Source organism: Bacillus sp. FSL E2-0195 (genome assembly GCF_038003645.1).
In the GTDB taxonomy this organism is placed as follows: Bacteria; Bacillota; Bacilli; order Bacillales; family Bacillaceae_G; genus Bacillus_A; species Bacillus_A mycoides.
The window spans coordinates 1,285,414-2,208,159 of record NZ_JBBOPN010000001.1 but is presented as its reverse complement, the minus strand read 5'-3'; the positions used below and the strand labels follow the sequence as shown (position 1 = coordinate 2,208,159).

Sequence of the window (922,746 nt, the reverse complement as noted above, 5' to 3'; positions counted from 1 at the left end):
TACTTTTCCACCGGCATAGAAAGTTCCAAATGCCCCTGGAGAACTCATCGGGTAATTGTGTGCTACTGGAAGAACTGCCATATAGACACTTTCTGCATTTAAATTACAAATGTCAGCGCTAACACGTAAACTATAAATATAGTCATCATGTGTTCTAGGAATTAATTTAGAAAGTCCTGTCGTCCCTCCTGATAATTGGAGAAACGCAACATCACTTGGCTGAACTTCTGGTAACGGAATCGGATCCATATAAAGATCAGTTATGTTCACGAATTCTTCTTCTTCCCCCACTACGATTACATGTTGTAAAGCGGGAACTTTCTCTTTCACTTCTCTTGCTAGTTTTCGATAATCAAAGCCGAGAGCCTTATCTGAAATAACGTAAGCACTCGCTTCACCAAACTCGCAAAAATAACTAATTTCACTACTGCGATGCGAAGGTAGTGCAAAAACAGGGAGTGCTCCAATGCGAAATAGCGCAAAGCATATTTCGAAAAACTCTATAATATTAGGTAACTGGATTACAACTCGGTCTTCTTTCTTTATTCCTAAATTCAGTAAACCTGAAGCTAAGCGATCTACCTTTTTATCAAGTTCACTATACGTTATATGCGTATTACTACTTACAACCGCAATTTGATCCCCATATTTTTCAGCACGTTCTTTTAACATCGAACCAAATGTTTCTCCAAGCCAACACCCTTCTTCTCGATAGCGATTGGCAAATTCTTTTGGCCATTCCGTATAACCTATTAACATTCTTTCTTCCCCCTATTTTTCATTCAGCGCATTATCTCTTAACCCTAAAGCCTTCAACATTGTTTGGAACTTAGCTGATGTTTCTGCTAACTCATCTTCTGGCTTTGATTCAGCAACAACTCCAGCACCTGCATATAAGCGAAGTGTATTCTCTTGCACTTCAGCACAACGAATTGTAACAATCCATTCGCCATCTCCATTTAAATCGCTCCACCCTAACATTCCTGTAAAGAATTCACGGTCAAATGGCTCAATTTTTTGAATAGCCTCTCTCGCTTCTTCCATTGGAGTTCCACAAACTGCTGGCGTAGGATGAAGAGCAATTGCTAATTCTAAAGAAGACGTATTTGGGTCCTTTAGTTCACCTTTCACTTCCGTAGACAAATGCCACATTGCTTCACTATGAATAACTGAGGGTTTTTCTGGAACATGTAATATATGACAGTAAGGGCGAAGCGCAGCGGCAACCGCTTCAACTACTACCGCATGTTCATGTAAATCTTTTGGAGAAGAAAGTAATTCTTCTGCCCTTCTTTTATCTTCTACTGGATCCTCACTTCGTGGTCTTGAGCCAGCCAACGGATTAGAAATTACTTGCATACCATGACGTGAAACAAGTAATTCAGGACTTGCTCCAATTAACGTCTTACTGTACTCGTTTTCATCTTTCGGCAAATTAACAGCAAATGTGTAGCCGTGCTTATTATGTTCCGCTAATTCACGAAGTAGTTTTTGTTGATCAATTTTCTCGGAAGACTTAACATCCAACGATCTAGATAGAACGATTTTTCTTAAATCTCCGTCCTGAATTTTTGCTATTCCTTGCTTCACACCATCCATATAAACTTCAGGAGCTGGAACCGGTGTCATTTCAAATGTCAGTTTCTCATTTCGTTTTATCTCATTTGTTGTCTCTAACTGTAAACGCTCAGTAATTCTACTATGTTCTGGTACGATAAGTTGAACTTCTTTTCTACGATCAAAAGGCAAAGCACCAACAACGATAGGATTCGGATTTCCGGCTTGTTTTGCATTACTTAATACCGCTTGTACAAGTTCTGGAAAACTTTCAATTTCATGATGTTTTACTGTAGTAAACTCTCCTTCTGTCAATATCGTTCGAGTTGGTGAAGCGAAAAAGAACGAAGATTCAGTTTTATAATCTTCTAATAATTTTTCTGACAGTTCCTTTACGGCTATAAGTTCATTCATAGTATTAAAACCTCCTGAATTTTTTATTAAACTCCTAATGTAGCTCCGCCATCGACACATAAATTGTGCATTGTAATATGACTCGCTTTATCAGAAGCTAAAAACAATACTGCTTCAGCAATTTCTGAAGGTTGTGCAATTTTTTGTAACGGAATACCGAGTCTATATGTATTTTGAGAACCAGCAATTATATTTTCAGCTCCATTCTCATCAGCCCATAGTAATCTTTGCATTTCAGTTTCAGTAGAACCAGGAGAAACTAAGTTGCAGCGAATATTGTATGCTGCAAGCTCTAATCCTAAACACTTCATAAACATTGTCGTTGCAGCTTTTGATGCAGCGTACGCAGCCATTTCCATTCTCGGAGTATTTGCCGCATTTGAACCAACTGTAACAATTGCCCCTGACCTTCTTTGCATCATATGTTTACTTACTGCTCGAGACATATAGAAAACTCCTGTAGAATTTACAGAGAAGGTTTTATTCCAATCTTCATCACTTAAAGAGTGAATCGGTCCCATACGTAATACCCCTGCAACATTTATTAATATATCTATTGTTGCTATATCATTTTCAATACCGTTTACCATATCTTCAACAGCAGTACTATCACTCACATCTAAATGAAATGTTTTCATACGTGTTTCATTTAATTCATTTTCATTTAAGAGTACGTTTAACCCCTCTTCATTTTGATCAACCGCAATAACTGTAGCTCCTCTTTCTAAAAACATTTTGGCAACAACACTGCCTATACCTTGAGCTGCACCTGTTACTAAAACCGTTTTTCCATCAAATTCCCCTAAGTTCATTTCCTCTATCCTTTCATTTGAAAATTAATCTAATTAAACAAATAGCGATAATGATAACGATTATCACTATCAATGTAAAAAATAATACACTTACTAAACTAATTGGTCAAGTGTACTTTTCATCAAAATATTATTCATTGATAATGTTTTTCATTTAATATTCTTACACCGAAATGATAATCTTTCTCAATAAACTTGTCAACCTATTTTTATTTTTCAGATAAAATATTTTAGTACTTCTCAATACAATTACATCTAAAAGCATTAATAAGTACTTACATTAAAAAATTTAATTCGTACTCCTCTTTTTAAAATTGAAGAAGATAAACTGTAGATACCTTCATTTACAAAGCCTTACCAAAAACTCAAGTATATACTTTCTCAACATTTTTCTGAAAATATCGAGAAAGTATATCTTGCAATTACCGATGCATGTCGTGTTTATAATTTAAGATTTAATAAGTATTTCGAATATAATATATCAATTTATGATATTCCAATATAATCCAAACGGATACTTTACTCATTTTTTGCCTCTAGAAAATTTCACATGTTGTAATTCATAAAAAAGCACCCTATTAAATAGGGTGCTTTTTAGTAAACATAGTGTTAAAGAAGATTTATATACTTACGCTACACTGCGATACTCTTCTTCTTTTTCTTTTTTCTGCTTAGGCACTTGGATTAAAAGTGCGATAATAAATGATACGACACATAATACGCCGATCACCATGAAAGTTGGTTTGAATCCACCTAGAACTGCACCGATAAAGGAACCAGCGAGCGCTCCAAATCCAAATCCTTGATACACAATTCCGTAGTTCTTACTATGGTTTTTCATACCGTAGAAATCACCAACGATAGCTGGGAAAATAGTGATATTTCCACCAAAGCAAAACGCTACACTTGCTACACATACGAAGTAGATACCATAATTTAAATCTACGAAACTTAAAACCAAGACTGAAGCTGCCATAACAACAAATGTACCAGTAACGATTTTTAAACGGCCGATTTTATCTGATAACGGTCCTAAAATAATACGACCTAATGTATTGAAGATTGCAACCATAGCCACCGCATTAGCTGCTGTCGCTGCGCTAAGCCCTACAAGTTGAACACCAATGTCTTTTACCATACCAATTAAGTATAAGCCACTCATACATGATGTAAATAACATAATAAATAATAAGTATACTTGTTTTGTGCCTAACATTTCTTTCGTTGTATATTCCTGAGTTTTTGTTTCATGAACTGCTCCTTGATCTGCAGCTTGATGGATTAAACAAGCGCCAAGGACAATCATAGCTGTAACAATTAAACCCCAGTATATAAACGCTTGTGATACACCAACTGATTCAATTAACTGTGCGTTAATATATTTAAAAATTAAACTACCCGAACCATATGCAGAGACAGAAATACCAGCAATTAAACCTTTACGCTTTGGAAACCACTTTATTAAATTGGATAATGAAGTGATATATGCTGTTCCATCTGCATAACCTACAACAACCCCTGCTAGTACATAAAGCAATATTAATGAGGAAGCTTGTGAACTAAGTATTAATCCACTTCCTAATGCTAGTCCAGCTATCATAATAAGTTTACGAAGTCCCCATTTTTCTTGCAATTTACTCGCAAACAAAGTTGAAAACGCTAAAGACAGGCTAGTAATTGAGAAAGTTATAGCAACAGCGTTAAGACTCCAACCGTATTTACTCACTAAGGGCTGATTGAATAAACTCCATGTATATATCGTACCAAGCCCCATTTGTACTATGACTGTTCCAAGGACAACAAGCCATGGATTAACCGATGATTTTTTCATACCATCTCTCCTCCTCTTTCTATTTCAATGCTATTCGCTAAATATGCTTTTTTTATTTTTATTTTCGCCACCTCATTCGACTTAACAACTTCATTGTATAGGATGTTTTCGCTTATGTAAGCACTTACAAGATGGAGCGTCAAAAATATGGAATCAGTTACAGAAAACGAAGGGTGAAATACAAAAAACTACTTGTTAAATACGTAGTAGTTTTTATAATGTTTTACATCAATACGACTTACGGAGCTTTCACATCCTCTTTTACCAAAAAAATTATCGAATTATCCATGGCTGGACTTCAATATTTTGCTTATCCTATTCTTATTTAACTCTTCAACGTTTATAACATGTTGCGTCTGTATTTCTTGATACAAATCATTTAATAGTCTTGTAATCAAAAATTCCATCTTTTATACATTTTAACTTCCATATATCTTGTTTTTTAACGAAACATACAGAATTACAACGTTTTTTTACAATTTTATACATAAAAATAGAAAATATATAATTCATTTACATAATGTTGCACTTTAATTTTTACTAAACAACAAATATTTTATTGATAAATAAAACTAAACATTCACTAATATATCTATACGTGGTTTAATATATATAATAAACAAACATTTCTGACTTTTATAAGGAGGTACTATGAAAGCAAACGTAGGCGATACTATACTATTTCAACGAAATAACTTAAAGATCACAGCATCTGTACTAAAACTATACACTGAATCGGTCTTAGTTGAAGTCACAGATGTAAGCGGTGGTACTTTTGAATTTGACCGAACAATTGTAAATCATAAAAACTATAAAATTTTAAATGCAAATAAATAAAACAATACAATACAAAATAGCCCCTGCTTAACAGCGGAGGCTATTTTGTATAATAACAATTCATTAATTTACATATCCTAAAACACTAACAATCTCGCTTGCTTTTAAATTATTAATATAATAATAAATTTCTAACCCTCTTCTCTCAGCTCTTAGCACTTTACCTTTCATTTTTGATAAATGCTGCGAAACAGTCGATTGAGGAATATTCAATATTTCTGTTAATTGTGTTACATTACAAGTTTTGCGTGCACTTAATTCATTTACAATTTGTAATCGTATTGGATGCGCCATTATTTTTAAAATATCCACATCTTCTTCAGTTACTAAACTTTTTTTTATCTCGCTCGTATATGTTGTCATAAGACATTCCCCTTTTATTTGAATTCCTTTTTATTAAAATCTGCTTCTAAATAAAATATTATCTCTAAATATACAATTAAGACCCTTATATAGAAATAATAGGATTTTGATTATTTAAAAACAGCAATACTATACAATTTCATCTATTTGGTACATATACATAATACAATTTCAATTTGTGCTCTATGTGAAGTTAGCATAAATTTATAATGAAGATTTTTCAAACAATTCACATCTAACTATATACTTCCTCATAATACTATCCAGTGATTTTAACATATTTTAGGCATTTGTATATACTATTGCAAAACACATTCTTATTGAGGGGGACTTTATATGCCAACACCGTTACAAGAACAAGTTGAAGAAGCTCGTGAAACGTATGTCAGTCGTATTATTTTAGTTGGTGGTTCAGCTTTATTTTTAACAGGTGGTGTTATATCTGCAATTTCAGCCTTTAAAAGTTATAACCGTTTGGCAAATACGCCACCTTCTTCAAATGATTCATAATTGCATCATTCATTCCTTTAAATAATAAAGATGCCGCCTCTACTATAGAGACGGCTTTATATAAAAACATTATTAAATTCATTTGAACTTAATTGAAAAAACGTTATAACAATTTGGTACAATGTTCAAAGTAAGGATAGATACTTTCAATTTGACAAGCTTATTTCACCACAAACCTCGTCTGACTACACCCATCCTTCTGCTTCGTTACCTCTAATACAGCTGGCATTGCGTTTTTCAGTTCTTGAACGTGTGAAATTACACCGATAAAGCGACCTGATTTTTGCAAGTCGATTAGGGCGTCAACTGCTTTCGTTAATGACTCTTCATCTAATGAGCCGAATCCTTCATCGATAAACATCGTTTCGATGGAAATACCACCCTCATACGCTTGAATTACATCTGCCATTCCAAGTGCTAAGCAAAGTGATGCGTTAAATTTCTCACCGCCAGATAATGTTTTTACATCTCGGGTTTGACCTGTATATGCATCATATACATCTAATCCTAATCCACTTTGTCGATTCCTCTTTTCAACTCGTTCGCTTCGTTTTAAATAAAATTGTCCATTTGATAATTTACGTAGTCGTTCGTTCGCAATTTGAACAATTTGTTCTAAATACTCAATTAAGATGTAACGTTCAAAGGATATACGACTATCATTATCCCCTTTCATTACTTCATATAAATCAACAAGTTCTTGGAATGCTTTTTCTTCCTCATGAATTTGTTCATCAATTCGTTTAATATTTTCATGTAAATCCGTAATATATGATACGGCGTTTTGAGCACGTTGTCGTTTTTCTTTAATAATATCAAGGCTAATTTCCAATTCTCTCACTTGCTCATCTAATGAAGAAATGTCCATATACTCTTTATCTTTTAAGTCTGCTTTTAATTCGTCAATTTGTTTTGTAAGTACTTCTAGAGATGAGTAATAACTTTGGATTTCTTGTTGTAACTTATCCATCTCAGCATCATTTAATTTGGATTCTTTATATGTTAATTGATCTGTAAATCCGCTTTGTTCTAGCTCTTTCATAAAGCGTGTAAACGTCTCTTCTTTCTTCTCTTTTGCACTATTAAATTGATTAGAAGCATTATCATGTTCTGCTTGAATACGTATATTTTCATTTTGCCAATGTTGATACGCCTCTTGTACTTTCTCCCATTCATCTTCCATTAACCTAAGTTCTTGCAGAGCTTGGTCAAACTGTACTTTCCAAGCTTGTACCGTTTGCAAGCTTTCCGGAATATTTTGCTTATCATGTTCATATGACGTACGAAGCTGCATACACTCCATTTCAGTACGGTGCTGCACAGTTTCTACTTCACGCTTTTGTTTCTGGAGTTCTTCTACTTTTTCTTCTACGCTTTTTATATTCACAGCAATTTGCTTACGCGTTTCTTCACTTGCTTTTAACGCATTAACTTCTGCTGCTAATTGCTTTCCTTTTTGAACGAGCGCACTATATGTTTCTACTAATTCTTCTGAGCGATAGCCTCGCTTTAGCACTTCTTCTATCACTTGTTCATATTGAACTCGATAGAAATTCCACTTTTCTTCTAATTGAACATGTAATTTTTCCGCAATATTTTTCTTTTCTCTTAGCTCATTTAACTCTTTTTCATCAATTGCATTACTTTGCTCTGTAGCTTTTTTCGGGTGGTCCATACTACCACATACTGGACAAGATTCACCATCATGTAAATGAAGAGCTAATATACCAGCTTGTTCACTTAACCAGCGGCGTTCAATATTTTCATATGTACTAACTGCCTGTTGCATCTTATGAAACGCACTTTCTTTTTCTAGCTCGTATTTTTGTTTTTCTTGCCATACATCATATGCCTGCTTTAATACTTTTGCATCTTCTCGCATATTCGTTAGTGCTTCTACTTTAGCTACATATTGTTCAAGCGCTGCTTCTAATTGCTGTAATTCGCCAGACATTCTTTGTTTTTCATTTTTATGCGCTTCTAGTTGTTCATCTAACTTTTGCATACCTTCTTTTAATTTTCCTATTTGAATTTCAGCATTTTGCAAATTTAACTTTTTCTCAGCTAATGATGCAATAATTGGCTGTAACTCTTCTAGTCTTTGAACTTGTTTTTTAGCATTTTCTCGCTCGGATGCCTTATTCTTTAATGCTTCATATTTCTCCTGAGCAAGTGCAAAACTGTTCATTATATGCTCTTTTTTTGCGATTATCTGTTTTAACAAACTTTCAGACTGCTGTTCATATTGCATCGCTTCCTCATACCATTGCTCAAATGGTAATAATCGCTTCGCCTGTTCCGCATGTTTAAAAGATTTTTCTTTCATTTCGATTACGGCACGGTTTTCTTGTAAAATACTGTACTTCTCATTCTTTTGTTCTAAATCTTTGAATTTCTCATTTACAGCTTTTGCTGCATGAAAACGTGCCTCTGCTTCTTTTAATTGTTTCGTTTTGTCATTTTGTTCTAAGTGTAATTGCTCAACCTCTGCATTGTACCAAACTGTTTCTTGTTCTAATGCCTCTACTACTTGATGTGTATTTACATGCTCTTGTTCCACTAATGTCTCTAATAATGCCCCATCACGTATTGGTAATTTAAATACATTACGGAAATATAGCTCACGTTCTTTTTGTTTTTCTTGTAAGACGTCTTTCCATTGTTTGCGCTTTTGATCTAATATCTCACGCATTAATTTATAACGATCTGTTTTAAAAATGCGGCGTAGTATTTCTTCTTTATTTTCCGTTTCAGATGTTAATAATTTTCGGAACTCTCCTTGCGGTAACATGACAATTTGGCTAAATTGATGTTTACTTAATCCAATTAAATCTTCAACTTTTTTATTTACATCCGTTACATGAAAACGATCGACACATGGAACTTTTTCCTCATCAATTACTTCATATAATTCGACTGCATGTCCTGTAATTGTTTTATTTCCTTGTTTTTTATGGCCCAGTTGTCGTTTAATTTCATAACTTTTTCCTTTTAATTGAAAAGTTAATTCCACACTTGTATAAACATCATCATCAGCAAATTGGCTACGAAGCATGTTTGTATCACTGCGCTCTTCTCCACTAGCCTCTCCATATAATACATAACAAATCGCATCAAAAATCGTTGTCTTTCCAGCTCCTGTATTTCCAGAAATAGCGAAAATACGATGCTCACCAAGATCTTTAAAATCGATTACTTCTTTCTGTTTATATGGACCAAACGCGGTCATTATAAGCTGAATCGGTCTCATCCTCGCTCACCTTCCCGTTCTTGCACTGTTTGCAAAACATCTAAAAATAGACGTTCTTTCTCTTCTGATAAATCTAGCCCTTTCATTTCTTTATAAAATGCTTTTAAAAGAGATAAATCATCCGTTTTATGTCTTGAAACAGTTACTTCATTTTCATCTGTGAACTCTCGTCTTTGAATAGATCTTTCAACATGCATTGCATTTGGGTATACAGAACGTATTTTTTCCATTGGCTGCAAGACAGGATTTTCATCTAATAATTTCACAAATACATAATCTTCACTCACTGGATGAAGCAATAAATCGTCTATTTTCGCTTCTACTGTACGCATTTTACGACGTGGTGTAAGTAAACGTTTTTCAATTGTTGTTTCACCTTTTTCATCCAGTTCCACAATATAATATCCTTTTTTATGCTTTTCTTCAGAAATAGAATATGCAAGTGGTGAACCTGAATAACGAATTGTCTCATTACGTACAAAATGCGCTTGATGTAAATGGCCAAGCGCCGTGTAATGAAACTTATCAAAATAATGGCTATTTACATATTCAGCACCACCAATTGAAAGTGGTCGTTCCGCATCACTCGTATTTTCCTCTGCCTCTCCTGAAGAAGTTACAAATGCATGTCCTACAAATATGTGTCTCGCTTCTTTATCCATCGTTTCAGAGAGTTCGTTCATAAAAATACGCATCGCATCATCATGAGAACGAACATCTTCATTTTTCAATATATGTCTAACAATACTTGGATCTGCATACGGAACGAGATAGAAATGAACCTCTCCGTATTCATCATTTAAAACAACAGGATTGTATGGAAACTGGAATTGTCCAACAATATGTAATCCTTGTTTTTTCATTAAATTACTACCAAAATGTATGCGGTCCGGACTATCGTGGTTTCCTGCAACTGCAATTATTGGTGTTTGTAAATCAATAACTATCTTTTGTAATACATCATTTAATAAGTCTACTGCTTCTGTAGGTGGAATTGCTCGGTCATATAAATCTCCTGCAATAATTACAGCATCCGGTTTTTCCTCTTCAACAGCTTGTACAAACTGATCTAACACAATTTTTTGATCTTCAGTCATATATACACCATGAACAAGCTTACCTAAATGCCAATCCGCTGTATGAAAAAACTTCATATTACCCTTCTCCTTTTAGTTTACTGATTGTAGTGAAACAAGCTGATAGTTTAGTGTAGTTTTTCCGTTCTCCCATTCTAACTTTTGGACAATTGCACTACCGATTCTTTCTTCGTTTGATTTATATAAAGGCAATATTTCTTGAATAGTAAATAGATGATAACCATCTAAAATTAATTGAAATAAATTATCTTCTATATGTAATCTTACTTCTTTTTCATTTGAAATAATTTTTGTATGCATCTCAAATTTCATGCTAGATACAACCCCTTTTTTCTAATCTCTACATTTTAATAGTATAGTGGTCATGCAAGATTGACAAGTAAATACACCGCGATGTACATACTTTTTTAATTATAAATATTTTATGTTTTTTTATATGAAATACGGTATGTGAAATTATTAATCTACAAAAATAAAAATGCCCTTTCAGGCATCCTTATTTTTGTAAGTACTCTTTCATAACGTAGTACAATACAGTTATTAAGACAATCGCTACAAAAAACGCAAATACGGCCACAACATACCCATCTTTATTTAATAAAAAGCATATGGAAATAGATATTATAAAAATCGGAAACACGAGACGTACCTTAGCCTTCACTTCTTCTGTCGTATCTGTATGATGAAAATACTGTGTAATTCCTACCATAAGAGATGACAAAATAATAACCGACAATAGTAAAGGTCCTGGCATTCCGATCTCTCCTTTCTCTATTTCTAATTATATACAAACCCCGCGCTCTTTAAAAGTTAGATAATTCAGCCTTTTAACTTTTTCTACATCAACTCTTTAATTTACGCCACGTATACTAACTCAATATAAGTTATACATATAATAGCGCCTTCAACACGACATTTTCAAATAATAGCACTTACAGTAATGTTGTAATATTCCTCTTCATTCTCTGAAATCCTGCAAATATAACTCGTCAAAATATGCGATAAATACTAACACTAAGCACCTAATTTGGACAAAAATTATAGAGGACATTTCAGCATGTATCAAGAAATAAGAATAGAAAGATAAGTAAGGGAGGATTTATAATGACTGAACACGTTTTATTTTCTGTTAGCGAAAACGGCGTTGCATCTATTACTTTAAACCGTCCAAAAGCACTTAATTCTTTATCCTATGACATGTTACAACCAATTGGGCAAAAACTTAAAGAATGGGAGCAAGATGAGCGTATTGAACTCATCGTTTTAAAAGGAGCTGGGACGAAAGGTTTTTGTGCAGGTGGTGATATTAAAACGCTATACGAATCACGTTCTAACGAAGTTGCATTACAACATGCAGAGCAGTTTTTTGAAGAAGAATATGAAATTGATACATTTATTTATCAATACAAAAAACCAATTATCGCTTGTTTAGATGGAATTGTAATGGGCGGTGGTGTCGGTCTGACAAATGGAGCGACGTATCGAATTGTAACAGAGCGTACGAAGTGGGCAATGCCTGAAATGAACATCGGTTTCTTCCCTGATGTCGGTGCTGCTTATTTCTTAAATAAAGCGCCTGGATATACTGGTCGATATGTTGCTTTAACAGCATCTATTTTAAAAGCTCCTGATGTATTATATATTAACGCTGCTGATTACTTTATGACATCAGATTCATTACCAAATTTCCTTACCGCACTTGAAAATGTAAATTGGAAAAAAGAAGATGTACATACTCATTTAAAAGAAGTTATTCGTACATTTGCAACTGCTCCAAACTTAGATGGCAATCTTTCTTCTTCAGTAGAAGAAATTAATTCGCATTTTGCATTCGATACAATTGAGGGAATCATTCAATCGTTAGAGAAAGATCAAAGTCCATTTGCCCAAACAACGAAAGAAAAGCTATTATCCAAATCCCCTGTTTCATTAAAGGTAACATTAAAACAGTTTATTGATGGCCAAGAAAAGTCAGTTGAAGAATGTTTCGCGACAGATCTTATACTCGCTAAAAACTTCATGCGACATGAAGATTTCTTTGAAGGAGTACGCTCCGTTGTAGTTGATAAAGACCAAAATCCAAATTATAAATATAAACAATTAAGTGATGTTTCAGAAGAAGATGTAAATCGATTCTTTAACTTACTTAACGCTTAAACAAAGAGGCCATATATTGTAGCACACTCTCAGCTACTCTATATGGCCTCTTCTTTTTAGTTAAATATAATTTAATTTTATTTAACTAAAATGTATGTTAAACTAACGTTAATCGAATTTTCTAAAAACAACAAAGGAAGGCGGATAACATTATGGAAAATTTTTTTCTGTTTATTATTATGTCTATATGTCTTATTATTCTACCCGGTCCTGATACAGCAATGGCTACGAAAAACACATTGATTGCCGGCAAAATCGGCGGCGTAAAAACTGTTTTTGGTACTTGTGTTGCGCTTTTAATTCACACTTTAGCTGCTGTAATTGGTCTTTCAGCACTTATTGTAAAGTCTGCTCTTTTATTTTCTATTTTTAAATATGTTGGTGCTGTATATTTAGTCTATATTGGTATTAAAGCCCTTTTAGCAGTAAGAAACACAGAAGACTTAAATACAAATGACGTTCCAATAAATAATGACAATAAACATACTTCTTGCTTTCGCCAAGGGTTTCTTACAAATTTACTAAACCCTAAGATTGCAGTCTTCTTTTTAACTTTTTTACCACAGTTTTTAAATCCAAATCATAATACATTTATACAACTTCTCGTTATGGGACTTACTTATCTCATTTTAACCGTCATTTGGTTTGCTTTTTATATATTTTTAATTGATAAAATTAGTGCTTTTATGAAAAAACCGAAGACACAGCGTTATATTCAAGGGATTACAGGAATCGTCTTAATTGGGTTTGGTATTAAATTAGCCTTTGAAAGAAATAGTTAACACAATACAAACGAAAATACACTACTCCATTATGAGTAGTGTATTTTCGTTTGTATTATTTTTATAATGAGTGGGAATGCACCCCACTCATTATCATTTCACTTTATTAAAACCAGCGCTCAGTTACAACTTTTTTACGTGTATAAAATTGAACGCCATCCGTACCATTTGTACCAAGATCTCCAAAGAATGAAGCTTTGTTTCCTGCAAATGCGAAGAATGCCATTGGTGCTGGAACATTAACGTTTACACCAATCATACCAGCATCAATATTGTCTCGGAATGTTTGTGCATGTTTTCCATTTGATGTATAAATAACAGCACCATTCGCAAATTTCGATTGATTTGTCAGCTTAATACCTTCTTCTAAATCTTTTACTCTTACAATACTTAATACTGGAGCGAAAATTTCATCTTGCCAAATTTTCATTTCTTGATTTACACCATCAAAGATTGTTGCACCAACAAAGTAACCTTCTCCAACTTCTTCATTGATTTTACGGCCATCTACTAGTAAAGTTGCTCCATCTACTACACCACTATTAATATAGCCTAAAACACGTTCTTTATGAGATTCACGGATTAATGGTCCAACATAATTATCTTCGTTGAAACCGTCACCTACTTTTAACTTCTTCGTTTCCGCTACTAATACATCAATGAATTCATCAGCAATTTCATCAACTACTGCTACTACTGAACATGCCATGCAGCGCTCTCCACTACTTGCAAACGCAGACCCAATTACACCTTGTACTGTTTTCTCAAGGTTGCAATCTGGCATAACAACTGCATGGTTTTTCGCACCTGCTAACGCTTGTACACGTTTACCATTTTTTGTACCAGTTTCATATACGTAGCGTGCCACTGGCTCAGAGCCAACAAACGAAACTGCTTGAATATCTTTATTTTCTAAAATACTATTTACAACATCTTTTCCGCCTTGTACTAAATTTAATACCCCTTTTGGAAAACCAGCTTCATAGAATAACTCTACAAGTCGCTCAGCTAAAAGTGGCGTTCTTTCAGATGTTTTTAATACGAATGTATTACCGCAAGCAATTGCAAGTGGGAACATCCATAATGGAATCATCATCGGGAAGTTAAACGGTGTAATACCAGCAACAACTCCGATTGGGTAGCGCCAAATCGATCCATCAATTCCACTAGCAATATTCGGAAGAGCTTGTCCCATCATTAAATTTGGTGCTGATGTTGCAAGTTCTACCGCTTCAATACCACGCTGTACTTCACCAGTTGCATCCGTTAGCGTTTTACCGTTTTCTAGCGTAATGATTTTTGCAAGCTCATCTTTATTTTCTTGTAACAGTTGTAGATATTTGTATAGTTGTCTTGAACGATTTGGAACTGGCACTTTAGACCATGTTTTGTATGCCGCTTTTGCCGCTTCAACAGCTTTTTCAACATCTTCTTTTGGAGAAAGTGGAACGTAAGCGATGATTTTTCCAGTTGCCGGATTCGGAACCGCTTCTACTTCCGTACCAGTAGATTCTACCCATTCGCCATTAATATGATTTTTCACTCGTTTAATTTCAGTTGTAATCATTATATTCTCTCCTTTTTTATCATGGTTTTTATAAGTGCACTATTTTTGATTAGAAATTAATTGTTCGCTAACTTTCTTATATAAAGCAGCCATATCGTTTTCACCATATCCTGCCTCACTCGCTTCTTCATATACATTTAATAGCATCTCACTTACCGGTAAGTGAAGTTCACTTTCTTTAGCTAACTCTATCGCAAATCCTAAATCTTTCTTTAATAAATTTACAGTAAAGCCTGGCTCATAATTTTCTGATGCAATGAAACTTTTATAATTACGCTCATAAATTCTACTTTGACCGTAACTTACATTTAAAATATCAAACATTTTATCTAAATCCATATTGTTCTTTTTCGCTAATGTTAAAGCTTCACTCACACCAGCTGTATAAAAACCAATTAATAGATTATTAATTAATTTAACAGTTGTACCACTATCAATCTGCTCACTAACATGGAAAACATTCGCTCCAAGCACTTCCATGACAGATTCAGTTTTCTCATATACTTCTTTCGATCCACCAACCATAAACGTTAATGTACGGTTTTCTGCACCAATTACCCCACCGCTAACAGGTGCTGCTAAAAAGTCTACTTTCTTTTCCTTCGCCGATTCCTCTAATTGTTTGTTTAATTGTGGAGATACTGTACTTGTATCAATTAAAGCTACATTCGAGTGGCTATTTTCAAATAATCCTTCTTCCCCAAAATATACCGCTTCCACAGCACGAGGTGAAGGCAAACTTGTAAAAATCACATCGCATGTCTCTGCTAGTTTTGAGATTGATAGGCCGATAATTCCTCCTTCTTTTTCAAAGGAAGCTTCCGCCTCTTTATTCAAGTCCACTCCATATACTGTGTAGCTAGATTTAACTAAATTTTTAGACATTGGAAGACCCATGTTACCTAAACCGATAAAACCAATCTTTTTCATATCGCTTTCCTCCTATTTACACAATATATTTCCCGCGATTTATAATAACTTTCGCAATATCTCTCTTTTTCGTAAATAAGTTTGAGTATAAAGGCACTAATAATTGACGGATTTCAGCTAATATTTCTTGTCTATTTTGTTCTTCTGTGACAGCTGCTGAAAGAATGGAAATCGCAGCTTCTTCTACTTTACGATATCCTTCTTCACAAATAACACCTGTTATCATTTGCTTCGTACGCTCTTTTTCCTCACCATTTTTACTAACTGCTTTCCTCGTACGTAAAAATGCTGATTCCATGACGTACACGTCCGTCAACATATTTGATAATACGCGTGAATATTCTTGCTCTTGCTCAATTTTTATTCCTGGAGTTTTAGAGAGCGTTTTCAAAGATTGTTTCAACAATTTTTTCGCTAATAAAATGTAACGATGGTTTCTTTCTACATTTGCTACATCAATTTCTACTTCAGCATCTTCTATTTGCTCGATTTGCTTCATTAACATTTTTGCAACTGTTAATCTATTAATTTCATTCGTTCCTTCAAAAATACGACTAATTCTAGCATCACGATATAATCGTTCTACTTCGTATTCTTGCATATAACCGTAACCACCATGAATTTGTACAGCTTCATCTACGATATAAGCAAGTGTTTCAGAAGCGTTTACTTTATTCAGTGCACATTCAATTGCAAATTGGGACATTTTTTTCATAAGATCTTCATCACTCTCATGAATTGCTTCATCAATTACACCCGCTGTACGGTAAGCTGCACTTTCTGCTCCATATGTAGAAATAATCATATTGGCAATTTTCTCTTGAATCATCGTAAAATCTACTAATTCCGTTTGGAACTGTTTTCGCTCTTTTCCATATTGAACTGACAAACCGATTGCTTGTTTTGCTGTTCCAATATTTCCAAAAGCAAGTTTTAGTCTAGCGAAGTTAAGAATATTAAGAGCTACGTGATGCCCTTTCCCAACTTCCCCTAAAATATTTTCAGCGGGGATGACAACATCTTCTAAAATAAGCGTCGCTGTTGAAGATCCTTTAATCCCCATCTTCTTTTCTTCTAATCCTATTGATACACCTTCACATGTTCTTTCGACAATAAACGCTGTCATTCCTTTATTTGTCTTCGCAAAAACAACGTATACATCTGCCATATGAGCATTTGTAATCCACTGCTTCTCACCATTCAACTTCCAAGCAGTACCATCTTCATTCAATACTGCACTCGTTTTTGCACTTAATGCATCAGAACCAGCATTTGGCTCAGTTAAAGCATAAGCCCCAATCCATTCTCCCGATGCGATTTTCGGTAAATATTTTTCTTTCTGTTCTTTCGTTCCATAATATATGTAAGGCAATGTACCTACACCGGCGTGTATATTAAAAGAAACGCTAAATGCACCAGCGTAACCCATTTTCTCTGCTACAAGACCTGAGACAGCCTTTCCTAACTCGAATCCGCCATAATCTTCTGGTACCTCAATGCCTAATAATCCAAGTTCCCCAGCTTTCTCAAATAATTGGCGAGAAACTTTATAGTTATGTTGTTCAATATTCTCAATTTGCGGGACAATTTCTTGTTTAACGAATTGTTCTGTCGTTTTTGCAATTAAATCTTCATCCCCTGAAAAATCTTCTGGTGTAAAGAAAGTATTATTCACATCTTTATTGAGTGAAAAAAATTCATCCCATGGTAACTTCGTTTTCTCCATCTGAATCCCCCTATCATTTCGGCCTTCGTTGATCTTTGCATATGCTCGTCTACGATGAGTGGAATATCTTATTATTGAAAACAGAAGGCGATGATTTTTCACATCAAGCAGTTCGTTTTGCCAAAGATGTATTTTCATCGCCTAAATCCTTCTACCTATTGATCTTCAGATAATACTGTTTTTGCAATTCCAGTATCTAACTCTTCAAAGTCATGATATGAAATTGTTTCATATAATTCACTTCTCGTTTGCATATTAGAAAGTGCATCTTTTTGAGAACCTGTTTCCTTAATTAGCGTAAACACATTCTCATATGCTTTTGCAGCAACACGAAGTGAAGTTACAGGATAAATTACCATTTGGAAGCCCATATTCGCAAATTCCTCTGCACTATAATATGGTGTTTTTCCGAACTCAGTCATATTTGCTAGTAAAGGTGCATTCACTTTGCTAGTAAATAAACGGAATTCTTCTTCCGATTGAAGCGCTTCTGGGAATATTGCATCTGCTCCTGCTTTTACATATGCATTCGCTCTTTCAATCGCTGCATCTAATCCTTCCACGCCGCGAGCATCTGTGCGTGCTACAATATATAAACTTGGCGCAACTTCTTTAATCGCTTTAATTTTTTGAACTAATTCTTCTGTAGTAACAAGTTTCTTACCATTTAAATGTCCACATTTCTTTGGTAATTGTTGATCTTCAATCTGAACAGCCGCAACTTTCGCTTCCACCATTTCTACAGCTGTTCTCGCTACGTTTAGTACTCCACCAAATCCTGTATCAATATCAACAAGAACTGGTAAATCTGTAGCTCTAACTAGATCCCTTGCTCTCTCTGCTACTTCAGTAGACGTCACGATTCCTAAATCTGGTAGTCCTTTACTTGCAGTGTAAGCAGCTCCCGATAAATATAGAGCTGAAAAACCTGTATTTTTCGCAACAAGAGCCGCCATTGCATCATGAGCACCTGGAATTTGCAAAATTTCATTTGCTTCTACTAAAGCTCGGAAGCGATTCGTAAGCTCCTCTTGTGTCGACTGTTTATTCACAACCCAAGCCATTCTAAATTCCCCCTATTATTAAATTAAGAATAGATCTACAAATTCGTTTACATTCATATTTTCTAGTTTTTCTTCATTTAGACAAGCTTCATGGATTTTTCCTTGTTGCTTACTAGAATAATGACCTGCCATATTTGCAGTGAATTTTCGAACAACTTTTGGAATTGCTTCGTCTCTACGGAAACGGTGGCCAAGTGGATATTCACATTCCACATTTTCTGTTACAGTACCATCTTTAAAATGAACTTGAACAGCGTTGGCGATTGAGCGCTTGTTCGGGTCAAGGTAATCTAAACTGTACTGTTTGTTTTCAACAACAACCATCTTATTACGTAATTCATCTACACGTGGATCATTCGCTACTACATCCTCATAATCATCCGCAACGATATCTCCTTTTAATAAACCTATTGCCGTAATGTATTGTAGGCAGTGATCGCGATCAGCTGGGTTATTTAATGGACCTTCTTTATCGATAATACGAATTGCTGACTCATGAGTTGTAATTGTAATACGATCAATTTCATCTAATCTTTCTTTAAGTTCCGGATGTAATTTCACTGCACATTCTGCAGCTGTTTGTGCATGGAATTCTGCTGGGAATGACACTTTGAATAATACATTTTCCATTACATAAGCTTCTAGCGGTCTTGCTAATTTTAATTCTTGCTTGTTAAATAACACATCTTGGAATCCCCATCCTGGTGCAGATAATGCCGTTGGGTAACCCATTTCACCTTTTAATGCAGTCATTGCAAGATGAACACCGCGGCTCGTCGCATCACCTGCTGCCCATGATTTACGTGAACCTGTATTTGGAGCATGACGATATGTACGAAGACTAGAATTATCAATCCACGCATGTGATAATGCATTAAAGATTTCCTCACGCGTTCCGCCAAGCATTTTTGCAACTACTGCAGTCGTCGCTACTTTTACGTATAATACGTGATCAAGACCAACACGGTTTAAACTGTTTTCTAAAGCAAGTACACCTTGAATTTCATGTGCTTTAATCATCATTTCTAGTACTTCCCGTACTTTTAATGGTTCTTTTCCTTCTGAAATACGAACGCGGCTAATATAATCTGCAACTGCTAAAATTCCGCCTAAGTTATCAGATGGATGTCCCCACTCTGCTGCAAGCCAAGTATCGTTATAGTCTAACCAACGGATCATACATCCGATATTAAATGCGCCTTTTACTGGATCTAGCACATAAGATGTTCCTGGTACACGTGTACCATTTGGCACGATTGTTCCTGGTACAACTGGTCCTAATAATTTCGTACACTCTGGGTATTGTAGTGCTAAAATTCCACATCCAAGTGTATCAAGTAATACGTAGCGAGCCGTACTGAATGCCTCTGCACTTGTAACCTCTTTATTTAATACATAGTCCGTAATTTCTTCTAATAATGCATCTTTTTGTTTAATTTCATTTGTTTTAATCATGCTATTCTTCCCTTTCTGTCGAAAATTCGTTATTATTAATGATGGGTGTCGGTCAAACACCCATCTGGCGGGCGGCGCTAACAACTCCCCAGTTGTTTTTATTTACTAAATGCATGTCGCTCGCCAATATAATTTACACGTGGACGGAACAAACGATTGTTCGCATGTTGCTCAATTACGTGTGCACATAGCCCTACTGTTCTAGAACTAAAGAAGATTGGTGTGTAAAGTTGAATTGGAATACCAAGCATCCAATATACTGGAGCAGCATAATAATCAAGATTCGGATAAATCCCTTTTTCCTTCTCCATAATTTTTTCTCCAGCTTCACACATTTCATATAGTGTATAATCGCCTTTCACATCACATAACTGCTTTAATGCTTCCTTCATCATAAGTGCTCTTGGATCCATCTTTTTCATATAAACACGGTGTCCAAAGCCCATAATTTTTTCTTTGTTATATAGTTTCTTCTGTAATAACTCTTCAAATTTCTCAACATTACCAGCTTCTAAAAGCATGTACATAACCGCTTCATTCGCACCGCCATGAAGACTTCCTTTTAAGGATGCAACTGCTCCTGTTAAAGCACCGTATAAGTCGGATTGCGTTGATGCAATAACGCGTGCTGTAAATGTAGAGTTTGGCATTTCATGTTCACTATATAAAACAAGGGAACGATCAAAAATTTTCTCTTCAAGTTCAGTTGGTTTCTTTCCAGTTAACATATAGAAGAAATTCGCACTATATGACAATTCTTGAAGAGGCTCAATTGGTTCCTCATTATTTAAAATATGGTAGCTATTCGCTACAATATTTGGCACTTTACTTAAAAGCTTGTATCCTCGACTTTTATTCACTTCTAACGAGCGGTTTTCGATATCACTATCGTAACCAGCTAATGCAGACACACCTGTACGTAGCCCATCCATAGGATGCGTTTCCTTAGGCAATGCCTTTAGAACATTGAATACACCTTCTGGCACTGTATATTCTTCTTTTAATTTCTTTTCAATTGTTACTTTCTCATCCTCATTCGGTAAACGTTCTTCTAATAAAAGGTGCACAATGTCTAAATACTCTTTTGTTTTTGAGAGTTCGATTAAATCATACCCTTGAATTACAATTTCACCTTTTACTGTGTCAAGAAACGAAATTTTCGTTTCCGCTGCTACTACACCATCTAATCCCGGGGAAAATTTTTCTTCAGCTTTCATCATTATTTCCTCCAATCCTAATAGATCTTCGTGCACATAACTGTAAGCCTTTACAATAATATGAAACTACATTTCTATTTCAATGTATCAGAGTTTTTAGAAGATTTCAATTTATTTTATAATGATAAGTTTCCTATACTTTTACCGATGTAATAATACAATTTTTCAAAAATAACTTTCATCTTTTATAAAGAAAGGACAGACATCCTTTTACAATTTTTTAAAACGAAATATAACAATTATCCATATAATCCCACTAAATATACCTTTAATCCCTTTTTCTTCAACAAACATAAAAACCGAGCTGCACTCATGCACAGCTCGGTTTTTTATAATATTTATTTCATATGCCCATAAATATAATTCTTATATAAAATTTATTTATTTTTAATAAAATTATTATTTTACATAATTAAATTAAATTTCTTCCGTTTCTTTACGATAGCTTACAACTAATTCATAGTTTTGAAAGTACGAAAGATCATCAAAATCTATAAAAATAAACTACCGTCTTTCTCAACTGACACTATTTCCCCATCTGATTTCTCAGAAATAATCCCTAAAGAATATCCGGGCTGAATTGAGCTATTTCCTCCGTACCTTACAATACATCAAATAGATTCATCATGCTTTATACGCAATTCTTCCTTAAAGCATCGTCGAGCATCATGTTCAATTGAAATTTTCATCTTCGCTCTTCCTGTTTACGCAAAATCCTTTTTGCCTAATCTTTGTTTTACAAAAATGACAAATATAATTAAAGCTATTAATCCTGAAATTGCACTACCTGCGAATAAAATACGGTAACCAAACATTTGTGAAACAACTCCAAGTAAAATCGCACCTAATCCAATACCTAAATCAAATGCAGTAAAGAATGAAGCGTTAGCAACTCCTCTTTTACTAGGATCAACAATTGTCAGCATCGCTGCTTGTAAAGCGGGCTGTGCTGAACCGAATCCAACACCATATAATGCCGCTGCAATCATTACACCTATCAAACCATTTGAAATCGTTAGTACAACTATCGCTAAAATAGTAATACATAGTGCCGGAAGTATGATAAAAACTTCTCCATACTTATCTAATAGTTTTCCTGAAATAGGTCGTACAATTGTTAAAGCAATTGCATATACAAGAAAGAATGTCCCAGGATTCACATCAATTGATGACGCGAATAACGGTAAAAATGTTGTTATTCCTCCATATGCAAATGATAAAAAGAAAACAACAACCGTTATTGATAAAACGGATTTTTCAAACAGCTGAATTTTCCCTTTTTCTTTTTGTGGCGTGAATGGCATTTTCGTTATTAACGATAATACGACTGCCATAAAGGATAAAAGAGTTGCTAACAAGAATAGACCATGAAATGAATAATTTTGTACAACCCATAATCCAATCATCGGGCCAATTGCCATCGCGATTGTCATCGCCATGCCATACCAGCCCATCCCTTCACCACGACGTGAATCTGGAATAATATCAGTTATCGCTGTTCCAACTGCTGTTGTAGAAACAGCCCACGTCACTCCGTGAATAACGCGTAAAACAGCTAAAAGGGCAATAGTCGATGCTAAATTATACGAATACATCGTTATCCCAAAAAAGATGAGTCCGAAAATAATAAAAGATCTTCTACCATATTGATCTAACATTCCTCCAATAATCGGTCGTATTACAACCGCAGCTATTGTAAACATTCCCATCATCAGTCCAACTTGTGATTCATTTCCACCAATCTCTTTAATAAAGAGCGGGAGCGTTGGAACAAGTAAATAAAACCCTGTAAATAAAAATAACATCGCGATAGTCATTTGAATAAATGATTTCGTCCATAATCGTTCCATTAAAATTCCTCCATAAACACGTAAAATATTGCAATCAACATATCAATTGTATATTTTTCATGTTCCCTTGCCCTCCGCTAATAGACGTATCTTTTCATAATAAATGGTCTATCCTCAATTTAAGTTGGTCTTACGACTTTATACCTATGTTTTAAGCAAAAACCCTATATATGTACCTTTATATGTTCTAAAAGAATATACTATTTTATTATTAAACTTAGGAGTGATCGTTTCATGTGGGTATCACCAAGAATAACCGCCGTTGTCCCATCAGCTCCCTCAATACATGTTCCTGCCGTTCATACAGCTAGTTCTGATGTTGGTATCGAACTTCCTGCCGCTTGGCAACATTATCAATCGCCTGACCAAGTCACCCCTTCATTTTGGCATCATGGTACACACCCTAGTAGTAGTACTACTTTTTATAGCCCTAGTTATCCAATACCACCAACTCAAATTTTTTATCATTTCCCATCAATTTACTTTCAAAATTTCTATGGTACTTTTAACATTTAAAAATAATATTAACCTTTATAATATAAAAAGCACCAAAGGAACCGTTTTATCGGTACCTTTGGTGCTTTTATATACATTACTTATTGTCCATTATTGGCAGGGACTTCTCCTGTGTTCCCGCCAGTAGTTGGTGGCGTTGTTGCTGGTGGCGTTGGAGTTGTATTCCCTTGGCCTCCTCCACCGTTAGTCGGTGGGGTAGTATTTCCTTGATCCCCACCGTTGTTCGGTGGCGTTGTATTCCCTTGGCCTCCACCATTGTTCGGTGGTGTTGTATTTCCTTGGCCTCCACCATCGTTCGGTGGTGTTGTATTTCCTTGGCCTCCACCATTGTTCGGTGGTGTTGTATTTCCTTGGCCATTTCCATTATTTTGTTCATTTTTCTTATTTAATTCATCCTGTTTCTTTTGCTCTTCTTGCTTCTTTAGCTCTTCTTGTTTCTTAAGTTCATCTTGTTTCTTTTGCTCTTCTTGTTTCTTAAGTTCTTCCTGTTTCTTTAATTCTTCTTGCTTTTTCTCTTCTTCAGTTTTTTGCTGTTGGTCTTGTTTTGGTTGTTCCGTTGTATCCGGTACGCTCGTATTTGGAGATGAATCACGTTTTTCACCTTTTATACGTAACTCACTACCTTCTTGAATAACACTACTTGGCATTTTAAAGCGTGATTTATCTGTAGCCATCTTTCTCATCATTTCTTTAAAGATCAACTGTGCAATTTTCGTATTTTTACTACTAATATACTCGTCTTTACCATCTTTCGTATATCCAGTCCATACTGCCATCGTATATTGCGGTGTATATCCTGCAAACCAACTATCACGAGTTGCACTTTCTGGAATTCCATATTGTGCTAGTTGTTTTGAAGAATAGTTAGTTGTACCTGTTTTACCAGCTACATCTAAAGAGGCCACATTTGCCGATGTACCAGTACCTGATGTAACTACAGAACGAAGCATATCAGTAATCATATATGCTGTAGAATCCGCCATAACTGGTTTTGGTTTTTGTCCAAAACTTTGTGACTTGCCGTCTGGATAAACTACTTTCTTAACAAAATGCGGCTTCGTATACTTACCGTCATTCCCAAATGCCGCATAAGCACCTGCAATTTCAGTTGGTGACGCTTCATTTGTACCGATCGCTGTTGATTCTGTCGGTGCTACATTAAATGTAATACCTAATTTCTCAGAGAACTCTTTCGATTTACTAATACCTACCTCTTTAGCTGTTTTAATAGCTGGGATATTACGTGACTTTGTTAGTGCTTCACGCATTGAGATTGGCCCTAAATGACTTCTATCTGCATTTCTCACTTCTTGGCCAGTTGAATACTTAAATGGAGAGTCATCGATTTGATGATACGTAGCCCATTTTAAATATTCAATAGCCGGTGCATAATCAAAGATTGGCTTCATAGTTGAACCAGCTGCACGATCTAATTCAATCGCCATATTATGCCCTTTAAATACTGCTTTATTTTCACCACGACCACTACCTATAGCACGAACTTCACCAGTTTTTGTATCCATAAATGTGAAAGCCCCTTGGAACTTATCGTTTGGATAATTAATAATATTTGCATTTAAAAGCTGATCAGCAAAATCTTGCGCTTTTGGATCCAAAGTTGTATAAATTTCTAAACCGTCAGATCCAATATTAACATCTGGTATTTCTTTTTCTACTTCTTTCACAACTGCATCCATAAATGCAGTATGTGGCATCGCTTGTAGTTCAGCTGCACTCTTAATATTTTTATCCACTGGTACTTTCGATGCTTCTTCCATTTCTGCCTTTGTAATATAACCATGTCGATTCATTAACCCTAGTACAGTATTTCTTCTTTCTGTTGCCCTTTGAACATTTTCTTTTTTCGTTGGGTCATAGTTATTCGGTGCTTTTGGTAAACCGGCAAGCATCGCAACTTCTGGTAATGTTAAATCTTTCAATTCTTTACCGTAGTAGTTTTGTGCTGCTGTTGCGATTCCATATGAACGATTACCTAAATTAATTTTATTTAAATACATCTCTAAAATTTCATGTTTTGAATACTGTTGTTCTAGCTTATAGGCTAAATATATTTCCTGAACTTTACGTTTTGACGTTTTTTCCATCGATAAGAAGTAGTTTTTAATAACTTGCTGCGTTATCGTACTACCACCTTGAGAGCCATAATCTCCCTTAAGACTAACTAAAACTGCACGAGCAGTACCTTTAAAATCTACTCCGCTATGCTCATAAAAACGCGAATCTTCTGTTGCTAAAAATGCATTTTCTACCAATTTAGGGATTTGATCATACGTAACATTCGTCCGCTTTTCTTTCCCATATTCATATACCAAATTCCCGTCTTTATCATAAATTTTTGAGGATAACGGATTAACAAGTTTTGCTTTCTCAAGTTTTGGTGCATCCTTAATCATTACGAAAAAGGTAGCAACCCCTGCCACTAATCCTACAATACCAAGTAGTAAACAACTGATTAAAAATTTACGAAAAAACGATGTTTTACCTTTTGGTTTTGTTTTTTTAGAAGCTGGCTGTTTTTTCTTTTGAACTTGTCGTCGCTCCTCTCGAGAACGATAATTTTCTGACATGTTACTTTCTCCTGCCTTTCAATTCTCCCGTTGATTTACTTGAAAATATTGAGGTCACTTTCCCAAATACATTTAATCAAGAAAGTATATTGACCTGGATCATTCAATATTTTCCCAATTCACAGATTATACATTTTAGAATACTTCTTATACAAACTATTTTCACTTCTATTTTTTCTAATAATACTGCCCCTTAAAGCATAGAATGTAAGAAGTGAATTTTTAATACCTCGTATAAATAATATACCTTTTTTTCAAATGGTCAATATTTTCTTATTTATAAATCAAAGGTGAAATAAAAATAGCACAACGATATGTACTTCGTGTGAACTTCCTTATAATTACGTATAACAAACATTTAATATATTGCATATAAGTATAATACTCCTTTAATTATTAGGATTTCAACACGACAATCCCCTTCTCTACAAGAAACCATCTAAAATGAAAAATAAGGAGTTGCGTAATGATGAAGCTATCTCCCGTTATTTCAAAAAAATTAGTTGCTGTTGGCTATAATCCTTTTTCTATGATTTTACGTATTCAACTAAAGAATGGTATGTATGATTTCTTTAATGTGCCAGAAAGCATTTACACCGGTTTATTAAACGCACACTCTAAAAGTTATTATCATAATACTTATATTAAAAATTCTTACCGCTATACTAAAATTTAAACTTGATTGGCATACAAAAAAGAAAGGCGAATCAAATCCCCTTTCTTTTTTGTATGTCAATCGCAATTTACCTTCTATTTCTTTTATTAATTTCATCATACGCTTGAACTTGTTTTTTAAGTCGCCTGTCGGCTTTTTTATCATGTACGACAAGAACTGCGTGTATCGCGCCTGGAACCCAAAAAATTAAGGTTAAAATGAAATTAATAATCGCTTGAAACGGCTTTCCGCAAAATAAAACAGCTACCGGCGGAAGTAAAATTGCTAATAAGTACATCATGTCTGAAAAACTCCTTAATGTTTATTTTTCGATTCTTCCCCATCCATCTCCTACACTATTAAACCTATGAAATCATGTTATTTCTAAAAGCGTATATAAGAACTCATCATTACAAAAATCACATATAATAGTATAACTAAATGAGAAGCCTCTCACTAACGTTAACAAGTTATTTTCACCTGTTCATTTATATGTATATTCTACGCCTATATGAAAAAGCCTACAAAAACAATTAACACATCCATCTTGTCCTACTTCTAAAATTGAAATACTCCAAACTTCATTGAAATGAGTATTTCATCACCTTTTCTTAGTTTCCAATCGTTGTTCCTCTACTATTTCGGTTAATCCAATTGCTGAAATTACAGTACCTATTGCCTGTATCCAAATACCTATTAGCCCTATTATACGTTGATCTTCTTTATCTATATTACTGTCTTCTTTTCCCTTTTCTTCTTTTGGTATATTTTTAATACCTTCATATGCTTGTAATCCCGCACCTAAACTTTGCATTGAATTCCCTAATACGATAATCCACTGTATTCCATTTATCTCATTCAATGCTACTTCTACTCCTAAAAAAGCGCCAATTGATTGCAAACTATTTCCAGTAATTATAAGGAAATCATTTTCTTTCATTTGTTCATTGAGATTAAAATACGTTCCTATTACATTTGAAATATTACCTAAAGCTAATAACTCAATCCCCGTTTTCGCTAGCGCTTTATTTTTATTATCTATAGTTACCTCTTGCTTCTCACATTTATCTTCATCTTTCGCATCATTAGTTGCTATAATTTGTAATATATATCCGAGAGCTTGTAATGAACTCCCTACAATAACGAGATCCGACTCAATCTTTTCTTCTCCTGCAAACCCTCTAGTTGTTCCAATTGCCGCTATAAGATTTCCTCCAACTTGAAACCATGCCCCTGTCAATTCTAAATCGCGTAGGTTCATTTTCCATCACCTATATTAAAATTTTCTAGTACATTCGAAATAAACAAATATCACCTTTAATTCATTATTCTATTTTTCATATGTAATTTTGTGCATCACATAATGTACTAATAATACAAAAGAGCACCTTTCTGGCGCTCTTTTTGACAAGGAGTTTCTCAATGAATGTATGCCGGACATGTCAATGACTCACCGTTTTTATCTATTGATATATTTAATATATAATGAATTGCTTTATGTGACCACATTTCAGGTGTAGGAGATTCTTTTAGATATTGAGGTGCACATAAGTGAAGCATTGGAGTGCTAATACTGCCACCTGGATCTAAAGCAACTACTGCCATACCATTTGGTAGTTCCATTGCCATTGACTGCGTGATACCTTCAACAGCAAACTTCGAGGCACAATATGGCGCAAGTTCAGCCTCGCCTTCTCTTCCCCAACTAGAGCTCATGTTAATAATAATTCCTTCTTTCCTAGCTATCATCGCCGGGACGAACGCCCTAATGACATTTACTACCCCGTTCACATTTACACTCATTACACTTTCAAATTCTTGTGCGGTAACTTTCCATAGAGGTGCATTTTGATTAACAATCGATGCATTATTTATTAACATATCGGGAGCCCTATACTTATTAAGAATACGACTTGCCCATTTACTAACTTGGTGATGATTTGAAACATCAATTATTTGAAAATCATGTGAAGCACCGTAATATTTATTAAGCTCTTCAATTTTATTTTTTGAGCGTCCACACCCTGCTATGTTCCACCCCAATTCATGAAACCTATCAACCATTGCACGTCCTAACCCTTGCGTTACTCCAGTAATAATTACAAGTTTCCCAATGTCGTTTCGCTCCAACTTCATCTCCTCCTTTCCATTAATATTACTCTTTTTATTCTTATTCAACTTCTCACTTAAGTATCAATTCATTTCATACTTTAGAAGTATTTTTGATATTACATATTACAAACAAAAAGAGTAACCATCATAGTTACTCTTTTTGTTTGTATCGTTATTATTTTTAAATTGTATCTTCTATTCCCTACATTTCTCACATCGATAAATATAGGTTACACCTTAATGAAAGTATATTTATGTTTACGGTTCGATTTATCCAAATACTTTTCAATCCACTTTTTCAACTTAACAGAGCCCACCTCTATCAATAAATTTCCACCTAGTCTTATAACATACTTTTATTTAAATTCTCAATCTCATTTTGCAACTTTTTAAATTGCTCAAAATGCATTGTTATAGATTGAATACTATTCCTTTCAACATTTTGCTTTACTAATAAAACGCCTGTATCGTGAAAAATCGCTTCAAGTTCTTTCCTTATAGATACTTTCGTAATATATGCGGTTTTAATTGCCGATAAAATTGCTATTTCATTAAACTTTAATTTTATTTCATTAGGACAAAATGCTTTTTCGATCAATGTGACATCATTACTATAAATATAAGCAACAAGTTTACTTGATTCTGCATCTGTTAAATCCACTGTTTTTATAACATTATCCATTACATTTTGCCTCCTTTAATTCCATATATATTAATTATTCAAATTTATTCTTTTTAAAATTCAGCTCTTCATTAATTTTAACATACTTTTTGCTCGATTGATTAAACAAAGCTTCAAACATTTTTCTATTCCGGAATATTTGTCAAATGAACCAATTAGACTATACCTTCATATAGTAATGCAAACAATTACTTATAAAGTAGGTGAAAATTATGCCCTCAGTTGTTGGGAATTTAGTTGTACAAAATAGTAACGGATCTTTCAACTTAGGTGATTTCTACAATGTTTCTCCAAAAGAGAATACGAAAGCTTATAACGGCTCTGGCGCATCTAACGTTGGTTTCGTAGTGAACACTTTTAGTGGGGTTAGCGCGACTAATACATTTGATTCTGATCTAGCAGATCAAAACCAAGTTGGTACGGCCTAACCAGATCTGTAATCATTTTTGTATAACATTTTAAAATTTGTCTATACTATACTCAGGCTGATACACAGCTATCATTGATTTTTTGAGTGCCAATCTTTTTCTCCCTTTCCCTGGGGCTAAGCAGCTAGCTTGCAGCTAGCTGCTTTTTCATTTAGCTCTTCACCTCTTCAAAAAATTAGGTTTTAACAGGTAGCCTGACTCACAGCCGAATTTTGAGGTGTGAATCTGCCTGTCCGTAAATAGCTAGATAAATTAAAGAAGCTAAACTTCAAAATTCAGCTTCTTTTAGGTTACATCAATTATGTCCATTGCAGAAAATATATATGTTTTATAAAATGCATCTGTACATTTTACAATTTGTTGAATTGGATTTATATGAACCACTGTCATATAACTCGTAAGTATGTATCCTTCTTCAAAATATGTCACTAACATCTCTTCTTCAGACAATAATGAAGTTAATAATTTGTCTGAAATGCTGTCTTTCGCTTCATTTGTTATTAGCGGTCTTTGGACTTTTAATTTCTCTCCAATAATTTTTTTCATACTTAATAATTGTTCCGACATTACTGTAAACGGAACCCACTCTCTTCCTTTTTCCTGTATCTTTACATAATTCATTTTCTTTACTCCTCAATTTTCTATATCTATCCATTCTTGAACTACCCCACTTTCACTTCGTTTAGAAGTGGGGGATTCCTAAGTAAAGAGTTCTATCGAACTCTACTTTATTAGGCTATCTCCGCAGTCCTTGCGGTTAGAAGCCTTATCGCTTCATTCTTTAGATTGATACTTGCGTTAATATCCCTATCATGATGTGTACTACAAGAAGGGCAGTCCCATTTACGTAGGTTTAGATTTTTAACGTCTTTGTTTTGATATCTACAACAAGAACATAATTGGCTTGAAGCAAATGTTTTCGATACGACAATGACTTGTTTGCCGTATCATTTTGCTTTATATTCCAACATGGTTCGAAACTGTGACCATGATACCTCACTAATTTCACTTCTAAATACACTTTATCCATCTCTTATTTATATGTAGCGTAGCTTTCCAATTCAAAACTATTTATGAATTTGTAGAAATCTCCACTCCGAAAGAACATTCGTTCTAATTATACACGAACGAACGTTCTTACGGAAGTGCAACATGTAAATTTTTCAAACAAAATGCAACTTTAATATATGAAGTTTATTCATACTCATTTATTACTCCCTTTTATTAATCAAATTTCTTTGCACTTCCTATCGCATCATAGAATACGTGTAGCAACAATAAAAGCGACTCCACCTAATGTGAAGTCGCTTTTATTGAACTAATTATATTTCTAATTTTACTTTTCTATCCTAACTAACGTTCTTTCTGGAATACAAATTTCAGCTATATCTCATTAACCATCCTTCAACAAAAGCATACACTTTTATTATGAACGAACTCACAAAGCTTTAGAAACTTATGATGTAAAACAATTCATTCCTCATAAGTTTCATACATATCGACAATTACTACCATTTATCCTGCTATTTGTAGGCAGTAAGATTCACACTCATCAATTTTTCACTTTCTTTATTGAATATGCTTGGGTTGCATTATAATATGTAATTCTCTTTCTGTTTCTGTTTTTTTCGGATTCCGATAATATTCCAGTTTATATTCTAATACTTCATACTCAACCATCCCAATCTTTATCCCTTTTGTTTCTTTTAATACAGCTAATAGAACGCTTATATTTTCATTAGATAATTCAAAAATTTTCCCTCCGCCTTCTCTCTTAAAAATAACTTTCATATATTCTCCCCCAAATTAATTTAATAATCTAGTAAATATAAAAATATTCATCCTATTTTAATAAAGTGAAGGCTAATAATCAGTGGGGGTTTTGTCCATCATCCACTGATTATTAGCCTTCACCAATCGGGCTTTTACGAGCAGTAAGACTCCCACAAATAGCGGGATAAATAATTCTTATCATCATTAAGAACATCCTTTTGTACTAAATGTTCAACATGTCACTTCCTATAAAGTTAATTTATACTCCAATAAATATGATATGTACCATTCTTTAAATTATGTCCTCAATTCACTCTCCACGAAAATATATTTAGTTTATATTTAACAAAATTAATTAACTAAAACATTATCATTTCAATATTTTACGAATTTAATTGCTTATTCCTTTTATCTACATCCAAATTTTCCTATTGTAATTCTTAATATTTAAATGTAATATTGTATTGTCTTACTATCTATTTATAACTCACACACTAACGCGAAAAGGGAACTCTATATGAGTTCCCTTTTCTATTGAAAACAAAAAAACAGAAATATAGCATTATGCTAAATCTCTGTTTTTCTTCTAAACCTTATTTCTCATCTAAGAATTTAAATGTATCTTTAAATTCTTTATCTGTTACTTTAATATCTGCTTCTTTCAATAGATCATTGATTACTTGTTGTTTCCATTTACCTGTCGCATCTTGCAGTCTTTGTTGTTCTAAATCTTTTCGAATCGTATCTTTTACTTCATCAAATGGTTTCAATTCTTTTTTATCCGTCACTTTTATTATATGATAACCATAAGATGTTTTTATTGGCTCACTTACTTGTCCTGCATCTAATTTATACGCAGCTTCCTCAAACTCTTTCACAGTTTGACCAGGAGCAAAACCAGCTATTTCTCCGCCCTGTTCCTTTGAACCAGTATCTTCCGAATACTGTTTCGCTAAAGCAGTAAAATCTTCACCATTATTTATTTTCTCTTTTACTTCTTTCGCAGTTTTTTCATCTTTCACTAAAATGTGACTTACCTTCATTTCAGGTTTATGGTTATCTTTCACATCTTTATCTGTGACAGTCGCTCTAATCGCTTTCTCAAGTGCAATTTCTGGCTTCATTCTCTCTTTTAATTCATCTTCATTCTTTAACCCTACTTGCTCTAAAGCAACTTTAAACTTGTCACCCATTTGTTCCTTCGCTGCTTCTACTTGTTTTTTAGCTTCTTCATCTGAAACTTTATATTTATCTAGCAATGCCTTATTTAACATCATTTGAGATAAAGTACTTTTTCCATATGTTTGCCTTAATTCTTTACTTAACTCTTTCTCTGTCACGTTTCCTACTTTTGATGTTGCAACATTTTCTGAGGAACCACACGCAGACAATGTTAGCGCCACACATGCAATAATAGTTCCCATAAATAGCTTTTTCTTTTTCAATTCAAATACCTCACTTTGATAAATGTATATTAGGAACTATACAGCGCTATTGTGAAATCAATGTGTTTTCTGCAAGTATTTCTCTTCATGCCAGAGACAAGCTTTATTAAATAAAAAAGCCGGAATAAAGCCGACTTTTTTATTTAATCTGCACATGTTCTTCTTTGATCCATTTGTTCCCACCTATATCTATATATCCATCTTGACGATTCCAAATACGATAAGGGACCTTCCCATCGACCGCACCTGTATCATTCCCGTTTGGCCCATCGTACGTTCTAATTTCATATCCAGGTGTGTACTTTGAATATGCATAAAACCATTGTACATTAAAATGTTCTAACTTAGCCCACTGTTGTTCACCACCTAAACAAATCATATCTTTTTCGCCACCTCCCCAATAACCTTTATAGATTAAATATGGGATTTTTTTCGTAAGTCTTCCTATAAATTGCGGATTCGCAGGATTTTCATATAAATTAATTCCGTATCCATCATCATATTTTGAAACTGCAATACCAATTCCATTTGGTTGCTTACTGTCTCCAATACTAGATTGATTTGTTTGATTTGAACCTATAAACCAAGAAAGATTTTTATTCCCAATTAATTGATTCAAATCACATTTTCCAATACCAGGAACATTTCCTGAATCAGTATATTGCCAAATATCACAAGGATATGCTGGTTTATTCCCTCCATAACGAGGAATCCAAATAAAATCAGCATCAATATTGCGAGCTCCAAATGATACATACGTGTGATGTCCTACATATAAACCAATTTTTTTTGCACCTAATCGGCGTAATTCATCAATAAATGCTTGAGTCCCGCCTTGCATATCTACCATTGTTTGAACTTCTACATCTGCCACCCAAAATTTAGCGTTTTTATCGCCACGATTCCAAAAATTTTGCGCTTCTTTTTTTGCATCTGAAATAGATATAAAACGGCAAAATGCATAATTCCCAAATGGGATACTACGTTTCTTCATTTCTTTCACATAACCTTGATACATAAAATCGACCGTATTCGAACCATCTTGAACTCTAGCAATAACTAAATCTAGCTGAGACGCTGCAATATCCCAATTAATATTTCCATTCCATTTCGAAATATCTACAATATAACCCATTACTAATCAACTCCTTTTTATTATCTTATTCAAAGCTTGTTTTATTGCTAGACCCATACGCCTAATAGCAAGCTTCTATAAGACAAATAAATATATTTTCATCATTTTTTAAAACTAAATAATTTCTTTTTATCCATAATAAATAAGTCCTTCTTTTTTTCATTTGTAAACGATAAACTTGCGTTTATTTCATACTAAATATTGAGATAAAACTATAAATAATGTACATACTAAATATAAGCAATTTTTGCTTATACTCATGAATGACCTCCAAGATTTTTCAATCTCCCTTTAAAAAGGCAGCTAAAAAAAGCTGCCTTTTTACAATTTATTATATAGAGACAAGTTAATTAACGCTTATTCCCTCATATTAGTCTGTTTTTAAGCTTTTTATAAACATGATATATATTTTTTCACAACACTATTTTGATACGTAATAGAAATTACATCAACTCATACAGTATATGTAATAATCAACTACAATAAAAATTACATATTATATTAATATGTCTTCCTAATTAAAAGGAAATAAACATATAACCTCTGTTATGTAAGGAGTTTATTTAATGAAAAAAATCCCTATCGTATTCAAAGTTCCCCCGAATTCAAAGCTAAAAGTTACATTCTATGGTCCTTGTAACGAAGTAATTACAAATGTATCTTTAATTAATCAACTACTCACCCCTACCTGCCAAACTGTATCTCAATATCCAGACTTCAAGAAATATATAACTGAAGTCCGATCATTATCAAATTGTTAATCGTATAATTTTATGATTTATCATTTCGAACAGTACGATAACAAAATAATAAAAAGAGCCGCATCTTTCAAAAGAAACGGCTCTTTTTCATTTCACAAAACATGACTTCATTAAAAAACTAAAATAACTCATTAATTGATATTCTGTTGATATTTTATTGATATTTTACACATATTAATGAAATGCGCATATATTATCGTATGGAGATTCTCCACTCATAAAACCTATCTTTTTTTGAGCATACTTTATTTGTATGCTCCTTTTTTATTCTTTACTTAACGGCTTACCCTGTTAATATTTCCAAATATCATCTGAACGAACATTGAATATTTCAATTCTTTCTTATTATGTGCTATGAATATAAGTTTAATAATTTATCTGTAGCTACATTTTCAGTATCACTTAAATCGACAAAATAATGAAGTTGCCACAATTGACTCTTCTTAGCTTGATTACTAATAGGTTTATCCCAAATAGGGTAAACCCTCATAGCCATTTTCCCTTTTTGATTTTGAGTTTTTAATATTTTTTCTTTTAGAAGAATCTCTTTTGGAAAAATAAATTGTCCTAGTTTATTATCCGCTATACAAGTGATAACTAAAAGGTTAGGAGCTGAATCATAAGAAAATGCCTGATTGCTCATAGAGGCATTCTTCTCCCAAAAAGAAACAAATTGTCCAATCTTATTAGGCGTAATTTTTGATACCCTAAATCGGATGCTTCTATTATTTAGCTGGAATACCCCTCCTGCATATTCTGAATTTTGCTTTTCTTCTTTTCGTTTAGTAATTAATAGATTATTAGGTTTGTAAATCATTTCATCTAGTTTTTCAATTATATCACCAAAATTTGTCATGTAAACGCACCTTTTTTATTTTCCAGTATACCAAGAACGTTCGTTCTTGTATATTAAACTTAAACAAATGTTGGCTTTGAATAGTCGTTCAAAGATTATTTTATCTACTCCATCCATAACTTCAAATTTACTTTTATAGTATTTATTACATTACTCTTCCAATTCCTTGTATTCTTCATTATTTCATTAATATATTAATAAAAAACGAGGTACATATTACATGAATCCATCCAAAATTGACTTCGGCTCCATAGAGCAACCTTTATTCCTATTAATTTTATATCTTATCGCAATTCTTTTAACACTCGGCATTACATTTAGTATATGTCATTCCCTTTTACTAAATTTAAATGCACCGAGATGGGTAGCAAAACTGTTAGCTATCGTATTAACTCTAGGTGTTGCTTATCAAGTGTTTATGAACTTATTTTAATATATTACCAATTTAACACCTTTAACTAAAAGGCCCTACCATAAGGTAGAGCCTTTTTCAAAAAAATAGTCCATAAATCACAAACATGGCTTTTATTTTATTGGAGATGGGAATCTTGCAGCCTCAAAATGAGAACCGTCTTCTGTACTACTAATAACCCCATCTATACTACTTTGTGCAAAAATCTCGACAATATCACCTGCATGTAATTGAAGTATTGTTGAAACACTTACGACATTACCGAAATTTATTGGACCAAAAAAGTCGTTATCTATAGCAATTGCCGCATTTCCATTCACTCGAACTTCTACACGCGCTCTATAATTTAAATTTGTATCGTTCGGAAAGAAACCAATCGTCCCAATTACGGAATAAACTCCTCTAGTCTTCGGAGTAAAATCTGATGTTGCTGGGTTATATTCGTTCGCTAAATCAAATTGTTCATTTTGAAATAATACTTTAACAAAAGTATTAGCTGGAAGGTTTTGATTAACTGTATTTACAGCTCTAAAAGCAGATGCTCTTACAAGGTTATTCTCCTTATGATCGCAAGAACAGTCATCACATCTTTTACCGCACTTATTATAATAATCACTTCTTTTTTTACAGCAATCATGATTTTTCTTTTGGTAACTCTCACAATTCTTACAGTAGTAATAACAAGACATATATAGTGCTCCTTTCTAATCTACTACTGCATAATATGTATGCTAGACTTGGAAAGTTTGGACAGGTTATTGCGATTACAAAAATAAAAATGCTCCACCATAAGGCAGAGCGAAGAGAAAGTATAACTTTTAAAAACAAAGCACTCATGTAATATTCTGGTTAAATCAGTAATACAAATTATCTAGTTTCATCAACTCGGATTTTCAGAAAAAACTCCTCTGTACGATTTTTTTATTATTGAATAGATTATATTGTTAAGTGAGATATGCAATATTTCATATTTTATTATTTCAATATTCCTTTATTATCGTTGAGTTGTAAACATTCTCTTAAAAACACTTTAAAATCAACACTTACTCTATAACAAATACTTTTTCATCCTTCAGAATTACCTGTAAGCATTATATTCAAATATTATTATTGTAAATTATTGACCTGTACAAACGTATAATCTTTGTGTATCCTATGGACAAGGAGTAAGGTAAGAGTTACTCTTTGCCATTTTAGGAAAGGCCCTGTTGGAGACAACAGGGCCTTTTTTCATAAACTAAATCGGTAACATCCCCTAACTAGTAAGCTTTCTTTACCTAAACATCATGCATTTCTTTTTGCATACACCGCTACTCTTCTTCGACTGTTTCGTTTACAATCATCAGACACTATTTAACAGTACATAGTTCATTTATCCAGCACTTTCAAAACAGCTTGTACACCGTTAAAATACTTCATGCACTACAAATAAATTATCCGTTCTTGTACAGGATGAGTATAAATTTTGGAATGTCCTGATATTAAATTACTTACAAGGTTTCATACCACTTATACTTTTGGAGACGGGAATCTTGCAGCTTCAAAATGCGTACTATCTTCTACATTACTAATAACTCCAGCTACGCTACTTTGTGCAAAAATTTCGACTAAATCCCCTGCACTCAATTGAATTATGGATGAAACAGCTACAACATTAGCAAAGTTTATTGGACCAAAAAAATCATTATCTATTTCATAGACACCATTTATCAAACACTCCATGTTTCTTCACCCCTTGAATATTTTTTAAATAAAAATACATACTATTTTCAAGCCGTGGTATCCACGGCTAGTACTTCTTTCTTTTGTTACAGTAGTAAGCAGGCAGGTTCTTCACCTATCTGCTTTCTCTGTATATTTTTTTAGATATCGAAAATACTACCTACAAGCTGTTTGAACTAGCAGCTTCACTCTTCTTGTAATGGGAAAGCAATTTATCACAATTAGCTAACTCATTCAACTCACAGGCAGACAACCAAAATTGTTGTCTGCTTTTTGTATGGAATTTTTCATTTTGCATATACTACTTTTGAGCCTGTTTACCAACGCAAGCCATTTTGGTGTTTTGAATTCCGACTAAGCTTTTATGTTGCATAGATTATTACATATTTGACAACACTGGTTAAAAGCGCGTTTTCTGGTTATTCGTAGTTCTAGTCCAGAATAATTTTCCTTCTATAAAGGACAGCAGGTACGACTGCTCGTCCTTTTTTATTGCCCCAAATACTTTTGTAACAATTCCAACGCTTCATTAATGCTCCCATTTAAATCATCAAGTTCAGCATCTTCTGGACACTCCTGCAAAATCACTACCGCTCGACTTATGACATCTTGTAACTCTTCGATATCGATAGAAGTTGTAATAATTCCCTCTTGTTCTTGCGGATCAGCTTTGCCGTAGCCATTGTGCATGGACATCGGGTTTTCTAGCATCTAGCTCACCTCCTTAAAAAATGCAGGATTCTCCTTTCCATTATCGAATTAGTAATGTTTGAAAAGGGGGTGTAATATGGCAGAAATTAAAGTAGGACTTACACAATTTTTAGACTTCACACTGAAAAGTAGTGCAGCTAAAGCAAACTTTGTAAAAAATCTAAAATCTCAACCGGAATACCAACCAGCTTTTGATTACTGGAAACAATTACGAGATACTGTTATTAAATTTCATCAAAACGAACTACCTTTTGAATGTTTCGAAACATTAGTGCAAACGGTTGATCAGAAGAAAAAGCAAAACTATATTGATGTCATAAAACAGTACAAAAAATTTATTAAAAACAAAGACGTCTCTTGGCTCGATCCAGGTAAATCACATTGGATATCAGATGATTTAATCGTCCGCTCATCACCTGAACTCGGTTTGCTCATTAATGATGAGCCGCATCTTATCAAACTGTTTTTCAAAGGAAAAAAAGAGCGAATTGATAAATACAACATCAACTCAACGCTGACATTATTAAACGAATCGACATTTTCAAATGAACATAACGATGTGAATTATACGGTTCTTAACATCCAAAAGAACAGAATGTATACGAATAACTCTATTAATAATGATCATTTAATAGCGCTTGAATCAGAAGCTAACCAGCTTTGTTATATATGGAATAAGATGTAAAGAGTACTATTCATCTCTTTCAATACCTTTTCCATGCATAATTTGGGCACAATTTTCACAGATCCTATCAGTTTAGCCCACCCTGCATTGTTCCTCACGAACAATGCAGGGTGGGCGTTTTTTCGAAAATAGTTTCTTTAACCATTTCCGCATCCTAACTCACCTCCTCCGAAAGAGTGATATAATGAGCTCTCTCCACTAAATCAGCGTTAACACCCTAGCTTTTTAACCGATGAAGAAGTTCTTCGTTTTTTAGAACATGCAAAAGAAAACCGTTATTATATCGCTTATCTTCTTGCTATTACATGTGGAATGCGTAAAGGTGAAATCTTAGGTCTACAATGGAAAGAGATTGCTGATTTTACCTGACATTACTTTAATGGCACTAAATGACCATCTGCAAAAAATCTCTGAGGAAAAAGAGCAATATGATGAAAGCTATAATGACTACGATTTGGTCTGCCGTTTCAGAAGTTTGACACAGCTCTGGAAAAAGCTTATAAAGAAAAGTGAGGTTCCCGATATTCGGTTCCATGATCTGAGGATTATGTTAAAGCAAGGTATACATCCGAAGATTGTGAGTGAACGATTGGGGCATAAAAAAGTAGGTATCACCTTGGACACCTACTCACATGTTGTACCAGGACTTCAGGAAACTGCGGTGGATCAATTTGCAAACGAATTATTCGGAAAGAAAAACTTTTGTTAGAAGTTTTCGTTTCTAGGCAAAAACACCGCCTAAATAACCCAAAATATTATAAGTGAAAAAGGAGCAACAAAACATGAGAGAAATCAAGTCTGACAAGGAATTCAAAGACATCATCGCAAGCGAGGAGCCAGTAGTTGTTAAGTTCTTTACTACATGGTGCCCAGATTGCGTGCGTATGGACAACTTTATCGGAGATGTAATGGAAGAGTTCAATAAATTTGAATGGTATTCTATTAATAAAGATGAGTTCCCAAGTATTGCTGAAGAGTATCAAGTAATGGGTATTCCAAGCCTACTTGTATATCAAAATGGCGAAAAGTTAGGTCACTTACATAGTGCAAATGCAAAAACGGAAGAGCAAGTTACTGAGTTTTTAGAAGCATACTAAGAAACGAAAAACCTCTGAAAAATCATCAGAGGTTTTTTTCGTTTTCAAATTGTTCTTTGCCTTTGTCTCTTTCTGGAAAGTGAATATTATAATGCTTTCTCCTCTTCTTATTGAAGAATTTTGTTATCATTTCTTATATATTACTCACATGAGGAATTACAAAGAGTCATTTTGCGAAAAATATATATGAAAAAAATTTTGAGAATCATTATTCTCGCCCTCTTTCCATTTGCCATAATCATCATTAATTGTTTAATAAATTTCCACTTTGTACTTTTCAACATATTTTTCCTTAACGAAACTTTGTTATCCCCTTCTTAAAAAGCTATAAAACGTCAACAATGTTTGTATAGACCCACACGAGTTTCGTTTGATACTCTATGTATAGAAAGAAATTCCTTGTAGAAAGGCGAGTGATTAAAATGGATTCTCTTTCTCATAAAGAAGCTGATAAAGGTGCTATTGTCAGCATTATAGCCTACATATTTTTATCCTCTATGAAAATCATCATCAGTTATATTACCCTCTCTAGCGCATTACGTGCTGACGGTTTGAATAACTTAACGGATATTGGTGCTTCTTTAGCAATATTAATTGGCCTGAAAATTTCTCGTAAGCCTCGTGACCCAGATCATCCATATGGGCATTCGCGTGCAGAACAAATCGCATCACTTGTTGCTTCCTTTATTATGGCAACGGTCGGATTAGAAGTTGTTATTAGTGCAATTCAATCGTTTTTCAATCCGAAACAAGCAGCACCTAATGTACTTGCTGCATGGGTGGCTTTATTTTCTGCTGTCGTTATGTACGGTGTATACAAGTATACGAAAAAGATTGCAATGCGAACAAAAAGTAAATCATTAGAGGCTGCTGCAAAAGATAATTTATCAGATGCTCTTGTAAGTATTGGTACAGTAGTAGGTATAGTCGGAGCACAGTTCCAAATGCCTATTTTGGACCCTATTGCTGCTTTACTTGTCGGTCTTATTATTTGTAAGACCGCGTGGGAAATTTTCGTAGAAGCTTCTCATATGCTAACGGATGGAATTGATCCTGAAAAAATGGATGAATACGCTGATGCTATAGGGCATATTTCAGGTGTAGAACATATTGTAGATATTCGTGCTCGTATGTATGGGAACCAAACGTATGTGGATATTACAATTGAAGTAGATGCTCGAATGGATGTTAGCGAAAGCCATTGTATTACTGACAATATTGAAGATATGCTTCGAAAAAAATTCGGAATTTACCATGCTCATATTCATGTGGAGCCCATGCAAAAAGAACCTATTATGACATAGGTTCTTTTTTAATGAACGCCTTATGAAATATAATACATAAAACGAGCCAGCTACCGCCCGCTGCCCATCCGGCTAATATGTCAGATGGATAGTGTACGCCAAGATAAATTCGGCTAACTGAAATAGATAATACAACGAAGCTTGCTATAAAAATAATCAGCAACTTTTTATGCAATGAAATACGATCTTCTGTAATTGTGACGTATGCAATAAATCCTAAAAAAGCAGTAGCATTCATCGTATGACCGCTCGGAAAGCTATATCCAGTTGCTGTAACAAGCTGCGTCACATCAGGTCGTGCTCGTTCATACCATAGTTTGAGCATACTGTTCAAATAACGTGATCCGTAATAATTAATTGTTAGAAGTAATGCACTTAATATTTTTTTTCTAAGAAGAAAATACATTACAAGTATAATGAGTAACGGGAAATATATTCTTTTTGAACCGATAAAGGACACCCAAGTAAAATAGGTTGTCAAATACTCGTTTCGGAAACTTTGAATAAAGTGTGCGACTACATTATCAAATTTTTCAATACAAGCGGTATGATACGAAAGTGATAGTGCGACAAAACAAATGAGTAGTGTACAACTTAACAAGTATAAATGTCGGTATCGTTTCACATACATAACCTCACTATGCAAAAAAATGGAGCGGTTGTTTTAGTTTTCCTCTCCATTTCTTTTTTATGCATAGTTTATTAAAAAATATTATTGTTAATTTTTTGCTGCATCGTTGGAATATCTTCGCTTGTTACTGTAAAGCGAATAACCTTCTCATCAAGATCAAGCGCTTCTGCGAATAAACCAGCCAATCCACGTGATTTTCTATCTACTTCCATAATAATTTCTAATCGATCGTGGGCACTTGGCAAAATTAATAATTCTAATTCATCTAATTTCCCATAATACTCTCCGGAAACTGGAATAAACTCAAATTCTTGCGCGAATGGAACTTGCTTACGTAATCGATACGGTAATTCTTCGCATTCTATATGACGCGCTTTAAAACCTAATTGATTTACACTATTTAATACACTGTTCAATAGCGCATTCGGCAATACTTGAATATAATCACGGTCACTTGGATCAATACTACGTTTAATATCAAGACCTGTATGAACCCAAACCGTTTTCATTCCAAGTGTTAGTGGTGCTTCAATTGGCATTAAAAACGAAAATGGAATTTCCACTTTTTCATTTGGCTCTACAGAAAATGGATCTGTTAAACGAACTCGCTCTAAATCATACGATGCAGTTACTTTTTTATCATCCACTTCTCTTACATATGACGTCGACAACGTTAAGTAAATGCTTTCAATTTCTTGGCTAACTGAACCTCCAGTTATATGAACCTTCCCTACTATCTCTTCTCCAACTGTATACTCATCTCTTTCAAGAACGGTATCTACTTTTGCACTACCAATACCAACACTTGCTAAAAACTTTTGAAACATGGGGTCTCCATCCTTTCTAAAGCGTAAGCTACATCTTTTTTCAAATCTTGTACATTTTCATAGTATGGCGCTTTCATTTGTAACATTCGCATCAGTATGTCGCGATTATATTCTTCCAGCACTAACTCTTCATACCAAGGTTTTTCCTTTTTTTCAGTCGATTGATAACTAGCATACAATAAAAATAATACGAAATGACCGAGCGCATAAAAGTCGCTACGAAAGTGAACTTCTCGCATCAAAGCTTGTTCACCTTCATAAGTTATAGCTCGCTCATCACCCTCACCTTTCAATTTAGCCAATCCAAAATCAATAATACTAATCTGATTTTCTTTCATTAATATGTTTGGAATACGTAAATCTCGGTGAATGATACCTTTACTATGAAAATACGAAACAATTCCTAGTACTTCATATAAAATTTCAAAAACTTCACGTTCATCATATACTTGCCCATCTAAGAAAATATGATCTTCGAAATTTTCCCCCGGCATATACTCCATCACAAAAAAGTTCTTTTTCTCCCATATGAAATGATCATGTAGATTAGGAATTGACGCATGATTTAATGTTTGTAAAATCACTTTCTCTTGCTCAAATGATTTTCTACCAGACTCATATCTTTGTTTACTTTTCCTTAATTGTTTTAAGACTTTATATTTATTTATCTGTAAATCATTAACGACATATGTAACCCCATAACTGCCCATTCCAATTACTGATTCAATCTTATAACGCTCTGCAACGATTGTATTTTTTCGCAGTGGTCTATCAAATAAAGCTAGTATACGACGCCATTTCATCAGCTACTTGAAAAGAAGCTACGGCTTTTACGTTTTCTTTTATAATGCTGATGCCCATAACCAGATGAACGTCGTTTATTATCGCTACTTGAATACGAGCGCCCTCTATGACGATAATCACTACTTGAATACGAACGATGTTTTTTCTTTCCTAATAAAGAATCAATAATTTTTTTGAACATCCCTTCACCTCTTGTATAAAATTTTCTTTTAATTATACCAACAATTCTTGTCTATATTTGTGACAAGTTTGTAAAGAGTAAAAAACGACGAGTTAAGCCCGCCGTTACTTTCAATCTTCCTCTTCATCAAAAACTTCATCAATCATGCATTTCTCTAATAAATACTCAAATGTAATATCTGCCAGGTCCTCAATTTCTTCTCTTTTTGGAACGTACCCTCTTTCAATTAGTCGCTCATAAAAAAACTCCGCAATCTCTTCCGTGTCAATTACGACTTCAATTTCCTTCATGAGCATCACTCCTTTATTTCTGTTTTATGAAAAAATCTCAAAATTATGTATATGAGATTAGAAAAATAGTTTTTCTTTTTTTATAAGTCATATCATGTAGGTAAAGGGCATACGATGTTAGTACAAGCTATCCAAAGGGGGAAATAATAATGGAATACCAATACGAAGTAGAGCAAACAAAAGAAGAGTTCATGCATGAAGATCAATGGGCAGACTCTCTTATTAAATGGCTTTTTATTTTTTTAATAATTGTAGGCATACCTTATACTGCATATGTTGTTGTTCAATTTATTCTCTCTTTCTAGTTAACTATTTTTTCTCTGTCAATTTAACTAAATAATTTTGAACAACATCCATAACAATTTTATATTCTTCATCTTTAAATGTATCGAATAATAAATGATAATCATTATAAATATCTAATAGCCCATCAATAATTTCTTGGCGATTCGTCTTTACACTTACTTTTTTCGAATTGTTAATTGACTTCAATTTTCCTAAATCTAATTTATTCATACCAGCTTTATCTTGTTTCATTTTCTTCAAAATTGCATTTGCCGTTTGTGCATTGGCAAGTAATGTTAAATCTGATTCATCAGCTTCTAACCATTCACCATCAGTAATTCGTGACAATTCATATATAGTATCTTCCCATGCATCATTTTTATATCTCCATACTTCTGTACGAAAACCAACAATACGAAAAACATCTTTATCATATCCAGTTACTTGCACGAGATCACCAAACGTAAAGTTATAATTTAATTCAATCCACTCTGTGTCGCCCTTTTTCATTTCTTGCTCTGTAACATGCTGCAAAGTTTGTTCTACATAAAATCCATCGTGATTATTTACTTCGTATACGTAAACTCCATCTAAAACTTTCATATTTGTAACTTTCCCAACGGTTCCATATAGCGTAATCACGACTATGTCCCCTACGTTATATTTAGGTTGTTTTTTCCTTGCCATCAATATCTCTCCTTTTTTAAACGTCGTGATTTTGATAACAGTATATGCAACCTACATAAAAACGCTTATCACAGAAGCTTATATTCATAAATTTTTTCAATAAAAAAGTAGAATTTGTATATAACTTAAAAAAGCTAGTATTTAAACTAGCTTTTTTATTTATGTTCTAACAGCAAGACGTATTGTAAATAAAAAAGCATAATGAATACTTCACTTCTTTCAAAGTAATGTATTCATTATGCTTTCATTTTCCTAAAACTTCATATCGTTATCTCTCTTGTATATATAAATCCCATGCATCATCAAATATAGACATACTTTCTAGCATTCCACTTAACTCTAAGTATGAACTAATTACATCATAGTCTTCAGATTGCTTCGGAAAACTTAAATCATCATACATCGCCTCTGCTAAATCTGATATTTCATTTTTAAATAAAGCTGCACGGTGCTTCATCATATAATGGTAAAATGTCTTTTTCAAAAATATTCCCTACCTTTCTAACTTGGGTACATTATACAAGGCAAAAAAGAAAAAAACCAGCATAAAAGCTGGTTAAAAGTCGAAATAATTCCTTTTTAATAAACGTGGTCTTCCCATCAACTCTTCGTATGTTAGTTGTTTTGGCAAATCTTTCGTATAAATTAAAAACAACTGATCTTCAATTTCTTTTACAGTATGGTCTGCTTGATAGTCCATTCCACATGAGGAACAAGTAATACATGGTGTCTCTTGGATTTCAATGGCTTTCGTACCATCTGGTAATTCCCAATATACAGTATTCAAGCTTTCTTTCGCTTCTGTACTGTCACACCACATACAATTCATACTACGTCACCCTCATTTTTTTTGTCATCATCTAACTTTGCTATTTGTGCTTGATATTTTTTATCTTTTAATTGATCACGCTTATCACGTTTATCTTTTAAAGAAGCATGCGTTTCATTGACTTCATAATCTTTGCGGCGATTCATACGTTGTAAATCATCTGGAACAAGATTAAATTTCTTATCACTCATCAATCCTGCAACGCCGATATCAGAACGTTTCTCTTCATAAGTCGGATAAATTTCTTTAAAGTAGCCTTCTGCTCTTCCTGGGATATAGTTTTCTGGTTCTGGATACGTTGTAATAACCCCTTCAAAGTTACGAAGAACAACTTTATCCGCACTTTGTGAAATTAAATAGTTTGGCTGAAGCGCAATTTTTCCGCCTCCACCCGGTGCATCGACAACGAAAGTTGGTACTGCATAACCAGACGTATGTCCACGTAAGCCTTCAATAATTTCAAGACCTTTCGAAACTGGTGCACGGAAATGACCGATACCTTCTGATAAATCACATTGATAAATGTAATATGGACGAACACGAATTTTCACTAAATCATGCATAAGTTTTTTCATAATTGGAACGCTGTCATTAATTCCAGCTAAAATTACAGCTTGGTTTCCAATTGGAACACCTGCATTTGCAAGCATTTCACATGCTAGTTTCGATTCTTCTGTAATCTCAATAGAAGTGTTAAAATGAGTATTTAACCATACTGGATGGTATTTTTTAATTATGTTACACAGGTTTTCTGTAATACGCTGTGGGAATACAACTGGTGCTCTCGTTCCGATACGAATAATCTCAACATGCGGGATTGCTCGTAAATTCTTTAATACATATTCTAAAATTTTATCATTAATTAGAAGTCCATCACCGCCAGAAATTAAAACGTCACGTACTTGTGGTGTTTCACTAATATAAGCAATCGCATCATCTAATTGCTTTTTCGGTACGCCCATTCCAATTTGTCCACTAAAACGACGACGTGTACAGTAACGACAATACATAGAACATTGATTCGTTACTAAAAATAGTACACGGTCTGGATAACGATGAGTTAATCCTGGAACTGGTGAATCTTCATCTTCATGAAGAGGATCTTCTAAATCATATTTTGTTTTATATAACTCTTCCGAAATCGGTACTGATTGCATCCGAATCGGACAGCGTGGGTCATCAGGATTCATTAGCCAAGCATAGTACGGTGTAATGTTTAACGGGATCGTTTTCGTTGAAATTTTAACGCCTTCTTCTTCGTCAGGTGTTAAGTTAATTACTTTCTTTAAATCATCTAAAGTTTTGATCGTATTCGTTAATTGCCAAACCCAATCATTCCATTGTTCTTCTGTAACATCTTTCCATAATTCAATATCCTTCCAGTGACGATTTGGTTTGTATACATCATGTAACATTGCTATTCCCCCTTTTTATACGCTCATCCTTTATATAAGCAATAATTATGCCAACTTCATATTCTTGATAAGTAAATGCGAGAAATACCCTATTATATAAGAGAATAAATATTTTTAAGTGCTGTACTAAAACGATATTTACTATCATATTCATTACTTGTTATATATGTAAACGCTCTTTTATTGGTGCAAACACACAAAAACCGCCGATTATTCGGCGGTTTTGTCGTACTTGCTCAGTTTATATTGAAGCGTTTGACGAGGAATACCTAACATTTTTGCTGCTTGCAAAATATTCCCTTCCGTTTCAATTAACGCTTGATCTATTAATTCCTTTTCCGTTTGATGAAGAGCTTCCCTAAGCGGTAATATACTTTTCTTCTTCGGAAGTTTCTCTTTCCGAAATGTTCGTGGCAAGCAATTTGCTGTTAACGAATTCCCTTCTGTAATAATGACAGCATGTTCAATCGTATGCTTTAACTCACGAACATTTCCAGGCCATTGATAAGCTTGTAATCTTTCTTTCGCTTCCTTATCAATTTGAAGTACACCTTTTTTATAACTTTTATTATATTCTTTCAAAAAGTAAGACGCTAATAACAGTACATCCTCAGTTCTTTCGCGAAGCGGCGGGATATATAATGAAAATACATTTAATCGATAGTATAAATCAGTGCGAATTTTATTTTCTCTTAAACATACTTCTGGAGGCTGATTCATTGCAGTAATAACGCGAACATCTACTTTTCTCGTCTTATTATCACCAATGCGACGAATAACTCCATCTTCTAATACACGTAGCATTTTTGCTTGTAAATCAAGCGGCATTGAATTCAGTTCATCTAAAAATAATGTCCCTCCATCTACAAGTTCAAATAATCCTGCTCGTTCGATTGCCCCTGTATAACTACCTTTTGTCGTGCCAAACAGCAAACTTTCTAATAGCGACTCTGGCAAAGCTGCACAGTTTTGTGCAATAAACGGCTTATTTTTTCGTTTAGAAGCTTCATGAATCGCTTGCACAAATAGCTCTTTCCCCGTTCCAGTTTCACCATATATTAAAACATTCGCATCGGTTGGCGCTACTTTTTGTGCTAACTCTTTCGTCTGTTTAAAGCGGGAATCATCAGTTACAATTGTCTCGAATGCAACATGCTTTTTCACCGTTTTTTTGCTAGTCGATCGTTTTATTTTCGATTGTAGATCTACAATCGTATCAGTAAGCTTTTGAATAGTAGAATAATCTTTCGCAATTTCTACAGCACCAGCAATATTTCCATCTATTAAAATAGGTAACGTTGTATTGACCGTACAAACGTCTTCCCCATTTAAATTTTGGTAATGTTGAACTTGGTGTACGATTGGTTTTTTTGTATCTAATACTTTCATCAACGTACTTGTTTCTCTGGATAATGACGGGAATGCTTCTAATAAATGCTTTCCTAGCACATTTTCAATTTTAGATCCATCATGTTTTGCAGCAACTGTATTATAAAATATTGTAATCCCATTTTCATCTACTGCATGTATGGCCTCATCTATACTGCCCAAAATCGCTTCAATGACTTCCTGTGTCGAAACTGCTAGCAATGTCATCCCCCCTTTTGCCGAAAATCCAGCAAATTCAACGCCGAATTTTCGGCACCCTCTGTGCGATTATAAGCATGACGATTCCGTTCTATTATTTTGATGAAATGTGTATATATTTTTATTGCTTATTTATGGTTAAGTGAAACTTTAATCAGTGGGGCTTTATTATTAACCCGACTCCCACCTAACTTCTTTGCTTTACAGCCGAATTTTGAGGCGGGAGTCTTACTGCTTTCGAATAGCTGGATAAATCTTTCACCCATATATTCATATCTTCCAACTTATCAAAAATGTAGCAATTATTCGCAAGCCTTCCCGTATATGTATAGCCTAATTGATGAAAGGCTGCATTCATACCGAAAGATAGCGAGCGAGCAATTGTATAAGAACAAAAAATAGATTTTTCTTGGAGCTCTTCCTCCAATTTAATTAACAGACTTTTCATGAAACCATGTTTTCGATATTCAGGTAATGTAGCACAATTCGTTAATTCTGCATTACCTTCTTTCACGTTCATTTCAGCAGATGCTGTACTAATAATTTTCCCCTCGAATTCATAAACATAGTAAATTGTATCGTCTTCCTTCATCGTCTGCTTTACATAATTCCCATCATTTAAAGGTGTCGGATAAACTTCAAATACTTTTCCAAAGACAATTGCTAATTCTTCCGCATCCTCTTCTGTCGCTTTTCTTAACACAAATTCCTCTGGGACTATTTTTTCTTTCACTTCTTTTTCTTTTACACCACTTAAAATAGTATCTTCCTCAGTCCAATGAATACTATTTCGTCTTTCATCATTATGATATTTCACGAAGAAGTGCGCATCGTGCCCTTGAAAATAATGAGGTATTGTTGCTTCCAGTAAGAAACCGAAAGAGAGCCATGTTGAAACATGCTCTCCCTTTCCTTTAATAATACATTTAGTGAAAGAATGTTTCTTTGCTAATTCATCGATTGTTTGTATGATGCTTTCAACATTTCCTGTATAGTGATCAATTCTAATACGTTTATTAAAATAATCTAAAACCCCTTCTACTGTATAATGCTTTGTCTGTTCACTAAAAGATTCATAGTATTTCATTTTTTCACCTCACACCAATCTAGTAATGTACATGCAATTATTTTTGCGGCAGCAATCATTTTATCAACTTCTATATATTCGTTTGGATAGTGTGCTACTTTCGTCTCTCCTGGACCAAATACTATCGTGGGTACGTTAGCTATTTGTGTGAACAAACCTCCATCTGTTCCCCATGGCGAAGCTTCTATAATCGGCTCGTTCCCTTCGATTTCAACAAAGTTATGTTGAAGCGTTGTAATAAGTGGATGATTTTCTTCTAGTTCACCAGGAACCCATCTAGCCCCAAACCATTCTACTTCTACAGGATTTTTTACAAACCAACTATCCACATCTTTTAATTCACCAATCCAGCCCTCAAACTCTTCTTTTGCTGCCTCTATAGTCTCATTCGGCGCAATACCACATCTTCCTTCTAAAATTAATGAATCGGGAACAGAACTTGGCCAGCTTCCCCCTTCAATTTTCCCAACGTTAATTGGAATTGGAATCGGAATCCCCTTAAATAACGGATCTGTAATTCTACCATTTCTCTTCTCTTCTAATTTTCTCAAATGCTCTACAACAAACATACTTTTTTCAATTGCACTTACTCCTTCATAACGTGTACCACCGTGTGCTGCTTTTCCTTTTATATGTAGACGAAACCACATTGATCCTTGTTGTTTCGGAAAAAACTTCATATTCGTCGGCTCAGGAATAATAACGCCATCTGCCTTATATCCTCGTAAAATAGCGGCTAATGTTCCTGCCCCACCGCTCTCTTCTTCTATTACACTTTGAAAATGTATATCACCTTTTAGTTCAATACCAGATTCAATAATCGCTTCCATCGCAAGCATAAGTGAGACATTGCCGCCTTTCATATCTGTTGTTCCACGTCCATATATGCGGTTTCCTATTTTCTCTCCACTATATGGATGATGGTCCCACTGATTTACATCCCCTTCTGGCACGACATCAATATGCCCGTTTAAAATCATAGATTTCCCTTCGCCACTTCCTTTTAAAGTCGCTACAATGTTCGGGCTATCTGTAAAACTTATACGAGGTGATACGAAATAAGGGTGATCTTTCATTTCCTTAAAAGCAGGCTCCCAAATATCAAGATCTAGACCTAACTCACGCAACTTTTCAATAACAATTGCCTGTGCACCACTTTCATCACCAGATACGCTCTTTTCTTGAATTAATCGTGTTAAAAATTTTACACTCTCTTCTTCATGACCCTCAATATAATCACAAACTTGTTTTTTTAATTGCTCCATATATTACAACTCCCCTCATTCAATTACTAGTAAATTTGAGCTTATATGAAAATCAGCTGTCGTATGTCGTTTTACATCTTCTACAGTATATGGACTCATTAATTCTTGTAAGACAAGTCCTCTTTGGGTCACTTCCATGACAGCCATGTCTGTAATAATTAAATCTACACATTTTTTCGAAGTTAATGGCAATGTACATTCCGAAACAATCTTTGCATTTCCGTATTTATCAACATGATTCATCACAACAACGACCCGCTTCGCTTTTTGCGCTAAATCCATCGCTCCTCCAATACCTGGAACGCGTTTTCCTGGTACAATCCAGTTCGCTAAATCACCATTTTCACTTACTTGTAACGAACCAAGTATCGTAACATCAAGTAATCCTTTTCGAATCATGCCAAACGCCATGCAGCTATCAAAATAACTTGCTCCTGTAATAAGAGATGTTGGTAAACCAGCTGCGTTACATAAATTCTCATCTTCATTCCCTTTACTTGGCGTTGGTCCCATACCAACAATACCGTTTTCCGCATGAAACATAACATTCATATCTTCTGGCAAATGATTCGGTACAAGCGATGGAATTCCAATACCTAAATTTACAAGCATACCATTCTGAATTTCTTTCGCTGCACGTCTTGCAATCTTATCTCTTACTTCTACGCCCATACCCATTTCCAATTCACTCCTTCCGATGGCACGATATAATTTACAAATACACCTGGGACGACAATTTCTTCTGGATCTAAACTTCCAAGTGGAACAATTTCTTCTGCTTCTACAATCGTTATGTCACCAGCCATAGCTACGTGTGGATTCATATTACGAGCGCTTTTATCAAATACAAGATTGCCAAACGGATCCGCTTTTTTCGCATATACAATTGCGACTTCAGCCGTTAAAGCTGTTTCAACTAAATATGTCTTTCCATTCATTTCAACTGTACGCTTTCCTTCTTCTACAATCGTATCAACACCAACATCAACTAAAATACCACCAAGCCCTACACCACCAGCGCGAATACGCTCTGCGAGTGTTCCTTGCGGAGAGAATTCAATTTGCAATCTTCCTTCATTTAATTGTCTTCCCGCATTTGGATTTGACCCAATATGAGAAGTAACTAAAGATTTAACCCTTTCATTCGTAACAAGACGACCGATTCCTACATCAGGAAATCCAGTATCATTTCCTATTAAATTTAAATTTGTAATGCCTTTATCTAAAACAGCTTGAATTAAAGATGGAGGTGATCCGATTCCTCCAAATCCCCCAAACATTAATGTCATATCATCATGGAACAAAGAAATTACTTCCTCTATTTCTTTTAATTTACCGAATGTATTTGTAATAGTTGTCATGCGATACTATGCCCTCCTTTTTGCATCATCTCTTCCACGCTCTTTACAAAAATTGAAAGTAATTCATCTAACTCGGAATATGTAGTTGTCATTGGTGGTGCAACAAGCAGTGCACTATCCTCTTTTCCTGCTTGCCCTGAAACAGCTTGGTATAAGAGCAGTCCATTTTTAGCAGCAACTGAAATAAGCTCCGACGCTTTTGTAAACGGTTGCAATTCTATTCCAATTAGCAATCCTTTTCCACGCACATCGGCAATGATTGTCGATTGTTGCTGAACTTTCTGCAAACCTTTTAATAAATACTCTCCCTTTTCTGCTGTTTTTTCAGGTAAATTATGTTTCTCCATATATTCAATAACTGCTAAAGCCGTTGCTGCAGACAATGGATTTGCACTAAGCGTATGCCCGCTCATTACAGAACGTGATCCACGTAAAATCGGCTCCATAACACGGTCACTTACTATTGTCGCTGCCATTGGTGTATAACCCGCTCCTAGCCCCTTACCAAGGGTCATAATATCCGGTTCTACACCCCAGTGCTCCATAGCAAACCATGCACCAGTACGACCAAGTCCAGTCATTACTTCATCCGCAATAAATAATATATCGTAATGACTACAAATATCTTTAATTACTTTATAGTATTCTTTCGGCGGGACAACCGCGCCTCCAGCAGCTCCGATAATCGGTTCAGCAATAAAAGCTGCAATATGTTCTGCACCAATTCGATCAATCGCTCTTTCTAGTTCAGTCGCACAAGAAAGTTGACATGTTGGATATACCTTTTGTACAGGACATCTAAAACAGTATGGAGCTGGAATAGTCGGATAATCTTCCAAAATAGAAACGAAACGTTGTCTGCGCAGTGGATGCCCAGACATAGATAAAGCTCCCATTGTAATCCCGTGATAGCTCATCCACCGTGACAAAATTTTATGTTTCCCTTGAATGCCACGCTCCTGAAAATGCTGAATTGCGATTTTCATAGCTGTTTCATTTGCTTCCGTACCACTATTCACAAAAAAGCTCCAGTTCAAATCTCCTACAGATAAATCACTTAACTTCTTCGCTAATTTTTCAGCTGGTTCACTCGTAAACTGTGATCTATAAACGAAAGCGATCTCCTCTGCCTGTTTTTTTATAACTTCTGCTATCTCTGCTACGCCATGTCCAATACCTGCCGTAATCGCTCCAGACGAACCATCAAAATATTTATTTCCGTTTTGATCATACAAATACACACCTTTTCCATGTGAAATCATCGGATACGGCTGACCAACAAGTGGTTTAATTAAGTAATCGCGCATAGCGCTCCCCCATTTCTCCAATTTGTATATGTATATGAAGAAAATTGACGTTTCTTTCATAAAAAAGAATCCTCTGCAAAAGCAGTGAATTTATCAAAAAACTATTATAAAATATACAAATGACTGCTAAATATTATTTTAAAAACAGAAAATTCAGAACTTGAAATGAAGACCAATCTTACCTATACGCTTAAATACCCCTTCCTGATTTAAGATAACAGCAAATTGAATATTTTTTTAATATAATATCAACTTCCCTCAATTGCTGACATTGTGTAAACTTCGACGGAACTCCCGTTATTCTCCTTCCTATTATCCTACTTTATATTGCATATTTTCAAACAAAATTCGACATTTTACTTCGCCTCATTTATCATAACTATTTCTTAACAAATAGTACCACCTGTTTAGAACAATAAAAAAAGAACCGATTAACCACATTAATCAGTTCGGCACGACGCTCTTTTATCGGTATTACCTTATCCAACGCATCACTAAAATTAATAGAAATACTCATAATACAAATCCATAATTCGTCCCACAGCCTATAGCACAAAATCCTCCATAACTTCATTCCCAATAACTATGGGGATATCCCCATCCCAATGGTTCCACTCCTTCCATCAAAGTCAAACTGCCTTTCCTTTATAATTTATGTAGGACAATTATCGATTTGTATGTGTGTTTGCCTATAAATAAAAAAATCCCCATTTTAACTTTTCCTTCTAGAAAGGCAAGTTTTTTGCATAACCTCTTTCTAGCTTCGCATATATTTGTAATGATGATAAAGGAGGAATGTTCATGACTCAATCCGAAATTGAAAAATACGGCCAAGAAGCTGCACGTTACGAACAGCTCGCTCGTTACTATCAATATAGCAATCCTAAAAGATATGTAGAACTCTATATGAAATACTATGATGCAATTACAAAACTTGTACAAGCATATGAAAAGAGAGATTCACAAGAAGCGACTTTACCGTCACATATGAGAATCTTCCACACAGCTCCCCATACACCAGCAGTTGATATTATAATAAACGGACAAAAGGTTATTAAAAATATTTCTTTTAAACAATTCAGTCCGTATTTATCATTAGTGCAAGGTAAATACCGTATTGATATTGTCCCTGTCGGAAACGAAACTCCAATATTTTCAGCATTAGTACCAATAATGGGGAATCACACTTATACCCTTGCAGCGGTCAATAGCGATAATCATCTCCAATTACAACCCATTCTTGATAATACTCATTTACCATCTGGTCAAGCAAAAATACGGTTTGCACATTTTTCACCAGACACTCCAGTTGTAAATGTAAATTTAAAAGATGGGGATCATTTATTTGAAAATGTACTCTTTAAGCAAATAACAGATTTTTTACAAGTTAGCCCTGGTACAGCAGATATTGAAGTTTCACTTGCTGATACAAAAAAAGTACTATTAACCATTCCAAAATTCAACGTTGAACCAAATACAATTTACACAATTTCAATAGTTGGTTATTCAACTGAGGATCCAAAATTAGAGACCGTTATACTTACAAATTAAAACAGTCTACACCATTCGCATGGTGTAGACTGTTTACTTTTGAAACGTAATTTGAAATTCTGTCCAATCGTTATCCGAACGACACAATATGGATCCTTTATGTTTTTCTACAATTTGTTTACATACAAATAGTCCAATACCAGTTCCTAGCTTTTTAGTAGTTACAAATGGCTCAAAAATAGTCTCTACATTGTCTGCTGGAATCATAGGTCCATTATTTTTTATAACAATGCGAACAGCCTGATCCTCTTCAAATACATCAATGATAATTTTTCGCTCTTCTTTCACCGATTCAAGAGCATCAATCGAATTCATTAAAATATTTAAAACTACTTGCTTCACTTCACTCCGGTAACCAACGAGTGGAATAGGATACGGCAAATTCTTTTCAATCAAAACATTTGCATTAACTAAACTTGGATATAAGAATTGTATAATATCTTGAAATAAGTCATTTACCAAAAAACGTTCAGATTCATTCCACATTTCTTTTTTCGATACAAGTAAAAATTGCGAAATCCTAAAATTTAATTGATCTAATTCATGTGAAATAATATCTAAATACGATAGATTAGGGTGATCTGTCTTCAATAACTTTACAAATCCCATAATCGAAGTTAGCGGATTACGAAATTCATGCACAAAACTAGCCGACATTTGCCCTAGAATCGTAAGCCTTTCTTTATGTGTTTCATTTATATATTGCTGTTTTTCTTCTAAATTTCTCGATATAATTTCTGAGTATTTTAAAACGGTATAATAAATTAATTTGTCAAAACAAGTATGTATTTTGGCCATAATCGGTTTCAGTTCACGAGCACTTACATCCAATTCGCACATCGCTTCAAAAAGTTCATTTCTTCCCACATTTGCATTGTAAACAAAATCTCCAATATTCGCATCTGCCCCTGCACGCTCAATGGCAATTTTCTCACATAATGGCTGAAGATAATTAATGTCTTTATCTTCCATAATAAGTTCGATAATTAAATCTAATAAATTCGCTCCATTTTGAACTACCTCTTGTTTAAATGGATCTTTTTCGGAAATTATCATTTTGTTTTTCCAGTTCTCTACGAATTGGTGCCTGTTGTTTTTCAAGTGCGAACAAAATACTTCTTTAATATCCTTATCGATTGGAAAAACCTCCATTCCTCCATTTCCATACGACGAATACCCTTTATATTTTGAATATTAACACAAAAAATACATTTCGTTAATAGATTTTTGTCACATTTTGTTAATTTCTGTTGATAAAATTTATTTTTCCTTTCTTATTTAAATAAGTTGTATTCCTATATCCCTTTCCCTTCTCATTTTTTAAATTATTTTCCTGTTCAAAACTACTTTTTTTTTGCATCCTTTTTAATTCTTGCGTACAATAAGAAGTGAAAGGTGTGAAAAATATGGTAAATAAAAATGTGGAAGACTATCTCCAAGAAGGCATATATGGCCAAAAGCAAAACAAACCAGAAGAACGTAATATGTACTTAACTACATTACGTGAGCGTGTAGAAATCGCTTTAACAATCGGTCAAGTAATGCAAAGTAATGTGTATACAGAAGTAACGGGTAACATACGTTCTTCTCAATCATTACAACTATTCCTAAATGGAAGCATTGCTTACCCACATTTATCAAAATACATTAAATTAGCAACTGAAAAAAATATTCCTTTTACAATTGTTCAAAATAAAGGTACTGAAACACCAATCGGTTTAGTACTCTCTCATAGCACTGCTGTAGATAAAGAACATATTTATGTCGAAGATGATATTTTCAAACAAGAAATGAAGTAAAAGGTACACTTGATTAAATGAAATCGTTCCGAGAAACGTAAAACAAACAATAAAAAACGAGTATGGAATCGTAAACATTTCCTGCTCGTTTTTTATTGCGGTGTTTAAGCTCGATCTACTTTATTTTTTAATACACACTAATTTCATTTCTGTCATTTCTTCTATTGCATATTTAATCCCTTCACGGCCTGTGCCACTCTCTTTCACACCGCCATAAGGCATATGATCTACTCTGAACGTTGGAATATCATTAATCATGACACCACCGACTTCTAATTCATCAATTGCACGCATTGCCTTACATAGATTGTTTGTAAATACACCTGCTTGTAATCCATAACGTGAATTATTTACTTGTTCTAAAGCCTCATCAAATTCTTTAAATGTATTTACAGTCATAAGTGGACCAAATACTTCTTGGCACTGAACAGATACATAATCTGGAACATTTGTTAATACCGTTGGTTCAAAAATCCTTGCATCACGTTTGTTACCACCGTATACAACATTAGCTCCTTCCTTAACTGCCTCTTCCACCCATGAATTTATACGTTCTACATCTTTTTTTGAAATAAGTGCTGATACATCTGTTTCTTCATGAAGCGGGTCTCCTACTACAACGTTTTCCATTGCTTTCGTTAATTTTGTAATAAACTCTTCCATTTTGCGTTCATGCACAAAAACACGTTGTACTGAAATACAAACTTGTCCATTATTCACAAACGCGCCCCATTTTACACGTTCAATTATTTCGTCTGTCAATTCAACATCTTCATCAATAATTACTGCAGCGTTCGATCCTAATTCTAACGTCACTCGTTTCAACCCGGCTTTTTCCTTAATTCCAATACCTACTTTCGGACTTCCTGTAAAAGTAATACTAGCAACGTTCTCATCTTTTACTAATGCCTCACCTACAACAGATCCAGGTCCAGAAATTATATTGAAAGCTCCCTTTGGTAAACCAGCTTCTTCAAATAATTCTACCAATGCATACGAAGAAAGTGGCGTTTGGTCGGCAGGCTTTAGCACAATAGTATTTCCAGCCGCAATTGCTGGGCCTACCTTATGTGCTACTAAATTAAGTGGAAAATTAAACGGTGTAATAGCACCAATAACCCCGATTGGTTGTCGAATTGTATAGGCTATACGGCCACCTGCTCCTGGTGCAGCATCTAATGGTAACGTCTCACCATATATTCGCTTCGCTTCTTCAGCTGCAAACTTATATGTTTGAACAGTGCGATCTACTTCTCCCCGTGCAGCACGAATTGGTTTTGCAGCTTCTTTTGCGATAATCTCTGCAAACTCTTCTCTTCTCTCATCCATTTTTTGTGCAACCTTTTCTAAAATAGTTGCACGGTCGTATGCGGATAATTTTTTCATTTCTTTCATTGCATTTTTGGCCGAAACTATTGCTTCCTTAACGTCATCTTCTGTACCTTGCGCAATCTCCGCTAATGTTTCTTCAGAATATGGTGCATACAATGGTTTATACGTCTCTACTGATTTCCATACCCCATTTATATATAAATGTTTTTTCATAGTGGTTCTCCTTCCGAATATATGTATACAATAATACATTTCATTTATTTCACCTAGTGAAAGGTCTGACTTGTGTAATTGTATCATAGCCCTAATACATCAAAAAACATTTTGCTCAAAAAAACTCTGCTACAAAGCAGAGTTTACGAACTAATTTGTTCTTGCAGCGAAATCTTTTTTTCATCTCCTACAATAACAATCGATTCTGAAGGTTTCGTTACTTCTAATCTCTTAATATAGTGTCCATCTAATTTTTTTACGCAAAATTTATAATTTTCAATCTCAATGGTATCACCCTCGGAAATCTCAATATTTTTTGTTAGGATCCAACCGCCAATCGTATCGACATCATCGTCGTCAATAGTCAAACCTAATAATGCGTTCACTTCACTAACAAGTACTTTTCCCTCTAAAATCGTTTTCGTCTCACTAACTTGTTGGATTTCCGGTTGTTCATCAGTATCGAACTCATCTTGAATATCCCCTACAATTTCTTCTAAAATATCTTCAACGGTTACAAGACCTGATGTACCACCATATTCATCAATTAATATAGCGATATGTGTTCTTTCTCTTTGCATTTTTAAAAATAGATCATGAATCGGGATAGATTCAATAACTAAAATAATTGGCCTAATATATTGCTCCACTGTCTTTTCACTAACAACTCGGTGCTTCACAAAATCTGTAAATATATCTTTAAAATTCACAAAGCCTATTACATGGTCCTTATCACCATCAACAACCGGATACCTCGTATATTTTTCATGAGACATTTTTTGTAAAGCCTCTTCAGCAGGCATTTCTTTATTTAAAATATTCATCTCTGTTCGTGGTACCATTATTTCTTTCGCAATACGATCATCAAATTCAAATATTTTATTCACATACTTATATTCAGATTGATTAATCTCACCATTTTTATAACTTTCTGAAACTAACAACCGCAATTCTTCTTCTGAATGCACTTCATCATGCCCTTTTGGTGGTTTCAACCCAAGAAACTTTGTAATTAACCGAGCTGATCCATTTAAAATCCAAATGAATGGGAATGCAATACGATAAAACAAAATGAGTGGCTTAGCAACAAAGAAACTCACTTGTTCTGCTTTTTGAATCGCAAATGTTTTTGGAGCTAACTCTCCTACTACCACATGGAAAAATGTGATAAACAAAAATACTAAAATTATAGCTAAAATGTCTGCGAGTTGAGTAGGGACGTTCCAATTTGCAAACAACACATCAAACATGTGCTTTAGCGCAGGTTTACCAGACCACCCAATCCCAAGAGCTGTAACAGTTATTCCTAATTGACAAGCTGATAAATATTCGTCTAAGTTTGTAATGATTGTTTTGACAGATATTGCACGATTATTTCCTTTTGCAATTAAATAGTCAATTCGTGAACTCCTCACTTTAACAATTGCAAATTCTGCTGCAACGAAAAATGCCGTTAAGGCAATTAAAACAATCACTATACTTATACTATATATGTCCAAATACTTTTCCTTACTTACAGTGTAAGCAAGGAAGCCACCTCCTACTTAAATTTATTCAAGTGAAGTAAGCATTCTTATACTCTAATAAAATTCTACATTAGTAACCACCTTTTTATATATTATATGCATACATAAAAAAGATATTTATAATTATGATAATCTAATTAGCTTATTATCGTCAAACTATAATAAGCCCAATTTTCCGATAACTAAAAATGATTTATATAAATAGTATGTGCTAAACAGCTGAACTTCGTGAAAAAACACTTTCTTTGCCGATTCCACACTTCTTTTGTCACACCTGAAGGGAACTTGCTACATAACTAGAAATCATTCAACAGGATATATATAGGAGGGATTATTTTGGAATATAAAACACCATTTATCGCAAAGAAATTAGGTGTTAGCCCAAAGGCTGTTGTCCGGATTGCACAACAATTAAATCTTACGATTAAAAAAAATAAATATGGTCATTTTATTTTCACACAAGGTGATTTAGATCTAATGTTAGAATACCATCGCTCTCAAATGGACCAGCCTCAAAACTCTCAAACTACTCAAAAACCATCTTCAAATGATGTAGAAAAATTAAAAACTCAAGTAAACACAATTGTTCAAAACACATCATCGAATGATTTTGAGCAATTAACAGCTCAATTTACCACAATTACGAGAAGACTAGATCGAATGGAAGAACAAATGCAAGATAAAGCAAATGATGTCGTTACATACCAACTTTTACAACATCGCCGCGAAATAGAGGAAATGTTAGAACGAATTCAAAAACTAGAAGCTGCCCTAAAAAAAGAAGAACCAATATACATTACTCCTGATGCAAAACCAACATATGAAAGAGAAAAGAAACCGAAGCGTCGTAAAATGATTTTTAGTATATTTGGACTATAATATTTTAGACCCTTATTCTGAGAATAAGGGTCTACTTTTTGTATGAAAACAGATGCCCGTAATAAGTAACTCTTCTTCATACTATACATATTCATATATTTTCATTTTGTTAACATAATATTTTTACTGTATTCTGCAATAAGTGCCTGCGCATGAGCATTCCCTTGAATAATATCACGGAATTCTTTCAAAGAATACAGATGTGTAGCCCCTTTTCGAGCATGAATTCGCACTGGTACACCTTGTAAAGTATCATGAAACTGGAATGGACTATCTATCGGTTCGATTGGAAAACCGAGTGTAAGTAAATACATATACATTCTTTTTGTAACTGCTGCAATATACCATTCCGCTTTCGTCTCTAACGCATGCATAAATAAAATAGCTGCCAGCCTTTTGAAATGTCCTCTCCCCCGAGACGTTTTCGCAATACTTAACTTTCCTATTTCATACACATTTTTCAAATCTTTCACTAAATCATTTTTAGAAAACGGATAGAAAAACTCAGAATTTGATTGTTCAGGTACTGTAAACTTAATACATTCTACTGTACCAATATGATGTTCATCTTCTATTAATAAAAATCGTGATGGATTTAAATTACGTTCTACAAACATTAAGTTTCTTTCTTCACAAAAATCTCCCCACAGTTGCTCGAACCAAAAATGCTCTTCCTTTGTTTGAACACGCTGGAACATATTTAACCGCCTTTCCCATCGCCGCTCTGTTTTTGATAACGCTTTCACTTACTATCATATAAGAACAAATCTTCGTATGCAACTAAAAATATTTATGTCTTATTATATTCTGCAAAATGAATTAAATTCCTACTTATTAGTCATTAATACACATGCAAAACCCCTTAATTCCCCATACTGTTACAAACATAACAAGATTCAATTACTCTAATAAAAAAATGATAATCACTATCAAGTTCGAACCGTATAATGTGTCTTTCCGTACTGCATATAATTCTTCTTAACCTAAAGAAATCCTTCATTAAAAAGGATTTCTTTTACATTTTATTACTTTTTAACCATTTCTCAAAAATTTGAATCATCCCATGCTTCCCAGCCAACTTCTCTTCTCCTTGTTTCGTTTTATATGGATATAGTTGTAAAAACACTCCACATCCAGATTCAATTTTTTTACTATGCATATGGCTACCTGGATATACACAAATCACTTCATAAATCGCTCTTCGCTTAAAAATTCGTTTACCATTCTGTTCTTCTACATACTTAATAGACCAGTATTTATACATTTGCTCCGTTGCTTTCGTATTACCGACAGGCTGAAAAATATTGTACATAGGGCTGTATTTCACTTCGATAATAATAGAAGATTTATATACATACTTCTCTTCTTCCTTTACATAACAATCTAAACGAATATCCGGCTTCTTTGTGTCCTCTCCGTTATAAAAATTACTTCCTTTGCTTAGTGCAATAAGAGGGTGTGTTTCAATTAAATCATTAAACGCGACGTACACTTTTATATCATCTCGATGTAAAATCACTGTCGTTCCATCTTGTAATCCGTCTAAATAAAAATGTTCTTGTATTTGTTCACGAATAGGATTCTTATCTTCAAATCCGATTTGTTCTAATATAGAAATAACGATAAAAAAAGCGTAATACTCATACACTAAAAACGTTGGTTTATATACGAATAATAAAGATGGGGGTTGCTCCGTATGTTGCGGTAACAATTCTAAATGGTGGATTAATTGTTGATGCGGTATAGATAAAGTGTTCGAATTAATGGTAGCTGTTTCAGAAACTTCCCTCCAAAATGGAGAATACAATAAATTTCGAAAGTATTGCACACTTTCATATACGATATGAGCTAATATTTTATATTCTTGTATTTTCACAGAACTTTTCCGTAAATCTGCTTCTTTCAGTAAATGTAGATTTCTATATTTTTGTTTTTCCCTATCCGTCACGGATCCATTTCGTTCAATCGTTTTCATAATTGTTTTAACAGCTTGAAATTCATCTGACTTTTTCTTCTTTTCTCCTTCTAGTATTTCAATAGTTTTACGTACAAAAATTTCTGCTTCAAGTAAATAATAATAGAATTGCATCGTTTTAAATTTAAGAAATGCATTTTCAATACTATTTTTTTGCTCCTTAAATTTACGGTTGTAATATTTCGCATAAAGCTTTCTTTCTGTCATAATGGCAGTTTTTCTCGTTGTCTTCCGCGCTTTCGTTTCCCATTCATATTCGTGTACAAATTCCGCATTCGATTCTACTTTTTTAAAAATTTGTTTTATTCTTTTCATTTTTTGTGGCAACTTTCTTAACAATACCAAATAAGAAGAATCTTCAATATCGCTAAGTGCTAAGAAAGTTTTCTTGTAATAACCTCTATCTAAAATTAACTCGTTTAAAATTGACTTCACATAATCTTGAATCATTTCAAATTGGTCATCAAAAAAGTTTTTAGGAACCACTTGAAACGCACCATAATAAGTTTTATCTTCTATACGCACTTCAAAATGGTATAAGCCACAGCGCCACGGATAAAAAAATTCAGTTTTTCCATGTTCATACACTAATACTCTTTGTTTTTTTTCATTTAATTCATATTGTGACTCTTTTATATTCTTTTGTCCCTCATATACTTTATTCCATATGAATGTAACGTCCATTGGATTTTGATAATGGAAATGTAATTTCAGTGGTTTTAATTCCTGTACTTTATAAATACATTGAACTAATGCTGTAGTAGACGTACAAAGCCGGTTTAAAAGGATAAAATCGCCTTTCCCCTCAGTACCAATAATTAGCTTCAATACAAACGGGAGCGTTTCTTTCGTATCGACGATTGCTGTTTCATAACGCTCCTCATTTTGCATAGCCATACAGCTCCAGTTCTCTACGCTTTTGTCTTATATAAGCTAAAGAATGTTCAAATGTAGATACACGATTTGCAAGCGGAGACTGTAAAAGTGGTATCAATGTCGCTCCCCTTTTTGCTTCTTCAGAAAGTAGAGGGCCCACTGTCATTTCTGTCCCCCTTAATTTCGTTAATACACGCTGCTTTATTTGCAAATCAAAACCTTCTTCCCTGCTAATCATATAAGACTGATTATTTTGGAACGGTATATTTTGCAAATACGTAGCGATTGCGCTTGCACATCGGAAAGAAATTCCTTTTGATATATCGTGTGATGATAATACATCATGTAACTTATCCAATAACTCTAATTCCTCTTCAGTATACACTTCGATCATCTCTTTATTCCTAAACCAATTGAGTCGAAATTCTCCCGTTGTTACTTTCAGCGGAGGTTGCTGAACAACTTTCTCATGTTCTATACTCATCTCGCAAAATGGAATTTTTTGTAATTCAATCAAATTTGTTCGATCTAATAATCGATCGGAAAGCTCTTTCGTCGTTTCATCAAAATTTACAGTGCCTACGAAAATAATATTCTCACCAATTTCCACTGAAGGTGGAATTTGATTTTCTATTTCTTGTACTTTCTCATACAAACTCAAAATACGATTTTTCTTTTCAAGTTGAAGAACGGATAGAAACGGAGTAAACCAATGCTCAATATGTGACATGTTCATTTCATCGAACACAATTATATACAATTGATTTGGATTTTCTTTAGCCTTTAACAATGTCCGAACTAACTTCGTTTCACTTTCAATAAAATTACCATTCGGATGAAGGTAACCGAGAATATCATGTGGTTCTTGATACGATGGTGAAATCGGAATCCAAATTAATTCTTCCCCATAACGTAAACCAAGTGATTCTGCATAAGCTTGCACAAAGCGTGATTTCCCAACACCTGGTATACCACCAACAATTGTTAACATATTGGTTTTAATACTAATGTGAAAATTATATATATCTGTATCATCCAAATATAATCCTTTATTACGAACCATACTTTGTACATACTGCAAAAAAGAGGATTCACGCTCATCCCATTCCCAGTCATCCTTTTGCATTTTAATATCTTCTACTTCAACTAACTTACCTTCTTCAGCAATTCGTTTATTTAGTTGGTCATACACATTTTCACTTACAAAATATAAATGATCATCTACTGCTATTTCTACATGTTTCATCCAATCGTTTATTTCAATATATTTGCATTCTTTTCTTTGCTCAAAATATGAAATTGAACTTATTGATGATTTTAACGATAAATTTCCATATAGCCTTCCTTCATGCCACAATAATTCTGGAGGCTCAAAGTCTTTTGGTAATTTAGGCATAAGAAATGATAAATAACCGTTGCTTAACTTCCGTTCCAAAGACGCTCTCTTTTTATAATTTGAGACCTTTGGTGAAGGAATCACTTTATATGAAGATGCTATTTCCCGAGGCTCTTCTGTGCATATTAATTCCAGAAATAAATTTCCACGATCATAATAAAGACGAAACATAACCAGTTGCTTTTCTAATTTATGCTTCTTTAAATCAGTAAAGATTTTTTCATTCTTTTTATTACTGCATAATCCTTCAAACAAATATTTTCCAGTCGGAAATAACTCTTGTAAAGTTAAAGGTATTGAAGAAAGACATTGTACAAAGAAATTTTCTCCATTCTTCTCCCCCTCAGCTTTTGCAAACTTCCCAATAAACCTCATATAATACATTCGCTTTATAAAACTTGGATGAAGAGCTTTATGTAATTTCAACGTAGTCACCTTCTTTTTTTCATACTATTCTTATTGTATGAACTACAATCTAAAACTAGAAATAAAAAACCTGACGTCATCCGTCAGGTTCAAAATTAAAACGTATATTTATGAGAAGGAAATGCTTTTTTTTCTTGTAAAATGGCATTATGAGCGATTTTCATTTTAGCAAGTACGTACCGTAATCGATCTTCGGCATTTTCATCTTTATTTTGCTGCAAACTCGCCAAATTCTCTACAGAACTCGCTAAATTTTCAATCACGCCTCGAAGTTCAGGATGATGATTAAAAAAAGATTCTTGTACTAATACTTTCCTTAAATCACTAGCTAAATCCATAATTCTAGACAACTGTTCTTTTTCTTCCATTTTCATCCCTCCTGAATATCTTATGTATTAAATATTCTCTAGACAAGGAAAAAAGCCCTTTAAATTAAAAGGACTTTTACATTTTTATAGTTCCTATCAGTAACATATAAAGTGATGTAATAGCTGCAATAACAATTGCCCACATCACATATCGCTCTTTGCCTGCAAAACAACGATTCCCTTTTTCTTTTCTTGCAAACATATACACGAGAATCCCAATACCATATACGATTGAAACAAGCAATAAATTCTTTAAACCAGCTGCATAAATTAACCATACAGAGTATAGGGAAGCAATTAATGCTAACAATCCATTTTTTACTCTCGCAACTTTCAACTCTTTCGTGATGACTAATTTCAATTGAAATAGCGCTGATAATAAGTACGGCAGTAATATAGATGTTGACGCAATAAAATACATAATTTGATATGTCGATTGCGAAAACAGAACGATTATAAATATAGTTTGGGCAACGATATTTGAAATCCACAATGCCATATGCGGCGTTTGTTTCTTATTTGTTTTCGTAAAGACTTTCGGAAACACGCCGTCTTTTCCTGCTACGTGAGAAATTTCAGAAACAAGTAAAAACCAGCCAATTAATGTACCTACAAGTGACGCAACTAATCCAATATTAATTGCCATTGCACCCCATGGCCCAACAACATGTTCTAATACATGTCCCATTGAAGGAGTCTCTAATACTGAAAGTTCTTTTCTTGTCATGGCTCCCATTGACAGAACAGAAATTAAAATATAAATAGACATTACTAAAATAAGTCCAAGTACTGTCGCTTTTCCAACGTCTCTACTATTTTTAGCTCTTCCTGATAATACAACTGCTCCTTCAACCCCAATGAACACCCAAAGGGTTACAAGCATTGTATTTTTCACTTGACCTAGTACAGAGGAAACTGAGATAGTTCCTTCGCCCCAAAAGTCATGTGTAAATGTATCCCAGCGAAACGCTGTTACCATCACGACAATAAATAATAAAATCGGAACTAATTTCCCAATCGTTGCGATAACATTCATAATGGAAGCTTCACGAATTCCAAATAAAATTAGAAAATGCAATGTCCATAATAAAAGTGATGCACCTACGATTGACGCAACATTATTTCCGCCTTTAAAAATTGGGAAGAAGTAACCTAATGTACTAAACAGTAACATAATTGTTGCAACATTCCCTAAAATCCCTGCTAGCCAGTATCCCCAAGCACTGTTAAAACCAATATATTCACCGAATCCAGCTCGTGCATAACTATAAATTCCGCCCTCAAGCTCCGGTTTTTGTCTTGCTAACGTTTGATATACGAGCGCAAGTGGAATCATTCCCATTGCTGTAATACACCAACCAATTATCGTTGCACCACTATTTGCTCCTACTGCTAAATCATGCGGTAAACTAAAAACACCGCCACCAACCATCGTTCCAACTACTAATGCGATTAACGGAAAAAATCCTAACTTCTTTTCTATTTGTACCACCCCATCTGTCATTCTAGGTGTTATGTTCGTTCAACTATTAAAGTCACCTTTTTCTCTAATAGACGTTTCTCTTATATTTTTTCAGGAAAACATTACTTATTCTAAAAGAAAATGAAGAAAAATGGAATACTTTTTTGAAAAAATGTATAAGTATGCACAAAAAAACCGTTCATTTTGTAATGAACGGTCATTTCATATATATAAAATTGTATATTTATTGTAAAATTAACGAAGTAACTTCTCTTTTTGTAAAAATTGTTTTGCGACTTCTTCGCTACTTTTCCCATTCACATTTACTTCATAATTCATTTTTCTCATTTCTTCATCTGTAATCTTTCCAGATAATTCATTTAATACTTTTTCGAGTTCAGGATATTTCTGTAACGTCTCTTTTCTTAATAATGGTGCTCCTTGATAAGGCGGGAATAGTCCTTTATCATCTTTTAGCACTTTAAGCCCATATTGCTCCAATTCACTATCTGTTGAATATGCATCGATTACGTTAACATCTCCCGATTGTATTGCACTATAGCGCAGTTTCGGTTCCATCGTTTTAACATTTGAAAACTTATAGTTATATAATTTTTGCATTCCTTTATAACCATCTTCACGATCAGCAAATTCTAATGTAAATCCTACTTTAGCTTCCTGTGCAATTTTTCCTAAATCAGAAATTGTATTTATGTTATTTTGATCTGCTATTTTTTTCGGCATGGCTAGTGCGTATGTATTGTTATACTCCATTGGCTTTAACATAACCATATTATATTTCTTTTCCATTCCAATACGAGCTTGTTCATATACTTCATCACGATTTGTACTTTTCGGTTCTTCTTTCACGAAAGTAGATAAAGCTGTACCTGAAAATTCTGGGTATATATCTACTTCACCTGATTTTAACGCTTCGAATACAAATGCTGTTTTTCCAAGGCCTGGCTTTAATTCCACTTGTAAATCTGTATCCTGTTCAATAAGTTGCTTGTACATTTGAATTAATATTTCTGGTTCAGATCCAAGTTTACCAGCAATAACTATGTCTTTCTTTTCGGTATTCCAAAGAAATGGAGCAGCTATCATTACTACAACTATACATATCGTCAATATAACGCGCTTAGAAGAGCGTTTCGGGCTCTCAAGTATGCGAAGTACTATATCAAAGAATAAAGCGAGTAACGCAGCTGGTACGGCCCCTAAAATGATAAGCGCATGGTCATTTCGATCTATACCTAATAATATGAGCTTACCGAGCCCACCAGCGCCTATTAAAGCAGCTAATGTAGCCGTTCCAACAATTAATACCATCGCTGTACGAATACCAGCCATAATAATTGGCAATGCGAGCGGAAGCTCTACCTTCCATAATCTTTTCCAGCTATTCATCCCCATAGCTCTCGCCGCTTCTATAAGTGATTCATCTAATTCCCGTATTCCTGTATATGTATTTCGTAAAATAGGTAATAGTGCATACACAACTAATGCGATTATAGCTGGCAGTTTTCCAATTCCTACTAACGGAATTAATAGTCCAAGTAAAGCAAGTGAGGGCACTGTCTGCATAACAGCAGAAGTCCCTATAATAAATTCAGCCATTCGTTCTTTTCTCGTTAATATAATGCCGAGCGGCACTGCAATAATTACTGCAAAAAATAGTGAAATAAGCGATATTTGTAAATGCTCACTTAATGCACTTAGCAATTCTACTTTTCGTTCTTGGAACGTTTGAATAAAATCAGTCACTGTTTAGCCTCTTTCCTTCATTTGTTCAACAATGTAATTGACAATATGACGACTTGTTAACGCTCCAACATATTGACCATGCTCTTCAACCGGCACTGACTCTTCAGTTTGTAAGCGGACTAGTGCTTCTTGTAATGACGAATGTAAAGATAAAGCATTCCCTTCAACTCGTATACCCTCGTCTAGCGGCAATACCTCTTCTATACTCTTCCCCTCATACCAAGGTCGTCCACGATTTCCAATGAACTCCTCTACAAACTCATTTTTCGGGTTATGTATAATTCCTTCTGGTGTATCTAATTGAACAACTTTTCCTTCTTTCATTACACAAATACGATCACCAAGTGATAAAGCCTCTTGCATATCGTGCGTTACAAACACGATTGTTTTTTGAATCTTTTTTTGCAGTTGTACGATATCCTTCTGAAGCTGCTCCCTACTTAACGGATCTAACGCACTAAATGGTTCGTCCATAAGTACAATTTTCGGGTTTGCGGCTAATGCCCGTACGACACCAACACGTTGTTTCTGTCCTCCCGACAATTCATCTGGCATGCGATCACGATATACATCTGGATCGAGCCCAACCATCTGTAGCAAGTCATCGACACGTGCTTTTATTTCCTTTTTGGTCCATTTTCTCATTTCAGGGACAACTGCAATATTTTCAGCAATTGTCATATGTGGAAACAGCGCAATCTGCTGCAACACGTACCCTATATTCCAACGTAGTTCGTTTATGTTATATTGTTGAATATCTTTTCCATCGATTAAAATTGATCCTTCCGTCGTTTCAATTAAACGGTTAATCATCTTCATTGTCGTTGTTTTCCCGCAACCACTCGGACCAATGAGAACAAAAAATTCTCCTTTTTTAATTTCTAAATGTAATGAATCCACTGCTTTTGTGCCATCTTCATACGCTTTTGACACATGATTAAATTGAATCACAGACACAACTCCTTTCATGTTGTTTCCTTTATTTTGATGGAATATAGCATTCATTTCAAATGATACGCTTTATTATACAAAAAAAGAGCTCTCATTTGAGCTCTAACGGTCGAACAATATTGTTTTCATAATTGCAGCATATTCACGCACATACGCTTTTTTCTTAGAGCGTCTCGGTGTTTCAGCAGCCAAAGCTTCCATCTTTATCCCTAAACGCTTTGCAATTATTTTCGTTCGATATAAATGATACGTATTACTTACAACTACCGCATGCTTTACATCATATAAATCCATACTAAACTTTAAATTTTCATACGTATTTGTAGAGCGGTCTTCAATTAAAATACGATTCTCATCTATACCATGTACCATTAAATAGTTTCTCATACTGTGAGCTTCCGGTATATCTTCATCTTCCCCTTGACCACCTGAAACAATTACTTTCACCTCAGGGTGAGCATGTAAATATTCCAACGCTATATCCAAACGATTTTGAAGAGATAAAGACGGTCTATCTCCAAATAACTTTGCACCTAATATAAGAACGTATGGAGAGTGATTACTCAATGTTTCACGAGCAACTTTATTCATTCGAAACGTCATATAAATGATGTATAGCGGCGGTAGTAATAAGATTATAAGCAATATCCATTTGTTCATAAATAAGTTAACACTCCCTTTCTTTTTATTATATAGAAAAAGAAAAGGAGGCAGAAGTATTTTTTAAACAATTGATTTATTAGACACATCCGCTTCCGTTTTACGTTTTGAAATTACATAATAAAAAGCAATCCCTAATGATAGGATCAATATACAGCTCAGTACATAAAACGGGATCATCACCCCTGCTTTAGATACGCCTGCCGTAAACAACATTAATAATACAATTCGAATTCCTGTACCAATTAATCGAAATAAGCTGTCCACACGTCCCATTACTTCATTTGGAATTTCTTCCATCATCAATACATTTCTCGCCACTCTCGTTCCAGCATTTCCAATCGCATGAAAAATCGCTAGTCCATATAATAACATAATGGAAGGCTCAATAATCATTACGGTAATTGAAATTACATAAATGAACATCGTCATAACGATTGAAACTTCTGTTTTGACATATTTCATCATGATTGGAATACTTATTCCTGCAAGAACCGCTCCGACACCGTACATCATACCTTCAATTGCGTATACAGAGGCACTAGCTTTGAGTATATCTGAAATATATACTGGGATTAAATAATTTGCCATCATGACACCGATAAACGGCATATAAGTCGCGAGTAAAAACCAAAATAACTTAGGGCGCTTTTTCATAAAGTGAATTCCTTCGAACAATTGCTTCTTAAAGGTTACTTTCCCTTTTACTTCTTTTTTCTTTACATATGGTATACATAAGAACAGGAAAAATGCTCCTGCAAAAGTTAACATATCCACTAACAAGATCCATTTCAAAGAAATAATCTCAATTAAAAAGCTAGCAGCTGCACCTGAAATAACTTGCGTTAATTGTCCTTGTATTTCCATCGTGCCACTTAAACTTTTATAATGCTCTGATTGAAATATTTCTTGGTTAAATGCAAATATTGTGGGATAGAATAATAGATAATAGAAAGAACCTGCTATATAAATAATAATGTAATGAATAGAATTGTATGATTGCCCAGCAAATCCCCAAATAGCCATCATTCCTATAATGGCTATCCCGATACCTTCGTTACATAACAATAAAGATTTTCTTGAAAAACGATCTATGCTTTGCCCAATGAATGGTGTTAGTAAAAACATGATGAGAGTTGCAACGATAGAAATATACCCAAACGTTGTCTCTCCCCCACTTTCCTTAATCAATAGCCACGGAATCGTTATCATAACAATCCCAGAGCCAATAGCAGATAAACTATTGGCTCCTAGAATGTAGTACAAGCGAGAATCATAATAAAGAGAGGACATATCACTCAACTCCTAGTTGTTTTTTCACCTCTTTATATACGCTCATATATGCTTTTAATTCTTTAACTAAATCATGAATTAATGGTTTTGCATCTTCTCCCAGTTCACCATCTTGCACATGTAATCCATCAAGTACTACTTGTTTTGGGATTGCATTTGCGTAAACGCCTCTAGCGACAGTGCGCATACTATTTAATGCGTTTATTCCCCCTTTACCTCCTCCAGCAACTGCTAGCAATGCGACAGGTTTATGGATGAATTCACTGCTACTTAAGTAGTCTAACGAATTTTTCAGCGCTCCGCTCATCGCGTTATGATATTCTGGTGTACATAGTACTACGCCATCCGCAGCTTTCACTAAAGCTTTTAATTTTTTTACTGCCTCTAATTCACGTTGTGATTCTTCTCCATTATATAAAGGCAATTCCGCTACTGCTAAATCGTATAACTCCCCTTCAAATTGCTCTGCAATATATTTTGCCACAACGCGAGTTCTACCGAATTTTCTTGGTGTACCGTTAATAACGACTAGTTTCATAATTATTTCTCCCCTTTGTTTTCAAGTTATATTTATATATTATCAGAAATTTCTATACAAAACACAGTAAAAAGAGGGAAAAACTTTCATTAAATAGTATGAGAAATAAAAAAAACTCATACTTTCGTATGAGTTTCACAAAACTAATATTTCCTATTTTTTCACAACCTCATGTCCACCGAATTGATTACGAAGTGCAGAAACCACTTTTCCGTGGAATGTATCATCTTCTTGTGAACGGTAGCGCATAAATAATGACATAGCGATAACTGGTGCCGCTGCTTGTAATTCAAGCGCAGTTTCAACAGTCCATTTCCCTTCTCCTGAAGAGTTCATTACACCTTTAATGCCATCAAGTTTTGGATCATCTGCAAATGCTTTTTCAGTTAAGTCCATTAACCAACCACGGATAACTGATCCGTTCGCCCATACTTTTGCAACATCTTCATAATTGAAATCAAAATCACTTTTATCTAGTACTTCAAATCCTTCAGCGATTGCTTGCATCATTCCGTATTCAATACCGTTATGAACCATTTTTAAGAAATGCCCACTACCGACGCGGCCTGCATATGAATAACCATTTTCTACTGCTAAATCTTTAAATAAAGGTTCTAGTTGATCATAAATTTCTTTTTCTCCACCAACCATTAAGCAAGCACCGTATCTAGCTCCTTCCACACCGCCTGATGTACCGATATCTACATAATGTAAACCAAAGCTTTTCGCTTCTTCAGCACGGCGTAACGTATCCTTATAGAATGAATTTCCGCCTTCAATAACGATATCGCCTTCCTCTAATAATGGATATACATCTTTTAGTACTGACTCGACAACTTCTCCTGCAGGTACCATTACCCAAATTGTACGAGGTGCTTCTAGTTCAGCAATCATTTCTTTTAACGTATGACGGGCAGTAATCCCTAATTCCCCTGCCTTTTCAACAAGCTCATTATTTACATCGTATACAACTACTTCATGCTTGTCTTCATGTAAGTGTTCAGCTAATGGGAATCCCATTTTTCCTAATCCAATTAAACCTAGTTTCATATTAATCAATCTCCCATTCTATACAAATATATTTAATAACGAAATTAGCCCAAGTGCTACAACAGATAATATTGTCTCCATTGCAGTCCATGTTAATAATGTTTCTTTCACAGTCATTCCGAAATACTCTTTAATCATCCAAAATCCTGAATCATTTACATGCGATAAAATTAATGACCCTGCTCCTGTTGCAAGTGCCAGTAACTCTACATTTACTCCTGGTGCACTTGCTGCAATCGGTGCTACAATTCCAGCTGCTGTCATCATAGAAACAGTAGCCGATCCCGTTGCAACTCGGATAAGTGCAGCAATTCCCCAACCTAATAATATCGGTGAAATATGCGATTCTTTCGCCATCTCCGCAATTGTAGTTCCAATCCCAGAATCTAATAACACTTTATTAAATGCGCCCCCTGCACCGATAACTAACAGTATGTTTGCAATCGGCCCTAAGCAATCGTTTGTAAATTGTAAGACTTTGTCTTTAGAAAATCCTTTTGCATAGCCAAGACTAAAGAAAGAATATATCGTTGCAATTAATAATGCGACTATTGGATCTCCAATAAAGTGCAATACTTGTGCAAGTTGACTCGTTTTGCTTAACGCTACTTCCGCAATGGATGCACCAAGCATAAGAAATACTGGAAGTAAAATAGTAAACAATGTATTTCCGAAACTAGGAAGTTCCTTCTTCTTATCTCTTTCAATAAATTGCTCCGCTATTTCTAATGGTACTTCTTTATGTATACGAGCACCGATCCATTTCCCATAAAGCGGACCTGAAATTATTGCAGTTGGAAGTCCGACAATTAATGCATATAAAATTGTCTTCCCTACATCTGCTTTAAATATACCTACCGCTGCCATTGCTGCTGGATGCGGTGGAACAAGTCCGTGTACAACCGAAAGACCTGCTACTAGCGGAATTCCGATTGTAATAAGTGATACCCCTGTTTCTAACGCAATTGTAAATACTAACGGAATTAATAGTACAAATCCAACTTGGAAAAACACCGGAATCCCTACTAAAAATGCAACGAACATCATTGCCCAGTGAACACGCTTTTTCCCAAAACGTCCAATTAATGTGTTTGCAATTCGTTCAGCACCGCCAGACTCAGCCATCATTTTTCCAAGCATTGTTCCTAAAGCTAAAACAATCGCTAAAAACCCTAACGTATTACCAAGACCTAATTTAATAGAATCGATAATCCCCGGATGTTGTGGTGAAGTTCCAATTAAGGGCATCCCCATTGCTAGCCCAACTCCGATTGCTGTTAAAATTAACGCGACAAATGGATGCCATTTTACTACCGTAATTAGTAAAAGTAATATAACAACAGCCGCTAGTACGATCCCAACTACCATTTCTCCCAATCCCCCTATTGTTTACGTTGGAAAGCAGCTATACAATCAAATTCTTCTTTCAAACGATTGTAAAGTCGTTCATACATATAAAACATCTCTAAATATAAAGCCGTATTTTCTTTATTCGGTACATGGTGATGGACAATATCAATCCAATCCTTCACCTCTTCAAGAGAATCAATTTTCCCGATTGCATACAAAGCAAGTGCTGCTGCCCCAAGCGCAGATGCTTCATGACTTTCTGGAACAAGCAATTCTTTCCCCATCATGTCAGATAACATTTGTCTCCAAAATGCAGATTTCGCAAAGCCTCCTGAAACACGTATTTCAGTAAGTGGCCCTGTACAATCTCGAATGGCAAGTGCTACTGAATACACACTCATACAAACACCTTCCATAACTGCTCGTATGAAATGTTCACGTTTATGCTGAAGGTTTATCCCGAAGAATGTACCTCGAGCATTTGCATTCCAGTAGGGTGCACGTTCTCCAGATAGAAACGGTAAAAATAGTAATCCATCTGCTCCAGCTGGTACACTTTCTGCATACTTAATTAATAAATCATAAGGATCAATTCCAAGCTTTCTTGCTACCTCTTGCTCTGGGCTACCAAATTCATCACGTAACCATCTAAGTAATATTCCACCGTTATTCGTTGGTCCGCCGATCACCCAGTGCTCATCTGTTAATGCGTAACAAAAAGTTCTTCCTTTTTCATCTGTATTAACACTCGATGAAATTGTTCGAACCGCACCACTTGTCCCGATCGTAATTGCAGCTGAGCCAGGTGATATTGCACCGACACCTACATTTGCAAGAACACCATCACTTGCACCAATAACAACTGGAGTATCCTCACTAATACCCATCTTTTGTGCTAATTCCGGCTTCATTCCCGATAAAATATATGTAGTTGGTACAGGTGTTGATAATTGTTCTGGTGACATATTTAACATAGTTAAAACATCTTCATCCCAGTTTAATGTTTTTAAATTAAATAACCCTGTAGCAGATGCGATAGAATAATCAACTACATAGCGTGAAAATAATTGATAAATGACATACTCTTTAATGGAAATAAATTTATGAGCAGTTCTGAATAACTCCGTTTCTTCTTCTTTCATCCACAATAATTTAGAAAGTGGTGACATCGGATGAATCGGTGTACCAGTTCTTCTATAAATGTCATGACCATTCATTTGTTGTAATAGTTTTTCTGATTGCTTTGTGCTTCTATTATCTGCCCAAATAATAGAGCGCGTTAACGGCGCACCGTTTTCATCTACAGCAATTAAGGCATGCATCGCTGTACTAATCCCGATAGAAGAAATATCTTCCGGTGACACATTACCCTTTTCAATGGCAACGCTTACAGTTTTATATACAGCAGCACATATTACATCAGGATCTTGCTCAGCCCATCCGACCTTCGGTTGAATAATTGGATAATCAATTGCATGTGAAGCAACGACTTTTCCTTTTTCAGTGAATACAACCGTTTTCGTACTTGTGGTACCGATGTCAACCCCGATTACTCTCCCCCTTGTTTCCATGCGAACCTTCCCTTCGTTTCTAGCAAAATACGATCTAGTAAACCGTTTACATGAATTAGTATATAAAATATTTTTTCATAAATCAAGTTATGAAAAGAAAATTTTTTTCAAACCAAAATGTACCTCTCATCTTCTTAATCATTCTCTTTATCTTTTTTAAATAACCTTTTTAATTTATCAAACATTCTTTCCCCTCCACCTAAAGATAATAATATATAAGTTCTCGTTTTCTTAGCTTGATGGACATAGGGCGTGGCTCCCTACTATCACTTTTTTACCTTGTAAATATATGTCCCATACTATAAAATCTAATAGTATTTATATTTTTCTGAAAAATCAAAACAAAATATGAATTTTATTGTATAATGTTGTAAAAAGATGTCGGAGGGATTTAATGTTATATAAAATATCTCAATTCACAATAAAACTTTCATCAATTCTTTTATCACTCTTACTATTACTAAATTTACCTTATTTATTTATCACTCAACAGGGATTCACTTTTCAACCAATTCATTTTTTTAATCAGATCGTTACTATGTTAAAACAGGTTTTCTCCCCTGAATCATTAGTAGTTATAGGATCAGACCCGAAATTTGGTCATTTCAAAAAGACACCATTATTTCCAACTGTTTTAGAACCCTACCTATATTCATTTACTGTATTATTTATAGCCTTTTTGCTTGCACTCTTTCTATCATCTAGTATGGCATTTTTTTATTTTTTAGCAAAAGATTATATAAAAAAATGGATAAACCGAATTGTGTTCATATTAGAAGCTGTCCCTGATATGATGATGATGATTTGTTTGCAAATATTTTTCATATGGGTACTTCAGAAATTCGGGGAATCTCCTGTCACCATTATTTCTTTTAATGAAAATCGAGCTTATTTACTCCCTATTTTATCTTTAGCAGTCTTACCTACATTACAAATGTTTCGGATGATGGTGTTATACATAAAAGAAGAACATGAAAAACATTACGTAGAGGTTGCATATGGAAAAGGACTTTCATCAAGTTATATACTATGCATTCATTTATTCAAAAATATATCTATCCACTTCTTTCACCATTTAAAAACGATTTTTGTTTTCTTACTTTCTAACTTATTCATTTTAGAATTTGTTTTTAATATGGAAGGCATTATTCAATTTTTATTTAAGAAGGCGTTTATATCACCTCCAGCTGCATTTATCATACTTGTTATGATTATTTTACCGTTTTATGCCATTTTTCAAATAATCTCATTCATGATGAATAGATGGCAAAAGCAATTGAAAGGAGCAGCATTATGAAATCTATTTGGAAATCAAAACGATTTTTAATCGGGTTTACTTATCTATTCATACTTGTTTCAGCTAGTTTTATTTATAGTTGGTTCTTTAAAGATAACATCCCAAAACCTCCTCAGTTACTTTACAATGACAATAACGAATTACTTGGAAAGGCCCCCTTTTCGCCATCGTTAATGCCACCTTTTGGATCTGATCGTTTTGGAGAGTCTGTTTTCTTACAAATTGTAGAAGGAGCAAAATTCACCATTTTATTAGCCGTGGCAATTAGCTTCTTTCGAATTTTATGCGGAACATGTATAGGAATCCTCTTAAGTTTATACGCTCCAAGATTCAAGAGATTTTTCCAGGCATGCTCAGAAGTTTTTTATTATATCCCAACTCTATTTATCGCATTCATACTCATCACGCCCGTTAATATTGTAATTACATCAAATGCTGATAGATTAGATCCAAATATTTCATTTACGTTTTATCAAGTTCTCGTACTTATTTTCGTCGCTCTACCTACACTTTCTTTATATATCTCCTCTGAGGTTGATGAATTTATGAAACGAGATTACATTTTAAGTTCACAATTACTGGGTGCTAGCCGTTTTCATATTATCAAAAAACATTTACGAGTCTTATTACTTGATCGCTTATTTGTGTTATTCATGGAACATATCGTCCAAGCACTCATACTCGTTATCCATTTAGCGTTGCTTAACATTGTAATTGGCGGGATACAAATGCGGGAACTCTATGACGGAGTACCCAAACCTGTTTCTCTATCTAATGATTGGGCAGGTCTTATTGGATTAAATCGTTATGAAATGCATCTTTCATGGTGGATTATTTTTTATACTCTCGTTTCATTCTTTATTACGATTCTTTTTATTAAGCTTATGACAATCGGGATTCAAGATGCACTGAAAGCAAGAGATTCGCAAGTTGTAGCAATTCAAACCGTTCCAGATCATAAAAAATTTGTTAAAAATAAAGATTCTTTTTCGTTTGCAAATAAAGTGAACTTTTAATCATGTCTCATCAATCAAATATTAATTGGCATTGATATTAGTAGAATATAAAAAAGATGATCCCTATTGAATACGAGGGATCATCTTTTTTATGCCGTCTAACTTTTTTACATATCCTTTGCTAGACTCATGCTTTTTATATTTAAAATGAATTATTTACAATCACAATTATGCTGTTTAAAATCGATTACCATACGTCCTTGAATTCTACCTTGTTCCATTTCTTCGAATACATTTTGTACTTTATCTAGAGAACACGTTTGAACAACTGGCACTACTTTTCCTTCTGCGCCGAACATAAATGCCTCCTCCAGATCCTTACGAGTACCAACTAGAGAACCAACTACTTCAATCCCGTCTAATACAAGTCGTGGAATGTTTAAATCCATAGTTTCTACTGGTAAACCTACCGCAACTACTTTACCGCAAGCACGTACTGCATCAACTGCTGAGTTGAATGCTACTTTAGAAACTGCTGTTACTACAGCAGCATAAGCACCACCAAACTCCTCTTGCACAATCTTATCAGCAGGACCTTGAGAAATCGGATTGATAGTCATATCAGCACCAACTTCTTTTGCTAAGGCTAATTTGTCGTCATTGATATCTACTGCAATTACCTTTGCACCAAATACGTTTTTAGCATATTGAATAGCTAGGTTACCTAATCCACCACAACCATAGATTACGATAGGTTGACCAGGTTTAATGTCTGATACTTTTATAGCTTTATATGTAGTTACGCCCGCACATGTGATTGATGATGCTTGAGCAGGATCCAATCCTTCTGGTACCTTCACCGCATAATCAGCTGTAACAATACATTGTTCAGCCATACCACCATCTACTGAATAACCAGCATTTTTCACTTCACGGCAGAATGTTTCTCTCCCCGTTACGCAATATTCACAACGTCCACAAGATTGGAACATCCATGCAATACTTACACGGTCACCTATCTTTAGTGAAGTAACATCATCAGCAATTTTAGTAACAATACCTACACCCTCATGACCAAGGATGCGGCCATCGGTGTTTCCAAAATCATGATTCGCAACGTGTAAATCAGTGTGGCAAACTCCACAATACTCTACATCTACTAGCGCTTCACCCGAGTGTAACGGACGTAATTCTTTTTCAATAACTTCAATATTTGCTTTGCTGTTTTTATTAACTACTACTGCTTTCATATGTGATCTCCCCTTTAGTGTTTTAGAGTTTTAATGAGTTTATCTCACAACTACTGTCCTCACTATTTTGGCTAATTATTGTACCAAATTTAAGTGTTCAATCATCATTACAGGTTCATCATAACATGGAATTTCATAAGCTTATTGTAAAATATTGAACAATATTTGAATTATTACCCAATACGTATTTTGATGTATCAAGCTACTTGTTAAATTTCATATGCAAAATATCGAGGTTTAAAAAATGAATGGTCTAAAAGATGAGAGATTATTATTATTATTATAGGTAATTGGCATACTTCTATAGACACTTAGAACAAGTAGATCTAGAGGGTATATCTAGAGGGTATATCAACAGACTACTCGCCAATATAAAAAGCTCTTCATTTGAAGAGCCCTTTATATTCGCTTCATCGAAATAGTTTCACGTATACTTTGTAAATTTTGTAGTGTTTCCTCTTGTCGCTGCAATGACAATCCCACATACAAAGTATCTAATAAACTAAGCTGCGCTAATCGTGACGAACTTGCTTCTGTACGAAATTCTGTCTCACGCGTCGAAGTATATAATGTTATATGAGCAAGTTGGCTTAATGCCGATTTTTGATAGCTCGTAATCGCAATAATTTTGGCCCCTCTTGCTTTCGCTACTTCTAACGCTTCAAGTAAACCTTTATTACTGCCTGAATGAGAAATTGCAATGACCACCGCTTCTTTTGTCAACAAGCCAGCTCCCATAATTTGAAAATGTGAATCCGTATGAGCGATACAAGAAATACCCGTTCTCATAAACTTATGATAAGCATCCATCGCAATAATACCTGAACCACCATTTCCATAAAACTCAATTCGTTTCGCTTCATTCAGCGCACTTACTGCCTGTTCCAACGCGTTATCGTTTAACAAATGTAATGTATCTTGCAGTCCTGTAATATGTGAATGAAAAACTTTTTTAGCAACAGTGACAATATTATCTTCTACCGATACTTCCTCATGAATATTTTGCATCGGGGTATGTACAATCTCACGAGCTAATGTAATTTTCAAGTCTTGGAACCCTTGAAAACCTAAGTGTTTGCATAAGCGGAATATCGTTGCTTCGGAACTATTCGTAACTTCCGCTAATTCCGTAATCGATTTATGTACAACATCTTGTGGATGTTTTAAAATATGTTCGGCAATACTTCGTAATTTCGGTGATAAACCGTTTAACGAAGCCTGAATCTTTCCAATCCCACTTTTTGTACCAGGCATAGCGTATCTTCCCCTTCCATAGTAGCTTTATCCCGTATTAACGGGCAGTAAGACTCCCACCTCAAAATTCGATGAATGCAAGGGAGTTAGGTGGGAGATCAACTGCCCGTAAAAACCCGATTGGTTCAACTAATAATCAGTGGGGATGGCCCCCCCACTGATTAAAGTTTCACTTTATTGTACCTAATTATTGAAAGAAGAAAAACCTTTATTCGGCATCTCTATACATTTTATTTGCTCCTATGTATTCTACCGTAACATATGACACAATTATTCATACTTATTTCTAGTTTTCCCCATGCTTTACTGCGTATAAGGCAGCTTGTGTACGATCATCTACTTCCAATTTAGCCAATACGTTAGAAACGTGTGTTTTCACAGTTTGTTCTGTAATATGAAGTTCTGCTGCAATCTCCTTATTGCTTCTTCCCTTCGCAATTTCACGAAGTACTTCTTGCTCCCTTTTTGTTAACATAGAAAAAGGATTCTCTTTTTCTTTCTTGACTGCTGATCGTCCTAATAGTGCTGGTGTTACTTTCGGGTGAAAATTTGCATTTCCTTGATATACCGCAACGATTGACGCAACGAGTTGATCTGGCTGCACTTCTTTTAATTGATAACCATCTGCCCCAGCTTCTAATGCTGGTAAAACGTAATCTTGTTCTGAAAAACTACTGAGCATAAGAATTTTTATTGTCTCATCGTATTGTTTTATACGTTTTGTCGCTTCAATACCATCCATTTTCGGCATTGATAAATCCATTAATACTACATCTGGCCTTTCTGCTTGGACGAATGTTAATGCTTCTTCACCATTTGCTGCTTCCCCAATAATTTCAAATTCTTCTCTCGTCTTCAAAAAGAATACGAGTCCCCTTCGAACGATATGATGATCTTCTACAAGTAATAATTTAATTTCCACTGACGTTCTCCCTCTCAAACCGGTAATTGAATTTCTATCTTTGTCCCCTTTTCCGGTTCTGCTTTTATTCGGAAAATTCCCCTCATTAATTCAATTCGTTCTTTCATGCTTTTCAAGCCAAGTGCTGACTCTCTTACTTGATCCTGTATAAATCCTATTCCGTTATCTTCTATGTAAAAATGCAACTTATTATTTTCTATCCTTAAATGAACACATACTTTTTCACATGAGGCATGTTTTTTACAATTATGTAATGCCTCTTGGCTTATACGCCATAAAACTTCTTCTATTTCATCTTCAATTAAAACCATTCCATCAATTCGAACTTCCACTTGAATCCCTAACAGTTTTCCGTAATTTTGAATCGCTTCTGCTAAACCTTTCTCTAATCCTTCAGGCCTTAATTGCCAAATCAAAAGTGTCATCTCTTGTAATGCTTCCTGTGATAATTCTCCAATATAACTTAACATCTCTTGCAAGTCTCTATCCTTCGTCATATTTAGAGTCCCTTTCGCTGTTAGCATAATTGAAAATAACAATTGTTTAACAGAATCATGTAAATCACGAGCCAATCGATTTCTTTCAGCTACAACTACATATTTTCGTTCTTTCTCAACTAATTGAATACGTTGTATTGTCGTTCCAATTTGAAATGCAATCGCTTCTAATAACGCTAACTCCTCCTCTGAAAAATGTGTTTTATGAGGCGAGGCTACATTTAATAGACCAAATTTCTCTGATCCAGATCTTAGCGGGATTGTCGCATGATGTGTAACATCTTCTGTCTCGCCCCAATTACATTCAATCGCATCCTCTATTCGTTTACATTCAATAATATTTGTTGCTTTTTCCAATCTTCCATTCACAAAACGTTCTACACACCAACAATCGCCTTCACACATCGGCTTCTTTTCCTGCCATGTAAGAGCTGGGGGTAAGTTTTGGTCTACAAGCATACGATGCTTTCCACTTTCATCAATAAAGAATATCCACCCTGTTTGTAAATTCATAACTTGTAATAATGTATGTAATACTTTTCCTAACATTTCCTGTAAGTTTGTTGCTTCATTTAGTAACTCAGCAATTTCTTTTAATGCCTCTAAACGATGCATCTCTTTTTCATCTATGTTCATTCTCATCACCAACTACCATTATAACATTAAGAAATTTCAAAATACTACAAACAAAAAAGAACCGAATTCCTTCAGCTCTTTTTTCGGAGATATCCCATACAGTTCATTCAAATCTAAATTCTAAACCAAAACAGAAATTAGCTAGTTTTCATTAACTGTCTGATAAAGATTGTCCCACATGGATATTCTGTAAACTTTCAGTGTTAACGAACATATTCGCTGCTGGCATTTGCACTTGATTTTTATGAAAAATAGACATTAATTCAAATCTTACTTGTCTAGAAGTTTCAAAATAATCTTCCGGTTTAATCAAACCTGTAATACAAAATTCATATCCAACATATTTAAGATTAGGATTTAAGTCTGTAACTCCAACATATTTAAATGGTTCAACAGCTTCATCATCTACTCTATAAAGACCTTGATCCAATTTTTCATTACAAATAACACACACTTCTTCTAACAATTCCTTAACTCTTGTAGGATCTTCCTGATAACTTACCGTGATGCGTTCAATAACTCGCATCCATCCTTTATTAAAATTTTGTATCGTTCTAATCTCTCCGTGTGGTATGGTAAGGAGTTTTCCTGACCATTCACGAATTTGCATAAAACGAATACTAATTTCCTCAATGGTTCCTGAATTTGTTCCGTTAAAAGTAACAAAATCGCCAACACGGAACTCTTTGTCCGCTAATCTTGCAAAGCCTAATATTACATCTTTTAGCATCTGTTGTGCAGCAAAACCGATGACAACTCCCGCTATCCCTGCACCTGCAATAATACTTTTTATATCTACAAATTGACTAATTAAATATATGATAAGACTGATGATAATGATATACCTAAAAATAGATCGAATTACACTTTGAATTGTCTGCTCTACCTCTTCATCAAAAAAGCTTGATTTTCTAAAAAACCAATCAATAATGCGATTTATAACAAAAGAAATAATGATAAGAACTAAAGCAAATAGTAAAAACCTTAAAAGTAAAAATTCCCTTACATAATTAAAAAACTCTTCAGTATACGTTAATAAACTCATCTATCCACTTCCTTACTAATAAAAATTTCATACAAAGCTACTATATTTTAAATACGCATTTATCATCTCAACACTTGTTTTCGAAACATCTTTTATCCTGATCTTAAATCGTACTTTCTTAACTATGTATTTGTATTCATTGTTCATCTTCAACAATATAACCCTTTAATGAATCTTTCAACTTCAGATGTTCTTTTCTATTTACTATAACCCTTTTTAATCCTCTAAAGGGATATTACAATAGAATTTTTTATAAACGACTTTCTTTTAAGTCCGCAATACTCACCTCGTTAAAAGCAGACGAAGCTAAATCATTACATGTACAATTTTTTGATTTAAATGGGCTACCAGAAAAGATTAGCCCGTTCATTAAAAAGTTAATTCAACAGCAAGTCGTCTCTATTTAAATGTGAAAAAGAGACCTTTTGAAGGCCTCTTTTTTTCACTTCACTTCTGCATTTAAACAAGATTTAAAATGTCCAAGTGCATATTCATGCCCTTGCGCATTAAAAGATGCTACTGCTTTTTCATAAACCACAATTTGAAACCCTTTGTTATAAGCATCTACTGCTGTATGAAGGACGCAAATATCTGTACATACACCTATAAGATGCACTTCCTCTATTCCTCTTTCTCTTAGCTTCATTTCTAGATCCGTTCCTGCAAAAGCACTGTAACGTGTTTTGTCCATATAGTATACATTCTCTGCATTTTTATATTTCTCGCATACATCTTGTAATTCACCAAATAAGTCTCTTCCATTTGTACCTGCTATATTATGAGGTGGAAACAATTTCGCTTCTGGATGATATACATCATTGTCTTCATGTTTATCGATCGCAAATACTACGTAATCACCTTTTTCAATAAATTTTTTCGTTACACTTACAAGTTCCTTCTCAATTTCTTGACCTGGTTTCCCGCATGTTAAAGCACCTTTTTCAGCTACAAAATCATATGTATAATCAATATTTATAAGAGCTCTTTTCATAACTACAATCTCTCCTTCTTCTGTTTCACAGTAAACAATAGAAAATTTGTTATTACGACATCGTATGTACTATTCGACATTTCAAATGAAATCCCTACATTTCCAACTCAATACTTACCTTAATCCGAGTTTATTATAAAGCGAAACTTTAATCATAGGGGGGGTATTATCCTTCACCAATCGGGCTTTTACGGGCAAGTTGATCTCCCACCTAACTTCCTCGCATGTGCCGAATTTTCAAGTGGGGTTCTTATTGTCCGTTAAGGCTTGATAAAACCGATACACAATGACAAAACATACAGCTCCAATTAACAAGTCATGAATGTGATAATTGAGCGTAACTTCAACCGCCTCTTGTAAAGTAAACCAAATGACCGAAAACATTATAATAAATAAGAAAATACGAATAACTCGTTTCAAACTTTCAATTCCTTCCTCTTACATGATAGTAAAGAATAAGTTCTTTCTATTCATTCGTACTAGAAAGTGAAACAAATTATTCTCAATGACATAATTCAATCCAAACTAAAAAGTACACTACTTTTGAGTAATGTACTTTTTTCCATATTAAGACGCAGGTTTCGTTTCAAACGTCGCTTGATTCAAGCTAATGACTTTTCCTTTTGGGTCATTGTTTTCAAACTGAGCTGCGGTAATCGTATGACTACCTGTCTCAAGCGTCTTTTCTTTTAATTGTACTGTTGTCTGTGTTGTACTAGTTACTTGATGTTTATCTGCAAATATTTGATCTACAAATACAAATGTTTCTTTATCGTTTTGAAAATTGGAAAGTTCTAATTCGACTTGCTGAATTAAAGTATCCTTTTTTATGAATACAGTTGGTATATTGCCATTTTCAGAAGTACCATCTGGAGTAGTTACTTTTACTTTCCCTTCTCCGATTGGCACTGCCCCTTCAGGAAATACGACCATATTCTCATCACTTGCATTTACAACTTGTTCTTCCTGGTTTGACTGTGCATCCTCTTTTTCCTTTGGAGTACCACAGCCTACTAATAACAATACAGACAATCCAGCGATTATGAATTTCTTCAAAATTCATTCCCCCTGTTATTTCATTATAATTTATTATACAAAAATAATTTCTTGATTTTAAAACTAGTTTTTAACACTTTCATGAACAAATATTAGCTTGCTCACGATTACTGTACCATACTTTCATTTTAAGAACATTAATTTTTTTAAAGAAATAAATAGTAATTCCACTCTATTCATCATTTTAGCCCAATTCACTAAAAAAATATCCATTCAAAATAAAAAGACATTGTCATTTCAATGTCTTTTCTACATAACATTTAGAAAATAAATGTTGTAATCTCATCAACTTCTTTTCGAGAAAGTTTCTTCGGCTTATCTTTCGGAAACCCGAGTGAAATTACCATATTAATTTGTTTTTGAGGCTCAATTTGTAAATATTGTCGCAGTTCATCTTGAGCTAATAATACAGGTCCTGTCATTGGACAAGTACCCAGTCCTCTCGCATATGCAGCCAACATTAAGTTTTGTGCTGCTAAACAGCTACTCTTAATTCCTTCCTCTTCCCATACTGAATCCGGAACGAAGGCAATTGGATCAAATATCTTTTCACGAAACTTTGATTCATATGGTGTTGCCAAACATACGATTAATACTGGCGCCTCAGAGAAAGCTGTCGCATATGGACCGAAAGAACGTGTAAGCAATTTCCCTGCTTTCTCTTCTCCATTTTCTGCTGCTTTTGCTGCAAGTTTATGTAATGCATCCCATGTCATTTGTTCAATTTCTTTAATTTTCTCTCGGTTCATAATGACCAAGAACTCCCACGTTTGTGAGTTCGTATCACTCGGTGCATAACGAGCACAATCAATAATTTCTTTTATATCACTAGTGGATACTTCTTGTTCTGTAAACTTTCTAACACTTCGTCTACCGTGAATTACTTCTTTAAAATCTTCATAATTCATATATTAAATCCCCTTTTTACAGCGTTTTCAAAACTTGTCCTATGGTTGAATTATATCATGAAAAAAAGCTGGGGGAATACCAGCTTTTTCCCTCATTATTAATTTGTCACTTTAAACAAACTAATACTTTCTTCATATGCAACTTGTAGTTTTTTCGTAATTGGTCCTCTTTCTCCGCTTCCAAACTTCTCATCACCAATTTGAACAACAGGGAATATTTCAAGTGGTGTCGCTGTAAAGAAACATTCGTCAGCCTCGTATACTTCTTGCAATGAGAATTCACGCTCTTCTACTTCAATATGTAAAGCTTTCGCTAATGTAATAACGTAGTGACGAGTAATGCCATGTAGAATGAAATTATCGGCCGGATGTGTAATTAATTTATTATTTTTCACCATAAAGAAATTCGAATGACACCCCTCTGTTACAACTCCATCTCGTACTAATATCGCTTCTTGATACCCTTGCTCGTTTATTTTATTTTTAATCATGATATTAGGTAGAAGGTTTAAAGATTTTATATGACAGAACTTCCAGCGTATATCCTCTTCTACAGTAACCTTTATTCCTTGTTCCATAGTAGCGGTAGGTCTTGGAAACAAAACAATATTCGCAAAATATGTTGGCTGTAAATCTTTTTCATACACATGATTTCGAGCTTGATCTCCACGTGATATTTGAAGATACACATTCCCATCCTCTTGAAATTGATTTCTTTCAATCATTTGATGAAGTTCTTCAACTAACTCTTCCTTTGTAAACGGCGGAACAATATTTATTTCCCTCATAGATTTAAAAAAGCGTTCCAAATGTAAGTCTAATAAATGAGGCTTCCCATCGTATAGCCTAAATACTTCATATATGCCATCACCAAATTGGAGTCCTCGCTCTTCCAACGCAACCATCGGCTGTTCTTCTTTCGTATTTACAATTCTTCCGTTAAACAAAATCCAATCTTTATGAGTAGCTTTCATTCCTTTCCACTCCTTTATTCCATGATTGGTTTTATTGTACAACTTATCCACACTTAAAAGAAGGAATTTTCTGTATTTAACTAAACAAAAAAAGTACATCACCTATTTAAAGTGATGCACTCAACCATTCATTTATTTCAAAAAATATTTTTCAATATCATCTAGCATTAAGTTTGCAGCTTTAATACCGCCTGCTGTATTCCAAATTACTTCATCCACTTGGAATACTTTATTGTCTTTAGAAGCCTGCAGCTGCTTAAAGAGTGGGTCTTCTGTCCATTCTTTTGCTAACGTGGTTCCTTCGTTATTCTTATCCGCATCTTTATCAGATGTGAAGTAGAATATGTAGTCCCCATCCATATTCGGAATTTTCTCTTTTGTAATTCCTTTTATCGCAAACTCATCTTTATCTTGTAGTGGTGGTCGCTTAAATCCAATATCATTTAAAACAGCACCTGAGAATGAGTTTTTCTGATAAATACGAACGTCACCTGGTACGAAGCGAATAATAGAAACTTTAGAATTCAATTTATCTCCTAACTTCTCTTTCATTCCTTCAATACGTTTTTTATAATCTTCAAGAGCCTTTTGCCCTTCTTTTTCTTTATTTACAGCTTTTGTATAGAGTGTAAAGTTTTCTTTCCAATCCCCGCGCAATGTTTCAGCGTACACAGTTGGCGCTATTTCGTTCAATTGCTCATATATTTTTTCATGACGCATTTTATTCCCGATAATTAAATCTGGCTTAAGCTTCATAACTGCCTCTAAATTAATATCACGCTCAGTACCTACAACTTTCGTATCTTTTAAATCTTTCGCTAAATGAGGATACCATTCATCACCAGCACGTGGTTTTGTAGTTCCAACTGGTGTTACTCCGACAGCTAAAAGCGCCTCCGCACCCTCATTTGTTAAAACAACTACTTTTTTAGGTGTACCATTTACTGTTGTTTCACCCATTGCATGCTTTACAGTATACGAATCTTTTGCTTTAGCCGATGTATCATTTTCTTTTTTCTCTTCTTTGCTACACCCTGCGATTATTACCATAAGTATCATAATGCAGAACATAAATATTTTTTTACTATGTACCATATGTCCCCCCTAGATGAAATCGATTATCATTAACAATTAAAGATTAATGTATATTACATACATTGTCAATGTATATCAGAAAACTTTTTCAATATATACATTTTAGATTCTATCCGCTATTCAAATGTTTATTTTTAAAATAAAGTGTATAAGTATGAAAATAATAAACGTTCTTAAAATGCGTATCTACGTTATACATAAATACGCATTCGTATTACATTATAAACTCATTTCCTAATATTGATTATATTTAATATATGATGGATCATTATACACCCATTGATTTCCACCAAGGTTCAACCAACCGTTTTGATTAATATATACTAAATAAGATTCTGGATTATTTAATTTACGAATAACTGAAGAAGATGTTGATGGACCACTTCTTAAGTTCACAGTCGTTCCTTGTATATAAGCGACACCAATTGGACTTCCATCACTATTGCTCGTCTTTACAAAATTAATGTACGAAGGGTCATTATACACCCATTGTCCATTTCCTAAGTCTAACCATCCGTTACTTTCCTGATATACGACATACGATTCTGGGGCGTTTAGTTGACGAATAACTGAAGAAGACGTTGATGGGCCACTTCTTAAATTCACATTTTTCCCAAGTATATAGGCAATCCCCTTCGTTTGTGGTGTTGGTTGTGGATTTGGAGGATTCGGATTTGGAGCTACTCCAAAAATAGCTGCTATTCCGTTTGCATACGCTTGGCTTAGATCTTCGATAAATTGTGGATTTTTCAATAAATTAGCATCAAACGTTGTATCAATAAAGGCAGTCTCTGTTAAAATTGCATCCATTGCAGTCTCTCTTAGTACCGCATAATTTGCTTTTTTGGCTCCTCGGTCACGAAGACCGTATTTTGTTAATACAGGATTGACTGCTGCATGCATTTTTTGTTGCTTTTCATATGCGGAACTACTATTAGATAGCGCGTTGTAAATATAACTTTCAAATCCAGTTCCACCGCCACTATTAATGTGAAATGAGATAAAATAATCTGCACCAAATGAATTAGCAATATTAGCACGTTCTGATAAAGAGATAAACACATCACTATCACGTGTCATTTTAATATTGATTGGATAATTTGCAGATAAAATATCTCGCACACGTCTAGCAATTTGAAGTGTTAACTCTTTTTCCACTAACCCATTACCAACAGCACCAGAATCATATCCACCATGCCCTGCGTCTATAACAAGTTTCATATATCTTTTTCGTTCCTTTCTTTATTGTAATAAGCTTTCATTTCTACTCGTCCTATTTTATGTTAATTGTACAAGTTCCGTTACAAGTACAAATAAAAAAACCCCCTTATGTAAGGCGGTTTCTATCGCTTTGCTTTAGCCAATTTAAAATGAATATATACGATTGATAATGGATGTAACGTATGCAAAATAAAAGAAATAAAAGAAATATCCCACCGCCGCTATATAGCAACCCAAACTTCAAAAAGATGTTCAAAAGAGGTGGGAAATACGTTATGTTTTGCAATACAAATAGCATACAAAACAAAATTAAAAATACGGGAATATATTGTAATTCATATGGTCTTCTCTTCTTATACATTCTTTTCCGAATAAAAGTCTGGCATAGTTCTGCTACTATAAAACAACCTCCAACTAATACAAGACCAGAAGTTATCGTCATACGTCCACCTACCTTATATTCATATCATCACCTAATCAATATTCACTATATTTTCTTTACATATATTCCATTTTCCTCAATAAAACCAGATCCCTCTATGAAAGATTTAGCTTGTTCCGTAAACATCTCTTGCAATACTTTTATTTCTTTCACATTTCTCTGTTTCATCATTTCTTCAAATGTAAAATACGTATTTGTCCCGTATCCATAACCTTGATAATCAAAATGAATAATTAACTGTGACAAAATAGCACTTTCTTCTTGAACGCTATAATCTATTACGCCAATATATGTATCATCAACCTTTACACAATACTGAACCTTTTTCTCATCTAAGCTGTGTGAGTGAAACATTTCTTTTACAGCGCTTTCATTTTCTGTATTTACTTTCTCAAACGTAATCATATGTTGTCCATCCTTTTACTATTATTGTATCAATAATAAATGCAATTTATGAAAAAAACCTTAAGATCGAATGCGACCTTAAGGTTTTTTATTAAACTAAGCTATACGCACGCTTTGTTTCTTCGTGGAACTTATTCGTATCGTATTTATGCTCAACATAAATTTGATGCCATACCATAAACGCAAGTACAGTCCAAATTTTACGGCTATAATCGCCTTTATCTGCACAATGTGCTTCCAGTAAGTTTAATACATACTGTTTTTCGATTAAATGCTCAGTTTTGCTTTCTTTAATAATATTTACAGCCCAATCGTGCATTTCATCTTTTAACCAGTGACGAATTGGTACTGGGAATCCAAGCTTTTTACGATCTAACACGTGATCCGGAACAATTCCACGAGCAGCTTCACGTAATATAGCTTTCGTTGTTCCGTTTGCAATTTTAAATTCTGTCGGAATTTTAGATGCAACGTCAAATACTTCTTTATCTAAGAACGGTACACGAAGTTCTAATGAATTTGCCATCGTCATTTTATCAGCTTTTAATAAAATATCGCCGCGTAACCATGTGAACATATCAATGTACTGCATTTTACTTACATCATCATAATCTTTAATTTCGTTATACAATGGTTTCGTGATATCCATATAGTTAACACTTTCATCGTAATACTTCATTAATTCAGCTTTCTCTTCTTCACGGAAGATTTTCGCATTTCCATAGTAACGCTCTTCGATTGGCGTACATCCACGCTCTAAGAAGCTTTTTCCTTTAAACCCTTCTTTAAGAGCACCACTTAATGCCTTTAGAACACTCTTTCCTGGGCTAGGAATGTAAGAGAACATTTTTAACGAGTTTGGCTCACGATAAATGTTATATCCACCAAACAACTCGTCTGCACCTTCACCAGAAAGAACAACCGTTACGTGTTTACGCGCTTCTTTCGCAACGAAATACAATGGTACAGCTGCTGGATCCGCTAAAGGATCATCCATATGCCAAATGATTTTTGGGAACTCATCCATAAATTCTTGCGCTGTAATGAATACGTTATGGTTTTTAACTCCTAATTTCTCAGCAGTTTCTTTCGCAACATCAACTTCACTGAAACCACGTTGTTCGAAACCAATAGAGAATGTTAATAGATTTGGATTCATTTCTCTTGCGATAGAAGCAATAATAGATGAATCGATACCACCAGATAAGAAAGAACCTACTGGTACATCACTACGCATATGTACTTTTACAGAATCGTATAATACATCACGAATTGCTTGGATATGCTCCTCTTTCGTTGCGCTTGAAGCGTTGAAATAAGGATTCCAGTAGCGATGGATTTCCATCTCTTTACCGATTTCTTTTACGAAGTAATGACCAGGCTCAATTTTGTTAACATCAATTGTTAATGTTTCTGGCTCTGGACCATATTGGTACGTAAAGTAGTGTTGTAGTGACTTTGGGTTTACCCCTTTGTCTTCCATTACATGCATAATACTTTTCTTCTCAGATGCGAAGAATGTAGTATCACCTTGTTGTGCGATGTATAAAGGCTTAATACCGAAGTGGTCACGTGCACCGAAAAGTGTCTTTTCTTCACGATCCCAAATCATAAATGCGAACATACCACGAAGGTAGTCTACACATTTTTCTTTCATATGTGCATACAATGCAATGATAACTTCTGTATCAGATTGTGTAGCAAAAGTTGCACCTTTTTCAAGTAACATTTCACGTAGTTCTACATAATTGTAAATTTCACCATTAAAAATAATTACATATCGATCATTTTCATAAGTTAGCGGCTGATGTCCTGCCTCTAAGTCAATGATACTTAAACGGCGGAAGCCAAATTGTACATGTTCATCACGAAAATATCCTTCGTCATCTGGACCGCGGTGGAAAATCATCGTGTTCATATTTTCAAATTGATGTTTTTCTGTTTCTGAAAACTCTCTAGGGTTTTCACATAAACATCCTACAAAACCACACATACTTCTTACCCTCTTTCAGTTTTCATTCTGTCTCAATACTACTATATCAACCCTATTTATACTAGCATAATCAACTGAATATGGCGACCAAAAACTATAAAAAACTCACTCCATTTCACATTTTTAACATTTTTTTATGAAAACATGAAAACTAGGCACTCACCTTTCTCCGCTTTTGTCATATGATATTGCAAATTGATTTCTAGGAGGTAATACCATGAGTGAAGAAAAAAAAGATTCTTCTCGCCCACCGGTTCGTAATTATTTAAAACAAATTGATGATTTTTTCGAACAAACACCTCTTCGTGGCGTAATTGCTGATTTAAATCATTTTTTCCAAAAAGGAAACCGTTTATTAACATTCCCAGTAGATTTATACGAAGTTGGTGACGAACTCGTCGTTACAGCCGAACTACCAGGTATACAAAAAGAACAAATTCAAATTGAAATACAAAGCGAATACTTAAAAGTCTCTGTAAAAGAAGATATACTTGAAGAGACGGAAGAAGAACAGACATCTCATAACTATTATCGCCGGGAACGTTCCATTTCAGAAGCGTCAAGAATTATTAAGTTACCATATTTAATTAATAAAAAAGCAACGAAAGCTTCTTATCAAAACGGTGTATTAGAAATTCGCGCACCGAAATTACCACAACAGCATGACATATTATCCATAGACTGAATACTAATAAAAGAAGGGTGCTTAGCACCCTTCTTTTTAATCAGCTAATCGCTTCATATCACGTATAATATCTTCGTATGGCGTATTGCTAATGCCGCTATATTTTTTCATTACTTTTCCATTTTGATCGACTAAGAAAAATGATGTACCGTGTATTACTTGCCCATTCTCTGGTTTATCTACAAGCGATTGGAAGTTATCTTTTGAAAACTTTGTAATATCCTCCAGTGAATAACCTGTTAACAAGTTCCAATTACTTGTATCCTCTGTAAACTTTTGAATGAATGCTTTCAAATTTTCTGGTTTATCAAGTTCAGGGTCTACACTAAACGAAACAAACTGAACGTCTAATTTCTCTTCCTTAGCCATTTTCTGTAATTTCGCCATATTAGCAGTCATTGGCGGACAAACCGTTTGACAGCTTGTAAACATGAAATCAGCTACCCAGACTTTCCCTTTTAAATCTTTTGTACCAAACGGCTTTCCTTCTTGATTTGTAAATTGGAAAGTTTCTAAATCCCAGTTTAACGGTTTACGTAATTTTGACCCTGAACTGCTACAACCTGCAAGTACAAAGAGACAAAATACAACCATAAGACCAATTAACTTTTGATAACGCTTCATTATTAAACCTCTCTTCTCTATCCTTAATTTATGTAAGTTATGTATATCATAACAAAAGTAAACACTATGAGAAAATTGTTTACATCATTTGTTCACGAAATCGTACGAATTTACGTATGTTACTTCTTTATTTCAAGCGAATTACTAGACAAAATATATTTTACTACTATTATTTCTCTAACCATTATTTGCGAAACGAAGTTCATTGTTAAATTTGTAAATAAATCCCCCTATTTTTTTACAATTACTTAAACATTAATCCATGTTAAACACTGTATTCCTTAACAACATTTCGGTACAATACAACTACAACGATTTTAAATGAGGTGATGTTCATGGCAAAGCGCTATGAAAATATGGATAATGCAAGTACAAAAAAATCAATTCGCTCCTTCTTACGTTGGCGTAAAGAGAGAAAGCAAAACAAAAAAGACTTTTCTTTTCTAGTAGAACAATCACCTGTTAAACAAAGTAAATTTCTACTAAATAACTTTGAAAAAACGACTGTCACATGGATTGGTCATTCAACTTTTCTCATTCAAACGAACGGCTTAAATATTTTAACAGATCCAGTATGGGCAAATAAATTAAAGTTAGTTCCACGACTTACTGAGCCAGGGCTCACTATAAAAGAACTACCTAAAATCGATATCGTTCTTATTTCACACGGTCATTACGATCATTTAGACTTTTCATCTCTTCGTCAACTAAATGATGATGCCTTATACCTTGTTCCTATTGGGCTAAAAAAATTATTTACTCGTAAAAAATTCACCAATGTAGAAGAATACAACTGGTGGGAAAGTACAACAATTGATGAAGTCTCTTTTCACTTCGTACCTGCCCAGCACTGGACGAGAAGAACATTATTTGATATGAACACCTCTCACTGGGGAGGGTGGATCATTGATAATATGACTTCTTCAGAAACCATTTATTTTTGTGGTGATAGTGGTTATTTCCAAGGATTTAAAGAGATCTGCAAACGTTTTTCAATCGATATTGCACTTATGCCAATTGGTGCCTATGAACCAGAATGGTTTATGAAAGTGTCTCACGTTTCACCAGAAGAAGCTGTGCAAGCCTATCTAGATATAAAAGCTACACATTTCATTCCCATGCACTACGGTACTTTTGCTTTAGCAGATGAAACACCAAGGGAAGCAGTAACACGACTACGAAATAATTGGAATTTACGAATGCTACCGTGGGAACAACTACATGTTCTCTTTTTAGGTCAAACTTTCACTTATAGCCCTATTGTCCCAGATAAAGAACCAGTAAAAATCACAGAAACTTCTCATGTATAATAGTATTAATTTTTGCGAGTAATTTATCATATACTTTAAAAAATTGAAAAGGGTGTTTTCCATGAAAGATTATTTACAGACTCGCTATATAATTAGCGGTAGCGCCTGTATTGCCCTTCTCATTTCTTATTTTCTGTCCTGAAGTAATAAAAAAGCTACTTGAAAATTCATTTCAAGTAGCTTTTTTATTACTCTGCTAAATACATAAACCCAATTGCTCCTGGTCCTGTATGAGTACTGATAACTGGTGTTGTATAGAAAATCTCTGATTGAGTGAATCCATTCACTTTTTCAACAGCAGCTTTTACACTTTCTGCTAAAGGAATTGCTTTAGCATGTGGAATCGCAACAGCTTTCACCACTTTTCCAGCAGTATCTTCTTCGAATAGTTTAGCCAACGTTTTTACAATCTGCCCTTGGCTACGTACTTTCGTTACCGGATTATATACGCCGCCTTCTAAACTTGCAATTGGTTTAATATTAAGTAAAGAACCAATAAGTGCCTTACCTTTACCGATGCGTCCACCTTTTACTAAGTTTTCTAATGTATCTACGACAACATATAAACGAGTATTCTTTCTTACTTCATCAATACGTTTTAAAATATCTTCTAGTGAGCATTCTTCTTTTGCCATTTTTGCCGCTTCAATTACTTGATATGCTAAAGCATGTGTAATAAATTGAGAATCAACAACTGTTACTTTTGTATCTGTCATTGATGCAGCGCTATTCGCTGTTGCGACAGTACCGCTCATTCCACCTGTCATATGAATGGAAAGTACTTCACTTCCATCTTCGCCTAGCTTGTCATACATTTCTACAAATGTACCCATAGCCGGTTGTGATGTTTTTGGTAATTCTTCTGATTTAATCATTTCTTCAATAAATTCATCCGGTTGCAAATCTACACGATCTAAGTATGTTTGTCCATTTACAGAAATAGATAATGGTAAAACATGAATATCATACTTCTCAATTATATCTTTTGATAAATCTGCCGTTGAATCTGTTACAATTTTAATTTTTTGCATATTATATTCTTCCCTTTCCAATACGCTCTCCCTGTTATTATACTAGCATTCCCGATGCTTTCAACAATTTCGAATGAATTTCACCAAATTAATTATATTTTTATACCTAAAATAAAAAAGACAGAGCCTATCTAACTCTGTCCCTGCTGTGTATTATGCATTCTTTTCAAGAGTATTTGTCTTATATACATTTGAATAATCATTCCACTTCAAACAACTTTGTAAATATTCACGGAAAGAGTACGAGAATCTTGGGTTTTTATGTTTTTGAATTTTCGCAATAAACAATTGAAGACGAGACTGAATTAGAAACGCTAATGGATGCTGGGTTTGTAGGACAGGGATTTCAAATATTTTAATACAATTCCCTGTTGCATGAGTGAAATAAAAACTTTTCGTAATCACAATATCAATCCTCTTTTTCGTTGGATTTTTGAACTTCCTCCACTTTATTCTTTAACACGTTTTTTAGTGTAGGTTTCCTATGAATACTAAAATATCCTTAAGCCGCCCCATTTAGAAGTTAATACTTCATTTATATCCACCTAATTCGAACCCTGTCCTATATATCCTTTGAGACGGGAGTCTTATTATCCATATATAGCTTGATAACTTCAGTATAAACTTATAAAAATGAAAAGTTTGTCTAAATTTTGGAGATTCTATAATTTTTTCCTTCTATATATTGTATACAATTATAGCTAGAGTATAACAAATAAATTAAAAAGTGCCTTTATAACGAGGCACTTTTCGACTGTATTTCTTCTCTTTTCTGTTTTCGTTTACTAACTATCTTTGATAAAGCGATACTGATTTCATAAATACAAATAAGCGGTACCGCTACTAAACTATGTGATAAAAAATCTGGCGGCGATATACATGATGCAATTATAATCAACACGACATAAGCATATCTTCTTATTTTCTGAAGAAATTCTGCCGTTAGAAGACCTATACTCGTTAAAAACATAACAACTACAGGTAATTCAAATATAACAGCAAACGGAACTGTTAAATTTAATACGAAATGAAAATATTTTTCCGTTGTAAACATCGTATTAAACATCTCATTACCAATTGTAGTTAGGAAATGAAATAAAAATGGCATGACGATAAAATAACCGAAAGATAGGCCTGCTATAAATAATATAGACAATACCGGTATATACATTAATGTCATTTTTTGTTCATTGGGATGTAAACCTGGTTTTACAAATAACCAAATTTGTATCGCAGCAAAAGGAATTGTACAAACGATAGCAAATACTGTAGCAATCGAGAAAAAAATCCACAACACATCACTTGGACCGAGAACAGTTAATTTCATTGGTAAATCTTTTACAAGCCAAAAATAAATATCCTTCGTAAAAGTAAATCCAATAATTAAAAATAATACAAAGGATAATACTGTATATATTACTCGTTTGCGAAGCTCAACAATATGTTCTACTACGCTCATTTCCCGATCTTTCATCTCGTTCACCACACTTTATTTATCCATTCCGAGAAAAACTTCAGCATATTCTTTTATTTATTTATTTTTTTCTTTCTCTTGAAATGCCTCATCAGTCAATTCTTTTGTTGATTTTTTAAATTCTTTTAACGTTTCCCCTAAAGCTTTCCCAATTTCCGGTAACTTTTTTGGGCCAAATAAAATTAACACTGCTACTAAAATTAAAATTAACCCTGGAAAGCCAATATTTGAAAACATTTCCCCATCCCCTTCATAAGTAGATTCCTTGTCCTACTATTCCATAAGTTCATTTTGTCAAAAAATTTCGTAAACGTCAATGTATCCGTTGTCTTTTATCAAAAAAATTCGAAAATATAATCAATTGAATATCATTTTCTATTCCTTTTGTATATGATATGGTTAAGGAAAATATAACTTATCTCAATACAGTGAAAGGAATTAACATTATGACGCAAAAAATTAAAAGAATGACCCAATTTGTAAAAGAAGAAATTGCGAATGCAATTACCCATGGTATCGGTGCCATTTTAAGCATCCCTGCCTTAATCATATTAATTATTCATGCTTCCAAACATGGCACAGCATCTGCTGTTGTTGGCTTTACCGTTTATGGTGTAAGCATGTTCTTGCTATACTTATTTTCTACACTGTTACATAGTATCCATCATCCAAAAGTAGAAAAGTTATTTACCATTTTAGATCACTCCGCCATATATTTATTAATTGCCGGCACGTATACACCATTTCTACTCATTACACTGCGTGGTCCGCTCGGTTGGACTTTACTCGCAATTATTTGGACCCTTGCGATTGGTGGCATTATTTTCAAAATCTTCTTTGTTCGTCGCTTTATTAAAACATCAACATTATGTTATATCATTATGGGCTGGCTCATCATCGTTGCCATTAAACCCCTTTATGAAAATTTAACCGGTCACGGCTTCTCACTACTATTAATAGGAGGCATTTTGTATTCTGTCGGAGCTATATTCTTCCTTTGGGAAAAGCTTCCGTTCAATCATGCCATTTGGCATCTCTTCGTACTAGGCGGTAGTACAATGATGTTTTTCTGCGTACTGTTTTATGTCTTACCCGCAGCATAAAAAAAGTTTCAGCTTGTTTAAGCTGAAACTTTTTTATTACTTATGTAATTGAGATGCAATAATATCTTTTGTATGCTGGGTTAACTCTTTAGCATCCATACTTGCATATTCTTCAGGTGTAATTGGCTTAGAAATCGTTACTGTTGCATGAGCTGGTTTCATACGATTTCCATTCGCTTCAAACATTTTATATGTACCATCTAACGTTACAGGTAAGATTGCTACACCAGATTTTACTGCTAGGTGAAAACTACCCGCTTTAAACTCTCCAATTTCGCCACCCTTACTTCTCGTTCCTTCAGGGAAAATTACGATAGAATGTCCATTCTTTAATAGTTCAATTCCATCTTTAATTGCCTTAAGAGATTGACGGCGATCGCTGCGGTCCATGAACACACAATTCATTAGTTCCATCCATGTTGGTACAACCGGAAACTTTTTAATTTCCGCTTTTGAAACGAATCCAATTGGCTTATTTAAGTAACCTAGTAAAACAGGAATATCCATATTACTTTGATGATTACTTACAACTAGCACCGGCTTGTCTTTTGGAACATTTTCAAGCCCCTTTACTTCTACAGTCGATCCAGTTACACCCACCATTTTCTTACCAAACCAGTTTGTTGTTTTATACACAACACTATCTTTTTCTTGCGGTGACATCGCATTTGCTTTTCTTTTTATACGCCACAACCTTGGTGTAATAGCAATTACGATTAAAATTAAATAAAAGATTTTAAAAAACGTTTGAATCATACAGAACCCCCACCTATTATCATTCCGACCTTCATTATACTAGACAAACGAAGGAAAAAGAAGAAAAAATGTCCAAACAACAAGTGTTTGGACATTTTGAAGTTTTCTATATTAGAAACGTTTTGCTAATTCGCGTGCATTTACAATTGCTGCTTCTTTAATGTCTTGTGCTTTTTCAGGATTTGCATTCATTCCTTCAACTGCAATATATTCAGTGTCTGATACACCCATGAATCCTAATACCGCATTTAAGTGATTGCGACCGAAGTCCATAGATGCGTATGCTCCTTCAGAGTAAACGCCGCCTGTAGCTTGAATATGAAGTGCTTTTTTGCCTTCTAGTAAGCCAACTGGACCATTTTCAGTATATTTGAATGTTTTACCTGCGATTGATAAGTTATCTAAGTATGCTTTCACTACTGCTGGGTAGCTGAAGTTCCACATTGGAGTCACGAATACATAACGATCTGCATGCATAAATGTTTCTAAGTTATTGTTCATTGCTGCAACTTTTTGTTGCTGATTTTCACTTAAAGTTTCGAATCCTTCGCCTGCTGCAAATTTCCCCCAAGCAGCGAATACGTCTGCATCGATTGCTGGTACAGTTGTATTGAATAAATCAATTGTTACAACTTCGTCTTGTGGATGTTCGTTTTTATATGCTTCGATGAAAGCTTCTCCTACTGCCATACCGAAAGAACCTTCTGCTGAATTTGGATTTGCTGTAATAAATAGTACTTTTGTCATTGTATTAGCTCCCTTTTACACATTTTATCTTTAATTTGAGATTTATAATTTTAAAGTAAACAACTTACCTTATGTAAGTATAATACAAAAAGTTATGTTTGATGTCAATAAAAAATAGCTACTTTTTTTTCGTAAGTTAATGATTTATTTTGTTCCTTTAAAATTCAGTATATAGATTTTTAGAATTCCTCATGCAAAAAGGCTATCTCTATACACTATAGAGATAGCCTTTTATTACATATTATTTTTGAAAAACATGTTTCACTTTTTCAGCTGGAATGTTACTTCCGCCTCTACCTTTTACATCTTCAATCATCATTGTAATGACCATATCTGGTGAATTTAAATCAAATGCAGCGAACCAACCTAGTTCTTTTCCTTCTGCCTCTTTTGATACTTTTAATTCTGCTGTTCCTGTTTTACCAGCAAGGGTCATACCATCAATTTTCGCAATTTTCCCCGTACCATCTGGATCGTTAATTACTTTCGTTAAAGCCGTTTTCAATATATCTTGATTTTCTTTAGAAATCACGTTCTCTTTCCAAGCTTTTGGTTGTTTATCTGTTTTAATAAGATATGGCGATGGAATCGTTCCATCATTTACAATCGGTGCATACGTTAAAGCTAAATGAAGAGGAGTCATTAAGACTTGTCCTTGTCCATATCCTGTATCTGCCATTTGAATATCATTTTTTATGCCATCATTTGCGATTTTAGAAGCTGGGAATCCGTATTCAATTGGTAATTTCTCATCAAATCCGAATTTTTTCGCCTCAGCCATAAATTTATCTTTTCCAATTTTCAAAGCTTCTTGTGCGAAATAAATATTATCCGAGTATTTCATTGCCTTATCAAAATCAATCGGATTTGCATCTTTTACACGTGTTACGTAATAATTGCCCCAAGAAGAATCTTTCGTCCATTTCAGTCCTTCAATTTTCAATTCTTCTTTTGGATCGATTGTTTTTGTTTCAAGACCAATTGCACCTGTAATTGGCTTAAATACAGAACCTGGTACCGATAATTGTGTAAATCGATTCGTCATCGGTTTTTTCGGATCATTATTCCAAGCCTCGCGTTGTGCTTTTGATGTTCCTCGTGCAATTAAATTAGGATTATAAGCTGGACTACTTACAAGAGCAATTGTTTCTCCACTTTTCGGATTAATTGCCGCACTTGAACCAGCTTCTCCCTTCATTTCATTATACGTTTTTTCTTGAACAACACTATCGATAGTTAAAGTTACATTTTCTCCATCAACAGCATCTGTTTTCGCTAAATTTTTAATTTCTTTTCCCTGTGCATCTTCCATGAAGACACGGCCACCTTTTTTCCCGCGTAGCTGTTCTTCCAATACTTGCTCTAATCCAGCCTTACCAACTGGTTCATCGGCTTGATAGCCTTTCTTTTGAAGCGTTTTTAAATCTTCAGCATTTACTTTTCCGATATAACCAGTAAGATGCGCTGCTGCTTCCCCTAACGGATATGTACGAACATTTACAGGTTTTGCTGCAACACCTGGTAAATCGATGTACGTATTTTGCGTTGCTCCCTCAGGCAAAATTCCAATTGGTACGAGATACCCTGGTTTTACCCATTTCGCAGCTAGTTTTTGATCAATCTCTTCTACAGACATATTTAACAACTTCGCTACTGCTTCTTTCGTTTGCGGAGCAGTTTCATCTAATTTTTCTGGAATAATTCCAATCTCAGAAGCTTTCCCATTCGTCGCAAGACCTTTTCCATTACGATCGTATATTTCACCACGTTTTGGTTGTGTTGTTTGCATACGCACTTTACTATCTTTTGTCATGCCAGGGAAAATGAAATCAGGTGTCCAATCTATTTTCCAAGATTCTTTATCTCCATCTTTTTCTTTCACCATTTTTGCTTCATGACCAAAAGTGATTTTACCACCAACTGTATCCATGCTTACTTTAAAAGGAACAGGGCCTTCATCTTTTTTATCTTCTTTTACTTCCCCTGTTTCTACCTTTAAGTCTTTTACTTCAATACCAGAATAAATTTTTTCATATTTCTCAGTAAACTCTTTCTTTGAAATATCTTTTTTTGCATTTTCTGATAATTGATCGTACATATCTGCAAATTTTTGTTTATTCCATGCTTTTACATATGTATCAAACGCTTCTTGTGGTTTTTCTTCTTTACCACATCCAACTAACATGAATGTTAAGCAAAGAAAAAGAATCCCCCATATTTTTCTCAACTGATTCTCCTCCTCTTTCTATATTAATAATTTTGAAAATTTTAGCATTTTTCACATGCTACCTTTCATTATAGCACTATTGAATATCCTCTATAAACTTACATTTATAAATACAAATAAAAAAATTGATGCGAATACTCACATCAATTTTTATTATTATTGTTGTTTCTCGTATACATGGTAATAATACGTATACGGATTTTTTTCATCCGTTAAACCTTTTTCTACAAAAATCTCTTTCCAATTTGTCATATCCATTTCTGGGAAGAATGTGTCCCCTTCAAATGCGTGGTGGATTTTTGTTATATATAACTTGTCTACATAAGGTAAAAAGAGATCATAAATTTGCGCTCCGCCAAAAATAAAAATCTCTTCTTCATTTTTACATAGTTCAAACACTTCTTCTACAGTATGAGCTACTTCGCAGCCTTCTACATGATACCCTTCATTACGAGTTACAATAATATTACGTCTTCCAGGCAATGGTCTACCAATTGCTTCATAGTTCTTTCTCCCCATAATAAGTGGGTGACCCATCGTCGTTTTCTTTACATACTGTAATTCACTCGGTAAACGCCAAGGTAAGTTATTATCTTTACCAATTACTCTATTCTCGTCCATTGCGACCATAAATGAAACAATCATCTTGTCATCTCCTCTACAATTACACTGCAACCGGTGCTTTAATCGCTGGGTGTGGATCATATCCTTCAATCGTTAAATCTTCCATCTCAAAATCAAACACAGATTTCACATCTGGATTTAATGTAAGTTTAGGGAACGGGTGTGGTTCACGTGCCAACTGCTTTTCGACTTGTTCAAAATGATTCGTATAAATATGTGCATCACCAATTGTATGAACAAACTCTCCTACTTCAAGACCACATTCATGTGCTATTAAATGTGTTAGAAGTGAATAACTTGCAATGTTAAATGGAATGCCAAGGAATATATCTCCACTTCTTTGATATAGCTGACAAGAAAGTTTGCCATCCGCTACATAAAATTGGAATAGCGTATGACAAGGCGGTAATGCCATACTTGGTACATCTTCAGGATTCCAAGCAGAAACAATTAGGCGACGTGAGTCTGGCGTTTTTTTAATCATTTCAATTACATCTTTTAATTGATCAAGTGTCTCACCAGCTGTCGTTTTCCAAGCACGCCATTGCTTTCCGTATACGTCTCCTAAATAACCATATTTATTCGAAAAATCATCATCTTCTAGAACGTTCTTTTTAAACAATTCCATTTGCTCATCGTACTGCACTTTAAATTCCTCATCTTGTTGTGAACGAAGACCAAAATCAGTCATGTCAGGGCCAGTATATTCGTCACCTTCTACCCAGCTCTTAAATGCCCATTCATTCCAAATATTATTATTATGTTGCAATAAATAACGAATATTTGTATCACCTTTCATAAACCAAAGCAGTTCACTTGCTACAAGGCGAAACGGGACTCTCTTTGTCGTTAATAAAGGAAACCCTTTACTCAGATCAAAACGCATTTGATATCCAAATACAGATACAGTTCCTGTCCCTGTACGATCTTCTTTCTTCGTACCGTGCTCCATTACATGGCGGCATAAATTTAAGTATTCATATTCAGCATGTTTCATATGTAGGAAAACCTTCTTTCAATCTTATATGAAATTTATCATAACATGAAAAACAATAAATTTAATAATCTTGATAAATAAAAATTATTTCAGTAATTCTTACAAAATTATTAACTTTCCATATTTAAAAAGGTTTTCATTTTCTATTACCGAAAGTATAGTGCGGTAGGACAAAATTTATATTTGGAGGTTAGAAGTATGTCTAAAATTGAAACTCCTGTTATGACTTCGTTACAAACAACGGTTGAAAAAATGATGAAGGATTTAAACGTTCCTGGTGCTGCTGTAGCTGTTATAAAAGACGGTGAAGTTATTCTTTCAGAAGGTTTCGGATATCGAAATATAGAAACAAAAGAACCTGTTACACCGAGTACTCGGTTCGCAATCGGTTCCTCAACGAAAGCTTTTGGCACACTTTCATTAAGCTTGTTGGCACAGCAAAAAAAGTTTAATTGGGATACTCCTGTCCAGTCTTATATACCTAACTTCTCTTTATCTGAACTACTTGCTAGCTCACAAGTTACAGGACGAGATTTGGCTTCCCATCGTACTGGGGTAAGTCGTCATGAGGCTCTTTGGTACAGCTCTTCCTTATCTCGAAAAGATCTCGTTGAAAAAATAAAACATTTACAACTTGATGCACCGTTCCGCACAGCATTTCTTTATAACAACTTAATGTATGCAACAATTAGCTACATTGTTGAAAACATTACAAATCAAACATGGGAGCAATACGCTACAGAACATATTTTAGAACCTTTAAATATGAGACATACAAATTTCTCTGTTACAGATTCACAAACTACAGATGATTATGCTCTACCTTACATTGAAAATGAAGATGAAATAAAAGAAGTTCCATTCCGTAACATCGATACAGTCGGCGCTGCTGGATGTATTAATTCTACAATTGAAGATATGGCAAATTGGGTACTTCTTCACTTAAACGAAGGAAAGTTTGGAGATCATGAATTAATCTCCTCTGAATTATTACAACAAATGTATACACCACACAATTCAATTCCAGATCAACCGATTTTATCGCTTCCCGAATCTCCATTAAATAGTTACGGACTTGGTTGGTTTATTAGCGCTTATCGTGGTAATAAGGTGGTTCATCATGGCGGTAATATTGATGGATTTTCAGCGCTCGTTTCATTCATACCAAATGAAAACATAGGCCTTGTCATTTTAACAAATGCTGGAGGCACATTACTTCCTACTTATCTCGCTAATCAAATTTATGATGAACTACTTGAATTAGAATCCATTGATTGGCATAAACGTGCTGTAGAAGATACTGAAAAAATGAAGGAAATGATGAAAGAAGCAACTGAATCACTTCCTGAACAAATTAAAGGAACTACACCTTCTCACAAGTTAGAGGATTATACTGGTACTTTTGAACATCCTGCATACGGAACATTACAAATATACAAGCGAAATGATTCGTTAAATGTACAATTTATGGAGATGGATATTCAATTAGGGCATCATCATTACGACATCTTCTCCGCAGAAGTTGAGTTATTCCAAATGAAAATGAGTTTATTATTCGCTTATGAAATGAGTGTGAGTGGTGAATTCCCATCCCTTCAGTTACATGTACCAGCTACGTTAAGTACTCAGCCGCTTACATTTAAGAAAATTTAATAATTATTTTAATAATAAAAAAGTAGGTGTGAGATAACACACCTACTTTTCCTATTCTTCATTTATCATTTCACTATCAAACCAAATCGGCTTCGATAATTCAAAGTTTTTATGATCCTTTAAAACTATAGTAAGACGTTCTAACGTATCATCTAACATATGCGGTGCTGCTCGTAAGGACCAGACAACTGATGAGAAAACTGTCATGCCAACGTACACCGCATATAATTTCCAAAACTCCTCTGGTATTACCCCATTAAAGTAACCTTCTATTTGTCCGATTGAATACGGAATACTAATGTCCCTTGCAAATAGTGCAATTTTTACGAAATCATGAAGTGGATCGCCCCAATCATAACCATTAAAATCAATAACACCTACATATTTCCCATCCCGCACAATTATATTTTCTAAATGAAAATCATCGTGTTGAAATCGATTTGGACGATCCTTTACATACATTTCATTTTCATCTATAAACTTAATAATTTTATCATCATTTTTAATTTTAATTCCGCATGTTTTATACGCTTCTAAATATTTGCTATGTTTTTTCATTGCTCTTTCATACCATGGAAGTATACCCTTAGGAGCTTCATATGTATGCATTTTTGCTAAATCTTTTCCTGCCTCTATACCTATATCATATTGTTCTTTTGGCGTATATGTCGGCAACAACTTCTTCGCATCTTCTCCTTCTATATACGAAAAAACACCGTAGCATAAACCTTCTTCTTCCAACAAACCCATTTCAATTGGCTTTTGTGCTTGCACACTACGTTTTTGCATTTCATTTAAAATTTGAAACTCTATTTTCTTTCTTTCAAACTCTTTTATATCGCCTGTCCGTAACAAATACTTTTCATCTTCAATAGTCGTAATGATATATTTTTTATCAGGAGAGAAACCTTTAGAGATTTCTTCAATATTTGCTGCATCTTTTACTATTTGTATATTGTTTTGCCGTGCTGTAATTGTCTTCATGTTTATTCCCCTTACATTTCTACATTTGGTGTATACGCTACTTCAATAATAAATCCATTCGGATCGTAAAAATCAATAGTATAGTATCCGTCCGAATAATGACTCATTTCTATCGGACCACGTATTACCTTCACTTTTGTACTAGCAAGAAAATCTGCTACTTCATCAACTACTTCTCTACGAATAGCTTGGTAACAAATATGTCTAGGCCCTAAAGTCCTTACAATTTCCCCGTCCACCTCTTTAAAATATATTTCACTTTCTCCCGTACCCGTACTATATGCTACTTCATTTAACTTTCTCCATCCAATTATCAAAAACAATTTATCATAAAAAGAAATAGACTCCTCTAAATTCGCGACCCAAAATTCAATATGATGAATACCTGCTCGAAGTGTATTCATATTAAGAATGTGCCCCCTGTACGACTTGTACAATTTCCATAGGCGTATGAACCATATAATCTGGTGCATCTTTTTCTACTGTTTCAATGACATCATATCCCCAAGATACCCAAATTACATTCACACCAGCCTTTTTACACGCTGCTACGTCTCGCTGTTCATCACCAACGTATAACATATCTTGTTCTGTTAGCTTTTTCGATTTTAAAAACCTTTTTATCATTTTATCTTTACCGAACAAATTTTTAGAGCAATATACTTCTTGAATATTTTCTATACCATTATTGTGTAAAAACGCTCGAATATGTTCTTCTGAGTTCGATGATATAACCGCAATCCCGTAGCCCTTTTTATGTAATTCATCTAATACATCCTTCATCCCATGGAACAAAACGAGATCTTTTATAGCTGGTTGATATAATTTATAAAACTCTAACGCCAATATCGGTAGTTTATACAGTGGTACATCGAGTTGTTTACATCTCTCTGGCATCGTTAATTTACGTAAATACTCAATTTCTTCTTCCCTTACCGTTTTATATCCGTGCTTTTCAGCAAGTTGATTATAAATCGGTACAAATATATTTTGTGAATCTACTAATGTGCCATCAAAGTCAAAAACGATATATTTTTGCATCCCCATACTCCCTTTTTTCTTTTTTCCTAAACATATGTTATTCAACAACATAAATGTCGTATCCTTTCATAAAGAAAAAAAGAACAAGATTTTCTCTCGTTCTTTTTAAGACAACCATTTCGGCGGTACATTCGTATTCCAATAAATATTTCCTAACTCATGGTGTCCTGAATATCCATCATCAAAACGATGATAGTGGAAATTAAAATAATATCCATCTTGCGGTGGATGATCTCTCCTCACATGAAATCGCAGTAAGTCATTTCCTGATTTCGTGTCATAAACATGAAAAATCTTTTCATTATTTCCGCCAGCCGGTCTTTGAGAAATCGCTAATGATTGTAACGATTCTTCTGGCACATCATTTGCAAGTTCCGCAATTGCCTCTTCAATTTTTGGTAATATTACATCTTTAAACTCATCTTCAATTACTGGACCAATTTTAGTTCCAAACTTTTGCATCGACTGCTTCTCTGCTTCTTGCATTGCATAAGTAATAAAAGTATCGGTGGTTAACCTGTCATTCGCTTCTTCATATGTATAGGACGTACTTTCCAAATTTTGTTGCCCAGCTGTGCTCGTAGGCTTGTCCGCAGCTTTGGCATTATCAAGCAATATGGAAGGAGGCGTCACTAAACCAAACGTAAATACGGTAATTAATGCGACTAAGGTTTTTCTAAACCAATTTGGCATTTATGTTCCCTCCCCTTTCACTCATTATATTTTATATAACGGTTGTTTCTTCTATTATACAAAATGATTGTAATTTTTGCACTTTACAATTTTGTTAACGTTCACATATTTTTCACTTGAATATGAAATTGTAAGATTTCATACACTATAAATACAACAACAATGAGGGGGACAATCAGATGACTTTAGATGTCGTGTACTCAGCCGCAAGCATACTCCTTTTAGTATATTTTATTTACCAGTGTGTTACAGACTAGAAAAAGAGCCATTTCCGGCTCTTTTTCTATGGTAAAAATACAATCCAACCAATCCATACTATAAAAATAATCCCGGCAATTACAGCTGGTAATAAATAAAAATGAGAAAGTATAACTATTCCATACAAAAGTATTACTGGAAGTAATAAATAGCGATCTGCCTTCCATCTTAACAATAGTAATTTGCCTTCATCACAATATAAATGTAGAAACATTTTTTTCGTAAATTCATTCCAATAATCGCGTGCATAACGAGAAATTGCAACTAACGTAAATACGAGGATAATAGCTGAAATCCACCTCGGACTCATCATAATACTTACCGTGCTTATACATACAATTTGAATATAAAATATTCGTGCACTACTTGTACGGAAAAATTCTTTCAAAAAAGATTCAACGATACGCGAATCAGCTTTTTTCCCTAAAAGTCTTTTAGAATGTGGGAACATCCACGGTTTTTTACTCGAACTACTCGGTTTAGCCGCATGACCACCAACTTGCATAATCCCACTCGTCCAGCGCATACTTTCTTCTTTCTCTTTCTCAACTTCTTTAAAAAAGCAATTTTTATAATTTAGTTTTTCTTTTATCAATACGATAATTAGAAAAACTGCTAGACCGATACATAGTATAGAATAAAATGGATTTTTATAAATAAGAAACAGACTCAATCCAAAAAAGGATAGACTTATAGAAAATATTACATTTTTTATAATCCATAGTAGCCATCGTTTCCCCACACGTATATGAATAAATCTCGTCAACAACGACAACATAAATCGAAATACAGTAAAGAATGTCCAAAATAATACGATTTGTATCTTTGTCGCTCCGATACTTTTCATTAACACTGGTAACATAACAACTACTACCATTACATTCGTTATCGCTATTCGAATAAATGTATATATCATGCCATACTGAATTAATTTTCGCATATGAGTTGGATACGAAATTAAAAATAAGCTATCTGCTTGTTCAAAAAACGAGCGTACACCTCTCGAATATGTTACAAGATAAAATGCGAGTAAACCTAATCCGAAATACACAGTCTCTTCCATCGATAATGTTTCCGTCCATAGTGATCGATAATAGATTCCCATAAATATAAGTGCTGGAATAATTATATATAACGCAACTGTCCAATCTGTTACCGAACGTATGGACTTCCATTTCCGCTCAAGTTCATGGCGTAATCTTTTATAAAATTGTTTTTTAATCATGCTGTTCACGCCTTACGATTACATCAAAACAGTCTAATAATGAACTCCCTGGCATTTCTGCTAACGTTTGAATAGACTCTAAATGTCCATCTGCAACTAATGTACCTTGTGAAATGAGCAAAAATCTTTCGCAAATTCTTTCAGCAGTATCCAATACGTGCGTACAAAGTAAAACTCCTGCCCCGCGCTCTTTTTCTTTATATAAATAACTTAAAAACTCTTTCGTAGCTACTGGATCTAATCCGATAAAAGGTTCGTCAATTATATAAAAATCTGGCTTAGTTAAAAACGCCAATATAAGCATCGATTTTTGTTTCATCCCTTTTGAAAACTTTGATAAATACTCATGCTTATACTTATCCATTCGAAACATATGTAATAATTCTTCAGCTTCCCTTTCCCAGCTTCCTACTTCATTCTCACGAGCAGCCATTAATAATTCAATATGTTCCCAGAGCGTCAAATACTCATAATATGTTGGATGTTCTGGCACATATGCATACGGATTTTTCTTTTCACCAAATGATATTTCACCATTCATATTTACAAGTAAGCCTAGCATCGTTTTAATCGTAGTACTTTTCCCGGCACCATTTGCGCCAATAAGAGCAACTAATTCACCTTTTTCAATTGAAAAAGCAATATCATGAATTGTTTTTTCACCTATTTCATATCCAGCTGAGCGGATATTCACCTTCAACATACATTCCCCTTCTTTCCATTTCCAATACAATCAAGGAAAAGAATAACATATAGCTATCTGTATATCATTATAAAATATTTATTTTCATAGCAGGAAAAAACATTTTTTAACAGAATATTAAATGTTTGATTACATTTTATTGGAGTGAATAATATGTCTTTTCAAATCCGTGAAGCGACGATAGCTGATATAGATGCACTTTGTTCTTTAACGAAAGAATTAAAAGGTTCCTCTATTTCCTATGAAGATATGAACAACCGATTGCAATTCGTACACATGAGTCCTTTTGATTTTTTATATGTTTATGAGGAAGAAGAAACTATATTTGGATTACTTGGGTTTCGTATACGTGAAAATTTAGAAGATGTAACTCGTTATGGAGAAATTTCAATTATTAGCGTCGATTCCACAATACGGCGGAAAGGCATTGGACAAGTGTTAATGAATTATGCAGAACAGTTAGCAAAGAAGCATAATTGCATTGGAACATGGCTAGTTAGCGGAACAAAAAGAGTGGAAGCACATCCTTTTTACAAAAAATTAGGTTATGAAGTAAATGGATATCGATTTGTAAAACATTTTTAAACTACTTTTTAATTGAAGGGACTATAACTATGACAAACATTAAAGCAATTTTCATTGATCGTGACGGTACAATTGGCGGCGACACTACAATACATTATCCTGGATTTTTTACATTATTCCCCTTTACAAAAGCAGCTCTGCAAAAACTAAAAGCTCAAAATATAAAAATTTTCTCTTTCACAAATCAACCAGGTATCGCGGATGGAATAGCGACTGTAGCTGATTTTGTACAAGAATTAGAAGGTTTCGGTTTTGATGATATTTACGTTTGTCCTCATAAACACGGGGATGGTTGTGAATGCCGTAAACCAAGTACAGGCATGCTTCTTAAAGCAGCGGAAAAACATGAGCTTGATTTAACAGAATGTGCTATAGTTGGTGATCGTTGGACTGATATTGTGGCAGGAGAAAAAGTGAATGCAACAACGATATTAGTACGAACAGGCGCTGGATACGATGCTTTACATACGTACCGAGACAAGTGGGCACATATTGAGCCAAACTACATTGCAGAAAACTTTGAAGATGCAACAAACTGGGTTTTAAATCAACTATAATACAATTTAAAAGAGACGTTTTCATTTTGAAAACGTCTCTTTTAATCTTACATTTTTTTAAAATGTTAATTCATAATGGAAATAACGATTATCTCTCAAATAACCATTTTCAGCATATAATCGCTGTGCTGATAAATTATCAATCTCTGTTTGTAATTTTACACCTTTTGCGCCATTTTCTAATGCGAATTTTTTAGCAGCTTCTAATAATTTTTTACCTGTTCCAGATCCGCGCTTCGCCGCTTGTACAAACAGATCATTTAAAATCCATAATTCTTTCATTGAAATGGAAGAAAATGATGGATATAATTGCGTGAATCCAATATATTCACCGTCTTCAACTGCTACGAAAATAACGGATTCTTTTCTCTCGATACGATTTCGTAAAAATACTTTTGCACCTTCTAAATCGGAATCTTGTCGGTAAAACATACGATAGTTATTAAAAACTGATGCTAGTCCATCTAAATCTGCAATTGTTGCCTCATATATTCTCATTTTACTCCATTCCCCTTCCAATACTGTCTCATTATATCCGTTACCCATTTAGGCTGTTGTATTTCTTCTTTCGGCATAAACTCTTTCATTATTGGCTTTATATCCAATATAGGGGTGCCATCAATAGCGTCTAATCCCTCAACAATAATTGATTTACCGTCTCTTTTTATCACTTTTACAATTGTTACACCTAAGCGATTCGGGCGATTTTTCCCGCGCTGTGCAAAAATGCCTACTTTAGGATAATCCTTATTATTTCTAGGATGTCTAGCAACATATTGAATTTGTTCATCCGTTACTTTATGAAAATAAAAAACAACTTCAATATGAGAAAAATCTTCAATCCCTTGTATACTTTCCTCTGTATACAATTCAGTTAAGGTAATACAGGATCTTACTTCTCCCCATTCGTCATCTTTTATTTCCTTTCTTTCATTATGTACAAATGCGATTGGTTGAACTGAAAACATACGCATCCCCCTTAAATGTAACCACTTACATTATAAAATATTTTCTGAATGTTTTCCAGATACATGAACTAAGTTTACATAATATAATTATAATCTATTTTCTAAAGCCACATTTACTGCTTCCATTGCATGTATAAAAGTTGTATCAAATATCGGAACTAATACGTCTTCCTGCTTTATTAATAATCCTATTTCTGTACAACCTAAAATTATGCCCTGTGCTCCTTTTTGCACTAGCTCTTCTATGACTCTTTTATAATATTCTCTAGATTGCGATGTTATTTTTCCTAAACATAATTCTGTATAAATTATTTCATTTATTTTTTCTCTATTTTTTTCTACTGGCACTATTACTTTTATATTATTCTCTTCTATACGTGACTTATAGAAATCTTGCTCCATTGTATATTTTGTTCCAAGTAGACCAATCGTTTGAATACCTTTTCTTTTAATTTCTTTTGCAGTAGTATCAGCAATATGCAATACGGGGATGTTAATATTCTCTTTTATTTTCTCCACTACTTTATGCATTGTATTTGTGCAAATGATTATAAAATCTGCTCCTCCCTTCTGCAATGAATACGCCGCATTCCCTAATACTTCCCCTGCTCCATCCCAATCCCCGTTAGACTGGAATCGTTCTATCTCTTCAAAATCCACACTATTAATCAAACATTTTGCTGAGTGTAATCCTCCTAATCTACTTTTTATCTCTTCATTTAAAATTCGATAATATTCCGAAGTCGATTCCCAACTCATACCACCTATAAGCCCTATCGTTTTCATATTACACACCTACCTAAGCTTTTTTCTAAACTAATAACAATGTTTTATTATGTATATTATACACAATAAAACAAGACTTTAAGTTTAGAATATAAAGTCTTGTTTAAACTATTTCCAAGGAAATTTTATGCGAATATTCTGAAATTAATTCCCTAATGTTTTTATAGAATCTTCATATTGATAATTAAAACATTGTCGATACAACTGTTTAATTTCATTATAAGAAGGAACTCGTGGATTATTTCCTGGGCTACCACTTTCAATTGCATCCGAGGCCATTTTTGAAATAGCATTTTCAAACTCAATTTCATCAATTCCATATTCTTTTAAATTTGGAATGCGAAGATCGAAACAAAGTTTCTTTATTTCAGCAAGCGTGTAATTCGCTACTTCTTCCTCAGAATATGAGTAGAGGTCTTTGTTTAAATTGCGTCCAATCTCAGCTAACCTTTTCACTGCACTTGTTTTTGTGAACTCTAAAACTGTAGGTAATAGTATGGCGTTCGATATACCATGTGGTACATGAAATAGTGCACCTACTGGTCTTGACATACCATGGACTAACGTAACTGATGCATTTGAGAATGCAATTCCAGCTTGTAATGAAGCGATCATCATTGCCTCCCTTGCTTCCATATTATCTCCATCTTCATATGCAATACGTAAATATTTCATAATACTTTCAATAGCCGAAAGAGCAAGTACATCTGTAAGTGGTTGTGAAAATTTAGAAATATATGCTTCAATTGCATGGCATAATGCATCTATACCTGTCGCTGCCGTAATATGAGGTGGTACCGAACTTGTTAATATCGGGTCAATAATCGCTACTTGCGGGGTAAAACTCGGATGCTTCATCATCATTTTTACATCTGTTTTTTTATTCGTAATTACTGCTACACTTGTTACTTCTGACCCAGTACCTGAAGTTGTTGGAATTGCAATGAGTGGTAGTGGATCATTTTCTATTTCAACATCTTTTTGGACGTAATATTCAATTGCTCCACCATTAGTATGTAACACCGCTACTGCTTTCGCAGCATCAATACAACTTCCACCACCAATACCGATAATAAAATCACACTTTCCTTCTTTACAAATCGTTAACGCTTCTAATACGTGTAAATTTGTAGGCTCAGCATTCACTTTGTTATATGTAATAACAGTAATACCTTTCTTATTTAGCTGTTTTATGCACCTTTCAACATACCCTAATTTCTCCATAATTGTATCAGTAACTATAAAAGCTCTTTTCCCAAACTTCTTTGATTGTTCCCCCAGCTTTTCAATCGAATTTCTTCCATATAGTACAGACTTCGGCATACGAAACTCAGCAACTTCTTGCAAGTACTCCACCCCTTCTTCCCCTTATTAATGTTTTAGTTTATAAAATATCAACTAAATAAATCTTTACAATTCATATAGTATCTATTTTTAATAAATTCCTGTAATAGTATAGAATGCGATAACTAAAAACACAGCAAGCGTTTTCAAAACTGTAATAGCAAATATATCTTTATATGACTGTTTATGTGTTAAACCTGTTACTGTAAGAATAGTAATAATAGCCCCGTTATGTGGTAATGTATCCATTCCTCCTGATGCCATTGATACGATACGGTGCATAACTTCTAATGGAATATCAAATTGATTGGCTGCTGCAATAAATTTATCACCCATCGCACTTAAAACAATCCCCATTCCTCCTGATGCAGAACCTGTAATACCGGCTAAAATATTCGTCGTTACCGCTCCATTCACTAAAGGATTTGTGAACGTTGCAGAAATGCCGTCTCTCATAATTGCAAAGCCTGGAAGTGCTGCAATGACACCTCCAAAACCAAATTCTGCTCCTGTATTCATTGTTGCAAGTAGCGCACCACCAATACTTGTATTCAATCCAGCTTGAAATCCTGTTACTACCCGTTTCCAATATAATAAAAGAGTTGTTAAAATTCCTATTATAAGTGCCAATTCTACAGACCATATTCCAACTACCGCACTCAATTCTACTTTTCCAAATGCTTTCATACCAATTGCTGAAAAGTCAAAACCGTTCGGATACCACTTCGGTATCATAATAGTAAACACTTTATTCATTACACCTACTAAAATAAGTGGTATAAAAGCAATAAGTTGTTGTGCCCTCGTAATTTCTAAACTATTTAACAGCGGTATTTCTTTCTGCTCTAATTCCAAAGATGCTGCCATTTCAGTATTCCCATCGTTAAAACCAAAATACCCTTCACCTGCTGCTTTTGCCTTCTTACGCCTACTCTCTAAATATAATAAACCTAACGTGAGAACAAAAATTGCCCCTACAATACCAAGTATCGGTGCAGCATAAATGTCCGTTTTAAAAAATGTTGTAGGTATTACATTTTGAATTTGTGGTGATCCAGGAAGCGCATCCATTGTAAATGTTACTGCTCCAAGGACAATCGTTCCAGGTATTAAGCGCTTTGGAATATTAGCTTGTCGAAAAAGCTTAGCTGCAAACGGAAATATAGCAAATACCACTACATATACACTAACACCACTATACGTTAAAATAGCACCCATTAAAACAATCGCTAAAATCGTACGTTTTTCTCCAACCAACTCTACAATCGTCTTTGCAATAGAATCAGCAATTCCTGACATTTCTACTACTTTCCCAAAAATTGCTCCAAGTAAAAACACCGGGAAATATAGTTTAATAAACCCTACCATTTTCTCCATAAAAATATTAGAAAAGAAAGGTAATACAAAACTAGGTTCTGTCAAAAATACCGCAAATAATGCAAAAATCGGTGCAAATAAAATAACAGAAAACCCTCTATACGCTACAAACATAAGTAAGCTAAGTGCTAATAATATAATAACTAGCTCCAATTATACCCCTCCTTTAAACTGAAAATTCAATCTTTTGTTGATAAACTTCTACTAATCTTTCATTTCTGACATCCCTCCTCTAATTCATACAAATTTTTCATACTAAAATGTCTAATTATACATATTCGATTACATATGAAAAATCCCTTTAAACAAAAACGATTTCATCGTCATACGTTATAAAGGGATTGTTAGTCTCTATTTTTATTTTTTTATTAAACCATTTTCTATACAAAAATGGTGTAGTTCTTCTATATCCTTCGCTATATGAGTCGCACTAACTTCAATCAACTCATTTTCACTACCATAGCCATATAAAACACCAATTGAAGCAATTCCATTATGATTTGCACCTATTATATCGTGCTTTCTATCTCCAATCATGACAACTTCCTCTTTATTAAGTCCTTCATTTTGTTGTAAAATATGAGCAATTATTTCTTCTTTTTTTATTCTCGTTCCATTTAAATTACTTCCAATGATATCTTCAAAATAATTCGTTAGTTGAAAATGCTCTATTACTTGTCTAGCAAAAATAGTAGGCTTTGAAGTAGCTATAAATAAACGATTTCCGGTATCTTTTAATTGTTTTAGGAGATTTGGAATACCCTCGTATACACTATTCTCCAACAACCCACGTTGCTTTAAATACTCCCTGAAATAAAAAACAGCTCGTTCAACTTCTCCTTCATTCATATTATATCTCTCTATGAATGATTGCTGAATAGGAGGACCAATAAATGAATCTAACTCACTTACATGTAATTCTTCAATTCCAACCTTTTCTAACGCGTACAAAACTGAATTTACAATCCCCTTTTTAGGATCCGTTACTGTTCCATCTAAATCAAATAAAAATGTTGTATACATATTTAATCCCCCACTCATCCTACTTTACATGTAATACTGAAGGTTTTTTACTACTCTACCTCTACTATACTATCATTATTTATTTTTCGAAAAATTACTTTTTCTATGTTACATAGTTTCAGTTACAAAATACGGATAGATATGATAAAGTAAAAAAGTTACAATTAATTCAATAGAAACTGGTGAAACAAATGTCAATTACATTAATTTTTATAATGGCTTTCACAATTGTCATCCACGCAGTCGAAACTAGTTCTTATAGTATTCGATTAGCTGGTGTTCGTTTAAAAAAGATTGTCGTTGCCTTATCTGTCGTAGGAATGGTATTACTTATTTCAAGAACGTCAAATTTACTACAAGCCTTTTTAATTGGTGGGATTGTCGATGACGCAAAACGAGATGCTTCTATTAATTTAGAGCATACTATACGACTTGTACTATTATCTGCTTCCATCGGTACATTACTTGCGATTATTCTTTATCCAACTTTGACAAAACTATTTGGATATGTCATTCAAAACTTTGAAACAGATGGTTCTTTCATTCGAATGATGAAAACAAATAACATTCAAAAATTAAAGTACACAAAAAAATATGTGCGCTTTCCAAGATTTGAAATGATTCATAGATTGCGTATCGGTGGTATCCCAAAGCGTATTATGCTTATTAACATGTTTGCTACTGCAATTTATACAGCAGGTGTTCTTTCTGCCCTTTATGCTTCTTTTCTAAATCCAGATTACGCAACAAATGCAAGTACAGCTTCTGGCCTTGTGAATGGTTTTGCTACAATTTTATTAACAGTGTTACTCGATCCACGTATAGCACTTTTGACAGAACGTGCTTTACAATCAGAAAATGGCGCTGAATCTATGAGTAAAATGTATGGTTGGCTAATGATTTCTAGACTTCTCGGCACCTTATTAGCACAACTTTTATTTGTACCAGGTGCTCACTGGATTTTATGGATTATTGAGCTGATGCATTAATCTACTAGGAAGGTGTATTTATCAATGAATATAAAAACAGAGCAAGATTTAATTCACTTAATAGAAAACGACGAATGGATGATGAATGTATTACAATTGGCAAAATCACTAGAGCTACCTGATTGGTGGATTTGCGCTGGGTTTGTCCGTTCTAAAATTTGGGATACTTTACATAACTACGAAGTAAGAACGGCTACGCCAGATGTCGATGTCATTTATTATGATCCATTACATAAAGATGAGGCGTACGAACAATCATTAAAACAGAAGCTGGCGAATATGGATGCCTCTATCCCTTGGTCAGTAAAAAATCAAACTCGCATGCATGTAGTGAATGGAATGCCACCATACTCTTCTTCTGTTGATGCTATTTCTAAATTTCCTGAAACAGCAACCGCTTTAGGAGTTACGCTTGACGAGCAAAACAATGTCATATTAACAGCTCCATGTGGAATTGAAGATGTACTTTCATTACAAGTGAAACCTACACCTCATTTTCTGGAAACGAAAGAACGAATACATATGTACAACAAAAGAGTTAATCAAAAGAAATGGCAAAGCAAATGGCCTAACATTACAATCACTTATCCCGAAATTTAAAAAGGGTGCTTCTCATTATTAGAAGCACCTTTCTTTTTTATTTCAAAAAATGAATGATTGTTTCTGCGAATCTCTCTGCTTCTTCATAATGCGGTGAATGACCACTTTCTCCGAATACAATATACTTCCCATTTGAAGCATCACTATTAAATATTTCAATTTGTTTTTCACACGTTACTACATCGTATTTTCCTACAATTAATAACATTGGATTTTGTATATCTTTTATTTTAGATAATAATGACGTATGACATGCTCCCTCTAATTTTAATCTATCAAAATGAATTTTGGAGCGATTTGAAAATACTTCCCACTCTTCATCACTATATAAACTATCGTCTGTCTCATCTTTTTTATAATTGTAAATCTCCATTCTTTTTTCTTCTAATTCAGCACTTAATCTTATATAAGCTTCTAACAACTCTTCTGAACTAGCATTATTAGATGAATAAGCAAAGCAGTCTTCTGCTGCCGCTTCTTTTCCATACTTTGTTAATAACGTTCCTGTCCTTTGTAATAGAGCCCTACTTGTTAATGCAAAATCGAAAGTCGGACCTTCAAATATTATTTTCTCTATTGAATTTGGATACGCCCTTGCATATAACAATGCTACATATCCACCGAAAGAGTGCCCGATTACAGACCATTTCTCAATTTGTAGTAGTTTTCTTATTTCCTCACAGTCTTCAACTAAATCATTTAATCCAAAAGATTCTTCCTCAGTAATTCCTTCTGATCGACAAACTCCTCTTTGATCTATCATAATTACATATAAGGAATCTTTTAATCGTTCCGCTTGATGAAATGAAAAATCATAACAGCTTTCACCTGGACCACCGTGTAAAAATAATACTGGTTTATTTTTAGGACTTCCATGTGTTTCAACGTATAGCTTTTTCCCTCTAATGTTCATATATTTCCCAACTTCAATCAAATTCGTTTTTATGATCATCACCTTCTTTTTTACCGAATATTATAACATTTAATATTAAATAATCCCTATTACATTTAAAAAGACAATAATTATTGCAAGTGGTGCTACAAACCGAAGTAAAAATGCCCAGCAAGTAAATACTTTCTTTCCGTAATTTCCACCTACAAAAAATTCAGCTTCTAGCACTTTCTTTTCCATCTTGAATGATACGAAAATACTAATGAATAGCGCTCCAAGCGGCATTAATATATTACTAGATAAGAAGTCTACTGCATCAAAAATATTCTTCCCAAAAATCGTAATATCACTCCATACTCCAAATGATAAGGCCGATGGTATACCTACTAGAAAAATGCAGAACCCGATGATCCATGAAAGTTTAGCTCTTCTTTCTTGTTCACCATTTGCTAATGCTGAAACAACCGTCTCTAGTAGAGAAAATGCCGATGTTAATGTGGCAAATGTAAATAGCGCAAGAAATACAGTTAAGAACAATCCTCCGAATGGAATTTGGCTAAATACAGATGGCAATACAATAAATAGTAAGCCCGGCCCCTCTGTCGGCTCCATTCCTAATGAAAATACTGCTGGAAATATAGCAAGACCTGCAAATAAAGAAACGAATAAATTCAATCCGACAATCGTAACTGCTGATTTTGGTAAACTTTCTTTTTTATTTAAATACGAGCTATACGTAACCATAATCGAAATCCCTATACTAATCGCAAAGAATGATTGGCCCATTGCGAATAAAATACTTTCTGAAGTAATCTTCGAGAAATCTGGTTGTAAGAAAAACTTCACGCCTTGCATCGCATTATCCAGTGTTAATGAACGAATAATAAGAGCGACAAATAAAACGAACAATGCTGGTAGCATATATTTACTTGCTTTTTCAATTCCATTTTGTACACCTTTTGATACAACCCATATCGTAATGAACATAAAAGCGAAATGTCCAGTAATAGCCCAAAGCGGATTTCCAATTGTTTCAGTAAATAACGAACCGTAATTTTGTCCCGGAGTAATAAGCTGTCCTGTTACTCCCCTGAAAAAATATATTAAAACCCATCCACCTACAACGCTATAAAATGAAAGTAATATAAAACAAGTTCCAACGCCAAGACGTCCAATCCAGTGCCATCCTGTATTTGGTGCGATACTTTTAAATGCTCCAACTGCTTGTTTCTGTGTACTGCGTCCAATCATAAATTCAGCTATAAGTAGCGGTAATCCAATTAATACAGTAAATAATATAAAAATTAAAAAGAATGCTCCTCCCCCGCTCTTCCCAGCGATATAAGGAAATTTCCATATTGCGCCAAGTCCAATTGCTGATCCTGCTGCTGCCATTATAAAACCTAATTTCGAAGTCCATTGCTCCGTCTGTTTCATCCTATTTTCCTCCTGTTAAAATCATTTTATATTAATAAATAAATATTATTGATCAATCTGAATAAAACCTCCATTTCTTTTTCTATAAAATAAAAAAATGGCCCAACGTCTCTATATAAAGAGACGCTAAGCCATTTACTTAACGCGGTACCACCCTTATTGATTCCATTATGAATCCACCTTAGTAGTAATCGTTTGATTACAAACCTAATATCGAAGGTTAACCGTTAAGATTTACTAAGAATGTGATTCCGTTCCACCTTACTGCTCCTAGGCGAGTTCAGGATGTCATTTGACTATGTCGCACCAACCCATAGCTCTCTGCACAAATACATGACCTTACTACTCCTATTCAACACATTTTAATATTTAGAATATATTTTCTTTTGAAATTAATATGAAGTATATCGGTTATATTTATAACTGTCAAGGGATATATTATTTTTTTGTCGAAAAGGATTTTTATAAACTTTCAATGTAAAAATGAAAGAACAGTAAAAAAGCATCTTCGCGATAATCGCGAAGATGCTTTTTTATGGTATAAGACGTGTACAATCTCTCGGAAAAGCACTCGCCTCTCGGACATTTGTTAACTCTAAAAGTTTATATACAACCCTTTCTAATCCTATCCCAAAACCACCATGTGGTGGACAACCGTATCGGAATGTATTTAAATAAGATTGAAATTTCTCTGGATGTAATCCTTTTTCTTTAAAAGAAGCAAGTAACATGTCATAGTTATGAATTCGCTGTGCACCTGATGTAATTTCTAATCCTTTATATAATAAATCGAATGAATCAGTAATAGTTGGATTTTCTTTATTCGGTATCGTATACATCGGTCGCGCTTCTTTCGGATAATGTGTAATGAATACAAATTCACTATTATATGTTTCTTTCACATATTTACCTAGTAACTTTTCACCTTCTGTATCTAAATCCCCTTCAGGAGATTCTTTCCGATACTTCATTTTCAAAATTTCTTGCGCTTCGGCCAATGTAATTTTGGGAATTTCTGTAATGACAGGTACTTCTATTTGTAGTAGTTGTAATTCTTTTTCACAGTTTTTTGCTACTTGTTGAAACATATATCGTAAAACATCCGTTTCTAATTGCATCACTTCATGAAAATCATGAATAAATCCAAGTTCTACGTCTAACGATATATATTCATTTAAATGTCGTGACGAGTTATGATGTTCAGCCCGGTACACAGGAGCAATTTCAAAAACACGTTCGAGTCCTCCCGCTACCATCATTTGTTTATAAAACTGTGGTGATTGAGCTAAATACGCTTCTTTTTGGAAATATGGAAGCTTAAAAACATTCGCTCCTCCTTCTGCCCCTTGCGAGACAATTTTCGGAGTAAATATACGTGTGAAATCGTTCTCTATTAGGCATTCACTAAAACTTTGAACGAGTGTAGATTTCACTTTAAAAACCGCCGCGATTCGCTCATGCCTTAATGATAATACCCGCTCATTCAACAGTTGATCTAAGCCAACTTGTAGCTTCTTTTTATTTATCTCAAATGGAAGTGGCTCTGCACCATTTAATACTTTCACTTCACGCGCAAGTACTTCAACACCTAATTCTGTTTTCGGTGTCTCTACTATTTCTCCAATTATTTGGACCACACTTTCAACATCAACTTTGTATCCGGCTAACTCGTTTTCTAATACACATTGAATAACTCCCGTTCGGTCCCTTAATAATAAAAAACTAACATTCCCTAGATGACGAATCTTTTTTACCCATCCTTGTAGTAATACAACCTTCCCGCCATGTTCCGTACATTCTCGTGTGAGTGAACGCTTCATTATTTGATCCATTACATTTCCCTCCAATAGTTTTATTTTTATTTACATTATTGTTGTCATCGTCATCATCCACGGTCACTCACCTCCTTTCAAAGAATACAAAAATCCGCCCCTATAAATAGGGACGGATTTTTCCGCGGTACCACCCAAATTGTCATAATGACCATCTTAGCCCTGATAACGGTAGGTACCGTTTGCTTTTACTAATTATCACGTTCAAAGCAACACTCACAGGTGTCTTTCCATCATGCGGTATCGCAATCTTCCCAGCAATCGATTGCTCTCTGTAGACCCTTGCATCATGTACTTTTCCTAATCATCACTTTTTGTATTTACAGAGTATTCTATCTTTTTATTTTATAAAACGCAAGCCCTTTTAGAAAAATATTGCGATTTCTCACTAAACAGGCCCCTTCTAAAGATATGTAACATGAACATTGAACTCTATATAATTATCATTTGACAGCTTAGAAATGTTTTATCCTTCTCAAATTCTTTCAATCGAACTTGTTTTTTTCATTTTATTACATAAGTTACACATTTCCCACGCATATTATTATTAAAGTTTTATCGGAGGTGTACATATGAAAAAAACAATTAGTTTCTTTCTCCTATTATTATGCTTAGTTGTAGTTAATGAAGCATATGCCTATTCACCAAAATCTTTACCAATCTCTCAAAATTCTGATCAATGGCAAGTAAATATTGATGAAGTAAAAAGAACGAGTGAAAAATTGTTACAACCAAAAAAAGGTGTATTTCAAACATATCATTTCTCTGTAAAAAATCTTGGGAAAAGTGAAGTGTATAATGTACAAGTTGAAGTTTTTCGGAATGAACCAAATACGAAAACAAAATATGAGCTCTTTTCCCTAAAAGAAAGTCGTCTAGCGGGCGGTAAAACTGGATTTGAACACGCTAATTTTCCAGTTTCTACAAAAGCGGATAAGGTTGACGTGATCATTACGTGGCAAGAACATCCTTTCCGCTCCATGAGAAACGGTCAAAAAGTTGAATCTAGAAAATTTAAAGAGCATTTTGTTTTTAAAGAAGCAGTAAAGTGAACTTATCGGTATATGTACATTATTACCGCTACCAATAAATTTTCTAGTACCAGTTCTTAAGCAAATAAAAAAGTCGTGGCTTATAAAAGCCACGACTTTTTATATTAATTCGTACTAATCCCTCTCGCTGCCCAAATGCGATCAATTTCAGTCGCGTGTTGTCCGCCGTATAAAAGAGCATCCGCTTGCTTAATTGCTTTCGCTCCATCACGGAATTTCGCATTTGGCGTTAATGACCAATGTGATTGTAAAATAATTTTTGTTGCTACATCACGTCCAAAAGATTGCGCCATTTCGTATTGACCTTGAGCCCAAATTTCCCCATCATTATGCACTTCATTCGTTATATCTTTCGGGTATACTTTATTCGTATCTAATCGGCGTAAGCACGTCGGATCTGAACTAGAATAAGCAGCCGCATCCCATTCTCCAATGCATGCTTTCCCGTATCCTGTTGTCGAAACTGCATCTTCATAAGTAGCACCTAAGAAATCTCCAAATCCTTCTCCCATCGCTCCACCTTCTGGTGAACTTCCGAAGCCTGGCACTTGATTATCTTGAATAGAATGACCATATTCATGCGCAATAATGCCAGCATCTTCTGCATCATCTACTCCGCCAGTACCGAAAGTTAAAGCTTTCGTTGATGGAGAATAGAATGAATTATCGTCAGTTGTACCATTTACATTCACTTTAATCGAACGTTTATTAATATTTTGAAAGCCTAATCCTTGAATGTAACGCTGCAATGTATCAATATGATAATATGACATAACATCTTCAAAACTATCATTTGCACGTGTATAGTTAAATTGTAAGTTTGTAGATTTCGTCTTCGCTTTTGAAGAAATCGTAACATACTCACCAATTAAAAATCCTGTACCATCTAAACCTTTTAACGTAACAGTTTTCAATTGATTCGTTAATGCTGTTGAATCTGCATCATTATTATCTTTTAACCCTGCTAAACTTCCACTAGATACGACAGGGTTAGGTAAAAATACTTTTCCTGTTCCTTCTGCTTTTCGGTTTATATCAACTTTTTTTATTAACTTTCCATTTTCCGCATCAATGAATGTTTCCCATGCACCGAATGGATTATTAGAATGGACTACCACTTTATATACAGGAATAGCGACTCCCTCTTCAACAATATATCCGAATTCTTTTTCTGTAGGAGCCCATAAGTTTTGCTCACTTTCTCCTCCAACATACGCCATCGATTTTTGTTCTGCATCTTTTTCACTAATTTTTTTCGTAACTTCCTTCACACCTGTAACAGGCTGATAATCAGAAACCGCAAGTAAGCCTTTTCCCTCTCCGTTAAGAGTAACTGTAATTTGTTTTGAAAATACAGGCGCACCATTGACCACTTGTTGGAACCTAACATATGAAGCTACTGATGTTTCTGTTGTAGAAATATATTGCAAGTCTGAAAGGTCTGCCTTCAATCCATATTCCGTAGCATGTCCTTTTAAATATTCAATTGCTTTTTTCTGTGGTGAATAAGCTTCTAGCTTTACTTGCTGTTGTTTTTCCAATGCCGAAACCGTAGAAATCGTCCCCATTACTAATGGCACAGTCATTGCCATTGCCACCATTTTTTTGTTTAACATAAAACCACTCCCCCTAATAAATTGAATCCTTTACCCCATTCCTATAAAGCTATTACTGTCCACAAGTAACGAGATAAATTGAATCTACGAGTAATTCTATACAAACAATTCTATTACCTTTACATTTTGGGTAAGTGAAATTTTCTCAATATTTATGTGTAAAACGAGAAAAATACTGTAGAAATATATTTCTTTTGTAAATTTCTTTACATTATGCTTTTTAAAGTAATGTGTAAAAAAATAAGTTATTTTTTACCTAACGATAGGTTGAAAATAATATTAATGAATGATACGATTTATGTAACTTTTTTTATTAGGAGGACTTATCATGAGCAAAAGTGAAGAAACACTCTCTTCCATAGTCGAAGCAAGTTATCGACTATTTGCCGGTCACGGCATTGCCAAAACGACCTATACAATGATTGCTGAAGAAGTTGGTATTGCCAAGCCATCTATTTATTATTACTTTAAATCTAAAGATGCATTAATTGAAAGTATTTTTAATGAATTATGTGCAGCGATGCAGTTCTCCTCATTCTTTCATACAGAAGAGTTTACGAAAGAGAATTTCATTGAGAAATGTGTTGAAATTGGCTTTAAAATGATAAACGAACAACAGAAAGATCCTTATTTTAATCGTGTATTACAAGAATATGTATTACTATCTTCAAGAAACGATATGTACAAAGATCGATTACTAACTGTACAAACAGAATATTTAAACGGATTTGAATCACTCCTAACAAAAGCAAATGAACTTCAACTCATTCAAAATAAAAATCTAGTTTCAAAAGCTCATATGTTGGCATTAGTACTTGATAATATTGGAAACTTCATGATGTTTGATGTAAATATGAATTATAAACAAATATGGATTGAAGCTGTCCACAGCATATTCGAAAGAAGTGATTCGTATGAAAACTAAAAAACGAATTTTCGGCTTAGATTTTGCTAGAGCGTGGGCAATGTTTGGAATGTTACTAGTTAATTTCATGGTGATAACAGGGGCGGAAGGAAATGGGCCTCCTCTGTTAAAAACCTTTATGACGCTTTTTGAAGGTAGAGCTTCTGCCTTGTTTGTTATACTTGCTGGGATTGGCATAACTTTAATGACTAAATCATCTGTTGCTAGCCAAGAGAAAATAAAAATCAATACCAGCCGAATATTGATTTGGAAACGATCACTATTCTTATTTATTTTAGGATTATTATTGTATGTAATGGAATGGACGGGTGATATTTTACACTACTACGGCGTTTACCTTTTCATCGCTGCATTACTAATTACTGTACGAAGAACTATACTAATATGGCTTTCTATCATTATTTTACTTGCTGCACAATATCTCCAACTTACTTTCAACGCCTTCGAAGGATGGGGAGGCACAATCCCATTTATAAACTATATAGACTTTTGGACCTTAGCAGGTTTTCTTCGCAACTTATTTTTTAATGGCTATCACCCTATTTTCCCATGGTTTTCTTTCTTCTTAATCGGTATGATAATTGGCAGGTTAGATCTTCATAATAGGAAAATTAGACATTGGTTGTTCTTACTGGGTTTAACAGTAACCGTAATTATAGAGCTATTATCAAAAGGGTTAACACACCTTTTTATCCCATACATTGGTGAAGCAGCCTCTACATTTTTGTTTAACACAGGACCCATTTTACCCAATATATTATACGTCGCATCCGCTACAGGATCTGCTATTGCTATATTAATAATTTGCCTCTACATTGCTGAAAAATATGAAAATAATTGGTTTGTTACTTCCATTATACAAACAGGACAATTAACATTAACGCATTATGTAAGTCATGTATTTATCGGTATTGGCGCATTGATTGTATTAAATCGTATGGAACATCAAACACTACTTTTCGTTTTATTATTTGCTACTGCATTTTTCATTTTCAGTATTTTATTTAGCGTATTATGGCGAAGGAGCTTTTCTAGAGGACCTATCGAATGGGTTATGCGGAAAATAACTGATTAATTTATCTTCATACAAAAAAGGAAGTTGGAATGATTCCAACTTCCTTTTTTCTTTAATTAGCCGCGTTTAATTTAATTCGGATCTTTGTCTCACCTAAAGAAAGTTCATCGTCCTCATTCGTTAAGTGACCAAATGTAAATTGCTTGACGAGTAAGTTTTCTTCCAATAAATCTTTATGATTCGTTAACGTTTGCTGTAGTTCTTCTTCTGTATCAAGAATTACATCCACTCGTAAATTAACTGGTAAATTCAACTGCTTACGATATTCTTGAACTGCACGAATAAATTCACGTGCTACTCCTTCTTGTAACAATTCTTCCGTTACATTCGTATCTAACATTACCGTATATTGACCGTTAGTCGTATTTGAAAATCCTGATTTTGCAACTTTCTCTACTAATACATCTTCAGCTGTTACAACTACTTCTTCTCCTGGTGCTACTTCGTAAACTGCTCTTTCTGTAGATACAAAGTGTTGTACTTCTTCTTTTGATAATTGTTTTAGCCAGCCATTTACTGCATTCACACTTTTACCAAACTTCGGCCCAGCCGTTTTAAAATTCAGCTTTAATTGATAGGACGTGTATTTCGTTTCATCGAGTTCAACATGGAACGCTTTTACATTTAGCTCATCCATGATGATATCACGATAAGATTCCCAATCCATATCATTTTCATTATGCGCTAGTAATACAAGTTCTGCTAACGGCTGTTTTACTTTTAATGAATGTTGATTACGATTACTTCTTCCAAGTTCAACAACTTGTAAAACAGCATCCATTTCTGCTTCTAACTCAGGCTGGATAAGTGATTCGTTTACAACCGGATAATCTGCTAAATGAACGCTGCTTCCTTCTAAATTCAGATGAATATCCTCAGCTACAAACGGTGTAAATGGTGCGATTAATTTACTAATTGTTACAAGCACTTCATGAAGCGTTTCATACGCAGCTGCTTTTTCAGGATTCATACCAGATTCCCAGAAACGATTACGTGATCGTCTTACGTACCAGTTACTCACTTCATCTACAAGCGCTGCGATTTCACGAGCTGCATTCGTAAATTGATAATCATCAAGTGCTGTTCTCACTTTTTTCGTTGTGCTATGCAATCTTGATAATACCCATTCATCTAATTTCGTACGTTTAACTTCATACTTTTCTTCCGGATTATACTCATCTAAATTTGCATATAAAACGTAGAAGCTATATACATTGACTAACGTATCTACAAATTTAGATTTTGCTTCCAGTACTGTTCTTTCAGAAAAACGCTTTGCATTCCACGGAGCACTGTCAACAAGTAGAGCCCATCTTAAAGCATCTGCACCAAACTGATTTACTAAATCAACTGGATCTAGTGCATTTCCTTTACTTTTAGACATTTTCTGTCCTTCCTCGTCTAGAACATGCCCTAGTGATAACACTCGTTTATAAGGTACTTTTCCTGTATATAGTGCTGATACTGCTAATAAACTATAAAACCAGCCGCGTGTTTGATCAATTCCCTCTGCAATTACATCTGCTGGAAACTGTTCTTCAAATAACTCTTTATTTTCAAATGGATAATGATATTGTGCAAACGGCATGGAACCACTATCAAACCAAACATCGATTACTTCTGGTGTACGATTCATTGTACTTCCGCATTTTTCGCAGCAAACTTGCACTTCATCTACATACGGCTTATGCAATTCTAAATCTTCAGGTGTTTCTTTCGTACTATGCTTTCTTAATTCGGCGATGCTTTTCGGTGAGAATTGATGATCGCAGCTTTCACATTCCCATACGTTTAACGGTGTTCCCCAATATCTATTCCGGCTAATATTCCAGTCCACCATGTTTTCTAAAAACTTACCAAACCGTCCATGCTTCATATGGTCTGGATACCACTTAACAGAATCATTATTTCGTAAAAATGTTTCTTTAATCTCAGTTGTTCGGATTAACCAGCTTTCTCCTGCATAATAAAGTAATGGTGAATCACAGCGCCAGCAATGCGGATAGCTATGTTCATATTTTTCTTTATGATATAGCAAACCTTCTTTAGCTAAATAACGAACGATATCAACGTCACATTCTTTTACAAACTTACCTTTAAGAAATGGTACTGCATCCGTATACTCACCTTTCTCATCTACAACATGTAAGAACGACAATCCTTCACTTTGAACGACTTTATAATCGTCCTCCCCATATGCTGGAGCGATATGAACGAGTCCTGTACCACTATCTGCAGTTACAAAATCTGCTGCAATTACGTGGTACCCATTTGTAACTTCCTTCATCGGAAACGGTGCTGTATAAGATGTGTTTACTAATTCTTCGCCTTTATGAACGGATAATACTTCATAGTTTTCTTTTAGTACTTCTTGTACACGCTCTTTCGCAACAATGTATACATACCCTTCTTGTTTCGCTTTAACGTATTCCATATTTGGATGTACGGCAAGTGCAACATTCGCTGGAAGTGTCCACGGCGTTGTCGTCCATCCAAGGAAATATTCATTTTCACTATCTTTTACTTTAAACTTAACCGTTGCGCTTAAATCTTTCACTGTTTTATATCCTTGTGCAACTTCATGTGAACTAAGCGATGTTTGACAGCTTGGACAGTACGGTGAAACTCTATGCCCTTTATATAACAAGCCTTTTTCATGAATCGTCCCTAAAATATTCCATACACTTTCGATATATGGATTCTCTAGAGTAACGTATGGATCATCCATATCTACCCAATATCCAATGCTCTCCGTAAATTCACGCCACTGCTTCTCATATGTGAATACACTCTCTTTACACTTTTGAATAAATGGCTCAATGCCGTACTCTTCAATCTCATGCTTACCTGAAATACCAAGTTGTTTTTCAACGCCTAATTCTACAGGTAATCCATGTGTATCCCAGCCAGCTTTTCTTAACACTTTATATCCAGCCATCGTTTTATATCTTGCTACTAAATCTTTAATTGTCCGACCAAGTGCATGGCCGACGTGTGGTAAACCGTTCGCCGTTGGTGGTCCTTCATAAAACACAAACGATTGTGCGCCTTCTCTATTCTGAATTGATTGTTCAAAAATGCCCTGTTCGTTCCACTGCTTACGAATACGTGTTTCTCTCCCTACAGCTGACTCTTTTACATCTACTTTCTTCATGTACAATCACTCCTTTGAATGTTTTAAAAGCACACAAAAAACCCGCCCCTATGAAGTAGGGACGGGTTTAACCGCGTTACCACCCTAATTCTATTAGCTTTTCACTAATAGCACTTAGCAACGTACTAATATACGCGTTCTTTGTAACGGTAGACATCCGTCCGAGCTTACTTTATTCAGCCACGGCTCCTCGGAGATGATTTTCAAATAACGTCTGCACACCGGCTTTCAGCAATACACCGGCTCTCTGGAGAACAGCTCACTATTTTACTCTTTCTCGTCTTCAGATTTGTATACTTTATTAAAAGTTATTTTATGCCATTAAACAATTAATTGTCAACTAATTCGAAATATATTTTTATTTATACCCTTTTTCTCTATTCTTATACAATCACTTTTCAAATTCTCGCAATCCTGCTAAAACTTCATCTTCCTCTGCAAGTTCAGCGAAAAATCCTGTTTCATCTTCACGAAGCACAATTTCAAGTTCATCTCTTGCCTCTTCATTTCTGTTTAATGATGTTAAATAACAAGCATGATCGTATCTTGCTAGCAAGTCAGTAGCATCAATTGCTAATATTTCACTTGTTATTTTTTCTGCCTTTGTCGTTTGCCCAGCTCTATGATACGAAGATGCTAAAGCAAGAAGAATTGCTGTTTCATTTGGATGATGTACAGAAGCGTCTTCTAATAACTGAATCGAGTCCTCAATTCTCTCTTGACTTTGATATATTTCTGCTAAAGCAAGGAATCCTCTACTTACAAATGGCGTTTTCTCAATTAATTGCAAGTGTATTTTTTCGGCTTTTCTTTCTTCGCCTAGCTTACATAATACATTCGCTTGTAGAAGAAGTGTATCATAATCATCCGGTAGCTCGCGAACCATTTGTTTCGTTAATTCAAAAGCATCTCGTAACATATCTTCTTCTTCACACTCAATGAAAAGATTTACAAGTTGCTTCGCTACATCATAATCCCACTTATTTTCTAACGATGTTTGTAAAACCTCTATAGCTTCTTCATTCATCGCCGCATTCTCATAAAATATTGCGAAACGCTGCGCTGCCATACTATTTTTCGGATTTAACTTTAAGGAGATTTCAAATAAATCGATAACAACTGTAATCATTGAAATTTCCTTCGCACGATTTTTCATGCGATAAAATGCTCTTGTAAATATAGATTTTTTCGGTTGCTCATTTTGCTGTCTTTCTACTAATCTTTCGGCAACCGCAGTAGCTGCATACATAAACGCTGTACTTCTTTCTGCTTTTTTCACCTTTAGCGTATGAAGTACGTCTCGTATCTGGGATAATTTTTTATGTTGTTCCATTGCTTTTACGTACACACCAAAAATACGTTCACTTTCCAAATCTTTATGCATTACTTTCAGCGCAACTTCGATTGCTTCTGCACTCTGCTTTTTAACTAGTAATTTCGCATAATGATATAGTACTTCCACATGCGCTTCATCTATTTTCATTGCGCATTCGATATATTCTTTTTCTTTATCTATGTCATTCATCGCGCCAAACACGTATGCAATCGCATCTAAACGCCATGTTTCAGGAACTTCTTCCTCCAATTTTTCTAGTTCAACTAGCAATTCTTCCTGAAGATTCATTTCTACTGAAAGCTGCGCTAAATATTCCATATTTATATGCATTGGTTCTTCTTTCATCGCCTGGACCATATGCTTTTGTTCTTTGGAACGATTCTCTTCTTTTTCGTATATTTCAGCAAGCTGCAAATGTACACCTAAGAAGTTCTTATCCATTTCTAAACATGTTTCATACGCATGCTTTGCTTCTTGAAATTGCCCTAACGCCATGAATGTTTCACCGATACGGAAATACGGCAATGAATCTTGTTTTTTCTTAAGTGCATCATTATACCGTTTTATCGCCTGATCATACTGTCCAATAGATTCATATAAAACACCTGCGTAACAACCGTATTCAATTACATCCTCTTTTTCTTTTTCTAACGTTCTTAAAAATGCTATGCCTCGTTGCACAAAAGCTGTGTCTTTTATTCGATTTACATACTCATCCAACACGCTCGCTATATTAGCGTATACGCTTCGTATACCGTTCTCTAATTTAGAAAGTGCAAGTTTTAACTCTTTTTCATCCTCACCTAATGCCATTTCAGCATCCCATAACACCATACCAGCATTCATAAGGAAATCTTGATTGTCTTCAAATTGCTTATTAATACTGACAATATAGTTTTTTGCATCCTTATATTGTTCCTTTGCCATATAAACTTGAATTAAACCGAAATGAGAATATACATCTTCATTATTTTCTTTTAAAGAACGCTTATATATAGTTTCCGCTTCTTCAAGTTCATCATTTTGAAAATGAAAATCTCCTAAACGAACATATAAAGACGCCTGATCTTCACAATTTTGAATTCCTTGTAATAAAATTTCCTTCGTATTTTTCTCATCATCCAAATCCGATTCATAGATTTCCGAAAGCTTCGTATATAAATAGGCTGCTGTTTTATCTAATTGAATCGCCACTTTAAGTCCTTTTACCGCCAAATACACTTTCCCTAAATACTGAGCACATCTTGCACGTTCATACCATATGTGCGCTTCATATTTATATTCTTTTAATAAATCATTAAAGAATCCATATGCTTCTTCATATCGTTCTAAATCTATTAAAATTAAACCGTGATTTACAAGTGTAAACCTTTCTGGACTACGTTCTATAGCTGTTAGAGAATACTCTAGCCCCTTTTCGGATTGATCCATATACATGTATGATAATGCTAAGAAACTCCACGCAACTGGTTGATCTGCATCCAATTGTAATGATGAACGAAAACTAGCAATCGATTCTGCATAATTATCTTGCTCAAAAGAATAACGTCCATTTATAAAATGATACAACGCTTGATTGCTTTTCTTCTCCACACTTTGAAGCATCTGTCCTGCTTTTTCCATATCCTGCAGACGAATAAAACACTGTGCACTATGCAATTTCACAAAGTCAGAGCTCGGAAACTTTTTCATTAATTTTTCTATACAAAACTGAATAAAATCTTTATCTACTTCAGCATCTAAATGTTTAATCGTATATAACCAAGTGTTTGGGTTTTCACTTGTTTCTTTTAAAAATAGTACTAACTTTTCAATTCCCTCTTTATCTTGCTCACCTAAATGATCTGTAAGAGAAAAGATTGTTTTATAATAAGTGTGTTCTTTCTCATTTAAAAATGAAAGTTGTTCCATTCTATCTTTTGGTATAAACGTAATAGCTAAACAATCTGTATAACGATATTTTTCTTGCAACTTATCATATTCCACAAGAATCGGTTCCAAGAAATTCGGATCTTGAATATAAAAAGCTTGCAGTACATCGTCATAACCAGAAAGCACTTGTACATGGGAAGCGTGCTCAATATCTATACTTAATAAAACGGGAATACCTTGATTGAGTAATCTCTTATAATTTTCCTCATTCCCTTGAAAATAACGATATTCGTAACCTTGCTCTTCTATATATGTAACTGTATCTGAAAACTTAGAACCTGTTACATCAAAAATATGTTGTGCAATTTCATCTTGCGTACGTTTTTCTCCCCATACCCCTAACATCATTTCCAAACTTGTCGGAACGCAATAGTTATCCTTTTGTACAACCGGAACTATCGGTAAACGAACCTTTTTTCCATCAGGATTTTTTTCTATATGATGATATAGAGAATTTTTTAAACTCTTTTCACTTTTCAATAGTGCTTGCAAATCTTGAATATTATTCATTTTATAAAATGCTTCTGCACGTAAATGTATAAAATAAGTTGTATATGCATGATGCGGAAGCATATGATTGATTTTATCTATTACCGCTAACATTTCTTCATAGCGCTCTAAATCTAATAAATATTTTACTTTTTCAAAATAGAAATATGGTACTTGAGGGAACTTTGCAATCGCATCATTAATGAGTTGTAACGCTCGCTGCTGTTCACCTTTATATGCATATAATTGCGCCAATAAGTACGTAGCTAACTCTTCACAATCTTTATGCTGCTGACCGGATAAAAGTTGTTTCTCTGCCTTCTCCCACTCACCAGTCTGTATATATAAGTAACCCCATTTATCAAAAACTGCACGCGTACTATGCTTTTCCGCCTTTTGCATATAGGCATAGGCCTCTTCATTTCGCTTCATATCTAGCAAACATCTAACTAACGTAAAGTATGTTTTCGTTAAAACATCCGCATCAGTTTCCTCTTCATTTACCTTTTCCAAAGAATCTTTTAACAATTGTTCAGCATCAAGGATTTTACGCTCATCAATTAATTCATCACAATATAAAGAGAGCGTTCTCATATTTGGGAATTTTTTATAAGTATAACGAATTAAAAAGGAGCTATATTGATGCATCAAACCTTCATCAGCAAGACGAATTAATGTATCAAACTCCTTAGGTGACGAGACGTTAGAAAGCCAGTTCTTCACGTATGATAACTTATTCGTTTCTTTTATATGCGCAATTTCATTATTTATCTCATGTAATCCATCTAGGAATCTCTTTTCTTTCAAACAAATCTCTAATTGCTTAAAATCTAGCATGCATTCACCTCAAATTATTATTTATACTGCCATTTGCAAGCAGTATTCTAACCTACTTGCTTAGATTTTACACATCATATAGTATGCATTCAACTAAAACCTCATATAATGAACGATATTATTTAATATTATTCAAGTTTATAACTAAATATCTTAAAAACGATACTTTTTCTCGTTATTTTGTTTAATTTGATGAAATAACATATATTATTCGAAGATGGGTTTTATCTTCTTTTTTGAGGCTTCATTCAGTGGATGAAATTATATTAACGATTTCCTGAATATCTATTGTAACTTACAATAGATCAACGATTTGATAAGATATATCGATTTACCTAAAAAAATGACAATCATCCTATCTTTTATTTCACTTATCAAATTTTAAATCTATAAAAACACCGTAATGATCACTTGGAAATACGTGTGATGAAGTTAATGCTAAATCTCCAAATACAGATACATTTTCTATATTTAGAGATTCAAACGAATCCTTCTCTTGTATCAAAATCCAATCATATCGTTCTTCTTGCTTTTCATCCCCTATTAAATTTGTATTCTTTCCATAATCTAAAGTTGGCTGAGCAAGAATGTTATCTTGATTTTCTTTAAGCTGAGCCACGTCTATCCATTGATTACTTATTAAGTATTGATGCACCCCTGAATGTGGTTCATCATTAAAATCACCACATAATAATTCGTAGCCACTACCTCTGTTTTTAATCCAATTATTCACCGTATCCAATTGCTCTTTTCTTACCTTACTAGATTTCCAATTTAAATGAACATTCGTTATCCCGAGCTTATACTCTTTATATTTTAACATAATTCGAATGGCACAATAATTCGATTCCTCTATATCTGTTTCCCAAATAGCTTCTTCAGCTAAAATAGGAACTTTACTTAAAAAAGCTAGGCCTTCATCTGGAGAATCTGGATACTCTTTAAATACACAGACCGGATATCCAGATTGATCCGCTATATACTGCGCAACATTTTTCTTCAATTCATACTTAGCACAACTTCCCACTTCCTGTAGAGCAAGAATATGCGGGGAAATATTGCGAACCTCCTCACAAATGGCTTCTAATCTCTCAAACCAAAAACTCTCGTGATTCCATATATTGAAAGTAGCAATTCGAATTACATCACTACAATTTAACATTTTATTTCACCAAATGTAATTTTCATATTCGGAGCATAAACTAAAGATGCATGTATATGAAACACTTCAAAAAATCGTAGTTCTGCTTCATATTGAGCGAGCGCTTCAGCAAATGTTAATCCCCGACTCATTAAACGTTCTATAAATTGCTGTTTATCACCCGGATTGCCTGCAATCCCCTCTTCTTTTAGAGAATTATATAATCCTTGCTTATCATTTTGATTTAAATTAGAATCTAAAAAATTCACTTTATCACTTACTCTACATTCAATATTTTTAACACCCAATTCACTTAAATACATAGGTATTTTCATACCGATATTTCCATCTTTACCGTTTCTCTGTGTATCTCTTTCAAATAATCTCTGCAAAACACCTAGCTGGATAATTTCCGATTGATTCTCTCCATCTAATACGTATGAAGACATATTTGACATCCAATGTGGTTCAAAACAGATTATTTTACCACCTTGTTTAATTGAATGTATCATCTTCTCTAGCATCGTTTTTGGGGAACTCATATGTAATAAGAAAGCATGACTGACAGCTATATCATATTTATTTTTCAATTCAATTTCTGTCGCATCCCCCTCAATAAATTCTGTTTCATATGGGAGTGCACGAAACAACTCTCTCGCTTCAGCTATTAATGTTTCTCCCCTATCAATCCCTGTATACTTTGATCCAATTGGAAGTAAAGGCAACAAAATTAAACCTAAATAACCATATCCACAACCATAATCAACAATATGTATAGGATCAGTAATCTTCCAAACTGAATTGACTAAAAAACTTAAATAATCATCGTTATAATATAAATCTCTCGTATTTCTTAAATATGCTAGCTTACTATTCCAATCATACTCTTCCAGGTCCAACACCTCCTTTTATATACAAAACTAAAGTTCTCCATTTAATAGTCACATTCCTACACTTCTAATAAAAAAAGCTAGTATACCTTAAACGATACACTAACTTTCCCACTCACATAATTTAACAATTACAATCAGTATAATCAGTACAAGCTAATGTACTGCAATCACAGTTTCTATGTTCGTCATTTCTTTTTAGGTGAAAATAGAGTAACACAATAAATATTGTACAAATAACAAAAGCAATTACTGCTTCTATATTTCTTTCATGAATGAGAAAACTAATCCCGCTTCCTCCTGAAATAAGAATTAGAACTGAGTAAATTCAAAACATGTAAAGTTCTCCTTCCATTAATATATGCTTTTAGATGTTATCCATATAATGCTAGAGGCAATAAATAGCCCCATACCATTACCGCTTAATAAACCGGTCGTTACTCTTAGTAAATTTGTGCTGCTTCTCCATTTCCATTTTTGGGTGAATCCATCAATAAGTAACGGAATTTGAGCGGAAAATGATAGTATTATTGCAAGTAGAAACGAAGGTGTCATATAAAAATAAATTGGAAACATTAAAATACCGATAAGCATGCCTGTACAACGCGCACATAAAGGTATGTATTTTTGTAGTTTAAGGAAACTTCTTTCCGATCTTCTATGACAAGGAATTTGTAAAATAAAAGTTCGAATCAATATGAATCACCCTCTCTAAATAGATTTTAATTGATTTTGCAAAAAAATTATATATCCAATAAAAAAACAAACCAGGTTCATACTAGACCCGGTTTGTCAGTTTATTACTAAGTTCATAATAATTCTTTTCATATTTACATCTCCTCAGGTGCCCCTACCCCAAGTAAACGTAATCCCTCTTTTAATACAACCGTCACAGCGTAAGCTAATGCGAGTCTACTCTCTTTCTCTTCGTTCTCTTCTAATATACGAACATTTCCATAATATTTATTGAACGCTTGTGCTACATCTAATACGTATTTTGAAATAGTAGATGGCTCATTTTTGTTGAAGGCCGCTTCAATTACTTGCGGGAATTTATTAAGTAATTTTACGACACTCCAGCTATAATCATCTTTTAATGCAAACGTACAAGTTTCAAATTCTACACTTTCTTTTCTTAAAATTGAACAAGCACGCGCATGTGTGTACTGTACATATGGTCCTGTTTCTCCTTCAAATTTCAACATATTTTCTAATGAGAATTCGATATTATGCATACGCTCATTTTTTAAATCGTGGAAGATAACCGCTCCAACACCGACTTGTTTTGCCACGTCTTCTTTTTGTTTTAAATTCGGATTTTTCTCTTCAATATTTTGTTCCGCAAGCGCAACAGCTTCTTCTAACACTTCTTCTAATAAAATAATTCTGCCCTTACGTGTCGACATTTTCTTACCATCTTTTAATATGAACCCGAACGGTACATGTTCCATTCCATCAACCCAAGTATAGCCTAGCTTTTTTAATACAGTGAAAAATTGATTAAAATGTAAACTTTGTTCTGGTCCAACTACATAAAGTGCTTTATCAAATCCATATGTGTTTTGGCGATATAAAGCCGCCGTTAAATCACGTGTTGCGTAAATAGTTGCACCATCTGATTTTCTAATTAAGCATGGCGGCATACCTTCTTTTTCTAAATTAACGACTAATGCGCCTTCTGATTCTTCAAGTAAATCGTGCTCTTCTAAAATCCCAATAAAGTCTTCCATTTTATCGTTATAGAAAGCTTCTCCTTGAAAGTTTGTAAATTCCACACCGAGAAGTTCATAAATACGAGAAAATTCTTTTAAAGACTCATAACGGAACCAATTCCAAAGTTCGACTGCTTCTTCATTTCCTTCTTCTAGTTTTTTAAACCATGATCGTCCTTCTTCTTCTAGTTCTTTGTTCTCTTTTGCTTCTTCATGAAACTGAACATATAACTTAAATAACTCACGTATCGGATCCTCTTTAACTAACTCTTCATTTCCCCATTTTTTATATGCGGTAATTAACTTTCCAAACTGCGTGCCCCAATCGCCAATATAATTGATTCCGACAACTTCATACCCACATTTTTCGGCGATATGTTTCAGCGAATTACCAATCATTGTAGAACGTAAATGCCCCATTGAAAAAGGTTTCGCGATATTAGGAGAGGAATAATCGATAACTACCGTTTTTTCACATCCAAAGTGATTTTGACCGTACTCTTCTTTCTCCGCTAAAATTATTTTTAATACTTCATCACTTACTGTTTCACGATTAAAAAATACATTTACATAAGGACCAACAGCCTCTACTTTCGTAAAGAACGGATCATTTAATTTCTCCGCCAATTCCTTCGCTATAATAGCTGGTGATTTTTTATATTGCTTCGCTAGTGAAAAGCATGGGAACGCTGCATCTCCGAATTCATCTTGTTTCGGTGTTTCGATTAAATCTAAAATTTGATTTTGTGTTAATTCATTCGTAAAAATATTCGATAAACTTTTCGCAAACTGCGTTTTATAATTCATACTATAACCTCCTTATTTTTTAAAACACAAAAAACTCGTCTCTAAAAAAGAGACGAGTTTTAACCCGTGGTACCACCCTTGTTGTTCATTTCGAACCACTTTCCCGTTTATAACGAGGACAGGGGGCCTCGGCTTACTCTACTATTCGTTCAAGAAGCATCTCCGAAGTGCGCTTCATCTTTTTCTTCTGCACTAGGCTCACACCATCCCTAGCTCGCTTTCCTTCTGAAAAAGACTACTCTCTTCATCACAGACAGTATATTTAATTAATTATTGCTTATTATACATCTTTTCAAACAATTAGCAAGGATCAATTACACCAAAGTGAAACTTAGCACTTTTTCTTTTGTATACGTGAAAATTATGTTTTTCAAATCTAGAACTACGGAAATGATCTTTCAGAACGACACGCTTTCTCGCCACACGCTTCGCTTCCGCAATTGTTTCGTCAGTAATATCATGATACAAAGCGAAGTGTTTTAATCCTTTAATTCCATCTGATTCTATGACAGTTTCTTCGAACATTGGATCAAGGTAAACGACATCATAACTATTATCTTCACATTGTTTTAAAAATGAGTAATGCTCCGTTTGCTTCACATCGATTCGTTGCATTGCCTCATCAATTTCAGAAACAGATGAAGACCATGTTTTTAAACCATTTCCCATAATATAAGCCATATATTCATTGCCTTCAAGTCCCGTTACTTTTCCGCTTTCACCAACAATATAACTAGCTACAATACTATCTGATGCCATACCGAGCGTACAATCTAATACTGTCATTCCGCTCTCTAATTTAGCAGCTTGTACAAACGGATCGTGCTCTCCGCGCATTAACCTTTTCACACGAAACATCGCTGAGTTTGGATGAAAGAAAAACGACTCTTCCGTACCTTTTGGATAAATGGCTAATCGATTTTTCCCTACGACAAGTACATCTTGTTCATACTGCGCATGCAGTTTATGTACTGGTATGTCATTACGTTTAACGAAAGAAAGATTTAATTCTGCTGCTACCTTGTTTGCATAATCTTTCATTTCTTTATTTGTTCTTCCTGCTGTTGTTACTATCATTTTTTCACCTCTATATAAAGAAAAGAGGGAGATTCACTCTCCCCCTACTTTAGCAATTCTTTTCGAAAGCTTGTTCTAAGTTTGTAATAATTTCGTCCATTGTTGCGCCTTCAATTTCATGACGGTGAATGAAGTGAACAACTTCTTTTCCTTTTAGTAATGCCATAGATGGTGAAGATGGAGGAATTTCTCCGAAGTATTCACGCATTTTTACAGTAGCATCTTTATCTTGACCTGCAAATACAGTTACAAGATGATCAGGTTGTTTTTCAGCACGTACAACCGCTTGACCTGCTGATGGACGTGCTAAACCAGCTGCACAACCACAAACAGAGTTTACAACTACTAAAGTTGTACCTGATGCATTCTCCATAAATTCTGTTACAGCTTCTTCTGTAGTTAACTCTTCAAATCCAGAACGCACTAACTCTTGGCGCATTGGAATTACCATTTGACGCATGTATTCTTCATATGCATTTGACATCTTGTATCTCTCCTTCAACTTTCATTCCAAATTTATCATATCACGCTCTATTAATAGGTGCAAAAGAAAGATAACGATGATTTCATTTTTTTGTAGGGATTTCACAAACCCCTTCACGACAGTGTCCAACTGGGACAAGTTTTCTATTGTTGGCAATATAATCGTATACTTTACTTCCAAATCCAAGTACGATAGATAGTTTTATAAAAGGTACTGCAAACCAATAAGATGGAACGGCCTTTGCTAATACGTTAATGCTATGAATTCCGTCATACCACTTATTATTTTTTAAAATATACAATCTTTGTTCCATCTTACTTTGTAATTCTTGAGAAAGTTCATACTTCTCAACTACATCTTCATCTCGAAATGAAACAAATTTCATCTTACCCTTTTTATCTAATCTTTTCGTACGTTCTGCAACCGCCGTACACATCGGGCACCAACTATCATAGAAAACAATCATAAACTATTCCCCTTTACGAGACTCCGTCATTTGCTTCCATACTGATCCTTTTGCTTCTTCGCCGCCTTCAATACGTTCTAAAGCTAAACGTGCTTGCATCGCCACTTCAAACTCCGGATCATCTTCTGCTGCTTTTAGTGCCGGAATTGCACTTTCATCACCAAGTTCAAATAAGAACATTGCTGCACGCCAGCGTACTAATTTACTTGAATCTTTCAAAGATTTAATCATAACGAACATCGCTGCTGGATCACCTACGTCTGATAAGCAATCTCCTGCTGTACGACGAACGCTTACTGAACGATCTAATAACGCTTTATATAATAACGGCAATACTCCTTCACCTTTTACCATACCTAAATAAGCTGTTGCTAAACGGCGGATAGATACTTTCTCATCATCTAATGCCATTTTCAATACCATCATATCTTCTTCCGTTGGATCCATTTGTTCTAAAGCTGCAAAACGGTTTTTCCAGTCAGAATCTTTCATCATCTCTTCTGTTACTTTATATGGCTCACGCTTTTGAATCGTTACTTCAACAGCACCTGCTTGATCTAATAATTCTTTAACCGTTTCATTTACACGTTCTTCTGAATAAGCAGCAATAATTTCTTCTACTACTTCTTTCCCGATTTCTTCAAAATTACCGTAACGTGTACTTTGCTCTACCCACTTACGCTCTTTCACAACGTTAGGTGCAGACATTTGCACTTTCATAATTGATTCTTTAAAACGATCAGGTAAACCAACACGCTCTTCTGAGGTTCCATCTGTTAACTTCACTTGCATCGGAATTGTAAAGAACATTTGAACAAACACTTTCACTTCTCCAAAATGAGAAAGTTGTTGTTCTTCGCTTTCTTCCACTATTTCTTCACCGAAAACAGCACGAACTTGTTGTAATAAAACTTTCCAGTCATACTTCGCATTTCGCTCTACTGCTAAAAAGTCTGCAACATGATACACACCTTTAATGCCTTCAATCTTCAAAATTTCTTGCACTTGCACTGGTGCTTGTTCTTTATTTTCATTTGTATAATTATTACGCGCTCCTGATGGTAATACTTCATTCAAAATAACTTTCATTGTATTTGGACTTGGCGTCGGTTCAATTGCTTTAATCTTCACGTAAAAAACTCTCCTTTATTGCGTGTTCTTAGCTGTATTGTAACATGTTACCCCTTTATACTCCTACTCGGATGCTTAATTTTATTGATTTCTTCCCATCATCATACTTTCTCTTTCCACCTAATTAATCCGAAACTATCATTAAAATTCTAATATTATTGCGATGCACTCTCCCGCCTTCTCTCTAAAAATGTAATATTCTCAATCAGAACTTCAGTTCTATATACTCTCTTTCCTTGTTCATCATCGTAATTACTCGTATGAATACGCCCTGTAATCCCAACAAGTGAGCCTTTCGTACAATATTCTGTTACATTTTCAGCCGACCTTCTCCATACAACACAATTAATAAAATCTACTTGTTGCTCACCTAAACTATTTCGAAAACCTCTATTCACCGCAACACATATTCGTGCATAAGCGACACCTTGTTTTGTGTAGTATAATTCTGGCTCCTTTGTCAATCTACCGATTAATACAACTCGATTCATCATAAGTTATACCACCTCACATATTTTTCTTCATTGTAAAGAAAAATGTTGGAAGGGTAAAAAGCGCAAAATGATATGTTTGTAAGCAAAAATTATTACTTTATATCTTACAAATCAAAAAAAGAAACCCTACATAGTATAAACATGTAAGGTTTCCAAAAATATTATACTTCACTGCAAGATATGTAATATCCTCCCCGGGCCATCTTTATTTCAGCGCGGTACATTACATTTTCTAAGTAGAAAGTAATCGGTTTAACTTTACTCTCAATTTTTAATTGTTCATTACATTTAGCCGCATAGCTTTCAATAGCTGAACGAATAACTTCTGCTGATGGATATGTTAAAGCGTCATCTAGTTCTATGAAAAAACTTTTAGAAAATAGTTTTTTCATAATCCCTTTTTTCTCTTTCATCATATTCCATCCCCCTTCAATTTAAGTCGCCAACATCCATATTTTCAATTTATCTTTAAAAATAAAAAAACCTGCACATTTCATGCAGGATTTTTTATTAGTCATTTTTCGTAAAGTAAGAAACGAAACGAAGAATTTCTAAGTATAACCATACTAGCGTCATCATTAGACCCATTGCACTGTACCACTCCATATATTTTGGAGCTTGGCTACGTGCACCATTTTCGATTAAATCGAAATCTAGTAATAAATTTAATGCAGCAACTACAATAATAACTGCACTAATGATCATACCAATTGTTCCACCTTGGTGAATATATGGAACAGAAACACCGAACATGTTTAATAAGAATACGATTAAATACATAACCATAATTCCCATTGTTGCTGCCATAACACCTGTGCGGAATTTATCAGTTACCTTCACTACGCGTGTTGCATATAAAACTAACATCGCAAATAGAATTGAGATTGTTAGTAATACAGCGTTTAAAACGATAGAATCCTGAAATTTCATTGCATAAACTGCTGAAATACTTCCTAACACTACCCCTTCTACTGCCGCATAAATCGGTGCACCAATTGGTGATATGCGCGGGAAGAAGATAGATGCAAACGCAACGATTGCCGCAATAACTAAAGCACCAATTAATACTGGCATTTTCATCGTACCATTTGACATCTGTATGTATGAATAGACAGACGTTGCAAGCAGCAAGATAAGCATGATAAACGTTTTGCCTACTGTTCCGCCAATAGTCATCGCAGAAGTATTTGCTCCCTCTTTACGGAATGCCTCTTTTTTCAACATTGGATTAGATGTTCTCATTTTTTCCCTCCTAAAATAGGTTCTACCAATAGTGTAAAGTTTTTCTCTTTACTTTTCAATATATGCAGCTTGTTTTTATTTTAATCCTTCAACGATGTCGGATAGTTCACTCCATCGTTCCATCGTTTTTTCTAGCTCTTCTTCTATCTTCTGCCCTGCTTCAGATAATTCTTGGGCCTTTGTGAAGTCAGATCCAACATTCGTAAGTTCTTCTCCAATTGATTCAAGTTTCTCTTCTAGTTGTGCAATTGTATCTTCAATTGTTTCCCATTCACGCTGCTCATTGTAAGAAAGTTTACGTTTACGTTGTTGTTTCGGAGCCTCTTCTACTACTTTTTTCTCCTTTTGAACTTCTGCTTTCTCAATGAGTTCTCTCGTTTTTTCCATTTCTAAATACTCTGTATAACTACCTAGGAATTCACGCACTTCGCCTTCGCCAGTAAAGATGAACAATTCATCTACTACTTTATCTAAGAAGTAACGGTCATGCGATACAGTTAAAACGACACCTGGGAAATCTTCTAAATAATCTTCTAGCACTGTTAATGTTTGTGTGTCTAAATCATTCGTAGGCTCATCAAGTAATAGTACGTTTGGTTCTCCCATTAAAATACGCAATAAATATAACCGTCTTCTTTCGCCACCAGATAGTTTACCAAGCGTTGTTCCATGTGAATGCGGTAGGAATAAGAAACGTTCTAGCATTTGAGATGCGCCAATTACTTTTCCGTCTGTCGTATGAATAACTTCCGCAATTTCTTTAATGTATTCAATCATACGCTGGTTTAAATTCATCTCTTCATTTTCTTGCGTATAATAGGCAACTTTTACAGTTTGTCCTACTTCAATTTCACCACTATCAGGAGAGAATTTTCCTGCAAGCATATTTAATAGTGATGATTTTCCGCTTCCATTTGCTCCGATGATTCCGATACGATCACCAGGCTTCACAATATGATTAAAGTTATGTAATACTGTTTTATCACCAAATTTTTTCGTTACATCTTTTAATTCAAGTACTTTCTTTCCTAAACGACTTCCACTTAGTGCAATATCAACTGATTGCTTCGCTGCTGGTCCTTCTTGTCCCTTTAGCTCATCAAAACGCTGAATACGCGCCTTTTGTTTCGTAGAACGGGCTTTTGCACCACGGCGAATCCAAGCAAGTTCACGACGATATAAATTTTGGCGTTTTGATTCTTGTGCCGATTCTTGCTCTTCACGAAGTGCTTTCGCTTCTAAAAATGTACTGTAGTTTCCTTCGTAGCTATACAGTTTACCGTTATCTAATTCAAAAATACGGTTTGTCACACGATCTAAGAAATAACGATCATGGGTTACAAGTAATACCGCACCTGTATATCTTGCTAAATATTCTTCTAACCATTCAACTGTCTCATGGTCAAGGTGGTTCGTAGGCTCATCCAAAATTAATAAATCAGGTGTTTCAATAAAACATTGCGCCATTGCAATACGCTTTTTTTGTCCACCAGATAGGTTTCCAACAGTTGCTGTAAAATCAGTAATTCCTAATTTCGTTAATAACGATTTTGCATTCGCATTTGCTTCCCATGCACTCATCGCATCCATACGTTGCTGCACTGCAAATAATTGTTCCTGTACTTTTTCATTACTTGGATCTTTTTCGATATTTAATAACGATTGTTCATAATCACGAAGAAGACGAATTAAAGGTGTATCACCATGGAACACTTGCTCTAATACTGTTAGTTTTTCATCAAACTCTGGTTGCTGTGATAAATAACTAATTGTATATCCGCGTGAATGCGTCATATCACCTGTATCAGGAGTTTCTAATCCTGCAATAATTTTTAATAACGTTGATTTACCAGTACCGTTTACACCGATAATTCCGACACGTTGTCCTTCTGTAATACTACATGATAATCCATCAAATAACGGTTTTTCTCCGTATGATTTCGATAAGTTCTCCACAGTTAACATTTTCATATTTGTGCATTCCACTCTTTCATAAATTGTTCAATAAACTGTTCCATATAACGATGACGAACTTCAGCCTCTTGTTTTGCTGCGTTCGTGTTCATTAAATCTTTTAGTTTTAAAAGCTTTTCATAAAAATGATTTAAAGATGGATCATTATTTTTTCTATATTCATCTTTCGTCATCACTTCTCGAGGAGGGATAGTTGGATCATACATTAATCTCCCTTTCGCTCCTCCGTATGCAAACGTTCGAGCTATTCCAATTGCACCAAGAGCATCTAAACGATCCGCATCTTGAACAATTCTACCTTCAAGTGACTCAACTGTGCCACCATGACCGCCCTTATAAGACATATTGGCGATGATATGAAGAACATGCTTACTTTCATCTTCTTCAACACGTAACTCTTCTAACCAATCAGAAACTTTTTTCATTCCTGCTTCTTCACTCTCATTTAACTTCTCATCTGCTACATCGTGAAGTAATGCTGCCATTTCAATTATAAAACGATTTCCCCCTTCTTGCTCGGATAAAGAAATCGCCAATTTATGTACGCGTTCAATATGATACCAATCATGCCCACTCGCATCTTTTTCTAAAATATGCTTTACGAAAGTTATTGTTTTTTGTATTTTTTCTTGTTTTATCATTTTATCTTCACCCAGTTACTTATTGTAACACGCCCGCATTTTTTCATCACATATTTTCTTGTCCGCCCATATACTAGGTGGTAGGCATCATTATGAAGGAGGAATAAAAATGTTCTATAATAACCAACCGCCTTACCCACAACAACCATTTTCCCCTCAACATCAGGAACAAAGATATGCCGAACAATATGAGGAGCAAGAGACACAACATCAAGAGCCACAATACGAACAAAATCCATACGCAACACCGCAAACTCAAGGAGCTGAATATCAACAAAATCCATATGACACACGTCCAAATTATGAATATCCTCAAAACCCATATGCAGCATCACCAACTCAAGAACAACAATATCAGCAAAATCCATACACAACTCAGTACACTCAAGAACAACAAAATCCATATGTACCGCAGCGCACCCAAGAACAACAATATCAGCAAAATCCATATGCAGATCAGCCACAACAGCCAATGTATCAACCAAACTCCGAACAACGTGTCTCCCCACCTGCACCACCAACTATTGATCCGACGCAACCACAAATTTTACCGCCTGGTCCAACATTCGATATTACACAGCCACAAATTTTACCACCAGGACCTATTACAGAACCAACACAACAACAAATTCAACAAGTTGTCGGTACACAGTTTTTACCTTTAAAGAAACCTGTACTAGATTTCGTAAAACCTTGGGTAGATTACGGTTTAAATGAAGCAAAACATACATCACATCAACACGCTTTAACTGAGGTTGCTGCAATTATGTTCTTAGTTGGTAAAGGATTCAACCCAACGATTGCTCATTATATTGTTGAATCTTGGGAGAAGAATGAGCAGTTTTAAGGTGGTTCATTTTATATTATATAAAACTAGAAAAGTGTCACAAATGCCTGTTATACAAGCATTTGTGACACTTTTTATTTGTTATATTATATTCTATTGCAAAAGGGGATTTCATATTTTTTCACGTGTTTTTATATTATTTGTGAGCAATATTTTCCCCTACTACTCACAATACAACTATAACATGCTAATTCCAAAACAATCGGCACATATACTGCCAAAAAGCGGTCACGACTCTGCCAATTATTTTAATTTGCTAATCGCCTTTATTTCCCTAAACAATCTCACTGCAGCAGCCATAAAGAATAAATTGAATTTTTATTTAAGCATTATGCTTGATCTGATTGTAGAACATGTAATGGAGGTGGAATAATCCAACCTTTTTTCTTATTCAGACGAAGTAATATAGCTCCAGCTTGTGCTTTTTTTAAATGGAATTGACCAAACATCATTCCTACATCCTCTCGTAGAGATTGTCCCATAGCTTGGCTACATGCTACTAACCCAGCAGCAAGATCCATAGAAACTTTAGCTGCAATTTCCGCATCATTAATACGAGCACCAGGAGGAATCGTTTCAATAGATGCAACTGGTCTTTCTGGAGGTGCTGGTGGTAATGCAACTCCATTCAATTTTAATATATTTTTTAATTCTTCAACTTCTGATTGGATATCATTCTCTACAAGGTTTTCTAAAAATTTCTTTAAATCCTCGTCTCCTGTGTGGTTAATAAGAACTTGATATCCAGCAATTGCTCCTTGTGCAGCTGCAAGGTAACTCCAAATCCCAAAGACTTCTCCGTAGTGCATTGGTTCATTTTGTGGATTTCCACTTAAAATACCCATGAAAATATTCCTCCTTAAAGAAATTAGACTTTTAGCAACAATACTTACTATAGAAAAAATTTTCCCAACCATGTTCTGGATTAAAGAAAATAAGTTCTTATAACTCATAAGGAACACCTTACCCAAATATAGTAATTACCTCTCATAGAATGTACCGTTACCAAAAATTTATTCTTATAAGGAATAAATACATTTCAATTAACTTAATCCATTATTATAAGTACTTTTAATAATAAAAATTAAAGAGGTTTATCGGAATTTCAATTCAAATGGTTTTATGTATTTTCAACCGAATATTGTCTAAAGGAACTGGAGACATTACTAAATACGAAAGGAGGGAAAACCATGAAGAAAAAACTTTCATCTATTTTAGGTGCCCTATTACTAACTATTACGGTTTTTGGTACAAGCGTCCATGCTGAATACGATGGATATAATACGAATAGAGTTAACAATAATAATACTACAACTCGAGTTAATGACTATAACACGAATAGAGTTAATGACTATAACATGAATAGAGTTAATAATGATGTGAGAACTCGAAATGTAAATACGACAAATGATTTAAAGGATAATCGTAATAAAAATAATAATTGGACTTGGCTTGGTTTATTGGGACTACTAGGATTATTTGGTCTTAGAAAAAAAGACAAAGATCCAGAAACACGTTAATGTAGAACATTGTATTTAATTTTAAAAGATATTTATTTATCAAAATAATACAAAATGAATCGCCTTTAATAAGGCGATTTTTTATTTTTTAAAATCAATAAGAATCACAATAAACAGATGCAATTAATCGGAAACAATGAATTTCTTAACTTAATAGTAATAGAGCATTACATCTATTTGACGAACTACGCTCCTTTTTTATGCCTTTTCTTCACTTACCCATATCTTATATTGTGTGTAACTGAGTCTATCACTAAATCCCTTGCTATCATTAACTTTATAAAACCTTTTCTTTTGAGTTACACAGTACGAAATTTATGAGTAACTGTATAGGGATACCACCACATGCCCATCAAGCTAAAGTTTTATTACACCCCCAGAACGAAATTTTTAGGCTTTCTTGTAACGAAAAAGCTTATTAATCGTTTTGGGGGTGACCTGTTTTCTTAGGTTGATGGCAATGTGGTGCTACCCCTTCAAAAGTTTCCATTAAAAAATAGTAAAAGCCGGAAAGTATTTTTATACTCTCCGGCCTTACTATAAAAAAATTAAGAAGTTGAAACCTTATTTGCTAAGCATAATTTTCTCAAGTTCATCTAACATTTTGTTAGCTGCAATTACACCACCAGCAGTATTCCAAACTGCATCACTAACTTCATGTGCATTTCCATTTTTAACAGCATTTAGATTTTTCCAAAGAGGATCGCTTGTCATTTCTTTTGCTTTATCTAAAGCTTTTTGATCATTTTCTGGCGCATATGTAAAGTAAAAAAGAACATCTCCATCCATTTTAGGAATCATTTCTTTTCCTACATCTATAGCAAGGTTGCCAAATTTACTGTTAGCAGTAAAAAGCTCTTTTTGCTGTTTCACACGTTTAAAACCTAATTGATCAAAAATAACTCCAGAAAAAGAATCTGTGTAATAAATACGAGAAGTTCCAGCCATGAAACGGACAACAGAAACTTCTTGATTTACTTTATCACCTAATTTTTGTTTTACACCTTCTAGGTGTGCATCAAATTTGCTTAATACTTTGTTGCCTTCTTCTTCACGATTTAAAGCTTTTGCATATAATTTAAAGTTTTCCTTCCAATCGCCTCCTAGTGTATCTGAAAATACTGTTGGAGCAATTGCGCTTAATTTATCGTACACCTTTTCTTGGCGTACCTTATTACCAATAATTAAATCAGGTTTTAACGATGCAATTTTCTCTAAGTTGACTTCATGTTCAACCCCTACAACTTTAACATCTTTCATATCGCTTTTAATATGATCGTACCATGGATCCCCTAGCCAAGATTTCACAGCACCAACAGGCTTTACTCCCATTGATAAAATCGCTTCTGTTCCTTCGTTAGTTAAAACAACAACGCGTTTAGGAGTTTTTGTGATCTTTGTTTCACCCATAGCATGTTTAACGGTATAACCTTGTACTTTGTTTGATTTTGACTCTGTTTTTTCTTTTGACACTTCATTGCTACCACAAGCAGCTATGAACACTAAAAAAAGAGCTGACAATAAACTAAGTATCGTCTTTAAATATGTACGCATAGTAAGTCCTCCGATAAGTTCGATAATGATTTTCATTATTAATACTGATGTATAAATTAATAAACTGTCAATGATATTTTGTCAGATATTTAAAAAATGCATTGAAATATCTGACAAAATATAAGAAATCAGCTAGATAGGAATACGGAAATGATTCAAAGAATAACCTTCCACATCTGAAAGTTTTTCAAATTTGGTGGGTCCTTTATATTATACTTTGGCCTATAGTTTCCTATAAGAGTCCCGCCCCATAGCCATCAAGCTAAAATTTTATAGTACCCCCAGAACGAAATTTTGTGCTACTTGTAACAAAAAAGCACATTTTTTCGTTTTTGGGAGCAACCAAATTCTTAACTTGATGGTGATGGGATACCACCAATATTTTGCAAAATAACCTACGCTATTTGGAAAAATAAAATAAGCGCCCATGTGGACAGCTTATTTACATAATTATCGTTATTGGTAGCAAGGAAAAAGTGGCCCCTTACTCTGACAAGGGAACCTCCTTTTTTGTTCTACGGATTTATGCATTATTTTATACATCCCTATCCTGGCGCGGGTTTTCGGGTTCTCGTTTGTTACTGGATTAGTCCAAAACTGTATAAAATTTTGTATGCTCTTAGCGTGGGGGGGCAAAAATGCTGGCGATACCCCTAAATTTAAAAGAAAAAAGCAATGCTTAGATTTTAAACCTAGTCATTGCTTTATCCATTGCATCTTGGTTTACACCTATATAACGTAACGTGACCTTCTCTGACGAGTGATTGAATATCTCCATGAGTAATGCTATGTTTTTCGTTTGCATGTACATATGATACCCGTACGTCTTTCTTAACGTATGTGTTCCTATCTCATCTAATCCAAACTCTGCCGCTGCTCCAATTAATATCTTATATGCCATGCTACGACCAATTGGACGATTCTTCCCTTGTCTACTTTGTAGTAAATACTCATTGTCTTCTCTTTCTTCAATAAACCATTTAAGTTCTCTTTTTAATGCTGCAGTAATTTGAATACGTTTTTGTTTGCCTGTCTTCTTTTCCCGCATAGATATATGACTAACTTTTACGTCACTTACTTTCAATTTTAAAATATCACTAATTCGCAAACCTGTATTAATCCCCATGATAAACAGAATATAATTACGATCACTTTTGTCCTTGAAGTACTCCTTTAAATACTGTATTTGTTCTGAATCACGTATTGGCTGAACAAAATTCATTATTCATTACCTCCAGTCTCTTCTGTCTCGTAAACTTCTAATCCAAGTGCAAAAGCGAGCTTATAAAAGGCTTTAGACTTCCAACGTCGATAAGTACGCTCTGACATTCCGATTTCGTTATAGACCATGTAATCACATACATCCTCTTCTTCTAAATAGCGTTTATAAATAATATCTCTTTGGATACTTCCTGCTCGTCCGTTTCCTAATCGATTTAGAAATTGATTAATACGTAATGACATCCTTTCAAGCCATTCTTCTCGTTTACTTTGTTGAATATTTGCTATAGCAACATCTTCTAACGGCTTACCAACTGCATGTGTAGGACCGTGCTCACGCATTTCATAAGAAGGAGTGACCTTCATTTCTTTGCGCATCATCCCAAATTGCCTATGTATACGTATGCTTTCCAACACACCTTCTAATTCCTCCTGTGTTGCTGATCTATCGATTTTTGGTAAGAAAGATAATTGTTTAGTCATGTAGAACCACTCCTTTGTATTTTTTTACTTTTATCTTAACGCTCCACGTCTACGTTCATAACGTGGTCCACGAACTCCCATTAACTCTTCAATTTCACAAGTACTAAATTTCTCTTTTCGTTTTTTCTTATTTTTCTTCTTTGCTTGTTTTGATTGCTTTTTCCACTCACGTAACTAATCCTTTAGCACCTTCATTTCCCCATCTCCTTTTTCAAAATAAAAAGGACACCTATTCTTAAAACAGCTTTAACTGCTACTTTAATGAATTGGTGTCCTCTAGTTTTCTAGCCGGACTGTATTCTGTTTTCATTTATTTGATAATACCAGCCTGCACAAAGATACTTCTCCAAGCTTTGTTAACTTGATATTTATCAACGGCTATCGCACGACGAGCAATAGCTCTTCTTATTTTCTTTTTCTTTGCATTTGCCATTCTCCTCATCCCTTTCATGCAAACGTCTCTCATTTCCATTTTGGAGCGTTTTGCTCCTTTTGATACCTATTACATTCAAAAATAATCTAAACGTGAATTGTACCTATTTTATAAATTCCTTTTCCCCACAAAAGGATTATTTTATTAAGTTCTCTATGAAATACTTTCTTCTATCTCTTGGCTTTCTTCTCTTATTTGACCGATTAATGAAACTACTGAACCGACCGCTTGGACCCAACTTCCCGTAATCACTATAAGCTGTCCATCCTCCTCATCGCCTTCCGAAATTCCCTCCACTTTATCCCGACTAGCTTTCAATTCATCTATTCCACCTATTGCCTGTAATGAATTGCCAGTTGCTTGTAACACATTCCCGACAATGTTATACGATTCATCTATATTGGAACTATCCTCTATTTCCCCACCTATTGATGTAACACCACCTAATGCTTGTATCCAATTTCCTGCAATCACTGATTTTTTTTGTGTTTCATCTTCAAATTCTATAATGAGTCCTGTTAGAACCGTTACATTACCAATTGATCAAGGGATATTTCTCCTTGTCCATCAGCCTCCAGACCATTCCCCGTTGCCTGTAATACATTCCCCCATACGTTCAAGTCTTTTCTTAATTCGCTGTTCAATCTTTTTAAAGGTGTACTCCCAATCGCAGCAATAATTGTCCCTACTGCAACAAACCAAGCGCCAACTATCTCCTTAATCGGATCATCCATTCTCAATCTATCCCGTCATTAATTTAGTACTTACAGGATATGAATTGGCACATCTTCATGTTAATGGCCTACTCCCCTTCCTCCTGAATAAAACTCAATATTTCGTCAATACTATACATACATCTAGAGTTAAATCCCTGTTTGGAGCAGTTAGCTTTTGCTAGCTGCTCTTTGTTTTTAAAAATGCACGTAATTGACTGGACACACATAAAATATTTTGTGTTCCTTTTTATATAAAATAAGTTAGTCGTTACAAATGGATAATCTCGTCACGAGAGCACTTTATTAAGTGCTCTATTTATGTTTTAAACTACTACAAAATGAAATTTTTATAAAAAGCTTTCTCAACACCTAATTGACGGAAATCATTTTCCTTTTATGGTAATCTATTGGTAATTACATGAAGGTTTAGTGTTTCCTTAAAAGGACCCGTCCCCTAATCGGGTCCTTTTAAATGTTCTCTACTTTTACGCTTTATATTAATGGCATTATTCAAACAGGCGATACTATTACTGGTGTGACTACTACAGCTGCTACTATTGTAGGCGGAGCCGTCCTAGATGGAGATACTCCTATTGCAATTGAATTTACTATAACGTAACTTTAGTTGTCTTTTTAGAGGTTTCATTAAAAGAAACCTCTAATTTTAAAAACTGACATTAACTTTAGTAGCAACTACATAATACAGTGCATATACTAGTATAGAATGATAGGAATTTATACTCACTCTCGAAAAGAGCACTTATATATAGTGCTCTTTTTGGTATGGAATGTGAAATAAAGGCTTGCTCTTAAAACCTTTTATGTAATTATTGTAGGTTTTTTCCTTACACCCGTGTGTCTGTTTACTCATAAGTTGTTAAAGTATAAATATACATTGGTAGTTAATTTATAAGGGAGGTGTAAAAATGAGTAAATTTAAAAAGAATTGTCACATACCCTTTCCATGTTCCTTTCCTTTGCCTCAAATAGGGCCTACTGGAATAACTGGAGTAACTGGAGTAACTGGAGTAACTGGACCTTCTGGTGGACCTCCGGGGCCTACTGGACCTACCGGCATAACCGGAGCAACCGGACCTTCTGGACCTACCGGAATAACTGGAGCAACCGGTCCTTCTGGTGGACCTCCAGGACCTACTGGACCTACCGGAGCAACTGGACCTTCTGGCGGACCTCCAGGGCCTACTGGACCTACCGGATTGCCAGGAACTGGTGGACCTCCAGGGCCTACTGGTCCTACCGGCATAACCGGAGTAACTGGACCTTCTGGTGGACCTCCAGGGCCTACTGGTCCTACCGGATTGCCAGGAACTGGTGGACCTCCGGGGCCTACTGGGCCTACTGGCATAACCGGAGCTACTGGACCTTCTGGTGGACCTACTGGACCTACTGGACCTACCGGATTGCCAGGAACTGGTGGACCTCCGGGGCCTACTGGGCCTACCGGCATAACCGGAGCAACCGGGCCTTCTGGTGGACCTCCGGGGCCTACTGGACCTACCGGAATAACAGGAGCAACCGGACCTTCTGGTGGACCTCCAGGACCTACTGGACCTCCAGGACCTACCGGATTGCCAGGAACTGCTGGAGCTACTGGGCCTACCGGACTTACAGTATCTGGGTTATCTCATTATGCTTATGTTTTCAATACATCAGCTCAAGTTGTTGCCTTAGAAGCACCTATTCTTTTTAATTCACATGGTAGAATGACATCTGGTTTTACTCATACGCTGGGAACTTCTCAATTAATGGTTCTTAATGCAGGAGATTATAAAATTTCTTTTTCTGTATCAGGAGTTGAGCCTAATCAATTCACACTTTTTTTAAATGGTGCTCCGGTTACCAGCGCAGTTTATGGATCAGGTGCAGGAACTCAACCAAACAACGGCCAAACAATCCTCGCTTTAGCTGCAGGTGATATTATTACCCTTAATAATCATACTTCCGCTGCTGCAGTTACTTTGCAGACTTTGGCAGGTGGAACACAAACAAATATAAATGCTTCGATTGTAATTGAAAAATTAAATTAATTTAATCATTTATTTCTTGAAACTCTGGCAGTAAATAACCTAGAGTGGATTCTTTTTTAACAAGCAGTTAGCTTTTGCTAGCTGCTCTTTTAATTAAAATAACGATTTTATTTGAACCCATTCACCAATTTCATACTTTTACATACTATAAATACTACCTTTCTATATAATGCACGCTCGTCATTTTCATTATGATTAGGCATAAAGAGTGCTCTCAATCAGCGCTCTTTTTTATTACTTTGAATACATTATTACCAATCCATGGAATACACAGGTTTCTCTGGACCAGTTACCTTGTATTCCTTGTATTCCTTGTATTCCTTGTACACAGAACCCGCTATAACTAGCGGGTTCTGTGTATTTTATCTATACAATAACTATTTTGTTTAATTTATAAAATACAAGCGCTTGTCCATTTCATTTTGTTCTACCCCTACATTTACTATTAGTAATAAGAACTGAACTTTTCAGAGGTGAAAATATAATGGACGAGTTTTTATCTTCTACTTCAATAAACCCTAATTTAGTTGGACCTACTTTACCACCCGTTCCACCATTCACACTACCGACTGGGCCTACTGGACCAACTGGACCCACTGGATCACTATCAGTAGCTTACGGAACTTTTTGGCAAACGGAAATCATTACAGTCCCTTTCGAATCCCCTTTTTCTTTTAATCAGGCTGACCCTATGGTGGGGGGAATTTCTCTGTTAAATCCAACCACAATTAATATCACACAAGCTGGGGATTATCGAATTTCTTTCATTTCCTCGATTAACTTGACTGTAGCCCTTTCATTTCCTTATTCGCCTACCATTTCTATACTATTAAATAACAGTCTGATTCCAAATTTCAAAGCTACTATGCTGAACTTAAGGAAAAAGGACTATCAAATGGTACAATCAGCAATATCCATCGCTGCCTAAGATGCATTTTCAAACATGCTGTAGAATGGGAAATCATACATGATAATATAATGAATAAAGTAAAAAAACCACGTGAAGAGCAAGGTGAGATGAAAACATGGTCGAGCGAAGAATGTAATCGATTCCTCCAGTATCTAAAAGAAAAAAATATTAAGTACCATATGTTCTTCTTACTTGCACTAACATGGAAAGATATTGACTTTGATAATAAACGTATCCTGGTTAATAAATCACTTGTAAAAACAGAAAAAGGACTATTTAAAGCTGCTACAAAAACTAAATCTTCAAATAGAAGCGTTAGTATCTCTTCTTTTGTTATAGGGAAGTTACAATCCTACTACTCTTATAAAAAGAAAGAATTTTTCCGCTGGGGTATACACTTGAATGAAGAAGCCTTTATTTTCACCGGCAATACGATACATTCACCCTTACATATAGATGCTCCTCATCGCTTTTTGAATGATCACTATAAAAAAGCTGGTGTTCCTCGAATTCGTATACACGACTTACGACATACTCACGCTACACTCATGCTTCAGGCTGGAGAACACCCTAAAATCGTACAAGATCGCTTAGGGCATTCCTCTATTCAAATGACTTTAGACAAGTATAGTCACATCACACAGAACATGCAGCAACAAGCAGCAGAAAACTTCGAGAGTATAATAAAATCTAATGAAAACACCTGATAAAAAATGAAAATACTTAATGTGAGCAAAATGTGAGCATCCAGGAAAATCACCACTTAGAAACCCTGATATAATAAGGTTTTCCATACTATCTCGTTGAATCTTGGGAGAAGAATGAGCAGTTTTAGAATTGTTGATTTTAAAAAACATAAAAACCTCAAAAATGCCAAATCCCTTATGTCACAAAGGATTTGGCATTTTTAAGTTTCTAGAAAAACCCGCTAAATATAAAGAGGAATTAAAAGTCATAAATCCGGTACAATACTGTATCCACGCCCAAGAAACTGTCAAATGAAATAACGTGTCTAACTTTTTGGAGTTTATTGACCTTTTCAAATCCCCTTATATTAATGCTCGCTATTAAGACCTTCTCCTTCTAGGACCTACAATTAATTTGATTGCTGTTCTTTCTTGATTATCGATAGTAACCTCTTGAAACGCTGGAACAAGAACCAAGTCAATGCCACTTGGAGCTACAAAACCTCTTGCAATCGCAATTGCTTTAATCGCTTGATTTAAAGAACCAGCTCCAATCACTTGGATTTCTACTTTGCCACTTGCTCTTAGTACGCCCGCTATTGCACCTGCCACTGAATTCGGACTTGATTTTGAGGATACCTTTAATATATTTTCCATGTAAGTTGCTCCCTCTATTATTTAATCTCTCTTTTCTTACTGTTTGAAATATAACTAACGTATCTTTAACTACTATTCGAAATAAATACAAACAATTCTGTATAATTACATTTATTCGATATTTTTTGCCTTCTTCCTGCACAACTACATAAATAAAAAGCGACGACTAAGTTAAAAACTTAATCATCGCTTTATCCATTTCTCTGTTTCACTAAAATGCTGTCCTTTAAATACTTCTCTTCTTTACTTTGGCGATATACTATCTTAAAGTTTAAATACTTCAACATTTTAAAACCTTGGATAGAGTTATCTGCTAAATATTCATCCTTTTTCTTCTCCAAAATTCATTACATAGAATATTCTAACTCCATTTTTTTGAAAACTATATTTCCTCATTAGAGCACTTTATATTATGCCAGCTTTTTATCCCAAATCTATTACCTTATATATGGACAAGTATACACGCCAATTGCTTTTCGATTGCATAAACTACTATGTGTTATACATTTATTAATAATAGGAGGTAATATATTGGGTTCATACTATCATTCTTCAAGTTCATATAAAAGATCTTCATGCCACTCTTCTTCTAGTTCATATAAAAAATGTTCGTGTCATCAATCTTCCAGTTCGTATAAAAAATGTTCATGCGACCATTCACATAAATCATCTAAGCCTGCTTACGGCACTTTTTGGCAAACTGAGTTTATAACTGTTCCTTTTGGCGGTTCTTTTCCGTTTAATCACGTTGGCCCTTTGGCAGGAGGAGTTTCCTTATTAAATCCGACTACTATACAATTTAGTAAAGCTGGTGATTATAGAATTTCTTTCATTTCAAGTATTAACACTACGTTAAATCCTGTATTTCCCCATATTCCAGTCATCACTATATTTTTAAATAATAATCCACTTGCTAATAGTCAAGGTGATTTCGCTTTTCAAATGAATACTTCATCAAATAACGAATGCCTTCAACTAGTTGGCGAAACTATTGTTACGGTGCCTGCTAATTCAACTCTTCAACTTAGAAATAATAGTGGTTTCAATCATCAAAGTATTGTAACTTGTGATAATGGTATAAATTCAGTTGAATTAACAGTTACAAAACTAAGTTAATACTATTCCCTCACATTCAGATGCTAATTCAGCATCTTTTTTATTGCATAACGTTTTTTTGATTCCTATCGTCCTCTTATAGAACATAAACTCCTATTTCACTTTTCTATTCATCTAATAAACATGAAAAAGTGCCGAAATCCTTCTTCCACAAGAATTCGGCACTTTTTTTATTAAAACCGATTCATTCTTTCCTACTTCTCCACATAAACCGATTTAACTATCGTACGATTATAAGGTTGTCCTTCCTTATTCATTCCTTTCATATCAATTGTAACGTTATATACACCTGGCTGTTCTATATTTTTCAAAGCACCTGTAAATGTAGTTGTATTAATATTTTTCGATTCATTTGATTCAGAAACTAATTTTCCATCTTTATTAATTACTCGTACTGTTACTGAAAGATCGCCTTTCATTTCTGGAGCTACAGGTGATTTTTTGAGTTTATACTCTGCTTTATTTACTTTAACCTTTGCCGGCATTTGAAGGACGAACTGAGCATCTTTTTTGTAATCGGTCACGATTAAATATGCATCTTTCGGCTGCTTCGCCATCATTTTAACTTGCCATTCTCCTGCTTCCATTTTATCAAATTTAAATGTTCTTATAGTGGCTCCTTTAAAGAGAGATTCACCTTCACCAGTAGATACAGCACTATCTTTATTTGTATAAACTTTTCCTTTTGGAGATATTAGTTGTATTTCTACATCTGAAGAAGCTGTTAAAATAGAAACTACCCCTTCTGCTTTTTTATCAACTGCGACAGTTTGTCCTACCCACTCATTTTGTGACAACTCTCCTCCTAAAATAGCTTGATTAGAAGTTGTGTTTAATTGTTCTACCTTATCCTCTGAACTATTACTCGGGGCTAATAAAGCTGGTACTGGCACATTTACTGTCCGTAAATATGGTTCAATTCGTGCGAAAACGGCTGAACCTTTTCGTATATTATCATGATCAAATCGTGAATCTGTAAATAAATGTGTTCCATATGGTAACTTAGCACTCCATTCGTTCACCAATCCATCATTAGAACCGTATGATGACAAATACAACCCGCCCATAGATAGTGCTGAAAAAACAGGTCCCCAGCTTGTCCCAGTAGCCGTATAGTAACGGTTTAATTTAGCTGCAGGATTATTATCTATTGTAGAACGAAACTTTGCCATTTCACCTATTTGCAATGAATATGTCCCATCATCTTTTTGACCTAATATAGAGGCAAGCCATCCTGCCCACCAACTATATGATAAATCCGCTAAATTGGATCCGTAATGCGGAGTGGCAAGAGTAATAACATTTCCAACAAATCGATTCGCTCCATATCCAACTAACGCAGCTTGTGTATCAATACCACCTTTACTGTGAGCTACAATATTTACTTTTTTGCCAAAATGATTATAAATCTCTTCAAGCTTTTGTGCTAACAATTTTCCATTGTCCCATTGGCTAGCTGATCCTTTGCCCGCGGCATCATATAATTGAATAAATACAGTTTGATAGCCTGCTTTCAAAGCATAATCGTACATATCATTCATCTCATGATATACTGTCTTTCCATACCAACTATCCGCATTACCATTTCTTCCTTGTACAAAGAGAATTGGTGTTTTATTCTCATCATAATTAGCAGGTTTCTGACCTAAAAACCATTCTCCAGGAGTAAATACTTCTTGATCTGGAAAGCCAGTCTTAAGTTCTGTTACAACCTCCGCGTGTACATTTGCACTAAAAACCAGCGGACTCATAAAACAAAGTACAATAAATAATGCGATACTCCTTTTCATAATTCCCATTAACATCCCCCTTTTTCTCCTGAAAGAAAACGCTGCCATTCCGTTGAACACCAATTGTTTTAAATCCCATTTAATCAATTACTTTTACGTTACAATATAATAAGAAATTAATAGCCGCATTCCTTTCTTATCAAACGTTATTCTCTCAACATTTCTTCATTCCTTTTTACAATAAGCGTTTTGAATATTTCTCAATAAAACTTTCTCTTTACAAAAAAAACTGCGTATAAAAGGTCTCTTTAATAACCTTTTATACGCAGCTTCTTTGTTTAAAACTCGATGATGTACTCATCATCATATTTATCGTATTGCAAACCCGCTCCTATTTTGAATTCTGTAACTTGATCTCTTAGAAATGGTGCATCTTCTATTTTACTAGTTGCTATTTCAATCCCATATTTTTTTGTTAAATGCGCTAATTCTATTAAAAACCATTCTCTTCGTAATACGACTGGAATATCATACGTTCGTCTTTTCATATATACTAGCACCTCTTCTATTTTCATTATTGAAAAGAATATCACTTCTACTTTCGATACACTTTTTAAAACTATCGTTCATCATCAAAGGCCAATGAAACATTATAGTATATGCATGTCCGTTTTAAACGTGCTATGGCAAAAATAATATTAAAAAACTTAAAAAGTCTTATTTAGTTTACATAAAAAAATTATGTAATAGTAAAAGGGGAAGGCTTGTCCCTCATCCTTTTACTATCAAAAGCTAAATTAAGAACATCTTGGTACACCTAAAGCTAAGAATAAACCTGCTACTCCCGCAGTAATCGGTACTTTTAACGTAATAACATCGTCTACTTTCGTTACTAAAAAGAAAGCATTACCTTCTTGTAATATACAAGTTACCAATAATTGAAATTCCATTTAAACCCCCCTCCTTTTAATCGATATATTATACTTTATGAATTCTACTTAAAAATGTAATAGGAAATATATCTATTTTTCCTCATATATAAAATAAATGTTTATAAGTCTATTAAAAATACTAATTTTCTAAATTTATATAAATCGTGTAATATCCAATAAGTTCCTATATAATCAATAGTGAAAATCTTACAAATGGAGGTATAAAAATGGCGATTTTGAGTAATATTGGTGCAGCTTTATTTTTTATTGCTTTTATTCTTTTAATACTATGTATTATTTCATTCTTTAAGAAAACTGGAAAAACAAAACAATATGGTCGTCCTACTGTTATTCTTTTTATGATTTCAATTCTCTTAATAGGAATGGGCACTACAAAATCTGAACACCCAGTCATCGATTTTTTTGCTACTTTAAGTTTAATTTTATTTATTTTTTTCCTTGTTCTAGCAATCTTATCCGTAATTAAAAAGACAGGTGTAGCAAAAAAACAATTTATTATCACTGCTATTTTATTTGTCATTTTTGTTGCATTATCAAGTATTTCAGCTCCTTCTTCTGAAAAGACGGCAGCCACTAGTAAAAAAGTTGCTTCTAACAATGCAGAACAAAAAGAGAGCGAGAAGAAAAAAGAATTAGAAAAGAAAGAAGCGGAAGAACAAGCTCTTAAGCAAGAAGATGAAAAGCGTCTAGCTGATGAACAAGCTCGTAAACAACAAGAAGAGCAAAAACGTCTAGCTGATGAACAGGCTCGTAAACAACAAGAAGAGCAAAAACGTCTAGCTGATGAACAGGCTCGTAAACAACAAGAAGAGCAAAAACGCCAGGCTGATGAACAGGCTCGTAAACAACAAGAAGAGCAAAAACGCCAGGCTGATGAACAAGCTCGCAAACAACAAGAAGAGCAAAAACGCCAGGCTGATGAACAAGCTCGCAAACAACAAGAGGATCAGCAAAAAGCACAGCAAGCTCAAACACAACCAGCTGCAAGTAACAATAGTAATGTAACTTACAAAAATTGTACTGAAGTTAAAAATGCTGGAAAAGCTCCATTATATAGAGATCAACCAGGTTATAGCTCTAAACTTGATCGTGATGGCGATGGAGTTGCATGTGAAAAATAGTAGTAAAAAAGAAGCTTCTAGTAAGCTTCTTTTTTTATTATCAGAAACTATTGCGACGAATTACCCTCCCTCTCCCTTTTATAAAACTCATTTTATTATTCTCAAAAATGACAAATAATAAGTGATTTAAATCACCACATTGATTTTAATTTATCGCTATTCTTGATTTAGATATTACATTTAAATTTTATGGAGGCATTCATATGAAGCATACATTTACTGAAACTTCAATTATCGGTGAGATTGTAACACAATTCCCGAAAGCTAGTGATCTTTTTAAATCATATAGAATAGACTTTTGTTGTGGTGGTAGTAGACCACTTATTGATGCAATTAATGAAAGAAATTTATCAGTAACAGAGGTAATCACAGAGTTAAATACGCTTTATAATAATACGAAACTATTAAACGAATCTGAAATTGATTGGAAAAATGCTTCTTATCAAGAATTGATTGATTATGTTGTAAATAAGCATCATCGCTATTTAAATGAAGAATTGCCACAGTTAAGTCCATATGTGACGAAAGTATTACGCGTTCATGGGGTAAGTCAGCATCATTTAGCTCAAATTCATAAACTATTTCATGAACTTAAAATTGAATTAGAACAACATTTAATTAAAGAAGAAACGGAAGATTTCCCATTAATTTTAGAATTCGAGCAAAATCCAACTGATGAAAACTATGCAAAGTTACGTAAAGTAGTAGATGAGTTGGAGAATGAACATAACCACGCTGGCAATATTATTAAAGAACTTCGTAAGGTGACAAATGACTTTACTCCACCAGAAGGAGCTTGCGGCACTTATCGCCTTGTTTACCAGCGCCTTGAAGCCATTGAATCTGATTTATTTGAGCATATTCATTTAGAAAATAATATTTTATTTCCGCGTGCAATTTCAAGAGCATAAATAAAGTGCAGGACATGAGTATAAATGCTCATGTCCTGCTTTTTCATTGTGTGAAAAATATTCACGCTTCCCCCGCCTTTTCACTGAGTAGCTTGATATAATCTAATTTATTGAAGGAATATGTTAGATTGCATTAAGGAGTTGTATTTATGAAAGAAAAAATGATTAAACAACATTTACGAGAGGTCTTCCTCTTTTAAGAGATTTCAGAAGAAGAACTACATCCTGCCTCTCTTCTTTAATCCCACTAAAAAACAAGTCCTCTCATAAAGTAAAACTTCTAATCAAATGTTCACTCCTTTAATACGTCTCTCTTACATACCCTTACTATAAGGGGGGGTAAAATACAGATGTGACATTTCGCACAGTTCAAGAGATTGTCAAAAATTCAGTAGAAAATAAGTTTGAGAGAAATTATTCGGAAACAAAGGTTTCTTTGTTCGGTTGTGAAGTTTTAGGATCACCCGTGATTATTAGGAGAATAGGAATTAGAGGCTACACCTATTTTGCAAAAGAAAAAACGCAGGAGACATTCCTACGTTTTTCTTTATAAATATAAAAAAAGTTTTGATATTATTTCAAAAATGCTATAAGAAAAAGATTATAAATTGTATGTAAGGAATTTATTTTTTTCAACGCTCCTATTTTATATCAAGACATACTTTACACAAAACTACAAATCATTATTTACTTTATTGCTCTTAGTTACGGAAACAATTATACTAGATGTAATCTGATTAATAATCTGAATATTCTTTGAATTTAGAGTGAGATTTCCTTTGAGGGCATAGAAATTGTAGAGTATATCACCATGATTTTTTAACATTTAAGTTTTTCCTATTTATATAAGTTCTCAATATGAACTTATATAAACCATTCCTACTTACCTCTTAGATTACTATTATACTGCATTAAAATGAAGGAACTCCTTTTCTTTAACATAAAAATGAATTAGAAACGATAATAAAATTAGGAGGATTACGATGCCCCAGCTTGATTCATTACATCCCATAGTAGAAAAAATAATCACCAATATTGAAAAATTAATGGTCGGAAAACGAAAAGAAACGATCTTAGCTTTGACAGCTCTCTTAGCTGAAGGTCATGTACTATTAGAAGATGTTCCTGGCGTTGGGAAAACAATGCTAGTACGTGCTCTTTCTAAATCCATTGATGCCGATTACAAGCGTATTCAATTCACACCTGATTTACTGCCGTCAGATGTAACAGGTGTTTCTATTTATAATCCAAAAGAACTCCAATTTGAGTTCAAGCCTGGACCGATTATGGGGAATTTTGTACTTGCTGATGAAATTAATCGTACATCTCCAAAGACACAATCTGCCTTACTTGAAAGTATGGAAGAAGGCACTATCACAATAGATGGCATTACAAGATCGTTACCAAAACCTTTCTTTGTAATGGCTACACAAAATCCGGTCGAATATGAGGGAACATATCCTTTACCAGAAGCTCAGCTCGATCGTTTCTTGTTGAAGCTAAGAATGGGATATCCTACACCAGAAGAAGAATTTGAAATTTTAAACCGGATGGAAAAAACAAATCCACTCTCTCATTTACAAGCTATTACTACAATAAAAGAATTACTTTATTTACAACAAAGCGTACGGGAAGTAAGCATGGACAAAGCAATCAAGCATTACATTGTAAAGCTTGTTAGTCAGACTCGTTCTTATAGTTCTATACAGCTAGGTGCAAGTCCACGCGGCTCAATCGCTTTAATGAAAGCTTCACAAGCTTATGCATTCATCCATGGCAGAAATTATGTTATTCCAGACGATGTTAAATTTTTAGCGCCTTACGTTTTAGCTCACAGACTGATTCTAAAAATGGAAGCAAGATTTGAAGGAATAACAGGAGAACAAGTTATCGCCAAAATCGTTGCACGAACTACCGTGCCGACTCAAAGGACGAAAAACCTTTGATGAAACGACTACTACGAGCACTATATCACGTTACGAAGTTATTGCTAATACCTCTATGCCTAGTCTTAACATTTGTATACGCTATGCTTCAAGGAGGATTTGTAAGTTGGTTTTTGTTTTACAGTACGATTCCTATTGGCCTTTATTCACTACTACTTCCCTTCTACGCTTTACGAGACGCTGAAGTAAAACGAATAACAAACCAAAATGAATATGCAGCAGGAGAACAATTTTTAAGCACTATTACAATAAAAAGAAAATTTCCTTTTCCCTTACTTTATTTAGTTATAGAAGATGAACTACCTTCACAATTTACAAGTTGTATACAAACGAAGGTGAATAAGGTAATACTCTTTCCAGGATTCAAACGGAATATTTCGTTTCAATATGTTATTGACACAATCCCTAGAGGAGAGCACACTTTTTCAAGCGTACGTGTCAAAACTGGTGATCTATTCGGAATGATGGAGAAAGAAGTAACTTTTTCAGTTCCAGATACATTTTTAATCTATCCCCAGTACGTAGATATAACGTATCGACAATTGGAAAATCATTTCGAACAAGGAGCGCTTTCAGCAAATATAAATTTAGTAAAAGACTCTACAATCTCTGTCGGTGTCAGAGACTATAAACCTGGTGACCGCTTTTCATGGATTGATTGGAAAGCAACTGCACGAACAAACAACATTATGACGAAAGAGTTTGAACAACAGCGCAGCCATAATATTATGATATTTATGGACAGAACTGAGTCCCCTCTATTCGAATCAGTCGTAACGTTTACTGCCTCTATTGTGAGGGCTGTCTTGAAGCAAAATTCACCAGCGTCATTCGTGTCTGTCGGAAAAGAACGAACTTTTTTCCCTTTAGACAATGGAGATAGTCAGTTACAACAAATCTTTTGTCATTTAGCGAAAGTACAAGCAGACAGTGTATTCCCGCTCTCTCGAAGTGTAGAAATGGAATTAAGAAAAATTTATGAGCCCGTCACGATTATACTCGTGACAAGCGATCTTTCTCCCGATATTCAAAAGGCGGCTGACTATGCCGCTATAAAAAACAGAAAATTAATGGTGTTTGTCGTGAAAGAAAAAACAAATCAACTCTCACATCGAGAGCTAAGTATTCTAGAAACTCTACAAAAACGAAAAATATTTGTAAATGTGGTTTATGGGAACCGGTATACAAACGTGTTTTTTGAGGTGAGCAAATGATAACATTACAAACAAAATACAAATGGGATATGAGCAGATTCTTCATGCATGCATGCGCATTTTTACTTTTACTAGAATGGCTAAGACCCCTTATAGGTATTACAAACGTAGGTAGATTAGATATTTTTGTAATATTTATAGGAATTTGCTTCACTCTCTCTTTTTTTCAAACAAGGTGGCAGATTCCAATAAAGATCGTCACGATTTTATTCATCATTCATTTCCTGTATTATAAAAATGCTTTTATAAATCCATCTTGGCTAACAAAATTTTTTGCTGATATTTCTCGAAATTCCTCTCTGTTTTTCCAGGGGGATTTGCTAGATATTTCTCCAGTTTTTCCAACATTATTATTTTTTCTATCATTTTGGTTTTTGAGTTCTTTCAGCTCTTTTTGGGTTATTCATAAAAAACGTGGGTTGTTATTTCTTGCATTGACTATTATTTATATCACAACTTTTCATAACTTACATTTATACAATGCAAACTACGCTATTATTCGTACTGTTGTCATCGGCTTTTTTATACTTAGTCTTCTTCAAATAGAACGAATAAAAAAGATGGAACACTTACAAAATTATGCTAGAGCAATCTCAAAATTACTTAGACCTCTTACAATATTTATTGTATTGTCAGCAACCATCGCATACTTTGCTCCAAAATTTGGCCCTCAATGGCCAAACCCAATGGATTTTTTGAAATTCAACACATCTGAAGCAAGTAAAGAACAAGCAGTTTCTAAAATTGGATATGGTCTAGATGACTCGCAATTAGGCGGTCCTTTTAAGCCGGATAATACAATTATTTTTACAGCACAAACACAAAACAAACAATATTGGAGAGTAGAAACAAAAGATTTTTATACAGGAAAAGGTTGGGATGTTTCTGAAAATCGAAAAAAAGTTTCTTTTAAAAATAAAAACGACGTCGTGAGCTGGTACGAACCAAATACAAAAACGGAGATAACTGAGGCAACAATCACCATGCAAAAAAGTTATCCTCACCTTACCTATCCAGCAGGATTAGTATCAGTTGAGGCTTCTTCTGATGTATCATACAGCGTTGACCCATTTTCAGAAAAAATCTATACGATGCACGGAGACTCTTCTACTACTTTAAATTCGTATAAAGTAACATATGAGGTTCCGGAGTTTTCCATAGAAAATTTGAAATCTGTAAAAACGAATGAAGGTCATGAAACAAGTCCTTATTTCATGACAAAGTACACACAACTTCCCGAATCATTACCGCAGCGAGTAAAAGACTTGGCTGTCAATCTTACAAATGATAAAGACAACCGATATGATAAAGTATTAGCTATTGAAAATTACTTTACAGACAATTCTTTTGTATACGAAACAATGAATGTCTTATACCCTGCCAAAAACCAAGACTATGTAGATCAATTCCTTTTCGATACAAAAAGCGGTTACTGCAATAATTTTTCGACATCTATGATCGTGTTACTTCGTTCTGCTGGGATTCCTGCTCGTTGGGTAAAAGGATTTACAGAAGGAACTCTGGAGAATACACTTGCCTCTGCAGAAGGTGAGAATGTTTATACAATCGCGAACAATAACGCACACTCTTGGGTCGAAGTATATTTCCCAGGATACGGATGGATTCCATTCGAACCAACAAAAGGATTTACCAATCCCTATAATTTTACAAATAATACTCCTGCTTCTACTTCACAAAATAACGAAGTAAATAATTCTAATAACGAGCCAATACACCAACGGAACAATGAAGCAAAGCTCAAAAGTTTAATAGAAAATACAGAAGAAGCCTCTACTAAAAAGATTACAAATTCCAAAAATGATTTTTCTTGGTGGTACGTATTCCTCTCTACGATACCGATTAGTATCATCGGATACATTCTCTTCACCACTAGAATGAAATGGATTACATTTTTTATTATTCTTTTCTATAAATACCGAAAAGATGATGCTGTTTATCAAAAAGCTTACGGTGCACTTTTAAAACAATTTGCGAGAATCGGCATACCACGGGGTGAAAGTCAAACATTCCGAGAATACGCTCTCCACATCGATACACTTTACAATTCGGCCGATATGCAACAACTTACTTTCAGTTATGAGAACGCTATGTATCAAAAGGAACAGGCCGCAGCCGCATGGAAGACATCCGTACACTTATGGGAAGTGCTTATGAAAAAAGCAGCTTCTCTGCCTAAATCAAACGACTACGATAGAGTGATTTAATCTTGATAATGTGAGTTTAAAGAAAACACCTCAAAGAACTACATTGTTCTTTGAGGCGTTTTTTAATAAAGTGAAACTCCTAATTATTCCCCAAGCACCTTCTCAATCTCAACCTCTAAATCCATCGGCTTCGTCTGTGGTGCAAAACGGCCTACTATTTTCCCGTCTTTTCCAATTAGAAACTTAGTAAAGTTCCATTTCACTGCTTTCATACCGAGTAAACCTGGTGCTTGTTCTGTCATGTATGTATAAAGTGGATGAGCCTTGTCACCTTTTACATCAACCTTTGCAAACATCGGGAAGTTTACACCGTAGTTTAATTCACAAAAACTAGTAATATCAGCTTCCGTTCCCGGTTCTTGTCCTCCAAATTGATTACAAGGAAAACCGAGTATTTCTAGTCCTTGGTCTTTATATTTATCATATACTTCCTGTAACCCTTTATATTGTGGTGTAAATCCACATTTACTAGCTACATTTACAATAAGAAGTGCTTTTCCTTCGTAATCTTTTAACGATTTTTCTTCTCCTGTTATTGTTTTAGCTGAAAAATCATAAACTGTCATTGTTCATACCCCTCTCTTCACTATCATTCTATGTTTATACTATACTACATTCGTGAATATACAGCTCTTATTACGTACTCACATACCGAAATGATAGCGCTTTATTTCCGTTCGAAAATTCGACACAATATACTAGACTTTTATGATGGAAAGTTTTACAATTAATTTGTGAACAAAATGTGACAGTTTATATTTCCATTATAATAGAAAAGGATGGTGTTCATTATGAAAACTGCACAACATGAAACGATTTCAAATCGCGAGTTTTATTTCGTACTATATATGATGTTATTGTATGTTATTGGCTGGGTAATCGATGTAAATGGTTTATTTTTAAGCTCCTACTTTAATTTAGCAGGAGAAATTATGCTTCCGATCGTTGGCGGCATTGTTGGACTGTTCGTTATGTCTATCAATAAAGAACAAACGAAATAACTACATTACAAAAGGGCAGAAGACGAGCTTTCGTTTTCTGTCTTTTTCTATTTTTAGCGTATAATAGATACATACCGTATATAAGGAGTGGTAAGTATGAAAAAAGTAGAACAACTATCTTCTCATCTATATCTTATTGATGATTATGACTTACAACATGATGAACGCACCGGTACATACGTTTTATTAGGTGACGATATTACTTTAATTGAAACTTGTGCGGCCCCTTCTCTTCCCTATATTTTAGACGGCTTACAGCAATTACATATTAATTTAAATGATGTAAAAAACATTATCGTTACACATGTTCATTTAGATCACGCAGGCGCAGCAGGGTTAATGATGGAAAAGTGCCCAAATGCTACTCTATTTGTGCATCCGCGCGGGGCTCGTCATATGATTGATCCAACAAAACTAATTCTTGGTGCAAAAGCTGTGTACAAAGAAGATTTTGATAAACTTTTTGATCCAATTCTTCCAATTGAAGAAGAACGTGTTCATATTGTACAAAATGGTGATACATTAAAAATTGCAGAAGACCGTACACTCACATTTTATGATACACCGGGACATGCGAAGCACCATATTAGCATTCACGATTCATTAACAAACGGCATTTTTACTGGCGATACAATAGGAATTTATTATAGAGAACTCGCAGACCTTGATGTAGAACTATATCTACCATCAACGTCTCCTTCACAATTCCAGCCAGATGAGATGATTGCTTCTAAAAATCATATTCAAAGTATGAATGTAGATACTATTTATTTCGGTCATTACGGCGCATCATCCAATGTTACAGAAGTATATAACCAACTTGAACATTGGTTACCTATTTTCGTTGGTACTGGTAAAGAAGTCTTTGAAAAGTATAATGATTTCGATGAAGCGACTAAAGCTTTACAAACTTTATTAATGGATAAAATCTCTTCTCATCTTACAAAGTTAAACGTTCCATCAAATCATTCCGTTTATAACATTTTACATCTAGATATAGAAATTAGTGCAATGGGCATTATTGATTATTTCACGAAGCAAGAGAAATCAAATTCCACTATTAACTAACAGTAAAAGAAGAGATATACAAACAGCAGTTATTGTATATCTCTTCTTTTTTTGAATATATTTTGAGTAAAGGATGGTGGAATACAATGCAAAAAGTGATGCTACACCTCTGCTTCACATTATTTATCGTCTTATTATTATTTGTCGGAGTAAAAATTCAATTTTATTTAGATACAGACGCGCAAGTGAATTTTAACGTTTATCCAAGATTATTCTACTTTACACTCTTCCCTCTTATAGTTGGCATTTTATTACGATTCCTTCAATCTATTAATCATTCAATGAATAAACAAAACTGGAGCTTTCAACCGGATAAATTTATTGCTATTACAGTGCCTACACTATTCATTTCCTTTTCCCCTGCATTACTCTTTTCACCAGTTGGTGAATACCTACCTTATTTAACTAATATTATTCTTGTGAATACAACTTTCGTTACCATTATTAGTTTAATAGCTGGTTACTCGCTTTTAGATTGTTTTATACAAAAAGACAAGGAGAATAGTAAGGAATATAACTAAGTGATTTCTCACTTTCACTTTATTAAGCAAGTCAAGGTAATTCTGCCCCTGACTTGTATGCAAAAGAACCTAATGTTCAATTTTTAAATGTCGTTGGTTATGGTGGTTTATTTATAAGCGCAATACATGCGGTAAGGAAATTTAAGTAATAACAAAACGAGTATGAAATCGCATAGATTTTATACTCGTTTTTTATTGTTCATATATTTAATTGGTAATAGGAAATTTATGTTAAACTAAAGGAAATCGTGCGCTAAGTCAAAATACATTTCAACCAAGGGAGATTTATTATGTATAAATTAGGGACTTTCTCGTTTCTAACGTTTATCACAAGTATATGTTCTTTCTTTGTTTTAAGAGGACCTAATGCAAATTTAACATTAATTATTGTGCTTCTAAGTATTCTTTCATTACTCGGTATTATTTTTGCGATCGCATCAAAGAATTGGCTATTTAAAATAGTTGGTACGACATTAAATGGAGTCATACTAATATTTGTATATTTCTTATTGCTAGCAAAAGGAATAGGTGGTTAATATATTTACGTTTCAATAAGAAAAGCTCACCTTTTCATCTACATACTCCATAAACTGTTCTGCTTTAATAAATCTTTCTTTATACGCTTCAGGTACTTCTTCTACTGTTATCCCACCGCTCGATTTCGCTTTTACTAATACGGTTTGATATGACATTAACGCTTCCATATATTGTTCATACTCTTCTGAAGTTAATACTTCTTTACTAGATTTATGGCCATTTAATTTATCAAAATACGGCTGAAGCTCCATTTCTACCTTTTTCAATTCCTCTTTTTTAGCTGGTGATAATTGATCATAATCAATATTACCGTTCGAATCCCCATACTCAAGCTTTGCATTCGTTAATTTCTTTAGTTCTTTTGTAAACTCTTTATATTCTTTTGCACCCATTTCATCTTTCGCTTGTGATAACTTTGCATTAAAACGCATGTATCCTTCTAATGTTATAGCTCCGGCATGCTTCTTTAAATTTTCAAACGACCCGTATATACCATCTGCCATAATAGATTGATAAGCAAAACCAGTTGTCGGAATTAAAAATGCGGCTGCAAGCACTCCTGCGATAAGGCGCTTCTTCCTTTTACTTCCACCGCGCTTCATTTTAATTTGAACGATTACTTTTTCTTTTAACTCCGGCGGGGCAATAATCCCCTTCGCTTCTTCTTGTATAGATTCTCTAACTCTACAATCTAAGCTCATTTCACATTCCCTACCTCTCCTAAAAAGATTTCTTCTACTTGTTCTTTTTGGCGTAGTTTCTTTAATGCCGCATGAATTCTAGACTTCACTGTACCGATTGGAATATGTAATATTTGTGCTACTTCTTCTTGTGAGTAATCATGTAAGTATCTTAAGATAATAACTTGTTTCAATTTATACGGTAATTTATGAATGAGTTCAATTAATTTTTGGTTTGATATTTTACTTACAACATCGCTAGAAAAATCAATTTGTACTGGTTTTCTTTGCTCTTCTGCTTTTTTTACAATTCGTAGTCGCATCCACCTCTTTCTTCTATAAGAATGAATTTGTTTAATCGCAAGTCCAATTAGCCAAGGTCTAAATGGCTTCTCGCTATCATATTTACGAAGCGATTCATATAGCTGTATGTATATTTCTTGAACGACATCATCTACATCTGCTTTGTCTTCTATTAAAAAATGTGCTGTCTTATATATTTCTTGAATCGTTTTATCATACAATTCGCTATATGCTTCTTTATTGCCTGATAAAGTTAATTGGATTAAATCTGAATACACTGTTTCCCCCTTCATGTACCATCCCTCCTTTGTCCTACACTATATATTGGCAAGAAAACGATATTTCGTTCGATTTCTTTCAAAGTTTTTTCAAATAAATTAATATAATGATGCAATGACTTCATAAGCTTCACTTATAACCCTGCATAACAATTATATAATTTTCCAATTTCTAATAAAGATTTAAAATAAAATATATATTCAAATTTAGGAGGATGTATATGAAAGCTATCGTTGTAACTTCGTTCGGTGGTCCTGAAGTGATGAAATATACAGATGTGGAGATGCCGGCTATTTCAGACAATCAAGTTTTAATTCGTGTTGTTGCTACTAGTGTTAATTTCGCCGATATTAAATCACGCTATGGCAAAAAAGGAAACAAAGCATTACCTTTTATTCCAGGTATAGATGTAGCTGGTATTGTAGAACACGTAGGTTCTCAAGTGAAAAATATTCATTCTGGACAACGTGTCATCGCTTTCCCTCAAAACGGATCTTACTCAGAATACGTTGTCGCAAACGAAAATCTTACTTTCGTTTTACCTGCTGAAGTCGATTTTCAAGCTGCAGCTGCCTGCCCTATCGTATCTTTTACAAGCTACAATTTACTTGCAAATGTTGCAAGACTACAAAAAGATGAAACAGTTCTAATCCATGCAGCTGCTGGTGGAATTGGTACTACAGCGATTCAACTTGCAAAACTATTAGGGGCTAAAAAAGTTATCGGTACTGTTGGAAATGAAGCAAAAAGAAAAATTGCTTTAGATGCTGGCGCTGATTATGTTATTTGTCATCAAGATGAAGATTTTGTAGAGAGGATAAATCAACTTACAAACGGAGAAGGCGTTAATATTATTTTAGATTCTATTTCTGGTACTGTGTCCGAAAGAAGTTTAGAATGCCTTGCTTATTACGGTCGTCTCGTCCATTTCGGCAATGCTAGCGGAGAAGTTGGTAGTTTTCAAACGAAAGATTTACACGCAAGTTGCCGTTCTATACTCGGTTTCAGCTTTGGCACTACACGGAAAAAACGTCCTGAATTGCTTCAAGAAACTGCGAATCAAGTTTTCCGTTATTTACGCGATGGAAGTTTACAAATTAAAGCTACGAAATCTTTTCCTCTTCAAGATGCAGGGAAAGCACATGAATGGGTCGAAAGTAGACAAAGTACAGGGAAAGTAATACTCCACGTTCAGACAGCTCCCTAAAATGAATACATGAAATAGAGGTGTTATTCATGGGATCACGAATTATGCATATCATTATCGCGAGCGGTATTGCAGAGAAACTATCTATTCAAGATAAAACTTCTTTCTTACTTGGTGGTGTAGCTCCTGATGCTGTTCATTCAAAAAAAGAAAAAGGAACTTCACATTTTTACGCTGGTACAACGAAGAACTATACGAGAAGAATAGATTATGATTCATTTATTCATAAATACGAAGATCATCTGGATTCCCCTTATATTTTAGGTTATTATACCCACCTCATTGCCGATGATAATTGGCTAAGCGGCTTTTTTCTACCTTGGCTTAAAAACAGAATAGAAAACGACGAAACTATCGCACCTATGTACTATAACGATTTTAAATTATTGAACGCACAATTGTTGCATCATTACGATAAAGAACAGCAGCTCTTCGCCCTACTTAATCAAGAGGCTAACATTGTGAATATAGAGGAGATTTCTAGAAAGAATGTTTTAGCTTTTCGGCAATATATTTTTGAAGATATGCTATATCCTGAGCAACACTTGCACGAAAACTTACAAGTGTTTTCATTTGATCAAATCGTTGGTTATATTGAGACTGCAATTGAAAAAGGAACATTTTTTATAGAACAACTCGTTAATAAAAAATTGACTTCAAATATTTAATCCCCCTCATTATTTACGAGGGGGATTTTCACATAACAATATCATTATTTGTTCTTTTCCATAACCGCAAAATAATTCCCTTCACTATCAGCAAAGTTAAACACTTTACCCGAAGGCATTGTTACCATTTCACCCACTGTAACATTTTTATTTGTTAAATCTGTATATAATTGGTCAAGATTTTCTGAGAAGAACATTAAAGACGGTGTACCAAGATTCAATTCTGGGCTCATTTTCGAAATCACTTCTTTATTATGTAGTATGATACTCGTTTCTGCATCTTTAGTTGGAGCGATTTCAATCCATCTCATTCCTTGCTTGTTATCTTCCTCTGCTACTACATGAAATCCTACCTTTTCCTTCCAAAAATTTACTGCCTCATCTTGATTATTTACATATAACATAATTTGTCCGATTTTATGAATCATTTGTATTCCTCCAATTGTTTTTTACATTCTATGTAGCTTTCTACAGGTGCTATTGTTATTCCTTTTGAGTTTATATGTACTTCTTCACAAAATTTATCGACCTACTCATCCCATTCAGTTCGTCAAAATAATCATTTCTTTCAATCATGTTATATCCGTCGAATCCAATTTCATCTAATACCTTGAAGAATATATCGAAATCTACTTCACCATTTCCTACTGCTACTTCTATATACTTACTTGAACTATCACTTTTCACTCCTTTACAATCTTTAATATGAGTTTGTACTATATAATCTTTTAATAGTAATAAACCTTCTACCGGATTTTCATTTGCATCACTTATTAAATTTGCTGGGTCAAAGTTAACAGCTAGTCCTTTTGAGTTTATAGTTTCTAAAAATCATTTTAACACTAATGCTTTTTCAGACCCCGTCTCAATAGCGAAGACTCCTCCAAATTTGAATGCTAAATCCCCTATCTCGTAACAAACTCGTTCCATTTTATCATAGGACTCACTTTTTTCATTATCTGGAACTTTCCCGATATGAGCTGTTATTATCTTTGCTCCCAGATCCAAACCTCTGTCAGTAATGTATTTAAACTGCTCTATTGCACTGTCAACTTCCGTTCCTATAATTCCATTTTCTCCAAAGTTAATTGCTAATGATGGAACCTTTATTCCATTAAAAGATAACCTTTTCTTTAAAGTAGTCCATTTTGCCTTTGAAATATTAGCTAAATTGAAGTTCTTATTCATAGCATATAATTGAATATATTCTAAATCCCATTCCCTTGCTTTTTCTATTCCTTCGTTTACTTCAATATGTTTCGTATTCAAAAACATTCCTAATTTCCTATCCATATATGTACCTTCTTTTTATTATTTCGCATCAGTTTAATATTCGACTCTCTTTACATTACTTCCTTGTACAAACTAAATGAGAAATGATTCACCTTTATCGATATTTCTTATAAGATAGGTACATTTAAATTTCCTTTGTTATTCAATTACAAACAAAAAAGACGTAACTACAAATAGTTACGCCTTTCTCTTTATTTATCTAGGCTTTTTCTTACCAGTAAAAGCTGGTTTCTTTTTCTTTGGTGCTGGTGGTTTCGATTCTACAAATGTTCCTTTGAACATTTCTTGTTTCGTAAACACGATACCTAATTTTTTCGCAAATTGAAGTAATTTACGCTCTTCTTGTTCTGTTACAAGAGAAACAACTGTTCCTTCTTTGCCCATACGTCCAGTACGTCCTGAGCGGTGAATATATTGGTCTACTGTGTCTGGTAACTCTAAGTGGATTACGTGTGTTAAATCATCGATATCTAATCCACGTGCTGCAATATCAGTAGCAAGTAATATTTCTAATTTCCCGCTACGGAACGCGCGCATCGTTACTTCACGCTCTTGTTTGCTTGCCTCTGCATGAAGTGCTGCTGCTTTCATTTTACGGAACTTCAGTTTTTGAGTAATTTCATCTAAACGGAATGGATCATTTAAGAAGGCAACTGCTTTTACATTTCCCATATGCATAACTCTTCTAATATAATCATTTTTTTCACGACGCTCACAAACGATATACGTATGTTCAACTAGGCTCTGTGCCTCTGAACGTGTTACACGTACTAATTGTGGTTCAACTGTCAAATCACGTGCCGCATCTTCTGCAGCTTTTGTTATTGTCGCCGAGCAGAATACTAATTGACGATCGCGCATCGTTGATTTAATTACATCAAGTACAGCACCCATCATCTTTTGTTTTACAATTTGATCAAACTCATCAAATACAATCGTTTTCACTTCATGCATCTTTAATTTTTTCATGCGAATCAACTCTAAAATACGTCCTGGTGAACCGACAATAACTCTCGGATGTTTCTTTAATTTTTCAACTTGGCGCTTAATATCCGCACCACCAATTAAAGACGCACCTGAAATGTCCGTTCCTGCTGTAAACTTTTGAACCTCTTCATGAATTTGCATAACAAGTTCACGAGTTGGCGCTAAAATTACAACTTGAGGTTGTTTAACTTCAGGATTAATTTTATGTAAAAGTGGTAATAAGTACGCTAATGTTTTTCCTGTTCCAGTTGGAGATTCAGCAATAACGTCTTGTCCTTCTAAAATAGTTGGAATCGCTTGTTTTTGAATTTCAGTAAATTCTTTAAAACCAGCCTTTTCCCAAGCTTGTTGTAAAAATGGTTGCATATCTTTTATCATTTGTTTTTCTCCTTTATCTCTATTTTTGAAGAAAATGTTGTATTGTTCGCACCGTTTCTATCATGTGTGAAATAACAGCTATTAAATCATCAACATGGTCTTCTGTAATCGATTTTTGAAATAGAACCTCTACCTTATTATGATATGAAATCGCTTGCTTATTATATTCGTATGAAATTTTTTGCGTAATCATTCGCTCTTTTCCCCATATAGAATGCAATAAAGTTTCAATTTCTTCGCATCCTATCTCTGGTTGCTCCATTTCGAACGAGAATTCCAGCTTCATTTCACAACCTGGTATAAACTGAGGTACTTCTAATATTTCACCTGATAAATTCTTTGCATCAACAGATAGTGAAAATGTCGCCTCTACCATCGTTTTAAATGTTTCTGTTAGTTGAAATGAAATACTATACATACGACTTAATGAAGCAAGGTCCATCACATCTTTTCGATCCGTTACGAGAATATCACCGTGTAAATCGAAATCATAGACAGCTCCTTCCACAATTACCTTTAAATTTTCAAAAGCAGTTGGATCAAACATAATTTCCTCCAAAAAACAGGCGCCTTTCGATGGAAAGGCGCCACTTGATGTATATATAGTTTACAGATAAACGAGATGAATTACAACCTTTTAGAATAAACCTACTGCTTTTCCATCTTCATTTACATCCATTTGTAGTGCTGCTGGTTGTTTAGGAAGGCCTGGCATTGTTAACATTGTTCCTGTTAACGCAACGATAAACCCTGCACCGATAGATGGTTTTAATTCACGAATTGTAACGATAAAGTCAGATGGGCGACCTAATTTTGTTGCATCATCTGAAAGAGAGTATTGTGTTTTCGCCATACAAATCGGTAGGTTACTCCAACCTTCTCCCTCATATTGAGCTAATTGCTTACGTGCTTTCGGAGCAAATTCAATATCTTTTGCGCCGTAAACTTTTTGAGCAATTGTACGAATTTTTTCTTCTAATGGTAATTCTAATTCATAAAGTGGTGCGTAGTTGTTTTCACCTTTTTCAATTTCTTTTAACACTTTCTCAGCAAGGTCAACTCCGCCTTGGCCACCTTTCTCCCAAACTTCTGTTAAGGATACTGCATAGCCACGCTCATTGCACCATTCTTGTAAGTATGCAACTTCTGCATCTGTATCAGTAATGAATTTGTTAATGGCAATTACGAAAGGAACACCGAAGCTTTGAATTGTTTCAACATGCTTCTGTAAGTTCTCCATACCTTTTGCTAACGCATCTACATTTTCTTCTTTTAATTGATCTCTCGCCACACCACCGTGCATTTTAAGCGCACGAATAGTCGCAACAATAACTACCGCTTCTGGTTTAATACCAGCTGCACGTGCTTTAATATCTAAAAACTTCTCGGCACCTAAATCTGCACCGAATCCAGCTTCTGTAATAACATAATCACCTAATTTTGCTGCCATTGTCGTAGCGATAACACTGTTACAACCGTGAGCGATATTCGCAAATGGTCCGCCATGAATGATAGCTGGTGTATTTTCTAATGTTTGTACTAAGTTCGGTTTTAATGCATCTTTTAATAGAAGTGTTAACGCTCCTTCTACTCCTAAATCTTTAACTGTTACAGGTTGATTTGAAAAATTATAAGCGACAACAATGCGAGATAGACGTGATTTTAAATCTTGAATATCTGTTGCAAGGCAGAATACGGCCATAATTTCAGATGCTACTGTAATATCAAAACCGTCTTCACGTGGTACACCTTGAACCGGTCCACCAAGGCCAATTACTACGTTACGAAGGGCACGATCATTTAAGTCAACACAGCGTTTCCAAACGATTTTACGCGTATCAATTCCAAGTGTGTTTCCTTGTTGGATATGATTATCAATAAACGCCGCTAATGCGTTATTGGCAGTTGTAATCGCATGAATATCTCCAGTAAAGTGAAGGTTAATGTCTTCCATTGGTACTACTTGAGAATAACCGCCACCTGCTGCTCCGCCTTTTAATCCCATTGTTGGTCCAAGAGATGGTTCGCGAAGTGCAATTACTGTTTTCTTACCAATTTTATTAAAAGCTTGGCCTAAACCAACTGTTACTGTTGATTTACCTTCTCCTGCTGGAGTTGGGTTAATCGCTGTTACTAAAACAACTTTACCGTCTTTCTCATCTTGTAAACGCTTAAAAATATCAAGAGATAACTTGCCTTTATAATGTCCGTATGGCTCTAGTTCTTCTTCTAAAATATTTAAATTAGCTGCAATTTCTTGAATCTTCTTCATACTTGCTTCTTGTGCGATTTCAATATCAGATTTAACTGTTGTAGTAGTTGTCATATACCCTAGTCCCCCTTTAATTGATTCTGATGATATTGTATCAGTTTTTTGTATTTTCTGCACTTATTTACCTCCTAAAACCCTTCAATTTTGTTATACGTTTTTTAACATAAATACCCATAAAAATGTTAACGCTTGTTGTAACTCTGTAGGTAGCTGACCTAACATCTTCTCATTTACTCCACGCTTATATACGCCGGTACCATCTACAACTTCAAATCCTTGTTCTTTTGCTAACTGTTCAAATTCCCAAGGCATCATCGTATTGCAAACAACGTCTTTGCCATATAGGCGCGGATAACTGTGCTCTCTCGGTTTTGCTGTCGGTCCTAAAATTGCAATACATGCGTATCCATCTTTCTTTAAAACACGCTTTATTTCATTTAATGCTCGCAACGGCTCCTCGGTCCATTCTAAAGAATTAATTGCCATAATTGCTTCAAATTTCTCATTTTCAAATGGTAATGAAGAAAGATCACCTTTTATAAAAGATAAGTTTGGGTCTTCTCCGCGCTCCTTACCCTTTTGAATCATAACTTCCGATAAGTCCACCCCAACCGCTTTGTAGCCAGTAAGACTTAATTTATATGTACCATACCCATCACCACAGCCAACATCTAACACTTGTACTTCCTTTTCCACGTACTGCTCAAAAAATGGAATGATTGTACTCCTGCTCCCGCTATCCCACATTTCTTGACTATTTTGATTCCAAAACTCTGCATCGTTATCCCATTTTTTCTCTGCCGATTCATGCCAATTAAACTTCGCCATACATTCCCCTACCTTCACGTATTATCATTCATTTCATTCTACATCATGTTCCAAAATCCCTGTTTATCTTCATAAGGAGATAAAGTGAAACTTTAATCAGTGGGGGTGTTTGTTCGCCCCCACTGATTATTATTTGAACCAATCGGGCTTTTACTGGCAGCCCGACTCCCATCTAACTTCTTTGCTCCAGCCGAATTTTGAGGTGGGGGTCTTACTGCACGGCAAATAGCGGGATAAACAGGATAACAACGGAATCTGTTTTCTCCAATTTTTGCTTTACTTGGGTTTAACTCATACTCATGTTCTGCTCCTTATGAAAGATACTATAGATACACCCAATTGAAAGAGAGGGATGTACATGCGAAGAAAGAGAAATCATCATTTTAAAAGTGGTGAAAAAAACGAAGAGTATGCAGCTGAAATATCTCCGGCTGGTATTCCGATTAGACATGAGCGCAAAGAAATTGCAAATGAAATAGAAGGTACAAATACCGGTGCAATGATCGGCTATGTCGCATTATTTCTTTCGTTATTCTCCATTGCTTTTTATCCTGTTACACTCGGCTCCCTTGCTATTTTAGTTGGCTTATTAGCTGTCAATTTTGGAGCGAGAACACTTGGATATACCGCAATTGGTTTTGGTAGTTTTTCTGTTTTATTTACTTTACTCTATCCGCTTGCTTTGTCAGCGTTTTAAAAAAAACACACCAAGTTATACTTGGTGTGTTCATTCGTGATACAACATAATATGACCGCATCCACAACAATGCTTCGCTGTAATTTCTTGAAAAACTGGATAATTTTCTTCATCTCTATGCTCAATAAACACCTTTTCAAATCGGTACATGTTTGGCGCATATGCCCAATCTTGTTTCGTACGTGCATATAATGTTGAAGAAAAAAACTCCTCACCACCACAAACGATACATCCCTTCTTCATCAATACCCCTCCTATGCTTGTCTTACTTCATCTATATGAACATAAGCATAAAAAAAAGACCTTCTATTACTAGAAAGTCTTCTCTGAAACAAAAAGAAATGTACCGAATATACCTACTCCGCTATATTCTTTCGTAACACCAGCTTCTGTTTTATACGTTTGCTTTACAGTCATAAAGAAAACACCATTTCGTGCATCAATACTTTCAAACTGTAATTTCTCTTTTTTTTCATCTACATTTTGCGTGCATTCAAAGCTACTCTCGTCACATTTCAATGCATACTTATCCTCTAAATACAATTTAAAATCTGATTCTTTCGGACAAGTTATGAGTAATATTGCCACGAGAATAATACTTACAATACCCACAATTGTATAATATTTCTTCATTTGTTCTCCTTTCAAAAGACAAGAAAACTTGACTTCATGCGCCAAGTTTTCTTAGTCTACAACCCATTGCCACTCTTGTTCTTTCTTATCAAAAATGAGCCAACCCGTTTCTGTTGCTTCCGCTTTCAATTCATCGATATTATCTAGTACCTCATCCGTACTTTCGAATGATCCTACTACATATACCGGAATTTCAAGACCTCTTCTCGACTCAATTTTCCCCGCTAAATCAATGTATAATCCATCTTCCATTAACGGCATAAGCCCAAGGATAACTTCCTTTGAAATTGCTGGGAAAATTTTTGATTTTTGGAAGAAAGTAAAACGTTTCTTTCCAAACGAACCGAGTTTATATGGAATCACTTTACTCAGCATTCCTACAAAATCACCGATTCTACGGTAATACACTTTGTTGTACCAACCGTCATCATGTGAAAAATAAACAAATCTATTCTTCAACAATGGGAAGAACGTTCTTCCAAGTGGTTCTTTTTTGTGAGCCAAATATAATAATTCTGCAATTTCTTTTGGCTCTAACTCATCTAAATCGCTTGCATCATCGAAATCTACCCAACAAAATTCATCAAATTCATCAATCTCTGCTTGAATGAGTTTATGTATGTTTTCTTCCTCAACATATTCAAATAAAGTATGATAATGAAAATCTGTCCACTCAAAATTATGCTTTAAAAGCAATACTTGATGAAGCGGTGAAGGGATGTTACTTGCAAACTCTTTAAACGTAATTCCAGATGTAATAAAACAATGACCCCGACGATTACCATTAATATATATCATATTGTTTACTTGGTCAGATCCTCCAGACAAAGCACCTAGCCACCTTCGTTTTATATGTTTCAATTCTATAGCATATTTTAACATGAAAAATTTTAGAAACATAGAAAAAACTTCAAAAACTATTTACAATTTCATGTGTTTTATTACATACTGATTACAAGAAAAAACGCCTGCTTATGAGCAGGCGTTTTTAAAGGATTTCATCTGGGTTTTGAGGGTGATGATTTCCCTCTTTCTTTTCATCTGTTTGGAACATCGATTGAATTTTATCAATTGTTTGTGGAGCTAATTCAATTATTTTTTCTGCTAAATGTGTCGCATTTTGTAAATGAAGAATATTTACCCCGTCTTTATTCACGACTAGAAATGCTACTGGTGTAATAGAAACACCACCCGCGCTACCGCCACCAAATGCAGGGTTACCGTTCGCTCTTTGTCCATCATTCGTTTGGAAATCAGAACCTCCTGCTCCAAAACCGAACGCTACTTTAGAAACCGTTAACACTACACCACCGTCAGCCGTTTGAACAGGCTCTCCAACAATCGTATTTACATCGACCATTTCTTTTAAATTTTCCATTGCTGCTTTCATTAATCCTTGAATTGGATGATCCACCGTTCATAACCTCCTTTGTCATATCTTTCCTAGTTTTTCCGAAACTTTGTGAACTAAACATAAAATTTTATATTGATTTCAAAAAACTTAAGTTGTAATATTTAGAAAAATAAAAAAGAGGTCGATTTTTTATGATGAGAAAATTAACAAAGAAAGATCATGAACAAGTATTCGCTTACCTAAAAGAAGAAGCAGCCCTTAACTTGTTTATTATTGGGGATTTAGAAGCTTTCGGTTATGAAACAGACTTTCAAGAATTATGGGGCGTATATAAAGAGAATGGAACATTAAAATCGATTTTACTTCGCTTTCACGATACATTTATACCGTATAGTAAAGAAGAGTTTGTGGTTACTGACTATGAGGCACTTCTTTCCGCATATAAGCCGCTTAAACTCTCTGGCAAGTCAACTATTGTAGAAAGATTTGAAACTGCTCCAAGTGTACAACTAGGCGCCAAAAATGAAATGTATTTTTGCGAATGTCTAAATGACAGCAACTTACCTAGCACACCAATTCATGAAACAATTAAACTTGCCTCACTCGATGATATAGAACAAATTATGAAATTACGAAGTGACATCGCTGAATTCCCGACTGCTAATGAATCAGAAAAAATGTTAAGGCAAGCTATCGAAACAAATACAGGACGTACATATTATATTGAAAAAGACGGCGCAATCATCGCATCCTCCTCAACTTCCGCTGAAAATTCATTATCCGCTATGGTAGTTGGCGTATGTACACATTCGAATTATCGCGGAAACGGATATGCTTCACTCATATTACAGAAAATGATTCAGGACTTTACGAAAGAAGGCCGAACACTTTGTTTGTTTTATAACAATCCAGCAGCTGGACGTATTTATAAACGACTAGGGTTTAAAGATATTGGAATGTGGACGATGTATCGATAATAAAAAGCCGTGTTCGCTTAATTACGATACTTTAGAGGTTGAAGACGTATAATGAGGAATGTTTTTGTTCAATACGGTTGTTGATACCGTTCACTCTTAACGATGTTTATCGTTATCCACATTTTACCCTACATATTACTATTTGTACAAGCCGTAAAGTGTGGATTTCGTTAAATAAATACCGCAAGAAATTGCGTTTTCCGACGAAGTTATCTATAAAAAACTGCGCCTCCTTCCGTAATAAAAAAGTGCACTATTATAATTAACCCAATTCGCCCCCCCTATTTAACAGAACTACAATTAAGTAAATAACTTTGGGATTAAAACGCCGTAAAATACGTAAGACTTCATATGCATATTATTGCGAAGGTTTGTAACGTAAATTGGACGAAATATATTACTAGTTGCTATTATAGAAGTATTAAATTCGAATAAAACGATTACTTAAGCGTCACAGTAAACATATAGGAGTGATTGAATGTTTCATCCGTATGAAATTGAAGAATTAATAGATGATGGAGTCATTTCTAGTAGATTTCCAAATTTTAATAATCCTATGGATTTCTATGAAGTTGTGAAAATTGACCTCACTAATATTAAAGAATGTATTTTAACGGTAGAATCAACTTTCAAACAAAAAGCCGATGATCCTACTCACTATTACAATATAAAAGATAATGAAAATCAAACAAAGAAAGTACTATACCCCGATAAAATGTTAGAAGTTTGGCACTGTCATAATACTTATCCTCAATTTATTCGCTATTCTTTTATTACAGGCATATATAGTCTTTTTGAAGAACGTTTTATGAATTTATGTTATAAATATGGCTATCATTTTAAAAATGATAATCTAATATCCATTGATGAATTCGATAAAAAACAGGAAAACAAGTATACTAGTGGGATATTTTTAGCGAAGAAATACTGTGAAAACATTTTAGGTATAGAAATCGCTAACGATATGTGGCAGGAGTTAACTTATTATAACCAAATTCGAAACTGCATCGTTCATAGTAGAGGATATACACTTAAAACTCCCTATAAAAATAGTAGCTGGAAAAAGGAAAGATTGGAAAAGGCTATTCACAGAATAGATGGGATTGACAAAAAGGATAATCTTATTAAAATTAACGATACTGCTTGCCTTCATTTCATTCAAGTAACCGAAAAATTCATTGAATCTCTCTGTAAACAAATCCCTTTAGATAAAACAAATTAGTAACCTAATCTAAAATGGCTGGCTCTCGAGCTGTGTGAAACCCGCCGTTTATCCTAACTCAATGATTTACGCAATACATTACAACCACTGTAATACAATTGCATTACTCATTATATAACCTTTGTCGTTATATATCATTTTTTCCGGCGTAAATAGGCAAAAAAGTGGCGGACCCTCCACGTAGGAGAATCCGCCGTCATAATTAAATCCCTTTTCCTAATTCCGTTAATGTTTCTTCGATCTCGCTTTGTGATACCTTAGGCTTATCAACGTTAGTAATAATCTCTTTCTTATCGACTAACTTACCACTCAACTTATAAAATAACTCTAGCGCTTTAATCGCAGGCGTGCCATTATTTGTATACTCTCCTTTGATTAACGCTAATAGTTGGCCGTTTGCCAAATCGATATTAGCGCGTAATAACTGATCCGCTAACGCTTCCTTATATCGAATGAAATTAACGTCATTACTCCACATCCACAATGTAGTACGTGAAATCCCTAGTTCTTCGGCAATCTCTTCGAGTGTTTTCCGCTCCCTACCTGCGAATGAGTTTTCTACCAACCTCGTAGCCGCATGTAATTGTTCATCGGTTAATTCTTGTTTTAGGTCACGTAAATTCAATGTATTCCCTCCTTATATTAAATGTTTAATTTCCTCGTAGTATTTTAAATAACGTTCTACTTCCGATTGTAAAAATGATTCATCACTCCGTAACTGCGCTAAACGTTCTTCGTCGATGTCCGGTAACGGATTTTCGACGATTTGATTTAATTCCATATCACTTATTTTCAATGTCAGGAATATGTCATAAAACTTTCGGCTAGCTTTCTCATAACTAATTTCGCCTCTATCGATGAGTTTCAAAGTTCTTAATAGTATTCGAAGGCCAGCGCCTGTCCACTTGTACTTTAAATCAATTGATTCAGTTAACAACAAAGTATAATCGTTATATTTCCGATGTATCGTATCATATTCCGTTGGTTGTAGTGTTTTAGTCCATACTAATAAAGCACCGTACCCTTTGGCGTAGGAGAAAAGGTGTTCCATCTTGTCCGCTAAAACTTTTGAAATCTCCCTGTCTACGAAACGATCGGGGCGCTTCGGTGGTAAACCTCTTGCAATACGTTCTTGCTTAAATGCTTCGATTTTTGCTCGCATGTCCTCAATCTCTTTATCTAATTTGTCATAGTCAATTACGGGTGCTTCTTTCATATTACCGCCCTCCTTAAAATACTTCTTTTCGTATTCTAACCGCTTCTTGCTCGCCAGTAATATCGTCAACAAATCTCGAAAACTCTTGCTTACCGAGTTGTATGTTAATATTCGCCGGTTGCTTATCTCTAGACAGTTGACTGTCGTACTGACTCGGCTTATACATGCTTGGCGTTGGTTTAGCTGATTGATACGCACCTAACCCACTTACTCCTCTAGGTATTGATGCACCTGTATCTACCGCTAACATTTCTGGCTTCATCCAATTAGCCATGTTTTCGGATGTACGAAGTATTGCACTTTTCATTCCGTCGACGCCGTTTACATACCCTTTACCGGTGTATACACCGTAATCTCGGAAAACGCGTGACGGAGAGTGGATCGATAATATACTTGTAAATTTATCTTTGATGCCGTCTCCGAGTTCTTTCATCTTGCCCCAAACTTCTCCGAACATCGAACCAATACCGCCAATCAAGCCTTTAATAATATTTACACCGATACCAAATAAATCGACTTCTTTAAGCGTATCTAGAATCTTTCCGCCTATTTCTAACGCAGCACTTCCTAGCGATCCTAAAAGCGATAGGATACCTTTGATAAGTGCTTCGATTAATTTAACGCCCGCTTCTAATAGCTTCGGTAAGTTCTTAATTAACTCGCCTACTAGCGTTACGATTAACTTAACCGCCGCCACTACTAATTGTGGAATTATCTTAAAAATACCAGCAATTAACGCTAGTAAAATATTAACTCCCGCCTCAATGATTTTCGGTAAGTTAACGATAAGTGTCTCCACGATTTTAGCGATTAACGTTAAAGCTGCGTTAATTAGCTGTGGTAATATCTTAACGATACCATCGATTAACGCCATCAATATGTTTACCCCTGCATCTATGATTGTGGGTAGATTCGCTAGAATCGTATCAGCAACTTTCGTAATTAAATTGACCGCTAAATCGATTAGTTGAGGTAACATCTGGACAATCCCGTCAATCAACGTAGTCAGTATCGAAATACCTGCCGTAATAATCGCTGGTAAGTTCGCTGTAATTGCATCGATTAACGTAGTAATTACCATGATAATCGCCAACGCAATCATTGGAAGTGCTTGTGTGATTCCAGTAATTAGCGTAGTCAACAAGTTAATGCCGATCTCAATTAACTGCGGTAAAAACGACATAATTCCGTTAATAATTGTCTCTATAATCGTTACAGCTACAGGTATTAACGTAGGTATCATCTGCATAATGCCTTGAATTAGCGTTAAGATAAGCTGTAAACCCGTCTCGATAATCGTAGGTAGTACTTGTGTAATTCCAGTGATTATCGCTTGCAATATTTGCATACCTGCTTCGATAAGGATCGGTAAATTTTCAGCGATTGATTGCATAATTGTATTAATCACGCCGACCATTGCCTCTAATATAGAAGGTGCTGCTTGGACCAACCCGTTTACTAGACTCATAATCATTTGCGAACCAACTTCGATTAATTTTGGAAGAGTCGTAGTTAAGAATTCCGCTACTGAATTAAATACGTTTGTAATCGCCTCTAAAATAACACCTTTGTTGGCATTAAGATGTTCCGCGATTGCCGGTAGATAACGAGATACCGAGATAATTACCCCTGGAATTCCTCCGATAATAGCGGCCGCAATGGATGGTCCGATTATTTTAAATATCTCGCCTAGTTGACTGAAATCACCGGAAAACGCCGCTGTAATAGCCGACTTCAAACGGTTAAATCCTGCAACTACCGCGTCGATTGCTGGCCCTGCGAAATTCATAAACGCCGAAGATAATTCGGTTACTTTTGACTTGATGGAATCCCATGCACTATTGACTCCGTTATGGAAAGCTTCATTACGTTGGTAAAGCTGAGTTAACGCTACGCCCATTGCGGTTAGAGCCATGATTACTATGCCAATAGGACCCGTTAAGAATGCGAAAGCGGCTCGTAGAGCAACCATTGCTCCGCTTGCTAACTTTGCGACTACTGTACTTTTACCGAGCCATTTGATAAGAGCACCAAGAGGAATAAGCGTAGTACCGATTGCACTCGCCATCATCCCCACTACGGTCCCGATAACTAAAAACGCGGTTATAGATGCGGCTGAGATAGCGACTACACTTCGCATGGTCCCTGACAACTTAGCAAACCAGTTAACCAATCCAGTAATAGAATTAGCAACCGCTTCTATAGCAGGTCCAAGTGCATCTACAAATAGTTTAGAGTTTGCATCTATAGTAGACTCCATCATCTTCAGCGCGCCCGCCCAACCCTCAAGCATTTTATCAGCCGCTTCTTTTGAAGCTCCTCCAGAATTAACAAGGGATTGCGTAAGTTTATCGATTTTCTCCGGGCCTGCTGAAACAAGTGCCATCATACCAGAAACAGCTTCCGTACCAAATATCGTCGCTAACGCCGCACCTTTTTGAGCTTTCGTCATACCTGTCATACCTTTTTGTAATTCTCCGATAATTTGAGAAAGCGACTTCATGTTACCGCTGCTGTCGGTCGTAGTAACGCCTAACTCTTTCAACATGTTAGCTGCTGCTTTCGGTGGCTTAACCAAGCGTAATAATGATGCACGTAATGCTGTACCAGCAGTCTCACCCTTGATACCATTATCAGACATAATACCGACAGATGCTGCAAGTTCCTCCATCGAAATACCTAACTGTGCTGCTGGGCCCGCTGCGTACTTAAAAGCGTATTGCATATCGTACACACCCGCTGCTGTTGAATTTGCCGCCTGAGCTAACACATCGGCTACATGTCCACTTTGTGATGCTTCCATACCAAAAGAGTTCAGTGCAGATGTTACAGTATCCGCTACCATTCCGAGATCTTCTCCGGAAGCTGCGGCCGCTGATAGAACGCCTGGTAGCGCTGCGGTTGATTTAGCAGCATCGAAGCCCTTTGCGCCAAGTTCCGCATAGGCTGCGGCTACTTGGCTAGTGGAATAAACAGAGGTCTTGGCCATGTCTAAAATATCCTTTTTCACCTGGTTATATGATCCACCTGTAAGTACAGCCGCCCTACGGGTTTGGCTCTCAAACTCTCTCGCATCTTGTATCATTTTTCCTAAGAAGAATCCCGATGCTGCTGCCGCTGGAGCAAACGAACTTTGCATTACCTGTCCAGTTTGTTGGACTCTATGCCCCACCTCTTGAACTCGGTTACCTACGTTCTGGAACGTATTTTGCCATGAACTCATATTCGGTGGTGGAGGTGGAGTCATATTCCGCATTTGATTATTTAATTGCTGTACATGTTGTCCGGCACTTTGGACTGCTGAATTCCAACCGCTCATGTTAGGAGTCGGTATATTTATCGGTTGACTTACTGCTTGGTGGAAGTTGCGTACTGCTTGGGTTGCTAGCTGCATTCCGCGCTGTAAGTTAGATATATCCGCTATTAACTGTACTTCTACTCGATTTGTAGACATAGTTATCTACTCCCAAGTCTCTTATAGGATTCGAAGTTAGCTTGCAGCCCTTGCGATTTGACAAACCCTCGTAACGCTTCTAGTTCAGCTAGTTCACCGCTTAATGCTTGGTTTAACTTCCCGAAGTTTTCGGCTTCTTTTCCAAACAATTGCAACAACCTGCCGATATGGTATTTTGTCTCTGTAGACTCGGATGTTTTCATTAATTTTCCCACTAACTTTTCCATTTCTTTTAGATTCTCGATTGTATTCATGTGATCTCTCCTTGTTTTAGATAAATAAAAAAGAACCGCTAAAAATAGCGGCTCATTAAGATATTTGGTGATACCATTTAACAGTAGCTAGGAGGTCAGGCATCGCACCAAACGTTGATTATTCTTTTACAATTCCTTTTTGTGTTGCATCGATTTGTTCGTTGTCATGTATAAAGTAGATTGGTCGATAGTTCCCGTCTGTACGACTCTCTAATCGCCAAATACGATCACCGACGTCACCTATTAATGGTTCAAGTCTAGCTATTTCACCTCGAACTTTACTGTACTCTTCCCGTAATACCTCTACCTGAGCTTGCCCTACATATGGTGCACCCTCAGAAAAGTGTCCCGTTGGGATGAGCGATTGTATTTCCCTCTCTAATTTCCTTGCCTTTTCACGCAATCTATCAATCTCAATCGAAATACTTTTCGTTAACTCCGATAATGATTCGTTAACATCCGATGCATAATTTGCAGCTTCTCTAGTTAAATTGTAGTGTTTCGCTTGCGCTTCTAAAAACGCCTTTTTCGTTGCAAGAATTTCCTCACGGATTTTTTCATCCTCAGTTAATTTATTTTCAAGAAATTCCTCTGCTTCTTTCTTCGCCTCACTAACATGCTTAATTAAGTCTCCCAATTCATAATTAGATACTTTGCTTTCTCCAATAGTAAGAATGGCAATTTCCTTATGTGCAGCATCAATTTCAGCGTCGATTTTATCTATTGCATCCTGATCTAATCCCTTAGTAGGATCATATGCCTCAATAATACCGCTACGCTTCGCTTCTAACTCTGTAATTTTCGTTTTTAATTCATGATCTCGGTCAAAAAACGCCTGCTTCTGTTTCGATTTACTTAAGATAAATTCCTTCGCTTTTTCAAGAAAACCTTTCTTTACTACCATCAGTTCACTCCTCCTTGTAATTTTTGAATTTGCGTATCAATTGAAGATAGTCTAGTTAACGTTTTTACATCTCGACTATCTGTCTCTAAATACATCTCCTTTTCTTTTTCGTACAATGCCTGTAATTCTGTAAGTGACATCGTTTCAAGCGGATTAACAGGTTTTCCCGCCTCATAATCTCCGTCATGGATCTCAGTATATAAACGTGTGATTGCTTTTTTAGCCGCTGAATATTCACTGTCTGTGACTGTACGGTAAGGCCTTAGTGTTTCTTCATACTTCAACACCGTTTGTTTTGCATCCACCAACTGCCGCTCAAATTTCGCCCGTTTTTCTAACCATTGTTTGTTCTGATCACTCACTTTATGCCCTCCTCCTCGTCTTCATCTTCTTCGGTCCAAATAGTTTCCTCAGGTGGTACTATTTCGAAAGTTCCATCGTTATACCAAATCACTGTTTCCGTATTTTCCTGCACTTGATTTCCGATTATTACGTTAGATTCCTCACGTGAAACTTCAATTCGCATGTATTCACCCTCATTTCATTTGAGTAGCTATGGACTCAATTTTTTGTAATAGCTGTTTAGCCCAATAAGTACCGTCGTTAGGTTTCTTTCGCTTATTTAATTCACGTCTAGAACGTAAAGAACTATTCCGCTTCCTCGCCATCATTAACCGCCTCCCGCCAACGTTTTTAATTACGGTATGATTAAAATATTTTCAGATAATTTTCAAAAAAACTAAAAAATTCTTCGTTAAACTCAAACCTATCGGCCAGTTTCGCTTTTACTTTCGGTGTGAGCTCTAGACTACCGGTTTCAATACGCCCAACCGTCGCAATTGAGACACCGATAAATCTAGCAAACTCATTTTGGCTCATATCTTTATATAAACGAATTGCACGAAACATCTCGTTGGTCATCTTTCTACCTCCTTTTATTACTAGAAGTCTTAAAAAATAGATTTTTATTTCTCCCTCTATACCGTTCTGACTGCGGCTAATCTACATCTTTATCCTTTCCGCTATATGGAACAATCCGTTTAGGTTTTCGTTTCCCTCCGATTATTCCATCTCGTTGCTTCGCCGCATGTATTACCGTTATTTTATTAGGATAATAAGGCACTTCGTACTTCCACGTATGCTTTAACATTTCATATTCTTGTACGTAGAACGGATATTCAAGCCACCATACGTGACACTTTTCATTTTTCGGTTTCTTCGGATTCAATAACGCCTTATCCGCACGTATTATAGCTCGCCTCAACGTATCGAGATCCATCTTGCATTTACTGCAACATGTCTTACTGTTGTTCGGTCGAGTTTTATCTCGGTAGTAATAACCGCAATATGCACACCGCTTAATACGCTTGTCCGCTTTATCGTGCAGCCGTCCCTTTAAAAGTTGACTAATTATAGGTAGCGCCTCGTCACTAGTTAAGTCACTAATGAAATGTTTCGTGAAATCAATCGCTCCTTCACCTGGATTACGGTAGATTATTTCAGTCGTTTTAATAACCTCCTCTGCCACCCCACCAATACAGTTATGTTTTATCTTTATCACTATTTAGCGGAATATCTTTTATACATGTAATTAATCGGTAATATATAAGATAGGAATTATTTTCGATAGAAAATGATTCCCGAAGTATGAGCGTATGCGAATACTTCGCTATCATAAATCTCTTTCCTTAAATCTCGTTACAATAAATCTAGTTAGACGGTAAATATTACCCTTACGAAATCACCTAGAATACCTCGTCTAACTGTACTTTTTTACCGTTCCTCAAAATTCCGAAGAATCGTCAAATAAATGAGCGCCATAAAGCTCTTTTTTACGCTCTATTCCCGCTTCTCTTTCCGCCTCCAATTTACGCAATGCTCTTTCATAAGTCTTCTTTGCATCCGGAAACACTTCGAAAAACTCGTCCTCGTCTAGTGGTTCATATGGTCTATAACTATTACCTAATAATCCTCTGCGCTTTTGAATCAATCGCAACTCTTCTAGTACATTCAAATGCGTTCGTACTGTCTTCTCCGCTTTACCGTATTCCATCGCTAAACGATGTGTTGATGGCCAAGCATATCCGACTTCTTCGTTAAAATAGTCTACGATCAATGCATATAGATAACTCATTTCGGCTTTGTACTTCGGGTGATATACGTAATGTTTTAGATTGGACGGAAGTTTGATAAAATTCCCTTTGTATGCCCCTTTTGCTTTACGAAATACTTTTGATTTTCTCATTTCCACGCCTCCTTCTTTCCGCTCGCTTTTTCTGTAATTTTTACCGCCTATACTATACATGACGCGAGTGTTCCTCTCGGCGCGCACAAAAGAGCGATAAAATTTCCGACTATACTAATTAAGTCGCGGGACGTTTTCTTTTCGCACACTTTTCGATTAAATAAACGTAAAAAAAGAACACCGTTTGCCGCTCGGTGTTCTTTCCGTTTAATCATTTTGCTTTTACGTAATATAAGATTAAATCGATTATACTTTTGTTTTTAAACTGACTAATGTCCGTAATAGATAACGGTCGCTTACTATAAATATGCATCGGTAGAAAATTCCTACTTAAGTCCTTCGTTTCCAAGAACGTTTGCAAATCATAGACCCCTAAATGTTCATCATTCGCTGTCAAAAATAACTCGTCGTTCAGCATTAAGCCTTCTAACATGTAAGATTGATAGGTATCGTCAATAGGATATCGCCTTTCCATTCGAAATACTTCTCCCGCTTTTAATTCCATGCTTCGTTTCCCCCTTTGTTAATTTAATAGGTCGATGAACTGTCCCAAAATAATATGCAACCGTGGCCAAACGCCTCCATACTACCTTGTATCATCGCTTAGGCTATTTGTTTGCATGCCTACCTATCGCACACAAACCTCATAGCACACCTTTCGATTTTTATAAAAAATACACGATTGCCATGTCGATTAAAAATAACGTACCGCCTACACCGAAAACTCCGTAATACCAAACACGGTCAGATAACGTTTCAAGCCCAAAGTAATCATTTAGTTTTGCGAACATAGTTTCACACCTCCTCAGTGGGTATCCTTTTTAATCGATGCAAGTACTAAAAGAAAATCAAGTGCGCTCATATTGCCGATTTGAGTAATATCGACCAAGCTTTCGTCTAAATTTCCGTTTAAGTCTAGTACCGTAGCGCCAAGAACAATTTCGTCATTATTGTTGTAAGTGAATTCTTCGATTGAAATTCCGTCTTCATAGATAGATAAAACGTGTTTATCCGTAATCTTATAAGCTTTCTCAGCGAATGTTACTTTTGATCCATCACCGTTTTTTACCGTGATATTTACGTTTACCTCTTCGATATTCTGTAGATTCATTTCTCGTTTCCTCCTCTTAATTACGTTTAGCGTAACTGATGTCTATATCATAAATTACGTTAAACGTAATTGTCAACCCTAAAATTACATTTTACGTAATTCACCTTTATCTATATAATATAGGCAAGGGGTGATACATAGTGGCAAAGAGAATCAAAGTTAAGCTACGTGACATATTAAAATCTCGCGGTATGGATCAGAAAGATTTAATCGATGATGAAAACGGATTGTCTACTCGTACTATAAGTGAGCTAGCAAGCGGAAAAATGAAGCGTTATCCAAAAGAAGCGTTAGAGAAAATCGCAGATAAATTAAATATTACCGATATGAATGAATTACTACTAATTGTAGAAGATGAAGAGGACATCAAATAAGGTGTCTTTTTTCGTATATAATTTCCTACAAACAGAAATTAAGTCTATTTTTTAGAAAATTTTATATATCGATGTGGGTACGTTGTATACATAGTCAAATTTTACATTAGTTTTTTCATTATAATTGTGCACGTCACATTTTTAACAAATTTTTCTAATTATATTAACTGCAATTTGCTATAATTTTATTATATTAAATATTTGCATTGTGGGAGGAGTTATTATTGGATTATGCACTAAATAGTAGGAACGGAAAAACCATTTTCGCTGATAAAATGCAACAGATGTCTACATATGAAAGAGAGCAAATTAAACCTTTTCTTATTTGTCCTGAATGTAAACACAAAGCTACCTTTGTTAAACAAGGAAAAGATGGAAAAATCCCTTACTTTAGGGGAAAACATAAAAAAAATTGTGATTTAGGAAACTCCAATCCGTCTGATGGAAATGAAGAAAAACGAAAAGAAGTACCAGAAAGAAATGCAAATCAAGAAGAGTATAAACTTAAATTACAAAATTATTTCAAAATAGAAACCATTTCCTCCTTAGAAGATCTTATTGAGCATGTAAATAAATCTGGAAAAAGCAAGCGAAGGTTTACCGGAAGTACTAATATGGAGGATTTGATAAAAACAAAATCTCTTCCTAAAATCTTAAATGAAGCGTTAAATAATAGATTTGAGGATGACAATTATGTTCTAGATACAGAATATGAAAAAATATCAATTAATGAGATTCTATGCTCATTTGATGACATTACTCCTGAAATGAGTGGTGAATGGGGCATGTTCTATGGATACATTCGGAGTTCAGATGGGAATGCATGGTTAAATTCAAGTGAAAAGTGGGCCTCCTCTAGCTTCAGTATTAAACTCGGCGAAGATTTAAAATCTATATTTTGGAATGTAATACCCAACGAATGGGGGAAAGGCGTCCCGACTATTGTTTGTGGAAAACTGAATTTTTCCCTTAATACTGGAAAACCCTATGTAGTAATAGATACTCCTGATTTATTATATCTACGAAAAAGAAGAAAAAAAGTTAAACTTTAAGCTCAATCACTTAACCTCCTATAATGAATATAGGAGGTTTTTATAAATAAGCTTTTAGATAACCTATTAATAATTAAGAACGATAAATTATGTTCTAACTTCATTTTTCTTAGACAATTATCAGCGACACTGAGTACATATATGCGTTGTAGTACAGATACATAGGAAAGAACTATAACATAAGAAATACAAAGAATATACTGACGATTTGAAGCCTCGTGTTTAAAAAATACTGCCCGGACTTTTTCCCCACCTGGACGCCAAGCCAGTGAAGAGAGGGCCCCCGGCATTCAAAAATACGATCGGAATCGCCCGCTTTTTATGCAGTTTTTCATTCATAGCTAGTTAACATAATAATAATTATTTCAAGTAACCGTTATAGTTACAACAAGCGGTGAATACCGTCATAGCAACGTTTATACTCCTTCCGATTACTGCATATGATTTATATCGTTTATGCACCGATAACAAACGTTGCTGTTATGCGGTTTATACATCGGCTGTATAAAGAGATATTGTATACGATATACAGTAATTGAAGGGTGAGTTTCGGAGGGTGGACGTGCGTCGGGAGCGTTCGGCTGGTAATATGTAACGTGGTGTATAACGGTGAGAATGCGCTCAAATGTTAAGTTATGTTAAGTATGCATGTACGTGCACTCGCTTGTAACGACGTCGTTACGTTTGATTCGACGTAGGATCGTTTGTTGCCATGTAGCAACGTTTGTATATCATGCCATTGATCTGTCCGAATAAGGTCGTATCGTACCGTTTTAATGGTTACAAATTATTACGAACGTTTCACCGTTGAAACACGTTACGTCACGTAATTCTCGTTTACTTATTCGTGGTACATACCACGATTTGACTTCGACTTAAACCTCGTGCGACAAGCGCACATCGTTACGCACGGCAAAAGGATTCTGACAATCCTAAGGAAATTTCACCATAGAGTTTCCTTAAATATCCTAAACTAGTAAAAGCCGCCCTATTATAGACGGCTCTATTTTAAATTTCCATACCTAATTGTTTGGGCTGTTCTTCTGTAATCTCAGGACTCACAGGATTATTATTTTCATCGTAAACTGAATACTCCTCTTTGTTCAGTACTTTTCTAAGTAATTCTATCGCTTCTGCTGAATATCTATGTTGGGGTTGATTTTCTTTTATTCCCATATCACAATGATATCTATTACTAGTTTCTTTTATATTTACTCCTGTCTGTTCCGTAATTTCTTCTATAAGTTTATTAACGTAATACCAACCTTTGACACCTAACTCTTGAGCGATATCAGAGATTCTAAATGGAAACGTTAATTTAATTTGTTCAGGATCAGACATTACACCTACTCCAATAACTGAAACACTTCGAACTTCACCCTGTCCGGTATCATCCGTACGTTGAAATCCCATTAATCTTGCTAAAGTATCCTCATCTTCAATGTGACTCATCGTTAGATAATCTACTTTTAAGTCAGAGATAGATTTACTTTTTACAATATTATAGATTTTATCCTCGAGACTCTGTAAGGCATTAACAGAAGAAACGTCTCCTTGATCTAAATTCTTAAATAATTCTTCAAATGTATGTAAAAGAACATAATTGGTTCTAATGCTTTTCCCATCATCCAACGCAATATATTTATCACTAGGCGGCTTGTACTCATTTGGTATAGAGTCTTTACTCCATTCAACAAACCAAATATTATCAACTATTTCATCAGGGCTTTCACAAACCATTTCAGCGATATCTAATAAAATTTTCTTTATATTTGAGTCCGAAAGCGAATATCCTAAAAATATTATTGGATGTTCCATAAAATATGTGAGTAATTTAGCTGTTAAATACTTTTGTTTTTCATGAAAGTCTTCATAATCTTCTTTTGAAATGACTATTTCTTCTGGCCTATCCATGCAGCCATGTATTTTTAAAATTTGACCAATACGTAAAGATTCTTTAGACTTTATAACTTGTTGACCTACAGTTACAGAATGCTCAGGAAAAATCTTTTCTAACATCTTGTCATAATTAGTGGTTATTATGGCGTGAGGTTTCAATTCTTTTAAAAGCTTGATTTCTTCACTTAATGGATTTTCCTCTAAATTGAAGGTTTCCATTATCCGCTCAAATATTCTACATATTTCATATTTAAAAAACATGCTATTATGATTATCAGGCTCGTATAATTTCTCTGGAAAAACTCCATTTCTATAATTATCCCACGCATATTTATTGTATTCTTCAATTAAAAGTGAAGCAATATGAGGGTTATCTTCACAATTTTGTGTGTAATATGCAATCGGATAATTACACTTTGGATTTCTATGTATTAACATATCTAACAAGCCAACCCAGTTTGGTGCATTAAGATAGCGCATAGATAATCCTGTTCCAATAAATAATATAGGACGCGTACCACTGTCATCTATAACTGACTTTAACCTAGTCATGGAATCGTTTAAATAATCATTGTACATAAAAGCCCCTCCCTAATTCTTAGTAAATATTACCTTAATACTAGGATAAAGTTTTATAGAAATGCAGTCAATGTCTATACAAATATATATTCAAACAATTTAATTATCTAATCAAATCTTCCCGTAACTCCCATCCGCAATTCCTCCTCTGATTTATCAACGTACTCTCTCGGTATTTCCGCTTAGAATTAACCTCTGTCCCCTAACTCCTTATCCTTTACCTTCCCGGATCAGACCTTTCACTACTATCCTACACCTCGCTTAGTTAGCGGCAATCACTACCATCCTACACCTCTCGTAGCCAGTGGCGTTATCTTTCGTTATTTTTCGTCTTTGCCCTTGACTTTAAGGTTTTTCGGGCTTACGGTTTCTATCATGCCGAAGCGAAGTTAGGAAAACGGCTGGCAGGCGGACTTGTCCCCTACGTCGCTACGTTAAAAAATAAACGAAGCGCGTAAGAGAGACAAGCGTCTACGTTTCGGCTACACGGCTTTTGCCATGCCTTGCTTTATCAGTGTTCCGTATGTATAGACCCTATTCGCTTGGCGACTTTCATCGCGCACGTCCTTTAACAATGACCTGTCCACTACACAAAGCCACCCCTGTGCGACAAGCTGAACGTGTTCCCGAGCACCTTAATGCTCATGGCTACCACCCGAGCCGTTATAGGTCGCTCTCACCTTCCCGCAACATACGAATAGGAATACGTTACGGGTTGCCTACTTTGTAGGGACATGACGAGTGTCCCCTGCACGAACGTAGACGATCCAGTCAGTTTTTAGCGTGGTTTACAGGCAATTCCACGTTCGGAAATTACCGTAAACCACATTTCTTACCGCTTAAAAAAGGCAGCACTTAAGAAGCCTTGCATTCCTCGAATTTTTTCGATAAAATGAAGGTAATGGGTTTACGGTATTCCGATATTTAGTTTTAAACTGAATTATTGTGAGTCGTCTTCTTGGCGGGAGCGACCCAGAATGAGCGTCTTGATAGATGCTCTATTTTTTTTGTTTTTATCTTGTTCTTCTTAATTTAGTTAGCGGTGAGAATTCATCATGGCTCTTTCTCATTTCTTTAACATCCATTTGTATATACCGTCTCATTGTACGTATGTCAGCCCATCCGCCGATTTTTTGTAAAGTAAAAACATCGCATCCATTTAATATCATGTTTTTTGCCCACGTGTGACGATATACATGCGCGGATACTTTCTTCCCTTTAACTCCTGCTTTGTCTGCATAATGCTTCAATCGCTTATTAAAATGAATGGTAGTCAATGGATCACCGTAACTTGTTAAAAATATCAAATCACTTTTAAAATTAGCTTTGTTTTCATTTACGAGTTGTAAAACTAGCTTAGTAACATGTGTGGAAATCGGTACTAAGCGTGGCTTTCTATTTTTGCTTCTATCTGGTGAAATTGTTATAAAACGCGATTGAAAGTCGATGTCTGCAATTCGCAAACTAACAAGCTCTCGAATCCTTAATCCAGAATCAAGTAACATGTTAATTGCTACGAAGTCCCGAAATCCAACGAAATCTCTTAAGTTAGGTTGCTGCAATATCGCTTTGACCTCTTCGTCCTCTAAACAATTCGTTAAATCGATGTCTTGTCTCAATAATTTAACTCTTTCCATTGGGTTTACTTGAATAATTTCCTCCCGTTGCAAATGATTAAAAATTGATCGTAACGTCCTAAGATTAATATTTATCGTCGTATCAGCTAAACCAACTTTTCGGTTGTCTGTGTGTATCACTTTATGGGTATCGTAGCGTTTTTTATCGTGTTTCATATAATTTATATATTCTCGAAAGACTTCCGCTGTTAATTCATCGATATACTCTACGTCATAATTCGCATATAACCAATCAGTGAAATATCTCCACATTTTGATATAATCCTTTACAGTCCTTTCCCTACAGCCTTCTGCACGCTTTCCTGAGATAGCAAGATCGAGCGCTTGTTGAATTGTTAGCTTAGGGTATTTTTTCCCGTCATTAGATATCTTCGTAATCCTTTTTCTCTTTTTTAACGACAAAATAAAAGACCTCCCTAACGATTAGATTCCATCGTTAAGAAGGCCGTTATCCACAACCGTATATTGAACAATTTAGTATTGTTTTCATTCCCTTAATATGCTTGTTTTTATACGCTCACTCTATCGTTATCCACAACTCTTTTCCCATCTTATCGTTTCCCAAAAACGTAACAATCCAGCAGCTGGACGTATTTATAAACGACTAGGGTTTAAAGATATTGGAATGTGGACGATGTATCGATAATAAGGGGTACTCTATAAGCGGAAATAGTTGTAACTTAGCAATAAAGCAGATTATAGAAAAACTTCACACCGTTATTATGACGATGAAGAAACTACTTGCGAAGCCATGACTCTAACTAATAAATATTATGTACTCAAACTAAATTTAGACAGATAAACGCCCCAATTGTTGCATCTACTCCAGCAATTGGGGCTACCTGTTTATTCTCAAATTCTTTCCACTACAAATAGAAAAATTTATGAAACATTTATCACACTTATGTCGCTATTATCTTTACGTGCAAATGCCCTTCTTAATATTACTGCTTCTTATTATACTGTGCTTTAAAATCAATATATTCCTGTCTCGCATCCTGATTATTACCTTGGTGACTATCAAAAGATGTATGTATTTGTGATATATATTTTACTAACTTGCCCTCATCATTTCTCTTCTTATAATTCACTACAATACTTACTTCCAATATCTGCTCTGAACCATTTGTAAACTCAATATGCAGTGCGATCGATCCACCACCATATTCATCATATCGTATTTTCAACTTATCATTAATAATACTTTGAAACTCTGATTCAGTTAGTTTATATCCAACAGTACTAGGCTGACCAAACTTTTTTATATCATCTCCTGGCTTCATCTTTAGTTTCCCTATCCCTTTTAAACGATCTACAATTAAGTTCACATATGAAACATCCAGACTTGAATCCGTACTTTGTGCCTGTCCATTCTCATAACTAATATTTGTACTATAATTAACTTCTTCTTTATAATTTTTATTATCTACTTCCGAGGTAATTTCTTGTGTTGTATTTCCATATAAACTTTTATCTTTCGTATTATATATGCCTTTCGAAGTTTGATAGATTGTTTTACTGTGCTCTCCATCTTCCTTTTGCTCATATGTACTATATATACCTCTTTGTTTCACATACGCATATCCATCATCACTAGCGGACATAACCTTTTTCATGTCACCTTCATCCAAAGCTTTGACAAATGGCTCATATTCTATCTTTTTTTCAAAAAAACTACATGCTTGTAGTAGGCTGATTATTATTATGATAGTAATCATTTTAGAAACCCTTTTTTTGTTCATTTCATCATCACACTACCCACTCTACATTTTCGATCAGATAACCTTCTAATCACTTTAATCACCTTACATAATTAAATTTTCTTTTAGAAGTTAAAATACTCTCCTGTAAATTATTACTTTTCTATCATCAAAACTTACAATACTCACTTTTTTATGCCTTACGTTTCGATTTACTTTTTTTATTTTTCTTTTGATATCTCGGAGTCTCTCTTTTATGTTGCTCCCACGTTTTATTAAATGATGGAAATTTAAATCTGCAATATGCTAATAGCTGAAATTCAGCTGCACCTATGGCTATCGTATACATTAAAAAGGTCCCTACTACATACATAAATAGATCATCAAACCCATAATTATTATGAAAATATATCAAAATAAGAATAGTTACTGCGTATAGTGTAGCCCACTTCATCATCTTTCCTTTTGTTTCACTAAAGAAAGAAGCAGACCTTTCATCCATACTAAACGCACCTTTACTCGCTTGTTTAAATGTATCAATTGTTGTCAAAACATGAAAAATTACTGCTCCTAAAAGCAATAAACCCGCATACATTATTGTAATCCAGTCAATTGAATTATTAGCCATTTTAGTAACAGTCAAAGCAATAGGAGCTATTGTTGCCAATTGGAATGAACATAATAATACGACAAGGGTTTGTAGTTTTTGAAATTTAAATTGAGCTATCGGAAATGAATAAATAACGAAAAGAATTATTTGTATAATATATAAAAATGCTTCTAACTTAACAATTCCTATATTAAAGAGAAGCATGCAGTAATCCCACCCAGCTGATAAAACAATAGAAAAAATTGTTATTGAACTAAATAGTATTGCTCCAAACATAAATCCTGTAGCACCTTGAGGGTCTAAACGATTTCTACATGTCATCTGAAATGCTTCTAAATCTTCCTCTTTTATATTCCACATCCTGGCTCTTCACCTTCTATTCGTTTCAATTATTTTTCGAACACTAAAATTCTATTTATATATTATTTATTTTTCGTTTTGAATTTCTTATTTTGTTTTCGAAATCTCCCACGCATTCTCTCATTCTCTTCCCATGTCATATTAAATGACTTGAATTTGAATCTACAGTACGCCAATAGTTGGAATTCTGCCGCTCCGATTGCTACTGCGTACATTAAAACAGTTCCTACTCCATACATAACTAAAAAATCAATCGAATAATCATTTTGAAAATACATCAATATAAGAATTATTGGTGTATATATTGTAGCACCCTTTATCATAGTTCTTTTTGTTTTACTAAAAAACGATGTGGATCTTTCATCACTACTAAACGCACCTTCACTTGCTTGTTTAAATGTATCTAGCGTTGCTACAATATGGATAATAACTGCTCCTACAAATAATAGCCCGGTATACGTCCTACCAGTTGAATTATCACCCATTTCAGAAACAATCGAAACTACAAATAATATCGTTCCAAGTTGAAACGCATATAGTAATACGATTAGCGTTTGTAACTTTTGAAATTTAAAACATGCTTGCGGAAATAGATATATAATTAAAAATATAATTTGAATACTAAATAACACAATTTCAGTTTTAACAATTGTTCTATCAAAAAAATTGTTGTAGTAATTCAAATCCCCTACAAAAATAACAAACATAAATATTGAAATATAAAATATTGTTCCAAGCATAAAACCCGCAGCACCTTCTGGACTTAAACGCCCTTGACATGTTATTCGAAATTTATCTAAATCTTCTTCTTTTATATTCCACACCCTGACATTTCACCTTCTATATAGTTTAAATAATTCTCATACACTTAAATTCTATTTCACTCTTATTTACTTTTCGTTTTAGATTTTGTATTTCGCTTTCGAAATCTCCCACGCATGCTCTCATTCTCTTCCCACGTCATATTAAATGACTTGAATTTGAACCTACAATACACTAAGAGCTGGAACTCTGCCGCTCCGATGGCTACTGCATACATAACAACATTACACATAACCAAACATTGTGTTTAATGAGTAATTATTATTTATATAAATTAAAACAAGAAGAATTAACACATAAATTACAGCACCTCGTATAACATGTCCCTTTGTTTTACTAAAAAACGAAGCTAATTTGCTCCCACTACTAAAACCACCTTCGCTTGCTTGATTAAATGTATCAACTGTTGTCACAATATGAACAATACTTCCACCTAATACTAATAAACCTATATAAACACGTGTATGGAGATCAATTGAATTCTCAATCATTCCAGAAAGAACAAATAACGTGCATCCGATAGTTCCAAGTTGAAATGCATATAATAATATAACGAGCGTTTGTAATTTTTGAAATTTATAACGAGCTTTAGGGAATAAATATAGAATTAAAAACATTACTTGCAAACCATATAACACTAATTCAATCCTAACAATTACCTTATCAAACAAGGTAGTATAATAATCTATTCCTCCTATAAAAATAATAACCATAAATAATGAAGTATAAAATATCGTTCCGAGCATAAATCCCGTCGCACCTTCAGGACTTAAACGCCTTCTGCATGTCATCCGAAATGCTTCTAAATCTTCCTCTTTTATATTCCACATCCTGAATTTTCACCTTCTATACAGTTTAAATAATTTTCATTCACTAAAATCCCATTACATTCATAACTTTTTATGTACATTCATCTTTGTGTAACTAAATTTAGATAATCTTTTATGTATAATTACCGTACATAATCAGAATGCTTTTTACAGTTCAAATAGCCTTCTTTCTCCTCAAAAGCTCTAAATATTCTTCTCTCTTTCACTTAAGCATATCCCTCATACTCTATTTTTGTTTCTCCGAAATTGCACTCACTTAGTAAAAACGTTACTGTCATCACAATTGTATCGAGATAATATAGCTCTTTAATTTTATCTTCAGAAAGGTGATAACCTCCCATCAACAATATGTTAGGAGGTTATTACAGTTATTTAAAATTTGTATTTTATTTTAATGGATTCGATTTTTGCAAATAATAATGTTATTTAATTTGAGGAGCGAATATTAAAAACATACTGCTTAATAACTCGTAATTAAGTCTTCACCCTCATACCTAGGGTCTTTCTCAACTTTACCATCTTTTGTTTTGATGACTTTTAGTCTACCTAACCACTCTGCTCCGTTATATGTCTCTTCACTTACCCATACATTATGCTTTTTACCGTCTACCTCAACTACTAATGTGGGGTGTGTAAACATGAATTCCTTCTCTACATGCCTACCTACAATTTCTGCATGTAATGATGTACCTCCTTCAACTAGTTTACTATTCTGATACCCCTCAATAATAGGTAATCCAATGAATACAAAGAATATGAGTCCAAATACGATTACTTTCTTCTTTTTACTCCATTTATTCTTTTCTTTCAATTCTTTCTGTCTTGCTTCTCTTTCCTCTCGTTCATCCAAACTCTCATTTAAAGCGTCTTCCCATGCCTTGATTTCTACTTCGATTTCTGCTTCAACTCTTGCTAGTTTTTCTAGTTGTTCATCGGTTGCTACCATCTCATATGAGTTATCTCCAACCAAACGAATTTCAGCACCATTTTCTTTTACTTTTCGCAAGTCTTTTTCTGTACAATTAAACTCTCGAATGATTTCCCCTTGTGTGTTTACCAGTCTAACGTAAATGTTTTTTTCTCCTTCTTCTTAAACATCTGAACTCCCCCTTTATTTGTTTCCTATCATAGATAAACTTATTGCAATTAAGATAAAGAAAACGATAATAAGGAAAGTCTTCCCTTTGCTTACTTGTGTTGTAGAACCTTCCAAGACAGCCCATATAAAAATTGGGAAAAGAAGAACACCTAGGAGAATATCAACCAACTTGTTGCTACTCTTCTTTAGTGGTTTTTCTGCTACTATCGATTTTATCTGAACAGCTTCTTTTCTTATTTGTTTCGGTTTCTTTTTCTTACGTCTATGATTCACTCAACATACTCCTTTTAGAATAACTTTTCCCTAATTATAAAAATACCGAAATATACCCATTTTCATCGTACAGGATAAAAAGTATAAATTCTAATTAATACCATTTTTCAAAACATCTATTTTATTTTTGAAATAATTTTATTATTTTTTAACAACTTTATTATTCGTGAACAACAATAACTAATTTATTAGCTAAAATTTTATTCAATCAATACTCACACCCTTATTTCCTTCTTAATTTATTTCCCCCTTCATTTCTAACTCTTGTGCTTAATGTTTCTTCTTATTTTTTTCAATTACTTTTTCAACAAACTCATTCCGCCACATTTTAAACTTAGCTGCAAATTGACCTTCAATTCTTCAAAACAAATCAGCTCCCTTAGAATGATTTATTATTTTGAAAAGACTTTTCATAATTCAGATAATCTTGCTTAGCTGCCTGATCATTATCCTTTTTACTACTAAAATTCACAGATATTTGCTGAGTATGTGTTAATAATTTCCCCTCACTATTTTTCTTTTCATATACAATTAAAATTATTAATTGTATTATTTGCATTGGATGCTGTTTCGTATTTTTAGAATCGTTAAAATTAAATGCAATTGATGCTTTTTCAAAACTATCATATTGTAAATTCAATTTATCGTTAATTATCTCTTGAAATTGTGATTCCGTTAACGTAAAACCAACTGTATTAGGTTCATTAAATTTCTTTTTATCTCCATCTACTTTCAGTTGTAAACTCCCAACACCTTGCAATCTATTAAAAATTAGTTTTACATGTGAAACATCCAAGCTTGAATCAGAACTGTAACCCTTTCGATCTTTATACATAAACCTAGTGCTATATTTTTCTTCTTCTTTATATTTATTATCCTTATGTCTATCTTGTATGTTCGTAATATCATTTGTTATTTTTTGAGTGGTTTCTCCATACAATAAATTTTCTTTCAAATTATATATACCTTCAGTAGTTTGATATAGTGTATTATGAATTCTGTCATCACCATTTTTTTCTGTGGTAAAATCAATAACCCGTTCTTTCACATACGCATACCCATCATCACTTGCAGACATAACCTTTTTCATGTCACCTTCATCCAAATCCTTGACAAATGGCTTATAATCTATTTGATTTTTCCCAAAACCACATCCACTTAATAAACTTGCCACTATAGACACGACTATCATCACCTTCGCTTTCCTCTTTAACTTCATACTGTCACCTCATTAGTTACACTAGGCATTTTTAGTTTCATTATGTTCCCTTATTGTTCCTTTCATAAATCCTAAAGCACCCTCAGGACTCAAGCGATGTTTACATGTCATCCGAAATTCATCTAAATCTTCTTCTTTTATATTCCACATCCAATTGTCCCACCTTTAACTACATTCACTTAAATCATGTGGATTAAATATAAAAACCTTCTCATTTTGATGAAAAGAGAAGGTTTTCTTGCTGTTATAAATTCATGCCATATTCAAAACTTTCCCTCTTGAAATAACGTATTATAGTTAATCTTTTAAATTTTATTTTCACTATTAATTTAGGCATTTTTACTTTTCTTAAAAAACACCAAATATGCAAATAATGAAGAGATTAAGAGAAATATACCCGCTCCTATACCCTCATATATTTTAAAGTAAATAGCAGCGATTATTACAAATATGGACATTATTATTATTAGAATCATTGTATATTTCATTATAAACTCTAACGCTTTATATATAGATACTATTGTCCTTCCAAAAAAACTTTTCTCTGTTTTCAAAACATTCCGATCCTTATTCAAAGTAACACCTTCCTCTCTTTACAAATTGACTTTTGAATAAACTTTCCCCTTCAAAATAGCAACAAAGCGAACTATAGCACGTAACTACTACCAATACAGAATGAGCCCGTTGAAAATCACATGTCGAAATATTAAGTTAATTACATATAGATTTGAGAACGAAAAACCTCCTCATTCTAACGAGAAGAGAAGGTTTTATTTATGTCATTTCCCCAAACCCTATTCAAAACTATCTCTTTTATGATATTTCATGATGTTTCCATATTTTAAAAGTCACAAGCTTAAAATATTATTCTTCATTAAATACAGCAATCTTCACTTCAACATACTGTAAAGACTCATCACCGCTAAACACATGATAAATTGGCGAGGCTAAATTCAGATTATTATCCTCCATATACAGAAGCATTTCACCATATACCTGCTCTGTTAATTTTTCATAATCTCCCGTATATCGTTTCATGAGCATCTCATCCACATAATAATAACTTCTAAATTGAAGTGTTTCTGACGTTGGAATTTCATCTTCATTTACCGGCATAAATAATTCAATATACATATTTCCATCAGATGGTATATTTTTCAAAGAATAAAACATAGGACCTTTTATCGTTAAATTCGCTTTTGAAATTTCTGACATAAAATCTTCAATTGCTTCTTTCATATCTGGGTAATGAAAAATGTATTCTCTTGAAACAACATTTGTATATGCAATACTTTGTTTTTCAATTAGCATTTCACTGTTTCACCTACTTCTATAATAGGAGCATAAATATCTAACCATGTATCACCATATACATCTAAACATACGTGATAAAAACTACTATCTAATTTCATATGATGCTGCTCTGCAACCTCACGTATTAGGTTATAAGCCTCCTCAATATCACCATCTTCATCTGTAAATCGCACACATAGAGCACTCTTAATAATTAAAGCATCATAATACTCATATGCAGAGCTCTCACCTAAATCAACTCTTCCATTGACAGGAATACAATACGTATATTCCCCATATTCTGGTTCATTTTCTAACTGTGAATATTTATATAGAACAGGTCCTACTGCATATATCCCATTACGAACTACTTGATTTCTAAGTGCTCTTGCGGGTAACAACCAATCTTCTTTTTTTACAATTTGAGTAATGCTTATTAAATTTAAAAGTGACAATGCTTTATGCTGAACTTTCACAAAATCTCCCCCTTTTCAACTTGTGGATTCATAAATAGTCATCAAGTTTATAACATATATCCTATTAAGATTTGAGCAATTTTCAACTCATTTTATTTCTTTTTCTTTCTTTTCTTCTCTCTCTTTATAACGCTTTAAGAATTCCTGGCGTTCTCTTTCATGTTCTTCCCATGAAATATAAAATGATGGAAATTTAAATCTACAATAGGCTAATAATTGGAACTCAGCTGCGCCTATGGCTATCGCGTACATGATGAACGTAAATATAAAGTAACCAAACATTATGCTCAATGAGTAATTATTTTGTATATAAATTAAAACAAGAAGAATTAGTACACAAATTGCCACACCAAACATTACATTTTTCTTTGCCTTATTAAAAAATGAAGTAGATCTTTCTCCCATACTAAATGCACCTTTACTTGCTTGTTTAAAAGTATCAACTGTTGTTACACCATGAACAAGTAATGCTCCTAATACTAGTAAACCTACATAAATAAGCGTAATAAAATTAATAGAATAATTACTCATCCCTGGAAGAACAAATGCCGTAAGACCTATAGTACCTAACTGAAACGCATATAATAATATTACCAATGTCTGGAGCTTTTGAAATTTAAAACGTACCTTAGGGATCAGATATATAATAAAAAAGATTACTTGTAGGCTATATAACAACAATTCCATTCTAACTATTACTGTGTCAAAAAGAGTCGGATAGTAATCCCAGCCAAATCTAATTAATGCTACAAAAATAAAAAGCATCAATAACGAACTATAAAGCATTCCACCAAACATAAACAACATAGCTCCTTCAGGGCTTAAACGATGTCTACATGTTATTTTAAATTCATCTAAATCTTCTTCTTTTATGTTCCACATTTGTTAACTCCACCTTTCCCCGAACTATATTATATTACCAAAATAAAGATGTAATCTTCTTAGTCACTGATTTTATACCTTTTTTTGTACCACTTACCAAACTTTCTCCTCCAAAAGTTTCAAATTTTTCATTCATTAAAAATGTAGCTCCTATCCCAACCGCTGCTCCAACTGCTGTCCCAATAGGCGGCAGAAAAAATGAACCTACTACAGCACCAGTTGCAGCTGCTCCAGCAGTTGTTCCAACATCTACCGCTGAATCCGTTGCTATATCCACTACGTCATGTAATTGCCAACCACCATTCTTTTTAGCATTATCGCTAGCCTCTACAACATTATTTGCAACGGAAAGAACAGATCCAGCTATTCCAAAACTTTTCATTGTTTTCCCTACTCCACCTAATTCTTTGAGTGTATCCTTCCATTTCCAAGGCTTCAAATCAGTAATACCTTTTCCGAGTTCTGTTTTGAGTGAACTCCAAGATTTGTTTCCAACAGCTTTTACGAACCCATTACTCTTCCAGTCTAGTTTGAAATCTTTATACGCTGTGAATTCCGGTAATTCCACAATCTCTCTTTTCGCTATTCTTACTTCTCTATCGGTTACTTTGGGATCAGTTGTCCTCATCCAACCAGTTAAATACTCTTCTACTCTACCTTTAAGAAATTTAAAAATATGATCCTCGTTCTTATCAGCCTTTAAAAATTCAAGAGCTTCTACCATTTGTTTCGGTTTGGTTGTTTTTAATAAAAATTGTCCCTCACCATCTAAAATGTCAAACTGCGTACCAAACCCTAAAACTTTTTTCATATAATGGTAGCGCAAAAATGAAGATGTCACTCCTTTTCCCCATTTATTTCCTTTATTAAAACCGCCTATCCAAGCTTTCGAAGTCACAACTGTTGCTGCTACCCATTCTTCGGGCATTATTTTTTCTATTGAATCACTAGAAAAATCCCCGCCATAAGCTTGTACTCGATTCATTCCATCATCTAACTCACGTATCATTTCTTGAAACGTTTGTAGGTCACTTTGGTTACTATTATAAGCTTCTAATTTTTCTAAAGTGTCACTAATTTCCTTTTGGCTTTTTATAGACCCTTCCATGATCCCTGCTGATGATGGATATTGAATTGTGATGATGTCGCTAACAGACCCTACAGTTTGTCTTGCTTGGTCATTAGATAGATTAAATCCTTCACTATACCCATTAATTTTTTTCTTTACATCATCCAAGTAAATTCCATAAATTTTCGTATCAGCATCACTGTCTACAGTACTATTGAAATCATTAATACTTTTTTGAAATTGTTCTTTTAATAATTCCACTGCTTCCATATACTTAAAAATAACACTTCCATGAACTGTAGATAAATAATTTTTAATATCAGAAGCAGCTTTCCCTTGAAAAGAGTTAATCTCTGTAAAATCAAGTATTTTTTGCATCAAACATTCAAATTGTAGATTCAACTCAGTGGCACTTGCTTGAAATCTATTTTGAAGTTCTTTTACTTCTTGTAACTCTATATTTTTATCCACGCTTCTCCCACCCTATTTTAATTTTTCATAGCATGATGAATTGAACCGATCCTTAATTGCTTCTCAAGTTGTTCGTCTTTTTCGACTATTTTCTCCCCAGTTTGTTGTATTTTATTTAAGTCATTTTCTAATATCTGTTCGTATTGCTGCACCTTTTGAGATAACTGTTCAATTGCTTCACAATATTGAATCAGCCTAGTCAAATTCGTACGACTCAACTGAATACCATTAAATTTAGTCTTACCTAAATCACTAGCCCCACTTTTCAATTCACTTACTTTCGCATCAAATACCCCTTTATTTAATTTAATTTCCCCCATTTATCATTTCCCCGCCTTCTGTACTTCTACTTGAATACTAGCGTCAACCATTGAAACACTTCTACTTAGAGAAAGAATACTAGACTCACATGTAGCGATTTCTCTTTCAAGCCGCCGTATAGCTTGATCGATGTCTTCTTGCACTCTCCCTAGTTCTCCAATAAACCTCCCCAAATTAGAAATAACTTGTTGTTCATACGTTTCTTTAAAGGTAGTTGCTCTTTGCCCTTTCCAACTACTCTCGTTTATTTCTAAAGACTTAAACTGCTCTTGATTTTGTTTAATTGCTTCAAGATTATTTACAAATTTCCCTTTAGCAGTTGTTAGCCTTCGTAGTTTCATTTGTAATTCAGCCAATTGCCCTTGTTGATGACTTATACTACTTAATAAACCAGATTTTTGACTATTTAATTCCTCTATCCCCATGCAAATCCCCCCTTAAATAGTTGGCACTTTAATTCTAGTAGCAAAACGATTTTCAACAAAATACCCTTCAAATGGATTTAATTTTGTACTACTTAAATCTTTATTAGATACATCGAAGACCATTTGGCCTGATGATTTTCTAAGTAAAATAACATGAGATTGCGTTTTTATTGTTTTTGAAACTAAGTCGTATCGACTGTCAATTGAATCAACATCACAGCCAATTACGAAGTGGATGCCCATAAATGCACCATTTGTTATTAATTCCGCCAAACTATATATATCGCTATCTTCTAAATTACTTAAAATATCATTTACATCTGCGATTACGATTACAATCGGCTTAAATTTCTTAATAAATTCTGCCGGGTTCACTGTTTCACTTGATGCTTCCTGCTCCTCTTTAAACGCCGCTTCTCTCGATTTATAAGCATTTGTAACTTGTTTAATCGTTTTCTCAATTCCTGTTTTTTCAGCTACATATAAAGCAGAACTCTCTCTATAGTTTGAGAAATTGCGTGTTCTTGTATCAATTAAACCTAGGTCAAAGTGACCACTGTCTGCTAACTGTTGAAGGAATTGATGAACTACATTTTCAACTTCATCTTTCTTAATTCCCCCTACAACAATATTAGACGCTTCCGTTAAATCTAATTCGAGAGGTGTAACGCTTTCTGTTTCTACACCAAATGTTAGTTTGCCTGCTTCAATAATTTTCCTTGTTTCTGGCCATGCAATAAATTCTTTGTATTCCAGAACTTCAGGTACCATAGGAATTGCTTTCGGTCTTTCTCCATTCCAGAAGGAATCCATCTCTTTTCCTTCAGCTTGTATATTTTCAATTCGAGTAAGGACATCTTCTCCATTTGTCGGTAAAGCTGTTTGGAAGATTGTTGGTTCGTCAATTTTAACTAAACCACGTCCTGCTAATTCTTCAATTTTTAACTCTGTTCTTCCTACAATAGCTCTAGATTCTGCCTCATCTATCATATATAGAGCAATTTGTAGTTTAATATTTGTATTTACTTGTACTCTCAATGCATTTTGACGTGTAGCCGTAAGCATTAAATGAATTCCTACTGCTGCCCCTTCACGTACAATTTGTGCAACAATGCGTTCAAAGTCTTCGACAAATCCAGCTTCTCTAACAGAATCATAGTTATCTAACGTAATTAATATTGTTGGTAATACTTCTTTACTAGCTCTCTCATACATTTCAAGACTTGCAACGCCATATTTACTTAGCAATTGCTTTCTATCTTTTAATAGGTCTTCTATGCGACGAAGAAATTTCTCGCATTTTTCAACTTGATCTAATGTAATGATGTCTGCCACATGTGGTAAAGATTTTAATGGCATTAAGCCATTTGTTCCGAAGTCTAATAAATACACATGCAAATGCTCTGGACTATGCTGACGAGCTACATCCATAATGACTGATTGTAAGAATGTTGATTTTCCGTAGCCTGGACTTGAGAAGACCGCTACGTGTCCGTCTTTACTAATATCTAATGTTAATGGTGTTTGTGATTGTAATTCAGGCTGATCTAGTAGACCAACTGTTGCTTTTAATGGTTTTTTTTCTTTCGTCCATGCTTCTTTGAACTGAATAGCGTGTAAGTCTTGTAAATATACGCTTTCTGGAAGTGGTGGTAACCACGGTCTAGCTAGCGCTTCAATTTCATTTACTTCTGCGTAATCATGAATGTAGTCAATAACAGCATCAAGTTCAGATGGTACGCTTATTACTTCTTTACTACTACCAAGTCCACTTAAGTCTTCACTTAATATTTCATATTGTCCTAGATCATTTATTGCATATATTGTTGCGTCTAAATGCTCTTTATCCTCTTTATTTTCTACATAGTCTGCCCCGCTCCAAGCTGATTGGAATAGTTCATAAATTTCATTATTCCCAACTTGTAAGTAAGCACGCCCTGGTAATGTAATTTCAGCAGCATCTGGTGTTTTTAAAATTTCATTACTATCCGACGTATTTTGAACTTTCAGTGCTAGTTTGAATTTCGAGTTACTCCAAATTTGATCATCTACAACACCGCTCGGTTTTTGCGTAGCTAAAATCAAATGAATTCCGAGTGAACGCCCGATACGCGCTGTTGAAACTAGCTCTTTCATAAATTCTGGTTGTTCTGACTTCAATTCCGCGAATTCATCACTAATTAAAAATAGATGTGGCATCGGTTCACTTACTAAGCCTTCTTTATACAGTTTTTGATACTGATTAATATGGTTGACATCATTTTCTCCAAATAATCGTTGTCTTTTTTGTAATTCGGCTTTAATTGATGCTAGCGCTCTCATACTTTGTGCTCCATCTAAGTTTGTAATTGTTCCTAATAAATGCGGTAAGTTTTTAAATAAATTCGCCATACCGCCGCCTTTATAGTCAATTAGTAAAAAGGCAACTTCGTAAGGATGGAAATTGACTGCTAGAGATAAAATATACGATTGTATAATTTCCGACTTACCTGAACCGGTTGTACCTGCTATTAAGCCGTGTGGCCCGTGAGCTTTTTCATGTAAGTTTAAGTTTACGATATCTTCTTTACCACGTAATCCAAGTGGTACAGCTAAAGATTTATGTGCTGCATTTTTCTCCCAACGACTTGTGATATTCAGTTCTTTTATTTTTTCAACACCGTACATTTCTAGGAATGTTACGCTTTCTGGAATACTATTTTTTAAGTTTTGCAAATGGTTTAACGGTGCCAATGCACGTGAGACATCTTCTAAATTGAACCCTTTCGGTACATGATTCAATTTAAATTGACGGTTAACAAGCTCTCCTTGCTCTAAGATGATGTTCCCTTGTTTTGCATCTCTTATATCAATTACCGTTTTCACGTGCTCCGGTAAACTTTGCATAACATCTTGTACAAATACAAGTGATACACCTAATTGACTCGGATCATCATTAAAGAATTCCATAACAACATGGTCTAGTATTAGTTTTTCATCTGTAATGAGAACGACATAGTGCGGTGCAAAGTACATTTTTTCATTAGTTGAACTTTTTTCATCTAGTTTTAATTTTCGTTCTTTCAATATTTGATACAAACTATTTAACACTTGATCACGGCTACGATCATGGTATACAAATCCACGTACATTTATATCGCGAACACTTCCATGAGGTAGCCAGCGCATCCAATCCCATTTTTCTTTTTCTTCTTCAGGAAAAATAGTAATAAACTGCAAGTCATAATAACTATGGAATAACGCGGTTTGCACAACTAATAATTGTAATTGTTCTAACACTAAAGAGCGTTGTCCAATATAGCCAACCGGTCCATTTATCAAGTCTGTTACAACAGGTACATCTTCCAAAGAAAGATAACGCTGTCTTAGTTCACGCGCTATATCAATTAATTCATCCTTCGTTTGACTAAATTCTTCTTCATTAAATTGGATTTCAAAACTCGTATTAGCTTGTCCTGTCCCAACGCTAAATGTTAAGAAATCATGATGTAGCATTGTTTTTTCATATATACGTGGATTTACTTGCACAGCCATATTACGTATTACTTCAACATTTGGATTATGAAATTGTAATGCATGACGCTGCTTTTCACTTTCTGCATGTAAATCTTTCGTTTTTTGTTTTATATACGCTCTATAACTTTTATCACGTTCAACAATGTCAATTTTATATTGCTTTAAATTTTTTATATAAGATGTGACAGAAACAATAATCGTTACTAATGTCATCGCAATCGATGCAATAATAAACATTCCATATTTCATAAAGATAGCGAGTAATACTGTTACGACAATCATGACAAGAGATGGTGCAATAATTCTCGCCAAATGCTCAGTCGGTTTTGACGGCATACTTGAAGGTTTTGCAATTGTCATTTTCTCTTCTGGTTCACGGTAAATAATACGTGGTGAACGATGATAGTCTGGATAACCACTTTGATAATTCGTTTCTGATTCTACTAAAATAGGTAACGTAGATTTAACGTTCTCTTCTGAAGACAATACTTGAATATCTTCACTGCCTATCTCTACTAAAACACCATCAAAATATAATTGATCTCCTGCTTCTAACATAGCGCTATCTTTTAGCTTCGTATAATTATGAAATACATCCCCTTCATATACGTTTACTCTAAAAGAATCGTACAACGTTTCACGAGATAGCATTAAATCTACATTTGTCCCGGTAATAGAAATATCATCAAAACTGTTTTGACTCAATGTAAGAGAATGTTTCGTCCCTATATCAAACACTTTATTTGTGCCGATAATAGATATAAAGATTTTCAAGCTCACATCTTTAGTTTTTCCAATCTCAAATTCCTTATTGAACTCTATTAATTGATTTTTTACCATCCAAGCATTTACTTCATTATTCCACTTTAACTCTACTTCTTGTTCTAAACTTGGATTCGTAATATCATTTGTCCACTCTTTTCCAATCGACACTATTGATTGCTCATTTGGATGTAATGTGCACTTATATATTTTGTCTCCATAAGTCAATACTAATAGTTGCTCCATCCGTGTTCACTGCTCCTTTTCAACTGTCTCATCAAGTGCTTGCTTACTCTTTTTTCTCTGTGTTCGACGAGTCTTTATCGTTTGATGATTTGCCATATTTCTTTTGATATTCATCTAATTGTTGCTCATATGTTTTTAATTTTTTATCACGCTCTTCGCCTGATAAATCCGGATTATTTTTCAGTGATTCAATTTGTTTAACAAGGCCGTACATAATAAGCTCAGGATCATCAAGTGTCTTAGCTAAATCTAATGATTGATCAAAATTACCGTTTCCGTTATACATCCAATACAGCAAATACTTTTCATCACTTTTCAAACTAATATTTTTCATAATTGATTTCTTTTGATCTTCACCTAGTTTTTCAGCTGTAATGTATGCAAATGCTAACTCATATTTAGATGCAATCGGTAATGATTCAAATTCCTCTTCATTTAATTGCGCAATTACTTTGTCATAATCAGTTGCTATGAAACTCGCATTTGCTTCTAATAATTTATTTTGATAAGGAAATTTTATAAAAGTGAAATATATTAAAGGAACAGCTAAAATAACTGTCGCCGCTATGAAGGAAAAAGCTAAGTATTTAAACGATTTATAGCTCTTTTTAGGTACTAACTGCATATTTTTTTCTGTTTTTGTTTGTTCCTTCTCAAAGCTGTCATCAAGAAACTGCAGTAATGCATCTAAGCTTTCCATTTGAGCAACCGTCTGTTCAAATGTTGTTTCTTTTGCATCTTTTAGTAACCCAGCATACAAATCATCAAAATTGTGCTTTTGGGAGAATAAAGCGATAATTAGACACTTATATTGTGCTAAAAATTGCTCTTCTAACAACGGGGTTGGTGGAACAATATCTCGAATTCCTCTATGTATAATACTTGGCATTAAATTAGCATTAAAAACTATATTGTCCGGATGTAAAAAGAACGTGATTCGTTTATTTAAATATTTACGAAACTGCGCAACATTTCGAAGCAGTCTTAATTTCTCATTTCTTCCAAAACGGCTAAGATCATCCCACTTATATAATTTTTTATCCACTTGAAATATAAAGGTAAACATATCATCCGTTTCTTCTATCGTTAATGGTACAAATTCAGATGATGCGCCCGTAATTACATCAAATTGACGGAAGTCTTTTATACGTGTTTGAGATTTTGTCATCTCCAATTTCCAATTTTCCTTTTCTATTTGAAATTGATAGTTCATTGCATCAATTTGAATTGTTTTTTCCGTCATGTTTATCCTCTTCTCCTTTTCTTTATAACCAGTAATAACTTATTTTCAAAAAACTAAAAGTAAGAAATATTCTTTATAAAACTTGTAAAATATCTCCGTCTGTTATTTGGTGATCAATTAAACGATCATTATCTGTTAAAATAATTGACTTATTTTTCACTTTCATTACAAAATGTGAACCTTCATGATTATCAATCTTTAACGTATCTAATAAGTTTTTCAATAAATATTTAATAGATTGATGATTCGGAATACGCAAATCATATGTATTTCCATTCCATTTACTAAAATCTACCGTTACATTAATATGCGTTTGTATTGCCATTACTTTACCTCCAACTTTTCCGAAGAACCGTATAAATACCGATGCAAATAAGTAAAACACTGCCGCCTAACAATATGATTATTGTTGTACTGATTGGCTTTTCATTCATTGTTTGATTACTTGCTACTTCATCAGCGCTTTTTCTTACAACGTATTCACTGCTAAACAAACTATTTTTCGTATCTTTAACACGATTATTCTCTTTTTGTTTTATAAAAAGAGAATCTCTTAAGGATTCCATCTCTTTTTGTTCTTTCTTTTTCTTTTTTTGAATTTCTTCTTCTATATCTTTATTAAATAACTCAATTGATGCTTTATCTAATTCTGTTTCCTTATGTTCCTTTTTATTTTTTTCTTGGTCTTTATCTTCAAAGCGGTCTACTTTAAACTGAATCTTTCCATCATCACCAAGATAACTGTCCGCCGCGCTCCTAATCGGTAGCGCGACAAACAGTAAAAGGAAACAAATAAATGATAACTTAACCACTATGCTCCATTGTTTGATCATTTACTTCTTTTTCCTCCCATTTCTTGTGCCATACAAATAGATTACTAACTAATCCTATAATGGCAATTACAAACAATACGATAAAAATAACTTTTCCTGTATCTTTACCGCTAATAAAATCATTTAGAAAACCTTCTATATATTGAAGCGGTGAAAATTGACGCAATTTACCTACAGAAGACATTTGGTCTACTTTACTTCCAACTGCTTCAGTTAAAAATAGATACATACTTAAAAATACTAATAAGATAAACATCCCTACCATTTTTATTTGTCGTAATAAGTATGTTGAGACCAATACAAACGCCATCATAATGATTGTGATAAACGCAATCCATAATAAACTTTGATCTTGACCGAACTGTAAAAGACGTCCAGAAATGATACCTATACTAATTCCTTCCACAATTGATATACCGAATGCCACTACTGTAGTTGGTACATTCATATCAATTAATGAGAACTTCTCTTCAAAATGATCTGATTGCGTTCGTTTCTTTTCTTGATTCGCAATTGCGTATGCTGTAAATAACGCAACAATAAAACAAGTTAATACAATTAAATATGGTGTAAAAGCATTACCAGCTACAATGACTCCATCATTTTGTTTCTGAACTGGACTAGATAAAAATTGATATAACATTTCATTTTGGCGATCACCAATTCGGCTATTAGCCAAAATTTTAGTAAAGTTTTTGGAGAATGATTTATCATCGTCCATTTTCTTTGTAAAGTCATTTAATAATGAATCAGCCTTTGAAACAATTGTCGTTCCGCTTTCTTGAATTTCTTTTGCTTGTCCATTAATTTGATCAAATGTTTTATATACATCGTCTGATGTTGTTAAACTATGCTTCGAACTCTCGACCAATGACTGACTTTGCATCATTAATGATTTAATACCAGAATCTAACGATAAAACAGCTGTTTGCTCACCAGTATTATTTGTTGTTAGCACTTGCTGTTCTTCAACTAGCTTTAAGCTACTCTCACGCCATTTCGCTAAACCTTTTAAATACTCTCCTAAATTTTCATTCATACTAGTTGCTTGCTGCGTCGTTACATTTAATTTCTCCGCTAGTAGCATTGAATTTTGATCCGCACTAGTAATGAATTGTTGATAAGAGTCTATTTTTTGTTTTAAACCTGTCATATCTTGCTTTACTTCTGTCGTAATACTTGATGAAACAAGATTTGAAATTAAATCAATTAAGCTTTGTTTATTTAATACGTAGTACAAAGATTGTTCAGTTGCAATTGCATCTAAACTTCCCTCTTCTAGCTTAGGACCTACATCTTTCGTTCTTAAATCAATCCCATAATACATTTCGTACAGACTAATTAAACCTTGATAACTTTCAACTGTATCTACTGCTTCTTTTATTAATACACTAGATATATTTTTTGTTAATTCTTCTGATTTTTGATGTACAACTTGATTCGTCGTACTTTCAATAGTCGTTGAGTTACCACCTTGATTTTGGTTTCCTCCGTTACCTGTTCCAGGGTCTGGGTTTCCTCCATTACCTGTTCCAGGATCTGGATTTCCTCCATTACCTGTTCCAGGGTCTGGATTTCCTTCATTACCTGTTCCCGGATCTGGATTTCCTCCATTACCTGTTCCAGGATCTGGATTTCCTTCATTACCTGTTCCGGGGTTTGGGTTTCCTCCATTACCTGTTCCAGGGTCTGGGTTTCCTCCATTACCTGTTCCAGGGTCTGGGTTTCCTCCATTACCTGTTCCAGGGTTTGGGTTTCCTCCATTACCTGTTCCAGGGTTTGGGTTTCCTCCATTACCTGTTCCAGGGTTTGGGTTTCCTCCGTTACCTGTCCCAGTTCCACCTTCTTGGTTTCCTCCGTTACCTATTCCAGATCCACCTTCTTGGCTTCCTCCGTTATTCCCTGTTGTATTTTCCATTTTTTTGATAATAGGTTTTTTAGCATTGTGTACTAACGGCATTATGCCATACTGTGATTTATGAACCACATTTTCCACCTTGCTGTTTTCAGTTTGTGTTCCTTTATCTTCTTTATTAGGTTCTTCTTTTTCAGAACTAGTTTCTTTTTTATGATTCCCACTCAATTTCCAGTCCCACATTACAGGAGAGAAAACATCTATATTGATGTTTGTATTTTTTAACTTCACATGCAGATTAATCTTTATATCCCCTTCATTACGAGGAGGTATTGTAATTTCTCCTGCTTCGCTTTGAAGAAAGTCACTTGTACGATCCACATCATCAATATGTAAAGCCCCTGTATTTCCATATAGTTCAAATTCTTCTGGAATATTTATCTTCAAGGTTTGTGAAGATTCCATTTTAATTACGTTCGCCGTATCACTAAATGTAATTCCCTCTTTATAAAGTCTATCCTTTACTTCTTTAATGGCATTTCCTAAAGATATTTTATTTACAGGGTCATAATAAAAATTATTTTCTTTATTATATTTATTTGTAAATTGGATTACATTTTGCAGTTGTAATTTCGTTGCATCTGGCAATTCACTTTGAACGATTTCTTCCATGTTTAAACTAGGTAATTTTGCAATTAAACTTTCGATTTGTTTCTTTATTCGAACATCTGGTTGTTTCATTAATGTATTTATAAAGATCTCTTGCTTTCCATCGTTCGACATAGATTGCTTTAACTTTTTAATTATCGTCCCTTGAATATCACTTTCTAACTTTCCTGCAAGTTCTGTATCATATTCTGACACTTGTTTTTTTACATCTGTTAAATATTTTTGAATTGCTGAAGCATCAGCTAAAATATTTGGTTCTTTCTCTGAAAGCGTAAATTGATTTGTAATAACTTTATTAGCAGATTCTAATGCGCTTAACTGCTTTAAAACATCGCCTGTATTCATATCACTCATGTATTGATTAAATTGATTCGTGAAATTATTCGCTAACAGATTATTATCAGTTTGCATTTTTTGAAAGTTATTAAAACCATCTAAATACGTATTGTTAGATTTATTCCCTTCATCTAACGCTAAACCGAAACCTTTTAAAACATCCTGAAATCCTTTGAAACTAGTAACAGAAACCCCAGTATAATCTTGCACTGTTTTAAATTGATTTGTATAATTTGCCAAAGGACTATGTACATCTTTTTTGTACATAGTTGTTTGAACGTTTCCTTTTTCAATTATTTTGCCTATATTATCTTGTGCACCTTGCAACTTACCGATAATACTTGCAAAATAAACGTCGATGATTTGCTTATTGAAATCCTCTAAAATTGTAGACGCCGTATTTTCAGCCTCAGCTTTCAAATCTTTATTCCCAGTTGCATTTACTTTGTAGTTTAACGTTAATTTCTCTGGTAGTTCTGAATCAATCGCAACAGCTTTCCTAGAAAAATCATTAGGTATTACAATCATCATATTGTAATTATTATTTTTCAAACCATTTTCTGCTACTCCGCGACTAACTACGTACCATTCTTGTTTCGTATTTTTATTTACATTTTTAACAAATTGATCTCCAAACGCTATTTTATTCCCTTCAAATACAGTTCCTTGATCTTCATTTACTAATGCAACTGTCATTTTTGGCGTGCTATTCTCATTAGCTTTCTTAACATTTTGATTTAATGCTAAATAGGAGACTCCTGTTGATAGCACAAGAGCTAAAATAATAAACAACAAGATGCTCCACTTAAACTTTTTCACTACTTATCACTCCTGCGGCTGCGAGTCTATTAAGTTAAGGACTCCTTATCTTACTCTAGTTTTAAAGCAATTTAGCCATACAACAAAAGTTGCATGGCTAAATTATATATTTCTTTTGCCCGTTTTTATTGTAGACCGAAATTACGAGAAAGATCTTCGTCGTGTCTAGCAACAGCCTCTGCAGTTTTATTAAGCTGCATATTAATTTCTTGTAATAGCTCTGCGAAGTTTTGTACTTTTGGTTTTAATTGATTGAACTGTTGATCAAAACCTTCGAAAGCACGACCTTCCCATTCTCCTCTTAATTCATTTTGTAAGTTTTGTAACTGACGTAAAATGTCCTCAATTTGATTTGCACCTTGTCCATATCGAGTCGCTTTTGATTTAAGCTCCTCTGGTGACATACGAATTTGTCCTGCCATTATTAAATCCCCCTTAAAATTTTAAAATAGTAAAATTAACCCAAAATCAATTCTACAAATTGATTATATCAATAATTTAAAAATTTCTAAACAAAAAAATGATATTTTTCCAAAATTTCTCTTTTAACATAATAACATTATATTATATAATATAAATTTATTGTTTTTTTAAAAGGACTGCTAAGCGTTTCTACCTCTATTTAATAATAAAAAGAAAACTTTTTTTACCCGAAATTCAGAATATACACTTTACAAATTACATACTCATTTTCTTTTTCTTGTTTCTTCGCCCACTTAAAATCGTTTTCTCACTTCAACGTCATGATTACTTGTCTTTCAACGAAGCCAAAATCTTCGTACATTTCTTTTGCAAAGTTCCCTGTAAATACATTCAAGCGAATTTCTGAATACTTTTCTTGTAGTTCCTTGATCCCAGCTTTCATTAGTTTTCGTGATAATCCTCTCCCGCGATACTCTGAAAAAACATACAATTCATAAATAAAACCGAGTTTTTCACGAGAGAAATAGTCCACATTTTCTCCTATTAGTATCCATCCCACTACTTTATTTTCTTCCTTTGTAACTATATAATATGCCCCTTTTTCTACTAAAGGTTTTGTAATTTCAATCGCTTTTTCCGTACTTAGTTGACAATTCCCTCTCGTTCCTTCGAAAAGTGATTGAGCTGCATAATGTAATATTTGTTTCGTTTCTTCCTCATCTGCTTTTGTAATCATTCCTTTCTCCCTCCTGCCCTCTAATCATCATTGAAATACCATTTTCAAGACCGTCTGACTCAATTACAATTGCCATCAATCCTTTTTCCGTACTCGTTTCATGTAACTCTCCCTTCGCCCAAAACGCAGCTTGTCCAGCTCCTATCTTCACTTTTTCTTTATCTGATCCGCAAACAAATCCTTCTCCTTGTACAACTAGAAGCAGTTGAGATACAACTGCTTCATGATATCCAATAACTCCATTCGGTTGTAGATGCATAGAACCGATATGTATATTTCCTTGATGTTTTAATATTTTTGACATTATAAAGTTAGATTGAAATGCTGATATATGCTCTCCCACTTTTTCACTGAAATCAAAAATTTTCATTTCTGATCCTCCTTATATGTATAAAACCATTCTCACTGTTTGCAGCATATGCCCTTCGAAATCTTCTTCAAATTGCTCTAAAGCCGCAAAACCTTTTGCTTCATAAAATCGTTTTCCTTTTTCATTTTCCGCTTCTACATGAATGTACATTTTTCGAATCCCTTTTAACGTCGTGATCCCTTTTTGTAACAAAGCTGTCCCTATCCCTTTCCCTTGCTGATCTGGCAACAAATAAATCGCACCTAATTCTGCTTCGTTTTGCAGTCTAATTGGTGAAAAATTTGCAAAGCCAATTACTTCTCCCTCTTCTTCCGCAACAAATAAATGTGTATTTTCAAGGCGATATTTCATTTTTTCATCGGAATACGCTTCATTTAAAAAGTTGTCTTGAATCTCTCCCGGAATAATTCCTTCGTAAGTATCATGCCAAGCTATTTTCGCTACGTTTTGTACAGCATGAATATCTTCTTGCTTCATTTCTCTAATTACATATGTCATCTCGATGTCTCCATTCTCTTTAAATTACACTCTGCTAAAATACTAGAAGAAATGGCAAAACCATCTTCATAATTTACCTTAATTAATTTTAACTTCTCAATCGAAGCTAGTGTAACATCAAACTTTTCATATATATATTCCATTACACTTAAAAATTGATTTGAATTCAACCCATTAGCAATCGTGCAATGCGGAACCCATTTTCCTGGTACGTAATATGACTGTAGATTATCATGAAAAACTTTGAAATAATCATGATAAGAATGATGAAGTCTTAATAACTCATCAGTAATGGTTGGTGCTAGAAAGATCGTTCTATTAGTAGGAAAAGTTCCAACAGAAGGAAAAGTTACAGCAGCAATGTTCTCTTGAAAAACTACAAACTCCTCTAACTTCTCAGTATATAAATTAACATCTAACTCATTATAATCAGCCAATGTAATATGTGGTTCTACTCCGGCTAGTGGATTTGTTCCAATTATATTTGTTAATTCATTTTGCAATTCTCTAATTTTATTAGTGAACACACAATCAAATGTAGCAATGATAGCGTACATGCTTCCTCACCCCTTCGTTACACATAGCACTTCCCATTCTTCACGAATCATTCCCATTCGAATAGAATCATAGTATGTCCCGTTATAATATCGGCATTTTCGCATTCTTCCTTCTAAGCTCATTCCTATTTTCTCTGCTACTTTCATCATTCTTTCATTGCCAGACCAAGTTGTAAGCCCTACTCTACCAATCTCCATATTTTCAAATAGTAAGTCCCTATATAATGTTAATGCTTCTGTACCATATCCACCATTCCAGTATGCTGGGTCATAAATTACGATTCCCATTTCTAACCAACGCGTCGGTTTATGCTCCCAATAAAATCCGACTGTCCCTATAATTTGACCGTCATTTTCGACAATTAAATTCGATAGCGGCTCTTCTATTAAACGTTTTTGTGAGTTTTCTTTATATCGCGTATATTCTTGCATTGTTATTGGAAAGTATGGTGCATCCCATTTTTTCCACTCTGGATTTTCTTCTTTATATATGAAGCTCCATAATGTTTTGATATCTGATTCTTCTATTGTACGAATTGTAACTTTGTTCCCCTTTAATATAACGTTTTGCATAATTTCCTCCTACATTCCTCTTTATTTCATATACAATTATAATATTTTTTCAGAAAAATCAAAACAAAACTCCACTCTATTTTATATAATTTTGTTATATGATACGAATTATTTATATAAATTAGCCAATTTTTTCGAGTTTAATTTAGAAACTGAACTTCGGAAAAAATTGGATGAAGTACGAGCTCGTAGCATAGTTAATAAAAAACAGGAGGTTATATCCCTCCCATTTTAGCTAAATATTGCATTTCCCTTCTTTTCTACCTCAAGTAGAATTCCTTTCTCTATCCAGCCTTCTACACCATCTTTTTTAATTAAATCATATCCCATGCAGCTACCATCAATTAAAGAAACTGTATCCCCTTTTCTAATACTGATTTGCGCACAAGAAATATCCGTTTTCACTGTATACTCACCTGATTCAAGTTGCTTTATATACTCGTTTTTCACATGAAGTAATTCATTTGTTACTAGTTGTTTACATACGGTAAAACCTTTCATTCTCTCCACAGGTTCTATGTAATAATGTGGATATGTAACCCCACCCTGCATTACTGAATTCGCATTAAAATCGGCCAATACTTCATACTGCGGAAAATGATCTACATATGTATAAGAAAACGTATCACCTGAAGTTGTCCTCTGAATAATAAATGCGTTTAATTGCCCTGCTTCTTTAATCGCATTACCACCATCAATCGCAATAATTTTTTTCTCCTTATCAATAACTGGATTGTTAGACGGCGCCTCTTCGGAATAGTTCACAACAGGCCAATGTCCAACAATTACGTACTTATCTGCTCTATGTGATTTATTAAAAAACTCTGGCATTGCAATTGCATTTTTCCTGTCTGTTTGTCTCCAATTCTCTCTATCTTCAAGGCCAGCATGTACAAAGATATAATCATCAGTTTCAATAGCAGTTGGCAATTCTGTTAGCCACTTTATTTCTTTTGAAAAACGGCCCATCAATATGTTTTTCACTTCACAAATATCACTTTCTTCATTAACGGTAACGTTCAATTTCGCTAGCCATTCATTAAAAATTGTATTCTTTCTCGTACATAAATAATTTATTAGTGCAGGGTTTTCATTTACAAACGCTTCAACTACAGCTTCACAATTCCCTTCAATTACATAAACATTTGGCTTGCTAACTACTAAATCCATCACATAGTTTACGACGCCAATGCTATCGTTCCCCTTCTCACAAAGGTCGCCATTTATAATTAAATAATCATCATCTTTAAAATTAACTTTATGTAATAATTCCTTTAAAAGATTTAATTCGCCATGAATATCAGATATTACGATAACTCTTACACCTTTTGGGATTAATAGTTTCTGAATTTTTTCCAAGTATAAACTCCCCTAACCTTCTTTTAATTCAATATTATCGTCTCAATTATAAAGAGACTATTCGACAAAATAAGTAATTAACCCTCCTCATTCTTCAATTCTAAATTAAAAGGGGGTTCCATATGTTCTCACACATAGAACCCCCTTAATATTATAATTCTTTATAAAAAGAATAGCTTACCTTATCATAGCCTTCTCTTTCATAAAAACGATGTGCATCAACTCTTGGAAACGCTGATGTAAGAACGATAGAACTGCACCCTTTTTCTTCCCCCCATTTTTCTACATATGACAGCAGAACCTTGCCATATCCTTTTGATCTGTGAGCTTCTGCAGTTACAAGATCATATACGAAAACATGTTTCTCATTATAAAAATTCGTACAAATCGCTACACCAGCTAGACTAACAACTTCGTCATCTTCATTCTGTAACGAGAGTAGTTTATAATTTTCTTTTTTCATTTTTTGAAATAAAGAACTTGCTTCTTCTCTTGAAATTTTTGTTCGTAATTGCTGTAATACGGGGAATACATCATGTAAATCAGCTTCTGTTACTACTTCTCTAATATTCATTATGATTCTCTCCTTACTATTTATAAAATTTTCTAAATGTTATATCATTATTATAAAAAGTAACTGCCCCTAACTTAAGTGACAGTTCGATTATTTTTTATATGGCCAGTTTTTAAAGGAGAATTCATAAAATGGATCTTACTATCCCATTGCAATTAGAAAGTAAAACACCAATTTATTTACAAATTTACGAATATATGAAACGAGAAATCTCTCAGGGATCACTGCCTGCCGGTACACGCCTTCCTTCTCACAGAAATTTAGCGGTACAACTTAATGTTAGCCGTATTACTGTTGAATCTGCTTATCAACAATTACTAGCTGAAGGTTATGTAGAAAGTAAACCGAAACGTGGGATTTTTGTTGCAGAAGTTGATATTGATGTCATTCAAAATAAACAACAAGTTGTGTCAAACAGCGCTAACAATATAAAAAAAGAACAATATGACTATGATTGTAGCCAAGGACTGATTGATCAAAAAGCTTTTCCAATTACAAACTGGAAAAGAGCGTTACAAGAAACTTTATTCCAGTATGAGAATGAATTATTTGCTAGAGAAGATCCTCAAGGTGAGTTCGTTCTACGAGCGCATATTTCAAAATATTTATACCATGCCCGCGGGGTACATTCTTCACCTGATCAAATTATTATCGGAGCCGGTACGCAGCCTCTTCTTTGGCTACTACTTCAACTGCTTGGTTCAAAAAAAGAATACGGAATCGAAAACCCTGGATTTCACCGTATAACTGCCATGATTCAAAGTTCTGGTCTCCCTGTTCACCCTATTTCATTAGACGATAAAGGGATTCGTATTTCAGCTTTACGTGAATCACGTTCCAATGTAGCATACGTCACTCCATCACACCAATTTCCTCTTGGAATGATTATGCCATTATCTAGAAGGCTCGAATTATTAAGATGGGCCAATGATTGCGGAGGATATATTATTGAAGATGATTATGACGGAGAATTTCGTTATGTAGGAAAACCTATTCCCTCTTTACAAGGACTAGATTCAAATGAACGCGTTATTTATATGGGAACTTTCTCGAAATCCTTCTTACCTTCTTTGCGAATGGGGTATATCGTGTTACCAACTCATCTATTAAAAATCTATACAGAGCTTGAAGGTATGTTTAAACAAACTGTTTCCACAATACAGCAACTCGCTTTTGCAACCTTTATTCACAATGGTGATTGGGAGCGCCATTTGAACCGTAGTCGTACGTTATATAAAAGAAAGCACACATTACTAGTTAAATCTATCAAAAATAAAATGGGATCTCGTGTTCAAATGCTTGGCGAACAGTCTGGACTGCATATCGTACTTCATGTTCATAATGGTATGAACGAACAAGAACTGATTCATACTGCTGCAAACCAACAAATCAAATTATACCCACTCTCTACATATGATTCTGTACATAATTTAAGCGAGGCGTCATATGTACTACTCGGTTTCGGCAGCATTCCCGAAGATAGTATCGAAATTGTAGTCAAATTACTAAAGGAAGCCTGGTTCCCTAAGTAAAATAACTCCACATAAGTTATACTTATGTGGAGTTATTTTACACACTATTTTTCTGATACGTCTCCTGATCGAGCAGTCCTTCCTGGACGCTTAACACCAGTTGTTTCTGTTGAATAGGAAGCTTCAATTATAGCGGTTGGATCTACAGAGAGAACGAGATCTTTCATTTTTGGATAAATGAAACGGTTTGTAATACAATAAATGATTTTCTTGTGCTCTCCTAAAAAACCACCTTCTCCATGTAGATACGTAACGGATAATTGCAATTCTTTCATAAGCAAATCGCCTATTTCTTTATTTTTCCCAGAAATAATCATAACGCTCTTTCCTTGATTAATACCATCTAATATGAAATCAATCATTTTCGTAACAATATAGAAAATAGCTAATGAGAACATCGCTTGTTCGATTGAAAATAAAATGGCAACAAAAATGAAAATAACTGCATTAACAGCAAGTAAAAATGTGCTAATTGGTACTTTAAAGTGTTTGTTCATCCAAACAGCTAACATTTCTGATCCATCAATTGCCCCGCCCATTTTTACAACGATCCCAACACCAACTCCAAATAGAACTCCTCCGTAAAGTACAATTAATAATTCCGAAGTTGTAATTGCTGGAAATGGCTTTAAATAAATCAATCCAAGTGTTGTAACAACATTTGCATAAGACGTACGGATAAAGAACTTCTTACCCATTACTTTTGCAGTAAATAGTAAAATTGGGATATTAAGTCCTAAAAATACTCCATAAAGCGGTAATCCAGCAACTTTATTTGCCATAATAGCAATGGCCGTTACCCCGCCATCTACTAATCCATTAGGTGCTAAAATAAGCTCTAATGAACCCGCTACAATAATCGATCCAATTGTTAATAATACGTATTCAAATACTCTTTTCATTCATTACCCCCAAAACATATATATTTTCTTAGTATTATTTTAACGTAATTTTACTACTAATTCAAAGATATCAGTTTATATACACAAAAGTTTCACCTTTATAGTGATTTTTTATGTAATTTATTTATAAAAACACACTTACGTATTTCAGTAAGTGTGCTCCAAACATTTATTTAAGTTTTAAGTATGAATTCACTTTCATTTTAAATATTTCATCAACTGCTCTATTACACCCACCAGCATTTCGAAGTGACTCTCCAACTTTACGACTATTTTCCTTAAACGTTACATCATACATTACTTTCTTTACAGTCTCACGTAACAATTCAGAAGTTAATTCTTTACGATTAAGCCTTATTCCAGCTCCTACTTCACTCACTCGTTTCGCAACTAAAGGCTGATCTCCTGTTACCGGAATTACAACTAACGGGACACCGTAATATAGTGCTTCACTCGAACTATTCATACCACCGTGTGTCACGAATACATCAGCGTACTGTAATACTTCTAATTGCGGCACATAATTATACAACTTAAAGTTATTCGGAATGTTTTCAAATTGACTTATATTTATCTTCTTACCAACAACTAATACGACTGTCGCTTCTACATCTTTAAACGCTTCAAAACATTTTTCATATAACTCAGGTTGTTCATTAAAAACTGTTCCCATAGAAATGAAAATCAATTGTTTATCTTTTAAATCTTCCATAGGAAAGCTATCTACTTCTTTTCGAGTAGCAATTGATGGACCGACAAACTTATACGATTCATCGAATACATCTGAACGCGGCTGATATTCCTTTGAAGTATATACAATAGTAATATCACCAGGATGATTCATAATATCATACATATTAATACATTTCATTCCATACTGCCTATTCCATTTTTCCATTCCCGCTAAACAAGATTGATATAATGGATTAGTTTCATCTACTTGTCTCGATTCTTGTTCATCATTAAAAGTAATGTACTGATTAAAAGCAAACGTTGTACAAGAAGAAACGCTAGGTAATTTTAAAACATTCGCTATAATACGTCCTACTGGAAAATGATTATCGTATATCAAGTAATCGTACTTTTCCCCTTTTGTTTCTTCTACAATTTGAGTAACAATACGCTCTGATGCTTCAATCATATGAGATAGCATCGTCAAAGGACTCCCACCTTCATTTACTCGTTCCATAATATTAATTTGAGAGAGGAAATTCTCAAACACTCGGAATTCTGCACCTGTTGCTTCAATCTTCTTTCTATAATCTTCAATACAATACGAAACAACTGTTTCCCCTCGCCGAATTAACTCACTTACAATAGCTAAAGTCGGATTTATATGACCTTCTCCAGGGAAATTTATTACGAGTACATTTGCCATAATATTCTCTCCTATCTAATATAATCAATAGTTAATCATATTAATTAATTTAAAACTATTAAGTAATCTATTCTACTTCTTCATATTTTTCTCTTCATTTTATTATTGAGAAATATTTTTCATAACCTACATTATAACTCTTATAAAAGTAGACTTAACCTTTCATTTATTGAAAAATACGGGATTTACATTCAGGCATTTTTCAGATTTATCATCAGAAACATTATTTTGATAATTCATACAAAACTAGAAAAATATAATTTTCACACTGATTTCTCACCATAAATTTATTTAAGTTCTATGTTGTCCCCATCATTATCCACTTGGTACGTATTCTGTTATATAATGAATTTATAGAATTTACAGAATAAGGAGTCCTTTCATGCTACAACAACTATTCATTTCACCTATTATATCTGTTCAAGCACTACATCCGGGCTATGAAGACCATGCAAGCGACGTGTTTCTTGTTAAAACAGAAACTGAAGAAGTTATTGTTCGTTCCTCAAAAATGACTGAAGAGCCCAACAATGATTTTTGGTGGGGATGTAAAAACCTTTTTGGAATTGATCCAAGGCATGTACATCATTTAGAAACAATACACGCATTATTGAAAAAGCATACTACCTTGCCCATCCCGACTATTTTGCAAAAACATGTTTTAAATGAGCGAGAGTATGTAATCGTCGAAAAACTAACCGGAAATACGCTGCAATCATTTTTCGGACAACCTGATTCTATTTTATTCAGCCTTGGAAAAGGACTAGCAGAAATTCATTCGTTTCAAGCAGAGTTTATAGGAAACCCATCAAATACTTTCCACATTCCACTAGAAGAATTTAAATCTCACATATTAAAAGTCAGTAAAGATCTTGTAAATAGGTTCTATTCCGATAACGCGAGCATCCAAAACGCATTTCATACTTTTGAGTCACAGCTATCTTCCTTGCCGTCACCGAAGGAATCTACACTCGTTTTAATTGATATGGATCCTACCCAGTTTTTATCAGATGATCAATCTATTACTGGTTTAGTAGATACAGAAGCTTATGCAATTGCTCCACGAGAGTTTGATTTTATTGGATTAGAATATGTACTTACAGAAAAAGAGGCTCATGCTTTTAAACAAGGTTACGAAACCCTTATGCCCATTCCTCGTCTTGAAGAATGTAGACATCCCTATCGATATTTGTACCGGTTATTATCTATTCAGGGCAGTGTGGAGTTAGACAAGTGGTTGCGTCATCCATCCTATTTTTAAATACGAATGAGAGGGATTATGAAATGAATATTGAACAAAAGAAATCTTTAACAGCAAACGAAATTCAGCAAATGAAAGATTTATCTCATATTTGCGGACAACACGATCAAATTGATTACTCGTCAGATTTACATATAAACTTTTTAACTGCCCGTAATATAGAAGTGGTAAATGATTTTCTATTTTATGATGATACTCAATTAATCGGTGCATTAAGTATGTATGACTTTGAGAGACCAACAAAACTGGAGTTAATAGGGTTTGTTCATCCGAACTATAGGAAACAACATATAGGCACTACTCTTTTACAAACCGCAATGAAAGAAATACAAAAAAGAGAGGCAGATGAAGCCCTTCTTATAATTAATGGTGACTCTATTTCAGGGAAATCATTTGCAAAACAAATGAACTTTCCTTATTTATACAGTGAATACGGTATGGAGTTCAAAACAAACGAAGCACAAAAAACAATGAAAAATAATATTAATCTTACTGTTGCATCTTCTGAATTACTTCCTGATCTTATAGAAATCGCTAGTGAAGCTTTTGGAGATTCAGCAGCAAATACATCCACATGGTTACAAAAGATGATGAATTCATCTTCCCATCAAGTTTACAGTGCTCTTATCGATGAAAAAGTGATAGGAACGATTACAGTTACTGAGCAAGAGCAATCTACTACACTATCAGGATTTGCAGTTCATCCTTCTTATCAAGGTAAAGGATATGGTAAAGATATTCTTAGTTATATGGTACATACACTTATTACAGAAGGAGTTTCAACAATTGAACTAGACGTCGAAACGAAAAATAACAATGCTTTAAAACTATATACACAATGTGGTTTTGAAATTATGACAAAGTATGATTATTATAGATTGTTGGAATAGGAGTGACTTTTCTACCGAGGAATCATGTTATTTTAGAGACGAAATTATTACCTCTTTAAAATCTGTAGGATGTAACAATATACAACTACACGGTATAAATAGAACATTTTTCATTTGTCAAAAATAAAAAAACTGAATCATATCGATTCAGTTTTTTCTTATTTTTTTCTTAGTATATTTACAACCGCAGTCGTTTCATCATTTTTTTTATAAACACGTGGAATTCTTCTATCCAACATGCATGTAACTTCATAATTAATTGTACCTAACATATCTGCTATTTCTTCCACCGCAATCTCTTCTTCACCTTGTTTGCCGTAGAATACAACTTCGTCTCCTACTTGTACTGGCATTGCATTTGTAACATCTAGCATAAGCTGATCCATACAAACACGGCCAATTACAGGTACTCGTACTCCGTTTATTAGTGCATGCCCTTTATTAGATAGCTGACGATTATAACCATCAGCATAACCAATCGGTACAGTTGCAATCCATTCTTCGCCCGTTGTTACATAAGTATTCCCATAGCTAACACCACGATTTTTCTTCGCATGTTTAACATGAGCTACTTTTGATTTTAAAGACAACGCTGGCTGTAAGGAAGCAACTGTATGATCCACTTCTCTTGAAGGATACATACCGTAAATTCCAATACCGACACGAACCATATTTTGAAATGTGTTACTAAGTTCCATTGATCCTGCACTGTTTGAACTATGAATATATGGAAAATGAATTCCTAATTCTTCCGCTGTATTTACAGCTTTCTCAAACAATCTTGTTTGCATATTTGTATAAGTTTTATCTATTTCATCGGCGGTAGAGTAATGTGTAAACATCCCTACTACTTCTACATATCGCATACGTTTTAACTCTTCAAAAAACGGTTTAACTTCTTCTTCCTGTAAACCAATACGGCTCATTCCTGTATCAATTTTCACATGAATTCGCACTTTCTTTTGAAGATGGTTTGCAACTTCATCTATACCTTGTAAATCTTCTACTCTATAAACAGTCATCATAACGTCATATTGAATTACATCTTCTACAGCTGCTACTGGTGTATATCCTAAAATTAAAATAGGCACAGTGATTCCAGCTTCTCTTAATTCAATTGCTTCATCTACAAATGCAACTGCAAGTTGGTTTATTCCTGCTTCAATAGCCGATTTCGCAACTTCAACTGCCCCATGACCATACCCATTCGCTTTTACAGCAGCCATCATTGCAATATTTTCATCATTCACACGTTTTTTAAATTCTTTTACATTATGTTTTACCGCATTTAAGTCAACTTCAACAATTGTATCTCTTCCATATTTCAAGCTCATTGGTCTAACTCCTAACTCAATAATTACATTCCATTCTATTTCACGTTTCATATGACCTTTTACAATATAATACTTTTCACTATGCTAGTCAAACTACTAGAATTTTCGGAATTTTGAGTATGATATAATACCCTTAAGAAACTATTATATACGGAGGTGAGAATAATTACAATGTTTGTTCCATCTGCATTGAATCAAGTTAAAATTGCTATCGATACTTCCATTCAAATACTGAACCAATATACTGAAAGTGATTTGAAAATAAAGCCGATTGAATCAAAGCGGTCATTATTTGAAATGTGCACACATCTTTCCCTTATTTTCCATGCTGATTTACTCATATTAAATGGTATTACGGAAAAAGACTTACATACCTTTTATATAGAACAAACACCAGAAACAATTACTCAAATAGCGCAAACGATGATACAAGGGTACGATTTACTTTCTAAAACTTTTTTATCCTATTCCAATGAAGAATTAGCGGAAATTATGACTGCTTATTGGGGTATTTCTTACTCTCGATTCGAATGGTTGCTTGAAATCGTTGCACATTTTTATCATCATCGCGGGCAAATTCATATTTTATTATGTGAGCACGTTAAAGATCCTAACATACCTTTATTTCAATAAAGGTATGTTAGACGACATTAAACTTTTTTAAGGCAAATAAAATACCACCTTCACTCGCCTTCTTTGTAACGAAATCTGCTCTTGTTTTTAACTCTTCTCCACCATTCCCCATCGCAATTCCTAGTCCTACATACTGTAACATCTCAACATCATTTCCACCGTCACCAAAAGCAATTGCTTCTGATTTACAAATTTTCAGATGTTCCAATACCTTTTGAATTGCAGTTAGCTTCGATACTTTACTATCTTCCAACACATTCATAACGTAACCATGAAAACGTTCAAACGTAAGTGCTGGATATCTTTCAAAGAATTTTTGAGCTTCTGTTTCATCAGCATACAGACATACACAATAAATCTCTTCTGATAAGTTTCTAACTTTGTCAGGATACCGCTCTAAATTTAACGTTTCATTTAATGCTCGTATTACACGTTCGTCTTTTGAGGCAATACCATTCATTACAAATTCCTCTGTAAAATAAGAAACACTGTGACCATGTAATTCAGCAAAATTTGAAATATCATGAACAATTCCACTTGAAAGTACCGATTTATGTATAACTTCATCAGCACATTTTATATGTGCACCATTTGCAGAAATAAACGTATTTATGCCCAGCTCTTTAAATTGTGAGCATAAACTATATGGTCTCCCGGTTGTAACAACTACGTGAATTTCTTTATCTATTAACCTTTGTATCGCTTCTTTTGTGCTTTCATGCATACTTCTATCAATCTCACTTAAAAGAGTACCATCCACATCGAAAAATACAACTTTGTACATATCCTCTTACATTCCCTCTAAATGATTTGTATCATTTATAAAATGAATAGTTTTCTGTTTATCCGTAAGTTCAATCAAACTAATTCCCGTATCTCCCATTTTAAAATAATAGTCCATGCTAATTGGCATTTGGAAAAACGCTCGTAAAATACTATTTATTACACCACCGTGTGCAACAATTGCAATTCGGTCATATGTATTCTCTGTCACGATTTTAGAAAAAATTCCTTCTATTCTCATTCTAAATTCAATAAATGATTCCCCGTTTTCAAAACGATCATGAAGAAATTTTGGCTCTGGATATTTTTTCGCTTCTTCAAATGATAACCCTGCTTGTACCCCATTATTAAACTCCATTAATTCTTCTTCTAGTTGAATTGGGCACCCAATTCCTCCTGCTAATGTTTCACCAGTTTCGCGGGCACGTTTTAATGTGCTTGCCCAAATGAAATCTGGCGGGAAATCTGCTTTCACTTTCTGTACAAGTCTTTGCACTTGCTGTCTTCCCTTTTCTGTTAATTCAAAGTCAGCTCGCCCTTCATGTACATTTAAAATATCAGCTTCTGATTCACCGTGGCGTATTAATATTATTTGCATATTCCCCCTACTTCCTCATTTAATATTCACAAGATTCCATTATATCACATTCTTACCTTTCCTAACAAAAAGGAACGGTTTCCCGTTCCTCACCCATTCACTTTCTCCGCATTGTTCCAATAATATTTACTAAACGCTTCCGTCAACACATCAATTGTGTTATATAATTCATCTAATGTATTATCAACACCACCAACTTCAATTAACATCGCATTTTTAGATAAATCTTGATTATAAACGCCATTTCCATCTTTTTTATACTTTGGAAAGATTCCTCTGCTTAATCCGTAATAGTTTTCATCTAAATAACTATTGATTGCTCTTGCAATTTTTTCATTTTCAGCACGCCCTTCATTTTCCATCCCAATTATAAAATATAATCTTGCATACGATTTCCCGTTAATTACTTTTGTTGTTACCTTCTTCCGCTGATCATCACGGTGTATATCAATCGGAAACGCAATTTTATTATTTTGTGCTAATGTTTCTTTTACATATTCATGAGACGCTTTATATGATTGCGGCCATTTCCATTTTTTACTCGCTAATAAATCCCCCATATTCGTTTTATCATGAACTACCGGAATTCCTTGTCCTTCAAGTTGTTCTTTCATCCGTTTCCCTAGTAAGGACACATTTACATCTGGACTTGATGGATCGGTAGCCCCTGGTAATAACGGAAAGAAAGATTCCCAGCTATGTGTATGATAAATATATACTGCACTTTCACCTTTTTTCGCTCCGTTCTTTTTCTGAACCGGATTATTCTTTTCAGCTTCTGTAACTTTATCTTTTGCTACTTCTCGCTCTTTCGTTACTTCTTCAATCGGTACACTAGATTCATTTGGGATATTCGTAAAGTTTGTCCCTTCCCCAGCTACGATAATGTTAGAGTAATACTTTGACATACCAGGCACTTCTTTACCGACAAACGTTCTTAAATCTTTAATTTTCAAATCCGTCGCAATCGAGAACATTAAATTTCCAAATGACTCCCTTTTATTCTGCTTAAAATAATCAAATCCGTAATAGCGATTCTCACTTTCTAGCATTTGAACAAAACCTTGCATCGATACTTTTCCAAACCATTGATTCGCGTAATTCGATTTCATTGTATGTAAAAGCGACGTCAAAATCGACGCAATAATAATTGTGACTAGTGCATATAGAAAGAGTAATGAGATTAGTTTCTTCCCATGTATACGGGTTGCATACTTCTTCACTGTATCACCTTCTTTATACATGGATATGTACAAGCCTTTCGTAATATACGCAAAAAAAAAAGAGAAATGGCAGCCCATTTCTCTTCCTCACTCTTATTGTTCTTTTTCTGTATCTGACGAAGGTAATTTCTTCGTTTGTTTCTCTTTAAAGATTTCCCCAATTGCCCCAAGAGTACCAAGTGTTTCAATTGCATTAGACGGAATAAAGACTTTATTCGCTGGTCCTTTTGCAACCTCAATCAATGATTCAAATGATTTATAAGCAAGTACGCGCTCATCTAAATCTGCTGCACGAAGTAACTCAATTCGATTTTGTTCTGCTTTTGCAATTTCCTCAATCGCTCTTGCTTCCCCTTGCGCTTCTAATTCTTTCGCTTCTCGTATACCTTCCGCTTCACGAATACGTGCTTCTTTATCCCCTTCAGCCATTAAAATTTTACTTTGTTTTTCCCCTTCAGCACGAAGGACTTTATCTTGTTTCGCTGCTTCAGCTTCTAAAATGATCGCACGTTTATTACGTTCTGCTTTCATTTGTTTTTCCATTGATACTTGCACATCTTTTGGTGGATTAATATCGACTATTTCGACACGTTCAATACGAACGCCCCATTTTTCTGTCGCTTCATCAAGTGCTAAACGAATTTCTGTTGAAATTTTTTCACGACCTGATAATGTTTCATCAAGCTCCATTTTACCAATAATTTGACGCATTGTTGCAGATGTAATATTACGAACACCATATTCATAGTTTGAAATACCATATGTCGCAAGCTCTGGTTCAACAATTTGATAGAAAATAATTGTATCAATTTCTACTTGTACATTATCTTTCGTTATTACCTTTTGTGGTGGTACATTCGTTTGTTGAATACGTAAATCGTGATATACACGAACGCGGTCTACAATTGGGATTAGAATATTTAATCCTGGGTGCATAATCCGTTGAAATTTACCAAACCTTTCAACGACCCCAACTTTTTGCTGAGAAATAATTTTAATTGTCAATGCAATAAATACAACGACAATCAATGCGAAAATAATCGTTAACGTTAATGCTACTGCCATATTTATTCACTCTCCTTTTTCACTTGTAAAATAGTACTATGCCTCTGTATAACAACGACTTTTTCTCCAGCATCAATAGGAGTATCCGAAATAGCTGTCCAAGTATCTCCATCCACTTTCACAATACCGTTCACTTCGCTTGTAATCGTTTGCATAACAATTCCCTTTTTACCAACAAGTTTATCTACTGTATCAGTAAAACCTTTTGCTTCTCGAAAGTTTTTAGAAATTCTTTTCGTAAAGAAAGTCAATGTTAAACTTACAATCGCCCCAACAACAACTTGTAAAAATAGTGCATCAGGAGCAAACAAAGCAATAAGACCTCCGACAACAGCTCCAATTCCAAGCCAAAGCATGTAAAACGTAATCGACAACATTTCTGCAATAAATAAAATACCCGCTATTATAAACCAAATCACCCATCCAGCCATATGCAACCCTCACTTTCTTTCTCATTTTCTATATGTATATGAAGAAAAGAATGGTTTATCCGCCCTTTCTCATAGAGGGGGCGTTTGCTACAAGCTATTATATGTATTCGCTGTTACAACAAGCATTAATAAAATGCTATATTAATATATTCTTCATTATACACGAAAATCCCTTTCAAAAAATGACAAAAAATTTAATTCTTTCAAAAATATAACTTACAGATTATAATAATTAAAATTAAAAGCAGTATTGATTTGAAAGGTGGTATTCTTATTGCCTAAACGTTCACTAACTTACTATTTGGGCTCCAAAATATGCATTACTCTCGCTGACATTGTATACATAATGATTATTACAACTCACATCTATATCACAACTAGATCAGCTACAATTACTGCTCTTTTTCCATTATTACAGGTTATCACAAATCTTATCGCGAACACCTCTGCACCACTTATAATGAATCGGTTTCCATCTTATTCATTGCTATATACTCTACAATGGATTAAAACAGCTCTTTTAATATTGTTAATGATATTATTTCCTATACTATCAACAAACATTTCTGCTCTTTTAACTTTTGTTATTTTCATTTCATTATGTAGTGGCTGGAGCGCTCCTCTACTATACGCCGTTATCCCGCGCTTAACACCACAAGAAAAATTAGTAAAAGTAAATAGTGTCTTTTCCTTTTCAACACAAATTATACAAGCCGCTGCATACTCATTTACAAGCATAATTGTTCTTCTCATTGGCGTTACTTCGACACTCATGATTAATAACATATTGATGATTTTCGGATGTATTACATTACACCTTTCATTACAATCTATACAAGCTGAACGAGTAGCAGAACCCACTTCTTCGAAAACTACTGCATTATTAGAAGGATGGAAACTGTTATTTCAACACCCGTCTCTGCGCATCGTTACAATTATGGACTTAATTGAAACTTTCGCAGGGACGATATGGATCGGTGCTATTACGATGGCATATGTAACGACTGTTCTTCATAAAGGCGAAGATTGGTGGGGATATATTAACACAAGTTATTACGTCGGCACATTAATTGGTGGGATATTAGCGTGGAAAATGAGTACATATATTCAAAAAAATTTAATACGCTCCATGGCGATAGGCTCTCTTATGTTTAGTATTCTTACATTTTTATATGGTATGACAAGTAGCGGATTTATTGCTCTATTTCTTTGTGTTCTAATGGGGCCATGTTATCAAATTAGAGATATTTCTCAAACGACGGTTTTACAATCAAGCGTCACTCCTTCTTTATTATCGAAGATGTATACAGCTCATGGTGCACTTCTCTCGACAGCTTCTGGTCTTTCTATGCTTAGCGTTGGAATTATTACTGATATGTTCGGCGTTCGTACTATTTATATTATCGCCGCTTTTCTTATTTTATGTTCTGCTTGTTTATCCTTTAACTTATTAAAATATCAGAAGACGGAGCAGAAAGATATTTCACTTTAATCATTAAAACAAAAAGGACAGGAATTCCTGTCCTTTTTGTTTATTCTATTCATGACAAGTTGGGAATCTTCCTATGTTTTGTCGCTTGTTCAAAAGCATATGCTAGTTTAATTAATGCCCCTTCACTAAAAGCAGCACTTGCAAGAGTAATTCCAAAAGGCCTCCCATTATCCATATATCCCGCAGGCATTGCTATAGACGGATAACCTGCTTTCGCACATATAGTAGATCCTATATAAGAAGGGAACAGTATCGCATCCAGGTTATATTTTTCCAACGCAAAATCAATACCTTGTTTTTGCGAAAAAAATATATCTTCTAATCTTGCGTTTAAATATTCTGGATTTCTTAACGTATTAGGAAAATCTTTTCTTCTTTCTAACTTAGTTTGTCCATATTTCAAAGCTCTTTCTGCTATGTTTTTATTAAACTCCATTAACTCCGAAATAGAATGTACTGGAATAGTAGAAGGTAATTTAGAAAGATAGTTATCCAAGCTGTGCTTCAGCTCATAAAGTGGAACTCCCCAACTCCATTCCCTATGAAAAGACGGAATATCAATATCTTCTACTACTGTCGCTCCCTCACTACGTAATACTTGGATCGTTTCCTCAAACAATTTTTCATCGTACTCACCATTTTCGTAATAGTCTTTTGGAGCATTGTTAAATACGCCAATCTTTGCTCCCTTTAATCCATTTACATCGAGATAAGGTGTATAATCTTGATATGCCATTCCTTCACTTTTATGAGTGGCTACATCCATCTCATCCACTCCCGTTAAGTTCCCTAATAGAATTGCAGCATCCGTTACCGTTCTAGCAAATGGCCCAGCTGTATCTTGTGAATAAGTGAAAGGAATAATTCCACTACGACTAATTAACCCAACAGTCGGCTTAATACCTACAACCGAGTTTTGAACAGCTGGACTTAAAATAGAAGCATCTGTCTCTGTTCCAACGGATAATACAGTAAAGTTAGCAGCAACTGCAACGGCAGATCCTGTACTCGATCCACCAACAAACATATCATCCTTTCCTGTACCGTAAGGATTAATCGTTTGACCGCCTCTAGCGCTATATCCAGCCCACATTTCAAAAAACATTGCATTTGCTAGTTCTGTCATATTTGTTTTACCTATTATAATTGCTCCTGCTTCTCGAAGTTTTGTAACGAGAAATGCATCTTCACTACTTATATTTTGTTCCAGGGCAATCGTACCTGCACTTGTATGCATTGAGTCATTCGTTTCAATATTATCCTTAAGTAAAACAGGGATACCATGTAATAGGCCTCTTACACCTTTTGTCTTTCTTTCATGATCTAGCGCTTCTGCAATAAAGATAGCATCTGGATTAATTTCTAAAATAGAATTGATTTTCGGTCCATCTTGGTCATACTTTGCGATTCTATGAAGATAATACATGACTAGTTCTTTTGAAGTTAACTTCCCAGCTTCCATTTCCTTTTGAATATCATGAATTGTTAATTCTTTTTGCAATAATGTATTAAACTGAATTTCCATTTTCATTCTCCTTTTATAAGCCCTTATATATATGACATGTATCTATTACTTTTTCATTTTCTCCGCTCCTCGCATAAACAGCTACAATCCCTTTAAAGAAATTCAACTCACCAGTTTAAAAACCTTTAATTTCCAGAGAAATAAAAAGAGTCTGAAACGAATACAATATCGCCTCAGACTCTTTTTATTATTTTACATATACCTCTTCTAACAAATGTAAAAACTCGCCTTGTTTACCTGCTAATTCAGGGCATTTGTTAATATCAACCCATTCATAACAAAATACTAAACCTTTGTCTTCCTCACCAGCACTTACTATATGTTCCCACGTATCTTTCACATCTGTTAATAATGAAATGTGGAAAAAATGACGTTTTTGATATTCCTTTTTTTCTTTCATATAAATAATGTAATCAGAAAGGAAGCGCTCGATACAAAAATGGCGTAGTCCTGACTCTTCTTGTACTTCACGTAAAATTGCTGCCTCTAACGTTTCGCCTTCATCTACCGTCCCGCCTGGCACTTGGATACCAGCCTCTCGTATATCACGATGTTTAAAAACGAGTAGTTGCATAACCCCTTCTTTTTCTCTCGTAATATATGCATGTACCTTTTTCTTATATAACATCGTCATCTTAGCCCTCTCCCCTCAATTCATTACTGCGTTACTTCTTCAATCGTTAGTTGGTTTTCATATAAATATGTAGCTTGCGGATTCCCAACATAACGTACATGCCACGGTTCATAACGATAACCGGTAATCCCTTCTTTCTCTTTCGTATATCGAATAACAAAACCAAACTTATGGGCATTTTCAGAAAGCCACTTTCCTTCTTTCGTCTCCCCAAAAACAGTTTCTAGCTGAAATTTAGCAGATTGAGATGTAATATCCATAGCTAGTCCTGTTTGATGTTCACTCGTACCAGGGACTGCACTAGACATTGCTGTCTTTGCTTCTCCATCTTGTCTTTTATACATTGTATTTAATGCTTTTTGTCGATCAAAAGATCTAAATCCAGAGACTGCAAAAAGGAAAATCCGCTCATTATTGGCTTGCTGAAACATTTCCTCAAGTGCCACCGCTGCCTCTTTCCTCATCTTTTTCTTCTCTTGATCACCTTCACTAGAGTAACGTACTTTCGGAACAACTAAATCTGGCGGTCTATACCCATCTGGTAAACGCCTATTTTTATTCACAAGTACAAGCATCGAACTTGGATTACTAATGACTGCGATATCCCCATCCATATTAGCAATCGTTTCTTTAGCTTTCGGAAATATATTGTTTACATTTACTTCCTTCGCCTCTTGCTCCTTGTACATCTTATAATTTATTCCTGCTACTCCAATGATCAGTATCATTGCTACGATACCAAGTAGTGCCCATCTTTTTTTCATATAACGACCTCTTATTTTAATAATTTGGCCATTTCATACTCATCGATACCTTTTCCATCGATGATAAGAGCAGATTTTTTGACACCTTCTTGTTCAAATCCAATTTTGCTATATAGTGCCTGAGCTCTTGTATTGTGGGCCATTACCGTTAATTCTAAACGCCATACATCATGTAATCTTGCCCACTTCTCTACTTCTTTAAACAAACTCGTTCCAATACCTCGGCCACTATACTCTTGCAAAATGCCAATTACAATGCCTGCCACATGTCTCTTTCTTTGAATATTATTTCCATCAACTAAAATAAACCCTACTATTCTCTCTTCTTCAACTGCTACAAATATTGTCGCATATTCATTTTCTATAAAACGGTGGACCATCTTTTCTTGTTGCTCTACTGTAGTTTTTCGTTCTCCTGGTTCGTATAACATAAATTTCGTTTCTTCATCTAATTGCTTACTTAATTGTAAAAATGATGCTGCATCTTCTACTCTAATCTCACGTATCACCTTAATCCCCTACCCATTCTGTTAGTTAAAAATTTTCCTTGTGAAAAGATTTTCTATATTTTTGCGAAAATCCCTTTCTAATTCTCCTATTATAAATAGACAAATTTCGATATTACTATAGCAATTACAAATTATGTCTATAATGTGACATCTTTTCATCCTCATTTCATGACAAACAAAAAACGTAAGCTGTACACTTACGTTTTCCCCCAATTGATGTAGGCTGATAACCATCGGCAATGCCTACCACTAATTCAAATTTCACTTTATCCATTCACTTTTTCTGCTTGCCAAAAATATTCACCAAATGCCTTAGCAAGTGCATCAATTGATCGATTTAATTCTTCCTCTGTATTATCTACCCCGCCAACTTCAATTAATATCGCTTGTCCTGATAGGTCTTGATTGTAGACTCCATTTCCTGTTTGGAATCCTTTTTGAATTACACCACGGCTCATTCCCGGATATTTCTTACTAATCGTCTCATGTAACGCAGTTGCTAATTGTAAGTTTTTTTCATAGTTTTTGTTACCTTTCCCAATTACAAAAGCAAGCTTTGCATATGATTTATCTCCAATTGTTTTTGTCGTGACATTTTTCCGTGCACTATCACGGTGCAAATCGAAAAAATATTGGAGTTCTTTATTACCAGCCATCGCTTCTTGTACAATTTCTCGTGACAGTTTATAAGAACTATTACTATTTAATCCTTTACTTATTAATTTTTGACCAACATCAGTTTTATCGTTAGTAGCACCGATCCCTTCACTTTCTAACTGTTCTCGCAATCGATCGCCAACTATTGAAATATTCGTTACAGAACTCGTTGCTTTATTTGGATTTGGATCATTCGTTAAGTTAAGTAACGGCAAATAAGATTCCCAGCTATGTGAATGATAAATCAATGCAACTTGTCTTTTTCCAGTCGTTTGAGCTGGTTGTTTCTTCTCTTTATTCGGATCAGGCTTAGGAACTTGTCCAGCTTCTCCAGTCCGTTCCTTCACTACTTCTTCAAGAGGAACACTCGATTCTATCGGTAAGTTGAAATAATTTGTTCCTTCACCTGCTATAACGATTTCTGTATCATATTTCCCAAATCCCGGAAGTTCTTTCCCGACAAAACTACGTACATCATCAAAACGAATATTCGTAGCCATCGAAAAGAGGAATGAAGAAATAGAAAAGTCTTGATTCAAATTCCGGTACTCCTGTGTAAAATAATGATTCTCTTTCCCAATAACGTACATGTAACCATTCATTGATAACTCATTTAACCAATTATATAAATACGTTGACTTTGTCTCTTTCATGGAAGTTACCATTACACTAATAAGAAAGAAAGTCGCTAATACCGTAGTAATAATAAATATAATTAACTTGCGTACACTTGTTAATTTCACGTAAAAAAAGCCTCGATTCATACTATCACCCTCTCTATTTCAAGTTATGTACAAGCTCTAGAGAATAGACCGCTTAAATTCCGGCTATATTGTTAATGAGGTGAAATGAATTGAAGCTACTAATAGGAACATTACCAATCGTCTTATCATTTATTTTTTATTTGTTTGCTTTACATCCTAAAATTCGTATTGTGCTACATATTTCCGCATACTTAGCACTGTATGTACTCGGGACAATTATTTCTATTAATATATATGATGTTTTAATACAAAATTTAGTTTTCATGACAAGCATTCATGGAATTTTACTAAATCCACTTTTTCTACTTGCAGGAGCGTATATAGGGATATACACTTTGTACTTAATTTTGTCTCAAATTATTACGAAACTAATGAATTCCAAAAATGGAGTGTAACGAAATGCAGCCACCATTCATCTGTCATAAATGTAAAAAAAGAATAACGAGAAGGAAAGATCTTATTACCTCTACATGGCATTTCCGCTTTTATTTGTTTCACAACACTTGTTTCAAAAATCAGCAATTATTTGTCTCACGTTTTATTCCTATAAATACACTCTTTGGTTTCTTTCTTATTACATATGGGCTTATTGCTGGCAGCATTCTAATGTTCACGGAGCCCTCTATCAATTGGCTTATTTTTTTGCTTCCTATTTTATATCGGTTTCTTTCATATTATTACGTTGAACGTTTTTTCTGTAAATAACTAGTAGATTGACCTCTAGGAATGCTTAAACACTCCCATTCATTTTCTTTTAACATTTTACCAATGTAAATGATTTGTCCAATATGTAAAGCATAATGAGAAATTTGCCTTTCGATCGCTTGCATGACAGTGTTTTCTTCTCCACGAATGTATACTTTCTGCAAAATCTGCTCTGCTGTTAAAGTATCCATCGTTTTAAAGACATACTCCCACCCTTCTTGCCACGCAGCAAGCGCTTCTTGTTTTGAATTGTAGCCACCTTCAAATTCACCATCTCGGTTACGATCTATTTTTTCGCCATCAGACGTTAAAAATTCCGTCCATCTTGAACGCATATTACCATGCAAATGTTTCATTATAATCGCTATGCTATTTGTTTCTTCATGAGAAGACCATTGTATTTGTTCGTATGATAATTGAGAAAGTACCCGTTCTCCTTGTTGCTTTGTTGTTTTGAAATTAGAAATGGCACATTGTAAATATTCTCGTCCGATATCCATATTAGCCCCTACCTTCACACTAACTAATTTTTGTTCCATTTGGCAGTTCCATATTAGGCTGAAGCAACACAACATCACCAGCTTCAGGAACTCCACCTAATACAAGCACTTCCGATTTAAATCCAGCTACACGCTTTGGCGGAAAATTTACAACCGCAACAATTTGCTGGCCGATTAAGTCTTCTGGATTATATCTCTTCGTAATTTGAGCACTTGACTGCTTGACCCCAAGCTCCCCAAAATCAATTTCTAGTTTAATCGCTGGCACTCTCGCTTCTTTAAATTCCTCTGCCTGTGTTACTGTTCCAATTCTTACATCAAAAGTTAAAAAATCTTCAAAATTAGCCATTTTATCATTCCTCCCAATTATTACTTAGACAAAATACAAAAATCCCCTTTAAAAAAAGAAAGGCGCCTAAGCACCTTTCTTTTGTAATTCACTTGATTCATTTGATTTATAGAAGAAGAAACCGAGAATCCCGCCAATACATGATGGGATTAGCCATCCTATTCCTTCTTTATATAATGGTAACATTTGTAGCACATTAGAAATCGCATCAATTTTAATGTTCGCACTTTCTAAACCGTTAAAGAAACTAATTAACAACGCACCTAAAATAGCTCCGATATATATTGTATTACGCTTCCCTATCCATTTATGGAAATATGAAAGAACGATTAATACAATTGCAACTGGATAAATGATCATTAACACTGGTAATGTTACTGTGATTAATTGTGTTAACCCTAGGTTAGATACAATTAAACTAAATACACATACCATAGTTACAATCGTTTTATGCGAAAGTTTTGGGAATAAGTTTGTAAAGAAGCCAGCACACGCAGATGTTAATCCAACAGATGTTGTTAAACAAGCGAGTATAATTACAAGTCCTAATAAAATTTTGCCACTTGTTCCATACAACTCATTTACAACATTCGTTAAAATAAGACCACCGTTCTCCGACACACCAAGTGATGTACTTGTAGATCCGAGATATGCAAGTGATAAATATATTAACGTTAAGCCTAATACAGCAATAATCCCTGATACAACTGTTATTTTTGCGATTTGTCCGCTCTCTTTTATCCCTTTTGAGCGAATAACTTGTACAACAACAATCCCAAACACAAGTGCACTAATCGCATCCATCGTTAAATATCCTTGAATAAATCCACCAAAGAAAGCATTCTCTTTATAAGCAGCTAAAGGTGCAGCCGGTTCTCCAATTGGATCAATAATTGCTTTTCCGACAATAACAGCAACAATCAATACTAACAATGGTGTAAGAAATTTCCCGAACCAATCCACTAATTTAGATGGATTTAATGATAAATACCACGTTATTCCGAAGAAAACTATAGTGAAAAGAAATAGCATGTACCACTCAGAAACCATTGTCTCTGATAGAAATGGCTTCATACCCATTTCAAATGAAACAGCTCCAGTACGCGGAATCGCGAAAAATGGTCCAATCGCTAAATAACTAATCAATGGGAAAATAAACGCAAATATAGGGTGAACTCTAGAAGATAGCGCTTTCAAGTCCCCCTCTACAAACGCGACAGCTGTTACAGCTAATAGGGGTAATCCGACTCCCGTTACAAGGAATCCAATTGTAGCAATCCAAACATTTTCTCCTGCTTGTTGACCTAAAACTGGCGGGAAAATTAAATTTCCTGCCCCTAAAAATAGTGCAAATAACATTAAACCAATCGCTACCGTATCACCTGGCCTTAAACGTCCCTTCATGCTTTTCATTTGCATAGCACTTTTTCATTGTTTATATCTCTTTTCACAATATGCTATGCATCCTCCTCTCTGCTCAAGATGATAAAATATGCCCCTTACAAAGCAATGTCTTTCTCCATAATTTCTCCATTCCCCTTATTCTTACTCTAATTATTGATTTTTGATTTTTTTGAATATTCAAGTCATTAGAGTGTTATAACGTGGAGTTTAGTTGTCAGACCTCTTTGTTTTTATCACACATATAGTAACATACTTGGCTGAAAAATAAAAACATATTTTTAAATAGAATTTTTTGAAAATCAAAATTATCCACACATACCTCCTTTATTTATTCTATTACACAAATTTTTTAGAAATTTACGATTTTTATATTTTATTACATTTGAATATTTTTATACAAAAGAAAGTAAAAGCCATCAAAAAATAAGATGGCTTTTACTTGTTAGTCTATCGTTTCAACTTCACGTGGATTATTCATCTCTTCAACATACACAACTCTAAATCCATGATCTTCTAAATCCTTTAGCAATGTTTCTAATTCACTATCTTCAAACTCTTCTCCCAATGTAAACATTATTCTACGTACTAATAAAGCATCATTATCAAAAGTCATTAAGCTTTGAATACCAGTGTATTTCTTTAGCACTGTCGATAATTTTTGAATGGCCCCATTATAATCTTGTGTTCCAATCATGACAGAATATTTACTAGAATGGACTCCCCATGCATCTTCTAATAGTTCAAAAACTTTTTTATGAGTTAAAATACCAAGGAAGACCCCTTTTTCATCAACTACTGATAAATACGGTAGTTTTTTAATTGTAAAAAATACTTTAAAGAAGGAAGAGTCTTCTCTCACGTACCCATTTTTATCGTTCAATAATTGTAATACATTATCTTCAAGTGAACCTTTATATTCTAAAATATCTACTTTGTATACATTCCCTAAAAACTTCTCTTTTTTTTCATCTAAAACTGGTACACAACGATACCCCGTTTTATTTAAATGTTCCAGCGTTTCCCCTATCGTAATTGAACTTGAGCAAAACAAAACTTCCCTCTTTGGCACATAATTCCCTTTAATCCTCATAAAAAAGCCTCCTTATGCTAAAATACTTTCTGTGCCATAACTATATTATATTTTCAGAAAAAAATAAATATATTATTTTATTTTTCTGAAAATTATTCATTTTTTCGTCATAATTTATTCATGAATCATTCACTTGTACTCTCTTCAGCATCAAAAATCCCTTCTGAATTCTGGATCACTTTACTGCATCATTGTACGGACCTAATTGCTTTTTAGAAAAATAATGATTTGTCTCCTTACTTTTCATTAACATATTTCCTTTTATAATTAAAAAATAGGTAGCTACTAGAAAATAGATCAGCCCTAATATCCAATCCAAATTTGTAGCCAGATTGTGTAAAAGAACATATCTCATATATGCATAACCAATCGGAACATGTAGTAATACAACCGCACCTAATCCCGGATTGTATATTGTTTTAGCTTTTATATTCGCAAAAATACCATGCCATATGAATTGAAACCCATTAAAATAGGTGCCATCCCAAGCCATATTATATTTTGAAAGAAAACCGGAAGTAAATAAAAAACATACGCAATCAAAATATTTATTACCATAGCAGATTGCGTATTTAATGGATAGCGATCTGGTATATCACTTTTAAATATAACTACATTAAACAGACCAGCGAAATAACCTGGCCAACGATACTCTTCAAATTGATGCACTAAAATGGCTACAAAACTTAACGCTAACAGTACTTTTATTTCACTTATTTCTCCCAAATTCGCGACTAAACAAACAACGACAACAATAGCCACAACTAACCCTATATCATACCAATGCTTTCTAAAGAAACTAACCATCTCTATCACCCACTATCTCAATTTTTATAAAAATAGCGTTCAAATAGGAAATCAATCTGTTTTTCTATAGGTAGTACTCTTATATCTGCCCCTGATTCAAGAATTGGCATCATTAATGCTGGAAGAAAAATGGATCCAAATATTTGCACTGTCATCATCATTAAAATTTCCTGATCCGCTTCATTTGTTATTTCGCTCAAAATATTCTTCACTTTACTAAAACCTAGCCTCTTCAAAAAATCTCCATATTCGTATTGAGATGTAAATACCGTAGTTCCCATTGCAATAATCTTCCTGACTAACTCAGGATATTGCCGAATTACTAGTACATAATCAAATAAAAATATTTTTAATCTTTCTTTCGCTGGTACTGTAATATCATCTAAAATAGAAAAAGTGCCTTGGAAGCTAATTAACAAAACTTTAATCGCCTCACTAATCAACTTTTCTTTTGAACCAAAATGGTAATTTACAAGCGCAATATTTACATCTGACAATGATGCAATTTTCCTTATCGTTACCCTTTCAAAACCTTCGTTTTTAATTAACTCCAAGGTTGTATTTAAAATCTTTTCTTTCGTTGATATGTTTTCATTTTCCCCCAACTTATCTCCCCCTCTAGAATTTATCGATTAAACAATGATTTAAACATTGTTTAACTTTATGGTATCACTTTCCAATTTGAAAAATCAATTTAATCCTTTCGACATTTACCTACATTTCTTTTCATTCATCCCATACATAAAATAAATTTCTAAAAATAATTTAAAACTATCCATATACCAATACGTAAAGAAAAATATATTGTAACTTCCCCTGAAAAAAGCTAAAATAAGAATAAGAATTTTCTGAATATTCTAAGAGTAGGTGGTTGTATGTCCTTATTGCGCTCACATATATGTAAATTTATAGTTGGTATTTTTATTATTTTTGTCATAAGTCCTATTCCAGCATTATTCATTACACATAATTACTCTTACACAACTGGATTTATTAGCATTTTTCATGACTTTGCACAACTTTTTTCTATTTCAATTCCAAGAATCGATTGGATGCATGAACCTATCCTTTTCTCAGCAAATCAGATTATAAATACACAAAATATGATACATACTTCTAGCCATTCGTCACCACTATTCCCCTACATATGGGAAATATATTTTTTATCAATCGTTCGTTTCACATTCACTCTTGTAATCGGTTTCTTTATTAGTTTAGGGATCGGTCATCTATTTTTAAAAGCACCGAGATCAATAAGAAAGTGCACTTCCTTATTGCGCTGGATACCATATTCTTTTGGTACTGTGATATTACAATGTTCAGTACTATTACTACTACTCTACATCGCGGAATTCATGAAGGTTCCTTTCTTCTCCTCTTTTATCATCGTATGTAGTACTTCCATGATAATCGTTCTGCAAGCAATAAAAAAATGGCTTCCTTTCTTAAATAATACAAATGAATACGAAATAAAAAATTCAGCCTTCCTTGTTGATACGTTATTTATGGCGCTTACTTCCAATCATAAATCTATTCTAAGTTCCATTATTCTTTCATTTGTTTTTATGGAATGTGTTTTTCACGTAAACGGACTCTTACAATTTATCGTTCAATTTGGTGGAAATGCACCTATAGTTGTCGCAATTGGTTTATTACTTCTTTACATCCCATACAGCGTATTATCTTTTCTCCAAACACTATGGACAACAAACTACAATAAACAGCAAACATACACTTTAACAAGAAGTATTTCAAAACCATAACGTAGAATAACCGTCTACTTTAAATTAAAAGTAGACGGTTATTCCTATTATATAGAGGACAAAATAACAGCAAATTAAAAAACTACTATAGAAACCTACCATTATTTACCCATTTTCTTTGACTAATCTTTTCATTTGGATTTATTATAAAAGTATAACATAATTACAGGAGGTGACATCTTTATTCCAAATTAGGAATAAAGAACACACTTGGACATATTAAATATTTTTCTCATCTTTATACTTATCCTTATTTCTGGTTTTTTCGTTGCTTCAGAATTCGCTGTCGTAAAAGTACGAAAAAGTCGAATTGACCAGCTTGCTAATGAAGGTAATAAACAAGCATTAGCTGCAAGAAGCGTTTTATCTAACTTAGACGTTTATTTATCCGCTTGTCAGCTTGGCATTACTATCACCTCTTTAGGACTTGGTTGGCTTGGTGAACCAACTGTGGAACATTTACTGCGACCACTATTTGAAAAAATCAATATTACTGGAACAATGGCTAACACGTTATCCTTTATTATTGCTTTTAGTGTGATTACTTTTTTCCATGTTGTATTAGGCGAGTTAGTTCCTAAGTCTTTCGCAATCCAAAAAGCTGAAGCAATCACATTAAAATTTGCAAAACCGCTTATTTTATTTGATAAAATTATGTATCCGTTCATTTGGCTTCTCAATAGTGCAGCTATATTTTTCACAAAATTACTCGGTTTAGAGCCTGCGAAAGAAAATGAACTTGCCCATTCCGAAGAAGAACTACGACTCATTTTAGGTGAAAGCTATAAAAGCGGCGAAATTAATCAAACCGAATATAAATATGTAAATAATATTTTTGAATTTGATGATCGTGTTGCTAAAGAAATTATGGTACCTAGAACTGAAATGGTTTGTTTATCTACTGAAAATACGTTAGAAGAAAATATGAAAATCGTTGCAACTGAAAAGTATACACGTTATCCTATTATTGAAAAGGATAAAGATGATATTATTGGAATGATAAATACGAAAGAGATTTTTCATAATCAAACAAAAGGCATTTACAAACCACTTGATGCCTACATACATCCTGTTTTAACTGTATTTGAAACAGTTCCCATTCGTAAAACGTTAATACACCTCCAAAAGAACCGCGTACAAATGGCGATTGTTATGGATGAATACGGCGGAACTGCTGGCCTTTTAACGATGGAGGATATTCTTGAAGAAATTATCGGAGAAATTCAAGATGAATTTGACGCAGACGAATCACCAATGATTGAAAAGCGTACTCCTAGGCTTACTGTTTTAGATGGGAAAGTACTCATTTCTGAAGTAAATGATATGTTTGGCCTACATATCGATGAAAGTGATTTAGATACAATTGGTGGTTGGCTTCTCTCTCAATCAATTGATTTAAATATTGAGGCTGGCTATTCAGTTGAATATGATGGTTTTCAATTTAAAGCATTAGAACTTGATGGGCATCAAATTAAAAAGATTGCTGTACATAAATTAGATACTACAAAGGAGTTATAAAGTGACTGTTTTACTAACAATTTGTATCATTGCTTGTTTCATTGTTTCATTTCTTGCCTTTATATACCCCATTATCCCTGGCATCCTTGCCGTATGGGCTGGCTATTTCATTTATCATTTTGGAATAAACGGCGGAGAGTTAACGACATCTTTTTGGATTATTCAAGTCATTTTTACACTCTTCATTTTCGTTGCTGACTTTATTGCGAATGGATACTTCCTAAAAAAATACGGAAGTACAAAATCGGGCGAACGTGTTGGTATGGTTTCTATCATTGTCGGATCGTTCTTCTTCCCACCATTCGGGCTTATTATCATACCGTTCTTATCTGTATTTATTACGGAACTAATGCATAAAAAGGCGCCAAAAGACGCCCTTTTAGTCGGAATTGCAACTGTTGTCGGTTTTTTAAGTAGTACAGTAGCGAAAGCAATTCTCCAAATCATTATGATTATCATCTTTGTATGCTATATCATTTTTTAGCCATCCCTATTTTGGGATGGTTTTTTAATATGAAATACCTACTCGGCTTTTCTCGTATAAGCTTTTATTACGTAAACTCCATGTAAACTGAGCTGTATCACCAACTGTGATTTTCGATCCATCTGTTGGCAACATATCTTGTTCAGTTCGATATACACCGGTTACATCACCATCTATTAAATGCGTCGGACAAACAACAGTCCAACATAGTTTACTATTATTCAGCGCTTCATAAGCAGCTAAATGATCTTCCGCAGCTGTTGTCATTTTTCTTTTCGATTCTTTTGATTGGAAACGATATATACTTGGGTTTGTTCGTGCTTGTAAAATACCAGCAGTTCCTATTGTAACAATTTTCTTTATGCCCTCTTCTTCCATTTGCTTTATAATAATCGGTAAACTCTTCTCTAACGTCCCATTCCGATCAGTTCCAAGAGCACTAATTACAATATCACATCCTTTAATCGCTTCCTTTATATCATTTCCGTTTAACACATTTCCCTCTATAATATGTAACCTTTCATGCTCTGTTTCCACTCTACTCAAATCACGAACTAATACCGTCACTTCATATGAATCATGTAATGCCAATTTCATAATGTGTGATCCTACTCTACCTGTCGCTCCTAATATACATACTTTCATATATTATCCCCTCTTCCATTCTTTCTCTCTATTTTTCCGCAAAACTTACAAATACGCAACAAAAAAGCTCCCTCATATATGTGAGGAAGCTCTATTATCCATTTATCCCGCATTAACGGGCAGTAAATTCGGCGAATGCGAGGAAATTAGGTGGGAGATAACTGCCCGTAAATACCCGATTGGTGTGGGCTAATAATCAGTGGGGATGGACAAAATCCCCACTGATTAAAGATTCACTTTATTTCTTTTCTTTCGAATCAGAAGATTTTTCTGTTCCACTTGTTTCTTTATCTTTCTTTTCATCTTGCTGCGAAGTTGTGTCATCCTCTTTCTTTTTATCCTCATCTTTACTACAACCTACCATTAATAAAGAACTTGCAAGTGCCATAGCAGCTAATGACTTAACCCATTTGTTCATTTGCGTTTCCTCCCTTTGATAGAATATGTACAACCCCATATTACTCTTTATTTTTAAAGGAAAGATTTAAAAACAGTAAAGATATTGTAAACTTTTGTAAATACTCTGATAACACAACTGGTTTGTCTCAATTCTTCTAATTGAGCCTTTCATTAGACATAAAAAAACTAAGACGCCTTTCATTCCGTCTTAGTTTTTCACGCAAACTTCTCACTTTCATTTTCATATAAATGTTTAATTTTATATTCCTTCTTCACAACATATTGCCAAACACTATAAGCATAACGATTCATTTTCACAAAACAATTTTCCAAGAAAGAACGAAACTCTGGGTTCGCAACTTCCACTGCAACTTGAGCAAACTTTAATGCTAATCGCTTCAAATGTGAAATATAACAAATAGCAATCCCAATATCCCCTGTATACTCATTATCTGTTTCCCTATCCATTTCAGTAAATTCCGGCCACATTTGTTTACAAGTTATATGTTGTATATTTTCTCCTTCTTGAAAATTCACTTGTTCATTATATGCTTGTAACATATACGGCAAATGATGCTGTAATATATCCTTTAATTCTTCATCTCGAACCTTGCTCGTGTATTCTCCAACTTTATATATAAGTGTGTAACTATATGTCATCAATTCTTTCATATAATCCATTAAAGCGCCTCCCTTCCTATTTCATCTCTATACTATAAATATGATGCGATAACATTTGATATTCTTGCTAGAAACCAATCCCATCTACTAATTTTCTCAAAATCTTCTTCAGAAAATCGTTTTGATTTATGAAAGTCTTCTTTTAATCGACTCCATACGTCAGCAACGACTGTCTTATCATATATGAAACAGTTAGATTCGTTATTTAAGTAAAAACTTCTATTATCAAAATTTGCTGTACCAATATCAACCATTTCCTCATCGATGATTGTTACTTTCCCATGAAAAAATCCATTTCGATATTGATAAATCTCCGCTCCAGCATCTAACATGTCTTTCAAATAAGGATAGGCAGCCTGTTTTAGCAATACTGCATCACTTTTAAATGGGACGAGGATTTTTACATGGACACCACGATTTAATGCATCTTTCAGCCCCTTCACCATTTCTTTACTCGGTACAAAATATGGTGTAGCGATAATTAAAGAATGTTTTGCCTTCTTTAAAAACGCTCCATACTCCTTCCATAAACCTTTTCCATTCGAAAATACGTATTGATATTTTACATTTCCTTGTACAGGTAACTCTTGGTGTATAGGAAACTTTTCTCCCGTATCTTCTTGCCAGTCTTCCGCAAACTTCCGTTCCATATCAGTAGCTCCATTCCCTTCGATGCGTACATGATAATCACGCCACGGACCAAATTTAGGATCCTGTCCAAGATATTCCTTTCCGATATTGAAGCCACCAATGTACGAAACTTTCCCATCTATAGTAACAATGCGTCTATGATTACGTTGATGCAAAGAATAAAATAAGTTTTTTAATTTAGGTTTTTTACTAAATGTAAACTTCACGCCTTTTTCTTTTAATTGATCAATTATCTTTTTCTTAAGCTTATATCCGCCAATGCGGTCTACTGACAATTTCACATCTACTCCGCTAGATGCTTTTTTCTCTAATAACTGTAAGAACTTTTGGCTTATTTCATCTTTTCCTACAATATAAAAATGAATATACACATTCTTTTCTGCACGATTTATATCCTCAAATAAACTTTTATATAACTCATCACCGTTCGTATATACTTGAAAATCCCCTGATCGGATTTTTTCTAATTCATATCCACTAGCCATTTTCTTCCCCATTTCCACATCAACGTTCATCCATATGAATACACCTATAAAACAAATTATTACAATTAAAAAGCGCTTCATGGATACGTTCCTTTCTCTAACTACTGTTATTCCTATATCTTTCCTTTTTTAAAACATTATCATACAAAAAATATGTCATTGCATGATATACGTCCATATCAAACAGGAGCTCATCTGCATATTGTATGTTGTATCTTAAAATAAAAGGAGGAAATAACAATGGGCTTCGCACATGGTAATGGATTTGCGCTACTAGTCGTATTATTTATCCTCTTAATTATCGTCGGTGCTGCTTGCTTCTGCTAAGCAGTTATTGTAGTACGATATGGGGATGAAAAAAATATAAAAGCGGACACCTATTTTTAGGTGTCCGCTTTTCATTTCAAAAATCTCCTAACCTATTACAAAATAGTACCACTAGGAAAGTATTTTATATCAAAAAGTTAGCAGTGTAGCTACCTTCTTACTCTCTGCCTTACGAATATGGCGCTGTTCTGCACGTAACACAGCAATTCGATGCAATTCTTTCTCCTCTTCTGTCTCAGGGATAACACGCGGTACAGGAACTGGATTATTCTCCTTACTAAGCGCAACAAAAGTAACGAATGAAGTTGCTGCTACACGTTTTTTACCTGAAATTAAATCTTCTGCTACTACTTTCACAAATATCTCCATAGAAGTTCTTCCCGTCCAAATTACGAAAGATTCATAACTAACACAATCTGAAGAACGTACTGGATGTAAGAAATCTACCCAATCCATAGACGCTGTGACACATTCCATTCTCGAGTGTCTCGTTGCTGAAATTGAAGCAACCATATCCATCTCCGCCAATATCTTTCCACCAAATAGCGTGTTATGATCATTTAAATCCGTTGGAAATACTCGACTCGTTTTAAACACCCTTGATTCATTAGCTGTTTTACCCTTTACTTCAGTCATTGTTATCACCCCTTTAATTATTTATCCCTAATATCCCAATATACACTACACCTCATGAACTACACGTTTAATATTAACAATTTTTAGAACTTTTAGTCCACAAAAAAGAACCGATTTTATCAATCGGCTCCTCTAAACACATATTGTTCTTTCGGCTGTTCAACTTTATTCCATTTCGTTACCTCTAACACTGGAATATTCGCATGAAACGGCTGATAAAATTCAGTTGAAATTTCTCCCTCTATCTGAATCCAATCATCATTTTTCCACTCTACCCCTTCTGGTTTTTTAACTAACATACCATATACACCCGAATCCGCAACACAATGTATAATGCCGAAACGGAATAAGAAATATTGTTCCTTTTTAGAAGAATCATCTCGGAAAACAAATCCTTTATAAGACAGGGTTTTACCAGTAAATTCACCAGGATAATTATAAATTGTCTCCATACCCTTTAAGAAATCTTCATCTTTTAAAGTGATATTATCTTTCGTAACAAACTCTTTCTTCCCTTTTTCCATTACACCACGATATCCTTCTTTCCCGTAATAAATACTCGTGTCAGGTCTTAGAAATTGTCTTGTCATAAATGGATCTTTACTTTCTGCTTGCGCTACCGGAAAATGGAATCCCTTCGCCTTAACAATATCGGAATCTAATGTTGCAATTGGGAAAAACAATCCTGTAATGATTGGAAAACAGAATAACGTGTAAGAAAACACTTTTTTCCACCATGTATTCTCATCTTTCGAATGATCATGCCCACAATGACTATGATCACAACTACAATCATGTTTCTCTTTTTCCTTTTGGTGCTCTTTTTGGAAAACGATAATAATTTGTACAATCGTTAAGAAACCTAAAATAATAGCAGCAGTTTTTGATAAATAGGCGTACTTCATATTTATATACTTCGTAATGTTACCGGAAATATGAAGCTGTCCAATTAAAATTGTAAAGCCTAATAATATATATGCTCGAAACATAACCTACCACCCCATCGCATAAATGAGTAGTGAGCTTGCATAAACAACAAGGGTAACTGTAACCGTCACAACAATTACAAATTTTGTTTTAAATGTCGCAAGCATCATAAACATATTTTTAATATCCACCATCGGTCCATATACGAGAAACGCGACAAGTGACGCTGTTGAAAATGTACTTTGGAACGAAGAAGCAATAAATGCATCCGCCTCTGAACAAAGTGATAAAATGAAAGCAAGTCCCATCATTACAGCTGATGAAGAAAACGGACCTTGTCCAATAGCAAGCAATGTTGAAGTTTGTACAAACGTTTGAACTGCAGCAGCAATTAACGCTCCTAACACTAAGTATTTTCCCATTGAGAAAAATTCCTCAACAGCATGTGTACATACATCCCACATTTTTGTACGTAACGGACGCTTATGGTTCACTTCTGGGAAGTGATCATCTCTTAATTGATGTTCTTTAAACATAAATGATAATATAATTCCAACGATAATTGCTACGATAATCGCTACAATAGAACGATACCATACCATGTGCATACTACTTCCAAAAGCAACATATGTTGCAAATAATACAACTGGATTAATAATCGGTCCAGTTAACATAAATGCAATTCCTGCATAGGGTGGAACCCCTTTTCCGATTAATCGTCTTACAATCGGAACAATTCCACATTCACATCCAGGAAACATCATACCTAAAAAAGTAGCTAATAAAACAGACAGAAATCGGTTTTTAGGCATCCATTTTGCCACCATATCTTCTGTCACAAACATTTGAATGAATCCTGAAATAAATACACCAATTAGCACAAAAGGAAGTGCTTCGATTAATATTGAGATAAAGATTGTATTCATTTGCAGGAATGCTTTCGGTAATTGAAACAATTCCATGATGTATTTCCTCCAACTTTTCATTAACAATATGTAATTTTAACCCCATTTCATTATTTGAACAAGAGTTATATGGAATTCATAACCTTCATACACATTACATTTCACAAGTTATATTCTGTTCCAAAATTGAGATTTCATAGCAAAAAAAGCTGCGCTAGCACAGTTTTATAACTATGCTAGCGCAGCTTTCCTATCATTAAAAGTAACGTTTCTTCCAAAAAACAAATGCTAAAGTGAAAGATAATGTTACACATATTATAAGTACAATTACAAAACCATGTGCTTCCCCTTCAAACGGAACCTTTACATTCATTCCAAAGAAACTAGAAACCATCGTTGGTAATGATAAAATGATTGTAATAGAAGTCAACAGTTTCATAACACTATTTAAATTGTTAGAAATAACCGAACTAAATGTATTCATCATTCCACTTAAAATGTGACTATATATTTCCGCCATTTCAATAGCCTGCTTATTTTCAATTAATACATCTTCTAGTAAATCTTGATCGTCTTCATACATTTTCAAAAATGTACTGTTTCGCATTAATTTTTGAATTACAATTTTATTTGCCTTTAATGATGTTGTAAAATAAACTAAACTTTTTTCAAGGCCGAGCAATGTGAAAATTTCTTTATTTTTCATCGACTTATTTAATTGGTGCTCTAAATCGATTGTTTTTCGATTAATTTGCTTTAAGTATCTTAAATAATAAGTAGAAATTGTATATAAGAGCTGAAGTGCGAAGCGCGTCTTTTTAAACGTATAAAATTCTTTAATACGTTGATTAATAAAGCGTTCAAAAATTGGATTTTCTTCTAAGCAAATAGTAACAAAACAATCTGGCATTACAATCATACCTATTGGAATCGTGTCATAAATTGAATTTCCTTCTTCATCATGTCTGACTGTCGGAATATCCACGATAATTAAAGTATTATTGTCTTCCTTTTCAATACGAGAGCGTTCTTCATCATCCAAAGGGTCTTTAATGAAATCTAAGTCTACATTTAAAGTTTGTACTAGATACTGAATTTCTTCTTCTGTTGGATGAAGTACATTAATCCAGCAGCCCTTTTGCATTTCCTCAATCTCTTGTAGTTTTCCGTTTCGGTCTGTTAAATAAATATTTAACATACTATCACCCCGATTCTTTTTACATGTGGGAATCTACCTCACTTAAACAACAGTTTTTGAACCGCTATTTTCAGCATATGAAACAAACGATTAAATTTCAATAGAAAAATTATTTTGAAAACGTTTTTTTAAGAAAAATCTTGTAAACATAGAAAAAGACAGAGTGTTCTCTGCCTTTAAAAAAGCTTATGTTGCCTTTATAACATATTTAGAAAGCATCCACAAGTTAAAGCCGACTGAAATCGTATAGCCAGCGTATGTTGAAATGATAAAACTTACATAATCAAAATACGGTAGCAATACAATATTTAAAACGATCTTCACAGTTATTCCGATTACTAATCCTAGCACTGTTTTCTGTTGTTGATTAATTCCTTGTAACATGGCAGCGGTTACTGTAAATAGTGAGAATAGTATACAAGCAGGAGCATAGTACTGCAAAATAATACTGCCCATCTCCGGATCATTTCCAGCACCAAATAAAAGAGTATACACTGGTTTTGCTAAAATCATCATTCCAATCGCCGCCGGTACGGTAATTCCTACCACTAATAAATTTGTCCTTGTAAAGTGTTTATACAGTAGCTTCTCATTTCCCGCTGTATAAGCTTTCGTCATCTCAGGTACAAGGGACATACTAAAAGCTGTTGCAACAGAAACCGGGATAAGTACAACCATCTGAACAAGGCCAATAATCGCATTAATCTTTTCTGCTTCTCCTTGCATATATCCTACTTGTATAAGTAGCTTATTAATTGTAAATGTATCAATCGTCTGATATAACGGAATCGCTAATCCTACTACAACGAAAGGAATAGAATATGTAAACAGTTCTCTATACAACGAAAAAAAAGTTTTCGTCGTTTGTGGTATACTGGCAATCTCTTTTTTCTTTAAATGTTTTCTCCTTCTTATATAACACGCACTTAAAACACTTAATCCACCTAGTGCTCCCATAAATGCTCCAAACGTTGAAATACCAACTGCCAACGAAACAGAAGCTTTTATAACATATAAAACGACAAAGCTTCCTATCAAAATAGTTAAGACCCGAAAAAATTGCTCTACAACTACACTGAGTGCAGAAGGTCCCATAGATTGAAAACCTTGAAAGAAACCACGTAACAAGCTCATTACAGGAACGAGTATTAACGCAAAACTTACAATTTGAATATTGTGTGTGACAGCTACCACACTATTACCCGACTGATCATTTCCATCAATCACAAGTTTAGCTAAATGTGGTGCTAACATATATAATGCTAAACAAGAAATAACGCCCATAATGACCATAAAAACGATACCACTCTTTAGCACTCTCTTAACAGTGTGATAATCATTGAGTTGATCATATTTTGAAACCATTTTTGAAACGGCAAGTGGCAATCCCATCGTTGCAATACTAAGCATAATTGTATAAGGACGGTATGCATACGTATATAATACGTACCCACTCGTACCCACCATTGCTGTAAATGGTATAACATATATAAACCCTAACATTTTAGATATCATCGTTGCCATCGTTAAAAATATCGTTCCACGTAAAAACGGTGATCCTTTCATCACATTCCCCCGCTACGCTTTATTATTACACATTATGGACAACTCCTTTTTTTTAGAACTGAAACAATAAAAAAAGCCAATGAAAAATCATTGACTTTAACGCGCTACTTTTTTCTTTTTTAAATACTTTAAACCGAAGTATAGAGCAACAAAGAGAACAGCCCCTATAATTATGTAATGTGTGTAATCAGATGCATACTCTTTAATATGTCGCCAATTTCCACCAAGCTTTTCACCTAAGTATATAAATAGTATTGACCATGGAATAATCGCTACAACTGTATACAGTGTGAAAAGTTTTAATGGCATCTTAGCTAGTCCTGCCGGAATAGAGATTGCATGACGTACAATTGGGATAAAACGTGCCGAAAATATTACTCCAGCTCCGTAACGCTTAAACCAATTTTCTGCTATGTCTAAATGGTGTTTATTAATAAGTAGATATTTTCCATATTTCTCTACAACTGGACGTCCTCCATAGTATCCAAGCCAATATAAAAAGATTTGCGCTAAAGTACCACCGATTGTTCCAGCAATAACTGCACCGACAAAGCTAATTTTACCATCTGCGACTAAAAAGCCAGCATACGAAAGTACAATTTCACTCGGGATAATTTCAATCATTAAAGCTAGTGCTACTCCAAAGTAACCTAGACTTGCAAAGAATTGCAATAACTGATCTATTATGTTTGCTAACATTTTCTTTTCTATCTCCTTTTTTCTTCACATACCATCCCATTATTACATAAAGGTTGCATTCTGCCAATATCTTCATTTCAACAATATCATCGGCATAAGCATTATTAATCTATTAATATTTCTTTTTGAGGTTCTTTCATGTAGGCAAACATTTCTTTAATTTGCTCTTCTGTATTTCTAGCAATCGATAAATTAGGCAATTCATTCTCATCAAAAAACTCCACATCTTCTGTTTCAATACTAGTTTTCTTTTCGCCACCAATAATCTTACAGCCAATAAAAATTTTATATACATGTGTTGCTGAAGGCGATGGTTGATGTTTTTCTTTATCAAATATAGCGAGTAGCTTAAAATCATCTACTTCATAGCCCGTCTCCTCTAAAACTTCTTTTGCTGCTACTTCTGTTGGCGTATAACCAACATCAGCCCATCCACCTGGCAATGCCCATTTCCTATCACTTTTTTCTTTCACAAATAATAGTTTTTCATTTTGAAAAATAACTGCCCGTATATCAACTTTAGGTGTTTGATAGCCTGTCTCACTTGCAAATAAATTCTCTACTACTTCCCAATCTGTCTTTGTGTAATGTGACATCATTGAAACTGAAATGTCCCGTAATTGTTGGAAACGCTCTATATCATATACATCCTTAGAATACGTTAAACCCGCTTGAGCTATAGATTGTATTTGTTTTACCCAATCAATCCACTTGACCGTCATGTTTCCACATCTCCATTCTTTATTAAGTAAATATTACGTCAATTAAATCGATACATCTTTATTATACAAAAAAAGAGATTGATAATGTTCCAATCTCTTTCAAAATTAATCCAATTCATGTAAGTGGTCTTGTATATACTTCCTTCTTTTATTTATATATTCATCAATCATATCAGCTTCTTGATCAAATGTTTCTAATTTTCCTTTCATATATAGATCTTGTAGTAAATATGGACGAATCGATTCACACAAACCTTCTACTTTCGGCATCATAAACGAAACGGTAAATTGTTCTTCTAATATTTCTTCTAAAATACTTCGGTATTGTTTTCTAAATACAGGTATATCTAACAATCTTGCACTTAACGTATTATAACCTTGAATACGAATATATTCATGATTAAGTGGTCTCCCTTGTACATCTCGCCCCCAAGTCGCATCATAATCCCATGGTATCACTTCAAATAAATTTGTCTCATCGTTATGATATAGTGCATAGTTATGAACGAAGCCATCAAAGTTTTGCGTAAAAATAACTCCAGCTAACCATCGTAAATATTTATCTACATGTAGAAACTTCCCGATTTCTTTTTCATAATCTTCCCTCGACAAAGTATTCGCTTGAAATACAAATTCACTCAGTTGTTCTTCACTATTTTTATTCGAATATTTAAATTCATAACCCGCAAAGAGCTCTGTCTTAACATCTTTATCTCGCTCACTCATTAACGAAAAATTCGCATCATCATCTATCGCATAATAAATAGAACCACTCGGTAGCCCTCTATTTTTCAAAAAGTTTTCATCAACTGATTCTAACTGTAAATACACACCTTGAATTTGACCATTAATTTTTATAAATACATGTTGTGATTTTGGCGAAAGTACACCAATATCATGAAAAAAATCTAAAGATAATTTATTTCGTATGAGAGACGGATCCATAAACTCAGAATTCAAATGAAACTCTTTCGCGCCTTGAAATTTTTTCGGTTTATAAAACATAACATGATAAGATTTTTTCTCAAATTCGCGAATATGAGCCCCTCGGTATACGATATCAATGTCATACTTCTTTTTTCCATAAGTTAATTTTGCTGGCACTGGACTATCTGACCAAATGTCCTTTTTCAATTCCACTAAGTACATTGGATGAACAAAAAAATCATATGAAGGCAGCATATTTTCTCATCCCTTCTCAGTTCTCTTCATTCAATGTATGCGCCTTGTCTTGTCCATACATCCGCTATCATCTATTTATATAAAATTACACTCTTGTCCTGTTCAGAAAGAAGTCGAATCTCATATCATGTTAAGGAAAAAGAATACCTTTTCAATTTAACACTCGATAAGGAGGATTTCTATGAAACGTGATATTAGAAAAGCTGTTGAAGAAATCAAAAGTGCTGGTATGGAGGATTTCTTACACCAAGATCCAAGTACTTTTGAGTGCGATGATGATAAATTCTCTCACCATAAATGTACAACAGGGTGTAAATGTACAACAGGGCGTAAATGTACAACAGGGCGTAAATGTACAACAGGGCGTAAATGTCCAAGAACAAGATGTACTCGCGTAAAACATTGTACTTTCGTTACAAAATGTACTCATGTTAAAAAATGGACGTTTGTTACGAAATGCACTCGTGTGCGCGTTCAAAAATGGACGTTCGTTACAAAAGTTACTCGTAGAAAAGAATGCGTTTTAGTTACAAAACGTACTCGCAGAAAACATTGTACGTTCGTTACAAAATGCATACGCTTTGAAAAGAAATTTTTCTGGACAAAACGAAGTTTCTGTAAAAAATGCGAATTCTTCCCTCACGGACACGGTAGCTCTTGCGATGATGATTGTGATCATGGTAAAGACTGTCACGATGACGGGCACAAATGGAATGATTGCAAAGGCGGACATAAATTCCCATCTTGCAAAAATAAGAAATTCGATCACTTCTGGTATAAAAAACGTAATTGCTAGTTTTTTATGTCCACCAAAAAAGGTCGCTTTGCGACCTTTTTTACGTTTACTGAAAATGACTTATATCTGCAAATTGTTTTACTTTACCACGGTTTTCATCAAATTCAATCACACTAAGACTCGCGCTATGCATAAATGGCTCTTCCCATACATGTTCAATTTCAAAACCTGCAAAATGCCCTACGAGTAATTTCGCTGCTGCAGCATGAGTAACTATTAAAATATTTTCTCCTTTATGCTTTTCTAAAAGAAAGTGTATCCCTTCAATTACTCTTTTATGAACGGCCGCAAAGTTTTCCCCTGATGTTGACTGAAAAAGATGTGGTTCATTCCAAAATAAATGTACTTCTTCTGGATATTGCATTTCCAAGTCAGCAATTGTTTGCCCTTCCCATATCCCCATGTTTATTTCATAGAAACGTTCATCTTCTATAATTGGAAGATCTCGTTCCCCTTTAATCAATTCAGCAGTATGAAGCGTTCTTTCGCTTGGACTACTATATATGGCATGGAGTGGTAAATCCTTCATACGCTCCCCTAATTGTTTCGCTTGTATCATACCATTCTCTGTTAATGCTGAATTTTTCCGTCCTTGCATCCGCCCTGCTACATTCCATTCTGTTTCACCGTGCCTTGTTACATATACCGTTGTCTTCATTTCACATGCCCCCTTACCATTTTGGCCGCGATTCCCACGGCTCTACTCTCCCTACAATCCATTCTGTGCATTTACTTTCAATTCCTTTTATAACTCCGTCAGCAATCTCTTCATGAGTAAGCCATCTTGCATATGTATCTTCTAAAATAAACCCTAATATAATTCTATAATAACTACATAATGTCCCACCTATTTTTTGTGACTTCGTACGCGATGCACTACTACCTAATATATGAAATAAACTATACTTTTCCGATGACAATTCAACTTCATTACAAATGAGTCGTAATGCATGCTTAGCACTCGAATGTACCCATGCAACTACTAATGTAATTGGACCATTCTGTTCAATTGTATTTGTAATAGATCGCTTTAGACCATCGTCATTTTGATAATCTAAAGGAAGACATGTAATATTTTCTGGTGCCGAACTAGCTTGCTTAACATTTTCTAATTTCACTTCATCTCGTCCAATAACAGACACACGAAATCCTTGATCACAAAGCCACATAGAAACTTTCTTTAACATTCCTGTTCCACCAATTACAAGTGCATGCAACTTCTTCCCCCCTTAGTAAAATGTCATATGAGGTTTTTCTTCCCTATAATAATTTAGACGGTCTTGCAGTGTCCCTGAATGAAACTCGAACTTGTGACCGTCAGGATCAACAAAATATATAGACCTACAATCTCTCACATTACGTTCTCTTCCTTGTAAAATATGAACATTATTTTCTTCTAACCGATGTAACAGGCATTCAAAATCTTTTTGTTCAACAGAAAATGCGAGGTGCGTATAAGATTGATGAATCTCCTTTCTCGGAATATGTGTTTCTTCATTAAGCGCTATCCATACTCCACATATATTAAAATATGCAAGTTTTCTCCCCTTGACTAATAATTCTCCTTCCAATACTTTCTCGTAAAATGTAATAGAGTTTTCTAAATTGGACACTGAAAAACAAAGATGATTGATTCCCTTTAACAACTCTAATTCCTCCTATACAAATAAAAGATGAGCGAAAATTCGCTCATCTTTTATTATACTATTTCTTTGTAATATATGCCCATTTATAACTGAAGTCTCCACCAAACGTATGGTTAGCGATACCATTTACATACGTCTTCTCTAAGTAAGCCGTACTTTGTTGGTACGTAGGAGAGATTGCAGTATCTTGACCAATTAAGATTTTTTCAGCTTCTGCAAGTGCTTTCCAGCGTGCTGCGTCATCTTTTAGTAGTTCTCCTTTTGATTTTGCTACTAAATCATCGTACTTCGGATTTGAATAATCCATTTCATTAAATGAGCTTCCAGTAACGAACATATCAATATATGTCATTGGGTCTGGATAATCTGGACTCCATGCAGATAATGAGAATTCATATTCAAATTTCTTTTCTAAATCTAACTTCTGCTTATATGGTTGTTGCTTCAAATTCACTTTAATACCAGGTAAGTTTTTCTCTAATTCTTCTTTAATAAAGTCGCCCACTTTTTTACGACTACCGTTATCATCATTTAGTAATTCTACTGTAATTGTATCTTGACCAAGTTCTTTCTTCGCTTCTTCCCACAGTTTTTTTGCTTTCGCAGCATTATCTTTACTGTCACGGAAATTTTTATTTACAGTACGGAAGTCTTTTCCATCTGGTCCTGTCGTAAACTTTTCAGGTACTAAGAAATACGCTGGCAATGATCCATCATTCAAAATTACATCCGCAATTCCTTTTTTATCGTACGCTAAATCAATCGCCTCACGAACCTTTTGATTTTTAAACGTTGCATTTTTTTGATTAAAACGTAGGAAATACATACGTGGGTCTAGCTTCGTTTTAAATTCATCTGGTTTATTCTTTTTATATTTGTCTACAAACTCAGAACTTAAAATGACACGGTCTGCTTGATCACTATCATATAAATTTACCCCAGTACTTGTCTCTTTTACTATACCCACATTAATTTCTTGTAATTTTACAGCATCTTTATCCCAATAATTTGGGTTTTTCTTTAACTGGTAACTTTGTTCATGTTTCCATTCACTCATTGTAAATGGTCCATTGTACAATAATTTATCTGCTTCTAATCCGTATTTATCCCCTTGTCCTTTTACATACTTTTCATTTAATGGGAAGAATGTAGGGAACGAAGTAAGCTCAAGGAAATAAGGTGCTGGTTGCTCTAATTCTACTACCAACGTTTTATCATCCTTCGCTTTAACACCTAATTGATCCGACGGTACTTCTCCTTTATTTACTTTCTGTGCATTTTTCACATCAAATAAAATAAATGCATATTCTGCTGCTATTGCTTTATCTAATGTACGTTGCCATGCATATACAAAATCTTGTGCTCGAACTGGATCACCATTTGACCATTTTGCATCACGTAATTCAAATGTATATGTCTTTTTATCTTCACTAATCTTCACGTCTTTGGCCATACCTGGAGTTGGTTTATTATCTTTATCTAGACGATATAATCCTTCCATTGCATTTACAAATACACGGAAAGATACAGAATCTGTTGATTTAGATGTATCCATTGACGGAATTTCAGCTGTTTCTAGCAAATTTAAAACTTGTTTATCTGCCATTCCCTTACTTGATTCTTTCTTCGTTGTCGAAGCCTTCTCCCCATTCCCACATCCCGCAACCAGTACACTAGTCGATAACGCAAGTGCAGCAATTGTTGTTGTCTTTCTCTTCATTCTTCCTTCCCCCAATCTATATGTATAAGTTAAAACTTGTATAATATATTTTATTATACAAAAAATTCTGATTATTTTAAATATTTATTTTCATAAAAAGAAAAAAAGCGGTCAGAAATTGCTTTCCCTCCGCTTTGTTGAATAGCATTTACTTGTAAGCCATCCTCTATATCAAATGGATTTTGAACTTTAAATATTTCCTCCATTATCTTCAAAAACTCTTCTTCATTTTTAGATTCACCGTTAATCGTAAGGGAATATGGCTCAATTTCACTCAATTTATAATCAACAATAAATTGAATTGTAACTTTTTGTCTTGGCATCCCTGGGCTGTATCCTTGAAATTCTACTAATTCCATACCTTCCGAACCACGATAATATATCCACCCTGAATTTTGAAAATAGCTTTCAAACGATTCACCAATCGAAAAGAACGGGTATTCATAAAGCGAACTTGTACGTACTTTTTGTATAATATCTCGATCAGTCGGAAAAAAGAAATGACTGAAAAAAATACTAGCAACTGCTAAAATAGTAACGATTGTTGCTCCCATTTTACTCGTTCCACCACTATCATGGATCAGATAATTTTCAACCAATTCATCTTTAATTCCCCGTGCTTTTATTCGATATATACGCCTTTCTGCAAATTGATAATATAATCCATTTGCAAAAATCCCCATCCCAAATAGAATGAAAATGAGTAATAAAAACGTAAGAGGCACCATATTAATGATTGGCAACGCTACGTTGAACCCCATATAATAAGAAAATGCATCACATGCTACTAATAACAGTATAAATAAAGCAGCAGGTAAATAATACTTACGATATCCAAGCCAACCTACATTGAAAATAGCAGCCAAACCATTCCAGCTCCACCTAGCAATTCGCTTATTCTCAAGCTCCCATTTTCTTTTGTAATATGGATATTGTCTCCCTACATATACTTCTAATTCTTTGTCTATTAGCGAGCTTTCTTCACCTTGTTTATTATGCAAGTTCCGTTGACAATTTGCACAATTCAACTGATCATTAATACAAGGTCGCCCACAATTTATACATTTCAAAACAATCCCTCTTTCCATCCATACTTCATTTTAATATGCCTTCATGCTTCAATAACCACTCTTTCCTCCATAAACCACCTGCATACCCAACAAGTTTTCCACTCTTTCCTATTACACGATGACATGGAACGATAATTGAAATTGGATTCCGGCTATTTGCCCCTCCTATCGCTCGTACAGCTTTCGTATTCCCAACCTTATCTGCAATATCTAAATATGAAGCACTTACGCCATATGGTACGGTGTAAAGTGCTTCCCATACATTCTTTTGGAATGGTGTTCCTTCAGCAGACAATGGAACTGTAAACTCTTTTCTTTTTCCTTCAAAGTATTCATCTAATTCATTTATACATTGTTCAACAAGTTCATTTTTATGTTCTTCTTTTCTTTCTTCAACAAATATAACAGACGTAATCCCTTTCGTATTCGCTGTAATTTCCAGCAAACCTAATTCACTTTCATAATAAGCCTGATACATATGTCATCCTCCAATTCAATTCATATTAGCCATTGTAACACGAATAGACGAAATTTTTCGTATAAGCGTTTTATTAGGGAAACAAAAAAGAGGATGATACAATGTAAGAAAATTCAATCAAGGGGGATATTTGATGGAGCTTCAACTTTTTTCACCTTATACAATTAAGGACGTTACGCTAAAAAACCGTATCGTTATGTCGCCTATGTGTATGTATTCATCAGAGAATGAGGATGGCCGAGTAACCAATTTTCATCTCATTCATTATGGAACCAGGGCTGCTGGCCAAGTAGGCTTAGTTATGATTGAAGCAACAGCTGTGTTACCTGAAGGACGTATTTCTAACAAAGACTTAGGCATTTGGGATGATAATCTAATTGAAGGCTTACATAAGACGACAGCATTTATACATGATAACGGCGCAAAAGCTGCCATTCAACTCGCTCATGCCGGAAGAAAGGCTGAATTAGAAACGGACGCTTTAGCTCCTTCAGCAATTCCGTTTAACGATGGAATGAAAATACCCGTGGAAATGAGTAAGCAACAAATTAAAGACACCGTATTAGCTTTTCAAAAAGCTGCGTTACGTTCAAAACAAGCGGGATTTGACGTTATTGAATTACATGGTGCTCACGGTTATCTTATTAATGAATTTCTTTCTCCGCTTGCAAATAAGCGGACTGATGAATACGGGGGTTCACCTGAAAATCGCTATCGTTTCTTACGCGAAATCATTGACTCTGTAAATGAAGTTTGGAACGGACCGTTATTTGTTCGTATTTCAGCAAATGATTATCATCCTGACGGGTTAACAGTTCAAGATTATGTGCAGTATACAGGATGGATGAAAGAACAAGGGGTAGATTTAATCGATTGTAGCTCTGGTGCAGTTGTCCCAGCTCATATTGATGTATATCCAGGTTATCAAGTGCAATATGCCAAACACATTAAAGAGAATGCTAACATTGCAACAGGTGCAGTTGGATTAATTACGACTGGATTACAAGCGGAGCAAATTTTAAATAATAGCGAAGCAGATTTAATTTTTATCGGACGCGAGTTACTTCGTAATCCATACTTCCCAAGAATAGCCGCCAATGAACTTGGCTTTGAATTAAAAGAACCATATCAATACGGGCGAGCACCCGGGAAAATTAAAACTAATAAATAAAACCGAGAAGAATATGTAATACTGAATCTAAAATAATTAAAGATATATAAGATATACTACACGACAACACATGTTGTTTAACAATGTAGTTTTAAGGTGTATCAACACTTTGCTTGATACACCTATTTTTTATGTTTTTTATCATTCATTTATCACTACATTCATTAAGTCAACAAATATGTTATATCCTTTCTTTTAAAACTGCCCTCTTTACTTTAAGTACAATACTTCACAATTTTTTTCACCTAAATAAATTCAATCTCTTAAAAGTGTTATCCATGTAAAAAGATGCCACCTTATTAAAGAAAAGCGCTTTATAGTGGAATAATAAAATAGAGAAATAGAAACAACTTAGGTTATTTCCCTTCAAGTAACGCAACCGTTGTAGCTTAAAAATAAAGTTTGATTAAATTAGACCTTAAAAAATTGAAATTAATACATAATAAAACAACACTTGAAATTATTCATACTTGCTTTAATTGCAATATACGTTTGGACACAATTTAGACACAAAATATCCAATTCCTTGTACGCTAAGGGATCGGATATTTATTTTACTGTTTTATATAGTGTACAATTTCTCGCTTACGAGGTCTGTGTAGCAACCGAACCAAATCTTACGTTAAGTATTAGTGGACATCAAAAATAGTAATGACTAATCCAGATTAACATCCATCCGATTCACAATTAAATATACCAATATGTTAAATGGCTAAATAATACAAACGGTATGAAGAGAATTTCTACTCTTTTCATACCGTTTTAAATTTATTTATAAGTTTCATACTAAATTCGTGGAAAGATGGCAGCATCGCTTTTATAAACAAGGCTCAAAAGTTACCATACCTGACAACGGAAATATTAATGTAACTCTAGTTCCTTTATTCACTTCAGATTCAATGCCAATTTTCATTCCTAATTTTGAGCACAGTTTTTCGCATAGGTACAAACCCATTCCTGTACTTTTGCTAAATCTCCTTCCATTCTCTCCAGTAAATCCTTTTTCAAAAACTCTATTTATATCTTTAGTTATTATCCCTACTCCATTATCCTCTATAGTTAGTATTACTGAGTTAGCTTTCTTAATTGAGTATATACGTATCATTTGTTCCTTGTTATTTGAGTACTTTATGGAATTTCCTAATATTTGATTAACAATAAATTCAACCCATTTTTTATCACTATATACGATTTCATTAATATTTTTCATATCTAATTTTATTCTCTTATGAATAAAATCTCTATAATTTCTTTTAATTACAGTTCTTACTACATCATCAAGGTTGATTGGTTTTATAATATAGTCCTTACCGACATTATTGCTTCGAGAATAATACAGCACCTGTTCTACAAACCCTTCGATTCGATCCAATTGTGAGTCTATTTTATTAGTTACTTCATTTTGATTATTTTCAATTATTAGCTTTGTAGAAGCTATCGGCGTCTTAATTTCATGTACCCATGTTTCTATATATTCCCTATAATCCGATTGCATATCGCTATAATATTTTACATTTTCATGCATATCTCTACTTACTTCTTTCAGTATAGCGTTAAGCTTTTCCCCATGTATAAAGTTTGATTCCTTTACTACCTCTGGAAGTAGGTATTTTTTCTCCAAGTTTTCTAATATGCCATTAATCTCATTATAATAATTTTTACATTTTATAAATTCTATAGCCATATATATAATCAATGGAAAAAACCAAATACAAAAGACAAAAAATATTATAATGAACTGAACATTCACAGTCAGCAATATACCTGCTAGTATAATAAATACCAGTACATTAGATAGTATTACTACCATTTTATCTTTAATAAATTCACCTATATTCATGGCATTATATACCCTAAGCTTCTTCTTGTTGCAATTGGATTTTCTATACCTATCTCTTCAAGCTTTTTTCTTAATCTATTTATATTAACAGTTAAGGTGCTATCATCCACAAAATAATCAGATTTCCATAAGGTTTCTATGAGTGAATCTCTTTTTACAATATATCCGCGATTATTTATTAAGCATGAGAGTATTTTAACTTCATTTTTAGTTAACTCTACAGACTTGTCTTGATAAGTAACTGTTGCATTTGAGAGATTTAAATTAAAATCTCTATAAATTAAGATATGATTCGTCTTTAAATCTCCAGATGTCCTTCTTAAAATGTTTGTTACTCTTGCTAATAGTATTTCTGTATTATAAGGCTTTGTTATAAAATCATCTGCTCCTAAATTCATACTTATTAGTTCATCTACATCACTATCTCTGCTTGTAACCATGATGATTGGAACATCTGAAGTTTTACGTATTTCTCTGCATATATAATAGCCATCGAACACAGGAAGATTTATGTCTAGTAATATAAGGTCTACATTCTCACTTTCTATATGTTTGATAATATGATTAAAATCTGTGGGAGCCTTTACTTCATATCCATACTTTATAAAAAAATGTTGTAATTCTTCTCTGATGATTTCATCATCTTCAATCAGAATGATTTTTTTCATGACTTTTCCCTCCCTATACAGAATATAAGGCTATTACATCTTGAGAAACAAAGTGTAATAGCCCTAATAAGCATTATAAAATCAAGTATTACTTTTTACAATATTTTTATAACCGACATATGTCGTGTAGAAATATACTACATAAACTACAAGAAATACTAAGCCCGTCATCAATGCTGGTAAAATAATGTCTGTTTGTTGAAATCTGTTAATATAATAATTGACTACATAAATTCCAACTATAGAATGAATTATGGCAAGAAAAACTGGAAGACTAAAGTATACGAAAGTTTGAATGAAAATCGTTTTGTCGATCATTGTTCCGTTTGAACCAATTCTCTTCAAAGATTTATATCGATCTATGCTATCACTGGCTTCTGATAATTGTTGAAGAGCTAATACAGCCATACTCGTTATTAAAAATACAATACCTATATATATCCCAATAAACAGTACGATAGTTTTCAATCCCTTACTTCCTGCACAAACTTCATCCTTTGATTTGCCTGCTATACGATTAATATTTAATTTCGGGCCATTTTCGTCATAAAAGCCCCGTGCAACGTTATCATATTTTTTATTATATTCTTCTCTATTTCCATCTAAATAATTTACATTAAGTACGGATTCAGTAATTTTGTAGCCTGATAAAAACTCATCATTTATAACGATTGTGAAGTAATTAGTTCGCACATCATAAGTGTAAAGATTCTCTTGTATAACTTTAGCGTTTTTTACCAAATATTCTTTTTCTTTAATATTCACCTTATTGCTATTTTTTAATCTTTCATTTGTCGAATTAGCCAACCGGCTTTCATTTGATAAAAGTAAAATTTCATTGTTATTTAAAGTGATTTCCTTTTCACCTTTAAGATTTAAAATTTTATTATAATCAGATACTTTAATGAAATCTATATCGTTATTATAATCTTTACCTTCTGGTACAAAGTCCACCACTTCCATCCCTGTTCGATATACATTATAAGATACATATTTTTCGTTATTACTTATTTTAAAATTAGCTTTATTTAATACTTCTTCTATAGTGTAACTTTCATCCTTATTCTCCAACGTAATACTGGCATCAAATGGTGTTATTTCTTTCGTTGTGGCGTCCATCATTCTGTTAAAGCTGATTCCTGTAGATAAAGCCACCATTGTAAGGAATAACATTAAACAGATTACAGACATGGATATAAAATTTGTATTAACCTTACTATTTATTTGTTTGATGATAAATATATTTAAACCTTTAAAATAGACTTTTTTATTCTTCTTTACAACATATAATATAAATCCAGATAAACTAAAGAAAAACAGCAATGTACCTAATATGCCAAGAATGATTGATACCACGAGCATAGGATTAGTAAAATTCAATCCGATTTTTAGTACAGTCACATATGCATATCCAAGTGATGCTACACACATAATAAATGTGATTACATAGATAAGAGGATTTCTAAATTTTACATCTTCGCTTTTTCTACCTGCTGTTAACAAATCAATTATTTTGTATTTAGAAACAACATATACATTAAATAACATAACAAGTAAAAACATGATTCCAAAGTATAATACGCTTTTACCTATAGCACCTGTTGAAATTGCAAATTTATATTTATTGATGGGCAAGTCAAATAGCTTTAATGCAAATGTAGATAACCCCTGCGATACTCCAATACCTATTATAAGTCCACTCACTAAAGATATAACGCCAACTAGAAATGTCTCTGTTACTAATATTCTGGATATGTTTCTTCTTCCCATACCTAAAGTCATGTATATTCCTAATTCTTTTTTACGTTTTTTAATTAAGAAATTATTTGCATACAATATTAAACCACCTAATATTACGGATACAAATACTGACACATTTGAGATAGCGTTCATTACTGTAGGCACATACTTTCTATCTGAAGCGTTAATTTCCATAAGTGCCTTTTGTGATTCTATTGAGTTAAAGCTATAAAATATACAAACAGCCAGTGTTAGTGTTAAGAAATATATTGCATAATCTTTAAAACTTTTCTTTACATTCCCAATAGCAATCTTAGAGTACATTATTATCGTCACCTCCAAGAAGGGTTATAACTTCGATAATTTTAGTAAAGAATTCTTTTCTGGAATCATTCCCTCTTACCAACTCGATAAATATTTTTCCATCTTTAATAAAAAGAATTCTACGAGCATAGCTTGCTGTAAATGCATCATGAGTAACCATAAGTATTGTAGCTTTTAAATCCTTATTTAGACTTTCAAATCTTTCGAGTAATAATCTAGCTGATTTAGAATCTAACGATCCTGTTGGTTCATCTGCAAGTACTAAAGATGGATCTGTTACGATAGCTCTTGCCGAACCAACCCTTTGTTTTTGTCCGCCTGACATTTGATAAGGGTATTTGCTTAATACTTGTTCAATGTCTAAATATTTTGCAACTGCTTGTATTTTCCCATCAATTTTTGAACTTTTCTCACCTTTTATTGTTAACGCTAGGGCAATATTTTCATAAGCAGTAAGGGTATCTAATAAATTAAAGTCCTGAAATATAAACCCTAATTCATTTTTTCTAAACTTATCTAGTGACTTTGATTTTAACCGAGTAATGTCACTATTATTTATCATTATTTTTCCCGTAGTAACATTATCAATAGTTGATATACAGTTAAGTAATGTAGTTTTGCCACTTCCTGAAGGCCCCATTATCCCAACAAATTCTCCCTCATCTACCTTAAAACTAATATTATCTATAGCCTTTGTTACATTATCTTTATTACCATAATATTTTTCAATTTTTTCTACATTTAATATATTTCGCATTAATACTTCTCCTTTTTCATTATAAAAATTCTTTAACTCTCATTCATTTATGTAATTCATTTTATATAATTTCATTTATAGTATCGATGGAATTACATTTCATTAACATTACATTTTTGTTATATTGAGTGATACCTCTACATGTAAGTTATCAGAAATCGCGATGGTATAAGTAAGGATTATTCGATGCCTTACCAAAGAGGCAGATAAATGTAGGGGTATCGGTTCTGGTGCAAAAACGATAAGACTTATGTAATTATAGGTAATAAAAAACTCTAAATTTTCTATGTTACATAGAAAATCTAGAGTTTTCATTCCAAATATTGATTAAACATACTTTATCTACGTTTTACAACCATATTAGAGAAAGAACTTTACTAATAATAAAATATCATTAATTTTCTCCCAAAAAAACATTTTAGATCAAAGGACCAATTATCCATTTCTAATCTAACCTAATCTTAAAGTTCAAATTTTATTTAGAAACCCCCATCTTTTTTTGCTTTTTAAGCATAATCCCAATCCTAAACCAATTACCGCAACCACAATTGATTATAAGAAAGTGTCATTGTTCCCAGCAATAAAGGCATCTATTGAAATTGTTTTTTTCAGCTTTTGAATCGCATCAGCTGACATTCCGATCATCTCAGATTTATGTTCTTTTAACATTTCTGTACCATGAAACTGTGTACGATTCGATATCAACGTGACAATAAGACTTGAAGTTATTGCTCCAACTGTTTGCCCTAACGTACTGTTCATCGCAGTACCATGTGATACTTCTTCTTGCTTTAATGCATTGAGTGCATTTGTTTGAAGAGACATTTGAACCATCCCCACGCCAATTAAACGAATAGCATACGTTAAACAAATAACCCACGAAGCGGTTTCTAGTCCTAGATTCCCTAAAATTACAGATGCCACAATCATTAAAGGAAAACCGATTAGGATAAGTGGACGAATTCCAAAACAATCAAATAACTTACCGTTAATTGGTGCTAATAATCCCATAATCATCGCACCTGGAAGCATAATTAATCCTGATTTTAATGCTGTCATGCCTTGAATGTTCTGCAAAAATAACGGTACAGAAATCATCACCGAATACATTGCAAAGATAGTTGTAATTAGCACGAAAATAGATAATGTATATTTAGGGTTTAGGAAGATCTTAAAGTTTAAAATTGGTTTTTCTAAGAAGTTTTGACGAATGACAAAAGCTGCAATTCCTAAAACCCCTGCAATTAAACTAACAATAACTACTGTGGAATCCAAGCCTTCTTTACCCGTAGCACTAAAATACCCGAACCAGAACAAAAGCATGAATTACTAAACTATCTAGAATGGGCAGAAAAAACGAAGGGATTTTACGGGGAAAAAGGTTTTAATTTGGAAGTAATGAAAATAAAAAAAACCATAAAAATGGTTTAGAGTGTGATTACGAAAAACGAAGGATTACCTCCTTCGAACTAGGTAAAAAAGCAATAGACGCCCTTCTTGCGGAGGGCAAAGAAGTTACCTTGCACAATGTATCTAAAAAGACAAAAGAACTCGATGAACAAGGCCAAGGGATTCATTTTAATACTATAAGAAATCATGAAAAAATCTATGCGTATTATAAAGAAAAGAGTAAGAGTTATAAGAAAAAACAAAAAGAGATCGAAAAGCACCTTCCCTATCGACAAAATGAAAAACATGCTTTTCACGAGTTTGAACAATTAAAGTCTGACAGGAATTTAAAGAATGTTTACAGACAGTATATGCGTCTAACGAAGTCCGAATTAGCAACGCGTTTAATAGAAACTGAGCAGTATATCGCGAAAGGAAATCAGGCGTATTTGAAAAGGTTATTTGAGACGTATGAGGGATAAAAGTGGAATAAAATTGTCGTGATAAAAGGAGTGGATTCCCCACTCCTCTTTCATTTTAGTATAAGTGTTAAACAACGTGTATTTACTGTTAATCCAAGCCTAAAACTCTATTTCCTTTGTCTTTCAGTAAAAGTCATTCTTCTCGGTTTTATTTATTCTATCGTTGTAATTTCATTTGAATTATAAATATGAATACCAGATTCTTCACGTAGCGCTGTTATATACATTCCTTTCGCCACATCTTTAGCTGAAATTGGTTTATACTTTTTAAAAGCCCCTTTAAATATAAACGGAAGAATACGAGATAATTTCTCAGCCATTCTTTCCCCAAAACGATATTCTTGTCGATTTCCAACTAATAATGACGGCCTGAAAATATGTATGCCACCAATAACTAGCTTTTTCAGCTCCTCTTCCATTTTCCCCTTCACTTGCGAGTAAAAGAAAAATGATTTAGGTTTTGCTCCCATTGATGAAATAACAAGAAAATTTTGCACGCCTTGTTTTTCAGCTAAGCAGGCTGCTCGTAATGTATATTCATAATCTACTTTTTTAAAATTCGACTTCGACTTCGCTTTTTTTATCGTTGTTCCTAAGCAACTAAAAACATCATCTACTGCAAAAAATTCTTTGTATTCCTCTAATACTGAAAAATCCACCTGTTTCTGTTGCAATTTCTCATGCTGTAATTGTAATGGTTCCCTTACAAAAATAGTAACCGAATCGTAGTAATCTGAGTCAAGTAATAGTCGCGTTATTTCTTGTCCAACTAACCCACTTGCGCCAAGTACTAACGCTGTTCGCTTATTCATATATGTGTATACCTCTTTATTTACTATTCTCTCCTATAGCTAATCGTCGCTAACAGGAGTTTCCGTTCTCCCATTTTACCATAAGTAAAGCACTATGCGTATGCATAGTGCTTTACTTACTCTTTTTTCTCTTCTTTTTCTTCCACTGGCAATTTTGTAATTGTTGTAGCATCCCCTAAATTACTTATTAGTCTTCTTAAAAAAATTAAAACAAAAGATAATGGCAAAACAACCGCAAGTATTAATAAGATAGCTTCCATGAAGTAACCCAAGCGCTCATCCCCTTTTTTCTGCTCCCTCCCAATATATGAAAGTAACATTGTCACATATGCACCAATCATAAAAATTAATACCTTTCTTTTTGACAGATTTATTACAAAATCAAATCGTAATGATTATTATTTATTGCAACTTTCATAAAGATGTATTATACTAGGTTCGCAAACTAAAACGTAATTATTCCGTTTTGTATTAAAACGATATTTTCTTCTTATATTTGGAGAAAATATAATTGTAAAAAAGAAAAGAGGAGAATTATATGCCTAAAAAATTAGCTCTATTTTCATTTATACTTATTTTCACACTCATCTTTGCTGGATGTTCTAACAACAAAGAAGGTGCAGCAAAAAAAGATGGGAAACTTTCTGTTTATACAACCATTTTCCCACTCGCTGACTTTGCAAAAAAAATCGGTGGTGATTATGTAAATGTAGAAACAATTTACCCACCTGGTGCGGATTCTCATACATTTGAACCAAGTCAAAAGCAGACTGTACAAGTGGCGAAAGCCGATTTATTTGTTTATAACGGCGCAGAATTAGAACCATTTGCCGAAAAAATGGAAAAATCATTAAAAAAAGAAAACGTAAAAATTGTAAATGCATCTAAAGATATCGAACTTCGTGCTTCATCTGAAGAAGAGCAGCACGATCATGGAGACGGTCATAAAGAAGATGAACATCATCACGATAAAGACCCACACGTTTGGATAGATCCTACTCTTGCGATGAAACAAGCAGAAAAAATTAAAAATGCACTTGTAGAATTACAGCCTGAACATAAAAAAGAGTTCGAAAAAAACTTTGCAGCACTACAAACAAAATTCACTGATTTAGATGATCAATTTAAAGCAGTTGTTGCAAATGCAAAAACGAAAGAAATATTAGTTTCACACGCAGCTTACGGCTACTGGGAACAACGATACGGTTTGAAACAAATTCCAATCGCTGGAATTTCAGCATCTGATGAACCATCTCAAAAACAGCTTGCTGACATTACAAAAACAGTAAAAGAGCACGGTCTACAATATATTTTATTTGAAACATTCTCTACTCCAAAAGTAGCATCAGTTATTCAAAAAGAAACAGGTACAAAAATTTTACGCTTAAATCACCTTGCTACTATTTCTGAGGATGATGCAAAGAACAATAAAGATTACTTCACATTAATGGAAGAAAACGTAAATACTTTAAAAGAAGCAACAAACTAATCAACTATATTTTCTAGGCAGCTGAATATGTCATTCAGCTGCCTTTTTATGTATTTATCCTTGACTTGACCAAAATAACAAGTAAAATTATCCATATTAGCTTTTAAGCTATATTAATCTAGAAGGTGAGTTGGAATTATGACTCTTCACATTAGTGAAGTAACAGCAAAAAATTGGCGTTCAGTAGCTGCTTTAAACGTCGCAAAAGACCAGCAGCAATTTATTGAAAGCAATGCGTTTTCTTTAGCAGAATCATTATTTGAAGGAAACGGAACGTCAGTAGGTTTATATGATGGAGAAACACTTGTAGGGTATGCAATGTATGGATGGTATTGGGAAAAACGTAAAAGTGTCTGGTTAGATCGCTTTATGATTGATCAACAATATCAAGGAAAAGGATACGCAAAACGTTTCCTTCGCATACTCATTCAATTCTTACAAGAAAAATTTGAATGTAAAATAATTTATTTAAGTTTACATCCTGACAACAAACTCGCAATGGGACTATATGAATCATTTGGCTTCCGTTTAAATGGTGATATTGATGACGAAGGCCCAGTTGTAGGTGTTGTAATGGAATTACTAATAGATGAAAATACAAGCCTGTGAAAACAGGCTTTTTATTATTTATTTATTTATTTATTAATGTCACATTTTCTATATTTAATTTTTTCTCCCTATGTGCTTCGCTTTTGCAATCTAGTATTATCTCCGTAAAATGCTCATTCGATTGAATTAGATGAATCATTTGATTGCTTAAACGTATTACTATTTCTTCTTCCTCATTTGTAACATCTGAAAATAGACAACTAATAATGTCTCTATCTTCATTTGTTATTTCTCCATATAATTTCACCGTATTTATCCCTGTAATTCCCTGTTCCAAACTATTTGGATACATATATTTCTCCATATATTCTCTGCTCTTTTGATCGTCCATTTGTTGTAGAAAGAATTGAAACGGCATCCCCTTCATCGGCTGTATGTATGCATTTTTCCACGGCATAGTTTTCTTAAATAAATTAAAAAACCACTTGTAGTGTAATGGTTCTGGTTTTGTAATTTCAATTCCACCTTCTATCATTTTCCCATACACTTTATCTATATTTTCAACATCAATTGCCAGTCCAATGAGTCCCCTATGGCCATCACAATATTTCTGAACCCACTCTTGTACCCAACCACCCCCATCTTTTGTTTTTACTCTTACTAATTCTAAATATTCTTTTCCAATCCATATGTTAGATACTTTAAACCCTTTCGTTCCCTTTCCACATCTCGGAACATATGGAAGCCCGATAGAATGTACATTTTTAATCGTTTCCTTATTTTCTTGTATTTCTTTATTTACATTTATAACAAGGTGATCGATTTTCATATTCTTCCCACCACATTTTTAGTTTTTTAATAGTTTCTCTAACCTATGAATAAATCGAAGTTGCATCTCACATTGTTCATACATATTTTTGAAAATTAGTTTCACATACGCTGGCGCGTTATCTTTTAGTCTTTCTCCTTCCCTCATCTCTTCATAAGTAGATCGTATTTCACTTTTCTGCTCTTCTAGAGCTTCTAAAACCTCCTCTCTCATACTCTCTTCTTCTGACAGAAATGTTAACGCTGTATATAGATGTTTCGGAAACATAACTGAAGTTTTTTGAAACGACTCCTTTAATAACCTTTTAAATTCTTGACTTCCCTTTTCTGTAATACAATATATCGTTTTCGACCGTTTTCCGGTCATTTCAATTGCTTTAACTTGAATGAAATTTTCATTTTCCATTTTTTTTAATGCGTGATAAATAGAAGCTGGGAAAACTTCCGCCCATTTTTTACTTTGCACCATATTTAGCGCCTGCTGTATTTCATAACCAGATAGCGACTCCCTTTTAGTAAGCAATCCAAGAATCATTAAACGCACCTTTTCTCCCCCTACCCCTAACAAAACACTAAATGTTTAGTATTTTCAGATTATTTTAATACAAATTCCAATTTTAGTAAACAAAAAAAACAATAATAAGCCTGCGATTTACGCAGACCTATTTCACACATTCTTCAAAATGTTCTTGGAACCATTCTTTATTAATATCTCTTCCGATGAAAACTACTTCACTTACTCGCTCTTCGCCCTCTTGCCACTCTCTATCGTACGAAGCAGCAAATAACGTATGCACACCTTGGAAAACAATACGTTTATCTACCCCATCAATAGATAAAATTCCTTTGTAGCGATATAAATGCTCCCCTAGTTCCTGAACGACAGCTGACATCCATTCATTCAATTTTTGTAAATCTAACGGACGTTCTTCACGTAGTACAAACGATTTTACACCTTCTAGATGGTTATGTTCTGTATGAGGGTAAATTTGCAGCGTATCTTTCGTTTTAAACGTTTGAATTTGTAATAACGATGGAATATCTACCTCACAGTTAGTCGCCTCGATTAACTTTGCAGTCGGGTTAATTCCTTGAAGTTCATGCAAGAGATTTTCTTTCTCATTTTCTTCAATTAAATCTAATTTATTAACTAACACAACATCAGCAAAGGCAATTTGTTCTTTTGCTTCTAGTCCCTTTTCAAAATGTTTATGTATATGATAGCTATCTACAACTGTTACAACACCGTTAATTTGGTATGCAGATTGAATAACTGGATCTAAAAAGAAAGTTTGAATAATCGGACCTGGATTTGCAAGACCTGTTGTTTCAATTACTAATCCATCAAATTCCATTTTCCCTTCTGCTTTCACATCCAGTAATTGTTTTAAAGCAACAAGTAAATCTTCACGCACAGTACAGCATAAACAACCGTTTGTCATTTCCATAATTTCTTCTTCAACGTTCATAATTAATTGATTATCGATACCAATTTGCCCTATTTCATTTACAATCACTGCTAATTTCTTGCCGTGATCCTCTGATAAAATTCGATTTAATAATGTCGTTTTCCCTGATCCAAGAAAACCAGTTAGTATTGTTACTGGAATCATTCCTTACATCTCCTTATAGCTATATGTTTCTACATTATAGCATATAGAGAAAAACGTTTTTGTAGCAAAACATATTTATTGTATGTACAACCGGGTAACTATATAATAATATGTAGCAAGAAAGCCTTTTCAAAAATATTATCATTCATCAAGGGGGGTACTTATAATGGAACGAGTTCAAATGGCCGAAACACTAGAATTTTCTCGTATTATTCAAGGGTTCTGGCGTTTAGCAGAATGGAATATGACAAAGCAAGAGTTACTTTCTTTTATTGAAGACTGTATGGATTTGGGGATTACTACTTTCGATCACGCTGATATTTATGGTGGGTATACGTGTGAAGGATTGTTTGGAGAAGCGTTACAATTAAAGCCTTCCTTACGCGAAAATATGCAAATCATCACTAAATGTGGAATCGCTCCCCCATCACCTAAATTTCCAGAGCGATATGTTGCTCACTACAATACGAGTGCTGAACATATAATAAAAAGCGCGGAGGATTCATTACAAAACTTACATACAGATTATATTGATGTATTGCTCATTCATCGTCCTGATCCATTCACGGACCCAAATGAAGTGGCAGAAGCGTTCTCACGCTTAAAGCAAGAAGGAAAGGTTCGTCACTTCGGTGTATCTAACTTTTTACCTTCACAATTTAATATGTTAAGTTCGTATTTAGATTTCCCGCTCATTACAAATCAAATTGAAGTATCTGCGATGCAGCTTGAGCATTTTGAAAAAGGTACGATTGATTTATGCCAAGAAAAACGAATTAATCCAATGATTTGGTCACCTCTTGCTGGTGGTGAAATCTTTACTGGTCAATCAGAACGTGCCATACGTGTACGTGAAACTTTACAAAAAGTTGCTACTGAACTAGGTGTTACTAGCATCGATACTGTTATGTATGCATGGTTACTCGCTCATCCAGCTAACATGATGCCAATCGTTGGCTCTGGTAAATTAGATCGTGTGAAAACAGCCGCTCTTGCTACAAAAGTTAACTTAGACCGCCAACAATGGTTTACAATTTTCGAAAGCTCTAATGGACATCCTGTACCATAATAAACAAAAAGAAGAGCTGTTTCTTTACAGCTCTTCTTTTTCATATGTATTTCTCGTCATTGCAAATACACACATATCCCTTAATCCATTTCCATCTACCGCAACACTCGCGCTTTCTAAAGTACCCTCTAATTTAAAGCCTAATTTCTCTGGTATCGCTCTACTCTTCTTATTTAGAGAATCACAACGAATTTCTACGCGGTTTGCTTTCAATTCAGTGAAAGCATAATCTGTTATACCTTTTGCAGCCTCTACCATATAGCCCTTTCCACTAAACCTTGAATCAATCCAATACCCGATTTCAAATTGAGGTATATCCCAATTAATACGATGTAATCCGGCAGATGCAATAAATTCACCTGTTTCGTTCGAAAAAACTAGTAATCTCAAATCCTCACGCTGCAAAAATTGAATATGCGATTTTCTAATACTCTCTTCTATTTCTTCCTCTGTTTGCTCTTTTTGTGCAAAGACCATCCAAGGTTTTAATTCTTGTATTGAAGCTTGAATTGCGTCATATACAACTTTACCATCACCTGGTTTTGGCATTCGAATAAAAAGCCTGTCAGTATAAAATTCAGAAGGAAAATCGAATAATAACGGATTCACTGTAAACACTCCCTATAATTCTTTTATATATAATAATATCCATCTCAAGTTATACAGTAAAGAAGTTTCTGAATTTTAAACTTTTTGATCATTCACTTCCATCGCTACACGAACTCCAGATTCAATCGCACCTTGAATCCATCCGTGATACAGCGTTGTATGATCACCAGCAAAATATATTCTCCCCTCAGGTTTTACAATGACTGGCTGTAATTCTGATTCTTGGCCAGCTTGAAATAGTACAAACCCTCCAAGCGCATATGGATCTAATGTCCAACTCTTTGATATTCCAGACATGAACTCATCATATACTTGACCACCTAATATTGTTGCTAAATTTTGTAGTGTGTAATAGATACGATCCCCCTTTGATAACCCATCCCATAACAACGCATCATAAGACCATGTATAGCTTCCTAACATCATAGCAGGCCCTTTCTCTCCGATTCCATGGCTTGGATAATACGCATAACGTATAGGAAGATCTGTTATAATTCTCCCACCTAATTGCCCTTGTTCCTCCCAAAAACGACTTTTAAATTGAATTCCTATTTTTGTAGCTGGCATATAATGCAATTCGCGAATTGTTTTCCACTTCGCATGAGATATCGAATCAAATGGATCTACTTCTACAAATCGCATTGTTGAAAAAGGAATTGTAACAATAACTAAATCCCCTGTAATACTACTATATTCAAAAGTTTCCTCGTTCCGGTAATAGGCTGTTACACTATTGGCTTGTTGATGAAGCTTCATTAATTTTTGATTATATATAATATTTCCTTCTAATTGTGGTAAAAAAGACTTTGGTAATCTATCATTCCCACCTATTATTTCGCAAAATCCGCTCTCCTCTTGCATAATATATAAAAAACGTAACGTCTCAACGAATGACCTTTCTAAAAAACCTTCTAAATCTAATAGAACACCTATCATCTCAATCGTTACTGGCGAAAAATACGTATTATATTGATAAGGATGATATTTTAAAAATTGACCTGTAGAATATTTCCCAAAATCCTTTACTACAATATCCCAATTTTTCTCTGGGTTCTTTTTTATAAAATTTATAATGGGCTGTACCGCTAACATTAATAGTTCCTCAGACGTTTTCCCAACTTCATTCATTTCCACAGGATATCTTAAAATACTTGGATCTTTTTCGTATTGTTTTAATGTCGTTTCCCGACCATTTACGTATATAATATCTGTCTCATTCCTATTAATAAAAGGGCTCACCTGTAGCCCAAACTTTCTTATATATGCCATCGTTAATGTATGCGAATACGGAATTCTCATCGCTCCAACATCTAAATATAATCCGGTATCTTCCATCCTAACTGTCTCTATGCGGCCACCTACACGGTTGTTCGCTTCAAAAACCTTCACTTCATGCCCTGCTGCTTTTAATAAAGATGCCGAAACTAATCCAGCCATACCAGCCCCTACTACAATGATTTGTTTCGGACGTGTCGTCTTCTTTAATCCCTTATTTATAACTTTTAACGTTTCATCCATCTCATTGTTAAACATTATATCTTTCTGCACAATCCCACCCCTTACTTCATGAAATACAAATTAGTGGTTTAGTGCATTTTATTCATAAATTCACTTAAACATAACACCACCACAATTTGAAAATTCACTAAAAATACATAAGGTGCAGCTCTCCCCCTTCCACATGCTTCATATGATAAACATACAGATAGTAACTGTATGGAAAGGGTGGATACACATGAAACGTACTTACGATTATCAGGCTACAAAAAAACATTTAGAATTAAAGAAACAGCAGTTATGTAAAAAACTCACTAGCGTTAAACTAACTGAAGAAGAACGCAAGCAAATACATTTAGAAATTGATAACTACGAATATATATTAAACTTAGTCGAAATGAATCATTATGAACGAGGGTTTTCTCATTAAAAGCGGATAAAAAATTATTCACTTTTCCTTTTGAGCATTTCATTACGCATTTTTCGTAAGTAAATATATAATAGGATGTACATTAAGATTGAGAGGTATATTCTATGATCAAATTAAGTGTATTAGACCAATCACCTATTTCAGATGGTAGCACAGCAGCCCAAGCTATTTCGCATACAGTTACGCTTGCACAAGAAGTTGAGAAACTCGGATTCACACGTTTTTGGGTATCCGAGCACCATAATTCAGTTAGCTTAGCTGGTTCAAGTCCAGAAATACTCATTTCACATATTGCCGCGAAAACTGACCGTATTAGAGTTGGTTCTGGTGGTGTTATGCTGCCACATTATAGTCCATATAAAGTTGCCGAGAATTTCCGCGTTTTAGAAGCACTTTATAAGGGCCGCATCGACCTTGGTGTCGGGAGAGCGCCTGGTGGTATGCCGATAGCAACTCGCGCACTTCAAGAAGGTAAAATGGTCTCACTTGATCAATATCCAGAACAAATTGCAGATGTTGCTATGTACTTACATGATCAAGTACCAGAAAACCATCATTATGCAAACTTAAAGGCTACTCCAGTTATCCCAACATCTCCTGAAATGTGGATGCTCGGTTCTAGCGGAGAAAGTGCAATGATTGCCGCAAAGCAAGGCGCTTCTTTTGCATTTGCACAGTTCATTAACGGATACGGTGGCCCTGAAGTAATGAAGGCTTACCAAGAACAATTCCAACCTTCCTATTTAGGTGATAAACCAAAATCAATCGTATCTATTTTTGTTATTTGCGGAGAAACAAATGAAGAAGCGGAGAAGATTGCATCAAGCCTTGATTTATCGATTTTACTATTAGAACAAGGAAAACGGACTACTGGTACTCCTTCTATTGAAACTGCTCAAAATTATTCGTATAGTGCTTATGATCTATTCCGCATAAAAGAAAATCGTCAACGTATGATTGTCGGTGATCCGTCTTCTGTGAAAGAAAAAATATTAAACTTAAGCAAAGCGTATAATACTGACGAATTTATGATTGTCACGATTACTCATCAATTTGAACATAAATTAAACTCTTATCGCCTATTGGCAGATGCTTTTAATTTATAATAACGAAAAGGAGATGCATCACATATGATGCATCTCCTTTTCTTACTACCAATCAATTGTTTTTGCTTCCTATATATTCAATAGCTTCTTTTAATAACTCATCAAAATTATGAGGATAATCATGATTTAAGTTAGGCACAACTTTATACTTATGTTCTATATTTTTATCCTTTAATAACGTTACAAATTGCTGTGTACCTTCAAAACAATCTTCATCTTGATCCCCACATATTATATATCCTTTTATGCTTTTATCATGCAATATTCCAATCATCTCTTCCCATTCTTCCATTTCCGGAAGCCACGGTGCCACAAAAATAAAACCGTTCACTTCTATTTCACCTTGTAACATGGAATGTAACGCTACTCTTGCCCCAGCAGAAAAGCCACCAATAATAATATTCCCAAATGTTTTATTCACTTTAATCTTATTGTAATGTCCTTTTAACTCTTCTCTTCCTCTTTCGATATTATCCCAAACATATCCATCTGAAAATTGAATTTGGGAAGATTGAGGCAATGCTAGCATAAAACCTTGTTCCATTACAGAGTTCCAATATGGTTCTATTATTTGTATATTTTCTTGATCCCCATGCAGTGTTATTAGTAGATTTTCAGTTTGTTTGCTGTATTTATATTTCACGTCTGCTTGTTCCGATTTCTTTGCTAATTCTTCTCTTTCTTTACATAATTGAACCATTCTATGAAACTCTTCAAATTTATGTAGTGGTTTTAAATCATCATCGGAAATTAAATACTCACTTCCGTACCAAAATCCATTTTCTATAATTGCTTTCTTCATTAAATGCAACGCTTCTTCTTCAAGTCCTGCTGCACTTGCTAATGCATATTTAAAATTATATATTTGTGCTTCATTACCCATTACATCTTTAGCATTATGCATTATATAAGAATACGCTTCAAAACTTCCTTTATTTGCATAACAATGTAACGTTTCATTTAATAACTTAATATAAGTCATATTATTTTCCATATAGGAATTCCCCCGTAACCTTTTATAATAATTGCTTCTCCAATCTTCCTATCATTCTAGGGTCACGGTATAAGTAGTTAAATTCTACAATTCAACTTAATAATACCTGATTCTCAGAATGATATTTAATAGTTAATGTATGTATACGCATAATACACCACTCCTTCCTATCCACTAGTTGTAGTATAAAGTTAAATAAACTGAAAAATCAATATTTTAATAAAAAAAAGACAACAATTATATTATTGTTGTTCTCATAACATCTGCCCACTATTCTTTTTTTTCTTATCTGGTTTACTTGAAACTAAATAATGCTTTTCTGAAATATATAAGTTTCTTTTTAATATACGATTTAAATATGGTCCTAGCTTCACTCCGCATATGAGGCGATCTTCGCTATCTTCAACAATTGGGAACATTTCTTTTTCTGTTACATATTGATCTACGGCCTTTTGTACGATATCAATTTCTTTAACTAGGTTTAAATTTTCTTCTGTATGTTCAAATACTTCAAGCGTTTCCTTCGTTATCAGAAAAAAATTTGTTGGAAATGCAGGTAAATAGGGCTTTAACAAATCATAATTTACTGTGTAATCATCATTTACTAAAACTGTATAAACGATATTAGCATTCGTTTCTAGAAACTTCGCCATCGCTTGTTCTAATTCATCTTTCGTAATTTCCCTATCTTCTTTTCCAGTTCTGAAAAAGCGAAACATTGTATCGCCTCCTTTTTACTATATTATAGCATAAAAGAAAACTGAAAAATTATAAAAAACTCTATTGAAAGAATTTTTCAATAGAGTTTTTCTTTAATCCATTTATGTTTATTTTAAGAATGCACTTAACATCCATACGTGTTGTTCTAATGTCGTATGAATTGCTAATAGCATATCAGCCGATGTTTCATCATCAGCTTCATCAGCTACTTCCATACCTTCTTTTAATTCTTGAATAAGTGCAGAAAAATCGTTTACTAAAATTTGCACCATTTCTTCTGCAGACTCTTTGCTTGTCCCTTCGATTACAGTTGAAGTTGCTAAATACTCTTTCATTGTCGCTAACGGTTTTCCTTCTAACGCTAAAATACGCTCTGCTAACTCATCAATGTATGTTCCTGCTTCATTATAAAACTCTTCAAATTTCTCATGTAATGTAAAGAAGTGCGGTCCTGTCACATACCAATGATAATTATGCAGTTTGACATATAATACATTCCAGTTTGCTACCTGCTTGTTTAATACTTCAACAACATTCGTTTTCGTACTCATACAATCCACTCCTCTTATCATTTTATAATTATTATCTTTTAATAACTTAATTACATTTTACCATACATTTCCTACTCTTCCGAATGAACAGCTTATATGTAACAAAGTTTTAACAACCTTAATATTTCCCTAATATCATATAATTCATGTATTCTTTCAACTACTTCACATGTCTAATTGTCCAAGCTCACACATATGCATAATAGTAAGTCAAGCTCATCATAGAAGAAAGAGGGATAACATGGACAATCAACAATGGCAAGTAGCAAAGAAAGTCGCTGCTACTTATATCGGAACTGTCGTTGGAGCTGGATTTGCTACTGGGCGCGAAATTGTTGAATTTTTTACAGTTAACGGATTTTACGGAACCATTGGCATATGTATAAGTGGATTTTTTTTTATTTGGCTCGGCACAAAGATGATGTTACTTTCATCACAAATAGGGGCATTCTCAGCTCAAGAATTCAACAAATATTTATTTGGGGATGTATTTGGAAATGTCGTAAACACATTACTATTACTCGTATTATTTGGTGTAACGAGCGTTATGTTATCAGGAGCCGGTGCAGTATTTGAAGAACAACTCCGTCTCCCGAGACAACTTGGTATTTTCATCACGGTCATCGCCTGTCTCATTATTGGGAGCCGGGGATTACAAGGTGTTTTTGAAGTAAATACGCTTGTCGTACCTATTATGATGATCTTTATTATCGGACTCGCTATTACAACCTTTTTCCATAGTACAACACCTATTAGTAATACTATTCCTGCAGAGAGCTGGAATATGAAGTGGATTACTAGCCCTATTACATATGTCGCTTTAAATCTTTCGCTCGCCCAAAGCGTTCTCGTCCCGTTAGCCAGTGAAGTAAAAGATCGAAAAGCCATTTTGTGGGGTGGAATTTTAGGTGGTGCAGGACTTTCTTTAATTTTATTATGCAGCCATTTAGCTATCTTATCAGTCGACCAATTTTATCAATACAATATCCCAATGGCTGAAGTCATAAGAAGATTTAATGCAACTTTTCACTTTTTCTTTGTTCTTATTATTTTCGGTGAAGTGTTCACAACTTTAGTTGGTAATGTGTTCGGGATGACAAAACAAATGCAATCCATTACCGGATGGAAAAGTAATAACATTATTTACTTCATATTACTAATTAGTTATTGCTTTAGTTTCATTGGATATAGTGAATTACTTCATATTCTATACCCTATTATCGGTTGGGTGAGCATCATTTTACTACCGATTATTGCCTTTAAACAACTTCAAAAAACATAAAAAAACATCCGTGTATACGGATGTTTTTCATCTTCATTCACAGTCTTCACATACTTCCCAGTACGGCCCCATTTCTACTGCAAGATATGGCTTTAATTGCAAACGAATCATTCGACTTGGCATGCGTTCCAATACGAATTGAATGCCTTCTTCCTCTTCATCCAACTCAACTTTTGAAATAGCAATTCTTTGCATAGTAGTAATAGGGCTTCCATCTTTATATAAAGTGATTTTCACCTCATCATACTCATTAAAATACAATTCAACATTCATTTGCTTTTTTAACATTTCATCAACAATTTCATAATTATCATTTTGTTCCTGGATTATATATTTCCAGCCGCCTCTATCTAATTTTATCGGAGCAGCTTGGAATAATGTCATCAAATCCTCGTATAGCATAAGATAACCCCTCTCTTACTAAAAAACGATGAGTATTTTATATACCCTTTATCTCTATCACTATCCATGTTTATTGTACCATATATCACGAATCTTACTGCATTCATTTGCTTTATAAACACATACAAAACATATAGTATTTTCAGTTCACTCTCTATTCACTAATACGTCCTCTTACTGATAACTTATCACTTTCCTTATTTCCTACACACTACTTATAACTCTTAAAAAACCACAAAAAAGAAGAGTAATTTATATCACTCTCCTCATAAGACTTTTCCTGTAGCTGCTAATGCTAACACTATAATTAAACTTGCAAATAATAGTGATACAATTAAACTAAAAATCGGTAATATTTTCTTTTCATTCTTCTTAAATAATAACCTTAAACTAAGAATGATATTTAATGGAACAAATATAAAATAAAAGTATTTAACGATTTGTAATGAGCTATTTGAAAGTGTTTTAAATACAAACACTTCAATTAAAAAAGCAACAAAGAATAAAATGCTTAACCAAAACGAGACATAGCTAAGCCAAGAATGTCTTTTCGTTCCCCAATACACTCCCATACTGATCTCCTTTGAACGTAGTCTATATTATATTAATTATACACCCGCTTAACAAATTCCTCTATTTTTCGACAAACATTAAATACATTGAACCTCTAATCCGTTTATCAGCTAAAAGACTGTCTCTAATAGCACTAATGCTATTTTGAGACAGCCTCCCCTTTTTATACTTTAAATCTTTCAATTAATACTTGTAACTCTTCAGCCATTTGAGATAGTGTACCAGCCGCAGAACCAATTTCTTCCATAGAAGCTAACTGCTCCTCAGCTGACGCTGCAACACTTTGTGTACTCGTCGCATTATTTTGTGCCGTCATAGCAATTTGACCAACCGAAATAGATACTTCATTTGCACCTTTTGACATCCCATTAGCTGTTTCAACCATCGTTTTAATTTGGTCAGCAATTTCATTTGTAGATTGTAAAATTTCAGTGAAATTTTGTTTTGTTTCATTTGCGATAACAAGTCCAGATTGCACTTCTTCATTTACATTATTCATAGATTTTACTGTCTTACTCATATCATCTTGTATTTCACAAATTAATTTACTAATTTCACTTGATGATACACTAGATTGTTCTGCTAATTTTCGTACTTCATCAGCAACAATTGCAAAGCCTCTTCCATGCTCACCAGCTCTTGCAGCCTCAATTGCAGCATTTAAAGCTAGAAGATTTGTCTGATCTGCAATATTTTGAATAACTTCTAAAATATCACCAATTTGCTTTGATTTGTTATTCAACAACTGAATAACAGCATCTGACTGTGAAACAGATTCCGCAATAGATTGCATTTGATTTACTGTTTTTCCAACTAGCTTTCCACCATCTTCTGCTTTTTCGCGAGTGTGAGCAGAAGCAGTATTAATAGATGATGAGCTATTTGCTACATGTTGAATCCCTTCTGTTACATCAAACAGTAACATAGCACCATTTTCTACGCTTGCTGTTTGCGTCGTTGCACCACTTGATATTTCATCCATTGCTGATGTAATTTGTTCAGTCGCTTCACTCGCTTGTCTCACACTTGCTGTTAACTCTTCAGATGCAGCTGCAACATGCCCTGCTGAAGTATTAATTCTTCCAATTAACGTTCTTAGTGAATCTGTCATTTCATTAAAACCTTTTGCAAGTTGACCGATTTCATCGTTTGAATGAATTTCAATTGTTTGCGTTAAATCTCCTTCACTTATTTCTTTAGAAGTGGCAACTAATCTCTTTAAAGGTTTTGTAATAGAAAGAGTTACGAAATAAATAAGTGCCCCTCCTACAACTAATGAAATAAGCATAACAATTAACATATTATAAAATACAGGCTGAGCAGCTTCAATTACTTCATTTGAGTACATCGTTCCACCGATTTTCCAACCTGTTTTTAAGTTTGTAGCAAATACCATTTTCTTTTCACTACCATTATACGTGTATGAAAAAGTGCCTTGATTATCTTCGTAAATTCTCTTTGCCCAAGAATCAGCTGCTTTATCTCCTGGTTTTTCTTGAGGATGCGCAATTATTTTTTGTTTTCCATCTAAAATGAAAGTATATCCTTTTTTACCAATATTGATTAACTTTGTTGTTTTCAATAAATTCTCTAAACTTAAATCTACCGCAACAACACCATTTTTATCTTCTGTTTGTTTCGCAATCGTTACGACAATATGTCCATTTCCTTTCGCCTTATACGGTTCAGTGACCACGATTCCACCTTGTTTACTCACTGCATCTTTATACCAAGAACGAGTTGTTGGATCATAATCTGCTGCCATTTGTATATTTGGTTCTTGCACAAACTTCTTATCATTGCCGGCAACATATACTTGTTCAATATCTTTATTTAAATTAATATATTGAGATAATACCTTTCTTAATTCATCTTGATTATCTCCTTGATACATATCACTATGAATCACTCGTGCAAAGTTATTTACTTCGTTAAATTTCGCCTCAATCATTTGATTGATTAAATTATCTAATATTTTTATATTATCGTGAGCACTACTCGTAATTTGTGATTCAAAATTCTTTTTAGCCGTTTGATAAGACATTCCTCCAATAATAGAGACAGCCGCAATTAAAATTATCAAAAATGAAATTAATAGCTTTTTTGCTACTTTTATATCTCGAAACCACCTTAACAGTTTACTCATTACAAACCTCCTACATTTAAATATTAAGTTTTAAAGATAAATAACCAATTATGAATATATCCCATTCCCTATCCTCTATTTTTACAATTCGTTTTTGATAAACACCTTGTAAAGTTTAAACAAATATTCTCCCTTTGTCTATATATATGAATAATATTATTATAAAATTTACAAATACAAAAAACCAAAGGAATAGTCCTTTGGTTTTTTACATTTTTTTATGTTGTTTAGAAATCTTCTTCCACTTATCACGCTCAGCTCTTGCGAGAATAGCATCTTGTTTTCTCATAACATATGCCAATTCTCTTTGCAGCTTTTTATAGCTTAGTAAGCGCTCTACGGGTATAGTTCCGTTATCTATAGCATTTCGCACTGCACATCCTGGTTCACCTTCATGTTTACAATCTCGAAAGCGGCAAGTATTTGCAAGATCTTCAATATCGGAAAATGTAGTTTGAATTGCCGTGCTTCCTTCCCAAAGCTGAAGTTCCCTCATACCAGGCGTATCAATTACTAAACCGCCACTCGGTAATTGGAACAATTCACGGTGAGTTGTCGTATGCCTTCCTTTACTATCTTCTTCACGTATATCTCCGGTTTTTGCTACATCTGTTCCTATTAATGCATTTAATAAAGTAGATTTCCCTGCACCTGAAGATCCAACTAAAGCAATTGTTTTTCCTGGTGAAACAAATTGTTGCAATAATTCTATTCCGACGTACACTAAGCTATCAACAACAAATATAGGAACACCGATTGCTACCGCTTCAGTTTCTGCAATTTTCTGTTCCACATCTTCACATAAACTACTCTTCGTTAAAACAATAACAGGCATTGCACCGCTCTCATAAGCCACCAGCAAATAACGTTCCATCCTTCTTACGTTGAAATCATGGTTAAGTGCATTCACTAAAAATAGATAATCTACATTTGTTGCGATAATTTGTTCTTCAGTTCTGTTACCAGCTTCTTGTCTTGAAAAAGAACTTCTTCTCGGAAAAATACGGTGAATAATTGCCTTTTTCTCATTTTCTATTTTCTTTATATATACCCAATCCCCAACTGCCGGGTAATCTCCCTTCGTTAACGCTTCATGACGAAACTTCCCAGACAGTTCCGCTACATATTCACCATCATTACAAATAATCCGATATATATGCTTATGCTCAAGTAAAATACGCCCTACTTCATAGTTCTCTACAGCTTGTTCTTCAAAAAAAGAATCCCATCCGAAAGATTCTAAAATATTTTGATCCAAATTGATATCCTCCCTAGTTTGAACTTAGTGGAAGGATTGTGCGCTCACTTATAGAGTATCGCCCTTTCCGTCCACCTTTGTATTTGGTTTATTATTCATATAAGCTAATTTCGCCATAATACATCACCCCGTTCTAATTTTAATTACTCTCATTATATGGAATATCCCATTAAAAAGCTACCTTATTTAACGTAATTTTCAAATAACTTATTTTTTAGCATTTTAATTTGTCCGCGATGACTAATTTCATCTTCTAGCACATGAAACCAAAGGTAGTGCTGATTATACGCTACGCCATTAGGCCACTTTCTTTCTGACATTAGCCATTCGTCATCCTGTTCACTCAAACACTTTAGTGTTTCTTCTCTCACTTTTTGCAAAAGTTGTACATAATACGGTATGTCATAGCCACGAATAGATTTCCCTGCTTCCCCTAAATACAGTGCATCTTCCCATATTTCTAATTCTTCTTTTGTAAAGTCACGCTTTTGAAATGAAATAAGCTGATGTGCTTTTTCAATAGCTGCTATATGCTTTAGTAACGCTCCGATGGAATTCCCTCCACTCGGCATAATTAAATCTAATTGCTCAACTGATAGCTCGTTTATTTCCTGTAATGTTACAGCATGCTTACTAATTCCCCTATATTTTTTGTATAACCATCTACACTTCTTATTCGATAATCTATATTCATATCACGCACCCCTTTCTACATTCATATTAAGGAATAACCGCTTCATATAATAGACTGAAATATATCAGATTTTTCTGTTATAATTAAATTGAATACGGAATAAACCTAAACAAACTTTCTCAATATACTTATATGAAATATTAAAAGGAATCAATATAAAATTATCGAATCTTATTCACTAAAAGGAGTGGATTCGATGGAAATGTATCAATGGCTAACCGCAGTTCTCGTTGGTGGCATTACTGGCTTCGTTTCCCATCTAATCAATAACCAAGGCAAGTTATTGCTTCCACGCCGTTTAAAAACTTTTTTTCATTTTGGATTTTTAACTGATATTTTTACAGGTAGCCTCGCCGCACTTCTTGGACTCGTTTTATTCGATGTCACCTTAATAAAAGAAATTATAAAAGTCTCCATTGTGACCGCTATTTCCGGTCAAACGTTTTTACTTCACCAAGCTCTTGGTGGTGAACAGGCTAAAAATACGCAAATTGGGAAAGCTGATGAGAAAATCCAAGAAATTGACAAACTATTACGACGTTAGTCTATACTTTCTCTAAAAATTATTGTTATAATAAAAAATAAATATTTTCTATTGCGTCGTTTGTCAGAAGAAAGGGTGTTTCGTATGACAAAAAAGAAAATAGAAGATTTCTTAACAAACACCGAAAAAGAGGAACTGCTAGAAAACTATAAATGTTTACGAGAAGCCCGCACAAAAAGCGAAGCTAACTATTTTGGTGAGGCAGTAGACCATCTATTAAATAAAGTAAAAAAACGAATTATTGAAGAAGCAGGAATACATGATGAAAATGCGGCAACAGTTCAATCTAAACGAAAAGCACTGTTTTAGCTAAAACAGTGCTTTTTATTACGGCATTTTTCACATTACTTTCACATCTATTTCACAAATATAAGTAGTCCTATATGTTAAACTAAGTATATCCTTTTCCAAGGAACTATATGCCGATATATAAATCCCTATCTCTTTAGGGATTTTTTGTTTTTTGGATTTCCCCGATTTATTTTTAAAGGCTTTATGATGCAATTCCTGTTTCACTATCTTCATTAAGCTTTTCACTTTTTCTAAACAAAAATAAAGCTCCTATATATAGTAACGCAGTAAAACTACCTACAAGTATAAAATTGTGAGATGCTGCAAATAACATTCCTGCTATTGCCGCTCCAATCATTTGGCCAATATACATAGAAGCATTAGCAAGAGCGGCTCCTGTTCCTCTTGCTATACTAGACATATTTTGTAAGCGCCCCATCATCAATACAAACAAAATTCCTGTCATAAAAAATAAAACAAAGAAAAATAACTCTACAAATATAATGTTCTTTAAATGAGGAAGTATGACATATTGCACTGCTGTAAATACAATTCCACCATAGAAAGAAAGGTTATAACCAATTTTATTTACGATTCTCGGCCCTAAAATGTTACCGGTTAAATTTCCTAATCCTAATACGAGCATAGCTGTACCTACTTCATGAACTTGTAAGCCAAATTGACTGGAAAGCCACACACCAAAGAATGAAAATGCTGCAAAATTACCAGTTTGAAAAACAAAATATGCAAAATAAGAAAGTGAAACCTTTGAATCTCTAAGTAATTGCTTATAGCGCTTTAATATATTTTTTTCATTTCCACCTATTTGAACTGGTTGTATTTCTGGTAATGTAACATACATAAGAACGACAAGTAGTGCTGATAATATACCAATGACGAAGAATGGTGTTGTATAATGTATCGTTGCTAAATATGCTCCAATTGGCAGTCCTAAAATTTGGGAGATTGATAACCCTGCTGTTGCAATTCCAATTGCTTTTACAATTTGCTTCTTCTCTATAAGGAGCGGAATAGATGCCCATACTTGTGGAGATACAAAAGCTGCACTTACACCTGCTAAAAATCTAAATGTTAGCATCCATAAAAAACTCGGTGCCATTCCACACAAAAATGTACTTAATGCAAAAAAACTCATTCCTAATACCATCACTTTTTTTCTGTTTAAGCCATCTGATATAGGACCAGCGATAAGCGCAAATCCAGCGTATCCTAAAGCATATGAACTCACCATCCATCCTGATAATTCAGTTGATACATGATACACCTGTTGTAATGTCGGCAAAAGTGGTGAAATTAAGAAAGTATCTGTACCAATCATAAACATTATCGTAAAGAATACAGCTAGCACTCTTTTCATTTAAACCTTCTCCTTTTATATAAAAAGAGGGCACTATCCCTCTTTTCAACTAATCTTCTAAAATAGATTCAATCTCTTTCATAACTTTTTCATTCAATGAAACATCCACTGCTCTTACACTTTCTCTTATTTGCTCCGCTCGTTTCCCACCAGGAATAACAGTATCAATTCCTTTTTTATTTAATAGCCACGCTAAAGCTAAATGTGATACTTCAAGATTCATTTCTTTAGCTAAATCTTTTAACATCTCAACTTTTTTAAAGTTATTTTTATATGTATTTTCTTCAAATAGATTTACACTTTGACGCCAATCGCCTTCGTTTAATTTAAAATCTTCTGTATATTTCCCGCCTAGTATCCCAAAAGCAAGAGGCCCGTACGGTATAAATGAAATACCTGATTCTATACAATATGGCAAAAGTTCTTCCCCAGCAGCACGATCCAACAGATTATACGGTGATTGTACAACATCTATATGTCCGTGCTGATTCGCTTCTTTTAATTGCTCTACATTTACGTTAGATATTCCAATTGAACGAATTTTCCCCTCTTCTTTTAGGCGAGTAAGTTCTTCAATTGAATCTATGTAACTTGTTTCAGGATTTGTAAAATGTAAATAATATAAATCAATATAATCAGTTTGTAATCTTCTTAAGCTATTTTCCACAGCATTTCTTAAATAGCTTGGTTCATTATTAATATGAACCTCTCCATTTAATAACGGCTGAATTCCACCTTTTGTAGCAAGTACAAACTCGTGGCGTTTTCCTTTTAATACTTCTCCTACCAATTCCTCTGATCTACCGAAACCGTATGAATCTGCTGTATCAAAAAATGTAATCCCTTGCTGAATTGCTTCTTCTATTAATCTTTTTCCTTCTTCCTCATTCACATCAGCATATAAATTATGTCCCCCAACAGCGTTTGTTCCTAACCCCAACTTCGAAATATTTAGTCCTGCCTTTTGCAATTTTGTATACTTCATTTTTTACCCCCCTATATTTCTATTGTTCGATTACATTCGAACAATAGAAATATACCACTTTATATGTTATAGTGCAAATATATTAACTTATACAAGCAGGTGAAAAAATGCGTACTCTCTATCATCCAAATCGAGAAGAAATTCAATTCTCTTCTGTCTTATATGCACTTAGCGATCAAATTCGTTTACAAATTGTAACTATGCTACTAGAGAAAAATGAACAATCTTGTGGTGCGTTAAACATTCCAATTGCGAAATCAACTTTATCTCATCATTTCAAAGTGTTACGTGAATCTGGTGTTATGTTTACACGACTTGAGGGAACGCAACGTTTCATTTCAATTCGTGAAGAAGATTTAAATACTAGATTCCCTGGTTTATTAGATGTTGTAATACATGCAACAGAACCATACTAAAAAACATCTCATATGAATATGAGATGTTTTTTAGTAATTACTATTCTTTTAATAAATCTATTAATCCATTCCCTTCAGATGTACGTTCATACCCTAAAGGTACAGTCCTTTTTATAAGTTGCGCATATATTTCCGGCTCTGATAATTTTCTACCATACTCTCTCTCACACTGCTTTATGAGAAGTGCTAGCGCCCCAGCGACATGCGGCGTCGCCATTGAAGTGCCACTTAATACCGCATATTTCCCCTCTTGATACGTAGACAGTATTTCATCACCCGGCGCTACTAAATCAATTTCTTGATTTGAATTACTAAAGCATGAAATTTTCCGCTCTAAATTAACAGCACCTACTTCAATTACTTCAGAATAAGCACCTGGAAAATCTAATTCTTCAGTATCATCGTTACAATCTCCATCATTTCCTGCAGCGCACACGACAAGTACGTCTTGTTTTACCGCATTTTGAATAGCTTCATGTAACTCTGGTACATCTTGCGGACCACCAAGTGACATTGAAATAATTCTCACTTTCTCTTTATTCGGTCCTCTCCAATTTACAGCATAATGAATGGCCTCAATAATTTGCTCATAACTTCCAGAACCATCTCCAGCTAATACTTTTAAAACTAACATTTTAGAAAGTGGTGCGACTCCTAGTACACCCACTCCATTTTCAGTCGCTGCAATTGTCCCCGCTACATGAGTACCATGCCCATTATTATCAAGATAAATATTGGGATTTCCTTCATAATCTTTTGTGAAATTTCTCCCACCAATAATACGATCTTTTAAATCAACATGATTTACATCACAACCTGTATCTAAAACAGCAACGACAATGTCTTTTCCTTTCGCGCTCTTTTCCCATACTTGCGGAGCATGAATCAATTGTACACCTGGTGGAATTTCATTTACTTGTTCAACCACTTTATTTACAGTAAACGGAATTAATTTAATGCCTTTTTGTTTATTCGCTGTACTACTATTCATCGTAATCCCTCCTGAAAATATATTATTTTCATTTCAGACCACTATTGAATGCGTTTAGATTTAACATTCGTTTTATTCGTTCCATTTCCCTTCCTCTCAAATGTTTCTCAATAAACAAAAGAAAAGGACCATTAATGGTCCTTTTCTTTTTCAGTTTTTCAATAGAATAATATAAAGTGAAACTATAATCAGTGGGTGGTGTTCATCCCCCACTGATTATTAGCCCTCACCAATCGGGCGTTTACGGGCAATTGATCTCCCACCTAACTTCTTTGCTTCAGCCGAGTTTTGAGGTGGGAGTTTTACTGCCCACAAATAGCGGGATAAATTAAGACTAAATCTTACTCTTGTTCAAAAACTGCTCAATTTCTTTTATTACATGTTTTGCGCCTTCTATACTAACAGTAATGTTTCCATTTGCTAATGAAATATTTTGATCTGAAACATCACCTGTTATTTGACAAGCATTGTATGGTTGATATTTTTGTAAAATGACTTTGTCTTCTTCTACAAAAATTTCAAGTGGTGATTTGATTTGTATTCCTAATACATCCCGTAATTCTTTAGGAATAACTATCCGTCCCAATTCATCTACTTTTCGAATAATTCCTGTTGCTTTCATGTTACTCCCCCCTTACTCTCTATTATTTTTTTCACCTCGCTATTTTTATTTTATCACTATATATTTGGTAATGCCTTACTCTTTTTAGAAAATATAGTACAAAAGTTAAAAAAACACATTTAACGAATATTCAATCTTTCTTTCAATTGTTTTAAATAACGCGATCGTATAATTAAGAAGTATACAACTTGAATACCTACGAAAATACTTAATACAATTGTATTTTCTTTAAACAGTGAGTACTCAAACATTTGTCCTAACGCAGTTAATGCTACTGCCCCGTGTAATGTTGCAACTCCAACTGGAACGAAGAATAAAAGCGCTAAGCGGATTGTGACTACTTTCGATAATTCCCCTCTCGTCAATCCAACTTTTCGAATCATTTCAAATAAACGAGTATCGTCCTCCAAATCTGAAAATAAACGGAAGTAAAGGAAGCTTCCTGCACAAACGAAAAATACAATACCAATAAAGAAACCTACAAATAAAATGGGTCCTGCGATTTGTAGACTTTGATTTTGATCGTACTCTTCTGCACTAAACGTTGAATGTTCTTGATAAGGCTTAATCTGATTCGTAAGCTCTTTACCAACCTCAATTTCATCTTTAGCGGATTGTGTTTTATACATATAATCTTTTTCTTCTTTAAATCCATCTTGTAATGAATCATATTGATTTTTAGAGATTACATACACATTACCTCTTAGTATTTTACTTAATGAAGAAGTATTAACTTTTTTCACATTTAAAGGTTCATTCATATTTGGTAAAGTAATTTCTTTTCTTTCTTTCATCGGTGGTCCGGGTATTTCGACTGACAAAAATAAAGCCTCTTTATTTGATACAGTATTAAATGGTTCTCCTGTTAACTTTGCATATTCTTTATAATCTGATTCTTTTATAAAAATGGCGCTTCTTAACGACTGCTCCTCCGTTTTCTTCGATGAAATATTTATTTTTGAAGCTGCTATATTATGTTTCTTTAATCCTTCGTCAATGATTTTCAGATGCTGTGGCTCATTGCTATTACCTTGCTTAGACTGATAGTGAAACGCAATTGGTCTGTCCATAATTTCTTTCGTCATCGAAGCAAACCCAACCAATGTACCTATTGCTGAAAATGCTACTGTTGAAATAATCGTTACAATAAAGAACATTCTTGCGTTATCTCTCATACGGTATGCTAAATCTGACAAAGTAATAATATTTGTCTGTGTCCAATAGAAACGTTTACTTTTTTTACATAGTCTAATAATAAAGACGCTCAACTGCTTGTACAGCAAATACGTACCAATAATGACTACCGTTGTAACAGGAATCATCATTATAAATACCATTGCACCATGTGACATAAGAGCTCCTGCATAACCAGCGCTAAGCAATACTACTGCTAATATAGAAGAAATTATAGATGCCTTCGGTTCTGGCTTCGCCTCTGCTGATCCTCTAAACAATTTCATAATTTTATTTTTACGAACCATTCCTGCACTAAACAATGAAATGATCATAAATAATACGAAAAACATAATACTCGTTACAACAATCGCTTTCATCGGTATGTAATAGGATAAAGAGATATCTAGTTTTAATATCATCGGAGCTACAAATATTAATATTCCTGAAAACAACATACCTGAAAGAATCCCAAAAATTATTGCCCCTATTCCAATCATTATATTTTCAAAGAAGATAAGACGCTTTAATTGATATTTCGTCATACCTAACATCATTAAAATTCCTAGTTCACGCTTTCTCGTTTTTAAAAACATTCCCATTGAATATAAAATAAAGAAGAATGTAAATAAGTAAATAATAGACTGCGCAAAAGACATACTTACGAATACGTACTGTCCTAATTCTCCAGCACTTAATGCCGGATGAAACGCAAAAAATGAATACACAAAAAAGGCCATAATTGCAAATGCACTACTCAAAAAATAAGCTGAGTATGTTCGTCTATTTCGCGTTACATTTCGAAATGCGAGTTCTCTAATGTTCATACTACTTCTCCGCCCTTCTACTAACTATACTTTTATATTAGTAAAGTTCGGAAATACCTTCCATCGATTCAAATGACAAAAACCTTACATTATTGAAAGGTTTTAAACAATTGCTTATATAAAACAGTTTCATTATAATGACTACATTCATACACGCATCCTATTGTATATTCGTTAGTTTTGCGAAATAATAAAGGATAGAAGTATGTACCAATATACATATAAACTTATTTACCGCTTTAATATGAATAGGAGGAAAACATAATGACATTACAAGAACAAATTATGAAATCATTACATGTTCAGCCTGTAATTGATCCGAAAGTAGAAATTCGTAAACGAATTGATTTCTTAAAAGATTATTTAAAAACTACAGGTGCAAAAGGATTTGTACTTGGAATTAGCGGCGGACAAGACTCTACACTAGCAGGACGTTTAGCACAGCTTGCAGTCGAAGAAGTTCGTAATGAAGGTGGTAACGCAACGTTTATCTCCGTACGTCTTCCATACAAAGTACAAAAAGATGAAGATGATGCACAATTAGCATTACAATTTATTCAAGCTGATCAGTCTGTTGCTTTTGATATCGCTTCAACAGTTGATGCCTTCTCAAATCAATACGAAAACTTATTAGGTGAATCATTAACAGATTTCAATAAAGGAAACGTAAAAGCACGCATTCGCATGGTTACACAATACGCAATCGGCGGACAACAAGGGCTACTCGTTATCGGAACTGATCATGCTGCTGAAGCTGTAACAGGTTTCTTCACAAAATTCGGAGATGGCGGTGCAGATTTATTACCATTAACGGGATTAACGAAACGCCAAGGACGTGATTTATTACAAGAATTAGGTGCAGACGAGCGACTTTACTTAAAAATGCCAACAGCTGATTTATTAGATGAAAAACCAGGTCAAGCTGATGAAACAGAGCTAGGCATTACTTACGATCAATTAGATGACTATTTAGAAGGTAAATCCGTTCCAGCTGACGTTGCTGAAAAGATCGAGAAGCGTTACAAAGTGAGTGAACATAAAAGACAAGTACCAGCGTCAATGTTTGATGATTGGTGGAAATAGAACATAAAAAAGAAGCTAATCTCATTTAGCTTCTTTTTTATACGTTAACGATATACCCCTACTCTTTTCTCTAATAAATCCTGCAAGCAATCTTCATGTTGTTTATTAAACAATGGCGGCATTTCGTCTAAAGGGAAAAACTGCAAATCTAACGTTTCATCACCGTCTATTTTTGTATTCCCTCCAACGATTGAAAACTTAAAGAATATTACAATTGCCTGTGCCTGATCTCCATTCGGATATGCTTGAAAATATTTCGTATACACACCAATGAGCTCATCAATTTCCACATCATATCCTGTTTCTTCTTTTATTTCTCGAATCGCAGTTTCTGCCGCAGATTCCCCGATCTCCATTGCACCGCCTGGAAATCCCCAAGCATTAAAGTCTCCTCTTTTTTGCAGAAGCACTTCACCAAATTCATTAAATACACAACCTCCTGCAAAATTCAAAATAACATAATCATGCCCTATTTTTTCACGTAATTCCTTTATATAATTCGCCATCTGCTTCTCCTTTTTATCCATCTTCCATTATTCTTTTTTATCTTTTTCAAGCAATTCAATAATCCGATCTAACTTCTGATTCATATTAATCACATGTTGTTTTTTCATAGTGTTTTTTTGCAATAATCTTTTAATGAACAGAGTAAATGATACAAAAAACAAAACGATAAGCCCGATTACTAGACAAAAATATATCAATGCAAATATATTATTTTCGAACAAATTCATTCAGCTATCACATCCTCTATTTCCAATTATTTTATCACGCAATTCTAAATAGTCAACGATATTATAAATCAAACACAAAAAGAGCACCTTTTAAAGATGCTCTTTTTCATTAATACGTAAATGTAATTGTCGCTAATGAATAACCTGCCATTGCACTATATGGCGCAACTTGATAAGATACACGCTTTGCACCTTTTGGCCAAGCTATTTCATCTAGTACTTTCTTTATATCTTGCATCGTTCCATCCATTGACTGCTTATATCGTACTTCTACTTTTTCTGGCTTGGAAGCAAATTGTTGCTGTAATTTTTTCTTAAACTCATTGTAATTTTCCGCTCCGTATTGTGCAGATAAATACTTTAAATTTGTTTCTTTTAACATTTGTTCATATACAGCAGTTTTTGAACTACCGGCTTTTATTTTGCTTGTTAATTCGTTGAAGTAGCTTGTAGTTGCCGCTGGATATTCACTACGATCCCATTCATGGTCTTTGCTTAATTGTTCATCAGACATATTAAAATATGAATATGTTACGCGCCCAGCTTTATCAGGAACTGGATCATCGAATGTAGTATCAAGGTGGTACCACTTGTTATCAATGTTCACTAAATTCCATGCGTGAGCTTGTCCATTCCCTGTACCTGTTACAATATGATTTTGAATACCTGCTTCTTTTAGTAATTGATATGTTAACAATGTATATCCTTGGCAAACGGCAGAACGATTCGCTAACGCTTCATACGCTGTATATGCTTGATAAGAAGTATCATATGATACTTCTTTCACAACATAATCATGAATAGCTTTCACTTTTTCATGTTCATCCATGCCTTGTTTAATGATAGAATTTACAATTGCTTTCGCCTGAGACTTTACATACTGTGTTTGCTCTTTTGATTCACGATACTTCACTTGTAATGTAAATGTATAATTCCCTGGCATCCCTTTTATAGAATATTTAGTAGACGCTACATTATATTTTACATACTCATCAGCATCTACAATTTTATTAAACTCGCCATACAATTGGTCCATAATATTTCTAGCATTTCTATCTTTTGTTTTATATGTGATTGTAATATTTTCTTCTCTATTATCAATCTGTTTTTTTAATTCTTTTCTGAAATCATTTAACAACTTTGCATCTGATTGTGTTGTCACTGTAGTCGGATTCGTAGCCGCATAAGATACAGCTGACGCCTGTAAGCCTCCCATTACTATAGTTGAACAAAGTGCGGCAGCTGTCACATACTTACTTGTCTTTCCCATCTTGTCACTCCTTACATTCTATAACTATACAAAAAAGTATCGTATAGTTTCAGAGTATACAATATTTTTTAAAATAGGTCATATGAGATTATGCATATTTAACATTTTTAAAAGGGTTGTTCTTTTAGAAAAAGAACAACCCTTTTTTTAGCAAGTTTGCAACACACAGCATGTATTTTCAAAATGGCGATTTTTCAAGTCTTCATTTCCAATACAGAAATAAAGCATCCCTAAATCTCCCCACATCATATTACAATTTTTAGTATCTGAATCAATTTGGAATAAGAGCGTCATATGCTGTGGATCTATCCCCATATATTGTCCAGTCTCGTACAATACCTCATCTTGTACAGAGAATGGTTCTCCAAACATTTGATGATTATCATAGTTGTCTGGGATTAGCTCTTCAAGTAATTGCAAGAAACGATCTGAATCCGCCTCATCTTCAATGAAAAGCTCCGGTAATTTATACGTCAGTTCAAAAGTAATTGCACACTGGTTATATTTCGCTTGTATTTCATCTGCTCTACGTAATTGCTCTACAGGGATATCATAATAAAGTACACGTCCAGCTTCGTTTGGATTTACATCTTCTTCAAAGTAATTTTCAATACTAAAGAAATATAACATCCCTGTCTTAGGAAGATTGTGATCCATACCAACGTTTTGTAAATCACTTAAATTAAATTGTGCGATAAAACATAACGGATTCTCTTTGTATGTTGGATATTCAAATGTATTTGGCAAATCAGGAACTCCGCCCATTTTCGAACTGCCTATCGCAATTATTTCCTGTTGTTTTGGCACAACTTTTACACAAGGAAATACAGTATTAATAAGTTCCTGTTTCAAATGTGTTAGTTCATATTTATCAATTAATATTTCAATTTTCTGTTCCATAAATTCTCCTTACATTTACATACTTATTTGTATCATAGCACAAAGATTATACTTCATTCATTGTAAATTCAACAAGCCCTCCAAAAAACGGGCTTATCCCTCGTACGCGAACAAGTTTAAAAAAGCATAGTATACATTGTTCCTACAAACACGATAGTTCTTTATTTCTTCCAGTATATTTTCCCCTCGTTCATTTTTATTTTTAATTTAAGGAGGAATTCCACATGGGTTACGGATATAGTTGCGGCGGTTACGGCGGTGGTTACGGTTACGGCGGTAGTTGTGGTGGCGGTTGTGGTTATGGAGGTTTCGCTTTATTAATCGTTTTATTTATCCTTCTAATCATCATCGGAGCTAGCTGTTGGGGCGGCTTTGTAGGCTGCTAGTAAACTTAAAAACTATTGTAAAAAAGCACGTACAATACGTGCTTTTTTCCATTTTCATTTTTTAGAAAGGAAGTATGTTCAATGAAAATTGATGGTGTTTTTGAAGGAGGCGGTGTACGCGGAATTGCGCATGTGGGGGCAATTTGCGCGTTAGCCGAAAAAGGATATGAATGGGAGCGCGTAGCTGGAACATCAGCTGGTTCAATTATCGCAGCGCTTTTAGCAGCTGGATATTCTTGTTCCGAATTAAAAACAATAATAACCGACATTGATTATAATAAATTTATGAAGAAAACTTTTCTTGATAGAATCCCGTTTATCGGTAAAGGAATAAGTGCATGGTCTACTCTAGGTATTTATTCCAATGTATTTATAGAAGAATGGCTTGAAGAATTACTGCGAAAAAAGGGCGTTCACTTATTTACAGATCTACCTGATTTAAACAAACTCAAAATTATAGCTTCTGATATAAGCAACGGTAAAATGGTTGTCTTCCCCGATGATTTACCGAACTATGGATTTTTAAATTATCGCTTCTCTATTGCTAAAGCTGTAAGAATGAGTAGTACAATCCCCTTCTTCTTTGAGCCAGTAAAATGGAGAACACCAAAATGGAAGCAGCCTTGTTATATGGTTGATGGCGGGATTTTAAGTAATTACCCAATTTGGATTTTTGATTCACCGACTTCTCCTCGCTGGCCTACCTTTGGATTTCATTTTATAAAAGATGAGATTCAAGCTGATCCCGCCCACTATGACGAACCTATTTCCATGTTCAAAGGACTATTTAAAACGATGATGCAAGCTCATGATTTACGTCATTTAGATAAAGAATCAAAGGCTAGAACTATTACAATTCCAACAGGAACCATTACCAGTACTAATTTTCAACTAACTAAAGAAGAGAAAGAATGGCTCTATAACTCTGGTTATAATGCAGCTAATAAGTTTTTACAATCCTGGAACTTCAGGCAATATGTTGATGAGTATAGAGACGGAAATCAGAATCGAAAAACAAATCGGTATTTCCGTCAACTTGACTCATAATTATATTATTTTCCCTGTCACACTTTAATAGTAAATAAGCCTAATAATATAGTACATTATTAGGCTTATTTACTTCTTATGTACTCTCCCATTATTTAAGGATAAGTTAACCCTTCTGCTTCTTCCGCGGTAATTACTATGTAACGGTTTCCGGTTCTTAATCCTAACAGTTCTGCTTTTTCAACTGCATCCTGTTTTGTCTCTGCATAAGCAGCTAAATATTTATCCCCATCGATAATTTGGCAAATCACATATTGTTTCATGTTTTTCTCCTTTTACCCTTTAATTAATTGCGCAATCTTTTTTATTCCAACTTCAATTTCTTCTACAGTTGCATAGGAATAAGAAAGACGTAAAAATTGGTTAGCACTTCTATCATACAAAGTGCCTGGGTTTAATAAAATCTTTTCTTGTAAAGCTTTGTCAAATAAACTACGATTCGAGATTGGTAGATTTATATGTAGCCAAATGTAAAAGCTTCCTACTGGCTCATGCCAAGTTGCAATGCCACTACAATACTTTTCTAACATACTTATCATAAAATCTCTACGTTTTTTCAATTCACTTCTTACAAACTGTAAATGTTCATCATACAATCCATTTTCGAACCACTCCGCTGCAATCTGCTGGGATATAGAACTTGAACCATAATCAGTTTGCATTTTTATATCTGCTAATCTTTGAATAACGGATTCTGATCCAACAACCCACCCAATTCTTAAACCAGGACTAATGACTTTGGACATACTTCCAATATGTAGCACGATCCCATTTTTATCATATGCCTTTAAAGGTTTTGAAACTGGTGCATCGAACCATAAATCTTGATATACCGCGTCCTCAATAATAGGTAATCCAATTTCATTACATATCTCCATCACTTCTTCCCTCTTCTTAGCGTTCATACTAAAATTGGTCGGATTTTGAAAAGATGGGATTGTATATAAAATAGATGCGTTAAATTGTTTCTTATATCTTGTAATGTATGAAGTATTTATACCATTCTCATTCATTGGTATTCCAATCAAGCGCATTCCTGCTGATTGAAATACATTAAGCGAATATAAATATGATGGTTTTTCTAATAAAATTGACGCTCCTTTCGGAAGAAGCCCCATAGAAATAAGCTGCAATGCTTGAATTGCCCCTGAAACAATTAAAATAGAGTCAGGAGATACATATACCCCATGCCCTTTTAAATATTCCGCAATTTTTTCTCTTAAATGGAGATTCCCTTTCGGTTCCTCATACCCAAGTGGAACATTTGATTGTAAAATTTTATTAATAATACCCTTCATCTTTTTCTCAGGCAAGAGACTCGGTGAAAGTTCACCTGTTCCTAATCGAATTACATTGGGAGTAAATTCAGCTTGATTAATCTCTTGTACAGCAGGAAGATTCGGATAATGAAGTCCTGTTTCTACGTAAGACTGCCAGTTTGGAGGCGGGGCATATGTTGAAGTATTCTCACTATTTTTTATAACAATTGTTCCCTTCCGTCCATTCCCCTCAATATACCCTTTTGCTATTAACTCATCGAAAGCCATTACAATTGTACTTCGGTTCACTTCAAACGCATGCGCCAAAGCTCTTTGTGAAGGTAATTTAGTTCCAATTGTCCATTCCCCATTAACAATTCTCTCTTTTATATAAGATTCTATTTGTTTATACAACGGAATAGATGAAGACATATTAGGTTTCCAAACGAGCCTTTCCATTATATCACCTCACATATTTTATGGTTGGTAACCTATCCAACCATATGGATGGATACAAATTTTCATTTCTTCTATACAATATAGACTATCATAATTAATCAAATTAAGTAGGAGGTAATCTGATGAGTGAAGCAATTATTCACGGTATCATCCTTGCATTTGGTCTTATCATTCCATTAGGTGTCCAAAATGTTTTCGTCTTTAACCAAGGCGCTAGTCAACCAAATATTTGGCGAGCTGCTCCTGTAGTCTTGACTGCATCTATATGTGATACATTATTAATATTAATTGCTGTACAAGGTGTCTCCCTTGTCCTCTTAACTTTCTCTTGGTTAACAACCACCTTGTATATGATTGGATTTTTCTTTCTTATGTATATGGGCTGGGTTATTTGGAGAAGCGATTCTTCAAATGATGTAAAACAAGAAAAAAGCATGCCTTTAAAAAATCAAATTATTTTCGCCGCATCAGTTTCATTACTAAATCCACACGCAATTTTAGACACAATTGGTGTAATCGGAACAAACTCTATACAGTACATAGGAAGTGAGAAATGGGCTTTCACTTTTGCAACAATTATAGTTTCTTGGATTTGGTTTATTAGCTTAGCTTTTGCCGGGAAATTTCTAAAAGGATTAGACTCAACAGGGAAAACGATCACAATATTAAATAAATTTTCAGGGCTAATCATATGGGGAGTCGCACTTTATATGTTAAAACAAGTTATTTTCCCTAACTAAATTAAGAAGATTGCATGCTAATTACACATCATGCAATCCTCTTTCAAATTATGCAGTCGGTTCAGGCTTCTGCTTTATTTCCATTTCATCTTTTGCCGGCTTAATCCAAATTATCGCTATGACAGCACCAATAACAGCGAAGATGCTTGTTAAATAAAACACTTCATGGTCTGCCCCTTTCATAAAAAAAGAATACAGGGGTGGTCCAGCTGCTACACCGATAAATCGCATTGAACTATAAAATGACGTAACTGTCCCCCTCTGCTCTTTTTCAATCCCTTGTGTAATAAGAGCATCTAGACATGGTAACGCCATACCAATTCCTCCCCCCATAATAACGAGACAAAGAAGTAGCAAATAGATTCCTTTTAGAAATAAAGGTAAGAAGACAGATGCAGCAGCCAGTAAAAATCCAATATAGATACACTTTTTCATAATATCTTGTTTATCTCCAATTTTTTTACCAGCCATATATGAGCTAAGTGATAGTACAAGTAAAGGAATAGCGAGTACACACCCTTTCCATATACCATGAATATCGTACTTCGACTCCAGTATAGTTGACAGATAAAAAAGTATTCCGAATAAAATAAGCATAATAATTGCACCTAGTATAAAAATGGCAATTAACCATCTTCCCTTTTCTCGAAACGTAGAGATAATAGATTGAATAAATTCTTTAAGTGGTGGGACTTCTTCTTCTTCTTGTTTCTTCGCCTTTACTAGTACCAGTAGTAAAACAATCGATATTACACATAAAACTGGAATCGCCCAAAATGGTAAGAACCATACAATAGCTGCAAGAGCTGATCCTAATATGGGACTCAATACTTTTCCAAATGTATTTGACGTCTCAATGATTCCTAAACCTGCACTAACCTGTTTTTCATCTTTGTATAAATCACCGACACATGGTATGACAACTGGCATAGCACCAGCAGCACCTATCCCTTGAATTGCTCTTCCGATAAGAATCCAAACATAAGGGTTATCAACTTTCCATGATACCCATCCCGTTATCGCTCCTCCAATAGCTGCAATTAATAAACTTGGAACCATTACCATCTTTCGTCCCCATCTATCTGATAAATAACCAGCAATCGGTATAAGTATAATTGCAATGATAGAATAAATTGTAATTATCATGGATACTTGGAAAGATGAAATATGTAATTTCTTTTCAATGGTTGGCAGGATTGGAATAAGCATTGAATTACCTAGCGTCATAACAAGTGGAACTGATGCAAGTGCAATTAAACAACAGTTTTCTTTTTTTAACATGTTGATTTCGGAACCTTTCATCATATATTTCTTACCATATAATAGCCCTGCTGGAAATTATGTTTACATTCCACCAGGGCTATTTCATCTTTACTACTTTCCATTTACAACAAAAGAAATTGGATAAAATATAGCATTACTCCTATTCTTTGAATCCTGTTCACAATATATCCATACCAATTAATTGAAAATAAAAAAGAAAGGAAGAATCCTTCCTTTCTCCTATAACCTTCTACATTTAGCGAGTATATCCGCCACCAAGCTGTTGTTCTGCCATTGCTACAAGGCGTTTTGTAATTTCACCGCCTACAGAACCGTTTGCACGTGAAGAAGTATCAGCTCCAAGCTGTACACCAAACTCTTGTGCAATTTCATATTTCATTTGATCTAGAGCTGCTTGTGCTCCATGTGATGCTAATTGATTAGCGTTACGATTTCTAGCCATTACCGATCACCTCCTTATATATATTAAACTGTATCAAATCCGAAATTAAATACATGGTAATTTTTGGTTATTGATAAAATAAAAAAAGAGTCTCCTAAACGAGACTCTTTCATCATTTCACCTTATGAACTTACTACTTCTAATTTTCTATTCGTTAATGCTTTCATTTCTTCTTTCAATATATCTTTCGCATTATGCCCAAACCATTCAAGCGAAGCAAAATGATCAGTATCTCTCACTTCCCGGATGATTTCATCATAGTTTACAATACCTTCAAATAATGGAACCATTCCTATACGACTTCCAGCAGCGGCATATACATTATTTGGTTCAAACACGTGTAAATACTCCGCTGATGATATATTCTTAAAATGGTAATGTTGTATCCACGGCTTTAATCGATGAAAACTATCTACAGTGTCTGCACCAGACTCCCATATATGAAGAAAATCAAGGTTTATTTTTAAATATGGATGATTTACTTCTTCTAACAATTTCAAAGTAGACGGCAAAGTATCCGTTAATGTATTTGGATGTGTTTCTAATAGTATATACATATTATGCGGAGCAAATAGATCACAAATCATGCGAATTCGCTCCACATACTCTTTTCTCTCTTGTTCCGAGAAATCCTCACTACCTTTTTGCCCGGCAAACGTACGAATTTTATTTGTATTAAACCAATTAGCTAGTGTTACCAGCTGTTCACATTTTTCCATCGTTTTTTGAAAATCCGCTAATAATGATATGTCCAAGTAATCACTTATCATCGTAACTTCTAAATTTTTATCCTTTAAATAATCTATTTCTCGTTCTGTCGTTTCACGCTCTTGCATATATAAATTTTGTGCATGGGTCCCCCACAACTCAATTCCTTCAAAACCGTTTTCGTATGCAAATTGAACAATATCAGTAAATGAAATTAGTTGATGGCGAAATGAAATTGTACATAGCGAATATTTCATTGGTTTGAACTCCCTTATCTTAAATTCAATGAACTTGTATTAGTTAAGAAAGACTGATTTGTTATCATTTCTTTCCATAACAGAAACTGTTTCTCTAGTTCATCCTTAATTTGCAGTTCAATTGTATTCATTTCATCAAGTTTCTCAACAATTGGTAATAACATATCTTTATTATTTGTCATTGCCATTTTAATAGCACGGTACTGTACATTTGTAAATCCTTGTACAATGTCTTCCACTCGATCACACCAATAATCAAATTCTTGCTCCGAATATTGTAAAGTTTCACGGAAGTATGCAAAGGCATGTTCATAGCTATATTTACGTATTGCCAATACGGGTATTTGCTTTACTGCCGTTACGAGCCCGGAAAGTGAATACCCATCCTCTTCATTTACCATTTTTATTATTAATTTTTTTAATTCCATTGTTAGTTCATTATCATCTTTTTTGAATGTTTCCATGAAATAACTTTCTACCATCTCTTGTGTTGGCTCCTGAATTCCTTCTATATCAATGAAATAGCCTCCACCAAATGGGTTGTCTTTAACAGAATGGAGCACTTTTTCTCTTTCCATATTCCCTTCCCAGCGAAAATCAGGATCAAGCATGAACCATTCATCTTCTTTCTCTGTCTTCGATATCATTAAGTAATGCGGAAACGGTTTTTGATGAAACTTATTTTCTCTCTCAGGTAATAAAGACATATCAACCATTACAATTACGTAACGATTTTCTGGCTTATTTTCTACTAATTCTAAAAATGTTTCTACATTGCTACTTTTATCTTTTGAATGATCGTACCATTCGTTCACTTTAATGCCATACAATTTTTCATACCAAAGTAAGTAGTTATCATGATTAATGTTTTCGGAATGATAAGAAATAATCCCGCCTTCTGTTATATCAAAATCTCCATCCCATAATCCGAAATAAAATGGACGGAAATCTATATCGCTACGCCTTTTTATAATTTCACAAAAACAACTCACTAAACAGTGAACTTTAATTGAAGTCATACTCTCATCCACTTTCCTAAAAGGTTAGTTATTCACATTTATTTCGTGTAACGGCTGTAACTCTTCCATAAAGTCAAGCAAAGATCCTACAGTAAGAAACGCCTTTGGGTCTATCTCATCCTCTGGAACGCATAGCTTTAAATCCATTTCTATGTATACTATAAGCTGTAACATCATTACCGAATCTATATATAAATCTTGATTTAAACGCATCGTTTCTTCTAAATGCGTTACATTTTTCAGTTCCATTTTTTCTCTCATAATACTTAAAACTGCTTCTTTTAACATTTCACGACTCATGTTGTTATCTCTCCCATCTCTAATAACTTCCGACTTACTTTCCCTGTTTTATTTTTCGGAATCTCTGCTACATTTTCAATTTCATGTGGCACTTTATAAGACGGTAAATGCTGTATGCACCATTCTCGTATTTGTACTGGTTCAATACAAGAGACTACTTTCGCTTTTACTATTTCTCCCATCACAGGATGCTTGCCCCGGTATACAATCGCCTCCTGAATACCTTCTAATCGAAGCATCGTTTCTTCCACTTCTATAGGAAATACCTTTAGACCGGACACATTAATAACATCATCTATTCGCCCCATGAAATGAATGCCTTGCTCAGATCTATAACCTAAATCTTTTGTATAAATCTCCTTTTCAGCAATTTTCACTACGATTTCTTCAGGTTCATCTTCATTTGAACCTATGTTAATACTTACATGAGGAAGTGGTTTTCCTAAATCCAAATGTGTTTCCATAGCATGACATATACTAATGCAACCAGCTTCAGAACAGCCGTACTGCTGCATCATGTATTTCGTCATGCCCTTTAACTTATAAAATAGCGTTTCTGGCAAAGGTGATCCTGATGTCATAATTTTATGAAACTGAAAAGTCCCTTGTGGAAAACTCCCCATAATATGTAACATAAGTGGCACTGCGTATATGATATGTTTTTCGGTATTACGAACTATATTTAACGCGAATTTAGGGTTTTTATTTGTAATGATTATAGGCTTACTACCTCTCGTAATTGCTGATAACGTGCCACAAATTAATCCGTATGAATGTGAAACTGGAGCCATTACAATTGGCACTTCGTCTTCTTCACATTTTAAAGCTTCATTGTAAGCAGCAATTTCTGTTTCAATTTCCGTCCATGCTCTACGAATCAGTTTTGGCTCTCCTGTTGTACCTGAACTATACTGCAATAAAGACGATTCTTCTTGTAATAGATTTGGAACTTCTAATTTTGTAAAGTCGTTACTTTCTCCGTATAAAAGTGCAGTACACTTTGCGCGCTTTGCCATTTCAATAGCTGTATCCTTTGGCGTATCTTCATGAATAAGTAGTACAGATGCTCTTTTTTCTTTTAGGAAAAACACAAGCGTAATAATATCGAATGGATCTTTCAGACAAAGTGCAAATCTATTTCCTTCTGCTTCTTGAAATTGTTCCACTCTCTCGTAACCTTGTAATCTCAATTCAAAATCATATTTGCTAAATTCTTGTTTATTAACGATTAGCATGATTTCCCCCTGTAACAACTGATTTTTGTATTGTAAGTTGCTTTGCTCTATACAATGGATTTGGAACTTCATGAACAAGCGATTCCACATCCATATATAAACGACGCTTCGTTAATTGCTCTGCATGAAATGTAGGTGCATATAATTGTAATGCTTCAAAACGTTCTTTCAAATGCGAAAATCTTTCAAAATGATCTTCTATTTCTTCAACAAGAATGATCCAAAATTGTTCCTCTTTCAACTGATACTCATCTGCCAGCACGAAAGCTAGTTCACCTAGATTGAATAGGAAAAGCGCATCTAAAACCATTTCTTGTAAACATTCAATACGGTCCATTTCAAAGAAATCATTCATTCGACCATTCGCATATGTTTTATGCATTTTAGTAAAGTCAGGACATTTTTCGAGTTCTTTCAAAAATGGACGATAAAACTCCAGTCCTTCATGAAAATCTTTTAGTGCAATACGGACTGGTATTCCCTCTTCATGAACTAAAATCATGTTTTGCCCATGTGATTCTAATGCGACTCCATGCTCTACAACGAGGTGTACAACTGGGATAATTGCTTTTTGAATAAGCAATTGTAACCAGCTTTCTACTCCATATCTCTTTAACCACAAATCAATAGTTGGTGTCCCATTTTTTCCCTTGGCATATAAACCGTTAAATGGGATTGCCTCTTCTTTCTTATCTAAATATTTGTGAACGCTTTCGCGCCAAATACATCCTAATGAGCCATACGTAGCTTTTTTATTCGCATCGTACGTAACACTCGAAAATTCATTTAACAAAATTAAACGCGATTCATCCCTTAAATAAGGGTCATGATTTACTATATCTTTTAACCAATTCGATATAGCAGGTGCACTCACAACCGAATGTGGTTTTAATGTACGGATAGTTGAAGTATTGAGTAAATTCATTGATAACTTTACATATGGTTTCTCTCGATTCGTAACATTTCTTAATGTCCGCATCGACTGCTGCGCGCAATAATCATCTTCTGATTTCCCTAAATAAATAATATATTTATCCTGTATATGGTCAGTATAATTCGGAATAATAAAGTTCTCCCACTGCCAAGGATGAACAGGTATAAACATGTACTTCTTCGAATCACAGTCCATTGTTCGAATACGATCCATATACTCTTCGATTTTCTTTTCACCAATTTCTTCTTTAAAGGTACAGTTATAACTCTCTTCACTTTCATATCCTACAGTCGTATATTTCTCATGAACTGCAATCCATATAATTTTCATTGATTGCATAAATTCAAATCCATATTGAAAATTATCACGATATTGAAACCCGATGCGTGCTTTATAACTAGGATGATACGGGTGTCCATCTATTAAATGACTTTCAAGCTCATCATAAGATTTCGCAAGATAGTCTTCTTCACAACTTCTCTCATATTGTGCAATCGTATCTTTGAAGATTGTTTGTTCTAATTCTTGAATAAAAGAATCCAATTTCGTTCGATCCACTTGAACAATCCGAAAAATCTCCTGTAAAAATTGTGAAACTGATTGTATTTCTTCCTCATCTTGAACTCTCATTATTAATGAGTCATGTAAACAAATACGCCCAAATGTCATACGTTCTTGCCCATAGCATTGGTACATTACATTTTGATCCTTTTCATCAAGACCTTGTATAATAAAAAGTATTTGCTCTCCCTTTTGTATACGAATCGGCGTAATGATTTCTTCATAAATTAACGATTCTACTAATTGCCGGAATACTCTTCTTCTTACTGAAATGTACTCTTTTGATTGGAGTGCCTTCAATATTTTTATGTGATAAACTTCTTCTTTCATAAATCCCTCCGCTATAATACGGAATATCAAATTCCATTATTTGTATTACGTGAAATTTTAGCACTACTTATGAACGAACAGCCACTTCTCTAACGAGTGGATTATCTACTTGTACATAAATTGCTTGCTCTAAAGGATTTGTCAGTTCATCAACATCGAAAAATCTCGTTAGCAAATTTGCTTTACATGCCAATTTATTTTCTTCCAACAATTCACTTAAAAATGTAGAAGGTTCGCGGTTATATGGAAGGAACGCTTCAAGTACAGACCTTAATTCCGAAAGAAGAATTCCCTCCTTTATTAATCCTGCTGTACCAAAACCGTTAATTAGTCCAAACATATGATTAAAAATTAAATAGTAACGAAATCTTTCATCTACAATGTAATCGTCATATAAATTCCCAGTACGTTCGCCAATACCCGCTAGTTCATTATCTAGCACTGACTTCATTGAATTGCAGAAATAAAAACCTTGATTATCACGGAAGTAAAACTTAACTGGATAACCATCTTTCAATTGAACAACACTATTTTGTTGATGCGCTTCTAATGCAACGCCATAACGTAAATACATCCATACCATCGGCTTTAAAGAGATATTCATATATCGTCTAAACCACTCTAAACTTACTTCTTCACAGCTTCTACCTTCTAAATCCGCTAAGCGATGGATAATATTTGCTAAACGAGTTCTTTCACCCGGAATTGCATCTTGTACTAATCCAGCGATAAGCGTTGCATCATTTTCATTTTCACTATAAAATGTGTTTTCTCGAATAATCACTTCAAATCCAGACTCTTGTGCCCCGTATTTTAAAGTAATAAAGGCCGGATCACATATAAAATCAAATCCTGGAAACTTTTCTAGCACCTCTCCAATTTTAGTATTCAATATTTCCTTACCTTCAAGTCCACTCTCAAGTTCCTTCAATTTATTAATACGCATTGAATTCGTGACCTTTACAGGGAATGAAAACTTGAACATATACTTCGAATGAGGATGATATAGCGTTCTAAGTGATGATGTCGCCATATAACACTTACCTACTGGACCGATATATTCAAGTACACCTTGATTCATCCAATTTTGCACATAAGATTGATGTAATAGCCATTCTGCTTGTAGCGGATGGATTGGAATTAATGAATATTCATCTTCTTGACAGTACTCTTCAATAAATTCTTGACCTACCTTTTCATCGTTCTTTAATTCCTTTTTTATCATCGCCGTTGTAGAATCTTGTAACAATGACTTTTCACTTACTATACTTTTATGTGCCCTAAAATAGTGAAGTTGGCACTCCCCTTTTAATTCAGGAGAATACATTGAACTTTTCCAATCCAATATACCTTGTCTACTCTTTGGTGTAGGATGAGTTAAATGTCCAAATAATAAAGATTGCTCCGCCTCTATAAAAGTCGTATGGAAACCATATAATTCAGCTGTATCCTGCTCCCTTCCTTGTATAAACTTCTCAATATTTTGACAACTACAGATAACTCGAAGCATAAGTTCATCAGGATTCGTACCTTCTCCATAGTTAATAGACATTTCCTTTATTAAAAACATAATAACCGTAATATAATCTGCTTTAATAACATTTTTATTTTCGCCAATTTGGTAATAAAATTGTTCTCCAAATAGATGACGGTCCGTTGACGATTTATATATAACTTCCCCATACAAAGTAACGTTTTGTGCCGATAACCGACAGCATAAATAAGTGGGGATAGCGTCTCTTTGAAATGAATGGCAGAAAATATTTTCTATCCTTTTATCCTCCGTAATCCATTCTCCACTTCCTGTTTCTCTTAAATAACAATTTAAAAAGCTTTGTATTGTTGCATGTTCCGCGATTTGTTTCGCATGCTGCATACTGCTCCTCCTCTTTTAGACGAACACTATCATTTTTTCGTGAAACTTCTGACAGTTGAATTTTATTATCAACTATGATTTTAATTGATAATGATAATCATTTCAAGATATATTTCAGAATTTTTTTATCTAACTAAACCTTTTGTCTTTTCCACAACATTAAATCCGTATGCAAAAAAACATCAATATAATTATTGATGTTTTTTAATATCCGTAAGTTTAATTTACATAATATAATTATTCAAACCTAAATTGATAATGTTTTGTATAAACAATCCATATCTCGCCAAGCATATGCTATTTCTTCTACATTTAGTCTTTCTAAAAGTTTCGTGTCAATTTTTTCCGGATTATATTTTTCATAAAACTTTTTAGAAGGGTTATTAGCAACAACCCAAACTAACAGAGATTGCATATTATCTTTTTTACATTCCGATAGCAATGCTTGAAATAATCTTTGTCCTATCTTCATTCCTTGATATTTTTGTAAAATGTATATTGCATATAATTCCCCATCACAATTATATGTACCTGTTCTTTCAACTCCCCCATCGATAAATCCGATAATTTCCCCATTTAACGTTTCTGCTACAAATCTATATTGTAGATTGTCTTCTTTTTGAAAAATGTTTTCCCATTGCTTTTTTCTTTGTTCAAATGTTAAATTTTCTAAAATTTCGTTAGCGAATATCCCAGTATACGTCGTTTTCCAGCTTTCCACATGCACTTTCGCTATTGTCGCAATATCAGCTTTCATTGCCTTTCTAATATGTATCTCCACCATACTCATCCCCCTTAGAAAATAATTATAGCAAAATGTTTTGTATGCATTAAAAAAAGAGTGAATTTTCATCACTCTTTTTATCTACTTTCAACTTCTACTGAAACAACATGATCGATTTCTTTTAAAGAACTATATAATTCATTTGTATATAAATCTTCTGGAGCTAAAATGACCATTTCCAATTGCTGAGATGCCCCATTATCAATATCTTTAATTTTCACTCGTTTTACTTGCATATTTAAATTTTTAATTTGCTTAAAAATCCCGTCTAACTCTCGATGTTTGTTTACGGTAATTTTTATGGATAAGTCCTTTTGTCTTAATGAATAAGGGCCTGCAATTTTCACAATTTGCGGAAGTACGTTAATCGCTAATATAATTAAAATCATAGCAACCGTCGCTTGTATATAAAACCCTGCACCAATCGCAATACCTAGTGCTGAAGCGGCCCATACCATAGAAGCTGTCGTTAATCCTGAAATAACGTCATTATTTCTTCGTAAAATTACCCCTGCTCCAAGAAAACCAATCCCACTAACAATTTGAGCGGCGAGACGCATTGGATCCATGTTTGTATGACCCGGTACAGAATAAACATTCACTGATTCAATTGAAACCATTGTAATTAAACAACTCGCTACGGAAATAACCATACTTGTTTTCACACCAAGCGGTTTATTCTTTAGCTGCCTATCTATTCCGATGAATAATCCTAAAAAGAGTGCTAAACCTAATTTGAATAAAAATTCATATGACATAATTCCTTCTGCTACTAAGAATATAGACAAATGTACATTCTTAGAGTATTCCTGCTTCTGCGTGTCCTGTCTCGCCACTAACTCGCTACTACAGTTTGCTGTAACACTCCACAGGCATAAATTCCGATGTAGCCCACCGTACATATATACAATCTATTTACGTTAGTATTGTATATTTTTTTGCTTGTAAAAGGTTGATTGACGCGTTCAAATCTCTACCTATTACATTTCCACAGTCACATTCATATACTCGTTCGGATAGTTTTAAGTCTACTTTCTTTTGACCACAACATGAGCATAACTTCGACGAGGGATAGAACCTGTCTACTTGACGTAGTTCAATTCCATATTCCTCACATTTCGCCAATAACCATGTTTGAAATGTATAAAAGCATTGCTTCGCAACTGCTTTAGATAGATGTTTGTTCTTCATCATACCTTTCACATTCAAATCTTCTACTGTAATAAATGTTGGCTTGGTTTTCACCACATCATTTACAATAGACTTTACATACGCTAATCGAATATTTGTTAACCTGGCATGTAGTTTTTGCACTCTAAGAATATTTTTATCTATATTCGCTCTTTTGTTAGTAACAGATTTTTCACCTCTCTTTTTTATATTTTCAAATTTACGCGATAAAAAACGTTGCTCACGTCTTAACCGTTTTTCTATCTTTTTTACTCTTATTGTTTTGTTGATGTTTTCATGAACGATACCGTCGCTACGTATAGCGAAATCCTTCACCCCTAAATCAATACCTAAACCTGTTTGCTTGAAAGTTGGCTTCGTTTCTGTTTCTTCCAATTCGCAAAGCACGGATACAAAATATCTTCCTGCTCTTTTACCTATCGTTCCACTTTTTACAATCGCATTTTTGGGAATATACCCATATTCTTTTAACCTTACCCAACCAATTGTGGGGATTTTTACTCTATGCCTTTCTACTGTCCAATCTGTTTTGTTGTTTTTAGGAAAATAGCACTTCACATCTTGCTTCTTCTTTTTCTTATATCGTGGAAATTTAGATAAACCCTTAAAAAATCGCTTAAAAGCTTTATCCCCGTTCATAATCGCTTGTTTTACAGCTTTACTTGATACTTCTTTTATCCACTGGTCACATTCTTTTGTATAGACATTGTTCAACCATTTTGAAAAGTCATACCCACTTAAAAACTTTCCTTCGGCTTCATACAACTCTTTATTTTTAGAGATATACAGGTTGTAAACATATCTGCACACACCAATAGTCTGATTTATTCGAGGTATTTGTTCTTTTGTCGGATGGATTTCTATTAGATATGCTCTTTTCATAAATCTTTATCCTCCGGTATTTTCTTCTTGAATCCCCATATAGTCTTTATACTGTTTATCTGTATAAAATCTTCTTCCTTTAGGGTTTCGGTAAGCAGTCAATACACCCTCGTTATCCTTCTCTGTAAAGTTCTTACAGACACATTGATTATTTCAGCGAATTCTTTTGATTTATATTGTTTCATAGGTAGAATGTAACATATTTATCTGCATTTGCGTATGTTTTATACAACTGTATTGATCTCCTTACTTCCTAATATTTCCCTTCGAATATTTCACTATAACTCTTTTATGATATCAATTCCAGTCTTTTCTATTCATTTAAAGTAAAAAACCGAAAAAACATTTTTGACAATGTTTCCCCGGCTTTTTATTATAATTAAGATCTTTCTTTATTTTTGTTCTTTAATTTTAATTTGTGCATCTTTATAAAATGCTAACTTATTATCATTATACTCTTTTGTATGTTTATTAAATTGTTCTTTCGCCTTTTGCGCTTCCACATTTAATTCATTAACAGTTTTAACTTTTTCACCAATTTCTTTTAACTTCGTTTCTTTTACTTTTAATTTTTCATACAGTTCTTTTTCAGTCGCTAACGCCTTCGTGTAATTCTCATTCATCTTTTGGAAGGCATCATAACGATTTTTATACGATTCTTCTACTGTTTTTGCTTGTTTTTGTAATTTCTTATCTTCGAGTTTTTCAATATTATTTTGAACGGATGTCGTTTCTTTCTGCGCTTTTTCTAACTGTTCCTTCTCGTTTTTCAATACTTTTTCACGCTCGTCTACATTTGCAGTAGCTTGCTCTATTTTCTTTGAAACTGCTTCATTATGCTCTTTACCTTCTTGTAAAATTTGAGAATAAAGTTCTTGTCCTTGCTTTTCTAACTTCTCTAATTTTTTTGTGTCATCTGCTAAAGATTTTTCCTGTGTAGATGCTGCTTCAAAAGCCGTAAATAAATTTTCTTCTGGCTTTTCACCGAAACAACCTGATAATAATCCTACTGATAATGCTCCAACTACTGCTACTTTTCCATATTTCAACTTCAATTCCTCCATTACATACGGTTATCATGCCAGAGGTTCACGGGGAAGTGATTCTCTTCATGATATGCTTCAAACTCATAACCCTTTTCTTTTAGACCCTTTAATATTGCTGGCACAGCTGCGACTGATTGCGGATGAATATCATGCATTAAAATGACTTCTTGAGGATTTGTTGCACCAGCTAATACATTTTGAGCGATTTGTGCTGCCGCTGCATCGACTGGTACTTTATTGTATTTCCAGTCTAAAGAATCAATTGTCCAGTCCCATACTTTAAGACCACCCTCTACTACTTTGTTTCGAAGGCCTTCATTTAAACCAGGCTTCGACCCGTATGGTGGACGTGTTAATTGAGGTGATTTTCCAATAATATTTGCGATTAAGCTTTGATCTTCTTTCATTTCATTAACATATTCGCCATTTTTATATAACTTCGCAAAATTGTGTGTCATACTATGCATTCCAACATAATGACCCTCTGCATTTTGACGTTTTACTAAATCAGGAAACGCTTTTACATTCGCTCCGATTAAAAAGAATGTCGCCTTCGCATCATGCTGTTTTAACATATTTAATAATTCAGCCGTATATTTTCCTGGCCCATCATCAAATGTAAGATAAGCAACTTTTCTTTCCATTCCGTTAAAACGACTTGGCGCCGTTTTATTCATTTCAACTTTCGATTGTTCACTTGCAAGCTGCACTATATTTTCTTGCTTAGCAACAGCTTTTGCTGGTGAAGTAATAGATTGAAACATGAAATACCCAATAGCTACTATTGCAATCGCTACTGAAACAACTGCAACTCGTTTAATTTTAAAAGCCTTTTCCATTCTATCGAATTCCTCTCCCTATTAATCTTATATATAAATCACCCAATATAATTATACATCTATTTATTTTATTACACTATATAAACAATCTAAAATATGAATTATAATGGGAGTTTTATCAAAATTGTTGTTCCTGCCTCAACAAACTCTTTATTCTTTTCATACCAATTCTTGATTGCACTATGTACAACTTTCAAGAAGATTTGTTTTAACCTGTTTGATCTTCATCTTCTATCAATTCAATTCGCTTTCAACTTGCAATGAGATGAATTTATTTTCTCTATTTTAGGAGTTAATTACCAAATTCTTTCCTCTAGTATATCGTACAATTGCACCTTTTGTTTATATAAATTAAAATGATTTGACTGTAGACGTGAAAAAACTAGTAGCCCTTCTACTAAAAATAAATGAAGCAATCCATTTCCATAAAAAAAGATTGGCTGAGGCCAACCTTTTTTTATACTTATTCATTTCGAGTTGGTTTTGGTGTAACACCTAAATGCTCATTTAACTTAGTCGAAATATCTTTCACATTTTTTTCGTTTGGAATGTAATAATAAATACCACCAATACGCTTATCCGTTCCTTCTATTTGCATCTTTTCCATTTGCAAATCTGATCCTGCCATATTTTTCGTAATAGCAAGCATATCATCAAACGTTAAGTTTGTTTTCATATTTTTATCAACTGCATCAAGTAAAGAGCCCATTTTACTAATTGATTGAACAGACATTGCTTTTTTCGCAATTGCTTCAATTACAAGTTGTTGCCTTTGACCACGCATTGCGTCACTGTCAATTTTACGCGTTCTAGCAAGTGCAAGGGCTTGTTCACCATTTAAATGTTGGTAACCTTTTTCTAAATGGATCATACCTGCTTGGTCTTTACTATCTTGTTCTGTGAAAGTAACAGGTACATCAATATCAATACCACCAATTGAATCTACAATTTGTACAAATGACTCAAAGTTAAACTTCACATAATAATCAACTGGTACATTTAAAAATCTTTCCACTGTATCTCTTGTACTTTCAACACCACCAAATACGTGTGCGTGTGTAATTTTATCTAATTTCTTTCTAGATGGAATATAAACACGTGAATCACGAGGAATGCTTACTAATTTAACGGATTTATCATCTTTATTAATTGTCGCTAATAAAAGTGCATCTGTTCGAACCGCTTCACCATATTGGCTTTTTCTCATTTCGCTTCCATCGACACCCATGATTAAAATCGAAATATTATCCTTTAAAGGTTCCACTTCTTTGTCCCTTTTTGATGACTTATCAATTTGTGCATATGCATCACTTACAACAGCTTTTGCTTTGTTATATATAAACGATCCATATCCTACTCCTCCAAAAACAAGTAGGAAAAATGGAATTAAAATGAACCATTTTATTGATTTTCTTTTAGAACGTTTTTTACTGCTTCTCGTATCTTGTTCTAATTCAGAGCTCATGTTCATTCTCCTCTCTTTCTCTTTTCCTAGTATAATGTATGTCTAGTAATCTTCATATTGAATTTCCTTTCAATCACCTTACATTTTTGTAAGGTTACATCATGAATCCAATATGTATTCCATTTCACATTATACTCTCGTGCTTATTTTTGGCAAGTCACTATTTATCAACTTCAAAAATTTAACACTTCAAAACGTTCAAATTTACAGATTTATCATTCTGTTATTTGCAGGTAGTAAGACTTTCACCTCATAATTTATCAGGAATAAAAGAGTCAAGTTTGGGCCGTGAAATTTTGATTGGTGATGACTAATAATCAGTGAGGGATAAATCCCCCACTGATTAAAATTTCACTTTATTATTTCTCATTTGGTGTGTATATCATTTGCTTCCCATTATTATAAATTAAAGCTGATTTTGCTTTTATTTTCGTTTTTTCTATTTCCACATCATCATTAGAGAAATTCACAATAATTTTAATATCTTTTCCATATGAAGCAGATTGGACTAATTTATCTTCTGACAAATATGCAAAGTTCGTCATTTCTTCTTTTACTGCCTTTTCATGAACTTCATTCCAAACTTTCAGATGCTGCGTAATTTCTTGTTTATGCTTATTCCACTCTACTTCATCTAAATGGTACAACGGAGGCACATTATACAATAACTCATATAACATTCGGTTTCCTACCTCATCTTTTACTTTCAAACTTCCCCATTCCCAGTGGTGCGTTGTAATTACAGAATCATTGTATACTAATTTATATAACGGTACCGAATATACTGGATTTAAATATACTTGTTTATATTCTTCTTTTAACGGTACTTGTTTTGCATATTTTTCTGGAACATTTTGATTCGGTGACCAATATCCGCCCACATAATACGGACTTGTTTTATTTTTCCTCATATCTTCATCGTCCCATTTAATAACAGGCGTTTCAATGCCGTGAGCAAATGCAATCGTGCTACTTGCAAAGTCATTTCCGCCTTCTGAGCCAACTACCATACCCTTTTCTTGCGCAATATAATCCATTCGTTGCAACCTTGCTTGTAAATCTTGTTCTTGTGTCGTTAAATGTTTTGTTGAATAATCATCATAAATTTCGCCCGTCGCGTCACAATCAATAAACCATGAATTATATTTAGGGCCATTTTGTAATATATCGTTCATTCGTTCTTTTACACTAGGAAGTGATAATGTCGGATTTAATTTTCGGCCTCTCCCTAAAAACCCTTGCACTTTCTCACCATTTTTCTTCGTTACAGTGGCTTCTTCATATAACGATGGGTCATTAAAGGAAGCTGTGTTCCAATTTTTATCACCTTTTTCGTGAATAGAATGGTAAGAATCATACGGACCAACTAAATATCCCATTTCCTTAGCTTCTGTAACGAAATTAGGCTGCATAAATCCTTGTTCCCAGTTCGGTAGACCAATCCACGCTTTGTCTATCCCTACTTTTTTCATTTCCTTTATTATATCCGTTCCATCTGCCTTACCCCATTTACTTACTTCTTCAACTGCATCACCGAGTACTGACTTTAATAAATGTTTATTTAAGCTATACAGCTCTGTCTTCGATAAGTGATCTACACCTTTCTTTAATAACACACTAGCTTCCTGATTAACTTTCGGGAAAATATCCTCTTTATACAATTCCTTCATAGATAATACTTCGTTTGTATAGCGTAAAATAACATTTTTTTGGTACTTATCAATGAAATCTTGTTTACTTACTTGCTCAAACACACTCAGTTCTCCAGGCTCCGAACTATTCTTTTGAATAAGCCCTTTTATATGACTAAACACCGGGCTATTTATTTGCTCTCTTAGCTTCGGCCAATTCACGTTACTTTCTGATAAACCATTTTGATTCCAAAAGTAAAAATGAGCTGCCCCGTAAAGTTTTTCGATTTCTTTATTTTTTCTTGCCTTTTCTTGTAATGTTTTAAATTCACCTTTTCGAGCAATATTATCCTTATACAGTTTAGCGATACTTACTGCATCATTATTTGTCACATATAATTGAAATCCATATGTTTTATTTTTATTTATACTCGGGAATTCATGTGTAAAATCAAACCCTATTTTCGGATCTGAATGAAATTTCAATTCATTATTAAACATATTGTTCGCAATATATACGATCGAATATTTAGAACCATTTAATGCAAAAAACTTCATAGAAAATGATTCAGCAAATGAATATGCATCATCCTTTAAAAACTTCTTCCAATTCTCATCATTACTCGGAATTTGCTTACCTTCCCATAACGGAAGTGTATAATTTTCAGCTTGCACTTTTGGCCATGTAAAACTTTCTGCACCAGTCGATTCCACTTCAATATTTAAGTGGTCTTTTTTCTTTTCTAAATTTACTTTTACTTTTTGATCCGGATATTCCCATGATGTATGATCCTTGTTTTTTTTCAAATTCGATACCTTCATTTTTGGTAATGGTTGTGATGCCTGTTCTTTTACACCATCATGTTCTACAGTTAACGTAAAAGTCTCAGGATTTACATCGTAAGTAAAATCTTTATACGTCGCTTTCTTTATTTTAGACTCTTGTAAAGCATCATTACCTTTTACATCACACCCGACTAAAGTCGAAAGTGACAATGTTGTAAGAAGACATATCGCTATCATTTTTTTCATCTTCTGCACCTCCACCAATGAATATACAGGAGGTTTGTTACAGGAATATGGCAAAAAAATAATAGAGCTAGCATTATGCTAGCTCTATTATGAGCAAAAAAATTTACGTATTACTATAATCTGTTTAAAGAAAATATGTACTACAGTGGAACTTTAATCCTTGTTTTTTTATTCTCACTAATAATTAGATCAAGCAAATCTAAATTCCATCAAGCTTTCCTTAACTGAAAAAGTAACTATATATAATATATCCTAAAACTAGCACTAAAATTAATATCCCTGTACCTTTCCAATTCATACCACCTGTCATATCAACAGGGCTACCTGATTCCACCCTGTTGAGTCCATCATTCAAAGAACCGGTAGGATTATTTTTCAATTCACTTTGTCTCATGCGTTCTCTTTTTTCTTCTGGTGACTCTTTTGAACTCATATAATCACCTCTAAATTTAATGTTCATTCCGAAAAATCCCCTTTAAAATAGATTCTCCATAACGTAAAGAAAGCTAGCTATGCTAGCTTTCTTTATAATCCAATATGTTCTTCCTTATTTACAGTAATCCCTTTATGATCAATTTCAAGCTCACATACTTTCATAGCTGCAAATACTCTCGCTAATTGGTCAGCTATTTCTTTACGCTTCTCGTACGGAGTTAAAATAAAAATGGATGGTCCCGCACCACTAAGCGCTGTGCCATATGCTCCGAATTCTTTTGCACATTTACGAATTGATGGTAATAACGGTACAAGTTCTAAACGATATGGCTCGTGGAAATGATCTCGTTCCATCATTTCACCTACAACTTCCCACTTCTTTTGACATAATGCAGCTACTAATACGTTACTTATCGCACTAGCCTTAACCGCTTCATGAAACGGAAACATCTCTGGTAATACAGATCGACTTTCCTCCGTATTTAGCTCTTCATTTGGAATAAGAGAAATTACGCCTAATTCCTTACTTTCAATCCTTACAACCGAAACATTCTTTCCATCCAGCGCTCCGATTACAGTTCCACCTAAAATAGAAGCAGCAACATTATCTGGATGTCCTTCAAAATTTGTAGCAATTTGAACTTTCTGATCAGTTGTTAAGTTCAAATTTCCAAGCTGATTCGCAAGCTCTATTCCTGCTACAATTGCTGATGCACTACTTCCTAGACCTCTTGTCAGCGGAATATTACTAGTAACTTCTATTATATAGGGTGATAAAGAAGGAAACACTTTACATGCCGTGCTAACAATTAAATTTTTATCGTCTGTTGGAATTGAATCTTCAAAGGAATGGATTACTTGCCATTTATCTGCTTCCGCCTTTACCACCACATCTAAATATAATGACAATGCTATTCCTACTGAATCAAATCCAGGTCCGACATTCGCTGTACTAGCAGGGACACGTACTCTCAATGGTATCACGACATAATCACCCCTTTAATATGATCTTTAATTTGCTCTATATCATTTGACACACTTGCAATATCAAATTTATTAGAAGAAATTGCGATATCAGGATCTTTCAAACCGTTTCCAGTTAAAACTGCAACAACCGTTTCTCCCTTTTTGATTTTTCCAGATTGCACATGTTTAATGACGCCCGCTAATGAAGCATTTGATCCTGGCTCTGCAAAAACTCCTTCAGTTTTTGCTAACAATCTATACGCATGTAATATTTCTTCATCTGACACCATATCTATTTCACCATGAGACTGCTCGGCAGCCTCTACTGCATACGACCAACTCGCTGGGTTACCAATACGAATCGCTGTTGCAATCGTTTCAGGTTCTTCAATTACATGCCCTTTTACAATTGCAGCTGCTCCTTCGGCTTCAAAGCCGTGAATTCTTGGTTTTTTATAACCCTTTTCTTTTTCATATTCACAGAATCCTTTCCAGTATGCTGTTATGTTCCCTGCGTTCCCAACCGGAATAGCTAGAACATCTGGTGCATTTTCCAACTGGTCGCAAATTTCAAATGCTGCTGTTTTTTGTCCTTCAATTCGGTAAGGATTTACTGAGTTTACTAATGTAATCGGCTCTTCTGCAGCAATATTTCTTACAGCCTTAAGTGCATCATCGAAATTCCCTTCTATTGAAATGATCTCCGCTCCATAAGCAACTGCTTGCGCTAATTTCCCATGCGCAATCTTTCCTTCTGGTATTACGATAATACATTTCATTCCGAGGCGTGCCGCGTATGCGGCAGCTGATGCTGATGTATTACCTGTAGATGCACAAATGATAGCCTCTGAACCTTCTTCTTTCGCCTTTGCAACTGCCATTACCATACCACGGTCTTTAAAAGAACCCGTTGGATTCGCTCCTTCATATTTTCCGTATAACTGAATCCCTAATTGTTTTGATATATTTAATAATGGAATCAGGGGTGTATTCCCTTCCATTAAGCTGACATCAGGTGTGTTTTCATTCACCGGTAAATAAGAAGCGTACTGTTTTAATAGTCCTTTATACATATTGTTTTTCCTCCTCAATAATGTAGTAACTGTTTATTTCACTTGCGACATCTTCTATCGCTCCTAAAACTTGCTCGAATTGATATTTTGAAGTTTGATGCGTCACAACAACGACTTCTGCAAGCTCACGATTCAAAGGTAATTGAATTACCTCTTTTAAACTCACAGAACAATCGACGAAACATTCTGTTATTTTTTTAAACATTCCAGGCTCATCTCGTAATGAAATGCGCAAAAAGTATTTTGAAACTACTTCTTCATCTCCTTGTAATTCATACGGCTCCGGTTCTTTTAATACACTTTTATTTTTCGGAACTTGATTCATATTTTTAACGATTGAAATAATGTCACTTACTACAGCAGAACCAGTTGGTAACTTCCCAGCTCCAGGTCCGTAAAACATCACTTCTCCTACTGCTTGACCGTGAACATACACCGCATTAAATTCATTATTCACATTCGATAGCGGATGATGACGTGGTAATAAAGTCGGTTCTACACTTAAGTGAATGGATGATCCTTGTTTTTCAGCTTTACCAATTAATTTCATTGTAAATCCTAATTTTTCGGCCATCTCTAAATCTTCTTTTTCAACCTTTCGAATACCTCTAACTTGAACATCATCTAAAGAAACATTCATCGAAAAACCTAAGTTTGCAAGAATTGCTACCTTTCTCGCAGCGTCTAGTCCATCTACATCCGCTGTCGGATCTGATTCTGCAAACCCTAATTTTTGCGCTTCCTGTAAAGCCTCTTCATACGACCATCCATTTTGACTCATCTTTGTTAACATATAATTTGTTGTTCCATTTACGATTCCCATTATTTTTTCAATTTGATCTGAAGCTAGCCCGTCTGATAATCCTCTTAATATTGGAATCCCACCGGCTACACTCGCTTCGTAACATAGGTCACATTCATTTTTATTTGCCAGTTGCAGAAGCTCCGCACCATATACAGCCATTAAATCTTTATTTGCTGTTACGACATGTTTCTTACTTTGCAAAGCCTTCACAATATGCTCTTTCGCTTCTTCAATTCCGCCCATTACCTCTACTACAATATCAATATTTGAATCATTTAGAACTTCATCGACATTACTTGTTACTACGATTCCATCAATGCAAACATCACGTTCCTTTTCCAAATCACGTACAACGACTGTCTTTACCTTTACTTCATATCCTGTATCAAGAGTGATTTTTTTATAATGTTCTTTCAAAATATGGACAACACCACTTCCGACAGTACCTAATCCTAATACCCCAACATTAATAACGTTATTCATCTTCTAATCTCCTCCTAAATAGTTTAATTGTTACACCTGTGAATCACCTTACTCTGCTTTTTAATCATGCAGGTGGTGGTTATTTCCGTACGTACTAATCGTTTCATGTTACCGCACCTCCTTTCAAAGTAATAAAAAAACACACTCATCCCTAGGAAAGGGACGAATGTGTTTTCGTGGTTCCACCCTTGTTCCAACCTAGACTTACTTTCTTCTAGATTGCTCAAGTTCAGATAACGGCTGATACCGTCAATAATTACTAGATTGCTCGTTCACTATTGAAGTTCAAAGGTGGTAAGATCATTTCTCGTGTTAGGAAGCTCACAGCCTTGGCCTCCTCTCTGTAAACCGTAAAAATGTTCTCATGTCCTTATCGTTACTTTTTCGCTCATGTTTATTTGTTAACTCATTATACTCGCATAAAAAACAAAATCAATACTATTTTTTTAATTATTTTAAATTTTCAATCTTAAAAACTATAAAAAAACACACTCATCCCTAGGAAAGGGACGAATGTGTTTTCGTGGTTCCACCCTTGTTCCAACCTAGACTTACTTTCTTCTAGATTGCTCAAGTTCAGATAACGGCTGATACCGTCAATAATTACTAGATTACTCGTTCACTATTGAAGTTCAAAGGTGGTAAGATCATTTTTCGTGTTAGGAAGCTCACAGCCTTGTCTTCCCTCTCTGTAAACCTTAAAAATCATCTCATGTCCTTATCGTTACTTTTTCGTTCATGTCTATTTGTTAACTTATTATAGTTATCAACTTTTCAAAAAGCAAGCCTATTTTTCTTCACAATTTTTAAGAATATGAATAATTATATTTTAAAATAACAAATCATCTAATACAGATTTATTCTCTTGCACATATATTCATCACATACAAATTAGCAATATTCATAGTTAAAGTCTCACTCTAAAACGTTTAGAGTTTCATACTTCAACACTATATTTAAAAAATAATTTTCAATACAATCTTTCCCTATAACTTTCTTCTAAAGAACGTGCAACTTCCTCTTCTGAAGCATTCACTTTCGCATGCTCCATTAACATTTTCGGTGCTGAAGGTAGCTCTGTTTTATTTAACCATGACTCTGGATCCCACATTTTTGAACGAATAAAAGCTTTTGCACAATGAATATAGCATTCTTCTATTTCAACAACAATTCCAAGTAACGGATTGCGTCCATTCGCCTGCATTTCTTTCAAAATTTCTTCATCGTTCGTAATATATGCTTTACCGTTTATTCGGAGTGTTTCCCCAAGACCCGGAATAAAAAAGATTAACCCTACGTGCGAATTTGAAATTATATTTAAAATAGAGTCTATACGACGATTACCCGGTCTTTCTGGGATGATAATTTTATTTTCATTTAATACATATACAAATCCAGGTGCGTCTCCCCTCGGCGAAGCATCACACTCTCCGAATTTATTTGCAGTAGATAATACTAGAAAAGGCGATTTAGACAGGAAATCTACACAATGGTGATCAAGTGATGAAATAACTTTTTTCAAAGCCCGTTCACTTGGTTGCCCCAATATTTGTCGTAATTCTTCCTCAGTTGAAATTATTGATTTTATTTCCTTATTCTCTATCTTCACTAATAATCACTCCTTTTTCTTTATTTTCCCAAAATTCAATACAAATATTGTATAATAAAATTTGCAGAAAGGGGAATTAAAATGACAGAGTGGTTAACAATATTTGATCCTGAAAGAAATACACTTGGAAAGAAATTACGTGATGACGTGCATCGTGACGGTGATTGGCACGAAACATTTCATTGCTGGTTTGTAGAAAAAGATGCTGAGGATATGTTCTTATATTTCCAATTACGCTCTAAAAATAAAAAAGAAGCTCCGAATATATGGGATATTACATCAGCTGGACACATTATGCATGATGAAGATGTACAAATTGGCGGTCTTCGTGAAATTGAAGAAGAATTAGGACTTTTCTTTCAAACTACTGATCTAACATACAAAGGAATCTATAAAATAGATTATGAAATTTCAAATCTTACTGATCGTGAATTTTGTCATATGTATTTTCACAATGTAATAAAGCCACTTCCATTTGCACCAGGTGAAGAAGTAGACGATGTGATGAAAGTACATGCAACTTCTTTTCTACAACTATTAAGAAGAGAGATTTCATCTTTAACGACTAATTCTGTTTTAAACAGTAATCCGATAACGATAACATTTGAAGATATTTATCCTTATGCTCTTGAATACTATGAATTTGTTATAGTGCAAGGACAAGAATTGCTAAACAAAAATAGTTTATAAAAAAATAGGACTCCCAGCTTACTTTATTCGGGAGTCTTATTTTTTTATTGCTCAAGTATCTTTAATTTTTTCTCTACTCGTATAAATAATCGTATAATTAACAACAGCATAACAATCATAATCGCTATCATTGTATGTGGATATCTAAACAGTATACTAATAACACTTCCAATTAACATCATAATGAATCCATTTTGTTTCATCACTTCTGCACTATACTTGTTACCTGCATCCCATAATTCCTTATTTTTCATAGACCGTTTCGTACGGTAACCATATGCTGCGTTAATATCCGTCGGTGGATTTTTTTGAAGAATAAGTGCCGCAAGTATAAATATAATACCAATCAATATGCTCATTCCTATGTTTACTAGTGCATCCATCAATTATATCCCCCCTAACTTACACCTTCATTATACTATACAACTCTTAAAATCCCAATTATTAACATTTTTATTTTCTCTCTTTAGATGTCTGGAACATACTTGGAAGTGTTACAAAACGTGCCCCTTTCGTTTTTAACTGCGGAATGATTTTGTCTAGTGCATCGACAGATCCTTGCAAATGTCCACCTGGAGTCGAATGTTGAAGTATGATACTTCCTGGAAATGAATTCCCTAGCACATTATTTGTAATCGTATCAGCACTTACCCCTTTCCAATCAACTGTATCAACACTCCACTGTACAATCATAAAATTTTGCTCTGTCGCCCACTTCAATTGATTTTCAAGTATTTCACCGTATGGTGGACGTATAAACTTCGGTGCATAACCAGCTAAATGATTTAATATTTCTTCCGTTTTTATAATTTGATTACGGTATTCAGCCTCATTTACTTTCGCTAAATTCGGATGATTATACGTATGGTTACCAATTACATGCCCTTCATTCGCGATACGCTTTACTACATTCGGAAACTTTTCTGCATTTTCACCAAGTAAGAAAAAAGTAGCTTTTACATTATATTGTTTTAACTTATCTAAAATTTTTGGCGTAAATACTAAATCTGGTCCATCATCAAATGTAAGAGCTACTTCCGCTTTATTGTATGGTCCTGAAAATGCATACGCATATTTTTCAACCCATGAAAAAGGTGTCCATGACCCCCGATTCTCTTCCTTCACTTTGACTTGATCATTTTGCGGAACATTTAATACATACGGCACTGCGTCTATATAGTTTCCATAATAAAATGAATGATATGGCATATAAGCATACGAAACATTTCGTTCTAGTCCCCAATGAAATGGAACGAACATTTCTGGTGCGTAAAAATAATACATGATAAAAACCTCCCTAAAATTTCATATGTGATTCATCTGTACTTTGTTAGAGAAATTCTTATTCATGAACAAAAATAAGACTGTCCGTAATTAGGACCGTCTTACTGCTTTATACAATTAATAAAGTGAAACTTTAATCAGTGGGGGTTTTACTGCCCGTTTATGCGGGATAAATCGATGTACTATCTTTCGGCAAAACTTTCACATGTTTTAAATAGCTTGTCACTTTGTCATCATCATCTTGCGGGTATTGATATCCATATGTGTTAGCAATTTCGTTCGCAACTTCCCTAAATAAATCACCCATTACAAAGAATGACTCCCATATATTTTCATATTCTGCATTTGAAAATGTCTTTCTAAATTGCTCCCACGTATCTTTTTCAACATATTGCTCGAAATGCTTACCAAACTTTCCGGTATTCACTGTAAAATTTGTTTTCATACCAATATGCCATTCTAGCATTACGATTAACATATCACGCATTGGGCCTTCAAGCATTCCTTTCGCATAAGAAAGTTCCTCGCGCCACAATCCTTTTCCTACATTTGTACTGCACCACCAAAATTCATTACAGCAATCCAAAAACTCTTTTTCTGTAGGATTTTTTATAACGTAATCTTTATCACTTGCTGGCGGAAATTCTCCAATACATTTGTCTTTATCCAGTAGTAATTTACTTAAACTATCCTGTCCAATAAATTTATTTATTAAATCAACTGGAACTAGCATTAAATCAATTCGATTCCCATCCATGAACTGCATTAAATACGGAAATTTCCCGTCTTTATCAGCTGGAAGTAACGACATTTCTTCCGGCATTTGCACAATCATTATTTCCCCAAATCTATTAATCCAACTATGATTACACGTAAAAGATTGTATATCTTTTACAACATAAATAATATCATAGTCTTGAAAACAATCTTTTTTCACATTTGGATTCACACGTGACCCATTCATGATGACAGCTCGAATTCTTTCATCCTCTTTTGCTGTATTTATAATTAAGTCTAACATTTCTTTTTCAGTTCTCATCTTCTTATAGCCTCCAAGTTTTTAATATATAATATAAAACTATGTAAATTGGAGGTCCACGAGCTAAATTCGTTGTACAAGATACACGTTATAATTTTTGAAACTTCTTTTTCATCCCTTTTTCCTCCTTAGATTACTCTGTTACGACTGCCATTACAAACCCATCGTACCCTTTACTTCCTACAGTTTGAAGCGCAGTAGCACTTACACGCGGCTCAGCAGCTATTAGCTCATAGAAATGGCGTATCCCTTGTACACGAGGATCGCTACTAGTATTATCAATAACTTCACCTTCACGTACTACGTTATCCCCAATAATTACAGTACCAGGGCGTGATAGTTTCAGTGCCCATTCAAAATAAGCAGGGTTATTTTGTTTATCCGCATCTATGAAAATAAAATCAAATGGTTCATACTTCTCATTTTCTATTTGTTTTAAAGAATCTAACGCTAATCCTAATCGTATTTCAATTTTATCATTCAAATTGGCACGCTCAATATTGCTCCGTGCAATTTCAGCATGCTTTTCACTTGCTTCTAATGTAACAATTCGCCCTCCAGATGGCAATGCTCTTGCAAGCCATATGGTACTATATCCGCCTAGAGTGCCAATCTCTAAAATGTTACGCGCTCCTTGAATTTGTACTAATAGTTGTAAAAACTTCCCTTGAGTTGGTGATACATCATGTGCCGGTAAATTAGCTGCAGCGTTTGCTTGAAGAACTTCTTCTAATGTAGAGTCTTTCGGTATTAATACATCACTCATATATTGATCAACAGCCGTCCATTTCTCAATCGTACTCATGGAAATACCATCCCCTTCAAGTTTTTAATACTTATCTACCATTCAAATTTAATTATACCGAAAATTCCGTTTCATACACAAAAAATAAAGAAGGGACACCCACTCCATTACAGAATAGATGTCCCTTCTTTGTATTTTATATTTATCCCTTACGGATTAGTAGACCAAAGTCCTGCTGATTTAATAAATGTACGTTTATTTAATTTCAGCTGCGCTACGATAAACTCTGCAATATCTTCCGCTTGCATTACTTTATCAGGATTTCCATCAGTTAATCCTAAGTCTACAGCCATGTCAGTTGCTACTGTACTTGGTGTTAAAGCTGTTACACGGATATTATGTTTACGAACTTCCATCGCTAACGATTCTGTTAAACCAAGAACACCAAATTTAGAAGCACTATATGCACTTGTTACAGGTGCACCTTTTTGTCCTGCTGTAGATGAAATATTAATAATATCACCAGATTGTTGTTCAATCATACTTGGTAAAGCTGCACGAGTTGCATAGTATACACCCATTAAGTTTACTTGAATGATTTTTTCCCAATCAGCAACGTCTAATTCTAAAAACTTACCGAATTTAGAAATACCAGCGTTATTAATTAAAATATCGATAGATCCTAAATCATTTTTTAATGTTTCAATTGCAGTCGTTACTTCTTCATATGAAGATACGTCAGCAGTCGCAATAACAGCTTTTACACCTTCTGCTTCCACTTCTTTCGCTACAGCTTTTAAGTTTTCTTCTGAACGAGCTAAAAGACCTACATTTACGCCTTCTTTCGCTAACGCAATCGCTACAGCACGACCAATCCCTCTACCTGCTCCTGTAATTAAAGCATTTTTTCCTTGTAATAATTCTGCCAAGTATAACACTCCTTAATCATCTCAGTTGTTTATTATATTAAAAGTGTATCTATGTTTATGCAAAAAGGCAATGATGCACTTTTATGTGCGTAGGTTACTTATAGGTAACTATAGTAATGGTAAATGCATTTTTAAAGAAAAATAGTGTTAAAAGGCCTCCTTCTAACACTATTTTTCTTCATGATTTGGAATACGCACAATAAATTCTGTACCATTTCCTTCTACACTCTCAACTTTTATTTTTCCTTGATGAAGGTCGAGTACTTTTTTTACAATTGCTAGACCTAATCCACTTCCTCCATAAGCACGGTTTCGTGAAGAATCCGCTTTATAAAAACGTTCAAAAATATGTTGTTTCTGTTCTTCGGATATACCAATTCCCGTATCATGAATACTTACTTCCAGGAATTCCTTATGTTCTTTTAAATGAATTGTAATCGTGCCACCATTTGGTGTGAATTTAATACTGTTATGAATTAAATTAATCCATACTTGGCTCATACTTTCTTTGTCTGCAGTAACACACACTTTATCCATATCAAGATCTAGCTCAAGTCCTTTTTCATCCCAAAGAGGCTCACTATTTAACACAATTTGTTTCAACTGTTGATCTAATCGATAAGTAGCTCTTTCTGGTGAATACTCCTCTGACTCTAAAAGTGTTAGCTTCAATAAATTTTGACTCAATTTAGATAATCGCGTTGTTTCAGTTTCAATAATAGTAAGATAATGTTTTCTTTTTTCAACTGGTAGATTATCATCTTGTAGCGCTCGAGCAAATCCCTTAATAGATGTTAATGGCGACTGTATTTCATGAGAAACATTCGATACAAATTCTTGTCTCATTTTCTCCATTGCATTAAGTTCATCCGTCATATCGTTAATACTTTTTACAAGCACACCAATTTCGCCATCATACTTTTCTTCATTCCGTATTTTTACAGAGAAGTCCCCTTTTGCAATTTTTTGTATCGGTTCAATGATCGTCCAAATCATCGCCTCTCGCTTCGGTCTCATTAAAATTCCGATTAATGTCCAAATAAGAACGATAAAAACAAAGCCGACCATATCACTAATTAGAAAAGTAATAAAAGGCGATACGTTTATTTCAAAAGCTTTCATTACACTAGACGATACAAAAAAGGCTATTGACCAAATTATAGTAAGAAAAGTAAAGAGCGCTACTATCGCCCCCATTACTTTTAACATCTTCATCTTACTCATTCTTTCTCTTTTTCTCATTTACTTACCTCTAAGCGATACCCTAAGCCCCTTATCGTCCTTATACTAAACTTCGATAACTCTTCTTGAAACTTTTCACGCAACCGATTAATATGAACGTCTAGCGTGCGTTCATTCCCTTCAAAATCATATCCCCATACGTCTTCTATTAATTGCTCTCTTGAACAAGTTCTCCCCGCTTTAGATCCTAATGTAAAGAGCAACTCAAATTCTTTTAGCGGCAGCGTCACCGTTTGTTCTCCAACGTTAACTTCAAATGTTTTACGATTTAACAGTACATTCCCAACTTGAATAGATTGCGATACTGTAATTTGGTAACGTTTCAATAATGCCTTCACTCTCACAACTAATTCTAAAGGATCAAATGGTTTTACAAGATAATCATCTGTTCCGAGGTGAAATCCTTTTACTTTTTGAGATGTTTCACCTTTAGCAGTCAGCATAAGAATTGGGATATCATAGTATTTTCTTAATTCATAACATAAATCAAACCCATCCATATTTGGCATCATAATATCAATAATCGCCATTTCGACTCTCACTTCTTCTATTTTTCGAAGAGCATCTAATCCATCAACGGCCTCATATGTTTGAAAACCTTCTCGTTCCAAAAATACAGAAACAAGTTCTCTAATGTGCGGATCATCATCTACAATTAAAATTTTGGGTATCAAGGAATCATATCCTTTCTGCTTAACATACTTTTTAGCACTCTAAAATCAACAATCAGTGAAGTGCCCCTTCACTGATTGTTTTCATTCTATAATGCTCCTTCTTTAATTTTCAATTGTTGCATTGCAAATTCACGGTACATGTCATGTGTCCGTAATAACTCATCATGTGAGCCACTTCCTGTAAGATTCCCTTTTTCAATAAAGATAATTTTATCTGCATCTACAACAGTAGAAAGTCTATGCGCAATAACTAAAGTTGTTCTACCTTTCATTAAGTTATTTAACGCCTTCTGAACAACCGATTCCGATTTACTATCAAGACTTGACGTCGCTTCATCTAACATAAGGATTTGTGGGTTTCGTAGTAACGCTCGAGCAATCGCAATTCGTTGTCTTTGCCCTCCAGAAAGCTTCACGCCACGCTCTCCAACTTCTGTTGCGTATCCACTTGGTAAATCATGAATAAACGCATCAACATACGCCATCGCTGCTACTTTTTCAATTTCTTCATCCGTCACTTCACCCTCAACACCGTAGCAAATATTATCGCGAATCGTTCCATCAATTAACGGACTATCTTGTGAAACGTAACCAATTTGACGTCGCCATGATTGTAATGAATATGCTGTAATTGGTTCTTTCCCTAATTTTATGAAACCACTAGTTGGCTCATAAAAACGTTCTAACAGCGAGAATAAAGTTGTTTTTCCGCTACCACTTGGTCCTACAATCGCCGTTACTTTTCCAGATTCAATCGTGAAGTCGATATTTTTCAAGATTTTCTCTTCTTCGTTATACTCAAAATGTACATTTTCAATAACGATCGGCTGCTTCGCATTTGTAACATTCATACCTGTTTCATGATCTTCTACTTCATATTCTAAAATCGTATTAATTCTTTCGGTTGCACCAATTGCTTTTTGGAACTGAGTAAAGAACATTGATAACTGACTCATTGGCATAATAATTTGAACCAAATACAAAATAAATGCTACAAGTTCACCTGTTGTTAATGCACCACTAGAAACTCGCATTCCACCATACCCTACGATAATAACAAGCAATGCCATTAAAACAAACGACATAACAGGTGAAATTAATGCTTGCACTTTTCCTTCTTTCAAACCAAATTGCAATAATTTTTGGATACCTGTATTACCTGTTTCATATTCTTTTTTTTCCGTATTTGAAGATTTTACTAAACGAATTTCTGATAGTACTTGTGTTAATACACTAGTAAAAGAAGCCGTTTCATCTTGAAGTGCTTTTGAAATCTTATACATTTTCCGTCCAAGTGGAACTAAAATTAGTACCGATAATGGAATAACCGTTAAAAGTAAAATTGTCATTTTCCAGTCTAAAACAAATAATACAATTAATGACCCAATAATTGAGATACCGCCTGTTAATAAGTTTGACAAATGCTCAGAAATTAATGTTTTAACAACACCTGTATCATTTGTCATACGACTAATTGTATCTCCCGTTCTGTTTTGATCATAATAAGACACTGGTAAAATAAGTACCTTTTTCCACAATCGTTCTCTAAGTCCAGCTACAATTTTTTGTCCAATATAATTCAGTAAATAAATTGACAATCCTGCAGCAATTGTTTGAATAATAAAGAATGCAATTAATCCAACAATTTGTCCCGTACTAATTGAAGAAAGTGAAAAATTATCAACTAAACCTTTTGTCAGCATTGGAATAAACAAACTCGCTCCAGTAGAAAGTAAGCTCATTATTAATGCAAAAATAAGAATGCCTTTCGGTGGATTTGTATCTTGAATGAGACGTAAAAACTGCCTCCAATTCCCTTTTTTCTTTTCTGTATTCCTAACTTCCATTGTCGTTCATCTCCTCGTTATAAACAAAACTATTCTTTCTAAAACTAGAATACGCTATAAATGTAAACTGAATGTAAACACACTTTTTTCTAATTTTACAAAATATACATATAAACTCATCTTTACAACAAGTATAAATATCTGATATTATTACCTGGTACTTATTATTATTCTATGTAAATTATAGACTACGCATAGAAAATATATAACTAATTTTATCAATTAGCTAATTTAAAACACTATATAAATCTCCAGCATTGAAAGGAGTATCCTTTTTGCAAACAAATAAACATTCCGAAAAGGAAACAATCATTTTTATTCATGGATTAGTTGGAAATCGCCGCGCCTTCAAAAAAGAGCATAAACGATTTTCTGCCTCCTACAACATTATAACTTATGATTTATTAGGTCACGGCGACGATAAAGGAGAAGCTATCGACTTTTCAATACAGCGCCTCGTAGATCAATTATTGAACTTGTATGAAAAAGAGGGAATTAAAAAGGCTCATATTTGTGCTCTAAGCTACGGCTGTTATATCTCTACGACATTTGCACAAAGGCATCCAGAAAAAGTATTGAGTATTTGTCATATTGGTGGACATTATAATAACCCTTCCCGTTTATATAATGTTTTTCAGAAATTTTGGGAAAAACGTGGTGATGAATATTCATCTTGGCTTTCTCAGTATGCTAGTACTATTTTTCCAAGTGGAATACTAAGGGCAAATCCGTTCGCTGTTATTTCACGAAATATTTATTACCGTTTCGGATTACAATTACACTCGTCCATTATTGCTGAGTCATTACGACACCGCTTAGAATTCGACTTAAAATCTAAATTAAAAGCACTTCCCCATCCTATATTATGGGTGATGGGAGAACATGATCATCTCTATAAATCTTGTCTCTTTGATTTGAAGTCCATTCTTCCGAACGTTTTATATAAAGAAATTCCATTAGCAGGTCATGCAGCAAACTTATTCCGTCCAAACTATTTTCATGATTTATATGCTAAGTTTTTGCATGGAAAATTGACATAAAGTGAAACTTTAATCAGCGGGGATTTGTCCATCCCCCGCTGATTATTATCCCGCAAATAGCAGGATAAATACTACTATACTGTTAGTTTATCCAACTATGAAAAAGGCTTCCCAAGTTTCCCTGGAAAGCCTTTTCTCTATACGAAAAGTATATAAAATACTTTTTCTTAGTATGCTTTTGTGTAACCTAATAGGTGCTTACTCCAGTAAGAGTTGCTTACAGAGCTAATGCGTACACCAGTTGCGTCAGTTTCTGCACTGATGAACTGTCCATTACCTAAGTAAACGCCCATGTGAGAAGGACCTGATTTATAAGTATTTTGGAAGTATACTAAATCACCTGGTTGTGGATTGCTAGTTTTTGTTTTAGAGCTCCAGTATCCAGCAACTGTTTGACGAGCGCCTTTATGACCAGTTTGATTTAATACGTAGTGAATGAATCCACTGCAGTCAAAACCAGCAGGTGTTGTACCAGCAGTTCTGTATGGTGAACCATTTAAAGATCTAGCGAATCCAGCGATTGAAGATGTATCTCCACCTGTTGGTGCTGTTGGTTTTTGTACTTGGTTCGTACCTTGGTTCGTACCTTGGTTCGTACCTTGGTTCGTACCTTGGTTACCACCAGTAACTACATTGTTCACTCCGCCTTTTACAAACTTAACAAAGTCTGCACTTACGTAACCAGTGCGGCCATTATGGTTAATTTTATACCAACCATTTTCAGCGCCAGTAACGTTTAATACTGTACCGTTTGTTACCCCACCAATTACAGGGTTATATGTAGCTGGACCTGTACGTACTTTTAAAGCACCTGTGTTAACAACATATGATCCACCAGTTTGAACTGTAGTAGTATTGTTGTTGTTTGTAGTTGGTTGCTGAGTTTCGTTAGATACAGCTGAACCACCTTTTGTTACGTAGTCTTTGCTTACGTATCCAGTTCCACCATTGAAGTTAATTTTAAACCAATCTTGAACTTCACCTACAACTTGAACTGTTTTTCCTTTATTTACAGAACCTAAAACAGTATGAGATGCACTTGGGCCTGTACGTACGTTTAATGAAGAAACGTTTACTGTGTAAGTACCTGTTCCTTGCTGAACATTAGTAGTAGTTCCTTTATTGCCACCAGTTGTTACGAAGTCCCCACTTACATAACCTGTTTGACCATTTACACTAACTTTGAACCAACCGTTTTCTTGTCCAATTACTTGAAGTACTTGACCTGATTTCACTTTAGAAATAACGTTATGTCCTGTACCAGCACCTGAACGTACATTTAATACATCAGCTGTTACTGTGTATTTTAATTCAGAAGTTGTTTCTACCGTTTTTGTTTCAGTTACAGTCGTTTGAGTTTGAGTTTGTCCATTAATTTCTTTTAGCGCATCATTTGAAACTTGTGCATGAGCAGAATCCATTCCAGGAACTGCTACACCTACTACAGATGCTGCTGCTAAACCTGCGATTACTTTTTTCATAAGTTGTCTTTACTTCCTTTCCCTACTATCCTCTTGAGAAAACTATAAACTTAGTACTTTACAATATTATCAAAGTAAAATATTCATCCAGTTCCATTTTTTAGCAAGAGTTTTATTTTTCACACATCGTTTATTTTAAACGATTGAAGTGAATTTAGTGTGAACTTCATGTGAACTTTATCATTAAACAGTGTGTTTTTGCAATGCTTTTTTCAAATTTCTTATGTATTTCATTGAAAATTCGACATTCCATTCATTATCTTAATATATATTTTTCTTTTGCTATCCATTTTAAAAAACTCTATTAATCTAATACAATGCAAAGAATGTATTTTCTAGTAAAGTCCCTTCCATGAAGCATACTCTTATCATGACAAAAAATGCTTTTTTTATCAATAGTATAATATTTTTAGAAAACTATTTTTGATATTATCCATCGTTTTTAAAAGGTTTGACGATTTGTAAGATTTAACTCCAAAAATTCTGTTCTAATTTGACGAAAATGCACATTCCACTATCTATTTTTCACTATCCATGGAATTTTCAGGATATTTATATTATCATATCTAAAGTAGGATTTTAATCCATACAAATTTTATTCACCCCACACTGAAACCAATCGAACTTTTACAGGTCGGTATTCTATACGTATCATTGAATTTTGATATGGAAGCCTTACTGCCCGCAAATAGTGAGATAAAAAAAGGAGATATATTTATGAAAAACATAATAGATGATCCTATAAATAAAAATATAGAACTGTACTATGCTTTTTTTCAATTCGTTTCAATTATAACATTACAAAAAGTATCAACTATTGAAACACGTAAAAACAAATTAAAAAATCAGATGAAAAATCCCTACAAAAAAAATCCTTACTACTTATAAAAGGTGAACAGATTATATCTCTGTTCACCTTTTATTTTTTATTTTATTTGTAAATTTTCACACGAGTTTCTAATGGCTGATATTCTTTATCTCCTGCCGAAACTACCGGTTTACCAAATGGCATTTGCGCAGTTAACTTCCAGTTTTCAGGTACATCCCATTCTTTCCTTACTTCTTCATCAATCAACGGATTATAATGCTGCAATGTAGCACCAAAACCTTCAATCTCTAATGCTGTCCAAATCGAAAATTGCAACATTCCAGAAGATTGCTGAGACCATGTAGGAAAATTATCTTTGTATAGTGCAAAGTTCTCTTGCAAACTTTCTACTACTTTACTATCTTCAAAATACAAAACTGTCCCATAGCCACTTTTAAATGCATTCATTTTCTCTTCCGTAGGTGCAAAATTATTTTCAGGTACAATTTTTCGTAACGTTTCTTTCGTAACATTCCATAATTTGTCGTGTTGTTCACCTAGTAATACAACAACTCTTGCACTTTGAGAATTAAAAGCCGAAGGTGTATGTTTCACAGCATGATAAATCACTTCTTGAATTCTTTCATCAGAAACTACTTGCTCTTTACTAATCGCGTAAATAGATCTTCTGTCTTCAATTGCTGAGTAAAAATCTTTTGCCATTACAATTCCCTCCAATTTTCATTTGAGGCAGTATCATATGTACGAAGCATATAATGCCTCTCGAACTTATTATTAATAAGTTCTTAACTTAATAATATCAACAAACAAAAACAAACTCAAATGATATCACTTGAGTTTTCACTTCCTATACGTCAAAAAATAAAAAAACAGTTTATTGTCACCAAAATCAAGGTTCAATAAACTGTCTGTCTTATTTTTATAACAATCTAAATTACTTCTTTCTTCACCTAATTAAGCAATTGAAATGCATAGGACATTAATTTATTTGTTTCTGTAAAACGTTTTGTTTTACTTTTTGTCCCCATAACAACTGTAATAATGCGATTATCACCTTGTTTTGCAGTACCTGTAAAACAATACCCTGCGCTATCTGTAAATCCTGTTTTTAATCCGTCTATTCCTTCTATATATAAAGCTTTATTATTTTTGTTTAACATCTCATTTGTGCTTGTAACATTAACATTATTAAATGCTAACTGACTTTGACGTAAGTGAGTCACTTCTAATATCTCTGGATAGTCTTTTATAAGATGATACGCTAATTTTGCTACGTCAGCTGCTGTCATTTTCGTTTCACTTCCGTCGGGCTCCTGTAATCCGGAAGCATTCGCGAATTTAGCTTTATCTGACATTTCTAACTGCTTTGCTTTTTCATTCATAAGTTGAACAAAGTTTTTTTCTGTCTTAGCTACATGTTCCGCTAAAGCGACAGCCGAATTATTAGCCGATTCAATCATTAACGCATGATATAAGTCCTTAACAGTTAATGTATCATTTGCTTGCATCGGGATTTTTGCACCCTCTGTTTGTGCCGACTTTGCACTTATTTTCACTGGATCTTCCCAGTGGACTTTCCCATTATGTATACTCTCTAAAACGAGATATGCTGTCATCATTTTTGACATACTAGCAGGGGCAACAGCTTCATTTTCATTATTTTGATAAATAACTTCTCCATTACTCGCATCGATAATAATAGCTGCTTTTGCATCAATTTCTGGTGGTATATATTTTGGTGGAACTACTTTTTCAGATAGCCCTGTTTTAGGTAGCTCTGCCACTTGTAAAGGCTGAGTATCTACATTTGTTTCACTCTTTTGAACTCCTTGGAAAAAGAACCAACATATACCCAGAATTACTACTAATAGGATTGTTAATCTTCCCCATTTTAACCGCTTCATTCTAAAACTCCTTTAACAAACCTTTTATACACTCATGTTTAACCATAACAACAATTACTTTATATCGTCAAGGTAAAAAGCATATTTATTCATCTATAACAATTATAATTTCAACCTCGTTCTCTTTTTCATATGTGTTACACTAAAAACAACGAAATATAAGAATATTCAATTACATTTAAACACAAAAACACTATATAATAGAAAGGATTTATACATATGATACTTCCAAAAGCATTAAAATATGGCGATACCATTGGCATCTACTCTCCCTCTTCACCAGTAACCTATACTTCTTCAAAGAGATTTGAGCGCGCAAAATTATACTTAGAACAGAAAGGATTTCATATATTAGAAGGTTCACTAACAGGTCAATATGATTATTATCGTTCCGGGAGCATTAAAGAGCGTGCTGAGGAATTAAATGACTTGATTAGAAACCCTAACGTCTCTTGTATCATGTCGACAATTGGGGGACTGAATTCAAATTCATTATTACCTTATATTGATTATGAGACTTTTCAAAAGAATCCTAAAATAATGATTGGCTATTCAGACACAACAGCATTATTACTAGGAATTTATGCAAAAACAGGAATTCCTACATTTTATGGTCCAGCACTTGTTCCTTCTTTTGGTGAATTTGAGCCTTTCGTAGATTGCACGTACAAATATTTTGCGGATACTTTATTAACTGATCAACACCTTCCTTACAACATAAACCAGCCGTTATTTTGGTCAGATGAATTTATTAATTGGGAAGAAAAAACGAAAGAAAAAGATCTTCGACCGAACAATTGGATTTCAGTAATTGGTGGGAAAGCTACTGGACGTATTATTGGTGGGAATTTAAATACTATACAAGGTATTTGGGGTAGCCCCTATATGCCACTTATTCAAGATGGTGACATTCTCTTTATTGAAGATAGCTCAAAAGATGCAGCTACTATCGAAAGAAGTTTTTCATTACTTAAAATTAACGGCGTTTTTGATAAAGTTTCAGGTATCATCCTTGGAAAACATGAGCAATTTGATGATTGTGGTACAAATAGAAAACCTTATGAAATATTATTAGAAGTATTACAAAATCAAAAACTTCCTTTTCTAGCCGATTTTGATTGTTGTCATACTCATCCAATGATTACTTTGCCAATAGGTATTCAAGTAGAGATGGATGCAACCAATAAAACGATACAAATTATAGAACAGTGGAAAATCTAACTCTACTAGCTCTATTATTTTCAGCTCTAAAGCTACGCATTGCCTTCTATTGTTTTACATTAGAAGACATGATACTATATATTTTGGAATGTGAAGAAATAAACAAAAATCATTTCAATATGCCTTTTATATATAATAAGAAGCTATTGATTATATACATCGAGTTTACATACGTGTATATAAAGTAAAAGAGAGTGAATATATGAAACCAACTATTAAAAACTATGTATTTTTACATGTAGCCTTCTTGATATATTCTATCATTATGGTTTACATGAAATGGGCATCTCAATTCCCTATTGCATCAATTTCATTTTTTATTGCTTACTTCGGACTTGTTGTACTTTTATTCGGATATGCAATTCTATGGCAACAGGTCATTAAGAACTTTGAAATTTCTAGAGCATATTCACACCGTGGGATTATCATACTATGGTCAATGCTTTGGTCAGTATTCCTGTTTGGAGATACGATACAGTGGAATCACATACTTGGCGCAGCTATTATTATCGTCGGAATTGTGGTGGTGACAAAAGATGAATAGTTATATGTTATTATTGATATTTGGGATAATTTTAGCCAATTACTCACAAATATTATTAAAAAAGGCTACTTTACAACAATACGATTCTAGAATAAAAGAATATGTGAATCCTTATGTTATCATCGGCTACTTTTTATTTGTAATTAATGCCGGATTAAATGTGATCGCCTTAAAGGGCATGGCATTAAAGCAAGCATCTGCATTAGAATCATTAAGTTATATCATCATTTTAATTTTCAGTTGGTACTTCCTAGGGGAGAAAATCACGAAACGAAAAATCATTGGCAACATTATTATTGTCATTGGTGTAATCATCTATTGTATTCAATAACAAAAAGATCCGTTTATGATAAACGGATCTTTTTGTTATTGCCCTAAATTTTGAACCTTATCTTTCAAATCACGAACTTGTTCTATCGTCTGCATAAGCTCAGAGTTTTTAAACTGCTCTACATTCATTTTCCCTTCCTCTATCTTTGTCATAGATGTATCAATTAATGTATTTAACTTTTCATTATACCCGACGATTTGCTGGTGAAGATCCTTCGCTACATCTGGTGGTGTTAATTCATTAAAAGCTGGTATATCTTGTTTAATTTCAGTAAGTTTCGTTTCTAGTTCTTTCCGGGCTTCCCCATCATTAACGGCCTTTTCTGCTAATGCTGGCGCTTCATTTGCAAATGCACTTATTTCATTTACATAGTCTGTCGCTTTTTGAGCGTAATCTATGGAGTTCTTCCCTTCCTCTACTAGCGAACATCCCATCAAACCAATTGAAACTACAATTGAAAGTAACATTGTTTTTGTAAACTTCATTTTTACCTCCTAAATAATTGCCATACTTTTATTCATTTTTAAACACTTTATTTTCTTCTTATACACTTTATCACATCATATCTTATTTTTTTAATCTTCCTCTTATAAATTCTAGAAAAATCATTATTATCCTGTTCAACATGTACCTCGAAACTATCTTCATTTAAATATAAAAACAGACATACTTATTTTAAGTACGTCTGTTTTCCAGATACTTATAACTCTCACTAATTAAAGTTTCTCTTTATCCTCTCACATGCCCTATTACTGTTATAATATCTATGTCTATATGTACACTAATAATATCTTCTATAATGTCCGTATATCCTTGACCTAAAGGTGTTCCGTAATGTAATAAAATTTCTTTTTTTTCATAAACTGACTTCGGTACTGTAAAAATAAATTTCCTCATATTCCGCTCATCAGCAGGCTCCAGTATTAAAACAATGCCATCCTCTTCAAACATATAATCACGCCTTCCAACAATCCTTTCACTATGGCTCAAGTATTGCCTTGAAAGGATAGGTTTTAAACACCCTTTCTAACAATATATAACCATTTCATGATCAAATAGCTTATACGGCTTATATGATTTCACCACAAATACAAAAAAACTCAAACCTTGAACTACCAAGAATTTGTGTTTTTTTGCATCTCATTCTTATATACCTTTATCAAGCTCATATAACCTACGATATTTCTCATTTTCTTTCAGTAGCTGTTCGTGACTACCTTGCATAGCGATTTGGCCACTATCAAGGAAGATAATTTCATCTACATGTTCAATTCCTACAAGATGATGTGTAATCCAAATAACAGTCTTTTCTTCTGTTGCAGAAAACATTGTTTCTATTAAGGCTAATTCCGTTTTAGGGTCTAAACCGATAGTTGGTTCATCAAGCACAATAATCGATGCTTCTTGCATAAGAGTTCTTGCAAATGCTACCCTTTGCCTTTCTCCGCCAGAAAACCTCTTTCCCATTTCATGCATTTTTGTTTGTAATCCATCAGGAAGAGAAGCAATGTGCGGTGCTAGCTGTGCTTTCTCTAAAGCTCTCCATATCTCTTCATCATTACCCTCTGGTTTACCGATCCGCACATTATTTCCAATTGTCGTATCGAATAAATGTGGTTTTTGGTTTAATACAGAAATATATTTTGACAAAAAACCCGTACGAGCTTGTTCACCATTCAATATAACTTGCCCACTCACCGGACGTAGCGCCCCAGTTAACAGTTTTAGTAAAGTAGATTTTCCTGTTCCACTTCTACCTAAAATAGCAATTTTCTTTCCTGCCTTTATTTGCAATGATACATCTTTTAATACAGGTTCATTACTATCCGGATAATTATACGACACATTACTCAGTTCAATATCTATATGTTTTTGTGCAACGTAATCTTTATCTCCAGGTAACTCATTTCCATCTTGCAAAATGCTATCACTTTCTACGCTTTTAAGCCTATGAGCAGATTCTACATAAGATGGAATTCGATCAATAGCATCTGATATAGGGATAAGCGCATTTGTCACAGATAATGTCATTAATACGAACGCTGCAATAACTGTAGGTGCAATCTGTTCACTTGCTGCTTGATTTCCAGTCCACATAATCATTGAAATAACTACAATGCCGACTATTAAATGAATGATACTGTCTCGAATATGGTACCAGCGTTTCACTCTCTTTTCTGTCTTTAACAGCTGGACATTTTGCTCTACATATGCATTAATAAATTCATCTTTTCTACCACTCGCCTGCCAATCAGATAACCCAAATACAGCATCTGTCAATTGTTGATACAAACGATTTCTTCCTCGCTTCAAAGCAACATGATGTCGTTTCATCAAAAGTAGTGATACGAATGGAAGAAGAAAAACAATAACAGCTAACATACAAGCTGCGATAAGTGCAAATACTAAGTCAAATGCACCGATAACAAGTACGAAAATGCTATATACAACTAACGCTAATATACTAGGGAATATTGTACGTAAATATAGATTCTGTAAATGTTCTATATCATCAGACAATACACCTAGTACATCACCAGTTTGAAATCTTGAGCGCAAAAATAACGCCTGTGGTTCTACAATTCTATATAGTTTTGTCCTCATTTTTTCTAAAATTCGTAGAACGACGTCATGCCCTACTAAACGCTCTAAATAATGAAAAACAGCTTGCCCTATACTAAACGCACGCGTTGCAACTATAGGAACATATACAACCATTACATTTTCTGGTCTGAGAGCAGATTTAGAAATTAAATAACCTGAAATGAAAAGTAACATCGCACCTGAACTAACTCCAAGAAGCCCGAGGAAAATAGTCAACGTCATTCTACCTTTATTTTGCTGTATATGAGGTTTAATCCAGTTACTCATCGCTCTCCCCTCTCTTCCCTATGAAAATGTAATGTCTCATTCTTTAAAAGCTCTTCATATGTTCCACTTTCTTTAATTTCCCCTTTATTTAAAATAAGAATATGATCCATTTGCTTCATCCAATGGAGACGATGCGTTGCAAGAAATACTAGCTTACCTTCAAACAGACGTAACATCGATTGCTTTATTTCAAATTCAGTTTCAATATCAAGATGTGCTGTAGGTTCATCTAATAAAATGATTGGCTTTTTACTTAAAAGTGCACGTGCCATAGCGACACGTTGTTCTTGTCCGCCACTAAGCATACGTCCACCTTCTCCAATTCTTTCGTACATCCCATGTGGTAATAATGCAACGAGCGAACGAAGACCAACTTCATTAATAACTCTCTCAACTTCTTCATCAGTTGTATTCGTTTCATAGAAACAAATATTATCTTTTAACGAAAGTGGAAAAATATAAGGTTGCTGCGGAATATAAGCAATATTTTTTTGCCAATCTTCTCGAGTAGATTCACCAATTTCCACACCATTTACTAACATTTTCCCACCCGAAGGAGGTAGAAATCCTGCTAACACATCGATTAACGTTGATTTCCCTGCCCCACTTTCACCAATAATGCCTATAGCACCGTTACCTTGCCAAGTAAAATCAATTTCCTCTAATATAGCCTTTTCAGATTCATCATTATTTACTTTTACATCTTGTAATTTCAAACTACTAGAAGAATTCCATACTATATCTACATTTGAATCTTTCTTTTCTATTTCTTTTTGTTTCTGTAAAATTTCTTCTATTTGCTCCATTGCAAGTTGTCCATCTAATGTAGCATGATAATTCGCTCCAACTTGCTTAATCGGCAGAAAATATTCCGGCGCTAAAATTAAAATCGTAAGAGCTGGTAACAGTATAATTGTCCCATCTATTAACCGTATCCCTAATCCAACTGCTACAAATGCAATTGATAAACTCGTAAAGAAATCTAATGCAAAAGAAGAAAGAAAAGCAACTCGCAAAGTACGCATCGTTGCTTTTCTATATCGTTTACTTACTTTTTCAATCTTTCCTTCGTGCTGTTTACTTTTCCCTAAATACTTTAATGTTTCTAACCCTTTTAACGTATCTACGAAATGATTAGAAAGTACACGATATGTTTCATATTGGCTATCCGCCATTTTCTGCGCCGCTAATCCTAGAAGGATCATAAATATAATCACAATTGGAATCGTTACAACTAAAATGATTCCAGACTTAATGTCCAGTGTAAAAACATATAGAACAATTAGTCCTGGTACGATAGTACTTCTAATCATTTTAGGAATTGTTAATTCAATATAAGTTTTAAATTTTTCAATACCTTCTATCGATAAAGTAACCAGATGGCCAGTCCCATTCGTTTGGACAAATCTCGGCCCTAATGTAAAATATGCTTCTATTAACTGTTTACGTAATGCCAATCCTGTTTTTTCAGCGAAACGCTCAACCAATATTTGCGATGCTCGCACCAACATTTGGCGTGCTGCAAACATGATTCCAAAATAAACAGTTTCATTTAGCACAGCTTGCACTGTTTCTCCTTGAAATAAAAATGTGATTGCTCGTGCTAAAAACACTGTCTGCGCAATGATACTACACGCCTCTAAAATGCTAATAAGACTTAAAGTTACATATAAAACTCGGCTACCAGGATACGACGGAAGTCCTCTTTTTCTTTTCATTAGTACTCCAAATCTTTGTCTGACTTAACAGGTTGTCTAAATACATAGAAACTCCATATTTGACTACCGATAACAAACGGTAAAATAGCAAGAGAGAAATAGCTCATCAGTTTTAATGCATAAGGTCCTGATGCTGCATTATAAATTGTCAAATCATTTACCGCTCCTAATGAGCTAATCATGACACGCGGGAACATACCGATGAACACACTTGCACTTAGCAAAATGATTGTTAAACTTGTCATAAAGAAGGCCCAACCATCTCTTCTTCTTTTATTTAATAAAGTAGAAACAAATAGTGCTACAAAAGCTCCAATCGGAACCATTAGCCACTCTGAACCATGTGCAGTGAAAATATCTGTTTTCCATAACCCTACAGCTGCAAAAACAAGAAGTGTTATTAATGCAAAAGGTGCAATCTTTGTTGCGGCAATACGTGCGCGTTCTCGTAATTTTCCTGTTGTACGTATAGTAAGAAATTGCAAACCATGAACAATACATAGAAGAAGAAACATAACTCCTCCAAGTAATGCAAATGGGTGAAGTAATTTCATAAATCCGCCTACCATATTTTTACTTTCATCAATTGGTACACCTGTCATAAAGTTTGCAATTGCAACTCCCCAAAGTATAGGAGGTAGCATGCTTCCAATAAACATGCCCCAATCCCAGAAACTTTTCCACTTATGGTTTTCTATTTTCGCACGGAATTTAAAGGAAACACCTCTTATAATTAATGCAAGAAGCATAAACACAAACGGAATATAGAACCCACTAAATAAAGTTGCATACCAATGCGGAAATGCCGCAAACATAGCGCCACCAGCACAAACAAGCCATACTTCATTAGCGTGCCAAAACGGTCCAATTGTATTTAAATATATACGCTTTTCCAAATCATTCTTTCCTAAAAATCTTGAAACGATTCCTACACCAAAATCGAAACCTTCAAGTACAAAGAAGCCAACGAATAAGGTTGAGATAATTAGAAACCACAACTCATTAAGAGATAACATACTCTTCCTCCTTATCAAATGGATCATGGCTTTGATAATCCTTTTTCGTTTTCTTATTCGCATGTCCTTTAATGATACGAACGAATAAGTAAACAGTAATGCCTCCAATAATTACATATAGTGATGTGAATGAAACAAGAGAGAATAATACTTCTCCAAATGAAACATTTGGAGATACTGCATCTTCTGTTTTCATAACACCGAAGACAACCCAAGGCTGACGTCCCATTTCAGTCATAATCCAACCTACTGTATTTCCGATAAACGGTAGTGCAATTGCATATACCATTAATTTTAAATACCAAGTTTTTTCAGCTAAACGATCTTTTCTTGATAAGAACCAGCCGTACACTCCTAGAAGAAGCATGAATGTTCCACTCATTACCATCGCTCTAAAACTCCAGAACATAGTATGTACTGGCGGAATATAATCTCCAGGTCCATATTTTTCTTCATATTGTTTTTGAATTTGATTCATTCCTTCTACTTGACCTCTAAATTTATCGTATGACAATAGACTTAGCATATAAGGGATTTGAATTTCAAACGAATTTTCTTTCTTCTCTGTATCAATTTTTGCAAATACTGTAAATGGCGCTGGATCCTCACTCGTATTCCATAATGCTTCAGCTGCTGCCATTTTCATCGGATGTGTCTTAATTAAATTTTGCGCTTGTGCATGACCGAAAAATAATACCAATGCTGTTGAAATTGTTCCAACAACGATAGAAACTCGGAAAGACTTCTTAAACACCTCAGTCTCTTGTTGTTTTGCGATTTTCCATGCACTAACACCAGCAATAAAGAATGCGCCTGTTGCAAGTGCCGCTGTAATTGTATGCGGGAATTGCACCCATAGTTGTGGATTTTGAATAATCGCCAAGAAATCATTCATCTGCGCACGTCCATCTGCAGCCATTTCATATCCTACCGGGGACTGCATAAATGCACTTGCAGTTAAAATCCAAAATGCTGATAACATTGTTCCTATTGAGAGGAGCCAAATACATAAAAGGTGAACTCGCTTCGGAAGTTTATCCTCACCGAATACCCATAAACCTAGGAATGTAGACTCAATGAAAAATGCTAATAAACCTTCAATTGCAAGTGATGGTCCGAAAACATCACCAACAAAACGTGAATACGTTGACCAGTTCATACCAAACTGAAATTCTTGTAAAATACCTGTTACTACACCTACTGCGAAGTTAACAAGGAATATTTGTGTCCAAAACTTTGTCATCTTCTTATAAATTTCTTGTCCCTTTACCACATACAACGTTTGCATTAACGCAATGATAAAAGCTAAACCTATAGACAGCGGAACGAAAAAGTAATGAAAAATCGTTGTTGATGCAAATTGTATTCGTGCCAATTCGAGCGTTTCCATGCTAAAGTCACTTCCTTCATATTTTTTTATATCGTAATATCGATTGAATTGTATGAATTCACTTCATAACGAACAATTCAATCATGTGGAAATACAAAAAGATAAATTCGTTTATGTACTTTCTGAAAATATAGATTGTCAGTTTTTTAGATAATTACAAAAGAACTTTCTTCATACGATTTACCTTTTCACTATTTCAGTAGTGTTTTATTCGTTAATCGAATTGTATAATATACTTACATAATAAATTCAGGTGATTTTTGACGTATTATTGACAGGATTTTGTCTGAAATATGTCTTTTGTAATTTTTTTGAATTTGATTTCTCACATTTTAAAAACGTACTTTTCAAACATACAACACACTCTTATATCAATTGTTATTATGTTTTTCTCTTCATACGCTTGACTTTACCCTTGAAAAATGTCCTCGAATCAAACCTAGAAATATGCTAGTTTTTTGTCAAGAGAAAAATGTATTTCCAAAATTCAAATCAACAATATTGTTATTCACAAATAGAAAAAAACTCCCCTTTCTCTAGACATAAAATTCGTTTTTTTGTCATTTTTCAAACAGACTAAATAAAAAAGTACCGAGAATAAATTATATTCCCGGTACTTTAATCATTATTTCGTTGTATATTTTCTAACAGCCGGCATAATTTCGGTAGCAATTAATTCAATGTTTTTCTCAATCTTATCAAATGGTACACCGCCAAAATCAATCTGTGCCATAAAACGTTGCTGTCCAAATAATTCATATTGATAAAGCATTTTTTCAATAATTTGTTGCGGGCTACCAATCATTAACGCATCACGGTGATCTACTGCGTTAGTAAATTGTTGTTTTGGATACCCACCACCGCGTAGCGCAAGCATACCAGCATTAATATGAGGATAATATTCACTAAGTGCATCTTGTGAATTTTCTGCTGTATAAAATAAACTTGTTGTCGCAATTGGTAATGTTGCTGGATCAAAACCACTTTGCTCAGCTGCTTCACGATATGCATCAACCGAAACTTTAAAATTAACAGCTGGGCCACCAAGTGTCGTAAGCATCATTGGTACACCTGCGCGTCCTGCCTTAATTGCACTAGCAGGTGGCCCTCCAACAGCACGCCAAATTGGCATATTGTTATTTTTAGCTCTCGGTATAATTGCCGCATGTTCAAGTGGCGTTCTAAACTGCCCTTTCCATGTTACACTTTCTTCTTTATTTATTTTTAATAAAAGTTCCATCTTCTCTTCAAATAGTTCTTCATAATAATTTACATCGTAACCAAGTAAACTATATCCCCCAATACGAGAGCCGCGACCAGCAACGATTTCAGCACGACCATTAGAAATTAAGTCAATTGTGGCAAAATCCTCATATACACGAACCGGATCTGACGTACTTAATACTGTTGCAGAACTCGCGATTTTAATGTTTTTCGTAGCTTGTGCAATAGCTCCTAAAATAACTGTATGAGCTTGCGTTGTAAAATGCGCTTGATGACTTTCACCGACAGCAAACACATCAATTCCAGCTTCATCTGCTAACTTAGCTGTTTCAATTAGTTCATGAATTCTTTTTTCTGCACTTATTTTCGAACCATCATGCGGATTTAAAATATGATCTCCAATTGAATATAATCCAAATTCAATTCCCTTACTTGTATCAATACGGTATTTTTCCATAGTTACTCTCTCCCTTTTAATTAAGTGGTATTAATTTCTCTTCTATCTCTTTTCTTCTCTCTTCTAAAAATGGTGGTAAATCCAGCTCTTTTCCTAATTCTTCAACTGTTGAATCTACTGTAAATCCTGGTCCATCCGTCGCAATCTCAAATAAAATGCCATTTGACTCACGGAAATATAAACTTTTAAAATAAAAGCGATCGATAATCCCTGTTGATTGGAACCCTTTATCTTTCACCGCTTCATTCCAATAACTCAGTTCTTCATCATTTTTCACACGAATAGCTAAATGATGAATACTTCCTTTTCCGGGTCTTTCACTCTCTCCATCTTGCTGTTTCACCAAAATTTCTCCAAAAGATTGACCATCAATAGATTGATAAATCCCCTCATCGTCTGAACGAGATACTTCTTTATAACTAAACAAACCTGTTAATGTTTTTGATAATTTATTTAAACTGCGCACTGTCATTTCAACTGTTCCCATGCCTAAAATACGATGATTCTGCTCTACAGAAGATTCATCCCATGCAGTCCAATATTCAGGCACCTCTTCATCTTTATTATTTAACAGCACTAACCGTAGACCATCTGGATCTTCAAAGTGCAGTGCGTCTCTTGCGGCGTAAGTTGTAATTTCCCCATGCGCCACCTGGAGTGACTCAAAACGTCTCTTCCAAAATGTAAGACTTTCTATTGAAGGTACGAGCAAGCCTATTTGTGTTATTGCATTTGTACCACGGATTGTTCTACCTACATTCGGCATTTCAAAAAATGATAATTCAGTTCCGGCACTCCCTGTTAAATCACCATAAAACAAATGATACATAAATGGATTATCTTGATTGACTGTCTTTTTCACCCGGCGTAACCCTAAAACATCTCGATAAAAATTATTATTCGTTTTCGCATTTTTAGTCACCATAGAAATGTGGTGATGCCCTGGAATTGTATACATAAAACTTCCTCCTCTTTATCACTTGATTAGTCAATTGATTAAGTAAAAAAAATTACTCATTCGGTAATTCTTTTTTTTCACTATGCTTATGAACTTTTGACATCAACTCGTATAGTATTTTCTGCTCTTCTTCATTTAATACATCATCAAAAAATGATGATTGAAATGCAAGTTGCTCTGGCAATGCTCTTTCTAAAGCCGCTTCCCCTTGCTCTGTAAGACTAATTGTTTTCGTTTTCCAATCTTGTTTTCGTATAATATATCCTTCTTTTTCAAGACGTGTTAACATTCGAGAAATACCGCCTTGTGTAACGGTAACCTTTTCTGCTAACTCCATTTGTGTTAATGGCTGATAAGTCCGTATTTGCAAAAGCACATCAAATTGGGCTGTTGTTAAATCAAAACGTTTTAAAAACTCATTTGACATTTGATTACTTTGGTTCGTAAATCGTATTAAACGTAGCCATATTAACGATCCTATCGTATTTTCACGCATGTTTCATCACTTCCTAGCGTTGATCTTACTATCACTTTACCACTCAAGTGATAGTAATGCAAGTAGAAATATGTTAAAAATACCTCCCAAAATCATCATTCTTAACTTTCCATTTCATTCATTGCTATATTTAAAGCTGCCACAGCTTTTGGCCAACCAACGTAAAAAGCCATATGTGTTATTAATGCAACTAATTCATTCCCCATTATCCCATTTTGTTTAGCTAGCTTCAGATGAAATGGTAATTGTTCTGTATTACCAAGACTGATTAGTGCCGACAATGTACATAAGCTTCTTTCTCTTAATGTTAAAGCGGCATCCCGCCACACTTCCTCAAATAATATCTCTTCACTATAATGAGAAAATACAGGTGCTACTTCTCTCATTTTCTTTGGAATATAGAATTCAATTGGTTCATTCATCATTTTGCTCCCTTCATTTTTACCAATTGTGCCATCCCTTGACCAAATGACCAGTTTTCAGCAGCTGTCTCATGTAATGTAATAAAAATGTCAGTAACTTTCAGATTAGAACATGCTGAAATTTCAAAGGATATAGATTGATACAAACCTTTTTTCTGTTGCACTGTTCTTCCAGGTCCACATGTAATAGAAACATGAATCATATTCTCAGTTCTCAGTTCTCCTCTTTCCAACAAATAATATGGATTATACAAAAATTGATTTTGTTGATAAGGTAAAAATATTTGAAAATAATCATTTTCAGGGATGTTAAAATGTTCAATTAATGAAAGATGGATACATTCACCTATCTTTTTCAACTCTTCTTTATTTAATATATCTTCATGATAATAAACGTTCACAAAAGGCATAGATTTTCATTCCTTTTTCTTAATTTAGCATTCAACAACATATCCTCGTGAAATATGTAAAATCTCATAAATAGTAACATCGTCCATTACATCTATTTCAGGCTTTTCCTTATAAAAACTGAATTGACTATATCCCCACTTATCCGGATTATAAACTATTACATTTCCTAAACATTTTTCTATGTTTTGCACATTTTCATTTACTTTATTTAATTGCGTCCCAATCAGCGATTTACTTTGAGAAATACTCCCTGCATATTCAACAGCATATCTACTTTTTCTAAAATCATTACTTAAATTAACAACTAATGGAACACCTATATTTATTTGTTGCCACCCAAACGATTGCAAAATATTATCGTAATACCCTTCAAAGATAAATTTATTCATCCCTTCATGACCATTCCACATATATAAAGGTGCATAACAGTTATAGAAATTCCCATCCTTACCTGTCTCAGTAATTAAATAAGCCTTAAAATTTAGTTCTTGAAAACCATCAGTTTTAAACCCATTATCCTTTACCCTTTTTTTAATAATCTCCATGTCATAATCCTTTGGTAAAATGACCTTATATTGCATACCAATCATGTTTATCACTCACTTTCGATCTTATATACATAATGATAAACCGATGATCGGCTGACGTAAAATAGGTATAAATTATGTTTGATATCATTTATAATGATACCGTATAAGGGGCTGAAATGAATGGAAATAAATGATCTTATTATATTTAAAACTGTAGCTAACGAAGGATCTATTAGTAAAGCTGCTAAAGAGCTAGGCTATGTACAACCAAATGTAACTGAGCGAATCAAAAAATTAGAACAAGAATTAGAAACACCTTTACTACATAGAGATAACAAAGGTGTCTCCCTGTTACCTTCTGGTGACATTTTATTAGACTACACGAATAAAATATTAGCTCTTTTAGAAGAAGCGAAAGATGAAATTAAAACAAGTGCTTCTTCTTATGTAATAGCGACATCACAATCTATTTTGACTAATTATTTAAGTATGCGTATTAAAGAAAATTTCAGGAATTATCAAATATATATAGAAAGTAGTAGCCATTTACAAAAACTACTACAGCAACAAAAAGTTGATATGGTCATAACTTATGAGGATTATCCCGACGCAGCGTTTAAAAAAGTATTCACCACTTCAATTTCTGTAGGCTTATTAAAAGCGAAAGAACAGTGTAACATTGACTTTTCAAAAGAACTTTTCTTTGTTAGTAACGATAAAAAGTGCCCTTTTAGAAATATGACAATACAATTTCTAAAAGAAAACAATCTATCTCAGCATCAACTTCAACAGTTAGATTCTTATTCGCTTATTGAAGAGTTTATTGTTGAGGGAAATGGGATAGCTTTTTTACCGATTAGAAATGATAAATTAGTTCCAGTTGAAAATGTCGCGGTTGAAAAACTACCTATTAACTTCTTTACAACTCGAGACTTAGATAAAGTGATTCCAGGTGAACTATTTAATTAATAAAGAGGCTACACTTGTCGTATTTTACGGGTAAATAGATATCCCTTTTCGAATCGCTAATATAACTTCATATACTATCGTACGGCCTAATAAAATAAAAAGGGATGTTATCTAGTTAATATGTTTAACTACTAGGACATCCCTTTTCATCTTGAAGACTTATTTTACACGTTCTGCTCCACCCCTGTGCTCTTCTCCTTCTTATCCCTTTTAAAATTCTTCAACTTCTTAACTGTTCCAACTAACCCTTTCGGAAAAACTAGAAGCACGATAATGTACAATAAACCAAGAATAATCGTCCACCTTTCAAAAATTGGATACTCTGTAGCTAGTTCTGATAAATAATATTTCAATGATTCAATAATCCCCGCTCCAGCAATAGCTCCGATTAACGTTCCAACTCCCCCAATCATTGTCATCAATAATGCATTTAATGTCATTTCAATTGAAAATACAGTTGTATTAACAAAGCGTAAAGTGATAACAAATAAACCACCGCTAATCGCTGCAACTACTCCTGCAACAACACTAGCAATAATTTTATAATGAAGCACTTTATAGCCAAGTGCTTCAACTCGTTGTTCATTTTGTGAAATCGCCTTTAACACTTTCCCAATTGAAGATTTTGTGAAAAGACGTAACAAAATGAAAATACTGATTAGACATATAAATGTTATATAATAAAATGTAAAACGATCACGGAATATATCTGGTACACGAAATGTAAATCCATCTCCTCCATGAGTCAGTGAACGCCATTTTTCAGCAAGTACAAAAAACAGCTGGGAAATAGCGAGCGTTAACATTGCATAAAAATGACTTTTCAAACGTAATGAAAGCATACCAATTATATAACTAACGATGGCTGATACAATAATTGCGGCTGCTATTCCTATGAAAAAGTTCATTATAGACACCCCTTGCCGATCAAATAAGAGTGCCACACCATACGCCCCTATTCCAAAGAACATACAATGACCGAATGAAACAATACCCGTATATCCAAGGAGAACATCAAAACTCATAGCGAAAATAGCAAAGATGAAGATTTGAGTGAACAAAATTAACAAGCTCCGTGAATCATTTACGAATGGAAATACACTTAAACAAATGAGCATAAATACTCCGAAGTATACTTTAATTCGATTTGATGTGCTATTCACCGTTTCACCCCTTTTCACCAACAAGGCCCGTTGGCTTCACTATTAAGAAAAATAGTAACATTAACATATTAATTGCAAGTGATAAATCCGGTATAAAATATGCTGTAAAAGCACCAGCTAATCCAACAATTAAAGAAGCGAGCGCTGAACCTTGTACGCTACCTAACCCTCCAATGATAACTACTATAAAGGCTAAAATTGCATACTGCATACCCATCTCAGCGAAAATAACTCCTGAATATGGTGCTAGTAGAAAACCACCTAACGCCGCCATCCCTGCTCCTAATAAAAAAACAAACGAGAATATCGCTTTTACGTTAATTCCGAGAGCTTGAACCATCTCTTTATCCATTACACCAGCGCGAATCATAAGTCCTATCTTTGTTTTTTTCAGTAGCAATAGTAAAGCGATGTAAATTAGTATCCCAACTAAAATAACGAATAGACGATATTTAATTAATATAACGCCTTCAAATGTATAACTACCTTGTAACCATAACGGTAATTTAGCACCAATTGGATTTGGCCCCCAAAATACTTTAATACATTCACTAAGTACAAGCATTCCTCCAAGCGTCACAAGAAGCTGGCGAACATGATTTCCATATACCGGTCTAATAAGGAATCTTTCTAAAATGAATCCAAGAAACATCCCCATAGAAATTGCTCCAATTAAAGCGAGTACATAGCTTCCAGTTGTATTAAATATCCATACACCTGTAAAAGCTCCCCATGCAAATAACCCACCATGTGCGAAGTTTAGAACGCTCATTAAACCGAAAATAAGTGAAAGACCTGACGCTAATAAAAAAATGAGCATCCCTGTTGAAATCCCATTTACAAATAAATTGATTAACACATCCATCCTTCTCACCCCGGATTCATGTTAAGAGATTCCTAAATATTTGTGACACATTTCCTTATCCTCTTTTAATTCATGCATAAAACCGTTATGAACAATTCTTCCGTTATCCATAATATAAAAGTAATCACCAATTTGACTAGCCATCATAAAGTTTTGTTCAACGAGTAAAACTGTTGTTTTCTCTTTCATTTTCAAAATGGCTATCATTAATTTTTCTATCATAATGGGCGACAAGCCTTTACTCGGCTCATCAATAAGTAATAAACCATCACTATTAATAAATGCTCTTGAAATTGCTAGCATTTGCTTTTGCCCTCCGCTTAAGAGTCCGCTTTTTTTATGCCAAAATTGCTTTAAATCTGGAAATAATTCAAGCATCCAGTCTATTTTTTCTTCCGCTTCTTCTCCCTTCCCCCTAGCAAGAGCGAATGTTTCTTCTACTGTCAGGTCGTGAAAAATACCTTGATTTTCTGGTACATACCCTATTCCTTTCCTTGAAATTAAATGTGTAGATAATCCATTTACTTGTGTACTATCATAATAAATTTCACCATGTGCGATATGGTGAAATCCCATAACCGAACGTAATGTCGTAGTCTTCCCTGCCCCATTTCTTCCAAACAGTACAGTAATCGTTCCTTTCTCAACAGTAAGAGATACCCCTTGTAAAATATGAAACTGATCTAAATACGTCTCTATATTATTCACTTGTAATAGTGCCACTATATAATCCCCCTAAATAAGCACTTTGTACACGCTCATCTTTCATCATTTCTTCGGGCAAACCTTCAGCCAATAACTCTCCATGGAATAAAACGATAAGATGGTCTGACAAACCTAGTACCATATCCATTTTGTGTTCAATAAGTACAATTGTACTCTCTGGATGTTTCTTAATATTTTCAATCACTTGTAAAATAGCCGGTACCTCCTCAACTGATATACCTGCCGTCGGCTCATCAAGTAGTAACACATCCGTTTTTAAAGCTAATAACATCGCAAGCTCTAACTTTCGTTTTTCCCCATGCGCTAGATCTTTCGCTAATACATGTTCTTTCTCGTGAAGTAATACTGTTTTTAAGAAACGTCTCGCCTCTCCAACTTGTTGCTTAAATTTTGCCGAACTCGGAAAAAAACTATAGTAATCTTGCACAAATGATTGAACACTTAAACGAACATTTTCAAGTACCGTTAACTCTGGGAATATATTTGTAAGTTGAAAAGAACGACCAATTCCTAATCGAGTACGATCCGAAATTGATAAATTTGTAATCTCTTGTCCTTTAAAATATACTTCACCCTTTGTTGGAGAAATTTGTCCACTTAGTAAATTGAATAGCGTTGTCTTTCCTGCACCATTTGGTCCAATAATTGAAATGAGCTTTCCTTTTTGTACTGTTAAATTCACATCCTTAATAACATGATGCTCGCCAAAAGATACGCAAAGATTTTTCGTTTCTAGCAAATGTGTCACGAAATCCCTCCCTTTAAAGCTTTAAGTATGAAAGAAATACGTATAAAGAGGGTGTACTCCCTCTTTATACGTAAACAACAGAAAATTCAGTCTATTTATTTTGAACTTGGGGTTCTGTCTCTTTCATCGTTAATTCTCGCTCTAATACTGGCACCGGATAATCAACACCATCTTGCTTTTTCAATGTGATAGAATAAAGTGTCTGCATCGCTTGATGATCCTTCTCTCTAAATTTCATCTTTCCTTTCGGTGTATCAAATTCCATTCCTTCCATTTTCTTAATCAATGTATCTACATCTGTATCACCTTTTGTTTTCTTTAAAGCTTCTACAATTGAAATTGCCGCTGACATTCCTCCTGCTGTAAATAAATCTGGCACCGCACCATTAAATCGTTTTTTATGTTCTTCAACTAACCAATCATTCACCTTATTTTTCGGAAGTGTGTGATAATAAACAGAAAAACCTTGCATTCCTACTAACGCATCCATCGTTTTTAATGCCGGTATATCTGGTGCACCGGTAGAAATTTTAATACCCTGCGCTTCCACATTCATATCTTTTAACTGTTTCCAAGGTGAATTTGCCCCTGCCCAAACGATAAATAAATAATCCGGCTTTGAGCTAATGATATTTTGAATATTTGCAGTGAAGTCAGTCGAATTTGTATCAGCATATTGCTCGTTTACAATATTCGCACCTAATTTCTTTGCTCCAGCTTTAAATGCCGCAATTCCCTCACGGCCGTAAGCATTATCTTGTGCTAACGTTGCTATTTTTACATCTTTTTTAGCAATTGCCGCAGCACCAGCGACTGCATCTTGAGATGAATTTCTACCTGTTCTAAAAATATATTTATTCCAGTTCTTCCCGGTAATACTATCAGCTACTGCTGGTTCTACAACCATTATTTTTTCATATTCTTCTGCAAGTGGTAAAACCGCTAATGTATCACTTGAACTAGACGATCCGACTAAAAAATCGACTTTCTCTTCTTCTAATAATTTCGTAGCTTTTTTAACTGCTACATCAGCTTTTGTTTCCGTATCTTCTACAACAAACTTAATCTTCTTCCCTTCCACTTTCCCAGTTCCACCCGTTGCATAGTCTAACCCTAATTCAAATCCGTTCACTGTTTGTTTTCCATATGATTCTAATGGACCTGTTAATGAAGCAAGAACCCCTACCTTAATCGTCTTTTCATCCTCTGTACTTGTTTTCTTTCCTGAACAAGCTGCCGTTATTAATAACGAACCTAACACACAACCAGTAGCCACCATTCTTAGCCATTTACGTTTTTTCATCGACATTGTGATCCTCCCCATACTTTACTTTCTGATAGAATCAAACACGCCAAATTCCCCTGTCCGTAATCATGACTTTAAAATTGGTAATGGAAAACTCTTGTAGTAACCTCTACATTCGGCACAAATCTATAATCACCTTCCTATTAAATGGAAACGGACATACAATCAATATATATTCCGTTGTTCAAATGAAATTACTGTTTCACTACAGTAATCATCACGCAAAAAGCTGCAAATAATTAACTTAATTCATTAAGTCAATTATTTGCAGCTTACCTAAAAAAAATGATTAATTATTTTCGACTTTCTCTAACCCCTCAACCAATTGCTTCTTATCTAATCCTTCCCCTATTACTACCAAATTTGTCGGGAAACCGAAGTCTTGTTCCAGTAAAGTCGGTACCCCGAACGAATATTGGAATAAGTGAGGGTATTTATCTCCATGGAATTTCACAAATCCTTTTACACGATAAATGCTATCTGGTAAATTCGAAAGCCATTCGTATAATTTATCTTGATCAATCGATTTCGTAAATTGATACGTCATCGTTTGTATATGTAAATGCTGTTTGACATGTAGTGTCTCATGTTCTCCATCTCTCACAAATTCAGCTTCTTCTATATCTTTTAAAGATATATTACAATACTTTGTTTCAAACAATTTCGCATGATTATTTATTGCTTTTACGTCTTCAAGTACTTTGTTCTTATCCGAATCTGTTAATAAATCTGATTTATTAATAAGAATATGACTTCCATATTTCATTTGCTCATGTAATAGCTGTTGTACATTTGCACTTAATATACTTCGGTTTAACCATCTTACTGCATCTAATACGACTACTATAGATTTCACTTCAAGGAAAGGAGCTAAAATTGGTGATACACATGCATCTAACACTTCAATTGGATGTGCGACACCTGTTGTTTCTATATAAATTACATCTGGTCTTTCTTGTTGATATAAAGAATGTAATTGAATTTCAAGCTCTTCTTTTAACGTACAACAAATACATCCTTTCAGAAGTTCCCTTAACACATTCTCTTTTCCAATAATATCTGTATCTACCGAGTATTCACCGATTTCATTCATCAAAACTGCAACTTTTCGATTTTTCTTCTTTTCTGCTAATAATAAATTTTGCAGCAATGTTGATTTTCCGCTACCTAAAAAACCACCTAATATATGAATTTCTACTTTACTCATTCGACCGACCATCCATTTCTCTACTTCAAATTTCTTCAAAGCGTAATTATTACGATTTATATTTATCATTTTATTAAAAGAATACCTATTTGTAAACAAAACTGCTAGATTATCGTTTCATTTTCCATTCACTTCATGAGCAACTCTAATTCCAGACTCTATTGCTCCTTGCATCCATCCATGTGTTAATGTCGTATGTTCTCCTGCAAAGTGCACTCTACCCGCTGGCGGCGTAATATATGGAAACAATTCAAGCTCTTGCCCCGGTTCAAAAGCTGTAAATGCTCCGCAAGAATACGGATTTTGACTCCAGCTAAAAGATTCTCCCGCAACATACTCACTATAAATCACATTTCCATATATTTGCGCTAAATTTTTCAACGCATAACGAATACGTTCTCTATTCGAGAGACTATCCCACGTTAACGCCTCATCTGCCCACGTATAACTCACTAAAACGATAGCCGCCCCTAGTGTATGAATGCCATAGCTCGGATAATATGTAAAGCGGATAGGTAAATCTGTAATTGACTTACCACCATATTGTCCTGCTCTTTCCCAAAATCTACTTTTAAACTCTATCGCAATTTTAGTTGAAGCAATATAATTTAATTCACGAATTGCCCGCCTTTTATAATAAGAGAATAACTGATATGGCTGAACTTCTACAAATCGCAAAGCTGAAAATGGAATTGTGACAATAGCGATGTCACCAGTTACTATAAATGAATTTAACGTTTGTTCATGTGTTACTTGCATCATTACTTTATTATCTTCCTCTATAATTTTTTCTACTTTATACGACATAAAAATATTATCCTTTAGCTCTGGTAAAAATGAATTTGGTAATTTATCCATTCCGCCCGTTATCTCATAATATTTCGTCGTTGAAGTGAAAAAGATCATTTCGCGTAATACTTCAATTAAAGACATTCCCATGTATGCTTCCATATCAAGAAGTACCCCGATCATATCTATTGCCCCATCTGAATAATACTCGGTTAAAAATGAACCGAGCGAATATGTTTTATACTTTTTTTCAACAATAATCCAGTTTTTATTAGGATCTTTCTTAATATAATTAAGTATCGGTTCCAATACCTCTAACATTAACCCTTCTGCCGTTTTCCCTCTTTCTTTATCTAAAACTGGATATCCAAGTACACTTGGATCCTTTTCAAACACATCCAATCTCGTTCTTTTGTTATTCGTATAAATTATATCTGAAGAAGTTTTATTAATAAAAAGGTTTAACGGTAGTTTAAATTTACGAATGTAAGCTAAAGTTAAATCATGAGTATCCGGAATACGCATAGGACCTGCGTTAAAATATAATCCTGCGCTAAATGGTTCACGAATCGTATACACTCTGCCACCTATTCTGTTATTTGCTTCTATAATCGTTACCTCATGCCCAGCCTCTTTTAATAAAGATGCTGCAACTAATCCAGATATCCCTGCACCGGCAACTGTAATCCGTTTGGGTTTGGGGTTATTCGTTTTGGCAAGCCCTTCATGAACAATTTGAAGCATTTGTTCCATCGATAATGGATTCCCCATGCCAATTCCCCTTTTACGAAGGATTTTACTGAATTATATTCGTTTAACAGGATTCCTATGTTTCATTCAAGTAATTGAGCGGATACATTTTCAAATACTTGAATATCTTTTATAAAATGTAATAAAATAGATATGAAATTATAGAAGTAAGACGTATTATCTTACATAATAAAATTTATGAAATAGCGAGGAATTTTGAAATGAAAAAAGGTATTAACCGTGTTGTATTAGTAGGAACAGGAGCAGTTGGGTGTAGTTATGCTTACTGCATGATTAACCAAGCTGTAGCTGAAGAATTTGTTTTAGTGGATGTAAATGAAGCAAAAGCTGAAGGAGAAGCAATGGACTTAAGCCATGCCGTTCCTTTCGCACCAGCTCCAACAAAAGTTTGGAAAGGTAGTTATGAAGATTGTAAAGACGCAGATCTTGTTGTAATTACAGCTGGATTGCCACAAAAGCCAGGTGAAACACGTTTAGATTTAGTTGAGAAAAACGCTAAAATTTTCAAGCAAATTGTTCGTAGCATTATGGATAGCGGCTTTGACGGTATCTTCTTAATCGCAACAAACCCTGTAGATATTTTAACTTACGTAACTTGGAAAGAATCTGGATTACCGAAAGAACGCGTAATCGGTTCTGGTACAACTCTTGATTCTGCTCGTTTCCGCTATATGTTAGGTGAGTACTTCGATATTGGACCTCATAACATTCACGCTTATATTATCGGAGAGCACGGTGATACAGAACTTCCGGTGTGGAGTCACGTATCAATTGGTATTCAAAAACTACAAACGCTTCTTGAAAAAGACAACACATATAACCAAAAAGATTTAGATGATATTTTCGTAAACGTTCGTGATGCAGCTTATCACATTATTGAACGAAAAGGTGCTACATACTACGGCATCGGCATGTCACTTTTACGTGTTACGAAAGCAATCTTAAGCAATGAAAACAGCGTATTAACTGTATCAGCATATCTTGAAGGTCAATACGGCCAACAGGATGTTTATATCGGCGTACCTGCTGTTTTAAACCGCGGCGGTGTTCGGGAAATTTTAGAAGTTGAACTAAGTGAAGAGGAAGAATTAAAATTCGATCACTCTGTTCAAGTGTTGAAAGAAACAATGGCTCCTGTTCTTTAATCATATTTTCCAATCAAAAAAGCCATCCGATTTATATTGGATTGCTTTTTTATACTTTTATAGTTCCCCCTCAATTTAAACGGTAATATTATCTATAAAAAGGGGTGATTTCATGAATGATTCTTTGACGATTGCAATCCTCTTGCTAGCTGTAGCATCCTTAATACTTTTCCTCTTCTTAATCATCAGAACGCTATTTCCAACTAAAAAATATGATAAGAATCTCGGATTGATTCTAATTATTTTAAGCTTGTTAGCAATACCGATAAGTATCTTCCTTGTAGGAGGATGGCCAGGTATGGGAGTTAGTGTAATTGCAGTCTTTATTTTTGCTGCTGTTATTATAGCTTTAATTGCAAATACCTTCATTAAACTACCTCCTCCAAAGAAAAAATAATAAATGACCGATGTTTTCATCAAGAGAAAACATCGGTCATTTTCTATCACTTATTATCTTTAATCGGTTCATCATTATTTACATCAAGTACATCTAATAAAAAGATAAAGATTGGAATCCCAATAATAAGCCCCCATATTCCGAGGAAATGCTCTGAAAAGATAAGAATCATAAATGTATAAAAAACAGGTAAATTCGTTTTTGCAGACATAAATTTTGGATTTAATAAATAACTTTCAAGAGCGTGGATTACTGTAATGAACACTAGTATGTAAACAACATACACAACCCCGCCGACGTTATAGGCAATGATACAAAGTGGAAACAATGAAATGATAACACCAGCAACTGGAATCAAACCGAGTAGAAAGACCATGACAGCCAATACAAGAAGCTGTGGAAATCCTAAAATGACAAGTGCAATTACAGTGAGCACACAATTTACAACCGCAATTAAAAACTGTGCTTCAATCACTTTTCCGAACGATCTTGCAAACCTTTCACCGAAATATGCAATCTCCTCATAAAAAATTTTCAGCTTACTATCTTTAAATTTCGAAGTAAATGCTATAATGCGTTCTTTTTCTAATAAGAAAAATAAGCTTAAAATAAGAGAAAGTAGTATTTGTAAACTGACTTTTCCTATGTTTGCTATCGATTGATAAATGACATCTACACCTTGTTCGATATATTTCGATACTTCCATTCCATTAATTGTCGAAAGTGCATATTTAATTATCTCGTTATCAGGTGGGTTTTGAAAAAACAATTTAAATTGATAAATTAATTGTGAAATTTGTATCGTTAGTACAGGCAAATATTTATATAGTGTAGTTACAATAAACGTCACTAACACAATATATAAACCAGCAATAACCACTTTCCTATTTACTTTCAATTTTTTTGAAATAAACTTTTGAAATCGATCCATCAAAAACGTGAGAATAAACGTAATTAATATTAAATTAATCATACTTTTTAATCCATACAATACAAGCACTAATATTATTAAAACGAGAAACCGTTGAAACCCTCTGCTTCGAAAGAAATTTTTCACTTCATTCATTAAGAATTAACCTCCCCCTTCAATGGATGGAAATTGGATATATTACATTTTATGAACTTCTATAGACAATCTTTCTTACTAATTGGAAAGAATCCTTTTTTTCTTTTTTATTGTCGGATTTTTTTATCTACTACTTTTCTAAAAACCACTTTATCAACTCTATATTTTAGGAGATCGTCTATTTTTAGACTGCTGTTCATACGCATATCCAATATTAAAAAGTTCTTTTTCACCAAACTGTTTCCCAACAAACACTACACCTACCGGCTGACCATCAGAATCATATCCTGCCGGCACTGCTAATTCTGGATAACCAGCCACAGCTGATAGAAGAACTTCATCGTTATTAATCATCACAAGAGCATCCAAACCTTTTTCTACTAAATACCTATCTAGCTCTTTTCTTGCATTTTCTTGACTCGTTTGAACTATTTTTTCAAACTCATCTTTCGTTATAGCAGATTTCTCAGAACCCTCAATTAATGTTTGTCCATACTTTATTCGTCGTTTACTATCCTTTTTATTAAACGCTATAATCTCTTCTAACGATTTTACTGGCACATTTTTTTGCCGTGAAAGATAATCGTTAACATTATGCTTGAACTCATATTCTAATGTTTGCAGATTATCTACACCCTCGCTGTTTAACTGAACATCATCAGTCAATATTGCACCTGCATCTTCAAGGTCCTTTCTAATCTTTTTCGCTACTGCTTTTCTAATTTCATCTTGTTGTTCTATAGAAAAAAGAATCCCTATCTTTTTCCCTTTTAATCCATCTATCGATAACTCCTTCGTATAATCCATTCTATCTCTATCTTTCATTTTTTCTATCATAGCATCTTTTCCATCATAACCTACCATTGAATTAAATAGCGTTGCTGCATCTTTGACCGTTCTTGCCATTGGCCCTGCTGTATCAAGTGTTTCAGCTAACGGGATAATTCCTGTTCTGCTAACCATACCTAAAGACGGACGTAACCCAACTACTGATTGTTGCGTTGCCGGTGCTACTATGGATCCCGTCGTTTCCGTCCCGATTGCAAGCGGTGCAAAATCAGCTGCAACCACTGTAGCAGATCCTGAACTCGATCCTGATGTATCAAATGTAATCGGGCCATATGGATTTAAATTTTGTCCTTTCTTCCCACTATATCCACTTGGCATTGTAAAAGATAAATAATTCGCCCACTCAGACATATTTGCTTTTCCTAAAACAAACGCCCCTTCTTCTTTCAACTTCTTCACAATCATCGCATCTTCATCTGCAATCCAATCTTTTAATACATAAGTTCCAGCACTTGTCGGCATAACATTCGCTGTTTGTACATTATCTTTTACGATGACAGGAATGCCGTATAATTTCGATTTCTTATTTAAAAATCTCTCTTTATCTAACTGTCGTGCTTCCTCCATTGCATTAGGATTAATCTCTGTAACAGCATTTAATGATATTCCATTTTGATCATGTTCTTGTATTCTAAAAAGATAAATACTCGTTAATTCTTCATATGATAATTTCCCATCATCAACCATTTTTTGAAGCTCATCCACAGTCGCATTTACAACTTCTTTTTCTTTTATCTTTATATTATCTATGTCGATCCCTTTAAGCTGATTATGTATCGGTTTTAACACTCTGTCTTTATCATATACAATACGCTCAGGTTCCTTTGGAAAATAATTTTTATACACGTAATATCCTCCGGCACACACCAATAGAACAATACCTCCAGCGATAGACAACGTTATCTTTACCCATTTTTTCATGTTGCTTCCTCCACTCTAAAAGTTGCTCATTTATATAAAAAAGAGAGTTACCTTTTACTTAACTCTCTCCAATCAAAATGCTAAATGAAAAAATGAAAAATTTCAATCTAATTACTTTTTTTTTGCATTTGCTTTGCTAACAATTCCTTCACCTGATTATATGTTAACCCTGAATTTTTATTTAAACGTTTCACTTCATCAACATCAGTACCGACAACTGTATATTTTTTCTCATCATTCATGTTCCCACTTCCTTTCTCACCAGATTATTTCTTATATTTCTTCCCTAAATGCACATAAATTAACACCAATACGAATAGGGAAGCTGGACTAAATTAAATAGACGAGACAGATGATATAGTATTCAATAACTAAAAGGAGTTCTGTTGCGTAAGAGGAATAGATAAAAATATGTCGAATTTATATACTTATTGAATTTAAGGACATGGAGGATGCATTTTGAAAACATATGAGTTTAAACATAACATTCCAAAATTGGAAGAGTACAAATATTTGTGTGATTCTGTTGGATGGACTAATTATATGAATTTTGAAGTAGCGGATACTTCACTGAAGCATTCTATTCACTGCATCACGGTCAAAGATAATGAAAAAATTGTGGGCATGGGGAGAATTGTTGGTGATGGATCTATCTATTTCTATATTCAAGATATAGTGGTTCATCCGGATTATCAGAAACATGGTATTGGGAAAGAAATAATGCATCTTTTGGTTGCATACTTAAATGAGACTGCCCCTGATAAGGCGTTTGTCGGTTTATTTGCATCACAAGGTAAAGAATCGTTCTATGAAAAATTTGATTTTAAAAATTACTCACCAAACATGACGGGGATGTTTACTGTCATTTCAAAAACATGATAGATTTTTAATTGTAGGGAAAACTTCGATTCATATGAAAGAAATTATTCTTGCAGTAACCTTTTCCACAATCGCATTTAAACATTACATACGAAAGGAGAGTACATATATAGCTATATATGTACTCTCCTTTCATTTATTTAACTCTGTATATATTAAATTTCTTAATAAAATTTCACTACATCTTCAGTAGGTAAGAATGTTCTTTCCCCTGGTTGTTCATTTGGCTCACCAAATGGCATTTGTCCTACTAAACTCCACTCCGCTGGAATATTCCATGTTTCTTTCACTTCAGCATCTACGATTGGATTGTAATGTTGTAATGACGCTCCAATTCCTTCAGCCGATAATAGCATCCATACAGTATGTTGTAGCATTGCATTTCCTTGATGAGACCAGAATGGGAACTGATCTTTATACAATGGTGCATTTTCTTGCATTTTTTCTACTGTTGCTTGATCTTCAAAGAATAGAACTGTTCCTACACCTGCATGGAAGCCTTTTAGTCTTTCTACTGTTGCTTCAAAATTTTCTGCTGGCACGCGTGATCTAAGCGTTTCTTTTACGATATCCCAAAACTTTTCATGCTCTCCATCCATTAATACAACCATACGGCCACTTTGCATATTGAAAGAAGTTGGTGCGTGTAAAGCTGTTTTTAAAACTTCTTCAATTCTTTCTTTTGTAATTGTAGCGTTTTTTGTTACTTTACGAATTGAACGACGGTTCACGATTGCTTCTTTTAAATTTGTTGTAGTTGCTGACATTTTAATTCCTCCAAATATATGTTTTATTATTTTTATTTAAACAAATCAACTTGAGTCTTTCATGCAAGACGAATTAGCAATATCCATCCGTCTTACATTGCATACCTTCAAATGAATTTGTTTTATCCTTTTCGATTTCTTTATCAATTACTCTTTCTAGCGTTTCTTTACTAGCAAGTCCTTGAATGACTTCATCTCCAATCATGACAGTTGGAACAGCCATAATATTTGCTTCATCATATGCATGCTGAATTGCTTCTTGATGTTTTTCTTTATATTTACGATTTACTAAAGCATCTTTAAATTCAGCTTCAGGAAGCCCTACTTCTACCGCTAATTTCGTTAATACATCAATATCTTCAATGTTTTGCTCTTCTTGGAAAAACGCAGTAAATACTCGGTGATGATACTCATTTCCAAGTCCACGCTCTTTCGCGAATTGGCACCCTTCAAAAGCTAAATGTGTATATGGATGCGGAGAAACGCGTGGCAGACGCATTTCAACCCCTAATTTTTTTGCAGTAGGAAGAATGAAAGAATCCCATGAACCTAACTTATCTGGCTCGTTCCAAGGATCTATTTTAGAATATGGACTTGGACGCAATTCAAATGGCATCCATTCGATTTCTACATCTTTCTCTTTCGCTACTTCATCTAATGGGCCTTTTGCTAAAAAGCAAAACGGGCATATAAAATCTGAGTATACTTTCATTTTTACAGTCATATCTTTTACACCTTACCTTCTTTTTATTTTTAGATGTAACCAAAACAGTTACAATTTTAAGAAAAAAATATGCATTCTCTTTTAGAGACTTGCAATTATCATATTATGCTTTCATTTTTTGTTGTAAAGATTCAAATAACTGCCCCATCGTAATATTTCTCAACACTTCTTCCATCGCAGATTGCGCCTGAACTAAAATAACCTCTAAAACAGCTTGAATATTCGCCCCAATTGGACAGTCTGGATTCGGTTTTTCATGAATGTGAAATAGTTTGTCTTCTTCCACTACATTCACTGCATGATACACATCTAATAATGTGATTTCATGTAAATCCTTTAATAATCCCGCGCCACCTGGTCCGCGATTTACGTAAACAAATCCAGATTGTTTCAAGTAAGACATTATTTTACGAATGACTACCGGATTTGTATTTACACTCTCGGCCATATAGTCTGAAGTGCAAACTGAAGATGGATTGTTTTTCAAAATAGATAAAATATGAACAGCTATAGAAAAGCGGCTACTAATTTTCATCGTGATCACCACCTCGATGTAATCATTATAGTTACAACAGAAAAATAAGTCAATCCTTTTTACAAATTTTTTAAAGCAAATAAAAAAGTGCCCCATTACAATATATGAGACACCTCTTCTTATTCTGCAAACAAGTCTTGGAATTCTTCAATAAATAGCTGTACAGCGAGTGAAGAATCCTTTAATGAAGGAACAGCTAAAGCGATTTCTCTCCATACTTGTGGTTCCAATTCTCTCGTTTGTATATTCTTTGGTAAACTCGTTAAAGATAACTCAGCCAAAATTGCGATTCCTAATCCTTCTTGAATCATATTTAAAGCTGTTGTAACTGTGGAAATTATATATTCAGCCCGAAGTGGTACGTTCGCTTGTTTAAACATATCGATAATGGGTGGTTCGTACCCACCCTTACATAATATGATTGGTTCATTCTCTAAATCACCTATTGTAATAGAATCGTTCTTACAAAGAGGATGATCCTCCCTTAAGACAACAACCATTTTCCCCTTCGTTAAGGGCACGATCTCCATATCTTTATTAGGCAAAATAACAATTCCTATATCAACAACCCTCGACACTAACCAATCTTCAACTTCTTTAATCGTGCCTTCACAAAGAACGACTTCTAAGTTCGGATACTTCTCCTTAAAAAGATTTATCATTTTGGGTAAGAAATGTGCAGAAGCACTCGGAAAACTCCCAATTCGAATCGTCCCAACTTCGTGCCCTTTCTCCATCGCTACTTCTTGTTCAATCTTCTCAACGCCGTTTAAGATTTCTCTAATATGTACAAGAATTCTATTTCCAACATCCGTAACGATTAGCCCTTTTCGTTTATCGCGTATAAGAATGGTAACTCCTAACTCTGACTCAATGCTTGAAATCGCATGACTTACAGCTGGCTGTGTCATATTTAACATCCCGGCAGCCTTCGTAAAACTCCCTAATTCAACCGTTTTAATTAAAACTTGAAGTTGTGTAATGGTCATAACTAATCACTTATACTCCTTATAAAAAAGATTCATTTTATTTATCATAGTCGATATCATATCATAGTGAAATGGAATACAACAAGGAGGGATTACAGTGACACAGCTTTCTCGAACTAAGACTGCCATAATCCTTACATTTCTCGTTATTATGTGGGGAATTAATTGGCCGTTATCAAAATTCGCTCTGCATTACACACCACCCGTACTCTTTGCAGGGATTAGAACATTAATAGGAGGATTTATCTTACTTACTTTCGCATTACCGAAATACAAACAATTAAATTTAAAGGAAACTTGGCATTTATACTTTATTTCATCTTTACTCAATATTATTTTGTTTTACGGACTACAAACTGTCGGACTTCAGTATATGCCCGCCGGACTCTTCTCCGCAATCGTATTTCTCCAACCTGTCTTACTCGGCATTTTCTCATGGATTTGGCTTGAAGAATCTATGTACGGCTTGAAAATTTTCGGACTTATTCTTGGATTTATTGGTGTTGGGGTTATTAGCTCTAGTAGTTTAACTGGACATATTTCTATTATCGGTGTACTACTTGCTTTAGGGTGCGCTATCGGCTGGGCACTCGGCACAGTATTTATTAAGAAAACTGGACACCGCGTTAATGCCATTTGGATGGTAACACTTCAGCTTATTATTGGCGGACTTTGCTTAATCGGATTTGGTTCAGAATTTGAGAGCTGGTCTAACATCGCTTGGAGTATACCATTTGTAAGTGTACTACTATTCATCTCGTTCTTTGTTATTGCAATGGGATGGCTCGCTTACTTTACACTTGTAGGAGCTGGTGAGGCAAGTAAAGTTGGGGCTTATACGTTCCTTATCCCACTGATCGCTATTATTGTAAGTTCAATTTTCTTACATGAGGCCATTACAATTAGCTTATTTATCGGACTTTTATTTATTATCGTAAGCATTTGTTTTGTAAATATAAAGCCGAAAGCACTTGCTGTAAGGCAGCAAGTTGAAGTGAAATAAATAGATATGAGAAAGAGTCTACCACTTGTAGGCTCTTTCTTTTTTACCATTTTATGAGTACAGTCACTTAACATCTTAGCAAAAGGAAAATTTTCCTTTTTTATTGTATGATGATAATTAAGTAGAAAATATTATCTCTAATACATATGTATGGACTAACAATTCTAATCATAAGGGGGAATTATATGGTTTTACAGTATAAAGAATTTGGAGATTCAAGCTCTCCACTTATGGTTTTTATTCATGGGGGCGGAGTCAGTGGATGGATGTGGGACAAACAAATTAAACATTTTACTAACTTTCACTGCCTTGTTCCTGATTTACCCGAGCAAGGGGAAAATAGTAGTAAGGATCATTTTTCAATACACTTTAGTGCTGAAAAAATCATTGAATTAGTTGAAGAAAAAGGACAAGGTAAAACTGTTATAGTAATCGGTTTTTCGTTAGGTGCTCAAGTATTAATTGCAATGCTCAGCATGAAACCAAACTTAATTCAATACGCTATGATAAATAGCGCATTAGTTAAACCAATTCCTTTCGCTAAAACATTAATAAGATCCCTTGGCGTAACCTATCCACTTATAAAGAGTAAGACGTTTTCCAAAATACAAGCAAAATCAATGTACATAGATGAAACACAATTTGATAACTATTATCATGAAAGTTGTCAAATAAGTAAAAATACATTTGTGAGGATATTAGAAGAAAATATGTCGTTTACAATACTAAAAGGTTTCGAGAATGCTAGTAGCAATATATTAGTAACTGTTGGAGAAAACGAAAAAAGAATCATGAAAGACTCGATGACTGCAATCCTTGAAAGCAATCCTACTTGCACAGGTATTATCATTCCTAAAATCGGTCATGGAATCCCTTTAGCAAATCCCAAACTATTTAATAATTTAATTGAAAACTGGCTTAAGCATGATAACCTACCAGAAGAAGTAATGACAGTCAATTGAGTTCCTTATCTTAATAAACCATGTTGTATTTGTAGCTCTAATCCCCCTCGAAGCTGCTTAATCTCAAAATTTTATTAACAAAGGTCTCATTACTTTCAATGAGACCTTTCAATGTTCCCTACTTTTTACGACGTACTACAAAAACACACGTACCTATGGAAGATACAATCGCTAAAACTGATAAGACAATTGCTATTGTTTGCATATTACTTGTACCTTCATTTTTTTCCACACTAGATACTTCACCATGTTCTCCTGTTAATGATGTACCTTTTGCAATCGTAGTAAGTGAATGGGGCTTCTCAGCTTTCTCATCGCCTGTCCATTCAACAATTTCTCCATCTTTATATTGTTGATATGCATTCCAAGCTATTTGTTGCTCTTTATCTGGATTTTTAGCAACGAAAGTAAATCGTTGGAACTGACCAGGTAAAATCCCATCCCCTGTTGCTTCCCATATTACAGTTTTAACTTTTCCAGCTGCATCTTTTTGTTCTTCCACTTTCCACCCTGGCACTGGCTCGTACTGTTGAAACTCGACTCCAGACGGTATTTTCAGTGTGACTTTTGTTGTTGCTATATTCTTTTCAACAGGTACCTTTATCGTATAAGTCTCCCAAGAGCTAACGTCAGAAGTTGCTGGTTTCACAGTTACGTGAGCACTAACAGGTAACGAAAAAATCCCCATTGCAATTATTGTTGCGATCATTGTTGTTCCTAATTTTTTTATACGTTTCATTTTCTATAAACTCCTTTTCATTTATAACGTCTTTTTTATCTGCCACCTACAATAAATTTATAATCCGTATCGAAACTATCAAGAGATTTTGTTAATCCGTGAACTTGTATATTCCAGTTTCCTGTCATGTTAATATACATACCTTCCGCTTCATATTCTCCCGGTGACACTGCCGAAACTTTAAATGAACCTTTGCCCATATTCATATCTAAAGATTGAGTCGTCAATACAATTTGTTCCATATCAGTAACAGGCTGTCCATTCTCATCCTGCAAAGTAATATGAAATGTATTCTGTCCTACCTTATTAGGACTTACATGTAAAGTAAGTTCATATCCATTATCTAATTGTTTACTCTCTGTAAAAGGTCCCGTAGGAGGCATCGGCGGCGTTTGTACATTTGTCATAAACGCTACGATTACAAAAACGATAATTCCAATGATAAACTCTACTTTCACCGTAGCTCCTAACCTTTGCTGCGCTCGCATTCTCCCTTTCACATAATGAATAATTCCCAATATCCCCATACACACGAATAAAAGTATTTTTGCTAATAAGGCCAATCCATACTTCGTATCAAATAGGGAATGGATCGTGGGAATAAAAAATGTACTGTTAAAAAGACCCGTTAATAAAATCACAATGACAGCACCTGTTGCCCATGGCGAAAAACGCTTAATCGCATCCCAATACATAGTCCACTTGTCATCCTCTTTACGTAACAGAAGAACAATCGATGATAGCCCCCCCATCCATAACGAAGCTGCGAATAAATGCAGAAAGTCCATAACGACAGCAATTTCTTTAAACTTTAATCCATATGCATGACTATTGAAGGCTTTCATAACAAGTAAACCAATAAACAATAGTATTGGAATGCTCCATACTTTAAACGACGAAAGCTTCTCACGCTTCACTGCAAAATATGTAACAATCATAAGCGTACTAATAAGAGCCATTTGAGTGATCCATACATAACCAAAAACAGATAGCTGTAATGTTTCTTTTAATAATATAGGATCGAATGCTTCTAACCATGAAACATCAGCATTTATTTTCGCCTGCAATGGTAGATTGAATAGTAAACTAATAAATATCCCAAATAATGATATCCATATTATTTTCTTACTCCTCGACTGAACTTGACTTGCACTTCCTTTATAAAGGATAAGGTTAAATAATAGAACACCGATAAATAGAGAAAAACTTGTATATAAAATTCCGCGTTCCATAATCATATCGATTTGGGGAACATAGCCCATCTCTTCTACTTTTATATCATCTGTTCCCGCTTCTGCTGATCCAATACGGAATGGAATAACTCCTTGAATTGGATGTCCATCAGCTGAAATAGCCTTCCACTGAATAGAGTAAAGACCATTTTTGAGATTCTCTTTTAACCCAGCTTCTAATATTTTTTTGTTTTTCTTATCAATATGTGCATCTTTTAAATCTACTCTTTTACCTGAGGTATCTCTTACGAACAATGTATTAAAACTTGAAACTTGTATGTCCTCATCGAATTCAATTTTCACAACAGATGGTGCTTTCTTTAACGTTTCATTTTCAGCAGGATTTGATTTCACAACATACGCATGAGCGGATGCGCTTTTTGGTATCAATATGATCAACACGCACGCAATTAATAGCCATGCCCCTAACCTTCGTATTACTTTCACAATCATTTCACTTCTTTCTTTTTCGTCACTACACTTTCATTACTTTTTACTTCCCAAGTTTTATTTCTTGATAAAATATTAACCTGATTAAGTATAAGGATTTATTTAGTATCACTCTCTATTTATTCCTCACCTCTATACTTCCAATATAATAGTAGCTACCTTCATGGATATTACTAATATTTTTAAAGTTGATTATCATTATAGCATAAAATATATTTATGTAAGTTCCCTAAGAAGAAAAGTTATCGTGAATCATTTGTGAAGAAAATGTGAAATACATAAAGTGAAACTTTAATCAGTGGGACTTTTACGGGCATTCGATCTCCCACCTAACTCCCTCGCATTCTCCGACTTTTGAAGCGGGAATCTTATTGCCAACAAATAACGGGATAAATAAAAAAGGTATTACGTTATTACGCAACACCCTTTCTCCATAATACACTTCCTTTACTTCTCTTCCGGATAATCACAATAATTAATGATCGTGCCCTCCGTATCCGCTAGGTTAAGATAAATTAATCTTCTACCATGCTTATTCATTCGAAGTGTATGCTCTTCCATTCAAATACCTTATTCTTTAAATATGTTGTGTTTCAACACATTCTTTCCCTATTTTTAAATTTCATTTTCTTTTTTAGGGTTCATTTCAATTATTTTTAACAGCTGTTGTACCCTTTTATCATATGTATGTTCGATTAGCGTTCTCTTCAGCCCTTCCATCGCAATTTTCTTTCTTTGTGCCGGGTTCGATAAATATCTTTCAGCTTTCTCTATAAAATCAACCGCTGAGGTAAATGTCTCAATTTGTACCCCTGGAATATAACACTTTTCTAAATCTGAACGAATATCCGTCATTTGAAAAGAACCTGTACTAGCTATTTCGAATGTACGATTATTAATAGAACAAGCATTTACTTTTACTCTATTTCTATTAAATGTTAAATCCTCTATCGAGCGATGTATATTCATATTGATTTTACTTTTTTTGTAATATCCTATACTGTTTTCGTAAACCAAAAATGGTAAAAGTAAAATTTTATCTTTCAATAACTCATAACTTTTTAGTCTATCCCAATTACAACCTATAATTAGAGTATTTTTAGTCACTAAGTACTCTGCAATTGAATCAATAAATGCGAGCCGATTATCAAAAGCAGTCCCTATGAAACTAATATCAAATATGTATTCCTCTTCCCTAAGTATCGGCGTATATACAGGAGGTTCTGCTGCTAAAGGCAAATAATATACATTATCACAACCTAAATCTTTATAAAAATCAATACATCCTGTATCTTGCGTAAACACATAATCATAATCAAGCACTAAGTTTTTCGTCACATCTGTAAAGTAAGGGTCATCTGTAAGCCAGAGTGCAGTTTTAAAGTTGTATTGTTTTAAATCTTGAATTCCCTTAATTATCCCTTCTTCAAAACCATGAAATACAATAATGAGTGCCGGTTTTATCTTTAAAGCCGTTTTCACCAAGTTTTCGTATGTTACCATCGTTACATTACGAATTGCCTTTTTCAAACTATTATATATAGATTCCTCTAGCACCGGAAAATAGACAGGAACACTAGATGTAACAAATAATACGTTAAAATTTTCAGCACTATTTGAAATCTCCACAGATAACCACTCTCCAATACATGAAATTCACAATTTATATTATATGTATTGCATAAAATATATAGTTGGTTATAAAGCACTCTTTTTCTTTCATATATTACTGTGCAAAATGAGGATTGCTTACCCTATAGTCGGCTCCATTTGCTCGCAAATACTAAAAAAAATCATGCCCACTCCTACAGGATAGTGGATAGCTTCTCATAATATATATTCAACATTCCGAAATACTTTCGTCGAAATATTGAAAAGTATACAAATAAAAAGGCGTTACATTAGTACGTAACACCTTTCACAAAAATACACTTCCTTTATTTCACTTCCGGATAATCACAATATTCAATAATCGTCCCTTCCGTATCCGCTGGGTTAAGGTAAATTAATCGTCTACCATGCTTATTGATGCGAAGCGTATGTTCTAACGTTCGAATCCCTTGTTCCTTTAATTCTTCTAAAGCTACATCTAAATCGTCTACACGATACGCAACATGATGGACACCTTTCCCTTTTTGCTTTATAAATCGTGCTATTGGAGAAGTTGTATTATTCGTTGGCGCAAGTAATTCGATTCTATCACCATCAACTTCAAGAATAGCTACTTCGCTTTCAACACCAGGTGCTTCACTTACGTATCGATCTATTAAAGTTCCTGATAAAACCTTTTCATAAAAATGTATCGTACTATCTATATCACGAACTGCGATCCCGATATGGTCAATTGTTTTTTTCATTTTATTTCCCCTACTACTTTATTTTTTCTATTCTTATCAATAGTAACAAAAAAAGTTATAGAATCAAATTCTATAACTTTTTTTGTTTAACTTATTTTCTTATTCGCACCAGCTGCTGGTTGCACTCCATTTTTCGTTTTTACAACGCTAATACCATAGCCGATAAATCCACCGATAATCGCTGGGAAGATCCAGCCTAATCCTACTTCCTGCATCGGAAGGAATTTAGTGAACACTTGGCTTACTACTTCAATGTTAACTCCAGCTGCACTTAATCCATCGAATAAGCTGATGATAAATGTTACGATTAAGCTCACTTGGTAAACTTCAGCTCTACCTTTGAATAACGAGTGGAAGAATGTTAAGAAAATCAGCACGATTGCTAGTGGATAAATCGCTGTTAATACTGGAACAGAAACTGCGATTAGTTGTGTTAATCCAACATTTGCAACAATAGCACTAAACACACATAACGTAATTGCAATTGCTTTGTAAGGAACATTTGGGAATAACTTATGGAAGAATGAAGAACATGCTGATACAAGTCCCACACTAGTTGTTAAACAAGCAACTGTTATCATTAATCCTAATAATACCCCGCCATATGATCCGAAATAGTAGTTAGAAACTTTCGCTAATACTTCTCCGCCGTTTTCTAAATGTCCAAGCTTCGCAACGCTTGAAGCTCCCATATAAGAAAGTGCTGTATAAATAATTGCTAAAATAGATGCTGCGATCAGTGTTGCTTTTGCACAAACAACCATAATTTGTGTTTTCGTTTTCGCACCTTTTTCTTTAATTGCATTAATAATGATGATCCCAAATACGAACGATGCAAGCGTGTCCATTGTTAAGTATCCTTCTTGGAATCCTTTGAAAAATGCATGTGATGTATACCCTTCAACTGGTGCTTGCATTTCTCCAATCGGATGAATAAAAGCAACGATTACTAAAATACCGATGAATGTTAATTTAATTGGCGTTAAGATTTTTCCAACAATATCGACAATTTTCGCAGGATTTAGCGAAAAAAAACAAGTGATGCTAAAGAATATAATTGTAAAAAGAATTAACGGTGTAGAACCTAATCCCTCTGGCATAAACGGCTTAAGACCAATTTCATAAGAAACATTTCCCGTTCTTGGTATTGCAAATAACGGACCGATCGCTAAGTATAAAACTGTCGTAAACACAATCCCGAATACCGGGTGAGCTCGACTTGCTAATGACTGTAAATCATCTTTACCTGAAAAACCAAATGCTAATACACCTAGTAATGGTAAACCTACTCCTGTTACTAAAAATCCAGCGTTAGCAATCCATACATTCTCTCCTGCCGATTGACCAAGCATCGCTGGGAATATTAAATTTCCTGCTCCAAAAAATAGTGCAAATAACATTAATCCGATAACTACTATGAACGAAAACGGTACTTTATTCGCCATAATATAACCCCCCATTCAAATTTCCTTATCTCATTTCCAATTTTAACTAATTGAATTTTCTGAATATTTAATTTAAGTATCAACTATTCTTGAACTCATTATAGTTTGTTATATAATATTTTGCAATACTATTTTCAAACTTTTCATTTATTTTATGAATATACATTTTTTAACATGGAAATTATACTAAAAAACCAACATGGTCATCCATGTTGGTTTTTACATTTACTATCATTATTTAAAATTTCGCCGCTACTTTCTTAACGTTCTCTAAACCTTCTTCAACAATTTGCTGTGAGCGATCTGGATATTGATTGTGTCCCTCAATTACAACTGTCTCTGGATTGGTAATTCCCCAGAACCCAAGTACGTTTGTAACGTAATTAACAGCCATTTCCATAGGAGCCATTTGTTCAGAAGAGTAATCTGAACCACGAGCGCCTAAAACAACTACTTTCTTATCACCAGCTAAACCTTCTGGACCGTTCGCTGTATATTTAAACGTTTTTCCAGCTTGAGAAAGATATGAAATATACGTAATTAATGGTGCTGGTACTGTAAAGTTCCATAATGGGAATGCAAATACTACTTTTTCAGCTTCTAAAAACTGGTTTAAGTACTTATCCACTGTAGCAACTGCCTTCTCTTCTTCAGCTGTTATCTCCATTCCTTGACTACGTTTATATCCACCTGAAATAGCGATATTTCCGTAATACGGAAGATCTAATGCGAATAAATCTAACTCCGTAATTTCTGTATTCGGATTTGCTTCCTTATAAGCACTTACAAATGTTTCATACATTTTTGAACTAATTGCTTGCTCCGCTGGACGATCGTTTGCTTTTACAAATAATACTTTTGACATTGTTTTATTCCCCTCTACTTTTGTATTTTCTTCTTTTTTTCCAAATAACGAGCTAAATAATCCCATTTTCTTCACCTAAACTTTCTTATCATATTCATTATTCATCATCATAAAAATTCTTATTCTAATAAAAAGTTCCAATAGATACCTTAACCTAAGTAACTCAAAACTTTTTGTTATTTAATTACCTTATGTAAGTGATTGTAATACATCTACTTACTTTAGTCAAGTAACTTCTCAAAAAGAAAAATATCTCGAGTTAAAAATAACAAAGAAATATATTTCCTCATTCGAAATGATAAATTCGAAAACACGTAAGTGAAATCCCTTGTATAATACAACTAGAGAGAGAAATTCATCTATAGAGAGGATTTATTAATGAGTACTTTAGAAAAGATTCAAACCTTTATCATTCTTGCAGCTGTTATATTCGGGGTTATATTAGGACAATTTAATATGATACATATGCATTCAGAAAAATTTATTGTCCCCTTCTTATTTTTAATGCTTTACGGATTATTCCTCAGCATCCCATTAAATGATATAAAAAATGGCTTCCGTAACTTAAAATTCGCTGGAACAAGCCTAGGTATTAACTTTATATGGACACCTTTTCTTGCTTGGGGATTAGGCGCGTTATTTCTTTCAGATCACCCAGCACTTTGGGTCGGCTTTATTATGTTAATGGTTACTCCGTGTACAGATTGGTACTTAATCTTTACTGAAATAGCGAAAGGAAATGTAGCACTTTCTACTGCAATTTTGCCTGTAAATTTAATTTTGCAAGTACTACTTCTTCCAATTTATTTATTTTTATTTGCTGGTGTCATGAAAACTGTAGCGGTTTCTGTTTTAGTAGAAAGTATTGTTATCGTAATCGTCTTACCATTTTTACTTGCGCACGCTACAAAATTCATTATGCATAAAATGAAAAAAGTTGAAACACTGGAGAATAAACTCATTCCATTTTTCAGCTCTGCTCAAATTGTATTTTTAAGTTTAGCAATAGTAGCGATGTTTGCCTCACAAGGTAAGTACTTATTACAAAATATGAATGTTGTTTTATTGTTACTTATACCAGTATTACTGTTCTTCATAATTAACTTTATACTAGGACAGTTTGTAGGACGTATGATGCATTTATCCTATGAAGACACTGTAAGCCTAAGCTTAACAACATTAGCGAGAAACTCGCCTGTTGCACTCGCAATTGCTGTGACTGCTTTTCCAGACGAGCCTCTTATCGCGCTTGCATTAGTGATTGGACCGTTAATAGAACTACCAGTACTAGCGTGTGTGTCACAAGTGTTATTACTTATTAAGAAAAAACAGCAATACACATAAAAAAAACGTCCTACTTTGGGACGTTTTTTTATTGTCGAGAAAGTATAGAAGTAACGATACTTATCGGCTCTAAGGATTTTATACGTTATAGAAAATTAGCTTGTCGTTACGTTAACAAAGTCTTTCTAATTAAAAATTATAGGGAAAGTAAATATAACGAAAGCTGCCCAAAGTCCGTAAATTGGCAAATACTTCGTAACGGCATCTTGGATAGCTGTCGGTCCTGATTTGTTTTGTAGAAAACGCATATAGGAAAACATAATCCAAATTAGATTTGCCCAGATCAGTATGTTTACTCCTAAGACAGCAAGTCTATTAGGTGTAATCCCGTAAGAAGAAAGTCTGAATACGATGGCTGACAAAGCTACAGTGTCAATAATAAGCGCAAGAACAATTAAGGCAAAATTGATATAATCTGAAATGTTCTTTTTCTCGTCTGATTCACTCTCAACAATGGAAAATATGGTAACAGCCAATACACCAAGGAGTATTCCGTTGAAGGCCATTAGGAAATTGCGGTCCAAGAACGGATTTTTCCCGACCCATATAACCGTTATAAGATAAATCAACAATGTGATCAAGACGAGAGGACTAAAAATGTTAGATATGTATGGTGTAATATTCTTAGCAAGTTTAAGATTCATTGATGCCAAGTATGCAGCCACAATAGCGAGAGCGGCAGCACCAAATAAAATAACATTACTAAAATAGAAGTCTTCTATATTCAAGTCAACAAACCTAAATAACTGCATGGTTAATGCTGCTAGTACCATTCCGCTCACTGCCATGCTGGCGTAGAGAATACAATATTCCAAATTAAATTTAATATAAGCTAATCTCGTACTTCCTTTTGAATATTCATTTCCTGTAAACGCAAGCCCTACTAAGACCCATAAGAATATAGGAAGATGTAAATACGCAAGGATACTGCTGTCTTTATAATTTAATGGCAACATATTAAGATACACCCCGGCAATTAGGAACAATGCTGCAAGGAAATAAATAATACTTTTTTTCGGAGTATTATTGTAAATAAAATAAGCAGCAATAAAGGGAATTACACCAAAAGCCAAGTTAATTGGAGCAATTGCTTCCTGTTCGACAAAATGGAAGATTACCCTGGTGCTTAGCCCTGCCAGAATAGCTAAAATGCCCATGAATAAGAAACCTTTTTGAAACAATGAAGGTTTTTCTGTATTTGCCGTCTCCTTGAAATGCAATCTTTCATACCAAGCACCAAGAACCTGAGAATCAGGGTTTTCATCCCATGCTTGTGAGAATGACTTTTTAAAAGCTTTCGGGTCTTTTCTATACATTCTCTCCAACTCATGAGGGTTATCCATATTTTCAATTATCACATTGTTAACCTCCATATTTATACCTCCTCTAATTTTACAAATAACGTTGTTACCTTTTCCATAAAAAGCACCACACTTATTTATTCTGATTTTGATTTTAATATAAATTTTATCGTTTCGCAATAAATTTTTATTATTTCAGATAGTATTTTTGTTGTATATTTTTATTCCAAGCAAAAACAAAAAGCATTCCTCATTCAAAGAAATGCTCTATAACTTTTTATAAACATCGGTGTAAGCTACTTTCAGCTGTTCTCTTCATTGCTTGTTTTTATTTTCTAATTCCTTATTTTTCCTTTATATAAAAGAAATGATCAAAATGATATAAACGCCCAATTTAATAACACCTTTTCAAACAATTATTTCAAATAAATTTTAGTGCTAGTATACAAAACTCTGTAATTATAAAATAAAAAAGCATGACATAAAATTGTCATGCTTTTTCTTTTCTATCTATATTTTCAAACCTAATACAGCACATTTTACTCGGGAAAGAGCTTTTTCATTTGTTAAAACCACTTAATTCTCAAACACAAAATTAATCTTATTATCTTTCCACTCTAACTTCGCATCAAACGTTTTCTCGCCTTTTTTAAAGCCTTTAATTAAATCGGTCTTCTCACCTTTTAATAGTTTCGTCATGTTTTTTTGCGAAATAGCTTTGCTTAAAATCTTCTTCGAGATGGTAAAGTCACATTGTGTTGTATTGTAGTTAGAACAACCGTAAAACGTCGACTTATCAATAACATCGCCATCACATTTTTTACAGTTCCCGACCTTTTTACCTGTTGTAAATTTCGATCCTTTTCGTTCAATCGATTCAACATGTAATCCGGTGAAATCCCATTTCTCCGACATTTCTACCGCATCTTCAATAATTTTAGCTGATAGCTTTTTCGTTTGCTCCATAAATGTCGCTGGTGAAGCTGTACCTTCTCCAATTTCCGCAAGGCGTTGCTCCCATTTTGCTGTCATTTCTGGTGAAGCCAGTATTTTATCACCGATTGCTGTAATTAATACTTTCCCTTTATCGGTTGCGTACACTTGGTTTTTCTGTACATCTATATATTTACGGTCTTTCAGCATTGTAATAATACCAGCACGAGTGGCCTCAGTACCTAAACCTTCTGTTTTCTTCAATACTTTCTCAAGCTCTTCATTTTCTAAATACTTACCGGCCGTTTTCATTAACGTAATAAGTTGTCCTTCTGTATAACGTTTCGGTGGCTGTGTTTTTCCTTCTTTCACTTTCACCTTTACAACTTTTCCTTGTTCACCTTCAGCTACAATTGGAAGAATCGTTTCGTCATCTTTATCGTCTTGGAAAATAACTTTACGCCAACCTTCTTGAATTTGCTGTTTTCCTTTTGAAATGAACGCAGCACGTTCGTCTACAAGAGTTGTAATCGTTGTGTAGTCAAAGATTGCTACTTCATAATGCGCCGCAATCAGCCTTCTTACGATCATATCGTAAATTTTCTTTTCATCACCTGATAGTTTGCTTGGATTTGTAACTTGCTCTGTCGGTATAATTGCGTAGTGATCTGTAACTTTCTTTTCATTCACATAACGCTTATTATTCATAATCGATTCAATTGGTGCTGGCAATAAACCTTTATATTCATCAAACTGACTTAACTTCTGTAAAATATCAGGGAACGTCGCTGCCTCTCCTTGTGTAACATAGTTAGAATCCGAACGAGGGTAAGAGACAATCCCTTTTTGATATAGTGCTTGCGTTATATCAAGTGTCTTTTTTGGTGAAAATTTAAAGGCTTTATTCGCTGTCGCTTGCAGTGCTGATAAATTAAATAAAAACGGCGGCTGAAACTCTTTACGCTCCGTTTTCATTTCTTTTACTACAGCCGGTTTGTTTTGACAAAACGCTGCAATTTTATTTGCCAAATCAGGGTCATTTAAGCGGGACTCATTATCTTTCTCCCATTTCCCCTCATATTTCTTTCCTTCTATATTAAAGGTTGCGAACACTTCCCAAAACGGCTCTGACTTAAAGTTCTCTATTTCTTTTTCACGCTTTACAATGAGTGCTAATGTTGGTGTTTGTACACGACCAGCGGAAAACACATCATTCATTCCTTTTTTCTTTAGCAAAATACTAAAGACACGCGATGCATTCATACCAACGACCCAGTCAGCGCAAGATCTTGTATATGCTTCGTAATACGTATTAATCGTATCTGCTTCATCTAGTAAGTTTTTAAATCCTTGATAAATAGCTTGCTTCGTTAAAGATGAAATCCAAAGACGCTTCATTGGCTTTTGCACGTTGCAAAGATTAATAATATTTCTTACAATCAGTTCCCCTTCACGCCCAGCATCGCCCGCGTGAATAATTTCTGTTACCTGTGGATTATGTAACAGCTGTTTCACAACGTTAAATTGCTTATACTTTGACTTTGTTACCTCAAATTGAAAACGCTCTGGAATCATCGGCAATGTATTAAGTGACCATTTTTTCCACTCAGCGTGATAATGTTCTGGATTACATAACTGCGTCAAATGACCAATTGCCCATGTACAGTACGCTCCATTTGGAAATAACTCATTTGCTTCTACTTCTAAATACCCATCTTTCCGGCGATATTTAAACTGTGAAACAAGAGCCAAACCTTGATCTGGTTTCTCGGCAATAATTAATTTCATCTTCTAACTCCCTATCTGTATTCCAGTGTTACTTTCATTGTCTATCTGTTTAGAAGCGATGATAAAACAACCATCTTATTTATCATTCGCGGTTTGCCTCACAAATGGGAGACCTATAATATTATACGCTTATTCTTTATGGCTTCACAATAGAAACTCATTATATAACACTTTCTTTCTCATGCTTATAGACAAAAAAGACGCTCAAAAATCGAACATCTTTTCCATTCACTACTACTTGCTTACATATATTCTCTCAAAATAAAAATACAACAATTCTTTATGAAGCATCGTCCACTAAGATAACCATCATTGTTTGAAAATTATATTGAACTTACCTTTTTTAAATTGTGCAGATAATTTGCAGATATATATTAGCATAAGTACTCTCCATTTGAACATATGATGAAGTGAATGATAGGACAGGGAGGTATCATGATGTTCGCTTATACGTTAACTGCCTTAACACTTTGTTGTATCTCGATTCTTATTACATCATATATATCTAAACGCAAGGGTACCCTAATGGAGTATATGGTATTTATTATGTCTTTTAGTATGTGTATCGGTTTAAGTATCGGTTTTTATTTAGGTATTCTTTTTAAAGGTGAATTACTATATTCTACTTTGCTTGCGATTTTGATTAGTAGTTGTATCGGTTTTTTAGTCGGTCTACGGTTTCACCTATTTACCGCTTTAGAAGGAATGTTTTCTGGATTAATGGCAAGTATGATGGGAGCAATGATTACAGAAATGTTAAACGCTCAACAAGCTCACAGTATACTGTTCATTAGTCTTTTACTTACTATAACAATAACTATGTCATGTATAATTCAACTTTTATCAGAAATCTTTTCTACTTTTATCCAACGGCGTTTTTTATTATTACTTTCAATTAGTGTGGTAATTATCGTTGCCGTGTTCGTGACATTCCCCGATCATACTCCCCCATCTTCATCCGGGCACGATCAACATATGCATTAACACTTGCAACGAAAATGAATAAGCAGCTATCCATAGGATAACTGCTTCATATTATTCTGGCTTATTAGGAATGTTAGGGTTTGGAACATAATCAGATTTATAATCTGTATATTTCACTTCTGTTACCATCCCCGCTGAAGCATGGTGTAAATCATGACAGTGGAACATCCATTCACCCGGATTGTCTGCTACAAAGGCTACTTCATATTCTTCTCCTGGTTTTAAGTTCAAAGTGTCTTTCACAATTGGAGAACCTTCTACCGGTTTTCCATCTTTACTTAACACCTGGAAGAAATGACCGTGTAAATGCATCGGATGATCGTCCACTTTAGAGCGATTTACTAATTTTACTTTTACTAAGTCACCCTTTTCCACTGAAATTGGGTCAATATCTGGGAATGCCTTTCCATTAATTGTATATACCATTTCATTTCCATTCATTTGCGTATTCAAGTCCATATTATATGTGGCAATATACTGTTGATTTAACGTGAAACTACCTAATTTTTTAGCACCATATTTCGTCATATCTAATTTCGGTAATTTTTCTTTTTCATCTGCTTTGTCTTTCATCTCTTTGCTGCCATCATATTCAATAATAGCTTTCATTCCTTTTGCACCTTTACTTTCTGAATGGTCTTCAACGTACCATTTCCCAGGATTGTTAGCTGTAAATTCAATATCATAACGTTCACCCGGTGCGATTGAAATTACTTTGTCTTTTATAACTTTTGGATCGTTAATTGGTTGACCATCTGTCGCAATTACTTTTATATCATGACCGTGAACATGTATATCATGTGATAGATAACCAGCATTAACGAGTCGAAGACGAACTTTATCCCCTTCATTCACTTTTAACAGCTCTACTAAATCTCCGCTTTTACCATTGATTGTGAATAAGTCATACATACTCATATCATGACCTTCCATCTTCATATTTCCATGGTCCATTCCTGCCATATTACTAGAGTCTTTTTTATCACTGTCCATACCGGAATGATCCATGCCTTTCATATCATCATTCTTTTTCGTATTTTCATTACCCTTAGATTTATTACCTGTTGGCCCTCTTGTCATTTCTTTTAACTGCTTATTAATTTCTTCTTTATCTGTAACCCATTCATCCAACATTAATGTGTAATCTTTATCATATTTTTCATTAGTATCTTCTACAATGAGAGCACCATATAAACCTCTATCTAGTTGATTCACAGAATCTTGATGCGAATGATACCAATATGTTCCTGGTACGTTCGCTTCAAATTCATAGGTGAAACTCTTTCCAGGTTCAACCGCATCTTGCGTCACACCTGGAATTCCATCCATGTTATTTGGGACAGGATACCCATGCCAATGAATAGATACTGGTGCAGATAATTCATTTTTCAATGTCACTTTAACCTTTTCACCTTTTTTCACTCTGATTTCTGGACCTGGGGATGAGCCATTAAATGTCCAGACTGGAACAATAACACCGTTACTTAGCTTTTGCTTTTCTTCTTTCGCTACTAAAGTAACTTCTGGCCCTTTTACAACTTTCAATGGTTTTGTAGCCGTTTCAGTCTGTGTTGTTTTTTTATCGTCCATATTTTTATGATCATTTGTTGTATTTGTGGTCGCAGAACATGCAGCAATTAAAGATATTACGGAGACTGTAACTGCTGTTAATACAAATCTCTTCATTGAAAATCCCTCCTTTTTCTTTTTCAAGATTATTATAGAAGACAATTTTCAAGAAAATATGGAGGTTTAAAATGGTCCAAATAAAAAGACGCCCAAAATTGAGCGCCTCTTCTAATTATTATTTCGTAACAACTTCATCTTCTTTTACATTTACATTATTTTCTCTCATAAACTCTTCAATCTCTTCAACTGTTCTAATGATATCTTTTGACAAGTTTTCATACCCGTCTTTTGTGATAAGAATATCATCTTCAATACGAATCCCAATTGATTCTTCTTCAATATATAGACCTGGTTCAATCGTAATGACCATACCTTCTTCTAATACTCTATCTTTGTATGTTCCTACATCATGAGTATCTAAACCTAGGAAATGACTCACGCCGTGATAATAATATTTAGATAGTTCCTCATCTTCTTGAATTAAACCAATAGCTTTACACTCTTCTGCCAGTATCTTTTTTGTGTGCTCATTTAATGCAGTAAACTTTAATCCTGGCTTAATAAGCTCAGTTGTTTCTTTCAATGCTTTTAACACTATATTATATATTTGTTTTTGGCGACTAGAGAATGTTCCACTAGCTGGGAATGTGTAACTAATATCAGCGTTGTAGTAATCTTTTTGAGCACCTAAATCGAGCAGCACTAAATCACCATTTTGAATTTGTGCATCATTATCTTCATAATGAAGGACTGTAGCATTTTTACCACTCGCCAAAATTGTATTGAATGCATGATGTTTAATTCCAGATGATTTAAGCGTAAAATCAAAATGAGCTTCTAATTCATATTCCATCACATCTGCTTTTGCATGCTTCAGCACGTTATAAATACCCTCTTTAGTTACAGCAATCGCTTCTTTAATGATTTCAATTTCTTCTTCCGTTTTAAACACTCGTAATTCACAAATATGCGGATATACATTACCAATTAAAACGTGTGGATACTGTTCTCTTACATATTTAGCAAACGCTAACGTTTTCGTCTCAGTACCCTTCCACTCACGACGCTCTAAATCTAAATACAGATGCTTCACATTTTCTGTGAAAAGTGTATTTGCCATTGTCTTCTCAAAGCTTTCTATATATACAACTTTTTTTATGCCTGAAATTTGTTCTGCATCTTCTTTAGAAACTGTTTTACCGTCCCATTTTTCCATTACTGGATCTGATTTTTCAATGAAAAGAGTTTCTTCCACACTATTTCCAAACTTTTTCAACATGAAAATAACATTTGGCTCATCGATTCCCGTTAAATAGTAAAAATTTCGATTCGGCACAAATTTATAATGTGCATCGGCTGACATATGAGGTGCTTGCCCAGCAAATAAAATAGTAATAGATTCATCCGGTAATGTGTTTACTAATCGTTCTCTATTTTGAGCAAAAAATGTTGATTTCATAATAATCCCCCTAGCGTTCTATGTATAATTTTGAAACTAATTATCCAATATAATTCATTCTATTATTGTTATAATTTTTCGTCAATTAATAGTGCTCATAGAGAAAAGAAAATCTTCATTACTAGGGCCCCTTCCACTCTAAATTCTGCATACCACTCCACAATTTCTTGACATTTATTCCATATACTTAAAATCTCATATATATGGAAAGGAGTCTACAAAAGTGAAACATTATGTAGCAACAGGGTTAGCAATTACTTCTTTATTAATAATTACAGGATGTTCTAGCAATGCTGAAACAGCACCAGCTAAAAAAGAAACGGTGCAATCTCAGCCAAAAAATAAAGAAACAGCAACTACGATTCCGCAAAACTTCTATAAAGAAATTACATCTGGAAAAATCGAGCACATTCATGGAATTGGCTACGCGGGAAATATGCCTGGGGTTTCTATCGCAACTCACAGTGGTATAAAAGTTTATCAAAATGGTAAATGGTTTGAAACTACGACTGAGCTACATGATTACATGGGATTTCAGGCAACAAAGAATGGATTCGTTGCCAGCGGTCATCCTGAACCAGGTGCAAATTTAAAAAATCCTTTAGGGTTAATGAAAAGTTCTGATGGCGGTAATACCCTCGAAAAGCTAGCGTTTTATGGAGAATCTGATTTTCATAACCTTGCTGTCGGATATAATACGGAAGCAATTTATTTATACAATGAGCGTCCAAATTCTAAATTACAACAAGGTTTTTATTTCAGTACGAACAACGGACAAGATTGGAAAAATAGTAAATTAAACGGTCTTTCAAGTACAATCCATTCCTTTTCAGCACATCCAGATCAATCTAGTGTAGTCGCGGTAAGTGCTAAAGACGGTGTATATTTGTCTACAGATTATGGAAATACATTTGAACTATTTTCTAAACCAGTTGAATCGACCGCAGTTACATTAAGTAATGAAGACATTATCTATGCCTCTATTAATAAGCAAACTGAGCAACTAATTACGAAGAAATCAATTGCTACAAATGAAGAAACAAACTTACAGATTCCATCTTTAGATTCTAAAGATACAATTATGTACATATCACAAAATCCTCAAAATTCAGCTGAAATAGTTTTTGCTACAATGAAAGCAAATGTCTTTCTTTCTATGGATGACGGTAAAACGTGGAAGCAGATTACTAAAAATGGAACATTACAATATAACTAGTTAGAAAGGTGAATATAACGTGTTTTCAACAGTTAGCGAGTGGAGTTATCAACTCATGTCTCCTTTAATGGATATCGCGAATGCTACGAAATCAATTCCTCTTTTATTTGCGTTTTTATTAGGCATTGTAGGTACCCTTTCTCCTTGCCAATTAACAGGAAACATTAGCGCTATTACACTTTATCCCGCATTAACGGGCAGTAAAACTCCCACCTCAAAATTCGGATAGTACAAAGAAGTTAGGTGGGATATCAACTGCCCGTAAATGCCCGATTGGTTCAACTAATAATCAGTGGGGGATGAACAACCCCCCCACTGATTAAAGTTTCACTTTATGGCAATCAATCTTTACAAAAGAGACATGCATGGAAACATATATTGTTATTCATTTTAGGAAAAATAATAGCTTTTACGACACTTGGACTATTAGTATGGTTCTTAGGAAAAGAGATTCAGCAAATATTAACTTTGTATTTCCCATGGTTACGAAAAATAATTGGACCTTTATTAATTTTAATGGGGCTAATGTTGGCAGGTATTATAAAAGGAAGAAGTTTCTTCTCGATCAAATTTATACGAAAACAAAATGAGGTTGGCTCATTTTTACTTGGATTCTCTTTTCCTTAGCCTTCTGTCCGACTATGTTCGTTCTATTTTTCGGAACGTTAATCCCTTTATCTTTCTCATCTAATTATGGATACTTGTTTCCGACATTCTTTTCGATAGGAACTGCTCTACCTATCGTTGTACTTATGTTCATCATCTCCTACCTTGGATTAAATGGGACTTTACTGAAAAAGAGCCGAAAAATAGGAAAAAACATTCAGCGTATAGCCGGTGTTCTCCTTATATTAATCGAGCTTTATGATACTGTCCTATATTGGTAATACACACAAAAGGTAAGCTTCAGTGAAATGAGCTTACCTTTTGTATCATTTTATTCATTTTTTCTTTTGTTGTAGTTGGCTTAGTAAATTCGTAACAAACGCCAGAAACAGTGCGTCATTTTCTTTTTTAGGTGACCATTGCATAATAAGTTGTCGTGGAATTTTAATTTCTATCGGTTGCACGATGAAGTCATGAATAATTTGTTTATGAAGTCCTGATAATGGAACGATTGTTATTCCTTTAACTTGTAAAGCCAGTGCTAACGCCGAACTAATTGTCTCTGATTCCATCACTTTATTAACTACTATTTCATTTTTCATCAAATATGGTTCAAGTACTTCTTTACAACCAGAGAGCGGCATTATAAAAGGATAATTTTTCAACTCTTTCATTGTAAGACCTGATGGAACTGACTTAGAAGAAACCATAACATACGGATCTTCACCAATTACATCATAATGAAATCCTGGTATTAAATTTTCTTTTATAGAAATAGAAAAATCTGCACTTCCAGAAGACAGCCAATCTAACACTTCTTGATAGCTTCCTTCTCGAACTGCAAGCACATACTGACTTTGATCAAAATTACCTAGTTCGATACACTCCGCCAAACAATATACAGTAACTGAAGGATATGTAGCTAATACAATCTTATACAAGTTATTATTTTTTAATTGTAAAGCTGTTTCTTCAAGGTTTTCATACTCCATTAGAAGTCGATCTACACAAACTAAAAATTCTTTTCCATTTTCAGTTAAAACAGTTCCTTGTCTAGAGCGATCAAATAATGTTATAGCATATCGTTTCTCTAATTTGTTTACGATATGAGTTATAGCCGGCTGTGTCATATGTAACTCCTTAGCTGCTAAACTAATGCTGTTCAAACGAGCCACGTATTTAAAAACTTTAAAATCAAAAACGTTCATTCTGTTCTCCTTATATAAAAGTTATTTATATCATCTATAAATAAGCTTCATTATATTTATCAATCCACTTCATATACACTAATTATACATCATCAATATTACGAAAAAATAAACATATAAACATTAGAGGAGTGTTGATTAAATGAGTACTTACGTTTTAGTACATGGAGCATGGCAAGGTGAATGGGCATGGGATTTAGTAAAACCTCAACTAGAGGCTTTCGGACATACAGTTATTACACTAGACTTACCTGGAAGTGGGAAAGATACAACTCCATCACAAAATATAACATTAGATTCCTATGTTAATGCAGTAACAACTATTATAAATCAACAAAATGAAAAAGTTATTCTTGTTGGACATAGTATGGGTGGAATTGTGATCACTCAAACCGCTGAGCTTATACCAAATAAAATCGATAAATTAGTATATCTTTGTGCATTCTTGCCACAAAATGGAGAAAGTCTTGGTAGTAAGTTAGACGGAGAAGCTGGCCCACAATTCTCTATAAATGAGAATGACATGACCGCAGAACTTATACCAGAGTTGATTGAACAAACATTTTTAAATGCTACAGAAGACGGTTCTATTAAAGGAGCATCTTTTAATCAAATGCGTCCTCAACCACTAGGACCGTTCCAAAAAGAGCTGAAAATATCAGAAGAGAACTTTGGAACTGTAAATCGTATTTATATCGAAACAACTCTAGATAGAGCGATTCCGATTGATTTTCAGCGCCGAATGCATACAGAAACTACTTGCACAAAAATAATTACTTTGGAAGCTGATCATTCACCATTCTTTTCTAAAACAACAGAACTTGTTAGTCACTTACATGAATTAAGCTAAACTTTATATTTTCCTTGTAGACACCCACTTACTGTAATACGGGTGTCTACTTTTCTTTTACCCTTCTTGACATATTCATATGAAAAAGTTAAAATAACTATAAATTAGTAAGTAACTAATTTAATTTAAAATAAGAGGTGAACAAAATGCAAAACATTTTATTCCGTATTAACGAATTATCAAAAAAAGAAAGAACCTTTGGATTAACAGTTGATGAAAAACAAGAACAACAAATGTTGCGTCAAAACTATACAAAAACATTTCGCGGGAGCTTAGATTCCATTTTATTAAACACAAAAATCGTTGATCAAAATGGTCTTAACGTTACACCAGTTGCATTACAAGATGCTCAAATACGTTTAAAATTAAGCAAATGAAATCAAAGCTAAAAAAACAATCGTATAAAACATAAAAAGAGCTGAAATTCCTATATAGAAATTCCAGCTCTTTTTATTGTCTTTTCTAATTTAGTAAACGAGCGATACATCGCAATTCTCCACGATACAATCATCGCAAAAGCGAGTAAGAAAAACATTCCACTTAATTGGGTTAAATCAATCGACTGACTTAAATATGATTTTAATGCTACCCGGACAGCTAATAAACCAACTAAAATAAATATGAACGCTTTTGATGGTTTCATATATATGTCTTCGCCTCTTATTTCGAACTTAGATGTTTTAATAAGAAATATAGAGAAAATAAGTCCTACGCTAATTGCCTCTACTATTTCTAAAGACGTTAATCGAAACTCTGGTAAGAAGTACATCATTGCACCAGTGCTCATAAAAATTGGCGGTAATATAATTTTCTTTTTCGTTACCGGTTTTTTCGCTGACTTAAAGCGAAGAAACATAACTCCAACGGCCATACAAACCGCTACTATACTTGATAAAAGTGCTAAACTCATACTCTCCACTCCTATCTATTTAAAAGATTTTTTGAGCAAAATCATAAACCAAACGAGCCCAACACTTATAATGACATGACCTAATCCAGCCATATGGCTTAAACCATTAAAGTCAGTTCCATTTACTTGTAGAATACCTCTAAATACCATTGTAGCAATAGTAAAAATTAATCCTACATTATAAACAACAAACCACGCACGAAAACTTTTTGTTTCACGGACATTAAATACTTTAAATAGAGCTAAAGCGACCAAAAAGAATACAAAGCCGAGCACTAATACGTGTGTATGCACTAATTGCAACATAGTGGATCCTTTAATGCCTTGCGCTTTCGTATACTCTCTTGCAAATACACCTGATAATAAACCAATAATTAAGTAAATGAATGCTGCATTATATAATTTCTTCATCATATTCCTCCTGCTGTAGAACGACAATTTATATCGTCACTTTCCATATTCACTGCAATCATTTTACGCAAAGTTTATGAACGGAATATGAACAGATTATTACATTCTATTATTGAAAATAAAAAAGGCCATTCCACAACTATTAATTGTGGAATGGCCTTTTAACTTATTTTAAATCTTCAATTGAAAAGGCACCAGGCAGTAACTGCTCTACAGTCACTTCTTTTTCATCGCCTTTTACATTTGTTAGTAAAACTGGCATTTTCGGATCACAAAATTCAGCAATAACTTGTCTACAAGCACCACATGGTGAAATAGGTCCGTCAGTTTCTCCTGTAATGACTAAGTAACTAAAGTCGCGCTCACCTTCTGATACTGCTTTAAATATTGCTGTTCTTTCTGCACAGTTACATAAACCGTAAGAAGCGTTTTCTATATTACAACCAGTATAGATTTTACCTTCTTTTGTAACTAGCGCTGCACCAACAGGAAATTTAGAATACGGAATATACGCTTTCGATAACATCTTATTTGCTTCTTCGATATATTTTTTCTTATCCATATTATTTCCTCCTCAAAGTAAATGTAATTATGATTAGTCAGTAATAACTGTATGAACTAATTTAGGAGCCACTGCTGTTTCAGCAATAGAAATGTTCTCATAGATTTTTGCTTTTACATCTTCTACATTTTCGCGATTTGCATAAATCGTTACGAACGGCTCGCCTTCTTTTACTGCATCGCCAACTTTTTTACGTAACATTAATCCTACCGCTAAATCGATTTCATCTTCTTTTGTCGCACGACCTGCACCTAATAACATAGCTGCGATACCGATTTCATCTGCAACAATGTTTGAAATCACACCTGAAGTTTTTGCAGGTACATCAATTACATACTTCGCCTGTGGCATTTTTTCTGGATTATCTACAATTGAGCTGTCTCCGCCTTGGTTGCTTAAGAACTCTTTAAACTTCTCAGTTGCTTTTCCATTTTTCATCACTTCAATTAGCATTTCACGAGCTTCTTCTAATGTATTTGCTTTTTTCGCAAGTACGACCATTTGGCTTCCTAATACAAGTACTAATTCTGTTAAATCTTCTGGACCTTCGCCTTTTAAAGTATCAATTGCTTCCTTCACTTCTAGAGCGTTACCAATAGCAAAACCAAGAGGTTGTGACATATCTGAAATTACTGCCATCGTTTGACGTCCAACATTATTTCCGATACGTACCATTGCATGAGCTAATTCTTTTGCATCTTCTTCGGTTTTCATAAATGCACCCGCACCTGTTTTTACATCAAGTACGATTGCATCAGCACCAGCTGCAATTTTTTTACTCATAATTGAACTTGCAATTAGAGGAATTGAATTTACTGTTCCTGTTACATCACGTAATGCATAAATCTTTTTATCAGCAGGTGTTAAGTTTCCTGTTTGTCCGATAACAGCCACTTTGTCACGGTTTACAATATCAATGAACTGTTCTTTCGTAATTTCAACGTGGAATCCTTCTACCGCTTCTAATTTATCAATTGTCCCGCCCGTATGTCCTAAACCACGACCAGACATTTTTGCTACTGGTACATCTAAAGCAGCAACTAATGGTCCTAATACTAATGTTGTTGTATCACCAACACCGCCAGTTGAATGCTTATCTACTTTAATGCCTTCAATTGCTGATAAGTCGATTGTTTCTCCAGACTCAACCATTGCCATCGTTAAATCTGCACGTTCACGATCCGTCATATCTTTAAAGAAAATTGCCATTGCAAGTGCACTCGCTTGATAATCAGGAATACTTCCATCTGTATATCCATTAATAAAGAATTTGATTTCTTCAGTCATTAATTCTTTTCCATCACGTTTTTTCGCAATAATATCTACCATTCTCATTGTAATCACCATTCCTTTTTATATTATATGAATCTGTTAAAATAATAAGCCAACGATTGTTGCTGATAAGAAACTTACTAACGTTGCACCGAAAAGTAATTTCAAACCAAATCTTGCGACTACATTCCCTTGTTTTTCATTTAAGCTCTTAACTGCCCCAGCAATAATTCCAATTGAAGAGAAGTTTGCAAATGAAACTAAGAATACAGATATAATCGCTGTCGTTCTATCTGAGAAATTAAAGTTTCCTTGTGCTAAATCTGTCATCGCAACAAATTCATTTGATACAAGTTTTGTCGCCATAATATTCCCTGCGTTAACTGCTTCATGCCATGGAACACCCATAATAAATGCAAATGGTGCAAATACATAACCAAGAATTTCTTGGAATGAGATACCGATTACACCTTTAAATACTGCATTAATGAATGCGATAAGGGCAACGAAACCAATTAACATAGCTGCTACTGTAATCGCAACTTTAAATCCATCTATAATGTATTCCCCTAATACTTCAAAGAATGTCTTTTTCTCTTCTTCTTGTACTTCTAACATATCTTCTTCTTCAGTAACTTCATACGGGTTAATGATAGAAGCAATAATGAAGCCACCGAATAAGTTAAGCACTAAAGCGGTTACAACATATTGCGGTTTTAATAACACCATATATGATCCAACGATAGACATAGATACTGTAGACATTGCAGATGCACATAATGTATACATTCTTTTCTCTGGCAATAATCCTAGTTGTTTCTTAACTGAAATAAACACTTCAGATTGTCCTAAAATCGCAGAAGCTACCGCGTTATATGATTCGAGTTTCCCCATCCCATTTACTTTACTTAATACTAGACCGATAGATTTCACAATAATAGGTAATACTTTAATGTGTTGCAAAATACCTATTAAAGCTGATATAAATACGATTGGCATTAATACACTTAAAAAGAATGAAAACTCTTTTTGATTTACTAATCCACCAAATACGAAATTCACACCATCAGCGGCATATTTTAATAATTCTCCAAAACCATCTGCTATTCCGCTAATTAATATATTCCCTACGCTTGTATTTAATAATAAAAACCCCAAAATGAATTGTAATATAACCATCGTTATGATTGGGCGATATTTGACTTTCTTTCTATCATTACTAGCAAGCCAAGCGATACCTAAAATCAATACGAGGCCTAAAACACCGATTAAGTATTTCATAAGCCGTCTCCTCCCATTCGTATCCGCTTACATTCTTTTCAATTGTTAAAGCAATAGATACACTTTACTTTAAACGTGTATCTATTGCTTTTCACACTTTATTAATTAGTAATTATCTGTAGCACCTTTTGCATCATTTAATACGATTGCAACACTAGCACTTGCTCCAACGCGAGAAGCTCCAGCCTCTACCATTTTGTCTGCATCTTCACGTGTACGAACGCCGCCAGATGCTTTCACGCCAACGTTTGGTCCAACTGTTTTACGCATTAATGCGATATCTTCTGCAGTTGCTCCGCCAGTTGAGAATCCAGTTGAAGTTTTTACGAAATCAGCGCCAGCTTTTACTGATAATTCACAAGCACGAACTTTTTCTTCATCTGTTAGAAGGCAAGTTTCAATGATTACTTTTACAAGAGCTTTTCCTTTTGCTGCTTGTACTACTTCATAAATGTCTTTTTCAACGAACTCATTGTCGCCATCTTTTAAAGCACCTACGTTGATTACCATATCAACTTCAGTTGCACCTTTTGCGATAGCATCTTTTGTTTCGAATGCTTTTGTTTCAGTAGTGCTTGCTCCTAATGGGAAACCGATTACAGTACAAACGTCTACATCATGTCCAGCTAATTCTTCAGCAGCTAGCTTTACCCATGTAGGATTAATACAAACTGAAGCAAATTTGTATTGCTTTGCCTCTTCGATTACTTTCATAACATCTTCTTTTGTAGAATTTGGTTTTAAAATTGTATGGTCAATTAACTTTGCAATGTTCATTATCTTCACTCCTCATATCTTTTAACAACTTCATTCTAACTCTTAGTTGAACAAATGTAAATACACTTTTGAACTTTTGTTCATTCTTTTTTAGAAGGGAATTTCTAGTAATACATTGAAAGTAGTATAAGCTTGTAAATAAAGGATGTGAACCACTTGTTTAAGTCAAAATTCTTTATATTCACATTGCTAGTATGCACCTCACTATCCATATTTATTTTTTATAAAAGGGATGTTATTTTCCAAGAAGGAAACCCAGTTCCATTTGCTTTAGCTATGTCTAAGATGGTTATTCAAGATAAAGAAATGGTGGAAGTAGAACCGATAGATAATCAATACCCCTACTTAGTAAAGCGCGGAAAAATGGAACCTTTTATCGATATGATGGAGCAAGATGGCTGGAGTTTTGTAGATAGAGATATTATGGCTAACTCACTAATTTTTGAAAAAGGAGATCAATCAAAGAGCGTTCCTTACAAATACTTTACAAGGTACTACACATTGATTTATTCATACTAAAAATAAAAGGCTTTCTCAAAATTAATATTTTGAGAAAGCCTTTTATTTCTAACCTTTTTGATAATGTAACAATTCTTTCGCTGTATGCTGATCTATAATTAGTACATTTGCATACCCGCCACGTAACGCACCGTCAATTGCTTTTATTTTTCTATTACCACCTGCAACTAAAATAGAACGTTTCTTTAATTTAAGTTCCTCTAACTCAATTCCAATTGTACGCTTATTAATTTCTTCGCTACTAATATTTCCGTCTCCATCAAAGAAACGTGAACAAATGTCACCGACAGCTTGTTCTTTCAAAATGTTCGTTTCATCCTTATCTAAATATCCTAATCGGAATAATAACGCTTCATCACGCACTGTTCCAACAGTGAAAATTGCAATATTTGCTTGTTTCCCCATTTCAATAATGTGATGAATATGTCTATCTTGCTCCACTAATTCTTTTGTCACCGCATTATCAAATATAACTGGAAGAGGTAGATTTCTTGGCGTCGTTTGAAAAGCATCTGCAAATAACGCGATCGTTTCATTCGCATATGTATTTACACTTGAGTGACTAATGCCACCTTTTAACTGGACAACCTCTACACCTTTCACATGTTGCGGTACGATTTTTCTAGCGATTTCATACATCGTCATTCCCCAGCTTACACCAACGATATCACCAGTTTTCACTGTCTTTTCCATATACTCAGCTGCATATTTACTAATATACTCCGTAATCGTTGCATATTCTGGTACTGGAGAAAATACGACATGCGCTTCTAACAGGTTATACTTTTCTTTAAGTAAATTCCCAACGTTATCTAAGTCAGCAAATGGATCAGCTATACTAATTTGAACAAATCCTTTTTCTTTCGCATACTTCAATAATCTAGAAATCGTCGGTCTTGAAATATTTAATTTATTAGCAATTTCTTGCTGACTATAATCTGATTGATAATATAATCTTGCAACTTCAACGCTTAATTGTTGTTTATCCTTATCCATAGTAACTCATTACATATCCTTTCCTGTATTTCCTTTTCGTTACAAGCATTATACAGCTTTATGCAAAAAAATTCGACTCCCTTATTTATCAACCTAAACTTCTACTCCACTTAGGATTTACAATGAAACTTTTATTTTTTAGCTTCATACACTCGATACAAATGATCTTGAATCAGATAAAGTGAAACTTTAATCAGTGGGGGCTTTGTTCATCCCCCACTGATTATTAGCCCTCACCAATCGGGCTTTTACGGGCAGTCCGACTCCCACCTAACTCCCTCGTATTCGCCGAATTTTGAGGTGGGAGTCTTACTGCCCGCAAATAGCGGGATAAATCGATTCATATTTAATTCATTCTTTTTGTTCTTTCTGTAGTAACAATAACAAACATTAAATATCGTTTATGGAACTTCCTTAACGTACGGTAAAGCCAAGTTTTTTAATATAGAAATTCCTTAGCGTGCGAAATTCATGTTTTGATGGCGAGACCCCATCGCCATCAAGCTAAAATTTTATAGTACCCCCAGAACGAAATTTTGTGCTACTTGTAACAAAAAAGCACATTTTTTCGTTTTGGGGAGCAACCAAATTCTTAACTTGATGGTGATGGGATATTTACTTTTCTGAGCTTGATAGCGATGGACGATATCCCTATTACGTAATGATTGTTAGACGTCCAATTTGATTACACTCTTCAGCGAACCAAAGATCGCCATCCGGACAAAACGTGATACCATGTGGCTCTGCATTATTTGTAGGTATCGTATATTCCGTAATAACTCCTTCAACTGTAATACGGCTGATTTGGTTACCTCCCCATTCTGTGAACCAAAGATCTCTGTTCTTCCCAGGTATTATGGCATGAGGACGAGCGTTCGGCGTCGGTATAACAAATTCTTTGATCTCACCTTCGAACGTAATTCTACCAATTTTATTGCCTATGATTTGCACAAACCATATTGCTCCATCTGGGCCGCTCGCAATTCCAACTGGCCCGGAGTTGGGTGTTGGGATTGGATATTCTTTGACCTCACCTTTAGTGGTTATTCTCCCAATTCTATTGTTCTGATTCTGTGTAAACCATAATGCACCGTCTGATCCCAGAGTAATAAAAGAGGGAAATGATTTGGAGTTAGGCAATTCAAACTCGGTGATTTCCCCTGACTTTGTTATTCTTCCGATCCTACCATTATTCATTTCTGTAAACCATATTGCTCCATCTGGGCCTTCCGTTATGCCAAAAGGTGCAGCGTTCGTTGTAGGGAGTACATATTCTTCAAAAAGACCGTTCATCGACATTTTACCGATCTTGCTTGAGTTATATTCCGTAAACCATAAGTCACCGGTCTGGTCCGAGATAATTGACATAGCTCCTGCATTTGCTGTCGGAATGGGAAAAGAATTTATTTCACCAGTAGCATTTATTCTACCAATTCGATTCCCTTTCTGTTCCGTAAACCACAATGCTCCGTCTTTTCCTACGGTTATTCCATATGGTCCTGAATCTATTTCATTGACCACATATTCTTGTATCGTGATCCTCATATCATTTCCTCCCATTGAAAATTTCGAGTCTTGTTTTTCGGTATAATTTAGTTTAAAAAAGGACATTCCTGGTATTACAGTGGATGCCCTTTTTGCTAAATTATAAGATATTTTGTTAGAATTCAAAGTCTAGAATCATTTTACTGGTTTGACCTGTAAACTTATAATTATAGGACCCTTTCAGGCTTTCTAATTCACCAGTAGCTTTGATGATTGTTGCAGGGGAATCTAGATTTCCTTTATCAAATATCCCTTGCTCTATAGCTATAAATGTCCCTCGTTTTCCCTTATAAATTCCTTCGAAATGTAAAAATCCAGAAATTTTAGCAGTAGCCAAGTGACCATCATCTATAGTTGATTCTAAATAATATAATAAATATTCAACAAAAGCTTTTCCTTTTAATTCACCGTCAATATCATATTCGACATGGGCAATATTAATAGGGAAATCTTTTCTAGTTTCATTGACTGGCTTTTCATCCCATTTACTTACTGTAAATGTTACTTCCATACGCGTAAACCTCCCTTCATCATTAGATGAGTAATCTACCTCCAGTATATCACCTAAAAAGTACCATCAATAATTATATCTCATAGGAGTGTTTCTAAAGTAACGGATGCTGCTGGTAAGACCCTGTTAAGAGCAAAAGACGACTTATTTTTTGTTCTTCTTGTATGACATTGAAAGTAAATTTTTATTTAACAGTTTACTTTCATTTTTATTAAAAAAGAACACGTAGAAATTACTACATGTTCTTTATGAGACGGTTCATTTTTAAATATTACGTATCTTCTAGATTTTTCTTATTATATAGTTGTGTCCTTCTATTTCTTTTCCCTCATTTCAACAGCAAAGTTCATGATCTCTTCCTCTGTTAATTTTTCTTCAGTGGTTAAGATCGGACGGATTACTCTATACGTTTCTTAATTATTTCAATTGTACTAGAAATTGTGAATTAAAAAAGAGAGCCGTAGCCCTCACTTTCAATTAATAGCAATTAAGGATGCTTCGAGGTTATTTAATAGTCTACATTTTAAGGAATGTAGGCTAAGTAATATAAGCTAATCTGTTACTAATTTTGAATAAATACTTAGATCAATAAACTTTTCATTAGATTTTTCACACTTTCTCATTGTCCCTTCGAATGTAAAGTTTAACTTTTGTAAGACTTTTATTGAATTGATGTTTTCAGATTCAACTTTTGCTTCTATTCTATTGAATTCTAAAGTACTAAACGCATAATCCATTAAAGAGAGAATGGCTTCTGGCGCATACCCCTTACCCCAAAAAGCTTTACTAATATCGTAACCAATTTCTGCTTTGGCGTTTTTGAAATCAAATGAATTATAACCACAAGAACCGATAATTTCATTTGATTCTAATTCAATTATTGAATAACGAATAGCTCTGTTTTCCCGAGATAACTTATCAAGCATTTCAATCATATCTACCGCTTGGCTTTCATCAGTAAAACTATTGATATTCATAAATTTTGTAACTTCTGGATCCGCCCAAATTGTAAACATGCTAGCTGAGTCTGATACTTTCATTTTTCTTAAAACTAATCTTTCGGTTTGTAGTTCTGTAATCAATATTTTTACCTCCATTATGTTTTTATTTTGGGGTCAAGATATTGATATCTGCGCATAGTTCAGTCCCTTCGTGTTTCAAGATAATATTATTATAAAAGCTATAAAGGATGAACCAATAAATTTCAAAAATTTGGTTATGTTACAGTTTATGATAACTGCGTAATAAAGAAAAATGAAACAATTGTATTGTGATTTTTAAACATCTTTAATTTTATTCTTATTTACCGTTCGTTGAGAGCAATTATTTTTTAGTTGCTGTATTTCCCATTGCAATAGAAATTCTATTCCAACTGTTGATTTGATTAATTACCAGAACAAGGTCAACATATTGTTTCTCGTCATAGTGTTCACGTACTCGCTTATATAGGTCTTCAGGAACTCTTTTAGTGGGAATTAGAGTAATATGCTCAGATAGTTCAAGAGCAACTTTCTCTTCAGGTGTATAAAAATCACATTCATTCCAAGCATTCAAGCAATAAATTCGTTGTTCGGTTTCACCTATCTTACGGGCATCTGATGTATGCATATCCATGCAGAAAGCACAACCGTTAATTTGAGAGACTCTAATCTTTATAAGTTCTCTAGTAATTCGATTAATTGTAGATTTCTTAGTGTACTTCTCCATATCCATCATAATTTTCATGCCATCAGGTGCAACATCATAGTAGGAAATTCTTTGACTCATAAGGCAAGACCTCCTTTGATTTTAAGATACTTATAATTATACCTTCATACGAACATTCGTGCTATTTTTTTGTTTGTAAAGCATTCGAAATCAAAGAGAATTTCAGTTATAGACAGTGTAATTAGTTGTTTCATGGTACGTAAATATCGCAAATGAGTAACCGTATTTTCCAAACAAATATTTTCACTTTTTAATTACTTTATTATTACCGTCAGAATAAATTGAATAACTCTATTAATTTTTAAATGATTTTATTATAAATGAAACAATTTTATTATCACCAAACAACTACATAATTTTGATCAAACTTTATTCGAAAGCTACAGTGTTTTTATCTTCCTATAGTTATTTATGGGGATTTAGTTAATTTTTTCGTTTTGGAGAACAACTAATTTCTTAGCTTGATAAGCATGTGACGAGACCCCCTGCCCGTCAAGCTAAAGTTTTAATGTACCCCCAAAATAAAAATTTTCTTTCACTACAGTTAATTACTTTGAGAAGTCAGCGGATTTTTTCATTTTAGGGGGATTTTGTTTTGTTAGCTTGATAGTGATGGGATACAGCCAACATTTTGGAAGTTTTATATGCTAAGCGAATTTTAACCTAAAAAAGTCGAATTCCTGTACGTTAAGTGAAGTGGCATTTCATTCACATAATCCCTATTATCTGAAGTTAATAAAGTCTGTTACACTCTCTTCTTTAAAAACGTTTCCATAATATCCTTCTTGAATCTTTTATAATCAAGCTGAAAAGCTACATTATGCGTTTTATAGCCTGGATTAGTAGCAAAACGAAAGTCTGCAATACTTTGACCAAATCCTTCTCCTTGATCAGGAATTACTTTAATGGGTACTCTTGAAAGGCCAACAGCCTCTTGATTCAGCAAATACCACACTGTTACAAAATCATGCATAGGGCTTCCACTTATACCAGGATTAGACTTAGAGTAGAATTTATAATAATAGTCTAACATAGGTTTGATGATGAGTCCTGCAAGATCCTGTGTATTCCGATGAAATGCATCGATTTGCTGGACCATTTCGGGTGTAACAATCGCATGTTGAGTCACATTTAAAGGAATAATTGTCAAGTTCTTTGCATGCTGCAGAATTAAGTTTGCTGCATAAGGGTCTGAGTAAAAGTTAGCTTCAGCCACAGCAGTTACGTTACCTGGATAGAAAAAAGCTCCCCCCATGCAAATACATTCTCTTACGTTTCGCATTGTTTCTAAATTCAACACAAAAGTCGTAGCTAGCGAAGAAAGTCTTCCTAAATTGATAATTGTAAGATCTTCTAAATTTGATTCTATAATTTGATAAATATCATTTAAAGGATAAACTGGATATGAAATTTCAGGGGGAATGATAGGTCCTAATCCGACTTTTCCATGTACCTCAGGGAAATACTGAATCAATATACCTGTCAACGGTACAGAAGCACCAAGGAATACGGGTATCTCTTCTCTTCCCGCAATGTACTTCAAATAGTTAATATTTCTTATTGCATTTTCTCTGGATACATTTCCATAATCGGCTACAATTCCTACAAGTTGAATGTCTTTACGAAAAAAAGTGTACAGTATAGCAAACGCATCATCAATCCCCAAATCTGTAAACAGGAGAACCTTTTTTTTCATATCTCTTCCTCCAAAATCTATAGAATCCTACTTTCACTAATGATGTAGTGATCAGACTAAGCTTGTATGTATATATTTTATGTATTCTTAAAGAGTGGATTCTATTCACTTGAAATAGCTTTGCTCATCTAAATTTGATATTATGTTCAAGCGTAAGTTTCTGTTCTTAAGTTCATAGGCATGGTGTGCTATCCCATGCCCATCAACTTAAGAATTTTTTAACACCCCAAAACGAAAAAACAAGTTAAATTCTCATAGATAACTATCTTATAATTAATTATATAATTTATTTTTTAAATATAATAATATAAAGATACCACTCTTAAAAGGGGGGGATTCAAATTGGTTAAAAACTTACCTTTATACTAATAGTTATTTTAATACTAGATGTAAGTTCTTCTACATTAAGTACGGACGGATACTTTTCTCCAGTTATAGAATGGTCTTTAATGATTATAAGTATTATTTTAAACATTACTGCAGTTATAGGCTTATCACTACACGTCTTTGTATATCAACCTATGAAAAGATTTGAAAAATTAAAATGAAATCTTCAAATAAAATAATTATATTTGAGGTAACACCACCTCGCCATCGAGTGTTGATTTAGAAAAAAGTTTAATTATAAATATTTTATGATATTCAATAAATTTAACTTATAAAAATATTTTTATTCTTATTCAACTATCCTGCCCCGTTAGTTTAAGTACATTTCTTCACAATTTTACAGTGATAGTAACATAAATACCCAACAAAAAATCATCTCACCTCTAGAAATCTATAATGGTAGTTTTAGAATAAGTGAATAAGAGAAATAACCACCATTGATTATTTCTCTTTTCATATACATATTTATTTTTGGAAAAATAACCTAACTCCAAATACTAATAATACTGTGCCAGTAATACCCTCTATTGTACGGTTCACTTTTTCTTTTCTTAAAAAAGTTCTTAATTGACGTATTAGTGAGATATAAAGTAAATACCATATTGCTGTCAAAGTCGTAAATGTGAGTCCTAACAAAAGAAATTGGAAGAGATGACTTTGATTGCTCACAATAAATTGGGGTAGAAAACTTAGGAAAAACACAGCAGTTTTTGGGTTTAAGATTGCCGTGGTAAATCCTTGTCTAAAACTTTTAATCGTTCCAATATCCTTAGAGTTCATTTCCACTGAACCTGACATATCTTCTTTTTTAGACAAGGCACTTTTAATTGACTTTACAGCTAAGTAAATTAAGTAAAAAGCCCCAGCATATTTTATAAATGTAAATAACATAGAGAATTTCATTAGGATGGCAGAAAGTCCTAGTGTAGCCATTATTGTATGAATCATCATTCCAGATACCGTTCCTAAGACGGTCTTTATCCCACCATTTTTACCATGCGAGATAGTGTTTTTTGTAACTAAGGCAAAACCGGGACCAGGCATTATTATGATTAGGATTGCTGTGAGGATAAATAACAAATAATTTTCCATGTTCTAGTATTTCCTTTCCAATTTTTAGTTTTGCCTATAGTATAGCTTTTTTACTTAAAATATTAAATATAAAAAGCGTGATCAGGAGTTTATCGAGGTTATTAGTATCAATTTGACCAAACATTATCCTAAAGTTACATTGATAAAACACACGGCAAACTTATGGGTAAAATTACAAGCTCGGCTCTCACAAAAAACGGGATAACAAAATAAACAGCGGAACTAGTCCACTGTTTATTTCGTCACACCCTCATGTAATTTTTCTGTATAATCTTTTACATCCTTCCAGCTATCTTTCGCTGTATTTAAATCTTCTTTTATAAAGGTAAATTCTTCAGGGCTGATTCCTTTTACGTTTTGTAGTAAATTATTATATTTCGCACCTACCGTATACCACTGATTTGATATGTTTTGCAGTGCTGTAATTGCTGCATCAATTGTTTCTGTCATATTAGTTGTTTTATTTTTTGCATCTGTCAAAATTGCCACTTCTGCTTGCGATCCAGAAATTCTATTCTTTAAACTGGCTATTTCTCGTTCTGCATTTGCAATATCTTTTTTCGCAATCGCAATCATCGGTCCCCCCGCAAGACAAGTTATTAACGCTACGCAAAGTACACCACCAGCAATCACCATATCGTTACTCTTTTTGATCGAATCGTTATATGTATTTATTTGTTGCTCTAGAGCTGGAATACCAGCATTCGTACTCGCCAAAATCGAAGTTAATTGATTCGTATCCTCTTTAAAACTATTTGTGTCTTTCGCCATTCTATCGCGAAAAGCTTTCAAATTCCCTAATAGTACATCTACCTCATTTTGATTCTTTAAAATATCCGCATACAACTTTTCTAAATCCGCTTTTAATTTACCGCTATCCTTTTGATCAATCGCTGCTAACATGTCATTATAATACGCTTGAAAAGTATTATTGTAATTAATAATATTTTGATCCGTTTTCATAATTTGAGGCTTCATATTATTTAACCAATACGCCGCATTAATTTTTGCATCTCTTTGATGCTGAATCATATTTCCTTTAAACTCACTATTAATTGAACTTATTTTACTCAAATCAGTCTCTTGCTGATTTTGAATTAATTTTGCATATGAATCCATTGCGAATATGCTCGATGTCGTTTGCGCCATTACATCTTGGAATCCTGCTGGACCGAGAGAATAATTTTTTGCATTTTCTTGTAATGTTTTTACGTTTTGTTCCGCTGCAAAAGGATGTAAAGGAAGTGCATTACTCGTTGCCACCCCAGCAATCATGATCGTTAAAAGACATTTTTTATAAAATCTTTTCTGCATACTTTTCACCCATTCTCTTTATAAGGATATAAAAAAGCTCCTGCTCACAACTGAACAGGAGCTTCAACTCATTCATCAATACTTAACGCTCTAACGATTCGTATTCGATTATGCTTTTTTCGTATCTACTACTTTAATATCTTCAGCATAGATTTTTTCTGCATAGTCTTTAATGTTCTTCCAGCTATCTTTCGCAATGTTTAAATCTTCTTTAATGAAAACAAGGTCATTTGGACTAATTGAATCTACATTTTGAAGTAAAGAATTGTATTTTGATCCCATTGTGTACCATTGATTTGAAATGTTTTGCAACGCTGTAATTGCTGTATCAATTGTGTTTGTTAAATATTCAGTTTGTGTTTTAATGTTCGTTAGTCCTGCCACTTCTAATTGCGCAGTTGTAACTTGTCCTGTTATCTTTTGAATTTCTGCCTGTGCATTATCAAGCTCTTTCTTCGCTAAGACGATTCCTGCAGTACCACCACCTACTGCTGCTGTTCCACCTGCAATTAATGCGATTCCTAGCGGAGTTCCTGCTCCCGTAGCAATTACAACCGCACCACCGATAATTGCAATTGGGCCTAAAGCTGTCGCAACAGATGAACCGATAATAATTGCATTATATTTACTAATTGCTTCATTATACGTTGTAATTTGATTTTGCAGAAGCGGAATTCCAGCATCTTGACTAGCCAAGATAGATGTAATTTGATTTGCATCTCCCTTGAAATTTTGAGTATCCGACGTCATTTTATTTCGGAATTTCTTTAAGTCTTCTACTAACTTATCTACTTGCGCTTTATTTTCAGTAATACTACTTGATAATCTAGTTAGACCTTTCGTAAGAGTTGCTTTATCCTTTGCATCAACCGCAGCAACTAAAGTATCATAATAGTTTTGGAATTTCGTATTGTAATTAATGATATTTTGATTTGTTGAAATAAGCTGTGGCTTCAATACATCTAGCCATTGTTGTGCATTCCCTCTCGCTGTATCTTGATGCTGAATCACTTTACCTTTTAAAGATGTATCAACTGACGTTACGTTCCCAAAGTTAACATTACCTTGTTTAATAATTGTTAAAGCGTACAGATCCATTACTAAAGCGTTAGAACCTGTTCTTTCCATCGCCTCTTTAAGGCCTTCTGGTCCTAATGAATATTCGTCATAATCATTATATGCTTTTGCTACAGCATGAACTGGAGCTTGTTTCACTGTACTTTCAGCAGCATACGTATGGGCTGGCATAATATTCCCTGCTGCAAATACTGCCATAAGTGCTGATAGAGCCATTACTTTATATGGTTTTTTTGTCATTTTTCTTCTCTCCCTATATCGCTAATTATTTTTCTGTTTAATGTACTTCAACGTTTGTAACGTAATCTTCAAATTGATTTGTTTGCTTATTCATTTCATCACTTACTTTTTTAAGTTGATTGAAATGTTTTTGAAGTAAACTACTGTCTGTATACGTGCCTTCTTCAATATTTGCTTGAATTTGGATCATATTATTGTTTAAAACTTTCCAATCCGTTAATAACGTTTCTAAAGTTGCGATTTGGCGATCAATCAGTTCCGTAAAGCTACTTACTTGATCTTCAACGAATGTGATTTGAGTCGCCTCTGATTCAGTTTGTGATAACTTTTGAATAAGTGGTAGTAGCTCTTTTTGTTTTTGCTGAATACGAAGAGCTGCTTCCCTCGTTTGACTATCTGCTGCATTTACAATTTCATTACTTAACGTACCGATAGAAACAAAATCGATTGTTTTCGTTTGTGCAGTTTGATTTGTGATTGTAAATACTTGTTTACCGATATTAATAGAACCTTTAATAATTTCTTGTGGTCTATTCAAAATAGTAGTTAGTTCAGCTTGAATTTCCCCTTGAATTCTTTTTATGTCTTCTCTTAATTTCACAATATCTCCACTTGATCCTTGCAGTGTTTTTATTGCTTCATCAGCTTTAATTGATAAGTTATTACTATCTTTGTCTAATACCGTTTTAAATCGATTTAACTCTAATAAATCTTGCTCCATACTCTCTTGAATGCTTTGGACCTGCAATTGTAATTTTCCATATGCGTTTGTAAAATCTGCTTTTGCCTGTTCATCTTCATTTACTTTTCCTGCTAGTTCATAGAGCTTACTATAATAGCTATTAAATCTAGTGCTGTATCTCATCATCTCTTGATTTAAGTCGATTAGCTTCGGATTATATTCATCAATCCACTCTCGTACATTCGCCTTTGCAAATTTTTGATGATTCGTCAAACTACTCATCGCATTTACCTTAATGTCTGGCTGTTGCAAAATAACTAATCCGTATGCTTGGATAAGTGGTGACTGTGACCCTAACATTCTAATTGAATTTGATAATGTATTTGGAGCAATTACATTTTGCACGTTTAATACTTTCACCTTTGGTTGCCCCTCTTCAGCGTAAGCGCTTACAGGAATGAAGCAACTCGTAGATACTGCTGTAACCAATAACCCTGTAATTAAAGTTTTTTTCACTTTAACCCCTCCTATGTATTAGCAACTATTACTATCGCATTTTATTATTCTATTTTCTTGCACATTATTTGAGATGGTTAAAAATAGAGAACGTTCTCACCGTGAGTCATGTACGAAACACCTCTCTCAAACTTTATTTCTACAGTACTTACTTATTGTTATAAAACATTTCATAACTTTTCACATGTGCTTAGTATGAATAACATTGTATAAAATTTCTGTTTCATCGCAATTTCCATATTCACACAGTGAATATATTACATGAAAATATTATTCATTTTAAGATAAATAACGCACGTGAATATGAAATTAAGTTTTGTTTTTATTAAAGTTTTGTACTGTAAGGTCATTTAAACACAGCTATTCATCTATCGTAAAGAAGTATTTTAATTCCCTTTATTTTCAAGACCTCATGTCCTTATTCCAAAATAAAATCCACTTAACTTCCTCCATTAAAATATCCATATATCACAACAAAAAACACTGTTTACTCATAAGAGATTATATTATAGTAATATAATTTTAAGACCTATATGCAATTATGCATAGCATATACACAAAAAGGATAGCTTCACTTTCGTGAAGCTATCCTTAAAAAATCTTATTACTTTTTTAAATGATATGGAACTGTCGTAATAACAACATTTCTTTTATAGAGTAAATACGCACGAATGAGTAAACTAGACTGATTATGAAGAATGTTATGCCAACCTTTTTTCGGAATAAACTGTGGTATAACGACCGTAACTCGGTAATTTGATTCACTCGCTTTATATTGCACTGTGTCAATAAATTTTGTAAGCGGCTGAATAATGCTTCTATAATGAGAATGTAATGTAACAAGCCTTACTTCAGGTTGCCACTTCTCCCATTTCTCTTCAAATTTCTTTTCCTCTTCTCTGTCAAAAGCAACATATACAGCGATAACTTGATCTGCAGAAAGAGCCTTAGCATAGTTCAATGAATTTTCTACTACATGAGTCATACCAGCTACAGGAACGACAATTACATTCCCTTCAATCGGAACAAGTGGTTCACAAGTTTTTAAACTTAATTGATCGCCCACTGCATCATAATGCTTCTTAATTCGATGGAACAAGAAGATAATAAAAGGTAAGAAAATAAGGATTGACCAAACTTGTGCGAACTTAGTTAAAAAGAACATGCTCATAACGATAAAACTAATGACTGCACCAATTAAATTAACCGTTAATCTTAAAGCCCATCCTTCAGGCTTTTCACGAAGCCATTTTAGTACCATTCCAGTTTGAGAAAGTGTAAACGGAATAAATACCCCTACTGCATATAGCGGAATCAAGTGTTCTGTTTTCCCCTGAAAAGCTACAATTAAAATAATCGAAGAAATCCCAAGTATAATAATACCGTTTGAATAACCTAGGCGGTCTCCTCTAATCGTAAACATTCTCGGTATGAACTTATCTTTTGCAAGATTAACCGCTAATAGTGGAAATGCAGAATAACCTGTGTTAGCCGCAAGAATTAATATTAAAGCTGTTGTACCTTGTATGAAATAGTACATGAAATTACGTCCAAAAGTTTGTTCAGCAATTTGTGAAACGACTGTTACTTCCTTACTTGGATTAATTCCGTAATAATAAGCTAAAAAGACAATTCCAGAAAATAAAACTGCAAGTAATGCACCCATTGCAAGCAATGTTTTCGCTGCATTGTTAGGTGCAGGATCTTTAAAGTTTGGAATTGCGTTAGATATCGCCTCAACACCCGTTAAAGCAGAGCTTCCTGAAGCAAATGCTCGTAACAGTAAGAACAAACTAATTCCCGCAACTGGTGTTCCAATTGGCGAATGCAGCGTGGGTGAAACGTGACCAGTCAAAATATTATATATTCCTACACCAATTAATATAAATAATGCTACAACGAATAAATAAACCGGATATGCTAAAACGGAAGCTGATTCCGTTACGCCTCTTAAATTTAAGATGGTAATCAATATGACAAATATAATCGCAATGATTACATTATGTGCATGTAAACTAGGAAAAGCTGATGTGAGCGCATCTGTACCTGCGGACACACTTACTGCAACAGTTAAAATGTAATCGACTAATAAAGATCCTCCAGCTATTAATCCCGGATTCATCCCTAAATTTTCTTTTGATACAACATATGCTCCGCCGCCATGAGGGTAAGCAAAAATAATTTGTCGATAAGATAAAATAAGAGCTGTCAATAATACTAATACCCCAACAGCTATCGGAATGGAATACCAATAAGCTATTGCTCCAAGACCTGCTAGTGCAATTAATATTTGCTCTGGTCCGTATGCGACCGATGACAATGCGTCAGAAGATAAAATGGCTAGCGCCTTCGTTTTATTAAGTTTTTGCTCTCCTAACTCAGTTGATTTTAACGGTCTTCCAATTAAAAATCTTTTAATAGATGAAACCAATGCTGTCCACTCTCCAATAATTTTGTACGAACGATTCTGCTAGTTACAGCGATAAACTATTTCTTCAGAAAACAAAAATGTCTACAAGCCATAACGAAATAGACTTGTAGACATTATTTTTTTTGTCGCACAAGCTCCACCTTCCTTCTCAATATAACGCTTACGAGGTTAGCTGTCGGATTCGGGCCTATGAGTAGCCCTACCTTTTTCAAGGATTCACCCCGTTGGATTATGTACTAATCCATAAGAACGGGTCCCCCGCACCATGCGGCTTCAGCGATTTAGAAAATTGAAACTGTGGATTATAATACTCCTTTATTTTCAAAAAGTAAACAAAAATTTTAAAAAAGAAACAAATTAAAACGATTGCGCATAATCCACCGAAAAATATACATAATGAATACTAAAAATCCACAAAGGAGACCCGTATGTCTAAAGAAAAGAAGCCACTTTTTTCCGATTCCTATTTAGATGCAGTAGCAAATGAAATTAATCAGCTATATGGTAAACGTGAAAGAGAACGAAATACGACAGATAAACCGAAAAGAAACGAATAAATTGTCAAAAAGAAACAAAAAAAGGATAGCAACATTTATATTTTGCTATCCTTTACTCTTTTTCATACCATTTCTTTAGTAAAAATCATTTTTTCATATACCTTTAAATTTTGATACACAACACTTAATAAAGGCACATCTATAGACATTTCCTCTGCTAATTTCAATAAGTATCCTTGTAAATGCTTCCCTTCAATGAGCGAACCTTTTTCCATATCCCGTTGCATCGATGACTTCATATCATACGAAATTTTATCAATCGTTTTCATATGTTCCTGGGCGATATTCTCCTTAACTGGAGCCCCCATAGATTTCATGATTTGCACTGATTCTTCAAATAAGTTCCTAATAAATTCTCGGCCTCCATCACTCTCACGAATCGGTCCTATCGGCGCACGCATTAATGTTGTCACACCTGACATTACGGTGATAAATAAATATTTATGCCACATATCTTGCACAATATTTTCACTTAAAACAAAACTAGCTTTTGTATCTGCAAATGTTTTAGAAATAAGCTTTATTCTCTCTGAATCTTGAGGCTTAATTTCCCCAAATACAAGTCTGTTGGCAGCACTCGTTTGTACAATTTCTCCCTGATCGTTTAATGTCGTCTCGATAAAGCATAGACCGCCAATTACTTTCTCTTCACCGAATTCCTTTTGTAATAGTGATAAATGAGCGATACCATTTAACAATGGGATTATTACAGTATTTTTACCTACAAACGGCTTTAAATCTATGGTCGCCTCGTGTAAATGATACGCTTTTGTTGAAAATAAAATCACATCAAATGGAGTCGTTCTATCTTCTTTCGTTACCAATTTCGGTTGAAATGAAAAATCTCCATTAACACTACGAATAACAAGGCCTTTTTCTTCTAATTGCTGTTTTCTTTTGCTGCGAACGAGAAATGTAACATCTTCTCCCTTTTCTACTAATCGGCCACCGAAAAATCCGCCAACGCCCCCAGCTCCTAATACTAAAATACGCATACAACATCCCCCTTTTTCTAACACAATTATACTAATTTTAGTATACATAACATTATACATGTCCCTTGTTAAATAAGCTGAATTTTCATTCTTAATCTAATGAACAAGAGAGGTTATTTTCAAGAAAAATTGGGCATGTTGTTTCTATAGCTTATACGGAAAGGAAACAATGTAAATGGAGGCAATACAAACAATCGAGGAAAAAGATGTAATAACAGCTATATTTCAATTTATATTCCCGTTTTCGTTTAAAACTGGATATGAACAAAATATGTTCCCTTTCTTACAAAAAAATGATTTTCGACCTTTTCGACTCGATCATCTTGAAGATGAAAATACATATTACGGGAAATTTCAAGTTTCACATCAAAATATGGAAGCATACTATCTTTCCTTTACAAATAAAATTCTCTTTCCTCATTCAGAACATCAAAAAGGATTACAGCGCTATTCTAAAGACCTTAATTTAAATGGACATTTAACAACTAACCTTATTTCCGTTCCATTCAAGATACATTCTATTGATGTAACACTTTGTCCTTATGAGCTTGGGTTCTTAACAATTCGGACAGAAATAAAAACCGCTCCTAACATGACATTATCAGAAGCGATTGAATTCGCAGCTCGCTTCCGTGTACTTGAAACTAAAAGTGATACGACTGAGACTATTTGTATTGAATGTGATGGAAAAAAATATTCAAAAGTAGAAAAACTTATATTCGGTGATTTATTTCATGGTTTAACAGACTTCTTTGAGAACAAGAGATTGCGGAGTTCTTACTTTCAAACATTCCCTTTCTTTGAAGACCAGCGAATGTATGTACAAACTCTATTATCCATAAACAAAGAGTCAGACCTTCATATAATCGATGTATATCGAGCTTCCAGTCTTTCCGGATTATCAGATGATGGTAAGCCATATATTAGTGCAAATAATGTTCCTTATATTCACGATTATTTAACAAAACATTCTTATCAAAGATGGGCTCCTAACCGTTACTTTATTATGGAAGAACATATTTTCACATGTATTACAAATGAAGGTGAACAAGCAGTCACTAAACTTGCTAGTCAAATGTACGGGGAGTTTTATTACGCTTTATTATTAAATTTATTTCATAAAGTTGTTTTATTAAAGATGGCAAACGCTTATGCCGAGTTAAATATTGAACAAGATACAAATGAAATAGAGAAATTAATTTATTCAATAAATTCGTTTACAGCTAATTATTTTTCTTTAGAATTAGTATCCCAATCACAAAGTGAAGATATTTTCTTTCGTCTAAGAAAACTTTTTAACATTGAAGTACTGTACACGAACGCGAAACAAAATCTCGATAGTTTATTTAAATATCAAGAAAATGTTGCTTCAAAAAAAGATAGCCTCTTATTATTAATTTTAACGCTCTACTCTGTTGTAGGCCAAATGTTAGGGTTTACTATGATTGATCTTTTAAGAAACACCGATTCAAACAAAATATCATCGCCTTTTGAATTTTTTGCTCTATTAATAGCGATTAGTGGCATAGTCATTTCACTTATTTTAGGTATACAAAGTTTATACCAATGGAGTGTACAACATAAACGAAGAAAAGCATGGGTAAAACAAACTGTACTTTCTGCTGTGAAAGAGAAGGATAGTACAAAGTAACTAAAAAACAGATGGCAGCACGATGCTACCATCTGTTTTCTATTATGCTTACTTACCTGCTTCGATTTTTTCTAATGTAACAGCTACTTGCTCTTCTGTTAATTCGTGTTGCACGATATAACGATTACGTGGGTGTACACGACATTCATGAGAACATGCACGTAAATGTTTTGCTTCACTTTCTTCAGAACATAAAATTTTCTTGTTACATTCAGGGTTTGCACAGTTTACATAGCGCTCACAAGGTTCACCTGTAAAGTGATCTTTACCAACGATAACATGTTCTTTTTGGTTTACTGGTACAGCGATACGCTCATCAAATACGTAACATTGACCATCCCAAAGTTCACCTTGTACTTCTGGATCTTTTCCGTACGTTACAATTCCGCCATGAAGCTGGCTTACATCTTCATAACCTTCACGAACTAACCAACCTGAGAATTTCTCACAACGAATTCCACCTGTACAGTACGTTAAAATCTTTTTACCCTCAAGTGTTTCTTTATTTTCTCTAATCCAATCTGGTAATTCACGGAATGATTCAATATCTGGTTTAATCGCACCTTTGAAGTGTCCTAAATCAAATTCATAATCATTTCGTGCATCAATGATAACTGTATCTTCTTGTTTCATTGCCTCATAAAAATCTTTTGGTTCTAAATACTTCCCAGTAATTTCTTTCGGGTTAATGTCGTCTTCTAGACGAAGTGTAACTAACTCTGAACGAGGACGTACGTGCATTTTCTTGAATGCATGTTCATCTGCCTCATCAATTTTAAATACGATTCCAGCAAAACGTGGATCATTATTCATCGCTTCCACGTATTTTTCTGTTTGCTCAACAGTTCCAGAACAAGTTCCGTTAATTCCTTCTGTCGCTACAAGAATTCTTCCTTTTAACTCAAGTGATTTACAAAATTCTAAATGCTGTTCAGCAAATTCTTCTGGATTTTCAATTGTTGTGTACATGTAATACAGTAATACTCTATATGGTTTTGTAGTTGCCAATGTATTTCTACCACCTATCTAAATTTTAAAATCATGTATAAGTTAACGTTCATATCAAAACATATATAATAAGAAAATACATACTAAATTGTACTTAGCCTATTTTCTTCTATTTACAATTTTTTCTATAAGTTAACAAAAATAAAAACAAGATTACAGAACAAAACACTACGGTTAGGTTGTAATCCCAATATATTATATATCATACAATTTCATTTCCATCAATTAATATGCTGTAATATAGGCTGTATGTTCACATAAATTTCAAAAACAACCCTATAATTTATTATCTTCTCCCTTATTCAACAACCATAAACTCCCAAAATATTTTTGCATCGTCACACCATTCATTGCACACAGTCATATAATTTGCATTAAGGAAACTTTTATGTTCAAATGAAATTGCCACATCATATATCTAAATGTATTGAAATAATGAGTAAAAATAAAGTGAAACTTTAATCAAGTTAAGATTTCAAAGGGGAATACTACTATGAATAAAGATTTAACAAAAGATGAACAAGTCCCTTCTCAAAGTACAACAGTTCAATCAGCCCATTTAGCGTTAAGTGGACAAACAAAAGGCTTTAAAAGACTGTTACCATTCTTAGGACCTGCTTTTATCGCATCAGTTGCTTATATTGATCCTGGGAACTTCGCTACAAATATCGCAGCTGGATCACAATATGGGTATTTATTGCTTTGGGTAATACTCGCTTCTAATTTAATGGCTGTATTAATTCAAACTTTATCAGCTAAATTAGGAATCGCTACTGGGAGAAATCTTCCTGAAGTAGCTCGCGAAAACTTCCCCAAACCAGTTTCCATCGGTTTATGGATACAAGGGGAACTCGTTATTATGGCTACAGATTTAGCTGAATTTATTGGGGCAGCACTTGGCTTATACTTACTATTTGGAATTCCGATGTTACCAGCTGCTTTAATTACAGCAGTTGGATCATTTATTATTCTTGAATTTCAACGCAGAGGCTTTCGTCCATTAGAAGCTATCATAACAGGTATGATTTTTATCGTTGTTATCGCTTTTGGTATCCAAGTCTTTTACGCAAAACCGGAATTAAGCCCTCTACTCTCAGGACTTTTCACTCCAAAATTCCAAGGTGTAGATAGCATCCTTTTAGCAGCTGGAATTTTAGGTGCGACAGTAATGCCGCACGCGATATATTTACATTCGGCCTTAACGCAGCGCCGTGTAGTCGGAACAAATGATGAACAAAAGAAAAAGATTTTCCGCTTCGAATTCATCGATATTATTATTGCAATGGTTATCGCTGGAGCAATTAATGCAAGTATGTTAATTGTAGCAGCTGCACTATTCTTTAAAAACGGCTTGCACGTTGAAGACCTTGATGTTGCTTTTAACCAGTTCAGTAATTTAGTCGGTCCTGTATCGGCTGCATTATTTGGGATTGGACTTTTATCAGCAGGTTTATCTAGTTCTTCTGTTGGTACGATGTCTGGTGATATTATTATGCAAGGATTCATTCGAATGCATATTCCGTTATACTTACGCCGATTTATAACAATGATTCCGCCTCTCGTTATTATCGCTTTAGGTGTAAATCCAACTTACGCTCTCGTTATGAGTCAAGTTGTCTTATCTTTCGGTATTGCCTTTGCATTAGTACCACTTATTATGTTTACAAGTAATAAGAAGATTATGGGTGCACTCGTCAACCATCGCATTACAACATTTATCGCGTGGTTAATCGCTGCACTTATTATCGTTTTAAATATTTTCTTACTGTATCAAACATTTGTCGGTTAATAAAAAAGGGTATTCCAAATTTGATTTGGAATACCCTTTTTGTATGAAATGATTTCCTTCTACTTACCACTTATGTATGTCCCTCTTTCCGGCATTATCGCACCTTTTTCAGTTCGAAAATAAAGTGGTAAGCCTTCCGTGAAAAACATACTCACCTTGGATGGATCCTGCCTTTGATGATGGATATGTAAATGTGGTTCACTTGAACTTCCTGAGTTACCGACTTGGGCAAGAACCTCCCCTTCATTTACACGTTCGCCTTCCCTCACTTTAATCGATCCTTTCTTTAAATGGGCAAGAAACAAAAATGTACCTGTTTCATCCAGTCGTAAATAAATATGATTTCCCGCCATCGATTGAAAATCATCCGATCCCGGAACTAAATCTATTTCATCATTTTTAATTGATACAACTGTCCCAGAAGCTGGTGCCATTACTTTCGCTCCATATATTCCATAATCCTCTAACTTACTACTTTTCACTTCAGCTGGTGGAATGAGAATATCGTATGCCCATCGTTCATTTGGTTTTATAACGTGATAGTTCGTTTCTAATTTATCGCCGCCCCAACCTATCAATGCTCGTTCATTCAAAGGAAAACGAACGACTACTTTAGGACTCATAGACTGTACATCTACTGGGTATGCAATTCTCCCAATGTTAGCGAACCATCCCACGGGCCAAGCTCCAATGGTAGAAAACAGAACTATTAATAGTAGCGTTCCATCTATCCGCTTTCTAAAAATGCCTTTCCAAACAAACATTACTGCTGAGCCTATTAAGAGAAAAACTGAAATTACACTAAAGGCCTGTATAATCCACCAAACAAAGACTGATGTAACGCCATTACCTAAATAAACTAAACTCCAACTTATAATTAAAAAAGCAACTATAATCGCTAATAAAAATCTCTTCCACATGCTGTATCCCTACTCTCCTATCTTTGTTCCCCATGATACGAAGTAAAAATTACGACATATGAAAGAAATACTTACGACTTTCTTAAATTTCTTTATACTGCGGTAAAACGATAGTGAAAACCGTTTCTTTATCGTTACTACGTACAGTGATATCTCCTTTATGAAGTTCCGCTATACTTCTCGCAATTGCAAGCCCCATTCCTTTTCCACCCGTATGAGAGCTACGTGATTTTTCACCACGATAAAACTTTTCAAAAACGTAAGGAAGGTTCTCATTCGGAATGCATTGTCCAAAATTTTTAATTTCTATTTCAACATTCATATCTCTTTTAGAAACTTGAATTAAAAGCTCCTTTCCGTCTTGCCCGTACATAATACTATTACTAATTACATTTTCGAATAGCCTCACCATAACCGCTACATCCATTTCCACATGTAACACCTTATCACCTTTAATACAAAAGCTCATATCAGCATCATCTAGTTGTGGTAAAAAATCAATCATGATTTGTTCAATGAACGCTTTCATATTTATTACACTTTTATGTAATTCGATCTCTCTATAATTTATTTGACAATATTCTAATAAACCATCTACTTGATTTTTTAATTCATAACTTTTTCGCTTTAATATACTTACATACTGTTCACATTCTTCTCTATTTGAATGAAGCTGATTTCCTAACAGGTCCGCGTAACCTATTAGGGATGTTACAGGTGTTCGTAAGTCATGAGAAATATTACTAATCATTTCATTTTTCATTTCTTGCGATTTTTTTTCATTCTCGATAGACTCTTTTAAACTTTTGGCCATTCTATTAACATTCGCTGCTAATTCACCAATCTCGTCATTTTTTGAAATAAGTATATGTATTTCAAAATTACCATTACTTATTTCCTTCAGACTCTTGTTAATTTCAGATAATCTTTTCATCATTGTTTTTGTCATGAATGCAAAGTATATTGTAGTAAAAATTAAAAAAACTATTAAATATAAAAATGAATATTTTTCCTCTAACGCAGTAACATGACTATATATATTTCCAATTACAATTTGAAACGCTATTATACTTACAGTTGCTAACAAAATGCTACATATGAATGCGATAAAAAACTTAGCTCTCATACCTTGTAATGATTTAATCTTCAATTTTATATCCGACTCCCCAAACATTTTGAATAAACTTCGGCTCTTTTGGATTCTCTTCAATTTTATTTCTTAATCTTGCAATATGAACCATTACTGTATTATTACTTTCATAGGCCCTTTCTTTCCAAACGCTTTCATATATTTCTTCAATAGTAAACACACGATTCATTGCAGCGGCCATTAAGTACAAAATATCATATTCAGTTTTCGTAAGATTGATTGTTTCTCCATATAACATCACTGTTCTCGACACTTCATCTATTTCTAAACCTCTAATGTTTATTTTCTTTTCTATTACTTGAACAGCATTTTGATTGAAGTATGTATACCTTCTTAATTGAGCTTTCACTCTTGCTATAAATTCAATTGTACTGAACGGTTTCACAATATAATCATCTGCCCCAGTACTAAATCCAACGACTTTATCTACGTCCGATGATTTCGCGCTTAAAAACATAATTGGTAAACTATATTTCTCTCTTATCCTTCTACACAATTCAATCCCATCCATTTGAGGCATCATAACATCAAGGATAGCAAGTTGAACATCATTATTATTCAATACCTCTAACGCCTCTTCTCCGTTGTCAGCACTAAAAACACTAAAACCTTCTTGTTTTAAATTTTCATTAACGAATCGAATAATATCTCGATCATCATCTACAATTAAAATTGAGTTTTTCTCCATATACAAACCTCTTTTTGAAATATATTCCACAATCAATTTTATCACAAATCAAAACCATACTTTCCTCTTGAATAATCTTTATTTTCAGATTAAATTATATAATAACAAATACATTCTAGTTTCATAAGAAATGGAGTGAAAATATGTTTCCTATATTAAAAACCAACCGACTCATTTTACGAGAACTTACCGACGAAGATGCACCGAGTATATTACAGTGCTTTTCTAATACCGATGTCCTGCGCCATTATGGTCAAAAACCATTGAAAAATTTGGATCAAGTAAAACAAATCCTTACTAATTTTAAGTTGGGGTACAACGCAAGAAGCGGCATTAAATGGGGAATCGAATTAAAAGACAAGAAAGGGCTCATTGGAACAATTGGTTTTCATGATTGGTCTTCTGAACATAAACGAGCAAATATAAGTTATGCCTTTTTGCCTGAACACTGGGGAAATGGATATGCTACTGAGGCAGTTTCTGAAATTATATCTTATGGCTTCCATACGCTCCATTTAAAACGTATCGGGGCAATTGTATTTCTTGAAAACGAAGCTTCAAATAAAGTGCTATTAAAATTAGGATTTGAAAAAGAAGGGATTCTAAAAAACTATATGTATCAAGATGATATCCCATATGATACGAATTTTTATTCTTTATTAAAATCCGTTTAATAGATATAATTCCAAAAAAAGAAACCTCACTTTTAAAAGTAAGGTTTCTTTTTTGATTAATAGTTTTACTTATTATCGATATAAGCATTCTTATAAGTATAAACGCCACCAAATTGATGCTTTTCAATTCCTTTTACATAATCCTTTTGTACATAAGCGGAACCAATATGATAAAGCGGTGCTACCGCAGCGTCCTCTAATATGACCTGCTCAGCTTCTCGCAACGCTTCCCATCTTTTCTTTTGATCTAGTATAAGATCATTTTTAGCTTTTTTTATTAGCTCATCGTAATGAGGATTAGAATAATTCATTTTATTATTTGGATTACTTGTCGTAAATAGCTCTAAATAACTAATTGGATCTTTATAATCTGGTCCCCAATTTACCATAGATATATCGTAATCACCTGTTTGTTCTAATTGTAATTTTTGCTTAAATGGCTGTTGTTTAATTTGTATCGTTAATCCATGCAAATTCTTCTCTAAGTCACCTTTTATATATTCCGCCATACGTTTTGCGTTATCTTGTTCAAACGTTAAAAACTCGAGTTTTATTTGTTCTACTCCAACTTCTTTTTTCGCTTCTTCCCAAATCTTTTTCGCATTTTGCAAATCATATGGAGAAAGATCTCCGTTTTCTTTTCTAAAATCTTTACCAGTCTCTTCATTTACATGACCAACTGGTACAAGTCCACTTGCAGGTTTTGCCCCGTTATTAATAAAGTGAGCAACAAAATCCTTCTTATTTAACGCTAATGAAATAGATTGACGTACTTTCTTATTTGCTAACGCATTATTTTTTTCATTAAAACGTAGCATAGCAATTCCAGGATCGCTCGACATATGCAATTGCTTATTCCCTTTATACTTGTCTACAAATTGAGAATTAATTGGTACTCGATCCAAATCGCCAGCTTCATATAAATTTACTGCTGTCACTGTATCCTTCACAATTTGAAAGTTTATTTCTTCTAATTTCACTTTCTTTTTATCCCAATATATATCATTTTTCTTTAATTGAAATTCTTGTTCATGCTTCCACTTCTCTAATACAAATGGACCGTTATATATGAGATTACTAGGTTCCAATGCATAATTCTCTCCTTGTTCTTTTAAAAATGATTCGTGCTGTGGTAAGTATATAGGTAACGCTAACAACTGTAAAAAATACGGAATTGGCTGTTCTAGTTCCACTTCTAACTTATAATCATTTATAACTTTAACCCCAAGTTCATCAAGAGGCATTGTTCCCTTATTTATCTCTTTCGCATTTTTCACGTAAAAGAGCATATACGCATATTGAGACGCTGTTTCATGACTTACCGCCCGTCTCCACGCAAACATAAAATCATTGGCTGTTACACTGTCTCCATTTGACCATTTTGCATCTTTACGCAAATCAAATGTATATTTTTTACCATCTTCACTTCTTTCAAACGATTTTGCTACTGCTGGAATAGGCTGATCTTGATCATCTAATACATATAACCCTTCAAATATGTTTTGCATAACGTGCGCTGATGTACCATCCATCGTTTTTGTAGTATCAAGAGAAGGAATTTCTTCTGATACCGTTACATTTAATACTTGTTTTTTTGCCTCTGTGTCACTTTTATTCGCTTTATTATTACAAGCTGCTAATAATAAAGTTGTAACAAGTGCCATTACTATTAAATGGCTCTTTTTTCGCTTCATGAGTTGTTCTCCTTAAGTATAAAATATTATAAAGCGTTATATATTATAGCAGAAATACTAACAGAAAGATGCGACATTCTTTTGAATATTTATTCGTTCAAGAAAAAAGCTATCCTTTTAAAAAAGGATAGCTTTCTCAACTGATATATAATTACCTATCTTTGTAAACCTCGTTTATAACGACTTGCTTCAAATATAATACGCTCTTCATCTAATGTTTTACATTCACCATTCCAAACGACACGTTTACCATTAATAATTACATCGCTTATATCTTTTCCACTAGCTGCATACACAAGATGTGATAACACTTCATCTGCCGGTTGTAAATGCGGCTTATTAGATGGGTCAATCGTAATAAAATCAGCACACTTTCCAACCTCAAGTGAGCCCGTTTGTTTCATCCCGATTACTTCAGCAGCTCCTTTAGTCGCAAGTGTAAGAGCTGTTTCAACTGGTAACGCTGTTGCATCTTGATGAATACCTTTTTGTAATAATGTTGCAATGCGCATTTCTTCAAACATATCTAAATTGTTGTTAGACGCCACACTATCTGTTGCAATTCCTACTTTTATTCCTGCTTCTAGCATCGCTTTTACATTCGCTATACCAGAACCTAGTTTTAAATTACTATTTGGGTTATGAGCTACTCGAACATCATGTTCTGCTAAAAATGCACGCTCATTTTCATTTAATACTACACCGTGTGCAATAACTGTTGGGCGTTTAAACAATCCGCAACTTGCTGCATATTCTACTGGACGCTTCCCATACTGTGCTTCAATATCACGTACTTCACGCTCTGTTTCAGAAAGATGAATATGAACCATCGTTTGATTTTCTACTGCAATACGAGCACACTCTTCTAACAGTTCTGTGGAACATGTATATGGACTATGTGGTGCAACCATCGTAGTTAACATACCACTTTCGTTATAGTAACGCTTCACATATTTCTCAGCTTCTTCAATTGCTTTCTTTTCATCGTCTTTCGTTCCAAAGCTAAATAAAGTTCTTGAAACAGCAGCACGCATTCCACTCCTTGATACCGTTTCCATAATTGCATCTTGGTCTACTCCAATAGGATTAAACATATCAGAGAATGATGTTGTACCACTTTTCACCATTTCAAGTAATCCTAATTCCGTGCTAGCGACCGCAAGCTCTGGCGTAAACTGACTTTCAAGTGGCCAAATTCTCGTCTCAAGCCATGGCTGCAATAACATATCATCTCCGATACCTCTCAAAAGGCTCATAACAACATGTGTATGTGTATTGACAAGCCCTGGTAAAACCCACTTTCCTTTCATGTCAATTACTTCATCTACTTCAAAATCGTTAGCGAATTCTCCGCTATTTATATCTATAATTTGATCATTTTCTACAATGATATATCCATTTTCTATCACTTCATTTTGTTCATTCATCGTTGCAATTGTAGCGTTTACATAAGTTGTTTTCAAAAGTATTTCCCCTTTCAACTCTATGAAGTTCCCTTTAATTAGTTACCACCATTATAGTAACTTATTGAAGATTAAGAGTCAAAAGATAATTTTAATTCTTTCGTTGTCTTTTCCTTCAAAATGCTATATTGTTTTTCATTTGTATCTGCAAATGCTTCTTCACGGCTCGACTTCATGTCCATATAGTTTAATGTTTCATGAAATTGGGTCCTAGTAAAATCATACCTTTTCCCATCTACTTTATTGTAGAAATGCCATACTTCACCTATCTTCGTCTTTATTATCTCTCCCCCGCACAATTCTTGGACAATAGGGGCCGTTACACCACATTGTCCCTTTGCTGGGCTTTCGCTCGTCCACTTAGAACTCGTTTCTATTGACCAAGATTTTCTTAATGCTTCATATAGTTGTTTAATCTTTATGCTATCCATATTCAGCATCTCCTGACATTAGCAATTTCACACATCATATTATAAAAGCGGTAAAAGGCAATTTTTAAAAATCATTACTATTTGTAACACCGTTCAATATATTGAACGGTGTTACAAATGATTTAATTCACCTTTGCTCCATAACATCTCGCAACTGCAACCGCCTGCGCTATATCTAATTTCACGTTTTTTAAATCAAAAGCTTTAAAATCAACTCTATCAACCACAGCTCCTCTTAAATCCGCCCCACTAAGTTTCACCTTACCTAATTGTGCGCCCGTTAAATCCGCTTCACGCAAATCTGCTTTTTCTAAATTACATTCATATAGGTCAGCTTCAATTAAACGAATACCCTTTAACATTTGTTTACTTAAGTTCGCAAACCTTAAATTCGTATATGACCAATCGCCTGATATAATTGTTATTCCGTCTAAATTCGCCTCTTCGAAATCCGAACCAGTCATTTTACATTCTTCAAACTTAGATACAAATAAATTCGCACCAAAAAACCTACAATTAGCAAACGTAGTTCCTTGATGGATAGAAGCATTAAAAAGAGTACCAGTAAAATCACATTCTATGAAATTACAATTTTTAGTAAAAACTTCTGATGCATCTATCCCTCTAAAACGGCATTTTATGAAGGTACAATTTTTCAATTCCTCGTCTTTTATCCAGATATCTTGAAAATCTATTTCTACATATTCTTTATTTACAAATTCACTCATAATCAATCCTCCAATTTTTCAAAAAACCTCACTTCAGCATGAAGTGAGGTTTCTTCTTATACAATATGCTCATCTAACCATGAAATCAAATCTTGAAATACATCTTCTCTATTCACTTCATGGAACATTTCATGTCTACCATTTTCATATAAACGAAGTGTTACATCTTTCACACCACATTTTTTATAGTTTTCGTATACTTCTTTTACACCTTCCCCCATATCCCCAACAGGATCACGATCACCAGAGAATATATGTATTGGAAGATTTTTTGGTGTCTTCTTGTATTCTTCTATTTTATTTACTTCTAGAACTCCATGAAACAATTCTCGGTAAAAACTAGTCGTGCAAATAAATCCACATAACGGATCCGCAATATATTTATCAACTTGATTAATATCTGAAGATAACCAATCAAATTTCGTACGATTTGGCTTAAAGTGCGAGTTGAAGTTTCCGAAAGATAAGAAGTTCAGCATCGGACTTTTCGTTTTGGGCCCGCGTAGTTTCATCTCAATTGTCGCTACTTTATGACCGATACTTCCTAAAAGCCCTGGATTTCCACCAGTTCCTGAAATAAGGAATCCATCATATAATTCACCTTTAAATTGTACAGCACGTCTTGATAAAAAAGAACCCATACTATGTCCAAGTAAAAATAACGGGCATGTCTGCTCTTCTTTTATCATTTCCGAAACAAAGATAACATCAGACACAGCCTGATTCCAACCTACATTTGGTTCAAAATGACCATAGTCTTCTTCTCTTTTTACTGTTTTTCCATGCCCTTTATGATCATGAGCATAAACACCATATCCTGCTTCTAATAAGGCATCAATAAATTCTGTATAAACACCTGCATGTTCTGTCATACCATGTGCAATTTGAACAATTCCCCGCGGATTTCCTTCTGGTAACCATTTACGCAAGTAAATTTCCGATTTATCCAATGCCGTAACGAAATTTTCCTGTATGCTCATTCCGACAGCCTCCAAATCTATTATGTATATCTTTTTTTATAATGAATAAACATTCATTATTCTTATTATGTATTATATGCAATTGCTTTCATTATGACAAATGATCTATTTTTCCGATTACATATTAAACTATTATCTTGACGAATTTAAAATAAAATTATATAGTTACTTACATAAAGTAATTAATATATTTTTAGGAGGTTTTAATCATGATGCCCTCACTATTTTTAGCACATGGATCACCTATGCTTGCTATTCAAGATACAGACTATACACGCTTTTTAAAGACACTTGGAGAAACATATAAACCGAAAGCTATTGTTATTTTTACCGCTCACTGGGAAAGTGAAGTATTAACGATCTCCTCTTCAGATGAAGTATATGAAACAATTTATGACTTTGGAGGTTTTCCTCCTGAGTTATACGAAATCAAATATCATGCGAAAGGCTCTTCTAGCATTGCGTCTATGCTAGAAACAAAATTTAAAAACAAAGGCATTCCAGTCCATCATAATATGACGAGAGGTTTAGATCATGGCTCATGGACACTCCTGCATCGTATGTACCCAGAAGCCAATATTCCTGTCGTACAAATATCAGTAAATCCATTCCTTCCTGCAAAAGAACAATTTGAAATTGGAGAAGCACTAAAAGGACTTGGACAAGAAGATATTTTAGTAATCGGCAGCGGAGTTACTGTTCATAATTTACGAGCATTAAAATGGAATGAAACAACTCCGGAACAATGGGCGATTGAATTTGATGATTGGATTATAAATCATATGCATACTAGCGATAAAGATGCATTGTTTAACTGGGAAAGAAATGCTCCTCATGCACAATTAGCTGTACCAAGAGCGGAACATTTTGTTCCTCTATTTATCGCGATGGGTAGTGGTGAGAACGACGGTACGGTCATTCACCGTAGCTACGAGCTTGGTACATTAAGTTATCTTTGCCTTCAATTTTAATGAAAAAGGATGAAGCAATATTGCTTCATCCTTTTTCTGTTTTTCATTCACATAGTTAACTAACTTCCAAATGTCGTTTCTCTGATACCTCTTCGTTCTTACTATGAAAATAAACCCAAATGCACGCAATAAATAATAGTGATGATGTAGAGAAGAAAACATATTGGAAGCCTGCATGAGCTGCAATTTGTCCACCAAGTACTGGCCCAATCATATTTCCTAAAAACTGAAACGATTGATTATATCCAAATATTCGTCCCGTTACATGGGTTGGCGTATGTTGTTTTAGTAGAGTTTGTACGGAAGGTAATAGTCCTGCTTGTGCAATACCTAATAAAAAGCGAAGAATTAATAGTTGCCAAGCTGAGGTTACAAATGCTTGCGGAATAAAAATAATTCCTGCAGCAAACAACGCTACAACTAACGTTTTTTGAGGTCCAATATGATCTGATAATCTTCCTAGCTTAGGAGCTGCTAAAATAACTGCTAATCCTGTCGCAGACATGACTGCACCTGCAAGCATTTCAATATGATCTGTTCCTGGTCCTGCCAAATGCTTTACGTACAACGTAATAATAGGTTGAATCGACATATTTGCAAGCTGAATAATAAACGTTGCTACAAATAAACTTATTATTAAATGTTTTGCAGGGACCATCGTCCATACTTTTTTCGGCTGTGCCTTTTTTTCTTTAGCAGAATGTTTCTCCTCATGTAAGAAGAAAAAGACGATAAGAAAGGACAGGAATAAGAAAGCTCCTGTAACTAGAAAAACATGGCGCATTCCGATTAACTCTGACAAATAACCTCCGAGTATCGGCCCAAGTAATGAACCGCTCACGCCTCCAGTTGAGATTGTAGAAATTGCCCAACCTGAATGTTCTTGCGGAGTTTCTGCAGCAATAAGTGTCATCGCTGTAGAAAGGAAACCTGATACCGATCCCATTAAAAACCGAAGTGCGACTAATTGATACACATCTGTCACAAACCCCATAAGCGTCATAATTATCGCCATACCAAGGCTCGCACGTATAAGCATCAATTTCCGACCATGTATATCACCAAGCTTGCCCCATATTGGTGATACGATCGCACCCATTAAAAATGTCACACCAAATGCAAGTCCCGACCACTGTGCAATACTAGAAGTGCCGGTCACCCCTAATTCCTCAATATAAAAAGATAAAAAAGGAATTACTAAACTCATACCGGCTGCAGTGGTAAAACAACCTAGCCAACAAATCATTAAATTTCGTTTCCAGCTGGCCATTTTCACACCTTCTTTCATTCGATACCCATTCTACACCGTTTTCTAGAAAAAGTTTAGTAATTTGCTTTATACATAATAAAACTCTATCCCTTTGCATTCTTTGCAAAGGGATAGAGTTAATTATCTCCTATGGGTATTAAACGTGCATTACAGCATCGCTCGTAAAACTCAATCGGACCTGCTTGTCCTATAATTGCATACTCATATCCGCTTTTCTTCATGTTATATAAACAATGATTCAATAACGTCTTCCCAACACCGTTCACACGATTATGTTTCGCTGTACCCATCGGGCCAAACAACCCTTTCTTTCCTCTCACAACATCGTAACAAGCGAAACCAATGATTTCTCCTCCTTGTTCAGCAATAAAAATAGGTAACTCTTCTTTATATGTCCGAAATCCATAATCTAAAGATTTTAACCAACGCTCACCAAATTCATCCTTAACAAAACGTGCCAACTTTTCAAAATCAGAAGAGATCGCTTTTCTAATATTACAGCTTAAACTATTACAAATAGGATCAAATATTGTTAATGCAACCGTCAAGTCTCTTGGTTCAGATGTAATTTGCAATAGATCTTTTTTCATCTTTTCACTTATAACCTTATCAATAACTGTATCCCCTTGAAAAATTGCATATAAAACATGCCCTTCATTTATTACTATTTGCTGAAAATGTTCCATCCGTTTCTTCGCTACTTTTAAAACTTCTATCGTCTTATTTGAAACTTTAAACTCCCCAACATTTATGTATTCTATTTCATTTGCATAATATTGTTGGAGTAACGATATCTTTGCTAAAAAATCCATACCCACCGTGTGAAATAAATACATATGTAACTCCGCGCAAACTCCAGTACCTTCCTTACAAGCTCCTATAAATAGATGAACTGGATGGATAATACCTTTACTACACTCAGCCTCTTCTGCTGCAATCTCCAATATTTTATATGCACGTTTTGTAAATTGGAATTCCATCATCTATATCCCTTCCCCTAATGACTTATTATCAAACCATAACCGTATATAATAGAAACAATTACTCCAACCATTAATATGCCTGGAAGTAAATTTGCCACTTTAATTTTAATAAATTCAAGTAAGTTTAATCCGATTGCGAATATCATAATACCGCCAGTAGCCGTCATTTCCACTATAAATTGATTCATTAATTCTTTTGGAACAAAACTATTAATTTGTGTTGCAAAAACTGCAATACCTCCCTCATATAAAATCACTGGAATCGCTGAAAATACTACGCCAATTCCTAGAGTTGTCGTTAATATAATAGAAATGAATCCATCGATAATCGCCTTTGTAAATAAAATATCATGATTTCCGCGAATCCCACTGTCCAATGCACCAAGTATCCCCATCGCTCCGATTGCAAAAATAAGCGTGGCTGTTACAAAGCCTTCTGATATGCTCCCTTTCCCTTTCGATCCAACTTTATTTTCTAGCCAATCCCCTAACAGTTTTAACCTTTCTTCTAATTGTAGCCATTCTCCGATTACCGTACCAATAACTAAACTTAGTATGACAACAAGAAAATTTTCACTTTTTAATGCCATTTGAAGTCCAAGTACAGTAACCGCTAAACCAATTGCATGCATAATTGTTCCCTTCATACTTTCTGGAATCGCACTAAATAATTTACCAAGTAAAGTACCAAATATAATACAAATCCCATTTACAACTGCTCCTAATATAACCATTTCTCATTCTTCACCCTTCGAATTCTTTATTTCTATATTTTGGTTTATACATTGATTTACAGGTTACCTATATGTTAACGTAATATTGTGAATATTAACAAACGTTTTTCACTACATAACCCGCTATTTTTTTCTAACTATACAAAGACCGATTGCCTTTAGTAGATTCATTGTTAATCTAATTGCGGGATAAACTCAAAAGGGAAGGTATTTATGAAAACTTTACTAAAACGATTTCTGTTAATAGCCTTTTTCATTACACCAATTGTTTTATTAATCAACTACTCTTTTATTTCAAAAGCGAAAGACAAACCTGATATGCAAAACAAATCTAGTAAAACAGCTTCAAAAAGCGAAAAGAAAACCGAAGACCCTGAAATCACACTCACCTTCTCTGGTGATACAATGTTCGATTGGCAATTACGTCCCGTAATCGAAAAAAATGGGGCTGATTATCCATTCCAACACGTAAAAGAAGAAATAACGAAAGCTGATATTTCTTTTGTTAATTTAGAGTCAGCATTTACAACGAGAGAAAAAAAAGTACCTGGGCAACAATTTTGGATTAAAAGTGATCCATCCACACTACAAGCCATTAAAAACACCGGATATGACATCGTGAACATTGGCAATAACCATACGCTTGATTATGGGCAAGATGGACTAATAGACACCATTTCTCACGTCGAAAAATTAAAACTACCTTACACTGGAGCCGGAAAAAATGCTGAAGATGCTTATACTGCTCGTGAACTAACTGTAAAAGGAAAAAAGTTTAAATTTCTTTCCTTTGTACGCTTTATGCCCAACTTTAATTGGGTAGCTGGTGACAATAAACCCGGCGTTGCAAACGGATATGACCTAGATCTTGTAACAAAAACGATTCAAGAGCAAAAGAAAGATGCTGATTATGTAATCGTCTATATGCATTGGGGCGTCGAAAAATCTAATCGCCCAATAGAATACCAGAAACAATATGTTCCGAAAATGGTAGAGGCGGGTGCTGATGCAATCGTTGGAAGTCACCCGCATTGGTTACAAGGATTTGAGTATTACAATAAAGTTCCTATCGCATACTCGTTAGGAAACTTTTTATTCCCGAATTATGTAAATGGAAAGAGTGCCGAAACAGGCGTATTAACTTTAACCTTTAAAGGTAAGGATGTCCAAATGTCATTCAATCCTTACATCATTCGCAACAACCAAGTTTCTCCTGTAAATGAAGAAGAAAAGAAAAAAGCACTGCAATATTTACAAACGGTTTCAACTGATGTAGAAATTGATGACACTGGGAAAATAATAAACAAACGCAACTAAACAGCACGAGATTCATTTCTCTGTAACATACATTACGGGATAGGTGATGAATATGCTGAAAAACTTATTAGAAAATATAAGTCTGTTAGAAAACGTGTATAAAATATCTATAGCGATCCTGCTTTTATGTTCATTTTTTTCTGTTAGACTTCTAAGAAAAATAAAGCGAGAGAGAAAACTTACTCCCTTTGAATTTACAATGTATGTAATCATTCGTATTGCAATACTTTTTTGGTTAACTAGCTTTATCCTTCTTGAATATGGAGCGTATTTCGTTTAACTTTCAAAGAATAAAAAAGATAGAACAAGCAGGATTTCCCTCCGCTTGTATCTACCTTTTTTATTTCAAGTAGAATTGTATGTTAACTCTTTTCTTTTATTAAATAAGTAAATCAAACAGCACAGGATTTTTATTAAGCTCCACGAATTGAATGTTATTTTCTTGAAAACGAGTAATTAAAGCTTCATAGTCTTCCTTATGCTTTAATTCTACCCCCACTAAAGCTGGACCATTTTCTTTATTATGTTTCTTAATATACTCAAAGCGAGTAATATCATCTTCCGGTCCTAATCCTTTATCAAGAAACTCTCGTAGTGCTCCTGAACGTTGCGGAAATTCAATGATGAAATAGTGCTTTAATCCTTCATGAATAAGGGATCGTTCTTTCATTTCTTGCATTCTATCAATATCATTATTTCCACCACTTAACGTGCATACAACTGTTTTTCCCTTTATTTCATCTCTGTATAGATCAAGTGCCGCAATAGAAAGCGCACCAGCTGGCTCTGCTACAATCGCATTTTTCTTATACAGTTCTAAAATCGTTGTACAAACCTTTCCCTCCGGTACTAAAACAATATCATCAATTACATCTTTACATGTTTCAAAAGTTAACTTTCCTACCTTCTTAACAGCTGCTCCATCAACAAAACTATCAATCTTTTCTAATGCAACATTTTCATTTTGAAGAAAAGCTTCTTTCATAGATGCAGCTCCCATCGGTTCTACACCGATTACCTTTGTAGTAGGACTAACCCCCTTTACATATGTACCAATACCAGATGCTAATCCACCACCGCCAATTGCTGTAAATATATAATCAACTGGTTTCTCCATATCATGCATAATTTCAACAGCGACTGTTCCTTGACCAGCAACGACATACGGATCATCAAACGGATGTACAAATGTCATCCTATTTTCTACACAATAGCGCTGCGCCTCTTGGAAAGAACTATCAAATGTATCACCAACTAATACAATGTCTGCGAAATCACCACCGAAAAATTCAACTTGTGATACTTTTTGCTTAGGTGTCGTTGTCGGCATGAAAATTTTTGACGGAATCTTCAATAAATTACACGTATAAGCAACTCCTTGTGCATGATTACCAGCACTTGCACAAACAACACCATTTTGTAACTTTTCTTTCGGTAAACTTTGAATTAAATTATACGCACCACGAATTTTGAAAGAACGAATAACTTGTAAATCTTCTCGCTTAACATATACGTCACATTCATATTTCTCAGATAAAACTGAATCTCGTTGTAACGGTGTTTTAATAACGATATCTTTCATGCAATTATGAGCCATTAAGATATCTTCAATTTTCACTCTCTCCTTTACATTTTGCACCATTTTATATCATCCTTATCTCTTTTTATATTGGCTCAATCAAAATTCGGGATTTTCAGAACTGCACCTGTATTCGCCGATGTTACCATTTGTGCATAACGTCCAAGCCACCCAGTTTTCACTTTTGGTTCTGGTCGTTTCCACCCTTTTTTACGCTTCTCTAATTCCTCATCACTAACTCTCACTTCTAACAAGCGTTCCTCAACATCAATACATACAATATCTCCTTGTTCAAGAAGTGCAATCGTTCCGCCAGCTGCTGCTTCTGGTGAAATATGCCCTACCGAAATACCACGTGAAGCACCAGAGAAGCGACCATCAGTTAAAAGTGCAACATCTGCTCCTAATCCCATACCAGCAATTGCTGATGTTGGTGCTAACATTTCCGGCATACCAGGTCCGCCTCTTGGTCCTTCATAGCGAATAACAACTACATCTCCTTTCTTAACTTTCCCAAGCATAATGCCGGCAAGCGCCTCATCTTGTGAATTAAAAATAACGCAAGGTCCTTCAAATCGTTTTACTTCTGTTGCTCCGCTTTTAATAACCGCTCCGTCTTTCGCAAGGTTTCCTTTTAATATACGTAATCCTCCTTCTTCACTATGAGGATTTTCTAGAGAATGAATAACTTCCTTATCTTGAATCTCTGCATGAGCAATATTTTCTCTTAATGTTTGCCCAGTAGCAGTTATACGATCAAGGTGAAGTACCCCTTCTTTTCGGCTCATCTCTTTCAAAATTGCACTAATCCCGCCTGCGCGATCGATATCTTCCATATGCCAATTAGAAGCTGGACTTACTTTACATAAATGCGGTACACGTCTTGAAACTGCATCAATGCGGTTCATATCGTAATCTAACCCCGCCTCTTGTGCGAGTGCTAACGTGTGTAATACTGTATTCGTTGATCCACCCATCGCCATATCAAGTGCAAACGCATCATCAATTGCTTCTTCTGTTACAATGTCGCGTGGTTTAATATCTCTTTCAATTAAAATTTTTAATTTTTCTGCTGCTTGTTTAATTAACTCCTCACGTCTTGGATCAATCGCTAAAATACTCCCGTTACCAGGAAGAGCTAAACCTAACACTTCACATAAACAGTTCATAGAGTTCGCTGTAAACATACCGGAACAAGAACCACAAGATGGACAGCCATGATCTTCAATATCCTTTAATTCTTCTTCTGAAATTTTCCCAGATTGATAGGCTCCTACCCCTTCAAAAACAGAACTTAAATCGACAACTTCCCCTTTAGATGTTTTCCCCGCTGCCATCGGACCACCTGAAACGAAAACAGTTGGAATGTTTATTCGAAGTGCAGCCATCATCATACCTGGTGTAATTTTGTCACAGTTTGGAATACAAATCATTCCGTCAAACCAGTGTGCATTTACAACCGTTTCTACTGAATCTGCAATGATTTCACGACTCGGAAGCGAATAACGCATACCGATATGACCCATCGCAATACCGTCATCTACTCCAATTGTATTAAATTCAAATGGAACCATGCCTGCTGCACGTACTGCTTCTTTAACAAGTTTCCCAAACTCATTTAAGTGCTTATGACCTGGAATAATTTCAATAAAAGAATTACAAATTGCTATGAATGGTTTATCAAAATCTTCATCTTTTAAACCAGTTGCTTTTAATAAACTACGATGCGGAGCTTTATCAAAACCTTTTTTAATCATGTCACTTCTCATCTTGTCAAATCCCCTCTTACATATTTTTCACTTATACTCTATTAATCTATTTCTTTACTAATTCTTTCGGTGCATGAATCCAGCTCATCATTTCACGAAGCTCTGCTCCTACTTTTTCTAGCTGATGATTTTGTTCTGCTTTTTTCATCGCACTATACGTTGGACGCCCTGCTTGATTTTCTAAAATCCATTTCTTCGCAAATTCACCTTGCTGAATTTCTGTAAGAACACGTTTCATTTCCTTCTTCGTTTCATCTGTAACAATTCTCGATCCTGTTACATAATCTCCAAACTCTGCCGTATCTGAGATAGAATGACGCATATTCGTTAATCCGCCTTCGTACATTAAATCAACAATTAACTTTAATTCATGCAAACATTCAAAGTATGCAATTTCAGGACGATATCCACCTTCCGTTAACGTTTCAAAACCAGCTTTCACAAGTGCTGTTACTCCTCCGCAAAGTACTGCTTGCTCACCGAATAAGTCTGTCTCTGTTTCTTCTTGGAATGTCGTTTCAATTACACCTGCACGTGTACAACCTACACCTTTGGCATACGCTAGTGCTACACTTAATGCTGTTCCCGTTGCATCTTGATGCACTGCGACTAATGCTGGGACACCATTTCCTTCTTGGAATACACGGCGAACGAGATGACCTGGACTTTTCGGCGCGACCATCGCTACATCTACGTAACTTGGCGGATTAATTTGTCCGAAGTGAATATTAAAACCATGTGAGAAAAGTAACATTTGTCCTTCACGAAGATTCTCTTCTACTTCTGTTTTATATACATACGCTTGTTGTTCATCCGGCAATAACATTTGTACAACTTGTGCGGTTCGAACCGCTTCTGAAACAGACATTACTTCAAATCCATCAGCTTTTGCTACTTCATATGACTTACCAGGGCGAACACCAACTACAACTTCCACACCAGAATCCCGTAAATTTTGTGCTTGTGCATGACCTTGAGATCCATATCCGACTACCGCAACTGTTTTCCCTTTTAATAGCTCTAAATTTGCATCTTTCTCATAATAAGTTTTCATATTCCATACACTCCTTATAATTTATTTACTTGCAGTACATTGATTAATTTTTTCAACTGATTGACAAGTAACGTTGCTTCATTTTCAGTACAAACTGCTGTTAGTTTCATTTCAAAAACACCACTTGTATCTCTTTCGTTTAAATTTAAAGAAGAAATATAATAACCACGCCGAGCAAAAATTCCGCTTATACGTAATAAGACGCTCGGGTCGTTATGAATAACTAATGAAAAAGTATGACTCATTCTTCCCACCTCTTCATAATCATTTCGTTATTCCCTTTGTTTGGCGGAACCATTGGAAAGACGTTCTCACCTTCTTCTACACAAAAGTCAACTACGACAGGACCTTCATGAGAAAATGCTTCTAACATTACCTTTTTCGCCTCAAACGAATTTGTTGCTCTTAGCCCTTTTACACCATAAGCTTCTGCTACTTTCACAAAATCTGGTGACCCAATTCTCGATTCCGACAAACGGTTTTCATAAAACATTTCTTGCCATTGCCTTACCATTCCTAAAAATTTGTTGTTTATGATGAATACTTTGACAGGAATATTATTTTCAGCAATTGTTTGCAGCTCTTGAATGTTCATTTGGAAAGAAGCATCACCAGCAATACAGATGACAAGTTCTTCTTCTTTTGCAAGCTGAGCACCAATTGCTGCTGGAAAACCAAATCCCATCGTCCCTAATCCCCCTGATGTTAGGAAAGTCCGTGGTTTTCTCGCTTTATAAAAGTGAGCAGCCCACATTTGATGCTGTCCTACCTCTGTCGTGACAATCGCTTCACCATTCGTTAATTCACTTACTAAGTTGATAACATGCTGTGGTTTTAACTCAAATTCTTTTTGCTTATATGAAAGTGGATATTCTTCTTGCCATTTCTTCACTTTCTGAAGCCATTCATCTGTTTGTGAATAAATAGACATATGTAATAGCATATGTAGCGCCTTTTTCACATCACCAACAATCGGATGCTCTACAGTTACATTTTTATGGAACTCAGAAGGATCAATATCAATATGTACTTTTTTCGAATGCGGAGAAAAAAGTTCTAATTTTCCTGTTACACGATCATCGAAACGAACACCTAACGCCAGTAATAAGTCACATTCTGTTACTGCCATATTTGCAGTGTACGTTCCATGCATACCGAGCATTCCTAAAAACAACGGATCTCCCGGCGGATATGCACCCAGTCCCATTAAAGTTGAAACGACTGGAATACGATTCTCCCTCGCAAACTTGATGAGTTCTTCAGATCCGCCTGAATGAATGACGCCTCCCCCGATATAAAGGAGTGGGCGTTTTGCTTTTGAAATTGATTTTGCTACCTCCCTCAGTTTCAAACTGTCTGACAAAGGTTCTGGTTTATATCCTGGAATCTCCACTTCTTCATTAAAGAAACATATTACATTTGCATTTTGAACATCTTTTGGAATATCGATTAATACCGGTCCCGGTCGCCCGCTTTCGGCGATGTAAAAAGCTTCTTGCACAGTTCGTGATAAATGATTTACATCACGAACTTGGTAATTATGCTTCGTAACAGGTACTGTAATTCCGACAACATCCGCTTCTTGAAATCCGTCTTTACCAATTAAAGGCGTTGCAACTTGCCCTGTAATGACAACTAAAGGAATCGAATCCATATAAGCATCTGCTAAACCCGTAACTAAATTCGTCGCCCCTGGGCCAGAGGTAGCAAAGACTACCCCAACCTTTCCAGAAGCTCTCGCATATCCTTCCGCTGCATGAATTGCAGCTTGTTCATGACGAGTTAACACGTGCTTTAAACCACTTTCGTATAACGCATCGTATATTGGTAAAATCGCTCCGCCTGGATAACCGAAAACGGTCGTTACACCTAATTTCTTCAAACATTGAATAACGTGTCCAGCACCTGTAGCTTCTTCACTCTGCAGTTCATCACATGCTGTATACTGTTCCTCCATTTTAATTAACTCCTCTCCCTATTTACGCTAAACTTGCCGCCAATCCTGGAACACGTACTCCTCTTTCTCTCGTTAATTTTTTAAATTCTTCGGTTAATCTTTTTGTTACATCTCCTGGTTTTCCATCTCCAATTTCTCTTGAATCTACTTTCACTACAGGAATTAGTTCCGCTGCAGTTCCTGTTAAAAACACTTCATCTGCTACATATACGTCATGGCGAGTAAATGGCCTTTCCTCACATGGAATACTTAGACGCTCACATAACTCAATCACACTATTTCTCGTAATACCTTCTAGCGCCCCTAAGTACGAAGGAGGTGTTAACACTTTTCCATCTTTCACAATGAAAACATTATCTCCAGACCCTTCACAAACATATCCTTGTTGATTTAACATAAGAGCCTCTAGCACTCCCGCTTGTGCCGCTTCAATTTTTACAAGCACGTTATTTAAATAGTTCATTGACTTAATGCGTGGGTCTAATGCGTCTGGCGTATTACGTCTTGATGCAACAGACACAACGCTTAGTCCATTATCATAAAATTCCTGAGGGAATAACTTTAATTGTTCTGCAATGATAATTACGCTCGGTTTCACACAGCTTCTCGGATCGAGCCCTAAGTCACCTTTTCCTCTTGAAACAATTAATCGAATGTAGGCATCCGTGTATTCATTTTTTTGCAATGTTTGTACAACTGCTTCTTCCATTTCATCTACCGTCATTGGAATTGTAAGTAAAATAGATTTCGCCGATTCATATAATCGTTTCACATGTTCTTTTAAACAAAATACATTTCCTCCGTAACTACGAATCCCTTCAAATACACCGTCTCCGTATAAAAAACCGTGATCATATACTGAAACAACTGCCTTTTCTTTCTCTACAAATTCCCCATTCATATAGATGGACTGGTTTCCCATCTCACATCGCTCCTCTGTTTTATCTCTGTTTTTGCAATCTATTTCTATATCGATTGCTGAGATGAGTATTTTTAACAGAATATTCAGTATACTAACCTTAAAAATATACTCGTCTCAACAATCGATTACTTACACACTTGTAGCAATCCATTGCTGAGACGAGAGACTCGTGGTACCACTCAGCTTCCTTACACTTCTCACGAAATATAAGCTCTGCAAGTCCAATTAGACTTTTGTTTTTCTATCGGAAACAACTCCGCTACTTTTTACTAACTTCAAAAGCAGTGCTCCGAGGTGATTTTCAATGATTCAATTGTTACCACCCTCACAGCCTTTGGGCGGCTCTCTGAAACAATCTTTATCATTTACTCTCCTCTTCCTCGCATTCTTTTATTCTATTTTTTAAAATAAAAACTCTCGCCTCAGCAATCAACTACTACAAATTAGTAGCTTTGATTGCTGAGGCGAGAGTTTCGCGTTACCACTCAGCTTCCTTATACTTCTCACGAAATATAAGCTTCATAGGTCCAATCAGACCTCCGTCCTTTTACCGGAGACGATGCCGCCGCCCTCTACTCAGTTTCCCTTTCGCAAGCGATGCTCCGAGGTGATCTTCAATGATTCGATTGCTACTACTCTCTCAGCCTAGGAGTAGCTCTCTGAAACGACCATAATCATCTACTTTCCTCTTCTTTGCATATACAACATATAAAGTTAGAAAATTCTTAATTCACTTTTATTTGTTACACGTATTATAGGACGCGGTTCTTTTCATTGTCAACATGTTTTTAGAAAAAAATTAAAATTCATTCTATTCACTAGAAATCTATTTATTTTTTCTCAAAACAAAATCGGAATGAACTTCTTACACATACTCATATATTACTTAAGTATGTTCGCATTACTACATAAAGAAAAATAACTTAAAAACATATAAAATTTATGAGGAGATGAGAAAACTATGTTAAAAGGTAAAATAGCATTAGTTACAGGAGCAAGCCGAGGAATTGGACGTGCTATCGCAAAACGGTTAGCAAACGACGGTGCATTAGTTGCTGTTCATTATGGAAATCGAAAAGAAGATGCTGAAGAAACTGTTCATGAAATTCAATCAAATGGCGGATTAGCTTTTTCTATCGGTGCAAATCTTGAATCTTTACACGGTGTAGACAACCTGTATATTTCTTTAGATAACGAATTACAAAAAAGAACTGGTGGAACACAATTTGATATTTTAATAAACAACGCTGGAATCGGTCCTGGTGCTTTTATTGAAGAAACGACTGAACAATTTTTTGATAGAATGGTTTCAGTAAATGCAAAAGCACCATTCTTTATCATTCAACAAGCACTACCACGTTTACGTGATAATAGCCGAATTATTAATATTTCATCAGCTGCCACCCGCATTTCTTTGCCTGATTTCGTTGCATATAGTATGACGAAAGGTGCAATTAACACGATGACTTTCACGCTTGCAAAACAACTCGGAGCACGAGGAATAACAGTAAATGCAATACTTCCAGGCTTTATTAAAACAGATATGAACGCAGAACTATTGAGCGACCCAATGATGAAACAGTACGCTACTACTATTTCCGCCTTCAATCGCTTAGGTGAAGTAGAAGATATTGCCGATACTGCTGCTTTTCTTGCTTCTCCAGACAGCCGCTGGGTTACTGGACAATTAATTGATGTTAGCGGAGGATCTTGTTTATAAAAAACATATATTTTCAAATCTTTTTTATTGCGCAATAAAACAATTTATATAATACTATATAAAACATATACATTTAGGAGGATTACAGCAATGTCTGAAAAAACATACGAACTCGCAACCTTCGCAGGCGGTTGTTTTTGGTGCATGGTAAAACCATTTGATGAGCTTCCCGGTATTCAAAAAGTACTTTCCGGCTATGCAGGTGGTCATGTAGAAAACCCAACATACGAACAAGTAAAGACTGGAACATCTGGACATTTAGAAGTTGTACAAATTACATTCGATCCTTCTATTTTTCCTTATCAAAAATTACTAGATTTATATTGGCCGCAAATCGATCCAACTGATGATGGCGGACAATTCTTTGACCGTGGTCCCTCTTACCGCACAGCAATTTTTTATCATAATGAAACACAAAAAGAGCTTGCAGAAAAATCGAAGCAAACTCTAGCAGAAAGCGGTATGTTTAAAGATCCTATTGTGACTGAAATTCTTCCTGCTGCACCTTTTTATGAAGCAGAAGAGTACCACCAACATTTCTATAAAAAGAATCCAGAGAAATATGCTAACGAGCAAAAAGAATCTGGCCGTGAAGACTTTATAAAAGAAAATTGGCAAAAAAAATAATAAAAACGCATCGTGCTTTCTTTTTAAAGTGCGATGCGTTTTTATCTTTGAAAAAGGATTCTTATTTAGCAAATTCACGTTTGATCATTTCCTACATATCTTACGCCATAATTACTCCTAGAATAGAATAATAGTACTAACGATTTATTGAGATTTTAATATTTTTATTCCTCATCAACAAATATTAAAACTAATAAAATGGTTGAATCATCCAGTCGTTAAAACTAATTAACCGGCAGTCGAATACCGTTCCAGTTACCTACATCACATTGGCCAAATTCATTATTACCTACCGCGACCACCGTGCCGTCTGATTTAAGTCCGACCGTATGCGCACAACCAGCCGCTATCGCTACAATATCGCGCCAATCACTTACATTACATTGACCATACTCATTCCAGCCCACTGCCACCACGGTACCGTCTAATTTAAGTCCGATTGTATGATTACTCCCTGCCGCTATTGCCACAATATTGCGCCACTCTCTTACATCACATTGACCCTGTTTATTATTACCCACAGCCGTCACCATACCGTCAGATGTAATACCAACTGTATGAAGATATCCCGCCGCTATCGCCACAATATCATGCCAGCTACTTACATTGCATTGGTCATACCGATTATTACCCACAGTCGTCACCGTTCCGTCCAATTTAAGACCGACTGTATGCCAGTCACCCACCGCTATCGCCACAATATCACGCCAGCTACTTATATTGCATTCTCCTTCTTTATTTCGTCCCACCGCTATCACCGTGCCATCCGGTTTCAGGCCAAAGGTACGACGCCAGCCCGCCGCAACCGATACAATATTATGCCAGTCGTTTACATCACATTGATCATGCTTATTCCACCCCGCTGCGACTGCTTCAATATTACACCAGCCGCTTACATGGCATTCACCTTCTTTATTTCGTCCCATTGCTACCACCGTGCCATCTGATTTAAGAGCAACGGTATGACCACGACCCGCCGCTATCGTATCTTTAGGCCACCGTTTCACTTTTAACACCTCTTCTTTCGGTGAAATGTAATTCATGTTTTACCTCCTTGCATATAAGCAACTGTATCCAAATAGATATTTTCATCAAATTTCATTATAAATGAACTAACTTTTTTATAAATCTACATCTCCAAAGGAACCTATTACTTCTTCTTCAAAAATAAAAACCTCCAGTTTAAATACTAGAGGTCTTCTATTTTATTTCTTTAGTCTCTCAATAAAATCCTGTAACTTATCAAGCGATTTCATATTATGATTACAAGCTACACCATCTTTGCAAATATAGTTTCCCTTTCTAACGAAAGTTCCTGGTACATCACCTTTAATTTCAACTAAAAACATTCCTACTTCTTCATGCCCATGACATAATGAACAAATGCTTTTTTTATTTAAACTTTGAAATGTTCCTTGCAGACCAACAAACTTATTTTTATCATTTTTCGCTATAATAAATTTCCTGCTTGACCCTTTATCAATCCAGCTTAAATAAGATAATTCTTTCATGTCCAGTTCTTCCATATCAGGAAGTTTTAATTTTTTCGCTTTAGGAAATAATTTTTTTAATGTTTGTGCTGTAACTTCCTGAAACGGAATGACATACGGATTTATTTTCATTAAAAACGATTCTGCATCTTCTCTATTTTGAACTGTTAATACCGTATCAATTAACTCTTTCTGTTCATCCGTTAAATTCTCAAATACATGTATTATCTTTTCAATCGCAAGTGATTTTAACGCTTGAATTACACCTCTATCATTTGCCGTTGCATGCCCATTTGCTAAAATATAAGCTTGTGACTTTATAAAATTGTATTGATCACTTCTAATAAAAGCTTCCATCTTTATCACTCCATACAAATTGTTGATCTAGTCTTATTGTATACAATGATTCAGCTTTTTGATATGTAAAAGATAACTTAGAAATGAACATTACATACTCTGACTATGTTCTACCGAGGCATTTCCTGACAAAAGAAACCATCATCTGTTTTCCATTCTGCATATAATACATCTTCAAATTTAGTAATCCCTTTTTGCTTTATTTGTTTATAAAGCCATCCTTCATCAAAACCTGCTTCCCTCAAATTATCTTTCACTACTTTTCCATCACTAATTAATGAAATCGGTAAGTATACAGGTTTATGTTTTAAACTTAAATCATTTATAGTAGGAGATTCATATTTGCTTTTCTTCAGAACACTTATGTTTCCATTAGGTTCCAAAATCATATATTCAACTTCTCGGATTGAAAATATATCTTTTTGTTGTCTTAGCATTTGTTGTAGTTGATTAATGTCCAAATGATTTGAACTTAGTTGTTCCCGGTCAATATATCCATTACGGATAATGATTGACGGAGAGCCTTCAAAAAAACTTCTCGTCCCTCTAAATTTTTGCGTTATCACTTCTATTGTATAAATTAACACTACCCATACAAGTACTGCATATAAAATAGACCATACTTTTATTTCCGGATCATATATAGTATTTCCTACTAATTCTCCGAGAACTATGGCAGAAATAAAATCAAATGGCGTTAACTGAGATATTTGTGTCTTCCCTAATATTTTAGTAGCAATCAATAGCACAAAAAAACCAAAAAATAGTTCTATCGTTATTTGTCCTAGATGATTCATATATGCTCACCTTTCTGCTTTTCACTCAAATGCTCTATATTCTATTTAGTAAAAAGCCGGCACATTTTTTCTATTATCTTGCCCATTCATATCCAATAGATACAAAACAAAAAGAGTCTAGTTCAATTTAATAATTGAACTAGACTCTTTTATTTTCATTTAGAATACACAATCTTTTTAATCGTTTCTCCGGAAAGAAAATGCTCCTCCGCAAGTTGATGAATGGAAATTCCACTTTTAAACGCTTCTTTAATAGCTTTGTTTCTTTCATCTAGTTGTTTTCTTCCTCCAGATTGTGTACCCCATTTATAATGTTTTGTTTCTTGTTTTGGAATGTAAATTGTTTCACCTTGTATATACTTTTGAATTTCAGCAATTAAACTTTCTGGTAAAACCGTCGCAGCTTTAACATATTTCATTTCTGCTCGCCCCTTATTTTTTATGGTTCATTTCAATAAGGTGCAAAGCCAAATATAAAAAATGATACGAGCTCATTTAGGCGATTGTATATTACTTGTCTACCCCACGCAAAGTATCGCCATTTCCATACTTGGCTTTGCATGAGACGCTGCAGTGTCTGGCAATTGAATTGTAATCGCCATATCAATACCTCCTAATATACCTTTTGCATTTTATTATATGATAAATTTCTTCCCCTTGCATCCACATCCTTTTTAAAGCACGAAGTTACTTAGTTTGATATAATACTTTTTAGTCCAATCCAAAAGTATAGTGAGGTTGCGTTATGAAAAAGAATATAATCATTACAATCGTTACATTATTCATTATTACTGTAGCATTATTCGGAACATACAAATTGATGAACGCAAGAAGTTTTCAATTGTTTGGAGGTTTAACAAACCGAGTAGAAACAAATGAAAAAGTGATTGCTTTAACTTTTGATGATGGTCCTACTAACAATGTTAAACAAATATTACCGCTACTAGATCGATACAATGCAAAAGCTACTTTCTTTTTAATCGGAAATGAATTAGAGAAAAACCTATCGTTAGGAGAAGCTATCGTACACTCTGGACACCAACTTGGAAATCATACATATTCTCATAACAGAATGGTTTTTAAAACACCTTCTTTTATTAAAGAAGAAATAGAAAAAACGAATTCATTAATCCGCCAAACAGGATTTACAGGCGAAATTGATTTTAGACCACCTAACGGTAAAAAGCTAATTGGTCTGCCCTATTATTTAAATAAAAATAATATCGAAACAATCACATGGGACCTTGAACCTGATACTTTTTATACATCTACAGCTGATAAAATTGAATATGTTAGTAAAAATGTAAAACCAGGTTCTATCATTTTATTGCACCCTATGTACGATGAATCTAATGAAAATCTGCAAACTATTGAAGGTATTTTAGACTCTTTATCTAAAAAGGGCTATCAATTCGTGACAGTAAACGAATTGCAAAAAAAAGCAAAATAAAAAGGTAGCGTATCATATCTCGATACGCTACCTTTCTTTTATATAATTCCAAGCACATTTAGGAATACGATAATAATCGCAATTGGTGCAATATAGCGAAGTAAGAATAACCATAATACGAATAGTTTATAGCCTTTATTTTTACTTACACCAAGCTCTTTCATTAATACATCTTTCTTCATTTTTAAAGGGACAAAGATGGAAACTAATAAAACACCAAGTGGCATTAGTATGTTACTAACCGCATAGTCTGCTAAATCAAAAATTGTTTTCCCAAATGGTTTCACATCACTTAACAAACCAAACGATAAGGCTGATGGAACCCCTACAACAAAGATTAACAAGCCAACAATTAATGCCATTTTTTCACGTTTCCCTTTACTTTTACCTTTAGTTGTTAAAGACGCAACACTAATTTCTAACATCGAAATTGCTGATGTAATAGTAGCAAAGAAGAATAGTAATAAGAAAACAATGAAGAATAATTTTCCGAACGCCATTTTACTGAAAATAGCTGGTAATACGATAAATAATAGTCCCGGTCCTTGAGATGGTTCCATTCCAAATGCGAATACAACTGGGAAAATTGCTAGTCCTGCAAGTAATGTAATCACAAGTGTTAAAGCTACGATAGAAAATGCTGAACGCGGTAAACTTTCTTCTTTCGGTAAGTACGAGCTATACGTTACCATAACGGCTACACCAACAGATAGTGAGAAGAACGATTGCCCCATTGCATATAAAATGATTTCTGACGTTACGTTTGAGAAATCAGGTTGTAAGAAGAATCGAACTCCTTCTCCAGCACCGTCTAAAGTAAGTGCACGAACAATTAGTACAAAGAATAATACGAATAATGCTGGCATGAAATATTTATTTACTTTTTCAACACCATTTTGTACACCTTTACTTACGATAAAAATAGTAATAAGGATGAATAATAGCTGTGATCCAACTGCTAAATATGGATTGGAAATGATTTCACCAAACGTAGCTTCGTATGCCCCATTTCCTTCCCATAGTCTACCTGTAATTGCATTCCATAAATATAGTAAAATCCATCCCCCTACAACACTGTAGAAAGAAAGTAGTATGAAACAAGTTACAATCCCTAATTTACCTAACCAAGGCCATAGTGTTTTTGGTGCGATTTCGCTATACGCATCAACAGCCTCTTTTTGTGTACTTCTTCCGATAACGAATTCAGCTAATAATAGCGGTAAACCAATTAATAATGTGAAACCGATGAAAATAAGGAAGAACGCGCCGCCCCCTCCAATTCCGGCCATATACGGGAACTTCCAAATCGCCCCTAGACCAATTGCTGAACCTGCTGCAGCTAATACGAAACCTAATTTCGATGTCCATTGCTGTGAATTCATTTGTTAATCTCCTCTCTTTATCTTTTTCTGTTTTACAATCCGGTATTTATATTGTCCTATCCATACTCTTTTCTAATACGTTCACTTCCTCCCTAATAAAAAACGTCCCTACGTAAATACGTAGGGACGACAAAAATATCGCGGTACCACCCTAGTTGTGAAGATACACCAAAGTTAGGACCTAAATAAAAAACGTCCCTACGCAAATACGTAGGGACGATAAAATATCGCGGTACCACCCTAGTTATGAAGCCACACCAAAATTAGGACCTAAATAAAAAACGTCCCTACGTAAATACGTAGGGACGATAAATATCGCGGTACCACCCTAGTTGTGAAACAATCTTCACCACTTTATTTGATAACGGTATAAACTACCGTCTTTCATTTCCTCATAATGTGAGATTTATGAAAGATGCTCCAGGACGAACTTCATGAATAATCTATATACTGATTCACACCAACCATCAGCTCTCTGAAATAGGGAGATATTCACTACTATACCCTTTCATTGCCCAAATATTATTTTCCGAATTGATTACTATCATTTTTATCATATATTAAAAATAGTGTCAACTTATATTTTGAATTTTTATGCATTACATTCTATTTAAAGATTCAAAATATGACTTTTGTATGAATAGTATTAGAACATTTATGGTTTATACTGTATTAACTTCTCTAGCAGGTTTATAGTAGTATACGATAAATGCAAGACAGCACGAGTAGGAGGAAAGAATTTTGTCTACTTCAAAAGTTTTAAAAGGTACCGCTTTATTAAGTGGTGCAACAATGATTTCACGAATTTTAGGTTTTATATACTTTTTCCCCTTTCAATTATTAGTTGGAACGCAAGGGGTCGCTTTATATGGATACGCATACTCTTGGTACGGTATTTTATTAAGCTTTTCAACAGCTGGTATTCCTATTGCCGTCTCAAAATTTGTTGCAAAACATAATGCACTTGGTGATTATAGTACAAGTAAAAAATTGTATAACTCGAGCGTAAAATTAATGATGTTTATGGGCTTTTTAGGATTTTTAACTTTATTTATTGGAGCACCGTACATATCACAATTTATTATTCGCTCGAAAACACCAGATCCACAATTTATCGCAGACGTAACACTTACAATGCGAGCATTAAGCTTCGCGCTTATTATCGTACCAGCTATGAGTGTTACACGTGGTTATTTCCAAGGTTTTCAACATATGAAACCAAGTGCTGTTTCTCAAGTCGTAGAACAAATCGCACGTGTCGTTTTCATTTTAGTTGGTAGTTTTATCGTCTCAAAACTATTAGGAGGTTCAGTAGCTTCTTCTGTTGCAGTTGCTACATTTGGTGCTGTTATCGGGGCACTTGCAAGCGTCTCTATTTTAATGATGTACTGGAAAAAATATAATGGATTAAAACCTCCTGAAGGTGAGCTGAAAACGAGATCATCAAACATTCCGTTAAGAAGTATTTATATGGAATTACTACGTTATGCAATTCCAATTGTATTTGTAGGCATTGCAATCCCGCTCTATACGTTAGTAGATCAATATACCGTAGCTGATGTCCTTAGAGCAATGGGAGAACCTTTAGAAACCGCGAATGCAGTTTTCGCTTATATAACGAACTATGCCCAAAAGTTAATTATGATTCCGGCTTCACTTGCAACTGGATTCTCATTAACAATTATTCCGGCTATAACGAAATCATTTACAAGCGGGAAGCTAGATGAATTACAAGGACAAATTTCAAAGATATTTCAAGTATTATTATTCTTCACTATCCCAGCCGCATTCGGTCTTGCTAGTATCGCTTACGATGCATTCCGCATGGTTTATGTAAATCCTGAAATTGCACTTGGTGGATCACAATATTTAATTTCATTTGCACCTTCTGCTGTATTAAGTGCAATTTTCACAGTTTCAGCTGCTATATTACAAGGAATTGATTATCAAAGAAAAACAATGATTGCATTCTCAGCCGGTATTCTCGTTAAAATTGTGGTGAACACACCGCTCTTACATTTATTCGGTGGACATGGTGCTGTACTTGGAACAATTCTCGGATATCTCGTTTCAAATATTATTATGTTGTACTGCATCGTTAAGTTTGCGAAATTTAAAATTGGCGAAACAGCAAAAACAGTATTTCTTATTACGATTTACTCCGCAGCAATGTCTGCTGTTGTGATCGTATTAAGAGCATTTATAAGCTGGATTATTCCTGGCCAATCTTATGTAGAATCACTGATTATTGTATTTATATGCGCATCAGCAGGAGGACTTGTTTATCTTTTATTCGTATTAACGAGTGGACTTGCTTCGCATATTCTCGGTGATAGGATTCGACGATTACCTGTATTAGGAAAGTTAGTAAAATAAAAAAACAAGAGATGTAACGCGTTGTTACATCTCTTGTTTTTTTACTTCGCATATTGAATGCGCTTTTGTTGTTCAGCAATATTTAATTCTGGAGCATATTGTTCTACTAAATGTAATACCTCTTCGATCAACACTTCTAACTCCTGTACACTATACTCTGGTTCCCCTATCAGCGTATCCGCCATACGCTCATATAGATTTTCAGGTTTAATATTCATACGCTCTACATTATAAGCCATCCATTTAAATGCAGGATGGTGCACGTACATTCTATTCAAACCGAATAAAACACCGAATAAATCCCTTTGCACTTCACAAATAACATCATAAAGCATAAGCCAGTCTTTTCGTTTTAAAAGCGCCTCTCGATTATGCCAACGATTGCTTAACCAAAGGTTTTCTGAAATCATCCTTTTCGCCAGTTCTTCTGGAAATGCTTCAACTCTTTCTTTTAGAGCATGTACTTTTACTTCTCCATACAAACTCACACCATCATGAACCGATGATACAATACATTGTTTCTCATAATTTATATCATACTGCTCTATAACTTCTGAAATAATTTTTTCTACTGTCAATGTTAAAAAGTTACTAATCTCTAGTTTAATTCCTTCTTTCGTCAAATACGTTTCCGACCATTCTTCGTCCTCGTAAGGATGATATGACAAAATCGTTCCACCAATATTATTAATTGGACCTAGACGCTCTTCATCCTCTGGTGGTTCTGACCATAAAATATGTAATTCAATATCTGAATGTTCATCTTCTAACTTTCTCGCTACAGATCCTGCTAAAATAATAGCTTCGACTTTCTGGTTTTGCCTATAAATCTCCGACACCTCTATCGCTTTCTCTTTTAATCCCATTGCATTTCCCCCTAAAACTGCAGTACTCCCCTTACTTTTTATTTATCTATTTCGATATTAAACATTATATTACCTTTTCAAATTTCCACTAAATCATATTTCTACCCAATAACGCTGAACAATTTCGCCAGAATTAGAAGAAACTACTTCATTTTCTAGCACACCGCCAACCTTTTGAATCGTTTTAGCCGAACCAACATTAGCTTTATCACAAGTTATTAGCACTTTCTTCAACCCGAATTTTTGCGCCTCAGCCAATGAAAGTTGCAGTTGCTCAGTTGCATAACCTTGGCGACGTTTATTCGGATGAACACTATAACCGATATGACCGCTTTCCCACAATAACTCTGGATTTAACCGGTGTCGAATATTCACAAAACCTATTATTTTTCCATTCTCAACACTAACAAACTGACTAGATGGTACTCGATTAGATGGTACTCGATTAGATGGTAAATTTTTCCCTTCTTCTTGTGTACTTACTTTTTCAAACCATTCACCAATAGAATCGAAATTTTGTAAAGAACAACTACCGTGCGGTTCTTCTCCTGAATGTAAAAATGCCTGCCTATACTCCATAATTTGTTCGCTATATTCGTATGTTGGTTTCAATAGCTTCATTGTCATTCTCCCCACTCACCCATTATCTATTTTTCTAAAAGAAACACCTTAATAGGGGATTTTCATCCTTACTATTAAGGGCTTCTATCACTTTTATTCAAATAGCCCCATACTTAAATAGCGCTCCCCTGTATCAGGTGCAATACATAAAACCTTTTTACCAGCACCTAAGCGTTTTGCAATCATAATTGCAGCGTACACAGAAGCTCCTGAAGATGGTCCTACTAATAAGCCTTCTTGTCTTGCTAAGTTTCTCATTGTAGTTAATGCTTCTTCATCCGCAATTTGAATAATTTCGTTATACACTTCTGTATTTAAGTTTTTTGGAATAAACCCTGGGCTTGTTCCGACTAGTTTATGAGGGCCTGGAACACCACCAGATAACACTGGTGATCCTTTCGGTTCTACTACGGCAATATATAAGTTTGGTAGTTTCTCTTTTAACGTTTCACCGGTCCCTGTAATTGTTCCACCTGTTCCTGCGGTTGCTACAAATGCATCAAGTTCTCCATCCATTTGTTCATAAATTTCAAGTGCAGTCGTATAACGATGAATATTCGGATTTGCTGGGTTTTCAAATTGCTGCGGAATAAAACTATTTGGAATTTCTTTTTGTAACGCTACCGCCTTCGCAATTGCTCCTGGCATTCTTTGTTCTGCTGGTGTTAAAACTACTTCTGCGCCGTATGCTTTCAATAAATTAATACGCTCTTTGGACATATTATCTGGCATAATTAAAATAGCTTTATACCCTTTAGCAGCTGCATTCATCGCTAAGCCAATTCCTGTATTTCCACTTGTCGGTTCAATAATTGTATCACCTGGCTTAATGAGACCATGTTCCTCGGCAATATGAATTAAGTTATAGGCAGCGCGATCTTTCACACTGCGTGACGGATTAAACATTTCCAGTTTTACATACACATCCGCTGCGTCCTCTGGAATAAATTTAGATAATCGGACAACAGGTGTATCTCCTATTAATTCTGTAACGTTTTCACATAATTTCATAGCGCATCCCCTATTCTATCGTTTTCTTATCATTTGGCAGTAACAATGAAGTAAGTCCAATTAATGGTAAACCACTACATAATAGCATAATAAATTGAAGACTATACATATCAGCTAATTTCCCAAGGACTACAGCACCTAATGCTCCAAGACCAAACGCAAGACCGACAATTAATCCTGACACCATTCCAACTTTCCCTGGAACAAGTTCTTGTGCATATACAACGATTACACTAAAACTACTAGAGCTAATAAATCCAATGCATAAAAATAACGGTACAACCCACATAAGAGAAACGTGAGGTAACAATAGTGCAAGCGGCGCTGAACCGAGCATCGAAAAGACAATAATCTTTTTCTTACCGAATTTATCTGCTAACGGACCACCAAAGAAAGTACCTAATACACCAGCAATCATAAATGCGAATACAAAATATTGCGCATTTTTTATAGATAAACCGTAATGCTCAATTAAGTAAAATTGATAGAAATTCCCGATACCAGCACCGTACCAAGAACGTACAAAAGTAAGAAAAACAAGAAGTATAATAACGAATTTAATGTGCGTACTTACAATTGCATTTTCCGCCTCAAGCGCAGCCCTCTTTTTCCTTCTTACAGCACCAGTTGCTAATTCATTTTTATACCAATTAGACACAGAAATTAACAATACAATTCCTACTGCTGCAAAGGCTGTAAAGCCTAAAGAACCAATTTGACCGAGCGGAACGAAAATTAATGCTGTAAAAATAGGTGCTAGAGAATTCCCTGTATTTCCTCCAACTTGATAAATCGCTTGCGCTAAACCTCGTTTTGCACCGGCTGCCATATAAGCAACACGAGCGCCCTCTGGATGAAAGACCGCGGAACCTAATCCAATAAATAAAACAGAAATAATAACAACTATAAAGTTCGGTGCAAATGCGAGTCCAATCATCCCAAGCATACTCGAAAACATACCGAGCGGTAATAAAAATGGTGACGGCTTCTTATCTGAATACATCCCAAAAACCGGCTGCATAATCGATGACGTCATATTTAACGCAAACGCAATCCACCCTACTTGCATATAGGATAAATTCATCGTTTTTTCCAAAATAGGAAACAACGCGGGCACAACCGCTTGCATCGAATCATTCAAAAAATGTCCGAAACTAATCGCAAATAATATTCGATATATTGTCGGTGTTTCTACTGTATTTTTTTGTGAAACTGCCTGCATATGTGTATTTCTCCTTCCTGTACAAAATATATATTTATTACAGTTAGTGTAATAAATTTAGACTTTAATCAGAACAAATTCTGAGTTTTGAAACATTTCTATTCTATACTGGTTTCATTTCTTTTTCCAGAAATTCAACTTCTAAAAAAATATGTTTTTTCTATCTGCTTTGTCGGATTTATTTATATGAACTCTTTGTATTTTCTTTTATACTAAGGCAGGACGAAAGGAAGGCTTGCAACTATGAAGAAAAGACGATCCTAAAACATATTAGGATCGCCTTTTTTTATTAAATAGAAAAACGCTTATATTTCTCATAATCACTCGTCTTACATTCTAGTGCCATTTTCGTACCTTCGTTTTCATAACTCGTAGATAAAACGTGTGCATGATTGTTGAAATACGAAACTACCTGCCCTTGATCATACGGAATTAACATTTCACACTTCGTATACTCTTTATAAATGTGTGAACGAACTACTTCTACAAGCTCTTTAATTCCAACATGTTTCTTCGCAGATAGATAAACGCGATCTTCTTGCACTTTCGGAATTTCAACATCTACCAAATCTGATTTGTTATATGCATATATCGTCGGGATATTTTCCACGCCAATTTTCTTTAACGTTTCATTTGTAATATCAATTAATTGCTCATAATTGGGATTTGAGTAATCTACAACGTGAATAAGTAAATCTGCTTCCGCCACTTCCTCTAGCGTTGAACGGAATGCTTTCACAAGATGATGCGGTAACTTACTTACAAATCCAACAGTATCCGTTAATAAAAATGATTTATTATCCGGCAAATCAATATTTCGTACAGATGTCTCTAACGTCGCAAATAACATATCTTTTTCAAATACTTGTTTCTCTACAGTACCATTAAAAATTTCAAGCATTGTATTCATTATCGTTGATTTACCTGCATTCGTATATCCTACTAACGACACAACTGGAATTTCATTTTTCTTACGTTGTTTACGCTGCGTTTGGCGCTGTGCAACAAGTGCTTCTAATTCTTTATTTAGAGCCGCAATTTGTTCTTCAATTTTACGACGATCTAATTCCAACTTCTTCTCACCGACACCTTTATTTTTCGTGCCAACTCCCCCGCTTTGTCTTCCTAAAGATTCACGAAGACCGATTAAACGAGGCATCATGTACTGAAGATGGGCCACTTCTACTTGCAACTGCGCTTCTTTCGTTTTCGCACGTTGCGCAAAGATATCTAAAATTAAAATGGTACGATCAATTACTTTACAATCTAAATCCTCTTCTAAATTTCGAATTTGTGAAGGAGATAATTCGTCATTAAAGATGACCATATTTGCATCTGCTTCTTTCACATACGCTGCTACTTCTTCAATCTTCCCTTTTCCAATATAATGCGACGGATTTACTCGTTGTAAATTTTGCGTCACTTGACCGATTACTTCCACATCACAAGCTTCCGTAAGATTTGCTAACTCTTCCATCGAATATGCAAAATCAGCTTCCTTACCTAAATTCACTCCAACTAATATTGCTCTTTGTAATAATTCTTCCATATATTTATTCCTCCATTTCGATTACGCAAAATAAAAAACACAGGTCACTGCCTGTGTTTTCGTAAACGGATAAGGGTTCACCAAAGAAATAGAAGAAAGCAGTGCTTTCGTCCTATACATGGTCAAAAAGTCCCAAGATAGTATACGTATCCAACAAGTGTTCACCTATACTATCCCATTCTATTTATAAAGGCAAAACAAAAAGAGGGCGTATTCGTCCCTCCCTCTTTTTCACATATAAGCTTAATAAAGGGTTCCTTTAAAATAGGCAGACCAATCCCGTTCACTCTGTACACAGACAGAGCCTTTGAGCGCTATTCAATTATTGGCACAAAGTATTGAGACGTAATCTGATTAAGATCAAAGGAAGCCCCTCCGTTCATTTTAAGTTACATAAAGTGTAGCATAAGTAATTCGCTTTCACAAGATTAAACCACCTATAGAAACAGAAAGAAAATCTTTATATTTTTACTTTAATCGTCATTTTTTGCGAGTTCTTCTCACAATAAAAATAACAACAGCAATTAACAATAACACACCTATAGAAATGATAGTTACTTGCCACCAACTTAAACCGCTTACCATTTCATCTTTTAAATCCACTTTCTTCGTCGGAACCGACTCTTTTGCAATATGACTTAAAGCATTTTTCTCAATCTCTGCCTCATCTAATCTCTTCGTTCCACTGCAGATAGATGTCTCTAACTTTTCCTCTCCTCTATAAGAAGAAAAGACTAAGTACTCTCCTCCCTCTGCAAAACGAAATGCACAGCTACTTACACTTGTATATATAATAATTCGCGAAGAACTTGTCCCTTTCCAAATTTTCTTCACTTCAAATAATGTTTTAATTCCGCCTTCACCTTTCTCTTGAACTTCTAACACCTTACCTTCAAACACCACATCATTTTTTTGAAATGCATCTTCTGGTGATACATTAATACAGTCACAAGCATAAGATTTCTCTGGCAAAATAAAAAAAGTAAAGCTACAAATTAAAACAAGAGACAACAAATAAATGATTCTTTTCAAGAATCTCAGACCCCTTCAAAGTATCAATTTTAGAAGCTTTCCGTATATTATTTGGACATCACTCCTCAAATCCCTTTCTATTTATTAAAATATATTAATTTTATTAAACAGAAAATCTTTATTGACATTTTTATAACCTGATATTAGTATCAGGTTATAAAAATAAGTTAGGAGATGTTCCTATGAATTCTAAATCTCGTATTACCGCAATTGGTACTTATGTTCCAGATCAAGTATTGTCTAATAACGATTTAGAAAAGATGGTCCATACGAATGATGAATGGATTGTACAAAGAACCGGCATGAAAGAAAGAAGAATTGCTAACGAAGACGAATACTCCTCACACTTAGCCATTAAAGCAATCGAAAATTTGTGTACAACATATAAGAAAAACTTAGAGGATATTGACTGTATCATCGTCGCTACAACTACTGCTGACTATGTTTTCCCTAGTGTTGCTTGCCAAATACAACAATACTTCAACATACCTCATACACTAGCTTTTGATTTAAATGCGACTTGCGCTGGTTTCACATACGGACTGCATGTCGGTAATAGCTTAATCACTTCTGGATCACATCAAAAAGTACTCGTCATAGCGACAGAGACATTATCTAAAGTTACTGATTACACCGATAGAACGTCCTGTATTTTGTTCGGTGATGGCGCTGGAGCTATTTTATTAGAAAGAGATGAAAACAAACCAAGCTTTATCGCTGCTCACATGGGAACAAACGGTGACGGTGGCATTCATCTATACAGAACAAACTTATCTACTACTATGAATGGCACACCACTACAAACAAGTGAAAAAATTGTTCAAAATGGAAGAGAAGTATATAAATGGGCTGTACGAACAGTACCATACGGCATAAAAGAACTATTACATACTGCAAATTTGCAAATAGATGATATAGACTGGTTCATACCACATAGTGCTAACTTAAGAATGATTGAATCTATTTGCGAAAAATCAAAAATATCTATTCAAAAAACATTAACGAGTGTGGAAGATATGGGGAATACATCTTCCGTCTCTATTCCACTCGCTTTAGATTTAGCTAGAAAAAAAGGAAGATTAAATAACGGAGACACACTTTTGCTATACGGATTTGGTGGTGGGCTTACGCATTTAGGGCTTATTGTGGCATGGGATTTAAGTTAAATACATTAAAAAGAAGTTCTAGGGAATAACTAGAACCTCTTTTTAATTTCATGAAATTTATTTACCTATCCGAGACCATATCACAACTGGAATAAGCAGTAGGGCTACAGCCCCTCCCGCTAATGATAATGCCGCATAACTGGAATTAGCTACTACCATTCCTGACATCGCTCCACCTGAAGCTCCGGCTAACGCAATAAAAACATCTATTTTCCCTTGTGTTTTAGCACGTGTAGAAGGAGTTGTGGAGTCAACGATTTGTGCTGTACCACAAATCAATCCGAGATTCCATCCTAATCCAAGTAAAGAAAGAGCAACAATTAATAATAATAAAGAATCACTCGGTGCTATCGCAGCTATGACACCCGCTGCAAGTAAAATCATCCCACCAGCTATACTCATCGTAGTACGGCCAATTTTATCAATTAACATTCCTGTAACAAGCGATGGAAGGTACATTGCACCTACATGAAAACCAATCACGAGACCTACCGCACTTAAACCATGACCGTGGTGTCCCATATGAACTGGCGTCATCGTCATAATCGCAACCATCACTATTTGAGTAAGTATCATAACGATTGCTCCAACGGTAACACCACGCTTATTCTCTATTATTTCTTCTGTTACTGGTTGCCCTTTATATGTATGTTCTTGTTTATATGTTTCTATTATGTTAGCAATAATTAATGGATCTGGACGAAGCATAACAAAAAGTACAAGACCCGCAAGTATAAATGCCGCTGCTGATAATATGAACGGACCAGCAAGGTTAGGAATTCCAATTGAATGGGCAAAATCCCCCATTACACCTACTAAATTCGGACCAGCCACCGCACCAAAAGTCGTCATAACCATCGTAATACTAATAGCAGTTGCTCGCTGCTTCTTATCTGCTAAATCGGTACCAGCATAACGAGCTTGTAGATTCGTCGCTGTACCTGCACCGTATATGAGTAAAGAAACTAGTAAAAGAATAATACTATTTGTTAACGCAGCCAATACAACTCCAATAGCCCCTAGTCCCCCTACTATAAACCCTGTTGCAAGTCCTATTCGGCGACCATATTTTTGCGATAACTTCCCAACAAAGAAAGCCGCTACCGCAGATCCCATTGTAAACATAGCAGCCGGTAATCCTGCATATGCATCTGTTCCAAGCATTTGCTGTGCAAGTAGTGCACCTACTGTAATTCCAGCGGCTAACCCTGCTCCGCCGAACATTTGTGAAATACTAACTATTATTAACGTTCGTTTATATAATTTTTGTTGTTCTTCTTCTGTATACACATGACCACTTATTGAATCATCCACCTTACCTAGCATTTCCTCACCTGCTTTATGAAATGAATCTCTCTTTTTAATATTTCATTCTTCCCTTTACTTCACAAAGATTTTCTAACCAGACTTTATCATTATTTTAGATAGAAATCTAGAACATTGCACCGGAATTGACTTTACTAATTTTAATAATAAAAGATATTATAGTCATAATTTAGAGGAATTGAATCTAGAATTCCATACTAACTTTGCTTTTTATAAATAAACACTAATATTTCTAGTAATAACTAACGATTAAACAATTGAGCTTTCACTCCATATTTACAATAAAAATAAACAAAAAACACAAATTTTCACTTGTGCTTTTTTGTTTATTTTTTATCAAAGGTTATCTTTAAGAAAATCCGTAATTTCTCGAATTGTAGCTTCGTTTCTCCGGTAGTATGTCCACTGACCGTGCCTTGTCGATTCTAATAACCCAGCTTTTTGCATCATAGAAAGATATTGTGAAATGGTTGATTGAGAAAGGTTAGCTTTTTCTTGAATATCCCCTACACACACACCGCCTTTTTCATTAATATTTTTTGATAAATGTGCTGATGGTTTATCAAAGTATTTCTCTGGTTCTTTCAACCATTCCAAAATATTTAAACGTGTATCATTTGAAAGAGCTTTAAAAATTTCGATTCTATTCATATCCCCATATTAATCGGCTATTTACGATATGTCAATTTGTCCAGTCATGTGTTTGATTTTAATTTTGACATATCGGGAATTACCGATTAATATAGTTAACAGAAACATTAATCGGAATTTCTGGATATGCCGAATTATAAAACATGGAGGTAATAAAAATGAATGTAAAACGTAATCGAGCATTTGCCTTATTAACATTGGCTATTTCAGCATTTGCCATCGGTGTCACAGAATTTATAAGTGTTGGCCTACTCCCTTTAATTTCTAATGATTTAGCTGTTCCTGTTAGTATGGCGGGACTAACTGTCACTGTTTACGCGTTAGGTGTGACAATCGGTGCTCCCGTACTAACTTCTCTCACAGCGGGGATACCTAGAAAAAAATTGTTATTATTAGTCATGCTTGTCTTTATAATTGGAAATGGTATATCCGCTCTTGCTCCGAATCTCTTTGTATTATTAATAGGTAGAATTATAGCCTCTTTTTCGCATGGTGTTTTCATGTCCATTGGTTCATTAATGGCCGCTTCATTAGTTCCAGAAAATAAACGAGCACAAGCAATTTCCATTATGTTTTCTGGCCTTACTATTGCAACTGTTACCGGTGTTCCTATCGGTACATTCATCGGTATACAATTCGGCTGGAGAATGGCCTTCTTATTTATTACAATTATCGGCGCCATTGCATATATTTCAACACTTTTACTTGTACCCAAATCCGAAGAAAAAGGCACACCTTCAAAACTAAAAGATTTTAAAGAATTATTTACAAATACAAGATTATTATTAGTATTTATTATAACCGCTTTTATTTCGAGCGGAACATTCACAGTATTTACTTACCTTTCTCCACTGTTACAGGATGTCACAATGTATTCTTTAAATAGCGTAACAATTATTCTTTTCCTCTATGGGATTATGATTGCAATCGGAAATTTAATCGGTGGAAAGGTGACGAATACTTACCCCATCCACTCCTTATCCAACATCTTTATATTTCATACGGTTGTACTCTTATTGTTATACTTTGCAGCTCCATTCAAAATTCTTGGTTTAATAGCTGTAGCTTCAATGGGATTATTCGCCTTTATGAATGTTCCAGGACTTCAATTATATACTTTGATTTTAGCAGATCGTATTTCTCCTAAAACTACACATGTAGCTTCTGCTATAAATATTGCTTCTTTTAATATAGGAATTGCAACTGGTTCTTATATTGGTAGTATAATTATTGAACATAGCTCTATCATACACGTAACATGGATAGGAAGTTTACAAGTTTTCATCGGATTAATCCTCACCCAAATCAGTAAAAAGTTGGATCCGAAACTATTGTAATAAATAAAAATAGGCTACTATTCAAAATCTATTTGAATAGTAGCCTATTTTATAATATGAGTGATATTTATTACTACAACTCTTCCACTAGCTTCTTCTTTCTTCTACTAATTCGAAGTCTCCCTTCCCAAAATAACAAACTTACTAAAGCACAAATTAAAATAACTGGAACACTCGCTTTATATAAATCAGTAAAACTCATAGCCATCTTATTTTTGGCATACTGACTTACATCTTTTGAAAATACAAGTACTTCTTTCTTTATACTCTCCTCTTGTTTTTCAACTTCTTTTGTTACTCGATTCGTAACTTCTTCTCTTTTTATCTCTCGATATTCTACTGGAACTCCACTTAATACTTCATCCACTTTTTGGTGAATTAATTCGTCTTTTTTCTCTTTACTTAATCCCACCAATGTTTCATTTTGTTTCTTTTCTACATTTGTTTCTATACTTTGTTTCTCTATTTTTTCTTTTGTTACCTGTAATATCTCAGCTTGCTGAGCACTATCCACATGAATATTACGCACTTTTTCTTCTGCATAACGATATACATTCTCTTTATTTACAGATAAGTTGTGTGTTAAGTTAGATACAAATATCGCTACTGCTAATACAATACCTACTTGACGTAACATCGATACGACAGTTTGAGAAGCAGTTAATAATTCTCCTTCAAACGAAGATGCACTTAAAACTGTAATTGGCCCCACTACTAAACCATATCCAACACCTAATATCATACATGGGATAATAATTTCTATATTTGTTGAATTAACGTCAATCATTTGCAACCAATAGTAGGATAGGCCCATAACAAGAAACCCTGACAAAATAATAGTTACTTTTCCAAATTTTTTAATTAAAGTTGCTGCAACCGGTGAGACAAAAAATATCATCGCTGAAATAGGTGTCACTAAAAAAGCAGCTTCAATTTCCGTTCGGTATTGTATTTTTGTCAAGAATGTTGGAAGTAATACAGTTACTCCAATTAAAAATAAATTACTTAATATAACAACGATAGACGCCCCTACAAACATTCGATCTTTAAATAATTTTAAATTCACCATCGGATTATGAATCTTTCGTTCCACTAGAACAAATAGAATAAGAGAAATAGTGCTAATTGCATAACAAGACCAAGCGATATTACTTTGCCATCCCCACGTATTGCCTTTCACTAATACGAGAGTAAAAGAAAAAATCGCTAAACTACTTAATATGAGTCCAATCCAATCAATTTTTGAAATAATACGTTCTTCATTTTTTACTTGTAACATAATACAGCATAAAATGATTCCAAGAATACAAATCGGAACATTGACGAAGAATACCCATCTCCATCCTACATTTTGCGTAATAATTCCGCCTATTACCGGACCAAGTGCAGCTGACAATCCTTGCGTTACTCCTAAAATAGCAAGTGCAACATGCCTCTTTGCTAACGGCATAGCTGATACACCAATTACCATACTTGTCGGAAATAAAATTGCTGCTCCAACACTTTGTATAAAACGAGAAAAAATAAGGAAGTCACCTGTATTAGCAAAAGCACAAAGCACTGATCCACCACCAAAAATAATTAAACCGAGAATATACACCTTTGCTTTCCCAAAAATATCAGCTATCCGTCCTAGCGGGATTGCGAGTACTGCAATCGTCATTGTATAAACATTTAATACCCAAGACATCTTCTCTAATGAAGTATTTACACTCGATTGTATTGCTGGTAAAGCTATATTCATAATCGTTGTATCAATCATACAAAGAAAAATACCTAAGCACATTAAAAAGACAATCTTAATACCCTTTGACTGCTCCATGTTAATCTACCCCTTTATTCATTGTGAACGTGTTTTTCATTCTTCCGTTTTATTGTTTTCTTTTGCTTCTAATTGCTGTAACTTCCTCTTCAACATCTCTACTTGTGCACTATATGATGCAATACCTACATCGAGCGAAATTTCTTCAACGAAAGTAATACCTTCTCTCCATTTTTCATATTTCAAACGAAGATCCGCAATGTACGCTTCTTTCCTTTCAATTTCGTCTTCAATCCATTTTTTTATCGCCCTATCATCACTATAATTACCAAAATACATCCTCATTAAAAAATCTGAACGTAAAACGTCTTTCTCTACATCCGTTTGCATGTATTTATAAAACTCTTCACGCCCTTCATCTGTAATAAAGTACATTTTCTTATTCGGTTTCCCTTCTTGCATGACAATTTCTCTTTTAATTTTCCCCTCCTTTTCCAATTGTCGTAACGTTGGATAAATCATTCCAAAGCTTCCATCAAAAAAGTAAGTAAATACATCCTCAAACACAATTTTAATGTCATAACCAGACAATTCTTTTTCCATTAATAAACCTAAAACAACATCTCTTCCCTTCAAAATAAGACCCCCACGCAGTATATAATCAATAATCATATTAACATCGTTAATATGATTATTGATTATATACCTTATTCTATGAATTGTAAAATGTTTCTAACTAAAAAAGCTGTCTTGTAATTTGGGTTTACCAAATTACAAGACAGCTTCCCTTCATATTTCCTATACAAACCTTTTTACTATTTAACCCCTGCATCTTGCACAGATTCAATTTTCTTTTTCTTTCCTTCTTTTATTTCATTATAATAAGAAGGTAATTCTATATTATGCTCTAAGAAATAATCCTCAATTAATGAAATAATTACTTTCAATGTTTTCAAACGGGCGTATAATTTATCATTACTCGCGATAATATGCCATTTTGCATTCGGCTTATTTGTATTTTCAAACATGTCTTCTATTGCTTCGACATACTCATCCCATTTTTCACGATTTCGCCAGTCTTCATCTGTAATTTTCCACCTTTTAAGAGGGTTGTTCTCTCTTTCTGTAAATCTCTTTAACTGTTCTTCTTTACTAATATGATAGAAAAACTTTCCTATTATGTAATGATCATCTGTTAATAGTTTTTCGAAATCATTAATTTCATCATACGCTCTCGTCCACTCTTCGTTTGTAGCAAAGCCTTCAACACGTTCAACTAATACACGCCCATACCATGAACGGTCGAATATAGTAATTTGCCCGTACTGAGGCAGTTTCCGCCAAAAACGTTGCAAATAATGATACCGTTTTTCATGAGGAGCAGGCGCTCCAATTGGATTTACTTGGAATCCGCGTGGATCAAGATGTTCAGTCACTCGCTTAATTGCTCCGCCTTTACCTGCCGCATCCCAACCTTCCATAACCATCATAACGGCTATTTTCTCTTCTTTTAATATTTGTTGTAGTGCCAATAAACGCATTTGATATTTTTCAAGTTTCTTATTGTACTTAGATTTTGATTCAATTTTTTTCGTTAAATCTACTTTAGCAAGATGCTCTTTTTCCATCAAACGAATCCCCCTTGTTATATGACAATGTTATTTTAACATATTTATTGGTAATTTTTTCATATTAATATCTCTTTTAACTAATACTCGTACCCCTCCACCTATATCTATCTTTTATAAGTTGGACGCTACTTTATATTAATAAATTAATCCCCCTGATATGCTTTTTCGTATCCTTTAGCAAGCATTTATTATTAATCAAAAAAACAAAATAAGGAAACTATGCCGAAAAATCTTTACACAGTTTCCTTGTTTTTTTAAATGTGCGTGTGACATACTTGGGAAGATTAATAACGAAAAGATAGGAGCTCTATCGATTCACTTATACTACAAACGAATTACAGGCGGAATATCTCCTTCTCGTAAAAAGTAAGCAAACACTGTAAATCCAATAATTAATATTGAAAATAATGTTATTATAATTCCACCTGGTAGTGTTAGAAAAATAGTATTCAAGCTACTCTTCATAGAGAAAGCAATCGAGTATATTCCTAGCAGAAGACTGATTATAGCAATAGCCACATAAACCACTACCGCATACCATGGATTGAGTTCCAATAAAACAACAGAAATAAATATATACAAAAATAACAGTTGTAGAAACATGCTGCTTCCCATACTTACTAATTCTTTCAATATACCCTCCCCTAAACTACATGGTATATTATCTTAAAAAGAGAAGATAATAACAAATAAATCCTTTAAAGAATGGGAGCTCTCTAAAGATGAAACGAAAAATATTTTCTCTCTTTGCACTAATCTGCTTAGCACTACCAATACAAGCTAGTGCATACACATTTCAATCACTACCAGTTGCGTCAAAGTCTAAACAGTGGTATATCGAAATTGACAAATCTCATAACTCAAACAAGCAAGCCGTGCAGCCAAAACAAGGTGTATATGATACGTATAGTTTACTCTTAAAAAATATTGGTAATGATGTTGCAAATGTATCGGTGGAAATACTTGATAACACACCTACATCTAAAGCTACCTTTAATCCTACTTCATCTAATAACAACGTTTCAAAAAGTCATACAAGCTTTGACTACATGGTATTCCCATTAGACTTTAATAGCCATAATTTTAAAGTTGTCATTACTTGGGAAGAAAAGAATTTCTCTTACAACGGTCATCCAGTACATGAGAGTAAAAAAATGAAGCAAACATTTGTGTTTAATGAAGAGTAAGTCCTAATTTGATTAGGGCTTACTCTTTATTTACAAAACCCGATTGAATTGCTTCTGTCACTTCTTTTGCAATATGTATTTTTGTAGCGTCTACACAGATTTTTTTGTCCCAAACATGTATGGAAGGCTCTTCATTAGACAAATGCTTAATTAAGATGAGTCGATTATATGTCATTTTATTTTCTATAGGAGTAGCAATATACACCGTGAAATTCCTTGCTTCAAATACCTTTTCTCCCAAAACGTATTTACATCCCAACTCATGTACTACTAAATCATGTAGGTTTTCTATAGTCATATACCATCCCCCCTTTTTGCCTACATAATCAATCGAACCGCCGAATACTTGGTACAGACAATGCCATTCCAATTGTTATGAGTACTAAAATAGCTAGCATTATAATTGTTATCTTTCCACCTATTACAGTAGCTAACCAGCCTACCACCACATACCCTAATGGTAATAAAGCAAATGAGCCTAACATATCAAGACTTGCCACTCTTCCAAAAGCTTCTTCTGGTACAAGCTCTTGTAAACTTGTTTCCCAAATAAGCCCAAATATCATAATACCGAATCCTTCAATTGCCATTAATCCAATTAAGGCCGGTGCCCAAGAAACGAAAGGCATAATTAATAACGCCATTCCACTAATTAAAACACCACCATACGCAAGTAATCCTCTCTTATGCCACCGCTGCCTCCCACCAAAAATTAGTGCTGCAATTACAGCTCCAGCACCAGAAGCAGCCATACCTAAGCCATACACGTAAGCTTCAAAATGATGATGAACATTAAACAACCATGGAATTAATACAACGATTACGCCAGCATAACAAATATTAACGAAAGAAAAGACTAGAATGGTAATCCACAACCATGGATGACTCTTTAGAACAAGAATCCCTTCCATAAAATCTTTTTTGTAATTGATTTTATTTCTTTCAAATTTCTGTACTTTATTAAACTTTAGTTCTCTTAAAAATAATAAACATAAAAATGATAGCAAATATGTTACTGCATCCAAACCAAATCCTATTCCGGCGGATGCAACTGAAACGATCAATCCTCCAAGAGCCGGTCCAATTAGTCGTATTCCTTGATTACTCATTTGCGTTAATGCATTAGCTGCATTTCGAATTTCCGGTACAAATACTTTTGCTCTTACAGCTGAATACGCCGGCTGAAATATCCCTTCCATAAGTCCATATAACGCTACGAGTACATATAGAAGTGGAATTGTTAAAACGTCCATAAATATAAGTGTTGCAAATAAGAGCATTAATATGCAGCGGATTATATCTGTAAATAACATCAATTTCACCCGGTCAATTCGATCCACGACTAATCCAGCAAACGGTAACGCAAGAATATTAGGAAGCATGTACATTGCCATAGTCATTCCCATTACAACTGTTGAACCAGTTAATGAATATACAACGACTGGCAGAATAACCATCGTTATCGAACTACCTAAAGTCGATAGTAATTGTCCAATCCATAAAAACTTGAAGTGTGGTGACACTTTAACTGGCAATAATAATTTACCGACATAACCTAAATTTTTCTCTGTTGGTATTTCTCCTTGCATATCTCTCTCCTCTTTTCAAATTAAGTTAATACCTAAGATTAAACACAGAAAATTCAATCTTTATTACCTTTAATTATATATGAACTGTTAAATTATTGGTAAAAATATAAAAAAGAAAATCATAATGAATCTACAAATATTACGTGTTGAATATAAATAAAAAAGGTGTTTTCATATATGAAAACACCTTTCCACTTTATAATTTTAAGTTCTTCTTCAATGTCCAATATTTTTCTGGAGCATTTTCAAGTGAGAATTCTACCCAGCCATTTGGATCTTCACGATATACGTTTACTTTTGTACCATTTTCTAGTTTTCCAACTTCATTTTGTGTAACGTTTGGTACACTCTTAATTGGGTTGTTAAACGGGAATGGAACTTGATAGTAAGATCCTACCGACTGAACAGTAGTTTTTGCGTCTTTTGCATAATCTTTATATGGAATTGTTTCGCCTAATGCATCTACATTTAATGTATTAGGGTTTTTCGGTAATCGTTTTACATTTTGATAATCTTTGTTATTGAAAGGCTTAATACGCTCCATAATATTAGCAATTTTGCCAGCCCATTCTTTATCAGTTGAATACATTACATTCATCGCAGGTAATGTGTAACCTTTGAAATACTTAGCACCTTGTTCTAAGTAATTCTTTCTCACATAATCAGCATTGTATGAAATACTTAATCCATAAGATGGTAAATATTTTGCATGTGCGAATGGGTCCCAATCATACGCTCGTAGTCCAAATAAATTATGTTTGCGATATGCAATTTCTGATTTCCCGTATCCAGACTCTAAGATTGCATGTGCTGCTAAATATAAAGAGTTCACGCCATACTCGTTTTGCGCTTTAATAAAGTCTTGTCCAACTCCAACAAGCGGACTATCGGGATGATATCTTTTAATATAATTATCAATCTCTTGAGCTGTTACATTAGAAGGTAATGTTACATCTAAATCGATATATGATGCCATGGCATTAAATAAAAATTGTGCATATTCTTCACGTGTTAAAACACTAGTTGGATTAAATGCACCTGCTCCATTACCTGCAGCAACGCCGTTAGACTCTAATGCACTAATCGCATCATTTGCCCAATGATCTTTCGGAACATCATTAAATGTATGCTTAGCTTTTACTTTTAGTTTAAAGGCTTTCTGTAAAATTACAGCCATTTCAGCACGAGTTAAAGATTCTTTCGGTCTAAATGTTCCTTTACCATCACCTACGAAAATCCCCATATCTGTTAAAGCTAAAATTTCTTTTTGGAACATTGTCGTTCCTTCGCTAATATCAGAGTATGGATTTTTATATTCGCTTTTTGCTTCTAGTTTTAATGCACGATATATTAATGCGGCTACTTGCTCACGATTTACAACATCTCCGAATCCAAACTTACCATTATCATATCCTGCAATAATTTCTTTTGACGTTAAATTAGTAATTGCTTTATACGACCAATGATCTTTCGGAACGTCTGGAAATTCCTTTTCAGCTGCAAATGAAGTTGCCGGAGCCATCACTACTTGAAGTGCGACTGTCACTGCTAACACATTAGAAATAACTTTTTTCATATTTTTTTAACACGTTATGTATATGCTTGTCCCGTGTTAACTTGCCTCCCTTTTCAATAAAATTTTCCCTATTAAACTAACAAACTCTTAATTAGTCAACAGTAAAAGTATACGTGATACAAATAAACTAATCTACCATTATTTTATTTATAATCAGCATAATACGATATATCTTTTTATTTTGATACAAAATTATATAAACTCATATAAAAAGTCCATCATCTCTATATAGATGATGGACTTAACAATTAATATTTTTTATTTAGCTAAACGATATTTTGAAACATCGAAACCTTTCCACTCATAATAATCTAAAATCCCAGCATAAACTGCCTCTGCAGCAATTTGTCTTCCTGATTCAGTAGCTAATTTGCCATTATCTATATTATTATCAATAAAGGCAAGCTCTGTTAAAACTGCTGGTACTGTATTTTTATTTACTACATAAAACGAATGATCATCTTTTATATCTCTATCTCTTGTATGTAGTGCCTCTACTACTCGCTTTTGAATTTTTTTCGCTAATACTTCGCTATCCTTTTCAATCTGTGTCTCTTCTCCACGCTTGGATTTTTTATAATAATATGTTTCCGTTCCATAACCATCATGATTTTGAGAAGAGTTTGCATGAATGCTTACAAATATATCTGCATTGTTCTCTTGACCAAATTTCACTCGATTCACAAGAGACTCATTCTTGTTACTTCCTGGATTTCCGTTCTCTTCACGTGTTAACAAAGCTTTTAAAGGTGTATTTTTTTCTAACAATTGCTGTAATCTTAAAGATATATCAAATACAATTTCACTTTCCTCTACACCTTGCCCTGGATTCCCTGGATCAAATCCTCCATGACCAGGATCAATAATAACTACCTTTTCTACTAAAGGGTTACCTATTTTAAGAGAATCTGCCTTTTTAATAAATTGAGCTGCCTCTGCTTTAGTTAGAATTTTTTCAGGCTCCCATTTATCACCAGTACCAACAGAAATCCCTAATTCAACTAGAATGTTAGCTTTTGCTTTCCCCCAGCTTTTTTCTAAATCACTGAATTTAGTTGCTGGAGTACCATTTACTTTAGAATCTAATTTGTAAGCTTCTACAATAAGAGAGGCCATTGAAACCCGGTCAATTTTCCCAGTTGGATCAAATACGCCTGGGCCTTTCCCTTTAACAACACCAGCTTTTTCTACAGCTGCGATGTATGGGGTATACCATCCGTTTTGAGAGTCACCGAAAGATGGTTTAGCATCTTTATCGAATGGTAAGTTTAAGATTTTAGCCATCATTGTAGCTGCTTCTGCACGAGTGATCTCTTTTCCAGGCTCGAACATTCCTTTCTCGTTACCTGTAACTGCGCCTTTTTCTGCTAAGTAGTTAATAGAATCTTCTGCCCAGTGCCCTGCTTGGACATCTGGAAACGTTTTTATTTGTGCGAAACTACTAGATGAATAAGATAATATACTAGCTGCGATTACTGCTGCTGCGATTATTCTATTTTTCATAGAATATATTCCCCTCTCAAGTACAATGTTTTTATATAACAGACTAATTATAGTTCTGAAAATTAGTAATAGTCAATTGCATTTTGTATAATTTTGTCTTATTATTGTATTTTTTGGAACAAATAACTATAGTTAAACTATAAGAGACTCATTTCATCCCGCATTAACGGGCAGTAAGACCCCCACCTCAAAATTCAGCGAAAGCAAAGAAGTTAGGTGGGTGATCAACTGCCCGTAAAAGCCCGATTGGTGAGGGCTAATAATCAGTGGGAGATGAAGAACCCCCCACTGATTAAAGTTTCACTTTATAAGAGGAGAGATTCGTATGAGCACGAATTGGAAAAGCGTCGAACACCGCATTTATACAATGTGTATGATTCAACATAATAACGAAGTATTACTAATACAACGGCCGGATCATCTAGGCTTCCCTGGTTACATCGCTCCTGGCGGTAAAGTAGATTTTCCAGAAAGTATCGTTCAAGCTGCTAAACGAGAAGTAAAAGAAGAAACTGGATTACTTGTTTCAAATTTAACTTTTAAGGGATTAGATGAATACGTAAATCCGAAAGAAAATGTTCGATATATGGTATTTAACTATTGGACAGATTCATTTGAAGGTGAACTTCTTTTGAATCCTCCTGAAGGCGAATTATTATGGGTGCCAATTGATACAGCACTCAATCTTCCTATGCAAGATTGGTTTAAAGAGAGATTCCCATTATTTTTTGAAAAAGGTACGTTTGAAATTCAGCGTGTTTGGGACCAAGACTTGGATAAACAAGTTGCTATGACAATTACCCATACGTAAAAAAGCTTGGAATCTCTCCAAGCCTTTCTTACTTTCCCTCTATTTTCTTAATCTCATAATCAATTTCTAAAAAATTAACTCCAAATATCCACATTCTATGATTAGCTTCTAATATTTGATCCTTTCTCTCTTTAATAATAAAAGTCTCTGCTAATGGTAAGCGTATTGTAAAGAAGCGGGTATGTAAGTATATCCCTTCATCTCCCTTACGACGCTCTCTTAGCTTACTTGTAATCATTAACTGGTTCGTATCATTGTACAACTTCAAAATACCAGTCATATTCGAATATGGTAAAGGCAATGCGATATTCATATATGTCTCGTTCTTGTATGCATGCTTTGAATAGAGGGCTACAAAAACAGACTCTCCTGCTTCATTTTTTCTTAGCCAAGCCCTTACATTCTCTCTTCCATCCTTCTCATCTATTATCCCAATGATAGAGCCATGCATCGTTTCCCACTTGCCGCCCATTCCTAAATGTATTTGTCCTACACGCTTACTCATTTTCTCATAACAAAATGCAACCGGGCGGAACCAACGAGTCCATTTAATATGCGATTGTAACTCATACTCTTTTGTATTTTCATAAAAACGAATAATACTTAAAGGAATCTTCGTCATGTCAAATGCCTCACTATGAAAATCATTCATTTTATCAACTAAACCTTTGTATTCCTTGCTATCTATTAAATTTCTGTTATGTAAAAATGCTTCACCAACTGTCGCATTTCCTCTTAACCTGCTCATTGTTTTCCCGTAATATTTATAATTCGGAGTACTCTTTTCAATCATCCAACCAAGAAAAGCTGGTAACGCTACTCCAATTCCATTTACAACACCGTGAATCCAGACCATTTGTGCAATTGTAATCGTCATTACTTGTTTGAAATTTCCGTATGAATATATGAGTGAAAACATTATTGTTACCATAAGTGTACTGGATGAAAGAGTAAGGAGAATCTTTGCACTTATAGCATTGAATTTCGTTCTCCATACGTAAATCCCATATCCATAAATGGCACATAAATATATGAACACTGCAAAAAATTCAAATACCCTCGAATACGTAATTCCTATTGCAACTGTCATTGGAGAAATGACGATGATAAACATAATAGAGTCATATAACTTACTTCCCCGTTCTCTTTTTCTTCCAAGTAAACCAGCTGATAACGGCAATAAAAATGCCGAATAATGAAAGTGTGCCGCTGTAAGTAAAACAATGTCAGAACTAAAGTGCATAATTGAAACCTTTGCTACTGAAGCAAAAAACCAAAAACCACCTAAAAACAAATAAATAAACGCACTATCGATAGCCGTCTCTTCTATCGGTTTCCATCCTCTTTCTAACAATCTACTTACACCAAATAACGCAACGATTCCTGTATATGCAAACCAAAGTAGCGCAAAGAAATAGTGATTTGTTACGAAAGCTAGCATTGCACTGATTGCTGCGATTGGATATAAAAACGATACAAATTTATAAAATAATACATACGATCCATTTCTTTTTTTCTTGTCAATAATACATAAAGACATCGGTATAAATAACAAAATAGATAATAAAATAATTGCTTCAACTGGGTTTACATTTGACCACTCATATATTAGAAAAATAATATAGCAAGCAAGCCCAAATAGTATATTTTTCATATCGTTTATTCCCTTTCCACAAATGTTCCCTTATATGAAAATAACGAACCAATTAACGGATTCCGTACTTGCACATGAATTCGAAAACATTGCAGTGCATCATCATAACTTTCAACAATTTTTGCCTCTCCGTATAAAAATCTAGGTAACGGTATTTTTCTTCCAAACATAAAAAACCATTGTTTCTTTGAAGAAATATGCATCCCGCCTTTTTCATCAATATAAAAATTCAATGTAGAAACGAGTAAATGTGGCTCACCAAAATAATCTACAATTTCATTATTCTCTTCGTCCAACTGCATAACAGCGTTAAAATATCTTTTCTTATTATGAAAATAAAAAGTACGATTCCACCGTACAAACTCATTTCCATGTTCATCTCGCTCAGCGGTATTATGTATCACAAACGGAACTTTTTGCCCTCGCTCAGAGAAAAACATTCGAAACTTCGATGTAATTTTTAATATTAATTTAACGAAAAAAGATCCTCCATAAATTTCATCCATTTCCCCTTCCCCAATAAAGCTATTTTCCTTTGTTATCGCATATCGTTCCTGCAATTTTGGATGAAGCCTTTTATAAGAATCCCCTAATAATCTTTCATAAATATTAACCATATACTTATCCCTTTCTCGTCCTCTTGCAATTTTTTGCGCTTGGCAAATTAGTGCTATTTATATAACCGACAATCGATAACCCTATTAGAAGAAAATTTAATGTAATCGGATTAAACGGTTGCGTAAAACTAGCGATATTCGTCGATCCTGCCGCTAATGTTAAAACTATCAACAATATAATATGCAATATAAATAGTTTTCGCTTTTGAAGTGGTAATAGCCACATAACACCCCATATTATTTCTAAAAATCCAACTATTTTAAGTATAAAAATACTACTTTCATTCGATCCGATTAGTGCAGAAAGCATCTTTACTTCTTCTGAATGAGTAAACATCAATTTCGGTACAATCCCTTGATATAACCATACGAAAGCAAATAAAAAGCAAACTAGCCAATACGTCATCGTTCTTCTAATTAGCAACTTAGGATGAAGTCCCTTTTCTAACCATAATTTTAAAGCATCAAAACTCCATGCTGTCGCCCAACCTAATAGTGGACGAAAAACATATAAATCTATCACATTTCCTATACGACCAAATCTCGTATCATAATCATATTGCGTTTCAAAATGAATATGTTCTTCATTCGGTGTATACTTCCAATAACCACGCCCTATTTGTATAAGTGATAATTGATTGTCTGTCCAAAATTTTAAAGAGGAAATGCGTTCTCCAGTTTCTTTTCTTATTTCACCTATCGATTCCCCTTCTCCGGCTATTTCAAGTCCAAATCCGATCTTTGTTTTATATAAAAACTTCTGTGGTTCTCCCTCTTTTTTTTCTAAATACGAAATCTCAGTAAAACGAGCATCCCACTCTGTATGTATATCAGGCTCTTGTGTATATGCCCATAGTTTCTCCATTGTTGTGTTCATTTCTGTGGCTACATAAATAGGCTTTTTCTTCCCCATCCTTCCACCTCCCATGCGCTATATTTTCAATGTACATGCAATGAATTGATTTTGCTACATTTTTCACAAACTGATTTAATAAAAAGATAGAATTTCAAAAAAATACAAAAAACACTTGATTCCCTGAAAAATTTAAATTATTATAAAACAAATGTTACCAACAACTTCATAAATCATACACTCTCGCCTAAAACGTGAGATAGAGGTTGCAACGCTTATAAGTATTCTAAAGGAGACACAGAGATGTCTATGATTTTAGAGGAAAGGAAGTGTTGCCGAAATTGATAAATTTCTCTGCATTTATCAATTGGGGCTGTTTTCGAATAGAAACAGAACTGTCATATGTACAGACGTGTACGTATGAAGAGCTATCTACAAAAAAGAGATATCATTTTTATGATATTCCTTTTTTGGCGGTTTTTTTATTAGCTCCGTTTTCTGTTTCCCTTTTCCTGTAACAGCACCATCCTCACTTATTTGAGATGGTGTTTTTTGTTTTTCTCTCTGGTAACTACAGGAATATTGGGATTTGTATATGTCCTAACCTATTCTTAAAAATGGACGAAAGAAGGAATTCGTAATGGAAACGATTGTACAAAAATTTGGCGGTACTTCTGTCGGAAGCGTCGAACGCATTCAACATGTAGCAAATTTAATTATTGAAGAATATGAACGAGGACATAGTATTGTCTCTGTCGTTTCAGCAATGGGAAAAAGTACGGATAAACTTGTAGCACTTGCTAACGCTATTACTGAAAATCCAAGTAAACGTGAAATGGATATGCTCCTATCTACAGGAGAACAAGTAACCATTTCATTATTAACAATGGCACTACAAACAAAAGGTTATAACGCAATTTCATTAACAGGATGGCAAGCTGGTATTACGACAGAATCTGTACATAGTAGTGCACGGATTACTGACATTAACACTACTCGTATTCAGTCTCACCTTACTGAAGGCATGATTGTTATAGTAGCTGGTTTCCAAGGAATAAGTGAAGAAAATGAAATTACCACACTTGGTCGCGGTGGCTCCGATACGACTGCTGTCGCATTAGCTGCTGCACTAAAAGCAAAAAAATGTGATATTTATACGGATGTGACCGGCGTATATACGACTGATCCACGAGTTGTACAAGATGCTTATAAATTAGATAAAATTTCTTATGACGAAATGTTAGAGCTTGCCAACCTCGGTGCTGGCGTATTACACCCACGCGCTGTTGAGTTTGCTAAAAATCATAATGTAATTTTAGAAGTTCGCTCAAGTATGGAACAAGAAAACGGAACAATTGTAAGGGGAGAATGTAACATGGAACAACAATCAATCGTTAAAGGTATTGCATTTGAGGATAATATTACACGTGTCACAATTAAAGGATTAGAACAAGGTGCACTTTCAACAGTTTTCTCTACATTAGCAGCAGCACATATTAATGTAGATATTATTATTCAAAGTATTACAAATGAAGGAACTGTTCACCTCTCCTTCTCGATCCATTCTAATGATTTAAGAGAAACATTAGAAGTATTGGAACAAAATCAAGAAGCACTTCACTATGAATCTGTAGAACATGAAAATCATTTAGCAAAAGTATCAATTGTAGGATCTGGTATGGTATCTAACCCAGGAGTTGCTGCGAATATGTTCACTACTTTAAAAGAAGAAGATATTCATATTAAAATGGTAAGTACATCAGAAATTAAAGTATCTGTCGTTATTGACCGTCTTCATTTAGTAACGGGTGTTGAAGCACTTCATCAATCATTTATGGCGAAAATTGAGCCTTTAGTGCAAATGAGCTAATTTCCGCCGGTAAAACTTACAATAAATTATATTAATCTATTTCCTTCCTATATAAATAGAAATAGGGTGGGAATATTTTGCGGGGAAGTCGAAGTTCTTTTATCAAATAGCAACTACAGTATCAAATTCTTGAAACTACTTGAAATGATAGTATTCACGAAATAAAGTTCGCGTATATTTCAATAGTAGAAAGTTTACGAAGTGTTTTTTGTTAATAAGTTGTTATATGACATACCCGAAAACACCTTGTCACATTTTCCTACACTGTGACAAGGTGTTTTTTGTTTAGAAGAGATTCTAGTATAATTATGAGGATAATTATATAATAAATTTATACATATAAGGAGATAAAGACAATGACAAAAAACAAATTACTAAGAATGGACAATATCAGCATCGTTGTAAAATCTCTTGATAACGCAATCTCTTTCTTCGAGGAGATTGGCTTGAATCTCGAAGGGCGAGCTACTGTTGAAGGTGAATGGGCTGGTCGCGTAACTGGACTCGGTTCTCAGTGCGTAGAGATTGCTATGATGGTTACGCCAGATGGTCACAGCCGAATTGAACTTTCGCGATTTCTCACCCCACCTACTATAGCAGATCACCGGACAGCTCCTGTAAACGCCCTCGGTTATCTGCGCGTCATGTTCACCGTCGAGGACATTGACGAAATGGTATCCAGACTTACTAAGCATGGTGCTCAGCTCGTTGGAGAAGTAGTTCAGTATGAGAACTCGTATCGACTCTGCTACATTCGTGGAACCGAAGGAATTCTAATCGGTTTGGCGGAAGAAATCGGTAACAAATAATTAAGTAATTTTTTATAAAAAGTTATTGGCTTTGCCAAACAGAATTTCATTATCAATTAAACCATATTTTTAACCACGTCCTAACTTTAGAACGTGGTTATGCTTGTTTGAGCTTTTAAAAATGTATTTTCATTTTACACATAGATTTCAAGACTCTATCCAAATCGTTCTTTAACATATTATCAACATCCCAAAATCATTATAAAATAATTTAATTATTCATTTTATCCTTTCCTAGGAAATATAACTGACTCTTCTCATTTTATATCTTATCGCTCTTTCCCATGAAAAAACGCTCTATATTCATTCAAAATAACTTTCTTCACATCCGAGTAAAATACCATCATGAATAGCGCAACTCCTAATACAACCACCTGTATTTTTTCATAATCAATGAATGCAATTATAATTAGCAAACCAAATCCAATGTCAACTACCCCCACTGAGTTAGAACTCTAGGTCTTTTCGTCTATCGCTAGATAGTTTGACGCTCTAGAATTCATGCCACCTTACAGTAACACCCCAAGTATCTTTTTGGTTGGTACTAGAAACGAACAATCGTTTCTAGTACCAACCTTTCGAAAAAGAGCAATTCTTCCTTGTGGAAGAAGCCACCACTCAGATGACTCCGGCGTGTGCTACAAGCCCCCGACAAGTCGAGTACACATGGATGGTTGACGCACCCACTAAGCTATGCACGAAGCAACAGCCTTACGTTTTTGCACTTCTAATAGAATCGGCGTTTTCACTTTGAGATTGTCATCCAATTCTACAACTCTCGATTTTTCCAATGTATTCAATGCACCATTAATATCAGCATGAATACATTTCCCTGCTTTACTTTGGTACAGACCACGAGTGATCCGTTTGCCACTAAAGCGATAATGCGTCCTATCATCCTTATCCCAAACTGGAACCCTATCTTTATCAAGAAAACTAGCTTTTGAAGTATAGCTTTCTTCTTGTTTTAAAAATCGGATGCCTTCTTTTATACATTTATTCTCAATTGCTGCAATCAGTTTATGAAATGGGATTTGAACAAATTTTTGATTATTCTTTTTTCCCATATCAGATTTTTGTTTCCAACCAGCGTTATACCCTACGACAACAGTATCTATGTTGAATGCTTTCACTTTTTCGAACAATAAGCCTACAGTTTGTGAAATGTAACCATTTATTTGTCTTTCCCGTTTATGCCAAAGTGCAGCCATTTTGTTCGTTACAACTCGTTTAGAAAGTCCATTTTCCATGTTTTTCAGTTGTAGATTACGTATCATTTTATTGAAGTACTGGTTAATGGATTTTAATTTTTTTCCATCAATTAAAAATGCATCACCTGTATTTGTTACGCAACTTAATAATCTGTCTACACCTAAATCGCAACTCAAAGCTTTACTAATAGTCGTGGGTTGTTTCTTCATTTGAGAAACGTGCATTTCATATGTGTAATGCACCTCAAAGAACCGACCTTTTTGCTTCGGTACAATCTCAATGTAGGAGATTTTTTTATTTCTTAAGTTTTTAGGCATACGTATTTTAATGGAACCGAATTTTTTTCTGAATGCAACATTCATCGGAATCATCCAATACCCGTTATTATCAACTTTTGGAATTTGATAGATTTCAATGATTCGTTTTTCAGTGGAACGGGAATAATTCGGAAACTTAGGACGACCTGTGAAGGTTTCAGGTTTTTTCTTCCACTGTTCCATTGCTTTAAAAAAGCTCTTCACTTCTGTAAATAAGGCTCTACGAATCGCTTGAACAGAGTTTGATTGAATACCCCAGTAGTTCATATCGGTTTGCATGGCAGTGTCCACTTCTTTTACAGTAGCCATCTTGTTATTATTCAAATAACTTTGTTTAATCGTGTACAATCCAACATTTCGTAATACTTTAGAACTATGTGACATGCGTTGCAGTAAGCGAAATTCTTTAGCTGTGAGACAAGCTCGTCCGATATTCTGTTTCTGCGTGAATCGTTGCATGTTTTCTCTTTTTTTTGTTTACGTAATACTTTCACTGCTCTCTTTTTAGTCATTGTTTTCACTACCTTTCTCAGAGAGTTCATTAAAATTATTTCTTTCCTAAGATAATGTTTTATCTTAGGAAATCTCGTTTCACGAAACGAGAACTAACACTTTTGTAACTGTTAATTACTTTTGACAAATCAATATTTGGAACTAAACGGAACTAAATGTGAACATGGTCTTCATCTTAATTCCTTTTTGCTCAAGTAACCGAATGATTATTATCCAATTTCGTTGTCTTACGATATATTCCCTCCTTATCTACTACAGATTATATCGTAAGACAAAAAGAAACGAATGTTCCCCATCAAAAAATTGTTATGAACGAAACAAAAGAGTTCAGCCTATTGACTGACGGCAATTCATCTCCACCTGAATTGTTGGGTTTCACCCGTAACACAAATCAGATGGAGTCTTCTTGCCGAAAAGGATAAAAGGAGACGAAAAAGAAACCATTAGTAAAACTCACTGTAAACTATTCGTTTACAAAATAAAAAAGAAAGAATAGCTCTATGTTTGAGCTATTCTCTCTCACTTCTATTAAAACAAATGAATGTTTTCTTTCTTGCAAGCTTCACGTAAATCATCAGGCCATACAGAAGATTGAACTTCACCGATATGTGCTTTACGTAAGAAGTACATACACATTCTTGATTGGCCGATACCACCACCAATTGTTAATGGTAGTACGTCTTCTAAAATACCTTTATGGAAATCATACTCACGTTTGAAGTCTTCACCAGTTTTCGTTAATTGCTCATCAAGTGCTTTACTATCAACACGAATTCCCATTGATGATAATTCGAACGAAGCTTGTAGTACTGGGTGCCAGAATAAAATGTCACCGTTTAATTTCCAATCATCATAATCGGACGCGCGTCCATCGTGCTTTTCACCTGAACGGAGTGCATCACCAATTCCAATAATAAAGACTGCACCGTGTTCTTTCGCAATTGCATGTTCACGATCTTTCGGTGTTAATTCTGGATATTTATCTTCCAGTTCTTGAGAAGTAATGAAAACAATTTCTTCTGGTAAATACTTTCCAAGGAACGGATACTTTTCAAATAAGTGATCTTCCAATTCTTTGAATATTCCATAAATTGTTTGTACTGTTTTTTGTAAGTAATCGATAGTACGCCATTCTTTTTGAACGATTTTTTCCCAATCCCATTGGTCAACATAAATGGAATGCGTTGCATCAAGTTCTTCATCACGACGAATCGCGTTCATGTTTGTATATAAACCTTCACCAGCTTCATATCCGTATTCATGTAATGCGAATCTTTTCCACTTCGCTAGTGAATGTACAATTTCTAATTCTTCTCCTGAATGTAACATATCAAATTCAATTGGACGTTCTACACCGTTTAAGTGATCGTTTAATCCTGATTTCTTCGTTACGAATAATGGTGCAGATACGCGGAATAGTTCAAGGCGCTTTGCTAATTGATCCTCGAAAAATGTTTTAACTTCCTTAATTGCGATTTGAGTCTCTCTTACTGTCATTAATGATTGATACATGGTGGTTTCCTCCTAAAATGTTTGGATGTTGTGAAAAGAAGCCAACAAAAAAAGCCCTTCTTTCCCAAAAAACTGGGACGAAAGACTTTGGTTCCGCGGTACCACCCAAATTAGCAACAGAGGTTGCTCACTTATACAGTACGGAGATTAAAAAATCTCGATACTGTTCTTCTTGTAACGGCGAAGTTCCCGGCTAAGTCTACTTTCCTATAAAGGATTTCGGTTAGCGACTCCAGGAGGTTCTTCATAATAGGCTTCGTATCAGGCTCACACCGCCCCTGACTCGCTTAAACTACATCCTACTACTACTCGTCCTTTCATAGTCGTTTTATTGTCACATCTCTGAAACATTTTATTAATGATTATTCTATACAAAAAATCGATAAAGTCAACAAAAAGTTTCAAAAAAATTTTCAATTCTTTATTTTATGCCTTTACCGATTGTTCTTAATATAACATTTTTATTTCCTTTGTCTCTTCAATCCAAAAAACATTTCACTAATTGAAACTAACATATATACAACAACTAGTGTGATTGTTCGAAATATAGAATCCGCAGTATTTCTTATTATTTTCATTTTCTTTATAATTCCTTTCAGTTTACTCGCAATTTCATGATATACTATAGCATTCAAGCAGTTTGTTTTTATTTAAAGCAAGCATAGTCATTTATCGATAGTATTTTTCTAAAACATTGGCTATTATCAAATCAGATTTTTTATATAACGGAGTGATCATATGAGTAAAACGAAAGCAAAACCGAAAAAAGGTGTAGGACAAGGTACAGGAAGTAAAGGATGGAACCGTTGGCAATCAAGTGCGAAAAAGAAAGCTGCAAAACCATACAAAAGTAAAGGTACAAAGAAATAAAATAAATAGTGGGAGACGAACAACTCCCACTATTTAAAGTTTCACTTTATCTCTTTACTTTGTACAAAACAAAATATAATTATTACAACAAAAAAGCTATGCTTTCATCTCTATGAAAGCATAGCTTTTTCCATATTAAATCATAAGAATATCGCGGATTTCTTCCTCCGTAATAGAAGATAACTTCTCTTCTCCCGGCTCGATAATTTCAGCGATTAAATTTTTCTTACTCTCTTGTAACTCGTGCATTTTTTCTTCAATTGTTCCATGTGCTACTAACTTAATCACTTGCACTGTATTTTTTTGTCCCATTCGATACGCTCTATCCGCAGCTTGTTGTTCAACAGCTGGATTCCACCACAAGTCGTACAATATAACTGTATCTGCACCTGTTAAATTTAGTCCTGTGCCACCAGCTTTTAACGAAATAAGAAATAGATCCCCTTCTCCTTCGTTAAACCGATTGCATAGCTCTACACGTTCTTGCGCTGGTGTACTCCCGTCTAAATAAAAGTATGGAACTGCTTGACGATTTAATTCACGTCCGATTATCGAAAGCATCTTCGTAAATTGGGAAAAGATAAGAATTCTCTTCCCTGTACTTCTGCATTCCTCCAAAATTTCTAGCAGCTGATCAAATTTAGCTGAACTACCTTTATAGTCATCAACAAACAAAGCAGGATGACAACAAATTTGCCGCAGTCTCGTTAAACCAGCTAAAACCCGAATTTTATTTTTACGTAACGTATCTTTATCCAAATGTTTTAACGTTTCTTCTCTTAACTTTGCTAAATAAGCTGCGTAAAGCCTCTTTTGATCTGGTAAAAGTTCTGATGATTGTAAGTGCTCAATTTTTTCTGGGAGTTCGTGTAATACATCACCCTTTAACCTTCTTAACACGAAAGGTTTTACCCGCTTCGCAATATCTTCACGTCTTAAATCACCGAACTCTTTTCTTCCCGGTAATAATTCTGGGAAGACGACGTGGAAGATAGACCATAGCTCTTCTAATGAATTTTCTACAGGTGTTCCTGTTAATCCAAAACGGTACTCCGCTTGCACTGTTTTTACCGCTCTTGCAGTTTGCGTCGTATGATTTTTAAATGCTTGTGCTTCATCAAGAAATAGCGTATGAAATGGCTGCTCATATAACCTTATATCTCTTCTCAGTAAAGGATATGACGTAATGACAACATCAAATTTCGTTATATCTTTTAAATTTTTTCGGCGCTCTGCTTGATTTCCATCGGCAATAACTGCTCTAATATGTGGAGCGAATTTTTTCAACTCGCTAAGCCAGTTGTAAACGAGGGACGACGGAGAAACAACTAATATAGGCAGTTTCTTCTCTCGAATTTCCGGCAAAACAGAGTCTATAAAAGCAATACTTTGCAACGTTTTCCCCAGTCCCATATCATCAGCTAAAATGCCGCCAAAACGATAATAGGCAAGTGTTTTCATCCACTGGAATCCGTATATTTGATACTCTCTCATTATCGCATCTAAGCCACTTGGCACCGCAAACTTAAGCTTTTTAGGGTTTTGAATGTTCTCTACCAATTCTTGAACAGACTCATCTAAACTTAATACGTTTCCTTCTTGCAGTGAATTCATCCATTTCACACTACGAATAAGAGGGACATCTATTTCTTCGCCCTTTAAAAATTCTTTTCGAATACTAGATTCTTTTATAAACTGATTAATATCATTAAACTCTTTACTCTCAAGTGATAGTAGAGCACCACTTGCTAAACGATAATATTTTCGTTTCTCCTCAAGAGCGACTAATACCCCTTTAATTTCTGCCTCTGGAATACCTTTTATATCAAAGCGGAATGACAACCAATCAATTCTCTCTTTCCTTCTAACTCTTATAAGAGGAGCTGTGTCTCCCTTATGAATTCGTAATTTGATTGCTGACGTCGCATAAATATCAACTAAACCTTTTAACGTTGGAACAGCATGATATAAAAAGTTATACTCAGCTTCTTCATTATGCATAAAATAACCGCCTTCCGTTTTCGCGAAGGCACTTTCACTCATAATGTCTAAAATCTCTTTTTCCTTTTTCTCATCACGATTAAAAACAGATAGCTGCCCATCCTCTTCTAACGGATTAATCACGACGTTTCCATAATGAAATTCGAGACCTGCTAACAAACGATTTTTCACTCGATCTAAATACAATTTTGCTTTTAGCGAAGGCGTTTCCACACAATCTGATACTACCTCATCTATTCGCACAGTTCCTAGCTTCATTAACCCTGGTACAACTTTTGCTACAAAGTGCTCCATCTTATCTGCTGGAATATACAATTGGTTACTACTAGAACGATTCATCATTTTTTGTAATTCGATAAGCCGCTTACAATCCTCAGCGTTCAACTGATACAGTTTCCCTCCAAATAGAGCATAACTATACGTATCCATTACTTCTACTTGTTGTAACCCGTCAATATAAAGTCTAAACCCACCGTTACTCCCTTTATTAAACTCAAAATGTAAAGGAAGTAGCCCTTTTGAAATTTGTAAACCGTGAAAAGATTTTCCCTCTTGATTAAGTCCCACAAACTCAACTTTAGAAAGTAAAGATAGCATATCCTTCCATGAAGCTGGCGGTATTAAAATCATACTATCATCTTGTTTTGCATGTACTTCCAGTGTATCCTCATACATTTTTTCATTATGATAAATTTTAATGAGCTGCTGAATAATCGCATCCGTTTCTCGCTTAAAGCTATGTACATCCGGTGTATATGTAAATTCATTCGAACAATTATAGGACTCTCTTTTCTCCACATTGGAAAGAAATTCTCTAATATGATTTACAAAATACATCTTGGCGAGTTTAAACTGAATACCTAGCAGTGCCCCACCATTTTTCGTAACTACTGGCGTACATATAAATTCAACATGAAGTATTTCACGTGTATCAAAACGGTGTTGTTTACTTTTTGGTCTTAATGGTTTTTCTGCAAATAAATGAAACACCCCGCTTGTTAATTGTTCATTTCCGATCATGTTTCCGCTACTAATAGGCACCATTCCACCGGTTTGCTGATTATAATTTATTTGTATCAATACTGCCGCAACATGTTGACAGTATGTTTGAAAAGACGCTAACGAAGGACAACTACATTTCGCAACAACATCACCTTTCTTAGCTTTTTCTACTGTAACATGAAAATCTTCATTCCCGTTTACCGTTGCCTCGCAAATTTCTTTATTTTCATCATAATGATTTATTATTACTTTATTTGATTTATAATAAGCTTCACCTCTTTTATATGAGGTCTCTCCGCATACTTCTTTAATAATCGATTTATTTAATGTAAAACTCATTTTTTGACACTTCCTTACTGTAAAACCATTTTCTCTTACTTAACATTTTACATGCTTCACGAGAAAATATAAAATGTTGGTTTAACAAAAAAGATACTTATTTATAAACACCTCAGACTGTAAGCAAATAGAGTTTCAGTACTTGTTAAAACTGCCTATTATGCAGGCGATTCTGAAAGCTTCCAGCGTAGTATTTAAATATCTTCTACATTATTCATGTAAAAGTTTTACCGACTATCGCATCAATAATTTAAAAGATATGATTTTATGAAGAAGAGTAATAAAAGTTTTTCACACACACCATTGAGATGGATGTGCAAATTTTGATACAAGGGGCTTACTGTCTATAAAAGGAGGATAAAGTACGTAATTTACATATTTTCATGCGTGCCCTTATATAAGACTGTTATTGCGGCTACTATAAGGATGATCCCCATACAAGCAGGTGCGGCATGCCCAAGTGAAACATAAATTTGCCCTCCAATGATCGGCCCAATCATTCTTGCTAAAGCTTGAACAGATTGACTACCTCCTTGAATCCTTCCTTGTTCACTAGAATCGACAGACTTCGAGAGCATCCCATTGAATGAAGGTCCAAAGATGGAATCACCAAAACCAAATATAAACATTCCAGCGATAAGAAACGGATAAAATGAGAACAAAGCTGATGCTGCAATAAGACTATAACCTATAATCTCCGAAACCATTCCGAGAATTGCTATCTGTTTATCAGTAAGTTTTGTCAAAAGTTTTGGCATTATGAAACTTTGTGAAATGATATCTTGAAATCCCATAATTGAAAACATAAGTCCGATTAACGCAGGCTTCCAACTAAAAGTATCCATTGTAAATTGTGAAAAAATTGCCTGTAAAGATCCATTTGGTATCCAAAGTAAGAATGCTGAGACAAGTAGCCATTTTAAATTTTTCATGGAAAGTATATTTGCAAGCTGTGTAAATGGATTCAATCTTACAAAGGTAATCTCTTTCAATCTATTATTTTTGTCAAGGCTCTCAGGCATATATAAGATTCCATAAACAACATTTAATAAAGTTATTATTGCTCCAAAATACATAGGTACAGAATAACCAAACTTGGCAAGATATCCACCTATAGTTGGTCCAATTACAGTGCCTACTCCTACAACCGCACTTACCCATCCGAAGTATTTCGTTCTTTGTTCTGGAGGAATAATATCTGCAAAATATGCGAAGATAGTGCTTATGCTCCCTCCTGTTATACCTTCTATTATGCGCCCAGCAAATAGTATCCATAGAGCTCCTCCTATGCCAAAAACTAAGTACCCGATTGCGGAACCGAAAAGGCATACTAAAAGTAATGGACGACGACCATATTTATCACTCAAAGCTCCAAGTGCGGGAGCCGCAAAAAATACGCAGACTGCATAAACAGAAGTTAATAGCGTAACGACGACCGCTTGTTCTGCCGAATTACTTGTATATGGCTGCACTAAAAATGGAACGACAGGTATTATAATGCTGAATCCTATTCCGCAAAGAAACACAGAGATGAGACCGAATAGTAAGGCGTGTTTATCTATGACTCGTTCCGTATTATGTTCATTATGTGATCTGAATTTGGACATTTTCATTCTCTCCCCAACAGTTTTTTTGTTTCCTTATCAACAAAACAATAACTCCATTTTGTTTCCCTGTCAACAAAATTACAACAATAAAAAAGGCGGTCCATCCTTGGACTGCCTGCCGTTTCATTTTTATTTTTTGAATAGATTACGACTTAATATGTACACCTTGTTTCTTTATTTCTGTATCCAAATGTCTACTATACTTTTCCACGAAGCTAAGTATACTATCAAATTCTTCCTCGGTTACTTGATCAAACACAACTTTATCCCGTTCTTCAAACTCTTTGTGCAGATCCTCATGTATTTTATAAATTACTTTCCCTTGTTCAGTAAGCCTAAAATAGATTTCTTTCTTATTATCCGACTTCTGATAACTTTCGATAAGGCCTTTTTTTATAAGTTTTTTAGTTATTCTACTTATGGCACCGCGAGTCATATAAAAGGACTCCGCAAGTTTTGTCACGTTAGAATCTACATTTTTTTCAATGTATTCGATACAATGTACTTCAGAAGAATTATAACCCTTAAGACTGTCTTCCATCTTATCCTTATTAAGCCAAACAATCTTATTATATAAGTCCCTGAAACCCACTATGACCTTTTCTTCTTTATTCATGTCCTGTCCTCCTCCCCGTTGGTGCATTAACAATATTATATTTATTTTTTGTTTCTATTCCAACTCTAATTAAAAAAGAGAGTCAAAAGCATGTTAAGCACCGAGAAACTCAATGTCACTTGAACAAGACTTTGTCTACAATCTGAAACACTTATCTTTTTCATTCTATCTCCATCAACCGTTTCGCCTCAAAATACAACACTTGAATAAACTTTTTCGTATTAATTCGCGTATGTCCAGAAGTTGCTACTTCTTCTTTTTTCATTTCTGTCATCCGTTTTCTAACTATAGTAAAATCAAAAAATTTCGGAGCATAGCTTTCAAATTTCGGATTTGAAAAGTCTGTTAATCCAAGGGAAGCTAAGTGATTTAACGATTGATAAATCGCTCTACGTACCCTTTGTTCAGATGCTTTTCTCTCCTTATCTATATCTGCATCTGAAGCTATATTCTCTAATTTTCTTATAGTTATATGGTGAAAGATATCTTTTAACGCTGGAAATCCAAATTCAAATGTTTGTGCTTTTTCTTGTCCATATAAATATTCCAACATACTAAGTAAATCTTTACTTCCATTCTCTCCTGCAATACCGAGTTCTGATAATAAATAGCGCCCTGAATCTGCTATTCTTTTTCCTTCTTGCATTGGCTCATTTCGAACTTGCGGCTGTTCCCACTTAAAAACGTTATTCAATGATTTTTGAATATCATGTATAGAGCGCTCTAAACGAATACGTTCCATTACTTTACGTACAACAGACATAACCTCAATTTTATTTAATGGTTTTGTAATATAATATTCAACACCAAGTGTATACGCCTCACCAATAAGCTGTTTCGATTCAACTTGAGAAATCATAATGATTTTCCCTGTAAAAGAGGATGCAATATGGCGAACTGTTTCAATCCCATCTCGCATTGGCATTAATAAATCAATAAATAAAATATCTACTTTTTTAAAATTTAGTTGATCCGCTTCAATAAAAGCTCCATCTTCCGACTCTCCAATTACTTCCCCAAGATCGCCATCTTCAATAATTTGTGAAAGCATGGAGCGGAAAACTTCATCATCATCTACGATATAATAAAACAACTTTATTCTCCTTCCCGCTTTAAACTGCACTCCGGTAAACAAACGACAAACTTACACCCTCCGCCAGTTTCTCGGTCTTCTAATCTCACTTCTCCACCTAGCTCTGTTACCATTTCGTTTATGTAAGAAAGTCCAATACCTGTTGAAGGTGTTCCCGTTTGATCATACTTTGAAGTAAATCCTGGCTTAAATACTAATTTCTTATACTTCTGTGCAATACCAGGACCATCGTCAATTACTTCGAAGAATATATGTTTATCTCGTTTATATAGCTTAATAATAATGAGACCTCTACCCTCAATTGCTTCAACTGCATTTGCAACTAAGTTATTAAAAATGGATAAGACCGTGTACACATGATATTCTGCATGCTCACCTTCTATATGTTCCGAAAAACGTATATCTTTTTCTAACATTTCAGCATATTTCTCATTAATTCTTACAATCATTTCCGCTAATTCATGTCCTTCTACATACTCAGCCACATTTTTATCTAATAACAGTTTAGATAGTCCTGCAAAAATTCTTTGATTATCCTTTTTGATTTCGTGCACTTCTCCTGCTATTTTTAATGCTGTTTTGCTATTTAAATCATCGTTCGCTTGTAAGTTTCGATATAGTTGATATGCTTCTTGTGTAATTAACTCAGCATTTTGTAACGTTTTTTTCAAATGGACAGATTCCACATATAAATTAGAGAGGTACATTAACATATTTTCATTTTCTTTTCGAACTTGTGATTCTTTTAACTTCGTTTCATATAAGTTCATCATATTTAAAAAACCAAGTGCAAAGAAACTACGGAAAATAGCAATAATAATTAGTTTATTCACTTCAGAAACTGTTATCGTTGTCCCCAGCACTAACATATGATAAAACGCAAGTTCAGACATACTTGCGATAATTTCAATTGTAATTCCAAGACATCCTATCACAATTGGCTTCTGATGAAACTTATTCACCCTACAAAGCGAAAAAAGACTTCCATAAATAAAATAATAAAAGAACACAGGGTAACGCAAATAAAATGATTCTGTCATATGGAATGAACCTTGCAATACCCAGTCAAGACATACACGAAATAAGACTACAGATATACCTACAAGAATACCTGCAGCTGCTGCTGGCACTCTTCTTAAAAATAGTAATAAAAAGAAGAAAAGCGGTGTCCCGAAACTAACACGAAACATATCATTAAAAGGATGAAAATTCAGCTCTCCAGCAATCGGAACAACAACCATTAATATAATTAAAAGATACATATCTTTCTTCCATAATTGATTCCAATTCAAAGGTGCCACTTCCTATGCTTTTTTTCAATTGTAAAAGTGAAAGCCCGCTTATAATTATAAACGGGCTTTATTTCTATATTCTAACCTTTTCTACCGCTTTTATTTGGCGATACTCCGGTTCCCATATTGCTTCTTTTACTGCAATCTTAATATCGTCATCACTTAAGTTCTCTCTAGCAACACCTTCTGCAACTGCAACTTTCGCTACTTCAATCGCAACCAGTTCAGAGATATTACGTAACTCTTCAACTTCTGGCAAAATAGGCGCTCCTGGCTGACTTGTATCTACCATACTTGCAACTGCTTCTGCTGCTGCTGCGAACATTCCATCCGTCATGACGCTTGCACGAACAACAATTGTACCAAGACCTAGTCCTGGGAAAATAAGTGCGTTATTTGACTGTCCAATCACATACGTTACACCGTTATATGTAACCGGTTCAAACGGACTTCCTGTTGCAACTAATGCTTTTCCTTCTGTCCACTCGATTAAATCTGCTGGTTTCGCTTCAGCAAGTGGCGTTGGATTCGACATTGGTAAAATGATTGGTCTTTCTACGTGAGAAGCCATTTCTTTAATAATTTCCTCTTTAAATGCGCCTGCAACAGTAGATGTACCAATTAAAATTGTCGGTTTTACATGTTTCACAACTTCAGCAAGTCCGATAGCATCATTTTGTTTCCAATCACTTACTTCAGCTTCTTTTCTTGCATATGGAATTTGGAAATCAAGAAGATCTTCCATATTATCTGTAACCAACCCATTACGGTCAATACACCAGAAACGATTATGTGATTCTTCGTCTGATAAGCCGACACGAACCATTGCATCTCTTACTTGATCTGCGATACCGATTCCAGCCGTACCAGCACCAAACACAACTACACGGTGTTCACTTAACGGTACACCAGAAGCTTTTACTGCCGATAATACAGCAGCAAGTGAAACTGCCCCTGTACCTTGAATATCATCATTAAATGTACAAACGTCATGACGATATTTATCTAAAATTTTTCGTGCATTTCGAGAACTGAAGTCTTCCCAATGTAGAAGTGCTTTCGGGAATTGTTTATTTACCGCTTGAACAAACGTATCAATAAATTCATCGTAAGCTCCACCTGTTATACGAGGGTGACGATTTCCAATATAAAATGGATTGTTTAATAATTCCTCACGATTTGTACCTACATCTAAAATTACCGGTAATACACGGCTAGGATCGATTCCAACTGCGGCCGTATATACAGCCAATTTCCCGATTGCGATGTTAATTCCACCAACACCCCAATCACCAATTCCTAATATACCTTCTCCATCCGTTACAACGACTAAATCAATGTTTTCAGCTGTTGCACCGATATTTGCAAATGCATCTTCAATACCTGATGGATCGTTAATTGATAAATAAATGCCACGTGGTTTACGGTATTCATGACTATATCTTTGAATTGCTACACCTACAGTTGGTGTATATACAATCGGTAACATTTCACGTAAATGCTCTGTTAAAATACGATAAAATAACACTTCATTTCGATCATGTAACGCTGTTAAGTATACATTCTTTAATAAATCATCCGGCTGAGAACTAAATTGTTCATACGCTCGGCGTGCTTGTTCTTCTAAAGTTAAAACCGCTGGCGGTAATAACCCTTTTAAACCTAACTCTTCTCTTTCCTCTTGTGTGAAAGCTACCCCTTTATTTAAAAGTGGTGTTGATAATACTTCTGCTCCTCTTAATGTTGTTTCTAATGCACCATTAGAAGCCACTGTAAACTTACTCATAACATCCCTACCTCTATTCATATATAGCATTTCTATATTGTAAACAAAAAAGAGGGGATTGTCCCCCTCTTCTTTTAATTTTTCTTTAAAAGAGTTGCTCCTGCAATCCCTGGGTGTGTCATTTCGAATGGATCTAGAATTAACTCTAATTCTTCTTGTGACAATACACCATTTTTCACACATAGTTCTCGAACGGATTGCCCTGTCGCAATTGCTTCTTTCGCAACGCGAGCTGCTGCTTCATAGCCGATATGAGGGTTCACGGCTGTAATAATTCCTACACTCTTCTCAACGTACTCTTTTAAGCGATCTTCATTCGCTTCAATTCCTTTTAAGCAATTATCTGTAAAGGCACGGAAACCGTTATTCATAATGCTAATAGATTGAAGTAAGTTGAAAACAAGTACTGGTTCCATAACATTTAATTCTAATTGTCCTGCTTCTGAAGCAAGGCAAATTGTATGGTCGTTACCAATTACTTGGAACGCAATTTGATTAATTACTTCTGGCATAACAGGGTTTACTTTCCCTGGCATAATAGATGAACCTGGTTGACGAGCTGGTAGCATAATTTCCGCTAATCCAACGCGTGGACCTGATGCCATTAGACGAAGGTCGTTCGCAATTTTAGACATGTTCATCATACATACTTTAAGTGCTGCAGATACTTCAGTGTACGCATCCGTATTTTGAGTTGCATCTACTAAATCTTCTGCACCAACAAGTGGTAGTTCACTAATTGTAGCTAAATGTTTTACAACTGCTTCAATATATTCTGGATCTGCATTTAAGCCTGTACCAACTGCAGTTGCTCCCATATTTACTTCATATAAATGTTGACGTGATTGCTTGATACGTTTCATGTCACGTTCAAGTACGCGGGAGTATGCTTTAAATTCTTGTCCAAGACGAATTGGCACAGCATCTTGTAAATGTGTACGACCCATTTTAATAACATGATCGAACTGTTCTGCTTTTAATTCAAATACATCATGCATATAACCCATTGTTTGTAATAAGCCTTCTAATGCATTTAATGTTGCAATATGAATCGCTGTTGGGAATGCATCGTTTGTTGATTGTGCCATATTTACATGACTGTTTGGACTAATATAATCATAGTCTCCCTTTTCCATTCCTAATAATTCAAGGGCACGATTGGCAATGACTTCATTTGCGTTCATATTCATTGAAGTTCCTGCACCACCTTGAATTGGATCAACGATGAAATGATCATGCCATTTCCCCTCAAGGATTTCTTGTGATGCTTCTGCGATAGCACCACCCTTTTTCAATTCCAATCTTCCTACATCTGCATTAGCAAGTGCTGCCGCTTTTTTTACAATTGCTAACGCTTTAATTAAACCTTCATGGACTTTGTATCCTGTAATCGGGAAATTCTCCACTGCACGCATTGTTTGTACACCGTAGTACGCGTAATTTGGTACTTCTTTTTCACCTAAAAAATCTTTTTCAATTCGTACTCCATTTTTAACTTCAGTTAATGTTGCCATGATTACTCACTCCTTAACAATCTCTTACGCTGCTTTTGTTTGTTTGACCGTTTCTACATATTGTTTTGCTTTCTCATCATCGAATTCGCCTTCCCACTTCGACATAACAATGGCAGCTAATGCATTTCCTAATACATTGACAGCTGAGCGAATCATATCTAAAATGCGGTCAATTCCCGCAATTAATGCGATGCCTTCTAGCGGTAAGCCCATTGATCCTAACGTCGCTAATACAACAACGAATGATGCACCCGGAACTCCCGCCATACCTTTGGATGTTAACATGAGAACGAATAATAGCGTTATTTGCTCCGTCAGTGACATGTGTACACCGTACATTTGTGCAACAAACAATGCCGCTAACGCTTGATAAATAGCCGATCCAGTCAAGTTAAATGTATAACCTGTCGGAATTACGAAAGAGGCAACTGCCTTTGGACAACCGAACTCTTCCATTTTTCTCATTATATTAGGTAAAACAGCTTCTGAACTTGCTGTCGTAAATGAAAGAATAAGTTCTTCTTTTAAAATTTTCATTAATGTAAAAATATTTACTCCAACCATTCGCGCATTAATACCTAATACAATCACAACGAATAGTATAACAGTTACGTATACAGCTAGCACTAGTTTTCCTAAAGGAAGCAGTGTTGCTACACCAAATTTTGCAACCGTAACAGCAATTAATGCGAATACACCAAATGGTGCGAATTTCATCACTTGATTTGTAACCCAGAACATCGCTTCGAGCACACCTTCAAAAAAGTTAAAAACAGGCTTTCCTTTTTCTCCGATTGCTGCAACTCCTAAACCGAATAGTACTGAGAAGAATATAATCGGTAATAAGTCACCTTGTGTAATAGACTCAAATATATTTTTCGGTACAATATGAACAATCGTTTCTGCAAAGCCTTTCTTCTCTGTTGCATCTGCTGTTTGTTTATAAGAAGAAATATCACTTTGCTGTAAATTACTCATATCAACGCCAGTACCTGGTTGGAATATATTTGCTGCAAGTAATCCCATTAAAATAGCAATCGTCGTAATAATTTCGAAATAAAGAATTGTCTTACCGCCCAGTTTCCCAAGCTTTTTCATATCTCCTACACCAGCTACCGCAACAATTAATGCTGAAATAACAATCGGTACTACAATCATCTTAATTAAGTGAATAAATATATCCCCAATTGGTGTGATATAAGAAATCGCCGTTTTATTGCCATAAAAGACTGCCCCTACTACAATCCCTAAAACAAGCGCGACAAAAATTTGTGTTGCCAATCCGAATTTTTTCATTTATGTTCATCCCCTTCATGCGAACGCTTTCAATTTGAATTTATAAAAGCTACTCACACATCATATAAGCCAACCTACAAAATCATACAAAAACCTACAAGTTTGTCACAAAAAATTCAAATTTATTTCTTATAATATTCATTGACACTTTTTTATAAAAAAGAAATAAAATAACCTTGATAAAACATCAGATTATTTCGTATAATCTAAAAGATATACGTATTCTAAATAAATGGGGATGAAAAGGAGTGGATGTTATGAAAAATCACGTGAAGAAGTTCATCATATCTATTTCTTTTCTATTTCATTTTCTTACGAAGGAACAAAGGCATTAGCCTTTGTTCCTTTTTTATTGCAATCTATATAGGGGGAATTGTTATGAAACCATATAAACGCGTCTTAATTAAACTAAGTGGCGGCGCACTTGCTGATCAATCTGGAAATAGCTTTAACTCCAAACGATTAGAACATATCGCAAACGAAATAATATCCATTATTGACCTAGATATCGAAGTATCCATTGTCATCGGCGGCGGTAACATTTTCAGAGGTCATCTAGCTGAAGAATGGGGAATTGATCGTGTAGAAGCTGATAATATCGGTACGCTAGGTACGATTATTAACAGCTTAATGCTTCGCGGCGTTTTAACAAGTAAAACAGATAGAGAAGTACGCGTTATGACTTCCATCCCTTTTAATGCAGTAGCTGAACCATATATTCGCCTACGTGCAGTACATCATTTAGATAACGGTTATGTTGTCATATTCGGTGGTGGTAACGGGCAACCATTCGTTACAACAGATTACCCAAGTGTACAAAGAGCCATTGAAATGAATAGCGACGCCATTTTGGTCGCAAAACAAGGTGTAGACGGTGTCTTTACAAGTGATCCAAAATATAATAAATCAGCGAAAATGTATCGAAAACTGAACTATAACGATATTGTTAGGCAAAACATACAAGTAATGGATCAAGCAGCTTTATTGCTTGCTCGAGATTATAATTTACCGGCACACGTCTTTAACTTTGATGAGCCTGGCGTTATGAAAAGAATTTGTTTAGGTGAACATGTTGGGACGTTGATTAATGATGATGTTTCGATGCTTGTGCATGAAAAATAGTATTTTCATCGGAAGTTTTGTCCACCCCCCACTAATTATTAGCCTTCTCCAATCGGGCTTTTACGAGCAGTTGATCTCCCACCTAACGTCTTTGCTTTAGCCGCATTTTGAAGAGGGAATCTTACTGCTCGTTAATACGAGATCAATAGTCCCCTAATTTGTATAACAAGGGGACTTAAATTTTTATCGTAAACTTATCAGGGTCATTAATAATGTTAGAATTTCTTTACGAAAGCTCTTCCGAATCCCACACTTCAATAAATTCAAAACCTTTTAAATCACTTTGTTCAATAAGAACCTTTAACTCGTCCGAAATAAAAACAGCCGTAGGATGAATTTTTCCATTTATGTAAACCTTAAAAATCACTTCATTTTGAACTATATTAAAATCAAATGCGAACTTTTCACAACCTACTATAAGGCCTGTAATCATTTTTTTAAAGATTGCTTTATCTCCATCAATTGCATCTAGTACATTCAACACGTGGACCAAATAATATACCTCACTAGTTGAATTGCGTAAAAGTGGTAAGAATTCAACATTTTCACCTATTAAAGGTTCAAGTACTCTCTTGGCTTTTTCACTAATCATTGGTGCATCAATTCCTCCCCAAAATTTAGGGAAATCACTATAATTACCTCCTTCTACACACTCTATCAATATATTGCCCCATGAATTTGCTAAATGAGTTATTGAATTTATTTTTCCATCAATATATTTTTTATGGTCCCCCTCAAAATTTAACAACTGGAAAGATTCAAAGTTATCTAACACGCTCTTTAATACCCATATTTTCATGCTTATTCCCCTTAACTATTCTTTTATCTTCTAAAGTAAACTAGAATGTTACGTAACAAAAAATCGTTTACTACTATTTACTTTGTGATTCTAAAATATATCTTGAATATGAATTACCATCCCTTTCTATACTTATTCATAATAAAAAGCTTATACAAGTGCATAAGCTTTTTATTTTTTACTCTCTTAGATATGGATTCCCATTAATAATCTAATTAAATTAGATTTCTTTACGCACCCTCTTCTGAATCCCACACTTCAGTAAATTGAAAACCTTTTAATTCACTCTCTAAAATTGCATTTTTGAATTGATCTGATACTAAAAGATAGTTAGGATGTACCTTCCCATTTATATTCAATTTAAAAACTGGTTCGTGCTGGACAACATAAGGAATAAATACAAATTTTTTACATCCTATTATTAAACCTGAACTTAACTTATCAAAGATTGTTTTATTAGTATCAAGTGCTTCCAACACCCTTAAAACATGCATAGCATAGTATTTTTTGTTTGTTTGTTTATGAATTAATGGTAAAAATTCAATATTATCTCCTACTATAGGTTCTAAAACATTCTTGGCTTTTTCACTAATTATTTGTACACCAGACTTTCCCCAAAAAATAGGGGAATCGCTTGATTTCCCTTCATCTGTTACCTCAATAAACTTAGGCGTCCATGAATCTGACAAACTCACCATAGAATTAAAACTAGTTTTAAAATATTTTTTATCCTCTTCATAGTTCAATAATTGAAAGGTTTCATAATCATCAGTCGAGCTTTTTAATTGCCAAATCTTCATATATATTCTCCTTTATTATTACCATTTATATAGTTATTTCTTGGGTTCATTTAATCGTAAATTACCTTCTAATAAATCTCTTCCTATTCCATGTAACACTGTTTGGGTTCACATTTCTTATTTAATTCTTGTAAAAAAATAAAAAACAAACTAACCTTTAAAATGTTAGTTCGTTTTTTATAAATCATTAAATTAATATCAGGCAATTAAAAATGAATTTCAAATTATATTTAACATTAATTATTTTTATCCATTGGTATTGTATTTAGTGCTAAACCAATAGATCCTAATTTTTCAATTAATTTTTTTGCTTTACCATATGGAGCTCCTTTTACTAATGTAAAAGGAAGGTTTTTCGATCCTTTTAATAGTTCCCCTGTTGAAATATCAAGTGCTAGTACACTTTTTATCTTTACTAAATCTTTTAATCCTCCATTAGGAATTTCTATTAACACTATATTACACGTATCAGGGATTTCTTCTTTTATTTTCTGTATTTTTTGATTCAAACACCCCGTATTTACCCAATCAATAAAATCTAATGTAACTACAGTGGCATGATTTGGATTCATATCACCAGAATCAACAGCCCTTACTTCTCGTACATCTGCACCTTGCGACATTAAAAAAACATTACCACTACCATCATCACCAATAGCAACATAACCATTTGCATATTCTGTTACTTCCCAAGTCTCATTTCGTTCTATAATATCATCAGTACCATAAATTATTAATCCTCCACCTATAGAAAAACCATTTGTATATTTCAATAAATCTTTATGTACATTTGGTAATTCAACTTTCATTACATCTTCTATTTCTTGAATTTTAATATCATTTGCTGGCTTATTTTTTATTAAACCAGAAACATTAGATAAATTTATCATTTTTTAACAAAACCTCCCAAACTATCAAAATATTTATAAGCATCTACCAATACTTTTCTTGCAGTTTTCTGATCAACTCCTGCCTCAATCATTTCTCTATAGCTTACATTAAATTCATAATTTATATCAGTATCATATCCTTCAAGCCTTCTTCGCTTTCTTTGCATAGCAGAAATTTTCGCATGAGGTAAACCAGAACTTGATGGTAAAAGTATTGCTTGAGCTTTCTTTTCGTTATAATCAAATCCACCCTTAATAGCCCATCTTTTAGCCCATTCATTTTGTATAGGATGATGTGATTGTATTCGATTATCAGCAGCTATATTTTTATTTCCTGGAGCACGATTAACCGCCGGACTTAAATAACCATGTTCATCGATATCTCCTTTTTGATATCCCCCTGGTCTTTTTGCATTTCCTAGCTTTATATTCATTCCGTTATTTGGACTACTTGCTTTAACCAAATAATCTTTCATTGTAGGTATTTCAATTTTCATAGAACCCATACCTGCAATAGCCAGACGGTCTCCCATTTGCAAATTATTTGTAACATGGGATAAACCTTTTGTTAATGTAGTTACATTGCCCATTTGCCCAATTTACTTACTTTACTTAATCCTTTATCACCAATAAGTCCAAGTCCAATTTGTGTAAAAGCATAACTTCCCCACTTAGCACGACTTTCAGCGTCTCCATTTATTACATCATTAATAAATGAATCTGACAATGTGTTCCACATAGCAGGTAAGGTTTCATTTAAATGAGTAACAGCGTATCCCATGTTCTCCCACGTTTCCCATTTACCAAGTGCCACAACACCATCTATTGTATCTTCAACAGCTTGACCCGTACCTTCTAAAATACCATCTATAATTTTTTCAGATATAGATTTTTCGGGAGGTTTCTTGCACACAGCTCCCTCTTCCATTGATCCTTTCTTTAAAAGATTATCAACTTGACGTTTTCTTTCATCAGCAATTTCTTGAATCGAAACGGTCCAATCCATATTTAACCCTTGTGTACTAAACGTACCACTTACAGGACTAAATCCTTTCCCGCTTTGGACTTCAGCAAGGCCGGCAGTAATGCTAGCCACTAGTTGAAGAGCTGTGCTGTAGTTATTACTAGAAGTATAGTTAAATTCGTATAGATGATTATTTAAATTTATAAAAAATTTCAGTTATGAAACTACAGTTTTTTAAGCATTCAACTAGAACTCACTTAGAACCCTTAATCAAAATAGAGACATTAGCTTAACTTTATTTTAACTACATATTGAATTTTTTACCGAAGCGCAAATGAAGACGGAGGGGCACCCGCCAGACCAGACTATTTTTTAACTACCAATAATAAATTATAAAATAAGAAAGAACCTTCTGTTTTTGAAGGTTCTTTCTTACTTCTCAACTTTTTGAATAAACAATACAGCTTTCTATTTACTATATTCTACATTTCCAGTATTCCAGTTAAATCATCACAAATAAAAATCAACCAATCCCGCAAATTTCTCCTTACAACGCTCCCAAAAAGATAACTTCTCAAAAAACTCTTTCGTCATTTCTTTCGAGTCATGAAAATCTTGTGTTAACGCCTCATTCACTTCTGATACGATAGATCCACCATGAATATACAAATTCATCTCATCATTTATATAGAAACTTCGTGCAGTTATGTTCGTTGTACCGATAACAGTTAGTTCATTGTCAATCAGCATTAACTTTCCATGAAACATACCTTTTTTATAACCATATACCGTAATCCCGTTATTAACAGCTTGACGAATATAAGGATACGCTGCCTCTTTAATAAGAGGAATATCTGGTTTATATGACCATAGTATTTTTACTGTAACACCACGTTTTTGCGCTCCAATTAAAGCATTCATTAATTCTTTATTTTTCGCTATAAAATAAGGTGTTGTAATTACAATTGAATGTTTCGCTTGTTTTATTAACTTTATATATTTTTCAACGACGTGATGTCCATTGTAGCTAACCATCGTATGTAATGTATTCCCTTTACTCGCTTTATTCGTACTTCTTTTTATATGTTCTTTCGTATCTCGTTTCCAATCTAAAGCGAATTGCTCTTCTAAATCTTTTGCTCCTTCTCCTCTAAGCCGCACATGATAGTCACGCCAATATCCAAATCGCTTATCTTTCCCTAAGTACTCATCCCCCATATTAAAGCCACCCGTATAGCCAATCTCCCCATCAATCGTCGTAATACGACGATGATTACGATGGTGAAGTGAATAAAATCCGAATGGCAATTCAGGTTTTCTACTATATGTAAAATGTACACCACTTTCCCGCAATTCATTTTTCATCTTTCTTTCAAATGATAAATCATTAATGCGATCAACTGATAAATAGACGTTTACTCCTTCTTTCGCCTTCTCCTTTAATAAGTTTAAAAAAGTATGGCTACTTTTATCATCCGATAAAATATAAAAATAAGTGTAAATAGATTGCTTCGCTTCACTTATATCAGTAAATAACTGTTTATAAAACGACTTCCCTTCTACATATAATTGAAAGTCACTATAATGAGATGCATACTCTGTCGGCATATTTTTCCCGGCTTCCATTTTCCTTCCGAGCATAACGTCAATATGCATCCAAATTAAAATAACAACGAAAATAGCAACAATAATAGAAGTGACTCGCACTATTTTTTTAATCATTTTGATTTCCTTCCACTCATATTACTTACTATTTCGTAGTGTTTCATTAAAATAAATTTTCATTCAAAATGCATTTCCTACTTTTTGGATGTTACAAAGTTAAAGGAGAGCAGAATATGAAAATAAGAAAAACTCCTATTATTTTTATCCCAGGTCTTTTCGGTTCAATGAGTAATATTATTATTCCTGGTACCGGTAATTGGAACTTTGGCCTTTCTGCTTTTATTTATGAACCATTCATTATGATGTTAGAAAGTATAGGCTATGAACGAAATCAAAACTTGTTTATCTGTTTTTATGACTGGCGTCAGCGTATTGCTTTTTCTACTCAAAAATATTTATTAAAAACGATTGCTTATGTTAAAGAATTTACAGGGTGCGATAAACTAAATTTAGTTTGTCATAGTATGGGTGGACTTCTTGCACGTTCTTACGTTCAAAGTGAAGAATATGAAAATGATGTGGAGCAACTTATTATACTCTGTACACCAAACGCTGGATCTCCCCCCAATTATAGTTATTGGACTGGAGGTACTCTCCCAGTACATACATCTTCTAAAATAAATATCGTTCATTTTTATATGGAACAATACATTCACTACGTAAGCACCTTACACAAAATGAATAAAGTTGAAGCGATACACCGTTACTTTCCAGGATTACAAGATGTTATTCCTTGTAAAGATTACGGAAATTATTTATTTATAAGATCCGGCTCTTCTATTACATTTCTTCCTTATAACAAGATGAAAACGAAAAATCCTTTCCTCGATACATTAAATGAAAATAGATTTATTATACAGAAAAGAAATATTGAAACTACACTTATTGCAGGAGATGGAGTAGAAACGATTCAATATTTACAAGTCGTCCCTTCACATTCAAAACTAGAATGGACAGACGGAAAAGTCGTCGGTGATATACTTACAAAACATGGTGACGGTAACGCTGTTCTACATAGCGTTTTTCTTCTAGAAGGAAATAAATATGTTGTGCATGCTTCACATAACGAAGTGCTCTACAAAAGCATTCCTATATTACAAAAGATACTTTAAATTACGAATACAAAAAAGGTGTGGCATTGCGCCACACCTTTTCATTAAATGAAGTTCCTTGTATCATTATTTCTTCCAAACTTATAAATCGCAATTAAGAAGAACGCTATCGCAAAGGCGAATAAGATTAGAATATTTAAATACAACTCTGAAAACGGAATTCCTTGCTGTAGTTTTGAAATCGTATCTAGTAACCAACGCTGCGGAAGGAAATCAGCTACTTTTTGTACTGCTTTCGGCATAATGTCGTACGGGAAATAACATCCAGCAAGTAAACATGTTGGTACTATTACTATATTTTGCATTGCATTTGAAGCAGTTGAACTTTTTGAAAAAGACACAATGACTAACGATAAACCAATTGCAATTAAAGCGAATATCATAAGCACACCAATCATAACTATGAAAGGCATATTTATAGTTGTGTGAAAAACATTCGTCATAAAGAATACTGCAATTACAATTTGTACTGTTAATATCATCATATTTACTGCGACATTAGATAATATAAATTTCTTTCCGTCAATCGGCGTTGATAATAATCTAAAATACGTTCTGTTCTCTTTTTCTTTTAAAATAAATCCTGATAAGTTCACTGCTGAAAATAACATAAACATAATAAGATAACCCATCGTTTGATTTGTCATATCTTTATTTTTTGAAGTATCTTCAAGTGTCTCAGACTTTACTTTAAATGAACTTTTTTGATAACCAGCGTACATACTATTAAACGTACTTTGATCGGCCCCTGCCACTTTACTAATCGCAGCGATGTTATCAACATAGTTATATAAATACGATTTTATAAATCCTGTTACTTGATCGCCTTTAATCGATGAAATCTCAATATGACTCGGTTTCCCTTCTCGAACACTTTCAGAAAAACCAGACTGTAATGTAATAACACCATCAAGTTTTTTTGAAGTGAGTTTATCTTCCACTTCAGATTCCTTAATTTTACTAACATTTACATGATTGAGTCCTTCTAAAAATTTCACTGTATCATTTGCGATAGGTTGATTTTCTTTATTTATAACCCCAATATTTAACGTTCCTTGCCCTACATTCCCATATATCGAAAAGGAAATGAGCGTTCCTATTATCGGCAAGCTAATAATAATGAGTAACCCCTTTTTATTTTTCAGAAGCACAGATAACGTTTTTTGTATGAGCCATAAAATATCTTTCATACTATAGCCCCTCCCGTCTACGTAATGCAATAATCGCAATTAATAAAAAGAGTGCTGAAATTCCGAGGTTTAAAAATATTACTGGCAGTGCCGCCCCTATGTCATTTGCATAAATAATTTTCATAATGGCTGTGTTGGCCCACGTTAATGGCGATAAATTCGTAACGACATTTTCTTCCACTACGAAATACGCACCACCAAAAATAGAAGCTAATTGCACAACAACCATAATAATCGCTCTAGATGCCTCACCTGTTTTTGTAATAAATCCGATTCCTAAACCGAAGCTAATTGCTAGAAAGACTTCTGTTAGTAAAATAATAAATATGATTCCAATATGGTCGCCCCAATTCGCTTGAAAAACAAATTTACTAAATAAAACGACGAGTAATAGACAAAGTGCATTCGCTACAAGACTACCGAGCACTTTCCCAACGAAAATCTCAGCTTTACTTATAGGTGCTGCAATTAAACGATCTCCTGTTTTACGTATTCGTTCTCCTCGAATTAAAAAACTCGCCCCCATTGCAGCGTACAGTGCAATCATCGTCGTCATTACAACCGCATAGTAATCCATAGAACCTGGTTTTTTAGCAGCTTGTAAAGATGTTTCTTTAATATAATCATTATGATTTCCGTTTGAAATAACTGCGCTAACCTTACTCGGATCTACTTTTGCAACTTCGGCCGCTACGTTGTACTTATCAACAAATGTTGTAAGCATGCCTTCCACAATACTTCCCTCAATACTACTTTTGTCACTTCCGTAAAATTTTGCACCATCTTTATTTAACTCTACATAAGCAGCATATTTATTTTGCTTCACTTCTTCTTTCCCATCTATACCTTCGGAAACTTTTTTAAAATGAATACCTGATTTATCGACTTCTTTCGTAAACGCTTCAAACGATTGAGAAAACGTGCTACTCGCTTCATCTTTATATAGCACTTGTATATCCTTAATCGCTTGACTATCGCTATTAAATGCATTCGTTAACGCTGTTCCTAACACAAGCATAAGTACAATTGGAAATGCTAACATAAAAACTAAAGTTCTTACGTCCCTGAAATCTCTTTTAATGTGCATCACTGCAATGTTAAAGATGTTCAATTGATGAACCTCCCTTTACCTTTTCTTCATTTACCTTTATTTATCTCGTAAGTTTCTTCCAGTTAACGTAAGAAATACTGTTTCTAAGTTTGGAGCCTGCTCCTCTAACGAACGAATTTCAATGTCATGATTAATGAAATGCTGAATAATTTTATTTAAATTATTTAATCCTGCATCCGAGTTTACCTTGATTACGTTCTCTTCAATTTGAACAGCTTTCACACCATTTATCTCTTTTAAATTTTCTACATCTAAGTTTTCTACTGACTTTACTTCAATCCAAATATCTTTCGTATCTGTAATAATCGCTTTTAACTGTTCTTTCGTTCCTTCTGCAATTACTTTACCGTGATCGACAATTGCTATTTTCGTACAAATCTCTTCTACTTCTTCCATGTAGTGACTCGTATAAATAATCGTACTTCCCATTTCATTTAATTTTCGGACAGACTGAAGAATGTAGTTCCTTGACTGCGGATCAATTCCAACTGTCGGTTCATCCATAATAATTAACTTCGGTCTATGAGCGATTGCACAAGCGATATTCAGTCTTCGTTTCATCCCGCCAGAAAAGTTTTTCGGATAACTTTTATGTTTATCACTAAGGCCTACAAATTGAAGTGCTTCCTCTACTCTCGCTTTTAGCTCGGCTCCTCGTAATCCATACAATCCAGCAAAGAATTTCACATTTTCATAGGCAGTTAACTCTTCATAAATCGCAATATCTTGCGGAACGATACCAATATTCATTTTCGCAAATCGATTATGTTTCTTTATATTTTTTCCTAGTATGCTAATTTCACCTTCATTACTTCTTAACAAACCAGCAATCATATTAATCGTTGTACTCTTACCAGCACCATTCGAACCTAAAAAGCCAAATATTTCTCCTTCTTTAATAGATAAAGACATATTATCTACCGCGATGAAATCACCAAATTTTTTCGTTAAATTTTTAATTTCCAATGTGTTCATCATTTCACCCCTATTTCGGTTTCTCTGCTTTTATTATAAACAAAAAGAATGAACCTGCTCAGTGCAGAAGTTCACTCTTTTCACATGAGATTATTCACTTTTTTCATATGAGATGATTCATCTTCGTCTCATCCTCTTATATCGGCAATAACATTGTTACTGAAAAACCACTTGTTCCATCTACAATAATTTTTCCGTTTACTGATGCTGTTCGCTCCTCCATCCCCATAATACCGAGGCCTTTCTTAACAAGAGCTGCACCTTTACCATTATCCTTCACTTGTACTTTCACCATCTTGTTCAGTACATGAATATCTATTGAAATGACTGTCGCATCAGCATATTTCATCGCGTTTGTTAGTGCCTCCATAACATTTTCACCAATAATCTTCCACTGAATTGGTGAAATCATATCTAAGTTCCCTTTATATACGAATGGAATATTTATATCATGCTTACCAGCAAATTCCTCTATGAATAATTTCATACGATGAATACCAATTTGCTCAGTTGGTGGCTTCATATTTTTTAATGTAATCCGAATGCTTTCAATTCCATCTTTTGAAATATGAATGGCATTTTGTAATAATTCCACAGATTTTTCTTTATCTATTTCCATTAATCTCTTTGCTGCTTCCATTTGAATTAGTGCACCTGTCATTGAGTGACCGATTTTATCATGAATTTCTTGAGATAGTCGATTTCTTTCCTCTAATTTAAATGTGTATTCAGATTGCCTTATGTAATCTTTATTTTCATTTAAGCTTTTCGTAAGTCTTTGTATGTCTTTTCTCATTTTATCATTTTGCATGTCTAGTTTTAATAATCGTGCTATATAGCGATGAGCTATCGTTAAGGAAAAAAAACAAAATGCACTAATCAGTCCATACGTCATTTGAATACCTTCACCTATAAAAATAATAGGAAGAATCATAATGAAAAAGATTAACCATTTCTTTTTTATGTAATAATTTGCAATTTCATATAAGTTCAAAGGTAAAAACAAAATAAAAAACGGATGAACCTTCCATGTAAATAACATAACTACGCCAATTGACACACAAGTTAATATGTTTTTGTACGTATCTTTTTTAAATATAGAGATCAACACATTGACAGAAAGATATAAAAGCAAAGTAAGTATAATCCACGGTAAGTTCGTAACATTTAAATGAATGTAGCTAAACACTATATATAAAAAGACAATAAGTTTACTTACAGTTAACCAAAATTCCATAACATTAATCTACTTTCCCTGTTAAGTAATAAATCGCAATTTGTGTGCGATGTTCTAGTCCAGTTTTCCCTAAAACTGATGTAATATAATTTGCAATCGTTCCTTCAGATATGAAAAGTTGCTTCGAAATTTCTTTATTTGAGAAACCTTTCGCAATTAATGCGATAATACTAAGCTCTCTTTCTGTGAAAAGGCTCTTATCAATTTTAGATTCTTCCTCTTTACTTTCCATTAAATTAGACTTAATTTTATCAAGCACTACATCTTGCATAACAGTTTGACCGTTATAAACTCCTTTTATCGCATCACGAATCCGCTCCGGATCATTATTTTTTAATAAATAACCTTTCGCTCCGTTTTTTACTGCATCCAAAATATATTCATCATCATCAAACGTCGTTAAAATGAGAGGCTTCGTTTTTGTCTCTTCACAAATTAACTTCGTCGCCTCTACCCCGTTCATGTTTGGCATACGAACATCTAAAAGCGCAATATCAACTTCATACTTTTTACAATACGCTACAGCTTCTTTTCCATCATTTACGGTATCTAATACTTCAAACTCTTCATATGTATTTAAAATAATTTTCATACCTTCTCTAATAAAAGAATTATCATCGGCTATTAATATTTTAATTTTCATGTTTGTTAGTATGGACCTTATCCTACTAACATTCACATCCTTTCTCCATGTAGCATTTCCTCTTTGCTCATTATATACTTCTCTTTACCATTTTTTCACACCTTTTTCATATAGTCCTCCTGCTAAAAATATATTATTCTTTTTTTATAACATGTGTAGGGTGACTTATCATTTCTTACGTCTATATAATAGAATGCGTCAAAAAGGAGGGAGAGACCGATTGAGGAAAAACAATTAGTTGCAAAAGCACAGCAAGGAAGCGAACATGCTTTTCATATCCTTGTACAAACATATCGTCATTATATTTTTCAAGTTATCTTTTCCATTTTAAGACATGAAGAAGATGCTAAAGATGTTACACAAGAAGTATTCGTAAAAATTCACGCCTCTCTCCAAAATTATCAATTTCGCGGATTAAAAACGTGGATGGCACGTATTGCCACCAATCACGCTATTGATTATAAGAGAAAAAAAGCTAGAGAAAACGAAGAACTCTCCTTATGTAAAGAAACTGCGGAAAATATAAAAGCCTCTCATAATATCGAGGCTTTATTATTGACGAAAGAGCAAAAATTACTCATTGCTCAAAAACTGCGAGAACTTCCCGACAATTACCGTGACGTCGTTCTCGCACATTACTTAGAAGAAAAAAGTTATCAAGAAATTGCTTTGCAAGAAAATATTGAAGTGAAAACAGTCGAAATGAAACTGTATCGGGCAAGAAAATGGATTAAAAAACATTGGAAGGAGGAAGAGTTTCTATGATGCATTATTCAAAAGAAGATTGGCGCAATTATACATTAGATGTTATATCAAACAATGAACGTGAATCTATGGAAGAACATCTTTATGAATGTGATCATTGTTTAGCACTTTATATGGAAAGTATTGATGAACAACACGAAAACCTTCCAATGATAAATGATGATTCATTTACGAACGAAGTTATGACGCAAATTAATTTTGAAACGTTACAGCCTAATGAAAATATAAAAACAAACTCACTAAAGCGCACAATTATTCACTACATAATTGCGACTGCGGCTACAATTATTTTTATGGTAAGTGGTTTATTCCAGTATATCTTCACAGCGACATCAAATTTCGAGAAATCTTCAAAACATAACGAGTCTTCTATCTCACAACAAATTGTAAACAAATCGGTAGACACATCAAAAAAGGACGGAGGTTCAAAGCATGAATAAAAATCCCTTTTTAGCACTTGTATTAGGGCTAATTCCTGGGCTTGGACATTTATATTTAAAGAAATTCGGACGATTTATTTTATATAGCGGAGGGGCTTTATTTCTATTTATCTTTGCAGCATTTTGTACAATAGCATTAGGAGCGCGTGATATTGCTTTTCTTTCTCTATTTTTACTAGTCGTGTTATGGGCGATCAATTTATTAGATTTAGTTGTCACTATTATTAATCAATCGAAAAAACAAGCAGCCGGAGAATTTACAGAGTCCTCTAAAGAAAGCGAACGATTTTATATCATTCTTCTATCAATCATTCCTGGGCTTGGTCATTTTCAATTAGGACTTATGCAACGCGGACTTACATTTTTAGTCGCTTGCACAGGAATCGGAAGTATGATTATATTCGTTGCACTCTTAACATCTCAAGGAAGTTTCCTTATCTTCCTTATTACGTTACCTGTTTTATGGATTTATAATTTCTTCGATGTTGTTCAGCAACTACAGAAAAAAGAACGTGGCGAGCAATTAGTTGATCGTACTATTTTTGAAGACTTTGAAGAGCACCGAGAACAAGGAAAGAAAAGTAAAACATTTGCTTCTATTTTAGCGATGTTCCCTGGAGCAGGACATATGTATTTAGGCTTACAACGCCGTGGTCTTCAGCTTATGGCAGCCTTTTTACTATCCATTTATTTACTCGATTTATTAAGACTCTCTGCGTTTTTATTTTTAGTACCAATCATTTGGTTTTATAGCTTTTTTGACACATTACAGCAAACGGCCAAATACGGAAAAGAACGCGTACATGACGAACCTATCATCGACTATTTTATAAATCATCAAAGATGGATCGGTATCGGTTTAATTACACTCGGTGGTTATTATTTATTAGATCAAACAGTCCTTCCTATTTTGAATGATTATTTTGTAACTATATTTAATATTCATCTTAGCGAACTATATTATCGCTATTTCCAAACATCTATCGTTGCTCTCCTTTTAATTGGTGGCGGCTTTAAATTGTTACTTGGAAATAAAGAAAACAAAGGTGGTACAAACGAATGAGAACATGGCGCGTTGGAACATTCTCAATGGGGCTTTCCATTATTACATTAGGTTGTTTCTTACTATTTTCAGTTATGAAAGGCACTCAAGTATTGGATACATTAACAGCATGGTGGCCTGTTTTACTTATTATACTTGGCGCTGAAATTTTACTATACCTTCTATTTTCTAAGAAGGAACAATCATTTATTAAATATGATATTTTTAGTATTTTCTTTATTGGAGTTTTAGGAAGCGTTGGAATTGCTTTTTACTGTTTATTATCAACTGGATTACTAGAAGAAGTTCGTCATTCTATTAACACAACTAGGCAAACGAGTAATATTCCAGACGGACAACTTGATATACCTGAATCTATCAAAAAAATCGTAGTGGATGCGGGGCATCACCCTCTAACGATAGAGGGAAATAATACAAATCAAATTCATCTTTTTGGAACATATGAAATGACGACAAAGGCAAATGAAAAACCTAATTTAAAACAAGAGGATTTCCTTTCAGTTCAAACGGCTGGAGAAACGATGTATATAACGTTAAAACCATTACCGGTTCAGCATACGTTTTTTAACTTCGCACCACAGGTGAAACAAACACTCGTTCTTCCGCAAAATAAAAATGTAGAGATCCGCGCTTCGAATAACGAACTATCTCTTTATCCAGGTCAATTACAAAATAATTGGTTTGTACAAAACAGTTCAAACGTATCTGTTCATTTAACTAAAGAAAGTGATGTTTCTTTAACAGCCGTAACAAATCAAAAAGAAACTCACGGAAACACACCTTGGGAACAAGTAGAAGATTTAGCGAAAAAAGAAAATAATTCTTCAGAAGAAAATCCAGAATTAAATGGGCAAGAACATTGGTATAAAAACTCGATAAAAACAGGAAATGGAACGTACAAATTAAATATTGAGAAAGCTTATAATTTAAATATGAGCGTTATCGAAAAATAAGAAACCTTCCACAATTGTGGAAGGTTTTTCTCATATAATCGCTTTTATTCCTTCTAAAATTAATCCAATCATAAAACCACAAACAGCCCCGTTCACACGAATCCACTGCAAATCTTTACCGACATTATTTTCAATCATTTCGATTAATGTTTTATCATCTAACTTATCAAGGTTTTCTTGCACAAGCTTTCCAATTTTCGAATGATTCTTTTCAACAATAGTAACAACTTGTTTTTGTAACCAATCTTCTATTTTTTGAACAGTCAGTTCGTCTTCTTTTATTTTATTCATTTGTGTTTGTAAGAATGGAACAACATATTTATCAGCAAATTCTTCATTCTTCACAAAGGTAACTGCCCTACTCTGTACTTGCTCTAGCATTTCTTTTATTTTGTCTGTAGCATCCCAATTTGCAATCCATTTTTCTTTCCACTTCTCTAATTCCTGTAATAAAGATTCATTTTCTTTTACATTTATAATCTCTTGACGAATTTTCGCTAATATAAGTTGTCTTGTGCTATTATCTGCATCTTGTAAGCTGTTAATATTACTAATGATAAACTTCTGCAAAATGCCGCCGATTTTATCTTCATCTACAATATTCATAAATGATTTCAAAGTAAACTGCAGGAATCCATCTACTTTTATGTTTTCCATCGCCTTCATACCTAAGCTTCCGAGCTGATAACGTGCTTCATCTTGAGCCGTCCAATCTTTCACTTTTACTAATATGTAATCAAGTGTTTTTTCATCATATTCTTGCACTACTAATTGATCCACTAGAACTTGTAATATGTTACTTGTGTTAATTGTATGCAAATACGTTTTTAATTCTTTTTCAATAATAACTGCTAATTTTTCTGTATCTATTTGAAGAATCGCTTTCTCAGCAATTGTTACAATTCCTTTTTTCACAGCGTCAGACTGTAACTCTTTCTCAGCAATTTGCAGTACCATTTGTGCTAGCTGCATTTCTTTTACTTTACTTGTAATACTTTCTTTCGTCAGCCATTCATTTTCTAACGTAGAAACGAGACCCTTTGTTACCCGTTTCCGATTTTTAGGTAATAATGCTGTATGTGGAATTGGAATGCCCAACGGATGACGGAATAAAGCTGTAACCGCAAACCAATCCGCAAGTCCACCAACTAACCCAGCTTCAAATCCCCCTTGAATAATCTCCCCAGCTACCGTTCCTTGAAAAGGGATGGAAGCCGCAAAACCTACGCCCATAACCCCAAGCGAAATACCCGCTATATATTTAGTCTGTAATGACATCGTATACACATCCTCTTATTATGTAAAATAAAGCTTTTTGTTATTTTTATTCGATATTAGCAATCCTTTATATCTATACTATAAAGAACTAGTGCGAAAATAACAAAGAATTTTATGTACATGAAAAAAATGAGGCTGTAAATAGCCTCATTTTTATTTACACGTTAATTCCAAACCTTTCTTATAATACCCATTCATCACGTCTTCCGGAACCATACTCCCACCAGTTCCCCACACAATATGAGTACCTTTCTTCACCTTCTCTGTTAACTGTTGTTTTTGTAAATACTCATTTTCAGCTTTACATACATTCAACGGCCCTATCATACCCGCTAATGCAGAAGGCTCTAAATAAATATTTTCAGTATCAGCCAGTTCTTTTAATAATCTATATAACTCTTCATCACTTACTGTATAATTTCCACTCAAAAATGGTTCCATCGTTTTACCGACAAATCCAGATGGTCTTCCTACTGCAAGCCCATCCGCATCAGTTACATTGTCAATCCCGATATCTTGAACGGCAATTTTATCGTGAAGCCCTGTCATTAAACCGAGTAACATACACGGAGAGTGCGTAGGCTCCGCAAAGAAACAGTGCACATTGTCTTTGTACAATAACTTTAAACCAAATGCTACTCCGCCAGGCCCGCCACCTACCCCGCACGGAAGATAAACGAATAAAGGGTGCTCTTCATCTACTACAATTTCTAACTCTTCTAATTGTTTTTGTAAACGTGATGCTGCTACTGCGTATCCTAAAAATAAATCATGTGAGTTTTCATCATCAACAAAATAACAGCTAGGATCTGCATCTGCTTGCAGTCTTCCTTCTTCTACTGCTTTACTATAATCAGCTTCATATTCAATAACGTTTACACCTTTACTTCTTAATAAATCTTTTTTCCATTCTTTTGCGTCTGCCGACATATGAACAGTCACATTAAAACCTAATTTCGCACTCATAATACCGATGCTAAGCCCTAAATTGCCAGTAGAACCTACTGCAATTGAATACTTCGCAAAAAAACCTCTAAATCTATCACTATCTAAAATTGAATAATCATCTTTCCCTGTTAACATTCCATGCTGAAGTGCCAGTTGCTCTGCATGTTTCAGCACTTCGTATATTCCGCCTCTAGCTTTTATTGATCCTGATATCGGAAGCCCGCTATCACATTTTAATAGTAATCCCCCTAAAATAGGTTGCCCATAACTTTTCTCTAAAGATTGTTTCATAGAAGGTATTTTCACTAAAGGTGATTCTATAATACCGCCTGTTTCCTTCGTTTCAGGAAATACTTTCGCAATATATGGTGCAAAACGCTTTAATCTCTCTTCCGCGTCTTTTACATGTTCTTCATTAAGTGGCGAATTTTTTATTGCTGTTTCATACTTTTCCATATTCGGGTTTATCCAAAATACTTCTTCTGTTGCGATTAAGTTATTTACTAGTGGATATTGCTCTTTTAATGCCTCTATCTCCTTCATTCCTCTTCCTCCTCATATCCTTGTAGATAGCCATATAATAAATTATAATTAAATTAATTTTAATATAGTTTAACATAAATAATTCATTTTAGTTAATTTAAATTTAATTTATTTAAATATAATTTAATAATTATTAAGGAGCATTTATTATGGAAAATATAGATATTGGTAAAAAGATTGAAAAACAAAGAAAAGAAAAAGGATTAACTAGTAAAGAATTAGCAAAGATGGCCGAAATCACACCATCAATGCTTAGTCAAATTGAACGTGGTTCTGCTAACCCTTCTATTCAAACATTAAAGGTACTTGCAAAAGCTCTTGATGTTCCAACATTTAGTTTTTTACTTGAAGAAAATAATACAGACGATTTAATTGTACGTTCTCATAAAAGAAAAAAAATGATTATCGATAATTTATCATATGAATTGTTATCACCTGATTTCACAGGAAATTTAGCAACAGCAATTATGACTATCCCACCGAATACTGCTTCATCCGAAAATGTTCTAGAACATAAAGGTGAAGAATTAGCATTTGTATTAGACGGAAAAATCACATTGCACTTAAATGAAGAAGAATACACATTAGAAACTGGTGATAGCGTAAAAATACCAGCTTATTTAAAACATAAATGGGTAAATCAATTCGAGAAAAATGCGATTGTTTTATTTTCTGTTACTCCGCCGATTTTTTAATTCATATGATGATACAAAAATAGCCATGCATAGATGCTCTCCGTGCATGGCTACTTTTATTTTTTTGGTACGAACAAAATCCCTAGACTAATAACACAAAAACTGAGTATTTGCTGTATTGAAAGACCAACTAAAACCGAATTTTGTTCACTAATAAGTGAAATAATGGTATGAGCAATTCCCTCGCAAATTAGAAAAAAGCTTATATTCTTTCCATTTCCTAATCTTTCATTTTTAATCCATAACGAGCCAATTATACCGAGTGCGAGTATAATCTCATACATGAAAATAGGATGATACAAAAATTTTGATTCATATATTTTCATCCCCCACGGCAGTGTCGTTTGTGCACCTACTTCTTGATGGAATATAAAATAAAAGATTATACTCACGCAAAATCCAAAAGGTAATGTATCAAGTAAAATCCGAAGAGAAAATTGCTCTTTTTTACTTTTCCAAACAATATATATACTCGCAATCACGCACCCTACTATAATATGCTGAATACTTCCTACAGCTAATAATGCTGGCATTGGCGCCCCAATGGCCCATACCGGATTTAAAATTGCCGGTGCGAATTTCCATACTAATACAATGATAAGAAAGCCATTCGTTACTGCATCCATCATTTTTTCATATTGAATATTTTGCTTTTTCATCCTTAGTTTCATTAGAGTAAATCCAAATAAACTTCCTATTATAAGAGAAACGGGTTGTAACCTCACCATCCACTCCATCACTATGAAATCCCCTCTTAATTCTCAATTATTTTCTTAAACTTCTCTTCTAATTGATCTGGAGGTAATACACCTCGTGCATGATCTACAATAATTCCATCTTTATTAACAAAAAATGTCGTTGGTAAAGAAAATACTTTATAATCTATTCCAGCTACTCCGTCCATATCTAATAGAACAGGAAATTTAAATCCGTGACGATCTGCAAATGCGCTCGCTTCTTGTACTGGATCCCCGATTGTTGCATTTACCGCAAAGATTTCAACATCCTCCTTATATTTATCATACAAACGAACTAGATCAGGAGCCTCCATTTCACATGGACCACACCATGATGCCCAAAAATTAATAACATATGGTTTTCCCTTTGCATCATTTAACGAATAAAGCTTCCCATCTAATCCTTTTAATGTTATGTTCGGCGCTTTAAATCCCACTTGTGGTAATACTTCCTTCTCTTGTAACTCCGCTTGTTTCGCTTTTCTTTCTTTTTCTTCTTTCTTAGTATTATAAAAGTTAACTCCGGCCCAAATTAGTGCCCCAGCTAGTATAATAGCAATTAGTTTCTTCACTTTTCTTCCTCCTCATTTCTAAAATCCCGTAAATCCGCCGAATAGACGAATAAAGAACGCTGTAATTTTCGTCATTTGATTTGTATATAATAAAACCCCTGTTAAAATCATCATTCCACCGCCGATTTTCATCATGACATTGGCATAAGTAACAATCCATTTTACCTTTCCAATAAAAAATGCCATCACGAAAAACGGAACTGCAAAGCCAAGAGTATATGCCGTAATATAAAGAAGCGCACTTTCCGGATTGGTCGCCCCGAGCATAAGCACTGCAGAAAATATCGGACCAACACACGGTGTCCATCCTGCTGCATATGTCATGCCGACCAAAACTGAGCGAATATATCCTGTCGATTTACTTCTATACTGCACTTTTTTCTCTGCCATAAGCCACTTAGGCTGAAACAATCCAGTCATAAATAACCCCATCAAAACAATAAAAACCCCACCAATTTGTTGAATCAATCTTTGATTAGATGAAAAAGTAATCCCAATCCAACTCACCGATAAACCTAACGCATAAAATATAACCGAGAAACCGATCATAAAAAATACTGTATGTATAATCGCTGACTTTTGCATAATCCCACGATTTTCTTTTAAATCTTGAATAGACACACCTGTAATATATGATAAATAAGATGGATATAGCGGTAAAGAACATGGTGATATAAATGAAAGTATCCCAGCCCCTACTACTAGCCAAATTGTTAAATCCGCCGCATTCATTTTATTCCCCCTAAATACACTACAATGCGTAGTGTTAATTATTAAAAAAAGAGGCTATATGCACTCTCCGACAATAAGTACAATCGACATACAAAATAGCCCTAACGTTACATATACTGAATTTGTATGTAATGGTATATTCAGCTTAACAACTTTCTCATTCAACACTTGCTCAATTCGTAAATTAATTGCGGTTTTCGCAAACGACGCTGTAATACATTGATTTTCCATCGTCTTTATTTTAATTAACTTTAATAATGCACTACCTAGCTCAAATGAAGATTTCATTTTTTGCATCGCATATTTATCTGCTGATAGCTCTTGATATACATGATAACGCTGCAACATCCCTTTTAATATAGGAATATACATCATTCCCTCAGCTAACAATGTAAAGAAAAATAACTTTAATGGATCTCGATTTTTTTGATGATATTCCTCATGTAATACAATCGCATCAATTTCTTCCTCTGAAAATGCCTGAAACATTCCTTCTGAAATGACAATTTTCGGTCGAAATAATCCAATTGTAAATGCCGTAATCTGTAACGTTGATAATACGTACACTTGCTTTCCTTTTCTAGTAATAGACACGAGATTTCTTTTCAATCTTTTACTATAAAAAAATTGCTTCCAAATTCTTTTACTCATAATGATTACAGTAAATAACAGTAATCCGGCTATCATTATACGAAGTATTGATAGTTCCCTCATATGTTTTTGTAATTCAAATAAACAAAATTGAGAAAGGAAAAATGCTTTATTTTGAAAAAGAAATGGGTATGTAACGTAGTATACTAACATGCTTAAAAAAAGCACACTAATAGTCACTGCTAACAAAACGATTTTACGCATTTGCCACTTCATTTTATCGGTCCTCTTTTTTTAGCCGACTTAATTTCTCTTCTAATTTTTTTATTAAAGATGGATCAGCTTGTTCTAACTCATCTATCATATGGTTCACAACAAGATCTCCAAATTCACCCATTAATTCCTGTGTCATTTTCTTCGTTTGATTAGATAAAAATTCTTCCTTCGTTTGTGTAGTACGATACATACCACTTCTTTTCACAATATGCTTTTCTAAATGTGCTTTCTCTACTAATCTGTTCATAACTGTCATTACAGTATTAAAATTCACCGGGGATTCTTCACTTAATCTCTGTTGCACATCTTTAATGGTAATACCCTCAGTAGCCCAAACAATTTCCATTATTTTCGCTTCAAGCGGTCCGAAAAAGTGATTTAACCCTTGCTCATTTAACTTGTAGTTTTGAGTAAACATCGTATGGCCCCTTTCACACTACAGATTGTAGTATAAAATATATAGAAGGTCAAACATAAATGATATTAACTGATACTTAAATGAATCCTAATCTCCACTAATTAGTTATCTGTACCACGTTCGATTCATTGTAAACCTAACTTCTCTCCAAATGTATCATAGAGATAATATTCTAATATTTGCACACTAAATTTCTCATTACGCCCAAGTGCAAATAATTCCCGATCTTTAGCTACGATAGTATCTAATGGAATCACCACATTATCCACTATTTTTGTAATTTCAATTATATTACTTTCTACGTTTACTTCTGTTTTAAATTCAATATTTTCTAATACTATATGTGAACGTCTTCCTGATGCAAAAAAAGTAAAGTTAGGGTTTTTAAAAATTCCAATTTCACTCTCTAACGGATATAAATATTTATAAATTATATCTCTGTGTCCATCTTTTATTATTTTTTCATCTTTTTCATCATCTAAATATTCTTTCACCTTCGCTGCGAACTCAAATCGAAAATCCACTCTTTCACGCTCCCTCTTTTTAGTCTACGCTAATAAATATATTAATATAATTTAACTATATTATAAAATAAGTTCCTATAAAAAGTAAAAAACACTTTTGTAAAACTTTTGGTATTCCCTGTACTTTTTAAATATAAATACTCTTTCAACATTCATTAGTACGTCGTTATATTCATTTAAACATATTGTTCCCATATTTTGAAACAATATTTTCCAGTATTATATATCAATAAAGTGAAACTTTAATCAATGGGGGGTGTTCATCCCCCATTGATTATTAGCCCACACCAATCGGGCGTTTACGGGCAGCAGGGCTCCCGCCTAACTGCTTTGCTCCAATCGAATTTTGAGACGGGAGTTTACTGCCCGCAAATAGCGGGCTAAACTGCTTCTAATTCCTTTCTATCCACAGCTATCGACTCCTTATGCTATTTCAATATATTGTTCACTTTATTTCCCCTTATTCATTAAATCACAGAAGGAATGTAACTCCCCACTATCGAATTTTTACATAACAAATATTATTAGGTGGTGCTTTACTATGAAATTAGCAGTCATTGGTGGCGGTGATTTACAAGATCCAAATCACTTGCATATTAATGAACGACTTATAGAATTAACGAATAAACAATACCCAAAAGTATTATTCATTCCTACAGCTAGTCGTGATGATGAAGGATATATAAAGTTATTTTTAGCAACATTTGAAAAGCAATTACATTGTGAGGTTCAAATTTTACGCATTTCTACCGAAACACCTACTAAATATGAAATAGATGAGATGATTCATTCTGCCGATTTAATTTACCTTGGCGGTGGAAATTACGTTCACATGCTTGAACAATGGAAAGAACATAAACTAGATGAAAAGTTACTATTTGCTTTAAAACGTGGAACACTTATTGCAGGATATAGTGCCGGTGCTATGTGCTGGTTCACATCTAGCATTCGTTCAGATTATGAAGGTTCCGGTTATATAGAAAGTAGTGGCTGGGGTATTGTTAACAAAAGATTTTGTCCCCATTACAATCAATTAAATAGAATGAATGCCTTCCATACGTTTTTACAAACTCACCAAGGTAATATAGAAGGTATTGCATTAGAAGATAATTGCGCTTTATATATTACAGAAGGTTCATTTGAAATTATCGGTGAGCCAGATACAGCTTGGGAGTTTTATATGAATAATGGAGAACTCATTAGACAACATTTTGACATAACTTTAAAAAGTTATTTATAAGCATTCATAAAAAAATGTCCCTAAGTATAATGACTTAGGGACATTTTCATCTTTTAACTCACTAATCGTGTAATTCGTTTCTTCTGCCATGAAAGCTTATAATATGCATACTGTAATATTAAGCTGACGATGAATGCAGCTGGATACCCAATCCATATCCCTTCTATTCCAAGGCTCGTATGGTAAGAAAGATAATACGCCACAGGTACTTCAACAAGCCAAATTGATACAACACTGATTACAGTTGGCCATAGTACAGTACCACTTGCTCGCATTGTCGCACTAATAATTTGTGCATGACCGAAAATTAAGTAGCTCCATAATGTAATCATGATTAGACTATGAGCAATGTCAATTGTATTTTGACTTGTTAAAAATAGTGCTAAAATATCTCTTGAGAACAAGTAAATAAGAGATATTAATACACCACCAATGATATAATTCATAATAATTCCGGCCTTAACAACTTTCTGTAATCGATCAAATTGGTTCGCACCAATTGATTGCGCTGCAAAAATTGATACGGTAATGCCGAGGCTAACCGCTGGCATTTGTACATAACTTGCAACTTGGTTCACAACACCATACGCCGCTGTTGCATCTGAACCGTACCGATTTACAAATGCGATTACCGCGATCTCTGATAATGAAACTAATATCATATTAATACTCGCTGGAATACCGAGGCGTAACAATAGTTTTAATAACTCCCAGTCCATACGAAGATATTTTCTTACTGTCCCGTCTAATTGTAGTGGATGATTTTTCTTCTTTAAATACACTAGCATGACAATAAACGTAATAACTGTAGATATAACTGAAGCATAGGCTGCTCCGTAAACATCTAATTTCGGAGCTCCTAACCAGCCAAAAATAAGAATTGGTAATAAAATCATATTTAGCGCTGTACTTACGATTAAAAAGTAAAATGGCGTTTTTGAATCTCCTGTACCTCTCATAAATGTTGTATATGCAAAATATAAGAATAACACTGGCATAGATATAAATAAAATTCTTGCGTAATGCACACTTATTTCAATAATATTTTCTGGCGTTCCCATAAGACGCATAATATCCATCGCAAAAATACTACCTATTATCGCCAACACGACTCCGATAATAAAAGTAAACGTAAGCGTCGTACCAACGATAGCTTTTAAGCGCTCCTCATTTTTAGCACCAAATGCCTGACCAATTAAAATTGAACTACCAGAACCAATTCCAATTACAAATGAAACGAGTAGGAAAAATAACGGGAAAAATGCCGATATAGCTGCTAGATCATTTACGCCAAGCCATCTTCCTACTACTACCATTCCAAATAACTGTCCAACTGATTGTAATACATTACTTAAAAGTAACGGCACTAAAAACATGGACATCGATTTCCATATCGGCTTATGTTCTGTTTCTGACTTCTGCGACTCTACACCTTCTTTATTGTTATCTGTAGGTGGTTTCAAATTTCATTTCTCCTTTTATTTAAAATCTGCACAGTTAAATCCGTGCTCAAATAGTTGTAATTACTCCAACCATTTCTATACTGTTTGCTCGTCAAAGTAATTGCCTCTTCCACTCACTATTTTCAAATTCATCATAGAACTTTAACATATTTTTCGTATCTGTAATCCTCTATCTCTTTGTATAGTTGTTTTTATTATGTGCATCTATTCATTTTCTTCTCTTCATTCTTATAACTTCACCCAATATTGGCTTCCATCAGCTGTTCTATCTAAAAAACCATATTCGATTAAATATCTTCTCAAAGTTACAAAATCCGGATATATATTTTCTAAAACTGTATTCACTTCTTTTTCAGTATACTTTTTATTACTATCGAATTTCTTCACTAAATGACGTAATATAATCAATTTACGCTTTTGCTTTTTCGGAAATTTAGAAAGCGGTCCATCCAAACCTTCTGTAAAATGCACTGTTAAAACTTCAGCATTTTCTTCCTCTGTAATATTGTATCTATCATCCACCATCGTAGCTGTTCTATGAATCGGTACAAATTTTGTTTGAACTTTTGATTTTTCTTCTGACAATTCCATTAACGCTAAAAATACTTTCGCTTGCTTCATTTTCTCGCGCAATGTAAATCGATGATTGCGAATCGTCGATGTGCTCCCGCCATCCATTTCTTTTACAATCTCTTTATCGTTAAGTCCCATATGGAAAAACTGAACCATTTTCTTTTGCAAATCAGTTAAGCCTGTAAACTTTTTATCAAGATTTAATAAATATTCAAACATAGATGTATGCTCATTTTGAATATGCAACTGTACAAACTTCTCTGCTTCATACAAAACTTGATTTTCTTGATAAATAACCCCTTTAATAAACGTTTCTCCACAAGCTAAACAAACATACTCCTCTGCTTCCTCGTCAAATACATACCCTTTCTTCAATTCCTCTATCGACGCATCCCAAAACTTCTCTGAAATATCACTCATACTAAACATTCCTCCAAAGGGTTTATTAAAACCATAAACAAATTACGATACCGTTTATTACCACTCCATCATCTTACCATACAAAAAGCAAACAATTCAATATTTCGTTTACCTATTTTACAAACTTTTATAAAAATATCTATTTACACGTTATAAAAAGGACTTATCCCAACAAACAGCGAATGTGTTTTTAGAAACCACTTATTATTAAGATGTGAAATATGCTGTTCAATATTTAAGTGCTACAAACCTAATTCAACATGGAACCGGCATTCACACATTCCAAAACTTCAGCATTCAATTTTAACTACAAAAAAGGTGTTTCCATATACGAAAACACCTTTTACCTTTTATATATTTTATAAACAACCTCTACTAAAACTTTACTTGCTTTTACAAATACATGTTTTCGATTTCCATCCTCAACGAATCTATTTGAACAACCACTAATCATCATACAACTAATTATGACTATTACTTTAATACTTTTTCTGCAAATCATTTTATGCAACTCCACTTTTGAAAACTCCATTCAAATTTACCTCATCAAAAAAAGTTTACACGAATAATGAAACGTAAGAATATGTAATGTTGCATATTCTTACGTTTCATTACAATATTGTGATTTAATTATTTTAATGACTGGTATACCGAGGTGATTTACTTGAAATTTAAAGCGAAAAAAAATCCATTTCATATCATTTTAATCTCATTGTTTTTAGTCGTTTTTTTCATTTCTCTATTCTTTCAAAATGAGAATTCTATTTTTTTCACTCTCATGATGCTCTTAAATATCGTGAATCTCTCTTCTTTCTATTTTTCTCATTACAAAATAACGGAATCTGCCCTTATTGTTAAACATGGTTTCATACTCCGTACTGAAATTCCATTTAAAAATATACGCCACATTAAATACTCTGGTAAAAAGCTTCGTTCAGAAAATTGGACAAGACAACAAATAGAAGTTCATTATAATTTATTCGACTCAGTAACATCTTTCGTACCACAAGAAGAGGAGAAATTCATTTCACTCTTAAAAGAAAACTGGCCAAATGTGAAAATAATCAATAGCACCTCAAATGAATAATTTTGTTTGAGACAGTTCAATGCTATTAGGATAACTATATAAGAATTGAATATCCTCCCCAAGTAAAACCGCCGTTTACAAATTTATTCTCCCCTCAGGCTAACTCCCCAATAGTTAGTCTATTTTTTATTACATAAAGATACTACGCCTTCATCACAAACAAACGATACGAACATACACTATTTCTAGAAAAACAAACTACTACACAAAATGAATGAAAGGTGCTTATTATGTATGAGTTAAGTTATGAAGGATTAACAGGTGAAATTATTACAAGATATGATTGTGAGTACGAAGAAGCTAGACAAGAATGGAATCGGGCTATTCAAAAGTTTCCTTTAGCTATCATTTATTGTTTTACGAAATGGGATGTTAGTAATGCGATTATTTGGGCGAGAAAAAATGAAATTGCTATTCGCATTCGTTCTGGTGGACACCATTACGAAGGATATTCTGTCGGAAACAATGTCCTCGTAATTGATATAAGTAAAATGAACTGTATGCAGCTTAATGAACATAAAAATACATTAGTCATTCAAGGTGGTGCTCAAAATAAACAAATCTATGACTTTATCTCTTCAAAAGGTTATCCATTTCCAGGAGGAACTTGTCCAACTGTTGGAGTAAGTGGATACACTTTAGGTGGCGGTTGGGGCTATTCTAGTAGGTATCTCGGCCTTGGTTGTGACAATTTAATAGAGTTAGAATTAATTGACTATAAAGGTAAAGTAATTACAGCTAATGAAACTTGCCATAAAGACTTATTTTGGGCTTGTCGCGGGGCAGGTGGCGGAAATTTTGGCATCGTTGTTTCGCTAACTTTTAAGCTCCCTCCAATAGTTGATAAAGTTACTTTCGTTGAACTATATTGGCCTAACGCTTCAGTAGACATCCAAAAGGAATTTCTTCACACATGGCAAAGCTGGCTAGTAAATTTAAATAGTAAGATGACAATCGGTGCGAGCATATACAACTCTGCTGTGGAAGGACTTGCAATATATGGACGAGGTTTATATTACGGTACCCCAGAAGATGCAGCGTTCATTCTACAAGATTTACTCAATATAAACGGGGTGAAGATGAATTTACAATATATCAGTTTTCTTGAAGCAATGGCCATTGTAGAATCTTCATATCCCTCGTCTGAACAATTTAAATCTATAGGCCGGTTCGTTCATAAACAATATAACGAGGAAGAAATCGAAAAAATTATTAGTCTTATTGAAGATAGAGCTTCCGGTAGTATTTTTGCAGCTATAAGTCTCTACCCCCTTGGAGGAAAAATTCAAGATGTAGGTAAAGATGCGAGCGCTTTTTATTACCGCGATGCACATTATATTCTAGGAATCCAAACTATATGGGAAGATCCGATTGTTAAAAAGGATAATTCCCAATGGTTAGAAAGCCGATTTGACTATATAGAATCTATAACAGAAGGCTCATTCATCAATTTCCCATACAGCGATTTGAAAGATTATATGAACGCTTATTACGGGACACATGCGAACAAATTAAGAAAAATCAGTAAAAAATATGACCCTTTATGTGTATTTACTTTTCCGCAAGGAATTAAAAATTAATATGCGATAAAGTGAAACTTTAATCAGTGGAGGTTTTGTTCATCCCCCACTGATTATTAGCCTTCACCAATCGGGCGTTTATGGGCAGCAGGGCTCCCACCTAACTTCTTTGCTTCAGCCGAATTTTGAGGTAGGAGTTTTACTGCCCGGCAAATAGCGGGATAAAAAAGCCAAGATTCTAAATTAAGAATCTTGGCCTCTTCTATTATTCTTTCGGAGCAATCATTTTTTTCGGATCTACAATCTCATCAAATTGCTCTTCTGTTAGTAGTCCAGATTGCAATGCTGCTTCTTTTAAAGTTAACCCTTCTTTATGGGCATGCTTTGCAATTTTCGCGGCATTTTCATACCCGATATGTGGGTTTAGCGCTGTTACAAGCATTAATGAACGATTTACATTTTCATTAATTACTTCTTCATCTGCTTCAATACCAACTGCACATTTATCATTAAACGAAACGGTTGCATCAGCTAATAAGTGAGCAGATTGCAGGAAGTTGTAAGCAATAACTGGTTTGAATACGTTTAGCTCAAAATTACCTTGGCTCGCAGCAAATCCGATTGTTGTGTCATTCCCCATAACTTGTGCTACAACCATTGTTAATGCTTCACTTTGCGTTGGATTTACTTTACCTGGCATAATAGAGCTTCCTGGTTCATTTGCAGGGATAATAATTTCCCCAAGACCACTTCGTGGACCACTTGCAAGCCAGCGCACATCGTTAGCTATCTTCATTAAATCAGCAGCTAATGCTTTTAATGCTCCATGTGCAAATACAACTTCATCATGGCTCGTTAACGCATGGAATTTATTTGGTGCAGAAACAAATTGTTTACCTGTAAACAGACTAATTTCTTCTGCTACCATCTCACCAAATTTAGGGTGCGCATTAATTCCAGTTCCAACCGCAGTACCACCAATTGCTAATTCTTTCATATATGTATTGCTATCTGCAATCATACGCTCTGTTTTTTCAAGCATACGGTGCCATCCGCTAATTTCTTGTCCTAACGTTAAAGGTGTTGCATCTTGTAAATGCGTACGACCGATTTTAATAATATGTTCAAATGCAGTTACTTTTTCTGCTAATGTTTCTTTTAATTTCGTAATAGCTGGCAATACATGGTTTTCTACCGCAATTACACACGCTACATGAAGTGCTGTTGGGAACGTATCATTTGAACTTTGAGACATGTTCACGTCATCATTCGGATGAATATGTACGTCAGATCCCTTTTCTTTCAAAATTTGATTACCGCGGTTTGCAATTACTTCATTTACATTCATATTCGATTGTGTACCACTACCCGTTTGCCATACGACAAGTGGAAAATGTTCATTCCATTTTTCTGCGATAACTTCATCAGCAGCTTCCACAATTGCTTGCGTCTTCTCTTCTGATAGCTTTCCTAATTTTTGATTACTAAGCGCTGCACTCTTCTTTAAAATCGCAAATGCTTTTACAATTTCAAGCGGCATATGCTCTGTTCCAATCGGAAAATTTTCCTTACTACGCTGCGTTTGTGCTGCCCATAATTTATCAGCTGGAACTTTCATTTCTCCTAATGTATCTCTTTCAATTCTGTACTCCATTTTTTCATCCCCTTGAAAATAAAATACCTACATCTTTTATTTTAACAGACTTTCTATCAAATGATAAGAATTCTCATTAATACATATAAAAAAAATTACCTTCCGCCACCGCAGAAGGTAATTTTTTTATGATGCTTGCTTTCCTTTATCCGCATCATCTACATACCAAATGAACTTGCCTGTATATCCATAAATAACTGCTAAAATGAGTGATACGAAGCTTAGCCACATAAATGGAACGTATGATAATGTTGATACACCTAAAATACCAGCCATAAAAATACCATTATCAGACCATGGAACCATACCAGAAGTCAAAGTTCCACCTACTTCTGAGTTACGTGCTAATACGCGGCGATCTATTTTTAATTTATCATAGCTATCTTCCATAATTTTTGGTGTTAAAATAAGTGATACGTACATCGCACAACCAAATATGTTAGCTAAAAATGCAACGATTAATGTAGACAATGTTACATTACCTGCAGAATTTAATTTCTTCTCAAATTTCGATACGATTACCTTTAGAACACCTAACTTTTCAAGTAATCCACCAAAACCTAATCCGAAAATAATAACAGCTACTGAACCAAGCATACCATTAATTCCACCACGGTTTAATAACTTATCGACAAACTCGACACCAGATTGAATTGAGAATCCGTTATATGCTGTTCCAATTGCCTCTCCAAAGTTCATTCCTTGGAAAAGTGTTGCCCAAATTGCACCAATTAAAGCTCCCATAGCAATTGTTGGCATAGATGGTTTCTTCATCGCCAATAGCACAATAACAATTACCGCTGGAACAAGCATCCATATTTTAATATCAAAGTGCTTTAATAAAGATTCTTTTAAAAACTCAACTCTATTTAAATCTACATTATCCCCGCCATACATCCATCCAGCAACAGTAAACATAATGCTGGTAATAATATAAGCTGGAACGTCTAATACGAGCATAGCTCGAACGTGAGCGATAACATCTACTTTCGCCATAGAAGCTGCAAGAACTGTGCTATCAGAAAGTGGTGATAATTTGTCTCCGAAATAAGCTCCTGAAAGGACTGCACCCGCAACAAGCGGAAGTGGTAATCCAAGCCCTTCACCTATCGCCATCATAGCAATACCTGCAGTTCCAACTGTTCCCCATGATGTTCCTGTCGCGATAGAAGTGATTGAACAAATAATTAAAGTTGCCAATAAGAATATGCTAGGGTGAATGAATTCTAATCCATAATAAATTAATGTAGGTACAACCCCACCAGCAATCCACGTTCCAATTAAAGCCCCAACTGCAACTAAAATAAGAATTGCTTCTAATCCATTAGAAATCCCTTTCGTAATTGCATCTTGCAATTCTTGATAACGAAATCCTAATCTTAATCCAAGCGCAATAACTAAAAACCATGAAATAAATAGCGCTAATTGAATTGGGAGATCAAAAATCGTTTGGAAGGAAAAGACGACAGCAAGAAATAGGCATAAAAGAATAATAATTTCTAGCATCGATGGTAATCTTACACTTTTCATTTTTTTCTCTCCTTACAAGTCGATAACATGATGTATGTAGTCTTACGTGTATGTAGTATACAATTAGCGAAGACAAAACAAAATTTTCATATTATTTCGATTTATTTTTTCAGTATAATATATTCACAACCCTTTCTATTGTAAAAGTAGATTGCGCTTTTCGCAATGAAAAATATAAAAAATGTTGTATTTTTATTTATTTAGATAAAAACACCTAATGAAATAAAACTTTAATCAATGAGGGTTTTATCCATCCCCACTAATTATTAACCCATAATAACCTTTTTAATATTTGCCTCAACAAAACTTTTTACTACCGCTTTCACCTCATATGTAATAATATATTTCCACATAAAAAAAGAGCACACATCATTTAATCGATGCATGCGCCTCTTTTATTTATACATATTTTGTATCTCTTCTTTATTTTTAAGTATTTCCGAAAACTTATCGCTACAACCTTTCGGAAATAAAACTCCGAGTCCATATGAATGCCCAAACTGAAAATGAGGGTATTTCACCTTGACCTCATCCCAAAACTTATACACACCGAAATCACCGTTTTTAACTTCAATATCATGAAATAATACAATACCGTTTTTCGCAACTTTAGGTAACCATGTTTTATAATCATGAGAAACAGCTTCATACGTATGATAGCCATCAATATGCAAAAGATTTATCGTTTCATCTTGAAACTCATCCAGAGCATCATCAAAAGTAGACCGAATTAAATTCCCTATATTCAGGTAGTTATCCCTCACCACTTTTTCTACTATTTGAAAAACCCCTTCTCCATATGGACCTGTATGCCCATCTCCAGCCCAAGTATCTACAGCAAAACATTTTGTGGCTAACCCACCATCTTTTACCCCCTGGCAAAAACTAAAAAAGGAAGCACCTAAATGCGTACCTAACTCAACTAAAGTTGCTGGTTCTTCAAATCTTACTAAATCATATGCGAAATCTAAATGCCCACTCCACGCAGATTGTGACCGAATAATAGGACTAAAATTTTCAAATTCAAACGATGGTTTATGAGTAACCCAGTTCATCACGTATCTCCTTATACACATATTTTTAACAAACCAAATTACTCTTATCTTTATTTTTTTGGCGCCGCGATTATGATTATATTTCATAAAAAGATGAAGAATTACCCCATTCTTATTGGGGTAAAGCATCATATACATATGGATTTGCTGGCTTCTTAATCTTCTCTACTTTACTTATTTTCACAAGTGGAAATAGCATTCCTTAGAACCAGAAGCATTGAAAAACTTGGATGAACGATATGGAGATCAAATAACTGAACTTGTATTTATCGGCATCGATATGAATCGTTCTATTAACAGAAAAAGAAATGAAACAAGATTGAAATACATTTGTTGATCCTATTCCCGCTTTTACTTTCACTTCATAATAAAAAGGCTTCCGTAGCATGGAGCCTTTTTCACTTTGTAGTACTCTTATTTAACATATTTGCTTTAATAAGAAACACAATTGTACCTAAAACAATTAAGATAGCATATACGATACCAACTACATCACCTATTTTTTCTAAGCCAAACGGTAATAGTATAGTAGCAACTCCGACTATATAGGAAAACACACCTGAAAGCTTCGCTAATTTATTTTTATCTCCAACAAACGTTTCTTCCTGATAGCCTGCCAACAAAAACAATCTCTTTTTCACATGTATTTGATAGCCTAAAAAAATGATAAGTAATCCAACAAATAAACAAACCAAAAATCCTGCTAGCATATAACTCTCCCCTACGATATTTTACTATACACAAAAAAGATGATCGTTCTTACTAAACAATTTTATTTTTAATTAGAAATTTCAGTTTATTAACACTCCATTTCGTGATATATTGCATATTGTATCTAATATATATTTTTTTGAAAGGAGGACTATATATTTTATGGATCCAAATCGATTAAAAGGAATTATAATGGTCATAATCGGTGCTTGTTTATGGGGATTGTCCGGAACAGCTGCGCAACAACTTTTTCAATACGAAAACGTTTCTACTGAATGGTTAGTTACAATCCGTTTGCTTATATCCGGTGCTATTTTGCTCATTATATCATCATTCGGAGCGAACAAAAAAGAAATATTTGGAATTTGGAAACGAAAGTCTGATGCAAATAAGATAATTTTGTTCGGTCTTTTAGGCATGCTTGCTGTACAGTACACGTACTTCGCTTCTATTAAAGAAGGAAACGCTGCTGTTGCAACTTTGTTACAATATTTAGCCCCTATATTTATCACTGTATACTTACTTTTCAAATGGAGCGTTCGTCCATCAAAAATTGATTATATTTCAATTACCCTCTCATTAGTAGGGACCTTTCTCCTATTAACAAACGGTTCTGTTCATAACTTAGCTGTATCTACACCTGCTATCATTTGGGGCATTTTATCTGGACTATCTCTTGCATTTTATAGTTTGTATTCAAAAGAATTGTTAGAAAAGTGGTCTTCATCCGTTATCGTTGGATGGGGGATGATCATTGGGGGGATTGGCGTAACGATTTTACACTTTATTTCCACAAACGAATTCATTTTATTATCAACTATGAAATATGTAAAACTAAGTACCCTCCCGCTCATTACATTTGTCGTCATTTTCGGGACACTCATCGCATTTTATTTATACTTAGATAGCATAAGATACCTTACGCCTAAAGAAACAACATTATTTGGCTGTACAGAACCACTCGCAGCTATTATTTCTTCTGTGCTTATTTTGCACGTACCGTTTCAATCTTTTCAGTTATTAGGTGCTTTTTGTGTAATTGTAATGGTGCTCATATTAAGCCAAAAACCGGATAAAGGAAAACCAAAATTAAAGCTTGTTAATACGAAAAAGAAACATATACAATGAAAGGATTGAATTCACTATGCCTGTCCCTCAAAATTATAAAAAACCAGGAAGAGTTTCAGCAAAGTCACTCGTTTTAAATCAACTGCAAGATTGGATTATAGAAGGTGTTTTACGACCTGATGAAAAAATAAATGATGGGGAATTGGCAGAAGCACTAGGAGTAAGCAGAACACCTGTTAGAGAAGCTTTACAAATTTTAGAGCTTTCTGGATTAGTTGAAATGGTACCTGGGCAAAAAACGAAAATCGCGCCTATTAAGTTAGACGACGTATCTATCATTTATGAGACGATAGCTGGTCTTCACTCAATTATAGGAAAGCAAGCACTTCAAAAAGTTACAGACGCTGATATTAAACTACTTTCCGAAATAAATGATGCTTTTCAACAATCTATACATGAAAAAGATTCAAAAAAAGCTTTAGAACTAGATATACGATTTCACAATACAATTACTTCTATTGCTAAAAACCGATATATTGAACCTTTTCTAGAAAATATGCAACTTCACATTTTACGCCTTGAATATTTATTTTTCCAAAACTTCGTGCCTGCAAGTCAATCTATTAAAGAACATCACTCTATAATTCAAGCACTACAAAAACAGGATGAAAAACGAATGGAACAAATGATGTCTCAAAACTGGCTCCGTCCAATGAAAGAAATACAAAAAATAATTTCTATGAAATAATAAAGCTGGTTACACAAAAGTGTAACCAGCTCCTTCTTTAATAATCTATGTGCTATGCCTGAATATTTGCGTAATCTTCAATATGCTCGTACTCTTTTTCCAATTCCTCTAAAGACAGCTCGTATAATTGTCGGTCGCGAATCTTAAACACCCCTGCTCCAATTAACTCATCAATTAAATGTCTCTTACGATTTTCAACAGCAAAACGGAGTTGACTACTCATCTTTTAAAAAACTCCTTTCTACGATCATTGAAAATGATAATCTTTATCAATTACCACTTTTGATTATAAAAGATGATTCTTAATAAGTAAAGTAATCTTATGAAATATTTACCTTACAAAGTATTTGTGGCCACATTATATATATGTATGCCACGCGAAAAATGTTATGACATTTTTTCATACCCTTTTTCTTTCATACTTTGCAAGTTGTCTCATTATGGTTAAATTCACCTTCTATTTCAACTTGAATGGTGACATGTTCTACATGAAATTTCCCCTTTAATACATCCGTTGCTTCTTTCAATACGCTTTGCGTTTCATTACCTTCGATAATAAGATGGCAAGTTAATACTTGAAAATCTGATGTTACAGACCATATATGTAAATCATGAACTTCTTTTACAATAGTAATATTTAATAATGTATTTTTCACCTCTTCAGCATCTATGTGCTGCGGTGCACCTTCCATTAATATATGAACTGTATCACGTGTTACACGCCATCCGCTTATAATGACTAAAATAGACACAAGAATACTAGCAACCGCATCTGCAGCAGTCCATCCAAAAAATTTAATAAGTAACGCAGCAATAATCGCTCCAACTGAACCTAATAAATCGCCTAGTACATGTAAGAACGCACTTCTTAAATTTAAATTACCTTTCACATCTCCGCCTCTCATTAATATCCAAGCTGATACAATATTAATAAGCAGACCAAGCACAGCAATAATGAGCATTCCATTACTAGCGATTTCAACTGGTTCCTTAAAACGACGAATTGCTTCAATAAAAATATATACTGAAATGACAATAAGAACGACACCATTACATAATGCCGCTAACATTTCGACTCGCTTATACCCATATGTTTTCGCGGCCGTTGCCGTTTTTTCCCCAAGCTTGAACGCAAGTAAACTTAAAGCTAAGGATACTGCATCACTTAACATATGCCCTGCGTCAGACAATAGTGCTAAGCTATTTGTTACAAATCCGCCAATAACTTCAGCAATCATAAAGCTTGTTGTTAATAAGAAGGCAATTAATAACGCTTTTTTATTTTTTGAATGACCGTGATCATGTGAGTGCCCCATACAAATGCTCCTTTAAGTGCAATATCTGTATGTTAGTATGAAACACATTCCCTATCTTTATCCCCCATTAACGCCCGATAGTGAATGCTACTAATCAGTAGAAGATGAACAATACCCCACTGATTAAAGTTTCACTTTATCCCGCTTCCTCTGTATACAAACTTCGCTACTTTTCAAACAAGTCCTTTTTCTCAACTAAAAACAAGACTACTTCTTTTTTATTTTCATATTGTTTACTAATGAAAGAATTTTTAAGGGGGTTACAAAATTGAAACGACTATTTCTCTGCATGGAGCGTGAACTTGTTGTAGTAAAAGAACAATATGGTAACTATGAAACCACATATCATTTACAAAATATGCAACCTACCTGTATTGTGGTTGATCCATTCCAAACAAATCGTGTTTATTGCGGCACATTTGGACGAGGTTTATGGCTAAGTGACGATGGCGGGGATTCGTGGAGACCAATTGGAGATTCATATCGTTACTTTGATTTCCCTAAAGAGGATGGTATTTTACACTCTTCTATTACTTCTATAACGATAAGCTCAAATGAACAAGTTAACGGCTACGGCGTCGTTTATGTAGGTACAGAACCTAGTGCTTTATTCCGTTCAGAAAATGGTGGTGAAACGTGGACTGAACTTAAAAATATGAAATCATTATTATCTTCTTATACGTGGGCTTTTCCGCCTAGACCTTTTACCCATCACGTACGCTGGATTACAGTTGATCCAAACAATCCAAATACACTCCATGTTTCAATCGAAGCTGGTGCTGTTATTCAAAGTAATGATAAAGGGCATACATGGATTGATAAAAAATTCGGTGCTCCTATCGATGCTCATCAATTACTCATGCACCCTGAAGCCCCAAATCGCCTTTATGCATCATGTGGTGACGGATTTATGGGCGGACCTGATCGTGCATATCTTGAAAGTTATAACAGTGGAAACAGCTGGATCTCATGTAGTGACGGACTTGAGCATCATTATTTATACAGCATGGCTATCGATCCCGCTGATTGCGATACAATTCTTGTTTCTGCCGCACCAAGTGCCGACCTTGCTCATCACCGTATTCCTTATGAATCTTATATTTATCGGAAAACGAAAGATACTCCGTTCCAGCAAGTACAGCAAGGTCTACCATCTGCAATTGGTACAGTCATTTCGATGTTTGCTACAAATCCAGCCGAACCACATACGTTTTACACTTTAAATAATAATGGCGTCTTTCAATCCAATGATAGCGGCGAATCGTGGGAACAACTAAATATTCCGTGGAAAGATGAGTATAAAACGCAGCATCCGCATGCGTTACTCGTAACTAGTTTTTAACGAAAAAGAGACTGCCTAATGTTTTTAGGCAGTCTCTCTTTTATTTCTTTAAATCAATTACGATATCATCTAGAACAATATCTTTACTCTTCGCTTCTTTTTTCGGCACTTCAATTTTCTTCTCTTTTCCATTCACATATTCCACTCCACCATGATTTTCAGGTGTATGAACTCGCAAGTGCACACGAGGTGTAACGATAAGCTTTGTTGCATTTTCGTTTAACTTTTGGAATGTAGCACTCCAACTACTTTTATGTGGCTCTGCTACTGTACTAGTTCCGCCATTTCCTTCACCTGCATATTTATTTCCTAAATCATCTTTTATTTCTAATTCCACATCAGCGCTATCCCATATACTCCGTAATGCCTTAGATTCTTCCTGATTGTAAAAAACGATAAAGGACATCGGGGTTACTTCCATTTTGTCTATATTTACTTTTATTAATTCATTTTCAGAAACCCCATTAACCTTTGCTTCCTTACTATCCATTGCTTTTAAACTAAGTGCGAAATTCCAGTTCCCTTTAATTGATTTTTTTTCTTCGTACATATTAATTGATTCCATATTCCATCTAACATTTGCAACGTCCATTCTTTTACTACCAAGATCACTTGTTGTAGTCATACCTACATATTTTTTATCTCCTACTTTCGTAGTTTTAGAACTTCCTGCCGCACCATTAGACATGCTTACCTGTGGGGAACCAAATATGCTCGGATGCTCTCCTAAATCTTTATCACTTTCGATAGAATACGTTATCGTTACAGTTCTACCATCGAACACAGCATCATTAATTGTAACTTTAACCCCATTGCTCTCTTTCGTCATATTCAATTCAGTCGAAAACTCTTTATAATTTTCATGTACCCCTGTTCTACCATTATCTAAAAATCGGAATATGTCACCTACAATTGGCAATCCCCCGGCATATGTAGGAAACCCAATACCAAGCGTTGCAACTGATAATCCTACTAAAATAGATGCAGCAGCAACACCTTTTTTCCAACTTTTCATCTTTTTCTTCGTACGTATCGATTGTTTTACATTGCGTTTTACTTTTTCTTTTTCAATTTCAGAAGCCTCAATTTCCTCAAGTTCTTTTTCATCTATATCAATGTCATTTAATAATTCATAAATGTCTTTCATATTGCACTACCTCCAAAACTAATATTCGTAGCATTTTGTTGTAGTTTCTTTTTTCCCCGGTACACACGATTATCGATCGCTGCCCTGGTTAATCCTAATTTATCACCTATTTCCTCTGTCTTCATACCGAGAAGATATTTCATAATGAACACCTTTTGATCTAACGGTTCTAATTGATTAATAAGCTTCAATAACTCTTCCCTATCTTCCATAACGATTAATTCATCTTCTGCTGACTTTTCCATACTAATATGAAACTCATCTGAAATAATTTCTACTTTTCTAGTCGCTTTCCGGTAATAATCAATCGCCTTAAATTTTGCAATCGCCGCTATCCATTTTTTAAAGTCACTCGGCTCTCCATGAAATTTATTTGCGTTATTCCAAATGGAAAGAAATATATCGTTTACACATTCCTCTATGAGTCCATCATTTTGAACTGGAAGAAGAACTTTGTGCGTGATTCCTTTTATGAGTGGTAAGTATGCATCAACAACAAATTCTAGCGCATCTTCTTTTTGCCGTTGTAATCTTTTTATAAAATTTTTCTCATTTGATTTCATGTAGCGATTCCCCTTATTTTTTTGTAAAAGCTTTTACACCCTATATAACGTCTAAAAAAATATTTTCTCTCATCTTTTTTATTTTTTGTATGTAATGGAATACTTTTCCTTAGCCATTGTCTCATATAAATATAAGCTTGAAGAAAATTTTCTCAAGTCTGTAATTCAATTAGTGTAGTACACTATTTATGCAGACACTCTTTAACCTGGTGTACATTTCATTTAATTAATCTACTTTTATAATTTTAAATTAGGAGATGAGATTTGTATGTGTGGAATTACAGGTTGGGTAGATTGGAAGAAAGATCTTTCAAATGAACATGTTATTTTAGAAAAGATGGCGAATAGTATTCAGCATCGCGGTCCTGATGCTGAAGGATTTTGGTTTTCTCCTCGTGCGGCCTTTGCACACCGACGTTTAATTGTTATTGACCCAGAAGGTGGGACGCAGCCAAAAACATTCCGTGCCGGTGATTATACGTATGCTCTTACTTATAATGGAGAAATTTATAATTTTCGTGAGCTGAGAGAGCAGCTTCAAAAATGTGGTCATGCATTTGAAACTCATTCAGATACAGAAGTGTTACTACATGCTTATTTAGAATGGAAAGAAGACTGCGTACAACATTTAAACGGAATTTTCGCTTTCGCCTTATGGGATGATCAGAAGCAACAACTGTTTTTAGCACGTGATCATTTAGGCGTAAAGCCACTCTTTTATACAGAAAGAACTGACAGTATTATTTTCGGATCTGAAATAAAAGCGTTATTAGCTCATCCATCTGTTCCTGCTGAAATTGATGCGGATGGAATAAATGAAATATTTGGATTAGGCTTATTTCGAACTCCAGGATGTGGCGTATTTAAACATATTCAAGAAGTTCGTGCTGGACATTCTATAACATTCACACGTGATAAAAAAGTAGTTAAGAAGTATTGGAATTTAGAAAGTAAGATCCATACAGACTCTACCCAAGACACATCTTCTCATATTTTATCTATTTTACAAGATACAGTAAAAAGACAATTAATTGCTGATGTTCCCCTCGTTTGTATGTTATCAGGCGGATTAGATTCTAGTGGTATTACTGCACTGGCAGGTAAAGAATTTAGAGAGGAACACAAAACACTTCACACATATTCAATCGACTTTTTAAATAGCGCGAAAGATTTCGAACTGACATTTGCTCGCACTGGTTTAGACGCTCCTTGGGTAAAACGTGTTTCTGAACATGTAGGGACATCGCATCATGATATTATTGTGAATGCTGAAGAATTAGCAAATCACTTATTCGTTCCCCTCCATGCAAAAGATTTACCAAGTGCTGGCGAAATGGAAACTTCACTTTATTTACTATTTTGCGAAATGAAAAAAGATGCAACCGTAGCTTTATCTGGAGAATCTGCTGATGAAGTATTCGGGGGATATCCTTGGTTTCATCAAGAAGAACTATTATATGTAGATAAGTTTCCGTGGTTAACAAACTGGAAAAACACATCTTCTCTATTATTAAACGACGTAACAACTCAATGTAATCCTGAGCAGTACATTAATAAACGATTCCATGAGGCTGCTCTTGAAGTACCTACTCTTGAAGGTGAAAGTAAAAAATCCGCGAAACAGCGTCAAATGTTTTATTTATTTTTAACACGATTCCTTCCGTTCTTACTCGACCGTAAAGACCGTATGAGTATGGCTGTAGGATTTGAAGTTCGTGTACCGTTTTGCGATTATAGATTAGTTGAATATTTATGGAACGTTCCTTTCAATATTAAAAGTATTGATAATATCGAAAAGGGAATTTTACGTAGAGCGCTGAAACCAGCTTTACCTGATGATGTGCGAAATAGAAGAAAAAGCGCTTACCCTACTTCACAGGATCCACACTATTTACAAACAATCCGCAATTTAACGCTTGATATGTGCAGTAATAAAAACAATCCTGTTTTCTCACTCATTAACCATTCCATATTACTTGCAATTGCTGATCAAAGTAACAAAGAGATTACCAATTTTGAAGCAAGAAGTGCTATGGAGTATATGCTACAAGTAAATGAATGGTTAAAAACGTATCATATTCATATTGCTTAACAAAAAAGAGTTCAAGGACAAAAACCCTTGAACTCTCTTTCATTTATTAATTGGCACATTGTCTATTTTCAGTATCGATGGACCATCCAATAATAGTGGCACAATCTCTACCTTTCCACTGAAGTACATTTGTTAATACAGGCTCAATCTGTAAACAAGATCCGTCGTGTAATATTTCTACTAAAGATTGATCATCATCAAACTTTAGTTTATCACACTCTAAAATACCATCCGTTGCCATTACAATGTGATTCTGACCTTTTTCTAATCCCCTTACCCCTGATGTAAAACAAGGTGTATTCGCTGCAAAAACATTTTTTCTTCCTATATACTCATAGTTCTTACGCTTATTTAGCCTACCTTTTCCATTTTTCGTTTGCTCTGAATGGAATAAATACGCGAAGCAATCACCAACTGATAGCCAATATAAGAACTCACCTTTTCGTAAACAAATTAAACATGCAAGTTCCTCATCATCTTGGTCACATTTCTCGATAAAGAGCTCATCTGTAAATAACGCTAATAAATACATATGTGTATGATGAAATGCTAAATGGATTGGGTATGAAAATAACTCTTTTAGTTTTTCTTCTCTTTCTGAAATCGCTTCTATTATATAATGTATATTTTTCGTTTTATGATGTGTATCAAAAATCATAACAAATTCAAATTCTAATTTCGGATCCCACCAAGCTAGCACTGCATCTCCTCTTTCATATGCATCACTCTCTTGATTTCCTCCATATACGCCGACTGAAAGAGGACCACATTTTTCAACATGTATTTGATCTACATACATCTTTTCATGACTAATCCATTTAAATGTATTCACAGCTATCATCCTCTCTCTTGCTAAATGTATACCTTTACACATAGATTACCTTATATTTCAATAAAAATAAACTTTTTCAACATTTTTAATGAAAATAAAAGGATTTTACTTCTTAATCAACGAATATATCTTACTATACGATATAAAAATAGGAGGATTTATCATTATGAAAGACATTAATCAACATTGGGAAAGTATTTATTATCACTTACGATATGAATATGAAGACAACCTTTCTCACCAAGCTATTCGTATTTTACAAATCGTTTCTCGTGAGAAAGATATAACAATTGGAAAAGTTGCTACTGAGCTTAGTCTCTCTCATAACACAGCATCTGAACACGTAAAGCGCCTTATTCAAAAAGGATTTATTATAAAAGAAAGAAACAAACACGATGAAAGGGTTGTAAACCTTACTTTAACGAAAGAAGGCATTGAAGTATTAGAAAAGCATACTTTACTAGATAAAGAAAAGATAAAAATATTAGAATCACAGTTATCAAAAGAAGAACAACAATTAATTGAAAAAGCCTTTTCGTTATTAGCGAAGGAGGCAAAATATGCATTTCCTCGTTAAAGTAATCGTTTCGGCACTTATTATCGGCGTTATTACTGAAGTCGCTAAACATTATAGTACGATAGGCGGCTTTATCGCTGCCCTTCCACTCGTTAGTTTACTAAGCCTATTTTGGATTTCTTTCGAAGGTGGGAGTAAACAAGAATTAAGTCAATTCGCTTTAGGCGTATTATATGGATTTCCTGCATCCGCACTACTATTATTTATTGTTTATATCGGTTTAAAGAACTCCTTTTCACTTAGTACATCTATACTCTTCGGCATATGTGCCTGGTGTATCGTCTTTACTTGCCAAAAAGTATTTCAAGCTTAGGGGGAATTACTATTAATAGATCAATAGAGATATTTGGACAAACTGTAGAAGTATATATAAGAGGTAACAGTAAACAAACTGTAGTCATTCAAACAGGAATGACTTGCTCATTTTATGATTGGCTCCCTATTATAGAAGAGCTTTCACAACACTTTACAGTTGTTTCATACCATCGCCCAGGTTACGGAAAAAGTGAGCTAGGAAATACTCCACGTACAGCAAGGCAAGTTACAAAGGAACTACATATGTTACTAAACAAACTACATATTCACAAGCCAATCATTCTAATCGGCCATTCCTATGGAGGGTTATGTGCACAACATTTTGCAATGTTACATGAAGATAGGCTGCAAGCACTTCTTTTAGTTGATTCTACTTCCATGAACTTACACCGATTAGATGAGCTTCATTTACCAGTTTCTGATCAAACTGATTCTGATGATATGTGGCTACAAAAATATTATACTTACTCCAACATGGATGCAGACGCACTTTATAATGAACTAAAATCTATGCTCGTCAATACAACAAAACAGCATATCAAATTTTCTACCTCTCCTTCATTATATAAAGCGACAGCTTCTGAACTGTCCGAGTGGAAAAATTGTGCTCGCTCAATAAAAAAACAACATAAAACATTAGAAATACCATTAATTGTTATCGGTAGAGATCCTCAATATTCTATTGCTCAATTAATTGAGGGCGGTATGCCAAAAGAAGAAGCTACACAACTTGAAGATATGTGGCAAGAACTTATTCGTGAACAATTAAATCTCTCAATAAACAGCCAATACATTTTGGTTGAACATGCTAGTCACGGGATAGAAAACGATCGTCCAGATGCTATCATTGAAGCCATTCACTTATTGTAAATAAAAAAAGGAAGCAACTAAAGCTGCTTCCTTACTTATCTATTCATAGTCTTCTTCATCATCGACTTCTTCATAATACGAACTCCCATTGCTTACATATATAGGACCGTTCGCAACATCAATACGTAGTACCCATGCCCATGGCACAGCTAAACGTTTATGTATTGCTCTCCAAAAGTTCATTGATTTTCTTTCGTACTCCTGGAACTCCTGAAGTAACTCTTTATAGGAGGAACCGTCTAACTGAATATTTGCTTCTAATAAACGAGAATGGGCATAGTACTGTAACTCTAGTTCAGCAGCAATCTCCATTTCTTCTTCCGTTGCCATACCTATAATTGCTCCATCTGCTGGTGCGATTTCATATACGTTGTGAACTTCAATAAGCCCTTCTTTCTCTTTCTCAAACATGTAAACAGCCTCCTTTAACCAATATTTTTTATGTTACAAAGTCATACTTCTACAATACCTTCTCCCTTTCCTCTTTTTTTGATAAACTTTTACAAATTATTTATCTGATAATCTGTAGACTGTATTCTTTCAGCAGAACTGAAACAATTATTATCAAAAGTTAATTTATACACATCTGGCATATGAAGGGTTTTCCAAAACTGAAAACCATATTTCGAATCAAAATAATTCATTAGTAATACCATAATATTCCCATGAGTACCTATTACAATATTCTTACCTTTATATTTTTTTAATATACTTTGCATGCATATTACAGCGCGTCTTTGCGCTACATCATTTGATTCTCCGCCTTCGTATGCAAAAGTCCAGTCTTCCCATACCTTCTGAATAGCATCATTAAAATCTGTTACTGGCTCTTTACTTAATAACCTTTCCCGTAAATCTTCTTCCAGTTGTATTGATAAATTATATGTATTCGCAATTCCTTGCACGGTTTGAATCGCCCTTTTATACGGGCTAGAAATAACAACATCAATGTTTTTATCCTTTAACAAACTTGTTACATTACCTGCATCAATCTCTCCTTCTTCAGATAAGGGACGTTCCCTTTCTTCCTTTGTATATGTAGAGTGAGCGTGGCGAACGAAATATACTGTAGTCATTATTCAACTTCCTTTCTTAGTTTCAATCTATATTCCATGCAGTAAATAGGAAATCCTGTATCATGAATAGAAAAGAGCGCCTTTTAAAAAGCGCTCTTTTGTTTACATAATAAAATTATTCCATTATAACTTTCTTCCGAATTCTTCATCTGTTATAGCATCTTGAATAAAATAATCTATATTATTTCTCAGCTTTTGATATGCAACTTGATCTTCTATATCGTTAAACATAATTACAACTTCTACCTTATTCCCTTTCTTATCTGTAGTATACAAACTTTTTGTCAATACGAATGCGGTAGAACCACCTTTTTGACCAGCATATTCCAACTTACTATTTTCAACTGTTCCTTTAAAAACATTATCAATTTCATCTTGCATTGATTTTGGAAAATAATTTCTACTATTTATCTTTTCCATTAAACTCAAATAATCTTTAGCATTTGCACTCACTAATCGATCTGACCAAATACGCTGGAATTCCATATCTATTTTTAATGGTATATCACGTTTCTTCCATTCACTTTCATCTTTCATCCATTCATGTATTTGTAACACGTGTTTATTATATTCATCATTAGACATGTTACGTATCATTTCTAACGATTGATTTTCTGGCTCATTAAGCTCTTTTTCTACATACCCTCTCATATATAATGAAGCAGTATACGAAGAGAACTTGTCATGACTAGTAAGTTCTAACTCTTTTAAACTATCATTTACTCTTTCTATTCCAAGCTTATCTAACAAATATGTTGTATTCGCATTAGAACTATAATGAATCATCCCTTTAGCCACTTCTTCTAAAGCAATCTGTCCATTTTGCACTAACTCTCTCACTTTTGAATCTTCTAACCAGTCAGGATGCGCTCCACCATCAGTGTTTTTAACATAATATTTTTCTAAATCCTGCAATGAAATTTGTTCATCTCGACTTATTTTTCCTTCTGACACTTGCTTAGCAAATTCAACTGCTATTACGATTTTTGCCGTACTTGCTAATGGTAATTTTTTATTTTCATTTACAGATGTTACTACTTCACCGTTTTTTCTAATAAGTAATGAACATGTTTCATCACCTTTATGTTCTTTTATGTAGTTTAATACGTAATCAGGATTTTCTTTTGACAAATAGTACTTCATAATAACAAAGAAAGCTATAACAGCTACTACAATGACTCCTGCAACAATTCCTATAATCTTTAATATGTTCACAATATGCCCCCTCTATAAATTCCCTTCTATATAATAATTATAACGAATAAAAATACAAAATTATACAAAACAGAGTAACTCTTCCTAAAAAAAGAAAGAGTTACTCTATTTCACATGATGTTATTTGTCCATTTAACGTAACAACTATATTTGAGTCGTCACTTTCTTTAACTCTATTTAGTCGATTTGAGTTAGGAGGACCAATTACAACTGACTCCTTAATTGGCGAAAGGTCCTTTCCTAATTTTTCTGCACTTACACCGTATGCAGCTTGAAATACTTCTGGCGGTGTTAATCTAAGTATGTCTGATCCCTCCGCTGTTTCAAACTGATCGTTATTAAAGAACAAATGTAATTGTACTTCCTCTGTTACCGCTGTAATCCAATGCCACCATCCCATTGGAATAAAGACAGTTTGCCCCGCTTTCACATGATAATTTTGCAATTGATTCGTTTCGGGATTTAAAATGGATGTAACTGCTTCTCCTGATACAACAACATCTAATTCCCACGCATTCGGATGCCAATGTGGTTCCCGCATATGCCCTTTTGTCATAAACAAATCAACAAACGCCCCTCCTATCATCGCAGGTAACTGCGTTGAGGTAACTTCATATGCAACGTTTTTCTCATCTCTTTTAAAAAAGACATTTTTTCTCGAATCAAAGAAAAGATTTGGCGTTCCTGAGCTTTTCTTTAAATTTTTATTATCTGTAACATAACCTGAATTACTCATTCAATCCCTCTTTCCCGCTCCGAACATTTCTGATTTTACACTGTATCGTATGGGGAAATTTTATAAATGTGCCTATTAACAACATAACAAAAAAACATGCCTTCATGATGAGAGCATGTTTTGTGATTTTTTTCACATTATTTAGTTAAAAAATAAACTTTTTACTTACCATGATGTAACATTAAATCACTAAGTTCTTCTTCAATGTGATTTAATTTCGCAACTCCTTCTTTCCACTTATGAATATAACGCGATACCCCGACAATAAATAAAACAATAATTGTAGAAAGAATAATACCATATACGATTGTTACAGTACTCATAGTTACACTTCCTTATAATTAGTAATGTTGTTATTAGTTATATTTTTATTATAAACCTTTTTCTTTTAAAATACTTCGATTTCAACTTTTTGTAACAAAATTGATTTTTCTAATATTTCGTTCATAAAAATGGAATATTTTTCACAAATTATACAAAACTTCACCATATGTACTATTGCCACATGAGTTATATTGTTAAATAGGATAAAGTGAAATTTTAGTCAGTACGGGGTATCTATCCCACACTGATTATTAGCCCGCACCAACCAGGATTTTACGGACCGTTACTGTGGGATAAAGGGGATGAAATACTATGACGACTTGGTTTATTGTAATGTTAGTTGTATTTGGAGCATTTAAAATTATTGTTTCTAGCCTTCCTAACTCTGCTATTGAATCCATTATTAGCAAGTACGAAACACATCCACAACTTGAAGAAGAGAATGTGACTGTTACAATCAATGGAAATAACTTAGAAGGCGAAAAGAAATCCAAAATTATTCATGATTTTAACGAAGGATTATTTTTAGATCGCTATTATGCACCACCACACAATGAAGGCACTCCTTTAATTATCAATGCAAAACGTGGCAAAAAAGATTTTACATTTTATATTTATAGTCATGAAGAGCATGTTGATGTAGTAAAACAACATAAAAAGAAGGTAGTTGCTTATAGTTTACGCTCTAAAAACCTTCAAAATAATGATATGTTCGTGTCAGCTGATTTAGCTTAATGCTCATATATTAGAAGAAGGAATCCATGGCACATAGATTCCTTCTTTCCTATTTACTGAAAAATAAGCTCTGTCTTCAAACTATCTTTCGGTAACAACCATCCTTTTTTCTCTATACTCGCCATTAATAATTCTCTTTGTTTTGTCGCGATACTTTCCTCATTTGTTTTAAACGACACTTCTATTACGAAGTCATCTTCTATCTTCCCGGTATTACTTAATGGCCAAATTTCAATATTCGTTTTTATATTTTCAAATTCACCTGTATACCGTTTCATTAATACAGGACCATAAATACGAGAATTCTTGAGCATTTCTTCTCCCCAATTCGTATACAACCATTTGTTCATTTTCCCTGGCAACTTTTCTATTAACATGTTTTGAGCAACTCGTTCGTTTGGTAAATCAAGTACTCCATATCCTTTAGCACTGTAACTTTTCTTATTTGAAATACTTAACGTTTTCTTCTCAAATCCCCAATCTATTTCCGCCTCATAATTATCAGTTTTACTATCAAATCCATCCTTTTTAGCCACTTCTAGTGCTTCTTGAATTACACCATTTTGAGTAGGATATCTTTTTTTATATGTTAGCTCAAAATCTTTACTAAATTCTTTCTTTCGAATTCTCGCAAACCAACCTTCATTACTTAAATTTTTATTTGCCGTATCTAAAAATTGCACCTGTATTCTTTCATAATTTGTACCAGCCTGAAAATATTCTAGTACCTCTTGCTTCATCTCTTTGTTATAACCTAATACTTGTTCTGGCTTTAATAATAACTTCACTTCAAAGCTAGGTTTCATTGAACTAGCAGCAAAACCTTCCTTAACGTTATAAAGGAAACAACAAAAGAAAATACTTACGAATACAAATACTTTTTTCATATACCAATCTCCTTTACATTTTATATGACTTCTACACATTCCATTGCAAGTGAATACACATTTTCATATCCTGCTGTGCTTAGCTTTTGTTGTAATCGATCCGTATCCTCTTTCAAAGCATGTACTAACACCGTATGTTCTGGTAATAGTGTATTTAACATTTCCTTAACGTCACTTATACTTTGATGAACTTTATATGGAACTCGCTTCACCCTACATTCTTTACCTACACGTTCCTTCAAAACTTTTTCTGCAAAACTTCCTTTAGCAATATGTCCAGTAAAGATAATCGAATTTCGTTCTTCATGCCGAAGTTGTTCATAATACAACTGTGCTCGTTTCGTTTGCATATTCGCATCACTCATTACAACTATTCCGTAACTATTTTGCATACAAATGTCATTATCCATAACTATTATGTTTCTTTTTAAAACCTCCACAACCCGTTCAAGTTTTTCTTTATTTTTTAACCAATCTTTATATATGAACATCTCTTCAAATCCAGCCAAAATTTCTTTATCTACTATAATTGGAAGTTCTTTATATCGTTCATATAAATAAAATACTATATCTTGCGCCCTACCAAGTGAGGGCAGTGGTAGTAATACTGTTCCTTTATTTTGAGCAACTCGTTCAATTTCTGCACATAATTCGTCTACTCGTTCCTTTTGTGAAACATCATCAGTGTGATAAGCGGCATCTACAATTGCAATTTTTATATCGCTTCGCAAATTTTCAGGTAAATTAGCTCGTAGTATATTAGATTCTGCTGAATAATCACCAGAATAAAATACGTATGTATTACACATATCCACTAAAAACCAAACAGCTCCTAATACATGCCCACTATACCCCCATTGAAACCTCAACGTCGGTGTAATCTGTATCCATTCATTTGGATTACTAATCTCATCAATACATACATAATTTAAATCTTTAATATTTTGATCGTTATAAGGTAAATTCCACCCTTTTGAAAGATTGTAGTTTCCCCATTTTTCAAAATAAGCTGGAAGTTGCTCCTTCGTATAACGAGTCGTCCAAATTTTTTTCTTATATCCATACTTCGTCAATAAAGGTAAACCCATCGTATGGTCTTCATGAATATGTGATAAAAATACTGCATCCAAAAACGGAACAACTTCTCTTTCTATTTTGGGATAACTATCCTCATATGATCGATTAATACCACAATCAAATACTATTTTTGTCTCTTTATTTTTTACAAAATAGCAGGAACGACCGTATTCTCCCGCTCCTCCCCATACTTCCATCCTCATCATGCTACCCCTTTTCGTTTTTGCTCCATATGTTGCAGAAGTAATAAGCACATTGTTGTAAGCCCAACAGAAACAACAGCCATTGCCATTCCTATAGATACTTCTCCTTGTTCAAATTGAGCAAAAATAAACGTTGCTGACGTTTCTACTGATGGAGGTAGTACGAGAAGCGATGCTACTAACTCTCTTATCGAAATCGTAAATGTCATCGCCCATCCAGCAAGAATTCCTGGAATAATAAGCGGCAATATTATTTTTCTAAAAATATAAATATAATTCCCGGAAAAAATACTTCCTGCCTGTACAAGAGAATCATCAATTTGTCCGAGCGATGCTTTTACATACTGCACCGTATAAGGTAAAAAGAGAACAACATACGTTACGATAACCATGACTGGTGTATTGTAAATTGACATAGGCATATAGGGTGAATTCCAAAATAAAATAAGCCCTACAACCATCACTATTCCTGGTACCATATTCGGTAACATGCCGCACATATCAAGCCATTTTTCAGAGGACTTTTTCCCCTTTCGAATCATAAGCGCCAAAAATACGCCAATAATTACAGCAACAATCGCCGTTACGAGTGAAAAAAGAAAACTGTTCCATAAAGCTTCTAATCCCGGAGAACCAATTGTAAATAATGCTTCATAATGGCTTGTTGTAAAGTTATTAAAATGTAAGCCACCGCCTCTTAACTTCGACAAAGAAGCAATAAGTATAGAAAAGTATGGGATTCCAATTGCTACTATTAGTAAGCCAATTACATAAACCCATGCTATAACGCGCGCAAATATAGACAAAGTATACCTTTTAGATTTCACACCTTTTCCACTAACCATTGCATATGTATACTTTCGATTCAATACATTTTGCATATACCAAATGAGCATACACGCACTAAGTAATAAAGAAGATAATGCTGTGGCACTGCCAAAATCAATCGGCCAACTAGAGATAAATTTATGAATCTCAGATGTTAACACATGGAATCCTATTCTACGTCCGAATGTAGCTGGTGTTCCAAATTCAGCAATCGTCTTTACGAAAATGAGTAAAGCGCCCATTACATAACTTGATAACAATAACGGTAGTATTATTTTTCTTAAACGATAGAAAAAACTTCCACCATGAACTGCTGCAGCTTCTTCTTTACTACTCCCAATCTGAAGTAACGTGTTTTTCAACATGAAGTAAAGGAATGGGAATAAATGCAGACTCATAATTAAAACCATACCGCCTAAACTAAAAAACGATGATGAAATCGGCTTTAAAGCCGGAAAAAATTGTTCAAAATAACCGTTAGGTTGCATGAACAAAATCCAGCCCATCGATCCGATATAGGGCGGGGTCATAAATGGGATCATAAAAACAATATCTAACTTACTATACTTTCCTACATCTGTTTTGCTCATAATGAACGCCAATGGAAACGCAAATATTGTAGCTCCTATTACAACGAGTACACCTAGAAGCATCGAATTTAGAAAAATTCCAGCTAATCCACCACTCTGCATGACTTCAAAAGGCTTTAAAAAATTCCAACTGCTATTTTCATATACACTAGAAAATAAAATGAGAAAAATCGGAATGACGATTAACATCGCCACAAGTAACAACGCTACTGTCATTCCAACTTGTCTTACTGTTACGAATCGATTTACCATGTAATCACCATCTTATTGAAATACTTTCTTAAATTGTTTTGCTATTTCATCTTGTTCTTTCTCAACTGTTTTCCAATCAATATTTAATACTGGAATCTCTTCTACATTCGGTCTATTTTCAGCTTTTATATCTTTTCTACCGGGCAACAAATACGCTTTAGAAACTTGTTTTTGCACATCATCTGATAATAAATAATCAATAAACTCTTTTGCACCTTCTACATTTTTACTATCCTTCATAATGCCTGCTGCACGTGGACTAATGACTGTTCCGCTTTTTGGATATACGATATCAACCGGTTCACCCTTTGCTTTTGCACTGTACGTCATATAGTCAACACCCGCAATTACCATATCTTTCGCACCTGTTACAACTGGGTCTAACGCTTCTTGGTTTGCCCCAGCTACTGTAACTTCATTTTTCTTAAGCTGTTCAAATAAATTCCATCCATCTTGTCCATTCTTTTTCACATATCCTGTTACAAAGTCTAAAGCTGAACCTGAAAGTGCTGGATCTGGAAGATTCACTTTCCCTTTCCATTCTCCTTTCGTTATATCGCTCCAATCTTCAGGTGCTGTCTTCACATTTTTTGTGTTATACACAATTCCTAATGCTGAAGCACTATATCCAAAATAATGTCCTTTATCATCCGACCATTCAGAACGAAGCTTATCAGCTTGTTTTGCTCCTTTATAAGCTAACGTTTGCCCATCTTTTTTTAATCCTTCCATCGCTGGTAAAGAAGCAAGTACGACAACGTCAACGACTGGATTTTTCTTTTCAGCCTCCATTCTTGCTAAAATCTTACCTGTTGTTCCTTGAAACATTTCTACTTTTATCCCTGTTTTCTTTTCAAAGTCCTTTTGAATTTTTTCTGCTAATCCTTTTGGTCCTGCACTATATACAACAATTTTCTTTTCATTAGCGTTTTTATTTTTTGCATCTACACTGCCTGTCTTTGAGCTACAACCTGTTACTACAGCAGAAAATAGTAAAGTACATACAAATAAAGACTTAAGCGAACTGAATTTCTTCATACGATTCTCCCCCTATATGATGAATACATTTTTTTGGTACATATAACGATACCGGTTTACCAACGCTTAGCTTACTATTGTGATAAGCTGTCCATACACCGAGTGTCCCCATGTTTACTTTCACTTCATAACGTTCTCCTACATATGTAACGTGCTGAACTTCACCTGTATACATTTCGCACAAGTCATTTTTTGTCCAGCTCACATGCTCTGGACGAATCATTTTTTTCCCCTCTACAAGCCAATTTGCCTTACCAATAAATTTTGCAACAAATTCATGAGACGGTTTCACATAAATGTCTTCTGGTGTTCCTTTTTGTAATACTTCACCCTGCTTCATGACAATAATTTGGTCTGACATTGACATAGCTTCTGTTTGATCATGTGTTACATACAATGCCGTTAAACCAATTGAATGAACGATGTCCATAAGTTCTAATCGCATTTCTTCTCGCAAAATTGCATCGAGTGCACTTAACGGTTCATCGAACAAAATAAAATGAGGTTTCGTTACAATTGCTCTAGCAAATGCGACACGTTGCTGCTGTCCACCTGAGAGTTCATGCGGAAATCTTTTCTCCATACCTTGCAAACGAACTCGCTTTATCGCATCTTCTACCTTTTCTCTTAAGTGATTCGTTTGCTTTGTAGCCCTTAAACCAAATGCAACATTTTCAAATACAGTCATGTGCGGCCATAAAGCAAAATCTTGAAATACCATGCCGATATTCCGCTCATGAGGAGATGTTTTTATCTTTTTAGCAGAAGAATACATGCACTTATCTCCAAAATATATTTCACCTTTATCCGGTTCCTCAAGCCCTGCAATCATTCTAAGTAAAGTCGTTTTCCCGCATCCTGAAGGTCCTAAAAGTGTGGTGAATTCCCCTTTTTTCATTACAATCTGTAACGGCTTTAACGCCTGTGTTTTCCCAAATGCCTTTTCTAATCCATGAATTTTAATATCCATCGTTTCACCTCTCTCCCCTCATTCTTAACCTGCTTTCATTCTATCTGGAAGTTTTATACTGAATGTTAATGTACTGTAAAGATTAAATTAAAAAATCTCTAATAAACTATTTATTTCTATAGATTTTTTCTATAGTTAGAAGAAAAAGGGGCCAACTTATCATGAATCTCTTAAAATTAGAAATTGTAGTGCTTATTAAGAAATACAAAAAGCTTACTATTGTTGCAGAAAAAATTGGCGTTAAACAACCTACTATTACGTTTCACATAAAAAGCTTAGAAGAGGAACTTGGTGTGCCTTTATTTGAATTACGTTCCGGAAGGTATTTCTTAACAGAAGCTGGCGAGGCATTGCATCATTATGCTTGTAAAATAGATGCACTTATGAAAGAAGCTAGGCGGGTCACACAAGAGTTTAAAGATTTTAATAAAGGCGCTATAACAATTGGTGCTAGTTATGTACCCGCGACTTATCTTTTACCAGAAGTTGTTCACCAATTTCAATGCGAATTTCCAAATATAAAAATAACACTCATAGTAAAAACAGCTCCTGAAATTCGAACGATGCTACAAAATCATGAAATTGATCTCGGGGTAATTTCTGCGGCACCATTTGACGAACCACTTCTAAAACAAATGAATGTAATGCCTGATACACTTGTTCTTGCCTTTTCCAAAGAACATCATCTTTCTAAAAGAACAAATGTATCATTACAAGATATCGAAAAAGAACGTATATTATTGCATCGTAACCCATCTACAACGAGAGATTTACTTACACAATGGACGTTAGCACATAACATTACATTCCAATCAGAAATTGAACTAGATTCATTAGAAACGATGAAACAAATTTTAAAATATGGTAATGGGGTTGCCTTTATTTCAAAACTTGCTATTGAGCAAGAAGTACAACGAAATGAGCTATGCTATATACCGATCCCTGATTTTGAATTTCAGCGTAATATTTATACCATTCGTCATGAGGACAGATGGAATTCTAAAATAATTTCTTTTTTACTACATAGTATTACTTCTTTTGCAGAAAAAAATTAAAAGGCTGTCGTTATACACGACAGCCTTTTAAACTATAACTCTATTTGTTTTTCTTATCCTCAATTTTTGCTTGTGCCTCTTCAGCCTTATCTAATGCTTCTGAAACTTTTTTCTCTTTTTCTTTTACATCATCTATACTATCAACAGCTTTAATTAATTTATCGATTCCTTCTTCATTTACCTTTTTTCGTTTCGCTACTCTTTCATTTACTTTCTCTTCCACATCTTTTGCTTTTTGAAGCATATTCTCTGTATTTGATGTCACAGCTTTTTCAAGTGCATCATCTTTTTTCTTTTGTAACACTTCATTTGCAATATCTTTCGTTTCTAAATACTTACCGTCTTTTAATGCTGTCGCACCGCGATCTAGTAACTGAGCGACTTCTTTATATGCCTTCGCTTCATTTCCTGATTTCTCTTTTTCCGCTTTTTCAAACCACATAATCGCATCACTATATTTTTCATTTTTCAATGATTGCATACCTGTTTCAATATACGTGTCATAATTACTACATCCAGTCATTACGACTAACAGAAAAAGCATTACAAAACTTAATTTTCTCATGATGTTTTCTCCTTTTCTTTGCCTGCTCACTTTACTGTAACATACATGAAAAGGAGTTTCAAAAACTAAAATACTAATATGGTCATTTTTATATTGTTAAAATTTTCTTTTAAACCGATACATCCACTTGTTTTTTCGCCATATGCTGCTTTACTCCAACTAATACAACTAACAATAATCCTCCACCTAATGTCATCATAACAATGCTAGTCGGTAACATATCTAATAATAATCCATATACAATCATTCCAAGCGGTGCGATTGCAGTAGAAATTGTTTCAAGTAGACCGAATACACGTCCTAAATAGTTTGGATCTGTCGTCTTTTGCATATGTACTTGCATCGGGATATTTACAACCATCATTGATATACCGGTTAAAATCATAAAAGTGATATAGTAAATAAAACTTGCTACTTTCGGAATGATAACTAACAACGGAAAGACTGTGCATAAACTCAAGCCCGCAAATAAAAACAGTCCAATATAAACAGAGCGAAACGGATTATTCACTTCTTTACGTACTGATAAAACAATTGCACCAATTAGCATCCCGACTGCTAACATTCCCTCTACAACACCGAGTTGCTTCGAGGATAAATGCAAATTTTTAATAATAATATATGGAAGCGAAACGAAAAGTGCACTCGCAAAAAAGTTTACCCCTACTGCAATTTTCATTAAACCATATATTTCATGCTGTCGTTTCACATATGAAAAACCTTCTTTTATACTCGTCAAGAAATGCTCTTTACTTTCGGCCAATTCTTTTTTATATAAATCAAATACGATGAATAATTGTACAATAACTGCTAAAAAGAATGTAATACTATTTAACAGGAAAAATGTTTTGATTGAAAAGAAACCAAATACAACTCCTCCAATAATCGGCGCTAAAATATTCGATAAAGATGATGCCGTCTGATTTAAAGCACTCGCTTTTTGAATACGCTCCTCATCTACTAAATTAGGAATAGACGAAGTTAATGAAACAGAATAAAAACTTGCACAAATTGATAATAATGCCGCTGATACATAAATAAACAGAAGTGATGGTCCAAATATAGTAGCAAGAATAAACATGATAAGCATTGTTAAGCTACTTAATAAATCAGTGCCAATTACAAGCCATCTTCGGTTCACACGGTCAGCTACAGCACCTGCAATTGGGCCACAGATCATTCTTGGTATTGACCCGCAAATAAGAGTAGTTGCAAACCCCATTCCTGAACCAGTTGTCTTTAATACGTATAATCCCATTGCAAACGTATAAATACCCGCCCCTAACAAGGACGTCATTTTTCCAATCATCATTAAAATAATATTTCTCGTTGCAATCTTCATTTTCCAATCATTTTGACCTATACTTACATCCCCCATTATGACACTCTCCCTTTAAAAGTTAAATTGTGTTAAACTTATTATATATAAAACTTTCCAATTTTTACAACGAAAAGTTTAATTATATTTAACTTTTTGATTATAAAGGAGCATATGATGGCTACTCTCGGCGAGAAAATTAAAACGTTACGAAAAGAAAAAAAGCTTACTCAAACTGAATTAGCAGGTTCAGAACTGACAAAAAGTATGTTAAGTCAAATTGAAAATGGAAAAGCTACACCTTCCATGAAAACATTACAATACATCGCTGAAAAACTTGGATGCGAAACGAGTTTTTTACTAGAAGAAGATGATGTAGAAATTGTAGAAATCATTCAACAAATGGAACAACTAATAAAGGCAAATAAATGTGATGAAGTATATGAGACTTTACTACCTATCGTTCAAAAAGAGCTACCTTCTACTTTAAATACCGCTCGTTTATATAAACAATTTGTAACAGCTGCGGCGATTATGAAAGATTACAACATTGAATATTACGTTGAAAAGGCTACTTCTATTTTTGAAAAATATACGTTATACCGGGACAGTACGGAAACAAAATTAAAATTATCCTTTACGATATTCACACGTAAAAAGTATGGTGAATGTTTACAACTTATAGCTAGTATTAGAAATGATTATGAGGAGAAACATTTAGAAATGGATCTCATTATACATATCGAGTTATGTTTATATGAAGCCATCATTTTACTAGCATGCGGCGATTATGAAACATGTGAAAAAACAATATTAGAGGCACTCGAGTTTTCAAAAAAGCATCAAGTATATTTTAAAACAGACGAATTTTATCGGATTTTATCTTACCAAAAAGTCATTACAGCTGATAAAGAACAATATTTATATTACATAAAAAAATCTGAGCAATTTGCCATTTTTACAGAAGATACTCTATCCATTGCGATTATTGATATTTTAAAAGCTTACTACTACAACACGATTACTAATGAATATACAATCGCATTAAAACATCTAGAACAATTTCGAGAGAAACTAAAAGATGAGCCACTTTTTCAAGACGACGGATTGTATTATCTTGAAAAAGGAAAAGCTTTATACGGATTGAAACGTTACGAGGAAGCTTTACAAGCATTGCAACGTGATATCATGCCGGATTATATGAACCATCCACTTGATCAAGCGTGGCTTACAACAGCAGGTGCATATCGTGCCCTTTGTTATGTAAAACTTAACGATAAAAAAAGGGCTCTGAAGGAAGCTACAGAAGCCGCTCAAAAGATACAATCCTACCCGGATTCCATCTTTTCTTCTTTTATTAAAGAAACATTACAAATAATACAAAAACTTTAAAAATGTCTCGAAATGGTATATTATTCCTCCTTTTTTGCAAAGATAATAATGATGGGAGGAATATAAATGAATATACAACGCGCAAAAGAGCTTTCCGAGTCATCTGAAGAAGCCAATGTCATTTTTCAAGGCATGCCTGTTATGATTCAACACGTCGATGAAAGCAACGAAACCGCCCGCATATATGAAGTAACAAATCCAAAACGCGAATTAACGGTTCCAGTTAATAGCTTAGAGGAAATATAAAAAATGCCACTTCTTTTTTTTGAAGTGGCATTTTTCTTACTTTGTATCACTTAATTTGTATATTCCTTCTCACCCCTGTTTTTCAGCACCTGAACAAGAACAGAAGCTTCCTGCTTCTGTTCTTGTTATTACGTGCTACAATACAAACTATGAACTGAACATTCGTACCATATATGTTAAGGAGGAAAGATAATGGGAACTAATCCACAAAAAACTAGCCCTTATTACGCGGTTATATTCACTTCTAATCTATCGAATGATACAACAGACTATAGTACCGTTGCCGAAAAAATGGAGGAACTTGCGAAACAGCAACCTGGATTTTTAGGTGTCGAAAGTGCACGTGATAATTCGGGACTCGGAATTACAATTTCTTATTGGGAGTCACTTGAAGCAATTGAAAATTGGAAAAGGAACGCCTTACATAAAGAAGCGAAAAAAAGAGGCCGTGAGCAATGGTATGAAAATTTCCACCTGCGCATCTGCCTTGTTGAGAAAGAATATAAGTTTCAGAGAGGTACATTGTAACTATGAAGAAAAAACTAGCTCTCGTTGTTGTTCATGAAATATACGGTGTGAATGATCATATGCATCATGTTATAGACCACTTCACTACATCTCATATAGATGTATTTTGTCCTAACCTTCTACAATTACAAAATGTATTTCATTATAGTGATGAGGAAAAAGCATATCAACATTTTATGAACCACATTGGATTTGATAATGGAAAAGAGCAAATTGAAGAATTCATTACTTGCCTTTCCAATAGTTACACGCATATAGGACTTATCGGCTTTAGTGTTGGGGCTACCATCGCTTGGCTCTGTAGTAACAATCCAAAAATAGATTTTATCATTGGATGTTACGGTTCCCGTATACGTGACTATGTTCACATTAAACCTACATGTGCTACATTACTTATTTTCCCTAAACAAGAAGCTAGTTTTTCAGTATCCTCTTTAATCCAAACATTGCAGCAACAAAATAATCCTTTATTAGAAATAAATCAACTACACGGTGAACATGGATTTTTAAATCCGTACACTGAAAAATATAACGAGCACTCTACAAAGCAAGCATACAACCTAATAGATTCGTTTCTTACGCAAACAATATGATAAAGGAGTTTTATATGTCACTTACATTACTTTTACTCATATTCCTAATAATTCCCTTCATTTCAGCATTAGCTCTCATTTTTATAACGGTTAAAAAAGGAAATTTTCTAAACCGACCATACTTACAATCATTCATCGTATGTGCTCTATTTTTTACGAATTGGATATTATATTTAACAAATTTTTATTCATTACTACCTGAGAAAGTTAGTCGATTTATATTTCTACCTATTTGGTTTTTCCTTTGCGTTTTAGGATTTATCGTTTTCGCACGCGAATGGAAGAACAATCGTATTTTTTCCATATCTATCGGTTTCCTTTCTTCTATTAGTTTTCTATTTGGATTATTGTTGTTAGTTCTTTCAGGAATGTAAAAATAAAAGGAAGAAAAGCCCAACATCAACTTTTCTTCCTTCTATTTTTACCTTTAGATTTCACTGTCACTGATTCACAAGGTGTGTAATAAATTTGAGGTGTCGCCTTATCCACAAACATCATAAACGTAATGAAGCCGATAATAAAGAAAATAAATAACGTTAATAAAATAGCGCCTATCGTTAAAAGTATCATAACACCACCCCTATATATTTCATGTTATTACACCTTTCGCTATTATATGAGCTGAATCCTTTTTAGAAAAATAAACGTAACAAAATAATTACAATGACTCCTGTTAATACTGTTCCTAATAAACTACGAGTATATATCGCTACGAAAAATGTAGGAATTGCCGCAATGATATAATCCCACTGCACTGTCTCATGCATAAATAATACTTGTGCTAAAAGTGCTGCTAATATCGCAATTGGTATGTAATTTAACCATTTTAAACCCCAGTCTGGAATTTGTAGTTTACTAAATACGAGAAGAGGTAAAATACGTGGTACGAGTGTGACAGCTCCGGCTGCTAGTAAAAGGAATAATACGTCCAATCTTACTTCCATTTTTCAATCACCACCCCGATTGTCGCAGCTAAAAGTGTTGCGATAATAACTGCTATACTATCTGGCATAAATAAGTGTGAAACGTATGCGATAATAATCGCTACAATTGCAACACTTAGATGAATGGCTAGTTTCGGTTTACTACTTATTAGCTGAAGTACAAATAATCCGATAAACATCGCTGGTAACGCATAATCCATTCCGTACGTATGAGGATCTGGTATCCACTCTCCAAAAAGCCCTCCGAGAACTGTAGCTAAAATCCAATTTAAATATGCTGTTACATTAAGTCCCATCATCCATTTCTCGCCTAAATGGCCTTTTTGTGCTGCTTGTTGCACTGCAACGCCGAAAGTTTCATCTGTAATTTGCGAACCAATTATTAAATTTTTAAAAAGAGGTATCTTGGTGAAGTAAGGTGCGAGTGCAGCACTCATTAATAAGTGACGTAAATTAACAAAGAACACAGTAAAAATAATTGCCGAGGCTGGGGCACCAGCTGCATACATACCCGCTAATATAAACTGAGCAGAACCTGCGTAAATTAATGTGGACATAAAAGCAATTTCTATGATCGAGAAACCTGCTGTTTTCGCAATAACACCAGCCGCTATACCGATGCTCAAATATCCAAATACAGTTGGTAAACAATCCTTTACACCTTGCTGAAATGAATCATCGCTCTGCAATGTCATATGTGCTTGAGCTTTATTCACCATTATCTCCCTCCATTTCTTCTATAGTACGTTTTCCTGTTACGACATGAACTAAATCTATGTTTTCACGCCATAATGTATCTAATTTATCAGCTCCAAACTCCTTCGTAATCTCTTCCACCATAATGTCGTGCCGAACATATTCTGTAGCGACGAGAACTAAAGCTGGATCATACGTTGTAACGGCCCATGAAGTGCTATCATTTGAAAAGTTAGCAATTAATACTTCTTCCCCATCACGCGCGATAACAGTTAAATGACCACCCATTCTCTTTTCAACGACGTGAGGTGTCATATAATTATGGTGAAATGTCGCTCCTATTTTTGTTTCTGGAGCACCAAATAAAATCGAAAAAATATGTACGCCTTCCGCTTCCTTTTGATGAATGAATGGCTCAATCTCGTGCACTTGATCTTCCCATACAGAAATCCATAACTCTTCTTTTGCTCTATTAATTATATTGCATATTTCTTTCAAAACACGATCATTTGAGCGAATATGCGAAATTACATCAATTTGTCGCTCTTGTTCTAAACAATTTAATTTTCGGTCTAGAAATTCAAAGGACTTTTCAAAATCTTTTCGCATTCGATCCATTAATTCCGTAGCTGGCACTGGTACATATTTCACTGGTTCAGAAGGAACGATATGCACCGCTCCTTTATCCATCAACTTGCCAAGTACTTCATAAATCATCGAACGAGGTACTCCTGTTTGTTTACTCACTTCATAACCTGTTACTGGGGAATGTTTTAATAAACCAATATACGCTTTACATTCATACTGGGAAAAACCTAACTTTTGTAACTCCTTTATTATTTCATCCATCGGTAACCCCTCACAATTTATATAGCTCTAATTTCAAAACTACGATTTCACTTTCCATTAGTAGTTATTGCTATACCTACTAATATAAAAAAGAAGCCTCTACAAGTCAACTGACAATTCCGAATTTTTATTCGAAATAAAAAGCCTTCTTTTGAAAGGCTTTTTGTGCATAATGAATTATTTCAACTGTAGAGCATTTGATATATTACCCTCCAAATGCTCACGTAAGGTTGAACCTGTATACTCTTCTCTAAATACACCTGCTCTCACGAATAAAGGAATCACTTCACTAAAGAATAAATCCAATGATTTTGGAGGACCGCCTGGAATTGCAATAAATCCATCTAGTGCCCCTGCTTCAAATCTTTCCATAATTTGCTTACAAACATCTTGTGGTGTGCCAATAGCGACCCAATGAGCAGAACCAACAACTTCTGGTCGTTCTAGTATTTGCTCAACAGTTGGTTCATTTTTTATGATGAAATTCCGTAATAATTCGGCATGTGTTTTACTACGTACAGTTTGATTCCTACTCGGTAGCATATGTTCAGTAACCTTACTTTCTAATGGTATCCCTCTAACATCTAATCCGAGAACCATTTCGAGTAAAGCGTACCTCTTCTCTTTTGTAAGGTGTTGATGAGCTTGCCTGTGCATTTCTAGCGCTTCTTCATATGAATCGCCAATAAAGAAATATAAACCAGGCAATACACGTATATCATCTTGCTTTCGGCCATGCTTTTCTGCTCTTCTTCTTAAATCTTGACGAAGTTCGATTCCTGATTCTACATCTGGCATTGCGGCGAAAATTGCATCCGCAACAGAAGCAGCAAAATTCCGACCTGACTCTGAAGCACCCGCTTGAAATAAAGGCATTTCCCCAGAATTATGTTGCGGAACATTAAGTGGACCTTTCACCTCAAAATGTTCACCACTATGCTCAATTGGCTGTACCATTTCTCTAATTACATCTGCGTTGTCTTCTTTCAAAACTTCATAAGGATGACTCCTCCAAAGTTTTCTTACTAACTCTGTACATTCTGCCGCTTTCGCGTATCGTTCCTCAGATGGTGGCATCCCTGTCTCACCAAAGTTTTCAGCACCATCAATTGATGTGACAATGTTCCAACCTACTCGGCCGTTACTAATCCAATTTAAAGATTGTAGTTGCCTCGCTAGTATATATGGTGGATAAAATGATGTTGAAGCGGTCGTAACCACTCCAATCTTTTCTGTCGCATAAGCAATTGCAGTAAAAAGTAATGTTGGATCTAAAATTACATTCCCCTTATTACGTGCAATTAAATCTGGATGTGCCACTAAATAATCCGCTTTAAAAACAAAATCTAACTTCGATTTTTCTGCTTGCTTCGCTAACTCTACTTGCTCATCAATTCCCGAATCAAACTCATTCTCTTGTTCTTTCTTTCTAGAAATCAAACATAGTCCAATGCAAAGTTGTTTTTTTGTAGACATATGTACACACCTTCCCCTTATTTTTAATTCACCTAGTTAATCAATAGTTACTACCATCACATCTTGTATTTTTTTATAACACCATAAAATGATAATGATTATCAATATCATTTTATGGTGTTACTGAAATAAAAGCAAGAACAAAAAAACTCCCGCTATCGGGAGTTTTTTATCTCAATATTTCATTCGCTTCTTTTTCATAAATTTTATCAAATGAAGTCATAATACGCTGCGATGCTTGAATCATCTTTTGATTTGTCATAAGATCGGCCATCTCTTTCGTCATATCCACATTTGAATTTTCTAGCATATGATTTTTTACTATTCCTGTTCCGTTCGGTAAATCAGCGAGGTTACCTTCTGCTAGTGTAAAACTTTTATTTTCACGTTGCACAAGGCGAGCATTCGTTTCTGCATCTACTGTTTTCGTTTGCAAGCGGCCAATATTATTTTGTGTTACTTCATCGTATAATGTACCGTCTGCTTGTACAGCTACCTTTGCTCCTTCTGGAATACGAATACGTTCATTATTCTCACCCATTACGAAAGCACCAGATGCTGTTTGTAAATAACGATCACTATTCAATGTAAAACTACCGTCTCTCGTTAAAAATGTTTCATCATTTTTAGATGTAACGAAAAATGATGATGTGCCAGCCGCACCGTCGTCTAAAAAGAAATCTGTAGCACTATTTGTCATTTGTACATTTCCTTGTACTAAGTTCACATGCGTCGCAGCTGGTACGACAGCGTAATCGACCGAACCGATATTTGTCATCGCACCGTCACCGCGGCGATATGTATCTTGCACATCAAATACTTTAGAAGTCATGTTTTCTGCTTTAAATCCTGTCGTTTGGGCATTTGCAACGTTATTTGAATGAACATTAATATGCTGCATGTAATTCATCATACCCATAGAACCTATATAAAGACCGTTCATACTCGTTTGAATAAGGCAAGCGCCTTATTCTTCACCTCTTTTCTTACGATGTTTGTAACATTTGTTTTGCTAAATGTTCAGCAGTAGCGATATGTATATGTTGCTTCACGTCTTGTCCATCTGTCATTAATACAATTGGTGCTGATGATACAGCTGGAATTTTCAACAATTCACCACTACTCGCTGTTTCATCAAATTTCGTAAATACGATACCATCAATATGGATATCTTTAAAGTTCGTAATGATTTCAATCATATCTTTACTTTTCATAGAAGCAGATAACGTTAAACAAATATAATCGGGCTCTACTTGCCCCATCGTCTCAATCATTTCTTCAACCGTATCTGACGTACGATAATTCTTTCCAGCCGTATCTATTAAAATATAATCAACACGCGCTTCTTCTTTAAAATAAGTAAGCGCCCGTGCCATTGCGGGTTCATCACGCACAGCTATAACTTCTGCTCCAATTGTTTTTACATAATCTTGCAGTTGCTGTACTGTCCCGATGCGAGAGTGATCTGTCGTAATAAAACCAACCGTTTTTTTCTTACCGTGAAACTGCCATGCCATTTTCGCAAGTGTCGTCGTTTTTCCAACGCCAGTTGGACCGATTAATGCAATTGTTTGTACCTCTTTCTCAAATACGTTTTCAGTATTAAAATGAGATCTCATATCTTCCAATATGTATCCGATGACTTCTTCTTCTGTAATCATCGTTGCATTCTCAAACTTCACTTTTAATTTTTCAGCATATGCATGAATGAAATATTGTTCCACATCGTTTTGTTCTAACATCCGAATTACTTTTTGAATAATAAATGGTACAGATTCCTGGTTTTCTTTTTTTATAACTACTTCTTCTTTCTTTACAGAAATAGCTTGTTTCACAACAGGCTGTTTTTTAGCTACTTTCGTCTCTTCTGTATGTTTCACAACGACAATACCCTTTTCAAACAGTTGTAATAGTTTCTCTTTTTTTCTTGCCCATTCTTCACTATTCCCTGTTTGCATCGCTGCGTACGACATAGAAGTCGTTACGTTTTCTAAATTGTGCAAGACAGATTGAATTCCATTCACCTTCACGATTTCTTCTGAAGGTTCACCTACAACATCCATTAATTGCTCATGAAATTGAGTTGTTCCTTCGCTATTTTCAGCCTGTTTATCTTCAGGAAAAGCGACTAACATTTCATAATTCTTTTTCCAAAAAAACGGGATATTTCGTTTTACACTTTCATCGACAACGTAGTAATAATCTGTACCATATTGGTCAAATAATTTTCGATACAATTCATTTTTCGAAGCTGCTTTTATTCGCATTAACGCTTCTTTTTTTTCTGTACTTTCCATTACCTCACCTCCTACTATTCAATATAAGCAATTTGATCTACAACAATTTCTGGTGCCAATTCACTAATACATAATACTTTAGCTTCTATTTGATAACGTTCAAGAAGTCTCACAATAGCAAACCTGAAATCTTTTCTACGCGTTAATAATACTGGCTCTCGTCCCATTAAACGAGCTTGTTTGAAAACGCGCTGTACTTGTTCTACTACACGCGTTTCTAAATCTAAATCCCAGTTTAATAAATAACCTTGGTATGAATTATTAACAACATCTGCATCTAACTCAAGCAAATCAGCGAAGAGTGCCGCATAAATTTTCCCATCAGGATTTTTCGCACTCTCACAAATAACTTTTGAAATACATTCACGAACAAATGCCGTCACACCATCCACATGGTTTTGATAAATTTCTTTCCCGTCAATAATACCTTCAATAATTGTCGGTAAATCCCGAATTGAAATTCCTTCTTTCAGCAATTGTTTAATAACATTTTGCACGAGTGATAAATCGATTTCTTTCTTTTTAATTTCTTCTAATAAAACGCCATTATCTGTTTCAAGCGAGTGAATCAAGTCTTTCACATGTTGACGCTGAATTAACTCATGAAGGTTACGTCTAACGACAACATCTAAATGCGTAATTAATATGCTCAGCGGTTCTAACACTTGATAGCCCTTCATTTGTGCATCTTGTACCATATGCTCCAAAATCCAATATCCATCTTCACCAAAAATTGGGTCTTTCGCTGGCTCTGCATCTAAATCAGCCATTACGTTCGGCGTTTTCAGTGCTAGTAAATAACCTGATTTTAAAACACCTTCAGCAGCTTTCGCACCTTTAATACGAATAATGTAGCGTCCACGTGGTCTAAAACTCGTATTATCTTTAAAGTTTATTCCAGGAACGTTAATACCAAGATCAGTAATAATGGATTTCCTCATTAGAACAACTTTATCACGAGCTGTTTCCCCGTTAATTTTCTGCTTTACAAGTGCCGCTAAATCTAAACCGAGTTCTACAATAATCGGATATTTATCTGTAAAGACGCCGAATGAATCTTCCACTTGTTGTAATTGCTCATCCTCGCCTTGAATCATTTCTAATTCTTGTTGAAGCTCGTCTTCTTTCTCTTTCTTTATTCGCTTTTTATTGCGAATTCCTAAGAAAATAATCGTGCCTCCAACGAGAGCAAATGGTAAAAATGGTAGCGGTGTAAAAACACCCATTGCGATAAATAAACCACCGAGTGCATATACAACAACTTCATGCGCTAATAACTCTTTAAAGATTCCTTCTGTTACTGTATCTGCTGAACCGTCAAATACACGCGTTACGATAATACCTGTTGAAATCGCAAGCATTAACGAACCGATTTGGTTTACAATTCCGTCACCGACAGTTAACTGTGTATAGTGAATAGCTGCATCTGCAAAGCTCATTCTTTGCTGCATCATACCAACAATTAAACCGAAAATAATGTTTACGAATAAAATGACAATCCCGAAAATAACGTCCCCTTTAATGAACTTTCCAGCGCCATCCATCGCTCCGTAAAACTCTGTTTCCATATTTAATTTTTTTCGTTTCGCCTGTGCATCTTTTTCTGTAATAAGACGCTGATTCAAGTCAGCATCGATAGACATTTGTTTCCCTGGTAAAGAATCAAGTGTAAAACGAGCTGCTACTTCAGCTGTACGAGACGCACCGTTTGCAACGATAAACTGGAATATGATTAATACTATAAAAATAACGATACCAATTAATAAGTTCCCGCCAATTACGAACTGGCCGAACTCTTCAATAACATGACCCGCATTTCCGTCTGTTAAAATCGCTCGCGTCGTCGAAACGTTAATCGATACGCGGAAAATCCCGATTAATAACAACATCGTCGGAAATGACTTTAATTCATCCCACTCGTTAATACTTGTAGCTCGCATATAAATAAGCACTGACATACTTAGTAGAAAAACGATAACGATATCAAGTATAAATGGTGGAAGTGGAATTAAGAGCGCCACAACGAATGACGCTGCTAAAAAGATAGAAAAATAGGTTCTTGCAGAATCCATCTTAAACAAAGAGATCCCCTCCAAACGCGCTATTATACTTCAAGTTCTTTCGTTTGAATTAAATAGCGCATAACTTCAATTACAGCTACGTATAAATCTTCTGGAATCGTCTCGTCTTCCTCAACTTGATAATATAAAGAACGAGCAAGCGGACGGTTTTCCACCATTGGTATTTCTTGTTCACGGGCAAGCGTTCGTATATATAATGCGAGCTCATCTTCCCCTTTTGCAACGACAATAGGCGCTGCATCAACTTGTTTATTGTAACGAAGCACAACCGAAATGTGCGTCGGGTTGTTCACAATAAACGTTGCACCATCCATCTTCTTCGCAATTGTCCCTTGCAAGATGGCATGCATAAAGTTTTTTCGTTTCCCCTTTACTTGCGGGTCCCCTTCATTATCTTTATGCTCTTGTTTCACTTCTTCTTTTTTCATCTTAATATCTTGTTCGTACTCCCATTTTTGATAAATGAAATCAATAATAGAAAGAACGATTAAAATAATTAAAATGGCTAAAAAGATAAATTTAATTTGGCTAATAATTTCAGTAAGTGACGCTGTCCAGTTAAATCCAATCATACTAACAATCTTCTCTAAATTCTTTTTAAAGAGAACGTACGAAACGTAACCGATTAATCCCATATAAAACAGTGATTTCAAAATATCTACTAAACTTTTACGACTAAACAATCTCGTAAAATAGTTTTTCGGATTAATACGTGATGCTTTCGGCTTAAGTACTTTAGAAGAAAATAAGAAACCAACTTGAATCATATAATTGAACAAATGAAAAGCATATACAAGTATTAATATAGGAGCCGATACTTTCAGAAGTAATATGCCCATTAAATAAAAATACTCGGTCGAATCTGTATTTTTTCCAATTTGATCAAACAGTACCGCTACGGAATGTGCGATCTCATAACCGAGCCAATCTCCGAAAAAGTAAACGACAACTGCTAATACAAGAATAGAAAATAAATTATTTAAATCTTTACTCCGGGCGATATTCCCTTCTTCACGCGATTTTTTACGCTTCTGCGGGGTGGCCTTTTCTGTTTTATTATCCTTTGCCATGCGCGTCCCCCTACTTCGTTAAGAAAAAGTTAAATAGTTTCGTATACTCTTCCAGTAATACGTCTGTCATATTTTTAAACACATAACCGAGCATCGGTACACTCATCGCAATAAACAAAATACCACACGTTATTTTAATTACGTACGCATTCATAAAAACGTTTAATTGCGGTGCATTTTTTGCGATTAAAATAAGGACGAAATTAATAATGAATAGACTGCCCATAAGTGGCAAAGCAATTTCAACCGCTGATGTAATTGCAAATAATAACGTTGCGAGTAGACTATCTAAAAAACTAGTCGTCAACAATTTTGAAATCGCCTCTGTATATTGAAACGACTTTAAAATCGTGGCAACGAAATAGTTAATGCCGCCCAGTGAAATAAAAATAATAAGAAAAAATATATCAAAAATTGTTGATAGCAAAGTGGACTGTGACCCTGCATTCACATCAAATAAACTCGCCTGTGATAAACCGATATCAAAGTCTAAAATATGCCCTGCCATTTTCGGAATGTTCCACAGCATCTCTACAATTTTTGAAAGTGATAACCCAATTACAATTTGCGTTCCTGCATAAGCTGCTACATCCCAAACTGTCTTTATGTGAGAGACATCCACTTGATCTGCCACTGTAATCGAAAGAGCGAGTCCAAATGTAACCTTTGCCATCGCCGGAATTGATCGACCTGAGAAAAACGGTAGAAAATATAAAAATGAAGTAATGCGACAAAACGCAAAAAACGTCGCCGCCCATAATTCCATATTCATTTCAGTTCACCTATCTTAGTACGAACGCAATAGCGATGGGATTTTATCAAATAAATCTAAAATAAGCATCGTTAACTCTTGAAACATCCACGGACCTAAAATGATAATAACGAGCACAATACTCGCCATTTTCGGTAAAAACGTCAGCGTTTGCTCTTGAATTTGCATCATCGCCATAATAACCGCGATAATAATAACGACAATCATACTTACAACGGCAATCGGCATTAAAATCATAACCCCTTTATAAAAAAAGGTTTGGAAAATATCTATAATTGGTGACGTATTCATTTATATGACTCCTATCACATAGCATCAAACGCTTCAGGCGACCGTCTTAAACATAATATCGACGATTTTTGTATATCCACCTAAATATACGAAAACGAGTATTTTAAATGGTAAACTTAAAATCATCGGCGGTACCATCATCATCCCAAGGTACATTAAAAGTGTACTAATAATTAAATCAATAAAGACAAACGCTAAATAAATGAACATCCCTGTAAGTAACCCTTTTTGAATTTGCGTTAACGTAAAGGATGGCACAAGCGTAAACAATGAAAGATCCTTTAAATCTTTCGGCAACTCTTCTCCACGCACTTTCAGCATCATTTTCAAATCATGCTTATACGTATGCTTCGACATATAATCTTTCATAATCGGAGCTGTCGTCTCCGCAGCTTGACTTACTGTTATTTTTTCTTTCGTCATCGGGTCCCACACATCACTCTTTAATTGACCAAGCACTGGCTGCATTGTAAACAGCGATAAAAATAATGCGAGTCCAACAAGCACTTGGTTCGGTGGTAAATTCATAACCCCAAGCCCTTGACGAGTAATCCCAAGAACAATCATAAAATAAGTAAAATGCGTAAATAAAAGAACGATAGAAGAAGATAATGATAGAAGGGTAACGAGCGCGAATAGTTGTACACTTGAATTACTCGTAAACTCTTTTCCATTTTCGAAATTAATAAAGCCGTTCGGGGCTGCATACGCTGGATTTACAAAAACAAATGAAAAAATAATAGAAAATGCGAAAATAACGGCAAATAACGATAACTGTTTCTTTATTCTCATGATGGATCCTCTACTTTTTTCGTTTCACTCTTCACCGCGTCTTCTAGCGCTTGTTGAAACTGATTTCCTGTTCCTGTTAATTGTACTGATTGTACACCGTTATTACTTATAACAGTAAACACTTGCTTCCCGTCCACTTCAAATAAAAAGGCGCTCGTTTGATGATTTAAATAAACACCGTCTTTCACTTGAATATGGCCGTTTTCACCTTGCTTAAAAAACTGCTGTTTGCGCGTCTTTTTCGTCATATAATATGCACCATAGCCGAGCGCACCAAACAGTAAAACGACTTGAAATAAGGTCGTCATATACGACATATGACTCCTCCTCTACTCTTTATCCTGCATTTGATTTTGCGCCTTCATAAGCGCCGCGTGTTTCTTGTCAGCTTCAATTTCAGAAATAATAATGCCAAACTTCTCGTCCATTACTATTGCCTCACCAATACCGACTTTCATATCACTTAAATATACATCTACTTTATGTCCTAAATTTTTCTCTACTTCAAGAACATCGCCAACTTTTAATTGTTTCACATCACCAAGCTGAATCGATGACTTCCCAAGCTTTACACCAAGTTCAATCGAAATATCCGAAACGGTATCAATATGCGCTTTACCCGCTTCATTTCGCTTCCCTGCAAATTCTTCTAATCCCATTAATGACACAGGAGATACTTCATGCTTCATATGGATCCTCCTACTCTATAAAATTTTTAAATAGGAGCGCCTTACGCGTTCCATCTTTCCCGATAAAACAATTAAATTTATGTTTTCCATCTACATAACCACGTAGTTGATCTGAAACCTTTGTATGAAGTGGAATAATATCGCCTTCTTCAATTTGCTCAATCTCACCAATTGTCATCTTCTGCTCACCAATTGCAACGTGAACAGGTTTATACACTTGATTTACTTTCACTTCTACTTCAGACGTATACTTTTTACGCTTATCCGAAGAATGTTCGACAATATTTTCAGACGTTAACTTATCCATAATTTCTTCAACAGATAAGAACGGAATACCGATACGAACTGTCGTATTCCAAAACTCTGTTTTCATATTTACATTCAGTAATGAAATAATATCGCTTGGCGTTGTAATCTTCAGCGCATTCGGATCTGTCTCCGTCGTTACAAACTTCGGTTCAATCGCAACAACGCTTTCAAATGATTGCTCTAAATTTTTACAAAGAAGCAAGAATATATTATCAAGCGTTAAAAATTCAAACGCCGTTAGCGGTCTACGCATCGTAAAGTTACGCTTACTATCTCCGCCAAGCCAGCATTCATGAATATAAATGACGAACGCTAAATCAATCTCAATAACAATTTCTCCAAGCTCTGGTAAACCTAGATCTATCACGCAATATAAATAATAATCTTTCGGCATTTTCTCTACATACTCACTCGTAAATGGAACTTGCTCAACCGTTGAAGGCTCTAGTTCAATTGGAATACGCATACGAGCTGACAACGTCTGTGACGTCTGCTTTCCAAATGTAGACGCAATCGCCTGCAAACTACGTAAATGTTCAACACCAAACTTCTCTGGTCTATTAAAATCATACTCTTGAAATTTATCTTGCTTCCCTGCTTCTTGTGCGAAAGCTGGCATTTCCTCGCCTTCATTTACCGCCTTCAGCAGGGCATCAATTTGCTCTTGGCTTAATTTTTCGCCACTCATGACAATCCCCTTCCCTACCTTTTCAATTCAACGATTTCAACGTACATTTTCCCATTCTTCGTCAAAATCTTTCCGGTTCCAATCTCTTCATTCTCAAGCATAAGACGCACCGTATTTTTCGTTGAATTTTCAAGACGATACAATGTACCTTTCGTAATATGAAGCAGATCTTCAATTTTCTTTTTCGTATTTCCGATTTCAAAATAAATTGTTAACGGAATATCATCTTGTAATTTCAAATCTAGCCAACTCCCATATCATGTTCACGAAAATTTCATGTTCTCTCTATATATGAAATTTCTTATTTTGAAACGTCGATATTTAATATTTTTTTAATATATCCTTGCGTTTCTTTAAATGGCGGTACGCCTCCGTACTTTCTCACATTACCAGGGCCAGCATTATAAGAAGCAAGCGCCAATACGAGATCACCGTTATTTTTCTTTAAATAACCGCTTAACTCTTTCACGCCGCCTTCAATACTTTCAGCTGGTGAAAATGGATTTTTTATACCCATCTCTTTCACATTTGCTGGCATAAGCTGCATCAGCCCCATCGCCCCTGCATGTGACACCGTTTTCGGATTAAAATTAGACTCTACTTCAATCATTTTTTGAATTAACGTTTTCGGAATTCCATATGTATTACTTACGCGATCAATAATATCCTCATACTTACCTTCATTTGAAGAACGTATTTTCTGAATATTATATTTATTCGTTAATCCCCACGTATCAGCAGCCTCATTTTTCGTTTCTGGAAAACGTCGTTCAAACTCTTTTTGTGCAACTTGCACTTCATCTACTTGCTTCGTTTCAGCTTTTTCCTCCGGCTTATTCGCTTCCTCTACTTTATTAATAGATTCTTCTGGTTTATTAACAACCGTTTCTATTTTCGTAGATTGTACCGGCTGACTCATATCTTCTACTTTTGCCGTTTGCGGAGTAACCTTCGTCTCCTTCGCAGGTTCACTCTGCAATTGATCTTGAAAACGGCTACTAACGAACGCCTGTGGACTACTTAACTTTTGCTGAATCTGTCCTTTTTTATATGCAAGAACTTCTTTTACTATATTTCCAACTACCATAATATCACCTTTTCGGTAAACAAAGATAATCTAATATTAGAGTTTTTTTAAAAAGTTTGCAATAATCCTTTTAATAATATTGTAATAAAAAAATGAATAGATTGTTAAACTGTTATTTTTTTATATTCATTAATTCGAATTTTTAGTTGACACCCGTTGTAGCAAGGATTACAATAAATCTCGAAATCGATTTTTTCGCATATTACCGTTTTTCAATTTGCAGAAAAATCAATATAAAAAAATGGGGGTTCTTAACATGAGAATCAATACAAATATTAATAGTTTGCGTACGCAAGAATACATGCGTCAAAACCAAGCAAAAATGAGCAATTCTATGGACCGTTTATCAAGCGGTAAACGTATCAACAACGCTTCTGACGATGCAGCAGGTCTTGCAATTGCAACTCGTATGCGTGCTCGTGAAAGTGGTCTAAACGTAGCTGCTAACAACACACAAGATGGTATGTCATTAATCCGTACAGCTGACTCAGCTTTAAACTCTGTATCTAACATTTTACTTCGTATGCGTGACATTGCCAACCAATCTGCGAACGGTACAAACACAGATAAAAACCAAGCTGCACTACAAAAAGAATTCGGTGAATTACAAAAGCAAATTACTTATATTGCTGACAACACTCAATTTAACGATAAGAACTTACTTAAAAATGACCAAACAATCAACATTCAAACTCTTGACTCAAGTGATAAATCAAAACAAATTGGCGTTTCTTTAAAAGGTATTACGCTTGATAAACTTGGTATCGCTAATACAGCTATTGGTACTGATAACAGTGCTGATGTGAACTTTAAAGCTGCTAAAGCTGCAATTGATAAACTTAACGGTTCAGCTGCTACTGGTGATGCACTTAAAGCTGAGGTTGAAACTGCTAAAGAGGCCTTTGCAAAAGCAAGCGATTTATTTGATAAGGGAACTGCTGGAGCGATTGAACACGCATTTGACGAATTCGCTGCTACTCCAAATGCAACTAAAGCTACAGCAATCTTCACTGCTTTTAATGGCAAAATGACAATTACTCAAAAAAATATAGACACTGCTGAAACAAACATTACAGCACTTGCTACAACAATTGCTGACGATGGTGATAGAAATGATGCTGTTGACTTAGCCGCTGCTTCTTTCGAAAAAGTAAAAGATTTATATAGCGAACAAGACGCAGCAAAAATGCAAGCTGCTTTTGAAGCTTATGCTAAATCTGGAAAAGATGATGCTGCTGCAAAAGATGTTGCCGCAGCGTTCACAGGTATGAAACCAGCAACTACTACTAAAGCTGATGCATTAGCTGCCGTTGACAAAATTGATGAAGCATTAAAAATGGTTGCTGACAACCGTGCAACTCTAGGTGCTACATTAAACCGTCTTGACTTTAACGTAAACAACCTGAAGAGCCAATCTTCTTCTATGGCTTCAGCTGCTTCTCAAATTGAGGACGCTGACATGGCGAAAGAAATGTCTGAAATGACTAAGTTCAAAATCTTGAACGAAGCTGGTATCAGCATGCTTTCTCAAGCAAACCAAACTCCACAAATGGTTTCTAAATTATTACAATAAGCCATTTGATTTAGTTTCATGAATGAACCTCTCTGCTTGCGGAGAGGTTCATTTTTTCTATATAGATGAATTATTTGTAAAACCTTTCTTTTTTTAGGTGGAAGAGAGCATCCACGATGTGTAGGAGCGGTCAGTGCCTATCTTGATCCCCTCTCATGTTAAAACAAAAATAAAACCCTTTTTCTTTTCACAGCTGTTTATTGGCTTTAAAATCATATATAAATCTATAAGGAGTGTCTATTATGCGTATTGGTATGAATGTTTTGAGTATGAATGCTAGGCAGTCGTTGTATGAGAATGAGAAGCGTATGAATGTGGCGATGGGGCATTTGGCGACTGGTAAGAAGTTGAATAATGCTTCTGATAATCCAGCAAATGTGGCGATTGCGACTCGTATGCATGCGAGAGCGAGTGGTATGCGCGTTGCAATTCGTAATAATGGGGATGCGATATCGATGCTTCGTACAGCGGAAGCTGCTCTTCAAACTGTGACGAATATTTTACAACGTATGCGTGATTTAGCTGTTCAATCTGCGAACGGTACAAATTCAAATAAAAACCGTGATTCACTGAATAAAGAGTTTCAATCTTTAACAGAACAAATTGGCTATATTGGTGAGACGACTGAGTTTAATGATTTATCTGTATTCAATGGACAAAGCCGTCCTATTACATTAGATGATATCGGTCATACAGTAAATATGACGAAACATATTCCCCCTTCCCCTACACAACATGACATCAAGATCTCAACAGAACAAGAAGCAAGAGCGGCGATTCGTAAAATTGAAGAGGCTTTACAAAATGTATCACTTCACCGTGCTGATCTGGGTGCAATGATAAATCGTCTGCAATTTAATATGGAAAATTTAAATAGTCAAAGTACAGCGTTAACAGATGCTGCTTCTCGAATTGAAGACGCGGATATGGCGCAGGAGATGAGTGATTTTTTAAAGTTTAAATTATTAACCGAAGTTGCACTTAGTATGGTTTCACAAGCAAATCAAATTCCGCAAATGGTTTCTAAGTTACTACAATCTTAAATATACCTTCATATTTATTGGAATGATTCATAAAAAAGTAAAAGGGAGATACATAGCGTTTATGTATCTCCCTTTTACTTTTACACTAGTTTATTCATTATAAATAATATCCTCCGCTAAAGAAGTAAATATCTCCCCAACAAGTGAATCTTCATCATATACACATGAATCATTATTTTCTTCACGTTTCGCAAAAGGTACTTGAGCAATTACTTCTGTTTGCAGTTGTTCTGCTAACATTTCGCCGCCACCTTTTCCGAAGAGATAGTTTCTTGAACCATCTTGTTCTTCGTAATATGCCATATTTTCAACAATACCTAAAATATCGTGTTTCGTATGTTTTGCCATTACTCCTACTCTAGACGCGACAAATGAAGCTACGTTATGAGGCGTTGTGACGATAATTTCCTTCGCTTGTGGGATCATCGCGGCGACATCTATCGCAACGTCTCCTGTTCCAGGTGGTAAATCAAGAAGAAGATAGTCTAGTTCTCCCCAGTGTGTGTTCGCAAGGAAGTTTTGAATCCATTTGTTTAACATCGGTCCGCGCCACATAACTGGGTTATTTCCTTCTGTGAAGAATCCCATCGACATAATTTTAACACCGTGACTAACGACTGGAATTGCAGTTTGATCAATCATCGTTGGCTTTTCATTCGTTTCCATCATAGCAGGGATGCTGAACCCATATATATCTGCATCTAAAATCCCAACCTTTTTGCCCATACGTGCTAAAGCGGTAGCAAGGTTAATCGTCACAGTTGATTTACCAACTCCTCCTTTTCCGCTCGTTACAGTAATAAAACGCACACCTGAATCAGGTCGAAGCATACTAGGCATTCCTGTTTCTGTTCTAGCCTCTTTCTTTAAAGACGCTGTTAATGCTGCTCTTTCTTCTGGTGTCATCGAACCAAATGTTAAAGAAACTTTCGATGCTCCCATGTTTCGAAGAGAGTCTTCAATATCGTTTTGAATTTTTGCTTTTAGCGGACAACCTTGTATCGTTAAAACTACTTCTAGCCCAACCTCTGTACCATCTATCTTTATATTTCTGACCATATTTAATTCCACAATACTCTTGTGCAACTCCGGATCTTCTACATGGCTTAAAGCATTCATAATTTGTTCGTGAGTAATCATCATACACATTCCTTCCATTATAGTCATTTCACCTGATGGAAAAAGTCTCCGCTTTTCCCACCCGTTTTTTGCACTAAATACGTTTCTTTCATAACCATCGTTTTATCAACAGCTTTACACATATCGTAAAAAGTAAGGGCGGCGATTGATACGGCCGTTAATGCTTCCATTTCTACTCCTGTTTTTCCGCTGCATTTTACTGTCGCTCGTATGATTAATTCATAGCCATCGGTTTTCTTTTCATAATGAAACGTAAAGTCTGTTCCTTGGATTAATATCGGGTGACACATCGGGATTATATCCGCTGTTTTTTTAGCACCAATTATGCCAGCAACTTGTGCTACTTGAAGCGGGTCTCCTTTTTTCAACCCACCACTTTGAATTGCTTCAAATAATTCATTTGATAAAGAAATTGTACTTTGCGCAACAGCTGTACGTGTTGAAATATCCTTTTGAGAAATATCAACCATTTTAGCTCTTCCCTCTTCGTTCCAATGCGAAAACTCGTTCATAATTATTTCCCTCCTTAACGTATGAAAGATAAGATATTCAAATAGAAAGCATTAACCCCCACTTACAGGTGGGATAAACGCTACTGTATCCCCAGCCTTTACAATATCTTCGTCCGTTACAAATTCTTCATTAATCGCAACCATAACTTTATCTAGCGTCTGTAATTGATAGTGATCTTTCAGCCATTTTTTCAATTGATGAACATTCATCTCTCGTTTTTCTATTATTACTAATCTCTCTGAGCCGACTTCTTCTCGTAAATTTGCGAACAATAAAATTGTAATCATTCTCTCATTCTTCTTTCTTTGGTTTTCCTTCTGGATATGGAGTATTTTCAAGTTGATCTCCAATCCACTCCGTTCCATCTTCCCAAAATTCTTTTTTCCAAATTGGGACGATTTTCTTTATACGTTCAATTGCGTATTCATTCGCTTCGTACGCTACTTTACGATGTGGTGACGATACTGCAATGACAACTGCGATATCCATTATTTCTAATCGCCCTACTCGATGTGTGATTGCTATTTTCGCATCCGGCCACTTCCCCTTAATTTCTTCTCCAATTTCAGTAAGCTTTTTTACTGCCATCGGTTTATATGCTTCATACTCAAGATGTAACGTTCGTTTTCCTTTCGTTAATTCTCTTACCGTTCCAATAAAAGTTGTAATTGCCCCTGCTTCTCGTCTTGCTACTTTATTCGTTACTTCTTCAACTACAATCGGACTATCTACAACTTCAAATTGTGCTTGTCCCATCAAAACCTCTCCCTACTTTACGGAATGTCCAAGGCCATTCACTACCTTCGTTATCTTCTAATAAAAGAATATCTACAAACATCCCTTTTTTGTATCCTCTCGTTCCGCCTGGTAGTACGATAAAAATGTTTGATTCCGCTAATGAAGAAACGGAACTAGATTTATCGAATCCTGATGGATAAGCGATTAGTTGTCCTTCGTTATACTGAAGCTTTGCTCGTACAAACCTTGTAAATGGATTTGGTTTTAGAAAATCTTCTCCGAGCATTGCTTTTTCTCGTTTTACATGTGGTTTTTCGCTAAACATATACGCACGAATACTAGGTTTTACGAATAATTCAAAACCTACATAGCAAGCAGATGGATTACCTGATAATCCAAATAATAATTTCCCGTTTAATTGCGCTACTGTTGTGACACTACCCGGCCGCATGGCTACTTTATTAAAAAGAACTGATGCGCCTAATTTTTCATATATAGCTGGTAAATAGTCATAGTCACCTACCGAAACACCACCAGTTGTAATTAACATATCCACTTCGCTTAACGCTTTTTTCACTGCTTCGTAGCACGTATTCAAATCGTCACTAAACTTCCCAAAGTATTTTACTCTTCCACCTGCTCTTCGAATTTGAGACGATATCATATACGTATTACTATTTCGGATTTTCCCAGGTTGTAGTTCTTCATTTACATCGAGAAGTTCACTCCCAGTCGCTAATAGTCCAATTATGGGCTTTTTCGCTACTGGCACTTCGCTATAACCGAATGTAGCAAGAAGAGCTGAAATACCCGGATTAATGTAACTACCTCTTTTTGCGAGAACGGTTCCTTTCTGAACATCTTCACCTTGAAAAGATATATTGTCCCCTTCTTTAAATGAGCGTCGCACTTCCATATAGCTTTTTCCGATATTCTCATATTGACGATGACGAGTCAGTTCTAGCATGACGACCGCGTTACATCCTTTCGGAATTTGTGCCCCTGTCATAATCCGAACTGCTTGAAACGCTCCTACTTCTATAGGAAATACGGAACCTGCTCCAATTTCACCGATGACTTCAAATACGATTGGATTCTCACGACTTGCTCGCGAAGTATCTTCTGCCCTAATAGCAAATCCATCATATGGCGATCGATTGAATGAAGGGACATCGTGATCCGCTACTATATCGTCTGCTAACGTACGCCCGTATGCTAATTCCAGTGGTACTAGTTCTTTTACACCACAATTAGCAAATGCCATCACTTTACGAACAGCCTCTTCAACTGTAATTGGCACTCTTCTTTCCATCATTACCAATCCCTCTCTATTATCCTAATAACCGATAGTATAGTTGTTTCGCTTTTTGAATTTCATTCGTGCCATGAATAAATACACGACCATCATGAAAAATGACGATGCGATACTCTTCTAATTGGCAAGAGAGCAAATACGGATTCCGATCAACTTTCCCGTGATTCTTTAATACTTTTTCTAACTCATCAAAGTTGTAATGTCTATTATGCGCTGGTCTAATTTGAACTGTATTTCTTCCACATAACACAGCTGTCTTCGTTTGATTTTCGTATGATAAATAAGGATAAGTTCTATTTGTTCCGCACGAAGGACAGTCTTCCGTTTTGATTTTCCCTAGTTTGATAGAATGATATTGATTACTCCATATATCAAACATTAAAAAAGTTTTTCTAATTGCTGCGTAATCTTCTACTAAAATTTTGAAAGCTTCCGCCACTTGGTACGCTGCAACGATTTGAACAGCTGGACTAATAATTCCAACTGTGTCACACGTCGCCCCTGTAACAGGAACACTTTTCAGCACACAATGTAAGCACGGTGTTTTCTTCGGAATAATCGTATAGCTCATGCCATACGATCCGACACAAGAACCGTAAATCCAAGGGATATTGTATTTTTGTGATGTATCATTGATTACAAACCGAATATCGAAATTATCTGTGGCATCAATAATGACATCGACACCACCTAATAAAGCTTCCATATTATCTACTCTTGCATCCATTACTAGCGCTTGAATTTGCACGTCTGAATTAATTTGTTTGAGACGGTTTTGTGCTGCGATTGCTTTTGGCAACTTTTCTATCGCATCTTGTTCAGCGTAAAGTTGTTGCCGCTGTAAATTACTCCATTCTACGTAATCGCGATCAATAATCGTTAATTTCCCGATACCTGCACGTACTAAACTTTCTGCACTGGCACTTCCTAATGCACCTGCCCCTATTATTAATACATGCTTATTTCTAATTTTCTCTTGCCCTTCTTTTCCAATAGGAGTGAACAACTGTTGTCGTGAATACCGCTCTATCATGAGGTAGCCTTCCTTTCATATACTGTTATTTTTTCAATACATCTTCTTCGGTAGTGCTTTGTTTCTGATAACAAGAAAAATAAGCGAATCCAACAAATCCAGCTCCGCCGATTACATTTCCGATAAAGACAGGCACAAAGTTTTTCGCAAGATCCATCCACGTAAGGTGACCAGCAAAAATAACTGCTGAAATGACAAACATATTTGCTACTACTTGCTGAAACCCAATTACGACAAACGCCATAATCGGAATCCAAATCCCAACAATCTTCCCAATTAAATCATTCGTTCCATACGCTAACCAAATTGCAAGGCAAACGAGCCAGTTACAACCAATTGCCAAAATTAAAGTTCTCCCGAAAGATTCATGTAATTTATCTTGAGCTATCGCTATCGTTTTATTTAAATAGGCACCTTCAGTTAACCCGCCAAGGTGACCGAAACAATACGCTACGAAAAGTGCACCTGCGAAGTTCGTTAAAGTGATCCACGCCCAATTGTTTAACACATGTTTCAATGAAATTTTCCGTGCATACAGTGCCATGGCCATCGACATCATATTTCCCGTAATTAATTCTCCTCCTGCTAAAACAACGAGCATAAGTCCAATAGGAAAAACCGCTCCTCCTATAAAATTGACTAAACTTCCCCACTGCTCCGGTACATTACCTAGAACACGAATATTAAGTAAAAATCCTAATGAAATGAATGCTCCTCCTAAAAAACCAAGAATAAGCATCGCTGATAGCGGTTGCCCCACCTTTTGAACACCGGATTCAATCACAAGCGCAGCAATTTGTTCCGGTTTATGAAATGCCATAACCAATTCCTCCATTTTTCTCATCTAAAAAAAGCAGCACCAAAAACCCTTACCATCGTAAGGATTTTTGAATGCTGCTTAATCTCTCTGCATATCTCTTACAGAAATATCATCATCATTTTTACTATACTCATAGAAAGTGTACAAAACTTGCACATTTCCCACTATTTACGTTAACAAAGAGAATCTACATTCTTAGTAGCTTCTCAGCCACCGATATGCGACATTTCAATTTTCGGCATTGCTTTTTTATTCGTACCGCTTAACCGTTCGTCTGAATAACGGTCTGAACGATTATTCCAAATGTCACGAATAACATTAGTAATCTCCTCATCCGTATATCCAAAGCGAAGTAATTCTTTAAGATCGTTTCCTTTAGAAGCAAACAAACATGTATACAATTTTCCTTCTGCAGAAATACGCGCTCTTGTACATGATGGGCAGAACGAATCTGTTACGGATGAAATAATTCCTATTTCTTCATCACTACCGATATAGCGATAACGTGTCGCAACTTCACCAGGATAGTTCGCTTCAATATGTTCAAGCGGCATCACTTTATGAATCATCTCTACTATTTCCTGCTTAGAAACTACTTCACCTAATTCCCAGCCGTTAAAATTTCCGACATCCATATATTCAATGAACCGAAGGATATGCTTATTCTCTTTAAAGTACTCTGCCATCTGAACGATGTCTTCTTCATTTTTCCCTTTTTGGACAACCATGTTCATTTTAATTTTCATTCCGGCTTCCGCTGCAGCCTGTATTCCCGCAAGAACCGTTTTTACTTTACTTCTATTCCCATTTAAATAAGAGAATCGTTCTTCATTTAACGAGTCTAAACTAACTGTTACACGAGATAAACCCGCCTTATATAAATCTGGAGCAAACTTTTTAAGTAATGATCCATTTGTCGTTAAACCAATATCCTCTACTCCATCAATTTCGTTTAACCGCTGTATGAGTTCAGGTAAGTCTTTTCGAAGTAAAGGCTCTCCTCCGGTAATACGTAACTTTCTTACACCTAAAGAAACGAAAATACGTGTAATCCTTTCAATTTCATCAAAAGATAAAATTTTATCATTAGACAAAAATGAATAATCACGACCAAATATTTCTTCTGGCATACAATATCGACAGCGAAAATTACAGCGATCAGTAACAGAAATACGTAAATCCTTTAAAGGACGATCTAATTTGTCTAATGTAACAGATTTCATGATTATTGCCTCGTTTCTACTTATTTTATATTTATAATCCGCTCTGGATGCGTATATACATTTAAAGATTTATTACGAATGAAGCCTATTGTAGTAATCCCTAACTGCTCCGCTAGTTCTAATGCTAACTCAGTTGGAGCTGATTTTGACAATATTACTTCACAGCCAATTTTCGCAACTTTTAATAGAATTTCAGAAGAGATACGTCCACTAAAAACAATAATTTTATCACCAATCGAAATGTTATTTTTTAAACAATAGCCGTAAATTTTGTCTAAAGCGTTATGTCTTCCTATATCCATGCGGCTTAAAACAATTCCACTCACATTACATAAAGCTGCATTATGAACGCCGCCTGTATGTTGAAACGTAGACGCAGATTGCTGCATATCATTCATTAACCGAAAACAATCCTCGGCAGAGATCTTTACGCGAATATCATTCATTTCTTTCGCAGTCAGCGCATCGTTCGCAAAAACAAACCCTTGCCTACTCATTCCACAGCACGAAGTAATATAACGTTTGTTTTGTATGTCACGATAATAAGGATTGATTTTCGTCGTTTTTACATGTACATAGCCTTCTTTTTCTTGCATCCATATTTCATCAATATCTTCATACTTTCGGATAATGCCTTCAGAGGCTAAAAAGCCAATTACCATATCTTCAATATACTCTGGAGTACTAACCATTGTAACAAATTCCTGGCCGTTAATTTTAACCGTAACAGGAAACTCTGTTACAATGCTGTCCTCTATATGTTTAAATTCCCCTTGCTCATATTTAAAAATTTTCCGTTCCACCTGAATCGATTTCACGATGAGCATCCTTCTCTCACGTTATATTTTTATCAAAAACAAACACGGAAACTGCAATATCCTCATCTACTTTCATATCAGAAAACAGATGAACTAACTTCGCACCAACAAGTTCTTCTAAATGTTCATGAGGATTAGCCACATACACTTCTTGAATCATTTTCGTTCGAGCCATATGAACCATTTCCGCCCCATCCGTAGTTCCCGAAATAAATTTCTCAGTAGGTGTTAAATTCCCATAAAGTGTTGCAATAGCCATGTTCTCGGTAAATACAGTATGAATTCTTTCCGGCCCTTTCCCGAACAACTCTTTTCGAAGCTTTCGGATCATATCATTAAATTCATGTACCATTTTTGACATACTCTCATTCCTTCCTAGTTATTCCATCACAACTATTTTAACAAAATGACCATTTCGCCTAAACTATTTAATAATAAGACGAAATGGATCATCTTTTACAATTATCTCAAATACGCAAGCAACATATGAAATACTATTATTGTTGCTTATCTATTCTTCTTTTAACCCTTTACCCATACCTTTTAAGAAATGAAGACCAAATCCGATAGCACGATTAATATCTGGATCCTTCAGTACTTTCATAAGGTCTAATATTCCTACTTTTTTATTACTTTGCAAATGCTGATTTCCTTCATCCATACCTGTTAATACACTGCCTATAAGCTTTTTCGTAAGTTCCGGATCAAGTTCTGTTAAAGCTCCTGCAGCGCCCATCATATTATTAATTAAATTTGTAACTGGTTCACGAGTGACCTGACCTAGAACAATTTTTACGATTGGTTCTTTCGCTTTCAGCATAGAATTTGCAGCTTCCAGCATCCCAATGTCATTTAATTCACCTACTATATTAAACATTTGATTTAAAGCATCTTCATTATTAGCTAGCAGTTCTTTTAAAGCTTCGAGTTTTTGTTGTTTAAGTTCTTCCTCAGTTAGCTCCTGTTTCTGGATCGCTTGAATAGGTGCTGCCATATTCTTTTCTCCCCCTTAGTTATCCCGCTATTTGTGGGCAGTAAGAACCCTACCTCAAAATTCAGCGAAAGCAAAGAATTTAGGTGGGGGTCGGGCTGCCCGTAAACGCCCGATTGGTTCAACTAATAATCAGTGGGTAATAAAGAAAACCCCCACTGATTAAAGTTTCACTTTATCCGTTAAATGTACGTATCCTGGACGATCCCACTTACGATTTACCTCAATACCGTTTTGAGGGTGACGCTTTTTATTACGCGGGTTCGTTTTTGGCATCGGATTTTCGCCATCAACTTCTAACACTTCCATACGTACTTTCGTTTGCTTATATGCCGGCGTGTTTGTACGCAAGTCAACGGCAGGACCTGTTAAGAAATTAATTGCCGATTCTTTATCCGTCGAGTTCATCGGTAAATACAGTTCATTCGCTTTTACACGATCCGTTACAAGTGCACTTAATTTAAGTGCTCCGAATGGAGAAACAAGGCGTACTAACGAACCAGTTTTCACTCCGCGTTCCCTTGCAAGTTCTGGAGAAACTTCGACGAAAACACCTGGTACTTTCGATTGAATACCAGTTGATTTATTTGTCATGTTCCCTTCATGGAAATGTTCAAGCATACGGCCGTTATTAATGTGAAGATCGTATTCTGCTGGGAATTCAGCAGGACGTACCCAATCAGCTATCGCAAAACGAGCCTTTTTGTCCGGGAAGTTAAATCCATCTTTGAATAGAAGCGGTGTATTCGTTCCATCAAAACTTCCCCAGTGGAAACTGTTCCATCCTTCAAGCACTTCATAGTTTGCGTGTGCAAATAGTGGTGATAAGCTTGCCATTTCCGCAAAGATTTCACTTGGGTGATTATAGCTCCAGTTTGCGCCTAACTTATTAGCAATTGCCTGCACGATCCACCAGTCTGGTTTCGCATCTCCTAGCGTTGGAAGCACTTGATATAATCTTTGTACACGACGCTCTGTATTTGTAAAAGTACCTTCTTTCTCAAGAGATGGCGCTGCTGGTAATACTACATCAGCGTATTGAGCTGTTTTAGAAAGGAACACATCTTGAACGACAAAGAATTCAAGGCTTGATAACACTTCATGTACGTGATTTGCGTTAGAGTCTACAAGAGCCATATCTTCTCCAACAAGGTACATAGCTTTCATTTTCCCTTCATCAATTGCGTGAAGCATTTCAATGTTATTAAGACCTGGTTTGTTATCAATTTTTACTCCGTAAGCTATTTCAAATTTCGCACGTTCTACATCGTCAGTAACGTGCTGATATCCTGGAAGCCAGCCTGGAAGTGTTCCCATATCACAAGCACCTTGTACGTTATTATGACCTCGAAGCGGGTATGCACCAGCACCTGGACGTCGATAGTTTCCTGTTGCAAGAAGTAAGTTTGAAATCGCAGCGGAAGTATCTGAACCACCAGTATTTTGCGTTACGCCCATTCCCCAAAGAATACACGTTCCATCTGCATCACGAATCATTTCTGCCATTTTAACGAGAGTTTCTGTTGAAATGCCTGTAATCTCTTCTGCATATTCAAGCGTATATTCCGCGAGACTATCTTTGAAATCATCAAAGAAGTTTACATTCTCATCGATGAACTGCTGATCGTGCCAACCTTGACCAATCATATATTTCGTAACAGCCATTAACCATACTTGGTCTGTTCCTTGCTTTGGACTAATAAAGATATCCGAACGCTCTGCCATTTCAGTTTTACGAAGATCTGCAACAATTAGTTTTTGACCGTGAAGTTTATGCGCACGTTTCACACGAGTTGCTAATACTGGGTGACCTTCTGTTGGATTACAACCGACGATAATAACAAGACCCGATTGTGCAATATCTTTAATCGTCCCTGCATCTCCGCCCATACCAATTGTACGGAACAATCCATCTGTCGCTGGTGATTGACAATAACGTGAGCAGTTATCAACGTTATTCGTTTCAAACACTTGTCGTGCTAATTTTTGAATAACATAGTTGTCTTCATTCGTAATTTTAGAAGAAGAAATAAAGCCGATAGAACCTTTACCGTACTCTTCTTTAATAGAGCCTAATTTATCCGCTACTACATGAAGCGCTTCTTCCCAACTTGATTCAACGAATACTCCATTTTTACGAATTAAAGGTTTCGTAAGTCGTTTTTCAGAATTAACGAAATCCCAACCGAATTTTCCTTTTACACAAGTAGAAATTGCATTAACTGGTGCCTCAGAAGTTGGTTGCACCTTTAAAATTTTGCGCCCTTTCGTCCATACTTCAAATGAACAACCTACACCACAAAACGTACATACTGTTTTCGTCTTCTTCGTACGAGTGTCACGCATCGCAGCTTCTACTTCTGACACAGCGAAAATACCGCTATATCCAGGTTCAACCTCTTTAATAAGATCGACCATAGGTTCAAGAATATCCGGCTTCAGCCCAGTCATAAATCCAGCTTCACCAAGCATCGATTTTTCCATTAAAGCATTACAAGGACAAATCGTTACACATTGACCGCAGCTTATACATGAAGAATCGTTAATATCTACTCCTTCATCCCAAATAACACGTGGGCGCTCTGCCTCCCAATCAATAGATAACGTTTCATTAACTTGTAAGTTTTGACATACCTCTACACATTGACCGCACGCGATACATTGATTCGGGTCATAGCGATAAAATGGATGGGACATATCAACTTCGCCTGCATCAACTTTTGGCTCATAAGGATATTTTTGATGCTCAATTTCCATTAATTCTGCCGTATTATGCAGTTTACAATTCCCGTTATTGTTGTCACAAACCGTACAGTAAAGTAAATGATTTTCTAGTAAACGGTCCATCGCCTCATGTTGTGCTGCCTTCGCACTAGTAGAGGACAACTCAATATTCATACCGCTCGTCACTACAGTAGAACAGGATCGCACAAGCTTTCCGTTCACTTCTACAATACAAGTATCACACGTTTGAATAGGATCCACTTCCGGCACGTAACAAATTTGTGGATGTTCAATTCCGTTCTCATTAATAATGCCCAGTATAGTTGAACCAGGCTCAGCATTATACTTTTTGCCGTCAATTGTAATATGAACCATGCTGTCGTTCATGGTTACTCCCCCTTTTTGAGAATAAAAAAACTCCACCACGAAAATATACGCACCACATTTTTGGTACGTTATCATCATGGTGGAGTAGTTTATTAGCACATCTTGCTAAAATACCAATCCATTTATTCATAAATAAAATGATAGATTCATAACAGGTCATATCACGATTCCATCTTTAACACTGTAATTATAGCGTTAAATCGAAAAATACACAATATAATTATCATTACAAAGGACAAAGCACATAATGCTCTGACCTTTGTATTACATTTTAGGATTATTCTGAGATGACTTACTTCCCGGTGCAAACCAACCAATTAGTGCGATGGCAACTAATACTCCATAGAAGATTAAAGTCCAAGTTGTACTATGCGGAAAATCATGGTCTAAAATACCAATGTCCTCATGAGCCAGTGTAATTACAGCTAGTTTGACACCAACCCAGGCAACAATTGCATATGCTGTTGTTTCCAGTGCTGGACGTTTCTCCAGTAATTGTACAAACCAAGTTGCCGCAAATTTAATTAAAATAAGTCCGGCAATTCCTCCAAGAAGTACAACAATGAACTGTCCTCCATCCATACCTCCGAAATCGTCAAGCGGAGAATCCGGAAGACCGAGGGCAAGAGCGACTGCGGCTAATATTGAATCAATCGCAAAGGCAAGGTCAGCTAATGCAATCTTTCCTACTGTGAACCAGTAGCTTTTTCCTGCTGCTTCCTTTTCATCTTCCTTGTTAATATTTTGATTATTTTTTCCGAATTGCGCCTGAATGACATGCTTTAATCCTAAGTAAAGAAGATAAGCTGCTCCTATCGCCTGTATTTGCCAAACATTTGCAATAAATGATATAGCAAAAAGGGCTGCGAATCGAAAAACAAAGGCCATAATAATTCCGTAATTTATAGCTCTTTTTTTCTCTTCTTCGGGTAAATGCTTGGCTATAACTGCTAGTACAAGGGCATTGTCAGCCGATAACAATCCTTCTAATCCGATTAAAATTAACAATGCCCAAGCATACTCTAGCCATATTGAATCCATCCGCTTCTCTCCTTTCTAAAACTAAAATCAGATAAGGTCTTTGCTCATTAGAATTTCCTATTAAGCCAAATTAAATGCTAAAACATTTTGACAGTTACTTTGCTGTCCTCTATTTGTTATAATTTCAACAAAAAACAAATCTAGATTGTGGTTTTCTTAGAAAAGGTGACGCGACATTGTGCTTAAAAACTTGATGAATTCATCTTCACTTACAGGTTTACTGTAGTAATAGCCCTGAATTAGATAACATGCATTACGTTGTAACACTGTTAATTGTTCCTTCGTTTCCACCCCTTCTGCGATCACTTTCATGTTTAAAGTATGCGCTAGTGAAATAATGGTATGAATAATTTCATTTCCATCAGTAGAATTTCCGATCCTATTAACAAATTCTCTTGGAATTTTCAAGGTATCAATTGGATACAAAGGGAGATATGCTAATGAAGAATACCCTGTACCAAAATCGTCAATTGATAAATGTACACCATATGATTTTAATGCTTTTAACTTCGCTAACGTTTCTTTTTCATCTACCATTGCTATTCTCTCTGTTAATTCTAAATCAATCGAACTAGCAGGTACCCCTACTTCTTCTATGGTAGATATGATTGCTTGAACAAAATCTTTCTGTTCAAACTCTATAGCTGATAAATTTATCCCCATTTTTAGATTTGCATAGCCTGCAGAATGCCACTTTTTCAGTTGTCGACACGCTTCCTGTAACGTCCATTTCCCAATTGGAATAATTTGCGACGTTTCTTCCGCGATAGGTATAAATTCAAAAGGAGAAATAAGTCCCAGTTCTGGATGTTGCCAACGAATTAAAGCCTCTGCACCAATAACCATACCAGTCTTACTGTCAACTTGTGGTTGATATAATAAAAACAACTCATTATTTTCTAATGCCTTCGGTAAATCCTGTTCTAATTGTAATCGTCTTGTTATTTTTTTTGATAATGTCTCGTCATACATGCAAACAGCATTATTACCTTTTTCCTTTGCACTATACATAGCAATATCAGCATGTTGTAAAAGTGTAGTAGTATTTATTCCTCCAAACGGATACACCGCTATTCCTATACTAAGAGATAAATAAAAACTATGTTGATTAACTACAAATGGTTCTTCAGTTATACGAAATAGAGTTTCACACAAATCCAATAGCTGTTGCTCTGTATGGTTATGGACTATGATTGCAAACTCATCTCCCCCTATTCTCGCTAGAGGAATAGCCGGTAACAGACATGTCCTAAAACGTTTAGCAACTTCTTTTAAAACACTGTCACCAATTGAATGTCCCAGTGTATCATTAATAGTCTTAAAACGATTTAAATCTATATACAAGAGTCCAAATTCATCCTGCGTTTTTTGTGCACGCCCAATGGATTTTTCTAATTCTTGTTGGAAAAATATTCGATTTCCAATCCCCGTCACTGTATCATGGAATGCTAGATAGTTTATCTCATCTTGTTGTTGCTTCATTCTCGTAATGTCTTTTACCATTACATAACTCCCAAAAGTTTGCCCTTCTATCATAATAGGAACAATGGTGACGTACCAAAAATGAATGTCCTTCTCATTATTATTTTTCACACGTAATTGTAACGAAGCCGAACTGCATCGTTTCCCTTCCTGTAGAGCCGCTTCCAATTCAGATCTATCTTCATCTAAAAAAATTGAGAAGCACTCTTTACCTATTAATTCATCGCTGTTTTTTCCTAATAACATACTTCCAGCCTGGTTTATATTTAACACAGTACCATTTGAATCAATCGTTAATATAGGATCTGGATGATACTCATATAATGACTTAAATCTCTCTTGATTTTTGACCAAGTCATTGGATTTGTTTATTAAATCTTCTGTTCTTTGAGATACTTTTTGTTCTAATTGATTATTAAACACTTTTAACATCTCAGTTAAATCTCTGTTTTGCATTCGTACGATTGTATGACGAATCAGCACAAATACAAATGCAATACAATTTCCAGTAATAAGTGTAGCCGAGGAAGTTTGCTCTTTAAGAGTAAAACCAATTAAGACTGCAACTGCAAGATAAGGAAATATGACAAGAAGTTTCTTTCCGAATGTCGGATCAATAATAAAATAATTTCTTCTAGAAGAAGCATTCTTCGGTATAGCAGCAGCAATAGCAATTAATAATAGGAAAACTCTATACAAACACCTTAATAATATAAGTGAACGATCTGACAAATCATCTTGTAAGTAAAAATACAAGTAGTCCGTAATAGCCAATCCAGTTAATACGAGAATAAAAATAAATAATTTACTTTTCGCATTAAAAATAGCTGGTCGAAAGATCAGGCTAATTCCTAGTAAAAGAAGCAATAAATCTATAATCGGAAAAATAAATGAAAGAAAAACATCTCCAATTGATAAGAATAAGATATTTGCAGAAGGTTTATTAAACAGGTACCACTCTAATGTAAAAATGGCAGTAACAACAATACATAAATCACAAATTAAATACGCTTTTTCCCACTTGTTACATTCCATAATGATTTTATAAAAGAATGCAAAGAGAAAGAAGAATAAGAAAAACAACAAAAACACATCAGAGATATTAAAATTTTGTATCGGCAATTCTACATTAAGTACTTGAAAAGCGGATATAAAATTCCCTATCAAGAAACACCCTATTGCAATAGTAATGCAAACCCAGAATACTCCTAACTTAATTTTTCCGGATAATATAGAATAAAGTAATGAGATAAATACAGTAGTTTCAACAACTAAGGATGATAGTCGGATATTAAAATCTGATACAAAATAATGATTCGGAAAAACAAATAAAAATATAAAACAAAAGCTTATATAGAATATTAGAGCTATTGTTAATAAGATAAATTGCAAATGTGAATGTTTAAGCAATATATTCACCTTCTTAAGTCTTTCATCATTTTTTAAAGATTTGTTTCTAATTATTATTCATATTATGACCATTTCAAAAGATTTCTTTCAAAATAAAGCAGCCTTACATTACACCTGCAAATTTTTAATAATTCCATAACAGGAATTACAAAAAAATATGAACAGCAATGTCCTTAACACTATCAATTATTGTTATACGAACTATTTATGTAACAAGTTTATTTAATAGCTAATGAGTTCAAAGAATGTTTTCTTTGAACTCATTGTATACTGCCCATCTGAATCATATAACTTAACTATTTTCAAATTAAAATTTCACGTAAAAATAATGAATGTAGGTGTATGCCCCTATCTATTTATCTTTTTTTCTTCATAATTTCTATAGTATTCATTAAGTACGCTAACTTAAACACCGACTTATTTATAATCCTTAATAAGTCGGCGCCAGTATACACTATAAAACTAAAACACATTACAAATAACAAAATTATACTTTAGCAATTTATAAATTACTTATTCCTAGAATTACTAAATTCCCTTTTACTTATTTCAACCTATATTCAGATACATTATTTCCTTTCCATTCATAATAATCTAAAATCCCTTCATAAATGGCTTGTGCTGCAATCTGTCTACCGTTTGCCGTAGATAGTTTACTGTAATCGATACCATTATCTATAAAAGCCAGTTCCGTTAATACAGCTGGCATGCCGTTTTCTCTTATAACATGAAGATCTCCATGTTTAACGCCTCTATCACGTGTTTGAAGGGCCTCTACTAAACGTGCTTGGATTTTTTCCGCTAACACATGGCTTTCTTCCACATGAGGATTTGTTTTTTCAGATTCAGAAGATTTATAATAGTATGTTTCTGTCCCTTTTGCATTACCATTATAAGCATTTGCATGAATACTTATAAAGATATCCCCCTGATTTTGCTTAGCAAATTTAACACGTTCCTGTAAAGAGCTTTTTTGATCATGTCCAGGTCTAGTATCAGATTCACGAGTTAATAAAACTGTAAATGGTGTATGTTTTTCAAGCAATTGTTGTAGGCGTAAGGAAGTGTCTAATACAATTTTACTTTCAGGCAATCCCTTTGTGGCTTTTCCAGGATCTTCGCCACCATGTCCAGGATCAATAATGATTGTTTTATTTTCTAAAGGATTTTTCGGACTGGATTGAAGGGCATCTGTTTTGGCAGTAAGTTGTGCGGCTTCTGCACGTGTTATGAATTTATTTGGTTGCCAGCCGTTATCTGTACCAACTGAAATTTTTAAATCAATTAAAATATTGGCGAATTTTTCACCCCAATGCCCTTTTAAATCTTTAAATTTACTTATTCCATTGCTAGGATTTATATTTTGTAGTTTATATGCATTCACTAGCATTGTAGCCATAGCAGCACGAGTAACTTTTCCAGAAGGATTAAATATTCCATTTCCTTCACCTTTAATTATTCCTGCTTTTTCAGCTGCGGCAATGTATGGCGTTCCCCAGTGGTTTTGTGAATCTGTAAAAGATGGTTTTGCATTTAAGTCAATATGTATACCAAGGGCCTTTGTCATAATTGTTGCCGCAGAAGCCCTATCTAATGTATCACTTGAACCAAAAGTTCCATCTGGATAACCACTCAATACTTTTTTATCAACTAAATAATTAACGGATTTGTCAGCCCATGCAGGAACATCTGGGAATTTATGAGTATTTGCAAATGCACTAGATGAATAGGATAGTAGACTTCCAGCAAGAATTCCTGTAGCAATTAATTTGTATTTCAAAATGTAACACCTCTAAAAGATTATTACAACTTGGTAAATATATCATTTATAGTTAATCTTTAAATAATACGACCCAGAATAAAGAATAAATTGAATAGGTATTATCACTATATTACAGATAATAAATTTAAATCCAACTATTATTCCGAAAAGAATCCTGAGACATACACTTATAGATAGAGACTATTAAATATATTCACCAACGTCGTGTAACCAGTATAGTTACTTATATGTACGAGTGTCAATTAAAAAAACCTTACATTTTTGTAAGATAACCATGTTAATTATGTAGTAAGTAATTATTATATAATGTGAATAATTACTCGGTATAATAAAATAGTAATCTTATATTTTAAACACAGATTGAGCATCATTGGTATTGACTTTTAAATATCACGCAACTTCATTATTAAAATAAACAAAAAAGAATTGCGAAGAAGTATTGGATAATTCGCTTTCTAATTGTTTTAAGTTAAATGCCTTTTCTAAATACGCATTCATATTTTCGGGTGAATTATGATGTTTAAATGTCTCATTGTATGTTTGATAACTTATTTCTTGAAGTTTTCGTACATCTTCCAGGGTACATTTTTTATATTTGCAGTCATTTAACTATTCCTCTCGTTTATATACTCAATACTCTCTCTTGTTTCCCTTTTTTACAAATTCACAGTATTTTTCGGATCACGATACTACAAAGTAAGGCCTAGCTCCTTCCTTTTGTAAAAATTTTTGATTTACTAAAATTAATTGTAACTTTTCAGTAGAAACTTTTCCTTTGCCCGAAACAATTCCATACAAAATAAAAGGGAAATACATATACACTATGTATTTCCCTTTTATTTTGTACCCAAATTTTATTATTGTGTTACAGTCATAACCTGTCCACTACGATCGACCATAATTTTCATTTTGCCGTCTTGTGCGTTATATAGCCCTAGCTTATGTAGATCTTGTTTGCACTCTTTTACGAAGTAAGGCAATGTGCGAATTTGATCAATATCAGAGCTCGTAATGAAATGAATTAAATGATGCGTCATTTCTTTAATATCATGAACGATTTCTGCCTTCTCTCGTGTTAATCTTTCATTTTCAGCTCGTAATGAATGTAATTCGCCTTCAAGACCACGTGCGTTCTTCTCATCCTTCGAACGCTCTGCTGCCATGCCGGAAAGCTTATAGATTCCCTCCATGAACTGATGCAATTCGTATTCTCTCTTTTCGCTACATTGACTTATTGTTTCAAAGTTATCAACAATACCAGATATAACTGTTACGAGGCTTTTTTCATCCTCTTCATTTCGAACGTCTTCTTTTACTACCTGCTTGCTTTCTTGTTTTGTTTCAGCAATTGTCTCTTTTACAGGTGTATACTTACGTTTTCGCCCCGGCTTTTGTTTTTCAATATTTTCAAACGGGATCTCTTGTTTTTTTAATTTATAATACGTGTTTTGTAATTGACTTTCCGTTTTTTGAAAAAGATTCAGTTCATTTTTACTAACATATTTTGAAATATTTGCGATATTTAAGCCATGACGTTGACAAAATTGATACACTTCATACAATAGTTCTAGTTCAGACTTCAACCAAGTAATCGCTGATTTTTCATATACTCGCATACCGCCATTTTTTTCTATATCTATTTGAAATAATACCATTCTATTATATAAATCGATTAGCTCTTCATACTTGATTTGGAATTGTTTCTCTATTTTTTTAAATTCCGCCTCTAATTTCATATCGTTCGTTTTATTATTTGACATGTTTTGTAAAAGACTTAATACATTGATTGCTGTGTGGTGATACATAATCTGTGCCACTCCCCTCATCCTTTCACAATTCTCATATGACTCCCATGCCTTTTAAGAAAATAGAAATTTTTACATATCCATATTATAACATTTCGAAATTGTCTGTCAAATAATTAACATATAAAAAAGTATAAAAAGTATCGAAATAAAAAATGATTTTTAACAAATAGTAAAAAATGAAAAACAGCTACGCAAAATATTATATCAGCAAAATTATACCTAATTGTATTATATGGTATTTCTAATATATTTTCACCGAAAAAGTTTGCGTCACCACGAAATCTTATAGGTAAAATAATTGGACATCATGTAAGAAAACCCTCACCTTTATAGTAAAGATGAGGGTTTTACACAACGCTAACGAATTAATCGAAAGAATGACCATTATACGGTGGCTACAGAAAAACAAAAATATCTCAGAAATACTCTACCTTTCTGTCTTTACACATATGGCTGGCTCCTCTCTTCCAAATAAAAGAAGCTATTAAAGCACTAACTTATCAACTAGTCCAATTAGCTCTTGGATATCTGGTTTACTTACTTGAGCATTCGCCCCTACAGCCTCACCTTTATGGAACAACTCGCTCGTAATTAAAGAAGAGAAAATAATAACTGGTAAACGATTCATTACTTCACCATCCTTAATCACTTTCGTTAAATGATGTCCATCCATTTTCGGCATTTCAATATCTGTAATAAGCAGATGAATATGTTCAAACATTTTTTCACCTTGCTCTTTTGCTAGTTTTTCAATTTGTGCTAACGCTTCTGCACCATTGCTGAAGAAGTTCATTTTCGTATATCCAGCTGATGATAATGTTTCTTCTAATACTTGGCGAAGCATCGCTGAATCTTCCGCAATATAAATAACCTTTTCAGCTCGATCTGTTTTTTGCTCTAATCCTGATAGTGATTTATTGTCATAACCAGTACCACTAATTTCACAAACAATTTTTTCATAATCTAATAATAAAATAATCTTCCCATCTAGTTTTACAATACCAGATGTCGTTTCTTCTAATCCCATAGATAATGAAGCTGGTTCATCGATTTGTTCCCACGAAATACGCTGAATACGATGCACTTCATCAACACGGAAAATAACTTTCATTTGGTTTAATTCTGAAATGATAAATTTTGCTTGATCCAGTGGCTTTGTTGATTTTAAATTAAGAGCTGTTGCTAAGTTAATAACAGGTAAAATTTCACCGCGTACTTGAACAACACCTTCAACTGCATGATGAGATTCTGGCACAGTTGTAACAGGGAATGGATTAATAATTTCACGCACTTTCATTACATTAATACTAAATAAATTTTCACCAACAGTGTACGTTACGATTTCTAATTCGTTTGTTCCGCTTTCTAATAAAATACTTTGTGCTTGTGACATAAAGGTGTCGCTCCCCTTCCATTAATTCCGTATATCTAATTATTAAGCTTTATTAAAACTCAAAAGTCAACTACCTATATGGAGAATATAGGTAGTTGAGTAATCCTCACAGTTTTAAAGTAGAAATACTACCGGTAAAACTTAATCTTGTATAAACGAAGCAAGTGCCTCTAGTAACACTTCTTGTGCTCCTACAATTTCTGTCGGCATCGCTTCCCATTTTTTTGAAAGCTCTGTTTCCACTCTCATTCTTAGCTCTGGACCCATTTCTCCTAGCACATATTCTTTCGTCGCTATATCAACATCGATAAGCGAAAGAGCGTATAGTTCAGGATCATTTATTTTCTCAAATAATTTCTTCAGTACACTAGGCGCCATATGCTTTAATTTTTCAATGTGAATTTCCTTATCAGAAAATAGTAACTCATATTGAATATACGTAACATTTTCTTTAATAACTTTAAAATAGCAATTATTTTTTTTATCATTTACAAAATAACCGTTCGGATCTGCAATAATACTCTCTACTTGACGTATTAAATTAGGTAAACTACTCGCCGCCATTACAGTACGTTGCTCAACCTCACTTGGCGAAATGAATGTAACGCGATACTTATTCTGCGCCATCCTCCTCACCTCTCCTTTTATATAAACTTAGTCTAATTGTACAATATCTTAATTAATCTAAATCTATTTCAAATCAATGCTTCTAGACTCGGATAAATCCTCTCTCCCAAAAGTGAAGAGGCACCACCTAAACACTTGGCTTTTGGTCTCTTCAACTACCTTAGAACCACTCCATACCTCTCGTCTTACAATGTACGAGCCGCTCATAGGCAGCTGACCGCTACTACACTCAGCTAGGTCCTCACCCCTCTTCAACTAACCTAGAACCACTCCATATCTCTGTTCTCACAATGCGCGAGCCACTCATAAGCAATAACCGCTACTACTCATCGCTAGGCCCTCTCTCAAAACCTTAAAAGAAAGCTTTTAAGCCCCTTTCAACAGCTCAATGTTATTGAACCAAAAAGCAAGCTGCTGATCCGTAATATCCGGCAACATAACGAAAAACTCACGGCACTTCATCTCATCTTTAAACAGTTGATACTTCCAAACACTATCGCTACCAATACTTACGAAATAAAACTCGTGTATACGGCCAATGATTGCTTGTTTTTCACCAAACGAATATGGAGGCACTTGTTTGATTTCAAATTGATCTGGTAAATATACATGCTCTTCTCGTTCTATTTTTAACACTTGCTCAGCAAGCTCACGTTTATTTTCGAAAAAAGGCAGTTGTAAAATTCGCTCTTGTCTTGTCATACGAATAAAAAACCCTTTCTACTACGTTACAATTTTTCTTTATGATATATTATCGAATTAAGTTTACAACTTCATTTAATACTTCATCGGAAACTTTAATTACTTTCGCATTTCCTTGGAATCCACGTTGGTAAAGCATTAAGTCAACGAACTCTACAGATAAATCTACGTTTGCACCTTCTTGTGCACCACCACGTATTTTTCCTGCACCGTTTTGACCGGATGCACCAAGTGCTAAAATACCAGTTGTATTCGTCGCCGTATAGTTACCATTACCCGTTTTCATTAGGCCGCCTTCGTTCGGGAACATCGCAACAGCTAATTGGCCAGCAGCTTTCATACTTCCATCAGAATATTTTACCATCACGTATCCACCGTCAGCAATAAAGCAATCTTTAACAGTTGCTGCTGCTCTACCATCTACACCTGTTACTGATAATGTTTTATCTGTCGGATGATTCGTTAACTGACTTAGGTCTAGTTTTATATTGCCTCCATTAAATGGAATGTTAGCCGATTGCTCTTTCGGACTTGGATTTCCAACAGCATCAAATGTCATATTACCGCCTGCACCTGGAACATCTTCAAATGTTGTTGCTTTTTTCGAATCATTACGCATCTGTACTTTATATGAATAATTATGTTCGCTCGTTTGTGTAAACTCTACACGCATTGTCCATGTATTACCAGCATTATCATATACAGGTATCTCTTGTGCAATTGCTTTTGCATCAGCTGGAATATTCCCTCCAACTACACCTTTTGATGTTCGAATACCACCAATTGCCGTTCCCATTGGAATTTGCAACGGTCCTGGAATACCAGATAAATCAACTTCACCAGTCGCGGCATTTGCAGGATAAGCAAATACATATTGTCCTTCTGTATTCGTAATATAGTAATCTGAAGATATTGCAAACGTACCTTTACGCGTAAATTCCATATTTCCGCCTTTTGAATCACCTACTACGAAGAAACCGTTACCTTCCATTGCTGCTTGCGTTTTACCACCCGTTAAAGTAATTGTACCATCGCTATAATCTGTAACCGTTCCGCTCAATTTTACACCGTTACCGATACTTTTTGGATTTGTTCCAGCATATTTATCGTCGGCTTTTGCACCAATTGAATTGTTATATAGTAAATCATCAAACATTGCTTTTTGTTTTTTATAACCAACTGTTTGCGCATTGGCAATATTATTTGAAGTTACACTTAATGCATTTTGTGTTGCACTCATTCCTGTAATACTTGTATATAACGCTTTAATCATAACGTATAAACACTCCTTATGAATTTGTAGTTTTTACTTCTTCAGTTTCTTCTTGATCGTCTTTCTTTGCATCTTCTGGATTGGTGTCTCCAATCGGTTTATCAGACACTCTTTCAACGAAACGAAGAGACACAACTTTATTATCAATAACAAGCTGTACATCGTTATTTTCTGCAAGGCGAACTGTCTCTACTTGACCTATTACTTTCTTCCCTTCGCCGTCAACACCTCTTACGTACTTCCCTAAAAACTTCATTCCACCATCAAGCGCTGTCGAATACATCGTCGTTCTTAAAGAGTCAACTGCTTTTGTCATATTCTGCACTTGTTCCATAAGAGATAACTGCGCTGTCTGATTCATCATTTGATTCATATCCATCGCATTGAACGGATCTTGGTGCTGGAAACTCGATAAAAACAATTTCAGAAAATCATCTTTACCCATTACACCAGGAGTTTTTTGTTCACTTGCTGATACTCCATTTGTTTGTTGAACTGGCGATTGTACACCGTTAACAGGTGCGTTACTTTTTTGCGCTCCCGCCTGTAACGGAATGTGGTTTGTACTCGTTGTATTTAACCCAACTGTTGGCACGCTTTATTCCTCCAATAATCCAGCAAATTCTTTTGGTTCTTGTTTCTCCTGCTTCGTACTTGCTAATTTTTGTTTTTGTCTTTGCTCTTGTTCTCGCTGTTCTTTACGTTGTTCATCTTTTTCTGAATAACTTATTTGAATATTAATTTCTTTTTCTTTTAATTTCAGCTTCAATTCGTCAAAAATTATTTCAACACGCTTTTTCGCATCGTGTTTTTCCATTTCTACATGGACTTCAATTTGATCTCCATGCTTTTTCATAAATACAGTTAATGAACCAAGTTTCTCTGGATTTAGCTGGAATAAAACACGTTCTTGTTTCACTACAAACTTTTGCAGAGCCTCTACTTGTGCTTCCATTTTCTTGCCTAAGTCAGGTAATGTAACCTTCTCAGCTCCACTATTTTGTTTTCCTATTTGATCAGTCCCCGTCGCCTTATTTAATAATTCAGCTCCCGTCGAACTTGAATCGTTTAATTGATCGACTTCTGGTAACTCTAACTTCACATCATCGCTTTCAGCTTTCTGGAGTTCTACTTCCTTGGACTCCTCTTGTTTCTTTGCGATATTACAAGTTTCTGTTTCTACGACTTTTAATACTTGCAACGTTTGCTCTGGCATCGTCACCTTATCTAGCACCATTTGCATTGTATCTTCTAAACATATGGCATTTTTAATATTCATGTTAGAAAAAAGCTCTTGTAATTGCTGTAATTCAGCTGCGGGCAATTCGTTCAGTTTAATATTTCCGTATTCTTTATATAACGCCTGTATTTTTTGTATGTATTGATATAACAATTCTGGCTGCATACGCAATTGCTCAATTGCAACCATCTGCTCAGATACAGCTAACAATAACTGTTCTGTCTCTTTCTTTTCTTCTTTCTTTACAATCGGCTCTTCTTTCGTTACCATTTTTTTTGCGAGAATATATTCTTTCTTCTCTTCTTCTGGTGCTTCTTCTCGTTTCGGTTTCTCCGTTTTCGGCTGTTTTTTATTTTCAATTCTCATTGTATTATCGAATGAAGAATTTTCATTTTTCGATTGTACTTCTAGCCCTTTTTCTTTTTGCGGAGGTAAACTTTGCTGCACCGGTAATACAAACTGTATCACTACATCCACCTCATCCGTTCATACACATTTTTAAATCAAGAAGCATTTTTTCTTCCAGCTTTTCTTTTACTTTCGCAAGCTTCTTACAATCTTCTTGATACATTTCATCAATGACACGTTCTTTTTCTTTTATTTGCTCTAAAAAGCTTTCATTTTTTTGAATAAAACCTTCTGTTTTTTTAATTTTTCGATTCCATTCTTCTATTCTTTCAGGTGAAAATGTATGTGATGAAAGCATACCAGCCATAATACGTTGTCCCGTTTGTACAACCTTATTGCGTGATTTCACAACATATAGATCATATTCTTTTTTTTGTTCTATTTTTCTTTTTTCAGCTGTTAGTTCGTACACTTCTTTCAAGATATGTTCTTTCTCTTGATTAATCTGCAATTTAATCGTGTCGTACTGCTGTTTATTCACCTGTTTTCATAGCCCCTTCCTATTATAACGTTACCTTTTTCTATTATATAGTTTTTTTACAAAAAAATCTGTGAAATATTAAAAAACAAAAAAATAAGACCCCAAGGCATGAGGTCTTATACAATATGGTGCATCGCTTGGACAATATCTTCAAAATGAAAACTATCCGTTCGACCTTGTTTTAAAAACGTATTTATACCTTCTACTTTATTTTTACATTCAAAAATATAGGCATTTTCTTCATTCTCTTGAATTGTTCCTAATTTGAAATACAATTCATTTTCTTTATAAATAGATAAAATTTTTCTCATTTCATTTGCAACCTGCCAATGGTTCGGCGATACGATTTCTTCCATAATCCTACTTACCGAATCTAGTACAGAGATTGCAGGGTAATGACTAAGCGTTGCAAGCTCACGCTTTAATACAATATGTCCATCTAAAATACCACGCGCCAAATCTGGTACAGGACCATTTAAATCGTCACCATCAACGAGTACTGTATAAATACCTGTTATGGATCCTTTTTGTGTTTTTCCTGACCTCTCTAATAACTTCTTCATATAACTTTCCATTAACAGTGTTTTACCACCGATTGGTAATTCCTTTACTGCAATATCAACACTTCGGCGTGCGTCAGCAAAGCGTGTAACAGAATCCATCATAAGTAGTACGTTATTACCTTGATCGCGGAAATATTCGGCAATTGATGTTGCAAGCTTTGCAGCGCGAAGTTGCATAAGATGACTTTCATCTGACGTCGCTACAACAACGACGCTTTTTTTCATACCTTCTTCGCCTAATTCTTTTCGAATAAAGTCTTTTACTTCCCGGCCACGCTCACCTACTAAACTAATAACGTTAATATCAGCCTTTGCGTTTTTCGCAATCATTCCAAGTAAAGTAGATTTACCAACACCTGATCCAGCAAAAATACCTATCTTTTGACCGATCCCAATCGTTAACATAGAATCAATTGATTTAATTCCCGTTTCAAATACATCTGTAATTTCTTCACGCTCAAATGCATGAATCGGCGGTGCATCCAATTTTATTTTTTGCAGTGGAATGTTCTCGGCATCTTCGTTTAACACTTTTCCATTTGCACTTAACACTTTGCCAAGTAAATGATTACCACGGGGAACAACGACATCTTCTGTAATTAATGTAACTAAATCTCCGTAACATACTTTTTCTGTCTGTCCAAATGGAAGTAGCATATTATTTTCTTTTTCAATCGCAATTACTTCACATAAGACACTATGTTCTCCAACGAGACAAACATCTCCAATCTTTGCTTTCGGACCTTTCGCTACAAAAAACTGCTCTTGTACACTATGAACTTTGCCAACTTTCGTATAAAACGGTGTTTCAATAAATGTATTCCATTTATTATGTTCATTCATTAGCTCGTTGTTCATACATTTTGCTCCTCAAACAACTTCTCTTCTTCCCACTTATGACGAAGCTTCGCAAATATAGGCGCAAATTTAAACTCAAAAAACTCTTTCTCTTCTTCCAGAACAAATTCGCCAAACTGTAAAGAAAAATCATACTTCCATTCTACTAATTGTAGTAGCCAATACTCTTTCGTATTTTCTTTCTCTTCTTGTATACGTTCAAATGTTTCTGGATGAACCGTTATAATTAATTTTTCAAATGAAGTAGGCAATGTTTGCACGATGCCTGTTAAAATCGGCAAAACGTCTAATAAGCGCGAATCTACCGCTTGATTCACTACTTTTTCTGCTAACTGAAAAGATTGATTCCATAATAACTCTGTCCATTCGTATGCTGTTTCTTGTTGTTCTTTTTGAAACTGTATACGCGCTGCTTCCATCTGTTCCATTTGTTCATGAATATGCATTTGAAACTGTTCTTTATCTTGCAACAACTGCTGACGCTCTCGTTCTAGCATTTGCTGCTGCTGCCTTAGCTGATTCATTTCAATATGTAATGCATCTTGCTGTGCAAGAAGTTCTGCATGATCCACTTGTATCTCTTCTTCAATGTGAACTGATACTGGTTTCGGAAATTGTAATTCATACGTTTCTTCAGAAAAAGAAACAGAATTCTTCGGAATTCTGTTTTTAAATAAGGACATCATCTTCACCTCTTTGAACGATAATTCTTCCTTCTTTTTCTAACTTTTTCACCGTACCTGTAATCGTTTGTTGTGCTTTTTCAGCATCCGTCATCTTAAGCGGTCCTAAGCCATCTAACTCTTCAAGAATCATCTCTCTACGGTTTGAAGACATACATGTAAATAGTTTCTCTTTAATTTCTTCTTTTGCAATTTTAAGTGCTTTCGCGATAACACCGTTATCTGTAATTTCCTCTAATACACGGCGAAGCGCAAGATCCTCAAGACCAAGTAAGTCTTCAAAGACAAACATATTTTCTTTAATTTTCTCAGATAACGCATAATCGACTTCATCCAGCTTTTGAAAGACTGTTTTTTCAACACCTCGTGAAACATTATTTAAAATGTTCACTATTGTTTTCAATCCATCTGTTTTATTAATAGCACTAAATGCCATATTATTTAATTTTGCTTTTAATAACTCACCAATTTGATTAATTAATTCACCATCTACTTGTTCAAGCTTTGCAATACCCATTACCGTCTCTACACGTTTATGATCTGGTAATCTCTCAATTAATTGAGAAGCAAGTTGCGGCTTAATATAAGAAGCAATAATCGCTATCGTTTGTGGCGATTCATCATTAAGCACTGTAAGAAGTGGCTCTAAATCTGTAAGTGAATTTAAGAATTCAAATGGATTATCTTTGTTATACCAAAGGTCTTCCAATAATTTTTCCAACTCGTCTTCTGGCATATTTTTAAATATACGACGAATGTATTCTTTATCTGGAGTTACTAAATTCAACTCTTTTACATTTAGTTCGTACAAAAACTCCCCTAGTACATTTTCTAACGTTTCTGGTTTATATACACGAAACTTCGCGATTTCGCGAAGTAACACTTCTTTTTCCTCAGCCGTCATATATTCAATGACTTTTGCTGCCACCTCTTCGTTTAATGTACGAATGAGGATGGCAGCTTTCTCTTTGGAGGAGATTTCATCTAACATTGTTTTTCCTCCCTTACTGTCCGTTTAACCATTTTTTAATTACTTTTGCAGTACCTTCTACATGCTCTTTCGTAGCTTCCTGCACTTGATCATCTAATGTAGGTTCTGATGGTTCTACCGGTTCTGGTTCTGGCTTTGGCTCTGGTACTATTTTTTCTTCAGGAATTTCCAGGATACTTTCACTACTAGCAGCAATTTCTTCTTCTGCTAAGTATTCTTCATATTCCTCTTCTTCTCTCTTTTTCTTACGTCTTGCTAAGAAAAACCATACTAGGCCAATTATTGCTAGCAAGCCAGCTGTAATTCCACCGAATAACCACCAGTTCATACCACTTTTTTCTGGCTCTTTCTCTTTTTCAACTTTCGGCTGGTCGAACTGAACAGTTACAACGTTAACTTGACCGTTTGTAAAGTTTCCATTCGGATCAGCTTGAAGCCCAGCTGCTGTGCCAATCGCTTCTTTAAATGTTGTCATATCAATTTTTCGTTTTACTAACGTATCGTTATCTACCCATACAACAACATTTGTTTTTGTTAATTCCGGATGTTTCTTAATTGTTTCAACTGTTTTATCTATTTCATAGTTTTCAATTTTGTTACCATTTTTATTATCGTAGACAACTTTACCGTTTTGATTATTGTTCGTACCGTAGTTCGGCACTTCACCGTTCGCTGTAATACCCGCACCTTGCTTCGTATCTGCTCCTTCTTGCGCAGTAGAACTTTCCTCTTGCTCTTGTTTACTGCGAAGTACACCTTTATCGCCATATTTTTCTGACTGACGTGTAACTTCATCGTAGTTTACAGACACTTTCGTATTCACTTTATATTCATTTGATTTAAACATCGTCATTAACGTTGCGTCAATATCTTGCTTTAATTTACCTTCAATTTGATGCTGCATCTCTACTTCTTTTTCATAAGAAGAGGAACTGTTAGAATGCGCTTCATCTGTTCCTTTTGAGATGATACCTTTTTTACTATCAATAACACTTACTTCTTCTGCTTTCACGCCAGGAACTGCCGCACTAATCATTTGCTGTATACCAGCAACTTGATCAGCTGTTAATAATTGTCCACGCTTCACACCAACAGTTATCGCCGCTGTTCCTTTTGCTTTTTCTTCATCAAAAATTGTTTCTTTTTCAGGTAATGTAATTTGCACATTTGCCGTTTCAATCGTCGCAAAATTTCGTACAATATCTTGCTCCAATTGCTTTTTCGTACCGACAATCTGTTTCATTTTCTTATCTTGTTCACTTGAACCGAGCGAGCTTTCTAATAAAATTTCCTCACCGCTTTTTGAATTAAACGGTAAGCCCATTCCATTCATTTCTTTTCGAACCCATGGAGCATCATTCTTTTGCACTCGAATCGAACCATCGGCTGCTAATTGGTAATCAACACCTAGCTTCGATAATTCTGCTGTAATCTCTTGCTTATCTGTATCATTTAAATTTTGATATACAACAACATATTTATCTGGCAAGGTGAAGTATAAAAGTGCTCCTGTTGCAATCGCTAAAAGCGCAGCACCAATCACTAACTTATGCCACGTTTTCAACGATTGGAAAACATTTTTTATCTTTTCCATTTAAATACACCCGTCCATTTTCCTAAATTTGCATATTAATTAGTGACTTATAATTTTCAATAAGATTATCGCGTACGAGAGCAGCTGTTTTCATTTGTGATTCAGCTTTCTTCTGCTGAATTAGAACGTCATGCGTTTCTCCTACCCCTTTTGTCAGTAAATCATATACTGCTGTTTGGGCATTATTTTGCGTTTGATTCATATCTTCCAATAAATCAATAAACTTTTTGCCTTCAACTACAGATGTTTCTGAAGTTTTCTGTGTGCCAATCGGCTGAATCGCTCCAAATGGCTGTGTATTTAACATTGGTTGAATTTTCATATTTCCCCTCTTCCCTCTTATCCTCGGCCGATTTCTAAATCTTTATCGAGCATTTTTTTGTTCGCATTTAATACACTTGTATTTGCTTCATACATTTTTTGAGCAACCATTACATTCGTCATCTCAGCTGTCACATCAATGTTCGGATAACGTACATATCCTTCTTCATTTGCATGCGGATGCGTCGGATCATACACAAGATTTTCATTTCGATCCGTTTCAATACTTTTTATTTTCACTCCGTTAGTAGGAGCTCCATCTAGCATACTTGCAAAATTATTGTTTGATTCTAACACCACACTTCGGCGGTGATACGGCTCTGCACCCGGTGCTCCCGTCGTATTTGCATTTACGATATTGTTAGAAGTAACTTCCATCCATTTTCTCGCTGTAGTTAGCCCTGAACCACTTGCATTAATTGCCTGAAACATCTTTGTCTCTCCTTTTACTATTAACGTCCACGTGCTGCTTGGTTAATAGCGTATTGCGTATTAATTGCATTAATTGAAACACCGTATAATTGGTTTGTTTTCATTAAATCTAGCATTTCTGTCGTTACATCAACACTGTTTCCATCTTTATTCGTTTGCATTGATTTCGTTTGAATCTTTGCGTATGTATTTTTCGTATTTGCTGTCGGTAAGTGCATTACATTCGTTTGATATAAATCTGGATTACTCTTTAAATCCGCAGCATTTTTTTTGTATAATGCACTGCTCATATTCATTTTCTCAGCAAATGTTACATCTTGTGCTTTATAGCCAGGTGTATTCGCATTTGCAATATTACTAGAAACGGTATTTCGCTTCGTTACTAAATAGTTCATATAATGACTTACATCACTAACTAAATCTGGCATATTCCACACCCTTCCTTTTCCATCATGCTCGTTTAGCGCATGATCATCCACTGATGGAAGTTTCACTTTATTATTCATTTTCCTATATGTATTTATTTATTAAAATATTATCTATTATGTACCCTTACATATTTTATTCCATTTTTCCATTGTTGTCTTTAGAAAAATACAAAAATATAAAAAAGAATATAAAAAACTGTATACGCGTAGTAATCCATGTAACATTTTGATATATAAACAATAAAAAAAGAGCTTCCATACACTTCTCTCTATAAAATAAAGACATCTTATTTTTCATTGTTTGGATTATTACCATTCTTTTTATTACAGTCATAAAGTGAAACCTCAATCAGCGGAACGCCTTATTCAAACAATGGAATGGATCCCCTTTTAAAAGGGGTATCCATTTCCATATTTCCCCATTAAAATTTACCGTAAAACGAATTCGCTTTCATTCGTCCATCATTTGTCATAATCATTTCTTCCAAAATCTTTTGCTTATCTCGAATATGCTGTGCTGCCTTAATTATTAATGGACTCACTTCCGCTGCAACATCTGCGCGCGTCTTTTCATCCAAGGTCATCATCCAGCGATTTAACATAGCACTTTTCTCAGCAAATTCTTCATCTGACACTTGCAATTCACCGATTTCATTAAAACAGCCGACAAACGCTCGATAAATATCATTGTTCATTTTCGAGTGCTCCGCGGTAACCGTCTATTAAATCTTGTAACACTTGTACAATCGCATCCATGTCTTTTGCTTCACGCGTTACTTTCATCGTCTGAATTTGAATGCTAATCCAATCATATAAACCGAATAGACTATCATATAAATCTTTCGTAATCTCAGGATTTAATTGAAGCTTTAACTCTTCAAAAATACGTTCTAATTTTTCAAGAAGCGCATCTCCTTCTTGTAGTTTAAAAGTATTTAAAAGCTCTTCTAAATTACGAAACTCAACGATACATCTTTCATAAATAAAAATTGTATTTTTAATCGGATTACTCGTCATAATATCATTTTGCATATAACGTTGCCATGCTTGCATACAATCACTTCCTTAACTTTCATTAATCATCACTTTTTTGTTTTGTCATTGCTTTAATAGTTTTCAATTGGCTATCAAGCTCCGCTAGTGTACTTTCTAGTTTTTGATACTTCTTCACGATTTCATCTTGTTTTTGCAGATTTTGTGTTTCAATATCTTTAATCTTTTTATCTAAATCACTTACACGAGAATCGATGTTTTTTACTCGCTCTCCAACTACACCTTTATCACCAAATAGTTTATCAAGTGGCTCTTCCATCATCTTCCCTAAACCGTTAGAACCAAAGAAAAATTGCTTCGCTGCATCCGGCTTGTCTTTTAACGCTTTTGTTAATTGTTCATCATTAACTTCCATCGTCCCGTCTTGCTTTAATTGAATTCCAAATGAAAACAAATAATTACCGTCTTGAGAAAATGTTACGACATTATTCATCGCTTGACGTACACTTTGCATAATAGCTTGACCTTGGAAAGCTCCACCTTTTCCAGCAAAAATATCTATTGTAGAAACAGCTTTATTATAATCAGCCACCATCTTTTTAATAATATTTGATGCGTCTGTTACATTTGAATCACTTACTGTAAACTTCAGATCTATACCTTTTGCTTTTGGATCTGTTGTTGTACCTGCATCTGGTGTTCCTTCTGCTTTTGACTCCGTCACTTTTAGTAATTCAATTTTCACACCAGGAAGAGCTTCAATTGTATTGGTAGAACTTTTACCTGGGATACCGTTTATACTATATATGGCATTTTGCGCTTCATTAATTGTATTGACTGCTGTGCCATCCGCCTTAGCTAAACCAATATCTTGAAACAGTGTAGATGTGTTCTCCTTAAAATTAATTTCTCCATCTGTTCCTTCTTTTTTCGAGGACATAAAAATTTTATCTCCAAGTGTATAAGCCGATACGCCATAATCTCCATCATTAATTTTATTTATTAAATCTTTATATGTCATATCAGTTGTTACTTTTAGATCTTTACCGCCTAGTTTTAATGTTTCATCTTTAGGAAGTTTTGCATTTATATCAGTAATAGGATTAGAAGCTATTTGATGACGCTGTGCAAGCTGTGTAATCGTCATATTAAAAGTTCCTGCAATCGCGCCACCATCAGCTTTTACATTAATATAACCGTCTTGTGTTGTTGTAACTTTTTTCTCATTCCCTTTAAAAGCCGCTAAGTTTTTAAAAGTTTGTGTGAAAGAACTAAATTCTGATTTTAAGCTTGTATATAATAGTTTATCTTGTGAAAGTTGGTTCTTTTCATTAGTATATGGTGTTTTTCTCATATCTAACGCTTGCATTTCTAATTCTACAAAGTTAGAAGTATCGATCATATTATTTCCGAGGTTCCAAATCTGTTGTCTACCACCAATACCTGTTAACGTCCCTGCCATATTTCTCACTCCTTATTGTTTACATATAATCTAAAATACTCGTTTTACTCATCGTACTAACTGCTTTAAGCGTTGCTTCATAAGTTGCATTAATATACGCTAGGTCTGAAATTGCTACCGCTAAATCAACATCTTCAATTTCTTTACGATTTTCTTGAAGCGCTAAATTTTGCTCACTTAAAATTGTTTTAAATGTCTCCATTGTATTCATTGTTGAACCAACTTCAGTTGTACGGTTAATGATGCCATCTAAGTTTTTCTTATTTTCTCCTAATAATGGTTGCAAAGCTTTTTGATCACCGTTATTCAGCGCTTCACTCATCTGTTTTAACGTTTTTATAACTGGTGATAATAATTCTTCTCCGTTACGAAATGCTTTTAATTGATAACCGTCATTTAGTTGCCAGTTCACATCATTTTTTCCACCTTGATACGTACCGTCCTCTGTAAATGGGGCTTGTTCAGCACTATCCCCACCGAAAATATAACGGCCTTGCTCTTTCGTATTCGCTAAATATACAACTTGTTTTAAAATTTGATCAATCTCTGCACCGATTGCCTTCAATTCTTTTTCACTATTCGTCCCATTTAGCGCTTGTACTGTTAATTGATCCGCTCTTGTTAAAGATTTAAAAACACCTTGTAAAGTATTTTCAGTTTGTGTTAGTACATTTTTCGAATCCGCTAAATCTTTTTGCATTTGTTCAATATTTGCTAGCGAATGTTGAATCGCAAATGATTTACTTGCCGCCAGCGGATCTTCACTCATAAGAAGGTTTTTCTTCCCAGAAGTTACTTGATTTCGGTGGTATTGCTGTTGCACATTCAAATCCATCATCTGATTCTTTGCCCAATTTGCATTTTGAAACGTAGATACTCTCATCTCTATCTTCTCCTTTATCTATATTTGAATTGGCGTGAAGAAGAAACCGCAACTATATACGGCTCTCCTCTTCCCTCATAAAAAAGACTTTTCGTTTTCATTTAATTTATATAGGGGGGACGCTTGCTAAACATGGCTATTCTCTCCCTTAACTTCCCCTTCACCCATCTCATATCTCTGGTCTAACATGGCTTGGTCCACTAAAAGGCTCTGTCCGCTTCTACCTTGCGCCGGATCCTCTCTTCCCTCATAAAAAAAGCTTTTTCGATCCTTCTACATGCTATCTAATAATCGAAAACAAACTATCAAACACTTCATTCATCGTCGTAATAGCTTTAGAGTTTGCAACAAAATATTTTTGGAAAGCCATTAAATTAACCATTTCCTCTTCCATATTAACGCCTTCTATACTCATCTTTTCTTCCTGAATACCTTCTAATAAATCTTTATGAATGTTTTGATAAGCATTCACTGCACTTTTATCAGAAGCTACACCAACTATAAATTGGTCTAATGCTTGTTTATAAGAAAGACCTTCTTTATAATCTCCCTCTGTAATTCCTGCTAGTTTATTTGCTGTTTCAGCAGAGATTTTCATTTTCGAAACATCTTTTGCGAATTCAGGGTTTAACTGAATATCTTTCGCATGATCTCCAACGAAGAAATCTTTTCCCATCACTGTATTCACTTGACCTTTTACAGAACTCATTAATTCTTCAAGGTTTTTCTTATAACTAGCAATCTTCCCTTTCGTATCTATTGCTGATTGAATGGCTCCACCTGTTAAAGGAATATCCGATCCATAAATCGCAACAGACATTGGTTCTTTTTCTTTATTTAATTGAAGTGGATATGTATCTTGTCCATTTACTGTTAAAACACCATTCATTCTAACACTCGCGATATTAGGATTCATAGATTCATAAGATACTTCAATATTGGCATACTTAGACATCTCTGTAACGATGCGATCACGTTCGTCTAATAGTTGATTAGGTACTTGTGTCCCTGCTTGTCCAATTTTTTTATTCGCCTCTGCTAAACTAGCACCAAGACGATTAAATTCATTCACATGTGCTTCAATATCTTCTGTCGTCTGTGCTTCTGCTGTATCTAAGTTTTTCGCAAGACGATTTATCTGACTTGTGAACTTCCCAGTTTCAGAAACTAATGTATCGTAGTAGTTTGGTTGTTCTGGATTTTTTGCAACTTCACGAAAAGCATTGAAGAATCCATCCATTAAACTAGATAATGAATTTTTCCCTGTCGTTCCTACCATAGACTCTACTCGTGATAAAGTAGAATTCATATATGCGTAGTAAGAGAACTGTGACAACTGATCATTAAATTGCTTCGTTTTCACTTCATCTGTAATACGGTCAACTCCTAATGTTTGTACACCATAACCGATTCTCTGTTCAGGCGTATGACCGTTACTTGCTCCAACAGATCCGTAATTTACCATTTGACGAACATAACCCGGCGTATGAATGTTAGATAAGTTTTGTTTTGTCGTTTGTAATCCCATTTGGGCCGCTAGCATACCAGATAACGGCGTATTATAATCAGATAATCTCATAATGCTTCACTTCTCCTTTACAATAGTTCATTCATAAAGATTTGCGAATTATTGTTTTTCTCCAAATTGTATTCAGAAACGGAATCCACAATACTTTCTGTAGTTTTTAATAGTACGTTTAAGTAATATTGATTTTTCAAAAGAATCATTTTTACATTTTCTTCTAATTCATTTAAACTTTTTTGTAATTCTTCCGTTTTTTCATTTTCTTCCTGTGAAAAATACGAAAATAGCGAACGCATACGCAGCGGTTCAACTTGTTTTTCTTTACAAAGCTGAACAACCATTTCCTCAAAAGATCGCGATAATCCTTTAACACCTTCTATGTACTGCAATTGCTCTACTTGCAACTTTTGAACTGCATTTACATTTTTATTTTTTAAATTCTCATATATTTGTTCCCCAAGCGTTTGAATATTTTCATATGCCTTTTGAATAATAACGAGCTTTTCATATAATTGTATGTACATATAGCTTCCTTTCCTTTACAAGACTAAATTTACAATCAAACCATGAATTTCTCCAATTTGATTTAACATTTCTAAATGCCCTGTTTTCGTATTAATTAAATTCATAACATCTTCTAACTCAGTTAATCCCATTTCAGCTTGTTTTACGATCGTCATTTTCTGCGAATATCCGTAACGCGGATGACGAGACATAACATCTTTATACTGCAATACGTTATCAACGTAAAAATTCAAAAATGATTTTACAGTATTTTTGTATTCCATTACATTATCGAGCGTTAACTCTAATTCGATTTTCTCTTTAATTTCTCCAATGTTATCAACAAATGCTTCCATTTGTTCTAACAATTTATCTTTTTTCGGATCTGCATGCAAATTATCCGAAAAAGCAAGTCCTGTCCTGACATTTGCTTCTTTCGGCATTTGAGTAGCAGGCGGTATATGCGATAAAATTGGATTATGCGAGATAGAACGCAGCATATATATCACCTATTTATTTTTTTATTTCCTTCCAAACTTAATCGTAAAATCCAGTTATTTATAATTATACTCTGTACAATGATATTTTGCAGTTATTTTTTATAGAAGATATGTTACAATTTAGCATGAGGTGGCACAAATCTATGAATATTTTTCTTTGTGGTTCAAATCAATTAACAGCATTAGATCAGGAAGAAATAAAAAAATTTTTAATTGACTATGCTCACAAACATAAAATTTACATATTATGTTATAAATCTATTGAAAATGAAGTTCTTCGTTTTTTCATTGAAAATGAAAGGCTCGCTCAAAATTTATGCCTTTACACACTGCAACCGTTACATGTATTAACAGACGAATTTCAAGAAGTCGTTGATTATTTAAAAAAACACGGAGCAGAGTATATTGCTTTTGATCATCCTTCCGACTCCATTTATCGATCAGATTATATGTTTTTTGTAAAGCAAATTATCGAAGATACCGATTTAGTTCTCTGTTTTTATAACGGAGATAAACATACGTCTGTCATTCCCGTTGACGTTGCAAAAGAAGCAGGAATTGATGCTGTTATTTATGATTTACCAGGCTTACATGAAAAGCAGCTGAAAAAAAGCTTTGAACAAAAAATTCGTATGATGTAAAGGGGGAGGCACAATATCGTTATTGTGCCTATTGTAAATATGATAACTGAACAAGATTATAATCAATTTGTCGTAAGTTTTAAACAGCACTTTAATATGGATATCGCTTCCTATAAGCAAGATAGAATGCGCCGAAGAATCGACGCTTTCATTTCGAGAAAAGGTTTTGAAAATTACACAAATTTTTTAAATAATTTACGCACCGATCAAACGTTATTTTTAAGTTTTATTGACTATATTACAATTAACGTATCAGAGTTTTTCAGAAATAAAGAGCGCTGGCAAACGTTAGAGACGAAAGCTCTACCAAAGCTACTTGAACAAAATAACGGTAAATTAAAAATTTGGAGTGCTGCTTGCGCTGCCGGTGAAGAACCATATACACTTTCTTTAATATTATCGAAGCATCTAGCTCCGTTTCGTTATGACATTCAAGCAACGGATCTTGATTTTCATGTTTTAGCAACTGCAAAACGTGGTCAATATACAGAACGCTCTTTGAAAGAATTACCTAATGATTTAAAACAACGTCATTTCACAAAAGAAGATGATACATATATATTGCATCAAAATATTAAACAGCAAGTTACATTTAAACAACATGATTTATTAATGCAGACATTTGATACGAACTACGATTTAATCATTTGTCGAAATGTAATGATTTACTTTACAGAAGAAGCAAGAATAAAGCTTTATGAAAAGTTTAGTCGTTCTTTACGAAAAGGCGGCGTACTATTCGTTGGTAGCACAGAACAAATTTTAACACCCGAACGCTACAATCTTCAGCGCTTTGATACATTCTTTTACGAAAAAGTATAAAAGAAGGTCGTCATAATTAAAATGACGACCTTCTTTTATTATATAATACGAATCAATATGATACCTATAACCCACATGAAGAGAAATAGAGCCGTAACAGACCATTTATGCTCTTGAATCGTATGTTTCAACGCATGAGATAATTGCGTCATATTCATTTCTGCAAGTGCTCTCCACACGCTCACATCACGTTCTTTAGAAATACGATCCGTACCGCTAATTAAAATTGTTTCGTTAGACAATTTTGTCATGTAAGCTGTAATAACTGTTATCATTAAATTCGTATTTCCTTCTGATGTATCTTGTTCCACTCTAGAAATGAGCGCACTTACATCAAGTAACGGAATATGCACTTTTCTTCCAAACGAAAGCTGCACTTCAGCGAAATCATATGTTCCGTCTAATAACGGAACTCCCTTTATATGAGCTTGTTTAATAAGCCCCTGCAAACTTTTAACAATTTGTTCATATATTTTTTCCGATTGCTTTCCTTCCTCAGACAACATATGTAGCTTTGAAAACAACTGCAACACCGTATCCATTTCCTTAGAAAGCATATCTTTTACAATCTTTCCATCACCTAAACTCGCAAGTAGAATCCCTATTTCATTATTTTTCGAAATGATTTGGGACCGCCCGGTAAACACAAGATTACTCCGTTTTCGCTCTTTTTGAATTTCATGTTCTGAAATAGCTGCAGGCTGTTTTAATGGGTGTAGCGTCTTATTTTCAATTGTAGTACGTTTAATTTCCATCTAAGCGCCTCCACTACTATCAAATTATTAGCCCCACTCTTTATTACTCTTTAAAACTAAAAATAGTACAAATAATCCTGACATAACAGCAAACACATTAGAAGCCTGTACTCCCTGCTCACTTTTTTCCTCTTTCTTTTCTTGTTGTTCTTCTATTTTCTCTTTCTTTTTAGAAACGACTTGATTGTCATTTCCGCTTTTTTTCTCTTTATAAACCTTCACATTATTTACTTCCTTGTTGTCTGTTAACAACTCTTTTATAACGTAGTTGATTTCCTCTTTTTCTTTCAACGGCTCTTTTATATAAGAGTTCACTTTCTCTTCTTGCTTTCGAATTTGAACAACTGGAAGTTTTTCTTCTGGAAGCGGCATCTCTATTTTCGGATCTTCCTGCTTCTCAATTTCTTTCTTATCTTCTACTTCATTTTGATTCTCTTGCTCTTCTATCTTTTCATCATCTTTCACTTTTTGTTCGATGATAGAAACGATATATTCACTCTCTGTCACAAGTTTGTTACCTGCCCCATCTGTTACTTCCACAATAAGTTGATGCGGCCCAACAGGTAAAGCTTCTGTTATTTCAAATATTTTCTGCCAATCCATGTCGCGTTTATTATAGTCTAATAAAAAAGTAATATCGTTACCGTCTTCTTTTCCTTTTAATATAACGCGCACTTCTTTAACAACCGATTCTATATCTACCGTTTGTACTCGTATATGAACGGATTCTCCCTTTTTCCGTTCAATTAAGTTCCCTTTTGCCTCATCAATACTAACTTTCTCTAACTTTGGCAATTCTTTATCTATAGTTGGTGCTTCATTGTTTATACGAATGAGCGGGACATTTAATTCGTTCTCTATTACTTCTTCCTTCTCATCTTCTTTATAGCTTTCAACGAGCCTAAGGTTCCAATCACCTTGTAAATCATATATTCCGGCCTTATAATTAGCGATCCATCGCTTCGTTTCTTCTTCATACTCAAAAGATATTATTCTCTCTTGTCTGTACTGCTCACCATTTTTTTGTAATTGTAATATGCCTTTTACACTTTGAATGTTTTTTTCATTTGATTCTACAGCAATCCGCACTTCTTCGCCAACCTTTAGCTCCTGCTTATTAACTGTAATAACCCCTCGGTCTGTTTCTATCGTTCTTTCTTCTTTTTTTTCTTTCCCTTGCTCATTTTCTACTGCTTTTTTTTCATCTTCAACCGAGGGCATTTCCACTTGTTCCGGCTGTTCCTGAACTTCTTTATTTTTTCCCTCTTGGTCATTCATTTCGCTTATATTTTGATCTTGTACACTTTTTTCTTCTGCCTGTCCTTGCGTTGGTAAAAATATACATATATGTAAAAATAGCCAACTAACTAGAAAAAACTTTACGTTTTTCATCTATTTGTTCAAACTCCTATTTTGACGCCTTATAGCGATTTCGTCACTTTTATTCCGAAAAACCCATCTACATTTACAAGTTCTCCATACGCCACTAATACATCGTTCACATAAATTTGAATCGGTTCATCAATATCTTCATCAAGTACGACCGCTTCATTTTCTTGTAGACTTAAAATATCTTGAATTGTTCTCACTGTACTTCCAAATACAAATTTAACATTCATTTCTACATTTTGTAGAATAGATGTATCCATATATACTGGCTCAACTTGCTTGACTTCTTTATATTCAATTGGCTGTACGACTGGTGCAGAAATTTCTTCCTCTTCAACAACTTCCTCAACTATTTCTTCTTGCTCTTCCACCATCGGATATAGAAGTCTTCTAACCATTTCTTTCGCTTCTGATATCGGTAGTATTTGATACATCTTTGATTGAAGGAGATCACCAATTTCAAGATTAAAAGTAATTTGAACGAGTTCGTCAACTGCCATCGACTCTCCCAAATATTCCATTTCTTCTTTTAAAGAAACAAATTTAACGTCTGGTGGTGTCATATCCATTTTTTCTTTAAACATTTCTGACATCGCTGTTGCAGCATGCCCCATCATTTGGTTCATAATTTCTTTAATGCCACTTAACTCTAATTCACTTAGTTCTTTCTCCGGATCAATTTCACCCGTTCCCATCATCATTAAATCTACCATTGTTAAAGCAACATCTTTCGTAAATACGAATACATTCTCATTTTTTAGTCCTTCAACAAAATCGACATTTAAAATAACAAACGGAACCGGTACTCCTTCATAATGACGAACATTAATCGCCTCTACATTTGGTGTACTAATAGTGACAGGCTGATTTAAAAGCGTCGATAGTACTGTTGAAGCCGAACCGATTGAAATATTCGCAATTTCACCAAGCACATCTTTCTCTTCTTGTGTTAATTGCTCTTTTTCTACATGCTCTTCTAAAATCTCAGTTTCCTGCACTTCCGCCGGCTCATCTATCTCTTCTTCCACACCACCAGATAATTGTAACAATTTATTTATCATTCGCTTCGCATGTTCAACTGAAACAACCTGTACAAGCTGAGAATTCACAAGATTATCTATTTTTAATTCAAACGATACTTTAACAACCATATTATTCCCATTAATACCAGAAATCTTCTCCATCTCTTCTGTAAGTTGCACAACTTTAATTGTTGGCGGAGACATGTCTACCGTATCTTGGAAGAATTCTGACATAGATGTTGCTGCGAATCCCATCATTTGATTCATAGCTTCTTGTACTGCACTTAGCTCTAATTCACCAAGCTCTTTTCCCTCTTCAACTTCACCTGTTCCCATCATCATTAAATCAGCAATAGATAAAGCAACATCTTGCTTTAAGACAAGAAGATTTTCCATATCTAATCCTTTTGTGAAATGGATATTTAATACAACATGTGGAATTTCAACATCACTTGTATCATATAAATCTACCAATTCTACTTGAGGAGCAGTAATACTTACTTGCCTATTTAAAATTGTTGATAATACAGTCGAAGCTGAACCAAATGATATATTAGCAATCTCACCAAGAATATCGCATTCTTGAGGCGTTAAATGTTCATATTCTTTTTCTAGCACAATTGTGCCAGTATCCCCTTTTGTGTGTTGCTCAGGCATTTTTCCTGCCTCCTCATTTTTGTTTTTCTATCAAATGATTTAAACTCTCTATTACATTCGTTATATTTTACCAAACTTATCATCCGAATTGTGAACATATATTTATTTCCACAATATGTGTAAACGACGGTTTTCATATACTTATATTATTAGTTCTACCCAAAAAGCTCCCCAATTGTATACAAGTGGGGAGCTTCCTTCATTCCTATTATAAACCTTCTGGGTTTAAAATGAGGACCACTCGTCCATCACCGAGAATTGTCGCACCAGAGAAATAGTTAGAGCTCTCTGCAAAGAAATCACCTAATGACTTTAAGACTATTTCTCTTTGACCGATAATTGTGTTTACGATAAGTCCATAGCTACGATGTGTATTACGAACAATTAACACAGGAACCATTTGACTATCATATGATGCGAACGCCTCATCTACTGTTTTTTCACCAAATACAGTACTTAAATGTTTCACTTCAATAATTTGATTGCGATAGTTTAAAACGTCTTTCCCTTGTAACGATTGTATGTCTTCTTTCTTAATTCGAATGGCTTCAGCAATATTGCCAAGAGGCAAGGCATAACGCTTATCATTTGTTTGAACAAGCATTGATTGAATAATAGACAATGTTAAAGGAAGTTCAATTCTGAATGTACTTCCTTTTCCTTCTTCAGAATCAATAATTAAATGCCCACCTAAACTATGAATCGTATGTTTAACAACATCTAATCCAACCCCACGTCCAGAAAGGTCAGATACAACTTCCGCTGTACTAAATCCCGGTTGGAAGATAAGATCAAACACTTCACGATCCGTTAATTTATTTGCCTCTGATTCCGTTACAACACCATTTTTTATCGCTTTTTCTAATACTTTTCCTTTATGAATACCATTTCCATCATCAGTAATTTGAATTACGACATGATTTCCACTATGAAACGCCTCTAATTTAATAGTACCGGTCTCATTTTTCCCGGCATCACGTCGGTTTTCGACAGTTTCAATACCATGATCAATTGCATTACGAATTAAATGAACGAGTGGATCACCAATTTCGTCAATAACAATTTTATCAACTTCAGTATCTTCACCTTTAATTTGTAAATCGATTTTTTTACCTAAATCTTTCGCTAACATACGTACCATACGCGGAAAACGATTGAAAACCGTTTCAATCGGTACCATACGCATATTTAACAATACATTTTGGATATCTTTTGAAATATCCCCTAATCTATTTAAATGCTCGATTAACTCTTTATTTTGAATCGTTTCTGCTAATTCATCAATTCGTCCACGCTCAATTACACTTTCTTCAAACATATTCATTAATCTTTCGATTTTTTCTAACTGAACACGAATAGAACGATTCTCTACTTTAGCATTTTTCGTTTTTGTATTACTTTTAGCCGGTGTAGTACTAGCTGTTGGAGTTCGTGCCTCTAGAGATGGATCCAGCTGCGTTGCTGCAATAGATTGTACGATTCCTTCTTCAGCTATATTTCCTTGCTTCACTTCTACTTTCTCAATTTCAGAAACGTGAAGCACCACCTGTTTCAATTCTTCAACACTACGATCAGTATCCATATATACTGTAAACTCAAATCCAAAAGCATCCGCTTCGATTTCTTCAATGCTTGGAACCGTTTTTTGTATATCCCCTACATTTTGTAATGCTTCAATACACATAATGGCACGTACTGCTTTTAAAATGGCTTGTTGTTCGACGGTTATATATACTTCATGTGAAACTGTATCATCATTGTTTATACTACTTTGCTCTACTTGTTCCATAGAAACTTCTACATTCCCATTTAATAATGCTTCTAATTTATGCTTTGTAGATACAACATCAATATTACCCATTCCGCCCTGCTGCACATCTGTAACCATCTTTTCTAAATTATCAATGCACTCAAAAATAACATCAATAATATTAGCATTCACCATCATATTTCCATGACGGATTTCGTCTAAAACATTTTCCATCTTATGAGTTAAATCTGCCATTTCCGCAAATTCCATACTCGCAGACATACCTTTAAATGTATGAGCTGAGCGGAATATTTCCCCTACAACACCCATATCGGCAGGATTCTGTTCTAAATTTAGCACATTTTCATTTAGCGACTGTAAATGTTCTTCTGCTTCTTCAAAAAATATATTTAATAGATCTGTTTGCATTTTAATCCCCTACCTGTCTAACAAACATTTCATTTATGTATAACAATTTAGTGTTTTATAACGAGAAAAAAGGGGGCCACACGTCTATCCGCTATCATTGATTTGATTCTTTGTGGCACCCCTTCTATATTAGCTATTTGCTACTTTTGTTAAAGCTTCGATAACACGATCGGCTTGGAATGGCTTTACAATAAAGTCTTTTGCCCCGCCTTTAATTGCATCTAATACCATACCTTGTTGTCCCATTGCGGAACAAATAACAACCTTTGCACTCGAATCAATTTTCATAATTTCTTTTAATGCTTCAAGTCCGTCCATTTCTGGCATCGTAATATCTAGTGTTACAATATCAGGTTGAAGTTCTTTATACTTTTGAATCGCTTCTACCCCATTCTCTGCTTCACCGATAACTTCAAATTCTGAATTACTTTTTAATAAGTTTTTAATCATTGTTCGCATAAACATCGCATCGTCTACAACTAAAATTTTATGTGCCATTCTTTTTGGTTCTCTCCCTCTATGTATAAATATATCTTAATATTTTACCTTATCATTCTCACTCATTATACAAAATAAAACGAGAAAATTTAATATTTTTTTAAAAGAATTTCTGTATTTTTATTATTTTATTAATAAAATGGAAATATATTATTCTTTAATATATATTACAACGCGCCGGTTTTTCTCCCAATTTTGCGGTGAATCATTTGATGCTACTGGTTTTGTGTCCGCATATCCTACCGCTGCTAATCGTTTATCATCTACATTATACACTTCAATTAAGTGGTGAATCATATTAGCTGCTCGTGCTGAAGATAATTCCCAGTTGGAAGGAAATTTTTCATTATGAATCGGTCTACTATCTGTATGTCCTTCTACAACAATTGGGTTTGGTACCGATTGAAAGAACCCTACTAATTGACTAATTACTTCTTTTGCTTCCGGCTTAACATTCGCATCACCTGTATCGAATATTAAGTTATCTACTATAACGACGCTAACACCTGTATCTTCTCGATATACATTCACTTGACTAACACCATTATTATCTACATATGCTTTTAACTTTTTATACAATTCATCCATTCGTTTTTTTGAAACTGCTTTTTCATCATTTTTTTCATGTGAAATATCTGGTATTGTACCTTCCATTACTTTCGCATCCACTTGTTCTGCATCACTAAACTTTTCAAGCATCTTCGATAATTTTACTGTATCTTGTTTTGATGTAGCAACTAATAGTACAAAAAAAGTCAATAACAACATCGTTAAATCAGTAAAAGTCGTCATCCAACGAGGCGATCCTTTTTGCGGTCGTTTTATCATCACCATACCACTCCTTGAAATATTAGGCTGCTCGTTTTTCTTTTTTTATCTTCGTTTCATATACGTATGTATCAAGTTTTAACTTTAACTTAGAAGGAATTTGTCCTCGGTAAAGCTCTGTGATTGCTTCTATTACAAACTTCTTCTCTGTATACAAATCTTCAATGCCACGATACACTTTTTCAGATAACGGTATTGCAATCATGTTTGCAATAACAGATCCATACAATGTCGTCAACATAGCAACTGCCATTCCTGTACCAATTTGCGATGTATCTTGCAAGTTTTGAAGCATAATAATAAGACCAATTAAAGTTCCTATCATACCCCACGCTGGAGCGAAATCACCAATCTTATCTAATAATGTTGCTCCTTTTCTTAACTCATATACTTCTGTTTCAACATCTCTCATTAATACTTCTTTTAATTCTGCTTCATCATATCCACTTAACATTAAACGAATCCCCTTTTGAATAAAAGGATTGTCTACTTGCTCTCCATCAACTTCTAACGAGAGTAAACCATGTTTTTTAGACTTCTTTGAAAAATCAACGAACAAATCCGTTAACTGTTCTAGATTTTCCTCTCTTCTATGTAAAACAGTAAAAATACTTTTCGTATATTTTTTTATTTCTCCAAATCTATATGCCACAATAATTGTCGCTGTTGTTCCCCCTATAACGATCAAAATAGATGAAACATCTAAGAAATTTTTAAAAGCTTTTATTCCACCACCGCCAAGCATGATCGCTGCAATTAAAATAACGAAACCTACTACAATGCCAAAGGGGCTAGAAATATCAAACTTCCTTTTTTTCCTTTGCGGTCTAGCTAATCCTTGATTTTCGTCTCCCATATTCCTGCCCTTCCTTTTTCGTTTTCGTAAAACATTTTTTTATTTTAATAATGCGTTTTCACATATAACAATCATTATACGCGTATCATCTATTTATCGCAATATACTCATTAAATTGACACATTTCATTTCTATATTAGAATTATAGTATAGAAATATGAGGAGGATCACGATGGAACATAACATTTTACAAGTCATTGCATTAGCAGAAAAACTAAAATATGAAATGCGACATAGTTGGCTTTCTAACGGACGTCAAGAAAGTGTTGCTGAACATACGTGGCGTATGTCCCTAATGGCTATCTTAGTTGAGCCTTATTTGGATCAAAAAGTAAATATAGAAAAATTACTTAAAATGGTTATTATTCATGACCTTGTCGAAGCAGAAGCTGGTGATATTCCTGCCTTTGATACGATGAATAGCCGTGAATTACAATTACAAAAACAGAAAAATGAGCTAGAGGCCATTTTAAATATTAAACGTACACTAGAAGGTCCTCTCGGCGTGGAATTATACGATTTATGGATGGAGTTCGAAGCGAAAGAAACGTATGAAGCAAAAGTTGCTAATGCACTTGATAAACTTGAAGTAAAAATTCAGCATAACGAAGCTGATATTGATACTTGGCTACCAATTGAGCATAAAATGACTTTCCAAGTTGGTAAACATACAGATTTTGACTCTTTCTTATCTAGATTACAAAAAATCATTGAACAAGACGGAGAAAAAAAATTACTAGCTGCTGGCATTGACGTTGAAGCATGTAAACAATAACCATTTAATTATGAAATAAGACACTCAAAATGAGTGTCTTATTTCATAATTGTTGATATTGCCTGCTTATAAATAAGTTGTTGTTTTCCATCTACTAATATTAATACTGTAAATCTATCTACTCCAACTACTTCCCCTACTATTCTTACTCCGCTCTTTAAAAATATAGTAACTGCACCTTTTTCTTCTTTTATTTGTTTATACAACTCTTCTTGTAAATGTTCCAATAACTGTTCTCTCCTTTATCAGTAAATAATCCTAATATAAAAAATTAAAGATTAATCACTTACATACTTTTCCTTTTATATTCATAAACTTATTAATTAGTATATCTAAATCTCGACTAAATAACAAAACTTTATCATGATCTAATCCATGCCTAGCAACAAGTTGAATTAACTCTTTCTTTTTGTGTTCTATTTTATTGTGTAATTGTCCCATCTCCATCTCTATACTAAAACTCCCTTTTCCCATAATATTACTTGTAAAATTATAGTACATTTCCACTCATAAAAAAATAAAAAAATGGCTTTTTTTACAAATTTTATATTTATGAAAAGAAATTTTAATGTAATTGTAAGTTACATACCCCTTTCATTTGCAATACATTCACCTAGTATACACTTCCATATTGTTTTACCATTTTAAAAAAAGCGCTATGAAACAAAGTAAATATCACATTTAAATCCGATCACAGGCTCTTGTCTAATTAGAAGTAAGACTTGCTCCTTTTCTAAATAAAAACATATCTTATAAAGTAATCCATTAGTTATATAGATTAATTTCCTAAAAAGGAGGAAAAAACATGAGCTTTGGTGGTAGTTGCGCTGGTTTCGGCGGTGGATTTGCTTTACTCATCGTGCTATTCATCCTTCTAATCATTATCGGATGTAGCTGTTGGGGTGGCGGCGGAGGGTTTTAAATATAATACGTATCCTTTTCGCTAAACTCTAAATGAATGAAATAGGTTAACTAAAAACTATACGAAAACAGCTCATATTTGAGCTGTTTTTTCATTTCATTATTCCATCTATGGATCGCTTGTTATCTATGTTTATTACAGGATGGCTTTTAGAAATTCTTTCTCCGCAAGTGATTGGTATCTTGTTAGCTATATGCTGTATTTTCGTTAGTTTTATATGGCTGTTCTTGTTTTATCATGGGGAGCTTAGTGAAGAATCTACTATCACTTAATGGCATGTATATGTACATGCCATTTTTATTTATGTCGAAATTCACAAGAAAAAGGCGATTTATTTCTCTTACAATCTAATTTTTTAGAACGTACAATAAATTTAGATTATAAGAAAGGAGCTAACAAAATGTTTGAAGATCGACTTACCATTTCAGCAGAACAACAAAAGCTAATTTCCAATGCAACTCGCATTCAAATTCTTCACCTTTTAAAAGACGAAACACTCACTGCAAAACAAGTATCTACTAAACTAAATAAATCTGCTGGTAGCGTTCACTATCACATCCAAATTTTATTTGACGGAGGCTTACTTGAATTAGTAGATACAAAGGAAAAACGGGGGATTATTGAAAAGTACTATAAAGCAAAATCTGCTCACTTCTATATTGAAGAAGCAGGCACTGAAGGAACAAATACAGGGAGCCATATTGTATCTCATTTATTTTTAACTCCAGAGGAATTACAACAACTCACTTGGGAGATCTCACAAGTTTTATTACGCTGGGAAAGCAAAACCGCTCGTCAATCAGCCTCAGAAGAAGAATACGCTATTTCCTGCCGGATTAAAAAACAATGAAAGAAAGGTCCAATTGTTTATGAAAAACAAATTATTATTATTGTCGGGAACAGGAATTTCTCGTTTAGGTGATTTTATGTATCTCATCGCTCTAAACTTAATGGTGTTAAATAGCACAAACTCCCCTGCTGCTGTAGCAGGATTATGGATTGTAGGTCCAATTGCCACCGTTGTTACAAAAATATGGTCTGGTAGTATAGTAGATCGATTAAACAAACGGTCCATTATGCTCATCACAGATATAATTCGAGCAGCTCTCATTGGCTGTATTCCACTATTTGATTCTATTTGGGCCATTTATATTTTTATCTTTTTGACTCGCATTGCTACATCATTTTTCGATCCAGCTTCATTCACTTATAAAACAATGCTTATACGAGCTGAAGATCGTGCTCAATTTAATGCTTGGAATAGCCTATGTACAAACGGGGCTTTTATTATCGGTCCAGCTCTTTCTGGAATACTTCTCACTACTTACTCGGCAGACTTTGTTATTTACTGCAATTCACTTTCATTTCTACTTTCTACCATTCTCATTTACTTCTTGCCAAACATTACATTACAAACAAAGCAAAACGAAGAGGTTGCAAATACTTTCGTACAAACATTACGAAGTGATTGGAAACAAGTTTTTTCATTCGCTCGAACGGAAACTTACATTATTCTCATATTCGTTTTATTTCAATCCACTATGCTTGTTTCTATGGCACTCGATTCACAAGAAGTTGTTTTCACAAATCAAGTACTGTTTTTATCCGATATAGAATATAGCATGCTTGTTAGTATAACTGGTGCTGCTTACATTTGCGGTTCATTTCTCGTCTCTCTCTTTGCCAAACGATTAGCAATTCAACATTGTATCGGATTAGGTATGATTTTCACAGCAATAGGTTATGTGATTTTTGCCTTTTCAAATTCATTTATAGTCGCAGCGAGCGGTTTTATTTTACTTGGTATTTCTTCATCATTTGCTGGTACTGGCTTTATAACATTTTATCAAAATAACATCCCTGTACATATGATAGGACGTATCGATAGCGTGTTTGATTCAATAAAAAATTTCATCCAAATCTTTTTCATTTTAGCAATTGGAGCATCCGCACAATTTCTTTCCGTTCAAATTACTGTAATCAGTAGTTCATTACTCATTCTTTTCCTTTCCTGTTTATTAGCAATCCGGGTAATGACGCCTTCACGAGAAAAATATTTTAAAGCTACAGGATCATCTTTGGAATATTAACCGCAACATAAAAAGCGGCTATTTTTCCGCTTTTCATCCCGCTATTTGCCGGGCAGTAAGATCCCGGATTGGTGTGGCTAATAATCAGTGGGGGATGAACAAAACCCCCACTGATTAAAATTTCACTTTATGTTAAAATATTTATTGGATCTAATTATGTAGGGGGGCTATTTTGGAGATTATATTCATTTTCATATGTATTATATTAGTAGCTTCTATTTTACAAACAAGTACAGGTTTTGGCTTTTCTATTATGGCAACACCTTTCTTGCTCATGTTATTTCTACCACAAGAAGCTATACAAATAAATATCATTTTATCATTAATTATTTCCATATCACTCATTTGGAAAATAAGAATGGACATTGATTTTATTCTACTGAAAAGATTAATTTTCGGAAGTATAGTTGGTGTTCCTTTTGGTATTTTAATTTTCATTTCCATTAACATCAACACATTTAAATTAGCAATTAGCATCCTGCTCTTACTATTAACGTTGATGCTAATATGCAACTTTAAGATTAAATCAACAAAATCTAGAGATTTCTTAGTGGGTGGATTATCCGGTCTTTTAACGACAAGTATCGGTATGCCAGGACCACCCCTGTTACTTTACTTTACAGGAACTGATACGAAAAAAGAGAAGTTAAGAGCAACTACATTGGCTTTTTATCTGTTTATATATTTCATTAGTCTAGTCACTCAAATACTCTTTACTGGCACAAACAAAGCAATTTGGGAATCAAGTTTTTATGCAATTCCAATTGTATTTTTAGGTTTGTTTATAGGCCAAATTATTTTCAAATGGCTTAATCAACGGATTTTTAAATTTTTTACATATACCCTTTTGAGTTGTACAGGCATTTATCTTCTCATTGAAAGTTTGAATTTGTTATAAATAAGTTTTTTAAATTAGAAGGTGCTTTAGAGTGTGCAATAACACATAGATCTAAACGAATTTATTGGTTTGGTGTATTTTTAAGTGCAGTGGAGTATTTCACATCAAAAATTAAACAAATTTATTTTAACCCCGTCTTAAAATCGGAACGGGGTTATACGTGTTTTAAGTTTTTAAATTAAATAACTTTATTGTCAGTTTACAATTAGTAGTCCCACTGATGATTCTTTCATGAGAAGAATATTTTAAAGCTACAAGATCATCAATAGAATACTAACTAAACCATAAAAAGCGGCTATTATGCCGCTTTTTACATTAAATATTTTAAAAATAAAAGACCGGATGTTACTATGACAAGAACATTGAAATAAATCATCCAGCCTTTCTCAAAATCTTTATATTTCTCTTCTTTTACTCCATGCTGTTTTAATTTCATAATAATCATAGCTAGTTCTTGTTCGTGCTCTATACTTCCAAATTGTATATATTTTTTATTATATTTAATCCCGTATACGTTTTTCATTTTTTTATGTTGTGAAATTGCTTGAATATCTTCTATTAACATACTGTATTCATTTACCTTTTTAAAATAACAATCTAATCCTTTCATCAGCAACCTTTTATTTGTTAAAACGATATAATAGTAAAAAGTTGCACCTACAGTATAAATATTCGGTATTACTTTTGTATTTACCATGCATCCCTCTTCTACTAACAGTTCATCCTCAATTTCTTCATTTTTTTGTAACTCTTCGCGAATTGACTCTTCAAGCATTTGTAAAGTTAATTTTTTTAGCAGTTCTCCATTTCTCACATAATACTTATCTATATTTATAGACTCATTCGCTTCTTTCTCTAAACGTGTAATTTCTTCTTCTGAATATTGGAGCTCATTTAACATCGATAATAATCTTTTATCCATATTACACACTCCCTTTCCACAGTTTTTGAAGTTTTTTCTTTTCACGAGAAATTCGATTGTATATATAGTCAGCCGTTACTTTTAATTCTTTCGCAATATCGTCAATGGAATACCCATCAATATACCTCTTTAAAAAGATATACCGATCCTTTGTATTTAAATCTTGTACGAGTTCCATAATCTCTTCTTCTTGTTCTATTTCATACCTATCATGGATACTTGTATCTATTTCTACGTCTTTATCGATTTTATTCTCTTTATATACTTTCTTTTTATATTCCAATGCCTTTAATTTAGTAATACCAATCATCCAAGATTTTAAGTTTCCCTTTTCTATATCAAATTGTTCGATATTAAGCCAAATGATAGTAAATACATCATTATAACAATCATCCACATATTGTTTTTCAATAGGGGTACTTAATGATTTATGAATAATGTACAAAATTAATTTTCCATATTGATCAATTACTTCTTTCAAAGCATCTTGATCGCGTTTTTTCATAGCTATAATTAAATCCTCTTCAGAATTGAAAATCATAAACATCTTCCTTCCTCAGTTCCCCTTTAGCAGCTGCTTTTACTTACTATTGGCATTTCATTCTCATTTTCTATCACTTTTGTAAAAATTTATTAATTTTTATTTCTATGTATATGATAGCAAAAAAATACATTTCTCCTCCAAAAAAGACAAACCCGCATTCCAGGTTTGCCTTTTTACTTATTTCTTATTTAATCCTTTTTCATTTAAAAACTCTTTCATATGCATTCTTTTCTCTTTGGACATAAATGAGCTCATTGATTCCGTCCATGTTACGTTTTTTTGATTTGACGATCTTTCTTTGTAATACCCACTCATCGTTTCATCATATTCGTTTAATAATTCATCATATTTCTTTTCATCGTATCCATTTTCATGAAGAATGGCCGCTACCGGTAAACGCGGCTTAACTCCATGCTCTTCATTTGGTACGCCCACTGTCATTCCGAATACCGGATATACTTTATCCGGTAAATAAAGCAATTCACTCACTTCTTTCGGGTTATTACGAATTCCGCCAATATAACAAATGCCGTATCCTAATGATTCAGCTGCAAGTGCTAAGTTTTGTGCAAATAATGAGGCATCTACTGTTGCTACAATAAAGTCCTCTACTCCCTCATGTTTAATTTCTGTTCCATGTTTCTCACATGCAGTTTCTAGACGTTTTAAATCCGCACAGCATACAAAGAATGCTGCGCAGTCTTTCACATGACGATTCCCGGATAATTCAGCTAGTTTAACCTTTAGTTCCTGATCTGTTACATATATAAGAGAATACGCCTGTACAAAATGTGAGGAAGCTGCATGCTGCGCAGCTTGCACCATTCTTTCTACTATCTCTTTTGAAATTGGTTCTTCTTTATATTTACGAACTGAAACGTGTTGCTCCATTTTATGTATCATCTCATTCATAAAAACCACTCCTTTTTTCTCTTCATAATAAAAAATTAACATATCTTTTTCATTATTCACAACTTATAAGCAAAAAAAGAGCACTCCTTTGTGAGTTGCTCTTTTTTAAATACATATTAATATGGTAAATGAAATTATATCGACTTTACACACATAACGACAATGTTAAGCTGCTTTCAATACTTTAATACCTTTAACAATATTCCAAATGAAGTAGTAAATTCCTACAAGAATAAACACTGCATACGTTATAACCATCCCAATTCCAACGCTCTCAGACTGATTGAAACTTAAACCGTATACTCCTGATAAAGCTAACCCTCCAAATAAAATTGCATATGGGAAAACATGTGACCAAAATGCTTTTTTCGCATGATATTTCACTTCATCTTCCGCAACGAAGTAAACAATAATTGGTAGTAAAAATGGTGCAAAAAAGATACTAAAATAACATAGCGAGGATAAAATATTATTTCCTTTCATACGATTCACCTCTAAAGTTTTTTGTTACCTTCATTATGTCAGGAAACCTTTCCAGAAACTATCGCTTTACCTTTCATGAACATGACATTTTTGTAAGATTTTCCTCGAAATAAATCCCGCCTCAAATTTTGGGCGGGATTACTTTAACTATATTCGATTCATAAACCAATATTGCGTAATCGCTAAATATTCTCGTACATTCGATGGAATGATAATTGGCTTCGGTGTTTTGGCCGGAAGCCCTTCTAATTGCAAACCTTGTTTTGCAGCTATTTTTTTCGCTCTAAACATATGGAAATCGTTTGTTACGATCATACCTTTTTTCATATTGGCTGGAATTAACGGTTTTGAGAATTTAATATTTTCATCTGTGCTCGTCGACTTATCTTCCATTATAATGCGGTCTTCTGCAATATTTTGTTTCATTAATCCTTGTTTCATCGCTAATGCTTCTGTAATATCTTCACCTTTTCCTTGGCCTCCAGATACAATAGCAATTGTTTTATCATGTAATTTTAAATACTCAGCTGCTTTATCAATACGATATTGCAATGAATACGAAGGTTTTGTTCCATTTACTTTCGATCCTAGTACAATTATATAATCCGCATCATCAATTGCATTCATATGCCCATGCTTATAAATGTTATATTGTAAAAACCCCGCATATACGGCGCAAATCATTATAACAACTAAAATATACTTGATTATTTTCTTCTTTCTCATATCCATATACCCCTATTCCCTTTACTTCCTTCATCATAATATCCATTTATTCGTTTGTATACAGACAAATTCCAATTAAGCCTAATTTATCCTCCAAAAGGTAATATTTCTATTAATTTCGGGAATAGTAAGTACAACTTCGCACGAAGGAGTGTCCCTATTGCTTCTCTTTTTATGTAACGTATCATTCTTTTTCATCTTATTTTTACTATCACTTAAGCTACTTGGTAAATCTGCATTAGCACAACTAACTCCTCATGATTTTGGGGCTATTATCTTTTTATCTTATTTAGCTTTTCAAGCCATACCAGTCGCTGGTGCTTTACAAGCATTTCTCGGTATGGTCGTTATTACATGTTTGCATTTGCTTCTTACAAAATTAAGCCTACTCAACAAACTAAATCGTTTTATTCTCGGACACCCCATTATTTTAATTAAACATGGTGATATTATTTTTGAGAACTTACAAAAAAGTAGATATCCGATCCCTGAATTGCTTTCTAACCTTCGCGTCGCAGGATATCCAAGTGTTCATGAAATTGAGTATGCGATATTAGAAGCGAATGGAGCTATTAGTATTTTACCAAAAAGAGAACTTGTGCCTCTGACTCCAAAAGATTTGAATATAAATGTTAAGTATGCAGGCTTACCAATTGCTCTTATCGTTGATTCACAAATTCAATACGATAACTTAAAATTAATCCATAAAAATGAAAAGTGGTTACATGCAGAGTTAATGGAGAAAGGCGTTACAAATATTAAAAATGTGGCTTTCGCTTCTGTGCAGGAGACAGATGGATCTTTTGCAATTAGTTTAAAAGAATGAAAAAAAATCCCCTTACTTGTTCAAGGGGATTTTCTTCACTATATTGCTTTTTTCTCTCTCGCCATGTTTAACGGAACAGGATGTTTCATACGATTCATCGTAAATACGATAATTGCTGTCAATACTTCCGCTACTGGCATAACGAGCCAAATTCCGTTTATACCAAATACTTTTGGCATAATCCATAACAATGGGATAACAAATAGTAAACCTCGGCTCATTATTATAAGTACTGATTTTTTCGTTTGTCGCACTGATTGGAAATACTCTCCATACACAATGTTATAGCCTAAAAATACATATTGAATAAAGAATAAACTAATACCTGTTAACGTTAACTCCAATAGTTCTGGCGATTGAACATTAAATAAACCTATAATATATTTCCCAAAGAATAAACCGACAACAATCGCAATGCCTCCGAGTACAAGCGCAATTTTCACAGCAAACTGTAATCCTTCACGCAATCTTTCTGATAAGTTTGCACCGTAATGGAAACTAGCGATTGGTTGTAATGCTGCACCAACACCGAAGAATAATAGTAATGTCATTGCATGAATACTATTCACCATCGCATAGGAAGCGACTCCTATTTCTCCTGCATATTGAACGAATGCAATGTTAAAACCGATTGTTACGATTGCAACTGTACTTTCTGCTGTAAAGCTTGGGAAACCGATCACCATAATTTGTTTAACCGTATCCCATTCAAAGTGGAATTTCGTCCATTTTAAAATACTACTTTTTCTAAAGAAGTGAGTTAATAATACAAGGAAACCAATTGCCGCCGAAAGAATAGTAGCTGAAGCAGCACCAGTTACACCCCATCCAAAGATGAAAATAAAAATATAGTCGAACACTATATTTAATACAGCCGTTACAACAAGACCTGCCATTGCTAAATTAGGATTTCCGTCATTTCGTATAAATGTACTTAAAATATTTTCTAAAACGTATATCATTCCAAATGTTAATAACACCTGTAAATAGTCTAATGCGTATGGTAAAATCACTTCATTCGCACCAAATAAATATGCTAAATCTTCTATTCTCCATAAGCAAATAGCCGCTAAAACGCCAACGATAACAACTGCTACTGTCATAGATTGAGTAAAGATAGACCTTGCTCTTTCCAGTTTATTTTCACCTAGTGCAATGGAATATAGCGTTGCTCCGCCCATTCCAATCCATAATGAAATAGAGAAGAAAATTGAAAATGCTGGAATAGCTACGTTTACTCCGGCTAAACCGTTCGCTCCAACTCCTCTACTAATCATGACTGCATCAATCACAATATTAACCGACATTAATACCATCCCAAGAACAGCTGGTATTAAATACGTAATAAATAAACTTTTAATTGGTTTTTCTCTTAATTTTTCTGTTGTTTCCATCATATAAATGCTCCTTTTTCAATCCTCTGTTCACAGTTTAAACCTTCAAGTTACTTGAAGGTCAATAGAGAATCGAAAAATATATAAGCCTATTTTTTAACAACAGGTATTTGAATTTCCGTTACTTGCTCCTTCGGATTTTCTGTTACGGACCAATCAATTAATGCAAGTTCCAGTGCATCTCCGCACACTTCATATCCTTCGTTATCAATGTGCTTTAATAATTCCGTATACGTTGCGTCTGTTTCTTCATATGGTCCATGGTGATAAGAACAGGCAAATATCCCTTCTTTTATTTCATCTGAAGTATGCGCTTCAAAAGGCATGTAATCCAATAAAATAAACACACTGTTATATGCTTGAAACTCATTTTGCATTAATGCTTTTTTTGAAACTGTTACACCGATATCACCTGAAAATAAACTATTATCAATTTGCTTCATATTTTTTTGCAACGAATGGATATAATATTCAAACATATCATCCGTTGTATTTGGTGCAACTGCAATTGCTGTAATTTTTCGTTTCGGTATCTTTTTATAAATAATTTGATTTGCTTCAGATTTCGTCGCTTTCTTCATTAAATGGATTTTATGTTCCATTTTTGCCAAAGCATACTCGATTTCTCTTTGTTTTTTCAGCATCATTTCTTGTTGTTTTTCAAGTAAATTCAGCGCATAAGATGGATTTCGTTCATCAATATATTTCTTTATTTCCTTTAACGAGATGTTCAATTGGCGTAAAAATTTAATCGTATCTAATAGTGAAAACTGATCAATTGTGTAATAACGATAATTGGTTTGAGGGTCAACAATTGACGGATGAAAAATCCCTTTTTCATCATAATAACGTAATGTAGATTCCGCTATATTATGCATTTTCGCCATTTCCCCAATTGTAAAACGTTGATTTAATAACATTTTTCTTTCTCCATTCATTATATGTAAACTGTATTACTTCCTATTATATATCTATATCCCCCGTTTCTAAAACGAATCCTCTCATGAAAATCTGCTATTTTTTCATTGATTTTTAATAAATTTTATTATATATTAATTACAGGTTCAAATTACAAGTTCAAAAGAACTCGTAATCAGACCCTTTGTTTAATGGATCTTTACATATTATCATTAGGCAAATTCCGAGAAATCGTATGATAAAAATAAAAAATGATGAGGAGAGGATCAAATGGAATTCGAATTTTTCTTTCAGATTGCACTTATTTTATTAAGTACAAAGCTCGCTGGTGACCTTAGTGTTAGATTAGGTCAACCTTCTGTACTCGGTAAATTAATTGTTGGTATCGTTATCGGTCCAGCTATATTCGGATGGATTGAAAATTCAGAGCTTCTAACACAATTAAGTAATGTCGGAGTTATTCTTTTAATGTTTATGGCAGGACTTGAAACAGACTTAGAAGAATTAAACGCAAATCGTAATTCTTCTTTAGCTGTTGCACTTGGAGGTATCGTTCTTCCATTCGTAGGTGGTTACGTTGCCGGTCTTGTTGTCGGTATGGAACAAGGGAATGCTGTCTTTTTAGGATTACTTCTATGTGCAACAAGTGTTAGTATTTCCGTTCAAACACTTCGTGATTTAGGTAAAATGAAAACACGTGAAAGTACGACGATGCTTGGAGCCGCTGTATTTGATGACATTCTTGTTGTTATTTTATTAGCATTTGCAATGAGCTTCTTAGGAACAGATGACGTTAACTTAACAATGATTATCTTGAAGAAAGTAGTATTCTTTGCTTCTATCATTTTAATTGGTTGGAAAGGTGTTCCAGCAATCATGCGTTGGTTATCACCGCTTCGCGTATCTGAGTCTATCGTTAGTGCTGCGCTTATCATCTGTTTCTCATTCGCATACTTCGGCGAACTATTAGGAATTGCTGGTATTATCGGTGCTTTCGCAGCTGGTATCGCTATTTCTCAAACGAACTACAAACATGAAGTAGAAAAGAAAGTAGAACCAATTGCTTACGCTATGTTCGTTCCAGTATTCTTTGTTAGTATCGGTATGAATATTACATTTGACGGTATTGGCGATCAAATTTGGTTCATCTTAGCATTAACAGTTATCGCTGTATTCACAAAACTAATTGGTTGTGGATTCGGTGCACGAATCACTGGATTTGATGCAAAGTCTTCTGCAATTATCGGTGCTGGTATGGTTTCTCGTGGTGAAGTTGCACTTATCATCGCAGGAACAGGACTTTCTTCTGGCCTATTAGCACAAGATTACTTTACAGCTATCGTTATTGTCGTTATTTTAACTACAATGATTACACCACCAATGTTAAAATACACTTTTGGTGCAAAAGATAAAGCAATGAAAGCAAGTAAATAAGTTTCATATAATAAAAGGAGATTGCTATCTTATAAGATAGCAATCTCCTTTTTCATTTTATCTTTAAACAATTCCATTCATTTTTAACCAGTTTTCAAACATAGTTCGCGCTTCTTCATCATCGATATCATTACTAAATGAATACACCTTAATGCCATAATCATCTATATATTCACCTAGCTTCATTTCCTCCACTTTTTTGTAAAAATCATCTACCTCATAGTGTGGAATATAGGCATCCCAAATTGGTTCATTTATTCTTTTGTACGCTGTCACTTCTAAATCATATCCATCTTCATAATATCCGATGTGATAATGTTTGTTAGGATCATATTTCTCCATTAATATCCCTTCCTTTAAAAAGCTATCCTATTTCACGTAATAAACAAAAGCGAGCTGTATATTACAGCTCGCTCAATTAATTAAATACGCTCCATCGCCGTCTTCAACGTACCAACAACGAAAGCAATTTCTTCACTTGATATAACGAGCGGCGGTGCCAATGTTAAGACATTATTATATCCTGCTGTTGTCATACCGTTACGCCCAATAATGAGCCCTTTTTCTTTACAAGCATTTACAACACTTGCAATTTTGTCATTATCAATTGGTTCTTTCGTCGCTTTATCATTTACTAGTTCGATTCCAACTAATAACCCTTTCCCTCTAATATTTCCAACAAGCGGATGTGCCCCAATTTCTTCTTTTAATTGATTTAATAAAAGTGAACCCATTTGTGCAGAGCGCTCAATTAAATTTTCATTTTCCATAATCTCTAAGTTTTTAAGCGCTAATGCACAAGCCGCTGGATTTCCACCAAATGTATTAATATGGCGGAAGAATTCATATTCTCCTGTTCCTTTAAATGCCTCATAAATTTCTTTTTTTACAGCTGTTGCTGATAATGGTAAATATGCGCTCGTAATACCTTTTGCCATCGTAACGATATCAGGCTTAACGTCATAGTTCATAAACCCAAATGCTTTTCCTGTACGCCCGAAACCACAAATAACTTCATCACTTATAAGTAGTGCTCCGTGTTTTTGACATGTTTCGTGAATTGCTTTCATATAGTCTTGTGGTGGCATTAAAATACCTCCGCCTGTAATAATTGGCTCCATAATAAATGCTGCTATCGTTTCACTTAATTCCCATGTCATAACACGATCTACTTCTTTTACGCATTCTACATCATAAATATTTTGTGATTCCATTTCTGGCATGCGGTAACAATCTGGAGGCGTTACATGTAAAAAACCTGAAGCGAATGGCTCATATTGGTATCTACGCTGTGCTTGTCCAGTCGCTGCCATCGTCGCCATTGTGTTTCCGTGATAACCACGATAACGTGACATAAATTTGTAACGATGCGGTTCACCTTTTTGAGCATAATATTGTCTTGCTATTTTAAAAGCGGTTTCATTCGCTTCTGATCCACTATTAGAGAAGAAAATAACATACTCTCCACCAAGCCACTCGTTTAACTTTTCAGCGAGCTTAATTGCTGGTTCATGTGATTGTGACATCGGAAAATATGATAATGTTTGCAATTGCTTATAAGCTGCCTCTGCAAGCTCTTTTCTTCCATATCCGCTATTTACACACCAAAGACCACTCATACCATCTAAGTATCTTTTTCCTTGTATATCTTCAACCCAGCACCCTTCTGCTTTTGCCCCTACCATTGTACTACTTGGACTAAAGGGACGCATTCCGTGCCACACATATTGCTCATCTTTTGCTAATAATTCATCGGTTTGTTTTGTCTTCATCATTTCTTCCACCTTCCATAACAACTTATTTTTCACAAAGCTGCGCTGGTGCCATGATGAGTTAAATTTCTCCCTGCCTATTTTCATTCCACAAACACAAGACAAATCCTACCAAAATTAAAGTAATATTTATCCCACTATTTGTGGGCAGTAAAACTCCCACCCCCAAATTCAGCTGGAGCAAAGAAGTTAGGTGGGAGATTAACTGCCCATAAACGCCCGATTGGTGAGAGCTAATAATCAGTGTGGGGGGATGAACAATCCCCCACACTGATTAAAGTTTCACGTTATAAGAAAATGTCAAAAGAAAGAGGAGCTTTTCTTATATTTCGAAAAGCTCCTCTTTTTTTAATGCGAAGATGCATCACTAATACCATGACCAGTATTAGATTTCACAAGAATTTCATCAAATTTCGCTGCATCTTCTTTCTTACTAGAGAAAACAGTTCCTAAATATGCTGCAAGAAACCCGAGCGGGATCGAAATAATTCCAGGTGTCGTATATGGAAATATCGCTTCTCCAACAAAAATAGCTTTTCCAGCTACTGGGTTCCAAACATTTGGACTTAACGCTACAAGAACAATCGCTGATACAAGACCAACAATCATACCAGAAATTGCTCCTGTTGTATTAAAACGCTTCCAATAGATTGTAAATAATATAACCGGTAAGTTTGCACTCGCTGCAACCGCAAATGCTAGTGATACTAAAAATGCTACGTTTAATGTTTGAGCAAATAAAGCAAGTATAATAGATACTATCGCTACTCCAATAGACGCATAACGAGCCATTGACACTTGCTCTTTTTCCGTTGATTTTCCTTTACGGATAATCTCATTATAAAAATCATGCGCGAATGCTGATGCTGCTGTTAACACAAGTCCTGCTACTACAGCTAAAATAGTTGCAAAAGCAATTGCTGATACGAAAGCAAATAAGAAATCTCCGCCTAATGCTTTTGCTAATAAAGGTGCTGCCATATTACCAGCAGGGTTTGCTTTAATAATCGCCTCATTTCCTACAAACGCTGCTGCTCCAAACCCTAAGAAAATTGTCATAATATAAAACGCGCCAATTAACCACGTTGCATATACAACAGATTGACGTGCAGTTTTTGCATCACGTACTGTAAAAAAGCGGACAAGAATATGTGGTAATCCCGCTGTACCAAGGACTAGTCCTAAATTTAAAGAAAGTGTATCAAGACCATCCTTATACTTTACTCCTGGATTTAAAAACGAATCTTTTAATGGAGTAGCTGTTTTCATGTGAGCGAACATTTCAGTCACACTGAAATTAAATTTGGAGAAAACGATAACAGAAATAATAAATGTCCCTGCCATAAGTAGTACAGCCTTTACAATTTGAACCCAGCTCGTAGCTGTCATTCCTCCAAAAATAACATACACAGTCATAAGTGTACCTACGATTAATACAGATGTTGTATATTCAATACCTAATAATAGTTTAATAAGTGCACCCGCACCAACTAATTGTGCAATCATATAAAAAATTGAAATCGTCATCGTATTAAGCGCTGCTATACCACGAACTTTTTTCGCATCAAAACGTGCCGCAATCATATCCGCTAACGTGTACTTCCCTAAATTTCTAAGCGGTTCTGCGACAAGATATAGAACAACTAAATAAGCAACTAAAAAGCCGATACTATAAAAGAACCCATCAAACCCAGTTAACGCTATCGCTCCGGCTATACCAAGAAATGACGCAGCAGACATGTAATCCCCAGCAATAGCCAGACCATTTTGCCAGCCAGTTAATCCCCCTCCAGCCGTATAAAATTCACTCGCATTTTTCGTTTTTTTTGATGCAAAATAGGTTATGACGAGCGTACCAAGAACAATAATTAAAAATAGTGCAAACGCAGTAGTATTCAAATTCAGCCCCTCCCTTTTTGCATATCTTGCAGAATTTTTTGCGAAATTTCATCAAAGGATTCGGCTTTCTTGCTGTAAATCATACATAATGACCATGTCATAATAAATTGCGCAAAAGCAAATACCCATGCCCATGTCACATCACCAAATGCCGGTGTATTAAGCACCTTTGAATACGATGTTAAAATAGGTAGTGCTATAAAAAAACTTAAAAAGAAAATACTCATCGGAATGATAAACTTCTTTTTCGTATTTAATAACAATTGAAACTCTTCAGACTGAACAACTTCTGTATAATTCACCTCATTTTTTAACTTACGTGCTGACGTATCATCTCGTTTCATTCTCTGGTCCCCTCTCTTAACTTAAAATACAATTCACCTTGCATACATAAATACTAAATTTTATAAATATTCAGAAACTTATTTTCATTTTAGACAATCCATACATTCCTGCAAAGATTTTTCGATAGACATTTTTCGTCATTTTCTCCTAAATTTTCAATATACTTTTTTAACATAAAATTTGATTGATTCGATTAAACTTTTATTCCCATTAAAATAGAAGAAAGAAGTAGTGCTTATCGCACTACTTCTTTCTTTGTCTCCTTTTCTAAATTACGAGCTGTTTCACTTAATTCAACGTCTTTTCCATCTTTAAGTGTTCTAAATATAAAATCGAATACTGGATTTGAAACTCCGAACCAAAACTTTTCATTTTTATAATGGTGTAATATGTGCTGTTTTTTTAGCCATCTTCCAAACTTAGTGAAGGGACGAATCGGTTTATGTGCAATATAATGTTTCCATTCATAAACGAGGAGCATGATAATCATTCCGATTCCGAATGAAAGTGTAACAGTAACACTTTTTGTAATACCATACGTTATAAGTAAATATATAGTAAAGCTAGGTATACTAAACCATACAGGCAAAAATAAAAGTTTTAAATCATCTGGATATACGTGATGATCATAATGTAATCTTCTTAACATTTTTAATAAAAATGCGTTTTTAGGCGGCTTTAAATGGAATAAAAAACGGTGTGTCATATATTCGTTAAACGTATAAAAAACAATCCCAAACATACACGCTAACATACCAATCCATGTAAAAAATTGCATTTTTAAAATAATAATAAAAATTAATAGAACACTATACATAATAACAATATCATGTTGTAAAAAAAACTCTTTCACCACTCTCTTCATCTTACTTCCCCCTTTTCCACAAAAACAGCCGCAACATATCGTTACGACCATTTTTTTCTATTTCATTCTTATTCTATTCACTTTACAAATTTGCCTGCTGTTCTATTGTAGAGAAAAAAGTGTTCGGACCAAATATATTTTGCTTCGGAATAATGTGTTCTACTGCAAACACTGTTACTTCACCCCTTTGTACTTCTCCAATAATAAGCCCAAATACTTCATGATTTACCGCAAACGTTGGTTGTTTCGTTTGCAGCAACCTTGCTGCATTTTTAAAGACCGCTTCATATAGTGGATTTCTATCAGTAAGTTCTTTTCGGATTTTTGGTGCTAAAGTGATGATAATTTCTTTTCCGTCAATAGTGGTTCGATACATAAAAATCTCCCCTTCAATCTTATATGAACAACTGTAAAGCTTTGTATGCAAAATGGATAGAATATCCTACTAAAATAATACCTGCTCCGGCTGTAATATAGCCAAGTGCTTTTTTCTTTAATAAAGTTCTTCCAAAATGTACAGAAAAAGCAATATTTAAATTCCACAAAATAATACCAACAATAATACAAAGACTGTACAAAAAAGCTTCTTGTTTCGTTACCTTTGTAAGCAACGAGCTAAGTGTACTTCCATATATACCAAACCAAAAAACGAGATTTAATGGATTGGATATCGCAATTAGAAATCCTGCCATAAAAGATTGTTTAAGTCCACCTATCTCTTCTTGTTTATATTCCATATTAGAGTGAGAAATTCCTTGTTTTACACTTTGAAACCCTAAATAAAACAACAAGAAAAAACCAGCGCAATACATAAAAGCTTGTACATATGTATACATAAACACAGAAGATAAACCAAAATAAATAAGCAGCATAAACAAAATATCAGCAGTCATTCCTCCGATTCCAACAATCCACGCATGCCAAAATCCACGTTCAATTCCTCGTTTTAACATTTCAATATTAATCGGACCTACAGGTGCAGCTAATGAAATACCTAATACTATTTGTTGTATAATTGCTCCAAACATCACTCTATCCTTTCTACTTCTTTTACTATTAAGTAATGATGCAAATAAAGAAAATAGACTAGCTTTCATAAAAATTATTCACTAATACAATACCCTTTTTTATCCAAAATATGCAAAAGAGCCATCCAGTTGATGGCTCTTATTTCTCTACCCTATGATGAAAAGGACATTTACCTTTAATCGGCTCAATATCATCCCCTATGAAATATTGTTTCCATTCACGATGATTAGGATCGCCGTAGTGACTAATGTTAGGGTGCTTCGGCAACTGATCCCACTTTTCAACTCGTTCACGGACCATTTGTCTTGAATACGACCCTTTAGGACGATCTCCTTCTAATCCATCGAAAATAGTTCGTGGCTGGAATCCAATAACGAGAGAATTTCCTAAATGCCTAGTCTTTCGCTGTTTATAAGCTGGCGCATTCCCAAATGCAAATATTGGTTCACCACCAAATGAAAATTCCCATAAATGATGGTCTGGATTTTTCGGGATTTGCTTTGGCCATAATTGATTATCTTGTTCATGCAAATATTGTAGTACTTTCCAAAAATAATCTCGATAATATTCGATTGATTTTTCTTCACATTCCGGTTCCACAAAAAGAAAAAATCCTCTTCTTACAATCGGCCGCTCTTTCATTAGCTCCAAAAAAGTTAACATTGTATTGGGCAAATGACTCCAATCATTATGAGAGAGAAATGAATAACGAAGTTCATTCTTCTTCAAAGCTGTTAAACCGAAATAACACGGGAAGGTTGGTTCTAACACGACACTCGAAAAATCATGAAATTCTTTTGCAACCCAATTTGGTATGTCGACTCTATTTTTCATCCCTTCATTATCTAATAAATAAGACTCATCCATTCTTTCACCTCATTATGTACAGCATTCACTTAAGAATATTACATACTCGGCTTGTCCTATACCTTTTTAAAAACTCAAGAAAAAATTAATTCAAAATACAAAATTTTTAAAACGCTTACTTGACTAAATTCTACCAATTCATGTATATTTAAATTAATCATTTAGCAGAATATTCGAGAATATAGCATTTTTTATTTTTATTATTTTTTAATGAATTTCACTAAATGAAAAAAGGAATCGTTTTTAGGAGGAATTGTGACATGCAAGGAAAAGTAAAATGGTTTAACAATGAAAAAGGTTTTGGATTTATCGAAATGGAAGGCTCTGAAGATGTATTCGTACATTTCTCTGCTATTCAAAGCGACGGCTACAAAGCTTTAGAGGAAGGTCAAGAAGTATCTTTCGACATTACTGAAGGAAACCGTGGACCTCAAGCTGCTAACGTGGCAAAACTTTAATCCCACATATGACAGGAGGTTACCTTACTTGGTAACCTCCTTTGTTATTCCTTTGTTATTCCTTTGTATATTTCCGTTTTCCAGAGCAAAAACTATGTGAAATGCGCAAAATACAAAGGAGGCAATAACAATGGGGTCACATGTAAATGATTTTGAAGAAGTAAAATTCCGTGTAGAAACTGCACAAAAAATGGTAGGTTCTGCAACAATTTCAATGGATCCAGACACATTAGAGCATGCCACTACTGCAGTAGAATCGGCTCGTTCTCAGCTTGAAATCATGAAATCCGTTGCAACGGATTTAGATGAGCCATTTCTAATGAATGAAGAAAAAAAATTAAGTAAATGCGAGCATCAATTACATGAAGCGAAGCACTAAAAAACATCCAGAGAAAATTCTCTGGATGTTTTTTTATGACAATTGCTCCCCATACTTTTTCAACTTCTCTCCAACCGTACATTGCCGTATACAAAAAGAATGGGCATAGTATTTACTATGATTTTTCCGATTATGTTCCTGCAGGAAACACCCTCCGCAATACGTTTCTAATAAGTCATTTACCTCTGTAATGAGTTGCTTCTTCTTCACGTGTGCACCTCTCTATTCGGTTATTTCTTTATGACTATCAATTGTCGTCCCTTCTAATGCTTGCGCTGCTAATTGATGTGCCTCTTTATTTTGTTTTCTAGATATCGGTTCACAAATAAGTTTTAATTTCATTTGCTTCGCTTTTTGTTCAATTTGATCTAAGTAATGATTTAAATGTTCATCATAGCAAGGCCATTCACCAGCTAATTGCTGCAGTACAACTTGAGAATCTCCACGAAGTGTAACTGCTTCATATTTAATTCCTAATTCCTCGAGTGTATTCATCCCGTATAATAATGCTGCATACTCCGCTTCGTTATTATCATATATGCCTTCTATGTATGCATTGCGACGAATTCGGTAATTTGTATTTCCTTTTTTATAGTATACACATATACCAACCCCAGCTTCTTTCGTCTGTACATCATAACCACCATCAAAATAAACTTGAATTTCTTGCGGATCTTCCTCCACTTGCTTACTCAGTTTTTTCATTTCTTTTAATGACCATTCCGCGTCCATTTCATCGAAAAATAAAAGTTCTTTCACCCTACCTGTTTTCTCAAAATCCTCCGCAAATTGAAGCACTTCTTCTATGTTCATATAATCTGTTGTTAATTCAGTTTGTAAACCACGCTTCGTTTTATACAACCAATGTATTTTATATTTCATACTAGATTCCCCTTTTATAAGACTTCTTATATTTATTTTATTATATTTTATCAAGAGTCACAGTATTATATACAATTTAATCACATACAAAAAGAGCCATCCTAAGTAAGGACAGCTCTTTCATCTATTGCATAAATCTTTCAAATTGCACTCGCTTATTAATCCAGTACATTACAGGCATACCAATTGCCATTACAACAAATTCACCAACTGCACAAGTTAGCCATGTCAATAAAAATGGCAGATCAAACGCAAGATGAAGTTCAATTGCAATCATAAACATTGTGACTGTAAAAATAACTGTATTAAAAATCATACGAGCCCAAACACCTTTAATGAAGCGCATAGAAATAATAGTTGCAAGTAATGCAAGAATGGATTGCCCTACTCCAAATACTAAATCATAAGCGATCATAGGTGAGAAAAAGAGATTCGTTAAAAATACCCCTAATACAATCCCGTAAATTGCTTTCTTATTGAATACAACGAGATGATTAAACATCTCTGAAATACGAAACTGTACACTGGTAAAGCCAAATGGCTGAATAAGCATAGAAACAGCAATATATAATGCCGCTAAAATACCATTACCGACTAATGTCCTTATATTCATGACAAAATCTCCTTAGTTTTTTTACGTGGGATGGTTTCGAACCACGTTATTCGTTTTTAAGCAACAAGATTATATTTTACGCAATAGGCACTCTTTCGTCAATAGATTCCTATCATTTACTACCTTTTTTCTTTTGGACAACGTATAATAAAACATATGAAAGATTTAGGAGGTTTCACTTCATGACAGCAACAATTCAAAATGAAAAAGTGATCGTTTCCATTTCTGACAAAGGTGCAGAATTACAAAGCGTTCGCTTAAAAGAAGATAACACTGAATACTTATGGCAAGGCGATTCTACTTATTGGGGGCGCCGCGCACCAATTTTATTCCCAATTGTCGGCCGATTAGTAGATAATACATACTACGTAGATGGTAAACCATATTCTTTAACACAACACGGCTTTGCTCGTGATCTTACATTCTCTGTAAAAGAACAAAGTGAAACGAATATTACTTATATTGTTACTAGTAATGAAGAAACATTAAAAAAATACCCATACGAATTCGAATTACTCGTTTCTTATGAGCTAGATGGACAAATCGTTCATGTAACATATAAAGTAAATAACCCTACTTCAAAAGAGATGTTTTTCTCAATCGGAGCACATCCTGGTTTCAACTTCCCCTTATTAGAGGGCGAATCATTTACAGATTATCATTTATCATTTAATGGTTCTGAACGCTTAGAAACAAGCGTATTAGAAGGACCTTATCTTTCAAGTAAAAAGCAATTAATCGCTGAAAATACGAATGAATTACCACTTACATACGATTTATTCAAAAATGATGCACTTATTTTTGAAAATATGAATACGGATGAAATCTCTATTCGTTCTCATAAACATAATAAATTTGTAAAAGTAGAATTTGACGGATTCCCATTTGTGGGTGTATGGACACCAGGCGAGAACGCACCTTTCTTATGTATTGAACCTTGGTACGGGATTGCTGATGAAGTAAATCCGGCAAAAGATTTCAAGGAAAAAAAAGGAATTCAATCTTTACAAACGAATGAAACATTTACATGTCGTTATAGTATTACAATCGGCTAAGTCACTCTATCCCCTACTTCAAAGAAACATATAAGTAGGGGATCATCTTATAATTTGGAGGTTTCTCATTTTGATTGAAGTATATATTGATGGTGCATCAAAAGGAAATCCTGGTCCTTCTGGTGCAGGAGTGTTTATTAAAGGGGTGCAACCAGCTGTACAGTTATCATTGCCCCTTGGGACAATGTCCAATCATGAAGCAGAATACCACGCTTTACTTGCGGCATTAAAATATTGCACGGAGCATAATTATAACATTGTCTCTTTTCGTACCGATTCGCAGCTTGTCGAGCGAGCTGTCGAAAAAGAATACGCAAAAAATAAAATATTTGCACCACTATTAGAGGAAGCACTGCAGTACATAAAAAGTTTCGATCTCTTTTTTATTAAGTGGATTCCAAGTAGTCAAAATAAAGTTGCTGATGAATTAGCTAGAAAAGCTATCTTACAAAATTAACGGGGGTATGAGTGTGAAAAAAGATTGGGTTGCTCCTCTTGCTTTATTATTTGTCTCTTTTATTTGGGGAGCTACGTTTGTTGTCGTTCAAAATGCTATGTCTTTCGTTGGTCCATTTACTTTTAATGGTATTCGCTTTTTATTCGCTGGAATTATTTTATTATTCGTTCAAATGATTTTCTCAAAAAGAGCTTCAAAACAAGATATAAAACAGAGTAGCTTCGCTGGATTAATTGTTGGATTCTTTTTATGTATTGGCTATGTATTACAAACATTCGGCTTACTTTATACAACTTCTTCAAAAGCTGGTTTCTTAACAGGGCTTAGTATCGTTATGGTACCAATTTTGTCTTTTATCTTTTTAAAACAAAAAGCTACCATTTTTATCGTAATGGGCATTGCTGTAGCAACAGCAGGTTTATACTTATTAACGGCTGGTGATTCTTTTCAATTAAACATTGGAGATATACTCGTTCTCGGTTGTGCAGTTGCTTTTGCTGCCCATATTCTTGTTAACGGTTTCTTTTCTAAGAAAATATCACCTTTATTACTAAGCACCTCTCAAGTATTAGCTGTCGGTATATTTTCTTCTATTTGCGCTTTTTTGTTTGAAGATTGGGAAAAATTATTTTCAGTTTCACTATGGACGAATCAATCCTTTTTATTCGCTCTATTTCTAACTTCCCTATTTGCGACATCCATTGCTTTTTTCATTCAAACATCGGCACAAAAACATACTTCTCCAACAAGAGTAGCAATTATTTTTGCAATGGAGCCCGTTTTTGCTGCATTAACAGGCGTTCTAGTTGCAAACGAACAACTTTCTATTTCTGCCATTATCGGTTGTTTATGTATTTTCCTAGGCATGGTTTTTGTTGAACTACCTTCTAAAACGAAAAAAGAAGCGCGGGCTGCGTGAAGTTATGCTTGTAACTTCCGCATAAAAGCCTTAGCGCTTTTTTTATCTGTAATTTCTTCTTCTTTCAAGCGTTCTAATAACGCAACAAAATAACTGCCATCAAACTGTAATTGATGTTTAATCGTCGCTTCTATTGCTACGTTCACAATCCCATCAGATGCACCAGTATATCCTTGTCCGAACATAATAAATCCTTGTGCTTCCTCTGATAATTTAAATCCTTTCGTATGTAAGAATGAAAGATAATCTTCTACTGTTTGCATGATATTCCCACCTACTCAAAAATTCTCCACTTCCTATCATACATGTTTTTATACTCTATGAGAATGAAATTTATTTGACAACTTTGTAAATCTATCGTCTACTTCTTAGAAAAAAGAGGAGTTCCTTACAATACAAAAGAATATGTAAAGTGGAATTTATTTTATATTAAAGGGGATATCGAATGAAACAAGCACTATTAATTATCGATGCTCAGCAAGAATTAATGGATGGAAATGAACAAGAAAATGAAGTTTTTCGTAAAACCGAGCTATTATCTACACTAAATACAGCCGTACAGAAAGCAATAGATTCAAATGCCCTTATTGTTTTCGTAAGAGATATCGATGTTGCTTCTGGTAGCGGAGAAGGATTTGAAGTACATAATCAAATTAAAGTACCTCAGTCTGCAATCCTTATTAATAAAGCAGCAACAAACGCATTCTATGGCACTTCTTTACTTGAACTTTTAAAAGAAGAGAAGATTAGCCATATCGTTATCGGTGGATGTAAAACAGAACATTGCATCGATACCGCCGTTAGAACAGCAACTGTACAAGGATTTGACGTTACATTAATTAAAAATGGTCATTCCACAACTGATTCTAACGTGTTATCTGCAGAGCAAATTATTGGTCATCATAATAAAACTCTACATGGACATTATAACGTTGATCATTTTTCAATGGTTAGAGATGTCGAGGAAGACCTTTTTCAACCTATTCATGATCAATATCGCGATTAATTTGGCTATAAAAAAGAATCCTTTTCACAAAAGGATTCTTTTTTATCCAAAAATTTGCGCTGCAATACTGTATAGTTCTCCATTTCTTTTCAAAATTTGATCACTATTTTTTATCATAATTGGTGGGGTATTAACCTTTTGAAAACCAGTAATCTCTAATTCTTTCATGAAACCTTTCTTTCCTTCTGGTACATCAATTCTTAATTTACCATGATGCTCTCTTGCTAAATAATGTACCATTCTCATTGCCATCGCATCATTTTTAGCAACGACCGGCCCTATTATTTTATTTTCTGGCGTTTGTATACTTAAACCGTAACCTAATACATTTTGTTGTGCATCCTTTGTAACAATACATTGTTCACTTTGAATAATTCGATACTTTAAAAACTCTTCTCTATTTGTTCCAAATGCATCTTTATCTATTTGTATTATTTCTTCTAAATCACGTTCTTCATAATTCACAATATACTCTTCATTTCCTACACAATGGTAATTCGCATTGTACGAGTTACATATTTATTTAGAAACATAACTAACAGCCCTGAATCCTAGTTTTTCATATAAAATTTTCCCCTCATCCGTGGCAATAAGCATAATGGGGGTTTGAGTTAATACGCTTTTAACACATAAATCCGTTATTATCTTTCCAATCCCTCTTCCTTTATAATCTGGATGTACAATTACCATTCCAATTGAGGCTAATGTCTCCCCGTATAGTATAATTGCTGCGCTAGCAATAAGCTCTTCTCTCTCATTTACTACACCATATACTATACCCGTATTCAAAATCATCTCAATTTCCTCTCTGTTGTAATCCCAGCCAATATGAGAAGATAATGCTACAATATCCTCTATTTTCCCTTTCCTAAGACGCTCCACCCTAATCTCCACTTCAATCATTCCCCATCTCCTTCTTTAGACGTTTGAACCATTCTGCATGAATCAACTTGTACATGTTTCCCTTTATCACTCACACACATATCCTATTTTGACCAAGACTATATTGTAAATGAGGTGACAACATGCCCATTACGAATCGATTTTCTACCACCACTAACGGCGCACTCGCTATTACAGGAAACACACTAGGTTTAAGTAAAATTAGCAATCTAAACCGTGCTGGTACAATCGGTGCAATTGGTGCATTCGTAACTACGAATACCGCTTTACAAGTAACTACTTTTCCTGCAGGTACAACGTTAAACTATACACAAAATAGTTCTACCGCTATTTTGAATATCCCTGCTGGTAGTACTATTCTTTACGCAGAACTCGTTTGGGGTGGAAACTATTTATCTCGGGATCAAAACATTACGAGTGTATTAGGAAACCCCGTTTCTTTTACAACACCTGTGTCAACATACTCAATTACCCCTTCGGCTGTTACAGCTTCAAATCAAACATTCGTTTCTGGATCTGTCACATTTGGATTTTACACACGATCAGCGGATGTAACGTCACTCGTTCAAGCTGCTGGATCTGGATCTTATACAACAGGTTCTGTTCCTGGACTTGTAGATCCTTTAGACGCTTCTAATGGAGCCATTAATTCTGCAGGATGGACGCTTATTGTCGCTTATCAAAACGGTTCCTTACCCGCAAGAAATTTAACAATTTACGTAGCTGGTAACCGCGTTTCTGTAGAAACCGGTAGTGCAGATGTATCTGTCTCAGGGTTTTTAACACCTGCCGGGGGACCTGTAAGCGGGAGATTATTTTTAAGTTCTACTGAAGGGGATGCTGATTTAACTGGGGATCAAGCTTTATTTGGACCAAATTTCAGTTCATTAAATGCATTATCTGGGCCAAATAATGCTGTTAATAATTTCTTCGGTTCTCAAATTAATAATGCTGCAGGGAACTTAGATACAACTGGTACATTTGGAACGCGAAACCAGAGTGCCTCTACAAGTACAAATATCTCCGCTGGAAGACAAGGATGGGACATTACTTCCATTGATATTTCTCCTTATTTAACAAATTCCCAAGTATCTGCCTCAATTCGTTTAACTACTAACGGGGATGCATATATGTTAAATACAGTCGGTTTACAAATCAATATAAACTCACCTAATATACAAGCAACTAAAAGCGTGAATAAAAGTGTCGCTACAATTGGAGATATTCTAACCTATACAGTTACTGTTCCTAACACCGGGCTTCTTCCTGCAAATAACGTTACTTTTACAGATGTTCTCCCTAACGGTACTTCCTTTATACCTGGAAGCGTAACGATAGATAACGTACCACAAACAAACGCAAATCCGGTCGCCGGTATATCTCTGGGGACAATTAATAATGGCTCTTCTCGTACAGTAGCTTTCCAAGCGACTGTCGTTTCTCTTCCAAGTCAAAATCCTATCTCTAACACTGCGAATATTACATTTCAATATACACCGATTGCCGGAGGAACGACTTTTAACGGTCTTGCAACAAGTAACTCTGCAGGAACACAAATTAACCTCGCAGATATTAATGGCACAAAATCAGTTAACAAACTTTTTACCGATATTGGTGAAACATTAACTTACAGTATTGCCTTAGCTAATATAGGAAATATCGCTGCAACTAATGTTATATATACAGATCCGATTCCTAGCGGGACTACTTTCATTCCAGGGAGTGTAACTGTTAACGGAGTTACTCAAGCTGGAGCAAATCCCGCTAATGGTATATCAATTGGATCTATTGCTGCAAATTCTACTACTACTATTTCCTTTCAAGTATTCGTTCCTTCTATCCCCCAAACAAATCCAATATTAAATAGTGGTACAACAACATATCAATACATTCCTGTACCAAATCAGCCGGCAGTAAGTGGAACTGATACGACAAATATTGTCTCCACTCAAGTGAATAATGCTACTGTAACAATGACGAAAGCAGTAGATAAAAACTATGCAGATATTGGCGATACCCTGACTTACACTGTTGCCTTTACAGGTACAGGTAATACGAATGCGAACAATGTTATTTTTACAGATGTCATTCCTACAGGAACAACTTTTGTCCTAAACAGTTTAACAATAGATGGCTCGACACAAGTTGGCGCTAATCCCGCTAATGGTGTGAACATAGGATCCATCCCAACTGGCACAACCAAAAGTGTTTCATTTCAAGTAGTAGTAAACACAATACCCGCGTCAAATGCCATATCTAACAGATCAAGCGCTTCTTATCAGTACACCGTTAACCCTAGCCAATCACCCATTATGAAAAACATTTCTTCTAACGTCGTTACTACTCAAATTAACAATGCGAATTTAACATTAACAAAGTCTACAAATAAACAATTTGCCACAATTGGCGAAACGATAAGTTATACAATCCTTATTACAAACAGTGGAAATACGGCCGCCAATAACGTTCAACTAACAGATCCACTTCCAAATGGAACGATATTAACATTAGGTTCTGTAACGCTCAACGGAGTTTTGCAAAATGTAGATTCTCTCGTTGCTTTACCTATCGGCACAATTCCTGGTGGAGCTACTTTCACCTTATCCTTCCAAGTAACAGTCATTAACATTACTGCACAAAATCCTATCATTAATAACGCTTTCTCCTCTTATATTTACACTGTAAATCCAAGCCTGCCACCAACTTCAAAAACAGCAAATTCTAATTCTGTTACATCAACAATTAGACTAGCCAATCTTCATGCTAATAAATCTGTAAGTCAAACGTTTGTGGAAGTTGGAGATGTATTAACTTACACCTTTGCTCTTACAAACGATGGAAATGTTACAGCGAACAATGTATTACTATCCGATTCCATTGCGAATGGCACTTCCTTTGTACCGAACAGTGTTATAGTTAACGGTGTTACTCAGCCGGGCGCAACACCAGCTAGCATCAATATTGGTAGCATCAATGCTAATACTACAATTACAGCTTCATTCCAAATATTAATAACTAGTATTCCAAATCCTAATCCTATTTTGAATAGCGCTTCCATCTCCTATAACTTTATCGTTGATCCAAACGCTTCTCCTGTAAGTACAAACACAACTACAAACACTACATTTATCCAAGTTAATGATGCAAATGTAATTTCGGCAAAATCAGTGGATCGAGAGTTCGCTACTGTTGGAGATATATTAACTTATACCGTTATTTTAACGAATGCAGGAAGCGTTTCTGCTGATAATCCTACTTTCATAGATATAAATCCAGATGGTACTACCTTTATTCCAAATACTTTTCTTATTAATGGCGTTTTGCAAAACAATGCAGATCCAAATATCGGTGTCCTGTTACCTTCTATTCCTGCTAGCGGATTAATTACCGTTTCTTATCAAGTAACTGTCACTGCTTTACCAGCCCAAAATCCAACAACTAATTCATCGAGTACACAGTATAGTTTCGTTCTAAATCCAGGTGATCCACCAATTATAGAAACATCTTTAAGTAATACTGTAAGTACACAAATTAATTTAGCAAATGTAGTTATTGTCAAAGAGGTAGATTTAACTATTGCCGATGTCGGGCAACCAATCACATATACAATTTCCTTAGCTAACCTTGGCAATACTACAGCAAACAATGTTGTTGTTACCGATATAATCCCTTCCGGCACCACTATCGTACCAAATAGTATTTTTATAGGTGGCGCTTTACAGCTAGGTGCAGACCCAAGTACCGGCCTTCAAGTCGGCTCCATTCCTGCAGGTGGTTTTACAACGATTGTTTTTCAAATAAGTGCAAATGGGCTACCTTCACCAAATCCAATTCAAAATAGCGCTTCACTTCAATATAACTTTATCGCTGATCCAAATTTACCTGTTGTTGTGAAAAACGCTACTAGTAATATAGTAACTACACAAATTAATACTGCTAATATTGTTGCTACAAAACTAACGAGTACAAATTTCGCTGATGTTGGTGATGTCATATTATATGCGACTATTTTAACAAATAACGGGAATATCCCTGCTTCTAATGTATCGTTTACAGATATCATTCCAGCGGGTACCCTGTTCATTCCTAATACTGTAACGATTAACAATGTCCCTATAGCAAATGCAAATCCTGCTAACGGTATTTTTATCGGTACGATAGGAGCGAATTCATCACGAACCGTTGCATTCCAGGTTCTTGTACCAACTATCCCTGCTGTAAATCCGATTACGAATCAATCAGGCACAACATTCCAATATACGTACGATCCATCCAAGCCAGCTGTAATGCAGATGGTGGCTTCTAACACGGTACAGACAACTATTAATAACGCCTCAATTGCCGCTACAAAATCTGCAGATAAACAGTTTGCTAACGTAAATGATATTATTACGTACACGACTACTTTAACAAATAACGGGAATACACTTGCATCAAATATAGTATTTACAGATGCCATTCCAAGTGGGACTTCATTTATTCCAAATAGTGTAACAGTAAATGGTACTACACTCCCTAATATAAATCCAGCAAATGGCGTAGCAATTGATCCAATAAACCCCAATACAAATACAACAATCTCATTTCAAGTAATAGTAAATTCCATCCCTAGTACAAATCCAATCCCGAACCAAAGTAATACAACGTACCAATATGTCGTAAATCCTAACTTACCTCCTGCATCTGCCAATGCGTTAAGTAACGTAATAACAACTCAAATTAATAACGCTACGATCGTCGCTACTAAATCAGTGAATACACCGACAGCTGCAATTGGAGATATCGTTACCTATACGATTGCAGTTACAAACACAGGTAATATCCCTGCTAGTGCAAATGTTTTAACGGATGGGCTTGGCGCAGGAGCTTCATTTATCCAAAACTCCGTAACTATCAATAATGTTCCACAACCAGGATTAGATCCATCACTTGGTATTCACTTAGCAGATATTCCACCAGGTAATACTGTATTTATTGCTTTTCAAGCACAAATTTTAGCGATACCGCCTAGTGGCACATTAACAAATAATGCCCTTGTAAATTATGAATATACAGTGAACCCAAACCAATCACCTGCTGTTGGTAGTACAATTACAAACACAACGGTTACTCCAATTATTGATGCTACTCTATCTATAAATAAAACTGTCAATTCAACATTCGCTACTATTGGAGATACACTTACTTTCACTTCTACCATTACTAATTCCGGTAACACTACCGCAAACAATGTTATTTTTACAGATTTAATTCCAGATGGTACAACGTTTATTCCAAATAGTTTTACAGTAAATGGAACAACCATTCCTAATGCAAATCCACAAAATGGTATCAATATCGGTAACATAAATTCAAATGCATCAGTTATACTCAGCTTTCAAGTAAACATTACAACGATTCCAAATCCTAATCCAATCCCTAATAAATCATCGCTTCAATATAATTTTATTGTAGATATTAATGAACCACCTGTTTCACGAACAGTTAAATCCAATAAAACTTTTACACAAGTAAATACTGCTTCCGTTATCGCAACAAAAACTGCGAGCAGTGCATTTGCTGCTGTTGGCGATACAATTACGTATACAACTACTCTCACTAATAACGGAAATACAACTGCAAACACACCTGTTTTTATCGATATATTACCACCTGAACTTTCATTCGTTCCTGATAGCGTACAAATTAATACCACCCCACAACTCGGATTTAGGCCAGATAACGGGGTTCCTTTAGACCCAATTCCAGTTGGAGGAACGACAACCATTAGTTTCCAAGCCATTGTCGGTTCAATACCAGCTTCAAACCCTACGATGAACCAATCTAGTACAACATACTCTATCATTATTGACCCTACCGAGCCGCCTGTTACAGAAACGGCTACTAGTAATCCGGTCTTAGTTCAAATAAATGAAGCAATCATTCAAGCAACGAAAAGTGTGGATCGTATCTTTTCTGACGTAGCACCTGGAAATTCATTTTTAACGTATACTGTTTTATTAGAAAATATAGGGAACACGACTGCTACTAATATCATTTTTACAGATCCGATTCCAAATAATACAGTATTTATAGAAGATAGCGTTCGAGTAGGTGGGGTTTTATTACCTGGAGTAAATCCAGCGAATGGGATACCAATTGGAGATATTATTGCAGGAGATTTTATAAACGTCACCTTCCGCGTGCAAGTAGTTAGTATTCCAAATCCAATTTTCACAATTGGGCCTGGGGGACCAAACTCACCGGTTGTAAACGGTGCTTCTATTAATTATCAATTTATGACAGGACCTAATTTACCACTCGTTTCACGAAGTACAACATCCAATTCTGTTTCGACACAAATAAATTCCGGGGAAATTGTAGCGGTTAAATCCGCGGATAAAAATTTCGCAACGATCGGCGATACAATTTCTTATACAATTACATTAAATAACCCTGGAAATGTCACTTCACAAAATATAATTTTCACGGATATTTTGCCTGATGGAACGACATTTATTTCCGGGACTCTTACAAGCGATTCTGGTACACAGCAAATTGGAAATCCAGCGAGTGGAATTCAGATTGGAAATATAAACCCCGGTAGCACGGCTACTATTACGATAAACGTACTTGTAACAAACATTCCAAGTATAAATCCAATCTCTAATTCTAGTTCTATACAATTTCAGCATATTGTTGATCCAAGTCAACCCGCTATAACACAAACCGTTTCATCTAATACCGTTACTACGACAATAAATAGTGCAATATTAACTACAACAAAAAGTGCTGATAAATCTATAGTGTCTGTTGGAGATACGATTACGTATACCACTACTATTACAAATACAGGGAATACAGCAGCAACGAATATAACATTCACAAGCGCTATTCCAGCTAGCACTACATTCATACCAAATTCAGTTACAGTAAATGGAGTTCAGCAACCTGGTGCGCAACCAGCACTTGGAGTAAATTTACCAAATATCGCACCCGGTGAAACAGTAACTGTTACTTTCCAAGTAAATGTTATTTCTATTCCCCCTTCAAGCTCGATTATGGATAATGACACAATTTTATATTCTTATACTGTTGATCCAAGCGGAGCTCCTATTACAACTTCTACTTCAACGAATATCGTTACAAATCCTGTACTAGATGCCATGATAACGATGGTAAAATCAGTCGATCAAACGCTTGTAACACTAGGTGATACCATTACCTATACGACCATTTTAAAGAATAGTGGTAATACAAATGCAACTAACATTACTTTCACTGACCTTATTCCAGATGGTACAACGTTTATTACTGATAGCATTACAATAGATGGCATCACACAAATTGGTCTTAATCCTAATACAGGTATAACGATTGGATCAATTGCTCCTAACAGCTCAATATCTATAGCATTTCAAGTTACCGCTACTTCCACCCCTGTTCAAAATCCCATTGCCAACTCCGCTACTGCTTCTTACACATTTATCGCTGATCCAAATGCACCAATTGTTTCAAGAAATGTTACTTCAAACACAGTGTTCACTACAATTAACACAGCTACCATTCTTTCATTAAAACAAGTCGATAAATCCTTTAGTCGTATTGGAGACACACTCACCTATACTGTTACTTTAACAAACAATGGAAACTCATCCGCACAAAATGTTATTTTCTCAGATACAATGCCGAGCGGAACTACATTTATTGCAAACTCATTTTCTATTAACGGGGTTTCTCAAAGTGGTGCGGACCCATCGAACGGTGTAAATATTGGGCCTATAACAGCTGGGTCTACAGTAACTGTTTCATTCCAAGTAAACGTGGCGTCATTACCAACCGAAAATCCAATTGTAAATTTCTCATCAACATCGTATCAATTAGTCTCACCGCCTGATGCAGAAACTTCAATTAGTAATCCTGTTTCAACACAAATTAGAGAAGCTATATTATCTATGACGAAAAATGAAAGTCTATCCTTTGCAGATGTTGGGCAAACTGCTTTTTACACTACTTCTATTGCCAATGTAGGCAATACGGATGCAACTAATATTGTATTCACAGATGTATTACCAAGTGGACTCACATTTATTCCTAACACATTAACTGTCGATGGCATTTTACAACCTAATGCGGATCCAAATACAGGTGTATTACTTGCAGCACTTCCACCAAATGAAATATATAGTATCGTCTTTCAAGTTACAGTGAACAGCATTCCACCTATTAATCCAGCACCGAATACAGCATCAACGACATATGAGTTTACTGTTGATCCAGGTAATCCGCCGGTATCGAATACAGCTAGCTCCAACACTACACTTCTTCAAATAAACAACGCAAATATTATTAGTACAAAAACAGCAAATCTTACTTTTGCGGATGTTGGTAATACAATAACATTTACACTTAACCTTCCTAATACAGGGAATGTGGCTGCAACTGATGTAACTATTATCGATATTCTTGATAGCAATTTAAGTTTCATTCCAAACAGTTTCACAGTTAATGGGCAAACCATTCCAAACGCTGATTTGTCTACTGGTGTAAACATAGGTTCAATTAATGGGGGTAATACGGCAATCGTTACATTCCAAGCAACTGTTACTACACTTCCAACACTTAATCCAATTTCTAATTTTGCTTCTACCACATATCATTATGTCGTTGATCCTAGCCAGTCACCTATTACAACTTCCAATCAATCGAATACAACGACAACCCAAATTAATAGCGCTATCCTTACTGCACAAAAAAATTCAAATGCGGAAACGGTAGATATCGGGCAAGATATCGTCTACTCCGTTACAATTACAAATAGCGGAAATGTTAGTGCAACGAATGTTATTTTTACCGACCTTATTCCAGCCGGAACTTCCTTTGAACCGAATAGTTTTACACTTAACGGAATTAGCATCCCAAATGCAAATATAATTACAGGTGTTCCAATTGGTGATATCGCGCCAAACCAATCTGTCATCGTAGCATTTCATATTAATGCCAATGAAATTCCGCCTATAAATCCAATTTCCAACCAAGCTAGCGTTAGCTTCCACCATATCGTTAATCCAGCAAATCCTCCAGTTTCAAAAAATATTACTTCTAACAGCGTTACAACAAAAATTGAAAGTGCTATTTTAAACACTATTAAAATAGGAGATAAAGCTTTTGCAACTATCGGTGATACGATTACGTATACAACTACTATTACGAACACAGGAAATATCTCTGCTAACAACGTTGTTTTCTCAGACCCTATACCGACATGGACACAATTTGTTGCAGGATCAGTCATTGTTGATGGCACTTCATTACCATCCGCTTCTATCATTGACGGTGTTGGCATAAATACAATAACTCCAAATCAAATCGTAACAATTATGTTCCAAGTGCAAATCGTAAGCAATCCAACAACGTTCACACCTGAACTCCAAAACTTAGGATTTGTTAACTTCCAATATAACGTAGGCAATTCATTACAAGCCCAGCCTGGCAATGTGGAAACGAACGTCTTCGTTACTTCTATTAATTCAGCAATACTTTCAGCTGTAAAAACTGCTAACACAGCCTTTGCAAATATCGGAGACACAATCACTTATACAGTTTTGATTCAAAACAGCGGCAATACAAACGCTACGAATTTAAATTTCTCAGATCTTATTCCAGCTGGAACGACCTTTGTTGAAAATAGTTTTTCTGTAAATGGAAGTATCATTCTAGGGGCAGATCCAAATAACGGGGTTAATATCGGAACCGTTAGTACGAACAGTTCCTTAACTGTTACTTTCCAAGTCATGGTTGCATCTACTCCACCTTCAAACCCAATTACAAACGTTGGATCTATTCAATTCACATTCATTGTTGACCCGGCAGCTCCTCCTGTTACAAGCACAATAAATTCTAATGGCGCTTCAACACAAATTAATAACGCTACCGTTACTACTGTTTTAGAAGCAAATCGATCAATCGTATCCATCGGAGATATAATTACGTATACAGCAACATTAACGAATACTGGAAATTTCCCTGCAAATTCTGTATTGCTCATAAACGGAGTTCCTGTAGGTGCAGTATTCGTTCCAAATAGCGTTACGTTAAATGGAATGTCACTTCCAAATGCAAGTCCAACTCTCGGTATTCCAGTTGGTATTATCGCACCAGGTGATTTTGCTACTATTACGTTCCAATTTCTTGCAAGTTCTATTCCACCGCAAGGGGCGATTATAAATCAAGCCATTACAAGTTACACGTATATTGTCGATCCAAGTCAACCTCCAGTTACAGCAACATCCTCATCTAATACGGTTAATACAGCTGTCGTTGATGCATCGTTATCCGTAATTAAAAATACAGATTCTCTCGTACAATCTACTAACGGTACAATCACTTACACAGTAGTCGTTCAAAATAACGGAAATACAACTGCAAATACAGTTAATTTAACAGATTTGGTCCCAGAAGGAACTACATTTATTCCTAATAGCGTGACCATTAATAGCGTTTCCGTTCCAGGTGCCGATCCAAACGTAGGGATACCATTAAACGCCATCGCGCCGTCAGAAATTGTCACCGTCACATTCCAAGTTATCGTTCAATCCATTCCAAGCGTGAATCCAATTTCTAATACAGCCCGTATTGACTATACTTTTATCGCCGATCCAACCTCTCCTATCATCTCTCGTACAATTACTTCTAATCCAGCATCCACACAAATTTCAGATGCGACTATCATTTCTTTAAAAGCAGTCAATGCACAACAAGCAACAACTAGCGATATTTTGACCTACACGATAACATTAGAAAATAACGGAAATATCTCAGCAACTAATCTCTCATTTTTAGATTCTACTCCAAATGGGACTACATTTGTAGAAAATAGTTTTACACTTAACGGAACAGCTATACCTGGTGCCAATCCAAACGTAGGTGTTACTTTGCCTAACCTTGCAGCAAACGCTACTCACCTTATTTCGTTTCAAATTCTTATTAATAATTCATTCTCGCAAGATTCTATTACAAATCAAGCCAATACAACATATACAATTCAACCAGATCCAAGCCAGCCGCCTATTACTGAAACATCTACAAGTAATATTGTCATTACAAATTTTGTGCAAGCACAATTGACAATTACAAAAACGTCCAATCCAATAACTGTAGATATTGGCGGAACTATACTTTATATTTCTGAAGTGAAAAATATCGGCAATGTTGACGCAATAAATATTATTTTTACAGATTCTATTCCAGCTGGGACTACATTCGTTCCCGATAGTGTCACAATTAACGGTGTCCTGCAGCCAGGTGTAAATCCAGAAAACGGAATACCACTTGGAACAATTCCAACAAACAGTTCCAAAACGATACTATTTCAAGTGCAAACAAACAATCCACCTACTGAAACCGAAATTGTAAATCAATCTTCTGCAAATTACCAATATGTAAGTATTCCTACAGCTCCACCGGTGAATCGCTCTGCAAATTCTAACATTGTTACAACATCACTTCAAAATGCAAATATTATTTCTGTTAAAAGCGCGGATGTAACTTTCGTATCAATTGGGCAAATTATTACCTATACAAATACACTACAAAATATAGGAACCATTCCAGCTAACAATACCGTGTTTATTGATAACATTCCAGAAGGTACTATATTCATTGAAGATAGCTTATCAATAAATAATGTGATTCAGCCTGGCGCGAATCCTGAAAACGGAGTAACTCTCAGCACGATACAACCAAATGAAACAGTCACTATTTCATTCCAAGTACAACTTACAAATATACCGTCCGGCAATACAGTCATTAATATTTCAGACACTTCGTACGAATACCAAATTGACCCTAGCTCTCCGATTATTCAGCGTAGATCGTTATCAAATGCAGTAAACACGGAAGTGCGGACGGCAAATGTTAGTGCAATTAAATCCGCCAATAGATCCATTACACGCATCGGTCAAATCATCACATATACAGTCGCCGTTACAAACGCTGGTACAGTACCTATTACAAATACTCTCCTAATTGACGCAATTGCTGCTGGCACCACATTCGTTCCAAATAGCATCCTTGTAGATGGCATACCAAGACCTAACGAAAATCCAATTACCGGTATCAATCTTGGTATTATCCTTCCAAATAATACGATTATTGTTACGTTCCAAGTAAATGTAGTCTCTATACCTTCTCAAAATAACATTAATAATATCGCCGTCATTCACTATGAGTATCAACCAGACCCAAGCTTACCACCAATTTCAGAAACGACCTCTTCCAATACTACAAATATACAATTTATTGATGCTATTCTTATCGCTACAAAATCCTCTAATAAAGTATTAGCTAACATTGATGAAACCATTGAATATACAGTATTCATTCAAAATAATGGATCGACTACAACTAACTCCATCTTTTTTACAGATACTATCGAGGATGGAACTGTATTTATTCCTGGAAGTGTAATAGTTAACAATACTATAATTCCTGCAGCAGATCCGAATATCGGCTTTTCCATTCCTAATATCGCGTCAGGTCAATCGACAACAATAACATTCCAAGTTTCCGTTACGAATTTACCTGCTGTAAATCCAACACCTAATACTGCAAACATCGTCTACGACTTTATTTTCAATCCTGACTTTGCACCAATTCAAAAATCTACTACTTCCAATACTACTTTCGTTCAAATTAATGACGCTGATATCGTTTCACTGAAAACTGTTGATTTAACTTCTGTAACGATTGGTGACATTTTAACTTATACAACAACTTTAACGAATGCAGGGAATACGGATGCTACTGCGGTTGTATTTACAGACAATATTCCTGATGGAACAACCTTTATAAACGGTAGCGTTTTAGTAAATAATACTCCTCAGCTTAACGCCAATCCAAGTGCCGGTATACTTGTAGGAAAGATTGCTCCTAACATTTCTATCCCAGTCACGTTTTCCGTTACTGTGTTAGCTCTTCCAGCTAGCGGTCGTATTCAAAATCAATCCACTTCTCGTTATACAATTAATGGTGAAGAACAAATATCGACTAGTAATATTACCTTCACTGAAGTTATTTCTGCTAATGTAATTGCAACAAAAACAACGCCTATCCAATACGCTGACCTACAAACTATCATCCCTTACACAATTTCCATCACAAACAATGGGAATATACAAGTAGAAAACATTATCGTTACTGATATCATTCCAGCAAATACGAGCTTTATAGAGAATAGTGTTATTGTGAATGGCAACGCTCGGCCAAATGACAATCCACTTAGCGGTATACCAATTGATAACATTCCGCCTAATACGACAGCAACTATTCTATTCCAAGTCCGGGTTACTTCCATTCCGCAAACAAATCCAATCTCTAACACGAGTACAATTGAATATGAATACACGGTACCAGATAGGCCACCTATTACCGAAACTATTATTTCATCAGCTGCCGTAACAGAAATTCATCACGCGAATTTAAATAGCAATAAAACTGTTGACCTTGCATTTGCAACGGTCGGTGATACGTTAACGTATACGATTACACTAAATCAAACTGGTAATGTTTCAGCAGATGATGTAGTCATTCAAGATATTATTCCTCAAGGTACTACGTTTATAGAAAATAGTGTCATTGTAAACGGAGAAACTGTTCCGGGAGTTAATCCAGTAAGTGGCATACCAATTGGTACTATAATTGTAGGTGGAGATGCCATCGCTTCATTCCAAGTAACTGTAACTTCTATTCCAACACCAAATGAACTCAACAACAAAGCAATTACTACTTTTAACTATATAGTCAATCCAAATAACTTACCTGTTACAAATACGACTACAACAAATACTGTCACAACAACTGTCCAAAATGATAATGTCGTTGCCATAAAATCTGTTAATGCCACGAATGCATTACCTAGTCAAACTTTAACGTATACAATTACAATTACTAATAGCGGTAATGTAACGATTGAAGACCTTCTTGCCATAGACACCGTACCAGTAGATACAATTTTCATTACTGGCAGTGTTACGATTAACGGGATCAATCAGCCTAATGCGAATCCTGAAAATGGTATTCCATTAGGAAACCTTGCTCCTAATGAATCTGTTGTCATTACGTTCCAAGTAACAATATCTTCTTCGACTCTTCAAACTGCTATCAATAACGACGCTTCTGTTTCCTATACTGTTACCATTGATCCGAATGAACCACCTATTACAATTACAAAGCAAACAAATACCGTTACAACAACGATCGTTGATCCAATGGTGCGCATTGAGAAAAATGCTGACAAATCTTCTGTCGTTATAGGGGATATTATTACATTCACACTAGACGTATTTAATCATTCCCCAATTCCTACAGTAAGTACTTCCGTTTTAGATATGATTCCAGCTGGTACAACATTTATAGAAAACAGTGTAACAATTAACGGTACTCCGGTTCCAAATATTCGACCAGACACTGGTATTAACATTGGTTCCTTATCGGCAGATGGAGTAGCAACTATAACATTTAAAGTTCTCGTAACTTCTATCCCTTCAAACAGTACAATTATCAATTCCGCAACAGTTACAGCTGCTTTCCAATTGACACCACAGGATCCAATTATTATTTTCATTGTCAATTCGAATATTGTTCGTATACCAGTTCAATTTATAACGGCAGCAGTGATAAAAAATGCTTCCGTCAGCTCTGCTTATTTAAACCAATATTTTGATTATACAGTGCGTATTACGAATACTTCCGAGATTTCACTTTCAAATATTTCATTACAAGACACCATTCCAGCAGGTTTACAATTTATGAACGGTACGGTCTTCATTAATGGGGAACGCTCTCCACTAGCGAATCCGAATATCGGTTTCCTAGTCGCTACTAATTTGGAACCGAACGAAACAATTATCGTGTTATTCACAGTACAAGTGATAAGTCCCCCTATTAATAATGAATTTAAAAACACGGCAAACGTTTCTTTACAACTTCAAGTCTCTCCTACCGATCCACCAATCACAGTAACCATTACAAGTAACGAAAATATCGTCACCTTCATTCCAGAAAATCCAGATGAAACACTTCCAAATTTAAATTGTTTCTTTGACGGTGAACGTTTCATACGCATTACTCCTCGAAATATACGAAATTACTTTTGGACTTGGATTTGGTGGCGTTAATCAAAAAAGAAAAAGCTTGTAGTTCGGATAATATCCAAACTACAAGCTTTTTTCATAAACAAAATTATCAATTACTAGCAGCACTATATGCTACATGTCGTTTCTCAATCCGTTCTTCAATTTCTTTCATATTCTCTTTATTAGTTAGTAGGGATTGTTTATTTTCTATTAATAATTGTTTAAAGGATTTTCTCACTTTTTTTCGCATGTTTATTTTCCTCCTTGGGGGATGGTTTATATAAAAGATAACTTGAAACTTTAATCAATGAGAGGATTTACCCTCACTAATTATTAGCCTACATCAATCGGGCTTTTACAGGGAGTTACTCTTCCGTCATCACTCTTTATTCAGCTATAATACTGAGATAGAAGTCCTATCTCCCGTTAATGCGGGATAAGGATTTATCTGTGTGTCCTTATAATAATTGATTGTTGTGAATTCCATTTGAACTTCATATGAAAATTCCGTTTATTTTCTGACAACTTTGTGAACAAAAAAAAGAAAGGTTAATCAAAAATATATTTGATCAACCTTTCCATACTCTTTAAAGCATATTAATTAATATTTCAGGTCTTCCCCAATTCATTTCGTTACAAACAAAGCGTAGTTTTTCTTCGTCCATTGTGTGTAACCCTTCTTCTAATAAGCATGAAATTGGAACTTCACAATGAATTTGCGCTAATTGTAAAGAGATATTTAAATTCTCTAAATCACTTTCAATTTTTGTGCGCTGCGCTTTCGTTAATGATGCTATATTTTCTAGCACTGCCGATACTGTCCCGTATTCTTGAATCAGCTTATACGCTGTTTTTTCACCAATACCTTTTACACCCGGATAATTATCACTTGTATCTCCCATGAAAGCTTTCGCATGAACAATTTGCCAAGGTTCTACACCTTTCTCTTCCATGATTTTTTCCGGTGTGTAATACTCGTAATTTCCAATTCCTTTACGAAGAAGCATAACTGTAACATTCGTATCAACAAGTTGAAGTAAATCTGTATCACCTGTCAAAATATAAACTTCCGCTTCATTGCAATATTGTTTTGCAAGCGTACCGATACAATCATCCGCTTCATAACCTTTCATACCGATTACAGGCATAGATAATTTCGCAGTCATTTCTTGCACTAAATCAAATTGCGGAATTAATTCTTCCGGTGGTGCTGCACGATTTGCTTTATAATTCGAGAAAGATTCCGTTCTAAATGTCGTACTTCCCATATCCCAGCACGTTACAATGTGCGTTGGTTCGATTGCTTGTATTGCTGTTAATAAATGCTTCATATAACCATGAATCCCATTCGTCGGGGTACCATCTTGTCGTTTCATAAATTGTCCATATACACTTGTTGCGTAAAAAGCACGAAATAATAGTGCCATACCATCAACTAATAATACTTTTTTCATAATTCCTCTCCTACTAACAAAAAATAATAACCTCACGTTATCACGTAAGGTTATATATAGATTACCATTCTACGTTTTTGTTCAACTTTGTCTATTATACATTGTTTTTGTATATTTAGCATCATTAACACATTAAGACATTCTACCGCAGCAAGTATGAAGTATTCCTGAATACGTATTTTTACCTGTCGAAACAACTACAGCCTTTGCATTTCCGTCAACAATATACGTACCTTTGAAACATACATTTTCAAGTTCAAGTGGATTATAGTCTTTCATCCGTTTTAATGGAATAAATCGTTTACGTTCAAGATGATAGCAACTTTCAAATTTCTCAATACTAGCATTATTTCCTGTCAGCATAGATTCATTTACTAATAAATCATTTGCATAAATAATACGTACATCTGCCGGCACTGTATCGCCCTCTGAAAGAAAAATCATATCTCCAGGTACAAGCTCTTGTACTGGTAATTTCATCATTTTTAGTTCACTGTTTAGCCCTGTTACGCTACAGCCAGCTACTCTAGAAACAGTAACTGTTTCACATTGTAATTCATCACCCATATGTTGTTTTGAAAGACCTGGGATCATTCCACTTAGCTTCATCATTACTTCCGCAATACGCGCTCTTTTTGAAGTTAATTCATTTCGGCCGTATACTTGAATACGCTTTTGTGCCTCTTTCATAGATAGTCCGTCTCTTGTTGTTTTAAAATACGCAAATACAGATTTTACATCTCTTGTTGCAATTTCAATTAATAAATCTTTATTTTTTTGAAGCATTGTTTGTTCTTTCATTGCTTTTTTACTTAATTTATACGAAGTGTTACCCACACTTTTATTTACATATAACATATTATCGTCTCCTCCTTTACAACATAGGAAGAAACGCTTTGTTTCTCAATTTATCCACTTTACTGTGAAAGTGTCTAGCGCTTAAATACTCGAATAAACGCTACATTATGATAAATATAGAGGGAGGAACAAGTCGTTTCCTGCCTACATCATATATTTTTGATTTGAAGTATATGGGTAACGGAACCGAGTCAGAATTTGACATGATCCTCACCTCCTCTTTAATTTTTTAGTTATAATCTATACTATGAAATTACTCATAGCTTGCTAACAAAAAAGACCCTTACTCATAAGAGAGCAAAGGTCATTGCATACACAAATAAGCGATTCCTAATATAATACAATACAATTAGAAATCTATGGACCTCTCCCTCGCCGAGTTTTAGCACTGTATAGCATAGGTTCATTACCAGCTACGTTAAGAAAAACCTTAATTCGATCATTCCTGTTGACCCATTGGCGTCTCTCGACATTTTTGGGCAGTAGCATTTCTCTATACAGGAGCCTCACCTAACAGAGACTTATTATAATTACATAGAAAATGTTACTCTTATTTAAAATAGATGTCAACACTTTGTATGGAAACTTTTCCTTATTACAATAACTATCTCGAGTTTAGTACACTAATACGCATCCTGCTCAGCGTTCGGCTACATAAATTAATTGAACACATATTGCAAAAAATTAGCAAATGAAAAATAAAACCCTTACGTTAAAATGTAAGGGTTTTAATACGTTACACAACCAGCAATTACAATTCCGATGGAAATTGATAAAAACATAAGGAAAAGACCAACTGCTTGATTATCTTCTTCAAGACTTTTATTAATATTAAAACGTGGTGTAAGCCATTCCGCTAAATAAAAGACAATAATTTGAGCTAAGATCCCAACAGCTCCCCATGAAACCATATCAAGAATTGAAATAGAATTAGCAGCCGTTGAATATAAAACGATAGCAAGACCAAGTAGTCTTCCTCCAAGTACATAGCTTACCGCTTTATTCCCTTGAGCCATTAACTTAAATTCCTTAACTTTCGTTGTCACTTCCATAAGAAAAAGACCGATACATAAAAGTACAAGTGATACTGCTAAATACAGTAAAAAATTAATCATTTATTTTCCTCCTTCTTAATACCTACCGGTAAATAATACGATTCATTTCCCGTAATTTTTTCTCCGGCACGTATACCGATGCTGCTCGCTTTTCCAGCAATTAAAAAAGCCCCAAACACGTACGACAGCTTCTCAATTCCTTTTTCAGTTTCCAAAAATACAACTGGAAGCTCTGTATATTTCTGAAATATATGCAGTGACGATTTATACGTTTCATGTGCATTTCGAATCATAATATTTGTATCCTTATCACGAATCGTAATCGTGTCACCTTCCCTACCGAACGAAGGTTTTTGAACGAAAGGACTTTTCCCCAAAAATAAATCTGGCTCTAAATATGTAGGAAGCATATATTCTTTAATCCACTTTTGTTCCTCACTTGTGTAAAAAGCACCTTCTTCTGCTAATCCCCAAATAAGACATTGAATTGATTTCGGCTGAAGTAAAAAGGCCGACAAAGGATTTATAATAAAAAGCTTTCCTTCTTTTACAAGTTGCAAAAGTTCTACTCCCACCAAATCCCCCGTTTCGGGATCTTGATCTTCAATCAAGTCTTCAATTGGATATGTTTGGCGATACAAAACATCAATTGGTAAACCATCTCTATCTACTAAAGCATCATCTGTAATTCTAAGTTCTGTCATTGGCATCACTTTATTTTCAACATGACATAGCCCACTCAAATACATAGTCGTATTCCAATCTTCTATATGTTCAGGATGAGCTGTGAAAACAACATTTGGCTCTTCCATTCCTTTTGTAAACTCCATTACGGCTTTTGTAATACCAGAAGAAAGTAAGCGCTCTTGATTTGCATTTGGATCATCATAGTCAAGTTCTTCACAAACTTTTCCATTCATTTGAAAGCATTCCACAATAAAAGTTGGAGTATCACTATTAAACTCAAGCATTTTAATACGATTATCCTCTGTTAAAGCAAAATCAAATCGTGAAATAACAGATTCAGGATACATCCCTTTCAGTCTAATAAAAGGCAAGCTTGCAGTTGGAAAACCGAGTTCAAGAAGCTGTTCATTAGATAAATTCCGAAGAATTCTAGCAGTCTTAAAAAATATTTTTCCCATTCGTTCAGTTGCTACTTGTAATTGTTTCATTGTTTGCTCTGTTATTGGGAAAACATGAAACAAACTATACTCACATTCATATAAGTCCGACCAGAAATGAGGATAATTCGAATAAAATTCTTTTCTTTTCTTTATGTATTGCGACATATTTTAACCTCCAAATCCACCTTTTGAACCGCTTCCAATTCCACCTTTAAATTCGGCCGAAGATTGATAAGTTTTAAACTCTGATGAATTTTTGAAGGTGGATTTATTTTGATAGTATGTACCACCATAAAAGTAATGTCCACGATAACCTGAACTACTATCATCACACTGCCAAACACCAAGCTCATCATCCCAATCCCAATCAGAACAACTATTATCATTCGGTTCGGGGGGAATATCTTGCGCGCAGCCAAATAAAGTGCCCGTCATTAAAGATGTTAGGACACCACCTACTAGCCATTTCGTTTTTGTCACCTTTGCACTCCCCTTTTTAAATTATATTTCTATTATATAAGATGTCATGATAAAGTAGAAGAAAAAGGAAGAAGAGGGATAAAATGCGATTGGAATATCGGCTCAATGATGAAACAAACGGGTATCCAGCTTTATGGAACTACGCAAATATTTCTAATTCTGAAATTGTCGCGCGCATGACTTGTGAATATTTTATAAAAGATGGAAATACATATATCGTTACTGCAACTTCAGTAGATCCAGACGGGACAGCAGTGTTATATATACAAAAAGAAGCTTTTTCCAACGACCCTTCAGATCCTACATATTCGCACATAGGTTTTGAAATTAGAGAACTAAAGGAAACCTGCTCAATTATGATAGAAAGTAAAGATATTTGGAATTACGAGGATATCTTACCCTCTCTCCATTCAGATATTATATATATTCAACGGGATGGAATATATTTGGAATTCACCCTCGATTCAAGAGAAATTGATGAAGACCGCAAGTGCTATATTTATTATGGGAACTTTACAGGTAAATCTAGATAACATGAGTATATTTATTCAACAAAAAAACCTTACGTATAAAACGTAAGGTTTTTTATATAGTCCCACATATGCCGTTATCTATAGATGTCCATAAACCTGCTTTCACAGGTGGATGTTCTCACAAATGTTTGTAACTTCCTTCTTAAAAAGATGGCCTGCTATCTACATTTAAATATTGAACTTCCGCATTATACTTATTGGTTTAAGACATACACAAGCTACGTACACCGTAGGAATTTTATATACTATTAGTTGAAATAAGACCCCCGCAAGTGCCGTCTCTCGTAAATGTCCAAAAACCCGCTACTCGCAGGTGGATGCCCTCACAGTTACCGTATATCTTCCTCCACAAGGAAGGCTTGATAATGGTCACTAAATATTGAGCTTCCGTAAAACTAACATCGGTTTTAGACATAAATAAGTTACGCACACCGCAGGATGTATTATTTACTTGTCGTTATATTATCACATTGTTTCCAATGTGTAAAATATAATTTTTTTGAAGCAATCTCTTGCTTGTGACCTTATTTTAATACAAATTATTTTTGCATGCAAGTGATTAATCTTCTTCTTTTGCAATTTGATTTTCTGGATAAGAAATCCAATCACTCCAGCTACCTGTATACAATTTAACATTTTGAAAACCAGCTAATTTTAATGCAACTATGTTCGGACACGCTGTAACACCAGAACCACAATATACGATTGTTTCCTTCTCTTTATCAAGATTTTGGAAACGCCCTTGCTGTTCCTCTTCGTTTTTAAAGTGTCCCGATTCTAAAACCCCATCTTTCCAAAAATAGTTTACTGCCGTCGGAATATGCCCTGCCTTCGAATCAACGAGCTCTTCCGCACCAGCATAACGTTTTGGTTCCCTAGAATCAATTAATGTCATATTTGCACCTGCACGAATTTCCCCTCTCACATCTTCCATCGTTACAAGCATATTTTCTTGTATTTCCGGTATAAAAGGTTTTCGTGCAATAACTGGGATATTCGGCGTTGTGTGTAGTCCATTCTCTTTCCAAGCTGGAAATCCGCCATCTAATATATATACTTTCTCATGTCCTACATAGTTTAATAACCACCAGAGACGAGAAGCATTTGCACCCGCTTGACTGTCATATGCAATTACTGTCGTATGTTCACCAATACCAGCTTGTGAAAGCTTGTCTGCAAACTCCTCAATATTCGGCAATGGATGGCGACCACCATGTTCTGTTACAGGACTTGATAAATCTAAATTCAAATCAAAATATAACGCATGAAGAATATGTTCTTCCTCATACTTTTCTCTACCCCAATTAGGATTCGCTAAATCAAAACGACAATCGATTATACGGACATTCTCATCTTCTATATGCTCACGTAACCATTCGACTGTAACTATCATCTTTAACGACCTTCTTTCTCTTGCAAACGACTTACATACTCCATAACCATTTCTTCTGTAACAAATTTACGCTGCAGTGTAACACCATTTTTTGCAAGATCATTAATTTGCTTTGTTACAACATTAATGATATCAACCGAAAATTCTTTCCCCTTTGACGCAAGAGATACGGCTGCTTCAATAGCTGCTTCACGCTGCGCATCTAATTGTAAACATGCTTTTACACTTTCATTTTGTTTACGAGAATGTGCTGTAATTGCTTTATGTACTTCCATCTTCTCTTCCCCCTAAATAAGTTATACGTTCTTATTCAATTCCATTGCAAGCCGAATCATATCGCGACATACAATCCCATTTTCAATAATCTCTTCTTCATAATGCTTTGAAAAGTAATCAAAATCAATAGAAAAAATACGAAATCCACATTTTTGATATAAAGCAAGTTGTGAAACACTAGAATTGCCTGTACCAACTTCAAGTTTTGACATACCATATCCTTTAGCAGTTTCTACGGCATGACTTAATAGCTGCTTTCCAATCCCTTTTCCTTGCAAATGCTCTACAACCGCAATATTCATAATTTCCATTGTCCTTGGTCTTGTTTCCAAAAGCACATATACACCGATGATTCTTTCTTCTTGTTTAGCTATATACGTATACCCTCTCTGTACATATGCATCAATTTGGCTTTCACTTGGATCAGCAAGAAGTAATAAAGATTTCGGTATAGCTTCTTTCGAAATACGCTCTATGACAACAGACATAAAAATTCCCCCTCCTCTATTGTTCTAAACCCCCCTTGTCTACCATAGATAATAGAAAGGAGGGATTCACCATGGACAACAATGAGAAAAAATGCAACGTCATCTCTATTGATGGAAAGAAAAAGAAGAGCGACACATATTCCTATCCAAAATTAGTAGTAGAAAACAAAACGTATGAGTTTTCTTCATTCGTCTTATGCGGTGAAACACCAGACGGCAGACGCTTAGTTCTTACCCATATGATTTCTACTGATGAGTTTGCAGGGTTTGTAAAATCTTTAGATACTGTACTACAAAAGAAAATTGAACGAATCTTTTTTTCATAACAGCTATTTAATATAAATTTCTTTTTCAATTTCTACTAACTGCTTTTGTAGCTCTTCTTTACTTTGTTCGTATAGCGATACATCAATTGTTTCAGCTAAAGCGAATAATATACTTTCATAATAATTCTCAACGTCTTGCTGCATCACTTTTTGGAATAGGTTCCATTTTGCATCCCACTCTTGCTTATAATGATGAACGAATAAATCTTCTTCATCAACTACATAGTTTGATACGAAAGGTTCTAACACTCCTTTAGCGTCTTCTTGCATAAAAGCTTTATCATTTTTTTCAAAAAAGCTTTTCTCATTTTTAAAATGTGCTAGTGCCTTTTTAAAATCTTTTATTTCTATTGAAGGAAACGGCTCTTTATGTGTAATAATTTTATATTCATAATCCACTGTTCCACCCATAGAAATCGATTCATTTTCCACTTTGCAATTCACAACAATTTCATCCTTTGCACGCTTCATCGCTTCATCTATCCATTTTTCAAGACGTAATGATGTCGCACGCATTTCTTGTAATAAATCATGTTGAATAAATGAAACTAATTCCATTACACATTGCTGCAACTGCATTTTCACATTCCCATCTGTTCGTAACGACGCCGGATTAATAAATTCAGTAAACACATCGTTATAGCGTAAAAATAGACGTTGGTGTACATAATAAAGCAATTCTTTCACTTCATTTTGCATTGCTTGCTCTTCAGCAAGTACACTATATGATGAAATAATATGAAGTAGCTGATTACGCTCTGCTTCATATTTTTTTGTTTGCTTCTCTTTCTCATCATTTCCCTGCTTTGCGCCATTTATCATATTTACAAGAAGCTGATTCGCTCCTTGCAATGCACCATATAAAGCATGCACAGATACAAGCATTAAATCCCTCATCATAAAGGACGTAAATGATTCTTCAAACTTAGTAATCCCGGAGTTTTGTAAAATACCATACTTTTCTTTATCAATACTTTTCCCTTGCTTTTCTTCAAGCGCACATAAACTTGAAATTGCAAATAAACGTGGATTTCTAATACCGTATTGCAGGAGCTGATCCGCAATATAACCTTTTACCATTTCAAGTTCTTCTTCAGATTGTGCTAAATCGGCAGCATTTATTAAGAAGAACATTTTATCAAGTGCAAATGTATCCTTTACACGACCGAGCTGAATTAAAAATTCACGATCCGCACGAGAGAAAACATGATTATAGTATGTTACGAATAAAATAGCATCTGCGTTTTTAATATACTGGAATGCAACATCCGTATGGCGCGCGTTAATAGAATCCGCCCCTGGTGTATCTACAAGAGCTACTCCTTGCCTTGTTAAAGCACAATCATAATAAAGCTCCATATACTCAACAAAGCATGATTTTTCTTCATTAGCTACATAATCAGAGAACTCCTCTAACGTAACTTGTAATTGTTCCCCTAAATGATTAGCAACTGCCTCATATCCTTTTTGTACCGCTCGCAAAAAGCTAAATGTTGTTTTTTGCTTCCCGCTTGGTGAAGGGTATTTCATAATTTGATCAATTTTCGTTAACGCTTCTTCCAATGTAGCAATTTCATAGTGAAACATTTTATAAACAGCTTTCATATCTTCTAACAGCGCTTGCTCTGACTTAAACTGGACAATTACCGTTCCATGTGGTTTATCTTCTGTAACTGGCAAAATTTGATTTATTGTTGCTGTCGTTGGGTTTGGCGATACAGGAAGTACCTTTTCACCGAGCAATGCGTTAGCAAATGATGATTTCCCAGCACTAAAAGCTCCAAATAACGCTACTGTAAATTGCTTCGTTTCTACACGCTGTCTTTTTCCAACTACTTCTTGCTGTAGATGTTTCAATGTAGGCAATGGATCTAATATCGTTTCAGCTTTCTTCACTTTTTCTAATATACGCTGAATATTTAAAGCTTTCGTTCCTTTAATCTCTTCTTCACTAGCCGCTACGTTATCATTTACAATTTCTTGCTCTTGTAGTTTAAACTTCTCACTAACAACTTGTTTTTTACTTTGTAATATTTCGTCTATTTGCAATCCATCTGGTATAGAAACATTTTCATTCCAAATATCTCCTAAATAGCTCTCATATTCCTCATACGTCTTAATGTACTGTAATTTTGTTTCTTTTGCTGTTTGTAACATCGTGTATTTTTCAATTTCTTCTTCAATACGAGCAATCTCTATCTTCACTTTCTTCTGCAATATACCTGTACTTTTTCCAAAGATTTGCTGAGATTTCATAAAGTATCTTTTCTTTAACTCATTTGCAACGTCAGCAGTATAAAGAAGTAAGTAATCACCGGTAAATCCAGCCCCCTGTTTAATTGTTTCAACCAACACTTCCGGTCCGAAAGCAATTTCTAACGCATATATGTCTTTCCCTATTTCCTCTGTAAATAACCCTTCTTCTTTTAAGAAGGCTACAATAAATTCTTTCACATGAAAATCAAGTTGCGTTTCAACAGTCTTTTGAAGAGCAGAATAAAAAGCATCTACACGTCTCTGTTTTTCTTGCTCCGTCTTTCCTTTCGCAAATAACAAACCAACTTTAAACTTCGTTAATTTCGTTTCTAAATATTTATTTGCCAATTCTCTCATTTCAAATGGCATTAAATACGCGTTATCTAATATGGCTTGTAAACCTTTTATAAATTCATTTCTCACATCAGATTCTTTACTAGCCACCCGATCTTTATTTTCAGTTAACTCTTCCTTTTTTTCAACTATCTCTGAAAGTGACAGTGGTGATGTTAATTCTTCTTCATATTTCATGAGATGTTTTTCATTTTCAGAAAGAATAAACGAACAATGTTCTTGCAGTAAATATTCTGTTTCTCGCTCCATTCCCTTTCTTACATACTGCTCTTTTTCTTTCATGATAGAAAAGATTAATGCTTCTAAACTTTGAATTTCATTGTATGGATGATTCATCATTCGCAATGATGTATAGAAAATACCATCTACTTCAATATCCCAGTTAAAAAAAGACTGTTTTACACTATCTCTATACTCTTCAAACGATAACTCATTTGCTTTATGTTTATCTATTTGGTTTACAACGAGATAAACCGTTTTATTACGTTGTTTCAATTCTTTAACAAACTGTAAGTTAACCTCTGATTGGACATGGTTATAATCCATCATATAGAAAATAACATCTGCTAGATGCAGTGTTGATTCCGTCGCTAATTGGTGGGCATCATCCGTAGAATCAATTCCGGGCGTATCAACTAACATAACCCCATCAGGAATTGGCGCATCATTTCGATAAATATGAACACCAATTACTTCATCACCGTCTTTACATATTTGTTTTAATTCTTCTGCTGAATATGCGCCGTCATATTCATACTGTTCTCCAGACTTGATCGTTACAACAACACGATCAGATCCTCTTTCAATTTTAACAACGTTAGCACTCGTTGGAATCGGACTTGTCGGTAATAATTGCGCTTTATATAGGTGATTCATCATTGTCGATTTCCCCGCAGAAAAATGACCACAAAAAGCTAGCATAAGCTGCTCTTGTTTATATTTTTGAATCACTTCAAACAACTTCAAACTATTCTCTACATCGCCGTTTTTTTGCCACTCTTCATAAAAACAAACAAGTTTTTTCATACCGTTTGTCTGTACTATGTTTGTCATCCCCTTGTTCCCCTTTATCCAAGATGTATATACTTTATCCCGCTATTTGTGGGCAGTAAAAACCCGTTTCGTGCGGGCTAGTAATCAGTGAGGGATAGACCTCCCCGCTGATTAAAGTTTCACTTTATTATCATACTAAATTTTCAGCATATTCACATCAAAAATAAAAAATCCCTTTCATTCTTTTTACAAATGAAAGGGATTTTATGTAATATTATTCATTTTGTTGTTCCTACTCCATTTAATACATACTTTGTAACACCAACATATATAGCAATCGTTCCTGCAACAAGTGCATACACCATATTAACACACCAACCTTTTTTTGATAATGATTATCACTTTTGAATACATTTTATCATTAAAGAGAATCATTATCAACAAATTTCTAAAAAAAGAAAGCTCCTTCGGGAAAAGGAGCTTTACTGCCTGTTTTAAAGAAGTTTAAAACTTGCTGTGCATTCTTATTATATCTCATAATACACATCTTAGCAGTTTTAAAAATTGGAAATAACCTATATACCCTCCCCTTTACATTTTGTATAATAAAGTGAAACTGTAATTAGTGGGGATATTTCCCATCTCCACTAATTATTAGTTGAACCAATCGGGCTTTTACAAGCAGTTGATCTCCCACCTAACTTCCTCGTATTCACTGAATTTTGAAGTGGGAGTCTTACTGCTTGTTAATGCGGGATAAAAGGGAATTACTTAACAAGGAGGAAAATAATGACACAAAATATTTCACAAGGCGAGAGGATACATTCCATCGATATTATTAGAGGAATAGCTGTACTAGGTATTTTTCTTGTTAACTGGCCAGTTATCGCTGGTGTTGATTCTCGAGATATTTCCGGCGTTTATGATGGATTAGACAGCTATATTCGCTTATTTTATGACATGTTTATTCAAACGAAGTTTTATACTATTTTTTCATTTTTATTCGGATTAGGTTTTTATATCTTTATGAATCGTGCTGAGGCGAAAACAGATCGTCCGAAAACTTTATTTGTTCGCCGCTTGCTTATTTTATTATTATTTGGGTTCTTGCATTACGTTCTTTTATGGGACGGAGACATCTTACATAGTTATGCCATCGCTGGATTTTTCTTATTGTTATTTTATAAGAGAGAGCCTCGTACTATTTTAATATGGGCATTAGTTTTACTAAGTATTTTTCAATTTTTCATGCTAATCACTAGTATAGTGGTTGCCTTAGTACCAAAGGCAGAGTTAGGGTTTTCCTTACCGATCATGCCACTTGAAGACTGGGTGTCACAAATACAAAATCGTTTCCATGCATTTTATTCTGAAGGAATTGGACTAAATGTATTCATGCTCCCAGAAACAGTTGGACTATTTTTACTTGGTTTATACGCCGGCAAAAAAGATATTTTCCGCCGCACGAAAGAGTTAGATCCAAAGCTTAAAAAATGGCAAATCATTATGTTCATTTTGACATTACCAATGTGGTTCTTCATGGTCCGTTACTTCTTATCAAAACCATCTTATGAACCATTTTATATGCAGGCCTTTACAATGTTTAGTGGAAAAACATTATTCATATTCTACATTTTCACGCTCATGCGTTTATTACAAAAAGAAAGATGGCAAACATTATTACGTCCGTTCCAATATGTCGGACGAATGGCGTTAACAAATTACATCACGCATACGATTATTACGTTACTTGTATTCGGCCTATTTTTCAAAAATTATTATCCCGCTCCATTATGGGTAGGACCACTATTTTGCATCGGCTTTTATACGTTACAAATCTTTATTAGCCACTGGTGGCTGTCACGTTATCAATATGGGCCACTTGAGTACATTTGGCGTCTTGGTACGTACGGGAAAATGATGCCACTTAAAAAGAAAAGAAAGGTCTCATAATGAGACCTTTCTTTTTTACGCTTCTCTTACTGCACTTTGCATAGACACTGGCTCTTCTTTTACTTTACGCTGTGGCACCATATTAAATACGATATTTAAAAGTACTGCTGACGCACTTCCAAGTACAATTCCGTTATCTGTCAAAATACGAATGTTTTCCGGAAGCTGTGAGAATAACGTTGGAACGACTGTAACTCCAAGTCCGATTCCGACAGAACATGCAACAATTAATAAATTTTCTTGTTTTCCAAAATCAACACTGCTTAACATTTTAATACCATATGCCATAACCATGCCGAACATTGCTAGCATTGCACCGCCAAGTACTGATTTCGGAATAATTGTTGTAATGGCTGCGATTTTAGGAATAAACCCAAGAGCAATTAACATACCACCACAAGTATAGATAATGACGCGATTTCTTACTCCAGTTAGTTGAACAAGTCCTACGTTTTGAGAATATGTTGTGTATGGAAATGCGTTAAAAATACCACCTAGAACCATTGCTAATCCTTCTGCGCGATAACCTTTTGTTAATTCTTTTTCACCGATCTTTTTATTACAAATATCAGATAATGCAAAATATACCCCTGTTGCTTCCACAATTCCTACGCAAGCAACGAGAATCATCGTAATAATTGGCGTTAATTCAAATGTTGGTGTACCGAAGTAAAACGGCTGAATACCGTGGAACCAATCTGCCTCTCCAACCGCTTGCAAACTTACTTTCCCCATAAACGCTGCGACGATTGTACCGAACAAAAGACCAAGTAATATAGAGATTGAACGGATAAATCCATCAAAGAAACGATACATAATAATGATAAATAATAAAACACCAAATGCTAACGCTAAATTTTCTAGACTTCCGAAATCTTTACTTCCAACTCCTCCAGCCATATCATTAATAGCTGCTGGAACAAGTGTAACCCCAATAACTGTAACGACAGATCCTGTTACAACAGGAGGAAACAGTTTTACAAGCTTCCCAAATAATTTCGCGAAAATAACAACAAATAATCCCGCTGCAATAATTGCTCCATATATAGAGGACACGCCGTATTGTTTACCAATTGCAATCATCGGTCCAACCGCTGTAAATGTACAACCAAGTACAACCGGAAGCCCAATACCGAAAAAGCGATTTGATAATGCTTGTAAAATCGTTGCTACGCCGCACATTAATAAGTCAATCGATACTAAATACGTTAATTCTTGTTGATTTAAACCAAGTCCCCCGCCGACAATAAGAGGAACAATAATTGCGCCAGCGTACATGGCAAGCATGTGCTGAATACCAAGCGATGCGATTTTAAATGGGTGCTGCTTCATCGTTAGTTCACCTCCGCAGTTTCTTGCTGTACAAATGTAACTGTGCCGTTATCAAGTGATGCAATTTCTGCTAGTGATTCAACACGAACACCCTGTTCACGCAGCTTCTTTCCTCCATCTTGAAATGCTTTTTCAATAACAATGCCAATTCCCGCAATACTTGCCCCGGCTTGCTCTACTAAACTCATTAAACCTAAAGCAGCCTGACCGTTTGCTAAAAAGTCATCGATAATTAAAACGCGATCATTTTCATCGATATGATTTCGAGATAATGAAATTTCATTCGTTTCTTGTTTCGTAAATGAGTATACGTTTGCAACGTACATATTATCTTGTAACGTTAACGATTTACGTTTTCTTGCAAAGATTACTTTTACACCAAGCTCTAATGCAGCCATAACTGCTGGTGCAATGCCTGAAGATTCAATCGTCACGATTTTTGTAATGTTCTCTTCTTTAAAACGTTTAGCAAATTCTTTTCCGATCTCTTGCATAAGTACTGGGTCAATTTGATGATTTAAAAATGCATCTACCTTTAATACGTCACCAGATAAAACCTTTCCTTCGTTCAAAATCTTTTCTTGTAATACTTTCATGTTTGTTCCCCCTCTTATGCAATAAAAAACTCCAAAAGCCGCCACCACTCGTTACAAGTGAGAGACGCGCTTTTGGAGTTTCGCAAAAAAGAATGCTAAACAAGCAAATATATTCGTCCTCACTCATAGTCAAAGTATTTACGGTACTTCGGTAGAAACTTGCAGGCCATATCCCCGCGATTATATGAGTGTAGCTAACTATTTATTTTATAGAAGGATTATAACGCACTTTTTTCACTTTGAAAAGCATTTATCGAAAAAAACACGTACGAATTTTATGAAAATACCATTTTCGTTCGAGTTTTTCAAACTTTCACATTTCATATTACAACGTCGTTAATATGATAGGACCATCCTTCGTAATCGCAATTGTATGCTCATACTGTGCAGATAATTTCCCATCCATCGTCCGTGCAGTCCATCCGTTTAAATCTACTTTAGAATATCGCATACCGGCATTTACAATAGGTTCAATTGTAATTACCATTCCTTCTTGTAATTCTTGTCCTTGCCTTGGCTTACCAAAATGAAAAATTGCTGGTTCCTCATGAATTTCTTTACCAATTCCGTGTCCCGTAAAGTCTCTTGCAACAGAAAACCCTTCAGAGGCTACATAACTTTCAATTGCGTATCCAATATCTCCAACATGGTTACCACTTATTGCTTGCTCAATCCCTTTATATAAAGCACTCTCTGCTACTAACAATAACCTTTTTGCTTCATCAGAAATATCTCCAACTATATACGTCCATGCAGAATCCGAAAGCGCACCATTTAAGTTTACTACCATGTCAATTGTCACAATATCGCCTTCACTTAAAGGAACATCTGTTGGAAACCCATGACACATTTCATTGTTCACAGATGCACATATTGCGTATGGATAATCGTTATACCCTTTCTGTTCGGATCTGGCACCATGCTCTTCTAAATACGCTTCAACAAACGTATCAATTTCTTGTGTCGTTATTCCTGGTTTCATCATTTTTGCAATTTCTCTATGACAAGAAGCTAGTAACTTCCCAGATTCATGCATCAAATCTATTTCATTTTTCGTTTTAATTGTAATCATACTACCTCTCCTTACTAAACTTGCTATTTGCTACTAAACTTCAATCATACACATCCTCTTCCAAAATTTCAAAACTTCTAATTACAACAAGTACAAAAAAAACATCATTTATTTCTACATCAAAATAAAAAAACAGAAGCTCTCCTCTGTTTTTTAATCATTTTTACATATATAATTCATTTTCAAAAACTCAAAACAACTACCATTTGTTTTCTGTATAAATGTTCCAACAGCTTCGAATCCTGCTCTTTTATACACTTTAATCGCTCTTTCATTAAATGCCGCTACTGATAGTGTTATATAATTGCATCCGTATTTTTCTTTACTAAAAGCTAGTCCAGCTTTTACGAACTGTAGACCAAATCCATTCCCAGTTATATCAGGTCTCATTCCAAGACCTATATCAACCGTTTGATTATTTATGTTACTAAAACTAAAGAAACCAATGAGAGTACCATTTTCCTTCACAGAAAATGTATGATTCCCTCTACTCTCATCCTCTAAAAACTCAGCTAAATCTTCTTCATCTGCCTCTATATCATAAAAGGAATACTCCCCTTCATAATGCCAGTTATATGCAATTTCTTCTGCTTCCGCTCGCGACATTACTGTAAACATATAGCCCATTTCTCTCACTCCCTCATAAAAAAAAGCTGCAATTAAGCAGCTCCTGTTTTATAACTCATAAATCTCTTTATATTTAGCTTCTAAATAATCAGCTAAGTAGTTTGCATTTAAACCTTCACCTGTCACATCTTTTAAAATTTCAAGTGGTTTTTTCGTTTTGCCATATTGGTGAATATTCTCTGTTAACCATTCACGAATTGGTGTCACGTTTCCTTCTTCTAATAATGCATCAAAGTTTGGAATATCCTTTAGCATCCTATGTTTAAATTGCGCTGCATACATATAACCAAGCGCATAAGATGGGAAGTATCCAAATGAACCACCAGCCCAGTGAACATCTTGCAATACACCTTGTGCATCGTTTTCCGGACGAATTCCTAAATATGCTTCCATCTTATCATTCCAAGCCGCTGGCAAATCCTTCACTTGTAATGTACCATCAAATAATTCTTTCTCAAGTTCATAACGAACCATGACGTGAAGCGGATATGTAAGCTCATCTGCTTCTATACGAATAAACGATGGCTTCGATTCGTTAATCGCATCATAAAACTCATCTACTGATATATCATTGAATTGACCATCGCTATACTCTTTTAATAAATCATAATTTTTCTTCCAGAATGATTTATTACGACCGATAAAGTTCTCAAAGAATAATGATTGTGACTCATGAATACCCATAGAAGTTCCACTACATAGCGGTGTACCTTCAAATTCCTCCGCAATATTTTGTTCATATACAGCATGACCACATTCATGAATCGTGCCGAAAACAGCCATACGGAAGTCTTTCTCATCGTAACGAGTCGTAATACGAACATCCCCTCTATTTAATGTAATTTCAAAAGGATGTACCGTTTCATCAAGACGACCCGCTTCAAAGTTATAGTTCAATTGTTTTAATAACTCTAAAGTAAAATTCTTTTGTTTTTCTTTTGAAAAATGTTCAGCTAAAGCATTTGTTTTTAATTCTTTTTTAGACTCAGAAATTTCTTTCACAAGCGGAACGATACGTTCACGTAGTTGACCAAATACATGATCTAACACTTCTACTGTGATTCCCGGCTCATACATGTCTAATAGCGTGTTATATTTGTACGTTTCGTAACCCCAATATGTAATAAACTTCTTTTTGAATTCAACAATTTTTTCTAAATACGGACGGAACATTTCGAAGTCAGATTTTTCGCGAGCTTCTTCCCATACACTTTCCGCTTTCGCTTCTAATTTCACATACGCTTCATATTCCGCTTGTGGAATTTTCTTATTTCTATCATATTCTTTACGACACTCTTCAACCATTTTCTTTGTCGTTTCAGAAAGTTTATTTTCAACAATTAAAGATTCTAGTTCAGTTAAATAGTTCCCCATCTCATCTGAAGTCGACATCGCAAACACTTCGGATGAAAGCATTCCAATTACTTCTGAACGCTGGTCTACTCCTTGCTTTGGTGCACCTGTTCTTAAATCCCAAAACATTAAGCTTAATGCCTCTCCGTAATTCTCTATCTTCTTCACATATGTTAAAAATTGTTTTTCCACTTCATATGTAGCAACTGTCATAGTATAAAAAACCTCCTTTTTCTACCTCAAACTTATTTCGACACTGAAACATAAATTCCTTTTCTAATAGAAAAAAAGCTTGGCAAATGCCAAACTTTTCCCTACAACATTTTTTCGCTTAAAGTACTTTTCCTTCTACCGGAAGTACTTTCTTCACTGCTTCTATCACTTTTTCATCTTCATTATCTGATAAGAATAATGATATAGCACCTTTATCTTCACTTGTACGAATTAAACGTCCAATTCCTTGACGAAGACGTAAAATCATATAAGGCACATCTACGTCCCAGAATGGATCATTCACATGTTTACGCTTCGCCTCAAACACAGGATCGTTTGGAGGGAATGGTAATGACCAAATAATAACATGTGATAATGATGAACCTGGAATGTCTAAACCTTCCCATAAATGAACGGCACAAAGTACAGTCTCTTCTTCATTTTGGAAACGAGAAACGAGCTGACTAATTTCTTGATCTCCTTCATATAGGAACGGAACTGACATTTGCTCTTTACTTACATATTCTTTAAACGCTGCAAGTTCTTGCGTTGTACGGAATAATACGAGTGTACGTCCATTGGTTTTTTGTATATTTTCAAGTGTATATTGACACTTTCTTTCCCATTCATTTTCTTTCGTATACGGAAGTAAGTTTACTGTCATTTGCTCTTCATAATCAAACGGCGAAGCAACTGAGAATGATAAGTAATCTTTTACCCCTAGACTATTTGCAGTAAATGCGAACGAATCATTGTCAGATAATGTCGCAGAAGAGAAAATATATGGAATCTTCTTCGAGAATACTTTTTCTTGTAACACTTCTTCAACTGCACGCGGCATAATAACTAACGTGAAAGCACCATCGCCTTCTTCACCCCACGTAATTACATTTTTCTCGTGCATGAAAAGACGAAGTGAATGCTCTAACACATCTAAATGCTCATCAACAATATTTAAATCGTATGTGTTTACTGTATGCATTTCACTTTCAAATACTAATGCATCACCGACTTCACCGATTTTCGCATAAAGTCTTTTCGCTTCTGCAGTTACCTTTTCTGTCACAGTAATTTCTAAACGATCAGAACCTTCAATTTCCTTTTTATTCTCTTGTAGTACCCCAAAGAATTGTTCAGTTTGCCAAATTGTTTCTTCTACTAAATGTGCGAACTCTTCACGAATATCATTTTGTAATAATCTCGTTAAAAGTTGCTCCATCATCGTTTGTTTTAAACGGTACGTTAAAGCTTTTTGAGCTGCATATTCTACAAGATGCCCTTCATCGAATACAACGCAACTACTTTCTGGTAATAACGGAATTTGCCCTTCACGTTTGCGAGCTTCGTACGTCCAAATATGATCCATATAGAAATCTTGAGAACAAATGATTAAATCTGCCGCTTTACGATAATGCTCGCGCGAAAGAGTTTGACCACAACGATGACGAGAATCACAAGTGAAGCAATCTTGGAAGTAATCCCAGTTTACCTTTGACCATTCCTCGTCATTTAACAGTGGAAATTCTTTTCGATCACCATAGTGAGTAAAGTTCTGCATCGTACCATGATCAAATACAAACTGAGGTAATTCGTAATATACATCTTCAATTACTTCTGGAGCTCGTCCACTCATAACATCTTCAAGTTTACGTAAACATAAATAATTATCCATTGACTTCGCAAGTCTAACATCAACAGATAGCCCTAATGCTTCAGATAACTTAGCAATGTCTCCTTCTTCTTTCACAAGCTGCTCAATTAACGTTTCATCTGCACAAGCGATAATAGCCGGCTTCCCTGTATAACGTGCATAACAAATTGCATATAAAAGATATACAATTGTTTTCCCTGTTCCTACACCTGCTTCTGCAAACATAACTTTCTTCTCTTGGAAAGCGCGCTCTAACTGAAACGCCATAAAAATCTGTTCATCACGCTCTTCAAAGCCTTTTTCCGGAAGAATGTCGTAAAACACATCTCCAATCCACTCATTCAACTTATCATAAAAATTATCTTGTTTTCCTACTTCAAATGGTAACCTATTCTCAGTAAACATCCTTAGCCTCCAACCAAACAGTTTTTCTATAAAAAGATATAGCAACTGCTACTCACATGTGTGCAGCCACTTTCCCCTGTTACAATACATAGAAATACACGAAAAAAAATTTTCCTTTCGAAAAAGGAAAATTTTTTTCTATATTAATGACCTTAAATAACGTTTATCAATCGCTGTTTCATGTGAAAGAGCTGACAAATATTCTTCCTGCGCTTTTTGTATTCCATCTACAATTGCACCTTGACTATCCACTTCTTTTCCGAGCTCATCATACGTACGGTGAATAGCTTTTTGAATCATCGATAATTGGAAACTATCCATATCACTTCCTCCTTTACGCATTACATAATAGCCAGTATATGCGTGCTGGAGGAGTTTTATACTATGAATTACGCGGTGGACGCTTTCCGAAGTATTGATAGTAATCTGTACGGATAAATCCGTTAAACAGTTTACGCTTTTTCGATGCATCTTTCCCATAACATTTCTCAAATGCTTCATAACTTGTTAATAAATACATTGACCACGTATCTAATGGGCGGAATACCTCTCCCATTTCTTTATATAATTTTTCAACAAGCGCTCTTTCACTTAAACGTTCTCCGTATGGAGGATTCGTTACAACATAGCCATATTCCTCTTTTGTCGTGAAATCTTTTACTTGCATTTGTTTAAATGATATAAGATCCCCTAATCCAACTTCTTCTGCGTTATCTTGGGCAACTCTTATCATACGGTGATCGATATCTGATCCAATGATTTGCAATGGTTGGTTATAATTAGCTAAATCTTCAGCTTCTTGACGAGCTTCGCGCCAATTTTGTTTACCAACCCAGCCCCATTCATCCGATGCAAAGCCTCGGTTAAATCCTGGTGCGATATTTTGTCCAATTAATGCAGCTTCAATTGGAATTGTACCAGATCCACAGAAAGGATCAACGAAAGGACGATCCGCCTTCCAGTTTGTTAACTTAATTAAAGACGCAGCTAATGTTTCTTTTAAAGGCGCTTCACCTTGCTCAAGACGGTATCCACGCTTATGAAGACCTACACCACTCGCATCGATTGTTAACGTCGCAATATCCTTGAGCATTGCAATTTCAATACGGAATAACGGTCCATCTTCTTCAAACCAAGTTGTGCGTCTATACGTTGTTTTTAATTTCTCAACAACAGCCTTTTTAACGATACGTTGGCAGTCTGAAACGCTAAATAATGTTGATTTCAAAGATTTCCCAATAACAGGAAATTCTCCGTTCTCTGGAATATAATCTCCCCAGTTTAACGCTTTTGTTTTTTCAAATAACTCATCGAATGTTGTTGCTTTAAATTCGCCGACTTTAATTTTCACACGGTCTGCAGTACGTAACCATAAATTCGTACGACAAATCGCTTTTTCATCCGCTTCAAACGTTACCTTTCCGTTTTCCACTTCACATTCATAACCAAGATCGCGAACTTCTCGGGCAACTAACGCTTCAATACCCATTGCCGCTGTTGCAATTAAAGTAACTTTTCCCATTTGCATTCACCTCTTATGTATAATCAAACAATAATTAATAACATGTTGTCCTATTAATTATCACATATTACGAAGAATATTCTCACTTACCATTTTAACTCACAACTTATAACTTCATACAAATAAAAAGCCCTCCTCTAACAAAGGAGAGCTGAGTTATTTCATAGTTGGTTCATAACGTTCTGTAAGCCATGTTCTGTTCCTTTGTACTGCAAACGGCCCACGCCTCGTACTCCGGTGGTAATCATCTATCTACAGGTTACGAAAACCTGTCCTTTTCCGTCGTTCATTTCCTTGGAAAAGATTCCCCTACCATTATTTGGGTTTCTCGCTCGTGGGGTTTACCTCGTTCCACTCCTATCATTTCTTCAAGGACTTCGTCACTGTGGCACTTTAAAGGTAGTCAAACCATATCCGAAAGGACTTAGGTTTTTTCCCTGCCGTTAAACCAGCCTTGCAGCCAGAATACCCTAGCTTATGACTTGGCTAGGCACGAACACTACAGCCATCTCAGGCCGTGCGAGCATGGACTTTCCTCTACAACGTTGGCGTTGCAGCGATTACCCAAACGTTATGACAAACATTAGTATAGTGGAAACAAAAAGATTTTGCAATGTTTTTTTCTATGTAAAATGCTTTAACCTTTTTGTTACCTTAATTTATTCGTATAACTTACTTCCAAATACAGCTTTTTCTAAATTAGATAGACGTTTTAAAATATCCGTATTCGTATTGTTATACACTGGTTGTGCAACTGGTGTTTGTACCGGTTGTTGCGGAACTTGTGTTGCCGCTACTTTTTGTTCTTCTAATTCACGTTTCAAACGAGCATTTTGTTGTTTTAATTGATCAAATTCCTTATGAAAAGCTTCATAATCTTTAATAATCATATCAAGAAACTTATCTACTTCTTCTTGTTGATAACCTCTCATACCTGTTTTAAATTCTTTTTCTAAAATATCTTTCGCTGTTAATTTAATTTTATCCGAAATCATTTTCTTCACCTCAAATTTTTGCCAAAGCTTTCATTAACTAAATTTTTTCAGAAACAACGCCTTTTGTCAATCAAATATACGAGTACTATATTACATATTACTCTGCATTATTCCACTGTTCCTCTTCCATTATATCTTGTAAATCAGAAAAAAGAATGAAATAACTGTGATAATTTTCTATTTCTCCTTTTTTCTTAGCTGCTTCTACAATATATTTAGGGCTCCCAGACTTTTCTTCATCATATACAGCTAAAAGTGCATCGCTTTTTTCAATAAAAAATTGATTCTTTAATTTAAATTGCTCTGGGCTTTCGTACTTCCGTTTCGTAATACTATCAATATGATCTGCTTGTGAAAGAATAAATTCGTAATATTCACGGTTATCTTCCTTCCAATTTTCCTCTTGTTCTAAAAAAGGAGTAAATACAGCTAATTTTAAATTTGGATATTCTACTTGAATTTCAAAAACAACTTCAGCAGCCCATAGCTCTACTCCTAACTGACCACTTATAATAACCCACTCCAAACCTTCTTCTACAAAAACAGTTAATTTACGACGCAGCGCCTTTTTTATACACTCTACTCCTGGATGATCATTTTTAAATATTCCAAGTTCAAACGGCTTATATCCTGTTACAGCAACAACCTTCATATCAACACTCCAATTACAAAAAAAGAACTAGCATTTCGCTAGTTCTAACATATCATTTACTTTTTAAACATTCCACCAACGTTTGGTCCGATATTTGGTCCAAATGGTGATACGTTCGGTCCTGGTCCATATGGTGATACGTTCGGTCCTGGTCCATATGGTGATACATTCGGTCCTGGTCCAAATGGTGATATTTGATGCCCATGGTGATGATGGCCATGACCGCATGGTCCACATCCACCGCCAAATCCTGGATCACCAGGATCTACAACGTTTACGTTCGAGTTTGTTTGTGGGAAGAAGCCTTGATTTTTAATTTGTTGATGATGAACATGCGTTGTATGGGTTGGAAAAATGTGTGGCACCACCGTTGTTGAAAAAGAATGTGTTACGCATTGTTTCGTTGGATGAATGACAGGAGCTGTCGTACAAATAGGTCCTACAGGCTTATGCCCTCCAAAGCAAGGATGACAATGATGCATAGTTTTTTCTCTCCTCTCTCATTAAAAAAATCTGACTACACTTTACAATATGAGCGAGGGGCTAAAGCCGCTTGTTATATATACCCATTTATTTCATGGAAATTTGTCTAGTATCCAATTTCATACGTAATACCTATTATAGACAACCCCCTACTATTATTTACCAAAAAAGCCCCCGACTTGCTTAACAATCCCTGTTACTTGATTCATCGCGTTCATCATTTGTCCAGCCGTGTTCATCATTTTATTTACATCGTAGTTACCATCTGATGATTTAAATTGTGAAACAAAACTAGAAAACTGACTTGGTTGCTGTTGCTGTTGCTTTTGTTTATTCATCGTTGGATATGGTTGTTTTGGTGGATAAAACATAGCTTGTTGATTTACATATTGAGCTGGCGACATGTAGTTTTGTGAATTCATATACGCTTGCTGTGGTTGATTCGTATACATTTGCTGCGGCTGATTCATATGCGGTTGTTGCGACTGATCCATGTGCGGTTGTTGCGGTTGATTCATATACGCTTGTTGCGACTGATTCATGTGCGGTTGTTGCGGTTGATTCATATACGCTTGCTGTGGTTGATTCGTATATGCTTGTTGCGGTTGATTCATATGCGCTTGCTGCGGTTGATTCCCAAAAGACACTTCAAATGGTTGATAATAATTTTGGTTTCCATAATGAGGCTCGAAAGGATACATATTATATCGCAAATATGTATCCTCATTATATTGGTACATATTTTGCTGTGCATATGGATTTGCTTGCTGATATACATTAGGTTGTTGAAACATGCATTCTCTCCTCCTTGGCATAAGTTTCTACATATAGAATATGTACCTATAAAATAAAATGTGTGACGGAGTACCTGTCTGTTTTTGTCGGAAGTTTAAATTTTTAAAAAAATTAGAAAGTAAACCCTTCCATGCTATGATAATAAGGAAGAAGATTCTCATGGGGGAGGAATCAACATGGTATTAGGGGATTTAAAACAAGCGTTTTCTCAAAAAAAGGGGTATTACACAGAAAATTCGAATGAACTGTTAGACTTTGCAAGACATTGTTATCTTGAAGGAAAAGTATGCATATCAGATTACCGAACATTAATACGAGAGTTAGAAATAAACGGTGCAACAAAACCTACAACAGTGACAGAGGCATAAAAAAACAAGAGGGTTTTCCCTCTTGTTATTTACATTGATCTACGATATTTTGCAAAGTATACGAAATAGCTTGATGAGTTTCAAAGAAACGTTTGCCTTTTCCCTTATTAACAAAACATTGTAGCACATTAGTTTGTAAATTATCATACACTTGATCAATTTGTTGTACATGTATATACTTAGGTCGTTCTTCCTTTATCCACCTATAAGCTAATTCTTTCCACATCTCTAACTCCGCATCTACAATATCAACAAATGGCTTCATATCCTTATAAAAATCATATTCAGCCATCTCTCTTTTTTTCACATTCGCTTCATCATTATACTGCATTAACTTCTCCGAAGACTGGATTAATGCTTCATGTCCCATTTTGTTCCCACCTTATTATGCACTCACTACGACGTTTTGAAATGTCTTTACCCAGCTCCCTTTTTCTTCGTGATGCACTAATTTATTTTCCATATGTTCTATATGCATTTCTGTTATTTCTATCTTATTGCATATTTTTTCACCTTTATCCTTCAATGCATGATTCATTCTAATCCCAATCTTCATTTCCAGCAAATCGAGAGAACTTAACATTTGATCCATTTTTTTCATAACATCTTCCTTCTGAACCATCGCCATATTTAAAACGCCCCCTTCTTTGCCTTTCCTTTGTCATGTAATTTCGCCGATTGATTAATTACTCCTTCTCACATGACAAAACTAGTTGATATTCGTCAAAGAAATCATTTAGTATGCCATTATTAGAAATGGTAACAATACAAAAAGGAGGTGTATTACGATGGCAAAAAATAAAAACGAAAAAAAGAAAAAGCAAAACAAACAACAAAACCAACCTGAGACTGGTAATCCAAAGCTTGATGGTCCAAATTTCCCCGCTACATAAAGTGAAACTTTAATCAGTGGGGTTTTGTTCATCCCCCACTGATTATCAACCCGCACCAATCGGGTGTTTACGGACAGCAGGGCTTCCACCTACCTTCTTTGCTCCAGCCAAATTTTGAGGTGGGAGTTTTACTGTCCGCAAATAGCGGGATAAAATGACACTTTAACCAAAGTGGCTTTTACAAACAACTATTTTCTAGTCTATCTTACCTCTTCGCTTTCGATAAATGTTGAAGTTAAAGTCGTACTGCCGACAAATAACCGATTAGAAAGTAACTTGTTGTAGAGCTTATTACTTTTAATAAAGAAGTCCCGCCTTCATTTAAGAAGGCGGGACTTCTTTATTATATCATGAACTCATCTATTCTTTTAACAAAACTACTTAATATAGAAAGAGTATGTATTTGCTCCCTCTTCTTTCTATACCATTCTGTTATATTAATTTCTCCCTTAGGTTTTTCAAGTAAAAATAATGAATCTATTTCCAACCCTTCACTAAACCAATCTTTTTCAATTAATTTTTCATGAGTGACAATAGAATACACTTCCCGAAGAGCCGGCGTACATGATTTTCTAATTCCCCTTATATTACATTCATAATCCATTCTTGACCCTGTATGCCTAGTTTGCACTGCAAATTTATAAAAAGAAGACTTATACTTTGAATGAAATAGTAACCAAGCTAATTGCTTCCCCAGTTCTATACGTTTTTGCAACGTTTCAAATTGATAAACTGAAAATCCATACATTCCCCCTTCCACCGTTGGAAAAATAACTGCACTAACATGAAATATTTCTTGAAATTTGAACAGTGCAGTATCAAATACGTGTTTTTGAAAGTATGCATTCTCAATTACTGGTTTTTGAATTTTATTTTGTTCATTAATAATAAGTGCCGTCATAAGCCTATTTATATCTTTTTTCTCCCAAAACGCGACCCATTCTTTTTCCATAAAAATTGATATGTTGAAAAATTGTAACAAATGGAAGAGCGGCGCACATCTCTTTTTACTTTCCTCATACAGTAATAGTTGAGGAAATGCATCTAAGAAAATGAGCCAATTGGCTTTCTCATACAAAAGAAATAATCGTCTCTTAACTGTTTGAGATAAAAGATTAGAATAATATTCTCCTTCTAAATCTGTCATGTTCCATCCCCCATTCCTTGAAACCATACTCGCTAAAAAAGACCATCTAATTTCTCTATTTCTCAAATAATATTCTTGGTAAGATTGTGTACGTGAAATATTATCTACGTTAGCTACATCCGTTCTCTCCTTAATAGTAAGAACTATAACTTTTTCCTCTTCTGTACAAAAAATATCATTACGGTTCTGTTTAATTTTTTCATAGTCATTCCATCGAAACATGAGTAAGTCACCATACCTTTCTTGAAAAAGGTCACATCTTTTTTCATTTTTTGATATAATCACCTTTGTAAGTAATTCTTATCAAGTTGGGAGTGGACAAAATATGACCATTCGTTACCCAAATGGAAAAAGGTACGATCAAGCTTCACAACCTCATAAAACACCAATAAAAAAACATACTTACAGTAATAGAGGTATGTCCCTTGAAGAGGAATTGAATGAAACCAATCAATATTACTTAACCCATAATATTGCATGCGTACATAAAAAACCTACACCTCTTCAAATTGTAAAAGTAGATTACCCCGCTCGAAGTGCTGCAGTGGTAAAAGAAGCGTATTTCAAACAACCTTCTACAACAGATTACAACGGTGTATACAAAGGGAAATACATCGATTTTGAAGCGAAAGAAACTAAAAATAAAACCAGTTTTCCACTTCAAAACTTCCACCTTCATCAAATTGAACATATGAAGCAAGTAGTCGCTCATAATGGAATTGCATTTGTTATTATTAAATTTACACTTTTTGATGAATTTTATTTATTAGATGCAAAACATATTATTGCATTTTGGAATCGTCAAAACACTGGTGGACGTAAATCGATTACAAAACAAGAAATAGAAGAGCATGGGTCTTTATTATCATGCGGTTATCACCCTCGAATTGATTATATCCGCGTACTAGACACGGTTTATTTTTCGTGATAGAGTCATCACTAAGGCTCTTTTTTCGACTTTTGGGGGAGAGAATGAAAGGTAGGAGAAAGTATAATGTCAGATAATTATCGTTCTCGTACAGAACGAAATCATGTAAAAAATCAAACGAAAGAAACAAATAATAAAGAAGAAAAACCAAAGAAAAAAGGTTCCTTTTTCAAGAGATTTCTTATAGGTTGTCTACTTCTTGGTATCGTCGGTCTCGTAGCTGGCGTTTCGGCCTTCTTTGTTATGGTAAAGGACGCTCCAAAACTAGACAAATCAAAGCTAGTCAATCCTTTATCAACAAAATTCCTTGATAAAAACGGGAATTTCTTCTATGAATACGGTGCTGAAAAACGAACCCATGTTACATACGATCAAATTCCAAAAGTAATTGAAAGTGCATTCCTTGCGACTGAGGATGCTCGTTTCTACGATCATAATGGAATTGATTTTAGACGTACTGGAATGGCAGTCATGGAAAATGTCACTGGTGGTTTTGGATCACAAGGTGGTAGTACGATTACACAGCAAGTAGTTAAAAACTATTTTCTAACGATGGACAAAACTGCAAAAAGAAAAGTGCAGGAATGGTACTTATCTTATAAGTTAGAGCAACAGTACTCAAAACATGAAATTTTAGAAATGTACTTAAATAAGATTAACCTCGGTAATCGCTCTTACGGTATTTCAACAGCAGCAAAAAAATATTACGGCAAAGATTTAAAAGACATACAACTACACGAAGCTGCAATGCTCGCTGGTTTACCCCAAGGTCCTAACATTTATGATCCAACAAAACCAGATAACGTTGATAGAGCAACGAAACGTCGTAATATCGTATTAACATTAATGAACCGACACGGGTATATAACGAAACAAGAAATGAATGATGCAATGCAAATCCCTGTAACACAAGGACTTCTTCCATCTTCAGAAGTGACTGAAATGAAGTATCAGGCATTTATAGATGCTGTTGTAAAGGAAGTTGAAAAAGAATACCCTGATATAAATATCGGTTCAGACGGTTTAACGATTCATACAACACTTGATCAAGATGCTCAGGATTACGCTGAAAAAATTATGGATGGGAATCTCATCAAGTATCCAAACGATCAATTCCAAGGATCATTCGTATTTATGGATACTCAGTCTGGAGAAGTTCGAGCAATCGGCGCTGGTCGTAAAGAAAGTAAGTCTACTTTCAAAGGTCATAATATGGCAGTTGATTTAAAACGCCAAGTTGGTTCAACAATGAAACCAATTTTCGACTATGGTCCTGCAATTGAAAACCTTCAATGGTCTACTTATCATCAATTAAATGACTCTGAATATACTTACTCTGATGGCACAAAGATTAAAAATGCTACAGGTAATTTTAAAGGTGACGTTTCACTTCGTGAAGCATTGAAGAAGTCATTAAACATCCCGGCTTTAAAAACAGCTCAAGCAGTCGGTATTCCTAAGGCACAAGAGTTTGCTGAAGGTTTAGGAATGACGTTTAAAGATGGGAAAGCATATGAATCTACTGCAATCGGTAGTAATGAAGGCTCTCCGTTAGATGTCGCTGGAGCTTATGCAGCATTTGGAAATGACGGTGTTTATAATAAACCTCACTTCGTAAAAGAAGTCATCTTCCCAGACGGGAAAAAGAAAAGCTTTAAACCGAAAGAACAACGTGCAATGCACGACCATACAGCTTACATGGTTACTGATGTTCTTCGTGACGTAGTAAAACCTGGTTCTGGCGGTACAGGGCCAACAGCATATGTTTCTGGATTCGACGTTGCTGGTAAAACAGGAACACAAAACTTTGATGCAAAAGATATAAAAAAATATGGCATCCCAGCTGATGCGAACAGAGATAGCTGGTTCGCTGGATATACACCACAATATACGATGGCTGTGTGGACTGGTTACGAAAAGAATGGTCCAGAAAATTACATTAGCGATCGTTATACTAAAATTGCACAACAAATGTTCCAAGTAATGATGAGCAAATTCGCTACAGATAAATCTCGTTTCGAACGTCCTTCTTCTGTTCAAGAAATAAACGGAGAATTGTACGTAAAAGGTGCGAAAAAAGATGCAGTTAAACAAATTAAAGTAGATCCACCTAGTGGCCTTAATGTCGCTTTCGATGGCGCTAGCACAGTGACACTGAACTGGTCTGGACCATCATCAGATGTTGATGCATACGCAGCAAGCTATAAAGCTACTGACGGTTCTAGTGGTAGCTTATCAGTAAGCGGTACGACAGCTACTCTTGGTGGTATTAAACCAGGTGTTACTTACAGTTTCTCTGTAGTAGCGAAAAAGGGTACTGGAACAAGCCCTGCAGTTGGTGCATCCTTCACTGCCCCTGGCGGAACTCCAGATGCGAAAAAAGCTGACGAAGAGGCTAAGAAGAAGGCTGACGAAGAGGCCCTGAAAAAGGCCAATGAAGATAAACTAAAACAAGAAGAAGCTACAAAAAAAGCTGAAGAAGATCAGCGTAAGCAGCAGCAACAGCAACAGCAACAACAGCAACAACAGCAACAACAACAACAACAACAACAACAACAACAACAACAACAACAACAACAACAACAGCAACAAGAACAAGAACAACAACGTAAACAGCAAGAAGAAGCTCAAAAGAAAGCTGCTGAAGAAGAGGCTAAGAAGAAAGCTGAAGAGGAAGCTAAGAAAAAAGCTGAAGAAGAAGCTAGAAAAAAAGCTGAAGAAGAGCAGCACCAACAGAATACCGGAGGAGATACACCTCACGCAGACGGAGATGTTGTTACATCAGAGTCTTAATAACAAAAAAGAAGTCCTTACTCTTAACGAGAAAAGGACTTCTTTTTTGTTATCATTTTCTTAACATGTAGCTTTTCTATTTCAATATACAACTGTGCTAATTGAATATACGAATGATAATTACTCGGTTTCTTTATAATAAATGAGTATCGTTCTATAAAATTAACAGGTTGTGCTTCCAATTCATTCGTATTTACTTGTATCTCATACAAACTATGAACAGGCTTCTCATTTAGCCAATATACAATCGATAGCAAGTGTGCTGCAAAAAGAATCATCGGACCCTCAGCTTCTTGTTTTTTTCTGTTCCGAAATAGTATAGCAATTTCTTCATGCTTGCTTTTCCATATATTTAACACCGCTGGAATACTTGTTTCAATTTCATTCCATGGCTCATATTTTCTTTCAATATCAAATATAAAGTAAGTATTTTGTATTATTTCTTCAAAAGATTGGTCTGTGTGATACGTAATCGAATTTGCACTCTCTTTAAAAAATGGTACACACCGAAACTCTTTCGGTATTTCTATAACTCGCTCCATCCTTTATTTCCCCTTCATTCGTTTCTTTCCTTCGCGACATATTTCTAGTAATCGACACTCTTCACATTGTGGTCGCTGCGCCTTACAGTAATAACGTCCGAAGAAAATCATACGGTGGTGTGTAACTCCCCACTCATCCATTGGAATCTTCTTCATCAATGTCTTTTCCACTTCTAACACAGAATCTTTCCATCTACAAATTGCTAACCGTTTACTCACTCTCTCTACATGCGTATCAACAGCAATCGCTGGAATCCCAAATGCTACCGAAACAACTACATTCGCTGTCTTTCTCCCTACTCCTGGTAATTTCGTCAGCTCATCACGGTCTTCTGGAACTTTCCCGTTATAATCATCTAGTAACATCCGGCACAATTTTTGAATATTTTTCGCCTTATTTCTAAACAATCCAATGGAACGTATATCTTGTTGTAATTCTTCTAAAGACACACTTAAATAATCTTCTGGTGTTTTATATTTTTGAAATAAGTTTTTCGTCACTTTATTCACAAGTGCATCTGTACATTGCGCAGATAATGCCACTGCGATTACAAGTTCAAATGGATTATCATGAATTAATTCACAATGCGCTTCTGGATACATATCCGCCATTGTATCTAAACAATAACGAATTTGCGTTTTGTTCAACATATCTTTCCTCCTACACTACTGCTCCAACCAATTATAAAAAGGCACTTTCCCAGTAAATTTCGTCTCTTGTTTTGTCGTTTGCTGTGTGCGTTGTTGATTCGCTCTAAATTTCTGGCCTTGATTTTGCGCTTGATCTACCGTTTTAATTCCGTTCTTTTTCCACTCAAACAAAATACGATCAATATACCGGAAATTAAGTTTACCACTCATAACAGCTTCACGAAGAGCCGCTTGAATTAAATTCGGATGGTGTTGATCTTGATCTTCCCACATCCCTAATGTTTCACATTCAAATGGCGAAAGTGGTCTTCCGAATTCTTTTTCAAATACTGTATATAAATTTACTTGAATTTGCTTTTGTTCTTTTTGCTCTTCCTCTATAGATTCATTCATTAAAAAGTGCAATATTTTTTCCCACAGTGGTTGTAAAGAATAACTTTCACACATCATCGCTTCAGATCTTCGTCCACCTTCTAGTGCTAAAAAACCTTTTTGGATTAAAGTCTGAATCACTTCCATGCATTTCATTTCTGTTATCGTCATCCGTTCTGAAATCTCTGAAGGAGTCGGGAACGAATTACCTGATTCTAAAAATGTGTGTACATGAAGTACTACCATAAATTCCGTCTCATTTAAACCTAGCTTTTTATAATGCATCATAAGCAATTTAGGAATCGCTATGCTTCCCTGTTCAAACCATTGTAACATCATTTTCTTTTTCATCACCAAACACCTCGTTCTCTAGTATAACACACCTTTAGCCATTTCTTTTTGCCACAATTCGTCAAAAAAACCTCCCTATATATAGGGAGGTTTTTTGCCATTTACTACAAGAAACAGACGATTAAGCCTGTACTTTACTTTTCATGAACGTATGAATTCGTTCTAATGCTTTCTCAACTTGCTCAAGAGATGTCGCATACGATAATCGAACGTTATTTGGTGCACCAAATCCTGTACCTGGAACAAGAGCCACCTTTTCTTCTTCTAATAATGCTTTTGCCCACTCATCAACTGTATCATACCCAGCTAACGCTACGGCTTCTTTTACATTTGGGAATAAGTAAAAAGCACCTTGTGGCTTAATGCAAGTGAAACCAGGAATTTGAATTAATTTATCATAAATAATGTTCAATCTTTCTTCAAACGCTTGACGCATTGTTTCTACAGGTTCTTGTGAGCCTGCATACGCAGCAATTGCACCGTATTGAGCGATTGAAGTAGGGTTTGACGTACTATGACTCGCTAAGTTCGTCATCGCTTTAATAAGCTGCTTATTTCCTGCTGCATATCCAATACGCCAACCTGTCATAGAATGTGATTTAGATACACCATTAATAATAAGTGTTTGTTCTTTTAATACATTAGAAAGCTGGGCAATTGAAGTATATTCCGCGTCACCATAAATTAATTTTTCATAAATCTCATCTGAAACGATTAAGATATCATGCTCTAAACATACTTCTCCAAGCTGTTGTAATTCTTCTTTGCTGTAAATCATCCCTGTTGGATTGCTCGGTGAATTAATAATAACAGCTTTCGTTTTCTCTGTAATTGCCTCACGCAGCTGCTTTGCTGTAATTTTGTACTCATTGCCTTCTAGACCTTCTACATAAACTGGCTTACCACCAGCAAGCTTTACTTGCTCAGGATAACTTACCCAATAAGGAGTTGGGATGATAACTTCATCTCCTTCATCAAGTAACACTTGGAATAATGTATATAATGCATGCTTGGCACCATTACATACAATAATTTCAGATGGATCATACGCAATTCCTTGATCACGAGTAAACTTCTTCACAATTTCTTGTTTTAACGCTTGTAATCCACCTGTTGGTGTATATTTCGTATGTCCTTCTAACATCGCTTTATGCGCAGCATCCATAATATGTTTTGGCGTATTAAAGTCAGGTTCTCCTGCTCCTAATCCAATTACATCATGACCTTCTGCTTTTAATGCTTGTGCCTTTGCTGTAATTTCTAAAGTTGCAGATGGTGTTAAAGCAGCTACTCGCTTTGCTAATTTCATTTGTAGTTCCCCCTACATCTATTTTTCAATGCTGTAGTGTCCAGCATAAACCCCATTTTGAAACTCTAAATAGTAATACGTATAACGATCTTCCTGATCAATATATGTAATTTCCCACAATGGAATATCGTTTTGAGCACCTAATTTTACTTTTATAATTTCTTTTGGTTTCGGCTTCAGCTCAGCACCTTCTCCTGTAGCTTGTTCAGCCAATTTTTGCAAAGCTTCTTTTTTAGAAATACCTTCGCTCTTTTTCTTCACAAGGACATTTCCTTTTTTATCAGGCACCCAAACGATAAGTTGTTCTCCTTTTTCATCTGTACCTTGTACGACTGTATATGAAGATTTCCCATTATAATAATCAACAGTATTTACCTTTGTAAGCTTTGCCTTTTCTTTCGCAATTTCTACAGACTTTGACTCTTTTGGAATTTTCTTTTCCATCGCTTTATTATAAACATATGCCCCATATATTCCGCTAGCAACGATAACGATAATGATTGTAAAGATCCACTTTTTCATTGTATCACTACGTTCTGTAAATCGTAAATACAGCTGTTTCTTTATCTTTTTCGTCTAATGCTAATCCGAACATGAGGTCCTGCTCTTTTAACGTACGATTCAAACCATCAACAATTTTATACAAGTCAGACGAATATTTAATACGCGTCGTTGATAGGACTTCGATTTTCTTATCCATGAAAAAACTCCTCCGTTACACAAAAATTTCTAATTATAGAAGAACGCAATGCGGTTACAATAAGAGTACATTCTTTACAACCCCTGCTTCATCACCCATCTATTATAGCAGGACATGTACAGCAAAAAAAGGTTTCAAATCGAAAAGCAATATATTTTGTATACAAGAAGTAAGAAAAATAAAATTCCTCCTACCCACATTTTTTACGCCTGAAGTTTAAATGTACTTCAAGCGTATTTTTCTTCCAATTTTATTCATTTGACGATTCTTCTAACTGTACTAACAATTCTTCTAACGGTCCTTCATAGAGCGGTACAGTTGGGATTGATTGTAAAAATCGTTTTCCATAGGAAGAACTTGTCAAACGACGATCTAATACAAATACAGTTCCCGTATCTGTATTTGTTCTAATAAGACGACCAAACCCTTGTTTGAAACGCAAGATTGCTTGTGGGAGCGCCAACTTATCAAATACGTCTTCTCCTTGATTTTTTAACCACTCTCCTTTTGCTTCCATCATCGGCTGATGAGGAGGGGTAAAAGGCAGACGGACAATGACAAGACAACTCAGAGCATCTCCAGGTATATCTATCCCTTCCCAAAAACTACTTGTTCCTAACAAAATCGATTTGTCGAACTCCTGGAATTTTCGGATTAGACGACTTCGGCTCTTATTATTCACACTTTGCGTTAATAATAAATATCCTTCTAATGTCTCATCATTTTTCAAATTCGTATACGCTTCTTTCAACATTTCATACGAAGTGAATAAAACGAGCATTCTACCTTTTGTAGCTTTCGCTATTTTCGCAATATGTGCCGATATAGACTCAATATATTCTTCATTACTTGCTTTCTTAATAAAAGGTACATCCGTTGAAACCATTAATTTCATTTGCTCTTCAAAACGGAATGGTGATGGAACCTTTAATGTATTGGGAGCAAAATCATGTAAACCTAGCTCCTCTTTTATATAGTCGAATGAATCATTAACTGTTAACGTTGCTGATGTGAAAATAACACTCTTTTTCTGGGTTAAAAATTCATCAGCAAATCTTTCACCAATATGAACAGGCTGCGCATATAGAACTGTTGAATGAATCGTTCCCTTCGTTTCAGTCTCCATCCATGTCACGTATGAATTTTTTTCTAAAATGAGTAATTGTAAAGATTGTGCCATCTTTCTCAACAACTCAATTAAATGCATATATTCACCTGTAACGACATGCATCTCCCATTCTAATTTACTTTGCAATATTTCAGCTTGCTTCTCAAGTGTAGTCAATAACTTTCTTACATCATACACAAATCGATTTGTTAACTCGGTAATGCTATCCCATAACTTACCTTTCTCTACTTCCGTGTTATATCGATAAATGAGTGGCATATTGCTCATCCCTTGTTCCTGCTTTGTTTGTTTAAATACGAAAGTCCGTAACATTTGGAATAGTTCATCCGCATCAAATTTCAATTCCTTCAAACTATGACTCACCATACGGAAAGTCGAACGCGATGCTTGCTCTGATTTTTTCATCATTTTATATACTTTAGAAAGTACATCATCTGTTTCTAGCGTACCAAGACGAGATAAAGCTAATTGAAAATACATGCATGAGAACTGTTCACCTAATGTTCTACTCGCCGCTTCCTCGATATGATGAGCTTCATCAAAAATAATATGTTCACATGAACCAAATAGTGGTTCTTCACTTGAAAAATCTTGAAATAATAACGCATGATTTGTAATAACGATATCTGCAAATAATGCTTTATTCTTTGCTCTTTGATAAAAACAACGACTATACCAGTTGCTTTGCATCCCGCCTGGACTATGTACATCACTACAAATACGGTTCCAAAGTAACTTGCCGCCCTCAGGAATATTTAATTCATCACGATCGCCAGTTACCGTTTGCAATAACCACACTAAAATTTTTGCCTTTGTGAGCGCCATATCATAATTTTTCTCTTCCTCTTGCAAAGCATATTCAAATTTGTGTAGACAAAGGTAATGCTTTCTTCCTTTCAGAAGAGCTACTTCAAATGAAAATGGCATTATTTTCTTTAATAAAGGAATTTCTTTTTCTAGTATTTGTTGTTGCAATTGTACAGTTTGTGTACTTATAATGACAGGCTCTTCTTTTTTCTTTGCGAAATAAATACTTGGAAGTAAATATGCAAGCGTCTTCCCCGTACCTGTTCCTGCTTCAATCAGTGAAAACCTAGAATCTCTTAGCGCTGTATATATTTCCTTCATCATAATTTGTTGGCTTTCTCTTTTTTCAAACTTTGGCATATTCAATTCAAGTTTATCGATTGTCTTATGTAAGAAAGCATCAAATTTAGATGAGTATGTTTCACTGAGGCTTAAAGAATAATTCCGCTTTCGAAGCGCAATATTTCGATACACCTCACACTCCTCTGCCTCTTCTTTACCATGCATCATTTTCTTTAAAATATTTTCAGAAAGTACATCAGCTATATCACTTTGGAAAACATCACTTAATTCATAAAGCGATTGTAATGTGACAAGTGGTAACTTTTCAATTTCACTTAAAAATTGTAAAAACAACTCTGCTGTTGCAAGAGCATCACTATCCGCACGATGTGGTTGATCGTGCTCTAGTTCATGCTGCTTAGCTAAATCACGTAATTTATAACTATCAGCTGTTGGCAAAAGAATTTGCGCCAATTCAACTGTATCAATTTTAGGACAATGTACTTCTGTATATCCAGCCTGCCTTAATTCTTCATTTAAAAAATTCCAATCAAAGTGAACGTTATGTGCAACAAAAGCCGCACCTTGTAATAGCTCAACAATCATCGGGGCTACATCTCGAAATAACGGGGCTTGTTTTACAAGATTTTCATCAATCCCAGTTAATTCTGTAATAAATAGGGGAATCTCTCTCTTCGGATTAATAAAAGATGAAAAAATCTCTAATATCTCTCCATCTTCCACTACAACAGCTGCAATTTGGGTGATTTTATCCTTCCCATCCTTCCAGGAGTTCCCTGTCGTCTCTAAATCAACAACGACATAACGCTTACTCATATATGTAACACCTCAATTTCTTACCTATCAAACACAAAAATTATATAATGTTACTATACCACGTTTTACCTCATCTTAATGAAAAGATGCACAAAAAAGCTATCTCCTTAATTAGAGATAGCCTTCCTACTTATAATATCGTGCCAGCTTTTTCAGCACCTAACATTTCAATAATTTGATTATCATCGTCTAATACTGCAATTTTCGGCTCTTGTTTATGAATATTTTCTTCTGCCACTAAACCATAGCAAATAATAATAACTTTATCACCCGGTTGTACAAGCCTTGCAGCTGCACCATTTAAACACACAACACCGCTACCGCGCTCTCCTTTAATAACATATGTCTCTAAGCGAGCTCCATTGTTGTTATTTACAATTTGTACTTTTTCATTTTCTACAATATTTACCGCATCCATTAAATCTTCATCAATTGTAATACTACCTACATAATTTAAATTTGCTTCTGTTACAGTTGCACGATGTAACTTCGCTCTCATCATTGTGCGAAACATAGATGCTCCCCCTTATTTCCCCATTAATGTTATATTGTCAATTAATCGTACATTTTCAAACTTAACCGCAATCGCTAAAATGATTCTTCCTTCAATTTTATTTATTGCTTTTAATGAAGGATATGCATATAAATCAGCATAATCTACAGTGCCTTTCGTATACTTCTCAATATGCTCTTTCACAAGATTCATAATGATTTCCGGATTACGTTCGCCTGCCTCAATTCGTTCTTTCGCTATACATAGACTGCCGTATAAATGAGGAGCCTCTTCACGTTCTTCTAGTGATAAATACACATTACGAGAACTTTTCGCTAATCCATCTTCTTCCCTTACAATATCAACTGGTACGATCGTAACGGGAATATTAAAATCAGTTACGAATCCTTCAATTACAGCTACTTGCTGTGCATCTTTCATACCGAAATAAGCACGCGTTGGCAATGTAATATTAAATAGTTTCATTAGTACAGTCGCAACACCAGCGAAATGACCAGGTCTTTGTTTGCCACATAATACGTCGGTACGCTTCACAACTTCTACTGTTGTCGTTTGTTCTGCTGGATACATCTCTTCTACACTCGGATAAAATAAATAATCAACACCATTTTCTTTTGCTACATTTTCATCTCTATCAATATCACGTGGGTATCGATCTAAATCTTCATTTGGTCCAAATTGTAGTGGATTTACAAATACACTTAAAACTACAATTTCATTTTCTTCCCTTGCCTTACGTAGTAACGTAGCATGCCCTTCGTGTAAATACCCCATCGTTGGAACAAAACCGATACTTTTTCCACTTGTACGAAGTTCGTTTGTAATTTGCTGCATCTCTTGCACTGTAGTTATGATTTTCATTATTGTTTTCCTCCGTATAACGCTAAGCACTCTTCCTCTTTCATTGTGAATGAATGTTTTTCTTCAGGAAATTGCCCTGTCTTTACTTCAGTAACGTATTGCGAAATCCCTCGCACAATCTCCTCTTGAACAGACGTATATTGCTTCACAAATTTCGGAACACGATTTACGCCGTACGAGATAAGATCGTGGTATACAAGAACTTGCCCATCTACTTTTTGTCCTGCTCCAATTCCGATTGTAGGAATTGTTAACTGCTCTGAAATAATTTCTGCTAATTGCATTGGCACACATTCTAGCACAAGTGCTATCGCACCAGCTTCCTCACATTTCTTTGCATCTTCTATTAATTTTTTTGCACTTTCAGCATCTTTCCCTTGTACTTTATACCCACCTAGCACTCCTACAGATTGAGGAGTTAAACCTAAATGCGCCACAACGGGAATTCCCGCATTCGTTAAGTAGTGAATAGTTGATATAACTTCTCCAGCACCTTCTACCTTTAATGCATGTGCCCCGCTCTCTTGAACAATGCGACGTGCATTAATCATCGTATCTTGCGATGAGACATGATAAGACATAAATGGCATATCAGTTACAATAAACGTCTCTTTCGCTCCGCGGCGTACAGCTTTCGTATGATGAATCATATCCTCTACTGTTACTGGAACTGTTGAATCATACCCAAGTACAACCATTCCTAGAGAATCACCCACTAAAATCATATCGACTTTAGCTTCTCCTGCTAATTTAGCAGATGGATAATCATACGCCGTTAGCATTGTAATCGGCTCACCTTGCTCTTTCATTTTCAAAAAATCTGTTTTTGTTTTCAAAAACTACTCCTCCTTTATGCAGGAGAGAGGAGATGGCCGAAATCATATAAAAAACCCCTCTGGCCATAAAAGGGCAGAAGGGTTGTGTGTTAGTCGGCATTATTCATCCCTCTGTCCCAGTCCGTTATTGGATCAAGGCAGAATCCAAATTATTATTTTTTCATACTGCGTAAAATAATGGTGCAGTTCGCTTTGATACTGCCCATATTCGAAATAATTATAGCAAACTCTGAAAAGGAATTGCTACATTTTTTCGAAAAAATAATTTTTTATCCCTATTATGGTATGTGAAATTTATTAGTATCTAAATGACAAAAAGAAGCTCCAAAATAGGAACTTCTTTTACTTAATTTCTATATCAGCAGAATGAATGTGGTGCACTTGTCCTTGATGATCCTCAAGTAACAATACACCATCCTCCGTAATTCCTTTTGCTAGCCCATTAATAGTTTCCTTCATCGTTCGAGCTGTAATTTCTTTTCCGATACTTACTGCGTAACTTTCCCAAAGAATTTTAATAACAGAGAAGCCATTTTTTAAATACTCTTCATACAATTTCTCTAGTTGCAAGAAAATTTGTTGCATAAGTTCCGCACGAACAATCGGCTTACCCGATTCAATTGCTAATGAAGTTGCAATTTGCTGAATTTCCTCATCAAAATGTTCTTGTTTCTGATTTGCATTAATGCCAATTCCCATAATAACAGCATTAATTTTATCTGGATCAGCTTGCATCTCCGTTAATATACCGACAGCTTTTTTACCTTGAATTAAAATATCATTCGGCCATTTAATCCCTACGTTTACACCGGTACATTTTTCAATTGCTTGCGCTACGCTAACAGCTGCTAATAAAGTAAGCTGTGGTGCATGATGAACTGGAATCGAGGGACGCAAAATAATACTCATCCAAATTCCTGTTCCTTTTGGGGAATACCATTTTCTACTTAAACGTCCTCTACCTGCTGTTTGTTCTTCAGCAACGACAATTGTTCCCTCTTCTGCGCCTTCATAAGCAAGTCTCGCTGCAATATGCTGAGTAGACTCAACCGATTCTTCAAAATAAACCGTTCTACCGATACGCTCTGTTTGTAATCCTAATTGAATCTCATTCGCAGTTACTTTATCTGGTTTACTAGCAATTCGGTACCCTAAGCGGCGTACAGCTTCTAGTTCATACCCTTCATTACGAAGGTCCTCCATATGCTTCCATACAGCGGTTCTCGAACAACCAAGTTTGTCACTAAGTATTTGACCAGATACAAATGCACCATCTGCTTCAGAAAAAACTTGTAATAACTGCTTTCTTATAGTAGATTGCATCTTTGTAGCCACTCCCTTATATCCTCTTTCTTATTAACTAAATCTCCTTGTACGATTGCTTCTTCAATATTTTGAAGCATTTCGGCAACCCACGGACCTGGCTTTTTATCTGTCCAGCTTAATAAATCATTACCAGTCACATTCATTTCTTGACGATTTTTTATCGGCAATGCATGAAATAATGATTGTACTTGCTTAACAGACGCACTATTATAACTTTCTATTATCGCTTCATATACTCTTTCCGCCATCTCAGCGATGCGAATCCCAGTTTTATAAAGAAGGATTGTATCCCACTCCTTCTCCTTTCTAGAACGAATTGCTAATAAAACCGCTACGATATCTTTAATCTTTTTATTCGAGAACTTCCATTGACGCAAAAAGACAGATGGATGCTCTTCTCCGATACAATATAAGAAAAATGCCCACGCCTCAACGTCTGTTTCGAAAGAATCCCATTTATACTGCGTAGCTTTCAAGAGTCTTTCTTCTGACATTTGCAAATATGGCAGATGAGAAAATAGCTTAGTTTCTACTAACTCTTGAAGACCATTCACACAATATGTACCGGTCAACAATTTTTCAAATTCAACTGTAATTCTTTCAATCGCTATATGTTCGAGCAAATGCCCATACGTTTCAATTGCTTGTTTCGTCTTTATTTCCAAAGAGAAACCTAACGTACTTACGAACCGAATACCACGCATCATTCGCAGTGCATCTTCTTGAAAACGGTCTGCAGCATCTCCAACCGTTGTAATTTCCTTCAGACGAATCGCTTCTTTCCCAGCAAATAAATCAACCATTTCGCCTTCCTCTGTCATTGCAATTGCATTCATCGTGAAATCACGTCGTTTTAAATCCTCTTCTAATGAACGGACAAATTGAACACTACTAGGTCTTCGAAAATCTTCATATTCGCTTTCTGTTCGAAAAGTAGTTACCTCATACGGTTCACCATTTTCTACAACAATTACAGTTCCATGCTCAAGACCAACCGGAACATGTCTTGGGAAAATAGCCATTACTTCTTCTGGTAAAGCAGATGTTGCGATATCGATATCTCCAATCGGTCTATCGATAATAAGATCGCGTACACTTCCACCAACGAAGTAAGCCTCATGTCCGTGCTGTTTTAACATCTCAATAATTGAACTAGCTTTTTTAAATCTTTCCATTCTTGTCATCCCTTAGTATGTCATAATAAATCGCCTCATACTGTGAAACGATTTTTTCCGAACGAAACTGCTCATATACAGATTTCATCGCTCGCTCTCCCATATTACGGTGAAGTTCTTCATTTTCTAGTAGCTGAATTGCTTGCTTAGCTATTCCGTCTGTATCTCCAACTTCACATATATATCCTGTTTCACCATGTTGAATGACCTCTGGAATGCCCCCAACCCTCGTTCCGATACTAGGCACACCACACGCCATCGCTTCTAATATAACAAGACCAAAACTTTCCTTTTCTGATAAAAGTAGCATTAAATCACTCATCGCAAGAAGCTCTGCAACATTATCTTGCTTTCCTAGGAATAAGACACGTTCCTCAATATGTAAACTTTTCACCAATTGTAAAATAGTACAGAACTCTGGTCCATCACCAACAAGAAGCAATTTCGCATCTACTTCCTTTACAATTTTGGCAAATGACTGCACAACATCCTGTACACGCTTAACCTTTCGGAAATTTGAAATATGAATCAACACTTTTTCATTTTCTCGTATACCATATTCTTTTTTTAATTGAGACATATCACGTTTGAAATAAACACGTTCATCTACAAAATTGTATACCGTCTCAATTTCTTTATCTGGTTTTACAAGTTCATTTGTTTCTTCAATTAACGAATGTGACACAGCTGTAACAACATCAGATTGTTCAATACCAAAGCGAATTAAATTATTTAACGAAGGGTCGGAACCTAACACAGTAATATCCGTTCCATGTAAGGTCGTAACAATTTTAATACGCTCCCCAATCATTTGTTTTGCTAAATATGCACAAATAGCATGCGGGATTGCATAATGCACATGTAAAATATCAAGGTTTTCTCTTTGAGCAACCTCTGCCATTTTACTCGCTAATGCTAAATCGTAAGGTGGATATTGAAAAACAGAATATTGATTTACTGTTACTTCGTGAAAATAAATGTTCGGGTACACTTTATTCAACCGAAATGGTACACCCGATGTAATAAAATGAATTTCATGCCCGCGTTCCGCCAATTGCTTTCCTAACTCTGTCCCAACAACCCCAGAACCACCTACAGAAGGATAACATGTAATACCTATTTTCAATTTCATTTACATCCCCCTATTAAATCAGCATGTAATAAAACCGGTTTCTTACTCATAAATCCTTCGGCATACAGCACTCCAACTTCTTTCCCAAACATCTTCTCCCGAGCGATTACAGTTTCAACGTATCCTTCGGTTAATGGCGTCTTAACACCATCACTCCCTGTTGAAAACTGACTTTCATACGCTTCTAACGCTTCCACCTTTTTAGAAAGGTATTCACTAATATCTATACAAAAATTCGGTTTATGAAAACCATTAATCATATAATTATAAAACGACTCTACACGGTGCGGCGGAAGTTCAGGCATATATTTACGAATTCCCGCTGAAAAGATAGCTTCTTCCACAAGTTTCGCGCAATTAGCATGGTCTGGATGACGATCTTCGTAATATGGTGCGAAAATTAGTGTTGGTTTATATGTGCGAATAATCTTTACAATTTCACGTATATATTCTTCTTTCATATACAAACCACGGTCTGGCATTGCTAAATTAATTCTCGTTTTTACTCCCATAATACGAGCTGCAGCCTTTGCTTCTTCTTTTCTTAGTTCTACCGTTCCATTTGAAGAAAGATCAGCTTCTGTTAAATCGCAAATGCCTACTTCATATCCTTGCTTCGTATACTTTGCAATGGTACCTGCCATGCCGATTTCAACATCATCGGCATGAGCACCAAACGCTAATATATGTAATCCACTCATAATTGTTCCCCTCATTTTCTTAACTTTCGGTAATCTAAATCTCCCCGCTCTAATGCATGCATTAGCATTTCAGCACTTGCCATATTTGTTGCTAATGGGATGGCGTATACATCACATAAACGAAGTAACGCATTAACATCTGGTTCATGCGGCTGGGCTGTTAGTGGATCCCGGAAAAAAATCACCATATCCATCTCATTTTTTGCAATCATTGCACCAATTTCTTGATCTCCACCAAGAGGACCGGATTGATATCTTGTTACAACTAAACCAGTTGCCTCCATAATACGAAGTCCTGTCGTTCCTGTTGCAAAAAGTTCATGTTTTTCAAAAATTGGTTTATATGCGTATGCGAACGAAACCATATCATCTTTCTTTTTGTCATGTGCGATTAAGGCAATTTTCATCCGTTGTCTCCCCTTTAGTCGATAATATTTTCTAAACCGTACACAAGATGATCAAGGTTCATTACTGTTTCAATTGATAGTTTTACACCTGACATAAATGATGCACGGTTGAATGAATCATGGCGAACTGTTAACATTTGTCCATCTCCGCCGAACATTACTTCTTGGTGTGCAATAAGCCCTGGTAGACGTACGCTATGAATGTGAATACCGTCTACATTTGCACCACGTGCCCCTTCTAATTGTTCCGTTTCATTAGGGTGCCCTTGCTCTTTTGGTACACGATTTTGACGGATTAATTCTACTGTTTTTACAGCTGTACCAGATGGTGCGTCTAATTTTTGATCATGGTGTAATTCAATTACTTCAACATCTTGGAAGTACTTCGCTGCCATTTGAGAGAACTTCATCATAAGTACTGCACCAATCGCAAAATTTGGAGCGATAATTGTTCCTACTTCTTTTTCTTTTGCATTTTCTGTTAATTGCTTTAGTTCTTCTTCAGTAAATCCAGTTGTACCAATAACTGATCGAAGTCCACGTTCAACTGCAAGTGTCACATGTTTCTTTCCAATTTCTGGTGTTGTTAAATCTAACAATACATCTGCTTCTACTTCATCTAAACAAGTATGTAAATCCGCGTAAATAGGTGCATCTAGCGCTGGCATTCCCGGTAAATCAGAAATTTTTTCTCCGCCATGCTTATAATCAATTGCTGCTACTAAATTGAAATGCGCTGTTCTTTCCATAAGAAGGACTGCTTCATATCCCATGCGTCCTCGTGGTCCAGCGATAATTACTTTAATTTCTTTCATGCGTCTTTCTCTCCCTCATCAATACGTGTCCAACGATCTTTATCACGTGTATTAAATTTATTCATTACAATGTTATGCGCTGTTTCTAAATCAATATTTAAACTATTTGCCATACAAATCATAACAAATAAAACATCTCCAAGCTCTTCCTCAACACTTCGTTCTTTCTCAGTCGTTTTCTTTGGTTTCTCACCATAATAATGATTAACCTCTCTTGCAAGCTCTCCCATTTCTTCAGTTAAACGAGCCATCATTGCAAGCGGACTAAAATAACCTTCTTTAAATTGACCGATATATGCATCTACTTCTTTCTGCATATCTTTCATCGTTTTTGCTTCCATACTAGTCACCTCTTATTCCTTCCTCTTTCATGTTAGCCAATTCATCGCGATTTGACAAATATTATTCCCTCATATCACTATTTACGACTCTTTTTAGGATAGACTATAATAAAGTGAAACTTCTTTTGCGTGATTTTTGCAAAAGATCAGCCTGAACCAATCGGGTCCCTGCGGCTGGTTCGACCTTTTCTTCTTCGCTTTTCCCTCTACCAGCCGTTGGGACGGGATAAAGTGAAACTTTCTTTTGCATTTTTTCCGCACAATATCAGGCTGAACTAATTAAGCTCTTATACCATTCTCTATTTTTACTATCAACTAGAAATAACTTATTATTATGTTCTATCGTTTAAGAGGAGCAATGCAATCATTACATAATTAGGGGGATTTCTAAATGACATCAAATTTGAAGATTCGAAATATCATTTTTATTTTAATCGGTTCCGCTATTTTTTCTTTCGGTATTGTGAATATCAATATTGAAAATCATCTTGCAGAGGGTGGATTTACCGGCATTACGCTATTATTATATTTTAAATTTTCACTTGATCCTTCCTATACAAACTTAATTTTAAACGTCCCTCTATTTTTCATTGGCTGGAAATTACTCGGCCGAACAACATTTTTATACACATTAATCGGTACATTTAGCGTCTCTTTATTCCTTTGGGTGTTTCAGCGCTACGAGGTTCTCAACTTACATTTAAACTTGCAAAATGATATGACACTGGCTGCTTTATTCGCTGGGGCATTTATCGGCATAGGACTTGGAATTATATTCAAATACGGCGGGACTACTGGCGGTGTTGATATTATCGCAAGGCTAGCTCACAAATATGTTGGCTGGAGTATGGGAAAAACGATGTTTATGTTTGATGCGGTCGTTATCATTATCTCTATTCTTACATATTTATCATATCGTGAGGGCATGTATACGTTAGTTGCTGTTTTTATCGGGGCTAAGGTTATTGATTTCATGCAAGAAGGTGCTTATGCAGCAAAAGGAGCAACTATTATTTCTGATAAAAACGATGAAATTGCTTCAAAAATTTTATCAGAAATGGAGCGCGGAGCAACCTTTTTAAAAGCAGTTGGATCCTATACAAAAATAGAACGTAATGTACTATATTGTGTTGTTGCTAAAAATGAAATCGTAAAATTAAAAAATATCATTATTTCAGTAGATCCACATGCCTTTGTCGCTGTAAGTGATGTACACGATGTTGTTGGTGAAGGATTTACATTAGATGAAAATAAAAAACCGTTACATAATTAAATTCAGCTAGAAAAGCTCTGTAGCTTTTCTAGTTTTTTATTATAAATCTTTTAAGTTTCTCCAAATCCTCATAAATAAGCTCCAACAAACTCCGATTATAGAAAATAGAAGCTGGATGAAAGGTCGGAAAAATATGATATTCTTTTTCTGACCAAATAAATTCTGTACTGCTGCTATCTTTCAATCGCTGCACAGGTTGCTTTAACAATTCTCCATGAACATCCGTAATTTTATTATTTTTACCAACTAAACGCTGTAATGCAATATTACCAAGTGTGACAATAACCGGCTGTTGTATAAATTCCAGTTCATAATCTAGCAAAGGTGCATGGGCAAGTATCTCACCTTGATTCGGTGTTCTATTGTACTTCTTCTGTATTATTTCGCCATTTCGTTCCCTTTTCTCTCTCCATTTATAAGGTCTACTCCGGACCGCACTCGTAATATATACTTCTTCCCTTGTAACGTGAATACGTTCTAAAAATTCCATTAAATGTTTTCCCGCTCTCCCACTAAATGGAATCCCATTATGAATTTCTGTTTCACCAGGTGCTTCTCCAACAAGCATTAATTTCGGGTTTTTAGGGCCCTGTCCACTTAAAAAACCTTCTAATTGGTATGTAGCACTACGCTCCTTCACTTGTTTAACTAAATAATATGGATATTCTATGTCCGTCACCTTCTTTCATCATTCCATACTTATCTTTATTTTAACTAGTTCTATACCCCATATTCTCTCTATTATTTCCATTTGTAACATATTATAAGATTCAATCCACAAAACAAAAAAAGACTATCAAAATTGATAGTCTTTAATCGTCGCTACGCTGCATACCAGTATAAATTAATACGAGACGTAATAATTCAAATACTGCTACAGCAGCTGCTGCTACATATGTTAATGCTGCCGCATTTAATACTTTACGAGCTTGACCGTACTCATCTGTTGATACGATACCAAGTGCTTCAATTTGTTGCATTGCGCGTTTTGATGCATCAAACTCAACTGGTAATGTAACAAGTTGGAAAATAACACCTGCTGCCATTAAAATAATTCCTAGTAACAACAAACCAGACATTTGTGCAAATACACCAATTAGGACAAAAACCCATGACATGTTTGAACCAAAATTAGCAACTGGCACTAACGAATGGCGTACACGCATAAAGTTATAATCTTTCGCATCTTGAATTGCGTGTCCTACTTCATGTGCTGCTACAGCTGTACCAGCAACTGAATGACCATAATAGTTATCTGTCGATAATCTAACCGTCTTTACACGCGGGTCATAATGATCTGACAAATGACCTGGCGTTTCTTCTACGGCTACATTGTACAATCCATTTTCATCTAAAATTTTTCGAGCCACTTCCGCTCCTGTCATACCTGATGTTGAATAAACTTGTGAATACTTGCTATAGGCACTACGTACTTTTGACTGTGCATACAACGGTATGATCAAAATGATCGCGAAGTAAATTAAATAAAACATCATAAACCTCCATTGAAGTTTTAATTATAGTACTTCTCATTCTATTTTTTTCTTCCACCGTTGTCAATAAATAAACCTTACAATCCGTATCTTTATTTATGCGTATTATTTATCTTTAGAATGCAAGTTGCTTCTCCGCTTCTCTCTCTCCCCTTTATACTTTCTCCATCCAACATACGTTAAAGTGAACAAAATAAGTCCTCCAGTAATTGTCATAAACCAAATGAGAGAGGGAGCAATCTCATCTTTTTTTACTGTATGAAATATTTTTTGCAAATCACCTTTAATAATCCCTAGTTGCATTTGTCCACCTTTCGTTTTTAACATAACGTTACGAAATTCATCCAAATAAGATAAATGTGCATTTACACGCTGCGCTTCGTTTTCTGGCAGAGCAATCATTAAACTAGGATAAATAATATTAAATTCATTTAAAAATGTATTTAGCGTCTGTTGGAACTGTCCATCATCGTCTTTTTCCATCGCCTTTTCTACTTGAGAAAAAGCATTCATTATCTTTCTTTCTCTTTCCATCCAAAGTGGCTGATATTTAGATACTTGTGCATCAACAGCAAGTTGTAACGCTAACATATTATCCACTTTAACTTGCCTATCTGAATCTTCCGCGAGAGATTGTTTCGCCTTATCGTATGCTAAAGAAACGACTCTAATTTGTCCCGGAGTTACTTTTGAATTATTTTCATTCTCCTTTGATAGAAATTGCTCTGAGAAATGGTACAGTACTTGTATTGCCTTTTCATCTTCTTTTTTCTTCACTAACTGCAAAGAGTCATCTAGCAATCCAGTTAGTTCACTCCACTCTTCAGCATATATACGTACTGGAAACATTATAATTAGAAATGCTATCAGTCCAATTAATGTTCTCTTCATCCCGGTCCCCCCTATAACTACTAGTACAAAATATGTGGAATTGGACAAGAATAGAACAGAACAAAACCAAAAAATATATTATCTCTATGAAAACAAAAAAATTCTCTTTAAACAGAGAATTTTTTCTTTGAAACCCTTTTCTTTTTCACTAAATATTTATACACACCGTAACAAAGCATACTACCACCTAAAATCAATAATAAAATAATACATGCAGCATGCATAAAGAATTCTTCCGGTAACATTAAAATAACCGGATCTGTTTCAATATCAAACATCCAATAATCATTGCTAAATAAAAGCTTATGAAATAATACGAAACTCTTTTCAAAATTAATAGCAATTGGTAACGTAAGAGCTATTGGAAAAATAATTGTAAGAATCGCTCCGTGAAGTAAAAACTTTTCTTTTTTCTTTTTTAATAAATACGCTCCTCCTAATACAGCAATTACAATCGTTCCATACATTATATATTGAATCTTTACTAAAATATTTTTAACATCTACAAAATGAATGCGTCCATTTGTGGACATATCTAATGTCGGCAATTGTAATGCACCTTCATAAAACGGCGATAAATATGTAATAAGCACATCATAGTTTCTCTTAATTTCATCTTTCGTCATATCCGCTAAATCTGGAATATTTAAAAAATCAATTTCAAAATAATACAACCATTTTCCATATACAACTACCGTTGTCGCGAGAGCGAAAACAGAAAATGCTATGCTATAGGAAACTACTAAAGTGATCAATCGATCCAATATGTTTATACCGCTCTTATTTTTCTTCATTTTCTCCCCCTAAATGTCCTCACCATCATAAAGAAAACTGTTTTCGGTTCTCACGTAAGCAATAATAATATGTAATACACAGTACAGCAATACTTAACCAAAACGTAAAATAACCAATTTTCTCTACAAATAAATGCATAATCCCATATCTCGGCATTTGCCAAAATAAATAATCAATTGCATCATTATGTAATGTCCATATGCCAACTACAGTGAAGTGCCATTTTTTTATCCGATAAAACGGAGCATATAACATTCCCTGCACTGCCATCGCAAAATGAGATAACATTAACATATATCCCATAAGGCCAATAGGGCCTTTTACATAAATCATAATTGCATTTACAACAACAGCCCAAACACCATATTTTATTAAAGTAACTATCGCTAGCGCTTCTATTAACCCCCAGTTCTTCTTCATCAAAAAAGCAATTAAAACAAAGACAAAAAAGAGAGTCGCCATAGGGCTATCTGGTACAAACGGCCAAAATATAGGTGAGGTTTCTTTTAATTGATTTCCATACCATATGAATCCGTAAATTGTACCTAATATGTTAACAACCAATAAAAATAATAGTACCGAACGTTGCCTTAACATTGCATACAAGTAAGCCAATCTGTATGTCCAACACCTTTCAAACAAAGTAATTCTTTCATCGAACTCTACTCTATTATATAGCAAACTTTCCGTCATCGTAGAGTAGAAAACTGAAACAGATTAAATTTTCTTTAGAGATAGATGGCTTTGCTATCCCTTTTCTGTTTCAGCTTCCCCTCATCAAACCGTACGTGAGGTTTTCCCTCATACGGCTTTCCGATGCTCTTCCTTCTTTAGCTTTCAGTTTGTTCTAGCTTCCTACTTTCACGAGTGTGTATGTTATTTTCTTCATCAAGTCCTTGATACGACCATGTTTCTTTCGAACATTTCTTTTCTTATTCCAGAAAAGGTTAAGCCGTTCTAAGACGTACCAATCTATTTTACCGAGCCACTTCTGTCCAATTGAAGATAGGCTATAATAATTTTTGAATCCTTGTAGAATTCTATTTAAACCTTTCACCATCAAACAGTGCCCAGCTTAGCTGGGTACGCAAAATAAAAAGCTGACCACAGATTTTGTAGTCAGCTTTTCTATTATTTTTTATTATACTTTGCAACGAATTCCGAAAGCTTTTTCAGTTCCTCATCTGTACCTTTAAATACACCTTTAGGCATTGAACCTTTTCCATCTTTCGCAATTTTAGCGATTTCTTCTGGTTTTAAAGTTAAGTTTTGCAAAGCCGGTGCTGCCGCTCCGCCCTGTAAATTGTCACCATGACATGTTAAACAAGTATTTTTTTGCATCAACTTGTAGCCGTCATCATTTTTATCAACTGGTGCTGTTTTTACAATTGCTCCTTGTTTTTTTGCAGCTTCCCAATCGTGGTGTGCTACAGATTCCCAAGTTAAAAAAATAATCGATGCAATTGCTAAAAGCATAAACCCCGTTGCTACAGGACGCTTCAATGGTGCTCTTTCTGGGCCTCGATCTAGAAACGGAGCTAATAGTAACGCTCCAAACGCAATCCCCGGCATAATAAACGCACCAATTACAGTAAATGAGCCTGAAGCATACGAATACTTTAATAACTGATACAAGAATAAGAAATACCAATCTGGAAGTGGTATATATCCTGCATCTGTAGGATCCGCCATTCTCTCAAGCGGTGACGGATGCGCCACTGTTAAACATAAATAACCGACTAAAAAAACTGCACCAACCATCCATTCTTTTAACAAGAAATTCGGCCAAAACGCTTCTGTTTTCCCTGGATATTCAGAATAATCTTTTGGAATATTTGGTTTCCGGGCTACTGGTACCCGAGAATCTCCTACAAACTTCATCCCTTTGCCGCGATGCATAATCTCCCTCCTTTTGTTCTTTCCCCTTTAATTTAGCAATCTCTTATAGCGGACCGGAAATACCTTGTTTGCGAATCATGATGAAGTGGAAGGCCATTAAACCTAGAAGTGCTGCTGGTAAGAAGAAGACGTGAATAGCAAAGAAGCGAGTTAATGTTTGAGCGCCAACGATTTCGGAATGACCAGCGAGTAATGTTTTAATATAAGGACCAATGAGCGGCGTTTGCTCTGCAATTTGAATCCCTACTTTCGTAGCAAATAACGCTTTCATATCCCACGGTAATAAATATCCGGTAAAACCAAGACCTAACATAACAAAGAAAATAAGAACACCAACAATCCAGTTTAACTCACGAGGCTTTTTATACGCACCTTGGAAGAAAACTCTGAGTGTATGTAAAAACATCATTACAATTACGAGACTAGCACCCCAGTGATGCATACCACGAACAATTTGCCCGTAAGCTACTTCATTTTGTAAATAATAAACCGACTCCCAAGCATTTTTAATATCCGGCACATAATACATCGTCAAAAACATTCCGGACAAAATTTGAATTACTGTAACGAAAAAGGTAAGTCCTCCAAAGCAATAGACGAATGCAGAAAAGTGATGTGCCGGGTTAACATGCTCAGGTACTTCATGATCAGCGATATCACGCCATATCGGTGTAATATCTAAACGTTCGTCCACCCAATCATAAATTTTATTTAGCATCTACTTTGCACCCCCTCTTGGCTTCGCTTTTCCTAAATACAACGTTCCATCTTTCACTTTAGACTCGTACACATCAAGCGGAGCAAGAGGCGGTGTGCCTTTAATGTTCATCCCATCTTTTGTGTAACGTCCCCCGTGACACGGGCAAAAGAATTGATTAGGATGTGCTTTGTCCGAATTCCAGTTCACTGTGCAACCTAAATGTTTACATACTGGAGAAAACGCAACAATTTCTCCACTTTCATCTTTATGCACCCAAGCAGATTTTGGCTCTTCAGACTTGTACCACCCGTCAACCTGCTTCACCTTAAAATCGAAGCGCTTCGGCTCTGTTGTAATATCCTTTACTTGTCCAACAGCAACCATATCTGTTCCCGCTTCTTTTCTTAACACCGGATCAAGCGCAAACCTCGTCATCGGCATTAAAATACCCGCCGCCATAAAGCCTCCTACCCCTGTAAGTGTGTAATTTAAAAACTGTCTTCTTGACACACGATGTTCTTTCTCGCTCACGAAAATTTCCCCCCTCTATCAGAAATTGTCCCCTCGTGAAAAAATTATATAAAAAATAAAAACTAGGACACTATCATGATATAATACCCTCTTGTATAGGTCAATATCATACTACTCATAATAATAAGAACTTTCTGTTTATTATTATTTTATCCATCTTTCTTCCAACATTTCCATAATATTTTTTATGTGTGCACGAATAACTTCCCTTTTCGCTTGGTCACTAAATTGGTCTAATGATAACGATGGAAACCAAAATAAATCACCCTGCACATCTCTCATATCTTCTTTCCATGAAAAGTCACTTGTCACATAGGCAATATGCTTAAAACCTTGCCTTTGCAAATGATCTGTCCATTCTTGCAAACGGTCTTTTTCATTCTTTTGGCTCTCTACCAAATACGTAAATGCGGGCAGTAAAAGCACTCTTCCTTTATACTCCCTTTCCAACTCCATACTCAAAGCCTCAATAAATTCACCTTGCTCTACAACCATTTTCATCCCTTTTGCTGCCGAAATAGACAAAAGGGGTATAATCCCTGTATCTACATACTCCCTCGCTTGCTCAAACTGTTCTACATCTTTTACAATCCATTTCACCTTTTCTCCCCTCCTCCATTTGAAATAACAGAACTTTCACTTTATATATATTAAACCATACTAAAAGAGGTAAAAAAAGAAAAACTACCTATTATTAAGTAGTTTTTCTTAAAAAGTCTGAATTTCGTAAAGATTACATAATCAAAATGAATTCTATAAAATCTTCAACTCTGCTGTTAACCTATGAAATGCTTCCTTATCTTGCTTATCCAAAGCTTCATCAATTTGTTTCAAAAGACGTTCTCTTCTAAATGAGAATACACTTTCTTCTAAAAATCGTTCTGCAAGCAATCGATCTTTTTCATTCACTTCAATATGCTTTGGCAAATATGGGTTTTCTTCTAATACAGCTACATAGTTTGCATTTTGGAACGATGATTTAAAATTAAGCTGAATATAAATATCCTCATCTCGATTCAAACGAATATCATGAAACGATTTTTCTGCATCTGTTGTCATTACATTTTGTTTGAAAAAGTGAAACGGTGTGTCTTTCACACAATTTGCTGACATTACTAAGCCACGCGGACAATATTTTGCATGTTCTACGAAGTGGACTTTATGCATTAATTGATCGTGACTCATTAAATAATTCAAAATCCATACACATTCACGCTGTTTCAGTTGGTAATTATTCAAAAACCATTTTACAAAATCCTTCTTCTCGTTTACAGAAACAGGGGTATTCATAGCGATTAAGTCCCTCCTCTGTCTTTCTCTTTTCTTTTTAGATTCAAGAAGCGGCATTCAGTTTCCTTCCAACTTATGAAAAATCCTCTAAATTATATAACAATTCTTCAATATGAATTTGTGTCGGGTCTAGTTGTATTAACTGCGTAAATACTTCTTTCGCTTCTTTTCGCATTCCTTCTTCTAATAAGAAATAACCGTACTCTTCCAAGAAATCTGGATGATTCTTAAAAGAAGTATATGCACTTTCATAGTGTTTTAATGCATCCGAATACATTTCTAATTGTTTTTTTGCAAATGCAAGATCCCAAAGTAGTTGTGTATCTGGTTCTCCACTGTCAATTGCACGCTCTACAACTGCAATTAGCTCTTCGTATTTCTCTTGTTCTTTTAAAATATACGCATATTTTAATATCGCACCTAAATGTCCCGGATCTAGCTCCAGCGCTTTTTGAAGCACTTCTTCTGCCTCCGCTATTTTACCTAATTTCGCCGCAATATTCGCTAATTCTACATAGAAAGGAACAGACAGCTCATCTACTTTAATTCCTTCTTGAAGTGTTTCATAGCTTTCTTGAAGCATGCCTTCTTTTTCATAGCTTTTCGCTAAATACATGTATAACGATGCGTATTCAGGATCTAATTCTTTTAATTCTTGCCAAGCACCAATTGCTCTTTGATATTCTTCTCCTTGGTATAATGTGAAGGCATATCCAAATAATGAGTGAATATCTTTTTGCTCTTCTAACCCCGCTTCATAGTAAGAGATTGCCTCTTCCCAGTTTCCAATAGCACTTAAAGTTTCTGCTAGACGAAGCGCAATGACAACACCACCCATAACTTTATGTTCTGCTAGTAACGATTCATAATAAGTGATCGCCTTTTGCTCTTCACCTTTACTACTATATAATTCTGCTAACCCAAACGTAATAACAGGTTCGTCTGGCATCATTTCTTTCGCCTTTAATAGTTTTTGTTCTGCTACATCATCAAAACCTTGCATTTGGAATAAATCCGCTACAAGTAATAACGATTGAACATATAAATCATCGTTTTCTGGAATATCATGAAGCACTTCAATCGCTTCATCTTCTTTATCTAAATCAATATATAATTCTGCTAAAAATACCGTAAATTCACTTTCTTCCGGATATAGCAAGCGTAAGTCTTCAGTAATTGCTAACGCCTCATCCATAAACCCAAGTGTATGATAGTAACGAGCGATATCATACTTCTCTTCATCATTAGCAACTCGTAGTTGTTCTTTTAATAATTGTAATCCTTTTTCTGCTTCACCGTTTTCAATATAAGAAACAGCCTGTTCAAACTTTTGCATAAACGTCTCCTTTAATTCAAAAAATATTCTCTTCTGTTCATTTATCATAAGCAACTAGGTGTAAGAACGCAACCTTTTGAGTGAACTACCTCTTCCTATACTTTCTCTCATAGCGCAGCTAATTGTTCGAAAAATTCCGGATACGATACAGCGACCGCATCACTATTCTCTATTTTCACTTCTCCATCTATAATACACGATGCGATTGCAAGCATCATCCCAATACGATGATCGCCGTGACTATTAACAGTATTTCCTTTTAAACTTTGTTTACCATATATAATCATACCATCTGGTGTAGCTTCAATCTTCGCACCTAATTTGCCTAATTCATCTACAACCGTATCGATACGATTTGTTTCTTTTACTTTTAACTCCTCAGCGTTTTTAATAACAGTAATTCCTTCTGCCTGCGTTGCTAATAAAGCAATTACAGGAATTTCATCAATTAATCTTGGAATAAGAGTTCCACCAATTTCTATTCCTTTTAGTTTAGATGTTTCAATCGTAATATCCCCGCACGGTTCAAACTCTTCATTTCTAATATGATCGATAGAAATAAGTGCACCCATCTTTGTTAATACATCTAAAACCCCTGTTCTCGTCGGATTTAAACCAACATTTTCCAATACAAGCTTACTATTTTGGACAATTGCACCAGCTACTAAGAAAAATGCCGCCGAAGAAATATCCCCTGGAACTTCTATGTCTGCACCTTTAAGTTGTTGTCCACCTTGTAATGAAACAGTCCGTCCATTAACATCTACGGTACAACCGAATGCACGCAACATTCTTTCCGTATGATCACGAGATTGCATAGGCTCTGTTACCGTAGTAATCCCTTCCCCTTGCAAACCCGCAAGTAAAACTGCTGACTTCACTTGTGCGCTTGCTACTGGTGAATGGTAATGCATACCTTTTACCTTACCACCGCGAATAGATAAAGGTGTATATTGTCCGTTTTCTCTACCATCAATTTGAGCATTCATCTGACTAAGCGGGTCTGTAACACGTTTCATAGGACGTTTTCCAATTGATGCATCACCAATTATCGTACTATGGAACGGCGTATTTGCTAAAATCCCAAGCATAAGACGAATAGTCGTCCCTGAATTCCCCACATCTAATACTTCTTTCGGTTCTTGTAAATTATGTAATCCTTTACCGTAAATCGTGACATCGTTACCAAACTGTTCAATCTGGACACCTAGTTTTTGAAAACATGCAATTGTACTTAAACAATCTTCTCCTAATAAAAAATTTGATACTTTCGTCGTCCCTTCCGCTATCGCTCCAAACATAACAGAGCGATGCGAAATAGATTTATCTCCTGGAACAACAATTTTCCCACTCAAACTATTTTTTCGTCCTACTAGTTTCAAACTGTATCCTCCTCACATTTTAAATAAGTTATATGTACAATAGTTCTTCTTATACGTCTACTTCTATTGTAACGTTTTCTTTCTTGAACGTGCAAACAACTCCCCTTATTGCAGTTCAAATGAAAAAGGCTCCTGTAACAGGAGCCTCCACCATTTCTTAAGAATATGTTTCTTCTTTCTTCACTTGTTCTTTTACAAGTTCCGTAAGTAATTCAATAATCTCATCATTTTCTTCTTTTAATCCAACAGTAATACGAATACCATCATGCATACCAAATGCTGCACCAGAACGAACGATATATCCTTTTTTCATTAATCGTTCGAAAGCTTCATTACCAGGTATACCAAGTTTCAAGAAAATGAAATTCGTTTGAGATGGATAGTAGAATACGTTATATTCCTTACAAAATGCATAATATTGATTTAATCCTCCGGCATTTTTCTTCACACACTCTTGTAAAAACTGTTGATCCTCTATTGCCGCTAATGCTACCGCTTGGGCGATAGTTGATGTGTTAAATGGTAGTCTTGCTACCTCTAGCTGCCCAATAAGCTTTGCATCACCAATCGCATATCCAATACGAAAAGCAGCTAATCCATATGCTTTTGAGAATGTGCGTAGCACCATAAGATTTTCGTACTTTTCAAGAAGAGGTAATGTTTGCGGATAATCTTCTGCCCCAGCATATTCATAATATGCTTCGTCCATAATAACGAGCGCTGACTTTGGAACTGATTCTAAAAATGAAAGTAATTTTTGTTTTTCTACATATGTACCTGTCGGATTATTCGGATTACAAACCCATACAATCTTCGTTTTCTCATCTACTTGTTGTAACATTGCATCTAAATCGTGAATGCCATCTTTAAGTGGTACTTCACGAACTTCTGCTCCTTCAATAACAGCATGGTGATGGTATTGCGAGAACGTAGGGTTCGCCATTACAACATTTGTTCCATTATGTAGCAAAGCACGACTAATCATTTGAATGACTTCATCTAGCCCACTACCAAATAAAAGTTGTTCCGCTTTTACACCTAAATGCTCTGCTACTTTCTCACGAAGCTCAAATGCCGCCCCGTCCGGATAGAGTGCATATTGATTAACTAACGAAGTTAATGCTTCTGTCACACGCGCAGAGCAGCCAAACGGATTTTCATTCGATGCTAGTTTTACAATTTTTGACAATCCGTATTCTCTTTTTACTTCCTCAATATTTTTCCCAGGTACATATGCTCTCAAAGTTAACAATTGCTCTTTTACTCTCACTTTTCTTCCCCCAGTCATTGATATGATTTATAATGTCTTACTGTCATCTTTAATCATAACCGTCACCATTACGAGAATACCTTTAAATATGCATTTCATACCTGTTCTATGACTTTTTACACCATATCCTTTTGAAATGCTTCTAACGCAATATGAACAGTCTCATCTGAAATAGATACGACATTCACTCCCCCATATTCCTGCATAAGCACCATATGAATTGTTCCAGCATTTGCTTTTTTATCTTGTTTCATCAACTGAACGAGACGTTCTACATTCAAGCCACTTGGAATTTTTGGATAACCGTATTTCAAGAACCACTGCTTCATTTCTTCATAAGAAAGATCAACTTTGTACACTTGCTCACTTAAAAACATAGCAAATAGCATGCCAACCGCTACTCCATCACCGTGAGTAATATTCCCATATCCTAACTCTTTTTCAAGAGCATGTCCTAACGTATGCCCAAAATTCAAATGGGCACGTACACCTTTTTCTGTTTCATCTTGCGACACAATATTCGCTTTTACAGGAATCGCCTTCGTTAATATATGAATTAACTTTTCATCACGAAGATCCGTTAACGTTTGCACTTCTTCTTTTAACCAATGATATAGCTCTACATCACCAATAAGAGCATGCTTTATCACTTCTGCATAACCTGATCGCCACTCTTTTTCAGGAAGTGAATGTAAAAATGGCGTATGATATACAACAGCTTCTGGCTGATGAAACGCTCCAATCATATTTTTTCCTAGTGGATGGTTAATTGCTACTTTCCCGCCTACTGCGCTATCGTGAGCTAATAAAGTCGTTGGAACTTGGACAAAGCGAATACCACGCATAAACGACGCGGCAACAAATCCAGCCAAATCTCCAATCATTCCGCCTCCAAGTGCGATGATTAAAGAATTTCTATCTAATTTATTTTCAAGAGCCGAAGTGTGAGCCTCATAGAAATTTTCAAAAGACTTCTCTTTTTCGCCACTCGGTACAACAAACGAAGATACTTTTTGCTCTACTTGCAATGCATCAACAACTGTCTGTAAATGCAGTGATGCAACAGCTTCATCAGAAATGATCATTATGTTAGATACTGCAGGATTCATTTTTTGAATAAGCGTTGTTAAGTGTGACAACGCCTCCCTTCCAACATGTACATCATATTCTTTTGATTTCGTTTGAATATGTATGTTCTCCATTAAAATCCCCTCGCATATTCATTATGTTTCTCAATATTTTCACGTATAAGATCGATACGATCTAAACCAAATTGTTCAATTAAAGCTGTTGCGAGCTCCCAAGCCACAACAGCTTCAGCCACAACGCTAGCTGCTGGCACTGCACAACTATCTGAACGTTCAATACTCGCTGTAAAAGGTTCTTTCGTATCAATATCAACACTTTGGAGCGGTTTATATAATGTCGGTATCGGTTTCATAACACCGCGCACAACAACCGGCATACCAGTTGTCATGCCACCTTCTAATCCACCTGCATTGTTCGTTTGTCTTCTGTACCCTTGCACTTCATCCCAAAGGATTTCATCATGCACTTCACTTCCAGGTCTATGTGCTGCTTCAAAACCAATTCCAATTTCAACACCTTTAAAAGCGTTAATACTCATAATTGCCGCTGCTAATTTTGCATCTAATTTTCTATCATAATGTACATAGCTACCTACTCCAATTGGCATTCCTTCTACAACTACTTCAACAATACCACCGATAGAATCACCATTTGCCTTCGCATCATCAATTGCTTGCATCATCTTTTTACCGGCCTCTTCATCTAAACAACGTACAGGAGATGCTTCTGTAGTACTTTGTAATTCCACAATAGAGTTATATTTAATATTCGCTGCCTGTACACCACCAATCTCGATAACATGTCCCGCTACTTGTATACCTAATTCCGCTAATATTTTTTTTGCAACTGCACCAGCTGCAACACGAACTGTCGTTTCACGTGCTGAAGAACGCTCTAATACATTCCTCATATCTCTATGACCATATTTAATCGCACCATTTAAATCTGCGTGTCCAGGTCTAGGTTTCGTAACTTGCCTTTTCATTTCTTTCTCTTCCTGCTCAGTTAACGGCTCTGCACCCATAACCTTTGTCCAATGTGTAAAATCACGATTTTCAACAACAAGTGCAATCGGTGACCCCATCGTCTTCCCATGCCTAACACCACTTACAATTTGCACTTGGTCTTTCTCAATTTGCATGCGTCTACCGCGTCCATATCCTTTTTGTCTTCTAGCTAATTCTTCATTTATATCATTCGCTACTAAAGATACCCCTGCCGGAACACCTTCTAAAATTGTCGTAAGTTGCGGACCGTGGGATTCACCAGCTGTAATATATCGCATACGTTATTCCTCTTTTCGCATATGTATTTATCCCGCTACATAAAGCAGCTATATTATCTTCCATCACTCTTTAAAATACAAAGAAATTATATAGTAAATCGAATGTTTGCTTTCCCTACTTGTAATTGTTCGATTATTTTCATAATAGTAGACCTTTTACTTTACATACCAATATATCATAACAGCCCTAACTTCGTAACTGATCGAAATAAAAAAAGTGCAAGAAGAATACCCCTATTCTTCTCACACTTTTTACTATTATCACAGTTATTAAAGCGTTTACAAATTATTTCAAAATAATTAGTAAATCCATTGATTCATTAATTTTGAGTAGTCTACTAATTCTTCTTCCTTAAAGAAAATAGCAATCTCGCGTTCTGCACTTTCTAAAGAATCCGAACCGTGGATAATGTTTTTCGCAACAGTTACACCGAAATCTCCACGAATTGTTCCAGGAGCAGCTTCATGTGGTCGTGTTTTACCCATCATATTGCGTGCTGTATCTACTACACCTTCACCTTGCCATACCATTGCGAATACAGGACCAGATGTAATAAAGTCTACTAATTCACCAAAGAAAGGTCTTTCTTTATGCTCACCGTAGTGTTGTTCAGCAATTTCCGGAGTAACTTGCATTAATTTTGCACCAACTAATTGAAAGCCCTTTTTCTCAAAACGAGCTACAATTTCCCCAATGAAGGCACGTTGTACACCGTCTGGTTTTACCATTAGAAATGTTTTTTCCATAAAAAATCTCTCCACTTCTGAATTATGTATGTAATTGTATATCCCCACACACATATTAACACCCTTATCACAATTGCGCAATAGTTTTGAAATAGAGAGATTATTTTATTTTTTAGACAAAACACTAAAATTTTCGTTTTCCAATATACTTTGCGACATTTTGCAACGCATACTTCGCCTGTCCACGAGGGAGTGGTTTTATTATTTCTAATGCTTTATGTAAATAACGTTCACTAAACGAAAATGCTTTATCAATAGCTTCGCTCGCTTTAATATCATCAATAATTTCTTTCATTTCACTTGCTGTTGTATTTTCATGCACAGATGTAATTTTTTGACGAAGAACTGGATCTTCCATGGCATACAAAACAGGTAATGTAATGTTACCTTGTAATAAATCACCACCAGCAGGCTTTCCAAGCTTCTCTTCTGTCGATACGAAATCTAAAATATCATCAATAATTTGATAAGACATACCAACAAAATATCCGTACCAAAATAGACGATTTACAGTATCACGATTAGCACCAGCAGCAATCGCTCCCAACTGACAACTTGCGGCGATTAACAATGCTGTTTTTCGTTTTATCCTTCTTAAATACGTTCTTAAATTTTGATCATAGTTATACTTATCTTTAATTTGTTCGATTTCACCTTTACAAACTTCTAAAATTGTATGAGACAACGCTTGATGTGCATCTGGAATTTCTATATTTGTTATACATTCAAGAGACTTCGCAAACAAGTAGTCTCCTGTATACATTGCAATACGATCTCCCCATTTCGCATTCACTGTTGCGCTACCGCGTCGTAAAAACGCAGCATCAATGACATCATCGTGAACAAGCGAAGCCATATGAATTAGTTCTAATGCAACCGCAACATGCTTAATTGCATCTAACTTATAATCCCCAAATTTCCCTGCAAGCAAAACAAAAACAGGGCGAATCCGCTTCCCACCTGCTTCAATAAGCTGTAATGCCGCTTCTTCTACTAACGGCTGCTCAGAAGCAACTGTCTTCTTCAATTCTTTTTCTATAACATTAATATCCGATCGTAAAAAAGAGTACATAAGTTGTAACTTCATATTGTTCACCTTAACCTAAAACGTCTTTTTTCTATTTTCTATTTTCTATTTTGATTCTGGTTTAATACCTAAATGCATAGCTGCTACACCAAAAGTAAATGGTTTCACTTGCACATTCTTAAGCCCAGCTTCTTCAAACATACGTGCTAACTCTTTCATCCCTGGGAATGTACTAGCAGATTCCTGAAGCCATGAATATTCTTTATAACTTTTCGCAAACATCTTTCCAAATAACGGCATGATATATTTAAAGTATAAGACATATCCTTGACGAAAACCTATCATCGTTGGTTGAGATGTTTCCAGGCAAATTACTTTTCCACCAGGCTTTACTACACGCGTCATTTCTTTTAATACTTGCATGTAATCCGGAACGTTACGTAACCCAAAACCAATCGTTACATAATCAAACGTATTATCTTCATAAGGAAGTTCCATTGCATTTCCATGCATAAGTTCTACTTGCTTTAATTCTAAAGCTTCTACCTTTTGTTTACCGACAGCTAGCATATTTTCGCTAAAGTCTAAACCGTAAACCTTCCCATCTTCACCTACAGCTCCCGCTAGTGCAATTGTCCAATCTGCCGTCCCGCAGCATACGTCAAGTGCCTTACTCCCGGGTTTCACATCCATAATTCGCATCGTTTCTTTGCGCCATGCCTTATGCCTTTGAAAACTAATTACAGAATTCATCACATCGTATTTATCAGAAATTTTCTCAAATACGTCATGTACTCTTTCTTCTTTTGATTGTTGCATGCTCGTACCTTCTTCCAATGTAAAGTTGCTTATGTCCTTGATTTATCTCTTAACATAGAAATTATCTCATTAACTTCTGTATGATTCTCTAAAAAATTTTCTTCTTGCTTTCTCATTTCCATAAGCCATTCATTAATAACTGTTTCCAAATTTTTATCATCATCCAATGAGATTTTTTGGACTGCTTGAAAAACAGGTGAATTTTGTTTATCAGCATACAATTGACACTCTTTTTGAAGACGATTTTTTCCTAACACATAAGTTATATATGGTTTCCAATTAGATAACTGAAAATGATCACATGTTTTTTGCAAAAGCGCAGATTCAATTATTACTACACTTTCCATTATGTCTTGAATCGTCACATGTGCTTTTTGATACAGCATAATTTTATGTTCATTAATCTCCTTAATTCCTTCAGCAAGTGCACGAATTAAGATAATATCACAATTCATTGACAATAAGTAATAGTATAGACCACTATAATAATCCCCTGCAAGAACTGTCAATTGACGACGCTTATGGAATCCACTCGTCTCTTCGTTTGCTTTATTTGATACTTTTTCATGTGTATCAAGAGCAATTTGTACAAGCATAATCGTTACGACATAATGATCAATTTGTTCTTTATGTATATTTGCACTTTTTAATGCACCGTATAACAGCGCTATTTTTTCTTCATCAATAAATGGTTCTTCAATATAGTTTATAAAATAAGGATGGCGTAATTTCTCCATCAATTTCTCTTTAATACCCGCATACCCTCCGTAGATGTCACACACAAAAAATCACCCTTGTTTTCTAATTCATAAAATTTATTATAACACATACATTCTATTTTCTATAATCAAAACTTGGCTACTTCTGCCAAACTGCCACCGAATAAAGCCTCAACTTTTGTTCATACAAGTTATCTTCGTCTCTAACAACTACAAACATTCATTTACACAAAAGGCAGAAGTAATTTTCAACCTTTATATTCTTGCTCTTTAACATTAAAACTATATCATTTTTTTGTATATAAAAAAAAGAAAAGCAGTTTCCCGCTCTTCTTTAATTCGTCTTAATAAACGATAAAATTTCACTACGTGCTGCTGCATCATTTTCTAACACGCCGCGCACTGCAGTCGTTACTGTTTTCGCACCAGGCTTTTTCACACCACGCATCGTCATACACATATGCTCTGCTTCTACTACTACCATTACACCATGCGGCTCTAGTACTTCCATAATAGAGTTAGCTACTGTTGATGTAATACGTTCTTGTAGTTGCGGACGACGCGCAATTGTGTCTACAGTACGAGCTAATTTACTTAGTCCCGTTACTTTTCCACCTTGCGGAATATATGCAACGTGAGCAACTCCATAAAACGGAACAAGATGATGCTCACACATCGAATAGAATGGTATATCTTTTACTAGCACAAGCTCTTCGTGGTCTTCTCCGAATACTTTGTGTAAATGCTCTTTCGGATCCTCATGCATTCCTGAGAATACTTCTGCGTACATTTTCGCAACACGTTTCGGTGTATCAAGTACTCCCTCGCGATTTGGGTCATCTCCGATTGCCTCTAAAATAAGACGTACTGCATGTTCAATTTGTTCTAAATTAACTTTTGCCATCCGCTAGCCCTCCCGAAAAACCTAAAAGTGATACGAACACATTCTAGCATATTTATGTTTTTAAAAGCAAAAAGAAGAGTTTCCAAAAAGGAAACTCTTCTTCCCTGTTAATATGTAAGGATTATTTAACCGCATCTTTTAACGCTTTACCAGGTTTGAATGCAGGTACTTTACTTGCAGCGATTTCAATCTCCTCACCTGTTTGTGGGTTACGACCTTTACGAGCCGCACGCTCACGAACTTCGAAGTTACCGAATCCGATTAGTTGTACTTTATCACCTTGTTTTAAAGCTTCTAAGATAGAATCAAAAACAGCGTCCACTGCTTTTGTTGCGTCCTTTTTAGAAAGGGAACTTGCTTCTGCAACAGCATTGATTAAATCTGTCTTGTTCATGCCATTCACCTCCTCCCAAAGATAAGACTGTATAATGATCATAAAATGAGTCTTACTTTCATTTGTAGGCAATTTTTACAAATTCTATACTACAAAGATGTAGATAAATCATTATCAACGCCTATATTATACGATTCTCCTTTATAATTCAATATTTTTAAGGAAATTGTTACTCTAAAAATGTGAAATTCTGATGAAACTTGACAATTTACAACAAAATATTAGATAATGACTGTTTATTTTTCTATTACGTACTCAAAAAGAAAAAAATCCCTCTGCAATTAGAGGGATTTTTTTCTTATAATATAATCGCAATTAATCCGCCAGATCCTTCATTAATAATTCTTTCTAGCGTTTCTTTTAATTTATAACGAGCGTTTTCTGGCATTAGAGATAACTTCGCTTGAATTCCTTCTCTAACAATAGAGCTAAGAGAGCGCCCAAATATATCAGAATTCCAAATTGATAGCGGGTCATCTTCAAAATCTTGCATCAAGTAACGAACTAGTTCTTCACTTTGTTTTTCAGTACCGATAATTGGTTCAAATGTTGATTCTACATCCACTTTAATCATATGAATAGACGGCGCAACCGCTTTTAATTTAACACCGAACCTTGAGCCGTGACGAATAATTTCCGGTTCATCTAAGCTCATATCAGCTAATGCAGGCGCTGCTACTCCATATCCGGTTTGTTTTACCATCCGCAAGGCATCCGCCACTTGGTCATATTCTGTTTTCGCATGAGATAAATCGAGCATAAGCTTTAATAAATGATCTTTCCCTCGAATCTCTACTCCTACTACTTCTTTTAAAATTTGATCATACAATTCATCTGGCGCATATAAATCAATCTCTGCCACACCTTGCCCCATATCGATGCCAGCTAGACTCGCTCGATCAATAAATTCATATTGACTAAACTGCCAAACGACACGGTCCACATCACGAAGACGTTTTATATCCTTTACAGTCTCTTGAACCGCTTCCTGATAACTTTGGCGTAACCAATGCCCTTCATTTAGTACCATTACCCAGCTCGGAAGGTTTACATTCACTTCTAAAACCGGGAACTCGAATAATGCTTCTCGCAGTACGTTATACACATCTGTTTCTCTTAAACTCTCTACACTCATCGCAATTACTGGGATATCATATTCTTCTGATAAATTTTGACGTAACTGCTCCGTATCTGGATGGTATGGCTGTACAGTATTGATAATCATAATGAAAGGCTTTCCTACTTCTTTTAACTCATTTACAACGCGTTCTTCTGCCTCTATATAATCTCTTCTTGGAATTTCACCAATTGTTCCATCTGTTGTAATAACGACACCAATTGTTGAATGCTCTTGAATTACTTTACGTGTTCCGATTTCTGCAGCTTCATGGAATGGAATAGGCTCTTCATACCAAGGAGTATTAATCATGCGCGGACCATTCTCATCTTCATAGCCTTTTGCTCCTGGAACCGTATATCCAACACAATCTACTAATCGAATATTCACTTCAAGACCTTCATCTACTTCGATAGAAACCGCTTGGTTTGGAACAAACTTCGGTTCCGTCGTCATTATTGTACGACCAGCAGCACTTTGAGGCAGTTCATCCTGCGCTCTTTGACGGTCTGACTCATTTTCAATATTGGGAATAACAACAAGTTCCATAAATTTTTTAATAAATGTTGATTTCCCTGTTCGAACAGCTCCTACAACTCCAAAATAAATATCACCGCCTGTGCGTTCCGCAATATCTTTAAAAATATCTACCTTTTCCAAGTGATTCCCTCCCTCAATATTTTTGGGAATAATTCCACGTTTATAGTCAACTAATACCTTCTCTAATGTTGCCTATAATATCTGATATAATATAATGGTATTCTAGAAGTTCGGACAATATATCATATAATTTTGTCCAATTTCATATGACTATTTAAAAATACCTTTTGTTTGCATCGCAAGTTGTATAACATAAAAAACCTTTCTTCTAGAACTTATTCACTAAAAGAAAGGTTCATGACTTATGATTTTAAAAAAATTGGTTCTCCATTTTTTACTGTGTACGGCAAAGAATATGCAGGAACAAACGGGGAATCCTTCGATAGTATACTCCGGATATCTTCACCTTCTTTAAACTGTCCTTCATTTTTTTTCAACGCTTCATATAAGTCGATTCTATAATCAACAAACAATTCTCCTTTTTCATTAATTACAAGAGGGAGACCTTTTCCTGAGTACGGACTTGTCACCTGTGGTACATCTTTATATCCTAGTTTTTTGAAGTCTAATTCATAAACACCATCTGTAATCACTTTTTTAAAAGGTGGATATTGATGTTCATCACGATACATCCTTAGCTTCAATGCCACTTCTTGAATTTGTTCCGCCATTCTCACATCAATTAACTTTACTGTCGGATTTTTTTCAACATCTATTAATACATATTGATATACCCCACCACTTTCATACGCATTCCCTGGCGCCTCTTGTATGTACCTTGGAGCAATTTTTTGAAAATCAATTGGATACTTCTGATAAATCGGCGTACTCATATCACGCGTCTTAATTGGTAATAAACCATCCGTTTGCTCCTTATATGTATTAATGGCTTTTTGTACAACTTGCAACTGGTCTTCATAAGGAATAGCACTTTGTTTCATATTTTCTCTTGGATACATACACCCTGTTAAAATGCTCATGCAACAAAATATTAAAATAATATGGATTTTTTTCACTGACAATCACCTTTTCATGCTAGTATGGACTGTTGCTTTCGTAACATTTACCGAATACACATCCTTTATTGCTCAATAGGGCCACTAAATACAACAAGGAAAATAACAATTCCCGATACAATCATGAGGGTGTACGCTACTAAAGCTGTAATCCCTTTCAAAAATTTATTCTTCATTTTATGCCTACTCAATAAAATAAAACTTACTGCAAGAAACATAAATCCAATTGCCCCTAAAGCAAACCACATTTTCATAAGCCCTTCCGACATATATACACCCCTTTACTTTCAATCTATTTTTATACTATTTTAACAAATTAAAATCTTTAAACAAATAAAAATCATCATTTTTCCGTGAATTGATGATTTTTATTTAAAATAATAAAACCGAAGCACGAAATGATGCGCTTCGGTTGACCAAATATGCCCTTAACAGCTCTATTCCCATTCTTTCATAAATATCATATGCATTCTCTAAACTCTTTGTTTCTCATAATTTATTTTTTAAACATTTTACTTAACGAACCAAAATCCGCCGGCATATTATTGTTAATAATCGCTTTTACAATTTGATCCTCTTGCTCTTTTGGCACTTCGCGTCCTGCCATTAGAGCAACTTGATGAATCAATTGGCGAAGCACTGTCTCATCACGTAAGTTCGCATTTTGAACAGACGACGCTAATTTAAAAATATCTTCTTTGTTCACTTTCGCTTCTTTTTCAATGTTATTAAAAATGTTGTTATCCATTCTTTTCACCCTCTCCTCAAGTTACTCTTCATCCTATGCAGAGATGAAAAATTGGTGAAAAGACCCATAAAAAATAAAAAACGGTAGAAGTACGAAATGTACTTCTACCGCTTTCTTTATAACAAATCAGGTATCGCTTCAACTTCATGTTTTCGAACACGTCCCATCAATGAGCCTACTGCATCTTTCACATTATTCCCATTGAACAGCACGTCATATAAAGCAGCTGTAATCGGCATTTCAACTTCCATTTTCTCTGCCAATTCATGAGCAGCTTTCGTTGTTCTTACACCTTCTACAACCATACCCATACTTTCTAGCACTTCTTCTAAAGAGTGCCCTTTTCCAAGCATATTTCCAGCGCGCCAATTTCGGCTATGCACACTTGTACAAGTTACAATTAAGTCTCCCATACCAGTTAGACCAGCAAACGTTAACGGATTTCCGCCCATTTTTCTTCCTAAACGAGCAATCTCTGTTAAACCACGTGTCATTAATGCCGCTTTCGCATTATCACCTAATCCAAGCCCGTCAGATATCCCCGCAGCTAGTGCAATAATATTTTTTAAAGCACCACCAAGTTCAACTCCAACGATATCTGGGTTTGTATATACACGGAAATAGCTATTCATAAACAAATCTTGTACTCCCTCAGCCGCTTCCATACGCTTTGCTGCAGACGTAACAGTTGTCGCTTGACGCAATCCAACTTCTTCAGCGTGACTCGGCCCAGATAGTACAACAACATCCTTAATCAAGCTCTCTGGAATTTCTTCCTCAATCACTTCCGAAATACGTTTTGACGTACCTGGTTCGATTCCTTTACTTGCATGAATCCAAGTAATTGGCTCTGTAACAATTTCTTTCATCTCTTGCAATACGTCTCGGTACGCTTTCGTCGGTACTACTAGCAGTACTGTATTTACATCTACTAATGCTTCTTCTAAAGAAGAGTAGGCTACGATTGTGCTTGGCAATGTAATCCCTGGAAGATATCTACTGTTCTCACGCTTCGTATTAATTTCATTCATGAGTTCAGGACGGTTTCCCCAAATACGTACATCATGCCCATTGTCAGCTAATACCATCGCTAACGCTGTTCCCCAGCTACCTGCTCCTATTACTGTGATTTTTGTCATAAAATCACATCCTCTCCATTAGTCTCTTGCTCTAGCGATAATGTGAATCGGCGTTCCTACAAAACCGAACGCTTCACGTAAACGGTTCTTTAAGAAGCGCTCATATGAAAAGTGCATTAATTCTGTATCGTTTACAAATATAACAAATGTTGGTGGTTTTACCGCAACTTGTGTCGCATAGAAGATTTTCAGACGGCTACCATTATGTGTCGGCGTTGGATTCATCGCTACCGCATCCATAATTACATCATTTAATACATTCGTTTGTACACGGATGCTATGGCTTTCATTTACCTCATTGATAACCGGTAATAACGTTTGTGTACGCTTTTTCGTTTTCGCAGATAAGAATACAATCGGTGCATACTCTAAAAATTGGAAATGAGCACGGATGTTTTCTTCAAATGCTTTCATTGTTTTTTCATCTTTTTTCACTGCATCCCATTTGTTTACAACGATAATAACAGCTCGTCCTGAATCATGAGCATATCCAGCGATTTTTTTATCTTGCTCAATAATTCCTTCTTCTCCGTCTAAAACGACTAAAACAACGTCAGAACGTTCAATCGCTCTAAGTGCACGAAGTACACTATACTTTTCTGTACTTTCGTATACTTTCCCTTTTTTACGCATACCAGCTGTATCGATGATTACATAATCTTGATCATCTTTACTATATGGTGTATCAACAGCATCACGTGTCGTTCCCGCTATATTACTTACAATTACACGTTCTTGACCAAGAAGTGCATTTACAAGTGATGATTTCCCTACGTTTGGACGTCCAATTAAAGAGAAACGGATTGTTTCATCGTCATACGCTTCTTCTTCAATCTTTGGAAAATGATTTGCAGCTTCATCTAACAAATCACCAAGTCCTAAACCGTGTGTACCTGAAATCGGGAATGGCTCGCCAAATCCTAATGCATAAAAATCATAAATATCACTACGCATGTCTGGATTATCAACCTTATTTACCGCAAGTACAATTGGTTTTTTAGAACGGTATAAAATTTTAGCAACTTCTTCATCTGCTGCAGTTACACCATCGCGACCATTCGTCATAAAAATGATAACATCCGCTTCATCAATCGCTACTTCCGCCTGTTGACGAATTTGTGTCAAGAACGGCTCGTCTCCAATATCAATTCCACCTGTATCAATAATGTTAAACTCATGATTTAACCATTCTCCCGCACTATAAATACGGTCTCGCGTTATACCTGGTATATCTTCTACGATTGAAACTCTTTCTCCAACAATTCTATTGAAAATAGTAGATTTCCCCACGTTCGGGCGGCCTACTATCGCTATTACTGGTTTCGGCATATACTTTCATCCTTTCAACTTGCTTCTGTTTATTATGTAAAAAACCCTTCTTTGTGCAAGAAGGGATTTGCATTCCAGAATATTTCTCAACGTATCAAAACACCTCACATTATACCACACGTTACTAATGTTTCACAATAATATATACATTATCTTGTAAGCGATGTGCAATACCATCTAAAATAGCCTCTAAATTATTTGCAACAAATTCCAGTTCCTCTGTCGACTCGCAAATAAATAAAGGGGCACCACCTGCAAATTTCTCTGGCGTTGTTGTAATGACTGCGAGAATAACACTTTCTAACATCATCTCTTATCTCCCCTTCCTTTCGGAGCTTCTGATGACATATGAACAGCACTCTCTAATGTTGGTACATTTCCGATTACCCCTATCGCTTTTTCTGCATCTTGATCTTGCGGCAGAACAAAAATCCCAACTCTCCCATCCTCTAAATCACGCTTCGCTAACGGTACAAGTGCCGGCGTTCCAGAATCTCTATATATTCCTAAAGCAACCGAAACATCATGTAAAATAGCTTGCCGTTGTCCTAAGTTTGAGATTGTAACCATCGCATCTATCGATTTCGGTTTTAAAATAAATCCCATTCCATATTTCATAATTTCTTCTTGCCTTGCTGGCAATCCAATATTCATAATGTAAATATTATCAATATAAAGTCCCGCTCCTTCAAAACGAAGTGGAACGTGCTCTATTTCTACAAGGTCATGAAGTCTTTTACCTGACATTAATTTTTTCGCAATGAAAAAACTTACTATACCAGTAATTACCCCGGCAATCCATGAATCGAATCCTATATACGCAAACGTTGTTACAAACGACGTTAACATCGCCAAGTAGTTACGACTTTCAAATACTAATGCAATTCCTTCAATGTATGTATTACCACGTGGTACGAGCTCATATCCATCTAATTGTTGAAGCGTATTTCTTTCCATATTGCGCACATCACGAAATTGCGTCGCTGCTAACGTAAGAAATGTAATTGCAGAGAAATCTTTTTTCAAAACAGACGGAATCGCAATTGCTCCTAAGGCAGCCGCAATTAATCCCATCGCGATATGAATAATTTTCCCGTGAAGCCTCGTCGGATATTGCCTCGTATCGGTACGAAGCATTAACAACCTAGTTATTGTACCTGCAATTACGCCACATAAAATAGCTGGTGTATATTCAGTCATGTATTACCCTCGCCTTTCTTTTACGTGTTTTCCTCTTAAATTGTTCCATATATACCGATGCCTTTGTAATCCAAAGTAAAATCGCCATAAATAAAGTGGAAACAGCAGCAACATCTAAAAAAGCTAAACTGCCGTATTCATAAGGAAAATGTAATTTACGAAAAATCAGCGTCACCAATAATTCTCCTTGTAACATCCCTATATATAAGGAGCATAATCGTAATATGCGATCCCCGTGCAATAAAACCGATGCATACACAAGTGCACCGCTTAACAGCAACAACCTATCAACCACAATCCAAATTGGATCATATACTTCTAACAAATGAAAGCTTGTATATAACATTGCAATAATAAGTGCCGAAAGTAAGGTATATAATTTTTTCCAAATAGAATATAACGCGATACCTACAAAAGAAATAATACAAAGCAAAAGGGCATTTACCGATATTGTGAAAGAAGCAATCGTCACATTTAACGGAGAACAAATAATAAAAATTAATATACAAGCACTTATCTTCCAACGAATAGATTCCTTTTTCATAAAAAAGGTCACGACAATCCACCCTATCCAAGCAACAAAATAAAAAGTACTCCCATCCATCATTTCACCTCCTATGATTTCCATTATGGGAACTTTTTATGAAAGTTAATCCTCCTTTTCTTTGTGCATAGTTTTTCTCATAACAGCAAAACTTTTAATAAGGAGGTGTAACTCACAATGGGTAAAGATCGCCAAGAACGAAAGCTAAGAGAATCACGCCGCGTTGAATCTGATCGCGACCAATCACTTCAATATCCCGGTGCAACAAGTCTTGATACACCGGAGCAAGCTCGAAAGCAGAATCAGCATTAAATAAAGTGAAACTTCAGTGGGGGATTATTAGCCCACACCAATCAAGCTGCCCTCAAATAGGCAATACAAAAAGACGGTTTCGATATTGTACGAAACCGTCTTTTTACACAATTATTTTATTTATTTCTACTCGTAATATAATTCTTTTGTTTTCGCATTATAAACCCTATCACTCAACGAGGCATTAATCGTAACTACACCTGTTGGTTTTTAGAATATGTAATAACATAATACGTATGTAGAGAAGGATCTTTACTCTTTACCTCTACACGTACATAATCCGTCTCTCTTATCTCATTTAACTTTCGCTCAACCTCTTTTTTCGCACCTACAATATCTTCTTTTTCTCCTTTAATTTCCCTACTCACAATGGTATTTCCTTGATCAGAAAGTAATACTACTTCAGCATTACTTAAACTCACTTCATTTGGTATATTAAAATAATAAATTGTATACGAATCTTCCGATGGATTTTTGTCTTCTCCTAATTCCCTTGGCAAAATTAGTGCTTCTATTCCACTTCCTGCATTCACCGTTGGATTCCTATACAATTTATTCCCGACTGCAATTGCAATATTCGTCGTTTTAATTGCTGATTGTGCTGTTGTTGAACTAGAATCTCCTTCTCTTACATTTGAAGTTAATGAAATTTCAACCTTTTTCTTATATCCAGAAACTGCTGTATCTTCTCTTATATTTCGTGCATGGGTGTTAAAATCTTCACTATTATATGTAATGCGTCCTATTGTATTTTTACTATTTGAAGATACATTATCTCCTTTTTTATTAACATCCTCATCCCCAAAATTATAGTGAATTTTCCCTTGTTTCTTTTGACTCTTAAATAGCAATCTCTTATCTTGTTTTATCGCTAACCAGCTATATAGAGAGGAATACTTTCTTACTTTTGCCATGTTTCTCTCCACAAACATAGAAAAAGTAAGAATACTCAAATAATTCAGCGGCATATTTTCTACATTTCTTCATTTTTATAACCCCTTTTTTTCAATTTTAGCTTTTCTGTATGATATTTATATATACTTTTATCATAATATAAACTCTCTCTTTTTTCCATTTATAGAATTATATAGAATGATAACTTCTCGCCTTCCCTCTTCATTTTACGAAAATAAAACGCAAAAAAATCAACCGGATGGTTGATTTTTTATCGCCTACTATAATGTGCAGTGTCAATCCCTCGCTGCGCTAACCAATGGTACGTTTCACCTTTTACAACAAGAGGTACAGATTGTAACTCTTCTATCGTCTTCACGCCAAGAGCTGTCATAATAAATTTTAAATCTGTATGTAAAAGATCAATTTCATCCACTAAATTCTCAACACCATCTTGCATTAAAATACGTAAAAAGTATCCAGCAAACGCAGTTGTATTCGCCCCTAATGCGATTGCCTTCGCCACGTCAAGTGCTGTTTGTATACCCCCAGATGCAATAAAAGAGAGGTTATTATTTGTAGAGGTTGCTTCAATAATCGAGGTAGCTGTTTGTATGCCCCAGTTATTAAAATAAGAAAGCATTCGCTGTCTTCTTTCATTTTCAACAGCAGCAAAATTCGTACCACCTTGTCCGCCAATATCAATTGCTGTTATACCTATATTCGCTAACTGTTGTACTGTTTCCTTACTCATTCCAAAACCGACTTCTTTTACGATGACAGGTACTTTACTTTTTAAAACTATTTTCTCAATCCGCTGAAGTACACCAGTAAAATCACGGTCTCCTTCTGGCATCGTTAACTCCTGTATGACATTTAAATGAATTTGCAGTGCATTCGCCTCAATCATATCAACGGCACGCTCTGCCTGTTCGACAGTTGCCTCACTTCCTAAGTTTGCGAAAAAAATCCCATTCGGATTTACTTTCCTAACAACTTTATACGAAGCCGCTTCACTTTCATCTTTTAAAGCTGCCATTTGCGAACCTACAGCCATAGCAAGGTTATGATGTTTCGCTACATATGCTAATTGCTCATTAATATGTAATGTTTGCTCTCCTCCACCACCAGTCATCGCATTGATAAAAATCGGCGAACTTAGTGAAAGTTCGCCGATTTTTGTTTCACATGTTATAGTGTCATAACTTGAATTTGGCAAGCTTTGATGCACAAAATCAATATCATGAAAGCCATGCGTACGAGACTGACCAGTAGAAAGAGCATATTCAATATGATCTAATTTACGTTTTGCCCTTACCACTTGTACCCCTCTTTATTTCTTTAATTTTTTCAGTTGTTCACCAATAATATCACTTAACTGGAAAGTAGCCGAATCAGCATTTGGCTCATATTGGCTATAATCTTCTGTTACATTATTTTCTTCAAGCGTTTCTTTTATGCTTAAAGAAATACGTTTTTCTGCTACATGGACTTCAAGTACTTTCACTTTTACTTCTTGTCCCATTTCCAATACTTCATTTGGATTTTTCACGTGACGATTTGCAATTTGAGATACATGTACAAGCCCTTCAACACCAGGTAAAATTTCAACAAACGCACCGAATGTAACAAGGCGTTTTACTACTCCCTCACGAATATCTCCAGCTTTTATTTCGCCAGCAACATTTTCCCAAGGTCCTGGCTGAGCTGCTTTAATTGATAAAGAAATACGTTGCGTATCAGCATCAACAGATAACACTTTTACCTTTACCTTTTGACCTTGCTCTAATACTTCAGAAGGTTGCTCTACACGTTCGTGTGAAATTTGTGAAATGTGAACTAAACCGTCCACACCACCAACGTTAACGAAAGCACCAAAATCCGTTAATCGTTGTACTGTTCCTTCAACAATGTCCCCTTCTTTTAACGAAGAGATTGCTTCTTTTTTCTTAGAATCTAGTTCTAGTTCTACTACCGCTTTATGTGAAAGAATAACACGATTTTTTTCACGGTCTAATTCAACAATTTTCACCGCTAATGTTTTTCCTTTATAGTCAGCAAAGTCTTCTACATAATGTACTTCTACAAGTGAAGCTGGGATAAAACCACGAACCCCAAGGTCCACAACTAACCCACCATTCACGATATCTTTTACAATAACATCAAATACATGACCAGAATTAAATTTTTCTTGTAATTCTACCCACGCTTTTTCTGCGTCAACAGCTCTCTTAGATAAAACAAGATCATCATCTTCTAATTTAATAATTTTCAATTCAAGTGTTTGATCTAATTCTACAACATCGCTTGCTTTTTCAATATGAACGTTAGCTAATTCACTAATCGGAATTACGCCATCTGTTTTGTATCCAACATTTACAAGAACTTGTTTCTCTTCAACTTTCGTTACAGAACCTGTAACAACGTCACCAACTTGTAATTCTTTTGAATTCATAACTTCTTCATTCATTTTCTCTACCATGGAAATACCTCCCTACAGAATTGACAAAGCATTTTTATGTATATACGAAATGAAAACAAATGTTTTCATTTGCATGTTTAAGAATTTATCATCACATATTCTGTTTCAATACAGTTCACAAGAAACTATATTAAATCTATATAAATAGTATACAGCAAAATCATCTTGAAGAAAGTATGATTTGAAATATAATAGCGAATATATTCTGACATTTTTTCCCCTCTGTAACTAACTTCTTACAAATTAGCCCATTTGTCAAGAAAAGAGACTTATAATTCACTTATCCTTTACATTTCAAAAAAAAAAAAAAAAAAAGAAAGAGGATAGTCCTCTTTCTTTATTTCGCAAATACTCCTGAAACAATACCCATAATTTTTTGGACAACTTCTTCAATTGATAAAGAAGTTGTATCTAATTCCAATGCATCATCAGCTTTTTTCAAAGGAGAAACTTCGCGTTCTGAATCTAATTTATCACGCCTAGCAATTTCTTCTCTTAACTGCTCTAAATTAGAATCGAAACCTTTATTCATATTTTCTAAATGTCTTCTTTCCGCTCTTTCTTCTACAGAAGCAAGCATAAAGATTTTCACTTCAGCATCCGGTAGTACATGTGTACCAATATCACGGCCATCCATTACTACGCCGCCTTTTTTAGCTAATCCTTGTTGACGACGTACCATTTCTTCACGAACAAGACGATGCTTTGCTACAATAGATACACGATTCGTCACATCTGGCGTACGAATCACTTCAGAAACATCTTGTCCATTTAAAAATACAAGTTGTGTATTTTCCCCTTGCTGAAATTCAATATTTACATTTTTTACAACTTCCATTAACTTTTCTTCATTTTCAATATCCACTTTTTGTTCAAGGGCTGCATATGTAATAGTACGGTACATTGCGCCTGTATCAATGTAAACATATGAAAGTTTTTTTGCAACAACTTTTGCCACTGTACTTTTCCCAGCAGCCGCTGGACCATCTATAGCAATCGAAATTCGTTTATCCATTGTAACACCTCATTTTTCACTTATAAAACAAAACGAAAAGCAGGTATTTTCCCCCTGCTTCTTCTCATTTGCCTCACGTCATTAAATCCTCAATAATTGTAGCATAATCCATCATAGAAGAAAATGAAAACTACTTATTCACCTGTAAGATTTCCGCCTTATTTTTCGTGACGACACCTTCGTAATAAACAATTTTCGATAAATATTTCACTGAAGATTTATGTATAAAAAGCAGTTGGACGACAGAAAGAAAAATAAATTGAATCAGTAATATACGAATTATAATTTTCTCCACTTTTTTCAAAAAAACTCACTCCTTCCCTCTCTACACTTACACATCCACTCTCATAAATTTCCATAAACAAAACCTAACCTAATAACCACTTACCGGAGCACACTTAAGGTAATTTATTTTATTGTCATTTTCTAAGCATACTTTTATACATTTTCATTGTCGAATTTACTCAAAACATGTTATGTTCTAAATGTATTTTTCAACTTGAAAGGGGTATAAGCATTGAAAAGAATCCTAGTTTTACACACAGGTGGAACAATTGCAATGGAGGAAGATAAAGAAACTGGGGTCGTACAACCAGGTAAAAAGAATCCTCTTTTAAAATTCATTCCTGATTTAGAAGGCGATGTTGATTTAATTGTCGAAGATGTGTTCCATCTTCCATCTCCTCACATGACTCCTAGCGAAATGCTACAATTGCAAGTCATCATTGACGAAAGAGTAAAACAAGACGATATTCACGGCGTAGTCATCACGCATGGTACCGATACATTAGAAGAGACAGCTTATTTTCTTGATTTAACAGTTCAAGCAACTATCCCAATCGTTGTGACAGGGGCAATGCGTTCTAGTAATGAATTAGGTGCCGATGGTCTATATAATTTCTTATCAGCTGTAAAAGTTGCTAGTAGTAATGAAGCTGCTGAAAAAGGCGTTCTAGTCGTATTAAATGACGAAATACATTGTGCTACAAATGTAACAAAAACGCACACAAGTAATGTCGCGACATTCCAAAGTCCACAGTACGGACCAATTGGCATGGTAACAAAACGTGGTGTTGTTTTCCATCATGCTTTAGTGCATCACGAAACATGCACAGTACGACAGATTTCTAAAAACGTTGTCGTTCTAAAAGCATACGCAGGTATGGATGATACATTATTATCAGCAATCGAAACACTACCAGTAGACGGAATTGTTATTGAAGCACTTGGACAAGGTAATTTACCTCCAAGAACACTTCCTAGTCTAGGGCGATTAATAGAAAAAGGCATTCCAATTGTATTAGTTTCACGCTGCTTTAACGGTATCGTTCAAGACGTATACTCTTATGAAGGTGGCGGAAAACAATTAAAAGATATGGGCATTGTTTTCACCTACGGTTTAAACGCTCAAAAGGCGCGAATTAAATTACTAGTCGCACTAGAAAACACAAACTCTCACGAAACAATCCAACATATGTTTATGCACGATTAAAAAGAAGCTGTCGAAGATTTCGACAGCTTCTTTTTATTCTTCTCTTGATGCAATGGTTTGCGCAATCGCATCTCCATGGAATCTACCGTTCTCGATAAATATTTCATTTGCGTTATTCCCCGCAGCAATTACACCTGCAATAAAAATATTTTCAGCGTTTGTTTCCATACTACCCTCTATATAAATCGGGCGCCCTGTTTCTTCATCAATCCGAACTCCCATTTTTGTTAAGAAGCTGTGGTCTGGATGGTAACCCGTCATAGCAAATACAAAATCGTTTTGAATTGTATTTGCCTCACCATCTACTGTATACGTCAACGTATGCTCAGTAATTTCTTTTACATGCGCATGGAAATGCATTTGAATTATCCCATTTCGTACTAACGCCTCAAATTCCGGCAAAATCCACGGCTTAATACTTGGCGAGTATTCCCCACCACGGTATAGAACTGTTACACGTGCACCCGATTTAACAAGCTCTAACGCTGCATCTATACTTGAATTTTTACCACCTATTACAACGACATCTCGATCAAAATAAGGGTGTCCTTCTTTGAAATAATGAGCTACTTTCTCAAGTTTCTCACCAGGTACATTCATATAATTCGGATTATCATAATATCCAGTTGCGACAACAATATATTTCGCAACATATATTTCTTTGTTTCCGTCACGCTTCGTCGTTTCAACTTTAAAAACATCACCATCTTTTTGAACTTGTTCCACTCGTTCAAATGCATTTACACGTATAGATTTACGCTTTACTACTTCACGATAATACGCAAGCGCCTGATTACGAAATGGCTTACGATTTTCTGTAATAAAAGCAACTTCACCAATTTCTAATTTTTCACTAGAGGAGAAAAATGTTTGATGAGTTGGATAATTATAAATTGCATTTACAATGTTTCCTTTTTCGATTACTAACGGATTTAACCCCACTTTTTGCAACGAAATCGCCGCTGCTAATCCGCATGGACCGCCTCCGATAATAATAACTGTTTCTTTTTGCATACTTAGTTCACTCCTAGTCTTCTACCTCTGCTCTATTTATATAAACAAGAAAAAACCTACTTACAGCAGTAGGCATCTATCTTTATTGTATTCATTTTTCATATATTTGTCATCTAAACGAAACATACATCCGATAGACATCTGCTAAAAACTGCTGAAATTTAATTCCTTGTTGCCCTAATACATTCTCAGGATCGATTTTCCGAGTAGGATCCAACGTTTTGTGTGACACAATAGCCTTTTTAGGATTTAAACCGAAATTTTGACATAAATAAGCGTGATACCACGTAAAACGAGTATACGCCTCCCAAAAGTTTACGTCGCCACCATAGCAAAGTTCAACCCCAATTGCAGCCTTATTCGCATCATAACCGAATAACTCATTATCCGTTGGCACATTGTATCGAACATGGTACGCAACTTCATTTATAGGGACAATTTCTAATATTGTTTTATCATCAATAAATGTATGCGCTGAAGCTTTCGGTTGTATTTCATTAAAGTAATCCCGATTTCCTATCGCATTGCTACCAGGGTTCCCCGTGTCATGACTTACAATAAATCTTACTTTTGAAAGAGGAATTCCTGGTCGTGAATTTCCATACCCAATATAGTTACGCTCTATAGGGAACATCGCCATTACTACCAACTCCTGCTCTAAAAAATTACCTTACTTCCTTATATATGTATTCGGTGGCAATGTCCTTATGGCATATTTCTTATGCGAAGAGAACATCGAAAATATTTGATGTGAATACCATAAATAATACAATACTTACAGCCACTCCGTAAAAACCGTAAAACCAAATACAATCTTCTTTCGTATCTAAACCGAAAAATTTATTTACCGATTGTAATAATGTGCCACGCTTGCTTTGTTTGTTTCGTAATACTTCCACTCGTTCTACAACATCTGCTGGCATCATAAATCTTTGGTCTACTGTCATTTTCATCATTTATCTCTCCTTAAAATCATTTCCGTTTTGCTTATCTAAGGAAAGTATAGCACGTTTGTTCGTGCAGAACAAGCGTTCTTTTTTATTTTTTATTCTATTTTTCACCAAACCAAGTAATAATTGTGAATATAAACGCGATAATTGGTCCAACTACAACTGCACCAAATATTAAAAATAATAATCCTTCGCCGAACACCCGAACGACACTTGTTTTTCGGGCTCTCTTAGCTCTTGCAAGTTCACCCTCTAACACCTTAACCTTTTCTTCTAATTGGTCTACTCGTTCCATTATTTCATTCCCCATATACAACACCTCATTTAATACTTCAACAAAAAAACGCGATTCCCTCGAAAGGAAATCACGTTTTCTCAAAACATTATATATTATACCCAACCTCTGAAGCGACTAGCCTCAGCCATTTTACGAACACCAATCATGTATGCAGCTAAGCGCATGTTCACTTTACGAACTTGTGATGTTTCATAAATTGAATCGAATGATTTTACCATTACTTTTTCTAAACGTTGTTCTACTTCTTCTTCAGTCCAGTAGTAACCTTGGTTATTTTGTACCCACTCAAAGTAAGATACCGTAACGCCACCAGCACTTGCTAATACGTCTGGAACAAGTAAGATACCACGATCTGTTAAGATTTTTGTTGCTTCTAATGTAGTTGGACCATTTGCAGCTTCAACCACAATTTTCGCTTTAATCTTATCAGCATTTTCTTCTGTAATTTGGTTCTCAATTGCAGCAGGAACTAAAATGTCGCAATCAAGTTCTAACAGTTCTGTATTTGAAATTGTATTATTAAATAGTTTTGTTACAGTACCAAAGCTATCGCGACGATCTAGTAAGTAGTCAATATCTAATCCATTCGGATCATGTAATGCACCGTAAGCATCTGAAATTGCAATTACTTTCGCGCCTGCATCATGCATAAATTTAGCTAAGAAGCTACCCGCATTACCAAATCCTTGAACAACAACGCGTGCACCTTTAATATCAATGTCACGTTTTTTCGCAGCTTCACGAATACAAATTGTTACACCTTTTGCAGTCGCTGTTTCACGTCCGTGTGATCCACCTAATACAAGTGGTTTACCTGTAATAAATCCTGGTGAATTAAATTCATCGATACGGCTATACTCATCCATCATCCATGCCATAATTTGTGAGTTTGTAAATACATCTGGAGCCGGAATATCTTTTGTCGGACCAACAATTTGGCTAATTGCTCGTACATAACCGCGGCTTAATCTTTCTAATTCACGGAAAGACATCTCACGTGGGTCACAAATGATTCCACCTTTACCTCCACCATATGGTAAATCAACAATACCACATTTTAAACTCATCCAAATAGAAAGTGCTTTCACTTCATTTTCTGTTACGTTTGGATGGAAGCGAATTCCACCTTTCGTTGGACCAACAGCATCATTATGTTGTGCACGATATCCTGTAAATATTTTAACAGTCCCGTCATCCATACGAACTGGAATTTTCACTGTCATCATACGAATTGGTTCTTTCAATAATTCATATACTTCGTTTGGATAACCCAATTTTTCTAATGCTTCATTAATTACAATTTGTGTTGAATTTAACAATTCAAAATGTTGTTCCCCTTGTTGTTGTGTTTTCGTTTGAGTTCCCTTTTCGGCTACCATAGTAAGTAAACCCCCTGTAATTTCACTTGTTTAGTAAACCTTCATTGCCTAGTATACACCGTTAAATTTGGAATGCAATAGAAAACGCTAACAAATATATACAAACTATTTTGTATTGCAAGCGTTTTCACTATTATTATAGTCCTTTTATTGCTTTTAGAAAAGTAAAATACTTAAATATTTAAATATTTTTTATTTTCATCAAAATACATTCGATAAAACCATTATTTCATCAAGAAATACTGATTACATTTTAACATACAGATCGGCTAGTCTTGTTACCTACACTTCGTTTTATAGATTTTAGATTTTCAGCTGAATAAAAATAAAACCTCAAGCTACGTTACATTAGCTGAGGTTTTGTTTTTTCACAAAGTAATTGTATATTTGTTCAATCGCTTGAGAATCCATTAATTCTTTACCATATTCCATTACGCGGTAAATTGTTGCTGTTGACGGATTACCGTACTCCGCTAAAATAGCTATAAAATCCGCCTTCAATAATTGAAATTGCTCTTCTTCTTCTATCCAAAGATAAAAACGATCATCCCACGTATACAACTTCCCATCAGTTACACCAAGGTTATATAAGCGATTTGACAAATTGATTACATCATCTAATGTAGCAAACTCGTAAAGTATATGTTCACTTTCATCAAGAGTCACTTGCATTTCAATAAACTCGTCACGGAACTCATCTTCTGTGTCCACTTCGTAATTTTCTTTTGTTACAATTACAACCATACCTTGAGCTTGTAGAGAAAATACTTCAACAGCAATCGGTCCATCCGCTTCAAACCCTAATTCTGTATTTGCTTCTTGCATCATATCACGGAATAATTGCTGTACTTTCGGTGCATTTCTCCACAAATCTTCTTTCGTTAATCCTCGTTCAGATAAATCATCAAATGTTAGGAAAATTTTAATCTTATTATAATTTAAACGTTCCAGTCTCATCTCATACCCTCCCTACGTAACCATTGCATCTAATTTTTATTATATGAAATAGAAAATAGATGGTTCTTTTCGAACGACTATTCCGGCATCTTTAACCATCCATCCCATTCTTCTTTTGTGTTACCAATTAGGATATTTTGAAGATTTAATTGATCTCCAATGCCTTTTCTTCCTATAAAACCACCAGAGATGTTTTCATTTTTTTCTTGCAACAAGTCAATAAATTCTACTGCCTCTTCAAGTTCTCGTTCATCATCAAAAGATATAAACAAATATTTAGGTTGTAATTGTTCAATAGCTAGTAAAATACCTTCTTCCTCTAAACTTGTCCCCATATACATTGTTTGATATCCTTTTAGTCGTAAATACGTCGCGAAAATAAATCCTTTTAATATATTATTTTCTAAAACGAAAACTTTGTTAACGGAAGAATACACCGACGCATTATGATAGATCATTCCTAAACGTGTTTGTAAGAATGATACAACATATTTGAATTGCGACATTGTAATCTCATTATTACTTTTTAAAGTTAACAACTTGTTTGCCACTTGAAGAATGATGCTTGCAACAACCTTTTCCGTTGAATATATACTAAAAACCTCGTTTAATAATGCAGAAATTGTAATTTCATCAAATTCTAACAAAGCTTGTAGTATATCGTCCACTAAAACAACTTCTGTATCAGTAATTTTTTCTTTTTGAACGTTGTTCTGCAACCGATTCCCTTCTAATAACTGAACTGCTTGTCCAATCATCATCCCCTCAGAAACTTTGTTCATTAACCATTTCAAAATATGAATATGCTCTTCTGTATATAAACGATGCCCCGCACGATTTCTCTTTGGGGCAATAATATGATAGCGTCTTTCCCATGCGCGAAGTGTACTCGGTTGAATTCCGAGTATATTTGAGACAGCTTTTATATTATATTTTCCATTTGAATTCGGCATTATTTCCCTCCGCATAACGTAATGATATGTGTTTGGGAAGGTGCCCGAAAACGAAGAGGGAACAATGTTGTTCCATACCCATTACTAACAAAGAGAGTCGTATTAGAATGCTTATATACGCCACCCTTTAAATACTTTTCAGATGGAAACAACCGAATCTGGCCTCCATGTGTATGTCCACTTAATACGAGCGAAATTTGTTCATTACCAGACATTTTCTTTATTATATCTGGGTTGTGACTAATTAAAATGCGAAAACCTTCTTCTTTACAATCAGACAACGCTAAATCTAAACGATCTCGTTCTAATCCAACATCATCGATACCGAGTAAGCAAATTTTCTCTCCTAATTCAGATTCAAATACAACTCTTGTATTATCTAATACCTTCACATTATTTTCTATTAATAAAGCATCTAATTCGTGATATTCAATTTCATAGTCATTATTTCCCCATACAAAATATACAGGGGCTATTTCTCTTAACTTTTGAATATTTAAAGAGATTTGCGATAAAGGTACTCCTTTTTCAGCTAAATCACCGCCAATAATTACGATATCTGCTTTTCCTTTCACTCGTTCAATTAGCGAGCTAGAAATGATCCTTCTATGAATATCCGAAATAAAAAAAACTTTAACTTTTTGAAAACTTTCCGGAAATTCTTCGAATACTAAAGTATGTTCCAACACTGTATTACGCATCGCTTCTTTATACATTCCAAGAAGACATACAAAACCAATGCATATGAGAGTACATAATAATATAATCCATGACATATATTTTTTACTCTCCCTCCTCGTAAAGTATAGTCCTTAATTTTATGTGGAGCTATATATCACTCATTTAGCTAGCTCTCATACTTCGTGGACTTATCTTTTATAGGAATTTTCAATTCTTGTCCTACCTTCACTTCGTCTTCTTGTAAATCATTATACTTTTTTATTATTTCTATCCCATCTTCATCTGAGAAATATTGCTTCGCTATACTTTCTAAAGTTTCTCCATCTTTCACAACATGAGTTGCTACTTTCTCAGGCTGCTTCTTTGATTCAGTCTTAGCGGAATCAAAGAAAATTACTTCAAACGCACTTTTCTCAGCATTATTACTATCACTTTTTACCTGTATATACTTATCCGTATACCATAGGATACTAATAGGTAACAATATGAACAAAAATGTTAACACTCGGACGAAAATGTGATTCATTTTAAACTTTGGTTTGTTCTCTTTATTTCTATGAATTTCACTACGCGGCGGTAAACTTTCATCTTCTTCCACTTGCTCAACTTCTAACTCCTCTTCAAAATCAGGAATTCGTTTTCTCATGTTGTTCACCACCACCTTCCATTTATTTTCTTAATTGGAGCCCCATTATAAAATCAACAAGAAAGTGTGCAAAGATTGTTATAAACAAATTTCCTGTCCACTCGAATACATAACCAAAAACAAAACTAATAAAGCAGACGAAACAAAACAAAAAAGGCTTCGTTATATACCGAATATGTAACACAGCAAAAATTAAACTCGCTATTACAATTCCGAAATGAGTCTGCACTACACCTCTAAATAAAAACTCTTCCGCAAAGCCAATAATAAACGTGATAACGAGTAAATGCATGACAGAAATCCCTTGAAACATTCTATCGTTAATGCCACCATCATCAAACCAAGATTCTGGAAACACTCGCATTGCAACATAATCTAATAACACAATACAAATCGCTAACAAGCTACCTATTAAAAGTATAGAAACCGGTTCCCATTTCCATAAACTATAAACTTCTCTTTTATCTTGAAATAATATATATGCTAGTAAACAACCGATACCAATAATGATTAGTTGTGTTATGTAGAGATTCAGTCTTATTTCTCTCGGACTCATATCTTCAACATTATGCCTTTGAATGTTCATCATTCCTCCATCTTTCCTAGGCCGAAAAGCTTTTGTAACTCTGTTTCCCAATTATAGTCGAAAACTAACTGTTGCGCTCGTCTTTTTTTATAATCCGTTTTTGTAATACCACAGTAATCACAACAGTTTTCTATCTCTTTTTCTTTTCTATAACCGAATTGTTGTAATAAATATTCACGTCTACATCCTTGAACTTGTATCCATGACTTCATATTTTCTAACTCACTATATTTATTACGCATTCTCACTTCCACTTCCGCTATTAATCTGTGCATTATTTCATCTGACAAGCTCTCTAGCATGAGATTTCGCTGTTGTATGATTCCAAGATGTTCGAGATGATAACGTGTAAAGCGCCAATACTGTTCATTAAATCTTGCTGCATTATAACAAATTTCTTCTACATCTTCTAATGGTAATACTTTCGTTTGAAACATTCTTTCTTGTAGTAACGAAAATAAAAATTGTATTTGCGATTTACTTGGTAATTCATCTTCAATGATTGAAATTGGCAAATCGTGATCCAATGGACTACATAATAAAATGGCTATACTCAATTCTCCATCTCTTCCGGCTCTTCCAATTTCTTGTAAATAGGAAGCTACATTTGTCGGATATTGAAAATGAATAATATATCTTGTATTCGCCTTATTTACCCCCATCCCAAAAGCACTTGTACATATTACAATTTGCAACTGGTCATTCATAAACTGTTGTTGAATTAACATACGCTCTTCATGTTCCATACCACCATGATAAAAAGCTACACCTGTAATTCCTTTTCCTCTTAAATACTCGGTTAAACGCTCTGTCCAGGCCCTACTTGAACAATAAACAATACCAGGGCCTTGCAAATACATTACATGCTCAAAAAGCGCCTCTTTTTTTTCTTCTATTGTTTCCACAAATTGCACTTCCATCGCAATATTTGGACGATCAATTGAGTACACATGCTCAGCAATATTTTTTAGATTTAAACTTTCCGCTATATCTCGCAGTACATCCTTTGTCGCAGTTGCTGTTAATGCTAGTACTGTCGGAGATCCGATACTCTCAATTACTTTATCTAATTTTTTATAATCTGGCCGAAAATCATAGCCCCATTGTGAAATACAATGCGCTTCATCTACGACAAATAATGAAATATGAATTTTTTTCAATTCTCTTATTAGAAGTTCCGACTGCAACATCTCTGGTGATACGAAAACAAATTTATAAAAAGATAGCTTTTTCATTGCTTCTCTTTTTTCAATTAACGTCCGAAAACTATTCAATGCAATAACTCGATTTTTCACGACATACTTTAATTGCGTAACTTGGTCTTCCATTAAAGATAATAATGGTGATACAACAAGCACCGTACCCTCTTGCAGAAGCCCCGGAAGTTGATAACACATTGACTTTCCCCTTCCAGTCGGAAGCATTGCTACAACATCTTTTCCTTCCAATAAGTCCGTAATAACTCCTTTTTGCCCCGGACGAAATTCAGAATATCCAAACCACTTATATAAATATTCCTCAAGCTTCATTTATACCCTCCATCCGTGCCAATACAAGACGTACTTCAAAATAAGAGATTTCCTCTCCAACCGCTTGCTTCAACACACGCAATTTACGTGTTTGTAATGCTTCAATTACTTTTGTTACTTTTTCCATTTTTTCTTTTTCCATAAACATTTCAATAGAAAATTCTTTTTCTCGTAAAGCAATTTCTACAAAATGGTCTTCTATCGTGGCAACCTTCAAATTCCGAATTGTTGCTATTTCTTCTAAAGAGCGTCCTTGTCTCCAAAGATTATATGTTTTTTTTGTTGATAAACTAAATAAATCAGCTTTCTCATTTGGATAAGATATAATTTCAGCTAATAATGGAAACTCATTTTCTTTATTGCGAACTTCTTGAATAAGGAAATGAATTGTACCCCAAAATAAAAAATACACTCGAAATATATCTTGTTTCGTAATTTCCGCTAATTGTTGTAAAGTACACCCAATACGTTTATACCCAGTTAACCGATATATTACAATTGTCGCCTCTACTGGATTATTTTTTTGTAAAAGAGTATGCATTTCCTTCCATAATCTTTTAGCCAATTCACTTCTCATATACGGTATTCCAGTGAGAAAACGTTTCACCCACATCATTATTTCTGTATCCTGTTGAATTGGAATAAATTTCGTATTCGCCTGTTGTAAATTCGAAATGGTTTGAACGATCAATGATAATCTCTTCCAAAATGTTTCACCTATTTCACCATAGTGTAAACCATTTAAATATGTCGGAAAGGCAAAGTCACCTTCCCATTTGTTTAATTGCACGTTACCAGCAGTCGTTAACACATATGTATTATCATGTATACCTTGAACTAAATCCGTTTGTAACAACTTTGCAACTTCTTGATCATAATCAGCTCTATTTAATGACTTATAAATCCCAAACAAAAAAGAAATTTGAAACATATTCCCATCTTGTAATGTTTGCGACGATCTCTTTCCTTTTAATAAATAATAAATCGAAGAAACGGTTCTTTCACCATTCAATTGTTTTAAACAATATAATAAAGTATATTGTAGCTGCATTACCGCTTCCACCTCTCAGTCTAACTTCATTCCTTTTTCAATACGATTGCACATTAACTGCTATTCATTTAACTTATCATATTCACACTACATGCTTGTATATATTCTATTGTATCAAACGAAATAACATTTAAGTATTTTGAAAATCTTATGAAATAATTCAAAAATAAGTTGACACTCTAATTGATAAGCATTATCATTATAATTTTATGTTGAAAAGTTTTTAAAACCGTTTTACAATAAGATTATAATTTTTTGGCGAACTTTTCACATACATATTATCAGGAGGGAAAAAATATGGCAAAATATACAATCGTTGACAAAGATACTTGTATTGCATGCGGTGCTTGTGGTGCTGCTGCACCAGACATTTATGACTATGATGATGAAGGCATTGCATTTGTAACATTAGACGATAACCAAGGTATCGTTGAAATTCCAGATGTATTAATTGAAGATATGATGGATGCATTCGAAGGTTGTCCAACTGACTCAATTAAAGTTGCTGACGAATCATTTGATGGCGACTCTTTAAAATTCGAATAGTCTTTTATTAACTTCAAAAAATCCCCCTCATACTTATGAGGGGGATTTTTTGCACTCTTTTTCATTCTCACTAACAAAAAAACCATTAGCAGTTACGCTGCCAATGGTTTAATATTTTTAAGCATTTTTCATTTTTGCAAATACCCATACTTTCAAGCGTGAAAATAGTGCTACAAATACAATTGTTACAACAATTCCTTTAATTACATTAAACGGTAATATCGCCGTTACAATAGTTTGTCGCATAATATCACTAGACATAGCTGGTGAATTTAAAAACCAAGTGTACGCTGGTAAAATAATAAAGTAGTTTAACACACTCATAATAACTGTCATAGTAATTGTACCTAGCATTAATCCTGTCGTTAAACTTTTTACTGTGCGATACTTTCGGAATAAGAATGCTGCTGGACCAATAAATAAACATCCCGCTATAAAGTTTGCTACTTCTCCTACTGGTACTCCCGTTAAACTTCCTTGAATTCCGTAATGCAAAATATTTTTTATCGCTTCTACAATTACACCTGCAATTGGACTAAAAATTATCGCCGCAATTAAAGCTGGCACATCACTAAAATCAATTTTTAAAAATGGCGGAAGCCCTGGGAATGGAAAATCCAACATCATTAGTAAATACGCAATACTACTTAGCATCGCTACACTCACCATCTGCACTACACTGTTTTTTTGTTTCATCTTTCTCTCTCCTTTTCCATCGATCTTCTCATGGAAAGTGGAAAGGTTCTGCTATGCCTATTTTTTCATAGAACGAAAAAACCCTTTGTGATTTACACAAAGGGAGAATTTTAAGGCACATCAAACAGACGTTCAAATACTTATCTTTTTTGAACGCTTGAACCTCCATCTTCTCCCATCCAGACTGTACTGTCGGCTTTGGAATCACACCAAATCCTGCCTTAACGGCTCGCGGGCTTAGAACGAAATTATTAAATGTTCATCACCGCCGGTCGGGATTTTCACCCTGCCCCGAAGATAGACCGATATTCTATTTTCCACTTCATTATACAACAACATGATCGTATTGTGAACAAAAAAAGTGTAACTTACTAAAAATAAGTTATTGATTTTATATAATTAAAGAAACAATCACTATATTTTACAATACAACCCATATTTTTTATAATTCGGTATTTCTCTTATGAATCCCCCTAGTCATATGTCGTCAAAAGTGATAAGATGTTGAATTGTTAAGATAAGAACATTTTCTGAGTTATGGAGGAAATGTCATGAAGAAAGATAAAAGACACTCTATTCGAGAAGCAATGAAAAAGAACTTAAGAAAAGAATACTTTTATTTGAAAAAAGAATTACTTTTCTACTGTCCAATTGATCTAGGCACATTCTCAAGAGAGACATACTACGCTACTTTTGACCAAGATGGCATAAGTATTTATCAGTATGATAAAAAAACAGAAAGTAAATTAAAATTGTGTGAGCGTCATCCATGGAAGAGTTGGAATAAGGTAAAAGTTGATCACTATTTAACAACTTCTCAATTTATTTTCCAAGGTGAGCGAAACTGGATTTTATCCCTTTTCCAAAAAGGAAAAGAAGCTCAAAAAATAATTGAAGAACATACATCTTTACAAACGGAAGTTGTTTCCCGTCCGTTTTCCAAGAAACTTCCTGGTTTCCGTTCTGATACTCCATTGAATAAATACATCGGTAGCATTTGTTACACTGCACTTATTGCATTTTTATTAAAATGGATGATTCCATTTCAAGCACCACAAATCGCCCTGTATTCTCTTTCAATTGGCTTTATGCTTCTTGGTTTACTTTGTCTTACAATTGGTCTAATCGAACCAACTATCGTACTATTTCGGACAAAAGAAAAAACAAGAACAAAAGTCTTTTACTTATATAGCTACTTAGCTATTACTGGATTTATATGTGTCTTTATTTTTTGGTAAAAGAAGCCGTCCCAAAAGATCTTTTGGGACGGTTTTTCGTTAAGGATAGGTTGCTCTTACTGTCGCATTTTATTGTTAGTCGACATTTCTTGTCGAAATGTCAATATAATAATAGCTATGTTCGATATAAATTTGCGTCGATATAATTTCATTTACTATCGCAATCTTAAATAAGAAAAAAATAAATTTATTCAAAAGTTATGCTTTTGAGACGTTGCCTTTACTTGACGTATAGTTGTTGGTTCGGATAGATTTGCTCTTGTCGCAATCCATTCCTCACTTTAATTTCCTCAACTGTCATACTAAATTTCCGGGCAATACCAACTAAAGTATCACCTTTTTGTACAATATATAGTGATGATGACACAACTTGATTTTTTTGTTCATTTAAAACAAGCAACGGATTCATCGCATTCCTTTTCTCCATCGTCCATCTCCCTTGATGCACTTCTAAATGTAAATGCGCTCCTCGCGATTCTCCTGTATTCCCTACCTCTCCAATTAGCTCTCCTTTTGAAATGTTATCACCTTGAACTACATATCTCTTATTTAAATGCGCATAAACAGCCTCATATTCTCCATGTTTAATAAACACAACATTTCCATAACTACTTGAAAAATAAGACTTTGTCACCTTACCATTTTGAATAGCTGCAACAGGCGTTCCAATAGGCGCAGCTATATCAATACCATAGTGTTTCCCATGTCTTGTCCCAAAATAATCACTTATCTGCCCATCAACAGGCCATATCCACTGATTCCCTTCAGCGTAAACATGTAATTGAGATAAAAATAATACACTCAATATCACCACGCCACATTTTAACGCTTTCATATACATCCTCCGTTTTCTAATAACCGTCATACCTTCTCTATTGTGGGATATTACAGAAAAAAGTATACAAAAAAAAGAAAGTGGATTACTCCACTTCCTTCTCTTCTTTATTACGAAAAACAAGTGCACTGCGGTTATACTCCACATCTTTCACTTGTAAACGCGCATTTATTACTCTAGCAAGCGCAAATAAATAATCAGATAACCTATTTATATACTTTAGAACAATTTCATTGGTTTCTCCTTCTTTTTGCAATGACACTATACAACGTTCTGCTCTTCTTATAACTGTACGTGCAATGTGTAGTGCAGCCGATATCTCGCTACCGCCTGGTAAAATAAAACGCTCTAAAGGCGGCGCTTCTTCTGTATACGAATCAATTCGTCTCTCTAAATACTCGACCATCTCTATCGTTACTTTATAAGGGATTTTCTTCTCTACTATTGCTAAATCCCCTCCACAATCAAATAGTTCATGTTGAATATTTTCAAGTTCGTTATAAATGTTACGAAAACATTCCTCTTGTAATTTAGACATGGCATATCCGATATGAGAATTCGCCTCATCAATTGTTCCATAAGCTTCTACACGTATATGATCTTTATCCACTCGGCCACCTATGACACTCGTTTCCCCTTTATCACCTGTTTTTGTATAAAGTTTCATTTCATTATGACACCTCTCTTTTTATTTTCATTCTGATTATTAAAGAAAAAAACTCTACCATTCTTTATTTAATTGCACTTACAAAAAAATAAAAAAACAGTAAAGCTTTTATTCATGATCAACTTTTTAAAAACATATATATCTAAATTATACGATTTGGTAAATATACAGAGAATGTAGTTCCTTCTCCAACGACACTTGATACAGAAATTTTCCCGTCATGACCTTGAACAATATTTTTAGCAATCGCAAGCCCGAGTCCTGTTCCAACTTTTTTCCCTCGCGTTCTTGCTTTATCAGCTTTATAGAATCGATCGAACAAGAACGGAATATCTTCTTCTGGAATACCAGCACCTGAATCTTGCACTTCGAAAGTAAGGCCACTATTTTTCGTATTAATTACAAGTGTAACATGTCCACCTGCATTTGTATGACGGATTGCATTATCAATTAAATTCGTCAGTACCTGTTCCATACGGTCTGCATCAAACGGATATTGTTCAATTGGACTTTGGAAATCCACTGTTAATTGGACTTCTTTATCCTTTGCAATCCCCTGGAATTTACGGCCAATTTTTTCGACAAATGGATGAATATCTACTTCACCTATATGTAACTCTACATGTCCACTTTCCATACGGGCTAAATCTAATAACTCATTTACAAGTTTACCTAAACGAACAGATTCATCATAAATAATTTGAACAAACTCATTAATTTCTTCTTTCGTTTGCACAATATCATCTAAAATTGCTTCACTATATCCTTGAAGCATTACCATCGGTGTACGAAGTTCATGTGATACATTCGCAATAAAGTCTTGACGCATTTTCTCAAGACGACGCTCCTCCGTCATATCTCGCAATACTGCTACAGCTCCACGAATTTTTGTTTGATTGTAAAGCGGTGTCATAAGAACTACGTAGTTACCTTTTTGCAAATTAATTTCAACAACTTGTTGTTGCTCACTTTCTACAACGAGATGGAATAGTTCAACAAGTTCAGAAGGCAGTTTTTTAATTAACTCTACTTCTTTTTCTTCTTGCCAAACTTGTAAGAAGTGTTCTGCCGGTGGGTTGATAACAACGACTTCACCTTCTTGATTTAACGTAACAACACCATCTGCCATACTACTCAAAATGCTAGCTAACTGCTCTTTTTCTTGCTGCAGGGCATTCATATTAAACTTCAACTGTTTCCCCATTTGATTTAAAGCAGTTGCAAGCTCACCAATTTCGTCCTGAGACACCATAGGGGCTTTCGTATCAAATTTCCCGCGCGCTACCTCAAATGCAACCTCACGCATTTTACGAAGCGGTGCCGTAATTCGAGTAGATAAGAAAAATGCAAAGAAAGTTGTTAAAATAATCGCAATCCCGGCTGATAAGAAAATAAAATCAGTCGTTCTCTCCATACCTTGTATTGGAACTTGCAATGATTCATATACAAACACTGCACTTTGATTTTTTGACTGTACTGGTTTCCCGACGATCATAATATCATTTTCAGTATTTTTATTCTTCCTACTATTAGAAGCTTTTCTAATATTATTCTTAATATCCTTTTTATCTGTAAAAACAGCTGCTAATTCTTTATCATTTTTCAAATCATCTATTGTAAGAGTAACTAATCCTTCTTGTTTCGGCGAAGAAGAAATTTCCTTACCGTCTTCTACAATGATAATCCTTGAAAGTGGATCAGAAAATTTGTAAGCAATATTCTCAATCGTTTTTACATCGGCACCTTCTTCAATTAATTCCGTGACACTTGTTGCAACTTTCTGAAGCCTAGCTTCACTCATATCAACATAATACGTTCTAAAAAACTGTGAAAGTAAAATAGCAACAAATCCAAGAACAAACGAAACGAGAAGTAATATGGTCATCCATAACTTCCCTACTACACTTCTCCAAAGCATCAGTCGTTCACAACCTCAAACTTGTAACCTACGCCCCAAACGGTAACAATCATTTTCGCTGCATCTGGTGATTGTTTACTTAACTTTTCACGTAAACGCTTTACATGCGTATCAACTGTACGTAAATCTCCGAAGAACTCATATTGCCATACTTCTTTTAACAATTGCTCACGGTCAAAAACTTTATCCGGGGATTTCGCTAAGAATAATAGTAATTCATATTCTTTCGGTGTTAAGTTTACTTCATTACCATCCGCTGTAACGCGGTGCGCATCATTATCAATTGTTAAATGAGGGAAAACAGTAACATCTTTCGTCGTTGTATCTTGTGTAAAGAATGTCGTTGGTACAGCGCGGCGTAATACTGCTTTCACACGAAGTACTACTTCACGCGGGCTAAACGGCTTTACAATATAATCATCAGTTCCAACTTCAAACCCTTGTACCCTATTTACTTCTTCACCTTTTGCTGTCAGCATAATAATTGGCGTCGCTTTCTTCTCACGAATCCCTTTACACACTTCGATACCATCTTTACCAGGCATCATAATATCCAGTAGGATTAAATCATAATCATTTTGTAACGCCATTTCTAAAGCTGTATCACCATTATCCGCTTCTTCAATTGTGTATTGCTCTCTTTCTAAATACATCTTTAATAAACGACGAATACGATCCTCATCGTCTACAATTAAAATTCTTGATTCATTTTCCATTTCTACCCGCTGCGTACTTTTACCACAACGGTTTACACCTACCCTTCTACAATATAATGTTGCACCTATCCTCGTTTAATTAAGCATTTTTTAACGTTCCACTTCCCATATTATGCTTCACAAGAATAATAAAGTTTGTTCATTTTTTTTCCAAAACTATGTATTTTTTTTGAACAGTATATTTGGTCCTCGACATCATTTTACAGAATCAACCGCTACTTTGTCATGTTTTTCTCAAAAAAGAAGAAAATTTGACAAAAATAAAATAGGAAAGTGACATACACTCTCCTATTTTATTTCTCTATGCATATGAATGTAAACCCGCGATAATTAAGTTTACTACAATAAAGTTAAACATAATGATTGCAAAACCAATCACTGCAAGCCAGGCGGATTTTTCTCCATGCCATCCTTTAGATAAACGTAAATGTAATACCGCAGCATAAAAGAGCCAAGTAATAAGCGCCCAAACTTCTTTTGGATCCCAACCCCAAAAGCGCGTCCAAGCGATTTGAGCCCAGATCATTGCAAAGATTAATGCTCCTAATGTAAACACCGGGAATCCTATCGCAATAGAACGATATCCGATTTCATCTAATAAATCACTATTCGTATTCTTTACTAACGGCTGAAGTGCCGCTGACACTCGCTTACGTAAAACAAGTCTTAATACAATATAAAGTAGCGTTCCGACTAACACTGACCAAATAACAGTATTTAATTTTTTCGCATTTACAATCGCTGGAACTTCAACTGTTGGCTCTAATTTATTTTCTGTCATTAACTTCCCTTCATGCGGTCCAACTAAAGCAGGGAGATTATACTTCATTTCAACTTGTTGTTCATTTTTATCAATCCATTGAAACTTCGCTTCGTATTTCATACTAGAAAATACCGTTGTTATTCCAATAAACCCAACTGTACAAACAAGTGTGAAAACTACTGTCTCTAACCAAAATGTACGCTTACTTCTTGTTGATTGATCTACATTTTTTAGTAAATACATTACGCCTGTAATAAAACTAATTGCTAATATTGCTTGTCCCGCTGCCGCTGTCGTTACATGAATATGTAGCCAATTACTCTTTAAAGATGGGATAAGCGGCGAAATTTCTCTCGGGAACATACTTGCATAAGCGATTAATAAAAGAGCTACCGGTAAAGCAAATAAACCAATAATACTTACACGATATACAAAGTACATAATAATAAAAGCTCCCACAAGCATCATGCCAAAAAATGTACCAAATTCAAAAAAGTTACTAACCGGTGCATGTCCTGATGCGATCCATCTTGTAACAAAATATACTATTTGTGCAATAAATCCTAAAATTGTTATAGTTATACCTATATTTGCCCACTTGTTACCTTTTTCTTTAATTGCTCCTCCAAAAAATAAAGTTGCAATTAAATATAAGATAAACGCCGCGAACAGAAAATTACTACTTATTTGTACCATATCGTTTCCCCACCTTAACTAATTTTTTTCATTCATTTTATCGTGTGGTTGTGGAATCGCTGTTCCTTCTAGTACTCTTTCAATATCTTTCTTTAAGCCGAACCAATTTTTATTCGTATGGCCTGCAACCCACCATTCATTATTAACACGTTGTATCCAAATACGGCGATGGTTCCAATACATACCTTGAATCACACCAACCATAAATATAAATCCTCCAATACCGAGAATCCAAAGCGTCAAATCTTTTCTTACCGTAAGAGCTGTTGCATTTTGCATTTCCACACCTGCAAATGACATTTTATATTTATTATTCCCGTCAGGCTCTATGTTTTGCTGAATACCGACGAAACTAACTTCACCATCTGGTGTTTCCGGGGTAAACATTTTAAAGACGAATGCAGGATTATTCGGTAATTTTGTTTTCGTATTCGGCCTTCCATTCTCATCAAAATAAAAATCAGGAAAATAGCTTAATAGTTCTAGAGAATACCCATTTCCTAAATCATATTTTTCTGTAGGATTCGCTAAATCTACTTTAATCGGTCCCAACTTTTGATTATTTTCTTTGTTTTGCAAATGGAAAGACATGCTTTTAAATTCACTTTCTTTGTAATCCACTTGATAAACAGCAAATTGATCAAATTTCAGTGGCTCATTCACTCGAATTTCAGCTTCTTTTACCTTTTCTAATTTTGGTTTTTGACCCGCTATATTTTCTCCTACCGCTTTATATAATACAGCATTTGTTTGGAAGTTTTTCGCAATCATTTTATCACCAACACGATCAATTGCTTCATCAAAAACTTCTTTATCCTTACTCTTATCATAAACTTCCTTGATAAACTTTTCGTTTTTCAAATAGTATTGACCATCTGTTCCTGGTATTTCTTTCGTTTCACCGTCACGTAACCAAAGTGCTTCATCTACATACATACTCGGTAAAAAACGTAGCATTGCACCGAATAGAAAGATAATAAGACCAATATGGTTTACATATGGACCCCAGCGTGAAAAACGTCCCTTTTCCGCTAAAACGTTCCCGTCTTCCACTTTCACCTTATAATTACGTTTCTTTAAATTAATTTGAACTCGTTCTAAGTCACCTTCATGCGGCGTACCAGTCCCGTGCACTCTCTGTCTTTTCAAAAAACTTGGGTGTCTTTTCACCCCTTGTTTTTTTAAAGCTTTATAAAGAGGAATGACACGGTCTAAACTACATATAACAAGTGAAATACCAATGGAAGCAATTAAAATCATGTACCACCATGATCCATATAAATTATTAAATCCTAATTGATAGTATAATTGTCCTAAAAATCCATACTCGGTCTTATAATATTCAGCTGGTTCGATTCCTGGAGTTATGTACATTTCTTGGGGAAAGATAGTTCCTATTGCCGATGAAGCTAAAGTTATTACGATTAACCATACACCTACTTTTACAGAAGAGAAAAAACTCCAAATTTTATCGACTATCGTTTTTGTATGTGTGAGAGATCTCCGAGCACTCCCCTCATATCTCATATCCAATAATTTTATATTTTCATTACTTTCAAATGGTTTCCCACATGCTTCACAAAAAATGGTTCCTATCGGATTAACATGTCCACATTCACACTTAATTTCTTTCAAAGCTCTCACCGCCCTTTTATCTATATGTACTATTGTATATTCCAGCTTATAGTTACCGCAATACTCAGAATTTTTAAAGCGAAGGCGCTATACGTAAGCACCTCTTATGTAAAGGCTTTATTAATTATGGAGTGATTTTCTTTAAGTACTCTTCCAATTGTTCCTTCGTTTGCTCACCTATAATTTGCTCTACTACTTTGCCTTCTTTATCAATTAAAAAGGTTGTTGGTAATGGTCCCACTCCATATGTACCTATGATCTTTTGCCCTTTATCAATTGCAACTGGGAATTTCAAATCGTATTGTTTCACAAAGTTCTTCACTGCGATATCCGTTTCATCTGCATCTAAGGCAATAATTTCAACGCCTTTTTCTTTATATTTCGGATATAACTCATTCATATAAGGCATTTCTTTTTCACAAGGTTTACACCAAGTTCCCCAAAAATTTAAAAATACACCTTTTCCCTTTAAATCTTTTAATTCAATATTCTTTCCTTCTAAATCAGTTACAACAAAGTTAGGTGCTTCTTTTCCAATTTGCATTTTCTCTTTATCAGTAAAAAATCCTTGATATAGCGTAAACCCTACCGCACCGCTTAAAATGAGCAAAATGATAACACGAAATAATAAGCGATTTTTTTTCATGTTGTCTCCCCTCTCTTCGACGAGTGATAAATATATGTATTTTTTAATAAATCACCAGCGGAGCATTCCACTGGTGAAAGTTTCACAATATAGATTAGCGAGGCTTTGTAGAAGCCAATGCACGTAATTGTTTCACCTCATGTGGTGTCAATTCTCTTGCATCGCCAGGACGCAAGCTACCCACTTCTAAAAAGGCATACCGTTCACGTTTTAATTTCATTACTTTACAATCTAACGCTTCAAACATGCGGCGTACTTGACGGTTACGTCCTTCATGAATCGTTAATTGTACAATTGCCATCTCTTTACGCTTGTCCCAAGAAATAATTTTCGCTTGTGCTGGTGCTGTTTTCCCATCTTCTAATGCAACACCTCGTTCTAACATGCGAATTTTCTCACCTGTTAATGGCCCTTTAATTTTCGCAACATACGTTTTTTCAACTTTATATCTCGGATGCATTAATACATTTGCAAATTCACCATCATTTGTCATCAATAATACGCCAGACGTATCATAATCTAAGCGTCCGATTGGGAATAAACGTTGTCTAATTTCAGGGAAAAAGTCTGTTACAACATTTCTTCCTTTATCATCTGATACACTTGAAATTACACCAGTTGGTTTATATAGTAAAAAATAAACAGGTTCTTCTTTTTCAAGAGGGATGTTATTTACTTCCACTTTATCTTGAGGAGTTACTTTTGTTCCTAACTCCTTCACTATTTTCCCATTAACTTTCACTTTCCCTTGCTGAATTAATTCCTCAGCCTTTCTTCTCGATGCAATACCTGCTTGCGCAATCACTTTTTGTAATCGTTCCATTTCTTTTTTTCACCTCAAATTTATCTTACCTTACATTAGAAAGACTTGGCAACCGCCTAAGCTTTATGCCATTTACTTCGCCTATCTTTAACAACATAGCAATGATGATAAACGTCTAAAGGCATATCACGTTTTCACCCTTTATTATTGTCTACACTTTTTCATGTTGTCCACGATAAAAGTTCATCATTTTGTCAAAAACACCGCATAAAAAAACCACTATTAAACTACACGTTAATAGTGGTCGTATACGTATTATAAGCTAAATAGCGCAAAAAATGAATAGCATTACCGAAACAATAGGGAAACAAACACAATTGAACAAATAATTCCGATTAAATCTGCAAAAAGTCCTACCTTTAATGCATCTCCCATTTTTCTAATACCGACAGCCCCAAAGTATACTGTTAATATATAAAAAGTCGTATCTGTGCTACCTTGCATCGTTGAAGCTAACCTACCAATAAACGAGTCTGGCCCATATGTAGCGATTAAGTCGGTCGTAATACTTAAACCAGCAGATCCCGAAATCGGACGTATAAGTGCAAGTGGAACGATTTCGGCTGGTACATGAATAAAGTCTAACATCGGCTTCATTACCGATATCATCGCATCTAAAGCACCTGATGCCCGGAAAATAGAAATAGATACAAGCATTCCAACCATAAACGGCAAAATGGAAACCGCAATTTGAATCCCTTCTTTTCCGCCCTCAACGAACGATTCGTACGTTGGAACTTTCTTTATCGTGCCATACAAAAGGATAAAACCAATTACACAAGGAATTACCCATAATGAAATTGTATTTACAATACTCATTTTTTCCGCCCCTTTCTACTCCTTCTCCGGTAAAAATAGCGGTCAATCCAAATCGCTCCAATCATCGATAACACTTGTGCTATAAATGTTACGCCAACGATTTCAGTAGGGTTTGCTGATTCATAAGTCATTCGAATCGAAATGACAGTAGTCGGAATTAATGTAATCGCTGAAGTATTTAATGCTAGAAACGTCACCATAGAACGACTTGCTGAATCCTTTCCACCATTTAACTCTTTCAGTTGTTCCATTGCTTTAATACCTAAAGGTGTTGCTGCATTACCTAACCCAAAAAAGTTCGCCATCATATTTGATAAAATGAATCCCATTGACGGGTGATCCTTCGGTATTTCTGGAAATAATCTTTTTACTATCGGCATAAAAAGTGATACTAACTTCTTTAACAATCCAGCTTCCTCAGCAATTTTCATTAAACCGAGCCAAAATACTAAAACACTAATAAGTCCAATACAAATCGTTACAGCATCTTTTGACCCTTCAAACACTGCTTTGGTCACTTCTTCCATCGTTCCATTTATCATGGCATACACAATCCCTATAACTGCCATCGCTGCCCATACGAGATTAACCATCTATCCCAACACCTATCATGTAAGAGAATATTTCTTTTACGTTATTCCAATACATTCCCGTTGTAGCTACTAACTTTCGTTTACTGTAAAACAAATTTCGTTCTCCAACTTTCTCGTTCCCTACATAAATTTCTGTCTTCCCAATCTTTACTCCATCCGTAAGTTTTGCACTTTTATCGAGCTCAACTTTCAATAACACGCTCTTTCTTTCCTCTTCAGTTAAAGGTACAGAAAAACTATTTTTCGTATAAACATGATTGGCATATTTCTTTTCATTTATTTCAGCGAGTGCGCCTTGTCCTAAAACTTTCGCTTGCTTATAGCGTTCAAAGCCTTTATCAAACAAATTCATATGATCATCCCAGTCACTAGAAGCACTCAAAGTTACGACAATTAAATCTAGTCCATCTTTTGAAGCTGTTGTGACAAGCGTCCGTCCTGCTTTCTTCGTAAAACCTGTCTTTCCCCCTGTTGCAAATTCATAATAAGATGTCACAAGCTTATGTTTATTTTTCCACGGATAATCCCAAGAATCTGATTTATACGTTTTTGTTCCAAAAATTTTCTTAAAGGTCTCGTTCCCCATTGCATATTTCGTTAATAATGCCATGTCATAAGCCGACGAATAATGCGATCCATCCCCATCCAAGCCATGCGGGTTTGAGAAATGCGTATCTTTCATTCCGATTTCTTTCGCCTTTTCATTCATTAAATATACAAATCCTTCTATACTCCCTCCCACATTTTCAGCAATTACTTGTGCTGCATCATTACCAGATCTAAGCATTAATCCGTAAACTAAATCTTCTAACTTAACTTTTTGTCCAGGTTTTAAATAAATTGCCGATCCTTCTACTCGTACCGCTTCATTACTAACCGATACTAATTCTTTCATTTTTCCTGATTCAGCAGCTAACAATGCTGTCATAATTTTTGTTATACTAGCAATTTTTTGTGGCTCATGTTCTAATTTCCCATATAGCACACGACCGGATTGTTGTTCCATTAAGACTGCGTTACGAGCACTGACACCACCGTTCATTTTTGCATATGCAGGAATTGGCATAACGCTTGCGTACATTATAATTAGCGTAATTATTATACAAATTCGTCTCATATTTCCCCCCACGTCCTTTTGGCACTTTTTGTACAAGTGTATGCTTGGCCTTTTAAAATATGAACGAAATCTTCCTTCCACCTCCACTAAAAAAGACGCATGAGATATGCGTCTAATACGGTGTCCATTCAATTTGTTTCGCAGTTTCAAATCTTTTTTCTACATCAGGCCAATTTACAACATTCCACCAGTTTTTAATATATTCATCTTTTCGATTTTGGTATTGTAAATAATACGCATGTTCCCATACATCTAGTACAAGGAGCGGTATCGTATCCCATTGTGTAAACAATTGATGAAGTGTACTCTGCAAAATTTCTAACCTTCCGGACCGAGGCACCCATACAAGGATTGCCCATCCAGACCCCTCAACTTTCGAGGCCGCCTCTGTAAAATGTTTTTGGAAACGTAAGTAACTCCCAAAATCCTTCTCAATTTCTTGTGATAATGCCCCTCGTGGACCCCCGCCCCCATCTTTTTTCATATTATTCCAAAATATCGTGTGTAAGTAATGACCTGATCCATGAAAAGCCGCTTCTCTTTCCCAATGCTTAATTAAATCAAATTGATTTGTTTTTCTCGCTTCTTCCATCATCTTCTCTGCTTTATTTAATCCTTCCACGTAACTACGATGGTGTTTATCATGGTGTAACATCATAATTTCTCGTGAAATGTACGGTTCTAGCGCATTATATGGATAAGGTAATGGCGGAAGGTTATGCCCCCCAATCGGAACAGCTCGTTCGCTATCCCCTCTTTCACATAGTTCATATTCCTCTCCTTCTTGCATAAATACTTCCTGTAAATGGTGTTGAATATGTTCTACATCCTCACTTATTTCATACATAAACTCGGCATCTGTGTCGTATTCATGCTCTTTCATACGCTCTAATAACGTTTGAATTTTATAAGCAAGCATATGGACATCATACACTTCCATTGCACGGCTATCTAATACTTGAAGAACACTTTCACACCAGCTTTCTACTTCATGAAAGTAATCTGTAAATACACCTTGCTGACTCATGTCACACCTCCTTATTGCTATCCACTTAAATATATTCAATGAAAATCCCTTATATAACTGTACAAAAGGAAAAGAAGCTAAGTATCCTTAGCTTCTTTTCCTTAATTAATATTTGTGCAACATTTTTGTTTGGTAATCTGTCTCATAATATTCTAGTTCTTCACGCATCAATTGAAATTTCCCTTCTAAATCCTTCATCATTCGTTCTATAGACCCAGGGGGGGTTTGCTGAAAAACAATAGAATTTTTCCCTGTATAAGCAGAACGACTATTTTCATACCAATGATCATTCTTTGGCGAAAAAAACTCTGCAATTACTTGATGGTAAATCTTATATAAAACTGTTTCAGCTGCGGTCTTTCGAAATGGTTGGCTATTCAACAAAACAAAACATGCATCAAGTCCTTCTTCACAAAAAACAAGAAGTCTTCTTATTGATGCTAATATACCTTTATAATATTGCTCGTTTCCTGTTGGTGTCTCCTCCAATAAAGAAGGTAACGTATGATAATTTACATAATTAGTTATCAAGGAAATTACATCTTCTAAAAATATAGAAACTTGTTCTGTTTGATTTTCAACCATCAAATTAGACATGGCTTCTCTCTCCTTTGCCGTTTTACGCTATTTCTACTCTTTTATTTTTATGTAATTCAGCTAATATTTCTTGTACTTTCACCACTGTTCCCTCATCAAAGTATCGTTGAAAGTCTGTTACTTCATTGAGATACAAGCGCTTCTGCGCGCGTAGCTCTTTATCTTTCACTAAACAAGCGATCGCTACAATATCTCGTAAATATACGTCTTGTTCTTCTACTTTATAAACTGGATTTCCTTCAAAAGGGGTAATTTCTTGTAAAATTTCTTCAAAATATCTAACATATAAGACAGAAAAGGTTTTTTCTTGATTATTTAATATATATGTCACTTCAGATCTATTAAAAAAATCTTCTGATGTATTCGGTTTTGCTTTTTCTAACTCATATCCTGCATAACCTATTATAATCATCTACTTCCCCTCTCTTCCTTCTTTCACCTTATATTAACTCAATTTTCTAATAAACGAAATATTCTTTTAAATATAACCTATATAAAAAATAGCTTCCCTATACAGGAATTTACCTTTTTATTTTTCTTGAAGTTTGTCATAATAATATTATTGTCTCAGTTTTCTTACACAAGGAGAGTTGTATTTATGTCGTTTTCATGGAAACGTTTCTTACAAATCGGGAAAATAATCTTCCCATTTGTTGTCTTAACAATTGTTTTCTTTCAAGCAAAAAAAGAATTAGCAGGCATTTCTTTTTTAGAAGCAATTGAAACAATTAAAAACATTCCAACTGGTGGGGTATTTTTAGCGATTACACTCGGTGCATTTGCCGTTTCAACCATGTTCTTTTATGACTTTGTTATGCTTCGTTACTTAAAAGCAGATATACCTGTACAAAAGATCTTCCGCATCTCATGGATTGCCAACACTTTAAATGGATTTATCGGTTTTGGTGGTCTTGTTGGTGCCGGTGTACGTACAATGCTATATCGTCCGCATATAAAAGATAATGGAAAACTTATTAAAAGTATTGCTTGGATGACAACCGCTTTTATTAACGGATTAGCCATTCTGTCATTCCTCGGCCTTATTGGAATATTAGACACTAGTTTTATTCTGCACGAAAAACCGTGGTTATGGCCTGTTCTTATCTTCTTTGCTCTTTTCGTTCCTATATATATTGGGTTTTCTAAAATTAAAAATAGAAAAACAAAACAGCTAGACGGACAAGAGGAAGAAGAAGAGAAAAATCCAACTGTTTTATATTCATTAGTTTCATTAGTCGAGTGGGTATCTGCCGGTATCGTTATGTACGTCATTTTAATATTGTTTGGAATTGATATCGAATTTCAAAAGTTTTTAGGTGTTTACGTAATTGCTGCTTTAGCTGGTGTCGTAAGTCTTGTTCCTGGTGGCCTTGGTTCATTTGACCTTGTTTTCTTAACTGGACTAGGACAATACGGCGTTGATACAGGCGTATTACTACCTGCTATGTTATTATACCGACTTGTCTATTACATCTTACCATTCTGCCTAGGTCTCATTTTTGCAGCCTTTGAAATGACAGGAGCTGCCATAAAAAAAATTGAAGATAAACCATTTATTGCACCTGCGTTAGAAACAACTGGTGTAATTTGGACTTTACAACGTGATTTTTTAGGGAAATTAGGTTCATGGGCATCCGCCGCTTTAACAGTATTCGCTGGCTTAATGGTTATTCTATCAACAATTTTACCGACTAGTATAAATCGAGCTCACGCCTTACATATTTTAGCTCCAAAGCACCTTATTCAATTTTCTTTTAGCTTATCATTAACATTCGGTATTCTCCTCCTGATTCTTTCGCGAGGCATATATTATGGAACAAAGCGTTCTTACTATATGACGATTGTTTCTTTAATTGGAGCAGCAATCTTTAATACCCTAAAAGGAATTGATATTGAAGAAACCTTTATTTTATTAATCGTACTTGCTGTGCTGTATATGCTTCGTAAAAGATTTGCACGCGAAAAAATGGAAGTCTCTCTTTCTGATATCGTAAAAGTATTTATCTTCTTATTACTTACGTTATATTTATATAAAAACTTAGGTATTTTATTTGCGGGTGCAAAAGAAGCGTTCCAACCTGATTTTGTCGTTCGAAATATTACACAAGTTAAACGAAGTGCATTAGCAGCAGCCTTTTTCGTTCCTACTTTTTTACTTATCGGCTCACTAATTGCCAATCGTTACCGTAGTCAATTTCCCGGGCAACCAGCTAATGATAAAAGGTTAGAAAACTTCTTAGATGAACATGGCGGGAATGTACTTAGTCATTTAGGTTTTTTAGGAGATAAACAGTTCTTCTTCAGTAGTGACGGAAAAGCACTTCTTCTCTTTTCAATTACTGGAAAACGTCTTGTTGTACTAGGTGATCCAATTGGTGATCCATCCTCCTACCGCACTGTATTGCAAGAATTTTTGACTGAAGCTGATCGATTTGGCTATATTTGCGTATTCTATCAAATTGAAAGCAAATGGATGAGCTTATACCACGATTTTGGCTACAACTTCTTTAAACTTGGTGAAGAGGCTGTCGTTGATTTAAATACGTTTACAATAACAGGAAAGAAACGTGCTGGTATGCGAGCCACTTTCAACCGTTTTGAACGAGAAGGTTATACATTCTCTATTCATGAGCCACCATTCTCAGACGAATTATACGAGGAATTAAAGAAAGTGTCTGATGCTTGGCTCGGCGGAAAAAAAGAGAAAGGATTTTCACTTGGGTACTTCGATCGTGAGTATATTAGTCGTGCCCCTATCGCTACATTATCTGATGCAGAAGGAAAAATCATTGCATTCACAACCTTTATGCCAGTATATCAAAGTGGCATATTATCTGTTGATTTAATGCGTTATTATCCAGATGCCCCTAGCGGAATTATGGATGCAATTTTTATCCACTTATTCCACTGGGCAAAAGAAAATGAATACCATTCCTTTAATATTGGTATGGCACCACTCTCAAATGTCGGTTTATCAACGCAATCGTTTTGGTCTGAACGAGTTGCTGCTGCAATATTTAATAACGTTCGTTACACATATAGCTTCAGCGGTTTACGACATTTCAAAGAAAAATATAAACCTGCATGGAGTGGAAAATATTTAGCATTTCGAAAGAATCATTCTTTACCAATTACAATGCTCTCTGTAACAAAATTAATAGGAAAACGAAAAAACAGCTAAGTACTTAGCTGTTTTTTCGTTTTTGCACTTGTATACTAAACTCCTTTTCATACTTCTTACCATTTATATAGAAATCCCCCCATATTTTATATGTTCCTTCTTCTGGAAATGTAATACGATATTGTAATTGCTCATCCGTATCAACAGGAATGGCATATAAAAAATGTCCCCTCGTTTCATCAACGATATATAGCGCGTTGACTTCGCCTCTCCCTGAATTTAATTTCAGCTTTTCTCCCTTTTTCGCTTGAAACTGAAATGTTAATGTCGTTGCCTCATTCGGATGTAATGCCCCAAATAAAAGAGACACTTGATGCTCTCCTATATTTTTTGTAAGTACAGTATCGACAGGTAGTTTCTTTTTATTCTTGTCCTTGTTTGTCTCCTTTTTTTCTTCACCAAAATCTTTCTTAGCAAATGATTCCACGGACTTGTTTTCATTTTCATACAAAAATATCGTGTACCCTTCACCTTTTGCTACATCTGAAGATAGCTTATACGATCCATTTCCAGCAAATATAGGCTTCGTTTGTTGTATGTTTTTCAAATTCCCATCCACTATCACTGCTCGAATTTGATCGTTCACACCACGAACTTCATTATTCATTTTATTTAGCAATTGAAACGAAATATCGACTTTTTCATTTCCTTCTTTATTCTTCACATCCCATTTCACTTCTTGAACATCTCCGGTCGTTTCTACAGTTTCTTGATATTTTTTTATGTAAAATCCTCCTGCCACAATAAGTACTAGTGCAATAAGCCCAATGACAAGATTTTTCAAAATATCACCTACCATTTTTATTTTCTTTATCCATGCAAAACCTCTTAAATATATATTCTAGATTATGATTTATGAAATCCTCCTCTTTTGCACATATTACAAATAAAAAAGATTTTAATTGAAAGGAGTCGTAGTGTATAATGCAAATGATATTGATTTCTATCAATACATTAATAAGGAGGATTTTTCATGAGTGTACATATTGAAGCAAAACAAGGCGAAATTGCTGAATCTATTCTATTACCTGGTGATCCATTACGTGCAAAATATATTGCTGAAACATTTTTAGAGGATGTTACTTGTTATAATAACGTGCGTGGCATGTTAGGTTTCACTGGAACTTATAAAGGAAAGCGTGTATCTGTTCAAGGTACAGGTATGGGTGTTCCTTCTATTTCTATTTATGTAAACGAATTAATTCAAAGCTACGGAGTGAAAAATTTAATTCGTGTTGGAACATGTGGTGCAATTCAAAAAGATGTTAAGGTACGTGACGTTATTATTGCGATGACGGCTTGTACAGATTCTAATATGAATCGCTTAACATTCCCGGGTTTTGATTTTGCTCCTGCTGCAAACTTTGATCTTTTAAAGAAAGCCTACGATGCTGGAACAGAAAAAGGATTACACGTTCGTGTTGGTAACGTATTAACAGCAGATGTATTTTATCGTGAGAGCATGGACATGGTTAAAAAACTTGGAGATTACGGTGTATTAGCAGTAGAGATGGAGACGACTGCTCTTTACACATTAGCAGCTAAATATGGTGTAAATGCATTATCTGTATTAACAGTAAGCGACCATATCTTCACTGGTGAAGAAACAACATCTGAAGAGCGCCAAACTACATTTAACGAAATGATTGAAATCGCTTTAGATGCAGCAATTCAGCAATAGTACACTAAAGAACTCGTCATACGTCTGGCGAGTTCTTTTTTATGCTAAAATACTTCTATAGTCACTGTACCGTCTCTTTATGTGACATTCTATAAAAAACTACTTTAGAGAGAGGCAGATTTATCCCCTCTACTTTTTTGTAACCTTTGTTATAATTAAGAAATCATTTATATTACAGTATTTTTCATACGAGGTGAAACAGTGAAGAACAGAAGCATCGTCTTTAAACTATTTTTATTAACATCAACTTTATTTACAATCATATTTCTCCTTTTTTTCCTTGGACAATCTCTATTTTTAGAGAAGTTTTATATTAATAAAAAAATAAAAACCGTTCAAACGGCTTTTGAAAAATTCGTAGATAATTATGAAAAAAGCGACAAAAGTTTTGAGGAAATCAGAAAGCTAAAACAAGAATTTCACGATAAAACGAATGCTGAAATGCAATTTTTAGATTCTAACGGCATTATTAAAAGTGAAAACAGTTTTTCCATTGATGTGATTAACCCTAACAATAATAAAACCTATTCCATCCCCCTTAACAATCTTTTAACACCAGAAGAATATAATAAATTCGCAAAATTAGGATTAAAAAAAGATGGAATAATTTATGTAGACGGACTACTCCAACCGAATAATATAATAACACCTCAAGAATTAATAACTAATAATACTAGATGGGAAAATGAACAATTCAATTCAGATTTTCAATCCATTAGTGGTAATCCATCTAAAAATAAACTTAAAAATCGATATAATAATACTGGTTCTCCAATCTATTTTACTGGGGTAATATCTAAATTACAGCTTCCTTCCAAAACTGAGGTTCGTCTTGCAAAGGATTTTGAAACATTACAAGCTGTTCAATATTTTGCAAGAACTATTAGACAAGGTACTTCTAATTCAAATCAATTAAACACGTATATTTTAGATAGTGGGGAAAATATAAAAAACAGTGTCTTTGTAAAGCCTATTATGGAAAACGGAGAAATTAAGGAGTACGCTTTTGCGATAGCATCTTTACAACCTGTTAATGAAGCGATGCTCGTTTTAAAAGATTATTATGTCTATGCCTTAATTATCGTGTTTCTCGTTATTATTTTGTTATCCTTCTACTACTCAAAAATCATTGTTAAACCATTAATTAAGATAAATCGTGTTACAAAAAAAATGGCCAACTTTGATTTTAGCGAGAAGTTACCTGTTACAGCAGACGATGAAATTGGCGGGTTATCAAGTGGTATTAATACACTCTCTGTAAATTTAAAAGATCGAATCGACCGATTAAATGTTGCCAATACAAAATTACAACAAGATATTGAACGCGAACGTCAATTGGAAAAAACGAGAAAAGAATTCATTTCTGGTGTATCTCATGAATTAAAAACACCACTTAGTGTTATTCGTAGCTTCGCTGAAGGTATTCAAGATGGCGTAAGTAAAGATACGACATATTATACAAATGTTATTTTGGAAGAGACAGATAATATGAACAGGCTCATTGTTGAAATGTTAGAATTAGCAAAACTAGAATCAGGTACGTACAAACTAGAAATGTCGACATTCTCAATCGGTGAATTAATTCAACAAGTCTATACAAAATTATTATTTAGCATGGAGGAAAAACATTTACAAGTGGACATCCATGCTGACTCTTCTCTATTTGTTAAAGCAAATCGTAGCCGTATTGAGCAAGTCGTTGTAAACTTACTTAGCAATGCAATTCGATATACTCCAGATGGTGAAAAAATACACGTCTCTGTTATAGAAACGGAAGATACAGTGAAAATCAAAATTGAAAACACAGGTAATCCTATTCCAGAAGAAAGCCTTGAAAAAATTTGGGATCGCTTCTACCGTTTAGACGCTTCTCGTAGCCGTCATACTGGAGGTACTGGCCTTGGGTTATCCATTGTGAAAAACATTTTAGATCTCCATCACGCTGAATACGGCGTGTATAATACCACTAATAGCGTTGTATTTTATTTTAATTTACAAAAAGTAAAAGAAGTCAAATAATTTGTCTTAATTTCACTAGGAGTTCACATGAAATTCACACTCTCCCTTTATAGTAAGAAACAAGTTAATCCTTTCCTTTACACATATAAAAGAGGAGAGTGCGTGAAATGAAACAAGCAGGACAACCTATTCAAAATGAAAAACAATTAGAAACTATCAAAAATATACTTTTACAATCTTCGAAACGTGATGGCTTATTATTCGTATTAGCTGTAAATTCTGGCTTAAAAGTAAGTGAAATCTTACAATTAAAAGTTAGTGATGTAATCGATGAAGACGAAAATGTTCGCCATTCCATTTTATTTTACAATGAGAAAGTAAAGAAACATAAATGGTTTGCTGTAAATGAAGACTTACAGCACGCAATCGAAGACTACATGAAAGAACGTAAAACTTGGAAACGTAATGAACCATTATTAAAGTCTCAAAAAGGAACAAAGTCTATTACGAGACAACATGCATGGTACATTTTAAACAAAGCTGCAAAAGAAGTTGGATTAGAAGGGATTAGCTCACATACACTTCGAAAAACTTGGGGCTATTGTGCATACAAATCAGGTGTTGATATTGCATTTTTACAACACTTCTTTGATCACAGTACTCCATCCAAAACTTTAAAGTATATCGGTATTGCTTAATAACTCTTATACATAAAAAGGTTACCATTTGTAAATTTGGTAACCTTTTTTATGTTTCATATTCTCTTTTCTTGTCTCTCCTATACTGTAGTGGTACTCTAATAGTAAGGGGGAGAAATTATGAACACATTAACAATTGAATTACCGAAAGAAACGGCTGAAAAACTTGATTTATTAAAGAAATCTTATGAAAAGAAAACAGGTGCTACAATTTCTGAAAGCACTCTCGTTCAAACACTTATCTCAAAGGAATTTATCCAAGCGATAACTCCTTTTGATTTACAACAAATCATCAATGGAAAAGAACAGCAGTAATTGCTGTTCTTTTTTTATTACTATTTAAAATATAAAGTGAAACTTTAATCAGTGGGGGTTTTGTTCATCCCCCACTGATTATTAGCCTTCACCAATCGGGCGTTTACGGGCAGCAGGGCTCCCACCTAACTTCTTTGCTCCAGCCGAATTTTGAGGTAGGAGTTTTACTGCCGCAAATAGCGGGATAAAAAGTTTTTTACTTATTTTCCGAAAAACCATTGACAATGATAATGATAACCATTATCATTTATTATGAAGCCAACAATTGATGAATCAACCAAACGCTCAGTAACATTGTTACCCCTCTTTTTCATATAGAAAGGCACTGTACATTCCCCCTGTTTGTACAGTGCCTTTCTTGTTTATCATCATTCAAACAAATTTAATTGCTCAGGCTTCGGCTCACCATATGTAATGTTCATCATTTTCATAAGCTGTTTCGCATTATCCGCTGCATCTCCGCCCGAATTATTATTAAACAATACAAATATATCCTTCGTCTTCTTTTTCAATCGCTCTAATCGTTCTACCCATTCCGCCAATTCTTTACTATTATAACGATACAAACAGCGAACCGCTCTCCAATTTTCTCCTTTATCCAGCCAACCATGAACATTTCGGCCATGAAAACGTATTAACGCCATGTCCGAGTTTGTTGCCTCTAATATAAGCGGTACTGATCCTATTCCAGCCTGAGGCTCATCGCAAATTGTATGAATCCAGTTTTCTTTTTCTAAAAACTGTAACGTCTTATCTCTCATTTCTGGATAAAACCATGTTTGATTTCGAAATTCTATTGCACATGGTAAATCTTCCATTTTTTCTTTCGTGTATCGAAGTAAATCTACATTTTTCACTTTACAATCAAACCATGGTGGATATTGAAATAAAATCATTTTTAATTTATTTGCTTCTATTAAAGGAAGAATGGATTGTTTATACACATCAAACATCTCATCGAACGTAGAAAAAGGGATTTCCCCTTTCATATGTCCTGTCATTCCTTGATAGGCTTTTACTATAAAAGAAAAATCTTTCGGCGTTTCCATCGCCCATTTTGTATAATTCCGCGCAGGTTGTATCGCATAAAATGAACTATCTACTTCCACAATGGGAAAATGTTCACTATAAGTTCGCAATTTATTTCTATTTTCATAGGGATTTATATATAAAGAATCATGATCTCCCCACCCTGTCACTCCAATGAAAAGCAAATATATCCCTCCCTTTTTAACTTCACCTTCTATCCATTCTACTCACTTCCCAGACATTTCAGCTAATCAATTTCATTAAGTAGCCCCTTCTTTAAGAGTATCCGTATAAAAATATGATATACTAAATGGAAGAATTTTTAAATTGAGGGGTTATTTATTTATGCTTCCAAACGATGATATTGTATCTCATGAAAAACGAATAGAAGAACTAGAAAATAAAGTGCGGTTATATGAAGAGCTTGTGAATCAATTACCACATCATTTCACATACAAGAATCCACATATTGGTTTACAAATAAAGAAAACGAGAACGACTCATTCCATTCAAAACATACAAAAAGAGAATAAAAAGGCTGATTTTCAACTTACTTGCGATTCATTATTTTTATTTGAACAACTTGAAACATACTTTGTTCATATTTTTGATGCTTTTTCACATCATGTCACCTTTGTTGATAGTAAAGGAAATATAACTTTATGTAATCAAGCTGCAGCAGATGATTTTGGTGTAGTACGAAATGATATAATTGGAAAGCCAATTCAACAATTACTAAACTTGCCAGAAGAACAAATTAAAGCGATTGAAACATTAAGAACAGGAACAGAAATATATAATGAAGAAGTGTTAGACAAAAACTATGGTATTTTAAACAATCGAATTATTCGGGATTATAACGGAGAGATTTTTAGAGTTATTAGTGTCTTCCATTATTTAAACACAGAACGTGATGCAGAAAAATTTTCATTAGCAGGACGAATCGCAGCTGGGATTGCTCATGAAGTACGAAATCCCCTTACAACGGTACGTGGATACTTGCAATTTCTACAAGATAACGTTTCTCCATCCAATAAAGAATTGTTTAAAAGTCTACTCATTCCTGAACTAGATCGTGCAAATAGTATTATCACAAAATTTTTAGCCATTTCAAAAACGCGTGAATTTACTAGAGAACCTTTTCCCATCAATACGTTTTTACGCGAATATATTCAACAACTACTTGCTAGTGAAGTTTTTTTACACAACATTTCTATTGACTATGAATTTTCTACGGAATTAGATGGTGTACTTGTCAATATCGATCGTCATGAACTTGTGCAAGTTTTTTTAAATTTATTTCAAAATGCTATCGATGCTCGAGGCGAAAGACCTCTTTCCATTCAAATCTCTAGTTATCGCCTAGATAACTTTGTTCGGATTACTTTCACAGATAACGGAACTGGGGTTCCTCCAGCTATTCAAGAATATATCTTTGATCCATTCTTCTCAACAAAAGATTCAGGAACAGGACTGGGCTTGTCAGTAACGAAGAAAATTATTCAAAATCATAACGGTACATTAAAAATGTCTAGTAATCAAAACGGTACAACTTTCACTATTTCTATTCCAATTTTACCTAAAGCGAACTATGAACGAATTAATCATTAGGTCCGGCTGGTGCTGCTGGTGCTCAAGGCGCTCAAGGTCCGGCTGGTGCTACTGGCGCTACTGGACCGTCGGGCACACCACTCCCTGTAACTATAGCAGCAATAGGAAATTCTAATCCACAAACTATATCACCTGGAACGAATATCCAATTCAATCAAGTTTTCGAACTAAATAATCTCATTTTTAATGACACTTCAGATACTTTAACTATTTTAGAAACAGGAGTATACGATATTAGTTTCTCAGCATCTACAACCTTCCCGGGTTCTTCACCATTTGGATTCGGTATTTCATTCAACGGTCAACCACCTACTCGTAATTTTTCAACTAACGTTATCGGTAGTGCGGTTTCTTTCTCCACAATTGTTACTTTAACAGCTGGTACAACAATCTCTGTACAACCTACAGTAAATACTATTTCCATCCCTAACACTGGTGACACAACAGCTACACTATCAGTCTTCCGAATTTACTAATTTTAGTTTTCATTTTATTTTTGAACGACCAAGAATGTTTGATTTATAGTAATTTGTATTATTTTGATTGTATGTTAAAACTTTCTTTTAATAAAAAGGAGCACTTATTTTGGAGGATAAGTGCTCCTTCTTTACGTTTCTTTACTTCAAATTTACTCTAGCTTAATCCTCTTTTTGTATGATGAATAGTGAAGACAAAGACATGAAAGAGGGATGACAATGCGAATTATATCACTGACACGTTTTTGGTTTGTTCTTATGGTATGCATAATTTTATGTATAGGGTTTCTTTTAACTCTAAACTATTCAAATGTTTCAAAAGCAGAAAGAAAAACAATTCCATACGAACTTCTGTATACAAAACAAAACAACATCCCGTATTCCTCTTCCACACAAAATGAAAAAAAAGTTATAAAAGGAATGCTTATTACAGAAGCTTCTAGTTATGAAAACCTACTTCAAATCGCTGAAACGATTAAAGATCAATATAAAAATAAAGACGTTGATGAAATAACACTCTCTATCCATAATGAAAATACTGGAAATTCCGAAGAGGAATTGCCATATGAACCTATTAGTAAAGGAATAATAACCGTCACGTATGATTCTCAATCCTTCGGTAGGACCAATGTTACGCTAAATAAATAAACTGAAGCTTTAATCCGTGGCGCTTTTCCCATCCCCACGGATTATTAAGTTAAACCCATCAAATTTTTATAGGCAGCTCGATTCTCACCTAACTTCTTTTCTGTTGCCACATTTTGAACCGAGATAAAACCGCTCATTTCTCATAAAAAAGAGGCGAACTCGTTATTCGCCTCTTTTTTTACCAAAATGGAATCCACTCTTTCACTTTATCTATCCATTCATTTTGCTGTTCTTTTCTTTGTTGTTCCTCTTCTTTTCGTTTTTTCTCTTCTTCTTTCCTTCGTTTTTCTTCCTCAATCGTTTTTAATTGTTTTGTATAATCCGCCTCAGGTATTAGCGATAACTGAAATGCCTTTTGAGTTGGATTTCCATTCGCTTTCTTCATAATATCCCGGAACATTGTCGTTGTAATTTGGCTGCCTCCTGGCACATAATGCTCACTATCCGTTTTATCATACCCTACCCAAATCGCACCTACTAAATCCGGTGTGTATCCAACAAACCACGAATCCTTCGCACCAGTGCTTGGTCCATTTACAAGCTGGGTAGTCCCTGTCTTGCCTGCGGTATCGATATTATTAACTTTCGCTTTTTCACCTGTTCCCCTTTCAATAACACCTTTTAATAAGTATGTCATCTTTTGGGCAACTTTCTCGTTCGTCACACGAGTTTCTTTCTTATACCATTTTCCAATTGTTTTCCCTTCAGCATTTTGGATTTCTCTAATGGCATGAGCTTCTACTTGGACACCATCATTTGCAAGTGCGCTATACGCTTGAGCCATTACAAATGGTGAAGTCCCTACATGCATACCTCCTAAAGCAATCGGATACGTATGGTCTTCAGGCTCTAATGGAATACCAAACCGCTCTAAAGATTTCAATCCTTTATCTAATCCAATTTTCTCTAATAGCCAAACTGCTGAAACATTATATGACTTTGCCACCGCTTCATACATCGTCACATTACCATGGAACGTATGATCACTATTTTGTGGTGCATATTCTTTAATATTAAACGGTTCATCTTTTAAGACATCGTATACTTCATATCCTTGTTCTAACGCTGGTACATACACTGCAAGAGGCTTTAACGTTGAACCTGGCTGTCTTTTTAATTGTGTTGCATGATTAAACTGTAAAAATTGATAAGGACCTCTGCCTCCAACTAAAGCCGGAACACCGCCAGTTTTTGGATTCATAAGGACCACTCCCGCTTGCATAAGCTGATCTGAGCCACTATCTTTAAAATAACTATCATTATTCACAACATCTTCAACCGCTTGTTGTTTTTTCGAGTCAAGTTCCGTATAAATACGATAGCCACCTGCTAAAATTTCATTTTGTGTTAATTCATACTTGTCCATCGCTTCTCTAACAATATAATCTACGTATTGAGAATATTTTCCCTTATATTTATCGTCAACACCACGTCGTAATACAAGACCTGATTCTTTCTCCTGATTATATTGTTCTTCAGAAATATATCCTTGCTCCTTCATTAAACCTAATACGACATTACGTCTTTCAATTGATTTATTAAAGTTTTTATACGGCGAATACGCAGATGGCGCTTTAATTAATCCTGCAATCGTTGCAGCTTCTGAAATCGTTAAGTCTTTTACTTCTTTATCAAAATAAGATTTAGCTGCTCTTTTTATCCCCCAAGCACCTTCACCAAAATAAATTTGATTCATATACATTTCAACAATTTCATCTTTCGTATAAGTACGTTCTATTTTTTTCGTTAGAAAGTATTCCTTTATTTTACGCGAGAATGTACGGTCTTGCGTTAAAAATACATTTTTCGCAAGTTGTTGTGTAATTGTACTACCACCTGCCACAACTTCACCGGCTGTAATGTTCTTAAATACAGCACTTATAATTCCACTATAGTAAATACCATGATGACTAAAAAATTCCTTATCTTCTACTGCAACAATTGCTTGAACCATAATATCAGGAATATCTTTCCTTTTGACCCCTTCTGTTTTAGAAGAAGCTAATTTAGTCGCAACTTCATTATTTGCATCATAAATTAAAGTCGGTTGTGGAACAGCTTGTTTTAATTCAGATATATCTTGAATGGAAATTATTATATTTACAACAATAAATAGAGTAGCAAGTAAACTTCCCAATACAATTAATGAATTGCGTAGTTTCTTCCTCTTATTGAACCACTCAAGCGTTTTTTTAAAGTGAGTGTTCTTCAATTTCATTGGTTCACTTCCTTCATTTGTTTACACTCTTTTTTTAAAAGGAAGAATATACCTCCTTTTAAATTTATTATAATAACGTAGTCGTTCCTATAGTGTAAAGCTTTTCTTTCACATTCATACTTTTTGCAAGAAAAGGACATTCTACAAGTAAGATATTCATTGTTGAGTATTAATATTATTAATACAACAATGAGAGTTTTGTTAAGTTTTTGTAAACTTTTCGATAAAATGTTTTAAAAAACGACAGTTTTTTGTTAGAATTGATTAGCCAATATATTTTACATATATTACTTTTGTGGGGGTAACAATAATGGTCTTTAAATCAAAAAAAGATAAATTTTCTGAAATGCTTATGAACGTTTCCGAAAATTTAAAAGAAGGCGCGCAGTTTTTCGTGGAGTATAAAATTAAAAATGCTAGCGATTTAAAAGAGTTTTCTATGCGCATGAAAGAGTATGAGTCAAAAGGTGACTCATTCATTCACGAAATCATTATGGAGCTAAACAAAGCGTTTATTACTCCTATTGAACGTGAAGACATCCTACAACTTGCAATGAGTATGGATGATGTATTAGACGGATTAGATCACAGTGCTGGTCTATTCGAAATGTATTCTATTACAGAAGCTGATGAATACATGATTAAATTCGTTGAAGCAATTAATCAATGTGCGATTGAGATTGCAAATTCTGTTGAACTACTTTCTAAAAAGAAATTAGTCGATATTCGTACAAATGCGATCAAGATTAAGGATTACGAGTCACAATGTGATGATATTCGCCGTCATGCGATTAAGCACTTATTCTCTCGTGAGAAAGATCCGATTAAGATTATTCAATTTAAAGAGATTTACGAAGAGCTTGAAGAAGTAGCTGATAGCTGTCAAAGCGTTGCAAACGTATTAGAAACAATCATTATGAAGAACGCGTAAGGAGTTTGATCATGGATACACTCTTGATACTGACCGTTTTAGTAGTCATTTGCGCTTTAGCTTTTGACTTTATCAATGGATTTCACGATACAGCAAACGCTATTGCAACGGCTGTTTCAACGAAAGCTCTAAAGCCTAGACATGCAATTGTTATGGCAGCTATTATGAACTTTTTAGGTGCGATGACATTTACAGGTGTAGCAAAAACGATTACAAAAGATATTGTTGACCCGTTTGCTTTGCAAAATGGTTCTCTTGTAATTTTAGCTGCTTTGCTTGCGGCAATAGTCTGGAATTTGATCACTTGGTACTATGGCATTCCAAGTAGTTCTTCGCATGCAATCATTGGCGCAATCGCTGGTGCAGCAATTGCTGCTGCTGGTATTAGCTCATTAAACTATAAAGGGTTTATAAAAATTCTTGAAGCTTTAATCATTTCACCGATCATCGCTTTTGTTATTGGTTACATCGTATATAGTATTTTTAAAGTGGTATTTAAAAACTTTAACTTAACGAAAACGAACAAGAACTTCCGTATATTCCAGATTTTCACCGCTGCATTGCAAGCTTATACGCACGGTACGAATGATGCACAAAAAGCAATGGGAATCATTACGATGGCTCTTATGGCCAATAACTATCATACTTCTGGCGATATCCCTTTCTGGGTACAATTATCTTGTGCAATCGCAATGGGTCTTGGTACTTCTGTCGGTGGTTGGAAAATTATTAAAACTGTCGGTGGACAAATTATGAAAATTCGTCCTGTAAATGGTGTAGCTGCCGATTTATCATCATCACTTGTTATTTTCGGCGCAACATTTATTCACTTACCGGTTAGTACGACGCACGTTATCTCTTCTTCTATTTTAGGAGTTGGTGCTTCACATCGCGTGAAAGGTGTAAAATGGGGAACTGCAAAACGCATGTTAATTACATGGGTTATTACACTTCCTATTTCAGCTTCTTTAGCTGCATTATTTTACTACTTATTACACTTAATCTTTTAATCAAAAGTCGTCTTCCTTATTTTTCTAGGAAGACGACTTTTTTGTGAACAAGCCTATTTCTTATTAAAAAGCGTGTATAATGATTGATGGATAAGTTATATAGAGGAGTTGGCAATTTTGGAATACATCATGTTACTTTTCATCGGATTAATCGCCGGGACAGTCGGGAGCCTAGTCGGACTTGGAGGCGGAATTATTATCGTTCCGTTATTAATTGGATTACACAGTTTATCACCACAACTCGCAGTAGGAACTTCTATGGTAACAGTCGTTTTTACAGGGCTGGCTTCTACCCTTACTTATATGAAACATAAACGGGTAGATTATAAAAGTGGACTTATTTTATTTATCGGGAGTGGCCCTGGTGGTATTATCGGATCATGGGCAAACAAATTTTTAAACCAAGATACATTTTCTTTATACTTTGGGATTTTTCTTATATTCGTCTCCATTCTTCTTATACTACGAGACAAATTGAAACCTCTTTCCCTATCAAATATGACTGTAATTAAGCGATCTTTTACAGATAACAAAGGAAATACTGTAGACTATCAATTCCCACCATTTCTCGCTATCTTTATTGCCTTTATAGTTGGATTTATATCCGGATTATTTGGAATCGGTGGTGGTGCCTTACTTGTGCCAGCGATGATGCTCCTTTTTGCGTTCCCAGCACACATTGCTGTAGCAACTTCAATGTTTATCGTATTTCTCTCAGCAATTGTAAGTTCTTTAACTCACATCTCTCTAGGAAATGTCAGCTGGGCTTATGCATTAATTCTTATTCCTGGTGCATGGATTGGCGGAAAAATCGGGGCTTATATTAACACAAAATTAAGCGGTAATGCAATAATTAATTTATTACGTATCACATTAATTATTCTTGGAACTAGATTAATCATTACTTCATTTTTATAACGCGTTCTTTCTAGAATGCGTTTTTTCTTATACACATGAATATAAAAAGGCTCCTAGGAGAACAAATAAAACTAAACAAACACTTAATAGCATAAAATTTGAAATATGTAATTTCTTCAAGTTGACCACTCCTATAGCTATGACTGTTATCTTTATGATAGCGAAAAAACAGTTATCTTACAGTTACAAAGCGCTAACAATGCAAAATCATTTATTACAAATTTTATCCTTATATTTCATTTCTTTGTATAATCTATCGATTCAATAAAAAAAGATGTCATATTGACATCTTTTTAGTGAAGAAGTGACCATCCCATAAAGTCTTCATGTACTTGGCACGCCCTCTTATCGTTTCGATCATATAATTCAGCATAACTATCTGTTTCTTCATCATAAGCCATCGTATAAATAATTTGGCCGTCTATTTCAACGGATAAAACGACTCCACCTTTCATCTCTTCTACATGAATGATAGCATTCGCCGGAATTCTCATATCCGTCATCTTCATCGCATCTAACAATATACTAAACCCCCTACAGCGTATTCATTGCTAGTACTATTACACACTAAATAGTATACTACTGTAATAGCATACATTTCGTCAATGAAATTGCTGTTTAAAAAGCATATTGTCTTTATACATATACGCTAAAATATAAGAAATAGAAATGTTTTAATGGGGGGCTAACATTGATTCTACATAAGGGAGATGTATTATTCCGTCAAGGTGAGGACGGTCCATTATATTTTATAAAAACAGGTTTATTAAAAGTGATTCGGTTAGAAGAAGACGGAACACCATTTTTATTTAATATTATCGTTCCTGGTGAAACGATACCTCACCATTCTTTAATTTCACCGAAGGAATATCACGGTACAGCTATCGCTTTAATGAAAACAGAAGTCGAGCCTATAATTAGCAATGAATGGTACGACAAACTTCAGGCAAATCCTGCATCATATGAAAATATCGCTATACAATTACAATCGAAGTTAAGAATGATGCAACAGCGTATCGATCAATTGACAACTGTCTCTCCTAAAGAGCGCCTTCATCGTTTACAAGAGTGGTTCACCTTTTATTTAGGTGACATCCCTATTTATGAAATATTAACACAAACTGAAATTGGTCAGCTCATAGGTGTACGCCGCGAAACAGTAAATCGCTTACTTAGAGAACAAGCGAAAAACGAGGTAAAATAATACCTCGTTTTTCGCTTGGCAACGTTAACCTATTGTAAGCTTGCTGCGGGACCGAAAAATTCATAATGAATGTTCTCTTGTTTAACACCCAAATCAATTAATGCTGCATTTATATGTTTCATAAATGGTACTGGACCGCAGAAATAAAATTCTGCTTCAGTTGTTGGAATAATAGTTTGTAACCATTCACGTTCAATGAATCCTTCTTGATCAAAATTCTTCATTTCCACATCTTGCTCTGTCGGTGAAGAATAGCAAGTATATGCTTTAACTTGTTCATACTCTTTTTCTACTGTCTCAACATGCTCTTTCATCGCATGTGTATTACTATTTATCGCTGCATGAACAAAGCATACATTACGCTTGGATTCTTGTTCAATTAACGTATTTAACATACTCATCATCGGTGTAATACCTACTCCACCACTAATTAGTACAACAGGTAATGTTGACTCCATATTTAATACGAAATCTCCCGCTGGTGCACTTACTGGTAAGACATCCCCTTCCCCTACATGATCATGTAAGTAATTAGATACTTTACCATCTGGTGTATCTACACCTTTTTCTTTCTTTACACTAATACGATAATATTCTTTTCCTGGAGCATCAGACAAGCTATATTGACGATTATGTGTATATGTCTCACCTTTAATATTTATTTGAATCGTTACATATTGTCCTGGGATGAATGAAGAAACTTTCCCGCCATCTTCAGGTTTTAAATAAAATGATGTAATAACGTCGCTTTCCTTCACTTTTTTAACAATCACAAAGTTGCGGAAATCTTTCCACCCACCTTCTTTATGTGCAGCTTCTTCATACATACCCGCTTCAATGCTAATGAATGCATCAGCAATGACGCCATACGCTTCTCCCCATGCATTTAAAACTTCATCAGGCGCGCCTGCGACCTCTTTAATCGCTCGTAGTAAGCATGTACCTACTATTGGATAATGCTCTGCTTTAATACCTAAACTTCTATGCTTATGACCGATTTGTTTTACAACTGGAATAATAGCTTCTAAATTATCAATGTACATTGCAGCTGCATAAACAGCATTTGCTAATGCTTGTTGTTGTCTTCCTTTTTTCTGGTTCGTATGGTTGAAAATATTCAATAACTCCGGATGTTCCGAAAATAAAATTTGATAAAATCTCGTTGTAATCTCAACGCCTTTTTCTTGTAATAACGGTACTGTTGACTTTACGATTTCAATTGTTTTTGCACTTAACATTGTATGCCACTCCTCTATTTCCTTAACTGTTTTTAGTTTAACTGAATTGTATAATACATATTGTGATTTTAATCACTATTAACATGGTGTTTTTGTGAAAAATATATGAACAATGCACATATTAAATAAATTTTAAATAGTGATGTGCTCCCATCCGCTACTAATTATTAGCCCCCATTAATTGTGCTCAAAAAAAAAGCTAACTAGAATTCTAGCTAGCCTACTACTTTGTTTGTATTGCTTGTTCAATTACTCTTATATTTTGCCCATCTCCAAACTCTGTATACCCCCATATATTCGTTTCACCTTTATGTTTATTCACAAGTATATCCAAGTCATGATATACGCGATGAGCATAGATTACATACTCAATATTCTGAAGCTCCACACCTTTTTTTACAATTTCATAACTTCTATTCACATCGCGTTTTATTTTTTCATTTTTTATTTCTTTATGTATATTTTTTAAAGAGGCTTCTTGCTCTTGAAACCATCGTTTAAAATGTTTCCAATCCCCATCTGTATATTTCTCTGCCTTGCCATAATTCAAGAAATTATTATAACTTTCATGTGTCGTACGAACAAAATCGAGTGTCTTCTTCTTCTCTTGCACCTCTTCTATTTGTGCTACTGTATTTACTCCAGCAGACTTATTCGCATAATATAATAGTACTTTCATAAGACTATAGCTCGCTATTGCCATCACAGTAATAGTTACCAATACACTTAACAATTTCTTCATATACAGAACCCCTTTTCTACTATGAATATTACAATGTACTGTTACACTTGTAACATTCTCTCGTAGAAATGTAATTCCTGTTTAAATCCTCCTTTTCATTTCGACACTATTTTTCTACAAACTTCTCCTTGGTAAATGCTCTTGTAAAACAACATAACCTTCATAAGCTGTATAACCGAGTATAGCCATTAATCCGATATAACAAGCAAATACTGTCCATTTCGTTTTCGTATCGACTTTATAATAATTTTCTTGTTGTTCCTTTTCTGTTTCCCATTCATTTAATTTTCTTTCTGACATTTCAAATGCTTCTCTTATATGAATTGTATGCATTTCTTTTTCATCTTCATATGGGACATAATCAAGTGGCTCAAATTTTGGTAAAAGGTACTCTAGCACTTCAATCTTTTGAAGTTCTCCTGTTTTTAATTCTTTTTCACGTTCTCTTTGTCTTAATACGTTCATTTCATGGTGAATCATATAAATCGTTCGATGCACCGCACCAGTTTCTTTTAATTCCTCTTCAAGCCTAGCAACATATCCTGTCATTCCATCGATTTTATATCCTAATTCCTTAATCGGCTCATCTCTCTTTATTACTCTATATAGTTCCATACAGCCGATAATAAAAATAAATCCTCCTAAAATACTCTTGAAGTAAATAGAATAGCCAAGTAGTAAAACTAGCCCTGCTCCCCAAATTTTCGTGCTTACAACTGAAATTATTCGTCCACCATCTAATGGAGAAACTGGAATTAAATTAAAGAAATTAATCATACTTCCAAGTAAAATAATAAGCGCCCAAAACGGCTCTTTCGTGATTATATACAGTGGGATCGCAGGTAAAAATGAAAGCAATCCGAAAAGAGGTCCCATATATGCAATGTAAGCTTCATCTTTTGCATTTTTCGGCATCTCTTTCATCCCAATAAGAGCTCCCATAAATGGTATGAAGATTGCTGGCGATGTTGGTATCCCTTTCTTTCTCGCTGCCCATAAATGCCCCATCTCATGTACAAACAATAAATATACGAGTGCTACCCCAAACTTCCAACCATATATGACTGCGTATGCACCAAGCGATAAAAACATACTAAATACTGTTGAAAATTTTGCTAACTTAAAAATTGCAAATACCCATTTTAACTTAGATAGTAAAAATAACCCTATTGCAACTATAACTCCCCATAATCCTTTTTTATTATTTTTCATATTCCTCTCCTTTATCTCGCTTTATTGAGCCATATACACTCATCAAAACTTATTCTTTTTCTCTATTATGACATATTTTTTTCTATTGTTAGAAATAATGTTTATTCCATCCATTTTTAGCCAAAAATAAAAATAAAAGGAGGTAAATACAAATGAAATTACAATCTCTTATGATAGGCGCTCTATCGTTTTTAGCTTCAACTCTTATTTTTTATACCGTCAGCTACGTATTATTATTAGATTGGTTGCCAAATCACTTATTTATAGCCCTTATTATTCTTTCTGCTCTTATGATTTCCTTTCTAATTACACGAAAATCAATGAATGAGCCATCTGCAAAAGCAAAATAATAGAGGGGATCTTTCCCCTCTATTATCATTTCCTAGGAAAGGCCATATAGACTTTATGATTCTTACTGCCCGCTATTTACGGGCAGTAAGAATCCCACCTCAAAATTCGGCTGGAGCAAAGAATTTAGGTAGGATTCGTGCTAATAATCAGCGGGGGATGCCCCCACTGATTAAAATTTCACTTTATCTTTGTAAATTCATTTTTTCACCATACTCTTTAACAATTTGAATAATGTTTTGAAATGCTCCTACTTTTTCTTTCTTACTATTTAATATTTGTAAATCGTGATTATCATAATAGGTTTCTAGTGATTTTAATTGTGATTCTGAAGCATCTTTTATCGGAACAGTAACATTCAACTCATACTGTTTATACCCTTCCTTTACTTTTTCAGCTGAAATTATTTCACTCTCTTTTGCGCCAATTAATTTTTGGACCTTTTCCGGGAAAATTAATTGCAAATAATATTCTTGTTCCTTTGCTAACTTATTATATAGTGATTGTGAAATCGTATAACGTACTGTATAATTCATTTTTTGATCACCAGCTTTAATATGAAACGCAGTAATCTGCATGTCTTTTTTTGTTACTTCCGTTAAAGTACCTACCTGCATCTCATCTTCTTTTTGTTCTGGAATCTTTGGAAAGATAGCCAAAAGCTTTTCCGTATCTTTTTCGTTAAGCATATACATATCTTTCTTATATTGAATCCATCCTCGGCGATCTTCTCCTCTTAACCATGCATAATATGTTTCTTTTTTTCCATCACTACTAATTTGTATTTCATATTCCGGTTCACCAAAACTACCCGTTACTTCTTGTTTTTCCGCTTTGTTTATAATATCCACCACCAACTCCGCATCCATTTTCTTTAAATTTTTTTCTTCTTTACCTTTTTGCATAACAGTTACTTGTAATGGTTCTCTCATTTCATTCACTGTCTCCTCTACTTGTTCCGGTTCTTTCTTTTGCTCGGATTGACCACACGACGCGAGTAAAATAACACATAAAAACATTAAATATTTCCCTTTCAAATCGATTCTCCTTTTCCAATAAGAAATTCTTATAACCCTCATGCATAAAACAAAAACGTTACATTATATAGAATGAGCTATACTATAAACTGAAGGGAGGATTTTACAATGTCCATTAATTTTCATGATGCAAATAATAAGTATACGTATGCAAATCGTAACGCACATATTTCATGGCAGGAAACAATAAACAATATTGTAGATGTGCAAAATAAACAAGTAATTGATATAGGTTGTGGTGGCGGCATTTACACGAAAGAACTTGCTCTTATGGGAGCCAAAAGTGTTGTTGGGCTTGATTTTTCAAAAGAAATATTACAAGCTGCAAAAGAAAATTGTAATGCCTTCCCAAACATTTCATTCATTCACGGTGATGCACATAATATCTCATTCCCTAATGAAACATTCGACCTTGTCATTTCTCGTGCAGTCATTCATCATTTGCATGATATTCCCACATTTATACGAGAGGCTTCTCGTATATTAAAAAAAGACGGTCTACTTATTTTACAAGACCGGACCATTGAAGATTGTATAATCCCAGGAAGTCCTGAACACCTTCGTGGATATTTTTTCTCGGTCTTTCCAAAACTCATTGAAACAGAAGCGCAAAGAAGACCAAAAACCACTACTATACAGCAATTATTACAAACATATCCTCTTCAAGCGCTCCCCATTCAAACACAATGGGAAGTACGAAAAGTACATGATTCTGTAGAGGCTTTGCTACAAGATTTATCTCCTCGAACAGGCCGATCCATTCTATATGAACTAACAGATAATGAACTTTCTCAACTTCTACATCATATCCAAACGGCATTACAAAACGTCTCTCCTATCATCGAAAGAGATCGTTGGACAATTTGGAGCGCGAAAAAATTGTAAGGAAGGAAGCCTCACAAAATAATGTGAGGCTTCCTTCTTTCATAATCTAATTTTGCAACACTCTTGATATCCTCCACTCCTGGCCTGTGCACTTCCACACTTCGGACATACTAAATATCTAGACTGATTTGTCAACAAACTACCTTTTTGAAAGAGTAAAACTTCTGCTTGTTTAAACGAACGCGAATAATATAACCACATAAAACCAATTATAGCAATAATGCCAAATAATACTCCCATCGCAAGCATTTCAGTCACCTCTTTTGGTTTGTTCTTTCCAGCAAGTGGATTGTTGTATTATTCTCTGCAAATTCAAACAATTCCTTCCTTACTCCTATAAATATCGATTTTCTCCATAAACTTTACAATTCTCTATAATGTTTTACAGCATTTTTACAAATAGTATTAACCCTTATATTCTCAGCTATATTTCTACAGGAAAGTGTATTTCCCAAAAAATATGTTGACTTTCTAAAAAAAACATGTAAAAATGTTGTCAGAATACTTGAATAAAAATTCATTGACGAGAACGAGTATGTTATAGAGCTGTTCCCCAGAGAGTTGGTATTTTGCTGAAAGCCAACGCTCAGTTCGTAACCGAAAATCATCTCCGAGAAGTAGAACCGAATGCTAAAGTAAGTTCTTACCGGTCGTCCCCCGTTACAAGGAACACGTATCATGTTGTACGTTGTAAAGCCGTATACATATAGATATATTTCTACATGTATAAATTAGGGTGGTATCGCGGGTAAATATAACTCGTCCCTTTCTTAAGGGACGAGTTTTTTGTGTTCTTACAATGAATTTACAAAAAAGGAGAAAAAAAACAATGAACACTGTATCAAAAAAACATGTTTTTTTCACAGGTCTTATGCTGTTTTCTTTATTTTTTGGAGCAGGAAATTTAATTTTCCCTCCAATGCTTGGACAAAATGCTGGTGAAAATTTTTGGCCAGCAATGATTGGTTTTTTACTAACAGGAGTCGGCTTACCACTACTTACTGTTATCGCTATTTCTCTATCAGGAAATGGAATGCAACAACTTGCAAGTCATGTTCACCCATTATTCGGAATATTCTTTACGGTAGTTGTATACATTGCAATCGGTCCATCTATGGGCATCCCACGTGTTGCTAATGTCGCTTATGAAATGGGAATTAGTTCTTTCTTACCAGAAACTATTCGCTCTAGCAGCCTAACGCTATTTTTATACACAGTCATCTTCTTTGCTATCGTATTTTGGCTTAGTTTAAATCCTTCTAAACTCGTCGATCGTATCGGAAGCGTATTAACACCTATTTTATTACTCTCTATTTTCTTATTATTCTTTAAGAGTGTATTTTCACCACTTGGGCAATCAGGACCAGCAATGCAAGAGTATCAAACTTCTCCAGTTTTCAAAGGTTTTATGGAAGGATACTTAACGATGGATACCATTTCAGCGCTTGCATTTGGAATTATCGTTGTAAATGCAATTCACTCAAAAGGTGTGAATGACCGCAAATCAATTGCCATCGCAACAGCAAAAGCAGGACTTATTGCCGCTACTGGTCTCGTACTTGTATATGGTGCACTTGGCTGGCTCGGTACAACTAGTGTCTCTCTCGGATACGCAACAAACGGCGGACAGCTACTTACCGTTATCGTACAACAATTACTCGGTCCATATGGTCTAATTCTATTATCTCTTATCGTTACACTCGCTTGCTTAACAACATGTATTGGACTTGTATCTGCATGCAGTCAATACTTCTCAACATTATTAACGAAATTTTCATACACAACGTTAGCAAGTGTCATTTGCACATTAGGATTATTAGTTGCCAACTTAGGTTTAACAAAAATTATCGCAATCTCTGTTCCTATTTTACTTGTTGTATATCCAATTGCGATTGTACTCGTATTACTATCATTACTTCATAAATATTTCGGTGGATATCGTTCTGTTTATGTAGGTGCGTTAATTGGATCTGCAATTGTGAGCGTATTTGATGGATTAAAACAAGGGAATATTCCTGTTTCATCTATCACATCTTATTTCGAATTTATTCCATTATATAATGAAGGAATTGGCTGGTTAGTACCAGCATTAGTTGGAGCTATTATCGGTTTTGCTATCGCAAAATTAAGTGGCGCCAAAGCAGTACCATTAACGGATCATTCACCTGAATCGAAAGTATCATAAAAAAACTCCCATTTCGGGAGTTTTTTTACATTTGATAAGAAGTATGATTAAAGCTACTTACTTTATAAGCCTTCGTATAGTAATCAATATTCGTATCCACTGTTTCTACTTTTACAACATCATAGCAATCTTCTTGCTTCACTAGAAATAAATAATATTCTTCTGTCGCCTCAATAATTGCAACACGATCTGTTTCAATATCATATTGTTCACAAAGTGCTTGCAACGCATTCACATAGTTACCTAATTTTTTCGTTTCATCCATTCCAAATATCGTTTGAACTAACATACACTCTCTCCCCTTTGTATGTACTGTTAACACCTTAATGATAACGCTTACATAAATAACCGTCAATAAAAAGCTTTGACCATATATAGTCAAAGCTTCCTTCTTATTTCGTCAATTGGTGTCTAAACGCATAAATAACCGCCTGTGTCCGGTCACTTACATTTAGCTTATTTAATATATTACTCACATGTGTCTTTACTGTTTTAAGGGCAATAAACAACTCATCTGCAATCTCTTGATTACTTTTCCCCTCTGCAATTAATAACAAAATTTCAGACTCTCTTTCTGTTAACTCCTCATGCAAAGGTTGTTCTTTCTTCTGACGCATACGAGACATCATTTTGCCAGTAACTTTCGGCTCTAATACCGTTTCCCCATCATAAGTAGCTCTTACAGCATCTGCAATATCACTCGCTCTTGATGTTTTTAATAAATAACTTGTCGCCCCCGCCTCAATAACAGGATATAACTTTTCATCATCTAAAAAGCTCGTGACAACTACAATTTTCGCTTCTGGCCATTCTTGAATAATAGCACGTGTCGCTTCAACCCCATCCATCTCATCCATAACAAGGTCCATTAAAATAATATCCGGTCTTAATTGCAAAGCTAACTCTGAACCTTTTCTTCCATTTTCAGCTTCTCCAACTACTTCAATATCTGGCTGCGTTGATAAATATGCTGATACACCCATTCGAACCATTTCATGATCATCAACTAGTAATACTTTTATCATGATTCTCCCCCTCTCTCAATCATAATAGGTACTTTCACTTCTATTTGCGTACCTTTATTCGGAAAACTAAGAACTTTTAATGTACCACCAATTTCATGAACTCGCTCTTGCATTGACCTTAAACCGTATGAACCAGCCTTATTAACACCAACTTTAAACCCAACACCGTCATCAATAATTTTCAAAATCGCATATTGATCAATTTTCCGAAGGCGTACTTCGGTTTTCTTTGCCTTCGCATGCCGTAAAGTATTAGACAGCGCCTCTTGTACAATACGGAATAAATGATCCTCTACACCTTTTTTTAATTGAATCGGTTCAATTAACCATTCAATTTTCATATGTTGCTTTCTAGACAGTTCTGTTAATAATTCTTCTATACCCTCTGTTAGTTTCTTACCTTCTAACTGCACTGGGCGTAAATGAAGGAGCAAAGCTCTCATTTCTGATTGTGCATTTACAACCATATTCTCAACAAGCTGCAACTGTTTTTTCGTCGTGTCTGGAATTTCAGCTGCTTGCTCATTAATGGCTGACATCATCATCGACATTGCAAAAAGCTGCTGACTTACAGAATCATGTAGCTCTCTCGCTAATCGATGCCTTTCTTGAGAAATCGCTTCTTGTCTCATCTCTTCATTCCAATGGGCTCGTTCATTCGTTACTTTTTGAAATAGCCCAGCTTGCTCCTCTAAGCGACGAGCAAGACCAATTACTTTTCGTTCCACTTCATGAAATTCATCGTCCGCAGTAAATGAAACATCACTCGGAAAATTCCCTCGCTCTACTTCAAATAGAAAAGTATTTAATCCTTGTATACGCTGTTCTATATAATAACCGATTGCATATCCTACAATTCCTCCGATAAGAAGACTCGTACTCATAATAAACAAGCCAATTGGAACAGAAGCAATGGATTCTTTCCAGAGTAAATCATAAACTTGTTGCTCGCTTTTCCATACATATACAATTGTACAAATAAGTGCGATACTCACAGAGGACAACATAGAATAACGAATATACATCCACGAAATATTCCTTTGTTTTTTCATTATACTTTCCTCACTTCCGTATCGCCTACGACAAGCGAAGAAATAATTTTAATACGACGAGGGGCTTCTTTATACTGTTCTGTTCTAAACGTAACATTACGGTTAAATCCAGTTTCTTCGTGTCCTGGCAGGAGCACTCGCCCAACAATAACAGAATGATTTAAAGACAATTCAATATCATATGGTACATATAAGCGAATATTACCAATGACGCCCCGAATCACAATAACCGTTTCTCCCTCTGGAATCATAGCAGTTGTTAAATCAATCTCGACGTCACAAGCACCATATTGGACGTTAATATCCTCTATTTCATAAATATGATCCATCATTCGTACATTACCTACAAACATATTTTTTATATACGGTTCTGTACGATATATTTGTTTTTCTTCATTTATATATCCCTTTTCTTTAATTTCAACTTTCATTGCTTTTTGCCGATGTCCTTGTTGAATAAGTTGATAACCAATTAAAGCTAAACAAGCAAACACAACAAGTACGAATGCCGCTGATGAAAATAAGAAGAATAAGAAGACAATACCACCGACAAATAAAAATACATTCCCTCTTACATAACGGTTCTTCTTTCGATAATGTCTTCCAAACATAATCATAATAAATGCAAATATTAGACCACCTGGTTCAAAATGTCCAAGTATCATATCAAGAAAAAGACCGAATCCAAATATGATGAGGAGCATCCCCATAAATTGTGTTTTTGAAAATTGCTTCTTCATTTCAGCTCCCCCCTCCTTGTCACATATACATAGAAGAAAAGGCATTGCTTTCCAACACCTTTTCTCCTATCACTATATCATAAGCCTGTTTTATTATATACTACAATTATTTTGTTACTTCTTTCGTTAACGATACTTCATTTTTCTCTTTCATTTCACTCTCTAGTTTTGCAATTTTCATATCAAATGTATCACGCTCATGCTCTTCATTTATACGAAGCTCTATGTCACGAATGTGATCTTCAATTTCTTCGAATCGTAAGAACGGATTATTTTCATCCATTTTATGCATGGCAGTATTCATACGGCGGTTTGCATGCGCCATATTTTCACGGGCCATTAATTCCATACGCTTTGCGTTCATTTCTTTTAATTTATTTTTCATTTCTGAAAGACGACGCTCTAACTCATCAATTTGCTCTACAACACCAGCATACATTTCTTCTAAGCGAGTTACTTGACCTTCATAATACGCTACTTCTTCTAATGCACGTTCATGCAATTGCAATTCGCCTGCTTCTTGTGCGATGATAGCTTGCTTTGATCTTTTATTAACGAAATAACGTGCTTGCTCAAGCTCACGAGCGAAGTTAGATTTTAATGTTTTATGACGCTGAATTAACTTCTCAATTTTTGTTATTTCACGCTCACTATCGCGTAAATATTGGTTTAACATAGCAATTGGATTTTTTCTTTCTTTCTCATCTAACACATTATGAAAATCAGCTAAAATTGCATCGCGTACACGTCCGAATAAAGATTGTTTCATTATAATCTTCCTCTCTTCTACTTTATAATTTGATTTATTTTATATTAGTTTTTCATTAACTTGTTCCACTCATCTTCAAAGTTGCTATATGGTTTAGCACTTTCTGGAGCAGAATCAACAACTACATTTTTTCCTTTTTTCCACTCACGGTATCCGTAGTATAAAACTACTAATGCTGCGATACCGATTAATGCTGGGGAATGAGAAAGTGCAATGGACAAACCGATTAAACCAACAATACCCCAAGCTAACTTTCCAAAGAATGATTTAGCTCGCACAAATGATTTATAGCTCCAGTACACAACTCCTGCTCCAATGGCGAATCCTACAATACCAGCAAGACTACCAAGAGCAATTAAAGCCAAAATACCGGCTGCGATAAACGCTAGAAATTGTTTCATCTTGTGCTTGCCTCCCTTCGATTTGATACTCTTATCTTAACTATTTTTTCATTTTTTCATAACGAGCTTAAGAACTGTTTTCGACTCAGACTTAAGACCGAGTTAAATTCAGCCTTTTGCAAAAATATGCGGTAGGATAGGATGATTCACTCTTTTATCGCACATAAAAAGCCGTACAGAGAACATTCTCTGTACGGCTTTCGTTACTATTCATAAACTTCATTTTAAATTATGCTGTTTTGTGATACTCTTTCTTTCCCGCTACTTTAGAAAACCTCGGGAAACCAATTAATATAGAAATGATTCCACATACTCCAACTAAGATTGGATAAAACGCATATGGTAACAATTCAATTGGAGATAACGCCGCAAATCCTGCTGCCGTTAACATTTGCGCACCATACGGAATTAATCCTTGCACACAGCATGAGAAAAGATCTAATACACTCGCTGATTTACGAGGGTCAATTTCATATTGATCTGCAATGTTTTTCGCAAGCGGACCTGTAAAGATAATAGAAATCGTATTATTCGCTGTACACATATTCGTCATACTCACTAAGCCAGCAATACCGAACTCTGCTCCTTTTTTCGAACGAATATTACGTGTTAAAAGATTCATTAAATATTGAATGCCACCATTATACTGGATAAGTTCAACCATACCACCGATTAAAATGGCAAGTAACACTAACTCCATCATACCGCCCATTCCAGTCGTTACACTTTTAAAGAAACTCTCTAACGTATAACTTCCATCTATAAGACCGATAACACCAGATAATACCGTTCCACCAGTTAATACAATGAGTACATTCCAGCCAAGTAGCGCTGTAACAAGTACACCTGCATATGGTAAAATCTTCACCCAATCAAATGTATGAGCTTTAATTTCTGTATCATTACCTAAAGTAATCATTACTAATATTACAATTGTAATGACTGCAGCTGGCAATACAATTAAAAAATTCGTTTTAAACTTATCTTTCATTTCTGTTCCTTGCGAACGAACAGCAGCAATTGTCGTATCAGAAATAAATGATAAATTATCGCCAAACATCGCTCCGCCCACAACAGTAGCCATCGTAAGTGCAATTGAGATATCTGTTTGCCCACTAATACCTACAGCAATCGGTGCTAATGCAGCAATTGTTCCCATTGAAGTTCCCATCGCTAATGAAATAAATGCCCCTATAACAAAAATTCCAGCAACGATAAATCCTTGGGGTAAAATAGATAACGCTAAGTTAACAGTGGAATCAACTCCGCCCATTCCTTTTGCTGTTTCAGAAAACGCCCCTGCAAGCACAAAAATCAGAACCATGATCATAATATCAGGGTTTCCTGCACCTTTAGCAAATCGTTCTACTTTCACATTAAAGCTTTCCTTACGATTCATCACTAAAGCAATTCCTACAGCAATCATAATCGCTACGAGTATCGGCAATTTATAGAAATCACCTGTAATAATCCCTGAACCAATAAATAGCGCCAAAAATATTCCAAGTGGTAATAAAGCTAAACCATTTCCTCTCGTTTCTTTCAAAGTATCATCTCTCCCTAGTTTTCAACCTTTTCTAATTAACAACAAAAGACCTCTTCCGACGAGAAGAGGTCTTATACATCTATAAGAAACACTCTTCTCATTTTTCAAGCACACGCTTGCTGGATTTGGCACAGCACTCTGAAATCGAGTCCGCTGCCGAGGCATCGTAGGGCCAGTCCCTCCGCCTCTCTTTATAAGAAGGTTTCATATTTATTTTTTAATAATAATTTCTTTCCTAACTTTACTCGCTTACAAAACAAAAGTCAATTATTTTTTGTATAGATTTTTTTGGTAATTATGCAAAAATATGAATAAACCAATCATTTTAACTTTTCGATTTCTTTATCCAATATTGAGATCCAATAAAATTTTCTATTTTTTATCTTCGCGATAATCCATTTTGTTGTATTCCATGCTAACTCATATTCTTCTTTTGTAACATCACCAATTTTATAGGCATCCTCTAACTCGTCTTCATCCAGTACATAGATCTCACCGTTCGGTAACAATACTACATCTAAATATAAATCATCAAAATAAGGTAAACCACGCTCGTCTATTTTATATTCTTTCGTCACGTCGATATAATATTGCAGTAATTGTTTTTGATTGTCTAACATAGCTGTAATTGCAAAGTTTTCCCCGTTTATAAAATATTGCATCCATGTATACCCATCACCTGCAATGCAAAGCTGTTTACCATTGTATTCTTTATAACTAGGTTCTCTCACTTTTTTTATGTCCAGTATTCCTAACATTCCATCCTCTACTTGCTTAACCATATAATCCTTCTCTATTAGTCGCTTCCACGAAGAACCGTCACCATATTTACGTTTCATTACGTCCGCTCCTCTTCTATATATAGAAAAGCCCCCACATATTATGTGAGAGCTTGTTCATATTATAATTAAGCCGCTTGACCCTTTTCAGATATCTCTTTTAAATAGGCTTGTCCTTTTTCAGCGTCATATTGACCTTCCCACTTAGACATAACTACAGCCGCTAAAGAGTTACCTACAACGTTAACTGCTGTACGAGCCATATCAAGAATACGGTCAATACCTGCAATAAACGCTAAACCTTCAGCTGGAATACCTACTGTACCAAGTGTTGCTAATAATACAACGAATGATACGCCCGGTACACCCGCGATACCTTTTGATGTAACCATTAATACAAGTAATAACGTAATTTGTTGTGTAATGGATAATTCAATACCGTACATTTGCGCTAAGAAAATTGCCGCAATTGCTTGATATAAAGTTGATCCATCTAAGTTAAATGAATAACCTGTTGGAATAACGAAAGATGTAATTGCTTTCGGACAACCGAATTTCTCCATTTTCTCCATAATTTTCGGTAAAACCGTTTCTGAACTTGCTGTAGAATACGCTAAGATCAGCTCGTCTTTTAAAATCTTAAAGAATTGGAAAATGTTTATTCCAAATATTTTCGCTGTAAGTCCTAATACAACTACAACGAAGAAGATCATTGCTCCGTATACTACAATGAGTAATTTCCCTAATGGAATTAATGAAGCTAATCCGAATGTAGAAACTGTAACACCAATTAATGCGAATACACCAAATGGTGCAAACTTCATAACTTGGTTCGTTACATAAAACATTGCATCTGCTACACCTTGGAAAAATTGTAGAACTGGTTTACCACGCTCACCAATTGCTGCTACACCTAAACCAAATAATACTGAGAAGAAGATAATAGCAAGCATATCACCTTCAGCCAATGATTTCATAATGTTCGTCGGAACAATATTTACAAACGTATCCGCAAACGAATGACTTTGTACTTGAGCTGTTGTTTCTGCATATTTAGAAATATCAGTCTTTGTTAATTTATCCATATCAACGCCTTTTCCAGGTTGGAAAATGTTCGCTATTAATAGACCAACAACAATTGCAAGTGTTGTAATAATTTCAAAGTAAAGAATTGTTTTTCCGCCTAATCGGCCTAACTTCTTAACATCGCCAACACCAGCAACACCAACAACGATACTTGCTACAACAATTGGTACAACGATCATCTTAATTAATCGAATGAAAATATCACCAATTGGTTTTAAATAATCAACCACTGCCGGATTGCCAAAGAAAATCGCCCCAACTGCAATACCAAGCGCAAGTCCTATTAAAATTTGCCATGCAAGTCCTATTCTTTTCATATTTGTTGTAACCCCCTCTTCGATGTGTCACTCTATCTCTCATTCTATCTCTATAAAACATGAAATTAAGAGTATTACATATTATTCGACAATTCACTACATTTTGTCCCTGTTAAAAATCATAAATCAAAATTTAAAATCTGACAACAAAATAAGTTTGCCCGAATGCAAATAATTTTCTTGACAAAAATAAAACCCATGTAAGAAAACCTAACATGAGAACGATCCCTCACTAGTGATTTAAAGGTTTTTAAAGTAATGTTTCACCATCAAAAATTCCATCATTTTCCATGTTTTTTTAGAACAAAATAGAAAATGGTGCATTTTTGTATGCATGCAAAAATTTCACTTTATGACAAACACTACGAAAAGATACTAAATTCCGACAAAACTTAGCAAAATTATAAAATTTTCTTTACATTATGATTACAACGATAGACACTCTTCTTCTTATGATATATAACATTCATAGGGAAAGGAGCAAGACAACCATGAAAAAGAAATTTGCAGCATTTAGTGTTTTAGCAGCTGGAACGATTTTCGTTTCCCCGTTACTTTCACCCGTATACGCTGAAACGAATGAGAATAAATTATCTAATATTCAATCCGAATTAGAAGGCAAACAAAATGACTTACAAAATAAATCAGCTGAGAAAGAACAAATAGAAAAAGAAATCCAGGAATTACAAAAGAAAATCGACGAATTAACTACTTCTATTAATAAAAACGAAGCTGAATTAAACGATACAAAAAAAGAAATTAGCAACACACAGCAAGTTATTACTGAAAAAAAGAAACATATAGAGCAATTACAAACGAACATAGATACACGGCAGGAAGTTATTAAACAACGACTACAATCTATGCAAGAAAAGCCTCGTACGAGTATCATTACAGAAGTAATAACAAGTTCTGCAAATATTGCCGATCTTGTTGATAATATGTATTCTGTAAGTTTAATTTTAAATAACGATACAGATATTGTGAAAAAGCAAACAAGTGATCAGAATGCTGTGACGACAGAAAAAGAAGCTGTTGAGAAAAAAGAGCAACAATTGAAAGAATCCGAGCAAAAATTAGTACAAAAACAACAAGAGTTACAAAGTAATCAACAACAGCAACAAACTCTTATTAAAGATCTACATACGAAAGTATCAAAAGTAGATTCCGAGATTGAAGGATTAGAAGAGTCACAAGGTATTTTAGAAAACCAGCGTCAAGCTGTTCAAAAAGCAATTGAAGAAGAAAAACGTGCGGAAGAAGCTCGGAAAGCTGAAGAGGCACGCAAGGCTGAGGAAGCAAAAAAACAAGCCGCCGCTTCTGCTAAAGAAAGCACACAATCCGCACCAACACCGCAAGATACGAACAAAGGTGGATTTATTAAGCCAGCCGCTGGATCAAAAACTTCTGGATTCGGCGCACGTTCTTTAGATAACCATAAAGGAATTGATATCGCAGCTTCGGGAACAGTTCCAATTATTGCCGCTGCAGATGGCGTTGTTATCCGTTCAGAATTATCCTCTAGTTACGGAAACGTTGTTTACTTATCTCACCGTGTTAATGGAAAAACATATACGACAGTGTATGCACATATGAATAGCCGCTCTGTATCAAATGGACAAACTGTAAAACAAGGCGATCAACTTGGCTTTATGGGAAATACCGGTCAATCTTACGGACAACATTTACACTTCGAACTTCATATCGGGGAATGGAATGTTGGTAAGACAAACGCAGTTGATCCGTCTCCTTATATCGGATTATAAAAAACTCGGTGCATACCGAGTTTTTTTTACTACTTCACACTTTTTAGGCGTTTTACATAAACTACAACTAAATGCCTATATTTTGCGGGGTGATAAATATGAATACACAATTACAAGAAGAAATAGAAGAAGCTAGAGAAACATACATTGGCCGGCTATTTACATTCGGCGGCTCAGCGTTATTTTTAATTGGATCATTTATCGCAGTTGTCACAGCTTATAAAGCATATAATCGCTTATTAAATACTTCTACAACACAATAAAAAGACGGAGAATCCACATCTCCGTCTTTTTATTATGCAAACATTTTAAATACACCTATCGCATTTAAAAATACGATAATTACAGTTACCGGAATAACATACCGAAGCAAGAAGAACCAAATATTAAACAATGTTTTCCCTTTCGTTTCCGTAACTTCTAATTCTTTCATTAATAGCTCTTTACTCATTTTATTTGGTACAAATAACGAAATGGCTAGTACTCCGAGTGGCAGTAATACATTACTTACCGAAAAATCGACGAAATCAAAGAATGTCTTACCAAATATTTTCACATCACTCATAATTCCAAACGATAACGCTGATGGGATTCCAACTGCGAAAATAAGAATACCAATTAATAACGAAGCTGACGGACGCTTCTTCTCATTATCTTTCGCAACAGATGCTACTACAATTTCAAGCATTGAAATCGCAGATGTTAAAGTCGCAAAGAAGAATAAAACTAAAAACATAATGAAGAAAAATTGTCCAAATGGAATTTTCGCAAAGACAGCAGGAAGAACGATAAACAGTAGCCCTGGTCCTTCTGTCGGTTTAACTCCTAATGCGAAAATCGCCGGAAAAATCGCTAATCCTGCAAGTACTGTAACAAATACAGTTAAACTTACAATAGATGTTGCTGATTTAGCTAAATGCTCTTCTTTCTTTAAATACGAACTATACGTTACCATTACCGAGGCACCTACCGTTAGTGAGAAGAAAGATTGTCCCATCGCATATAAAATCGTATCTGCTGTAAGCTTTGAAAAATCTGGTTTTAAGAAGAACTCTACCCCAGCCATAGCACCATCAAGTGTTAACGCACGAATAATGATAGCAATAAATAAAATGAATAATAGCGGCATCATGTACTTACTTGCCTTTTCTATGCCTTTTTCCACACCTTTACTAACAACAAAAATGGTACAAAGCATAAAAATGAATTGCGCCCCAATCGCACTTACTGGATTTGCAATTGTTTCAGCAAACAATTGCCCATAATCGACTACTCCGTTCCAGAAACTACCTGTGACACTATAGTATAAATAAAGTAAAATCCATCCACCTACAACACTATAAAAAGATAGTACGCTAAAACAAGTAACAACCCCCATACGACCAATCCAAGGATATAGCTTGCTATTTGGTACTAATACTTTATAAGCTGTAACTGCCTCTTTTTGAGTACTACGGCCAATAACAAATTCAGCTACAAGAAGAGGCATACCAATAAATAAAGTTAATAGTAAGAATACAAGGAAGAACGCGCCTCCCCCTCCATTACCTGCAACATATGGAAACTTCCATATTGCCCCAAGACCTACTGCGGCTCCCGCTGCTGCGAGTACAAAGCCTATTTTCGACGTCCATTGCTGTGTTTCTTTCATTATAATTTCTCCTTTTCTGAATATTTAAACTTTTACCGATTATACACTTTCATTTCATACTCGCACACCTCCTTTAGAAAATAAAAAAGTCCCCTACACGCAAATATGCATGTAGAGGACGATATATGTAATATAAATACCGTGGTACCACCTCAATTGGATTGATAAATCCCACTTGTTCAAGTACAGGAAAATTCCGATACTCTATCCTTTTAACGGCGGAACCCGGGTTGCCTACTGCAATGTTCAGCATACCTCTCGCAAGCCCATTCTGTATATTTTATCGTACCGGGCTCACACCTTACCCCAGCTCTCTGAACGCATCAAATATACGTACTCTTCTTGCTCATCGATTTCATCTATTGAAGTTACTTGTGATTATAAATTATATTCTTATAGTTGTAAAGCACAATTTATTCATTATCCTATATGAACCTTTCTCTCTAATTCTTGTAAAAACAATTCTCTTTTTTCTCCATTTAGAACATATACTGACTTTAATACTTCTTGTAATAGTATATTTCTCTGCCGCTTATCTACTTGTAATTCTTTCACTTTTATTCTTACTTCATATAAAAAATTAAGATACGCTTCATATGTCTCATCATATTTATTTGCGATATCGTCACGAATTTTTTTCGCCAATTTCGGGCTTGCTCCTCCTGTAGAAACAGCTACATTAAGCAAACCACGATGAAACGCCGCCGGAAAATGAACATTTCCACTTTCCGGATTCGTAATAACATTTACCAATTGATTCACTGCGGTATCTTCAGCAATTTGTTCATTTAGTATCGAATCACTAGTCGCTGCAACTACTAAAAAAGCATCTTTAATATCACTTTTCTCATACTCTCTTTGATACCAACGAATTTGCTTTTCTTCTACAAGTTTCACTAAATTTGCATCTAATTCTGTACTTACTACAACAATATCCGCACCTTGTTTTAGTAAAGGAATAATTTTAAACCCCGCTACTTTCCCTCCACCAATGACAACAACACGTTTCTTATCAACTCGCACTGTAAGTGGATACATATTGATCTCCCTTCAATATTTCCTCTGTTTTCTGAATTAACATCTCTCGAAACGCTACATTCTTTCCTAAATAGGGACTTATTTTTATCTCTTCCGACTCATATTGACGCACTTCTTTCTCAACATGTTTCATGAGTAAGCCTGTAAATAATAAGTAAGGTAACACAACAATGTTCCGTTCTTTTTGTTCTACAATTTCTTTCAACCTCTCATCAAACTTCGGCTCCGCGGCTGCTAAATAACAAACTTCCACCTCTTTAATGTTCTCTTCTTTTTGAAATAAAGAAGAAAGCCACTTTATGTCTTGTAAAGTTTCCGGATCACTACTCCCTCTTGCAACGAGCAAAAGTGTTACTTCTTCTTTATAGTCTTTAATACCACTTCCGTTATATACCGCTTTTACAAGCACTTCTGATACACCAAATGGATTACCATACACTATTTTGATATCCGGATATTCCTCGTTTAACTTTCGTAATTCAAACGGAATATCTTTCTTTACATGTCCTGCCGCTAATAAAAAAACAGGAATAGCGACAATCTCTGTAGCACCACGCTTCACACATGTACGAAATCCTTCTTCAATAGAAGGATTCGCTAGCTCTAAAAAACAAATTTCTTGAATATTTGCCTCTACACGGTTCATACATGACGTAATAAATGCAACCGCTTCTTCTTTTGCTGCTTTCAAACGGCTTCCATGACATATATATATAACAGCCTTCATTTTACAATACTCCGCTTACTTGATATGCATTTTCCGTTTGTTTCTCAAACCAATGTATCTTTTCTCTAAAACGGACAACTTCTCCAATAACAATCATACTTGGATTTTGAATTCGTTCTTTTTTGGCAACATCTACAATTGTTCCTAACGTCGCTGTAACAGTACGTTGCATAGATGTCGTTCCCCACTCAATGATAGCGGCAGGTGCACTTTGATCTTTTCCATGTTTTATTAGTTGTTCACATATGTAAGGTAAATTACTAACCCCCATATAAACCGCTAATGTATCTACACCTTTCGCTAAACTTTCCCACTTCACTTCCTCTTCAGCCCCTTCTTTCCGGTGCCCTGTCACAACAGCAAAACTTGCACTTGCATCACGATGCGTTACTGGAATTCCAGCATAAGCAGGAGCAGCTATACCAGCTGAAATACCAGGAATAATTTCAAATGGGATACTTTGCTTCGCTAACGCTTCAGCTTCTTCTCCACCTCTTCCAAATACAAATGGATCTCCGCCCTTAAGTCTCGTTACAACTTTTCCTTTTTTCGCATATTTAATAAGAAATGTGTTAATTGTCTCTTGCTTCATCGTGTGATAATTTGGGAGTTTCCCGCAATAAATTAAATCCGCTTCAGGCTTTGCATGAGAAAGCAATTCTTTATTTACGAGACGGTCGTACAATATAACATCAGCCTTCTCGATGCATCTCAACCCTTTAACAGTAATTAAATCCGGATCACCAGGACCCGCCCCGACGATATAAACCTTCCCCATAATCTCTCCTCATTTCTACTATAAAATGAAACTTCCACTCTTCATCACGAATGGAAGTTACTATTATTTCGTATTACATGTTCTCTACTCATGAATAACAAATGCCGCCCCTTTTCGAATCTTCTTTTTTTCAAACAAAGAAATCTCTTTCACTTCTGGTAACGGTAAAAAATGTTTTTCAAGCTCAATTTCCGCAAGCTTAAATGCCTGTTCTTCACTCTGAGCAACGACAACAATTGGAACAATACTATTTACTAATACAGCTTCAAATCGATATAAGTCCATATTGCCCCTCCTAAGATGCTATTACTTCTTCTAATACACGATTTAGTACAATTTGTAATTCTTCCACTCCAACACGTCCTACGAAATCATAAAACGTTTCGGCTAGTAATTTATTCTTTTGGAAATAACTTAAAAAGGACACGAGAACATCCGGCAAATCTTCTCCATCTATTTTCCCTTTTAACTTTTCGTTATATGCTCCTCCGTCTAATAGTGTTCCGCCCACATATATTTCAAACGCCTCAACGATTCCCTTTTCCTTCGTTTTCAGTTTTATCCCTTGCAAACCAATATCAGCAATTTGACGTTGACCACATGAGTTCGGGCATCCTACCATATGAATTCGAACTGGAACATCAAGTGCAATTTGTGTATCTAAGTACTCTGCGATTTTGCGTAATCTTTCTTTCGTTTCTACTAACGCAAGATTGCAATACTCAATGCCAGTACATGAAACCGCATGACCGATAAACGATTTCGGATTTGCTGAAATTGCTTCAAACAACGGTTCACTTAATAATCCTGCAACATTTTCTGGCGGAACATTCGGAATAATGAAGTTTTGAGAGTTACAAGTTCGAATTTGCCCGTTTCCATATTTCTTTGCAATTCTTGCAATCTCAAACATTTCCTCTGCGTGTAAACGCCCTACTGGTACATTAAAGCCGACATACTTTAATCCTGCTTGTTTTTGATCTTGAACGCCATAAAAGTATCCTGCATTCCAGCCTTTGAGAGCACTTTCCCCTTTACTTTGCAATGGGCCTGTGTATTCTACTAGTTTCTCTTTAAATTTCTCAGCGCCCCAGTCAGCGACAAGAAATTTCAAACGTGCTAAGTGGCGTTTTTCACGATATCCAAAATCACGGAATATAGTAGCAATTGCAATCGACACTGCCTTCACTTCTTCTGGTAAAACGAATACATCTAATTCTTCCGCTAAGTACGGACGAGCTGATAATCCTCCGCCTATTTTTATATGAAACCCAACCTTTTCCTCACCATTTATTTCTTTCGTAGCAGGTGTAAACGCCACACAGTTAATCTCTGCATTTGCTGAATTATAAATGTTAGAACTAATAGACATTTTGAATTTACGTGGTAGATTAGAAAACTCTTCATTATGTTGGAAGTAATCGTATATTTCTTTAACAATCGATGTTGTATCAAATAGTTCATTCGCATCAATTCCAGCAAGTGGATTTCCTGTGATATTACGCGTAATATCACCGCATGCCCCCGCTGAAGATAAACCAACTCTAGCTAACCTCTTAAAAATATCCGGAATTTGCCCAATTTCTAACCAATGAAACTGAATCGCCTGTCTTGTCGTAATATCTAACACATCACGCCCATAATCTTCAGCAATGGAAGCCAGCACCTCTGCCTGCGCATTTGTAATAATTCCAGAAGGAATGTTGACACGCATCATAAAATAGCCCGCTTCTTTTGGTCTTTGCAAATACAATCCTGCCCATTTAAAAGCGTCCCACTCTTCTTTCGGAATAGATTCAAATCCATTCTCCGCATAGTAAGGAATATCATTAAAGATTTCTAATCCATCTTTTTCTAATTTCTTTTTCTCGGACGGATTCAATTTTTCATTATTTGCCCATACTTTTTCATAAGTCATTTTTAATCCCCCTATATAAAACTACGCTCTTGTAAGTATTTCACGATTTGTTCTGCACATTCTTCAATAGAATACTTGTGCGTTTCTACAATTAATTCTGCTTGTTTTGGTTCCTCATACGGTGAATCAACACCAGTAAACTCTTTAATATCACCTTGTCTCGCTTTTTTGTATAACCCTTTTGGATCACGTTTTTCACACTCTTCAATTGGACATTTTACAAACACTTCTATAAACTCATCTGCCGCTAATAAATCCCTAACTTGTTTTCGATCTACTTGAAATGGTGAAATGAACGCTGTAAGGACAACAGTTCCTTGATCTACAAATAGCTTCGCCACTTCACCAATACGTCTTATATTTTCCATGCGATCACTTTCAGAAAAACCTAAATCTTTATTTAAACCTTGGCGAATATTATCCCCATCTAGCACATAATTTCCGATATTCTTTTCAAACAGTTTGCGAGCAACCGCATTCGCTACTGTAGATTTACCCGAAGCTGATAAACCAGTAAACCAAACTACAAAACTGTGATGCCCATTCTTCACTCTTCTCTCATCTTTTGAAACAGAAGCTGTATGCCAAGTAATATTCGTATCCATCTCATTCTCTCCCTATTCTGCTACTACTTCTTTTTTCAAACCTTTAATTAGCACTTCCACTACTTCTTTACGACTAAATGTACTTGGCGGAATCTCACCATTCCTTAACATTTCTCGTACTTTCGTACCCGATAAGATGACACGGTCTTCTTTTCCATGCGGACATGTTTTCGTTGAAGCCATTGCTTCACATTTCGTGCAGTAAAAACTATGTTCAAAAAATAACGGCGTAATCCCTAACTCTTCTACTGTAAAATTCGTAAAGATTTCCTGCGCTTCATATGTTCCGTAATAGTCCCCTACCCCAGCATGATCACGTCCTACAATAAAGTGGGTACAACCAAAGTTCTTTCTTACTAGTGCATGAAATATCGCTTCCCTTGGTCCTGCATAACGCATTGCTGCAGGAAATACACCTAAAAAGACACGATCTTTCGGATAATAGTTTTGAAGTAATACTTCATAGCTTTCCATCCTTACATCAGCAGGAATATCATCTGACTTCGTTTCCCCAACGAGCGGATTTAAAAAGAGACCATCTACAATTTCAAGGGCAGATTTTTGAATATACTCATGGGCACGATGTACTGGGTTTCTCGTTTGAAATCCAACTACTGTTTTCCAACCGCGTTTTTTAAATTCTTCTCTCGTTTCAATTGGATCTAAATGATAAGAAGGAAACGGATTATTTCCAAAGCGTTTTGTAAGAATAATAGCTCCTCCAACGTAAACGTTTGGTCGTTCATATAATTTCTTTACTCCTGGATGAGCTTCATCCGTCGTTTTATATACAAGTAACGCTTCTTTTTCTTTATCAGGTACAAAAATATCTTCTATTTGAATAACACCATATACATTTCCATCGTTAACAAGTTTTACTTCCTCTCCAGCTTTCAGTCCCTCTGCTACTTCCTCTGTTACCGGCAATGTAATTGGTATACTCCATACGCTACCATTTGCTAAACGAAGCGTTTCTACTACTGAATCATAATCTCTCTTCTCTAAAAATCCTGTAAGAGGGCTATATCCTCCTGTCGCCAAAAGTTCTAAATCACTAAGTGCAATTTTGTCTATCTCGATTTCCTTTACAATGTTCGATATTTCATATGTTTCATCAATGCGGTTTACTAATTCATTTGTTGTACTCATCTTCTTATATCCCTTCTTAGCTTTATTTCAAAATCTATCTCATTGAAAGTGAAGGCCACATTCCGTCTTCATTTTCCCAGCCCATCTTCCATCTCTTGAGTTGCCACCATCACCTACAGGTAATGTACATTTCTCACACCCAATACTCGGATAGCCAACATCATGCAATGGGTTATACGGCAAACTATGTTTATATACATATCGCCAAACTTCTTTCCAAGTCCAATGAATGAGTGGACAAACTTTAATAGATTGAAAACGACGATCTTGATTTATAAACTGTGTATGCTTACGCGTTTCTGATTGTTCCCTTCTTAAGCCTGATATCCACGCTTTTTCCGCTGCTAATGATTTTTTTAACGGTAAAATTTTTCTAATACTACAGCAAAGATTCGGATTACTTTCCCATAACTTCTCTCCATGAAGCTTCGCTTGTTCATCGAGTGTAAGTTCTGGCTGTTTTTCTATAATATTTAATGAAGGAAATCTCTCGCGTACCTTCTTAATTAATTCGTACGTTTCTTGAAAATGAACATTTGTATCCAAAAATACAACTTTAGCCGATGGATTTACTTGGTTTATAAGATGCAATAAAACCATTCCCTCCACCCCAAAGCTACATGCATATACAATTTCATCTTTATATTCGTTATAAGCCCAACTTAATACTGATAGCGCGCCTTTCGTTTCATCTTCTTCAGAAAATGAAACACTATTTTCTTTCCACGTTTCGTACGTCAACATGTTTTTTCCCCCTGTAAAAGCAAAAAGACGGCTTTAACCTATTAAAAATAGATTAAAACCGCCTCTAGTTTTTCTAGTCAGCGCTTTTTACTTTAAACGAACCTTTTCACTTTTTTCTAATTGAATCACTTTTCCATCTTGCACAACAATTGTAATGGAACCATATTTCATATCAGCAAGCATCGCTTGAATTTTCTCAGATACTTCATCAAAATGCTCCCGTACGCTCACGCAAACAGCCCCCCTTTTTATTCATAAAAAAAATCTTTCCCATTTCGAAAAGACTGTTCGGTAATATATTTTACCTTATCTTTCAAAATGGATTCCATTTTGCTGGATTTAGCACCTTGCTTTCTATAAGCAGGTTGCCGAGCTTCGTAGGGCCAGTTCCCTCAGCTTCTCTTGATAAGCTTTGTATTTGTATTTTATCACAATTCTGATTTTTTTCAATCCTAGTTTTCCGATATATTTAATTATTTTTATTTTTTTAAAAGGAGCTGCCTTTACTAGACAACTCCTTCTTTCTCATTCACACCAGCTCTTTAATACGTATGCGATCGTTCCCAATGATATTTTCATATGTTTCACGTTCTACGACAATTTGTGACGTCCCGCCTTTTGCAAAGACGACAGCTGGTCTACGAATACGATTATAATTATTCGCCATCGAGTACCCATATGCCCCCGTGCAAGAAATTGCTAGTAAATCAGAAGAAGCAACTTGCGGTAAGTTAATATCCCAAATCAGCATATCTCCACTTTCACAGCATTTCCCAGCAATCGAAACGAGTTCCTCATTCTCATCATTCCCTCGATTCGCCAACATCGCCTCATAACGGGCTCCGTATAGCGCTGGTCTTAAATTATCTGTCATTCCACCATCGACTGAAACATATTTCCGAATGCCAGGAATCTCTTTCACCGCTCCGACTGTATAAAGTGTTGTTCCAGCATCACCTACAATACTACGACCTGGTTCAATCCATATTTCTGGAAGCGGATATTCACATAATGTAAATTGTTCTCTTATCGTACTTGTTACAGCGTGCACATACGTTTCAAGTGTTAACGGTGTATCTGAATCCGTATAACGTATACCGAAACCTCCGCCCACATTTAATACTTTCATCACATAATGTGTTCGCTCTCTCACTTCTTCTAAAAATTGGCGGAGTACTTCAATTGCTCGAACAAATCCAGCCGTTTCAAATATTTGTGATCCGATGTGCGAGTGAATTCCTAGCACATTATAATTTGATTTTTGCAAGGCAAGCTCAATTGCTTGCATCGCTTGACCATTTGAAACACCAAATCCAAATTTCGAATCCTCTTGACCTGTTGTTATATATTCGTGTGTATGTGCCTCTACTCCAGGCGTTACACGGATTAATATGTTCACAAATTTCCCATGTTGCATTGCTAAATCATGTAAAATTTCTAATTCTAAGAAATTATCTACTACAAAACAACCGATATTCGCCTGAAGAGCCATAATCATTTCTTCTTCTGTTTTATTATTTCCGTGAAAATGAATACGCGATGCCGGAAAACCAGCTTGGAGCGCAGTATATAATTCTCCTCCAGAAACAACATCTAAAGACATATTCTCTTCACGAGCTACTCGGCACATCTCCATGCACAAGAACGCCTTGCTTGCATATGCTACTTGATAAGAGAAACCACTTTCTTTAAAAGCACGATGAAACGCGCGGCACTTTCCTCGAATAGACTCTTCATCGTATACATAAAGTGGTGTTCCGTATTGTTTTGCTAGCTGCGTCGTATCGCACCCACCAATTTCTAAGTGTCCTTGCCCATTGATTCGGCTTGTGCCGTGTAAATACATTTAAATTCCTCCCTTATTTCCTCTAAAACTCATAACCCCAATCTTCTATTCATTGCAGCACGCTTTTAGATAGACAAAAAACGCGCGGAACAATGTTCACACGCGTTTCTTATTAGGAAAAATATATATTGAAAAAATAAACGAGTTGTTATCTCCTCAAAATAAGAAACCGCATCAACATCTCCAAATAGCTCTTCATAAAATAAATCTTATGACAGTACTACATTTATTCAATGCAGTCCCAATATATGAATAAGATGGTTATTCTTATATTTCGGCAATAGTCCCTTTCAACCTATGATCACAGATTCCATTAAATCTCCCATAGCTTACTCTTTCCTATCGCGGCCTCTACCTTTGAGAGTAGATGAGGTAAGTCTATTTAATTTTCAAACATCTAATTGTTGCTATTAACAATACCAAAGGACCATTTTATTTGTCAAACAATTTTTTATATTGTTTTTTTACAGTTTAATTTTGTATCATTTGGTAAGCGCTTTACTGAAACCTTTGTCACTTCCCATTCGCCCTCTTCGTTATTAAATGTAATCGTTACCTTCTCAAATGGTGGAACAATTTTCCCACCAACCTGTTCATACTTCGTTACTTCAATACTCGCTTGAAATAAATATGTACCACTATACACTTTTTTTAAACTAATAATTTTAGGACATTGATAAGGCTTCAAGCTCCCATATTGTTTTGCAATTGCCTTATTTATTTTTGGAAATAAAACAGAATAAAGGGCATCTTCCATAAGGGGTGCATCATATTGTGCTACCGACACACTCGGTGAAGCAAAAAGTATAACACTACTGCATACTATAAAATATAATAATTTTCGCATTATAACCTCCGTTTTATTACTCGATTCTTTTTGCGCACGATAATTATCATACATAGAAACTCCGTTTTATTGTCTCCCACTGCCCTTTTTCTACTCAATTATTATAAAAAAGCCCACAACTCTCTTTTATTTTCGTATAATGATACTCATAGTATAATAAACATAATAACAAAGGACTGTTCGTATATATAAAATGAGGCGCTAATCAAACCGGCTCACAAGAACCGTCATGCTTTTAGGAGAGGAGTATATTATGCTACAAAATCTGTTTCCAAAACTGCGATTTGCACTAGTTGCAGTCGTTTTATTATGGATAAAAACATATATTGTGTACAAGCTAGCATTTGATATTAGAATTGATAACTTCTTTGAAGAGTTTATGCTTTTTATTAACCCACTAGCTTCGTTACTTTTATTTTTTGGTTTCGCTTTACTTGCATCTAAGTACCGAAACCGAATTATTATTGTAATTAGTTTTATACTGTCATTTATTTTATTTGGAAATGCAATGTTTTACGGGTTCTATAACGATTTTGTTACTTTCCCTGTTTTATTCCAAACAAATAATATGGCTGACTTAGGGACGAGTATAAAAGAACTCTTTACGTATAAAACATTACTTTTATTTGCAGACGCAATTATTTTAATGTTTATTTCGCGTAAATTCCCATCATTTGGTGATAAAACACCCCTTTCTCGCTCTGAGAAGCGAACTTTCTTTAGCGGTGTAACAGTATTATTAGCACTACAAATTGTTGTTTCAGTTATATATAAACCACAAATGTTCTCACGCTCATTTGATCGTCAAACTGTCGTGAAAAATTTAGGGTTATACACATATCATCTATTTGATATTACACTTCAATCTAAGTCTTCAGCTGAGCGTGTATTTGCAAGTGGAGACGGGTTCTCTGAAATTAAAAACTATACAGACTCAAAAGATAAACAAGTTGATAAAAACTTATTTGGAGCTGCAAAGGGTAAAAATGTAATTTTAATTTCAATGGAATCTACACAAAGTTTTGTTATTAATAAAAAAATAAATGGAAAAGAGATTACTCCATTTTTAAATGAGTTTATTAAAGATAGTTTTTATTTCGATAACTTCTATCATCAAACGGGACAAGGTAAAACTTCTGATGCTGAATTTATCGTTGAAAATTCCCTTTATCCGTTAGACCGTGGTTCTGTATTCTTTACTCATGCAACAAATGAATACACTGCCACACCAGAACAATTAAAGAAATACGGATATTCTTCTGCTGTCTTCCATTCAAACGATAAAACGTTTTGGAATCGTGACGTAATGTATCCTGCGCTTGGATATGATCGTTACTTTAATTTAAATGATTACGTAGGAACGGAACAAATGTCTGTCGGTTGGGGATTAAAAGATAAAGAGTTCTTTGAGCAATCTATTCCAAAGTTAAAATCTTTACCACAACCGTTCTATACAAAATTTATTACGTTAACAAACCATTTTCCATTTCTTCTAAATCCAGAAGATCAATATGTTGATGAATTTAATTCCGAAAGTGGTGTTTTAAATCGCTACTTCCCAACCGTTCGTTACACGGATGAAGCTCTTAAATTATTTATTAAACAATTGAAAGACGAAGGACTATATGATAATTCCGTTATTGTCATTTATGGTGATCATTACGGCATTTCTGAAAACCATAATGCAGCTATGGCTCAGTTCCTTGGGAAAGACGCTATTACACCGTTTGATTCTATGCAATTACAACGCGTCCCTCTCATTATTCATGTGCCTGGCCAAGAAGGAAAAGTCATCTCTAAAGTATCTGGTCAAATTGATATTAAACCAACGTTACTTCATTTACTTGGTATTAAAACAAATCAATCCGTAGAATTTGGAACAGACTTATTTACGAAAGAAAAAGACCCTCTTATGGTAATGCGGGACGGCAGTTTTGTTTCGGAAGATTATGTTTATACAAAAAATATGTGCTATAAAAGAAGCACAGGTGAAGAAGCTGATTTAACACTATGTCAGCCTTATATTGAAAAAGCAAAAACAGAATTAAAATTATCCGACAAACTCATTTATGGAGATTTATTAAGATTTGATCCTAACAATCGATATAAAACCGGAACGATGACAACGAAATTTGAATAGTGTAGGAAGCAACTTCACAAAAGTTGCTTCCTTTTTTTACTTATTTTTCAAATTTCTCTTCTATACAATCTTTCACAAATTGGGAATTTTTTTCGTATGAGAAAGAAATTTATGGTATGATAAAATAAGTAAACTTTCATACACTAATTAAGAATTTATAACAGAAAGCAAGGGATCAGATTTTGTATAGAGCAGCTATTCCAAACTTATTTACGCTCGGGAATTTATATAGCGGATTTTTGTCAATCGGCTATGCATCTTTAGGATATTATAAATCAGCTGCTATTTTAGTACTGATCGGGATGATGTTAGATAGTCTTGATGGTCGTGTCGCTCGTTTATTACGCGTTGATTCACAAATGGGAAAAGAGCTTGATTCACTCGCGGATGTTGTAACATTTGGCGCAGCACCTGCTGTTTTAATGTATTACACATCTTTTTCCAACTACGGAATCATTGGACTATACATAGCGGGATTATTCCCTCTGTTCGGAGCATATCGCTTAGCACGATTTAATGTAACACCATCTTCTACTTCTATGAAATATTTCACTGGAGTTCCGATTACCGCAGCAGGAGGGCTTGTTGCTTTCTTAACATTATTTTCACATACCATTCCAAAAATCGTTCTCATTACCGTATTTGTAACGTTCGCATTTTTAATGGTGAGCCGTGTTCGTATCCCAAGTTTAAAAGATGTACCAATTCCACGATATAGCATAATTATTACACTATTTTTAGTTGGAATTATTATCACAATGTACCAAACAAGTTTTGGCAACATTTCTGTTTTCTTATTCATTGCTATTCCACTATACATTTTGTATATGTTATCTCAATTTATTAGACAAAGACCTTCTAAAAAAGCGAATAAAGAAAAATAAAAAAACCTTCCGTATTTCGGAAGGTTTCTTTTTTATTTTGTAACTAATACTTTTTGATTTACAGGTGTTACAGGTTCTTCACCATTTAATACAGCTAAAATATTTCTTACTGCCATTTCAGCCATTGCATCACGTGTTTCGAATGTTGCATTTCCTACGTGAGGAGCAAGCACCACATTCTTTAATCCTTTTAGCTCTTCTGTAATTTTCGGTTCAAATTCAAACACGTCAAGAGCTGCACCTTCAATTTCATTTGTTTTTAGTGCATGAGCAAGTGCAAATTCATGCATAATTGGTCCACGTGAAGCATTTACAATATATGCTGTTTTCTTCATCATTTTAAACTGTTCTTCATCAATCATATGATGTAATTTCGGATTATAAGCACAGTTAATTGTAATAAAGTCCGCTGTTTGTAATAATTCTTCTAACGTTACGTATGTTGCTTCCAGTTCACTTTCAGCTTCAGGCTTTCGATTTGGTCCTGTATATAAAACATTCATTCCAAATGCTCTCGCACGCTTTGCAACTGCCTTCCCAATTTCTCCGAGGCCAATGATTCCAATTGTCTTACCGTGCACTTCACGACCCAAGAAAAATAATGGTGCCCAGCCGTTAAATCCAGTTGTACGACATAAGGTATCCCCTTCAGGAATTCTACGTGCCGCTGCTAAAAGCAGTGCAAACGTTAATTCTGCTGTTGCCTCTGTAGATACTTTCGGCGTATTTGTAACAGCAATACCCTTTTCTCCAGCATATGTGTAATCAATATTATCGTAACCAGCACCATAATTTGCGATAATTTTCAAGTTTGGTGCTGCGTCAATAACCTCTTTCGATACCTTCGTAGAAAGTAAGCTTAAAAGTGCATCTTTATCTTTTACACGTTCTGCTAACTCTTCTACACTAATTAATTCTTCTTTATTATACATTTCTACATCATGATTTTTCAATAATTCTAATCCGATTTCTGGAATTTTCCCTGCTACTAATATTTTCGCCACTACTAACACCTCTTCTATACAAAATATGATATCTCTTATATTTCATTGTAAGAAATCTACATATAAAAACCAAGGAATTTGATTATAGTTTTGAAAATCGACACTTCTCCATAAAAAAAGAGGAGATGCAACTCTCCCCTCTTTTTACGCTTTTTCTTGCGATTCTTTCCCAAGCTTCGCATCGATTGTTCCTTCTGCAACTGTATCGCTAATTTGTTCCTCAATAACTGAGTTAGCAGTATTATTTGTTTCAGAAGTATAGGCTTGATCTGCCGCTTGTACGTTTTGTTTATTTTGTTGTTTCGCCATTTTTCATCCTCCTTTTCATTCTTTCTTATTTTGAACAAAAAGGGTGATTTTCATCAAAAAATCGTGTTTCATTTTGAAATTATTCCTTCTTCTTCAAGCAATCTCATCGTTCTTACTCGTTTCGTAAATGTAGCTATGTGAGAAATATCATGATTGCGTAATGTCTTTATATTCTCTTCCACATACTTTCCTAAATCATTCGGATAATGGGCATCTGAGGATAGAGTAATCGGAACTCCATGTTTAGCTAATACTTGTAAATAAAGCGGACTTGGGCACATTTCGCGCACAGGATATCGATAGTACAATCCCGCATTTATTTCTGTTGCTGTATTTGTTTCCACTAACGCACGAGCAATTTCCTTATAATAAGAAAGCTGTTCATTCTCATTCAATCGATAATTAAATACTTTTATGTTATCGAGGTGAGCTATAATATCAAAAAGCTCGGAACGAACAGCACTTTCAACTGTAGCGAAAAACGTGTGATATAAAGTATGTAACTCATGCGTACCAAAATACTCTTTCGTATCTGGATTATCAAATCCCCATCCATCTATAAAATGGACCGAACCGATTACATAATCCAAGTCTCCTAATGCTAGTAAACCTTTTAACTCTTGTTCACCCCCGATAAAATAATCCGCTTCAATTCCAAGTTTGAGCGTTATCCCTCGTTTACTCCATCGCTCTTTTGCCTCTTCAATCGCCTTTGTAAAATCATAAATAGACGTTACTCTTACTTGATCTAACCATTCTTTTTGCAGGCGACCAAGCTTAGAATCACTAATATCTACATGCTTTTCATAATATCCTTTCGCTTCATGAAAACGATATAAATGATCGACAATACCAACTTCTTTTATACATTTTCGCACAGCTTCTTCTAAATATAAATCAATCCATTTCGCTGTAAATGGACCTTCCTTCACACGTCTTTGCAGGCGTTCTTGTGTTTTCATAAGCCATTCCATAGAATGTTTTTCTTCTTTAAGCGGTTCAAAATATTGTAGCGCATCATTTATTTTAGCTAGCCACCCTATTGAATATGGCCCTTCTTCTAAATGAATGTGATAGTCCACTTTCATCCATATTCCCCCTTATAATGTATCTATTTCTCTTCTGTCCCCTACTCGCGAAAGCTTTCCATTTCTTTCTTTCACTTCTTGCATGACATCTTCTAATGGAATATTTTTTTCGGCTAATAGAACAAAACAGTGATAGAACACATCAACCATTTCTTTTACTATTTCTTCTTTATCATTATTTTTAGACGCAATAATTACTTCGGTGCACTCCTCACCAATTTTCTTTAAAATTTTATCTTCACCTTTTGCAAATAAATAATTCGTATATGATTCAGCGAGTGGATTTTTCTTTCGTTCTTCAATTGTTTCAAATAATAACTTAAGGATATCTTCCATATGTATCCCCCTATATAATTTTGTAGTGAAAACACGTTTTTTCTCCCGTATGGCAAGCAGGCCCTACTTGCTTTACGACAACAACGATTGCATCTTGATCACAGTCTAAATAAAGTGATTGCACATATTGGATATTTCCCGATGTACCTCCTTTATTCCATAACGATTGTCTCGAACGGGAATAAAACCATGTTCTTTTCGTTTCCAGCGTCTTGTCATACGCTTCTTCATTCATATAAGCTAACATTAAAACTTCTTTCGTATCTTCCTCGATAACAACAGCTGGTATCAATCCTTTTGCAAAATTAGGTTTCATAACCGCACCTCAACGTTTGCTTCTCTTAATTTTCTCTTTACATCTTGTACAGTCGCTTCACCATAATGAAAGATTGATGCCGCTAATGCTGCATCAACTGTTGTCTTTTGAAATACTTCTATAATGTGATCCACATGACCACATCCACCTGATGCGATTACTGGAACAGAAACGCTGTTTGAAATTGCTCCAGTTAAACGAAGATCATATCCGTTTTTCGTTCCATCTGCATCCATACTCGTCAACAAAATTTCTCCTGCTCCGAGCTGGGCAACGCGTCTCGCCCATTCGATTGCATCCATTCCCGTATTAAGTCTTCCGCCATTTACGTATACATTCCATTTATCTTCTGCTACTTTTCTAGCATCGATTGCTACGACAATACATTGTGAGCCAAAATGTTCCGCACCTTCCTGGATTAACTTCGGATTTCTCACTGCCGCTGAGTTTATTGAAACTTTATCTGCTCCAGCTCTTAGTAAATTGTACATATCTTTAACACTTGAAATCCCCCCGCCAACTGTAAGAGGAATAAACACCTTTGAGGCTGTTTGTTCTACAACATCTATAATCGTTTTTCGCCCTTCATGCGTCGCAGTAATGTCTAAAAATACGATTTCATCTGCTCCCGCATCATTATATAATGCGGCTATTTCAACAGGATTACCGACGTCTTGTAACCCTATAAAATTCACACCCTTTACTACCCGCCCTTCTTTCACATCTAGACATGGAATAATTCGTTTTGCTAACATAGTTTTGTTACCTGTAACACTTTTTCTAAATCAATCGTTTTCTCGTAAAGTGCCTTCCCAATAATGACGCCATATATGTTCATATCATTTAATCTTTTCACATCTTGAATAGATGCGACACCTCCAGATGCAATCACACGAATACCCACGCTTTTTTGCAGTAACTCTAATTGCTCAAAATTAGGTCCTGCAAGTGTCCCATCTTTTGAAATGTCCGTAAACACAATCGTTTGAACACCTACACTTTCCATTTGCTTCGCTAAATCGATGTACGAAATTTCAGACACATCTAACCAGCCCCTCGTTGCTACGAAACCATTTTTCGCATCAATTCCAACTATGATTTGCTCCTTATATAGACGAACCGCTTCTTCTAAAAATGATTTATCGTAAAGGGCAGCCGTTCCTAATATCACTTTTTCTACACCTACTGACAACAACTTCTCCACTGCCGCGAGTGACCGAACTCCTCCTCCAATTTGCACTGGAATACGTACCACCTTGCATATTTTTTCAATGACAGGTAAATTTACTGACTCCCCAACAATTGCTCCATCTAAATCAACAACGTGTAGTATTTTCGCTCCAAGTTTTTCAAATATGATTGCTTGTGCGACTGGATCTTCATTCATCACCGTTTCTTTACTAAACTCTCCTTGATAAAGCCTGACGCATCGTCCTTCTTTTACATCGATAGCTGGGAAGATTTCCATGCTTCTACCACCCCTTTGAAATTTTTTAACATTCGCATCCCAATTTCCCCACTTTTTTCAGGATGAAACTGTGCGCCAAATATATTTCCTTTTGCTACAAAACCAGGTACTTTCACTCCATATTCACTTGCCCCATACACAATTTCATTCGGACAATCTGCATAATAAGAGTGGACATAATATACGAAAGAACCGTCCTCTACTCCATTCCAAAGCGATATTTCTCCTTCTTTTTTTAATTCATTCCACCCCATATGTGGAATTTTATAAGGAACTTTTAACTTTCGAATAACACCTGGCAATAAATTTAATCCGTTACAATTTTGTAGTTCCTCACTTTTCTCAAATAAAAGCTGCATTCCTAAGCAAATACCCAGAAGCGGTTTTCCTAAGCTCCCAACTTCTTTTAGCACACATACTAAATCTTTTTCTTCTAAAACGCCCATCGCTTTCGGAAATGTGCCTACTCCTGGTAAAATAACTCCATCACTTCTCAATATTTCTTTTTTATCATCCGTTATGATGTACTCTGTTCCAATATATTTTAATGCTTGTTCCACACTACGAATATTTCCCATTCCATAATCTATAATTGCAATCAATTACAACATCCCTTTCGTTGAATTTACACCATTAATATTGGCATTTTTATCGACTGCCTCTCTAAGCGCTCGACCGAACGCTTTAAATAAAGCTTCAATTTTGTGATGTGTATTGCTTCCGTATAAAATGCGAGCATGTAACGTAATATTTGCAGCATGAGCAACTGCTCTAAAAAATTCTTCCGTTAATTCTGTGTCAAAATCCCCTAGCTTCGGATTTGTTAATTCACCTTGAAATACAATATATGAGCGCCCGCTTATATCAATCGCGACAAATCCTAAAGATTCATCCATCGGTACATACGCTGAGCCGTAACGGTTAATCCCCTCTTTATTTTGCAATGATTCTTTCAAGCAAGTTCCGAGTACAATTCCAACATCTTCAACCGTATGATGAGCATCAACGAATACATCACCTTCAGCTTCAATTTGCAAACCAAATCTTCCGTGTCTAGCAAATAAAGTTAGCATATGATCAAAAAATCCAACTCCCGTTTGCACAGAAACATTCGTACTTTCATCAAGTTGCAAACTTAATTTAATTTTTGTTTCCGTCGTCTCACGTACTTGACTAGACTCGCGCATTATTCTTCCTCCTTAAACCTAATTTGGATTGCTCTTGCGTGTGCATGTAAACCTTCTTTATTTGCAAGTTCTACAATATGATGCTGTACACTTCTTAACGCTTCTTCCGTATACGAAACGAAGCTTGATTTTTTTACGAAATCATCGACGGATAACGGAGAAAAAAATCTTGCCGTTCCACTTGTCGGTAATACGTGATTCGGCCCCGCCAAATAATCTCCGAGCGGTTCAGGTGCATATGGGCCAAGAAAAATTGATCCAGCATGCTTTACATAAGCTAGAGCATTCATTGGCTCTTTTATGTGTAACTCTAAATGTTCTGGAGCAATTTCATTTGATAATTGAAATGCCTCTCCTAAAGAAGGAACAATAAAAATCGCTCCATTTCTTTTTATTGACTCACGAGCTATTTCACTTCTTGGTAACGTCTCTAGCTGTCTTTCTATTTCTCTTTCTACTTCTTTAGCAAGGTGTACATTCGTTGTAATACAAATAGCAGTCGCTCTTTCATCATGCTCTGCTTGTGATAATAAATCAGCAGCAATATATTCGGCATTTCCTGTTTCATCTGCGATAACTACAATTTCTGATGGTCCAGCAATCATATCGATATTGACTACCCCATATACTTCTCGCTTCGCTAGAGCAACATACAAATTTCCAGGTCCAACTATTTTATCTACTTTAGGAATCGATTCCGTTCCATATGCTAGAGCAGCAATTGCTTGAGCACCACCGGCCATATAAATTTCATCTACACCTGCAAGACTTGCAGCAGCTAAAATATGCGGATCAATTCCTCCTTGCCTCGGCGGTGTTACCATTACAATTTTTTTCACTCCTGCGAGTTTTGCTGGCAATACATTCATTAATACTGATGAAGGATACGAAGCAGTTCCGCCTGGCACATATACACCTACATTTTCTAACGGCTGAATGAGCTGTCCTCTAATTACCCCTTCACTCACGCAATCGAACATCGATTGTCTTTTTTGCTTTTCATGATACGAGACAATGTTTTTCTTTGCCTCTTCTAACGCTTCTAAAAAAGCTTGTTCTACAAACTTACTTGCTTGTTTTATTTCTTCTTCACTTACACGAAAATTTTTGATTTCTACACCATCAAACTTTTTTGTATAGAACGATAACGCCTCATCTTTACTCTCCCTTACGTTTTGAACAATTTCGCTTACACTTCTTTGAACAGTTTCTTCTATTATATGAGCGCTTTCTCGTAGCAATTTTATTTTCGATAAAGCCTCTTGGAAATCTTCAAAAACTATCTCCATTTAAAGTCCCCCTATTTCCCTGACAAAATTTCTTGTTCCATCATATTTATAATGCAGAATATTTCGTCTTTTTTAGTTTTCAATGCAGCCTTATTCACAATCATTCGAGCTGATATAGAGCACATTTCCTCAAATACAATTAACCCGTTTTCTTGTAATGTTTTTCCTGTTTCAACAATATCAACAATTGCATCTGCCAAACCTAGAAGTGGAGCAATCTCTACAGATCCTTCTATTTTAATAATTTCTACATCCTCCCCTTTATCATGAAAATATGTAGAAGTAATGTGCGGATATTTCGTAGCAATTCGTTTTTTTCGATAACTCTTCGGATTATACGTAGGAATAGAAGCGACACAAAATTTACACACGCCCACTCCTAAATCGACCATCTCATATATATCTTTCTCAAATTCCATTAATATATCTTTTCCAACGACTCCAATATCAGCTACGCCATGTTCTACATAAGTAGCAACATCTACCGCTTTCACTAAAATAAATGAAATGTTTGTGTTTTTACTTTTAAACACAAGTTTTCTTCCTTTATCTTTGAGCTCCGAACAATCAATTCCAATTTTTTCAAACAGTGGAATAACATGCTTTTCTAATCTTCCTTTCGTTAACGCAATTTGAATGTTACGCATGAAGCCTCCCCTTCTTTCTGGATGATCCATTTCTCTCTCCATACATATTCCACTAGTGACTCACTCTTCGCCTCAACGACTGTCATTATTTTATTCTTGTTTGCAAATTGAAAAGTATCGTTTAAATTAGAGAATAAAGATAACTGGGCATTCTTCCCGTCCTTTTGAAGTAAATTTCGTAACCTTTCCGCTTCTGCTAATCTATTTAACTCATAATGAATCATAATATCTATTCTCTTTCGTTTATATGGTTCTTGCTGCTCTTGAAGTGCCTTAACTATTTGATTTACTTGCACCGCGAGCCCAACCGCTGGCGTCATCTCTCCAAAATTTCCAATTAACTCATCATATCTTCCGCCACTAACAATCTCTTCTCCAATTTCATATATATACCCTTTGAAAATAACACCCGTATAATAATCCAAATGTTGAACCATACCTAAATCAATTGATATGTAAGAGCCATATCCTAACTGTTCAATTGTTTCATATATTTCTTTCACTCTCGCAATGGCCATTTTCATTTCATTACTTGAGGCGAGTTTTTCTGCTTCCTCAACAACATCTAAACTCCCGAATAACCTTGGTAGTTTCTCAAGTAACCTTACTGTTTCATCACACCGATTTAATTTCTTTTCTTCTATAAAGTGTGAGAGTCCGGCATAATTTTTACTTTCAATATACGTTCTAAGTAACTTCTCTTCTTCATCATTAATGGGGAGCTTTTTTACGATACATTTATATAACTGCACTTGCCCAATCTCAATTGTGAAAGATTGCACCTTTAATTTTTGAAGTGCTTGAATTACGCTTATCACACATTCAATTTCAGCCCTTACATTTTCAATCCCGATAATTTCAATACCACTTTGTACTATTTCATTATATTTCCCAGTAAGGGACTCATTCGCCCGAAATACATTCCCGCTATAAGTTACTTTAAGAGGAATATCCCCTCTCTGTGTTCCAATTACTCTTGCTAAAGGAATTGTCATATCTGGGCGTAAAACGATAATCCGTCCTTTTTCATCGAAAAATTTATACATCTTTTCTTCATCTATCGGCCTGTTTTGAAATGCAAAAACATCATAAAATTCAATTGTAGGTGTCCTTATTTCTTCATAACCTCTCTCTAAAAAGGTCCGTCTTAATTTTTGTTCCACTTCTTCAATTAACGTACATTCTTCGAATAAGTAATCTCTCGTTCCATTCGGATTTGCCCGTTTCCACTTTGTCATCTGAATTCACACACCCTTCCCTCTTTAATTTATGCCCATTCCATCCACCCAAACCGAAAATAAAAAGAGCCTTGTAGACAAAATACCTACAAGGCTCTTTAGTAGAGTGTAGGTACAACGGGAATAACCCTTGTGCCTACACGTTTTCACGTTAGGTTCAAGGGTTTCATGTATGATGATGTAATTTTGTAAGCATTTTAATAGATTGCACGATATTCATAATACTTACTCCCTTTCTCCTCTGATTTTTTACATATTATATAACAGTTAATTCTTAATGTAAATACATTTCGAATATTCTACTTTTAGTTAGTGTGAAGCTACTTTTCTTTCATACTCTTCAATTTCTTGTTCATATTGCATTGTAATGCTGATTTCATCTAGACCATTTAATAATTTTTCTTTCCACATTTTCTCGATTGTAAAATGAAACCTGTGCGTATTCGTAATAATTACTTCATTCTCTAAATCAACTTCCATTTGATCTCTCGCATTCGTTTTGGCAAGTTGTTCACGCATCTCTTTATCCATTACAATCGGTAACATACCATTCTTCATACAATTCATATAAAAAATATCTGCAAATCCTCCGGCGATAATAACGCGGAAACCATAATCCGCAAGCGCCCACGGAGCATGTTCTCTTGAAGAACCACATCCAAAATTATCACCTGTAATTAATATACTTGCTCCTTTTCGTTCTTGTGCATTAAGGGAGAAATTAGGATTTTCATGGCGCTCATTATCGTAACGCCACTCATCAAATAAATATTTTCCAAATCCCGTCCTTTCAATTCTCTTCAAATATTGCTTCGGAATAATTTGATCTGTATCAATGTTATCATTCATAAGTACTGCGGCAGTACCTTTATGAATATGAAATGGTTCCATCGTAACTCTCCTTTCTAATATCAACAAAATGACCATATAACGCAGCTGCTGCAGCCATAGCTGGACTTACTAAATGTGTTCGTGCTCCTTTCCCTTGCCTTCCTTCAAAATTACGATTTGAAGTAGAAGCACAATGTTCTCCTTCAGGTACTTGATCTGGATTCATCCCAAGACACATTGAACATCCAGGCTCTCTCCATTCAAATCCCGCTTCTTCAAATATGCGATGTAAGCCTTTTTGCATCGCCCGCTCTCTCACACTTTTTGATCCTGGTACAACGAGTGCTCGCACACCTTCTTTTACCTTTTTCCCTTTCACAACAGATGCAGCAATTTCTAAGTCAGATAAACGTGAATTTGTACAAGAACCAATGAAGACATGCTTAACAGGAATTTCAAACGTACTTTGCCCAGGGCTCAATCCCATATATGAAAATGCTCTTTCATCATTTTCGTTATGCTTCTCTGGTAATTTTTCATCAATAGGAACACCCATACTAGGATTTGTTCCCCAAGTGACATACGGTGCTAAATCCGTAACATCTACCGAAATATGTAAATCATAAATTGCATCTGAATCTGTATAAAGCTCCGACCATTTTCCCGTAAACGTTTCATAGTCTTTCGGTGCATATTCACGCCCTTTTACATAAGAAAATGTTTTCTCATCTGGTGCAATGATGCCAGCTTTCGCTCCCCCTTCAATTGCCATATTGCAAAGTGTCATTCTCTCTTCCATACCCATATCACGAATCGTCTCTCCGTAGAATTCCATTACATGCCCCGTTCCAACCGCTACACCGTACTTTGAGAGAAGATGCAAAATAATATCCTTTGCATAAACGCCTTTCGGTAACTTTCCTTTTAATTCAATCCCCATCGCTTTCGGTTTTCGTTGCCACAACGTTTGAGTTGCTAATACATGTTCTACTTCACTCGTACCAATACCAAACGCTAAAGCACCGAAAGCACCGTGGGTTGCTGTATGGCTATCACCGCATACAATCGTTTTCCCCGGTTGTGTGAGCCCAAGTTCTGGTCCTATAACGTGAACGATTCCTTGCTCTTCATCACCAATATCGGCTAATCGCACCTTAAATTGTTTACAATTGTCACGAAGTGTATCCAATTGCTGCTTCGCAATGCGATCGGTAATATTCCAAACATCTTTCGTTGGAATATTATGATCCATCGTTGCAAACGTTAATTCCGGTCTCCGAACAGTTCGATTTGCAAGCCGCAAGCCTTCAAAGGCTTGCGGTGACGTTACTTCATGAACGAGATGAAGATCGATATATAATAAATCCAATCCATTTTCATTCGTTACAACTACATGTCTTTCCCAAAGCTTATCTAGTAACCTTTTCCCCATTATCTTCCTCTCCCTACTAGTGCCTGCTCTTCCATTTCTTGAATAACTGCCCTCGTAAATGAAGTTGTCGTCTCATTCCCCCCAATATCAGCTGTACATTTCCCAGATTGAAGAACTGCAGAAATTGCCTCTTCAATCGCATACCCTTCTCTCGTTAATCCAAATGATTGCCCAAGCATCATCGCTACTGAACGCATCATCGCAATTGGATTCGCTTTATTTTTACCTGCAATATCTGGCGCTGATCCGTGAATAGGCTCATATAAAGACGGCCCGTTTTCCGCATGGCTCGCTGATGGAAGCATTCCTAATGAACCTGCTAATACAGAAGCCTCGTCGCTCAAAATATCACCAAATAAATTTTCTGTTACGATAACGTCAAATCTCCTTGGGTTTCGAATTAACTCCATAGCAGCTGCATCTACTAAAATGTGCTCTAATTCAACATTAGGATAACGAAGAGCTACTTCTTCCGTAACAGCTCTCCACAATTTACTAGATTCTAAAACATTCGCTTTATCAATAGAGGTTACTTTTTTCTCTCTCTTACTCGCTAATTGAAAGGCATACGACACGATACGTTCAATTTCATGACGATGGTACGTAAGTGTATCAGTTGCCGATTCTTCCGTTCTTTCTTTCGGATAAGAGAAATAAATACCGCCTGTTAGTTCACGAACGACAACGAAGTCAATTTCATCTGCGTTTTTTAATGGCGATAAATGTGCAGTTACGCTTTCTACTGTTACAGGACGAACGTTCGCAAATACACCAAGTCCTTTTCTTAAAGCTAATAATCCTTTCTCTGGCCTTTCTTTCGCATCATCCCACCGCGGTCCACCAACCGCTCCAAGTAAAACCGCATCACTCGCTAAACAAGCGGCAAGTGTTCGCTGTGGTAATGGTTGCCCATTTAAATCGATAGCCGCTCCGCCAAAGTACTCATCTTGTAAATGAAAGTGATGTCCATATAGCCTCTCTACCATATGCAATACTTCCTTCGCGCTTTCCATAATTTCCGGACCAACACCATCACCCGCTAAACAAACGATACGTTTTTCCAATTAAAACACCCCTTTTTATCTGAATTTTCAGAAATATATTTTGATAAGTAAGGGACAATCCCCTCACTTATCAAACAGTTACTTCACAAGAGTAATAAAAGATTTTAATTTTCCGGCCGCATGAACATACGCTCTCGCCGATGCTTCTAATACGTCTTGCGCAACACCAAAACCTGATACTTGATGAGTTCCTTCTTTTAATTCAACATGAACATGTGCAAGTGCATCTTGACCTTGCGTTATAGATTGTATGCGATAATCCGCTAAGTCACATTCTAATCCTAAAATTCTTTGAATTGCATTATAGATCGCTTCAATACTTCCAGAACCAGTTGCTGCATCTTCGTACATATTTCCTTCCTCATCTTTTAGTACAACCGTTGCACACTGTGTACTATTTGATACGAAATGTACTTGCAATTGAGTAATGCTATATTGCTGGGCCGCAAATGCTGCTTCACCAAGCATAAGCGCACGTAAATCTTCTTCTGTAATTTCTTTTTTACGGTCAGCCAAGTTTTTAAATGCTTCAAACACCACATCTCGTTCTTCTTTTGTAAACTCATAACCAAGTTCTTTCATTTTTTCAGTAAACGCATGGCGCCCGGAATGCTTTCCTAATACAAATAAATTTTGTGACTCTCCAATCAGTGATGGTTCAATAATTTCATACGTCGTTACTTCTTTTAATACACCGTCTTGATGAATACCTGATTCGTGAGCAAAAGCATTTGCTCCAACAATCGCCTTATTTTTCGGTACAACCATACCCGTTAACCGACTTACTAACGTACTCGTCGCTTTAATTTCTTTTAATGTCATAGAGGATTCTGCTTCATAGAAATCTTTTCTAATATGGAGAGCAACCGCGACTTCTTCTAGCGCCGCATTCCCCGCTCTTTCTCCAATTCCATTAATCGTTCCTTCTACTTGTAACGCTCCGCCTTCAACCGCAGCTAACGAATTCGCTACTGCCATCCCAAGATCATCGTGACAATGACAAGAGAAAATTGCTTTTTCATACGACGGAACGGATTCTTGTAAGTATTTAAAAAGAGAATAATATTCTTCTGGATTCGTATATCCAACTGTATCAGGAATATTGATTACATTCGCTCCTGCGCGAATCGCGACTTCTACTGCTTCCGCTAAAAATGCTCTCGATGTTCTTGTTGCATCTTCTGCTGAAAATTGAACTGTTGGAAATAGTGATTTCCCAAGCGTAACCGAGCGATGTATGCTATCTAATACATCTTCTTTTGACATACAAAGCTTATATTTCATATGAATGTCACTCGTAGCTAAAAATACGTGTAAACGAGGAGAGACAGCGCCTTTCACAGCTTCATAGGCTCTTCGAATATCACTTTCTTTCGCTCTAGCTAAACTCATAACCGTAGCATTTTGAATGGTATTTGCGATACGTTTTACCGATTGAAAATCACCTTCAGAAGCTGCTGCGAATCCAGCTTCCATTACATTAATACCAAGTCTCTCTAGTTGCCTCGCAATCTGTAATTTCTCTTGTTCATTTAAATTAACTCCTGGTGATTGTTCGCCATCACGAAGCGTCGTATCCATGAACAAAATTTGCTTCATATTATTTAATCCCTACCTTTACTCGGGGCTGTACGAAAGGCATCATTTCACGTAATTTACGTCCAACTACTTCGATTTCATGTTCATTTTCTTTTTCATTTGTCGCCTGGAAATTTGGTCTTCCTGCTTTATGCTCTGCAATCCAGCCTCTTGCAAATGTACCATCTTGAATTTCTGCTAGTACTGCACCCATCGCTTTCTTCGTATCTTCAGTAACAACGCGTGGCCCTGATACGAAGTCCCCCCACTGCGCTGTATCTGAAACTGAATATCTCATATTTTCAAGTCCACCTTCATACATAAGGTCAACAATTAGTTTCAGTTCATGTAAACATTCAAAATATGCAAGTTCAGGTTGATAACCAGCTTCAACTAACGTTTCAAACCCAGCTTTTACTAGTGCAGTTACTCCGCCGCAAAGTACAGCTTGCTCTCCAAATAAATCTGTTTCTGTTTCTTCTTTAAACGTTGTTTCTAATACACCTGCTCTCGTCGCCCCAATTCCATCTGCATATGAAAGTGCCTTTTCAGTCGCAACTCCTGTTGCATCTTGATATACTGCAAATAATGCAGGAACAGCTCCCCCTTCCGCAAACGTACGACGTACTAGATGTCCTGGACCTTTCGGTGCTACTAGAAATACATCTACATTAGCTGGCGGTTTTACTTGATCAAAGTGAACATTAAATCCATGCGCGAAAACGAGAGAATTACCGCCTTGTAAGTTTGGTGCAATTTCAGCTTCATATACTTCCGGCTGTAATTCATCAGGTAGTAGAATCATTACTACATCTGCTTTTTCTGCTGCTTCCGCTACTGTATATACAGAAAAACCGTCTTCTTTCGCCTTATCCCATGACTTCCCTTTCCTCAGTCCTACTACCACATCAAATCCGTTATCACGTAAGTTTTGCGCATGCGCATGGCCTTGCGATCCATATCCGATGATTGCTACTTTCTTTTCCTTTAATACATTTACCGTTACGTCTTTTTCATAATAAACTTTCGCCATTTTCATTTCCCCCTATTTTTTAAATAATTATTGAATTAACATAACTTGTTTATCTTGTTTTTTCATACTACGTGTAAATGCTGTTACACCTGTTCTAGCAATTTCTTTCAAACCATATGGACGAAGTAATTCAATTAACGCTTCTACTTTCTCCTGGGTACCTGTTACTTGCACCACTATGGAATCCTTCCCAACGTCTATTACAGCGGCTCGGAACGGTTCAATTAAACTATATAATTCTGCTCTTGCTACAGACGTTGCTACTTTAATAAGTGCAAGTTCTCTAGCGATCATCGCTTCTTCTGTAATATCTGATACTTTCAGTACATCGATTTGCTTATGAAGTTGTTTAATTAACTGCTCAACTTGCTGTTCATTTTCAACGTGTACAACAATCGTCATTCTCGAAATATCCGATGATTCCGTATGACCTACTGAAATACTTTCAATATTAAAATGTCTACGTGTCATAACACCTGTAATTCGATTTAACACACCGCTTTGATTTCGAACTGTCGCTGTTACAATTCTCTTCACCTTTTCTCCACTCCCTCCATTTGATGAACGCCTTTTCCTGGGGCAACCATCGGCATTACCTTTTCGGATTGAAGTACGCGGCAATCAATTACAACAGGCTCTCTTAACTCAATTGCATACTGTAATTGTTGCTTTGCAAGAAGTGGGTCTTCAATACGAACACCTTTTATGCCATAAGCATTGGCAAGCGCAACAAAATCTGGTTGGCATGAAAGTAAGGAGTGCGAATATCGCCCATTATAAAATTCCTCTTGCCATTGTCTTACCATTCCTAAAGCTTCATTATTTAAAATAAACACTTTAACTGGTAAAGAATGCTCTTTTAATACACTTAGTTCTTGCAAGGTCATTTGAAATCCCGCATCACCGACAATCGCAATAACTAATTCTTCTGGCCTTGCAATTTGTGCACCAATTGCTGCTGGAAATCCGAAGCCCATTGTTCCTAAGCCTCCAGAAGTTACCCATTTATCTGGATTTTTCAGCGGATAATATTGAGCTGCCCACATTTGATGTTGCCCAACATCTGTCGTTACAATTGCTTCCCCTTTCGTAATTTCGTATAGCATATCAATTGCATATTGAGGCTTAATACATTCCGAATGCTCTTTGTAAGAAAGAGGGTATTTTTCTTTTCTACTATTCAATAATGAGAGCCAATCATTGTGATTTACTTCCCCTTCCTTAAAGTTGAGTAGAGCTTCTAATGCTTGCTTCGCACTCGCAACAATTGGAATTTCAGTCGGCACATTTTTTCCGATTTCCGCTGGATCAATATCTATATGTGCGACAATCGCTTCTTTAGCAAAATAAGCTAAATTTCCAGTAAGACGATCGTCAAATCTTGCTCCTATATTTATAAGTAGATCACATTCATATAACGCCATATTAGCCGTGTAAGAACCGTGCATTCCTCCCATCCCAAGAAATAATTTATCATCTGGCGGAAAACCACCAAGACCAAGTAATGTATGAACAACAGGAATTTCATATTTACGAGCAAAGCTTGTTAATTCTTTCGATGCCTTTGCATGCAATACACCTGCTCCAGCTAAAATTAACGGTTTTTTTGAAGTCGCAATCGCTTGTAATAATTTGTTTATTTGTAGTAGATTCGGTTCGTAATTAGGCTGGTATCCTGGTAAATCCATTTGAACATCACTACATCGCTCACCTTTCTCTACTACCATATCTTTCGGAAGGTCAATTACGACTGGGCCTGGTCTTCCTGTTCTAGCGATATGAAATGCTTCTTTAATAATTCGGGGTAAATCCGATGCTTTTCGTACTTGATAATTATGTTTTGTCACCGGCATCGTAAGCCCCATAATATCAGCTTCTTGGAAAGCATCACTCCCGATTAACGTTGTTGCTACTTGCCCTGTAAATACAACAAGTGGCAATGAATCAATCATCGCGTCAGCTAGACCAGTAATAACATTTGTAGCACCCGGTCCACTTGTTGCAATTACCACTCCTGGATTTCCTGTAATTCTTGCATATCCTTCAGCAGCATGAATTGCACCTTGCTCATGCCTCGTTAAAATATGCGGAATTTCACAATCATAAAGCGCATCATATAGAGGTAAAACCGCACCACCTGGATAACCAAAAATCACCTCTACTCCTTCCTTTTCTAGCGCTTCTAACAATAGCTGTGCACCAGTTGCCAGTTTCTCTTCCGTTTTTGAAGACATTTTTCTTATAAGCCCCCTTTTTTAAACATTTATAAAATAAAAAAATCCTACGTCCACACTCCAGCTATGTGCTGAAGGGACGAAAGATTTCGCGGTACCACCCTTCTTCGCAAGATTACTCTTGCCTCAGTGACTCGGGATATGAGTCTAGCTAATAACGGAGCTACCGTCTAAGCCTAAACAAACGTTTCAGCTTAGCACTCAAGGGTGATGTTCGTCGACGTGAACCATCGGTTTCCAGCAACCACCGACTCTCTGTGAGGCTTCACAGTCAACTACTCCTCCCTATCAACGCTTTATCATGTCATAAGAGCTATTATCCAACTTTATTTTCTTCGTAAATTTTCTCTCCATCTTCTACAACTAATTTACGGAATTCTTCTAATAAACGATTCGTATGTGGCCCTGTTCTACCTAAACCAATCGTTCTTCCATCTACTGTCGTAACAGCAATTACTTCAGCAGCTGTTCCTGTTAAAAACACTTCATCAGCTACATATACATCATGCCTTGTAAATACTTCTTCTCTTACGTCATATCCAAGTTTTTCGCCGATTTCTAAAATCGCGTTTCGTGTAATACCTTCTAACGCTCCAGCAGAACTTGGTGGTGTAATTAATTTATTTCCCTTCACAATAAATACATTATCTCCAGAGCCTTCAGCTACATATCCTTGGTCATTTAACATAAGTGCTTCTTGTACTCCAGCTAATTTCGCCTCAATGCGAACTAAAATATTATTTAAGTAATTTAAAGATTTTACTTGAGGCGATAGAACATCCGGGCGATTGCGACGCGTTGCAACTGTTATAATCGGAATCCCTTTTTCATAATATTCTTGTGGAAATAAAGATAATTGCTCTGCAATTACTACTACATTTGGTTTCGTACAAGAATCAGGATCTAATCCCAAGTTCCCAGGTCCTCTTGATACAACGAGGCGGATATATCCATTAGATAGTTTGTTTTGTCGAATCGTTTCAACAACGATTTTCGTTGCTTCTTCTAACGTATATGGAATTTCTAACATGATGGATTTCGCTGATTCATATAACCGGACAAGGTGCTCTCTCAAACGGAAAACATTACCGCTATATACCCTAATTCCTTCGAACACTCCATCGCCATATAAATAGCCATGATCATATACTGAAACCTTTGCTTCGTCTTTTGGAACAAATTCTCCATTTAAGAAAATCCACTGCTCGTTCACTTGAAAGCGCCCCCTATGTTCTATGAGTTTTTTATTGTTTCCTAGTCTACTCTCCTTTTCAAATAAATCAAGTTAATTTTTAGAAAATTTTTAATTTTTAATCGTACGTACATCTTTGTTCATACTGATTTAATAACATTGTTAACGTTTACAAAAAGTCAAAAAAATTTTTTCGTCAAATTCTACTAAAAAAAATATTTGTTTAAAAGAAGGGTTTTCGCCAATTGATACGAATCTATTGTATTCAATAAACGGACGTCCGATTTTATAAATCCGGGAATATACAACGACTTTTGGTGAAAAAGGGGGAAAATAACAAAAATAACGCTGTCTAAAAATAACATTCATATTTTTCATTTAGTAATCATAATCCTATTTTTAAAAAACAATTTGTCAAATTGAAGGAGGAAATAACAATGGCGTGTGTACAAATTAAAGGAACGAGACAAGAGGTAGTAGAAATGCTACAACTATTTGATCTAATGGATACGAAAGGATTTTGTAAATTCGATAATTACGTTGAAGTAGAACCAAATAGTAGGAAACATAACAACTACACAGCTTCAATCGATATTCAGTCTAATAACAGTTCATCACAAGATACATTAAATGATCAATTCGTTAGTCAAATGCTTACTGGTGTATATAACGACTAAACAAATATTCTCTTCCTACCATCTTTTCATAAATATATGCTATGGACTTGAGCATACTAGCAACTAGATGGTAGGAGGTGAAAATTATGGCTAGAATTGGTGTTGAGAACTCTTTAACAGATGTTCAACAAGCTCTTCAGCAACAAGGACATGAAGTCGTTTCACTTAACTCTGAAAATGATGCACATGGGTGTGATTGTTGCGTTGTAACCGGGCAAGATTCTAATATGATGGGCATTGCAGATACATCGATAAAAGGATCTGTAATTAAAGCACATGGTTTAACAACAGATGAAATTTGTCAGCAAGTTGAAAACCGCACTTAATCATTTTTATCACATTATTTGTGAGCTAACATGTAAAGGGAATGGAATGGTCCCACTGATTATAGTTTCAATTTATTTATAGAAAAAGGGCTCCTTTTCAAAAGGAGCCCTCTTTTTTATATTCACCTAACGGGAAAGTAACATATACTGGATGAAAGCCCTACCTCTCTCTCATCATTACGGTTCCACTGACCGCTCCTTGATTCACTAGTATACATATAAAGCTTACATATACAATTTATAGGGTTTGTTCACAAAAGTTGTTGGTAAGACTACCCGATCTTTCGCAAACTTTTCGTATTATATTCATAAGATTTATTTACTTTACACTAGCTTTAACCGAGACACGAATTAAAATTTTAACACCAATACAATAACTTGTCAACATTTTTTACAAATTAAAAACAGACATTAACGGTTTGTCTGTTTTAGAATGGAGCTTTTTCTTTTATTACATATACAACAAAACCGCTTACTAACATACATAAGCCAACTACTAAGTTTTTGATATTAATCATAAATTCCTCTCCCTTATTCCACACATCATATATATTTACAGTTCAATTATTCCGATCGTCCTAAAGCGCACTTTTTCTAATATATCATAATTCCTAAAAAATGCAAGTTCACTTTTGGCGACCATTCACAAATTTATCCACAGTGCTTGGCACAGTATTTAACGCTTTTTCAATTAAATGTGTACTACTATTGAGATGCAACACTTGCACACCGTTAGAACCAACTACTAAAAAAGCAACTGGGCTAATAGAAACCCCAGCCCCGCTTCCGCCTCCGAATGGATGACTTTGCTTGTTCTCTTTATGCTGCCCTTGTCCGCCGTTATGTTTTTCGGAAATAAAATCACCTTTAAAGTCACTTCCACCAGCTCCAAAACCAAAAGCCACTTGAGATACTGTTAATACTACATTTCCGTCAGCTGTTGAAACCGGACTTCCAACAATCGTATTTACATCTACCATCTCTTTTAAATTTGTCATTGCTGTTTTCATTAAATTTTCAATTGGATGTTCCATTATGTACTACACCCTTTCCTCATTATTCTTTTTTATACTTTCCAAAATAGAGGAAGTCATACTAAGTTTTCCTATTTTGAAAAAACATTTTCCACTTTCCAATTGGATATTACTCCCTGTACATGCTCGGATAAAAAGGAAAAAGAGATACATACTACTATTGAACCTTGTTATGAAAGGAGTCCTTACTTTGACTGAGAAATTTGATGAATATAAAAAAAGAGATCGAATAGATAGTGATTATAAAGAAGAATACGCAGCTGAAGTTGCACCACAGCGTATCGATTATGATGATAAAGATAACGATGATGTAAGATCGTCTGCAGCTGGATCGACTGCTGGTTTCATTGCTCTTGCCTTAGCAATATTATCATTATTCACATTCCCAACACTATTTGGTCTTGTGTCTGTTCTACTTGGTATTTACGCTTATAATCGCGGGGCTACTGTAACTGGCGGTACCGCTGCCATTGTGGGTGGTATCGCTGCACTCATTGCGATTTTATTCCGAGTGGCGCTTATTGGTTTATTGTTCTCTCTTTTTTAAAAAGAAAAAGGTATCTCGCTTTATGCGGGATACCTTATCCTGTAAATACATCTTCTGATGGATATTTAATTTTTTGTTTTGCTGGTCGTGCCAAAGAGAACACAAGTGTTAACGGTCCGATTAATCCACAAAACATAACAAACATAATAATACATTTTCCAAACGCCGATAGCTTCGCAGTAATCCCCATTGTTAACCCTACTGTACCAAACGCTGAAATTGTCTCAAATAATAACTGAATAAAACTGAAGTCTTCTGTAAGCATTAATACAAATACCGCTGTAAAAATAAGTATTTGACTAGCAACGACAATTGCTAACGCTCTCGTTACTGTCGACATTTTAATCGTACGCTGAAATAAAACAAAATCCTCTTTCTTTCTAAAGAAAGAAAGAACTGATGTAATTAAAATAACGAATGTCGTTAACTTAATTCCACCGCCTGTCGATACACTTCCCGCACCAATAAACATTAATACCATTGTAAATAGTATCGATGACTCTTCCATCCCCCCATAATCTACCGTGTTAAAACCAGCTGTACGAGGTGTAATTCCTTGGAAGAACGAAGCCCATAATTTTCCATTTAAAGATAAGTGCCCCAAAGTCTTCACATTATTATATTCCAATACAAAAATCACAAGCATCGCAATAACATTAAGTGCTATCGTTCCAACAATCATGATTTTGGAGTGCAGTGATAATTTTCGGAAACTACGGCTATACCATATATCAATTAATACCGTAAATCCTAACCCTCCTATTACAATTAAAGAACAAATCCCCATATTAATAATAGGATCTCCTACATATCTTGTTAAATTATCTGGCCAAAGCGCAAAGCCGGCATTATTATATGACGCAATAACGTGAAAAATACTATAGTATAAACCTTTTCCAAAACCAAAATCTGGAATAAAGCGAATCGATAAAAAGATAACTCCAATTAGCTCAATACAAATAGAAAAAATAAAAACACGTTTTACTAATTTCACAAGACCACCAATATTTGTTTGATTAAATGCTTCTCCAATTAATAATCGGTGGCGTAAACCAATTTTTTTCCCTAATACCCAAACAATTAAAATGGCTATCGTCATAAGACCGAGACCACCCGTTTGAATTAAAAACATAATAACAATTTCACCAAACATCGTAAACGTACTCGCAGTATCTACAACACCTAAACCGGTTACAGTCGCTGCCGACGTAGCTGTAAAGAAAGCATCTACCCAACTAATATGTACTTTCGTTGCAAACGGTAACTTTAATAACAATCCTCCGACCACAATTAAACAAAAAAAGCCTAATGCTAAAATTTGTGGTGGATTCAATCGTATAAAACGATTATACAACCCTTGTTTTTTTGCTACTTCCATATCACTAACTCCCTTTATCAAGTGAAGCTTTTATCCCCTCATAAATAAAGACTCTTTAAGAGCCTACAAGTAGCGGGATAAACCTTATATTCTCATAATATAGTTGAGCATAATCCTTTTTTTCATAGATTTCAACTTTTTTTTATATTCAGACTCCTATCGTTTTACAAAAGAATATTTTCTATTATATCTCCACTTATACTATAACTCTTACAACAACTATTTTATCCCTTTTCAAATTCCCATATCTTTCACTCCAAGTTCACACGAGGGTCACATCTACCTTTTATAGTATATGTATCGGAGCTGTTCCTCCCTAATTTATAAGACATTCCCCAGTGTCTTGAACAGCTTTCCATCCCTAATTAAATTGACATAAATTGTCCCCTTCCTTGACCATCCTATATGTGATGGTCTTATTTTTTTATTCTTTCTATCTTTTATTTGAAACTCCCTCTCTCTTTCACTCCATGTTCACACGAGGATCACATCCACCTTTTATAGTATATGTATCGAAGCTGTTCCTCCCTAATTTATAAGACATTCCCCAGTGTCTTTGAATAGCTTCCATCCCTAATTAAATTGACATAAATTGTCCCCTTCCCTTGACCATCATATATGTGATGGTCTTATTTTTTTATTCTTTCTATCTTTTATTTGAAACTCCCTCTCTCTTTCACTCCATGTTCACACGAGGATCACATCTACCTTTTATAGTATACGTATCGGAGCTGTTCCTCCCTAATTTATAAGACATTCCCCAGTGTCTTGAACAGCTTTCCATCCCTAATTAAATTGACATAAATTGTCCCCTTCCCTAGGCCATCATGTGATGGTCTATTTTTTTCCAAATACATAAATGTATTCTTTCCACATATTTCAGCAAAACTGGACTATATACATTGAAACAGACATTTTCACACTGAATATTCAGAAAATATTGTCAAAATAGGTATTTTTTCGGTATAATTAATTTAGAAAGCAATTTTACAAAAACAAAGGCAATCTTAATTGCATTATTTCTCGGTCTAGTTGTCGGACTCACTTTAAATTTAGCTGCTCCATCTATTTTTGAGCCATTGAATCAATATGCGTTCAATCCACTTGGTCAACTGTTTATTCGCCTTATTGAAATGCTAGTTGTTCCTGTTGTGTTCATTTCTATCGTACTTGGGGCTGCTGGTCTTGAAGATCCGAAACAACTTGGAAGAATTGGTTTAAAATCAATTTCATTCTTTCTCGTAACAACAGCTGTCGCTATCTCTATTGCAGTTACATTTGCACTTATCATAAAACCAGGAGCTGGCGGTAACTTTAAAACAGACGGGCTTAAGTATGAAGGTGCAAAAACTGAAACATCTTTCGTTGATACATTGCTGAATATTGTGCCAGATAATCCAGCAAAAGCGATGGCTGATGGGAACATGCTACAAATTATTGCCTTTGCCGCATTGATCGGACTCGGTTTAGCTGTTTTAGGAAAACGAGTTCAAGGTGTCCATTCATTACTTGAACAGGGCAACGAATTAATGATGTATCTTGTTAATCTCGTCATGAAATTAGCTCCAATCGGAACATTCGGGTTGCTCGCTTCGTCCGTTGGTAAAATGGGTCTTGCAGGCGTCGCTGCGATGTTCAAGTATATGATTGTCGTTATGTTGGTACTCATTATTCACGGTGTCTTCGTATACGGCGGCTTATTAAAGGTACTAGCCAAAGAAAGTATTATTCGTTTCTTTAAACATTTCGGTCCGGTAATGGCAATTGGATTTAGTACATCTAGCTCTAATGCGTCCCTTCCATTTGCCATGAAAACCGCTCAAGTATACGGCGTTGAACTTACATTACCACAATTAGCTATGGTCGTATTAACTGCTGTACTAGCTAGTATCGGTACTGCAGGTGTACCAGGTGTTGGACTAGTAATGCTTACGATGGTTTTAAATCAAGTAAATCTACCAGTAGAAGGCATTGCTTTAATTATCGGTATTGACCGCATTCTAGATATGTCTAGAACTGCTGTAAATATTTCCGGTGATGCAATTTGTGCAATGATTGTTGCAAAATCAGAAGAAAAATATAATACGGATCAATCTGCAGCATCTTAAATCAAAAAAGGAGTGAATCATTTCACTCCTTTTTTGATTTACTTCCTTTTTTCGAACGATATTCTTTTCCTTTATTATCATTTCCCGTTTCAAATTCAGTACTAAACTCCTGCTGGAATTGCCCTGATTTTGGTGAACCTTGATTTCCACTTCCTTGACTACCATTACGATTCGTCATATTTCTCCCTCCTTCCTTTATTAGTAGTATGGCGCTCTATCTTTTTTCATACACATTTTATTTTTTATCATCTATTACACACAGAAGAAGACCTTCCATATATGAGGAAGGTCTTCTTTTTAATTAGGTAAGCGTTTTCTTATTTGTAATTATTTAAATAAGTTTTTTAGAAATAGATATCATTATATCCATTTCATCTTCTGAAAGTGCGGAAAATCTTTCTTGTAAATATTTCTTTTTCTCACCTTCCATTTTCGCAACTAACTCTTTCCCTTGTTCTGTAATCTCTAAATATACAACTCGGCGATCTGATGTAGAACGTGAACGAGTTACAAAGCCTTTATTAATTAATTTTTCTGTAACAGCTGTAATATGACTATTCGACACATTTAACTCATTAGCTACACGTGAGACCATTTCTTTATTCGTACGGTTCAATATTCTAAGGACAATGAACTCATTCCACGGTATGTAACCACCAAATATTTTTCCAATATCATTACGCAACGTGCGAAACATTGCAAAAACATTTGTCGATAGTTCTTCCATTAATTGTTCTCGATTTTGAGACAACTTTGACAGCCCCTTTTATTTAATTTAGTTAAATAAAAACCTTATTAATAATTTTACACGAAATCTTACTTTTTGTCACCTTATTTCCCCATAATTCGTAGTTTTTTAATAGATATTTCATGGTACAATGAAATTGATTTTCCAGAAAAAGGAGTTGGGGCAATGAGTGAAGAAGACAAACTTTCTAATCTCAGTCTAAAAGATAAGACTATTATTATTAGTGTTGTTATTCTTATTCTCATTATATTCTTTGCATTTATATTTTTTGTATATGTAGGAATCTTTCATATTACAGGTATAGAATATTCATCAAGAACAGCTCTACTACTCTTTTTTTTACTCATTCTTTTATTAGACGGTATTACATATTTTATATTCATTTTCTTTAAAGTGCTCCTACATCCAATGATGACAAGTATGCCCAATTGGCTCTCAATTGCTCTGCTCTCTATAATTGAAATTACGTTAGATTGGTTTGTCATACATACCGCCGATGACTGGATAGAGAGTGTACAAATGCCCAACATAGCTGAATTATGTGTCACACTATTCCTTTACACACTAAATAAATTATTTAGTGATAAGAAAGAGTAAGAATACAAGCTTTTCTATATAAAAATTGGTACAATAAAAATAAATCATACTAAAGAGGTGTTACTTATGAACTTACTACAATGGGCTGATAAAGGCATGTCCTTTGATACATATGTGAATGAAATGAAAGTAAACCAATACGAGCTACTACACATTTACAATAACTTTTTAATTCCAAATGAATTACTTCCAGTTTTAGAAGAACGTCAAAATGATGGCTGGCGCGTTATCGTATTAACAGCTGACTGGTGCGGCGACGCTCTTTTATGTGTACCTGTTATGAAACGAATTTCTGAAGTTGCAAATATTGATATGCGTTTATTAATTCGCGATGAAAACTTAGAGTTAATGGATCAATACTTAACAAACGGAACAGCACGTGCGATTCCAATCTTTATTTTCATTGATAAAGACGGAAATGAACAAGCCGTCTTTGGACCACGCGCTCCAAAAGTACAAGAATTAGTAACTTCAATGCGCGCTACATTACCTGAAAAAGAAGATCCAACATTCGAAGAGAAACAAAAAGAAATGTATGCTAATTTCCGTGCTACATTAGCTGATGATACTTCTCTTTGGGAACATGTAATGGAAAGCATGATTGAGAAAGTAGTAAAATAAAAAAAACTGCCGATTTCGGCAGGTTTTTTATTTTACTAAATTATAATCCTTTTTTCTGAGAATATACAGCATCTACGCACGCTGCTAAACGTTCCATTTCACCCATGTATATTCCACGTGTCATCCACCAAGTCAACTTGTACATAATCTTATATAAAAAATTCTTCGGTTCAAATTCTACGATTAAAGTAAGCGATGTACCTTCTTCATCCTCTTCTAACATATAAGTTGCAGCTGTATAACCTTGCTTCATCTCACATCCAACTGAAACGATATACGGTTCATCATACTCTAAAATTTCCGCCTCAAATTCATATATTTTCTTCCCCATCTTTTGCACAGATATATATTTGTCACCTTCACGAGGGTTTTCAACATCTATATTTGAAGGATACCTATTTTCTACCATAAAGGTACTCCATTCTAGTATTTTCTCGTCATTGTGTACATAATCAAATACAACATCAATTGGTGCTGGAATTACTATTTCTATTGCAAAACTCACTAAATTGCTCCTCTCAAATACCCTATCGATTTCCTTAAAATTATTATAACGAAATCATTATGGCATATTTCACATGGTGAAATACAAGTAATTGAAGGTAAAAGTTTCATTTTTCTCTCTCTATAAAAAAATACCCTACAGTGTAGACTTTTTTTCAAGTGTCTATTCTATAGGGTATTGCTGATATTTTATACTTACATAATGAAGAAATAGAATACCGCAGCTAAAATGAAACGATAGTAAGCGAACGGTGTTAGTTTTACACGAGCTAATAATTTTAAGAATGAAACGATTGCAAGCAACGCAACAACGAATGCTGTAATAAATCCAGTTGCAAATAACGTTATATCAGCCGAGCTTAATATATCCCAGCTTTTAATTAAATCTAAGCCACTTGCAGCTACCATCATTGGTACCGCTAAAATGAACGTATATTCAGCTGCCGCTGTATGCGAAACGCGAGCTAATAAACCACCACTTATTGTTGATCCAGAACGAGAAAATCCTGGCCAAAGTGCTAAACATTGGAACATTCCAATTGTAAATGCTTGCTTATATGTAATTTCATCTAACGTTCTTGCTGTACTTGGTTTTGAAAACTTCTCAGCAACAATCATTAAAATACCACCAACTACTAAGCTAATAACAACCGGTCCTGGACCGAATAAAACTTCTTTAATTGTACTATGGAATAATACACCAAGAATTCCAGCAGGGATCATCCCGATAATAATATGTAATAAATTTAACGATGGCCCATCTGTTACTTTCCCTATTCCAACTAATGACCATAAACGCTTCCAAAATATAACAACAACTGCTAAAATCGATCCCAACTGAATAACAACTTCGAAAACTTTCGCTCTATCGTCTTCAAATCCAATTAAGTGTCCTGTTAAAATCATATGTCCTGTTGATGATACTGGTAGAAACTCTGTTAAACCTTCAACAGCACCCATGATTAATCCAATTAACCAATCAGCCACAATTAGTGCCTCCTTAATAACGCATATGTAATTTTTTCACACCTTATCATAATACCTTATCCCTTTTCAAAGTGCATCCTTTTTTTATTGATTTCATTTGTTGTATACGCTTATTTCTTTTCTATTTTTTGATTAAATTGTATGATAATAAGAGTTTGTTTTTTACGTTGAAAGGGGATTTTATGAAAGAAACTAATTCATTCTCACAAAAGTTAAAGCAATTTTTATTACTCTTTTTCCCGATTTTTGTAACGCAAATGTCATTATTTGCGATGAGCTTTTTTGATACGACAATGTCAGGACATGCGAGTCCTATTGATTTAGCGGGTGTTGCTATCGGAACAAGTATATGGCTTCCCGTTAGTACCGGCTTAACAGGAATTTTAATGGCTACTACTCCTATTGTTGCACAGCTCGTTGGATCAAAGAAAAAGGAGGACGTTCCCCACATTGTCATACAAGCAGTATATTTAGCAATTTGTGCTAGTTTCGTTGTTATCCTTATCGGATTCTTCGCTGTTTCACCTATTTTAAATGGCATGCAATTAGAAGAACCGGTGGAACGTATTGCAGCACAATTTTTAATTATTATCGCGATTGGAATTATCCCTTTATTTACTTACACCGTCTTACGTGGATTTATTGATGCATTAGGAAAAACTCGAACAACGATGATTATTACATTACTATCATTACCAATTAATGTAGTATTAAATTACTTATTAATTTTTGGTCACTTTGGCTTTCCAAAACTCGGTGGTGTTGGTGCGGCAATCGCTTCTGCAGCAACTTATTGGTGTATTTTAATTATTACGGTTATTATTATTCGTACGAAAGAGCCTTTCGCTTCTTTCAATATCTTTAAACAGTTATACCGCCCTTCCTTTACAATCTGGAAGGAATTCCTGAAACTTGGCGTCCCTATCGGATTTGCTATCTTTTTTGAGACGAGTATTTTCGCTGCGGTAACACTTATGATGAGTAATTTTAGTACGACAACAATAGCAGCACATCAAGCAGCTATGAACTTTGCTTCCTTGTTATATATGACTCCTTTAAGTTTAGCAATGGCAATGACGATAGCCGTTGGATTTGAAGTTGGAGCAAAACGATACAATAATGCGAAACAATATGGATTTATCGGAATTGGGTTAGCCCTTGCTTTCGCTCTTTTATATTCAATCCTTCTTTATTTCTTTGATGATGAAATTGCTTCTATTTATACGACAAATGCAAATGTCCATCATTTAGCTAAAGAATTTCTTATATTCGCGATTTTATTTCAAATTTCAGATGCGATTGCAACTCCAGTACAAGGAGCACTTCGTGGTTATAAAGACGTAAATGTTGCCTTAATTATGACATTAATAGCTTATTGGGTAATAGGTCTACCTCTTGGCTACATGTTAGCAACTTATACTGACTGGGCAGCAAAAGGTTATTGGATCGGTCTTATTATCGGTCTAGCATTTGGAGCAATCTTCCTGCTTATCCGTCTCTTTCAAGTACAAAGAAAATATACAACGCAAAGCAGCCGCTAATGATATAGCGGCTGTTTTCTTCATGCATATTTTTTCTTGTAACGTGTAACATAATGAAAAAGAAAGGTGGATACATATGGACGAAAAACAAAAGAAACAATCATTCGATGAAGAATTCGCCTCTGAAATTTCACCTGGATATCGGCAAGATGTACATAAGCCACCTAAATATAAAAATACTTCTTTTTTAATGGGCATTACCATTTTCGCAGCTGTATTACTCGTGCTCATCATTTTCGTCTATTTTTAAAGAAGGGTGGTCTATTATATGAAGAAACAAGATTCAAATCGTTCAAAAAGAACTGTGAAAACGGAAAAAGGATATACAGGAGATTCTGTTCATACACTGAAACAAGTTGAGCAAGGAAATTTATACATTGCTCAAAAAGAACTTGGTCAACAAAATGAAAATCTTTAAAGTCCCTCTGCTTCTAGAGGGTTTTTTATTGTACATATTGTTTTTGTTCTAACACCATGAATAAATTATTAACCTTTACAATTTTCATGTCATAATTTAATTTCATTTCACTTCTCTTGCCATTTTCAATACCAGTAACGTACGCTACAGCATGATAGCGAAAACTCTCATCTGTCTCTTCACGTATCTCTTCGTTTGTAAATTTATACTCTAAATCCCGAAAACGGTTTGGGTAATAATTTTCTATTAACTGTTCATACCCTCTACTTACAAATATTTCTTCACCTTTTCGTTTCACATCTTCTTTATTATTAAACTCAAACACTGCTAGTTGCGCTGTCACAAAGTGTTCTCCTATCATTTTCATTTCTTTATCAGTTAAAGTTTCTATACTTTTGTTCTTTAATTCCTTATTTAACTCGTAGCGATCTATCGGTTTAAAGGTGGCAAAAACCTCCTCTTTATATGGCCAAAACAATCCAAAAGCGATACATAGAGAAATGATTAATATTCTTTTCTTCATAATGCACCCCACCCTCCTCCATTAATGATAGTTATATTTTAACATATAGAAAGAAAATTCTGATATCATAAAATAGAATACCCTACCTTTAACTTAGAAACGAGGAACAATTATGGACTCTTACAAACAATATATAAAAGAAGCTCTACCAGATCTTTCTATACATTCATATATACAAAATGAAGAAGGGTGGGATAATATAGCGGTTATTATAAATGACGAACTACTATTTCGTTTCCCGCGAAAACTTGAATATGCACAGCGAATTCCGTTAGAAAAAGAACTGTGCACTATTCTTTCTCATTCATTACAAGAAATTGCAGTCCCTAAGTATAAACTATTGTATAAGAATAATTGTAATACCGTTCCATTTTGCAGCTATTATCCTCTCATTCATGGTGAACCGTTAACAACTGAACTACTTGCAAAGCTAGAGAAAAAAGAACTTGAAGTAATTATTACACAATTAGCCACTTTCCTTGCGGCTTTACATAGTATTCCTTTAAAACGTACTGAAACGCTAGGGTTCCCTATCGAAAAAACACTTACCTACTGGAAAGAACTACAAACAAAATTAAATCAATATTTTACTAACAATCTTACTTCATTACAGAAATCAGCCTTAAATCGTTTATTCGAAAATTTCTTTACCTGTATAGCTAAATCTGCCTTTCAAAATACAATCATCCATGCTGACTTTACACATCACCACATTTTATTTAACAACTTGAACAAAACCATTTCAGGTGTTATCGATTTTGGAGATGCTCAAATTGGCGATCCCGCTTTTGATTTTGCTGGGCTATATTATGATTTCGGTCGTGAGTTTACTACATCTGTATATGAACAATACAGTACACTTATTTCTCACCGCGATCCATTATTCATTCACCGCATCACTACCTTTTATCAATACAGCCCTTTACTACATAACCTTATTTATAACATTGAAACAAACAACGAAATAACATTAAAGAAGAATGAAGAACAGCTTAAAGCAATACTACAGGGACGAGATTAAATTCTCTCCCTATACTCTCTCTCCTCATACATCATTAACTTTTTATCCATTTCAACAATAACTTTATACAATTGAAATGCCTGTAAAATTTGCAGTTGAATTCCAAAAGGAGCATTCTGTTCTTTTAACCATTGAAATACTGCCGTTTCATCTTTCATTGATTATTCCTCCCTTTATTAATCTGCTACAAATATACGGTAAATGATGAAAAGCTTTTCATGTCAATAACAAAAAAGGATGCAAAATTGCATCCTTTAATGTACTATATTTTTCTTCTGCTTCGCTTCTTTCTTTACTTCTTCCCTTTGGCATTCACTACGAAACGCACAACTCATACACTCAGAACGAAAATGACGCTCTGTATAGTGCTCAGGTTGTTGCAACATTTCTTTCATTCTAAATAAATCATCCATTCCAGTTATAATATCTTCCTGCTTTGGAATGTACTCATACTTAGTTCCTTCTATTAAATTAATAACTTCAATTTTCCCCGGAAGAATACCGAAAGCTTTATAACTGAATACTGTCATTAGCTTCTGACAAAGAGCAAGCATTTCCTCATCCGCATCGACAACATACTTTTTAATTACAAACGATTCAGCACTCCACTCACCAACTTCAAATGTCAATGACATGTGGACACCTAACTCTTCCATATATGTTTGAAACTTCTCATATAAAAATAACGGCGGTGCCTGACTATCATCCCTTTCAACAAACTGTAATAAGTGATCAGTTAGCTTTGCTAAAACAATATAGTACTCCGCCTTTGAAGCAAACATATTAATCCTTACTTTTTTCCAATACTTTTCTATTAATATTAAAAGTACAATTTTCGTTTGTTGGCCCGCAGGTAGCGTGTAATATTCATTAATAATTTGATTCACAATCATTTGCGCTATTTGTTGCCATTCAAATGAAGAAGGTTCTCTTCTTTTTATATGACGGAAATAAAATTTATGCGGACAACGCATAAAATCATACAAATGGTAATCTGTCATCGTTTTGATTGAGATTTTCTCATGCAATTGCTCTTCATCTCCCTTCTGCCATTAAGAAAGGTGTTTTACGAATTCAGCTCCAAACTGTAAACATTTTTCTACATCTTCATCTTCTGGCGTTAATTCTACTTTCAATCCTTCTAACACAACTGCTGCCCCGCGCTCCTGCAGCTTTTCTATTAAAATATCAACCGCTACCCCGTATTTCGGATAAGCCGAATCACAAGAACCGAATGCAGCTGCTTTTTTACCAGTTAAGTTAATAGAATCCATTGCATCATAAAAATCTAAAAAATCATCAGGAAGATCACCATCTCCCCAAGTATAAGCACCTAAAATAATCCCGTCATATTGCTCTAATATAGAAGCTTCTGGTGTATCCATAATATCAATTACTTCAATCTCATTTTCTGTTTCACGAATCGCACCCGCAATATGGTCAGCCATTTCCTCTGTATTTCCACTCATACTTGCAAAAATCATTACTAACTTACTCAACTGAACCTCTCCTTTTACCTTGTATCTCTTTTTCTGTTTGAAGTGTACTCTTCTCATCTACATATTCAGAACGAATTACATTTCGTTGCCATTCAATATGCTTATCAACATTTCACCTTTTAATCCCCTTCGTAAAAGGTGAAATGTTTTTCTCATTAAGGTTCCTCATCTGTTTCATTGATAATAATTATCAATTTCAATTATACCATTAGATTAATTGAAATTGATTATCAAAGTCAATAACTATTTTTTAAAAAATAGTTAAAATGTACAAGCTTGTCCGTTAGCTATTCATATACTATAAATGAGCATAGTTCTTTCTCAGCCCTCTCTGACGGAAGAAATAAAAGCAACTGCAATAGAGTGCAGTTGCCTTTTTTTATGCTTTATCAATTTCTAGTAGTCTTATAGTTGCCTCTAAAAATAGTTCCACTCCATTAATTAAAGCCGATTCATCCACATCAAATTTCGGATGATGATGTGGATAACAAGTATCAATATTTTTATTCCCTGTTCCTAATTTAATGAAACAACCAGGTGCTTTTCTTAAATACGCTGAAAAATCTTCCCCTCCCATAGAAGGTTCAAGATGCACAATACGCTGATTTCCGAACAATTTTATCGCACTTTTTTCTACTATTTTCGTAATGTACTCATTATTAACAACTGGATCATATCCGTAACGATACGTATATGTATAATCTCCCCCATGTGCTTCTGTAATTCCTTTTACAATTTGCTCAATTTTCTCTTTTGCTTCCTCTCTTAATGTTTGATTAAAAGATCGAACAGTTCCCATTAAAGCTGCTGCACTAGGAATGATATTATCGGCCATCCCCCCATGAAATTGTGTAACTGACACTACTCTATGCATAAAAGCACTTGTATTTCTTGATACGATATGTTGTAAATTTGTAATAATTTGTGCTCCGATAGCAATAGGATCTATCGTTTCTTCTGGTCGTGCCGCGTGACCACCCTTTCCTAAAATTTCAATTGTAAATACGTCTGGTGCTGCCATCATAGGGCCATATACAATTCCTATCTTTCCACTTTCTAATCCAGACATAACGTGCAAACCTACTACATAATCGACGCCGTCCATAACACCGGCCTCCACCATTTCTTGTCCACCACCGGGATACACTTCCTCTGCGTGCTGAAAGAACAGACGGATTTCGCCTGCAAAATCTTCCTTCATATTTGCTAGCGTCTCTGCTGTACTTAATAAAATAGCTGTATGTGCATCGTGCCCGCATGCGTGCATTACACCTTTATTAACCGATCCATATGGCTTTAGTGTCTCTTCTTGAATTGGTAATGCGTCTATATCAGCTCGAATCGCAACTACTTTTCCTTGTTGCCTTCCTCTTTTAATTGCTAGCACACTGTACTGCGTTGGTCTCGTTACTTCAAAAGAAGAAAATGAGCATAATGTTTCATATATAAATTGCGAAGTTTCTTTTTCATGAAACGATAATTCCGGATACTTATGGAAATGCCGTCTCCATTTAATGATATTTTCCTCTGAAATAACACTCCTCCACTCTCTTTTCATAATAATTACCTCCTTTTAAAAGGCTCTATACCTTGAAAATGTACTAAGTACCCAGTGATTATTAACCCACTCCAATTCAGGAATAACAAAACAAATATTATATTTTCTCGCCTTCTCACAATCCACTTTTATACATTCACACAATCCACTTCCTATTTACATGTCAAACCCATTACAAATTCATGCTGAATGTAATATAATTGCTAAGTTAGGGATTTTCTTTTTTAGTATTTAGTGCTAATATCAGAAAAGAGCCTTTTGACTTATTTTTACCTAAAATGTGGGATTTTGTTTTTTTCACAATCATGTAGGACATGATACCTACAAAGAGCTATTATTTCATTAAGCGAGGGAAAGACATGGAAAGATTAAAAGAGATATGGTCTCAACCACTCACACAATGGGTTGCAAAGACGGTTTATTACCTTGCAATTTTATTTGCATTACTTTGGTTGTATGGATTCCATGATACAAACACAAGTACATTTATTTACAATGAATTCTAGGGTGGGAACGTTATGAAGTTATTAGAACAAATTGAAAAGTGGGCTGTAGAAACGCCTGATCAAACCGCTTTTGTTTGGCGAGATGCGAAAATTACGTACAAACAATTAAAGGAAGATTCTGATGCGTTAGCACATTGGATTTCTTCTGAGTATCCAGATGATCGTTCACCAATTATGGTTTATGGCCATATGCAACCTGAAATGATTATTAACTTTTTAGGTTGTGTAAAAGCTGGACATGCTTACATTCCTGTAGATTTATCTATTCCAGCTGATCGTGTACAACGTATTGCTGAAAGTTCTGGTGCGAAATTACTGTTATCAGGGGCAGAAGTAACGGTAACGGACTTACCAGTTCGCATTACAAGTGAAGATAACTTAAAAGATATTTTCTTTACTCATAAAGGGAATACTCCAAATCCTGAACATGCGGTAAAAGGTGATGAGAACTTCTACATTATTTACACATCAGGAAGTACAGGTAATCCGAAAGGGGTTCAGATTACTTATAACTGTCTTGTTAGCTTTACAAAATGGGCTGTAGAAGATTTCAACTTACAAACAGGGCAAGTATTCTTAAACCAAGCACCTTTCTCATTCGATTTATCTGTAATGGATATTTACCCATCATTAGTAACAGGTGGTACACTTTGGGCAATCGATAAAGACATGATTGCACGTCCAAAAGACTTGTTTGCTTCTTTAGAGCAATCGGATATACAAGTATGGACTTCGACACCATCTTTCGCAGAAATGTGTTTAATGGAAGCCTCTTTCTCTGAAAGTATGCTACCAAACATGAAAACATTCTTATTCTGCGGTGAAGTGTTACCAAATGAAGTAGCTAGAAAATTAATTGAGCGTTTCCCGAAAGCAGCAATTATGAATACGTACGGTCCAACAGAAGCTACTGTTGCTGTAACAGGCATTCACGTTACAGAAGAAGTGCTTGATCAATACAAATCACTTCCAGTTGGCTACTGTAAATCAGACTGTCGCCTTCTTATTATGAAAGAAGATGGTACAATTGCACCTGACGGTGAAAAAGGTGAAATCGTAATTGTCGGTCCAAGCGTAAGCGTTGGCTATTTAGGAAGCCCTGAATTAACAGAAAAAGTATTTACCATGATTGATGGTGAGCGCGCCTATAAAACAGGTGATGCTGGCTATGTAGAAAATGGTCTTCTATTCTATAATGGTCGTCTTGATTTCCAAATTAAGCTTCATGGTTATCGAATGGAATTAGAAGAAATCGAACATCATCTTCGCGCGTGTTCTTACGTAGAAGGTGCAGTTGTTGTTCCAATTAAAAAAGGTGAAAAATATGATTACTTATTAGCGGTTGTTGTTCCTGGAGAGCATTCGTTTGAAAAAGAATTCAAATTAACATCTGCAATCAAAAAAGAACTCAATGAGCGATTACCAAATTACATGATTCCACGTAAATTCATGTATCAATCTTCTATTCCAATGACACCAAATGGAAAGGTAGATCGCAAAAAATTATTGAGTGAGGTTACAGCATGACCGCATATGGATCATTTTATTTTTTCGCTATAGTAGGCATTTTATTAATACCTACTATCATAGCTGGATTAAAAGGTAAAATGTTGCGTAAATATAATGCCGTTTTAACATTAGTAATGCTCGTTATTATCTTCTCTGATAAACCGAAGCAAGCAATCATGTTAGCCGCATTTATTATTTGGCAATATGCCCTTATTAAAGGCTATTTAATTTTAAGAAAACAAAATAATAGTACATTCACGTTTTGTATAGCTGTTATTTTATCGATTTTACCGCTTATTTTGGCAAAAATCGCACCGTTTGTACCTGAATTGCATTTTATTGTTTTCGCAGGTATGTCTTACGTAACATTTAGAGCTGTACAGATGGTCTTTGAAGTTCGTGATAATTTAATTAAAGAACTTTCCTTCTTTAATTTCTGGGAATTCGTTTTATTCTTCCCTGCGATTTCAAGTGGACCTATCGATCGTTACCGTAGATTCCAAAAAGATATTCAAAAGCCGCCTAGTGCTGAGGAATATCAAAAGTTACTATATACAGGGATTAACCGTATTTTCCAAGGTTTTCTGTATAAATTTATAATCGCGCACTTGATAACAACATATCTTGTAAAGGCAGTATTCGCCAATCAAGATACACTTTTATCTAATGTGATTTTTATGTACGCTACTAGCATGCAGTTATTCTTTGACTTTGCAGGTTATAGTGCGTTCGTAATTGGTATCAGTTACATGATGGGAATTAAAACTCCAGAAAACTTTAATAAGCCATTCCTTAGTCGTAACATTAAAGACTTCTGGAACCGCTGGCACATGAGTTTATCATTCTGGTTCCGTGATTTTATTTACATGCGTTTCGTCTTTTTTGCAACGAAGAAAAAGTTAATTAAGAACCGTTACACAATTTCGTATATCGGTGCATTTTTAAACTTTTTCATTATGGGAATTTGGCACATCCAAGGAAGCGCTGTTGCGCAGTATGTTATTTATGGTCTATATCACGCTGCCTTGTTTATCTTATTCGATATTTTCGAACGAAAAAACAAGAAGCATAAGTTTTGGCCAAACAATAAATTTACACACGTCCTTGCGATTGTAATTACGTTCCACGTTGTATGTTTCGGTTTCCTGATCTTCTCTGGACACCTTAACAGATACTTTTAATGCACCCTTCTTATCCCATTAAGAAGTTGCACATATAATATATTTCGGATATAAAGGAGATTTTAAAAATGGCAGAATTCAAAGAGCAAGTATTAGATATTTTAGAAGAAGTATGTGAAAACGATATTGTGAAAGAAAACTTAGATGTTCAATTATTTGAAGAAGGTATTCTTGATTCTTTCGCTGTAGTATCTTTATTAGTAGAATTCCAAGAGCGTTTAGAGATTGAAGTTTCTATTTCTGATTTTGACCGCGATGAATGGGCTACACCAAATATGGTTATTAAAAAGTTGGAAGAAATCCGATGAACAAAGTAAAATTTGGTCCGATGCTTTTAGCATTGGCCCTTTTTGCTGTATTCTTACTTATTCCAACGCGCTTCCTACTTCCACTTTTAAGTGATGAGAAAGTAGAACAAGCTGCGACTTCTTTAAAAGAAGAAAAGATTCAAAGTATGATTTTACAGCAAAAGATGTTAGCAGACCCGAAATATCTTCCGATGTACGGTTCATCGGAATTCGCACGTATGGATGCTTTCCATCCATCGAATTATTTCAAAGTAAAGCCTGAAGGATTCACACCATTCCTACTTGGGCGCGGTGGAACACAAGACCTTGTACATGTATTAAACTTCGCATCTACAATGGATCAATTGAAAGATAAGAAAATGATATTCGTTCTTTCTCCGCAATGGTTTGTACCACAAGGTATTGATGAGACACACTTTGCACCTAACTTTTCCAAACAACAAGGTTACCACTTCATTTTCAACGATGATTTAAAACCTGAAATGAAAAAACAAATTGCAAAACGCTTATTAAACTTTGAGATTGTTAAAAAAGAAACTTTATTAAAAATTTCACTTGAAGGTATCGCCTACGATGATACAAAGTATAAAGTAAAAGCACTTGCTGCTAAACCTTTCGCTTATATTTATCGTAACATTCTAGATCGTAAAGACTTATTTACAGCTATGTTTAATATTAAGCCACATAAAGAACAGCTTGATCCATCATTGAAACAAATGAACTGGGAAGAAGCTCGTAAGCATGCTGATCAAACAGGTGCAGTAGAATCAAGCTCTAACGAATATGGTATCGAAGATGATTACTTCAATAGCAAAATTAAGAAGAAATTAAAACAACGTGAAGGTTACTTAAAAAATGATGCTTATGACCAATCACCAGAATATGAAGATTTACAAATTGTACTTGATTTATTAAAACAATCTGGCGCAAAACCGCTCTTCATTTCTGTTCCTGTAAAAGGTCCTTGGTATGATTACGCTGGCTTCCCGAAAGAAAAACGCGAATTATACTACAATAAAGTTCATGAACAAATTAAGCAAGCTGGCTATCCAATTGCTGATTTCTCAAATCATGAATATGATAAGTACTTCTTAAAAGATCATATGCACTTAGGTTGGAAAGGCTGGGTTTACATCGACGAAGCTATCCAACAATTTTATAAAGCAAACTAACGAAAAGACCGCTTGAATTATTCAAGTGGTCTTTTTTTATATACATCTTGTAATTGTTCAATTACGTTCTCTGCTTCTTTCATGACACGTTTCACTACGTGCTGAGCTGATTCCGTTCGTGCTAATGATGATGCTTGTCCTGCCCAAAGCGACATATACTCTTCCTTATTTTGCTTCGCTGCTTCTTGACGTATTTTTGAAGTTAATACGTTTTGCACTGGATACATCGGTAAATTCTCTTCTCTTCCTTCATGTTTCTCTATAAATTCATTACGAATACCCCGTGCATATTTCCCGGAAAACGCACGGGTTACCGTTGTACTCGTATCTGTACTATGTAAAATCGCCTCTTTATACACGTCATGCGTAATACTTTCTTCACTCGTTAAAAAGGCTGATCCCATTTGAACAGCCTCTGCCCCTAACGCAAATGCCGCAACAAGCCCTTGCCCATTCATTACACCACCTGCTGCAACAATCGGGATATGAGGTACTTCCGCTACTAATTGCGGGATTAATGCAAATGTACCAATCATCGCATCTTGTTCTTTCCCAATAAACGTTCCTCTATGCCCTCCTGCCTCGCTACCTTGCCCGACAATAATATCTACCCCTAACTTAGCAAGTGCTTTCGCTTCCGCTACATGGGTAGCTGTTCCGATAACTTTTATCCCTTCCTTTTTCAAATCATCTATTTCTTCTTTTTCTAACGTTTGAAATGCAAAACTAACGACTGGTACCTTTTCCTCTAATAATACTTGTAATTGTTCTTTATAGCTTTTTGGAAGTTTTAAAGTCTTTTCTTCCTCTATACCTAATTCTCTATTCACTCCACTAAGTAATACTTTCGCCTCGTTTACCTTCTCTTCTTCTATCTGTATCTCTTTCGTTAAAAGTAAATTAACACCGAAAGGCTTATTTGTTAGTTCCCTTATTTTATAAATCGCTTCACGGATTTGTTCTGGACTCATATACCCTGCTCCAAGCGTACCTAATCCTCCGCTATTACTCACAGCTGCAACAAGTTCTGACGTTGTAATCGCTCCTGCCATACCTGCTTGAATAATCGGATACTTAATTTGTAATATATCTATTACTCGACTTGTAAACATCATTTTCCCTCCTACTTTCCCTATACCTTCTTTATATGACATGCTTTCCCCTTCTTTTACAAGGATTGAACTTTCGCTCAAGCGAATATATTGAAAGAGAAGGAGGCTGAGAACAATGATTTATCCAAATGCGTTGCAAAAAGGTGATACAGTAATGGTTATTGCACCGTCTGGCCCACCAACACTTGAGAATATATTAAAAGGTGTGAACGTATTACAAGAGATGGGATTATCCGTAATAATTGGAAAGAGTGTTTATGAAAAATATGGATATTTAGCTGGAAGTGATCAAGTTCGTCTTGATGATATACATGAAGCATTTACAAATACTGAGGTCAAAGCAGTCTTTTGTGCACGAGGTGGTTACGGCAGTGCTCGTCTCCTCCCTTACATTCAATATGAAATCATTCAACGGAATCCAAAGATTTTTTGGGGATATAGCGATATTACGGCTTTACATACTGCCTTTTCACGTTATGCGGAGCTGGTTACTTTTCATGGTCCAATGATTGAAGAATTAGGAAAAGGTATAGATTCTCTCTCCTTATCTTCTTTCAATCAACTATTCCATCCGTATTCATCTATCTTATATGCATCAGAATGTATCGTACCTACCTCTCCATGTACAGTTACAGGCACATTAGTTGGAGGGAATTTAACTGTGTTAACAAGTATAATTGGCTCGCCCTATGAAATAAATACATCAAATAACCTTTTATTGCTTGAAGATATTGGTGAAGAACCGTACCGCATTGACCGGATGTTAAATCAACTACTTTTATCTGGACAGTTTAATGAATGCAGCGGCGTTATTTTTACAAGTTGTCACGACTGCAACCCTTCTAAGCCATCTCAATCATTGCAAACAATATTATATGAATATTTCACGCCATATAATATACCTGTGTTATTCGGTTTACCGATTGGACATATAAGTCCAAATATCGGTATTCCCCTCGGAGCTACAGCAACAATAAATACAACTAACAAAACTGTTTCTATTTCTTCTGGTATAGCCACTCCATGTTCAAATTAAAAAGGAAAAGCTGCTAAGCTTTTCCTTTTACTTATAATAATTAAAAATCCGTCCAGATGAGATATCTGAAATCTCTTCTGGAATAAATGTTTTACTTATATCAGTACCAACATTTAATACAGCTGTTGCATCCTTCTCAATGCCACCAAATAATTCTTTTCCACGTATCGTAATAAGGGGCGTACCTTCTGGCAACACATCTTTTACAAATTTCAATTGTGTAAAGAACGGAACGATCCATCTACCCTCTCCTTGGAAATGACGCAAACGAAGTGTTCCTTCCGTTGCCCCGTCTTCTGCTTCAAGTGAACCAGCAACATAAAACTCCGTTGATAAGAGCAATTCATAAAATTCCTTTTGCTTTTGTTTATCCTCTCCTGCTAAAACGAGTACTTTTTCTATTTTCTTTACTGAAATTTGCTCCATATGATGCCACCCCTATTTTCAAAATGATTACACTTAGATTATACGAAATATTCTTATTTTTTTCTACATAATTCCACAATTATTTTCTTGAAATAATTTTAAAACACCTTCAGTCGTAACGATTTTGGCAAATTCATCATGTAAGTTTACAAGTGTCATATTGTGAATGTCCTCTGCACTATACTCTGTCCCGTCCAGACCTTTACGATTGAATGTAGCCGTCGTATCGCTCACTAAATACGTTGTAAACCCTAAATTACCTGCCATCCGTGTTGTAGTCTCCACACAATGATTTGTTGTTAATCCTACAATCACTACCGTATTACATTTTTGTTGTCTTAATTGTTCTTCCAAATTTGTCCCAATGAACGCGCTATTAACGGATTTCTGGATAATTATTTCATCTGGCATTGGTTGCACTTCTTCTTTAAAGTTTACCGTTTCCGCATGTTGATAAAACATCGATTGAACATTTTCTTTATTTACATGTTGAATATGAAAAACTGGTAGTTTTCTTTTTCTCCATTCTTCTAACAAACTTTTCATATTTTCTTCCGCCAAAAGGTTATTCCTCACGCCCCAGTATGGTAAGTTAAATGCTTCCTGTACATCAATGATTATAAGTGCTGCTTGATTAAGCATAATATCCTCCTAATTAATTGGGCTGTAATTGAAACAGAAAATCAAGTTGCTGCGAAGCAGTAATAAAACAAATATAGGCACAAAGCTCTACAATTTCTTTTTCAGTCCAATATTGTTTTAATATATGAAACATATTATCATCTATCGCCTTTTGGTCATGAACAAATGCATGTGCAAAAGTAACGGCTACGCTAATTTCTTCTATTTTTTGTATATCATCCGGCTTTCCCTTTGCCATACAGTACGGACATTCATTCCCAAACGCTAATGTTCTTCTTACTTGCTCCTTTAACTCTACGGAAAGGGCCCCTGTACTATACAGTGTATTCTCTAACGTACTCCACGAATTTAATATATCTGGATTATGACCTAATAATTTTTGAAACTTTGTATCTCCTACATTTGATAATGTAATTCTCTCCATCATTTCCCCTCCTATTTCCTTCTTTTTTATTGTAAAATAAATAAAGTTCACTTTACATTTCATATGAATCTTAATTTTTAATTTTTCTTTACAAAAATTATCATTTTACTGGAGGTATATTTACAAATGCAATTAGACCGTGTTGATCGAAAAATTTTAAATGAATTATATAATGATAGCCGCCTTTCGATGCGTGAATTAGCAAAACGAGTAAACTTATCGGCTCCGTCTACTACAGAACGTGTACGTAAACTTGAAAGTGAAGGGATTATTCAAAAATACACAATCGATATCAATTATAAAAAAGCAGGACTTGTTTTAGATTGTATTTTAGAAATCACTTTAAAAAATGGTGATACAACACGTATGCAACAGTTTATTCAGTCTTATCCATCTGCAAGTTTTTGTTACCGAGTAACAGGAAGCTTGTGCTACATTGTAAAAATCTCTGTTCCTTCACTCGTTGAACTTGAAGAATTTATCAATGATGTTTCTTCATATGCAACGACAGTTTCTCATATCGTATTATCAGAAGTAGCTCTTACTCCGGACATTGAACATATATTCCCAGAAGATTAATTCATCTTTATTCACAAAAAGAGTAAAAACCCCTTACATTAAGAATAAAAATGATATATCATGTATTAAAATACATAAAGTTCGAGAAAGGGGCTTTACATTGAAAATCTGGTTTTATGAAAAAACGGCACAATTAGATGACTTGCTTGGTATTTGGGACAATGTTCCGACCATCCCTCGAATTGGTGAAAAAGTTGAACTTCTAAAAACCGTTCGGATCGTTACAGATATTAAATATGTAAAGAACGGTAATAATTTTCGTGTAGAGATTATTACAAATTAAAAAGTAGCTCTTTAGGAGCTACTTTTTAATTATCTATTATGCGCTTTCTTTATAACAATTTTATCTTCTTCTACAGAAACTGTTACATAATCATTTTCTTCTAACCGAAGCTTATTTACAGCTTCATCAGGTAATTCTACAGCCATCAATCTATCTGTTACTATCACTTGGCTATATATTTCATTTTCTTCTGATGTATTCACTACTTTTTCTTCATTTATGAAACGAATCGGTGGCACACCAACTTCTTTTACTGTACGCCACTGGTTCCAAGTAAAAGGAATGAACCATAATAAACCGATAATCACAAAACCAATGCCGACCCATAAATTACTTTGTGCTTGTAATTCAGTAATCGAGATTGCGTCACTTCCATCTCCACCTACAAATTGCATACTCGTTGCAATCAAATTATTTAGAGCATGCACAGCAATATTCGTCCATATATTTTTTGTCTTTATGTATAGAAGGCACATAATAACACCGAACATGAAAGCACCGATAACATCAAAGTGTCCTAGTCCAAAAATAAGAGAGGATATAATAACCGCTCGTTTAATCCCCCATTTGTAAGCCATTCGCTGCAAGAAAAAACCTCTAAAAATAACCTCTTCCATTATTGGGGCTAATACACATGCTGAAATGAAAGTAAATACCGTCATGTATATGTTACTCGTATTAATTACATTTCCATCTTCTAACATGGTAACTAAGAAATCAGGTAAAGTATGTGCTAAAATATAAAATTGAATTTGGGATATACCGACTGCAAAAACCATTCCCATGATCGTTGTTAATACAATTAACCCCCAATGTAAACGTCCAGGCTTATCAAAAAAGCTTTTAAAAACAACATTATTTTTACTTGTTTTTAAATATAGCCACAATAGTGGAAATGCAAAAAATATTGATATTTGTGACAGTAACTCTATCGTATTGTCAGAAGCACCTGATAAACTTAATGGAATCATTGTCAGGAACATCCCTATAATCATCCATCCAAAAAAACTACGTAGCCTTATACGTGAAAATGCATGTTGCATATTGAACACCTCCAGAGATGATGTAAAGTGAAAATTTATTCAGTGTTTTATGGGTAGCCCTTCTCCACAAATGGCCGAATAACTAAATTATAATATGAATATAGTTGAAAATCTTCCTATTTTTCTCAAATAATTTCAAACAACATATCTCTTAAAATATATAGTACGTTTTATTTAAAATACCGTATTACTGTTCTTCCAGTTGAAATCTAGGGGAACGTTATGTAATAAAAATCCCCGTTTTTACAAGCGGGGATTTCTTTTATTATAATACGTCACGTTTTTGGAATAATACACTTGATGCTACAAGTAATACAGCAAAGTATGCAACTACAAGTAATAATGAGGTTGTAAACGTAAATTCTGTAAATGGTGGTTCTGCTCCGCCACTTACTAATTTATTACTATCGTAAGCACTTAAATTCAAATGGAAAAATACCACAAATTTCGCTACACCTTTTGCAAACATCATCAGTACCATATTAATTGGTCCTTGTAAAAAGAAGAGGAACATCGTAATAATCAATGGTAATACAGACTTTCTAAATACGTTTGCTAAGAAAAATGCAAGCGTCGCAAAGAAGAACGGTGAAAGTACTTGATATAAAGTAGATTTCATTACGATTCCTAACGTTAATTCTGTTTTACTACCATCCTTTACAATTCCGCCAATAATCATTGCAATTAACGTGCTAGCAAATATGATAAATACTATAGTAAGTAACACTGTAATATATTTAGAGAATAAAACGGTAATTCTTTTTCTTGGACGGATTAATAACTGCTTAATTGTACCTTTTTGGAACTCATCAGTAATCATACGTGAAGCAATCGTAATTCCAAAAATTGTTGCAAATAAAGTAATTAAACCAATCTCTGAACTTGCAAAATCTAAATATGATCCTTTAAATTCACTTCCGTCGCCCCACTTCATCATCGCTAAAACTCCCAAAATCTCCAATACTGCAATAACACCAATTAAAATATACATACCTTTTTTCGCATGCAACTTTAAAAATTCATTTTGAATTAATTTAAACATTACGCTTTCACTCCCCCTGTAATTGCTAAGAACTCATCCTCTAACGTTTTATTTTGAACGGTAACTCCGTATACAAGCACATCGTCATTCACAAGTTTCTTTACAAGTTGTGGAATTTCTTCTTTCGTTACAGATACTGCAATTACATTTCCTTGCGCCTTACCTTTAATGATTTCATTTGCTTTCTGTACTTGATCTACTTCAAACGCTACAACTACTTTCTCATCATGTTTCGCTTGTTCATGTAAGTTGTACTCTTGTACAAACTCACCTTGCTTTATAATAACGACGCGATCACACATTAGTTCAATTTCACTTAATAAGTGACTTGATACGATTACGGCAATATTCTCTTCTTTCGCTAAACGTTGTAAATAATCACGAATTTGACGAATACCAGCTGGATCTAATCCATTTGTCGGCTCATCTAAAATTAAGATTTTCGGCTGATGAAGTAATGCCTGTGCAATTCCTAAACGTTGTTTCATACCAAGTGAATATGTTTTCACCTTTTTATGAATCGCATGCTCTAAGTCAACAAGCTTTACAATTTCAGCAATGCGCTCTTTACTAATTGGTGTAATTGCCATGTTCGCAAAATGCTTCAAGTTTTGCCTTCCAGTCATATAATCATATAGTTCAGGATTTTCTACAATTGCTCCAATTTGCTCTAACGCCTTTTCACGCTCCGTACGAATGCTATGACCACAAATTGTAATATCGCCTTCTGTCATCGAAATAAGACCTGTCATCATACGAATTGTCGTCGTCTTACCACTACCGTTCGGTCCAAGGAACCCGTATACTTCTCCTTCTCGAACCTCAAACGATAGGCCGCGAATGATTTCTGCCTTACCAATCTTTTTTCGAACATTTTCTAATTTCACTACTACGTTTCCCAATGCTGATTCCTCCTCTAGACTTCTAACTTTTTGTCGATTATGCGACCTGTTATATAAACAAGTAAAACAAATATACCGATTGAAAAAGCAATACTATATAAATTCATAAGTTTTTCTTGATAAAGCAACACATTTGCTTCTGATGATTCATCTATATATACTAACTTTGTTATTAAAGGCGCAGTAGGTGCAAGACCGCCCAACATTCCATATATAGTACCTAATAATTTTGTTACTAGTAAAAATAAGAAAAATACAATTGGATATTTTAACTTCTTCTTTTTCAAAGAAAACACTTTAACGCTAGCTACTACAAAAAGCAATACAAGTAATATACTAGATAAATTAAATACATATACAATAGTACTAAATAAGTGCCCTAATGGATTTAATCCACTTTGGGTAAATAGCACTTCATAGAGCTCTGTACCCTTTATTATTTTCATAGAAATACTATATAAAAAAATAGAACCTATTACTTCAAAAATAAGTAAACTAATTGCAGTATATAACAATATTGCTAAAACAATCTTTTTACCTGATGTCGGCGTTAATCGAAATAATGTACTTTCAGTCATTTTTCCAAATGCAGACATCGCCTGAATAAATAGCAATGCTATAAAAATTATATATACTAAGATAACTAAGGAAACTATAATTATTTGCCTTATCTCTCCTGATTCTTGCTTAATATAATTTCCCAAACTTACGAAAGCTACAGCTACAACGAATATAAATGATAACAATGAAATAATAATTTGCTTTTTATTTACATTGTACATATATATTAAGCTCGACTTCATCTACTAAACACCTCCTTAAACACCTCCGTGACAGCTTTCCCTCTCTGAAAACGTAACTCTTCTACATTTTCATACAATACAATTTCCCCATCTTTTAAAAAGATTACTTCATCAAAAATATTTTCAACTTCATTTATTAGGTGAGTCGAGATTAGTATCGTACAATCTTCTCTATAAAATTGTAGAATGAGATCTAATACGTGTTCTCTAGAAACAAGATCAATCCCGCCAAGTGGTTCATCTAGTATATATAACTTCGCTTTTCGAGAAAACGTTAAAATAATTTGAAGCTTTTCAATCATCCCTTTTGATAATGCTGTAATCTTTTCTTCTAATGGTATTTTAAATTCTGCAATCGTATCTACTGCTTTTTGAATATCGAAGTCTTTATAAAAATCTCGATAGAAAAATAGGGCATCTTTTACAGTCATCCAATCATCAAAGCCTGGCTTATCAGACATAAATGAAACGATTTCTTTCGTCCCTAACCCTACTTTTTTACCGTTAATTACTATGCTGCCTTCAGAAGGATGCTGCAATCCTGCAATCATTTTTAATAACGTCGTTTTCCCGCTTCCGTTATCTCCAACAAGCCCAACGATTTTTCCTTCTGTAATCTCTATGTTTAACTCACGGATCGCTGCTTTTAATCCGTACCGCTTCCATACGTTTTCTATTTTTAATAACTCTGTCATTCGCTCTCCTCCCTTTTCTCATGTAATGAAGAACGAAGGATTGTAAGAATTTCTTCTTCTGAAAAACCTAAATTGTCCATTCCATCTATAAAAGAATGAAGTAATTCTTTCGCCATATCTTTTCGCAGCTCCATAATCTTCTCCCCTTCATTCGTTACATATCGTCCCATTCCTCTACGTGTTACTACAACTCCATCCCGCTCTAACTCTTGAAATGTACGTTGAATCGTATTTGGATTTACTTGTAATTCACTCGCTAATTCACGTACAGAGGGAATTTTATCACCAGGCGATAAATGACCCGTTACAATTTCTTTCTTTATGTATTCCATTACTTGAATGTAAATTGGTGTATTTGGAGAAAACTCGATTTTCATTTCTCCCCTCCTGTCTTAGTGTGTTAGTTAAATAGTACACTAAGACAAATTACATGTAAATACTTAAAACAAAAAATGTAATAAAAAGGCAGTGTAACTTTTCGTTACACTGCCTTCCTGTAATACAATATAAGTAAATCTATTCTAATTATAGTTTCAATCGTTTGAATTCACATATAATCTTATGCGAAATTTATTTTACTTTTACTTGAGTTAGCACAGATTTAAACGTATTAATAACTGTATCTACTTCTTCATAGCTAATTGTAAGGGATGGTTCAATACGAATTGTTTTTGAATTAATTAATGTTCCCGCAACAAGAATACCTTGATCAAACATCGCCTTTGACACTTCATAACCAATCTCGTCTTTATGGAATTCAATCCCAATCATTAAACCTTGACCACGGATTTCAAAGATTTTATCTTCATGTCCTTCTGCTACTTGTTTCAATCCATTTAAGAAATACTCCCCAACTTCCATCGCTCGTTCCGGTAATTTCTCTTCCAATAATACATGAATTGTTGCAATTGCAGCAGCACATGCAAGTGGATTTCCTCCAAATGTTGTTGTGTGCATAAATGGATTTTCAAACCAACTTTTGAATACTGTTTCTTTCGCAACAATAGCTCCCGCTGGCATTACACCTCCACCAAACGCCTTCGCAAGACAAATAATATCCGGCACGACATCATATAATTCTGCAGCAAACATTTTTCCTGTACGTCCCATTCCAGTTTGTACTTCATCAAAGATAAGGAGTGATCCAAACTCATCACAAAGCTCTCGTACTTGTTTCAAATAATTTTCTGGAGGTAAAATAATACCGCCCTCTCCTTGAATTGGTTCTAAAATAACTGCTGCAACATCTTCTCCCACTAATGCACATGTCTCAAATGTTTTTCTCATCATATCAATATCGCCAAACGGAACATGACGGAAACCCGGAATTAATGGTAAAAATGGCTTACGGAACATTCCTTTTGCCGTCCCAGATAAAGCACCAAGGCTCTTACCATGGAAAGCACGCGTTGTAGCAATGAACGTTGTTCGTTCACTATACATTTTTGCTAGTTTTAGTGCTGCCTCCACACTTTCTGTACCACTGTTTGTAAAGAAGGCGTATTTCAAATCACCAGGTGTAATATCCGCTAAAATCTTTGCAAGCATTGCTCGAAGTGGATCCAGTAAATCCTGACTGTGCAATGCTTGACGTTTTAATTGATCTGTCACAGCTTTTACCACTTTCGGATTACGGTGACCAACATTATAAATTCCAAATCCACCTAAACAGTCAATATACTTTTTACCATTAATATCCATGAAGCAAGATCCTTCATCTGACCATTCTACTGCTGCAAATTGTCCATCTTTTGTTACTGTTTTTCTATAAGCAAGAAAACCAGGGTTTACATGCTCTCTAAATCCATCTACTGTTTCTTTTTGAATCCAGTTTGCCTCTTCTTCAGTAACCTTTTCTTTTTCAATTAACTGTAGTACTTTCGTAATATACTCATTTACATTTGATTCTTTCTCATTCAATTTATTTTTCACGTTCGTTTCCATCTAATTCACCTCTACATTTTTTTTATTTGCAAACCAACCAATAGGTTCTACTTCTAGATTTATATTAATCTGCTTAATTTCTTGAAATTCTTCTAAACCAAACGTTCCTAGACTACGACCTATACCACTCTGCTTATATCCGCCCCAAGGCGCCTCATTGTATGTTGGGTGATAGCTATTAATCCACGTAATTCCTGCGCGAAGTTTGCGAATCACACGCATTGCTTTTGCACCATCGACTGTAAATACTCCTCCAGCCAAACCATAGTCTGTACCGTTTGCCAACTCAATTGCTTCCTGTTCGTCTTTAAACTTTTGAATTACTACAACAGGACCGAAGATTTCTTCCTGGACAATACGCATATCAGGTTTTACATTGACAAAGACTGTTGGTTCAATAAAGAAACCATCACCTTTTCCATCCTCCATTATTCGTCTACCTCCGCAAGCAACGTTTGCACCTTCGTCTTTCCCAATTTCAATATAACGTAATACTTTTTCCATATGTTCTTGACTTACAAGTGGCCCCATTTCTGATTCTGGATTATCACCAGGCCCAACGTTAATTTGCTGTGCTCGCTCTACAAAACTATTAACAAATTTATCATAAATCTTTTCTTCTACAAGGATTCTTGATCCTGCTGAACATACTTGTCCGCTACCTGCATAAATACCGAATAGAGCATAATCAATAGCGGTCTCAAAATCTGCATCTGCAAAAATAATATTTGGAGATTTCCCTCCAAGTTCTAACGAAATCTTTTTCATATTATCAGCCGCTGTTCTCATAATGTGCTTACCTGTTTTTGTTCCACCTGTAAAGGAAATCATATCCACTTTATTACTCGCTGCAATTTCATTTCCTACTATTGGACCAGCCCCCATTACCATATTAGCAACACCTTTTGGTAGCCCTACTTTTTCAAGGATTTCGAATAGCTTTGTTGCAGTGATTGGTGTCACTTCAGAAGGTTTAAACACAATTGTATTTCCAGCTGCTAAAGCAGGTGCAATTTTCCATACACTCATCAATAGCGGATAATTCCATGGAACAATTAATCCACAAACACCAACTGGCTCTCTTACAACCATCGCTTGCATCGGATCGGCTACATGATATGTTTGACCATCTGGCTTTGTAATCAATCCGGCATAATAGCGAAAACAAGCCGCTGCATCTCCAATATCTCCTTCTGCCTCACGGTACATTTTTCCATTATCCATTGTTTCAAGGTACACTAATTCTTCCATATTTTTATCAATTTCATCTGCTATTTTAAATAAATATGATGCCCTTTCAGCAGTGGATGTTGCTGACCAAATTCCGCTATCGAAAGCCGTTCTTGCCACTTCTATCGCGTATTTTGCATCCTCAATCGTTCCCTCAGGTGCATATGCTATACCCTTGCCATTCGCAGGGTTAATAATCGTTCTTTTCTCTTGATTACTAGACTCTCTCCATTCACCGTTTACATACATTTTTAAATCTAGCACTATATTGAATCCCCCTTCATCGATCGTTTATATATTTATAAGCAATTTTCATGCCAATCTTTAAAATCCAAAGGAATCATACATAAACTGACTATTTTCTTAAAAACAATAAACAATTTATGCACTCTCGCATACACTATTCCATTTTGCATAAAACGGAATGTTAATCATTTCTGCTACCGCCTTCACCACTCGGGACTTGACTCCTAGAGAATATGCATATGCTGAGCGCACACAAAAAGGAGAAGTCTATGTGACCTTCTCCTTTTTTAGGAATAAGAGATGATATCAGCCGCTATCCCTTTTTCACTAACAATTTTTTGATATTTACGACTCACTGAAGATTGGCTGATTCCAAGAGCTTTTGCAGCCTTAGTCGTTGTTTTATACTGCTTCATTGCAAGTAAAATCAATTGTTCTTCTACAGAATGTAGCGCTTCTTGTAATGGTAATACTCTTGTAATAACTGGTTTTGATTTTTTAAAGTCATAACCAGTTGTTAAAAACTTACTAACAAACTCCGCTTCAATTACTGGATCGTCTGCTGATACTACTAAACGTTCAATCATATTTTGTAATTCACGTACATTTCCTGGCCATGAGTAAAACTCTAGTAAGCTAAGCGCATCTGGAGTTAAATGATAATTTTTATTATATTTTTCATTTAACTGTTGCAAGAAATGAAAGGCAAGTACCGGAACATCTTCCATTCGCTCTCGTAGAGGAGGCACTCGCAACGGAATTACATTTAGCCGATAAAACAAATCTTCACGGAATGTTCCAGATTCCACCATCTTTTCAAGACTCTTATTTGTAGCAGCAATAATTTGTACATTTATTTTCGTAGGGATTGTACTTCCAATAGGAATTACTTCTTGTTCCTGTAGGACTCTAAGCAATTTCACTTGCAAATGTAAAGGCATTTCTCCAATTTCATCTAAAAATAAAATACCTTGATCCGCCCGCTTAAAATATCCTTCTTTTCCATTTTTATCGGCTCCTGTAAAAGCACCTTTCGTATAACCAAATAGTTCACTTTCTAACAAAGTTTCTGGAATTGCACCACAATTTAATTTTAAAAATGGCTTTGAAGATCGGTTTCCAAGTTGATGAATTGCCTGAGCAATTACTTCTTTTCCGACGCCAGATTCTCCAGAAATAAGAACATTGGAAGAAAAATCTGCTATTTTTTTAGCTTGGTTAATAATTTGCTCCATTTTCGGACTACAGTAAATAAGCTTCTTAAGAAAACGATCTTTATTTTTAAAGTCATCTAACTCCTTCTTATATTGCTCTGATATCTTCTTTATTTCATGTAATTCCGTCTTCAATCTCGTTGCTTCGGTAATATCCCTGGAGGCAATAATAATACGATGAAGCTCTCCGTTTTCATTAAATACAGGGTTTCCAACTGCTAATATTTTTCTTCCGCTTTTTGTTTCTTGTACAACTGATACCTTTTTTTGTTTTTCCAACACTAATCGCGTAACCGATGGACTAAATAATCCTTTCTTTTCTAGGTCTAAAAGATTTTTTCCTAACAAGTCCTTCAAATTACTCCCCCAAAAATCATTGATAACAGTTTCACTATAACGAATTAATTCCCCTTTATGATTAACAACTAATATTTCATCATAAATGCTAGACAAAATTGCATGTAAATCTTTATTTAAATCCTTTATATATTCAATTTCCATCGCCATGTCCTCGACCATCGGCAAATCTTGCACAATAATAACCATTCCTTCAATACTTTGATCAAAGTTTGGAATCGGACTATAGTCAACTAATACACCCATCTCATTTGTGATTTGTAATTGATTCAAAATCGTTTTTCCCTTTGTAAATACGTTATTAATGTGTTCTCCATTAAAAATCAGTTCTGCTGGTACATTCATAACTTTTTCAGGAGTCGATTTAATCATCTTCAAACCAGATTCATTACAATTTACAATTTTCTTTTCTCGATCTACTACAAAAATCCCCATTGGAATAGACGTTAAAATAATTTTCAATATATCAACACTCTGATTTTCTTGTTTAAATAGTTCTGCAAAAACATCCTCTCTTCTTATATATCCTGTTAGCTCATCCACTTCATTTTTTACTATGGCAATCGGCGCTCCAATAATTTGAAAAAGAGCTGTTAAAGAAATATCTTTACTAAGATGACATATTGTATCTAGTGAAACAGCATTTGAAAGTAATAGCTTAGAAGTTAATTCCTTACTATTTGATAGCAGATCCTTCACATGAACGTATGCAAATAATTTATCTCCTCTTTTTAAAAATAGAAACGATTCTTTTATATTTTTAACATCTATATGCCATTCCTTTTCAGATTGATCGATAGGTAGAGAAACTATGGGTCTAATTTTTGTATGAGCGATGGAAAACATTCTGCTATTCCTCCTTTGAACTATTTAATTTGTATTGTATCATTAAATATAGATTTTTTTAATTAATCTGAAAATAAAACATTTCTTTCTTTATTTAATAAAAAAAGGAAGATGAGTGCCTCCATCTTCCTCATAGTTCTATCATTAATCACTACCACTAACGAAAAGATCTTCTTGAATATAAGCTAATACCATACCTGGAATTACTTTATCTCCCGCTTCTACTTCTAAAGATTGAACTTCTCCACTACATCCCATCTTAATTACTTCCAGTTTACCATTCATATCTTTAATAGCGAATAATGGCTCCCATTCATAAATTCGAGAATCCTTATCGATAGACACTTTTTCAATTATTCCATAACACGGACTCGTAATAATATCATAATACATAATCAATCATCCCTTTCTTTTATTCTATTAATATTGTTCTTCTAACCTTTGTGACTGAAGAATCATATAGAAAAAGCTTTGAAACTCTTCTATATCTTCTACCTCAATTCCTAGCCTTGTTGCCCAATATTGTTCCTCTCCAATATCTTCTTGGCTTAATAAAACCATTCTCCCATTTTGAATTGAGGTAACCATTGCTTTTCCAAGAAACTGTTGCGAATACGTAACAGCTATATCGTAACGATGACTATTCGACACAATACAGTAATAACCGATTTGTTGTCTCTCCACTTCTTCTAATAAAATATCCAGTTTCATTTTAGCCCTCCCTTTAGGTTAAAAATGCAACCAACCTCTTAGGCGCGATGCTTCTACAATCTTGCGAACCCCTTCCATATAGGCAGCAATTTTCATATTTACTCCAAAGCGTTTAGAAGTATCAAGTACGTTAGAAAAACTAGATGTAATTTTCTCCTTTAAACATTGATCAACATATTGCTCCGTCCAGTAATATCCTTGGTTATTTTGACACCATTCAAAATATGAAACAATCACGCCACCAGAGTTTGCTAAAATATCTGGAACAACCAAAATTCCCTTTTCTTCTAACATGGTTATCGCCTCTTTTGTTGTTGGTCCATTTGCAGCCTCAATGATAATCTTACATCCAAGCTTTCCTGCATTATGTTTTGTAATGACTCCTCCAATTGCCGCCGGAATGAGTACATCACATTCTTTTTCTAACAACTCCTGATTAGAAATTGTTTTACTAAAGAGATTCGATACTACACCGAAAGAATCTCTGTTTTCTAGTAAATAAGGAACATCTAGACCGTCTGGATTATAAATTCCTCCTATAGCATCTGATACCCCGACTACTTTCACACCAATATCATATAAATATTTTGCCAAATAACCTCCAACATTCCCAAACCCTTGAATAATAACTCGCATATTTTGTAGCGGAATTTGTTTTAACTCACTTACTAACTGAAGTGTATACAATACACCTTTAGACGTTGCTGTTTCCCGCCCTTGTGATCCTCCTAACATTAATGGCTTCCCGGTTATAAAGCCTGGAGAGTCAAACTCCCTGATATGGTCATATTCATCTAGCATCCAAGCCATAATTTGCGCATTTGTATACATATCAGGTGCTGGAATATCTTTCGTCGGCCCCACAATTTGACTTACTGCTCTTACATACCCACGACTCAGTAACTCTAGTTCTCTAAAACTCAACTCCTGTGGATTACAAATAATCCCGCCCTTTGCGCCTCCATATGGCAGTCCTGTCACTCCACATTTCAAGCTCATCCAGCCAGCAAGTGCTTTTACTTCTTCTGCCGTAACATCTGGATGAAATCTAATACCACCTTTTGTTGGCCCTGCTGCGTCGTTATGCTGAGCGCGATACCCTTGAAATACCTTTGTTGTTCCATCATCCATTCGAACAGGAATGCTTACTTCTAAAAAACGCATTGGTTTTTTCAGAAATTCGAATACTTCGTCTGGATAACTTAAAAAATGAAGCGCCTCTTTTAATATAGCTTGAAATTCCTCTAAAGGATTTTCAACTTCAACTGTATTTGTATGTTTTTCTGATTGAATCGGCACGATAACACCCCTCTTTATACTTTTACTAATTGTACAAAGCAATAATCGTGCCAAGTGAAAATACTACGTTAATCATATCGTGTCATCCCCTTTACTTATGAATCTTTGAGTGACTTATGCAATGCTGCATGATTATCAAATATAAAAAGAAAAAGACATCGGAACTTATCCGATGCCTTTTTCTTTTTATATTTCCTGTGCTTCTTCAAAATGCATTTGCGGAGGAGCTGAACGGAACATATTTGTAACATATAGAAGGTACCCAATTCCAATAGCAGCCCAGCAAAGTCCCAAAATAAGTGAATGGATATTGAGATTAAACCATAGTACGGCTACAGTAGCAGCACCCAAAATAGGCATAACTAAGTAATTTAAGAAATCTTTTATCGTCTTATATCTTTTTTTCTTGATTATATAGTAAGAAATTACAGACAAATTAACAAATGTAAATGCAATAAGCGCTCCAAAGTTAATAAGAGATGCTGCTGTTTCTAAATCAATGAATATAGCGAAGAGCGAAATAATTCCTACAAAAATAATATTATATACTGGGGTTCTCCAGCGAGGATGAATGTATCCGAATATTTTCTTCGGAATTACATTATCTCGCCCCATTACGTATAATAACCTGGATACACTTGTATGAGAAGCTAAACCAGACGCAAGTGTCCCCATAAGGGTTCCTACTAAAAAGAAAGCTTGAAATAATTTCCCGCCAACATATAGCGCAATTTCTGGGGATGCTGATTCTTGATTTTTAAATACAGATGTATCTGGAAAAATAGATTGTGTAAAATACGTTGTAGTAATGAATAAAACTCCGCCGATTAAAGCAGTAAGAAAAATAGCTCGAGGAATTGTTTTTTTGGCGTTTGGTGTCTCTTCTGAAAATGTAGTTACTGCATCAAAACCTAAAAATGAGAAACAAAGAATTGTTGCACCTGCAACTAACGGTGATATTTGTATATCTGATTGAAAAAACGGCTGAATGGAAAAAACTTCTCCTGTTCCCTCTCCCGCTAATAAGCCTTTTATAACTAGAAAAACAAATACGGCCATTACTAACACTTGAAATATTACTAAGAACGTATTGAAATTAGCAGTAACATTTACGCTAATCATATTTATTAATGTAACCAGGAGAACAAAGCCAATGACCCATACCCAACTAGGAACACTTGGGAAAAATGCTGACATATAAATTCTCGTTAATAGTGCGTTCACCATTGGTAGAAACAAATAATCCAATAACGCGGACCATCCAACAAGAAACCCAAGCCTTGCACTAATTGTCTTCTGTGTATACGTATAAGCAGATCCTGCGGTAGGAAAAGCCTTTACCATTTTTCCGTAGCTTGCAGCGGTAAACAACATCCCCGCTAATGCAATAAGATAAGCTCCTGGAACATGACCACCCGTTTTTTCAGAAACGATTCCAAATGTGTCAAACCCAACCATCGGTGTCATATACCCGACCCCTAGCATAACAATTGACCAAAGCCCTAATGAACGTTTTAAACCAACTACTTTCCCCACCTATCATTCCTCCTACTTTCTCTATCTAATTTCCATTTAAAAATCGACAATCAAAAGGAAGCGTTTTCAAATAACCATATATCACACCGAGTACTACCTCCCTTTTTGTTGCTTTTTAAATATTCATGCAATTTTCAAGCCAAAATTTCTAGAGCTTAAAAATTCAATATTAAAAAGAACGTATAGGTGGAATTAGACCTCATTTCTTCTCATTTTTTATTCATTTTGACATAAATTATTCAATCTCTCATACGACTAAATATGAAAATAAAACCTTAATCCGTGTTTTTTCTTGATTCCCACTTCCTCAAAAATTGGGCTTTTACAAGATTAAAATATTTCCATGAAATAATAACATTATGTAAACTATTCATAGCAAAAAAGCTGTCTTTTCTATAAAGACAGCTTTTTCTATAACACTATATTAAAAATTGAATACGAAGTCATCGTCTGCTAACTTTTCAACATTCGTTGCTTTTACGTAACCATTTCCTTTTACAGAGAAGAAGTCATGGTTTTTCGTATCTGTACGTAAACCATTTAAAACGATTGGGTTAATTTCTTCTTCCTCAAACTTCGGCTCAAGTCCTAAGTTCATAAGTCCTTTATTCGCATTGTAACGAACGAAACGATTTACATCCTCTACAAGACCGATAGAAGTGTAAATTTCTTCTGTATATGCCAATTCAATTTCATACAGTTCCATTAATAACTCTTGCGTTTCCGTTTGTACTTCTTGTTGCTCTTCTGCAGAAAGTTCTGTGAAGATTTGTTGTGCTAAAATACCAACGAATACGCCGTGAATTGACTCGTCACGAATTATTAGGTTAATAATCTCACCACTTGCCGTCAATTTACCTTGACCCGCTAAGTAAAGTGGATAGAAGAATCCACTATAGAATAAGTAACTTTCTAAGAACACACTTGCTACCATTGCCATGTATAACTCTTTTTTCGTTACTTCAGGCTTTAATAAGCGACGATAGTAACTAGTAACAATACCAGCTTTTTTCTCAAGTAATGGATGGTTATCTACCCATTCAAAAATATCATCAATTTCTTCTTCAGTAGCTAATGTTGTGAAAATATGACTGTAACTCTTCGCATGTACTTCTTCCATAGCGCCCATGAAAGCTAATACACTTTTCGCTTGTAAATTTTCAAGATGAACAAGTACAAGAGGCATCCCTTCGCCACCTTGTTTCGTATCTAAAAGTGTTAAACCACCTAATACACGCTTATAAGCAATTTGCTCTTCTTTTGATAATTGTGCCCAAGTATTTTTGTCAGAAGATACTGCGATTTCTTCTTCTGTCCAAAACTGAGCGATGTTTTGCTTCCAAAACATTAAACTAAAATCATCTTCTTTTTTGTTCCAGTTTACCGCACGCATTAAATCGCCCCTTCTCTAAATAAACATAAAAAATTGATAACTAAGCATGAGCAGGGTTCAGAAAAACCCTGCTCATAATGTCTCACTTTTTATATTAAACGGTACAAGCCACGCACTCTTCCACGCTTAATTTACGTGTTCTCGTATAATAAAGACTCTTCAAGCCTTTTTTATGTGCATAAATGTAGTAACGTGCTAACTCACGTGTTGAAATATCACTATTAACATAAAGAATTGTACTAATTCCTTGGTCAATATGTTCTTGAACTTCTGCGATTAAATCAATTAATTTAAACTGATTCATATCATAAGAAGATTTATAGTACCAAAACGTATCTTTTGATAAATACGGCATTGGATAATATGTTGTCGCATTCGCATACGTTCTTGATTCAATTTGACTTACGATTGGCATTACGCTTGAAGTTGCATTTTGAACGTAACTGATCGATTGTGTCGGAGCGATTGCAAGACGATATGAGTTGTATAAACCATTCTTCTGTACTTGCTCTTTTAAACTTGTCCAATCTTCTTTTGTTGGAATATGAATTCCTTCAAATAATTGCTGAATTTTTTCAGTTACTGGGCTGTAATCTGTCGTTTCATACTTTTCAAAGTATGTGCCGTTTGCATAATCAGACTTATCGAAGTCTTTAAATGTTTCGCCTTTTTCTTTAGCGATCTCCATACTTTTCTCAATCGAGTAGTAATTTAACATCATAAAGAATGTACGAGCGAATTCTTTCGCTTCAGCACTTTCATAAGCGATTTTATTTTTTGCTAAATATCCATGTAAGTTCATTGCTCCAAGTCCAACTGAATGAAGCTCATCATTTGCTTTTTTCACAGTTGGGGCATTCGGAATGATCGTCATATCAGAAACAGCTGTTAAAGCTTCCATTCCCGCATGAACTGCTTCACGAATTTCTTTATTTTCCATTACGTTTACGATATTTAACGATCCTAAGTTACAGTTAATATCACGGCGGATAATGTCTTCTGTACCGTAATCATTTATTTCAGAAGTTTCTTGTAGCTGGAAGATTTCTGTACATAAGTTCGACATCTTCACAGTTCCAATATCCTTCAGTGGATGCTGGTTATTTGCATTTGATTTAAACATTAAGTATGGGTAACCAGACTCAAGCTGAATCATAGCAATTTTAATCAGCATATCACGCGCACTAATATCTAATGGCTTCTTCTTCACTTTCGGATTGCTCATTAATTCATCGTACATTTCGTCGATATCTATATCATCTAAATGTTTTCCGTACTCTTTAAATACTGTATAAGGCGCGAAAACATGGAAAGGTTCGTTTTTCTCAGCAAGCTCAAAGAACTTACTTGGAACGATAATTCCGATTGATAGAGACTGAATACGGCTCTTCTCATCGGCATTTATTTTTTTGGTATCAAGGAATTCAATAATATCCCAATGGAAAATGTTTAAGTATACTGCACCTGCACCTTTTCGTTGCATATTGTTACTCCATATCGTCAAAACGTATGGGGGATAGTCATTTCTGCTATCCTCTCTATATCGCTATAGAGTTCAGACCATATCTTCTTCTCGCCAAATTCTTCATTTAACCATTTATCATATGTTTGATGCACATGAATATGGCATAAACTATAATAACTGTATACACCCTTTGAATTTGGTTGTTTTGAGAAGCCAGGTTCGAGCTACTTAGTCACCTACATAGCCACTTGGTCGTTGAACCTTCTCCTTATCTAATAAATTTAGGAGCTCGGCTGCTGATTTCCTGCAATCTTGGATTTTCAGGGTTCGCTACGTAATTTCTTCGTAGTATCCTACCTTGATATACTCAGGCGTTCCAGCAATTGACCTGGTTTTATAGTTGAGCCATAAAGTTAACCCAACTGATTCGCATACGAAAACGAATCTTCAAGTAATTTCATAACAGGTACTACACCACTTGCGGCGTTATCAATACCTTTAATTTGCTCACCACGTGCGCGTAGCTTAGATAAGTTTAAAGCTACTCCACCACCGATTTTCGATAATTGCATTGCAGTATTAATGTTAAAGCCGATTGAATTTAAGCTATCATCCATCTCTAACAAGAAACAAGACACCATTTCTCCTCTTCTGCTTCTTCCCGCATTTAAAAAGGTTGGTGTCGCTGGTTGGTAGTTTTGTTTTACAATCATGCTTGCGAAGTGTTTTGCCTTCGCAACATCACCGCGTCCTAAGTATAATGACACAATTGCTACACGATCTTCATAGCTTTCTAAGTATTGTTTTTGATCATTCGTTTTTAACGCATAATCTTTATAGAACTTAGATGCTGCCATATAAGATTGGAACTCGAAGTTTTCACCATAAGCGATGTTATAAACTCCTTCTACTTCCTCCAAGCTATACTCGTCCAGAACGTTGTAATAGTAATCATGTTCTTTCATATACTCCATTCGCTCTGCCACGCTATTAAAATGAACGGTATTCTCTCTAGCTTCTTCCATAAAGACTTCTAATGCCTCTTTATCTTTATGAAGCTGATAAAAACCGTCCTGCATTTGCGTGATTTCATTATTCAGTTCAATGTGTCGCAATCTCCCGCACCCTTTCTTTAAAGTATTCTACATCATTATTTGTTCCAGATAACTCAAATTTTGATACAATAGGCACTTCATATTTAGTAGAGATTTTGTCAGCACTTGCACCAAACATGTCTCCCCAATTACGATTGCCACTTGCAGATACGCCTTTTAATTTTTCATTATTGCGTTCTAAAAAGTCTAAAACACGTTCCGGTACATTTCCAAAACCTGTTGTATACGTAATAAGAATAAAGTCTTCATCTAATACTAGAGCTTCATCAATTTGAACGGCCGGCATATTTAATTTGTGAATGAAACGCTTCACGTTTCCTGTCATAGAATCATATGCAACTAACATTTCCGACCCTCCCTCTCCAATCTATATTCTCTGTATGTCGTTTCTTGATTTCTCTATATATTGTATTACGTTTCAAAATAAGACACAAGATATATGTATAAATTCTTTCTTTTTTTAAATTTCACTTTTCGACATGACCGTCGATTTTTTTCAATACAAAGACTATGAAACAACATTCTAAAACTCATGTCAATAAAGTGCTTTTCAAAAAAGTTGTCAACGAATTTAACCTTATTTTAAAAAAAGTTAACAATATTTTTTGTCATAAAACAGTAAATGCTGGAGTAATATATTTCTCCAGCATCACGCAAAAAAGAACAGACCTTAAACGATAATCTGTTCCAAAAAACGATTACATTTATTAATTTTACTTTATTAAATATTTATACATACTCTTTCGTTCCTCGTTACATACTAAAAGATAACTATTATAGAAAAAGATTATTATTATGGAACTTCAATTTATTTATGAAAAAAATCATTCAGGCTGCTCAATACGCAAAATATCTTTTACAAATATATGATGTGGATTCTCATCTTTATCGAGCATTGTACATACAGGAGCTTCTTCATCAAAGTATACGATCATTCCTTCTACGTACTGATATGTATGTTGAACTTGTACCGTTACTTTAATTTCTACTGCTTGTTCATACGCCCTTTTTATTTTCTGAAGCATTTTTGCTGAACATTTTCGTTTCTCTGGATACATAACCATTCCCATAAACCTATTCCCAGCTCTATCTTTCCACATATAATCCCAATGTGGCAATATGCCTTGTTTAAAATCCCCCATAATTCTCCTCTCCTTTATCTTCTATTTATGAACGTGGTGTTTCTGAATATGTATAAATTACCTGTCCACCGCGCTGTGCGTTCCCGATAATATGTTTAAAATCTTCTCGATTTACAACAACTTCTCTGAACGTATAAAATACATCTTTCGTCGCAACATACTCCTTTATTTCATCATTTTTCAGCTGATCCAAAATTGTATTTGCTAATTGTTTATCCATGTATTTCACCTCTCTGCAATATTTTATTCTATCGCATCTTCTATAGGTCGACAACGGTAAAATTATCCCGTTACTATTATGTAACTCACTTTCATTATTTTTATATCTATATCACTTTATTATATTCGCACTAAATATCATATACTAACATAGCTACTTCTCTATATCAAACTTTTTGATACCCTGTATAACAAAGTTCCAAATCACTGTTTGATATTTTATTTTATGCTACAATATACATTTAGAACTAGGAGGGATACTATGATTCGGAAAGCAAAAAAGACAGATGCGGTAGAAGTAGCACCTTTATTGTATAACGCTCTGCACGAAATTGCTGAAAAAATCACAGGTAGCACAGTTGAAGCAAAAGTAATACTAGGACTTGAAACATGGTTCGTAAAAGAAAATAATCGATTGAGCTATGAAAACTGTTTAGTGGCTGAACAAGGTGGAAAGGTAGTTGGGGTTATTGTCGTTTATCACGGTAGTGACGCTGAACAACTTGATGCACCAATCATACACTACTTAAGAGAACTACATGAAGACGAATCCATTACGTTAGAAAAAGAAGCTGAACTTGATGAGTATTATATTGACACGTTGTCAGTTTCAAGTATGTACAGTGGACGTGGTATTGGCTCTAAATTAATCGATGCAGCTGAACTTCATGCAACTGAAAAAGGGCATGAAAAAATTGCCTTACTTGTTAATTTAGAAAACAAACGCGCTTTTTCACTATATGAAAAACTTGGTTACAAAGAAGATAAAACCGTTATGCTCGTCGGTGAATCGTATGCCCATCTAATAAAACCATTACGGTCATTGGTTTCTATATTTTAAAAGGACAATTCTTTTTTACTTGTTATGTAGAGAAAGAGGCTGCCAAAGGGACAGCCTCTTTTAAATTAATTTTGTATTTAATACATTTCCATCCATCGCCTCATGAAATGTATACGTTGTACATCCCCATGGCTTCCTATGAAAAATAGGCGACCCAGACCACCCCATTGCCCTCAGTTCAGTCCCAATCATCGCATTAAAATAACTATGACCTACAAGGGCAATATGTCCATGTACGAGCGCATAGCGGTGCAACATATTAGCGGCTTGCCTTGCTCTTTCTCGTACTTCCTTATAAGACTCAACCTCTTTACTATAACCAACTATCCATCGTGTACGTCCAATAAACATCCATACATTCGGTTTACATTTCAACCATTTTGGAGCATAAAAACTCGTTGGAACTTCCGCTTCCCTAAAAAGAGGATTTTGCACAAAAGATAGGAAATCCAATAACTCAGCCGCTGACTGTACAGCGCGCCTTTGATCACTCGTTACAACCAGTTTCGCTGATTCAATCGCCTCAATTGTTTCAATTGGTATAGGAGTTTCTTTTACTGTAGTCCCTAAATCATATTGCTTCATCCATTCACGAAATAAAATAATTGTCATTGGCTCTATAGTACTGTCCAAACGACCATGACGAATAAAAGAAATTCGCATTCTTTCCACTCCCCATTCATCACTTACGAACTATATTACGTACTATTTCTTCTTGCCATCATACCATGCATAAAAAGAAAGTTATATATCCCCACCACTATCATGTGTTATCGAGTTGTGCACACCATCCAGTCCATCAAAATATGTAGTTGTTTCATGATGACGCACTTTCTTCAACTGTATATATGAAAATAAAAATAATAAAATCGCTATAAAGCTCCCCACAATTTCAAACATCATTTTCCAGCCCCTAATTTCTCCCACTTTAGTAGGTCATTGTATCTTTTATTATACTCCCGTATAAAGATGTATGCATTTTCATCATTCTTCTCCTAAACAATATTTTTTACATATTTTCTTACAAAAAGTGAATATTTTTCGAATTTTTACTTTGGAAACATTTACAAAGTAGTAAATATAGTTCAAAATAAGAAGAAATAAAAAAGCCCAAATTATTCTTTTTTTGGGAAAACTGGAACAAGGAGAGTTGCTTATGCAGATCGCAGAAACTGGAGATATCATTGAATTTAAAGGTGGAATGCAAGGCCGTGTTCAAAAGGTAAATCAAAACTCCGTTATTGTTGATATAACAATTATGGAGAATTTTAGAGAACTAGATATGGAACCTCTTACAGTTGTAAGCCATAAAAACTATACTGTCATTAATCAACATGCATAATATAATAGAAAGAAAGGATCTGTATATCATACAGATCCTTTCTTTCTATATTAACGATTATCGATCTTTTCTGGATATAAATCGTGATTCATCATGCGGTAGTCTGCCATTTTCTCATACTTAGTTCCTGGGCGGCCGTAGTTACAGTAAGGATCGATTGAAATACCACCACGTGGTGTAAATTTCCCCCATACCTCAATATAGCGTGGATCCATTAATTTAATTAAATCATTCATAATAACGTTCATGCAATCTTCGTGGAAGTCACCATGATTTCGGAAGCTAAATAAATATAGCTTTAAAGATTTACTCTCTACCATTCTTTGTTCTGGAATGTAGCTAATATAAATTGTTGCAAAATCTGGTTGTCCTGTTTTCGGACATAAACTTGTAAATTCAGGACAATTGAATTTTACAAAGTAATCACGGTTTGGATGGTTATTATCAAATACCTCTAAAATTTCCGGGCTATATTCAAATAAATATTTTGTATTTTGATTTCCTAATAATGTTACATCTTTTAAATCTTCATCTAATCTTCCTGTCATTTTAAACATCCCTTCTCATTATACCCCTCGTTTATTTCCCCATACTAACGCATGAAGCTGAGGCAGTACTTTCGCATCATTCATTTCTTTACAATTCACAGCTTTTTCAATAAGCCACTCATATTTTTCTAATAGTTTTTTTATAAGCACCGCATCATCCACTGTTTTCGTATCATCATTCCCTACTTGTAAGAAAAATGGTACATTCGGATAACGCTCGTGCATCTTAACTGCATATTCAAAATCTTGATCATCGAATACTACTACTTTTAAACTAAAATCTTTCCCTGCTAGTTTATGAATAACAGAATCTAACATATGAAAATCTGTTTTCATAGTTGAACTTGGTGGTTTTGGAGAAATCGTTACCTCATCAATTTGAAGCAACCAATCTTGCCATTTACTCCCTTGCGTTTCTACCGCTGTTCGCATTCCATTCTCCTTTAATATAGAAAGAAGAAATTGCATATTTTTCAGCAAAACAGGATTTCCACCCGAAATCGTAACATGAGAAAAATTTTCTCCACCAATTTCTACAAGCTCATTCCAAATGTCTTCCGGTGTCATTTGTTTAATTTGATCTTTGGCCGATCCATCCCATGTAAAAGCAGAATCACACCAAGCACAGCTATAATCACAGCCCGCTGTACGGATAAACATTGTCTTTTGTCCTACAACCATCCCTTCTCCTTGAATGGTTGGACCAAATATTTCTAAGACGGGGATTTTACTCATCGAGCATCCACTCCCGTCTTACTTCCGCATAACTAGTCGGCGTCTCAAAAAGACGAACAAATTCAACACGAGCTCCCTTATATTCGTTCGCACGATTATCTTTCGTTAATGCTTCTGCCATCTTTTCATAAATCCAAACGACCATATTTTCAGCAGTCGTATTCATTTCTGGCAATGTTTCGTTTAAATAACGATGATCTAAATAAATTTCTATTTCATTTTTCCAAATCTCTTTTATATCTCCAAAGTCAATTGCAAGGCCTATTTCATTTACATATCCGCTAATTCCAAATACGACTTTATATGTGTGTCCATGTAAATTTTTACATTTCCCTTCATAGCAGTGTAAATGGTGCGCTGCGTCAAATGTAAATTCCTTGCTGACCATTACTCTTTTATTATGATATTTGAGTTGTTCACGCTGAATATCCTTGTCCATTTTTTGCAAATTTTCTACGATGCGAAATCCAAAAAAGTTATCCATTAGTTGCTCGCTCCTTCGCGTTCTTGTAGATACGTATCTAATCCCGCTTTACGAAGTTGACATGCTGGACATTCACCGCAACCATCACCAATGATTCCGTTATAACATGTTAATGTTTTTTCTCTAACAAACTCAAATGCTCCAAGTTCATCAGATAATTTCCATGTCTCTGCTTTATCAATCCACATAAGTGGTGTATGAATAACAAACGGATAGTCCATAGATAAATTTAATGTAACGTTTAATGATTTCACAAACACGTCACGACAATCTGGATAACCACTGAAATCAGTTTCACATACACCCGTTACAATATGACGTGCTCCAACTTGTTTTGCTAATACAGCCGCAAATGATAAAAATAGTAAATTTCGTCCATCTACAAATGTTGATGGCAATTCACCTTCTTCATGTGTAATCTCCATATCCGTTCTCGTTAACGCATTTGGAGCAAGTTGATTTAATAGGCTCATATCTAGTATCGTATGTTTAATTCCTAGCTCTTTCGCAATTTCCACTGCACAATCAATTTCTAATTTATGACGTTGATTGTAGTTAAATGTTACAGCTTCCACTTCTTCAAACTGCTGTATCGCCCAAAATAAACATGTTGTACTATCTTGTCCACCACTAAAAACAACAACTGCTTTTTCTTTTTTCATTTCACTCATTCTCCTTCTCTACTACGAATAAGAAGAAAGAACGTTCTTGAACTGTCACAATAAAAAAACAAAACAATACCTAATGATATTGTTGTTTCCATAGTTTTTTATAGAGGGAGTTCGCGAACCTCTCCCATGCAGTGCACGGAATTTCTTCTTTCATTGACAAAGATTATTGTAACATATTGTATACTACCAGAAAAAATTTCTGATTTTTTCCACTATTTCGCATTTCATTTATTTCATTTTATAGTATGATTAATTTAATGTTAGAAGAGAGGAGGCATCCCACTGGAACTCTTTATTATTTACCTCTTTTTAAATATATTATCTATTCTCGTTACAATGCTCGTATATCATTTATTTTGGAATCAGAAAGGGAAACGATCTCCTAAATTAAATTCAGCCATATTTATTGTATTGTGTTGCCTCGCTACCATACTATGTATCACTTTCGCAGCAAAAACAAATAATGGTTTTCAGTTCGACATGCGACATATCGTATTAATTGTCGGCACGTTAACGGGAGGGCCTATTGCTGGTGGCTCTATTTTAGCTGTATTAAACATTTATCGCTTTTTATTGGGAGGAATAGGTGCGTTTCCATCCTTTATCGCTTCTATTCTCCTATTTATTGTTCTACTATTAACATACAAATTTTTTAATCGAAGTTCTAATCATATAAAAATAACACTTGCTATTTTTTACAGTCTTACTTATGGATTTGGTTGGATACCATTTTTCCTTGCAAGTGTTACAAATGAGGCAGATTATATACCACATATCATTGTGTACGAACTATGTACAATGATTGGCACGATCCTTATTTTATATTTACTACACATATTACAAATGCAAGTTCGTCTCCAAAATGAACTTATGAACGCTGAGAAATTTCATTTAATCGGCGAAATGGCAGCTTCTATCTCTCATGAAATTCGTAATCCTTTAACTGCAACGAAAGGTTTTTTACAACTTTTACAGTCAGATACATGTTCTGAGAAAGAACGAAAATTATATATCGACATAGCCATTAATGGTATCGAGCAAGCAAATCACGTTCTTACAGACTACTTAACTTTTGCAAAACCGAGTATTGAAAAAGAACAACAATTACAAGTAGAGGAAGAATTACTTCATGCGTTGTCTTTGATCACACCTCTCGCCAATTTAGCAAATGTTCGTATAAATTATATAAAACAAAGTACATCTTTCTTTATCGCTGGCGAAAAGCAAAAACTGAACCAATGTTTATTAAATATTTTTAAAAATTGTATTGAGGCTATGCCTACAGGTGGCGACCTTATTCTTACATTAGTTCCAGACCATAAACATATACAATTATATATAAAAGATACAGGAGTTGGTATGGATCAAGAACAAATAAAACGCCTTGGATCACCTTTCTACTCAACGAAAGAAAAAGGGACCGGACTCGGAATGATGGTCGTCTTCAGCGTCATTCAAGCAATGGATGGAAAGATTGATATTATAAGCGAAAAAGGGACAGGTACAACCTTCTTATTAACTTTCCCACTCATACAAAAAACGTGATGAACTTCATCACGTTTTTTCTGTTCCTTCAACTAATTCTGCAAAAGCTTTCACTTTCCCATGTGGCTTTTGATTTTCTTTCCGAGCTTTCCAGGCGCGCTCTTCTTCTCTCTTTTTCTTTGACATGCTTTTCAACTCCTTCTTTTTTTTCTTTTCTTTTCTCCATGTAGTATTCCAAAATGAGAAAGAAAACTATGCATGAGTAAAAAAGAAAAGAAGCGGTTCCCCACTTCTTTCATTTTAACGCTGTAAAATTGCATGTTTCGCTTCTTTTAGCTGTGTAAGATGTCTTTGTTCGTGTAAATCTAGAAATTGAACCCATTGATATAAATTCAAATCATTAAAAATAGGATGTTTTAATCCATTTTCAAATAATTCTTTTTCATCTATTACACTATGAAGGGCATGTAATAATTCTTGTCGTGAATGTTCTAGTAATTGAATTCCTTGCAGTTTTTTCATTAATGTTTCTGTTGGTTTCATTTGTTGAGGAGCTTCCCTTTTATGTGTGCGATCAAGCGTAAGTTGGAGGTCTTTAAATGGAGCAAGTTTTCTTTCTTTTTTTTGCAAAGCATATACAAGGGCAGATGTGACAGACTGTTCAACTAAATGCAAATGATGCAAAATTTGAATAATACTCCATTTATCACGGCGTGGCTTTACATTCACCTCCGTATCATTTAACATTTCAATTTCTGATAACAGCGTGCTTCGTGTAGACTGTAATGAGTGGACTAAAGTTTCTAAACTAACATCCATATTAGATTGAAGCATAGTGCTTTCCCCCCTTTTGTTGGTGAAAAGGGGCGCTCCCCATTAGAAACACCCCTAAAATAATTCTGAATTTTCTTTTATTATCTCATCATTTTTCTATTATGTCGATGTTAAACATAGGAAAAAAGTGCATGTTTTTTTACAATTTTGTGTCGTCAACAGCACGTAACCACGCTTCACTTTCTGTAATTACACTTTTTACACACCCTTCAGCGAATGGTGATGTTAAATTTGCAACTTCTACTAATTCTAAGAAGGATTTACTTCCACCTTGTTGACAAAGATTCACATAATCTTCCCAAGCCTCTTGTCTATTATCTCTTGCACGTTTCCAAAATTGCAGTGCACAAATTTGAGCTAACGTGTAGTCAATATAATAGAAAGGTGAGCTATAAATATGACCTTGACGTTGCCAGAAACCACCACGCTCTAAATAATCATTATCTTCATAATCACGATGTGGTAAATACTTCTTCTCTATGTTACGCCATGCTGACTTACGCTCTGCTGGCGATGCTTCTGGATTTTCATATACATAATGTTGATATTCATCTACAGATACACCGTACGGTAAAAATAGAAGTGCTGAACTTAAGTGTGAGAAATAATATTTATCCGCATCTTCTTCAAAGAATAACTTCATCCATGGCCATGTAAAGAATTCCATACTCATTGAATGGATTTCACATGCTTCATATGTTGGCCAATTATATTCTGGAATTTCATACTTACGACTTTCATATACTTGGAAAGCATGACCAGCTTCATGTGTTAATACATCAATGTCCCCAGACGTTCCATTAAAGTTTGAGAAGATGAATGGCGCTTTATAATTCTCGATATATGTACAATATCCACCACCAGCTTTTCCTTTTTTCGCAACTAAATCTAATAAATCATTATCGAGCATGAAATTAAAAAACTCATCTGTTTCAGCTGATAATTCTTTATACATCGTTTTCCCGTGATTAATAATCCAATCGGCATCGCCTTTTGGAGTTGGATTACCTGTAGCAAACTCAAAGTTTTCATCATAATAAGCGAGCTTTTCTACACCAATGCGTGCTTTTTGTCTATTTCTTAACTCGGTTGCAACTGGAACGATATAATCTAATACTTGCTGACGATAGTTCGCTACCATTTCAGCATTATAATCTGTACGATACATTCTTGCATATCCTAATTCAACAAAGTTTTTAAAACCAAGTGTTTTTGCGATTTTCGTTCTCACTTTAACAAGCTCATCATAAATACGATCTAACTCTTCCTCGTTCTCAGCTAAAAATCCGTAGTATGCTTCACTTGCTGCTTTACGTTCACTTCTTTCTTTTCCTTGCATAAACGGAATAAGTTGCGATAACGTTCTTTCTTCTCCTGCAAAGTCAATTTTTGCAGATGCTAATAACTGCGTATATTGTGAAGACAATTTATTCTCTAATTGTAAATCTTTCACTACTTCATCTGAATATGTTTTTAAATCACATTCAGCTAGAGCAAATAATTGCTTTCCATAATACGCCTCTAATTCTTCGCGGAATGGAGAATGAATTAACGCATTATAATACTTTGTACCATACCCTTGTACAACTGGAGAGAATTCATCAAAGAAATCCTGCTCATCCTTATAAAAGGCATCTGTCGTATCAACAGAATGACGAATGTAACAAAGGTTACCCATTGTACCAAAGTCATTACGAATTTCATTAATTGAATTGATAACTTGTTTTTGTTCTTCTACAGTTTTTGCGTTATCAAACTTCTCTAAAGCAACAGTAAATTTCCCTTTTAATTCTTCAATATTTGGCCGTTTATATTCATAGTCTTTAAATGACATGAACGAGCCCCCTCTCCATTATATGCATCATTATTATAATTCAATTCTTACTTACAAATCTCCTCTTATTCTTCAGCAAAATGCGGTAGATGATGTCATAAATACATGCACACAAAAAAGCCTTGGATTTCTTTATCCAAAGCTCCTTTGGAACATATCATCATTTTTCATACTTTCCAATTTTTTTCAATAGCTCGAGTAATTCATCCTTCTCATCCTTCGTTAACATTTCAAAAGACTGATATATAACTTGCTCATGACCTGGAAAAATAGAAGCAATAAAGCTCTCTCCAGACTCCGTTAATTGTGCATAAATAACACGCCTGTCATTTGGACATGGAATTCGTTTTACAAGCCCTTTTTTCTCTAGCTTATCTACAACGTATGTAATGCTGCCACTAGCTATTAAAATACGCTCACCGATTTGCTGAAGTGGTTGGCCTCCTTTATGATATAGTAATTCTAATACAGCAAACTCAGTTGGATTTAATCCGTTACTTTGTATGGATTTATTTGTAGTATCCATAACAGAACGATGTACACGGGATAATGCAATAAATACTTTTAAAGATTGAGAAATGTCTTCTCGCTCATTATTTGATGTCATACCATTTCAACCCTTCACTTAAATTCTCCGCAACAAAAAGAAAAGCAACGTAGCACCTCATTACAACTTCCGAATGAATATTCACTCATTCCTTTTCCTTTCCCTAATGTAATGCAAATGATTCTTGAATAAAAACATGACAATTTTAACATAGTTTATATATAATGATAATAAAAAAAGAAGGAGTACCAAATTTGAAAGTCAAATTACAAAGCATAGTTTTTTACATACTGCTTGTTATACTGCCAACGATAGGGATTGGTGCCACATTTTTTTCATATCACACTTATCAAATGAAACAGGCAAACAAACTATCTGCTCACACTGTTCTCTTTTTATATAGAGACTATTTAGACCATCACCTTGGTGAAGCTATATCTGCCTTAGAAATGCTCGCAAAAGTCGTAGGGACCGAAACTGGCAACATCAATGGGATTAAACAGATTGTACATGATACCGATGGAAATGATCAACGTTTTTCCGGTCTATATTACGCTACGACAGATGGGATGATTACACTCGCATCCCAAGGCGATTCGCCGCCTATTGACGTTTCTGACCGCCAATACATCCAAGATGCATTGCAATCTAAGAAAACAACTGTATCATCAGTTATTACAGATCGCGTTCTTGGACATCAAGCTATTATGATTGCGTCTCCAATATTTAATAGACAAAAGGAACTCTCAGGATTATTATTAGCAAGTTTACGCTTTGACTACATTTCAGCCTCTTTAAATGCTATTAAACCACAATATCATTTCGAAGTGACTGATAAACATGATGTAGTTTTTCTAACCGATGATAATAACGAAACAAGCGATGGGCATTCTAACATGCTTACTACCCCACTCCAAAGATTAAATTGGAAAGTCTCTGTTTCTCCGTTACCTATTCATCAACAAACTTTATACCAGTTAGTTTCAATAGAGTGTATAGCTACTTTATTTTTAATGTCTATTTTATTTTTACTTGCTCAATATATGTTATTAAAACGTCAAACAAAACTAGAAAGACAACAAAATGAACTACAAAAAATTGAATTGGTTGGAACTTTTGCAGCTAGTACAGCTCATGAAATCCGTAACCCTCTTACTGGAATTAAAGGACTCGTTGCTCTGTTAAAAGAGAAATATAAAGATGAACAGGATCAGTTCTACTTTTCCGTAATCGAACAAGAAATAGAGCGGATTAATGAAATTGCAAGCGAATTTCTTATTCTTGGAAAACCAACTGCCATCATTGAACAAACATATGATGTAAGAACGATTCTTAATGAGGTCGCATTAATTATCCAATCTGAAGCGAATCTACATAACATTGTATTTCATTTACATTTGCCAGACCACCCTGTTGATATACGTTGCTCAAAAGACCATATGAAACAAGTGGTTTTAAACATTACAAAAAATGCAATTGAAGCTATGGCTTCTGGTGATACATTAACCATTGTAGTAACAAACAACGAAAAACACGCACACTTGCAAATTATTGATACTGGAAAAGGGATTCCTAAACATATTCAAAAACACCTCTTTCATCCGTTCTTTACTAATAAAGATACTGGAACAGGTCTTGGGCTTGTTATATGTAAACGAATTGTAGAGATGTACAATGGGCATATATTTATTGATAGTAAAGAAAACAAAGGAACGACAGTTCATATAGAGATTCCATTACACATAGTATAATTATCCTTATCCTAAAAGGGTAATTATACTTATTTCATAAAACCAGCTACAAACATTCTCCAAAAATTGTTTGATTTCCCTTCATACCCAATTTGAAAAATAGGAACCTTTATAATTGAAAACCATTTCGGTGTTTGTTTTTCTTTGTAACGCTGATACTGTACGATAAGCTTGTCCAATTCTTGACTAACTTGAATTGTCTCCATACTATTTAACCCACTTGTTAATCCTAAATGAATCATTTCTTCACGTTTCATATGAATATCATGCGAAAGCTTTTCTAATGTGTACTTCCTTTTTACAGTAAACATCCATATCCCCCTTATTTTTCTTCCATACTCTCAACGCCTCTTCTACTTTAGCCCTTTAAACACTTAATTCTATTTAAAATTGAAGAATCAGAAAATTTAACATTTTTCCCCTGTAATTTACAAATCCTTACCCTCACTTTGAGAATTATTACAAATTATTCTATCTTTGTAAATACATTCGCAATAATAGACATTTTTTTCATCTTCTTTTTTGTAAATACTCAGTAAACAGTGGATTCTCTATTTTCAATGTACTTTTCTTCGACATTTTTTGTTTAATTTATGTAAAAACGCAAAACATAATGATGATTGATAAAGTGAACTTTAATCAGTGGGGGTTTTGTCCATCCTCCACTAATTATTAGCCTTCACCAATCGGGCGTTTATGGGCAGTGGATTTTCCACCTAACTTCTTTACTCCAGCCAAATTTTGAGGTGGGAGTCTTACTGCCCGCAAATAGCGGGATAAAATAGAAAGGAAATATTTATATGCGCAAATATACTATTACAGTTCTTATCTTCACCCTGTTCATACCATTCTTCCTCTTTCCTATTCAAGCAAACGCTCATACGAATAAAGTTGCTATTGTCATCGATGATTTCGGCAATAATATGAAAGGCACAGATAAGATGTTATCACTTCCTATTCCACTCACTGTTGCTGTTATGCCATTTCTTCCTTCTACTAAACAAGATGCAATAGCTGCCCATAAAAAAGGGCATGAAGTTATTATACATATGCCAATGGAACCAATTAGAGGAAAAAAAGAGTGGCTTGGACCAAAAGCGATTACAACAGATTTAAGCGATGAAGAAATAAACAACCGACTCGAACAAGCAATTCAAGAAATACCTCATGCAATAGGAATGAACAATCATATGGGATCAAAAGTAACCGCTGATGAAAGGATTGTACGTCTTATACTTTCTGCCTGTAAAAAACACGGTTTATTTTATTTAGATAGTAAAACAAACCCTAATAGTGTTGTCCCAAAAATCGGTAAAGAATTAGGCGTTCCTATTATTGAAAACCAATTATTTTTTGATGATGTATATACGGTAAGTCACATTTCAAAACAAGCACAATTACTCATAAAAAAAATCCAAGACAAACCCATTATGGTAGCTATAGGACACGTTGGGGCTCCAGGTGAAATTACATCACGTATTATCGAAACTTCTATTCCTAAAATTCGTGAGCATGCAGACTTTATTTTTTTATCTGATTTAGCATTATCTCCACCTTCTGTTTCAAAATAAAATTCATTTCTCGCACTAAAAAAGATACCTATCTACACATAGCAGATAGGTACCTTTCCTTTTCAACTTAAATATAATCTACATGACTCACCCTGAATCCCTTTTTCTCTATCTTTTCAATTAATTGCTTTAATTTTTTTTCATTTAACTCATCCGATATATTTACGATAACACGGCGAATATATTGATCACCGTTATCAAGCGTAAACAGTCCACCGATATTATATGCTTTTAATAATGTCCCAAGCTCTTTAATTGTTCCCTTACAATCTTGTGTTGCAATTGTTAATATATAACCACCCGTCCGCATACCGAACGAATCCTCAATGACATCAAATACATTAGAATGTGTTAAAATGCCGACAAATTCATTATACTCATTTAAAACCGCTAAAAACGGGAGACGACGAATAACGTAAAAAGCTCTAAAAAAAGAATCCTTTTCAAAAATAAACGAATTTGGACTTTCCAGTACATCTTCTATACTTACATCCTCTAATCTGCTATTACACTTCTTTTCTAAAAGATCTACTTTATAAATAATCCCCGTGAATTCCTTCTCATTTTCTGCTAATACAGGAATTGCGCGAAATCCCGTTTCATTCATAATTTGTAACGCCTTTTCACCAGAATCATTCGTTTTGCAAAATGTCACCTGCTGTTTTGGCAGAAAATGATATTTAACTCGCAAAATATGTTCCTCCTTACATGTCAACATGTAATCTATATATAATAAGGAGACCTATATTTTATGAGTAAAATCTCTTTTTAAAACGCTTTCATTTTTAAGGGATGGTAATCTCTGTGAATACATCTTTATATAACAGAACTTTTTGCCCCTTTTATCATTAAAAGCTTTACGTGATAGTTCATTAAATACTCTATACCTTCCAACCATTTTTTCGCTTCTTCTGGAGTTTTCCCCCACACGATCATTCCGTAATTATGAACAAGGACTACTCCTCCACCTTCAATAAAATTCGGAACATTATTTTCTAATAAATTAGCGAATTTCTTTTCATCTTCTACAATTGGAATTGTCATTTCTGTAATACCGTCTTTTCCAAAAACACGTTCCACACTACGTTTTTCGAATGTTACTTCTCCTTCTTTCCCATATAGCTCTGACATTAAATGACTATCTACAGTCTGGACTTGTAAAATGCATTCTGCACTACTTTTTTTATAAATATCCGCATGCATAAATGACTCTATAGCTGGTTTTTCTTCGTTTTCAAATACTGGCTCACACATGCAATTTACGACAATAAAATCTTCTTCAGAAAATACCCCTTTATCTCTTCCCTCTACATTCACTAAAAATGTTAATGGCTCTTTTGACGTACACATCGATAAACTAATTTTCGTACCATAAAACCAATCGCGAAGTGCCAATTCTGCTTTCACATCTTTTAATTCGTTCCATTTTTTCAGAAAAAATAACATTTCGTCACCCCCGGCGTAATATTAATATAATATTCAAATCCTTTCTATATAAAAGGAATGTTTTTTGATTATTCTAAAAATTTAATTGAATTATCACACGAGAATGCCTTTTTGTCAATATGGTTTCAGCACCTATCGGAAAAATAGGCCTATCACATGTAAACACTCCTATCTATTTAGCACTTGATTTTGTACATATAAAAAATACGTTATTCTTCTTATTAAAGAATAACGTATTTTTCTCATTTATTATTTTTTTATTGCTTTATACAGAAATTGCGCATATTGCTCACGTGTTACGAAATCATCCCCTAAAAAGTTCCCATTCCCGTCACCTTTTGATATATTATTATCCACTAATGCTTTCACATATCCTTCTGCCCAATGACCTGTTGGTACGTCTGTAAAGTTCTCCAAATTATTTTCAGTTTCATTTAACTGAAATACTTTTTGTAATACTACTGACATCTCGTACCTAGTTAATACTCCTTCTGGACGAAACTTACCTGTACCATCTCCTTGCATAATTCCAGCTTGTGCAACTGTAGCAATATCTTGCTCAAACATATGCCCTTTCGTATCAGTAAACATCTCTTTCTGCTCTACTTTACTTTCTAATTTCAAGTACCTTTGTACTAAAGATGCAACTTGTCCACGAGTAATATTATCCCCAAATCCAAATTGTCCATTTCCATATCCCTTGAAAATATTTTCATTCGCTAAATAATGAATTGCTTCTTCTGACCAATGTCCTTTTGGTACATCTTTAAATTCTACTACCTCTACTTTCTCATCTTCTTTAGAATTGTTGTCCCCTTTACTTTCTACTACATTTTGAATTACAGATCCTGTAAAGAAGATTCCTGTATCCGCAAATGGATCTTTCACTCCAAATTCATATACTTTCTCACCTGGTGTACTCCATTTCACTACACCATTACTATACGTACCACCATCACTCTTCAGACGGATTTTTGTAGATACCTCGCCGTCTTTTTCGTATATAGGTACTTTTACTTCTTTATTTACTTCTGTATCCTCTAAAAAGACTTTTTGGTTTTGGACATTAATATAAGCTTTCTTACTTAGTTCTATTACTGGTCTAACATCGCGGATTTCATTTGCAACAAAACTTAAATATACTAACTTATTCAACTTACTAACTGGCGATAAGTCTGAAATATAATTTGCTTCTAAATCAAGTTTTTGTAAGTTTACTAGATTTGATAATGGAGTAATATCCTTTAACTCATTATTAGGTAAATCTAATTCTGTAAGCTGAGTCATTTTAGCAAGTGGTGTTACATCTTCAATTTGATTTTTACCGATAAATAATTTATTTAATTGATTCATTTGATCAATACCCGATAAATCTTTAACCTTATTACGCGTTAATACTAAGTCCTTTAAAGGTAATGAATATAACGGTTTAATATCTTCAATTTGATTACCTGCTAAAGTTAAGTATGTTACATTTTTCAATGCGCTTAATGGAGCAACATCCGTAATTTTATTATTTGCTAAATTCAAGTAATCTAGCTGTTCCATTTTCGCTAATGCTGTTACATCTTCTATTTGGTTGCCTGATAGATATAAACTTTTTACATTTTTCATTTCAATTAGTGGTGCAACGTTTGTAATTTTATTATTACTCAAATCAAGAGATTCTAAATTTTCCATCTTAACAAGTGGTGTTACATCTGAAAATTCATTACCACGCAAAGCTAAATGATTTAATTGCTTTAAATTCGCAAAGAACGACGGATCTGTTATCTTCGCATTCGCAACTGTTAAAGATTTTAAATTTGGCATATATTTTAATGCACTATAATCCAGAATCTCATTCGTGTTTAAAAACAAGTCCTTTACTTGTAATAACTCTTCTTTCGTAATTGGTGTATTTAAATCTTTTCTATTAAATACTTTTTTATTAACAAGTTCTCTTAATTTGTTATCTGTTATCATATTTTGATTATCAACTGGATTATCTGTTTCCGTATTGCCTGAATTAGAGTTATCATCTGGTTTCTCTGTTTCTTTTTCACCTACAGTTGGATCTTTAATTTCAAATTGAACTTGATATTTGTGATCATATCCAATAGCCGGAATAAATATATGCATTTGCATATTGTGCTTCTGCTCAAATTCGCCAATTTCAAATTGGACTACTTTCGTTCCATTTTTTCTTTTATCTTCTGACAGAACTTTCACATCATGAAATACACCAGGTTGATTTCTATCTTCTATTCTAAGATATTGAAAATAATCGCTATCTTGTATTGTTACAGTAACGATTTTTTTCCCATCTTCAATTGCTACTTTAGGATTTTTTATGTACTGAGAAACCATAGATGGCTCATCTTTTTGATCCTTATATATTTTAATCTCAGTATCATACGTGCGATCACTGGCTGCTGCTACCGACTGGTTTGCTTCAATTTTTATTGCTGCTAACGCTGGAGTAGAATACGCAGCAAATGGAATAGCTAATGTTGTTGCTACTACTAGAGCTTTAATATAACTTTTTTTCAAAATAATATCCCCTTATCTTATATATATTTCAATTGATAATTACTATCAATTGCTAACATAATAAATGATAATGAATCTCATTATCATTGTCAATAAGAATATTACATTACGTTTATATTTCCATAGATAAAAAATAAAAAACCCTTTACTCAAAGGGCTTTTTTGCCTATCGTATGAAGGATTTCACTTTTTTCTTTTTCATTAATAACACCAATTTTTTGCAAAATGTTTGCATACAATACAAGTTTATTATATATCCGTTCCGACATACTTTCCCTTCTTTCCTTCGACCAACTTTTTTTGTATTGGTAAATTATATGAACGAGATGAGAAAATGTGTCCACTTTTTGCATAAATACAAAGCTTTTATTTTTTTACTTGCTGATAGTAAAACTCCCACCTAAAAATTAGGTGGGAGTCTAAACGTATTCAATTCATTTAGCAAACTGTCCATTGAATATTATGCTTTTTGACTTCTTCTTCAAAACTATAGGGCATTTTCTTATCACAAATAATATGTTGAATACGAGAAAATCCTGCTATTCGGTAGTTCCCTTTGACGCCTACCTTTGTATGATCGCATAAAATATACGTTTTCTCAGCTAATTTCATCATCGCTTCTGACAGTTTCGCCTTTTCTAATTCAAAGCTAGAAACCCCAAAACCTTGCAACAACCCATCAATCGAAACGAATGCTTTATGAAAATGAAATTGATGAATTACTTGCTGTGAAATAGACCCCGACACACGTGAATGTTTTGGAGATACTTTCCCGCCTATAAATAAAACTTCACCGTGAAACATCTTTTTATTAATAGAAGAAATTAATTGTGTTGCTACTGGAAATGAACTTGTTACAATCGTTAAATTTTTACGATGAACAAGATATGGCACCATTTGAAGTGGTGTACTTCCATCATCAATCGCAATAACATCTCCATCTTCCACAAACGTTGCTGCTTTATACCCAATTCTTTTCTTCTCTTCTATATGCAGCATCTCTCGTTCTAACATCGGTGCCTCTATCCCAGCTCCCGGAAGTTGAACGGCTCCACCGTACACTTTCTTCAATTTTTTTTCACGATCTAATTCTTCTAAATACCGACGAATCGTCTCTGTTGATACTGCGAACTCTCTCGCTAATTCTGAAACTTTTACTTTTCCTTTAAACTCTACCTTCTCAAGAATTGTCCTCTTTCTCTCTTCACCTACTACAGACATAGCCTCACCCCATTTATATCTACCTCATAAACTGTCTTACTTATACAAAGTTATAATTTTCTTTTTCAGTGAAAATCTCTTCATGAATATAAATACCGCGCTTTTCTAGTTCGTCAAAAATAATTTGTGGATTTTCGAAAGCTTCTTCAGGAGTAATAACACCGACTTTATTAACTACTCCTTTTGCAATTAACTCTGTAGCGATTCCAAATGGGATACCAACATTTCTTGTATAGGCCCTTAATTTCTCCCAACCTACTACAGAACCGTCAGATAGCGGATGCGTATGGTATAACACATGCCTTTGTTCTTGATTATTTTTCATACCTACTACTTCTACATGAAGTGCATAACCATAAAGCTCTGTTGCTTGTCCTTCTTTCGATTTTAATAGATACTTCGAAATACAATCCATAATACCAATTTCTTTACCGTTTATTTCAATTTGATCATTACGCAATATACCATAATCATATAAAGCACGAACGAGCTGCATATTTTGCTCTGGCCAAGTTCCTCTTGTTTCAATAAGCTGTACACCTTTATCTTCCAGTGCCTTCGCTAACGTAATCGTTTCTGAATGCGGGATTATATACTGCATTGTTTTTCCGTAAGGTGCTGGTAATTCAATTTCTCTCGGGCGCGCAAACGGAGGTACTTGCTTAAATTCACCTTCCTCATACACTGTACGCGTCGGCAAATGTGGATCATATTCATATGTCGTTGTCTCTGTAATTGATGCAGAAAAAGCAATTGGACGATACGAGCCATGACTTACTCGAACTGACTCTACAGTATCTAACTGATTTGCTGCATACATGGCCATCATTTGCGTTACACCTGGTGTCATACCAAACCCAGGTAAACATGTTGTTCCATGTTGAACAAATTTGGAGTGGGATTCATTTTCTTCACCAAATCCATTTAAGTTCACACCGTGACAACCGGCATCTGCGATACAGCGAGTAGACAATCCATTTAACTTTATCGTCGTACCATCCATTACAATGTTATAGCCCTTCATTTTTGCGACCGTATCCTCATGATTTGTCACATCGACTTTCACAAAATCAACACGAGGATCATTTAACCACTCTACTACTTTTCGGCCTTCCTCTTCATTAAAATCGGCTACCGTAATCGTCTCAAAAGATGAAAATTGAACTAAATCTAAAATTGCTTCACGACAAATTTTACCTGCTCCACCTAAGCAAAATACTTTCACCCTATAACAACCCCTTTAGCAATACTATCAACTAAGCGATTAATATCGTCTTCATGTACATCACCGATATTTCCAATGCGGAACGTATCTACTTTCGAAATTTTACCTGGATAAATAACAAATCCATATCGCTTTAATTCATTATATAGCTGCAAAAATTCAAATCCTGCTTCTGGATAAATGAAAGATGTAATAATAGGAGATTGATATTTTTCATCTACTAATGGCTTAAAGCCCATTTCTTTCATTTTGTGCACTAGTAGTTTTTGATTGCTATAATATCGATTGTAACGGGCTCTTATCCCGCCTTCTTCTTCTAATTCAAGTAATGCCTGATAAAAAGCATGTACAACATGTGTAGGTGAAGTAAAGCGCCATTTCCCATTTTGCTCTTCCATCGTTTCCCACTGATCATATAAATCTAATGATAAAGAACGAGCTTGCCCTTTACATTTCAATAGTTCATCACGATTTGCGATGACAAAACCGAATCCGGGAACACCTTGAATACATTTATTCGCACTACTAATTAGAAAGTCAATTTGCAACTCAGCGATATCTATTTCAATACCACCGAAACTACTCATTGCGTCAACCAGTGTAACTTTTCCGTATTGTTTTCCCAATTTACATACGTCTACAATTGGATTAATAATACCTGTAGTTGTTTCACAATGAACAACTACAATATGCGTAATCTCTTTATCTTGTTGTAATAACTGTTCTACTTCTGCAATATTAGTAGGCTCCCACTCTTCTGTTTGACTGACCACCACATCTATATGTAACATCTCTGCCATTTGTACAATCCGCTTACCATACGCACCATTTGTACAAACTAGCAGCTTTCCGTTTCTAGGAATAACAGAACCAATTACTGCTTCAACCGCAAACGTACCGCTTCCCTGCATTAAAACTGTTGTGTACTTTTCTTCTTCCTTTGTCGCTAACGATACAAGCCTATTTCTTACATCTTGCACCATAGTGTTATATTCAACATCCCACGTACACCAATCGTATAACATAACTTCTTTTACAGTTTTTGTTGTCGTTAATGGTCCTGGTGTTAATAATAAATAGTGATTTTCATTCATGATCGTGTGCCCCCCTTTATGAAATAATAAGTTCTTGTTTCTCAATATGTTCAATTACGTTTTCGAGCTCCTGCATCGTTTCAATTGTAAAATGAGCCCCATTTTCAACGAAACGATTACGAACTACTTCTATTTTTTCACGAAGATCTAACGGATCCATATTCTCAACTTCCTCTTCCGTTAAACCGAGCTCACTACTACCGAGGATTACACCAACTGTCCACATTCCAGCATTTCTGCCCTCTTTCATATCTGACACTGTGTCTCCAACTTTTATCATATGATTCATTGGGTATACACAGAGTTCCATCGCATTTTTATAACACATCCACGGATATGGACGACCTGCTGGAACATCATTTGGCGTCACAAGAAAATCAGGTTTATACCCTTGTATTTCTGCTTCTTTTGCAACAATGTCCATCATTTCTCTCGTATAACCAGTTGTTGATCCAATTTTAATACCTCTTTCACGTAGTGAAGAAACCACTTCTTTTACCCCATCAATTGGCGTGGCATAGTACGGTAAAATAGCAAAGAGAATTTCTTCAAACTCTTCATACATCTCATGAATATCTTCTTCTGTTGGTAATTGTCCGAAGACATGCTTCCACTCATTCGAAATACGGGGCATTTCCGTTAATACCCTAACATGATCAATCTTCAATAACCCCATTGGTTTGCGAGCTTCTTCTGCTGTAATTTCAACACCGCGTTTATGAAAAATCTTCATGAATACTTCTAATGGTGCAAAACATCCGTAATCAACTGTCGTACCTGCCCAATCAAAAATAACTGCTTCAATTTTCATTCTATCCATCACCCTTCTTACTTATCTTTTTTGCCATTGTGACGTTCGGTTACGAAGTGCTTTCGTTCCCCATTCATATACAACCCTCACTACAATATTTGTAACAACAATAAGTACACTCATTGCAGCTGCTGGTGCTACATTTCCTGCATCGTCCATATTTACAATTGATACAGCAGCTAGTTTAAAATCAGCCGCATATAAGAACACTACTGCCGATACAGTCACCATTGAATTTACGAAATAGTACATAACCATTTCTAAAATAGCTGGTAAACACATCGGTACTGTTACTCGAAAGAAAGTTTTATAAAACGGTACGCTCATCGACTGTGAAACAAGTTCAAACTCTCGGTCTAGTTTCTTTAAAGCAGTCGTTGCGGTAACAAACGTTACAGAGTAAAAATGAATGATATTTACTAATACTAAAACAGCAATTGTGCCATATAAGGAATGAAACGGATTTGTTACTGAAAGTCCTAGAATTTGAATTGTTGGTTGACTAAAGAAAAAGACATATCCTAATCCAAGTACTAATCCAGGAATCGCTAACGGTACAATAGAGAAAAAGTAGCCTACTTTTCTGAAAAACTGTAGCTGTTCTATTTTTTCAATCGCATAAGCGAACACAAATGTTAAAATCGCCCCGATAACTGCCGTAATAGCTGAGACAATTACACTATTTTTAAATGCTTCAATTCCGTCTCCTGTCAAACTTGAAAAATTAAAATGCTCAAGTGTAAAACTCATATTATATGGCCATACTTTCACACTTGCAGCAATACCAACTGCCACAAATAAAAGAATGATCATAAACGTGACTATGCTACAATATACGAATGAAATAACATCTCTTTTCTTATTATTTATTATTCTGTAAGGTACTGCTTTTGAAGATAAGAGATTCGCCTGTTTTCTTTGCGTAATACGATCAACTGCAAATGCGAAAATAGCTGGGATCAATAAAATCATTCCGACAGTTGCGCCCATGGACATATTTTGCTGTCCAATTACTTGCTTATATACGTCAGTAGCAAGTACGTTATATTGTCCTCCAACAATTTTAGGTGCCCCAAAATCAGTGAAACTAAGTGTAAATACAACGAACATCGCACTAATTAATCCGTATTTCACACTAGGTAAAGTAACCGTAAAAAACTGTTTCACTTTACTTGCACCCAACATATTAGAAGCTTCATATAAACGATAATCAGAACCTTGGAGAGCAATTAATAAAATAAGGAATGCTTGCGGAAATGTATACATAACTTCAGCCATTACAATTCCTACTGGTCCGTATAACGGTATTTGTATTCCTTCAAATAAACCAAACATTCCTTTTGTTATTAACCCTTGATTACCAAATAAATATGTAAGCGCAATACCGTGCATCATCGTTGGTGCGAATAATGGTAATAATGCTATGTATTGAAATACGCGCTTTCCAAAAACATTTGTACGAGCGATCGCATATGCGTAAGCGAAAGCAAGTGTAACCGAAATAATTGTTGTAGCGCCCGAAATCCATATCGTATTTTGTAGTGATTGAACTAGCGTTGGTGTTGTGAAATATTTACTGAAATTCGCAACACCAACAAAAGCTCCATCTTTATCATAAAAGGCTTGTGTAAACAGTTGTAATAAAGGCAATACAAGCATGATAAAAAATGAAAGAAGCATACCAATAATTAATAGTCTTTGTATCCACTCTTCTTTACCGATACGTCTCTTAATCTTTTTTTTTGTACTTTCTGCCTTAAAGTTTTCTAACATCTCCATCTATACAATGACCTTCTTTCCATATGACAACATATGATTTTCTGAGAAAGAGATTTGAATTGGCTTTCCTTTTCTAATAGCAGTTTCCTCTACTTCTGATGCCAATATATCCACTACAATTTTCTCATTATAAAGGTGTGTTTTCTCTTCTATGACCCGCACTTCCGTCCGGTATACAGAACCGCGAAATTCCATGCTTTCTACAACTGTTTTAATACCATTATTTTGTACAACTGTTACATGTTCAGGACGAATCGCATGTTCTTCGTTATTTTTCGAAAAGAAATTAATAGAACCAATAAAATCTGCCACAAACGGATTGGCTGGTCTTTGATAAATCTCCTCTGGTGTTCCAATCTGCATAATTTCCGCATGATTCATTACAACAATTTTATCAGCCATCGTTAATGCCTCTTCTTGATCATGCGTTACCATAATAGTTGTTACTCCCACTTTTTCTTGCAAATCACGCATTTCTCTACGCAACTTTTCACGCACTTTTGCATCTAAAGCAGATAACGGCTCATCAAGTAACAAAATATCGGGAGACAGAGCGAGCGCACGTGCAAGTGCTACTCGCTGCTGTTGTCCACCAGACATTTGAGCAGGATATTTATCTTTTACATTCAGCAAATCCACAAGTTCTAACGCCGATAGCGCTTTTTCTTTTACTTCTGCTTTTCCATATTTTTTTGTTTTTAAGCCGTATTCAATGTTTTCAAGTGCAGTTAAATTCGGAAATAATGCATACGATTGAAAAACCATTCCGAAGTTCCTCTTTCCAGGTGGTAATGCTGTAATATCTTTTCCATTCACAGCAATACTACCTGTTGTTGCCTCTTCTAGCCCCGCTAAAATTCGGAGCAATGTCGTTTTCCCACAACCACTTGGGCCTAATAAACAAACAAACTCATTTTTTTTCACAGTAAAAGAAATATCCTTTAACGCTGTAAATGCATCAAACTGTTTTTGGATGTGTTGAATTGATAAATATTCGCTCATTTTTCTCTCTCCCACTCACTTACTTTTTCGGTTCTGCTTTTTGGCCAAACTCTTTTTCCCATTTTTCTAAAATTTTGTCACGATTTTCTGCTGCCCATTTAAAGTCATTCTTTTTATATAACTTTTCTGTCACATCTTTAGGGAATCCATCTGGAAGTTTATAATCATTTTTAATTGTCGCAAATCCATTTTTCTCGAAGTATAACTTCATTACATCATCTGTAATTGCCCAATCTAAAAATGCTTGCGCTAATTTATCATTTTTAGCATTATCTTTTTTAATAAGTGCGTTCGCTTCTACTTCCCAGCCTAATCCTTCTTTCGGCAGTACAACTTCAACTGGTGCACCTTTTTGTTTCTCTTTCAAAGCACTATAAACCATTGATACACCAACTGGATATTCACCTGCACCTGCTAATTTCGCTGGTTTTGAACCTGAATGAGTATAAGTTGCCATATTATCATGAAGTTTCTTCATGTAATCCCAGCCCTTATCTTCTCCCATAATTTGTAGCCATGCAGAAACTGTTAAAAATCCTGTTCCAGAAGAAGCCGGATGCGGCATAACTAGCGTTCCTTTATATTCTGGTTTCGTTAAATCTTCATATGATTCTGGCATCGGTAAATTTTTCTTCTTCAATTCTTCTTTATTTACAGCAATCCCCGTCATAAATGCAGTATTTCCTACCCATTTTTCTGGTTTCTTATCGTCTTTAAATTGCGAAAGGACACGATCTGCTCCTTTTGGAGAGTATCCTTTTAACATATCTTTTTTCTCTAAAGCTAATAGACTAGACGCTGCAGTTCCCCATACAACATCTGCTTGTGTATTTTTTCCTTCAGCTAGCAATTTCGCTGTAATAACTCCTGTTGAATCACGAACAATGTTCAACTTCACGTCTGGGTACTTCTGTTTAAAAGAATCAAGATAAATCGGTACAAGCTCTTCTTCAATCGCTGTGTAAACAGTTAATGATCCAGATAATTTATCATCTTTTACTTTTGCTCCAGCACTTTCTTCTTTCTTTGCACCACACCCCATTAATAACGAAAATACCATTCCAGTTGCTACAGCTTTAAAGATTGTTTTTTTCACTGTCTCTCTCTCCTTTTACAAATCTTATGTACAACTCTAATATAAACAACTAGTGTAAAAGCAGTATTAAACCAACATTAATCTTTTGTTTGTTGTTTGTTTTTGTGTAATACGTTGCTACTTCTATGTTTTTTCGCATTTTTCTGCTAATATCAAACGTGAAATTTACAAATAATTAAAAAAACCTTTATAATCCCACAAAAAAATGAGGCGTTTGTAAAAAACGCCTCATTTTTGTTTACCTTTTTTTGAATTACGATTTGCATACTTCGCACTATTTTCTCCTTCATACTCTAATGCAAATTCTGCATCTGGTAAGCTTTCTTTCGGAGTTTTATTATTATTAATTGCTGCATTTTGTTTTACTTTTCTTTTTACCAACATATTCACCTGCTCTCACGAAATAACTTTCTATTCTAGTTTGAAACAACTTACAGTAATTATTACTGGGAAGTGTTAACAAGTACATAAGAGCTTATAAATGGAAATACTACATACGAACAAGCCATTACAAAAAGGAGCGATTACTTTGAAAGAAAAAGAAACGATACAATCGCCAATTTTAGACGAGACGCTCCCTCATCAAATGAACTTTCCTTCTTTTAAAGGCACAGGCAAAAAGATGCAACAACCTTTTATAAATCAATATGATGTTGTAATTGGAGACAGTAAATACGATTCCACTAACAGTCCTCTTAATAATTGGAGTGATGAGGTAGATCCTGCCATTATGGCTGGAGAAGAATGGATCCATCCTACAAATGATATCGGATGGATTGCAGAAGAAAATCAAGAATTACTTAAAAACGAAGTTGATAATAAAAATGATGCTTTTATGCATCCCCAATTCGGAATTAACGACTAAAAAACCATTCTACCTAACATAGGTAGAATGGTTTCATACTATCCAATAATAATTCTCTCTTTCGGATATTTATAGCGAGGCGGTTGCTCTCTTCCGCCACTAGCTAATATAAATGTTAAAATACCGACGCGTCCGATAAACATAAGTACAATGAGTACAAGTTTACCAACAGTTGTTAAATCAGGAGTAACACCTGTTGATAGTCCCGTCGTTCCGAAAGCAGAACAAACTTCAACGATTAAGCTCATAAGCGGTACATTTTCCGTAATAGATAAAATGAACAGCGCTGAGGCACATAATAAAATCCCCATCGTCATAACGACAGATGCTTTCAACACGTCCTCTTCATGTAGCTGACGTTTGAAAACTCGGACTGTTCTCCCGCCTCTTGCAAATGTATATAACGATAATATACTAACTGCAAATGTTGTTGTACGTATTCCGCCCCCAACTGAACTTGGAGATGCCCCAATGAACATTAATATACTCATAAATAAAAGCGTTGGTTGTGATAATTCACGTATGTCCATTGTAGCGAGTCCTCCACTTCGCGTCGTCACAGATTGGAATAATGTATAAAATACAGTTTCATGCCATGACTTTCCTACTAAAAAATGATTTCGTTCTAATAGAAAAATCATAATTGTTCCAACAATAACGAGTACAAAAAATGTCGTTGTCGTCAATTTTGTAAATAACGAAAAGCGAAATAGTTGTTGTCGCCTTTTACTAAGGAATTGTTTTACTTCCATTAACACTGGGAAACCGATAGCTCCTAAAATAATAAGCAACATATGAATCATTTGAACAATATAATCTTTTTTGTACGGAATAAGTGATTGTCCTGTTAAATCAAATCCTCCGTTCGTTGTTGCGCTCACAGCGGCAAAGAAACCGTGAAAATAAGCTTCTTGCCAAGTCGGGAAATATAGTAAGAACCTTGTACCTAACAGTATTGCTCCAATGAGTTCTATCGAAATAATTACAATTAAAATAGAACGCATCAATTCTACAAGGCCCGATAAATTCCCTTGGTTATGGTCTGCCATAATTAATCTTCTTCTTTGCAAACCAATCTTTTTCCCCGTTATAATCCAGACGAATGTACCAAGCGCCATAATTCCTAATCCGCCTAATTGTAAAATAAGGGCTAAAACAATAATTCCTGCCGTTGTAAACGTATCTGAAATCGTAACAACAGACAGTCCTGTAACACTTACCGCACTAACAGATGTAAATAGTGCATCGATAAATGTCCATTTCACTTCAGGCTTCGTAACAAATGGTAAACTAAGCAAAATTACCGATACGACTACTGCTAGTAAATAAAATACAACGATAAGTTGTACGGGACGTAACTTTTGTAAAAACTTTTTTATATCTCTCATTCCATCACTTCGCTACCTTTTTTCTATCGATTAAATAAAGAAAAATCATCACTTTCTTCATTTGTAAATAACTGCTGAAATAGTTTCGCAAATACCATTCCGTATACAGTTCCATTTCCCCCATACGGCAGTGCGTAATATAAATTATGTATTTTTTTATCTTCTTTTAAAATAGGAAGACCGTCATGACTGCCACCAAATGCTGCTGCCCAATAGTACTCTGCCCGTATATTTTTATACTGCGGGAACATTTCTTTTACAATGTTAATAAGAAGATCACGCTTATGCAATAATTTCGTATCGCCGATTTTTTGAATTTTCAGCGCCTCATCTAATCCGCCTATAACAATGCGATTTTGATACGTTCGACTATACAAATACGGACGTGCTGTTTCCCAAATTAACGATTGCTCATGCCAGCCTTCAAAATAATCTATCTTATTTGTCACAACGGCATAAGACGTTTCTACTGTTGTATTTTTTTCTTTCTTTCCAAAAATTGCTTCATAACCTGTCGCCATAATAATATTCTTTGCTACAATTTTATTTCCTGTTTTCGTGTAACAAATTAAATCATTTTGGATTTGTTTAATATGTAATGCCTCTGTATGTTCGTATATAGTAGCGCCCATTTGTTTCGCTTTATGCAAAAGACTATGCGCTAATAAATACGGATTCACTTCTGCATCACCGCTTGTATATAACGCTGCTTGTTTTGCAAATGAATAACGTTTCTTAATATCAGACTCTGTAAAATATTCAACCGGAAATTCATAATGGCGTAACGTATTATATTCTTCTTGTAAAAATGAAACATCCTCATCTCTACTTGCATAATACAAACTATTTCGCGGAATAAAATGGGGATCAATATCGAGAGTTGGCACAACCTTCTCCATTGTTTGCAGCGCTTCATAACAAAGTCTATATGCTCGTACCCCTTTCTCTTCACCAAATGTATGAATAAGAGAGGTTAACGATTTATCATGAACAAATTGTAATAATCCTGTATTTGCAGCTGTGCTACCACATGCAATTGCTCTTTTTTCAATGAGCATAACACGCATTCCAATTTTAGCTAACGAATACGCTATATGAGCACCTGCTTCTCCACTTCCAATTACTAGTACATCACATATCATATCATTTTCTAACGTTGGATAACAAGGTACAGAAACTCCAGCACTCCAAAACAACTTACCAGTCATAAGCTTCATATATTATACTCCTACCATGTAATTTTCTCCTTTCTATGTTTCGTCATTTTCCATAAAAAAATCCAACTAACATACGCTAGTTGGATTTCTTCTCTTTAATTAGAACGCTCTTCAAGCCAATTTCCAACCGTCGGATATGTTTGCTTTACAGCCGTTCCACCATACACAATAGACATATGTCCTGTCGGTAAACATACATACTCTTTATCTGTGCTAGAAATATGATCAAGTAAAGCTTCTACTTGACATGGCAGAGCGATATGATCACGCTTCGCAGAAATATTTAAGACATTCGCCTTAATATTTGCAAGGTCTACCTTTTGTCCGCGAATAACGAGTTCACCCTTCACTAATTTATTATTTTGATAAAAATCACGAATCCATTGTCTATACGATTCACCTGGGAACGGAATACCATCGCCTACCCACTTTTGAACTAATTTCCAACTTTCGACGAAGCGCTCATTTTCTGAACGATCGACTAAAGCAACATATGGACCGACAAAGTTTGTAATTGGTTTTAACATCTTATTTCCGAAATCAATCATTTCTGGCGGAATATTTCCGAATGTATCAACCGCTTTATCTAAATTGAAATATTTCTCATCTAATAAAGGACCGTATAATCCTGTTTCAGAGAAATCAAAAGGACTTGTCATAAAAATCAAGTTACGAATTGGCATGTCCGGATGAAGCGCTGCATAAATAGATGTTAACGTTCCACCCATGCAATAACCAAGTAAAGAAATCTCGTCCGATTTTGCAGTTCTCATTACTTTTTTCACTGCTTTTGCAATATAATCGAACACGAAATCATCAAACTTCAAATGACTATCTTCTAAACCGAATGTGCCCCAATCAAGCATATACACATCAAAACCACGATCTACTAAATATTCCACTAAACTATTTCCTGGAGTTAAATCCATAATATACGGTTTATTAATAAGAGCGTATATTAATAAGATTGGAACTCTCTGTGTTTTTTCTTGTTTTGGAATGTAACGATACAGCTTCGTTTTATTCTTCGTCCAAATAACCTCTTTCGGTGTTAAACCAACTTGTGGTTCTGGTTCGCGTAATAAAACTTCGCTCGCTCTTTTCACACGGCGATATGCTTTACGATATTCTTCTGGGTACAACTCCAATTGCTTTTCCCATTCCGTTACGAATGTAGTCATTTTTCCTATCTCCTTTTTGGTCAATTTCTTTCTAAAAAAAGAAGTGCATTCCTGCTATGGATATGCACTTTTTTCTTACTTCATTACATGTATAATCCGCCGTTAATGTTTAATTGCTGACCTGTGATATACGCACCGTCACGGCATAGATATACTACACCTTTTGCAATTTCATCAGCTTGACCAAAACGTTTTTTCGGGATTTTCGCAACGATTTTTTGACGCACTTCTTCTGGTACTTCTGCTACCATTTCAGTATCAATAAATCCTGGGCAAATTGCGTTTACAGTTACATTTGTTCTTGCAAGTTCTAACGCTAATGATTTTGTAAATCCTAGCATACCTGCTTTTGCTGCTGAGTAGTTTGTTTGTCCAAATCCACCAGCTTGGCCAATAATAGAAGAAATACTAATGATTCTTCCTTCTTCTGCTTCCGATATGTATGGAAGTACCGCACTTGTCGTATTAAATACACTGCTTAAGTTCACGTCAATTACGCGCTCCCAATCTTCACGATTTAACTTCTTGAATGTACGATCTCTTGTAATACCAGCATTATTAACAAGAATATCAACTTTACCAAAATGATTCACAGCTTCTTCTACAAGTCTGTTTGCATCTTCTACTTTAGAAACATCCGCTTGAACTGCATAAACGTCATGTCCTTCTTTTCCTAATTCATTTACTAAGTTTTCAGCTGCTTCTTTACTGCTGTTATAGTTAATAACTACTTTTGCTCCCTCTTCTGCTAATGCTACTGTAATTGCTTTTCCAATTCCTTTTGCCCCACCTGTTACGATTGCTACTTTGCCATTTAATTGAACCATTTCTTTTCCCCCTTAAATGAATTTGTGAACGATTGTTATGAATCATTTTGGTACTCATACTAATTGAGTCCATATATTAATTATGTTTCGTTGTTTATACATGAAAAGAGATTCTCCCTCTCTCTTTTACAAGTTATAAACAAACGCGATTATCATTTTTTATTTTCTGGCTTATTTACAGGCTTTACTTCTTCTTTTACAGGTACTTGTAGTTTAGCTAGTGCTGCATTTTGCTTTTCTAGCAATTCTAAAATTTGATCAACTTTCGTTTCTAACGTGCGCATATCTTGTTTTACTTTCGTAACATCACGCTTTAATGTAGGAGCTTGTCCTAATGAATCCACTTTCTCTTCTAGAATTTCCTCGATGTTATCAACTTTATTTTCTAAGTTAATAACAAGCGTAGCTACTCTAGCGATATCCTCTCTCGTCGGCACATTCACCTGTTCTAAATAATTTTTTGTCGTATCATTTAATGCTTTTTGATAAAACAAATTCAAATCTAGAACGCTGCCCATCCAAGCAGAATATTCTTCTGTTTTAATTGTTTCATTGAGCGCTTTTCCCCAAAATGTTTCGGTTTGTTCATAAGCATTTTTCCATGCTTGCAATGGATCGAATTTTTGATCAATCACTTCGACTACACTCCCTTTTTCGTTTTTGAAACAATTCAACCTATTCACTATTTTCTAATATTCCGAATAAAACTTCAAGTATATATTTTATTTTTCTTTATTTTCTAACAAATGTATTGACATTAAAAACAGATAGGTGTAAATTGCACTTATAAGCAAAAAATTCCATCTAACTGATTCATGAGGTGATGCACAATCATGCTACATAATGAACCAGAACACCCAGAAAGTTTGGAAAAAAACCAAGCGAAACAACCAAACTCCATGCCAAAAAACTTCTTAGTTCCTTTCTTACTTCTCTGTCTAAAAGACTGGAGTCTTCATGGTTACAAACTTATTCAAATGCTAATGGACATCGGCTTTTCTTCTGTTGACCAAGGTAATGTGTATAGGACACTACGCAAATTAGAAAAAGAAAATCTTATTTCTTCTACTTGGGATACAAGCGAAGGCGGGCCAGCGAAACGAATTTATTCTTTAACAGAATATGGAGAGCAATATTTAACAACATGTGCGACTTCTTTTGAACATTATCAAAATATGTTGCGGACGTTTTTCACGTTATACACCAATGCATTCTTTCCATTTTCTACTTCTCCAGAAAAGGATGAAAAGGATTCTTCATCTTCACCTGGTGGTACAGCAGAGTAATCTGCGTTCACAATATGCAAAAAAACATTTGGAGGTCAAACAATGGAAACTAAGCCATACGAATTAGTCGATGCATTTTGGAAAAACTGGTCTCAATCTCTTTCCCTCTTCTCTTCAGCTGGGAAACAATTAGAGCAACTTACTTTAGAAACGTTAAAACAACAACAAGACGCTTTGCATAAATTAACATCAGGAGTAGATGAACTAGAAAAAGAACTACACCAATTCACTGCTCAGTTCAATAACCAATATACAGACTATGTGAAGCAATTAACTGGAAACTCCTTAAATGATCAAATTAACGAGTGGCAAGAAAAGTGGAATGAGCTTTCTAATCAAATGCACCAACTTACTGTTTCGCCTACGAAAACATCTTTGTCTATTCTTACTCAAACTAGCGGCCAATTTGAAGAAACAACAAAACACTTTATCGAACAACAACAGTCGCAACGTGAAGAGGTTCAAAAACAGTTAGAAGTTTTTTTGGGAGA

General features: G+C 34.8%; 936 protein-coding genes, 3 other RNA genes, 31 pseudogenes, 10 riboswitches and 13 other annotated features (2 of these 993 cut by a window edge). Of the genes and pseudogenes, 223 read left to right on the top strand and 747 right to left on the bottom strand.

Annotation, left to right across the window (positions count from 1 at the left end):
• The 4 genes from MHH59_RS11430 to MHH59_RS11415 form a co-directional block, all read right to left on the bottom strand.
• A protein-coding gene (locus MHH59_RS11430; protein WP_340851223.1) for a (2,3-dihydroxybenzoyl)adenylate synthase crosses the window boundary here: on the bottom strand, positions 1-759 show its 5' end (the start). 858 nt of this gene lie to the left of the window's left edge; the window shows 759 of its 1,617 coding nt (coding positions 1-759); its start codon is at positions 757-759; its stop codon lies off the left edge, out of view.
• A gap of 12 nt (positions 760-771) precedes the next feature.
• On the bottom strand, positions 772-1,971 hold the full coding sequence (dhbC, locus tag MHH59_RS11425; protein WP_002127289.1) for an isochorismate synthase DhbC: 1,200 nt from the start codon (positions 1,969-1,971) through the stop codon (positions 772-774).
• Between the two features lie 26 nt (positions 1,972-1,997).
• Positions 1,998-2,783: a 2,3-dihydro-2,3-dihydroxybenzoate dehydrogenase gene (gene dhbA, locus MHH59_RS11420; RefSeq protein WP_002127287.1), complete on the bottom strand. Its 786-nt coding sequence runs from the start codon at positions 2,781-2,783 to the stop codon at positions 1,998-2,000.
• Between the two features lie 628 nt (positions 2,784-3,411).
• On the bottom strand, positions 3,412-4,614 hold the full coding sequence (locus MHH59_RS11415) for an L-lactate MFS transporter (RefSeq protein WP_002127286.1): 1,203 nt from the start codon (positions 4,612-4,614) through the stop codon (positions 3,412-3,414).
• Between the two features lie 651 nt (positions 4,615-5,265).
• Between MHH59_RS11415 and MHH59_RS11410 the strand changes: the two genes are divergently transcribed.
• Complete coding sequence (locus MHH59_RS11410) at positions 5,266-5,451, top strand: YkvS family protein (RefSeq protein ID WP_002012762.1); 186 nt, start codon at positions 5,266-5,268, stop codon at positions 5,449-5,451.
• Positions 5,452-5,514: 63 nt separating this feature from the next.
• Here MHH59_RS11410 and MHH59_RS11405 read toward each other — a convergent pair whose 3' ends face one another.
• Positions 5,515-5,814 carry an ArsR/SmtB family transcription factor gene (locus tag MHH59_RS11405; RefSeq protein ID WP_033730116.1) on the bottom strand — a complete coding sequence of 100 codons (300 nt, stop codon included), beginning with the start codon at positions 5,812-5,814 and terminating at the stop codon, positions 5,515-5,517.
• Between the two features lie 336 nt (positions 5,815-6,150).
• Between MHH59_RS11405 and MHH59_RS11400 the strand changes: the two genes are divergently transcribed.
• Positions 6,151-6,324, top strand: coding sequence for a hypothetical protein (locus tag MHH59_RS11400; protein ID WP_002031929.1), 174 nt, complete (start codon positions 6,151-6,153; stop codon positions 6,322-6,324).
• Positions 6,325-6,484: 160 nt separating this feature from the next.
• Here MHH59_RS11400 and MHH59_RS11395 read toward each other — a convergent pair whose 3' ends face one another.
• The 4 genes from MHH59_RS11395 to MHH59_RS11380 form a co-directional block, all read right to left on the bottom strand.
• Positions 6,485-9,574: an AAA family ATPase gene (locus tag MHH59_RS11395; protein WP_002185915.1), complete on the bottom strand. Its 3,090-nt coding sequence runs from the start codon at positions 9,572-9,574 to the stop codon at positions 6,485-6,487.
• The gene (locus MHH59_RS11390) at positions 9,571-10,728 is read right to left on the bottom strand and encodes an exonuclease SbcCD subunit D (RefSeq protein ID WP_078178871.1); all 1,158 of its coding nucleotides are present in this window, start codon (positions 10,726-10,728) and stop codon (positions 9,571-9,573) included. Before MHH59_RS11390 ends, MHH59_RS11395 begins: the two co-directional genes overlap by 4 nt.
• A gap of 15 nt (positions 10,729-10,743) precedes the next feature.
• On the bottom strand, positions 10,744-10,983 hold the full coding sequence (locus tag MHH59_RS11385; protein ID WP_002085739.1) for a DUF2584 family protein: 240 nt from the start codon (positions 10,981-10,983) through the stop codon (positions 10,744-10,746).
• A gap of 184 nt (positions 10,984-11,167) precedes the next feature.
• Positions 11,168-11,425: a hypothetical protein gene (locus tag MHH59_RS11380; protein ID WP_002012747.1), complete on the bottom strand. Its 258-nt coding sequence runs from the start codon at positions 11,423-11,425 to the stop codon at positions 11,168-11,170.
• Positions 11,426-11,775: 350 nt separating this feature from the next.
• Between MHH59_RS11380 and MHH59_RS11375 the strand changes: the two genes are divergently transcribed.
• Together MHH59_RS11375 and MHH59_RS11370 are read left to right on the top strand one after the other, a co-directional pair.
• Positions 11,776-12,828, top strand: coding sequence for an enoyl-CoA hydratase/isomerase family protein (locus MHH59_RS11375; RefSeq protein ID WP_340851222.1), 1,053 nt, complete (start codon positions 11,776-11,778; stop codon positions 12,826-12,828).
• A 149-nt stretch (positions 12,829-12,977) separates the two neighbouring features.
• Entirely contained in the window at positions 12,978-13,610 is a 633-nt protein-coding gene (locus tag MHH59_RS11370) for a LysE family translocator (protein WP_085960726.1), read from the top strand.
• 106 nt (positions 13,611-13,716) lie between these two features.
• Here the strand turns inward: MHH59_RS11370 and MHH59_RS11365 are convergent, their stop codons facing one another.
• The 8 genes and pseudogenes from MHH59_RS11365 to MHH59_RS11330 all read right to left on the bottom strand — a co-directional run bounded on the left by MHH59_RS11365 (position 13,717) and on the right by MHH59_RS11330 (position 23,419).
• Positions 13,717-15,177: a CoA-acylating methylmalonate-semialdehyde dehydrogenase gene (locus MHH59_RS11365; protein ID WP_078178873.1), complete on the bottom strand. Its 1,461-nt coding sequence runs from the start codon at positions 15,175-15,177 to the stop codon at positions 13,717-13,719.
• Positions 15,178-15,216: 39 nt separating this feature from the next.
• Positions 15,217-16,107, bottom strand: a complete 891-nt coding sequence (locus tag MHH59_RS11360; RefSeq protein ID WP_002012741.1) for an NAD(P)-dependent oxidoreductase — start codon at positions 16,105-16,107, stop codon at positions 15,217-15,219.
• Between the two features lie 16 nt (positions 16,108-16,123).
• On the bottom strand, positions 16,124-17,833 hold the full coding sequence (locus tag MHH59_RS11355) for an acyl-CoA dehydrogenase family protein (protein WP_033713290.1): 1,710 nt from the start codon (positions 17,831-17,833) through the stop codon (positions 16,124-16,126).
• A gap of 155 nt (positions 17,834-17,988) precedes the next feature.
• A complete protein-coding gene (gene prpB, locus MHH59_RS11350) occupies positions 17,989-18,897 on the bottom strand; it encodes a methylisocitrate lyase (RefSeq protein WP_002168448.1) in 909 nt (302 codons plus the stop codon).
• Between the two features lie 18 nt (positions 18,898-18,915).
• Positions 18,916-20,352: a 2-methylcitrate dehydratase gene (gene prpD / locus MHH59_RS11345; RefSeq protein WP_340851221.1), complete on the bottom strand. Its 1,437-nt coding sequence runs from the start codon at positions 20,350-20,352 to the stop codon at positions 18,916-18,918.
• Positions 20,353-20,450: 98 nt separating this feature from the next.
• Entirely contained in the window at positions 20,451-21,572 is a 1,122-nt protein-coding gene (mmgD, locus tag MHH59_RS11340) for a citrate synthase (protein WP_002168449.1), read from the bottom strand.
• Between the two features lie 414 nt (positions 21,573-21,986).
• A pseudogene (locus MHH59_RS11335) lies at positions 21,987-22,258 on the bottom strand (HesB/YadR/YfhF family protein).
• A gap of 15 nt (positions 22,259-22,273) precedes the next feature.
• Positions 22,274-23,419, bottom strand: coding sequence for an MFS transporter (locus tag MHH59_RS11330; RefSeq protein WP_002168450.1), 1,146 nt, complete (start codon positions 23,417-23,419; stop codon positions 22,274-22,276).
• 234 nt (positions 23,420-23,653) lie between these two features.
• Between MHH59_RS11330 and MHH59_RS11325 the strand changes: the two genes are divergently transcribed.
• Positions 23,654-23,935: a hypothetical protein gene (locus tag MHH59_RS11325; RefSeq protein WP_002185918.1), complete on the top strand. Its 282-nt coding sequence runs from the start codon at positions 23,654-23,656 to the stop codon at positions 23,933-23,935.
• A gap of 80 nt (positions 23,936-24,015) precedes the next feature.
• Here MHH59_RS11325 and MHH59_RS11320 read toward each other — a convergent pair whose 3' ends face one another.
• On the bottom strand, positions 24,016-26,523 hold the full coding sequence (locus tag MHH59_RS11320) for a transglycosylase domain-containing protein (RefSeq protein ID WP_098632263.1): 2,508 nt from the start codon (positions 26,521-26,523) through the stop codon (positions 24,016-24,018).
• A gap of 466 nt (positions 26,524-26,989) precedes the next feature.
• On the opposite strand from MHH59_RS11320, the gene MHH59_RS11315 reads away from it, so the two are divergent.
• Complete coding sequence (locus tag MHH59_RS11315) at positions 26,990-27,199, top strand: KTSC domain-containing protein (protein ID WP_002085762.1); 210 nt, start codon at positions 26,990-26,992, stop codon at positions 27,197-27,199.
• Between the two features lie 67 nt (positions 27,200-27,266).
• Here the strand turns inward: MHH59_RS11315 and MHH59_RS11310 are convergent, their stop codons facing one another.
• The 4 genes from MHH59_RS11310 to MHH59_RS11295 all read right to left on the bottom strand — a co-directional run bounded on the left by MHH59_RS11310 (position 27,267) and on the right by MHH59_RS11295 (position 29,972).
• Positions 27,267-27,479 (bottom strand): YqaE/Pmp3 family membrane protein, encoded by a 213-nt coding sequence (locus MHH59_RS11310; protein ID WP_002085763.1) that lies wholly within the window; start codon positions 27,477-27,479, stop codon positions 27,267-27,269.
• 300 nt (positions 27,480-27,779) lie between these two features.
• Entirely contained in the window at positions 27,780-28,439 is a 660-nt protein-coding gene (locus MHH59_RS11305) for a DUF6944 family repetitive protein (RefSeq protein WP_002185920.1), read from the bottom strand.
• A gap of 158 nt (positions 28,440-28,597) precedes the next feature.
• Entirely contained in the window at positions 28,598-29,308 is a 711-nt protein-coding gene (locus tag MHH59_RS11300; RefSeq protein WP_098632262.1) for an SDR family oxidoreductase, read from the bottom strand.
• Between the two features lie 325 nt (positions 29,309-29,633).
• Positions 29,634-29,972, bottom strand: a complete 339-nt coding sequence (locus MHH59_RS11295) for a hypothetical protein (protein ID WP_002127270.1) — start codon at positions 29,970-29,972, stop codon at positions 29,634-29,636.
• Between the two features lie 212 nt (positions 29,973-30,184).
• Between MHH59_RS11295 and gerPF the strand changes: the two genes are divergently transcribed.
• Positions 30,185-30,400, top strand: a complete 216-nt coding sequence (gene gerPF, locus MHH59_RS11290) for a spore germination protein GerPF (protein WP_001141569.1) — start codon at positions 30,185-30,187, stop codon at positions 30,398-30,400.
• 285 nt (positions 30,401-30,685) lie between these two features.
• Here gerPF and MHH59_RS11285 read toward each other — a convergent pair whose 3' ends face one another.
• The 5 genes and pseudogenes from MHH59_RS11285 to MHH59_RS11265 form a co-directional block, all read right to left on the bottom strand.
• The gene (locus tag MHH59_RS11285; RefSeq protein ID WP_002085766.1) at positions 30,686-31,021 is read right to left on the bottom strand and encodes a YolD-like family protein; all 336 of its coding nucleotides are present in this window, start codon (positions 31,019-31,021) and stop codon (positions 30,686-30,688) included.
• Between the two features lie 110 nt (positions 31,022-31,131).
• Positions 31,132-31,404 (bottom strand): annotated as a pseudogene (locus MHH59_RS11280) (zinc ribbon domain-containing protein); the annotation flags it as partial.
• A gap of 565 nt (positions 31,405-31,969) precedes the next feature.
• Complete coding sequence (locus tag MHH59_RS11275; protein ID WP_002185922.1) at positions 31,970-32,191, bottom strand: hypothetical protein; 222 nt, start codon at positions 32,189-32,191, stop codon at positions 31,970-31,972.
• Between the two features lie 575 nt (positions 32,192-32,766).
• The gene (locus MHH59_RS11270; RefSeq protein ID WP_002031835.1) at positions 32,767-33,618 is read right to left on the bottom strand and encodes a peptidylprolyl isomerase PrsA; all 852 of its coding nucleotides are present in this window, start codon (positions 33,616-33,618) and stop codon (positions 32,767-32,769) included.
• A gap of 139 nt (positions 33,619-33,757) precedes the next feature.
• Positions 33,758-34,753, bottom strand: coding sequence for a glycoside hydrolase family 25 protein (locus MHH59_RS11265; protein WP_002127267.1), 996 nt, complete (start codon positions 34,751-34,753; stop codon positions 33,758-33,760).
• Positions 34,754-35,319: 566 nt separating this feature from the next.
• Between MHH59_RS11265 and MHH59_RS11260 the strand changes: the two genes are divergently transcribed.
• Positions 35,320-35,514 (top strand): hypothetical protein, encoded by a 195-nt coding sequence (locus MHH59_RS11260; protein WP_002085768.1) that lies wholly within the window; start codon positions 35,320-35,322, stop codon positions 35,512-35,514.
• A gap of 352 nt (positions 35,515-35,866) precedes the next feature.
• On the opposite strand, the gene MHH59_RS11255 is transcribed toward MHH59_RS11260, so the two are convergent.
• Positions 35,867-36,370: a MepB family protein gene (locus MHH59_RS11255; RefSeq protein WP_340851218.1), complete on the bottom strand. Its 504-nt coding sequence runs from the start codon at positions 36,368-36,370 to the stop codon at positions 35,867-35,869.
• A gap of 220 nt (positions 36,371-36,590) precedes the next feature.
• Here MHH59_RS11255 and MHH59_RS11250 point away from each other — a divergent pair, with 220 nt between their 5' ends.
• Positions 36,591-36,803 carry a hypothetical protein gene (locus tag MHH59_RS11250; RefSeq protein ID WP_002012629.1) on the top strand — a complete coding sequence of 71 codons (213 nt, stop codon included), beginning with the start codon at positions 36,591-36,593 and terminating at the stop codon, positions 36,801-36,803.
• A 92-nt stretch (positions 36,804-36,895) separates the two neighbouring features.
• Here MHH59_RS11250 and MHH59_RS11245 read toward each other — a convergent pair whose 3' ends face one another.
• The 3 genes and pseudogenes from MHH59_RS11245 to MHH59_RS11235 form a co-directional block, all read right to left on the bottom strand.
• Positions 36,896-37,471, bottom strand: coding sequence for a C1q-like domain-containing protein (locus tag MHH59_RS11245; RefSeq protein ID WP_002127263.1), 576 nt, complete (start codon positions 37,469-37,471; stop codon positions 36,896-36,898).
• Between the two features lie 820 nt (positions 37,472-38,291).
• A pseudogene (locus MHH59_RS11240) lies at positions 38,292-38,477 on the bottom strand (hypothetical protein); the annotation flags it as partial.
• A gap of 516 nt (positions 38,478-38,993) precedes the next feature.
• Positions 38,994-39,215: a hypothetical protein gene (locus MHH59_RS11235; RefSeq protein WP_340851217.1), complete on the bottom strand. Its 222-nt coding sequence runs from the start codon at positions 39,213-39,215 to the stop codon at positions 38,994-38,996.
• A 76-nt stretch (positions 39,216-39,291) separates the two neighbouring features.
• Between MHH59_RS11235 and MHH59_RS11230 the strand changes: the two genes are divergently transcribed.
• From MHH59_RS11230 to MHH59_RS11210, 5 genes are all read left to right on the top strand, one after another.
• Complete coding sequence (locus MHH59_RS11230; protein WP_340851216.1) at positions 39,292-39,900, top strand: hypothetical protein; 609 nt, start codon at positions 39,292-39,294, stop codon at positions 39,898-39,900.
• A gap of 282 nt (positions 39,901-40,182) precedes the next feature.
• On the top strand, positions 40,183-40,269 hold the full coding sequence (locus MHH59_RS11225; protein ID WP_324287142.1) for a hypothetical protein: 87 nt from the start codon (positions 40,183-40,185) through the stop codon (positions 40,267-40,269).
• On the top strand, positions 40,253-40,609 hold the full coding sequence (locus MHH59_RS11220; RefSeq protein WP_215561101.1) for a tyrosine-type recombinase/integrase: 357 nt from the start codon (positions 40,253-40,255) through the stop codon (positions 40,607-40,609). Before MHH59_RS11225 ends, MHH59_RS11220 begins: the two co-directional genes overlap by 17 nt.
• Before the next feature lie 73 nt (positions 40,610-40,682).
• Complete coding sequence (locus MHH59_RS11215) at positions 40,683-40,997, top strand: thioredoxin family protein (protein ID WP_001206934.1); 315 nt, start codon at positions 40,683-40,685, stop codon at positions 40,995-40,997.
• A gap of 422 nt (positions 40,998-41,419) precedes the next feature.
• Positions 41,420-42,301, top strand: coding sequence for a cation diffusion facilitator family transporter (locus MHH59_RS11210; protein ID WP_002085782.1), 882 nt, complete (start codon positions 41,420-41,422; stop codon positions 42,299-42,301).
• On the opposite strand, the gene MHH59_RS11205 is transcribed toward MHH59_RS11210, so the two are convergent.
• From MHH59_RS11205 to MHH59_RS11185, 5 genes are all read right to left on the bottom strand, one after another.
• Complete coding sequence (locus MHH59_RS11205) at positions 42,291-42,926, bottom strand: phosphatase PAP2 family protein (RefSeq protein ID WP_002127255.1); 636 nt, start codon at positions 42,924-42,926, stop codon at positions 42,291-42,293. The two genes, MHH59_RS11210 and MHH59_RS11205, sit on opposite strands and share 11 nt — an antisense overlap.
• A 77-nt stretch (positions 42,927-43,003) precedes the next feature.
• On the bottom strand, positions 43,004-43,759 hold the full coding sequence (locus MHH59_RS11200; RefSeq protein ID WP_002127254.1) for a sporulation protein: 756 nt from the start codon (positions 43,757-43,759) through the stop codon (positions 43,004-43,006).
• Entirely contained in the window at positions 43,741-44,562 is an 822-nt protein-coding gene (locus tag MHH59_RS11195; protein ID WP_340851214.1) for a serine/threonine protein kinase, read from the bottom strand. The genes MHH59_RS11200 and MHH59_RS11195 overlap by 19 nt, the downstream gene beginning before the upstream one ends.
• On the bottom strand, positions 44,562-44,744 hold the full coding sequence (locus MHH59_RS11190) for a hypothetical protein (RefSeq protein ID WP_002141661.1): 183 nt from the start codon (positions 44,742-44,744) through the stop codon (positions 44,562-44,564). The genes MHH59_RS11195 and MHH59_RS11190 overlap by 1 nt, the downstream gene beginning before the upstream one ends.
• Positions 44,745-44,854: 110 nt before the next feature.
• On the bottom strand, positions 44,855-45,034 hold the full coding sequence (locus tag MHH59_RS11185; RefSeq protein ID WP_002012644.1) for a YozD family protein: 180 nt from the start codon (positions 45,032-45,034) through the stop codon (positions 44,855-44,857).
• A gap of 149 nt (positions 45,035-45,183) precedes the next feature.
• Between MHH59_RS11185 and MHH59_RS11180 the strand changes: the two genes are divergently transcribed.
• Complete coding sequence (locus MHH59_RS11180) at positions 45,184-45,339, top strand: DUF3930 family protein (protein WP_002018281.1); 156 nt, start codon at positions 45,184-45,186, stop codon at positions 45,337-45,339.
• Positions 45,340-45,343: 4 nt separating this feature from the next.
• On the opposite strand, the gene MHH59_RS11175 is transcribed toward MHH59_RS11180, so the two are convergent.
• The 10 genes from MHH59_RS11175 to MHH59_RS11130 form a co-directional block, all read right to left on the bottom strand.
• Positions 45,344-46,006, bottom strand: coding sequence for a hypothetical protein (locus MHH59_RS11175; RefSeq protein ID WP_002012647.1), 663 nt, complete (start codon positions 46,004-46,006; stop codon positions 45,344-45,346).
• 268 nt (positions 46,007-46,274) lie between these two features.
• Positions 46,275-46,490, bottom strand: a complete 216-nt coding sequence (locus MHH59_RS11170; RefSeq protein ID WP_002085796.1) for a YozE family protein — start codon at positions 46,488-46,490, stop codon at positions 46,275-46,277.
• 72 nt (positions 46,491-46,562) lie between these two features.
• A complete protein-coding gene (locus MHH59_RS11165) occupies positions 46,563-46,835 on the bottom strand; it encodes a YokU family protein (RefSeq protein ID WP_002085797.1) in 273 nt (90 codons plus the stop codon).
• A complete protein-coding gene (gene ablA / locus MHH59_RS11160; RefSeq protein ID WP_002012651.1) occupies positions 46,832-48,250 on the bottom strand; it encodes a lysine 2,3-aminomutase in 1,419 nt (472 codons plus the stop codon). The genes MHH59_RS11165 and ablA overlap by 4 nt, the downstream gene beginning before the upstream one ends.
• Before the next feature lie 210 nt (positions 48,251-48,460).
• On the bottom strand, positions 48,461-49,846 hold the full coding sequence (gene rocR / locus MHH59_RS11155) for an arginine utilization transcriptional regulator RocR (protein ID WP_003189045.1): 1,386 nt from the start codon (positions 49,844-49,846) through the stop codon (positions 48,461-48,463).
• A 178-nt stretch (positions 49,847-50,024) separates the two neighbouring features.
• Positions 50,025-50,924, bottom strand: a complete 900-nt coding sequence (ablB, locus tag MHH59_RS11150; RefSeq protein ID WP_002127248.1) for a putative beta-lysine N-acetyltransferase — start codon at positions 50,922-50,924, stop codon at positions 50,025-50,027.
• The gene (locus tag MHH59_RS11145) at positions 50,921-52,189 is read right to left on the bottom strand and encodes a peptidase (protein WP_002127247.1); all 1,269 of its coding nucleotides are present in this window, start codon (positions 52,187-52,189) and stop codon (positions 50,921-50,923) included. Before MHH59_RS11145 ends, ablB begins: the two co-directional genes overlap by 4 nt.
• Positions 52,190-52,204: 15 nt before the next feature.
• Positions 52,205-52,867: a CoA transferase subunit B gene (locus MHH59_RS11140; protein WP_002127246.1), complete on the bottom strand. Its 663-nt coding sequence runs from the start codon at positions 52,865-52,867 to the stop codon at positions 52,205-52,207.
• On the bottom strand, positions 52,852-53,550 hold the full coding sequence (atoD, locus tag MHH59_RS11135; protein WP_002085805.1) for an acetate CoA-transferase subunit alpha: 699 nt from the start codon (positions 53,548-53,550) through the stop codon (positions 52,852-52,854). Before atoD ends, MHH59_RS11140 begins: the two co-directional genes overlap by 16 nt.
• Positions 53,547-54,857, bottom strand: a complete 1,311-nt coding sequence (locus MHH59_RS11130; protein ID WP_002185938.1) for an aspartate aminotransferase family protein — start codon at positions 54,855-54,857, stop codon at positions 53,547-53,549. Before MHH59_RS11130 ends, atoD begins: the two co-directional genes overlap by 4 nt.
• A gap of 801 nt (positions 54,858-55,658) precedes the next feature.
• On the opposite strand from MHH59_RS11130, the gene MHH59_RS11125 reads away from it, so the two are divergent.
• On the top strand, positions 55,659-56,408 hold the full coding sequence (locus tag MHH59_RS11125; RefSeq protein ID WP_002012659.1) for a DUF4397 domain-containing protein: 750 nt from the start codon (positions 55,659-55,661) through the stop codon (positions 56,406-56,408).
• Positions 56,409-56,441: 33 nt separating this feature from the next.
• On the opposite strand, the gene MHH59_RS11120 is transcribed toward MHH59_RS11125, so the two are convergent.
• A complete protein-coding gene (locus MHH59_RS11120) occupies positions 56,442-57,560 on the bottom strand; it encodes a BA2291 family sporulation histidine kinase (protein WP_002127244.1) in 1,119 nt (372 codons plus the stop codon).
• 254 nt (positions 57,561-57,814) lie between these two features.
• On the opposite strand from MHH59_RS11120, the gene MHH59_RS11115 reads away from it, so the two are divergent.
• Positions 57,815-58,207 (top strand): YueI family protein, encoded by a 393-nt coding sequence (locus MHH59_RS11115; RefSeq protein WP_002085811.1) that lies wholly within the window; start codon positions 57,815-57,817, stop codon positions 58,205-58,207.
• A 120-nt stretch (positions 58,208-58,327) separates the two neighbouring features.
• Here the strand turns inward: MHH59_RS11115 and MHH59_RS11110 are convergent, their stop codons facing one another.
• On the bottom strand, positions 58,328-59,752 hold the full coding sequence (locus MHH59_RS11110) for an aldehyde dehydrogenase family protein (RefSeq protein ID WP_002085816.1): 1,425 nt from the start codon (positions 59,750-59,752) through the stop codon (positions 58,328-58,330).
• A gap of 143 nt (positions 59,753-59,895) precedes the next feature.
• Complete coding sequence (locus MHH59_RS11105; protein ID WP_002127238.1) at positions 59,896-61,251, bottom strand: hemolysin family protein; 1,356 nt, start codon at positions 61,249-61,251, stop codon at positions 59,896-59,898.
• Positions 61,252-61,614: 363 nt separating this feature from the next.
• On the opposite strand from MHH59_RS11105, the gene racA reads away from it, so the two are divergent.
• Complete coding sequence (racA, locus tag MHH59_RS11100; RefSeq protein WP_002012665.1) at positions 61,615-62,157, top strand: chromosome-anchoring protein RacA; 543 nt, start codon at positions 61,615-61,617, stop codon at positions 62,155-62,157.
• Positions 62,158-62,258: 101 nt separating this feature from the next.
• Here the strand turns inward: racA and MHH59_RS11095 are convergent, their stop codons facing one another.
• From MHH59_RS11095 to gntK, 13 genes are all read right to left on the bottom strand, one after another.
• On the bottom strand, positions 62,259-62,855 hold the full coding sequence (locus MHH59_RS11095) for a hypothetical protein (RefSeq protein ID WP_002085820.1): 597 nt from the start codon (positions 62,853-62,855) through the stop codon (positions 62,259-62,261).
• A 317-nt stretch (positions 62,856-63,172) separates the two neighbouring features.
• Positions 63,173-65,023 carry a hypothetical protein gene (locus MHH59_RS11090; RefSeq protein WP_340851212.1) on the bottom strand — a complete coding sequence of 617 codons (1,851 nt, stop codon included), beginning with the start codon at positions 65,021-65,023 and terminating at the stop codon, positions 63,173-63,175.
• Positions 65,013-66,830, bottom strand: a complete 1,818-nt coding sequence (locus tag MHH59_RS11085; RefSeq protein ID WP_215564322.1) for an AAA family ATPase — start codon at positions 66,828-66,830, stop codon at positions 65,013-65,015. Before MHH59_RS11085 ends, MHH59_RS11090 begins: the two co-directional genes overlap by 11 nt.
• Before the next feature lie 95 nt (positions 66,831-66,925).
• Positions 66,926-67,198, bottom strand: a complete 273-nt coding sequence (locus tag MHH59_RS11080) for a LemA domain protein (RefSeq protein ID WP_340851211.1) — start codon at positions 67,196-67,198, stop codon at positions 66,926-66,928.
• Between the two features lie 76 nt (positions 67,199-67,274).
• A complete protein-coding gene (locus MHH59_RS11075) occupies positions 67,275-68,702 on the bottom strand; it encodes a basic amino acid/polyamine antiporter (RefSeq protein WP_340851210.1) in 1,428 nt (475 codons plus the stop codon).
• A gap of 213 nt (positions 68,703-68,915) precedes the next feature.
• Positions 68,916-70,427, bottom strand: coding sequence for an ABC transporter permease/substrate-binding protein (locus MHH59_RS11070; protein WP_002127232.1), 1,512 nt, complete (start codon positions 70,425-70,427; stop codon positions 68,916-68,918).
• 3 nt (positions 70,428-70,430) lie between these two features.
• A complete protein-coding gene (locus MHH59_RS11065; RefSeq protein ID WP_033709046.1) occupies positions 70,431-71,378 on the bottom strand; it encodes an ABC transporter ATP-binding protein in 948 nt (315 codons plus the stop codon).
• A gap of 102 nt (positions 71,379-71,480) precedes the next feature.
• Positions 71,481-72,038 (bottom strand): YdcF family protein, encoded by a 558-nt coding sequence (locus MHH59_RS11060; RefSeq protein ID WP_002127228.1) that lies wholly within the window; start codon positions 72,036-72,038, stop codon positions 71,481-71,483.
• Positions 72,039-72,101: 63 nt separating this feature from the next.
• The gene (locus MHH59_RS11055) at positions 72,102-73,331 is read right to left on the bottom strand and encodes an MFS transporter (protein ID WP_050000713.1); all 1,230 of its coding nucleotides are present in this window, start codon (positions 73,329-73,331) and stop codon (positions 72,102-72,104) included.
• Position 73,332: 1 nt separating this feature from the next.
• The gene (locus MHH59_RS11050) at positions 73,333-73,869 is read right to left on the bottom strand and encodes an NADPH-dependent FMN reductase (RefSeq protein WP_071745885.1); all 537 of its coding nucleotides are present in this window, start codon (positions 73,867-73,869) and stop codon (positions 73,333-73,335) included.
• A gap of 153 nt (positions 73,870-74,022) precedes the next feature.
• Positions 74,023-74,919, bottom strand: a complete 897-nt coding sequence (gnd, locus tag MHH59_RS11045; protein WP_002127226.1) for a phosphogluconate dehydrogenase (NAD(+)-dependent, decarboxylating) — start codon at positions 74,917-74,919, stop codon at positions 74,023-74,025.
• Positions 74,920-74,937: 18 nt separating this feature from the next.
• Positions 74,938-76,287: a GntP family permease gene (locus tag MHH59_RS11040; protein ID WP_340851208.1), complete on the bottom strand. Its 1,350-nt coding sequence runs from the start codon at positions 76,285-76,287 to the stop codon at positions 74,938-74,940.
• A gap of 14 nt (positions 76,288-76,301) precedes the next feature.
• On the bottom strand, positions 76,302-77,840 hold the full coding sequence (gntK, locus tag MHH59_RS11035) for a gluconokinase (RefSeq protein WP_044441885.1): 1,539 nt from the start codon (positions 77,838-77,840) through the stop codon (positions 76,302-76,304).
• Positions 77,841-78,234: 394 nt separating this feature from the next.
• On the opposite strand from gntK, the gene MHH59_RS11030 reads away from it, so the two are divergent.
• Together MHH59_RS11030 and MHH59_RS11025 are read left to right on the top strand one after the other, a co-directional pair.
• Positions 78,235-79,137, top strand: coding sequence for an ABC transporter permease subunit (locus MHH59_RS11030; protein ID WP_002127222.1), 903 nt, complete (start codon positions 78,235-78,237; stop codon positions 79,135-79,137).
• The gene (locus MHH59_RS11025) at positions 79,134-80,153 is read left to right on the top strand and encodes an ABC transporter permease (RefSeq protein WP_002127221.1); all 1,020 of its coding nucleotides are present in this window, start codon (positions 79,134-79,136) and stop codon (positions 80,151-80,153) included. The genes MHH59_RS11030 and MHH59_RS11025 overlap by 4 nt, the downstream gene beginning before the upstream one ends.
• A 152-nt stretch (positions 80,154-80,305) precedes the next feature.
• Here MHH59_RS11025 and adhP read toward each other — a convergent pair whose 3' ends face one another.
• The 5 genes from adhP to MHH59_RS11000 all read right to left on the bottom strand — a co-directional run bounded on the left by adhP (position 80,306) and on the right by MHH59_RS11000 (position 85,697).
• The gene (gene adhP / locus MHH59_RS11020) at positions 80,306-81,343 is read right to left on the bottom strand and encodes an alcohol dehydrogenase AdhP (protein WP_002012687.1); all 1,038 of its coding nucleotides are present in this window, start codon (positions 81,341-81,343) and stop codon (positions 80,306-80,308) included.
• Between the two features lie 399 nt (positions 81,344-81,742).
• On the bottom strand, positions 81,743-82,597 hold the full coding sequence (locus MHH59_RS11015; protein ID WP_002012688.1) for a MurR/RpiR family transcriptional regulator: 855 nt from the start codon (positions 82,595-82,597) through the stop codon (positions 81,743-81,745).
• Between the two features lie 286 nt (positions 82,598-82,883).
• A complete protein-coding gene (locus MHH59_RS11010) occupies positions 82,884-83,519 on the bottom strand; it encodes a response regulator (RefSeq protein ID WP_098634961.1) in 636 nt (211 codons plus the stop codon).
• Positions 83,520-83,533: 14 nt separating this feature from the next.
• Positions 83,534-84,631, bottom strand: a complete 1,098-nt coding sequence (locus MHH59_RS11005; protein WP_220089392.1) for a GAF domain-containing sensor histidine kinase — start codon at positions 84,629-84,631, stop codon at positions 83,534-83,536.
• A gap of 172 nt (positions 84,632-84,803) precedes the next feature.
• On the bottom strand, positions 84,804-85,697 hold the full coding sequence (locus MHH59_RS11000; RefSeq protein WP_002127215.1) for a mechanosensitive ion channel family protein: 894 nt from the start codon (positions 85,695-85,697) through the stop codon (positions 84,804-84,806).
• 287 nt (positions 85,698-85,984) lie between these two features.
• Between MHH59_RS11000 and MHH59_RS10995 the strand changes: the two are divergent.
• Positions 85,985-86,104 (top strand): annotated as a pseudogene (locus tag MHH59_RS10995) (NUDIX hydrolase); the annotation flags it as partial.
• A 35-nt stretch (positions 86,105-86,139) separates the two neighbouring features.
• Here the strand turns inward: MHH59_RS10995 and MHH59_RS10990 are convergent.
• The 10 genes from MHH59_RS10990 to asnB (MHH59_RS10945) form a co-directional block, all read right to left on the bottom strand.
• Positions 86,140-86,688, bottom strand: coding sequence for a cysteine hydrolase family protein (locus MHH59_RS10990; RefSeq protein WP_016126872.1), 549 nt, complete (start codon positions 86,686-86,688; stop codon positions 86,140-86,142).
• A gap of 237 nt (positions 86,689-86,925) precedes the next feature.
• Entirely contained in the window at positions 86,926-87,108 is a 183-nt protein-coding gene (locus tag MHH59_RS10985) for a hypothetical protein (protein ID WP_012260876.1), read from the bottom strand.
• A gap of 147 nt (positions 87,109-87,255) precedes the next feature.
• Positions 87,256-87,744, bottom strand: a complete 489-nt coding sequence (locus tag MHH59_RS10980) for a hypothetical protein (protein ID WP_002065200.1) — start codon at positions 87,742-87,744, stop codon at positions 87,256-87,258.
• Between the two features lie 260 nt (positions 87,745-88,004).
• Positions 88,005-88,652, bottom strand: a complete 648-nt coding sequence (locus tag MHH59_RS10975) for a nitroreductase family protein (RefSeq protein WP_002127213.1) — start codon at positions 88,650-88,652, stop codon at positions 88,005-88,007.
• 98 nt (positions 88,653-88,750) lie between these two features.
• Positions 88,751-89,626, bottom strand: coding sequence for a D-amino-acid transaminase (gene dat / locus MHH59_RS10970; RefSeq protein WP_002127212.1), 876 nt, complete (start codon positions 89,624-89,626; stop codon positions 88,751-88,753).
• Positions 89,627-89,758: 132 nt separating this feature from the next.
• Positions 89,759-90,721 carry an ABC transporter substrate-binding protein gene (locus MHH59_RS10965; RefSeq protein ID WP_340851204.1) on the bottom strand — a complete coding sequence of 321 codons (963 nt, stop codon included), beginning with the start codon at positions 90,719-90,721 and terminating at the stop codon, positions 89,759-89,761.
• A gap of 234 nt (positions 90,722-90,955) precedes the next feature.
• The gene (locus MHH59_RS10960) at positions 90,956-91,942 is read right to left on the bottom strand and encodes an N-acetylmuramoyl-L-alanine amidase (protein WP_340851203.1); all 987 of its coding nucleotides are present in this window, start codon (positions 91,940-91,942) and stop codon (positions 90,956-90,958) included.
• Positions 91,943-92,048: 106 nt separating this feature from the next.
• A complete protein-coding gene (locus MHH59_RS10955; protein ID WP_012260872.1) occupies positions 92,049-92,384 on the bottom strand; it encodes a hypothetical protein in 336 nt (111 codons plus the stop codon).
• Positions 92,385-92,429: 45 nt separating this feature from the next.
• Complete coding sequence (locus tag MHH59_RS10950; RefSeq protein ID WP_002012705.1) at positions 92,430-92,789, bottom strand: GNAT family N-acetyltransferase; 360 nt, start codon at positions 92,787-92,789, stop codon at positions 92,430-92,432.
• Between the two features lie 91 nt (positions 92,790-92,880).
• A complete protein-coding gene (asnB, locus tag MHH59_RS10945) occupies positions 92,881-94,782 on the bottom strand; it encodes an asparagine synthase (glutamine-hydrolyzing) (protein ID WP_002012706.1) in 1,902 nt (633 codons plus the stop codon).
• A 217-nt stretch (positions 94,783-94,999) separates the two neighbouring features.
• Between asnB (MHH59_RS10945) and MHH59_RS10940 the strand changes: the two genes are divergently transcribed.
• Positions 95,000-95,467 (top strand): Hsp20/alpha crystallin family protein, encoded by a 468-nt coding sequence (locus tag MHH59_RS10940; RefSeq protein ID WP_002012708.1) that lies wholly within the window; start codon positions 95,000-95,002, stop codon positions 95,465-95,467.
• Positions 95,468-95,503: 36 nt separating this feature from the next.
• Here the strand turns inward: MHH59_RS10940 and MHH59_RS10935 are convergent, their stop codons facing one another.
• On the bottom strand, positions 95,504-96,091 hold the full coding sequence (locus tag MHH59_RS10935; RefSeq protein WP_002012710.1) for an SCO family protein: 588 nt from the start codon (positions 96,089-96,091) through the stop codon (positions 95,504-95,506).
• A 335-nt stretch (positions 96,092-96,426) separates the two neighbouring features.
• Here MHH59_RS10935 and MHH59_RS10930 point away from each other — a divergent pair, with 335 nt between their 5' ends.
• Positions 96,427-97,401, top strand: a complete 975-nt coding sequence (locus MHH59_RS10930) for an MBL fold metallo-hydrolase (RefSeq protein ID WP_016126871.1) — start codon at positions 96,427-96,429, stop codon at positions 97,399-97,401.
• Between the two features lie 188 nt (positions 97,402-97,589).
• On the opposite strand, the gene MHH59_RS10925 is transcribed toward MHH59_RS10930, so the two are convergent.
• From MHH59_RS10925 to MHH59_RS10910, 4 genes are all read right to left on the bottom strand, one after another.
• On the bottom strand, positions 97,590-98,432 hold the full coding sequence (locus MHH59_RS10925; RefSeq protein ID WP_033707617.1) for a DegV family protein: 843 nt from the start codon (positions 98,430-98,432) through the stop codon (positions 97,590-97,592).
• A gap of 153 nt (positions 98,433-98,585) precedes the next feature.
• Positions 98,586-98,837, bottom strand: a complete 252-nt coding sequence (locus MHH59_RS10920; RefSeq protein ID WP_002012715.1) for a DUF2535 family protein — start codon at positions 98,835-98,837, stop codon at positions 98,586-98,588.
• A gap of 328 nt (positions 98,838-99,165) precedes the next feature.
• Positions 99,166-99,906: a twin-arginine translocase subunit TatC gene (tatC, locus tag MHH59_RS10915; protein WP_340851202.1), complete on the bottom strand. Its 741-nt coding sequence runs from the start codon at positions 99,904-99,906 to the stop codon at positions 99,166-99,168.
• Between the two features lie 57 nt (positions 99,907-99,963).
• Positions 99,964-100,143 (bottom strand): twin-arginine translocase TatA/TatE family subunit, encoded by a 180-nt coding sequence (locus tag MHH59_RS10910; protein WP_002012719.1) that lies wholly within the window; start codon positions 100,141-100,143, stop codon positions 99,964-99,966.
• Positions 100,144-100,352: 209 nt separating this feature from the next.
• On the opposite strand from MHH59_RS10910, the gene trhA reads away from it, so the two are divergent.
• Complete coding sequence (gene trhA / locus MHH59_RS10905) at positions 100,353-101,009, top strand: PAQR family membrane homeostasis protein TrhA (RefSeq protein ID WP_002085872.1); 657 nt, start codon at positions 100,353-100,355, stop codon at positions 101,007-101,009.
• 36 nt (positions 101,010-101,045) lie between these two features.
• Here trhA and MHH59_RS10900 read toward each other — a convergent pair whose 3' ends face one another.
• The 5 genes from MHH59_RS10900 to MHH59_RS10880 all read right to left on the bottom strand — a co-directional run bounded on the left by MHH59_RS10900 (position 101,046) and on the right by MHH59_RS10880 (position 106,360).
• On the bottom strand, positions 101,046-101,765 hold the full coding sequence (locus tag MHH59_RS10900) for a lysophospholipid acyltransferase family protein (protein WP_002065190.1): 720 nt from the start codon (positions 101,763-101,765) through the stop codon (positions 101,046-101,048).
• A 111-nt stretch (positions 101,766-101,876) separates the two neighbouring features.
• Positions 101,877-102,512, bottom strand: a complete 636-nt coding sequence (locus MHH59_RS10895; protein WP_002012622.1) for an FMN-dependent NADH-azoreductase — start codon at positions 102,510-102,512, stop codon at positions 101,877-101,879.
• Positions 102,513-102,753: 241 nt separating this feature from the next.
• Positions 102,754-104,739, bottom strand: a complete 1,986-nt coding sequence (pbpC, locus tag MHH59_RS10890) for a penicillin-binding protein 3 (protein WP_063226400.1) — start codon at positions 104,737-104,739, stop codon at positions 102,754-102,756.
• Positions 104,740-104,895: 156 nt separating this feature from the next.
• Complete coding sequence (locus tag MHH59_RS10885; protein WP_000637202.1) at positions 104,896-105,384, bottom strand: dihydrofolate reductase; 489 nt, start codon at positions 105,382-105,384, stop codon at positions 104,896-104,898.
• Positions 105,385-105,403: 19 nt separating this feature from the next.
• Positions 105,404-106,360 (bottom strand): thymidylate synthase, encoded by a 957-nt coding sequence (locus tag MHH59_RS10880; RefSeq protein ID WP_002127201.1) that lies wholly within the window; start codon positions 106,358-106,360, stop codon positions 105,404-105,406.
• A gap of 198 nt (positions 106,361-106,558) precedes the next feature.
• On the opposite strand from MHH59_RS10880, the gene MHH59_RS10875 reads away from it, so the two are divergent.
• Entirely contained in the window at positions 106,559-108,013 is a 1,455-nt protein-coding gene (locus tag MHH59_RS10875; protein WP_098632252.1) for a serine hydrolase, read from the top strand.
• 51 nt (positions 108,014-108,064) lie between these two features.
• On the opposite strand, the gene MHH59_RS10870 is transcribed toward MHH59_RS10875, so the two are convergent.
• From MHH59_RS10870 to MHH59_RS10845, 6 genes are all read right to left on the bottom strand, one after another.
• Positions 108,065-108,997: an aminoglycoside phosphotransferase family protein gene (locus MHH59_RS10870; protein WP_016120147.1), complete on the bottom strand. Its 933-nt coding sequence runs from the start codon at positions 108,995-108,997 to the stop codon at positions 108,065-108,067.
• 11 nt (positions 108,998-109,008) lie between these two features.
• Positions 109,009-109,401: a VOC family protein gene (locus tag MHH59_RS10865; RefSeq protein WP_078213943.1), complete on the bottom strand. Its 393-nt coding sequence runs from the start codon at positions 109,399-109,401 to the stop codon at positions 109,009-109,011.
• A 1-nt stretch (position 109,402) separates the two neighbouring features.
• On the bottom strand, positions 109,403-110,038 hold the full coding sequence (locus MHH59_RS10860; RefSeq protein ID WP_078213957.1) for an HAD family hydrolase: 636 nt from the start codon (positions 110,036-110,038) through the stop codon (positions 109,403-109,405).
• 105 nt (positions 110,039-110,143) lie between these two features.
• A complete protein-coding gene (locus MHH59_RS10855; RefSeq protein ID WP_078213942.1) occupies positions 110,144-110,731 on the bottom strand; it encodes a YpjP family protein in 588 nt (195 codons plus the stop codon).
• 283 nt (positions 110,732-111,014) lie between these two features.
• Positions 111,015-112,214: an ABC transporter permease gene (locus MHH59_RS10850; RefSeq protein ID WP_078213941.1), complete on the bottom strand. Its 1,200-nt coding sequence runs from the start codon at positions 112,212-112,214 to the stop codon at positions 111,015-111,017.
• A complete protein-coding gene (locus MHH59_RS10845; protein ID WP_078213940.1) occupies positions 112,207-112,917 on the bottom strand; it encodes an ABC transporter ATP-binding protein in 711 nt (236 codons plus the stop codon). Before MHH59_RS10845 ends, MHH59_RS10850 begins: the two co-directional genes overlap by 8 nt.
• 153 nt (positions 112,918-113,070) lie before the next feature.
• Here MHH59_RS10845 and MHH59_RS10840 point away from each other — a divergent pair, with 153 nt between their 5' ends.
• Positions 113,071-113,502, top strand: coding sequence for a GNAT family N-acetyltransferase (locus tag MHH59_RS10840; RefSeq protein WP_078213939.1), 432 nt, complete (start codon positions 113,071-113,073; stop codon positions 113,500-113,502).
• A 29-nt stretch (positions 113,503-113,531) separates the two neighbouring features.
• A complete protein-coding gene (locus MHH59_RS10835; protein WP_078213938.1) occupies positions 113,532-114,059 on the top strand; it encodes an HAD-IIIA family hydrolase in 528 nt (175 codons plus the stop codon).
• Between the two features lie 57 nt (positions 114,060-114,116).
• Here the strand turns inward: MHH59_RS10835 and MHH59_RS10830 are convergent, their stop codons facing one another.
• The 6 genes from MHH59_RS10830 to MHH59_RS10805 form a co-directional block, all read right to left on the bottom strand.
• Positions 114,117-114,557, bottom strand: a complete 441-nt coding sequence (locus tag MHH59_RS10830) for a GNAT family N-acetyltransferase (protein ID WP_033708121.1) — start codon at positions 114,555-114,557, stop codon at positions 114,117-114,119.
• Positions 114,554-115,027, bottom strand: coding sequence for an SAM-dependent methyltransferase (locus tag MHH59_RS10825; protein WP_002127188.1), 474 nt, complete (start codon positions 115,025-115,027; stop codon positions 114,554-114,556). Before MHH59_RS10825 ends, MHH59_RS10830 begins: the two co-directional genes overlap by 4 nt.
• A gap of 87 nt (positions 115,028-115,114) precedes the next feature.
• Positions 115,115-115,813, bottom strand: a complete 699-nt coding sequence (locus MHH59_RS10820) for an aspartate/glutamate racemase family protein (RefSeq protein ID WP_002127187.1) — start codon at positions 115,811-115,813, stop codon at positions 115,115-115,117.
• 144 nt (positions 115,814-115,957) lie between these two features.
• On the bottom strand, positions 115,958-117,160 hold the full coding sequence (locus tag MHH59_RS10815; protein ID WP_002168486.1) for an iron-containing alcohol dehydrogenase: 1,203 nt from the start codon (positions 117,158-117,160) through the stop codon (positions 115,958-115,960).
• Positions 117,161-117,247: 87 nt separating this feature from the next.
• Entirely contained in the window at positions 117,248-118,687 is a 1,440-nt protein-coding gene (locus MHH59_RS10810; protein ID WP_002065163.1) for a GntP family permease, read from the bottom strand.
• Between the two features lie 204 nt (positions 118,688-118,891).
• Positions 118,892-119,557: an HAD family hydrolase gene (locus MHH59_RS10805; protein ID WP_078213936.1), complete on the bottom strand. Its 666-nt coding sequence runs from the start codon at positions 119,555-119,557 to the stop codon at positions 118,892-118,894.
• 191 nt (positions 119,558-119,748) lie between these two features.
• On the opposite strand from MHH59_RS10805, the gene MHH59_RS10800 reads away from it, so the two are divergent.
• Entirely contained in the window at positions 119,749-120,546 is a 798-nt protein-coding gene (locus tag MHH59_RS10800) for a lipid II flippase family protein (RefSeq protein WP_002141610.1), read from the top strand.
• 24 nt (positions 120,547-120,570) lie between these two features.
• Positions 120,571-121,146, top strand: coding sequence for a nucleotidyltransferase family protein (locus MHH59_RS10795; RefSeq protein ID WP_002012589.1), 576 nt, complete (start codon positions 120,571-120,573; stop codon positions 121,144-121,146).
• A 37-nt stretch (positions 121,147-121,183) separates the two neighbouring features.
• Here the strand turns inward: MHH59_RS10795 and MHH59_RS10790 are convergent, their stop codons facing one another.
• The 3 genes from MHH59_RS10790 to aspS all read right to left on the bottom strand — a co-directional run bounded on the left by MHH59_RS10790 (position 121,184) and on the right by aspS (position 125,307).
• Positions 121,184-122,098 carry an alpha/beta fold hydrolase gene (locus MHH59_RS10790; protein WP_078213934.1) on the bottom strand — a complete coding sequence of 305 codons (915 nt, stop codon included), beginning with the start codon at positions 122,096-122,098 and terminating at the stop codon, positions 121,184-121,186.
• Positions 122,099-122,134: 36 nt separating this feature from the next.
• A complete protein-coding gene (locus MHH59_RS10785; protein WP_002165897.1) occupies positions 122,135-123,475 on the bottom strand; it encodes a sodium-dependent transporter in 1,341 nt (446 codons plus the stop codon).
• 116 nt (positions 123,476-123,591) lie between these two features.
• Positions 123,592-123,840: a binding site (T-box leader), on the bottom strand.
• Between the two features lie 168 nt (positions 123,841-124,008).
• A complete protein-coding gene (gene aspS / locus MHH59_RS10780; RefSeq protein WP_201051998.1) occupies positions 124,009-125,307 on the bottom strand; it encodes an aspartate--tRNA(Asn) ligase in 1,299 nt (432 codons plus the stop codon).
• A gap of 105 nt (positions 125,308-125,412) precedes the next feature.
• Positions 125,413-125,624: a binding site (T-box leader), on the bottom strand.
• A 255-nt stretch (positions 125,625-125,879) separates the two neighbouring features.
• Between aspS and MHH59_RS10775 the strand changes: the two genes are divergently transcribed.
• Positions 125,880-126,359, top strand: a complete 480-nt coding sequence (locus MHH59_RS10775; protein ID WP_002065155.1) for a hypothetical protein — start codon at positions 125,880-125,882, stop codon at positions 126,357-126,359.
• A gap of 104 nt (positions 126,360-126,463) precedes the next feature.
• On the opposite strand, the gene MHH59_RS10770 is transcribed toward MHH59_RS10775, so the two are convergent.
• Positions 126,464-127,975, bottom strand: coding sequence for a M36 family metallopeptidase (locus MHH59_RS10770; RefSeq protein ID WP_002127175.1), 1,512 nt, complete (start codon positions 127,973-127,975; stop codon positions 126,464-126,466).
• A 328-nt stretch (positions 127,976-128,303) separates the two neighbouring features.
• Between MHH59_RS10770 and MHH59_RS10765 the strand changes: the two genes are divergently transcribed.
• Entirely contained in the window at positions 128,304-128,900 is a 597-nt protein-coding gene (locus MHH59_RS10765; RefSeq protein ID WP_002127173.1) for a TetR/AcrR family transcriptional regulator, read from the top strand.
• Positions 128,890-129,975, top strand: a complete 1,086-nt coding sequence (locus MHH59_RS10760; RefSeq protein ID WP_340851194.1) for a DUF418 domain-containing protein — start codon at positions 128,890-128,892, stop codon at positions 129,973-129,975. Before MHH59_RS10765 ends, MHH59_RS10760 begins: the two co-directional genes overlap by 11 nt.
• A 52-nt stretch (positions 129,976-130,027) precedes the next feature.
• Here the strand turns inward: MHH59_RS10760 and ileS are convergent, their stop codons facing one another.
• From ileS to MHH59_RS10680, 15 genes are all read right to left on the bottom strand, one after another.
• Entirely contained in the window at positions 130,028-133,129 is a 3,102-nt protein-coding gene (gene ileS, locus MHH59_RS10755) for an isoleucine--tRNA ligase (RefSeq protein ID WP_340851193.1), read from the bottom strand.
• 54 nt (positions 133,130-133,183) lie between these two features.
• Positions 133,184-133,422 (bottom strand) — a binding site (T-box leader).
• A gap of 98 nt (positions 133,423-133,520) precedes the next feature.
• Entirely contained in the window at positions 133,521-137,723 is a 4,203-nt protein-coding gene (locus MHH59_RS10750) for a bacteriocin-processing peptidase family protein (protein ID WP_003188961.1), read from the bottom strand.
• A gap of 367 nt (positions 137,724-138,090) precedes the next feature.
• The gene (locus MHH59_RS10745; protein ID WP_002127169.1) at positions 138,091-138,885 is read right to left on the bottom strand and encodes an endonuclease/exonuclease/phosphatase family protein; all 795 of its coding nucleotides are present in this window, start codon (positions 138,883-138,885) and stop codon (positions 138,091-138,093) included.
• Positions 138,879-139,763 carry a class I SAM-dependent methyltransferase gene (locus MHH59_RS10740; RefSeq protein WP_002127168.1) on the bottom strand — a complete coding sequence of 295 codons (885 nt, stop codon included), beginning with the start codon at positions 139,761-139,763 and terminating at the stop codon, positions 138,879-138,881. The genes MHH59_RS10745 and MHH59_RS10740 overlap by 7 nt, the downstream gene beginning before the upstream one ends.
• Before the next feature lie 345 nt (positions 139,764-140,108).
• A complete protein-coding gene (locus MHH59_RS10730) occupies positions 140,109-140,450 on the bottom strand; it encodes a DUF2085 domain-containing protein (protein ID WP_002127167.1) in 342 nt (113 codons plus the stop codon).
• 134 nt (positions 140,451-140,584) lie between these two features.
• The gene (argS, locus tag MHH59_RS10725) at positions 140,585-142,273 is read right to left on the bottom strand and encodes an arginine--tRNA ligase (RefSeq protein WP_003188971.1); all 1,689 of its coding nucleotides are present in this window, start codon (positions 142,271-142,273) and stop codon (positions 140,585-140,587) included.
• A 45-nt stretch (positions 142,274-142,318) separates the two neighbouring features.
• Positions 142,319-142,533, bottom strand: a binding site (T-box leader).
• A 40-nt stretch (positions 142,534-142,573) separates the two neighbouring features.
• Positions 142,574-143,350, bottom strand: coding sequence for a class I SAM-dependent methyltransferase (locus MHH59_RS10720; protein WP_340851189.1), 777 nt, complete (start codon positions 143,348-143,350; stop codon positions 142,574-142,576).
• A 49-nt stretch (positions 143,351-143,399) separates the two neighbouring features.
• The gene (locus tag MHH59_RS10715) at positions 143,400-143,834 is read right to left on the bottom strand and encodes a BrxA/BrxB family bacilliredoxin (RefSeq protein ID WP_002012568.1); all 435 of its coding nucleotides are present in this window, start codon (positions 143,832-143,834) and stop codon (positions 143,400-143,402) included.
• 82 nt (positions 143,835-143,916) lie between these two features.
• Complete coding sequence (locus MHH59_RS10710) at positions 143,917-144,300, bottom strand: thiol-disulfide oxidoreductase DCC family protein (protein WP_002085930.1); 384 nt, start codon at positions 144,298-144,300, stop codon at positions 143,917-143,919.
• A 3-nt stretch (positions 144,301-144,303) separates the two neighbouring features.
• Complete coding sequence (locus MHH59_RS10705; protein WP_002012566.1) at positions 144,304-145,431, bottom strand: conserved virulence factor C family protein; 1,128 nt, start codon at positions 145,429-145,431, stop codon at positions 144,304-144,306.
• Between the two features lie 155 nt (positions 145,432-145,586).
• The gene (locus MHH59_RS10700; RefSeq protein WP_002012564.1) at positions 145,587-145,925 is read right to left on the bottom strand and encodes a single-stranded DNA-binding protein; all 339 of its coding nucleotides are present in this window, start codon (positions 145,923-145,925) and stop codon (positions 145,587-145,589) included.
• Between the two features lie 161 nt (positions 145,926-146,086).
• Complete coding sequence (locus tag MHH59_RS10695) at positions 146,087-146,341, bottom strand: DUF4318 domain-containing protein (protein ID WP_002012563.1); 255 nt, start codon at positions 146,339-146,341, stop codon at positions 146,087-146,089.
• A 94-nt stretch (positions 146,342-146,435) separates the two neighbouring features.
• A complete protein-coding gene (locus MHH59_RS10690; protein ID WP_016126856.1) occupies positions 146,436-147,167 on the bottom strand; it encodes a Bax inhibitor-1/YccA family protein in 732 nt (243 codons plus the stop codon).
• A gap of 75 nt (positions 147,168-147,242) precedes the next feature.
• Positions 147,243-149,138, bottom strand: a complete 1,896-nt coding sequence (locus tag MHH59_RS10685; protein WP_002127139.1) for an ABC-F family ATP-binding cassette domain-containing protein — start codon at positions 149,136-149,138, stop codon at positions 147,243-147,245.
• Entirely contained in the window at positions 149,135-149,782 is a 648-nt protein-coding gene (locus MHH59_RS10680) for an HD domain-containing protein (RefSeq protein ID WP_002012557.1), read from the bottom strand. The genes MHH59_RS10685 and MHH59_RS10680 overlap by 4 nt, the downstream gene beginning before the upstream one ends.
• Positions 149,783-149,891: 109 nt before the next feature.
• Here MHH59_RS10680 and MHH59_RS10675 point away from each other — a divergent pair, with 109 nt between their 5' ends.
• Positions 149,892-150,629, top strand: coding sequence for a hypothetical protein (locus MHH59_RS10675; RefSeq protein WP_340851186.1), 738 nt, complete (start codon positions 149,892-149,894; stop codon positions 150,627-150,629).
• A 329-nt stretch (positions 150,630-150,958) separates the two neighbouring features.
• Here MHH59_RS10675 and MHH59_RS10670 read toward each other — a convergent pair whose 3' ends face one another.
• The gene (locus MHH59_RS10670) at positions 150,959-151,474 is read right to left on the bottom strand and encodes a DUF3231 family protein (RefSeq protein WP_002168501.1); all 516 of its coding nucleotides are present in this window, start codon (positions 151,472-151,474) and stop codon (positions 150,959-150,961) included.
• 345 nt (positions 151,475-151,819) lie between these two features.
• Between MHH59_RS10670 and MHH59_RS10665 the strand changes: the two genes are divergently transcribed.
• A complete protein-coding gene (locus tag MHH59_RS10665) occupies positions 151,820-152,149 on the top strand; it encodes a WGxxGxxG family protein (RefSeq protein WP_033733937.1) in 330 nt (109 codons plus the stop codon).
• A gap of 564 nt (positions 152,150-152,713) precedes the next feature.
• Here MHH59_RS10665 and MHH59_RS10660 read toward each other — a convergent pair.
• From MHH59_RS10660 to MHH59_RS10640, 5 genes and pseudogenes are all read right to left on the bottom strand, one after another.
• Positions 152,714-153,703, bottom strand: coding sequence for an ABC transporter substrate-binding protein (locus MHH59_RS10660; RefSeq protein WP_001261484.1), 990 nt, complete (start codon positions 153,701-153,703; stop codon positions 152,714-152,716).
• Between the two features lie 679 nt (positions 153,704-154,382).
• A complete protein-coding gene (locus tag MHH59_RS10655) occupies positions 154,383-154,925 on the bottom strand; it encodes a site-specific integrase (protein ID WP_078178564.1) in 543 nt (180 codons plus the stop codon).
• A complete protein-coding gene (locus tag MHH59_RS10650; protein ID WP_144512368.1) occupies positions 154,925-155,407 on the bottom strand; it encodes an ArpU family phage packaging/lysis transcriptional regulator in 483 nt (160 codons plus the stop codon). Before MHH59_RS10650 ends, MHH59_RS10655 begins: the two co-directional genes overlap by 1 nt.
• Positions 155,408-155,717: 310 nt before the next feature.
• Positions 155,718-155,840 carry a DUF3983 domain-containing protein gene (locus MHH59_RS10645; RefSeq protein ID WP_087944756.1) on the bottom strand — a complete coding sequence of 41 codons (123 nt, stop codon included), beginning with the start codon at positions 155,838-155,840 and terminating at the stop codon, positions 155,718-155,720.
• Positions 155,841-155,993: 153 nt separating this feature from the next.
• A pseudogene (locus tag MHH59_RS10640) lies at positions 155,994-156,574 on the bottom strand (DUF6944 family repetitive protein).
• Between the two features lie 457 nt (positions 156,575-157,031).
• Here MHH59_RS10640 and MHH59_RS10635 point away from each other — a divergent pair.
• The 4 genes and pseudogenes from MHH59_RS10635 to MHH59_RS10620 form a co-directional block, all read left to right on the top strand.
• Positions 157,032-157,175, top strand: a pseudogene (locus tag MHH59_RS10635) (DUF4183 domain-containing protein); the annotation flags it as partial.
• Positions 157,176-157,482: 307 nt separating this feature from the next.
• Positions 157,483-158,604: a BclA C-terminal domain-containing protein gene (locus MHH59_RS10630; RefSeq protein WP_340851185.1), complete on the top strand. Its 1,122-nt coding sequence runs from the start codon at positions 157,483-157,485 to the stop codon at positions 158,602-158,604.
• A gap of 484 nt (positions 158,605-159,088) precedes the next feature.
• Positions 159,089-159,469, top strand: a pseudogene (locus tag MHH59_RS10625) (exosporium leader peptide-containing protein); the annotation flags it as partial.
• Positions 159,460-160,221 (top strand): annotated as a pseudogene (locus tag MHH59_RS10620) (tyrosine-type recombinase/integrase); the annotation flags it as partial. The pseudogenes MHH59_RS10625 and MHH59_RS10620, both read left to right, overlap by 10 nt.
• A gap of 360 nt (positions 160,222-160,581) precedes the next feature.
• Here MHH59_RS10620 and MHH59_RS10615 read toward each other — a convergent pair.
• On the bottom strand, positions 160,582-160,857 hold the full coding sequence (locus MHH59_RS10615) for a stage V sporulation protein S (protein ID WP_002035358.1): 276 nt from the start codon (positions 160,855-160,857) through the stop codon (positions 160,582-160,584).
• Positions 160,858-161,388: 531 nt separating this feature from the next.
• Between MHH59_RS10615 and MHH59_RS10610 the strand changes: the two genes are divergently transcribed.
• Positions 161,389-161,973: a hypothetical protein gene (locus MHH59_RS10610; RefSeq protein WP_002127124.1), complete on the top strand. Its 585-nt coding sequence runs from the start codon at positions 161,389-161,391 to the stop codon at positions 161,971-161,973.
• Between the two features lie 194 nt (positions 161,974-162,167).
• On the opposite strand, the gene MHH59_RS10605 is transcribed toward MHH59_RS10610, so the two are convergent.
• The 3 genes from MHH59_RS10605 to exsG all read right to left on the bottom strand — a co-directional run bounded on the left by MHH59_RS10605 (position 162,168) and on the right by exsG (position 164,653).
• Positions 162,168-163,778: a lipase family alpha/beta hydrolase gene (locus tag MHH59_RS10605; RefSeq protein WP_002127122.1), complete on the bottom strand. Its 1,611-nt coding sequence runs from the start codon at positions 163,776-163,778 to the stop codon at positions 162,168-162,170.
• Between the two features lie 263 nt (positions 163,779-164,041).
• Positions 164,042-164,251, bottom strand: coding sequence for a hypothetical protein (locus MHH59_RS10600; RefSeq protein ID WP_002085943.1), 210 nt, complete (start codon positions 164,249-164,251; stop codon positions 164,042-164,044).
• Positions 164,252-164,500: 249 nt separating this feature from the next.
• Positions 164,501-164,653 (bottom strand): exosporium protein ExsG, encoded by a 153-nt coding sequence (exsG, locus tag MHH59_RS10595; protein ID WP_000395678.1) that lies wholly within the window; start codon positions 164,651-164,653, stop codon positions 164,501-164,503.
• Positions 164,654-164,862: 209 nt separating this feature from the next.
• Between exsG and MHH59_RS10590 the strand changes: the two genes are divergently transcribed.
• From MHH59_RS10590 to MHH59_RS10570, 5 genes are all read left to right on the top strand, one after another.
• A complete protein-coding gene (locus tag MHH59_RS10590) occupies positions 164,863-165,777 on the top strand; it encodes an excalibur calcium-binding domain-containing protein (protein ID WP_340851184.1) in 915 nt (304 codons plus the stop codon).
• Between the two features lie 203 nt (positions 165,778-165,980).
• Complete coding sequence (ric, locus tag MHH59_RS10585; protein WP_078178748.1) at positions 165,981-166,688, top strand: iron-sulfur cluster repair di-iron protein; 708 nt, start codon at positions 165,981-165,983, stop codon at positions 166,686-166,688.
• 983 nt (positions 166,689-167,671) lie between these two features.
• Complete coding sequence (locus tag MHH59_RS10580; protein ID WP_098632226.1) at positions 167,672-168,634, top strand: AAA family ATPase; 963 nt, start codon at positions 167,672-167,674, stop codon at positions 168,632-168,634.
• Positions 168,634-169,848, top strand: coding sequence for a DUF58 domain-containing protein (locus MHH59_RS10575; protein ID WP_215561082.1), 1,215 nt, complete (start codon positions 168,634-168,636; stop codon positions 169,846-169,848). The genes MHH59_RS10580 and MHH59_RS10575 overlap by 1 nt, the downstream gene beginning before the upstream one ends.
• The gene (locus tag MHH59_RS10570) at positions 169,845-172,073 is read left to right on the top strand and encodes a transglutaminase TgpA family protein (RefSeq protein ID WP_002127084.1); all 2,229 of its coding nucleotides are present in this window, start codon (positions 169,845-169,847) and stop codon (positions 172,071-172,073) included. Before MHH59_RS10575 ends, MHH59_RS10570 begins: the two co-directional genes overlap by 4 nt.
• 83 nt (positions 172,074-172,156) lie before the next feature.
• Here MHH59_RS10570 and bsaA read toward each other — a convergent pair whose 3' ends face one another.
• The gene (bsaA, locus tag MHH59_RS10565) at positions 172,157-172,639 is read right to left on the bottom strand and encodes a glutathione peroxidase (protein WP_078178746.1); all 483 of its coding nucleotides are present in this window, start codon (positions 172,637-172,639) and stop codon (positions 172,157-172,159) included.
• A 225-nt stretch (positions 172,640-172,864) separates the two neighbouring features.
• On the opposite strand from bsaA, the gene MHH59_RS10560 reads away from it, so the two are divergent.
• From MHH59_RS10560 to MHH59_RS10545, 4 genes are all read left to right on the top strand, one after another.
• Positions 172,865-173,074: a DUF3925 family protein gene (locus MHH59_RS10560; protein ID WP_002127081.1), complete on the top strand. Its 210-nt coding sequence runs from the start codon at positions 172,865-172,867 to the stop codon at positions 173,072-173,074.
• Between the two features lie 96 nt (positions 173,075-173,170).
• Complete coding sequence (locus MHH59_RS10555) at positions 173,171-174,142, top strand: MBL fold metallo-hydrolase (RefSeq protein WP_078178745.1); 972 nt, start codon at positions 173,171-173,173, stop codon at positions 174,140-174,142.
• Between the two features lie 86 nt (positions 174,143-174,228).
• The gene (locus tag MHH59_RS10550) at positions 174,229-174,663 is read left to right on the top strand and encodes a hypothetical protein (RefSeq protein ID WP_078178744.1); all 435 of its coding nucleotides are present in this window, start codon (positions 174,229-174,231) and stop codon (positions 174,661-174,663) included.
• A gap of 290 nt (positions 174,664-174,953) precedes the next feature.
• On the top strand, positions 174,954-175,199 hold the full coding sequence (locus MHH59_RS10545; RefSeq protein WP_078178742.1) for a hypothetical protein: 246 nt from the start codon (positions 174,954-174,956) through the stop codon (positions 175,197-175,199).
• A gap of 12 nt (positions 175,200-175,211) precedes the next feature.
• Here the strand turns inward: MHH59_RS10545 and MHH59_RS10540 are convergent, their stop codons facing one another.
• Both MHH59_RS10540 and MHH59_RS10535 read right to left on the bottom strand, forming a co-directional pair.
• Complete coding sequence (locus tag MHH59_RS10540; protein ID WP_078178741.1) at positions 175,212-175,901, bottom strand: DUF3600 domain-containing protein; 690 nt, start codon at positions 175,899-175,901, stop codon at positions 175,212-175,214.
• Complete coding sequence (locus tag MHH59_RS10535; protein ID WP_002165914.1) at positions 175,898-176,476, bottom strand: sigma-70 family RNA polymerase sigma factor; 579 nt, start codon at positions 176,474-176,476, stop codon at positions 175,898-175,900. Before MHH59_RS10535 ends, MHH59_RS10540 begins: the two co-directional genes overlap by 4 nt.
• A gap of 206 nt (positions 176,477-176,682) precedes the next feature.
• Between MHH59_RS10535 and MHH59_RS10530 the strand changes: the two genes are divergently transcribed.
• Both MHH59_RS10530 and MHH59_RS10525 read left to right on the top strand, forming a co-directional pair.
• Positions 176,683-177,669 (top strand): quinone oxidoreductase family protein, encoded by a 987-nt coding sequence (locus tag MHH59_RS10530; RefSeq protein ID WP_215564243.1) that lies wholly within the window; start codon positions 176,683-176,685, stop codon positions 177,667-177,669.
• Positions 177,670-177,698: 29 nt separating this feature from the next.
• Complete coding sequence (locus MHH59_RS10525; protein ID WP_002135913.1) at positions 177,699-178,337, top strand: zinc dependent phospholipase C family protein; 639 nt, start codon at positions 177,699-177,701, stop codon at positions 178,335-178,337.
• 44 nt (positions 178,338-178,381) lie between these two features.
• On the opposite strand, the gene MHH59_RS10520 is transcribed toward MHH59_RS10525, so the two are convergent.
• From MHH59_RS10520 to MHH59_RS10495, 6 genes and pseudogenes are all read right to left on the bottom strand, one after another.
• A complete protein-coding gene (locus tag MHH59_RS10520) occupies positions 178,382-178,765 on the bottom strand; it encodes a VOC family protein (RefSeq protein ID WP_002186015.1) in 384 nt (127 codons plus the stop codon).
• Positions 178,766-178,835: 70 nt separating this feature from the next.
• Positions 178,836-179,630, bottom strand: a pseudogene (locus MHH59_RS10515) (sugar phosphate isomerase/epimerase family protein).
• 195 nt (positions 179,631-179,825) lie between these two features.
• On the bottom strand, positions 179,826-180,995 hold the full coding sequence (locus MHH59_RS10510; RefSeq protein WP_002012513.1) for a DEAD/DEAH box helicase: 1,170 nt from the start codon (positions 180,993-180,995) through the stop codon (positions 179,826-179,828).
• A gap of 19 nt (positions 180,996-181,014) precedes the next feature.
• Positions 181,015-181,542, bottom strand: coding sequence for a hypothetical protein (locus tag MHH59_RS10505; RefSeq protein WP_002065080.1), 528 nt, complete (start codon positions 181,540-181,542; stop codon positions 181,015-181,017).
• Between the two features lie 90 nt (positions 181,543-181,632).
• Positions 181,633-183,321 (bottom strand): formate--tetrahydrofolate ligase, encoded by a 1,689-nt coding sequence (locus tag MHH59_RS10500; protein ID WP_002031556.1) that lies wholly within the window; start codon positions 183,319-183,321, stop codon positions 181,633-181,635.
• A 93-nt stretch (positions 183,322-183,414) separates the two neighbouring features.
• Positions 183,415-184,095, bottom strand: coding sequence for a class I SAM-dependent methyltransferase (locus MHH59_RS10495; RefSeq protein ID WP_002127066.1), 681 nt, complete (start codon positions 184,093-184,095; stop codon positions 183,415-183,417).
• A 358-nt stretch (positions 184,096-184,453) separates the two neighbouring features.
• On the opposite strand from MHH59_RS10495, the gene MHH59_RS10490 reads away from it, so the two are divergent.
• A complete protein-coding gene (locus MHH59_RS10490) occupies positions 184,454-184,792 on the top strand; it encodes a hypothetical protein (protein WP_001253195.1) in 339 nt (112 codons plus the stop codon).
• A gap of 30 nt (positions 184,793-184,822) precedes the next feature.
• Here MHH59_RS10490 and MHH59_RS10485 read toward each other — a convergent pair whose 3' ends face one another.
• From MHH59_RS10485 to ytfJ (MHH59_RS10470), 4 genes are all read right to left on the bottom strand, one after another.
• Positions 184,823-185,035, bottom strand: coding sequence for a hypothetical protein (locus tag MHH59_RS10485; protein ID WP_002012518.1), 213 nt, complete (start codon positions 185,033-185,035; stop codon positions 184,823-184,825).
• 69 nt (positions 185,036-185,104) lie between these two features.
• Positions 185,105-185,425, bottom strand: coding sequence for a hypothetical protein (locus MHH59_RS10480; RefSeq protein WP_002118741.1), 321 nt, complete (start codon positions 185,423-185,425; stop codon positions 185,105-185,107).
• A gap of 51 nt (positions 185,426-185,476) precedes the next feature.
• Complete coding sequence (locus MHH59_RS10475; protein WP_002085994.1) at positions 185,477-186,253, bottom strand: hypothetical protein; 777 nt, start codon at positions 186,251-186,253, stop codon at positions 185,477-185,479.
• Between the two features lie 160 nt (positions 186,254-186,413).
• Positions 186,414-186,839 (bottom strand): GerW family sporulation protein, encoded by a 426-nt coding sequence (gene ytfJ / locus MHH59_RS10470; protein ID WP_002127061.1) that lies wholly within the window; start codon positions 186,837-186,839, stop codon positions 186,414-186,416.
• 131 nt (positions 186,840-186,970) lie between these two features.
• On the opposite strand from ytfJ (MHH59_RS10470), the gene MHH59_RS10465 reads away from it, so the two are divergent.
• Positions 186,971-187,756: a GNAT family N-acetyltransferase gene (locus MHH59_RS10465; RefSeq protein ID WP_078214038.1), complete on the top strand. Its 786-nt coding sequence runs from the start codon at positions 186,971-186,973 to the stop codon at positions 187,754-187,756.
• Between the two features lie 478 nt (positions 187,757-188,234).
• The gene (locus MHH59_RS10460) at positions 188,235-188,978 is read left to right on the top strand and encodes a hypothetical protein (protein ID WP_201056240.1); all 744 of its coding nucleotides are present in this window, start codon (positions 188,235-188,237) and stop codon (positions 188,976-188,978) included.
• Between the two features lie 202 nt (positions 188,979-189,180).
• Here MHH59_RS10460 and MHH59_RS10455 read toward each other — a convergent pair whose 3' ends face one another.
• From MHH59_RS10455 to MHH59_RS10390, 14 genes are all read right to left on the bottom strand, one after another.
• Positions 189,181-189,603 carry a phBC6A51 family helix-turn-helix protein gene (locus tag MHH59_RS10455; RefSeq protein ID WP_201056238.1) on the bottom strand — a complete coding sequence of 141 codons (423 nt, stop codon included), beginning with the start codon at positions 189,601-189,603 and terminating at the stop codon, positions 189,181-189,183.
• A gap of 12 nt (positions 189,604-189,615) precedes the next feature.
• Positions 189,616-190,194 carry a hypothetical protein gene (locus tag MHH59_RS10450; protein ID WP_201056236.1) on the bottom strand — a complete coding sequence of 193 codons (579 nt, stop codon included), beginning with the start codon at positions 190,192-190,194 and terminating at the stop codon, positions 189,616-189,618.
• Positions 190,195-190,207: 13 nt separating this feature from the next.
• Positions 190,208-193,648, bottom strand: a complete 3,441-nt coding sequence (locus MHH59_RS10445) for a phage tail tape measure protein (RefSeq protein WP_242487682.1) — start codon at positions 193,646-193,648, stop codon at positions 190,208-190,210.
• A gap of 2 nt (positions 193,649-193,650) precedes the next feature.
• The gene (locus tag MHH59_RS10440) at positions 193,651-193,902 is read right to left on the bottom strand and encodes a hypothetical protein (protein ID WP_201056234.1); all 252 of its coding nucleotides are present in this window, start codon (positions 193,900-193,902) and stop codon (positions 193,651-193,653) included.
• A 118-nt stretch (positions 193,903-194,020) separates the two neighbouring features.
• The gene (locus tag MHH59_RS10435; RefSeq protein WP_201056232.1) at positions 194,021-194,806 is read right to left on the bottom strand and encodes a hypothetical protein; all 786 of its coding nucleotides are present in this window, start codon (positions 194,804-194,806) and stop codon (positions 194,021-194,023) included.
• Positions 194,806-195,168 carry a hypothetical protein gene (locus MHH59_RS10430; RefSeq protein WP_201056230.1) on the bottom strand — a complete coding sequence of 121 codons (363 nt, stop codon included), beginning with the start codon at positions 195,166-195,168 and terminating at the stop codon, positions 194,806-194,808. Before MHH59_RS10430 ends, MHH59_RS10435 begins: the two co-directional genes overlap by 1 nt.
• On the bottom strand, positions 195,165-195,332 hold the full coding sequence (locus MHH59_RS10425) for a hypothetical protein (protein ID WP_201056228.1): 168 nt from the start codon (positions 195,330-195,332) through the stop codon (positions 195,165-195,167). The genes MHH59_RS10430 and MHH59_RS10425 overlap by 4 nt, the downstream gene beginning before the upstream one ends.
• A gap of 10 nt (positions 195,333-195,342) precedes the next feature.
• Positions 195,343-195,477 carry a hypothetical protein gene (locus MHH59_RS10420; protein WP_340851183.1) on the bottom strand — a complete coding sequence of 45 codons (135 nt, stop codon included), beginning with the start codon at positions 195,475-195,477 and terminating at the stop codon, positions 195,343-195,345.
• Positions 195,478-195,514: 37 nt separating this feature from the next.
• Positions 195,515-195,727, bottom strand: a complete 213-nt coding sequence (locus tag MHH59_RS10415) for a helix-turn-helix domain-containing protein (RefSeq protein WP_201056226.1) — start codon at positions 195,725-195,727, stop codon at positions 195,515-195,517.
• A 76-nt stretch (positions 195,728-195,803) separates the two neighbouring features.
• Complete coding sequence (locus tag MHH59_RS10410; protein WP_340851182.1) at positions 195,804-196,334, bottom strand: hypothetical protein; 531 nt, start codon at positions 196,332-196,334, stop codon at positions 195,804-195,806.
• A 255-nt stretch (positions 196,335-196,589) separates the two neighbouring features.
• Positions 196,590-197,051, bottom strand: coding sequence for a helix-turn-helix domain-containing protein (locus tag MHH59_RS10405; RefSeq protein WP_201056223.1), 462 nt, complete (start codon positions 197,049-197,051; stop codon positions 196,590-196,592).
• A gap of 211 nt (positions 197,052-197,262) precedes the next feature.
• A complete protein-coding gene (locus MHH59_RS10400; RefSeq protein ID WP_201056215.1) occupies positions 197,263-197,556 on the bottom strand; it encodes a hypothetical protein in 294 nt (97 codons plus the stop codon).
• 160 nt (positions 197,557-197,716) lie between these two features.
• Complete coding sequence (locus tag MHH59_RS10395; RefSeq protein ID WP_201056213.1) at positions 197,717-197,842, bottom strand: DUF3961 domain-containing protein; 126 nt, start codon at positions 197,840-197,842, stop codon at positions 197,717-197,719.
• 14 nt (positions 197,843-197,856) lie between these two features.
• On the bottom strand, positions 197,857-198,162 hold the full coding sequence (locus MHH59_RS10390) for a hypothetical protein (RefSeq protein ID WP_201056211.1): 306 nt from the start codon (positions 198,160-198,162) through the stop codon (positions 197,857-197,859).
• A 140-nt stretch (positions 198,163-198,302) separates the two neighbouring features.
• Here MHH59_RS10390 and MHH59_RS10385 point away from each other — a divergent pair, with 140 nt between their 5' ends.
• Positions 198,303-198,536, top strand: coding sequence for a helix-turn-helix domain-containing protein (locus MHH59_RS10385; protein ID WP_201056209.1), 234 nt, complete (start codon positions 198,303-198,305; stop codon positions 198,534-198,536).
• A gap of 224 nt (positions 198,537-198,760) precedes the next feature.
• On the top strand, positions 198,761-199,588 hold the full coding sequence (locus MHH59_RS10380) for a hypothetical protein (protein WP_340851181.1): 828 nt from the start codon (positions 198,761-198,763) through the stop codon (positions 199,586-199,588).
• Positions 199,589-200,596: 1,008 nt separating this feature from the next.
• Here MHH59_RS10380 and MHH59_RS10375 read toward each other — a convergent pair.
• Positions 200,597-202,066 carry an SIR2 family protein gene (locus MHH59_RS10375; RefSeq protein WP_201056199.1) on the bottom strand — a complete coding sequence of 490 codons (1,470 nt, stop codon included), beginning with the start codon at positions 202,064-202,066 and terminating at the stop codon, positions 200,597-200,599.
• Positions 202,067-203,079: 1,013 nt separating this feature from the next.
• Complete coding sequence (locus MHH59_RS10370; RefSeq protein ID WP_201056197.1) at positions 203,080-204,105, bottom strand: tyrosine-type recombinase/integrase; 1,026 nt, start codon at positions 204,103-204,105, stop codon at positions 203,080-203,082.
• 169 nt (positions 204,106-204,274) lie between these two features.
• Here MHH59_RS10370 and MHH59_RS30835 point away from each other — a divergent pair.
• Positions 204,275-204,349 (top strand): annotated as a pseudogene (locus MHH59_RS30835) (GNAT family N-acetyltransferase); the annotation flags it as partial.
• Between the two features lie 298 nt (positions 204,350-204,647).
• On the opposite strand, the gene MHH59_RS10365 reads toward MHH59_RS30835, so the two are convergent.
• The 29 genes and pseudogenes from MHH59_RS10365 to MHH59_RS10225 all read right to left on the bottom strand — a co-directional run bounded on the left by MHH59_RS10365 (position 204,648) and on the right by MHH59_RS10225 (position 230,922).
• Entirely contained in the window at positions 204,648-205,421 is a 774-nt protein-coding gene (locus MHH59_RS10365) for a DUF3952 domain-containing protein (RefSeq protein WP_078214037.1), read from the bottom strand.
• Positions 205,422-205,596: 175 nt separating this feature from the next.
• Entirely contained in the window at positions 205,597-206,373 is a 777-nt protein-coding gene (locus MHH59_RS10360; protein ID WP_016092732.1) for a hypothetical protein, read from the bottom strand.
• Positions 206,374-206,435: 62 nt separating this feature from the next.
• A complete protein-coding gene (locus MHH59_RS10355; RefSeq protein WP_078214036.1) occupies positions 206,436-207,197 on the bottom strand; it encodes a hypothetical protein in 762 nt (253 codons plus the stop codon).
• A 62-nt stretch (positions 207,198-207,259) separates the two neighbouring features.
• A pseudogene (locus tag MHH59_RS10350) lies at positions 207,260-208,025 on the bottom strand (hypothetical protein).
• Positions 208,026-208,485: 460 nt separating this feature from the next.
• Complete coding sequence (locus MHH59_RS10345; RefSeq protein WP_340851180.1) at positions 208,486-209,031, bottom strand: hypothetical protein; 546 nt, start codon at positions 209,029-209,031, stop codon at positions 208,486-208,488.
• A 105-nt stretch (positions 209,032-209,136) separates the two neighbouring features.
• Entirely contained in the window at positions 209,137-209,397 is a 261-nt protein-coding gene (locus MHH59_RS10340) for a hypothetical protein (protein WP_078214034.1), read from the bottom strand.
• 270 nt (positions 209,398-209,667) lie between these two features.
• Positions 209,668-209,757 (bottom strand): annotated as a pseudogene (locus MHH59_RS10335) (DUF4176 domain-containing protein); the annotation flags it as partial.
• A 19-nt stretch (positions 209,758-209,776) separates the two neighbouring features.
• The gene (locus MHH59_RS10330) at positions 209,777-210,616 is read right to left on the bottom strand and encodes a DUF3952 domain-containing protein (RefSeq protein WP_078214033.1); all 840 of its coding nucleotides are present in this window, start codon (positions 210,614-210,616) and stop codon (positions 209,777-209,779) included.
• Between the two features lie 21 nt (positions 210,617-210,637).
• Entirely contained in the window at positions 210,638-210,766 is a 129-nt protein-coding gene (locus MHH59_RS10325) for a hypothetical protein (RefSeq protein WP_016120105.1), read from the bottom strand.
• Between the two features lie 179 nt (positions 210,767-210,945).
• Positions 210,946-211,191, bottom strand: coding sequence for a hypothetical protein (locus MHH59_RS10320; RefSeq protein ID WP_078214032.1), 246 nt, complete (start codon positions 211,189-211,191; stop codon positions 210,946-210,948).
• A gap of 289 nt (positions 211,192-211,480) precedes the next feature.
• Positions 211,481-211,927 (bottom strand): DUF5085 family protein, encoded by a 447-nt coding sequence (locus tag MHH59_RS10315; protein WP_078214031.1) that lies wholly within the window; start codon positions 211,925-211,927, stop codon positions 211,481-211,483.
• A complete protein-coding gene (locus MHH59_RS10310) occupies positions 211,921-212,385 on the bottom strand; it encodes a DUF5085 family protein (protein WP_046959244.1) in 465 nt (154 codons plus the stop codon). Before MHH59_RS10310 ends, MHH59_RS10315 begins: the two co-directional genes overlap by 7 nt.
• Before the next feature lie 87 nt (positions 212,386-212,472).
• Positions 212,473-213,267 (bottom strand): hypothetical protein, encoded by a 795-nt coding sequence (locus MHH59_RS10305; RefSeq protein WP_078214030.1) that lies wholly within the window; start codon positions 213,265-213,267, stop codon positions 212,473-212,475.
• A 34-nt stretch (positions 213,268-213,301) separates the two neighbouring features.
• Positions 213,302-214,807, bottom strand: coding sequence for a T7SS effector LXG polymorphic toxin (locus tag MHH59_RS10300; RefSeq protein WP_087995703.1), 1,506 nt, complete (start codon positions 214,805-214,807; stop codon positions 213,302-213,304).
• Between the two features lie 17 nt (positions 214,808-214,824).
• Positions 214,825-215,127: a TIGR04197 family type VII secretion effector gene (locus MHH59_RS10295; protein WP_078214028.1), complete on the bottom strand. Its 303-nt coding sequence runs from the start codon at positions 215,125-215,127 to the stop codon at positions 214,825-214,827.
• A 3-nt stretch (positions 215,128-215,130) separates the two neighbouring features.
• Complete coding sequence (locus MHH59_RS10290; RefSeq protein WP_016092741.1) at positions 215,131-215,553, bottom strand: YwqH-like family protein; 423 nt, start codon at positions 215,551-215,553, stop codon at positions 215,131-215,133.
• A gap of 12 nt (positions 215,554-215,565) precedes the next feature.
• Entirely contained in the window at positions 215,566-220,077 is a 4,512-nt protein-coding gene (essC, locus tag MHH59_RS10285) for a type VII secretion protein EssC (protein WP_087995699.1), read from the bottom strand.
• 43 nt (positions 220,078-220,120) lie between these two features.
• The gene (essB, locus tag MHH59_RS10280) at positions 220,121-221,320 is read right to left on the bottom strand and encodes a type VII secretion protein EssB (protein ID WP_340851179.1); all 1,200 of its coding nucleotides are present in this window, start codon (positions 221,318-221,320) and stop codon (positions 220,121-220,123) included.
• A 73-nt stretch (positions 221,321-221,393) separates the two neighbouring features.
• Positions 221,394-221,645, bottom strand: coding sequence for an EsaB/YukD family protein (locus tag MHH59_RS10275; RefSeq protein ID WP_002135897.1), 252 nt, complete (start codon positions 221,643-221,645; stop codon positions 221,394-221,396).
• A gap of 4 nt (positions 221,646-221,649) precedes the next feature.
• A complete protein-coding gene (gene essA, locus MHH59_RS10270; protein ID WP_002135896.1) occupies positions 221,650-222,153 on the bottom strand; it encodes a type VII secretion protein EssA in 504 nt (167 codons plus the stop codon).
• Positions 222,125-225,832: a type VII secretion protein EsaA gene (gene esaA, locus MHH59_RS10265; protein WP_235713494.1), complete on the bottom strand. Its 3,708-nt coding sequence runs from the start codon at positions 225,830-225,832 to the stop codon at positions 222,125-222,127. The genes essA and esaA overlap by 29 nt, the downstream gene beginning before the upstream one ends.
• A 125-nt stretch (positions 225,833-225,957) precedes the next feature.
• Complete coding sequence (locus MHH59_RS10260) at positions 225,958-226,254, bottom strand: WXG100 family type VII secretion target (protein ID WP_000918598.1); 297 nt, start codon at positions 226,252-226,254, stop codon at positions 225,958-225,960.
• Between the two features lie 308 nt (positions 226,255-226,562).
• Positions 226,563-226,991, bottom strand: a complete 429-nt coding sequence (locus MHH59_RS10255; protein WP_002127034.1) for a GNAT family N-acetyltransferase — start codon at positions 226,989-226,991, stop codon at positions 226,563-226,565.
• Positions 226,972-227,361, bottom strand: a complete 390-nt coding sequence (locus MHH59_RS10250; protein ID WP_002012492.1) for a cupin — start codon at positions 227,359-227,361, stop codon at positions 226,972-226,974. Before MHH59_RS10250 ends, MHH59_RS10255 begins: the two co-directional genes overlap by 20 nt.
• Before the next feature lie 12 nt (positions 227,362-227,373).
• Positions 227,374-227,859 (bottom strand): GNAT family N-acetyltransferase, encoded by a 486-nt coding sequence (locus MHH59_RS10245; protein WP_002127033.1) that lies wholly within the window; start codon positions 227,857-227,859, stop codon positions 227,374-227,376.
• A complete protein-coding gene (locus MHH59_RS10240) occupies positions 227,856-228,416 on the bottom strand; it encodes a 2'-5' RNA ligase family protein (protein ID WP_002127032.1) in 561 nt (186 codons plus the stop codon). The genes MHH59_RS10245 and MHH59_RS10240 overlap by 4 nt, the downstream gene beginning before the upstream one ends.
• Before the next feature lie 6 nt (positions 228,417-228,422).
• Complete coding sequence (locus tag MHH59_RS10235) at positions 228,423-228,989, bottom strand: GNAT family N-acetyltransferase (protein WP_002012489.1); 567 nt, start codon at positions 228,987-228,989, stop codon at positions 228,423-228,425.
• A 231-nt stretch (positions 228,990-229,220) separates the two neighbouring features.
• Positions 229,221-230,348: a metallophosphoesterase gene (locus tag MHH59_RS10230; RefSeq protein ID WP_340851178.1), complete on the bottom strand. Its 1,128-nt coding sequence runs from the start codon at positions 230,346-230,348 to the stop codon at positions 229,221-229,223.
• Positions 230,349-230,499: 151 nt separating this feature from the next.
• Positions 230,500-230,922 carry a GNAT family N-acetyltransferase gene (locus MHH59_RS10225; protein WP_002127030.1) on the bottom strand — a complete coding sequence of 141 codons (423 nt, stop codon included), beginning with the start codon at positions 230,920-230,922 and terminating at the stop codon, positions 230,500-230,502.
• A 131-nt stretch (positions 230,923-231,053) separates the two neighbouring features.
• Here MHH59_RS10225 and pdxR point away from each other — a divergent pair, with 131 nt between their 5' ends.
• On the top strand, positions 231,054-232,454 hold the full coding sequence (pdxR, locus tag MHH59_RS10220; protein ID WP_002127029.1) for a MocR-like pyridoxine biosynthesis transcription factor PdxR: 1,401 nt from the start codon (positions 231,054-231,056) through the stop codon (positions 232,452-232,454).
• A 44-nt stretch (positions 232,455-232,498) separates the two neighbouring features.
• On the opposite strand, the gene MHH59_RS10215 is transcribed toward pdxR, so the two are convergent.
• Complete coding sequence (locus MHH59_RS10215; RefSeq protein ID WP_002012482.1) at positions 232,499-233,356, bottom strand: YitT family protein; 858 nt, start codon at positions 233,354-233,356, stop codon at positions 232,499-232,501.
• Positions 233,357-233,525: 169 nt separating this feature from the next.
• The gene (locus MHH59_RS10210) at positions 233,526-234,734 is read right to left on the bottom strand and encodes a macrolide family glycosyltransferase (RefSeq protein ID WP_088265739.1); all 1,209 of its coding nucleotides are present in this window, start codon (positions 234,732-234,734) and stop codon (positions 233,526-233,528) included.
• A 382-nt stretch (positions 234,735-235,116) separates the two neighbouring features.
• On the opposite strand from MHH59_RS10210, the gene MHH59_RS10205 reads away from it, so the two are divergent.
• From MHH59_RS10205 to MHH59_RS30830, 3 genes and pseudogenes are all read left to right on the top strand, one after another.
• Positions 235,117-235,995, top strand: a complete 879-nt coding sequence (locus MHH59_RS10205; RefSeq protein ID WP_328070531.1) for a phosphotransferase — start codon at positions 235,117-235,119, stop codon at positions 235,993-235,995.
• A 23-nt stretch (positions 235,996-236,018) separates the two neighbouring features.
• Positions 236,019-236,885 (top strand): GNAT family N-acetyltransferase, encoded by an 867-nt coding sequence (locus MHH59_RS10200; RefSeq protein ID WP_002168563.1) that lies wholly within the window; start codon positions 236,019-236,021, stop codon positions 236,883-236,885.
• Positions 236,878-237,012: pseudogene (locus MHH59_RS30830) on the top strand (class I SAM-dependent methyltransferase); the annotation flags it as partial. The gene MHH59_RS10200 and the pseudogene MHH59_RS30830, both read left to right, overlap by 8 nt.
• A 31-nt stretch (positions 237,013-237,043) precedes the next feature.
• Here MHH59_RS30830 and alr read toward each other — a convergent pair.
• Positions 237,044-238,219 carry an alanine racemase gene (gene alr / locus MHH59_RS10195; protein ID WP_078178821.1) on the bottom strand — a complete coding sequence of 392 codons (1,176 nt, stop codon included), beginning with the start codon at positions 238,217-238,219 and terminating at the stop codon, positions 237,044-237,046.
• A gap of 171 nt (positions 238,220-238,390) precedes the next feature.
• On the opposite strand from alr, the gene MHH59_RS10190 reads away from it, so the two are divergent.
• Positions 238,391-238,852 (top strand): DinB family protein, encoded by a 462-nt coding sequence (locus MHH59_RS10190; protein WP_088005118.1) that lies wholly within the window; start codon positions 238,391-238,393, stop codon positions 238,850-238,852.
• A gap of 7 nt (positions 238,853-238,859) precedes the next feature.
• Here MHH59_RS10190 and MHH59_RS10185 read toward each other — a convergent pair whose 3' ends face one another.
• The 5 genes from MHH59_RS10185 to MHH59_RS10165 form a co-directional block, all read right to left on the bottom strand.
• Positions 238,860-239,636 (bottom strand): Cof-type HAD-IIB family hydrolase, encoded by a 777-nt coding sequence (locus MHH59_RS10185; RefSeq protein ID WP_002086022.1) that lies wholly within the window; start codon positions 239,634-239,636, stop codon positions 238,860-238,862.
• Between the two features lie 6 nt (positions 239,637-239,642).
• Positions 239,643-240,233, bottom strand: a complete 591-nt coding sequence (locus MHH59_RS10180; RefSeq protein ID WP_002127021.1) for a histidine phosphatase family protein — start codon at positions 240,231-240,233, stop codon at positions 239,643-239,645.
• Between the two features lie 89 nt (positions 240,234-240,322).
• Positions 240,323-241,534: a stage II sporulation protein P gene (spoIIP, locus tag MHH59_RS10175; RefSeq protein ID WP_307840645.1), complete on the bottom strand. Its 1,212-nt coding sequence runs from the start codon at positions 241,532-241,534 to the stop codon at positions 240,323-240,325.
• A 15-nt stretch (positions 241,535-241,549) separates the two neighbouring features.
• Positions 241,550-242,521: an SPFH domain-containing protein gene (locus MHH59_RS10170; RefSeq protein WP_002012471.1), complete on the bottom strand. Its 972-nt coding sequence runs from the start codon at positions 242,519-242,521 to the stop codon at positions 241,550-241,552.
• Between the two features lie 2 nt (positions 242,522-242,523).
• Positions 242,524-242,952, bottom strand: coding sequence for an NfeD family protein (locus MHH59_RS10165; RefSeq protein ID WP_002012470.1), 429 nt, complete (start codon positions 242,950-242,952; stop codon positions 242,524-242,526).
• Between the two features lie 274 nt (positions 242,953-243,226).
• Between MHH59_RS10165 and MHH59_RS10160 the strand changes: the two genes are divergently transcribed.
• A complete protein-coding gene (locus tag MHH59_RS10160; RefSeq protein WP_002168568.1) occupies positions 243,227-244,444 on the top strand; it encodes an MFS transporter in 1,218 nt (405 codons plus the stop codon).
• 49 nt (positions 244,445-244,493) lie between these two features.
• Here the strand turns inward: MHH59_RS10160 and MHH59_RS10155 are convergent, their stop codons facing one another.
• From MHH59_RS10155 to spoIIP (MHH59_RS10135), 5 genes are all read right to left on the bottom strand, one after another.
• The gene (locus MHH59_RS10155) at positions 244,494-245,969 is read right to left on the bottom strand and encodes an amidase family protein (protein WP_340851177.1); all 1,476 of its coding nucleotides are present in this window, start codon (positions 245,967-245,969) and stop codon (positions 244,494-244,496) included.
• A gap of 187 nt (positions 245,970-246,156) precedes the next feature.
• Positions 246,157-246,603 (bottom strand): NUDIX hydrolase, encoded by a 447-nt coding sequence (locus tag MHH59_RS10150; protein ID WP_002127013.1) that lies wholly within the window; start codon positions 246,601-246,603, stop codon positions 246,157-246,159.
• A 23-nt stretch (positions 246,604-246,626) separates the two neighbouring features.
• Positions 246,627-247,367, bottom strand: coding sequence for a M15 family metallopeptidase (locus tag MHH59_RS10145; RefSeq protein WP_002031537.1), 741 nt, complete (start codon positions 247,365-247,367; stop codon positions 246,627-246,629).
• 11 nt (positions 247,368-247,378) lie between these two features.
• Positions 247,379-247,876 carry a GNAT family N-acetyltransferase gene (locus tag MHH59_RS10140; protein WP_002127012.1) on the bottom strand — a complete coding sequence of 166 codons (498 nt, stop codon included), beginning with the start codon at positions 247,874-247,876 and terminating at the stop codon, positions 247,379-247,381.
• Positions 247,877-248,142: 266 nt separating this feature from the next.
• A complete protein-coding gene (gene spoIIP / locus MHH59_RS10135) occupies positions 248,143-249,297 on the bottom strand; it encodes a stage II sporulation protein SpoIIP (protein ID WP_078178817.1) in 1,155 nt (384 codons plus the stop codon).
• A gap of 89 nt (positions 249,298-249,386) precedes the next feature.
• On the opposite strand from spoIIP (MHH59_RS10135), the gene MHH59_RS10130 reads away from it, so the two are divergent.
• Together MHH59_RS10130 and MHH59_RS10125 are read left to right on the top strand one after the other, a co-directional pair.
• On the top strand, positions 249,387-249,692 hold the full coding sequence (locus MHH59_RS10130) for a hypothetical protein (protein ID WP_002127010.1): 306 nt from the start codon (positions 249,387-249,389) through the stop codon (positions 249,690-249,692).
• Between the two features lie 4 nt (positions 249,693-249,696).
• Positions 249,697-250,002 carry a permease gene (locus MHH59_RS10125; protein WP_078178819.1) on the top strand — a complete coding sequence of 102 codons (306 nt, stop codon included), beginning with the start codon at positions 249,697-249,699 and terminating at the stop codon, positions 250,000-250,002.
• Here MHH59_RS10125 and MHH59_RS10120 read toward each other — a convergent pair.
• The 6 genes and pseudogenes from MHH59_RS10120 to MHH59_RS10095 all read right to left on the bottom strand — a co-directional run bounded on the left by MHH59_RS10120 (position 249,975) and on the right by MHH59_RS10095 (position 254,757).
• The gene (locus MHH59_RS10120; protein ID WP_078178820.1) at positions 249,975-250,541 is read right to left on the bottom strand and encodes a DUF1572 domain-containing protein; all 567 of its coding nucleotides are present in this window, start codon (positions 250,539-250,541) and stop codon (positions 249,975-249,977) included. The genes MHH59_RS10125 and MHH59_RS10120 overlap by 28 nt on opposite strands.
• Positions 250,522-250,851: a chaperone CsaA gene (csaA, locus tag MHH59_RS10115; RefSeq protein WP_001263027.1), complete on the bottom strand. Its 330-nt coding sequence runs from the start codon at positions 250,849-250,851 to the stop codon at positions 250,522-250,524. The genes MHH59_RS10120 and csaA overlap by 20 nt, the downstream gene beginning before the upstream one ends.
• A 66-nt stretch (positions 250,852-250,917) precedes the next feature.
• The gene (gene brnQ4, locus MHH59_RS10110) at positions 250,918-252,255 is read right to left on the bottom strand and encodes a branched-chain amino acid transport system II carrier protein BrnQ4 (RefSeq protein WP_400517919.1); all 1,338 of its coding nucleotides are present in this window, start codon (positions 252,253-252,255) and stop codon (positions 250,918-250,920) included.
• 442 nt (positions 252,256-252,697) lie between these two features.
• A complete protein-coding gene (gene cbpA, locus MHH59_RS10105) occupies positions 252,698-253,345 on the bottom strand; it encodes a cyclic di-AMP binding protein CbpA (RefSeq protein ID WP_002186059.1) in 648 nt (215 codons plus the stop codon).
• Positions 253,346-253,520: 175 nt separating this feature from the next.
• A pseudogene (locus tag MHH59_RS10100) lies at positions 253,521-254,152 on the bottom strand (HXXEE domain-containing protein).
• 17 nt (positions 254,153-254,169) lie between these two features.
• The gene (locus tag MHH59_RS10095; RefSeq protein ID WP_002086042.1) at positions 254,170-254,757 is read right to left on the bottom strand and encodes a TetR/AcrR family transcriptional regulator; all 588 of its coding nucleotides are present in this window, start codon (positions 254,755-254,757) and stop codon (positions 254,170-254,172) included.
• A gap of 270 nt (positions 254,758-255,027) precedes the next feature.
• Between MHH59_RS10095 and MHH59_RS10090 the strand changes: the two genes are divergently transcribed.
• From MHH59_RS10090 to MHH59_RS10080, 3 genes are all read left to right on the top strand, one after another.
• The gene (locus tag MHH59_RS10090) at positions 255,028-255,915 is read left to right on the top strand and encodes a hypothetical protein (RefSeq protein ID WP_078178623.1); all 888 of its coding nucleotides are present in this window, start codon (positions 255,028-255,030) and stop codon (positions 255,913-255,915) included.
• 210 nt (positions 255,916-256,125) lie between these two features.
• Positions 256,126-257,433 (top strand): hemolysin family protein, encoded by a 1,308-nt coding sequence (locus tag MHH59_RS10085; RefSeq protein ID WP_002086044.1) that lies wholly within the window; start codon positions 256,126-256,128, stop codon positions 257,431-257,433.
• 1 nt (position 257,434) lies between these two features.
• Positions 257,435-257,917: a DUF456 domain-containing protein gene (locus MHH59_RS10080; RefSeq protein WP_000217328.1), complete on the top strand. Its 483-nt coding sequence runs from the start codon at positions 257,435-257,437 to the stop codon at positions 257,915-257,917.
• A gap of 24 nt (positions 257,918-257,941) precedes the next feature.
• Here the strand turns inward: MHH59_RS10080 and MHH59_RS10075 are convergent, their stop codons facing one another.
• The 4 genes from MHH59_RS10075 to cls (MHH59_RS10060) all read right to left on the bottom strand — a co-directional run bounded on the left by MHH59_RS10075 (position 257,942) and on the right by cls (MHH59_RS10060) (position 260,859).
• A complete protein-coding gene (locus tag MHH59_RS10075; RefSeq protein ID WP_002168577.1) occupies positions 257,942-258,562 on the bottom strand; it encodes an NAD(P)-dependent oxidoreductase in 621 nt (206 codons plus the stop codon).
• Positions 258,563-258,800: 238 nt separating this feature from the next.
• Entirely contained in the window at positions 258,801-258,980 is a 180-nt protein-coding gene (locus MHH59_RS10070) for a hypothetical protein (RefSeq protein ID WP_002012451.1), read from the bottom strand.
• A gap of 197 nt (positions 258,981-259,177) precedes the next feature.
• Positions 259,178-259,642: a spore coat protein gene (locus MHH59_RS10065; protein WP_078178626.1), complete on the bottom strand. Its 465-nt coding sequence runs from the start codon at positions 259,640-259,642 to the stop codon at positions 259,178-259,180.
• Between the two features lie 32 nt (positions 259,643-259,674).
• Positions 259,675-260,859 carry a cardiolipin synthase gene (cls, locus tag MHH59_RS10060; protein WP_002127002.1) on the bottom strand — a complete coding sequence of 395 codons (1,185 nt, stop codon included), beginning with the start codon at positions 260,857-260,859 and terminating at the stop codon, positions 259,675-259,677.
• A 159-nt stretch (positions 260,860-261,018) separates the two neighbouring features.
• On the opposite strand from cls (MHH59_RS10060), the gene MHH59_RS10055 reads away from it, so the two are divergent.
• Positions 261,019-261,105, top strand: coding sequence for a YjcZ family sporulation protein (locus tag MHH59_RS10055; RefSeq protein WP_000505094.1), 87 nt, complete (start codon positions 261,019-261,021; stop codon positions 261,103-261,105).
• A gap of 129 nt (positions 261,106-261,234) precedes the next feature.
• On the opposite strand, the gene MHH59_RS10050 is transcribed toward MHH59_RS10055, so the two are convergent.
• The 8 genes from MHH59_RS10050 to cotH form a co-directional block, all read right to left on the bottom strand.
• The gene (locus tag MHH59_RS10050) at positions 261,235-261,741 is read right to left on the bottom strand and encodes an acyl-CoA thioesterase (protein ID WP_002012448.1); all 507 of its coding nucleotides are present in this window, start codon (positions 261,739-261,741) and stop codon (positions 261,235-261,237) included.
• A 119-nt stretch (positions 261,742-261,860) separates the two neighbouring features.
• On the bottom strand, positions 261,861-262,730 hold the full coding sequence (locus MHH59_RS10045) for a TIGR03943 family putative permease subunit (protein WP_002012447.1): 870 nt from the start codon (positions 262,728-262,730) through the stop codon (positions 261,861-261,863).
• A 3-nt stretch (positions 262,731-262,733) separates the two neighbouring features.
• A complete protein-coding gene (locus tag MHH59_RS10040) occupies positions 262,734-263,630 on the bottom strand; it encodes a permease (protein WP_000418719.1) in 897 nt (298 codons plus the stop codon).
• A 199-nt stretch (positions 263,631-263,829) separates the two neighbouring features.
• A complete protein-coding gene (locus MHH59_RS10035; protein ID WP_000932386.1) occupies positions 263,830-264,771 on the bottom strand; it encodes a magnesium transporter CorA family protein in 942 nt (313 codons plus the stop codon).
• Positions 264,772-264,957: 186 nt separating this feature from the next.
• A complete protein-coding gene (locus tag MHH59_RS10030) occupies positions 264,958-266,337 on the bottom strand; it encodes a putative polysaccharide biosynthesis protein (RefSeq protein ID WP_340851176.1) in 1,380 nt (459 codons plus the stop codon).
• Between the two features lie 96 nt (positions 266,338-266,433).
• Complete coding sequence (locus tag MHH59_RS10025) at positions 266,434-267,036, bottom strand: DedA family protein (protein ID WP_088005121.1); 603 nt, start codon at positions 267,034-267,036, stop codon at positions 266,434-266,436.
• Positions 267,037-267,140: 104 nt separating this feature from the next.
• The gene (locus MHH59_RS10020) at positions 267,141-267,758 is read right to left on the bottom strand and encodes an NUDIX hydrolase N-terminal domain-containing protein (RefSeq protein WP_002031477.1); all 618 of its coding nucleotides are present in this window, start codon (positions 267,756-267,758) and stop codon (positions 267,141-267,143) included.
• Between the two features lie 105 nt (positions 267,759-267,863).
• The gene (gene cotH, locus MHH59_RS10015) at positions 267,864-268,940 is read right to left on the bottom strand and encodes a spore coat protein CotH (RefSeq protein WP_016126799.1); all 1,077 of its coding nucleotides are present in this window, start codon (positions 268,938-268,940) and stop codon (positions 267,864-267,866) included.
• 181 nt (positions 268,941-269,121) lie between these two features.
• On the opposite strand from cotH, the gene exsB reads away from it, so the two are divergent.
• Positions 269,122-269,736 carry an exosporium protein ExsB gene (gene exsB / locus MHH59_RS10010; RefSeq protein WP_078178628.1) on the top strand — a complete coding sequence of 205 codons (615 nt, stop codon included), beginning with the start codon at positions 269,122-269,124 and terminating at the stop codon, positions 269,734-269,736.
• 46 nt (positions 269,737-269,782) lie between these two features.
• Here the strand turns inward: exsB and MHH59_RS10005 are convergent, their stop codons facing one another.
• The 6 genes from MHH59_RS10005 to MHH59_RS09980 form a co-directional block, all read right to left on the bottom strand.
• Entirely contained in the window at positions 269,783-270,394 is a 612-nt protein-coding gene (locus MHH59_RS10005) for a phosphoserine phosphatase 1 (protein WP_002012438.1), read from the bottom strand.
• Positions 270,395-270,407: 13 nt separating this feature from the next.
• Positions 270,408-270,953, bottom strand: coding sequence for a short-chain dehydrogenase (locus MHH59_RS10000; protein ID WP_002031473.1), 546 nt, complete (start codon positions 270,951-270,953; stop codon positions 270,408-270,410).
• A gap of 12 nt (positions 270,954-270,965) precedes the next feature.
• Positions 270,966-271,382: a FosBx1 family fosfomycin resistance bacillithiol transferase gene (gene fosB, locus MHH59_RS09995; RefSeq protein WP_078178629.1), complete on the bottom strand. Its 417-nt coding sequence runs from the start codon at positions 271,380-271,382 to the stop codon at positions 270,966-270,968.
• A 58-nt stretch (positions 271,383-271,440) separates the two neighbouring features.
• Complete coding sequence (locus MHH59_RS09990; RefSeq protein WP_078178630.1) at positions 271,441-273,102, bottom strand: peptide ABC transporter substrate-binding protein; 1,662 nt, start codon at positions 273,100-273,102, stop codon at positions 271,441-271,443.
• A gap of 71 nt (positions 273,103-273,173) precedes the next feature.
• On the bottom strand, positions 273,174-274,172 hold the full coding sequence (locus MHH59_RS09985; RefSeq protein WP_340851171.1) for a DUF2628 domain-containing protein: 999 nt from the start codon (positions 274,170-274,172) through the stop codon (positions 273,174-273,176).
• Between the two features lie 25 nt (positions 274,173-274,197).
• Positions 274,198-274,650 carry a methylated-DNA--[protein]-cysteine S-methyltransferase gene (locus MHH59_RS09980; protein ID WP_002031467.1) on the bottom strand — a complete coding sequence of 151 codons (453 nt, stop codon included), beginning with the start codon at positions 274,648-274,650 and terminating at the stop codon, positions 274,198-274,200.
• 133 nt (positions 274,651-274,783) lie between these two features.
• Between MHH59_RS09980 and namA the strand changes: the two genes are divergently transcribed.
• Complete coding sequence (gene namA / locus MHH59_RS09975; RefSeq protein WP_088005267.1) at positions 274,784-275,821, top strand: NADPH dehydrogenase NamA; 1,038 nt, start codon at positions 274,784-274,786, stop codon at positions 275,819-275,821.
• Between the two features lie 817 nt (positions 275,822-276,638).
• Here the strand turns inward: namA and MHH59_RS09970 are convergent.
• The 5 genes from MHH59_RS09970 to MHH59_RS09950 form a co-directional block, all read right to left on the bottom strand.
• Positions 276,639-277,661: a sensor histidine kinase gene (locus MHH59_RS09970; RefSeq protein WP_016126795.1), complete on the bottom strand. Its 1,023-nt coding sequence runs from the start codon at positions 277,659-277,661 to the stop codon at positions 276,639-276,641.
• A complete protein-coding gene (locus MHH59_RS09965; RefSeq protein WP_000720526.1) occupies positions 277,658-278,329 on the bottom strand; it encodes a response regulator transcription factor in 672 nt (223 codons plus the stop codon). The genes MHH59_RS09970 and MHH59_RS09965 overlap by 4 nt, the downstream gene beginning before the upstream one ends.
• A gap of 81 nt (positions 278,330-278,410) precedes the next feature.
• A complete protein-coding gene (locus MHH59_RS09960; protein ID WP_033730279.1) occupies positions 278,411-280,393 on the bottom strand; it encodes an FtsX-like permease family protein in 1,983 nt (660 codons plus the stop codon).
• Positions 280,383-281,150 carry an ABC transporter ATP-binding protein gene (locus tag MHH59_RS09955; RefSeq protein ID WP_001244390.1) on the bottom strand — a complete coding sequence of 256 codons (768 nt, stop codon included), beginning with the start codon at positions 281,148-281,150 and terminating at the stop codon, positions 280,383-280,385. Before MHH59_RS09955 ends, MHH59_RS09960 begins: the two co-directional genes overlap by 11 nt.
• Positions 281,151-281,702: 552 nt before the next feature.
• A complete protein-coding gene (locus MHH59_RS09950) occupies positions 281,703-282,425 on the bottom strand; it encodes an MFS transporter (RefSeq protein WP_231348501.1) in 723 nt (240 codons plus the stop codon).
• Positions 282,426-282,670: 245 nt separating this feature from the next.
• Between MHH59_RS09950 and MHH59_RS09945 the strand changes: the two genes are divergently transcribed.
• Entirely contained in the window at positions 282,671-283,021 is a 351-nt protein-coding gene (locus tag MHH59_RS09945; protein WP_002064983.1) for a hypothetical protein, read from the top strand.
• Between the two features lie 152 nt (positions 283,022-283,173).
• On the opposite strand, the gene MHH59_RS09940 is transcribed toward MHH59_RS09945, so the two are convergent.
• Positions 283,174-283,833 (bottom strand): oxidoreductase, encoded by a 660-nt coding sequence (locus MHH59_RS09940; RefSeq protein WP_003188777.1) that lies wholly within the window; start codon positions 283,831-283,833, stop codon positions 283,174-283,176.
• A 116-nt stretch (positions 283,834-283,949) separates the two neighbouring features.
• Entirely contained in the window at positions 283,950-284,174 is a 225-nt protein-coding gene (locus tag MHH59_RS09935) for a hypothetical protein (protein WP_340851167.1), read from the bottom strand.
• Between the two features lie 197 nt (positions 284,175-284,371).
• Here MHH59_RS09935 and MHH59_RS09930 point away from each other — a divergent pair, with 197 nt between their 5' ends.
• Positions 284,372-285,322 (top strand): metal ABC transporter substrate-binding protein, encoded by a 951-nt coding sequence (locus tag MHH59_RS09930; protein WP_002126988.1) that lies wholly within the window; start codon positions 284,372-284,374, stop codon positions 285,320-285,322.
• Positions 285,323-285,460: 138 nt separating this feature from the next.
• Complete coding sequence (locus tag MHH59_RS09925) at positions 285,461-285,931, top strand: GNAT family N-acetyltransferase (protein WP_002031458.1); 471 nt, start codon at positions 285,461-285,463, stop codon at positions 285,929-285,931.
• Positions 285,932-285,953: 22 nt separating this feature from the next.
• Here MHH59_RS09925 and MHH59_RS09920 read toward each other — a convergent pair whose 3' ends face one another.
• The 3 genes from MHH59_RS09920 to MHH59_RS09910 all read right to left on the bottom strand — a co-directional run bounded on the left by MHH59_RS09920 (position 285,954) and on the right by MHH59_RS09910 (position 288,312).
• Complete coding sequence (locus tag MHH59_RS09920) at positions 285,954-286,700, bottom strand: VOC family protein (protein ID WP_340851166.1); 747 nt, start codon at positions 286,698-286,700, stop codon at positions 285,954-285,956.
• A gap of 18 nt (positions 286,701-286,718) precedes the next feature.
• The gene (locus MHH59_RS09915) at positions 286,719-287,243 is read right to left on the bottom strand and encodes a PadR family transcriptional regulator (protein ID WP_340851165.1); all 525 of its coding nucleotides are present in this window, start codon (positions 287,241-287,243) and stop codon (positions 286,719-286,721) included.
• Between the two features lie 118 nt (positions 287,244-287,361).
• A complete protein-coding gene (locus tag MHH59_RS09910) occupies positions 287,362-288,312 on the bottom strand; it encodes a CobW family GTP-binding protein (RefSeq protein ID WP_340851164.1) in 951 nt (316 codons plus the stop codon).
• 166 nt (positions 288,313-288,478) lie between these two features.
• Between MHH59_RS09910 and MHH59_RS09905 the strand changes: the two genes are divergently transcribed.
• On the top strand, positions 288,479-289,381 hold the full coding sequence (locus tag MHH59_RS09905) for an aldo/keto reductase (RefSeq protein ID WP_002064972.1): 903 nt from the start codon (positions 288,479-288,481) through the stop codon (positions 289,379-289,381).
• A gap of 24 nt (positions 289,382-289,405) precedes the next feature.
• Here MHH59_RS09905 and MHH59_RS09900 read toward each other — a convergent pair whose 3' ends face one another.
• Positions 289,406-289,990 (bottom strand): GNAT family N-acetyltransferase, encoded by a 585-nt coding sequence (locus tag MHH59_RS09900; RefSeq protein ID WP_002126982.1) that lies wholly within the window; start codon positions 289,988-289,990, stop codon positions 289,406-289,408.
• 75 nt (positions 289,991-290,065) lie between these two features.
• Positions 290,066-291,538 (bottom strand): flavin monoamine oxidase family protein, encoded by a 1,473-nt coding sequence (locus MHH59_RS09895; RefSeq protein WP_340851163.1) that lies wholly within the window; start codon positions 291,536-291,538, stop codon positions 290,066-290,068.
• Between the two features lie 187 nt (positions 291,539-291,725).
• Between MHH59_RS09895 and MHH59_RS09890 the strand changes: the two genes are divergently transcribed.
• Both MHH59_RS09890 and MHH59_RS09885 read left to right on the top strand, forming a co-directional pair.
• On the top strand, positions 291,726-291,917 hold the full coding sequence (locus tag MHH59_RS09890; RefSeq protein ID WP_002012420.1) for a DUF3896 family protein: 192 nt from the start codon (positions 291,726-291,728) through the stop codon (positions 291,915-291,917).
• A 104-nt stretch (positions 291,918-292,021) separates the two neighbouring features.
• A complete protein-coding gene (locus MHH59_RS09885; protein WP_002012419.1) occupies positions 292,022-293,023 on the top strand; it encodes an LLM class flavin-dependent oxidoreductase in 1,002 nt (333 codons plus the stop codon).
• Positions 293,024-293,075: 52 nt separating this feature from the next.
• On the opposite strand, the gene MHH59_RS09880 is transcribed toward MHH59_RS09885, so the two are convergent.
• The 3 genes from MHH59_RS09880 to MHH59_RS09870 form a co-directional block, all read right to left on the bottom strand.
• Entirely contained in the window at positions 293,076-294,017 is a 942-nt protein-coding gene (locus MHH59_RS09880) for an alpha/beta hydrolase (protein WP_033730285.1), read from the bottom strand.
• A 254-nt stretch (positions 294,018-294,271) separates the two neighbouring features.
• A complete protein-coding gene (locus tag MHH59_RS09875) occupies positions 294,272-294,736 on the bottom strand; it encodes a DUF3939 domain-containing protein (protein WP_000488199.1) in 465 nt (154 codons plus the stop codon).
• Positions 294,737-294,844: 108 nt separating this feature from the next.
• Positions 294,845-295,288: a Dps family protein gene (locus MHH59_RS09870; protein WP_002012416.1), complete on the bottom strand. Its 444-nt coding sequence runs from the start codon at positions 295,286-295,288 to the stop codon at positions 294,845-294,847.
• A 241-nt stretch (positions 295,289-295,529) separates the two neighbouring features.
• Here MHH59_RS09870 and MHH59_RS09865 point away from each other — a divergent pair, with 241 nt between their 5' ends.
• Positions 295,530-296,570: a YkvI family membrane protein gene (locus MHH59_RS09865; protein WP_002064968.1), complete on the top strand. Its 1,041-nt coding sequence runs from the start codon at positions 295,530-295,532 to the stop codon at positions 296,568-296,570.
• A 33-nt stretch (positions 296,571-296,603) separates the two neighbouring features.
• Here MHH59_RS09865 and MHH59_RS09860 read toward each other — a convergent pair whose 3' ends face one another.
• From MHH59_RS09860 to MHH59_RS09840, 5 genes and pseudogenes are all read right to left on the bottom strand, one after another.
• Entirely contained in the window at positions 296,604-296,972 is a 369-nt protein-coding gene (locus MHH59_RS09860) for a DUF3979 family protein (RefSeq protein WP_002165937.1), read from the bottom strand.
• A gap of 266 nt (positions 296,973-297,238) precedes the next feature.
• Positions 297,239-297,544: a hypothetical protein gene (locus MHH59_RS09855; RefSeq protein ID WP_002012413.1), complete on the bottom strand. Its 306-nt coding sequence runs from the start codon at positions 297,542-297,544 to the stop codon at positions 297,239-297,241.
• Positions 297,545-297,708: 164 nt separating this feature from the next.
• Positions 297,709-299,691, bottom strand: coding sequence for a methyl-accepting chemotaxis protein (locus MHH59_RS09850; RefSeq protein ID WP_088005271.1), 1,983 nt, complete (start codon positions 299,689-299,691; stop codon positions 297,709-297,711).
• A 208-nt stretch (positions 299,692-299,899) separates the two neighbouring features.
• Positions 299,900-300,949 (bottom strand): ribosome small subunit-dependent GTPase A, encoded by a 1,050-nt coding sequence (rsgA, locus tag MHH59_RS09845; protein WP_002165939.1) that lies wholly within the window; start codon positions 300,947-300,949, stop codon positions 299,900-299,902.
• A 182-nt stretch (positions 300,950-301,131) separates the two neighbouring features.
• Positions 301,132-301,643, bottom strand: a pseudogene (locus tag MHH59_RS09840) (DinB family protein).
• Between the two features lie 196 nt (positions 301,644-301,839).
• Between MHH59_RS09840 and MHH59_RS09835 the strand changes: the two are divergent.
• Complete coding sequence (locus MHH59_RS09835; protein ID WP_000426320.1) at positions 301,840-302,187, top strand: DUF4257 domain-containing protein; 348 nt, start codon at positions 301,840-301,842, stop codon at positions 302,185-302,187.
• A gap of 84 nt (positions 302,188-302,271) precedes the next feature.
• Complete coding sequence (locus MHH59_RS09830; protein WP_002012407.1) at positions 302,272-302,496, top strand: hypothetical protein; 225 nt, start codon at positions 302,272-302,274, stop codon at positions 302,494-302,496.
• Between the two features lie 184 nt (positions 302,497-302,680).
• Here MHH59_RS09830 and MHH59_RS09825 read toward each other — a convergent pair whose 3' ends face one another.
• Both MHH59_RS09825 and MHH59_RS09820 read right to left on the bottom strand, forming a co-directional pair.
• Positions 302,681-303,856, bottom strand: coding sequence for an MFS transporter (locus MHH59_RS09825; protein WP_002186090.1), 1,176 nt, complete (start codon positions 303,854-303,856; stop codon positions 302,681-302,683).
• A gap of 49 nt (positions 303,857-303,905) precedes the next feature.
• Positions 303,906-304,841, bottom strand: a complete 936-nt coding sequence (locus tag MHH59_RS09820) for an aldo/keto reductase (protein WP_088005272.1) — start codon at positions 304,839-304,841, stop codon at positions 303,906-303,908.
• A 107-nt stretch (positions 304,842-304,948) separates the two neighbouring features.
• Here MHH59_RS09820 and MHH59_RS09815 point away from each other — a divergent pair, with 107 nt between their 5' ends.
• Positions 304,949-305,257 (top strand): ArsR/SmtB family transcription factor, encoded by a 309-nt coding sequence (locus MHH59_RS09815; RefSeq protein ID WP_340813822.1) that lies wholly within the window; start codon positions 304,949-304,951, stop codon positions 305,255-305,257.
• Positions 305,258-305,297: 40 nt separating this feature from the next.
• Here the strand turns inward: MHH59_RS09815 and MHH59_RS09810 are convergent, their stop codons facing one another.
• From MHH59_RS09810 to MHH59_RS09800, 3 genes are all read right to left on the bottom strand, one after another.
• Positions 305,298-306,248, bottom strand: coding sequence for a serine protease (locus MHH59_RS09810; RefSeq protein WP_340851162.1), 951 nt, complete (start codon positions 306,246-306,248; stop codon positions 305,298-305,300).
• A gap of 334 nt (positions 306,249-306,582) precedes the next feature.
• Positions 306,583-306,870: an AbrB/MazE/SpoVT family DNA-binding domain-containing protein gene (locus tag MHH59_RS09805; protein WP_002012401.1), complete on the bottom strand. Its 288-nt coding sequence runs from the start codon at positions 306,868-306,870 to the stop codon at positions 306,583-306,585.
• Positions 306,871-306,989: 119 nt separating this feature from the next.
• Positions 306,990-308,870 (bottom strand): FtsX-like permease family protein, encoded by a 1,881-nt coding sequence (locus MHH59_RS09800; RefSeq protein ID WP_002012400.1) that lies wholly within the window; start codon positions 308,868-308,870, stop codon positions 306,990-306,992.
• Between the two features lie 264 nt (positions 308,871-309,134).
• Between MHH59_RS09800 and nadE the strand changes: the two genes are divergently transcribed.
• Positions 309,135-309,953, top strand: a complete 819-nt coding sequence (gene nadE / locus MHH59_RS09795) for an ammonia-dependent NAD(+) synthetase (protein WP_215556074.1) — start codon at positions 309,135-309,137, stop codon at positions 309,951-309,953.
• A gap of 44 nt (positions 309,954-309,997) precedes the next feature.
• On the opposite strand, the gene MHH59_RS09790 is transcribed toward nadE, so the two are convergent.
• The 4 genes from MHH59_RS09790 to MHH59_RS09775 form a co-directional block, all read right to left on the bottom strand.
• A complete protein-coding gene (locus tag MHH59_RS09790) occupies positions 309,998-310,459 on the bottom strand; it encodes an NUDIX hydrolase (RefSeq protein WP_078178508.1) in 462 nt (153 codons plus the stop codon).
• Positions 310,460-310,486: 27 nt separating this feature from the next.
• A complete protein-coding gene (locus tag MHH59_RS09785) occupies positions 310,487-310,687 on the bottom strand; it encodes a DUF4083 domain-containing protein (RefSeq protein WP_002064945.1) in 201 nt (66 codons plus the stop codon).
• A gap of 109 nt (positions 310,688-310,796) precedes the next feature.
• Positions 310,797-311,957, bottom strand: coding sequence for a transglutaminase domain-containing protein (locus MHH59_RS09780; RefSeq protein ID WP_002064944.1), 1,161 nt, complete (start codon positions 311,955-311,957; stop codon positions 310,797-310,799).
• 147 nt (positions 311,958-312,104) lie between these two features.
• Positions 312,105-312,857 (bottom strand): YwqG family protein, encoded by a 753-nt coding sequence (locus MHH59_RS09775; RefSeq protein ID WP_078178507.1) that lies wholly within the window; start codon positions 312,855-312,857, stop codon positions 312,105-312,107.
• Between the two features lie 224 nt (positions 312,858-313,081).
• On the opposite strand from MHH59_RS09775, the gene MHH59_RS09770 reads away from it, so the two are divergent.
• Positions 313,082-313,243 (top strand): YjcZ family sporulation protein, encoded by a 162-nt coding sequence (locus MHH59_RS09770; RefSeq protein ID WP_002012392.1) that lies wholly within the window; start codon positions 313,082-313,084, stop codon positions 313,241-313,243.
• A gap of 81 nt (positions 313,244-313,324) precedes the next feature.
• On the top strand, positions 313,325-314,290 hold the full coding sequence (locus tag MHH59_RS09765) for a patatin-like phospholipase family protein (RefSeq protein WP_002012390.1): 966 nt from the start codon (positions 313,325-313,327) through the stop codon (positions 314,288-314,290).
• Between the two features lie 95 nt (positions 314,291-314,385).
• Here MHH59_RS09765 and MHH59_RS09760 read toward each other — a convergent pair whose 3' ends face one another.
• Both MHH59_RS09760 and MHH59_RS09755 read right to left on the bottom strand, forming a co-directional pair.
• The gene (locus MHH59_RS09760; protein ID WP_002012388.1) at positions 314,386-314,553 is read right to left on the bottom strand and encodes a DUF3933 family protein; all 168 of its coding nucleotides are present in this window, start codon (positions 314,551-314,553) and stop codon (positions 314,386-314,388) included.
• Between the two features lie 12 nt (positions 314,554-314,565).
• Positions 314,566-316,008: an aminotransferase-like domain-containing protein gene (locus MHH59_RS09755; RefSeq protein WP_340851157.1), complete on the bottom strand. Its 1,443-nt coding sequence runs from the start codon at positions 316,006-316,008 to the stop codon at positions 314,566-314,568.
• A 122-nt stretch (positions 316,009-316,130) separates the two neighbouring features.
• Here MHH59_RS09755 and MHH59_RS09750 point away from each other — a divergent pair, with 122 nt between their 5' ends.
• Positions 316,131-316,748, top strand: coding sequence for a LysE/ArgO family amino acid transporter (locus MHH59_RS09750; RefSeq protein WP_078178504.1), 618 nt, complete (start codon positions 316,131-316,133; stop codon positions 316,746-316,748).
• 48 nt (positions 316,749-316,796) lie between these two features.
• On the opposite strand, the gene MHH59_RS09745 is transcribed toward MHH59_RS09750, so the two are convergent.
• The 22 genes and pseudogenes from MHH59_RS09745 to MHH59_RS09645 all read right to left on the bottom strand — a co-directional run bounded on the left by MHH59_RS09745 (position 316,797) and on the right by MHH59_RS09645 (position 339,935).
• The gene (locus MHH59_RS09745; RefSeq protein WP_078214209.1) at positions 316,797-318,050 is read right to left on the bottom strand and encodes an MFS transporter; all 1,254 of its coding nucleotides are present in this window, start codon (positions 318,048-318,050) and stop codon (positions 316,797-316,799) included.
• Between the two features lie 217 nt (positions 318,051-318,267).
• Complete coding sequence (locus tag MHH59_RS09740) at positions 318,268-318,474, bottom strand: alpha/beta-type small acid-soluble spore protein (RefSeq protein ID WP_000113539.1); 207 nt, start codon at positions 318,472-318,474, stop codon at positions 318,268-318,270.
• A gap of 122 nt (positions 318,475-318,596) precedes the next feature.
• On the bottom strand, positions 318,597-319,439 hold the full coding sequence (locus tag MHH59_RS09735) for a sugar phosphate isomerase/epimerase family protein (protein WP_002012383.1): 843 nt from the start codon (positions 319,437-319,439) through the stop codon (positions 318,597-318,599).
• Positions 319,440-319,453: 14 nt separating this feature from the next.
• Positions 319,454-320,458, bottom strand: a complete 1,005-nt coding sequence (locus tag MHH59_RS09730; protein ID WP_002126945.1) for a DUF6005 family protein — start codon at positions 320,456-320,458, stop codon at positions 319,454-319,456.
• A gap of 24 nt (positions 320,459-320,482) precedes the next feature.
• Positions 320,483-320,758, bottom strand: coding sequence for a petrobactin biosynthesis protein AsbD (gene asbD, locus MHH59_RS09725; RefSeq protein WP_002064932.1), 276 nt, complete (start codon positions 320,756-320,758; stop codon positions 320,483-320,485).
• On the bottom strand, positions 320,755-321,993 hold the full coding sequence (locus MHH59_RS09720; RefSeq protein WP_340851154.1) for an AMP-binding protein: 1,239 nt from the start codon (positions 321,991-321,993) through the stop codon (positions 320,755-320,757). Before MHH59_RS09720 ends, asbD begins: the two co-directional genes overlap by 4 nt.
• Positions 321,980-323,818 carry an IucA/IucC family protein gene (locus MHH59_RS09715; RefSeq protein WP_340851153.1) on the bottom strand — a complete coding sequence of 613 codons (1,839 nt, stop codon included), beginning with the start codon at positions 323,816-323,818 and terminating at the stop codon, positions 321,980-321,982. Before MHH59_RS09715 ends, MHH59_RS09720 begins: the two co-directional genes overlap by 14 nt.
• 67 nt (positions 323,819-323,885) lie before the next feature.
• Complete coding sequence (locus MHH59_RS09710) at positions 323,886-325,694, bottom strand: IucA/IucC family protein (RefSeq protein ID WP_340851151.1); 1,809 nt, start codon at positions 325,692-325,694, stop codon at positions 323,886-323,888.
• Between the two features lie 247 nt (positions 325,695-325,941).
• On the bottom strand, positions 325,942-326,478 hold the full coding sequence (locus MHH59_RS09705) for a GNAT family N-acetyltransferase (protein WP_098168056.1): 537 nt from the start codon (positions 326,476-326,478) through the stop codon (positions 325,942-325,944).
• Positions 326,479-326,555: 77 nt separating this feature from the next.
• Positions 326,556-327,236 (bottom strand): MgtC/SapB family protein, encoded by a 681-nt coding sequence (locus MHH59_RS09700; protein ID WP_340851149.1) that lies wholly within the window; start codon positions 327,234-327,236, stop codon positions 326,556-326,558.
• 157 nt (positions 327,237-327,393) lie between these two features.
• Positions 327,394-328,551, bottom strand: a complete 1,158-nt coding sequence (locus tag MHH59_RS09695) for an RNA-guided endonuclease InsQ/TnpB family protein (protein ID WP_002186099.1) — start codon at positions 328,549-328,551, stop codon at positions 327,394-327,396.
• Positions 328,552-328,583: 32 nt separating this feature from the next.
• Positions 328,584-328,736: pseudogene (locus tag MHH59_RS09690) on the bottom strand (MerR family transcriptional regulator); the annotation flags it as partial.
• Positions 328,737-328,943: 207 nt separating this feature from the next.
• On the bottom strand, positions 328,944-329,600 hold the full coding sequence (locus MHH59_RS09685) for a YkyA family protein (protein WP_002086134.1): 657 nt from the start codon (positions 329,598-329,600) through the stop codon (positions 328,944-328,946).
• A gap of 14 nt (positions 329,601-329,614) precedes the next feature.
• A complete protein-coding gene (locus MHH59_RS09680; protein ID WP_002126936.1) occupies positions 329,615-330,436 on the bottom strand; it encodes a peptidoglycan-N-acetylglucosamine deacetylase in 822 nt (273 codons plus the stop codon).
• A 134-nt stretch (positions 330,437-330,570) separates the two neighbouring features.
• Positions 330,571-330,837: pseudogene (locus tag MHH59_RS30825) on the bottom strand (sensor histidine kinase); the annotation flags it as partial.
• Positions 330,838-330,899: 62 nt separating this feature from the next.
• Positions 330,900-331,901 carry an LCP family protein gene (locus tag MHH59_RS09675; RefSeq protein ID WP_002126935.1) on the bottom strand — a complete coding sequence of 334 codons (1,002 nt, stop codon included), beginning with the start codon at positions 331,899-331,901 and terminating at the stop codon, positions 330,900-330,902.
• Positions 331,902-332,260: 359 nt separating this feature from the next.
• Positions 332,261-334,564, bottom strand: coding sequence for a glycoside hydrolase (locus tag MHH59_RS09670; RefSeq protein ID WP_016126787.1), 2,304 nt, complete (start codon positions 334,562-334,564; stop codon positions 332,261-332,263).
• A 220-nt stretch (positions 334,565-334,784) separates the two neighbouring features.
• Entirely contained in the window at positions 334,785-334,997 is a 213-nt protein-coding gene (locus MHH59_RS09665; protein WP_003188727.1) for a DUF6366 family protein, read from the bottom strand.
• Positions 334,998-335,089: 92 nt separating this feature from the next.
• Positions 335,090-335,983, bottom strand: coding sequence for a homoserine kinase (gene thrB, locus MHH59_RS09660; RefSeq protein ID WP_016120043.1), 894 nt, complete (start codon positions 335,981-335,983; stop codon positions 335,090-335,092).
• Positions 335,980-337,038: a threonine synthase gene (gene thrC / locus MHH59_RS09655; RefSeq protein WP_000276430.1), complete on the bottom strand. Its 1,059-nt coding sequence runs from the start codon at positions 337,036-337,038 to the stop codon at positions 335,980-335,982. The genes thrB and thrC overlap by 4 nt, the downstream gene beginning before the upstream one ends.
• Entirely contained in the window at positions 337,031-338,326 is a 1,296-nt protein-coding gene (locus MHH59_RS09650) for a homoserine dehydrogenase (protein ID WP_340851147.1), read from the bottom strand. The genes thrC and MHH59_RS09650 overlap by 8 nt, the downstream gene beginning before the upstream one ends.
• Positions 338,327-338,481: 155 nt before the next feature.
• Positions 338,482-338,712, bottom strand: a binding site (T-box leader).
• A gap of 116 nt (positions 338,713-338,828) precedes the next feature.
• Positions 338,829-339,060 (bottom strand) — a binding site (T-box leader).
• Positions 339,061-339,296: 236 nt separating this feature from the next.
• Positions 339,297-339,935, bottom strand: coding sequence for a pyridoxamine 5'-phosphate oxidase family protein (locus tag MHH59_RS09645; protein ID WP_002012360.1), 639 nt, complete (start codon positions 339,933-339,935; stop codon positions 339,297-339,299).
• Between the two features lie 81 nt (positions 339,936-340,016).
• On the opposite strand from MHH59_RS09645, the gene MHH59_RS09640 reads away from it, so the two are divergent.
• Positions 340,017-340,625 (top strand): NUDIX hydrolase, encoded by a 609-nt coding sequence (locus MHH59_RS09640; RefSeq protein WP_002126927.1) that lies wholly within the window; start codon positions 340,017-340,019, stop codon positions 340,623-340,625.
• A 44-nt stretch (positions 340,626-340,669) separates the two neighbouring features.
• Here the strand turns inward: MHH59_RS09640 and MHH59_RS09635 are convergent, their stop codons facing one another.
• From MHH59_RS09635 to MHH59_RS09600, 8 genes are all read right to left on the bottom strand, one after another.
• Positions 340,670-341,008 carry an SdpI family protein gene (locus MHH59_RS09635; protein WP_002012358.1) on the bottom strand — a complete coding sequence of 113 codons (339 nt, stop codon included), beginning with the start codon at positions 341,006-341,008 and terminating at the stop codon, positions 340,670-340,672.
• A 70-nt stretch (positions 341,009-341,078) separates the two neighbouring features.
• A complete protein-coding gene (locus MHH59_RS09630) occupies positions 341,079-341,909 on the bottom strand; it encodes a peptidoglycan-N-acetylglucosamine deacetylase (RefSeq protein WP_078178497.1) in 831 nt (276 codons plus the stop codon).
• A gap of 160 nt (positions 341,910-342,069) precedes the next feature.
• On the bottom strand, positions 342,070-342,948 hold the full coding sequence (locus tag MHH59_RS09625; RefSeq protein WP_002168604.1) for an aminoglycoside 6-adenylyltransferase: 879 nt from the start codon (positions 342,946-342,948) through the stop codon (positions 342,070-342,072).
• A gap of 133 nt (positions 342,949-343,081) precedes the next feature.
• Positions 343,082-343,753, bottom strand: a complete 672-nt coding sequence (locus tag MHH59_RS09620) for an O-methyltransferase (RefSeq protein WP_002126922.1) — start codon at positions 343,751-343,753, stop codon at positions 343,082-343,084.
• Between the two features lie 149 nt (positions 343,754-343,902).
• Complete coding sequence (locus MHH59_RS09615; RefSeq protein WP_078178496.1) at positions 343,903-344,622, bottom strand: 3-ketoacyl-ACP reductase; 720 nt, start codon at positions 344,620-344,622, stop codon at positions 343,903-343,905.
• A 168-nt stretch (positions 344,623-344,790) separates the two neighbouring features.
• Complete coding sequence (hitS, locus tag MHH59_RS09610) at positions 344,791-345,864, bottom strand: envelope stress sensor histidine kinase HitS (RefSeq protein ID WP_002086159.1); 1,074 nt, start codon at positions 345,862-345,864, stop codon at positions 344,791-344,793.
• The gene (gene hitR, locus MHH59_RS09605; protein WP_002126920.1) at positions 345,861-346,538 is read right to left on the bottom strand and encodes an envelope stress response regulator transcription factor HitR; all 678 of its coding nucleotides are present in this window, start codon (positions 346,536-346,538) and stop codon (positions 345,861-345,863) included. Before hitR ends, hitS begins: the two co-directional genes overlap by 4 nt.
• 86 nt (positions 346,539-346,624) lie before the next feature.
• Complete coding sequence (locus MHH59_RS09600; protein ID WP_002031356.1) at positions 346,625-348,385, bottom strand: ABC transporter ATP-binding protein; 1,761 nt, start codon at positions 348,383-348,385, stop codon at positions 346,625-346,627.
• A 275-nt stretch (positions 348,386-348,660) separates the two neighbouring features.
• Between MHH59_RS09600 and MHH59_RS09595 the strand changes: the two genes are divergently transcribed.
• A complete protein-coding gene (locus MHH59_RS09595) occupies positions 348,661-349,425 on the top strand; it encodes an alpha/beta fold hydrolase (protein WP_078178911.1) in 765 nt (254 codons plus the stop codon).
• Between the two features lie 167 nt (positions 349,426-349,592).
• Here the strand turns inward: MHH59_RS09595 and entFM are convergent, their stop codons facing one another.
• Positions 349,593-350,906: an enterotoxin EntFM gene (gene entFM / locus MHH59_RS09590; RefSeq protein WP_340851145.1), complete on the bottom strand. Its 1,314-nt coding sequence runs from the start codon at positions 350,904-350,906 to the stop codon at positions 349,593-349,595.
• 717 nt (positions 350,907-351,623) lie between these two features.
• Between entFM and MHH59_RS09585 the strand changes: the two genes are divergently transcribed.
• The gene (locus MHH59_RS09585; RefSeq protein WP_016126784.1) at positions 351,624-351,794 is read left to right on the top strand and encodes a hypothetical protein; all 171 of its coding nucleotides are present in this window, start codon (positions 351,624-351,626) and stop codon (positions 351,792-351,794) included.
• Between the two features lie 43 nt (positions 351,795-351,837).
• Here MHH59_RS09585 and MHH59_RS09580 read toward each other — a convergent pair whose 3' ends face one another.
• Both MHH59_RS09580 and MHH59_RS09575 read right to left on the bottom strand, forming a co-directional pair.
• A complete protein-coding gene (locus tag MHH59_RS09580) occupies positions 351,838-352,437 on the bottom strand; it encodes a nitroreductase family protein (protein ID WP_002086169.1) in 600 nt (199 codons plus the stop codon).
• A 248-nt stretch (positions 352,438-352,685) separates the two neighbouring features.
• Positions 352,686-353,639, bottom strand: coding sequence for a D-alanyl-D-alanine carboxypeptidase family protein (locus tag MHH59_RS09575; protein ID WP_002086170.1), 954 nt, complete (start codon positions 353,637-353,639; stop codon positions 352,686-352,688).
• Positions 353,640-353,858: 219 nt separating this feature from the next.
• Here MHH59_RS09575 and MHH59_RS09570 point away from each other — a divergent pair, with 219 nt between their 5' ends.
• The 3 genes from MHH59_RS09570 to MHH59_RS09560 all read left to right on the top strand — a co-directional run bounded on the left by MHH59_RS09570 (position 353,859) and on the right by MHH59_RS09560 (position 355,735).
• Positions 353,859-354,860 carry a S66 family peptidase gene (locus tag MHH59_RS09570; RefSeq protein ID WP_078206892.1) on the top strand — a complete coding sequence of 334 codons (1,002 nt, stop codon included), beginning with the start codon at positions 353,859-353,861 and terminating at the stop codon, positions 354,858-354,860.
• Positions 354,861-355,062: 202 nt separating this feature from the next.
• Positions 355,063-355,404 carry an EamA family transporter gene (locus tag MHH59_RS09565; protein ID WP_002086172.1) on the top strand — a complete coding sequence of 114 codons (342 nt, stop codon included), beginning with the start codon at positions 355,063-355,065 and terminating at the stop codon, positions 355,402-355,404.
• Positions 355,397-355,735: an EamA family transporter gene (locus MHH59_RS09560; RefSeq protein ID WP_002135751.1), complete on the top strand. Its 339-nt coding sequence runs from the start codon at positions 355,397-355,399 to the stop codon at positions 355,733-355,735. Before MHH59_RS09565 ends, MHH59_RS09560 begins: the two co-directional genes overlap by 8 nt.
• Before the next feature lie 35 nt (positions 355,736-355,770).
• On the opposite strand, the gene MHH59_RS09555 is transcribed toward MHH59_RS09560, so the two are convergent.
• The 12 genes from MHH59_RS09555 to MHH59_RS09500 form a co-directional block, all read right to left on the bottom strand.
• Complete coding sequence (locus MHH59_RS09555; RefSeq protein WP_002012340.1) at positions 355,771-356,220, bottom strand: DUF6376 family protein; 450 nt, start codon at positions 356,218-356,220, stop codon at positions 355,771-355,773.
• Between the two features lie 244 nt (positions 356,221-356,464).
• Positions 356,465-356,686 (bottom strand): hypothetical protein, encoded by a 222-nt coding sequence (locus tag MHH59_RS09550; RefSeq protein WP_002031341.1) that lies wholly within the window; start codon positions 356,684-356,686, stop codon positions 356,465-356,467.
• Between the two features lie 195 nt (positions 356,687-356,881).
• Positions 356,882-358,606 (bottom strand): thiol reductant ABC exporter subunit CydC, encoded by a 1,725-nt coding sequence (cydC, locus tag MHH59_RS09545; protein ID WP_002126913.1) that lies wholly within the window; start codon positions 358,604-358,606, stop codon positions 356,882-356,884.
• A complete protein-coding gene (cydD, locus tag MHH59_RS09540) occupies positions 358,603-360,324 on the bottom strand; it encodes a thiol reductant ABC exporter subunit CydD (protein WP_078178914.1) in 1,722 nt (573 codons plus the stop codon). The genes cydC and cydD overlap by 4 nt, the downstream gene beginning before the upstream one ends.
• Positions 360,324-361,340 carry a cytochrome d ubiquinol oxidase subunit II gene (gene cydB / locus MHH59_RS09535; protein ID WP_002126907.1) on the bottom strand — a complete coding sequence of 339 codons (1,017 nt, stop codon included), beginning with the start codon at positions 361,338-361,340 and terminating at the stop codon, positions 360,324-360,326. The genes cydD and cydB overlap by 1 nt, the downstream gene beginning before the upstream one ends.
• Positions 361,327-362,730 (bottom strand): cytochrome ubiquinol oxidase subunit I, encoded by a 1,404-nt coding sequence (gene cydA / locus MHH59_RS09530; protein ID WP_340851143.1) that lies wholly within the window; start codon positions 362,728-362,730, stop codon positions 361,327-361,329. Before cydA ends, cydB begins: the two co-directional genes overlap by 14 nt.
• A 625-nt stretch (positions 362,731-363,355) precedes the next feature.
• Positions 363,356-364,411: an LLM class flavin-dependent oxidoreductase gene (locus MHH59_RS09525; RefSeq protein WP_033730323.1), complete on the bottom strand. Its 1,056-nt coding sequence runs from the start codon at positions 364,409-364,411 to the stop codon at positions 363,356-363,358.
• 16 nt (positions 364,412-364,427) lie between these two features.
• Positions 364,428-365,369, bottom strand: coding sequence for a ring-cleaving dioxygenase (locus MHH59_RS09520; protein WP_340851142.1), 942 nt, complete (start codon positions 365,367-365,369; stop codon positions 364,428-364,430).
• Positions 365,370-365,421: 52 nt separating this feature from the next.
• The gene (locus tag MHH59_RS09515) at positions 365,422-365,865 is read right to left on the bottom strand and encodes a MarR family winged helix-turn-helix transcriptional regulator (RefSeq protein WP_002012331.1); all 444 of its coding nucleotides are present in this window, start codon (positions 365,863-365,865) and stop codon (positions 365,422-365,424) included.
• 101 nt (positions 365,866-365,966) lie between these two features.
• Entirely contained in the window at positions 365,967-366,290 is a 324-nt protein-coding gene (locus MHH59_RS09510; RefSeq protein WP_033669504.1) for a carboxymuconolactone decarboxylase family protein, read from the bottom strand.
• Positions 366,287-366,697 carry a tautomerase family protein gene (locus tag MHH59_RS09505; RefSeq protein WP_078179200.1) on the bottom strand — a complete coding sequence of 137 codons (411 nt, stop codon included), beginning with the start codon at positions 366,695-366,697 and terminating at the stop codon, positions 366,287-366,289. Before MHH59_RS09505 ends, MHH59_RS09510 begins: the two co-directional genes overlap by 4 nt.
• 24 nt (positions 366,698-366,721) lie before the next feature.
• Positions 366,722-367,288 (bottom strand): DUF4865 family protein, encoded by a 567-nt coding sequence (locus MHH59_RS09500; protein ID WP_088005189.1) that lies wholly within the window; start codon positions 367,286-367,288, stop codon positions 366,722-366,724.
• Positions 367,289-367,408: 120 nt separating this feature from the next.
• Here MHH59_RS09500 and MHH59_RS09495 point away from each other — a divergent pair, with 120 nt between their 5' ends.
• Positions 367,409-368,197, top strand: a complete 789-nt coding sequence (locus MHH59_RS09495) for a LysR family transcriptional regulator (RefSeq protein WP_002031321.1) — start codon at positions 367,409-367,411, stop codon at positions 368,195-368,197.
• 164 nt (positions 368,198-368,361) lie between these two features.
• Here the strand turns inward: MHH59_RS09495 and MHH59_RS09490 are convergent, their stop codons facing one another.
• From MHH59_RS09490 to MHH59_RS09460, 7 genes are all read right to left on the bottom strand, one after another.
• Complete coding sequence (locus tag MHH59_RS09490; RefSeq protein ID WP_088005311.1) at positions 368,362-369,315, bottom strand: branched-chain amino acid ABC transporter permease; 954 nt, start codon at positions 369,313-369,315, stop codon at positions 368,362-368,364.
• A 49-nt stretch (positions 369,316-369,364) separates the two neighbouring features.
• Positions 369,365-370,225 (bottom strand): branched-chain amino acid ABC transporter permease, encoded by an 861-nt coding sequence (locus MHH59_RS09485; protein ID WP_088005188.1) that lies wholly within the window; start codon positions 370,223-370,225, stop codon positions 369,365-369,367.
• Between the two features lie 21 nt (positions 370,226-370,246).
• Positions 370,247-370,948 carry a branched-chain amino acid ABC transporter ATP-binding protein gene (locus tag MHH59_RS09480; RefSeq protein WP_001196706.1) on the bottom strand — a complete coding sequence of 234 codons (702 nt, stop codon included), beginning with the start codon at positions 370,946-370,948 and terminating at the stop codon, positions 370,247-370,249.
• Positions 370,926-371,699 carry an ABC transporter ATP-binding protein gene (locus MHH59_RS09475; protein WP_000149306.1) on the bottom strand — a complete coding sequence of 258 codons (774 nt, stop codon included), beginning with the start codon at positions 371,697-371,699 and terminating at the stop codon, positions 370,926-370,928. The genes MHH59_RS09480 and MHH59_RS09475 overlap by 23 nt, the downstream gene beginning before the upstream one ends.
• Positions 371,700-371,790: 91 nt before the next feature.
• On the bottom strand, positions 371,791-373,008 hold the full coding sequence (locus tag MHH59_RS09470) for a substrate-binding domain-containing protein (RefSeq protein ID WP_078178798.1): 1,218 nt from the start codon (positions 373,006-373,008) through the stop codon (positions 371,791-371,793).
• 286 nt (positions 373,009-373,294) lie between these two features.
• The gene (locus MHH59_RS09465; RefSeq protein ID WP_170972649.1) at positions 373,295-374,212 is read right to left on the bottom strand and encodes a CobW family GTP-binding protein; all 918 of its coding nucleotides are present in this window, start codon (positions 374,210-374,212) and stop codon (positions 373,295-373,297) included.
• Positions 374,213-374,329: 117 nt separating this feature from the next.
• Complete coding sequence (locus tag MHH59_RS09460) at positions 374,330-375,772, bottom strand: flavin monoamine oxidase family protein (protein WP_340851137.1); 1,443 nt, start codon at positions 375,770-375,772, stop codon at positions 374,330-374,332.
• Between the two features lie 200 nt (positions 375,773-375,972).
• On the opposite strand from MHH59_RS09460, the gene MHH59_RS09455 reads away from it, so the two are divergent.
• Both MHH59_RS09455 and MHH59_RS09450 read left to right on the top strand, forming a co-directional pair.
• Entirely contained in the window at positions 375,973-376,917 is a 945-nt protein-coding gene (locus MHH59_RS09455) for an L-lactate dehydrogenase (RefSeq protein WP_002012312.1), read from the top strand.
• Positions 376,918-377,029: 112 nt separating this feature from the next.
• A complete protein-coding gene (locus MHH59_RS09450) occupies positions 377,030-377,314 on the top strand; it encodes a YesK family protein (protein WP_088005186.1) in 285 nt (94 codons plus the stop codon).
• 46 nt (positions 377,315-377,360) lie between these two features.
• On the opposite strand, the gene MHH59_RS09445 is transcribed toward MHH59_RS09450, so the two are convergent.
• From MHH59_RS09445 to MHH59_RS09435, 3 genes are all read right to left on the bottom strand, one after another.
• Positions 377,361-378,380, bottom strand: coding sequence for an AI-2E family transporter (locus MHH59_RS09445; protein WP_002031308.1), 1,020 nt, complete (start codon positions 378,378-378,380; stop codon positions 377,361-377,363).
• A gap of 159 nt (positions 378,381-378,539) precedes the next feature.
• On the bottom strand, positions 378,540-380,150 hold the full coding sequence (locus MHH59_RS09440) for an amidase family protein (protein ID WP_340851135.1): 1,611 nt from the start codon (positions 380,148-380,150) through the stop codon (positions 378,540-378,542).
• 107 nt (positions 380,151-380,257) lie between these two features.
• Complete coding sequence (locus tag MHH59_RS09435; protein ID WP_002012306.1) at positions 380,258-380,392, bottom strand: hypothetical protein; 135 nt, start codon at positions 380,390-380,392, stop codon at positions 380,258-380,260.
• Between the two features lie 217 nt (positions 380,393-380,609).
• Between MHH59_RS09435 and MHH59_RS09430 the strand changes: the two genes are divergently transcribed.
• Positions 380,610-381,029: a GNAT family N-acetyltransferase gene (locus MHH59_RS09430; protein ID WP_088005185.1), complete on the top strand. Its 420-nt coding sequence runs from the start codon at positions 380,610-380,612 to the stop codon at positions 381,027-381,029.
• Between the two features lie 164 nt (positions 381,030-381,193).
• Here the strand turns inward: MHH59_RS09430 and MHH59_RS09425 are convergent, their stop codons facing one another.
• The 4 genes from MHH59_RS09425 to MHH59_RS09410 form a co-directional block, all read right to left on the bottom strand.
• Complete coding sequence (locus MHH59_RS09425; RefSeq protein WP_002012304.1) at positions 381,194-381,796, bottom strand: nitroreductase family protein; 603 nt, start codon at positions 381,794-381,796, stop codon at positions 381,194-381,196.
• Positions 381,797-381,869: 73 nt separating this feature from the next.
• The gene (locus MHH59_RS09420; RefSeq protein ID WP_002064866.1) at positions 381,870-382,520 is read right to left on the bottom strand and encodes a DsbA family oxidoreductase; all 651 of its coding nucleotides are present in this window, start codon (positions 382,518-382,520) and stop codon (positions 381,870-381,872) included.
• 103 nt (positions 382,521-382,623) lie between these two features.
• Positions 382,624-383,055 carry an Rrf2 family transcriptional regulator gene (locus tag MHH59_RS09415; protein WP_002186124.1) on the bottom strand — a complete coding sequence of 144 codons (432 nt, stop codon included), beginning with the start codon at positions 383,053-383,055 and terminating at the stop codon, positions 382,624-382,626.
• A gap of 119 nt (positions 383,056-383,174) precedes the next feature.
• On the bottom strand, positions 383,175-384,044 hold the full coding sequence (locus tag MHH59_RS09410; RefSeq protein WP_002168625.1) for a LysR family transcriptional regulator: 870 nt from the start codon (positions 384,042-384,044) through the stop codon (positions 383,175-383,177).
• A 97-nt stretch (positions 384,045-384,141) separates the two neighbouring features.
• Here MHH59_RS09410 and MHH59_RS09405 point away from each other — a divergent pair, with 97 nt between their 5' ends.
• Complete coding sequence (locus MHH59_RS09405) at positions 384,142-385,047, top strand: DMT family transporter (RefSeq protein WP_002086216.1); 906 nt, start codon at positions 384,142-384,144, stop codon at positions 385,045-385,047.
• 185 nt (positions 385,048-385,232) lie between these two features.
• Positions 385,233-386,009 carry an alpha/beta fold hydrolase gene (locus tag MHH59_RS09400; RefSeq protein WP_088005184.1) on the top strand — a complete coding sequence of 259 codons (777 nt, stop codon included), beginning with the start codon at positions 385,233-385,235 and terminating at the stop codon, positions 386,007-386,009.
• A 118-nt stretch (positions 386,010-386,127) separates the two neighbouring features.
• On the opposite strand, the gene MHH59_RS09395 is transcribed toward MHH59_RS09400, so the two are convergent.
• The 7 genes and pseudogenes from MHH59_RS09395 to MHH59_RS09365 all read right to left on the bottom strand — a co-directional run bounded on the left by MHH59_RS09395 (position 386,128) and on the right by MHH59_RS09365 (position 393,163).
• Entirely contained in the window at positions 386,128-386,748 is a 621-nt protein-coding gene (locus MHH59_RS09395) for a YcnI family copper-binding membrane protein (RefSeq protein ID WP_088005183.1), read from the bottom strand.
• Positions 386,749-386,783: 35 nt separating this feature from the next.
• Positions 386,784-388,433 (bottom strand): copper resistance CopC/CopD family protein, encoded by a 1,650-nt coding sequence (locus MHH59_RS09390; protein WP_340851132.1) that lies wholly within the window; start codon positions 388,431-388,433, stop codon positions 386,784-386,786.
• Positions 388,434-388,877: 444 nt separating this feature from the next.
• Positions 388,878-388,985 (bottom strand): annotated as a pseudogene (locus tag MHH59_RS09385) (glyoxalase); the annotation flags it as partial.
• Positions 388,986-389,045: 60 nt separating this feature from the next.
• The gene (locus tag MHH59_RS09380) at positions 389,046-390,059 is read right to left on the bottom strand and encodes a CgeB family protein (protein WP_033730339.1); all 1,014 of its coding nucleotides are present in this window, start codon (positions 390,057-390,059) and stop codon (positions 389,046-389,048) included.
• A 308-nt stretch (positions 390,060-390,367) separates the two neighbouring features.
• On the bottom strand, positions 390,368-390,787 hold the full coding sequence (locus MHH59_RS09375) for a VOC family protein (RefSeq protein ID WP_002086225.1): 420 nt from the start codon (positions 390,785-390,787) through the stop codon (positions 390,368-390,370).
• Between the two features lie 86 nt (positions 390,788-390,873).
• Positions 390,874-392,232 carry a branched-chain amino acid transport system II carrier protein gene (gene brnQ / locus MHH59_RS09370; protein ID WP_078178885.1) on the bottom strand — a complete coding sequence of 453 codons (1,359 nt, stop codon included), beginning with the start codon at positions 392,230-392,232 and terminating at the stop codon, positions 390,874-390,876.
• A gap of 238 nt (positions 392,233-392,470) precedes the next feature.
• Positions 392,471-393,163: an FMN-dependent NADH-azoreductase gene (locus tag MHH59_RS09365; RefSeq protein WP_016126776.1), complete on the bottom strand. Its 693-nt coding sequence runs from the start codon at positions 393,161-393,163 to the stop codon at positions 392,471-392,473.
• Positions 393,164-393,475: 312 nt separating this feature from the next.
• On the opposite strand from MHH59_RS09365, the gene MHH59_RS09360 reads away from it, so the two are divergent.
• On the top strand, positions 393,476-394,441 hold the full coding sequence (locus MHH59_RS09360; RefSeq protein WP_078178884.1) for an arsenic resistance protein: 966 nt from the start codon (positions 393,476-393,478) through the stop codon (positions 394,439-394,441).
• A 125-nt stretch (positions 394,442-394,566) separates the two neighbouring features.
• Here the strand turns inward: MHH59_RS09360 and MHH59_RS09355 are convergent, their stop codons facing one another.
• On the bottom strand, positions 394,567-395,814 hold the full coding sequence (locus tag MHH59_RS09355) for a DUF4153 domain-containing protein (protein ID WP_087962736.1): 1,248 nt from the start codon (positions 395,812-395,814) through the stop codon (positions 394,567-394,569).
• Positions 395,815-396,318: 504 nt separating this feature from the next.
• Positions 396,319-398,463, bottom strand: coding sequence for a DNA topoisomerase III (topB, locus tag MHH59_RS09350; protein ID WP_002012275.1), 2,145 nt, complete (start codon positions 398,461-398,463; stop codon positions 396,319-396,321).
• Positions 398,464-398,901: 438 nt separating this feature from the next.
• On the opposite strand from topB, the gene MHH59_RS09345 reads away from it, so the two are divergent.
• Positions 398,902-399,447 carry a hypothetical protein gene (locus MHH59_RS09345; protein ID WP_088005179.1) on the top strand — a complete coding sequence of 182 codons (546 nt, stop codon included), beginning with the start codon at positions 398,902-398,904 and terminating at the stop codon, positions 399,445-399,447.
• 51 nt (positions 399,448-399,498) lie between these two features.
• Here the strand turns inward: MHH59_RS09345 and MHH59_RS09340 are convergent, their stop codons facing one another.
• A complete protein-coding gene (locus MHH59_RS09340; protein ID WP_340851131.1) occupies positions 399,499-401,133 on the bottom strand; it encodes a multicopper oxidase family protein in 1,635 nt (544 codons plus the stop codon).
• Between the two features lie 118 nt (positions 401,134-401,251).
• The gene (locus tag MHH59_RS09335; RefSeq protein ID WP_063225831.1) at positions 401,252-402,535 is read right to left on the bottom strand and encodes an aminopeptidase P family protein; all 1,284 of its coding nucleotides are present in this window, start codon (positions 402,533-402,535) and stop codon (positions 401,252-401,254) included.
• Between the two features lie 223 nt (positions 402,536-402,758).
• On the opposite strand from MHH59_RS09335, the gene MHH59_RS09330 reads away from it, so the two are divergent.
• Both MHH59_RS09330 and MHH59_RS30820 read left to right on the top strand, forming a co-directional pair.
• On the top strand, positions 402,759-403,751 hold the full coding sequence (locus MHH59_RS09330; RefSeq protein WP_002126844.1) for a F510_1955 family glycosylhydrolase: 993 nt from the start codon (positions 402,759-402,761) through the stop codon (positions 403,749-403,751).
• Between the two features lie 19 nt (positions 403,752-403,770).
• Positions 403,771-404,638 (top strand): annotated as a pseudogene (locus MHH59_RS30820) (urease accessory protein UreH domain-containing protein).
• Positions 404,639-404,692: 54 nt separating this feature from the next.
• Here the strand turns inward: MHH59_RS30820 and MHH59_RS09310 are convergent.
• Positions 404,693-405,565 carry a LysR family transcriptional regulator gene (locus MHH59_RS09310; RefSeq protein ID WP_001100323.1) on the bottom strand — a complete coding sequence of 291 codons (873 nt, stop codon included), beginning with the start codon at positions 405,563-405,565 and terminating at the stop codon, positions 404,693-404,695.
• A 142-nt stretch (positions 405,566-405,707) separates the two neighbouring features.
• Here MHH59_RS09310 and MHH59_RS09305 point away from each other — a divergent pair, with 142 nt between their 5' ends.
• Both MHH59_RS09305 and MHH59_RS09300 read left to right on the top strand, forming a co-directional pair.
• Positions 405,708-406,415: an alpha/beta fold hydrolase gene (locus MHH59_RS09305; protein ID WP_078204143.1), complete on the top strand. Its 708-nt coding sequence runs from the start codon at positions 405,708-405,710 to the stop codon at positions 406,413-406,415.
• A gap of 146 nt (positions 406,416-406,561) precedes the next feature.
• Complete coding sequence (locus tag MHH59_RS09300; protein ID WP_002126840.1) at positions 406,562-406,792, top strand: DUF896 domain-containing protein; 231 nt, start codon at positions 406,562-406,564, stop codon at positions 406,790-406,792.
• A gap of 50 nt (positions 406,793-406,842) precedes the next feature.
• On the opposite strand, the gene MHH59_RS09295 is transcribed toward MHH59_RS09300, so the two are convergent.
• From MHH59_RS09295 to deoC, 6 genes are all read right to left on the bottom strand, one after another.
• On the bottom strand, positions 406,843-407,325 hold the full coding sequence (locus MHH59_RS09295) for a CcdC family protein (protein WP_002012104.1): 483 nt from the start codon (positions 407,323-407,325) through the stop codon (positions 406,843-406,845).
• Positions 407,326-407,340: 15 nt separating this feature from the next.
• Entirely contained in the window at positions 407,341-407,736 is a 396-nt protein-coding gene (locus tag MHH59_RS09290; protein WP_000737878.1) for a DUF2871 domain-containing protein, read from the bottom strand.
• Between the two features lie 166 nt (positions 407,737-407,902).
• Positions 407,903-408,298: a cytidine deaminase gene (locus MHH59_RS09285; RefSeq protein ID WP_000358532.1), complete on the bottom strand. Its 396-nt coding sequence runs from the start codon at positions 408,296-408,298 to the stop codon at positions 407,903-407,905.
• Between the two features lie 33 nt (positions 408,299-408,331).
• Complete coding sequence (locus tag MHH59_RS09280; protein WP_002126836.1) at positions 408,332-409,633, bottom strand: pyrimidine-nucleoside phosphorylase; 1,302 nt, start codon at positions 409,631-409,633, stop codon at positions 408,332-408,334.
• Between the two features lie 36 nt (positions 409,634-409,669).
• The gene (locus MHH59_RS09275; RefSeq protein ID WP_002035026.1) at positions 409,670-410,851 is read right to left on the bottom strand and encodes a NupC/NupG family nucleoside CNT transporter; all 1,182 of its coding nucleotides are present in this window, start codon (positions 410,849-410,851) and stop codon (positions 409,670-409,672) included.
• 105 nt (positions 410,852-410,956) lie between these two features.
• Positions 410,957-411,628, bottom strand: a complete 672-nt coding sequence (gene deoC, locus MHH59_RS09270; protein WP_002012110.1) for a deoxyribose-phosphate aldolase — start codon at positions 411,626-411,628, stop codon at positions 410,957-410,959.
• Positions 411,629-411,784: 156 nt separating this feature from the next.
• On the opposite strand from deoC, the gene MHH59_RS09265 reads away from it, so the two are divergent.
• Positions 411,785-412,147, top strand: a complete 363-nt coding sequence (locus tag MHH59_RS09265) for a hypothetical protein (protein ID WP_002086260.1) — start codon at positions 411,785-411,787, stop codon at positions 412,145-412,147.
• Positions 412,148-412,195: 48 nt separating this feature from the next.
• Here the strand turns inward: MHH59_RS09265 and MHH59_RS09260 are convergent, their stop codons facing one another.
• The 6 genes from MHH59_RS09260 to MHH59_RS09235 all read right to left on the bottom strand — a co-directional run bounded on the left by MHH59_RS09260 (position 412,196) and on the right by MHH59_RS09235 (position 418,602).
• On the bottom strand, positions 412,196-413,143 hold the full coding sequence (locus MHH59_RS09260) for a sugar-binding transcriptional regulator (RefSeq protein WP_000356572.1): 948 nt from the start codon (positions 413,141-413,143) through the stop codon (positions 412,196-412,198).
• A 654-nt stretch (positions 413,144-413,797) separates the two neighbouring features.
• Positions 413,798-414,688: a Vgb family protein gene (locus tag MHH59_RS09255; RefSeq protein WP_001223216.1), complete on the bottom strand. Its 891-nt coding sequence runs from the start codon at positions 414,686-414,688 to the stop codon at positions 413,798-413,800.
• A 115-nt stretch (positions 414,689-414,803) separates the two neighbouring features.
• Positions 414,804-415,199 (bottom strand): DUF3224 domain-containing protein, encoded by a 396-nt coding sequence (locus MHH59_RS09250; RefSeq protein ID WP_002126833.1) that lies wholly within the window; start codon positions 415,197-415,199, stop codon positions 414,804-414,806.
• A gap of 551 nt (positions 415,200-415,750) precedes the next feature.
• Positions 415,751-416,281 carry a GNAT family N-acetyltransferase gene (locus MHH59_RS09245; RefSeq protein WP_078178672.1) on the bottom strand — a complete coding sequence of 177 codons (531 nt, stop codon included), beginning with the start codon at positions 416,279-416,281 and terminating at the stop codon, positions 415,751-415,753.
• A 241-nt stretch (positions 416,282-416,522) separates the two neighbouring features.
• Positions 416,523-416,966, bottom strand: coding sequence for a carboxymuconolactone decarboxylase family protein (locus tag MHH59_RS09240; RefSeq protein WP_000083030.1), 444 nt, complete (start codon positions 416,964-416,966; stop codon positions 416,523-416,525).
• A gap of 685 nt (positions 416,967-417,651) precedes the next feature.
• Positions 417,652-418,602, bottom strand: a complete 951-nt coding sequence (locus MHH59_RS09235) for a nucleoside hydrolase (RefSeq protein WP_002126827.1) — start codon at positions 418,600-418,602, stop codon at positions 417,652-417,654.
• A gap of 342 nt (positions 418,603-418,944) precedes the next feature.
• On the opposite strand from MHH59_RS09235, the pseudogene MHH59_RS09230 reads away from it, so the two are divergent.
• A pseudogene (locus MHH59_RS09230) lies at positions 418,945-419,150 on the top strand (hypothetical protein).
• Between the two features lie 304 nt (positions 419,151-419,454).
• Here MHH59_RS09230 and MHH59_RS09225 read toward each other — a convergent pair.
• From MHH59_RS09225 to MHH59_RS09205, 5 genes are all read right to left on the bottom strand, one after another.
• The gene (locus tag MHH59_RS09225; protein ID WP_000432973.1) at positions 419,455-420,081 is read right to left on the bottom strand and encodes a LysE family translocator; all 627 of its coding nucleotides are present in this window, start codon (positions 420,079-420,081) and stop codon (positions 419,455-419,457) included.
• 234 nt (positions 420,082-420,315) lie between these two features.
• Positions 420,316-421,395, bottom strand: coding sequence for a non-hemolytic enterotoxin subunit C (gene nheC / locus MHH59_RS09220; RefSeq protein WP_033708128.1), 1,080 nt, complete (start codon positions 421,393-421,395; stop codon positions 420,316-420,318).
• A 108-nt stretch (positions 421,396-421,503) separates the two neighbouring features.
• Positions 421,504-422,712, bottom strand: a complete 1,209-nt coding sequence (gene nheB, locus MHH59_RS09215) for a non-hemolytic enterotoxin NHE subunit B (protein ID WP_201056075.1) — start codon at positions 422,710-422,712, stop codon at positions 421,504-421,506.
• Positions 422,713-422,749: 37 nt separating this feature from the next.
• On the bottom strand, positions 422,750-423,910 hold the full coding sequence (nheA, locus tag MHH59_RS09210; protein WP_002126819.1) for a non-hemolytic enterotoxin NHE subunit A: 1,161 nt from the start codon (positions 423,908-423,910) through the stop codon (positions 422,750-422,752).
• A gap of 604 nt (positions 423,911-424,514) precedes the next feature.
• Positions 424,515-426,341: an APC family permease gene (locus MHH59_RS09205; RefSeq protein WP_002126816.1), complete on the bottom strand. Its 1,827-nt coding sequence runs from the start codon at positions 426,339-426,341 to the stop codon at positions 424,515-424,517.
• Between the two features lie 142 nt (positions 426,342-426,483).
• Positions 426,484-426,630: riboswitch (cyclic di-AMP (ydaO/yuaA leader) on the bottom strand.
• Positions 426,631-426,769: 139 nt separating this feature from the next.
• Between MHH59_RS09205 and MHH59_RS09200 the strand changes: the two genes are divergently transcribed.
• Positions 426,770-426,898, top strand: a complete 129-nt coding sequence (locus tag MHH59_RS09200; RefSeq protein ID WP_002086273.1) for a hypothetical protein — start codon at positions 426,770-426,772, stop codon at positions 426,896-426,898.
• Between the two features lie 62 nt (positions 426,899-426,960).
• Here MHH59_RS09200 and panE read toward each other — a convergent pair whose 3' ends face one another.
• On the bottom strand, positions 426,961-427,893 hold the full coding sequence (gene panE, locus MHH59_RS09195; protein WP_002168643.1) for a 2-dehydropantoate 2-reductase: 933 nt from the start codon (positions 427,891-427,893) through the stop codon (positions 426,961-426,963).
• Between the two features lie 175 nt (positions 427,894-428,068).
• On the opposite strand from panE, the gene MHH59_RS09190 reads away from it, so the two are divergent.
• Positions 428,069-429,544: a hypothetical protein gene (locus MHH59_RS09190; RefSeq protein ID WP_340851126.1), complete on the top strand. Its 1,476-nt coding sequence runs from the start codon at positions 428,069-428,071 to the stop codon at positions 429,542-429,544.
• A 48-nt stretch (positions 429,545-429,592) separates the two neighbouring features.
• On the opposite strand, the gene trhO is transcribed toward MHH59_RS09190, so the two are convergent.
• On the bottom strand, positions 429,593-430,552 hold the full coding sequence (gene trhO, locus MHH59_RS09185; RefSeq protein WP_078178609.1) for an oxygen-dependent tRNA uridine(34) hydroxylase TrhO: 960 nt from the start codon (positions 430,550-430,552) through the stop codon (positions 429,593-429,595).
• A 493-nt stretch (positions 430,553-431,045) separates the two neighbouring features.
• Between trhO and MHH59_RS09180 the strand changes: the two genes are divergently transcribed.
• Positions 431,046-432,341, top strand: coding sequence for an Nramp family divalent metal transporter (locus tag MHH59_RS09180; RefSeq protein ID WP_340851124.1), 1,296 nt, complete (start codon positions 431,046-431,048; stop codon positions 432,339-432,341).
• 59 nt (positions 432,342-432,400) lie between these two features.
• Here the strand turns inward: MHH59_RS09180 and MHH59_RS09175 are convergent, their stop codons facing one another.
• The 3 genes from MHH59_RS09175 to MHH59_RS09165 form a co-directional block, all read right to left on the bottom strand.
• Entirely contained in the window at positions 432,401-433,261 is an 861-nt protein-coding gene (locus MHH59_RS09175; protein ID WP_002031165.1) for a M23 family metallopeptidase, read from the bottom strand.
• An 82-nt stretch (positions 433,262-433,343) separates the two neighbouring features.
• Entirely contained in the window at positions 433,344-434,411 is a 1,068-nt protein-coding gene (locus MHH59_RS09170; protein ID WP_340851122.1) for a sensor histidine kinase, read from the bottom strand.
• On the bottom strand, positions 434,401-435,099 hold the full coding sequence (locus MHH59_RS09165; protein ID WP_002141282.1) for a response regulator transcription factor: 699 nt from the start codon (positions 435,097-435,099) through the stop codon (positions 434,401-434,403). The genes MHH59_RS09170 and MHH59_RS09165 overlap by 11 nt, the downstream gene beginning before the upstream one ends.
• A gap of 143 nt (positions 435,100-435,242) precedes the next feature.
• On the opposite strand from MHH59_RS09165, the gene MHH59_RS09160 reads away from it, so the two are divergent.
• A complete protein-coding gene (locus MHH59_RS09160) occupies positions 435,243-435,773 on the top strand; it encodes a GNAT family N-acetyltransferase (protein ID WP_002141281.1) in 531 nt (176 codons plus the stop codon).
• A 65-nt stretch (positions 435,774-435,838) separates the two neighbouring features.
• On the opposite strand, the gene MHH59_RS09155 is transcribed toward MHH59_RS09160, so the two are convergent.
• From MHH59_RS09155 to MHH59_RS09135, 5 genes are all read right to left on the bottom strand, one after another.
• Positions 435,839-437,467 carry a peptide ABC transporter substrate-binding protein gene (locus MHH59_RS09155; RefSeq protein ID WP_002141280.1) on the bottom strand — a complete coding sequence of 543 codons (1,629 nt, stop codon included), beginning with the start codon at positions 437,465-437,467 and terminating at the stop codon, positions 435,839-435,841.
• Between the two features lie 155 nt (positions 437,468-437,622).
• Positions 437,623-438,948, bottom strand: coding sequence for a bifunctional S-methyl-5'-thioadenosine deaminase/S-adenosylhomocysteine deaminase (locus tag MHH59_RS09150; RefSeq protein WP_002086280.1), 1,326 nt, complete (start codon positions 438,946-438,948; stop codon positions 437,623-437,625).
• A 53-nt stretch (positions 438,949-439,001) separates the two neighbouring features.
• The gene (locus MHH59_RS09145) at positions 439,002-439,361 is read right to left on the bottom strand and encodes a YunG family protein (RefSeq protein WP_088005223.1); all 360 of its coding nucleotides are present in this window, start codon (positions 439,359-439,361) and stop codon (positions 439,002-439,004) included.
• Between the two features lie 122 nt (positions 439,362-439,483).
• On the bottom strand, positions 439,484-440,089 hold the full coding sequence (locus MHH59_RS09140) for a pentapeptide repeat-containing protein (protein WP_002126800.1): 606 nt from the start codon (positions 440,087-440,089) through the stop codon (positions 439,484-439,486).
• 56 nt (positions 440,090-440,145) lie between these two features.
• Positions 440,146-441,069: an alpha/beta hydrolase gene (locus MHH59_RS09135; RefSeq protein ID WP_340851120.1), complete on the bottom strand. Its 924-nt coding sequence runs from the start codon at positions 441,067-441,069 to the stop codon at positions 440,146-440,148.
• 209 nt (positions 441,070-441,278) lie between these two features.
• On the opposite strand from MHH59_RS09135, the gene MHH59_RS09130 reads away from it, so the two are divergent.
• On the top strand, positions 441,279-442,040 hold the full coding sequence (locus MHH59_RS09130) for a DODA-type extradiol aromatic ring-opening family dioxygenase (RefSeq protein ID WP_002012144.1): 762 nt from the start codon (positions 441,279-441,281) through the stop codon (positions 442,038-442,040).
• A 55-nt stretch (positions 442,041-442,095) separates the two neighbouring features.
• Here MHH59_RS09130 and MHH59_RS09125 read toward each other — a convergent pair whose 3' ends face one another.
• The 3 genes from MHH59_RS09125 to MHH59_RS09115 all read right to left on the bottom strand — a co-directional run bounded on the left by MHH59_RS09125 (position 442,096) and on the right by MHH59_RS09115 (position 445,027).
• The gene (locus tag MHH59_RS09125; protein ID WP_002086285.1) at positions 442,096-443,310 is read right to left on the bottom strand and encodes a multidrug efflux MFS transporter; all 1,215 of its coding nucleotides are present in this window, start codon (positions 443,308-443,310) and stop codon (positions 442,096-442,098) included.
• A gap of 116 nt (positions 443,311-443,426) precedes the next feature.
• Complete coding sequence (locus tag MHH59_RS09120; protein ID WP_088005225.1) at positions 443,427-444,293, bottom strand: GNAT family N-acetyltransferase; 867 nt, start codon at positions 444,291-444,293, stop codon at positions 443,427-443,429.
• 14 nt (positions 444,294-444,307) lie between these two features.
• Entirely contained in the window at positions 444,308-445,027 is a 720-nt protein-coding gene (locus MHH59_RS09115; protein WP_088005226.1) for a DUF554 domain-containing protein, read from the bottom strand.
• Positions 445,028-445,240: 213 nt separating this feature from the next.
• On the opposite strand from MHH59_RS09115, the gene MHH59_RS09110 reads away from it, so the two are divergent.
• A complete protein-coding gene (locus tag MHH59_RS09110) occupies positions 445,241-446,344 on the top strand; it encodes a CapA family protein (protein WP_340851118.1) in 1,104 nt (367 codons plus the stop codon).
• A gap of 52 nt (positions 446,345-446,396) precedes the next feature.
• Positions 446,397-446,624: a hypothetical protein gene (locus MHH59_RS09105; RefSeq protein ID WP_012260734.1), complete on the top strand. Its 228-nt coding sequence runs from the start codon at positions 446,397-446,399 to the stop codon at positions 446,622-446,624.
• 99 nt (positions 446,625-446,723) lie between these two features.
• On the opposite strand, the gene ilvA is transcribed toward MHH59_RS09105, so the two are convergent.
• Genes ilvA through ilvE (MHH59_RS09075) form a run of 6 tightly spaced genes read right to left on the bottom strand, consistent with a single transcriptional unit; the run spans position 446,724 to position 453,625 of the window.
• Positions 446,724-447,986: a threonine ammonia-lyase IlvA gene (gene ilvA / locus MHH59_RS09100; protein WP_002012149.1), complete on the bottom strand. Its 1,263-nt coding sequence runs from the start codon at positions 447,984-447,986 to the stop codon at positions 446,724-446,726.
• 32 nt (positions 447,987-448,018) lie between these two features.
• Positions 448,019-449,692, bottom strand: coding sequence for a dihydroxy-acid dehydratase (gene ilvD / locus MHH59_RS09095; RefSeq protein WP_002012150.1), 1,674 nt, complete (start codon positions 449,690-449,692; stop codon positions 448,019-448,021).
• Between the two features lie 46 nt (positions 449,693-449,738).
• Entirely contained in the window at positions 449,739-450,746 is a 1,008-nt protein-coding gene (gene ilvC / locus MHH59_RS09090) for a ketol-acid reductoisomerase (RefSeq protein WP_078178612.1), read from the bottom strand.
• 14 nt (positions 450,747-450,760) lie between these two features.
• Positions 450,761-450,991, bottom strand: a complete 231-nt coding sequence (locus MHH59_RS09085) for an ACT domain-containing protein (protein ID WP_340851115.1) — start codon at positions 450,989-450,991, stop codon at positions 450,761-450,763.
• Positions 450,988-452,703, bottom strand: a complete 1,716-nt coding sequence (ilvB, locus tag MHH59_RS09080) for an acetolactate synthase large subunit (protein ID WP_002126786.1) — start codon at positions 452,701-452,703, stop codon at positions 450,988-450,990. Before ilvB (MHH59_RS09080) ends, MHH59_RS09085 begins: the two co-directional genes overlap by 4 nt.
• A gap of 22 nt (positions 452,704-452,725) precedes the next feature.
• Complete coding sequence (gene ilvE / locus MHH59_RS09075) at positions 452,726-453,625, bottom strand: branched-chain-amino-acid transaminase (protein ID WP_002168658.1); 900 nt, start codon at positions 453,623-453,625, stop codon at positions 452,726-452,728.
• Positions 453,626-453,776: 151 nt separating this feature from the next.
• Positions 453,777-454,015 (bottom strand) — a binding site (T-box leader).
• 67 nt (positions 454,016-454,082) lie between these two features.
• Positions 454,083-454,328: a binding site (T-box leader), on the bottom strand.
• A gap of 258 nt (positions 454,329-454,586) precedes the next feature.
• Between ilvE (MHH59_RS09075) and MHH59_RS09070 the strand changes: the two genes are divergently transcribed.
• Together MHH59_RS09070 and msrA are read left to right on the top strand one after the other, a co-directional pair.
• Positions 454,587-455,345: an SDR family oxidoreductase gene (locus MHH59_RS09070; RefSeq protein WP_002126779.1), complete on the top strand. Its 759-nt coding sequence runs from the start codon at positions 454,587-454,589 to the stop codon at positions 455,343-455,345.
• A 90-nt stretch (positions 455,346-455,435) separates the two neighbouring features.
• Positions 455,436-455,972 carry a peptide-methionine (S)-S-oxide reductase MsrA gene (msrA, locus tag MHH59_RS09065; protein WP_002126778.1) on the top strand — a complete coding sequence of 179 codons (537 nt, stop codon included), beginning with the start codon at positions 455,436-455,438 and terminating at the stop codon, positions 455,970-455,972.
• 224 nt (positions 455,973-456,196) lie between these two features.
• On the opposite strand, the gene MHH59_RS09060 is transcribed toward msrA, so the two are convergent.
• From MHH59_RS09060 to MHH59_RS09045, 4 genes are all read right to left on the bottom strand, one after another.
• Positions 456,197-457,015: an RCC1 domain-containing protein gene (locus MHH59_RS09060; RefSeq protein WP_340851114.1), complete on the bottom strand. Its 819-nt coding sequence runs from the start codon at positions 457,013-457,015 to the stop codon at positions 456,197-456,199.
• 162 nt (positions 457,016-457,177) lie between these two features.
• Positions 457,178-457,819, bottom strand: coding sequence for a FusB/FusC family EF-G-binding protein (locus tag MHH59_RS09055; RefSeq protein ID WP_002126776.1), 642 nt, complete (start codon positions 457,817-457,819; stop codon positions 457,178-457,180).
• Positions 457,820-457,929: 110 nt separating this feature from the next.
• Positions 457,930-458,616, bottom strand: a complete 687-nt coding sequence (locus MHH59_RS09050; protein WP_002126773.1) for a DUF421 domain-containing protein — start codon at positions 458,614-458,616, stop codon at positions 457,930-457,932.
• A gap of 155 nt (positions 458,617-458,771) precedes the next feature.
• Positions 458,772-459,035 carry a CD3324 family protein gene (locus MHH59_RS09045; RefSeq protein ID WP_002012161.1) on the bottom strand — a complete coding sequence of 88 codons (264 nt, stop codon included), beginning with the start codon at positions 459,033-459,035 and terminating at the stop codon, positions 458,772-458,774.
• 326 nt (positions 459,036-459,361) lie between these two features.
• On the opposite strand from MHH59_RS09045, the gene MHH59_RS09040 reads away from it, so the two are divergent.
• Positions 459,362-460,066, top strand: coding sequence for a polysaccharide deacetylase family protein (locus MHH59_RS09040; protein ID WP_002126769.1), 705 nt, complete (start codon positions 459,362-459,364; stop codon positions 460,064-460,066).
• 38 nt (positions 460,067-460,104) lie between these two features.
• On the opposite strand, the gene MHH59_RS09035 is transcribed toward MHH59_RS09040, so the two are convergent.
• On the bottom strand, positions 460,105-461,448 hold the full coding sequence (locus tag MHH59_RS09035) for a sodium-dependent transporter (RefSeq protein WP_002126767.1): 1,344 nt from the start codon (positions 461,446-461,448) through the stop codon (positions 460,105-460,107).
• 298 nt (positions 461,449-461,746) lie between these two features.
• Positions 461,747-461,969: a binding site (T-box leader), on the bottom strand.
• A 220-nt stretch (positions 461,970-462,189) separates the two neighbouring features.
• On the opposite strand from MHH59_RS09035, the gene MHH59_RS09030 reads away from it, so the two are divergent.
• Positions 462,190-463,824: a putative polysaccharide biosynthesis protein gene (locus tag MHH59_RS09030; protein ID WP_002168662.1), complete on the top strand. Its 1,635-nt coding sequence runs from the start codon at positions 462,190-462,192 to the stop codon at positions 463,822-463,824.
• A 41-nt stretch (positions 463,825-463,865) separates the two neighbouring features.
• Here the strand turns inward: MHH59_RS09030 and MHH59_RS09025 are convergent, their stop codons facing one another.
• The 6 genes from MHH59_RS09025 to MHH59_RS09000 all read right to left on the bottom strand — a co-directional run bounded on the left by MHH59_RS09025 (position 463,866) and on the right by MHH59_RS09000 (position 470,125).
• The gene (locus MHH59_RS09025; protein WP_003188604.1) at positions 463,866-464,690 is read right to left on the bottom strand and encodes a DUF4037 domain-containing protein; all 825 of its coding nucleotides are present in this window, start codon (positions 464,688-464,690) and stop codon (positions 463,866-463,868) included.
• 93 nt (positions 464,691-464,783) lie between these two features.
• On the bottom strand, positions 464,784-465,311 hold the full coding sequence (locus MHH59_RS09020) for a GNAT family N-acetyltransferase (protein WP_340851113.1): 528 nt from the start codon (positions 465,309-465,311) through the stop codon (positions 464,784-464,786).
• 93 nt (positions 465,312-465,404) lie between these two features.
• Positions 465,405-466,322 (bottom strand): cysteine synthase A, encoded by a 918-nt coding sequence (cysK, locus tag MHH59_RS09015; RefSeq protein WP_002126763.1) that lies wholly within the window; start codon positions 466,320-466,322, stop codon positions 465,405-465,407.
• A gap of 10 nt (positions 466,323-466,332) precedes the next feature.
• Positions 466,333-467,544, bottom strand: a complete 1,212-nt coding sequence (locus tag MHH59_RS09010) for an MFS transporter (protein ID WP_002126762.1) — start codon at positions 467,542-467,544, stop codon at positions 466,333-466,335.
• 289 nt (positions 467,545-467,833) lie between these two features.
• Entirely contained in the window at positions 467,834-469,093 is a 1,260-nt protein-coding gene (gene hflX, locus MHH59_RS09005; protein ID WP_002126761.1) for a GTPase HflX, read from the bottom strand.
• A 480-nt stretch (positions 469,094-469,573) separates the two neighbouring features.
• Entirely contained in the window at positions 469,574-470,125 is a 552-nt protein-coding gene (locus tag MHH59_RS09000; protein WP_016126767.1) for a hypothetical protein, read from the bottom strand.
• Between the two features lie 182 nt (positions 470,126-470,307).
• Here MHH59_RS09000 and MHH59_RS08995 point away from each other — a divergent pair, with 182 nt between their 5' ends.
• Complete coding sequence (locus MHH59_RS08995; RefSeq protein ID WP_002126759.1) at positions 470,308-471,291, top strand: ketoacyl-ACP synthase III; 984 nt, start codon at positions 470,308-470,310, stop codon at positions 471,289-471,291.
• 57 nt (positions 471,292-471,348) lie between these two features.
• Here MHH59_RS08995 and MHH59_RS08990 read toward each other — a convergent pair whose 3' ends face one another.
• Positions 471,349-472,617 carry an MFS transporter gene (locus MHH59_RS08990; protein WP_050000207.1) on the bottom strand — a complete coding sequence of 423 codons (1,269 nt, stop codon included), beginning with the start codon at positions 472,615-472,617 and terminating at the stop codon, positions 471,349-471,351.
• 336 nt (positions 472,618-472,953) lie between these two features.
• Positions 472,954-473,268, bottom strand: coding sequence for an ArsR/SmtB family transcription factor (locus MHH59_RS08985; protein WP_050000206.1), 315 nt, complete (start codon positions 473,266-473,268; stop codon positions 472,954-472,956).
• A 158-nt stretch (positions 473,269-473,426) separates the two neighbouring features.
• Here MHH59_RS08985 and MHH59_RS08980 point away from each other — a divergent pair, with 158 nt between their 5' ends.
• Entirely contained in the window at positions 473,427-474,605 is a 1,179-nt protein-coding gene (locus MHH59_RS08980) for an MFS transporter (RefSeq protein WP_050000205.1), read from the top strand.
• 73 nt (positions 474,606-474,678) lie between these two features.
• On the opposite strand, the gene MHH59_RS08975 is transcribed toward MHH59_RS08980, so the two are convergent.
• The 4 genes from MHH59_RS08975 to MHH59_RS08960 form a co-directional block, all read right to left on the bottom strand.
• On the bottom strand, positions 474,679-476,427 hold the full coding sequence (locus MHH59_RS08975) for an MFS transporter (RefSeq protein WP_078178841.1): 1,749 nt from the start codon (positions 476,425-476,427) through the stop codon (positions 474,679-474,681).
• Between the two features lie 36 nt (positions 476,428-476,463).
• Complete coding sequence (locus MHH59_RS08970) at positions 476,464-477,003, bottom strand: PadR family transcriptional regulator (RefSeq protein WP_050000203.1); 540 nt, start codon at positions 477,001-477,003, stop codon at positions 476,464-476,466.
• A gap of 179 nt (positions 477,004-477,182) precedes the next feature.
• Positions 477,183-477,995, bottom strand: a complete 813-nt coding sequence (locus MHH59_RS08965; RefSeq protein ID WP_078178842.1) for a polyphosphate kinase 2 family protein — start codon at positions 477,993-477,995, stop codon at positions 477,183-477,185.
• A 327-nt stretch (positions 477,996-478,322) separates the two neighbouring features.
• Positions 478,323-478,631, bottom strand: coding sequence for a hypothetical protein (locus tag MHH59_RS08960; RefSeq protein WP_016126765.1), 309 nt, complete (start codon positions 478,629-478,631; stop codon positions 478,323-478,325).
• A gap of 89 nt (positions 478,632-478,720) precedes the next feature.
• Here MHH59_RS08960 and MHH59_RS08955 point away from each other — a divergent pair, with 89 nt between their 5' ends.
• Entirely contained in the window at positions 478,721-479,185 is a 465-nt protein-coding gene (locus MHH59_RS08955) for a hypothetical protein (protein WP_016126764.1), read from the top strand.
• A 19-nt stretch (positions 479,186-479,204) separates the two neighbouring features.
• Here MHH59_RS08955 and MHH59_RS08950 read toward each other — a convergent pair whose 3' ends face one another.
• The 4 genes from MHH59_RS08950 to MHH59_RS08935 all read right to left on the bottom strand — a co-directional run bounded on the left by MHH59_RS08950 (position 479,205) and on the right by MHH59_RS08935 (position 483,853).
• Positions 479,205-479,483 carry a hypothetical protein gene (locus MHH59_RS08950; protein WP_033730396.1) on the bottom strand — a complete coding sequence of 93 codons (279 nt, stop codon included), beginning with the start codon at positions 479,481-479,483 and terminating at the stop codon, positions 479,205-479,207.
• Positions 479,484-479,511: 28 nt separating this feature from the next.
• The gene (locus MHH59_RS08945; protein WP_002186165.1) at positions 479,512-480,774 is read right to left on the bottom strand and encodes an MFS transporter; all 1,263 of its coding nucleotides are present in this window, start codon (positions 480,772-480,774) and stop codon (positions 479,512-479,514) included.
• A 196-nt stretch (positions 480,775-480,970) separates the two neighbouring features.
• A complete protein-coding gene (locus MHH59_RS08940) occupies positions 480,971-482,350 on the bottom strand; it encodes an S-layer homology domain-containing protein (RefSeq protein WP_002012210.1) in 1,380 nt (459 codons plus the stop codon).
• Positions 482,351-482,608: 258 nt separating this feature from the next.
• A complete protein-coding gene (locus MHH59_RS08935) occupies positions 482,609-483,853 on the bottom strand; it encodes an N-acetylmuramoyl-L-alanine amidase (protein WP_002012211.1) in 1,245 nt (414 codons plus the stop codon).
• A gap of 325 nt (positions 483,854-484,178) precedes the next feature.
• Here MHH59_RS08935 and MHH59_RS08930 point away from each other — a divergent pair, with 325 nt between their 5' ends.
• On the top strand, positions 484,179-484,664 hold the full coding sequence (locus tag MHH59_RS08930; protein WP_002135545.1) for an 8-oxo-dGTP diphosphatase: 486 nt from the start codon (positions 484,179-484,181) through the stop codon (positions 484,662-484,664).
• A gap of 28 nt (positions 484,665-484,692) precedes the next feature.
• Here the strand turns inward: MHH59_RS08930 and MHH59_RS08925 are convergent, their stop codons facing one another.
• Genes MHH59_RS08925 through MHH59_RS08915 form a run of 3 tightly spaced genes read right to left on the bottom strand, consistent with a single transcriptional unit; the run spans position 484,693 to position 487,848 of the window.
• Entirely contained in the window at positions 484,693-486,318 is a 1,626-nt protein-coding gene (locus tag MHH59_RS08925) for a YndJ family protein (RefSeq protein ID WP_340851108.1), read from the bottom strand.
• 5 nt (positions 486,319-486,323) lie between these two features.
• Positions 486,324-486,935 (bottom strand): DUF4166 domain-containing protein, encoded by a 612-nt coding sequence (locus MHH59_RS08920; RefSeq protein ID WP_002126740.1) that lies wholly within the window; start codon positions 486,933-486,935, stop codon positions 486,324-486,326.
• A gap of 4 nt (positions 486,936-486,939) precedes the next feature.
• Entirely contained in the window at positions 486,940-487,848 is a 909-nt protein-coding gene (locus tag MHH59_RS08915) for a DoxX-like family protein (RefSeq protein ID WP_002126739.1), read from the bottom strand.
• Between the two features lie 192 nt (positions 487,849-488,040).
• A riboswitch (Lysine riboswitch) is annotated at positions 488,041-488,227 on the top strand.
• A 201-nt stretch (positions 488,228-488,428) separates the two neighbouring features.
• Between MHH59_RS08915 and MHH59_RS08910 the strand changes: the two genes are divergently transcribed.
• Together MHH59_RS08910 and MHH59_RS08905 are read left to right on the top strand one after the other, a co-directional pair.
• Positions 488,429-489,658 carry an aspartate kinase gene (locus tag MHH59_RS08910; RefSeq protein WP_340851106.1) on the top strand — a complete coding sequence of 410 codons (1,230 nt, stop codon included), beginning with the start codon at positions 488,429-488,431 and terminating at the stop codon, positions 489,656-489,658.
• 356 nt (positions 489,659-490,014) lie between these two features.
• Positions 490,015-490,467 (top strand): VOC family protein, encoded by a 453-nt coding sequence (locus tag MHH59_RS08905; protein ID WP_088005235.1) that lies wholly within the window; start codon positions 490,015-490,017, stop codon positions 490,465-490,467.
• A 269-nt stretch (positions 490,468-490,736) separates the two neighbouring features.
• On the opposite strand, the gene MHH59_RS08900 is transcribed toward MHH59_RS08905, so the two are convergent.
• From MHH59_RS08900 to asnA, 4 genes and pseudogenes are all read right to left on the bottom strand, one after another.
• On the bottom strand, positions 490,737-490,910 hold the full coding sequence (locus MHH59_RS08900) for a hypothetical protein (protein WP_002012220.1): 174 nt from the start codon (positions 490,908-490,910) through the stop codon (positions 490,737-490,739).
• 243 nt (positions 490,911-491,153) lie between these two features.
• Positions 491,154-492,508: pseudogene (locus tag MHH59_RS08895) on the bottom strand (RNA-guided endonuclease TnpB family protein).
• A 21-nt stretch (positions 492,509-492,529) separates the two neighbouring features.
• Positions 492,530-492,684, bottom strand: a pseudogene (locus tag MHH59_RS30815) (transposase); the annotation flags it as partial.
• Positions 492,685-493,037: 353 nt separating this feature from the next.
• Positions 493,038-494,021, bottom strand: coding sequence for an aspartate--ammonia ligase (gene asnA / locus MHH59_RS08890; RefSeq protein WP_002126735.1), 984 nt, complete (start codon positions 494,019-494,021; stop codon positions 493,038-493,040).
• A gap of 70 nt (positions 494,022-494,091) precedes the next feature.
• Positions 494,092-494,351, bottom strand: a binding site (T-box leader).
• A gap of 408 nt (positions 494,352-494,759) precedes the next feature.
• Here asnA and MHH59_RS08885 point away from each other — a divergent pair.
• Positions 494,760-494,891 carry a DUF3934 family protein gene (locus tag MHH59_RS08885; protein ID WP_000047589.1) on the top strand — a complete coding sequence of 44 codons (132 nt, stop codon included), beginning with the start codon at positions 494,760-494,762 and terminating at the stop codon, positions 494,889-494,891.
• Positions 494,892-495,026: 135 nt separating this feature from the next.
• Here MHH59_RS08885 and MHH59_RS08880 read toward each other — a convergent pair whose 3' ends face one another.
• From MHH59_RS08880 to MHH59_RS08845, 8 genes are all read right to left on the bottom strand, one after another.
• A complete protein-coding gene (locus tag MHH59_RS08880) occupies positions 495,027-498,233 on the bottom strand; it encodes an SNF2 helicase associated domain-containing protein (RefSeq protein ID WP_340851100.1) in 3,207 nt (1,068 codons plus the stop codon).
• A gap of 371 nt (positions 498,234-498,604) precedes the next feature.
• Positions 498,605-499,840: an MFS transporter gene (locus tag MHH59_RS08875; protein ID WP_033730545.1), complete on the bottom strand. Its 1,236-nt coding sequence runs from the start codon at positions 499,838-499,840 to the stop codon at positions 498,605-498,607.
• Positions 499,841-499,985: 145 nt separating this feature from the next.
• Positions 499,986-500,456, bottom strand: a complete 471-nt coding sequence (locus MHH59_RS08870; protein WP_001030885.1) for a MarR family transcriptional regulator — start codon at positions 500,454-500,456, stop codon at positions 499,986-499,988.
• Positions 500,457-500,616: 160 nt separating this feature from the next.
• Complete coding sequence (locus MHH59_RS08865) at positions 500,617-501,549, bottom strand: response regulator (RefSeq protein WP_050000193.1); 933 nt, start codon at positions 501,547-501,549, stop codon at positions 500,617-500,619.
• Between the two features lie 2 nt (positions 501,550-501,551).
• Positions 501,552-502,850, bottom strand: a complete 1,299-nt coding sequence (locus MHH59_RS08860; RefSeq protein ID WP_088005237.1) for a sensor histidine kinase — start codon at positions 502,848-502,850, stop codon at positions 501,552-501,554.
• 64 nt (positions 502,851-502,914) lie between these two features.
• Entirely contained in the window at positions 502,915-504,627 is a 1,713-nt protein-coding gene (gene malS, locus MHH59_RS08855) for an oxaloacetate-decarboxylating malate dehydrogenase (protein WP_050000287.1), read from the bottom strand.
• Between the two features lie 74 nt (positions 504,628-504,701).
• The gene (aspA, locus tag MHH59_RS08850) at positions 504,702-506,141 is read right to left on the bottom strand and encodes an aspartate ammonia-lyase (protein WP_002012229.1); all 1,440 of its coding nucleotides are present in this window, start codon (positions 506,139-506,141) and stop codon (positions 504,702-504,704) included.
• A 24-nt stretch (positions 506,142-506,165) separates the two neighbouring features.
• Positions 506,166-507,437: a cation:dicarboxylate symporter family transporter gene (locus MHH59_RS08845; protein WP_002086365.1), complete on the bottom strand. Its 1,272-nt coding sequence runs from the start codon at positions 507,435-507,437 to the stop codon at positions 506,166-506,168.
• Positions 507,438-507,815: 378 nt separating this feature from the next.
• Between MHH59_RS08845 and pyrH the strand changes: the two genes are divergently transcribed.
• On the top strand, positions 507,816-508,559 hold the full coding sequence (gene pyrH / locus MHH59_RS08840) for a UMP kinase (protein WP_003188660.1): 744 nt from the start codon (positions 507,816-507,818) through the stop codon (positions 508,557-508,559).
• Positions 508,560-508,785: 226 nt separating this feature from the next.
• Here pyrH and MHH59_RS08835 read toward each other — a convergent pair whose 3' ends face one another.
• The 5 genes and pseudogenes from MHH59_RS08835 to cls (MHH59_RS08815) all read right to left on the bottom strand — a co-directional run bounded on the left by MHH59_RS08835 (position 508,786) and on the right by cls (MHH59_RS08815) (position 513,734).
• The gene (locus tag MHH59_RS08835; protein WP_088038062.1) at positions 508,786-509,358 is read right to left on the bottom strand and encodes an imm11 family protein; all 573 of its coding nucleotides are present in this window, start codon (positions 509,356-509,358) and stop codon (positions 508,786-508,788) included.
• 230 nt (positions 509,359-509,588) lie between these two features.
• Positions 509,589-510,158, bottom strand: coding sequence for an imm11 family protein (locus MHH59_RS08830; RefSeq protein ID WP_002016936.1), 570 nt, complete (start codon positions 510,156-510,158; stop codon positions 509,589-509,591).
• Positions 510,159-510,394: 236 nt separating this feature from the next.
• Positions 510,395-511,048 (bottom strand): SMI1/KNR4 family protein, encoded by a 654-nt coding sequence (locus MHH59_RS08825; protein ID WP_088038058.1) that lies wholly within the window; start codon positions 511,046-511,048, stop codon positions 510,395-510,397.
• Positions 511,045-512,201: pseudogene (locus tag MHH59_RS08820) on the bottom strand (T7SS effector LXG polymorphic toxin); the annotation flags it as partial. The gene MHH59_RS08825 and the pseudogene MHH59_RS08820, both read right to left, overlap by 4 nt.
• 321 nt (positions 512,202-512,522) lie before the next feature.
• Entirely contained in the window at positions 512,523-513,734 is a 1,212-nt protein-coding gene (gene cls / locus MHH59_RS08815; RefSeq protein ID WP_340851095.1) for a cardiolipin synthase, read from the bottom strand.
• A 116-nt stretch (positions 513,735-513,850) separates the two neighbouring features.
• Between cls (MHH59_RS08815) and MHH59_RS08810 the strand changes: the two genes are divergently transcribed.
• Positions 513,851-514,789: an esterase/lipase family protein gene (locus tag MHH59_RS08810; RefSeq protein ID WP_201056027.1), complete on the top strand. Its 939-nt coding sequence runs from the start codon at positions 513,851-513,853 to the stop codon at positions 514,787-514,789.
• A gap of 44 nt (positions 514,790-514,833) precedes the next feature.
• On the opposite strand, the gene MHH59_RS08805 is transcribed toward MHH59_RS08810, so the two are convergent.
• From MHH59_RS08805 to MHH59_RS08785, 5 genes are all read right to left on the bottom strand, one after another.
• Positions 514,834-515,979, bottom strand: a complete 1,146-nt coding sequence (locus MHH59_RS08805) for an ABC transporter permease (protein WP_340851093.1) — start codon at positions 515,977-515,979, stop codon at positions 514,834-514,836.
• Position 515,980: 1 nt separating this feature from the next.
• On the bottom strand, positions 515,981-517,090 hold the full coding sequence (locus MHH59_RS08800; protein ID WP_340851092.1) for an ABC transporter permease: 1,110 nt from the start codon (positions 517,088-517,090) through the stop codon (positions 515,981-515,983).
• Between the two features lie 36 nt (positions 517,091-517,126).
• Complete coding sequence (locus tag MHH59_RS08795; protein ID WP_002086377.1) at positions 517,127-518,065, bottom strand: ABC transporter ATP-binding protein; 939 nt, start codon at positions 518,063-518,065, stop codon at positions 517,127-517,129.
• A gap of 136 nt (positions 518,066-518,201) precedes the next feature.
• Positions 518,202-519,302, bottom strand: a complete 1,101-nt coding sequence (locus MHH59_RS08790) for a sensor histidine kinase (protein WP_340851090.1) — start codon at positions 519,300-519,302, stop codon at positions 518,202-518,204.
• A 4-nt stretch (positions 519,303-519,306) separates the two neighbouring features.
• The gene (locus MHH59_RS08785) at positions 519,307-519,945 is read right to left on the bottom strand and encodes a response regulator transcription factor (protein WP_002012250.1); all 639 of its coding nucleotides are present in this window, start codon (positions 519,943-519,945) and stop codon (positions 519,307-519,309) included.
• A 219-nt stretch (positions 519,946-520,164) separates the two neighbouring features.
• Between MHH59_RS08785 and MHH59_RS08780 the strand changes: the two genes are divergently transcribed.
• From MHH59_RS08780 to exsE, 4 genes are read left to right on the top strand one after another with little or no spacing between them, the layout of a single operon-like run.
• Entirely contained in the window at positions 520,165-520,710 is a 546-nt protein-coding gene (locus MHH59_RS08780; RefSeq protein ID WP_308027497.1) for an RNA polymerase sigma factor, read from the top strand.
• Complete coding sequence (locus MHH59_RS08775; RefSeq protein WP_002126705.1) at positions 520,707-521,150, top strand: hypothetical protein; 444 nt, start codon at positions 520,707-520,709, stop codon at positions 521,148-521,150. The genes MHH59_RS08780 and MHH59_RS08775 overlap by 4 nt, the downstream gene beginning before the upstream one ends.
• Positions 521,143-522,213 carry a hypothetical protein gene (locus tag MHH59_RS08770; RefSeq protein ID WP_016126754.1) on the top strand — a complete coding sequence of 357 codons (1,071 nt, stop codon included), beginning with the start codon at positions 521,143-521,145 and terminating at the stop codon, positions 522,211-522,213. The genes MHH59_RS08775 and MHH59_RS08770 overlap by 8 nt, the downstream gene beginning before the upstream one ends.
• Complete coding sequence (gene exsE / locus MHH59_RS08765) at positions 522,210-523,166, top strand: exosporium protein ExsE (RefSeq protein ID WP_002126702.1); 957 nt, start codon at positions 522,210-522,212, stop codon at positions 523,164-523,166. Before MHH59_RS08770 ends, exsE begins: the two co-directional genes overlap by 4 nt.
• A 30-nt stretch (positions 523,167-523,196) precedes the next feature.
• On the opposite strand, the gene MHH59_RS08760 is transcribed toward exsE, so the two are convergent.
• Both MHH59_RS08760 and MHH59_RS08755 read right to left on the bottom strand, forming a co-directional pair.
• Entirely contained in the window at positions 523,197-524,444 is a 1,248-nt protein-coding gene (locus MHH59_RS08760; RefSeq protein WP_002086386.1) for a DUF445 domain-containing protein, read from the bottom strand.
• A gap of 153 nt (positions 524,445-524,597) precedes the next feature.
• Positions 524,598-525,935: a D-serine ammonia-lyase gene (locus MHH59_RS08755; RefSeq protein ID WP_002168690.1), complete on the bottom strand. Its 1,338-nt coding sequence runs from the start codon at positions 525,933-525,935 to the stop codon at positions 524,598-524,600.
• A gap of 149 nt (positions 525,936-526,084) precedes the next feature.
• On the opposite strand from MHH59_RS08755, the gene MHH59_RS08750 reads away from it, so the two are divergent.
• Entirely contained in the window at positions 526,085-526,630 is a 546-nt protein-coding gene (locus tag MHH59_RS08750; protein ID WP_002012259.1) for a helix-turn-helix domain-containing protein, read from the top strand.
• 56 nt (positions 526,631-526,686) lie between these two features.
• Here the strand turns inward: MHH59_RS08750 and MHH59_RS08745 are convergent, their stop codons facing one another.
• From MHH59_RS08745 to MHH59_RS08720, 6 genes are all read right to left on the bottom strand, one after another.
• Positions 526,687-527,367 (bottom strand): prolipoprotein diacylglyceryl transferase family protein, encoded by a 681-nt coding sequence (locus MHH59_RS08745; protein WP_201056015.1) that lies wholly within the window; start codon positions 527,365-527,367, stop codon positions 526,687-526,689.
• 17 nt (positions 527,368-527,384) lie between these two features.
• The gene (locus MHH59_RS08740; RefSeq protein ID WP_002031090.1) at positions 527,385-527,939 is read right to left on the bottom strand and encodes a TlpA family protein disulfide reductase; all 555 of its coding nucleotides are present in this window, start codon (positions 527,937-527,939) and stop codon (positions 527,385-527,387) included.
• An 18-nt stretch (positions 527,940-527,957) separates the two neighbouring features.
• Positions 527,958-528,671 carry a cytochrome c-type biogenesis protein CcdA gene (ccdA, locus tag MHH59_RS08735; RefSeq protein WP_002031088.1) on the bottom strand — a complete coding sequence of 238 codons (714 nt, stop codon included), beginning with the start codon at positions 528,669-528,671 and terminating at the stop codon, positions 527,958-527,960.
• A 54-nt stretch (positions 528,672-528,725) separates the two neighbouring features.
• Complete coding sequence (locus MHH59_RS08730) at positions 528,726-529,538, bottom strand: M56 family metallopeptidase (RefSeq protein ID WP_002126694.1); 813 nt, start codon at positions 529,536-529,538, stop codon at positions 528,726-528,728.
• A gap of 1 nt (position 529,539) precedes the next feature.
• On the bottom strand, positions 529,540-529,956 hold the full coding sequence (locus MHH59_RS08725) for a BlaI/MecI/CopY family transcriptional regulator (RefSeq protein WP_002031086.1): 417 nt from the start codon (positions 529,954-529,956) through the stop codon (positions 529,540-529,542).
• A 125-nt stretch (positions 529,957-530,081) separates the two neighbouring features.
• Positions 530,082-530,480, bottom strand: coding sequence for a DUF3942 family protein (locus tag MHH59_RS08720; RefSeq protein WP_002031084.1), 399 nt, complete (start codon positions 530,478-530,480; stop codon positions 530,082-530,084).
• 541 nt (positions 530,481-531,021) lie between these two features.
• Here MHH59_RS08720 and MHH59_RS08715 point away from each other — a divergent pair.
• A complete protein-coding gene (locus tag MHH59_RS08715; protein ID WP_002031081.1) occupies positions 531,022-531,720 on the top strand; it encodes a peptidase E in 699 nt (232 codons plus the stop codon).
• Between the two features lie 53 nt (positions 531,721-531,773).
• Here the strand turns inward: MHH59_RS08715 and MHH59_RS08710 are convergent, their stop codons facing one another.
• The 3 genes from MHH59_RS08710 to MHH59_RS08700 all read right to left on the bottom strand — a co-directional run bounded on the left by MHH59_RS08710 (position 531,774) and on the right by MHH59_RS08700 (position 534,708).
• On the bottom strand, positions 531,774-533,183 hold the full coding sequence (locus MHH59_RS08710) for an MATE family efflux transporter (protein ID WP_002086395.1): 1,410 nt from the start codon (positions 533,181-533,183) through the stop codon (positions 531,774-531,776).
• Between the two features lie 228 nt (positions 533,184-533,411).
• Entirely contained in the window at positions 533,412-534,176 is a 765-nt protein-coding gene (locus MHH59_RS08705; protein ID WP_002126691.1) for a DUF2087 domain-containing protein, read from the bottom strand.
• Between the two features lie 343 nt (positions 534,177-534,519).
• The gene (locus tag MHH59_RS08700; RefSeq protein ID WP_012260704.1) at positions 534,520-534,708 is read right to left on the bottom strand and encodes a hypothetical protein; all 189 of its coding nucleotides are present in this window, start codon (positions 534,706-534,708) and stop codon (positions 534,520-534,522) included.
• Positions 534,709-534,840: 132 nt separating this feature from the next.
• Here MHH59_RS08700 and MHH59_RS08695 point away from each other — a divergent pair, with 132 nt between their 5' ends.
• Entirely contained in the window at positions 534,841-535,263 is a 423-nt protein-coding gene (locus MHH59_RS08695; RefSeq protein WP_201056003.1) for a PH domain-containing protein, read from the top strand.
• Positions 535,264-535,493: 230 nt separating this feature from the next.
• Positions 535,494-536,843, top strand: a complete 1,350-nt coding sequence (locus MHH59_RS08690; protein WP_201056001.1) for an FAD-dependent oxidoreductase — start codon at positions 535,494-535,496, stop codon at positions 536,841-536,843.
• A 205-nt stretch (positions 536,844-537,048) separates the two neighbouring features.
• Here the strand turns inward: MHH59_RS08690 and fumC are convergent, their stop codons facing one another.
• The 4 genes and pseudogenes from fumC to MHH59_RS08670 all read right to left on the bottom strand — a co-directional run.
• The gene (gene fumC / locus MHH59_RS08685) at positions 537,049-538,437 is read right to left on the bottom strand and encodes a class II fumarate hydratase (protein WP_002035171.1); all 1,389 of its coding nucleotides are present in this window, start codon (positions 538,435-538,437) and stop codon (positions 537,049-537,051) included.
• Between the two features lie 126 nt (positions 538,438-538,563).
• Positions 538,564-539,967: a Na+/H+ antiporter NhaC gene (nhaC, locus tag MHH59_RS08680; RefSeq protein WP_002126686.1), complete on the bottom strand. Its 1,404-nt coding sequence runs from the start codon at positions 539,965-539,967 to the stop codon at positions 538,564-538,566.
• 395 nt (positions 539,968-540,362) lie between these two features.
• Positions 540,363-541,022 (bottom strand): class I SAM-dependent methyltransferase, encoded by a 660-nt coding sequence (locus tag MHH59_RS08675; protein WP_002030981.1) that lies wholly within the window; start codon positions 541,020-541,022, stop codon positions 540,363-540,365.
• A 112-nt stretch (positions 541,023-541,134) separates the two neighbouring features.
• Positions 541,135-541,224: pseudogene (locus tag MHH59_RS08670) on the bottom strand (TIGR03943 family putative permease subunit); the annotation flags it as partial.
• A gap of 3 nt (positions 541,225-541,227) precedes the next feature.
• Here MHH59_RS08670 and MHH59_RS08665 point away from each other — a divergent pair.
• Positions 541,228-541,345, top strand: a pseudogene (locus MHH59_RS08665) (GTP-binding protein); the annotation flags it as partial.
• A 75-nt stretch (positions 541,346-541,420) separates the two neighbouring features.
• Here MHH59_RS08665 and MHH59_RS08660 read toward each other — a convergent pair.
• Positions 541,421-541,732, bottom strand: a complete 312-nt coding sequence (locus MHH59_RS08660) for a DUF3784 domain-containing protein (RefSeq protein WP_002064702.1) — start codon at positions 541,730-541,732, stop codon at positions 541,421-541,423.
• Positions 541,733-541,895: 163 nt separating this feature from the next.
• Between MHH59_RS08660 and MHH59_RS08655 the strand changes: the two genes are divergently transcribed.
• Positions 541,896-542,861 (top strand): DMT family transporter, encoded by a 966-nt coding sequence (locus MHH59_RS08655; RefSeq protein WP_340851088.1) that lies wholly within the window; start codon positions 541,896-541,898, stop codon positions 542,859-542,861.
• Between the two features lie 16 nt (positions 542,862-542,877).
• On the top strand, positions 542,878-543,549 hold the full coding sequence (locus MHH59_RS08650; protein WP_002030983.1) for a GntR family transcriptional regulator: 672 nt from the start codon (positions 542,878-542,880) through the stop codon (positions 543,547-543,549).
• A gap of 52 nt (positions 543,550-543,601) precedes the next feature.
• On the opposite strand, the gene fbpA is transcribed toward MHH59_RS08650, so the two are convergent.
• Together fbpA and MHH59_RS08640 are read right to left on the bottom strand one after the other, a co-directional pair.
• Entirely contained in the window at positions 543,602-543,772 is a 171-nt protein-coding gene (gene fbpA, locus MHH59_RS08645) for a Fur-regulated basic protein FbpA (RefSeq protein ID WP_002012091.1), read from the bottom strand.
• A gap of 193 nt (positions 543,773-543,965) precedes the next feature.
• Entirely contained in the window at positions 543,966-544,865 is a 900-nt protein-coding gene (locus MHH59_RS08640) for a cation diffusion facilitator family transporter (RefSeq protein WP_002012090.1), read from the bottom strand.
• Positions 544,866-545,133: 268 nt separating this feature from the next.
• On the opposite strand from MHH59_RS08640, the gene MHH59_RS08635 reads away from it, so the two are divergent.
• The gene (locus MHH59_RS08635) at positions 545,134-546,207 is read left to right on the top strand and encodes a WD40/YVTN/BNR-like repeat-containing protein (RefSeq protein WP_041868015.1); all 1,074 of its coding nucleotides are present in this window, start codon (positions 545,134-545,136) and stop codon (positions 546,205-546,207) included.
• 40 nt (positions 546,208-546,247) lie between these two features.
• On the opposite strand, the gene MHH59_RS08630 is transcribed toward MHH59_RS08635, so the two are convergent.
• A complete protein-coding gene (locus MHH59_RS08630; RefSeq protein WP_340851086.1) occupies positions 546,248-547,354 on the bottom strand; it encodes a DUF4179 domain-containing protein in 1,107 nt (368 codons plus the stop codon).
• Complete coding sequence (locus MHH59_RS08625) at positions 547,351-547,917, bottom strand: sigma-70 family RNA polymerase sigma factor (RefSeq protein ID WP_033730433.1); 567 nt, start codon at positions 547,915-547,917, stop codon at positions 547,351-547,353. Before MHH59_RS08625 ends, MHH59_RS08630 begins: the two co-directional genes overlap by 4 nt.
• 268 nt (positions 547,918-548,185) lie before the next feature.
• Here MHH59_RS08625 and asnB (MHH59_RS08620) point away from each other — a divergent pair, with 268 nt between their 5' ends.
• Positions 548,186-550,009 carry an asparagine synthase (glutamine-hydrolyzing) gene (gene asnB / locus MHH59_RS08620; RefSeq protein ID WP_340851085.1) on the top strand — a complete coding sequence of 608 codons (1,824 nt, stop codon included), beginning with the start codon at positions 548,186-548,188 and terminating at the stop codon, positions 550,007-550,009.
• A gap of 46 nt (positions 550,010-550,055) precedes the next feature.
• On the opposite strand, the gene MHH59_RS08615 is transcribed toward asnB (MHH59_RS08620), so the two are convergent.
• The gene (locus MHH59_RS08615; RefSeq protein WP_002012083.1) at positions 550,056-550,883 is read right to left on the bottom strand and encodes a protein phosphatase 2C domain-containing protein; all 828 of its coding nucleotides are present in this window, start codon (positions 550,881-550,883) and stop codon (positions 550,056-550,058) included.
• Between the two features lie 124 nt (positions 550,884-551,007).
• Between MHH59_RS08615 and MHH59_RS08610 the strand changes: the two genes are divergently transcribed.
• From MHH59_RS08610 to MHH59_RS08600, 3 genes are read left to right on the top strand one after another with little or no spacing between them, the layout of a single operon-like run.
• The gene (locus tag MHH59_RS08610; RefSeq protein WP_002030991.1) at positions 551,008-551,418 is read left to right on the top strand and encodes a MarR family winged helix-turn-helix transcriptional regulator; all 411 of its coding nucleotides are present in this window, start codon (positions 551,008-551,010) and stop codon (positions 551,416-551,418) included.
• Entirely contained in the window at positions 551,402-551,731 is a 330-nt protein-coding gene (locus tag MHH59_RS08605; protein WP_002086410.1) for a DUF3147 family protein, read from the top strand. Before MHH59_RS08610 ends, MHH59_RS08605 begins: the two co-directional genes overlap by 17 nt.
• The gene (locus MHH59_RS08600; protein ID WP_002126671.1) at positions 551,683-552,603 is read left to right on the top strand and encodes an alpha/beta fold hydrolase; all 921 of its coding nucleotides are present in this window, start codon (positions 551,683-551,685) and stop codon (positions 552,601-552,603) included. The genes MHH59_RS08605 and MHH59_RS08600 overlap by 49 nt, the downstream gene beginning before the upstream one ends.
• A 39-nt stretch (positions 552,604-552,642) precedes the next feature.
• Here MHH59_RS08600 and MHH59_RS08595 read toward each other — a convergent pair whose 3' ends face one another.
• From MHH59_RS08595 to MHH59_RS08570, 6 genes are all read right to left on the bottom strand, one after another.
• Positions 552,643-553,014: a hypothetical protein gene (locus MHH59_RS08595; protein ID WP_000461762.1), complete on the bottom strand. Its 372-nt coding sequence runs from the start codon at positions 553,012-553,014 to the stop codon at positions 552,643-552,645.
• An 89-nt stretch (positions 553,015-553,103) separates the two neighbouring features.
• On the bottom strand, positions 553,104-553,679 hold the full coding sequence (locus MHH59_RS08590) for a histidine phosphatase family protein (RefSeq protein ID WP_002030998.1): 576 nt from the start codon (positions 553,677-553,679) through the stop codon (positions 553,104-553,106).
• A gap of 123 nt (positions 553,680-553,802) precedes the next feature.
• Positions 553,803-554,894, bottom strand: a complete 1,092-nt coding sequence (locus tag MHH59_RS08585; RefSeq protein WP_340851084.1) for a serine hydrolase — start codon at positions 554,892-554,894, stop codon at positions 553,803-553,805.
• Positions 554,895-554,994: 100 nt separating this feature from the next.
• Complete coding sequence (locus tag MHH59_RS08580) at positions 554,995-555,630, bottom strand: cupin domain-containing protein (protein ID WP_002086416.1); 636 nt, start codon at positions 555,628-555,630, stop codon at positions 554,995-554,997.
• 161 nt (positions 555,631-555,791) lie between these two features.
• Entirely contained in the window at positions 555,792-555,953 is a 162-nt protein-coding gene (locus MHH59_RS08575; RefSeq protein WP_000109008.1) for a hypothetical protein, read from the bottom strand.
• A 65-nt stretch (positions 555,954-556,018) separates the two neighbouring features.
• Positions 556,019-556,135 carry a hypothetical protein gene (locus tag MHH59_RS08570; RefSeq protein ID WP_002031004.1) on the bottom strand — a complete coding sequence of 39 codons (117 nt, stop codon included), beginning with the start codon at positions 556,133-556,135 and terminating at the stop codon, positions 556,019-556,021.
• A gap of 131 nt (positions 556,136-556,266) precedes the next feature.
• Between MHH59_RS08570 and MHH59_RS08565 the strand changes: the two genes are divergently transcribed.
• Positions 556,267-556,689 (top strand): YfmQ family protein, encoded by a 423-nt coding sequence (locus MHH59_RS08565; protein ID WP_002011948.1) that lies wholly within the window; start codon positions 556,267-556,269, stop codon positions 556,687-556,689.
• Between the two features lie 53 nt (positions 556,690-556,742).
• Here the strand turns inward: MHH59_RS08565 and MHH59_RS08560 are convergent, their stop codons facing one another.
• The 5 genes from MHH59_RS08560 to MHH59_RS08540 are packed head-to-tail and all read right to left on the bottom strand — an operon-like array spanning position 556,743 to position 562,534.
• Positions 556,743-557,576 carry a hypothetical protein gene (locus MHH59_RS08560; protein ID WP_002126669.1) on the bottom strand — a complete coding sequence of 278 codons (834 nt, stop codon included), beginning with the start codon at positions 557,574-557,576 and terminating at the stop codon, positions 556,743-556,745.
• A 20-nt stretch (positions 557,577-557,596) separates the two neighbouring features.
• Positions 557,597-558,859, bottom strand: a complete 1,263-nt coding sequence (locus tag MHH59_RS08555; protein WP_016126747.1) for an MBL fold metallo-hydrolase — start codon at positions 558,857-558,859, stop codon at positions 557,597-557,599.
• Complete coding sequence (locus tag MHH59_RS08550; protein ID WP_003188467.1) at positions 558,856-560,526, bottom strand: ABC transporter permease; 1,671 nt, start codon at positions 560,524-560,526, stop codon at positions 558,856-558,858. Before MHH59_RS08550 ends, MHH59_RS08555 begins: the two co-directional genes overlap by 4 nt.
• A 12-nt stretch (positions 560,527-560,538) precedes the next feature.
• Entirely contained in the window at positions 560,539-561,564 is a 1,026-nt protein-coding gene (locus tag MHH59_RS08545; RefSeq protein WP_002126664.1) for an ABC transporter substrate-binding protein, read from the bottom strand.
• On the bottom strand, positions 561,542-562,534 hold the full coding sequence (locus tag MHH59_RS08540) for an ABC transporter ATP-binding protein (protein WP_340851083.1): 993 nt from the start codon (positions 562,532-562,534) through the stop codon (positions 561,542-561,544). The genes MHH59_RS08545 and MHH59_RS08540 overlap by 23 nt, the downstream gene beginning before the upstream one ends.
• Before the next feature lie 161 nt (positions 562,535-562,695).
• On the opposite strand from MHH59_RS08540, the gene MHH59_RS08535 reads away from it, so the two are divergent.
• The gene (locus MHH59_RS08535) at positions 562,696-563,589 is read left to right on the top strand and encodes a LysR family transcriptional regulator (RefSeq protein WP_340851082.1); all 894 of its coding nucleotides are present in this window, start codon (positions 562,696-562,698) and stop codon (positions 563,587-563,589) included.
• Between the two features lie 40 nt (positions 563,590-563,629).
• Here MHH59_RS08535 and MHH59_RS08530 read toward each other — a convergent pair whose 3' ends face one another.
• Both MHH59_RS08530 and MHH59_RS08525 read right to left on the bottom strand, forming a co-directional pair.
• Positions 563,630-564,154 (bottom strand): DUF4398 domain-containing protein, encoded by a 525-nt coding sequence (locus MHH59_RS08530; protein ID WP_002126658.1) that lies wholly within the window; start codon positions 564,152-564,154, stop codon positions 563,630-563,632.
• A 109-nt stretch (positions 564,155-564,263) separates the two neighbouring features.
• Complete coding sequence (locus MHH59_RS08525) at positions 564,264-565,532, bottom strand: MFS transporter (protein WP_002031019.1); 1,269 nt, start codon at positions 565,530-565,532, stop codon at positions 564,264-564,266.
• A 117-nt stretch (positions 565,533-565,649) separates the two neighbouring features.
• On the opposite strand from MHH59_RS08525, the gene MHH59_RS08520 reads away from it, so the two are divergent.
• From MHH59_RS08520 to MHH59_RS08500, 5 genes are all read left to right on the top strand, one after another.
• Positions 565,650-566,864: a helix-turn-helix domain-containing protein gene (locus MHH59_RS08520; RefSeq protein ID WP_002126655.1), complete on the top strand. Its 1,215-nt coding sequence runs from the start codon at positions 565,650-565,652 to the stop codon at positions 566,862-566,864.
• Positions 566,865-566,930: 66 nt separating this feature from the next.
• Positions 566,931-567,110: an H-type small acid-soluble spore protein gene (locus MHH59_RS08515; protein ID WP_340851081.1), complete on the top strand. Its 180-nt coding sequence runs from the start codon at positions 566,931-566,933 to the stop codon at positions 567,108-567,110.
• Positions 567,111-567,302: 192 nt separating this feature from the next.
• Positions 567,303-567,638: an antibiotic biosynthesis monooxygenase family protein gene (locus MHH59_RS08510; protein WP_002126653.1), complete on the top strand. Its 336-nt coding sequence runs from the start codon at positions 567,303-567,305 to the stop codon at positions 567,636-567,638.
• A 2-nt stretch (positions 567,639-567,640) separates the two neighbouring features.
• The gene (locus MHH59_RS08505; RefSeq protein WP_002126652.1) at positions 567,641-568,231 is read left to right on the top strand and encodes a dienelactone hydrolase family protein; all 591 of its coding nucleotides are present in this window, start codon (positions 567,641-567,643) and stop codon (positions 568,229-568,231) included.
• A gap of 14 nt (positions 568,232-568,245) precedes the next feature.
• Positions 568,246-568,605, top strand: a complete 360-nt coding sequence (locus MHH59_RS08500; protein ID WP_098632132.1) for a hypothetical protein — start codon at positions 568,246-568,248, stop codon at positions 568,603-568,605.
• Positions 568,606-568,630: 25 nt separating this feature from the next.
• Here the strand turns inward: MHH59_RS08500 and MHH59_RS08495 are convergent, their stop codons facing one another.
• The 17 genes from MHH59_RS08495 to MHH59_RS08415 all read right to left on the bottom strand — a co-directional run bounded on the left by MHH59_RS08495 (position 568,631) and on the right by MHH59_RS08415 (position 582,272).
• Positions 568,631-568,801, bottom strand: a complete 171-nt coding sequence (locus MHH59_RS08495; RefSeq protein ID WP_000602235.1) for a DUF3951 domain-containing protein — start codon at positions 568,799-568,801, stop codon at positions 568,631-568,633.
• 62 nt (positions 568,802-568,863) lie between these two features.
• A complete protein-coding gene (locus MHH59_RS08490) occupies positions 568,864-569,175 on the bottom strand; it encodes an AzlD domain-containing protein (RefSeq protein ID WP_002086437.1) in 312 nt (103 codons plus the stop codon).
• A complete protein-coding gene (locus MHH59_RS08485; protein ID WP_002126646.1) occupies positions 569,166-569,894 on the bottom strand; it encodes an AzlC family ABC transporter permease in 729 nt (242 codons plus the stop codon). The genes MHH59_RS08490 and MHH59_RS08485 overlap by 10 nt, the downstream gene beginning before the upstream one ends.
• Entirely contained in the window at positions 569,884-570,720 is an 837-nt protein-coding gene (locus MHH59_RS08480; protein ID WP_078203044.1) for a TrmB family transcriptional regulator, read from the bottom strand. The genes MHH59_RS08485 and MHH59_RS08480 overlap by 11 nt, the downstream gene beginning before the upstream one ends.
• 177 nt (positions 570,721-570,897) lie before the next feature.
• Positions 570,898-572,196 (bottom strand): NtaA/DmoA family FMN-dependent monooxygenase, encoded by a 1,299-nt coding sequence (locus tag MHH59_RS08475; RefSeq protein ID WP_340851079.1) that lies wholly within the window; start codon positions 572,194-572,196, stop codon positions 570,898-570,900.
• A gap of 169 nt (positions 572,197-572,365) precedes the next feature.
• Positions 572,366-573,139, bottom strand: coding sequence for a flagellar basal-body rod protein FlgG (locus MHH59_RS08470; protein ID WP_340851078.1), 774 nt, complete (start codon positions 573,137-573,139; stop codon positions 572,366-572,368).
• A gap of 43 nt (positions 573,140-573,182) precedes the next feature.
• Positions 573,183-574,493 carry a flagellar biosynthesis protein FlhF gene (gene flhF / locus MHH59_RS08465; protein WP_340851077.1) on the bottom strand — a complete coding sequence of 437 codons (1,311 nt, stop codon included), beginning with the start codon at positions 574,491-574,493 and terminating at the stop codon, positions 573,183-573,185.
• A 14-nt stretch (positions 574,494-574,507) separates the two neighbouring features.
• Positions 574,508-576,574, bottom strand: coding sequence for a flagellar biosynthesis protein FlhA (flhA, locus tag MHH59_RS08460; protein WP_340851076.1), 2,067 nt, complete (start codon positions 576,572-576,574; stop codon positions 574,508-574,510).
• A gap of 23 nt (positions 576,575-576,597) precedes the next feature.
• Positions 576,598-577,644, bottom strand: coding sequence for a flagellar type III secretion system protein FlhB (gene flhB, locus MHH59_RS08455; RefSeq protein ID WP_002126637.1), 1,047 nt, complete (start codon positions 577,642-577,644; stop codon positions 576,598-576,600).
• Positions 577,645-577,654: 10 nt separating this feature from the next.
• The gene (locus MHH59_RS08450) at positions 577,655-578,416 is read right to left on the bottom strand and encodes a flagellar biosynthetic protein FliR (RefSeq protein ID WP_001055697.1); all 762 of its coding nucleotides are present in this window, start codon (positions 578,414-578,416) and stop codon (positions 577,655-577,657) included.
• Between the two features lie 15 nt (positions 578,417-578,431).
• A complete protein-coding gene (locus MHH59_RS08445) occupies positions 578,432-578,707 on the bottom strand; it encodes a flagellar biosynthetic protein FliQ (protein WP_002011993.1) in 276 nt (91 codons plus the stop codon).
• A gap of 33 nt (positions 578,708-578,740) precedes the next feature.
• The gene (locus tag MHH59_RS08440) at positions 578,741-579,499 is read right to left on the bottom strand and encodes a flagellar type III secretion system pore protein FliP (RefSeq protein WP_002126633.1); all 759 of its coding nucleotides are present in this window, start codon (positions 579,497-579,499) and stop codon (positions 578,741-578,743) included.
• Positions 579,496-579,816 (bottom strand): hypothetical protein, encoded by a 321-nt coding sequence (locus MHH59_RS08435; protein ID WP_000121176.1) that lies wholly within the window; start codon positions 579,814-579,816, stop codon positions 579,496-579,498. The genes MHH59_RS08440 and MHH59_RS08435 overlap by 4 nt, the downstream gene beginning before the upstream one ends.
• Positions 579,817-579,828: 12 nt before the next feature.
• On the bottom strand, positions 579,829-580,188 hold the full coding sequence (fliN, locus tag MHH59_RS08430) for a flagellar motor switch protein FliN (protein WP_002064660.1): 360 nt from the start codon (positions 580,186-580,188) through the stop codon (positions 579,829-579,831).
• A 10-nt stretch (positions 580,189-580,198) separates the two neighbouring features.
• Positions 580,199-581,185: a flagellar motor switch protein FliM gene (fliM, locus tag MHH59_RS08425; protein WP_340851074.1), complete on the bottom strand. Its 987-nt coding sequence runs from the start codon at positions 581,183-581,185 to the stop codon at positions 580,199-580,201.
• Positions 581,186-581,199: 14 nt separating this feature from the next.
• Positions 581,200-581,424 (bottom strand): flagellar motor switch protein FliN, encoded by a 225-nt coding sequence (locus MHH59_RS08420; RefSeq protein ID WP_000775712.1) that lies wholly within the window; start codon positions 581,422-581,424, stop codon positions 581,200-581,202.
• A 62-nt stretch (positions 581,425-581,486) separates the two neighbouring features.
• A complete protein-coding gene (locus MHH59_RS08415; RefSeq protein WP_340851073.1) occupies positions 581,487-582,272 on the bottom strand; it encodes a lytic transglycosylase domain-containing protein in 786 nt (261 codons plus the stop codon).
• 256 nt (positions 582,273-582,528) lie between these two features.
• On the opposite strand from MHH59_RS08415, the gene MHH59_RS08410 reads away from it, so the two are divergent.
• Together MHH59_RS08410 and MHH59_RS08405 are read left to right on the top strand one after the other, a co-directional pair.
• Positions 582,529-583,845 carry a flagellin N-terminal helical domain-containing protein gene (locus tag MHH59_RS08410; RefSeq protein WP_340851070.1) on the top strand — a complete coding sequence of 439 codons (1,317 nt, stop codon included), beginning with the start codon at positions 582,529-582,531 and terminating at the stop codon, positions 583,843-583,845.
• 242 nt (positions 583,846-584,087) lie between these two features.
• Positions 584,088-584,888 (top strand): flagellin N-terminal helical domain-containing protein, encoded by an 801-nt coding sequence (locus MHH59_RS08405; protein ID WP_340851068.1) that lies wholly within the window; start codon positions 584,088-584,090, stop codon positions 584,886-584,888.
• 90 nt (positions 584,889-584,978) lie between these two features.
• On the opposite strand, the gene MHH59_RS08400 is transcribed toward MHH59_RS08405, so the two are convergent.
• The 40 genes and pseudogenes from MHH59_RS08400 to MHH59_RS08205 form a co-directional block, all read right to left on the bottom strand.
• Positions 584,979-586,031 carry a P-loop NTPase gene (locus tag MHH59_RS08400; RefSeq protein WP_340851066.1) on the bottom strand — a complete coding sequence of 351 codons (1,053 nt, stop codon included), beginning with the start codon at positions 586,029-586,031 and terminating at the stop codon, positions 584,979-584,981.
• A 20-nt stretch (positions 586,032-586,051) separates the two neighbouring features.
• Complete coding sequence (moaC, locus tag MHH59_RS08395) at positions 586,052-586,540, bottom strand: cyclic pyranopterin monophosphate synthase MoaC (protein ID WP_340851065.1); 489 nt, start codon at positions 586,538-586,540, stop codon at positions 586,052-586,054.
• Positions 586,541-586,591: 51 nt separating this feature from the next.
• The gene (gene moaD / locus MHH59_RS08390) at positions 586,592-586,828 is read right to left on the bottom strand and encodes a molybdopterin converting factor subunit 1 (protein ID WP_002064652.1); all 237 of its coding nucleotides are present in this window, start codon (positions 586,826-586,828) and stop codon (positions 586,592-586,594) included.
• A 4-nt stretch (positions 586,829-586,832) separates the two neighbouring features.
• Entirely contained in the window at positions 586,833-587,297 is a 465-nt protein-coding gene (locus MHH59_RS08385; RefSeq protein WP_340851063.1) for a molybdenum cofactor biosynthesis protein MoaE, read from the bottom strand.
• The gene (locus tag MHH59_RS08380; protein ID WP_340852917.1) at positions 587,278-588,591 is read right to left on the bottom strand and encodes a molybdopterin molybdotransferase MoeA; all 1,314 of its coding nucleotides are present in this window, start codon (positions 588,589-588,591) and stop codon (positions 587,278-587,280) included. The genes MHH59_RS08385 and MHH59_RS08380 overlap by 20 nt, the downstream gene beginning before the upstream one ends.
• Positions 588,592-588,610: 19 nt before the next feature.
• On the bottom strand, positions 588,611-589,627 hold the full coding sequence (locus MHH59_RS08375) for a molybdopterin-synthase adenylyltransferase MoeB (protein WP_340851062.1): 1,017 nt from the start codon (positions 589,625-589,627) through the stop codon (positions 588,611-588,613).
• Between the two features lie 25 nt (positions 589,628-589,652).
• On the bottom strand, positions 589,653-590,447 hold the full coding sequence (locus tag MHH59_RS08370; protein WP_340851061.1) for a formate/nitrite transporter family protein: 795 nt from the start codon (positions 590,445-590,447) through the stop codon (positions 589,653-589,655).
• A gap of 206 nt (positions 590,448-590,653) precedes the next feature.
• Entirely contained in the window at positions 590,654-591,670 is a 1,017-nt protein-coding gene (gene moaA / locus MHH59_RS08365) for a GTP 3',8-cyclase MoaA (RefSeq protein ID WP_340851059.1), read from the bottom strand.
• Positions 591,671-591,690: 20 nt separating this feature from the next.
• Positions 591,691-592,488, bottom strand: a complete 798-nt coding sequence (gene fdhD / locus MHH59_RS08360) for a formate dehydrogenase accessory sulfurtransferase FdhD (RefSeq protein WP_002086466.1) — start codon at positions 592,486-592,488, stop codon at positions 591,691-591,693.
• A 16-nt stretch (positions 592,489-592,504) separates the two neighbouring features.
• Positions 592,505-592,849 carry a DUF2294 domain-containing protein gene (locus tag MHH59_RS08355; protein WP_002012015.1) on the bottom strand — a complete coding sequence of 115 codons (345 nt, stop codon included), beginning with the start codon at positions 592,847-592,849 and terminating at the stop codon, positions 592,505-592,507.
• Between the two features lie 150 nt (positions 592,850-592,999).
• Positions 593,000-593,482: a DUF1641 domain-containing protein gene (locus tag MHH59_RS08350; RefSeq protein ID WP_340803311.1), complete on the bottom strand. Its 483-nt coding sequence runs from the start codon at positions 593,480-593,482 to the stop codon at positions 593,000-593,002.
• A gap of 159 nt (positions 593,483-593,641) precedes the next feature.
• Complete coding sequence (fdhF, locus tag MHH59_RS08345) at positions 593,642-596,590, bottom strand: formate dehydrogenase subunit alpha (protein WP_340851058.1); 2,949 nt, start codon at positions 596,588-596,590, stop codon at positions 593,642-593,644.
• Positions 596,559-596,750 (bottom strand): hypothetical protein, encoded by a 192-nt coding sequence (locus tag MHH59_RS08340; RefSeq protein WP_002158491.1) that lies wholly within the window; start codon positions 596,748-596,750, stop codon positions 596,559-596,561. Before MHH59_RS08340 ends, fdhF begins: the two co-directional genes overlap by 32 nt.
• Positions 596,751-596,854: 104 nt before the next feature.
• Positions 596,855-597,631 carry a TerC family protein gene (locus tag MHH59_RS08335; RefSeq protein WP_002168733.1) on the bottom strand — a complete coding sequence of 259 codons (777 nt, stop codon included), beginning with the start codon at positions 597,629-597,631 and terminating at the stop codon, positions 596,855-596,857.
• A gap of 156 nt (positions 597,632-597,787) precedes the next feature.
• Positions 597,788-600,523 (bottom strand): sensor domain-containing protein, encoded by a 2,736-nt coding sequence (locus MHH59_RS08330; RefSeq protein WP_340851057.1) that lies wholly within the window; start codon positions 600,521-600,523, stop codon positions 597,788-597,790.
• Positions 600,524-601,067: 544 nt separating this feature from the next.
• Positions 601,068-602,303, bottom strand: a complete 1,236-nt coding sequence (locus MHH59_RS08325; protein ID WP_340851056.1) for an N-acetylmuramoyl-L-alanine amidase — start codon at positions 602,301-602,303, stop codon at positions 601,068-601,070.
• Positions 602,304-602,699: 396 nt separating this feature from the next.
• Positions 602,700-602,885, bottom strand: a pseudogene (locus MHH59_RS08320) (GNAT family N-acetyltransferase); the annotation flags it as partial.
• Positions 602,886-602,965: 80 nt separating this feature from the next.
• Positions 602,966-603,089 (bottom strand): annotated as a pseudogene (locus MHH59_RS08315) (Ger(x)C family spore germination protein); the annotation flags it as partial.
• A gap of 74 nt (positions 603,090-603,163) precedes the next feature.
• On the bottom strand, positions 603,164-604,111 hold the full coding sequence (locus MHH59_RS08310) for a DNA-binding domain-containing protein (RefSeq protein WP_340852914.1): 948 nt from the start codon (positions 604,109-604,111) through the stop codon (positions 603,164-603,166).
• 487 nt (positions 604,112-604,598) lie between these two features.
• Complete coding sequence (locus MHH59_RS08305; RefSeq protein WP_340851054.1) at positions 604,599-605,507, bottom strand: chemotaxis protein; 909 nt, start codon at positions 605,505-605,507, stop codon at positions 604,599-604,601.
• 141 nt (positions 605,508-605,648) lie between these two features.
• A complete protein-coding gene (locus MHH59_RS08300) occupies positions 605,649-606,134 on the bottom strand; it encodes a hypothetical protein (protein ID WP_012260675.1) in 486 nt (161 codons plus the stop codon).
• A gap of 366 nt (positions 606,135-606,500) precedes the next feature.
• Positions 606,501-606,836 (bottom strand): DUF3964 family protein, encoded by a 336-nt coding sequence (locus MHH59_RS08295; protein WP_002012031.1) that lies wholly within the window; start codon positions 606,834-606,836, stop codon positions 606,501-606,503.
• Positions 606,837-606,885: 49 nt separating this feature from the next.
• Complete coding sequence (locus MHH59_RS08290) at positions 606,886-608,109, bottom strand: flagellar hook protein FlgE (protein WP_340851053.1); 1,224 nt, start codon at positions 608,107-608,109, stop codon at positions 606,886-606,888.
• A gap of 16 nt (positions 608,110-608,125) precedes the next feature.
• A complete protein-coding gene (locus tag MHH59_RS08285; protein WP_340851052.1) occupies positions 608,126-608,704 on the bottom strand; it encodes a flagellar hook assembly protein FlgD in 579 nt (192 codons plus the stop codon).
• Between the two features lie 3 nt (positions 608,705-608,707).
• A complete protein-coding gene (locus MHH59_RS08280; protein WP_340851050.1) occupies positions 608,708-609,817 on the bottom strand; it encodes a flagellar hook-length control protein FliK in 1,110 nt (369 codons plus the stop codon).
• A gap of 10 nt (positions 609,818-609,827) precedes the next feature.
• On the bottom strand, positions 609,828-610,238 hold the full coding sequence (locus MHH59_RS08275) for a cytoplasmic protein (protein ID WP_340851049.1): 411 nt from the start codon (positions 610,236-610,238) through the stop codon (positions 609,828-609,830).
• 116 nt (positions 610,239-610,354) lie between these two features.
• Positions 610,355-611,659, bottom strand: a complete 1,305-nt coding sequence (gene fliI, locus MHH59_RS08270) for a flagellar protein export ATPase FliI (RefSeq protein ID WP_340851048.1) — start codon at positions 611,657-611,659, stop codon at positions 610,355-610,357.
• The gene (locus MHH59_RS08265) at positions 611,656-612,342 is read right to left on the bottom strand and encodes a FliH/SctL family protein (RefSeq protein ID WP_033706611.1); all 687 of its coding nucleotides are present in this window, start codon (positions 612,340-612,342) and stop codon (positions 611,656-611,658) included. Before MHH59_RS08265 ends, fliI begins: the two co-directional genes overlap by 4 nt.
• Positions 612,329-613,333 carry a flagellar motor switch protein FliG gene (gene fliG, locus MHH59_RS08260; protein WP_002030936.1) on the bottom strand — a complete coding sequence of 335 codons (1,005 nt, stop codon included), beginning with the start codon at positions 613,331-613,333 and terminating at the stop codon, positions 612,329-612,331. The genes MHH59_RS08265 and fliG overlap by 14 nt, the downstream gene beginning before the upstream one ends.
• A 13-nt stretch (positions 613,334-613,346) precedes the next feature.
• Positions 613,347-614,927 carry a flagellar basal-body MS-ring/collar protein FliF gene (fliF, locus tag MHH59_RS08255; protein WP_340851047.1) on the bottom strand — a complete coding sequence of 527 codons (1,581 nt, stop codon included), beginning with the start codon at positions 614,925-614,927 and terminating at the stop codon, positions 613,347-613,349.
• Between the two features lie 22 nt (positions 614,928-614,949).
• Complete coding sequence (fliE, locus tag MHH59_RS08250; protein ID WP_002064631.1) at positions 614,950-615,249, bottom strand: flagellar hook-basal body complex protein FliE; 300 nt, start codon at positions 615,247-615,249, stop codon at positions 614,950-614,952.
• 17 nt (positions 615,250-615,266) lie between these two features.
• On the bottom strand, positions 615,267-615,680 hold the full coding sequence (gene flgC / locus MHH59_RS08245; RefSeq protein WP_016094399.1) for a flagellar basal body rod protein FlgC: 414 nt from the start codon (positions 615,678-615,680) through the stop codon (positions 615,267-615,269).
• Between the two features lie 20 nt (positions 615,681-615,700).
• Positions 615,701-616,186, bottom strand: a complete 486-nt coding sequence (gene flgB, locus MHH59_RS08240; protein WP_002064629.1) for a flagellar basal body rod protein FlgB — start codon at positions 616,184-616,186, stop codon at positions 615,701-615,703.
• A 344-nt stretch (positions 616,187-616,530) separates the two neighbouring features.
• Positions 616,531-616,803 (bottom strand): hypothetical protein, encoded by a 273-nt coding sequence (locus MHH59_RS08235; RefSeq protein WP_002126578.1) that lies wholly within the window; start codon positions 616,801-616,803, stop codon positions 616,531-616,533.
• Positions 616,793-617,161: a flagellar export chaperone FliS gene (locus MHH59_RS08230; RefSeq protein ID WP_002012050.1), complete on the bottom strand. Its 369-nt coding sequence runs from the start codon at positions 617,159-617,161 to the stop codon at positions 616,793-616,795. Before MHH59_RS08230 ends, MHH59_RS08235 begins: the two co-directional genes overlap by 11 nt.
• Positions 617,162-617,183: 22 nt before the next feature.
• Positions 617,184-618,563: a flagellar hook-associated protein 2 gene (locus MHH59_RS08225; protein WP_063226106.1), complete on the bottom strand. Its 1,380-nt coding sequence runs from the start codon at positions 618,561-618,563 to the stop codon at positions 617,184-617,186.
• A gap of 19 nt (positions 618,564-618,582) precedes the next feature.
• Positions 618,583-619,446 carry a flagellar hook-associated protein 3 gene (locus tag MHH59_RS08220; protein ID WP_002168743.1) on the bottom strand — a complete coding sequence of 288 codons (864 nt, stop codon included), beginning with the start codon at positions 619,444-619,446 and terminating at the stop codon, positions 618,583-618,585.
• 280 nt (positions 619,447-619,726) lie between these two features.
• Positions 619,727-621,025 (bottom strand): flagellar hook-associated protein FlgK, encoded by a 1,299-nt coding sequence (flgK, locus tag MHH59_RS08215; protein WP_340851046.1) that lies wholly within the window; start codon positions 621,023-621,025, stop codon positions 619,727-619,729.
• A 17-nt stretch (positions 621,026-621,042) separates the two neighbouring features.
• Entirely contained in the window at positions 621,043-621,495 is a 453-nt protein-coding gene (locus tag MHH59_RS08210) for a hypothetical protein (RefSeq protein ID WP_340851045.1), read from the bottom strand.
• Between the two features lie 15 nt (positions 621,496-621,510).
• On the bottom strand, positions 621,511-621,975 hold the full coding sequence (locus MHH59_RS08205; protein ID WP_340851044.1) for a YaaR family protein: 465 nt from the start codon (positions 621,973-621,975) through the stop codon (positions 621,511-621,513).
• A 143-nt stretch (positions 621,976-622,118) separates the two neighbouring features.
• Here MHH59_RS08205 and MHH59_RS08200 point away from each other — a divergent pair, with 143 nt between their 5' ends.
• Positions 622,119-622,616 (top strand): flagellar motor switch protein FliG, encoded by a 498-nt coding sequence (locus MHH59_RS08200; RefSeq protein WP_002086503.1) that lies wholly within the window; start codon positions 622,119-622,121, stop codon positions 622,614-622,616.
• A gap of 39 nt (positions 622,617-622,655) precedes the next feature.
• Positions 622,656-623,438: a CheR family methyltransferase gene (locus MHH59_RS08195; protein ID WP_002086504.1), complete on the top strand. Its 783-nt coding sequence runs from the start codon at positions 622,656-622,658 to the stop codon at positions 623,436-623,438.
• 38 nt (positions 623,439-623,476) lie between these two features.
• On the opposite strand, the gene MHH59_RS08190 is transcribed toward MHH59_RS08195, so the two are convergent.
• The 7 genes from MHH59_RS08190 to MHH59_RS08160 all read right to left on the bottom strand — a co-directional run bounded on the left by MHH59_RS08190 (position 623,477) and on the right by MHH59_RS08160 (position 631,622).
• Entirely contained in the window at positions 623,477-624,193 is a 717-nt protein-coding gene (locus MHH59_RS08190; protein ID WP_002086506.1) for a hypothetical protein, read from the bottom strand.
• Positions 624,194-624,220: 27 nt separating this feature from the next.
• The gene (locus tag MHH59_RS08185) at positions 624,221-625,585 is read right to left on the bottom strand and encodes a transglycosylase (RefSeq protein ID WP_340851043.1); all 1,365 of its coding nucleotides are present in this window, start codon (positions 625,583-625,585) and stop codon (positions 624,221-624,223) included.
• A gap of 29 nt (positions 625,586-625,614) precedes the next feature.
• Positions 625,615-627,261, bottom strand: coding sequence for a flagellar motor switch protein (locus MHH59_RS08180; protein WP_088291317.1), 1,647 nt, complete (start codon positions 627,259-627,261; stop codon positions 625,615-625,617).
• Positions 627,262-627,469: 208 nt separating this feature from the next.
• Positions 627,470-629,440 carry a chemotaxis protein CheA gene (locus MHH59_RS08175; RefSeq protein WP_002126563.1) on the bottom strand — a complete coding sequence of 657 codons (1,971 nt, stop codon included), beginning with the start codon at positions 629,438-629,440 and terminating at the stop codon, positions 627,470-627,472.
• A gap of 129 nt (positions 629,441-629,569) precedes the next feature.
• Positions 629,570-629,938, bottom strand: a complete 369-nt coding sequence (locus MHH59_RS08170; protein WP_000940577.1) for a response regulator — start codon at positions 629,936-629,938, stop codon at positions 629,570-629,572.
• A gap of 150 nt (positions 629,939-630,088) precedes the next feature.
• Entirely contained in the window at positions 630,089-630,766 is a 678-nt protein-coding gene (locus tag MHH59_RS08165; protein ID WP_002126559.1) for an OmpA family protein, read from the bottom strand.
• Between the two features lie 22 nt (positions 630,767-630,788).
• Positions 630,789-631,622, bottom strand: a complete 834-nt coding sequence (locus MHH59_RS08160; protein WP_002012069.1) for a flagellar motor protein MotP — start codon at positions 631,620-631,622, stop codon at positions 630,789-630,791.
• A gap of 172 nt (positions 631,623-631,794) precedes the next feature.
• On the opposite strand from MHH59_RS08160, the gene MHH59_RS08155 reads away from it, so the two are divergent.
• Complete coding sequence (locus MHH59_RS08155) at positions 631,795-632,397, top strand: HD domain-containing protein (RefSeq protein WP_002030912.1); 603 nt, start codon at positions 631,795-631,797, stop codon at positions 632,395-632,397.
• A 38-nt stretch (positions 632,398-632,435) separates the two neighbouring features.
• On the opposite strand, the gene hfq is transcribed toward MHH59_RS08155, so the two are convergent.
• Positions 632,436-632,624 (bottom strand): RNA chaperone Hfq, encoded by a 189-nt coding sequence (gene hfq / locus MHH59_RS08150; RefSeq protein WP_002012071.1) that lies wholly within the window; start codon positions 632,622-632,624, stop codon positions 632,436-632,438.
• Between the two features lie 55 nt (positions 632,625-632,679).
• Positions 632,680-632,898: an aspartyl-phosphate phosphatase Spo0E family protein gene (locus tag MHH59_RS08145; protein ID WP_002141097.1), complete on the bottom strand. Its 219-nt coding sequence runs from the start codon at positions 632,896-632,898 to the stop codon at positions 632,680-632,682.
• A 304-nt stretch (positions 632,899-633,202) separates the two neighbouring features.
• Between MHH59_RS08145 and MHH59_RS08140 the strand changes: the two genes are divergently transcribed.
• From MHH59_RS08140 to MHH59_RS08120, 5 genes and pseudogenes are all read left to right on the top strand, one after another.
• Positions 633,203-633,319 (top strand): YjcZ family sporulation protein, encoded by a 117-nt coding sequence (locus MHH59_RS08140; protein ID WP_000007805.1) that lies wholly within the window; start codon positions 633,203-633,205, stop codon positions 633,317-633,319.
• Between the two features lie 85 nt (positions 633,320-633,404).
• A pseudogene (locus tag MHH59_RS08135) lies at positions 633,405-633,591 on the top strand (MFS transporter); the annotation flags it as partial.
• Between the two features lie 128 nt (positions 633,592-633,719).
• The gene (locus tag MHH59_RS08130) at positions 633,720-634,169 is read left to right on the top strand and encodes an ArsR/SmtB family transcription factor (RefSeq protein WP_000461279.1); all 450 of its coding nucleotides are present in this window, start codon (positions 633,720-633,722) and stop codon (positions 634,167-634,169) included.
• Positions 634,170-634,188: 19 nt separating this feature from the next.
• The gene (locus tag MHH59_RS08125) at positions 634,189-635,409 is read left to right on the top strand and encodes an MFS transporter (RefSeq protein ID WP_085312950.1); all 1,221 of its coding nucleotides are present in this window, start codon (positions 634,189-634,191) and stop codon (positions 635,407-635,409) included.
• A 172-nt stretch (positions 635,410-635,581) separates the two neighbouring features.
• Positions 635,582-636,307 (top strand): sulfite exporter TauE/SafE family protein, encoded by a 726-nt coding sequence (locus MHH59_RS08120; protein ID WP_147740420.1) that lies wholly within the window; start codon positions 635,582-635,584, stop codon positions 636,305-636,307.
• 310 nt (positions 636,308-636,617) lie between these two features.
• On the opposite strand, the gene MHH59_RS08115 is transcribed toward MHH59_RS08120, so the two are convergent.
• From MHH59_RS08115 to MHH59_RS08095, 5 genes are all read right to left on the bottom strand, one after another.
• Entirely contained in the window at positions 636,618-637,229 is a 612-nt protein-coding gene (locus tag MHH59_RS08115; RefSeq protein WP_340851040.1) for a flagellar motor switch protein FliG, read from the bottom strand.
• Position 637,230: 1 nt separating this feature from the next.
• Complete coding sequence (locus tag MHH59_RS08110; RefSeq protein ID WP_340851039.1) at positions 637,231-637,776, bottom strand: sigma-70 family RNA polymerase sigma factor; 546 nt, start codon at positions 637,774-637,776, stop codon at positions 637,231-637,233.
• Between the two features lie 174 nt (positions 637,777-637,950).
• A complete protein-coding gene (gene nfsA, locus MHH59_RS08105; RefSeq protein WP_050000286.1) occupies positions 637,951-638,685 on the bottom strand; it encodes an oxygen-insensitive NADPH nitroreductase in 735 nt (244 codons plus the stop codon).
• A 165-nt stretch (positions 638,686-638,850) separates the two neighbouring features.
• Positions 638,851-639,168: a DUF4870 domain-containing protein gene (locus MHH59_RS08100; RefSeq protein WP_002011879.1), complete on the bottom strand. Its 318-nt coding sequence runs from the start codon at positions 639,166-639,168 to the stop codon at positions 638,851-638,853.
• Positions 639,169-639,315: 147 nt separating this feature from the next.
• Complete coding sequence (locus MHH59_RS08095) at positions 639,316-639,852, bottom strand: YdcF family protein (protein WP_306475273.1); 537 nt, start codon at positions 639,850-639,852, stop codon at positions 639,316-639,318.
• Between the two features lie 202 nt (positions 639,853-640,054).
• Here MHH59_RS08095 and MHH59_RS08090 point away from each other — a divergent pair, with 202 nt between their 5' ends.
• Positions 640,055-640,720: a DUF421 domain-containing protein gene (locus tag MHH59_RS08090; protein WP_002126540.1), complete on the top strand. Its 666-nt coding sequence runs from the start codon at positions 640,055-640,057 to the stop codon at positions 640,718-640,720.
• Positions 640,721-640,758: 38 nt separating this feature from the next.
• Here MHH59_RS08090 and MHH59_RS08085 read toward each other — a convergent pair whose 3' ends face one another.
• A complete protein-coding gene (locus MHH59_RS08085) occupies positions 640,759-642,114 on the bottom strand; it encodes an MATE family efflux transporter (protein WP_003188403.1) in 1,356 nt (451 codons plus the stop codon).
• Between the two features lie 89 nt (positions 642,115-642,203).
• Positions 642,204-643,034, bottom strand: a complete 831-nt coding sequence (locus MHH59_RS08080; protein ID WP_340851037.1) for a MerR family transcriptional regulator — start codon at positions 643,032-643,034, stop codon at positions 642,204-642,206.
• 268 nt (positions 643,035-643,302) lie between these two features.
• Here MHH59_RS08080 and MHH59_RS08075 point away from each other — a divergent pair, with 268 nt between their 5' ends.
• On the top strand, positions 643,303-644,466 hold the full coding sequence (locus MHH59_RS08075; RefSeq protein WP_002011888.1) for a cation:proton antiporter: 1,164 nt from the start codon (positions 643,303-643,305) through the stop codon (positions 644,464-644,466).
• 63 nt (positions 644,467-644,529) lie between these two features.
• Here the strand turns inward: MHH59_RS08075 and MHH59_RS08070 are convergent, their stop codons facing one another.
• The 8 genes from MHH59_RS08070 to MHH59_RS08035 form a co-directional block, all read right to left on the bottom strand.
• Positions 644,530-644,808 carry a DUF3986 family protein gene (locus tag MHH59_RS08070; RefSeq protein ID WP_002186254.1) on the bottom strand — a complete coding sequence of 93 codons (279 nt, stop codon included), beginning with the start codon at positions 644,806-644,808 and terminating at the stop codon, positions 644,530-644,532.
• Positions 644,809-644,888: 80 nt separating this feature from the next.
• Positions 644,889-646,238 carry an aspartate aminotransferase family protein gene (locus MHH59_RS08065; RefSeq protein WP_002126530.1) on the bottom strand — a complete coding sequence of 450 codons (1,350 nt, stop codon included), beginning with the start codon at positions 646,236-646,238 and terminating at the stop codon, positions 644,889-644,891.
• Positions 646,239-646,586: 348 nt separating this feature from the next.
• Entirely contained in the window at positions 646,587-648,137 is a 1,551-nt protein-coding gene (locus MHH59_RS08060; protein WP_002011892.1) for a solute symporter family protein, read from the bottom strand.
• Positions 648,138-648,139: 2 nt separating this feature from the next.
• Positions 648,140-648,481 carry a DUF485 domain-containing protein gene (locus MHH59_RS08055; RefSeq protein WP_002011894.1) on the bottom strand — a complete coding sequence of 114 codons (342 nt, stop codon included), beginning with the start codon at positions 648,479-648,481 and terminating at the stop codon, positions 648,140-648,142.
• A gap of 236 nt (positions 648,482-648,717) precedes the next feature.
• Positions 648,718-649,347 (bottom strand): sterol desaturase family protein, encoded by a 630-nt coding sequence (locus tag MHH59_RS08050; protein WP_002126527.1) that lies wholly within the window; start codon positions 649,345-649,347, stop codon positions 648,718-648,720.
• Positions 649,348-649,429: 82 nt separating this feature from the next.
• Positions 649,430-649,723 (bottom strand): cytoplasmic protein, encoded by a 294-nt coding sequence (locus tag MHH59_RS08045; protein WP_078178006.1) that lies wholly within the window; start codon positions 649,721-649,723, stop codon positions 649,430-649,432.
• A 19-nt stretch (positions 649,724-649,742) separates the two neighbouring features.
• Positions 649,743-650,375, bottom strand: coding sequence for a LysE family transporter (locus MHH59_RS08040; RefSeq protein ID WP_002030886.1), 633 nt, complete (start codon positions 650,373-650,375; stop codon positions 649,743-649,745).
• Between the two features lie 139 nt (positions 650,376-650,514).
• Positions 650,515-651,243 (bottom strand): YqcI/YcgG family protein, encoded by a 729-nt coding sequence (locus MHH59_RS08035; RefSeq protein ID WP_002030884.1) that lies wholly within the window; start codon positions 651,241-651,243, stop codon positions 650,515-650,517.
• A 260-nt stretch (positions 651,244-651,503) separates the two neighbouring features.
• On the opposite strand from MHH59_RS08035, the gene cspB reads away from it, so the two are divergent.
• Complete coding sequence (cspB, locus tag MHH59_RS08030; RefSeq protein ID WP_002011904.1) at positions 651,504-651,701, top strand: cold shock-like protein CspB; 198 nt, start codon at positions 651,504-651,506, stop codon at positions 651,699-651,701.
• Between the two features lie 130 nt (positions 651,702-651,831).
• Positions 651,832-652,080 carry a DUF2564 family protein gene (locus MHH59_RS08025; protein ID WP_002011905.1) on the top strand — a complete coding sequence of 83 codons (249 nt, stop codon included), beginning with the start codon at positions 651,832-651,834 and terminating at the stop codon, positions 652,078-652,080.
• Between the two features lie 33 nt (positions 652,081-652,113).
• On the opposite strand, the gene MHH59_RS08020 is transcribed toward MHH59_RS08025, so the two are convergent.
• The 3 genes from MHH59_RS08020 to MHH59_RS08010 form a co-directional block, all read right to left on the bottom strand.
• Positions 652,114-652,290: a zinc-finger domain-containing protein gene (locus MHH59_RS08020; RefSeq protein ID WP_002011906.1), complete on the bottom strand. Its 177-nt coding sequence runs from the start codon at positions 652,288-652,290 to the stop codon at positions 652,114-652,116.
• Positions 652,291-652,302: 12 nt separating this feature from the next.
• Entirely contained in the window at positions 652,303-652,962 is a 660-nt protein-coding gene (locus MHH59_RS08015) for a ribonuclease H family protein (RefSeq protein WP_002126525.1), read from the bottom strand.
• A 124-nt stretch (positions 652,963-653,086) separates the two neighbouring features.
• A complete protein-coding gene (locus MHH59_RS08010) occupies positions 653,087-653,575 on the bottom strand; it encodes a QueT transporter family protein (protein WP_002011909.1) in 489 nt (162 codons plus the stop codon).
• Positions 653,576-653,581: 6 nt separating this feature from the next.
• A riboswitch (PreQ1 riboswitch) is annotated at positions 653,582-653,626 on the bottom strand.
• Between the two features lie 131 nt (positions 653,627-653,757).
• Between MHH59_RS08010 and MHH59_RS08005 the strand changes: the two genes are divergently transcribed.
• The 3 genes from MHH59_RS08005 to MHH59_RS07995 all read left to right on the top strand — a co-directional run bounded on the left by MHH59_RS08005 (position 653,758) and on the right by MHH59_RS07995 (position 656,006).
• The gene (locus tag MHH59_RS08005; RefSeq protein ID WP_050000148.1) at positions 653,758-654,630 is read left to right on the top strand and encodes an aldose 1-epimerase family protein; all 873 of its coding nucleotides are present in this window, start codon (positions 653,758-653,760) and stop codon (positions 654,628-654,630) included.
• A gap of 70 nt (positions 654,631-654,700) precedes the next feature.
• Positions 654,701-655,087 carry a reverse transcriptase-like protein gene (locus MHH59_RS08000; RefSeq protein ID WP_002011911.1) on the top strand — a complete coding sequence of 129 codons (387 nt, stop codon included), beginning with the start codon at positions 654,701-654,703 and terminating at the stop codon, positions 655,085-655,087.
• 13 nt (positions 655,088-655,100) lie between these two features.
• Positions 655,101-656,006 (top strand): DMT family transporter, encoded by a 906-nt coding sequence (locus MHH59_RS07995; RefSeq protein WP_002126516.1) that lies wholly within the window; start codon positions 655,101-655,103, stop codon positions 656,004-656,006.
• A gap of 2 nt (positions 656,007-656,008) precedes the next feature.
• Here MHH59_RS07995 and MHH59_RS07990 read toward each other — a convergent pair whose 3' ends face one another.
• Entirely contained in the window at positions 656,009-656,269 is a 261-nt protein-coding gene (locus MHH59_RS07990; RefSeq protein WP_001195213.1) for a DUF6123 family protein, read from the bottom strand.
• 182 nt (positions 656,270-656,451) lie between these two features.
• Here MHH59_RS07990 and MHH59_RS07985 point away from each other — a divergent pair, with 182 nt between their 5' ends.
• Entirely contained in the window at positions 656,452-657,012 is a 561-nt protein-coding gene (locus MHH59_RS07985) for a cysteine hydrolase family protein (RefSeq protein WP_002186259.1), read from the top strand.
• Positions 657,013-657,054: 42 nt separating this feature from the next.
• Here MHH59_RS07985 and MHH59_RS07980 read toward each other — a convergent pair.
• Positions 657,055-657,915: pseudogene (locus tag MHH59_RS07980) on the bottom strand (GNAT family N-acetyltransferase).
• Between the two features lie 122 nt (positions 657,916-658,037).
• Here MHH59_RS07980 and MHH59_RS07975 point away from each other — a divergent pair.
• A complete protein-coding gene (locus MHH59_RS07975) occupies positions 658,038-673,070 on the top strand; it encodes a DUF11 domain-containing protein (protein ID WP_340851036.1) in 15,033 nt (5,010 codons plus the stop codon).
• A 67-nt stretch (positions 673,071-673,137) separates the two neighbouring features.
• On the opposite strand, the gene MHH59_RS07970 is transcribed toward MHH59_RS07975, so the two are convergent.
• From MHH59_RS07970 to MHH59_RS07945, 6 genes are all read right to left on the bottom strand, one after another.
• Entirely contained in the window at positions 673,138-673,278 is a 141-nt protein-coding gene (locus MHH59_RS07970; protein WP_001228051.1) for an FbpB family small basic protein, read from the bottom strand.
• A gap of 337 nt (positions 673,279-673,615) precedes the next feature.
• Positions 673,616-674,482, bottom strand: coding sequence for a 5'-3' exonuclease (locus MHH59_RS07965; protein WP_002126510.1), 867 nt, complete (start codon positions 674,480-674,482; stop codon positions 673,616-673,618).
• A gap of 132 nt (positions 674,483-674,614) precedes the next feature.
• Entirely contained in the window at positions 674,615-675,340 is a 726-nt protein-coding gene (locus tag MHH59_RS07960; RefSeq protein WP_002126507.1) for a P-type ATPase, read from the bottom strand.
• Between the two features lie 359 nt (positions 675,341-675,699).
• Positions 675,700-675,865, bottom strand: a riboswitch (M-box (ykoK) riboswitch).
• Positions 675,866-676,068: 203 nt separating this feature from the next.
• Positions 676,069-676,455: a DUF350 domain-containing protein gene (locus MHH59_RS07955; protein ID WP_078178002.1), complete on the bottom strand. Its 387-nt coding sequence runs from the start codon at positions 676,453-676,455 to the stop codon at positions 676,069-676,071.
• Positions 676,452-677,687 carry a glutathionylspermidine synthase family protein gene (locus MHH59_RS07950; protein ID WP_340851035.1) on the bottom strand — a complete coding sequence of 412 codons (1,236 nt, stop codon included), beginning with the start codon at positions 677,685-677,687 and terminating at the stop codon, positions 676,452-676,454. The genes MHH59_RS07955 and MHH59_RS07950 overlap by 4 nt, the downstream gene beginning before the upstream one ends.
• Before the next feature lie 3 nt (positions 677,688-677,690).
• Positions 677,691-678,002 (bottom strand): hypothetical protein, encoded by a 312-nt coding sequence (locus MHH59_RS07945; RefSeq protein ID WP_002126505.1) that lies wholly within the window; start codon positions 678,000-678,002, stop codon positions 677,691-677,693.
• Positions 678,003-678,085: 83 nt separating this feature from the next.
• Here MHH59_RS07945 and MHH59_RS07940 point away from each other — a divergent pair, with 83 nt between their 5' ends.
• Complete coding sequence (locus MHH59_RS07940; protein ID WP_340851034.1) at positions 678,086-678,535, top strand: hypothetical protein; 450 nt, start codon at positions 678,086-678,088, stop codon at positions 678,533-678,535.
• Between the two features lie 55 nt (positions 678,536-678,590).
• Here the strand turns inward: MHH59_RS07940 and ssrS (MHH59_RS07935) are convergent.
• From ssrS (MHH59_RS07935) to MHH59_RS07915, 5 genes are all read right to left on the bottom strand, one after another.
• Positions 678,591-678,774: non-coding RNA, 6S RNA (gene ssrS / locus MHH59_RS07935), on the bottom strand.
• Positions 678,775-678,795: 21 nt separating this feature from the next.
• Positions 678,796-678,978: non-coding RNA, 6S RNA (gene ssrS, locus MHH59_RS07930), on the bottom strand.
• Positions 678,979-679,094: 116 nt separating this feature from the next.
• Complete coding sequence (locus MHH59_RS07925; protein ID WP_201055924.1) at positions 679,095-679,928, bottom strand: sulfurtransferase; 834 nt, start codon at positions 679,926-679,928, stop codon at positions 679,095-679,097.
• Positions 679,929-679,930: 2 nt separating this feature from the next.
• The gene (locus tag MHH59_RS07920; RefSeq protein ID WP_000451806.1) at positions 679,931-680,203 is read right to left on the bottom strand and encodes a YpbS family protein; all 273 of its coding nucleotides are present in this window, start codon (positions 680,201-680,203) and stop codon (positions 679,931-679,933) included.
• 21 nt (positions 680,204-680,224) lie between these two features.
• Entirely contained in the window at positions 680,225-680,692 is a 468-nt protein-coding gene (locus MHH59_RS07915) for a GNAT family N-acetyltransferase (RefSeq protein ID WP_002011932.1), read from the bottom strand.
• Between the two features lie 71 nt (positions 680,693-680,763).
• Between MHH59_RS07915 and MHH59_RS07910 the strand changes: the two genes are divergently transcribed.
• A complete protein-coding gene (locus MHH59_RS07910) occupies positions 680,764-681,018 on the top strand; it encodes a DUF3931 domain-containing protein (RefSeq protein ID WP_000369740.1) in 255 nt (84 codons plus the stop codon).
• Between the two features lie 3 nt (positions 681,019-681,021).
• Here the strand turns inward: MHH59_RS07910 and MHH59_RS07905 are convergent, their stop codons facing one another.
• The gene (locus MHH59_RS07905; protein ID WP_340851031.1) at positions 681,022-684,681 is read right to left on the bottom strand and encodes a dynamin family protein; all 3,660 of its coding nucleotides are present in this window, start codon (positions 684,679-684,681) and stop codon (positions 681,022-681,024) included.
• Between the two features lie 729 nt (positions 684,682-685,410).
• Between MHH59_RS07905 and MHH59_RS07900 the strand changes: the two genes are divergently transcribed.
• Positions 685,411-686,574 carry a DUF418 domain-containing protein gene (locus MHH59_RS07900; RefSeq protein WP_078177998.1) on the top strand — a complete coding sequence of 388 codons (1,164 nt, stop codon included), beginning with the start codon at positions 685,411-685,413 and terminating at the stop codon, positions 686,572-686,574.
• A gap of 15 nt (positions 686,575-686,589) precedes the next feature.
• On the opposite strand, the gene pbuX is transcribed toward MHH59_RS07900, so the two are convergent.
• From pbuX to MHH59_RS07835, 13 genes are all read right to left on the bottom strand, one after another.
• Positions 686,590-687,906: a xanthine permease PbuX gene (pbuX, locus tag MHH59_RS07895; RefSeq protein ID WP_002168774.1), complete on the bottom strand. Its 1,317-nt coding sequence runs from the start codon at positions 687,904-687,906 to the stop codon at positions 686,590-686,592.
• 2 nt (positions 687,907-687,908) lie between these two features.
• Positions 687,909-688,502 carry a xanthine phosphoribosyltransferase gene (locus MHH59_RS07890; RefSeq protein ID WP_078177997.1) on the bottom strand — a complete coding sequence of 198 codons (594 nt, stop codon included), beginning with the start codon at positions 688,500-688,502 and terminating at the stop codon, positions 687,909-687,911.
• Between the two features lie 106 nt (positions 688,503-688,608).
• Positions 688,609-688,710, bottom strand: a riboswitch (purine riboswitch).
• A 117-nt stretch (positions 688,711-688,827) separates the two neighbouring features.
• Positions 688,828-689,574, bottom strand: a complete 747-nt coding sequence (locus tag MHH59_RS07885) for a type I methionyl aminopeptidase (RefSeq protein WP_002168775.1) — start codon at positions 689,572-689,574, stop codon at positions 688,828-688,830.
• A 153-nt stretch (positions 689,575-689,727) separates the two neighbouring features.
• Positions 689,728-690,201 carry a GNAT family N-acetyltransferase gene (locus tag MHH59_RS07880; protein ID WP_002126492.1) on the bottom strand — a complete coding sequence of 158 codons (474 nt, stop codon included), beginning with the start codon at positions 690,199-690,201 and terminating at the stop codon, positions 689,728-689,730.
• Between the two features lie 48 nt (positions 690,202-690,249).
• Positions 690,250-691,767 carry a carboxypeptidase gene (gene ypwA / locus MHH59_RS07875; RefSeq protein WP_002030824.1) on the bottom strand — a complete coding sequence of 506 codons (1,518 nt, stop codon included), beginning with the start codon at positions 691,765-691,767 and terminating at the stop codon, positions 690,250-690,252.
• 118 nt (positions 691,768-691,885) lie between these two features.
• The gene (locus MHH59_RS07870; protein ID WP_002011942.1) at positions 691,886-693,823 is read right to left on the bottom strand and encodes an ATP-dependent DNA helicase; all 1,938 of its coding nucleotides are present in this window, start codon (positions 693,821-693,823) and stop codon (positions 691,886-691,888) included.
• A gap of 138 nt (positions 693,824-693,961) precedes the next feature.
• A complete protein-coding gene (locus MHH59_RS07865) occupies positions 693,962-694,144 on the bottom strand; it encodes a DUF3921 domain-containing protein (protein ID WP_002126488.1) in 183 nt (60 codons plus the stop codon).
• A gap of 61 nt (positions 694,145-694,205) precedes the next feature.
• Positions 694,206-695,345, bottom strand: coding sequence for a THUMP domain-containing class I SAM-dependent RNA methyltransferase (locus MHH59_RS07860; RefSeq protein WP_002011868.1), 1,140 nt, complete (start codon positions 695,343-695,345; stop codon positions 694,206-694,208).
• A gap of 180 nt (positions 695,346-695,525) precedes the next feature.
• Positions 695,526-695,917, bottom strand: an RNA gene (gene rnpB, locus MHH59_RS07855) — RNase P RNA component class B.
• 87 nt (positions 695,918-696,004) lie between these two features.
• Positions 696,005-696,340 (bottom strand): cell division regulator GpsB, encoded by a 336-nt coding sequence (gene gpsB / locus MHH59_RS07850; RefSeq protein ID WP_000622426.1) that lies wholly within the window; start codon positions 696,338-696,340, stop codon positions 696,005-696,007.
• 97 nt (positions 696,341-696,437) lie between these two features.
• The gene (locus MHH59_RS07845; protein WP_002030808.1) at positions 696,438-696,992 is read right to left on the bottom strand and encodes a DUF1273 domain-containing protein; all 555 of its coding nucleotides are present in this window, start codon (positions 696,990-696,992) and stop codon (positions 696,438-696,440) included.
• Between the two features lie 56 nt (positions 696,993-697,048).
• Positions 697,049-697,474 (bottom strand): CotD family spore coat protein, encoded by a 426-nt coding sequence (locus MHH59_RS07840; RefSeq protein ID WP_078177996.1) that lies wholly within the window; start codon positions 697,472-697,474, stop codon positions 697,049-697,051.
• Between the two features lie 156 nt (positions 697,475-697,630).
• Positions 697,631-698,269 carry a YppG family protein gene (locus MHH59_RS07835; RefSeq protein ID WP_078177995.1) on the bottom strand — a complete coding sequence of 213 codons (639 nt, stop codon included), beginning with the start codon at positions 698,267-698,269 and terminating at the stop codon, positions 697,631-697,633.
• Between the two features lie 177 nt (positions 698,270-698,446).
• Between MHH59_RS07835 and MHH59_RS07830 the strand changes: the two genes are divergently transcribed.
• Positions 698,447-698,638 carry a YppF family protein gene (locus tag MHH59_RS07830; RefSeq protein ID WP_002030817.1) on the top strand — a complete coding sequence of 64 codons (192 nt, stop codon included), beginning with the start codon at positions 698,447-698,449 and terminating at the stop codon, positions 698,636-698,638.
• A gap of 25 nt (positions 698,639-698,663) precedes the next feature.
• Here MHH59_RS07830 and MHH59_RS07825 read toward each other — a convergent pair whose 3' ends face one another.
• Positions 698,664-699,008, bottom strand: coding sequence for a YppE family protein (locus MHH59_RS07825; protein ID WP_002011864.1), 345 nt, complete (start codon positions 699,006-699,008; stop codon positions 698,664-698,666).
• 15 nt (positions 699,009-699,023) lie between these two features.
• Positions 699,024-699,266 (bottom strand): hypothetical protein, encoded by a 243-nt coding sequence (locus tag MHH59_RS07820; protein ID WP_002011865.1) that lies wholly within the window; start codon positions 699,264-699,266, stop codon positions 699,024-699,026.
• A gap of 118 nt (positions 699,267-699,384) precedes the next feature.
• On the opposite strand from MHH59_RS07820, the gene MHH59_RS07815 reads away from it, so the two are divergent.
• The gene (locus MHH59_RS07815) at positions 699,385-699,531 is read left to right on the top strand and encodes a phage portal protein (RefSeq protein ID WP_307838604.1); all 147 of its coding nucleotides are present in this window, start codon (positions 699,385-699,387) and stop codon (positions 699,529-699,531) included.
• Between the two features lie 343 nt (positions 699,532-699,874).
• Here the strand turns inward: MHH59_RS07815 and MHH59_RS07810 are convergent, their stop codons facing one another.
• Complete coding sequence (locus MHH59_RS07810) at positions 699,875-700,900, bottom strand: DUF2515 domain-containing protein (RefSeq protein ID WP_002126479.1); 1,026 nt, start codon at positions 700,898-700,900, stop codon at positions 699,875-699,877.
• A gap of 103 nt (positions 700,901-701,003) precedes the next feature.
• Here MHH59_RS07810 and recU point away from each other — a divergent pair, with 103 nt between their 5' ends.
• Together recU and MHH59_RS07800 are read left to right on the top strand one after the other, a co-directional pair.
• On the top strand, positions 701,004-701,606 hold the full coding sequence (recU, locus tag MHH59_RS07805; RefSeq protein ID WP_000155584.1) for a Holliday junction resolvase RecU: 603 nt from the start codon (positions 701,004-701,006) through the stop codon (positions 701,604-701,606).
• Positions 701,607-701,672: 66 nt separating this feature from the next.
• Entirely contained in the window at positions 701,673-704,399 is a 2,727-nt protein-coding gene (locus MHH59_RS07800; RefSeq protein WP_256508179.1) for a PBP1A family penicillin-binding protein, read from the top strand.
• A gap of 23 nt (positions 704,400-704,422) precedes the next feature.
• Here the strand turns inward: MHH59_RS07800 and MHH59_RS07795 are convergent, their stop codons facing one another.
• The 17 genes from MHH59_RS07795 to MHH59_RS07715 all read right to left on the bottom strand — a co-directional run bounded on the left by MHH59_RS07795 (position 704,423) and on the right by MHH59_RS07715 (position 719,487).
• Entirely contained in the window at positions 704,423-704,941 is a 519-nt protein-coding gene (locus MHH59_RS07795) for a YpoC family protein (RefSeq protein ID WP_033730526.1), read from the bottom strand.
• 3 nt (positions 704,942-704,944) lie between these two features.
• Positions 704,945-705,592, bottom strand: a complete 648-nt coding sequence (gene nth / locus MHH59_RS07790; protein WP_000933020.1) for an endonuclease III — start codon at positions 705,590-705,592, stop codon at positions 704,945-704,947.
• 15 nt (positions 705,593-705,607) lie between these two features.
• A complete protein-coding gene (dnaD, locus tag MHH59_RS07785) occupies positions 705,608-706,315 on the bottom strand; it encodes a DNA replication protein DnaD (RefSeq protein ID WP_000728546.1) in 708 nt (235 codons plus the stop codon).
• A 121-nt stretch (positions 706,316-706,436) separates the two neighbouring features.
• Positions 706,437-707,624, bottom strand: coding sequence for an aspartate transaminase AspB (gene aspB / locus MHH59_RS07780; protein WP_002011860.1), 1,188 nt, complete (start codon positions 707,622-707,624; stop codon positions 706,437-706,439).
• 18 nt (positions 707,625-707,642) lie between these two features.
• Positions 707,643-708,146 carry a cell wall elongation regulator TseB-like domain-containing protein gene (locus MHH59_RS07775; protein WP_340851029.1) on the bottom strand — a complete coding sequence of 168 codons (504 nt, stop codon included), beginning with the start codon at positions 708,144-708,146 and terminating at the stop codon, positions 707,643-707,645.
• A 7-nt stretch (positions 708,147-708,153) separates the two neighbouring features.
• Positions 708,154-708,324: a YpmA family protein gene (locus MHH59_RS07770; RefSeq protein WP_002086589.1), complete on the bottom strand. Its 171-nt coding sequence runs from the start codon at positions 708,322-708,324 to the stop codon at positions 708,154-708,156.
• A gap of 250 nt (positions 708,325-708,574) precedes the next feature.
• Positions 708,575-711,379: an ATP-dependent DNA helicase DinG gene (dinG, locus tag MHH59_RS07765; RefSeq protein ID WP_340851024.1), complete on the bottom strand. Its 2,805-nt coding sequence runs from the start codon at positions 711,377-711,379 to the stop codon at positions 708,575-708,577.
• Positions 711,380-711,509: 130 nt separating this feature from the next.
• Positions 711,510-711,893, bottom strand: coding sequence for an aspartate 1-decarboxylase (gene panD, locus MHH59_RS07760; protein ID WP_000490176.1), 384 nt, complete (start codon positions 711,891-711,893; stop codon positions 711,510-711,512).
• A 12-nt stretch (positions 711,894-711,905) separates the two neighbouring features.
• Entirely contained in the window at positions 711,906-712,754 is an 849-nt protein-coding gene (gene panC, locus MHH59_RS07755) for a pantoate--beta-alanine ligase (RefSeq protein ID WP_002126472.1), read from the bottom strand.
• A complete protein-coding gene (gene panB / locus MHH59_RS07750) occupies positions 712,754-713,590 on the bottom strand; it encodes a 3-methyl-2-oxobutanoate hydroxymethyltransferase (RefSeq protein ID WP_147740426.1) in 837 nt (278 codons plus the stop codon). Before panB ends, panC begins: the two co-directional genes overlap by 1 nt.
• Before the next feature lie 342 nt (positions 713,591-713,932).
• Entirely contained in the window at positions 713,933-714,913 is a 981-nt protein-coding gene (locus tag MHH59_RS07745; protein WP_002086594.1) for a biotin--[acetyl-CoA-carboxylase] ligase, read from the bottom strand.
• Positions 714,898-716,091 (bottom strand): CCA tRNA nucleotidyltransferase, encoded by a 1,194-nt coding sequence (locus MHH59_RS07740; RefSeq protein WP_002086595.1) that lies wholly within the window; start codon positions 716,089-716,091, stop codon positions 714,898-714,900. Before MHH59_RS07740 ends, MHH59_RS07745 begins: the two co-directional genes overlap by 16 nt.
• Positions 716,078-717,223, bottom strand: a complete 1,146-nt coding sequence (bshA, locus tag MHH59_RS07735) for an N-acetyl-alpha-D-glucosaminyl L-malate synthase BshA (protein ID WP_002086596.1) — start codon at positions 717,221-717,223, stop codon at positions 716,078-716,080. Before bshA ends, MHH59_RS07740 begins: the two co-directional genes overlap by 14 nt.
• Positions 717,220-717,924 carry a bacillithiol biosynthesis deacetylase BshB1 gene (bshB1, locus tag MHH59_RS07730; protein ID WP_002011848.1) on the bottom strand — a complete coding sequence of 235 codons (705 nt, stop codon included), beginning with the start codon at positions 717,922-717,924 and terminating at the stop codon, positions 717,220-717,222. Before bshB1 ends, bshA begins: the two co-directional genes overlap by 4 nt.
• A gap of 11 nt (positions 717,925-717,935) precedes the next feature.
• Positions 717,936-718,331 (bottom strand): methylglyoxal synthase, encoded by a 396-nt coding sequence (gene mgsA, locus MHH59_RS07725; RefSeq protein ID WP_000684753.1) that lies wholly within the window; start codon positions 718,329-718,331, stop codon positions 717,936-717,938.
• A 14-nt stretch (positions 718,332-718,345) separates the two neighbouring features.
• Positions 718,346-719,146: a dihydrodipicolinate reductase gene (gene dapB, locus MHH59_RS07720; RefSeq protein ID WP_002126457.1), complete on the bottom strand. Its 801-nt coding sequence runs from the start codon at positions 719,144-719,146 to the stop codon at positions 718,346-718,348.
• On the bottom strand, positions 719,143-719,487 hold the full coding sequence (locus MHH59_RS07715; protein ID WP_002011846.1) for a nucleotide pyrophosphohydrolase: 345 nt from the start codon (positions 719,485-719,487) through the stop codon (positions 719,143-719,145). Before MHH59_RS07715 ends, dapB begins: the two co-directional genes overlap by 4 nt.
• A 391-nt stretch (positions 719,488-719,878) precedes the next feature.
• Here MHH59_RS07715 and MHH59_RS07710 point away from each other — a divergent pair, with 391 nt between their 5' ends.
• Complete coding sequence (locus MHH59_RS07710) at positions 719,879-720,760, top strand: YitT family protein (RefSeq protein ID WP_002011845.1); 882 nt, start codon at positions 719,879-719,881, stop codon at positions 720,758-720,760.
• A 28-nt stretch (positions 720,761-720,788) separates the two neighbouring features.
• Here the strand turns inward: MHH59_RS07710 and MHH59_RS07705 are convergent, their stop codons facing one another.
• The 30 genes from MHH59_RS07705 to MHH59_RS07560 form a co-directional block, all read right to left on the bottom strand.
• A complete protein-coding gene (locus MHH59_RS07705) occupies positions 720,789-721,439 on the bottom strand; it encodes a uracil-DNA glycosylase (RefSeq protein ID WP_002011844.1) in 651 nt (216 codons plus the stop codon).
• 133 nt (positions 721,440-721,572) lie between these two features.
• On the bottom strand, positions 721,573-722,253 hold the full coding sequence (locus MHH59_RS07700; RefSeq protein WP_002086606.1) for a zinc metallopeptidase: 681 nt from the start codon (positions 722,251-722,253) through the stop codon (positions 721,573-721,575).
• A gap of 105 nt (positions 722,254-722,358) precedes the next feature.
• Entirely contained in the window at positions 722,359-723,144 is a 786-nt protein-coding gene (ypjB, locus tag MHH59_RS07695) for a sporulation protein YpjB (protein WP_002126445.1), read from the bottom strand.
• Between the two features lie 107 nt (positions 723,145-723,251).
• The gene (lit, locus tag MHH59_RS07690; RefSeq protein ID WP_002064533.1) at positions 723,252-723,938 is read right to left on the bottom strand and encodes a lipoprotein intramolecular transacylase Lit; all 687 of its coding nucleotides are present in this window, start codon (positions 723,936-723,938) and stop codon (positions 723,252-723,254) included.
• A gap of 25 nt (positions 723,939-723,963) precedes the next feature.
• Positions 723,964-724,554: a DUF1405 domain-containing protein gene (locus MHH59_RS07685; protein ID WP_002126441.1), complete on the bottom strand. Its 591-nt coding sequence runs from the start codon at positions 724,552-724,554 to the stop codon at positions 723,964-723,966.
• Between the two features lie 516 nt (positions 724,555-725,070).
• Positions 725,071-725,838: a menaquinol-cytochrome c reductase cytochrome b/c subunit gene (qcrC, locus tag MHH59_RS07680; RefSeq protein WP_002011836.1), complete on the bottom strand. Its 768-nt coding sequence runs from the start codon at positions 725,836-725,838 to the stop codon at positions 725,071-725,073.
• A gap of 43 nt (positions 725,839-725,881) precedes the next feature.
• Positions 725,882-726,556: a menaquinol-cytochrome c reductase cytochrome b subunit gene (gene qcrB, locus MHH59_RS07675; RefSeq protein ID WP_000932700.1), complete on the bottom strand. Its 675-nt coding sequence runs from the start codon at positions 726,554-726,556 to the stop codon at positions 725,882-725,884.
• Positions 726,557-727,069 carry a menaquinol-cytochrome c reductase iron-sulfur subunit gene (gene qcrA, locus MHH59_RS07670; RefSeq protein WP_002011835.1) on the bottom strand — a complete coding sequence of 171 codons (513 nt, stop codon included), beginning with the start codon at positions 727,067-727,069 and terminating at the stop codon, positions 726,557-726,559.
• Positions 727,070-727,213: 144 nt separating this feature from the next.
• Positions 727,214-727,669: a YpiF family protein gene (locus MHH59_RS07665; RefSeq protein ID WP_002126440.1), complete on the bottom strand. Its 456-nt coding sequence runs from the start codon at positions 727,667-727,669 to the stop codon at positions 727,214-727,216.
• 153 nt (positions 727,670-727,822) lie between these two features.
• Positions 727,823-728,359, bottom strand: a complete 537-nt coding sequence (locus MHH59_RS07660; protein WP_002086615.1) for a ReoY family proteolytic degradation factor — start codon at positions 728,357-728,359, stop codon at positions 727,823-727,825.
• 73 nt (positions 728,360-728,432) lie between these two features.
• Complete coding sequence (locus MHH59_RS07655; protein WP_002086616.1) at positions 728,433-729,695, bottom strand: tetratricopeptide repeat protein; 1,263 nt, start codon at positions 729,693-729,695, stop codon at positions 728,433-728,435.
• A gap of 107 nt (positions 729,696-729,802) precedes the next feature.
• Positions 729,803-731,077: a 3-phosphoshikimate 1-carboxyvinyltransferase gene (gene aroA / locus MHH59_RS07650; protein ID WP_340851023.1), complete on the bottom strand. Its 1,275-nt coding sequence runs from the start codon at positions 731,075-731,077 to the stop codon at positions 729,803-729,805.
• Positions 731,078-731,234: 157 nt separating this feature from the next.
• Positions 731,235-732,347 (bottom strand): histidinol-phosphate transaminase, encoded by a 1,113-nt coding sequence (hisC, locus tag MHH59_RS07645; protein ID WP_002126434.1) that lies wholly within the window; start codon positions 732,345-732,347, stop codon positions 731,235-731,237.
• Between the two features lie 116 nt (positions 732,348-732,463).
• On the bottom strand, positions 732,464-733,549 hold the full coding sequence (gene aroB, locus MHH59_RS07640; protein WP_340851020.1) for a 3-dehydroquinate synthase: 1,086 nt from the start codon (positions 733,547-733,549) through the stop codon (positions 732,464-732,466).
• Positions 733,549-734,721, bottom strand: a complete 1,173-nt coding sequence (gene aroC / locus MHH59_RS07635) for a chorismate synthase (RefSeq protein ID WP_002126430.1) — start codon at positions 734,719-734,721, stop codon at positions 733,549-733,551. The genes aroB and aroC overlap by 1 nt, the downstream gene beginning before the upstream one ends.
• A gap of 300 nt (positions 734,722-735,021) precedes the next feature.
• Positions 735,022-735,468 carry a nucleoside-diphosphate kinase gene (gene ndk / locus MHH59_RS07630; RefSeq protein WP_000415879.1) on the bottom strand — a complete coding sequence of 149 codons (447 nt, stop codon included), beginning with the start codon at positions 735,466-735,468 and terminating at the stop codon, positions 735,022-735,024.
• 124 nt (positions 735,469-735,592) lie between these two features.
• Complete coding sequence (gene hepT, locus MHH59_RS07625) at positions 735,593-736,555, bottom strand: heptaprenyl diphosphate synthase component II (RefSeq protein ID WP_002011823.1); 963 nt, start codon at positions 736,553-736,555, stop codon at positions 735,593-735,595.
• 45 nt (positions 736,556-736,600) lie between these two features.
• The gene (menG, locus tag MHH59_RS07620) at positions 736,601-737,314 is read right to left on the bottom strand and encodes a 2-heptaprenyl-1,4-naphthoquinone methyltransferase (RefSeq protein WP_002086620.1); all 714 of its coding nucleotides are present in this window, start codon (positions 737,312-737,314) and stop codon (positions 736,601-736,603) included.
• Between the two features lie 29 nt (positions 737,315-737,343).
• The gene (locus tag MHH59_RS07615) at positions 737,344-738,096 is read right to left on the bottom strand and encodes a heptaprenyl diphosphate synthase component 1 (RefSeq protein WP_002030763.1); all 753 of its coding nucleotides are present in this window, start codon (positions 738,094-738,096) and stop codon (positions 737,344-737,346) included.
• 271 nt (positions 738,097-738,367) lie between these two features.
• The gene (folE, locus tag MHH59_RS07610; RefSeq protein WP_002011819.1) at positions 738,368-738,937 is read right to left on the bottom strand and encodes a GTP cyclohydrolase I FolE; all 570 of its coding nucleotides are present in this window, start codon (positions 738,935-738,937) and stop codon (positions 738,368-738,370) included.
• A gap of 121 nt (positions 738,938-739,058) precedes the next feature.
• The gene (locus MHH59_RS07605; RefSeq protein WP_001043860.1) at positions 739,059-739,331 is read right to left on the bottom strand and encodes an HU family DNA-binding protein; all 273 of its coding nucleotides are present in this window, start codon (positions 739,329-739,331) and stop codon (positions 739,059-739,061) included.
• A gap of 298 nt (positions 739,332-739,629) precedes the next feature.
• Positions 739,630-741,108, bottom strand: coding sequence for a stage IV sporulation protein A (gene spoIVA, locus MHH59_RS07600; protein WP_340851019.1), 1,479 nt, complete (start codon positions 741,106-741,108; stop codon positions 739,630-739,632).
• A gap of 242 nt (positions 741,109-741,350) precedes the next feature.
• Positions 741,351-742,064 (bottom strand): hypothetical protein, encoded by a 714-nt coding sequence (locus MHH59_RS07595; protein ID WP_002126422.1) that lies wholly within the window; start codon positions 742,062-742,064, stop codon positions 741,351-741,353.
• 65 nt (positions 742,065-742,129) lie between these two features.
• Positions 742,130-742,333, bottom strand: a complete 204-nt coding sequence (locus MHH59_RS07590) for a DUF2768 domain-containing protein (RefSeq protein ID WP_002011815.1) — start codon at positions 742,331-742,333, stop codon at positions 742,130-742,132.
• 227 nt (positions 742,334-742,560) lie between these two features.
• On the bottom strand, positions 742,561-742,812 hold the full coding sequence (locus tag MHH59_RS07585) for a stage VI sporulation protein F (RefSeq protein WP_000369753.1): 252 nt from the start codon (positions 742,810-742,812) through the stop codon (positions 742,561-742,563).
• Between the two features lie 116 nt (positions 742,813-742,928).
• Positions 742,929-743,951 (bottom strand): NAD(P)H-dependent glycerol-3-phosphate dehydrogenase, encoded by a 1,023-nt coding sequence (locus MHH59_RS07580; protein ID WP_002011813.1) that lies wholly within the window; start codon positions 743,949-743,951, stop codon positions 742,929-742,931.
• An 18-nt stretch (positions 743,952-743,969) separates the two neighbouring features.
• The gene (der, locus tag MHH59_RS07575) at positions 743,970-745,280 is read right to left on the bottom strand and encodes a ribosome biogenesis GTPase Der (RefSeq protein ID WP_002011811.1); all 1,311 of its coding nucleotides are present in this window, start codon (positions 745,278-745,280) and stop codon (positions 743,970-743,972) included.
• Between the two features lie 124 nt (positions 745,281-745,404).
• Positions 745,405-745,590, bottom strand: coding sequence for a capping complex subunit for YIEGIA (locus tag MHH59_RS07570; RefSeq protein WP_002086624.1), 186 nt, complete (start codon positions 745,588-745,590; stop codon positions 745,405-745,407).
• A complete protein-coding gene (locus tag MHH59_RS07565) occupies positions 745,587-746,480 on the bottom strand; it encodes a YIEGIA family protein (protein WP_002086625.1) in 894 nt (297 codons plus the stop codon). Before MHH59_RS07565 ends, MHH59_RS07570 begins: the two co-directional genes overlap by 4 nt.
• Complete coding sequence (locus MHH59_RS07560; protein ID WP_002086626.1) at positions 746,473-747,084, bottom strand: YphA family membrane protein; 612 nt, start codon at positions 747,082-747,084, stop codon at positions 746,473-746,475. The genes MHH59_RS07565 and MHH59_RS07560 overlap by 8 nt, the downstream gene beginning before the upstream one ends.
• A 117-nt stretch (positions 747,085-747,201) precedes the next feature.
• Between MHH59_RS07560 and MHH59_RS07555 the strand changes: the two genes are divergently transcribed.
• A complete protein-coding gene (locus MHH59_RS07555; RefSeq protein ID WP_000513901.1) occupies positions 747,202-747,336 on the top strand; it encodes a YpzI family protein in 135 nt (44 codons plus the stop codon).
• Between the two features lie 194 nt (positions 747,337-747,530).
• On the opposite strand, the gene MHH59_RS07550 is transcribed toward MHH59_RS07555, so the two are convergent.
• From MHH59_RS07550 to MHH59_RS07530, 5 genes are all read right to left on the bottom strand, one after another.
• Positions 747,531-748,250: a hypothetical protein gene (locus MHH59_RS07550; protein WP_340851018.1), complete on the bottom strand. Its 720-nt coding sequence runs from the start codon at positions 748,248-748,250 to the stop codon at positions 747,531-747,533.
• 251 nt (positions 748,251-748,501) lie between these two features.
• Positions 748,502-749,551, bottom strand: a complete 1,050-nt coding sequence (locus MHH59_RS07545; RefSeq protein ID WP_002011801.1) for a type 2 isopentenyl-diphosphate Delta-isomerase — start codon at positions 749,549-749,551, stop codon at positions 748,502-748,504.
• A gap of 12 nt (positions 749,552-749,563) precedes the next feature.
• Complete coding sequence (rpsA, locus tag MHH59_RS07540; protein ID WP_002126412.1) at positions 749,564-750,712, bottom strand: 30S ribosomal protein S1; 1,149 nt, start codon at positions 750,710-750,712, stop codon at positions 749,564-749,566.
• A 337-nt stretch (positions 750,713-751,049) separates the two neighbouring features.
• Positions 751,050-751,727, bottom strand: coding sequence for a (d)CMP kinase (gene cmk, locus MHH59_RS07535; RefSeq protein ID WP_002011798.1), 678 nt, complete (start codon positions 751,725-751,727; stop codon positions 751,050-751,052).
• A gap of 130 nt (positions 751,728-751,857) precedes the next feature.
• Positions 751,858-752,031 carry a DUF5359 family protein gene (locus MHH59_RS07530; RefSeq protein ID WP_002135263.1) on the bottom strand — a complete coding sequence of 58 codons (174 nt, stop codon included), beginning with the start codon at positions 752,029-752,031 and terminating at the stop codon, positions 751,858-751,860.
• Positions 752,032-752,244: 213 nt separating this feature from the next.
• On the opposite strand from MHH59_RS07530, the gene ansA reads away from it, so the two are divergent.
• Positions 752,245-753,219 carry an asparaginase gene (gene ansA, locus MHH59_RS07525; protein WP_002030754.1) on the top strand — a complete coding sequence of 325 codons (975 nt, stop codon included), beginning with the start codon at positions 752,245-752,247 and terminating at the stop codon, positions 753,217-753,219.
• 33 nt (positions 753,220-753,252) lie between these two features.
• Here ansA and MHH59_RS07520 read toward each other — a convergent pair whose 3' ends face one another.
• The 12 genes from MHH59_RS07520 to MHH59_RS07465 all read right to left on the bottom strand — a co-directional run bounded on the left by MHH59_RS07520 (position 753,253) and on the right by MHH59_RS07465 (position 763,263).
• Positions 753,253-754,233, bottom strand: coding sequence for a YpdA family putative bacillithiol disulfide reductase (locus tag MHH59_RS07520; RefSeq protein WP_002126406.1), 981 nt, complete (start codon positions 754,231-754,233; stop codon positions 753,253-753,255).
• A 109-nt stretch (positions 754,234-754,342) separates the two neighbouring features.
• The gene (locus tag MHH59_RS07515; RefSeq protein WP_002011791.1) at positions 754,343-754,873 is read right to left on the bottom strand and encodes a peptidoglycan recognition protein family protein; all 531 of its coding nucleotides are present in this window, start codon (positions 754,871-754,873) and stop codon (positions 754,343-754,345) included.
• A gap of 79 nt (positions 754,874-754,952) precedes the next feature.
• A complete protein-coding gene (locus MHH59_RS07510; RefSeq protein ID WP_002011789.1) occupies positions 754,953-755,189 on the bottom strand; it encodes a DUF3961 domain-containing protein in 237 nt (78 codons plus the stop codon).
• Positions 755,190-755,283: 94 nt separating this feature from the next.
• Positions 755,284-755,493, bottom strand: a complete 210-nt coding sequence (locus MHH59_RS07505; protein ID WP_002126403.1) for a hypothetical protein — start codon at positions 755,491-755,493, stop codon at positions 755,284-755,286.
• 80 nt (positions 755,494-755,573) lie between these two features.
• A complete protein-coding gene (gene gudB, locus MHH59_RS07500; protein ID WP_000225168.1) occupies positions 755,574-756,860 on the bottom strand; it encodes an NAD-specific glutamate dehydrogenase in 1,287 nt (428 codons plus the stop codon).
• 348 nt (positions 756,861-757,208) lie between these two features.
• A complete protein-coding gene (locus MHH59_RS07495; RefSeq protein WP_002126401.1) occupies positions 757,209-757,817 on the bottom strand; it encodes a genetic competence negative regulator in 609 nt (202 codons plus the stop codon).
• Positions 757,818-757,894: 77 nt separating this feature from the next.
• Positions 757,895-758,770 carry a MerR family transcriptional regulator gene (locus MHH59_RS07490; protein WP_340851016.1) on the bottom strand — a complete coding sequence of 292 codons (876 nt, stop codon included), beginning with the start codon at positions 758,768-758,770 and terminating at the stop codon, positions 757,895-757,897.
• A complete protein-coding gene (locus MHH59_RS07485) occupies positions 758,770-759,546 on the bottom strand; it encodes a metallophosphoesterase (RefSeq protein WP_002126398.1) in 777 nt (258 codons plus the stop codon). The genes MHH59_RS07490 and MHH59_RS07485 overlap by 1 nt, the downstream gene beginning before the upstream one ends.
• A 71-nt stretch (positions 759,547-759,617) precedes the next feature.
• Positions 759,618-760,097 carry a LysM peptidoglycan-binding domain-containing protein gene (locus MHH59_RS07480; RefSeq protein WP_002126396.1) on the bottom strand — a complete coding sequence of 160 codons (480 nt, stop codon included), beginning with the start codon at positions 760,095-760,097 and terminating at the stop codon, positions 759,618-759,620.
• 22 nt (positions 760,098-760,119) lie between these two features.
• Complete coding sequence (locus MHH59_RS07475) at positions 760,120-760,683, bottom strand: CPBP family intramembrane glutamic endopeptidase (protein WP_002064506.1); 564 nt, start codon at positions 760,681-760,683, stop codon at positions 760,120-760,122.
• Positions 760,683-762,212 (bottom strand): RecQ family ATP-dependent DNA helicase, encoded by a 1,530-nt coding sequence (locus MHH59_RS07470; protein ID WP_002086642.1) that lies wholly within the window; start codon positions 762,210-762,212, stop codon positions 760,683-760,685. The genes MHH59_RS07475 and MHH59_RS07470 overlap by 1 nt, the downstream gene beginning before the upstream one ends.
• Complete coding sequence (locus MHH59_RS07465) at positions 762,202-763,263, bottom strand: helix-turn-helix domain-containing protein (RefSeq protein WP_002086645.1); 1,062 nt, start codon at positions 763,261-763,263, stop codon at positions 762,202-762,204. Before MHH59_RS07465 ends, MHH59_RS07470 begins: the two co-directional genes overlap by 11 nt.
• A gap of 297 nt (positions 763,264-763,560) precedes the next feature.
• Here MHH59_RS07465 and MHH59_RS07460 point away from each other — a divergent pair, with 297 nt between their 5' ends.
• The gene (locus MHH59_RS07460) at positions 763,561-763,809 is read left to right on the top strand and encodes a ferredoxin (RefSeq protein ID WP_001151994.1); all 249 of its coding nucleotides are present in this window, start codon (positions 763,561-763,563) and stop codon (positions 763,807-763,809) included.
• 117 nt (positions 763,810-763,926) lie between these two features.
• On the opposite strand, the gene MHH59_RS07455 is transcribed toward MHH59_RS07460, so the two are convergent.
• Positions 763,927-764,505, bottom strand: coding sequence for an ECF transporter S component (locus MHH59_RS07455; protein WP_002011769.1), 579 nt, complete (start codon positions 764,503-764,505; stop codon positions 763,927-763,929).
• 163 nt (positions 764,506-764,668) lie between these two features.
• Positions 764,669-764,808, bottom strand: a riboswitch (FMN riboswitch).
• A gap of 248 nt (positions 764,809-765,056) precedes the next feature.
• Here MHH59_RS07455 and MHH59_RS07450 point away from each other — a divergent pair.
• A complete protein-coding gene (locus MHH59_RS07450; RefSeq protein ID WP_002011767.1) occupies positions 765,057-765,743 on the top strand; it encodes a hypothetical protein in 687 nt (228 codons plus the stop codon).
• A gap of 220 nt (positions 765,744-765,963) precedes the next feature.
• On the opposite strand, the gene MHH59_RS07445 is transcribed toward MHH59_RS07450, so the two are convergent.
• The 14 genes from MHH59_RS07445 to MHH59_RS07380 all read right to left on the bottom strand — a co-directional run bounded on the left by MHH59_RS07445 (position 765,964) and on the right by MHH59_RS07380 (position 779,007).
• A complete protein-coding gene (locus MHH59_RS07445) occupies positions 765,964-766,578 on the bottom strand; it encodes a peptidoglycan DD-metalloendopeptidase family protein (protein WP_002141020.1) in 615 nt (204 codons plus the stop codon).
• A gap of 85 nt (positions 766,579-766,663) precedes the next feature.
• Positions 766,664-767,245, bottom strand: coding sequence for a cob(I)yrinic acid a,c-diamide adenosyltransferase (locus MHH59_RS07440; RefSeq protein ID WP_002086651.1), 582 nt, complete (start codon positions 767,243-767,245; stop codon positions 766,664-766,666).
• Positions 767,246-767,387: 142 nt separating this feature from the next.
• Positions 767,388-769,163 carry a sensor histidine kinase ResE gene (resE, locus tag MHH59_RS07435; RefSeq protein WP_088291306.1) on the bottom strand — a complete coding sequence of 592 codons (1,776 nt, stop codon included), beginning with the start codon at positions 769,161-769,163 and terminating at the stop codon, positions 767,388-767,390.
• Positions 769,163-769,879 carry a DNA-binding response regulator ResD gene (resD, locus tag MHH59_RS07430; protein WP_002011758.1) on the bottom strand — a complete coding sequence of 239 codons (717 nt, stop codon included), beginning with the start codon at positions 769,877-769,879 and terminating at the stop codon, positions 769,163-769,165. The genes resE and resD overlap by 1 nt, the downstream gene beginning before the upstream one ends.
• Positions 769,880-770,180: 301 nt before the next feature.
• Positions 770,181-771,338, bottom strand: a complete 1,158-nt coding sequence (resC, locus tag MHH59_RS07425) for a cytochrome c biogenesis protein ResC (RefSeq protein ID WP_002030737.1) — start codon at positions 771,336-771,338, stop codon at positions 770,181-770,183.
• Positions 771,339-771,356: 18 nt separating this feature from the next.
• Positions 771,357-772,973: a cytochrome c biogenesis protein ResB gene (gene resB / locus MHH59_RS07420; protein WP_088037984.1), complete on the bottom strand. Its 1,617-nt coding sequence runs from the start codon at positions 772,971-772,973 to the stop codon at positions 771,357-771,359.
• A gap of 124 nt (positions 772,974-773,097) precedes the next feature.
• On the bottom strand, positions 773,098-773,619 hold the full coding sequence (resA, locus tag MHH59_RS07415) for a thiol-disulfide oxidoreductase ResA (protein ID WP_002064495.1): 522 nt from the start codon (positions 773,617-773,619) through the stop codon (positions 773,098-773,100).
• A gap of 94 nt (positions 773,620-773,713) precedes the next feature.
• On the bottom strand, positions 773,714-774,442 hold the full coding sequence (gene rluB, locus MHH59_RS07410) for a 23S rRNA pseudouridine(2605) synthase RluB (RefSeq protein WP_002030733.1): 729 nt from the start codon (positions 774,440-774,442) through the stop codon (positions 773,714-773,716).
• Positions 774,443-774,730: 288 nt separating this feature from the next.
• Complete coding sequence (spmB, locus tag MHH59_RS07405; RefSeq protein ID WP_002086660.1) at positions 774,731-775,261, bottom strand: spore maturation protein SpmB; 531 nt, start codon at positions 775,259-775,261, stop codon at positions 774,731-774,733.
• Positions 775,258-775,854 carry a spore maturation protein SpmA gene (gene spmA / locus MHH59_RS07400; protein WP_002086662.1) on the bottom strand — a complete coding sequence of 199 codons (597 nt, stop codon included), beginning with the start codon at positions 775,852-775,854 and terminating at the stop codon, positions 775,258-775,260. Before spmA ends, spmB begins: the two co-directional genes overlap by 4 nt.
• The gene (locus MHH59_RS07395) at positions 775,847-776,971 is read right to left on the bottom strand and encodes a D-alanyl-D-alanine carboxypeptidase family protein (protein ID WP_002086664.1); all 1,125 of its coding nucleotides are present in this window, start codon (positions 776,969-776,971) and stop codon (positions 775,847-775,849) included. The genes spmA and MHH59_RS07395 overlap by 8 nt, the downstream gene beginning before the upstream one ends.
• A 112-nt stretch (positions 776,972-777,083) precedes the next feature.
• The gene (locus MHH59_RS07390; RefSeq protein ID WP_340851014.1) at positions 777,084-777,998 is read right to left on the bottom strand and encodes a superoxide dismutase; all 915 of its coding nucleotides are present in this window, start codon (positions 777,996-777,998) and stop codon (positions 777,084-777,086) included.
• Between the two features lie 105 nt (positions 777,999-778,103).
• Positions 778,104-778,595 (bottom strand): YpuI family protein, encoded by a 492-nt coding sequence (locus MHH59_RS07385; RefSeq protein WP_002126375.1) that lies wholly within the window; start codon positions 778,593-778,595, stop codon positions 778,104-778,106.
• A 22-nt stretch (positions 778,596-778,617) separates the two neighbouring features.
• Positions 778,618-779,007, bottom strand: coding sequence for a hypothetical protein (locus MHH59_RS07380; protein WP_002086670.1), 390 nt, complete (start codon positions 779,005-779,007; stop codon positions 778,618-778,620).
• Positions 779,008-779,193: 186 nt separating this feature from the next.
• Between MHH59_RS07380 and mprF the strand changes: the two genes are divergently transcribed.
• A complete protein-coding gene (gene mprF, locus MHH59_RS07375; protein WP_002168797.1) occupies positions 779,194-781,776 on the top strand; it encodes a bifunctional lysylphosphatidylglycerol flippase/synthetase MprF in 2,583 nt (860 codons plus the stop codon).
• Positions 781,777-781,780: 4 nt separating this feature from the next.
• Here the strand turns inward: mprF and MHH59_RS07370 are convergent, their stop codons facing one another.
• On the bottom strand, positions 781,781-782,575 hold the full coding sequence (locus tag MHH59_RS07370; RefSeq protein ID WP_016101477.1) for a hypothetical protein: 795 nt from the start codon (positions 782,573-782,575) through the stop codon (positions 781,781-781,783).
• 174 nt (positions 782,576-782,749) lie between these two features.
• On the opposite strand from MHH59_RS07370, the gene deoD reads away from it, so the two are divergent.
• The 4 genes from deoD to MHH59_RS07350 all read left to right on the top strand — a co-directional run bounded on the left by deoD (position 782,750) and on the right by MHH59_RS07350 (position 786,429).
• Positions 782,750-783,457: a purine-nucleoside phosphorylase gene (gene deoD, locus MHH59_RS07365; protein WP_000110707.1), complete on the top strand. Its 708-nt coding sequence runs from the start codon at positions 782,750-782,752 to the stop codon at positions 783,455-783,457.
• A gap of 201 nt (positions 783,458-783,658) precedes the next feature.
• Positions 783,659-785,476, top strand: a complete 1,818-nt coding sequence (locus MHH59_RS07360; RefSeq protein WP_085310064.1) for a sensor histidine kinase — start codon at positions 783,659-783,661, stop codon at positions 785,474-785,476.
• A 107-nt stretch (positions 785,477-785,583) separates the two neighbouring features.
• On the top strand, positions 785,584-786,114 hold the full coding sequence (locus tag MHH59_RS07355; protein WP_000806230.1) for a tyrosine-type recombinase/integrase: 531 nt from the start codon (positions 785,584-785,586) through the stop codon (positions 786,112-786,114).
• 120 nt (positions 786,115-786,234) lie between these two features.
• A complete protein-coding gene (locus MHH59_RS07350) occupies positions 786,235-786,429 on the top strand; it encodes a DUF3924 family protein (protein ID WP_002011737.1) in 195 nt (64 codons plus the stop codon).
• A gap of 368 nt (positions 786,430-786,797) precedes the next feature.
• Here MHH59_RS07350 and MHH59_RS07345 read toward each other — a convergent pair whose 3' ends face one another.
• Positions 786,798-787,643, bottom strand: coding sequence for a DUF72 domain-containing protein (locus tag MHH59_RS07345; protein ID WP_002086674.1), 846 nt, complete (start codon positions 787,641-787,643; stop codon positions 786,798-786,800).
• A gap of 160 nt (positions 787,644-787,803) precedes the next feature.
• Here MHH59_RS07345 and MHH59_RS07340 point away from each other — a divergent pair, with 160 nt between their 5' ends.
• The 3 genes from MHH59_RS07340 (at position 787,804) to MHH59_RS07330 (ending at position 790,193) form a co-directional block, all read left to right on the top strand.
• Positions 787,804-789,069, top strand: a complete 1,266-nt coding sequence (locus tag MHH59_RS07340) for an ATP-binding protein (protein WP_002126365.1) — start codon at positions 787,804-787,806, stop codon at positions 789,067-789,069.
• A 92-nt stretch (positions 789,070-789,161) separates the two neighbouring features.
• Positions 789,162-789,545 (top strand): Gly-Xaa-Xaa repeat protein, encoded by a 384-nt coding sequence (locus MHH59_RS07335; RefSeq protein ID WP_252188976.1) that lies wholly within the window; start codon positions 789,162-789,164, stop codon positions 789,543-789,545.
• A gap of 219 nt (positions 789,546-789,764) precedes the next feature.
• Positions 789,765-790,193: a hypothetical protein gene (locus tag MHH59_RS07330; protein WP_033708929.1), complete on the top strand. Its 429-nt coding sequence runs from the start codon at positions 789,765-789,767 to the stop codon at positions 790,191-790,193.
• 178 nt (positions 790,194-790,371) lie between these two features.
• Here MHH59_RS07330 and MHH59_RS07325 read toward each other — a convergent pair whose 3' ends face one another.
• Entirely contained in the window at positions 790,372-792,411 is a 2,040-nt protein-coding gene (locus MHH59_RS07325) for a transglycosylase domain-containing protein (RefSeq protein ID WP_340851011.1), read from the bottom strand.
• Between the two features lie 310 nt (positions 792,412-792,721).
• On the opposite strand from MHH59_RS07325, the gene MHH59_RS07320 reads away from it, so the two are divergent.
• The 3 genes from MHH59_RS07320 to MHH59_RS07310 all read left to right on the top strand — a co-directional run bounded on the left by MHH59_RS07320 (position 792,722) and on the right by MHH59_RS07310 (position 795,270).
• A complete protein-coding gene (locus MHH59_RS07320; protein WP_000231445.1) occupies positions 792,722-793,342 on the top strand; it encodes a DUF47 domain-containing protein in 621 nt (206 codons plus the stop codon).
• Positions 793,343-793,353: 11 nt separating this feature from the next.
• Positions 793,354-794,352 carry an inorganic phosphate transporter gene (locus MHH59_RS07315; RefSeq protein WP_002126356.1) on the top strand — a complete coding sequence of 333 codons (999 nt, stop codon included), beginning with the start codon at positions 793,354-793,356 and terminating at the stop codon, positions 794,350-794,352.
• Positions 794,353-794,469: 117 nt separating this feature from the next.
• Positions 794,470-795,270: a sulfite exporter TauE/SafE family protein gene (locus MHH59_RS07310; protein WP_078421980.1), complete on the top strand. Its 801-nt coding sequence runs from the start codon at positions 794,470-794,472 to the stop codon at positions 795,268-795,270.
• Positions 795,271-795,563: 293 nt separating this feature from the next.
• Here MHH59_RS07310 and MHH59_RS07305 read toward each other — a convergent pair whose 3' ends face one another.
• Positions 795,564-795,791 carry a hypothetical protein gene (locus tag MHH59_RS07305; protein WP_000883004.1) on the bottom strand — a complete coding sequence of 76 codons (228 nt, stop codon included), beginning with the start codon at positions 795,789-795,791 and terminating at the stop codon, positions 795,564-795,566.
• Between the two features lie 170 nt (positions 795,792-795,961).
• Here MHH59_RS07305 and MHH59_RS07300 point away from each other — a divergent pair, with 170 nt between their 5' ends.
• Positions 795,962-796,474: a Crp/Fnr family transcriptional regulator gene (locus tag MHH59_RS07300; protein ID WP_002086692.1), complete on the top strand. Its 513-nt coding sequence runs from the start codon at positions 795,962-795,964 to the stop codon at positions 796,472-796,474.
• 29 nt (positions 796,475-796,503) lie between these two features.
• Here MHH59_RS07300 and hmpA read toward each other — a convergent pair whose 3' ends face one another.
• From hmpA to MHH59_RS07285, 3 genes are all read right to left on the bottom strand, one after another.
• Positions 796,504-797,712 (bottom strand): NO-inducible flavohemoprotein, encoded by a 1,209-nt coding sequence (gene hmpA / locus MHH59_RS07295; RefSeq protein WP_002126349.1) that lies wholly within the window; start codon positions 797,710-797,712, stop codon positions 796,504-796,506.
• Between the two features lie 223 nt (positions 797,713-797,935).
• The gene (locus tag MHH59_RS07290; protein WP_002186313.1) at positions 797,936-798,454 is read right to left on the bottom strand and encodes a hypothetical protein; all 519 of its coding nucleotides are present in this window, start codon (positions 798,452-798,454) and stop codon (positions 797,936-797,938) included.
• A 114-nt stretch (positions 798,455-798,568) separates the two neighbouring features.
• Complete coding sequence (locus MHH59_RS07285) at positions 798,569-799,666, bottom strand: site-2 protease family protein (protein WP_002186315.1); 1,098 nt, start codon at positions 799,664-799,666, stop codon at positions 798,569-798,571.
• 152 nt (positions 799,667-799,818) lie between these two features.
• Here MHH59_RS07285 and MHH59_RS07280 point away from each other — a divergent pair, with 152 nt between their 5' ends.
• The gene (locus MHH59_RS07280) at positions 799,819-800,016 is read left to right on the top strand and encodes a hypothetical protein (RefSeq protein WP_000776287.1); all 198 of its coding nucleotides are present in this window, start codon (positions 799,819-799,821) and stop codon (positions 800,014-800,016) included.
• 183 nt (positions 800,017-800,199) lie between these two features.
• Here MHH59_RS07280 and MHH59_RS07275 read toward each other — a convergent pair whose 3' ends face one another.
• On the bottom strand, positions 800,200-801,051 hold the full coding sequence (locus MHH59_RS07275) for a hypothetical protein (RefSeq protein WP_002126344.1): 852 nt from the start codon (positions 801,049-801,051) through the stop codon (positions 800,200-800,202).
• Between the two features lie 108 nt (positions 801,052-801,159).
• Between MHH59_RS07275 and MHH59_RS07270 the strand changes: the two genes are divergently transcribed.
• Positions 801,160-801,936 (top strand): class I SAM-dependent methyltransferase, encoded by a 777-nt coding sequence (locus MHH59_RS07270; protein WP_002126342.1) that lies wholly within the window; start codon positions 801,160-801,162, stop codon positions 801,934-801,936.
• 39 nt (positions 801,937-801,975) lie between these two features.
• On the opposite strand, the gene MHH59_RS07265 is transcribed toward MHH59_RS07270, so the two are convergent.
• Complete coding sequence (locus tag MHH59_RS07265) at positions 801,976-802,185, bottom strand: hypothetical protein (RefSeq protein WP_000880630.1); 210 nt, start codon at positions 802,183-802,185, stop codon at positions 801,976-801,978.
• 262 nt (positions 802,186-802,447) lie between these two features.
• Positions 802,448-802,706: a binding site (T-box leader), on the top strand.
• Positions 802,707-802,765: 59 nt separating this feature from the next.
• Between MHH59_RS07265 and brnQ3 the strand changes: the two genes are divergently transcribed.
• A complete protein-coding gene (brnQ3, locus tag MHH59_RS07260) occupies positions 802,766-804,121 on the top strand; it encodes a branched-chain amino acid transport system II carrier protein BrnQ3 (RefSeq protein WP_340851010.1) in 1,356 nt (451 codons plus the stop codon).
• Positions 804,122-804,146: 25 nt separating this feature from the next.
• On the opposite strand, the gene MHH59_RS07255 is transcribed toward brnQ3, so the two are convergent.
• From MHH59_RS07255 to gltP, 9 genes are all read right to left on the bottom strand, one after another.
• On the bottom strand, positions 804,147-804,503 hold the full coding sequence (locus tag MHH59_RS07255) for a DUF3992 domain-containing protein (RefSeq protein WP_340851009.1): 357 nt from the start codon (positions 804,501-804,503) through the stop codon (positions 804,147-804,149).
• 10 nt (positions 804,504-804,513) lie between these two features.
• On the bottom strand, positions 804,514-805,146 hold the full coding sequence (locus MHH59_RS07250) for a response regulator (protein ID WP_000598709.1): 633 nt from the start codon (positions 805,144-805,146) through the stop codon (positions 804,514-804,516).
• On the bottom strand, positions 805,143-806,198 hold the full coding sequence (locus MHH59_RS07245) for a sensor histidine kinase (RefSeq protein WP_002011673.1): 1,056 nt from the start codon (positions 806,196-806,198) through the stop codon (positions 805,143-805,145). The genes MHH59_RS07250 and MHH59_RS07245 overlap by 4 nt, the downstream gene beginning before the upstream one ends.
• The gene (gene liaF / locus MHH59_RS07240) at positions 806,198-806,938 is read right to left on the bottom strand and encodes a cell wall-active antibiotics response protein LiaF (RefSeq protein ID WP_002126337.1); all 741 of its coding nucleotides are present in this window, start codon (positions 806,936-806,938) and stop codon (positions 806,198-806,200) included. Before liaF ends, MHH59_RS07245 begins: the two co-directional genes overlap by 1 nt.
• 106 nt (positions 806,939-807,044) lie before the next feature.
• The gene (locus tag MHH59_RS07235; RefSeq protein WP_002011675.1) at positions 807,045-807,707 is read right to left on the bottom strand and encodes a PspA/IM30 family protein; all 663 of its coding nucleotides are present in this window, start codon (positions 807,705-807,707) and stop codon (positions 807,045-807,047) included.
• A 44-nt stretch (positions 807,708-807,751) separates the two neighbouring features.
• The gene (locus MHH59_RS07230) at positions 807,752-808,108 is read right to left on the bottom strand and encodes a lmo0954 family membrane protein (protein WP_002011676.1); all 357 of its coding nucleotides are present in this window, start codon (positions 808,106-808,108) and stop codon (positions 807,752-807,754) included.
• 229 nt (positions 808,109-808,337) lie between these two features.
• Positions 808,338-809,654 (bottom strand): Na+/H+ antiporter NhaC family protein, encoded by a 1,317-nt coding sequence (locus MHH59_RS07225; RefSeq protein ID WP_002186317.1) that lies wholly within the window; start codon positions 809,652-809,654, stop codon positions 808,338-808,340.
• 94 nt (positions 809,655-809,748) lie between these two features.
• A riboswitch (SAM riboswitch) is annotated at positions 809,749-809,854 on the bottom strand.
• 120 nt (positions 809,855-809,974) lie between these two features.
• The gene (locus MHH59_RS07220) at positions 809,975-810,493 is read right to left on the bottom strand and encodes a DUF402 domain-containing protein (RefSeq protein ID WP_002168807.1); all 519 of its coding nucleotides are present in this window, start codon (positions 810,491-810,493) and stop codon (positions 809,975-809,977) included.
• A gap of 68 nt (positions 810,494-810,561) precedes the next feature.
• Positions 810,562-811,836 (bottom strand): glutamate/aspartate:proton symporter GltP, encoded by a 1,275-nt coding sequence (gene gltP, locus MHH59_RS07215; RefSeq protein WP_002186318.1) that lies wholly within the window; start codon positions 811,834-811,836, stop codon positions 810,562-810,564.
• A gap of 491 nt (positions 811,837-812,327) precedes the next feature.
• Here gltP and MHH59_RS07210 point away from each other — a divergent pair, with 491 nt between their 5' ends.
• Positions 812,328-813,602 (top strand): murein hydrolase activator EnvC family protein, encoded by a 1,275-nt coding sequence (locus MHH59_RS07210; protein WP_002168808.1) that lies wholly within the window; start codon positions 812,328-812,330, stop codon positions 813,600-813,602.
• 98 nt (positions 813,603-813,700) lie between these two features.
• Positions 813,701-813,865, top strand: a complete 165-nt coding sequence (locus tag MHH59_RS07205; RefSeq protein ID WP_003188170.1) for a hypothetical protein — start codon at positions 813,701-813,703, stop codon at positions 813,863-813,865.
• A 32-nt stretch (positions 813,866-813,897) separates the two neighbouring features.
• On the opposite strand, the gene MHH59_RS07200 is transcribed toward MHH59_RS07205, so the two are convergent.
• The 12 genes from MHH59_RS07200 to MHH59_RS07145 all read right to left on the bottom strand — a co-directional run bounded on the left by MHH59_RS07200 (position 813,898) and on the right by MHH59_RS07145 (position 824,905).
• Positions 813,898-815,253 (bottom strand): sodium-dependent transporter, encoded by a 1,356-nt coding sequence (locus MHH59_RS07200; RefSeq protein ID WP_002186320.1) that lies wholly within the window; start codon positions 815,251-815,253, stop codon positions 813,898-813,900.
• Positions 815,254-815,364: 111 nt separating this feature from the next.
• Positions 815,365-815,612 (bottom strand) — a binding site (T-box leader).
• 61 nt (positions 815,613-815,673) lie between these two features.
• Positions 815,674-816,291: an NAD(P)-binding protein gene (locus tag MHH59_RS07195; protein WP_340851007.1), complete on the bottom strand. Its 618-nt coding sequence runs from the start codon at positions 816,289-816,291 to the stop codon at positions 815,674-815,676.
• Positions 816,266-817,018, bottom strand: coding sequence for a sirohydrochlorin chelatase (locus MHH59_RS07190; protein WP_340851006.1), 753 nt, complete (start codon positions 817,016-817,018; stop codon positions 816,266-816,268). The genes MHH59_RS07195 and MHH59_RS07190 overlap by 26 nt, the downstream gene beginning before the upstream one ends.
• 1 nt (position 817,019) lies before the next feature.
• A complete protein-coding gene (gene cobA, locus MHH59_RS07185) occupies positions 817,020-817,796 on the bottom strand; it encodes a uroporphyrinogen-III C-methyltransferase (protein ID WP_340851005.1) in 777 nt (258 codons plus the stop codon).
• Between the two features lie 84 nt (positions 817,797-817,880).
• On the bottom strand, positions 817,881-818,081 hold the full coding sequence (locus MHH59_RS07180) for a DUF3906 family protein (RefSeq protein WP_000366913.1): 201 nt from the start codon (positions 818,079-818,081) through the stop codon (positions 817,881-817,883).
• Positions 818,082-818,091: 10 nt separating this feature from the next.
• Entirely contained in the window at positions 818,092-819,714 is a 1,623-nt protein-coding gene (locus MHH59_RS07175; protein ID WP_078203006.1) for a nitrite/sulfite reductase, read from the bottom strand.
• An 11-nt stretch (positions 819,715-819,725) separates the two neighbouring features.
• A complete protein-coding gene (gene cysC, locus MHH59_RS07170) occupies positions 819,726-820,319 on the bottom strand; it encodes an adenylyl-sulfate kinase (RefSeq protein ID WP_088292779.1) in 594 nt (197 codons plus the stop codon).
• A gap of 12 nt (positions 820,320-820,331) precedes the next feature.
• The gene (sat, locus tag MHH59_RS07165) at positions 820,332-821,468 is read right to left on the bottom strand and encodes a sulfate adenylyltransferase (RefSeq protein ID WP_340851004.1); all 1,137 of its coding nucleotides are present in this window, start codon (positions 821,466-821,468) and stop codon (positions 820,332-820,334) included.
• A 39-nt stretch (positions 821,469-821,507) separates the two neighbouring features.
• Positions 821,508-822,212 carry a phosphoadenylyl-sulfate reductase gene (locus MHH59_RS07160; protein ID WP_340851003.1) on the bottom strand — a complete coding sequence of 235 codons (705 nt, stop codon included), beginning with the start codon at positions 822,210-822,212 and terminating at the stop codon, positions 821,508-821,510.
• An 87-nt stretch (positions 822,213-822,299) separates the two neighbouring features.
• On the bottom strand, positions 822,300-822,443 hold the full coding sequence (locus MHH59_RS07155) for a YezD family protein (protein ID WP_000116159.1): 144 nt from the start codon (positions 822,441-822,443) through the stop codon (positions 822,300-822,302).
• Positions 822,444-822,515: 72 nt separating this feature from the next.
• A riboswitch (SAM riboswitch) is annotated at positions 822,516-822,624 on the bottom strand.
• 117 nt (positions 822,625-822,741) lie between these two features.
• Complete coding sequence (gene lysA, locus MHH59_RS07150; protein WP_002126306.1) at positions 822,742-824,058, bottom strand: diaminopimelate decarboxylase; 1,317 nt, start codon at positions 824,056-824,058, stop codon at positions 822,742-822,744.
• A 180-nt stretch (positions 824,059-824,238) separates the two neighbouring features.
• Positions 824,239-824,420, bottom strand: a riboswitch (Lysine riboswitch).
• Between the two features lie 89 nt (positions 824,421-824,509).
• Positions 824,510-824,905: a DUF3888 domain-containing protein gene (locus MHH59_RS07145; protein WP_340851002.1), complete on the bottom strand. Its 396-nt coding sequence runs from the start codon at positions 824,903-824,905 to the stop codon at positions 824,510-824,512.
• Between the two features lie 253 nt (positions 824,906-825,158).
• Between MHH59_RS07145 and MHH59_RS07140 the strand changes: the two genes are divergently transcribed.
• Entirely contained in the window at positions 825,159-827,045 is a 1,887-nt protein-coding gene (locus MHH59_RS07140) for an LTA synthase family protein (protein WP_002086724.1), read from the top strand.
• 182 nt (positions 827,046-827,227) lie between these two features.
• Positions 827,228-827,929 (top strand): CDP-diacylglycerol--serine O-phosphatidyltransferase, encoded by a 702-nt coding sequence (pssA, locus tag MHH59_RS07135; RefSeq protein WP_002011698.1) that lies wholly within the window; start codon positions 827,228-827,230, stop codon positions 827,927-827,929.
• A gap of 32 nt (positions 827,930-827,961) precedes the next feature.
• Here pssA and MHH59_RS07130 read toward each other — a convergent pair whose 3' ends face one another.
• The 21 genes from MHH59_RS07130 to MHH59_RS07030 form a co-directional block, all read right to left on the bottom strand.
• Positions 827,962-828,942, bottom strand: coding sequence for a 2-hydroxyacid dehydrogenase family protein (locus MHH59_RS07130; protein ID WP_003188176.1), 981 nt, complete (start codon positions 828,940-828,942; stop codon positions 827,962-827,964).
• 135 nt (positions 828,943-829,077) lie between these two features.
• On the bottom strand, positions 829,078-829,242 hold the full coding sequence (locus MHH59_RS07125; protein ID WP_002030670.1) for a YozQ family protein: 165 nt from the start codon (positions 829,240-829,242) through the stop codon (positions 829,078-829,080).
• A gap of 68 nt (positions 829,243-829,310) precedes the next feature.
• Positions 829,311-830,330 carry a histidinol phosphate phosphatase domain-containing protein gene (locus MHH59_RS07120; RefSeq protein ID WP_340851001.1) on the bottom strand — a complete coding sequence of 340 codons (1,020 nt, stop codon included), beginning with the start codon at positions 830,328-830,330 and terminating at the stop codon, positions 829,311-829,313.
• Between the two features lie 12 nt (positions 830,331-830,342).
• Complete coding sequence (gene hisE / locus MHH59_RS07115) at positions 830,343-830,666, bottom strand: phosphoribosyl-ATP diphosphatase (protein ID WP_340851000.1); 324 nt, start codon at positions 830,664-830,666, stop codon at positions 830,343-830,345.
• A gap of 10 nt (positions 830,667-830,676) precedes the next feature.
• Positions 830,677-830,982 carry a phosphoribosyl-AMP cyclohydrolase gene (gene hisI / locus MHH59_RS07110; protein ID WP_016092996.1) on the bottom strand — a complete coding sequence of 102 codons (306 nt, stop codon included), beginning with the start codon at positions 830,980-830,982 and terminating at the stop codon, positions 830,677-830,679.
• A complete protein-coding gene (gene hisF, locus MHH59_RS07105; protein WP_002126292.1) occupies positions 830,979-831,737 on the bottom strand; it encodes an imidazole glycerol phosphate synthase subunit HisF in 759 nt (252 codons plus the stop codon). Before hisF ends, hisI begins: the two co-directional genes overlap by 4 nt.
• A complete protein-coding gene (gene hisA, locus MHH59_RS07100; protein ID WP_340850999.1) occupies positions 831,731-832,450 on the bottom strand; it encodes a 1-(5-phosphoribosyl)-5-[(5-phosphoribosylamino)methylideneamino]imidazole-4-carboxamide isomerase in 720 nt (239 codons plus the stop codon). The genes hisF and hisA overlap by 7 nt, the downstream gene beginning before the upstream one ends.
• Positions 832,423-833,052 carry an imidazole glycerol phosphate synthase subunit HisH gene (gene hisH, locus MHH59_RS07095; protein WP_002168816.1) on the bottom strand — a complete coding sequence of 210 codons (630 nt, stop codon included), beginning with the start codon at positions 833,050-833,052 and terminating at the stop codon, positions 832,423-832,425. Before hisH ends, hisA begins: the two co-directional genes overlap by 28 nt.
• Entirely contained in the window at positions 833,053-833,637 is a 585-nt protein-coding gene (hisB, locus tag MHH59_RS07090) for an imidazoleglycerol-phosphate dehydratase HisB (protein WP_002030662.1), read from the bottom strand.
• Positions 833,637-834,926, bottom strand: coding sequence for a histidinol dehydrogenase (gene hisD / locus MHH59_RS07085; RefSeq protein ID WP_340850998.1), 1,290 nt, complete (start codon positions 834,924-834,926; stop codon positions 833,637-833,639). The genes hisB and hisD overlap by 1 nt, the downstream gene beginning before the upstream one ends.
• An 11-nt stretch (positions 834,927-834,937) precedes the next feature.
• A complete protein-coding gene (gene hisG, locus MHH59_RS07080; RefSeq protein ID WP_033708301.1) occupies positions 834,938-835,573 on the bottom strand; it encodes an ATP phosphoribosyltransferase in 636 nt (211 codons plus the stop codon).
• The gene (locus MHH59_RS07075) at positions 835,549-836,811 is read right to left on the bottom strand and encodes an ATP phosphoribosyltransferase regulatory subunit (RefSeq protein ID WP_002186327.1); all 1,263 of its coding nucleotides are present in this window, start codon (positions 836,809-836,811) and stop codon (positions 835,549-835,551) included. Before MHH59_RS07075 ends, hisG begins: the two co-directional genes overlap by 25 nt.
• Before the next feature lie 309 nt (positions 836,812-837,120).
• Positions 837,121-837,702 carry a 3-isopropylmalate dehydratase small subunit gene (gene leuD / locus MHH59_RS07070; protein ID WP_002086742.1) on the bottom strand — a complete coding sequence of 194 codons (582 nt, stop codon included), beginning with the start codon at positions 837,700-837,702 and terminating at the stop codon, positions 837,121-837,123.
• Positions 837,680-839,074 carry a 3-isopropylmalate dehydratase large subunit gene (gene leuC / locus MHH59_RS07065; protein ID WP_002011716.1) on the bottom strand — a complete coding sequence of 465 codons (1,395 nt, stop codon included), beginning with the start codon at positions 839,072-839,074 and terminating at the stop codon, positions 837,680-837,682. The genes leuD and leuC overlap by 23 nt, the downstream gene beginning before the upstream one ends.
• Complete coding sequence (leuB, locus tag MHH59_RS07060) at positions 839,074-840,138, bottom strand: 3-isopropylmalate dehydrogenase (protein WP_201055889.1); 1,065 nt, start codon at positions 840,136-840,138, stop codon at positions 839,074-839,076. Before leuB ends, leuC begins: the two co-directional genes overlap by 1 nt.
• Positions 840,139-840,216: 78 nt before the next feature.
• Positions 840,217-841,737, bottom strand: a complete 1,521-nt coding sequence (gene leuA / locus MHH59_RS07055) for a 2-isopropylmalate synthase (RefSeq protein ID WP_002064438.1) — start codon at positions 841,735-841,737, stop codon at positions 840,217-840,219.
• Between the two features lies 1 nt (position 841,738).
• A complete protein-coding gene (ilvC, locus tag MHH59_RS07050; RefSeq protein WP_002126277.1) occupies positions 841,739-842,749 on the bottom strand; it encodes a ketol-acid reductoisomerase in 1,011 nt (336 codons plus the stop codon).
• A gap of 27 nt (positions 842,750-842,776) precedes the next feature.
• On the bottom strand, positions 842,777-843,286 hold the full coding sequence (ilvN, locus tag MHH59_RS07045; RefSeq protein ID WP_000822948.1) for an acetolactate synthase small subunit: 510 nt from the start codon (positions 843,284-843,286) through the stop codon (positions 842,777-842,779).
• Positions 843,283-844,983 (bottom strand): acetolactate synthase large subunit, encoded by a 1,701-nt coding sequence (gene ilvB / locus MHH59_RS07040; protein WP_002086744.1) that lies wholly within the window; start codon positions 844,981-844,983, stop codon positions 843,283-843,285. Before ilvB (MHH59_RS07040) ends, ilvN begins: the two co-directional genes overlap by 4 nt.
• A 72-nt stretch (positions 844,984-845,055) precedes the next feature.
• Positions 845,056-845,284, bottom strand: a binding site (T-box leader).
• A 15-nt stretch (positions 845,285-845,299) separates the two neighbouring features.
• The gene (ilvE, locus tag MHH59_RS07035; RefSeq protein ID WP_340850997.1) at positions 845,300-846,196 is read right to left on the bottom strand and encodes a branched-chain-amino-acid transaminase; all 897 of its coding nucleotides are present in this window, start codon (positions 846,194-846,196) and stop codon (positions 845,300-845,302) included.
• Positions 846,197-846,337: 141 nt separating this feature from the next.
• Positions 846,338-846,553, bottom strand: coding sequence for a hypothetical protein (locus tag MHH59_RS07030; RefSeq protein WP_078177944.1), 216 nt, complete (start codon positions 846,551-846,553; stop codon positions 846,338-846,340).
• A 59-nt stretch (positions 846,554-846,612) separates the two neighbouring features.
• On the opposite strand from MHH59_RS07030, the gene MHH59_RS07025 reads away from it, so the two are divergent.
• Both MHH59_RS07025 and MHH59_RS07020 read left to right on the top strand, forming a co-directional pair.
• Positions 846,613-846,852 (top strand): DUF3911 family protein, encoded by a 240-nt coding sequence (locus tag MHH59_RS07025; RefSeq protein ID WP_002126272.1) that lies wholly within the window; start codon positions 846,613-846,615, stop codon positions 846,850-846,852.
• Positions 846,853-846,938: 86 nt separating this feature from the next.
• Positions 846,939-847,178, top strand: coding sequence for a YkuS family protein (locus tag MHH59_RS07020; protein WP_002011725.1), 240 nt, complete (start codon positions 846,939-846,941; stop codon positions 847,176-847,178).
• 428 nt (positions 847,179-847,606) lie between these two features.
• Here MHH59_RS07020 and MHH59_RS07015 read toward each other — a convergent pair whose 3' ends face one another.
• Both MHH59_RS07015 and ytfJ (MHH59_RS07010) read right to left on the bottom strand, forming a co-directional pair.
• Positions 847,607-847,696 (bottom strand): hypothetical protein, encoded by a 90-nt coding sequence (locus MHH59_RS07015; RefSeq protein WP_000608225.1) that lies wholly within the window; start codon positions 847,694-847,696, stop codon positions 847,607-847,609.
• 108 nt (positions 847,697-847,804) lie between these two features.
• Entirely contained in the window at positions 847,805-848,212 is a 408-nt protein-coding gene (gene ytfJ / locus MHH59_RS07010; RefSeq protein WP_002030645.1) for a GerW family sporulation protein, read from the bottom strand.
• Positions 848,213-848,384: 172 nt separating this feature from the next.
• Here ytfJ (MHH59_RS07010) and MHH59_RS07005 point away from each other — a divergent pair, with 172 nt between their 5' ends.
• Complete coding sequence (locus tag MHH59_RS07005; protein WP_002011728.1) at positions 848,385-848,759, top strand: hypothetical protein; 375 nt, start codon at positions 848,385-848,387, stop codon at positions 848,757-848,759.
• Between the two features lie 34 nt (positions 848,760-848,793).
• Here the strand turns inward: MHH59_RS07005 and MHH59_RS07000 are convergent, their stop codons facing one another.
• Entirely contained in the window at positions 848,794-850,137 is a 1,344-nt protein-coding gene (locus MHH59_RS07000) for a TrkH family potassium uptake protein (protein WP_340850996.1), read from the bottom strand.
• A 968-nt stretch (positions 850,138-851,105) separates the two neighbouring features.
• Between MHH59_RS07000 and MHH59_RS06995 the strand changes: the two genes are divergently transcribed.
• Entirely contained in the window at positions 851,106-852,245 is a 1,140-nt protein-coding gene (locus tag MHH59_RS06995; RefSeq protein ID WP_340852910.1) for a dicarboxylate/amino acid:cation symporter, read from the top strand.
• A gap of 22 nt (positions 852,246-852,267) precedes the next feature.
• Here MHH59_RS06995 and MHH59_RS06990 read toward each other — a convergent pair whose 3' ends face one another.
• Positions 852,268-852,423, bottom strand: a complete 156-nt coding sequence (locus MHH59_RS06990) for a hypothetical protein (RefSeq protein ID WP_002011733.1) — start codon at positions 852,421-852,423, stop codon at positions 852,268-852,270.
• A 153-nt stretch (positions 852,424-852,576) separates the two neighbouring features.
• The gene (locus MHH59_RS06985; protein ID WP_002064429.1) at positions 852,577-852,996 is read right to left on the bottom strand and encodes a MarR family winged helix-turn-helix transcriptional regulator; all 420 of its coding nucleotides are present in this window, start codon (positions 852,994-852,996) and stop codon (positions 852,577-852,579) included.
• 162 nt (positions 852,997-853,158) lie between these two features.
• Between MHH59_RS06985 and MHH59_RS06980 the strand changes: the two genes are divergently transcribed.
• Together MHH59_RS06980 and MHH59_RS06975 are read left to right on the top strand one after the other, a co-directional pair.
• On the top strand, positions 853,159-853,590 hold the full coding sequence (locus MHH59_RS06980) for a regulatory YrvL family protein (RefSeq protein ID WP_002126264.1): 432 nt from the start codon (positions 853,159-853,161) through the stop codon (positions 853,588-853,590).
• A 33-nt stretch (positions 853,591-853,623) separates the two neighbouring features.
• Positions 853,624-854,211: a thioredoxin family protein gene (locus MHH59_RS06975; RefSeq protein ID WP_078175613.1), complete on the top strand. Its 588-nt coding sequence runs from the start codon at positions 853,624-853,626 to the stop codon at positions 854,209-854,211.
• Between the two features lie 40 nt (positions 854,212-854,251).
• On the opposite strand, the gene MHH59_RS06970 is transcribed toward MHH59_RS06975, so the two are convergent.
• On the bottom strand, positions 854,252-854,716 hold the full coding sequence (locus MHH59_RS06970; RefSeq protein WP_340850994.1) for an SRPBCC family protein: 465 nt from the start codon (positions 854,714-854,716) through the stop codon (positions 854,252-854,254).
• Between the two features lie 194 nt (positions 854,717-854,910).
• Positions 854,911-855,702, bottom strand: a complete 792-nt coding sequence (gene uppP / locus MHH59_RS06965; protein ID WP_002011643.1) for a bacitracin resistance undecaprenyl-diphosphatase — start codon at positions 855,700-855,702, stop codon at positions 854,911-854,913.
• Positions 855,703-855,884: 182 nt separating this feature from the next.
• Here uppP and MHH59_RS06960 point away from each other — a divergent pair, with 182 nt between their 5' ends.
• The 3 genes from MHH59_RS06960 (at position 855,885) to MHH59_RS06950 (ending at position 857,661) form a co-directional block, all read left to right on the top strand.
• Complete coding sequence (locus MHH59_RS06960) at positions 855,885-857,243, top strand: MATE family efflux transporter (protein ID WP_002126252.1); 1,359 nt, start codon at positions 855,885-855,887, stop codon at positions 857,241-857,243.
• 76 nt (positions 857,244-857,319) lie between these two features.
• The gene (locus MHH59_RS06955; RefSeq protein WP_201055871.1) at positions 857,320-857,493 is read left to right on the top strand and encodes a 2-isopropylmalate synthase; all 174 of its coding nucleotides are present in this window, start codon (positions 857,320-857,322) and stop codon (positions 857,491-857,493) included.
• Positions 857,494-857,511: 18 nt separating this feature from the next.
• Positions 857,512-857,661 (top strand): hypothetical protein, encoded by a 150-nt coding sequence (locus tag MHH59_RS06950; RefSeq protein ID WP_050000110.1) that lies wholly within the window; start codon positions 857,512-857,514, stop codon positions 857,659-857,661.
• Positions 857,662-857,686: 25 nt separating this feature from the next.
• On the opposite strand, the gene MHH59_RS06945 is transcribed toward MHH59_RS06950, so the two are convergent.
• The gene (locus MHH59_RS06945) at positions 857,687-858,184 is read right to left on the bottom strand and encodes a hypothetical protein (RefSeq protein ID WP_002126248.1); all 498 of its coding nucleotides are present in this window, start codon (positions 858,182-858,184) and stop codon (positions 857,687-857,689) included.
• Between the two features lie 112 nt (positions 858,185-858,296).
• On the opposite strand from MHH59_RS06945, the gene MHH59_RS06940 reads away from it, so the two are divergent.
• The gene (locus tag MHH59_RS06940; RefSeq protein ID WP_201055869.1) at positions 858,297-859,205 is read left to right on the top strand and encodes an aminoglycoside phosphotransferase family protein; all 909 of its coding nucleotides are present in this window, start codon (positions 858,297-858,299) and stop codon (positions 859,203-859,205) included.
• Here MHH59_RS06940 and MHH59_RS06935 read toward each other — a convergent pair.
• The 4 genes from MHH59_RS06935 to MHH59_RS06920 all read right to left on the bottom strand — a co-directional run bounded on the left by MHH59_RS06935 (position 859,202) and on the right by MHH59_RS06920 (position 862,262).
• Positions 859,202-859,363 carry a hypothetical protein gene (locus MHH59_RS06935; RefSeq protein WP_002126244.1) on the bottom strand — a complete coding sequence of 54 codons (162 nt, stop codon included), beginning with the start codon at positions 859,361-859,363 and terminating at the stop codon, positions 859,202-859,204. The genes MHH59_RS06940 and MHH59_RS06935 overlap by 4 nt on opposite strands.
• 96 nt (positions 859,364-859,459) lie before the next feature.
• Entirely contained in the window at positions 859,460-860,233 is a 774-nt protein-coding gene (locus MHH59_RS06930) for a hypothetical protein (protein WP_002140953.1), read from the bottom strand.
• Between the two features lie 24 nt (positions 860,234-860,257).
• A complete protein-coding gene (locus MHH59_RS06925; RefSeq protein WP_002086759.1) occupies positions 860,258-860,704 on the bottom strand; it encodes a flavodoxin in 447 nt (148 codons plus the stop codon).
• Between the two features lie 379 nt (positions 860,705-861,083).
• Positions 861,084-862,262 carry an amidohydrolase gene (locus tag MHH59_RS06920; protein WP_113936995.1) on the bottom strand — a complete coding sequence of 393 codons (1,179 nt, stop codon included), beginning with the start codon at positions 862,260-862,262 and terminating at the stop codon, positions 861,084-861,086.
• A 359-nt stretch (positions 862,263-862,621) separates the two neighbouring features.
• On the opposite strand from MHH59_RS06920, the gene MHH59_RS06915 reads away from it, so the two are divergent.
• From MHH59_RS06915 to dltD, 5 genes are all read left to right on the top strand, one after another.
• Positions 862,622-862,768, top strand: a complete 147-nt coding sequence (locus tag MHH59_RS06915) for a teichoic acid D-Ala incorporation-associated protein DltX (protein WP_002011626.1) — start codon at positions 862,622-862,624, stop codon at positions 862,766-862,768.
• A 12-nt stretch (positions 862,769-862,780) separates the two neighbouring features.
• On the top strand, positions 862,781-864,295 hold the full coding sequence (dltA, locus tag MHH59_RS06910; protein ID WP_002086765.1) for a D-alanine--poly(phosphoribitol) ligase subunit DltA: 1,515 nt from the start codon (positions 862,781-862,783) through the stop codon (positions 864,293-864,295).
• Positions 864,292-865,458 carry a D-alanyl-lipoteichoic acid biosynthesis protein DltB gene (gene dltB / locus MHH59_RS06905; protein ID WP_002126234.1) on the top strand — a complete coding sequence of 389 codons (1,167 nt, stop codon included), beginning with the start codon at positions 864,292-864,294 and terminating at the stop codon, positions 865,456-865,458. Before dltA ends, dltB begins: the two co-directional genes overlap by 4 nt.
• A 68-nt stretch (positions 865,459-865,526) precedes the next feature.
• Entirely contained in the window at positions 865,527-865,766 is a 240-nt protein-coding gene (gene dltC / locus MHH59_RS06900) for a D-alanine--poly(phosphoribitol) ligase subunit DltC (protein WP_002011622.1), read from the top strand.
• A complete protein-coding gene (dltD, locus tag MHH59_RS06895) occupies positions 865,763-866,938 on the top strand; it encodes a D-alanyl-lipoteichoic acid biosynthesis protein DltD (RefSeq protein ID WP_113936993.1) in 1,176 nt (391 codons plus the stop codon). Before dltC ends, dltD begins: the two co-directional genes overlap by 4 nt.
• A gap of 17 nt (positions 866,939-866,955) precedes the next feature.
• Here dltD and MHH59_RS06890 read toward each other — a convergent pair whose 3' ends face one another.
• Positions 866,956-868,092: an NAD(P)H-dependent flavin oxidoreductase gene (locus MHH59_RS06890; protein WP_002140949.1), complete on the bottom strand. Its 1,137-nt coding sequence runs from the start codon at positions 868,090-868,092 to the stop codon at positions 866,956-866,958.
• Positions 868,093-868,165: 73 nt separating this feature from the next.
• Between MHH59_RS06890 and MHH59_RS06885 the strand changes: the two genes are divergently transcribed.
• Entirely contained in the window at positions 868,166-869,086 is a 921-nt protein-coding gene (locus MHH59_RS06885) for a S66 peptidase family protein (RefSeq protein WP_201055864.1), read from the top strand.
• Between the two features lie 27 nt (positions 869,087-869,113).
• Here the strand turns inward: MHH59_RS06885 and MHH59_RS06880 are convergent, their stop codons facing one another.
• From MHH59_RS06880 to MHH59_RS06870, 3 genes are all read right to left on the bottom strand, one after another.
• On the bottom strand, positions 869,114-869,512 hold the full coding sequence (locus MHH59_RS06880; RefSeq protein WP_002135134.1) for an SseB family protein: 399 nt from the start codon (positions 869,510-869,512) through the stop codon (positions 869,114-869,116).
• Positions 869,513-869,575: 63 nt separating this feature from the next.
• The gene (locus tag MHH59_RS06875; RefSeq protein WP_201055862.1) at positions 869,576-870,154 is read right to left on the bottom strand and encodes a cysteine hydrolase family protein; all 579 of its coding nucleotides are present in this window, start codon (positions 870,152-870,154) and stop codon (positions 869,576-869,578) included.
• A gap of 13 nt (positions 870,155-870,167) precedes the next feature.
• Positions 870,168-870,581 (bottom strand): carboxymuconolactone decarboxylase family protein, encoded by a 414-nt coding sequence (locus MHH59_RS06870; RefSeq protein WP_340850992.1) that lies wholly within the window; start codon positions 870,579-870,581, stop codon positions 870,168-870,170.
• Between the two features lie 123 nt (positions 870,582-870,704).
• Here MHH59_RS06870 and MHH59_RS06865 point away from each other — a divergent pair, with 123 nt between their 5' ends.
• Entirely contained in the window at positions 870,705-871,157 is a 453-nt protein-coding gene (locus MHH59_RS06865) for an Lrp/AsnC family transcriptional regulator (protein ID WP_002011610.1), read from the top strand.
• 100 nt (positions 871,158-871,257) lie between these two features.
• On the top strand, positions 871,258-871,440 hold the full coding sequence (locus tag MHH59_RS06860) for a DUF3913 family protein (protein WP_000707108.1): 183 nt from the start codon (positions 871,258-871,260) through the stop codon (positions 871,438-871,440).
• 29 nt (positions 871,441-871,469) lie between these two features.
• Here MHH59_RS06860 and MHH59_RS06855 read toward each other — a convergent pair whose 3' ends face one another.
• The 19 genes and pseudogenes from MHH59_RS06855 to MHH59_RS06765 all read right to left on the bottom strand — a co-directional run bounded on the left by MHH59_RS06855 (position 871,470) and on the right by MHH59_RS06765 (position 890,643).
• Complete coding sequence (locus MHH59_RS06855; protein ID WP_340850991.1) at positions 871,470-872,483, bottom strand: CPBP family intramembrane glutamic endopeptidase; 1,014 nt, start codon at positions 872,481-872,483, stop codon at positions 871,470-871,472.
• 265 nt (positions 872,484-872,748) lie between these two features.
• Positions 872,749-873,525 carry an ABC transporter permease gene (locus tag MHH59_RS06850; protein WP_201055849.1) on the bottom strand — a complete coding sequence of 259 codons (777 nt, stop codon included), beginning with the start codon at positions 873,523-873,525 and terminating at the stop codon, positions 872,749-872,751.
• Entirely contained in the window at positions 873,525-874,427 is a 903-nt protein-coding gene (locus MHH59_RS06845; protein WP_340850990.1) for an ABC transporter ATP-binding protein, read from the bottom strand. Before MHH59_RS06845 ends, MHH59_RS06850 begins: the two co-directional genes overlap by 1 nt.
• A gap of 14 nt (positions 874,428-874,441) precedes the next feature.
• On the bottom strand, positions 874,442-875,230 hold the full coding sequence (locus tag MHH59_RS06840) for an ABC transporter permease (protein ID WP_340850989.1): 789 nt from the start codon (positions 875,228-875,230) through the stop codon (positions 874,442-874,444).
• Positions 875,227-875,925 (bottom strand): ABC transporter ATP-binding protein, encoded by a 699-nt coding sequence (locus MHH59_RS06835; protein ID WP_201055845.1) that lies wholly within the window; start codon positions 875,923-875,925, stop codon positions 875,227-875,229. Before MHH59_RS06835 ends, MHH59_RS06840 begins: the two co-directional genes overlap by 4 nt.
• Positions 875,922-876,302 carry a GntR family transcriptional regulator gene (locus tag MHH59_RS06830; RefSeq protein WP_201055843.1) on the bottom strand — a complete coding sequence of 127 codons (381 nt, stop codon included), beginning with the start codon at positions 876,300-876,302 and terminating at the stop codon, positions 875,922-875,924. The genes MHH59_RS06835 and MHH59_RS06830 overlap by 4 nt, the downstream gene beginning before the upstream one ends.
• A 193-nt stretch (positions 876,303-876,495) precedes the next feature.
• Positions 876,496-877,869 carry a putrescine aminotransferase gene (locus MHH59_RS06825; RefSeq protein ID WP_340850988.1) on the bottom strand — a complete coding sequence of 458 codons (1,374 nt, stop codon included), beginning with the start codon at positions 877,867-877,869 and terminating at the stop codon, positions 876,496-876,498.
• On the bottom strand, positions 877,870-879,363 hold the full coding sequence (locus MHH59_RS06820; protein WP_033730619.1) for an aldehyde dehydrogenase family protein: 1,494 nt from the start codon (positions 879,361-879,363) through the stop codon (positions 877,870-877,872).
• A gap of 269 nt (positions 879,364-879,632) precedes the next feature.
• Positions 879,633-881,762: a sigma 54-interacting transcriptional regulator gene (locus tag MHH59_RS06815; RefSeq protein ID WP_340850984.1), complete on the bottom strand. Its 2,130-nt coding sequence runs from the start codon at positions 881,760-881,762 to the stop codon at positions 879,633-879,635.
• A 144-nt stretch (positions 881,763-881,906) separates the two neighbouring features.
• The gene (locus MHH59_RS06810) at positions 881,907-882,155 is read right to left on the bottom strand and encodes a hypothetical protein (protein WP_002011502.1); all 249 of its coding nucleotides are present in this window, start codon (positions 882,153-882,155) and stop codon (positions 881,907-881,909) included.
• Positions 882,156-882,182: 27 nt separating this feature from the next.
• Positions 882,183-882,473, bottom strand: a complete 291-nt coding sequence (locus MHH59_RS06805) for an SAV0927 family protein (RefSeq protein ID WP_000762559.1) — start codon at positions 882,471-882,473, stop codon at positions 882,183-882,185.
• Positions 882,474-882,491: 18 nt separating this feature from the next.
• The gene (locus MHH59_RS06800) at positions 882,492-883,772 is read right to left on the bottom strand and encodes a Glu/Leu/Phe/Val family dehydrogenase (RefSeq protein WP_002126199.1); all 1,281 of its coding nucleotides are present in this window, start codon (positions 883,770-883,772) and stop codon (positions 882,492-882,494) included.
• A gap of 186 nt (positions 883,773-883,958) precedes the next feature.
• Entirely contained in the window at positions 883,959-885,308 is a 1,350-nt protein-coding gene (locus MHH59_RS06795) for an APC family permease (protein ID WP_002126196.1), read from the bottom strand.
• Between the two features lie 424 nt (positions 885,309-885,732).
• Positions 885,733-886,701 carry a class 1b ribonucleoside-diphosphate reductase subunit beta gene (gene nrdF, locus MHH59_RS06790; protein WP_002011508.1) on the bottom strand — a complete coding sequence of 323 codons (969 nt, stop codon included), beginning with the start codon at positions 886,699-886,701 and terminating at the stop codon, positions 885,733-885,735.
• Between the two features lie 94 nt (positions 886,702-886,795).
• A pseudogene (locus tag MHH59_RS06785) lies at positions 886,796-888,181 on the bottom strand (ribonucleoside-diphosphate reductase subunit alpha); the annotation flags it as partial.
• A 401-nt stretch (positions 888,182-888,582) separates the two neighbouring features.
• A pseudogene (locus MHH59_RS06780) lies at positions 888,583-889,281 on the bottom strand (ribonucleotide reductase N-terminal alpha domain-containing protein); the annotation flags it as partial.
• On the bottom strand, positions 889,268-889,627 hold the full coding sequence (gene nrdI / locus MHH59_RS06775) for a class Ib ribonucleoside-diphosphate reductase assembly flavoprotein NrdI (RefSeq protein ID WP_000959445.1): 360 nt from the start codon (positions 889,625-889,627) through the stop codon (positions 889,268-889,270). The pseudogene MHH59_RS06780 and the gene nrdI, both read right to left, overlap by 14 nt.
• Positions 889,628-890,105: 478 nt before the next feature.
• Positions 890,106-890,423 (bottom strand): hypothetical protein, encoded by a 318-nt coding sequence (locus MHH59_RS06770; RefSeq protein ID WP_002149607.1) that lies wholly within the window; start codon positions 890,421-890,423, stop codon positions 890,106-890,108.
• Positions 890,424-890,448: 25 nt separating this feature from the next.
• Positions 890,449-890,643 (bottom strand): hypothetical protein, encoded by a 195-nt coding sequence (locus MHH59_RS06765; RefSeq protein ID WP_002011514.1) that lies wholly within the window; start codon positions 890,641-890,643, stop codon positions 890,449-890,451.
• A 261-nt stretch (positions 890,644-890,904) separates the two neighbouring features.
• Between MHH59_RS06765 and MHH59_RS06760 the strand changes: the two genes are divergently transcribed.
• On the top strand, positions 890,905-891,483 hold the full coding sequence (locus MHH59_RS06760; protein WP_002126186.1) for a GNAT family N-acetyltransferase: 579 nt from the start codon (positions 890,905-890,907) through the stop codon (positions 891,481-891,483).
• 60 nt (positions 891,484-891,543) lie between these two features.
• Here MHH59_RS06760 and MHH59_RS06755 read toward each other — a convergent pair whose 3' ends face one another.
• Positions 891,544-892,146, bottom strand: coding sequence for a histidine phosphatase family protein (locus tag MHH59_RS06755; protein WP_340850983.1), 603 nt, complete (start codon positions 892,144-892,146; stop codon positions 891,544-891,546).
• A gap of 81 nt (positions 892,147-892,227) precedes the next feature.
• Positions 892,228-892,386, bottom strand: coding sequence for a hypothetical protein (locus MHH59_RS06750; RefSeq protein ID WP_002126183.1), 159 nt, complete (start codon positions 892,384-892,386; stop codon positions 892,228-892,230).
• Between the two features lie 253 nt (positions 892,387-892,639).
• Here MHH59_RS06750 and MHH59_RS06745 point away from each other — a divergent pair, with 253 nt between their 5' ends.
• Positions 892,640-892,825 carry a YkvS family protein gene (locus MHH59_RS06745; protein ID WP_002064385.1) on the top strand — a complete coding sequence of 62 codons (186 nt, stop codon included), beginning with the start codon at positions 892,640-892,642 and terminating at the stop codon, positions 892,823-892,825.
• Between the two features lie 50 nt (positions 892,826-892,875).
• Here MHH59_RS06745 and queF read toward each other — a convergent pair whose 3' ends face one another.
• Genes queF through queC form a run of 4 tightly spaced genes read right to left on the bottom strand, consistent with a single transcriptional unit; the run spans position 892,876 to position 895,254 of the window.
• Positions 892,876-893,373 carry a preQ(1) synthase gene (gene queF / locus MHH59_RS06740; protein WP_078178262.1) on the bottom strand — a complete coding sequence of 166 codons (498 nt, stop codon included), beginning with the start codon at positions 893,371-893,373 and terminating at the stop codon, positions 892,876-892,878.
• A gap of 18 nt (positions 893,374-893,391) precedes the next feature.
• Positions 893,392-894,108 carry a 7-carboxy-7-deazaguanine synthase QueE gene (queE, locus tag MHH59_RS06735; protein ID WP_002126181.1) on the bottom strand — a complete coding sequence of 239 codons (717 nt, stop codon included), beginning with the start codon at positions 894,106-894,108 and terminating at the stop codon, positions 893,392-893,394.
• Positions 894,101-894,592 carry a 6-carboxytetrahydropterin synthase QueD gene (queD, locus tag MHH59_RS06730; protein WP_002011526.1) on the bottom strand — a complete coding sequence of 164 codons (492 nt, stop codon included), beginning with the start codon at positions 894,590-894,592 and terminating at the stop codon, positions 894,101-894,103. Before queD ends, queE begins: the two co-directional genes overlap by 8 nt.
• On the bottom strand, positions 894,592-895,254 hold the full coding sequence (gene queC, locus MHH59_RS06725) for a 7-cyano-7-deazaguanine synthase QueC (RefSeq protein ID WP_002168840.1): 663 nt from the start codon (positions 895,252-895,254) through the stop codon (positions 894,592-894,594). Before queC ends, queD begins: the two co-directional genes overlap by 1 nt.
• 93 nt (positions 895,255-895,347) lie before the next feature.
• A riboswitch (PreQ1 riboswitch) is annotated at positions 895,348-895,391 on the bottom strand.
• A 208-nt stretch (positions 895,392-895,599) separates the two neighbouring features.
• On the opposite strand from queC, the gene MHH59_RS06720 reads away from it, so the two are divergent.
• A complete protein-coding gene (locus MHH59_RS06720; RefSeq protein WP_002126178.1) occupies positions 895,600-896,808 on the top strand; it encodes an ATP-binding protein in 1,209 nt (402 codons plus the stop codon).
• A 9-nt stretch (positions 896,809-896,817) separates the two neighbouring features.
• Here MHH59_RS06720 and MHH59_RS06715 read toward each other — a convergent pair whose 3' ends face one another.
• From MHH59_RS06715 to MHH59_RS06700, 4 genes are all read right to left on the bottom strand, one after another.
• Positions 896,818-896,934, bottom strand: a complete 117-nt coding sequence (locus MHH59_RS06715; protein WP_000038354.1) for a DUF6254 family protein — start codon at positions 896,932-896,934, stop codon at positions 896,818-896,820.
• 114 nt (positions 896,935-897,048) lie between these two features.
• Positions 897,049-897,582: a DinB family protein gene (locus tag MHH59_RS06710; protein WP_002030551.1), complete on the bottom strand. Its 534-nt coding sequence runs from the start codon at positions 897,580-897,582 to the stop codon at positions 897,049-897,051.
• Between the two features lie 139 nt (positions 897,583-897,721).
• Complete coding sequence (locus tag MHH59_RS06705; protein WP_340850982.1) at positions 897,722-899,416, bottom strand: M3 family oligoendopeptidase; 1,695 nt, start codon at positions 899,414-899,416, stop codon at positions 897,722-897,724.
• Between the two features lie 160 nt (positions 899,417-899,576).
• Complete coding sequence (locus MHH59_RS06700; RefSeq protein ID WP_002011538.1) at positions 899,577-900,023, bottom strand: MarR family winged helix-turn-helix transcriptional regulator; 447 nt, start codon at positions 900,021-900,023, stop codon at positions 899,577-899,579.
• A gap of 194 nt (positions 900,024-900,217) precedes the next feature.
• Here MHH59_RS06700 and MHH59_RS06695 point away from each other — a divergent pair, with 194 nt between their 5' ends.
• A complete protein-coding gene (locus MHH59_RS06695) occupies positions 900,218-901,714 on the top strand; it encodes a DUF3149 domain-containing protein (RefSeq protein ID WP_215566541.1) in 1,497 nt (498 codons plus the stop codon).
• A 29-nt stretch (positions 901,715-901,743) separates the two neighbouring features.
• Here MHH59_RS06695 and MHH59_RS06690 read toward each other — a convergent pair whose 3' ends face one another.
• Positions 901,744-902,025, bottom strand: coding sequence for an aspartyl-phosphate phosphatase Spo0E family protein (locus tag MHH59_RS06690; protein ID WP_002011543.1), 282 nt, complete (start codon positions 902,023-902,025; stop codon positions 901,744-901,746).
• A gap of 489 nt (positions 902,026-902,514) precedes the next feature.
• Between MHH59_RS06690 and MHH59_RS06685 the strand changes: the two genes are divergently transcribed.
• Positions 902,515-903,285 carry a divergent polysaccharide deacetylase family protein gene (locus MHH59_RS06685; RefSeq protein WP_002011545.1) on the top strand — a complete coding sequence of 257 codons (771 nt, stop codon included), beginning with the start codon at positions 902,515-902,517 and terminating at the stop codon, positions 903,283-903,285.
• 67 nt (positions 903,286-903,352) lie between these two features.
• On the opposite strand, the gene cbpA (MHH59_RS06680) is transcribed toward MHH59_RS06685, so the two are convergent.
• The 11 genes from cbpA (MHH59_RS06680) to MHH59_RS06630 form a co-directional block, all read right to left on the bottom strand.
• A complete protein-coding gene (cbpA, locus tag MHH59_RS06680; protein ID WP_002126172.1) occupies positions 903,353-903,976 on the bottom strand; it encodes a cyclic di-AMP binding protein CbpA in 624 nt (207 codons plus the stop codon).
• Between the two features lie 125 nt (positions 903,977-904,101).
• Positions 904,102-904,731, bottom strand: coding sequence for a class II aldolase/adducin family protein (locus MHH59_RS06675; protein ID WP_002011549.1), 630 nt, complete (start codon positions 904,729-904,731; stop codon positions 904,102-904,104).
• 249 nt (positions 904,732-904,980) lie between these two features.
• On the bottom strand, positions 904,981-907,263 hold the full coding sequence (locus MHH59_RS06670) for an NEAT domain-containing leucine-rich repeat protein (protein WP_340850981.1): 2,283 nt from the start codon (positions 907,261-907,263) through the stop codon (positions 904,981-904,983).
• Positions 907,264-907,701: 438 nt separating this feature from the next.
• Complete coding sequence (locus MHH59_RS06665) at positions 907,702-908,484, bottom strand: DeoR/GlpR family DNA-binding transcription regulator (RefSeq protein ID WP_002030497.1); 783 nt, start codon at positions 908,482-908,484, stop codon at positions 907,702-907,704.
• Positions 908,485-908,524: 40 nt separating this feature from the next.
• Positions 908,525-909,709 (bottom strand): saccharopine dehydrogenase family protein, encoded by a 1,185-nt coding sequence (locus tag MHH59_RS06660; protein ID WP_002126167.1) that lies wholly within the window; start codon positions 909,707-909,709, stop codon positions 908,525-908,527.
• The gene (gene phnW / locus MHH59_RS06655) at positions 909,706-910,803 is read right to left on the bottom strand and encodes a 2-aminoethylphosphonate--pyruvate transaminase (protein WP_002168848.1); all 1,098 of its coding nucleotides are present in this window, start codon (positions 910,801-910,803) and stop codon (positions 909,706-909,708) included. The genes MHH59_RS06660 and phnW overlap by 4 nt, the downstream gene beginning before the upstream one ends.
• Before the next feature lie 16 nt (positions 910,804-910,819).
• A complete protein-coding gene (gene phnX, locus MHH59_RS06650) occupies positions 910,820-911,614 on the bottom strand; it encodes a phosphonoacetaldehyde hydrolase (protein WP_002186358.1) in 795 nt (264 codons plus the stop codon).
• Between the two features lie 21 nt (positions 911,615-911,635).
• Positions 911,636-913,393, bottom strand: coding sequence for a putative 2-aminoethylphosphonate ABC transporter permease subunit (locus tag MHH59_RS06645; RefSeq protein WP_002126162.1), 1,758 nt, complete (start codon positions 913,391-913,393; stop codon positions 911,636-911,638).
• Positions 913,394-914,395 (bottom strand): putative 2-aminoethylphosphonate ABC transporter ATP-binding protein, encoded by a 1,002-nt coding sequence (locus MHH59_RS06640; RefSeq protein WP_002086828.1) that lies wholly within the window; start codon positions 914,393-914,395, stop codon positions 913,394-913,396. It abuts the gene before it with no gap.
• A gap of 19 nt (positions 914,396-914,414) precedes the next feature.
• On the bottom strand, positions 914,415-915,491 hold the full coding sequence (locus MHH59_RS06635) for a putative 2-aminoethylphosphonate ABC transporter substrate-binding protein (protein WP_002030507.1): 1,077 nt from the start codon (positions 915,489-915,491) through the stop codon (positions 914,415-914,417).
• A 228-nt stretch (positions 915,492-915,719) separates the two neighbouring features.
• Positions 915,720-915,875 (bottom strand): hypothetical protein, encoded by a 156-nt coding sequence (locus MHH59_RS06630; RefSeq protein WP_002011566.1) that lies wholly within the window; start codon positions 915,873-915,875, stop codon positions 915,720-915,722.
• Positions 915,876-915,972: 97 nt separating this feature from the next.
• On the opposite strand from MHH59_RS06630, the gene MHH59_RS06625 reads away from it, so the two are divergent.
• A complete protein-coding gene (locus MHH59_RS06625) occupies positions 915,973-916,356 on the top strand; it encodes a DUF3905 domain-containing protein (protein WP_002011568.1) in 384 nt (127 codons plus the stop codon).
• Positions 916,357-916,394: 38 nt separating this feature from the next.
• Here the strand turns inward: MHH59_RS06625 and MHH59_RS06620 are convergent, their stop codons facing one another.
• From MHH59_RS06620 to phaR, 5 genes are all read right to left on the bottom strand, one after another.
• Complete coding sequence (locus tag MHH59_RS06620) at positions 916,395-917,744, bottom strand: TrkH family potassium uptake protein (RefSeq protein WP_002126155.1); 1,350 nt, start codon at positions 917,742-917,744, stop codon at positions 916,395-916,397.
• A gap of 23 nt (positions 917,745-917,767) precedes the next feature.
• Positions 917,768-918,961, bottom strand: a complete 1,194-nt coding sequence (locus tag MHH59_RS06615; RefSeq protein WP_215564145.1) for an NAD(P)/FAD-dependent oxidoreductase — start codon at positions 918,959-918,961, stop codon at positions 917,768-917,770.
• A gap of 95 nt (positions 918,962-919,056) precedes the next feature.
• Entirely contained in the window at positions 919,057-920,142 is a 1,086-nt protein-coding gene (gene phaC, locus MHH59_RS06610) for a class III poly(R)-hydroxyalkanoic acid synthase subunit PhaC (protein ID WP_002011573.1), read from the bottom strand.
• A gap of 83 nt (positions 920,143-920,225) precedes the next feature.
• Positions 920,226-920,969: an acetoacetyl-CoA reductase gene (locus tag MHH59_RS06605; RefSeq protein ID WP_000250406.1), complete on the bottom strand. Its 744-nt coding sequence runs from the start codon at positions 920,967-920,969 to the stop codon at positions 920,226-920,228.
• Positions 920,970-921,121: 152 nt separating this feature from the next.
• Complete coding sequence (gene phaR / locus MHH59_RS06600) at positions 921,122-921,604, bottom strand: polyhydroxyalkanoic acid synthase subunit PhaR (RefSeq protein WP_340850980.1); 483 nt, start codon at positions 921,602-921,604, stop codon at positions 921,122-921,124.
• A 198-nt stretch (positions 921,605-921,802) separates the two neighbouring features.
• On the opposite strand from phaR, the gene phaQ reads away from it, so the two are divergent.
• Together phaQ and phaP are read left to right on the top strand one after the other, a co-directional pair.
• Positions 921,803-922,255, top strand: coding sequence for a poly-beta-hydroxybutyrate-responsive repressor (gene phaQ / locus MHH59_RS06595; RefSeq protein ID WP_000903018.1), 453 nt, complete (start codon positions 921,803-921,805; stop codon positions 922,253-922,255).
• A gap of 42 nt (positions 922,256-922,297) precedes the next feature.
• On the top strand, positions 922,298-922,746 hold the 5' portion of the coding sequence (phaP, locus tag MHH59_RS06590; RefSeq protein WP_002011575.1) for a polyhydroxyalkanoic acid inclusion protein PhaP. 76 nt of this gene lie beyond the right edge of the window; only the first 449 of its 525 coding nucleotides appear in the window; it begins with the start codon at positions 922,298-922,300; the stop codon falls past the right edge of the window.

Coding starts and splice junctions, on each gene's coding strand:
- MHH59_RS09135 (WP_340851120.1), bottom strand. CDS start 441,069: ATGAGCATACAGGAAAATTTCGTTACGGCATTGGATAAATCGGAAATT.
- MHH59_RS08995 (WP_002126759.1), top strand. CDS start 470,308: ATGAATTCTAAATCTCGTATTACCGCAATTGGTACTTATGTTCCAGAT.
- hisB (WP_002030662.1), bottom strand. CDS start 833,637: ATGCGCGAGTCTAGTCAAGTACGTGAGACGACGGAAACAAAAATTAAA.
- MHH59_RS07265 (WP_000880630.1), bottom strand. CDS start 802,185: ATGCTTGCGATGGGAGTATTATTTGGCATTATTGCTATAATTGGTTTT.
- MHH59_RS07940 (WP_340851034.1), top strand. CDS start 678,086: ATGCGATTGGAATATCGGCTCAATGATGAAACAAACGGGTATCCAGCT.
- MHH59_RS11025 (WP_002127221.1), top strand. CDS start 79,134: ATGAAATCTATTTGGAAATCAAAACGATTTTTAATCGGGTTTACTTAT.
- MHH59_RS08905 (WP_088005235.1), top strand. CDS start 490,015: ATGACAAAAAACAAATTACTAAGAATGGACAATATCAGCATCGTTGTA.
- flgB (WP_002064629.1), bottom strand. CDS start 616,186: ATGAATAATAAAGTGAAACTTCCATCAGTGGATGATCATGCGCTAAAC.
- MHH59_RS07810 (WP_002126479.1), bottom strand. CDS start 700,900: ATGTTTCGATGGAATGACTATGAAAAAATTAAACAGAACCGTAATGAT.
- moaA (WP_340851059.1), bottom strand. CDS start 591,670: ATGAAATCTGTTACATTAGACAAATTAGATCGTCCTTTAAAGGATTTA.
- MHH59_RS10275 (WP_002135897.1), bottom strand. CDS start 221,645: ATGGCAATACAAACGCATATTAATGTAACGGTAGATTTTAGTAAATGG.
- lysA (WP_002126306.1), bottom strand. CDS start 824,058: ATGTATTTACACGGCACAAGCCGAATCAATGGGCAAGGACACTTAGAA.
- MHH59_RS09505 (WP_078179200.1), bottom strand. CDS start 366,697: ATGCCTTTTGTGAACGTTTATTATCATGAAGATATATTAAATAAAGAA.
- MHH59_RS07160 (WP_340851003.1), bottom strand. CDS start 822,212: ATGTTGACGTACGAAACGTGGAAAGAAAATAGTGTTTCATTTTCTGAA.
- namA (WP_088005267.1), top strand. CDS start 274,784: ATGGAGCTTCAACTTTTTTCACCTTATACAATTAAGGACGTTACGCTA.
- MHH59_RS07835 (WP_078177995.1), bottom strand. CDS start 698,269: ATGTTTCAACAACCTAATGTATATCAGCAAGCAAATCCATATGCACAG.
- MHH59_RS09285 (WP_000358532.1), bottom strand. CDS start 408,298: ATGGATAAGAAAAAATATATCGAAGAAGCAAATAAGATGTTATCGAAA.
- MHH59_RS09335 (WP_063225831.1), bottom strand. CDS start 402,535: ATGAAATCAACATTTTTTGCTCAAAATAGAGAACGATTAGTAAACACA.
- MHH59_RS08450 (WP_001055697.1), bottom strand. CDS start 578,416: ATGAATATGGAATTATGGGCGGCGACGTTTTTTGCGTTTTGTCGCATT.
- MHH59_RS10290 (WP_016092741.1), bottom strand. CDS start 215,553: ATGGGGATAGAGGAATTAAATAGTCAAAAATCTGGTTTATTAAGTAGT.
- MHH59_RS07190 (WP_340851006.1), bottom strand. CDS start 817,018: ATGAAGGCTGTTATATATATATGTCATGGAAGCCGTTTGAAAGCAGCA.
- MHH59_RS08520 (WP_002126655.1), top strand. CDS start 565,650: ATGGCTACTCTCGGCGAGAAAATTAAAACGTTACGAAAAGAAAAAAAG.
- MHH59_RS07920 (WP_000451806.1), bottom strand. CDS start 680,203: ATGGAAGTACATAAAGCAATTACAGCACATTCTCGTAAACAAAATGAA.
- MHH59_RS08380 (WP_340852917.1), bottom strand. CDS start 588,591: ATGGAAAGAAGAGTGCCAATTACAGTTGAAGAGGCTGTTCGTAAAGTG.
- MHH59_RS08925 (WP_340851108.1), bottom strand. CDS start 486,318: ATGAAAAATATACTATTTGGGCTTGCTTGCTATATTATTTTTCTAATA.
- MHH59_RS10750 (WP_003188961.1), bottom strand. CDS start 137,723: ATGCTAGATTTTAAGCAATTAGAGATTTGTTTGAAAGAAAAGAGATTC.
- MHH59_RS09970 (WP_016126795.1), bottom strand. CDS start 277,661: ATGAATATAGGTGAATTTATTAAAGATAAAATGGTAGTAATACTATCT.
- MHH59_RS07845 (WP_002030808.1), bottom strand. CDS start 696,992: ATGAAGGTTGTTGCTGTAACAGGATATAAGCCGTTTGAACTTGGAATA.
- MHH59_RS07820 (WP_002011865.1), bottom strand. CDS start 699,266: ATGGCGATGGTTCAGAAGGAAGATGTTATGAAAAAAATGGATCAAATG.
- MHH59_RS09155 (WP_002141280.1), bottom strand. CDS start 437,467: ATGAAGCGAAAAAAGAGCCATTTAATAGTAATGGCACTTGTTACAACT.
- dltB (WP_002126234.1), top strand. CDS start 864,292: ATGACCGCATATGGATCATTTTATTTTTTCGCTATAGTAGGCATTTTA.
- MHH59_RS06865 (WP_002011610.1), top strand. CDS start 870,705: ATGCAATTAGACCGTGTTGATCGAAAAATTTTAAATGAATTATATAAT.
- MHH59_RS10525 (WP_002135913.1), top strand. CDS start 177,699: ATGGGATCACGAATTATGCATATCATTATCGCGAGCGGTATTGCAGAG.
- MHH59_RS08755 (WP_002168690.1), bottom strand. CDS start 525,935: ATGAAGGAGATAGAGGCATTAAAAGAGCAATATCCACTAGTAAATAAC.
- MHH59_RS08025 (WP_002011905.1), top strand. CDS start 651,832: ATGGGGTCACATGTAAATGATTTTGAAGAAGTAAAATTCCGTGTAGAA.
- MHH59_RS08100 (WP_002011879.1), bottom strand. CDS start 639,168: ATGAAAGGAAATAATATTTTATCCTCGCTATGTTATTTTAGTATCTTT.
- MHH59_RS11410 (WP_002012762.1), top strand. CDS start 5,266: ATGAAAGCAAACGTAGGCGATACTATACTATTTCAACGAAATAACTTA.
- cls (WP_002127002.1), bottom strand. CDS start 260,859: ATGAAGCGCTTTTTAATTGTAATAATTTGTTTTATAGGTGTATTCATA.
- phaC (WP_002011573.1), bottom strand. CDS start 920,142: ATGACTACATTCGTAACGGAATGGGAAAAGCAATTGGAGTTGTACCCA.
- MHH59_RS09670 (WP_016126787.1), bottom strand. CDS start 334,564: ATGAAAAAAATGATAGCGATATGTCTTCTTACAACATTGTCACTTTCG.
- MHH59_RS10205 (WP_328070531.1), top strand. CDS start 235,117: ATGCTACAACAACTATTCATTTCACCTATTATATCTGTTCAAGCACTA.
- MHH59_RS08405 (WP_340851068.1), top strand. CDS start 584,088: ATGCGTATTGGTATGAATGTTTTGAGTATGAATGCTAGGCAGTCGTTG.
- MHH59_RS06880 (WP_002135134.1), bottom strand. CDS start 869,512: ATGGAGCAAATTTCAGTAAAGAAAATAGAAAAAGTACTCGTTTTAGCA.
- fbpA (WP_002012091.1), bottom strand. CDS start 543,772: ATGAGTAGTCAACTCCGTTTTGCTGTTGAAAATCGTAAGAGACATTTA.
- leuC (WP_002011716.1), bottom strand. CDS start 839,074: ATGGGGAAAAGGTTACTAGATAAGCTTTGGGAAAGACATGTAGTTGTA.
- MHH59_RS08560 (WP_002126669.1), bottom strand. CDS start 557,576: ATGAAAAAAGTATTTGTATTCGTAAGTATTTTCTTTTGTTGTTTCCTT.
- MHH59_RS10720 (WP_340851189.1), bottom strand. CDS start 143,350: ATGATAGTAACAACAGCAGGAAGAACAAATAAAGAAATGAAAGATTAT.
- MHH59_RS11050 (WP_071745885.1), bottom strand. CDS start 73,869: ATGAAACTAGTCGTTATTAACGGTACACCAAGAAAATTCGGTAGAACT.
- MHH59_RS07550 (WP_340851018.1), bottom strand. CDS start 748,250: ATGGCAAAAGTAAGAAAGTATTCCTCTCTATATAGCTGGTTAGCGATA.
- dinG (WP_340851024.1), bottom strand. CDS start 711,379: ATGAGTAAGCGTTATGTCGTTGTTGATTTAGAGACGACAGGGAACTCC.
- hisI (WP_016092996.1), bottom strand. CDS start 830,982: ATGAAACCTAATTTTGCAAAAGGATTGATACCAGCTGTTGTTATCGAG.
- MHH59_RS06760 (WP_002126186.1), top strand. CDS start 890,905: ATGATTCGGAAAGCAAAAAAGACAGATGCGGTAGAAGTAGCACCTTTA.
- MHH59_RS10675 (WP_340851186.1), top strand. CDS start 149,892: ATGTTCTATAATAACCAACCGCCTTACCCACAACAACCATTTTCCCCT.
- MHH59_RS09800 (WP_002012400.1), bottom strand. CDS start 308,870: ATGAACATTAGAGAACTCGCATTTCGAAATGTAACGCGAAATAGACGA.
- MHH59_RS10785 (WP_002165897.1), bottom strand. CDS start 123,475: ATGAAACAGACGGAGCAATGGACTTCGAAATTAGGTTTTATAATGGCA.
- MHH59_RS08810 (WP_201056027.1), top strand. CDS start 513,851: ATGAAAATAAGAAAAACTCCTATTATTTTTATCCCAGGTCTTTTCGGT.
- MHH59_RS07925 (WP_201055924.1), bottom strand. CDS start 679,928: ATGATAGTTACAGTCGAATGGTTACGTGAGCATATAGAAGATGAGAAT.
- MHH59_RS06625 (WP_002011568.1), top strand. CDS start 915,973: ATGGAAATACTACATACGAACAAGCCATTACAAAAAGGAGCGATTACT.
- MHH59_RS09965 (WP_000720526.1), bottom strand. CDS start 278,329: ATGAAAAAAATCATTCTGATTGAAGATGATGAAATCATCAGAGAAGAA.
- MHH59_RS06915 (WP_002011626.1), top strand. CDS start 862,622: ATGGAAAGATTAAAAGAGATATGGTCTCAACCACTCACACAATGGGTT.
- MHH59_RS10260 (WP_000918598.1), bottom strand. CDS start 226,254: ATGGCAGGACAAATTCGTATGTCACCAGAGGAGCTTAAATCAAAAGCG.
- hitS (WP_002086159.1), bottom strand. CDS start 345,864: ATGAGAAAAAGAGAAAGAATGAGTAAGATGAAGATGTTAAAAGTAATG.
- MHH59_RS10865 (WP_078213943.1), bottom strand. CDS start 109,401: ATGAATACACTTCGAGCAGGTATTCATCATATTGAATTTTGGGTCGCG.
- MHH59_RS08415 (WP_340851073.1), bottom strand. CDS start 582,272: ATGGTAGTTGGAAATATAGTAAAAGAAGTTCTTGCATATAAAAAAGGA.
- MHH59_RS07145 (WP_340851002.1), bottom strand. CDS start 824,905: ATGCGAAAATTATTATATTTTATAGTATGCAGTAGTGTTATACTTTTT.
- topB (WP_002012275.1), bottom strand. CDS start 398,463: ATGAAATTAATTATTGCCGAGAAACCAGATCAAGGTTTGGCTCTTGTT.
- MHH59_RS09905 (WP_002064972.1), top strand. CDS start 288,479: ATGGAACGAGTTCAAATGGCCGAAACACTAGAATTTTCTCGTATTATT.
- MHH59_RS07905 (WP_340851031.1), bottom strand. CDS start 684,681: ATGACAAACATAGTACAGACAAACGGTATGAAAAAACTTGTTTGTTTT.
- brnQ (WP_078178885.1), bottom strand. CDS start 392,232: ATGGCGAATAAAGTACCGTTTTCGTTCATAGTAGTTATCGGATTAATG.
- MHH59_RS10555 (WP_078178745.1), top strand. CDS start 173,171: ATGAAAAAAGTAGAACAACTATCTTCTCATCTATATCTTATTGATGAT.
- MHH59_RS11230 (WP_340851216.1), top strand. CDS start 39,292: ATGGCAGAAATTAAAGTAGGACTTACACAATTTTTAGACTTCACACTG.
- MHH59_RS09920 (WP_340851166.1), bottom strand. CDS start 286,700: ATGAAAATCGATCACCTTGTTATAAATGTAAATAAAGAAATACAAGAA.
- ndk (WP_000415879.1), bottom strand. CDS start 735,468: ATGGAAAAAACATTTCTAATGGTAAAACCAGACGGTGTACAACGTGCC.
- MHH59_RS07480 (WP_002126396.1), bottom strand. CDS start 760,097: ATGAGAAAACGAATTCCTGATTTTGAAGAGGAGTTAGAAGTTGAGCAA.
- MHH59_RS06870 (WP_340850992.1), bottom strand. CDS start 870,581: ATGATGGAGAGAATTACATTATCAAATGTAGGAGATACAAAGTTTCAA.
- MHH59_RS06815 (WP_340850984.1), bottom strand. CDS start 881,762: ATGTTTTCCATCGCTCATACAAAAATTAGACCCATAGTTTCTCTACCT.
- ric (WP_078178748.1), top strand. CDS start 165,981: ATGAAGCATACATTTACTGAAACTTCAATTATCGGTGAGATTGTAACA.
- MHH59_RS08965 (WP_078178842.1), bottom strand. CDS start 477,995: ATGGAAAAAGAGCATCTTGCTAAAGTAGATTTAACGAAAAAAATTGAA.
- MHH59_RS08070 (WP_002186254.1), bottom strand. CDS start 644,808: ATGGAGAAATATGATCCTAACAAACATTATCACATCGGATATTATGAA.
- MHH59_RS07030 (WP_078177944.1), bottom strand. CDS start 846,553: ATGAAAAATATGAATGTTATTTTTAGACAGCGTTATTTTTGTTATTTT.
- MHH59_RS06935 (WP_002126244.1), bottom strand. CDS start 859,363: ATGAAAGATGAAACGGCAGTATTTCAATGGTTAAAAGAACAGAATGCT.
- MHH59_RS06755 (WP_340850983.1), bottom strand. CDS start 892,146: ATGCGAATTTCTTTTATTCGTCATGGTCGTTTGGACAGTACTATAGAG.
- MHH59_RS09815 (WP_340813822.1), top strand. CDS start 304,949: ATGCGTACTCTCTATCATCCAAATCGAGAAGAAATTCAATTCTCTTCT.
- tatC (WP_340851202.1), bottom strand. CDS start 99,906: ATGAAAGATCGGGAAATGAGCGTAGTAGAACATATTGTTGAGCTTCGC.
- MHH59_RS06745 (WP_002064385.1), top strand. CDS start 892,640: ATGCAGATCGCAGAAACTGGAGATATCATTGAATTTAAAGGTGGAATG.
- MHH59_RS10535 (WP_002165914.1), bottom strand. CDS start 176,476: ATGAAGGGGGAAACAGTGTATTCAGATTTAATCCAATTAACTTTATCA.
- MHH59_RS09750 (WP_078178504.1), top strand. CDS start 316,131: ATGAGTGAAGCAATTATTCACGGTATCATCCTTGCATTTGGTCTTATC.
- MHH59_RS08590 (WP_002030998.1), bottom strand. CDS start 553,679: ATGACTACAGTATATTTCGTTCGCCACGCTCACTCTACATATACAAAG.
- MHH59_RS10040 (WP_000418719.1), bottom strand. CDS start 263,630: ATGGAATTGTTTCAATTACCGAAAGCATTCCTGCAAATGAATACAATC.
- MHH59_RS09255 (WP_001223216.1), bottom strand. CDS start 414,688: ATGAGGATCACGATACAAGAATATGTGGTCAATGAAATAGATTCAGGA.
- MHH59_RS11385 (WP_002085739.1), bottom strand. CDS start 10,983: ATGAAATTTGAGATGCATACAAAAATTATTTCAAATGAAAAAGAAGTA.
- spmB (WP_002086660.1), bottom strand. CDS start 775,261: ATGAGTATTGTAAATACAATTTCATTATGGGTAATTCCTTGTGTAATT.
- atoD (WP_002085805.1), bottom strand. CDS start 53,550: ATGACAACTATTACAAATACATTCGGTAAATTAAAAGAAATAGAGGAA.
- MHH59_RS07860 (WP_002011868.1), bottom strand. CDS start 695,345: ATGGGAAAAGTTACTTTAATTGCAACAGCGGCAATGGGTATTGAAGCG.
- leuD (WP_002086742.1), bottom strand. CDS start 837,702: ATGGAACCATTTCATATTCATAAAGGTACTGCCGCAGTACTTATGAAT.
- MHH59_RS07580 (WP_002011813.1), bottom strand. CDS start 743,951: ATGACAAAAATCACAGTAATAGGAGCAGGTAGCTGGGGAACAGCGTTA.
- MHH59_RS09345 (WP_088005179.1), top strand. CDS start 398,902: ATGTTCGCTTATACGTTAACTGCCTTAACACTTTGTTGTATCTCGATT.
- MHH59_RS10655 (WP_078178564.1), bottom strand. CDS start 154,925: ATGAATTTTGTTCAGCCAATACGTGATTCAGAACAAATACAGTATTTA.
- MHH59_RS08335 (WP_002168733.1), bottom strand. CDS start 597,631: ATGGATTCAATATGGCTAGAGTATGCTTGGGCATTGTTAATTTTAATC.
- MHH59_RS09930 (WP_002126988.1), top strand. CDS start 284,372: ATGCCTAAAAAATTAGCTCTATTTTCATTTATACTTATTTTCACACTC.
- MHH59_RS09465 (WP_170972649.1), bottom strand. CDS start 374,212: ATGAGTAAAGTAGAAATTCATATATTAGGTGGTTTTTTAGGTAGCGGA.
- phnX (WP_002186358.1), bottom strand. CDS start 911,614: ATGAAAATTGAAGCAGTTATTTTTGATTGGGCAGGTACGACAGTTGAT.
- MHH59_RS08515 (WP_340851081.1), top strand. CDS start 566,931: ATGAATATACAACGCGCAAAAGAGCTTTCCGAGTCATCTGAAGAAGCC.
- MHH59_RS08065 (WP_002126530.1), bottom strand. CDS start 646,238: ATGAAGACAAAACAAACCGATGAATTATTAGCAAAAGATGAGCAATAT.
- MHH59_RS06875 (WP_201055862.1), bottom strand. CDS start 870,154: ATGCTTAATCAAGCAGCACTTATAATCATTGATGTACAGGAAGCATTT.
- MHH59_RS08980 (WP_050000205.1), top strand. CDS start 473,427: ATGAATGTAAAACGTAATCGAGCATTTGCCTTATTAACATTGGCTATT.
- pdxR (WP_002127029.1), top strand. CDS start 231,054: ATGGATCTTACTATCCCATTGCAATTAGAAAGTAAAACACCAATTTAT.
- MHH59_RS09035 (WP_002126767.1), bottom strand. CDS start 461,448: ATGAATTCACAGCAATGGACATCGAAATTAGGTTTCGTATTAGCTGCA.
- MHH59_RS09365 (WP_016126776.1), bottom strand. CDS start 393,163: ATGGGATTATTTAGCTCGTTATTTGGAAAAAAAGAAGAAAATACAAAA.
- thrC (WP_000276430.1), bottom strand. CDS start 337,038: ATGTATAAAGGACTATTAAAACAGTACGCTTCTTATTTACCGGTGAAT.
- gudB (WP_000225168.1), bottom strand. CDS start 756,860: ATGGTAGCCGAAAAGGGAACTCAAACGAAAACACAACAACAAGGGGAA.
- MHH59_RS11165 (WP_002085797.1), bottom strand. CDS start 46,835: ATGAATTGTATGTGGTGTGACAGTACAGAAGCGAAAGAAAGCTTGAAT.
- MHH59_RS10940 (WP_002012708.1), top strand. CDS start 95,000: ATGAGTGAAGAAAAAAAAGATTCTTCTCGCCCACCGGTTCGTAATTAT.
- trhA (WP_002085872.1), top strand. CDS start 100,353: ATGACGCAAAAAATTAAAAGAATGACCCAATTTGTAAAAGAAGAAATT.
- MHH59_RS09755 (WP_340851157.1), bottom strand. CDS start 316,008: ATGGAAAGGCTCGTTTGGAAACCTAATATGTCTTCATCTATTCCGTTG.
- fliE (WP_002064631.1), bottom strand. CDS start 615,249: ATGAAAATTCAACCAATGTTAAATACACAGCCATTTGGAGCGATTCAG.
- MHH59_RS08785 (WP_002012250.1), bottom strand. CDS start 519,945: ATGAAAATTAAAATATTAATAGCCGATGATAATTCTTTTATTAGAGAA.
- MHH59_RS09180 (WP_340851124.1), top strand. CDS start 431,046: ATGAATAAAGATTTAACAAAAGATGAACAAGTCCCTTCTCAAAGTACA.
- MHH59_RS10695 (WP_002012563.1), bottom strand. CDS start 146,341: ATGATGAAAGAGAAAAAAGGGATTATGAAAAAACTATTTTCTAAAAGT.
- MHH59_RS07510 (WP_002011789.1), bottom strand. CDS start 755,189: ATGATGAAAATGACAGTAGACCAAAGATTTATGATGCCAGCAGATGTT.
- qcrB (WP_000932700.1), bottom strand. CDS start 726,556: ATGCTAAATAAAATTTATGATTGGGTGGACGAACGTTTAGATATTACA.
- MHH59_RS10760 (WP_340851194.1), top strand. CDS start 128,890: ATGAAAACTAAAAAACGAATTTTCGGCTTAGATTTTGCTAGAGCGTGG.
- MHH59_RS10240 (WP_002127032.1), bottom strand. CDS start 228,416: ATGTACGCTATCATTGCTACATTTGATTGTGTGTTCACTAATAAAATT.
- MHH59_RS09695 (WP_002186099.1), bottom strand. CDS start 328,551: ATGAAAAGAGCATATCTAATAGAAATCCATCCGACAAAAGAACAAATA.
- MHH59_RS06840 (WP_340850989.1), bottom strand. CDS start 875,230: ATGAAGTCGAGCTTAATATATATGTACAATGTAAATAAAAAGCAAATT.
- MHH59_RS08530 (WP_002126658.1), bottom strand. CDS start 564,154: ATGAGAAAATTAAGTTTTGTAATGCTTTTTCTGTTAGTCGTAATGACT.
- hisA (WP_340850999.1), bottom strand. CDS start 832,450: ATGGAAATCTTCCCAGCTATCGATGTAAAAGAAGGACGATGCGTCAGG.
- MHH59_RS07005 (WP_002011728.1), top strand. CDS start 848,385: ATGAAAGGAGTCCTTACTTTGACTGAGAAATTTGATGAATATAAAAAA.
- flgK (WP_340851046.1), bottom strand. CDS start 621,025: ATGAGATTATCTGATTATAATACGCCGTTATCTGGTATGCTAGCGGCC.
- dltD (WP_113936993.1), top strand. CDS start 865,763: ATGAACAAAGTAAAATTTGGTCCGATGCTTTTAGCATTGGCCCTTTTT.
- MHH59_RS10615 (WP_002035358.1), bottom strand. CDS start 160,857: ATGGAAAATATATTAAAGGTATCCTCAAAATCAAGTCCGAATTCAGTG.
- MHH59_RS07445 (WP_002141020.1), bottom strand. CDS start 766,578: ATGAAAGCGTTAAAATGTGGCGTGGTGATATTGAGTGTATTATTTTTA.
- MHH59_RS07285 (WP_002186315.1), bottom strand. CDS start 799,666: ATGAAAAATAATAAAAAAGGATTATGGGGAGTTATAGTTGCAATAGGG.
- hepT (WP_002011823.1), bottom strand. CDS start 736,555: ATGAAGTTACAACTTATGTACTCTTTTTTACGATCGGATATTAATGTT.
- MHH59_RS07715 (WP_002011846.1), bottom strand. CDS start 719,487: ATGGAAGCAAAAACGATGAAAGATATGCAGAAAGAAGTAGATGCATAT.
- MHH59_RS10545 (WP_078178742.1), top strand. CDS start 174,954: ATGTATAAATTAGGGACTTTCTCGTTTCTAACGTTTATCACAAGTATA.
- cydA (WP_340851143.1), bottom strand. CDS start 362,730: ATGGAAACGCTCGAATTGGCACGAATACAATTTGCATCAACAACGATT.
- MHH59_RS10055 (WP_000505094.1), top strand. CDS start 261,019: ATGGGCTTCGCACATGGTAATGGATTTGCGCTACTAGTCGTATTATTT.
- MHH59_RS07910 (WP_000369740.1), top strand. CDS start 680,764: ATGGACAACAATGAGAAAAAATGCAACGTCATCTCTATTGATGGAAAG.
- MHH59_RS06665 (WP_002030497.1), bottom strand. CDS start 908,484: ATGTCTGTAGTAGGTGAAGAGAGAAAGAGGACAATTCTTGAGAAGGTA.
- MHH59_RS09200 (WP_002086273.1), top strand. CDS start 426,770: ATGTCTAAAGAAAAGAAGCCACTTTTTTCCGATTCCTATTTAGATGCA.
- MHH59_RS09735 (WP_002012383.1), bottom strand. CDS start 319,439: ATGAAATATTCGCTATGTACAATTTCATTTCGCCATCAACTAATTTCA.
- MHH59_RS07210 (WP_002168808.1), top strand. CDS start 812,328: ATGAAAAAGAAATTTGCAGCATTTAGTGTTTTAGCAGCTGGAACGATT.
- MHH59_RS10930 (WP_016126871.1), top strand. CDS start 96,427: ATGGCAAAGCGCTATGAAAATATGGATAATGCAAGTACAAAAAAATCA.
- moaD (WP_002064652.1), bottom strand. CDS start 586,828: ATGATTACAATTTTATTGTTCGCAAATTTACGAGAAGAAGTCGGCTCA.
- MHH59_RS08080 (WP_340851037.1), bottom strand. CDS start 643,034: ATGTTATTAAATCAACGTTTTACAATTGGGGAAATGGCGAAAATGCAT.
- MHH59_RS10125 (WP_078178819.1), top strand. CDS start 249,697: ATGCAGCCACCATTCATCTGTCATAAATGTAAAAAAAGAATAACGAGA.
- mmgD (WP_002168449.1), bottom strand. CDS start 21,572: ATGATGAAAGCTGAAGAAAAATTTTCCCCGGGATTAGATGGTGTAGTA.
- liaF (WP_002126337.1), bottom strand. CDS start 806,938: ATGAAGAAGCAATTTTCAAAAACACAATTTATGGGGATGCTCCTCATC.
- argS (WP_003188971.1), bottom strand. CDS start 142,273: ATGAATTATAAAACGCAGTTTGCGAAAAGTTTATCGAATATTTTTACG.
- MHH59_RS10215 (WP_002012482.1), bottom strand. CDS start 233,356: ATGAAAAGAGTATTTGAATACGTATTATTAACAATTGGATCGATTATT.
- phnW (WP_002168848.1), bottom strand. CDS start 910,803: ATGAATGAAAATCACTATTTATTATTAACACCAGGACCATTAACGACA.
- MHH59_RS09235 (WP_002126827.1), bottom strand. CDS start 418,602: ATGAAAAAAAAGGTTCTCCTGTTTACAGATTTGGGGATTGATGATGCG.
- brnQ3 (WP_340851010.1), top strand. CDS start 802,766: ATGAACACTGTATCAAAAAAACATGTTTTTTTCACAGGTCTTATGCTG.
- MHH59_RS09600 (WP_002031356.1), bottom strand. CDS start 348,385: ATGGAAGTTAGGAATACAGAAAAGAAAAAAGGGAATTGGAGGCAGTTT.
- MHH59_RS08055 (WP_002011894.1), bottom strand. CDS start 648,481: ATGAAACGAGATGATACGTCAGCACGTAAGTTAAAAAATGAGGTGAAT.
- MHH59_RS09825 (WP_002186090.1), bottom strand. CDS start 303,856: ATGAAAAGAGTGCTAGCTGTATTCTTTACGATAATGTTTATGATTGGT.
- MHH59_RS09290 (WP_000737878.1), bottom strand. CDS start 407,736: ATGAAGAAATTATATAATGCAGCATTCATTTACTTAATTATTGGTTTA.
- dhbA (WP_002127287.1), bottom strand. CDS start 2,783: ATGAACTTAGGGGAATTTGATGGAAAAACGGTTTTAGTAACAGGTGCA.
- MHH59_RS07330 (WP_033708929.1), top strand. CDS start 789,765: ATGCGAATTATATCACTGACACGTTTTTGGTTTGTTCTTATGGTATGC.
- MHH59_RS08305 (WP_340851054.1), bottom strand. CDS start 605,507: ATGTCACAAGCACAAAGTATTTTATTAGAAAGCGGAACAAACGAATTA.
- MHH59_RS08920 (WP_002126740.1), bottom strand. CDS start 486,935: ATGGTTAATATTTATGAAAGATTATTAGGGGATTCTTATAAAAGGCTT.
- ilvC (WP_002126277.1), bottom strand. CDS start 842,749: ATGGCGAAAGTTTATTATGAAAAAGACGTAACGGTAAATGTATTAAAG.
- MHH59_RS07985 (WP_002186259.1), top strand. CDS start 656,452: ATGAAACAAGCACTATTAATTATCGATGCTCAGCAAGAATTAATGGAT.
- essA (WP_002135896.1), bottom strand. CDS start 222,153: ATGATCAAACAATGGAGCATAGTGGTTAAGTTATCATTTATTTGTTTC.
- gpsB (WP_000622426.1), bottom strand. CDS start 696,340: ATGATTTCGGATAAAATTAAATTAACAGCGAAAGATATTTTAGAAAAA.
- MHH59_RS10575 (WP_215561082.1), top strand. CDS start 168,634: ATGAAACGACTACTACGAGCACTATATCACGTTACGAAGTTATTGCTA.
- MHH59_RS11275 (WP_002185922.1), bottom strand. CDS start 32,191: ATGAAAGTTATTTTTAAGAGAGAAGGCGGAGGGAAAATTTTTGAATTA.
- MHH59_RS07235 (WP_002011675.1), bottom strand. CDS start 807,707: ATGAAACAATCTTTATTCGGACGTGTACGCGATGCAATTTTAGCTGAT.
- MHH59_RS11200 (WP_002127254.1), bottom strand. CDS start 43,759: ATGTTTCAAAAGTTTTTAGCAAGTGTTGGTATTGGTAGTGCAAAAGTA.
- MHH59_RS10830 (WP_033708121.1), bottom strand. CDS start 114,557: ATGAGAATATATGAGGCAACAATTGCAGATTTAGATGGACTAGCATCA.
- MHH59_RS10775 (WP_002065155.1), top strand. CDS start 125,880: ATGAAAAAAACAATTAGTTTCTTTCTCCTATTATTATGCTTAGTTGTA.
- MHH59_RS10185 (WP_002086022.1), bottom strand. CDS start 239,636: ATGTACAAAGTTGTATTTTTCGATGTGGATGGTACTCTTTTAAGTGAG.
- MHH59_RS09020 (WP_340851113.1), bottom strand. CDS start 465,311: ATGAAGCTATTGAAACCAACATACGAATATAGCGAACAAATTATGGAG.
- folE (WP_002011819.1), bottom strand. CDS start 738,937: ATGGCAAAAGTTAATTTAGAACAAATTGAACATGCAGTACGTCTTATT.
- MHH59_RS06920 (WP_113936995.1), bottom strand. CDS start 862,262: ATGAAAAGAGAGTGGAGGAGTGTTATTTCAGAGGAAAATATCATTAAA.
- MHH59_RS07340 (WP_002126365.1), top strand. CDS start 787,804: ATGCTTCCAAACGATGATATTGTATCTCATGAAAAACGAATAGAAGAA.
- MHH59_RS10435 (WP_201056232.1), bottom strand. CDS start 194,806: ATGGTAGTAAAGAAAGGTTTTCTTGAAAAAGCGAAGGAATTTATCTTA.
- MHH59_RS11000 (WP_002127215.1), bottom strand. CDS start 85,697: ATGAGTTTATTAACGTATACTGAAGAGTTTTTTAATTATGTAAGGGAA.
- MHH59_RS10605 (WP_002127122.1), bottom strand. CDS start 163,778: ATGTTAATGGGAATTATGAAAAGGAGTATCGCATTATTTATTGTACTT.
- MHH59_RS11360 (WP_002012741.1), bottom strand. CDS start 16,107: ATGAAAAAGATTGGTTTTATCGGTTTAGGTAACATGGGTCTTCCAATG.
- MHH59_RS08555 (WP_016126747.1), bottom strand. CDS start 558,859: ATGATGAGGATGGAAGTATGGGGAGGAGCGGGAGAATACGGTCGTTCC.
- MHH59_RS07290 (WP_002186313.1), bottom strand. CDS start 798,454: ATGAAGAAATTGTTAAGTGTATTGGTAACTATTACTGTGATGGCAATA.
- MHH59_RS08750 (WP_002012259.1), top strand. CDS start 526,085: ATGGAAAATATAGATATTGGTAAAAAGATTGAAAAACAAAGAAAAGAA.
- msrA (WP_002126778.1), top strand. CDS start 455,436: ATGTCTGAAAAAACATACGAACTCGCAACCTTCGCAGGCGGTTGTTTT.
- resD (WP_002011758.1), bottom strand. CDS start 769,879: ATGGAAAATGAATCAAGAATTTTAATTGTAGACGATGAGGATCGTATT.
- MHH59_RS10630 (WP_340851185.1), top strand. CDS start 157,483: ATGAGTAAATTTAAAAAGAATTGTCACATACCCTTTCCATGTTCCTTT.
- MHH59_RS10485 (WP_002012518.1), bottom strand. CDS start 185,035: ATGAAGAAGGGATGTATCGTTTGTGGTGGTGAGGAGTTTTTTTCTTCA.
- MHH59_RS11055 (WP_050000713.1), bottom strand. CDS start 73,331: ATGTCCTCTCTTTATTATGATTCTCGCTTGTACTACATTCTAGGAGCC.
- MHH59_RS08160 (WP_002012069.1), bottom strand. CDS start 631,622: ATGGGAGACGAAAATCAAGGATTAGCTAGACCGCAAAGGAAAAAAAGG.
- flhF (WP_340851077.1), bottom strand. CDS start 574,493: ATGGAAAGTACAGAAAAAAAAGAAGCGTTAATGCGAATAAAAGCAGCT.
- MHH59_RS09010 (WP_002126762.1), bottom strand. CDS start 467,544: ATGCAGGCAGTTTCACAAAAAAATACAGTAGAAACACCGACAATATAT.
- MHH59_RS09115 (WP_088005226.1), bottom strand. CDS start 445,027: ATGGTTATATTAGGAGCAGTTGTAAATGGGATTTGTATTATATTTGGT.
- MHH59_RS09650 (WP_340851147.1), bottom strand. CDS start 338,326: ATGAATAACGTTATTAATGTTGGGGTATTAGGATTAGGTACTGTCGGA.
- MHH59_RS06765 (WP_002011514.1), bottom strand. CDS start 890,643: ATGGATAAACAATTAGCAAATACAATTTTGGATCAGCTGAAAAATGAT.
- MHH59_RS07880 (WP_002126492.1), bottom strand. CDS start 690,201: ATGGGCTATATGTTTACAGTAATGTCGCGAGCGGAAGCAGAAGAAATT.
- MHH59_RS09865 (WP_002064968.1), top strand. CDS start 295,530: ATGGACAATCAACAATGGCAAGTAGCAAAGAAAGTCGCTGCTACTTAT.
- MHH59_RS08155 (WP_002030912.1), top strand. CDS start 631,795: ATGGAACATAACATTTTACAAGTCATTGCATTAGCAGAAAAACTAAAA.
- MHH59_RS09835 (WP_000426320.1), top strand. CDS start 301,840: ATGGAAATGTATCAATGGCTAACCGCAGTTCTCGTTGGTGGCATTACT.
- gltP (WP_002186318.1), bottom strand. CDS start 811,836: ATGAAAAGAATAGGACTTGCATGGCAAATTTTAATAGGACTTGCGCTT.
- MHH59_RS10415 (WP_201056226.1), bottom strand. CDS start 195,727: ATGACCAACGAGATGTTTCGTGCAATTCGTTTATATAAAGATATGAGC.
- MHH59_RS07840 (WP_078177996.1), bottom strand. CDS start 697,474: ATGCATCATTGTCATCCTTGCTTTGGAGGGCATAAGCCTGTAGGACCT.
- MHH59_RS09760 (WP_002012388.1), bottom strand. CDS start 314,553: ATGAAACAATATGTGATTTGCCAAATTATCGATGGGGATAAATATTTA.
- MHH59_RS07655 (WP_002086616.1), bottom strand. CDS start 729,695: ATGCAAAAGTTTGAACAGGCTGTTTCTTATATTGAAAACGGTGAAGCA.
- MHH59_RS09460 (WP_340851137.1), bottom strand. CDS start 375,772: ATGGGGAATCCATTATCGATGGAACAAATGCTTCAAATTGTTCATGAA.
- MHH59_RS09805 (WP_002012401.1), bottom strand. CDS start 306,870: ATGAAAGCAACAGGAATTATTCGAAAAGTAGATGAATTGGGACGGATA.
- MHH59_RS10840 (WP_078213939.1), top strand. CDS start 113,071: ATGTCTTTTCAAATCCGTGAAGCGACGATAGCTGATATAGATGCACTT.
- MHH59_RS10530 (WP_215564243.1), top strand. CDS start 176,683: ATGAAAGCTATCGTTGTAACTTCGTTCGGTGGTCCTGAAGTGATGAAA.
- MHH59_RS08505 (WP_002126652.1), top strand. CDS start 567,641: ATGAAGAAAAAACTAGCTCTCGTTGTTGTTCATGAAATATACGGTGTG.
- MHH59_RS07315 (WP_002126356.1), top strand. CDS start 793,354: ATGGATACACTCTTGATACTGACCGTTTTAGTAGTCATTTGCGCTTTA.
- MHH59_RS10820 (WP_002127187.1), bottom strand. CDS start 115,813: ATGAAAACGATAGGGCTTATAGGTGGTATGAGTTGGGAATCGACTTCG.
- MHH59_RS06945 (WP_002126248.1), bottom strand. CDS start 858,184: ATGAAGAAAAGAATATTAATCATTTCTCTATGTATCGCTTTTGGATTG.
- MHH59_RS09300 (WP_002126840.1), top strand. CDS start 406,562: ATGCAAAACATTTTATTCCGTATTAACGAATTATCAAAAAAAGAAAGA.
- MHH59_RS10540 (WP_078178741.1), bottom strand. CDS start 175,901: ATGAGCTTAGATTGTAGAGTTAGAGAATCTATACAAGAAGAAGCGAAG.
- MHH59_RS09435 (WP_002012306.1), bottom strand. CDS start 380,392: ATGAATGATGAGAAAAAATATACAGTTGTCGGTACTGATGTTGATGAA.
- MHH59_RS10420 (WP_340851183.1), bottom strand. CDS start 195,477: ATGATGGCGAGGAAGCGGAATAGTTCTTTACGTTCTAGACGTGAATTA.
- MHH59_RS07140 (WP_002086724.1), top strand. CDS start 825,159: ATGCTACAAAATCTGTTTCCAAAACTGCGATTTGCACTAGTTGCAGTC.
- der (WP_002011811.1), bottom strand. CDS start 745,280: ATGCCGAAACCAGTAATAGCGATAGTAGGCCGCCCGAACGTGGGGAAA.
- phaQ (WP_000903018.1), top strand. CDS start 921,803: ATGCTACATAATGAACCAGAACACCCAGAAAGTTTGGAAAAAAACCAA.
- MHH59_RS09225 (WP_000432973.1), bottom strand. CDS start 420,081: ATGGAAAATTATTTGTTATTTATCCTCACAGCAATCCTAATCATAATA.
- MHH59_RS08580 (WP_002086416.1), bottom strand. CDS start 555,630: ATGAGTAATTCAGGTTATGTTACAGATAATAAAAATTTAAAGAAAAGC.
- MHH59_RS09240 (WP_000083030.1), bottom strand. CDS start 416,966: ATGAGTCAAAGAATTTCCTACTATGATGTTGCACCTGATGGCATGAAA.
- dhbC (WP_002127289.1), bottom strand. CDS start 1,971: ATGAATGAACTTATAGCCGTAAAGGAACTGTCAGAAAAATTATTAGAA.
- MHH59_RS06940 (WP_201055869.1), top strand. CDS start 858,297: ATGGACTCTTACAAACAATATATAAAAGAAGCTCTACCAGATCTTTCT.
- MHH59_RS07660 (WP_002086615.1), bottom strand. CDS start 728,359: ATGAATACCCCTGTTTCTGTAAACGAGAAGAAGGATTTTGTAAAATGG.
- MHH59_RS10190 (WP_088005118.1), top strand. CDS start 238,391: ATGTTTGTTCCATCTGCATTGAATCAAGTTAAAATTGCTATCGATACT.
- MHH59_RS09140 (WP_002126800.1), bottom strand. CDS start 440,089: ATGAGTGAATTTGTAAATAAAGAATATGTAGAAATAGATTTTCAAGAT.
- MHH59_RS07390 (WP_340851014.1), bottom strand. CDS start 777,998: ATGAGTCAGCAAGGTGTATTTACAGATTACTTTCATGAAGTAGAAAGC.
- cydD (WP_078178914.1), bottom strand. CDS start 360,324: ATGAAAAGAAAAAGAGGACTTCCGTCGTATCCTGGTAGCCGAGTTTTA.
- MHH59_RS09400 (WP_088005184.1), top strand. CDS start 385,233: ATGGTTTTACAGTATAAAGAATTTGGAGATTCAAGCTCTCCACTTATG.
- spoIIP (WP_078178817.1), bottom strand. CDS start 249,297: ATGAATCGAGGCTTTTTTTACGTGAAATTAACAAGTGTACGCAAGTTA.
- MHH59_RS07440 (WP_002086651.1), bottom strand. CDS start 767,245: ATGAAACTTTATACAAAAACAGGTGATAAAGGGGAAACGAGTGTCATA.
- MHH59_RS07915 (WP_002011932.1), bottom strand. CDS start 680,692: ATGTCTGTTGTCATAGAGCGTATTTCGAAAGAAGCTATACCGAAATCT.
- MHH59_RS10660 (WP_001261484.1), bottom strand. CDS start 153,703: ATGCGTACATATTTAAAGACGATACTTAGTTTATTGTCAGCTCTTTTT.
- MHH59_RS10150 (WP_002127013.1), bottom strand. CDS start 246,603: ATGACGATGTTATATAAGAAAAAGGTACATGCATATATTACGAGAGAA.
- MHH59_RS08870 (WP_001030885.1), bottom strand. CDS start 500,456: ATGAATAAAGAAGAAAAGGTCATAGTGGGTTTCAGGGACTTATATAAT.
- sat (WP_340851004.1), bottom strand. CDS start 821,468: ATGAGTACAACAAATGAATTAGTAAACCGCATTGATGAAACATATGAA.
- MHH59_RS10155 (WP_340851177.1), bottom strand. CDS start 245,969: ATGGAAATTCAGTTTAATACATTATTGCAAAAAGAATTAACAATTCAT.
- MHH59_RS07890 (WP_078177997.1), bottom strand. CDS start 688,502: ATGAAAGTATTACAAGAAAAGATTTTGAACGAAGGAAAGGTTTTATCT.
- MHH59_RS07220 (WP_002168807.1), bottom strand. CDS start 810,493: ATGAAACGTAAATATGGTGACGGTTCTTCGTGGAAGCGACTAATAGAG.
- MHH59_RS08500 (WP_098632132.1), top strand. CDS start 568,246: ATGTCACTTACATTACTTTTACTCATATTCCTAATAATTCCCTTCATT.
- MHH59_RS09085 (WP_340851115.1), bottom strand. CDS start 450,991: ATGAGTCATACTTTTTCATTAGTTATTCATAACGACCCGAGCGTCTTA.
- MHH59_RS07555 (WP_000513901.1), top strand. CDS start 747,202: ATGGGTAAAGATCGCCAAGAACGAAAGCTAAGAGAATCACGCCGCGTT.
- MHH59_RS11265 (WP_002127267.1), bottom strand. CDS start 34,753: ATGGGTTATATTGTAGATATTTCGAAATGGAATGGAAATATTAATTGG.
- MHH59_RS09145 (WP_088005223.1), bottom strand. CDS start 439,361: ATGGATAGCATAAAGATTAAACAACTATATGAAGCATTAAGAAAATCT.
- MHH59_RS10570 (WP_002127084.1), top strand. CDS start 169,845: ATGATAACATTACAAACAAAATACAAATGGGATATGAGCAGATTCTTC.
- MHH59_RS06685 (WP_002011545.1), top strand. CDS start 902,515: ATGCGCAAATATACTATTACAGTTCTTATCTTCACCCTGTTCATACCA.
- nhaC (WP_002126686.1), bottom strand. CDS start 539,967: ATGAAAAGTGTAAGATTACCATCGATGCTAGAAATTATTATTCTTTTA.
- MHH59_RS08125 (WP_085312950.1), top strand. CDS start 634,189: ATGAAAAACAAATTATTATTATTGTCGGGAACAGGAATTTCTCGTTTA.
- MHH59_RS11040 (WP_340851208.1), bottom strand. CDS start 76,287: ATGGTAGTTGGGATCGTACTAGCGGCTGTTGTTATATTACTTTTACTA.
- MHH59_RS09960 (WP_033730279.1), bottom strand. CDS start 280,393: ATGTACTCTAAGATTGCTATTGGGAATGTAAAGAAAAGTTTTAAAGAT.
- MHH59_RS09050 (WP_002126773.1), bottom strand. CDS start 458,616: ATGAATCATCTAGGACAAATAACGATAGAACTATTTTTTGGTTTTTTT.
- MHH59_RS10710 (WP_002085930.1), bottom strand. CDS start 144,300: ATGATTGTTTTCTATGATAGTTGGTGCCCGATGTGTACGGCGGTTGCA.
- queD (WP_002011526.1), bottom strand. CDS start 894,592: ATGGATAACTTTTTTGGATTTCGCATCGTAGAAAATTTGCAAAAAATG.
- MHH59_RS11250 (WP_002012629.1), top strand. CDS start 36,591: ATGAATCCATCCAAAATTGACTTCGGCTCCATAGAGCAACCTTTATTC.
- MHH59_RS09720 (WP_340851154.1), bottom strand. CDS start 321,993: ATGCTAATCGTTAATAAACAAGAATTTAGCAAATATGATTTTGAATTG.
- MHH59_RS07970 (WP_001228051.1), bottom strand. CDS start 673,278: ATGCGAAAAAAAGTGAGAAAATCCTTTAAACAATTATTAATAGAAAAT.
- MHH59_RS08640 (WP_002012090.1), bottom strand. CDS start 544,865: ATGGGGCACTCACATGATCACGGTCATTCAAAAAATAAAAAAGCGTTA.
- MHH59_RS07205 (WP_003188170.1), top strand. CDS start 813,701: ATGAATACACAATTACAAGAAGAAATAGAAGAAGCTAGAGAAACATAC.
- MHH59_RS08170 (WP_000940577.1), bottom strand. CDS start 629,938: ATGGCACATAAAATTTTAGTTGTAGACGATGCGATGTTTATGCGAACA.
- exsG (WP_000395678.1), bottom strand. CDS start 164,653: ATGGAATTTCAATTATTGGTAACTTGTATATTACAAGAAGGTAATGCT.
- cysK (WP_002126763.1), bottom strand. CDS start 466,322: ATGAAATTATGTGAAAACGTTACAGAATTAATAGGAGATACACCTGTT.
- MHH59_RS07450 (WP_002011767.1), top strand. CDS start 765,057: ATGAAGAAAGATAAAAGACACTCTATTCGAGAAGCAATGAAAAAGAAC.
- MHH59_RS10325 (WP_016120105.1), bottom strand. CDS start 210,766: ATGTGGAATATAAAAGAAGAAGATTTAGATGAATTTCGGATGACATGT.
- asnB (WP_002012706.1), bottom strand. CDS start 94,782: ATGTGTGGTTTTGTAGGATGTTTATGTGAAAACCCTAGAGAGTTTTCA.
- MHH59_RS11180 (WP_002018281.1), top strand. CDS start 45,184: ATGGAATACCAATACGAAGTAGAGCAAACAAAAGAAGAGTTCATGCAT.
- MHH59_RS11390 (WP_078178871.1), bottom strand. CDS start 10,728: ATGAAGTTTTTTCATACAGCGGATTGGCATTTAGGTAAGCTTGTTCAT.
- MHH59_RS07475 (WP_002064506.1), bottom strand. CDS start 760,683: ATGAACATTCAAAGGCATAATGTTGAAGATATGAGTCCGAGAGAAATA.
- MHH59_RS10365 (WP_078214037.1), bottom strand. CDS start 205,421: ATGATTACTATCATAATAATAATCAGCCTACTACAAGCATGTAGTTTT.
- MHH59_RS10395 (WP_201056213.1), bottom strand. CDS start 197,842: ATGTTCGCAAAACTAAATGATTACTTTGGGCTTGAAACGTTATCTGAC.
- MHH59_RS09490 (WP_088005311.1), bottom strand. CDS start 369,315: ATGCTCATTTGTTTAAGTGTATTTCCATTCGTAAATGATTCACGGAGC.
- MHH59_RS10645 (WP_087944756.1), bottom strand. CDS start 155,840: ATGGCAAATGCAAAGAAAAAGAAAATAAGAAGAGCTATTGCTCGTCGT.
- MHH59_RS10850 (WP_078213941.1), bottom strand. CDS start 112,214: ATGATTAAAAAACAATTTTATAAAAGATTACGCCATGAACTTGAGCGG.
- ilvE (WP_002168658.1), bottom strand. CDS start 453,625: ATGGGAAACCAGTCCATCTATATGAATGGGGAATTTGTAGAGAAAGAA.
- MHH59_RS09745 (WP_078214209.1), bottom strand. CDS start 318,050: ATGAAAGGTTCCGAAATCAACATGTTAAAAAAAGAAAACTGTTGTTTA.
- MHH59_RS10165 (WP_002012470.1), bottom strand. CDS start 242,952: ATGGCTGGATGGGTGATTTGGTTTATAATAGCGGGTATTTTATTTATT.
- MHH59_RS09885 (WP_002012419.1), top strand. CDS start 292,022: ATGATCAAATTAAGTGTATTAGACCAATCACCTATTTCAGATGGTAGC.
- rpsA (WP_002126412.1), bottom strand. CDS start 750,712: ATGGTAGAGAAAATGAATGAAGAAGTTATGAATTCAAAAGAATTACAA.
- MHH59_RS09105 (WP_012260734.1), top strand. CDS start 446,397: ATGCTGAAAAACTTATTAGAAAATATAAGTCTGTTAGAAAACGTGTAT.
- MHH59_RS10405 (WP_201056223.1), bottom strand. CDS start 197,051: ATGAGAAAATCAAAAGTATTTCGTAAAGCAAAAGGGGCATACAAAGGG.
- MHH59_RS10460 (WP_201056240.1), top strand. CDS start 188,235: ATGTTTCATCCGTATGAAATTGAAGAATTAATAGATGATGGAGTCATT.
- hisG (WP_033708301.1), bottom strand. CDS start 835,573: ATGCGTAACATTCAAATTGCGTTAACGAAAGGAAGATTAGAAAAGCAT.
- MHH59_RS08190 (WP_002086506.1), bottom strand. CDS start 624,193: ATGGAAATTAAACGTACTACAATTGAAAATAAGACGCTACACCCATTA.
- MHH59_RS10505 (WP_002065080.1), bottom strand. CDS start 181,542: ATGTTTGATCCAACTGCTTTTGAAAATTTAAAGGTAATTGTGGAAGGA.
- MHH59_RS11245 (WP_002127263.1), bottom strand. CDS start 37,471: ATGTCTTGTTATTACTACTGTAAGAATTGTGAGAGTTACCAAAAGAAA.
- MHH59_RS08940 (WP_002012210.1), bottom strand. CDS start 482,350: ATGAAAAAAGTTATTTCTAATGTGTTAGCAGTGACAGTCGCACTTCAA.
- resA (WP_002064495.1), bottom strand. CDS start 773,619: ATGAAAAAAAATCGCTTATTATTTCGTGTTATCATTTTGCTCATTTTA.
- asnB (WP_340851085.1), top strand. CDS start 548,186: ATGTGTGGAATTACAGGTTGGGTAGATTGGAAGAAAGATCTTTCAAAT.
- MHH59_RS09375 (WP_002086225.1), bottom strand. CDS start 390,787: ATGAAAAAAACAATTGACCATATCGGGATCGCAGTTCGTGATATAGAT.
- MHH59_RS09410 (WP_002168625.1), bottom strand. CDS start 384,044: ATGACCATTACACAACTTCAAGTTTTAATTAAAACGGTTGAATTAGGG.
- queE (WP_002126181.1), bottom strand. CDS start 894,108: ATGAGTAAAATCCCCGTCTTAGAAATATTTGGTCCAACCATTCAAGGA.
- moaC (WP_340851065.1), bottom strand. CDS start 586,540: ATGAACGAGTTTTCGCATTGGAACGAAGAGGGAAGAGCTAAAATGGTT.
- MHH59_RS07770 (WP_002086589.1), bottom strand. CDS start 708,324: ATGGATAAGAAAATCGAAGTCCTATCAACGACGCGTATTAAATATTCG.
- MHH59_RS10245 (WP_002127033.1), bottom strand. CDS start 227,859: ATGACATATGTAATTAGAGAAATGAAGCAAGAAGATATTCATGCTGTA.
- MHH59_RS08165 (WP_002126559.1), bottom strand. CDS start 630,766: ATGATAAAACGACCGCAAAAAGGATCGCCTCGTTGGATGACGACTTTT.
- MHH59_RS10020 (WP_002031477.1), bottom strand. CDS start 267,758: ATGACGGTCAAGTGGATTGATTGGGTAAAACAAATACAATCTATAGCT.
- MHH59_RS08545 (WP_002126664.1), bottom strand. CDS start 561,564: ATGAAGAAATTCAGTTCGCTTAAGTCTTTATTTGTATGTACTTTACTA.
- MHH59_RS11175 (WP_002012647.1), bottom strand. CDS start 46,006: ATGGCAAGGAAAAAACAACCTAAATATAACGTAGGGGACATAGTCGTG.
- MHH59_RS07455 (WP_002011769.1), bottom strand. CDS start 764,505: ATGAAACAAAAAAACAGTGTAGTGCAGATGGTGAGTGTAGCGATGCTA.
- MHH59_RS10990 (WP_016126872.1), bottom strand. CDS start 86,688: ATGAAAAGAGCTCTTATAAATATTGATTATACATATGATTTTGTAGCT.
- ilvB (WP_002126786.1), bottom strand. CDS start 452,703: ATGGAGGAACAGTATACAGCATGTGATGAACTGCAGAGTGAAGAAGCT.
- MHH59_RS10480 (WP_002118741.1), bottom strand. CDS start 185,425: ATGAAGAAATATTATACAATTGTGGGTATTGTAAGTATTATTCTCGTG.
- MHH59_RS07965 (WP_002126510.1), bottom strand. CDS start 674,482: ATGAAAAAAGTATTATTAGTTGATGGTATGGCACTATTATTTCGTGCT.
- MHH59_RS08835 (WP_088038062.1), bottom strand. CDS start 509,358: ATGAAAATATGGGTATTAAAGAGCGTGTTAGATAACTTTGAATCTTTC.
- essC (WP_087995699.1), bottom strand. CDS start 220,077: ATGGAGCAACTATTAGTATTGACTTATGGAGACAAAATATATAAGTGC.
- ytfJ (WP_002030645.1), bottom strand. CDS start 848,212: ATGGAACATCCAATTGAAAATTTAATGAAAACAGCAATGACAAATTTA.
- MHH59_RS11130 (WP_002185938.1), bottom strand. CDS start 54,857: ATGCGCGATTACTTAATTAAACCACTTGTTGGTCAGCCGTATCCGATG.
- MHH59_RS10250 (WP_002012492.1), bottom strand. CDS start 227,361: ATGAAAATTTTTGATTTCAGTGAAAAAGTGGGAGAGCATATATCAGCA.
- MHH59_RS09390 (WP_340851132.1), bottom strand. CDS start 388,433: ATGATTGTGAAAGTAATACGAAGGTTAGGGGCATGGCTATTAATTGCG.
- MHH59_RS08400 (WP_340851066.1), bottom strand. CDS start 586,031: ATGATGATTACTCACGAACAAATTATGAATGCTTTAAGCCATGTAGAA.
- menG (WP_002086620.1), bottom strand. CDS start 737,314: ATGCAACAATCAAAAGAAGAAAGAGTACATGACGTATTTGAGAAAATT.
- MHH59_RS09125 (WP_002086285.1), bottom strand. CDS start 443,310: ATGGCCAGCTGGAAACGAAATTTAATGATTTGTTGGCTAGGTTGTTTT.
- MHH59_RS07710 (WP_002011845.1), top strand. CDS start 719,879: ATGACATCAAATTTGAAGATTCGAAATATCATTTTTATTTTAATCGGT.
- MHH59_RS09780 (WP_002064944.1), bottom strand. CDS start 311,957: ATGGGAAAGACAAGTAAGTATGTGACAGCTGCCGCACTTTGTTCAACT.
- MHH59_RS06705 (WP_340850982.1), bottom strand. CDS start 899,416: ATGTCATTTAAAGACTATGAATATAAACGGCCAAATATTGAAGAATTA.
- MHH59_RS08600 (WP_002126671.1), top strand. CDS start 551,683: ATGTGCCTGGTGTATCGTCTTTACTTGCCAAAAAGTATTTCAAGCTTA.
- MHH59_RS07270 (WP_002126342.1), top strand. CDS start 801,160: ATGTCCATTAATTTTCATGATGCAAATAATAAGTATACGTATGCAAAT.
- MHH59_RS08010 (WP_002011909.1), bottom strand. CDS start 653,575: ATGAATATAAGGACATTAGTCGGTAATGGTATTTTAGCGGCATTATAT.
- MHH59_RS11075 (WP_340851210.1), bottom strand. CDS start 68,702: ATGACAGATGGGGTGGTACAAATAGAAAAGAAGTTAGGATTTTTTCCG.
- MHH59_RS07325 (WP_340851011.1), bottom strand. CDS start 792,411: ATGAAATTGAAGAACACTCACTTTAAAAAAACGCTTGAGTGGTTCAAT.
- gnd (WP_002127226.1), bottom strand. CDS start 74,919: ATGAAACTAGGTTTAATTGGATTAGGAAAAATGGGATTCCCATTAGCT.
- MHH59_RS10520 (WP_002186015.1), bottom strand. CDS start 178,765: ATGATTCATAAAATCGGACAAATTATGTTATATGTAAATAATCAAGAT.
- MHH59_RS10700 (WP_002012564.1), bottom strand. CDS start 145,925: ATGATGAATCGAGTTGTATTAATCGGTAGATTGACAAAGGAGCCAGAA.
- MHH59_RS09040 (WP_002126769.1), top strand. CDS start 459,362: ATGAAAAAGAATATAATCATTACAATCGTTACATTATTCATTATTACT.
- pyrH (WP_003188660.1), top strand. CDS start 507,816: ATGAAACCATATAAACGCGTCTTAATTAAACTAAGTGGCGGCGCACTT.
- MHH59_RS09060 (WP_340851114.1), bottom strand. CDS start 457,015: ATGAATTACATTTCACCGAAAGAAGAGGTGTTAAAAGTGAAACGGTGG.
- MHH59_RS07195 (WP_340851007.1), bottom strand. CDS start 816,291: ATGTATCCACTTACAGTGCGAGTTGATAAGAAACGTGTTGTTGTCATT.
- MHH59_RS08975 (WP_078178841.1), bottom strand. CDS start 476,427: ATGGAGCAGTCAAAGGGTATTAAGATTGTCTTTTTAATGTGCTTAGGT.
- MHH59_RS10375 (WP_201056199.1), bottom strand. CDS start 202,066: ATGTACAATGATTATTTAAACGATTCCATGACTAGGTTAAAGTCAGTT.
- MHH59_RS10200 (WP_002168563.1), top strand. CDS start 236,019: ATGAATATTGAACAAAAGAAATCTTTAACAGCAAACGAAATTCAGCAA.
- MHH59_RS08290 (WP_340851053.1), bottom strand. CDS start 608,109: ATGATTAAAGCGTTATATACAAGTATTACAGGAATGAGTGCAACACAA.
- MHH59_RS10500 (WP_002031556.1), bottom strand. CDS start 183,321: ATGACAACTACTACAACAGTTAAATCTGATATTGAAATCGCACAAGAA.
- MHH59_RS11305 (WP_002185920.1), bottom strand. CDS start 28,439: ATGAACCTACGCGATTTAGAATTGACAGGGGCATGGTTTCAAGTTGGA.
- MHH59_RS07355 (WP_000806230.1), top strand. CDS start 785,584: ATGAAACAAGCAGGACAACCTATTCAAAATGAAAAACAATTAGAAACT.
- MHH59_RS08650 (WP_002030983.1), top strand. CDS start 542,878: ATGCCTGTCCCTCAAAATTATAAAAAACCAGGAAGAGTTTCAGCAAAG.
- MHH59_RS10450 (WP_201056236.1), bottom strand. CDS start 190,194: ATGAAAGAAGCACCCGTAATTGACTATGACAAATTAGATAAAGAGATT.
- MHH59_RS08690 (WP_201056001.1), top strand. CDS start 535,494: ATGTATGAGTTAAGTTATGAAGGATTAACAGGTGAAATTATTACAAGA.
- MHH59_RS07745 (WP_002086594.1), bottom strand. CDS start 714,913: ATGCAATCTACTATAAGAAAGCAGTTATTACAAGTTTTTTCTGAAGCA.
- dltA (WP_002086765.1), top strand. CDS start 862,781: ATGAAGTTATTAGAACAAATTGAAAAGTGGGCTGTAGAAACGCCTGAT.
- MHH59_RS07495 (WP_002126401.1), bottom strand. CDS start 757,817: ATGAGACTGGAACGTTTAAATTATAATAAGATTAAAATTTTCCTAACA.
- MHH59_RS10925 (WP_033707617.1), bottom strand. CDS start 98,432: ATGCAAAAAATTAAAATTGTAACAGATTCAACGGCAGATTTATCAAAA.
- MHH59_RS07485 (WP_002126398.1), bottom strand. CDS start 759,546: ATGTCATGGATTATATTATTATGTACTCTCATATGCATTGGTTTTGTA.
- MHH59_RS08480 (WP_078203044.1), bottom strand. CDS start 570,720: ATGGATGAAATAATAAAGGAGTTACAAAAGTTAGGTTTTTCCCAGTAT.
- MHH59_RS08625 (WP_033730433.1), bottom strand. CDS start 547,917: ATGAAATCAAATGAGAAAAATTTTATAAAAAGATTACAACGGCAAAAA.
- MHH59_RS09055 (WP_002126776.1), bottom strand. CDS start 457,819: ATGGAAGCTTTTATTAGAAGTGATCAATACAATTTTATAAAGTCACAA.
- MHH59_RS06885 (WP_201055864.1), top strand. CDS start 868,166: ATGATTTATCCAAATGCGTTGCAAAAAGGTGATACAGTAATGGTTATT.
- MHH59_RS11115 (WP_002085811.1), top strand. CDS start 57,815: ATGGTAAATAAAAATGTGGAAGACTATCTCCAAGAAGGCATATATGGC.
- panE (WP_002168643.1), bottom strand. CDS start 427,893: ATGCGTATTTTAGTATTAGGAGCTGGGGGCGTTGGCGGATTTTTCGGT.
- MHH59_RS07125 (WP_002030670.1), bottom strand. CDS start 829,242: ATGGCGAAACAACAAAATAAACAAAACGTACAAGCGGCAGATCAAGCC.
- MHH59_RS08180 (WP_088291317.1), bottom strand. CDS start 627,261: ATGCCTGAGCAACACACAAAAGGGGATACTGGCACAATTGTGCTAGAA.
- MHH59_RS09310 (WP_001100323.1), bottom strand. CDS start 405,565: ATGAACGTTTTTGATTTTAAAGTTTTTAAATACGTGGCTCGTTTGAAC.
- MHH59_RS10805 (WP_078213936.1), bottom strand. CDS start 119,557: ATGTATACAACATTTTTATTTGATTTAGATGGAACAGTAACGGATCCT.
- MHH59_RS07120 (WP_340851001.1), bottom strand. CDS start 830,330: ATGAAAGTGGACTATCACATTCATTTAGAAGAAGGGCCATATTCAATA.
- MHH59_RS06810 (WP_002011502.1), bottom strand. CDS start 882,155: ATGTATTATGATATTATTACGAGTCCGTGTTATGGAATAATTGAAAAA.
- MHH59_RS08825 (WP_088038058.1), bottom strand. CDS start 511,048: ATGATAAATTTATCTAATGTTTCTGGTTTAATAAAAAATAAGCCAGCA.
- prpD (WP_340851221.1), bottom strand. CDS start 20,352: ATGATTAAAACAAATGAAATTAAACAAAAAGATGCATTATTAGAAGAA.
- mprF (WP_002168797.1), top strand. CDS start 779,194: ATGTCGTTTTCATGGAAACGTTTCTTACAAATCGGGAAAATAATCTTC.
- MHH59_RS10745 (WP_002127169.1), bottom strand. CDS start 138,885: ATGTTAAATTGTAGTGATGTAATTCGAATTGCTACTTTCAATATATGG.
- MHH59_RS09520 (WP_340851142.1), bottom strand. CDS start 365,369: ATGTATACAATTCCAGGGCATCACCACATTTCTATGGTGACTAAAAAT.
- MHH59_RS08985 (WP_050000206.1), bottom strand. CDS start 473,268: ATGAATAGAATCGAAATTTTTAAAGCTCTTTCAAATGATACACGTTTA.
- MHH59_RS08775 (WP_002126705.1), top strand. CDS start 520,707: ATGATGCATTATTCAAAAGAAGATTGGCGCAATTATACATTAGATGTT.
- MHH59_RS08175 (WP_002126563.1), bottom strand. CDS start 629,440: ATGCAAACAGATCTATTAAATATATTTTTTGAAGAAGCAGAAGAACAT.
- MHH59_RS07775 (WP_340851029.1), bottom strand. CDS start 708,146: ATGAAAAAGTGGATCTTTACAATCATTATCGTTATCGTTGCTAGCGGA.
- fdhF (WP_340851058.1), bottom strand. CDS start 596,590: ATGAACGACAGCATGGTTCATATTACAATTGACGGCAAAAAGTATAAT.
- ilvD (WP_002012150.1), bottom strand. CDS start 449,692: ATGAGAAGTGACATGATTAAAAAAGGTTTTGATAAAGCTCCGCATCGT.
- MHH59_RS10790 (WP_078213934.1), bottom strand. CDS start 122,098: ATGATCATAAAAACGAATTTGATTGAAGTTGGGAAATATATGAACATT.
- MHH59_RS08185 (WP_340851043.1), bottom strand. CDS start 625,585: ATGAAAAACGTAAAGTTTTTTCTAGTTAGTTGGCTATTTTTACATATA.
- MHH59_RS09045 (WP_002012161.1), bottom strand. CDS start 459,035: ATGAAATATGTTAAAGCTGCGACGGTTTTACCAGAAAGTTTAATTGCT.
- MHH59_RS07320 (WP_000231445.1), top strand. CDS start 792,722: ATGGTCTTTAAATCAAAAAAAGATAAATTTTCTGAAATGCTTATGAAC.
- MHH59_RS10005 (WP_002012438.1), bottom strand. CDS start 270,394: ATGAAGACAACGGTATATGTAACAAGGCACGGTGAAACAGAATGGAAT.
- MHH59_RS09775 (WP_078178507.1), bottom strand. CDS start 312,857: ATGGAACAGAAAATTGAAATATTAATTGATAAATATGAACTAACACAT.
- MHH59_RS09710 (WP_340851151.1), bottom strand. CDS start 325,694: ATGCAGCATGCGAAACAAATCGCGGAACATGCAACAATACAAAGCTTT.
- MHH59_RS08295 (WP_002012031.1), bottom strand. CDS start 606,836: ATGACAAGACAAGAGCGAATTTTACAACTGCCTTTTTTCGAAAATAAA.
- MHH59_RS08535 (WP_340851082.1), top strand. CDS start 562,696: ATGAATCTCTTAAAATTAGAAATTGTAGTGCTTATTAAGAAATACAAA.
- MHH59_RS06980 (WP_002126264.1), top strand. CDS start 853,159: ATGAGTGAAGAAGACAAACTTTCTAATCTCAGTCTAAAAGATAAGACT.
- cmk (WP_002011798.1), bottom strand. CDS start 751,727: ATGGATAAACGAATTTCGATTGCTATAGATGGTCCAGCGGCTGCTGGG.
- MHH59_RS09445 (WP_002031308.1), bottom strand. CDS start 378,380: ATGAATGAAGTGAAAAATTTCTTTCGAAGCAGAGGGTTTCAACGGTTT.
- MHH59_RS07975 (WP_340851036.1), top strand. CDS start 658,038: ATGCCCATTACGAATCGATTTTCTACCACCACTAACGGCGCACTCGCT.
- MHH59_RS09165 (WP_002141282.1), bottom strand. CDS start 435,099: ATGGAGAAAAACTCAATTTTAATTGTAGATGATGATCGAGATATTATT.
- bshA (WP_002086596.1), bottom strand. CDS start 717,223: ATGAAATTGAAAATAGGTATTACATGTTATCCTTCTGTAGGTGGTTCT.
- MHH59_RS08525 (WP_002031019.1), bottom strand. CDS start 565,532: ATGGGGGATGTAAGTATAGGTCAAAATGATTGGAAAATGAAGATTGCA.
- MHH59_RS10960 (WP_340851203.1), bottom strand. CDS start 91,942: ATGAAACTTGTTATAGACGCAGGGCATGGTGGATATGATTCTGGTGCT.
- flhB (WP_002126637.1), bottom strand. CDS start 577,644: ATGGCAAAGGATAATAAAACAGAAAAGGCCACCCCGCAGAAGCGTAAA.
- spmA (WP_002086662.1), bottom strand. CDS start 775,854: ATGGTTAATCTCGTATGGGCAGCGATGGCAGTTATAGGGATTGTGTAT.
- MHH59_RS09625 (WP_002168604.1), bottom strand. CDS start 342,948: ATGAGAACTGAAAAAGAAATGTTAGACTTAATTATAAATACAGCAAAA.
- pbuX (WP_002168774.1), bottom strand. CDS start 687,906: ATGAAGCAGCACCCATTTAAAATCGCATCGCTTGGTATTCAGCACATG.
- MHH59_RS08210 (WP_340851045.1), bottom strand. CDS start 621,495: ATGTACATACAATTATATGAAAAGCTCGTTATTATTCAAAAGGCATAT.
- MHH59_RS09565 (WP_002086172.1), top strand. CDS start 355,063: ATGAAACCAACTATTAAAAACTATGTATTTTTACATGTAGCCTTCTTG.
- MHH59_RS09785 (WP_002064945.1), bottom strand. CDS start 310,687: ATGAATTTGTTCGAAAATAATATATTTGCATTGATATATTTTTGTCTA.
- MHH59_RS07700 (WP_002086606.1), bottom strand. CDS start 722,253: ATGTTTTATTTAATTTACTTCGCGATCATTTTGATCATACCGTTGTAT.
- hmpA (WP_002126349.1), bottom strand. CDS start 797,712: ATGTTAAGTGCAAAAACAATTGAAATCGTAAAGTCAACAGTACCGTTA.
- MHH59_RS09680 (WP_002126936.1), bottom strand. CDS start 330,436: ATGGAAAAGGCTTTTAAAATTAAACGAGTTGCAGTTGTTTCAGTAGCG.
- MHH59_RS09665 (WP_003188727.1), bottom strand. CDS start 334,997: ATGAGTTCAAAAGAGTCACCAGAAGAAAAAAGAGAACGCATGAGACAA.
- MHH59_RS09810 (WP_340851162.1), bottom strand. CDS start 306,248: ATGAATAGTAGTACAGCGAATAAACAAAAAGGCATTAAATTAATTCCG.
- MHH59_RS10050 (WP_002012448.1), bottom strand. CDS start 261,741: ATGACTGAAGTAAAGGGTAAAACAGCTAATGAATCAAGGGTGTTTAAA.
- MHH59_RS08760 (WP_002086386.1), bottom strand. CDS start 524,444: ATGTCATTACAGACTAAATATATAGCGGGTATTTCGCTTGGGGTTATG.
- MHH59_RS10885 (WP_000637202.1), bottom strand. CDS start 105,384: ATGATTGTTTCATTTATGGTCGCAATGGACGAGAATAGAGTAATTGGT.
- MHH59_RS09990 (WP_078178630.1), bottom strand. CDS start 273,102: ATGAAGAGAAAGACAACAACAATTGCTGCACTTGCGTTATCGACTAGT.
- MHH59_RS10390 (WP_201056211.1), bottom strand. CDS start 198,162: ATGAATCTACAGAATATCGAAGAGGTAAACGTAAATATCACGGTAAAA.
- malS (WP_050000287.1), bottom strand. CDS start 504,627: ATGAGTAAGTTTACAGTGGCTTCTAATGGTGCATTAGAAACAACATTA.
- MHH59_RS09175 (WP_002031165.1), bottom strand. CDS start 433,261: ATGTGGAAGAGATTTTTATTAGCGATTATAGTTGCTTTTTTAATTATA.
- dat (WP_002127212.1), bottom strand. CDS start 89,626: ATGAAAGCTACTCATAAAGATTGGATTTTGTTTAACGGAAGAATTGTA.
- MHH59_RS07830 (WP_002030817.1), top strand. CDS start 698,447: ATGGTATTAGGGGATTTAAAACAAGCGTTTTCTCAAAAAAAGGGGTAT.
- MHH59_RS09440 (WP_340851135.1), bottom strand. CDS start 380,150: ATGAAAAAATGGGTAAAGATAACGTTGTCTATCGCTGGAGGTATTGTT.
- MHH59_RS09420 (WP_002064866.1), bottom strand. CDS start 382,520: ATGACTGTAAAAATGAAAGTATACTCAGATTTTATATGCCCGTTTTGC.
- deoC (WP_002012110.1), bottom strand. CDS start 411,628: ATGAACATTGCAAAGTTAATTGACCATACAATTTTAAAACCAAATTCT.
- MHH59_RS11400 (WP_002031929.1), top strand. CDS start 6,151: ATGCCAACACCGTTACAAGAACAAGTTGAAGAAGCTCGTGAAACGTAT.
- MHH59_RS09570 (WP_078206892.1), top strand. CDS start 353,859: ATGATACTTCCAAAAGCATTAAAATATGGCGATACCATTGGCATCTAC.
- MHH59_RS08790 (WP_340851090.1), bottom strand. CDS start 519,302: ATGGAATTTTGGTTAACTGTAAGTAAACTTATTGTCTTTTTATATATA.
- rluB (WP_002030733.1), bottom strand. CDS start 774,442: ATGGAACGATTACAAAAAGTGATTGCGCAAGCAGGTATTGCATCGAGA.
- gerPF (WP_001141569.1), top strand. CDS start 30,185: ATGCCCTCAGTTGTTGGGAATTTAGTTGTACAAAATAGTAACGGATCT.
- MHH59_RS06990 (WP_002011733.1), bottom strand. CDS start 852,423: ATGACGAATCGTAATGGTAGTCAAGGAAGTGGAAATCAAGGTTCACCA.
- MHH59_RS10045 (WP_002012447.1), bottom strand. CDS start 262,730: ATGTTTCGAGCATATATATTATTAGGCTTTACAATTTTAATTGGACAG.
- MHH59_RS08885 (WP_000047589.1), top strand. CDS start 494,760: ATGAGTAAAACGAAAGCAAAACCGAAAAAAGGTGTAGGACAAGGTACA.
- aroB (WP_340851020.1), bottom strand. CDS start 733,549: ATGGAGAACATACATATTCAAACGAAATCAAAAGAATATGATGTACAT.
- MHH59_RS08085 (WP_003188403.1), bottom strand. CDS start 642,114: ATGGAAACAACAGAAAAATTAAGAGAAAAACCAATTAAAAGTTTATTT.
- queF (WP_078178262.1), bottom strand. CDS start 893,373: ATGACAGGAAGATTAGATGAAGATTTAAAAGATGTAACATTATTAGGA.
- MHH59_RS07490 (WP_340851016.1), bottom strand. CDS start 758,770: ATGCCGAATTCAAATGGAAAATATAATATAAAAGCTGTCTCAAATATA.
- MHH59_RS08655 (WP_340851088.1), top strand. CDS start 541,896: ATGGATCCAAATCGATTAAAAGGAATTATAATGGTCATAATCGGTGCT.
- MHH59_RS11325 (WP_002185918.1), top strand. CDS start 23,654: ATGTGGGTATCACCAAGAATAACCGCCGTTGTCCCATCAGCTCCCTCA.
- MHH59_RS08130 (WP_000461279.1), top strand. CDS start 633,720: ATGTTTGAAGATCGACTTACCATTTCAGCAGAACAACAAAAGCTAATT.
- MHH59_RS11190 (WP_002141661.1), bottom strand. CDS start 44,744: ATGTTCAAAAAAATTATTGATTCTTTATTAGGAAAGAAAAAACATCGT.
- cysC (WP_088292779.1), bottom strand. CDS start 820,319: ATGGATACGAATATTACTTGGCATACAGCTTCTGTTTCAAAAGATGAG.
- MHH59_RS10910 (WP_002012719.1), bottom strand. CDS start 100,143: ATGTTTTCAAATATTGGCTTTCCAGGGTTAATTTTAATTTTAGTAGCA.
- MHH59_RS09855 (WP_002012413.1), bottom strand. CDS start 297,544: ATGGGAGTGTATTGGGGAACGAAAAGACATTCTTGGCTTAGCTATGTC.
- MHH59_RS09830 (WP_002012407.1), top strand. CDS start 302,272: ATGACAAAAAAGAAAATAGAAGATTTCTTAACAAACACCGAAAAAGAG.
- MHH59_RS08375 (WP_340851062.1), bottom strand. CDS start 589,627: ATGATAGAGCGGTATTCACGACAACAGTTGTTCACTCCTATTGGAAAA.
- MHH59_RS07800 (WP_256508179.1), top strand. CDS start 701,673: ATGTCAGATAATTATCGTTCTCGTACAGAACGAAATCATGTAAAAAAT.
- MHH59_RS10030 (WP_340851176.1), bottom strand. CDS start 266,337: ATGAAAGGATCACCGTTTTTACGTGGAACGATATTTTTAACGATGGCA.
- MHH59_RS10180 (WP_002127021.1), bottom strand. CDS start 240,233: ATGCAAATAATATTAATACGCCACGGTGAATCAGAAGCTGATATTTTA.
- ilvC (WP_078178612.1), bottom strand. CDS start 450,746: ATGAAAACTTATTATGAGAAAGATGCAAATTTAGAGCTATTAAAAGGG.
- MHH59_RS09160 (WP_002141281.1), top strand. CDS start 435,243: ATGTTTCCTATATTAAAAACCAACCGACTCATTTTACGAGAACTTACC.
- MHH59_RS08040 (WP_002030886.1), bottom strand. CDS start 650,375: ATGTTTGGAGCAATTATACAACAAATAGTATTAGGTATTTCATTAGCT.
- cydC (WP_002126913.1), bottom strand. CDS start 358,606: ATGAGTAACTGGATTAAACCTCATATACAGCAAAATAAAGGTAGAATG.
- MHH59_RS09850 (WP_088005271.1), bottom strand. CDS start 299,691: ATGAGTAAACTGTTAAGGTGGTTTCGAGATATAAAAGTAGCAAAAAAG.
- MHH59_RS07175 (WP_078203006.1), bottom strand. CDS start 819,714: ATGACTTATGAAAAAGTATGGGCAAATAATGAAAAATTGAATCCGTCC.
- MHH59_RS08510 (WP_002126653.1), top strand. CDS start 567,303: ATGGGAACTAATCCACAAAAAACTAGCCCTTATTACGCGGTTATATTC.
- MHH59_RS11395 (WP_002185915.1), bottom strand. CDS start 9,574: ATGAGACCGATTCAGCTTATAATGACCGCGTTTGGTCCATATAAACAG.
- MHH59_RS10765 (WP_002127173.1), top strand. CDS start 128,304: ATGAGCAAAAGTGAAGAAACACTCTCTTCCATAGTCGAAGCAAGTTAT.
- MHH59_RS10465 (WP_078214038.1), top strand. CDS start 186,971: ATGATGAGAAAATTAACAAAGAAAGATCATGAACAAGTATTCGCTTAC.
- MHH59_RS08875 (WP_033730545.1), bottom strand. CDS start 499,840: ATGTCCAAATTCAGATCACATAATGAACATAATACGGAACGAGTCATA.
- MHH59_RS10975 (WP_002127213.1), bottom strand. CDS start 88,652: ATGAATTATGAAGATTTTAAAGAAGTAATTCACGGTAGACGAAGTGTT.
- MHH59_RS10670 (WP_002168501.1), bottom strand. CDS start 151,474: ATGGGTATTTTAAGTGGAAATCCACAAAATGAACCAATGCACTACGGA.
- bsaA (WP_078178746.1), bottom strand. CDS start 172,639: ATGACAGTTTATGATTTTTCAGCTAAAACAATAACAGGAGAAGAAAAA.
- MHH59_RS09790 (WP_078178508.1), bottom strand. CDS start 310,459: ATGGCGAATTATATAAAGGAATTACGTGAAAAAATAGGGCATGATTAT.
- MHH59_RS08705 (WP_002126691.1), bottom strand. CDS start 534,176: ATGAGTGATATTTCAGAGAAGTTTTGGGATGCGTCGATAGAGGAATTG.
- MHH59_RS09675 (WP_002126935.1), bottom strand. CDS start 331,901: ATGAGCTCTGAATTAGAACAAGATACGAGAAGCAGTAAAAAACGTTCT.
- MHH59_RS09555 (WP_002012340.1), bottom strand. CDS start 356,220: ATGAAGTTTACAAAAACAATGTTACTTTCAATTGTAGTTTCAATTGGT.
- MHH59_RS08955 (WP_016126764.1), top strand. CDS start 478,721: ATGAAACGAAAAATATTTTCTCTCTTTGCACTAATCTGCTTAGCACTA.
- mgsA (WP_000684753.1), bottom strand. CDS start 718,331: ATGAAAATTGCCTTAATCGCACATGACAAAAAGAAAGATGATATGGTT.
- aspA (WP_002012229.1), bottom strand. CDS start 506,141: ATGGCAACATTAACTGAAGTTAAAAATGGAGTACGAATTGAAAAAGAT.
- MHH59_RS10425 (WP_201056228.1), bottom strand. CDS start 195,332: ATGCGAATTGAAGTTTCACGTGAGGAATCTAACGTAATAATCGGAAAT.
- MHH59_RS11315 (WP_002085762.1), top strand. CDS start 26,990: ATGATGAAGCTATCTCCCGTTATTTCAAAAAAATTAGTTGCTGTTGGC.
- MHH59_RS09500 (WP_088005189.1), bottom strand. CDS start 367,288: ATGATTGGTATGCAATATAAGGTCATTTTACCAAAGGATTATGACATG.
- MHH59_RS11095 (WP_002085820.1), bottom strand. CDS start 62,855: ATGTTCCAGCGTGTTCAAACAAAGGAAGAGCATTTTTGGTTCGAGCAA.
- MHH59_RS11380 (WP_002012747.1), bottom strand. CDS start 11,425: ATGCCAGGACCTTTACTATTGTCGGTTATTATTTTGTCATCTCTTATG.
- MHH59_RS11355 (WP_033713290.1), bottom strand. CDS start 17,833: ATGGAGAAAACGAAGTTACCATGGGATGAATTTTTTTCACTCAATAAA.
- MHH59_RS07585 (WP_000369753.1), bottom strand. CDS start 742,812: ATGGATAACAACATTTTTAATAACATTGAAAAAGAAGCGAAAGTGAAC.
- MHH59_RS09890 (WP_002012420.1), top strand. CDS start 291,726: ATGAAACGTACTTACGATTATCAGGCTACAAAAAAACATTTAGAATTA.
- fliG (WP_002030936.1), bottom strand. CDS start 613,333: ATGTTAGATGAAATCTCCTCCAAAGAGAAAGCTGCCATCCTCATTCGT.
- MHH59_RS09940 (WP_003188777.1), bottom strand. CDS start 283,833: ATGAATAAGCGAACAGCGTTAGTACTTGGCGCAAGTGGGTTAGTTGGA.
- cydB (WP_002126907.1), bottom strand. CDS start 361,340: ATGTTATCTCTTAATGAGTTGTGGTTTCTAATTATCTCAACCTTATTC.
- MHH59_RS09560 (WP_002135751.1), top strand. CDS start 355,397: ATGAATAGTTATATGTTATTATTGATATTTGGGATAATTTTAGCCAAT.
- MHH59_RS06960 (WP_002126252.1), top strand. CDS start 855,885: ATGAAAGAAACTAATTCATTCTCACAAAAGTTAAAGCAATTTTTATTA.
- MHH59_RS10715 (WP_002012568.1), bottom strand. CDS start 143,834: ATGTCAAATGCATATGAAGAATACATGCGTCAAATGGTAATTCCAATG.
- MHH59_RS06675 (WP_002011549.1), bottom strand. CDS start 904,731: ATGTTATTTTTTCTGAAAAAATGGAACGAATTAAAAGATGTGAAAGCA.
- MHH59_RS08550 (WP_003188467.1), bottom strand. CDS start 560,526: ATGGTAAATCGATTCGTAACAGTAAGACAAGTTGGAATGACAGTAGCG.
- MHH59_RS09730 (WP_002126945.1), bottom strand. CDS start 320,458: ATGACTTCAATTAAAGTTCACTGTTTAGTGAGTTGTTTTTGTGAAATT.
- MHH59_RS08485 (WP_002126646.1), bottom strand. CDS start 569,894: ATGGTGAATAAAGCTCAAGCACATATGACATTGCAGAGCGATGATTCA.
- MHH59_RS06805 (WP_000762559.1), bottom strand. CDS start 882,473: ATGAAACTGGATATTTTATTAGAAGAAGTGGAGAGACAACAAATCGGT.
- MHH59_RS10965 (WP_340851204.1), bottom strand. CDS start 90,721: ATGGTACATAGTAAAAAAATATTTATGTTCTGCATTATGATACTTATG.
- gntK (WP_044441885.1), bottom strand. CDS start 77,840: ATGGAAACAAGGGGGAGAGTAATCGGGGTTGACATCGGTACCACAAGT.
- MHH59_RS06720 (WP_002126178.1), top strand. CDS start 895,600: ATGCTCGTATATCATTTATTTTGGAATCAGAAAGGGAAACGATCTCCT.
- MHH59_RS07280 (WP_000776287.1), top strand. CDS start 799,819: ATGAAATTACAATCTCTTATGATAGGCGCTCTATCGTTTTTAGCTTCA.
- MHH59_RS09955 (WP_001244390.1), bottom strand. CDS start 281,150: ATGCGAAATATATTAAATGTAGAAAAAATTGAAAAATATTATGGTAAT.
- MHH59_RS11120 (WP_002127244.1), bottom strand. CDS start 57,560: ATGGAGGTTTTTCCAATCGATAAGGATATTAAAGAAGTATTTTGTTCG.
- MHH59_RS11320 (WP_098632263.1), bottom strand. CDS start 26,523: ATGTCAGAAAATTATCGTTCTCGAGAGGAGCGACGACAAGTTCAAAAG.
- MHH59_RS10690 (WP_016126856.1), bottom strand. CDS start 147,167: ATGAGAACATCTAATCCAATGTTGAAAAAAGAGGCATTCCGTAAAGAG.
- MHH59_RS08770 (WP_016126754.1), top strand. CDS start 521,143: ATGAATAAAAATCCCTTTTTAGCACTTGTATTAGGGCTAATTCCTGGG.
- MHH59_RS08350 (WP_340803311.1), bottom strand. CDS start 593,482: ATGGCAGCACCTATTCAAGCGATCCAGAAACAGGAGCTAACTGAGGAA.
- MHH59_RS10900 (WP_002065190.1), bottom strand. CDS start 101,765: ATGATTCAAACGTTTTTTAAAATCTTTTATTTAATTTTAATCGTAATT.
- hflX (WP_002126761.1), bottom strand. CDS start 469,093: ATGGAAGAATTATTACAAAGAGCAATATTAGTTGGAGTGAATTTAGGT.
- MHH59_RS09525 (WP_033730323.1), bottom strand. CDS start 364,411: ATGGAAAAATACCGTATTGATACAAGTAAGGGAATTGAATTTGGATTA.
- MHH59_RS10495 (WP_002127066.1), bottom strand. CDS start 184,095: ATGGCGAAGTTTAATTGGCATGAATCGGCAGAGAAAAAATGGGATAAC.
- MHH59_RS08115 (WP_340851040.1), bottom strand. CDS start 637,229: ATGGATAAAAGATTATTATCGATGTTAAATGAGCTCCAATATTCAGAA.
- MHH59_RS10400 (WP_201056215.1), bottom strand. CDS start 197,556: ATGGAATTAAAAGCGGGAGAAGTATTTCGAATGGAAAGGCGATATCCT.
- aspS (WP_201051998.1), bottom strand. CDS start 125,307: ATGGATCAAATAATGAAGCGTTCACTCACACGAGAATGTACGGAACAT.
- MHH59_RS10580 (WP_098632226.1), top strand. CDS start 167,672: ATGCCCCAGCTTGATTCATTACATCCCATAGTAGAAAAAATAATCACC.
- MHH59_RS07380 (WP_002086670.1), bottom strand. CDS start 779,007: ATGATTATAATAGGTTATGCAGGATATGAGTTAGAAAAAGCAAAACCG.
- MHH59_RS08200 (WP_002086503.1), top strand. CDS start 622,119: ATGAATATTTTTCTTTGTGGTTCAAATCAATTAACAGCATTAGATCAG.
- MHH59_RS11060 (WP_002127228.1), bottom strand. CDS start 72,038: ATGAACAAATGGATATTGCTTATAATCTTATTACTACCGCCGCTATAC.
- MHH59_RS09120 (WP_088005225.1), bottom strand. CDS start 444,293: ATGATGGAATTCCAATTTACAAAACGTGCATATAAAATATTGGAGATT.
- MHH59_RS08235 (WP_002126578.1), bottom strand. CDS start 616,803: ATGAACAATGATATTTATCGAGCGTTTGTCGGCTGTTTTAATGAAATC.
- fliI (WP_340851048.1), bottom strand. CDS start 611,659: ATGAACAACGAGCTAATGAATGAACATAATAAATGGAATACATTTATT.
- MHH59_RS09550 (WP_002031341.1), bottom strand. CDS start 356,686: ATGTTTGAAGAGGATGGCATTGTTTTAATACTGGAGCCTGCTGATGAG.
- MHH59_RS07245 (WP_002011673.1), bottom strand. CDS start 806,198: ATGAAAAAACAAAGGAATATTTCGTGGATGTATATTCGTTATTCTATG.
- dapB (WP_002126457.1), bottom strand. CDS start 719,146: ATGAAAGAAATTAAAGTAATTATCGCTGGACCACGAGGACGCATGGGA.
- MHH59_RS09705 (WP_098168056.1), bottom strand. CDS start 326,478: ATGGTGGAGATACATATTAGAAAGGCAATGAAAGCTGATATTGCGACA.
- MHH59_RS06850 (WP_201055849.1), bottom strand. CDS start 873,525: ATGTTTAAATTAATTCAAAATGAATTTTTAAAGTTGCATGCGAAAAAA.
- MHH59_RS10025 (WP_088005121.1), bottom strand. CDS start 267,036: ATGTTAGCAAACATAATAGATCAGTTATTGCAATTCTTTGCAAGTCTA.
- MHH59_RS08205 (WP_340851044.1), bottom strand. CDS start 621,975: ATGCTGCGTTCTATCTCGCATAATCCAATTTTATCGCATATACCGCCT.
- MHH59_RS09580 (WP_002086169.1), bottom strand. CDS start 352,437: ATGGCAAAAGATTTTTACTCAGCAATTGAAGACAGAAGATCTATTTAC.
- MHH59_RS08005 (WP_050000148.1), top strand. CDS start 653,758: ATGACAGCAACAATTCAAAATGAAAAAGTGATCGTTTCCATTTCTGAC.
- MHH59_RS09765 (WP_002012390.1), top strand. CDS start 313,325: ATGAAAATTGATGGTGTTTTTGAAGGAGGCGGTGTACGCGGAATTGCG.
- MHH59_RS10935 (WP_002012710.1), bottom strand. CDS start 96,091: ATGAAGCGTTATCAAAAGTTAATTGGTCTTATGGTTGTATTTTGTCTC.
- MHH59_RS10225 (WP_002127030.1), bottom strand. CDS start 230,922: ATGAATATTAGAGAAGTAGTAACAGAAGCTGATTTACATGATGTATTC.
- MHH59_RS10800 (WP_002141610.1), top strand. CDS start 119,749: ATGTCAATTACATTAATTTTTATAATGGCTTTCACAATTGTCATCCAC.
- MHH59_RS10680 (WP_002012557.1), bottom strand. CDS start 149,782: ATGATAAAACAAGAAAAAATACAAAAAACAATAACTTTCGTAAAGCAT.
- MHH59_RS11285 (WP_002085766.1), bottom strand. CDS start 31,021: ATGAATTATGTAAAGATACAGGAAAAAGGAAGAGAGTGGGTTCCGTTT.
- MHH59_RS11005 (WP_220089392.1), bottom strand. CDS start 84,631: ATGCATCGTTTAGAGGCATTAAAAGAAATTGCTGAGTTACTAAATGAA.
- MHH59_RS08675 (WP_002030981.1), bottom strand. CDS start 541,022: ATGAACTGGGTTACTCATAAACCATCGTTTGAATTTGAAAATTTTAGT.
- MHH59_RS06715 (WP_000038354.1), bottom strand. CDS start 896,934: ATGTCAAAGAAAAAGAGAGAAGAAGAGCGCGCCTGGAAAGCTCGGAAA.
- entFM (WP_340851145.1), bottom strand. CDS start 350,906: ATGAAAAAAGTAATCGCAGGTTTAGCAGCAGCATCTGTAGTAGGTGTA.
- nrdI (WP_000959445.1), bottom strand. CDS start 889,627: ATGTTAGTTGCATATGATTCTATGACAGGAAACGTGAAGCGTTTCATT.
- MHH59_RS10445 (WP_242487682.1), bottom strand. CDS start 193,648: ATGTCTACAAATCGAGTAGAAGTACAGTTAATAGCGGATATATCTAAC.
- MHH59_RS11080 (WP_340851211.1), bottom strand. CDS start 67,198: ATGGAAGAAAAAGAACAGTTGTCTAGAATTATGGATTTAGCTAGTGAT.
- MHH59_RS09275 (WP_002035026.1), bottom strand. CDS start 410,851: ATGAAATACTTAATCGGTGTTTTAGGCCTCGTATTGATTTTAGGTATC.
- lit (WP_002064533.1), bottom strand. CDS start 723,938: ATGAAGAAAAATAAGAGCGGTATAAACATATTGGATCGATTGATCACT.
- nth (WP_000933020.1), bottom strand. CDS start 705,592: ATGTTGAACAAAACGCAAATTCGTTATTGTTTAGATACAATGGCGGAT.
- MHH59_RS06645 (WP_002126162.1), bottom strand. CDS start 913,393: ATGGAGATGTTAGAAAACTTTAAGGCAGAAAGTACAAAAAAAAAGATT.
- MHH59_RS06855 (WP_340850991.1), bottom strand. CDS start 872,483: ATGCAACATGCATTTTCACGTATAAGGCTACGTAGTTTTTTTGGATGG.
- MHH59_RS07570 (WP_002086624.1), bottom strand. CDS start 745,590: ATGATGTTAGAAAGTGTTATTCTCGCAGTCATTACAACAACGCCAGAG.
- resC (WP_002030737.1), bottom strand. CDS start 771,338: ATGGTACAAATAAGTAGTAATTTTCTGTTCGCGGCGTTTATCTTATAT.
- MHH59_RS08140 (WP_000007805.1), top strand. CDS start 633,203: ATGAGCTTTGGTGGTAGTTGCGCTGGTTTCGGCGGTGGATTTGCTTTA.
- MHH59_RS06620 (WP_002126155.1), bottom strand. CDS start 917,744: ATGAGAGATATAAAAAAGTTTTTACAAAAGTTACGTCCCGTACAACTT.
- MHH59_RS09820 (WP_088005272.1), bottom strand. CDS start 304,841: ATGAAGTATACAAAATTGCAAAAGGCAGGACTAAATATTTCGAAGTTG.
- MHH59_RS08435 (WP_000121176.1), bottom strand. CDS start 579,816: ATGTCGTATATGACGACCTTATTTCAAGTCGTTTTACTGTTTGGTGCG.
- ilvB (WP_002086744.1), bottom strand. CDS start 844,983: ATGTCTTCAAAAACGGAAGAGAAACTGGCAACTGGTGCACAGCTATTG.
- MHH59_RS07470 (WP_002086642.1), bottom strand. CDS start 762,212: ATGAAGCTTGAGGAATATTTATATAAGTGGTTTGGATATTCTGAATTT.
- MHH59_RS07180 (WP_000366913.1), bottom strand. CDS start 818,081: ATGGACTTATATCGATTTGAAGCTGTATTAGTAAATAGTATTGTTCCA.
- MHH59_RS09630 (WP_078178497.1), bottom strand. CDS start 341,909: ATGTATTATTTTTACGCACCAGAAATGTTCGTTCCATTTCATTGGGGA.
- MHH59_RS08145 (WP_002141097.1), bottom strand. CDS start 632,898: ATGTACTATAATTTTACAAGTAATATTATGGGAAAAGGGAGTTTTAGT.
- MHH59_RS09575 (WP_002086170.1), bottom strand. CDS start 353,639: ATGAAGCGGTTAAAATGGGGAAGATTAACAATCCTATTAGTAGTAATT.
- MHH59_RS09495 (WP_002031321.1), top strand. CDS start 367,409: ATGGAAATAAATGATCTTATTATATTTAAAACTGTAGCTAACGAAGGA.
- MHH59_RS08050 (WP_002126527.1), bottom strand. CDS start 649,347: ATGAAGAGAGTGGTGAAAGAGTTTTTTTTACAACATGATATTGTTATT.
- MHH59_RS09250 (WP_002126833.1), bottom strand. CDS start 415,199: ATGGAAGTAACATTTACAGTAAGTAAATGGGATGAAAAGCCAGTCAAT.
- MHH59_RS08440 (WP_002126633.1), bottom strand. CDS start 579,499: ATGAGAATAAAGAAACAGTTATCGTTATTTGCCGTTATTTTCGCATTT.
- MHH59_RS07950 (WP_340851035.1), bottom strand. CDS start 677,687: ATGTCGCAATACATAAAGAAAAGAAAAGAATTTTATTCGAATTATCCT.
- MHH59_RS06640 (WP_002086828.1), bottom strand. CDS start 914,395: ATGAGCGAATATTTATCAATTCAACACATCCAAAAACAGTTTGATGCA.
- MHH59_RS09700 (WP_340851149.1), bottom strand. CDS start 327,236: ATGTCATATGAATTTTTATTCAAATTAGGTTTAGCACTCTTTTTAGGA.
- MHH59_RS07075 (WP_002186327.1), bottom strand. CDS start 836,811: ATGACAAAGTGGAAACGGGCAAATCCGAATGGAACGAGAGATTACTTA.
- MHH59_RS10145 (WP_002031537.1), bottom strand. CDS start 247,367: ATGAAAAAAAGATGGGCACTACTTGGTATCGTAGCAATGATACTGATC.
- MHH59_RS06890 (WP_002140949.1), bottom strand. CDS start 868,092: ATGTCATATAAAGAAGGTATAGGGAAAGTAGGAGGGAAAATGATGTTT.
- queC (WP_002168840.1), bottom strand. CDS start 895,254: ATGAAAAAAGAAAAAGCAGTTGTTGTTTTTAGTGGTGGACAAGATAGT.
- MHH59_RS06750 (WP_002126183.1), bottom strand. CDS start 892,386: ATGATGTTTGAAATTGTGGGGAGCTTTATAGCGATTTTATTATTTTTA.
- MHH59_RS07870 (WP_002011942.1), bottom strand. CDS start 693,823: ATGTTTACTGAGAATAGGTTACCATTTGAAGTAGGAAAACAAGATAAT.
- MHH59_RS10120 (WP_078178820.1), bottom strand. CDS start 250,541: ATGGAACAAAAATTAGTTAGTGTGAAGGTAGGGGCTAATATGGATATC.
- MHH59_RS07960 (WP_002126507.1), bottom strand. CDS start 675,340: ATGTTATATGTAAATAAAAGTGTGGGTAACACTTCGTATAAATTAAGT.
- MHH59_RS07465 (WP_002086645.1), bottom strand. CDS start 763,263: ATGCAGCTACAATATACTTTATTATATTGTTTAAAACAATTGAATGGT.
- MHH59_RS09640 (WP_002126927.1), top strand. CDS start 340,017: ATGACAGAGTGGTTAACAATATTTGATCCTGAAAGAAATACACTTGGA.
- MHH59_RS11090 (WP_340851212.1), bottom strand. CDS start 65,023: ATGCAAAATGAGGAGCGTTATGAAACAGCAATCGTCGATACGAAAGAA.
- MHH59_RS09860 (WP_002165937.1), bottom strand. CDS start 296,972: ATGCTATACGAGGATTTGATGACATTATTCCAAGCTGCTCCGATAAAA.
- hisD (WP_340850998.1), bottom strand. CDS start 834,926: ATGGAGATAGTTTTTGAAGATTTCCAAGAGGCTTTATCGAAAATAAAA.
- MHH59_RS11125 (WP_002012659.1), top strand. CDS start 55,659: ATGACTCAATCCGAAATTGAAAAATACGGCCAAGAAGCTGCACGTTAC.
- MHH59_RS10330 (WP_078214033.1), bottom strand. CDS start 210,616: ATGAAGTTAAAGAGGAAAGCGAAGGTGATGATAGTCGTGTCTATAGTG.
- MHH59_RS07990 (WP_001195213.1), bottom strand. CDS start 656,269: ATGCAAACAGTAGAAGATTATCTTTCATTCTTACATACGAAAGGATTT.
- MHH59_RS08095 (WP_306475273.1), bottom strand. CDS start 639,852: ATGATTTGCGCCGTATATGCGGGGTTTTTACAATATAACATTTATAAG.
- MHH59_RS07565 (WP_002086625.1), bottom strand. CDS start 746,480: ATGACTGAATATACACCAGCTATTTTATGTGGCGTAATTGCAGGTACA.
- csaA (WP_001263027.1), bottom strand. CDS start 250,851: ATGGCTAATTTTGAAGATTTTTTAACTTTTGATGTAAGAATTGGAACA.
- nheC (WP_033708128.1), bottom strand. CDS start 421,395: ATGCAGAAAAGATTTTATAAAAAATGTCTTTTAACGATCATGATTGCT.
- cspB (WP_002011904.1), top strand. CDS start 651,504: ATGCAAGGAAAAGTAAAATGGTTTAACAATGAAAAAGGTTTTGGATTT.
- MHH59_RS10490 (WP_001253195.1), top strand. CDS start 184,454: ATGCGAAGAAAGAGAAATCATCATTTTAAAAGTGGTGAAAAAAACGAA.
- MHH59_RS10255 (WP_002127034.1), bottom strand. CDS start 226,991: ATGATTACAAAAGCAGATGAGGAAGAAACGAAACAAATATTACATTAT.
- hisE (WP_340851000.1), bottom strand. CDS start 830,666: ATGGAAGATATCCTTAAGTTATTATTTGAAACAATTGAAGAACGAAAG.
- MHH59_RS09455 (WP_002012312.1), top strand. CDS start 375,973: ATGAAAAAAGGTATTAACCGTGTTGTATTAGTAGGAACAGGAGCAGTT.
- MHH59_RS07200 (WP_002186320.1), bottom strand. CDS start 815,253: ATGAAAGAAACACAGCAATGGACGTCGAAAATAGGCTTTGTACTCGCA.
- MHH59_RS08310 (WP_340852914.1), bottom strand. CDS start 604,111: ATGTATCACCACACAGCAATCAATGTATTAAGTCTTTTACAAAACATG.
- ccdA (WP_002031088.1), bottom strand. CDS start 528,671: ATGAATGCGGCGGATTTAACAATTTGGCTAGTAGTAGGGGCTGGGATA.
- MHH59_RS09715 (WP_340851153.1), bottom strand. CDS start 323,818: ATGAAAGAAGAAGTTTATCACATAAAAATATTGAAGGCACTCCAATCA.
- MHH59_RS11255 (WP_340851218.1), bottom strand. CDS start 36,370: ATGACAAATTTTGGTGATATAATTGAAAAACTAGATGAAATGATTTAC.
- MHH59_RS10825 (WP_002127188.1), bottom strand. CDS start 115,027: ATGTTTTCAGTTCAACCAATCGCATTTGTACATAATGAAAGAAAGGAA.
- MHH59_RS07350 (WP_002011737.1), top strand. CDS start 786,235: ATGAACACATTAACAATTGAATTACCGAAAGAAACGGCTGAAAAACTT.
- MHH59_RS06615 (WP_215564145.1), bottom strand. CDS start 918,961: ATGAAGCTTATGACTGGTAAGTTGTTTTGGAGTGCTGGAGTTTCTGTA.
- MHH59_RS09280 (WP_002126836.1), bottom strand. CDS start 409,633: ATGAGAATGGTAGATATTATTGCGAAAAAACGTGATGGAAAAGAATTA.
- MHH59_RS07025 (WP_002126272.1), top strand. CDS start 846,613: ATGGCGTGTGTACAAATTAAAGGAACGAGACAAGAGGTAGTAGAAATG.
- MHH59_RS06950 (WP_050000110.1), top strand. CDS start 857,512: ATGAAGAAACAAGATTCAAATCGTTCAAAAAGAACTGTGAAAACGGAA.
- MHH59_RS09770 (WP_002012392.1), top strand. CDS start 313,082: ATGGGTTACGGATATAGTTGCGGCGGTTACGGCGGTGGTTACGGTTAC.
- prpB (WP_002168448.1), bottom strand. CDS start 18,897: ATGGCTTGGGTTGTGAATAAACAGTCGACACAAGAGGAGCTTACGAAT.
- MHH59_RS10875 (WP_098632252.1), top strand. CDS start 106,559: ATGTCTAAAATTGAAACTCCTGTTATGACTTCGTTACAAACAACGGTT.
- panD (WP_000490176.1), bottom strand. CDS start 711,893: ATGTTTCGCACAATGATGAGAGCGAAGTTACATCGTGCAACTGTAACA.
- deoD (WP_000110707.1), top strand. CDS start 782,750: ATGAGTGTACATATTGAAGCAAAACAAGGCGAAATTGCTGAATCTATT.
- aroC (WP_002126430.1), bottom strand. CDS start 734,721: ATGCGATATATTACAGCTGGTGAATCCCACGGTCCGCAACTTACGACA.
- MHH59_RS11030 (WP_002127222.1), top strand. CDS start 78,235: ATGTTATATAAAATATCTCAATTCACAATAAAACTTTCATCAATTCTT.
- MHH59_RS10950 (WP_002012705.1), bottom strand. CDS start 92,789: ATGATTACGTTTGAGAAAGTAAATACAGAAAATGAAAGCGCTGTAAAA.
- brnQ4 (WP_400517919.1), bottom strand. CDS start 252,255: ATGAAGGGACGTTTAAGGCCAGGTGATACGGTAGCGATTGGTTTAATG.
- MHH59_RS09190 (WP_340851126.1), top strand. CDS start 428,069: ATGGAGGCAATACAAACAATCGAGGAAAAAGATGTAATAACAGCTATA.
- MHH59_RS10955 (WP_012260872.1), bottom strand. CDS start 92,384: ATGACGATAACTTCTGGTCTTGTATTAGTTGGAGGTTGTTTTATAGTA.
- MHH59_RS11330 (WP_002168450.1), bottom strand. CDS start 23,419: ATGGAACGATTATGGACGAAATCATTTATTCAAATGACTATCGCGATG.
- MHH59_RS10855 (WP_078213942.1), bottom strand. CDS start 110,731: ATGCCAAATTGGTTTAGAAAAACCTTAGTCGCATTAATTACCGTATTT.
- MHH59_RS08700 (WP_012260704.1), bottom strand. CDS start 534,708: ATGGAGTTTTCAAAAGTGGAGTTGCATAAAATGATTTGCAGAAAAAGT.
- ypjB (WP_002126445.1), bottom strand. CDS start 723,144: ATGAAGAGAACATTAATTGGACTGATAGCATTTCTAATTATAATGTTT.
- MHH59_RS07955 (WP_078178002.1), bottom strand. CDS start 676,455: ATGATTAATTTTTTACTGTATTTAGCAGTATCACTTGTACTTTTATGT.
- aspB (WP_002011860.1), bottom strand. CDS start 707,624: ATGAAATTAGCAAAGCGAGTAGCTGCTTTAACACCATCTGCAACTTTA.
- MHH59_RS09070 (WP_002126779.1), top strand. CDS start 454,587: ATGTTAAAAGGTAAAATAGCATTAGTTACAGGAGCAAGCCGAGGAATT.
- MHH59_RS10590 (WP_340851184.1), top strand. CDS start 164,863: ATGGCGATTTTGAGTAATATTGGTGCAGCTTTATTTTTTATTGCTTTT.
- dltC (WP_002011622.1), top strand. CDS start 865,527: ATGGCAGAATTCAAAGAGCAAGTATTAGATATTTTAGAAGAAGTATGT.
- MHH59_RS10550 (WP_078178744.1), top strand. CDS start 174,229: ATGCAAAAAGTGATGCTACACCTCTGCTTCACATTATTTATCGTCTTA.
- alr (WP_078178821.1), bottom strand. CDS start 238,219: ATGAGCTTGAAATATGGAAGAGATACAATTGTTGAAGTTGACTTAAAT.
- cobA (WP_340851005.1), bottom strand. CDS start 817,796: ATGGGGAAGGTTTATATCGTCGGGGCGGGTCCTGGTGATCCGGATTTA.
- MHH59_RS10685 (WP_002127139.1), bottom strand. CDS start 149,138: ATGAAAATGTTAACTGTGGAGAACTTATCGAAATCATACGGAGAAAAA.
- MHH59_RS10510 (WP_002012513.1), bottom strand. CDS start 180,995: ATGATAAAAGATATGCAACCATTTTTACAACAAGCTTGGGAAAAGGCT.
- MHH59_RS08370 (WP_340851061.1), bottom strand. CDS start 590,447: ATGGCATTTCATAAACCGGAACAAATTGCTGCGCTTGTGATTGAATCC.
- MHH59_RS08950 (WP_033730396.1), bottom strand. CDS start 479,483: ATGACTATAGAAAACCTACATGATTTAGTAGTACATGAGTTGGGATGT.
- MHH59_RS11415 (WP_002127286.1), bottom strand. CDS start 4,614: ATGAAAAAATCATCGGTTAATCCATGGCTTGTTGTCCTTGGAACAGTC.
- adhP (WP_002012687.1), bottom strand. CDS start 81,343: ATGAAAGCAGTAGTAGTTAATAAAAACAGCAAAGCAAATATTGAAGTT.
- MHH59_RS10795 (WP_002012589.1), top strand. CDS start 120,571: ATGAATATAAAAACAGAGCAAGATTTAATTCACTTAATAGAAAACGAC.
- MHH59_RS08990 (WP_050000207.1), bottom strand. CDS start 472,617: ATGCTAGGTAAGGTGGATGATTCAATAAGTGGTCATGTGTATACAGAA.
- MHH59_RS08045 (WP_078178006.1), bottom strand. CDS start 649,723: ATGTATCGAACCACTATTGACGGAAAAGAAATTATCATCACTTTAGCA.
- MHH59_RS11405 (WP_033730116.1), bottom strand. CDS start 5,814: ATGACAACATATACGAGCGAGATAAAAAAAAGTTTAGTAACTGAAGAA.
- MHH59_RS10860 (WP_078213957.1), bottom strand. CDS start 110,038: ATGCAAAAATATATCGTTTTTGACTTTGATGGCACATTAGTAGATTCA.
- MHH59_RS07865 (WP_002126488.1), bottom strand. CDS start 694,144: ATGGATAGTTTCCAATTATCGATGATTCAAAAAGCTATTCACCGTACG.
- MHH59_RS08355 (WP_002012015.1), bottom strand. CDS start 592,849: ATGTCAAAAATGGTACATGAATTTAATGATATGATCCGAAAGCTTCGA.
- MHH59_RS09295 (WP_002012104.1), bottom strand. CDS start 407,325: ATGAGTTTAGCACTTTTATCAAGTATAGTAGCGGTTTGTATGGCCGTT.
- MHH59_RS08610 (WP_002030991.1), top strand. CDS start 551,008: ATGAAAGACATTAATCAACATTGGGAAAGTATTTATTATCACTTACGA.
- spoIIP (WP_307840645.1), bottom strand. CDS start 241,534: ATGGGCTGCCATTTCTCTTTTTTTTTTGCGTATATTACGAAAGGCTTG.
- nfsA (WP_050000286.1), bottom strand. CDS start 638,685: ATGAATGAGATGATACATAAAATGGAGCAACACGTTTCAGTTCGTAAA.
- MHH59_RS11365 (WP_078178873.1), bottom strand. CDS start 15,177: ATGATTACAACTGAAATTAAACGAGTGAAAAATCATATTAATGGCGAA.
- MHH59_RS11295 (WP_002127270.1), bottom strand. CDS start 29,972: ATGGATAATGTTATAAAAACAGTGGATTTAACAGATGCAGAATCAAGT.
- MHH59_RS08565 (WP_002011948.1), top strand. CDS start 556,267: ATGACGACTTGGTTTATTGTAATGTTAGTTGTATTTGGAGCATTTAAA.
- qcrC (WP_002011836.1), bottom strand. CDS start 725,838: ATGCATCGCGGCAAAGGGATGAAGTTTGTAGGAGATTCTCGGGTACCA.
- MHH59_RS10440 (WP_201056234.1), bottom strand. CDS start 193,902: ATGAATACAATCGAGAATCTAAAAGAAATGGAAAAGTTAGTGGGAAAA.
- MHH59_RS06710 (WP_002030551.1), bottom strand. CDS start 897,582: ATGCTTCAATCTAATATGGATGTTAGTTTAGAAACTTTAGTCCACTCA.
- MHH59_RS09870 (WP_002012416.1), bottom strand. CDS start 295,288: ATGAGTACGAAAACGAATGTTGTTGAAGTATTAAACAAGCAGGTAGCA.
- nrdF (WP_002011508.1), bottom strand. CDS start 886,701: ATGCGTGCGGTAAACTGGAACAAAAAAGAAGATGATTTTAGTTTAATG.
- MHH59_RS07590 (WP_002011815.1), bottom strand. CDS start 742,333: ATGTCGGAAGGGCTTATGAAAATGTGGTTTGCTTTAGGGGCAATTGGA.
- MHH59_RS09935 (WP_340851167.1), bottom strand. CDS start 284,174: ATGATTGGTGCATATGTGACAATGTTACTTTCATATATTGGGAGGGAG.
- MHH59_RS09515 (WP_002012331.1), bottom strand. CDS start 365,865: ATGCGTGAAAATACGATAGGATCGTTAATATGGCTACGTTTAATACGA.
- leuA (WP_002064438.1), bottom strand. CDS start 841,737: ATGAAGCAAATTTTGTTCATGGATACGACGCTTCGTGATGGCGAACAA.
- MHH59_RS09395 (WP_088005183.1), bottom strand. CDS start 386,748: ATGAAACGTATAAAAAAATTAGGAACAACAATGATCGCAACAATAATT.
- MHH59_RS08340 (WP_002158491.1), bottom strand. CDS start 596,750: ATGACCTGTTATGAATCTATCATTTTATTTATGAATAAATGGATTGGT.
- MHH59_RS09910 (WP_340851164.1), bottom strand. CDS start 288,312: ATGATTCCAGTAACAATACTAACTGGTTTTCTTGGATCAGGGAAAACG.
- MHH59_RS10090 (WP_078178623.1), top strand. CDS start 255,028: ATGTCCTTATTGCGCTCACATATATGTAAATTTATAGTTGGTATTTTT.
- MHH59_RS08225 (WP_063226106.1), bottom strand. CDS start 618,563: ATGGCAGGGACGTTAACAGGTATTGGTGGTAGACAACAGATTTGGAAC.
- MHH59_RS10665 (WP_033733937.1), top strand. CDS start 151,820: ATGAAGAAAAAACTTTCATCTATTTTAGGTGCCCTATTACTAACTATT.
- MHH59_RS10360 (WP_016092732.1), bottom strand. CDS start 206,373: ATGTGGAATATAAAAGAGGAAGATTTAGAAGCATTTCAGATGACATGT.
- MHH59_RS07460 (WP_001151994.1), top strand. CDS start 763,561: ATGGCAAAATATACAATCGTTGACAAAGATACTTGTATTGCATGCGGT.
- cls (WP_340851095.1), bottom strand. CDS start 513,734: ATGATTAAAAAAATAGTGCGAGTCACTTCTATTATTGTTGCTATTTTC.
- MHH59_RS10650 (WP_144512368.1), bottom strand. CDS start 155,407: ATGACTAAACAATTATCTTTCTTACCAAAAATCGATAGATCAGCAACA.
- MHH59_RS08445 (WP_002011993.1), bottom strand. CDS start 578,707: ATGAATACGTCACCAATTATAGATATTTTCCAAACCTTTTTTTATAAA.
- MHH59_RS07900 (WP_078177998.1), top strand. CDS start 685,411: ATGACACAAAATATTTCACAAGGCGAGAGGATACATTCCATCGATATT.
- MHH59_RS08015 (WP_002126525.1), bottom strand. CDS start 652,962: ATGAAATATAAAATACATTGGTTGTATAAAACGAAGCGTGGTTTACAA.
- nheB (WP_201056075.1), bottom strand. CDS start 422,712: ATGACAAAAAAACCATATAAAGTAATGGCTCTATCAGCACTTATGGCA.
- MHH59_RS07370 (WP_016101477.1), bottom strand. CDS start 782,575: ATGGTAGGTGATATTTTGAAAAATCTTGTCATTGGGCTTATTGCACTA.
- asbD (WP_002064932.1), bottom strand. CDS start 320,758: ATGAGTCGTGAAATGTTAAAAGAAGCAGTTTTAAGTATTATGAGAGAA.
- MHH59_RS07505 (WP_002126403.1), bottom strand. CDS start 755,493: ATGGGGAATGAAATAATGGAACGAGTAGACCAATTAGAAGAAAAGGTT.
- MHH59_RS10035 (WP_000932386.1), bottom strand. CDS start 264,771: ATGTTAAATATTTATTTAACAGACCGAAACGGAAAACTACAAGAGATT.
- MHH59_RS09485 (WP_088005188.1), bottom strand. CDS start 370,225: ATGGATGTGTTAATCAATTTATTTGTAAATGGGATTTCAACAGGGATG.
- MHH59_RS07605 (WP_001043860.1), bottom strand. CDS start 739,331: ATGAACAAGACAGATTTAATCAATGCTGTTGCAGAAGCAAGTTCCCTT.
- MHH59_RS08845 (WP_002086365.1), bottom strand. CDS start 507,437: ATGAAAAAATTCGGATTGGCAACACAAATTTTTGTCGCGCTTGTTTTA.
- panC (WP_002126472.1), bottom strand. CDS start 712,754: ATGAAAATCATAACTACAGTGCAAGAGATGCAGCAAATTACAAACGAA.
- MHH59_RS09360 (WP_078178884.1), top strand. CDS start 393,476: ATGAGTACTTTAGAAAAGATTCAAACCTTTATCATTCTTGCAGCTGTT.
- MHH59_RS11195 (WP_340851214.1), bottom strand. CDS start 44,562: ATGAAATGGCGTCGTATACTAGCTTTATTTGATAGACCACTGCGAAAA.
- MHH59_RS06830 (WP_201055843.1), bottom strand. CDS start 876,302: ATGAAAATCGAGTTTTCTCCAAATACACCAATTTACATTCAAGTAATG.
- MHH59_RS09510 (WP_033669504.1), bottom strand. CDS start 366,290: ATGATGAATGAACCAATTGAATTCTATATTCCAAAGAAAATGAGAGAA.
- MHH59_RS09340 (WP_340851131.1), bottom strand. CDS start 401,133: ATGAAGAGATTTGTATTAACAGCAGTTACAGTCTCCGTAATATCTTTA.
- MHH59_RS07825 (WP_002011864.1), bottom strand. CDS start 699,008: ATGGGACATGAAGCATTAATCCAGTCTTCGGAGAAGTTAATGCAGTAT.
- MHH59_RS06690 (WP_002011543.1), bottom strand. CDS start 902,025: ATGTTTACTGTAAAAAGGAAGTACACATTAGAAAAGCTTTCGCATGAT.
- MHH59_RS10070 (WP_002012451.1), bottom strand. CDS start 258,980: ATGAACAAATGGGTTAAGTCATTAGCTGCTATGGCACTTGCAAGTTCT.
- MHH59_RS08910 (WP_340851106.1), top strand. CDS start 488,429: ATGGAAACGATTGTACAAAAATTTGGCGGTACTTCTGTCGGAAGCGTC.
- MHH59_RS08540 (WP_340851083.1), bottom strand. CDS start 562,534: ATGGATATTAAAATTCATGGATTAGAAAAGGCATTTGGGAAAACACAG.
- MHH59_RS08110 (WP_340851039.1), bottom strand. CDS start 637,776: ATGTTTATGATTTTCAATTCTGAAGAGGATTTAATTATAGCTATGAAA.
- MHH59_RS09980 (WP_002031467.1), bottom strand. CDS start 274,650: ATGTATCAGGCTTATTATGAAAGTGAATTAGGTTTGCTGGAAATTACA.
- MHH59_RS08595 (WP_000461762.1), bottom strand. CDS start 553,014: ATGTTTGAGAAAGAGAAAGAAGGGCTTATTGAAGTTCACAACGTATAT.
- ilvA (WP_002012149.1), bottom strand. CDS start 447,986: ATGGTGCAAAATGTAAAGGAGAGAGTGAAAATTGAAGATATCTTAATG.
- MHH59_RS06835 (WP_201055845.1), bottom strand. CDS start 875,925: ATGACAGAGTTATTAAAAATAGAAAACGTATGGAAGCGGTACGGATTA.
- MHH59_RS10305 (WP_078214030.1), bottom strand. CDS start 213,267: ATGTGGAACATAAAAGAAGAAGATTTAGATGAATTTAAAATAACATGT.
- cbpA (WP_002186059.1), bottom strand. CDS start 253,345: ATGAGGATTAAAGGGAATTATGTGCCAAAGAGGGAAGTTTTGTTTTGC.
- MHH59_RS08615 (WP_002012083.1), bottom strand. CDS start 550,883: ATGTGTAAAGGTATACATTTAGCAAGAGAGAGGATGATAGCTGTGAAT.
- MHH59_RS10210 (WP_088265739.1), bottom strand. CDS start 234,734: ATGGCAAATGTACTCGTAATAAATTTCCCTGGAGAAGGTCATATAAAT.
- essB (WP_340851179.1), bottom strand. CDS start 221,320: ATGACGGAAAAAACAATTCAAATTGATGCAATGAACTATCAATTTCAA.
- MHH59_RS09450 (WP_088005186.1), top strand. CDS start 377,030: ATGAATGATTCTTTGACGATTGCAATCCTCTTGCTAGCTGTAGCATCC.
- MHH59_RS08830 (WP_002016936.1), bottom strand. CDS start 510,158: ATGAAGATTTGGCAATTAAAAAGCTCGACTGATGATTATGAAACCTTT.
- MHH59_RS10560 (WP_002127081.1), top strand. CDS start 172,865: ATGAAAACTGCACAACATGAAACGATTTCAAATCGCGAGTTTTATTTC.
- MHH59_RS11210 (WP_002085782.1), top strand. CDS start 41,420: ATGGATTCTCTTTCTCATAAAGAAGCTGATAAAGGTGCTATTGTCAGC.
- MHH59_RS09875 (WP_000488199.1), bottom strand. CDS start 294,736: ATGTTTCGCTTTTTCAGAACTGGAAAAGAAGATAGGGAAATTACGAAA.
- MHH59_RS11015 (WP_002012688.1), bottom strand. CDS start 82,597: ATGCCTGGTACAAAAAGTGGGATTGGAAAGATTCAGGCTTCGTTAAAC.
- MHH59_RS10235 (WP_002012489.1), bottom strand. CDS start 228,989: ATGCAAAACGTTATATTAAAGGGGAACAAAGTTACAATTCGTACAATA.
- MHH59_RS11185 (WP_002012644.1), bottom strand. CDS start 45,034: ATGAAGGAAATTGAAGTCGTAATTGACACGGAAGAGATTGCGGAGTTT.
- MHH59_RS09305 (WP_078204143.1), top strand. CDS start 405,708: ATGAGTACTTACGTTTTAGTACATGGAGCATGGCAAGGTGAATGGGCA.
- exsE (WP_002126702.1), top strand. CDS start 522,210: ATGAGAACATGGCGCGTTGGAACATTCTCAATGGGGCTTTCCATTATT.
- MHH59_RS08220 (WP_002168743.1), bottom strand. CDS start 619,446: ATGAGAGTATCTACGTTTCAAAATGCAAATTGGGCAAAGAATCAGATG.
- MHH59_RS09470 (WP_078178798.1), bottom strand. CDS start 373,008: ATGTCGATGAAAAAACGTAAATGGCTAAGAATGGTGGCTACTGGTTGT.
- ablA (WP_002012651.1), bottom strand. CDS start 48,250: ATGTTACATGATGTATACAAACCAAATCGTCACTGGAAGGATATTGAA.
- ileS (WP_340851193.1), bottom strand. CDS start 133,129: ATGAAGAAAGTAGATGTAAAAGAGTCAGCTGTAGGGAGAGAAACACGT.
- MHH59_RS07795 (WP_033730526.1), bottom strand. CDS start 704,941: ATGGAGCGAGTTATAGAAATACCGAAAGAGTTTCGGTGTGTACCATTT.
- cotH (WP_016126799.1), bottom strand. CDS start 268,940: ATGCTGCCTTCATATGATTTTTTTGTTCATCCAATGTACTTAGTGGAA.
- MHH59_RS09130 (WP_002012144.1), top strand. CDS start 441,279: ATGATGCCCTCACTATTTTTAGCACATGGATCACCTATGCTTGCTATT.
- MHH59_RS07020 (WP_002011725.1), top strand. CDS start 846,939: ATGGCTAGAATTGGTGTTGAGAACTCTTTAACAGATGTTCAACAAGCT.
- MHH59_RS07250 (WP_000598709.1), bottom strand. CDS start 805,146: ATGATAAAAGTATTACTAGTTGATGATCATGAAATGGTTCGAATGGGT.
- MHH59_RS10170 (WP_002012471.1), bottom strand. CDS start 242,521: ATGGCAGTAGCATTAACGTTAACGATTATTTTCGCATTGATTGTCGTT.
- MHH59_RS07740 (WP_002086595.1), bottom strand. CDS start 716,091: ATGGAAAGATTTAAAAAAGCTAGTTCAATTATTGAGATGTTAAAACAG.
- MHH59_RS08915 (WP_002126739.1), bottom strand. CDS start 487,848: ATGGGGAAGAAAAAGCCTATTTATGTAGCCACAGAAATGAACACAACA.
- MHH59_RS10895 (WP_002012622.1), bottom strand. CDS start 102,512: ATGACAAAAGTACTATTTATTACAGCAAATCCAAATTCAGCAGAAGGT.
- MHH59_RS08730 (WP_002126694.1), bottom strand. CDS start 529,538: ATGAAGTGGCAAATGCGTAAAATCGTTTTGTTAGCAGTGACTATTAGT.
- MHH59_RS08945 (WP_002186165.1), bottom strand. CDS start 480,774: ATGCAAGGAGAAATACCAACAGAGAAAAATTTAGGTTATGTCGGTAAA.
- fliN (WP_002064660.1), bottom strand. CDS start 580,188: ATGAAGCATGAAGTATCTCCTGTGTCATTAATGGGATTAGAAGAATTT.
- rocR (WP_003189045.1), bottom strand. CDS start 49,846: ATGACATTGCTAGCAGTTTCGACACAGGAAGTCATTGAAGCGATTTTG.
- MHH59_RS09260 (WP_000356572.1), bottom strand. CDS start 413,143: ATGGATAAGGATAAACAACAATTAAGCGTTGAAGTTGCAAGATTATAT.
- MHH59_RS08195 (WP_002086504.1), top strand. CDS start 622,656: ATGATAACTGAACAAGATTATAATCAATTTGTCGTAAGTTTTAAACAG.
- MHH59_RS07885 (WP_002168775.1), bottom strand. CDS start 689,574: ATGATTACAATTAAAACGAAAAATGAAATAGATTTGATGCATGAATCT.
- MHH59_RS06770 (WP_002149607.1), bottom strand. CDS start 890,423: ATGGGGGATTTTAAACAAGGCATATTGCCACATTGGGATTATATGTGG.
- hisF (WP_002126292.1), bottom strand. CDS start 831,737: ATGTTAGCAAAACGAATTATTCCATGTCTAGATGTGAAAGAAGGGCGG.
- MHH59_RS09425 (WP_002012304.1), bottom strand. CDS start 381,796: ATGTCAGCAACTACAACAAATTTAAAAGAAGCAATCGTGAACCGTCGT.
- MHH59_RS08880 (WP_340851100.1), bottom strand. CDS start 498,233: ATGAGTTTTACATTAAATAAATCGATTATTAAAGAAGTATGCGGAGAG.
- MHH59_RS07395 (WP_002086664.1), bottom strand. CDS start 776,971: ATGAGACGAATTTGTATAATAATTACGCTAATTATAATGTACGCAAGC.
- fliF (WP_340851047.1), bottom strand. CDS start 614,927: ATGGAAAAGATAAAAAATGTTTTCCAATCGTTGAAAACGTGGCATAAG.
- resE (WP_088291306.1), bottom strand. CDS start 769,163: ATGCTTTGGAGAAGTGTAGTAGGGAAGTTATGGATGACCATATTACTT.
- MHH59_RS09355 (WP_087962736.1), bottom strand. CDS start 395,814: ATGGAGGTTAACAATGTGATAATTGAAAATATGGATAACCCTCATGAG.
- MHH59_RS10075 (WP_002168577.1), bottom strand. CDS start 258,562: ATGAAAGTATGTATATTAGGAGCGACAGGTAGAGTAGGATCACACATT.
- MHH59_RS08660 (WP_002064702.1), bottom strand. CDS start 541,732: ATGCTAGCAGGATTTTTGGTTTGTTTATTTGTTGGATTACTTATCATT.
- MHH59_RS07520 (WP_002126406.1), bottom strand. CDS start 754,233: ATGCAAAAAGAAACAGTTATTATTATCGGAGGCGGTCCATGCGGATTA.
- MHH59_RS08490 (WP_002086437.1), bottom strand. CDS start 569,175: ATGGAAGTAAGATTGGACGTATTATTCCTTTTACTAGCAGCCGGAGCT.
- MHH59_RS11140 (WP_002127246.1), bottom strand. CDS start 52,867: ATGGGTATGGGCGTAGAAGTAAGAGATAAGATTGCAAGACGTGCAGCG.
- MHH59_RS08475 (WP_340851079.1), bottom strand. CDS start 572,196: ATGTCTACAAAAAAACAACTTTGCATTGGACTATGTTTGATTTCTAGA.
- fliM (WP_340851074.1), bottom strand. CDS start 581,185: ATGAGTGGCGAAAAATTAAGCCAAGAGCAAATTGATGCCCTGCTGAAG.
- MHH59_RS11310 (WP_002085763.1), bottom strand. CDS start 27,479: ATGATGTACTTATTAGCAATTTTACTTCCGCCGGTAGCTGTTTTATTT.
- MHH59_RS11260 (WP_002085768.1), top strand. CDS start 35,320: ATGAAAAAAATCCCTATCGTATTCAAAGTTCCCCCGAATTCAAAGCTA.
- MHH59_RS07515 (WP_002011791.1), bottom strand. CDS start 754,873: ATGGCGATGTTCCCTATAGAGCGTAACTATATTGGGTATGGAAATTCA.
- MHH59_RS06630 (WP_002011566.1), bottom strand. CDS start 915,875: ATGTTGGTAAAAAGAAAAGTAAAACAAAATGCAGCAATTAATAATAAT.
- MHH59_RS08410 (WP_340851070.1), top strand. CDS start 582,529: ATGAGAATCAATACAAATATTAATAGTTTGCGTACGCAAGAATACATG.
- MHH59_RS09025 (WP_003188604.1), bottom strand. CDS start 464,690: ATGGGATTAAAAGAGAAAGCGATAGAGGTGTCGGAGATTTATAGGCAA.
- asnA (WP_002126735.1), bottom strand. CDS start 494,021: ATGTATCAATCATTAATGACAGTAAGAGAGACTCAAATCGCAATTAAG.
- MHH59_RS08605 (WP_002086410.1), top strand. CDS start 551,402: ATGCATTTCCTCGTTAAAGTAATCGTTTCGGCACTTATTATCGGCGTT.
- MHH59_RS10065 (WP_078178626.1), bottom strand. CDS start 259,642: ATGGATTATATGAAAGAATTGATGACATATAGTTACACACTTATATAT.
- MHH59_RS07385 (WP_002126375.1), bottom strand. CDS start 778,595: ATGTCTAATTTGATGGTTGAAAATCAAACAGAACAAGTTTCTATATTT.
- recU (WP_000155584.1), top strand. CDS start 701,004: ATGACCATTCGTTACCCAAATGGAAAAAGGTACGATCAAGCTTCACAA.
- MHH59_RS08805 (WP_340851093.1), bottom strand. CDS start 515,979: ATGAAAGATATTTTATGGCTCATACAAAAAACGTTATCTGTGCTTCTG.
- MHH59_RS09925 (WP_002031458.1), top strand. CDS start 285,461: ATGACTCTTCACATTAGTGAAGTAACAGCAAAAAATTGGCGTTCAGTA.
- MHH59_RS09880 (WP_033730285.1), bottom strand. CDS start 294,017: ATGGAAAATAATATGACTTATATTAAGTTATTAAATGAAACGTTACAT.
- MHH59_RS08300 (WP_012260675.1), bottom strand. CDS start 606,134: ATGGCGCAGAATAAGTATCGCGTTACATTCATTTCGCCAAGTGAGGTT.
- MHH59_RS11375 (WP_340851222.1), top strand. CDS start 11,776: ATGACTGAACACGTTTTATTTTCTGTTAGCGAAAACGGCGTTGCATCT.
- MHH59_RS09110 (WP_340851118.1), top strand. CDS start 445,241: ATGAAAACTTTACTAAAACGATTTCTGTTAATAGCCTTTTTCATTACA.
- bshB1 (WP_002011848.1), bottom strand. CDS start 717,924: ATGAGTGGATTACATATATTAGCGTTTGGTGCTCATGCCGATGATGTT.
- fumC (WP_002035171.1), bottom strand. CDS start 538,437: ATGGAGTACAGAATTGAAAGAGATACATTAGGAGAAATGAAAGTTCCA.
- MHH59_RS07000 (WP_340850996.1), bottom strand. CDS start 850,137: ATGGAAGTAGCAAAAAAACAAGGGTTGTATAATCGTTTTATACGATTG.
- MHH59_RS07015 (WP_000608225.1), bottom strand. CDS start 847,696: ATGATTAATATCAAAAACTTAGTAGTTGGCTTATGTATGTTAGTAAGC.
- exsB (WP_078178628.1), top strand. CDS start 269,122: ATGAAACGTGATATTAGAAAAGCTGTTGAAGAAATCAAAAGTGCTGGT.
- flgC (WP_016094399.1), bottom strand. CDS start 615,680: ATGTTTCAGGCAATTAATGCAAGTGGTTCAGGGCTAACTACAGCGAGA.
- MHH59_RS08930 (WP_002135545.1), top strand. CDS start 484,179: ATGAGCACGAATTGGAAAAGCGTCGAACACCGCATTTATACAATGTGT.
- MHH59_RS09740 (WP_000113539.1), bottom strand. CDS start 318,474: ATGGCTAGAAATCGTAACGCTAATCAATTAGCATCACATGGAGCACAA.
- MHH59_RS09635 (WP_002012358.1), bottom strand. CDS start 341,008: ATGGATGCACTAGTAAACATAGGAATGAGCATATTGATTGGTATTATA.
- MHH59_RS08715 (WP_002031081.1), top strand. CDS start 531,022: ATGAAATTAGCAGTCATTGGTGGCGGTGATTTACAAGATCCAAATCAC.
- MHH59_RS08630 (WP_340851086.1), bottom strand. CDS start 547,354: ATGAAAGACATTTATGAATTATTAAATGACATTGATATAGATGAAAAA.
- MHH59_RS10870 (WP_016120147.1), bottom strand. CDS start 108,997: ATGAAGACAATTACAGCACGGCAAAACAATATACAAATAGTAAAAGAT.
- MHH59_RS06955 (WP_201055871.1), top strand. CDS start 857,320: ATGGACGAAAAACAAAAGAAACAATCATTCGATGAAGAATTCGCCTCT.
- MHH59_RS10295 (WP_078214028.1), bottom strand. CDS start 215,127: ATGGGGGAAATTAAATTAAATAAAGGGGTATTTGATGCGAAAGTAAGT.
- MHH59_RS10315 (WP_078214031.1), bottom strand. CDS start 211,927: ATGCTAATTGAAAAACAAAGTATTGCATATACAAATGTTGTTTCAAGA.
- MHH59_RS08265 (WP_033706611.1), bottom strand. CDS start 612,342: ATGTCCTTATTTAAAAACAGAATTCCGAAGAATTCTGTTTCTTTTTCT.
- MHH59_RS08725 (WP_002031086.1), bottom strand. CDS start 529,956: ATGTTTACTCAAAACTACAAGTTAAATGAGCAAGGGTTAAATCACTTT.
- MHH59_RS08795 (WP_002086377.1), bottom strand. CDS start 518,065: ATGAACACATTGGAAATTAAAAATTTAACGAAAAAATTTGGTGATTTC.
- MHH59_RS11110 (WP_002085816.1), bottom strand. CDS start 59,752: ATGAAAAAACATTTATATATAAATGGGGTATGGAAATCAGTAGAGACG.
- MHH59_RS08075 (WP_002011888.1), top strand. CDS start 643,303: ATGGAATTCGAATTTTTCTTTCAGATTGCACTTATTTTATTAAGTACA.
- MHH59_RS10845 (WP_078213940.1), bottom strand. CDS start 112,917: ATGTTGAAGGTGAATATCCGCTCAGCTGGATATGAAATAGGTGAAAAA.
- MHH59_RS08470 (WP_340851078.1), bottom strand. CDS start 573,139: ATGAACGGTCTTTATATAGGTTCTATGGGTATGATGAATTACATGCAG.
- MHH59_RS11235 (WP_340851217.1), bottom strand. CDS start 39,215: ATGCTAGAAAACCCGATGTCCATGCACAATGGCTACGGCAAAGCTGAT.
- MHH59_RS06825 (WP_340850988.1), bottom strand. CDS start 877,869: ATGGAAACGAACGTGAAAAATAAATTGAATGAGAAAGAATCAAATGTA.
- MHH59_RS09585 (WP_016126784.1), top strand. CDS start 351,624: ATGAAAAACATAATAGATGATCCTATAAATAAAAATATAGAACTGTAC.
- MHH59_RS10770 (WP_002127175.1), bottom strand. CDS start 127,975: ATGTTAAACAAAAAAATGGTGGCAATGGCAATGACTGTGCCATTAGTA.
- MHH59_RS08935 (WP_002012211.1), bottom strand. CDS start 483,853: ATGAAAAATAGAATAATCGCAGCAGCAGTAATCGCAGCTAGTATATTA.
- nadE (WP_215556074.1), top strand. CDS start 309,135: ATGACATTACAAGAACAAATTATGAAATCATTACATGTTCAGCCTGTA.
- MHH59_RS09620 (WP_002126922.1), bottom strand. CDS start 343,753: ATGAGTACGATTGAGAAATGGACGGCTGTTGATCAATATATGAGTGAT.
- MHH59_RS09415 (WP_002186124.1), bottom strand. CDS start 383,055: ATGAAAATTAGTAGCCGCTTTTCTATAGCTGTTCATATTTTATCTATT.
- ablB (WP_002127248.1), bottom strand. CDS start 50,924: ATGAAATACTATGAATCTTTTAGTGAACAGACAAAGCATTATACAGTA.
- MHH59_RS07230 (WP_002011676.1), bottom strand. CDS start 808,108: ATGAAACAATTTCTAGCGTTTATCGCAGCCGGTATTTTGGCTTTAATT.
- MHH59_RS10600 (WP_002085943.1), bottom strand. CDS start 164,251: ATGAAAAGACGAACGTATGATATTCCAGTCGTATTACGAAGAGAATGG.
- MHH59_RS11215 (WP_001206934.1), top strand. CDS start 40,683: ATGAGAGAAATCAAGTCTGACAAGGAATTCAAAGACATCATCGCAAGC.
- MHH59_RS07560 (WP_002086626.1), bottom strand. CDS start 747,084: ATGGATGGGAGTACTTTTTATTTTGTTGCTTGGATAGGGTGGATTGTC.
- MHH59_RS08230 (WP_002012050.1), bottom strand. CDS start 617,161: ATGCAAGCATGGCAACGTTATATGCAAAATGATATTATGACGAGTAAT.
- MHH59_RS10835 (WP_078213938.1), top strand. CDS start 113,532: ATGACAAACATTAAAGCAATTTTCATTGATCGTGACGGTACAATTGGC.
- MHH59_RS10880 (WP_002127201.1), bottom strand. CDS start 106,360: ATGAAACATGCTGAATATGAATACTTAAATTTATGCCGCCATGTAATG.
- MHH59_RS11145 (WP_002127247.1), bottom strand. CDS start 52,189: ATGGAGCAATTAAAAAAACAAGTTTGTGATTATATTGAGGGTCATGAA.
- dnaD (WP_000728546.1), bottom strand. CDS start 706,315: ATGAAAAAGAAAATGATGTTACAATGGTTTGAACAGGGAAGCATAGCG.
- MHH59_RS06605 (WP_000250406.1), bottom strand. CDS start 920,969: ATGGTTCAATTAAATGGCAAAGTAGCAATCGTAACAGGTGGGGCAAAA.
- MHH59_RS06700 (WP_002011538.1), bottom strand. CDS start 900,023: ATGACATCAAATAATGAGCGAGAAGACATTTCTCAATCTTTAAAAGTA.
- MHH59_RS08385 (WP_340851063.1), bottom strand. CDS start 587,297: ATGGGACAAGCACAATTTGAAGTTGTAGATAGTCCGATTGTAGTTGAA.
- MHH59_RS08035 (WP_002030884.1), bottom strand. CDS start 651,243: ATGGATGAGTCTTATTTATTAGATAATGAAGGGATGAAAAATAGAGTC.
- ypwA (WP_002030824.1), bottom strand. CDS start 691,767: ATGACAGTTGCTACATATGAAGTGGAAAAACAATTTTTAACATATGTG.
- MHH59_RS08575 (WP_000109008.1), bottom strand. CDS start 555,953: ATGAGTACTGTAACAATCGTATATGGTATTATTCTTTCTACAATTATT.
- MHH59_RS08495 (WP_000602235.1), bottom strand. CDS start 568,801: ATGATACTTTTAACGATAGGCGCTATTTTATTAACGTTATTTATTTTC.
- MHH59_RS08745 (WP_201056015.1), bottom strand. CDS start 527,367: ATGGAGTGGATGGTGAGGTTACAACCCGTTTCTCTTATAATAGGAAGT.